General features: G+C 41.6%; 776 protein-coding genes, 46 tRNA genes, 9 pseudogenes, 2 riboswitches and 1 other annotated feature (1 of these 834 running past the window's edge). Of the genes and pseudogenes, 425 read left to right on the top strand and 406 right to left on the bottom strand.

The features are described from left to right. Positions 1-170: 170 nt before the first annotated feature. From HWQ47_RS11265 to HWQ47_RS11280, 4 genes are all read right to left on the bottom strand, one after another. Complete coding sequence (locus tag HWQ47_RS11265) at positions 171-1,070, bottom strand: ABC transporter ATP-binding protein (protein ID WP_269971208.1); 900 nt, start codon at positions 1,068-1,070, stop codon at positions 171-173. Further along, the gene (locus tag HWQ47_RS11270) at positions 1,067-1,879 is read right to left on the bottom strand and encodes an ABC transporter permease subunit (RefSeq protein WP_269971726.1); all 813 of its coding nucleotides are present in this window, start codon (positions 1,877-1,879) and stop codon (positions 1,067-1,069) included. Before HWQ47_RS11270 ends, HWQ47_RS11265 begins: the two co-directional genes overlap by 4 nt. Positions 1,880-2,091: 212 nt before the next feature. Next, positions 2,092-2,751 carry a YceH family protein gene (locus HWQ47_RS11275; RefSeq protein WP_269971209.1) on the bottom strand — a complete coding sequence of 220 codons (660 nt, stop codon included), beginning with the start codon at positions 2,749-2,751 and terminating at the stop codon, positions 2,092-2,094. 111 nt (positions 2,752-2,862) lie between these two features. Next, entirely contained in the window at positions 2,863-3,702 is an 840-nt protein-coding gene (locus HWQ47_RS11280; RefSeq protein ID WP_269971210.1) for a CvfB family protein, read from the bottom strand. Positions 3,703-4,094: 392 nt separating this feature from the next. Between HWQ47_RS11280 and speA the strand changes: the two genes are divergently transcribed. From speA to HWQ47_RS11320, 8 genes are all read left to right on the top strand, one after another. After that, positions 4,095-6,008, top strand: a complete 1,914-nt coding sequence (gene speA / locus HWQ47_RS11285; protein ID WP_269971211.1) for a biosynthetic arginine decarboxylase — start codon at positions 4,095-4,097, stop codon at positions 6,006-6,008. Positions 6,009-6,081: 73 nt separating this feature from the next. Next, positions 6,082-7,011: an adenosylmethionine decarboxylase gene (locus HWQ47_RS11290; protein ID WP_269971212.1), complete on the top strand. Its 930-nt coding sequence runs from the start codon at positions 6,082-6,084 to the stop codon at positions 7,009-7,011. 18 nt (positions 7,012-7,029) lie between these two features. Further along, a complete protein-coding gene (gene speB, locus HWQ47_RS11295; protein ID WP_269971213.1) occupies positions 7,030-7,959 on the top strand; it encodes an agmatinase in 930 nt (309 codons plus the stop codon). Between the two features lie 37 nt (positions 7,960-7,996). Further along, the gene (pdxH, locus tag HWQ47_RS11300; RefSeq protein WP_269971214.1) at positions 7,997-8,638 is read left to right on the top strand and encodes a pyridoxamine 5'-phosphate oxidase; all 642 of its coding nucleotides are present in this window, start codon (positions 7,997-7,999) and stop codon (positions 8,636-8,638) included. Between the two features lie 254 nt (positions 8,639-8,892). Beyond that, complete coding sequence (locus HWQ47_RS11305) at positions 8,893-9,468, top strand: YceI family protein (RefSeq protein WP_269971215.1); 576 nt, start codon at positions 8,893-8,895, stop codon at positions 9,466-9,468. Positions 9,469-9,596: 128 nt separating this feature from the next. Continuing rightward, the gene (locus HWQ47_RS11310; protein WP_269971216.1) at positions 9,597-9,947 is read left to right on the top strand and encodes a DUF3802 family protein; all 351 of its coding nucleotides are present in this window, start codon (positions 9,597-9,599) and stop codon (positions 9,945-9,947) included. 98 nt (positions 9,948-10,045) lie between these two features. Continuing rightward, positions 10,046-10,411 carry an STAS/SEC14 domain-containing protein gene (locus HWQ47_RS11315; RefSeq protein WP_269971217.1) on the top strand — a complete coding sequence of 122 codons (366 nt, stop codon included), beginning with the start codon at positions 10,046-10,048 and terminating at the stop codon, positions 10,409-10,411. A gap of 110 nt (positions 10,412-10,521) precedes the next feature. After that, on the top strand, positions 10,522-11,391 hold the full coding sequence (locus HWQ47_RS11320) for a putative ATP-dependent zinc protease (RefSeq protein ID WP_269971218.1): 870 nt from the start codon (positions 10,522-10,524) through the stop codon (positions 11,389-11,391). Positions 11,392-11,444: 53 nt separating this feature from the next. Here the strand turns inward: HWQ47_RS11320 and HWQ47_RS11325 are convergent, their stop codons facing one another. Further along, entirely contained in the window at positions 11,445-14,063 is a 2,619-nt protein-coding gene (locus HWQ47_RS11325) for a PDC sensor domain-containing protein (RefSeq protein ID WP_269971219.1), read from the bottom strand. A 372-nt stretch (positions 14,064-14,435) separates the two neighbouring features. Between HWQ47_RS11325 and pheS the strand changes: the two genes are divergently transcribed. From pheS to lpxM, 4 genes are all read left to right on the top strand, one after another. Next, positions 14,436-15,419 (top strand): phenylalanine--tRNA ligase subunit alpha, encoded by a 984-nt coding sequence (pheS, locus tag HWQ47_RS11330; RefSeq protein WP_269971727.1) that lies wholly within the window; start codon positions 14,436-14,438, stop codon positions 15,417-15,419. Between the two features lie 15 nt (positions 15,420-15,434). Further along, positions 15,435-17,822 carry a phenylalanine--tRNA ligase subunit beta gene (gene pheT, locus HWQ47_RS11335; RefSeq protein WP_269971220.1) on the top strand — a complete coding sequence of 796 codons (2,388 nt, stop codon included), beginning with the start codon at positions 15,435-15,437 and terminating at the stop codon, positions 17,820-17,822. A gap of 4 nt (positions 17,823-17,826) precedes the next feature. Continuing rightward, complete coding sequence (ihfA, locus tag HWQ47_RS11340) at positions 17,827-18,120, top strand: integration host factor subunit alpha (protein WP_012324697.1); 294 nt, start codon at positions 17,827-17,829, stop codon at positions 18,118-18,120. An 80-nt stretch (positions 18,121-18,200) separates the two neighbouring features. Continuing rightward, positions 18,201-19,136, top strand: coding sequence for a lauroyl-Kdo(2)-lipid IV(A) myristoyltransferase (gene lpxM / locus HWQ47_RS11345; protein ID WP_269971221.1), 936 nt, complete (start codon positions 18,201-18,203; stop codon positions 19,134-19,136). Positions 19,137-19,209: 73 nt separating this feature from the next. Here lpxM and HWQ47_RS11350 read toward each other — a convergent pair whose 3' ends face one another. Then, complete coding sequence (locus HWQ47_RS11350) at positions 19,210-21,450, bottom strand: NADP-dependent isocitrate dehydrogenase (RefSeq protein ID WP_269971222.1); 2,241 nt, start codon at positions 21,448-21,450, stop codon at positions 19,210-19,212. A 474-nt stretch (positions 21,451-21,924) separates the two neighbouring features. Between HWQ47_RS11350 and HWQ47_RS11355 the strand changes: the two genes are divergently transcribed. The 6 genes from HWQ47_RS11355 to HWQ47_RS11380 all read left to right on the top strand — a co-directional run bounded on the left by HWQ47_RS11355 (position 21,925) and on the right by HWQ47_RS11380 (position 28,271). Beyond that, the gene (locus HWQ47_RS11355; protein ID WP_269971223.1) at positions 21,925-22,956 is read left to right on the top strand and encodes a YncE family protein; all 1,032 of its coding nucleotides are present in this window, start codon (positions 21,925-21,927) and stop codon (positions 22,954-22,956) included. A gap of 311 nt (positions 22,957-23,267) precedes the next feature. Further along, positions 23,268-24,488: a paraquat-inducible protein A gene (locus HWQ47_RS11360; protein ID WP_269971224.1), complete on the top strand. Its 1,221-nt coding sequence runs from the start codon at positions 23,268-23,270 to the stop codon at positions 24,486-24,488. Further along, entirely contained in the window at positions 24,485-26,149 is a 1,665-nt protein-coding gene (gene pqiB / locus HWQ47_RS11365; protein ID WP_269971225.1) for an intermembrane transport protein PqiB, read from the top strand. The genes HWQ47_RS11360 and pqiB overlap by 4 nt, the downstream gene beginning before the upstream one ends. Beyond that, a complete protein-coding gene (locus tag HWQ47_RS11370; RefSeq protein WP_269971226.1) occupies positions 26,146-26,811 on the top strand; it encodes a PqiC family protein in 666 nt (221 codons plus the stop codon). Before pqiB ends, HWQ47_RS11370 begins: the two co-directional genes overlap by 4 nt. Positions 26,812-26,918: 107 nt before the next feature. After that, a complete protein-coding gene (locus tag HWQ47_RS11375; protein ID WP_269971227.1) occupies positions 26,919-27,605 on the top strand; it encodes an NAD(P)H-binding protein in 687 nt (228 codons plus the stop codon). A 309-nt stretch (positions 27,606-27,914) separates the two neighbouring features. Then, the gene (locus HWQ47_RS11380) at positions 27,915-28,271 is read left to right on the top strand and encodes a VOC family protein (RefSeq protein ID WP_269971728.1); all 357 of its coding nucleotides are present in this window, start codon (positions 27,915-27,917) and stop codon (positions 28,269-28,271) included. A gap of 120 nt (positions 28,272-28,391) precedes the next feature. Here the strand turns inward: HWQ47_RS11380 and HWQ47_RS11385 are convergent, their stop codons facing one another. Genes HWQ47_RS11385 through HWQ47_RS11395 form a run of 3 tightly spaced genes read right to left on the bottom strand, consistent with a single transcriptional unit; the run spans position 28,392 to position 30,535 of the window. After that, a complete protein-coding gene (locus tag HWQ47_RS11385) occupies positions 28,392-29,117 on the bottom strand; it encodes an amino acid ABC transporter ATP-binding protein (protein ID WP_269971228.1) in 726 nt (241 codons plus the stop codon). Beyond that, positions 29,110-29,790, bottom strand: a complete 681-nt coding sequence (locus HWQ47_RS11390) for an amino acid ABC transporter permease (RefSeq protein ID WP_269971229.1) — start codon at positions 29,788-29,790, stop codon at positions 29,110-29,112. Before HWQ47_RS11390 ends, HWQ47_RS11385 begins: the two co-directional genes overlap by 8 nt. Before the next feature lie 7 nt (positions 29,791-29,797). Then, positions 29,798-30,535, bottom strand: coding sequence for a basic amino acid ABC transporter substrate-binding protein (locus tag HWQ47_RS11395; RefSeq protein ID WP_269971230.1), 738 nt, complete (start codon positions 30,533-30,535; stop codon positions 29,798-29,800). A 498-nt stretch (positions 30,536-31,033) separates the two neighbouring features. Between HWQ47_RS11395 and HWQ47_RS11400 the strand changes: the two genes are divergently transcribed. Further along, positions 31,034-31,399, top strand: a complete 366-nt coding sequence (locus HWQ47_RS11400) for a cation diffusion facilitator family transporter (RefSeq protein WP_269971231.1) — start codon at positions 31,034-31,036, stop codon at positions 31,397-31,399. Positions 31,400-31,820: 421 nt separating this feature from the next. Here the strand turns inward: HWQ47_RS11400 and hpf (HWQ47_RS11405) are convergent, their stop codons facing one another. The 13 genes from hpf (HWQ47_RS11405) to HWQ47_RS11465 all read right to left on the bottom strand — a co-directional run bounded on the left by hpf (HWQ47_RS11405) (position 31,821) and on the right by HWQ47_RS11465 (position 44,328). Then, positions 31,821-32,177 carry a ribosome hibernation-promoting factor, HPF/YfiA family gene (gene hpf / locus HWQ47_RS11405; RefSeq protein ID WP_269971232.1) on the bottom strand — a complete coding sequence of 119 codons (357 nt, stop codon included), beginning with the start codon at positions 32,175-32,177 and terminating at the stop codon, positions 31,821-31,823. A gap of 199 nt (positions 32,178-32,376) precedes the next feature. After that, positions 32,377-33,609 carry an NRAMP family divalent metal transporter gene (locus tag HWQ47_RS11410; RefSeq protein WP_269971233.1) on the bottom strand — a complete coding sequence of 411 codons (1,233 nt, stop codon included), beginning with the start codon at positions 33,607-33,609 and terminating at the stop codon, positions 32,377-32,379. Between the two features lie 354 nt (positions 33,610-33,963). Next, positions 33,964-35,070 carry a phosphoribosylaminoimidazolesuccinocarboxamide synthase gene (locus tag HWQ47_RS11415; protein ID WP_269971234.1) on the bottom strand — a complete coding sequence of 369 codons (1,107 nt, stop codon included), beginning with the start codon at positions 35,068-35,070 and terminating at the stop codon, positions 33,964-33,966. Between the two features lie 273 nt (positions 35,071-35,343). Further along, positions 35,344-35,976, bottom strand: coding sequence for a bifunctional phosphoribosyl-AMP cyclohydrolase/phosphoribosyl-ATP diphosphatase HisIE (hisIE, locus tag HWQ47_RS11420; RefSeq protein ID WP_269971235.1), 633 nt, complete (start codon positions 35,974-35,976; stop codon positions 35,344-35,346). A 63-nt stretch (positions 35,977-36,039) separates the two neighbouring features. Then, the gene (gene hisF, locus HWQ47_RS11425; RefSeq protein ID WP_269971236.1) at positions 36,040-36,813 is read right to left on the bottom strand and encodes an imidazole glycerol phosphate synthase subunit HisF; all 774 of its coding nucleotides are present in this window, start codon (positions 36,811-36,813) and stop codon (positions 36,040-36,042) included. Then, positions 36,803-36,997, bottom strand: coding sequence for a hypothetical protein (locus tag HWQ47_RS11430; protein WP_269971237.1), 195 nt, complete (start codon positions 36,995-36,997; stop codon positions 36,803-36,805). Before HWQ47_RS11430 ends, hisF begins: the two co-directional genes overlap by 11 nt. Next, on the bottom strand, positions 36,972-37,727 hold the full coding sequence (gene hisA, locus HWQ47_RS11435) for a 1-(5-phosphoribosyl)-5-[(5-phosphoribosylamino)methylideneamino]imidazole-4-carboxamide isomerase (protein ID WP_269971238.1): 756 nt from the start codon (positions 37,725-37,727) through the stop codon (positions 36,972-36,974). Before hisA ends, HWQ47_RS11430 begins: the two co-directional genes overlap by 26 nt. Continuing rightward, positions 37,724-38,368 (bottom strand): imidazole glycerol phosphate synthase subunit HisH, encoded by a 645-nt coding sequence (hisH, locus tag HWQ47_RS11440; protein ID WP_269971239.1) that lies wholly within the window; start codon positions 38,366-38,368, stop codon positions 37,724-37,726. Before hisH ends, hisA begins: the two co-directional genes overlap by 4 nt. 49 nt (positions 38,369-38,417) lie before the next feature. Next, positions 38,418-39,497 (bottom strand): bifunctional histidinol-phosphatase/imidazoleglycerol-phosphate dehydratase HisB, encoded by a 1,080-nt coding sequence (hisB, locus tag HWQ47_RS11445; protein WP_269971240.1) that lies wholly within the window; start codon positions 39,495-39,497, stop codon positions 38,418-38,420. A gap of 64 nt (positions 39,498-39,561) precedes the next feature. Next, positions 39,562-40,605, bottom strand: coding sequence for a histidinol-phosphate transaminase (gene hisC, locus HWQ47_RS11450; protein WP_269971241.1), 1,044 nt, complete (start codon positions 40,603-40,605; stop codon positions 39,562-39,564). A gap of 2 nt (positions 40,606-40,607) precedes the next feature. Beyond that, positions 40,608-41,906 (bottom strand): histidinol dehydrogenase, encoded by a 1,299-nt coding sequence (gene hisD / locus HWQ47_RS11455; protein ID WP_269971242.1) that lies wholly within the window; start codon positions 41,904-41,906, stop codon positions 40,608-40,610. Positions 41,907-41,910: 4 nt separating this feature from the next. Next, positions 41,911-42,810: an ATP phosphoribosyltransferase gene (gene hisG / locus HWQ47_RS11460; RefSeq protein ID WP_269971243.1), complete on the bottom strand. Its 900-nt coding sequence runs from the start codon at positions 42,808-42,810 to the stop codon at positions 41,911-41,913. 87 nt (positions 42,811-42,897) lie between these two features. Beyond that, positions 42,898-43,017, bottom strand: a sequence feature (His leader region). A 552-nt stretch (positions 43,018-43,569) separates the two neighbouring features. Continuing rightward, positions 43,570-44,328 carry a putative porin gene (locus tag HWQ47_RS11465; protein WP_269971244.1) on the bottom strand — a complete coding sequence of 253 codons (759 nt, stop codon included), beginning with the start codon at positions 44,326-44,328 and terminating at the stop codon, positions 43,570-43,572. A gap of 394 nt (positions 44,329-44,722) precedes the next feature. On the opposite strand from HWQ47_RS11465, the gene HWQ47_RS11470 reads away from it, so the two are divergent. The 13 genes from HWQ47_RS11470 to HWQ47_RS11530 all read left to right on the top strand — a co-directional run bounded on the left by HWQ47_RS11470 (position 44,723) and on the right by HWQ47_RS11530 (position 58,462). After that, positions 44,723-45,988, top strand: coding sequence for a hypothetical protein (locus tag HWQ47_RS11470; RefSeq protein ID WP_269971245.1), 1,266 nt, complete (start codon positions 44,723-44,725; stop codon positions 45,986-45,988). Between the two features lie 169 nt (positions 45,989-46,157). After that, positions 46,158-47,072 carry a prepilin peptidase gene (locus HWQ47_RS11475; protein WP_269971246.1) on the top strand — a complete coding sequence of 305 codons (915 nt, stop codon included), beginning with the start codon at positions 46,158-46,160 and terminating at the stop codon, positions 47,070-47,072. Positions 47,073-48,245: 1,173 nt separating this feature from the next. Continuing rightward, the gene (locus HWQ47_RS11480) at positions 48,246-48,935 is read left to right on the top strand and encodes a type II secretion system protein (protein WP_269971247.1); all 690 of its coding nucleotides are present in this window, start codon (positions 48,246-48,248) and stop codon (positions 48,933-48,935) included. A gap of 63 nt (positions 48,936-48,998) precedes the next feature. Further along, positions 48,999-50,207 (top strand): type II secretion system protein, encoded by a 1,209-nt coding sequence (locus HWQ47_RS11485; protein WP_269971248.1) that lies wholly within the window; start codon positions 48,999-49,001, stop codon positions 50,205-50,207. Between the two features lie 56 nt (positions 50,208-50,263). Continuing rightward, positions 50,264-50,854: a TcpQ domain-containing protein gene (locus tag HWQ47_RS11490; RefSeq protein ID WP_269971249.1), complete on the top strand. Its 591-nt coding sequence runs from the start codon at positions 50,264-50,266 to the stop codon at positions 50,852-50,854. A gap of 1 nt (position 50,855) precedes the next feature. Beyond that, positions 50,856-52,202, top strand: a complete 1,347-nt coding sequence (locus tag HWQ47_RS11495; protein WP_269971250.1) for a hypothetical protein — start codon at positions 50,856-50,858, stop codon at positions 52,200-52,202. Beyond that, positions 52,195-52,653: a hypothetical protein gene (locus tag HWQ47_RS11500; RefSeq protein WP_269971251.1), complete on the top strand. Its 459-nt coding sequence runs from the start codon at positions 52,195-52,197 to the stop codon at positions 52,651-52,653. The genes HWQ47_RS11495 and HWQ47_RS11500 overlap by 8 nt, the downstream gene beginning before the upstream one ends. Next, positions 52,650-53,441, top strand: coding sequence for a hypothetical protein (locus HWQ47_RS11505; RefSeq protein WP_269971252.1), 792 nt, complete (start codon positions 52,650-52,652; stop codon positions 53,439-53,441). Before HWQ47_RS11500 ends, HWQ47_RS11505 begins: the two co-directional genes overlap by 4 nt. Further along, positions 53,429-53,863, top strand: coding sequence for a hypothetical protein (locus HWQ47_RS11510; RefSeq protein WP_269971253.1), 435 nt, complete (start codon positions 53,429-53,431; stop codon positions 53,861-53,863). The genes HWQ47_RS11505 and HWQ47_RS11510 overlap by 13 nt, the downstream gene beginning before the upstream one ends. Continuing rightward, complete coding sequence (locus tag HWQ47_RS11515; protein ID WP_269971254.1) at positions 53,860-55,332, top strand: ATPase, T2SS/T4P/T4SS family; 1,473 nt, start codon at positions 53,860-53,862, stop codon at positions 55,330-55,332. Before HWQ47_RS11510 ends, HWQ47_RS11515 begins: the two co-directional genes overlap by 4 nt. Beyond that, complete coding sequence (locus tag HWQ47_RS11520; protein ID WP_269971255.1) at positions 55,322-56,347, top strand: hypothetical protein; 1,026 nt, start codon at positions 55,322-55,324, stop codon at positions 56,345-56,347. The genes HWQ47_RS11515 and HWQ47_RS11520 overlap by 11 nt, the downstream gene beginning before the upstream one ends. 73 nt (positions 56,348-56,420) lie before the next feature. Then, positions 56,421-57,245, top strand: a complete 825-nt coding sequence (locus HWQ47_RS11525; protein WP_269971256.1) for a hypothetical protein — start codon at positions 56,421-56,423, stop codon at positions 57,243-57,245. Positions 57,246-58,006: 761 nt separating this feature from the next. Continuing rightward, a complete protein-coding gene (locus HWQ47_RS11530; protein ID WP_269971257.1) occupies positions 58,007-58,462 on the top strand; it encodes a bacteriohemerythrin in 456 nt (151 codons plus the stop codon). A gap of 535 nt (positions 58,463-58,997) precedes the next feature. Here the strand turns inward: HWQ47_RS11530 and HWQ47_RS11535 are convergent. The 4 genes and pseudogenes from HWQ47_RS11535 to HWQ47_RS11550 all read right to left on the bottom strand — a co-directional run bounded on the left by HWQ47_RS11535 (position 58,998) and on the right by HWQ47_RS11550 (position 63,887). After that, positions 58,998-60,026, bottom strand: a pseudogene (locus HWQ47_RS11535) (IS630 family transposase). 549 nt (positions 60,027-60,575) lie between these two features. Continuing rightward, positions 60,576-60,968, bottom strand: a complete 393-nt coding sequence (locus tag HWQ47_RS11540) for a hypothetical protein (RefSeq protein WP_269971258.1) — start codon at positions 60,966-60,968, stop codon at positions 60,576-60,578. Continuing rightward, the gene (locus HWQ47_RS11545; protein ID WP_269971259.1) at positions 60,955-61,542 is read right to left on the bottom strand and encodes a winged helix-turn-helix domain-containing protein; all 588 of its coding nucleotides are present in this window, start codon (positions 61,540-61,542) and stop codon (positions 60,955-60,957) included. The genes HWQ47_RS11540 and HWQ47_RS11545 overlap by 14 nt, the downstream gene beginning before the upstream one ends. A 761-nt stretch (positions 61,543-62,303) precedes the next feature. Beyond that, complete coding sequence (locus tag HWQ47_RS11550; RefSeq protein WP_269971260.1) at positions 62,304-63,887, bottom strand: methyl-accepting chemotaxis protein; 1,584 nt, start codon at positions 63,885-63,887, stop codon at positions 62,304-62,306. 927 nt (positions 63,888-64,814) lie between these two features. Between HWQ47_RS11550 and HWQ47_RS11555 the strand changes: the two genes are divergently transcribed. Further along, entirely contained in the window at positions 64,815-65,021 is a 207-nt protein-coding gene (locus tag HWQ47_RS11555) for a cold-shock protein (protein WP_269971261.1), read from the top strand. A 129-nt stretch (positions 65,022-65,150) separates the two neighbouring features. Here the strand turns inward: HWQ47_RS11555 and HWQ47_RS11560 are convergent, their stop codons facing one another. Together HWQ47_RS11560 and HWQ47_RS11565 are read right to left on the bottom strand one after the other, a co-directional pair. Further along, positions 65,151-65,783 carry a DUF6058 family natural product biosynthesis protein gene (locus HWQ47_RS11560; protein ID WP_269971262.1) on the bottom strand — a complete coding sequence of 211 codons (633 nt, stop codon included), beginning with the start codon at positions 65,781-65,783 and terminating at the stop codon, positions 65,151-65,153. A 65-nt stretch (positions 65,784-65,848) separates the two neighbouring features. Further along, complete coding sequence (locus tag HWQ47_RS11565; protein ID WP_269971263.1) at positions 65,849-66,217, bottom strand: NIPSNAP family protein; 369 nt, start codon at positions 66,215-66,217, stop codon at positions 65,849-65,851. Between the two features lie 87 nt (positions 66,218-66,304). Here HWQ47_RS11565 and HWQ47_RS27970 point away from each other — a divergent pair, with 87 nt between their 5' ends. Then, on the top strand, positions 66,305-66,481 hold the full coding sequence (locus HWQ47_RS27970) for a winged helix-turn-helix domain-containing protein (protein ID WP_326515407.1): 177 nt from the start codon (positions 66,305-66,307) through the stop codon (positions 66,479-66,481). Between the two features lie 44 nt (positions 66,482-66,525). After that, positions 66,526-67,008: a hypothetical protein gene (locus tag HWQ47_RS11570; RefSeq protein ID WP_326515406.1), complete on the top strand. Its 483-nt coding sequence runs from the start codon at positions 66,526-66,528 to the stop codon at positions 67,006-67,008. A gap of 40 nt (positions 67,009-67,048) precedes the next feature. Here the strand turns inward: HWQ47_RS11570 and HWQ47_RS11575 are convergent, their stop codons facing one another. Next, positions 67,049-67,633 (bottom strand): hypothetical protein, encoded by a 585-nt coding sequence (locus tag HWQ47_RS11575; RefSeq protein ID WP_269971264.1) that lies wholly within the window; start codon positions 67,631-67,633, stop codon positions 67,049-67,051. A gap of 581 nt (positions 67,634-68,214) precedes the next feature. Here HWQ47_RS11575 and HWQ47_RS11580 point away from each other — a divergent pair. The 11 genes from HWQ47_RS11580 to HWQ47_RS11630 all read left to right on the top strand — a co-directional run bounded on the left by HWQ47_RS11580 (position 68,215) and on the right by HWQ47_RS11630 (position 83,632). Next, on the top strand, positions 68,215-69,252 hold the full coding sequence (locus tag HWQ47_RS11580; protein ID WP_269971265.1) for an HlyD family secretion protein: 1,038 nt from the start codon (positions 68,215-68,217) through the stop codon (positions 69,250-69,252). Beyond that, the gene (locus HWQ47_RS11585) at positions 69,252-70,766 is read left to right on the top strand and encodes a DHA2 family efflux MFS transporter permease subunit (RefSeq protein WP_269971266.1); all 1,515 of its coding nucleotides are present in this window, start codon (positions 69,252-69,254) and stop codon (positions 70,764-70,766) included. Before HWQ47_RS11580 ends, HWQ47_RS11585 begins: the two co-directional genes overlap by 1 nt. A gap of 71 nt (positions 70,767-70,837) precedes the next feature. Continuing rightward, complete coding sequence (locus tag HWQ47_RS11590) at positions 70,838-71,686, top strand: phospholipase A (protein WP_269971267.1); 849 nt, start codon at positions 70,838-70,840, stop codon at positions 71,684-71,686. A 167-nt stretch (positions 71,687-71,853) separates the two neighbouring features. Then, positions 71,854-73,788 (top strand): ATP-dependent DNA helicase, encoded by a 1,935-nt coding sequence (locus HWQ47_RS11595; protein WP_269971268.1) that lies wholly within the window; start codon positions 71,854-71,856, stop codon positions 73,786-73,788. 620 nt (positions 73,789-74,408) lie between these two features. Further along, the gene (locus tag HWQ47_RS11600; protein ID WP_269971269.1) at positions 74,409-74,990 is read left to right on the top strand and encodes an HD domain-containing protein; all 582 of its coding nucleotides are present in this window, start codon (positions 74,409-74,411) and stop codon (positions 74,988-74,990) included. 476 nt (positions 74,991-75,466) lie between these two features. Next, positions 75,467-76,669, top strand: coding sequence for a right-handed parallel beta-helix repeat-containing protein (locus HWQ47_RS11605; RefSeq protein ID WP_269971270.1), 1,203 nt, complete (start codon positions 75,467-75,469; stop codon positions 76,667-76,669). Positions 76,670-76,694: 25 nt separating this feature from the next. Next, positions 76,695-78,614, top strand: a complete 1,920-nt coding sequence (locus HWQ47_RS11610; RefSeq protein ID WP_269971271.1) for a right-handed parallel beta-helix repeat-containing protein — start codon at positions 76,695-76,697, stop codon at positions 78,612-78,614. A 98-nt stretch (positions 78,615-78,712) separates the two neighbouring features. Continuing rightward, complete coding sequence (locus tag HWQ47_RS11615) at positions 78,713-80,551, top strand: right-handed parallel beta-helix repeat-containing protein (protein WP_269971272.1); 1,839 nt, start codon at positions 78,713-78,715, stop codon at positions 80,549-80,551. 152 nt (positions 80,552-80,703) lie between these two features. Further along, on the top strand, positions 80,704-81,111 hold the full coding sequence (locus tag HWQ47_RS11620) for a hypothetical protein (RefSeq protein WP_269971273.1): 408 nt from the start codon (positions 80,704-80,706) through the stop codon (positions 81,109-81,111). A 312-nt stretch (positions 81,112-81,423) separates the two neighbouring features. Beyond that, positions 81,424-82,386, top strand: a complete 963-nt coding sequence (locus HWQ47_RS11625; protein ID WP_269971274.1) for a hypothetical protein — start codon at positions 81,424-81,426, stop codon at positions 82,384-82,386. A 49-nt stretch (positions 82,387-82,435) separates the two neighbouring features. Next, complete coding sequence (locus HWQ47_RS11630; RefSeq protein WP_269971275.1) at positions 82,436-83,632, top strand: hypothetical protein; 1,197 nt, start codon at positions 82,436-82,438, stop codon at positions 83,630-83,632. A gap of 135 nt (positions 83,633-83,767) precedes the next feature. On the opposite strand, the gene HWQ47_RS11635 is transcribed toward HWQ47_RS11630, so the two are convergent. Continuing rightward, on the bottom strand, positions 83,768-85,069 hold the full coding sequence (locus tag HWQ47_RS11635) for an NAD(P)/FAD-dependent oxidoreductase (RefSeq protein ID WP_269971276.1): 1,302 nt from the start codon (positions 85,067-85,069) through the stop codon (positions 83,768-83,770). 395 nt (positions 85,070-85,464) lie between these two features. Between HWQ47_RS11635 and HWQ47_RS11640 the strand changes: the two genes are divergently transcribed. From HWQ47_RS11640 to rnd, 13 genes are all read left to right on the top strand, one after another. Beyond that, positions 85,465-86,439, top strand: a complete 975-nt coding sequence (locus HWQ47_RS11640) for a LysR family transcriptional regulator (RefSeq protein WP_269971277.1) — start codon at positions 85,465-85,467, stop codon at positions 86,437-86,439. 199 nt (positions 86,440-86,638) lie between these two features. After that, positions 86,639-88,099, top strand: coding sequence for an ethanolamine permease (eat, locus tag HWQ47_RS11645; RefSeq protein ID WP_269971278.1), 1,461 nt, complete (start codon positions 86,639-86,641; stop codon positions 88,097-88,099). A 67-nt stretch (positions 88,100-88,166) separates the two neighbouring features. Beyond that, on the top strand, positions 88,167-89,534 hold the full coding sequence (locus HWQ47_RS11650) for a glutamine synthetase family protein (protein ID WP_269971279.1): 1,368 nt from the start codon (positions 88,167-88,169) through the stop codon (positions 89,532-89,534). A 61-nt stretch (positions 89,535-89,595) separates the two neighbouring features. Beyond that, on the top strand, positions 89,596-91,011 hold the full coding sequence (locus HWQ47_RS11655; RefSeq protein ID WP_269971280.1) for an aldehyde dehydrogenase family protein: 1,416 nt from the start codon (positions 89,596-89,598) through the stop codon (positions 91,009-91,011). 34 nt (positions 91,012-91,045) lie between these two features. Next, positions 91,046-92,215 carry an iron-containing alcohol dehydrogenase gene (locus HWQ47_RS11660; RefSeq protein ID WP_269971281.1) on the top strand — a complete coding sequence of 390 codons (1,170 nt, stop codon included), beginning with the start codon at positions 91,046-91,048 and terminating at the stop codon, positions 92,213-92,215. Positions 92,216-92,257: 42 nt separating this feature from the next. Further along, positions 92,258-92,980: a glutamine amidotransferase-related protein gene (locus HWQ47_RS11665; protein WP_269971282.1), complete on the top strand. Its 723-nt coding sequence runs from the start codon at positions 92,258-92,260 to the stop codon at positions 92,978-92,980. A gap of 204 nt (positions 92,981-93,184) precedes the next feature. Then, on the top strand, positions 93,185-93,904 hold the full coding sequence (tsaB, locus tag HWQ47_RS11670) for a tRNA (adenosine(37)-N6)-threonylcarbamoyltransferase complex dimerization subunit type 1 TsaB (RefSeq protein ID WP_269971283.1): 720 nt from the start codon (positions 93,185-93,187) through the stop codon (positions 93,902-93,904). A 55-nt stretch (positions 93,905-93,959) separates the two neighbouring features. Beyond that, positions 93,960-94,343, top strand: a complete 384-nt coding sequence (locus HWQ47_RS11675) for a hypothetical protein (RefSeq protein WP_269971284.1) — start codon at positions 93,960-93,962, stop codon at positions 94,341-94,343. Next, the gene (locus tag HWQ47_RS11680) at positions 94,336-95,040 is read left to right on the top strand and encodes a M50 family metallopeptidase (RefSeq protein ID WP_269971285.1); all 705 of its coding nucleotides are present in this window, start codon (positions 94,336-94,338) and stop codon (positions 95,038-95,040) included. Before HWQ47_RS11675 ends, HWQ47_RS11680 begins: the two co-directional genes overlap by 8 nt. A 140-nt stretch (positions 95,041-95,180) precedes the next feature. Further along, positions 95,181-96,011, top strand: a complete 831-nt coding sequence (locus HWQ47_RS11685; protein ID WP_269971286.1) for a class I SAM-dependent methyltransferase — start codon at positions 95,181-95,183, stop codon at positions 96,009-96,011. Between the two features lie 21 nt (positions 96,012-96,032). Then, positions 96,033-96,917, top strand: coding sequence for an alpha/beta fold hydrolase (locus tag HWQ47_RS11690; protein WP_269971287.1), 885 nt, complete (start codon positions 96,033-96,035; stop codon positions 96,915-96,917). A gap of 234 nt (positions 96,918-97,151) precedes the next feature. Beyond that, positions 97,152-98,825: a long-chain-fatty-acid--CoA ligase FadD gene (fadD, locus tag HWQ47_RS11695; RefSeq protein WP_269971288.1), complete on the top strand. Its 1,674-nt coding sequence runs from the start codon at positions 97,152-97,154 to the stop codon at positions 98,823-98,825. A 105-nt stretch (positions 98,826-98,930) separates the two neighbouring features. Further along, the gene (rnd, locus tag HWQ47_RS11700) at positions 98,931-100,040 is read left to right on the top strand and encodes a ribonuclease D (RefSeq protein ID WP_269971289.1); all 1,110 of its coding nucleotides are present in this window, start codon (positions 98,931-98,933) and stop codon (positions 100,038-100,040) included. Between the two features lie 82 nt (positions 100,041-100,122). Here the strand turns inward: rnd and minE are convergent, their stop codons facing one another. From minE to minC, 3 genes are read right to left on the bottom strand one after another with little or no spacing between them, the layout of a single operon-like run. Continuing rightward, the gene (gene minE / locus HWQ47_RS11705) at positions 100,123-100,380 is read right to left on the bottom strand and encodes a cell division topological specificity factor MinE (RefSeq protein WP_269971290.1); all 258 of its coding nucleotides are present in this window, start codon (positions 100,378-100,380) and stop codon (positions 100,123-100,125) included. 2 nt (positions 100,381-100,382) lie between these two features. Beyond that, entirely contained in the window at positions 100,383-101,192 is an 810-nt protein-coding gene (gene minD, locus HWQ47_RS11710) for a septum site-determining protein MinD (RefSeq protein WP_269971291.1), read from the bottom strand. A 27-nt stretch (positions 101,193-101,219) separates the two neighbouring features. Beyond that, positions 101,220-101,885 carry a septum site-determining protein MinC gene (gene minC, locus HWQ47_RS11715; protein ID WP_269971292.1) on the bottom strand — a complete coding sequence of 222 codons (666 nt, stop codon included), beginning with the start codon at positions 101,883-101,885 and terminating at the stop codon, positions 101,220-101,222. Positions 101,886-102,008: 123 nt separating this feature from the next. Here minC and HWQ47_RS11720 point away from each other — a divergent pair, with 123 nt between their 5' ends. The 3 genes from HWQ47_RS11720 to HWQ47_RS11730 all read left to right on the top strand — a co-directional run bounded on the left by HWQ47_RS11720 (position 102,009) and on the right by HWQ47_RS11730 (position 103,865). Beyond that, positions 102,009-102,290, top strand: a complete 282-nt coding sequence (locus HWQ47_RS11720) for a YcgL domain-containing protein (protein ID WP_269971293.1) — start codon at positions 102,009-102,011, stop codon at positions 102,288-102,290. Positions 102,291-102,326: 36 nt separating this feature from the next. After that, on the top strand, positions 102,327-103,331 hold the full coding sequence (locus HWQ47_RS11725; RefSeq protein ID WP_269971294.1) for a lytic murein transglycosylase: 1,005 nt from the start codon (positions 102,327-102,329) through the stop codon (positions 103,329-103,331). A 93-nt stretch (positions 103,332-103,424) separates the two neighbouring features. Further along, the gene (locus HWQ47_RS11730; RefSeq protein WP_269971295.1) at positions 103,425-103,865 is read left to right on the top strand and encodes a YcgN family cysteine cluster protein; all 441 of its coding nucleotides are present in this window, start codon (positions 103,425-103,427) and stop codon (positions 103,863-103,865) included. A gap of 36 nt (positions 103,866-103,901) precedes the next feature. Here the strand turns inward: HWQ47_RS11730 and HWQ47_RS11735 are convergent, their stop codons facing one another. Beyond that, positions 103,902-105,071, bottom strand: a complete 1,170-nt coding sequence (locus HWQ47_RS11735; protein WP_269971296.1) for a serine hydrolase domain-containing protein — start codon at positions 105,069-105,071, stop codon at positions 103,902-103,904. 225 nt (positions 105,072-105,296) lie between these two features. On the opposite strand from HWQ47_RS11735, the gene HWQ47_RS11740 reads away from it, so the two are divergent. Then, on the top strand, positions 105,297-105,965 hold the full coding sequence (locus HWQ47_RS11740; protein WP_269971297.1) for a Type 1 glutamine amidotransferase-like domain-containing protein: 669 nt from the start codon (positions 105,297-105,299) through the stop codon (positions 105,963-105,965). 61 nt (positions 105,966-106,026) lie between these two features. On the opposite strand, the gene HWQ47_RS11745 is transcribed toward HWQ47_RS11740, so the two are convergent. From HWQ47_RS11745 to pdsR, 3 genes are all read right to left on the bottom strand, one after another. Further along, entirely contained in the window at positions 106,027-107,202 is a 1,176-nt protein-coding gene (locus HWQ47_RS11745) for a cystathionine beta-lyase (RefSeq protein WP_269971298.1), read from the bottom strand. Between the two features lie 119 nt (positions 107,203-107,321). Further along, positions 107,322-109,499, bottom strand: a complete 2,178-nt coding sequence (gene pdsS / locus HWQ47_RS11750) for a proteobacterial dedicated sortase system histidine kinase (protein WP_269971299.1) — start codon at positions 109,497-109,499, stop codon at positions 107,322-107,324. Positions 109,500-109,568: 69 nt separating this feature from the next. After that, a complete protein-coding gene (gene pdsR, locus HWQ47_RS11755; RefSeq protein ID WP_269971300.1) occupies positions 109,569-110,264 on the bottom strand; it encodes a proteobacterial dedicated sortase system response regulator in 696 nt (231 codons plus the stop codon). A 266-nt stretch (positions 110,265-110,530) separates the two neighbouring features. Between pdsR and pdsO the strand changes: the two genes are divergently transcribed. From pdsO to HWQ47_RS11770, 3 genes are read left to right on the top strand one after another with little or no spacing between them, the layout of a single operon-like run. Further along, entirely contained in the window at positions 110,531-111,268 is a 738-nt protein-coding gene (gene pdsO / locus HWQ47_RS11760) for a sortase-associated OmpA-like protein PdsO (protein WP_269971301.1), read from the top strand. A gap of 30 nt (positions 111,269-111,298) precedes the next feature. Next, positions 111,299-113,506 (top strand): marine proteobacterial sortase target protein, encoded by a 2,208-nt coding sequence (locus HWQ47_RS11765; RefSeq protein ID WP_269971302.1) that lies wholly within the window; start codon positions 111,299-111,301, stop codon positions 113,504-113,506. Beyond that, the gene (locus tag HWQ47_RS11770) at positions 113,499-114,116 is read left to right on the top strand and encodes a class GN sortase (RefSeq protein ID WP_269971303.1); all 618 of its coding nucleotides are present in this window, start codon (positions 113,499-113,501) and stop codon (positions 114,114-114,116) included. The genes HWQ47_RS11765 and HWQ47_RS11770 overlap by 8 nt, the downstream gene beginning before the upstream one ends. Positions 114,117-114,136: 20 nt before the next feature. On the opposite strand, the gene HWQ47_RS11775 is transcribed toward HWQ47_RS11770, so the two are convergent. The 4 genes from HWQ47_RS11775 to HWQ47_RS11790 form a co-directional block, all read right to left on the bottom strand. Continuing rightward, positions 114,137-115,162, bottom strand: a complete 1,026-nt coding sequence (locus HWQ47_RS11775) for a GGDEF domain-containing protein (protein WP_269971304.1) — start codon at positions 115,160-115,162, stop codon at positions 114,137-114,139. 131 nt (positions 115,163-115,293) lie between these two features. After that, a complete protein-coding gene (locus HWQ47_RS11780; protein ID WP_269971305.1) occupies positions 115,294-117,918 on the bottom strand; it encodes an MlaD family protein in 2,625 nt (874 codons plus the stop codon). Next, positions 117,905-118,537, bottom strand: a complete 633-nt coding sequence (locus tag HWQ47_RS11785; RefSeq protein ID WP_269971306.1) for a paraquat-inducible protein A — start codon at positions 118,535-118,537, stop codon at positions 117,905-117,907. Before HWQ47_RS11785 ends, HWQ47_RS11780 begins: the two co-directional genes overlap by 14 nt. After that, a complete protein-coding gene (locus HWQ47_RS11790; protein ID WP_269971307.1) occupies positions 118,530-119,156 on the bottom strand; it encodes a paraquat-inducible protein A in 627 nt (208 codons plus the stop codon). Before HWQ47_RS11790 ends, HWQ47_RS11785 begins: the two co-directional genes overlap by 8 nt. Positions 119,157-119,395: 239 nt before the next feature. Here HWQ47_RS11790 and HWQ47_RS11795 point away from each other — a divergent pair, with 239 nt between their 5' ends. From HWQ47_RS11795 to rmf, 18 genes are all read left to right on the top strand, one after another. After that, positions 119,396-119,680 (top strand): YebG family protein, encoded by a 285-nt coding sequence (locus tag HWQ47_RS11795; protein ID WP_269971729.1) that lies wholly within the window; start codon positions 119,396-119,398, stop codon positions 119,678-119,680. Between the two features lie 17 nt (positions 119,681-119,697). Then, positions 119,698-120,156, top strand: coding sequence for a GAF domain-containing protein (locus HWQ47_RS11800; protein WP_269971308.1), 459 nt, complete (start codon positions 119,698-119,700; stop codon positions 120,154-120,156). Between the two features lie 287 nt (positions 120,157-120,443). Beyond that, entirely contained in the window at positions 120,444-121,076 is a 633-nt protein-coding gene (gene proQ / locus HWQ47_RS11805) for an RNA chaperone ProQ (protein WP_269971730.1), read from the top strand. A 30-nt stretch (positions 121,077-121,106) separates the two neighbouring features. Continuing rightward, a complete protein-coding gene (prc, locus tag HWQ47_RS11810) occupies positions 121,107-123,179 on the top strand; it encodes a carboxy terminal-processing peptidase (RefSeq protein WP_269971309.1) in 2,073 nt (690 codons plus the stop codon). Between the two features lie 102 nt (positions 123,180-123,281). Next, entirely contained in the window at positions 123,282-125,843 is a 2,562-nt protein-coding gene (gene pepN / locus HWQ47_RS11815) for an aminopeptidase N (RefSeq protein ID WP_269971310.1), read from the top strand. A 90-nt stretch (positions 125,844-125,933) separates the two neighbouring features. Beyond that, positions 125,934-126,149 (top strand): DUF2835 domain-containing protein, encoded by a 216-nt coding sequence (locus HWQ47_RS11820; RefSeq protein WP_269971311.1) that lies wholly within the window; start codon positions 125,934-125,936, stop codon positions 126,147-126,149. A 329-nt stretch (positions 126,150-126,478) separates the two neighbouring features. Next, complete coding sequence (locus HWQ47_RS11825; protein WP_269971312.1) at positions 126,479-128,527, top strand: DUF1302 domain-containing protein; 2,049 nt, start codon at positions 126,479-126,481, stop codon at positions 128,525-128,527. Positions 128,528-128,545: 18 nt separating this feature from the next. Continuing rightward, a complete protein-coding gene (locus tag HWQ47_RS11830; protein WP_269971313.1) occupies positions 128,546-129,910 on the top strand; it encodes a DUF1329 domain-containing protein in 1,365 nt (454 codons plus the stop codon). 59 nt (positions 129,911-129,969) lie between these two features. Beyond that, positions 129,970-130,995 carry a WD40/YVTN/BNR-like repeat-containing protein gene (locus HWQ47_RS11835; protein WP_269971314.1) on the top strand — a complete coding sequence of 342 codons (1,026 nt, stop codon included), beginning with the start codon at positions 129,970-129,972 and terminating at the stop codon, positions 130,993-130,995. Positions 130,996-131,008: 13 nt separating this feature from the next. Further along, positions 131,009-133,318, top strand: coding sequence for an efflux RND transporter permease subunit (locus HWQ47_RS11840; RefSeq protein WP_269971315.1), 2,310 nt, complete (start codon positions 131,009-131,011; stop codon positions 133,316-133,318). Between the two features lie 272 nt (positions 133,319-133,590). Further along, positions 133,591-138,435 (top strand): NAD-glutamate dehydrogenase, encoded by a 4,845-nt coding sequence (locus HWQ47_RS11845; RefSeq protein WP_269971316.1) that lies wholly within the window; start codon positions 133,591-133,593, stop codon positions 138,433-138,435. 112 nt (positions 138,436-138,547) lie between these two features. After that, the gene (gene pyrD, locus HWQ47_RS11850; RefSeq protein ID WP_269971317.1) at positions 138,548-139,570 is read left to right on the top strand and encodes a quinone-dependent dihydroorotate dehydrogenase; all 1,023 of its coding nucleotides are present in this window, start codon (positions 138,548-138,550) and stop codon (positions 139,568-139,570) included. A 163-nt stretch (positions 139,571-139,733) separates the two neighbouring features. Beyond that, the gene (locus HWQ47_RS11855; protein WP_269971318.1) at positions 139,734-140,267 is read left to right on the top strand and encodes a cell division protein ZapC; all 534 of its coding nucleotides are present in this window, start codon (positions 139,734-139,736) and stop codon (positions 140,265-140,267) included. A gap of 370 nt (positions 140,268-140,637) precedes the next feature. Next, a complete protein-coding gene (gene rlmKL, locus HWQ47_RS11860; RefSeq protein ID WP_269971319.1) occupies positions 140,638-142,773 on the top strand; it encodes a bifunctional 23S rRNA (guanine(2069)-N(7))-methyltransferase RlmK/23S rRNA (guanine(2445)-N(2))-methyltransferase RlmL in 2,136 nt (711 codons plus the stop codon). Then, the gene (locus HWQ47_RS11865) at positions 142,697-143,002 is read left to right on the top strand and encodes a glutaredoxin family protein (RefSeq protein ID WP_269971320.1); all 306 of its coding nucleotides are present in this window, start codon (positions 142,697-142,699) and stop codon (positions 143,000-143,002) included. The genes rlmKL and HWQ47_RS11865 overlap by 77 nt, the downstream gene beginning before the upstream one ends. A 1-nt stretch (position 143,003) precedes the next feature. Further along, complete coding sequence (locus HWQ47_RS11870; RefSeq protein WP_269971321.1) at positions 143,004-144,923, top strand: ABC transporter ATP-binding protein; 1,920 nt, start codon at positions 143,004-143,006, stop codon at positions 144,921-144,923. 47 nt (positions 144,924-144,970) lie between these two features. Then, entirely contained in the window at positions 144,971-146,896 is a 1,926-nt protein-coding gene (locus HWQ47_RS11875; RefSeq protein ID WP_269971322.1) for a DUF3466 family protein, read from the top strand. Positions 146,897-147,070: 174 nt separating this feature from the next. Beyond that, on the top strand, positions 147,071-147,247 hold the full coding sequence (rmf, locus tag HWQ47_RS11880; protein WP_269971323.1) for a ribosome modulation factor: 177 nt from the start codon (positions 147,071-147,073) through the stop codon (positions 147,245-147,247). Positions 147,248-147,355: 108 nt separating this feature from the next. Here the strand turns inward: rmf and fabA are convergent, their stop codons facing one another. Continuing rightward, on the bottom strand, positions 147,356-147,871 hold the full coding sequence (fabA, locus tag HWQ47_RS11885) for a bifunctional 3-hydroxydecanoyl-ACP dehydratase/trans-2-decenoyl-ACP isomerase (RefSeq protein ID WP_269971324.1): 516 nt from the start codon (positions 147,869-147,871) through the stop codon (positions 147,356-147,358). 67 nt (positions 147,872-147,938) lie between these two features. Continuing rightward, complete coding sequence (locus HWQ47_RS11890; RefSeq protein ID WP_269971325.1) at positions 147,939-149,672, bottom strand: S16 family serine protease; 1,734 nt, start codon at positions 149,670-149,672, stop codon at positions 147,939-147,941. Positions 149,673-149,903: 231 nt separating this feature from the next. Between HWQ47_RS11890 and HWQ47_RS11895 the strand changes: the two genes are divergently transcribed. The 16 genes and pseudogenes from HWQ47_RS11895 to HWQ47_RS11970 all read left to right on the top strand — a co-directional run bounded on the left by HWQ47_RS11895 (position 149,904) and on the right by HWQ47_RS11970 (position 165,298). Next, a tRNA-Ser gene (locus HWQ47_RS11895) sits at positions 149,904-149,994 on the top strand. A 155-nt stretch (positions 149,995-150,149) separates the two neighbouring features. After that, positions 150,150-151,179 (top strand): IS630 family transposase gene (locus HWQ47_RS11900; protein ID WP_442802036.1). Its coding sequence is split into 2 segments (ribosomal slippage): positions 150,150-150,598 and positions 150,597-151,179, totalling 1,032 coding nucleotides; the frame shifts between segments, so codons are not numbered across the junction. 995 nt (positions 151,180-152,174) lie between these two features. Then, positions 152,175-152,819 (top strand): UvrY/SirA/GacA family response regulator transcription factor, encoded by a 645-nt coding sequence (gene uvrY, locus HWQ47_RS11905; protein ID WP_269971327.1) that lies wholly within the window; start codon positions 152,175-152,177, stop codon positions 152,817-152,819. Positions 152,820-152,839: 20 nt separating this feature from the next. Further along, positions 152,840-154,669: an excinuclease ABC subunit UvrC gene (uvrC, locus tag HWQ47_RS11910; protein WP_269971328.1), complete on the top strand. Its 1,830-nt coding sequence runs from the start codon at positions 152,840-152,842 to the stop codon at positions 154,667-154,669. Between the two features lie 152 nt (positions 154,670-154,821). Continuing rightward, positions 154,822-156,087 carry a tyrosine-type recombinase/integrase gene (locus HWQ47_RS11915; RefSeq protein WP_269971329.1) on the top strand — a complete coding sequence of 422 codons (1,266 nt, stop codon included), beginning with the start codon at positions 154,822-154,824 and terminating at the stop codon, positions 156,085-156,087. Between the two features lie 374 nt (positions 156,088-156,461). Beyond that, positions 156,462-157,646 (top strand): HNH endonuclease, encoded by a 1,185-nt coding sequence (locus HWQ47_RS11920; protein ID WP_269971330.1) that lies wholly within the window; start codon positions 156,462-156,464, stop codon positions 157,644-157,646. Positions 157,647-158,034: 388 nt separating this feature from the next. Beyond that, entirely contained in the window at positions 158,035-158,442 is a 408-nt protein-coding gene (locus HWQ47_RS11925; protein ID WP_269971331.1) for a LexA family protein, read from the top strand. A 1-nt stretch (position 158,443) separates the two neighbouring features. Then, positions 158,444-159,700: a Y-family DNA polymerase gene (locus HWQ47_RS11930; RefSeq protein WP_269971332.1), complete on the top strand. Its 1,257-nt coding sequence runs from the start codon at positions 158,444-158,446 to the stop codon at positions 159,698-159,700. Between the two features lie 246 nt (positions 159,701-159,946). After that, entirely contained in the window at positions 159,947-160,228 is a 282-nt protein-coding gene (locus tag HWQ47_RS11935; RefSeq protein WP_269971333.1) for a hypothetical protein, read from the top strand. 146 nt (positions 160,229-160,374) lie between these two features. After that, positions 160,375-160,536: pseudogene (locus tag HWQ47_RS11940) on the top strand (DUF4113 domain-containing protein); the annotation flags it as partial. 148 nt (positions 160,537-160,684) lie between these two features. Beyond that, a complete protein-coding gene (locus HWQ47_RS11945; protein WP_269971334.1) occupies positions 160,685-161,404 on the top strand; it encodes a hypothetical protein in 720 nt (239 codons plus the stop codon). A 533-nt stretch (positions 161,405-161,937) separates the two neighbouring features. Further along, complete coding sequence (locus HWQ47_RS11950; RefSeq protein ID WP_269971335.1) at positions 161,938-162,606, top strand: hypothetical protein; 669 nt, start codon at positions 161,938-161,940, stop codon at positions 162,604-162,606. Positions 162,607-162,724: 118 nt separating this feature from the next. Further along, positions 162,725-163,339: a hypothetical protein gene (locus tag HWQ47_RS11955; protein WP_269971336.1), complete on the top strand. Its 615-nt coding sequence runs from the start codon at positions 162,725-162,727 to the stop codon at positions 163,337-163,339. A gap of 125 nt (positions 163,340-163,464) precedes the next feature. After that, entirely contained in the window at positions 163,465-163,824 is a 360-nt protein-coding gene (locus tag HWQ47_RS11960; protein WP_269971337.1) for a hypothetical protein, read from the top strand. A 132-nt stretch (positions 163,825-163,956) separates the two neighbouring features. Then, positions 163,957-164,808, top strand: a complete 852-nt coding sequence (locus tag HWQ47_RS11965) for a ParA family protein (protein WP_269971338.1) — start codon at positions 163,957-163,959, stop codon at positions 164,806-164,808. Continuing rightward, entirely contained in the window at positions 164,801-165,298 is a 498-nt protein-coding gene (locus HWQ47_RS11970) for a hypothetical protein (RefSeq protein WP_269971339.1), read from the top strand. Before HWQ47_RS11965 ends, HWQ47_RS11970 begins: the two co-directional genes overlap by 8 nt. Positions 165,299-165,587: 289 nt before the next feature. On the opposite strand, the gene HWQ47_RS11975 is transcribed toward HWQ47_RS11970, so the two are convergent. Continuing rightward, positions 165,588-166,325: a DNA/RNA non-specific endonuclease gene (locus tag HWQ47_RS11975; protein WP_269971340.1), complete on the bottom strand. Its 738-nt coding sequence runs from the start codon at positions 166,323-166,325 to the stop codon at positions 165,588-165,590. A 256-nt stretch (positions 166,326-166,581) separates the two neighbouring features. Here HWQ47_RS11975 and HWQ47_RS11980 point away from each other — a divergent pair, with 256 nt between their 5' ends. After that, a complete protein-coding gene (locus HWQ47_RS11980) occupies positions 166,582-169,224 on the top strand; it encodes a P-loop NTPase fold protein (RefSeq protein ID WP_269971341.1) in 2,643 nt (880 codons plus the stop codon). 179 nt (positions 169,225-169,403) lie between these two features. Here the strand turns inward: HWQ47_RS11980 and HWQ47_RS11985 are convergent, their stop codons facing one another. The 7 genes from HWQ47_RS11985 to HWQ47_RS12015 are packed head-to-tail and all read right to left on the bottom strand — an operon-like array spanning position 169,404 to position 173,099. Further along, the gene (locus HWQ47_RS11985) at positions 169,404-169,811 is read right to left on the bottom strand and encodes a hypothetical protein (RefSeq protein ID WP_269971342.1); all 408 of its coding nucleotides are present in this window, start codon (positions 169,809-169,811) and stop codon (positions 169,404-169,406) included. A 12-nt stretch (positions 169,812-169,823) separates the two neighbouring features. Continuing rightward, entirely contained in the window at positions 169,824-170,009 is a 186-nt protein-coding gene (locus HWQ47_RS11990; RefSeq protein WP_269971343.1) for a hypothetical protein, read from the bottom strand. After that, positions 170,009-170,230, bottom strand: coding sequence for a helix-turn-helix transcriptional regulator (locus tag HWQ47_RS11995; RefSeq protein WP_269971344.1), 222 nt, complete (start codon positions 170,228-170,230; stop codon positions 170,009-170,011). The genes HWQ47_RS11990 and HWQ47_RS11995 overlap by 1 nt, the downstream gene beginning before the upstream one ends. Before the next feature lie 51 nt (positions 170,231-170,281). Next, the gene (locus HWQ47_RS12000; RefSeq protein ID WP_269971345.1) at positions 170,282-171,214 is read right to left on the bottom strand and encodes a RecT family recombinase; all 933 of its coding nucleotides are present in this window, start codon (positions 171,212-171,214) and stop codon (positions 170,282-170,284) included. Beyond that, positions 171,214-172,428 carry a PD-(D/E)XK nuclease-like domain-containing protein gene (locus HWQ47_RS12005; RefSeq protein ID WP_269971346.1) on the bottom strand — a complete coding sequence of 405 codons (1,215 nt, stop codon included), beginning with the start codon at positions 172,426-172,428 and terminating at the stop codon, positions 171,214-171,216. Before HWQ47_RS12005 ends, HWQ47_RS12000 begins: the two co-directional genes overlap by 1 nt. Next, the gene (locus HWQ47_RS12010; protein ID WP_269971347.1) at positions 172,421-172,774 is read right to left on the bottom strand and encodes a hypothetical protein; all 354 of its coding nucleotides are present in this window, start codon (positions 172,772-172,774) and stop codon (positions 172,421-172,423) included. Before HWQ47_RS12010 ends, HWQ47_RS12005 begins: the two co-directional genes overlap by 8 nt. Further along, positions 172,764-173,099: a hypothetical protein gene (locus HWQ47_RS12015; protein WP_269971348.1), complete on the bottom strand. Its 336-nt coding sequence runs from the start codon at positions 173,097-173,099 to the stop codon at positions 172,764-172,766. Before HWQ47_RS12015 ends, HWQ47_RS12010 begins: the two co-directional genes overlap by 11 nt. A 154-nt stretch (positions 173,100-173,253) precedes the next feature. Between HWQ47_RS12015 and HWQ47_RS12020 the strand changes: the two genes are divergently transcribed. After that, a complete protein-coding gene (locus HWQ47_RS12020) occupies positions 173,254-173,523 on the top strand; it encodes a hypothetical protein (protein WP_269971349.1) in 270 nt (89 codons plus the stop codon). 43 nt (positions 173,524-173,566) lie between these two features. Then, complete coding sequence (locus HWQ47_RS12025; protein WP_269971350.1) at positions 173,567-174,064, top strand: hypothetical protein; 498 nt, start codon at positions 173,567-173,569, stop codon at positions 174,062-174,064. A 326-nt stretch (positions 174,065-174,390) separates the two neighbouring features. On the opposite strand, the gene HWQ47_RS12030 is transcribed toward HWQ47_RS12025, so the two are convergent. Beyond that, complete coding sequence (locus HWQ47_RS12030; RefSeq protein WP_269971351.1) at positions 174,391-174,885, bottom strand: helix-turn-helix domain-containing protein; 495 nt, start codon at positions 174,883-174,885, stop codon at positions 174,391-174,393. 193 nt (positions 174,886-175,078) lie between these two features. Between HWQ47_RS12030 and HWQ47_RS28075 the strand changes: the two genes are divergently transcribed. The 6 genes from HWQ47_RS28075 to HWQ47_RS12055 all read left to right on the top strand — a co-directional run bounded on the left by HWQ47_RS28075 (position 175,079) and on the right by HWQ47_RS12055 (position 177,939). Then, complete coding sequence (locus HWQ47_RS28075; protein WP_443020113.1) at positions 175,079-175,264, top strand: YdaS family helix-turn-helix protein; 186 nt, start codon at positions 175,079-175,081, stop codon at positions 175,262-175,264. Positions 175,265-175,387: 123 nt separating this feature from the next. Further along, positions 175,388-176,203 (top strand): helix-turn-helix domain-containing protein, encoded by an 816-nt coding sequence (locus tag HWQ47_RS12035; RefSeq protein WP_269971352.1) that lies wholly within the window; start codon positions 175,388-175,390, stop codon positions 176,201-176,203. A gap of 52 nt (positions 176,204-176,255) precedes the next feature. Beyond that, entirely contained in the window at positions 176,256-176,714 is a 459-nt protein-coding gene (locus tag HWQ47_RS12040) for a hypothetical protein (protein ID WP_269971353.1), read from the top strand. Between the two features lie 17 nt (positions 176,715-176,731). Next, the gene (locus tag HWQ47_RS12045) at positions 176,732-176,953 is read left to right on the top strand and encodes a hypothetical protein (protein WP_269971354.1); all 222 of its coding nucleotides are present in this window, start codon (positions 176,732-176,734) and stop codon (positions 176,951-176,953) included. A 43-nt stretch (positions 176,954-176,996) separates the two neighbouring features. Further along, on the top strand, positions 176,997-177,410 hold the full coding sequence (locus HWQ47_RS12050) for a hypothetical protein (protein WP_269971355.1): 414 nt from the start codon (positions 176,997-176,999) through the stop codon (positions 177,408-177,410). Then, a complete protein-coding gene (locus tag HWQ47_RS12055; protein WP_269971356.1) occupies positions 177,397-177,939 on the top strand; it encodes a hypothetical protein in 543 nt (180 codons plus the stop codon). Before HWQ47_RS12050 ends, HWQ47_RS12055 begins: the two co-directional genes overlap by 14 nt. An 87-nt stretch (positions 177,940-178,026) precedes the next feature. On the opposite strand, the gene HWQ47_RS12060 is transcribed toward HWQ47_RS12055, so the two are convergent. From HWQ47_RS12060 to HWQ47_RS12085, 6 genes are all read right to left on the bottom strand, one after another. Further along, positions 178,027-178,620, bottom strand: a complete 594-nt coding sequence (locus HWQ47_RS12060) for a hypothetical protein (RefSeq protein WP_269971357.1) — start codon at positions 178,618-178,620, stop codon at positions 178,027-178,029. A gap of 106 nt (positions 178,621-178,726) precedes the next feature. Then, the gene (locus tag HWQ47_RS12065) at positions 178,727-179,305 is read right to left on the bottom strand and encodes a hypothetical protein (protein ID WP_269971358.1); all 579 of its coding nucleotides are present in this window, start codon (positions 179,303-179,305) and stop codon (positions 178,727-178,729) included. Positions 179,306-179,441: 136 nt separating this feature from the next. Beyond that, on the bottom strand, positions 179,442-180,020 hold the full coding sequence (locus HWQ47_RS12070; protein WP_269971359.1) for a hypothetical protein: 579 nt from the start codon (positions 180,018-180,020) through the stop codon (positions 179,442-179,444). A 98-nt stretch (positions 180,021-180,118) separates the two neighbouring features. Then, entirely contained in the window at positions 180,119-181,024 is a 906-nt protein-coding gene (locus HWQ47_RS12075) for an AbiTii domain-containing protein (protein ID WP_269971360.1), read from the bottom strand. Between the two features lie 189 nt (positions 181,025-181,213). Continuing rightward, positions 181,214-181,585 (bottom strand): hypothetical protein, encoded by a 372-nt coding sequence (locus tag HWQ47_RS12080; RefSeq protein WP_269971361.1) that lies wholly within the window; start codon positions 181,583-181,585, stop codon positions 181,214-181,216. A 108-nt stretch (positions 181,586-181,693) separates the two neighbouring features. Further along, positions 181,694-182,503, bottom strand: a complete 810-nt coding sequence (locus HWQ47_RS12085; protein WP_269971362.1) for an endonuclease NucS domain-containing protein — start codon at positions 182,501-182,503, stop codon at positions 181,694-181,696. A gap of 455 nt (positions 182,504-182,958) precedes the next feature. On the opposite strand from HWQ47_RS12085, the gene HWQ47_RS12090 reads away from it, so the two are divergent. The 24 genes from HWQ47_RS12090 to HWQ47_RS12205 all read left to right on the top strand — a co-directional run bounded on the left by HWQ47_RS12090 (position 182,959) and on the right by HWQ47_RS12205 (position 214,119). Continuing rightward, entirely contained in the window at positions 182,959-183,999 is a 1,041-nt protein-coding gene (locus tag HWQ47_RS12090) for a hypothetical protein (RefSeq protein WP_269971363.1), read from the top strand. A 407-nt stretch (positions 184,000-184,406) separates the two neighbouring features. Continuing rightward, on the top strand, positions 184,407-184,844 hold the full coding sequence (locus tag HWQ47_RS12095) for a M15 family peptidase (protein WP_269971364.1): 438 nt from the start codon (positions 184,407-184,409) through the stop codon (positions 184,842-184,844). 101 nt (positions 184,845-184,945) lie between these two features. Next, complete coding sequence (locus HWQ47_RS12100; RefSeq protein ID WP_269971365.1) at positions 184,946-185,134, top strand: hypothetical protein; 189 nt, start codon at positions 184,946-184,948, stop codon at positions 185,132-185,134. 28 nt (positions 185,135-185,162) lie between these two features. Beyond that, positions 185,163-185,729, top strand: coding sequence for a hypothetical protein (locus HWQ47_RS12105; protein ID WP_269971366.1), 567 nt, complete (start codon positions 185,163-185,165; stop codon positions 185,727-185,729). Further along, the gene (locus HWQ47_RS12110) at positions 185,729-186,064 is read left to right on the top strand and encodes a phage holin family protein (protein WP_269971367.1); all 336 of its coding nucleotides are present in this window, start codon (positions 185,729-185,731) and stop codon (positions 186,062-186,064) included. Before HWQ47_RS12105 ends, HWQ47_RS12110 begins: the two co-directional genes overlap by 1 nt. Beyond that, on the top strand, positions 186,064-186,798 hold the full coding sequence (locus HWQ47_RS12115) for a hypothetical protein (RefSeq protein WP_269971368.1): 735 nt from the start codon (positions 186,064-186,066) through the stop codon (positions 186,796-186,798). Before HWQ47_RS12110 ends, HWQ47_RS12115 begins: the two co-directional genes overlap by 1 nt. Then, positions 186,798-188,540: a terminase gene (locus HWQ47_RS12120; RefSeq protein WP_269971369.1), complete on the top strand. Its 1,743-nt coding sequence runs from the start codon at positions 186,798-186,800 to the stop codon at positions 188,538-188,540. The genes HWQ47_RS12115 and HWQ47_RS12120 overlap by 1 nt, the downstream gene beginning before the upstream one ends. A 2-nt stretch (positions 188,541-188,542) precedes the next feature. Next, positions 188,543-190,636 carry a portal protein gene (locus HWQ47_RS12125; protein ID WP_269971370.1) on the top strand — a complete coding sequence of 698 codons (2,094 nt, stop codon included), beginning with the start codon at positions 188,543-188,545 and terminating at the stop codon, positions 190,634-190,636. A gap of 194 nt (positions 190,637-190,830) precedes the next feature. Then, complete coding sequence (locus tag HWQ47_RS12130) at positions 190,831-191,847, top strand: hypothetical protein (RefSeq protein WP_269971371.1); 1,017 nt, start codon at positions 190,831-190,833, stop codon at positions 191,845-191,847. Between the two features lie 9 nt (positions 191,848-191,856). After that, positions 191,857-193,068 (top strand): N4-gp56 family major capsid protein, encoded by a 1,212-nt coding sequence (locus HWQ47_RS12135; protein WP_269971372.1) that lies wholly within the window; start codon positions 191,857-191,859, stop codon positions 193,066-193,068. 68 nt (positions 193,069-193,136) lie between these two features. Beyond that, positions 193,137-193,514, top strand: a complete 378-nt coding sequence (locus HWQ47_RS12140) for a hypothetical protein (protein ID WP_269971373.1) — start codon at positions 193,137-193,139, stop codon at positions 193,512-193,514. Positions 193,515-193,592: 78 nt separating this feature from the next. Continuing rightward, entirely contained in the window at positions 193,593-194,045 is a 453-nt protein-coding gene (locus HWQ47_RS12145; RefSeq protein ID WP_269971374.1) for a hypothetical protein, read from the top strand. Positions 194,046-194,054: 9 nt separating this feature from the next. After that, positions 194,055-194,624 (top strand): hypothetical protein, encoded by a 570-nt coding sequence (locus HWQ47_RS12150; RefSeq protein WP_269971375.1) that lies wholly within the window; start codon positions 194,055-194,057, stop codon positions 194,622-194,624. Continuing rightward, positions 194,624-195,277, top strand: coding sequence for a phage adaptor protein (locus HWQ47_RS12155; protein ID WP_269971376.1), 654 nt, complete (start codon positions 194,624-194,626; stop codon positions 195,275-195,277). The genes HWQ47_RS12150 and HWQ47_RS12155 overlap by 1 nt, the downstream gene beginning before the upstream one ends. A gap of 3 nt (positions 195,278-195,280) precedes the next feature. Then, positions 195,281-199,084: a tail fiber domain-containing protein gene (locus HWQ47_RS12160; RefSeq protein WP_269971377.1), complete on the top strand. Its 3,804-nt coding sequence runs from the start codon at positions 195,281-195,283 to the stop codon at positions 199,082-199,084. Further along, the gene (locus HWQ47_RS12165) at positions 199,081-200,043 is read left to right on the top strand and encodes a Hint domain-containing protein (protein ID WP_269971378.1); all 963 of its coding nucleotides are present in this window, start codon (positions 199,081-199,083) and stop codon (positions 200,041-200,043) included. The genes HWQ47_RS12160 and HWQ47_RS12165 overlap by 4 nt, the downstream gene beginning before the upstream one ends. A gap of 17 nt (positions 200,044-200,060) precedes the next feature. Then, positions 200,061-201,668 carry a hypothetical protein gene (locus HWQ47_RS12170; protein ID WP_269971379.1) on the top strand — a complete coding sequence of 536 codons (1,608 nt, stop codon included), beginning with the start codon at positions 200,061-200,063 and terminating at the stop codon, positions 201,666-201,668. Further along, positions 201,665-204,139: a phage tail tip fiber protein gene (locus HWQ47_RS12175; protein ID WP_269971380.1), complete on the top strand. Its 2,475-nt coding sequence runs from the start codon at positions 201,665-201,667 to the stop codon at positions 204,137-204,139. The genes HWQ47_RS12170 and HWQ47_RS12175 overlap by 4 nt, the downstream gene beginning before the upstream one ends. A 33-nt stretch (positions 204,140-204,172) precedes the next feature. Further along, entirely contained in the window at positions 204,173-204,583 is a 411-nt protein-coding gene (locus tag HWQ47_RS12180; RefSeq protein WP_269971381.1) for a hypothetical protein, read from the top strand. A gap of 11 nt (positions 204,584-204,594) precedes the next feature. Next, positions 204,595-205,209, top strand: coding sequence for a hypothetical protein (locus HWQ47_RS12185; RefSeq protein ID WP_269971382.1), 615 nt, complete (start codon positions 204,595-204,597; stop codon positions 205,207-205,209). Continuing rightward, on the top strand, positions 205,210-205,653 hold the full coding sequence (locus tag HWQ47_RS12190) for a hypothetical protein (protein ID WP_269971383.1): 444 nt from the start codon (positions 205,210-205,212) through the stop codon (positions 205,651-205,653). It begins immediately after the preceding gene. Further along, positions 205,650-205,886, top strand: a complete 237-nt coding sequence (locus HWQ47_RS12195) for a glycine zipper domain-containing protein (RefSeq protein WP_269971384.1) — start codon at positions 205,650-205,652, stop codon at positions 205,884-205,886. Before HWQ47_RS12190 ends, HWQ47_RS12195 begins: the two co-directional genes overlap by 4 nt. A 9-nt stretch (positions 205,887-205,895) precedes the next feature. Next, the gene (locus HWQ47_RS12200) at positions 205,896-207,092 is read left to right on the top strand and encodes a hypothetical protein (protein WP_269971385.1); all 1,197 of its coding nucleotides are present in this window, start codon (positions 205,896-205,898) and stop codon (positions 207,090-207,092) included. Then, positions 207,082-214,119 carry an LPD38 domain-containing protein gene (locus HWQ47_RS12205; RefSeq protein WP_269971386.1) on the top strand — a complete coding sequence of 2,346 codons (7,038 nt, stop codon included), beginning with the start codon at positions 207,082-207,084 and terminating at the stop codon, positions 214,117-214,119. The genes HWQ47_RS12200 and HWQ47_RS12205 overlap by 11 nt, the downstream gene beginning before the upstream one ends. 50 nt (positions 214,120-214,169) lie before the next feature. On the opposite strand, the gene HWQ47_RS12210 is transcribed toward HWQ47_RS12205, so the two are convergent. After that, positions 214,170-214,352 (bottom strand): hypothetical protein, encoded by a 183-nt coding sequence (locus HWQ47_RS12210; protein ID WP_269971387.1) that lies wholly within the window; start codon positions 214,350-214,352, stop codon positions 214,170-214,172. Positions 214,353-214,895: 543 nt separating this feature from the next. Here HWQ47_RS12210 and pgsA point away from each other — a divergent pair. The 9 genes from pgsA (at position 214,896) to rplY (ending at position 219,663) form a co-directional block, all read left to right on the top strand. After that, a complete protein-coding gene (pgsA, locus tag HWQ47_RS12215) occupies positions 214,896-215,453 on the top strand; it encodes a CDP-diacylglycerol--glycerol-3-phosphate 3-phosphatidyltransferase (protein WP_269971388.1) in 558 nt (185 codons plus the stop codon). Between the two features lie 217 nt (positions 215,454-215,670). Continuing rightward, positions 215,671-215,746, top strand: a tRNA-Gly gene (locus tag HWQ47_RS12220). Between the two features lie 152 nt (positions 215,747-215,898). Then, positions 215,899-215,972 (top strand) — tRNA-Cys (locus HWQ47_RS12225). Positions 215,973-216,060: 88 nt separating this feature from the next. After that, a tRNA-Leu gene (locus tag HWQ47_RS12230) sits at positions 216,061-216,146 on the top strand. Between the two features lie 392 nt (positions 216,147-216,538). Further along, positions 216,539-216,612, top strand: a tRNA-Cys gene (locus HWQ47_RS12235). An 88-nt stretch (positions 216,613-216,700) separates the two neighbouring features. Then, a tRNA-Leu gene (locus HWQ47_RS12240) sits at positions 216,701-216,786 on the top strand. Between the two features lie 403 nt (positions 216,787-217,189). Further along, on the top strand, positions 217,190-218,578 hold the full coding sequence (locus HWQ47_RS12245) for a L,D-transpeptidase family protein (protein WP_269971389.1): 1,389 nt from the start codon (positions 217,190-217,192) through the stop codon (positions 218,576-218,578). Positions 218,579-218,690: 112 nt separating this feature from the next. Next, complete coding sequence (locus HWQ47_RS12250; RefSeq protein WP_269971390.1) at positions 218,691-219,239, top strand: DUF882 domain-containing protein; 549 nt, start codon at positions 218,691-218,693, stop codon at positions 219,237-219,239. 136 nt (positions 219,240-219,375) lie between these two features. Continuing rightward, positions 219,376-219,663: a 50S ribosomal protein L25 gene (gene rplY / locus HWQ47_RS12255; protein WP_269971391.1), complete on the top strand. Its 288-nt coding sequence runs from the start codon at positions 219,376-219,378 to the stop codon at positions 219,661-219,663. 67 nt (positions 219,664-219,730) lie between these two features. Here the strand turns inward: rplY and HWQ47_RS12260 are convergent, their stop codons facing one another. The 4 genes from HWQ47_RS12260 to sodB form a co-directional block, all read right to left on the bottom strand. Beyond that, positions 219,731-221,248 (bottom strand): SpoVR family protein, encoded by a 1,518-nt coding sequence (locus HWQ47_RS12260; RefSeq protein WP_269971392.1) that lies wholly within the window; start codon positions 221,246-221,248, stop codon positions 219,731-219,733. A gap of 8 nt (positions 221,249-221,256) precedes the next feature. Next, a complete protein-coding gene (locus HWQ47_RS12265) occupies positions 221,257-222,525 on the bottom strand; it encodes a YeaH/YhbH family protein (protein ID WP_269971393.1) in 1,269 nt (422 codons plus the stop codon). Between the two features lie 52 nt (positions 222,526-222,577). Next, complete coding sequence (locus HWQ47_RS12270) at positions 222,578-224,512, bottom strand: PrkA family serine protein kinase (RefSeq protein WP_269971394.1); 1,935 nt, start codon at positions 224,510-224,512, stop codon at positions 222,578-222,580. A 262-nt stretch (positions 224,513-224,774) separates the two neighbouring features. Then, positions 224,775-225,356 (bottom strand): superoxide dismutase [Fe], encoded by a 582-nt coding sequence (sodB, locus tag HWQ47_RS12275; protein ID WP_269971395.1) that lies wholly within the window; start codon positions 225,354-225,356, stop codon positions 224,775-224,777. Positions 225,357-225,567: 211 nt separating this feature from the next. Here sodB and grxD point away from each other — a divergent pair, with 211 nt between their 5' ends. After that, positions 225,568-225,918, top strand: coding sequence for a Grx4 family monothiol glutaredoxin (gene grxD, locus HWQ47_RS12280; RefSeq protein WP_269971396.1), 351 nt, complete (start codon positions 225,568-225,570; stop codon positions 225,916-225,918). An 89-nt stretch (positions 225,919-226,007) separates the two neighbouring features. On the opposite strand, the gene HWQ47_RS12285 is transcribed toward grxD, so the two are convergent. After that, positions 226,008-227,243: a uracil-xanthine permease family protein gene (locus HWQ47_RS12285; protein ID WP_269971397.1), complete on the bottom strand. Its 1,236-nt coding sequence runs from the start codon at positions 227,241-227,243 to the stop codon at positions 226,008-226,010. Positions 227,244-227,434: 191 nt separating this feature from the next. On the opposite strand from HWQ47_RS12285, the gene HWQ47_RS12290 reads away from it, so the two are divergent. Together HWQ47_RS12290 and hda are read left to right on the top strand one after the other, a co-directional pair. Beyond that, positions 227,435-228,547, top strand: a complete 1,113-nt coding sequence (locus HWQ47_RS12290) for a DUF2066 domain-containing protein (RefSeq protein ID WP_269971398.1) — start codon at positions 227,435-227,437, stop codon at positions 228,545-228,547. A gap of 73 nt (positions 228,548-228,620) precedes the next feature. After that, positions 228,621-229,331, top strand: coding sequence for a DnaA inactivator Hda (gene hda / locus HWQ47_RS12295; protein WP_269971399.1), 711 nt, complete (start codon positions 228,621-228,623; stop codon positions 229,329-229,331). A gap of 83 nt (positions 229,332-229,414) precedes the next feature. Here the strand turns inward: hda and HWQ47_RS12300 are convergent, their stop codons facing one another. The 4 genes from HWQ47_RS12300 to HWQ47_RS12315 all read right to left on the bottom strand — a co-directional run bounded on the left by HWQ47_RS12300 (position 229,415) and on the right by HWQ47_RS12315 (position 233,923). After that, positions 229,415-231,367, bottom strand: a complete 1,953-nt coding sequence (locus HWQ47_RS12300) for a hypothetical protein (protein WP_269971400.1) — start codon at positions 231,365-231,367, stop codon at positions 229,415-229,417. Between the two features lie 139 nt (positions 231,368-231,506). Further along, complete coding sequence (locus HWQ47_RS12305; RefSeq protein ID WP_269971401.1) at positions 231,507-231,878, bottom strand: DUF2069 domain-containing protein; 372 nt, start codon at positions 231,876-231,878, stop codon at positions 231,507-231,509. Positions 231,879-231,914: 36 nt separating this feature from the next. Beyond that, the gene (arsC, locus tag HWQ47_RS12310; RefSeq protein ID WP_269971402.1) at positions 231,915-232,265 is read right to left on the bottom strand and encodes an arsenate reductase (glutaredoxin); all 351 of its coding nucleotides are present in this window, start codon (positions 232,263-232,265) and stop codon (positions 231,915-231,917) included. 197 nt (positions 232,266-232,462) lie between these two features. Continuing rightward, on the bottom strand, positions 232,463-233,923 hold the full coding sequence (locus HWQ47_RS12315; protein ID WP_269971403.1) for a M48 family metalloprotease: 1,461 nt from the start codon (positions 233,921-233,923) through the stop codon (positions 232,463-232,465). A gap of 119 nt (positions 233,924-234,042) precedes the next feature. On the opposite strand from HWQ47_RS12315, the gene HWQ47_RS12320 reads away from it, so the two are divergent. Then, a complete protein-coding gene (locus HWQ47_RS12320) occupies positions 234,043-234,270 on the top strand; it encodes a sulfurtransferase TusA family protein (RefSeq protein ID WP_269971404.1) in 228 nt (75 codons plus the stop codon). 49 nt (positions 234,271-234,319) lie between these two features. Then, positions 234,320-235,417, top strand: coding sequence for an AI-2E family transporter (locus tag HWQ47_RS12325; protein ID WP_269971405.1), 1,098 nt, complete (start codon positions 234,320-234,322; stop codon positions 235,415-235,417). 61 nt (positions 235,418-235,478) lie between these two features. Here HWQ47_RS12325 and HWQ47_RS12330 read toward each other — a convergent pair whose 3' ends face one another. Further along, entirely contained in the window at positions 235,479-236,372 is an 894-nt protein-coding gene (locus HWQ47_RS12330) for a LysR family transcriptional regulator ArgP (protein ID WP_269971406.1), read from the bottom strand. Between the two features lie 137 nt (positions 236,373-236,509). Here HWQ47_RS12330 and HWQ47_RS12335 point away from each other — a divergent pair, with 137 nt between their 5' ends. Beyond that, positions 236,510-237,121 (top strand): LysE/ArgO family amino acid transporter, encoded by a 612-nt coding sequence (locus HWQ47_RS12335; protein WP_269971407.1) that lies wholly within the window; start codon positions 236,510-236,512, stop codon positions 237,119-237,121. Positions 237,122-237,182: 61 nt separating this feature from the next. Here HWQ47_RS12335 and bcp read toward each other — a convergent pair whose 3' ends face one another. Both bcp and HWQ47_RS12345 read right to left on the bottom strand, forming a co-directional pair. Continuing rightward, positions 237,183-237,653 carry a thioredoxin-dependent thiol peroxidase gene (gene bcp / locus HWQ47_RS12340; RefSeq protein WP_269971408.1) on the bottom strand — a complete coding sequence of 157 codons (471 nt, stop codon included), beginning with the start codon at positions 237,651-237,653 and terminating at the stop codon, positions 237,183-237,185. 12 nt (positions 237,654-237,665) lie between these two features. After that, positions 237,666-238,205, bottom strand: coding sequence for a glycine cleavage system protein R (locus HWQ47_RS12345; protein ID WP_269971409.1), 540 nt, complete (start codon positions 238,203-238,205; stop codon positions 237,666-237,668). A 223-nt stretch (positions 238,206-238,428) separates the two neighbouring features. Between HWQ47_RS12345 and dapA the strand changes: the two genes are divergently transcribed. The 8 genes from dapA to HWQ47_RS12385 all read left to right on the top strand — a co-directional run bounded on the left by dapA (position 238,429) and on the right by HWQ47_RS12385 (position 252,130). Next, positions 238,429-239,313, top strand: a complete 885-nt coding sequence (gene dapA, locus HWQ47_RS12350; protein WP_269971410.1) for a 4-hydroxy-tetrahydrodipicolinate synthase — start codon at positions 238,429-238,431, stop codon at positions 239,311-239,313. Positions 239,314-239,316: 3 nt separating this feature from the next. Beyond that, positions 239,317-240,438 (top strand): outer membrane protein assembly factor BamC, encoded by a 1,122-nt coding sequence (gene bamC / locus HWQ47_RS12355; RefSeq protein WP_269971411.1) that lies wholly within the window; start codon positions 239,317-239,319, stop codon positions 240,436-240,438. Positions 240,439-240,654: 216 nt separating this feature from the next. Next, on the top strand, positions 240,655-241,740 hold the full coding sequence (locus tag HWQ47_RS12360; RefSeq protein ID WP_269971412.1) for an efflux RND transporter periplasmic adaptor subunit: 1,086 nt from the start codon (positions 240,655-240,657) through the stop codon (positions 241,738-241,740). After that, the gene (locus HWQ47_RS12365; RefSeq protein WP_269971413.1) at positions 241,737-244,829 is read left to right on the top strand and encodes an efflux RND transporter permease subunit; all 3,093 of its coding nucleotides are present in this window, start codon (positions 241,737-241,739) and stop codon (positions 244,827-244,829) included. The genes HWQ47_RS12360 and HWQ47_RS12365 overlap by 4 nt, the downstream gene beginning before the upstream one ends. 222 nt (positions 244,830-245,051) lie before the next feature. After that, complete coding sequence (iadA, locus tag HWQ47_RS12370) at positions 245,052-246,230, top strand: beta-aspartyl-peptidase (RefSeq protein WP_269971414.1); 1,179 nt, start codon at positions 245,052-245,054, stop codon at positions 246,228-246,230. 81 nt (positions 246,231-246,311) lie between these two features. After that, a complete protein-coding gene (locus HWQ47_RS12375) occupies positions 246,312-247,133 on the top strand; it encodes a cyanophycinase (protein WP_269971415.1) in 822 nt (273 codons plus the stop codon). Positions 247,134-247,567: 434 nt separating this feature from the next. Next, positions 247,568-250,384, top strand: a complete 2,817-nt coding sequence (gene cphA, locus HWQ47_RS12380) for a cyanophycin synthetase (RefSeq protein WP_269971416.1) — start codon at positions 247,568-247,570, stop codon at positions 250,382-250,384. A gap of 66 nt (positions 250,385-250,450) precedes the next feature. After that, positions 250,451-252,130, top strand: a complete 1,680-nt coding sequence (locus HWQ47_RS12385; protein WP_269971417.1) for a Mur ligase family protein — start codon at positions 250,451-250,453, stop codon at positions 252,128-252,130. Positions 252,131-252,223: 93 nt separating this feature from the next. Here HWQ47_RS12385 and HWQ47_RS12390 read toward each other — a convergent pair whose 3' ends face one another. The 14 genes from HWQ47_RS12390 to HWQ47_RS12455 form a co-directional block, all read right to left on the bottom strand. Then, on the bottom strand, positions 252,224-252,496 hold the full coding sequence (locus HWQ47_RS12390) for a DUF2897 family protein (RefSeq protein ID WP_269971418.1): 273 nt from the start codon (positions 252,494-252,496) through the stop codon (positions 252,224-252,226). 55 nt (positions 252,497-252,551) lie between these two features. Further along, positions 252,552-253,289, bottom strand: coding sequence for a 3-deoxy-manno-octulosonate cytidylyltransferase (kdsB, locus tag HWQ47_RS12395; protein ID WP_269971419.1), 738 nt, complete (start codon positions 253,287-253,289; stop codon positions 252,552-252,554). Between the two features lie 64 nt (positions 253,290-253,353). Beyond that, positions 253,354-254,424 carry a 3-deoxy-alpha-D-manno-octulosonate 8-oxidase KdnB gene (gene kdnB, locus HWQ47_RS12400; protein ID WP_269971420.1) on the bottom strand — a complete coding sequence of 357 codons (1,071 nt, stop codon included), beginning with the start codon at positions 254,422-254,424 and terminating at the stop codon, positions 253,354-253,356. Positions 254,425-254,500: 76 nt separating this feature from the next. Further along, the gene (kdnA, locus tag HWQ47_RS12405; RefSeq protein WP_269971421.1) at positions 254,501-255,685 is read right to left on the bottom strand and encodes an 8-amino-3,8-dideoxy-alpha-D-manno-octulosonate transaminase KdnA; all 1,185 of its coding nucleotides are present in this window, start codon (positions 255,683-255,685) and stop codon (positions 254,501-254,503) included. Positions 255,686-255,925: 240 nt separating this feature from the next. Beyond that, positions 255,926-256,537 carry a carbonate dehydratase gene (gene can, locus HWQ47_RS12410; protein WP_269971422.1) on the bottom strand — a complete coding sequence of 204 codons (612 nt, stop codon included), beginning with the start codon at positions 256,535-256,537 and terminating at the stop codon, positions 255,926-255,928. Positions 256,538-256,864: 327 nt separating this feature from the next. Further along, the gene (locus tag HWQ47_RS12415) at positions 256,865-257,698 is read right to left on the bottom strand and encodes an alpha/beta fold hydrolase (RefSeq protein WP_269971423.1); all 834 of its coding nucleotides are present in this window, start codon (positions 257,696-257,698) and stop codon (positions 256,865-256,867) included. A 78-nt stretch (positions 257,699-257,776) separates the two neighbouring features. After that, the gene (locus HWQ47_RS12420) at positions 257,777-258,466 is read right to left on the bottom strand and encodes a M15 family metallopeptidase (RefSeq protein ID WP_269971424.1); all 690 of its coding nucleotides are present in this window, start codon (positions 258,464-258,466) and stop codon (positions 257,777-257,779) included. Then, positions 258,460-259,590, bottom strand: a complete 1,131-nt coding sequence (gene dapE / locus HWQ47_RS12425) for a succinyl-diaminopimelate desuccinylase (protein WP_269971425.1) — start codon at positions 259,588-259,590, stop codon at positions 258,460-258,462. Before dapE ends, HWQ47_RS12420 begins: the two co-directional genes overlap by 7 nt. Then, the gene (locus tag HWQ47_RS12430; protein WP_269971426.1) at positions 259,587-259,931 is read right to left on the bottom strand and encodes an ArsC family reductase; all 345 of its coding nucleotides are present in this window, start codon (positions 259,929-259,931) and stop codon (positions 259,587-259,589) included. Before HWQ47_RS12430 ends, dapE begins: the two co-directional genes overlap by 4 nt. A gap of 293 nt (positions 259,932-260,224) precedes the next feature. Beyond that, the gene (gene crr, locus HWQ47_RS12435; protein WP_269971427.1) at positions 260,225-260,734 is read right to left on the bottom strand and encodes a PTS glucose transporter subunit IIA; all 510 of its coding nucleotides are present in this window, start codon (positions 260,732-260,734) and stop codon (positions 260,225-260,227) included. Between the two features lie 80 nt (positions 260,735-260,814). Next, positions 260,815-262,515, bottom strand: a complete 1,701-nt coding sequence (gene ptsP / locus HWQ47_RS12440; RefSeq protein ID WP_269971428.1) for a phosphoenolpyruvate--protein phosphotransferase — start codon at positions 262,513-262,515, stop codon at positions 260,815-260,817. Between the two features lie 48 nt (positions 262,516-262,563). Next, positions 262,564-262,821 carry an HPr family phosphocarrier protein gene (locus tag HWQ47_RS12445; protein WP_269971429.1) on the bottom strand — a complete coding sequence of 86 codons (258 nt, stop codon included), beginning with the start codon at positions 262,819-262,821 and terminating at the stop codon, positions 262,564-262,566. Positions 262,822-262,849: 28 nt separating this feature from the next. Continuing rightward, positions 262,850-263,236, bottom strand: a complete 387-nt coding sequence (locus HWQ47_RS12450) for an ACT domain-containing protein (RefSeq protein WP_269971430.1) — start codon at positions 263,234-263,236, stop codon at positions 262,850-262,852. Between the two features lie 136 nt (positions 263,237-263,372). Beyond that, entirely contained in the window at positions 263,373-265,010 is a 1,638-nt protein-coding gene (locus HWQ47_RS12455; RefSeq protein WP_269971731.1) for a methyl-accepting chemotaxis protein, read from the bottom strand. Positions 265,011-265,334: 324 nt separating this feature from the next. Between HWQ47_RS12455 and HWQ47_RS12460 the strand changes: the two genes are divergently transcribed. Further along, entirely contained in the window at positions 265,335-266,039 is a 705-nt protein-coding gene (locus tag HWQ47_RS12460) for a DUF3334 family protein (RefSeq protein WP_269971431.1), read from the top strand. 90 nt (positions 266,040-266,129) lie between these two features. Here HWQ47_RS12460 and HWQ47_RS12465 read toward each other — a convergent pair whose 3' ends face one another. Continuing rightward, positions 266,130-266,747, bottom strand: coding sequence for a 3'-5' exonuclease (locus HWQ47_RS12465; protein WP_269971432.1), 618 nt, complete (start codon positions 266,745-266,747; stop codon positions 266,130-266,132). Positions 266,748-266,853: 106 nt separating this feature from the next. Then, positions 266,854-268,953, bottom strand: coding sequence for an elongation factor G (gene fusA / locus HWQ47_RS12470; RefSeq protein ID WP_269971433.1), 2,100 nt, complete (start codon positions 268,951-268,953; stop codon positions 266,854-266,856). A gap of 366 nt (positions 268,954-269,319) precedes the next feature. Between fusA and HWQ47_RS12475 the strand changes: the two genes are divergently transcribed. The 4 genes from HWQ47_RS12475 (at position 269,320) to HWQ47_RS12490 (ending at position 273,436) form a co-directional block, all read left to right on the top strand. Beyond that, a complete protein-coding gene (locus tag HWQ47_RS12475) occupies positions 269,320-270,462 on the top strand; it encodes a ribosomal protein uL16 3-hydroxylase (protein WP_269971434.1) in 1,143 nt (380 codons plus the stop codon). A 268-nt stretch (positions 270,463-270,730) separates the two neighbouring features. Further along, on the top strand, positions 270,731-271,096 hold the full coding sequence (locus tag HWQ47_RS12480; RefSeq protein ID WP_269971435.1) for a hypothetical protein: 366 nt from the start codon (positions 270,731-270,733) through the stop codon (positions 271,094-271,096). A 406-nt stretch (positions 271,097-271,502) separates the two neighbouring features. Next, positions 271,503-273,020 carry an asparagine synthetase B family protein gene (locus HWQ47_RS12485; protein ID WP_269971436.1) on the top strand — a complete coding sequence of 506 codons (1,518 nt, stop codon included), beginning with the start codon at positions 271,503-271,505 and terminating at the stop codon, positions 273,018-273,020. Then, complete coding sequence (locus HWQ47_RS12490) at positions 273,017-273,436, top strand: adenylyltransferase/cytidyltransferase family protein (RefSeq protein WP_269971437.1); 420 nt, start codon at positions 273,017-273,019, stop codon at positions 273,434-273,436. Before HWQ47_RS12485 ends, HWQ47_RS12490 begins: the two co-directional genes overlap by 4 nt. Positions 273,437-273,506: 70 nt before the next feature. Here HWQ47_RS12490 and HWQ47_RS12495 read toward each other — a convergent pair whose 3' ends face one another. After that, on the bottom strand, positions 273,507-273,674 hold the full coding sequence (locus HWQ47_RS12495) for a CCGSCS motif protein (RefSeq protein WP_269971438.1): 168 nt from the start codon (positions 273,672-273,674) through the stop codon (positions 273,507-273,509). Positions 273,675-273,991: 317 nt separating this feature from the next. Between HWQ47_RS12495 and HWQ47_RS12500 the strand changes: the two genes are divergently transcribed. The 8 genes from HWQ47_RS12500 (at position 273,992) to HWQ47_RS12535 (ending at position 285,130) form a co-directional block, all read left to right on the top strand. After that, complete coding sequence (locus HWQ47_RS12500; protein WP_269971439.1) at positions 273,992-274,342, top strand: RidA family protein; 351 nt, start codon at positions 273,992-273,994, stop codon at positions 274,340-274,342. Between the two features lie 114 nt (positions 274,343-274,456). Next, the gene (locus HWQ47_RS12505; protein WP_269971440.1) at positions 274,457-275,242 is read left to right on the top strand and encodes a hypothetical protein; all 786 of its coding nucleotides are present in this window, start codon (positions 274,457-274,459) and stop codon (positions 275,240-275,242) included. Positions 275,243-275,382: 140 nt separating this feature from the next. Continuing rightward, positions 275,383-276,741 (top strand): DEAD/DEAH box helicase, encoded by a 1,359-nt coding sequence (locus tag HWQ47_RS12510; protein ID WP_269971441.1) that lies wholly within the window; start codon positions 275,383-275,385, stop codon positions 276,739-276,741. A gap of 36 nt (positions 276,742-276,777) precedes the next feature. Then, a complete protein-coding gene (locus HWQ47_RS12515) occupies positions 276,778-276,969 on the top strand; it encodes a hypothetical protein (RefSeq protein WP_442802034.1) in 192 nt (63 codons plus the stop codon). Positions 276,970-277,189: 220 nt separating this feature from the next. Further along, positions 277,190-278,404 (top strand): RsmB/NOP family class I SAM-dependent RNA methyltransferase, encoded by a 1,215-nt coding sequence (locus HWQ47_RS12520; RefSeq protein ID WP_269971732.1) that lies wholly within the window; start codon positions 277,190-277,192, stop codon positions 278,402-278,404. A gap of 134 nt (positions 278,405-278,538) precedes the next feature. Next, positions 278,539-280,752: a bifunctional diguanylate cyclase/phosphodiesterase gene (locus HWQ47_RS12525; RefSeq protein ID WP_269971443.1), complete on the top strand. Its 2,214-nt coding sequence runs from the start codon at positions 278,539-278,541 to the stop codon at positions 280,750-280,752. 90 nt (positions 280,753-280,842) lie between these two features. Next, complete coding sequence (locus HWQ47_RS12530) at positions 280,843-281,583, top strand: cytochrome b/b6 domain-containing protein (RefSeq protein ID WP_269971444.1); 741 nt, start codon at positions 280,843-280,845, stop codon at positions 281,581-281,583. Between the two features lie 319 nt (positions 281,584-281,902). Then, a complete protein-coding gene (locus HWQ47_RS12535) occupies positions 281,903-285,130 on the top strand; it encodes an SNF2-related protein (RefSeq protein ID WP_442802033.1) in 3,228 nt (1,075 codons plus the stop codon). 23 nt (positions 285,131-285,153) lie between these two features. Here HWQ47_RS12535 and HWQ47_RS12540 read toward each other — a convergent pair whose 3' ends face one another. Then, a complete protein-coding gene (locus tag HWQ47_RS12540; RefSeq protein WP_269971445.1) occupies positions 285,154-286,134 on the bottom strand; it encodes a GGDEF domain-containing protein in 981 nt (326 codons plus the stop codon). 372 nt (positions 286,135-286,506) lie between these two features. On the opposite strand from HWQ47_RS12540, the gene HWQ47_RS12545 reads away from it, so the two are divergent. Then, positions 286,507-286,959 (top strand): helix-turn-helix domain-containing protein, encoded by a 453-nt coding sequence (locus tag HWQ47_RS12545; RefSeq protein WP_269971446.1) that lies wholly within the window; start codon positions 286,507-286,509, stop codon positions 286,957-286,959. Positions 286,960-287,051: 92 nt separating this feature from the next. On the opposite strand, the gene asnS is transcribed toward HWQ47_RS12545, so the two are convergent. Then, positions 287,052-288,452, bottom strand: coding sequence for an asparagine--tRNA ligase (gene asnS, locus HWQ47_RS12550; protein WP_269971447.1), 1,401 nt, complete (start codon positions 288,450-288,452; stop codon positions 287,052-287,054). Positions 288,453-288,715: 263 nt separating this feature from the next. Here asnS and HWQ47_RS12555 point away from each other — a divergent pair, with 263 nt between their 5' ends. Continuing rightward, a complete protein-coding gene (locus HWQ47_RS12555; RefSeq protein WP_269971448.1) occupies positions 288,716-289,048 on the top strand; it encodes a hypothetical protein in 333 nt (110 codons plus the stop codon). Between the two features lie 4 nt (positions 289,049-289,052). On the opposite strand, the gene HWQ47_RS12560 is transcribed toward HWQ47_RS12555, so the two are convergent. Then, positions 289,053-289,622 carry a CoA pyrophosphatase gene (locus tag HWQ47_RS12560; RefSeq protein ID WP_269971449.1) on the bottom strand — a complete coding sequence of 190 codons (570 nt, stop codon included), beginning with the start codon at positions 289,620-289,622 and terminating at the stop codon, positions 289,053-289,055. A gap of 23 nt (positions 289,623-289,645) precedes the next feature. After that, positions 289,646-291,049 carry an aminodeoxychorismate synthase component I gene (pabB, locus tag HWQ47_RS12565; protein ID WP_269971450.1) on the bottom strand — a complete coding sequence of 468 codons (1,404 nt, stop codon included), beginning with the start codon at positions 291,047-291,049 and terminating at the stop codon, positions 289,646-289,648. Positions 291,050-291,315: 266 nt separating this feature from the next. Between pabB and HWQ47_RS12570 the strand changes: the two genes are divergently transcribed. The 6 genes from HWQ47_RS12570 (at position 291,316) to yjjG (ending at position 298,334) form a co-directional block, all read left to right on the top strand. Further along, entirely contained in the window at positions 291,316-292,830 is a 1,515-nt protein-coding gene (locus tag HWQ47_RS12570) for a fumarate hydratase (protein ID WP_269971451.1), read from the top strand. Between the two features lie 158 nt (positions 292,831-292,988). Then, on the top strand, positions 292,989-295,043 hold the full coding sequence (locus tag HWQ47_RS12575; RefSeq protein WP_269971452.1) for a dipeptidyl-peptidase 5: 2,055 nt from the start codon (positions 292,989-292,991) through the stop codon (positions 295,041-295,043). A 154-nt stretch (positions 295,044-295,197) separates the two neighbouring features. Next, positions 295,198-296,535, top strand: coding sequence for a DUF2157 domain-containing protein (locus HWQ47_RS12580; protein WP_269971453.1), 1,338 nt, complete (start codon positions 295,198-295,200; stop codon positions 296,533-296,535). Beyond that, complete coding sequence (locus HWQ47_RS12585) at positions 296,535-297,092, top strand: GDYXXLXY domain-containing protein (RefSeq protein WP_269971454.1); 558 nt, start codon at positions 296,535-296,537, stop codon at positions 297,090-297,092. Before HWQ47_RS12580 ends, HWQ47_RS12585 begins: the two co-directional genes overlap by 1 nt. A 23-nt stretch (positions 297,093-297,115) precedes the next feature. Further along, positions 297,116-297,619, top strand: coding sequence for a shikimate kinase (locus tag HWQ47_RS12590; RefSeq protein WP_269971455.1), 504 nt, complete (start codon positions 297,116-297,118; stop codon positions 297,617-297,619). A 40-nt stretch (positions 297,620-297,659) separates the two neighbouring features. After that, entirely contained in the window at positions 297,660-298,334 is a 675-nt protein-coding gene (gene yjjG / locus HWQ47_RS12595) for a pyrimidine 5'-nucleotidase (protein ID WP_269971456.1), read from the top strand. Between the two features lie 98 nt (positions 298,335-298,432). Here yjjG and HWQ47_RS12600 read toward each other — a convergent pair whose 3' ends face one another. Further along, a complete protein-coding gene (locus HWQ47_RS12600; protein WP_269971457.1) occupies positions 298,433-298,744 on the bottom strand; it encodes a DUF2834 domain-containing protein in 312 nt (103 codons plus the stop codon). Between the two features lie 301 nt (positions 298,745-299,045). Further along, positions 299,046-299,147, top strand: a riboswitch (purine riboswitch). A 94-nt stretch (positions 299,148-299,241) separates the two neighbouring features. Between HWQ47_RS12600 and HWQ47_RS12605 the strand changes: the two genes are divergently transcribed. The 3 genes from HWQ47_RS12605 (at position 299,242) to HWQ47_RS12615 (ending at position 301,775) form a co-directional block, all read left to right on the top strand. Next, positions 299,242-300,567 carry an NCS2 family permease gene (locus HWQ47_RS12605; RefSeq protein ID WP_269971458.1) on the top strand — a complete coding sequence of 442 codons (1,326 nt, stop codon included), beginning with the start codon at positions 299,242-299,244 and terminating at the stop codon, positions 300,565-300,567. Positions 300,568-300,581: 14 nt separating this feature from the next. After that, complete coding sequence (locus HWQ47_RS12610) at positions 300,582-301,145, top strand: xanthine phosphoribosyltransferase (protein WP_269971459.1); 564 nt, start codon at positions 300,582-300,584, stop codon at positions 301,143-301,145. Positions 301,146-301,301: 156 nt separating this feature from the next. After that, positions 301,302-301,775 (top strand): hypothetical protein, encoded by a 474-nt coding sequence (locus HWQ47_RS12615; RefSeq protein WP_269971460.1) that lies wholly within the window; start codon positions 301,302-301,304, stop codon positions 301,773-301,775. Between the two features lie 40 nt (positions 301,776-301,815). Here HWQ47_RS12615 and hpf (HWQ47_RS12620) read toward each other — a convergent pair whose 3' ends face one another. From hpf (HWQ47_RS12620) to HWQ47_RS12630, 4 genes and pseudogenes are all read right to left on the bottom strand, one after another. Further along, positions 301,816-302,169: a ribosome hibernation-promoting factor, HPF/YfiA family gene (gene hpf, locus HWQ47_RS12620; protein ID WP_269971461.1), complete on the bottom strand. Its 354-nt coding sequence runs from the start codon at positions 302,167-302,169 to the stop codon at positions 301,816-301,818. Between the two features lie 439 nt (positions 302,170-302,608). Then, a pseudogene (locus HWQ47_RS28080) lies at positions 302,609-303,031 on the bottom strand (GFA family protein); the annotation flags it as partial. 85 nt (positions 303,032-303,116) lie between these two features. Next, entirely contained in the window at positions 303,117-304,061 is a 945-nt protein-coding gene (locus tag HWQ47_RS12625; RefSeq protein WP_442802032.1) for a DMT family transporter, read from the bottom strand. A gap of 430 nt (positions 304,062-304,491) precedes the next feature. After that, positions 304,492-306,075, bottom strand: a complete 1,584-nt coding sequence (locus tag HWQ47_RS12630; RefSeq protein ID WP_269971462.1) for an isocitrate lyase — start codon at positions 306,073-306,075, stop codon at positions 304,492-304,494. A gap of 112 nt (positions 306,076-306,187) precedes the next feature. Here HWQ47_RS12630 and HWQ47_RS12635 point away from each other — a divergent pair, with 112 nt between their 5' ends. The 3 genes from HWQ47_RS12635 (at position 306,188) to HWQ47_RS12645 (ending at position 311,515) form a co-directional block, all read left to right on the top strand. Continuing rightward, positions 306,188-307,132: a LysR family transcriptional regulator gene (locus HWQ47_RS12635; protein WP_269971463.1), complete on the top strand. Its 945-nt coding sequence runs from the start codon at positions 306,188-306,190 to the stop codon at positions 307,130-307,132. Positions 307,133-307,310: 178 nt separating this feature from the next. Next, the gene (locus HWQ47_RS12640; protein ID WP_269971464.1) at positions 307,311-309,488 is read left to right on the top strand and encodes a malate synthase G; all 2,178 of its coding nucleotides are present in this window, start codon (positions 307,311-307,313) and stop codon (positions 309,486-309,488) included. Between the two features lie 569 nt (positions 309,489-310,057). Further along, complete coding sequence (locus HWQ47_RS12645) at positions 310,058-311,515, top strand: alanine/glycine:cation symporter family protein (protein ID WP_269971465.1); 1,458 nt, start codon at positions 310,058-310,060, stop codon at positions 311,513-311,515. Positions 311,516-311,642: 127 nt separating this feature from the next. On the opposite strand, the gene HWQ47_RS12650 is transcribed toward HWQ47_RS12645, so the two are convergent. The 3 genes from HWQ47_RS12650 to HWQ47_RS12660 are packed head-to-tail and all read right to left on the bottom strand — an operon-like array spanning position 311,643 to position 316,776. Then, positions 311,643-314,306, bottom strand: a complete 2,664-nt coding sequence (locus HWQ47_RS12650; RefSeq protein ID WP_269971466.1) for a M14 family zinc carboxypeptidase — start codon at positions 314,304-314,306, stop codon at positions 311,643-311,645. 2 nt (positions 314,307-314,308) lie between these two features. After that, positions 314,309-315,781, bottom strand: a complete 1,473-nt coding sequence (locus HWQ47_RS12655) for an ATP-grasp domain-containing protein (RefSeq protein ID WP_269971467.1) — start codon at positions 315,779-315,781, stop codon at positions 314,309-314,311. Next, positions 315,778-316,776 (bottom strand): ATP-grasp domain-containing protein, encoded by a 999-nt coding sequence (locus HWQ47_RS12660; RefSeq protein WP_269971468.1) that lies wholly within the window; start codon positions 316,774-316,776, stop codon positions 315,778-315,780. The genes HWQ47_RS12655 and HWQ47_RS12660 overlap by 4 nt, the downstream gene beginning before the upstream one ends. A gap of 214 nt (positions 316,777-316,990) precedes the next feature. On the opposite strand from HWQ47_RS12660, the gene HWQ47_RS12665 reads away from it, so the two are divergent. Then, positions 316,991-318,115, top strand: coding sequence for a M20 family metallopeptidase (locus HWQ47_RS12665; protein ID WP_269971469.1), 1,125 nt, complete (start codon positions 316,991-316,993; stop codon positions 318,113-318,115). 85 nt (positions 318,116-318,200) lie between these two features. On the opposite strand, the gene adhE is transcribed toward HWQ47_RS12665, so the two are convergent. Beyond that, positions 318,201-320,801 carry a bifunctional acetaldehyde-CoA/alcohol dehydrogenase gene (adhE, locus tag HWQ47_RS12670; RefSeq protein WP_269971470.1) on the bottom strand — a complete coding sequence of 867 codons (2,601 nt, stop codon included), beginning with the start codon at positions 320,799-320,801 and terminating at the stop codon, positions 318,201-318,203. Between the two features lie 371 nt (positions 320,802-321,172). On the opposite strand from adhE, the gene HWQ47_RS12675 reads away from it, so the two are divergent. The 4 genes from HWQ47_RS12675 (at position 321,173) to HWQ47_RS12690 (ending at position 325,673) form a co-directional block, all read left to right on the top strand. Continuing rightward, positions 321,173-321,805 (top strand): YchE family NAAT transporter, encoded by a 633-nt coding sequence (locus tag HWQ47_RS12675; RefSeq protein WP_269971471.1) that lies wholly within the window; start codon positions 321,173-321,175, stop codon positions 321,803-321,805. Positions 321,806-322,069: 264 nt separating this feature from the next. Next, positions 322,070-323,419 carry a DUF3422 family protein gene (locus tag HWQ47_RS12680; RefSeq protein WP_269971472.1) on the top strand — a complete coding sequence of 450 codons (1,350 nt, stop codon included), beginning with the start codon at positions 322,070-322,072 and terminating at the stop codon, positions 323,417-323,419. Between the two features lie 250 nt (positions 323,420-323,669). Further along, a complete protein-coding gene (locus HWQ47_RS12685; protein WP_269971473.1) occupies positions 323,670-324,830 on the top strand; it encodes a porin in 1,161 nt (386 codons plus the stop codon). 186 nt (positions 324,831-325,016) lie between these two features. Continuing rightward, positions 325,017-325,673 carry a response regulator transcription factor gene (locus tag HWQ47_RS12690; RefSeq protein ID WP_269971474.1) on the top strand — a complete coding sequence of 219 codons (657 nt, stop codon included), beginning with the start codon at positions 325,017-325,019 and terminating at the stop codon, positions 325,671-325,673. A 22-nt stretch (positions 325,674-325,695) separates the two neighbouring features. Here HWQ47_RS12690 and HWQ47_RS12695 read toward each other — a convergent pair whose 3' ends face one another. From HWQ47_RS12695 to pedF, 13 genes are all read right to left on the bottom strand, one after another. Next, on the bottom strand, positions 325,696-328,260 hold the full coding sequence (locus HWQ47_RS12695; protein ID WP_269971475.1) for a PAS domain-containing hybrid sensor histidine kinase/response regulator: 2,565 nt from the start codon (positions 328,258-328,260) through the stop codon (positions 325,696-325,698). Further along, a complete protein-coding gene (gene nosP, locus HWQ47_RS12700) occupies positions 328,253-329,401 on the bottom strand; it encodes a nitric oxide-sensing protein NosP (RefSeq protein WP_269971476.1) in 1,149 nt (382 codons plus the stop codon). The genes HWQ47_RS12695 and nosP overlap by 8 nt, the downstream gene beginning before the upstream one ends. Positions 329,402-329,500: 99 nt before the next feature. After that, entirely contained in the window at positions 329,501-331,645 is a 2,145-nt protein-coding gene (locus HWQ47_RS12705) for an insulinase family protein (RefSeq protein WP_269971477.1), read from the bottom strand. Then, positions 331,642-332,757, bottom strand: coding sequence for a pyrroloquinoline quinone biosynthesis protein PqqE (gene pqqE, locus HWQ47_RS12710; RefSeq protein ID WP_269971478.1), 1,116 nt, complete (start codon positions 332,755-332,757; stop codon positions 331,642-331,644). The genes HWQ47_RS12705 and pqqE overlap by 4 nt, the downstream gene beginning before the upstream one ends. Further along, the gene (gene pqqD / locus HWQ47_RS12715; protein ID WP_269971479.1) at positions 332,750-333,022 is read right to left on the bottom strand and encodes a pyrroloquinoline quinone biosynthesis peptide chaperone PqqD; all 273 of its coding nucleotides are present in this window, start codon (positions 333,020-333,022) and stop codon (positions 332,750-332,752) included. The genes pqqE and pqqD overlap by 8 nt, the downstream gene beginning before the upstream one ends. After that, positions 333,022-333,771, bottom strand: a complete 750-nt coding sequence (pqqC, locus tag HWQ47_RS12720; protein WP_269971480.1) for a pyrroloquinoline-quinone synthase PqqC — start codon at positions 333,769-333,771, stop codon at positions 333,022-333,024. The genes pqqD and pqqC overlap by 1 nt, the downstream gene beginning before the upstream one ends. An 8-nt stretch (positions 333,772-333,779) precedes the next feature. Then, positions 333,780-334,697, bottom strand: coding sequence for a pyrroloquinoline quinone biosynthesis protein PqqB (gene pqqB, locus HWQ47_RS12725; RefSeq protein ID WP_269971481.1), 918 nt, complete (start codon positions 334,695-334,697; stop codon positions 333,780-333,782). Between the two features lie 86 nt (positions 334,698-334,783). After that, complete coding sequence (gene pqqA / locus HWQ47_RS12730) at positions 334,784-334,855, bottom strand: pyrroloquinoline quinone precursor peptide PqqA (RefSeq protein ID WP_269971735.1); 72 nt, start codon at positions 334,853-334,855, stop codon at positions 334,784-334,786. 104 nt (positions 334,856-334,959) lie between these two features. Beyond that, positions 334,960-337,107, bottom strand: coding sequence for a 4Fe-4S binding protein (locus HWQ47_RS12735; RefSeq protein WP_442802031.1), 2,148 nt, complete (start codon positions 337,105-337,107; stop codon positions 334,960-334,962). A gap of 76 nt (positions 337,108-337,183) precedes the next feature. Continuing rightward, a complete protein-coding gene (exaC, locus tag HWQ47_RS12740; protein ID WP_269971482.1) occupies positions 337,184-338,704 on the bottom strand; it encodes an acetaldehyde dehydrogenase ExaC in 1,521 nt (506 codons plus the stop codon). 345 nt (positions 338,705-339,049) lie between these two features. After that, positions 339,050-340,816: a PQQ-dependent methanol/ethanol family dehydrogenase gene (locus tag HWQ47_RS12745; protein WP_269971483.1), complete on the bottom strand. Its 1,767-nt coding sequence runs from the start codon at positions 340,814-340,816 to the stop codon at positions 339,050-339,052. Positions 340,817-341,059: 243 nt separating this feature from the next. Continuing rightward, entirely contained in the window at positions 341,060-341,953 is an 894-nt protein-coding gene (locus HWQ47_RS12750; RefSeq protein ID WP_269971737.1) for a substrate-binding periplasmic protein, read from the bottom strand. Further along, positions 341,946-342,389 (bottom strand): cytochrome c-550 PedF, encoded by a 444-nt coding sequence (gene pedF, locus HWQ47_RS12755; RefSeq protein ID WP_269971484.1) that lies wholly within the window; start codon positions 342,387-342,389, stop codon positions 341,946-341,948. Before pedF ends, HWQ47_RS12750 begins: the two co-directional genes overlap by 8 nt. A 260-nt stretch (positions 342,390-342,649) precedes the next feature. On the opposite strand from pedF, the gene HWQ47_RS12760 reads away from it, so the two are divergent. From HWQ47_RS12760 to pip, 5 genes are read left to right on the top strand one after another with little or no spacing between them, the layout of a single operon-like run. Next, complete coding sequence (locus HWQ47_RS12760; protein ID WP_269971485.1) at positions 342,650-343,870, top strand: ABC transporter substrate-binding protein; 1,221 nt, start codon at positions 342,650-342,652, stop codon at positions 343,868-343,870. A 56-nt stretch (positions 343,871-343,926) separates the two neighbouring features. Further along, complete coding sequence (locus tag HWQ47_RS12765) at positions 343,927-344,850, top strand: YVTN family beta-propeller repeat protein (protein ID WP_269971738.1); 924 nt, start codon at positions 343,927-343,929, stop codon at positions 344,848-344,850. Next, positions 344,847-345,575 carry an ABC transporter ATP-binding protein gene (locus HWQ47_RS12770; protein ID WP_269971486.1) on the top strand — a complete coding sequence of 243 codons (729 nt, stop codon included), beginning with the start codon at positions 344,847-344,849 and terminating at the stop codon, positions 345,573-345,575. Before HWQ47_RS12765 ends, HWQ47_RS12770 begins: the two co-directional genes overlap by 4 nt. 2 nt (positions 345,576-345,577) lie before the next feature. Further along, positions 345,578-346,360: an ABC transporter permease gene (locus HWQ47_RS12775; protein WP_442802038.1), complete on the top strand. Its 783-nt coding sequence runs from the start codon at positions 345,578-345,580 to the stop codon at positions 346,358-346,360. Position 346,361: 1 nt separating this feature from the next. Then, positions 346,362-347,339, top strand: coding sequence for a prolyl aminopeptidase (gene pip, locus HWQ47_RS12780; protein WP_269971488.1), 978 nt, complete (start codon positions 346,362-346,364; stop codon positions 347,337-347,339). A 125-nt stretch (positions 347,340-347,464) separates the two neighbouring features. On the opposite strand, the gene HWQ47_RS12785 is transcribed toward pip, so the two are convergent. From HWQ47_RS12785 to yfbR, 3 genes are all read right to left on the bottom strand, one after another. Then, positions 347,465-350,524, bottom strand: a complete 3,060-nt coding sequence (locus HWQ47_RS12785) for a TonB-dependent receptor domain-containing protein (protein ID WP_269971489.1) — start codon at positions 350,522-350,524, stop codon at positions 347,465-347,467. 507 nt (positions 350,525-351,031) lie between these two features. Continuing rightward, a complete protein-coding gene (locus tag HWQ47_RS12790; protein WP_269971490.1) occupies positions 351,032-352,366 on the bottom strand; it encodes an anti-phage deoxyguanosine triphosphatase in 1,335 nt (444 codons plus the stop codon). A 27-nt stretch (positions 352,367-352,393) separates the two neighbouring features. Next, positions 352,394-352,981 carry a 5'-deoxynucleotidase gene (gene yfbR / locus HWQ47_RS12795; protein ID WP_269971491.1) on the bottom strand — a complete coding sequence of 196 codons (588 nt, stop codon included), beginning with the start codon at positions 352,979-352,981 and terminating at the stop codon, positions 352,394-352,396. Between the two features lie 300 nt (positions 352,982-353,281). Here yfbR and HWQ47_RS12800 point away from each other — a divergent pair, with 300 nt between their 5' ends. Further along, complete coding sequence (locus HWQ47_RS12800; RefSeq protein WP_269971492.1) at positions 353,282-353,983, top strand: flagellar brake domain-containing protein; 702 nt, start codon at positions 353,282-353,284, stop codon at positions 353,981-353,983. Positions 353,984-354,047: 64 nt separating this feature from the next. On the opposite strand, the gene HWQ47_RS12805 is transcribed toward HWQ47_RS12800, so the two are convergent. From HWQ47_RS12805 to HWQ47_RS12835, 7 genes are all read right to left on the bottom strand, one after another. Further along, positions 354,048-355,262 carry a pyridoxal phosphate-dependent aminotransferase gene (locus tag HWQ47_RS12805; RefSeq protein ID WP_269971493.1) on the bottom strand — a complete coding sequence of 405 codons (1,215 nt, stop codon included), beginning with the start codon at positions 355,260-355,262 and terminating at the stop codon, positions 354,048-354,050. Positions 355,263-355,574: 312 nt separating this feature from the next. Next, complete coding sequence (efp, locus tag HWQ47_RS12810) at positions 355,575-356,135, bottom strand: elongation factor P (RefSeq protein WP_269971494.1); 561 nt, start codon at positions 356,133-356,135, stop codon at positions 355,575-355,577. A 43-nt stretch (positions 356,136-356,178) separates the two neighbouring features. Next, positions 356,179-357,357 carry an elongation factor P maturation arginine rhamnosyltransferase EarP gene (gene earP, locus HWQ47_RS12815; RefSeq protein ID WP_269971495.1) on the bottom strand — a complete coding sequence of 393 codons (1,179 nt, stop codon included), beginning with the start codon at positions 357,355-357,357 and terminating at the stop codon, positions 356,179-356,181. 189 nt (positions 357,358-357,546) lie between these two features. Next, positions 357,547-358,074 (bottom strand): flavodoxin FldA, encoded by a 528-nt coding sequence (gene fldA / locus HWQ47_RS12820; protein WP_269971496.1) that lies wholly within the window; start codon positions 358,072-358,074, stop codon positions 357,547-357,549. A gap of 50 nt (positions 358,075-358,124) precedes the next feature. After that, positions 358,125-358,397, bottom strand: coding sequence for a LexA regulated protein (ybfE, locus tag HWQ47_RS12825; RefSeq protein WP_269971497.1), 273 nt, complete (start codon positions 358,395-358,397; stop codon positions 358,125-358,127). Positions 358,398-358,408: 11 nt separating this feature from the next. Further along, on the bottom strand, positions 358,409-358,630 hold the full coding sequence (locus tag HWQ47_RS12830) for a DUF2788 domain-containing protein (RefSeq protein ID WP_269971498.1): 222 nt from the start codon (positions 358,628-358,630) through the stop codon (positions 358,409-358,411). Between the two features lie 84 nt (positions 358,631-358,714). Continuing rightward, positions 358,715-359,494, bottom strand: a complete 780-nt coding sequence (locus HWQ47_RS12835) for an alpha/beta fold hydrolase (RefSeq protein ID WP_269971739.1) — start codon at positions 359,492-359,494, stop codon at positions 358,715-358,717. A gap of 393 nt (positions 359,495-359,887) precedes the next feature. Between HWQ47_RS12835 and seqA the strand changes: the two genes are divergently transcribed. The 8 genes from seqA to HWQ47_RS12875 all read left to right on the top strand — a co-directional run bounded on the left by seqA (position 359,888) and on the right by HWQ47_RS12875 (position 370,673). Next, entirely contained in the window at positions 359,888-360,430 is a 543-nt protein-coding gene (gene seqA, locus HWQ47_RS12840; protein ID WP_269971499.1) for a replication initiation negative regulator SeqA, read from the top strand. 48 nt (positions 360,431-360,478) lie between these two features. Continuing rightward, positions 360,479-362,131 carry a phosphoglucomutase (alpha-D-glucose-1,6-bisphosphate-dependent) gene (pgm, locus tag HWQ47_RS12845; RefSeq protein WP_269971740.1) on the top strand — a complete coding sequence of 551 codons (1,653 nt, stop codon included), beginning with the start codon at positions 360,479-360,481 and terminating at the stop codon, positions 362,129-362,131. A 144-nt stretch (positions 362,132-362,275) separates the two neighbouring features. Continuing rightward, positions 362,276-363,340 (top strand): succinylglutamate desuccinylase, encoded by a 1,065-nt coding sequence (gene astE / locus HWQ47_RS12850; protein ID WP_269971500.1) that lies wholly within the window; start codon positions 362,276-362,278, stop codon positions 363,338-363,340. Positions 363,341-363,555: 215 nt separating this feature from the next. Then, complete coding sequence (locus HWQ47_RS12855; protein ID WP_269971501.1) at positions 363,556-364,734, top strand: thiamine pyrophosphate-dependent dehydrogenase E1 component subunit alpha; 1,179 nt, start codon at positions 363,556-363,558, stop codon at positions 364,732-364,734. 3 nt (positions 364,735-364,737) lie between these two features. Then, complete coding sequence (locus tag HWQ47_RS12860; protein WP_269971502.1) at positions 364,738-365,715, top strand: alpha-ketoacid dehydrogenase subunit beta; 978 nt, start codon at positions 364,738-364,740, stop codon at positions 365,713-365,715. 10 nt (positions 365,716-365,725) lie between these two features. After that, complete coding sequence (locus HWQ47_RS12865) at positions 365,726-367,306, top strand: dihydrolipoyllysine-residue acetyltransferase (RefSeq protein WP_269971503.1); 1,581 nt, start codon at positions 365,726-365,728, stop codon at positions 367,304-367,306. A gap of 149 nt (positions 367,307-367,455) precedes the next feature. Further along, positions 367,456-368,523: a quinolinate synthase NadA gene (nadA, locus tag HWQ47_RS12870; protein ID WP_269971504.1), complete on the top strand. Its 1,068-nt coding sequence runs from the start codon at positions 367,456-367,458 to the stop codon at positions 368,521-368,523. A 155-nt stretch (positions 368,524-368,678) separates the two neighbouring features. Beyond that, entirely contained in the window at positions 368,679-370,673 is a 1,995-nt protein-coding gene (locus HWQ47_RS12875) for a methyl-accepting chemotaxis protein (RefSeq protein WP_269971505.1), read from the top strand. A gap of 293 nt (positions 370,674-370,966) precedes the next feature. Here the strand turns inward: HWQ47_RS12875 and HWQ47_RS12880 are convergent. Together HWQ47_RS12880 and cls are read right to left on the bottom strand one after the other, a co-directional pair. After that, positions 370,967-371,057, bottom strand: a tRNA-Ser gene (locus HWQ47_RS12880). A 229-nt stretch (positions 371,058-371,286) separates the two neighbouring features. Beyond that, positions 371,287-372,744, bottom strand: coding sequence for a cardiolipin synthase (gene cls, locus HWQ47_RS12885; protein WP_269971506.1), 1,458 nt, complete (start codon positions 372,742-372,744; stop codon positions 371,287-371,289). A gap of 171 nt (positions 372,745-372,915) precedes the next feature. Between cls and HWQ47_RS12890 the strand changes: the two genes are divergently transcribed. The 7 genes from HWQ47_RS12890 (at position 372,916) to HWQ47_RS12920 (ending at position 380,511) form a co-directional block, all read left to right on the top strand. After that, positions 372,916-373,779: an endonuclease/exonuclease/phosphatase family protein gene (locus tag HWQ47_RS12890; protein ID WP_269971507.1), complete on the top strand. Its 864-nt coding sequence runs from the start codon at positions 372,916-372,918 to the stop codon at positions 373,777-373,779. 68 nt (positions 373,780-373,847) lie between these two features. Further along, positions 373,848-375,785 carry a RecQ family ATP-dependent DNA helicase gene (locus HWQ47_RS12895; RefSeq protein WP_269971508.1) on the top strand — a complete coding sequence of 646 codons (1,938 nt, stop codon included), beginning with the start codon at positions 373,848-373,850 and terminating at the stop codon, positions 375,783-375,785. Positions 375,786-375,928: 143 nt separating this feature from the next. Beyond that, complete coding sequence (locus HWQ47_RS12900) at positions 375,929-377,701, top strand: DUF885 domain-containing protein (protein ID WP_269971509.1); 1,773 nt, start codon at positions 375,929-375,931, stop codon at positions 377,699-377,701. 196 nt (positions 377,702-377,897) lie between these two features. Continuing rightward, on the top strand, positions 377,898-378,575 hold the full coding sequence (locus HWQ47_RS12905; RefSeq protein WP_269971510.1) for a response regulator transcription factor: 678 nt from the start codon (positions 377,898-377,900) through the stop codon (positions 378,573-378,575). A gap of 144 nt (positions 378,576-378,719) precedes the next feature. Next, positions 378,720-379,847 (top strand): M14 family metallopeptidase, encoded by a 1,128-nt coding sequence (locus HWQ47_RS12910; RefSeq protein WP_269971511.1) that lies wholly within the window; start codon positions 378,720-378,722, stop codon positions 379,845-379,847. A 65-nt stretch (positions 379,848-379,912) separates the two neighbouring features. Further along, complete coding sequence (locus HWQ47_RS12915; protein ID WP_269971512.1) at positions 379,913-380,230, top strand: zinc ribbon domain-containing protein; 318 nt, start codon at positions 379,913-379,915, stop codon at positions 380,228-380,230. Continuing rightward, complete coding sequence (locus HWQ47_RS12920; protein WP_269971513.1) at positions 380,227-380,511, top strand: YeaC family protein; 285 nt, start codon at positions 380,227-380,229, stop codon at positions 380,509-380,511. The genes HWQ47_RS12915 and HWQ47_RS12920 overlap by 4 nt, the downstream gene beginning before the upstream one ends. 74 nt (positions 380,512-380,585) lie before the next feature. Here the strand turns inward: HWQ47_RS12920 and ansA are convergent, their stop codons facing one another. Together ansA and sppA are read right to left on the bottom strand one after the other, a co-directional pair. Then, entirely contained in the window at positions 380,586-381,599 is a 1,014-nt protein-coding gene (ansA, locus tag HWQ47_RS12925) for an asparaginase (RefSeq protein ID WP_269971514.1), read from the bottom strand. Between the two features lie 156 nt (positions 381,600-381,755). Then, positions 381,756-383,597, bottom strand: coding sequence for a signal peptide peptidase SppA (gene sppA, locus HWQ47_RS12930; protein ID WP_269971515.1), 1,842 nt, complete (start codon positions 383,595-383,597; stop codon positions 381,756-381,758). Between the two features lie 166 nt (positions 383,598-383,763). Here sppA and HWQ47_RS12935 point away from each other — a divergent pair, with 166 nt between their 5' ends. Then, positions 383,764-385,779 carry an NADPH-dependent 2,4-dienoyl-CoA reductase gene (locus HWQ47_RS12935; protein WP_269971516.1) on the top strand — a complete coding sequence of 672 codons (2,016 nt, stop codon included), beginning with the start codon at positions 383,764-383,766 and terminating at the stop codon, positions 385,777-385,779. Between the two features lie 64 nt (positions 385,780-385,843). Here HWQ47_RS12935 and yfaE read toward each other — a convergent pair whose 3' ends face one another. The 5 genes from yfaE to ubiG form a co-directional block, all read right to left on the bottom strand. Further along, the gene (yfaE, locus tag HWQ47_RS12940; protein WP_269971517.1) at positions 385,844-386,248 is read right to left on the bottom strand and encodes a class I ribonucleotide reductase maintenance protein YfaE; all 405 of its coding nucleotides are present in this window, start codon (positions 386,246-386,248) and stop codon (positions 385,844-385,846) included. Next, positions 386,217-387,347: a class Ia ribonucleoside-diphosphate reductase subunit beta gene (gene nrdB, locus HWQ47_RS12945; protein ID WP_269971518.1), complete on the bottom strand. Its 1,131-nt coding sequence runs from the start codon at positions 387,345-387,347 to the stop codon at positions 386,217-386,219. The genes yfaE and nrdB overlap by 32 nt, the downstream gene beginning before the upstream one ends. An 85-nt stretch (positions 387,348-387,432) precedes the next feature. Continuing rightward, positions 387,433-389,721 carry a class 1a ribonucleoside-diphosphate reductase subunit alpha gene (gene nrdA / locus HWQ47_RS12950; protein WP_269971519.1) on the bottom strand — a complete coding sequence of 763 codons (2,289 nt, stop codon included), beginning with the start codon at positions 389,719-389,721 and terminating at the stop codon, positions 387,433-387,435. Positions 389,722-390,142: 421 nt separating this feature from the next. Then, positions 390,143-390,838, bottom strand: coding sequence for an HAD family hydrolase (locus HWQ47_RS12955; protein WP_269971520.1), 696 nt, complete (start codon positions 390,836-390,838; stop codon positions 390,143-390,145). After that, positions 390,838-391,551, bottom strand: a complete 714-nt coding sequence (ubiG, locus tag HWQ47_RS12960) for a bifunctional 2-polyprenyl-6-hydroxyphenol methylase/3-demethylubiquinol 3-O-methyltransferase UbiG (RefSeq protein ID WP_269971521.1) — start codon at positions 391,549-391,551, stop codon at positions 390,838-390,840. The genes HWQ47_RS12955 and ubiG overlap by 1 nt, the downstream gene beginning before the upstream one ends. A 309-nt stretch (positions 391,552-391,860) precedes the next feature. Between ubiG and gyrA the strand changes: the two genes are divergently transcribed. Continuing rightward, positions 391,861-394,578, top strand: coding sequence for a DNA gyrase subunit A (gene gyrA / locus HWQ47_RS12965; RefSeq protein WP_269971741.1), 2,718 nt, complete (start codon positions 391,861-391,863; stop codon positions 394,576-394,578). Between the two features lie 163 nt (positions 394,579-394,741). After that, the gene (serC, locus tag HWQ47_RS12970; RefSeq protein WP_269971522.1) at positions 394,742-395,836 is read left to right on the top strand and encodes a 3-phosphoserine/phosphohydroxythreonine transaminase; all 1,095 of its coding nucleotides are present in this window, start codon (positions 394,742-394,744) and stop codon (positions 395,834-395,836) included. A gap of 320 nt (positions 395,837-396,156) precedes the next feature. Here serC and HWQ47_RS12975 read toward each other — a convergent pair whose 3' ends face one another. Continuing rightward, positions 396,157-397,362 carry an amino acid aminotransferase gene (locus HWQ47_RS12975; RefSeq protein WP_269971523.1) on the bottom strand — a complete coding sequence of 402 codons (1,206 nt, stop codon included), beginning with the start codon at positions 397,360-397,362 and terminating at the stop codon, positions 396,157-396,159. 450 nt (positions 397,363-397,812) lie between these two features. Between HWQ47_RS12975 and aroA the strand changes: the two genes are divergently transcribed. The 8 genes from aroA (at position 397,813) to HWQ47_RS13015 (ending at position 405,122) form a co-directional block, all read left to right on the top strand. After that, positions 397,813-399,093, top strand: a complete 1,281-nt coding sequence (gene aroA, locus HWQ47_RS12980; RefSeq protein WP_269971524.1) for a 3-phosphoshikimate 1-carboxyvinyltransferase — start codon at positions 397,813-397,815, stop codon at positions 399,091-399,093. Between the two features lie 274 nt (positions 399,094-399,367). Continuing rightward, positions 399,368-400,060, top strand: coding sequence for a (d)CMP kinase (gene cmk, locus HWQ47_RS12985; RefSeq protein WP_269971525.1), 693 nt, complete (start codon positions 399,368-399,370; stop codon positions 400,058-400,060). 102 nt (positions 400,061-400,162) lie between these two features. Then, a complete protein-coding gene (gene rpsA / locus HWQ47_RS12990) occupies positions 400,163-401,833 on the top strand; it encodes a 30S ribosomal protein S1 (protein WP_269971526.1) in 1,671 nt (556 codons plus the stop codon). 72 nt (positions 401,834-401,905) lie between these two features. Continuing rightward, a complete protein-coding gene (ihfB, locus tag HWQ47_RS12995; protein ID WP_143563892.1) occupies positions 401,906-402,193 on the top strand; it encodes an integration host factor subunit beta in 288 nt (95 codons plus the stop codon). Positions 402,194-402,316: 123 nt separating this feature from the next. Further along, positions 402,317-402,607 (top strand): LapA family protein, encoded by a 291-nt coding sequence (locus tag HWQ47_RS13000; protein ID WP_269971527.1) that lies wholly within the window; start codon positions 402,317-402,319, stop codon positions 402,605-402,607. A gap of 1 nt (position 402,608) precedes the next feature. Further along, positions 402,609-403,769: a lipopolysaccharide assembly protein LapB gene (lapB, locus tag HWQ47_RS13005; RefSeq protein WP_269971528.1), complete on the top strand. Its 1,161-nt coding sequence runs from the start codon at positions 402,609-402,611 to the stop codon at positions 403,767-403,769. 106 nt (positions 403,770-403,875) lie between these two features. Then, positions 403,876-404,568, top strand: a complete 693-nt coding sequence (pyrF, locus tag HWQ47_RS13010; RefSeq protein ID WP_269971529.1) for an orotidine-5'-phosphate decarboxylase — start codon at positions 403,876-403,878, stop codon at positions 404,566-404,568. Positions 404,569-404,579: 11 nt separating this feature from the next. Continuing rightward, complete coding sequence (locus HWQ47_RS13015) at positions 404,580-405,122, top strand: DUF2058 domain-containing protein (RefSeq protein WP_269971742.1); 543 nt, start codon at positions 404,580-404,582, stop codon at positions 405,120-405,122. 73 nt (positions 405,123-405,195) lie between these two features. On the opposite strand, the gene HWQ47_RS13020 is transcribed toward HWQ47_RS13015, so the two are convergent. Both HWQ47_RS13020 and HWQ47_RS13025 read right to left on the bottom strand, forming a co-directional pair. Then, entirely contained in the window at positions 405,196-406,551 is a 1,356-nt protein-coding gene (locus HWQ47_RS13020) for a DUF1329 domain-containing protein (RefSeq protein WP_269971530.1), read from the bottom strand. 23 nt (positions 406,552-406,574) lie between these two features. Next, positions 406,575-408,395, bottom strand: a complete 1,821-nt coding sequence (locus HWQ47_RS13025) for a DUF1302 domain-containing protein (protein ID WP_269971531.1) — start codon at positions 408,393-408,395, stop codon at positions 406,575-406,577. A gap of 453 nt (positions 408,396-408,848) precedes the next feature. Here HWQ47_RS13025 and HWQ47_RS13030 point away from each other — a divergent pair, with 453 nt between their 5' ends. From HWQ47_RS13030 to HWQ47_RS13040, 3 genes are all read left to right on the top strand, one after another. After that, entirely contained in the window at positions 408,849-409,892 is a 1,044-nt protein-coding gene (locus HWQ47_RS13030) for an AraC family transcriptional regulator (protein ID WP_269971532.1), read from the top strand. 256 nt (positions 409,893-410,148) lie between these two features. Beyond that, positions 410,149-411,720, top strand: coding sequence for an AMP-binding protein (locus tag HWQ47_RS13035; RefSeq protein WP_269971533.1), 1,572 nt, complete (start codon positions 410,149-410,151; stop codon positions 411,718-411,720). Positions 411,721-411,854: 134 nt separating this feature from the next. After that, on the top strand, positions 411,855-413,612 hold the full coding sequence (locus HWQ47_RS13040) for an acyl-CoA dehydrogenase (protein ID WP_269971534.1): 1,758 nt from the start codon (positions 411,855-411,857) through the stop codon (positions 413,610-413,612). A gap of 66 nt (positions 413,613-413,678) precedes the next feature. Here the strand turns inward: HWQ47_RS13040 and dacB are convergent, their stop codons facing one another. Both dacB and HWQ47_RS13050 read right to left on the bottom strand, forming a co-directional pair. Continuing rightward, a complete protein-coding gene (gene dacB / locus HWQ47_RS13045; protein ID WP_269971535.1) occupies positions 413,679-415,142 on the bottom strand; it encodes a D-alanyl-D-alanine carboxypeptidase/D-alanyl-D-alanine endopeptidase in 1,464 nt (487 codons plus the stop codon). Between the two features lie 138 nt (positions 415,143-415,280). Continuing rightward, positions 415,281-415,442, bottom strand: coding sequence for a hypothetical protein (locus HWQ47_RS13050; RefSeq protein ID WP_269971536.1), 162 nt, complete (start codon positions 415,440-415,442; stop codon positions 415,281-415,283). A 227-nt stretch (positions 415,443-415,669) separates the two neighbouring features. On the opposite strand from HWQ47_RS13050, the gene HWQ47_RS13055 reads away from it, so the two are divergent. Next, positions 415,670-416,002 carry a DUF1904 family protein gene (locus tag HWQ47_RS13055; protein WP_269971537.1) on the top strand — a complete coding sequence of 111 codons (333 nt, stop codon included), beginning with the start codon at positions 415,670-415,672 and terminating at the stop codon, positions 416,000-416,002. Positions 416,003-416,012: 10 nt separating this feature from the next. Beyond that, the gene (pssA, locus tag HWQ47_RS13060) at positions 416,013-417,326 is read left to right on the top strand and encodes a CDP-diacylglycerol--serine O-phosphatidyltransferase (RefSeq protein WP_269971538.1); all 1,314 of its coding nucleotides are present in this window, start codon (positions 416,013-416,015) and stop codon (positions 417,324-417,326) included. A 505-nt stretch (positions 417,327-417,831) separates the two neighbouring features. Here pssA and HWQ47_RS13065 read toward each other — a convergent pair. Then, on the bottom strand, positions 417,832-418,425 hold the full coding sequence (locus tag HWQ47_RS13065; protein WP_269971539.1) for a TetR/AcrR family transcriptional regulator: 594 nt from the start codon (positions 418,423-418,425) through the stop codon (positions 417,832-417,834). A 211-nt stretch (positions 418,426-418,636) separates the two neighbouring features. Between HWQ47_RS13065 and HWQ47_RS13070 the strand changes: the two genes are divergently transcribed. Next, complete coding sequence (locus tag HWQ47_RS13070) at positions 418,637-419,737, top strand: efflux RND transporter periplasmic adaptor subunit (RefSeq protein WP_269971540.1); 1,101 nt, start codon at positions 418,637-418,639, stop codon at positions 419,735-419,737. Positions 419,738-419,740: 3 nt separating this feature from the next. After that, positions 419,741-422,794 carry an efflux RND transporter permease subunit gene (locus tag HWQ47_RS13075; RefSeq protein ID WP_269971541.1) on the top strand — a complete coding sequence of 1,018 codons (3,054 nt, stop codon included), beginning with the start codon at positions 419,741-419,743 and terminating at the stop codon, positions 422,792-422,794. A gap of 628 nt (positions 422,795-423,422) precedes the next feature. Here HWQ47_RS13075 and emrD read toward each other — a convergent pair. Further along, positions 423,423-424,649, bottom strand: coding sequence for a multidrug efflux MFS transporter EmrD (gene emrD / locus HWQ47_RS13080; protein ID WP_269971542.1), 1,227 nt, complete (start codon positions 424,647-424,649; stop codon positions 423,423-423,425). Between the two features lie 390 nt (positions 424,650-425,039). Here emrD and HWQ47_RS13085 point away from each other — a divergent pair, with 390 nt between their 5' ends. Further along, a complete protein-coding gene (locus HWQ47_RS13085) occupies positions 425,040-425,795 on the top strand; it encodes a tRNA-uridine aminocarboxypropyltransferase (RefSeq protein WP_269971543.1) in 756 nt (251 codons plus the stop codon). 104 nt (positions 425,796-425,899) lie between these two features. Next, positions 425,900-426,124, top strand: coding sequence for a hypothetical protein (locus HWQ47_RS13090; protein ID WP_269971544.1), 225 nt, complete (start codon positions 425,900-425,902; stop codon positions 426,122-426,124). A gap of 70 nt (positions 426,125-426,194) precedes the next feature. On the opposite strand, the gene HWQ47_RS13095 is transcribed toward HWQ47_RS13090, so the two are convergent. The 3 genes from HWQ47_RS13095 to HWQ47_RS13105 all read right to left on the bottom strand — a co-directional run bounded on the left by HWQ47_RS13095 (position 426,195) and on the right by HWQ47_RS13105 (position 429,987). After that, the gene (locus tag HWQ47_RS13095) at positions 426,195-426,791 is read right to left on the bottom strand and encodes a response regulator transcription factor (RefSeq protein ID WP_269971545.1); all 597 of its coding nucleotides are present in this window, start codon (positions 426,789-426,791) and stop codon (positions 426,195-426,197) included. Beyond that, entirely contained in the window at positions 426,784-428,568 is a 1,785-nt protein-coding gene (locus HWQ47_RS13100) for a sensor histidine kinase (RefSeq protein WP_269971546.1), read from the bottom strand. The genes HWQ47_RS13095 and HWQ47_RS13100 overlap by 8 nt, the downstream gene beginning before the upstream one ends. Positions 428,569-428,820: 252 nt before the next feature. Beyond that, positions 428,821-429,987 (bottom strand): FAD:protein FMN transferase, encoded by a 1,167-nt coding sequence (locus HWQ47_RS13105; protein ID WP_269971547.1) that lies wholly within the window; start codon positions 429,985-429,987, stop codon positions 428,821-428,823. Positions 429,988-430,201: 214 nt separating this feature from the next. Between HWQ47_RS13105 and HWQ47_RS13110 the strand changes: the two genes are divergently transcribed. Together HWQ47_RS13110 and HWQ47_RS13115 are read left to right on the top strand one after the other, a co-directional pair. Next, positions 430,202-431,548 (top strand): FMN-binding protein, encoded by a 1,347-nt coding sequence (locus HWQ47_RS13110; RefSeq protein WP_269971548.1) that lies wholly within the window; start codon positions 430,202-430,204, stop codon positions 431,546-431,548. 31 nt (positions 431,549-431,579) lie between these two features. Continuing rightward, entirely contained in the window at positions 431,580-432,626 is a 1,047-nt protein-coding gene (locus HWQ47_RS13115; RefSeq protein ID WP_269971549.1) for a porin, read from the top strand. Between the two features lie 525 nt (positions 432,627-433,151). On the opposite strand, the gene HWQ47_RS13120 is transcribed toward HWQ47_RS13115, so the two are convergent. From HWQ47_RS13120 to hmgA, 3 genes are all read right to left on the bottom strand, one after another. Then, positions 433,152-435,092, bottom strand: coding sequence for a 2Fe-2S iron-sulfur cluster-binding protein (locus tag HWQ47_RS13120; protein WP_269971550.1), 1,941 nt, complete (start codon positions 435,090-435,092; stop codon positions 433,152-433,154). Continuing rightward, complete coding sequence (locus HWQ47_RS13125) at positions 435,092-435,817, bottom strand: PepSY domain-containing protein (protein ID WP_269971551.1); 726 nt, start codon at positions 435,815-435,817, stop codon at positions 435,092-435,094. The genes HWQ47_RS13120 and HWQ47_RS13125 overlap by 1 nt, the downstream gene beginning before the upstream one ends. 790 nt (positions 435,818-436,607) lie before the next feature. Beyond that, positions 436,608-437,900, bottom strand: coding sequence for a homogentisate 1,2-dioxygenase (hmgA, locus tag HWQ47_RS13130; protein WP_269971552.1), 1,293 nt, complete (start codon positions 437,898-437,900; stop codon positions 436,608-436,610). Positions 437,901-438,177: 277 nt separating this feature from the next. Between hmgA and HWQ47_RS13135 the strand changes: the two genes are divergently transcribed. The 5 genes and pseudogenes from HWQ47_RS13135 to HWQ47_RS13155 all read left to right on the top strand — a co-directional run bounded on the left by HWQ47_RS13135 (position 438,178) and on the right by HWQ47_RS13155 (position 441,901). Then, positions 438,178-438,687: a MarR family winged helix-turn-helix transcriptional regulator gene (locus HWQ47_RS13135; protein ID WP_269971553.1), complete on the top strand. Its 510-nt coding sequence runs from the start codon at positions 438,178-438,180 to the stop codon at positions 438,685-438,687. A gap of 385 nt (positions 438,688-439,072) precedes the next feature. Continuing rightward, complete coding sequence (locus HWQ47_RS13140) at positions 439,073-439,723, top strand: class I SAM-dependent methyltransferase (protein ID WP_269971554.1); 651 nt, start codon at positions 439,073-439,075, stop codon at positions 439,721-439,723. A gap of 46 nt (positions 439,724-439,769) precedes the next feature. Next, entirely contained in the window at positions 439,770-440,915 is a 1,146-nt protein-coding gene (locus HWQ47_RS13145) for an HNH endonuclease (protein ID WP_269971555.1), read from the top strand. Positions 440,916-441,328: 413 nt separating this feature from the next. Beyond that, positions 441,329-441,608, top strand: a pseudogene (locus HWQ47_RS13150) (type II toxin-antitoxin system RelE/ParE family toxin). Continuing rightward, on the top strand, positions 441,608-441,901 hold the full coding sequence (locus tag HWQ47_RS13155; protein WP_269971556.1) for a HigA family addiction module antitoxin: 294 nt from the start codon (positions 441,608-441,610) through the stop codon (positions 441,899-441,901). The pseudogene HWQ47_RS13150 and the gene HWQ47_RS13155 overlap by 1 nt, the downstream one beginning before the upstream one ends. A gap of 512 nt (positions 441,902-442,413) precedes the next feature. Here HWQ47_RS13155 and HWQ47_RS13160 read toward each other — a convergent pair. After that, positions 442,414-443,715: a type II toxin-antitoxin system HipA family toxin gene (locus HWQ47_RS13160; RefSeq protein WP_269971557.1), complete on the bottom strand. Its 1,302-nt coding sequence runs from the start codon at positions 443,713-443,715 to the stop codon at positions 442,414-442,416. Further along, positions 443,709-444,074 (bottom strand): helix-turn-helix domain-containing protein, encoded by a 366-nt coding sequence (locus HWQ47_RS13165; RefSeq protein WP_269971558.1) that lies wholly within the window; start codon positions 444,072-444,074, stop codon positions 443,709-443,711. Before HWQ47_RS13165 ends, HWQ47_RS13160 begins: the two co-directional genes overlap by 7 nt. Positions 444,075-444,560: 486 nt before the next feature. On the opposite strand from HWQ47_RS13165, the gene HWQ47_RS13170 reads away from it, so the two are divergent. Both HWQ47_RS13170 and HWQ47_RS13175 read left to right on the top strand, forming a co-directional pair. Further along, positions 444,561-445,076 carry a hypothetical protein gene (locus tag HWQ47_RS13170; protein WP_269971559.1) on the top strand — a complete coding sequence of 172 codons (516 nt, stop codon included), beginning with the start codon at positions 444,561-444,563 and terminating at the stop codon, positions 445,074-445,076. A gap of 175 nt (positions 445,077-445,251) precedes the next feature. Continuing rightward, a pseudogene (locus tag HWQ47_RS13175) lies at positions 445,252-445,992 on the top strand (McrC family protein). Between the two features lie 710 nt (positions 445,993-446,702). On the opposite strand, the gene HWQ47_RS13180 reads toward HWQ47_RS13175, so the two are convergent. Next, the gene (locus tag HWQ47_RS13180) at positions 446,703-448,253 is read right to left on the bottom strand and encodes a S8 family peptidase (protein ID WP_269971560.1); all 1,551 of its coding nucleotides are present in this window, start codon (positions 448,251-448,253) and stop codon (positions 446,703-446,705) included. Positions 448,254-448,840: 587 nt separating this feature from the next. Between HWQ47_RS13180 and HWQ47_RS13185 the strand changes: the two genes are divergently transcribed. The 3 genes from HWQ47_RS13185 (at position 448,841) to HWQ47_RS13195 (ending at position 454,983) form a co-directional block, all read left to right on the top strand. After that, positions 448,841-451,975, top strand: a complete 3,135-nt coding sequence (locus tag HWQ47_RS13185) for a DUF3857 domain-containing transglutaminase family protein (RefSeq protein WP_269971561.1) — start codon at positions 448,841-448,843, stop codon at positions 451,973-451,975. Between the two features lie 189 nt (positions 451,976-452,164). After that, complete coding sequence (locus tag HWQ47_RS13190) at positions 452,165-453,220, top strand: PepSY-associated TM helix domain-containing protein (protein ID WP_269971562.1); 1,056 nt, start codon at positions 452,165-452,167, stop codon at positions 453,218-453,220. A 248-nt stretch (positions 453,221-453,468) separates the two neighbouring features. Beyond that, entirely contained in the window at positions 453,469-454,983 is a 1,515-nt protein-coding gene (locus HWQ47_RS13195) for a sialate O-acetylesterase (protein ID WP_269971563.1), read from the top strand. A 117-nt stretch (positions 454,984-455,100) separates the two neighbouring features. Here the strand turns inward: HWQ47_RS13195 and HWQ47_RS13200 are convergent, their stop codons facing one another. Then, positions 455,101-456,357: an adenylosuccinate synthetase gene (locus HWQ47_RS13200; RefSeq protein ID WP_269971564.1), complete on the bottom strand. Its 1,257-nt coding sequence runs from the start codon at positions 456,355-456,357 to the stop codon at positions 455,101-455,103. A gap of 142 nt (positions 456,358-456,499) precedes the next feature. On the opposite strand from HWQ47_RS13200, the gene HWQ47_RS13205 reads away from it, so the two are divergent. Further along, positions 456,500-457,390 carry a LysR family transcriptional regulator gene (locus HWQ47_RS13205; RefSeq protein ID WP_269971565.1) on the top strand — a complete coding sequence of 297 codons (891 nt, stop codon included), beginning with the start codon at positions 456,500-456,502 and terminating at the stop codon, positions 457,388-457,390. Between the two features lie 96 nt (positions 457,391-457,486). On the opposite strand, the gene HWQ47_RS13210 is transcribed toward HWQ47_RS13205, so the two are convergent. After that, positions 457,487-458,773 carry a permease gene (locus tag HWQ47_RS13210; RefSeq protein ID WP_269971566.1) on the bottom strand — a complete coding sequence of 429 codons (1,287 nt, stop codon included), beginning with the start codon at positions 458,771-458,773 and terminating at the stop codon, positions 457,487-457,489. A gap of 294 nt (positions 458,774-459,067) precedes the next feature. On the opposite strand from HWQ47_RS13210, the gene HWQ47_RS13215 reads away from it, so the two are divergent. The 5 genes from HWQ47_RS13215 to HWQ47_RS13235 all read left to right on the top strand — a co-directional run bounded on the left by HWQ47_RS13215 (position 459,068) and on the right by HWQ47_RS13235 (position 466,610). Then, positions 459,068-461,821 (top strand): UvrD-helicase domain-containing protein, encoded by a 2,754-nt coding sequence (locus HWQ47_RS13215; protein ID WP_269971567.1) that lies wholly within the window; start codon positions 459,068-459,070, stop codon positions 461,819-461,821. Positions 461,822-462,049: 228 nt separating this feature from the next. Further along, positions 462,050-463,150: an NADH:flavin oxidoreductase gene (locus HWQ47_RS13220; RefSeq protein WP_269971568.1), complete on the top strand. Its 1,101-nt coding sequence runs from the start codon at positions 462,050-462,052 to the stop codon at positions 463,148-463,150. A gap of 92 nt (positions 463,151-463,242) precedes the next feature. Further along, complete coding sequence (locus HWQ47_RS13225) at positions 463,243-464,517, top strand: HD-GYP domain-containing protein (protein WP_269971569.1); 1,275 nt, start codon at positions 463,243-463,245, stop codon at positions 464,515-464,517. Positions 464,518-465,012: 495 nt separating this feature from the next. Then, on the top strand, positions 465,013-465,357 hold the full coding sequence (locus HWQ47_RS13230) for a YciI family protein (protein ID WP_269971570.1): 345 nt from the start codon (positions 465,013-465,015) through the stop codon (positions 465,355-465,357). After that, complete coding sequence (locus HWQ47_RS13235; protein WP_269971571.1) at positions 465,354-466,610, top strand: RNA polymerase sigma factor; 1,257 nt, start codon at positions 465,354-465,356, stop codon at positions 466,608-466,610. The genes HWQ47_RS13230 and HWQ47_RS13235 overlap by 4 nt, the downstream gene beginning before the upstream one ends. Here HWQ47_RS13235 and HWQ47_RS13240 read toward each other — a convergent pair. From HWQ47_RS13240 to HWQ47_RS13250, 3 genes are all read right to left on the bottom strand, one after another. Beyond that, positions 466,600-468,060 carry a GGDEF/EAL domain-containing response regulator gene (locus HWQ47_RS13240; RefSeq protein WP_269971572.1) on the bottom strand — a complete coding sequence of 487 codons (1,461 nt, stop codon included), beginning with the start codon at positions 468,058-468,060 and terminating at the stop codon, positions 466,600-466,602. The two genes, HWQ47_RS13235 and HWQ47_RS13240, sit on opposite strands and share 11 nt — an antisense overlap. Next, positions 468,060-468,626, bottom strand: coding sequence for a response regulator (locus HWQ47_RS13245; RefSeq protein WP_269971573.1), 567 nt, complete (start codon positions 468,624-468,626; stop codon positions 468,060-468,062). The genes HWQ47_RS13240 and HWQ47_RS13245 overlap by 1 nt, the downstream gene beginning before the upstream one ends. Before the next feature lie 397 nt (positions 468,627-469,023). After that, positions 469,024-470,634: an ABC-F family ATPase gene (locus tag HWQ47_RS13250; RefSeq protein WP_269971574.1), complete on the bottom strand. Its 1,611-nt coding sequence runs from the start codon at positions 470,632-470,634 to the stop codon at positions 469,024-469,026. A 279-nt stretch (positions 470,635-470,913) separates the two neighbouring features. On the opposite strand from HWQ47_RS13250, the gene HWQ47_RS13255 reads away from it, so the two are divergent. The 3 genes from HWQ47_RS13255 to HWQ47_RS13265 all read left to right on the top strand — a co-directional run bounded on the left by HWQ47_RS13255 (position 470,914) and on the right by HWQ47_RS13265 (position 474,792). Next, positions 470,914-471,396, top strand: a complete 483-nt coding sequence (locus tag HWQ47_RS13255; protein ID WP_269971575.1) for a VF530 family DNA-binding protein — start codon at positions 470,914-470,916, stop codon at positions 471,394-471,396. 596 nt (positions 471,397-471,992) lie between these two features. Continuing rightward, positions 471,993-473,882 carry a S8 family peptidase gene (locus HWQ47_RS13260; RefSeq protein WP_269971576.1) on the top strand — a complete coding sequence of 630 codons (1,890 nt, stop codon included), beginning with the start codon at positions 471,993-471,995 and terminating at the stop codon, positions 473,880-473,882. A gap of 343 nt (positions 473,883-474,225) precedes the next feature. After that, positions 474,226-474,792 (top strand): GNAT family N-acetyltransferase, encoded by a 567-nt coding sequence (locus HWQ47_RS13265; protein WP_269971577.1) that lies wholly within the window; start codon positions 474,226-474,228, stop codon positions 474,790-474,792. Positions 474,793-474,995: 203 nt separating this feature from the next. On the opposite strand, the gene HWQ47_RS13270 is transcribed toward HWQ47_RS13265, so the two are convergent. The 3 genes from HWQ47_RS13270 to HWQ47_RS13280 are packed head-to-tail and all read right to left on the bottom strand — an operon-like array spanning position 474,996 to position 477,030. Beyond that, a complete protein-coding gene (locus tag HWQ47_RS13270; RefSeq protein ID WP_269971578.1) occupies positions 474,996-475,649 on the bottom strand; it encodes a c-type cytochrome in 654 nt (217 codons plus the stop codon). A gap of 7 nt (positions 475,650-475,656) precedes the next feature. Further along, on the bottom strand, positions 475,657-475,989 hold the full coding sequence (locus tag HWQ47_RS13275; RefSeq protein ID WP_269971579.1) for a cupredoxin domain-containing protein: 333 nt from the start codon (positions 475,987-475,989) through the stop codon (positions 475,657-475,659). A 12-nt stretch (positions 475,990-476,001) separates the two neighbouring features. Continuing rightward, positions 476,002-477,030 (bottom strand): cytochrome-c peroxidase, encoded by a 1,029-nt coding sequence (locus tag HWQ47_RS13280; RefSeq protein WP_269971580.1) that lies wholly within the window; start codon positions 477,028-477,030, stop codon positions 476,002-476,004. A 204-nt stretch (positions 477,031-477,234) separates the two neighbouring features. Here HWQ47_RS13280 and HWQ47_RS13285 point away from each other — a divergent pair, with 204 nt between their 5' ends. Continuing rightward, positions 477,235-477,951, top strand: a complete 717-nt coding sequence (locus HWQ47_RS13285; protein ID WP_269971581.1) for an RluA family pseudouridine synthase — start codon at positions 477,235-477,237, stop codon at positions 477,949-477,951. Between the two features lie 300 nt (positions 477,952-478,251). Here HWQ47_RS13285 and HWQ47_RS13290 read toward each other — a convergent pair whose 3' ends face one another. Beyond that, positions 478,252-479,337 carry a tyrosine-type recombinase/integrase gene (locus tag HWQ47_RS13290; protein WP_442802030.1) on the bottom strand — a complete coding sequence of 362 codons (1,086 nt, stop codon included), beginning with the start codon at positions 479,335-479,337 and terminating at the stop codon, positions 478,252-478,254. Positions 479,338-479,973: 636 nt separating this feature from the next. Between HWQ47_RS13290 and HWQ47_RS13295 the strand changes: the two genes are divergently transcribed. After that, positions 479,974-480,462, top strand: coding sequence for a hypothetical protein (locus tag HWQ47_RS13295; protein WP_269971582.1), 489 nt, complete (start codon positions 479,974-479,976; stop codon positions 480,460-480,462). Positions 480,463-480,661: 199 nt separating this feature from the next. Here the strand turns inward: HWQ47_RS13295 and HWQ47_RS13300 are convergent, their stop codons facing one another. Then, positions 480,662-481,546, bottom strand: a complete 885-nt coding sequence (locus HWQ47_RS13300; RefSeq protein ID WP_269971583.1) for an oxidoreductase family protein — start codon at positions 481,544-481,546, stop codon at positions 480,662-480,664. Between the two features lie 261 nt (positions 481,547-481,807). Here HWQ47_RS13300 and HWQ47_RS13305 point away from each other — a divergent pair, with 261 nt between their 5' ends. Next, positions 481,808-482,152: a hypothetical protein gene (locus tag HWQ47_RS13305; RefSeq protein ID WP_269971584.1), complete on the top strand. Its 345-nt coding sequence runs from the start codon at positions 481,808-481,810 to the stop codon at positions 482,150-482,152. A 132-nt stretch (positions 482,153-482,284) separates the two neighbouring features. Here the strand turns inward: HWQ47_RS13305 and HWQ47_RS13310 are convergent, their stop codons facing one another. Continuing rightward, positions 482,285-483,985 (bottom strand): dipeptidyl-peptidase 3 family protein, encoded by a 1,701-nt coding sequence (locus tag HWQ47_RS13310; protein ID WP_269971585.1) that lies wholly within the window; start codon positions 483,983-483,985, stop codon positions 482,285-482,287. Between the two features lie 133 nt (positions 483,986-484,118). Between HWQ47_RS13310 and HWQ47_RS13315 the strand changes: the two genes are divergently transcribed. Together HWQ47_RS13315 and HWQ47_RS13320 are read left to right on the top strand one after the other, a co-directional pair. Further along, a complete protein-coding gene (locus tag HWQ47_RS13315) occupies positions 484,119-484,673 on the top strand; it encodes a GNAT family N-acetyltransferase (protein WP_269971586.1) in 555 nt (184 codons plus the stop codon). 48 nt (positions 484,674-484,721) lie between these two features. Further along, a complete protein-coding gene (locus tag HWQ47_RS13320; RefSeq protein WP_269971587.1) occupies positions 484,722-486,062 on the top strand; it encodes an NAD(P)/FAD-dependent oxidoreductase in 1,341 nt (446 codons plus the stop codon). A 1-nt stretch (position 486,063) separates the two neighbouring features. Here the strand turns inward: HWQ47_RS13320 and HWQ47_RS13325 are convergent, their stop codons facing one another. Next, the gene (locus HWQ47_RS13325) at positions 486,064-487,191 is read right to left on the bottom strand and encodes an extracellular solute-binding protein (protein ID WP_269971588.1); all 1,128 of its coding nucleotides are present in this window, start codon (positions 487,189-487,191) and stop codon (positions 486,064-486,066) included. A gap of 173 nt (positions 487,192-487,364) precedes the next feature. On the opposite strand from HWQ47_RS13325, the gene HWQ47_RS13330 reads away from it, so the two are divergent. Further along, the gene (locus tag HWQ47_RS13330) at positions 487,365-487,640 is read left to right on the top strand and encodes a hypothetical protein (RefSeq protein WP_269971589.1); all 276 of its coding nucleotides are present in this window, start codon (positions 487,365-487,367) and stop codon (positions 487,638-487,640) included. A 150-nt stretch (positions 487,641-487,790) separates the two neighbouring features. Here HWQ47_RS13330 and gap read toward each other — a convergent pair whose 3' ends face one another. Together gap and HWQ47_RS13340 are read right to left on the bottom strand one after the other, a co-directional pair. Further along, positions 487,791-488,801, bottom strand: coding sequence for a type I glyceraldehyde-3-phosphate dehydrogenase (gene gap, locus HWQ47_RS13335; RefSeq protein WP_269971590.1), 1,011 nt, complete (start codon positions 488,799-488,801; stop codon positions 487,791-487,793). Between the two features lie 236 nt (positions 488,802-489,037). Continuing rightward, positions 489,038-489,856 carry a DUF2989 domain-containing protein gene (locus tag HWQ47_RS13340; RefSeq protein ID WP_269971591.1) on the bottom strand — a complete coding sequence of 273 codons (819 nt, stop codon included), beginning with the start codon at positions 489,854-489,856 and terminating at the stop codon, positions 489,038-489,040. Between the two features lie 221 nt (positions 489,857-490,077). Between HWQ47_RS13340 and HWQ47_RS13345 the strand changes: the two genes are divergently transcribed. From HWQ47_RS13345 to HWQ47_RS13365, 5 genes are all read left to right on the top strand, one after another. Beyond that, on the top strand, positions 490,078-491,514 hold the full coding sequence (locus HWQ47_RS13345) for a glyceraldehyde-3-phosphate dehydrogenase (RefSeq protein WP_269971592.1): 1,437 nt from the start codon (positions 490,078-490,080) through the stop codon (positions 491,512-491,514). A gap of 381 nt (positions 491,515-491,895) precedes the next feature. Beyond that, positions 491,896-491,971 (top strand) — tRNA-Gly (locus HWQ47_RS13350). A 137-nt stretch (positions 491,972-492,108) separates the two neighbouring features. Next, positions 492,109-492,182 (top strand) — tRNA-Cys (locus tag HWQ47_RS13355). Between the two features lie 97 nt (positions 492,183-492,279). Beyond that, positions 492,280-492,365, top strand: a tRNA-Leu gene (locus tag HWQ47_RS13360). Positions 492,366-492,701: 336 nt separating this feature from the next. Further along, positions 492,702-493,895 carry an amino acid aminotransferase gene (locus HWQ47_RS13365; protein ID WP_269971593.1) on the top strand — a complete coding sequence of 398 codons (1,194 nt, stop codon included), beginning with the start codon at positions 492,702-492,704 and terminating at the stop codon, positions 493,893-493,895. A gap of 124 nt (positions 493,896-494,019) precedes the next feature. On the opposite strand, the gene yvcK is transcribed toward HWQ47_RS13365, so the two are convergent. After that, positions 494,020-494,937 (bottom strand): uridine diphosphate-N-acetylglucosamine-binding protein YvcK, encoded by a 918-nt coding sequence (yvcK, locus tag HWQ47_RS13370; protein WP_269971594.1) that lies wholly within the window; start codon positions 494,935-494,937, stop codon positions 494,020-494,022. Positions 494,938-495,128: 191 nt separating this feature from the next. On the opposite strand from yvcK, the gene HWQ47_RS13375 reads away from it, so the two are divergent. Together HWQ47_RS13375 and HWQ47_RS13380 are read left to right on the top strand one after the other, a co-directional pair. Then, positions 495,129-495,956: a glucosaminidase domain-containing protein gene (locus tag HWQ47_RS13375; protein WP_269971595.1), complete on the top strand. Its 828-nt coding sequence runs from the start codon at positions 495,129-495,131 to the stop codon at positions 495,954-495,956. Beyond that, the gene (locus HWQ47_RS13380; protein WP_269971596.1) at positions 495,934-496,560 is read left to right on the top strand and encodes a DUF2987 domain-containing protein; all 627 of its coding nucleotides are present in this window, start codon (positions 495,934-495,936) and stop codon (positions 496,558-496,560) included. Before HWQ47_RS13375 ends, HWQ47_RS13380 begins: the two co-directional genes overlap by 23 nt. Before the next feature lie 67 nt (positions 496,561-496,627). Here HWQ47_RS13380 and ttcA read toward each other — a convergent pair whose 3' ends face one another. The 11 genes from ttcA to ccoN all read right to left on the bottom strand — a co-directional run bounded on the left by ttcA (position 496,628) and on the right by ccoN (position 506,779). Beyond that, positions 496,628-497,587 carry a tRNA 2-thiocytidine(32) synthetase TtcA gene (gene ttcA / locus HWQ47_RS13385; protein ID WP_269971597.1) on the bottom strand — a complete coding sequence of 320 codons (960 nt, stop codon included), beginning with the start codon at positions 497,585-497,587 and terminating at the stop codon, positions 496,628-496,630. Positions 497,588-497,669: 82 nt separating this feature from the next. Further along, positions 497,670-498,602: a universal stress protein UspE gene (uspE, locus tag HWQ47_RS13390; RefSeq protein WP_269971598.1), complete on the bottom strand. Its 933-nt coding sequence runs from the start codon at positions 498,600-498,602 to the stop codon at positions 497,670-497,672. A gap of 228 nt (positions 498,603-498,830) precedes the next feature. Then, the gene (gene etrA / locus HWQ47_RS13395) at positions 498,831-499,580 is read right to left on the bottom strand and encodes an electron transport transcriptional regulator EtrA (RefSeq protein WP_269971599.1); all 750 of its coding nucleotides are present in this window, start codon (positions 499,578-499,580) and stop codon (positions 498,831-498,833) included. 55 nt (positions 499,581-499,635) lie between these two features. Continuing rightward, complete coding sequence (locus HWQ47_RS13400; protein ID WP_269971600.1) at positions 499,636-500,328, bottom strand: sulfite exporter TauE/SafE family protein; 693 nt, start codon at positions 500,326-500,328, stop codon at positions 499,636-499,638. Continuing rightward, on the bottom strand, positions 500,325-500,519 hold the full coding sequence (gene ccoS / locus HWQ47_RS13405) for a cbb3-type cytochrome oxidase assembly protein CcoS (protein WP_269971601.1): 195 nt from the start codon (positions 500,517-500,519) through the stop codon (positions 500,325-500,327). The genes HWQ47_RS13400 and ccoS overlap by 4 nt, the downstream gene beginning before the upstream one ends. Beyond that, a complete protein-coding gene (locus tag HWQ47_RS13410; protein ID WP_269971602.1) occupies positions 500,516-502,894 on the bottom strand; it encodes a heavy metal translocating P-type ATPase in 2,379 nt (792 codons plus the stop codon). The genes ccoS and HWQ47_RS13410 overlap by 4 nt, the downstream gene beginning before the upstream one ends. A 71-nt stretch (positions 502,895-502,965) precedes the next feature. Beyond that, a complete protein-coding gene (locus tag HWQ47_RS13415; protein WP_269971603.1) occupies positions 502,966-503,445 on the bottom strand; it encodes a FixH family protein in 480 nt (159 codons plus the stop codon). A 110-nt stretch (positions 503,446-503,555) separates the two neighbouring features. Beyond that, a complete protein-coding gene (gene ccoP, locus HWQ47_RS13420; RefSeq protein ID WP_269971744.1) occupies positions 503,556-504,524 on the bottom strand; it encodes a cytochrome-c oxidase, cbb3-type subunit III in 969 nt (322 codons plus the stop codon). 8 nt (positions 504,525-504,532) lie between these two features. Further along, on the bottom strand, positions 504,533-504,700 hold the full coding sequence (locus tag HWQ47_RS13425; RefSeq protein ID WP_269971604.1) for a cbb3-type cytochrome oxidase subunit 3: 168 nt from the start codon (positions 504,698-504,700) through the stop codon (positions 504,533-504,535). A gap of 15 nt (positions 504,701-504,715) precedes the next feature. Beyond that, positions 504,716-505,342: a cytochrome-c oxidase, cbb3-type subunit II gene (gene ccoO, locus HWQ47_RS13430; RefSeq protein ID WP_269971605.1), complete on the bottom strand. Its 627-nt coding sequence runs from the start codon at positions 505,340-505,342 to the stop codon at positions 504,716-504,718. Between the two features lie 12 nt (positions 505,343-505,354). Beyond that, positions 505,355-506,779 (bottom strand): cytochrome-c oxidase, cbb3-type subunit I, encoded by a 1,425-nt coding sequence (ccoN, locus tag HWQ47_RS13435; RefSeq protein ID WP_269971606.1) that lies wholly within the window; start codon positions 506,777-506,779, stop codon positions 505,355-505,357. A 259-nt stretch (positions 506,780-507,038) separates the two neighbouring features. Between ccoN and HWQ47_RS13440 the strand changes: the two genes are divergently transcribed. Continuing rightward, a complete protein-coding gene (locus HWQ47_RS13440) occupies positions 507,039-507,503 on the top strand; it encodes a hypothetical protein (RefSeq protein ID WP_269971607.1) in 465 nt (154 codons plus the stop codon). Positions 507,504-507,875: 372 nt separating this feature from the next. On the opposite strand, the gene HWQ47_RS13445 is transcribed toward HWQ47_RS13440, so the two are convergent. Then, complete coding sequence (locus tag HWQ47_RS13445) at positions 507,876-509,441, bottom strand: response regulator (RefSeq protein WP_269971608.1); 1,566 nt, start codon at positions 509,439-509,441, stop codon at positions 507,876-507,878. A 663-nt stretch (positions 509,442-510,104) separates the two neighbouring features. Between HWQ47_RS13445 and HWQ47_RS13455 the strand changes: the two genes are divergently transcribed. After that, positions 510,105-511,397 carry a tyrosine-type recombinase/integrase gene (locus HWQ47_RS13455; RefSeq protein ID WP_269971610.1) on the top strand — a complete coding sequence of 431 codons (1,293 nt, stop codon included), beginning with the start codon at positions 510,105-510,107 and terminating at the stop codon, positions 511,395-511,397. Positions 511,398-512,487: 1,090 nt separating this feature from the next. On the opposite strand, the gene HWQ47_RS13460 is transcribed toward HWQ47_RS13455, so the two are convergent. From HWQ47_RS13460 to HWQ47_RS13505, 10 genes are all read right to left on the bottom strand, one after another. Continuing rightward, positions 512,488-512,688, bottom strand: coding sequence for a hypothetical protein (locus tag HWQ47_RS13460; protein ID WP_269971611.1), 201 nt, complete (start codon positions 512,686-512,688; stop codon positions 512,488-512,490). Further along, on the bottom strand, positions 512,685-513,089 hold the full coding sequence (locus HWQ47_RS13465; protein WP_269971612.1) for a hypothetical protein: 405 nt from the start codon (positions 513,087-513,089) through the stop codon (positions 512,685-512,687). The genes HWQ47_RS13460 and HWQ47_RS13465 overlap by 4 nt, the downstream gene beginning before the upstream one ends. After that, entirely contained in the window at positions 513,086-514,498 is a 1,413-nt protein-coding gene (locus HWQ47_RS13470) for a zonular occludens toxin domain-containing protein (protein ID WP_269971613.1), read from the bottom strand. The genes HWQ47_RS13465 and HWQ47_RS13470 overlap by 4 nt, the downstream gene beginning before the upstream one ends. Position 514,499: 1 nt before the next feature. Then, positions 514,500-514,844, bottom strand: a complete 345-nt coding sequence (locus HWQ47_RS13475; RefSeq protein ID WP_269971614.1) for a hypothetical protein — start codon at positions 514,842-514,844, stop codon at positions 514,500-514,502. Positions 514,845-514,846: 2 nt separating this feature from the next. After that, positions 514,847-515,068 carry a hypothetical protein gene (locus tag HWQ47_RS13480; protein ID WP_269971615.1) on the bottom strand — a complete coding sequence of 74 codons (222 nt, stop codon included), beginning with the start codon at positions 515,066-515,068 and terminating at the stop codon, positions 514,847-514,849. After that, the gene (locus HWQ47_RS13485; RefSeq protein ID WP_269971616.1) at positions 515,065-515,958 is read right to left on the bottom strand and encodes a hypothetical protein; all 894 of its coding nucleotides are present in this window, start codon (positions 515,956-515,958) and stop codon (positions 515,065-515,067) included. Before HWQ47_RS13485 ends, HWQ47_RS13480 begins: the two co-directional genes overlap by 4 nt. A 297-nt stretch (positions 515,959-516,255) precedes the next feature. Further along, entirely contained in the window at positions 516,256-516,483 is a 228-nt protein-coding gene (locus tag HWQ47_RS13490; RefSeq protein ID WP_269971617.1) for a hypothetical protein, read from the bottom strand. Between the two features lie 242 nt (positions 516,484-516,725). Continuing rightward, entirely contained in the window at positions 516,726-516,947 is a 222-nt protein-coding gene (locus tag HWQ47_RS13495; RefSeq protein ID WP_269971618.1) for a hypothetical protein, read from the bottom strand. Positions 516,948-516,954: 7 nt separating this feature from the next. Beyond that, entirely contained in the window at positions 516,955-517,341 is a 387-nt protein-coding gene (locus HWQ47_RS13500; protein ID WP_269971619.1) for a hypothetical protein, read from the bottom strand. A 3-nt stretch (positions 517,342-517,344) separates the two neighbouring features. After that, positions 517,345-518,946: a phage/plasmid replication protein, II/X family gene (locus tag HWQ47_RS13505; protein ID WP_269971620.1), complete on the bottom strand. Its 1,602-nt coding sequence runs from the start codon at positions 518,944-518,946 to the stop codon at positions 517,345-517,347. Positions 518,947-519,053: 107 nt separating this feature from the next. Between HWQ47_RS13505 and HWQ47_RS13510 the strand changes: the two genes are divergently transcribed. Then, a complete protein-coding gene (locus HWQ47_RS13510; RefSeq protein WP_269971621.1) occupies positions 519,054-519,236 on the top strand; it encodes a hypothetical protein in 183 nt (60 codons plus the stop codon). 1,175 nt (positions 519,237-520,411) lie between these two features. Here HWQ47_RS13510 and HWQ47_RS13515 read toward each other — a convergent pair. From HWQ47_RS13515 to HWQ47_RS13555, 9 genes are all read right to left on the bottom strand, one after another. Then, positions 520,412-520,612, bottom strand: coding sequence for a hypothetical protein (locus tag HWQ47_RS13515; RefSeq protein ID WP_269971611.1), 201 nt, complete (start codon positions 520,610-520,612; stop codon positions 520,412-520,414). Beyond that, a complete protein-coding gene (locus HWQ47_RS13520) occupies positions 520,609-521,013 on the bottom strand; it encodes a hypothetical protein (RefSeq protein WP_269971612.1) in 405 nt (134 codons plus the stop codon). The genes HWQ47_RS13515 and HWQ47_RS13520 overlap by 4 nt, the downstream gene beginning before the upstream one ends. Further along, the gene (locus HWQ47_RS13525; protein ID WP_269971613.1) at positions 521,010-522,422 is read right to left on the bottom strand and encodes a zonular occludens toxin domain-containing protein; all 1,413 of its coding nucleotides are present in this window, start codon (positions 522,420-522,422) and stop codon (positions 521,010-521,012) included. Before HWQ47_RS13525 ends, HWQ47_RS13520 begins: the two co-directional genes overlap by 4 nt. A gap of 1 nt (position 522,423) precedes the next feature. Then, the gene (locus tag HWQ47_RS13530) at positions 522,424-522,768 is read right to left on the bottom strand and encodes a hypothetical protein (protein WP_269971614.1); all 345 of its coding nucleotides are present in this window, start codon (positions 522,766-522,768) and stop codon (positions 522,424-522,426) included. A gap of 2 nt (positions 522,769-522,770) precedes the next feature. After that, positions 522,771-524,060 (bottom strand): hypothetical protein, encoded by a 1,290-nt coding sequence (locus HWQ47_RS13535; RefSeq protein ID WP_269971622.1) that lies wholly within the window; start codon positions 524,058-524,060, stop codon positions 522,771-522,773. Between the two features lie 123 nt (positions 524,061-524,183). Beyond that, positions 524,184-524,411: a hypothetical protein gene (locus tag HWQ47_RS13540; protein ID WP_269971617.1), complete on the bottom strand. Its 228-nt coding sequence runs from the start codon at positions 524,409-524,411 to the stop codon at positions 524,184-524,186. A gap of 242 nt (positions 524,412-524,653) precedes the next feature. After that, positions 524,654-524,875, bottom strand: a complete 222-nt coding sequence (locus tag HWQ47_RS13545) for a hypothetical protein (protein ID WP_269971618.1) — start codon at positions 524,873-524,875, stop codon at positions 524,654-524,656. A gap of 6 nt (positions 524,876-524,881) precedes the next feature. Further along, positions 524,882-525,268, bottom strand: coding sequence for a hypothetical protein (locus HWQ47_RS13550; protein WP_269971619.1), 387 nt, complete (start codon positions 525,266-525,268; stop codon positions 524,882-524,884). 3 nt (positions 525,269-525,271) lie between these two features. Beyond that, positions 525,272-526,873, bottom strand: a complete 1,602-nt coding sequence (locus HWQ47_RS13555; RefSeq protein WP_269971620.1) for a phage/plasmid replication protein, II/X family — start codon at positions 526,871-526,873, stop codon at positions 525,272-525,274. A gap of 107 nt (positions 526,874-526,980) precedes the next feature. Here HWQ47_RS13555 and HWQ47_RS13560 point away from each other — a divergent pair, with 107 nt between their 5' ends. Beyond that, the gene (locus HWQ47_RS13560) at positions 526,981-527,163 is read left to right on the top strand and encodes a hypothetical protein (protein ID WP_269971621.1); all 183 of its coding nucleotides are present in this window, start codon (positions 526,981-526,983) and stop codon (positions 527,161-527,163) included. Between the two features lie 1,163 nt (positions 527,164-528,326). Here HWQ47_RS13560 and HWQ47_RS13565 read toward each other — a convergent pair. From HWQ47_RS13565 to HWQ47_RS13615, 11 genes are all read right to left on the bottom strand, one after another. Beyond that, positions 528,327-528,635, bottom strand: coding sequence for a hypothetical protein (locus HWQ47_RS13565; RefSeq protein ID WP_269971623.1), 309 nt, complete (start codon positions 528,633-528,635; stop codon positions 528,327-528,329). A 291-nt stretch (positions 528,636-528,926) separates the two neighbouring features. Further along, the gene (locus HWQ47_RS13570; RefSeq protein WP_269971624.1) at positions 528,927-529,769 is read right to left on the bottom strand and encodes a hypothetical protein; all 843 of its coding nucleotides are present in this window, start codon (positions 529,767-529,769) and stop codon (positions 528,927-528,929) included. 24 nt (positions 529,770-529,793) lie between these two features. After that, the gene (gene msrB / locus HWQ47_RS13575) at positions 529,794-530,246 is read right to left on the bottom strand and encodes a peptide-methionine (R)-S-oxide reductase MsrB (protein WP_269971625.1); all 453 of its coding nucleotides are present in this window, start codon (positions 530,244-530,246) and stop codon (positions 529,794-529,796) included. A 140-nt stretch (positions 530,247-530,386) separates the two neighbouring features. Next, the gene (locus tag HWQ47_RS13580; protein WP_269971626.1) at positions 530,387-531,805 is read right to left on the bottom strand and encodes a mercuric reductase; all 1,419 of its coding nucleotides are present in this window, start codon (positions 531,803-531,805) and stop codon (positions 530,387-530,389) included. Between the two features lie 92 nt (positions 531,806-531,897). Further along, positions 531,898-532,887 (bottom strand): L-histidine N(alpha)-methyltransferase, encoded by a 990-nt coding sequence (locus HWQ47_RS13585; RefSeq protein WP_269966657.1) that lies wholly within the window; start codon positions 532,885-532,887, stop codon positions 531,898-531,900. Continuing rightward, a complete protein-coding gene (egtB, locus tag HWQ47_RS13590) occupies positions 532,887-534,137 on the bottom strand; it encodes an ergothioneine biosynthesis protein EgtB (RefSeq protein ID WP_269966658.1) in 1,251 nt (416 codons plus the stop codon). The genes HWQ47_RS13585 and egtB overlap by 1 nt, the downstream gene beginning before the upstream one ends. Before the next feature lie 359 nt (positions 534,138-534,496). Further along, a complete protein-coding gene (locus HWQ47_RS13595; RefSeq protein ID WP_269966659.1) occupies positions 534,497-535,384 on the bottom strand; it encodes a sensor domain-containing diguanylate cyclase in 888 nt (295 codons plus the stop codon). A 446-nt stretch (positions 535,385-535,830) separates the two neighbouring features. Beyond that, entirely contained in the window at positions 535,831-536,613 is a 783-nt protein-coding gene (locus HWQ47_RS13600) for a class I SAM-dependent methyltransferase (protein ID WP_269966660.1), read from the bottom strand. A gap of 446 nt (positions 536,614-537,059) precedes the next feature. After that, positions 537,060-538,193: a questin oxidase family protein gene (locus HWQ47_RS13605; protein ID WP_269966661.1), complete on the bottom strand. Its 1,134-nt coding sequence runs from the start codon at positions 538,191-538,193 to the stop codon at positions 537,060-537,062. A 15-nt stretch (positions 538,194-538,208) separates the two neighbouring features. After that, positions 538,209-539,186: a glutathione S-transferase family protein gene (locus tag HWQ47_RS13610; protein ID WP_269966662.1), complete on the bottom strand. Its 978-nt coding sequence runs from the start codon at positions 539,184-539,186 to the stop codon at positions 538,209-538,211. Positions 539,187-539,262: 76 nt separating this feature from the next. After that, positions 539,263-540,234: a glutathione S-transferase family protein gene (locus HWQ47_RS13615; RefSeq protein WP_269971745.1), complete on the bottom strand. Its 972-nt coding sequence runs from the start codon at positions 540,232-540,234 to the stop codon at positions 539,263-539,265. Positions 540,235-540,383: 149 nt separating this feature from the next. On the opposite strand from HWQ47_RS13615, the gene HWQ47_RS13620 reads away from it, so the two are divergent. From HWQ47_RS13620 to HWQ47_RS13630, 3 genes are all read left to right on the top strand, one after another. Then, positions 540,384-541,295, top strand: a complete 912-nt coding sequence (locus HWQ47_RS13620; protein ID WP_269966663.1) for a LysR family transcriptional regulator — start codon at positions 540,384-540,386, stop codon at positions 541,293-541,295. Positions 541,296-541,450: 155 nt separating this feature from the next. Continuing rightward, on the top strand, positions 541,451-541,741 hold the full coding sequence (locus HWQ47_RS13625; RefSeq protein WP_269966664.1) for a putative quinol monooxygenase: 291 nt from the start codon (positions 541,451-541,453) through the stop codon (positions 541,739-541,741). 77 nt (positions 541,742-541,818) lie between these two features. After that, positions 541,819-542,475, top strand: coding sequence for a nitroreductase family protein (locus tag HWQ47_RS13630; protein WP_269971746.1), 657 nt, complete (start codon positions 541,819-541,821; stop codon positions 542,473-542,475). Positions 542,476-542,534: 59 nt separating this feature from the next. Here HWQ47_RS13630 and HWQ47_RS13635 read toward each other — a convergent pair whose 3' ends face one another. From HWQ47_RS13635 to HWQ47_RS13645, 3 genes are all read right to left on the bottom strand, one after another. Then, positions 542,535-543,149, bottom strand: a complete 615-nt coding sequence (locus HWQ47_RS13635) for a hypothetical protein (protein ID WP_269966665.1) — start codon at positions 543,147-543,149, stop codon at positions 542,535-542,537. A gap of 388 nt (positions 543,150-543,537) precedes the next feature. Next, positions 543,538-544,143, bottom strand: a complete 606-nt coding sequence (locus HWQ47_RS13640) for a protein-disulfide isomerase (RefSeq protein WP_269971747.1) — start codon at positions 544,141-544,143, stop codon at positions 543,538-543,540. Positions 544,144-544,385: 242 nt separating this feature from the next. Further along, the gene (locus HWQ47_RS13645) at positions 544,386-545,063 is read right to left on the bottom strand and encodes a LysE family translocator (RefSeq protein WP_269966666.1); all 678 of its coding nucleotides are present in this window, start codon (positions 545,061-545,063) and stop codon (positions 544,386-544,388) included. A 399-nt stretch (positions 545,064-545,462) separates the two neighbouring features. Here HWQ47_RS13645 and parS point away from each other — a divergent pair, with 399 nt between their 5' ends. Both parS and HWQ47_RS13655 read left to right on the top strand, forming a co-directional pair. Further along, the gene (parS, locus tag HWQ47_RS13650; protein ID WP_269966667.1) at positions 545,463-545,987 is read left to right on the top strand and encodes a type II RES/Xre toxin-antitoxin system antitoxin; all 525 of its coding nucleotides are present in this window, start codon (positions 545,463-545,465) and stop codon (positions 545,985-545,987) included. Further along, a complete protein-coding gene (locus tag HWQ47_RS13655; RefSeq protein ID WP_269966668.1) occupies positions 545,984-546,454 on the top strand; it encodes an RES family NAD+ phosphorylase in 471 nt (156 codons plus the stop codon). Before parS ends, HWQ47_RS13655 begins: the two co-directional genes overlap by 4 nt. Positions 546,455-546,515: 61 nt before the next feature. Here HWQ47_RS13655 and HWQ47_RS13660 read toward each other — a convergent pair. Beyond that, positions 546,516-546,833 (bottom strand): annotated as a pseudogene (locus HWQ47_RS13660) (SDR family NAD(P)-dependent oxidoreductase); the annotation flags it as partial. A gap of 289 nt (positions 546,834-547,122) precedes the next feature. Here HWQ47_RS13660 and HWQ47_RS13665 point away from each other — a divergent pair. Further along, positions 547,123-549,576 carry a Lon protease family protein gene (locus HWQ47_RS13665; RefSeq protein ID WP_269966669.1) on the top strand — a complete coding sequence of 818 codons (2,454 nt, stop codon included), beginning with the start codon at positions 547,123-547,125 and terminating at the stop codon, positions 549,574-549,576. 168 nt (positions 549,577-549,744) lie between these two features. Here the strand turns inward: HWQ47_RS13665 and HWQ47_RS13670 are convergent, their stop codons facing one another. Further along, positions 549,745-550,665, bottom strand: coding sequence for a manganese-dependent inorganic pyrophosphatase (locus HWQ47_RS13670; protein ID WP_269966670.1), 921 nt, complete (start codon positions 550,663-550,665; stop codon positions 549,745-549,747). Between the two features lie 182 nt (positions 550,666-550,847). Between HWQ47_RS13670 and HWQ47_RS13675 the strand changes: the two genes are divergently transcribed. From HWQ47_RS13675 to HWQ47_RS28090, 3 genes are all read left to right on the top strand, one after another. Then, positions 550,848-551,261, top strand: coding sequence for a LexA family protein (locus HWQ47_RS13675; protein ID WP_269966671.1), 414 nt, complete (start codon positions 550,848-550,850; stop codon positions 551,259-551,261). Between the two features lie 101 nt (positions 551,262-551,362). After that, a complete protein-coding gene (locus HWQ47_RS28085; RefSeq protein ID WP_443020096.1) occupies positions 551,363-552,109 on the top strand; it encodes a Y-family DNA polymerase in 747 nt (248 codons plus the stop codon). Continuing rightward, entirely contained in the window at positions 552,051-552,635 is a 585-nt protein-coding gene (locus HWQ47_RS28090; RefSeq protein WP_443020097.1) for a DUF4113 domain-containing protein, read from the top strand. Before HWQ47_RS28085 ends, HWQ47_RS28090 begins: the two co-directional genes overlap by 59 nt. Here the strand turns inward: HWQ47_RS28090 and HWQ47_RS13685 are convergent, their stop codons facing one another. Continuing rightward, entirely contained in the window at positions 552,636-553,010 is a 375-nt protein-coding gene (locus HWQ47_RS13685; RefSeq protein ID WP_269966672.1) for a cation transporter, read from the bottom strand. It lies immediately after the preceding gene. Positions 553,011-553,461: 451 nt separating this feature from the next. Here HWQ47_RS13685 and HWQ47_RS13690 point away from each other — a divergent pair, with 451 nt between their 5' ends. Both HWQ47_RS13690 and HWQ47_RS13695 read left to right on the top strand, forming a co-directional pair. Beyond that, positions 553,462-554,649: an efflux RND transporter periplasmic adaptor subunit gene (locus HWQ47_RS13690; protein ID WP_269966673.1), complete on the top strand. Its 1,188-nt coding sequence runs from the start codon at positions 553,462-553,464 to the stop codon at positions 554,647-554,649. 3 nt (positions 554,650-554,652) lie between these two features. Continuing rightward, positions 554,653-557,877 carry an efflux RND transporter permease subunit gene (locus tag HWQ47_RS13695; RefSeq protein WP_269966674.1) on the top strand — a complete coding sequence of 1,075 codons (3,225 nt, stop codon included), beginning with the start codon at positions 554,653-554,655 and terminating at the stop codon, positions 557,875-557,877. A 116-nt stretch (positions 557,878-557,993) separates the two neighbouring features. Here HWQ47_RS13695 and HWQ47_RS13700 read toward each other — a convergent pair whose 3' ends face one another. The 8 genes from HWQ47_RS13700 to HWQ47_RS13735 are packed head-to-tail and all read right to left on the bottom strand — an operon-like array spanning position 557,994 to position 564,755. Next, a complete protein-coding gene (locus HWQ47_RS13700) occupies positions 557,994-558,830 on the bottom strand; it encodes a fumarylacetoacetate hydrolase family protein (protein WP_269966675.1) in 837 nt (278 codons plus the stop codon). 16 nt (positions 558,831-558,846) lie between these two features. Then, a complete protein-coding gene (locus tag HWQ47_RS13705; RefSeq protein ID WP_269966676.1) occupies positions 558,847-559,209 on the bottom strand; it encodes an L-rhamnose mutarotase in 363 nt (120 codons plus the stop codon). After that, positions 559,202-560,548, bottom strand: a complete 1,347-nt coding sequence (gene fucP / locus HWQ47_RS13710) for an L-fucose:H+ symporter permease (RefSeq protein ID WP_269966677.1) — start codon at positions 560,546-560,548, stop codon at positions 559,202-559,204. The genes HWQ47_RS13705 and fucP overlap by 8 nt, the downstream gene beginning before the upstream one ends. 24 nt (positions 560,549-560,572) lie before the next feature. Then, positions 560,573-561,349: an SDR family NAD(P)-dependent oxidoreductase gene (locus HWQ47_RS13715; protein WP_269966678.1), complete on the bottom strand. Its 777-nt coding sequence runs from the start codon at positions 561,347-561,349 to the stop codon at positions 560,573-560,575. Beyond that, a complete protein-coding gene (locus HWQ47_RS13720; protein WP_269966679.1) occupies positions 561,349-562,212 on the bottom strand; it encodes an amidohydrolase family protein in 864 nt (287 codons plus the stop codon). The genes HWQ47_RS13715 and HWQ47_RS13720 overlap by 1 nt, the downstream gene beginning before the upstream one ends. Next, complete coding sequence (locus HWQ47_RS13725) at positions 562,212-563,222, bottom strand: aldo/keto reductase (protein ID WP_269971748.1); 1,011 nt, start codon at positions 563,220-563,222, stop codon at positions 562,212-562,214. The genes HWQ47_RS13720 and HWQ47_RS13725 overlap by 1 nt, the downstream gene beginning before the upstream one ends. A 40-nt stretch (positions 563,223-563,262) precedes the next feature. After that, positions 563,263-564,453: a UxaA family hydrolase gene (locus HWQ47_RS13730; RefSeq protein ID WP_269966680.1), complete on the bottom strand. Its 1,191-nt coding sequence runs from the start codon at positions 564,451-564,453 to the stop codon at positions 563,263-563,265. After that, positions 564,450-564,755, bottom strand: a complete 306-nt coding sequence (locus HWQ47_RS13735; protein WP_269966681.1) for a UxaA family hydrolase — start codon at positions 564,753-564,755, stop codon at positions 564,450-564,452. The genes HWQ47_RS13730 and HWQ47_RS13735 overlap by 4 nt, the downstream gene beginning before the upstream one ends. A gap of 660 nt (positions 564,756-565,415) precedes the next feature. Between HWQ47_RS13735 and HWQ47_RS13740 the strand changes: the two genes are divergently transcribed. After that, positions 565,416-566,264 carry a LamG domain-containing protein gene (locus HWQ47_RS13740; protein ID WP_269966682.1) on the top strand — a complete coding sequence of 283 codons (849 nt, stop codon included), beginning with the start codon at positions 565,416-565,418 and terminating at the stop codon, positions 566,262-566,264. 220 nt (positions 566,265-566,484) lie between these two features. Here the strand turns inward: HWQ47_RS13740 and HWQ47_RS13745 are convergent, their stop codons facing one another. Further along, positions 566,485-567,264, bottom strand: coding sequence for an IclR family transcriptional regulator (locus HWQ47_RS13745; RefSeq protein WP_269966683.1), 780 nt, complete (start codon positions 567,262-567,264; stop codon positions 566,485-566,487). A 475-nt stretch (positions 567,265-567,739) separates the two neighbouring features. Between HWQ47_RS13745 and HWQ47_RS13750 the strand changes: the two are divergent. The 4 genes and pseudogenes from HWQ47_RS13750 to HWQ47_RS13765 all read left to right on the top strand — a co-directional run bounded on the left by HWQ47_RS13750 (position 567,740) and on the right by HWQ47_RS13765 (position 574,277). Then, positions 567,740-569,518 (top strand): annotated as a pseudogene (locus HWQ47_RS13750) (arylsulfatase). Continuing rightward, positions 569,519-571,216: an alpha-L-fucosidase gene (locus HWQ47_RS13755; RefSeq protein WP_269966684.1), complete on the top strand. Its 1,698-nt coding sequence runs from the start codon at positions 569,519-569,521 to the stop codon at positions 571,214-571,216. It abuts the pseudogene before it with no gap. 317 nt (positions 571,217-571,533) lie between these two features. Continuing rightward, positions 571,534-572,181, top strand: coding sequence for a TonB-dependent receptor plug domain-containing protein (locus HWQ47_RS13760; protein WP_269966685.1), 648 nt, complete (start codon positions 571,534-571,536; stop codon positions 572,179-572,181). A gap of 41 nt (positions 572,182-572,222) precedes the next feature. Continuing rightward, positions 572,223-574,277, top strand: coding sequence for a TonB-dependent receptor (locus HWQ47_RS13765; RefSeq protein ID WP_269966686.1), 2,055 nt, complete (start codon positions 572,223-572,225; stop codon positions 574,275-574,277). A gap of 354 nt (positions 574,278-574,631) precedes the next feature. Here the strand turns inward: HWQ47_RS13765 and HWQ47_RS13770 are convergent, their stop codons facing one another. The 3 genes from HWQ47_RS13770 to punC all read right to left on the bottom strand — a co-directional run bounded on the left by HWQ47_RS13770 (position 574,632) and on the right by punC (position 577,770). Further along, positions 574,632-575,813, bottom strand: a complete 1,182-nt coding sequence (locus tag HWQ47_RS13770; RefSeq protein WP_269966687.1) for a hybrid sensor histidine kinase/response regulator — start codon at positions 575,811-575,813, stop codon at positions 574,632-574,634. A 480-nt stretch (positions 575,814-576,293) separates the two neighbouring features. Further along, positions 576,294-576,384 (bottom strand) — tRNA-Ser (locus HWQ47_RS13775). Positions 576,385-576,498: 114 nt separating this feature from the next. After that, positions 576,499-577,770 (bottom strand): purine nucleoside transporter PunC, encoded by a 1,272-nt coding sequence (gene punC, locus HWQ47_RS13780; RefSeq protein ID WP_442802037.1) that lies wholly within the window; start codon positions 577,768-577,770, stop codon positions 576,499-576,501. Between the two features lie 115 nt (positions 577,771-577,885). Between punC and punR the strand changes: the two genes are divergently transcribed. The 6 genes from punR to HWQ47_RS13810 all read left to right on the top strand — a co-directional run bounded on the left by punR (position 577,886) and on the right by HWQ47_RS13810 (position 581,333). Then, the gene (gene punR / locus HWQ47_RS13785; RefSeq protein WP_269966689.1) at positions 577,886-578,788 is read left to right on the top strand and encodes a DNA-binding transcriptional activator PunR; all 903 of its coding nucleotides are present in this window, start codon (positions 577,886-577,888) and stop codon (positions 578,786-578,788) included. Between the two features lie 303 nt (positions 578,789-579,091). Continuing rightward, positions 579,092-579,754, top strand: coding sequence for a Bax inhibitor-1/YccA family protein (locus tag HWQ47_RS13790; protein WP_269966690.1), 663 nt, complete (start codon positions 579,092-579,094; stop codon positions 579,752-579,754). 145 nt (positions 579,755-579,899) lie between these two features. Next, the gene (gene tusD, locus HWQ47_RS13795) at positions 579,900-580,289 is read left to right on the top strand and encodes a sulfurtransferase complex subunit TusD (protein ID WP_269966691.1); all 390 of its coding nucleotides are present in this window, start codon (positions 579,900-579,902) and stop codon (positions 580,287-580,289) included. A 62-nt stretch (positions 580,290-580,351) separates the two neighbouring features. Then, positions 580,352-580,708, top strand: coding sequence for a sulfurtransferase complex subunit TusC (gene tusC, locus HWQ47_RS13800; RefSeq protein ID WP_269966692.1), 357 nt, complete (start codon positions 580,352-580,354; stop codon positions 580,706-580,708). Then, positions 580,708-580,989, top strand: a complete 282-nt coding sequence (tusB, locus tag HWQ47_RS13805) for a sulfurtransferase complex subunit TusB (protein WP_269966693.1) — start codon at positions 580,708-580,710, stop codon at positions 580,987-580,989. The genes tusC and tusB overlap by 1 nt, the downstream gene beginning before the upstream one ends. A gap of 5 nt (positions 580,990-580,994) precedes the next feature. Next, positions 580,995-581,333, top strand: a complete 339-nt coding sequence (locus tag HWQ47_RS13810) for a TusE/DsrC/DsvC family sulfur relay protein (RefSeq protein ID WP_269971749.1) — start codon at positions 580,995-580,997, stop codon at positions 581,331-581,333. A 375-nt stretch (positions 581,334-581,708) separates the two neighbouring features. Here HWQ47_RS13810 and serS read toward each other — a convergent pair whose 3' ends face one another. From serS to lrp, 6 genes are all read right to left on the bottom strand, one after another. Beyond that, the gene (serS, locus tag HWQ47_RS13815; RefSeq protein ID WP_269966694.1) at positions 581,709-582,995 is read right to left on the bottom strand and encodes a serine--tRNA ligase; all 1,287 of its coding nucleotides are present in this window, start codon (positions 582,993-582,995) and stop codon (positions 581,709-581,711) included. 18 nt (positions 582,996-583,013) lie between these two features. Continuing rightward, complete coding sequence (gene crcB / locus HWQ47_RS13820) at positions 583,014-583,388, bottom strand: fluoride efflux transporter CrcB (protein ID WP_269966695.1); 375 nt, start codon at positions 583,386-583,388, stop codon at positions 583,014-583,016. Further along, on the bottom strand, positions 583,381-584,712 hold the full coding sequence (locus tag HWQ47_RS13825) for a replication-associated recombination protein A (protein WP_269966696.1): 1,332 nt from the start codon (positions 584,710-584,712) through the stop codon (positions 583,381-583,383). Before HWQ47_RS13825 ends, crcB begins: the two co-directional genes overlap by 8 nt. 9 nt (positions 584,713-584,721) lie before the next feature. Continuing rightward, entirely contained in the window at positions 584,722-585,348 is a 627-nt protein-coding gene (lolA, locus tag HWQ47_RS13830) for an outer membrane lipoprotein chaperone LolA (protein ID WP_269966697.1), read from the bottom strand. Between the two features lie 104 nt (positions 585,349-585,452). Beyond that, positions 585,453-588,002 carry a DNA translocase FtsK gene (locus HWQ47_RS27975; protein ID WP_326515404.1) on the bottom strand — a complete coding sequence of 850 codons (2,550 nt, stop codon included), beginning with the start codon at positions 588,000-588,002 and terminating at the stop codon, positions 585,453-585,455. 195 nt (positions 588,003-588,197) lie between these two features. Continuing rightward, positions 588,198-588,701 carry a leucine-responsive transcriptional regulator Lrp gene (gene lrp, locus HWQ47_RS13845; protein ID WP_143563771.1) on the bottom strand — a complete coding sequence of 168 codons (504 nt, stop codon included), beginning with the start codon at positions 588,699-588,701 and terminating at the stop codon, positions 588,198-588,200. Positions 588,702-588,880: 179 nt separating this feature from the next. On the opposite strand from lrp, the gene ald reads away from it, so the two are divergent. Further along, on the top strand, positions 588,881-589,996 hold the full coding sequence (ald, locus tag HWQ47_RS13850) for an alanine dehydrogenase (RefSeq protein WP_269966698.1): 1,116 nt from the start codon (positions 588,881-588,883) through the stop codon (positions 589,994-589,996). 142 nt (positions 589,997-590,138) lie between these two features. Further along, positions 590,139-591,095, top strand: a complete 957-nt coding sequence (trxB, locus tag HWQ47_RS13855; RefSeq protein WP_269966699.1) for a thioredoxin-disulfide reductase — start codon at positions 590,139-590,141, stop codon at positions 591,093-591,095. Positions 591,096-591,149: 54 nt separating this feature from the next. On the opposite strand, the gene HWQ47_RS13860 is transcribed toward trxB, so the two are convergent. The 5 genes from HWQ47_RS13860 to thrS form a co-directional block, all read right to left on the bottom strand. Continuing rightward, complete coding sequence (locus tag HWQ47_RS13860; RefSeq protein ID WP_269966700.1) at positions 591,150-591,707, bottom strand: NnrU family protein; 558 nt, start codon at positions 591,705-591,707, stop codon at positions 591,150-591,152. A gap of 150 nt (positions 591,708-591,857) precedes the next feature. Beyond that, the gene (gene rplT, locus HWQ47_RS13865) at positions 591,858-592,217 is read right to left on the bottom strand and encodes a 50S ribosomal protein L20 (protein ID WP_269966701.1); all 360 of its coding nucleotides are present in this window, start codon (positions 592,215-592,217) and stop codon (positions 591,858-591,860) included. Positions 592,218-592,235: 18 nt separating this feature from the next. Then, positions 592,236-592,430 carry a 50S ribosomal protein L35 gene (gene rpmI / locus HWQ47_RS13870; RefSeq protein WP_269966702.1) on the bottom strand — a complete coding sequence of 65 codons (195 nt, stop codon included), beginning with the start codon at positions 592,428-592,430 and terminating at the stop codon, positions 592,236-592,238. Positions 592,431-592,514: 84 nt separating this feature from the next. After that, positions 592,515-593,057 carry a translation initiation factor IF-3 gene (infC, locus tag HWQ47_RS13875; protein ID WP_144042714.1) on the bottom strand — a complete coding sequence of 181 codons (543 nt, stop codon included), beginning with the start codon at positions 593,055-593,057 and terminating at the stop codon, positions 592,515-592,517. 3 nt (positions 593,058-593,060) lie between these two features. Next, positions 593,061-594,989 (bottom strand): threonine--tRNA ligase, encoded by a 1,929-nt coding sequence (gene thrS, locus HWQ47_RS13880; RefSeq protein WP_269966703.1) that lies wholly within the window; start codon positions 594,987-594,989, stop codon positions 593,061-593,063. A 238-nt stretch (positions 594,990-595,227) separates the two neighbouring features. Here thrS and HWQ47_RS13885 point away from each other — a divergent pair, with 238 nt between their 5' ends. Beyond that, positions 595,228-595,395, top strand: a complete 168-nt coding sequence (locus HWQ47_RS13885; protein WP_269966704.1) for a hypothetical protein — start codon at positions 595,228-595,230, stop codon at positions 595,393-595,395. A 250-nt stretch (positions 595,396-595,645) separates the two neighbouring features. Then, positions 595,646-595,834, top strand: coding sequence for a CPXCG motif-containing cysteine-rich protein (locus HWQ47_RS13890; protein WP_269966705.1), 189 nt, complete (start codon positions 595,646-595,648; stop codon positions 595,832-595,834). A 78-nt stretch (positions 595,835-595,912) separates the two neighbouring features. Here the strand turns inward: HWQ47_RS13890 and HWQ47_RS13895 are convergent. From HWQ47_RS13895 to HWQ47_RS13955, 13 genes are all read right to left on the bottom strand, one after another. Next, positions 595,913-595,989 (bottom strand) — tRNA-Val (locus HWQ47_RS13895). A gap of 43 nt (positions 595,990-596,032) precedes the next feature. Next, positions 596,033-596,109: transfer RNA gene (locus HWQ47_RS13900), tRNA-Val, on the bottom strand. Positions 596,110-596,262: 153 nt separating this feature from the next. Continuing rightward, a tRNA-Met gene (locus tag HWQ47_RS13905) sits at positions 596,263-596,339 on the bottom strand. A gap of 45 nt (positions 596,340-596,384) precedes the next feature. Beyond that, positions 596,385-596,461: transfer RNA gene (locus tag HWQ47_RS13910), tRNA-Met, on the bottom strand. A gap of 45 nt (positions 596,462-596,506) precedes the next feature. Continuing rightward, positions 596,507-596,583 (bottom strand) — tRNA-Met (locus tag HWQ47_RS13915). 45 nt (positions 596,584-596,628) lie between these two features. Further along, a tRNA-Met gene (locus tag HWQ47_RS13920) sits at positions 596,629-596,705 on the bottom strand. A gap of 44 nt (positions 596,706-596,749) precedes the next feature. Next, positions 596,750-596,826, bottom strand: a tRNA-Met gene (locus HWQ47_RS13925). Positions 596,827-596,871: 45 nt separating this feature from the next. Continuing rightward, positions 596,872-596,948, bottom strand: a tRNA-Met gene (locus tag HWQ47_RS13930). A 45-nt stretch (positions 596,949-596,993) separates the two neighbouring features. Then, a tRNA-Met gene (locus HWQ47_RS13935) sits at positions 596,994-597,070 on the bottom strand. 45 nt (positions 597,071-597,115) lie between these two features. Then, positions 597,116-597,192 (bottom strand) — tRNA-Met (locus HWQ47_RS13940). A 45-nt stretch (positions 597,193-597,237) separates the two neighbouring features. Further along, positions 597,238-597,314: transfer RNA gene (locus HWQ47_RS13945), tRNA-Met, on the bottom strand. Between the two features lie 45 nt (positions 597,315-597,359). Continuing rightward, positions 597,360-597,436: transfer RNA gene (locus tag HWQ47_RS13950), tRNA-Val, on the bottom strand. Positions 597,437-597,733: 297 nt separating this feature from the next. Beyond that, the gene (locus HWQ47_RS13955) at positions 597,734-599,110 is read right to left on the bottom strand and encodes an MATE family efflux transporter (protein WP_269966706.1); all 1,377 of its coding nucleotides are present in this window, start codon (positions 599,108-599,110) and stop codon (positions 597,734-597,736) included. A 32-nt stretch (positions 599,111-599,142) separates the two neighbouring features. Between HWQ47_RS13955 and HWQ47_RS13960 the strand changes: the two genes are divergently transcribed. Beyond that, the gene (locus HWQ47_RS13960; RefSeq protein ID WP_269966707.1) at positions 599,143-599,763 is read left to right on the top strand and encodes a riboflavin synthase subunit alpha; all 621 of its coding nucleotides are present in this window, start codon (positions 599,143-599,145) and stop codon (positions 599,761-599,763) included. Positions 599,764-599,841: 78 nt separating this feature from the next. Here HWQ47_RS13960 and prpF read toward each other — a convergent pair whose 3' ends face one another. From prpF to HWQ47_RS13985, 5 genes are all read right to left on the bottom strand, one after another. Further along, positions 599,842-601,074 (bottom strand): 2-methylaconitate cis-trans isomerase PrpF, encoded by a 1,233-nt coding sequence (gene prpF / locus HWQ47_RS13965; protein ID WP_269966708.1) that lies wholly within the window; start codon positions 601,072-601,074, stop codon positions 599,842-599,844. A gap of 74 nt (positions 601,075-601,148) precedes the next feature. Continuing rightward, entirely contained in the window at positions 601,149-603,770 is a 2,622-nt protein-coding gene (gene acnD, locus HWQ47_RS13970; protein WP_269966709.1) for a Fe/S-dependent 2-methylisocitrate dehydratase AcnD, read from the bottom strand. Between the two features lie 213 nt (positions 603,771-603,983). Continuing rightward, complete coding sequence (prpC, locus tag HWQ47_RS13975) at positions 603,984-605,108, bottom strand: bifunctional 2-methylcitrate synthase/citrate synthase (RefSeq protein WP_269966710.1); 1,125 nt, start codon at positions 605,106-605,108, stop codon at positions 603,984-603,986. Between the two features lie 98 nt (positions 605,109-605,206). Beyond that, positions 605,207-606,085 carry a methylisocitrate lyase gene (prpB, locus tag HWQ47_RS13980; protein ID WP_269966711.1) on the bottom strand — a complete coding sequence of 293 codons (879 nt, stop codon included), beginning with the start codon at positions 606,083-606,085 and terminating at the stop codon, positions 605,207-605,209. Between the two features lie 47 nt (positions 606,086-606,132). After that, positions 606,133-606,795, bottom strand: a complete 663-nt coding sequence (locus tag HWQ47_RS13985; protein ID WP_269966712.1) for a GntR family transcriptional regulator — start codon at positions 606,793-606,795, stop codon at positions 606,133-606,135. Between the two features lie 312 nt (positions 606,796-607,107). Here HWQ47_RS13985 and HWQ47_RS13990 point away from each other — a divergent pair, with 312 nt between their 5' ends. Then, on the top strand, positions 607,108-607,971 hold the full coding sequence (locus tag HWQ47_RS13990) for a hypothetical protein (RefSeq protein WP_269966713.1): 864 nt from the start codon (positions 607,108-607,110) through the stop codon (positions 607,969-607,971). A 107-nt stretch (positions 607,972-608,078) separates the two neighbouring features. Here the strand turns inward: HWQ47_RS13990 and HWQ47_RS13995 are convergent, their stop codons facing one another. Both HWQ47_RS13995 and HWQ47_RS14000 read right to left on the bottom strand, forming a co-directional pair. Continuing rightward, a complete protein-coding gene (locus HWQ47_RS13995; RefSeq protein WP_269966714.1) occupies positions 608,079-609,314 on the bottom strand; it encodes a malic enzyme-like NAD(P)-binding protein in 1,236 nt (411 codons plus the stop codon). Positions 609,315-609,509: 195 nt separating this feature from the next. Further along, complete coding sequence (locus HWQ47_RS14000; protein WP_269966715.1) at positions 609,510-610,349, bottom strand: outer membrane protein OmpK; 840 nt, start codon at positions 610,347-610,349, stop codon at positions 609,510-609,512. A 360-nt stretch (positions 610,350-610,709) separates the two neighbouring features. Here HWQ47_RS14000 and HWQ47_RS14005 point away from each other — a divergent pair, with 360 nt between their 5' ends. Then, positions 610,710-611,831, top strand: a complete 1,122-nt coding sequence (locus HWQ47_RS14005) for a pyridoxal-phosphate-dependent aminotransferase family protein (RefSeq protein WP_269966716.1) — start codon at positions 610,710-610,712, stop codon at positions 611,829-611,831. Between the two features lie 841 nt (positions 611,832-612,672). On the opposite strand, the gene HWQ47_RS14010 is transcribed toward HWQ47_RS14005, so the two are convergent. Next, on the bottom strand, positions 612,673-614,109 hold the full coding sequence (locus HWQ47_RS14010) for an NCS2 family permease (protein ID WP_269966717.1): 1,437 nt from the start codon (positions 614,107-614,109) through the stop codon (positions 612,673-612,675). A 706-nt stretch (positions 614,110-614,815) separates the two neighbouring features. On the opposite strand from HWQ47_RS14010, the gene HWQ47_RS14015 reads away from it, so the two are divergent. Further along, a complete protein-coding gene (locus HWQ47_RS14015) occupies positions 614,816-616,432 on the top strand; it encodes a SulP family inorganic anion transporter (RefSeq protein ID WP_269966718.1) in 1,617 nt (538 codons plus the stop codon). An 8-nt stretch (positions 616,433-616,440) separates the two neighbouring features. Here HWQ47_RS14015 and HWQ47_RS14020 read toward each other — a convergent pair whose 3' ends face one another. Both HWQ47_RS14020 and HWQ47_RS14025 read right to left on the bottom strand, forming a co-directional pair. Continuing rightward, positions 616,441-616,896, bottom strand: coding sequence for a GlcG/HbpS family heme-binding protein (locus tag HWQ47_RS14020; RefSeq protein ID WP_269966719.1), 456 nt, complete (start codon positions 616,894-616,896; stop codon positions 616,441-616,443). 26 nt (positions 616,897-616,922) lie between these two features. Next, entirely contained in the window at positions 616,923-617,714 is a 792-nt protein-coding gene (locus HWQ47_RS14025) for an IclR family transcriptional regulator (RefSeq protein ID WP_269966720.1), read from the bottom strand. Between the two features lie 351 nt (positions 617,715-618,065). On the opposite strand from HWQ47_RS14025, the gene bhcB reads away from it, so the two are divergent. The 4 genes from bhcB to HWQ47_RS14045 all read left to right on the top strand — a co-directional run bounded on the left by bhcB (position 618,066) and on the right by HWQ47_RS14045 (position 622,099). Continuing rightward, a complete protein-coding gene (bhcB, locus tag HWQ47_RS14030; protein WP_269966721.1) occupies positions 618,066-619,043 on the top strand; it encodes a beta-hydroxyaspartate dehydratase BhcB in 978 nt (325 codons plus the stop codon). A 43-nt stretch (positions 619,044-619,086) separates the two neighbouring features. Next, positions 619,087-620,256, top strand: a complete 1,170-nt coding sequence (gene bhcC / locus HWQ47_RS14035) for a 3-hydroxy-D-aspartate aldolase BhcC (protein ID WP_269966722.1) — start codon at positions 619,087-619,089, stop codon at positions 620,254-620,256. Positions 620,257-620,486: 230 nt separating this feature from the next. Continuing rightward, a complete protein-coding gene (gene bhcD / locus HWQ47_RS14040) occupies positions 620,487-621,515 on the top strand; it encodes an iminosuccinate reductase BhcD (protein ID WP_269966723.1) in 1,029 nt (342 codons plus the stop codon). A gap of 131 nt (positions 621,516-621,646) precedes the next feature. Further along, positions 621,647-622,099 (top strand): YtoQ family protein, encoded by a 453-nt coding sequence (locus HWQ47_RS14045; protein WP_269966724.1) that lies wholly within the window; start codon positions 621,647-621,649, stop codon positions 622,097-622,099. A gap of 354 nt (positions 622,100-622,453) precedes the next feature. On the opposite strand, the gene HWQ47_RS14050 is transcribed toward HWQ47_RS14045, so the two are convergent. The 5 genes and pseudogenes from HWQ47_RS14050 to HWQ47_RS14065 all read right to left on the bottom strand — a co-directional run bounded on the left by HWQ47_RS14050 (position 622,454) and on the right by HWQ47_RS14065 (position 624,648). Next, positions 622,454-622,816, bottom strand: a complete 363-nt coding sequence (locus tag HWQ47_RS14050) for a hypothetical protein (RefSeq protein WP_269966725.1) — start codon at positions 622,814-622,816, stop codon at positions 622,454-622,456. A 46-nt stretch (positions 622,817-622,862) separates the two neighbouring features. Next, positions 622,863-622,991: pseudogene (locus HWQ47_RS28095) on the bottom strand (serine hydrolase); the annotation flags it as partial. A 144-nt stretch (positions 622,992-623,135) separates the two neighbouring features. Beyond that, positions 623,136-623,474, bottom strand: coding sequence for a hypothetical protein (locus tag HWQ47_RS14055; protein WP_269966726.1), 339 nt, complete (start codon positions 623,472-623,474; stop codon positions 623,136-623,138). 379 nt (positions 623,475-623,853) lie between these two features. After that, positions 623,854-624,207 (bottom strand): DUF1428 domain-containing protein, encoded by a 354-nt coding sequence (locus HWQ47_RS14060; RefSeq protein ID WP_269966727.1) that lies wholly within the window; start codon positions 624,205-624,207, stop codon positions 623,854-623,856. Between the two features lie 177 nt (positions 624,208-624,384). Next, complete coding sequence (locus tag HWQ47_RS14065; protein WP_269966728.1) at positions 624,385-624,648, bottom strand: hypothetical protein; 264 nt, start codon at positions 624,646-624,648, stop codon at positions 624,385-624,387. Between the two features lie 444 nt (positions 624,649-625,092). On the opposite strand from HWQ47_RS14065, the pseudogene HWQ47_RS14070 reads away from it, so the two are divergent. Next, positions 625,093-625,856 (top strand): annotated as a pseudogene (locus HWQ47_RS14070) (phage integrase N-terminal SAM-like domain-containing protein). A gap of 162 nt (positions 625,857-626,018) precedes the next feature. Here the strand turns inward: HWQ47_RS14070 and HWQ47_RS14075 are convergent. The 12 genes from HWQ47_RS14075 to xdhA all read right to left on the bottom strand — a co-directional run bounded on the left by HWQ47_RS14075 (position 626,019) and on the right by xdhA (position 640,445). Continuing rightward, positions 626,019-626,645: a TetR/AcrR family transcriptional regulator gene (locus HWQ47_RS14075; protein WP_269966729.1), complete on the bottom strand. Its 627-nt coding sequence runs from the start codon at positions 626,643-626,645 to the stop codon at positions 626,019-626,021. 136 nt (positions 626,646-626,781) lie between these two features. Continuing rightward, entirely contained in the window at positions 626,782-629,019 is a 2,238-nt protein-coding gene (locus tag HWQ47_RS14080; RefSeq protein WP_269966730.1) for a malate synthase G, read from the bottom strand. A 3-nt stretch (positions 629,020-629,022) separates the two neighbouring features. Beyond that, positions 629,023-630,237, bottom strand: a complete 1,215-nt coding sequence (locus HWQ47_RS14085; RefSeq protein ID WP_269966731.1) for a urate hydroxylase PuuD — start codon at positions 630,235-630,237, stop codon at positions 629,023-629,025. Positions 630,238-630,301: 64 nt separating this feature from the next. Then, positions 630,302-631,588, bottom strand: a complete 1,287-nt coding sequence (gene guaD, locus HWQ47_RS14090; RefSeq protein ID WP_269966732.1) for a guanine deaminase — start codon at positions 631,586-631,588, stop codon at positions 630,302-630,304. Between the two features lie 124 nt (positions 631,589-631,712). Next, a complete protein-coding gene (locus HWQ47_RS14095) occupies positions 631,713-632,231 on the bottom strand; it encodes an ureidoglycolate lyase (RefSeq protein ID WP_269966733.1) in 519 nt (172 codons plus the stop codon). A gap of 10 nt (positions 632,232-632,241) precedes the next feature. Next, entirely contained in the window at positions 632,242-632,583 is a 342-nt protein-coding gene (uraH, locus tag HWQ47_RS14100; RefSeq protein ID WP_269966734.1) for a hydroxyisourate hydrolase, read from the bottom strand. Between the two features lie 53 nt (positions 632,584-632,636). Next, positions 632,637-633,137 carry a 2-oxo-4-hydroxy-4-carboxy-5-ureidoimidazoline decarboxylase gene (gene uraD, locus HWQ47_RS14105; RefSeq protein WP_269966735.1) on the bottom strand — a complete coding sequence of 167 codons (501 nt, stop codon included), beginning with the start codon at positions 633,135-633,137 and terminating at the stop codon, positions 632,637-632,639. 11 nt (positions 633,138-633,148) lie between these two features. Continuing rightward, on the bottom strand, positions 633,149-634,207 hold the full coding sequence (gene alc / locus HWQ47_RS14110) for an allantoicase (RefSeq protein ID WP_269966736.1): 1,059 nt from the start codon (positions 634,205-634,207) through the stop codon (positions 633,149-633,151). Positions 634,208-634,271: 64 nt separating this feature from the next. Further along, entirely contained in the window at positions 634,272-635,639 is a 1,368-nt protein-coding gene (gene allB / locus HWQ47_RS14115; protein WP_269966737.1) for an allantoinase AllB, read from the bottom strand. Between the two features lie 63 nt (positions 635,640-635,702). Beyond that, positions 635,703-636,626, bottom strand: coding sequence for a xanthine dehydrogenase accessory protein XdhC (gene xdhC, locus HWQ47_RS14120; RefSeq protein ID WP_269966738.1), 924 nt, complete (start codon positions 636,624-636,626; stop codon positions 635,703-635,705). 14 nt (positions 636,627-636,640) lie between these two features. After that, positions 636,641-638,995 carry a xanthine dehydrogenase molybdopterin binding subunit gene (gene xdhB / locus HWQ47_RS14125; RefSeq protein WP_269966739.1) on the bottom strand — a complete coding sequence of 785 codons (2,355 nt, stop codon included), beginning with the start codon at positions 638,993-638,995 and terminating at the stop codon, positions 636,641-636,643. Next, positions 638,988-640,445, bottom strand: a complete 1,458-nt coding sequence (gene xdhA, locus HWQ47_RS14130) for a xanthine dehydrogenase small subunit (protein WP_269966740.1) — start codon at positions 640,443-640,445, stop codon at positions 638,988-638,990. Before xdhA ends, xdhB begins: the two co-directional genes overlap by 8 nt. 577 nt (positions 640,446-641,022) lie before the next feature. Between xdhA and HWQ47_RS14135 the strand changes: the two genes are divergently transcribed. The 3 genes from HWQ47_RS14135 to HWQ47_RS14145 all read left to right on the top strand — a co-directional run bounded on the left by HWQ47_RS14135 (position 641,023) and on the right by HWQ47_RS14145 (position 646,951). After that, positions 641,023-642,420, top strand: a complete 1,398-nt coding sequence (locus HWQ47_RS14135; protein ID WP_269966741.1) for a uracil-xanthine permease family protein — start codon at positions 641,023-641,025, stop codon at positions 642,418-642,420. Between the two features lie 148 nt (positions 642,421-642,568). Continuing rightward, on the top strand, positions 642,569-643,921 hold the full coding sequence (locus HWQ47_RS14140; RefSeq protein WP_269966742.1) for an 8-oxoguanine deaminase: 1,353 nt from the start codon (positions 642,569-642,571) through the stop codon (positions 643,919-643,921). A 327-nt stretch (positions 643,922-644,248) separates the two neighbouring features. After that, entirely contained in the window at positions 644,249-646,951 is a 2,703-nt protein-coding gene (locus HWQ47_RS14145) for a bifunctional acetate--CoA ligase family protein/GNAT family N-acetyltransferase (RefSeq protein WP_269966743.1), read from the top strand. A gap of 66 nt (positions 646,952-647,017) precedes the next feature. On the opposite strand, the gene HWQ47_RS14150 is transcribed toward HWQ47_RS14145, so the two are convergent. After that, on the bottom strand, positions 647,018-648,049 hold the full coding sequence (locus tag HWQ47_RS14150) for a GGDEF domain-containing protein (protein WP_269966744.1): 1,032 nt from the start codon (positions 648,047-648,049) through the stop codon (positions 647,018-647,020). Positions 648,050-648,233: 184 nt separating this feature from the next. Then, positions 648,234-649,865, bottom strand: coding sequence for a phosphoethanolamine transferase (locus HWQ47_RS14155; RefSeq protein WP_269966745.1), 1,632 nt, complete (start codon positions 649,863-649,865; stop codon positions 648,234-648,236). A gap of 384 nt (positions 649,866-650,249) precedes the next feature. On the opposite strand from HWQ47_RS14155, the gene eco reads away from it, so the two are divergent. Further along, positions 650,250-650,822, top strand: a complete 573-nt coding sequence (gene eco / locus HWQ47_RS14160; protein ID WP_269966746.1) for a serine protease inhibitor ecotin — start codon at positions 650,250-650,252, stop codon at positions 650,820-650,822. 87 nt (positions 650,823-650,909) lie between these two features. Here eco and HWQ47_RS14165 read toward each other — a convergent pair whose 3' ends face one another. The 4 genes from HWQ47_RS14165 to zwf are packed head-to-tail and all read right to left on the bottom strand — an operon-like array spanning position 650,910 to position 655,585. After that, positions 650,910-651,551, bottom strand: coding sequence for a bifunctional 4-hydroxy-2-oxoglutarate aldolase/2-dehydro-3-deoxy-phosphogluconate aldolase (locus HWQ47_RS14165; protein WP_269966747.1), 642 nt, complete (start codon positions 651,549-651,551; stop codon positions 650,910-650,912). A gap of 17 nt (positions 651,552-651,568) precedes the next feature. Beyond that, complete coding sequence (gene edd, locus HWQ47_RS14170; RefSeq protein ID WP_269966748.1) at positions 651,569-653,395, bottom strand: phosphogluconate dehydratase; 1,827 nt, start codon at positions 653,393-653,395, stop codon at positions 651,569-651,571. 9 nt (positions 653,396-653,404) lie between these two features. Continuing rightward, positions 653,405-654,103, bottom strand: a complete 699-nt coding sequence (pgl, locus tag HWQ47_RS14175) for a 6-phosphogluconolactonase (protein WP_269971751.1) — start codon at positions 654,101-654,103, stop codon at positions 653,405-653,407. Between the two features lie 9 nt (positions 654,104-654,112). Continuing rightward, positions 654,113-655,585, bottom strand: coding sequence for a glucose-6-phosphate dehydrogenase (zwf, locus tag HWQ47_RS14180; RefSeq protein ID WP_269966749.1), 1,473 nt, complete (start codon positions 655,583-655,585; stop codon positions 654,113-654,115). A 307-nt stretch (positions 655,586-655,892) separates the two neighbouring features. Between zwf and HWQ47_RS14185 the strand changes: the two genes are divergently transcribed. Both HWQ47_RS14185 and pyk read left to right on the top strand, forming a co-directional pair. Continuing rightward, positions 655,893-656,747, top strand: coding sequence for a MurR/RpiR family transcriptional regulator (locus tag HWQ47_RS14185; protein WP_269966750.1), 855 nt, complete (start codon positions 655,893-655,895; stop codon positions 656,745-656,747). Positions 656,748-656,929: 182 nt separating this feature from the next. Continuing rightward, entirely contained in the window at positions 656,930-658,369 is a 1,440-nt protein-coding gene (pyk, locus tag HWQ47_RS14190; protein ID WP_269966751.1) for a pyruvate kinase, read from the top strand. Between the two features lie 179 nt (positions 658,370-658,548). Here pyk and HWQ47_RS14195 read toward each other — a convergent pair whose 3' ends face one another. Beyond that, positions 658,549-660,825 (bottom strand): acyl-CoA dehydrogenase, encoded by a 2,277-nt coding sequence (locus tag HWQ47_RS14195; protein WP_269966752.1) that lies wholly within the window; start codon positions 660,823-660,825, stop codon positions 658,549-658,551. Positions 660,826-660,848: 23 nt separating this feature from the next. Beyond that, entirely contained in the window at positions 660,849-661,484 is a 636-nt protein-coding gene (locus HWQ47_RS14200; protein ID WP_269966753.1) for a TetR/AcrR family transcriptional regulator, read from the bottom strand. A 198-nt stretch (positions 661,485-661,682) separates the two neighbouring features. Between HWQ47_RS14200 and HWQ47_RS14205 the strand changes: the two genes are divergently transcribed. The 3 genes from HWQ47_RS14205 to HWQ47_RS14215 all read left to right on the top strand — a co-directional run bounded on the left by HWQ47_RS14205 (position 661,683) and on the right by HWQ47_RS14215 (position 664,936). Further along, positions 661,683-663,521: a M2 family metallopeptidase gene (locus tag HWQ47_RS14205; protein WP_269966754.1), complete on the top strand. Its 1,839-nt coding sequence runs from the start codon at positions 661,683-661,685 to the stop codon at positions 663,519-663,521. A 370-nt stretch (positions 663,522-663,891) separates the two neighbouring features. Then, a complete protein-coding gene (locus tag HWQ47_RS14210) occupies positions 663,892-664,461 on the top strand; it encodes a YybH family protein (RefSeq protein WP_269966755.1) in 570 nt (189 codons plus the stop codon). Next, the gene (locus tag HWQ47_RS14215) at positions 664,451-664,936 is read left to right on the top strand and encodes a YchJ family protein (RefSeq protein WP_269966756.1); all 486 of its coding nucleotides are present in this window, start codon (positions 664,451-664,453) and stop codon (positions 664,934-664,936) included. The genes HWQ47_RS14210 and HWQ47_RS14215 overlap by 11 nt, the downstream gene beginning before the upstream one ends. 181 nt (positions 664,937-665,117) lie before the next feature. Here HWQ47_RS14215 and HWQ47_RS14220 read toward each other — a convergent pair whose 3' ends face one another. Together HWQ47_RS14220 and HWQ47_RS14225 are read right to left on the bottom strand one after the other, a co-directional pair. Further along, positions 665,118-665,405, bottom strand: a complete 288-nt coding sequence (locus tag HWQ47_RS14220) for a DUF406 family protein (RefSeq protein WP_269966757.1) — start codon at positions 665,403-665,405, stop codon at positions 665,118-665,120. A 374-nt stretch (positions 665,406-665,779) separates the two neighbouring features. Further along, positions 665,780-666,271: a VC2046/SO_2500 family protein gene (locus tag HWQ47_RS14225; protein WP_269966758.1), complete on the bottom strand. Its 492-nt coding sequence runs from the start codon at positions 666,269-666,271 to the stop codon at positions 665,780-665,782. Positions 666,272-666,396: 125 nt separating this feature from the next. Between HWQ47_RS14225 and HWQ47_RS14230 the strand changes: the two genes are divergently transcribed. From HWQ47_RS14230 to HWQ47_RS14250, 5 genes are all read left to right on the top strand, one after another. Beyond that, positions 666,397-666,481 (top strand) — tRNA-Tyr (locus tag HWQ47_RS14230). A 47-nt stretch (positions 666,482-666,528) separates the two neighbouring features. Then, positions 666,529-666,613 (top strand) — tRNA-Tyr (locus HWQ47_RS14235). Between the two features lie 67 nt (positions 666,614-666,680). Beyond that, positions 666,681-666,765 (top strand) — tRNA-Tyr (locus HWQ47_RS14240). Positions 666,766-666,847: 82 nt separating this feature from the next. Further along, a tRNA-Tyr gene (locus HWQ47_RS14245) sits at positions 666,848-666,932 on the top strand. Between the two features lie 172 nt (positions 666,933-667,104). Then, positions 667,105-668,166 (top strand): PLP-dependent cysteine synthase family protein, encoded by a 1,062-nt coding sequence (locus HWQ47_RS14250; RefSeq protein ID WP_269966759.1) that lies wholly within the window; start codon positions 667,105-667,107, stop codon positions 668,164-668,166. Between the two features lie 25 nt (positions 668,167-668,191). On the opposite strand, the gene queE is transcribed toward HWQ47_RS14250, so the two are convergent. Beyond that, the gene (queE, locus tag HWQ47_RS14255; RefSeq protein ID WP_269966760.1) at positions 668,192-668,860 is read right to left on the bottom strand and encodes a 7-carboxy-7-deazaguanine synthase QueE; all 669 of its coding nucleotides are present in this window, start codon (positions 668,858-668,860) and stop codon (positions 668,192-668,194) included. Between the two features lie 176 nt (positions 668,861-669,036). Here queE and queC point away from each other — a divergent pair, with 176 nt between their 5' ends. Together queC and rrtA are read left to right on the top strand one after the other, a co-directional pair. Next, complete coding sequence (gene queC / locus HWQ47_RS14260) at positions 669,037-669,738, top strand: 7-cyano-7-deazaguanine synthase QueC (RefSeq protein WP_269966761.1); 702 nt, start codon at positions 669,037-669,039, stop codon at positions 669,736-669,738. Continuing rightward, complete coding sequence (gene rrtA, locus HWQ47_RS14265) at positions 669,726-670,346, top strand: rhombosortase (protein ID WP_269966762.1); 621 nt, start codon at positions 669,726-669,728, stop codon at positions 670,344-670,346. Before queC ends, rrtA begins: the two co-directional genes overlap by 13 nt. A 52-nt stretch (positions 670,347-670,398) precedes the next feature. Here the strand turns inward: rrtA and uvrB are convergent, their stop codons facing one another. Next, positions 670,399-672,414: an excinuclease ABC subunit UvrB gene (gene uvrB, locus HWQ47_RS14270; RefSeq protein WP_269966763.1), complete on the bottom strand. Its 2,016-nt coding sequence runs from the start codon at positions 672,412-672,414 to the stop codon at positions 670,399-670,401. Positions 672,415-673,367: 953 nt separating this feature from the next. Here uvrB and HWQ47_RS14275 point away from each other — a divergent pair. The 17 genes from HWQ47_RS14275 to gloA all read left to right on the top strand — a co-directional run bounded on the left by HWQ47_RS14275 (position 673,368) and on the right by gloA (position 683,632). Further along, positions 673,368-673,443: transfer RNA gene (locus HWQ47_RS14275), tRNA-Asn, on the top strand. A 53-nt stretch (positions 673,444-673,496) separates the two neighbouring features. Beyond that, positions 673,497-673,572: transfer RNA gene (locus HWQ47_RS14280), tRNA-Asn, on the top strand. A 33-nt stretch (positions 673,573-673,605) separates the two neighbouring features. Beyond that, positions 673,606-673,681: transfer RNA gene (locus tag HWQ47_RS14285), tRNA-Asn, on the top strand. A 33-nt stretch (positions 673,682-673,714) separates the two neighbouring features. Then, positions 673,715-673,790: transfer RNA gene (locus HWQ47_RS14290), tRNA-Asn, on the top strand. Positions 673,791-673,823: 33 nt separating this feature from the next. Next, a tRNA-Asn gene (locus tag HWQ47_RS14295) sits at positions 673,824-673,899 on the top strand. Positions 673,900-673,932: 33 nt separating this feature from the next. After that, positions 673,933-674,008 (top strand) — tRNA-Asn (locus tag HWQ47_RS14300). A 32-nt stretch (positions 674,009-674,040) separates the two neighbouring features. Beyond that, a tRNA-Asn gene (locus HWQ47_RS14305) sits at positions 674,041-674,116 on the top strand. 32 nt (positions 674,117-674,148) lie between these two features. Beyond that, positions 674,149-674,224 (top strand) — tRNA-Asn (locus HWQ47_RS14310). A gap of 198 nt (positions 674,225-674,422) precedes the next feature. After that, on the top strand, positions 674,423-676,336 hold the full coding sequence (locus tag HWQ47_RS14315) for an EAL domain-containing protein (RefSeq protein WP_269966764.1): 1,914 nt from the start codon (positions 674,423-674,425) through the stop codon (positions 676,334-676,336). 101 nt (positions 676,337-676,437) lie between these two features. After that, the gene (rsxA, locus tag HWQ47_RS14320; protein ID WP_269966765.1) at positions 676,438-677,016 is read left to right on the top strand and encodes an electron transport complex subunit RsxA; all 579 of its coding nucleotides are present in this window, start codon (positions 676,438-676,440) and stop codon (positions 677,014-677,016) included. Between the two features lie 2 nt (positions 677,017-677,018). After that, complete coding sequence (gene rsxB / locus HWQ47_RS14325) at positions 677,019-677,588, top strand: electron transport complex subunit RsxB (RefSeq protein ID WP_269966766.1); 570 nt, start codon at positions 677,019-677,021, stop codon at positions 677,586-677,588. After that, positions 677,582-679,636 (top strand): electron transport complex subunit RsxC, encoded by a 2,055-nt coding sequence (gene rsxC, locus HWQ47_RS14330; protein ID WP_269966767.1) that lies wholly within the window; start codon positions 677,582-677,584, stop codon positions 679,634-679,636. Before rsxB ends, rsxC begins: the two co-directional genes overlap by 7 nt. 3 nt (positions 679,637-679,639) lie before the next feature. Then, a complete protein-coding gene (gene rsxD / locus HWQ47_RS14335) occupies positions 679,640-680,692 on the top strand; it encodes an electron transport complex subunit RsxD (protein ID WP_269966768.1) in 1,053 nt (350 codons plus the stop codon). Between the two features lie 29 nt (positions 680,693-680,721). Beyond that, entirely contained in the window at positions 680,722-681,348 is a 627-nt protein-coding gene (gene rsxG / locus HWQ47_RS14340) for an electron transport complex subunit RsxG (protein WP_269971752.1), read from the top strand. Then, a complete protein-coding gene (locus HWQ47_RS14345) occupies positions 681,345-682,040 on the top strand; it encodes an electron transport complex subunit E (protein WP_269966769.1) in 696 nt (231 codons plus the stop codon). The genes rsxG and HWQ47_RS14345 overlap by 4 nt, the downstream gene beginning before the upstream one ends. Positions 682,041-682,077: 37 nt before the next feature. Beyond that, on the top strand, positions 682,078-682,716 hold the full coding sequence (gene nth, locus HWQ47_RS14350; RefSeq protein ID WP_269966770.1) for an endonuclease III: 639 nt from the start codon (positions 682,078-682,080) through the stop codon (positions 682,714-682,716). A gap of 505 nt (positions 682,717-683,221) precedes the next feature. Continuing rightward, positions 683,222-683,632, top strand: a complete 411-nt coding sequence (gene gloA / locus HWQ47_RS14355) for a lactoylglutathione lyase (protein WP_269966771.1) — start codon at positions 683,222-683,224, stop codon at positions 683,630-683,632. Between the two features lie 92 nt (positions 683,633-683,724). On the opposite strand, the gene HWQ47_RS14360 is transcribed toward gloA, so the two are convergent. From HWQ47_RS14360 to HWQ47_RS14395, 8 genes are all read right to left on the bottom strand, one after another. After that, positions 683,725-686,295, bottom strand: a complete 2,571-nt coding sequence (locus tag HWQ47_RS14360) for a TonB-dependent receptor (protein ID WP_269966772.1) — start codon at positions 686,293-686,295, stop codon at positions 683,725-683,727. A 455-nt stretch (positions 686,296-686,750) separates the two neighbouring features. Beyond that, positions 686,751-689,465: a TonB-dependent receptor plug domain-containing protein gene (locus tag HWQ47_RS14365; protein WP_269966773.1), complete on the bottom strand. Its 2,715-nt coding sequence runs from the start codon at positions 689,463-689,465 to the stop codon at positions 686,751-686,753. A gap of 881 nt (positions 689,466-690,346) precedes the next feature. Further along, the gene (ruvB, locus tag HWQ47_RS14370; protein WP_269966774.1) at positions 690,347-691,363 is read right to left on the bottom strand and encodes a Holliday junction branch migration DNA helicase RuvB; all 1,017 of its coding nucleotides are present in this window, start codon (positions 691,361-691,363) and stop codon (positions 690,347-690,349) included. 17 nt (positions 691,364-691,380) lie between these two features. After that, positions 691,381-691,998 carry a Holliday junction branch migration protein RuvA gene (ruvA, locus tag HWQ47_RS14375; protein ID WP_269966775.1) on the bottom strand — a complete coding sequence of 206 codons (618 nt, stop codon included), beginning with the start codon at positions 691,996-691,998 and terminating at the stop codon, positions 691,381-691,383. Then, positions 691,995-692,516: a crossover junction endodeoxyribonuclease RuvC gene (gene ruvC / locus HWQ47_RS14380; protein ID WP_269966776.1), complete on the bottom strand. Its 522-nt coding sequence runs from the start codon at positions 692,514-692,516 to the stop codon at positions 691,995-691,997. Before ruvC ends, ruvA begins: the two co-directional genes overlap by 4 nt. A 3-nt stretch (positions 692,517-692,519) precedes the next feature. Continuing rightward, complete coding sequence (locus tag HWQ47_RS14385) at positions 692,520-693,266, bottom strand: YebC/PmpR family DNA-binding transcriptional regulator (protein ID WP_269966777.1); 747 nt, start codon at positions 693,264-693,266, stop codon at positions 692,520-692,522. A 72-nt stretch (positions 693,267-693,338) separates the two neighbouring features. Then, positions 693,339-695,126, bottom strand: a complete 1,788-nt coding sequence (gene aspS / locus HWQ47_RS14390; protein WP_269966778.1) for an aspartate--tRNA ligase — start codon at positions 695,124-695,126, stop codon at positions 693,339-693,341. Between the two features lie 172 nt (positions 695,127-695,298). Continuing rightward, entirely contained in the window at positions 695,299-697,491 is a 2,193-nt protein-coding gene (locus tag HWQ47_RS14395; protein WP_269966779.1) for a diguanylate cyclase domain-containing protein, read from the bottom strand. A 149-nt stretch (positions 697,492-697,640) separates the two neighbouring features. On the opposite strand from HWQ47_RS14395, the gene cmoA reads away from it, so the two are divergent. The 7 genes from cmoA (at position 697,641) to HWQ47_RS14430 (ending at position 705,553) form a co-directional block, all read left to right on the top strand. Then, positions 697,641-698,372, top strand: a complete 732-nt coding sequence (cmoA, locus tag HWQ47_RS14400) for a carboxy-S-adenosyl-L-methionine synthase CmoA (RefSeq protein WP_269966780.1) — start codon at positions 697,641-697,643, stop codon at positions 698,370-698,372. 91 nt (positions 698,373-698,463) lie between these two features. Next, positions 698,464-699,456, top strand: coding sequence for a tRNA 5-methoxyuridine(34)/uridine 5-oxyacetic acid(34) synthase CmoB (gene cmoB / locus HWQ47_RS14405; protein WP_269966781.1), 993 nt, complete (start codon positions 698,464-698,466; stop codon positions 699,454-699,456). Between the two features lie 104 nt (positions 699,457-699,560). Then, the gene (locus tag HWQ47_RS14410) at positions 699,561-700,307 is read left to right on the top strand and encodes an ATP-dependent zinc protease family protein (RefSeq protein ID WP_269966782.1); all 747 of its coding nucleotides are present in this window, start codon (positions 699,561-699,563) and stop codon (positions 700,305-700,307) included. Between the two features lie 10 nt (positions 700,308-700,317). After that, positions 700,318-701,823, top strand: a complete 1,506-nt coding sequence (locus tag HWQ47_RS14415) for an inactive transglutaminase family protein (RefSeq protein WP_269966783.1) — start codon at positions 700,318-700,320, stop codon at positions 701,821-701,823. A gap of 2 nt (positions 701,824-701,825) precedes the next feature. After that, positions 701,826-702,788, top strand: coding sequence for an alpha-L-glutamate ligase-like protein (locus tag HWQ47_RS14420; protein ID WP_269966784.1), 963 nt, complete (start codon positions 701,826-701,828; stop codon positions 702,786-702,788). Next, positions 702,751-704,484 (top strand): hypothetical protein, encoded by a 1,734-nt coding sequence (locus HWQ47_RS14425; protein WP_269966785.1) that lies wholly within the window; start codon positions 702,751-702,753, stop codon positions 704,482-704,484. The genes HWQ47_RS14420 and HWQ47_RS14425 overlap by 38 nt, the downstream gene beginning before the upstream one ends. Beyond that, on the top strand, positions 704,438-705,553 hold the full coding sequence (locus HWQ47_RS14430; RefSeq protein WP_269966786.1) for a DUF3541 domain-containing protein: 1,116 nt from the start codon (positions 704,438-704,440) through the stop codon (positions 705,551-705,553). Before HWQ47_RS14425 ends, HWQ47_RS14430 begins: the two co-directional genes overlap by 47 nt. Before the next feature lie 115 nt (positions 705,554-705,668). Here HWQ47_RS14430 and HWQ47_RS14435 read toward each other — a convergent pair whose 3' ends face one another. The 9 genes from HWQ47_RS14435 to HWQ47_RS14475 form a co-directional block, all read right to left on the bottom strand. Beyond that, complete coding sequence (locus HWQ47_RS14435) at positions 705,669-706,919, bottom strand: putative metalloprotease CJM1_0395 family protein (RefSeq protein ID WP_269966787.1); 1,251 nt, start codon at positions 706,917-706,919, stop codon at positions 705,669-705,671. Between the two features lie 5 nt (positions 706,920-706,924). Next, entirely contained in the window at positions 706,925-707,200 is a 276-nt protein-coding gene (locus HWQ47_RS14440; RefSeq protein WP_269966788.1) for a chemotaxis protein, read from the bottom strand. A gap of 181 nt (positions 707,201-707,381) precedes the next feature. Next, positions 707,382-708,491, bottom strand: a complete 1,110-nt coding sequence (gene thiH, locus HWQ47_RS14445) for a 2-iminoacetate synthase ThiH (protein WP_269966789.1) — start codon at positions 708,489-708,491, stop codon at positions 707,382-707,384. Positions 708,492-708,530: 39 nt separating this feature from the next. Further along, positions 708,531-709,295: a thiazole synthase gene (locus tag HWQ47_RS14450; RefSeq protein WP_269966790.1), complete on the bottom strand. Its 765-nt coding sequence runs from the start codon at positions 709,293-709,295 to the stop codon at positions 708,531-708,533. Between the two features lies 1 nt (position 709,296). Beyond that, complete coding sequence (gene thiS, locus HWQ47_RS14455; protein WP_269966791.1) at positions 709,297-709,548, bottom strand: sulfur carrier protein ThiS; 252 nt, start codon at positions 709,546-709,548, stop codon at positions 709,297-709,299. Further along, a complete protein-coding gene (locus tag HWQ47_RS14460) occupies positions 709,535-710,338 on the bottom strand; it encodes a HesA/MoeB/ThiF family protein (RefSeq protein WP_269966792.1) in 804 nt (267 codons plus the stop codon). The genes thiS and HWQ47_RS14460 overlap by 14 nt, the downstream gene beginning before the upstream one ends. Further along, entirely contained in the window at positions 710,325-711,932 is a 1,608-nt protein-coding gene (gene thiE / locus HWQ47_RS14465) for a thiamine phosphate synthase (protein ID WP_269971753.1), read from the bottom strand. Before thiE ends, HWQ47_RS14460 begins: the two co-directional genes overlap by 14 nt. A 9-nt stretch (positions 711,933-711,941) precedes the next feature. Further along, a complete protein-coding gene (gene thiC, locus HWQ47_RS14470) occupies positions 711,942-713,900 on the bottom strand; it encodes a phosphomethylpyrimidine synthase ThiC (RefSeq protein ID WP_269966793.1) in 1,959 nt (652 codons plus the stop codon). A gap of 153 nt (positions 713,901-714,053) precedes the next feature. Continuing rightward, positions 714,054-714,152, bottom strand: a riboswitch (TPP riboswitch). 174 nt (positions 714,153-714,326) lie between these two features. Then, the gene (locus HWQ47_RS14475) at positions 714,327-715,322 is read right to left on the bottom strand and encodes a hypothetical protein (protein WP_269966794.1); all 996 of its coding nucleotides are present in this window, start codon (positions 715,320-715,322) and stop codon (positions 714,327-714,329) included. Between the two features lie 274 nt (positions 715,323-715,596). Here HWQ47_RS14475 and trhA point away from each other — a divergent pair, with 274 nt between their 5' ends. Further along, on the top strand, positions 715,597-716,277 hold the full coding sequence (gene trhA, locus HWQ47_RS14480; protein ID WP_269966795.1) for a PAQR family membrane homeostasis protein TrhA: 681 nt from the start codon (positions 715,597-715,599) through the stop codon (positions 716,275-716,277). Between the two features lie 100 nt (positions 716,278-716,377). Here the strand turns inward: trhA and HWQ47_RS14485 are convergent, their stop codons facing one another. Together HWQ47_RS14485 and def are read right to left on the bottom strand one after the other, a co-directional pair. Next, positions 716,378-716,905, bottom strand: a complete 528-nt coding sequence (locus tag HWQ47_RS14485; protein ID WP_326515425.1) for a tRNA-uridine aminocarboxypropyltransferase — start codon at positions 716,903-716,905, stop codon at positions 716,378-716,380. 90 nt (positions 716,906-716,995) lie between these two features. Further along, positions 716,996-717,487, bottom strand: a complete 492-nt coding sequence (gene def / locus HWQ47_RS14490; RefSeq protein WP_269966797.1) for a peptide deformylase — start codon at positions 717,485-717,487, stop codon at positions 716,996-716,998. A 210-nt stretch (positions 717,488-717,697) separates the two neighbouring features. On the opposite strand from def, the gene HWQ47_RS14495 reads away from it, so the two are divergent. Further along, positions 717,698-719,428, top strand: a complete 1,731-nt coding sequence (locus HWQ47_RS14495) for an MFS transporter (RefSeq protein WP_269971754.1) — start codon at positions 717,698-717,700, stop codon at positions 719,426-719,428. Between the two features lie 69 nt (positions 719,429-719,497). On the opposite strand, the gene HWQ47_RS14500 is transcribed toward HWQ47_RS14495, so the two are convergent. Continuing rightward, entirely contained in the window at positions 719,498-720,187 is a 690-nt protein-coding gene (locus tag HWQ47_RS14500) for a hypothetical protein (RefSeq protein WP_269966798.1), read from the bottom strand. 210 nt (positions 720,188-720,397) lie between these two features. On the opposite strand from HWQ47_RS14500, the gene HWQ47_RS14505 reads away from it, so the two are divergent. Next, positions 720,398-720,751 (top strand): MGMT family protein, encoded by a 354-nt coding sequence (locus tag HWQ47_RS14505; RefSeq protein WP_269966799.1) that lies wholly within the window; start codon positions 720,398-720,400, stop codon positions 720,749-720,751. A gap of 161 nt (positions 720,752-720,912) precedes the next feature. Continuing rightward, positions 720,913-721,683 (top strand): DUF3108 domain-containing protein, encoded by a 771-nt coding sequence (locus HWQ47_RS14510; RefSeq protein ID WP_269966800.1) that lies wholly within the window; start codon positions 720,913-720,915, stop codon positions 721,681-721,683. Positions 721,684-721,882: 199 nt separating this feature from the next. On the opposite strand, the gene HWQ47_RS14515 is transcribed toward HWQ47_RS14510, so the two are convergent. Both HWQ47_RS14515 and HWQ47_RS14520 read right to left on the bottom strand, forming a co-directional pair. Next, positions 721,883-722,146 carry a glutathione S-transferase N-terminal domain-containing protein gene (locus tag HWQ47_RS14515; protein ID WP_269966801.1) on the bottom strand — a complete coding sequence of 88 codons (264 nt, stop codon included), beginning with the start codon at positions 722,144-722,146 and terminating at the stop codon, positions 721,883-721,885. 67 nt (positions 722,147-722,213) lie between these two features. Further along, a complete protein-coding gene (locus HWQ47_RS14520) occupies positions 722,214-722,993 on the bottom strand; it encodes a class II glutamine amidotransferase (RefSeq protein ID WP_269966802.1) in 780 nt (259 codons plus the stop codon). A 240-nt stretch (positions 722,994-723,233) separates the two neighbouring features. Between HWQ47_RS14520 and fadE the strand changes: the two genes are divergently transcribed. Beyond that, positions 723,234-725,681, top strand: coding sequence for an acyl-CoA dehydrogenase FadE (gene fadE / locus HWQ47_RS14525; RefSeq protein WP_269966803.1), 2,448 nt, complete (start codon positions 723,234-723,236; stop codon positions 725,679-725,681). Between the two features lie 86 nt (positions 725,682-725,767). Here the strand turns inward: fadE and HWQ47_RS14530 are convergent, their stop codons facing one another. From HWQ47_RS14530 to dnaQ, 5 genes are all read right to left on the bottom strand, one after another. Continuing rightward, positions 725,768-727,675, bottom strand: a complete 1,908-nt coding sequence (locus HWQ47_RS14530; protein WP_269966804.1) for a cation:proton antiporter — start codon at positions 727,673-727,675, stop codon at positions 725,768-725,770. Between the two features lie 538 nt (positions 727,676-728,213). Beyond that, a tRNA-Asp gene (locus HWQ47_RS14535) sits at positions 728,214-728,290 on the bottom strand. Positions 728,291-728,471: 181 nt separating this feature from the next. Then, a tRNA-Asp gene (locus tag HWQ47_RS14540) sits at positions 728,472-728,548 on the bottom strand. 129 nt (positions 728,549-728,677) lie between these two features. Further along, on the bottom strand, positions 728,678-729,994 hold the full coding sequence (locus tag HWQ47_RS14545; RefSeq protein WP_269966805.1) for a TIGR03503 family protein: 1,317 nt from the start codon (positions 729,992-729,994) through the stop codon (positions 728,678-728,680). Between the two features lie 10 nt (positions 729,995-730,004). Beyond that, positions 730,005-730,733, bottom strand: coding sequence for a DNA polymerase III subunit epsilon (gene dnaQ / locus HWQ47_RS14550; RefSeq protein WP_269966806.1), 729 nt, complete (start codon positions 730,731-730,733; stop codon positions 730,005-730,007). A 67-nt stretch (positions 730,734-730,800) separates the two neighbouring features. On the opposite strand from dnaQ, the gene rnhA reads away from it, so the two are divergent. Next, complete coding sequence (rnhA, locus tag HWQ47_RS14555) at positions 730,801-731,280, top strand: ribonuclease HI (RefSeq protein WP_269966807.1); 480 nt, start codon at positions 730,801-730,803, stop codon at positions 731,278-731,280. A 35-nt stretch (positions 731,281-731,315) separates the two neighbouring features. Here the strand turns inward: rnhA and HWQ47_RS14560 are convergent, their stop codons facing one another. Next, positions 731,316-732,200, bottom strand: a complete 885-nt coding sequence (locus tag HWQ47_RS14560) for a LysR substrate-binding domain-containing protein (protein ID WP_269966808.1) — start codon at positions 732,198-732,200, stop codon at positions 731,316-731,318. 58 nt (positions 732,201-732,258) lie between these two features. Next, positions 732,259-732,993, bottom strand: a complete 735-nt coding sequence (locus HWQ47_RS14565) for a class I SAM-dependent methyltransferase (protein WP_269966809.1) — start codon at positions 732,991-732,993, stop codon at positions 732,259-732,261. Positions 732,994-733,194: 201 nt separating this feature from the next. Here HWQ47_RS14565 and gloB point away from each other — a divergent pair, with 201 nt between their 5' ends. Together gloB and HWQ47_RS14575 are read left to right on the top strand one after the other, a co-directional pair. After that, on the top strand, positions 733,195-733,986 hold the full coding sequence (gloB, locus tag HWQ47_RS14570; protein ID WP_269966810.1) for a hydroxyacylglutathione hydrolase: 792 nt from the start codon (positions 733,195-733,197) through the stop codon (positions 733,984-733,986). An 88-nt stretch (positions 733,987-734,074) separates the two neighbouring features. Beyond that, positions 734,075-735,628, top strand: a complete 1,554-nt coding sequence (locus HWQ47_RS14575) for a LysM peptidoglycan-binding domain-containing protein (RefSeq protein WP_269966811.1) — start codon at positions 734,075-734,077, stop codon at positions 735,626-735,628. Positions 735,629-735,738: 110 nt separating this feature from the next. On the opposite strand, the gene HWQ47_RS14580 is transcribed toward HWQ47_RS14575, so the two are convergent. Genes HWQ47_RS14580 through HWQ47_RS14590 form a run of 3 tightly spaced genes read right to left on the bottom strand, consistent with a single transcriptional unit; the run spans position 735,739 to position 738,677 of the window. Continuing rightward, complete coding sequence (locus HWQ47_RS14580) at positions 735,739-736,329, bottom strand: BsuPI-related putative proteinase inhibitor (protein WP_269966812.1); 591 nt, start codon at positions 736,327-736,329, stop codon at positions 735,739-735,741. After that, positions 736,329-738,152, bottom strand: a complete 1,824-nt coding sequence (locus HWQ47_RS14585; protein ID WP_269966813.1) for an AsmA family protein — start codon at positions 738,150-738,152, stop codon at positions 736,329-736,331. The genes HWQ47_RS14580 and HWQ47_RS14585 overlap by 1 nt, the downstream gene beginning before the upstream one ends. 30 nt (positions 738,153-738,182) lie before the next feature. Continuing rightward, positions 738,183-738,677: a putative 4-hydroxy-4-methyl-2-oxoglutarate aldolase gene (locus HWQ47_RS14590; protein WP_269966814.1), complete on the bottom strand. Its 495-nt coding sequence runs from the start codon at positions 738,675-738,677 to the stop codon at positions 738,183-738,185. Between the two features lie 209 nt (positions 738,678-738,886). Here HWQ47_RS14590 and HWQ47_RS14595 point away from each other — a divergent pair, with 209 nt between their 5' ends. Beyond that, a complete protein-coding gene (locus HWQ47_RS14595; RefSeq protein ID WP_269966815.1) occupies positions 738,887-739,201 on the top strand; it encodes a hypothetical protein in 315 nt (104 codons plus the stop codon). Positions 739,202-739,487: 286 nt separating this feature from the next. Here the strand turns inward: HWQ47_RS14595 and msrQ are convergent, their stop codons facing one another. Both msrQ and msrP read right to left on the bottom strand, forming a co-directional pair. Next, positions 739,488-740,123, bottom strand: coding sequence for a protein-methionine-sulfoxide reductase heme-binding subunit MsrQ (gene msrQ, locus HWQ47_RS14600; RefSeq protein WP_269966816.1), 636 nt, complete (start codon positions 740,121-740,123; stop codon positions 739,488-739,490). Positions 740,124-740,197: 74 nt separating this feature from the next. Next, on the bottom strand, positions 740,198-741,214 hold the full coding sequence (gene msrP / locus HWQ47_RS14605; protein WP_269966817.1) for a protein-methionine-sulfoxide reductase catalytic subunit MsrP: 1,017 nt from the start codon (positions 741,212-741,214) through the stop codon (positions 740,198-740,200). Between the two features lie 271 nt (positions 741,215-741,485). On the opposite strand from msrP, the gene rmuC reads away from it, so the two are divergent. The 6 genes from rmuC to HWQ47_RS14635 all read left to right on the top strand — a co-directional run bounded on the left by rmuC (position 741,486) and on the right by HWQ47_RS14635 (position 750,015). Then, positions 741,486-742,982 (top strand): DNA recombination protein RmuC, encoded by a 1,497-nt coding sequence (gene rmuC, locus HWQ47_RS14610; protein WP_269966818.1) that lies wholly within the window; start codon positions 741,486-741,488, stop codon positions 742,980-742,982. 131 nt (positions 742,983-743,113) lie between these two features. After that, positions 743,114-744,985, top strand: a complete 1,872-nt coding sequence (locus HWQ47_RS14615) for a transglycosylase SLT domain-containing protein (RefSeq protein ID WP_442802051.1) — start codon at positions 743,114-743,116, stop codon at positions 744,983-744,985. A gap of 177 nt (positions 744,986-745,162) precedes the next feature. Beyond that, entirely contained in the window at positions 745,163-745,858 is a 696-nt protein-coding gene (locus HWQ47_RS14620) for an EAL domain-containing protein (RefSeq protein WP_269966820.1), read from the top strand. Between the two features lie 235 nt (positions 745,859-746,093). Further along, on the top strand, positions 746,094-747,005 hold the full coding sequence (locus tag HWQ47_RS14625; RefSeq protein ID WP_269966821.1) for an AAA family ATPase: 912 nt from the start codon (positions 746,094-746,096) through the stop codon (positions 747,003-747,005). Between the two features lie 9 nt (positions 747,006-747,014). Continuing rightward, positions 747,015-748,016, top strand: coding sequence for a DUF58 domain-containing protein (locus tag HWQ47_RS14630; RefSeq protein WP_269966822.1), 1,002 nt, complete (start codon positions 747,015-747,017; stop codon positions 748,014-748,016). Then, positions 748,009-750,015, top strand: coding sequence for a transglutaminase TgpA family protein (locus HWQ47_RS14635; protein WP_269966823.1), 2,007 nt, complete (start codon positions 748,009-748,011; stop codon positions 750,013-750,015). Before HWQ47_RS14630 ends, HWQ47_RS14635 begins: the two co-directional genes overlap by 8 nt. Before the next feature lie 101 nt (positions 750,016-750,116). Here the strand turns inward: HWQ47_RS14635 and HWQ47_RS14640 are convergent, their stop codons facing one another. From HWQ47_RS14640 to HWQ47_RS14730, 19 genes are all read right to left on the bottom strand, one after another. Next, positions 750,117-750,542, bottom strand: a complete 426-nt coding sequence (locus tag HWQ47_RS14640; protein ID WP_269966824.1) for a hypothetical protein — start codon at positions 750,540-750,542, stop codon at positions 750,117-750,119. Further along, on the bottom strand, positions 750,529-750,786 hold the full coding sequence (locus tag HWQ47_RS14645; protein ID WP_269966825.1) for a hypothetical protein: 258 nt from the start codon (positions 750,784-750,786) through the stop codon (positions 750,529-750,531). Before HWQ47_RS14645 ends, HWQ47_RS14640 begins: the two co-directional genes overlap by 14 nt. A gap of 44 nt (positions 750,787-750,830) precedes the next feature. Then, positions 750,831-752,024 (bottom strand): ABC transporter permease, encoded by a 1,194-nt coding sequence (locus tag HWQ47_RS14650; RefSeq protein WP_269966826.1) that lies wholly within the window; start codon positions 752,022-752,024, stop codon positions 750,831-750,833. Positions 752,025-752,027: 3 nt separating this feature from the next. Further along, on the bottom strand, positions 752,028-753,191 hold the full coding sequence (locus HWQ47_RS14655) for an ABC transporter permease (RefSeq protein ID WP_269966827.1): 1,164 nt from the start codon (positions 753,189-753,191) through the stop codon (positions 752,028-752,030). After that, positions 753,188-753,979, bottom strand: a complete 792-nt coding sequence (locus HWQ47_RS14660; protein ID WP_269966828.1) for an ABC transporter ATP-binding protein — start codon at positions 753,977-753,979, stop codon at positions 753,188-753,190. Before HWQ47_RS14660 ends, HWQ47_RS14655 begins: the two co-directional genes overlap by 4 nt. Positions 753,980-754,130: 151 nt before the next feature. Next, positions 754,131-754,943: an efflux RND transporter periplasmic adaptor subunit gene (locus HWQ47_RS14665; RefSeq protein ID WP_269966829.1), complete on the bottom strand. Its 813-nt coding sequence runs from the start codon at positions 754,941-754,943 to the stop codon at positions 754,131-754,133. Between the two features lie 454 nt (positions 754,944-755,397). Further along, complete coding sequence (locus HWQ47_RS14670) at positions 755,398-756,681, bottom strand: multicopper oxidase family protein (protein WP_269966830.1); 1,284 nt, start codon at positions 756,679-756,681, stop codon at positions 755,398-755,400. Further along, the gene (locus tag HWQ47_RS14675) at positions 756,678-757,949 is read right to left on the bottom strand and encodes a beta-ketoacyl-[acyl-carrier-protein] synthase family protein (protein WP_269966831.1); all 1,272 of its coding nucleotides are present in this window, start codon (positions 757,947-757,949) and stop codon (positions 756,678-756,680) included. Before HWQ47_RS14675 ends, HWQ47_RS14670 begins: the two co-directional genes overlap by 4 nt. Before the next feature lie 149 nt (positions 757,950-758,098). Continuing rightward, positions 758,099-759,250 carry a c-type cytochrome gene (locus HWQ47_RS14680; RefSeq protein WP_269966832.1) on the bottom strand — a complete coding sequence of 384 codons (1,152 nt, stop codon included), beginning with the start codon at positions 759,248-759,250 and terminating at the stop codon, positions 758,099-758,101. Continuing rightward, positions 759,247-760,095, bottom strand: coding sequence for a cyclase family protein (locus tag HWQ47_RS14685; protein WP_269966833.1), 849 nt, complete (start codon positions 760,093-760,095; stop codon positions 759,247-759,249). Before HWQ47_RS14685 ends, HWQ47_RS14680 begins: the two co-directional genes overlap by 4 nt. Beyond that, the gene (locus HWQ47_RS14690) at positions 760,092-761,960 is read right to left on the bottom strand and encodes a virginiamycin B lyase family protein (RefSeq protein WP_269966834.1); all 1,869 of its coding nucleotides are present in this window, start codon (positions 761,958-761,960) and stop codon (positions 760,092-760,094) included. Before HWQ47_RS14690 ends, HWQ47_RS14685 begins: the two co-directional genes overlap by 4 nt. A 3-nt stretch (positions 761,961-761,963) precedes the next feature. Further along, positions 761,964-763,010, bottom strand: coding sequence for an alpha/beta hydrolase family protein (locus tag HWQ47_RS14695; RefSeq protein ID WP_269966835.1), 1,047 nt, complete (start codon positions 763,008-763,010; stop codon positions 761,964-761,966). Positions 763,011-763,057: 47 nt separating this feature from the next. Then, positions 763,058-765,178, bottom strand: a complete 2,121-nt coding sequence (locus HWQ47_RS14700; protein WP_269966836.1) for a virginiamycin B lyase family protein — start codon at positions 765,176-765,178, stop codon at positions 763,058-763,060. Between the two features lie 40 nt (positions 765,179-765,218). Further along, positions 765,219-765,704: a hypothetical protein gene (locus tag HWQ47_RS14705; protein WP_269966837.1), complete on the bottom strand. Its 486-nt coding sequence runs from the start codon at positions 765,702-765,704 to the stop codon at positions 765,219-765,221. After that, positions 765,701-766,681, bottom strand: a complete 981-nt coding sequence (locus HWQ47_RS14710) for a Vgb family protein (RefSeq protein WP_269966838.1) — start codon at positions 766,679-766,681, stop codon at positions 765,701-765,703. Before HWQ47_RS14710 ends, HWQ47_RS14705 begins: the two co-directional genes overlap by 4 nt. 14 nt (positions 766,682-766,695) lie before the next feature. Continuing rightward, complete coding sequence (locus tag HWQ47_RS14715; protein WP_269966839.1) at positions 766,696-768,120, bottom strand: virginiamycin B lyase family protein; 1,425 nt, start codon at positions 768,118-768,120, stop codon at positions 766,696-766,698. 50 nt (positions 768,121-768,170) lie between these two features. After that, positions 768,171-768,410: an acyl carrier protein gene (locus HWQ47_RS14720; RefSeq protein ID WP_269966840.1), complete on the bottom strand. Its 240-nt coding sequence runs from the start codon at positions 768,408-768,410 to the stop codon at positions 768,171-768,173. A 75-nt stretch (positions 768,411-768,485) separates the two neighbouring features. Beyond that, positions 768,486-769,556 carry a beta-ketoacyl synthase N-terminal-like domain-containing protein gene (locus HWQ47_RS14725; RefSeq protein ID WP_269966841.1) on the bottom strand — a complete coding sequence of 357 codons (1,071 nt, stop codon included), beginning with the start codon at positions 769,554-769,556 and terminating at the stop codon, positions 768,486-768,488. A 518-nt stretch (positions 769,557-770,074) separates the two neighbouring features. Then, a complete protein-coding gene (locus HWQ47_RS14730) occupies positions 770,075-770,455 on the bottom strand; it encodes a hypothetical protein (RefSeq protein WP_269966842.1) in 381 nt (126 codons plus the stop codon). 684 nt (positions 770,456-771,139) lie between these two features. Between HWQ47_RS14730 and HWQ47_RS14735 the strand changes: the two genes are divergently transcribed. From HWQ47_RS14735 to HWQ47_RS14755, 5 genes are all read left to right on the top strand, one after another. Then, positions 771,140-771,643, top strand: a complete 504-nt coding sequence (locus tag HWQ47_RS14735) for a hypothetical protein (protein ID WP_269966843.1) — start codon at positions 771,140-771,142, stop codon at positions 771,641-771,643. 185 nt (positions 771,644-771,828) lie between these two features. Beyond that, positions 771,829-775,482 carry an exodeoxyribonuclease V subunit gamma gene (recC, locus tag HWQ47_RS14740; RefSeq protein ID WP_269966844.1) on the top strand — a complete coding sequence of 1,218 codons (3,654 nt, stop codon included), beginning with the start codon at positions 771,829-771,831 and terminating at the stop codon, positions 775,480-775,482. A gap of 2 nt (positions 775,483-775,484) precedes the next feature. Continuing rightward, a complete protein-coding gene (gene recB, locus HWQ47_RS14745; RefSeq protein ID WP_269966845.1) occupies positions 775,485-779,180 on the top strand; it encodes an exodeoxyribonuclease V subunit beta in 3,696 nt (1,231 codons plus the stop codon). 3 nt (positions 779,181-779,183) lie between these two features. After that, a complete protein-coding gene (gene recD, locus HWQ47_RS14750; RefSeq protein WP_269966846.1) occupies positions 779,184-781,313 on the top strand; it encodes an exodeoxyribonuclease V subunit alpha in 2,130 nt (709 codons plus the stop codon). A gap of 16 nt (positions 781,314-781,329) precedes the next feature. Continuing rightward, complete coding sequence (locus HWQ47_RS14755; protein WP_269966847.1) at positions 781,330-781,959, top strand: DsbA family protein; 630 nt, start codon at positions 781,330-781,332, stop codon at positions 781,957-781,959. A 146-nt stretch (positions 781,960-782,105) separates the two neighbouring features. Here the strand turns inward: HWQ47_RS14755 and HWQ47_RS14760 are convergent, their stop codons facing one another. Continuing rightward, the gene (locus HWQ47_RS14760; protein ID WP_269966848.1) at positions 782,106-782,663 is read right to left on the bottom strand and encodes a hypothetical protein; all 558 of its coding nucleotides are present in this window, start codon (positions 782,661-782,663) and stop codon (positions 782,106-782,108) included. Between the two features lie 348 nt (positions 782,664-783,011). Between HWQ47_RS14760 and HWQ47_RS14765 the strand changes: the two genes are divergently transcribed. The 3 genes from HWQ47_RS14765 to HWQ47_RS14775 all read left to right on the top strand — a co-directional run bounded on the left by HWQ47_RS14765 (position 783,012) and on the right by HWQ47_RS14775 (position 788,324). Further along, positions 783,012-785,366, top strand: a complete 2,355-nt coding sequence (locus tag HWQ47_RS14765) for a TonB-dependent receptor (RefSeq protein WP_269966849.1) — start codon at positions 783,012-783,014, stop codon at positions 785,364-785,366. A gap of 174 nt (positions 785,367-785,540) precedes the next feature. Then, the gene (locus HWQ47_RS14770) at positions 785,541-786,089 is read left to right on the top strand and encodes a hypothetical protein (RefSeq protein ID WP_269966850.1); all 549 of its coding nucleotides are present in this window, start codon (positions 785,541-785,543) and stop codon (positions 786,087-786,089) included. A 147-nt stretch (positions 786,090-786,236) separates the two neighbouring features. Beyond that, positions 786,237-788,324, top strand: coding sequence for a tetratricopeptide repeat protein (locus HWQ47_RS14775; RefSeq protein ID WP_269966851.1), 2,088 nt, complete (start codon positions 786,237-786,239; stop codon positions 788,322-788,324). Between the two features lie 47 nt (positions 788,325-788,371). Here the strand turns inward: HWQ47_RS14775 and HWQ47_RS14780 are convergent, their stop codons facing one another. Beyond that, positions 788,372-788,851: a hypothetical protein gene (locus tag HWQ47_RS14780; RefSeq protein WP_269966852.1), complete on the bottom strand. Its 480-nt coding sequence runs from the start codon at positions 788,849-788,851 to the stop codon at positions 788,372-788,374. 286 nt (positions 788,852-789,137) lie between these two features. Here HWQ47_RS14780 and HWQ47_RS14785 point away from each other — a divergent pair, with 286 nt between their 5' ends. Continuing rightward, the gene (locus tag HWQ47_RS14785; protein WP_269966853.1) at positions 789,138-790,337 is read left to right on the top strand and encodes a benzoate/H(+) symporter BenE family transporter; all 1,200 of its coding nucleotides are present in this window, start codon (positions 789,138-789,140) and stop codon (positions 790,335-790,337) included. 304 nt (positions 790,338-790,641) lie between these two features. Here the strand turns inward: HWQ47_RS14785 and HWQ47_RS14790 are convergent, their stop codons facing one another. From HWQ47_RS14790 to pdxR, 4 genes are all read right to left on the bottom strand, one after another. Beyond that, a complete protein-coding gene (locus HWQ47_RS14790; RefSeq protein ID WP_269966854.1) occupies positions 790,642-791,322 on the bottom strand; it encodes a hypothetical protein in 681 nt (226 codons plus the stop codon). Positions 791,323-791,416: 94 nt separating this feature from the next. Beyond that, positions 791,417-792,124, bottom strand: a complete 708-nt coding sequence (locus tag HWQ47_RS14795) for a HupE/UreJ family protein (protein ID WP_269966855.1) — start codon at positions 792,122-792,124, stop codon at positions 791,417-791,419. A gap of 137 nt (positions 792,125-792,261) precedes the next feature. Beyond that, a complete protein-coding gene (locus HWQ47_RS14800) occupies positions 792,262-792,657 on the bottom strand; it encodes a hypothetical protein (protein WP_269966856.1) in 396 nt (131 codons plus the stop codon). Positions 792,658-792,851: 194 nt separating this feature from the next. Further along, complete coding sequence (gene pdxR, locus HWQ47_RS14805; RefSeq protein WP_269966857.1) at positions 792,852-794,345, bottom strand: MocR-like pyridoxine biosynthesis transcription factor PdxR; 1,494 nt, start codon at positions 794,343-794,345, stop codon at positions 792,852-792,854. 151 nt (positions 794,346-794,496) lie between these two features. Here pdxR and HWQ47_RS14810 point away from each other — a divergent pair, with 151 nt between their 5' ends. Further along, positions 794,497-795,276, top strand: coding sequence for an aldolase (locus tag HWQ47_RS14810; RefSeq protein WP_269966858.1), 780 nt, complete (start codon positions 794,497-794,499; stop codon positions 795,274-795,276). 32 nt (positions 795,277-795,308) lie between these two features. Then, complete coding sequence (locus tag HWQ47_RS14815; protein ID WP_269966859.1) at positions 795,309-796,211, top strand: dihydrodipicolinate synthase family protein; 903 nt, start codon at positions 795,309-795,311, stop codon at positions 796,209-796,211. Between the two features lie 51 nt (positions 796,212-796,262). On the opposite strand, the gene HWQ47_RS14820 is transcribed toward HWQ47_RS14815, so the two are convergent. Both HWQ47_RS14820 and HWQ47_RS14825 read right to left on the bottom strand, forming a co-directional pair. After that, entirely contained in the window at positions 796,263-796,667 is a 405-nt protein-coding gene (locus tag HWQ47_RS14820) for a DUF1801 domain-containing protein (RefSeq protein WP_269966860.1), read from the bottom strand. 48 nt (positions 796,668-796,715) lie between these two features. Then, positions 796,716-797,156, bottom strand: coding sequence for an SRPBCC family protein (locus tag HWQ47_RS14825; RefSeq protein ID WP_269966861.1), 441 nt, complete (start codon positions 797,154-797,156; stop codon positions 796,716-796,718). Positions 797,157-797,451: 295 nt separating this feature from the next. Here HWQ47_RS14825 and HWQ47_RS14830 point away from each other — a divergent pair, with 295 nt between their 5' ends. From HWQ47_RS14830 to HWQ47_RS14845, 4 genes are all read left to right on the top strand, one after another. Then, the gene (locus HWQ47_RS14830) at positions 797,452-799,401 is read left to right on the top strand and encodes a thiamine pyrophosphate-dependent enzyme (protein WP_269966862.1); all 1,950 of its coding nucleotides are present in this window, start codon (positions 797,452-797,454) and stop codon (positions 799,399-799,401) included. A gap of 246 nt (positions 799,402-799,647) precedes the next feature. After that, entirely contained in the window at positions 799,648-800,649 is a 1,002-nt protein-coding gene (locus HWQ47_RS14835; RefSeq protein WP_269966863.1) for a D-alanine--D-alanine ligase, read from the top strand. A 156-nt stretch (positions 800,650-800,805) separates the two neighbouring features. Then, positions 800,806-801,360: a type II secretion system protein gene (locus tag HWQ47_RS14840; RefSeq protein WP_269966864.1), complete on the top strand. Its 555-nt coding sequence runs from the start codon at positions 800,806-800,808 to the stop codon at positions 801,358-801,360. Between the two features lie 129 nt (positions 801,361-801,489). Continuing rightward, positions 801,490-802,431, top strand: a complete 942-nt coding sequence (locus tag HWQ47_RS14845; protein ID WP_269966865.1) for a LysR family transcriptional regulator — start codon at positions 801,490-801,492, stop codon at positions 802,429-802,431. Between the two features lie 156 nt (positions 802,432-802,587). On the opposite strand, the gene HWQ47_RS14850 is transcribed toward HWQ47_RS14845, so the two are convergent. The 8 genes from HWQ47_RS14850 to HWQ47_RS14885 all read right to left on the bottom strand — a co-directional run bounded on the left by HWQ47_RS14850 (position 802,588) and on the right by HWQ47_RS14885 (position 812,846). Then, the gene (locus HWQ47_RS14850) at positions 802,588-802,716 is read right to left on the bottom strand and encodes a TIGR02808 family protein (protein WP_269966866.1); all 129 of its coding nucleotides are present in this window, start codon (positions 802,714-802,716) and stop codon (positions 802,588-802,590) included. 9 nt (positions 802,717-802,725) lie between these two features. Further along, positions 802,726-803,316, bottom strand: a complete 591-nt coding sequence (locus tag HWQ47_RS14855; protein WP_269966867.1) for a NapC/NirT family cytochrome c — start codon at positions 803,314-803,316, stop codon at positions 802,726-802,728. A 16-nt stretch (positions 803,317-803,332) separates the two neighbouring features. Next, the gene (locus HWQ47_RS14860) at positions 803,333-803,788 is read right to left on the bottom strand and encodes a nitrate reductase cytochrome c-type subunit (RefSeq protein ID WP_269966868.1); all 456 of its coding nucleotides are present in this window, start codon (positions 803,786-803,788) and stop codon (positions 803,333-803,335) included. A 12-nt stretch (positions 803,789-803,800) separates the two neighbouring features. Next, entirely contained in the window at positions 803,801-806,290 is a 2,490-nt protein-coding gene (gene napA / locus HWQ47_RS14865) for a periplasmic nitrate reductase subunit alpha (RefSeq protein WP_269966869.1), read from the bottom strand. Then, complete coding sequence (locus HWQ47_RS14870; protein WP_269966870.1) at positions 806,287-806,610, bottom strand: chaperone NapD; 324 nt, start codon at positions 806,608-806,610, stop codon at positions 806,287-806,289. The genes napA and HWQ47_RS14870 overlap by 4 nt, the downstream gene beginning before the upstream one ends. Before the next feature lie 588 nt (positions 806,611-807,198). Then, positions 807,199-811,080 (bottom strand): ATP-dependent RNA helicase HrpA, encoded by a 3,882-nt coding sequence (gene hrpA / locus HWQ47_RS14875; protein WP_269971755.1) that lies wholly within the window; start codon positions 811,078-811,080, stop codon positions 807,199-807,201. Between the two features lie 138 nt (positions 811,081-811,218). Then, positions 811,219-812,331, bottom strand: a complete 1,113-nt coding sequence (locus HWQ47_RS14880) for a diguanylate cyclase (RefSeq protein ID WP_269966871.1) — start codon at positions 812,329-812,331, stop codon at positions 811,219-811,221. 98 nt (positions 812,332-812,429) lie between these two features. After that, on the bottom strand, positions 812,430-812,846 hold the full coding sequence (locus tag HWQ47_RS14885; RefSeq protein ID WP_269966872.1) for a CBS domain-containing protein: 417 nt from the start codon (positions 812,844-812,846) through the stop codon (positions 812,430-812,432). 400 nt (positions 812,847-813,246) lie between these two features. Here HWQ47_RS14885 and hyaA point away from each other — a divergent pair, with 400 nt between their 5' ends. From hyaA to HWQ47_RS14945, 12 genes are all read left to right on the top strand, one after another. Next, positions 813,247-814,383, top strand: coding sequence for a nickel-dependent hydrogenase small subunit (gene hyaA, locus HWQ47_RS14890; protein WP_269966873.1), 1,137 nt, complete (start codon positions 813,247-813,249; stop codon positions 814,381-814,383). Positions 814,384-814,386: 3 nt separating this feature from the next. Next, positions 814,387-816,090, top strand: coding sequence for a nickel-dependent hydrogenase large subunit (gene hyaB / locus HWQ47_RS14895; protein ID WP_269966874.1), 1,704 nt, complete (start codon positions 814,387-814,389; stop codon positions 816,088-816,090). Between the two features lie 21 nt (positions 816,091-816,111). Beyond that, positions 816,112-816,774 carry a Ni/Fe-hydrogenase, b-type cytochrome subunit gene (cybH, locus tag HWQ47_RS14900; RefSeq protein WP_269966875.1) on the top strand — a complete coding sequence of 221 codons (663 nt, stop codon included), beginning with the start codon at positions 816,112-816,114 and terminating at the stop codon, positions 816,772-816,774. 147 nt (positions 816,775-816,921) lie between these two features. Then, positions 816,922-817,482 carry a HyaD/HybD family hydrogenase maturation endopeptidase gene (locus HWQ47_RS14905; protein WP_269966876.1) on the top strand — a complete coding sequence of 187 codons (561 nt, stop codon included), beginning with the start codon at positions 816,922-816,924 and terminating at the stop codon, positions 817,480-817,482. Beyond that, a complete protein-coding gene (locus HWQ47_RS14910; protein ID WP_269966877.1) occupies positions 817,479-819,239 on the top strand; it encodes a Kae1-like domain-containing protein in 1,761 nt (586 codons plus the stop codon). Before HWQ47_RS14905 ends, HWQ47_RS14910 begins: the two co-directional genes overlap by 4 nt. 17 nt (positions 819,240-819,256) lie before the next feature. Beyond that, complete coding sequence (gene hypF / locus HWQ47_RS14915; protein ID WP_442802052.1) at positions 819,257-821,665, top strand: carbamoyltransferase HypF; 2,409 nt, start codon at positions 819,257-819,259, stop codon at positions 821,663-821,665. A 93-nt stretch (positions 821,666-821,758) separates the two neighbouring features. Further along, positions 821,759-822,517 carry a hydrogenase nickel incorporation protein HypB gene (gene hypB / locus HWQ47_RS14920; RefSeq protein ID WP_269966879.1) on the top strand — a complete coding sequence of 253 codons (759 nt, stop codon included), beginning with the start codon at positions 821,759-821,761 and terminating at the stop codon, positions 822,515-822,517. Between the two features lie 2 nt (positions 822,518-822,519). Further along, the gene (locus HWQ47_RS14925) at positions 822,520-822,759 is read left to right on the top strand and encodes a HypC/HybG/HupF family hydrogenase formation chaperone (protein WP_269966880.1); all 240 of its coding nucleotides are present in this window, start codon (positions 822,520-822,522) and stop codon (positions 822,757-822,759) included. Between the two features lie 4 nt (positions 822,760-822,763). Continuing rightward, positions 822,764-823,882, top strand: coding sequence for a hydrogenase formation protein HypD (hypD, locus tag HWQ47_RS14930; protein ID WP_269966881.1), 1,119 nt, complete (start codon positions 822,764-822,766; stop codon positions 823,880-823,882). Further along, on the top strand, positions 823,882-824,910 hold the full coding sequence (gene hypE, locus HWQ47_RS14935) for a hydrogenase expression/formation protein HypE (RefSeq protein ID WP_269966882.1): 1,029 nt from the start codon (positions 823,882-823,884) through the stop codon (positions 824,908-824,910). The genes hypD and hypE overlap by 1 nt, the downstream gene beginning before the upstream one ends. Before the next feature lie 39 nt (positions 824,911-824,949). Further along, positions 824,950-825,297 (top strand): hydrogenase/urease nickel incorporation protein HypA, encoded by a 348-nt coding sequence (gene hypA, locus HWQ47_RS14940; RefSeq protein ID WP_269966883.1) that lies wholly within the window; start codon positions 824,950-824,952, stop codon positions 825,295-825,297. Positions 825,298-825,356: 59 nt separating this feature from the next. After that, positions 825,357-825,524 (top strand): hypothetical protein, encoded by a 168-nt coding sequence (locus HWQ47_RS14945; RefSeq protein WP_269966884.1) that lies wholly within the window; start codon positions 825,357-825,359, stop codon positions 825,522-825,524. A gap of 78 nt (positions 825,525-825,602) precedes the next feature. Here HWQ47_RS14945 and HWQ47_RS14950 read toward each other — a convergent pair whose 3' ends face one another. After that, positions 825,603-826,652, bottom strand: coding sequence for an isoaspartyl peptidase/L-asparaginase family protein (locus tag HWQ47_RS14950; RefSeq protein WP_269966885.1), 1,050 nt, complete (start codon positions 826,650-826,652; stop codon positions 825,603-825,605). 120 nt (positions 826,653-826,772) lie between these two features. Here HWQ47_RS14950 and HWQ47_RS14955 point away from each other — a divergent pair, with 120 nt between their 5' ends. Beyond that, positions 826,773-828,626 (top strand): autotransporter assembly complex protein TamA, encoded by a 1,854-nt coding sequence (locus tag HWQ47_RS14955; RefSeq protein ID WP_269971756.1) that lies wholly within the window; start codon positions 826,773-826,775, stop codon positions 828,624-828,626. After that, positions 828,623-832,495 (top strand): autotransporter assembly complex protein TamB, encoded by a 3,873-nt coding sequence (tamB, locus tag HWQ47_RS14960; protein ID WP_269966886.1) that lies wholly within the window; start codon positions 828,623-828,625, stop codon positions 832,493-832,495. The genes HWQ47_RS14955 and tamB overlap by 4 nt, the downstream gene beginning before the upstream one ends. Positions 832,496-832,573: 78 nt before the next feature. On the opposite strand, the gene fadR is transcribed toward tamB, so the two are convergent. Beyond that, entirely contained in the window at positions 832,574-833,323 is a 750-nt protein-coding gene (gene fadR, locus HWQ47_RS14965) for a fatty acid metabolism transcriptional regulator FadR (protein ID WP_269966887.1), read from the bottom strand. Positions 833,324-833,633: 310 nt separating this feature from the next. Between fadR and nhaB the strand changes: the two genes are divergently transcribed. Next, the gene (gene nhaB, locus HWQ47_RS14970) at positions 833,634-835,232 is read left to right on the top strand and encodes a sodium/proton antiporter NhaB (RefSeq protein ID WP_269966888.1); all 1,599 of its coding nucleotides are present in this window, start codon (positions 833,634-833,636) and stop codon (positions 835,230-835,232) included. Between the two features lie 104 nt (positions 835,233-835,336). Continuing rightward, positions 835,337-835,846: a disulfide bond formation protein DsbB gene (gene dsbB / locus HWQ47_RS14975; protein WP_269966889.1), complete on the top strand. Its 510-nt coding sequence runs from the start codon at positions 835,337-835,339 to the stop codon at positions 835,844-835,846. Between the two features lie 66 nt (positions 835,847-835,912). Here the strand turns inward: dsbB and HWQ47_RS14980 are convergent, their stop codons facing one another. Beyond that, positions 835,913-836,665 (bottom strand): Nif3-like dinuclear metal center hexameric protein, encoded by a 753-nt coding sequence (locus HWQ47_RS14980; RefSeq protein ID WP_269966890.1) that lies wholly within the window; start codon positions 836,663-836,665, stop codon positions 835,913-835,915. A gap of 236 nt (positions 836,666-836,901) precedes the next feature. Here HWQ47_RS14980 and HWQ47_RS14985 point away from each other — a divergent pair, with 236 nt between their 5' ends. Beyond that, entirely contained in the window at positions 836,902-837,258 is a 357-nt protein-coding gene (locus HWQ47_RS14985; protein WP_269966891.1) for a hypothetical protein, read from the top strand. Between the two features lie 81 nt (positions 837,259-837,339). On the opposite strand, the gene HWQ47_RS14990 is transcribed toward HWQ47_RS14985, so the two are convergent. After that, positions 837,340-837,816, bottom strand: a complete 477-nt coding sequence (locus HWQ47_RS14990; protein WP_269966892.1) for a glycine zipper 2TM domain-containing protein — start codon at positions 837,814-837,816, stop codon at positions 837,340-837,342. Between the two features lie 55 nt (positions 837,817-837,871). On the opposite strand from HWQ47_RS14990, the gene aat reads away from it, so the two are divergent. The 3 genes from aat (at position 837,872) to infA (ending at position 839,638) form a co-directional block, all read left to right on the top strand. Further along, positions 837,872-838,582 carry a leucyl/phenylalanyl-tRNA--protein transferase gene (aat, locus tag HWQ47_RS14995; RefSeq protein ID WP_269966893.1) on the top strand — a complete coding sequence of 237 codons (711 nt, stop codon included), beginning with the start codon at positions 837,872-837,874 and terminating at the stop codon, positions 838,580-838,582. Further along, on the top strand, positions 838,572-839,282 hold the full coding sequence (locus HWQ47_RS15000) for an arginyltransferase (RefSeq protein ID WP_269966894.1): 711 nt from the start codon (positions 838,572-838,574) through the stop codon (positions 839,280-839,282). Before aat ends, HWQ47_RS15000 begins: the two co-directional genes overlap by 11 nt. Before the next feature lie 137 nt (positions 839,283-839,419). Then, positions 839,420-839,638 (top strand): translation initiation factor IF-1, encoded by a 219-nt coding sequence (gene infA / locus HWQ47_RS15005; protein ID WP_011865366.1) that lies wholly within the window; start codon positions 839,420-839,422, stop codon positions 839,636-839,638. Between the two features lie 111 nt (positions 839,639-839,749). Here infA and clpA read toward each other — a convergent pair whose 3' ends face one another. Both clpA and clpS read right to left on the bottom strand, forming a co-directional pair. Further along, positions 839,750-842,008, bottom strand: a complete 2,259-nt coding sequence (clpA, locus tag HWQ47_RS15010; protein ID WP_269966895.1) for an ATP-dependent Clp protease ATP-binding subunit ClpA — start codon at positions 842,006-842,008, stop codon at positions 839,750-839,752. A gap of 36 nt (positions 842,009-842,044) precedes the next feature. Beyond that, a complete protein-coding gene (clpS, locus tag HWQ47_RS15015; RefSeq protein ID WP_269966896.1) occupies positions 842,045-842,353 on the bottom strand; it encodes an ATP-dependent Clp protease adapter ClpS in 309 nt (102 codons plus the stop codon). Between the two features lie 295 nt (positions 842,354-842,648). On the opposite strand from clpS, the gene cspD reads away from it, so the two are divergent. Beyond that, positions 842,649-842,855: a cold shock domain-containing protein CspD gene (gene cspD / locus HWQ47_RS15020; RefSeq protein WP_012142231.1), complete on the top strand. Its 207-nt coding sequence runs from the start codon at positions 842,649-842,651 to the stop codon at positions 842,853-842,855. A 116-nt stretch (positions 842,856-842,971) separates the two neighbouring features. On the opposite strand, the gene HWQ47_RS15025 is transcribed toward cspD, so the two are convergent. Then, complete coding sequence (locus HWQ47_RS15025) at positions 842,972-845,194, bottom strand: NADP-dependent isocitrate dehydrogenase (protein WP_269966897.1); 2,223 nt, start codon at positions 845,192-845,194, stop codon at positions 842,972-842,974. A gap of 395 nt (positions 845,195-845,589) precedes the next feature. Between HWQ47_RS15025 and HWQ47_RS15030 the strand changes: the two genes are divergently transcribed. The 6 genes from HWQ47_RS15030 (at position 845,590) to HWQ47_RS15055 (ending at position 851,329) form a co-directional block, all read left to right on the top strand. Further along, positions 845,590-846,303, top strand: coding sequence for an rRNA large subunit pseudouridine synthase E (locus tag HWQ47_RS15030; protein WP_269966898.1), 714 nt, complete (start codon positions 845,590-845,592; stop codon positions 846,301-846,303). Positions 846,304-846,344: 41 nt separating this feature from the next. Beyond that, on the top strand, positions 846,345-846,824 hold the full coding sequence (locus HWQ47_RS15035) for an NUDIX hydrolase (RefSeq protein WP_269966899.1): 480 nt from the start codon (positions 846,345-846,347) through the stop codon (positions 846,822-846,824). A 136-nt stretch (positions 846,825-846,960) separates the two neighbouring features. Next, positions 846,961-848,079, top strand: coding sequence for a tRNA 2-thiouridine(34) synthase MnmA (mnmA, locus tag HWQ47_RS15040; protein WP_269966900.1), 1,119 nt, complete (start codon positions 846,961-846,963; stop codon positions 848,077-848,079). Between the two features lie 3 nt (positions 848,080-848,082). Then, a complete protein-coding gene (gene hflD / locus HWQ47_RS15045; protein WP_269966901.1) occupies positions 848,083-848,697 on the top strand; it encodes a high frequency lysogenization protein HflD in 615 nt (204 codons plus the stop codon). 28 nt (positions 848,698-848,725) lie between these two features. Beyond that, the gene (purB, locus tag HWQ47_RS15050; protein WP_269966902.1) at positions 848,726-850,096 is read left to right on the top strand and encodes an adenylosuccinate lyase; all 1,371 of its coding nucleotides are present in this window, start codon (positions 848,726-848,728) and stop codon (positions 850,094-850,096) included. Between the two features lie 105 nt (positions 850,097-850,201). Continuing rightward, the gene (locus HWQ47_RS15055) at positions 850,202-851,329 is read left to right on the top strand and encodes a ribosomal protein uL16 3-hydroxylase (RefSeq protein ID WP_269966903.1); all 1,128 of its coding nucleotides are present in this window, start codon (positions 850,202-850,204) and stop codon (positions 851,327-851,329) included. Positions 851,330-851,422: 93 nt separating this feature from the next. On the opposite strand, the gene HWQ47_RS15060 is transcribed toward HWQ47_RS15055, so the two are convergent. Then, a complete protein-coding gene (locus tag HWQ47_RS15060) occupies positions 851,423-851,866 on the bottom strand; it encodes a DUF4826 family protein (protein ID WP_269966904.1) in 444 nt (147 codons plus the stop codon). Between the two features lie 256 nt (positions 851,867-852,122). Between HWQ47_RS15060 and HWQ47_RS15065 the strand changes: the two genes are divergently transcribed. Beyond that, positions 852,123-853,154 carry a Leu/Phe/Val dehydrogenase gene (locus HWQ47_RS15065; protein WP_269966905.1) on the top strand — a complete coding sequence of 344 codons (1,032 nt, stop codon included), beginning with the start codon at positions 852,123-852,125 and terminating at the stop codon, positions 853,152-853,154. A 210-nt stretch (positions 853,155-853,364) separates the two neighbouring features. Next, a complete protein-coding gene (locus HWQ47_RS15070) occupies positions 853,365-853,709 on the top strand; it encodes a hypothetical protein (protein WP_269966906.1) in 345 nt (114 codons plus the stop codon). A gap of 163 nt (positions 853,710-853,872) precedes the next feature. Here the strand turns inward: HWQ47_RS15070 and HWQ47_RS15075 are convergent, their stop codons facing one another. The 4 genes from HWQ47_RS15075 to ppsA form a co-directional block, all read right to left on the bottom strand. Further along, positions 853,873-854,292, bottom strand: coding sequence for a MarR family winged helix-turn-helix transcriptional regulator (locus tag HWQ47_RS15075; RefSeq protein WP_269966907.1), 420 nt, complete (start codon positions 854,290-854,292; stop codon positions 853,873-853,875). Positions 854,293-854,409: 117 nt separating this feature from the next. Further along, positions 854,410-854,850 carry a DUF1285 domain-containing protein gene (locus HWQ47_RS15080; protein WP_269966908.1) on the bottom strand — a complete coding sequence of 147 codons (441 nt, stop codon included), beginning with the start codon at positions 854,848-854,850 and terminating at the stop codon, positions 854,410-854,412. Between the two features lie 76 nt (positions 854,851-854,926). Continuing rightward, positions 854,927-857,986: a D-2-hydroxyglutarate dehydrogenase YdiJ gene (ydiJ, locus tag HWQ47_RS15085; protein WP_269966909.1), complete on the bottom strand. Its 3,060-nt coding sequence runs from the start codon at positions 857,984-857,986 to the stop codon at positions 854,927-854,929. A 104-nt stretch (positions 857,987-858,090) separates the two neighbouring features. Then, a complete protein-coding gene (gene ppsA, locus HWQ47_RS15090; protein ID WP_269966910.1) occupies positions 858,091-860,460 on the bottom strand; it encodes a phosphoenolpyruvate synthase in 2,370 nt (789 codons plus the stop codon). Positions 860,461-860,586: 126 nt separating this feature from the next. On the opposite strand from ppsA, the gene ppsR reads away from it, so the two are divergent. Continuing rightward, positions 860,587-861,399, top strand: a complete 813-nt coding sequence (gene ppsR, locus HWQ47_RS15095) for a posphoenolpyruvate synthetase regulatory kinase/phosphorylase PpsR (protein WP_269966911.1) — start codon at positions 860,587-860,589, stop codon at positions 861,397-861,399. Positions 861,400-861,611: 212 nt separating this feature from the next. Continuing rightward, on the top strand, positions 861,612-862,676 hold the full coding sequence (locus HWQ47_RS15100; RefSeq protein ID WP_269966912.1) for a 3-deoxy-7-phosphoheptulonate synthase: 1,065 nt from the start codon (positions 861,612-861,614) through the stop codon (positions 862,674-862,676). Between the two features lie 63 nt (positions 862,677-862,739). On the opposite strand, the gene HWQ47_RS15105 is transcribed toward HWQ47_RS15100, so the two are convergent. From HWQ47_RS15105 to HWQ47_RS15115, 3 genes are all read right to left on the bottom strand, one after another. Further along, on the bottom strand, positions 862,740-863,933 hold the full coding sequence (locus tag HWQ47_RS15105; RefSeq protein WP_269966913.1) for a lytic polysaccharide monooxygenase: 1,194 nt from the start codon (positions 863,931-863,933) through the stop codon (positions 862,740-862,742). A gap of 142 nt (positions 863,934-864,075) precedes the next feature. Continuing rightward, on the bottom strand, positions 864,076-867,228 hold the full coding sequence (locus HWQ47_RS15110) for a glycosyl hydrolase family 18 protein (protein WP_269966914.1): 3,153 nt from the start codon (positions 867,226-867,228) through the stop codon (positions 864,076-864,078). Continuing rightward, positions 867,213-867,461: a hypothetical protein gene (locus HWQ47_RS15115; RefSeq protein ID WP_269966915.1), complete on the bottom strand. Its 249-nt coding sequence runs from the start codon at positions 867,459-867,461 to the stop codon at positions 867,213-867,215. Before HWQ47_RS15115 ends, HWQ47_RS15110 begins: the two co-directional genes overlap by 16 nt. 410 nt (positions 867,462-867,871) lie before the next feature. Between HWQ47_RS15115 and HWQ47_RS15120 the strand changes: the two genes are divergently transcribed. Further along, positions 867,872-868,297: an acyl-CoA thioesterase gene (locus HWQ47_RS15120; RefSeq protein ID WP_269966916.1), complete on the top strand. Its 426-nt coding sequence runs from the start codon at positions 867,872-867,874 to the stop codon at positions 868,295-868,297. A 237-nt stretch (positions 868,298-868,534) separates the two neighbouring features. After that, positions 868,535-869,194: a response regulator transcription factor gene (locus HWQ47_RS15125; protein WP_269966917.1), complete on the top strand. Its 660-nt coding sequence runs from the start codon at positions 868,535-868,537 to the stop codon at positions 869,192-869,194. Positions 869,195-869,274: 80 nt separating this feature from the next. Here HWQ47_RS15125 and HWQ47_RS15130 read toward each other — a convergent pair whose 3' ends face one another. From HWQ47_RS15130 to HWQ47_RS15140, 3 genes are all read right to left on the bottom strand, one after another. Then, a complete protein-coding gene (locus HWQ47_RS15130; protein WP_269966918.1) occupies positions 869,275-870,564 on the bottom strand; it encodes an NAD(P)/FAD-dependent oxidoreductase in 1,290 nt (429 codons plus the stop codon). Positions 870,565-870,840: 276 nt separating this feature from the next. After that, positions 870,841-871,452 carry a fumarylacetoacetate hydrolase family protein gene (locus HWQ47_RS15135; protein WP_269971757.1) on the bottom strand — a complete coding sequence of 204 codons (612 nt, stop codon included), beginning with the start codon at positions 871,450-871,452 and terminating at the stop codon, positions 870,841-870,843. Positions 871,453-871,477: 25 nt separating this feature from the next. Beyond that, entirely contained in the window at positions 871,478-874,900 is a 3,423-nt protein-coding gene (locus HWQ47_RS15140) for a hybrid sensor histidine kinase/response regulator (RefSeq protein ID WP_269966919.1), read from the bottom strand. Positions 874,901-875,078: 178 nt separating this feature from the next. Here HWQ47_RS15140 and acs point away from each other — a divergent pair, with 178 nt between their 5' ends. The 3 genes from acs (at position 875,079) to HWQ47_RS15155 (ending at position 879,237) form a co-directional block, all read left to right on the top strand. Further along, the gene (gene acs / locus HWQ47_RS15145) at positions 875,079-877,031 is read left to right on the top strand and encodes an acetate--CoA ligase (protein ID WP_269966920.1); all 1,953 of its coding nucleotides are present in this window, start codon (positions 875,079-875,081) and stop codon (positions 877,029-877,031) included. 131 nt (positions 877,032-877,162) lie between these two features. Continuing rightward, a complete protein-coding gene (locus tag HWQ47_RS15150) occupies positions 877,163-878,905 on the top strand; it encodes a DEAD/DEAH box helicase (RefSeq protein ID WP_269966921.1) in 1,743 nt (580 codons plus the stop codon). Between the two features lie 62 nt (positions 878,906-878,967). Continuing rightward, positions 878,968-879,237, top strand: coding sequence for a GrxA family glutaredoxin (locus tag HWQ47_RS15155; protein WP_269966922.1), 270 nt, complete (start codon positions 878,968-878,970; stop codon positions 879,235-879,237). An 88-nt stretch (positions 879,238-879,325) separates the two neighbouring features. Here the strand turns inward: HWQ47_RS15155 and HWQ47_RS15160 are convergent, their stop codons facing one another. The 18 genes from HWQ47_RS15160 to HWQ47_RS15245 all read right to left on the bottom strand — a co-directional run bounded on the left by HWQ47_RS15160 (position 879,326) and on the right by HWQ47_RS15245 (position 889,799). After that, positions 879,326-880,465, bottom strand: coding sequence for a DcaP family trimeric outer membrane transporter (locus tag HWQ47_RS15160; RefSeq protein WP_269966923.1), 1,140 nt, complete (start codon positions 880,463-880,465; stop codon positions 879,326-879,328). A 506-nt stretch (positions 880,466-880,971) separates the two neighbouring features. Then, positions 880,972-881,047: transfer RNA gene (locus HWQ47_RS15165), tRNA-Lys, on the bottom strand. 189 nt (positions 881,048-881,236) lie between these two features. Continuing rightward, positions 881,237-881,312, bottom strand: a tRNA-Lys gene (locus HWQ47_RS15170). A 57-nt stretch (positions 881,313-881,369) separates the two neighbouring features. Beyond that, positions 881,370-881,445: transfer RNA gene (locus HWQ47_RS15175), tRNA-Lys, on the bottom strand. A 189-nt stretch (positions 881,446-881,634) separates the two neighbouring features. Next, a tRNA-Lys gene (locus tag HWQ47_RS15180) sits at positions 881,635-881,710 on the bottom strand. Between the two features lie 189 nt (positions 881,711-881,899). Then, positions 881,900-881,975, bottom strand: a tRNA-Lys gene (locus HWQ47_RS15185). 58 nt (positions 881,976-882,033) lie between these two features. Then, a tRNA-Lys gene (locus tag HWQ47_RS15190) sits at positions 882,034-882,109 on the bottom strand. A gap of 189 nt (positions 882,110-882,298) precedes the next feature. Next, positions 882,299-882,374 (bottom strand) — tRNA-Lys (locus HWQ47_RS15195). 189 nt (positions 882,375-882,563) lie between these two features. Continuing rightward, positions 882,564-882,639 (bottom strand) — tRNA-Lys (locus HWQ47_RS15200). Between the two features lie 189 nt (positions 882,640-882,828). Continuing rightward, positions 882,829-882,904 (bottom strand) — tRNA-Lys (locus HWQ47_RS15205). A gap of 187 nt (positions 882,905-883,091) precedes the next feature. Further along, a complete protein-coding gene (gene ybgF / locus HWQ47_RS15210) occupies positions 883,092-883,811 on the bottom strand; it encodes a tol-pal system protein YbgF (protein WP_269971758.1) in 720 nt (239 codons plus the stop codon). Positions 883,812-883,846: 35 nt separating this feature from the next. Further along, positions 883,847-884,383 carry a peptidoglycan-associated lipoprotein Pal gene (gene pal / locus HWQ47_RS15215; RefSeq protein WP_269966924.1) on the bottom strand — a complete coding sequence of 179 codons (537 nt, stop codon included), beginning with the start codon at positions 884,381-884,383 and terminating at the stop codon, positions 883,847-883,849. Positions 884,384-884,418: 35 nt separating this feature from the next. Then, positions 884,419-885,747 carry a Tol-Pal system beta propeller repeat protein TolB gene (tolB, locus tag HWQ47_RS15220; RefSeq protein WP_269966925.1) on the bottom strand — a complete coding sequence of 443 codons (1,329 nt, stop codon included), beginning with the start codon at positions 885,745-885,747 and terminating at the stop codon, positions 884,419-884,421. 9 nt (positions 885,748-885,756) lie between these two features. Further along, positions 885,757-886,692, bottom strand: coding sequence for a cell envelope integrity protein TolA (gene tolA / locus HWQ47_RS15225; RefSeq protein ID WP_269966926.1), 936 nt, complete (start codon positions 886,690-886,692; stop codon positions 885,757-885,759). A gap of 3 nt (positions 886,693-886,695) precedes the next feature. Further along, entirely contained in the window at positions 886,696-887,130 is a 435-nt protein-coding gene (gene tolR / locus HWQ47_RS15230; protein ID WP_269966927.1) for a protein TolR, read from the bottom strand. Beyond that, entirely contained in the window at positions 887,130-887,819 is a 690-nt protein-coding gene (tolQ, locus tag HWQ47_RS15235) for a protein TolQ (RefSeq protein WP_269966928.1), read from the bottom strand. Before tolQ ends, tolR begins: the two co-directional genes overlap by 1 nt. Then, positions 887,809-888,207, bottom strand: a complete 399-nt coding sequence (ybgC, locus tag HWQ47_RS15240) for a tol-pal system-associated acyl-CoA thioesterase (protein ID WP_269966929.1) — start codon at positions 888,205-888,207, stop codon at positions 887,809-887,811. The genes tolQ and ybgC overlap by 11 nt, the downstream gene beginning before the upstream one ends. Before the next feature lie 722 nt (positions 888,208-888,929). Continuing rightward, positions 888,930-889,799, bottom strand: coding sequence for a flagellar protein MotY (locus HWQ47_RS15245; protein WP_269966930.1), 870 nt, complete (start codon positions 889,797-889,799; stop codon positions 888,930-888,932). A 140-nt stretch (positions 889,800-889,939) separates the two neighbouring features. On the opposite strand from HWQ47_RS15245, the gene rnt reads away from it, so the two are divergent. Continuing rightward, complete coding sequence (rnt, locus tag HWQ47_RS15250) at positions 889,940-890,614, top strand: ribonuclease T (protein WP_269966931.1); 675 nt, start codon at positions 889,940-889,942, stop codon at positions 890,612-890,614. Positions 890,615-890,707: 93 nt separating this feature from the next. Here the strand turns inward: rnt and HWQ47_RS15255 are convergent, their stop codons facing one another. Then, on the bottom strand, positions 890,708-891,313 hold the full coding sequence (locus tag HWQ47_RS15255; RefSeq protein ID WP_269966932.1) for a peroxiredoxin C: 606 nt from the start codon (positions 891,311-891,313) through the stop codon (positions 890,708-890,710). A gap of 303 nt (positions 891,314-891,616) precedes the next feature. On the opposite strand from HWQ47_RS15255, the gene HWQ47_RS15260 reads away from it, so the two are divergent. Next, positions 891,617-892,936 carry a Na+/H+ antiporter family protein gene (locus tag HWQ47_RS15260; protein ID WP_269966933.1) on the top strand — a complete coding sequence of 440 codons (1,320 nt, stop codon included), beginning with the start codon at positions 891,617-891,619 and terminating at the stop codon, positions 892,934-892,936. Positions 892,937-893,059: 123 nt separating this feature from the next. Here the strand turns inward: HWQ47_RS15260 and upp are convergent, their stop codons facing one another. Beyond that, positions 893,060-893,686: a uracil phosphoribosyltransferase gene (gene upp, locus HWQ47_RS15265; protein ID WP_269966934.1), complete on the bottom strand. Its 627-nt coding sequence runs from the start codon at positions 893,684-893,686 to the stop codon at positions 893,060-893,062. Between the two features lie 214 nt (positions 893,687-893,900). On the opposite strand from upp, the gene purM reads away from it, so the two are divergent. The 5 genes from purM to asnB all read left to right on the top strand — a co-directional run bounded on the left by purM (position 893,901) and on the right by asnB (position 900,448). Continuing rightward, positions 893,901-894,938 (top strand): phosphoribosylformylglycinamidine cyclo-ligase, encoded by a 1,038-nt coding sequence (gene purM, locus HWQ47_RS15270; protein ID WP_269966935.1) that lies wholly within the window; start codon positions 893,901-893,903, stop codon positions 894,936-894,938. Then, the gene (purN, locus tag HWQ47_RS15275) at positions 894,938-895,582 is read left to right on the top strand and encodes a phosphoribosylglycinamide formyltransferase (protein WP_269966936.1); all 645 of its coding nucleotides are present in this window, start codon (positions 894,938-894,940) and stop codon (positions 895,580-895,582) included. Before purM ends, purN begins: the two co-directional genes overlap by 1 nt. 231 nt (positions 895,583-895,813) lie before the next feature. Continuing rightward, a complete protein-coding gene (locus HWQ47_RS15280) occupies positions 895,814-896,560 on the top strand; it encodes an HAD-IIA family hydrolase (protein WP_269966937.1) in 747 nt (248 codons plus the stop codon). A 170-nt stretch (positions 896,561-896,730) separates the two neighbouring features. Beyond that, the gene (locus HWQ47_RS15285; RefSeq protein ID WP_269966938.1) at positions 896,731-898,437 is read left to right on the top strand and encodes a M28 family metallopeptidase; all 1,707 of its coding nucleotides are present in this window, start codon (positions 896,731-896,733) and stop codon (positions 898,435-898,437) included. A gap of 337 nt (positions 898,438-898,774) precedes the next feature. After that, positions 898,775-900,448, top strand: a complete 1,674-nt coding sequence (asnB, locus tag HWQ47_RS15290; RefSeq protein WP_269966939.1) for an asparagine synthase B — start codon at positions 898,775-898,777, stop codon at positions 900,446-900,448. Positions 900,449-900,605: 157 nt separating this feature from the next. On the opposite strand, the gene HWQ47_RS15295 is transcribed toward asnB, so the two are convergent. The 4 genes from HWQ47_RS15295 to HWQ47_RS15310 form a co-directional block, all read right to left on the bottom strand. After that, positions 900,606-902,513, bottom strand: a complete 1,908-nt coding sequence (locus HWQ47_RS15295; protein WP_269966940.1) for a putative bifunctional diguanylate cyclase/phosphodiesterase — start codon at positions 902,511-902,513, stop codon at positions 900,606-900,608. 5 nt (positions 902,514-902,518) lie between these two features. Next, positions 902,519-903,073 (bottom strand): heme NO-binding domain-containing protein, encoded by a 555-nt coding sequence (locus HWQ47_RS15300; protein ID WP_269966941.1) that lies wholly within the window; start codon positions 903,071-903,073, stop codon positions 902,519-902,521. 578 nt (positions 903,074-903,651) lie between these two features. Further along, positions 903,652-904,356 carry a DUF445 domain-containing protein gene (locus HWQ47_RS15305; RefSeq protein WP_269966942.1) on the bottom strand — a complete coding sequence of 235 codons (705 nt, stop codon included), beginning with the start codon at positions 904,354-904,356 and terminating at the stop codon, positions 903,652-903,654. Positions 904,357-904,494: 138 nt separating this feature from the next. Continuing rightward, positions 904,495-904,875, bottom strand: coding sequence for a GNAT family N-acetyltransferase (locus HWQ47_RS15310; RefSeq protein WP_269966943.1), 381 nt, complete (start codon positions 904,873-904,875; stop codon positions 904,495-904,497). 340 nt (positions 904,876-905,215) lie between these two features. Here HWQ47_RS15310 and HWQ47_RS15315 point away from each other — a divergent pair, with 340 nt between their 5' ends. Further along, positions 905,216-905,602, top strand: coding sequence for a VOC family protein (locus tag HWQ47_RS15315; protein ID WP_269966944.1), 387 nt, complete (start codon positions 905,216-905,218; stop codon positions 905,600-905,602). A gap of 5 nt (positions 905,603-905,607) precedes the next feature. Here the strand turns inward: HWQ47_RS15315 and HWQ47_RS15320 are convergent, their stop codons facing one another. Both HWQ47_RS15320 and HWQ47_RS15325 read right to left on the bottom strand, forming a co-directional pair. Then, complete coding sequence (locus HWQ47_RS15320) at positions 905,608-906,363, bottom strand: FAD-binding oxidoreductase (RefSeq protein ID WP_269966945.1); 756 nt, start codon at positions 906,361-906,363, stop codon at positions 905,608-905,610. Positions 906,364-906,371: 8 nt separating this feature from the next. After that, a complete protein-coding gene (locus HWQ47_RS15325; RefSeq protein WP_269966946.1) occupies positions 906,372-906,629 on the bottom strand; it encodes a 2Fe-2S iron-sulfur cluster-binding protein in 258 nt (85 codons plus the stop codon). A gap of 148 nt (positions 906,630-906,777) precedes the next feature. Here HWQ47_RS15325 and HWQ47_RS15330 point away from each other — a divergent pair, with 148 nt between their 5' ends. The 4 genes from HWQ47_RS15330 (at position 906,778) to HWQ47_RS15350 (ending at position 911,512) form a co-directional block, all read left to right on the top strand. Next, positions 906,778-909,888: a DUF748 domain-containing protein gene (locus tag HWQ47_RS15330; RefSeq protein ID WP_269966947.1), complete on the top strand. Its 3,111-nt coding sequence runs from the start codon at positions 906,778-906,780 to the stop codon at positions 909,886-909,888. A 64-nt stretch (positions 909,889-909,952) separates the two neighbouring features. Next, positions 909,953-910,309 carry a glutathione S-transferase N-terminal domain-containing protein gene (locus HWQ47_RS15335; protein WP_269966948.1) on the top strand — a complete coding sequence of 119 codons (357 nt, stop codon included), beginning with the start codon at positions 909,953-909,955 and terminating at the stop codon, positions 910,307-910,309. A 395-nt stretch (positions 910,310-910,704) separates the two neighbouring features. Further along, the gene (locus tag HWQ47_RS15345) at positions 910,705-911,157 is read left to right on the top strand and encodes a hypothetical protein (RefSeq protein WP_269966949.1); all 453 of its coding nucleotides are present in this window, start codon (positions 910,705-910,707) and stop codon (positions 911,155-911,157) included. 118 nt (positions 911,158-911,275) lie between these two features. Next, positions 911,276-911,512 (top strand): DUF2986 domain-containing protein, encoded by a 237-nt coding sequence (locus HWQ47_RS15350; protein ID WP_269966950.1) that lies wholly within the window; start codon positions 911,276-911,278, stop codon positions 911,510-911,512. Positions 911,513-911,583: 71 nt separating this feature from the next. Here HWQ47_RS15350 and HWQ47_RS15355 read toward each other — a convergent pair whose 3' ends face one another. After that, a complete protein-coding gene (locus HWQ47_RS15355; RefSeq protein WP_269966951.1) occupies positions 911,584-913,089 on the bottom strand; it encodes an MATE family efflux transporter in 1,506 nt (501 codons plus the stop codon). A gap of 37 nt (positions 913,090-913,126) precedes the next feature. After that, the gene (locus HWQ47_RS15360; RefSeq protein WP_269966952.1) at positions 913,127-913,966 is read right to left on the bottom strand and encodes an ion transporter; all 840 of its coding nucleotides are present in this window, start codon (positions 913,964-913,966) and stop codon (positions 913,127-913,129) included. Positions 913,967-914,189: 223 nt separating this feature from the next. Here HWQ47_RS15360 and HWQ47_RS15365 point away from each other — a divergent pair, with 223 nt between their 5' ends. After that, on the top strand, positions 914,190-914,654 hold the full coding sequence (locus tag HWQ47_RS15365) for a L,D-transpeptidase family protein (RefSeq protein WP_269966953.1): 465 nt from the start codon (positions 914,190-914,192) through the stop codon (positions 914,652-914,654). Positions 914,655-914,746: 92 nt separating this feature from the next. Continuing rightward, the gene (locus HWQ47_RS15370; RefSeq protein WP_269966954.1) at positions 914,747-915,331 is read left to right on the top strand and encodes a VOC family protein; all 585 of its coding nucleotides are present in this window, start codon (positions 914,747-914,749) and stop codon (positions 915,329-915,331) included. 185 nt (positions 915,332-915,516) lie between these two features. Here HWQ47_RS15370 and HWQ47_RS15375 read toward each other — a convergent pair whose 3' ends face one another. The 3 genes from HWQ47_RS15375 to HWQ47_RS15385 form a co-directional block, all read right to left on the bottom strand. After that, a complete protein-coding gene (locus HWQ47_RS15375) occupies positions 915,517-916,650 on the bottom strand; it encodes a phosphatidylserine decarboxylase (protein WP_269966955.1) in 1,134 nt (377 codons plus the stop codon). A gap of 702 nt (positions 916,651-917,352) precedes the next feature. Then, positions 917,353-918,102: a M23 family metallopeptidase gene (locus HWQ47_RS15380; protein WP_442802099.1), complete on the bottom strand. Its 750-nt coding sequence runs from the start codon at positions 918,100-918,102 to the stop codon at positions 917,353-917,355. A 139-nt stretch (positions 918,103-918,241) separates the two neighbouring features. Then, a complete protein-coding gene (locus HWQ47_RS15385) occupies positions 918,242-919,123 on the bottom strand; it encodes a 6-carboxytetrahydropterin synthase (protein ID WP_269966956.1) in 882 nt (293 codons plus the stop codon). Positions 919,124-919,377: 254 nt separating this feature from the next. Here HWQ47_RS15385 and HWQ47_RS15390 point away from each other — a divergent pair, with 254 nt between their 5' ends. Next, positions 919,378-920,103, top strand: a complete 726-nt coding sequence (locus HWQ47_RS15390; RefSeq protein WP_269966957.1) for a DUF4336 domain-containing protein — start codon at positions 919,378-919,380, stop codon at positions 920,101-920,103. 83 nt (positions 920,104-920,186) lie between these two features. Here the strand turns inward: HWQ47_RS15390 and yejK are convergent, their stop codons facing one another. Then, entirely contained in the window at positions 920,187-921,218 is a 1,032-nt protein-coding gene (gene yejK / locus HWQ47_RS15395; RefSeq protein WP_269966958.1) for a nucleoid-associated protein YejK, read from the bottom strand. A gap of 450 nt (positions 921,219-921,668) precedes the next feature. Between yejK and HWQ47_RS15400 the strand changes: the two genes are divergently transcribed. Both HWQ47_RS15400 and HWQ47_RS15405 read left to right on the top strand, forming a co-directional pair. Continuing rightward, positions 921,669-921,884, top strand: a complete 216-nt coding sequence (locus HWQ47_RS15400) for a YejL family protein (protein WP_269971760.1) — start codon at positions 921,669-921,671, stop codon at positions 921,882-921,884. Between the two features lie 88 nt (positions 921,885-921,972). Continuing rightward, positions 921,973-922,746 carry the 5' end (the start) of a DUF3413 domain-containing protein gene (locus HWQ47_RS15405; RefSeq protein ID WP_269966959.1) on the top strand. It continues 1,011 nt past the right edge of the window, so 774 of the gene's 1,785 nt are visible here — the first part of the coding sequence; the start codon lies at positions 921,973-921,975; the stop codon falls past the right edge of the window.

The following is a 922,746-nucleotide window of genomic DNA, read 5'->3' on the forward strand; positions in this document are numbered from 1 at the left end:
CTGTTTTGACTTAAAAAGGAGTAATCATTCTTTCATCAATGGGCCTTGTATTGAAAACTTGAGCGCCTCTGAATTGATGATATATTTAATGTAATTGGTATAGAAAGGCATCACAAAATGTGATGCCTTTGAAAGTGCATGAATAGCCAATATCGGTTGGTATTATAGGCTTAAGAGAACAACTTATCTTCCAAGCTTCTGCCTTTAAGTATGGCCCTATATCGCCAGTCATTGTGTGAAAATAATTGAAATAATTGTATTTCAAGGTTAATAACATCATCGGCAGAATAGTGAATTAAGAATTCATTTTCCTGCTTTTGAGTGACGGAGTTCACTCCATTCAACGCTGAAATTTCATCGATAAACTGTGTTATATCGCAAGTTTGCATTGAAACTGTAATGTATTCATCGATCAAGTTTTCTTGTATGGAAACCGAACGGCCTAGTTTGCCTTGATCTAGATAGATAACTTGATCACAGAGCTTCTCTAATTCATCCAAGTTATGTGAACTGATGACAAAAGTGATAATGCCTGAAAGAGACTTAACCAGATCTCGAACAACTTTGGCGTTAGCTGGATCGAGGCCTGCCGTGGGTTCATCAAGTAATACCAGTTGAGGAGAACCAATTAATGCCTGTGCGATAGAGGCTCGCTTACTCATACCATGGCTTAACGATTGTGGCTTTTGTTCACTGACATCACTAAGTCCGACTAAGGTGAGAACTCTCATTCCTTCGTCTTTCGCTGCCTTTGCTGACAGACCTTGCAAGGTGCCAAATAAGATAAACTGACTGATTAAGTTGAGATTAGGATCTAAGGTGGCGTCTTGAGGCAGAGAAGAAACCTTGCCGAGTAAATTGGCACTGCCTGGCTTTTCTCCCATGATAGTGACGGAGCCTGAGCTAGGTAAAAGGTAGCCACACAGTAAACTAAATAAGGTTGTTTTACCTGCGCCGTTAGGACCTACGAGCGCAATAGGGGAGCCGGCTTTTAGTTCAATTGTTACCTTATTAAGGGCTTGTTTACTGCCATAAGATTTACTTAATTGTTCACATTTAATCAAGCTCATAGTGAACTCCTCTTCATAAAGTTACGACCCAAGAATAGCAGTACAGCGGCTTGAACTAATGGGATTGGGGCATAGGCAAAGCTTCCTACCCCTTGGGTATTGATCATCATACTGAGCTGAGCTCCGGGAAGTACCCACTGCAGAAGTTCTGCAAGATAAGGGAGTTGGCTATTAATAATGGCGATAATGATTGCACTTATTGCCCAAAAAAGAATGGCGTAAATAGTGGCTTGTCTGGCTGTGTTTGCATACAAAGAGAGGATGGCCATCATGGCGGTATAGGGCAGTAAAATAATAAACAAATTAATGAACACTAAGGCTCCGGAAGTTAATGCTGGCAGCAGAAGTGACATATCTCTAGATATCGCCAATATGACAGTGGCAAGTATTGTCAGTATCAGCAATAACGACTGGATTAGCATGTGACCTGTAAATCGTCCGAAAAAGATACTGTCGCGACCTGTTCGTAAAGTCAGGAAGCGGAACGTTCCTCTGTGTTTATCTGAGGCGAACTGATCTGCCGATACGAAGATGCTAAATAGCGGAAATAAGTAGAGCGCCGCTATCCAGAATATCGCCATCTCGGCGACTTCCCATTTAAACAGCTCATTAATTGAACTCTCGCCAAACATGGCGCTAATCAGTTGTTTGAACTCTTCTGTTAACAGAAAACTGGAGGCACTGCTGATAGGATAAAGAAGGATCAATAACCATACCAATGCAAAGGCGAACAGTGAGATTAAGCCTCTTGGATTAAAGAGGAGTTTTTTGAGTTCAAATTTTGCCAGTATAAGTGTGTTTCTCACCATACTGGGTGTTGTGTGAGATTCCAAAGTATTCCCTTATTGTTTTTACGCTGATGTAGACACGATATGAGTGAGTCTTAGCTGCCTAAATCTGGGGGTGGTGTTCATTTATGGACAAGTAGTGGGTAAAACAGTTCCATATCGTAACGTAATATGACGATAGGATGCCAGTTTACCTGTTTGCTTAATCTAGCTGTTATGAGCTTAAGAGCACATTATTCAAGTAGATCTTGGAGCGCGTCGGTTAAGCGTTTCACGTTTTGCTCCAGTACGCTGACTCTTGCAGATAACACTTCTATCTCGGTGTTATCTTGAGTTGCTACGGTTTTATCTGCTCTATTTTGAGTGGATAAAGAGACTGACTCTCCTTTGATCTGATCTGACATTAACTCTTCAAAACAAGAGTCGCGTCTTCCTGGTTCTTTTGGCAACTGATGAATCAAAGCGGGATCTTTTTGCATAAGCGAAATAAGGGCATGATCCACCTCACTTAGCTCACTGAATTGGTGTAAACGGCCGCTGCGAGTTTTTAATTCGCCAGGTGTCTGGGGTCCCCTAAGCAATAACAAGCAGATAATAGCAAATTGAGCAGGGTTGAATTGAAGATCGCTAAATTCAGTATTACAAAACCGGTGTTTATACTTAGTGACTCGAGAACCAAAACCAGTTTGGTCTGTGACAAGTCTTTTCTTTATTAATGAGTCGATAGCCGCCTGAGTGTCAGCTTCCGTTATTGACATAACTGGATCACGGCTTGATTTTTGATTGCAGGCTAACATGAGCGAGTTGAGCGATAAGGGGTATTGATCTGGAGTGGTGATCTCTTTTTCAAGCAGACAACCAATGACTCTAGCTTCCTGAAGCGATAAATTCATTTTTGATGATCCATAAAAAAAGCATGACTTTGTTATAACAGAGTCATGCTTTTAATCAAAGGGGGTAATGCTAGATATCACCCTACTGCTTGATAACTAACCAAACTCCCTTTAATCTTGGTCAACCAATCTGATTCCATCGATAGCGATGGTGATCTGTTTGGCTTTATACAAACCACCAATGCTCTTCTTGAAAGCTTTCTTACTCATAGATAGCTTGGCGTATATGGTATCTGCATCAGTCTTATCATTTAATGGTAGAAAACCACCCGCTTGTTTAAGCTTAAACATGATCGTAGTTGAATGCTTATCAAGCTCTTCCTTGACCCCTTTTTGCAACATAAGGTCAATTTTGTCATCAGAGCGAACTTGTTTAACGAAGCCTTTCATTCGTTGGCCAAAGCTCAGTGTACGGAACACTTCATTCTTAAAAATTACGCCCCAATGACTGTGATTAATTATCGCCTTGTAACCGAGATCCGTCGTCCCACCAATAATGAGATTTACCTCTTCGCCTGCATCATAAGGTGGTGGTGCTCTGTCGAGAAATCTATCGATTTTTGAAGAGGCGACGATGCGGTCATCGACGTGACTTTGGTAGATGTAGACAAGGTAAGAGCGGCCTTCCTCTATTTCACGGTGCTGTTCCCCAAAAGGAAGTAATAAGTCTTTGTCTAAACCCCAGTTTAAAAAAGCACCAAATTGTCCAGTAGAGACGGCTTCTAAATAGGCAAACTGGCCGACTTCAGCTAAAGGTTTACGTGTGGTAGCAATGAGCTTATCTTCTGAATCCAGATAGATAAATACCTCTAGCATGTCGCCTAAGTTACACCCTTTTGGCATGACCTTGGTCGGTAGCAGTATTTGACCTAGTTCCTGTCCATCTAAATAAACGCCAAATTCAACGATTTTAACGACTTCAAGTGTGCTGGTTTTGCCTATCTGTATCATGTGATTCTCAATTGCTGACGGTATATCTTCGATTGCGGATTATAGTGGAAAAAATGCCAATAATCTTGCGATGATTTAGTGCTAATGTCAGTTTTTGCTTAAAAATGGCGTATTAGCAGCCACATTTAAAAAATTCCATGTTAATGTTGGCCCTGTTATTCGTAAACTTAACAGTGGTTATGCGATAAATTAGTCTTGCATAATCATCGTTTGGGGTGTTTAATTGCGCCCCATTTTTATTGGTTTAATGACTGTTGCCTCAATCTGTTACTCAGGTTGTAATTGAGACTGAGTGAGTTAATAAAGGTCACTGGCACTGGTCCTTGGTCTAAATCGATGTGAACTAATGATGAATTAGGTTACGTCCTATGACTATTTATAGGTTTAATGATATGAGTAATTGGTCTATTAATGATGCTCGCACAGGGTATAACGTTAATTATTGGAGTCAGGGGCTCTATGGCATCAGTGACGAAGGTGAAGCTACTGTTTCGCCTGATCCATCTCGACCTGAGTGCAGTATCGGACTCAATGAACTGGCAAAGGATATGGTTAATTCAGGTGTCGCCCTACCTGTGTTGGTTAGATTCCCGCAGATTTTGCATCACAGAGTCAATAGCGTATGCCAGGCGTTCAACCAAGCAATACAAAAGTATCAATATCAAGCGGACTATCTGTTAGTTTATCCTATTAAAGTCAATCAACAGCAAACGGTTGTTGAGGAAATTTTGGCAAGTCAGGTTGAGAAAGAAGTACCTCAATTGGGCTTAGAAGCAGGCAGTAAACCTGAGTTGATGGCCGTATTGGCTATGGCACAGAAAGCGAGTTCAGTGATCATCTGTAACGGATATAAGGATATTGAATATATCCGTCTTGCATTGATTGGTGAAAAACTCGGTCATAAAGTTTATATCGTGCTCGAAAAGCTGTCTGAGCTTAAAACGGTACTAGAAGAATCTAAAAAACTGGGCGTAACGCCCCGTCTGGGTTTACGCGTACGCCTTGCGTTTCAAGGCAAAGGAAAATGGCAAGCCAGTGGTGGTGAGAAGTCTAAATTTGGGCTTTCAGCTTCGCAGGTATTAACTGTAATTGAGTCTTTAAAGCATGAAGATATGCTGGACTCTCTGCAATTATTGCATTTCCATTTAGGCTCTCAAATTGCTAATATTCGTGATATTCGCCAAGGTGTGAGTGAAGCGGGGCGTTTTTATTGTGAGCTGCAAAAGCTCGGTACTAACGTTAAATGCTTCGATGTCGGTGGTGGACTTGCTGTCGATTATGACGGTACCCGCAGTCAGAACTCAAGTTCGATGAACTATGGCTTAACTGAGTACGCAAATAATATTGTCAGTGTGTTGACCGACCTTTGCAACGAATACGAACAGCCGATGCCGAGAATTATCTCAGAATCTGGCCGTTATCTGACAGCGCATCATGCTGTATTGATCACTGATGTTATTGGTATAGAAGCTTACAAACCTGAAGATATTCAACCTCCATCTGAAGATGCTCCGCAGTTATTGCAGAATATGTGGCAATCTTGGAACGAGATCAGTGGCAGGGCAGATCAACGTGCTTTAATTGAGATTTACCACGATTGCCAGAGCGATTTGACGGAAGTTCACTCCCTGTTTGCTTTAGGTCAATTGAGTTTAACTGAGCGTGCTTGGGCTGAGCAGGTAAACTTGAGGCTTTGTCATGAGCTTCAAGGTGTGATGAGCAGTAAATATCGCTTCCACCGTCCTATTATCGATGAATTGACAGAAAAGTTAGCCGATAAATTTTTCGTTAATTTTTCTTTGTTTCAATCTCTACCTGATGCTTGGGGTATCGATCAGGTGTTCCCGATCATGCCGCTTTCTGGTCTTGATAAAGCGCCAGAGCGTCGTGCTGTGATATTGGACATCACCTGTGATTCCGATGGCACCATAGATCAATATGTTGATGGCCAAGGCATTGAAACGACACTGCCAGTACCGGCATGGAGTGCAGAGAGCCCTTACCTTATTGGCTTTTTCCTTGTGGGCGCATACCAAGAGATTTTAGGTGATATGCATAACCTATTTGGGGATACAAACTCTGCAGTTATTCGCTTAGATGATGATGGTCGTACTAACATTGAGTCGGTATTAGCCGGTGATACGGTGGCAGATGTGCTGAGATACGTTAATTTAGATGCCGTATCATTTATGCGCACTTATGAAGAGTTAGTGAACAAGCATATTCAGGAAGATGAGAGAGCACATATACTTGAAGAGCTGCAATTGGGCTTAAAAGGGTATACCTATCTTGAAGATTTCTCATAAAAATTAATTATATACTCTATCGTATCTAGATAAATCAGGCCCGTTAAGGGCTTGATATTGGGTAAGCCTACAGATGTTTTTTGAAGGGTCAGAAAAAAGAGTAGAAGTACGAGTATCGACTTCAACAAATTCGTTACGTCTTCTCGATGATAAGTTTTGGGTTGACGTGGTAGCCAGTGCTAATGCAGAAATACTCTCGAAAATGAGTAATGAGTTCTGTGATGCCTATTTACTTAGCGAGTCTTGCTTATTTGTCTGGGACGATAAGTTGTTAATGTTGACCTGTGGTAACACAAGGTTAATTGATGCGGTGATCTTATGTGTCGATAAACTGGGGCTGTTAGCGATAGCTTCTGTCACTTACCAACGTAAGAGTGAATACCTTTCCCATTTGCAAGCCAGCTGTTTTAGTGAAGATCTTTTACGACTTAGGTCTAAATTGTCCGGTGCTGCATATCGGATCGGTCATTTAGATACCCATCATCATTATCTCTTTGCTACAGAAACGGTTTGTCCTGCGCTTGTGCCAAAATCCAATAATGAGCTGCTTATGTACCATATAAAAGGGGCGGTGGCTGATTATCTTAGGAGTGACAGGCAGAGTTGTGAACAGATCCGCCAGATGTTAGGACTCGAAGCATTATTTCCGAGTTTTACCTTTGATGATCATTTGTTTAGTCCCTTCGGTTACTCAATAAATGGCCTGTGGGAGGATAAATATATGACTATTCATATTACTCCTCAGGAGCAGAGTTCTTATGTGAGCATTGAAACTAACTTGCACTCGGAACTAATAGTGTTCAATATATTCTCCGCTCTGTTGAATAAATTAAACCCTCAAAGCTGGGATGTGATTAGTTTCAATAGCGAGGTAGTGACAGATGGTTTTCCACCTTATTTTTCGGTGGCCAGCTGTATTCTGCCAATTAACGACAATGATACGGTACAGTTCAATCAATATCAGCAGTTAAAAAGTGAAGTGCTGCTGCCTGAATTGTTATAACAATATTACGGAGGTTTTATGACCACAATTGCTGACAAGCCCGATTACTCTCTTTATTCCAATGCATTTGGTTATTTAAGACAGCCATTAGATTTCAATCCAATAAAGAGCGATGCTGATGTTGTTGTTTTAGGTTTGCCGTTCGACATGGCAACGACTGGACGTTCTGGTGGGCGCATGGGCCCTGGTGCAATACGTCAAGCATCGGTTAACCTTGCTTGGGAAGAGACGCGTTGGCCATGGGATTTTAAGCTAAGTGAACACCTAAAGATTGTTGATGCGGGCGATCTGGTTTATGACTGTGGTGATTCGGCTGATTTTACTAAAAGAGTTGAAGACTTTGCTACGGCTATTGTTGAGTCTGGCAAAGCCATGCTTAGTTTCGGTGGTGATCACTTCGTGACTTTGCCGTTGCTTCGTGCTCATTATAAGACACACGGCAAGATGGCTTTATTACATTTTGATGCTCACACTGATACATACAGTCAAGGTAGTCAGTATGATCACGGCACCATGTTTTTCCACGCGCCAAAAGAGGGCATAATCGACGCAGATCATTCTATCCAGATTGGCATTCGTACCGAATATAATCGTGATGATCATGCTTTTAAAGTGATCGATGCTGCGACAGCCAATGATCTGAGTGCTGATGAGATAGTTGCTCAAATTATCGAACGAATTGGTGATTTGCCACTGTACATTACTTTTGATATCGATTGTCTTGATCCTGCTTTTGCGCCTGGTACTGGAACACCAGTGTGTGGCGGCTTAACCAGCGATAAAGCGATGAAGATCATTCGTGGTCTTGCTGGCGTAAATGTCGTTGGGATGGATGTTGTGGAAGTAGCACCTGCTTATGATCATGCTGAAATTACAGCATTAGCTGGGGCGACATTAGGCCTTGAGATGTTGCACATTTGGGCTGAAGCACATAAACGTAACAAATAACCTACTGCTTGTTCCTATGGATTAAGGATAGAGAAAAATGTCAAAGCTGAGTGATGTCAGGCGAGAATATTCTTTAGGGGATCTTCACCGAGAAGTCCTTCCTGATGATCCTATGAGTTTATTCTCTAAGTGGATGGAGGAGGCGAGAGACTCTGAGTTATTGAGTGATCCCACCGCCATGTCCGTTGCGACGGTAGATGGAAATGGTCAACCTTTTCAAAGGATTGTTTTGCTAAAAAGGTTTGATGAAGAGGGGTTTGTTTTCTTTACCAATCTAGAAAGTCGAAAATCACAACAGATAGCACATAACTCCAAGGTGAGTTTATTGTTTCCTTGGCATGCTCTAGAGAGGCAAGTCGCGATTACTGGTGAAGCGGAAGCATTATCGACAGCAGAGGTGCTCAAGTATTTCATTACTCGGCCAAAAGAGAGTCAGATAGCAGCTTGGGTCTCTAAACAATCAAGTAAAATATCTGCGAGGCAAGTCCTCGAGAGCAAATATGCAGAAATGAAGGCTAAGTTCCATCAAGGAGAAGTGCCTTTGCCTAAGTTTTGGGGCGGCTATTTAGTCAGACCCTCAAGCATTGAGTTTTGGCAAGGGGGTGAACGTCGATTGCACGATCGTTTCATCTATTCAAAAGAGCAAGCTAACTGGGATATCTCAAGGCTTGCACCTTAATTCCTAATTAACAAACTTAAAGGAGGGACGGTGAAAACAGTCCCTCCTTTCCATTGCCGTCATTGTAGCGATTTCATTCTTACTGTTAGAGTATTCTTCCTGCCAAAAGTGACTATACCAATTACATTAAATATGTAATTGGTATTACACAAGCCAAGCTTCACTTTTATTTAGCTGCATTCCCATTTACATTCTGCTAATTAGATTTATATACTGTGAGCCACATCTCCTCAGTTATATTTTAAGGAACAGATATGAAACGAATAGTTATAACACTTATTCTCGGAACGCTTAGCTTCATGACTTCGGCTACCCCATGGATAATTGATAATGAAGCTTCTGACATTAACTTTATTACAACAAAGAAAGTTAACTTTTCAGAAGTGCATGAATTTACGTCTTTCTCTGGTAGTTTGAATAGTAAAGGGGGGTTTGAACTTGCTATTGATCTGGCGAGTGTATGGACCAATGTTGCAATCCGAGATACTCGAATGAGAGAGATGTTGTTTGAAGTTGCTTCTTTTCCCAAATTAATGCTTAAGGCTAACATCTCAATGGTTGCATTAGATAAGATAAACATCGGTTCTAGTGCGAAGATGAAAGTCGATGCTAATCTATCTTTTCATGGTAAAACACAAGCAATTCCAATGACGGTGAATGTTATTAGGCTTAATGAGAGTGAGCTTATAGTGGTGAGTGTTCAACCTGTGATAATTAATGCAGAACAGTTTGGTCTTTCAAGGGGGGTTGAAAAGTTACGAGAGATAGCTGGACTGACTTCTATTGGACATTCAGTACCCGTATCTTTCATATTGGACTTAACCCGTTAAGTGTTTTTGGTAAAAAAAGTCATCGTTAACCATTAAACTTGTTAATAAAGCTAAATAAAAGCCAATTAAACTGGCTAATGAGCATGGCATCAACCATGCTCTAATTGAGCATAAAAACAGAGGCTAAGATGGTTACCGACAAAGAGGGATATATGCACCTTGTCCAATACCTCACCGAGCACTTGTCGCTCTTTGAGGATAAGAGCAATGAGTCCTTGACTAATGATACGGTACTGGAGTTATTTGAGGCGCAACTCGCTGCTCAAATCATTATGGTGTGCGGGCAGAATCCGTCACTAAATTTTGCTCAAAGAAATAAGGTGATAAGGGAGGTCGATGCGATTGTTTATGATCTTGAAGAGATTTTAGGGTTTGTTGCTAATCAAAAAGTGACACCAGAGCAAATCTCATTTATCACAGAGTTTTCAGGTTTGATAAAAAATCTTTTTGACCATGAAATTGCCATCTTACTTGCTTAATTCTTGTTGAGTTTAAACAGATACTTATACTTATTTAGAATAAAGACAACGTCACTTTTTTATTCAGGATTCGCTACTTATTGAGCAAGGAGCACGTTATGCTTGAGTTGTTACACGGTTTTGACCATGACACCGTTGCTATCCGAGCATCGGGAGTTGTGACAGGCAAAGATTATGATCAACAATTAATTCCTATTATCGAGGATAAGTTGAAAGATCATGCGAGTATTAAGCTTTGGTACGAGTTTGACGACAAGTTCGAAGGCATAACCGTTGGCACACTCTGGGATGATGCTAAAATAGGTTTGTTTCATATGACTGATTTTTATAAGGTGGCTATCATTACCGACAGCCAATTAGTGGCGGGTATGGCCAATGTGTTAGCTTATATGCTCCCATGTCCAGTTAAAGTATTTGAACAAAGTGAGGCCTTAGATGCTTCTCATTGGATGAAAGAAACCTAAAGCATTATAGACTCCCCTTAATCAAAATTAATCAACCGACTCAGTGTCGGCTTTTTTGTTTGTTTGTTAGAATTGGCACAAATGCATTATCTCTACGAATAGGAACAAACATGGTTAAAGTTATAGGCTTTTGTTTTTTATTGCTTACAAGTGCTTCTTGGGCTGGAGATAAAGCCATCATAGGAGCATCTGCCAATATGTCAGTTAGCGAAACTGGATTGAATTATCAAGCAAGAATCGATACCGGAGCGGGAAATACCTCATTACATGCTTATGATCTTGAGATTGAAGGTGGCAGTGCGAAAAAAATGAAGGATAATGTTGGTAAAATGCTCATGTTTACCACAGAAAATGAAGCGGGTGAACAGAAGCGTCTTAAGGGGGAGATAGTTAAAACTTCGACTGTAAGTAACTCTCAGGGGCGTGAAACACGTTATATGGTTGAACTACATATAGGTGAGAATGGTCATGAGAGAAAAGTAAAAGTGAATCTTAGAGACCGTAGCCATATGGATTATAAACTCTTGATAGGCCGTAACTGGCTTAATGGGAGGTATATAGTTGATGTCTCGGATAAAAAGGTGATAGGGCCCGTTGCTTCGATCAGCATTATCGAGACGGGGATGATGTTCAAAACACGAATTGATACTGGTGCGGTTGAGAATTCACTGCATGCCGTCGACCTTCATGTTGAAAACGGCGTGAAAGATATGGACAAGAATTTAGGTAAGATGTTGAGTTTTACAACCGAAAATGAGAAAGGTGAGACTCAACGTGTTCATGCAATGATCATTGAGACATCATTGATTCGTAATGCTCAAGGCAGTGAGGTTCGTTATATGGTTGAGCTTAATATCGGTGAAAAAGATCAGGAATATAAGGTCAAAGTAAACCTTAGAGATAGAAGTAAAATGAGTCATAAGCTGTTAATTGGACGTAACTGGATCCAAGGTCATTATTTAGTCGATGTGTCACGCTAGTTCCTCATCTATGAGATAAAAGATGCTTTGGCATCTTTTATCTCTCGAAAGGATCATTCACCTTTAGGTAAGTGACAAGTAGTTCTGGTGAACTGGTTTATCTCAGATTCAATGATTAACTCACCGTCGTGTTCTGTCATTAACCAGGCACAAAGAATGGATAAGCTTCTGTTGTTCGCGTTAGACAACAACTGCTCGTTTAACTTTTGCAGTTTTTCAGAGGAGAGGCCTACACCATTGTCCTCAACGTAGATACTGATGATCTCATTTTCTTGAGTGATATTTACTGTTATGGTTTTATCGTTTTGTTGGTTGATAAAAGCATGGGTGAGACTGTTATTAATGATGGAATAAAACAGAAATAATAGATCCCATGAAGAGATCTTGATACTGATATTCTGTTCACATTCAAGCACAAGGTTAATCTTCTCATGTTTAAGTTTAGATTCAAATACCGCAAGAAAATGAGTGATAAATTGCGACAGGTTCGTTGCCTTCATCGTCGCATTTTTACTCATTAACAGATGTTGAAAATGTCTTAATGTGTCAGCGTGATGAGTGAGAACCGTCAGTGTTTCATCACTTCCAGTGTCAGCCTTTAGTCTGTTTTGGCACTCTTTAGCAATAAGATGATCCAATTCAAGCATCTGTTGTTTAATCAAAGTGGAGAACATATTCGGGAACAGTTGGTAAATATTTGAGTCAATATTTCTCTGTTGAGCATCATAGGCATTTTCCTGTTCTAACTGGCTAATGAGCTCTCTTTGTTCATTGTTTCTCATTTGGATCAATGTGATCTCTTGTGTTACTTCACCTATCTCTGCTGAGAGTTGTTGATTACTCTTGTGTAGTTCTTGTGTGATAATTTTTTGAGAGCTGATATCGAATGCCATATTTCCAATGGCAGTGAGCTCACCTTCGTTATCAAAAATTGGATACTTGGTGACTTGATAGATAATGTCGCCATGGGGCGAGGGGACGGATTGTTCAAAGCTATGAGGTTGTTGGGTCGTTATGATTATCTTATCTTGTTGCAATATGATTTCGGCAATACGAGGAGAGAAAAGCTGTAGATCTTTTTTGCCGATGATGACGTGTTTCTCGACACCGACAACTTCACAAAATCGATTGTTTACTAAGGTATACGAACCATTTATATCTTTAATAAAAATAAGGTTATGAGAGGGATTTAATAGTGAGTTAAGCTGTAACTTGTTGGATTTTAATTCTTTTTGTGCCAGTTTTTGAACAGAAACTTGCTCCTCTAAAGCGATATTATTAGCATCTAAACTTGCGAAAGCCACTTCGAGTTGGTGATTTCTAAATACAAATGCTTGGGCTAGTTGGCCCATCTCATCGTGACGAGTTGATGCTTCAAGTTCAAGTTTTGCGATCTTGTTTTCCTTTAGTGCGGACACCATTGCTGAAATGGGTTGGATAAACAGCCTATGTTGCAGTAAAAATAATAGTACTAAGCCAAATAACTGCATAATCACTAAGTAAAAACCTATTCTTGCTGCAATGTTGTTGGCTTCTTCATTGATTGAATCTAGTGGTGTGATAAGCACCACTCTCCAAAAGGTTTTAGGCATAATGAAAATAGAGACTAGAACTGGCTGTCCATTGCCCTCTTTTAAATCGAATTCAAAAGAGCTGATTAACTCAGCTCTTTTGAATGTGTTACCAGCACTGAGATTAATTAAAGCCGCGAGTTTATCCCTTTGAGAGGGGTCGCTACTCTGTAACAGCTCAACGAGTTGTTCATCACTGTATATAGGGTGTAGTGCAGCACGATTAATTAATTCATTATCAATTTCAATCAACTCGTGTTGGATTCTGCCGAGCTCAGGTTGATTTTCCGTGAGTTGTTCGAAGGATTCAAATAGAGCAGGATTTTCAATCAACGTGGGGCTTGTATGTCCCTCTGGGAAAGCGATTATTCTATTGAGATGATCTAACGCGAAAATATAGCCATTACTTTCAGTTTCCGCATTAATGGCATCATAGAAAAAGTTGGCTAATCCCACAAGAGATATGTCTATGGTGGCCACCCCTAAAAACTGGTGTTCCGACCACATAGGAACCGAAGCCGTTAACATGGCTTCTTTTGTGTAAGTGTCGATATAGGATTGGGACCATAATGGGGTAGTTTTAGGATAGAAGCGTACTGGTTTATACCAGTTTTCTTGATGGTAATCCGGACCTCTGTAACTGTTGTATCCCTCGATCTGTTGTAATTCTAGTGTCTCATCTCTCGCCCAAAATAGACTGTCGCGCTCTTTTCCTTGATTAAAGGCACCTGGTTCCGGCCAGATCCCCCCCCCAGTGATCAGTTGATGTTTACCATCGGCATTCAATATAGCAGGTATGGACTTGATCAATACCTGACGGTTACTTCGATAAAGCTCACCTAAAGAAGCGATTGAATCTGCTAAGGTCTCTATCTTAGTGGTGGTCTGTTCAAGTGTCGCTATGAAAGCCAAACCATGATTTTGACTTAATACTATTTGGGTTTGAAGGTGGTGGCTTTTCTCTATGGTGAAGATAAGCCAAACGCTGGAGAGGATAATTAATGAAGCTATGATAAATTGAATAATGGAAAATTTGATCGGTAAACTGTCACGCCAGCGTAGGACTTTTATAGAGGAGTGGTTCAAGTTTGAATTACCCATAGTAAACATGGATCCTTAAGTGACTTAATGCGTTCAAATGATGGCGACATTTTTTACTAACCAGTTAAAGTTTAAACTTTTTCTTTTATTTCAAGCTGGATTATTTGCTTCAAAAAAAGAGTTTACGCTGCAGTTGAACTTATCGCGAGTAAAAGTTTACATTTTAAGTGCAGTTCGGTAACAACATCCGCCCTATTTGAGTCGTTGATTAATTGAACATCTTGATAAAATAACGGTTTTGTATATAAAACAGTGAAAAGCTGCTGGTCAAAAGCTTCTATGTCACGTAAAATTTGAGTCTTTTTCTATTTTCACAAAGAAATAGCAAGCACTAGAGAGCAATGGCCTGTGGGCCGCGCATTGGAAGAGATGATGTCACAGTTAACAGAGATCGTAGAACAGGCTTTAGCCGCCATTGAAGGGACTGATGATTTAAAAGCCCTTGATGACATTCGTGTCGATTACCTAGGTAAGAAAGGTAAAATCACTGACATGATGAAAATGATGGGGAAACTCAGTCCAGCCGAAAAACCCGTATTTGGACAAGCAGTTAATCAGGCGAAGCAAACGGTTCAAAAGCTGTTGTCTGAGCGTGTAGAGGGACTGAAAGCCATCGAACTGCAAGCAAGTCTTGCCGCAGAAAGCATTGATGTCACACTACCAGGTCGTCGTATCGACAACGGTGGTCTGCACCCTGTGACGCGTACTATCGAACGTATTGAGACATTTTTTGGTGAGCTCGGCTTTAGTGTAAAGGAAGGTCCAGAAATCGAAGATGATTTCCATAACTTCGACGCATTAAATATTTCAGAACATCATCCAGCTCGTGCCGATCATGACACTTTTTACTTTAATCCTAAGGTGATGCTTCGTACCCAGACTTCTGGTGTACAGATCCGCACCATGGAAAACGAAAAGCCGCCATTGCGTATTATCTCTCCAGGGCGCGTATATCGTAACGATTATGATCAGACCCATACACCGATGTTTCATCAGGTAGAAGGTTTGTTGGTTGCAGAAAACGTGAACTTTGCTGAACTCAAAGGTATATTGCACGACTTTTTGCGTAATTTCTTCGAAGAAGATCTGCAAGTGCGTTTCCGTCCCTCTTACTTCCCATTCACAGAGCCATCTGCTGAAGTCGATGTTATGGGTAAAAATGGCAAATGGTTAGAAGTATTAGGCTGTGGCATGGTTCACCCTAATGTGCTTCGTAGTGTAGGTATCGATCCTGAGAAGTACTCTGGATTTGCTTTTGGCATGGGCGTTGAACGTCTTTCAATGTTGCGCTATGGCGTTAACGATCTGCGTTCATTCTTTGAAAACGACTTACGTTTCCTCAAGCAATTTAAATAACGGAGCTGTATTAGCATGAAATTTAGTGAATCTTGGCTTCGTGAATGGGTAAATCCAAATATTAGCCGTGACGAGTTGTCACACCAAATTACCATGGCTGGTCTAGAAGTTGATGGTATTGAAGGTGTTGCTGGTGAGTTTTCTGGTGTCATCATTGGTGAAGTTGTCGAATGTGGTCAACATCCAGACGCTGATAAGTTACGAGTAACGAAAATCAATGTCGGTGAAGATGAGTTAATTGATATTGTATGTGGCGCTGCTAACTGTCGTCTTGGTATTAAAGTTGCTGTTGCTATGGTGGGAGCCGTTCTTCCGGGTAACTTTAAAATAAAGAAAGCCAAACTACGTGGTGAACCATCTTGTGGCATGCTTTGCTCTTACACTGAGCTCGGTATTAATATTGAAAGTGATGGTATTTTAGAGCTACCGTCTGATGCACCTATTGGAGCAGATCTACGAGAATATTTGAGTCTTGATGATGCTGTGATCGACGTCGATCTAACCGCTAATCGTGCTGATTGCCTCGGTATGGCAGGTCTTGCCCGTGAAGTGGGTGTATTAAATCGTCAGGCTGTTACAGAGCCAACATGGGAAGCCGTTGTCCCATCTATCGATGATATGGTCAAAATTGACTTGCAAGCTCCTCAATCATGTGGACGTTACTTAGGTCGTGTGGTTAAAAACATAAATGTGAAAGCGGCTACACCACTTTGGATGCAGGAAAAATTGCGCCGTAGTGGTATTCGCTCTATCGATCCTATTGTCGATATTACTAACTATGTATTGATTGAGTTTGGCCAGCCGATGCATGCCTTTGATCTTGCTAAACTTGAAGGCGACATTCAAGTACGTATGGGGAATGGTGTTGAGAAGCTCACACTGCTCGATGGTAACGAGATCATCGTCCCAGTTGACAGTTTAGTCATTAGTGATGAAAAGAAGCCTCTAGCGCTTGCTGGGGTCTTTGGTGGTGAATTCTCTGGCGTGAGTAGTGAAACGCAAGATATTATGCTGGAATGTGCCTATTTTGCCCCACTTGCTATCTTAGGTAAGACTCGTCGTTTGGGTCTGCATACTGATTCTTCACATCGTTTCGAGCGTGGTGTTGATCCTGAGTTACAACACAAAGCGATGGATCGTGCAACTCGTTTGATTTTGGACATTTGTGGTGGTGAAGCGGGCCCGGTCGCTGAAGCTAAATCAGACGAGCATTTGCCTAAGCCTGTCGCGATCACTTTACGTCGTAGCAAGCTTGATCGCATTTTAGGTCATCATATTGTCGATGCTGAAGTGACCGAGATCATCGCGCGGTTAGGTTTTTGCGCCGTGAAGACAGCCGACACATGGGAAGTGGTTACGGCAACTTACCGTTTTGATATGGCCATCGAAGAAGACCTTATTGAAGAAGTTGCACGCATCTACGGTTATAACAATATTCCAAATATTGCTCCCGTTGGCGTTTTGAGTATGCCTGATCATAACGAATCAGACATCAGTCTAAAGCGCGTACGTAGCATGTTGGTTGCTCGTGGTTTCCAAGAAGCTATCACTTACAGCTTTGTTGATCCTAAGATGCAAGCCTTGGTTCATCCCGGCGTAGAAGCCATGATATTACCTAATCCTATCTCAATTGAGATGTCAGCAATGCGTTTATCAACGCTAACTGGTCTGCTCAGTGCGGTAGGTTACAATCAAAGCCGTCAACAAAATCGTGTTCGACTTTTTGAGTCAGGATTACGTTTTATTCCTGATGCAACAGCCGATTCTGGTGTGCGTCAGCAGGCGATGTTGGGTGCTGTGATTTCAGGTGTTCAAAACGATGAACATTGGTCTATGGAGTCAAAAACTGTCGACTTTTTCGACCTTAAGGGAGATCTTGAGGCAATTCTTGGCTTGACAGTGTCCGAGGAAGAATTTACTTTTAGATCTGCAATGCATTCGGCGTTACATCCGGGGCAATGTGCTGAAATATTAAGAAATGATAGAGTAATCGGTGTTATTGGTGCGATCCATCCGAGTTTAGAGAAGCCTTTCGGACTCAATGGTAAAACCATTGTTTTTGAAGTCGAACTTGATGCTTTGTTGCATGCGCGACTGCCGCTAGCCCAGACTGTATCGAAGTTTCCAGCTAATCGTCGAGACATCGCTATCTTAGTTGATGACGAAGTTCTCGCTGATGATGTTGTAAAAATGATAAGAAAAGTTGGCCAAAATCAGTTGGTTGGCATAAACTTATTTGACGTATACCAAGGTAAGGGTGTTGAGCCTGGCAAAAAGAGCCTAGCAATCGCACTTACACTACAAGACAATACTCGTACACTTGAAGAGAAGGAAATAGCTGAGATGGTTGATTCAGTCGTTACAACTCTCAAGTCTGAGTTCAACGCATTGTTGAGGGATTAAAAGTATGGCACTTACCAAAGCCGAAATGGCAGAGCATCTTTTTGAAACGCTTGGAATTAACAAGCGCGTGGCTAAGGAGATGGTAGAGGCATTTTTCGAAGAAATTCGTCAAGCACTCGAAAGTGGTGAGCAGGTCAAGTTATCTGGCTTTGGCAATTTTGACCTTAGAGATAAGAATCAAAGACCGGGAAGGAACCCGAAAACAGGCGAAGATATTCCAATCTCTGCACGCCGAGTTGTGACTTTCAGACCTGGACAGAAGCTTAAGAGCCGAGTCGAAGAGGCTAACGCGAAGTAACATTTGCAAGGTTAGTTAAATGTTAAGGCCACTCTCGGAGTGGCTTTTTCAGTTTGTTTATATCGCCAGAGGTTAGTTTTTTGTCGAGAAAGCCGAAGTATTTTGATAGACGTTTCCACGTATCCTTGTTGCATCCTAAATATTGGCTCACATGGTTAGGTATCCTAGTTTTAGTTCTTTTTGGCCTTATGCCTGCTTGGTTTCGTGATCCTATCGCTAGGTTATTTGCTAAGTTGGTGATGAAAGTGGCTAAAAAACCGCTCTCAGTTGCCAAAGTTAACTTGATAACTTGTTTCCCTGAGAAGTCAGCGGCAGAAATTGACGCATTAATTATCGATAATGTCGAAAATTTTGTGATGATCTTATTAGCTCAATCAGAACTTATGGTGCGTTCTAAAGCCAACATAAAAGATAGAGTAAGATTGCACGGCTTTGAAAATGTGATATTAGCTCGGGAGGCTGGTCAACCAGTTATCTTTATTATGCCTCATGTTTGGGGGATAGAATATGCAGGGTTAAGGTTAAACATCGAAGTGCCTATGGTGAGTATGGCAAAGGCTCACCGTAATGGTTTGTTCGACTGGTTTAGTAACAGGATGCGCAGCAGTCAGGGAGGCAGTATCTATATGCGTGAGGCAGGAATAAGAGCACTATTAACTGAACTTAAACATGATAATAGTTTCTTTTATCTTCCAGATGAAGATCTTGGACCGGATAAAAGTGTGTTTGCTCCTTTTCTCGGTACGGTTAAAGCAACGATACCAGTGGTGGGTCGCTTAGCACAAGCGGGTAATGCGCAGGTGTTGCCGGTTAAGATTGGTTACGATCAAAAAAACTATCGTTTTGACTTAACGGTAATGTCTGCCATCTCGCCAGATGAGATGCAAGGTAAAGAGAACGAAGCGATAGCACTCAATAGAGCGGTAGAGCAAGTGATCTTAGCCTACCCTGAGCAGTATATGTGGTTTCTTAAGGTGCTTAAGACCAGACCGGAAGGTGAGGCAAGTTTATATTGACGGCTTGAGGTAATTGAATAAAAAAAGGTGAGTTTAGTCGATCTAAACTCACCTTTTTTATGCCTAAAAATATTTAGCGATTTAGTGGTGCGTTCAGCAAATCATTGAATGTTTTACTTGGGCGCATTATCGCTTCCATTTTCGCAGGATCTGGGTTGAAATAACCGCCAATATCAACCGATTTACCTTGAACGGCATTGAGCTCTTCAATAATCTTCTGTTCCTTCTCAACTAAACTTGCAGCAAGAATAGCAAACTGTGATTGCAACTCTTTATCTTCCGATTGCTCTGCGAGGCACTTTGCCCAGTAGAGTGACAAGTAAAAATGACTACCACGGTTGTCTAACTCACCAGTACGACGGGATGGTGATTTACCGTTGTCGAGTAGCATTTCAGTCGCTTGGTCGAGTGTTGTTCCAAGTACTTTAGCTTTAATGCTGCCTGTTTTCTTCGCGACCTCTTCCAATGACACTGATAAGGCGAGGAACTCTCCCAATGAGTCCCAACGTAAATGATTTTCTTCAACGAGTTGTTGTACGTGTTTAGGTGCAGAACCTCCAGCCCCGGTTTCAAACAAACCACCGCCAGCCATCAGTGGCACGACAGACAGCATCTTAGCACTGGTTCCCAGTTCCATGATTGGGAATAGATCTGTGAGGTAATCACGTAATATATTACCGGTAGCCGAGATAGTATCAAGACCACGAACCACACGCTCTAGGGTATAACGCATCGCACGAACTTGTGACATGATCTGGATATCTAAGCCCGTTGTGTCGTGATCTTTAAGATAAGTATTCACCTTTTTGATCAGTTCATTTTCATGTGGACGGTAGCGATCTAACCAAAATACCACTGGAGTATCGGAATCTCTCGCACGTGTGACAGCTAATTTTACCCAATCACGAATTGGTGCATCTTTAACTTGGCACATACGCCAGATGTCGCCTTCTTCAACGTGTTGAACCATTAATACCTCACCGGTATTGATATCAACGATACGCGCTTCACCGGTTGCAGGTGCTTCGAATGTTTTATCGTGAGAACCGTACTCTTCGGCTTTTTGTGCCATTAGGCCGACATTAGGAACACTGCCCATAGTCACAGGATCAAATGCTCCATTGGTTTTACAGAATGCAATAATTTCTTGATAAATACGGGCAAAAGTCGATTCAGGGATCACGGCTTTAGTGTCTTTCGGGCGACCATCAGCTCCCCACATTTTACCACCACTGCGGATCATTGCGGGCATAGAGGCATCGACGATAACATCGTTTGGTGCATGTAGATTTGAAATTCCTTTATCTGAATCTACCATCGCTAATTCAGGGCGTTTTGCGTGGCATGCATGTAGATCGCGGCGGATCTCTTCACGGAGTGAGCTTGGTAGGCTTTCAATTTTCTCATAAAGGTTTGATAGGCCGTTATTAACGTTAACACCTAACTTTTCGAATAAATCATGGTGTTTTTTGAATGCATCTTTGTAGAAAATTCTGACAGCGTGACCAAATACAATTGGGTGCGATACCTTCATCATGGTGGCTTTTACGTGCAGTGAAAGCATCATGCCAGTTTCGTAGGCGTCCTGCATCTCTTGTTCGTAAAATTCACATAGTGCGGTTTTACTCATGTACATGCTGTCGATAATTTCGCCATCTAGCAGAGCAAGTTTCTCTTTAAGAATGATAGTCTCGCCACTTTCTGCTACTAATTCCATTTTTACGTCGCGAGCACGATCAATCGTCATCGATTTTTCACCGTGGTAGAAATCACCACTGCGCATATGTGCCACATGCGTACGCGATGCCTGACTCCATTTACTCATCGAGTGAGGATGTTTACGGGCGTAATTTTTTACGGCTTTAGGTGCTCGACGATCGGAATTACCCTCGCGTAGTACAGGGTTCACTGCGCTGCCAAGTGCTTTAGAGTAGCGATCTAAAATTGCTTTTTCTTCTGCACTTTGTGGGTTTTCAGGCAGATTAGGGATATTAAATCCCTGAGATTGTAATTCGCTAATCGCCGCCTGTAATTGTGGTACTGATGCACTAATATTTGGCAGTTTGATTATGTTGGTACTCGACTCTTGGGTCATACGACCAAGTTCGCTGAGGTTGTCTGCGAGTTGTTGTGCTTCGGTCAAATAGTCTGGAAATTCCGCCAGAATACGAGCCGCGACCGAAATATCACTTTTCACCACATCAATGCCTGCTGTTGCAGCGAACTTTTCGATAATTGGTAAAAGTGAGTAAGTTGCTAATAACGGCGCTTCGTCCGTTAATGTATAAATGATCCTTGCGTTTTCTTCAGACATATAATTCCTTAGGTTACTAGCGTTTCCCCACTCCCAGCTTCCTGAAACATCTGCGTCAATGTCTGTTAAATAAGAACCTGTGATAGGGGCATAAATTTGTTATAGCTAGGTTGCCAAAGTCGCAGTAGCTATTATCCTTGCTGATCTTCAGATCTCTACAAATTTTATTTACAACCTTGCACTAAGTCAAAGCACCTGAAATCATACCACTTTATGGGGTGCCAACAAGACCTTAACTGATGATTTATTTGCTGTAGATTTATGACTAAGTAGTGTTCTCTTTAATGGTTAATACTTATTTCCACAACATACTATTAATAGTGAGCATCTTGTTTTCAGCAACTTATCATAATTATTTTATAATGCTGTGAGAGTTTTGTGATAACTAGTGGTTAATTTGAATTGTGGTTTAGCCTCTTAGATTGTTGCTAAAAGGTTGGGATTTGAAAACAAATGGAATTAAGGATAACAAATATGAAAATTAGTTATTTTCTCATAGCCGTCATACTGGGAAGCAGTTACGTGCATCAAGCAAATGCCGTTTATAGCGAGGACAATTCGGGTCATATTGCTGTTGCTAACCGCGGGGCAGGAACGGTATCAATTATCGACGTACAGACAGACATAGTGGTCAATACTCTAGCCTTGCCTGCGGCAGCGTTGACTCCTGAACCTATGTATGTGGTCTACAAAGATAATCGAATCTACGTAGGGGATAGGGCCAATAATCGTGTCCTTGTATACGATAGCTTCGGTTTTAATTTGCTTAAAGCGATCCCGACGGGAGAGGGGGTATTTCACATGTGGCCCGCAAAAGAGGCGCAGTTGTTACTGGTCAATAATGATATAGATAAAACTGTTACTGTGATTGACACCAATTCCCTTAGTGTCATCAAAACACTTTCTTTGCCAATGGATCTTTTATCCCAGGGCTATAAACCCCATGACGTGTTTGTCACTAATAAGGGGAAAAATGCGTTTGTCAGTTTAGTTGACGGTGAAGAGGGTAATGACTACATCATTAAGCTCTCTATTAAGCGAAACATAGAGCTGTCTCGTAAAGAGGTAGGAGGGGATCCTCATCTGTTTATATCACCAATAAAGAGAAATACCCTATACGTACCTTCACAGGAAAGCGGTGAAGTCTTGGCGTTAAATACCAGAAACTTGGTTACTCGTTATCAATTTGATGTGCCTAATGCTCATGGTGTATATGCGCTAGGCCGCCGTCTTTATGTGACTAATATTGCTGAAGGCGGTTCGCACGGCCTGTATACCTTAGATGCTAAAGGAAGACATATTATCGATACAGATAATACCCCCTACGGCGCGCCTCACAATATTAGCGTGACCAGTAATGGGCGAAAGATTTATGTAACTCATTCCGGTGCAACGCAGGACAAGGTGAGTGTGTATCAAACAATCCCAGGTAGAGAGTTACCCAGCTATTTGGGTGAAGTCACAGTACAAAGTAATCCGTTTGGTTTAGCTTATATTCCCCACTAAAAAACATCCTTTAACGGTTTAACTTAAATGGCAGTTCATTCATTGAACTGCCATTATCATCGTCTTTGCGCTCCCCTAAAGCTTCTCGGTAGTTTTTATATCTTCTTTTACGGCTGCTTTTAGTGTATTGACTAATGGTGTGGATATTGTCATCCTAAATTGTGAGTAACAGCATTGGAATACAAGATATTCAGCTTTTTAAAGTGAAGCCTTCTCTTAGTGTCGGCGTTGTTCGTTATGGGATTGATGCTAAATTATTAATTTTTTTCATATCTCTACCATTAGAATCTTAATTAGGCGTATTGAAGTTAATGATAATTAAGAACATAGAATCAAAACTTGTGGAGGAAGCGGAGGTCTGCCACGAGTGTGGTTTAAATGTCGTGATCCCCAGTTTGAAGGTTAATCAGAAAGCAGTCTGTCCGCGTTGTGGTTATCTCTTATCAGCTAATCGTGCAAATTCATTTGAGCGTATTCTTGCTTTTGCCATTTCGGCACTGATTTTCCTATTAGCCTCTGTACTCTTTGAGTTTATCTCATTTAGTTCCAATGGGTTAGAAAATAACATTAAGATGTTAGATAGCGTTGAGATTTTAATTGATAGCGGTTATAGCTTGCTTGCCATTATCGAAGTCGTCACAGTGTTTATCATTCCTAGTTTCGTATTAATCAGTCTTATCTATCTTGTGTCTTTTTTGAGGAAAGGTCGCTACCCACCCATGGGGGATCTACTGACGAATATTATATTTAAACTGGTACCCTGGAATATGGTGGATATTTTCTTAGTGGGTACTTTAGTTAGCCTCATTAAGATCATTTCATTAGCCGACATCCAATTAGGTCCCTCGTTTTTTGCTTTTATTCTGTTTGCAGTGTCATTGACTGCCGCACTGCTGCATATGGATAAACACTATTTACATAAAGCGTTAGTTTTGAACCAGTTTCCTAAAGCTGCCGAAAAAATAGTAGCTAAATTGAATAAGCGTGCAACTGGCAGAAACAGCAACGTGAGTAATAGTAACAAGAATGAACGTTATTCAAGCCTGTCTATTCAGAAAACATGGGCACTTATCCTCACCTCGGTTCTGCTTTATGTTCCAGCAAACCTGTTTCCAATAATGAATACTTGGTTTTTCGGGCAAGATGATCCAAGCACGATTATCGGCGGGGTTATCTTACTCTGGCTGCATGGGTCTTACCCTATCGCGATAGTAATATTTGTTGCTAGCATCATGGTTCCTATAGGAAAAATTTTAGTGCTTACATGGTTAAATTACAGTGTACAGACACATTCAAGACAACTGGATCATCAACGTATAAGGATGTATCGAGTTGCCGAGTTCATTGGTCGCTGGTCTATGATTGATATTTTTGTGGTGATTATTCTGGTAAGCCTAGTGCAGCTTGGAAATACCATGACCATAGTCCCCGGTGTGGCAACCTTTGCATTATCTGGTGTTGTTATCATGACAATGTTGGCTGCAATGAGTTTTGAACCAAAATTAATTTATAATCAGACAGAGAACTTATGAAAATAGAACAAGACTTTGATACAGAGGTTGATGCAGAGATTAAAGACGTAAAAACTGTTTCTGCAATCTGGTTTGTGCCTATCGTTGCCCTGCTGATTGGTGGTTGGATGGTATATTATCATTTGAGCAATCAAGGTCCGCTTGTGACTATCTATTTTGAATCGGCCGAAGGCATGGAGGCGGGTAAAACAAAAGTAAAGTCCCGACACGTCAATATCGGTGAAGTTGAAACCATTAGCCTTAATGAAAAGGGCGATGGGGTGACGGTCACGGCGCGAATGGCAAAAAATACTCACAGATTGTTAGTTGAAGACAGTAACTTTTGGATCGTGACACCCAAAATATCCCTCTCTGGGGTTTCCGGCTTAGAGACTTTAATATCCGGGGTGTACATCGAGGTTTCACCAGGTTCATCAGATGAACGTCAAAATAAATTCACCGCATTAAACTCACCGCCAATTACACCAAAGGGGACGCCTGGTTTACATATCACATTGAACAGTAATGAGGAGTTCGCCTATTCAAAAGGTGATCCCATCATCTATAAAGGCTTAAGCGTTGGCCAAATAGAAGATGTCTATTTTAATATCGAAGAGCGTGTTGTGTATTACAACGTATTTATTAAATCGCCCTATCATGAATTAGTGACTACCAACACCCGTTTTTGGGATGTCAGCGGGTTAACCATTGACCTCAACGCTGAGGGTATTACGGTCAAAACGGGTAATGTCGAAACCATGTTAACCAATGGCGTCACTTTCGATGTACCCGATGGCATGCCATTAGGTAATGCGGTTACTGAACGGGATTACTTTGATATTTATGAAGATTATCAAAGCGCAAGTAATGCACGTTATAAAAAGTCATTGCAGTATGTGGTATTTGTCAGTGACAGCATCAGGGGATTATATGTCGGTGCACCCGTTGAGTATCGAGGCGTACTTATTGGAGAGGTTTCCTCTGTCAATCTAGCCACGGCAGATCCCGATGTTATCTACAGTGAAGCAGTGCGTATTCCTGTGCTTATCAGCTTACAGCCAGGCCGTGTCGGATTGCCCGATGATGACAAGGGCATTGCCTTGATGAATAAACAAAATATGCTGTGGGTTAAGAGTGGGTTAAGGGCTAGTTTAAAAATAGGAAATCTATTGACGGGCAGTTTATTTGTTGAACTGCAGCATTTTGATCTGCCACCTATCAAAAAACTTGAAAGCTATGAGGGCTATACCGTGATCCCTACGGTCAAAGATGCATTTTCTCAAATCACAGAAAAAGTGGGTCAGTTTGTTGATAAGCTCAATGATCTACCATTAGATCAAATTGCAGCTAACGCTAACGGCACCTTGGTTAATGCCGCCACTTTACTCAAAGACTTGCAGGGTACTAACCAGAATTTAGATCAGCTGTTAATCAGCGCTAAGCAGCAAGAGTTGGTTAAGCAATTGAGAGTCGCACTGGAGAGTTTTGCATTACTGAGTCAAGACTTCTCTTCCGAGTCAGAAGGTTATGAGGAGTTACAGGGAGTTATGAAGAGTATCTCCGATGTAATGTATGAGCTTAAACCTTTGTTAGAGCAGTTAAAGCATCAACCGAATGGGCTTATCTTTGATTCAGGTATCAAGAACACTGAGCCGAAAAAATATTCAGAGGTTAACCAATGAGACTCCAATTAGAAAATTTAATGAACTCTATCAACTCTAGCCTAATGACCCTTTTAGTGACAATCGCAGTTGTCTTAAGTTTGTTTGGCTGCAGTTCTGCGCCAAATAGCACCAGTTACTACCTACTGAACAATCAAGTGTCAGCCAGTGCAATTAACCAACAAGAATTAGCAGGAAGTCCCAGTATAGAAAGCGAGAAAGCCACGGTTTTGTTGTCGGTACAGCTGGCTGACTACCTAAACTCTCCCTATTTGGTGATGCAAATTAATCAACATAAAATCGAGTATGCCACCTTTCATATGTGGGCTGAACCATTAGCAGACAGTAGCTTTAATGCGCTGTTATCTGATCTCAACTTGGTGAGTACAACACTCAAGTTTAAACCTGAACCCCAATTTAGAGGGACTAAAGCGAATGAGCAAGCTGAACTATTGGTGCAGATCAACTATTTTCACGTAACTGCACAATCTAAAGTGATTTTATCTGGCCGTTATGAGTATAAAAGTCACAAAGGGGCTGATTTAGATGTTAGCCAGAATGACACTCAAGCCTTCTCGTTTGAGTCCCCTTTACAGCAAGATGGTTATTCTGATTCCGTTGCGCAGATGAGAGACTTAGTTACACAGCTCGCAAAGCAGATTGCATCAAATGTTGCTTATTAGTCATAATGAGTCTACTAACAGTGAACTAAGTATTGGTCACTTCAGTTAGTTAATTTACAATCAGTAACTTGAATTAAAAGCCCATGACAGAGTAACGAGGCCCCGTTATGAATATTCCAGCAGCAAAAACAGCAATCGTATTGGGTGCCACAGGTGTAGTTGGGCGTGAACTAGTAGAACTGTTAACCCAGGCGGCGCAGGTAGACAAAGTTATTAGTATCACCCGTAGGCCTATAGAATATACTGCCAGTAAAGTGATCAATAAAGTCGTTAACTTCGATCAGTTAGAGAAATATGCCAGTATCTTTAAAGGCGATATCTTGTTCTCTTGCTTAGGCACGACTCTTAAACTGGCAGGCTCTATCGAACAACAACGTCTTGTTGATGTAAATTATCAATACCAAGCTGCTGAATTTGCTTTAAATAATGGCGTGAGCCACTATTTACTGGTCTCATCCAGCGGAGCAAGCGTGAACAGTCATAGTGGCTATTTAAAGATGAAAGGGGAGCTTGAAGAACAAATTACAATGCTCAATTTCTCTCAAATCAGTATTATTCAACCTTCATTGTTACTAGGAGAGCGAAAAGATTTTCGACTCGGAGAGAAACTCGCAAGCGCACTATTACCATTACTAAGCAGAATACCAGCACTGAATAAGTATCGCCCTATCACTGGTAAGCAAGTCGCCACTAAAATGTGCTGTATCGCACTATCGAGTATTGCTGATAATATTATTAAAAACCAACAGTATAAAATACGATATTATCGACTCGATGAACTGTTCGATAAATAAAGAAAGCAAATAATAAGCCTCCATTATTTTGAATGGTGATTGGATTTTCTAACCGCTAAGAAGATTTTTCACCCTTGTATATATTGATGTGCTCGGTATCATTGTAAGTGATTTATTTTTAATGTTATTTCATATAAATGGTCTGAGTGTACATCAGAATATTCTGATCAGTTGATTTAATTTTACTCTAGGTTAAAACCTTGTGCGAAGACGCGTTGTGATAAGTTAACGGTATCGTGAAAAATACAGCCCAACATAGAGTTTGCAGTTAGCTGAATAAAGAGAAATCGATGAGAATTCTGACATAACATATGTTCCGATGCTCTACAAAAGAGCAAAGACTTTTATGTAGAACTGCTTAGTTTCAACGTCAAATATGACAGTGACTGGTACGTTCAGCTTTGCTCACCAAAAGACCCAGAGATTGAATATGGCATTATTCAACGAGATCATGAACTGGTTCCTAAGGAATACCAAAATACGCCAAATGGAATGTACGTCACTTTTGTTGTTGAAAATGTGGATGTTATTTATAGCAAAGCCGTAGAGATGAATATCCGTATTATTCAAGAACCTCGTAATGAGTTTTATGGACAACGCCGATTTCTTGTTAAAGATCCTAATGGCTGCTTAATTGATATTTGCTCCCCTTGGAAAGCTGAGTAATGCTGCTTTTACAATACCCGTTGAGTTAAGCGATAGATTATCAATGGGATGGTAATAGGCCCTGCAACTATTGTGTTAGCCAAATAGTGAGAAGGGCGTTTTATTCCGTTAACTTAAATCTTACCTGAGTACTTTGCTCAAGAATTCTTGCGTTCTACGTTGCTTAGGATCACTAAAAAGCATCTCGGGTTCGCAGCTTTCTACTATGACGCCGCCATCCATAAAAATGACTCTGTCAGATACATCTCGTGCAAATCCCATTTCGTGGGTGACAATCACCATTGTCATCCCTTTCTTGGCAAGTGATTTCATAACATCAAGCACGTCACCAACCATCTCAGGATCGAGCGCCGAAGTGGGTTCGTCAAATAGCATGAGTTCTGGCTTCATCGCCAATGCACGGGCAATGGCGACTCGTTGCTTTTGTCCACCCGAAAGGCTGGATGGATAGGCATCGGCCTTCTCTTTCAGTCCTACCTGTTCGAGCAGCATATTGGCTTCAGCTTCTGCTTGTCGCTCTGTCATTATGCCAAGTTTTACAGGTGCAAGCATGATGTTTTGCTTAACTGTTTTATGGGGGAAAAGGTTAAAATTCTGAAATACCATACCCACTTTTTGCCTAAGTTTATCAACACATGCATCTGCGGCTGTGATTGATTGGCCATCAATGAAAATATCACCTTGTGTTGGTTGCTCAAGCAAATTAATGCAGCGTAAAAAGGTACTCTTGCCACTGCCCGAGGGGCCAATAACGCTCACAACTTCGCCATGTTTAATGTGTTCGTCGATCCCTTTTAATACCAGGTTGTCGCCAAAGCTCTTATGTAATCCCTTAATATTAATCACTTTGTTTTAACCTCGTTTCAAATTTTGATAGCATAAAAGTGAACATATACGTCAGTAGTAAATAGAGCAGTGCACAAGTAAATAGCGGCACACTGTCTTCAAAGGTCCGACTACGGATAATTTCTCCTGCGCGCATCAGGTCAACGCCGCCTATAAAGCCGATAACGGCTGTTTCTTTAAGTAATACAATAAACTCATTGCCTAAAGAGGGCAGTATATTCTTAATCGCCTGGGGCAGTATGACCTCTTTCATTGTTGACCAGTGTGATAATCCTAGCGAACGTGCAGCTTCTGTTTGGCCTTTATCGACAGCTTGGATCCCTGCACGAATAATTTCAGAGATGTACGCGCCACTATTGAGACCAAAGGCGATAATGGCAGCGGTGATCTTATCGACGTCGAATGAGGCAAGGACGATAAAGTAAAGGATCACAAGTTGTATCACGACCGGCGTACCGCGGATAACACTGACATAAAAGTTAGCAGGCCAACTGAAATACCATTTTGGAGACATCTTTAATAAAGTGGTTGCCACGCCGAGTATTGATCCCATGATCATGGCAAAGAAGGTCACTATTAGCGTGACTTTCAGACCATTCAATATGAGATAAATACCAATTAAGCCATCATTCCCTATAGGGGTAAACAAAGACGCGTTTATTGCATCAATCATCTGTTGCTCACTTCATATACTTGTTTACAAGGGCATCGTATTCACCATTGAGTTTCATTGTACTTAGGGTCGTGTTGATGACGTTAAGTAGCTCAGTTTTATCCTTAGTAACAGCAACCCCGTAAAACTCAGGTTTAAAATCGAGTTCAATTATTTTAAGTTCAGGATTTTTATTTAAAAAGTTTGCTGCAGGTTCACTGTCAAACAGAACTAAATCTACTTTAGCATTTTTTAGTTCCATCACAGCTTCAAAACCGGTATTGAAGGCTGTGACTTTCTGACTGTATTCTTTAGCCATAATATCGCCGGTAGAACCTAACTGCACAGCAATGTGTTTACCACGAAGATCATCAATGCTCTGGATATTGTCGTTATCTTTATTAACCAGCACAACTTGAGTTGCTTCGTAATAGGGTTCAGAAAAGCTCACGCTTGCTAGGCGCTCTGGTGTGATAGTCATTCCAGAGGTTACCATGTCAATTTTACCTGCTTTTAATGCAACAATGAGCGAGTCAAATTTCATGTTTTCAATTTTGAGTGTTTTGCCTGCATCCTTAGCAATTTGACGTGCTAAATCAATATCGAAGCCTTTGATTTCATCACCACTGATGCCACCGACATATTCAAAAGGTGGAAATGAAGCATTCGTGCCTACAACAAGGACATCATCACTTTTACCGCAGCCTGTTAACAGCAAGATACTTGCTAACCCTAAACAACCTAAATACTGCATCGACTTCTTCATGTTCAATTCTCTTCATCAAAATACTTAACTGAAACGACTATAATCTTATATAAAATCAAGTCAATAAATATGCTGGAATCATGCGTAAAAATTCACTGCTAAGCGTTTGTTTGATTAAGTATTAATCGAATTTATTATATTTTAACGCAAGCTTTACTTTGTTTTAACAAATCTTGTGTATATTTTTGTTGAATCATAGGCGATATCCATAACTGCGGTTATGCATAATTAGTAGTATTTTACTTTAGCAAAGCTAAAAGTTATGTGTATCTGACATACTAGTAATCAAATCATACTAAGAAATATTTTTGCTCTTGAATATTGTGTCCATATGTGCCTAATTGTTTTATTTTAAACGGCCTCAGTAATTAGTTGTAGCAGGCAACGAATAAAGTAAGCGATTATATTCTCCTTACCACTTAGTGTGATCTGGGTCACGTTTTTAAATGCTCATCGGCGTAATTTAAACAGATAAATTCGCTTATAGAGAGTCAGTAAATGAGTAAATCACACAACAATCAGTCGAATGCTAGTCAGAAACACTCCAATCAGCAGCATACGGATCAGCATGAGCATATTGACCATGGTACTCAGCATACTGCGGAGTTTGAACATAAAAAAATGGAACGTCGTTACGACGATGGTCTTGAACATAAGCATAATAAAGATCACCATGAATACCGCGAGAATGAGAAGAGTCATCCACATACCCAGCATGGTGGTGATCCTGTTGGCCATAAGCATCCGCAACAGACTCATGATGACCGTCATGAGCATGATGAACACAAGCATCACAAGGTCAAAATGCATGATCATAAAGAGTCTTCACGTCTGCACCACAAAACAGGACATAAAGAAGATTAAGACTGATTGAACATAGGTAATTCCCCGGCTATGCTGGGGATACCCTAACAACTATTTACTTTCCCCAGGCTAAACCACCTCATTTATCTTCCTAAATATTGCAACGTTTCTATGGTAAACCTGAACCGATACGCCAGATCCTCTGTAAGCATTGTGACCGTGAATAACGACAATAAAGCGCGTAGATCCAATACACTGAGTGAAATAAGTAAAAGACTAGAATTAGATCATGCTTAACAAGCAGTTTCTATATCATGCTAAATAATGAAAGGGGCTTTGTATCTTACTGCAGTGGATCTTTCTGTGGATTGCGTTAAGTCGTTTATAAAGATGAACTGGACGGAGTTAATACCAATCGGATGACATCGTGCAAAATAACGACTAACCACTCAAAAATTTCTGAGTGGTTATACTGTGAAAGTTATAAAATAGGATTATCATTCTCTTCATCAATCAACAGTTTTTTCTCTGCCTTTGCATGTTCTGAACGGTGAGCTTGAGGTTTCTCTTTTTTCTTAATGAGTAGACGCTCTAGTCGTGAGAATGCTTCATTAAAGCCATCCATCAACTCTTTTCCTTCACCGTTTGAATCGGTTTGACCAAGACTAGATTTAGTTGCAATTTCAATCATGAATTTGTGTCCAGGTTCAAAAGTCATGAATACATCTATGCTTTTGATGGATATTTTGAATTTATCAAACTTGGAGAATGCATTTTCAATGTGTTCTTTTACATCGTTAGGTAGTTCAAAATCTCGTACGCTGATCTTTATGCTCATAATAATCCCATCACTTCCTATAGTTGGCTTATTAAAATGAACCTAAATGGTATGGATTTGTGTGATATGGATCACACTTGGTGGGATATGGGTTTAAAGACTTACTCTATGAGTTAAGGGCAATATCGGTGTGCTCTTTGGGTGAAAAACGGCCTCATAGAAGCCGCCGCTGAAGCCATAGGTGCAGGAGTTATATTGATTAACTCACAAAGCGGCTGATAAAACCTGAAATGCTATACAGGGATCCAACTGCCATCACTACCACAATTATCACACCAATAAGCGTGAGAGGTAGGGGGTGACGATATTGACCGATAATATCAACTCTTCGACTTGCCAGTAAGATAACGGTAAGTACGATTGGTAAAATAATACTGTTAACTAGACCCGCCAGCATCAATAGCAATATTGGCATATTGATAAACACCGTGCCTAGGGTGGTGAGTAAAATGAAGCCGACACACCAGTATTTTTCATTGCGAGCAATTGTCGGAAATAGGGTTTTAATTAGCGAGATCGCCATATAAGAATTACCCACTACAGAGGTAATTGAGGCAACAAATAGTACTAAACCAAAAATATAATAGCCGAGTTGACCAGCGCCTTGTCTAAAGGCATCAGCAGCAGGGTTGGTTTGATCTAAGGTTGCGCCTTTGACAATCACACCCAAAACGGCCAAAAATAACAAAATACGAATGATTACCGCAATGCTAATACCCATCCAGGCGGCATTGGTAATATGTTTAAGTTGCTTCTCGCCCTGTAGTCCAATATCAACTAGGCGTTGGGCACCTGTATAATAACCCCCTACGGCGCCACCGACTATGGTTAAGGTGGGTAATAATAGTGCGCTAATATCGTTTGGCATAAAAGCTGCTGCGACTGTTGGGGCCAGTGGGGGCATAGCCGTCATGGCTACATAAGCAATCATGATGATCATAAACAGGCCTAAATAACGGGCCATCTGATCCATTCGCTGCGAGGCATTGTGGGCTAGAAATAATATACAACCCAATAAGCCGGTAAACAATGTCCCCCACAAAGTGTCGGCGCCGGTAAGAACTTGAAGCCCCAATGCGGAGCCACTGACATTACCAAAGTTAAATGCCACGGCACCAAGAGCCAGCAAAATACCGACAATGTAGCCCAACCCCGGTGTCACCTTATTGGCTATATCTTGGATCCTCAATCCTGATATACCGACCACCCGCCATAGGTTCATCACAATACCAAAAGTAATAAATATAGAGGCAAGTACCGGGAAGGCCATATCGATTTGATAGAGGTTAGTAAATACGGTTGTTTGGGTAAGAAAGCCTGGGCCTACCGAAGTGGTCGCCATTAAGAAGGCAACACTTAATATCGCTTTTTTATTTTGATCTGATGTTGAGGAGATGTTGGACGATACAGGCAGCTCGAGTGTGTTAGACATTTCTTTTCCCAAAATTATAGTGTTTCTTCTTTTAGAAAAAAAAGAAACACAACTGCTGGGATCAGTTGCGCTATAGTGCGATATATCTTGTTGTAAAGACAGTGAATAGTATGTGCTTTCACTTCGGCGCACTATAGTGATGTCGGATTAACTTGTCTAGTTTTTTTGTTATTACTGTTCAATTGTGTGATCTGAAGTGCATTATGCTGTGGGTATTAACATGTCACTAAATCAGTGTTTATGGTTAAAGGATTCAATTGAAGCGCTCTTACGCCCAAGAATTGAACCAGATTAAAAAAACCGCAATTCCATCGATAGGAATTGCGGCTTTTTTATGCTTATAAATTGAATCTGTTATTCTGTGATTAACTGATATTCATTGCGTAGAATATCGATAATTTCTTGTTTCGGACTGTCACTGATGTGCAGCTTTTCACCGATCACTTTCTCTGCAATACCAATGTATGTATTAGAGATATCCATCATCACAGACTGAGGTAGTTTATTATCGGCTGCAAGGGCGAAACGCTCAGGCATACGCTCTTTATTTAATAAAATATCGGGATCAGGAAAGTGGTTAAGCAACCACTGTCTAAAGCCTTCTTTTGATTTTTCGATGATCTTGCCGTCACGATGAGCTGCACCATCCCAGATCCGTGAGCTGTCAGGTGTGCCCACTTCATCCATGTAGATAAGTTTCTCTTGACCATTGGCACCGTTAACGTAACCGAATTCAAATTTAGTATCGATAAAGATTTGATCTTGCGTGGCAAGTGCATCACTGATAACACCGAAACCCTCTTTAAGTAATTTCTCATAGAGATCGATATCTGAAGTCTTATGGAAGTTAAACCCTTGGAGGTGACGTTCAAGATCGGCGCGGGAGACATTGACGTCATCGGCTTCCGGTACGCCTTCAAGTCCAGTTAATATACCTTTTGTTGATGGGGTGATTAGCAGTTCAGGTAGCTTTTGATCTTTCTCTAGTCCTTCAGGCAGAGTGATCCCACAAAACTCACGTTCACCTTTTGTATAGGCACGCCACATTGAACCAGTAATGTACTGTCTGGCAATGGCTTCGACCATAACTGGCTGTGCTTTTTGAACAATCCACACAAAGGGATGTGGTACATCAAGAATGTGACTATCGGCTAAGCCTTTCTCTTTAAAGAGTTTAAACCAGTGATTAGAGATAGCATTAAGTGCCGCGCCTTTACCTGGAACACCGTTTAGGCCATCTTCACCTTGCCAGATACAATCAAATGCAGAGATACGGTCACTGATGACCATGATAGCAAGTGGGGTATTTGCAGGGACGTCATAACCTTTTTGTTGAATTAAGCGTGCACTATCTTGCTCTGTTAGCCAATAAACACTGCGAACTTTACCTGAATGAACGGCCTTATCTGTACGAATAGGAAGATCATCATTAACTGCTAGAACTTTATTTGAGAGTTTCATAGGGGCTTTTTTTATTGGATGATTTCGGCGGGAATTGTAGCAGAAGTTACTGTTTGCTACAGCTTTTTAGCAGTTAAATTACAGCTGTGAACAGTGTTTCTTGTGTAGCAGATAATATTGCTTTACAAGCTTAAAATAGGCTTAATTATTAAGTGAGTCGTTATTGGGGTCGTGATGACAATCTGCCATTTTCGTTTTGATGTCATTGAATCATCCTCTGCTTTATCAGGAAGTTAATACAAAGCCCCATTTGAGGCTTTGTGCTATCGATGATTATCTAGCTTTTATGTGACGTATCCATAAGTTATTGGTGATATCGGCTAGGCTGAGATCCTGATCTTCGAGTAAGACCAACAAGTGGTAGATGAGATCCGATGCTTCATCGATAAGTTCTGGCTTGTCATGCGTCGCAGCGGCAAGGGCGGTTTCTAATCCCTCTTCACCGACTTTCTGGGCGATACGTTTAGTGCCGCTCTCAAACAGATGTGCGGTGTAACTGGACTTTGGATCGTCGCCTTTGCGGGAGGCGATTAAATTAGCCAAGTTATCGAGGAAAGGATGGGCGTTGCCATCGGGCCAGCAACTCTCTGTTTGCAGGTGGCAAGTTGGCCCATTAGGCAATACTTGCACTAATAAACTGTCGTTATCACAATCTTTGTCGATGGCAACCAGCTTAAGGGTGTTGCCTGAAGTCTCTCCTTTGGTCCACAAACGCTGTTTGCTGCGGCTAAAAAAAGTCACTGCGCCGGTTGTTACGGTTTTTTCCAATGCGGCTTTATCCATATAACCGAGCATCAGCACTTTGCCCGTAAGATGGTTTTGGACCACGGCGGGAATAAGTCCATCTTGCTTGTCCCAGTCTAGGGCGTTAGATAGTGTCGCATTGTCGATATTCTTTTCTGTCATATTCAATCCTTTCACTCAAGCATTTAGCCTAAGTGGTAAAATGTGGCTTAAGTTGTCAATGTGTTAGCTGCGGATGGCGATATTGTGCTTGGCCAAGTAGGTTTTTAACGCACTGATGTCGATGATGCCTTTATGAAATACGCTGGCGGCGAGGGCTGCATCGACTTTAGCAATCTCAAATACATCTTTAAAATGGGCCATTGTGCCAGCACCGCCGGAAGCGATAAGGGGCACATTACAGATTGCCCGGACTATGGAGAGCTGTTTTAGATCATAACCTTGACGCACACCATCTTGGTTCATCACGTTAAGCACTATTTCACCGCAGCCCTGCTTTTGCACCTCTTCGACCCAGTCTTGGGTAAACCATAGAGTGTCCTTAATGGCTGACTCATCGCCGGTAAATTGCTTTACTTTGTAACTGTCACTCTGCTCGTCGTAATAGGAGTCGATGCCAATCACGATACACTGACGACCAAATTCATCTTGCAAACGCTTAATTAAACTGGGATCGCTAAGTGCAGGAGAGTTGATTGAGATTTTATCGGCGCCAAAAGCCAGTTTTTCACGAGCTTGCGCTAAGGTTTTAATGCCGCCGGCGACGCAGAAGGGGATATCTATGCGCTCGGCAACGCGGCTGACCCAACTTTTATCAATCACGCGGTCATGAGCACTGGCGGTGATATCGTAAAATACCAACTCATCGGCGCCTTCTTCGGCATATCTTGCGGCCAATGGAACGATATCACCGACAATTTCATGGTTACGAAACTGTACGCCTTTGACCACTTTACCGTCTTTGACATCAAGACAGGGAACGATTCTTCTAGCTAGCATAGAAAACCTCCACCGTATTTAAGGTGACTGCATCCGTCATTGAAAACTTGAGACAAGGGAGTGTTATCGTTTTGGCTAGCATAAGAAAACCTCCACCGTATTTGAGGTTACTGCCACCGTTATCGAAAGCTTGAGACAAGGCGCTGTTATCATTTTGGCTAGCATGACTCTGCTCCTGCTGCATTTGGCCAGCACGCGATGGCTTGCTCAACAGTGAAGTTCTCAATCAATAGCGCCTTGCCGATGATGATGTCATTAGCCCCGCTGTCTCTGACTGCCGCAACATCTTCAAGGGTGGCGATACCGCCAGAAGCCTGCCATTGTATTTGAGGATATGCACCTGCAATCTCTTGATAGAGTTGAGTATTGGCACCTTTTAACGTGCCATCGCGGCTGATGTCTGTCACTAAAGCGTGTTTGAGCCCAAAAGGTTTAAACGCTTCAACTAAAGATTCCAAGGTTTTGCCGCCGCCGGATTGCCAGCCCGACACCGCTACGATTTTCTCACCTTCTGCATTGATATTGACGTCCAGTGCCAAACAGATGGCATCAGCGCCATATTTTTTAAACCAACTTTGTACTAAAGCGGTTTCATTAACGGCGAGGGAGCCGATAACGACGCGTTTAACGCCTATCTCAAGTAGCTCGGCCATTTGCGCTTCACAACGAATGCCACCCCCAACTTGAATATTTGCATCCAAACCGTTCACGAGTTCAGCAATCAGTTTTGTTTGACGGGCTTGTGGGTCTTTAGCCCCAGTCAAATCCACAATGTGTAGCCAGTTAGCCCCTTGATCTTGATAAGACTTAAGCTGTGATAGCGGGCTTAAGTCAAAAGTGGTTTTCTGGTTATAGTCGCCCTGATAGAGACGAACGACTTGGCCTTCAATAAGATCGATGGCTGGAATGATCATCTAATCGTCTCCTGTAAAATGGCGTTTAGCGAAGCGGTATTTATGTTTAAGAAATTACGTAGAATGGCCGCGCCCACAGCGGCACTTTTCTCTGGGTGAAACTGCACACCCATAAAATTATCTTTGGCGATGGCGGCGCTAAATGTTTCACCGTATTGGCACTGGGCGATGGTGTACTTGCTCAGTGGCGCTCGGTAGCTGTGGACAAAATAGAGATAGCTTCCCGCTTCAATACCATTAAAAAGGGGGTGGGCTGATGGTTCTATCTGGTTCCAACCCATATGTGGCAGAGGTTGACCTTGGCTATCTAGTTCAGTGATGTTTGTTGGAATAAGCCCCAAACATTCACAGTTAATAAGTTTTCCGCCTTGCTCATTTGAGAGTACTCCCATCATCTGCATGCCTAAACACACTCCTAGTACAGGTTGTTTCAGCCCTTGAATAAGTTCAACAAGTTGCTTATCTCTTAGTGATTCCATCGCCGCGCCAGCAGTACCAACGCCGGGAAGTACCACTCTTTCAGCCGCTTTAATTACTTGGTGATCGTCGCTGACGATAACATTATTTGTGAGTCGCTCGAATGCATAACGCACTGAATTTAAATTGGCGCAGCCTGTGTCTATTATCACGGTTTGGCTCATCGTGGTTCCCTTTGAATCAATCTCACCATTTGTTGGTTATCAAACATGGTTAAAGTACCCCTTTACTCGACGGTAGACGGTCACCTTCCACTTTGACGGCTTGGCGTAATGTACGACCTAAGACTTTAAACAGACTTTCAACTTTGTGGTGATCATTATCGCCATTTGTTGTTAGGTGTAATGTACAGCGCAGACCATCGGCAAATGAGCGGAAAAAATGCGGCACCATTTCGGTGGCCATGGCGCCGACGAGTTCACGTTCAAACTCACCTTCGAACTTAATAAACGGACGACCAGACAGATCAAGTAGACACGAAGCGCTGGCTTCATCCATCGGAATAGCTTGATCAAATGCATCGCCAAAACGGGCAATACCACGTTTATCACCTAAGGCTTGTCTAAGGGCATCACCAATTGCCAGCGCGGTATCTTCAACGCTGTGGTGATCGTCAATTTCAAGATCACCATCGACAACCACATCCATCTTAAAGTTTCCGTGAGTAGAGATCTGCTCTAGCATGTGGTCGAAAAAGCCGATGCCAGTTTCAATACTGCCTTTCTCTTGTGAGTCTAAATCGATGGTGACGCGAATGTCGGTTTCTTTCGTCGTGCGAACGACTGTGGCAACTCGTTCGCGGATTAACAGTTGTTGGGTAATGTCGTTCCAGTTCAGTGTTTCGCGGTTATATTGCAACCCTTTAATGCCCATAGCTTCGGCGAGACCCATGTCGGTGTGACGATCGCCGATGACTGCTGAGCGGGTAAAATCGACCTTGCCTAAAGTAAGGTAGTCTTTTACTAGACCCAGTTTAGGTTTGCGGCAGCTGCAGTTCTCATCATCGAAATGTGGACAAAGTAACACGGCATCGAAAATCACACCTTGGCTCTCTAAAATCTGCATCATCATATTTTGAGGAGCATCAAAGTCATCTTTTGGAAATGAAGGCGTGCCGAGTCCATCTTGGTTACTGACCATCACAAGTCGGAAACCTGCATCTTGTAGCTTAAGTAAAGAAGGGATGAGTAGTGGCTCAAATACGAGTTTTGCCAAGCTATCGACCTGTTTGTCTGTTACAGGCTCTTCAATCATAGTGCCGTCGCGGTCGATAAATAAGATGTTCTGCTTCATGTTGTGTTAACCCTTAAATTTGTTCAATGCTGTTGATTATTTTTTGAAGTATCTGGCCAATAACCTATTGGGTTAATACATTTATGAGTGCATCTGTATCGGCTTGGTCGCTGAAACTAAATCGAATGCAGTTAGTCAGCCTTGGATCTTTATAGGCCCTGGCAACAATACCGGCGATTTGGAGCTGATGACTGACTTTTGAGGAATCAAATTCTGCCAGCACAAAGTTACCGTTTGCAGGTTGCACCTTAGCGCCAATACTCTGCAATGCATCACTTAACCGAGCGCCACAGGCTTTCAAACTAGAAACCTGCTCTCTCATTAATGAAATGCCGTCTTCACTTAGGGCTGCGGTGGCCATTTGAGATACCGGCAGTGGCACAGGGTAGGGAGCAATAACACGCATCACCATGTCGCAAATCTGTGGGCTTGCCATCAAAAAACCACAACGAGCCCCAGCTAATGCAAATGCTTTCGACAATGTTCTCAATACGACTAAGTTGTCATATTTTTCAATAAGCTGTGCAACACTATACTCTGGGCAGAATTCAATATAGGCCTCATCTACAACGACGATCGTATTGGGTAACTGCTTAATGACCTGTTCGATATCTGCTTTGTCGATAACCGTGCCTGTGGGATTATTGGGGTTACAGATAAAGACAATTTTTGCCCCTTGCGTTTGGCTGACGATATCACTCGGCAATTGGTACTCAGGCGTTAAATTTAACGCCTTAACCCTGATATTAAAAGTCTTTGCGCTGATGGCGTACATGCCATAAGTGGGACCGAAACATGCAATAGAATCAATTCCCGGGTTACAAAATGTGCGAATAAGCAGTTCAATTGCTTCATCGGCGCCGCGACTAGTAATAATGCTGTCAACGCTGACACCACTGTACAAGCTGTAAGCTGAGATAAGCGCTGGTGGCTGACACTCTGGGTAACGGTTTATATTTGCCAGATCTGAGTTATTAAAAGGTGACTCGTTGGCGTTTATCCAGATATCCCCACGACCGCCGATGCGTCTGGCGGATTGATACACCTCAAGCTCTAATAACTCTGGCCTTGCAAGACGTTGTGCGAGGGGTTGTGGTTGATTGCTCATGTTTACACCTTTTCCTCTAATGACGCTAAACGAATGGCGACAGCATTTTTATGGGCATCAAGAAGCTCTGCTGCAGCGAGGGTCATGACTGTTTGGCCTAAGCCCTGCAAACCTTCTGCGCTCAACTCTTGTACAGTAAAGCGACGGGAAAAGTCGGCAAGGGACAAGCTAGACACGGCGCGGCTGTAGCCATAAGTGGGTAAAACATGATTGGTGCCGCTGGCATAATCACCAACGGATTCCGGCGTATAAGCGCCTAAAAAGACTGAGCCTGCTGCGCGAATTGAACTAAGCAGTTCACGGGGGGCTTGGGTTTGAATGATTAAGTGTTCTGGTCCATAACGATTAGAGACTGCCGCGGCTTCATCCATTGAGCTGACGAGTAAGGTGCGGCTCGCGCTCAATGCGGTTGCGGCAATCTCTTTACGACTTAACTGTGCCAATTGCTGTGTCAGACAGGCATTAACTCCCTCGGCTAATGCCTGTGAATTAGTGACCAGCATGACTTGAGAATCTGGCCCGTGCTCTGCTTGTGACAGTAGGTCGGCGGCAATAAAATCTGGGTTGGCATCGTTGTCGGCAATGACAAGTACTTCAGAGGGACCTGCGGGCATATCAATACTGACCACACAACGACTGTCTTGGGATACCAGACGTTTGGCTTCGGTCACATAACGGTTACCAGGACCAAAAATCTTGTCCACGGCTGGAATGCTTTCAGTGCCAAAGGCTAGCGCTGCAATGGCTTGAGCGCCGCCGACTTGGAAAATTTCAGTGATCCCGCTGACTGTGGCGGCGTAGATAATGGCATCATTTATCGGTGGTGGAGACACCAGTATTCTCTGCTTACACCCAGCTATTTGAGCCGGTAGAGCGAGCATGAGTACCGTTGAGATTAAAGGTGCACTTCCACCTGGAATATACAGGCCGACTTTCTCGATAGCCTCCGATCTTAATTCACAACGGATCCCGTTTTGGGTCTCGACACTGACAGGCACAAAAGCCTGTGCCTTATGAAACGTATCGATATTACTGCTGGCCTGCTCGATCGCCTTTTTTATCTCAACATTGACGCGCTCACAAGCCGCATTAATCTCATCAACTGACAGCTGTAGCCTCTGGGTGTTGACACCGTCAAACTCGAGGTTATAGGCTTTTAATGCCTGATCTTTATCTTGTTGCACACGATTAACGATATTGAGCACATTTTGCTCTAGACTGGCATCACCTACTAAAGGTGAGCGAGCCAGTGCTGCAGTTTGCTCTGTATCAGTCAATTGTGACCAATTGAGGATCTCCATGGTGCTACCCCATCATCTTTTCTATTGGCATAACCAGAATCGAGCTGGCGCCAAGCTCCGTGAGTTCCTCCATGGTGTCCCAGAAAAGATCTTCGGTGCTAACAGCGTGGATAGCCACTCGATTGGTGTCATCATTAAGTGGCAATACCGTTGGATTTTCTGCGCCAGGCAGTAGGGCGACTATTTGCTCTAGTTTGTCCGTTGGCGCGTGCAACAAGATGTACTTGCTCTCTTTAGCGCGCACGACACCATTGATACGTGACAGTATTTTTTCGATAAGCGCTTGTTTTGCTGGAGCTTGAGTTTTTGATGATTGGATGATGCAAGCGTTAGAAGTATAGATAACCTCAGTTTCATACAAACCGTTAGCCTCTAAGGTTGCGCCTGTAGACACTAAATCGCAGATCGCATCTGACAGTCCAGCGCGTGGGGCTACTTCAACAGAGCCTTTGAGCATACAGTCATTGTAGGTGATCCCTTTTTTCTGCATATAACGGCGTAACAGGTTAGGGTAGGACGTGGCGATGCGTAATCCTTCAAGTGACGTGGCATCTTCATAGTTAAATTCGTTTGGTACGGCAAGAGAGAGACGACATGCACCGAAATCCAACTCTCTCAATTTGATACAAGTCGATGGTTTGTCTAAGCGTTCACGATCAATCTGTTCCTCTTCTAGAACATTCTCGCCAATGATCCCAAGGTCAACGACACCGTCCATGACTAGTCCTGGAATGTCATCATCACGAACGCGTAGTAGGTCGATTGGCAGGTTATCTGAGTGGGCAATAAGACGTTGTTCATTGATGTTAAATTTGACGCCACAGCTTCTTAATAGCTTCATGGATTCTTTTGAAAGGCGCCCGGATTTTTGAATGGCGATGCGTAACCTGTTTGACTCTGACATGATGGTATTCCTATAAGTTAATTCAAATATCTGTTTAATTTTGTATCTAACTAATATTAAATTATTATTTATCAGTTAGATAAGCTAAAACGAAAAACCCCCGGAATTCCTTCCAGGGGTTTTTGATATATTTGAATCAACCGCCAGAAGGAAACAGTCCTTCGGCAGTGAGCTTCCGAAGGCTACCGCATATGGTGATGATGATGCATAGTGTTCAGAAGCTTTTTCATAATCTGGTCTCTAGTAAAGTTAACGAGTTTGATGACTCAATAAAAAACGATTAGCTTGCGTGCCAACCCTTGGTAATTAAACTAAACACTTTGAGAAGTGATTGCAACTACTAATTTGTGTATTAAAATATTCAACTTCATATGGTAAGAAGCGTTAGGTCTTTATATTGTTTTATTTATGGAACCAGTTGGCTGGAGCTTGTCTGGTATGACCGTGATGTTTAGCCTAGGAAATCTTTTAGGAATAATGTTGGCTAGAAGATAAGAAAAAGAAGCCAGTACCTGCTTTGCTGTACTGGCTTAAATCTAAAAAGAAATATGGCCAAATAATAGAGCCATATAAATCAAAAAGGTCTTTAGAATCGAACAAAAGGCAGGGAAACCTTCATTATTAACGCCGTTGGTAAGGCTGCGTTGATTTACTTCCTGTTTTTAATAAGCATTACCTCCATAATTGTACAAAGCTAGCTTGCACATTTGACGTATCTTTTGAAAGCATTTGAGAAAAACGTTATCAAGAAAATCTATTTTAAAAACGACCATTGATGGCAATGGCTAAGCCTAAGCCATCTGCATCTGAGTCAAGTACTTTTGATACAGCAAAATTAGCTGAAATACTGTCCGATATTCTTAGCCAATAAGCCGTTCTAATATCGAAGTCACCATCATATAAATCTGAGTTCACATAACCTGCACCAATAGACCATGAGTTATTAATGTACCAATCAACATCGAGATTAAATGCATTATCTGAATCTGTATGTAGCCAGCTAGCACCTAAATCCATGCCTGATGTGGACTCAAAAGCCACGAAACTACGTACTTTTAAACCATAACTTTCTTCAACACTGTCATCACCATCATCATAAAAAGCAGAAATTGATGAATGATCATTTAAGTAGTAACCTACTTCGACTCCATAAGTGTCAAAATCAAAGTTACCAATCTCGTTACGTTGATAGTTAAGACCTACAAACCATTTAGAGTCAAATACATAAGTACCATCAATACCCATGTTATCTCTATCTTCCACATCAAAAGTAGTGTAGTTAATCCCCAAATTTGATGTTTGAGCCATAAAACTATTTAATGCATATGGGCTACCATCTTGTGAAACTGGGCTAGCAAAATAACGATATTTAGCCTCCCAAATACCATCACCTAACTCTTCAGAGTTAGCTTCATAACCTAAACTGGCTTCATGTTGAAAAACATTATCTTGTGCTGCAATTGCACTCATACTTGATAAACCAAGTAAAATAGTCAATGTTGAATACGACAATCTCATATTTAATACATCCTTTTTATATACTTTAATGTCACACACATTATGGCGATTCGGATAATACAATTAGAAAAGTAATCTTTGCAGTTAATAACTGATTAATAACTGATAAATGCCTGTTATATAGGTTGTCTTGTTTCATTAATTTTCTTCGGACTTCGCGAGTGAAATTTACATTGTTGATTCAATCGGTTAGGTGTTTCTATGATGCTTTCCTTATTGTGGTTAAAACTTTTTTAGATTATTAACTGTTGTTCAGATTGGTCCTGACTATAATATAGAATAATAATTTAGATTTGACTTACTGCGTTGGATGATACAAGTCTAAAATCACTAACTCGGAATGTTAAATATTAACCAAGTGTTCAACATGTATTACAAAATTTAGAGAGAACATATGAACTTAAATTTTCCATTTAGTATTAAATTACTTGTGTTGTTACTTTGTACGAACATTAATTTAGTTGTTAATGCAGGAGAAATGGTTGCAGATCGTGATAATGCGGTAATGAAATGTTGGTATCCAGAGATAAAAAGCCCTCTTTTCTCTGCGGTGAACGGTGGCGAAGTTGAATATGGTAAGGCTTTGGTGTCAAATGAATGGCGTAGCAAACATAGAGAGATTCAAGAAAAAAATAATCCTGATTTAGATATTCTTATTTTCCCATTATGTACTATGCATGATAGTTTTTTTGCAGAATTCGTCTGTAAAAAATTTGAAGGTTCTCCAAGCAGCGATACACCTTTAGAATGTTATCCTGAAATTGAACCCACAAAGCCGACTACTGAGGGCAGGTTAACATTTCATCCCGACAATTTGTCAAGATTAGATTATGGGAGTCAGATAGGTCGAGGGACACAACGGAATCTAGAGCGACCTGGGCATCAAATTATTCAATATCGGGTAATTGTTCAAAAAGGGGGTAGCACATATGATGTAACTGAGGGGGCAACTTGGCGGCTTTCAGCAGGTGCAAATGAATTTATTAAATTAGTTGGAGATAAGAAAGGAAAAGTGTTAACCAGATATGATGTACCAAAATTGGTAGACTCTAGTGTTGTTGTTTTTACGGTATCCTGGACTGGAACTGATGGGAAACCTCAAACAATAAGTCAATCAGTATATTTAGGCGCAACGTACAATGTAACTGGAGTAGATAGTACGGGGCTCTTGGGGGGAGATTCAACCCGAAGTTTCTTCGTAAATTGTCAACATGACGATACAGGGCGGTCAGATATACCATACTCGGGATTAGCGTTTGGACGAGCACACCCAAGTGACATACATTCAATAAATACTTATCTAGTTCCTCCATGGACGGAAAAAAAGGATATTAGAGCTGTATTACGTTTTGGAAGTAAAAGCCCTTATTACTATAAAGTATCATTACTACACCCTGATAGATTAGTTAATGGGGCTTCAAATTCAGGATCAGCTTTAGGCTCCTCTCGTCGTGCTTCGTGTAATGTGCCAAGAAGTGGAAGCACGAAATATGACATCACTGATACTTTGAACTCTTGTCGAGGTGTCTTCAATTTTCAATCAGGGGCGAGTACACATAAGGAATACCGTGGATTTCTTGAAGCCTGTCATGATCCTGAAAGTATTTCAGATGATACAATACATAAAGATGTTCATCCAGGTGAAAACTGTAATTGGTGATATGATATTAATATAGTGTCTAAAATATAAATAAAAAATGACTCGATAATTGTCGCGTTTTTTGATAAATATAAATTGATATATTTATATTATTTGTATGTACAATTAAAATGTTTTCACTTAAATTGTACAAGAAATTAGAATTGCAATTTTTATCTATGGATAAACTATGAAAGATTTTGTTAATGTAATGGTTAGTTACCCTTGGGTTTTTTATTCTTTTGCTTTTGTTTTTTCAGCAACTTTTGGTAGTTTTCTCAACGTAGTGATATATCGCCTCCCAATTATAATGAAACGAGACTGGATACATCAAAGTTATGAGTATCTTAAAGATAATAGTCCACAGATTATAAAAAAAACTAAAGAGACGGAAACATACGAGAAATATTATAAAACAATCAACCATTATAACATAGTTTCGACAAGGTCAGCTTGTCCACAGTGTTCAGCATATATTAAACCTTGGCACAACATTCCAATTTTTGGTTGGTTAATATTAAAAGGACACTGTCATAGTTGCTCATGTAAAATATCAATGCGCTACCCGTTGATAGAGTTTTTCTCTGGTATATTAGTGATTTGTTTGGCTTGTAAGTTTGGGCCTACTGAACAGTTTATATGGGCGACTGTATTATCACTATCTTTACTTACACTTATGATGATAGATTTTGATGAGATGATATTGCCAGATCAGATAACTTTACCTCTTATTTGGCTTGGTTTGATTGTGAATTTAGAGCATCAATTTACTTCACCTACAGATGCTGTGTTAGGTGCCGTTCTGGGCTATGTGTGCTTTTATAGTCTTGCTTATATCTTGGCATTTTTTCTGAAACGTGCGGTTTTTGGTCATGGAGATTTTAAGTTAATGGCACTGTTAGGTGCTTGGTTAGGCTTAGGCATATTACCGCTCGTAGTGTACATATCGTTTGTGATTGGTGCTATAATAGGCTTTATATTATATCTGTCGAAAATATATCAATTTGGCAAACCTATTCCTTTTGGCCCTTATATTGTTGCATCTGGTTGGATTTCTTTAGTTTTTGGTGAAGATATATTTACATGGTACATTGCACTATGGTGATAAAAATATGTAATTCAAGTCGGGTACTATAATTTATGGTTAAACTTGTAAGTGCTAAAAGCATTACTTTAATTCTATAGTTATAATATCAATACTACTAAGTATCAATATTGTAATATCAGAAGATATTTTAACATTCCATTCTGGAATTTAGTCATTTTAACTGGTTTCTTCTACATAACCTTAAATATTACGATTAGATAGTATTCCCACAATCAACTCTAGACTTGTTTTATTGGGTTAAGCACTGGTGAATAGGGGGAAGTTTGATTGTGGTGAGATGTTTAAATTCTTCATCTACACATGGAGTGAATAAAACTTTGGTATTTCCATTTGTTGGAGTTACAGCCAGAAAGCATTAGGCATAATCAAACTTTTGTTGCTCAACGATTCTTGGATTACTTCCCTTCTTTCCCATAAACATGTAGTTATGTTCTGTTGACTTATACGACATCCTGAAAGTTGATATAAACTTGAACCAGGACTATATGACTTAAGATATTAAGGAGCGTTTGCAGATGAAATATTTAAATGCTTATTGTGTAGCTTGAGATTGTAGCAGATTTGACTTACCTATTTATATTGGTAAGGCATACCTTGAAAATACGTTCATTCAAATGGTAATTATGTCACTCATTGCTGTGAGCCTAGGGCAAAGATGGACCGTGTTTGTTCAGTTTGATTATTACTCCTGTTTGAAATAGACATGCCATTTGCTCATAGATGTTTCTCACTCGAAATGCTTAATATTACAAGTCAACATATCAATGGTTAAACTTAATTAATTTTTCTATATAAGTATAAGGTCTACTTAACCGTGTAACATTGGTGTGCAATTTGAACTTTTTACAGTTAGTTTACTCTGTGAAACTATTATCGATTTCTATGGGGTTAACTATAGTTAATAACGCTTGATTTAAGGCTTGTAAGTTACGGTAGTTGGCTTTTCATTAATTAATTTGCAGTTAATTAATTGGCTGCCTTGTTAATAAGTGAGAGTTAAGTAGTTTATAACAAGGGTTATTGAATGCTATATGGCATCATTGCTACAAGTTATACATCTGGTGTCACGCATCAGAAGTGTGTCTTGTAATTTGGAATGTTTGACTTGTTTAATTTGTCAACATCTATTAACCGACATTTACAATGTCAAAATTTAAGGTGTTTTATAGTATGAATAAAAGTAAATTGACAATGATTAGAAAACAAAATGGTATGTCTCTATTAGAAATTATCATTGTATTAGGTATTATTGGTACAATTGCTGCTGGTGTAGTTGTATTGGCTCAAAGAGCATTAGATAATAAGTCAATTGCTGATCTAAACTCGAATATTAACGCGACTCGATTGGCATTGACTGCAACATTTAGAACGTCTGGTTACCCGGTTTCAACTGACATTGCTGCCTCATTAATTCCATCAGCACTGGAAGATCCGGCTTCATTAACAGGAAACGCAGGACTTGATCCGGCTGCTCAATTATTTAGAGTTGGAGCTATTAGTTCTTCAGAATTGACTAATCCAATTACTGGCAACATATTCCATATCTCTTCACTAGGAAATACTGGTACTACAGAGGAAACAGTGGCCGGTGCTAATGGCAAGGTATTTACTATTGCTGTCAGTGGCTTGAGTTCAAAGCAATGTTCACAAGTTGCTATGACTCAATCTGCACAATGGGATTTTGTAGAGGTTATTCTAGCTGATACTATTGATGCGATACCAACTGTTGAGATGACAAGTCTAAAGAGTGTACAAGCTTTAAGAACTTTAGACCCTACTGGACGACTAATTCCATCTCTTGTTGAAATAGCTACCGCGTGCTCAGCTTCTTTAAATACAGTTGTATTTGCCTCTCGTTAATAGTGTTATTCATTGCCACATGGATGTGGCACTTACTGACATTTATGAAGGAGGTGAATTTAAATGAGAAAATCTAGAGGATTTTCGTTATTTGAAATGATAATAGTTATGGCTATTGCAGGTTTAGTTCTATCTTCAGCAACAATAGTTACCATTAATAATATGAATAAGACTAAATTTCAACATTCTATCAATATAGTTGTTAATGAAATTGAGTCCATTACTGATTTATATTCACGCAAAGAGTTTGAGGTTTATAACGAAAACAGTAAGTTAAGTCGTTGGTTACCAAGTCCTGTTTATAAGGTTTCTGCTGGTAGTGGAACTGTATTTGAAGCTCAAAATATTGAGTGGACAGATGTACAGCGAAGAAATTATGAGTCTGCTGATTGTGGTCCTTTGAGTGGTTTTAATGCACATTTAGGAGCTTTAGATGTTAGAGATTCAATTGTGAATTTTCCTATTTCATGTAATGGAACATTAGAACTTTTGAAACTAAGGAGTTTTATTGTAGAAAGAGAATCTGGAGCCACTAGAAGACCATTTGGAAACATTCGATTTCAAGTTGAATTAGATGCAAGTTCTGAAAATATAAATTTTGTATCAATAAGAGATTATTTTAATACTGCGTTTGCAGAACGAGGTATCGCTGTTGTTGTATGGATCTACAGTCCAACAGGAATGAGATTAGTAAAGCTAGATGATGTAGTTAGTTATACAGGTGATTTAAAAAGCATCCTCACATTGGATATAGAGAGATCATTTTCAGAAGGTTACTTAACGTCTAATGGTAGAGTGCTAATTAATAGGAATGATGCTGGACTATGTTGGGATACTCGAAATCCTACGTTGCCTAATTTAAGTAAACTGTGTATTAAGTCTGATTCCACCGATAGTACAATACTTAATTTCGTGGACCAAGATGATAAAATAAGTAAGATTGCAGCTATTAATACTTTAGCGCCAATATCAACTACATTTAATTTAACTGGAGATGTTGAATCAATTGATAAAAGGGAATGCCCTGACGGTTATAAAAGTCAACAACAGAATTATCTTTCTAATATTGCTGCTGTTGTAAAGGATGTTAATGGTCAGGATGTGATTGCACCTGTTCATAGTGTGAAAATTTTAGTTGATGATGTCAATAATAGTTGGGCTATAAGTTCAGTGGTAAAGTCAACTAATATTCATCAGCAAAATCTCCCATTTGAAACAGTTAATAACGGTGTTTCAGGTTATTTAGTACAAGAATGTGTATTAGACATCTAATAACACGTCAGTTATGTGAAATATCTAATATGAAGGTGGTTTTAATGGTTTTTTTTATGAAGTTTAGTATAGTTTTTCTGATTTTAAGTATGTTTAATATTGTCAGTGCTAAGTGTCTTGATGTAGTGGATTTTATTTATGATGGGAACCAGCTTAATAACATTGAAGATGTGATAAATAAGAGCTTTAACAAAGATTGTTCTAATGGTGGATATAAGTTGTTAGTACCAACTAATCAATCAACGGATATGGATTTTAATACTTTTGAAGCTTATAAATATCAAGTTATTGGTTTGTTAGAAATAACTGGTATTGACTATAAGATGCAAAGTAGCGCTAGAAAGTTTGAGTTGATAAGACAAGAAGTAAAAAATATTAAAAACAATGATGATAAGATATTAGTTGAGGTTAAAAAAGGTGAAATGTTGAGTAAGTCTTTAATGCATTTAGGAGAGGAAGAAGGTTATAATATTGTTTGGAAAGCAAAGAACGACTACATTTTCAGTGTCGACACAAGTTATCATTGTAATAAAAATGCATTTCAAATATGCATTGATCAAATTGCAGATGACTTACTAATTAACAACCTTGCATTAAGTTTTACTATCTACATGAAGAATAGAACACTATTGGTTGAGGGAAAGTAAATTGAAATCCATATACTTAACACTACTTTTTGTAACAATACTTTCTGGATGCGCGTCTCAAAATTTAGATAATATCTCATTTGAGTATGAAGTGCCTGAAATGGTTAAAGTTAAAATGGTTGATGCAAATTATATTGGCGATATTGTATATCGTGGTGGTGATGATGTCCCTAGTTTTTACTATAATGAAACTTTTGAAATAAATACCACAAATCCGATTTCAATTGATGGCTTTATTGCAATCATTAGGTTGAAGTATCCGCAAATAAATTTGAAAGAGAGTTTTCAGTTCGCTAGTTCCAATAAGTCTCTAAAAAACATTCATTTTAATGGGTCTATATATGATGCATTTATTCATGTGAGTAAGTTATTTGACGTATTTATTAGCATGAGTGCTGAAGGTATTTCTTTTGATGATCGATTGTTTTTTACTGAAAGTATTGATTTTTCAGCTGCAACAGAATCAGATTTCAAAATTGATGCAGGTATCGCAAAAGATTCTAGTGGCTCATTTGCATCTAGTCTTACTTATAAAGAGGGAGGAAATTTTTGGTTAGAGATCGAAAATTCTTTAGGTTTGATTATGCCTTTAGATCAATTTGATATTTCATTACAGACTAGTACGATATCTTATTTTGCAAGTTATAAACAAAAAGAAATTGTTGATGTTTTTTTCAAAAAATTAAAAATTCAACATAATACACAATATAAAATAAATTTTAAAGTGATTGCTGTGGACGAAGATATGTCTAACAAGTTCGCAGTTGGCACTGTTTTGGGAATTAACAGTGGTAGTACTAGTATTATTTCTCCAGAAAAATCTTTTTTAGATTTTATATCTTATAAAGATAAAAACTTAGAAGCATTATTGGAATTTGGTTATGGTGCAGGTAAATTAAAAACGATCCAAGAAGGGACATTTCTTGTGAGAAATGGACACACGCTACCAATTAATTTATTAACTAATATGAATTACATATCTGAAATATCCAATGTGGTGAATGAGTTTTCTCAAACACAGAGTATCACAACGAATGAACTATCTACTGGTATTAGTATTAGTATCAAACCAAGAACTTTGTCAACTGGAAGAGTCGAAGTGGTTTCAGGTTTTTCTAAAAGTGAACTTATCAATTTAGATTCAGTGTCAGGTGTTATGTTGCCAACCACGAAGGAGGTCGAATCATTTTCACGTACAATTGTTACTCCTGGAGAGTATGTGATTATTTCATCATTTGATGATATAAGTTCTGGAGGGAACTATGATATTGTGGCAACCTCTTTTAGTGATAATATGACAGAGAGGAAATCAAAATTAATGATAATTGTAAGTGTTGAACATGATTAATCATAGTTTTGAAGAAGTCTTATTTAATAGAAGAATTATATTTGCTCAAGGTGGTGAGCCTATTAAAGATTGTGTCGAGAGCAAGAGTGTATCACCATTCTATCGAAGAAAAAAAGGCATGAAAACAATTGCGTCATTAATTACAAGTGACATTAATGATGGATTGTATTCTATTCAATTGGATATCGATAAATATTACTTTATTATCATTAAAGGTGGGCTTTTAATCCAAGGTTCTGATGTGATCGTAAATAAATCTCTTATGAATATGATAAGTGATGAAATGAAAGAACTTAGAAAAATAGAATTGACAGATGTATTGGTTGATGAGTGGAATTGTATGAAGAATAAGTGGGTAAGAAAGAATGTGTTTACGTTCTGCTTTTATTTACTGTTGTCTTCTTTATTACTTGTAGGTGTTTGGCTGACAGTTAAGGTGTTTTTATTGTGAAATATGGCCTTAGAAAGTTCTCAATTAATAGATTATTTATATTGTTTGTTATGGTATTAGTTTTTACGGCTGGTATTTATGTTTTTTTTGAAAATAAAAAGATAGATGAAGAAAAAGAAATTCAATTAAGGAAGAAGCAGCAACAAGCTAGCCAATTGCAAAGGGTTCGAGATGGATATACATCAATGTTAGGTGGAGCTCAGTTAGATTCACTACTTAAATTATATTCAAATATTAAGACTAGTTGGTTAACGTTTGATTTGTTAGAAAAGAAGGTTGATAGTGTTAGCTGTAAGTTCAGCTCTAATGTAAGTGCATTTTCATGTAAGATGGAAGTTGACAATAATGGTGGGTATTTTTCTATTCCTTCAATTTTATTTATGGGGAAAGAGTATTCACCAATTATAAATAAAACACTATTGACTTATGAAGGCTTGCAGTTTTCTCTTGCCAAATCACGCAATCTCATTGATTTTGAATCAGATAGATTGATTGATATTATGCATTGTAATGATGTACTTGTGAACTATGGGGTCATGAATAATATGTTGCAACCACTAGGAGCTAAACTCTCAATATCAACTCCAACAAGAGTTGCAGGTGAGCAAAGTATTACTACTACAAATATTAATAATAATTTTTACTTTGGCGGTTGGGAGTTTCAAGGCCCCAATGAATTGTTAGGTATGTTGTATTTTGCTGAGCATGACGCGACGGCTCATGAAATTCAACTTGATTTTGATAAAGAACTTATTAATTTAAAAGGTATTTTCTCATGTACAATGTAATTCTATCAAATAGTTTTATTATTATCATAACAACTATACTTTCTTTCTCTTTAATAGCTGCTGATACCAATGTCAGTGGTGTCGGTAACCTTGATATGAGTGAAACTATAGATGAATCAATTTATTTAGATATGTATAATAGTCAAGTTAAACATAACTTGGAAATGTCTCGTTTGAATCAAAAAATAGAACTTGCAAAATTAAATAATATTTTAAAGAAAGAATTAAAAAGTTCTAATGATAGTACACCCAAGGTTGGTAACCAAGAACAAACGGTCAATAACAATAATGTATGTCCTTCAGTTTTATTTAGGTTGAAAACAGGGAGTTCTGGTAACCAATCTTTGGTAGGGTTTGAACATAATGGTAAAGTAGAGCTAATAAAAGCTAACACTCGATTTAATGGTTGTATTTTGAAGTGAATATTCACTCTATAAATTACAGCGAGGAGGTTGTTAGTTCTTTTTGCACAGATAGTAAATTATTAAGTAAAGGTGTTTTTTATCATTGCGGTATTAATTGTTGTTTGATCAGTTCTGAGATTAGTATTCTCAATGCTTTAGACGTAATTAACACATTTTTGTATAAAGAGTTAGAGTCAGTAGATATATTGTTTATAGAAAGTGATTTGTTTGAAACGATTCTACAGCGATCTATATCTAGTGTTGATAATAGTATAGTTATGATGGCTCACTCTTTGTTCATTGCTGCGATTGATAATAAAGTTAGTGATATACATGTTGTTCGTTTAGAACAGACTGCCCAAATTGGCTTTAGAATTAATGGTTCAAAGGTAATCCATGATGAAATTGACAGTGAATTATGTGATGAGATGATTTTTGTAATGTATAATATACTAGCGTCTACGAAAGAGACTACTTGGAACCGTCAAGTTTCACAAAATGCAAATATAATATTTAACCATAATGGTATGTCATATCGCTTAAGGTATGCACACAATCCAATATTTGGTAAAGGAGGATTATCGTACCATGTTGTTTTAAGGATAATTTTGCCTAGTGTAAAAAGTATTAACCCAGATTTATCATTTCTTAGATTAAATTCATTTGAAGAGATTGATGTGATGAATATGGTTTCACAACCTTTTGGTATCTATGTTATTGCTGGTACAACGGGATCTGGTAAATCACTAACATTAAAAACTATATTAGAATGGATGGCGCACTATCGTTTCGAAAATCGAGGCGTTTTCTTGTCTGTAGAGGACCCGGTAGAGTATGAGATTGATGGGTGTTATCAATCATCTGTTACTGCATCAAATGAAAGTGCGATGGCTAATGCTATTAAGTCTGCATTAAGGAGAGACCCTGATGTATTGATGATTGGTGAAGTTAGAGATGAGATGTCTGCGAAGGCTTTATCTACTGCTGTTGAAAGTGGACATTATTGTTTTACCACAGTACATGCAGGGAGCATTGTAACACTTTTAACACGGTTAATTTCCTTAGGTATTGGAACCGATAAACTATCGACTCCAGGATTTATCGCTGGTTTACAATGTCAAAAACTTATTCCGCTTTTATGCGGGAATTGCAAAGTTGAAATAAAGAATGGTTTTTTTAATAAAAGTGATAATGGATGTGAACAATGTAGAGAGGGGATTATAGGTAGGCAATTAGTTTGTGAGTATCTTATTGGGACTAGTTCTATACTTGAAGCCATTGGTAATAACCGTTTTGATTTAGTAGTTGAGGAATGGAAGAAAAGAAGGGTTTATTCTCATGAGGGATTTGGTGAGGGGTTTACAATAAGAGAAAAGGTGTTTTTTTTAGTTTGTAAAGGTCGAGTATGCAGTTCTTATTTTGGGAATGAGTTTGGTGGGTTATTATTTATAGAATCTGAAATTAAGGAGTTTCTTGGTGCTGTTTAAACAATTTAATAAGAAGGAAAGACTTTATATATATCAATTTTTAATTGATATGATTGATAGTGACTTGCCTATTTATGACTCTTTGTTAACATTGGTTAATAAAGGCGAATCATTACTTGGTAAGACTTTTGTTATAAAAGTGAAGCATATACTAAAGGATATGGCTAATAGTTCTAATTTAGCCTCTTGCTTTGAAGGAGTGATTCCTGCAAATGATTTATCCATTTTTCATGCTGCAGATAGGGCTGGGGATATTAAAGGTGGATTAATTGCATTAATTCAATTAAATGAATTTCGTAGTAAATGTATCTCTACACTTGTTTCATCATTAACGTTTCCATTAATCATGGTGATAATCACTTTTGTTGTTATTGCAGGTTACTCTGTTAGTGTTTTCCCTGCTTTTATTCCTGTGGTACCTGTTGAAAAATGGCCAACTAGTACTGCAATGCTCTATGGAACAGGATTATGGATATATAATGGAGGCTGGCTAGTTCTAATATTAAGTTTTTTGTCAATCAGTGTTTTATTCACGATTTTGTTAAACAGGTTTACAGGTTCTGTTCGTGAATTATTCTCTAATGTGTTTCCATTCTCGATGTACCGACAGTTTGTTATGACAGATTTTCTTGTCGCTTTATATTTATTACTTCATAGTGGAGTTCCATATATAGATGCATTGAATCTTATACGTGAAAATTCAAATAGATATTTAAAGTGGCATTTGACAAAAGTTATAAGTAACCTTAATGCTGGACTTGGTTACGGCGAAGCTATGCGTACAGGTTTATTAGATAAAGTAACGGTATTTGATTTCGCTATTTATTCAGAACTTCCATCTTTTGTAAATACACTACAACAAATATCAATGAAATCTCAAACGAATTTACTTACAACTTTTAATACGATGGCGGGTATTTTGAAAAACTCTGCTACAGCATTCTTAGGTGGTGTGATAATTTGGGTATTTATAGGATTATTTGCTTTGATTGATGTGTTATCGGAAGGGATATAAATACTATTTTGTTTAACATATTATGTCAGTAAATATTTATTTGTATATTAATATTTTAATAGTGTGTGTCATTGTGCCAAATGCACTTGCAAATGAAGTGATTAATGAGTGTTTTCTACCTTCATATTTCCCTATACTATCAGGAGAACAAATAAGCAATTTACATCATATTTCGGAGTCGTCAAAATTACTTATGTGGGAAAGTAGATTTTTTGATATTAGTGAAATCTATGAAAGTAGTGTTAAAGAAGTTAACGGTTCAATTAATCATGAAATTGTCCATAATGTAAATGTAGTTGAGGAAGTCATTGCTGATGTTCAAATAAAAGTAACCGACTTTCTACAAACAATAAATGTATTTGAATATTCTGGTGTTTGGTTATGTGCTTATAATGACCTTTGTAGTCTATCTAATTCTGTTATATATAACAATATAATTAAAGTTGCTATGCATGTAGAACGTGGATATTTAATTGAAGAACAGTATAACTTGTTAAGTCTAATTATTATATCTGAAGACTTAAATAATTATTTTTTGAATTATAAATTAGTTATTGAATATTCCTCAACCGTTAATGATAATTGTTTAAAAGTAATTGGTAAGTTTGTTTATAAGGCATCAGGATTATGCACTTCTATGTATAATTATAATGTTTTTAGATTGAGAATTGATACTTATAAACACGGGGGAAACGTTGAAAAATTTATTTTTAAGTTAAATAATGCCATGGAAGAGGGAGGGGGGGAGTCTTTGGTTACGCATAATAGTAATTTAACTTCAAGATATTATAATAAATACGGGAGTTATGAAGATATGGTTAAATTAAAGTACAGAGTTGATATGATAACTAATGAAGAAAGTAATATCGTTAAAGTATGTGAAAGTTATGGTAAATAGTTGTCGTTAGTTGATCTATTGTTTAATTAGAGTACAATAATTTTTTTAAATGTTATTGTATTCGTGCAATAAGATATGGTTTGACATTCTTGGTAAAGTAAATTATTCAATTCTTAGATTTAAATGAGAATATTTAGAATATTCACTGATTATCATCTAATATTTTTATATTGTTGAGAAGGCGCTAATTAGGATTGTTCATTGTTATTAAATTATCGATGATAATGTGTTAACCACGTATGGCGTGTTGAGTAAGAAGCCGTTAACAAGCTGACCGGGCTGGAAAAATTATTTAATGGTGAGGCCGTATTGACACACTCATTAGATAGAATTATGTATGAAGGTTAAATGTAGATAAGAACCTGACTAATGTTTATACCTAAATTGTTGAGTTGGATCTGTTCTATGAATTAATAAGTTTAGGTTAGAGAAGTTTGATATTTAGCGGTATTAGTTTCTTTGGGTATAGCGGCGCAAACTATATGACTACTTCGCAAAGTTAAAAAAGTAGGAGTTGAAATATTAGGTAGTGAGTAGAATGAAGCGAAGTAAAAGGAAGTCGTGTATTGTGTGATTAACAAGGTTCTGGTTATTCTGATACTTTATGTATTGATGGCTATTTTTGAGATTTGTATAGTGATGGTAATGTCTATATTGATCATGGCGGAGATTACCTTAATATTGTTTGTAAAGCCAAAGTTTTGATATCTTTTCCATTTATGAACGGTTAAAATTTTAAATGTTATTTAATTAAGGCTTGTATGAAAATATTTATTTGGGATGATGATTTTAAAACTAATTTTCATGATGTAGATGAACAACATGAATATCTTGTGGAATTGATAAACAAGCTTGGTGCATTTATTTATTGTGGATACCGTCCTATTAAAGACCTCAATATATTACTTCATGAATTGAGTTTATATGCTTCTTATCATTTTAAGTGCGAGGAAGAATATATGGTGCGTAAAGGTATTGATTCTCGGCATTTTAATTATCATGTAACTTCCCATGTTACATTTTTAGAAAGGGTAACTAATGTTGTTAGTGATATACGTCCTCATGACACTTCGTCTATTACTGAGTTACATCTATTCTTAATAAGTTGGCTTAATGATCATATTTTAGGCGTCGATCAAAATATGGCTAGACAGTTGCGTAGTATAGAAAATGGATTAACTTCACAACAAGCATACGATAAAGAAGAAATAAAGTAGTCTATTAAATATATCATCCGCTCTTTCTGTATTCCTTTGATAACAAGGGTTTTATTTTTGAGATAAAACAAAGGTTCAGTAAAGGATATATGTTGTTCACCTGTCGAACCTGAAGGTATCATAGCTAATGCTAAACAAGTAAGTCAGTTTAGGATTCTTACAGATAACATATGATTGTAACTTAACCTATTACTGCAATTGTGATATTAAATTGTAACTTATACTATTTGACTGGTTTTGTCTCATGTATATTTGCAGGTGTTATTTCACGGCTACGATACTGCCTCAGTAGTCCACAACATGGTGGAGTTTGAAGCCATAGAATCCACAGCCCCTTCGTCAGCTTGCTAGGGGTATTAAGATTTTGTGCCTTGGAATTAGTAAGTTACAACAGATTTTTAATACTTGTTGAATCAATGAACTCTATGCCTGTAGGATTATTCCTTAGGGAATGTAAATGACGAGGTAAGGTACAGCAGTGTTGAGAATAACGTCAATAAATTTGGATTTAAAGATATAATACCAATCGGTATAATCATCTGGTCAGATTTATCCATGAACGATTGCATAGATTCTTTACAGTATCAATGTCACTAATAAAGCTATTCCAAGCTTGCGTGCATTGCTCGACAATGTCCTCATAATTGGCAAAACACCTATTGGCTAAATGGCGCTGTCTTATCCATCCCCAAACTTGTTCGATAGGATTAAGCTCTGGTGAATAGGGAGGTAGTTTAATCATGGTTAGATTATCGAATTCATCATCTAGATCTTTTGTATGCCAACCGGCACCATCCATGATCACGACAGCGTGGCGATCTGGAAGAGTTGCTTCAGAAATTAACTTTAGGTGTTGCCGCATGAACCTTTTATCTACCCATGGAGTGATCAACGCTTCGGTATTTCCATTCGACGGACATACCGCCCCAAAACATAAGCGTACTCAAACTGTTGTTGTCGAACGACTCTTGGACGACTTCCTTTTTTTGCCCATAAGCGTGTCGTCGTGTTTTGTTGCCCTATACGAGCTTCATCTTGAAACCAAACATCAACTTGAGCCAGGGCAATATGACCGGGGATGTTAAGGATCGTTTCCAAGCGGAAGTTTTTTAAAAGCTTCTTGTGCTTTTTGGGATTGTTTAGGATGTTTTGACCTACTCGTTATCCAAGAAAAACCTAGCCGCTTTAATATTCTATAGACACTTGATGGTTCATAATTGATACCAAAGTGCTGAGAAATATATTCATTAATATCAGCACCCGATAGTCTGCCGCTTTCTTCAGATAAACTTTGCTGCTCAATGAATGTTGCGAGTTGTTTAGATTGAGTCTTGTTTAAAGATGGAGGTCGGCCAGGTGATGTTTTGTGCTCAAGGCCCGCTAAACCGTCGGTTAAGAAATCACTTACCCATTTGTTTACACTGGTACGACTCACCTTAAGAATACTCGTGATCTCAATGCGGTTATGCCCTTCACTGAAATGTGCTAATGCCAAAAGACGGATCCGCTTTTGTGCATTTTTCTCTCGTCGTGCCAGAGAGCGAAAGTCAATGGTATTAAGCATTTCCATATGTAACCTAATCATTAAAATTAACTGTTCAGATTAGATCACATCTTTATACCGATTGGTATAAGTAAATATCCGTGTAAAAATGCTTGACGTCTTGGTGGTGAGATATGTAAAAGGTATGATAATTTATCTTGGTTGAAAGTTCTGATCACAAAAAAGGTTGTTAATTGAGTTTTTTAAGCCGTGCTCAAGTTATCTAGCATTCTACTGGGGGATGCTAGTTTTAGCGTGTCTAACATCATCACTGATTTATGAATATCAGTAAATACAGCATAATAATTAACGGTGTCATACAATAAGTTGTCATTTTATTTTGGTGAAATTTTATTCAACTCGTTGTAGTCAGCATCAAATTGTAAAGTTCTTTTTATTTTATCATTCTCAACGTAGTCTCATCCTCTTGTATCACAATATTATACGTAGTTTTATATAAAGTGGTTAAATAATTCAATAGGCATAGCTAAAGCGCTAGATGCCAATATTAGTAAACAGTTTATTTAACCTACCTAATCGTGATGTTGTTAAGTAGGTTTTATCTCTATTTTAATTTTTGCATACGAAAAAGGTATGATTTAATGTTTTCAGCCGTGTTGAACGAATAATAAAGCAATGTTCAGACACTTTTTTCATAAAGTATTCCCCAATGCAACCTTTTTGTTTATCGAATGGCTCTAAAAGTAACCTGTCTTTTTCTATCATTGTTTCACCACTACACCTTCTCTCAATTTCATAGCCATTTTTATCAATAATATTACTGTGAAGAATGAATTTCCCTATCCTCGAGAGTTCAAGAGTTGAGTATGATATGTGACCATTATAAAGATTAATTTCACCAGACATTTGTGTAACTTTGTTAAAATAGTCATAACTAAAAAATAACCATACAAAAAAATTTATTAATATTCCAATAATAATTGTAGTTTTAAATTTTATCACAATAAAGAATATCCTTATTCGCTTTAATAGAGCAGTTGTACTCATCCAAACTAGTAATATCACTGTTGAAAATTCTGACTATTTGCGTTTCATGTTTGTTAATGTAAATAAAGCCAAGAAATTGAATTAACATCATCAACACTAAAAAAAAGATAGTTACTATTGATATTTTGTCATTTTTTGATAGGGTTGTTTTATACAATTCATTAGTATTAATTGATGGGATGGTGGTTAGGGGCATAGTATCTGTATCTGTTTGAAGAGGATGTAGTTCTCCGAATGAAATAGAGTAACCTTTACCTGGATGATTTATCAGAATGTTTTTATCTTTATCATCAAAAATTGATCTTAATTTATTGACTATTTGTGTTAAACTCTCAGGTGATGTTGCCCCACCCCATACAATTTGTATTATGATTTCTTTGTTGACAAGTCCTCCTTTATTTTTACAGAGCAATTGAATGAACTTTAGTTGTTTGTTTGTCAAAAGTTTTGAATTAGAATCTCCATCTTTATAAAAGATACCAGTGTTCATATCAACAATATACAAACCAATTTTAATTAAATCTGCCATTTTTACCTACATATATTCAAGTTTAAAAGACTTTTTGTTACTGTCATATGACATTATTTAAGAGTTCATATGGTGATGCTGGCCTTATTGATGCGTGGTTGCACTAAAGTTAATGAGTGGTGCATGGTAAGTAAATTGGTTGACCTTTCTATTCTCAATGGATAATGGTTAATGGTATGTTGGATTTTTAACTTGTTTCTCGCCTAGGACAACAAGTTTGTAATGACAATATTATTCCTTAAGTTGAGGCTGTTTAACAAGTTATATAATAATTAATAACTAGTTTTCTGCTGTAAATATAATCATTTTAGTTGATTTATGCTTTTTAGATTTTACTAATGTTAAGTTAGAAAACGGTTATTAACGATAAAGTTTTATCTAATGAACATTAACGGGTTGAGAAGAGCAACTTTGTAGTAGTTTTCATTATCATTACGTAAATGATGACTTTATTTAACGCTAGGAATGCATTGTTATTAATTATGACAATCTGCTGATTGTTAAGGTAGAGTTGTTATAATTGTAAATAGCAAACAATTTAGTTGCTATTTACAATTAATGTAGTAGAGGTAAGTCTCAGAACTGTGAAGTTTTTTAACGAGGAGTATGAAGTATTGTTGCAATATTCAAGGGTGATTTTACCTAGCACTAAATCACGCTAACACATTGAAATAATAAATTAATATTTGAATTTAGACACGTCCTCTTTCATATTTTCGATTAAATTTGCTAATTCAAGTGTTGTTATGTTGCTTTGTTCATCACCGTTTTGAAATATCATTAATTCTATCAATATCAATATCAATATCAATATTAATATTAATATTGATATCTATCTCCTGAGTTACTGCTGTTTGTTCCTCAGCAGCAGTTGCGATTTGGATATTCATTGAGTTAATGAGTTCAACATTTTCATTGATCTTATCTAAAGCTATCCCTGCTTGTTTTGCCATTACAGCTGTTTTCTTGGCTAGATTAGAACTAGATCCTATATTCGCCATTGAATTATTGCTAAATATATGTAGTTCGGTGATCATGACTTTAATTATTTCGGTCGATTCATGTGTTCGATTAACCAATGAACGCACTTCATCGGCGACGACAGAGAATCCTCGACCAGTATTTCCAGCCCTTGCAGCCTCTATTGCGACATTGAGTGCAAGCTGGTTTGTCCGCGCTGAAATACTTCCAATGACTTCTAAAACTGAGCCTATCTTATCGATTTGTGTTGAAAGTGCTGTAATGAGCTCACTAGTTTCTACCATTCCTTTGTTTAACTCACTGATCATTGAAATAGTATCTTGAACTACAACTTTCCCTTTGGTTGCCGATTTTCCCGCCATAATGGAGGATTCAGCCGCCAATATGGCACTGTTAGCCACCTCTTGTACCGTGCAGGTGAATTCATGCATTGCTGTAGCGACTAACTGAATTTGGTCTTGTTGGTTAATGACGTTTTGTTTGGTTTGCGAGGTCACCACCGAGCTTTCTTCAGCTGTAGTTCCTAAGCGTATTGAATTATCATTAATGTTCTTTATTATATGTTGGAAGGCATCAACAACTTGATTTATGTTACTGGATATTTCGGTAAACTCATCATCACCAATTAACAATACTCTTTGAGTTAAATCCCCCTTTGTAACATTACAGGTTGTGTTTCTAATTTGTGTTAAAGAAATGTTGATGCGATTCATTATCAGTCCTGACAAACCGCATATCATTACTACACCTACGATAATACAAATAATGATAATATAGATGCTGCTCAGAATATGTTGTCCTGTGTTATTATACACTCCTTTCGAGTTGCTAAGTATTTGTAAGGAAAGTGATTTTGCTGTTTGCGTTATGTTTTTAACTTTTGGCTTGATGTACTTAATCAATAGCTCATTAGCAGCATAATAATTTCCTTTTTGAACTTGGTTAACAGCAACTTCAAAACCTTGCTTCTTTAATTCATTAAACTCATTAGTGAACTCCTCTATCATCTCTACTTGTTCAAGATTAAGGTCTGATGAAGCCAAATTTTTAACCAGAATGTTGATTTGGTCCAATGATTGTAATACAGAGTTTAAGTGACTGGATGTAGGATGGTCGTGTAAAGAGGAAAACTCGCTATCAGGAGCATGTTGAAATGAGAGTAATAATGAGGTTCTTGCTACTCCAATGAATTCTAGGATAGAACTAGAATTGTTATTGTTCTTCATATTGACAACGTATAATTTTTCCACACTATTTGCAGACTTGTTCATGCTGTATATAGAGGTGCCACCAATAGTTAGTAATGAAAAAATGGAGAAGAACATCATTATTTTAAGCTTAAATTTAATACTGCTTATACGCATGTAACTTCCTAATGTGGGAAATGAACGATGTTAAAAGTACATGTTGATTATATTATTTGTAATTGTTTAATGTATCCCAGGCTACGTAATTTACGCAGTTATTAACGGGTTAGTAACCTTCTAAGGAGTGGTTGTGACTATGTAGTTGGGGTATAATTGTTTTTTGTTTTATATCAATCAATTATGGTGAAATCTCTTTTTTGTTACTAGGAAGTACTGGCATCGTTTTATTAATTTTACTTAAATTTTGAAGTGGGGTACTAATTTAGTACTTGCTGATATGCAGTGGTTTTACTTTTCCGCTAGTTACTCTGTTTTTACATTACTATTTATAAGTAACTTTATCATATCAATCAATTTCATTAGGTATGTATAGAGGCAACATTATAATTAGATTATTCTGGTGCAATCGAACTGGTATAGGGTTGTTTCTAATGTTTTCTAAAGTAACTGGTTCCATAAATAGTGACATTCAGAGTGCCTCAATTGGCAGACATTTAAGGCGGTTAATCACCGTTTACTAATGAACGTAGTTAAGGTATTCCGTAAACGGAGTATAGGGAGTTGGGTTGATGGTGTTGATTAAAACGGATGTTCTTATTTTATATTCATGAATAAAATGTAACGCCTATTTGATATGGATGATGATCTTTATCTGGTTATTTTCATTACTTGTCATTAAAGTTAGCTGTTGACTAGGTATCGCAGTGAAATTAGTAGGTATCAGCTTGTTGTTTGGCGTGGGTTTAATTACTCAAATCCCCAAAACGGCATCAAGTCACCTGTACTGCTTTGTTTATAAACTCGTCGGTCGAAAAAGAATAAATGAAATATTGAGTTAATAGGTTTAAACTTGATTGTTTTTTGCACTATACTGCGAATGCAGGATACTGCAATTAACCAACATTTTAAACTAAAGAGCACAGTATGAGTAAAGGTACAGTTAAGTGGTTCAATTCAGATAAAGGTTATGGGTTTATTACACCTGATGATGGTGGAAAGGATCTATTTGTTCATCACTCAGAGATCAGAAGTGGCGGCGGTTATGCTTCGCTCAATGACGGTCAGTCAGTAGAGTTTGATGTCGGTGAGGGACAGAAGGGACCATGTGCAACAAATGTAATTCCAGGTTAGTCTTGCTGAATGAGATAAATCGTTATGCAGGGTTAAAATTGTGGAAATAAACCTTAAGCCAGTGACAGCTTTGCTTCACTGGCTTTGTTTTGTCTGGCCTTTCACTATCTATCCCTTCGGAGACCTAAATTAGCTTTTTAGTTTATATTGTCGACGAACTTCATCGACCAATCGATGTCTTGAGCTTTTAATCCGTTCGTGAGGTGCAAACATCGCACTAGATTCATCTAATAAATTAACGGCTTTGGTTAATTTCGTTAGATCTATTTCTGCTTCATCAAGTGCTAACATTTCATTAATCTGTAATATGGCAACCTCCTTGGCGGCAATATCTTCAGGAAGTCCTGAATGAGTGCATAAGCCATAAATACCTTCAAGAAAGCTCTTCCATTCCTGTTTAATATGTAAGTCTAATCCAGAGTTAACCGTATTATCATCTGAGTAATACCCTGCATGTTTTAACCATGCTATCGCCTTGATGTATCGTTGAGCAAAAATACCAAAAACAGTATGAAGATCCTCAGTCGTCTTAAGAATACCAAGCCATGATAAATAGCCTTTTGCGTAATATTCGATTTCACTTTGATCGTTAAACTCTCCAAAAAATGAGTGGTTGGTATAATTTAATTTGAGCTTATAGGAACACTTTGGCATCACATTCTGTTGTTGAAAATTAAGCAGTTCTTCTTCTGTGACCTTTGCTAAATCTAGCAGCTCTTGTTTTGTGAAATAGTTATTATTCAAATAGTTAATAAGATTCATTGTGACTAACATTCCTAATGAAAACAGACGAAGATAAGGTTGACAAAAATGGGGAGTCTTTAATGTTATTTTGGAGCTTGAGAACGGTTTACCATTCCGTAATCACGTAGAAGCCCAGTAACACGTATTCTGTAATCATCGAATAAGTCTGTTCGCCCTTTTGCTTGGGCTTGTCGATGTAACATCTGCTCTCTCCAAGCTTGTACAGCATGCTCATCTTCTTTTAATCTTGCTCGGTACTGTTCATAGTCAGCTAAGCTATTGAAACTAATCAAGCCAAAAGCTTTATCGTTGGTTCCTTCGTGCGGCAGAAAATAGCCAATTAAGTTCCCACCACAAGATGGGATAATCTCTGCCCATTTTTCAGCGTACTGATTAAACATGTTGAGTTTCGAGGGATCGATTTTGTATTCAATAAAGCAGGTGATTTTCACAGATTTGTCTCCATTATTTTTTCAGACAGTTTAGCCTCTGAAAAATGCTATGCTTCGATGAGCATCGAACTATAGAGACGGTATAAAGTGGAACCAAATATATCATTCATCGAAAGTCTGATCGGCGATTCAGCTCGTTCGTGTATGCTAATGGCTCTGTTGGGCGGAAAAGCACTGACCGCCACAGAGTTGGCTGTAGAAGCCGACATTACTTCTCAAACTGCCAGCAGTCACCTGAGTAAGTTGGTTGATGGGCAGTTTTAGTTGTTAGAAAACAAGGGCGGCATAAGTATTTTCAACTGCAAGGCTTGGCAGTCGCCGAACTGCTAGAGAAGCTGTTAAACATCACATCGAATATTGAATCACCGGTGAGAAAAACCGGTCCTGACGATCAAGGACTTAGAAAAGCAAGAGTCTGTTATGACCATCTAGCTGGCGAGTTCGGTGTCGCCCTTTATGACGCATTAGCTAAAGGTGGGTACATCATTGATAAGGCCAGTGAAACCATGTTGACGGAAAAAGGACTGATATTTTTCAAAGAGTCCGGTGTGAATGTTGATGACTTCTCGAAACATAAACGTCCAATATGTAAGTCCTGTTTAGATTGGAGTGAACGGCGAAACCATCTCGCCGGTTTGATAGGGCAATGGATATTAATGGATATTTTTAATCGTGGATGGGCAACGAAAAACTTAGACTCAAGAGCGATTCTGTTTACTAGAAGCGGTGAAAAGTCATGTTGTAAAAAATACGGTATCTCGGGTTTGTCTCAATCAATAAAAAGTGCTTAGCATTTGAGTCATTAAGTTGAGTGTACTATGGTCGTGACGATCAGCGTTTGGCTAGCCACCAAGTAAGCAAATGTAAAAAAGCAAACGTGCCATGTCCATAAAAATACAACTCAATTGCGCCGACGCACGTTTTATGGATTGCCAATAAGTCAGGTGAAATGGACAGTCCCAGAGATATCGAGCTATACCACAATAGGCCAGTAAACACGGCTAACAATAGTGCCAGTAAACCTAAGCCTTCAATGGTCGCTGCCAAGCCTCCGGGTGTAGGATCAGGTAACCGTCTTGACAATAAGGTGTGGAGATCGCTTTTTAATCCATGCAGATTTCCGCTAAGCCAAGGATACAGATCGGCAACTTTTCGCCTGTTGAGTAGGGTTGAAAAGAAAATTATTGTCAGTATGAATAGGCCCAAACCACCATAAATGTGCAATTTATCTATTACGGTGATTTTACCAAAAGGTGTATCGCCTTGAATGTGCATGCCAAAAGATAACAGGAGTTGCCATAATACCCAGAAGAGAATAAGTGCGTGAAGCCATTTTTCAGTTTTAGGCAAGTGAGCAAATAGAAAAGAGATACCCTTTCGTGCTTTTTTGATGACTTGTTGACGTTCCTGATACATCAAGTTCTCCATTTAATGGTTTGATTTAAATTAATATTATTTCATATGTATCAATATTATTTCTATTTGTAAGTGTTGCTAAATTTTACACTGTGTTAAATGTAGTCATGTTTTTAATATACATAAATTTACAGTGTAATATCACTTGGTAATAAAAAATGGTATATATGGTAATGCTGTTTTTAATTACTTTAAAAAGTATTGTTAACTGTAACAATACAGCGTTTGAAATTTATGCATTAAAATAAGTCATAAGTTGTATTGGTCTTTTGATTTAACACAATAATATGAACATAAGTTAATGTGTTAAAGTAAAATATATTAAAACAGGTGGTTACAGAAAGTTCCGTGATCCAGATCACGGGAGATAAAAGGCATTACCTTATACTATGTTTCAGATTATCAATAAGAATGAGTGTTCGTTATTATTGTCGAGAAGACAGGAATAATAAAAGTTGTGTTTAAATTAAGTGGTATAACTTAATGATACAATTAGAGTTATCATTCTATTGACTCAAATCTAGCTATATTTCTAGCTAGGCAAGACATTTATAATGTTGCGTTTATAATTAGGTGCTTATATGACTTCGACCGATGAACCAATCTCTGTAAATATAAAAAAACCTTCTAAATTCAAAAAGCTAATTATCATAATAGCATTAATTGTTGTTTTCGGAATGGCTGGGTATTTCTATATTCGTCACCAAGAACTTTATCCAACTACTGCTGACGCTTACGTCCATGCCAATGTGCTATACATCGCTCCACAAGTAAGTGGCAAGGTGTTGCAAGTTAATGTTACTGATTATCAGCACGTTGCAGATGGGGACCTTATGGTGTCGATAGATCCTGCGCTATTTCAAATTGAGCTTGAGAAAGCTAAAGCTGCCTATGAAACTGCATCTCAGGAGAATAAAGCAACCGACGATGCCATTTTAGCGGCCAGTGCCAATGTTCGCGCTGCAGATGCAAAGCTTGTCGATGTGCAGAAAAACTATCAGCGACAGATGGAACTCGTTAAGCAGAATGTAGTATCCAAGCAAGTCGGCGATGATGAGAAAGCTAAATTGGCCGATGCACAAACGGCCCTTGAAGCTGCTCGGGCAGATATGTCACAACTTATTACAGAGCAAGGTGCTAAAGGGAATGAAGCCCCTAAAGTGAAACAAGCGGCTGCCGCACTGAGTCAAGCAACGTTGAATCTGTCATACACCAATATATACGCCCCTCACGATGGCACATTGGGTCAAGTGAGTATTCGTCCTGGCAGTTTTGTCTCCCCAGGCCTTGCCATGATGCCATTGGTCGAAGACAACACGGCATGGATAGAGGCCAACTACAAAGAAAAAGATGTCGGTTCCTTGAAACCTGGTATGTCAGCAACTGTCGAATTGGATATGTATCCTGATGTAACATTTTCAGCAAGTGTCGAATCACTTTCGCCTGCCAGCGGCTCCTCTTTCTCATTATTACCACCAGAAAATGCGACTGGAAACTGGGTGAAAGTTCCACAGCGTTTCCCTGTACGCATCAAGTTTATTGATCTTGATGGTAAACCTATGATGCGCGTTGGAGCCAGTGCGTCTGTTACTGTTGATACATTATCAGAGACTAAGTGATGGCTGAGTCAATCACGCCTGCTAATCGCAGGTTAATCACTTTAGCTGTGATGTTGTCGTCAATTATGGTTTTGCTGGACATGACGATTTCTAATGTTGCTTTACCTCATATGATGGGGGCATTGGGAGTCACTTCAGAGCAAATCACTTGGGTGCTGACATCATATTCTATGGCTGAAGCGATATTCATTCCCTTGGCCAGTTATCTCGCGCTTAAATATGGGATTCGTAATTTATTATTAGTCTCGGTTACTGGATTTATCTTGTCATCTTCTTTATGCGGACAGGCTGATAGTTTGGCTGAAATGGTCGTATTTCGGATCATGCAGGGAGCATTTGGTGCTTCGGTTATTCCATTAGCACAGTCTATTATGGTGCAGATCTATCCGGAAAACCAACGCGGTAAGGCCATGGCACTGTTCAGTGTAGGGATACTGCTAGGGCCTATTTTAGGGCCAACTGTTGGTGGTGTAATTACTGAGAATATGGACTGGCGATGGATTTTTTACGTCAATGTTCCTGTTGGTTTAGTTTGTTTAACCTTATTGCATCGGTACGTGAAACTTGAAGGTAAAGGTCCGACCAAATTAGATTGGCCGTTAGTTATCGGCATGGTCATTGCGATTGGTTTACTGCAAATGGTGCTTGATAGAGGGAATCAAGAAGGGTGGTTTGCATCCAATATGATCTTTTTTGCAACGATTATCAGTGCAATTGCCGCAGTGTACTTTATTCGACGATCCCTGATAACCAAAGGCGATGTGGCTCCCATGTGGTTACTTAAAGATCGTAACCTTGCTATCTCATGCCTGATGATGGCAGGTTTTGTGTTGGGGATGTTTGGTATTACGCAGTTACAGCCAATGATGCTTGAACAATTGCTAAATTACCCTGTTGAAACGACGGGGTTTGTTATGGCTCCAAGGGGATTAGCTTCAGCCATTGTATTAATATTGCTTGCGAAGTCTATGGATAAAATAGATCCGAGAATGTTGGTTGCAATTGGCTTGCTGTTCAATATTTTCGGTACTTATCTGATGATGCAGTACTCGATGAACATTGATCTTTATTGGATCTTGGTACCGTCAATTATTCAGGGTATGGGCATGGGACTCGTGTTTGCTCCATTAAGTCAAATGGCTTATCGGACCTTGAGTGCTAAAGATACGATGGGAGGGGCTGTTTTGTTTAACCTGTTTCGAACCATTGGTGGCTCGTTTGGTATTTCGATTGTAAATACCTATTTCAGTCGAACCGAACAACGTGAATGGCATGCATTAGGTTCAGATATTACCTTAAGTAATCCGGTGTTACAGCAACAAGCAATGTTGCAGCATACGAGTATTACTGACCCAAATATTATGGCTCAAATTGGTCAACTTTTGCATCAACAATCGACGTTATTAGCTTTTATATATTCGTTTGGTTTTATCATGGTGACATACATAGTCTTGCTGCCCTTGTTGGCTTTGTATCGATTCAAAAAAAGGCAAGTTCCTAGTTTAGAGTCGTAAGTATAACAAGCGGGATATTTGCAGTGCTTCAATTCGTCAATGATTGCACTGCCATTTTATAGGAGGGGTATATGTTGAATAGCAAACTATATTTATTAATTATCATGGGGTTATTTTTTTCAGAGGCTGTTGTGGCCGAAGGTAGAATCGTATCAAATAAAGACGTTACTGGTGTTGCGGGATTAATTCCACAAGATGATATCTATCAGTTGAAGGTATTCGATAATAATTACGTATTACCCCTATATCAAACTCAATCTCCTAATGAAGCTTATTATCGACCACAGAACCCAAATCATAATGATATTAGTAAAACTAATTTGCAATTTCAGATCAGCTTAAAATACGGTCTTGCAAGCAATCTATTTATTGATAATGATGGATTGTATGTTGCATATAGTCAAATTGCTAATTGGCAAGCTTATGATACATCAGCTTATTTTCGTGATGTTCAGTATCAACCTCAGATATTCTGGGTATGGCAACACGGAGATAATGACCAAGCTTGGCAGAGTACAAGCATTGGCTTTGAGCATCAATCGAATGGTAAAGGGGGGATCTACGAGCGTAGTTGGAACCGCACCTATTTGACGTTTTTATTTTCATTTGATGATCTTAAAATCAGCCTCAAACCTTGGTTAAGGATGGAGCTTTCATCAACGGATTATAATCCTGACATTGAAGACTATATGGGATACGGCATGGTAAGGGCTGACTGGTATCTGGCTGATCATCAAATCAGTTTAACCTTGAGAAATCTAGCTGAGAGCGGTTTTTCAAAAGGTTATGAAGAGCTAAGTTGGCGGTTCCCGTTATACAAAGGATTTAAAGGTTACCTGAAGTTACAAAGTGGTTTTGGTATGACAATTTCCGACTATGACCATTTTGACAATGCCATTGGTATCGGTTTCGCGTATTAATCGTTATTCATAGCCATTAAAGGTGGGCAATGGTTATAAATGGTAGATATCATTTTTTAAGGTTAATCCTAAGTCTGTAAAACACGCGTAAACTATTCAACTTGAAGAAGCTGGGTAAATAGGGATAATGCTTCCACTAACATGATTTTCCCTCTACAGAGTACCTTGTGACGCCCCTGACTCATAAATTGATTAAAACGAGTATTGAAGCCTTTGGTAAAGATGGTGCGCTGGCAAACCATATTCAAGGCTTTAGTGCTCGAGACGTTCAAATTTCCATGGCTACAGGAGTGTGTGAAGCGATAGCTGAACAAACTAACTTGGTGGTCGAAGCGGGAACTGGCGTGGGGAAAACCTTTGCCTACCTTATACCTGCATTACTCAGTGGCCAACAAATCATTGTCAGCACTGGCAGTAAAAATCTACAAGAACAGCTATTTTATAAAGATCTGCCCACATTACTGTCGATATTGAATTTGACACCTAAGGTCGCGTTGTTAAAAGGGCGCAATAATTACCTGTGTCAGGATTTGTTAGAGAAGCAACTGCAAGGCTGTGATTCGTTGGACACTAAGGTACTCGATGATCTATTGAGGATAAATCAGTGGGCAGGTCAGACTAATGATGGGGATTTAGGCGGGCTGACGTCAGTGTCAGAAAATGCTGATGCGTTGCAATTGATTGCCAGTCGACGTGAAGTTTGTTCTGGTAAAAAATGCACTCACTATGATGCCTGTTTTACCAGGAAAGCCCGCAGTAAAGCAATGGACGCTAAGATTATAGTGGTTAATCATCATCTGTTTTTTGCCGACCGAATTCTTAAAGAGACAGGGTTTGCAGAATTACTACCCGACTCTGATGTAGTGATATTCGATGAGGCACACCTCTTGCCTGATATTGCGGTGACGTATTTTGGTCAACAGATCTCCACGCGGAGTTTGACTGACTTGCTTAATGAGATCATCAATATATATCGTAATGAGTTGAGGGATTCGTCTCAGATAGCGTTACTCACATCTCGTTGTATCACTTTCTTTAATGATTGGCACCAACAGCTGTTTGACCGTCATGAGCAAGATTGGCGACAGTTAATGGGAGATAAACAGATTGCTGCAACAGTATGGGGTCTCGTCGCTGAACTTAAGGCGTTAGAGAGTTTACTGCTTGGGCATGTTGGACGCAGTGAAGATCTGGACTCAGCGGTAGAAAAGTTAGATGGTTTTATTCATAAATTGAGTCTGTTTTTTCTCTGCGATAATGATCAAGCCGCTTACACCATAGACTACGGCCATCGATACTTGGTTTTGAGAATCGCGCCCATTAATGTGACTCGTGAGTGTGAACTGCTATTCGATTCAAATACGGCGTGGATTTTTACCTCTGCAACCTTGCAGATTAACCGTGACTTGAGTTTGTTTACTAAAGGATTAGGAATAGATTCGGCTAAAAAGATGATCTTAGATAGCCCCTTTGATTACTTTCACAATGCCCTTTTTTGTGTACCTAGGCATTTGTCTCGAGTGAGTCATCAAGATTCGGCTGTAAGGGATCTGGTGCGTGTTGCTACTCAAGCGATTAATGCTGCTCAAGGTCGAACTTTTATTCTGTTTACCAGCCATAGAATGATGAATGCGGTGGCCAGTGAGCTAAGAAGTCGGGTTCAATACCCTTTATTGATTCAAGGGCAAGCAGGTAAGCTGAGCTTATTAAAGAAGTTTCGTCAGCTTGGAAATGGTGTTTTGTTGGGAACCGGTGCGTTTTGGGAGGGGGTAGATGTACGAGGTAAACTACTAAGCTGTGTTATTATCGATAAACTGCCTTTTGTGTCACCGGATGACAGCTTATATCGTGCTCGCGCTGACAGTATTTCCCGTGAAGGTAAAGATCCTTTTTTGACATTATCGCTGCCTCAAGCGGTTATCTCGCTCAATCAAGGTGTTGGTCGTTTAATTCGTGATGAGAAAGATAAGGGGGTACTAATTCTGTGCGATAACCGCATTGTTAATCGCCCCTACGGACAGGAATTTTTGAATTCATTGCCGCCCATGGCAAGAACTCGGGATATGGACAAAGTGGTGACCTTTTTGGAGGAAATAAAATAATTCGAACAACGAGTCACGGAAACCTTTGATTAATGTGATAGTTAAATTTGATATCTATTAGGTTATAAAAATATTTATGTCATTCAAGGAAGAGTCATGGCTCGTGTTCACTCTAGTTACTCAAGTGCTTTCAATCGGTCTATCTGGATAGCTTTTACCTTAGTTTTCTGACCGATGATATCGGTTACCAGCATCTGCCATATTCAGACAATGATAGCCGTGAAGCCGACGGTAAGGTCCAAATACGTAAAGGGATGAGTTAGGCTATAAAGCCAAGCTGACTCATTATTCCTATGGCCATAATGTGATCACGATACCTAAGCTAATGGGATACATCCTGATACGGGTTAACTTGTCTCTAATGAATACTCATCCTTAGAAGTGTTCGAAATGAAAATGGTAAAGTATCGGTAATTCGCCACTACAGTGAATAAGACTCTGATCTAAGATAGGCGCAATGACGATCAAATGTGGTGGATTTATTGTTTGGCGGCTTTTAGGATAAGAACACTATATGTTGAATCTGGCTTCGATGCGCATAGTGATAAGGTTGCTAGTTTTTTTGTGGTGAGTGTATTAGGGGATAAACCTGTGTCAAGTGATCTGAAAAGGGAGGCACTTTGAATCCAATTGAAAAAATATTAGCCTTTATCGTAGAGATCGAGAAGCTTAAAGATGTGCAGCGTAAGACTCGCCCTGTGGGTTTACAACGCTATGAAAACTCTGCAGAACACAGCTGGCACGTTTGTTTAGTGGCTCTGATGCTAAAAGATCATGCCAATGAAAATATTGATATTGACCGAGTTATCAAGATGTTGCTCATTCACGATCTCGGTGAGATTGATGCAGGTGATACCATTATCTATGCAAGTGAAACTCAGGAGCTAAAAGATAAAGAAGCTGGTGGCCTGAAGCGTCTGTTAGCTATCTTGCCCCAAGGACAAGGGGGGGAGTATCTCTCTCTTTGGTATGAGTTTGAATCTGGTGAAACCCCTGATGCAGCATTCGCCAAGGCGATAGATAGGGTGCCACCCTTACTTCATAATCTACATGGGGATGGCCATAGTTGGCGTGAGCATGGCATTACTAAATCGCAGATCTTAGGCGCCAATAGCCGTATAGCCAAAGGTAGTGAGGCTTTATGGTCTTCATTAGAGCTGCAACTTGAGGCTGCGATTGAAGATGGGATTTTAGAATCATAAAAGTGGGCGAGATTATCTTTCTCGCCCTCAGCTTAAATGAAATGCAGTTATCTCTGAATGATGTTTTATCGACGACTTATTTTTTATTTTCCTCAAGTCCAAGCTCTTCTTTACTGTATATCGTCCATTTTGTGGATTCGATAATGATAAATGGCCATTCAACTGCTAACTTCTCCCCTCTGTAAATATGCTGTTTTTTATCAAATTAACTTTCTAACTGCCCTTATTGATGATTGTGTAAAGAGCCATGACTTATACAGATATCCGTTTTTCTTAAATCACATTCATGGTTGCAATGAGTGGTTAGCTTGGGTATTGTAATTATACTATAAATAAGAGTTATTAATTGTATTAATCCATCGGAACAGTTCGAGGGTCACCACAGCAGAATAAGATCAAGAGGTTACACCTCTCTATTGGATTGAATAGAGAGGTGTCGTTAATCATGGCATGAGAAAAAGAGAGGAGATGTAATTATGAAAAATAAAATAATGAATACACTCGTCATCCTATTTCAGGGTGTTCTGTTAATATCATGTACTGTCCATACCTCCAAAGCTGAAATAATCAGTTGGGATATCGATGCCTCCTACGGAATAACAACAGAAGGCATAAATCAGGCTATCAATGATGCAAGAGATCATTTTTCAATCTACCCAAATGACACCATTATTCTAAAAATCGCAGCTGGACGTCATTTACTCGACAGAAATCCAAATAGGATTGGGGCTGCGCTTGGCCCAATTGCGAGTATCACTTTTGGCGTGAACGGATTCAATACAGGTCCAGAAGGTCAGTTAATCATTGAGGGAACGGGTATAAACGAGACCACAATGGTATTCACAGATTTTCTGCAGGATGCGTTTTTTGGCAGGAACATTCATGGATTAACACTGCGCAAAATGCACATCACGCGCAGTCGATATACTTCAACCCAAGGTCATGTTGTCGCAACAGATGTGGGCTCTATTGATATTAAGCTTCAAAAGGGATTTCCAACTCCTAGAACATTATGGCGTGAGAGAAATCTAGGACATTACTTAAGGAAAGCGACAGAAAGTGAGTTAGAACCACAAATTTTGTTAGAAGATAATAAACAAATTGCTTATGGTTTTCCTAATCAAGTATTAACTCCCCCTGAAAAAATTAACAAGCGTATATGGCGTTTTTACCTGACTAAGACAAATTTAAATCCCACACATTATGTGCAAGGAGATTTTGTTGCGATTAAAGCTAAAAAGGTCGGATTCCCTTACTCTTTTAGTCGAGGCAGTCGTCTAGTATTTGATGAAATAAAATGGACCCAAAGTACACGAGGTATTATCCGTGGTGGGTTTAGTGACATTTTGATAGAAAACTGTGAAATCGCAAGGCCTGAGCCAATCAATGGTCAAGTTCCCATCTTATCGTCCAGTGGTGGCGGAATACAGATTAATCAACCCAATGATCCTGTGTCAACAAACATCGTTATCAGAAAATGTACCTTCGATTCTACAGGTGATGACAATATTGCACTTTTTCATGTGGATAAAGTCAGACTAGCCAATATCCATAGTCGAAACGCATTTGCTAGAAGCATATTAGTCACCGATAAAGCAACGAATGTTTGTACCAAGAACGTAGTCGTTGAAAACGGGATCTTTGAAGGTATAGAACGTACGGCCCCATGTAAAAATTAGTCAAGATTCTATTATATGGTTAGCTATGTTTAAGGGGCTAAAAAATAAGGTAATTATTATGGTTTTTCTAAGGGCTGTTATTTCATTTTGTCTGTTAACGAGTTTGTTTGCTAATGCCGCTATTGAGTTGGTAGAAGAGCCTGTCACAAAAGGCGATATATCCCTCTTTGGAGAATCAACGTTGTTTTTTAAGGTTGAGGATTATGGTGCCATCGCTAATGATGAACTTAATGATTTTGAAGCGATAAACAATACCATTATAGCTGCACTTGAAAGTTCATCGACGACTCAACCAGTGGCTGTAGAATTAACCGCTAATGGAAAGTACATAATTGATATTCCTGATTCTCACACTAAAGCACAGGCCTTCTCGTTTTCCGCGGCAGACAAGGTTTTGTGGATCAAAGGTAATAATTCGAAGCTGGTTTCACCACAACTCAACAGAGGTTTTTTTCGATTTGATAAATTTAAGGCTATCTATGTGTCAGGTCTGACTTTCGATCTGGAAACCATGCCTCACAGTCTCAGTAAAATAATCGAGATAGATGAAAAAGGTGTCTCAATAACCACCAAGGGTTTTCCTGCGTTAAACACGTTGGCACCAGATGATAGCTTCTTTTCAGAGCCTAGCCTTACAGGTAAGTTCGGTTTTTTCCTTGATAGTGGAGCAAAACATTCATCATTGAAAGGCAAAATAGTGAATAACTCTGCTATTACAGTCGTTGTTCAATCGATAAATAAGCTTGATGATAATACCTATAAATATACCTTTGGTAATGCAAAATATCTAAGCGGTATTCGTCCTGGTGATCTGTTTATTCGCATGGCTCGTACCAATGGGCGTGGTACCTTCAAATTTACTGCCAATGAAATGGTTCATGTAGAAAGTGTAAAAATACACGCATCTGCAGCTGGCAGTTTTAATGCCACAGGCAATAAGTCGGTGACATTTGATCATGTTACAGTAAAACCAAAGTCGGGCCGCTATTACGCTACCAATGCAGATTCATTTCATTTAAAAAATAATCGTAGTGTCTACATCGATAATGCCGTTCAAGAATCTATCGGAGATGACTTTATTAACATATCCCAGAATACTTCGCTCAATATAGAGTCGATTATTGATAATAAAATAACTTTAAGAAATAGACTGTCTCTAGCCAGTTATAATATTGGCGACACGATTGATTTCTTTGATGGTATTAATGCCGTTATTTTAGGTTCTGCCAATATTATTGCAATTGATAGTTCTGGAAATAAAATTACGTTTACTTTATCTCATTTAGTTCCTGCTGAGTTTGATACCAATAAACGGCATTGGATGCAAAATAGTTCGTTCGAAGGGGTAGTCATAAAGAACAGTCGTTTTATTAAGAGTCGGCGACATGGAATTCTAGTTCGATATCCTCGAGTTTTGATTAAAAACAATACCATCCGCTTTAATAGTGGTGCAGGTATTGCGATAAACACTGAAAACGGTACAACAGGGAGTTTCAGTGAAGATTATATAGGCAATAATATAACAATTGATAATAATGTATTTGAAAGAAATGCATTTAATGCTCTGCACAATAGTCCAGAAAATGAAGATTCAGCACAAATTTCAATGTATGTGCAAGGAGATGGAGAACTCTCTAAGAAGAGACTGTTGCACGATATTGTTATTAAGAATAACACTTTCAATTTTTGGGTGAGAAAGGGCATTTTTATTCATAGTGTTGACAAAGTGCATGTAAGTAATAATAAATTCATTAATAGAGTTAGAAGTCCTTATGTGATTCAAGACCATGTGATTGAATTGTCTGTTGCATCTAATGTAAATATTATTGGTAACAGTTCAACTAAAGATAATAAAGGCTCTATCAGTTTTGTTAAAGTAGGAAGTAATACGGAAATGGTAAGTGTAAATATGAATTGTATATCCAAAGCCGTTGTCTGTAATTAATGATATAAAGTTGAATTTTGGGTGAAAGCTTAATGCTCAGTTTGTTGATTAGACTAATGCTGGCATGACGTTATAACTATATTTTAAAAGAGGTTTTTGTGAATAATAAGTTTTTTTCAAGTCTATTGTTTTTATTTGTTTTTGTATTTTACAGTTCTTTAGCGATAGCATCGGTTAACTCTGCTAATGATTCTGAAATTAACAAGTCAAAAACGATGTTTGCTGTTGAATATGGCATTGTAAAAGATAATCTGTCTGATAACACATTTAGTCTAATGAAGTTGCTATCAAAGGCGAAAGAAAATGGTACGAAAAAAATAGTTTTTGAAAAAGGTCGCTATGATTTCTATCCTGATCGAGCGCAAGAACATTATCTGTATGTGAGTAATAATGATGAAGGACTGAAGCGTGTCATTTTTCCAATTGTAGACTTTGAGGAGCTAATAATTGATGGGCAGGGGGCAAACTTTATTTTTCATGGTGGTGTTAATCCATTTCTTATTCAAGGCTCTTCTCAAATCACGTTGAAAAACTTGTCTATTGATTTTCAAAGAACTTTCCACAACGAAGCTAGAATATTAAATGTTGGTCAAGGGTTTATGGATTTGCATATACCAATAGAATACCCTTATGACATAAAGTCAGGAACCCTTAAATTTCTACCTCTGCCAGATGATTTTGCCGATACCTATTCAACACAAAGATTAAGAACACGCAAAGCAATGGATCTGATCCCTGAATACACCTATAAGCGCATGCTCGAATTTGACGTGAATAAACGTGAAACTGCCTATATGGTAAAAGATCTCAACATAGGCACATCAGTGAGAGCGGAAAAATTAAAGGGGGAACGCAATATTCGTATTTTTCATCCCGTACTAAAGGGCACCGTTGGAAATATCATGGTGTTTCACCCTAAATACCGTAAATTCCCAGGCTTTATTGTCACAGAAAGTAGCGATATCCTCTTCGATAATGTCATCATTTATCATGCTGGCGGAATGGGGATAATTGCAGAGAATTGTCATAATGTTACCGTAAAAAATAGCCGAGTCACCCCCTCCAATGGTCGTATGGTGAGTACCACTGCTGACGCGACCCATTTTGTGAACTGTACTGGAAAAATCGAGCTAATAAACAATGTTTTTGAGAACCAAAAAGATGATGCAACAAATATCCACGGCATATACGCCATGGTTGACAAGATTATTGATGACAAAACATTAGAGGTTCGTTTACAGCATCCTCAGCAATGGGGTTTTCGCTTAGCCGCAAAGGGGGATTTGTTAGAGTTAGTGCAAGGGCCAAGCATGCGGACCTACGGAACGAATCAGGTCAATGAATATGAAAGAGTAAGCAAAGAGATAATGAAGATTACTTTTGTAGATAATATAGACGAGCGGTTACTCATTGGAGATTCGGTAGCTTTAGTCCGTGATTATCCTGAAGTACTTATTCAAGGTAATATCATTCGACGAAATAGAGCCCGTGGCATGTTACTTAATTGTCGTGGAAAAACCATAGTCGAAAATAATACTTTTCATGCTCCCGGTGCTGCTCTTATGTTTCAGGGGGATGCTAATTATTGGTTTGAACAAGGTGGAGTTAGTGAGTTAATTATACGCAATAATATTTTTGATAATTCAAATTTTGGTGTGTGGGGAAAAGCGATTATTGCCGTTGATGCAGGGATTGCTGACGAGTACAGAGAGTCAATTCGATATAATGAGAATATTCTTATTGAAAATAATGTTTTTAATGTTTATGACAAAGGACTTATTTTGGACCTGTTTTCTGTAAACGGTTTAATTTTTAGAAATAATAAAATTTATAAAACAGATGAATATCCAGAAAGGGAAATAGAGCAAGAGTTTTTCCGTATTGAATATAGTGACGGTGTCGATATTGATAGCTCAAATGAGTTTGTAGGGTTCTAATTGTTTTGGTGTACTTAAGTCAGGATTTTGAACCCAACCTGTAGGCTCTGTTCATTGATGATATGAATATAATAACTTAAGTAGGATCTCTAATTAAAAGATTAATGTTCATTTTTTGTATTGTATTAGTTTCATCATTTTGTGAAGCAGATGTGCTACAAAAAGATTTTTATCAAGGGTTGTTTGTACGTGCGCCAATCAGTGATGGAATCGATGAAACGTTAGATTTTACCATTGGCTCTGATAACCTTTCTCAGACAAAAATCAATAATAATCCTGGGTTTAGGACGCATTTCTCCAATCCGGTAGAGGGGGTTGATGGCATTATTGCATTTGTTGAGTGGCAACACATTCAACCATCCAGCTTTGGAGAAATTAAAGACGATAATATTATTGATCTCGCGATTCAGTCAGCCGAGAATTGGAACATTAGTCACCCACAATCCCCTATAAAGGTCAAAATACGTGCCTTTCCTGGTATTCATTCACCTCAATGGGTGAAGAATTTTGCAGGTCATATTGATGTTGATTGGTGTAAAATAGCTGTGATAGGAACTTGAAAACCTACAGTATTCCTAAGTTTTGGACTGATAAGTATCGTCTGGCTTGGCAAGATTTTTAATTTAAACTCGCGGCTAAATATGACCATGAACCCTTGATCTCAGACATATCGATATCGGGTCAGGGAACATTGCATTCTGAAGTGACATGGCGACATTATTTATTTCCTTATGCCTTTACACAGCTCGTTGCTGGGGGGTTAACGTTTGATCATGATGTCGCATTATGGAAAGAAGATATTACTTTTATGATGGAGACATGGAAGCAAACGCCGCCTTGAAATGACATTTAATGGGCTGAAAAGTTATCAGGTGAATGCACAACACCAAGCGATTAATTTAGCCTCCAATACGGCTGTGATCAGCGAATTACTTAATTACATGGACGATGAAAGTAAACGATTGAATGATAAAAATTACATGGTGGGTAACCATTCGCTTGGCCCAGATAATAATATTGAAAAAGATCGTCCTAATGATCCAACTCATGTGCAATATTATCTATCTCAAGCCCAGAAAAATGGGGCTGCTTTGTATTTTAAAACAGAAGTTCATACGTCAGGATATACTGCAGAATTACTTGAGATTGCAGCTTGCCTAGGCAACATTGTTGTCGAGACGACGCAAGGAGAAACTACCACATCAATTATGAAACCATCAGTACAGTCAAGTCGACAGGCTATTAAAAATAATAACCTAATTAATACAGCACCAACTCAAGTCAAAGTATTCGCTCAACCCAATATGAGCTATGGGATCAATAATACGGCAACGCTATATTCTGAAAGTGTCATCGCTGCGGATGGATTAGCATCTTTCAAAATAGCATTTGATGTTGTCCCCACTACAGGGACTCAAATTCGATCTAACTCCTTGGGTTATTGGGGCGTTGATAATGTCAGCTTTAGCAATAATGAAGCGGTAGGTGAAGTTAACAATATCCGTGTGGTAGAGTTTAACAACGGCGGTGGTTGCATGAGAAAATCGGACATTACTGAACTGGCATTTTCTGTGTTCTCTCTTTTAGGTGCCACAGGAAACACGGACAAAGGATTCATAACTCAAGGCAGTAATAAGGTTACTTGGCAGGACATCAATGCCAATGAAACGACATCGGTTGCTGGTTTCTTTGCTGTTAAAAATAAAGGTTACATTAATTTATCTCGATTATTTGCTGAGCCTGATGTTACTCGTTTTAAATTAGGCGCGTTAAATGGCAGCGAACCATGGAGAGTGGGATTTATACGCGTGGCTTACAATAGTGTGCCTAACTGAATTTTTAATTAGTTACACAATTTCTAACAACGTAAATTTGGAGGTTAATATGTTCAATAAATACTGTTTGTTAATAATTAACATGTTTAGTAAGTTGTTTAAATATATATTAACTTTATCTATATTAACCATGCTTTTTAATGTCACCCAGGTCACAGCGAAAGATTTTGCATCTGGTTTGATTCTACGAGGGAAAACATCAGGAAGTTATTGCGATATTCCACGTGGCCATGTTGACGGTGGTTACTGTCAAATTCACTGGAAAGACTTAGAGCCAGCTCAACGCCAACTTAATTTTTTTATGATTGAAAATGCTTTAATTAAAGCTGCTGAATATAATGAGGAAAATAATAGAACAGGACAAAATCGCTATAAAGTTTTTCTCCGTATTGTCACCGGGATAAGCTCCCCTGATTGGGTAAAAGAACAGGTTGGCTCAATACCATGGCATTTTCGTGATACCAGAACAACAGATGTTTTACCTCTGTTTTGGGAAGTGAGTTATCAAGATCTGTATGCCAGTATGATGCATAGACTCGGAGTCATATACGATGGAAATGACTTGGTCGGTGGTGTTGCAGGATCAATGTGTATGACTAAATTTGCCGAGACGATGTGGAATCGTACAGGAAGACCTGAGGTTCGTAGTATTAATATAAACAGGATGGTGAATGCAGTTAATCCTGCAGGAAATAGGGCGGGTTATAACAATAATAAAAATATTGCTTGTTTGAAACGTCAAATAAGGATCCATAAAAACAAATGGAAAACAACGCCAACCTATTTAGGAACACATTTTTACCAAAAGTATTCACTAATCACTGGAAATGCAACAAACAGCCCGAAAATTACCCGAGAGATATTTGATTACTGCCGCAGAGCAAACATGTTGGGAGAGCGATGTGTGTTAGGCAATCATAGTTTAACCGATAACCGCCAATATGAAGGAACAATCTATGCCTTACTCAGAGAGTATGGTGAACCACTTTATTATCAAACTGAAGTATTCTTGGATGGTCGTTGGGGAAATGGAAAAACCTTCACCTATCAAGATTTAATATCGACATTGAGTGTTGGTGCACAATGGGATGGGCACTTAATTGAGTTACCTATGTGGTGGGATTGCGAAGATGTTCACAACAAAACTGATTGCTCAAATGCATTGGCCGATGAGAGAAGTAGCGGTGATTTGGACTCAGGAAGACGAGTCCTTAAGGCCAATAGACCAAATCCAACCGTTAACTAGAAAGCACTGATGAGATATGTTCGCCCTCTGGTATTGCTTGAGGGCGTTTTTTATTCTAGCTAGCAAAGTTGATTAGCCGGACAATAACGGAAGCATTTTGATGATACTAATTTAGCGTTAGTGTCATATTCAAATCTAGTGAAGCTTCATTCTAGGTCTGACAACACGCATCACTTTTTCAGCAATCCATAGACCGAAGGTTTTCACACTGCCGTGAATCGCCCTTTGGTGCATACGATACAAAGAGATGTACACCAGTCTGGCTATCTTTCCCTCTATGAACATGCTGCTTTTGCTCAGATTCCCCATTAAGCTTCCGACGGTGCTGTAACGTGAAAGGTTAACTAATGAGCCGTGGTCGACATACGTATAGGCTTCTCGTGGCTCACCATTGAGCTCGTGGATAAGGTTTTTCTCAACACATTCGGCCATCTGATGCGCCGATTGTGCTCTAGGTGGTACGAAGCTACCATTTGGTTGTTGGCAAGCACAGCAATCGCCGATGACGTAGATTGATTCATCGACCGTACTGAGCAAGCTTGGTTTTACCATTATCTGGTTGGCACGGTTAAGTTCAAAAAAACCGATGCTTTTAATAAAGTCAGGTGCTTTAACACCAGCAGCCCATAACATCAGATGCGCTTTAATTAACTCCCCTTCAGAGGTCACAAATCCTTCAGAAGTAGCTTCACTGATGCGGGTATTTTCCATGACGTTAACGCCAAGCTTAATTAACTCTCGTCTTGCTGAATCTGCAATGCGTTCAGGTAGTGCAGGCAGGATACGTGGACCTGCTTCTATAAGGTGAATATTGAGCTTTTCGGCGGTCATCTTGCTTAGCCCGTAGATTTTAAGCATCTCGGTCACATGATATAACTCCGCTGACAGCTCAACACCAGTGGCGCCGCCACCAACGATGGCAATATTAAGTTGACCGATGGTCTCTGATTGATGAATTCGAGTAAAACTATCAAGTAGTGCGTTGTGGAAACGATTTGCTTGTTGATGAGAGTCGAGGAAGAAGCAGTGCTCTTTCACGCCGGGAGTATTGAAATCATTGCTGATACTGCCAATGGCAATGACCAACTTATCATATGGGATTTGACGCTCAGGCAGAATGGTATGACCTGATTCGTCGGCAATAGGAGCCATAATGATCTGTTTTGCTTCGGCATCTAAGCCGCAAAAGGTGCCTAATTGAAATTGATAACCATGCTTGGCAGCATGGGCTGAGTACACCACTCCGTCTAAGTCGGAGTCCAGTGAACCCGTTGCAACTTCATGGAGCAAGGGTTTCCAGATGTGGGTACGGTTTCTATCGACAAGGATTATTTGCGCACGGTTTTTTCTGCCTAGCTTATGACCGAGCTGAGTTGCTAACTCCAATCCTCCTGCACCGCCACCTATGATAACAATTCTTGGACCTGCTGCGTTCATCTCTTGCTCCGTAAAATTCTCATGTTTCTCAATATAAAACAAATCACTCAAATTAACTGACTTTACGCGTCATTAAGGCGCCACCTTGACTCAACCAAAATGACATATGGTTAATAGGGAATAGGTCGGTAAATCGAGTGTCAGTGGGGGAAAGCTAAATTACTAGCTGCTTATATTGGCCGATATTACTGAGTATGTCACCAGTATATTTCGCTGGTTTTAACTCGCATGCTGGGTAATTAACCTAGTGTAACACAGCGGGTTGTAGCCTGTTGAGGGCATGTTAATGTGAGTTTGTTGTTTAAAAAGCTTCTAACTTCGCATCTTTCATGGCATGTTTTTGTTTAACAATACTTTTAATGATGTTAATACCTAAGGGTATAATAGGGTTAGCGGTGCGAACATTCGATTTTGATTTAAAAGGTCTGCAAGTGTTTGTCATCGCAGCTCAAACCGGCAGCATGACAGAGACGGCGAAGCGATTAGGATTAACGCAGTCTTCAGTCTCTCAGACCCTATCTATGTTGGAGAAAAACCTCAAGGTCGAATTGCTTGATCGCAGTGTTCGTCCACTCGGATTAACGATTGCTGGGCGCTATTTTTTCGATCAATCTAGCCATCTTCTTTCGCAAGCAGAACAAACTCAGAAGGTATTTACTCAAGGGACATTTGAGCAACTTCACTTGGTCCGTATCGCCATGGTCGATTCCTTAGTGACCTCTTTAGGTAAGCCTCTTATCGATGTTGTTAAGAGACGAACTGAGAATTGGTCCTTAACAACGGGTCGCTCTCATATGCATGCCGATGCGTTGGTGTCACGCCAGGTTGATATTATTATTTCAGATGATGCCCTTGAGGACAGTGACAACCTCTGTCGTTATCCGATTTTAAGTGAGCCCTTCGTGTTAGTCGTGCCCTTAGGTGTTAAGTGGGAACATGAAAACCTCAGCTCAATTAACGATATTCATCGTTTACTTCAGCAGTTAGATTTCGTGCGTTACACCAGTGATTCTTTAATTGGTACCAGCATAGAAAGATATTTAAGACGACTTGGAGTTGAGCCCTCCATGAGGCTGCAGTTGGATAATACCTTTGCCGTGCTTTCTATGGTGGCCTCAGGTTTAGGTTGGACCATCACTACACCGCTATGTCTGTATCAGAGTGGTATCGCTTTAGAGCAAGTAAGGTGTGAACCGCTTCCAAGCAATGATGGTTTCAAACGTCGATTGACCTTAGTGTGCCGACGTCATGAATTGGGCGATTTGCCGGAGGAGATGGCCAGAGATAGTTGTCAAATTATGTCTCAGTGTTTCCTGCCTGAACTTGAAAAAGACCTGCCATGGTTGCTAGCCAGCATTGATATCGGCTAGTTCTTTAACTGTTAAATATAGAAGGAAAGAGTCAGGCCCTACTTTAGTCAAAGTGGGTAACATTAAAATTATTAATACTACAGCGTTAGTACAAATGATTGTTGTTGTCGTTAAGCCAGGAGGCTATTAGGTTTGGTCAGGTACTCATTGATAGTGAATTAACCGGGTCATTTCGAAAACTAAGATAAAGGGAAATGTCATGTCACAAGAACAAATACAAAAAAGTGCACTTAAAACAAAAAATAAAAGCATCGAGTATGAAGCTGTTTCCGATGAATATATGAGCCAACGTCAACTTAAAAAGGGCGTCGCTGGATGGGTACTGCTGGCCAGTCTCGGGATCTCCTACGTTATTTCGGGAGATTTTGCCGGATGGAACTTTGGTCTGGAGCTTGGCGGTTTTGGCGGAATGCTTATCGCCACTTTGGTGATGGGCTTAATGTATATCTGCCTAGTGTTAAGTCTGGCTGAGATGTCATCTTCACTGCCGACGGCGGGAGGCGGATACAGCTTTGCGCGTCGCGCTATGGGTCCTTGGGGCGGATTTCTAACAGGCACGGCGATTTTGCTCGAATACGCTATTGCACCTGCCGCTATCGCCATTTTTATTGGTGGCTATGTTAGTGAACTCGTCGGGATCGATGGACCCATTGTCTACGCCGCTTTTTATATTGTGTTTGTAGGTTTGCATCTGTGGGGCGCCGGTGAAGCGCTACGGATCATGATGGGGATCACCTTGCTGGCTGTCATTGCTATCGGTGTCTTTACAGTGGGCATGGTGCCGCATTTTGACTCTGCTAACTTGTTCGATATTGCGGCAAACCCTGATGTTGCTGGCTCCAGTAGCTTTCTTCCTGAAGGTTATATGGGGATCTGGGCGGCACTGCCATTTGCTATGTGGTTGTTTCTTGCGGTAGAGGGAGTACCTCTAGCGGCAGAGGAAGCGACGGATCCAGCGAAAGATATGCCCAAAGGGATTATCGCCTCCATGTTAGTGCTGATTATATTTGCTGCTGCCGTGTTATTGCTTGCTCCTGGAGGCGCAGGCGCCGAAGCGATGAAAAACCATGGTGCGCCGTTAGTGGGGGCACTACAGTCGGTTTATGGTCTGGATTCTTTTGCTGCTAAGTTTGTCAATATTGTGGGGCTGTTTGGCCTTATTGCCAGTTTCTTCTCCATTATTTATGCTTATTCTCGTCAAGTTTTTGCCTTGTCTCGTGCCGGCTACCTACCACGTTTTCTTTCGTTGTCAGGCAAACGTAAAGTACCTGTTTGGGCCTTGATTGTACCGGGAGTATTGGGCTTTTTGTTATCGCTCACTGGAGAGGGGGACTTAATGATCACCATGGCAGTGTTTGGGGCCACCATCTCCTACGCCATGATGAGTTTGTCACATATTTTGCTGCGTAAAAAAGAGCCTGATCTTGAACGTCCCTATAAAACGCCTGGTGGCATCTTCACCTCATCTATTGCTTTAGTGCTCTCACTCGTCGCCCTTGCATCAACCTTTGTGGTCAGCCTTCAGGCTGCGATGTGGTCAGCAGTCTTCTATCTGTTAATGGTGACCTACTTTGTTTTCTATAGTCGTCATCGATTGGTCGCCTCAGCACCAGAGGAGGAGTTCGACATGATCGCCTCCGCCGAGTCAGAACTTAAGTAACACTCTATGCTTGCTAGTGTGTGACTTTTCTAGCAAGCAACAAAAATAATAATAAGGAAGCGCTAATATGGAAGCAAGACAGGTTAAGAGCATTGCCGATGCTATTGCCATCATTGAGGAGCGTGGCTTGGCCCATATTAAGGTCGGTCTGTTTGATAATGATGGGGTGATGCGCGGCAAGTATATGTCTAAGTCAAAGTTTATAGCTTCACTAGATAAAGGGTTTGCATTTTGTGATGTGATTCTGGGTTGGGATGTCAGAGATCAGCTGTACGACAATGCCAAATACACAGGTTGGCATACGGGTTATCCCGATGCACCGGTCAGAATCTTGCCCCATACCTGTCGTGATGTGATTGGTGAAGAGGGGATGTTGCTGTTTATCGCCGAGTTTGCTGAAGAAGCCGAAGCTGTGTGTCCTCGAGGTACATTAAGGCGTGTGATTGAGAAAGCCGACAGTATGGGTTTTAATGCGTTTGCAGCGCTGGAGTATGAGTTTTTTCTGTTTAACGAAACCCCTAAATCAATCCGTGAAAAGAACTTCCGCAACTTAGACACTATTACTCCCGATTGGTTTGGTTATTCTATGATCCGCAACTCTGTTCACTCTGATCTTTATCAAGCTATTTTGTCGATGTCAGAAACCATGGATTTTCCTATCGAAGGGATCCATTCGGAAACAGGCCCTGGCGTGATTGAAGCCGCAATAGCCGTCGATAATGCCGAAGCCGCTGCCGATAAAGGCGCGTTATTTAAAACCTTCATGAAAGTACTGGCTCAGAAACAGGGCTTGATGGCGACTTTTATGGCCAAATGGTCAGGGGATTACCCAGGGCAAAGTGGTCATATTCATCTGTCACTGCAAAACAAAGATGGCACCTCTGCTTTTTATGATCCAAGTCAGACTCACAGTATGAGCAAGGTACAGCGGCATTTCTTAGCTGGTCAACAGACCTTGATGCCTGAATTCCTCTGCATGATAGCGCCAACTATTAACAGTTATTCTCGTATGATCCCGGGGTTCTGGGCGCCTACTGATGCCACATGGGGGGTCGAAAACAGAACCACTGCCCTTCGGGTCATTCCAGGTTCAGCGTCATCTCAGCGGGTTGAGTATCGACTGGGCGCTGCTGATGCCAATCCCTATCTTGCGCTTGCTGCTGCATTGGCCAGTGGCCTTTATGGCATAGAACATGAGTTAGAACCGCAACCACAGGTGAAGGGTAACGCCTATGAACAGACCCATGATGCTTCATTGGCGCTTCCCGCTACCTTGTGGGATGCAGCGCAGCGATTTAAGCAGTCTGCTGCCGCTAAAAGTTGTTTTGGTGAAACATTTGTCGAGCACTACGCCATCAGTCGAGAATGGGAAGAACGTGAGTTTAGAAAGCATGTCACGGACTGGGAAATGGAGCGATATTTCGAGATTATCTAGGCTATAAGCCTAAGTGTGTTAGCCATTAATCAGACATTGTAAGAGTGGAGTATCGTTATTTATGGGATCACCTTCGAAAACAGAGATGCAGCAAACCCTCTCGCCAATTGATGGCAGTGTGTTTGTCAGCCGCCGCCTTGCTGACGAACATCAGGTATTAGCCTGTGTTGAACAAGCATCTTTAGCTTATAACCGTTCAGAGGCAAGTTGGAAACGAACTTCACTTGCGCAGCGTAAAGCGCTGTGTAAAAAAGCCATCGAGCAGCTATTGAGTCATAAAGATGAAATAGCGAAGGAGCTGAGCTGGATGATGGGACGGCCGATACGCTACTGTGCTGGTGAACTTGCTGGTGTCGAAGAGCGCAGTGACTATATGATTAACATCTGCGAGCAAGCATTAGCGGATATCAAACTTGAGAATAAACCTGGCTTTACCCGTTATATAAAGCGTGAGTCATTAGGTGTTGTTTTGGTGATCGCACCTTGGAACTATCCTTTTTTAACCGCGATAAATGCCATTATTCCAGCTTTGTTGGCGGGAAATTGCGTGATCCTTAAACATTCTGCTCAGACACCATTGTGTGCCGAGCGTTTGTATCAGGCATTTAGTGATGCGGGGCTTCCTGAGGGGGTGTTTCAATATCTGCACATGGGTCATGTCAATACCGCCAAACTCATTGCGAATAAGCAGATTAGTTATGTGGCATTTACAGGTTCTGTCTACGGTGGCCAAATGGTGGAACAAGCGGCGAGTGGTCGCTTCATCGGTGTGGGTCTGGAGCTCGGAGGGAAAGATCCCGCCTATGTCCGTGAAGATGCGGATATTGATCGTGCCGTTGAGAGTTTAGTTGACGGTGCTTTTTTCAATTCAGGTCAATCTTGCTGTGGTGTTGAGCGTATTTATGTTCATCATAAGGTTTATGATGAGTTTGTCGTTAAGGCCGTAACCTTAACCAAACAATATCAGCTGGGCCGTTCAGATGATCCAAGTGTCACGTTAGGACCTATGGTGCGAGTTTCAGCCGCTGACTTTGTCAGAGAACAGATAGCTGATGCCCTTGCAAAAGGAGCCATAGCGCATATAGATGAAGCTCTGTTTCCGATGAGCCAACAAGGAACGCCTTATCTTGCGCCACAGATATTGACCCAGGTGGATCACTCTATGAGCGTGATGACACAAGAATCGTTCGGTCCAGTGGTTGGGATAATGAAAGTGTCGAGTGATAATGAAGCGATCAACTTGATGAACGACAGTGACTTTGGCTTAACTGCCAGTATCTTCAGCCAAGATCTTGAGTTAGGCCTTGAGTTAGGTGATCGGGTTGAGACGGGCACTTTTTTCCTTAACCGCTGTGATTACTTAGATCCCGCGTTGGCTTGGACTGGAGTAAAACAGTCGGGACGAGGATGCACCCTGTCTCAATTAGGGTTTGAGCAGCTGACTCGACCTAAGTCCTTTCATATTAAGCATGTTTAGATCTAAAGATAGTTAGATCTAAAAGGAGTAATAGATGGATTTACATGCAAGTTGGAATTTCCCCACGGCCATTACGGTGGGTGAAGGCTGTTTAGCTCAACTTGGTGAGCGCTGCAAAGCACTTAATATGACTAAAGTGTTGTTGATCACCGATCCCGGTTTAGTCTCGCTGCCGATGGTTAAAGAAGCGGTAGGTTATTGCAGGAAATCAGGATTGGAAGCGAAGACATTTAGTGATATTCAGGGCAATCCCACCGGGCAGAATGTGCGAGATGGCGCTCTGTTTTTAAATGCTGGAGGTTTCGATGGGGTGGTGGCTTTTGGTGGAGGATCGAGTTTAGATGCGGCAAAAGCGATAGCCATGATAGCGAAACAAAAGCTCTCTTTATGGAGCACCGAAGATATCGGTAATAACTGGACCCGTATAGAAGAAAACTTGATGCTTCCGGTGGTCGCCGTGCCAACTACTGCAGGGACGGGATCTGAAGTGGGGCGGGCGTCGGTGATCACTGATACCGACGGGTCTCATCATATAAAACGTATTATCTTTCACCCAAATATGTTACCGGCGAGTGTGTTGTTGGATCCTCTATTGACCTTAGGTTTGCCACCTCATATTACCGCGGCAACAGGCTTAGATGCTTTGTCCCATAACCTCGAAGCCTATTGCGCACCATTTTATCATCCAATGGCAGAGGGTATTGCTATTGAGGGGATACGGTTAATTAAACATTACCTTCCTAGAGCGGTTGCCGATGGCAAGGACATTGAAGCGCGAACTCAGATGCTGGTGGCATCAAGTATGGGAGCCACCAGTTTTCAACGTGGTTTAGGGGGGATGCATGCCATAGCGCATAGTCTTGGCGCCTTGTATAACAAGCATCATGGATTATTGAACGCGATTTTAATGCCCTATGTACTGACACGAAATCGCAGTGTTATAGAGGACAGAATCATTCGATTGTCGCGTTACCTTGAGTTAGATGATGCCACTTTTACTGGCTTTTTGTCTTGGATATTAACCTTGAGGGAACAGCTTAATATTCCTCATACCTTAGCTGAAATCGGGATCAATATAGATGATGCGGTTTTAGTGGGTAAAATGTCAGTCAAAGATGCCGCTTGTGCAGGAAACCCTATCTTATTAACCGATATTGAGTACTCATTGCTCTTTAAGGATGCGGTTAAAGGCAAGTTGAAATAGGGTATTAGTAAGCAGCGTTTTTTTCACGGAAGGAGGGGGGAGATGAGAATTGGTATTTTGCAATGCGATGATGTCACCGCAGCTCTGCAAGCTAAACATGGAAATTATCCTGAGATGTTTACTCGTTTGTTTGAGGATCTCGATAGGGAACTGGTGTTTGTTGTTTATCGCGTTATTGATGGCGACTATCCAAATTCAGTGGATGATTGTGAGGCGTATATTACTACAGGAAGCCGCTATGGCGTCAATGATGATGAACCTTGGGTGCTCCAGTTCAAACAATATATTGCAACGCTCTATGCCTATAAAAAGAAGTTAATCGGGATTTGTTTTGGTCATCAGATGATGGTTAAAGCGTTGGGAGGTGAAGTGGTTAAGTCACCAAAAGGTTGGGGGGTTGGCGTAGCGACATCGGCGATCACTCTGCATAAACCTTGGATGGATTGCAATATTGAGAAGCTCTCTTTGGTGGTGAGTCATCAAGATCAAGTGACAGTGTTGCCTGAAGACACTGAGATCATTGCAAGCAGTGATTTTTGCCCTTTTTATATGATACAGATAAACGATCACTTCCTCGGTATTCAGGGACACCCTGAATTTAGTAAGATCTATTCACAAGATCTGATGAACGCTCGGCGGGACAGGATCCCAGCTCAGCGTATTGAAAAGGGAATTGAATCTTTATCTCATGTGATTGATGAAAAACGATTTACTCAATGGATGATGAATTTCTTGCGCTACAACGATATGTCAAAACAATATTAATCGAAATATGTCTGCTCTTTGTGTGTTTTGTATTCAGTTTATTGGTTTTTTTTAAATTAATGCGATGACACGTTTTGCGTGAATAACAGTTAGGTTATAATCCACTATTCACTTTGCTCGATGTTTTCAGAGCAAGTAAACATACCGTGTTGCAACTCTTAGAGTTGTGGGATGTGACATTAGCCTTATTGTTTGTGGTATTAGATGACTGATATACAGAAAAACCCTGATGAGCTCACCATACTCTCATTGGACACTTGTACCGAATCTTGTTCGGCAGCTTTAAGCGTTAACGGCCAGATTTTTTCAGCGTTAGCCATTGTGCCTCGCGAACATAGCCAGCGCATACTGCCTATGGTTGATAGTGTGTTATCTCAAGCTAACATTTCATTGTCCGATGTCGATCTTATTGCCTATGGACGCGGCCCGGGCAGTTTTACCGGTATTCGAATTTGTACCAGCATGACTCAAGGTTTAGCCTTGGGCCAAGATATCCCCGTTATTGGTCTATCTGCTTTGCAAACGATGGCGCAGACGGTGTTTGATCATCAAGGTGCCGTGCAGGTTATTAGTGCGATTGATGCTAGAATGGGCGAGATCTATTGGGGTCAGTTTGTTTTCAGTAATGGGCTTGCTGAGTTAGTGGGCTGCGAGATTGTGACAGCACCAAATTTAGCGACCTTAGCGTTAGATAAGAGTTTACCGATTGTCGCATGTGGAACCGGTTTTGAAACCTATCCTCAGCTACTTGACCTGTGTGAAAACATAACGCTAGCCCAAGAGATACAGTTTCCTGATGCTAAATCTATGTTGAGCTTAGCGAAACAGGGTTATACTCAGGGTCTGTCAACGTCAGTCGATGACTTGGCGCCTGTTTATGTTCGTGATACGGTTACTTGGAAAAAATTGCCAGGGCGAGAGTAAATTGTCTCAAACGATTTATTTTTTTGCTGAGTGTTATGATGAAGGAGGGTAAATAATGCAAGTTCAACAGAATATTTTTGGTACCTCTCAGGCTCACTCATCAAGTGTACTCAGCTCAAATACCCCTAGTCCAAACATAAAACCTAACTCAAGCATTGATGCTGCCCAACAGGTTGAACGTGCGAAGAGAAGCCAAGGGCTAGATAGTAACCAAATTGAATCAGTTGGCGTAAACCGGGATGATGTTGATTCCCAGCTCGAAGTTCAGCTCTTTGAACAGACCACACCTGAGCAGTTAGAATCGCGTTTAGGGGCTAAGCTTGAATATGAGCGAGCCCTGCAAGGGAGTGACGGGGCCGTTGCTCACTATCTTGCTAATGAACATGCTGCTGCTCGTGAAGAGATCCAGCAAATGGTCGGTATTGATACTTATGCATAATCTTTCTGCCAATACTGTAGAGCCTAAAGCGCTGAACAGCAGTGGAGCGCCATCTCGAAGCCGATTTTTCTTCGAACTCATGTTTGCCTTTCTTATCACTCGACTGCCTTTTATTAGTGTGCCATTTAAATGGCTAGAAAGTTATTTTCACGAGCTCTCTCATGGATTAGCGACGATATTAACGGGGGGAAGTGTCAGCCATATTCAGTTGTTCCCTAATGGTGCGGGTTTGTGTTTTAGCCAAGGTGGATGGCCTGTTGTGATTGGTTTTAGTGGCTACTTTGGCGCTGCACTTTGGGGGTATTTGATCTTCATTTTGGCGACCTGGCCAAAGGGGATACGCATTAGCTTTGCTTTTCTTGGATCGGCTGTTGTGTTGACCGCAATTCTTTGGGGACGAGATATATTGACCATCTCAATACTCGCTTGTCTAGCTGTGCTGTTTCTATTACCGCTTAAACTTAATCAAAACCGATTTATGAGTAGCGGGCTCAGAATAATGGCGCTGATGATCATGCTCAATGCACTCGCAAGTCCAACAGTGTTATTAGGGCTTAGCGGTAAAGGCGATGCCTCAATGTTGGCGTTACAAACTTGGATCCCTGCATGGATTTGGGTGTTTATTTGGTTAGCCGTAAGTGCCTCGATGATTTTCCTATGCTGGCGTCGAGTCGATAGGGCAGCAGCGAAAAGCTAGATATTAGCCCTGCCATTAACGTTTTCTTACATAATTTCATCCAGTTCTATACCTTTATCTGGCTATAGGTTTTGTCTCTTCCCCTTATTTTTCTGTTACCTTGTTGCAACTCATTTAAAATATTTTACAGGGAAGCGATAATGAAAAATAAAACTCTTTTGGCCAGTATTCTATTGAGCGCCACATGTAGCGTGAGTGGATTTGCTCACGATAATGGGCATGAAGTCAAAACATTGAATCAAGTGGTTAAGAGCGATTTTAGGCAAGATAAAAACGTTGATCGTGATAGATACCGCCATCCTCTGGAAACCCTAACATTCTTTGATGTTAAACCTAGTGACACCGTAGTTGAACTGTGGCCAGGTGGCGGCTGGTACGCCGAAGTGTTAGCACCTTACCTTGCGATGGAGGGGCAATATGTGGCGGGTAATTTTGATACTAATCCCCTTGATGAGAAAAAGCGTACGGGATACCGCGCCACTGTTGGTAAAAAGTTTGAAGCTTGGTTGAACGAGCACAAATCCCAAGTTGGAAAAGCCACTACAGTGACCTTCGACCCACCAACCCATTATGTTTTGGGTCGTGATGAGAGTGTTGATACTGTGCTTACTTTTAGAAATCTGCATAACTGGGCGATGAAGGGCTATTTGGAACCTGTGTTTGAGTCAACTTTTAAGGTACTCAAACCCGGTGGAACTTTTGGCATTGTTGAGCACAGAGCCAATGCGGGCATGGATGCTAAAACGGGCTATATGGATGAAGCAGAAGTGATTGCTTTAGCAGAGAAAGTAGGGTTTACCTTAGTGGCCAAATCCGAAGTGAATGCGAATAGCAAAGATACCAAAGATTATCCGAAAGGAGTCTGGACTCTACCGCCACGTCTGGCTTTAGAGGATGTAGATCAAACTAAATATCTTGCGATAGGTGAAAGTGATCGCATGACATTAAAGTTTGTTAAAAATACTCAATAATCAACTGACAGAAGAGGCTATATGTGGCAATCTTGCGCCCCCGAAAATGAGGTTGAGTTTCAACTCCCTCATATTCGTTTATCAGGTCGACTCTGGGGGGCGTCGGATAAGCCCTTGCTACTGGCATTACATGGCTGGTTAGATAACGCCAATAGTTTTGCCCCTTTAGCAGAGCAACTAACAGAATTTCAAGTATTGGCGATCGATTGGCCGGGTCACGGAGGGTCGGAGCATCGACCAGGCTTATATCCGCTGCATTGGATTGATTACCTATACGATCTGGAACTTTTGATGGAACAGCTGTCTGGTGAGCTGGAGCCAGTCGCGATTATTGGTCATTCACTTGGTGGCATTGTTGCTTCGGCTTATGTGGCTGCTTTTCCTGAAAGAGTGGATAAGTTGGTGTTGATTGAGGCGATTAGCCCTCTGTATGAATCGGCGTCTAAGAATAATAAAAGATTACGTAATAGCTTTAGGGATCACGCGCTTTATCTAAAGAAAAAGGATCTTGCTCCTGCTGTCTATGAGTCCATCGAGATTGCCGTTAAAGCAAGAATGAGGTTAACAGGCCTTGGGGAGTCGTGGTGTCGTCTGCTTGTTGAGCGCAATATGCAACCGAATGAAACACTGGGTTCTACTGGTTTTAGCTGGCGTAGTGATCCTAGGTTGAAGTTAGACTCACCCTTAAGACTGACATTTGAGCAGGTCGATGCCTTGATGACAGAGCATGCAGGTAATACCTTATTGATAACGGGAGCTAAGGGGTTTTCACAAATAAACCAACAACTGCCAAAGGCACAAGCTTGGTTTGATCAACTTATTTGCGTAGAACTTGATGGCGATCACCATTTACACATGGAAAATGCTAACGAGGTAGCAGGTCAGATTAGACAATTTTTGGGATAATAGCCAGCAACCTAAATATGTGAACCTCGCAAGGGAGTATCAAGTATTGATAGGGAAAAGAGACTAGGATTTTTACTCTATTTATGTGATGATGTTCAAAATTAAAACGCCTGTATGAATCTGGTGTAAACAAAATAATAAATTTAGTCAGTGTTTTGCTTATTGTTTTAGCAAACTTTTTACAGAGAGTATGTTTCTGTATCCGCTGAGTGTGGGGATTTTTAGGAGAGATTTGTGGAACAACTTTGGATTGATAACTTACCGCATGACGTGCCAAACGAGATTGATGTTAATCGATATGATTCGCTTGTGGATATGTTCGAGACTTCAGTATCTAAATATGCCGATCAGCCTGCATTTGTTAATATGGGTGCGACACTAACATACCGTAAGCTTGAAGAGCGTAGTCGCGCTTTTGCGGCTTATTTACAAAACGAGCTTAAGCTGGTGAAAGGTGACAGAGTCGCCATCATGATGCCAAATTTATTGCAGTACCCGATTGTACTTTTTGGGGTATTGCGAGCAGGCATGGTTGTCGTCAATGTAAACCCGCTTTATACACCGCGTGAATTAAAGCATCAATTAAATGATTCAGGTGCCAAAGCGATTGTTGTGGTATCTAATTTTGCCCATACACTTGAAAAAGTCGTTGAACAGACCTGCGTGGAAAGCGTAATTTTAACTGGATTAGGTGATTTGCTCAGCGCACCTAAACGTACTTTAGTTAACTTTGTCGTTAAATATATCAAGAAGATGGTGCCTAAATACCATCTTCCACATGCGATATCGATGCGAAAAGCCTTGAATAAAGGCCGCCGTATGCAATATGTGAAACCCAAACTTGTGACCGATGATCTTGCTTTCTTGCAATATACAGGGGGGACTACAGGAGTCTCAAAAGGGGCGATGCTTAGTCATCATAATGTCGTCAGCAATCTGTTACAGGCTGATGCGGCATATTCTCCATTGCTTGTTGATGGCAAAGAGTTTGTTGTTACAGCATTACCTCTTTACCATATTTTTGCGCTAACAGTGAACTGTTTGCTCTTTATGCATAAAGGCGCAAACAATTTGTTGATCACTAACCCTAGAGATATGCCTGCGTTTATCGGTGAGTTGAAGAAGCACCCTTATACAGCAGTAACGGGTGTGAATACCCTCTTTAATGCTCTGGTTAACTCAGATGAATTTAAAGAACTGGATTTTTCTCAGCTTAAATTTTCGATTGGCGGTGGCATGGCTGTACAGCGTGCTGTGGCAGATAAGTGGCAAAGTATTACTAAGACCAAGTTACTAGAAGGTTATGGGTTAACCGAGGCTGCTCCGCTAGTGACATGTTGCCCATATAACCTTGAAGGCTATAACGGTTCAATCGGTTTTCCTGTCGCTATGACCGATATTCAAGTTCGGGATGATGACGGTAAAGTGTTGGTTCAAGGTGAAATTGGAGAGCTATTTGCCAAAGGCCCTCAAATCATGAAAGGTTACTGGCAAAGACCAGAAGAGACGGCCAATGTCATTGACGGTCAGGGATATCTAGCTACTGGTGATGTCGGTTATATGGATGAGAAAGGCTACTTCTTTATTGTCGATCGTAAGAAAGATATGATTTTGGTCTCCGGTTTTAATGTATTTCCTAACGAGGTCGAGGAGGTTGTGGCTATGCATCCCAAAGTGGTTGAAGTCGCAGCCGTTGGTGTTCCCAATGAGCTTTCTGGTGAACTCGTTAAAGTGTTTGTCGTTAAAAATGATAAATCTTTAACCGAACAAGATCTCATCACCCATTGTCGACAGCATTTAACGGGATATAAAGTGCCTAAGCTGGTAGAATTTAGGGAAGAGCTACCGAAATCGAACGTAGGAAAGATTCTACGTAGAGAGCTGAGGGATGAAGTTAAGTCAGCTTAATTATTTTGTCCTGATTGACGCAAGAAACTTGGGTCATATCACTCTCAAGCCGGCTTAACGCCGGCTTTTCATTTTTTCATAGCGTTCTATTGTCAGGAGAACATTTTGTTAACGTTTCAATATATAGATGATGATGCGAGCCTAGCCAACCTTGTATCACAATACAGGGAGAGTAGTTTACTGGTATTGGACACTGAATTTGTTCGTACCCGTACTTTTTATGCCCGTCTTGGCTTGATACAAGCCTATGATGGCAAAACATTAGCGTTAATCGACCCTGTGGCTGTTAGCGATCTTTCCGAATTTTGGAGCTTGTTAAAAGAGCCTGAAATTATCACTATTTTACACTCTTGCAGTGAAGACTTAGAGGTCTTTGCTCGTAATGGTCAATGTCAGCCAGTAAAACTATTTGATAGTCAAATAGCCGCAGCTTTATGCGGGTTTGGGCATGGGCTAGGTTACGCGAAACTTGTAGAGCAAACCCTGAATATACCTCTTGATAAAGGAGAGTCTCGTACCGATTGGATGAAACGCCCCTTAAGTGAAGCTCAGCTGAATTATGCCGCTAATGATGTCTACTATCTCTTTGAGCTTTACCCACAGCTTGTTGCAAAGCTAAAGGAGCAAAATAGAATGGATTGGGTGTTCGAAGAGGGTGAGCGTATGACCCAAGGCCGCTTATCTCCACCGGACATTGAGCTGGCTTATTTACGAATTAAGAACGCATTTCAATTGACACCAAAACAGTTGGCTTATCTGAAAGTGTTGGCTAAATGGCGCTTATCAAAAGCATTAGCACGTGATTTGGCTGTTGGTTTTGTAGTTAAAGATCATGCCTTGATTGGCTTGGCAAAGAGACAACCTAAGAATACCACTGAACTGTATAAGATGATTGAGCTGACTGAACAGGAAAAACGTGTTCATGGTAAAGAACTTATCGGCCTATTAGCCACAGCAGACTTAGACAACTTGCCAGAGGCGATTGATGTCTTGGCACTTAAAACAGGTTATAAAAGCGCATTTAAGACCATTAAACAGTGCCTGACGACTGCGAGTGAGGAGCACGAGGTCCCGATTGAGTTACTCGGCTCTAAACGTCATATTCATGAGTACTTAGAGTGGTTGTGGGCCGGTAAAGTAGGGGATAAGCCTTTGCTATTATCTGGCTGGCGCGAAACTTTAGTATCAACGCCGTTAACGGCCTTGTCACTGTAGTTTTGTTGTACTATGTATAAAGAAATAAACCCCGACTTTTAGCTAAAAGTCGGGGTTTATTTTTACCTGAATAAAGGGACGCTTACTTTTCAGGTAAGGTCACATTCAGTTCAAGTACTGATAACTTATCATCGTTTTTATCTAATTGAACGGTGATTTGTTCAGGGTCGATATGCACATATTTTTTTATCACCTCAATAATCTCTTGTTTCATTTGAGGAAAATAATCTGGTGCATCACGTTCACCTCGCTGGTGTGCAACGATGATTTGTAAACGCTCTTTGGCTGTCACTGCTGTGGACGGCTTTTTATTGCTTTTAAAATAATCGAGTAATGACATAATTAGCTACCAAATATCCGTTTTAAGAAACCTTTTTTTACTTCAGTGACAAATCTCATCGGCAGTTCCTCGCCTAATAAGCGGTCAACACTGTCGCTATAAGCTTTACCAGCATCACTTTCTTGATCCATGATAACCGGCACACCCGAGTTAGATGCTTTTAGAACAGCTAATGATTCAGGGATCACACCAATAAGCGGTATAGCTAAGATATCTTCAACATCTTCAACACTTAACATCTCACCAGTGGTGACGCGGGCAGGGGAGTATCGAGTGAGTAATAGATATTCTTTTACTGGTTCTAAGCCCTCTTCTGCACGCTTTGACTTACTCTGTAGCATCCCTAAAATTCTGTCTGAATCACGTACCGAACTTACCTCTGGGTTAGTGGTAACGATGGCAATGTCTGCGAAATAGAGCGCCATCATAGCGCCTGTTTCTATACCAGCAGGAGAGTCACAGATAATAAATTCAAAATCTTTGGATAAATCAGATAACACCTTACCTACGCCCTCTTTGGTTAACGCATCTTTATCGCGCGTCTGAGATGCTGGTAAAACAAACAGATTAGGGCAACGTTTATCTTTGATTAATGCTTGATTTAAATTAGCTTCACCATTGATTACATTAACAAAGTCATAAACGACTCTGCGTTCACAACCCATGATGAGATCTAAGTTACGTAGTCCGATATCAAAATCAACAACGACAGTTTTATGTCCTTTTAATGCCAAACCTGTCGCAATAGCGGCACTAGATGTGGTTTTACCTACGCCGCCTTTACCTGAGGTGACAACAATTATTTGTGTCATTTCTAATTATTTCCTTGTGTGCTGTCTTTAAAGTGGCAGAGCTTCGATGGTAAGAGATTCACCTTCGAGACGAACACAGCCACCTTTCGTTGTGCTGTTGAGCTGAATATTTTCAGCAAGCCAATATTGACCTGCTATCGAGACGAGTTCTGCTTCTAAAGCGCGCGCGATAATAACCGCATGCTTGTCACCAGAAGCGCCAGCCATGGCCTTACCACGTAAGTTACCATAAATATGAATACTGCCATCGGCAATCACTTCAGCGCCATTACCTACGGTACCCACAATCACAAGGTCACCATCTTTAGCATAAATTTGCTGCCCTGAACGTACATTTTGTTTCACTATCTTAGTGGTTTTAGGTAAAAGAGGCTGGGTTTGTGATTGCTTACCAGATTTTATGATAGCAAGTCCAAGGGATTTAGCTTGAGCTGAAATAGCATTAATCGCTGCGGTGATACCTACAACGACTAATTGTCTGGATATGAGCAGATCTTTAAGTGCTGCTAGATTATACTCAGTATCTTTAATGCGACCTAGATTAACCACCAGTGGAGCACCAATAAAAAATTGTGGCGCAATAGCCAATTTACTGTCCAGTTCAATGGTCACCTTTTCCAAATCAACCTGGTTAATATGGAGCACTGAGAGTGTAAATGATGAGCCTTTTAACTCTAGACTTGGAGTCTGCATTATGGCCTTGCTCTTTATAAAAAATAATCAGACTTGATACTGATATGCATTATATTAATAGTTGTCCATGTTATAGTGTGACTCAGTCTGAGGCAAGTTGAATAGCAGGAAAGTGGACAGTATATGATCTGTGCAGTATATAAGAGTCGACGTAAGCTAGATAGTTATCTATTCGTTGAAAAACGTAATGAATTTGAACGTGTTCCAGAAGCATTACTTGAGATGTTTGGTACGCCAGAGCTTGTAATGGTATTGCCTTTGATGAAGCGAGATCATTTGGGTTTTGCCGATATTGAGAAAGTAAAGACTGAATTGGCTGATAAAGGTTACTACTTGCAACTACCTCCGCCGTTGGTCAACTTACTCGAGGAGCACAAGCGTGAAATTGGCTATAGTAGAGATTAGTTAAGATAAAAGATTAGCTTAATTTAGGGATACAAAATGACAGGGAAGAATCTCGGGGCCATTAGTGCCACATTTGTGCTCGTTTTTGGTTTCCAGCAAACTGTTTTGGCGCAAGAAAGCAAATTGAAACTTAGTTTTAACCATTACCTTTCTACACTTAAAGATGAAGCCAAAGAGATTGGCATAGACGAGAGGACCATTGAGTCTAGTTTTCCTGACATCAAGTTGTTTAGAACGGCACAAGATACCAATAAAGCTCCATTTAAGGAGGCATCTTCGTTAGATACCTATATTCCTGAACGTGTCCCAGAATGGAAAGTTGAAAAAGCCAGAACCTTTTATAAGCAATATAAGACAGAGCTTGAGGCAATAGGGTTAGAATATGGAGTTCAGCCAAGATTTATTCTTGCACTTTGGGGATTAGAGTCTGATTTTGGCGCCGATACGAGTCAGTATCCGTTGCTGTCTGTGGTAGCCTCACGAGCCTATGAAAATCCCGAGCACGATGAATATAAAGATGAGTTTTTTGCTACGCTTAAAATCCTCGAACAAGAATCTTTGCAAGTCAATGAACTGCTAGGTTCATCTAAAGGTTTGTTGGGACAACCTAAATTTTTACCTAGTCAATATCTTACTTACGCTCAAGATGGCAATGCTGACGGTAAAAAAGATCTATGGAATAATCCTCAAGATGTGTTTGCTTCACTCGCTAATTATTTGAAATTGGTGGGATGGAAAGGTAAAGAAACCTGGGGAAGACAAGTGCTACTCCCCGAAAATTTTGATGAAAAACATTCATCGAGTGCTATTAGCAATACGTTTTCTCAATGGACTGAACTTGGAATAACCCGCTATAACGGCAATGTATTGCCAAAACGTGATGATATGTTGGTTTCATTGATTATTCCAGATGGCTCTAAAGGCCGGGCTTATCTTATTTATGATAATTACCGCACATTGATAAAACGAATGAATTCAGATTACCATGCGTTATCAGTTGCTTATCTTTCTGAGCGGATCAAGTATTCTGAAATCAACTGATCCCTTCTCATGTTCATCAACCGTGACTTCTTTGTATCAGTTGACTAGTGTAAAATAGCCTGCGGAAGTAGGCTTTTTTGTAGAAATTAAATTATGTCATTTTGGAAAGAAAAAACGTTATTTCAGATGGACGCCCTCGAATGGGAGTCTTTGTGTGATGGGTGTGGTAAGTGCTGCTTAAATAAATTGATCGATGATGAAACGGAAGAGCTTTATTACACCAATGCAGCGTGTAAGTTACTAGATCATCAAGAGGGACATTGTGTTCACTACCAAGATCGTTTCAACTTTGTTCCTTTGTGTACTCAAGTGACAGTCGATAATGTCGGTGAGTTAACTTGGCTTCCTGATAGCTGTGCCTATAGACGTCTGCATTTAGGGCGGGATTTACCCTCTTGGCACCCATTAAATACGGGGTCAAAAGAGGCCATGCATCAAGCTGGAATGTCGACTCAAAATAAAGTGAAATGTGAAACAAATATCAAATACATGGAAGATCACATCGTCTTGTGGCCTTTGAGAGATCAAGACTAATACAGCTTAAGAAGTCGTCGTCTTGATTGTACTCATTTATCTTCCTGAGCTGCCTTTACTCGATGCGAGTTTTTCTTGTTTTATTACTTTGTGCCAAAATTCAGCCCCGAGTTCCGCAATCACGCGGGATTCGCCATTGAGTAACATCGCCATGCCTATTTTCAGGCGAGGGGAGTAAGCAACCTCAGCCACGTAACCGGCGACCCAGCCAGCATGGTATACCAGTTCCTCTCCCTCAAAATTATAAACTCTCCAGCCTTTACCATAATGCGCATCTTTGAGGTAAGTTCGCCATTCACGGCGCCTCAACTCTTTACTTGTTCTTACTCCATGTTCCTTGATGTCATGGAGCAGCTGAGGGCTTAATACCTTGGGATTATTGCCTAAGTTGGCAATTAACCATTTTGAAATATCGGTGATACTGGCATTAACGCCGGCTGCCGGTTCAACTTGATAATAGTTAGCTTTAACTCTGACCTTTTTAAAGCCAGAACGGGTTTTAACATGAGGGCTTGCACGGTTATTTGTTGCTAAGAAAGCTTCCATACCGATAGAAGCAGTGTCCATCTTTAAGGGGGTGAAAATGCGTGTTTCAACCAAGTTTGAATAGCTCTTTCCTGTTTGCTGTTCGATAACGGGTTGTATAAATGAAAAAGCGATATTTTGGTAACTGTAACAAGCTCCTGGAGAGCACATGGGAGTGAGTTTAGAAAATTGGGGAATGATTTTTTTTAACTTACCGTTGGCATTAAGAATGTTATCGTAACTGTTTGGCATTAGGCCAGTGCTTTGACCGATTAAATGACCCAGGTTTATTTGTGCAGTTGCGATTTTATCGGCAAGCATAAACTCTGGCATGTACTGAGTTAGAGGATCTTCCCAACTGAACTTATCCTCATGAACCAACATTGTCGCTAAGGTACCTGCGAAGGTTTTCGATACCGAGGCTAGACGAAAAACAGTGTCCTTATTTACGTTTAAAGAACCGTCTTTTTTCCGTTTTCCGTATGTGCTCATTTTCAGTATTTTACTATCTTCGATGATCACAAATGCACCACCGGGTACACCATTTTTTTTGAGCTGTTTGTGGAATTGCTGCTTGAAATTATTGCTTATAGCTTGATAATCAGATTTTGCTTGAAGGTTGGTTGAAAGCAAAAAGCAAGCAAGTCCGATAGGAATTAATTGTTGAGGCCGAGATAACATAAGAGATGCTTCCAAAAAATAACGTATGAATTGCAGCTAAAAAGGGCTTGTGAATACAAGCGCTGCTTGGATAAAAATTCTAGTGTTAGGCTAACAAAAAAATGTAAATAAAACAGCATAGAAAGAAATAAAATATCTTTCTATGCTGTTTATTAATAAAAGTCTTGCCAGGTATTATCGGGCTAGCTAATCTGGTTCTACATTATATTCAATAAATTGTGAAGTATGAAGCTCGCTCTACTCAGTGACCCCTCATCAACAAATGGTATTAACGCGATTAAGCAAGTGTTAGCAGCTTTGCAAAAAAGGGCTGTAAAAGTCGGTTATATTGCTTCGGAGCCAGAACCTGATAGACACTATTTTCGCCAGACTCAAGTGCTTTATAAAAATCTTGGTGCAAGGTTAGAACACTATTTAGAACTTGAAACTGGTTTCGATGAAACTGCTTTCGTTGAACAGCTCTGTTGCGATGTGATCCATTTGGCTGGCGGTGATACCTTCAGGTTCTTAAAAGGGTTACAGCACCGAGGGCTTATACCACGCTTGCGAGAGAACGTAATGGCAGGCGGTGCGCTGATTGGTGTGAGTGCCGGGGCGATGATCATGACACCCTCGATAGAAAGTGCACCTCTGTGTGGTGACAGTAATGGTGTTGGCTTAGATAACTTGTCTGCGCTAGGTGTTACCCCATTTCATTTTATGCCTCATCTGTCAGCAGACATTAATACGCCTGTGGATTTTATTTCAACGTTAACTGAGAGAAACATCGAGTTTGATGACACTCTACTTGAGCAGTTATACCTGTGTCAGGATAATGCTGCTGTAACCTTGATAGATGGGGTAATTGATGAGCTTGGCGGCCCCTTACTCTGGACTCACTGTATTGAGTGCTGATGGACGAAACCTCGATGCAGGTTTCCAGGTTTCATCCGTCGTTAAAATTTTACTGATGGTATTATTTGAGCGCTTGATTAAATCGTGCGAAACCAGCTTCTAAATCGGCAATTAAATCATCAGGGTGTTCCAAACCCACATGCAAACGAATAAGCGGCTTACTACTATCCCAACTTGTTGCTGTTCTGAGTCTGTCGATGCCAAATACCCCTAAGATCAGACTTTCAAAACCTCCCCAAGAAAAGCCCATCTTAAAGTGTTGCATGTTTTCAACCAGTGCCGTGACAGAAGTGAGATCTCCCTCTTTTAGTACAAAAGAGAACAAACCATTAGCTGCAGTAAAATCACGCTCAAAAAACTCATGACCTGGGCAGGTGTCAAAGGCTGGATGCCTGATATGGTCCACTTCGGGGCGAGATTGTAGCCAGTTAGCCACTTTAAGAGCATTTCGTTCATGTTGCTGCATACGAACGGCCAGTGTTCTTAGGCCTCGACTGGCCAGATAGACATCATCGGGTGAAGTACATTGACCCATTAGGTAGCTGTTTTCTCTTAACTGATCCCAATGTGCTTCATTGGCGGTTGCCGTACCCATCATGACATCAGAATGGCCAACAATATATTTGGTGGCAGCTTGGATAGAGATATCAACGCCCATATCGAAAGGACGTGAGTTAATGGGGGAAGCCCACGTATTATCCAACATCACAATTAATTTGTGCTGATGTGCAATCTTGGCTAATGTCGGTACATCTTGGATCTCCATGGTGATGGATCCTGGAGATTCTAAGAACAACACCTTGGTATTGGGCTGGATAAGCTCCCTGATCCCTTCGCCTATCATGGGATCATAATAGGTGGTCTCGATGCCAAACCCTGCCAACAGCTTATTGCATAGATCCCGAGTCGGTTCATAGGCAGTGTCGACCATTAACAGATGATCGCCGGACTTTAGAAATGAGAGTAGAGCGCCACTAATTGCAGCGGATCCTGATGGGTATAGCGCAGTGCCAACACCGCCTTCAAGTTCGGCAATGGCAGCCTGAAAAGCAAAATGAGTTGGTCCACCACGTCGACCATAGAACATCTCGCCTTTTGCTCTATTCTTGGTTGCGAATCGCATCTCTTCCATGGTGTCGAAAACCATGGTTGATGCTCTAAAAACAGGCGGATTGATGACCCCCTTGGTCCATTTTTTGTCACGTCCGACACTGATGATCTGCGTTTCTTTTTTCATAGGGTAATAATTCCACAACTAAAATGTATTTTTAGCCATCTTAACATCTAAACGGCCAAATGAAAGTGGGTTTTAATAAGCCATAATGAGCTTTCAGCTTGTATAGATGACTTGGCCTATTAATCGAGTGGTAGGCTAACCACTATCTCTACGCCATGACTCTGTTTATCACTGCCACTTAATTGCAGGTTTCTGGCGATGATTTTCCCATGGTGAAAGTCGGTAATTAAACGAGCAATATAGAGGCCTAACCCCAGATGCGGTTTGTCTTGCGATTTTTGTTGTCTAACTGACACCATAGACTCAAATATCTGTTCAGCCATATTTTCTGGCAGTTCAGGTCCTAAATTACTGATTGAGAGCTGTGCGAGTTTATTTTTTACCGTGAGAGTGACCGAAATTTGCGTGCCTTTGAGACTAAATTCTAAGGCGTTGGCAATCAACTTATCCATCAATTGTGCAATATATTCTGGTACACCTGTCATCAACAAATCCTCTTCTGAGATATCGGTGATAAATTCTTTATTTGGGTAGGTGAGTTGGTAGCCCTGAACACAACCACTGATAACCTTAGAGAGCGGGAAGGTATCAAGCTCTGCGGTGGATAAGCTCTCTTCTAGTCGGGTCGCTTCGCTCATGTTATTTAGAATCATGTTCAAGCGGCTAACGCCTTCTTGTGCCCGATCAACATATTTACGGCTGTCAGAATCGAGAGTTTGCAAGCCTAGGTGCTCTAGTGACGATCGAACCACGGCAACCGGGGTTCGTAGTTCGTGTGAGAGTCTGGAACTCATATTTTCTAGGTAGTGAGTATACTGGCCTAATCGACTGACAATACTAGCAAAGCTTCTCGATAAGTCGCCTATTTCATCTCTAACTTTTGAGCCTTTAATATGGTTTTTTATTCGGCCTTGACTGTCGATAGCTTCTTCGGCTTCATCCCTGAGCTTACGGATACGACTGGAGATACTGGAGGCGAAGAAAAACAGTGCTAAAGTGCCCATGCTCATGATGGTGATAATGACATTGAAGAGCTTCTCTAAGGCTTTATTTCGTAAGGTTCTGATCCCGTGAGTGGTCTCCTCTGAGATCACAACTCCCATGACTTTATCATCGATCCAAATTGGGCTAGCTGCGGCCAGAATAACCGCTTTATTATCTGGAGTGAGTCGCCACGTTGAACCTTCCTTACCTGCAAGGGCTTGTTGAATGTGGCTGCCACCTAGTACGGTTGAATCTTGTAATGAGTCGATAAAATCTTTAGGCGGGGTTGTCAGTATCCGATAATAAAGCGGGTGCAGGTACTTTTGTTTAAATCGCTGCCATAAGCTTGGATTTAGAGGTTCAGTTATGGTGCGGGTCCAGACGCTGTTACTGGTACGAATGTCGCCGGATTTAGCAAGCACGCGGCCATGTTTGTCTACCACCCAAATTCGTGAACTGTTATGGCTCATCCCTTTAATGATGTTTTCAATTTCTGGAGAGGGCACTAGGACGGTACCTAGCTTATCAACATCATCGATAGCTGAGGTACCTATAATCGTGTCTAAACTTCCCGTTTTAGCGTCGTTAACATCATATATCGCAAAGCCTAGTTTACTGCCTACCATATCCAATGGAATACGCAGTTCGACATTATAACCTAAGGCTGTCTTCACCCATTTTCCTTGGATCTTAATTTCAGGGGTAACAGGTACTGAAAGACTCGGGTCCTCAGGGAGTTCAAAGGCACTTATCCATCCATCTTTGGTGGTTGCTACAATATATCGCTTGAATTTGCCATCGGGAGCTAGAGTGGCAATGGCTAAGTGATCATTACGATCTATCTGTAGAGTATTCTTGCCTCGATAGACGACATTGGGATCGGTGACTTCGAAGAAACCATAAAGATATCCAGCATATTTCCCCACCATATGAGTAAAATTTATGCTTAAAGGGCTATCTGGATTGGCTTTAAATATTTGATGATTTTCACCATAGTTGAGGCTTTTATGCCTGTAGACTGCCCAATCACCGAGTTTGCCATCCAACTGAATGGGCCCTGATAGTGGGTGGGCGTAGAGATCTCTGCCTTGTTGCACTTGGGTTAAAAAACTTGCTTGACTGTCAAACAGCTTAGGTCTTTCATGCAGGGCTGTGGCTAATGCTTGTGTGGTACCTTCTAAGGTTTTCTCTTGGCCATATCTTAAGTATTTTTCCATCTCCCAGACATACTGGTAGCCCAGCCAAGGAAGACAGAGCAAAAATAGTGATAATATGGCGACCTTACTCCTTAACCCTATGGGAAGGTTAAACATAGTTCGTTCTCTGCTTTGAAGTTAATGGTCGTCGCCATGTCGAGTGTGAAATAAACTTGGTGCATATCATTAAAGGACCTGAGGCTCCCAACGGTATCCCATGCCATAAACAGTGTCGATGCAATCAAATTCAGAGTCTTGGGCGATAAACTTTTTTCTTATCCGCTTAACATGGGAAGTGATGGTGCTATCGTCGACATATATTTTTGCTTCTTGCATCAAAGCTTGACGATTTTTAACGTGACCTGGGTGCTTAGCTAACGCGTGAACCATCCAAAATTCGGTGACAGTTAGTTCGATAGGAGCCATGTTCCAGTAAACCTGCATACGATTGGCATCGATAGTTAACGAGCCTCTTTCAAGTAAGTTTTCAATTTCCAATGACTTACCTTGCAGCTCAGCGCGCCTAAACAGTGCAGCCAAGCGGGCGATTAAGTGAGGAAAGCTGACATCTTTGCTGAGGTAATCATCGGCGCCTAAACGTAGGCCACACACAGTATCAAAGTCACTGTCTCTGGCTGTTAGGAAGATGATAGGTAAATTACTGGACATGGCCCTGAGTGATTGGCAAAGCGCAAACCCTCCATCAATTTCATCTTCTAACCCTATATCAATGATGGCTAAATCCGGTAATCGAGTTGTGAATGCTTGCATAGCACTAGGGCGATTGGCGTATGCCTGAACGCTATAGCCTTGCTGCTGCAATACCTCCTTATAATTTTCTCGTATAGCCGCTTCATCTTCCACAATTGCGATACGTTTCATCAATTTTTACCTTTAGGATTGTAATACCGTCAGCGCATCGAGTGTCAGTACTGAGCTGATGATAATTAAGTTCTGCAGGAGACTATACAGGAAATTTTATGGGATAAAAGACGCTGAGATGGATTGCCATTTTGTTGCCACAATTCATAAGTGTAATGACATTTTTTCTCCCTGTAGCGGCCATATACCTCCTGTTTAATGAACCTATCGAAAGGCAGTCACTATTTACTCTGCCTATTAATAATTACCATAGATAGGAAATAACAATGAACAAGAAAATAATCGCCCTTTTAGTGATGAGCAGCCTAACTGTTTCAAATGCAAGTTTCGCAACAGAGCAAACTGATGAGAGAGAACATAATGAGGAACTGGTTGGACTCACTTCTGGGATCATTCTGGGGGCGGTAGTGGGTGGGCCCGTTGGTGCCATCATAGGAGCGTTTACTGGTGCACTATTAGGCAAGTCTGTCGGTGATGATTCTGAAATCGATTCTCAACAGGCTAAAATAGTTGAAAAAAACTCACAGCTCATGGCATTAAATGATGATAATCAATCTCTACAAGTTATTGCGGACCAATATGATGAGGCGCAGCAGCAATTAGTTCTGTTAAAGCGGGCTCAAGAGCAGAAACTGACTGAGTTAGCCATGGGGTTAAACATTCAGTTTAAAACAGGCTCATCTGAACTAGCGCCTCACATACAGCGTCAACTTGATGATTTGGCATATGCCATGTCTATTTCGCCTGAGTTGAGTTTGGACATGACGGGGTATGCAGATAGAAGAGGGAATTCGACTTATAATCAAGCGCTGTCAGAGCAACGGGTTGCCGAAGTGAAAAGCTATTTAGTGGCTCAAGGTGTCGATGAAAACCGTTTGGCATTTAAGGCATACGGTGCAAGTGCTCCGTTGGCTGAAGATCAGAGTTTTGAAAATGACTTCTTTGATAGAAGAGTCAATATCAAGCTTATTTCAAGTGAGTCTACGCTCGCTGCAAATCAATAATCTCTTTTTATAAAATAAAGGACTATGTTGATGAAAATGGATAAGCAATTTCTCTTTAAAGCGCGGGATAAAAATATCTCTGTACTGTCATCGGTTGCCCCCATATGGGGGGCGACACTTCGTCAGAAAATCGTTGTCGGCTTCTTATGCTGTCTGAGCTTTACAACTTATGCTGAAGAGACGGATCGCCCTCAGGCGAGCTTGGTGTATAAATCAATTAATGGTGAGGAGCAGGTGAGCCTACCACTCAATACTCAAGTGCAGATGAAAGTGTCGGGTTGGATTAATCGAGTCAAAGTCAGGCAGGAGTTTCGTAATGACACAGATCATTGGCTCAATGGCGACTATCAATTTCCTTTGCCTAATGAAGCGGCAGTGGATCATATGCGGCTGCAGATAGGTTCTCAAGTTATAGAAGGTAAGATCCAAGAAAAACAAGCGGCAAAAAAACAATTTGAAATAGCAAAGAAAGCGGGGCAACGTGCGAGTCTAGTGGCTCAATCAAAAACCAATATTTTTACCACTTCGGTGGCCAACTTAGGGCCGAGTGAGACCCTAGTGGTTGAGATCCGTTATCAGGAGTTGGTGAGCTATAAACAAGGCGAGTTTAGCCTTAGGTTCCCGATGGTTGTGAACCCTCGTTATTTATCTCCGATGTCTGAGCTTAACGTTGCAGAGCTTAGTGCGCAGACGACGTTAGATAAAATAGAGGCGTACTTTGACAATAATTCAAGATTTAGTCCCCGTGATACAAGTTTAACCCCTAAAGTAAGTATCAGAGTTGAGTTAAATGCTGGTGTCTCGCTGGAAAGAGTGTCGAGCCCATATCATAAGGTGAGTCAAACCCAACTCAGTGATTCCCGTTATACCGTTGAGCTTGTTGATACGACAGCTAACCGTGATTTTGTGTTGAACTGGATACCACAATTGAGTATTGAACCTGTCGCGACTGTCTTTTCACAAACAGGCCAGACGTATTCACCCTCAGATGAGCTGAGTCGTATTAAAAGTGCGAGTGCCATAAAACAAGAAATACTTGAGGATGACTTTGCGCTATTAATGTTGTTGCCTCGAGCTGTTCAGCAGCAAGATATCATGATTCCCAGAGAGCTTATTCTGGTTATCGATACGTCTGGCTCCATGTCTGGTGGCTCAATAGAGCAGGCTAAGAAAGCGCTCCTTTTTGCCCTTGCGGGGTTAAGAGTAAACGATACCTTTAATGTGATTGAATTTAATTCCAAGGTTGACGCGCTATCAGCTCAACCGTTGGCTGCGACAGCTAAAAATATTGGTCGAGCTAATCAGTATGTACGAGCTCTTGAAGCTGAGGGAGGCACTGAAATGAGGTTGGCACTTAAGGCAGCCTTGGATGTACAACACACAGAAGTGAACAATAAAGGTCGTTTACGTCAGGTGTTATTTATGACCGATGGTGCAGTCGGGGATGAGTCGGCACTGTTTTACCTTATAAAGCAAAAGATTGGAGATAGTCGCTTATTTACCTTGGGGATTGGTTCAGCGCCAAATTCACATTTTATGCAAAGGGCTGCGGAGTTTGGCCGTGGCACGTTTACTTATATCGGTAAATTAGATGAGGTGCAGAGTAAGATTGAAGCGCTGCTGCATCAGATTGAGCGCCCGCAGTTAACTGACATTAAGTTGAGGTATGCCGATAATCGAGTGCCAGATTATTGGCCAGCAGTTATCCCTGATCTCTACGCTGAAGAGCCTTTGTTGGTGGCAATAAAAATGAATTCATTACTTCATACAGCGTCGCCCTCAGAGCTGGTAGTCTCCGGCACTATAGCGGGTCAATACTGGCAAAAGAGTGTATCTCTTAAAGAGAGAGAGCCTGCTTTAGGATTAGATCTCCTCTGGGCAAGAAAACAGATCTCAGCTCTTGAGTTGAGTAAAGATGGGGTTAATGAGCAGAGGGTGAAACAACAGATAACGGCACTTGCACTTAACTATCATTTGGTTAGTGCCCATACGAGTTTAGTCGCGATAGAGCTGACACCTGCAAGGCATAGCTCAATTGTACCTAAAAGTGCCACAGTATTAAACGCGATACCTTTTGGCTGGACGCCCTCAGGAAGTTTGCCTCAAACAGGAACTGCAAGTCGTTTATTCATCTTGATGGGGTGTGTGTTATTTAGTTTGCTTGGGATCTATCTATTGAGCTATCAAAGGGCCTTTGGCATCGCCGTTTACGGTAGAAAAGGGGATCTAGATGTTTAAGAGACAGTCTTTTCACCGGATTGGTGTCGTTATTGTTTTTGTCTTAGCGGTTTGGTTTTTAGGTCAGGGAGTTTATATGCAAGCTAAAGCACATTTTGCGCAGTATCTTATTGAACAGGCATGGGAAAGATCGCTTAAGGATCAACAGCCTCATAAACCTTGGAGTTGGGCTGATACTTATCCGATAGCAAAATTGTCTTTTGTGGAAGTGGAGGAGGAAGTCTATGAGTCATCAGATGAAAGATTTGAAGCTAATTCAATGTATGTGCTAGAGGGGGGATCTGGCAGGAACTTGGCTTTTGGTCCCGTTGAAATTCAAGATGCTAGTAACGGAAAAGGGAATCGAAACCGGATCATTGCTGGCCATAATGATACCCATTTTTCGATTTTAGAGGGCGTTAAACGAGGCAAACTGATTAAGTTACTCGATAGAAGTGGAACTGAGGTTATTTATAAAGTTATGCACACCCAAGTTGTACATGAATCCGATACTCATGTGTTGGCACCGAGTACAGATAAGCAACTGACATTGATCACTTGCTATCCTTTCCGAACACTGCATTCAGGTGGAGCGTTGCGGTTTATTGTTCATGCCGAGGCCGTTGGATAACGCTGTTTACTCACTTGGCGTTAATTCGAGATGGGCATAACCCTGTTTCTACCCAATCGTTTTGCTTCATAAAGTAGCTTGTCTGCTTGCTCTATTAATTGAGTTGCACTGATAGATGGCTGCCATTGGGCTACACCGAAAGAGGCGGTGATATTGTTGATCATGGTGTCTTTGCGTCTATCTTTTAGCGATACCTTTTCTAGTGCTCTACGCATAGCCTCTGCGAGGTGTCTTGCTTTACGAAGCTGACTGTTGGGTGTGATCACGGCAAACTCTTCACCACCATAGCGGTATATTTTGGTTCCATCTCTGCAGGATTCACTCAGGCGTTTGGAGACAACCTTAAGGACTAGATCACCCAATTGATGACCATAGTTGTCGTTAAATGCTTTGAAATGATCTATATCAATCATGATTAAGCATAATCCTTCAGGGGCCTGATTCAATAACCCTTTTAAGTCAGAGTCAAATGCTCTCCGGTTTAATACACCAGTTAAGGCATCGAACAATACATCTTTTTCTGATTTTTTAAGTTGAGCTTTTAAGGTTTCGATCTCCTGTTGAGCTCGTTTTAGATGGCCAGTGAAATACTCAGTACTAGAGCGAATATCATCGGACTCTTTGACTAAATTACGGACGATGCCTAACACTTTTTCAAGACTAACACCTTCCTCTTCGATACGATTGAGTTGGTCGAAGTTACTGTCAATTCTATTTTGAAAATAAGTCGCGTCTGTGTTGGTATCTTTTAGAGATTGGGACAGTTCAGTGGCCATCGCTTCCAGATTTTGGCGCATATCAATGACGTCGAGCTCAACGGGATCGGAAACAAACTCACGATACAGAAGAGTTGAATTGGAGGGGGAGCAAGTATTATGTTCTTGTATTATCGTATCGAGTTGTTTATTAAGATTAGGTTGCTGTTCGTCAACATAGGCATACCAAAGCGCATAATTGGTTGGCGTAGTGGGGATATGATGCTTGAGCATCAAGGGTACCGCTTTCTTTAAATTAATCGCCGCCAGTTGCATGAGCTCTTTGGTCATATGAATACCTGAGTGGTTTGCTATAAAACCTTGCTGTCAGTGAAATGATAGTAAAACAGCGCAAATGAAGCTAGCAGGAATAAAGAATAAAGCCAAAATTGTCATTCTGGCTTTATTCTTTATATTGGCGATTAGGGTGCCATTTGGATCGGGTCCCAATTTAGCCATTCTGGGGCGATCTGCTTCTGCAGTATAAATTGAGCGTCTGGTGACAACTGATTTGAGGAGGTCGTAGATGTTTGGGTTACAACGCCAATCCCACCTGCCAGTATCGTTTCTAATGTACCGGTTTCAATTTTAGCTCCTGAGAATAAGCCAATATCGACTTTGACACCTGATAGATCCCAAAACTGACTAGAGTTATTAATTAAGTGACCATATCGACTATCTATGTGTGAATTGATGAGTACAGAATTTCCCATATCCGATAGGTTATAACTGTCGACTTGTCCGACTCTGATCCCTCTAAAGAATATTGGCGTCCCCACTTTAATAGAGCCCAGTGTGCTATTTACTAGAGTAAATAGCAGTTCCCCTGCTTTAATCAGTTTCGACGGTGTCATTTCGCCGATAAAGTGTTTAGTCGTTTCTGCACTAAGGCCTGGGATGACACCGACATAAGGGCCTGTGATCAAGGTTTCTGGTGAGGTAATGCCCGACAAAGATATCTGTGCATCAACAATAAAGTAGCGAGCATCGCTTTGAGTGAATTGCGCTGCATAACTGCCATACAGGTATGCTTTCACTGTGACATTATTAAGATCATTATCTAGCTTTACGGATTCAATTTCGCCAACTTGATGGCCTTGATAACGTATAGGTGCTTTTGCGGCAAGTTTGACGTCAGCAGGAAAGCGTAATGATATAGGTTTAGCTTGGGCTAAGGCTAATGATTTCGATGTATAGAGGTATGTTTGGTTTCCAAGCTCTTTTTTATCGAGCAAACCCAAAGTTATACTGCCTTTTAATGCACCTTGCAGTGGTGCCACATCTATCTCAATCCCTGTTAAAGCTGCGCTGACGGAAATGGCACTATTGCGCCAAAATACGGTATTAGATTTAAGTAAACTGGAGAACTTTTTTTGAATGCTTACTTTAATGGCAAAGTTCTCATTGCTTGATTGCCATATGACACTGTTAATCTGACCAACTTTCATTTTCTGGTAATACACAGGAGAACCGGGTGATAGATCGGCACCATCTGGACTGTTTAAGACCAGACTGATCAGGTTTAAGCTATCGAAGTGTTTGTTTGCAGCTTGTTTAGATGTAAACAGAGCCAGCTCAGAGCCTTCACTTACTACAGTTGTAGAGTGTCCTTGAACTAGACTTATTGCCCCTTTTGTTAAGGTCGCTAAGTCTCTGGTTTTGACTGATATACCGTCAAGAGATGCATCAATAGAGAGAACACTTTCGGAAATAAAGTAGCTGTCGCGGGTGATAAGTTGAGTAAATTCGGGCAATATTTCAGTCTGATACTCTATGCCGGATAAGCTAGCATTGAGCTTGACTGAAGTGATGTGGCCGATAGCAATTTGTTTAAATCTGATCTCAGCACCTTCATTGATCCCCTGATTACTTTCGGAAGTTAAGGTTAACCTTAGCTTTGTTTGAGCAAGCTGATCGGGTTGCTGGGATAACAGTGGATAATGTGATAATGGCTCGCCTGAACCTGGTGAAAAGTTGATCACACTGCCAGTGAGTAATCGATCGACATGCTTTATACCTGAAAGTGATAAATCAGCACCCTCTAACCAAAAATAGGAGCTTGCTGAGAGTAATTTAGCATGCTCGGTAGATAGTTTTGCAGTAAATTCAACCCCAGATTCTGTGAGTTTTGAGTGTGTGATGCGACCAATATTGATGCCTCTAAACACAATAGCGGTTCCTACAGATGCTGATTCAGCTTTATCGGCTGTGAGCATAAATTCAATACCACCTAGAGCTAGCTCTTCATTATCATAAATTTCATAACGCTGACCTTTCTCTGCAGTATCGGAGTCTTCAGAGGAGTTGAAGCTTAAACCGCCAGCTAATATCGTCGACAAACTTTCTGTTTTAATTTTTATCCCAGACAGTGATGCATCAATGTTAAGTCCTGAAACATTCCAAAACTGCGAGTCCTGCTTAACCAAATGAGCATATTGCTCCTGAATAAAAGCCGTTAACGAGATCTGTTTTGCTCCCTCCAGTTCATAACTGATTATCTGTCCCACAGGGATCTGGCGATAAAACAGTTGAGATCCGACACTTAACGAACCTAAAGTTTTGCTTGTTAATTGAATAAGAAGGCCGTCTTCATTAGGAATAATTGCGGGGGCGTTCCTCTCTGCGTCAAAGAAGGATTGAGGTTTTCCGTCTCCTGGTTGAATAGCAATATAGTTGCCGGAAAATAGCGTGTCTAATCCTTCTACACCTGTAATAGAGGCTTTTGGTGTGACTAACCAGAATTTAGTGCCTTTATTGAGAAAAGGACCGGCCCTGTGATCCATTTTAAGATCGACATTCACACCATTAAGAGTGTTATCTATGCTGATATCGACAACTTTTCCTACCGTTAATCCCTCATAACGAACTAAGGTTTTACCCACATCGATTCCAGTAGCACTGGGGAAATGGACTCGAACTTCGATACCCGCTTCCTTAATACTCTTAATGCCGAGCCAAGCGCCTAATGCCAGAGCCACTAAGGGCAAAAGCCAAATTGGCGAGAATAGTTTCTTTTTTACTACTTTTGGTGCTTCAATTTGTGTCATCTTTCGATTCCAGTCGATCCCAGAGTAAACGAGTGTCCAGTACTTTTGCTGCCATTTGGGTCAGCAAAATCACTAATGCGAATGCAGTGGCTGCCGGTGCAGGCTTGGCATCCAAGAGTTGCCCCATATTCACCAGTGCGACGGTAATGGAGATTACGAATAGGTCTAACATAGACCAACGGCCTATCCATTCAATGACATGGAAGCCGACCATCAGCATTTTTTTGGAGATGGGTAAACGAAAGCTAATGGCGCTTAAATAAATGGTTAAACCAACAATTTTAAGTAAAGGTACCAAAATACTGGCCGTAAACAGAATGATTGCTATCGGAAACATGTCAGACTGCACTAAGTGTGTGATCCCGGTAAATATGGTGTCGTAACGTATTCGACCACGATCGACCAACATAGTAATTGGATAGATATTAGCCGGGATTAACAAGATTGCTGCGGTGATCAACAGTGCCCAACTTTTTTGTAGGCTGCGAGTATCCCTCACGACTAAAAGAGTATCACAGCGAGAGCAATTAAGGTGAGTAAGCTCATTTAACTTGTTGCATGAAGGACAGGAAGTTAGCCCCATCTCTTTGCCTTCAGCTACCTCATCGAGACTATTCATCAAGCATGCTCCACATATGTTCTAAATTATATTCACGTTGTAGAAACAGGGAAACGATAAACAACATTGAGAAACAAAAGGTGCCCATGCCTAAGAAAATATCGGCAAAGTCAGAAAGGTTGAAGACTGAGACTAAAATGCTGATCAAATAAATTTCTAACATACTGAGTTGGGAGATAATGTCCTGATAGGAGAGTAAACGCTTTAATATACTTCGAAAAAAGAGATTGTGAAGTTGATATTTTATAATCAGTATTTGAGACAAAATAGATAAAATAAGCAGTGCTGGTGCAATGACAGCAGTGAGCATGACTGAAATACCCACAATCCAATAACCTTGCCTAGAGACTGCCATGGCACCTTCAGCAATGGTGGTCGTTCTGACACTGCCTAAAAAATGCAACTCTAAAATAGGAAGAAAGTTAGCCGGAGCAATAAAAATCAGTGCAGTAATGCATAAAGCTAACATACCATTAATAGAACAGTATGGCGTATCGTATAAGGCTGTGTCGCAACGCGGGCATAAAGCTCGAACACCAGAAGGAAGGGCACGCTTTCTAACCACCAAGTCACAAGAGCGGCATAAAGTCACACAATCGTCGATACAGTCTCGTTCCATTTCTGGTTTTAAAATCCTTATTTGGCATCCAGTTACAGATGAACCCATGAGTGAGTACCAGGACTATCCAGACTGATTGGGAGTCTAGTATAGTGATTAACCTTAAATCATTCTTAATTATTCAGCATAAATAGCTACTGATAATCATCTGGATAATATCAGATTTTACAGAATACTTGCATAAGAAGTTATTTTTATGAGACTCTGTGACTGTATATAAAAACAGTATAAGGACAGGTATGGCGGTAATTACTAAATTTGTCGTAGTCAGAGAAGGGGTTGAGAAGATGACATTCACATCTAAGAAGGAAGCTGATGCTTACGACAAGATGCTTGATATCGCTGATCAATTAACACCATTTCTGACTCGTTCTGAACTTGAACTTGATGAAAACACCTGTGAAAAGTTAAGCTTCTATTTGGCGCAAAACAAAGATCATTTATTAAGTTTATTAAAAGGTGTTGTGCCTTCGGTAGAAAAAACGGTGAAGAAAACGCCTAAAAAGGTTGAATCTAAAAAATAAAATGTTAGGGGTTTTGTATGGATGCTCGGTGTTATGAATCACTAAATCGACAAACTCAGGGCTTACTTGCCGGAGAGGATAATTTCGTTGCTGCGATGGCAAATTTTTCAGCTTTAATCAATGATTCTTTGGATAATCTTAACTGGGTTGGCTTTTATCTATTGAAAGATGGTCAACTTATTTTGGGTCCTTTCCAAGGTAAAGTAGCTTGTAGTCGTATCCCGTTAGGGAGAGGTGTCTGTGGAACCTCTGCCTTACAAAAGCAAACATTTCGGGTTGCCGATGTGCATCAATTCGATGGTCATATCGCGTGTGATTCTGCTAGTGAGTCTGAGATTGTTATCCCTGTTTTTAATAAAGGGGAGCTTGTGGCAGTGCTGGATATTGACAGTCCAATTCTGAATCGATTCACTGAAACAGATCAAATAGGGCTGGAAAACTTGGTGAAGAGCTTCGAAAGTGCGTTATTTGGTTAAACTACAACCGATTTTACATAATTGATGGTCGCAATCGTGCCAGTCACGTTTATAATAGGCAATTCGAATGATTAGGGCGCTGAGCGTTCCTCATTCTTAGAATGAATGCTTGGCGTTTGTTAATTGTAATTGCTAAGGTATGTCTGTTGCGTTTGTACTATTGCTCAACGTTTAGCCTTTGGCAGAACTTGAATACTGCAACGCCTGACGAATATAAACGACCCTAGATAGCATATCCTTTTGGGAGTGTTTGGATAGAGTCCCTTTTTTAAACTGTGGAAGTAATGATGGAATCAACAGAGAAGTTGACCGACACCAACGCAATTCTTGCGTATTTATATGAAACATTTCCTTTGTGCTTTATCGCCGAAGGTGAAACTAAGCCATTAAAGATTGGATTGTTTCAGGATTTGGCTGAAAGGTTGGCTGATGATTCTAAAGTAAGTAAAACTCAATTGAGAATTGCCTTAAGACGCTATACTAGTAGTTGGCGTTACCTCAAAGGCGTTAAAGCGGGTGCACAACGTATCGACTTAGACGGCCAAGATTGTGGTGAATTAGAGCAAGAGCATATCGAGCATGCTCAATTGACACTTAAAGAGAGTCAAGAAAAAGCGAAAGCTAAACGTATCGAAAAAGCGACAGCAGCCAAAGCAAGCGAAAGAGCGAGTAAGAAGTCGGTTAAAAAAGTAGCACCTAAACGTGTTAAACCCGCTCCTAAGCTAGTTAAAGAAGCGGCTCCAGTTGTTGAATTAGTACCAGCGGTATTAAATGAGTTGAAACAAAACCAGCGTGTTAATGTCAAACTAGGTAAGACACCTGTTGCAGGTGTTATTGTTGATATTAAGAAATCTGATGTTCAAGTACAGTTAGACTCAGGTTTAACGGTGAAAGTACGCATTGAGCACATAATGCTGTAATAAACTTAAAGTAAAAGGAGTAACTTGTTGATGCGAAAAATACCCCTGGTTGTTTCAATCGCCAGTATTTTTGTAGGATTTTCGGCGTGGGCGTTAACCCCATCAATTCCATTCAGCGAGTTACCCGCTTTAACACAGGAGCCGCAACATAAAGTTGCGAGCAAACGTGTTACTGGTCTCTTCACTCGTTCTCATTATCATAGATTCGATCTTGATGATAATTTCTCTGAGCAAGTTTTTCAACGTTACCTCAAGCAGCTTGATTTTCGTCGTAACGTGATGTTGCAAAGCGATCTCGATAGCTTTGCTGTTTACTCAAAGCAGTTCGATGACATGCTTAAAAGCGGTGATTTGACGCCTGCATATAAGATGTTTGACTTGGTGCAGAAGCGTCGTTATGAACGTTTCGTTTACGCATTATCTCTGCTTGATAAAGAGATAGATTTTACGGTGGCTAATGATAAATATCAATATGATCGTGAAGATGCCGCTTGGGCAAAGGATGAAGCTGAAATAAATGAATTATGGCGTCAGCGTGTTAAGTATGATGCGCTGAACCTTAAGTTGACAGGTAAAACCTGGGAAGAAATAGTCCCAGTGCTTGAAAAGCGTTACAATAATGCGATTAAACGATTGAGCCAAACAAAAAGTGAAGATGTGTTCCAAGGTGTGATGAATGCATTTTCTCGTACGGTAGAACCACACACAAGTTATCTCTCACCTCGTAATGCAGAACGCTTTCAGATGGAGATGAACTTAAGCCTTGAAGGCATAGGTGCTGTGTTACAGATGGATGATGATTATACCGTGATCAAAAGTTTGGTGGCAGGTGGTCCCGCTGCAACCAGTGAGAAATTATCGCCAGAAGATAAGATTGTTGGTGTCGGACAAGACGGTAAAGAGATTGTTGATGTTATAGGCTGGCGTCTTGATGATGTTGTAGAGCTAATTAAAGGCCCCAAAGGCAGTAAAGTTGTTCTACAAATTTTACCTAAGAAAGGGGGCTCTTCTGCTAAGCCTTTCGAACTTGTCATTATTAGAGATAAAATCAGATTAGAAGATCGCGCAGCAACATCAGAAGTGATTGAGCCTGAAGAGGGAATGTATGCTAACCGTAAAGTTGGTGTGATTCAGATCCCTGGTTTCTATATGGATCTCTCAAAAGATGTCTCCAAAGAGCTAGTTAAACTAAAAGAAGCACAAGTTGAAGGCATTATTATTGATCTTAGAGGAAATGGCGGTGGTGCATTAACTGAGGCAACACTATTAACGGGCTTGTTTATTGAACAAGGTCCAGTGGTTCAGATCAGAGATGCAAACGGTAGAGTGACTGATAATCGTGATAATGATGGTAAAGTTGCTTACTCAGGCCCATTGAGTGTGATGGTAGATCGCTACAGTGCATCGGCATCAGAGATTTTTGCCGCTGCGCTTCAGGACTATGATCGTGCATTAATTGTTGGAGAGTCAACTTTTGGTAAAGGTACAGTGCAGCAACATAAGAGCCTAGGCCGAATTTATGATATGTATGAGAAGCCAATAGGGCATGTTCAATATACGATAGCTAAATTTTACCGTATTAACGGTGGCAGTACTCAGCTTAAAGGCGTTACGCCTGATATCTCATTCCCTAGTGCATTGGAGCCTGGTGAGTATGGTGAAGCCGAGGAAGATAACGCGTTACCTTGGGATAAAGTTCCTGTTGCTCAATACGGTACACTTGGTGATGTGAATCCAAACCTTATTACTAATTTGGATACTAAACATAAAGCGCGTATTGGTAAAGATGTTGAATTTGGCTATATCTATCAGGACATCGCCGAATTTAAAAAGCATCACGATGAGAAAACTGTATCCTTAGTTGAAAGCGAGCGAGTCTCTGAGCGTGAAATTAATGATAAAAAGCAGTTGGATCGCCTTAATGAGCGTCGTGTAAGTCAAGGGTTTGAAGTTGTTAAGAGCCTAGACAGTGATGACGAGACTGATGCAGAAACCGTTGATGAGAAGGAAGTTGAAACACCTGACGCTTTCCTTGACGAAACTGTTTATATCACTTTAGACTTAGTCGATATTGAAAAAATGGCAAAGAACGACATTAGGTAAAGTTAACATCTCAGATAAAAACGCGCTATAAGCGCGTTTTTTTATATTCATACCCTTCATAAAATCTGTTCTAACAAGTATAAAAGGATTTAAGGTAGGAAAATGGCACAAGTTAAAGCGAAATACCTCAAAGATTATTTATCCCCTGCATTCATCATTACCCATATCGATCTGAGTTTTGACTTAGCGGGCTCAAATACTCAAGTCACTGCTAAAAGCCATGTGGTTCGTAAAGATAATCAACAAACTAAACTAATACTTGATGGTGATTTGATGAAATTGCTATCAGTTAAGATCAATGATGTTGATGTTACTTATATTCAAGATGAAGCAGGGTTGACGATTGAAACAAGGCTGAAAGAGTTCGAGTTAGAGATTGTGACCCAACTTGATCCTGAAGCCAATTCAAGTCTTGAAGGTCTTTATATGTCAGATGGAGCTTATTGCACTCAGTGTGAGGCTGAAGGCTTTAGACGCATCACTTACTTTCTAGATAGACCCGATGTTCTTACTGTATATAGTGTCCGAGTCGAAGCTGATAAAGCGGCTTTTCCCTATCTATTAAGTAATGGCAATCTTATGGAGCAAGGTGATCTTGTTGGAGGTCGTCATTTTGTACAGTGGCAAGATCCTTTCCCTAAACCTGCTTATCTGTTTGCCTTAGTTGCCGGTGATTTCGACCTGTTAGAAGGTGAATTTATTACCCGTAGTCAGCGCCCTGTAAAACTGCAGGTTTTTGTTGATAAAGGCAATCTTCATAAATCACATCACGCGATGGCATCATTGAAAAAGTCCATGGCTTGGGATGAGTCCCGCTTCGATCTTGAATATGATCTCGATATCTACATGATAGTCGCTGTTGATTTTTTCAACATGGGAGCGATGGAAAACAAAGGCTTAAATGTCTTTAATACTAAATATGTGTTGGCTGATACCAGTTCGGCTACCGATGATGATTATCATGGTATTGAGGCTGTAGTTGGTCATGAGTATTTCCATAACTGGACAGGCAACCGTGTAACATGCCGTGACTGGTTCCAATTAAGCCTTAAAGAGGGATTAACCGTCTTTAGGGATCAAGAGTTCAGCTCTGATCTTGGTTCTCGTGCTGTAAATCGCATTCATGCTATTAAAGTTATTAAAAATCAGCAGTTTGCCGAAGATTCAGGGCCTATGGCTCATCCGATTAGACCTGAGTCGGTTATAGAGATGAATAACTTCTACACCGTGACTGTCTATAACAAGGGGGCTGAAGTGATTCGAATGATACACACTCTGCTTGGTGAATCAGGCTTTCAAGCGGGTATGAAGCTCTACTTTGAACGTCATGATGGCCAAGCTGTGACGTGTGATGATTTCACTGCAGCGATGCAAGATGCAAGTGGTGTTGATCTTAGTCAGTTTGTTTTATGGTACAGCCAGTCGGGAACACCAATTGTGACTGTAACAGAGCTGTATGATGAGAATAATAAAAAATACAAGCTTATTATTAATCAGTTAACTCCTACTACGGCCGATCAAATCAATAAATCAGCACTGCATATTCCGTTTGATCTTGAGCTGTTATCGCCAGAAGGCGATTCAATGCTGAGTGAAGTGCTCGATGTTAAGTCTACTCATGAAGAGTTTGTGTTTAACAATATTGCCCATAAACCAACGCCATCCTTGCTGCAGAATTTCTCTGCGCCTGTGAAACTTGATTTTGATTACTCGATAGAGCAATTGGTTCACCTGATGCGCTTTGCATCGAGTGAAGTGGCTCGGTGGGAAGCATCGGTTGCACTCTTTAGCCAATCAGTTTGGGCAAATGTTGACAACTTAAATGCAAAAAAAGCGATGTATGTTGATCTTAGACTGACCGATGCTTACCGTGGCGTATTGTTATCTGAGTCATTAGATCCTGCGCTTGTGGCGGAGATCTTTACTTTCCCAAGTGTATCCTCTTTGATTGAGCAAGTTAGCTCTGTTGAACTTGATATTTTAGCTATTGCGCGTGACTTTGTGATTGAAGCGCTTGCATCTGCCTGTGAGGATGAATTACTTGCTCGCTATCGTGAGCAAGTCAATGTCGATAGTCCAGCTGCTCGTTCACTTAAAAATGCATGTTTGTTATTGTTGCAAAAGGTATCAGAAGAGCACCAACAACATGCTCAATGGCAGTATGATAATGCCGTTAATATGACTGATAGTTTAGGGGCTCTACAGGCCTTAAATGGTGAGGGTTCTTCTTTACGAAGTAGGCTTATGGCTGATTATGAAACCAAGTGGCTAGAGACTCCGCTTGTTATGGATAAATGGCTAACCTTGCAAGCGACATCTGGATCAGACACTTGTTTAGAGAGATTAGAGGCGTTAACTGAACATGCATCTTTCAGTTTCTCTAATCCAAATAGGGTACGTTCTTTAGTAGGAGCTTTTGCCGCAGCTAACATAATTCAATTCCATCGACACGATGGTAAGGGCTATAATTTTTTAACTGAAACCATTATTAAGTTGAATAAGTTAAATCCCCAAGTGGCAGCTAGACTCATCACGCCACTTATTCAGTTTAAAAAGTTCGACCAACATAGGCAAGCGCTGATGAAGTCCTGTTTAGAACGCATTTTGGCACTACCTGAATTATCAACTGACCTTTATGAAAAAGCCTCGAAAGCACTTGATTAATAAAGGATTGTAAAGTAAAAACAGGCTATGTATAACGCCTATGACCTCCCTTAGTCTAGGCGTTTTTCTCCCTTTATAAGAATTTAAAAGATGACTTTTTACTTTTCTCTTCATGTCAGTTTCCAAGAGTTTGAGCGGTATTATCAAGGCCATGTTAGTAAAGTCGAAGTACATGACCAAAATGGTAGAACCCTTTGGATTAATGGTAGACATTTTCGACCTTTCTTAACAAGGTCTGGGATCAAAGGACAATTTAAAATGGAATTGACCAGTACCGGTGACCTTCTATCATTGACACAAATTTGAGTAAATACAAATTAGAGTATTTACTTCAAACGACCGATTATATTTCGCGAGTAAAAGTGAACGATTAACTGCCTCCTATCCTATTGTTATTATAAGTATTTATTGTCACATTTAGTATGCGTTTCCACTGTTTCACTGCCATTTTAAATCAAGCGTTTAAATTATTGTTTTATTATTGACGAAACTATCTAATACTCCAGAAGATTTTCTTATCTTCAACCTTGCTCATAAGATGTAAATGCTGTAACAATGGTGTTACCTGTCGGCTAACAAGATGTTGGTTGTCATTCCTATAACAAGAATCCAGCAGGTTACGGAGAAGAGCTAAAATGAAAAAGGTTATTAACGGCTTTAATAAGTCGACACTTGCTTTAGGGATCGTAGCGGCATTGAGTATGGGAGTAACATCCAGCGTCAGTGCTATATCGTTCAATTGGGGAGAGGTTGAAGGTACATTCGATAGTACCTTCTCAGCGGGCGCTAGCTGGCGCGTTGAAGGTCGTGACTGGGACAGTCACATCGGTAAGGTCAATCACCCTAACTTTGACTGGTCTAACTATTCAGCATTCAATAATACAAAATATACTTCAACTCAAATATGGGCGCAGCCAGGTTCATATTCCAGTAATGGTGACTTGAGTAATCAACTTTACGCTAAAGGAGACACTACTGCCGTTGTATTTAAAGGGTTACATGAACTGTCGCTTAAATATAAGAACTTTGGTGTGTTTGCGCGAGGAATGTATTTCTTTGATCAAAAGGCCAACAATGGCAGTTATGGCTATACCGATCCGATAACAGGTCAAGACTATGATCCATGTGCAGACTCGAAAGCATCAGATGTGCAATGTAAAGATATTCGATTGTTAGATGCATTTGTTTACGGTGACTTTGATTTCAATGATGGTGCAAACCCACTTACAGTTCGTATCGGTAACCAAGTCGTGTCTTGGGGGGAAAGTACGCTTATACCACATGGAATAGGCGTTATTAACCCGGTTGATCTTAATATACTCAATGCGCCAGGTTCTGAACTAAAAGAGGCCTTTAGACCTCAAGGCATGATCTGGGCATCGTTAGGACTTACTGACGAAATGTCAGTTGAAGCTTTTTATCAATATGATTGGGAGTCTGTCTGGGTGCCAACCCCTGGTTCATTCTTTTCTACCAATGATTTTGCCGGATATGGCGGTTATAGTCAGAATGCTCAGCTAGGTTTCAATGCTAATCCAGATATTAATCTTGCGTTTTTAGAGCAAGAGTACAACAACTTAGTAGGTATGATGGCGTCTGGTCAGGTAACACCTGAACAGTTAGGTGCACTTGCTTTGGCTTATCCAACAAAAGTGACACTAGTTGAAGATCAGGCAAGTGCCAGTGACTCGGGTCAATTTGGTCTTAAAATTGGTTACTACGCCCCAGAGCTTGGCGAGACTGAGTTTGGCCTTTACTACATGAATTACCATAGTCGCAGACCGCTGATCAGTGGCACAGTTGCTAACTTTACTCAAGAAGCTATTGGTCGTGATCTTGCTCAACTTGGTGGGATAGCAGCGAGTGGCGGCACGGTAGATCGTGAAACCTTATTAGGTTTGGAGACTTTCTCTAAGGCACAAATCGTTTATCCAGAAGATATCCAACTTTATGGATTAAGTTTCAATACTTTAGTGGCTGACACTTCTGTCGCTGGTGAAATTGCTCACCGTATAGATGAGCCACTACAGATTGATGATGTTGAACTGCTTTTTGCTGCAATGCCACAACAACTCGCGAATGCGGGTCTGCGTCCGGATCTTGATGGAATTTCACAAATGAGTGTTGTTGCACCAGGTGAAACGGCAAAAGGTTATATTTTGAGGGATACAACTCAGGCGCAATTTACCTTAACACATCTGTTTGGTCCCACATGGGGCATGAGTAACTTAGTCATGCTGGCTGAAGTGGGTGGTGTGTGGATCCATGATATGCCAGATGAAGATGTGTTGCGCTTAAATGGCCCTGGAACGGGTCGCTCTGGTGGTAACCCTGATATGCCAGGGATCATCCAAGCGCTGCAGGATGGTGTTGAGACAAATCCTTTCCCAACCGATTTTGCATGGGGTTATCGTTTAGTCGCAAAAGCGGATTACAATAATTTGTTTGCCGGTGTAAACATGTCTCCTCGAATCATCTTCTCTCACGATGTCGATGGTATCACTCCGGATCCTATGTTCTTGTTTACTGAAGGCAAGAAATCTGTATCTGTTGGTGTTAACTTTGATTATCAGAGTCGCTGGGGTGCTGATTTCTCTTACAACAGCTTCTTCGGTGGTGTAGGAACAACTAACCAGATGTCTGACCGTGATTACGTGTCATTTAACATCAAGTATTCAATCTAAATCACAAGGACAATAATAATGAATAAACTTGGGATATTGTCGGCTGCTGTGATGGTTGCACTAAGTGCTCCAAGCGCATTAGCCAAAGTAAGCGAGGCTGAGGCTGCAAAGCTTGGTACGGAGCTAACGCCTATGGGTGGAGTCAAAGCGGCGAATGCCGATGGTTCTATTCCGGCTTGGGATGGTGGGATTAAATCTGCTATTGCGGGATATGAGAAGGGGATGCATCATCCTGATCCTTTCTCGCAAGATAAGATTGAGTTCACTATCACTAATGCTAATAAAGATAAGTATAAGGCTAACCTTAGTGAAGGTCAGATGAAGCTTTTTGAGCTTTATCCTGATACTTATAAAATGAACGTTTATCAGACGCGTCGTACGGCATCTGTTCCGCAGTTTGTTTATGATGCAACTAAAGCTAATGCGACTCGAGCTGAACTTGTTTCTGAAGGTAACGGCGTTAAAGGTGCTTCAATAGGAGTTCCTTTCCCGATACCGCAAAATGGTTTAGAGGTCATTTGGAACCATGTATTGCGTTTTCGTGGTGTCGATGTCGAAACGGCCCGAAGTCAAGCTGCACCAACCGCTGGCGGTAGTTATACATTGGTTGAGACATCAGAGGAAATTAGATTTCAGTACTCTCGTCCTGAAATGACCCTCGATCAGTTGAACGCAACCAATACCTTGTTTTACTTCAAGCAAGTTGTGACTCAACCAGCGCGTTTGGCAGGTACAGCTCTACTGGTAAAAGAGACAATGGATCAGGAAGCTTTACCTCGTCAAGCTTGGACCTATAACACAGGTCAGAGGCGAGTACGTAAAGCGCCTAATGTCGCATTTGACACTCCAGGTTCAGTTTCTGATGGCCTTAGAACAACCGATGATTTTGATATGTTTAATGGCTCTCCAGTGCGTTATAACTGGGAGTTGATCGGTAAACAAGAGGTGTATATTCCCTATAACGATTACAAGTTGCATTCAGACAAACTGGAGTATGATCAAATTGTTCATCCCGGTCATATCAATCCTGAATTTGTTCGTTGGGAAAAACACCGCGTATGGGTTGTTAAAGCTCAGCTGAAAGAGGGAATGCGCCATATCTATAAGACGCGTATTTTCTATATTGATGAAGATTCTTGGCAGGTATCATTAGCTGATATGTATGATAACCGTGATGAGTTATATCGTGTTGCTGTTGCGCATGGTCTTAACTATTACGAAGTTCCTACCCATTGGAGTACATTGGAAGTTTTCCATGATCTTCAATCACGTCGATATCTCGCAATGGGGCTCGATAACGAAGGTCGTATGTATAACTTTGATGCGAAATTGAGTGAAGCTAACTTCACCCCTGCAGCACTAAGACGTGCTGGCATTCGTTAACTCTCTCCGATACAACAGGGGCACGTAAATGTGCCCCTCTATCTCTTAAGGAAGTCTGTATGTTGTCTAGCATGCTTCGATTGATCCCAATCATTTTATTTACGGCGTTCTTGTCACCTATATCTGTGGTGGCCAGCGACTCTTTTAGTTTAAAGAATCAAATTCAACCTTTGGCTATTAAGTCAAATATTCTCGATATAGCCGTTAAAGGTGAGACCATGGTGGCTGTTGGTGAGCGCGGTCATATTTTTGTTTTTGATGAGCAAAATACGCCCAAGTGGCGTCAAGTTCTATCACCAATATCATCACACCTCACGAAAGTTTTTTTTATTACCCCTAAACGTGGCTGGGCAGTGGGCCATGACGCAACTATTGTTCACACTCAGGATGCTGGTTTAACCTGGCAAGTTCAAAATATCTCTCCAGAGGTTGAGAAACCACTATTAGATGTACTCTTTTTTGACGAAAACAATGGTGTTGCGGTTGGTGCATATGGTCTGTTCTACCGCACCAGTAACGGTGGTGATGAGTGGACTCCTGAATATCATGAAGAGTTGCTGTTTGAAGAGGATGTCGCTTACTTAGCAGAGTTAAAAGCGGAAGATGAAGCGTTATATCTTAGTGAGCGTAGCGCGCTACTGCCACATTTTAATCGTATTATAGCCACTAAAGATGGTCGTCTTATTATGGTTGGTGAGCTTGGCCTTGTATCGGTATCTAATGATCGTGGCTTTCACTGGCAGAAACTTAATTTTATCTATGAAGGGTCGCTGTTTAATGTTATCGAATCAAAGCATCGCTTTTATGTGATGGGACTGCGAGGTCACCTATTTCAAACCGCAACGGATTTGGCTCAATGGAATGAAATTATTTTACCAACGGACTCTACCATTAATGGCGCTATGTTGAAAAAAGATGGATCGTTACGTGTAGTTGGTAATGCTGGAATTGTGGTTGATGTTGCTGCCAGTGGGGAAAGTGAGTTGGTTACTCAACGTCAAGGCGAGAATCTAGTTTCAATAGATCGAGATCCTCAGGGGCATGTATGGGTTGCAGGTACTAAAGGCCTCTTCGAACTAAAATAATAGGATCCTTAAGATGTTAGATAAAATGGTTAATGGATTTGAATCCTTTCTATTTCGACACAGAATTTTTGTCATAATCTTGTTTATGCTGACAACTGTTTTTTTAGGGTTTCAAGCAAGTAATTTAAAGATGGATGCGGCATTTATTAAAAATATCCCGCTAAATCATAGTTATATGCATACCTATTTAAAGCATCAAAAGCAGTTTGGTGGTGCGAATAGCATTATGGTGGCAGTTGAAGATACCAGTGGTGATATCTTTAATGAAACATTTTTTGATGCGCTGAAAAATGTTCACGATCAACTTTTCTTTATTCCCGGTGTGGACAGAGCACAGGTGAAATCGCTGTTTTCTCCCTCGACACGTTTTACTGAAGTGGTTGAAGACGGGTTTGCAGGCGGTCCGGTTATACCCGCAGATTTTTCAACGACAGCGGCTGGATTAGCTGTTGTGCGAGGTAATATTGAGAAAGCGGGCATTGTTGGACGCTTAATTGCTGAGGATTATTCAGCTGCTATGGTGTCAGCTCAGTTGATGGATTTTGATCCGCAAACTGGCGAACCTCTCGATACTTTAGCGTTTGCTGAGCAGTTAGAACAAGAGTTACGGGCCCAGTTTGAAAATGAGGATATTAAGATCCACATTATAGGTTTCGCTAAAATGGCGGGCGATGTGGCAGAAGGCGCTAAAGGCGTCATGTTGTTTTTCCTTATCGCTATTTTAGTCACTGCGGTGATGGTTTATCTGTTTTCAAAATCATTAGTACTGACTTTCTTACCTTTAGCTTGTAGCTTAATGGCTGTCATTTGGCAGCTGGGTTTATTGACGGTAGTAGGATTTGGCTTAGATCCTATGTCAATTTTGATCCCGTTTCTGGTGTTCGCTATTGGTGTGAGTCACAGTGTACAGATGATCAACACCGTCAGACGAAGAGTCGCTGATGGAGTGTCGACAAAAGCGGCTGCAGCTTTGGCTTTTCGAAGCTTGTTGATCCCTGGTGGTATTGCGTTACTTTCTGATACGGTAGGGTTTCTGACCTTGTTGGCTATCGATATTGGTATTATTCGTGAATTGGCTATCTCTGCATCTTTGGGTGTTGGAGTGATCATTTTGACCAACCTGATCTTACTTCCTTTACTGATCTCGTATACTCATGTGTCAGTTCCTAAAAAATTAAAAGATGATTCTCAGAGCAAGATTAATCTGCTATGGCGAAAACTTTCGCTTTTTGCTACGCCTAAATACGCAATTTGGGTATTAGTTATCACGGCAATACTCTATGGATTCGGTGCACAGCAGGCGAGTTTGATGAAGGTGGGGGATCTACAAGGTGGCGCGCCGGCATTGCATTTAGACTCAAGATATAATCAAGATACTTTCTATATCACAGATAAATTTTCTATTACCACCGATGTGCTGACAGTGATTGTTGAAGCATTTCCTGAAGCATGCACCTACCATTCAGTGTTAACTCAAATTGATGAGTTTGAATGGGTAATAGGCAATACACCAGGCGTTGAAGCGACGGCAAGCTTGGCTTCGGTGGCTAAACGGGTCAATGCTGGCTTTAACGAAGGTAATCCAAAGTGGCAAGTTTTACCTAGAACGACTGCAAGTCTGGTTCAGGCCGTTGGACGAGTACCGACAACTTCAGGTTTGCTAAACAGTAATTGCTCTGTGATGCCCGTATATCTGTTTTTGAAAGATCATAAAGCAGAAACGATTGAGCTGGTTATTGATAAGGTTAAGGCCCTTGCGGCTGAAATGGATAATGACAAGATAAAGTTTCAGCTAGCTTCCGGTCCAGTAGGTGTTATGGCGGCAACCAATGAGGCCGTAGCTGAAGCACAATTACCTATGATGCTTTATGTTTATGGTGCAGTTTTTGTACTCTGCTTGATTAGCTTTAGATCGTTAAGAGCAACCATTGCGGTAATTTTACCCCTATATGTTGTTTCTACGCTTGCTCAAGCTTTGATGACGCAACTCGATATTGGCTTGGCAGTGAGTACGTTACCTGTAATTGCATTAGGTGTCGGAATCGGTGTTGATTATGGCATCTATATTTTGTCAACCATGGCGGTCAAACTAAGAGATGGTATGAAAGTCCAAGATGCCTATTATGAAGCGTTAGTTGAGAGAGGTAGTGCAGTGATATTTACTGGCCTTACTTTAGCTATTGGTGTGAGTACTTGGTTTTTCTCTGCACTAAAGTTCCAAATGGATATGGGGATCTTGCTCACATTCATGTTTTTAGTGAATATGATGGGCGCAATAATTATTTTGCCTGCAATCGCTGCTTTTTTCTGGCGAAAACCCTGATAGGGGGCATGAACAGGGAGCTTCGGCTCCCTTTTTATTTATATTTTTTTGAATAGTTACGCTTAAATGTCGATTGTTTTGTCATAAAAACAGCTAAAAGCTTGCTGTAACTGGTTTTATAGAGGATCTACCACTAAAATAACACTCGAAAAGTGTTGGTTTTAGTAATAGACTTCGCACATGACCTAGGTCACATTGTTCGGGCCGGTCATTTATACAAGCATCCCAAAAAAATATAAAAGCGCTGCCATAGACCCTAAGGAAACAGCAACATGGCCTTGAAAGATGCAATGCCTTCGGTACTACTAGAAAATGTAGTCAACTTAATTCATTCTAAAGTTCCAAATGTACAAGCAAAGCAAGTTGAACAATTTGCTAATTGCCTTTATGCTCACATGTCTAAAGACGATCTTAAAGCTCGTAATGATAGTGATCTTTATGGGGCAGTATTAAGCCTTTGGAATGCCGCGAACCTTACACTACAAGGTGAGTCACATATTCGGGTATTTAACCCTAGCCAGTCAAAACACGGCTGGCAATCAACGCATTCAATTATTGAAGTTATACAGCCTGATATGCCATTTTTGGTTGATTCAATTATTATGGCTCTAAATCGTTTGGGTATTACTTCCCATATGATTTTACATACACCTCTTTCGATCAAAAGAACAAAAGGAAGTATTTCTCAGGTTAAGTATTGTGATGATACTGATGAAAAATCTGAGAAAGTAGCTATTTTCCTTATTGAAATTGATAGACAAAGTTCAGATAAAGAGATTAAACGATTAGAGAAAGAGCTTGAGTCGGTGTTGAGTGATGTTGCTGCATCTGTTCATGACTGGAAAGCGATGTCTGAAAAACTGAGTTCAACAATCGCTGAGCTTGCAACTCGTCCTTACCCTGGCCACAAACAAGAACTGGAGGAGGCAACAAACTTCCTCAATTACCTTAATGACCACCATTTCACACTGCTCGGATATCGACGCTATGATCTTCGTAAAGTAGCCGGTGATTTAGAGCTGGTACCAGATACGACAACCAGCTTAGGTTTAATGAATATTCCGGGGAAACCTCAGCCGGAAAGTGGGCTGTTACTGTCTAATTTTTCTGAAAGTGCCCGTAAAGAAGCGCTTGATAACAGTTTACTTATTTTAACTAAGAGTAGTGAGAAGAGCCGAGTTCATAGGCCTGCTTACGTTGATTACGTTGGCGTTAAACGTTTCGATAAGCAAGGTAATGTGATTGGTGAAGATAGATTTTTAGGTCTTTATGCTTCAAATTTGTATAACAGAAGCCCACGTGAGATCCCGCTTTTAGCCGAAAAAGTTCAACGTGTATTAGATCGCTCAAACTTAACCCCACGCTCTCATGATTATAAAGCGTTGATGCATATCTTGGAAACACTTCCACGCGATGAGCTTATTCAAGGTAACGTCGAACAGTTAGCCTATGTAGCCCATGGTGTGCTTGAGATGCAAGATCGTGACAAACTTAAGTTGTTCGTTCGTAAAGATGGTTTTGGACGTTTTCTTTCGTGTCTGGTTTATGTCTCTAAAGACAGATACAACACTAAGCTGCGAGAAGATACTCAACGCATTCTAGCTCAGCATTTCAAGACTGATGCAGATGTAGAGTTCACAACTTATTTTTCAGAATCAACGCTTGCACGTACCCATTACATAGTTAAAGTCGATAACAATAATATGGATGTAGATGTGGCCGCTATTGAAAATAATTTAGCTGAAGCAGCACGATCTTGGGAAGATAAACTCAATGATGCTCTAAGCAGTGCTCAGGGTGAAGAATCAGGTACTAGCTTAACAAAACGATATATAAATGCCTTTCCACGCAGCTACAAAGAAGATGTACTACCAAGTTCCGCCGTTGTTGATATCCAGCACCTTGAAGCGCTAGATGATAACCATAAATTGGGTATGCTCTTCTATCAACCACAGGAAACAGCGCTTAATAATAACAAAGTACGTTTGAAGCTTTTCCACAAAGATGAACCTATTCATCTTTCAGACGTATTACCTATGTTAGAAAATTTTGGTCTACGTGTGATCAATGAAAGGCCGTACGAGTTAAAGAATTCCAATAATGATACTTACTGGATCTTAGATTTCTTGATGACGGTGCAGAGAACATCGACTCAAAGTATTGCTGATAGTCAGGTTCGCTTCCAAACCGCCTTGGCCGATGTTTGGAACAAACAGCTCGAAGATGATGGTTTTAACCGTTTAGTGCTTGCGACAACTCTGGGTGGACGTGAAGTTTCGATATTGCGTGCTTACGCTAAATATATGCGTCAGATAGATGCTACTTTTAGCCAAGCTTATATCGAAGAAACCTTTACTCGCTATCCTCAAATAGCAGAGTTACTGGTTAAAATGTTTATCCGTAAGTTTAACCCTAAGCTTAAAACCCGTACTTTAAACAAATTTTTAGAGCAGATTGATTTATGTTTAGAAGAGGTTTCAAGCTTAGATGATGACCGTATTATTCGTCGTTATTTAGATCTCATCAATGCAACGTTAAGAACCAATTTTTATCAGCTTGCAGCAGATGGGAGCGAGAAAGAGTATGTGTCATTCAAGTTTTCACCTGAACTGATACCTGAGATGCCTCGCCCTTTACCTAAGTTTGAAATTTTTGTCTATTCTCCAAGAGTTGAAGGTGTCCACCTTCGTGGTGGCAAAGTAGCTCGTGGTGGCTTACGTTGGTCAGATCGTCGTGAAGATTTCCGTACTGAAGTGCTTGGATTAGTAAAAGCGCAACAAGTCAAAAATACGGTGATTGTCCCCGTAGGCGCTAAAGGTGGTTTTGTCTGTAAGCAGTTGCCAACAGATGGAGGACGTGAAGCCTTCTTTACTGAAGGTCAAGAGTGTTACCGTATATTTATTCGCGCCTTGTTGGATATCTCTGACAATATTATCAACGGTGAAGTGGTACCGCCGCATAATGTTGTTCGCCATGATGAAGATGATCCTTACTTGGTTGTTGCTGCAGATAAAGGTACAGCAACCTTTTCCGATATTGCCAACGAAATCTCTGAGGAGTATAACTTTTGGTTGGGTGATGCGTTCGCATCCGGCGGCAGTAATGGTTACGATCACAAGAAGATGGGGATTACAGCGCGCGGCGCTTGGGAATCGGTGAAGCGTCACTTCCGTGAAATGGGGATTGATTGCCAAACAACAGATTTTACTTGTTTAGCGATTGGCGATATGGCTGGGGATGTGTTTGGTAATGGTATGCTCCTGTCAGAGCATACTCGACTAGTGACAGCATTTAACCATCTACATATATTTATCGACCCAAGTCCTGATGCTGGATCAAGCTATAAAGAGCGTGCTCGTTTGTTTAAATTGCCTCGTTCAAGTTGGGAGGATTACAACAAAGAGTTAATATCAAAAGGTGGTGGCATCTTTATGCGCTCAGCTAAATCAATCACCTTAACGCCTGAAATTAAGAAGATGCTAGGTACTAAAAAAGTGTCTATGACTCCGACGGAACTTTTAAAAGAGTTGTTGAAGATGAAGGTCGACCTTATCTGGAATGGTGGCATTGGCACTTATATGAAAGCCACCAGTGAGAGTCATGCTGAAGTGGGCGATCGAGCTAATGATACATTGCGAGTTAATGGTAATGAAGTACAAGCGAGAATTATTGGTGAAGGAGGTAACTTAGGGTGTACTCAACTTGGTCGTATTGAATATGCGGCTAATGGTGGTCGCATGAATACCGACTTCGTGGATAACGTGGGTGGCGTGGACTGTTCTGATAATGAAGTTAACATCAAGATTTTACTGAATGCCATTGTTGCTGATGGTGAAATGACGTTAAAGCAAAGAAATCGTTTGTTGGTTGATATGACAGATGAAGTGAGTCGTATCGTTTTACAGGACTGTAAAGATCAAACTCGGACAATCTCAGTGACTCAGGTTCGAGGTGCTGAACAACTTAAAGAACAGATCCGCTTTATTCAGTATCTTGAGAAAGAGGGTAAATTAGATCGAGCTCTTGAGTTTTTACCATCTGAAGATGAGCTTGCAGAACGTCTGGCGAATGGTAAACCATTGACTAGACCTGAACTATCTGTGCTAGTAGCATATTCGAAAATGCTGTTAAAGGAACAACTGTTAACACCTGAAATTACCGATGATCCTTTCTTAAGCCAGTTACTGGTCGAGTATTTCCCTCAGCAACTTCAAAAGAAATACAGCGATCGTATGGTAGATCATCCTCTTAGAGCTGAGATCATCGCGACTTCACTTGCCAATGAACTGGTTAATGATTTAGGTCTTAATTTTGTTCAACGTATGCAAGATGAGACAGGTGCCTCAGTTGCTGAAGCTGCTATTTGTTACACTATGGCTCGTGAAGTATTTGGTTTAGCAGGGTTAACTAAAAACATTACATCTCTTAACGGCATTATCCCTGCTGTTGTACAGGGTGAGATGTTGCATCAAATTCGCCGGAATATGCGTCGCGCATGTCGTTGGTTCTTACGCCACAGAAATCGTGGTCAGAGTATTCAACAAACGGTTGAATTTTTTGGTCCAGTATTTGCCGATCTTAAAGCTAATGTTCATAACTACATGGTTCAAGAGGAAGTTGAAGGAATCCGTCATGAGATTGCGGCGTTAATCAAAGAGGGTGTTACAGAAGAGGTTGCAACGAATGTTGTGAATATGAGTACTCTGTTCTCTGCTTTAGATATTGCACAAATTGCGGAATTGGAGACTAAACCTGTCGCTCTCGTGGCTCAGATTTACTTTAAGTTAGGCGCTAATGTTGAATTACACTGGTTCTTAGATCAGATAAGTGCTCAGCCTGTAGCGAACCATTGGCAAGCACTGGCAAGAGCGGCTTTCAGAGAAGAGCTAGATTGGCAACAGCGCTCATTGAGTTCCGTTGTGCTTCGTTCATGCACTGAAACCTGTGATGCAGATACTATTATTGCTCAGTGGATAGACTCGAACCAGAGCTTATTGGAGAGATGGTTTCATATGCTTGCAGATTTCAAGACATCACAAAGTCATGAATTTGCTAAGTTTTCAGTTGCTTTACGTGAACTAAATCTGTTGATCCTTCATTGTGAAGGTCAAAAATAAATAATTATAATGTATATACTCAAATAAACGATAGATACTGAATACTGCATCTTGAGTGGTCTGAGTATTAGCCCTGGCAATTGCTGGGGCTTTTTTCGGTCTAGGAGAAAACATGTTTTACAAACTCGCTCAGAAAGTCATGTTTCAGATGGATCCTGAAAAGGCACATCATTTTGCAATTAATAGTTTAAAGGTTACGGCAAATACGCCTTTAGATTGTTTTTATGCACAGAAAATAGACTCGACTCCAGTTGAATGTATGGGGATAACTTTTCCAAACCCAGTAGGTTTAGCTGCTGGAATGGATAAAGATGGCGAGTGCATAGATGGATTTCATGCAATGGGCTTTGGTCACATTGAAGTCGGCACAGTAACTCCACGACCACAACCAGGTAATGATCTGCCTCGTCTATTTCGATTAAAGCCTGCTAAGGGCATTATCAATAGAATGGGTTTTAACAATAAAGGTGTTGATAACCTGATTGCTAATTTAAAAATGGCAAAATCTGCTGCCTTAATTGGGGTCAATATAGGAAAGAATAAAGACACACCAGTAGAGCAAGGTAAAGATGACTATCTTATCTGTATGGAGAAAGTATATGAGTATGCAACATATATAGCGGTTAATATTTCATCACCAAACACGCCTGGCTTACGTAGTTTACAATATGGTGATCTTTTAGATGATCTATTAGGATCGCTTAAGTCGAAACAGAAAGAACTCGCTGAAAAGTACGGTAAGTACGTCCCTATTGCATTAAAAATAGCGCCGGACCTTTCTGATGAAGAGATTCAAAAAATTGCAGATTCTCTCATTAAAAATGAGTTTGATGGTGCAATTGCGACTAACACAACCTTAAGTCGTGATGGGGTTAGTGGATTAATTAATGCAAATGAAACGGGAGGGCTTAGTGGTAAGCCTTTGAATTTATTGTCAACATCAGTTATTAAAAAATTATCAATTTGCTTGAATGGTCAAATTCCTATTATAGGTGTTGGTGGTATAAATTCTGCGACTGATGCAATGGATAAGCTTGATGCTGGTGCAACTCTGGTACAAATATATTCAGGCTTCATTTATCAGGGCCCTCAACTAATTAAAGATATTGTTGATGCTTGTAGAGTTCGTAAATAAAGCGATCTTAAGTTAGATCTTATTTAGGATCGCACGATCGTTTTATTGATCGCGCGATCTTATGTAACATCTTGTAATATATTTAGATTTTTTTTAATTTGTTTTGATATTGAACAAAATATCTACTATTATCGTAGAGTTTTCAATATAAATGGTAGACATTATGTTATTAATGCCAAAAAGGGATTGGCAATGGAGATATGATGATTCGTATGGGGTATTAAGCGTTTCATTGGGCTCCGAAATGGAATTTCTGACTCCTTATAAATCAAAACTTTTAATTCCTGATGCCTTATCAGAATTGAATTTTAGTGTTGAACACGCTAAATTTTATATTGATTTTGTTGATTTACTTACTAAATCTCTCAACATTTCTGATGCTGTTAAGGTGCAATTAGCGCTGAATGGCACAGCTGCGTATTTTTTGTTAAAACCTCAAATGCCTAAATCTTGGTTTTTCGACACCAGTACTATGTGTGTTTATAGTGAGCTAGGAAAAGTATTTCAGCTCAGGTGCCAAGGGGTAACTGCACAGGTTCTTGTTGTTGAGACTAATATTCAAGCATCTTTGGTTATGATTCTCTCCAAACAGTTAACGCTTAATGCTACTAAGACTTTGATGCAGTTTGAATGCATTAAGGTTATGAATGATAGGTTGCATCCATTAAAAACCAATAGGGCCATTGCAGCTGCGTAATTGATTATGCTGTGCTAGTTTTAGTGTGTATTCTTTTTATAATTAAACTCGTCATTCGGTTTTATTCCTCATCATATTGTTCTAACTTAATCGTTTAATTGAATTCCCCCACGTTTTAAGTCTTAGGTAGCGCAAACTTTGTGTTTATCGTAAGTCATGTGTTACTTATTAATTGTGATGTAAAGTTAGCCATTAAATTCAAAATTGAGTGGCTATAAATGTTCAATTACTGAGCTGTTCACTTGAGCCTAGCAGAAGCAAACTCAATCAGATTGGATGTATCACAACCTAAACTCATAACTTTTTATCATTTTATGTGTCCGACAAGGTATAATGCGTCATTAATTTTTACTGTGTACTTATTCTACTGATGTTAAATTTCTTTGCTGCGGCTCCTAGGGGCTATGAATATGCGTTATCACTCGAGTTAGCAGAACTCGGTGCTTCTGAGATAAAAGAGAGTGTTGCTGGAGTTTACTTTTCAGCTTCTCTTGAATTGGGCTATCGGATAACACTTTGGTCTCGAATTGCGAGTCGGATAATTTTCGTTATCCATAAAGGCCCATGTGAATCACCTGAGCAGCTTTATAATGCGGCTTATGGTATTGATTGGCAGATGCAATTCAATCATCGCAGTACATTTAGCATCGATTTTCATGGCATGGGTGGCTTTATTAATAACACCATGTTTGGCGCACTTAAAATTAAAGATGCTATCGTAGATCGTTTTCGTGATGATGATTGTCCTAGACCTGATGTGGCTCGTGTCGATGCTGATTTTAGAATTGACGCACACTATCGCCGTGGACAAATCACGATTGGTTTGAATTTTTCAGGTCCTGCACTGCATAAGCGTGGTTACCGAGCAACGACTGGCGAAGCTCCGTTAAAAGAGAACTTAGCGGCTAACATGTTAATGCGCAGCGGATGGCAAAAAAATCCTGTGACGTTACTGGATCCTTTTTGTGGTAGCGGTACGATTTTGATTGAAGCTGCCATGATGGCCTGTGATATTGCACCAGGTTTGCATCGAGAGCGTTTTGGATTTGAACATTGGTTAAGACACAATAATAAATATTGGCAAGAGTTGCTTGATGAAGCTAAAGCGAGAGCATCAATAGGTGTGACCCGTTGTAGCACTAAGTTTTATGGCTCTGATATTGATTCACGTATTGTGGCGTTAGCGAAAAAGAATGCTGAGAATGCGGGTGTACTTGATCTTATCGATTTCAGTGTGACCAATGCATTAAATGTAAAAGTACCTGCAGAGACAGGTTATTTAATTACCAATCCACCTTATGGTGAACGTTTAGGTACTGTGACGGCGCTTTTACAACTGTATTATCAGTTGGGTGATAAATTTAAAGCTGAATTTGGGGGCTGGAATCTTGCTGTGTTGAACAGTGATGTCGAACTTTTGTCAGCTTTAAAGTTAAAGGCTGATAAACAGATGAAGATGAATAACGGTGCACTAGAGTGTGCGTTTAATCTTTACACCGTCCATGCAATCAATACTCGTCGTGTCGATCCAGCTAACATCAATCGTGATGGTGATGTTAGTGACATTGCTGTTCCATTTGCGAACCGAGTAAAAAAGAACTTTAAGCAACTTGAAAAGTGGGCTAAGAAAGAGGGCATAGATAGTTACCGTATCTACGATGCCGATCTACCTGACTATAAAGTAGCCATCGATAAGTACCTCGATTATGTTGTTATCCAAGAGTATACGGCGCCTGTCGATATTCCTGAGTCAGTGACTAAACGTCGTCTTACCGATGTGTTGATCACTTTGCCTAGTGCTATTGGTATCAATCCTGAAAATATAATCTTAAAAACACGTGAGAAACAAAAAGGCACGAATCAATATGAAAAGATTCAGGCGAGTAAGCTTGAACTTATTACTACTGAGTATGGTGCCAAGTTCAAGCTTAACCTTAAAGAGTATCTTGATACTGGTTTGTTCCTCGATCATAGATTGACTCGTAAGCTTGTGGGTGAGCTGTCTAAAGGCCGGAAGATGCTCAACCTTTTTGCTTATACGGGCACAGCATCGGTTCATGCGGCGCTTGGCGGTGCAACATCGGTGACGACGGTTGATATGTCAAATACCTATATTAACTGGGCTAAAGAGAACTTTGCTCTCAATGGATTGAATGACAATAAATATGAATTTGTTCAGGCCAATTGTCTAACATGGATTAAGCGTACCCATGACAAGTTCGATTTTATCTTTATTGATCCGCCAACCTTCTCTAACTCGAAGCGCATGGAAGACTCATTTGATGTTGAGAGAGATCATGTAGCCATGTTGACCGATTTAATTAAGATATTAAATCCTGGTGGCGAAATTATTTTCTCCAATAATAAGCGTAAGTTCAAGATGGAAATTGAAGCTTTGAATGCCGTAGGCATTGCAGTTAAAAACATCGATGATAAGACTTTGCCGATGGATTTTAAACGTAATCCTCACATTCACAATACCTGGTTGCTTACACACGGTGGTTAAGACCACCAATTACATTTTGTTTCACACAGATGCTTGCCATTTGTGTGAACTCGCTGCTGCACAGCTCTATCAAACAGAGGTTTTATTCATCCATCAAGATATTTGTGATGATGAGGCCTTAGTTGAGCAATATGGTATACGCATTCCCGTATTAAAACAGATTGATACCAATAAAGAGCTTAATTGGCCTTTTGATATTGATACTTTGAAAGAATTTTTAGGAGTATAACTTGAGTTTAGTTCGTATTAATAATGGTTCGTTAGCTTATGGCTATACACCACTATTGCTAAAAGCGGATTTCACCATTGAAGCTGGTGAACGTGTCTGTATTGTTGGCCGTAATGGTGCTGGCAAATCGAGCTTAATGAAAGTCTTGAGTGGTGATGTGTTACTTGATGAAGGCGAATTTAACATAGCGACAGATGTTAAGGTCAGTCGTTTACAGCAAGATCCACCTAAAGCAGAGCCTGGCACTGTTTATGCCTATATTGCAGCAGGCCTGCAAGAAGTAGGAGAGAAGCTAGAGCGTTATCACCAACTAGCTCATGATGTTGGCAGTGCTGAGCCACAGCAGATGGAGCGCATGCTTAAGCAGATGGAACGTTTGCAAGATGATATTGATCATCTAAATGGTTGGCAGCTTGATAGCCGAATTAATCAAAACTGTGAATTGTTGGGATTAGACCCAGACAGTGCGTTAACTGAACTATCGGGTGGGTGGCAACGTAAAGTTGCGTTGGCCCGAGCACTGGTTAGTGAGCCTGATCTACTGCTGTTAGATGAACCGACTAACCATCTGGATATCGATACGATTGAATGGCTTGAACAGTTCTTAATGAGCTATAAAGGGGCCATCGTTTTTGTGAGCCATGACAGGGGCTTTATTACCAGAATGGCAACTCGAATCGTTGATCTTGATCGCGGCGTGGTCACTTCTTGGCCTGGAAATTATCAGACATATTTAGAGGGTAAAGCTGAGTGGTTGAGAGTAGAAGCTGAGCAAAATGCACACTTCGATAAGAAACTAGCAGAAGAAGAAGTTTGGATCCGCCAAGGTGTCAAAGCGAGACGAACCCGTAATGAGGGTAGGGTACGTGCACTAAAAGCGCTGAGAGATGAGCGAATGGCCAGACTTAACCGTCAAGGCGGTGCGAAGATGGCAGTTGCTGATACTGATCGTTCAGGTAAGTTAGTGTTTGATATCGAAGGCCTTAACTATAACTTACCAGATAAGAACTTAGTTAAAGACTTTACCTCTGCAGTAATGCGTGGCGACCGTATTGCGCTTATTGGGCCAAATGGTTGCGGTAAATCTACCTTGGTTAAACTGTTAATTGGTCAACTAGAAGCTCAATCTGGCACTGTCAAAGTCGGCACTAAACTTGAAATAGCGTATTTTGATCAGTATCGCGAAGCATTGGATCCTGAAAAAACAGTTGAAGAAAACGTTGGTGAAGGCAAGAAGACCATCACCATAAATGGCCAAGACAGACATATCTTAAGTTATTTACAAGATTTTTTGTTCTCGCCTATGAGAGCGAGGACACCAGTTAAAGCGTTGTCTGGTGGAGAGAAAAATAGATTGTTATTGGCTCGTCTGCTGTTAAAACCTGCCAATTTAATTATACTCGATGAGCCAACGAACGATCTGGATATTGAAACTCTGGAGTTGTTAGAATCTTTGCTTACCGATTACCCTGGTACTCTGTTGATTGTAAGCCATGATAGGGCATTTATTGATAATACCGTGACCAGCAGCTGGTGGTTTACAGGTAATGGTGGCTGGAGTGAGTATGTTGGAGGCTATCAAGATGCCGTATCTCAAGGTGCTCGTTTTTATTCTGAGGAACCTCAGGCGATAAACACTGTCCAACCTGCTAAGGTTGAAACTATTACGGTGAAAACTGAATTAAAAGCAAAACCAGAAAAGAAACTGTCCTATAAGTTGCAACGTGAGCTTGAGTTGTTGCCAGCAAAAATGGAACAGTTAGAACAAGAGGTTGAAGCATTACAAGCAGAGATTGGTGCCCCAGAGTTTTATACTCAAGATCAAGATAACATCAACCTCCAACTTGAACAGTTCACAAAAAAAGAACAAGAGTTGGAAGCTTGCTTTGAGCGATGGGAAGAACTTGAGTCGCTTAAGTAATAACAATAACGATAATTAGAATTTGAATTAGTAAGGGAATAGCGTTAATGAAGTTTACATTGGATAAAGCCCTATCATTAGTAGCAGTCGGTGTTATTGGTGCTCTACAGGGAGTACATGCTGCTCCAGTTTATGAGATAACAAACTTAGATGACATCTACAAAGAAGGTGATCTGATTGGTACTCTGCAAAAGACCCGCAATGGTTATGGCATGGCAATTAATGCTGATGGAGAGTCGGTTGCAGTTGCTAAAGGTAGAAAAAAGCTGACGGTTTCTGAAGATGACGATGATGATGGCATTATCGACATCGAAGATGGTATCGCGCCGGAAGAGCGAATTACTTATTCAATAGATAAACCCATTATCGCTAATAATTTCTCTTTTATTGCCAGTGAGTTTGATACTGCAAAACCTTGGTTACCTGTGTTTGATTCGGTCAATGGTACCACTGACCCAACTCTGACAGATCCAGAGATTCCTACTACAGTAAATTCTGTTGATGTCTATTATTATGCTATTAATGATTCAGGCGTTAAAGTTGGCTCTATGACTGCAAAGGAGCGCCAAGAAGAGTATACCGGAACAAATGCAGATCAGGATTTTTGGTATTATCGTGACTTTGAAGAACGTGGTTTTAGCAAGAATAAGGAGGGTATTCAGGTTCAGTTAACTCCCCCTTGTACTTGGTATGAGAAGGATACAGTTTGTGGCAATATAGCTGGTGCGCCTGACGATGAGGATAAAGTCAACATCGGTGGCTACTCTGTTGCTGCTGCAATTAACAGTACAAATCTTGTTGTGGGCTATGTTGGGACTGAGCTATCTAAAGATTCAAAAACCCGTATTAATAGCTGTATAACTGGGGATACTTATCCTACCGATATATGTATTCAAAGAGATCAATATCCAGATTCTAACGGCTTTAGCAATATTAATTATCAAATTCGGGCCAATGTGTGGCAGCTTAATGTTGATGGTAGTGAAATCACAGATACTAAAACACTGCCATTAGGGTTTGAGACCACATCTGAGTCATCATATACAGCCCAAGGGCTTGGTATTAATGACAGTGGAATAGTCGCTGGACGCTCTCATTACAAACGTCCAGGCAATGATGACCGGATATCTTTTGATGCTTTTTACTGGACACCTGACGGTGTTGATGGGGCTTATCAACCCCATTGGGTGTCAATGATAGATGATAAATTCCAATCAATTGCCTATGGTATCAACAATAACGGTATTTTGGTTGGGAGTTACAGACAATATATTGAGGGCTATGTTCGAGATAAGTTCTTCTATTTTGATACTAATAATACTGATAGCGAGATCGTGACACCGAATGATTTTTATAATTCGATTTCAGATCTTGGTAGTAAACCTAAAGATATTAACAACAAAGGACAAGTTGTTGGTTTTATTGAGACGACACACGAAAAAGATAAACCTCGTCCTAAATCGGGTTTTCTTTTTCAATGGGATGAAGATACGAGCAAACATGAGTTTAGTGACTTAAATAAAATTTTGACTTGTGAGTCGAAAGGTTTCATTAAAAATGCTGAAGGTGCTTGGACTCGGGAAGAAGTTGAAGTGACCAGTGGTGGTGTGTTGCTTAAATATAAACAAGATATCAAAGTAGTCGAAGCAAATAGCATCAATGAGAACGGGGTGATTGTAGGCACCGCATTTGTTCGTAAGCCTCTGTATCAACTTGATTCTCTAGGGAACTTAGTAATAGAAAATGGTGAGCCAGTATTCGCTATCGATGGCAATGGTGATCCTCTTACCTCGTATCTCCCTCGAATGGTTGTACTTCAAACTGGCGGAGGGGATGCAGATGAGGCTTGGCTTGCTGCGAACAACTGTGTTGATGACAATGGCGAGGATGAGCATTATGAGCGAAAAGGTGCTGCTAGCTTTGCATGGTTATTTGCTTTGCCTTTACTCTGGTTTCGTAGACGTTTCAAATAAAATCAAGTTATAAAAAATCGAGGCAATAGCCTCGATTTTTTTATTTAAAAAACTCAACAGCTTAAAAAATAACCTCGAAAACTGGTCTGTTTTTGATTGATCTTGGCTGAAAAAAGTTCTATTTATAATATGTGAAGCTAATGCTTCTTTGTATCTAGATCAGAGGGTTTTTGCATGAAAAGACAAAAAAGAGATCGTTTAGATAGGGCTTTTTCGAAAGGATTTCAAGCTGGGGTTGGTGGTCGTTCAAAGGAAAATTGTCCTTATTCGACACTTGACTCTAAGTCACAATGGTTAGGAGGTTGGCGAGAAGGGATAGATGGTCGACTGAGTGGCTTTTTTAACAAATAGTTTAGTTGCTTGCCCTCGTAACTAACTACTCTCTACTTTTTATAAAAGATGAATAGATAGAGTAGAGTTTTGAGGGCTTTTTTATGTTCGTGATTGTTTAATTTACTCTTAAAAAGAGGATGTATCGGTAAATATACCCACTTTTAGATCTTTAGCGCTGTATATTTCACGCCCGTCAACTTCCATAACGGCATCAGCGATTCCCATGACTAATTTACGGTAGACCTTACGCTTAATAGTAAGCTTATAAGTGACTTTTTTAGCTTCTGGTAGCACTTGGCCGGTAAATTTCACTTCACCAACTCCTAGCGCGCGTCCTTTGCCCTCAGCACCCTCCCAGCCTAAAAAGAAACCTACGAGTTGCCACAGTGCATCTAAACCAAGACACCCTGGCATCACAGGGTCTGTTTCAAAGTGACATTTAAAAAACCAAAGATCTGGGTTAATGTCGAGTTCAGCTACAATTTCACCTTTAGCAAACGCTCCACCATCAGCATTAATCTTAATGATACGGTCTATCATCAACATATTATCTATGGGGAGGCGAGGTGAGTCTTTACTAAATAACTTACCATGGCCACAGGCGATAAGATCTTCTTTATTGAAACTGTCTGCTTTACTCATTGTTTACTTCACTCCTGCAATTCGAGGGGCTAAGATTAGCGAACACGTGTACGCTAAACAACTCCGATCAGCTGGAAAATTTCATTTTTTCGAGCAACTTGGCAAAAAAACCAGTTTCTTCATCTTGATAGCCCGCCAATTTAGCCAATCGATCTTGAACTATTCCATATAATGAATCATCAGGAAAGTCGTTATCTTCATCGGGGGTGCCAGCCTTTAAGCTCATCAACAGTTCGACGGCCTCATCAATATGCTCGATGGCATAAAGATGAAATTTACCCGCTTTGACAGATTCAATGATCTTAATATCTAAATTGAGTTGTTGGGTATTCGATTTAGGAATAATTACCCCTTGGCGACCTGTTAGACCTCGGCGTGCACAGAGGTTATAGAAACCCTCGATTTTTTCATTAACACCCCCAATAGCCTGTACATGGCCAAATTGATCTAGCGCACCTGTAACAGCAATACTCTGATCTATTGGTTTTTCAGCAATGGCTGAAATCAAGCTGCAATATTCGGCTAAGGAAGCACTGTCACCATCAATTTCTTGATAAGATTGTTCAAATACAATATTAGCATTGAGGTGTAAAGGGGCATCTTTACCAAATATTCGATAAAGGCAAGCGGATAAAATCATCATACCTTTTGCATGAATATTACCTGCTAATTCTGACTTACGTTCTATATCAGCCACTTCACCATCACCGTAATGTACTGATGCAGTGATCCGTGCAGGCTCCCCATAACAATACTCTACAGTGTCCAGTACCGTTAAGGCGTTAATCTGTCCGACCATAAAGCCGTCAGTAGGCAAACTGATAAACTTATCATCAAAGTTTTGTGCTGATAACATTTCAGACGCACTGTGCCGAAATTGTTGTTGTTTCAATGCGAGTGAAAAATCTTCGGCAGTGATTCGTTCCGTTACACTGTATGCTTTTGCTTGCGCGAGCATTTGCCCTATCAGTCCTGACAATAGAGAGAATCTAAGTTGGTGATCGGCAAGTCGTGCGCTGTAAATAAAAAGAGGGGCAAGTATGGATTGATGAAGTTGAGTATTCACATTAGCAGCAACGGCGATTAACCAAGTGGCATACTCAGTCTCTGAATACTGAACTAAATCTAGTTCATTAACCATTTCACCTAAAATTGGGAATAGTTGTGGAAATCGAGTCTCCTCTACCCAACACACACTAAATTGTATGCTTGATCCTATTAGGATAATTTTACAATTAAGGGGTAAAGCCGGCAGAGATGAATGAACCTTGAATTCCCTTTTAACCAAGATATTCAGAAGTAGCTCCCAAAGTCCCTCCCGCTTCCATAATGATTCGGCACAGATAAACAGGTAGTGGCATTTTGTTAACGCACCAGGTGTATAGTTATCAGCTGAGCTTTTTTGTTTATCATCGATAAACCTTCCTAACAGATCAGAACGTTTAATGTCACCAGAAAGGTATTGGTAGGTTTGATTTTTACACGAGAATGTTTCGTTGTCGGTTTCTGTGCTAGACCAGTTAAGCGTACACTGATTATCATGAGACTCGATATTATATAGATATTGTTCAGCTGGTTTTGTTTTGCTTGTAATTAAGCTTTTAATGAATTCGACTCTATCTACACTGGCAAAATCAGCAAGAAACATATGTTGGTTTGGTGTGTTACAAAGGAGCTCAAATGCATTCAGCACTCTTTCCTGTCCGAGCAACAGAGTTTGTGGAGTATGGTTTAGTTCTGCGAGTGTAGGTAGCTTGTAATGCGGAGACAACGCAGAAACTGGAATGGCAATTGAATTCATATAACAGATGCGACTTAATGATGATTATTTAATAATGGATAGATATTAACACAGCTTGATTGACGTCCATATTCAATTTGTGATCAAACACTCAATAACCTAGGCTTGCTCAAAAAACATACTTTACATGGGTTAAAAAGCATCGAAATGAAGACAAGTTAAGCAATTGAATCTTTTATCTTGGAAAGTGGTTTACATGGGAGGGGGATACTTATATTATTCGTTTCGTTCGGAGGGATGGCAGAGTGGTCGAATGCACCGGTCTTGAAAACCGGCATGGGTTTATAGCCCATCTAGGGTTCAAATCCCTATCCCTCCGCCATATTTAGATAGAGCCCTAGCAGAAATGTTAGGGCTTTTTCGTATCTGAGGTTTATAGCGCAGCACATAGGGGTCAAATCCCTATCCCTCCACCATATTTACCAATTGCATTAAAAGTTTGATCTAATAGAAGCGACTACAATCAATGGACTAGAAATGCATTCTTCTGATGATTTTAAGCTGCTAGCTAAGCAGACTAGCAATGCCCAATTACGAATTAGATACTTAGCACTTTATCATTTCACTCAAGGACAAACTCGCACTAAAACAGCCAACATATTGGGCGTGGCAAGGGGAAGCGTGAATACTTGGGTTACGGCTTATCTTACAAACGGCCTTGAGGCGCTCAATAGTCAGGCAAGAGTGGGAAGAGTTTGCCGCCTAACTGAGGCTCAGTTAGCTGAATTGAATCAATTCATTGTAAGAGATTCAATTAAAAATGAGGGGGGCCGACTAATTGCGGATGATGTCAGACAGTATATATCTAAGGTATTTAATATTGATTATCAACTGCGTAACGTTTATCGCTTACTGCATGCCCAAGGGTTTAGTTGGATAACCAGCCGTTCGAAGCATCCCAAACAATCACAGCAAGCTCAAGATGTTTTTAAAAAACTTCCAACTGGAAACGATCCTTAACATACCTGGGCACCTATCTCTTGATCGCGTTGATGTTTGGTTCCAAGACGAGGCTCGCTTTGGTCAGCAAAACCAAACAACACGTCTATGGGCTAAAACAGGAACAAGACCTAGGGTTGTGAAACAGCAGCAGTTTGAGTACGGCTACTTATTTGGTGCAGTATGTCCAAGCACTGGCCAAACGGAAGCCTTGATCACCCCTTTCGTAAATAAAGAGGCGATGACACTTCATCTGAAGCTTATCTCACAAGTTCCCCCTGATGGACGTCATGCGCTGGTGATCATCGACGGTGCAGGTTGGCATACCATGGACACAGCAGAGCCCTTTAATAATTTATCTTTGCTAAAGTTACCACCCTATTCACCAGAGTTAAATCCAATAGAGCAAGTTTGGCAGTGGCTCAGGCAAAGATGCCTATCTAATAGAACTTTTTCGGGTTTTGATGACATTGTTGAGCAGCTATCCAAAGCATGGAATAGTTTTATTTCAGATAAAAGTAGGGTGAAAGCTTTATGCTGGAGAGATTGGATTAAATTGGTCAATTAGTTAATGCAATTGGTATTAAAGAAAAAAAGGCTACTCGAAAGAGTAGCCTTTTTTCGTTTAAAACTGTTGAATCCTAGGGTTCCTATTATTTAAAGCCAGTTATCCCTGTGCCATATTGAGATTAGGCCGCTAGCAGCAATGCTATAGCAATTCCGCTAATGATGTGATCTTTCAAAGGGAATTTAAAGCCCTGTAGCCAAGGGCTATATTTGCTCCTGCAATACAGACATTCACCACATCCATGTGGCTTGCGGATGCTTGAAGCTAATAGTTATTCTCGGCTCTGGTATCCTCGGTAACTGCTCCTGCGTTACTCTACCTCCTGAATCCATTCAGTCGTGCTTCGCTCTACCTTCTGCATCTGACCTCCAAGGAAGGAGGAAATGTCTCATTTTGTATGGAACAAAATAGACCATGCCGTTGTATATCGAAAGCCTCTAACTCAGCATTAAAGGGCTTTGCTACTTGTTGAACATCAGCCGCACTACGTGAGCCACTCAGGCATTCCACTTTTGCTTTGCATTGACGTAAAAGGGAGCAACCATTTCTTCATCAATGCGCCTTGAATTGAAAACCTGAGAGGCTCTGAATTGATCACTTATTTAGTGGAATTGGTATTTAGTCGCTTTTGTATTCTAGATTAAGTTGCATATCCGCAGGTTTATAGCGCCGATATATAGTTTTTTTTAGATTTATGGGTTGAACCCTGAAATTTCTATTGTTTAAGCCTTCTATCCCTTCGTTATAAATGATCCTTTTCTTTTTAAGGTATTATTTGAGTTTGGGCTTTCTCTTGTTTGATAAATCTTGTTCATTGTTTTTACATTTTTAGCAAGATTTTGATTAATATAAGTAATTAGTTTAATTTATTATAGTTTATTACCTTGGGGAATTACATTTAGCGCTTTCTTATTGCGAGTATATGGGCTAAATTACTTATAAATATGTGATGGGTGGTGTTCGGTTCATCGTTTTACATCGAAGGTAGGTATGATTTGATTTCTGTATATTTAGTCGATGATCATGAGTTAGTCAGAACTGGGATACGACGTATTCTTGAAGATGAGCGAGGCATTAAAGTTGTTGGCGAAGCTGGAGATGGCGAAACTGCCGTACAGTGGAGTCGTAATAATGAAGCAGATGTTATCTTGATGGATATGAATATGCCTGGGATTGGTGGTCTTGAAGCCACACGAAAAATTCTTCGTTATCAATCTCACGCTAAAATAATCGTGTTAACGATTCATACTGAAGATCCTTTTCCAACCAAGGTCATGCAAGCTGGTGCATCTGGCTACTTGACGAAAGGTGCTACGCCACCTGAAGTATTACAAGCCATTCGGCAAGTTGCTCATGGCCAAAGGTACTTATCACCAGAAATTGCACAGCAGATGGCGCTGAGTCAGTTTAATCAAACAGATGAAAATCCATTTAAGACACTTTCTGAACGTGAGTTACAAATTATGATGATGATAACTAACGGTGAAAAAGTAAATGATATTTCTGAGCAGTTAAATCTAAGTCCTAAAACGGTCAATAGTTACCGCTATCGTCTTTTTGCTAAACTTGGGATAAGTGGTGATGTTGAGCTTACGCGTTTAGCTATCCGCTATAAAATGTTAGATGCTGGTCAGTTTTAACCTCTGCTCGTTTGGACATTATGTCAGTTAAGTTTGATGCAAAAGCGTTTCTACAAAGTGTCTCTACATCACCTGGCGTATACCGTATGTACGATGGTGATGGGAGTGTCATTTATGTTGGGAAAGCCAAAGATCTAAAAAAACGACTCAGCTCTTATTTTAGAATAAATATTGCTAACATTAAGACTAAAGTACTCGTATCACACATTACTAATATTGACGTCACTTTAACCCACAGTGAAACCGATGCGTTGCTACTCGAAAATGATTATATCAAGCAGTACATGCCTAAATATAATGTACTGCTCAGAGACGATAAATCTTACCCCTATATTTTTTTAAGTCAGCATCAACATCCCAGGCTGGCATATCACCGTGGTCCTAAACGCCATAAAGGAACCTATTTTGGTCCCTATCCTAATGGAGGGGCAGTAAGAGAAAGTCTGCACTTGATGCAAAAGATTTTTCCGATCAGACAGTGTGAAGATGTTTATTATAAATCCCGTTCACGGCCCTGTTTACAATTCCAAATAGGGCGTTGTAGCGCGCCATGCGTTGCTAAAGTGAGTGATGAGGAATATAAAGAACAAGTTAATCTGGCAAGCTTATTTTTAAAAGGACGGGATCAGCAAGTCATGACTGAACTTGTCTCAAAGATGGAGTCTTCTGCTCAAATTTTAGAGTTTGAGTTAGCCGCCAGGTACAGGGATCAGATTTCGGCGTTAAGAAGAGTGACCGAGCAACAAGAAGTTTCACATGGTTCTGGAGACATGGATGTTATTGGTGCCTACTACGCCTCTGGGGTAGCATGTTTTCACTTACTTTTTATACGTGATGGAAAAATATTTGGTAGTAGAAGCTATTATCCAGTAGTGCCAGCCAAGACTGAGCTGGATGAAGTGTTAAGTTCATTTATGCTGCAGTTTTACCTCAATTCAGATAGTCAAAGAACGATCCCAAAAGAGATATTGTTAAGTCATGATTTTGCCGATCTGCCAGTGTTAGAAGCTGCTATACAACGAGCTCTGGAGAAAAAGGTTGAGATAAAAACCCATGTTAGAAGTGAACGAGCTAAGTTTTTAAAATTGGCAGTAACCAATGCGACGAATGCTGTAAACACTCACTTATCGCATAAAAATACGGTTGAACAACGCTTCTTGCTTTTGGAAGAGGCTATCGAAGTGACCAACCCTATTAATAGAATGGAATGTTTCGACATAAGTCATACCATGGGAGAGAGCACTGTTGCTTCATGTGTTGTCTTTAACCGTGAAGGGCCCAATAAAGCTGAATATCGTCGATATAACATTAAAGGGGTAACGCCTGGAGATGATTATGGTGCGATGAAACAAGCGATAACTCGGCGCTTCGACAATATAGAAAAAACGGGGGAAATTCCTGATATTTTGTTTATTGACGGAGGGTTAGGACAGTTGAGGATTGCACAGAAAATAGTGGATGAGAAGTTTGCTAACTTAGATGTTTCACCATTATTGATAGGTGTTGCAAAAGGTGAGGGTAGAAAGCCGGGTTTAGAAACCTTGATTTATGGAGAAAGTGAACAGTCATTCACTTTACCGGCAGATTCAGGGGCTTTACACCTTATACAACATATTCGAGATGAGTCGCATCGCTTTGCGATTACCGGGCATCGAAATAAACGACAAAAGACGCGTAATACATCGACACTGGAGTCGATTGATGGAATCGGCCCAAAACGTCGTAAAGCTTTACTGCAATACTTAGGAGGAATACAGGAAGTGAAAGGTGCAAGTGTGTCTGAACTGGCAAAAGTACCTGGTATTAGTGTAGAAATGGCGCAAACGATACATGATTCATTTAGAACGTGATTTATCGCGTTCTATTTTGTGCCTAATTTTATTCAAAAGGCTGAGCTGTAAGCCTTTTATCAAAATGTGCTGTTTTATTCCGTACCATAGTACTTCACGATTTTTGTACCAAACTGTGTACAGAATTTTAGCTTTTAGATAGAGAAGGTCTTATGGCTATTATCGACTCTTGGTTAAAAACAACAAACGGACAACTCCAATCAAAGGCGTTTGAACGAAGCGATCGTGATGGGCTGAGTGTTAGGGTTAGCAAGAAAGGTAAAATTACTTTTCAAATGCGATACCGTTACCAAGACAAGCCTATTCGTATTTCAATCGGCTCCTATCCAAATGTAACCTTAAAGTCTGCTCGAGAGGTTTGCGTTGCATACCGTGCAGAACTCGAGAAAGGGTTCGACCCTCGTATTGTTATCCGCGATGAAGCTGTTCAGAAGAATGAGCTAACGACAGCAGTGTTTTTTGAAGAGTGGTTTAAATCAAAATTTGAGATAACGAGAAGTAACATTAAAGAAGATACGTTGCTTGAATATAAGAACGTAGTCCGCAGACATATCTTACCTAAACTCGGAAAATACCCCATAGAACATATCACGTTGAGCAAATGGCTCGATCTCTTTGAGTCGCTAGCGAGTACAGTTCCGTCCGCTGCAAGGCTAGGGCTTGGTGTTTGTCGTCGTGCTTTGAAGTGGGGGGTTAGAAGAAAGCTCATCACAGTTAACCAACTGGCCAATATTGAAGCCAAAGAGGATCTAAATATTACACGTAACACCCGTAAGCGAGTGTTTACCGATGAAGAATTAGCAGTGCTGCTTAGAGCTGTTGAGTTTTGTGATATGGAGCCTAGCAGACGTATATTCATTTTCATGGAGCTATTTTTTGGTTGTCGATCCCATGAATTACGTCTGGCTAAAAAGTCTCATTTTGACTTAGATAGGTTGATTTGGACTGTCCCTCCTGAAAATCACAAAACGGGATCTAAATCTGGTCACTCCATTGTCAGACCAATAATTACAGAGATCGTGCCAATTATTGAGATGCTTAAGGAGTTATCACAAACTGAGTACATGTTTTACTCTAAGGACCTGGTTGGCGAAGTGTTCGAAAAATCGCAGGTTTCTCGGTTTGCGCATACCGTTCAAAACTGGATAAAGCGTAATGAGCCAAACATGGAATTTCCGTATTGGAGTATGCATGATTTACGTAGAACCCAGCGAACCCGCATGTCTAAAATCACCCGCACCGAAGTGGCTGAAACGATGCTGGGTCATAAGCTTGCCGGTATGCAGTCTATTTATGACCATCATGATTATATTGAGGAACAATCTGCTGCTTACACGATTTGGTGGAACCAGCTGCAACGTATCAAGAGTCCTGAAGATCCATCTAGTAATGTGGTCGAATTGAAAATATCCCATTAAGGCTAATGGGGGTCAATGATGATCCGCCTTTGTCGCTTATGTTTCGATTTTAGTGCCCATTATGAGTTACACAGCTGTCAGATTTTTATGGAGTGCTATTAATTTTTGTCTAAATATCCCTAAAATTATGCTTAATCAGTGCACGGCATTCAGGAGATACGAGGCAAGTTTGTTCAACCTGCAAATATGACAGTGCGGTTTTACAAGTAATAATTTAAAGGGGTTATAAATTAATTGCTTATCGATATACGTGCTTATAAGTTTAATCAGATAATCGCCCAAGACGTATATACAAATATTAGCTATAAAATGTATTCTTGTCATTTGGCTTATATAATAATTTCAATATATTAAATATGGTAGTAGGGATTTAGATGGCGAGTATAGAAAGTGCTTTATTAACGGAGTCTTGTGCGTTGTGTAATATCCCTTGGGGTGTGTCAAGACATAGTCCTGAACACATAATTCCAGAGTCTATTGGCGGAAGAAAAACGGTGACAGGATTTATATGTGAGTCTTGCAATAATGACAGTGGTGGAACTTGGGATAAGGAATTGAGTTCACAGCTAAAAAGCTTTTCTGCATTGCTTGGTGTGAAGCGTCAAAAGGGGAAAAAGCCATTTTTTGACTTTCAGACAAGGGCTGGGGAATCTATTAGATTCGAAGTTGATGGGACGTTAAGTTTTACTGGTAAGTCAACAGTAACAGATACTATAGATCCGTCCAAAGGGACTGGAAATGTTTCTGTGAGGGCTAGAACACACGGGCAAGCTGATAAAATAATGGAAGGTCTCAAAAATAAGTATTTAAAAATGGGAGCTAAAACGGTTACTTTTAGTAAACGAGAATCTACTCAGTATTTTCAGCAACAAGTACCCATACAAACATCCTTTGGTGGGGATTTTGCCGGAAAATCGTTAGTGAAATCAGTGTGGGCTCTTGCCGCACTGAGTGAGATTGAGCCTTCATCTTGCGAGAAAGCATATGATTACTTGGTAAATGGCGGTGAGACATGTTTTGGGTATTTTTACAGTAGAGATCTTTTAAGTTCTAGGCCAGCAGATATTATCCACTGCGTCGCTATAAAAGGAGTTCCCTCGAAAGGATTGTTGTTGGGGTATGTGGAATATTTTTCAGTTTTACGGGTGGTTGTGTGTTTGTCGGAAAATTATTCTGGTACTGAATTTATAAATACATATTCCATAAACCCCACAACAGCTGAAGTCCTTGAGCTTGATGTGGATTTAAATTTTGGTGCTCATGAAATAAAAGATATCTATGATCATAAATATTTTGATAATGATGAACTGAAAAATTGTCTAGCCCGCCTTTCTCTGCTGTCATGTCAGAGATCTATAAAGCTAAATTTGCAAAAGTATCTTGAGCAAGTAACTAAAGACGTTTGTATAGAATATGGATTTGACGAAGAGCAAGACCTTACTGATGAAGAATATATGATGTTTTGTAATCGCATTATAGAATTAATCATTCCCTTTTATGAGCGGGAGTTAGGCCTCCAAAGGAAGTCTGCCATGGAGAATAATGATATTATAGAATAAGAGATCGTTTCCGTTTGTGGGCCAAAGTTGACAATACAATCGACAGCGACCTATTTTGCTCGGCTCATTAATGTCTAATTGTTAGTCAACAGAACATTTCTGCAACTGTACTCACATATAACTCAATCCGAGTGATTCTTTTTCTGAAGTTTACATTGAAAGAACCTTCTACCTTCATTTGCTCTAAGCGTATTGAAAAGCTTCAAGGAAATGCTAAGAGTCGTTGTGAATCCACTGAATATTTAAACCTGCTCGCTGTTTGTTCGACTAGACGGTTAAACACCCAATTCACTGTTTTTATTTGATTTATAATCTATATACATATAAATATTCGCAGGAAATCAACTGTTGATATATACTGTATATAAAAACAGTGCTTGGTTGGATTATGCGTGTAATACTATATAAAGCAAGTGCGGGGATCACCGGCTTCGAAAGCCCTGCTACAGATTACAGTCAACTTCCATTAAGTCTTGACGAGCTTCTTATTGAGCATCCTAGCGCGACATTTATCGGTCAAGCGCAGGGCGACTCAATGCAAGGAGTGGGGATTTTTGACGGTGATATTCTTATTGTTGATCGTCATGTTGTGATTAGAAATAACGATGTAGTTGTGGCCAATTACAATGGTGAGTTTGTCTGTAAAATCATTGATACCCGCTCGCGTCAGCTATTGTCTTCAAACGAGTTGCACCAGCCTATTCCCATCCATGAATATGATACTTTCTCTATAGAGGAAGTGGTGACACGTTCTATTCGTTGTCATCGTCCTAGCTCGCTATTAAGTTGTGAATGATATGTTTGCCCTAGTCGATGCCAACTCCTTTTACTGCAGTGCCGAACAAGTCTTTCGCCCTGATTGGCGTGGTAAGCCTATTATTGTTTTATCGAACAACGATGGTTGTGTGGTAGCGGCAAACCGCCAAGCAAAAGAGGCTGGCGTTCCTCGATTTTCGCCGTATTTTCAGATTAAGGTTTTATGTCAACAAAAGAGCGTCATTGCACTTTCTTCAAACTATGAACTTTACGGTGACTTGTCCGCTAAGATGATGCAGGTCATTGGCCGTTTTGCACCTGAGCAGCATGTTTACTCGATAGATGAATCCTTTCTTTCTTTTGCGCATTGTTATCCTGCAATTCCTTGCTTGCATTCACAGGCTCAAGCTATACGTCGCGCTGTTTGGAAAGAGGTGAGATTACCCGTGTGTGTGGGAATCGGTGAAACACTGACGCTAGCCAAAGTAGCTAATCATGCCGCTAAGAAAATTCAAGGCTATGACGGTGTCTGCGTTATCGATAGTGAAGCTAAGCGAATTGAAATTTTACAGCAGTTAGAAACCGCTGACGTGTGGGGGATAGGTCGTCGTTTAAGTAAAAAGCTCACATTAATGAATATCAGGACTGCTTTTGATTTGGCTAAAATGCCGCCTGGTTTAGCGCGTAAGCAATTCAGTATTGAAGTTGAGCGGACTGTAAGGGAGCTAAACGGGCAAATTTGCAAACAATGGGATGAGGCTAGGGCAGATAAAAAGCAGATATTCTCAACGCGAAGTGTCGGTGAGCGGATAACTGACTTTGAACAACTGCATCAAGCCCTTTCTAAACACGCCGCTATTGCTGCTACAAAAGCACGCAAACAAGGCTCAAGCTGTAAGAGTATGCTGGTGTTTGCATCTAATTCACCTTATGACGAAAGGCCACTGAGCTATAAAACAACAATTCACTTCCCTTGCCCAACAGATGATACAACAGAGATAACCGCGGCAGTTTCTAATGTTGTGAGTCAGCTTTATCGCCCTGGCGTTCGTTACTATCGAATTGGTGTGGGCTTGATTGATTTAACCAGTACTCATCATGCCCAGTTAGATCTATTTAATGCATCAAAATCTAACCCCGCACTTATGCGTGTTTATGATGGTATTAATCAACGTTTCGGTACCGATACGCTATTTTTAGCGGCTCAAGGAACAGAGCAAAAGTGGACCATGAGAAGGGATCTACTGACTCCTCAGTACACCACCAATTGGAATAGCCTCCCACAGATTAAGTGCTGAGTATTGTATTGGCTAAACTTGTTTTCACTCTAAATGCCTTAAAGTTATTTAGGGTGGAATATTATTTCTATTCAATTGCTTATGTGGTGACAGCGGTTTGTTTTTCACATAATATATATTTTCAATAATGAGCTGGAAATAGTGGATAGTATTACTTATTCATAACATATCAAGCTATAGGTAGTACTGAATTTGTAAGGCACAAACTACAGAGAAAGTGACCCCGTTTAATCAAGGATATTGATCATGAAACTAAGTTTTGAAGAAATTGAATTATTACAAAAAGCTTTACTTTCACACCGTCGGAAAGTTGAAGAAAAAGATGGTCAAAGTAATCCAGAGTTTTTGGCATCGGCTCAATTAATGGATAAATTGTCTGTTAACCATGATGGTGCAGAGATTAAATTCTTTCCTAAAAGTAATGATAGGGTAATTGATAGCGAGAAGAATGATATTGATAGTGCAATAACATTAAAGCATTTTCCTAATGAAGATAATGCAAGGTTGGTCAAGGCTCTATTAGGATAGGGGCATTATAGATACAACTTAAAGTGAGCTGTTTAGACTTGATTATGTAACTTAATCAAAATCCAGAAGGTAATCTTTTACCTTCTGGATCTTTAGATACTCTGTTTTATGCAGCTTAACTAACGGGTGTTGTAGAGCGGGATGACTCTGCGCTTATGAATGTCTATGATGATATTAATCAACGTTTCGGTACTGATACACTATTTTTAGCGGCTCAAGGGACGGAGCAGAAATGGACCATGCGGCGTGATCTACTCACGCCACAATACACAATCAAGTGGGGATGTGTGCCGCAGATCAAGTGCTGAAAAACTTGGGAGGTAAATCATTTCTTCCCCAAAGTGAGTTTGGAACGATAGACATCTAATTTTACCAACCCTAAGTTTGACTCAGTTTATCTAATCCATATAGAGTGCTTGTATCGATTAAAAACTACCTGATGGACGAGTAGAAGAAGTGAATACATATACACATCATCATATTGAACGCTTTTATAAAAAATTTATAAGTAGAACTTTTGATCAAGATGATGTCGCTATGTTTATAGTATTAGCTAGAGATTACACACCTAAAGGAAGTATCTTTCGCGAGTTTGGTGATTTTTTAGCACACCCTGATGAAAAAAATCGTGGTCTTGTGATCAAATCGTTTCAAGAGGTCATTAATTTTTTTGATGAAAATACACTAGAAACTTTTGCGGGAGCAGAACTGCCAAAAAAAATAAGCTTAGGCATCGGCGCACTTGATGAAGTGATGACTAGTTTATGCGCTATCTTTGCACTGGTTGGAATTGAGCATGAAGTAGAGTCTAGAAACGAACTACGTTTCCGTGATTTTGTTTTTTGTCTGATATTTTTACTTGGGAACTGTCGTTTGAAGATGAATGGTCAACTAGTAAAGATTCAGGTTAAGTACGGCAACGGTCTTTCTCTTTCCATTTCATATGAAAGTGCAAGTTATCAAAGGCATTATCTTTCCTTTAACTTAATGTTGTTATGCGGTGTGTGGCCTCAGAGTATGTCTACCGAGAAGAAACTGAGTGGGTATATTGTTAGGAGATTTTCAAATGGATGTTTGGGAGCTATTCCATACGAGTTAGATGAGCCTTGTTTTGATAAGGACATGCAATCGTTTGAGAGAGGGGTTATTTGGCCTTTAAATGATTATAGATTTTAGCTTGATTCGTTAATACATAATCCACCACTGGACACGACTACACATTCCTAGTCTAAGTTTCTTTTGCCCCTTTATGCGTTACCTCCAGTAATTTGTCCTATGCAGCACTAACCTCTTTGCAATACGTTTCCTCATCAGTCTGAAAGGTAAGGATTTCGTCTAGCGACAACCTCTAAGTTCATCAGTGTTTGCACTTTTATACAGTATTATTGGTTTTGTGCGGTTAACCTCCAAATTATGTGCAATCAGTTCACGGTTAGCTATTGAGTGAAAATAAAAATAGATGTAAATTCAGCAAGATGAAAGTGTGCGACCTTGAATCGCTGAGATAACAGGAAAGCAAAGCGTGCGACTAAGTTTTGCCCCAGTGTATATTGGATGCAATTTAGCTGTGCATGTCTCAATACTTTGTATTAATGAGGTTTATAGTGTTGATGCCCGTGCACGCTTTCCCGAGAGGACTTGGCAAAACACGCAAGTCGTATATACAAATGTTATGTATAAAACCAACAATGTAGTTAATGGTACTTTTTATGTCACCTGAAGTAATGCACTGTTTGAAAAATGAGATGAAAGTTATATGGAGTCATTTTGAGAATAAATACTTAAGCTTCTCACCGGCTCAACAAGCTGTCATATGTGCTGAGATTGAAAAAATGCTGGAAGCATCAAAATTAATAAAAGCTGGAAATTTACTAGCTCAAAAGTTTAATGATTTTTACTTTGAAAATGGTGATGTTTTATTAAATGAGTTCTTACAGTCTTTGTTTGATTGCTTTAAGCAATGGCAAAATCATGATGGGATAGAACTTCAAAAAAGTATTTATGCGCATACAAATCGAGGCACTGATAACTGGTTCCCAGTCGTATTGATCGATCGAAAAATCAGTGAGTGCAAACTCGAAGGTGACGATATAACGCTGTATCGAGGCTGTGACGAAAGCGAATTTGAAACACAAGAATTCAAAAAAAGACAATCCTGGACTAGTGATTTCTCTATAGCCAAAACCTTTGCTTTTCATCATCCATCAAGCAGAGCATTAATTGAAAAAAGAGTTGTGGTAGAAGCTGTAGTAAATAGAAATGATATTCTTTGGGACAGAGGAATTGAATCAGAAATGGTTCTTAAAGAAGGTTTTTCGCCAACATCGTCAACTGTTGCAATGACCTATGATGATTACAAAGCCCAGAGAACAGCATAGCTAGCTCGGTGCAATTTATACATAACAAGTGCGTCAAATGGGACGCCTTCGGCGCCCCTTACGCAGGCGTTATGTGTTTGGCGAGTATTGGATCTAGGTTTGGAGTTAAGAAATAATAATGACTAAAAAAGAAACTCGTTTGAAGCGAAAGAAAATGGCTCGTGCGCATCTAAGAAGCAAGCGAGCAAAATTAGAGAGACTAAAGGCTAGATTGATTCCACGAGTAAGACACATTGATGGTTTTACTAAAGAAACATTTGAAAGTTATTATTCGCGTTGGCATAAATCTCTAAAAAATATACCCGTATGTGTGGTTGAACAATGGGCTTATGAGCACAATGATGAATTTATAGAACATTGGTCAAAGTTATTACCTCGGAAGTGGAAGTTTCATTTGAAAGGTTTAACTACAGAGCAAGTTATGAGTATTCAAATGCTTGAGTGTAATCGTAAAAATTATGAAGCCGCAGGTATACTTTGTATTGATCAAAAATATGCTCAAACTACGCTTTCAAACTATATGTTTGATGAGTATACCTTTCCTAGACCGCTCATCGTTTTTGCAAAGAATGAAGCTTTAACTCATCCAAGAAGCTACGGGGAAGTTGTTTTTGACCAAGAGTTTAACCTTGCAGAGGGGCACACTCGTTTAGGATTGTTTAGAGCTATGCATTCAAGAAACTCGTATTTCATTGAAAAACATGATGTATGGAACATTGAAACAAACACATAACAATCGCCTCAACCTGACTGCCAACCTATGGCATTTTTGGTTCGGTTTGGCTTGGCTTGTGTGATTATGGTGGTCTGTTTGAGTGTGGTGCAGTTGGCAGCAAGTTAAGCGGGCGTTAAGTGCTTATGATGGAATCGCGCAAAACTCTAGTTACAAAGCTAGTTGAGTATATAGCTCCAATTGATGACATTCTGGAAGAGCTCAAGTCATATGGCTGGGATTCAGAAATAGACTTGGTGACTTTAAAGCCATCCCACCTGGTAAATGTACTGGAACGCTTTATCTCCGATGATTTAAGTGATGTTCATGTCAGAGACTGGACTAATGGAATCGAGCATCGAGAGGATATTGGACTTCTTAGTGAGTACAAGGATACATTGGATGAAATGATATTTTGGTTAGCCAATTCAGCTATTAATTATCCAATAACAAAAGACTTAGCTAAACGTGTTATTAAGAGTATACAGTCAAATAATGTGCAGTAAGCACTTAACAAGCGCCTGCAATCTGATCTCCGGCAGTTAAGGCGGGCGTTAGCTGACTATCGAGCTTAAGCACATTTAATTCTGTATATATATGATACTGTTGGGTGTTTCATAACATAAGAAAGGTTTAACATGACAACAGTAGTATCGATGATAAACATGAAAGGTGGTGTAGGTAAAACTACATTAACTTTTAACCTAGCATGGCATTGTGCGTGGAAGAAAAACCTAAAAGTTCTTGCTATCGACCTTGACCCCCAATCTAACCTTAGTCAATATTTTATGGGGGCGGAAAAGTATGTACAGCATCTAGATGATGAAAATAGAACAGTAGTAGACATTTTTGAGCAATTCTCAGCGCCCACTCGAACAAGCGGGGCGCCAACCTCTCTAGTACCTGAAGATGTAATTGTTAACTTGCATCGGTGGACAGATGGAAGCTTAATTGACTTAATTCCATGTCGTTTAGAATTAGCGTGGACCTTGAAAAACCCAACAGATAAATCACATCTCCTACCAAGATTTATATCAACGATCGCGGATGATTATGATCTTATTTTGATTGATTGTGCTCCAACGGAGTCTATTCTAACTACCGCCGCGTATCGTTCAAGCAGGTATGTCTTTGTACCAGTTAAGCCAGAGTTTTTAGCTACAATCGGTTTACCCCTTCTTGTGCGCTCGATTGATGAATTCAAAATGCTACACCATGACCAACAGCTGGATATGGGTGGTATAATATTTAACGGGTTAAGAAGAACAGGTACACCTCCAGAGCAACAACAATCAATGCGTAATGTTAGAAAGCTAGCGAATGAATATGGGTGGTCGGTTTTTGATAGCTCAGCTCATCATTCAGACTCTTATCCAGCAGGTTCGAGGGACAGTAAGCCTATCTTTCAAACAAGTTATGCTCGAGATTATGTTGTCTCTGAGTTCGCTGAAGTTGCAACAGAGTTTTTAGAGGCAATTGGCTATGAATAAAAAGGAACGTCAAGCACTATTGAAGATTCTCTTGGTTCGAGAAGAACTCACTGATAAAGAATTCAATAACGTGATTGAGTTTATTAGAGCTGAGTTGAGTGATGGGCAAGATACTGAAAAAACAATCAAGAAACAATTTTCATCTAAAAAGAAAAGCTGGGACTCTATCACGACATTAATATTGTCACTAAAAGATACGGAAAATGAAAAGTATCAGATTATCAATGGGTTGCATAAGTTAATGCAAGATGGAAGTATCCTAAAAACAGTATCAGAGGCTCGGAAATTTGGTAACGTATTAGGTCTAAAAGATACTAGCAGCCAAAGCAAGTCGGATATTATTTATAATATTATTGAAGCGCTGGTAGGAATGGAAAGTAGAACTGTAGCACAGATGGTCTCCAAGATGGAGACGACAACAGATAAACACGATGAGTCATATCACCGTTTATCCGAATTCATTATCGAATCAGGTAAAGGTGCGTCGTAAGTTCAGCTGACAAGCATTTAAGGGGGACTCTCAACGCTTGGTATTTTTCATTCCATCGTTGGGTTTCGTGTTTATGGCGCATTGGCTTAGTTTCGTGGTAGCGTTGCTCACACATTAACGCGGCGCTACCGTACATCCGATTACTATACTTTTGCTAATACAAATACTAATATGAATTTGCAGAGCTTTAGCACTACGCATTTTTGTCGCCAAATAGCTTAGAACTAGCATTCTAAGACATTTTCAAAAAAGCGTAGTAAGTAAGAGGGGATTTCGATATCCTCTTATTCTAACAACCCAATCTTTTCAAAATCTGACTGCCATCTTTCAATTTGCTTGGTAGCGAATAGGGCACAACCTGCCTCAAATCTGAAATCGATTTCTTCGTTGTACAGTAATCAGTACTGCGAGTTAAAGATTGGCTCATTAAAAATGCGGCTGAATTACCTTTATGGTCATATACGATTTTGTAGTAATCGGATGGAATAGAGTGGACCTCATCCGCTTTAGGCAATCCGTCCATTTGCTTGTTGTACAGAGTGCCAGTAATGACATAAAGGTTTTCTCGAAAGCCTACGGCATCTCTAACCGCTTCTTCTAAATTCTTCCAAGGCCCTTGGTTTAAACCCTTTGCCTGAGGTGTGATGTTGGATAAATAATTCAACGTTGACCAGTATCTACTTCCTACAAAGCTAGCTAAAGGAGCCTGATGGCCTCGGTCAACACCTAGCTTGTTTGATGCGTCAGTGTAGTCACCTTTTTCTAACCGCTCATCCTCTTCGAGTAGCGGATTATTTTTCCAGGTGCGATTGGTTGTATTGCCAAAATTCATCACATCCACTTCATAAGCGACCCAATCAGCGAACTGAGTTTTTTGGCTTTGAGAAAGTGCATACAAACGCTCAAATATTACGACATTGCCTTTAATCTCAAGGCTTGGGCAACCGATAGGGCAGTTCGGGGTGCGAAACTCAGTAGCTTGTAGAGGTACTGAGAACAGGAAAGCTAGCGTTATCCATTTCTTCATTTTAAGGTCCTTTTATTAATGTATAGAGCAAGCTAACACAAACTTTGAGTCGCTTGTATTTTGTTAGAAAAATCAGCTGATTTTTCTCGAATTGGGTTTGATTATAGTTTTATATGTGTTTCTTGTTTTAGGTGGGCATTTTTTCTTGAATTTTGAAAATTATTCTTTAAAAATAATGCTTTACTAAAATATGTATAAATGTGAAAATCAAGTAATACATAAAAATCAATGCTTTAAAAAACAAAAGTAGGATTTCATGTTCAAACGTTGGTTCGATTTACTTTGTCTATCTGTGGTTGCAGCAACTGCACTATATTTTCTCCATCCATTAATTCAAAGTAAAACCTTTTTAGCCTGGACTGATTTTATAACGAAGCAACCATATTTAGTGCAGGCGGCTTTGTACTTTAGTTCTGGATTATTAATTAAGCAGTTGCTAAATGTAACTGGTGACTACAGCATAGAGCAAGAAAGTCCACTTTATGCTCTAAAACGTCTCAAATATCCTCCAGCCCGTTATGCCATCTTCTTGGTTGTAATCCATATAATGCTATACCTTCAATTCAGTGATTTATTGGCTTTTACGATGGTATTAACTTTTTCTTCTGAAATGATCTTATTGTTAATATTCATTTTACTAGGGATAGTTTGGTGTGGTGGGTTTACTATCCCTTTAAGATGGGTTTATGCGAAATTTAGATCAAATACCGTAGCTGAGAAACCAGTGGGTACAGTATGCGTTAATCGGATGAGTGATTGGCTTAATACAGATGATTCTAGTCAAAATTTGGATGATGACTTATTAAATAGAAAGGCATTGGTCGAAAGAATTACTGAAAGGCTAAATAAATCAGGTGGTTGTCATCGTGGTAATCATATGCTTGCTGGTGTGTTTGGTAGTGGTAAATCTAGTGTTATTCACTTTGTTAAAGATCAACTTAGAAAGGAAAATAAAGAGGAATGGCTATTTTGCACATTTGATAGCTGGGGTCGTATCAAAGATGGTTTACATGGACAGAAACTAATTCTTGAAATGATGATTAATGAGATTGGTAGAGTAACAAGTGTTGTAGGGCTACAGGGTCTGCCTGATGCATACCTTGGTGCACTTAGTGGTCTAGGATCAAATTGGAAACGAGTTGTTTCATTTTTAAAGATAACAAACCTTAATCCAGATAAACAGTTGCAAGAAATCGAGTTTATCCTGAATTGTCTAGATCTTAAAATGTTAGTTTGTATCGAGGATTTAGATCGTAATAATGACAGTAAAAACCTGGCTAACGAGATTGCTCCTCTATTGGACAGATTAGTTAAAATAAAGAATGTAAGCTTTATATTCACAATAGGCTATGAAGAACATTTATCTCCAGTTGTTACGAGAGTAACTCAATATCGAGAAGATTTAGTAATTGATGGGTTGAAATTAGAAAGTATTCTAACGGATTTTCGGAAGGAGTGCTTTGTTATTATTGACGATTTTAATCCATTGAGTTATATAGATGGAACTAAGAATCCTGATAGTTGGAAGTTTGTTGAACAGTATGTATCAAGTGCAGACTACGCTTCTACAAATAGAATTTACTTTAACTTTCTTGTCTTATACTTTTCAAGTATAAGAAGTTTAAAATATATTTTAAGAGATGTCATATACTCATGGGAACATTCAAAACTTGCCGGAGAAGTCAATTTTGATGATTTGCTGTTGATGACGATTTTGAAGTTTGAAGAGCCTTTAGCTTATGATTTTATTGTTGAAAATAAAAATATCGTCGGAAAAGGGCTCGGTTTATACAATGATAAAATGCTATTGGAACAGTGGTCTTTAATAGAGGGTGAGTTGAATAACTTAGACTCTGCAAAAGCTATTGTAGGATATATTATTAATTTAAAGTATATGGATAAGTCGGCTAAAATTGGTGGGTTGAATGATAAATCTGGGTTAATGCAGTGTATCGGGGCTAATCGCGATAAGAAATACCTTAATAGTATAATTGCGAATAGTATAGAATTTGGTGAGAAAGGAAATTTATCAGACTTTAAAATTGTCAGCTTTATAAAGTATCTATTAGATAATATGCAGGGCTTAAATTTTGATGACGCTATGGGGATATCTTTGGATAAATATTCACATTTGATTAATCATCCAGACTTCTATAATACGATTAAGCATTTATGTGGAATTATTGATGATAACGTTAAAGATTACTGTATTATATTTTCTAGGTTAGCACTTTATGAGCTTGATGTAATTGTACAGTGTCACGCTGGGGGGGGGGATGATAAGAATAAAATAGTAGATGGAAATCAGGTTTTTTTTAAGTACAGCAACTTGTTAAATCAAGTATTTGAAAGAGTTAAAGGTAAGGTGGAAGGGGACGTTATGTTGATTGATTTATTACAGAAAATAACATCCAAACATGTTGATAAATCCTTATGTGATAATTGGTGGGTTACATATCTTGTGACGTCTAACTATAACGTAACACAATATTCAAAAAACCTATTGGAGTGTTTGTTAAAGCGTGTGCCTTCATTAGATTGTTTACAGTTAGATAATTTAAAGAACATGTTTTATTCTGTTAGGAACGTATGTGGTAGTGATCCCAATACTGCTGATTTATTTATTCTGGATTGTATAATAAAATCGAAATTTTCTAATTGTTGTAAGGTTGATCTATTATATTGGGCAGTAAGCGGGCTGGTAGGAAGTAAAACTTTTAATTGTTACATCGACAACAAAAAACCTGAGTTTATGTCCATTGTAAATTCTGTAAGTGAAGACGAGTTAATAGGAAAGGATATAAAGTTATTTATAATGAAAATTAAAGATAAGTATAATAAAGATAAGCTATTAAAATTTTCTGCGGAAGATAACGATGCCAATTTAGTTACATCTTAAAAGTTAGCGCATTTACTATTTTGGGCATCAGAGAAAATATCATGCACTAAAGGACCAAACTTAGCGTTAATCCCCCCAGAACAGCGCTGCTGGCGTTTGCCATTGGTCGCCCACTTCCTTTAGAAGGTGTGTGGGTTGTTGTTTTAGTTGCTCAAGTCGCTGCACATAGGGATTAGTCATTACTTCACTCCTACAAGTTCATTGCGTTGAGTGGTGTTAAGTTGATCCGAGTCGATCCACTTTGGTGTTACTTGTTGAATCACCCATTCATAGATAGCTTTTTTAGTTTTAGGGTTCACTTTCCCAGTATCTATTCTATGCCTAATACTTAAGTCTCTATGAAGCTCTTGCTTGTTCGCTAGCTCGATATACGTGTTACATAAGGTTGGCGTTGATAGTGAATAGCTCAAGCGAACGGCTTTCATTTTCTTAAACTTGATAAGGGTATTCCGTTTAACCAGCGCTTCATATTCGTCTTCAGTTAGCTCTTTGGCAGGCTTACCTTTGACCTTTTTACCGAATCTTTTGGTTGTTTTAAGGGCATCTTTCTTAGCTGCTGTCATTGAAATACCGTATACGTAGAACATAACGCCTCCTAATCAACATTGAAGCAGGATTGCATTGAGCTTCTGGGCATGAAGAATGGCTTTGTCCTTTTGACTGACAAAGCGTCCCCCAAGTAAAATCCAGCCGTGTTTATGTGCTTTCACTGTCGCTTTACCGACGAGAATATCGCCATGCTCACATTTATCTTCAGGCGGTATTTCGACGACGTTTGATGTCATTAGAACGTTTGTGTTTCTTGCTCTACCCATGAGATCACCTCCGATAGTCTGTAGCGACCAGGGAAAGGCTCGGTTGTTGTTTCTGGGAACCCTGGCTTTTCTGCGAGTCGATAAACCGTACTTCTGCTTATCCCAAGCACTCGGGCTAGTTGAGTCTTGTTGAAATACTCTTGTGTACTAGATCCTTTCTCTTTGTGAGCTTTGAGTTCTTTATCAAACATGGTTCTCTCCTTACGGTATTTAGGTCAGAGGCTGCAATTGGCAGCTAGAATTCAGGCCACTTCACCTGTTTCGGTATCTACAGGAGCAAACTCACGCTGACGTTTTTTAAAGTCGGCACCTAAGCTTTTGCGCTCCTCAGGGGTAATGAGACTGGCTTTAAATTTCTTTGCGACTTCAAAGCCGACTTCGTTGAGTTCATCAAGATTGCTCACTGATAGAATTGCCAATACCAGTTCATCAAATACACGATTGTTCTTCTCAACTGGATCTATGACGTCACCGCTTAGGACTTGGTCTAACTTGGATTTATGGCCGTTGCTGTTTGCTTGCGGGTTAAGTTCACGCTCTTTAATAGGGGAGACTTGCAGTTCATCACTTGAGTACACACCCAAAATCACGGCTGGTGCGTAAAGGCGAGCCCAGTATTTTACGGCTAAATATGCGGCCTGTTGTTTTGGGGCCGTCATCCATAAAGGGGAATTCTTAGTGGTCACATTGGCAGGGAATAGGGGCTCTCCCCATTGGATCTCTGTTTCGCCAGCAAGTATGGCCCCCACTTGAACCCAGCTGTCTGGCGTGATCTTGGTGCCTTTGTTAACATTGACGCCTGCAGTATTACTCGATACGACGCCTACATTGTCACCGTCAACTTGCCAACCGCCACCATATTGATAGTGGAAACGTCCATTTATGGCTTTGCTTGAAGAAATCACAGCATTAACTAATTGTGCTTCGTAACCTAAGACACCGTTAACCAAATGGGTTTTCTGTGCGACGGCGTAAGGGTTCATTTTCCACTGCGCGGCTTGCATCACGATTGCCATACAATCGGCGGGAGATCCTTGAAGATGTTTAGGGACGGTCACTTTTCCTTCACTCATAAGGTGGGCTAAGTTGCTCATCTGCTGCATAGCTTCAATGTTCAACACCATGTCGGTAGTGCTGGCGATGCTAGGGCGATCTATTGCTATTTGATTATCCATTATGCTGCGTGCTCCATGTTGTTTTCAGCTTCAAGCTGTTCGAGTTCATCTAATTCCCAGTTATTGAGTGAAACCATAACGGCTTCGTTGGTGTATGCAGGCCAGATGTTTGATTCCATGCATTGGGCTAGTTCGCGCATGGCTTTACGATATTTGAGATAGCCGAGGCGTTTTGTTTTAACGTTAAACACAACGGGTGCAGTGATAACAAAGGGTCGGCTTGACTCAATAACGAAAAAGACAAATTCATTGGCACCACTCACATCGGTATAGAGGGCGTCTTGAATGTGGTAACCAAGCTTCTTGGCTTTAGCACCAAAGAAACGTGGATCTGCACTGGCGTCACTTTTGAGATCAACAATCAGATCGTCAATTTGATAATCGGGACGGCATTTGATTATCAAGCCCGTTTTATCGCGTTTAAAGATGCTGCGTTCAGCAACACCCCCAGTTGATAGGGCTTTAGCGGTAGGGTTGGATTTAAGCGATTGACGTAAGATGGGCATATCGTCCCATTGATCTTGAGTCAGTACTATTTGCCCAGCTTCATCTGCATCTGCTTTAACTGCTTTCCAGTCGTTACCAGCACGGCGCTTAATGCTGTCTGGTTGACGAACGTAGCTGCTATCGAATAACCAAGGTTCAAGGACAACGGTATGTATTGCTTTCCCCATATCGAAGTATGATTTTTCGCTTTGTGGGATAAGCCCATCGATATACTTGGCTTTGTACTTTTGTGGACATTCGATGAATAGCTTTAGTTTGCTGCAGCTGACACCAATAACGGCGTGATAAGTGGTGTCGGGTAAGTCATCGATGATGAGCTTTTCACCTAGCTTTAATAGCTCTAAACGGGCATTAAGGCTATCGACTGTCCAGTGACATTGAGTCATAAAACCGGCAAAGGGATCATCTTGTTCAGTCAGTTGAACGTGAACCTCTTCCTTTATTACAGTTGTTTCGGTATCCGCTGTGTCAGTAACGGTAATGTCTGCATCTTCATCAGTGACTTCAACAAAAGAAGAAGCGATGTTCTTTTTAAAATGACTTCGGTTGTAATCTTCACTTCTCAAAAACGCTTCTGCAGTGCGTTCGGCCTCGGCCAGTTCGTTAGCATCCACGATATATGACAGCTCGAAGATATTTTTAGGTGCCTTAGCCATGGGTTTGAAAGTGAGTTTAAAGCGTTTGAGAGTGAGCATTGAGCTAGTCATAGTCGACTCCATTATCTAGTTGGGCCTGTAGCAAATCAGGTGCGATAACGTTGGCAAGGCGATTGAGCTCAGTGTCAATGATTGACTCGACAGCTGAATTCATTCTGTTTGAATAATGTTCTAGGTAGGCGGTTGTAACGACTTGCTGCAATTCCCCATCTTCAGCCAGCGACTCAATCACGGTATAAATGCTGTGTCCTTCAACGGTTTCGCCTAAATCAAAGAGTTTCAAAATCCATTCGGCTTTTGCTGAGATAGCTTCTGACTTAGCTTCTTGATAGCAGCTTTGTGTAAGTCGGCAGTTTTCTGATGAATAGCTGAGTTCTTGCATGCGATTAAGCAACATGTTGACCTCCAGTTACAAAAGGAAATTGGCTAGTGGTGTTATTTACAGCGTCATAAATTGAGATTTGATAATTCTGCGAGCTAACTCTGAGGCCAAAATCATCCCCAAGCTTTCCTTTGCAATCAAAGTATTCGCTGTCAAACATTTGTGATGGGTGATTGATATACAAATGCTTTGAAAGTGCTTTAGCTCTTTGAATCACTCTGTGGCAATTGGTTAATGGATCTTTATTCCTACTCGCCATAAGGCATGCAAAGCGAAGTGAAAGTAATAGGCGAAACTCTATCTTCTCTTTTTCCGTTTTTGGGGTTGTAGTTAAAATCATCTCATCCTCACGTTTTGTATTTTAATATACATAATGTATGTTCGCAGTTTGAGTTTGTCAATACAATATGTATAATGAATGTGTTTATGGTTTCAGGCAGCCTTAAAAGTTGGTACGATTTGATCTAGTTTGATTAAATAAGAGTAAATAATTTATGAATGTAACAGTCGTGGGAATACATAATGTTGCTGTGAGTTTGGTGGAAGAGGAAAGCTCTAAACCTGAGATAGATAACACAAGTTCAACATCAACCAAGCCATCGAGTTCTGAAGACTCTGTTACTTTATCCAGTGAGGCTATTTCTCTTTTAGAGCTAGAGGTAAATATGATGGGGAATGGAAGCGGGAATGAACCACCAAGCATAAATAAACCTTTAGTATCAGAGATTAAAGGGAATGGGAGTGGGAATGAACCACCTAATTAATTATTAAATACTTCTATCGGTCCTATTCTAAGTGGGGTGTACTGTGAATAATGGAATATGGAATTTAGCTCTTTATCAGAATGGGCTTATGATTTTTATTGGATATGTTTTTTGTTTTATTTTTTGGCTATTTAAAAATCGAACCGTAAATTCATTTTTTATTTGCTTCATGGTTTGGGTTTTCGCAAACTTGCTAATGAATATCATTGAACCATCTTTGTATCGAGCAACGGGGAATGTTCATTTAGACCGATTTATATGGTATTTTAGTTTTGCATTTATCGATTTTATAGCTATTTATACCATTTATAGATGGCATAAATTTGAAAAGTTGAATTACAATCGTGACAGTATTGTAGTATGTTTGCTGTTAGCTATTTTAATGTTTTTACAGATGGTGAGATATATTGAGCGGCAAGTATTTGGTAGTGATCTATTAAAGGTTATTTACAGTGAGGGGATTCCACTGTTAAATACATTTGCTCTTGTTTATCTTATGTTTTCTTCAACATTACAGGGAAGGAAGTTGAAAAATGTTTAATATAATCACTGTCTCCATCTTCGTTGTCTTCTTTACCTTTGCATTGTATTTTATTTTTAGAATAGTTCAAAAGACTGATATTACATGTTTAGTTGATGATGAAAGTGTGAGTACTGGCGTAAATTGTGAACATTACTATAGCGAACTAATTAAAATAGCGATGGATAGGGCTGCTGCAGAAGAATATAATGATAATATAGTGGAGTATATGCGAACTCTAAAGTTATGTGATGAACGCTTAATAGCGGTCTCAAAAAGAGTTAGGGCCGCTAATAAGTTACACCTAAGGAATGCTAGTTAAAGGAACATGACAACCTAGAAAGTTTCTAACCTGTTGCTTGTTTTATAAAATCCTGAATTTCAATAACTGCTGATATTTTGTCAGTAGATTGATAATCAGCCTTTGATAAAATTCGCGCAGCTTTTAAAATATTATCAGGTCCTACCTTTTCATAAACTTTAAAAAAAACTTCAACATCATCAGTAGAAATTTCAATAGCCCTTGCAAGTAACTTTAATGCGTCAGTTAAGTGCTGCTCTGATATGTCTTGAACATTGTCACGTTGTTTGGTCTCACCCACAGGTATATCTTCACCAAATAGGTCCGACATACTAATATGCAAGAGTTCCGATAACTTGATAAGCCCGTTTAAAGAAGGTTCCCTTCTTCCATTAAAGTAATGACCAATAGCACCTTTGGTGGTCACTCCAAAGATATCAAGGAGGTCACCTTGCTGAATACTATTATGCTTCATAAGCACTTCGGCATTCACTGCCCATTTTGGTTTAGCCATACCCTGAATTAACTCCAAAACACCCATATATATAGTCTCCTTAGATAATACACATTGTATTATATCACCACAACATGACAAAATGTATTGTTTTGGTTTGCCGTTCAGACTATTTGGTGTATATTCGGGTATACAAAATGTATACTTGAGGTCGATTATGACATTAAAAAAATACTATGACAGCTTGTGTCGTCCAGACAGACCAGTGTTTATTTTGCGAATGGAAACGTTGCTAAATAAATCTGAGGCTTCAGTGCGTTCTTATATAAATGGACATCGTACTATTCAGCCTCAAGACGTTCGAAAGATTGTAGAGGCAACTGGCGGGAAGGTGTTTGAGTACCAACTAAGACCTGATGTTTATCCTGTTCCCATAGTTATTAACGCTGTAGAACGAGATGAATGAGCAAGCTCGTAGAAAATTTGGTGACAAAAACAGGTTTCATATTCATGTCGAGGCATTACTCAAGCAAATTTCTGCTGTTCATTTGACTAGATTAGCTGTGTTGATTGAACCGGGGATCCTCGTATGAGTATGGAGTTGATGGTGTTGGCCATGAAAGCGAAGGTCGGTAACAGTGCTAAGAAATTAGTGCTGCTTAAGATTGCCGATAACGCTGATGAAAATGGGGAATGTTGGCCCACCTACGAATCGATAGCAAATCATTGCGAAATGTCGCGTAGAACGGTTATCAGGCATATGGAGCAGATGATTTCAGATGGTATTTTGTCTAAAGAGATTCGCAAAGGGGGACCAAAAGGAAACCGCAGTAATGTGTTCCTGATTTCAATTTCTAAGCTGAAGGATTTAGCCGAAGCAACGGGTGACAATTTGACACCCGTACGGGTGACAGAGGATCACCCCACGGGTGACACAGGATCACCCAGAACTAAAGATCTTAAAGATCTAGATCTTAAAAGATCTTCGTCCGGCACAAGCGCCGAACCAGAAAACACACCCAAATCGAAAAAGTTTGATTACACCGCAGACGATTTGAAACTCAGCGAGTGGATTCTATCCAGGATCAAAATCATCTTGCCCTGTGTCAAACAACCCAACATGAATTCATGGTCAAACACGATCCGTTTGATGCGAGAGATCGACGGACTGACTCACAAACAAATTTCTGAGCAGTTTGATTGGATAAGCCGTGATCCGTTTTGGTCAACCAACATCCTAAGTCCTGAAAAGCTCAGAAAACAATGGGACACCATCACCGCGAGGAGACAGCCACATGGAAAATTTGCAAACAGCAATCAACAGAACCATCGACATGAAAGCGCACTCTTTGAAAGCCCACAAGCAAATCTCGACGCCCTCATGCGCAGATCTGACTCTACGTGACACCATGGCAACGGTGTATTTTTTTTAGCGCTTAAAACGAGTTTATGGCGCGATGTTTGAAATAACATTCCCAACCCAAAACGCATTGTTAGATTCACAAGATGAATGGAAAAGCCTGATAGGCAAACTTGAACGTGAAAACATCGATGCTGGTATTGAACGACTCAAGAGCTTGATGACCGAAGACGTCAATTACAAGTGGCCAAATATCCCTTTGACCATTGGCTTGTGTAAACGCCATAAAACGCATGCGTGTCACAAAGCGAACTTTCCTAAGCTACCTGAACTATCAACGGCACAAATGCAGGAGAATAGAGCTAAAACCCTTCATAAGCTGAAAAAACTTGCTCAGGTACATCCCATTCATTTTGCAATCAAGACAGACGTAACCGAGAGGGTATTGAGCCCTGATGAGTTAGCCATAAAACGTCAACGCCAAGACTTTGAAAGGCAGATTTTGTCTGAAGCTAAGATGAAATATTCGCATTTAAATGCATCATCTCAACGCTAATTAAACACACCTGACCAATGAGATTGCATACGGGGAAGAGCAGGGCAGAACGTGATGCTGTCGAGCTTGATAAACAACGCTGGTTTAAAGCCTGGTCTCAATTGAGACATTACAACCATCATCAGATCTGCAATTGGCTTGAAACATTACCCAAAGACGAACAAAAAGATATGCGACGCCGACTCAATGCTATGCGCGGTACGGTCCAGAGAGTTCATCAACAGAGGCCCAAACCGTGAATGAACTGGCCGTGAACATCGATATGGCGTTGAGCACCATCAAATGAGGTCAATACATTTGGATGAGTATCGTCAATTGGCTAAAGCCAAACCACGAACAGGTAAAAACAAAGGCAACGCTAAGGCACAAGCTGCCAAGCTCGCGCTTGATGTCGCTTTGCACTTACTTGAACTGCCAGCTTATGAAAAAGAAGTGAGGTTTCATCCAGTTCGACAATGGCGTTTTGATTATGCGTGGCCAGATCTAAAAATTGCACTGGAGATACACGGCGGCGTCTTTGCCGATGGCCGTCACAACAGAGGCAAAGGCTTTACCGATGACAGAGTCAAAATGAACTCGGCCCAGCTATTGGGTTGGACCGTCATCGAAGCGACGACTGCACAGGTTAACAATGGGCAAATGTTGCAATGGGTAACGACCGCAATCGAATCCAGGAGTTGTGATGCATCCAATTAGACTGATATCTAAACTGGCGCCAAAGGCCATTAATTATCATTCTGCAGGGCGGGGCAGTGCGATAGATGTGATTGACTGGCGTACGGCAGCGCATGCGTTATCTGGTTTGTCACAAGAGGCAAGTGATTGGGCGTGGTACCGATTTGCAGGACAAGATGACAAACTGCCTAAAGTCGTCCGTGCCTTGACCATGTATGTGACGCTGTTTATCAAAATACGACATTACAAAATTAAACCTGACACACTTACCGGGATAATAAACGTCTCTATTCTAGAGTTCACTCAGCCGTTATGCCGTACCTGCAGTGGCGAGGGTAGCGAACCAATCACTAAAACCGTGTGCAAGCCATGTTGTGGTACGGGTAGACAAGGGATATCCAGACGACAACGCTGCAGTGTCATTGGTATCGACCACAAGAATTACACCAAAAACCATGATGAAGTGTCGAAAGAAATATTACGGTTATTATCAGCGTGGGAGCACGATATTTTTATGAATGTGCGCAAGAAAATGGGTGATATGTTTTAACTAAATTGCGCAAACCAGAAGTGCGCAGAATTGAAACTGCGCACCGTGTGGAGCTGTATGCGGGGTCAAAGACCTAGGATTATCCGATTAGCTACTTTTACATTTCATATTTGTATTTAACGAAACCGCGTTATTACGTGTGAACTCTTGTCCATTACTAAAAATCGCATTAAACGCCAAATATGCAAATGAATTTTCTTGTATAATTATATCGGATAAATTGACAGATATAACAGTATAAAAATTGTAACTTTCACCTGGTTTTATAAGATCCGAGATGTGATTATATGATGGTTTAAACTCTCTCATGGACTTCACTTGTAAATGCCACTCTTGAGGAATTCCCTCCTCACCGGATTTTGAAAAATATAGCAATGAGTTTAACTCATGTTCCCCACCAGAAGATGTGAAAAACACTGTATTAAGATCTTTTGATGGTGTTAATTGTTTTAAAGATACGGATTTTTTACCCGAATTATGAAAGTTATGTGGAAACGCGAGTAACATTTGGCACTGATTGCTCTCATCATCATGAATAAGCGCAGTTTGAACCAGGCCTCCACCCTCTACAATAAAACCATCATTTGCTTTTGATGATTCAAACAGAGCAAAACCACTAATGACTAGAGCTAGGAATGAAAACACTTCTGCTATGCCAACTTCATTTTTAAATTTAATCATATTGACCTTTAACTCGTACTCGTTAATGTCTTAGTATTTGTGCTGCATGGAGGGGCGGTGCTAGATGTCTCCGGCTACTCGATTATGTATCAAACAGCACAGTAGTTTATTGTGCGACAGCATTTTCAGCAATAAATCCAATCTTTTTCATTAGGTTGACCCAAAGTGGATCCGACAGTTCTTTGTTTTTTAATGTCACTAAGTAATGTTCAAGTTCAGACTCTAAAGCTTTCATAAACTTAGTGGCATTAATAATTTTTGTTTCACTACATACAATATTGCCACTACGCCTGATCCGCCAACCACCAGTAGTCTCCGCTTGGTGTAAAATACCGTTTCGAATATGCGGATAGAACTCATCGCCTAGCATTGCAAAGTCCGTTAAATACTTCGATGAGGAAAAGAACTCACTAAAGAGTTCTGTTCCTGATTTGGTCGATTTGTCGGCCCTTTTGGCGTCTGTTGATTTATTTAAGCCTTGCTGCATAGATAACAACGCTTCGATCATAAGGCATGAAACAGCCATCATACTAAAGCCATGTTTAGCTTCATTGCTCTTAAAAGGCTCGAAAAAACGCTCCTGAAAACGTTGCCTTACTAGCTCGACAATACTGTTTTTATCGCCATTTTTTTGAAATTTAGCTATGTCGCTTGAAAATACTGCTGATGATAATTCTACTGTCATAAATACTCTGTTATTTTATACATTTATTGCTACTTAAGGTGGTACACAACTTCGTGTTAAGGGGGAAATCGCCTCACAATGCAAATTTCCTAGCGAATTTACATATATGGATTCAAGTATGAGATTTGCGACGTATTTAATCCCTTGATAGGTCACCGCTCACAATCTTCAACTGTTTATTTTCAGTAAGAAGGCCATTTACCATAGAAGCACTCAGGATAGCTTCAGTGATTTTTGCTCTTTGAATTGAGTTCGACAATTGATTCTGAATTTTAGCGATTATAAGACCTGATGCATCATTACCGCTATCAACATAACTTTGAAGTAAAGTTAATGTTTGTCTTAGAGCACAGATAGAGGCGTAAAAACGCACGATTTGTTCCGAATATACTGGACCCAATTGGCCTATTTGACCAATATACGCATCATATATTTTGGGTTCAAAAAATACCGACTGAGCTATTGATTTGCCAATTAATTCAGGCTTCTCGGTGTGCTTTACAAAAACGGCTAAATTTGATTCCAACTGACGTAAGTAAACACGAATTTCAGCACGATACGCAGAAATCATTCCTAATTTTTCAAGTCGCTGACTATTTCTTGCTGTTACTGTTGCAATACGAGAAACAACAAGCTGCACAAAAAGAGCACTTAAAAGCCCTAATACAGCGCTAATAACGGCCAATGTCACTTTACTATCTAATAGTTCCAACATATACATCACAAACAAATACTTAGTGCGACCATTATCAGCTAATTCAAACTGTAAAAGTAGTGCTTTCTATGCGCTGTTTGCAGTGTATAAATTGCTTGTTATGAAATCGTGCTGATGATTGCGCCCAATTGAGCCAACAAACCAGTTGCAACCAAACTTCCAGTACTTCCTTCTATAATGTTGCGAACACTTTTTAAGCACTCTGCAAGTATAACTTTCTTAGGTTTAGGGGAAGCTAACTGATTATCAATAGTCGCTATTTCAGCTTCAATTTCGGCTTGATCGTCCTGTTTTAAATTTAACTGACCTACAGACGATTTTAAAAACTCAACAAATTGGGCTATGTCATCGTTGCTAATTGTAAATTCGAGCGACTGCTGCGAGTTGTCTGATACCTGTTGCAGCTGAGAGTTTTGCATACTGCCAATATTATTAGTAATTTTATAAGTAACGCTTTCAGCTGCTTGCTTCTCATTATTTGAAAAGGTCATGCCTTCACCCTTAATACCTTTTTGTTCGAGTTCCAAAGCCCAATTAAGAACTTCATTTCTCAATGAATCTAAGATTTTATGGATTTGGTTAATACCAATTTGAAGCACTGGTTCCATTGGTAAATCCATTCCCCGCATAAGATCTTCGCGAATTTGTGAATGAAAGTTCATATCCAAAGTTCCTGATTCATTTGACTTTACAAGGCTCTCTAGTTCCGAAATAGAGTGACTTATACGCCTAGACGACAGGTAGTCAGCGAGTTCAGGATCATTAACATGGAAAGGTATTAAACCTCTCATGGGATTCTGTACTTTTAGTGATCCATAAATCTGTCGGTATTCGGGAAGCTCATTTTCAGCAACAGTGTAACCATTGAGTTCTTGCCGAAGCCATTTCTCGATATCATCGACACCTAACTTTCTAGAAACCACGAGAGCTTTTCTAAGCAGGTTGGAGATATCGAAATTATTGTCTAAAGCATCTCGTTGCAGTTCAAGTACTAAGCCTGACATTCAAAATATTCCTCTTGTTTCATAATCTGTATAATGCGCATGTTCGGCTTCCAAATAACTCGTTAATCAAAAGCTAAAATATAGCTGGCGAAAATTAGCGACTAATGAGCAAAGGCAAATTTTCTTAGTTTAATTATTGGGATGAAGGTGACAGATTCACTCGTCATGTCCATATTTGTTATGAACTGATTACCTACTTGCCGCCTTACAAACACCGCAAACTCGATAACCATTAAAAGCGCTTGTGGTAAGAATTTTTGAATCTTTTGAGTCAAAACACGCTGTACAATATAGTCGAGTATTATCACCATCAAAATAGTAGCAACCACATTTAATTTCTGGTTTTTCAACTGGGTTTTTATGATTCTTTAGTACGAGATTCTCTTCTCTGAGCGTTGCAATTTGCTCTTTTAAATCGGCAGCAGCTAATTTAGCGTCAGCGATTTCCATGCTTAAGTCTGCTAATAAGTTCTTAAACTCCGCTTCCTTAACGTTCTCTGAAATATCCTTCAATCGCTTTAAAAGAGTTAAAGAGTTGTTAATCGGTGAGATTATATCCATCACTTTCCTTTCCTGTATAACTAATTGTTAATTAAAGTGAAACCGGTGATTTCGTTTTTTATAGTAATGTCGAAACTGAAACGTTTTGAGCCACTATTGAACAATTCCTTACATTTCTTTTAACTCGATACTCATCTCGTAAGTCATTAACTTTACATTATTATTCGTTTCTGTGGCTTGAGAAAGACTTTCATCGATTTCCCCCGCAATAATCAAACCTTGTATCACCTTGTCGGGGAACTCTCTTTTAATTAAGCCCATATACATTGATAACTGTCCGAAAACCTTAAAATCTGCTTTCCCAGATTTTAACTCGATAACTAGTAATGAATTATCGGTTTTATGTTCCAATAGTACGTCGATTCGGCGGGTCTCAATTTTGAATTCAACACCAATAGTTAAACCACCATATATTTGATACTCGGGAAACAGATAAAGAATTTGCTTGCAAAGTGTCTTTTGCAAGTCTTTCTCATAAGCAAAGTTTAGAGATTCGAAATTACTTTGGATATTCTGTGTTTGTATTGAACGATTAGCAAAAACCTGCTGTTCAAGGGATTCGCTAACTGCCTTCCAGCATAAGGCTCGTTCATCAGATGTAGAATCCGATTCCTTAACAAAATCTTCGATAGATTGCATTAGGATTGAGTCTTGAATTTTATGAAGCATCTTCTGGTACATGGAAAGTGCTTTTCTAACAGGTAATGATTGCTCAGTTACAAATGGAGCAAATTTACCGCGAGTAGAATATAGCTTTGATATTTTCTCAAAAGATGACGTATTTGTATCATATATGTCAACGGGCATGCTAACTTGCTGTGAGTAATGTTTTGATATGACATTGATTGATTCCACGTACTCACCAGACTTAGAGCCGACCTGATTTTGTTCAAGGAAACTTTCAAATTGTTCTCTCATGTAAATCCCTAATTGTTAAGCATAACGGCATGTTATCTAGAACTCCGATAAACACTCCATGACCCACTAAATAATTCATATAAAAGTATTGTAATTTTAGTTGGTTACCAATGATTTTATTGTGAAGTTAGTATCGTTGTTGCAAGATAAACCGAGAACCTTAGTGTCTTGCCAAACTCTCATGAATGGTCAGATAAATTAGTGTGACTTTATTTTGATTTACTGTGACTCACATCACAAGGAATTGGCCTGTAATCTATAAAAACATGTGGAGTGGGTAGGGTATGTGTGTAATTGAATGTTGATGTTAAAACATTTTATGGCAAAAGCGTTTAGAGCGGAGATAGAAAGGTTCTTTTTCAAAGATGTGGGAATGTTGTTTTATGATTTAGTAATTAAGTGTATGAAATTCTTAGTAATAATTATATCCATGGTTAGATATATAGGAATAAAATATGTTGTTAGAGCAAATGCCTGAATATTTACTACCGACTTTAGCAGCATGGCCTCAACCATGGTATGAAGTCGGTTTATGGCAAATGTATGAGCTAAAACTTTGCAAAGACGGCTCTTTAAAGTGGTATCTTGGAACAAAGTATATGAAGGCTGAGGTCTATAACTCATATAAATTAGCGGTTGAAGCAGCTATAGATAAAAATATCGAACTCTCAGAAAAACCTACAAACCTTGATTTATCTATCAGTGAAAAAGATTCTTTACTTCTAAAAATTGAAAAAGAAGTAACCAGACAAAGCCGGCTGTTTGGTGAAGAACAGCTTATGCTTTCAGAAGGTATCCGTAGGCATTTGGAAACCCCTCGTCCCTTAGCCAAGGACATTGTCTTACCAGATAATTGTGAAAGTTTTTTAGATTCATTAATGAATATATTGAATGAAACTCCATATATAAATTTTGTGCGACTTAAAAATGATGGAACAAGCTTACGAAGAGGAAAAGGGAATGACTGGTCAACTACAGCAAAACATACTAAACAAACAGCCAAGTATTTCTATAGAGAAAAAATTGCTGCTGCATTCGGCTTGAATGGAGCTGGAAACTGGGGGATAACTAAATCTAAGATTCGAGAAATGCTACTCCCAAGAGCAAATCAATTACTCCAATTGGCTAGCGTGAAACGAATGCTTGCCGAAGCTGAACAACAAGGCAAAAAGGTTGTCGTAGCATCGGGTTATGTATTTTGGTTTGAAGAAAGTGACAATGTTGGCTGGATAGTAAAAGAAGTTAGTTATTCTGACGCTGAAAAGTCTGGAAACATACTTTGGAAAAAAGGAACTATTCTGTCGAAAAACCACGGACGTATCGTTGTATTACCTTATGTAAAAGATAATGGGGAATTCGTTCAAGGTCATACAAAGAATGCGCCACATGATGGACAAGCCAAACCAAGACATTCTAAAGAATACGTAGAACTCCCATACGAGATTCTAAATAATGACCTGATGATTGGATTGTTTGGTGAACTAAAATATGAGTAACTAAAAATATTTACGGTATAGCTATAACGAGAAAAGCGCTAACGCTTAAGCTCTCTTTTAACGGGCTCTTCTTCCGTTGCACCACAATCGGCACACATCCAGCTATATAGCGTCTCAGTTACGCGTGAACTATTACAAACGGGGCATGTTTCGGGGGGGTTTCTTGATTCATCTTCCATGTGATAAATATTCCTTTATTGATTCGATTAAACCATTACAAACAACGTAGTTTGCATACGCCCCAAAAATAATGCATTATTTTCTACATTGAAGCAATCCGCCCCGTTTACACGAGGCGGATTTTTTTTGCTTTAAATTTACCCCACCTTCAAAGCTTACCAACGTCAAGATAGCGTCTCCCATTTGCCCCGACTTAACCGTTGGGGCTTTTTTTTGGAGTATTCATTATGCCAAAATTTGGTAAAACATCGGCTGCGCGCCTGCAGTCATGCCATCCAGATCTACAAGCGATATTCACAGTCGTCATCCAGTCGCTCGACTGCTCGATATTCTGCGGTCATAGAAATAAGGCAGATCAACAAAAAGCATTTAACGCCAACTTATCCCAAGTTCAATTCCCTCACAGTAAACACAATTCAGTGCCGAGTATGGCGACGGATGCTGGACCCTATTTTACTGAGCTCAGAAATACGGACTGGGAAGACATCAAGGCGTTCGCCACGTTTGCGGGGTATGTGAAGCGGGTAGCGCATGAGCTGTTAGCGCAAGGCGTTATTACCCATGGTATTCGATGGGGAGGTGATTGGGACGGCGATGGTCGAACTTCAGACCAAACATTTTACGACTTGCCCCATTTTGAACTGATAAAGGTGAGCAATATTTAGAAATAACAAACCCGCATATAGCGGGTTAGGTATTTCCTTCGCGGTGTTACCAGCACCCAAGGAAAGTAATCACAACAAACATTTAACACTGGATGATCACCATGAATGAAAATCATAGCAAAACAAATGTAGATTTAACAGCCAAAGGAGACATCAAAGTGGATATTTCACCAACTCAGAACGGAGCTGATATTTTCTTAAAAATTATTGGACTCGGGTTATCAGCCCTGTGTGTATTCAGCGGAGTCGCGTGGGTGATATCAGCGCTAGCGCCAAACGGAATATTCTAAGCCCTTATTGATTAGAGGTAATGACGGTATGAACCTTTTAAGTATTCTCGGCAAAGTGGGAACATCAATATTAGCCGATGTTATTCCCGGCGGTAACGCCATCCTATCAGCAGTCAATGCGTTTTTACCCAGTGACAGCAAGTTGTCAGACAAGGCGACTGGCCCGCAAATACAAACAGCTATCAATGGCTTGCTGCCAGAGCAGCAGAATCAATTACTTATGAAGCAGTTCGATGTGGAAATTACTGAAATAAAAGAGCACACCAATGTGATTAACGCGCTTGGTGATGTGGATAAAACAGGACACTCAACACGGCCAGCTATTGCGATGATGATGGCGCAAATTGTGGCGTTCTCTGTGGTGGTGCTTGTCTCGTTCTTAGCTGTGGCCATGTTTAACGATGATATAAATACCATTAAAGCCATTGGTGATAATTGGCCATTGGTGATTGCCATACTCGGTACGCCTACGGCGTTATTACGCTCATATTTCGGAATGCGCACTAAAGAGAAGCAACAAAAATATCAAGCGGTGTCTAATACTGCACCGACAACCGGTATTGCTAGTTTACTGAATATGTGGAAGTCAAAGTAATGCCCGATAATAACGTGCCAATTATCAAGCAGGTTATCGATTTGGGGTTTGGCTACATTTGGTTTATTTTTTTAGCCGTCTGGGGCGGTACCGTGAATTACCTCATCCGTCTAAAAAGAGATAAGTCCACCGCGTTTAGCATTGTTGAATTGCTCGGCGAATGGGTGATTTCGGGGTTTTCTGGTCTGTTAACTGCATTTATCTGTGCAGAGATGGGCCTTTCATTCATGTATACCGCCGCATTGGCCGGAATAGCTGGTCATATGGGCGGTCGTGGCATTTATCTATTAGAGCGTGTGGTAAGAAAGCGTATTGGATTACCTGGTGGAGAGTAGTGTCGAGCAAATGGGTTTCACTACAAGCGGAGTTCTTAATCGCCCATGCGCAAACAAAGATAAAAGCTAAGGATTGGTGCGACAGTAAGAACCTCAACTACGAGACCGCAAGACGCTACATTAAACCCCAGAAGCCAAAACCTAAGGACAAAGCTAAAGCTGAGTCAGTCCCCGCTGTTAAAGCTGCAAATGCAAAGAAATTAGGGCTTACCTCAAAAGAAGGTGCCCGGTTCGGTAACCAAAATGCAGTTAAACACGGCGGTTACTCTAAATATTTTAAAGACCAGGCGCTTGGCGAACTCGTTGAAGCAACCACGCTTGATGATGAACTCGCTCTGTGTCGTTCACGTATTCATCTCGTCATTCAAACCATTGAGGCAATACAAGCGCAATTGGATAAACATCCAAGTGTCGAGGTCTCGGCCAGTCTGTTTGATTTATTGTTTAAAGCTGAATTAGCTCTGGATAAAAACATTGCCCGGGTTGAGTCCATCACTAAAACCCTGTCAACGATTGAGTTGGATAACCTCAATCAGGGCAAAATCATGGCGGATACCAATCGTAGTATTGAGTTAGCTAAAGCTGCCGTCGTCAACACTCGGCGAAACGAGGTGCAAACACAGTTAATCGAACTGCAGGTTATGCAAGCCCGTAAAGAGGCTGGCGGGACCAGTAAGCTCGATGAGTTTATCGATGAATTGACCGGTGGTGACGTTGATAAGGTTGTGGGGTAATGCAACAACCTACGACTGCTAAATACTCTCGAGATACGTGGCTCACGCCCGATGAGAGAATGGCGCTACGCAGTGATGAGGCTGAGCTGTTAAAGCGATGTGCTCCCTATCTAAACTGTTGGTGGTGGCGGGTTAACAACCTCTACATTATCGCTGACGAATACGGCAACGAAGTGTTATTTAGGTGCAGGCCAGCGCAAACCATGCTGTTTGTGTTGATGTGGTACCTCAACATCATTTTAAAAGCCAGACAGTTGGGGTTCAGCACGGCGATTCAGATATTTATTCTCGATCATGCGCTGTTCAACGCTAACCGCCAATGTGGAGTCATCGCCCAAGGAAAGGACGAAGCAGGGGCCATATTCGCTTCTAAAATACTTTACCCGTATGAACGCCTCCCCAGTTGGCTTAAGACTGGCAAAAGGGCAACCAAAAGCAAAACCAGTACCGCGATATATTTTGGTAATGACAGTTATGTTCGTATCGCTGTCTCGTTTCGTTCTGGCACCTTACAAGTGCTGCATATCTCTGAATACGGCAAAATTTGTGCGTTGTTCCCTTTACGAGCTGATGAGGTGCAGTCCGGATCACTCAATGCAGTGCATACCGGTTCGCTGTTGTTTGTTGAGTCGACTGCTGAGGGCGCCAGTGGCAATTTCTTCGACATGTCTGTTGAGGCAATAGCACTTTTTGAAGCGGGGATCCCGCTTAGTCAATTGGATTTTAAGTTCCATTTCTTCCCCTGGTTTGATGATCCAAAGTATGTACTGCTTGTTCCTAAGCGTGGTTTGACGCTTACTAAGGCACAGGATAAGTATTTCACGTCTGTAGAAGCCGCAATGAAGGTCACGCTCAGCGATGAGCAAAAGAACTGGTATCTCAATAAGGAACGCTCACAAAAAAGCAAGATGAAACAAGAGTTCCCATCCACGGCGATGGAAGCCTTTCTTACTTCTGGCCGTAAGGTGTTCGATGCCGATGATTTGATGCGAGCAGAAGGGCGCTGTACCAAACCGTTAATTGTCTATGACGTTGAGCCCGTCACCGGTAAACGCAAGAAAGTCACCGCCAACGTCGATTTATCATCTAAAGCCTCAGACAAACTGACGCTAGCAACGGCTGGTTATCTACTCGTTTGGGAATTGCCCGACGATGATGAGGATTACGCCATCGGCGCTGATGTCGCGGAAGGGCTAGAACATGGTGACAGAAGCGCATTCGACATCGTGGCTAAATCAGACGGACGCCAAGTCGCGCACTGGTTTGGGTATCTGGATACCAAAAGGTTTGCCAAACTCATGGCTCACATTGGGGAGTGGTACAACTGGGCCTATATGGGACCTGAACGTAACAACCATGGTCATGCGGTCCTCCAAGAGTTAGTTGATATCTATCCGGTGAGTCGCATTTATCACGAAGAACACATTGATCGAGAAGATATCGACGAAGAAACACGTAAGGTCGGTTGGCATACCAGTGCTCAATCCAAGCCCATTTTAGTGTCTGGTTTAGAAGATTTGCTGGCCAATGATGCTGACGGTATTCGATGGCGCGGCACCGTGGCTGAGCTCAATGTGTTTGTGTTCGATAAAAAAGGTCGAATGGGCGCGCAAAGTGGCGGCTTTGATGACCAAGTCATGAGTTACATGATCGCCCAAGAAATGCGAGCCCGAATGCCTAAGCGCAGAGTCATCGACGATTCAAACACCCCTCATAACCCAAATCACTGGATGGCACGATAACCATGGTTGATCACGTTAAAGCAAGCAAAGCAGGGTTCACTTTGGCACAGCTAACCCAGATCATGGGTGCGATTGATGCTCAGCCTCAGTGGCGTGGACCTGCTTCGATTGCGTGCGCGTATTATGACGGTGATCAACTCAGCTCCCAAATACGTCAGGTACTACAAGAGCGTGGCCAGCCGGAAATCGTGCATAACATGATAGGGCCCACGATTGACGGTGTATTGGGGATGGAAGCTAAAACCCGAGCCGATCTACTTGTGAGTGCTGATGATGAAGAGGGAGAAGAATTAGCACAAGCACTGAACGAGAAGTTTAAAGATGCCTGGCGTCTTGCTAATGCCGATAGAGCTTGCTCTGATGCTTATGCTGGTCAGCTTAAAGCCGGGATAGGATGGGTGGAAGTGAGCCGTAATCCAATCCCTTTTGAAGCCGCATATCGCGTGAAGTTCGTGCATCGACGAAATATCTGGTGGGATTGGCACGCGCAAGAAATCGATCGTAGTGATAGTCGTTGGAAGATATATAAGAAATGGGTCGATTTTGACGAAGCGTTAGCGACATTCCCCGATCACAAAGAGGTCCTTCAGCAGTCCATCAATCTATGGGAAGGCTTTGGCAATTTCGACGACTTCGAGGATGATAGCCCTGATTTACATGCTGCTTGGCATGATTATGATAGTTGGGATAGAAAGCAGTCTGAATGGATGGATCAAGATCGCCAGCGTATTTTACTGCAAGTTGTTATGTACAAAGTTTGGCAGCGTTCACACGTCATTAAACTCAGCGATGGTCGAGTGATTGAGTATGATCCTAAAAACCAGTTTCATGTCGCGGCGCTACAAAGCGGCAAAGTAAAGCTGAGTTATGCCGCATTTCCAAAAGTTCGTGAAGCGTGGTTTGTCGGACCACATCGCATTGTCGATAGATCGTGCAGTGCCCCTGATGGCAAAGACTCATTAATTCCCTTTATCGGTTATCAGAAAGACAGTAGCGGCGAGCCCTATGGATTAGTGAGTCGCATGATCCCCGCGCAAGATGGGATCAATGCCCGTATCATCCGGTTAAATTTCTTATTACAAGCCAGACGAATTATTGCTGATGAAGATGCCACCAACTTAAGTGAACGTAAATTAAAAGAGGAAGTGGAGAAGCCAGATGGCTATATACCGCTGAATCCAGAACGAAAGAATAAACATTCGATTACTGATTCATTTAGTGTTCAGAACGATATTGGTATTGCGGCGCAGCAGTTTAGTTTGATGCAGAACGACATTAAGCTCATTCAAGACTGTGCAGGCATATATAACTCAATGTTGGGTCAGGACAGTAATGCCACATCCGGAGTGGCGATTGCTAATCTAGTGGAACAAGGTACGACAACACTTGCTGAAATCAACGACAACTTTCATTACAGCCGAAACAAGGTCGCTGGGTTACTGCTTGATTACATCATCGAAGATATGTTGGATCGAGATAATGTCTCGGTCACCATTAATCGCGAGGATAAAGCGAGACGCAAGACAATCGTCGTCAATGGTGTCGATGAAAATAACCAACGCAACAATGATGTGGCACGTTTTCGGGGACATATCGCCTTAATGCCAGTACAGGCCACACCGACCTATCGTCAACAGCAAGCCAACCAATTAACGCAAGCCATGAGTAAGCTTCCACCAGAGGCGCAGGCCTTAGTGGTCCCCATGCTTATCGAACTGATGGACTTACCCAATAAACAGGACTTTCTCAGCACCATTCGCCAGGCATTGAACATTCCAAAGGCGCCGGAAGATATGTCACCTGAAGAACAGGAAGCGGCAGCTCAGGAGCAGCAAAAAGCGCAACAGATGGAGGCCATGCAAATGGCAGAAATACAGGGCCGATTAGAGAAGGTACAACTAGAGCGTGGCTTGCTTGAGGCTCGTATTGGCGAGCTGGCAAAGAAAACGGAAACCGAAGCGGTTAAGGATGACAAGATTGTGGCTGAGACTGAGCAAATCATCCAAGAGATTGATCGCAGTAATGCCGAAGTTGCAGCTATGCGTTCAACGCTAACCCAGAATATTCAGTCCCAACTCGATGCCATCGAGGTGTAATGTTAACGCGTGATTTCAGCGCTCTCGTTCAGTAATACCTGACTTCTAATAACCCATAACTTGGTAGATAAAAAGCCGCCTCAATCGAGGCGGCTTTTTTGTGCCTGGTTTTTAAGACACAACTCGCACTGGCAGCGATACGCCTTAACTGAACACTTCGGAGCCATCCGATAAATGGTCGATGAGGAAATACAGTGGAAAACTTTGATGAAATCTTAGCTTCTGGTGATGAAGCAGCAATTGATGCAGCCTTAGAACAAATGGACGTTGACGGTGATGTACTTTTCCAAGCGGAAGGTGAGGAAGAGGGCACAACCGCACAAACAGAAGCACAAGAACCAACACCAGATCAAGTGACAGCTAACGAAAGCGAAACTGACGTAGAAAATCCCGACTCGTCATCGGCGCTACCTGACGTTGTTCTTGCAGAGGCAGACCCTGAACAGGGTGAACCGCAGATCGAATCTAAAAACGGTAAGCACTATCTACCTTATGGCGTGTTATCAGCCGCGAGGGAGGAAGCTGCAACCGTTAAAACCGCACTTGAGACCAGTACTGCTGAGAATGAAGCGCTTAAACAGCAAGTCGCTAGCTTCGAAAGTAAGACAAATCTCTACAGTGAACAACTGAAAAGTGCGGGTATCGATCCTAAATTATTGCCCGAACAGATGCTCAATGATCCTGCTGTGATGGACAAACTCAAAGAAGATTATCCTGATTTAGGCGAAGTTGTATTCGCACTTGCCGCTCAATTACGGCAGGTATCAACAAGCCAACCTACAACCCAACCAGCAATCGAACCCGATCCACTAGAGATCGCTTTTTCAGAAACTGCACATTTGCAGTCCTGGCACACAAGTGATCCCGACCGCTGGCAGATGGCCCAACAAATCGATAATCGACTCGCTGAAGACCCATCGTTTGAACATACACCCCTTACGGAGCGTTTCGCTGAAGTTGAAAAGCGCGTAATGAGCGCCTTTGGTGATCCTTTGCCTGTCGCAGAACCTGCAATCCAGAGCGAGGCACCGGTAACGCCTTTAGCGGCTCCAATCCCGAATTCCCCGACAGATATCGGCCATCAAGGCAACGATCTAAATCCGAATGCTCAACTGCTCGACCAAGATGCGGCCACGATGACCGCTAATATGGCCGGTATGAGTGATGCGGCAATCGAGGCCTTGTTAGCGGATACGTCGGATTTTTTGTAGGAATACATTATGACGACAATTACTAAAGCGCAGGCTGCCAAAGCGTTTGGTGCTGCACTATTTACTCACACGCGACGCCAAAATTCGTTTGTGAATATGCTTACCGGCGCGGCCCCCCAGTCAGCAGGGAAAGACAAGAATCGCGGCAAAAATCAGACGGAGAAGGGGGCACCGATTGTGATGATTAACGATCTGGCCTCCGTGGCTGGTGATACGGTGGAAATGGACCTGTTTCATAACCTTAATGGTTTGCCGACCATGGGAGATCGCAAAATTGCAGGTCGCGGTGAAAGTCTGTCGAAGACGAGTTTTGAACTCAACATTGACCAAGGTCGTAAGATGGTCGATAGCGGCGGCAAAATGAGCCAAAAGCGGACGAAACATAACTTGCTCAGCACATCTAAAACGCTATTGGGTAGTTACTTTAACGATCTGCAAGATGAAACGGTGATGTATCACTTAGCGGGGGCGCGTGGCTCATTTGTCGGTGATGGCATTATCACACCACTTGACGATCACAGTGAGTTCAGTGAAATGATGGTTAACCCCATTTTAACACCCACCTATGATCGTCACCTTTTCGGCGGGGATGCTACAAGCCTAGAAAGCCTGGATGCGGCAGATATTATGTCGCTCGACAAACTCGATGACATGGCGCTTATCTTGGAAGAGCAGGCTAACCCTATCAAACATATTAGCTTTGAAGCAGATCAGATGGCTAACGAGTCGCCGTTCTATCTGTTGTTTGTTAGTCCGCGTCAATGGAGAGATTTATGGGCATCGGCTACAGAAAAGAAACTGCTCGAATTGCAATCTCGTGCCATTAAGCGTGGTCAAGGCTTCAATCACCCCGTCTTTAAAGGTGATGTGATTATGTGGCGTAACATTCTGGTTCGCCAGTACCGTAAGCCTGTGCGTTTCTATGCCGGAGATACGGTGAGTGTTTCTAATAACGATAAGTTAGCAACAACTCAGCAGGTGACAGCCAGTGTCGATATTGATCGCGCGATCCTACTTGGTGGTCAGTCTCTGGCGAATGCGTATGGTGGCTCAAGCTCAGGCTCTCATTTCTCAATGACAACGGAGAAAACAGATCACGGTAATGGTCGTGAAACTGTGATCGTTTGGATGAATGGGTGTAAAAAGGTGCGTTTTGCCGAGAAATCGGGTCGCGTCAATGACTATGGCACCATGATCCTCGATACCGCTGTGACCTTATAGAAAAGGTTGTCGTTAACTTGGCGGCATTTAGTCGCCATGTCTAATTTTGAAATAATTGGAGAAATCCCATGAAAGAAACATTCTACATCGGGGCCCATGGCAACCTTTCCGTGTATGTCGCGAAGGTCATGCTGTCGGGGATGGCGAGTGCTGGCGTAAAAATGCTCGCTGAAGGTTTACCTATTGGAACGGAAATCGTCGGTATTCGCCACATCACAGACAATTTAGGTGCCGGTACGGGGATCAAGGTTGAATTGATTGATGCTAGAGCAAGCACCACTGAATTGTTAAGCGTGACGACGACTGCTGCTGATTCAGGGGTTAAGGTGTTAACCCCTGTCTATATTAGTGATGATGGACCGAGTGACTTAGTGCTTACCAATACCGGAAGTGAGGCAACTGGTGAAGTCGTTATTCAACTCGAGTACCGATTCAAAGGTTACTAACTCAGATCGGTTTATCGATTCACACGACTAGCCCGGCGCTGTTTATACCGCGACCGGGCTTTTTGTTAGGAGGCAATAATGTCCAAGTTAGAGATTGTATATATCGGCAATAAGCGCATTAAAAAAGACACGGTAACGTGCTCACGTTTAGTGTTTGCCCGTCATGAACCTGTTGCTGTTGAAAATGATGTTGGCCAAAGGTTACTCGAGTATCCGACCGTTTGGGTGTTAAAAGATAACCTTGAAGAGGTACTGAAAAAACAAGAGCAACAGGACCAGTTATTGGCCGAGGCTCAAGCCATAGAATCTGCAAATCAAGCTAAACAGCTGGAAGACGAAAGTTACCTGGTGACAATCAACGATGAAGAAATTGATATCGCAAAGTACAGCTCACGGCAGCTAGATACCTTAATTGAAGCAGAGGATTTGGTCATAACGATCCCTAAGAAACCTGTTCAGGCTTACCGTGATGCTGTACGTGATAGCTTACGAAATCGAGCTGAATCACTAGATGCAACTAGTGGTGAGTAGGAGTAACCCATGCAATTAATGGATTTGTTACCTCTATTGCGAGAAAAGTGCGCAGGTATGTTAGATCAACAAGCCAAGGACCAACTCAAAAAATCGTATCGCAACTTTTGTATTGAATCGGGCTTCATACAGCGCAGTGAAACCGTCAGCCGACAGACTGATGGCAGTGTGACATTAACCCCAGATGATGGGTATTACATATTGGCAATTAACAGTGTGGACCGTAGCGATGGCAAGGAGCTTAGGCCAAGTGTCGATTATACGGTTACTGCCAGTCATCACGTCAATCTTGCATCTGGGTTTGATCTGGTGATCGTCACTTATTCCATTGCGCCCAACTTGCCGATGGCCGATACACTCCCACTCGACACTGAATTGTTGCAACGATGGCCGGATGAAATAGCTGCAGGCGCAGCCGCGTTACTCAGGATTATGCCTAAACAGACTTGGACGGATGTGAGTCTGAGTGATCACTACCGCCGCGATTTCGTTAAAGGACATCGTGAAGCTTTTAGAGCTCGCGTGTCTGCTAATGATGAACGCCAATTCCAACCAGTATCAAAGAGAGTATTTTTCTAATGTCTCTAGTCACTTCAAATGAAATTCTGTTGCGGATAAACACGCTACTTAATGATACGGCCTACGTGCGTTGGCCTAAGTTAGAGTTGCTTGACTACCTTAACGATGCTCAACGAGCGATAGTATTGCGTCGACCTGATGCATATTGTGCCGATATTGATGATTTCAAGTGTGTGGAGGGGACGAAACAGAGTTTACCTGCAGATGCTTTACGCTTGATTGATATTCCCCGCAATAGAACAGGCCGCTCAATTAAAGGGCCCTATGACCGCATTATACTCGATGATAGCTATCCAGAATGGTACGCCGGCAATAGTGCCAATGTCGCTGAGCTTTATATTTACGATGAGCGCAACCCGAAGACATTCTATCTTTATCCTGGCGTGGTGATAAACACCGAGTTGACCATCGTTTACTCCAAGGCCCCACCTTCGATCACTTTAGCTGAAAGTGATGGTGGTGCGATTATGGAACTCGATGATATTTTTGTTAACGCCACAATAGAATGGGTGTTATATCGCGCATATATGAAAGATGCTGAATACGCCGCAAACCCCAATAAATCTCAAATGTACCTCAATGCATTTAAAACCCAACTTGGTGAAAAGAGTCAGGCTGATGGTGCAATGGCAGGCGAAGTCGTTAAGGAGTAGGGGATGACTGCAGGTGCATGGTACAGAGTGGGTGTCGTCGATGTTACCCACGGGTCAAGTGATATTGTGGGTGCTGGTACGTCTTGGATCAATGATGTCACCGCAATTGCCATCGGTGATATGTTTACCACGGATACAAAGACCTTTTATGAAGTCATTGCTAATGATAGTGACCTAAACATCACGCTTGATCGTCCTTTCGAAGGTGACACAAGTAACGGTATCAATTACGCAATCATTCGTAACTCGTCAGGCACCATTAATACCCGACTAGCAGGGCAGATCTCTCGCCAATTTAATCAAAAGCAACAATTACTCGATGAGTGGCAGACTTGGTGTAACTCTGATAACCCTACAGAGCCCATCCATGACAGCCATGGCGTTGAGCATCAAGTGTTAACGTTGCCCAGTTTTGAAGCTCGTGCACTAACAGCAATAGCCGATGCGGAAGGGGCAAGTACAACGCTGAATGACTTACAAGATGAGATAGATACAGCAAGTCATGCTGCTGAACAGGCGCTATCAATTGCCAATGATGCTGATGGTTTAATTCAAGACGCCAGAACAAAGGCTGTAAATTATGCCACTCACCCCATTAATGAGGTGATCCCCGGAACGGTATCGGATTATTCTGCACTTCATCACAAAGCCATAGCTGAATCAGCCTCACTGCAGGCAACAGATGCAAAAGCAGCAGCGTTAGCCAGTCAAAATGTGTCAGCTGTATCTGAAGCTAATGCGTTAAGCAGTAAAAATGATGCGGCTATTTCAGCAAGTAGTGCGTTAGAGAGTAAGGATGAAGTGGCAACTTCAGCAAGTAATGCCGCAGAATATGCGCTGGAGGCCAGCAATTCGAAGACTGCAGCCGAATCAAGTAACCAAGAGGCTATTGAAGCTAGGATAAAGGCTGAACAGTGGGCTCAACATACAGATAACAGCGATATTCCAGATGAGGAAGTAGGAAGCCGATCGGCTAAACACTATGCTGGGGTTGCTACTAATAAAGCTGAAATTGTCGTAACGGCTGAATCGAATGTCACAAGTTATGCGCAGCAGGTTGTTACAGATAAAGATCAGGTCTCAGCGGATAAATTGTCTTCGGGAAATAACGCCGATGCTGCTGAAAGTTATGCGGCGCAAGCATTGCTGCTTCGAAATGAAGCTGAGACATTTAAAGAGTTATCCGAAACGGCAGCTTTAACATTAACCGGTGCATTGTCTTTCGGTGGTGGTTTCGATGCTAGTGCAGGATCTGCACCTATCCCGCCGTCTGAAACATCCATTTTCTACAAGATAATTGGAGCGGGCACGATCGCCAATGTCGATTATGAAATTGGCGACTCTATCGTCTATGACAATATTGGTCATATTTGGTTTAAATTAGATAACACAGAGCAAGTGACTAGCGTCAATGGGAAAAAAGGCGCGGTAGTCTTGCAGTCCAGTGATGTCGGGAGTTATAGCCAGACACAAATCAACAATAAGCTGGTATTAAAGCAGGATAAATCAAGCCCAGGAATAACGTTGAGCGCTCAAGGTAGCAGCGCATATCCTCTTCTTGCGCATCTGAATAATCCATGTTCGAGCAGTAGCTGGTTTCGAGTCGGATTGAGCACTGGAGAGGGGGGGGTGATACCCTATGCAAATGGCTTCGCTTATATCGGTACTTCAACATGGAAGTTTAAAGCGGTAACTGCAAACAGCATCTATGGCGACAAAGTCTATGATACGGGGCAGCGAGTCTATTGCCCTTCAAACAAACCGAGCCCCGGCGATATAGGCGCTGCAGTAGCTGCCCATGGACATACAGGATTAGCTGGTGGCAGTTGGGGAGGGATTAAGTCGCAAACCTCTTATGGTTATATCGATTTTGGTCCAGCAAATACTAGCCATGCCCATATTTATACCGACAGACCCAACTTTTACTTTAATAAGGAGCTGTTGGTCAATGGTCATCGAGTTTATCACCCAGGCTACAAACCAAGTCCTAGTGATATCGGTGCGGCTCAAGCCCACTCACACCCCTATTTAGGCATTTCAGATAAAGCGGCGGATGCAGCACTATTAGCTGGGATCCACATTGATACCTTGCGCCAAGGCCGTAACGCCAATCAAATATCGTTCAGTGTCGGTGGAGATGCCAATACATATTACCCAGTCCTTGTTGGAGGTAGTGCTCACTTTGGGGCCAATAAATACTCCATCACTCGAGGGTATTATGCGACGGCTCCTGATAGTTGGTATACCCCGACTCATAAGGGGGGATTGACGTTAACGTGGATCTGGTCGGGGGATAGAGGTTGGGGAGGGAATGATAAAGTCTTTCGTATCGAGCAGTTTGATGAAACTTACTCAACTATGGTCGCAGGGATGACCCTCACAACCTCGGGGCTACTTGTATGGTTAAGAGGTGGTGGTGCCACTTACTATTACCAAACAGAATCTGGCACAAAAGCGACAGTATCAGTGCATCTTGGCACTTTTACCGCTTCGAATGGCGCGACGTATGCGGTTCGAACAAATACTAGTTCCGTTACTAATGAAATATTGAATAAGTGGCCCGTGCGTGATTATGGCTCACTTTACGATAATGGCGCCCGAGCTTATAGTCCGAATAACAAACCAACATTGAGCGTACTTGGGGTGTTGGATGATGCTCATGCATGGACGGGCACGAATAGTCATTCAAATGATATCACCTTCACCAATTATGGTCGGGGAGTCATAGGTACATACTCCTCGACCAAATTTCAAAATGTGTTCTCTATGGGGGCAGCCTATAAGATGGCTGCCAACGGTACGTCACTTTCAGCCGGCGCGGCGAATTTCTACGGCATCGGTTGGACGCACTCCAACAACTCAGATATCAATGGCAGCAAAATTGCTGGACATCATGCTATTTTCTGCAGCGCTGGCGTGACCAAATCTGCCATTGGTGACAGCATTTGGACTGGGGGCGCGTTGACCGCCAACGGTATGGCCAATCTACATGGGGGATTATCGCAAGATGGTAAGGTGATTCTAAATGGTTCCGATACCTGGCTGCGCACCCATGGTGCCAACGGTTGGTATAGTGCAACCTATGGCGGTGGTCTTTACATGACCGATACCACCTATGTTCGTACATTTGGGGGCAAAAGGTTTTACTGTGATAATGCGGCTATCGATGCTTTGAACACTGCTGGTGGTGTGATGTCCAATGGCTATCACAGAAAAGCGCACCACACGGGTCATTTAGTTGGTTCCTATAACAACATAGGTTCAAACAGTACCAAATCAAATCCCATCTACACTATCGGCAGCAGTTATAACCCCAGTGATTCAGCTTTAGGCGGTATGTACGGCATAGGATTTACTTATTCTGGTGCCAGTTTTATTGGTCTTGGTAGTCCATCGGGGTGGGGCATGTATGTCGCTGCCGATGGGGATGCGCGTATCTTTTTGAATAGTACGAATGGTGGGATCTATTGTTCTGGAGACATCAAGGGCTATCAGACCTCTGATATTCGCACTAAACGCAAGTTATCTCCAATTACTGATGCGCTAGAAAACATAGCAAAGTTGCGCTGTGTTCATTATGAAAAAAAATCCCATGGTATGGACGATTGGCAAGCCGAAACGGGCTTGATAGCACAGGATGTGAAAAAAGCTCTGCCAAAAATTGTGCAGGAAAACGAGTGGGGAGAGCTTACCATTAAACAAGGCGGCCATGAGTTAATTGCACTGGCACTGGCGGGTATCAAAGAGCTCACTTCGCAGAATCAGCAACTCCTCGCCCGCATTACTGACTTGGAGCGAAAAGTATGACTTTACCTGCAAGCGGTAGTATTAGTCTGACGCAGATCAATACTGAATCAGGTCGCAGTGATACTGCCGCAGCCAGCCTAGGCGGATCGCGAAACTTAGTGGGTGTGCCAAGCACCGGCCCGATAGCGATCAGTGATTTTTATGGTGCCTATAAAAACAATGCCCCGACGACCAGTGGTGCGACGTTTAACTATTCTGCTGGTAGTACTAAAACATGGACGATCCAGCTATCAAATTATGCCAGTGATCAAGATGGCAACGCCATGACATATCATTATCAAGCAGTATCGGGTATTGGTTTCAGTGTTACTGCCTTTAACTCATCTTCCGGACAAATAAGTTGTCGATTGATAGCGCAAAGCGAGTATGAACCAGGAGAAACACATTGGTTTGGAAGTGGACAGTTTTCATTTTATACCGTGGACGTCCATGGCTCAACATCGCCCGTTTCAATCATGAAGTTCTACATTAATTATTCTGAATTTAACAATTGCTTCCCGTCGGGGACGTTGATCACCATGGCGGATGGCAGACTTGTACCTATAGAAACCATCAAGCTTGGCGATAGGCTCGCAGCTCCTTACATCGAAGGCATGCTCGATGAATCACTTGAGCATTGGGAGGCGTTTACTTCAAAGCACGTTTTCACTGAAATGCGTCAGGCGGACGTGGTTCGAATCGAACCGAGCGCAGGGTTTATTTTAGACTTCAATGATGGTTTATTGGCTGCTACCCGTGAGCATCCTTGGTGGGTACAGCGTGATGACGTTTGGCGTTGGTTAAAAGTTCGAGAGATTCAAGTCGGCGATAAACTGTATCGTCCATTGGATAAAGCGGTTATTGAGATCGTTAGTATTGCGTCTGTTGAGAATGTGTCTATGAACTACTCACTTGATGTTGAAGACATTGATACCTATTTGGCTAACGGTTTTATTGTTCACAACAAAGACATTCCTTAACCGCATTCAGAGGTTTTATGTCATCTATTTATATCAATTCCTTTTCAGGTGAAATGCCAAGGATCGATGCTCGGCATTTACCTAACGAAAGTGCTCAAATTGCCAAAGGATGTCATTTCTATCAAGGCAATTTATCTCCCCTTAAACTTCCGAAATTAACCGGTGATCATGTCAGTTCCAATACCAAAACTCTTTTTAAGTATTTAAACCAACATTGGTTTAGCTGGGATCAACATGTCGATGCGATCAACAGTCCTGTAGCAAATGACCCATGGCAACGTGTTTACTTCAGTGGTGATGGCTACCCTAAAGTGACCAATAATGGCGTGTTCAGTGGTGCGAATATGCCAGCAGTTGCTTATCGATTGGGCGTGCAGGCACCAGAAATCCCGATAATTGGTGTTGTTACCGAAGATGCCACTGATGAGGTTGACCTGAACGATGATGAAAGTCGTTATTACACACATACCTTTGTTACTGAGCAGGGAGAAGAAGGTTCCCCAGGAGAAGCCTCGAGCAAAATTGAAATCTCATTTCCTGACGAGGTTGGTACGTTAGTGACCCTTGCGTTATCACCACCAAACGTCAACGCTTCAAATATTACCCACAGACGTATCTACCGCACTGCAACTGGCGGCGGTATTGCTGATTACCTCTTGGTTGCCGAAGTGCCGATTAGTGATGCGGTCTTTGTTGATGACATCACCGGAGATCGGCTTGGTGCACCGTTGGAAACTTATGATTATGAGATGCCAGATCAGAACATGGTAGGGTTGACTGCAATGGCCAATGGTATTTTTGCTGGCTTTATGGGAAATACCGTTTGTTTCAGTAAGGCGTATTTACCTTATGCATGGCCGAGTGATTACCAGATGACAACTGAGCACGATATTGTTGCCATTGTGGCGATGGGGAATTCCTTAGCGGTATTGACTGAGGGCTATCCTTGGATATTCTCAGGTGTGACGCCAGAGTCCATGACGGACCAAAAGTTAGAATCGAATCAAGCTTGTGTGAGTGCGCGTTCTGCCGTGATAGTAAATGGAACATTGATATATGCTAGTCCTGACGGATTAGTTGCACTGACAGGCAGTGGTGCTGTGCCATTGACTTCAAAGGTTATAACGAAGGAGCAATGGCAAGCATACCAGCCAGAAACCATCGAAGCCTATTTTCAGGAGGGACGTTATCTAGCCTTTTATGGCTCGCTTTTGGATAAAGCGCTAATTTTTGATCCTGCGAGTGGCGATTTTCGACATTTCGATGTGACTGTCAGTTGTGGTTTTAATAGCTTGATCGATGATGTCTTGTATATTTGCCAAGGTGGGGTTATTAGCCGTTGGGAAGATGATGATGGCTGCATGGAATATACTTGGCGGTCAAAAGAATACCGAGCCTCAGATATAAGCTATTCCTGTGCCAGAGTCACAGGAAATGCCCTTGAACAGTCAGGTATTAAGATTTTTGCAGATAACAACGAACTATTGCACTTTTTACCGGGGGACATACCCAATCACGCATTTAGGTTACCTAGTGTACGGGGTAACCGGTGGGAATTTGAGTTGTACGGTTCCGGTGAAGTTCATTCGGTCTCTATTGCTGTATCCATGCAGGAGATCAGATGACGAAGCCTAAGAAGAGTGTGTTTGCGGGGATCCCCAGAACCCAAAAGCGTGACATAGCCAGAGATGCGTTAACTGAAAATGTTGAAGTCCTCACAGGCCAGAGAGGTGAAAATAGAGCGTTATTGATGAGCGACCTTATCAATTTCGATGACATGAAGCGTCGCGCATTAATCAATTCAGTCAACGGTCGTAATACCGGTGGTTTACCTATCGTCAATCCTGGGGCCATTGAACGTCCCCATGCGCCTGTCAATCTTAATGGTACCGGCGGATTTACTTTTATCGCCCTCACTTGGGATCATCCTACTTACCGAGGTCATGCCTACGCAGAAATTTATCGTAGTGATGCTGATTCATTTGCCGATTCCGTTAAGATTGCAAGTGAGGTTACGGACATTTTCAGCGATAGCGTTGATATGGGCGCTAAGTACTATTACTGGGTTAGGTTCGTTAACCAGGTCAATATGAAAGGTCCTACACAGGGCGCTGCTGGTCTATATGTCGAAACGCAAGAATCGGCCGAGATGATCTTAGACCAAATTGGCGGTTTGATTGAGAGAAGTCATCTTGGGTCATTTCTAAGTGAAGACATATCAAACTCCTTCGATGGCCTTGAGCAGTTGGCAGAAAACTTATTGGAAGAAGCGGTCAGTAATGATGAAAATGCAGACATTAGCCGGCGTAACCACGTTGTTGTTTTTGAGAAGCAGAAGACCGTGATCACTGAGCAGAGCGCCATTGCTCAGCAGCAGCTATTAATGAGTACAGAAATTGATGATTTATCTGCAAATTTAACAACGAACTACCTCACAAGAGTAGATACCAATAGCGCCATTTCGCAGGCAACGATTACTCTAAAGTCCAATATTGAAGATGAAGATGGCAGTTCACTAGGGGCTAGATTAGCCAATGATTATCGGACGAAAACAGAGACGGATAGTGCAATTTCACAGGCAACGATTGCCCTCAAGGCCACTATAGAAGATGAGGACGGTAGCTCATTAGGCGCTAGGTTGGTGAATGACTATCGCACTCAAGCAAATACCGATGTCGCCATCTCGCAGGCTATCACTGTCTTAAAGGGGCACATAGAAGATGAAAGTGGGAGTTCAATTGGTGCATTGCTGGTCAATTCATACCTTACTCAAGCCGAAACGGCAGGGGCTATTTCGCAAGCGACGAGTCTCCTTAAAGCCACTATAGAAGATGAAGATGGCAGTTCGCTAGGCGCGATATTAGCCAATGATTACCGTACTCAAGTAGATACTGATGAAACTATTTCACAGGCAACTACTACCCTCAGGGCCACTATAGAAGATGGAAGTGGAAGCTCGGTGGGCGCAGCACTGCAAACCCTCAGTGAAACGGTGGTCTCCAATAATAATGGGGTGTGGGCCTTATGGGGTGTTAAAACTACGGTCGCTGGATTAACGTCCTCAATAGGTTTGGTCAATGACGGTGTGGATCCAATATTTGCGGTTAAAGGGGCAAAGTTTGCTATTATCACTTCTCAGGACCCCAATAATTTCACGCCAGTATTTGCAGTGGTAAATGGTAAAACCGTGATGAAAACGGCGTTGATTGATGAGGCACATATTCAGAGCCTAGTGACGGATGATCTGCTGTCAAACCGAGTGTTTGTTGGCTCGCAATTAACATCCCCTTCGATTAACTACAATCCCACTACTGGTGCCAGAAGTAATAATTTCTCTATCGATCCAAATGGCAATATGCGTGCTAAAAGCGCGGTATTAGAGTCCGTGACGATAAAAGACAATTTGGGCAATGTTGTTATGTCATCGACGGGCGCAATAGCCTCGTCGCAAGTGACAGGTTTGGGGGCATTAGCGACGCTAAATAACTTAGGCTATAGCGCATTGACAGGAAAACCGACACTGGGAAGCCTGGCAGCAAAAAACAGTATTACGCTAGCTTCTGTGACTGATTCAGGCGTATTTGCTGGGCTGGATAAAATTCTATCAACCAATGTCACCACCTATATCGCCTCTGGTGCCATCGGTACCGCTCAGATAGATCAGGCCTGGATAGCCGAGCTCTTTGGAAACAACGCGACTTTTTCCGGCACTGTATTCGCTAACAGAATTGAAGGTGATTTGGTTGATGGTGATACGGTTGTTGTCAGTGCAACAGATGTTCAACCAGATTTTCAAACGATAGAAACCATCAATGTGAGGCCTAATCCTCATTATCCGCAATGGTTGTCAGTCGGCGAACTCTATACTAGCCCTACATATTCAGAAGGTATTGCCGCTGTATTTACTCGATTAAAACTCAATTCTCAAGTTGGGAAGGCGATTGTTATTCCTGCAGGTTCAAGCTTTGTTTCAGTTGCTGTTCAGGCAAAGTCTATCACGCTAAAAGCGCAAGCTGATTCGACGTTAAGTGCTGACATTCCCAGTCAACCTTTAGTGCTGCAGATGTACCGTAAAGGTTCAGGCTTTATTACGTAGTCACACTCCCTATGAGGTAAATATTTTACCATTATGGAAAACTTCACTTTAGTCAAAGGGGAGTGGTCACAGCATAAAGAACGACTTAAAGCATCCATCGACCACATTGGCAAATCAGCTGATGACCCCAATTTATATGATTCCATCGATAAAGCCTGTTCTAACGAGCAGGCTTTTTTGTTTTTATCTCGCGATGGTTTTTTTGTGTTAAGACCACGATATCGTCGTGGATCCACCTTTGTCGAACTGAGTGTTGCCCATTGTCAGGGGGGCAACGGCATCATTCGTTATCAACCACACATCATCACATTAGCGCGAAAAGGTAAGGCTAAGTTCATCGAATTTCTAACTGCGAGAAAGGGGTTAGATCGCGTCGCACCTAGGCATGGCTGGATCAAGCATGGCTATCATCAACATCTCGCCATCTGGCGATACACCTTATAGTAGAGGTCAATATGGGCAAGTCAGATACCGTTAAAGAGACTAAGTACGAAAAAGAGTTAGCTAAAGTCTATGGCGAGCAATGGAACTATTACAAAGAGAATATCGTCCCGGTTGAAAACACCGTAATAAATGATGCTAAGCGCAGTAATGACACGTCTGATTATCAAAACATCAGTGATGATTCTAACTTGGGTTATCAGCGGTCATTTGCTCAGGCCAGTGGCATGAGTGCTGATCGACTCGCTGCCAGTGGCGTGAATCCTAACTCGGGTAAGTTCAAGGGACAAATGAGCAACCTGTCCGATATGGAGGCTAGCGTATCGACTGATGCTAAGAGTCGCTCCCAGATAGCTGGCCAAGAACGTCATATCGATAAAATGAGTAACGTGATGGCCATGGGACAAGGTGAGGCACAAGAGGCCGTTGCCTCACTCAATGATATTGCCGTGAATTCTCAGCGTAAGGCATTTATGGATGCTGACCTATCTATGCAAAATAAAAATAACACTCTGGGAGCAATAGGTGCGATTGGTGGGGCTGCGGCAAGTTATGCCATGGCACCGACAACCAATACTGATTTCACATTGCCTGCTAATAATTCAAACCCAGATGAAAGGGGCGCATAAATGAGAGACTTTAGTGAAATTGAAGGTATCGAAGAGGATAACAATAACAGCTTACCTACGAAAAACTACCAAAACACCCTAGCGGATCTAACTCGTCAACAGTGGAGTGATTACAGCACCCGCTATTTGCCCATGCAAAACTCCCTGCTTGCCATGGCGTCAAACGATACTCTGTTAACTGAACAATTGGACCGTAATAAAACCAATCTCGATAATTCCTTTTCGCTTGCAAAACAAAATGAGTCCATGCGGTTAGGGCGTTATGGTTTAGATGCAGATAATTCCACTCAATCAGAGACAAATAATTCACTTCTTAAGGGGCTGACCATGGCCTCAATCAACAACGAAACTCGAAGTGCTGTTGACGAGTTACAACAGAAAATCGTGACAGGTCAAGGCGGCGCACCGAAATCACTGGCAGACATAGGAGCAAAAGGCAGATGAGTTACAGCATTATGAACATGGGTAACAGCACTAAGTCTCAGGCTCAAAATTCGCTTAAAACTTTGGCTGATATGGAAAGTAAACGGGATACTCAAAATACGCAGATAAAGCAAACTAAGAAGAATGCCCAGATGAGTGGGGCGGCTAGTGGCGCCATGATGGGAACCATGATTATGCCTGGTTGGGGGACAGCCATCGGTGCGGCGGTTGGTTTTCTTGCTGGTTCACTTTAGGAGAAGGTTATGGGTTCAGCATTAGTAGATGGGGCCATGAGCGGCTTTAATATGATGGAGCGTCATCAGCAGCGTAAACATAATAATGAACGATTGGCGATGCTCGATGAACGAAATGAGCAAAGGTATCAAGATAGCCAGGGGAGACTAAGTGATTTAGATGAACGCGATAATGAACGCTATCAAAATACAGTTGATTATCGAAATCAAACGGCAGCTGAAACCAAGACACATAGAAACTGGCAGATTAGTGCTCGTGAGAATTCGCAGCAATGGGCTAAAGATCAGAAGATGATGGGTGTAGGTTGGGATTATTTTCGTGCCAACGGCCAAGTAGCACCTGAGCATAAAGAGATGTTTAGTCGAAATCCAGGTTATGACCCTCGTACTTTCGTTAACCCCGAAGCTCGGCAAAAAGTTAAGTTGTTGGGCAAGAAGTTGGAGTCAGTGTTAACTAGCGGCCAGATGGCAAAAGTGAATGAGCCAGAGACTATAAAGTTATTCGATCAGGTATTTAAGGACAAGTTCTCATCTTCGGTTGGTCAGTTCGATCATGTGATTGGCGCATCGATTGAAGATGTCAGTTTCGCAGGTTTCGTACCGACGAAGAAAGACGGTAGCGTGTCATTCGCTCTTAAGGTGCAATATGACAATGGTAAGAGCGAAATTAAACCTATGACTCAAGGTCGCTCTACTGACAAAGATGATCCCGTTCTGCAGATGAAGCCGGATGAGCTGATCGCAACGATAAGAAGCAAGATGATGATGGCCGATATGATAGAACGGCCAGAGTATTGGGACCAAATGGGTCAATCGATTAGTGGTCGTAGGCAAAGTGTTCAGAGTCAAAGTCAGAAACAACAAAGTAAGATCGAAGCTAACTACCGTAAAGAGCAAGCCATGATCGCCCGTGATAAAACCAATGCTATTGCCAAGATAGAAAGTGATTCGGGCATGATGGAAGAAGATCGCTTAGATGCCATCAAGAGGGTTCAAGCTACATATGAACAGCGGTCGCAGGATCTTGATCAATCCTTTGGTATCGAGAGTCCAGAAGGCGGAGGCGGAAGCGAGTTTCAAAGCGGTGTTGATGGTCTATCGGTTGACGATGTCGTTGAGAAGTTCATGCAAGCCAACGAAGGGATGACGAAAGAGCAAGCGATGAAAGTCGCCATGGACAGGGGACATATCACTAATGCCAAGTAAATTGATTGATCCGTTTAGTGAGGAAGAATTTGAATATATTGATCCTTTTGAAGAAGCTGAAGTAGAAAGTAATGGAGGTGTGACCGCAGCTTTTGGCGCTGGCGTAGATAAAGTTCAGGAACTTGGTTATCGAGCCGTAAAAGGCTTTACCGATGTGGGTGCGGAAAAGGCGGAGCAGACTAACATTATTGGTCGCACGATTGGCCAAGATGGCAGTTTATCTAAATGGGCTCAGTCTGGTGTAGAAGAAAATATAGCCGAAGCGAGTACATATCAGCCAACAGTAAAATCCTACAAAGATATCGACTCATTGGATGATTTTGGAAGTTACGCAGGTGAACTGATTGCGGGATCCGTGCCGTATATGGCTGCAGCTGTAACTCCTATAGGTGCGGGAACATTGGCCGGTGGCTTATCCGAAGAGGCATACGACGGGCAGCCCACAGATGATAAAAATGCCGTAAGGGCAGTCGCCTCGGGTGTTGGTCAAATGGTTTTGGAGCGTCTTGGTATTAAGGGGGCTTTAGGACAAGTTGGCCGTGATGTACTCAAAAATGGCGTGTTAGCAACAGCTAAAAAAATAGGTCAGGGAGGGTTAGTTAAGGCCGCTAAAGATCCCAAAACAGCAGCTTTGTTTGGTCGTCAAATATTGAAGGGCGCTTTATGGGAAGGAGCGACTGAAGCTGGCCAAGAAGCATTGGCGCAATGGGGGGCGGGGGCGTCACTCGATGAAATACACAGTTTGGATGAAGCCTTTATTGGTGGCCTTACCGTAGGCGGGATCATCCGCACCTCAAGTGAAGGTGCACAGCGTGTTATGGCATGGCAGAAAAAATCCAGCGATGTAGCGAAAAATGGTATTCAGGCTTTGGTTGAACAAGGTGTGATGCAAGATGATGCTATAGAACAAGTGCGCAATCAGATGATTGAGTCTGGTATAAAGCAAGGGTTAAGTGAGGCCGAGTCTGCCGCAGCTGCAGGGAGAACGATGAAAGTCGAGTTTGGCATAGAGCATGAGATATTTGCACCCATCGCCCAAGATGTCGCCAGTCGTCGTGCTGAAATGCATGAGAGGTTAAACCAACAACGTATCGATGCTGGTATTGGTGCAGCGCAACAAGCATTAGCTGGAGAAGGTGCACTCAGCGCTGAACAGCTTATTCAAACCCAGATGAATGAAGGTCGTATTGTTGATCCGTTTGATGATGTCGCTGAAGCTAACGTAGAGCCCATTACTTTAAAGGACAGTGTAGAAGGCGAAAACGCTGTTGATGCTTCAGCTAATAAGTCTCCTCCGGTCATTGATGATCCCATTAAGCAACTGCAACTTCCCTTAACACCAACGCCCTCTACGGAGGGCGTTCTTGATTCTGAAGCTAAGCAAATCGACGAAGCTAGCAATCAGGCTGCCCTATCGCCAGAGAATAACTTACCTGAGCCAAGCCAAGCGCAGAAAGAAGCCGGTAACTATAAGATGGGCCATGTAAAAGTTAACGGTATGGCTGTTTCCATAGAAAACCCTAAGGGTTCCCAGCGTTCCGGTGTCGATAGTGACGGTAAGGATTGGTCTGTCACCATGAAGCAACATTATGGGTATATCAAGGGGACCGAAGGCGCTGATGGCGACCATGTTGATGTGTTCATTGGTGACAGTCCCCAGGTAGATAGTGTGTATATTGTCGACCAAATAGAACCTAAATCAGGCAAGTTTGATGAACATAAGGTGATGATCGGTTTCGAGTCAGAGTTAGAAGCTAAGGACGGTTACTTGTCCAATTATGCTGATGGTTGGAAAGGGATCGGCGCTATTACAAAAATGCCCGTGGATGAGTTTAAGCAATGGGTTAAGACTCAAGCCACTAAAAAACCTTTTGTATATAAGGTACCAATAAATCTGGCTCCCAAAGAAGAGGTGAAGGTAGAAGCTGATGAAACGTTGATGATTAATGAGGAAAGTAATACTGCAGCTGTTATTGAAACCGATAATGAGAGGAGCAGTACACCGGTTGCGCCAAAGTCTGCAAAAATTGAAGATTTTGGAGAAGTGCTTCTTGGAGCTGCTAAGCACACTTATTCTTTTAATGAATCATTGGGAGCTGAAGTAGACACAGAGACAGCACCACTAAGTAAGTCATTCCCACAACCAGATTATCAAAAGTTGACTGATGAAGGGGCGGATCCTGTTGCGTTGGCACTGGTTGCTCAGTTACGAGGTGAAATCAAAACTAAGCCTAAGAAGTACGGTAAAGGTGGCTGGGCTAGTCAGGTTGATAGTTCCCGCGCATTTTCAGTAAAGCTCTTGTCTGGAGAGCATAGCGTGGATGATGTGGCAAAGAAAATGTGGGCGCATGATCAGAACGTGTACGGTCGTCAGTATATTAAGCACCTGCCTGATGTCATCGCTATAGCTAAAGATATTCCTGCGAGCAGCATCAAGTCACTCGGTAACTATAAGCTCAATGAAGCACATTACTCACTATTTCATGGTGAAAAGGACGTGGATAAATGGGTTGTGACTAATACCAAGCAGGGTGGTGGATTGGGAGGAATGGGTAACCAAGCTCACTTCGATACTAAACAAGAAGCGCTTACCTTCATCAAAGAGCAAGTAACTGACACGTCGACGGTTAATGATAAAAAACTGGCAAAGTTTGATATTTGGACTGAGCGAGGCAAGTCTGGTGTGGTATTTCTTGGCAAGAAATTAGCGGCAAATAAATACATTGAACTAAAACGTTTTGATAAAGGGAGTGAGGCTCGCGCTTATCGAGTTGATAACAATGTTGAGTTGGTTGAGTTACTAAAGCAAAAGAGACAGGTTGGGGCCATGAGGCGACCCGATAATAACCCTAGAGTTGGAGAGGAACACCGTAAAGGAAAAGACGCGACACCTGATTTATTTAGCAATACTTTCGGTTTTCGTGGTGTCCAGTTTGGGAATTGGGTTGAAGGGGGAAAGCGCCAAAATGACTTAAATTATGCCTTCGATGGACTAATGGATCTTGCATCGGTGATAAATGTGCCACCAAAGGCATTATCACTCAACGGCCAGCTTGGATTGGCATTTGGGGCGAGAGGAAAAGGGGGAAAGAATTCTGCTGCTGCACATTATGAACCTAATTCTGTTGTGATAAACCTGACGAAGAAACAAGGCTCAGGAAGCTTGGCTCATGAGTGGTTTCACGCACTAGATAACTATTTTGCAAAGATGGACAACGAAAGCGTAGGTGAGCAGAGCAGTTTATATTTAACTGATAGTTCTCGTCAGGCAGGTCTACTGAAAGAAGGTAGGTATCAGCGTTCTAGCAGTGATGATTTTGGTGTAAGACCTGAAGTTTTTGATGCTTTTAAGCGTGTGACATCAACCATTAAAAAAGAAACAGATCTTGTTAATCGTTCGGCTCAAAGAGATAAGTTCAGAGCAAAAAACTACTGGGGAACGGTGGTTGAAATGACGGCCAGATCCTTTGAACGTTACGTGATCGGTAAGTTAGCGCAGCAAGGGTATGAAAGTGATTACCTGGCTAATATCGTTAATGAGTCATCAACAGCAGCCATGGATGAAATGTCAGATTACCCTTATCCTTTAGCGGTTGAAATGGACGTGGTTAACAAGGCATATGATGGTTTGTTTGATACCTTGAAAACCAAAGAAACAGATAAAGGTGTCGCGCTTTTCCGTAAAGACGCCAGTACGGTTTTCAATAAAGGTAAACTTAAACCTAAAGGGATCCCTCTCAGCGAAGCTAAGGCGATTGCACAAGAATTTGTAGACTCTTACAATGGTAATATAAAGTTGGAATTTAAGGTTCGTCAGACTCAAGAGGAATTGTATGGACCAGAAGCAACGATTGAAAAATACGGACGGATCAAAGGCTCGTATAATGGAAAAGGAAAATCCGTTCTTGGACTTGTCTCAGGCAACTTGCATTCTTCGGCAGACGCAAGAGAAACCCTGCGACACGAAATCCTTGGACATTACGGTTTGGCAACGTTTAGTCAAATTGATAAAAAGGCCATTCTCGACAAAATCATAGACGCACAAAGTGAACCGACATTAAAGGTTCAATGGGATAAAATAAAAGCCGATAGCTACTATTCAAAACTAGATATTAACCAGCAAGCAGAAGAGGTGTTTGCACACACCGTTGAAAATTATCGAAATGGCTTGCAGCGCCTTTATGACACTATAATTGCTTGGTTAAAAGGCTCCTTGCGAAAAGTTGGTCTCAATAAATACCCATCATCATCTCAAGAACTCCACCGTTTAGCCGCGACGATTGCCAAGCAGATCCGCAGTGGTGACCGAGGTGGCCCTATCGATAGTAATAATCAGACTATGCACCGAAGGGAGAGTGCTGGACATTCTTTACCAGATGAAAACCTAAAAGCTTACTTTATTCGTAATGTGCAAGATAAGTTCTACCGGCTAAAACTGGCTCAGCGAGATTTAGATGTGAACGATAGCAATAATGCGTATATGGCCGAAGAAGCCTTTCACGGTAAGATCGGTGAGGATTTGCGAAAACTTGAACTCGAGCATACTGACAAAATAGCCAAAACCATGGCAGAGCATTCGCTAAGCCAAGATGAAGTTGATCTCTATCTTATCGCTAAGCATGCCAAAGAGCGTAATGCGTATATTGATACCATTAATCCTGAGTTAGGCGGGGCAGGCTCAGGTATGAATAACGATCAGGCGCAAGCCATTCTAGATAAAGCGGTGTTGGAAAGTAAACGTTTGGCATTAGAGTCAGTCGCCAATGAGGTCTATTCCATGCTCGAAAAAAGTCGGGTTAATATAGTTAATTTCGGTTTAGAGCAACAAGATGCGATTGATACTTGGAAATCTCAATATCAATATTACGTACCACTAAAAGGCTACGCTGCTGAAGATGGAACTCATACTAGCAAAAGTAAGAAATTTGGTACCGGTAAAGGGTTTAATATTAGAGGCAGAGAAACCATTAAAGCGATGGGACGTCGATCTTTAGCTGAATCACCACTTCTACATACTATTGAAGATACAACTCAAGCCGTGATCCGTGCGCGTAAGAATGAAGTTGGACAAACCTTCTTGAGGCTCGTTGAATCCAACCCAGATCCCGAACTATGGCAGATATATACTGCTAATGATCCTGATTATCGGCGTGGTGAAGTTAGCCAGGACGGCGAGAAAGTTATTGGGCAAGTCAAGATGACCGCCTTTGAGATGGGTAACGCTAAAGACAAATACTTCACTACTAAAGTGGATGGCGTAGAGCACTTTATTAAACTCAAAGATCCACTTTTACTGCAAGCGATGGGTAACTTGGGAGTCGATCAATCTAACTTGCTGACACGTACTCTCGGCGTTGCCACTCGTACTTTGTCCGCGTTAGTGACCACATGGAATCCTGAATTTATGGCAACTAACTTTGCTCGGGATATTCAGGCCGCAATCTACAATGTAGTGGCTGAGACTCAGGTTAATGATGGTAAGGCGCTGAATACGGAGAAGCTGGCTCTTAAGATGATAAAGTCGACACCTCGCGCTATGGCTGTGCTTCGACAAGGTTTTAGAAATAATAAGTTTGATGGTTCAGCGAGATTTAGCAATCCTAAGTGGGGTCGTTATTTAAAAGAGTTTCTCGAGTCTGGGGCTAAGACTGGTTGGGTGAACCAAAAGGACATTCAGGGGCTGGCAAATGAGCTTAAAGGGACAATATCCAGAGCGAGCAATACCAAGCAAGGAAAGGTGCGCCGGATGGGGAAACAGGTCGCTGATTTTGTTAGCGACTATAACGATGTTGTGGAAAACGCGACTCGGTTTAGCGTTTATTATCATGCGAGAGAGCAGGGTATAAGTGTAAAGCAAGCCAGCAGTTTAGCTAAAAACCTGACCATTAATTTTAATAGAAAAGGAGAGGTGAGTAATACAGTTAATGCACTGTTCATGTTTGCTAATGCCAGCGTACAAGGTACGGCCAATATGCTAAGAGCGGTAGCGACGCCAAAAGACCGTAGTAAATCGTTATGGGATCCACAGTTTTATAACTTATCGCAGAAAATGGCTATTGGAACCATAGGAACCACTGTGGTTATGGCTAACTTAATGCGTGAGATAGGCGGCGATGATGAAGATGGCACTCCTTTCTATGACAAAGTACCAGATCACGTTAAGGCGACCAATTTTGTAATAATGCTCGGTGGTATGGACTATGTGGCTATCCCTATGCCGTATGGCTACAACCTGTTTGCGAATATCGGACATAGTATAGATGGTGTAATACAAGGTAAGTCAATCGGTAAGTTAGCGACAGGCTTAGTGCTATCCGCTGCAGGCACATTCTCGCCAATCGGCTTTACGCCTACTGTTGCTACGCCTTTTGTCGAGGTTGATCGCAACAAGAATTTCTTTGGTGGGAATATCTATCCTGAGCAACATGGCTTTGGTGCCAAAAAATCAGATTCACACTTGGGCACTAACTACACCTGGGAATGGACTAAAGAGTTAACAATCTGGCTTAATGAAGTGACAGGCGGTTCTAAGTTTAGATCCGGCATGGCTGATTTTACCCCGCAATCTATAGAGCATTTAGCTAAGTTTATGGGTGGTGGGGTATTGCAGTTTGGTTTGCGCTGGCAAAACCTAGCTGTTAAAGCGATGGAGGGGAAAGAAATTGAGTCTAGAGACATTCCCTTTGCTAGGCGTTTCTATAAACGCCTAAACCCCAAAGCCGCAATAGGAGAATTTTACACCGCCAAGGATACCCTCGCTAAAGTTAAGGCTGATTACCTCTCTTTGCATGGTAAAGATAAGGTTGAATTTAAGCGTGAATATAAGTTGTCTTTGGAACTGCAGAAATTTGCATCAAATATCGAAAAGTCACTACGAAATCTTAATAAACAAAAAGGAAGTATTGAGGCCAGTCGATTATCTTCTTTAGAAAAGGAACGTAGAATACAGTTGATTGAGGATAAAAAAATAGAACTGACACTACGATTCTCTAAGAAAAGAAACGAGCTAGGCCTCCAGGAGTTGTAATGAGAGGCGTTACCTCATTGTTCCTTTCAACTTTAATGTAAAAACTGATACTAGGATTTTGCAAACCAAACAGTCCCGCCAATTCCCACCACAAAGTAACCTACATAAGGCCAAGGATATTCGGCGCCTAATTGCTTCAGTAAAACCAGAGCAAACGTCCCACCTAAAACCCAGCAAAGCGGAAAGAAAAAAGCCAGTTTAATGAATGCTGCAACGCTGCGGATCAATTCCATAGAAACCCCCACTGAGCCATTTTAATAGTGCGCTTGAAGATAGTCATAATGTAGGTATTCAAACTTACATTAATGTTCAGCAAGTAGAGAGTGATATTGATTCTCTAGAAAGCAGCGAAAGAAGCCATTTAGAAGCGTGATCGGTGACTTAATGAACTGAAAATTGTCGTCGTAGAGCTATGGATAATCTTGTCAGTACCATTTGGCAGCAAAGGTTAGAACAATAGATGTATGCTATTTCCCCACAAGTAGAGACTTTTGTTTTATATGGGTACTTTTAAAGCTGTTTCGCCTAAGTTTGCTTTTGTTCGACCTCGACTTTAATGTAGACTTACCACTACGTTGGGCCACCGCATCCGAAAGAGGGACTTTAAGAATCTTGTACCAAACTGTGTACATAATTTTAAAAGTTACCGACAGTTTAAAAATAAGGTGCTGAATTGTGTATGAATATTGTTTTCGCCGAAACAAATACATGATTCATTGCGAGGCTCATAAAATTAAGGCAAGATTGGCGCTGCTTTTAAAATTATGGTCCTCTACATGCCGTTTAATATACCTATCGCGTTAACTTTGTTCAGGTTGTTTTTATTACCTGTGTTTGTTGTTATTTTTTACCTGCCTTATACTTGGTCGCCATTTGCAGCCGCATTTGTATTCTGGCTAGCAGCAGTGACTGATGCTCTTGATGGTTACGCAGCAAGAAAATTAAAGCAGTCGACACGATTTGGTGCTTTTCTCGATCCTGTTGCTGATAAGATTATGGTAACAACAGCTTTGGTTCTTCTTGTTGCAGAATACAATAGTATTTGGATGACTCTCCCTGCGTTATTTATGATTGGCAGAGAAATTGTTATTTCCGCATTAAGAGAATGGATGGCTGAAATCGGTAAGCGAGGCTCTGTTGCAGTATCATGGATTGGTAAATATAAAACAGCAGCACAGATGACAGCGGTAACAGGCTTAATTTGGCAACCGAATGACATTATCACCTATGCAGCTTACGCACTATTTTATGTCGCCGCGGTATTGACGTTCTGGTCAATGATGAACTATATCATGGCTGCCTGGAGTGATTTGACTGCTGATTCGAATAATTAAAATGCAATAAGATTGTTTAGTGTCCAAGCAGTCATTTATTGTGAAATATGCAATTGACTCTTGGCGCTAAATCGGTAGAATGCCATTCCGCAGTCAGGGGAAAGCTTCTTAAGTAGAACTTGATGTGTAGATAAGATTAAAGCGACATTAGCTCAGTTGATAAGGGGGAAAGAAGATACCTTTATTGATGATTATAGATAATGTTGATAAGTAAGATGCGACATTAGCTCAGTTGGTAGAGCGATACCTTGCCAAGGTATAGGTCATCGGTTCGAACCCGATATGTCGCTCCAAATTATTTAAAATGTGACTTAGCTCAGTTGTTTATTGATAGAGTTAATACCTTCTTTTTACCAAGGTATAGCTTCTCGTTTAAATCAAGAGCCGGTTCGAACCCATTCTCTATTAGAGAAAGTTCGCACAAAATGATGTAAAAGATAACAATGGCGCGATGGCAGAATGGCTATGCTGCGGATTGCAAATCCGCCTATCTCGGTTCGACTCCGGGTCGCGCCTCCATATTTAGATTATGATGAGTTTGGCTTTTTAAACAAGAGTCATACAGTATTAACTACCGATAATACGTATCGTCAGAGTCAACGAGTTTGCCCGAGTGGTGGAATCGGTAGACACAAGGGATTTAAAATCCCTCGCTGAATAAGCGTGCCGGTTCAAGTCCGGCCTCGGGTACCATCATTCTCTTAGAGATGAGCACGAAAGCCTCGACGAAAGTCGGGGCTTTTTTGTATCTGGTATTTATCAGCAAATTATTCCACTCAGAATCAATTTATCATGAGTAAGGCTCTGATAACTTCCAAAGCGAACTTGGCTTAATAATACTAAGTAGTATTGATATAAAACAATATTATGCAGTTGATATGGTAGTTGATAAGCAGAGTCATCTAGGGCTTTTGCTCAACATGCAGACATAGTGAAGACAAAATAAACGTTGGGGATTGCTTTTTAACCACTTGAATAAAAAGATAAAATATAATGTTGACTCATTTTTTAAATCAGTTAAAGTATCCTCACTTTCTTAGAGTGGCAATGATTAACAAGTGCTTTAAGATGTGAAAATGAATTTTGGCGCGATGGCAGAATGGCTATGCTGCGGATTGCAAATCCGCCTATCTCGGTTCGACTCCGGGTCGCGCCTCCATATTTAGATTATGATGAGTTTGGCTTTTTAAACAAGAGTCATACAGTATTAACTACCGATAATACGTATCGTCAGAGTCAACGAGTTTGCCCGAGTGGTGGAATCGGTAGACACAAGGGATTTAAAATCCCTCGCTGAATAAGCGTGCCGGTTCAAGTCCGGCCTCGGGTACCATCATTCTCTTAGAGATGAGCAAAAAAGCCTCGACGAAAATCGGGGCTTTTTTGTCTGTTGATCATTTAGAAAGCATACTTTAACCCCCTCGTGCAGTAATAAGATCACTCCGCCTCTATTATAACGTTTGGCTCGGAAATGTACGGTCGCTAGACGTTATGTGAAGGTATTCACTTAATTGAAGTTTTACCAAGCATTTGAAATATCAACTTGTTTACAGTTTATGACTCATTGAAGTATGACTGACACCGCTGGTTGAGGCAGAGATGTTACGGCATTGACTAAAATACACTTTTGGCATTATTGAGATCTAAGGGGTAAACTTTGCTTAGTTTCAGCATTTGATTAGATAATATTGTCTCTCATTATCTCTAGTTCAATTGCGATAATAGGAGGTGGTGTTATGGATCAGGGAAAGTTTATTAGGAGAATTTTTGCTATTTCCCTATCCTTTTTCTACCTTGCCTCTGCGTCAGCAATAGACAGAATTGACGCTGCAATCAACTCTCTTCAATATCAAGTTCAATTAGTGAATTTAATCCAACCTTCGGAACGTTTTACTGAGTACAAGCATATTCTGTCCCACGGCTCCAGAGATGAACATTTAGCCATCGTCGATAATATTCAAAAAGATCTTGCTCAATTCTGGCGTTCTGAGAATGTTCCGATTCAAGGTGGGGGAATGACTAATGATCTATATCTAAATGCATTTTCAATCGAACCTAGCTCTAAGGATTACCTCCCTACCAGTAATCGGATTAGATATTTGCTCTGGATAAATGAACATAACAGTTGGAAAATCATTGTGTTGAACGCTTGGCTTAAAGAGGGGGATAGTCATTCCGCGATACCTGAAATTCGCCGTCGGTTAACGTTACTAGGCGATTTAATCGTTCTAGAGCCTGAAAGTCGTGTTATGACAGAAGACATTGTTAGCGCTGTGCAAGGGTTTCAACATCGTCATGGCTTGAAGCAGGATGGAGTAATTGGACCTGAAACGTTAAGGTGGTTAAATCTCACTCCTGAAAATAGGGCGCATGTTCTAGCGGATAACTTTATAAGTAAATCCAGTTACCTGGCAACGATTGGTTCCCGCTTTCTATTAGTCAACATCCCTGCGTTTGAAATGGTTTTAGTTGATAAAGGTGAGGTACAACTCGAGTCCAGAGTCATCGTAGGTAAACCGTATCGACAAACGCCAAGATTGAGTAGCAAGATATCTAATATGATTCTTAATCCAAGCTGGCGAGTCCCTAGGAATCTGTTAAGGCGCGATCTTCTACCAAAAGTGCGCCAAGATGGTGCTTATATCAACGAACATAATTTTGATGTTTATAACTCCGCGGGAACTCAAGTAGTTAAAACGGCAGAGGAGTGGCAAGATCTGGCTGGAGGGCGGTTTCCATATCGGCTGGTACAAAAGCCAGGAGCGGATAATACATTAGGGCGTTATAAATTTTACTTTGAAAATGAGTACAATGTTTATCTTCATGATACCTATGATAAAGCGTTATTTGAAAAAACCAATAGAGCACTTTCTTCTGGTTGTATTCGAGTCGAAAAAGTAGAGTCTTTAGCAAATTGGCTGGCATCCAATTTAGTTAAAGATAAGCAAACTTGGGTCGATCTACAAACATATAGAGATAAGACCCAGTGGTTTTCCTTCGATAACGCTTTAGCCGTTCATTTAGTATATTGGACAGCTTGGGTGGACGAGAGGGGCTTGGCTCAATTTAGAAATGACATTTATCACCAGAATTCAATGCTTAATCTTGTTTCATTACAAGAGTAGTTTTTGGTGCCCATTAAAACAGTGTATTCCCTTATAAATGTTAACTTGATTTTACTCTGAATAACGTATATTTTATCGAAAATATGGTTAATTATTAGTCAGTGGTGATCGAGTGTCTTTAGTTTGTCCCGCCCGTAGGCAGTTGTTGTTAGGCCTTAGTGGTATTGCAATGTGTTCAGTTATCCCATCAAAGGTTCAGGCGAGCCGTTCAACAAAAGGGATTAGAAATCTGGGTTTTAAAAATATTCATACTGGTGAGCGTGGACATGGAAGCTATTGGATTGATGGGCGCTACCAAGAGAATATTTTATCTGAATTTAGTCATACATTAAGAGACCACCGACGTAACGAGTCTGCTCCTATGGACATTCGTTTATATGATCTTTTATTTAAGCTCAAAGAGACGTTAAATGTTGAGTATGATTTTAATGTTATATCTGGATACCGATCGCCAAAAACTAATGCTATGTTGGCATCAAAAAGTAGTGCTGTAGCTAAGAAAAGTTACCATATGAAAGGAATGGCAATGGACATTGCTATTCCAGATGTTAAGTTAAGTTATCTCCGTGAAGCTGCGATAGAACTTAAACTTGGCGGTGTTGGATATTACCCGCGTTCAGGCTTTATCCATGTTGATACAGGGCCAGTGCGAACTTGGTAAATGATCTATGCCGAGATATACATTAAATGGTTTGTTAGTTTTGGGGGGCTATGGTAGTATCCGCCCGCAATAAAAGCGTCCTCGTTGGTCGAAAATGGGGGACAAACTGAAACTAATTTATTTAAGTGAGAAAGCTATGTCTTATACTATCGCTGCACAAGTCCGTACTGAAATTGGGAAAGGTTCGAGCCGCCGCCTACGTCATGCCGACAAAGTCCCTGCAGTTATCTATGGTCCAGGTAAAGAGCCTGTTGCTATCGTTTTTGACCATAAAGATATCATCAACATTCAAGCGAATGAAGATTTTTACACCGTTGCTCTAACTATCAACCTTGATGGTACTGACGTTAAAGTTAGCGTTAAAGCTATGCAACGTCACGCGTTCAAGCCTCTTATTGAGCACGTAGATTTCACTTACGCATAAGCGTGTAGTGTAGTTAATAAAAAAAGCGCCTATTGGCGCTTTTTTTATATTTAATCATCAAGGTTAATTATTCCTCATCGTCATTTGGACAAGTCGCGATAATCGTTTGTTCCCCATCATCACCAACTTCCTCTAATCTAACATCAAATCCCCAAAGTCGATGTAAATGCTTGACCACTTCGTGACGGCTTTTTGACAGAGGAACCCGATTGGTAGGGATGTATCTTAATGTTAGTGACCTATCCCCCTTTATTTCGACATTTTGAACTTGAATATTTGGTTCTAAATTTGACAGATTGTATTGTTGTGACAACATCTGTCGAATATCTTTGTAACCTTGTTCATCGTGAATTGCCGAAACTGATAAATAGTTCTTTTTATCATCATCTAAAATACCAAAGAGTTTAAATTGGCGGATAATATTGGGTGATAAATACTGACTAATAAAGCTTTCATCTTTAAAGTTTTCCATTGCAAAATGTAATGTTTCAAGCCAATCACTGCCGGCTATGTCAGGAAACCAATGTTTATCCTCCTCTGTCGGATTTTCACATATTCGTCTAATATCGATAAACATGTTAAACCCTAATGCATAGGGATTAATCCCGCTATAATGAGGGCTGTTGTAGCTAGGTTGCGCAATTACATTGGTATGATTTTGTAAGAATTCCAGCATAAACCTGTCGGTAACCAAACCCTCATCATATAGGTGATTGAGTATGGTATAGTGCCAAAATGTAGCCCAACCTTCATTCATTACCTGAGTTTGTTTTTGTGGGTAGAAGTATTGCCCCATCTTACGTACGATGCGGACAATCTCCCGTTCCCATGGTTTTAATAAGGGGGCGTGTTTCTCTATAAAGTAGAGAATATTTTCTTGGGGTTCTTCTGGAAAGCTTGACCTAGGTTTCTCTTTTGACTCACTTTGAGTTGATGGTATCGTTCGCCAGAGATCATTAACCTGACTCTGCAGATATTCTTCACGATCTTTTTGTCTGAGTTGTTCCTCCTTAAAAGATATTTCACTTGGACGTTTATATCGGTCAACGCCGTAATTCATTAAGGCATGACAAGAATCAATAATTAATTCAACTTTTTCAACGCCGTGGACTTCTTCACATTGACTTATGTAGTTTTTAGCAAAAACAAGATAGTCAATAATAGAACTGGCATCTGTCCATGTTTTGAAAAGATAGTTGCTTTTAAAGAAGCTATTATGACCAAAACAAGCATGGGCCATCACCAATGCTTGCATGGTAATGGTATTTTCTTCCATAAGGTAAGCGATACAGGGGTCAGAGTTAATAACAATCTCATAGGCAAGACCCATCTGACCACGTTTATAGCTCTGCTCGGTCTCAATGAATTTTTTACCGAACGACCAATGAGTATAACCTATGGGCATGCCGATGCCTGCATAGGCATCCATCATCTGTTCGGCCGTGATCACCTCAATTTGGTTTGGATATGAGTCAAGTTTGTAATGTGCTGCAACTTTTTCTATTTCTGTTAAGTAAGTTTGCAATAGTTCAAAGTTCCAATCTGGCCCATCGTCAAGCGGTGTTCTCTTTTTTCTCTTATCCATAACGCCCCCTAAACAGCTTGTTTCTTAAATAGTTCTCTAAATACAGGGTATATGTCTTCAGCTTGCTTAATATGTTGCACGGCGATGTTATCGAAGCTTTGTTGCAAGCTCTCGTATTCACGCCAAAGTGTTTGATGAGCGCGGTTGGTGATCTCTATATAACTAAAGTATCGCACTACAGGTAATAGTTTTTCCTCTAATAGTGTTTTACATCCTGGTGAATCGTCAGCCCAGTTGTCACCGTCAGAAGCCTGAGCCGCATAGATGTTCCATTCGCTCTCAGGGTAACGCTCTTTCTGTATTTGATGCATGAGTTTTAACGCACTAGAGACTATCGTTCCACCCGTTTCTTGTGAGTAGAAAAATTCATGTTCATCGACTTCCTTAGCTTGCGTATGGTGGCGTATGTAGACGACGTCTAGATTTTTATAGGTTCGAGTTAGGAAAAGGTATAGCAAAATATAAAACCGTTTAGCCATATCTTTGGTTGCTTGATCCATAGAACCTGATACGTCCATTATGCAGAACATGACAGCTTGACTCGAAGGGATCTCCCTTTTGGCATAGTTGTTATACCTAAGATCGAACGTATCGATGAAAGGCACTTTAGAAATTTTCCGCTTTAATTCTTCAATATCTTGTTTTAAAGACAGAATTTTTTCAGCTTTTGCACCTGGAGTATTCTCAAGCTTCTCAAGTTCAATCATCAGTTGCTTTAGGTCTTTCTTCTTCGATGACGACATTGCGATGCGTCTGGCAAGCGATGATCTGAGTGAGCGCACAATATTGATGTTTGCCGGAACGCCGTCATTAGTAAATCCAGCTCGGTATGTTTGATATTCAACTAACTTATTTAGACGATTGTTTTGTAAGTTTGGCAGTTCTAGATCTTCAAAAAGCAGCTCTAAGTACTCATCTTTTGAGATCTGAAATACAAAATCATCCTCACCTTCACCTGAATCAGAAGCTTCGCCTTGACCTGAGCCTTGACCACCGCCTGATGGGGGACGCTCAATCTTATCGCCTCGAGTAAATTGATCATTGCCAGGATGAACGCGCTCTCTAATACCACCTTGACCTTGATGAAAAGAAGGCTCTTGTATATCTTTTGTGGGGATACCAATTTTCTCCCCTTTGTCGACGTCTGTGACACTTCTTCTTGTTACTGCATCGCTGACAGATTTTTTAATCTGTTGCTTATATCTATTAATGAAACGTTGACGGTTGACTGTACTTTTTCCCTTAGCATTAAGCCGTCTATCGATAAAATTCGCCATGCGCACCTCCCAAGCCATAGTAGGGAGCAAGCTCCCTACTTGTCTCTCTAAGTTAAGAAGACTTACGTACTCTCAGATACCATTCTGATAGCAGTCTGACCTGTTTCTTGGTGTAACCTTTATCCATCATACGATCGATGAAGTCATCATGCTTACGTTGATCATCGGTTGAGGTTTTAGCGTTGAAAGAGATAACAGGTAAAAGATCTTCTGTATTTGAGAACATCTTCTTCTCTATTACAGTACGAAGTTTTTCATAGCTGGTCCAAAGTGGATTAGAACCATCATTATTGGCTCTCGCTCTTAGTACAAAGTTAACTATCTCATTTCGGAAATCTTTTGGATTACTAATACCCGCTGGTTTTTCAATTTTTTCAAGCTCTGCGTTTAAGGCTGAACGGTCGAAGAGTTGTCCAGTTTCAGGATCTCGATATTCTTGATCTTGGATCCAGAAGTCGGCATAGGTTACGTAGCGGTCAAAAATATTTTGGCCATATTCGGAATACGATTCGAGGTAGGCGGTTTGGATCTCCTTACCGATAAATTCAACATACTTAGGAATAAGGTAGCCCTTGAGGAACTCGAGGTAACGTTCTGCTGTATCGCTTGGGAATTGCTCTTGCTCTATCTGTCTTTCAAGCACATAGAAAAGATGAACCGGATTGGCTGCTATCTCGCTGTGATCGAAGTTAAAGACTTTAGAGAGGATTTTAAAAGAGAAACGGGTTGATAACCCATGCATTCCTTCATCGACTCCAGCATAGTCACGATATTCTTGGTATGATTTAGCCTTTGGATCTGTGTCTTTGAGGCTTTCACCATCATAGACTCGCATTTTTGAATAGATGGAGGAGTTCTCTGGTGCAACCATTCTAGATAGCACACTAAATTGAGCTAACGTTTCTAGTGTACCTGGAGCACAAGGAGCCTTAGCCAGTTCAGAGTTAGAAAGTAATTTGTTGTAGATCTGTATCTCCTCAGTGATCCTGAGGCAGTAAGGTACCTTGACTATGTATACCCTATCTAAGAATGCTTCATTTGTTTTATTGTTTCTAAAGGTGGTCCATTCAGACTCATTAGAATGGGCGAGTATCATGCCAGTAAAGGGGAGGGCAGAGAGACCCTCGGTACCATTATAATTACCCTCCTGAGTCGCAGTTAGTAGCGGGTGAAGCACCTTAATCGGCGCTTTAAACATCTCTACAAATTCCATTAACCCTTGATTGGCACGGCATAATGCACCTGAGTAGGAGTAAGCATCTGCATCATTCTGGGCAAAATGTTCTAATTGCCTAATGTCGACTTTACCAACTAAAGAGGAGATATCTTGATTGTTCTCATCTCCAGGCTCTGTTTTTGCGATGGCCATTTGGTCTAAAATGGCGGGGTAGACTTTGACAACCTTAAATTTAGATATGTCGCCCCCAAACTCATGTAAACGTTTTACAGCCCAAGGTGACATAATACATTTTAAGTATCTGTGAGGGATTTTGTATTCATTGAACAGTAATTCTGCATCCTCATCAGGGTTAAAAAGACAGAATGGATGATCATTAACAGGGCTTCTAACACCATTTGCACTCAAGATGTAAATGGGGATTTTCTGCATTAAAGACTTTAGCTTTTCTGCCAGCGATGATTTACCGCCGCCAACAGGACCAAGTAAATACAATATCTGCTTTGATTCCTCAAGACCCTGTGCTGAATGTTTAAGGTAAGCGACTATCTGTTGAATAGCCTCTTCCATGCCATAGAAGTTTTTAAATTCTGGGTAGCGTGAAATTAACCGGTTGGAGAAAATTCTGCTGAGAATAGGATCTTTTGATGTATCGACAACTTCAGGTTCTCCAATTGCAAGAAGCAATCTCTCGGCTGCCAATGCATAAGAACTTCGGTTCTCTTTACAGATGGTTAAAAATTCCTGTAATGAATATTCTTCGTCCAGCTTTTTTTCATAGCGCTGTTGGTAATGCTCAAATATGCTCATAGTCTACCCCCTGAAACGCCCAAATAGGTTGAAAGCGATAACTGAAAACCAGTCTCCTGTTATTAATATTAGACCTAAATCGTTAACTAAGCATTAAAAAAGTTAAATAAAACAATGACAAACAGTTGCAAATGCAACAGTTGCAGAAGTAGGTTAGGGGATAGTGCAGTAAGAAGTGGTTAGCGGAAATAAAAAAGGAGCTTTAAAAAGCTCCTAATATTTTTAGTGATGAGTATGGTTACTCGTCAGGTTTAACTAAAAATTAAGCAAAATTCTGATTAACAAAATCCCAATTTACCAGTTCCCAATAATGGGCAAGGTAATCAGGTCTAACATTGCGATAATCAATGTAGTAAGCATGCTCCCAAACATCAACAGTCATCAGAGGTGTAACACTGCTATCCGTTAGAGGTGTAGCTGCATTGCTTGTGTTCACGATGGCGACAGAACCATCAGAGTTCTTCACAAGCCAAGTCCAAGCACTACCAAAATTATTTACAGCTGAATCAGTAAACTTTGCTTTAAATGCTTCAAACGAGCCAAAAGCTTCATCAATTGCTTTTGCTACTGCACCAGTTGCAACGCCGCCGCCATTTGGTGATAGGCAGTTCCAATAGAAAGTATGGTTCCAGATTTGGGCTGCATTATTAAAAATACCACCAGAAGAGGTCTTAATGATCTCTTCTAGGCTCTTTTCAGCTAATTCTGTACCTTCTACTAGACCGTTAAGCTTTACAACATAAGTATTGTGGTGCTTACCGTAATGATATTCGATGGTTTCTTGAGAAATATGCGGTTCAAGAGCATCTTTAGCGTAAGGTAGTGCTGGTAATTCAAAAGCCATTGCGTTTCTCCACTCAACAAAAAATTGATTTATAGTATTTGTTAGTATGATTCTACTCGAAAAATCACACACAGTATGTTCAATTATAAGATTTTTGCAATCGATAAAATTAGTCTGTTAAAGCCTTATAAAAAGTAGGTTTTAGTTCTAGGCTTACCTGAAGTACAATAGAGGAAATTTATTCGCTATCGTGTGAGCTAGGAAAATAATAATGGAAACAAACGAAACAGTAGAGAAGATCAAGCAGCAGATTTCTGAAAATCCTATCATAGTGTATATGAAAGGTTCACCTAAATTACCGAGCTGTGGTTTTTCATCTCAAGTCTCTCAAATTATGATTAACTGTAATGCCCAGTTTGCGTTTGTTGATATTCTACAACATCCGGACATTCGCAGTGAATTGCCTAAATATGCTAACTGGCCAACCTTTCCGCAATTATGGATCGAAGGTGAGTTAATCGGTGGTTGTGACATCTTGACTGAGATGTACCAAAAAGGTGAGCTACAAACCTTGATTGCAGAGACTGCAGCTAAACATCAATCAGAAGAAAATGCTTCTTAATTAAGTTTTTAAGTGCGGTGTAGCTAAGAAAGCCTTTCATTTGAAAGGCTTTTTGTTTTAATTTTTGTGATCTTATACCGATTGAATATTTATACTTGAGATTCAGGTTTTGACGCTTTAGGCATTGGTAATAATAAGTTCATCATGATGGCTACGATTCCACACAAGCTGATCCCAGTTAGGCTGAATGAACCTATGCCAAAAGCCATGCCGCCAATACCGAAGACTAAGGTCACACCCACGATACACAGATTTCTTGGCTCATTAAGATCCACTTGATTCCTGATTAAAGCATTTAGCCCTACAGCGGCAATAGAACCGAACAATAGACACATGATCCCACCCATCACCGGGACTGGTATCGTCAACATGACGGCTCCCAGTTTACCGACAAAGGCAAGAATAATGGCGATGATTGCAGTATATGTCATGACTACAGGGTTGAAGTTTTTGGTTAACGTTATCGCGCCAGTGACTTCAGAATAAGTGGTATTTGGTGGCCCACCAAAGGCTGAGGCTGCGATAGTGGCAACGCCGTCTCCGGCTAAGGTGCGATGTAAACCTGGTTTTTTAAAATAGTCTTTTCCAGTGACATTGGAGATAGCAAGAATATCGCCAATGTGTTCGACTGCGGGGGCTATGGCAACCGGGATCATAAAGGCAATGGCATACCAATTTAATTCTGGCGCAACAAACTTGGGCATAGCAATCCAACTCGCGGTGAGTACTGGCGTAAAGTCAATGATGCCAAATCCTAAACTCAAACCATAGCCAACAAGAATACCGGCTAAGATAGGCATTAGTTTCAATAACCCTTTGGCAAATATAGCGACAGCTACAGTGCTTAACAGAGCTGAGAGTGAAATAAATAAGGCCGTACTTTGTTCAACCAATATGATTGAACCATCGCCACTTTTACCTAAAGCCATGTTAACGGCAGTTGGTGCTAGTCCTAAACCGATCACTATTATCACAGGACCAACCACTACAGGAGGAAGTAATCGTTTAATAAAACCATCTCCCCTAACCTTAACTAAGGTTGCAAGAATTAAATAGACACAACCAGCGGCCATTAATCCACCCATGGTGGATGGGATCCCCCATGTTTGCACGCCATACATAATTGGTGCGATAAAAGCGAATGATGAGGCTAGAAAGATGGGGATTTGTCGTTTGGTGATAAGTTGAAATATTAAGGTACCAACACCGGCTGTAAATAGAGCAACACTAGTATCCAAGCCTGTTAACAGCGGCATTAATACCAGCGCACCAAAGGCAACAAAGAGCATTTGAGCCCCTTGAAGTGCAAGTGAAACATTTTTCATTATTATTCTCTTAACGATTAGGTAAACCTGAAGACCATAACAGTTTTTGGTTGTTTTGATTGAGATGAGTGTCACTCTATCGGGAACTTATTAAACAGATTTATGATTGTATAGTAATAATGAAGTGAGATCAGATGCGGGATAAAAGTTGTGATACAATTTTGATATCTGAATCTTTAGAACAGTAGAAGATGCTCAAAACCTTATTTAAAGCCTCAATTTTATATGCGAGTTGTTTGTTGATTCAGCTCAACTCAGTCAATGCTGCAGAAGTCACTGTATTGGACGAGAGTCTAGTTCCTGTTGAAACCCGTTCGACAGCTGAACGCAATAAGGCTATCTCATTAGCGCTTCAAAACGTGATACTAAAAAATTCAGGTGCAAAAAGTGCATTAACCAATCCAATTGTAATGGCGAAAGTAAAGTCTCCCAATACACTAATAAGCCAATATGGTTATCATGATATTGATGGAGAGTTATTCCTTAGAGTCAATTTTGATCATCGACGTATACTGAAACTTCTACGAGATGCTCAACTGCCTGTCTGGGGTAAGCAACGTCCCTTGACCCTGATTTGGCTGGTTGAAGATCTTGATGGTGAGAGAAGTATTCTTAATGATGCTTCACTGCGGGATACACGTCATTCTTTTAAATTGGAAGCCGAAGCCAAAGGCGTGCCTCTATTATTTCCGTTGATGGATCTCGATGATAATATGCAGATCTCGGTCAATGATGTAAGAGGGATGTTTGTTACTCAAGTTGATCAAGCGTCTCTGCGTTACCAGTCCGACTACTTTGCAGTGGCATCAATGAGTCCTAATGTGAATGGCGTAGAGTATAGCGTTTCTTTATTTGCTAAAGGCGCTGGACAACAAGGGATGATGACACCTTTGGTCAGTCAACGTCAGGAAGCTGTCGATGTTAATGCCGCTGTGAAAGGGATTATATCTGTCGTAAGTGAGTATTATGTTAGCCGTTATGCTATTGCCGACACGGGAGCCCAGCTTAATAGTTCAATTACTTTTATTGATATCTCTGAGATGAAGCAGTTGGTTGAAATTGAAAAATACCTAAAACAACTCAGTGCAGTTAAATCGGTTAATGTTACTCAAATGCTAGGTTCCAGTGTTAAGTACAATCTTGAGCTGTTTGGTACTCTTGATGAACTCCATCGTTTGATGGCACTTGATCCAAGAGTTTTAGAGACCGAATCTCGAATTCGAGGTGATATGAATAGCAATGAAAACGTTATGGATCCAACTACTGTTTTAGATCAAGAGTTGGAATACCGATGGCTTGGCTAGTTATTCAAATTGGTGGATACTCATGTTAAGATGAGTATCTAAGTTACATCGTTTGAAATTGAGAAGTACTTGAGTGAAATCTAATTCACCTATACAGTTATCATTACCCGTTCATCTGCCTGATGATGAGACCTTCAATAGTTATTATCCAGCCGCTGGAAATGATGAATTAATTCAGAGTTTACAAGCATGTGCGGAAGGACACTCGGAACGTACGGTATTTTTGTGGGGACCTGTTAAATCAGGTAGAACTCACCTTATGCATGCGGCATGTGCGCATGCAAATGATCTGCACCGTAGTAGTTTTTATCTCCCCTTGGGTATTCATGCCAGTATTTCAACGGCATTACTCGAAGGCTTGGAGAATTTAGATCTTATTTGTATTGATGACGTCGATGCCATTGCCGGACATCCATTGTGGGAGGAGGCTATTTTTGATCTTTATAACCGAGTCTCTGAACATAAGCGTTGCTCACTCATTGTCAGTGCCAACGTTTCCCCAACGGATTCTGGCTTTACCTTACCTGATCTTATTTCTCGTATGCAGTGGGGTTTAAATTATCAACTGCAACCTATGGCAGATAATGAAAAGTTGGCAGCCCTGCAACGACGAGCTGCAATGAGAGGCTTGCAGCTTCCAGAAGATGTCGGTCGCTTTCTTCTTAATCGATTAGCGCGTGATCTTCGAACACTCTTTGATGTATTAGATAAACTAGATAAGGCGTCATTGGTCCATCAACGTAAGTTGACAATTCCTTTCGTTAAAGAGATGTTAAGGTTGTAGGGTTCTTTTCGGTTATCGTTATAATGAAAATAGAAAGCGCGGAGACTCAATGAGAACCGCGCTTTTTTGTGTCCATTGTCTTTTTAATCTAACAGTTTATGTCTATCGCCACTGATCCTAAGCTTAGGTGAGATTGATTCAATTTGAACACTGCTTTGTTGATCCGTTCTGGATTTTTTAGCACTCGCTGACGGTGAGATAGTTAGGTTCTTAGACCAGGAGTCCCCCGATTTCATTGCAATCGGCTCAGGGAGGTTACTTATTAAGTTAGTACCATTCATATTAGGGAAAATACTATCGATAATAAAAGCCGCTCTATCTTGCAGTGAGCTTTGGCCTATTCGTCCTCGCTGACCCCAGTCAACAATAATCGTCTCAGCTGTTGCATTTTGAGGGCGATCAGTCACTCCCATATCCCGTAAAATGTCATATCTATGGCTCATCATGGCTTCTTCAAACAACATAGCCGTATCTTCACGAGTACTTGAGTAAGCATAATAGTCACTGGCAGTATCGTTGGAGAAAAATTGAGTGATGTCATCTGGTAGATAAGCTTTTTGGACTGAGTTTGCCGTTTCTCCTTTGAAACTGACCTTAGCCAGGCTGAACATCTCATCACTTGATAGGGGAAATTGAGCCGTGACTTTATCTGAAATTAACTCACCAGCATTAGCTCTACTTTGAAAATGATCAAGCAAGGTTTGATTATCTAAACCCAAGCTTGAGTGGATAGAACTTGGAAAGAAATCATTGGCATGTGCCAATTCATGGTAGAGCAGGGAAGATAAATCTGGAGACATCTCACCCAGCGTTCGATTGGTTCTTGTTGAACGTGCAATGGTGTAGGAGACAGAAGCATTATTTTTTACGTAACGCCAAGGCATGATGAAGCCTAAGTCATTACTGAAATTACTGCGAAAATCGGCGGCTTCATTAATCACGTCACGCTCTTCGGCAAGGAGCCAGAGATCGCTAGGGTCCAGATAGATAGCGCCAGTGACGACCCAGTAAAAAGAGGGGCGAACATCGTAACTTATCACCACGGCTGTCACCGACTGTAGGAGGTTTGCAAAATCACTGTTTGAGTCCATTTGGTTGATAAAGGTTTCAAAGTTCTCTCCCATCCATTGATGTGAAACCAAGACTCTGTCCATTATTTTTGCTTTATCTGTCCCGCCAGATATCTGCCCAAGTAAAGGCAACTTACTTGTCGTACAAGGTGAGGTCAGTTGATTAGAGTAAATACATGTTTCTATTGCACTTGCGTAAGGCGAGCTTTCTTTATAGGCAAATATTCTCGCTATAGGCTCATCGAAATATTGTGAAGTGATAGTGGCTTCATTCGTGATTAAGGCTAATACCTCTCCAGTGACAGATTCTCCAGAAATAGTCGCTGTAGCTCGTAATATGGAGACGGTATCGGCGTCGACTGTTGGTGCAATAAACTGCGGACGTTCAAGATTGACTATATCTAGGTTAACTTCGGGACCAAAGGCAATACACCAGTTGATATTTGACGGGATTTGATCTTCGTTTTCACCGAACCTGTCGATACGGAAACTGACACTATTCCCTTCGACGACTTGATGATCACTGCGAATATTGAGTAAAGGTGATATGGCATCATTCACGGTAACTTCAACTGTTTCAGTAAGGTCAAGACTCGTTGACTTTACGTTTACCGAGAAGGAATAGCTACCAGCTTCAGCCAACTGAAATGCTAACACTGGGCTTTTTACAGATGATAATACCAACGCTGGCCCACTGATTTGCTGCCATGTGAAATCGAGTCCCGAACTGTCTCTATTATTAACCTTGACCAGAATGGCTGCAGTTTGATGTGCTAAGTAATTTTGTTTAGTCATAAACTCAATACTTGATGACGTTGAGATGACGTTAAGTTCTGAGGGTTGATCACAATGAGTTAAACTTGGAGGAGTGGGAGCTGTTGGAGTTTGGGGTTCAGCTTCAGAGCCACCACCACAGGCTGTTAAGCTTAAAATACTGATAAGACTCAGGGCGCTATAATATCTCATAGATGCATACTCCAAACTTGATTACTCATTCATGTAACCTAAAGGTAACATGAGCTTAGGTGATTAATCTTCTTTTAAGTTTGTAAGTTAGCAAACAAAAAGCGCCGAAGGCGCTTTAAGTAATATGACTTGAGCATTGTTATTTTTTAAGTTTCTTTAACCCTAAACCTAACTCGCGTCCGCGTATTCTGGCATAAAAGGGGAAGCCCACCAGTAGAGCACTTAGCAGCAGCACCTCTACTAAAGCAAAAATAAAATGCTCGTTTGTAACATAAAGTAAGGTGAGTCCTTGAAGCATATAGAGGCAGATAACAAAACTCCCCCATGCGTAGGTGTAGGGCTTACCCTGAATAACACCTTTAAGTGGCAGCAAGATAGGTATGATCCAAAGGAGCATAAAGGTAAGAGAGTATTGGCCGTTTATTCCTTGATTTATGAACCAAACACTCAAAAGAACCACGAGGAATAGGTAGCCTGTTCGGCAAAACTGAAATAGTGTGTTAGAGCTCATGAAAGACCTATGTTATAAGATTAGTTGTAAAATCATTTATAAGATTGAAAGCACGTTTTCTGGTGGGCGACCGATGGCAGCTTTATTATTCGCTAACACTATTGGACGTTCAAGTAGTTTAGGTGTGTCGACAATGGCTTGAATAAGTTGTGCTTCGGTAAGATTAGGTTCGCCTAACCCTTGTTCCTTATATTCAGTTTCTTTAGTACGCATGATCTCCCTAGCGGTTAGATTCAGCTTAGTTAATAGCTCTTCAACGTCATTTTTAAGTAAAGGAGTCTTAAGGTATTCAATAACTAAAATGTCACAGTTATTTTCCTCAAGCAGAGCAAGAGTTTGGCGGCTTTTCGAACAGCGAGGATTATGAATAATCGTAACTTGAGTCATTGTGGTTAATCTTGTCTTCTAAATGTGATGATATCATACGTGAAAATGTGAGCGAAGTCACAATAAGAGTACCAACCAAACACTGATTTTTTTAACCCTATCTCAGTATAAGTAAATGTAAATAATGAGTATTATGCATGCCTATTTCCACATCCAGTCCATATTGATGGACTGGATGTGACAAATCATGACGGTGGTTACTTCAAGTCTTCCAGTGCTTTATCTGATAGTTTAAACTGCCTTATTCTTGCTTCTATTCGTGCAAGTTGAAGCGGATTGTCTTCAGTGAGTCGATAAGCGAAATTTAACTGATCAATAGCCCCTTTATAATCAGCCCCTAAAGCCATGGACTCCGCTTTTACGAAATGTTCAAGCGCTTTATTGCCTATTTTTTTATAGGCATCACTGAGCAGAAAGAAGGGAAGTTGATTCTGCTTATCCAGAAATATCTGATCTTCTAGCAAGGGGATCGCTTTTTTAGGCTGATCAGATTCAATGTAGGCATTGGCTAAGTTGATATTGATAACCTGAGAGGTCGGCTTAAGGCTTTTTTGGATCTCCAGTAAAGCGATGGCCTCAACATTGGCCTTTCTTTGCAGCAATAAATCGGTTTTAGTATCGATGTAAAAGAGATTGTTTTCATCCTCTTTTAATAGAGAGTCTATGATGGACTCTGCTTCTTTAAAACGGTCAACCTTGAAGAGTGCAAGTGCTTTGCCATACAAAGCTGCACTTTTAAAACTGTATGTCTTCTTGCTTAATTGAGTTTCAAATAGTGACAATACGGCTTCATCACTGTAGCCGGAAAACCGTACCTGTATTCGTGCTTTGGCTAATTGAAAGTCGATATTGTCAGGTGTATATCTGTGTGGATATTGTGCAGCTCTGTTTCTTGCATCAGTAATACGTGACTCTGGAAGAGGGTGAGTCAATAACATCTGTGGTGGCTTAGTGGTAAATCGGTATCGTGTGGCTAATTTTGCGAAAAAGTCTGATGCTCCATTGGGATCGAAACCCGCGTCCACTAGAATTTTCATGCCGATACGGTCAGCTTCCTTCTCATGCATACGGGTGTAATTTATCTTGGACTGGGTTGATAAGGCTTGTGTTGTAGCAAGGGCTGCCATTCCAGCTTGTGGGGCTGCAATGGTCAAGAGTATTGCGCCTAACATACCAATCATGGTTGCTGTAGAGCTTTTTTGTTGAGCTTCTAACGACCGAGCCAGATGTCGTTGTGTTACGTGGGTTATTTCGTGTCCAAGTACAGATGCTATCTGACTCTCATTATCAGCATTAAGGAACAAGCCAGTATGAACACCAACATGTCCGCCAAAAAATGCGAATGCGTTGATCTCATCATTTCTTAGTAAGAAAAAATAAAAGGGGGTCTTGACTCCAGTGGCATGTGCTACTAATTTGTTGCCTAATTCTGTGAGATATTGGCTCAACACTGGGTCATTGAGCATGGGTGCTGATGAACGGATAACACGCATATAAGCATCACCATAAACAGTTTCTTTCTCGAGACTGAAGGTGTTTACTGCTGCAGTACCTAGATCGGGTAGATCATTATTAGCAAAGGCAAGAGGAGCAGTGGCACAGAATATGAGAGACAATGCACCAGCTAAAAGCGATTTTGTCGATGTGAATTTACTCAAACTGATCCTTAATAAAACATACTGTCACTAATTATGCGATATCAACGTGGTGATAGCATTGCTTGTGATCTTCTTGTCACTTAGGATAATAGTCAAGGTTTGTTCATAGCAAGACTATTATGATTTTTATTGATTTAACCTCATTTCGTTGTCCATTGGCACTTGTAAAAGCCAAGTTAGCGTTAAAACAGCTAAAGAAAGGGGAAGAGTTATTCATTTCACTATCAGACACTGGTTCCAGACAAGATGTTCCCCGGTTTTTAAAAAAAATTGGTTACGAGTTTTCTGAGCTATGTAACGATGAAAATATTTTAACACTTAAGATACGTAACATAGATAAATATTAAATTGGTCACATTAGGCTTTAAAGAGAAATTATAAATTCAGGAATGACGAATGTTAGCTTTATTAACAAATTGGTATAAAGAAAAATTTAGTGACCCACAGGCTGTAACACTGGTCTTTATCTTATTGGGAATCGCTCTGGCAATTTATTTTGCTGGCGGTTTACTAGCGCCCTTGATTGTAGCACTTGTTTTGGCTTTTTTGCTGGAATGGCCCGTTGCTCAGATGCACAAAATCGGGATCAACAGAACCGCTGCAGCTTCACTCGTACTCGTGATGTTCATTGGCGTTATGTTTCTGATAACGTTTGGTCTTGTCCCTAGTATTTGGAAGCAGAGTGTATCCTTAATTACTGATCTTCCTACTATGTTAGATAAAGGCTTGCTCACCGCTCAAACTTACGTAAACCAGTATCCGCAATTTGTCAGTCCAGCACAACTGGATACTATGGTGGGTGAATTGAAGAAGATGCTAGACACTCAACATCTTCTTGACATAGGTAAGCAGATATTAGGCTATTCTGCGTCCTTATTGGTGTTAATGGTCTACGTTATTTTGGTGCCACTTTTAGTATTTTTCTTTCTTAAAGATAAAGATGAACTGATTAAAGGCAGTAAGCGTTTCATTCCGACAAATCGTCAGTTAGCACGTAAAGTATGGTTTGAAATGGATCAGCAGATATTTAACTATATTCGTGGCAAGGTGATAGAAATTGTTATTATTGGTGCGGTGAGTTACCTCTTCTTTGCCATAATGGGAATGCGCTATGCTGCACTTTTAGGAGTGTTAACGGGCTTTTCGGTCTTGATCCCCTATGTCGGTGCGACCTTAGTAACCTTACCTATTGCGTTAGTTGCCTTTTTTCAGTGGGGGATCAGCCCAGAGTTCGGTTATTTGATGTTGGGCTATGGCATAATTCAGGCGCTTGACGGTAATCTATTGGTGCCTATTTTGTTCTCTGATGCGGTGGATTTACATCCCGTATTTATTATTGCTGCGGTGCTAGTATTTGGCGGTTTATGGGGGGTGTGGGGGGTCTTCTTTGCTATTCCATTAGCGTCACTGGTCAAAGCGGTGCTAAATGCTTGGCCTATTCCTAATTCAAAACTCGATGAAGAACAAATAGCAAAGGAGAAGGTTGAGGCTTAAGCTTCTTTTTTCTGATAAATAGAATGGGGCGTTAGCCCCATTTTTCATTTCTAGTTGGCTGTTAACTATTGCAAAGCAATTGCTTCGCTGTCACCGCTAAGGAACGGTAAACTATGGTGGTTTGTTTTGCTTTAATATTCCAATGTTGCCAATAGAGTGGCACTTGTTTTCGTTTATCAGGGGTTAACTCAATTAAAATTCCCTTTTTGATTAAGGGCTTAGCCTGAAGGTGAGCAACTAATCCATACCCCATTCCCAGAGTAATGGCCTCGAGAAAGCTCTCTGATGAGGGGATCTTATGTTCTCGCCAACTGCCGGTTCTCATTTTAAAATACTTTTGCAAATATTTTTCGTGCAACTTGTCTTTGGTCGAAAAGACCACTGCGGGGGCTCTCTCTAGTGAAGTAGGGGTAATATTTATAGGGAAATATTGTTCAACAAACTCAGGTGTCGCTACACACAGATATTCCATTTCTCCTAAATATTGGCTGCTGCAGCCAGCCAAAGGCTCTTTTGTTGTCGTCACACAGCCAACGGCTTCGCCATTTTTCAACAGGTTATGGGTATAAGATTCATCATCGACAATGAGCTCTAATAACCACTGATGACGTTTAAAAACATCTGACAGTGCAGGCAGAAACCATGTCGCTAAACTGTCGGCGTTAACAGCAATTTTTACAATAGTTGGTAGTTTAGGGTCGTCTACGTCCATTTCGACTCTGAGTTCACTTTCTAATAGCTGTACTTGAGAATAGTGTCGTAGCAGGCGTTTTCCTGTTGGTGTAGCTTCAACAGGCGAAGAGCGGATCACTAAGGCTTGGCCCATTTTTTCTTCTAACTGTTTTATTCTCTGAGACACTGCAGGTTGTGAGATGAAGAGCACTTTGGCGGCTCTCTCAAATCCCCCTTCAGAGATCACCACAGCTAAAGCATGCAGAAGAGCATAGTCAAACATTGAAGTGATCCTGTTAATATTGGATGCTGTATAAGTTTTACTTATACAGCATAAAAAACATTAGATATATTTATTTTCACTGCTTATGTAAACTTAGCGCTAATTAATGATTATCAGTGGTGTTAAAGGTAAAAGAGATGCAAGCATTCATACAAGGTGTTGGAATAGGCGGAAGCCTGATAATGGCCGTTGGTGCGCAAAATGCGTTTGTATTAAAACAGGGGCTGAAACGTTCACATTCACTGCCTATCGCCGGTTTATGTTCTTTAATTGATGCCTTGATGATCACCGCAGGTGTTGCGGGATTAGGGCATCTTATTTTAGCGTTTCCCTTGATAAAGGATATTGCCAGTATAGGTGGTGCCATTTTCCTGTTTATTTATGGTGCTAAAGCATTAAAATCATCATTTACACCTCAAAGTTTGGTCGCAGAAGCTGTAAAAGGGGGGGATACATTAAAAGCGGCGGTATTAACAACCTTGGGGATTAGTTTACTTAATCCACATCTCTACTTAGATACTGTAGTGTTGCTAGGCAGCATTAGTGCTCAATTTGAAGGGGTCGATCGTCCGATGTTTGGTGCGGGAGCTGTGTTGGCCTCATTTGTATGGTTCTTTAGTCTTAGTTTCGGAGCGAGGTATTTAAGTCCACTGTTTCAAAAGCCTAAAGCATGGAGTTATCTGGATCGCGCTATTTGTGTCACTATGTGGAGTATTGCTGGTGTATTGATTTGGCCCTACTTATTTTAGAACTGTTTAGGTTCGGTATAAAAATGCCCGCATCAGCGGGCATTTTTATCTGTATTCTAGTTTACATTGCTTTAATGTAATTCAGAACCACCTCATGGTGATCTTTAGTCTTAAACTTATCAAATACATGTGCAACTTTGCCATCTTGTCCAATAAGGAAACTTAACCTATGTATTCCATCATAGACTTTACCCATAAACTTTTTCTCTCCCCATACGCCAAAAGCATCGGCAATAGCATGGTCTTCATCGCTGAGTAGGGAAAAGTTCAAGGCTTGTTTATCAGAGAAACGAGCAAGTTTGGTGACAGGATCTGGACTTATGCCTAATACCGTGACCTTAAGGTCATCAAGGTTTTCACGACTGTCTCTTAATCCACACGCTTGAACCGTACAGCCTGGTGTAGAAGCTTTAGGGTAAAAATAGACAAGTACTGGGCCTTGGGTAAGACATGTCTCTAGTGAAATAGCTTCATCTTGTTGATTTTTTAAGGTGAATAGGGGAGCTTGTTCACCTGTGACTAATGTTTTCATATCTATTCCTAACTATGACGTGGTAATTTCTCGCATACGTTCGATAGTGCAATCGAGAGACATCTCTTGTGCAAGTTGATTGATGCTGATCTCGAGCTTTTCCAATTCAACTTTCTCAGGTACGTTGATGGTCAAAAATACAGCTTGAGTCGGCTCGCCATTATTGTCCTCTTCAGCGTGGGATCTTACCGCAGCTAGATCTAATGAACGATCAGCAAGAAATTGGGTTATTTTTCTCATTGTCCCACGTTGATCTTTACCGTTGAAGGTGACTTCGAGGCGAGAGGCGTAATGTTGTGCTGTGTGCTTAGAGGTGCGTTTCATCACTGTCATCAATTCAAGTTCAACACTTAAATTTGGCAGCGTAGATTCCATCTTTGTGATGGATGCCCAAGAACCTGCAAGCATCATAATAAAAGTGAACTCGTTGCCAAATAAGGCCATTCGACTGTCGACGATGTCACAGTCACATTCACTTGCAAGTCTTGCAAATTTACTGACAATTCCCGGGCGGTCAGATCCCATAGCAGTAACAACAAGATGGTTGGACATGAACTCTCCTTATTTTTATCAAAACGTATATATACTCTGTACGTTTTTTAGTGTCGCAATGCTACCACAAGTTACTTAAGATGCGATCTTTGTCTGTTATCTGGGCATTAAAATTGAATAGTTTTCATAATGAAGAAGTCTTAACGCTAGAGAAACACTGAAATGCTTGTTTTTAGTGCTTAGCATCAGTACCATAGCCATCCTGAATTCTGGGGGAACTCACATGATAAATGGAAGCATCGTAGCCTTAATCACACCAATGAATAGTGATGGCTCAGTAGATTATAAAAGTCTTGAACAGTTAGTTGAGTACCATGTTACTGAGGGGACTGATGCCATCGTAGCGGTAGGTACCACAGGTGAGTCTGCTACTCTACCAATTCCAGAGCATATCGAAGTCGTGTCGCAAACGGTTAAATTCGCCGCGGGTAGACTGCCAGTGATCGGCGGCAATGGCGGTAATGCTACTGCAGAAGCCATTGAATTAACTAAAGCACAATCTAAACTTGGTGTTGCAGCCATGCTAGGTGTTACTCCCTATTACAATAAACCGAGTCCTAAAGGTATTATTGCCCACTATAAAGCAGTGGCGGCGAGCACAGACATTCCACAAATACTCTATAACGTTCCTGGACGTACTGCCGTTGATATGTTGCCTGAGACCATCGCGGAATTGGTTAATGTCCCTAATATTATCGGTGTAAAAGAAGCGACCGGCGATTTGAGTCGTGTGAAGCGTTTACGTGAGCTATGCGGCAATGATTTTTTACTTTATAGCGGTGACGATGCCACAGCCAGAGAGTTTTTGTCTCTTGGCGGTAATGGGGTAATCTCTGTTGCTAATAACATAGTCCCAAGACAGTTCAAGATTATGTGTGATGCAGCTGCATCGGGTGACATGCAAACTGCGATAGCGGCAGAAAATATCATCAAGGGACTCTTCACAGCACTATTTTGTGAAGCGAACCCTATTCCTGTTAAATGGGCAGTTCATCGTATGGGCTTGATAAGACAAGGGGAGATTAGATTACCTTTAACGGAACTTTCTACTGAGTTCCATGGTCTGTTATTAGATGCAATGAAAAATGCCCGAATAGAGGTTAATTAATAGATGTTAAAGCAAGTGACTCCCTTAATTTTGATCGCAGCTGTTACAGCTTGTAGCTCGCCAGTCGATCGTAGACAAGCTAATGGCGGTGATGAATATGTCAACGCACTTATCGAACCCGCACTCGTCATTCCTGATGGGTTAAATACGCCTACTTACAGTAAAGAGTATGAAATTCCTAAGTTTGGTGCTAAAAGTGATGTGACATTAGTCGGTAAAATGTTGGACATTCGTCCGCCATTGCAAGTCTTACCCATGGCTGAAGGAACTCGTGTTGAAGAGGGTAGTGACAATATTAAAATCGTTGTTGAGTCTATCGATAATGATATAGATCTTAAAAAAGAGCTCTTTGACGTATTAAAATCTTACTTATCGAGTAAATCTATCGCGATTTTAAATGAAGATTACGAGAAAGGGATAATAGAAACCGATTGGTTAGAAAGCGAAGAGATAATAGATTCAAATCTATGGGGTAGCGATGAGATTTACCTGCTTCGTCAGCGTTATCAATTCCATGTCGATGTTCGTCCTCATGGGCGTAGTGGCAATATTTCTATCGATTTGATTGAGCATGCAGAGAGCTTTAATGGTGAACAACAAGATATTGTTTTAAGTGGCGAAGATAAGCGTCGTTATACCATAGATATGCTTAATAATGCTGTTGCTTATATGAGCATTAAACGTGCGCAGTCGATTAAAGCTAAACGTATTAAAGAGAGTTTAGGTATCGACGTTGCAGTGATTAAAGGTTCTGGCCCTGATGTAGAAGGCGAGGATGTAGTGCAATCATATTGGCTTGCGGATGCGCCGTTTAAGCGAACGTGGGAACGTCTTCGTATTGTATTGCCTGAACTAGGGTTTGAAATTATTGATATGGACGTCGGCAAAGGTCTTTACTATGTCAATGTTAACGATGATTCAGGTTTCTGGAGCTCTTTGTGGAATGAAAAGGATCTTCCTATCAACGAAGGTTCATACCGTTTACAACTGAAAGAAGATGCAACTAAAGACAAAACTGAGATCTATCTTCATGATGTTGAAAATCAACCTTTAGATAATGCAGCAATAGAAGCGATATATGAAGGGTTAGCTGAATTGATGAAAGAGGAACGTAAAGTTCGTTAATTTTCAATGTTGATACTTATTAAGGAGGCACTAAGCCTCCTTTTTTTATGCATAAATTTTGTCAAATACCAAATGATGGTAATATGTTTGGTTTGCATATATTTTGTAAGCAACGGTAAGGGCTATTGATGAAATGCGTCTGATAGGTAAAATATATTGTGTAAATTGTGCACCATAAGGTTTATGGGCAGTATTAATACAACCTGCGGATAATTAATGAAAAAAATAATAATAACCTTCATCCTTCTTTCTCTTGTCTTCTTGGCTTATCAAACATTTTATTCAACGACTAAAACAGCGGTACAAAAACCAAGACCCATTGCAAATGTTGTGGTAGCTAAAGCTGAAATACAAACCATAAGAGATGAAGTTGAAGCGTTAGGTACCACTAAAGCTAATGAATCTATCACTGTGACACCTAAGGTGACAGAGGTGGTGACCCACATCTATTTTAATGATGGTGATGTGGTACACAAAGACCGTTTGTTGGTCCAGCTTCAAGATAGTGCACAAGTCGCGCGAGTGACTGCCGCAAAAGTGCGAGTTAGTGAACATAAGCGAGAACTTGACAGGATCCGTGCCTTAGTCACTAGCCAAACAATTGCAGAGTTAGAGCGTGATAGGTTGCAAACCCTAATCGATACCGCCAAAGCTGAACTTGCTCAGGCAAGCTCTGAACTCAAAGACAGACGTATTAACGCGCCATTTCAAGGACGGTTAGGCTTACGTCAGATCAGTGTTGGCAGTTTAGTTTCACCTGGCATAGTGATGACCACCCTAGATGATATCTCTGTGATTAAGCTTGATTTCTCTGTTCCTGAACGTTTTCTTACTTCACTTGCCATAGGTAAAAATGTTGAAGCCACAGCAATAGCTTTTCCTGATGAACTCTTTAATGGCAAAGTGACTTCAATTGATAGTCGAGTTAACCCGACAACTCGTACCGTCATTGTTCGCGCAAAGATCCCCAACACGCACCATAGATTACTGCCTGGTATGTTAATGAAGGTCAAATTGATAAAAGAGAGTCGAGATGCGCTTATTTTACCTGAGTCAGCCATCATTCCGATACAAGATCGGCATTATGTTTATTTAATTGGCAGTGATAACCAAGTGATTGAAAGGCAAGTTAAGCTTGGTCTTCGCAAGCGTGGTTGGGTGGAAGTGTTAGAGGGAGTTGTCGCGGGGGAACAAATTGTGATCCGCGGTATTTTGAAGGTTAGACCCGGTGATAAGGTTAAAGTCCAATTTAGTGAAAGTTTTAGTTTCTTAAAGAAAGCTAAAGTTGGGCCAACGGCATGATACTTACTGATCTGTCGGTAAAGCGACCGGTATTTGCTTCTGTTATCAGCATACTGTTAATTGTATTTGGCCTGGTTGCATTCGATAAACTGCCTTTAAGAGAATACCCCAATATCGATCCGCCCGTCGTGTCGATACAAACTAACTACCGAGGTGCCAGTGCATCAGTAGTAGAAAGCCGAATCACTCAATTGGTTGAAGATAGAATCAGTGGCGTCGAAGGGATCCGCCACATTAACTCTTCGAGTCGTGATGGTCGCTCGACGGTTACATTAGAGTTTGATGTTGGCAGAGACATAGAGGCTGCAGCCAATGATGTCAGAGATCGCGTATCTGGGTTACTCAATAATTTACCTGAAGAGGCTGAGCCTCCAGAAGTGCAAAAAGCCAACGGTGGTGATGAAGTGATCATGTGGTTGAACCTTGTTTCTGATCAGATGACGACACTACAACTCACCGACTATGCCCGGCGTTACCTGACCGACCGTTTATCTGTGATTGACGGTGTGGCAAATATTCGCATCGGTGGTGGTAAAGTTTATGCCATGCGTGTCTGGATCGATCGACAAGCCTTAGCGGCGAGAAATCTGACCGTTGCCGACATTGAAAGAGTTCTGCGCTCGGAAAATGTTGAGTTACCAGCAGGCTCAGTTGAATCAAAGGAGCGACATTTCACTGTTAGGGTTGAGCGTAGTTTTCGTAATCCCGATGACTTTGCCAATTTAGTCCTTAGCGAAGGTGAAGATGGATATCTGATCAAGCTTGGTGATGTGGCTAAAGTCAGTATTGGTTCTGAAGAGGAGAGGATCACCTTTAGGGGCAACCGTGAAGCTATGATAGGCCTAGGAGTCTCTAAGCAATCGACCGCCAATACCTTAGATGTTGCCAGGGCAGCCAATGCTTTAGTTGATACCATAAATCCAACCCTACCGGCTGGCATGGAGATTAAACGCTCTTATGACAGTTCAGTATTCATTGAAGCGTCGGTGAAAGAGGTGTACCAAACCCTCTTTATTGCGATGTTGCTGGTGATCATTGTTATTTATCTTTTTCTTGGCAGCGTAAGAGCGATGTTGATCCCGGCGATCACCGTTCCCGTCTCCTTGATGGCGACATTTATCGTGTTGTATGCCTTAGGGTATACCATTAATCTGTTGACACTATTAGCCATGATTTTGGCCATAGGCATGGTGGTTGATGATGCGATTGTGGTACTGGAAAACATACATCGGCGGATCGAGGAGGGTGATTCTCCCCTTAAAGCGGCTTACTTAGGTTCTCGAGAGGTGGCGTTTGCTGTTGTCGCAACCACCCTAGTGCTCGTGGCGGTGTTTATGCCGATCACTTTTCTTGAAGGTGATTTAGGTAAGTTGTTTAAAGAATTTGCCGTTACCATGAGCGCCGCCGTTATTTTTTCAAGTATTGTAGCGCTGACATTAAGCCCGATGATGTGTTCAAAATTGCTCAAACCAGCAGGGGATGATCCTTGGTTAGTGCGAAAAGTGGATGCTGGAATGAGTGTGGTGACAGGGTTATATAAACGCTTACTTATGAAAGCGATGTCGCATCCCTACTTTATTGGTTCATTGGTGATTATCGCATTAGCGTGCAGTGTATTACTGTTTAAAGAGGTACCGCAAGAGTTTGCTCCGAAAGAGGATAGGGGATCGATGTTCCTTATTGTAAATGGTCCACAAGGGGCAAGCTTTGAGTATATTGAATCCTATATGGATGAGATTGAAACTCGGTTGATGCCGTTGGTGGAGGCTGGAGAGATAAAGCGATTATTGATCCGTGCGCCAAGAGGTTTTGGCCGCAATGCTGATTTCTCAAATGGTATGGCGATTATTGTGCTCGAAGATTGGTCTGTGAGAAGAAGTGCCACCGAAATCACTGGGGATATACGCAGAAGATTAGCGGATTTAGCTGGAGTGAGAGCTTTTCCTATCATGAGGCAAGCATTTGGTCGTGGTGTCGGTAAGCCGGTGCAGTTTGTGCTCGGAGGTCCTAGCTATGAAGAGCTTGCTAGGTGGCGTGACATTATTCTTGAAAAGGCCAAAGAAAACCCTAACTTGATTGGTTTAGATCATGATTATAAAGAGACTAAACCTCAACTTAGGGTCATTATTGATAAAGATAGAGCCGCAGATCTTGGTGTTTCAATATCTCATATTGGGCGTACGCTTGAGTCAATGCTTGGCTCTCGATTCGTCACCACCTTTATGCGTGATGGCGAAGAGTATGATGTGATCGTTGAAGGGAATCGTGATAACCAAAATACCGCTGCAGATCTTGAAAATATCTATGTTCGCTCTGATAGAAGTCAAGCCTTGATCCCACTGTCTAATTTAGTCCATGTGGAAGAGTTTGCCGATGCTAGTCAGTTAAACCGCTATAATCGAATGCGCGCGATCACGCTCGAAGCTAGCTTGGCCGAAGGATATAGTTTAGGCGAAGCATTGATTTATCTTAATGCTCTGTCCGCAACTTACCTCCCTGCTGAAGCTGTCATCAGTTATAAAGGACAATCACTGGATTATCAGGAGTCGGGGAGCTCGATGTACTTTGTATTTGTACTCGCGCTTGGTATTGTTTTTTTGGTTTTAGCGGCGCAGTTTGAAAGTTATGTCCATCCTATTGTCATCATGTTGACCGTACCATTGGCGACACTTGGTGCGTTACTGGGCTTGTGGATGACAGGTCAGAGTTTGAATATATACAGCCAGATAGGGATTATTATGCTGGTGGGTTTAGCGGCGAAAAACGGGATCTTAATCGTGGAGTTTGCTAATCAACTCAGAGATAAGGGCGTTGAGTTTGAACAGGCGATAATACAGGCATCATCTCAGCGTTTAAGGCCAATTTTAATGACAGGAATAACTACCGCTGCAGGTGCTGTCCCTCTGGTATTATCCCAAGGCGCGGGGGCTGAAACTCGGTTTGTTATCGGCGTGGTTGTGCTTTCTGGCATCGTGCTGGCAACGTTTTTTACTATCTTTATTATCCCTGTTGCTTATACCATGTTTGCTCGACACTCAGGCTCCCCGGATGCTGTTGCTCAGGCGTTAGAAAAGGAGTTGGCCAAGTAAATTATTGAGTACAATCTTAAGTGGCTGAAGTGTAAAGGCTGAACAGAATGACTGTTTGGTCTTTGCCATTTTTATTTTGTTCATGTTAAAAGTGGGTGATTCCTATTCAAGTCGATGTAGCATTTAATGCTTAGCAGATAATGCTAAATTGTTAAAAGGTTACGTATTTAATATGTTATTCTTTGTACTATTCGATCTTAATACTATTTTCTATCAAAACTTATGACATCTTCTATTAAACAGACACCATTCATACTTATTAAAAATGCCAATGTTTATACCCCAAAGCCCCAAGGAATAATGTGTCTGCTTATTGGTGGAGGTCGAATTCTATACATGGGTAAGGATATCCCGACGTTAAGCCAAAATTTGGGTGTTAATGAGGTCGATTTACAAGGGCGAATGTTAGTACCAGGCTTTATCGATGGTCATGCTCATATTTGTGGTGGTGGAGGAGAGTCAGGTTTTTCCACTCGAGTCCCTCCAGTGCCATTGTCTGAGTTTACTTTGGCAGGTGTTACTACTGTGGTGGGGTTGTTGGGTACCGATGATATTAGCCGTTCTACTGAGTCACTAGTTTCGCAAGTATATGGGTTAAGAGAAGAGGGGCTTTCTGCGTATTGTTATACGGGGGGATACCATCTACCACCAACGACACTGACAGGTTCGGTAAAATCAGACATTGTTTACATTGAGCCCGTTATTGGTGTTGGAGAGCTCGCCATTAGCGATCACCGCTCAAGCCAACCTACGTTGAATGAGTTATTGAAAGTTGCTGCAGATGCACATGTTGCAAGATTAATGACGAATAAGGCGGGAGTCTTACATTTACATTTAGGGGATGGAGAACGTGGATTGTCATTAGTACGAGATGCATTAACGGGATCAGAAATACCTGCTCGTACTTTTAATCCAACCCATGTTAACCGTAAGCGAGAACTCTTTGAAGAGGCATGTGAATTGACGACGCGTGGCTGTTGGATTGATGTTACAGCTTTTGAGACTGGCGATGTGGGCTATGAACCTGAAGTTGCATTAACGCGTTATATTGAAAGTGATTATCCACAGGAGAAACTGACCATTAGCTCAGACGGTGGTGGTTGCTTGCCTGACTTTGATTGTCATGGTCATTTAGTTAAGTTAGATTTTGGCAAATCATCTTCAATGACTGATGTGTTTAGACAATTACTTATGTCAGGTTATTCACCTGAGAAAGTATTGCCATTTTTCAGCACAAATGTTGCACAACTTTTACAGTTTAAAAATAAGGGAATGCTTGCACAAGGTATGGATGCCGATATAGTAGTATTTAATGATGATTTGTCAGTTAGCCATGTGATGGCAAAGGGAGATTGGCATATTTTTGAAACCGTACTTTGCCGAAAGGGGATGTTTGAATAACATTTAACTGTTGTTTTTATAACCGTAACCAAGATGAAAGGTTGCCAATAATTATAAATATAAAATAGAGAATAATAAACTATGTGTCCTTCCCCTGCTCATCACAGTCATTCTCGTGGCTATGTGATCCCAATCGGCGGCGCCGAAGAAAAGATCAACAATCCAGATATATTAAAAAAGTTTATAGAATTATGTGGTGGCAAAGATGCCAATATCGTTATTATTCCAACCGCGTCTAAGTTGGAAGATACAGGTGAACGATATGAAAAGTTATTTGAAGAATTGGGCGCGGGTTATACATATTCATTGCCAATCACAAAAAGAACTGATGCAAAAAATGAAGACTTGCTGCAACATTTAGAAGAGGCTACGGGTATCTTTATCACAGGGGGGAATCAGTTAAGATTATCGACAATCCTTGGAGGAACACCTGTTGCGCAAACAATTCGCAGGCAAAATGCTCAGGGAACCCATGTTGCAGGTACTTCTGCAGGTGCTGCAATAATTTCTCAACATATGATCATAGGTGGTAGTTCTGGTATTGTACCAACAAAAGACGGCGTAAATCTCGCGCCTGGATTAGGCCTTAATAATCAATTGGTTATCGATCAACATTTTAATCAAAGGAATCGCTTATCTCGCCTATTAAGTGCGGTTTCGTATAATCCTTTCTTAATTGGTATTGGTTTAGATGAGGATACTGCGGCATTTATCAATGCAGATAATGTTTTTGAAGTTGTCGGTAGTGGCTCAGTCACGGTCATTGATCCCTCTGATTGTGATCATTCTTCGATGGCTGAAGCGAGTCGAGGCGATGTTATTACTATCGTCAATGTTAAGTTGCACATTTTGTCAGCTGGTTCGCACTTTGATATCAATAATAAAGTGGCCATGCTAGATTAATTCATTCTTAAAATAAGCTTTTAAATTGGTTTATTAGCTTATCTTTATCTCTGTTAAATCTTTCTTATCCCATCCTGAAAGTTACATTTCTCTCGTTCTCAACGAAGATGTTTGATTTTTACCTCATCGAAAAAATAGATCATGATAAAAATTAAATTCGTTAATGATAAAGGGCATTTAGGATATAAAGCTCTAAAAACACTCATGGTATCGCTTACTCTAATGCTTTGATATATATAGTAATTAATCACATGCTGCTGTATAGTTAATTAGTTGTTTGCAAATCCTATTTTCTGCGCTAATTTAGTTATCTAACAATAAAACTCTGACGCTAGAAATGTATATTTTTTCATGGTCGTTAGGGGGATTAACTCTTAGTGGGATAATAATCTGAGAAATTCTCTGTCTCTTTTTTTTCTATGTAGGAAATAAAAATGAAAATATCTACGACCAATATATTTGTAGGCCCTAATGTTTATGCCAACTTTCCCGTTATGCGATATGAACTAAATTTAGGTTGTTTGGAAAACTGGCCATCTATGAAATTGGGTGAACATTTTGTATCTGCATTACTGGATGCCATTCCTACATTGCAGTCTCATGGTTGTTCTTATGGAGAGGAAGGTGGGTTTATACGACGCTTGAGAGAAGATGATGGCACCTGGATGGGGCATATTTGGGAGCATGTGGCGATTGAACTGCAAAACTTAGCAGGCTCAGATGTAAGTTTTGGTAAAACCCGCTCACTACCTGAAAACGGGCATTATTGGGTTGTGTACGAATACAAACATAAAGATGTTGGTAGAGAGGCTGGAATACTGGCACAAACCCTTTTAATTTCATTACTCCCTGAGTCGTTACAAAAAGAGTTAGTCACAAAAATAGAGGCTGATTTTGATTTTAAAGATGAGCTTGAATCTTTTATCAGAATGGCGCAACGAAAAGAGTTTGGTCCTAGCACGGGGTCGTTAATAAAGGCCGCCGAAGAGCGAAACATCCCTTGGTTACGATTGAATCAATATAGTCTAGTGCAATTAGGTCATGGTAAGTATCAACAACGTATTCAAGCAACAATAACGAGTGAAACTAAACATATCGCTGTTGAGTTATCCTGTGATAAAGAAGATACGCATAATTTATTAAATGATCTCGGTTTACCCGTTCCTCAGCAAATGATGATCTATGGTAAAACCCAAGCAATTAGAGCGGCTAAACGTATCGGTTACCCTGTGGTGTTAAAGCCTTTGAATGCGAATCATGGTCGTGGGGTTAGTATCAATCTAAACAGTGAAGCCGAAGTCGAAAAAGGTTTTGTTCATGCAAGTGAACATGGTACAAGCCGAGCTGTTTTAGTCGAGAGTTTTGTCACTGGTTTCGATCACCGAATGCTTGTCGTTAACAATGAGTTAGTGGCAGTGGCAAAACGCGTTCCGGGGCATGTTAAAGGTGACGGTGAGTTAACAATAAGCCAACTCGTTGATCAAGTGAATGAAGATCCTCTTCGTGGCATTGGTCATGAAAAAGTGCTGACACGACTAGAGCTCGATTTACAGGCAAATGGCTTGATTGAAAAGTCAGGTTACACTCCTGAAAGTATTTTAGAAAAGGATCAAATATTTTTCTTACGATCTACTGCAAATCTATCTACAGGTGGAACGGCAATAGATGTAACGGATATTGTGCATCCTGATAACCGAGAAATGGCAGTTAGAGCAATCAAGGCTATCGGTTTAGACGTCGGTGGCGTGGACTTTTTAACGGACGATATTAGTAAATCATATAAAGATATTGGTGGTGCCATTGTTGAATGTAATGCGGCGCCAGGTTTTAGAATGCACGTGGCACCAAGCGAAGGAAAATCACGTGATGTTTCTGGAAAAGTGATGGATATGTTGTTCCCTGCAGGGCAAAGATCGCGTATTCCAGTAGCGGCGATTACGGGGACAAATGGTAAAACAACCACATCTCGTATGTTAGCCAATATTGCTAAAGTAGCGGGATACACCACAGGGATGACCTCAACTGACGGTGTTTACATCGATGGACGTTTGAGTGTGAAAGGCGACATGACCGGCCCTAAATCAGCGCAAATAGTATTACGCGATCCAAGTGTCGATTTTGCTGTGTTAGAAACCGCTCGTGGGGGCATTGTTAAACGAGGTCTAGGCTATCACGAATCGGATGTCTCCTGTTGTATCAATGTTACCGCAGACCATTTAGGCTCCCGCGGTATTGATACTGTTCAGCAACTGGCTAATGTTAAAAGAATCGTCGTTGAAGTGGCTAAGGATACGGCCGTTTTAAATGCTGATGATAAATACTGCCTAGAGATGGCTGATTATTGTAAAGCGAAACACATCTGTTATGTCACTATGGACTCAGGTCATGGATTGGTGCGTGAACATATCAGAAATGGCGGTAAGGCCGTGGTACTTGAAAAAGGCATTAACGGTGACATGATTACCTTCTATGATAACGGCGCCCACATTCCATTACTTTGGACTCATTTAATCCCCTCTACCATGGAAGGTAAAGCACTTCATAATGTTCAAAACGCCATGTTTGCGGCAGCGATGGCCTATGCGTTCAATATCTCACTGGACCACATTAGCCAAGGCTTACGGACATTTACTAACTCCTTCTATCAAGCCCCTGGTCGGATGAATGTTTTTGACGAGCATCCATTTAAAGTGATTTTGGATTACGCCCATAACCCCGCCGCGATAAAAGCGATAACAGACTTGGCGATGCGACTTGATGTTAAAGGTAAGCGTCGTATTGTGATGGCGATGCCGGGTGATCGCCGGGATGAAGATATTATTGAAGCTGCCAGAATCTGTGCAACAGGCTTTGATGAATTTATCTGTAAAGCTGATGATGATCGTCGTCGAAGAGGCTTTGATGAAGTGCCTAAAATGTTACAACAGAGTTTGTTGGCTGCTGGCGTCACTGCGGATCAAATCCAGATTATTCCAAGTGAAATTGAAGCGGTTGAATTCGTACTTAGTGTCAGTGAACCGGGTGATTTGGTCATTGTTTTAGGTGACAATATTACCCGATGTTGGAAACAAATTGTTCATTTCGGAGATGATGGACAAACACGTAACATTAATGAAAAACCATCGTCTGATTACGCTGAAATATTATTCGAACCAGTTGAGCATGCTTTCCTTTTAGAGGAAGGGCAAAGATTGGTGAAAGATGAACGAGGTGTGCGTATTGTCACCCAACATGATGAAGAAGCAGATTAGAAGCATCTTGGTTTAGGCATCATACTTGATGCCTAATTTTGTGATAACGACATTAGAAATAAGTCTATGATAATACTAAATTTTGAAGAAGTTCGTCGCATTACTGGACCTAATTTATTATCTCTACAGCCGGGAGCTCTCATCGATGTTTATTTCGACGGTGTTAGCCATGAAGCTGTTTGGCAGTGCTGGCAACAGCAGATGTCTGAAATATTTGACTTGTTAGGTTGGCAGCAAGAAAGTCTCTATTATCGGAATTTTAGTGGTGGGATGAACTTATCCATTTCAGCCCCTATTGATGCGTTATATACTGCATGTCAAGCTGTCCAGCTTGCATGGCTGTTAAGTGAGGCACAATTGCTATCACTTCCTTTCCCTGATAAAAAAATTAAGTTCAACGAATTAGAAAGTAATCTTGCTGATGAAGTGAACCCTGAGCTTTTGGCGCTAATACTAGTAGCCAATGAAAAGGGGGTTAGTTACTTGGTTGATGATGACTATTTTTCACTCGGGACGGGAAAAACTTGTCAAGTTTGGCCCGTCACTGACTTACCTGAGATAGTCAGCATTGACTGGTCGAGTTATCAAAAAGTTCCGGCAGCTTTTATTACTGGCACCAATGGTAAATCAACCAGTGTTCGCCTAGCATCGACAATCGCACGATGTGCAGGTTTACGAGCAGGAGTCACTTCTACAGATTTTATTAGAGTGGGGGAGACCATTTTAGACACAGGTGACTATTCAGGCCCTGGCGGTGCGCGCATATTATTGCGTCACCCTGAAACAGAGATAGCCTTTTTAGAAGTGGCTCGAGGAGGGTTATTGAGACGTGGCTTACCGGTTTGCGATAATCAAGCAGCCTTGATAACCAATATTGCGGCCGATCATTTAGGTCAGTATGGCATCAATACCGTGCCTGAATTGGCTGAAGCTAAGTTTATTGTCGATAAGGGATTAACTGCTGCTGGTGTACTGGTTCTGAATGCCGATGATGGTGAGTTGGTAAGGCTAAGTGCCACTACAAAACACACTATTTGCTGGTTTAGCATGGATAAATATAATTCACTTATTCAAGCTAATATGGTGAGTGGCCATACCGTTGTATTTTTCCATGAGCAACATATCCATATTGTAAATGCAGAACATTCGTTTTCTGTCGCAGTAAGTGAGATTGCGATGACGTTCAACGGTACAGCTATCTATAATATACGTAACGCGATGGGGGTTATGGGTTTGTGCTGTGTGCTCGGACTGGATGAAGATGCCATATTAAAAGGGTTAAAAGAGTTTGGCAGTGATCCCTATGACAACCCTGGGCGAGGTAATCGTTATCAGTATAACGGCGCTGAGGTGATTGTTGATTTTGCTCATAATCAACATAGTATGAATGCCGTGATTGAAATGGCGAAAATGATCCCAGCGAAACGTCGGCTTGTTATGTTCAGCCATGCCGGTGATAGAAGCGATCAAGAGATGATGGAATTAACCGATGAAGTGGCCAAATTTGAAGCGGATGAATACATTGTTGCTGAACTGGAGTCATATCTACGAGGACGTGAACTAGGTGAAATCCCTGCTTTAGTTAAAACTCATCTGTTTGACATTGATGTTGCTGCAGATCAGATCACTATTTGTGACAGTCCATTAGCTGGCGCTAAGTATGCACTGACTAAAATAGAAAAAGGCGATGTCGTGTTGTTATTTGCATTAGATAAGCGGGATGAAATTCATCGATTATTAGTATGAATTAATAAAAAAGACCAAAAGAAGCGCTTCTTTTGGTCTTTTTTATCTGAATACTATACCCACTCCATGAGCAGGTATAGTTAGAACACTGCTTCACCAAAATCCATCAGAGTCTTTATCGTCATCCTTTTTGGAAGGCGTTGATGATTGAGCTTTCTGTGAATTTGGTTCATCTTGACTCGGTTGAAGGCTTTCGTCTGACTGCTTATCCGAATGACCAGTACCAGCACTCTTGCTAATCGTTTTCTTATGGTCTTTACCAAATTGTGTCATCTTAAATTTGGCACTGTATTTAAGGACTGCAAGATTACTAACGACGACTCCTAACACCAATATGATGATGAGCCAGGTTTCGAGATCTGTCATGAACAGTCCTTTAGTTTGAATATATTAATCATAGTCTAACTGATTATCGGCTAGATTAGTCGACGGCTAAACGAGCTTCACAAATACGAATGTCTTCTGGGGTATCGACTTCAGGAAAATCAAAAGCACTGATGGCTATTTTGATCTTGTGACCGTGTTCCAGCGCCCTAAGTTGCTCTAGTTTTTCTAGCTCTTCTAAACGACCTAGTGGCAATTTTGCAAAAGTAGAGATAAAACTACGTGTATAAGCGTAGATCCCTAAATGCTTATAAACTGGATGATCATTATTGTCACGGCCAAAAGGAATTCTGGCACGCGAAAAATACAGAGCATTATAGTTATTATCAAACACAACTTTTACATGGTTTGGATTATCAAGTTCTGACTCTTTAGTAATTTCGACAGCGAGTGTCGCCATACTAAACTCACCAGGATGGCGCTCAAAAAGGCTGATAAGTTGTTCAATCGCGATCGGGTCAATCAAAGGTTGATCGCCCTGCACATTAATGACGATATCGTCATCGTTAAGTTCTAGCTGTTGAATTGCATCATCGATGCGATCGGTTCCGGATGCAGCCTCTGGATCTGTCATTACCACTTTTCCGCCGAAGGATTCAACAGCATCTTTGATACGTATATCATCGGTTGCGACATAGATAGCGCTTAGGCCTTTTGCCAAAGATGCACGTTCATAGACGTGTTGGATCATTGGCTTACCGTTAATCGGCGCCAAAGGCTTGCCTGGAAAACGGCTTGAGCCATAGCGAGCAGGGATTAACAGAGTTACGTTCATTGGTTATACCTATATTTACAAATAGAAAAGGGACTCATTTTGAGTCCCTTATTATAAACTGTAATTAGATGCGGCGAAATAGAGTCGTTAACATCTCGTCAGTGACTTTTTCTTCCCAGCCTTCACCATAGACGTTATCCCAAAGTGGTCCCATACTCTTAGTTACGGCGACCATTTTAGCAATTGTCTCATCGGGAAGATCTTTACAGATCCCCTTTGGAAGCACGATATTGTGTTTAGTTTTCATCTTACGGAACTCGGCTACGCCCTGAGGATAGAAATCCTCAAGGACGTCGAACGCTAAACAGTTACCAATTCCGTGGTGGTAGCCTAGAACATAACCTAGGCCATAAGATACGGCATGGCAGGCGCCAACTTGGCTATAAGCGATGCTCATACCCCCCATGTAGGAGGCCATCATCAACTTGTCATCTTTTTCGATATGATCGTCTATAAAGACTTCACGACAAAGCGCCATTGATTTTTCGGCAAAGGCTTTGGCAAATTCATTGAGGTACGTCCCTTCAAGTGATTCAACACAGTGGATATAACAATCCATACCTGTATAGAACCATTGATCGGTAGGTACGCCGGCAATAAGCTCAGAATCCAAGATGATCTGGTCAAATACCGTGTAGTCAGAGTTAAGACCTAACTTACGAACTGGGCCACAAAGTACGGCTGTGCGCGAAGCTTCAGCACCTGTGCCTGAAACGGTTGGTATGCCAACGTGATGAATAGCGGGGTTTTTAATTAGATCCCAACCTTGATACAACGCACTACCACCAGAATTGGTTAGCATTAGCGCCACGGCTTTTGCTAAATCCAGTGTAGAACCCCCACCAAGACCGATAACACTAACGGGGTTGTTGCCATTGAAAGCTTGTACTTGCTCTGTGAGTGAATCAACTTGTTGAGTCGTTGGCTCTTCGTCTACGTTAACGTAGATGAGTAAGTCATGCTCTTTTACTGGCAGACGAGCACTAAGAGGTTTGTGTTGGTGAACATCATCGACAAGGAATACCACGAAGTCACTCGCGTATTTACGCTCTTCATTTAGGACTTCTTCAAGTTGAACAAATGAACCACGACCAAAAATCATTTTTGGTACGCATTTAAAATTTTTGAAGCTCATATCAATATTCTCCGTTTGATATTGTAATGGTATGAAGTTACATTAATCCGAGCATGAAACGCAATAATGCGTCTGTTTATGCGAAGGCTCGTCTAATGTTTTCGATTCGCAAAGCAATCTCTTCTTCAGTCCAAGACAGTTTGATCAACATAGAGATAGTACGGCTCATAATAGCATCTGATTTTGGTACAGAGACTTGAGTATAATCAGGGCGATCTTCAATTAATGTGATCGGCAGAGCTGAACAAGACTTAAGCTCTTGAATATGTTCCCAATTACTTAGGTAGTGCCAATTGTTCACATACCAATAAAAGCAACCATCCACACCGTTTTCTGCTAATTTCTTGTTAATCTCAATGGTACGTGCTTCGGTTGGCATCATGAAGGTCAAAAAACCAGCTGAATCCCCTTCAACGTCAGGTAGCTCACGAAAAGTGATTTCTTGAATATCAGCGATGGCATTTTTGATGGTGTGTTTATTCTTACGTTGAATGTCGATAATGGTATCGAGTTTACGAAGCTGAGCAAGCCCCATAGCTGAGTTCATTTCAGAGATGCGGAAGTTCAAACCCATAATCGGATGATCCTCGGCGCCACGGTCATTCCCCACATGGTCGTGACCATGATCGGAAAACATATGGGAGTTTTTATAAATGGCGTCACTATTGGTGATCACTGCGCCACCTTCACCACACGTGATAGTCTTTACTGAGTCAAATGAATAACAACCTACATCACCTATCGTACCAAGGGCTTGCCCTTTATAGCTGCCACCAATAGCCTGACAGGCATCTTCAATTAGCACAAGATCGTGCTTCACACAAATGGCTTTTATTTCATCGATTTTACCCATAGAGCCACACATGTGAACCAAGTTAACGGCTTTAGTACGCGGCGTGATCGCAGCTTCAATGCCTTCAGGTGATAAACATAAGGTTTCATCAATTTCAGCAAATACAGGAATAGCACCCGCCATAAATACCGCTTCAACTGAGGCAACAAAAGTAAAAGGTGGTACGATGACCTCATCGCCTGCGCCAATACCTGCTGCAGCTAAAGCTGTTTGCAGTGCGGCGGTACCACTAGAAAGAAGATGAGCATGCTTTACGTTCATCTTTTTGCAAAGTAGCTGCTCCATTTCACGAGTTTTCCAGCGGTCATTACGCATATGATCAAAGTTATACCGAAAAGTAAAACCGTTATCTAATACATCTGCAACTTCTTGCTTCTCTTCTGGGCCAAATAGTTCAAAGCCGGGCATGTAAATTTCCTTATCATTTGCGTTTTTTTAGGGATAAAAAGAATAATAGTGAGAGATTATAACTGGATTGGAAGGTAAACTGTGATGTTTATCAATATTATTTACAAGAAAAACCATTAAATAGTGGTATGTATCAAACAGCCCTTAAATCATGTACATTTAAAGGCTGTAAGGCAAAGAATAATCGTAAGTCAGATTATTTTGAATTCAATTTTGAAACTAACGAGAGAGTAGAATAAATTATTCAGGTTTAAATCTTTCGTTATCGACGGTCACATTCAGATCGGATAACAGTCCATTATCGATACCGTAAATCCAGCCATGAACGGATACATTTTGTCCCCGTAGCCATGCATCTTGAACGATATTGGTACTACTTACGTTGCCCACTTGCTCAATAACGTTAAGTTCACAAAGGCGATCGAACTTTTCCTTACCTTCGAGTTTGTTTAGCTCAGTGCTGTGTAGACGGTGAATATCTCTGATGTGGCCAAGCCAGTTATCGATTAAGCCAAGACGTGCTTTACCCATCGCGGCCTTAACGCCACCACAACCATAATGGCCCACGACCATAATGTGTTTTACTTTGAGCACTTCAACCGCATACTGAAGTACTGATAAACAGTTAAGATCTGTGTGTATCACCAAGTTGGCGATATTTCGATGAACGAAAACTTCACCAGGCATAAGATCAATAATCTGGTTTGAAGGTACACGACTGTCAGAACAACCAATCCATAGATATTCAGGATTTTGCTGTGTTGCCAGCTGTTCAAAAAAGTTGGGATTCTCTTGCGCGATACGTTTAGCCCAGCGGCGATTATTATCAAAAAGTGGTTTTAGTATTTTCATGGTTCTCAAAAATATGTAATTAGGCTAGGTATCTGATTCAATTAAAGTGAATTCTATCACCTAAATCTAGGCTATCTGGTCTATTCAGTAATATACACAATTAATATTAATTAATGATTAAGATTTCTTGTTGCAATACCGTTTAATCTTCGTGCGCACTGGTTGCATTTATGTTTTGGTGTGGTTTTATTGATAATTGCTTTGTAGTTATTGCTTAAGTGCTTGTTTGGTGTGAAAAATGTATGTTTCTTTGACCCGAAAGTATAAAGATAAGGGAGTCGTTGACTCCCTTATCTTTAGTTCAGATTTAGGGTTGGATGCTAATCATCAAACGTGATGCTTATTCAGAAATGAACGGAGCTGAGTATTGATAAACTCTGGCTGTTCGAGCGTTGAGATATGCCCTGCTTGAGGAATATGTATAAACTCACTGCCTCTGATAGCATCATGCATCAGATAACCTTCAAGTATTGGGCGTACTTTATCCTCGACGCCTGTCATAATTAAACAAGAGGCCATTAAGGTTTCAATTTCTTCTAGTGTGTCGCGTCTGCCAAAGATTATTTTGCCTAAGCGACAGATTGTGTCTATTCGCTCCGGTTTAATATCTCTCAAAGCTTGTTTAAAGCCATTAAACAATTCAGGGGTGTTAGTGGTAGCGTCATTGGCAAAAAATAGCGGCGCTATCTGTTCAATGAGACCCTCAGGTACAGCTTGGGTATTTTTAATGATATCAAGCATAGTGTAATACTTAGCGCGTGCGACTTCAGGTTCGAAACCAACAAAACATCCCAACATCACTAAATTTTTAACACGTTCAGGTGCTATTAATGCTAATTCAGCTCCCCACATTCCGCCTACGGATAAACCGACAACGGAAAATTCTTCAATAGCGAGTTTATCCATCAGATACAGCATATGATCACTGATATCTTGCAGTGAATGACAAGCTTCAGGTAAAGACTCTGACTCACCATGACCCCATAGATCAGGAATAATACAACGATAATCTTGGCTTAAGTGTTCGACTTGGGGCGCCCACATCTTGGCATCCCAAAGGTAGCTGTGACCAAAAAGAAGTGCAGGGCCCGTGCCGATATCAATATAACTTAGTATTTTGTTATCTATGGTTAATGTTTTTCTGTTGGAGGTAAAGTTCATATTGCCTGCTGTAAGATATTGTAATCAAAATTCAATATTGTTGCTTCGTTCTGAGTTCGTTTTTAAGTCAGTTCAGAGCTAGTTCTGAACTATGCTAGGACTCGGTGCTACTCTGCGCACATATTCGTTCACAATATAGGGGAGTTTTGCCATTAACTCACTTTTAAGCTCGATGTCAGCATTGTGCAGCACAGATTCAATTTCACCTAACTTAAAACGATTAAGCAGTTTATTGGCAACAGGAAAATAACTCAAGTGCCAAGGTTCAGGGCTGACGCCACTTAGACCGAGTTGAAATGGAAAGTAGAAACCAAATTCATGACTGTGTTGAACAAGCCAAGTGTGTAGGCGTGAGCAGGGGCCTTGCGCTTGATATTCAGATGAAATTAACGCTAATTTGCTGCGTTCAATCGCATTAGCATCATAAAGATCCAGATCTGTGCCCCAATGATGTCTCGAAGTCCCTGGAAGCGCTGACCATAATAGAATTAAGTCGACCAGATCTTGACCGCTTTTATCGGTTATCGACACTGGCTGGGAATCGATATCCAGTAGCGTACGTTTGCCCAGTGCTTTGCCATTCCAAATGTGTAGTTGTTTATCAAAACTTCGGTGACCCGAGCAAACTGCAATATCAATTCCTTGCAGATTGGCAGTTTGCCTCATACAGGTTAACGCTTCTGCAGTGTATTGTTCGAGTTTATGGCCTTGATAATCAACAAGGTGTGAGCTCTCAAGGCCATAGATCGCAGTGCTATCAATTAGCAAAGTAGTTTTTCCAAAATGACTTCATAACACTGGGCGAGTAATTCAAGATCAGCGACTTTGACGCATTCATTGACCTTATGAATCGTAGCATTGACAGGACCTAATTCAATAACATGGGCACCCGTTGGTGCAATAAAACGACCGTCTGATGTACCACCGGTGGTCTGTGGATCTGTGTCTGCGCCTGTTACTTGTTTAATCGCGGCACGGGTAGCGTCAAGCAAGGGGCCATCACCGGTTAGAAAGGGAAGGCCGTTATAGATCCAATTTATCTCATAATCCAGTCCGTGAGCATCTAAGATATTGAGCACACGTTGAATCAGAATCTCAGCAGTCACTTCAGTGGAGTAACGGAAGTTAAACATCACTTCAAGGGCGCCAGGAATAACGTTTGAAGCGCCGGTCCCACCATTTATATTGGCAATTTGGAAGCTGGTCGGTGGGAAAAAGGCATTACCATTATCCCATTTCATCCGTGCTAATTCATCTAGGACTGGCGCCGCTTTATGGATTGGGTTATCGGCGAGGTGAGGGTAAGCCACATGTCCTTGAATTCCATTTATGGTGAGGTTGCCTGTAAGGCTTCCACGACGGCCATTTTTGACGATGTCGCCCAATTTATGGGTAGATGAAGGCTCACCAACAAGCGACCAAGTGATCTTCTCGTTACGGGCTTCTAATGTATCAATGACGCGGGTAGTGCCATTAATAAAGGGACCCTCTTCATCACTGGTGATGAGAAAGGCGATAGACCCGTTATGATCAGGATGCTTCTCGACAAATCGCTCGGTCGCCACTACCATCGCGGCTAAAGAGCCTTTCATGTCCGCCGCGCCGCGCCCGTGCAGATATCCATCGATAACTACTGGATCGAATGGCGGAGTATGCCAGCGATTAAGATCGCCCACAGGCACAACATCAGTGTGTCCAGCGAAGCAGAAAAGTGGCCCCTCTTTACCTCTTCGAGCCCACATGTTAGTTGTGTCTTCGAACACCATAGGCTCGATATCAAAACCTCGGGCCGCGAGTCTCTCTGCCATTAATGTCTGACAACCCTCATCGAGCGGAGTGACTGAAGGACGGGAGATGAGATCTTGCGCCAGTGTTAAGACATCTTGGCTCATCGCTTGAACCACGCTTTATAATCAGCTTCTTTAAAACCAACAAGGACTTTGCTATCGGTGACTAATACGGGGCGTTTAATCAGTGTTGGGTAAGTTAGCATTAATTCAATGGCTTTTACTTGGTCGATACCTGACTTGTCATCATCACTGAGATTTCTAAAACTGGTGCTACGCTTGTTGAACAAGGTTTCCCAGCCTATGGCGTCTACCCACGTTTCGATCTGTTCTTTGGTGAGACCATCAACACGAAAATCATGGAAAGGAATATTAAGATTGTTGGCTTCTGTCCATTTACGTGCTTTTTTGACCGTATCACAATTTTTTATTCCGAAAAGAGTCAAGATGATTTCTCCATATAGAATGCTGAAGTTCATGCAGAATGATGTGGCAAACTAACTCGCCAGATGCATGAAACTATTAATTGCACGCATTGTGGCATTGCCTAGCAAAGGACTCAAGTCTCTACTGCTTTTACACGTAAATTGAATCGTTAAAGAGATGGTTTTCCACTGTTAGTTTTCAATTGCTAATTATCATCGTGGGCTTTCTTGGGCATGGTGTCATTCACCCTAGGTATGTTTAAGATAAGCTCGATGGCATTGGCCGCTCGAGCTAGTCATGACAATGAGTTGGATTAGAGATCCACGGTAAATATCACATCTTTACCTGCAGTAACGCTACCATGAGATTTATGCAATGATTTAACATCTTCCATATTCGCTAATACGACAGGTGTCAGCAGACTTTCAGCATGTTGTTTTAGGTAGGCCAAATCAAATTCAAGGATGGGTTCACCTTTTTTGACGGTTTGTCCCTCTTCGGCAAGCCGCTTAAAACCATTGCCCCTCAATTCTACAGTACCAACACCGAAATGAACGAACAGTTCTAGCCCTTGATGTGACTCAATGCTAAAGGCATGATTTGTTTCAAATATCTTTCCTATGGTACCGTCTATTGGTGCGAGAATTTGGTTGCCTTTAGGGTTAATAGCCAAACCATCACCGACTATTTTCTCAGCAAAAACAACATCGGGTACTTTTTCTATAGCAACAATCTCGCCGGATACCGGGGCAAAAATTTCAATGCCACCAACGGGATTGGTTTGTCCTGACATTAATCGTCTAATTCGGCTTAAAAATCCCATTTATAATTCCCTAGTACACATATATTCTTCATTATTATGATGTTACTTTCGTGCTCGTATAGCATACTGAATAAACTAAGTTAGGAACAGTGCGCTATGTAATGATTTAGCTCTTCTATGCGCTGTAATTGCAGTACGTCTTGACCCCATTTTTTATAGGTCGATAAATCTTGACGGCAAAGAGAGGACTTTAGCTCAAGCAGGGAGTTAATGTTGACACTGAGTTCATCGACCCCCATGCCAATTAAAATAGGGGCCACCTTAGGGTTACTGGCCAGTTCGCCACAAACGGATACTGACACTCCTTGCTTCTTTGATTCATCGATTGTCATTTTTATTAATTTCAAAATTGGCGGTGACAGAGATGGGTATATTTTAGTTAAACTTGGGTTAGTTCTGTCAGCGGCCATGGCATATTGAGTCAGATCATTGGTACCAATACTGATAAAGTCCAACTTGGTTAACATAGAAGCTAAGTTCATGACGGCTGCCGGTGTTTCCACGACAATGCCATAGCTTAATTCTCCAAAACCACGCTCTTCATTATCGAGTTCCTTTTTACATTCATCAATGACTTCAAGAATGGCATCGAGTTCTTCGACTTGGTTAATCATAGGGAACATTAATCTTATCTTGCCATGATTGGCTGCACGCAGTACGGCCCTGAGCTGAATTTTGAGCAGTTGTGGATGTTCTAAAAAATAACGTGTTCCGCGTATACCTAGCGCAGGGTTATCTTCAGCAGGTAAGGCTAAACAGGGGAGCTCCTTATCAGCACCTATATCTAAGGTTCTTATGGTCAGTGTTTTACCGTCGAGTAATTGAAGAGCATCGCAGTAGAGACCATACTGCACATTTTCCGTAGGCATTGTACTGACGTTCATCAACATAAACTCAGTACGAAATAGGCCGATACCATCAGCCCCAACATCGGCCAGTAAACTAAATTCACTGAGGCTACCCACATTCGCCATCAAAGGAATGGTGTAGTTGTCCCGAGTGGCGGCAGGCAAAAGCTTAAATCTTTGTAGTTTCTTTTTACGCAGTTGATCATCAGCTTTTAAGTGTTCTAATGTTTCAAGTTGTTGTTTATTCGGTTCAACATACAAACATCCCGATAGCGCGTCGACCACCATAAAGAGATCGTTTTGTAATGAATCATCAAAGTCACAGCTGAGTAGGGCTGGGAGCCCAGCGCTGCGGGCTAAAATGGCTGTGTGGCTGGTTAATCCTCCAGTTTTGAGCACAATACCGACTATTTTATCTAAAGGAAGGATTGCGAACTCTGCTGGCGTTAAATCTTTAGCCAGCAAAATAGTAGGTTTAGTTACATTTTCAAGATCATAACTAATTGAACCATGAATGGCAGAAATTAAACGATTGCATAGACAATTCACATCCTGTGCTCTATTGGCTAAATAGGGGTCTTCCATGGCTTTAAGTAAGTTGATTTGTTGCGCGAACACACGTTCAACAGCGACACAGGCGGCAAATTGCTGCTGACTGATAGTATTGAGGAGTTGATTGTTCAACTCTTCATCTTCAAGGAAAAGTATATCGGCTTCAATTAAGAGATAATGCTCACAATCTTGATTGAGTTTGCTTAATCCATTATTTAATAACTGAAGAACCTGCATGATTGCTTGTTTGAGCTTAGCTTGTTCAGACTCGATTTCTGCTAAGGGGAGAAGGCGATAGTTTAATTCCCTATCGTGGTATTTAAGTACTCTTGAATGACCAAATGCAATCCCAGATGAAACCACTATTCCTGGAGTAGACATGCTTATTCCCTATCGGTTAAATACTTAAATGAAGTCATAAGAATTTGATTAACTCAAAGTGATGATAAGCTCAGATACCTTTTCTACTGCCTGTTCAGCTTGAGGCCCTTCAGCAAAGACCCTAACCGTCACACCTTGGTATAGACCTAAGGTTTGTAGCTTGAACAGACTTTTAGCGCTGGCTTGCTTACCGTTACATTCAACGAGTACGTCACAGTCATAGTTTTTAGCTGCTTTTACAAGCATCGCTGCTGGACGGGTATGTATACCGTGCTTAGCCATGATAGTGACAGATTTTTCATACATAAGATAAACTCATTTGATAGGCACTAAATTAATATTCAGTGATTTGGAACTGTTTCTTTTTTAATGCCGTGATGGCCTCGGCTAACTTGTCTTTTTTAACAAGGATATAGTCAGTGTCGAAGGTTGAAATTGCAAAAATACTGATACCTGCGATGGCTAGTGCACCAGAGACGCTGGATAGGATCCCCGTCATAGAGAAACCTAGCGGCCCAACAACTTCAAGGCAACGCCAGTTGCTTTCCTCTTCTATACTCTCCAATTTGAGTTCAGCTGGAACGACGACAGACAGTTCGTCTTTCGTTTTACCAACAAAAAACATCTCTTGAGTAAAAACTTTAGCGGGGATTTTAGCATCAGGGCTAAAGCTGTGAATGCTGTAAATCTGAGAATGAACAGCAAGAGTCATTCTTGACATGGCTATAGTTTACCTAAAGTAGTTTTAAATTCATATCCCAACATATTAACATAAATCCTATAACTAAAAAGGGAGCAATTAGCTCCCTTAGTTTATACCAAAATCCCATATAATGAAGGAGTTTTCTCCATTATAGCTAAACCTTAAATTGAGCTAAAGTTTGTGCCGTGTCTTCACTTAAATCTTGTAAGGAGATAGCTGCACACTTATTACTCTCATTGGCTTTAACTGTGACTTCAGTGAGCTCGGTGATACTGCAGACATTGCGGTTTATCTCTTCAGTGACGAGAGATTGCTCTTCTGTTGCACTGGCGAGTTGCGTATTCATATCACTGATATGAGCTATCAAGCCCAAAATGTCGTTAAGTGCGTCATTTACTTCGTTTACCTGACTTTGAAGTTGCACCGAGCGTTGTTGAGTGTTTGAATTACTATTCATCACACCCGCAACACCGGACTGTATCTCGGTAATTATTTTTTGAATCTCGTTGGTCGATACTTGAGTCCTTGTTGCCAAAGCACGAACTTCATCTGCCACAACGGCAAAACCGCGACCATGAGCACCCGCTCTTGCGGCTTCAATAGCTGCGTTAAGGGCTAACAAGTTCGTTTGGTCTGCAATACCACGTATCACATCTAAAATACTGCCAATTTGATCTGAGGAATGGACTAAATTTTGAGTGATTAATTCAGCATTTATTAATTCTTCAACTAAATCTTCGGTATTCCCAAGTGTTTTATCCATCAATGTCTTACTTTGTTCGACTTGATGCTGAACACTATTCGCTGCATCAGCGGCTTGTTGAGTGTTGTTTGCCATCTCATGGGTGGTCGATAACATCTCATTGATGGCCGTTGCTACACTGCTGGTTTCTTGATGCAGATGATCAATACAGGCGTTAGATTCTCCTACTGCGGTAAGCAGTCGATTAGCATCTTGATTCAAGCTGTTTCCTAGAGGTTTAAGATGGCCCACCATGAGATTAATCTTTTCGACAAAGAGGTTAAAGGCGGTAGCGAGTTCAACAACTTCATCATTGCCGACGGTAGGAAGACGCTTGGTGAGATCGCCTTCACCTTCAGAAATATCTTTCATCGCTGCGATAGCTTCTTTTAGCGGGGAGCTAATGGAGTGGTTTAATATTAAGAAAAAGGCGAAAATAGGGGCCGATATTAATACCATTATAATGAGGTAATTAATGACAACGTCATAGGTAGCTTCGTTGATATCACTCATGTAAGAACCTGTGACTAAGGTCCAATTCCAAGCAGGGTAATATCTCGCTTCAATTAGTTTGACTTCAATGTTGCCAGTGTTGGGGTTGAGCATCGTAAATTTCTGTTTAGATATACTGGCGGTTTTGGCTTCTGTGACCATATCTGAAAGAGACAAGTTTTCGTCTTGAGCTCGCATAGTATTTGCGCTTTGTCCGATGAAGTTTTCTGATCCACCATGGGAGATAATACAATTGTTTTCATCGATCAGAACAAAGTAATCATCGCTTCCACTGCCGATTTCATTCACTAACTGAGCAGCTTCCTCTTGAGCATCAGTAAGACTCGTTTTTCTCTGTGTAACTTGTTTCCTATGGGATTCAATGATACTGAGCACAGTGGTGAGCTGGGCATCATTTTGTACCCATTTTTGTTTAATCAAATTATTACGTTGTTCATTAATAGAGAAACTTGCGAAAAATAAGGTCCCAATTGCGGCAAGGATAAGCATTAAAAATAATCGCTGGAGTATGCTGAAACGACGTAATACAGATATCATAAAACTCTCTGTTAACACTGGATAAAGATAGATTGAAATATACGCTGCTAACGTCATAAATTGAATATCCTAAGACTCGTTTCACAAACTAATATCCAAAATCTAGATCTAACTCATCCTATAGAGATTTAATAAATAAATTTACTAAAGTTTTTTGTCGTATTAATTTGAGCTAAAAATTTGTTAGCTTTGTCAGTAAAACCAAACAGTTAATTAGTTTAGTTTCTCAGGCTCTTACGTATAACAGATGTTTATTGTTGCTTCGCTTTGATTTATTTCACTTTTACGCGCAGAATTAAATATTACCTCTTTTTGGTTTTAACCATGAATAAAACAGCTAAAATTATCAACTCAGACGATATTTTATTGAAATTGTGTGGTTCGGTTACAAGCGTATTATCTAAAACATCGGATAGTCAAGTATCTCATGCTGCTATGGTACAGAGTATTACCCGTACTTGTTTAAAGCCTGATCTCGGTTGCTTTTCAATCTTCGATGGTGGCTTCTCTGGTCTAGTTGTCATCAATTTTTCAGCAGAATCCGCCCTTGAAATTTATCGTGGTTATATGACTCATATGGGCATGCCTGAAACTGAGTTTGCCATCTCCCATACGTCCGATGAGGTCGGAGATATAATGGGAGAGCTCATGAACCAAATATTGGGTGATTTCATTAGTAAGGTTAGCAAACAGCTTCAAACATCGATTAATCAAAGCCAGCCAAAGATGTTAACGATTAACAAGCAGTTGATGATCTCTATTGACACTAACCTAGATGAAGCCGTTGCACGTAGAGTGTCGTTTAGAACTCAGAATAACCATATTTTTTATCTCGAGTTCGCAATGGATAAAACTGAATTTATTCAGTTAGATGAGTTTGATGAGGAGGGAGAGTTCGATCCTGATGATCTGTTAGATCAACACAGAAGTAAAGGTGATGATGATACTACCTCGCCTTGGACAAAAGCAGCATCTAAAGCAGAGAGTTCAGATGCTGCAGACGATCTTCTTAATGAGTTAGGTATTTAGTTTATGAGCGAGGTAATTCATGAATAAGTTGGGTATCCTAGTTTCCTAATCGTTAAATAAGCTAGCCTGTCAGGATTGTAATAAATTCGATTAGAGGCTATTTAAGAAGGCTTTGACACCTGACTTAGTTTTCTTTGATACTTGCTGCATTAACTTAAAGCTTGGTTCTGTTATGGAGTAATCATCTTTCATATCTTCAAGCATCCGAAGCCAAAGTTTAGCTGTCATTTCTGAATCGGCTAAGGCTCGGTGAAATACTCCGTCATTTTCAATCTGTTTGAACTCGACTAACCCGCCCAGCCTATGGTTTGGCGCATTCTGATAGAGTCGTCTGGCAATTAACATGGAACAAGCAAACTGCCCATTGTAGTCACGGTTAATGAATGCAAATTCGGCATCGAGAAAACGTTTGTCGAATGACGCATTATGGGCAACGAGGTTTCCATTTCCAATAAAGTCCGCAAATCGATTCATCACCTCACCACAGTTTGGTGCTGAGTTGAGCATTGCATTGCTGATCCCTGTATAACTTTCAATAAAGCTATTCACTCTAAACCCTGGATTCATCAGTTCTTGAAACGTGTCAATGACGATACCATCTAGTAATTTTACCGCCCCAATCTCAATGGCGCGATCGCCTTGATTAGGTGATAAACCCGTGGTCTCGAAATCAAGGATAATGACCGAATTGGCTGAACTATGTTGCATTGATCTTTGCCTATAAATTTTTACTTTATTTAACATAAATAAAAACCCCGCTGATTTACATCAGCGGGGTTTAAAAGTTAGCGTAAGCGCTTAGTTAAGAAGGTTATTACTTCTTAGCTGCAGCCTCAGCTGCTTTTCTCTCTTTAACTTGAGTGATAACTTTTTCAGAAACACTGTTAGGACATAGGCTGTAATGAGCAAATTCCATAGAGAATTGACCACGACCAGATGTCATTGTACGTAGTGAACTGATGTAACCGAACATTTCTGATAACGGTACGTCAGCTTTAATACGAACACCAGAAACGCCAGCCATTTGATCTTTGATCATGCCACGACGACGGTTAAGGTCACCAATTACATCACCAACGTTGTCATCTGGACTGAATACGTCAACAGCCATGATAGGCTCAAGAAGCTTAGGATCAGCCTTTGGAATTGACTGACGGAAAGCGCCTTTAGCTGCGATTTCGAACGCGATAGCTGACGAATCAACTGCGTGGAAAGCACCATCAAGAAGTTCAAACTCAACGTCAAGTACAGGGAAACCTGCAAGTGTACCCGTATCCATCAAGCTCTTGAAACCTTTCTCAACAGCAGGCCAGAATTCTTTAGGTACGTTACCACCAACAACTTTAGACGTAAATACGAAACCAGTGTTCGCTTCACCAGGCTTGATCACATAGTCAATCTTACCAAACTGACCTGAACCACCAGATTGCTTCTTATGTGTGTAACTATCTTCAACTAATTTAGTGATAGTTTCACGGTATGCAACTTGAGGCTCACCAACAATTAGGTCAACGCCGTAAGTACGCTTAAGGATATCAACCTTAATGTCTAGGTGAAGTTCACCCATACCTCTAAGAATAGTTTCGCCTGAATCTTCGTCAGTTTCAACACGGAAAGTAGGATCTTCAGCGATCATCTTACCGATAGCGACGCCCATCTTCTCGCTGCCACCTTTATCTTTTGGTGTTACAGAGATTGAGATCACTGGCTCTGGGAATACCATTGCTTCAAGTGTACAAGGGTGCTTAGGATCACATAGAGTGTGACCAGTTTGCACGTTCTTCATACCCACGATAGCGATAATGTCACCAGCTTGTGCAGTACTTAGTTCTGTACGCTCGTCCGCTTGCATCTCAACCATACGGCCAATACGCTCAGTCTTACCGGTAAAACTGTTAAGAATGGTGTCACCCTTGTTAATACGACCACTGTAGATACGTACGAACGTTAGAGCACCAAAACGGTCATCCATGATCTTGAATGCTAGTGCTTTTAATGGCGCTTCTGGATCAACGATAGCAAATTCACCATTAGGCTCACCTTCTTCATCAGTAAGCGGCTGTGGATCAACGTCTTGTGGTGCTGGTAAATAATCAACAACGGCGTCAAGTAAAAGCTGCATACCTTTGTTCTTGAACGCAGAACCACAGTATGTTGGGAAGATTTCGATCTTACGAGTACCAGTACGAATACAACGCTTGATATCTTCAATTGAGATCTCTTCGCCTTCCATGTACTTTTCTAGCAAATCATCGTCCTGCTCTAGCGCAGTTTCGACTAGCATTTCACGGTACTCTTCAACGATGTCTACCATGTCAGCAGGTACGTCTTCGATTACGTAGTTCTCAGCTTGACCAGACTCATCCCATATCCAAGCCTTACGAGTTAGCAGGTCAACAACACCTGAGAATTCGTCTTCGATACCGATAGGCAATACCATGATGATTGGGTTAGCACCTAGTACGTCTTGAGTTTGCTTAACAACACGTAAGAAATCAGCACCCATACGGTCTAATTTGTTTACGAAGATGATACGAGATACTTCTGATTCGTTCGCGTAACGCCAGTTAGTCTCTGATTGTGGCTCAACACCACCTGAACCACAGAATACACCGATGCCACCGTCAAGCACTTTAAGCGAACGATAAACTTCAACGGTGAAGTCAACGTGGCCAGGGGTGTCAATAACGTTAAAACGGTGACCATCCCAGAAACAACTTACAGCAGCAGACTGAATGGTAATACCACGCTCAGCTTCCTGTTCCATGAAATCTGTTGTAGATTCACCATCATGAACTTCACCGATTTTATGGATCTTACCGGTAAGCTTAAGAATACGCTCTGTTGTGGTGGTCTTGCCCGCGTCAACGTGAGCAAAGATACCAATGTTTCTGTACTTTGATAAATCAGTCATTTTTCTACTCTAATTGGAGTTACGTTCTAAAATTCGGGGGGAAGTATATCAATACTTTTAGAATTGTTTTATAGATTTTTATTAAAATCCCCTGTTTTTGACTAAATAAGCTAAGTCAATCAATACATGTCATCATTAAACCTGCTCTACAACCTTGATTCAGTCACATTTTATCTATATTTAAAGTTAATTTAGCTTCCTCCTTTTTACTTATATCATTTTTAACAAATGTGAACTCAGTACAGTACTATTTCATCTTTCGTCGAGGTTAAATGTATAACGGTTGATTTTTTTATGATCTCATCGAGTGTTTCAACACCAGTTTGTTGTTAGCATCGCCAAAATTTTTTATTGGTTAATATAGATATGCAACTTGAACTGAATGAGCTTACTCCTGAAATGTTCCTGAAGGATTATTGGCAAAAAAAACCTTTAGTTATTCGACAAGGCTTTCGTCACTTCAAAGACTTGCTTTCGCCTGAAGAGATGGCAGGGTTAGCGTGTGATGAGATGGTTGAGTCACGTCGTGTATATAAAAGTGAGGGTGAATGGCAAGCTGAATTCGGTCCTTTTGATAGTTATGAACATTTAGGGGAATCAGACTGGACTCTTGTGGTTCAGGCGTTAAATAATTGGGTTCCGGATGCAGAAAAATTAATTCAATGTTTTGATTTCATTCCCCGCTGGCGTTTTGACGATATCATGGTGAGTTATGCCACCCCAGGTGGTGGTGTAGGGCCACATATTGATCGCTATGACGTGTTTATTTGTCAAGGATCTGGACGCCGCCGTTGGCGTGTGGGTGACCGAGGTTCACACAAGGAGTTTGCGGCGCATCCAGCATTACTTCACACCGAAGCGTTTGATCCTATTATTGATGTAGAGCTTTTGTCTGGTGATATTCTATATCTGCCACCAGGTTATCCTCATGATGGTGTAGCGTTGGAAGCATCGATGAGTTTCTCTGTCGGTTATCGAACCGCTAGCACAAAAGATATGGTCAGTGCCTTGGCCGATCATCTGATCGATAATGAATTAGCATGTGAGCAGATTGAAGATCCAGACAGAGAATTGAGCCACCAAAGTGGACGTGTTAACTCAACAGATTTAGCGCGGATCAAGGCACAATTACTAAACACCCTTGATGATAACTTAATAAGTGAATTTTCAGGACGATACCTGACAAATTCAAAGTGTGAGTTGGACTTACCTGAGGAGAACTTAGGCTTTCAGGCTATTGATGTTATCGATATGCTTAAAGAGCAGGAGTTAATACGTCTCGGTGGTCTTAGAGTGCTCTATTTCGATACATCGATTGAGCAAGGCATTTTTTATATTAACGGTGAACAAATTTGTTTACCTATCGAACTTGCCGCTGTTATTCCAGTATTATGTGATAATCAGGTTTTGAGTACCAATAACTTAGCTGTCTGGTTATCTAATGAAGCATTTATTGAGCAGTTAACGGCTTGGGTCAATAGCGGTTTCTGGTATTTTGAAGAAATTTAATATTCTTTATCAATACGTTTTTATGATCAATAATATTCAACGGCGTCCATAGTAAGGCGCCATTTTTTTATGAATATATCTTCATGGACCATTTGTATATCATAAATCTACATCTTCGATGTTATAGAGATTGTGACCTTTGTTTTTTCAATCCTTTTTCCAATTATTTTTATGGAGCATGGGTAGCGTATTTTTGCTAAAGTCCCGATGTTAGTATTCATTTTTTTATATATTTAATATTAAAATCAATAAACTAGGAGTAACTCTGTTGACTATTGAACACAATGAATTGATGGCTGAGTTAAGTTTACTTAACTGCAGAACAAATTTTACCATTAAAAAAATCACCGAATATATGTTGCCAGAACTCAAAGAGCCTATCTACCTTCATGGTAGCGACAAAGATTGTCAGCTGATTATTAGGCCTGCTTATGAGGTATTTTTAGCGGATCTTTCTGAGCTAGAAGGAGTTAAGCATAAGGTAGGGTATTTTCACAACAATGAGATGACTCGATTTCCTAAGCGAGTACAAAAGAGTCTTAACGGTATCCATTATGGTTTAGCATTTAAGTTTTCAGATAAAGAGGCTGTTAAACGTTTTATCAACAGACTTATCGGTATTATTAATGGTTAACGTGTTTGGGGCTGCAGTCACAAAGATTAACGTTTAGTTGTGTATCAGTACTGTGAGTCGGGGCAGGGTATAAGGCGTAGAGGTTCAAAAAGTCAGATCGGAGAAACTCGCCTTCTCGCTGATATGTCCATCGATGACAAACTTTGGCTCGAATTTGATTATTCGGTGCAAAGTATTTTCATGAGTGCAACATATGGAATGAATCATGTTTCTTTATGATTAAGTTAAATGATTTCATTGATTTTTTTGAATAAATGTCTAGCTAGCTTTTGGAAACTTAGCAAGGACTGTTCTACACTCTACATATCCAGAAAAGCATGGTTTAGAAAATGCAAAGGGCTAAAACTTATGATTTATATGAAGGACGTTAAACACATGCCTATGTCATAAATAAGGGTTTTATTATATGTGCGGTATTTTTATCACTAACGATCCTCATATCAACCAAGATATGCAGGACATCATTGAAAAGACGCTCAGATTTCGAGGCCCGGACTGTTCATCGGGCTTAATAGAGCACAATGGCTGGAAAGCATATCACTCCCGTTTAGCCATCATAGATGTCGATAGTGGTATTAATCAACCTTTGATCCATGGTGATGGAGGCTTGTTGGTTTTTAATGGCGAAATACTAAATTTTGTAGAGCTTGGTGAGAAATATTTTAATGCCCATTACAAAAGTGACACCGTACTACTGGGTGATTTAGCACAAAGTGGAAATCTAAATCTATCTGAACTTGATGGTTTCTTTGCTTTTATCTATATAACAGCCAAGGGTGAGATAAAACATTGTGCGCGAGATCGTTTTGGTGTCAAACCGCTTTTTTATCATAAAAGAGAGGAGTTTATTAGTTTCTCTTCAGAACCGAATACGTTGCAAAAACTATTTAACTTGTCCGTTAATGACAATGCTATTGATGAGTATCACGCAGTTAGAGCACCTATATTGAGCGGTTCATTTTTCTCAGGAGTTGATGAGGTCGCACCTGGTACTTGTTTGATGAATGGAGAGTATTTCAACCTTCTGACACATCTTAACGGTGAGTATGAAGATATCGACATCCCGTCATTGAAACTTGCCATTGAAAAAGGCATTAGGACTCGTCAAGTCTCTGATGCACCGATTGGTTTACTGTTAAGTAGAGGTATAGACAGTAATTTACTAAAAGAACTCGGCGAGTTTGATAAATATTACACCATAGGGTTTAAAGGAGATGTAGATTTAGAGTATTTGAGAGAACAAAATATAGATAATCTTACTATAGTTGAATGCGATCCTGAAACATATCGAACTGAATTTAAGCACCTCTTATCCCTCCGTGGTGAGCCAATGTCTGTCCCTAATGAAGTTTTACTGTCTATTATTGCTAAAACTGCTGCAGCTGAAGGGGTGAAAGTACTGTTATCTGGCGAAGGAGCGGATGAGTTTTTTGCTGGCTATGACCGTATTTTTAAATGGGCCAGCAATGCGAACGAATTTGATTTTGACATTTTTCTTGGGATGTATTGTTACATTACACCTTCGAAGGAGAGTCAGCTCTATTTACATATGTTATCTATATTTGATGGATTGACCTTTGTGAGTCCCTTTGAAACGGTGAGATGGTTTTTTATTCGGTACCACATGCCTATTCTGTTTCGTCGTTTAGATTTCTCTCTAATGGCTGCTGGGATAGAGGGGCGAGAGCCTATTGCTAATATGCACACCTTTCAACTTGCCGTTAAAATGTCCCCTGAAGCATTGATGGGAGATGTGTTGGGCAAAACCCCGCTTCGGGAATTAATTTCTCCCTATAAAGGGCATAATTTTGCGTTTGAAAAGAAAGTAGGCTTTCCCGTCGATTTAACTGCTATTTTTGATCAATACCATGATGAAAGTTCCTATGAGATCTGGTTCAAAGAAAATTTAAGGATAATTAAATGATCATTGGATATACGAGCGGGGTGTATGATCTATTTCATGTTGGTCATGTCAACTTACTTAGAAATGCTAAGTCCATGTGCGACAAACTGGTTGTCGGAGTGACGGTTGATGAGTTAGTTATGTATAAGGGAAAGCAATCGGTGATCCCGTATACCGACCGTATCGAAGTGGTAAGAGCCTGCAAATATGTTGATGTTGCTATTCCGCAAAATAATATGGACAAGGCCGCTGCGGCTTTAAAGAATCATGCTCGCTATCTGTTTGTTGGTGATGATTGGTATGATACGCCGAAATGGAAAGATTTCGAAAAACAGTTAGCTGAAGTTGATTGCGAAGTGATCTACTTTCCTTATACAAAGGGGACGTCAAGCACGCTCATTAATGAGGCCTTAGAGGATATTAGAGACAACAAATAACCTTGATAAAGCTTTATTGTAGTCCCCTATCCTTGGAATTGTGGTGTGAGCTTTGAGCTTCATATGTTGCCTAAGTACAAGAACCACAACAGTTTCCATTTTCGCCGTGTTTATCCTTTTTTACTTTCAATTCAACTTCTCCTTCAACTTGTTTGTTGACAGTTTCAGCTTCGAGACTTTTGAGCTCAGTAAGTTTAGTTTGATCTTTTTTAAACATATTTCTAAAGGAAAACAACATACATACCTCTTCGTTGATGGTAATGGTTATTGATTAATAATTTAATCAATAGACGGTTAAGCCAGGTTAACCTTAGCTTGCCATAACAAGCTATTTAAATGCATGTTATATATCTTGACTAATTTAATCAAGTATTAAGGCGGAAGTGATATTTGCACTGTTTTGCTCGTTGAGCTTAGTTCGAAAATACCGTAGAAGTAACGAAGACTTCACAAAAAAAGTAAATGAGACCATTATAGTGATGCCTTTATCTCATGGCGCTTTTGCTGCTTAAAATTATCTGTATCATATCCATTTTATTTATCGAGATAGAATTAATGGATATTCAACGTCTAAATCCCACAGCTCGTTGGTCGGATGCAACTGTGTTTAATCATATGGCTCATTTTGTGGAAATTGCAGGGAACACAAGTGCAGACATAAAAGGGCAGGTTCAACAAATACTCGCTCAGGCTGAACTCACTTTAGCTCAGGTTAATAGTGATAAATCGCGTATTTTATCAGTTACCATTTATGTGACTGACTTTATGCATCTAACGACACTTAACACTGAGTGGGAAGCTTGGTTTCCCGAAGGTTGCGCACCAAGTCGAGCTTGTGTCAAAGTAGAGCTAGCCGATCCTAGTTATTTAGTTGAAATGAGTTTCGTTGCCGCGGTTTTACCTTAGTGTGGGTCATTAAGAGAAAGCTGAATCTAAGCTGACGGAGAACCAACTAATAACGATTATTACACTTAATCTAATGTATCTTTACCTACTTTGCAGCGGTATGAGAAATAGAATATGAAAGCTTTTAAAATAATCGCTATTAGTGTCAGCGTTTTGTTTGCATGGGTACTTTTGGCCGGTATTTATCGTTTTAATTTTACCCATGATGACATATATATCGAGATGGGGGATGGTCGAGTATTGCGCCATGACGAAGCGGTAACCTCAGCAGCTCATCTTGAAAAGAAAAATGCGACATTAAGAAGAGACGATATTTTAGCTGCAGATATAGATAAAAGTGCTTTAGTGATGCGTAAACTTTTCAGTCTCAAAACCTCTGCACCATTTAACGTAAATTTACCAAATTCACAGATGGGTGTACCTCTGACTTATTTTATAGGTAAAAGTAATACCGAAGGGAAACAAACTAACAATGAGTTGGTTGTTGGTGATTATCAATATGATGAGGTAAAGGGTAAGATTTTACTCGATTATTACAAAATCACCCCATTAAATGGCCTTCCAGTATCTGCAAATGCTTATCAGAAAAGAGAAACAGACCTGTTTACTTTCCTCGCGCCGTTCGCGGTTACTACCCAAGAAACTGGTGTTTTCTGGTATCTGGGATTATTCAGTATCGACTATCGAACCAGCACCTTATCTCATCTTAAGAGTGAATTTATTGGTGATAGGGTCGAAATAAAAAGTATTGAGTTCAAGGAGCCTTTCGATTCTCCCTATAGCGTTAGTGTGACCTATAAGGTTCGAAGTGCAAATCAAGCGATGAGTGACGCACCTACAGAGACAAATACAATATTGTTGACAGTCTCTGAAACGGCAATGACAAAAATAGGTAAGTAGGTGACGAGTCAAGATTACCTTTGATGAAGGAAAGTTATCTCTATTGTCGCTTTCTGGTATAATTAGCTCCTTAACTTTTCAATACTTCTGTTTTTGCTTCCAGCCAAACAGTTGGTTATTTATTTTACCTGAGATCTCCCATGCCATTTTCCAAACTTGGATTAAGTGAACCAATTTTAAACGCCGTAACTGAATTGGGTTACACAGCGCCAACCCCCATTCAAGCAGAGGCGATCCCACTCGCCCTTAAAGGTAAGAACTTAATTGCCGCAGCGCAAACTGGTAGCGGTAAAACGGCCACTTTTGTGTTACCTATTCTTGAAATGCTTTCAAAGGGTGAGACACAAAAGAAAAAACGTGTGCGTGCACTGATATTAACGCCAACAAGAGAGCTGGCACTGCAAGTGTGTAAGAACATAGAGGCTTATGGTAAACACCTCGCGCTTAAATCCGTTGCTATCTATGGCGGTGTTGATTACGAGCCGCAAAAGCAGGCGCTAATCGATGGCGTTGATATTGTTGTTGCGACCCCTGGACGTTTACGGGATCTTTATACTCAACGCTCGATCCACTTCGATGAAGTAGAGGTTCTCGTACTCGATGAAGCCGATAGAATGTTGGACATGGGATTTATCGAAGACATCACTAAAATTATCGATACCCTGCCAGAACATAGACAGAACTTATTGTTTTCAGCTACGCTGTCAAGACAAGTGAGAGAGCTTGCTAAAGACACGGTTGCTAATGCAATTCAGCTATCTTTCAATAAAGAAGGTGAGGGTAAGCCAAATATTGAACAGTGGCTTATTACTGTCGATAAAGATAAAAAGTCGGCGTTGTTAAGCCACCTGATTAATGAAAATAACTGGCAGCAAGCACTCATTTTTATTGAAACCAAACATGGCGCAGGTAAGTTAGTCAGTCAGCTTGAAAAGCGTGGTATTGAATCTGAGTGTATTCATAGTGGTCGCACACAAGCTATTCGTGAGAAAATATTAGCCGATTTCAAAGCGGGCAACATTAAGTATTTAATCTCGACAGGCGTGTCCGCGCGGGGAATCGACATCGACGTTCTTCCCTTGGTGATTAACTATGATCTACCTTTTCCCGCAGATGAATATGTACACCGTATAGGCCGTACAGGGCGTGCTGGCGCATCAGGTGAAGCCATTTCACTAGTATCGAGAGATGATTTTAAAAATCTGTGCATGATTGAGCGTCGTTTAGGTCACCTCATTACCCGAAAAGTGGTTGAAGGGTTTGATGAGCCAACGAAAGATGTGCCAATTTCAATACTAAATTTTGAGCCTAAAAATAAGCCAGTTCGTGAACGCAGTGAAGATAATAGTTCAGGTTCAAATAGTAAACATAATCATGGATTTTCATCACGTACTAAACCTAGTTTTGAAAGTCGAACTAAAAAATCTGATAGCGCGTCTAATCGCTCCTTAAAAAGCACGGATAGTAAGAAACTGCCACCTAATCCGTGGAATGTGTAGAGGCAGAGGGTAGAGGATAGTATGGAGAGTGCATCTATGATGATGTGGGGTGTACTGTTTGGTTCTATTGGTATGGGATATTTCGTTTACGGTAAGCGGCAAACAAAGATAGTGCCTTTGTGTATAGGTATTGCATTATGTGTGTTTCCTTACTTTACGACCAGTGTGACGATGTTGCTCATTGTTGGTGTTATTTTAGCCATCATTCCTTATTTTATTCGCATGTGATTAATTACTGGTAAAAGATTCTAAGCAGAAATTGGTGAACAATATTTGGAGTGGTAAGTGGCCTTTTGGTCGCTTTTTTTATTTATAAGGCTGATAATCGGTAATATAAATAAACGGCTTGAATATAATCATGGTTGAGAAGAGAGATGTCTTGCCTATTGCGGGCTTAACTCTTATCATCCAACCGTTTTTATTCCATACATCTACAACAGGCAATATCATGCTTAACTCTCCGCTTTCTCCTAGTTCAACAGAATTGGTTATTAGTGTTTTAGATATGGTTTTATCTGAAGGTAAACCTTTAGATAGAGCGTACTCAGTCCACTTTTCTGGTCTTCAACTGCCACCATCTGAACAGGCCCGTATTACCAAGGTTGCCGGAGATATATTACGCCGTCTAAATTTGTACTGTTTCCTGTCTGATGTAAAGCCAGAGGAGATGTCTCGTCTGGGCACGCGTTTGCTCAATGCATGGCACTTGTTTCATGGGCTTGAGCTGCCAACACTGCAATACTCTCTACCGCTTGTTGAAATTGAGTACTTTGCTCGTCTTGAAGAAGCTAAGCTGCAGCCTGCACTCTGGGATGGGTGTCCTGAGTGGTTAGATACTATGGGACAGGCGCAGTTGGGAGATAATTGGCCTAAAGAACGTGCTGCATTAAATACTCAACCTAAGCGTTTTATTCGCACTAACCTTTTAAAGTGTACTCGAGAAGAGTTGGGTAAAAAACTGCGCAATGAGCAGGTACAAACCATTGAGGTTGAAGGGGTCGACACCGCCTTAGAGGTGATTTCTGACTCGGCACTATTTCGGACTGAAAGCTTTAAAAAAGGTTGGTTTGAACAGCAAGATGCGGGCTCTCAATTAGTTGCAGCTGCTGTTGATGCGAAACCAGGCATGCGCGTCATTGATGCCTGCGCCGGTGCTGGTGGCAAAACGCTCTCTATTGCAGCTCAGATGAAAGGTAAAGGTCGTTTATTGGCGATGGATGTCGAGCAATGGAAATTAGACAGTCTTAAGCAGCGTGCTCGTCGTGCTAATGCTAGCAATGTTGAGACGCGTATTATTGCTAGCAGTAAAACGATTAAACGTCTGAAATTAAGTGCCGATAGAGTGCTGCTAGATGTTCCTTGTTCAGGCCTTGGTGTCCTCAAACGAAACCCTGATGCTAAATGGCGTGATACCCTTGAGCGTTTGCCGGTTCTGGTTGAATTACAGAAACATATTTTGCAAAGTTATAGTCGCATGGTGAAAGTGGGCGGTATTCTAATTTACGCCACTTGCTCCATTATGCCAGAAGAGAACCGCGATCAAGTGGATGCATTTTTAGCAGAAAATGAACACTTTACGTTTTTGGAAGATGAGACCATTAGTGTCGCTGATTCGGGCTTTGATGGGTTTTACATGGCAAGGCTCGAACGTATTGCCGAGTAATTAACCTATTTAAGTGATATGTATAGAGATAAAGATAAAAAAGCAAGGCTATTAGCCTTGCTTTTTTTGTTGGATTAGATTGAAAAGTGAAGGTAAAATTGAGGATTATTAATCAGATATGTGAGTGTTGAGATATGAAATTAAGCTATGACGCCATGATGTCTGATTTGACAAATTCAAGTATCAGTGTAAAACGCTATGGTGCAATTTTGACCATGTTACTTGATGCTTCACCATTAAACGATATTCTCGCTTCCTTAGTATTGCTCATAGAGGAAGAAAAGTTGGGTACAACAGGCTCAATACTTTTACTCAGTGACGACGGCAAACGTTTACTCACTGGCGCCGCACCTAATTTACCCGATAGCTATAACCAAGCTATACATGGCATCGCGATAGGTGATGGGGTTGGCTCCTGTGGCACTGCAGCCTATACAGGGTTACGTGTTATTGTCGAAGATGTAAGTACCCATCCCTATTGGGATTCATTTAAGGAACTATCGTTAGCTGTTGGTTTACAAGCTTGTTGGTCGGAGCCGATAAAAGACAGCCAAGGTAAGGTACTTGGCACATTTGCCATGTATTATGACTCAATTAAGTCTCCCACTGACGTTGATTTAGCGTTGATAAGTGAAGCAGCCCGCCTTGCTAGCTTAGCTATAGAACGTAGTAGGGCACTTCACTTTCAACGCCTAACAGCTAACATTTTTAAACACCTTCCTATTGCTATGGTTGTTACCGATGTATATGGAACGATATTGAGTGCAAATCCAACTTTTTATCGTTATTTGCAATGTCTCCCTAACGATTATGCCATGTTCGACCCTAAAATTTTTTTCCAGCCTTCAGGGCAGCAATTAACCTTAATGTTTCGCTACCTCACGGTTAACCAAACATGGCAAGGGGAGCTCATTGGTAGCAGAGTTGGTGGTGAGTATTTTCATGTTGAGTTAACCGTCACCATTTTTAAAGAACCAGGTTCAGATGAACAGTACTCATCTTGGTTATTTCGGGATATTAGTGAACGTAAAAAAGCGAGTGAACTTATTAATTTCCAAGCAAATTATGATTCATTAACTCGACTTGCGAATCGAAACCATCTATTCAAGGTTATGCAGGCAGAAATTGAGTCGGATAATTTGACTCCTGGGTTCGCGTTTATGTTGATGGATCTGGATAACTTTAAGCAAGTGAACGATACTTTTGGACACAACAAAGGGGATCTATTGTTGCAGGAAGTCTCCGCAAGGATCCAAGGTTGCGTATTGAGTAACTCCCTGTTGGCAAGGCTTGGAGGCGATGAGTTTGCGCTGTTATTGCCAGGGCTGGTTAAAGAGAATGAGTTAGCATCGATAGCCAATAATATTAATGAAACCGTATCTCAACCTATTCAGCTAAATGCAAATAAAAAAGTGCTAACCAGTGTCAGCATTGGTGTTGCTCGTTTTCCTGAAGATGCAATGACGCTAGAGCAAGTATTGAACTGCGCCGATCAGGCAATGTATATCTCAAAAGCTGAAGGTAGAAATTGCTTTCATTTCTTCACTGAGCAGATGCAGCAGAGTGCTGAACGCACAGCTAATTTGCATGCAGCACTTAAGTTAGCTTTAGACTTCAATATGTTCGAACTCTATTTTCAACCAATCATTTGCTTGGAAACTGATAAAATTGTGCGGGCAGAGGTGTTGTTGAGGTGGCAATATGAAGGTTTGTCTGTTTCTCCTGAAGAGTTTATTCCTTTAGCGGAGAGTAGTGGTCTGATTGTTGAGTTAGGGCACTGGGTACGACAAGAGTCAATGTCGTTTTTATTACAGCTTCAAACGATCGCCCCAGAAATTGGATTATCAATTAATGTTTCTATGTATGAATTTTGGTCTCATTCTTTGCAAGATAATTTGGTTAACTCAATTCAAGATATTGCCGTTAATTTAACCTCTGAACCTTTTCCCTTTGAAATGATGACTATCGAAATCACAGAGTCTCTTTTGATGAAACAGCATAGTCATTTAATTGCTTCGCTACAAAAACTCAGAAATATGGGAATTAAAATTGCAGTTGACGATTTCGGTACTGGTTATTCTTCACTCTCCTACTTGAGCAATTTCCCTATCGACCAAATTAAAATAGACAAGAGCTTTATTCAATATTCAGATCATTCCATAAAGCAACAAGCTTTAGTGGAAGCGATCACAACTTTAGGTCATGCGCTAGAACTTTGTGTTATAGCTGAAGGCGTTGAATCAAAAGAAGAACTTGAATTTGTTAAAAAATCTGGAATTGAAGCTGTGCAAGGTTACTATTTTTATCCTCCTATGACTAAGGTCTCGCTGTTACATTTGTTACGTTGAATAGTAATTTTTAACTTAACTAAGTGAAAATAAGCTCAAAGGGAGTAACCTATAATACTTTCCTAATAATTCAAGTTGCAGGAGCTGAAAATGAAATTAGCTAATGAACAGACTGAAGAGACGAAAAGTTATCAGGTTTGGGACAGACCGAGTCGACTATTTCACTGGGTCAATGTATTACTGGTGATCAGTTTATTGTTTGTCGGATTTTTGATGTTGTTTCGCACTGATCTAGGCATTGATTCACTCGTAGCAAAAATTAAGATAAAAGAGCTACATGTTATCATTGGTTATCTATTTGCTGCTAATCTACTATTTAGGATCCAGTGGGGCTTTATTGGCAGTCACTTCGCTAGGTTTGCTAATAATATACCCAGTTTAAGGGCTATGAAGAAGTATAAGTCAGCATTAGACCGTGGGGATAATCCTCAATACATTGGACACAATCCTATGGGGAAGTTGGCAGTATTTATTATCATGCTGACGTTAACAGTAATGCTTGTTACAGGGTTATTTCGCGCAGGCACAGATATTTACTATCCGCCATTTGGTGGAGCTATCACTGAATACATAGCCCAAGATGGTGTTGATGCCGCTAGCATTAAACCCTATAACGACACAGGTGTTGATAAGCAGAAGTTAGCTGAAATTAAGCCTTACAAAAGTCTTGCCGGAAAAATTCACCTTTATGGGGCTTATTTTTTAATGTTGTTAATTTTTCTTCATGTTATTGCAGTGATACAGTCTGAGCGGAAACATCAACCAGGAATAATATCTGCAATGTTTTCTGGTATAAAGAGAATATCAGGGCCAACCCAAGATAAGGAATAACGGCATACCCAAGTGGTGTGTATTGTTTTATCGATAAATAAGGAGAGCTCCCATAAGGTTATATGGGCGCTCTCTTTTTTTGCCTTGGTTTCTGTATCAGTGATTTTGATAAAGTGCCATGAGTTTCACCTGGATTGTTCTGAAAATGCGTTATTGGTTAGATGTTTGACTCACTTGATTATTTTTTGATTTATAACGGCATTAAAAGAACTGATGTCATGGATTAACAGTGGTATAGTTCTCGCTTTCAGTTTAATGCATATGGTCTGGATCTTGATTGCATCAGATCAGCTAACTTCGTAAGCGAAAGGCGTATTCATTGGTCAAGCTAGAAGCATATTTTAGTCAAGCAACAATCTATAATGCAATGCAGTTACTGTTTGCTGGTCAGTTAATTCACTGTGATTATTCTAGCTGGTTATTAACTGGAGAGTTTGAGTCGCAGAGTCATCAAGAACTCAACAATAGCATTATAAATAAGATAGATGTTCGACTTGACTGGACCGCAGGACCTGTCGTTGGTTCTGCGCATAGTTACTGCTCATGTGATGTCGAAGGTCCCTGTGAGCATTTAGCTGCAGTCGCCATCGACTACATAGCAAAACAGGATATGATCACCCCATATCCAAGTGAAAAAAAACGTGCCGATACCGTATTAAGGCTACTTAAAACTGAATTTAATCAACGTTTTGATCCTTATCCTAATATGGCTCGTCATCGTATTGTTTATCTGTTGTCTTTAGGTGAGCATGGTTTGCATCTGACTGCCCATAAAGGCTATATCAGTAAAAAAGGCAAATATTCGATTAAACGGGATATTGGCTTTGGTTTTTCAAGTAAATCGGCGCAGCCTAAATATGTGACTCAAGCAGATCTGTATTTATTGGAGAAAATAAAAGAGTATTCTTTAGCGTTAGATGATATTCAAAGAGCGGCATTGCAGGATGCTATTTCGTTGGATATCGTTGATTTTACATCCCTTAAGTTTATTAAAACCTTGTGTGCAACTCAACGTTGCTTTTGGGAGAGTTGTGAGCAAGCTGCGATTAAGCTTGAGACTCACTACTGCTATGATTTTGTCGATCCCGATGTATTTATCTCAATTGGCAAGAATGGCTATCTAGACTTGGCAAGTATGAGCTTAGTCATTACTCCTTTACCTGAAAAGCTAGTTAAGCCATTGTTTGATCACACACTTGACTGGTCACCACAATTAAGGGTTAGCCGACATGAAATTGAGTTTCCATGGGATGAGAGATCAAGGTTGGAGCTTGAAGTCGCCACGTTTTCATTAATTCATGATGAACTAAGTATTGATTTAGATGAAATATTTTCTTCTGCTTATGATGCGCCGGAAGTGATGAAACAAACTGCAGAGCTCAATGTTCAGCTAGCAGTTTTACCCTTGTTAACGTCTGTTTTTGAATCGCCAGTTTGGTCGCGATTTCCCATAGGAACGCGCTTATTACCTCAAGAGTTAAGTGTGCAAATGGTTGTGCTTCGCCGGTTATCTCTTGCGGGATGGGAGATAAAATATGAACTTAAAAATCGATTTGAAGTGATACATGCTCAACGTTGGTATGGTGATGTACATAATAGCGATAGTGATAAAAGTTGGTTTGAGCTAGAAATTGGCGTTGAAGTTAACGGGGAGAAAGTTAATTTGCTGCCCTATTTAGTTAAGGCCATACGTCAAGGGTTAGTTGAAAATATTGATAATCAAACCACCATATTAATGGATCTTGATAGCGGAGAACGACTTGCATTACCAGCGATTAGAATTAAGAAAATCTTAACCGTTTTAGTTGAATTGTATGACAGAAGGCCTTTATCAGCGGTAAATACCGTCAGTTTACCTCTGCATCAGTTGACTCGAGTTGCCGAACTATCATCAATCAAGGCGGGTGGTCAGTTCGAATGGCTGGGAAGCAGCTTACTTAAAAAGAAGGCCGAAAAGGTATATAGTTACTTAGAAAATGCCGGTGCAAAAGCCCATGTCGTAAAGCCTCCAGTAGGGCTTAATGCTGTGCTTAGAGAATATCAACAACAAGGATTAAATTGGCTGCAATTTCTCAAGAAACAGGGTTTTTGTGGCATTTTAGCCGATGATATGGGCTTGGGGAAAACGATCCAAACTTTGGCCAGTATCCTAATTGATAAAGAATCTGGTCGATTAAATAAACCGTGTTTGATTGTTGCGCCAACCAGTTTATTAGCCAATTGGCTACATGAAGCGCAATCTTTTACCCCTGATTTGAATATTCTCTTGTGGTCAGGAGGGAAACGACATAAAAGCGCGGAGCAGATTAAACATGCTGATGTGGTGATTAGCAGTTATGGTACCCTACAACAAGATGCGCTATTTTGGGCCGACACCCATTTTCATTTGATAGTGCTTGATGAAGCGCAGAACATTAAGAACGCCCGCAGTCGCATAGCTAGAGTGGTGGGGAGTTTAACATCGACCCACAAGTTATGTTTAACTGGCACTCCCCTTGAAAATCACCTAGGTGAATTATGGTCTCTGTTTAATTTTTTGATGCCTGGTTTTCTGGGAAATCCAACGCAATTTAATCGATTATATCAAACTCCGATTGAAAAAGAGAATGATGAAGTAAAGCGTCATGCTCTAGTTCACAGAATAAGTCCTTTCCTGCTACGAAGAATGAAGTGTGATGTGGCGACTGAGCTTCCAGCCAAAACCGTGATTAATGAGTACATTAGCTTGACTCAGGTTCAGGGTGATCTTTATGAAACTATCCGCTTAACTATGTCAGACGAGCTCAGAAAAGCCGTATCTCTGTCTGGGATGAAGCGAAACCGTTTAGCGATCAGTAATGCACTGCTTAAATTACGACAAGTTTGTTGTCACCCTGAGTTACTTAAATTAGATCTTATTACTGATAAGGCGTTAGAAGACACACAAGCCTTCGTCTCCTCTGAGCCAGTTGTCTCAATTAATGGAAGAAAAACTCTGGTGGCTAAAATTGAAAATAAACCCGTTAAACCTTCTGGTGTAACAAATTCAGGTAAACTAAATTGGATGGCTGATAAGCTGCCAGGCATGATAGAAGAGGGTAGGCGAGTACTTATATTTTCCTCATTTACCAGTATGTTAACTTTGATTTCACAGCTGCTTGATAAATTATCTATCGGACATGTAGAACTGACAGGGAAAAGTCGCGATCGAGCTAGTTTGGTTAAGCGTTTTCAGGAGCAAGAGGTCCCTGTTTTTCTAATTAGCTTAAAAGCGGGCGGTTCGGGGCTTAATTTGACCGCTGCGGATGTAGTGATCCATACCGATCCTTGGTGGAATCCAGCTGCGGAGCAACAGGCAAGTGATAGGGCCTACCGAATTGGTCAGGATAAATCAGTTTTTGTATATAAACTTATCTGTAAGGATACCGTTGAAGAACGAATACAGAGGCTACAGGAGTCGAAACATAACCTGGCGCAGAGTATTTATGATCACGAGACTCAAGCTGTTGCTGAGATGACTGGGAATGATTGGTTGGAGTTGCTGAAACCCTTGGCAATTGATGAGTAGTCATTTCTTTAGCGTTACTTTGGTTAACTCTTCGACGCTATGATGGATCTGTTCCTGCCTTCGGACTTTGCCCGATAGAGCGCTTTATCACATTCAGCTAGCCAGTGTTCGATACTTGTCGCTGGAAGAGAGCTAATCCCGATACTGCAGGTAATGGGTTCCATTACTTCAGGGAGTTGCATTTCAGCGATACTTTGGAGTAGTTGCTGCGCTATGTCTGATGCTCGAGTAGTATCAAGATCGAGTAATATGATGAGAAACTCCTCTCCACCGTAACGAATAATTTCAACGTTACACGGTACCACTCTTTTAATGACATTCGCGGCCTGCCGTAGTACCTCGTCACCTACAAGATGACCATATTCATCATTGACTTGTTTGAAATAGTCAAGGTCAAGCAGCAATATACTGGACTGAACTCCATGGATGGCGTGATTTTGTAATGCATGAGTTAATGATCTCATAAGACGTTTACGATTGTATACACCTGTCAATTCATCAGTATTCGCAAAATAGAGCAGGGCAAGTTTTTGTCTAGTGATTATATGAGAAAAAATAGCACCAAATATCAAACAATTTAGTATGGCTAACGAAAAACGAGTGATAACAAATGTCTCTTCAATATTGAGGGCTAAAAGCAAACTGACGATGGCATAGGTGAAAGATAAAACAACGGCTTCTTTAAGGTTAAATAGGAAGTAAAAGACAAAAATAGTGGGAAAGAGATAGATAAGACCTTTGTAACCTAAAGTAAAGCAGCTGTAGCTAATGGCGATACATATTAAAATTAGTGTCAGTTTTTTTTGTGCAAGATTCGCTTTGTTGTGCCATTCAAGATACATAGATAGGGCTAAAGGGAGCATAGAAAGAGCAAAAATAATAGCGAGCACGTAATCTTCTATACTGATGCGATAGATCACATACATTGCGATGGTAACGATACCTGCAAGTTGAAACAATAATGAGGACGTCTTTGGTATTTTGTTAAGCTTTGTTAGCTCCATTAATCCCCACTTTATTATTGTTTTTTTAAGTATAACACTGTTTAGTATAATAAATATGTATCTTACTCTGCAAGATGCATTTCAATATCATACGGGATTGCTTAAGCTTCAACTTGATAAATTAACGCTGTTTTATCAAGTTGAACCCTTCATTGTCTAAGTTGGTTTTACTTTTTAACCATTAGATGTGAATTTTAGGGTTAATCGCTATATTTTTACCGTTTTAAGGTGTTTTAAGTTTGTCTCTATTAATATTCTGTACTACACATTAAGTTGGGCATCCAACTTTCAGATTAAATATCTGATATGAAATCATAATCAGACTTAGTGCACTATTTCTAATGTTTATTGCGGATTGATGAGGAGAACGAAGTGACGGCTGCTAATGTGTGTGAGCCCAAGGAACTATTGTTACTTATTCGTAAAGAGACCAATGCTCGAATGAGGTTAAAGTTACTTGCGTTGCTTCACTATCAGGAGGGGAGATCAAGATATCAGATTGCAGAATACCTTAAAGTAAGCCGTACCAGTGTAAACAAATGGATTGCGAGCTATCTAAGCTCAGGTCTTGAAGGACTAAAAGAGAAAAAGCATACAGGAAGACCGGCAGCATTAAATACTATGCAGATAGAACAACTGTCTAATTTTATCGAAATACGAACTAATAGTCTAAGCACTAATCCATTACATGGTTGTGATGTTCAACATTATATCTCTGATACCTTTGGAGTAAATTATGAAATATCAAATATTTATCGGATTTTAGAACGTTTGGGCTACGCCTGGGTTACTCATCAAGACAATAAAGCGATGTCGATGAATTAGTATTCTGATTAATATTGGTCATTTTAGCGACAAAAAACGCCCATAAGGGCGTTTTTTATAGGATAACAATCAGTATAAATAACTTAGTTGTCTTAGAAACTTGCTGACTTTGGTGCGCGAGGGAATGGGATCACGTCACGGATGTTTGAAACACCTGTGACATAAGAAACCAAACGCTCGAAGCCTAAACCGAAACCTGCGTGGGGCACTGTGCCATAACGACGCAGATCGCGATACCACCAATAATCTTCTTGACTTAGATTCATCTCAGCAAGACGAGCATCAAGTACGTCTAAACGCTCTTCACGTTGCGCACCACCGATAATTTCACCAATACCTGGTGCAAGTACGTCCATTGCAGCAACTGTTTTGCCATCGTCATTAAGGCGCATATAGAAAGCTTTAATGTCTTTAGGGTAGTTTTTCACGACGACAGGCGCTTTAAAATGCTCTTCAGCAAGATAACGCTCATGCTCTGAATGCAAGTCAATGCCCCATTCAACTTGATATTCGAATTTCTTGTCGCAAGCTTTAAGAATTTCGATAGCATCGGTGTAATCAACTTGTGCAAAGTCGCTATTCACAAACGACTCAAGACGTTCGATCACTGTCTTATCAACTCGTTGAGCAAAAAATTCAAGATCATCTCGGCGCTCTTCAAGCACGGCTTTAAAGCAGAATTTAAGCATCTGTTCGGCCAGTCCAGCAACATCGTCAAGGTTAGCAAAAGCCACTTCAGGCTCTACCATCCAAAACTCAGCCAAGTGGCGGCTAGTGTTAGAATTTTCAGCGCGGAAGGTTGGACCAAAAGTGTAGACTTTAGACAGTGCACAGGCGTAAGTTTCAGCGTTAAGTTGACCTGATACTGTTAAGAAAGATTCTTTACCAAAAAAATCTTCGCTATAGTCTACTTTACCTTCATCTGTACGCGGTATGTTCTCCATATCTAACGTCGATACACGGAACATTTCACCTGCACCTTCACAGTCAGATGCTGTGATAAGCGGTGTCGATACCCAGATAAAGCCTTGCTCATGGTAAAAACGATGAATAGCTTGAGATAAACTGTTTCTTACACGAGCAACTGCACCAATGATATTGGTACGTGGGCGTAAGTGTGCTAGCTCTCTTAAGTGCTCAATAGAGTGACGTTTAGCTGCCATAGGGTAGGTTTCTGGATCTTCAACCCAACCAGCAACTTCAATATTGGTTACTTGAAGTTCGAATGCTTGACCTTTACCTGGAGACTCAACTACTTCTCCAGTCATAACAACTGAACAACCAGCAGTAAGCTTTAAGATTTCGTTATTATAATTAGCTAAGCTATTAGGTACTACACCCTGAATAGGATCAAAGCAGGAACCGTCATAAACGGCAAGAAAAGAGATACCGGCCTTGGAATCTCGGCGAGATCTTACCCAACCACGAACAGTAACTTGCGAACCAATCGCAAATTCACCTTTAAATACAGAAGCGACAGATGTAATGCTCATTGCTGCTTAGTTCTCCAACGAAACTTATTATAAAAAATTGGACGTTTATATTACCCTGCTGACGGCTTTTCTCAAGTGAATAATGGTCATTATAGTGTCTTGATTTCAAAATAATGAATGAAATGTTCGTATATCTTACAGATAGAACTGGTTAGATGATTAAAGCGTCAATATTTCTGTCATTAAAAAGCAATAAGTTGCTGAAACCTTCAGCGTAATATCATATTGTATACTCAATGTATGGGAGTTTATGTGGAGGTTGTATGAAGAGAGTTAAAATGTTTCAACTCCTATTGTCATTCTTATCTGTATGTGGATGGTCTTTGGCTGTCTATGCATTGTTAGTTTTTGATAAAGCTAGACCCGATCGGGCGGTAGGATATTATTTAAGTAAGGGGGCTTCAGTGCGTTTGAGCTGGGATCAAACTCATACGATACAACTCGAATACCTCATCTGGAGCTGTGCGGTAATTAGTTTTATCAGCTTGGCATTTAACTATTACTTTGCTCACCACAGCAAAATGGGTTATTGGTTTAATATTCCTTTATTGCTTATGTGTTCTCTGGTTGCAGGTTTATACATACGATTTATGTGAAATATTAAGAAGTTAGCTGCTGACACAACTGCTCAATGATGGCTGCGGTAGCACCCCAAATCATGTGTTGTTTGTATTTGATAAAGTAGACTCTGCATTGCACGCCTTGTCTGCTATAGAGGTAATACTTGCGGTTATTCTTATTTAGCAGAAAAGTTAGCGGAATGGTAAATAGATCGGCGACCTCCCCGGGATCCAGCACTGGGACGAATCGGTTTTTGACGATACCAAATACTGGGGTGATTTCAAATCCAGTGAAAGTTTTATACTTTGGATGTTGGCCCAAGACTTCAACATTGGTGATCTTGAGCGCAATCTCCTCTTCTGCTTCTCTTAATGCAGTAGCGATGACATCAGTGTCGAATTTTTCAACTTTTCCTCCCGGAAAACTAATCTGTCCCGGGTGGCTGCGAAGGTGCATTGGTCTGCGGGTTAAGATAATATGAGTATCGTTATCGACTTGAGTGAACGCTATCAATACGGCTGCCTGACGTAATTTTGTCGATATCTTCGGGCTGATTTGGTCCGCTATAGGCTGAACGTTATACCTCACTCTTAATTCAGGTAAATTCAATTTTATCCCCCGTTTGACTTTAATTACATATTTTTAAGGACTGGTAGGATTTGACTCACTTTATCATAGGTTTCTTGATATTCCTCTTTAGCAATAGAGTCTGCAACAATCCCGCCGCCAGCCCAACAATACATGCGATTAGATTGGGCGACTAAGGTTCTAATGGTGATACTTGTATCCATTTGGCCATCTTGGCTTATATAGCCAATAGAACCACAGTATAGGCTACGTCTGGAGGGTTCAAGCTCCTCAATAATCTCCATTGCACGAATTTTTGGTGCCCCGGTGATCGATCCACCAGGAAACGTTGCTTTCAAAAGATCGCTTGCTTGGTATGGTGAAGCAAGTTTCGCCGTGATGGTGCTCACCAGATGGTGAACCGCGGGGAAAGTTTCAATACTAAACAAGTGAGGAACACTGACCGAACCCGCTTGGGCAACCTTACCAATATCGTTACGTAAAAGATCGACTATCATCAGATTCTCTGCTCGATCTTTTGGAGAATGTGCCAGAGTTATTGCTGATTGCTCATCTTCCAATGGGTTGTTAAATCTTGGACGTGTTCCCTTAATCGGTTTAGTTTGAATATCACTGTCCGCCAGTTGAATAAATCGCTCCGGTGAAATAGACAATACAGTGGCGTTATCCAGTCTGAGAAATGCTGAAAAGGGTGCTTGGTTTGTTTTGCTTAATTTGACATAGGCTTGCCACTCATCGCCAAGGTAGTCAGCTTCGAACCTGTGGGTTAAATTAATTTGATAACAATCCCCACTCTGTAAATAATGTTGTATTTGATTAAATTTTTCTAGATATTGCTCATGGCTGATCTGATTATGCCAGTCGCTTGTAAGAGAGAAATCTTCCTTGTTCGATGTCAAAGGCATACAGAGTAGAGAGTCAAGCTCTGCTAACGTCTGATGCAGGGCATCTTGTCCTTGATAATGCACTAAGGTCCAACTGGCGACCTGATAGTCATAAATCAGCGCCCACATATATAGACCTATGTTCATCTCAGGGAGATCGATATCCCTTTGTGCCATTTCGGGAAGGGTCTCAATTTGTCTACCCAAGTCATAACTAAAGCAGCCCATAGCACCGCCAGAGAAAGGATATTGACTTAACAATGGCTGTGGGAAGTAACTTTTTAGTGTTTGATTGATAACCTGAAAGGGATCCAAATTTACCGTTTCAATACTATTTTCTCGTGCGTTGCCAAAGTGTGTGATTCGACTTTGCCCTGATTCTGTCACTATGGTGGCTATTGGACTACAGACGATAATATCGTATCTAGCATCTCCATGATCAGCATTGGCTGAATCTAATAACATGGCCCAAGGTTGATCTGAGAAATGTGCAAATAACGCGGTAGTGGTGTGATCCCAAGTCAGCTTTAGTGAAGCTAGCTGTTGCGACGCCGAACAACTCATCGATTAACCTTAATTAATTGGGTGATTCCCCTAAAACTCACCGATAGAGTATCATAATCATAGGCTAGAATGAAAAAAGCTATAACCAATTACTGTGTGGTGTATCCCTCAAAGTTTGCTGAGAGTATCATAGGTTAACTATTATAATAATATTGTAACCCAATGAAACTATTGGAGTGCACCCTAATATACCCAAACGACCTCGTCATGCTGAATTCTGTATCTTGAAGTGGTTTGGGTATAAGTCCAATAAAAAGGAAGAGTCTGTGAGTAAAGAAGTCATCATAAAGCAAGCCGATCTTATCGAGAGTATTGCCGATTCGCTACAATATATCTCTTATTACCACCCTAAAGATTTCGTTGATGCTATGTCTGAAGCCTATGAGCGTGAAGAAAGCGCTGCCGCAAAAGATGCAATCGCACAGATTTTGATTAACTCGCGTATGTCAGCAGAGGGAAAACGTCCTCTTTGCCAAGATACAGGTATTGTGACATGTTTCGTTAAAATTGGTATGGACGTCAGATGGGATAAAACCGACATGACTGTTCAGCAGATGGTCGATGAAGGGGTACGCCAAGCCTATAAAAATCCAGATAATCCACTTCGTGCTTCAATCGTTTCCGATCCTGCTGGCACCCGTAAAAATACTAAAGACAACACCCCCTCAGTGGTTCATATTGATATGGTTTTAGGTAATTATGTTGATGTTGCTATTGCGGCAAAAGGGGGGGGGTCAGAAAATAAATCTAAAATGGCCATGTTAAATCCATCGGATGACGTTGCTGCTTGGGTTGAGAAAACCTTACCAACTATGGGCGCTGGTTGGTGTCCTCCAGGGATGTTAGGCATAGGCATTGGTGGTACGGCTGAAAAGGCGGCGGTTATGGCTAAAGAGTCCCTAATGGATCCGGTCAATATTCATGAACTGCAAGCTAAAGGCGCTGAGACGACTGAAGAGAAGATGCGTTTAGACATTTTTACTCGAGCTAACAATTTAGGCATTGGTGCCCAAGGACTCGGGGGATTAACGACGGTTTTGGATATCAAAATTAAAACGGCTCCAACACACGCAGCATCTAAACCTGTAGTGATGATCCCAAATTGTGCCGCCACACGTCATGTGCACTTTCATCTTGACGGAACTGGTCCAGCTGTACTCACCCCGCCGTCACTTGAAGACTGGCCTGTGATCACGCGTGAGGCCGGCGAGAATACCCGTAGAGTCGATCTTAATACTGTGACTCAAGCAGACATCGAGCAGTGGAAGAGCGGTGATACTTTACTGCTTAATGGCAAGATGCTGACTGGCCGAGATGCAGCACATAAACGTATTCAAGGCTTGATTGAATCCGGTGAAGGGCTTCCTAAAGGTGTCGATTTCACTGGTAAGTTTATCTATTATGTGGGGCCAGTTGATCCCGTTGGTGATGAAGTTGTAGGACCTGCTGGCCCAACAACGGCGACACGTATGGATAAGTTCACCGATCTCATGTTAGAGAAAACAGGCCTGATGGGAATGATAGGTAAAGCTGAGCGTGGACCCGCTACGGTGGCATCGATTAAGAAAAATAAGGCCGTTTATTTAATGGCTGTTGGCGGCGCTGCATACCTTGTGTCTAAAGCGATTAAAAAATCACGCGTGGTTGCTTTTGCCGATCTAGGCATGGAAGCGATTTACGAGTTTGATGTGAAAGATATGCCAGTGACAGTTGCGGTTGATTCAGAAGGGGTGAATGCCCATGAAACCGGTCCGGCTATCTGGAAAGTTAAATTAAGCTAGTAATTGGTTAAAGCAGTCTACATAAAGAAGGCTTAGGCATCTTGCCTAAGCCTTCTTATTTGGATAATGTGCCTCTTGATAACAAAGAAGGATAGCGAAAAAGTCCTAGACTGAGTCGCTTGTAAATCGAACTGCAATCAACAAAGATGATAATAATAATGAAAAAATCTGCACTCATATTTGCTTTGGCTACTGCCGGATGTATCGGCACAGTCCAAGCTGCTATAGCTGAGGACTTTACGGTTCAACACTTAGTTAAAATTAACAAGCTTCATTCAGCAACATTGTCAAATGATGGCAATAAACTGGTTTATGCTGTCAAAAAATTTGATAGCGAAGGAAAAGCCAGTTCTGATCTCTATATTCAAGATATTTCTATTCCAAACAGTAAAGCCAAACAGCTTACTTCTGCACCGGGTACTGAGCACAACGTGGCTTTTTCTGCCGATGATAACACTCTCTATTTTCTAGCTAACCGTGATGGTTCCAGTCAGTTGCACTCATTATCACTTTCTGGTGGTGAAGCGATTCAAATATCTGATCTACCGCTGGATGTTGAAGGCTTTAAACTTTCACAAGACAGCAAACAAATCGTATTAAACATGCGCGTCTTCCCAGAGTGCAAAGACTTAACTTGTTCAAAGGATATGTTTACCGCCCAAGAGGATCGAAAATCGACCGGGCGTGAATATAAGCAGCTAATGGTGAGGCATTGGGACACGTGGAGCGATCATTCTCGCAGCCATCTCTTTGTCGCACAGCTTAACGGCGAAAAGATTTTGACTGCGGTGGATGTGACTGCCGGGCTAAACACTGAAACACCGCCAAAGCCATTCTCTGGCATGGAGGAGGTGACTTTTACTCCAGATGGAAAATATGTGGTTTACAGTGCTAAGGCACCGAGTAAAGACCAAGCTTGGATCACTAACTATGACCTATGGCAGGTGCCGGTTTCAGGTGGTAAATCGGTCAATCTAACTGAAGCCAATAAAGCCTGGGATGCACTGCCGACTTATTCTGCCGATGGTCGTTACTTAGCGTATCTGGCGATGACTAAACCAGGTTTTGAGGCCGACCGTTATCGCATCATGTTACGTGATACCGTCACCGGGCAGGAGAAAGAGGTTGCTCCTTTATGGGACAGAAGTGCTAGCTCGCTAGCATTTGGTAAAGATAATCGCACCTTGTATGTGACTGCTCAAGATGTTGGTCAAGTTACTGTATTTGAAGTAAATACTCAATTTGGTGATGTTAAAACGATATTTAACGACGGCAGTAATAGCATCGTTGCGGTCACGAACGAGAAAATAATCTTTAATCACAAAAGTTTAATTCAGCCAGGCGATCTGCACTCTATCAATATCGATGGACAAGGGTTAACGCGTTTAACCGATGTGAACAAAGACAAGCTGGCCAAAATTAGATTTGGTGAGTTTGACCAGTTCAGCTTTAAAGGCTGGAATAACGAAGAGGTTCACGGCTATTGGATAAAGCCTACTGATTATAAAGTGGGCCAAAAATACCCGATTGCTTTTCTCGTTCACGGTGGACCTCAAGGCTCATTTGGTAACTCATTTAGCAGCCGCTGGAATGCGCAACTATGGGCTGGTGCTGGTTATGGCGTGGTCATGATCGATTTCCATGGCTCTACTGGTTATGGCCAAGCCTTTACTGATTCGATTTCGAAAGATTGGGGCGGTAAGCCACTTGAAGATCTTCAAAAAGGATTAGCTGCAGTCACTAAGCAACAAAAGTGGCTCGATGGAGAACGCACCTGTGCCTTAGGCGGCTCATACGGTGGTTATATGATGAACTGGATCCAAGGTAATTGGAGCGATGGATTTAACTGCTTAGTCAATCATGCTGGTCTGTTTGATATGCGTTCTATGTATTATGTTACCGAGGAGCTCTGGTTTCCCGAATATGAGTTTGGTGGCACATATCAGGACAACAAAGAACTGTACGAGAAGTTTAATCCAGTCAATTATGTTGAAAACTGGAAAACACCGATGTTGATTATCCATGGTGAGAAAGACTTCCGCGTTCCTTATGATCAAGGTCTAGCGGCGTTTAGCTTCATGCAACGCAAGGGCATTCCTTCAGAGTTACTTATCTACCCTGAAGAGAATCACTGGATCTTAAACCCGGATAACCTTGAACAGTGGTACGCCAACGTATTGGGTTGGATGGATCGTTGGACTGAAAACAAATAGGTTCAATGACAATATAGCTCAAAAAAGGTCAGCGAATGCTGGCCTTTTTTGTGGGTAAATGTAATCTTAAATTTGATCTGTTGCAATTGAATCTTTATACATTAATTTTCATGAATCCAAGCTTTACGAAGCTAAACCCAATAAGGAATGAACAATGCGGCTTATCCATCTCTTTAAGAAGGAACTTGCACATGAGGCCCGAGATTGGGTACGCGAGGAGTTAGTATCTGAAACTCAAGCCAATGCTATTTTGGCGCGTTATGGCGAGTCGCTAAATGAAGACCCCAACAAAAACTCATTTGGTTACTACTTGCTAATGTCTCTTGGTGCCTTGTTTCTGGGGCTTGCCTTAATTCTTATTGTTTCCCATAACTGGGATGAGATCCCACGTCTTGGGCGTACCATTGCATTGTTATTACTAACCTTGGGTTGTAACGGACAAGGGATTCGACTTTTTTTGTCAGAGCGAAAACAAGCTGGGACTGCTTGGCTTCTTTTCGGTAGCGTCAGCTATGGAACCAGTATTATGCTGATCGCTCAGATATATCATTTAGGAGAGCATTTTCCTGATGGTATTTTCTGGTGGGCAATCGGTATTTTACCTTTAGTTATTTTTACACAAAGCCGATTACTGGCGCTGCTCTCGTTAACATTGGCGAGTATTTGGATGATAGTGGAAACAGGTGAAGATTTTTTTCCAACCCTATATCCTCTGTTTGCCATCGTTACACTCTGGTTAACTCTGTTTCAAAAATCATCACGACTGCTTTTCATCGCGAGTATTGCAGGTTTAATTATCTGGTTAAACTTAGCGCTGGCTTGGTTGATGGGAAGTGGGATTCATTTTGCTCCCTTTGAAGAGCAACTGCCGTTCTCTTTAGGTATCGGCATATTTCTCAATGGTGTAGCTTGGTGGCTAATGAGAACGAATAAGCATGATTGGAGAGAATACGGTTTGGTTACGCATATTTGGCTACTTAGGGTGTCCATCATCACTTTGCTTATTCTCAGTTTCGAAGGTGCATGGGAGGATTATTCGTCTGGATTTGATTGGTTATCCATTAGTGGTATTGCTGCAGTATTTCTCTGCGGTGGTCTATCTTGGTCTTTATCGCGAAAAAGCGGTTTGTATGCATCAAGCCCAGCTTTATTAATGAGCAGTTATTTGGGGTGCTGTTTTCTCTTGCTCACAGCGATGGATAAGATGGAGTTTGTCACTGCGATTGTAACCAACTTAATCTTAGTGTTAATGGGGATTTTACTCATTCGTCGAGGGATAGATCAGAATCAAACTCACTACTTTTATACTGGAGTGGTAACTCTGCTATTGACGGCATTCCTGCGTTACTTTGATCTCATCGGTGATTATATTGGTGGTGCGATACTCTTTATGGTGGCAGCCGCTATTTTGATGGCTGCGGCTAAATACTGGAAATATCACCTCAAACTGGTGACCGAAACGGGCAAAGCACAAGATCAGGAGTCAGCGTAATGGATAATGTCACGATGCCGTCATGGCTTACTATGCCGCCAAGTAGAAAAGTCATTAAAATTGGTTTGCTTGTGACACTGCTGTTACAACTTTCAGTACTGTGTGTGGAGTATCTTGGTGCTGTATGGCCGATTTGGACTGGTAAGGAGATAGTGCTCAAGACAGAGCCTGTGGATCCCAGAAGTTTGTTTAGGGGCAACTATGTTCGGCTTAATTATGATATCAATAGAATCGTTCAAAGTGATGCCGGTGAGTTTAAGTTAAACAGTGTCGTTTACCTTGTACTGCATGAGCAAAAAGGCGTATGGCAAGGCAGTGAGATAACACGTGTTATGCCAACAGAAGGTGACTTTATTCGAGGGCGAGTACGGAGCCATTATGGTGAAGTGTTAAATGTCGATTATGGTATTGAAGCTTTTTTTATGCCAAAAGAGAAAGCCTTGGCGGTGGAGAAGGAGATGCGAGGCACTGGTACAACAAAGGTGCGCGTTTTTATTTCAGACACAGGTAAAGCTCGCGCAGTAGCATTTAAATGCATTGCAAAAGCCTGTGAGTGACGTCTAAATTTAAAGGGGGTGGTGTGAGACGAGTTGTTATTTTTGGTAATTCAGGTTCTGGTAAATCAACTTTAGCAAAGCACTTATGTGACTGTGAAGGTTTATCTCATCTAGATCTCGACCTAGTAGCATGGTTGCCGATGGTAGGCGGGGAAATACCGGAACGTATGCCTATCTCTGAGTCAAAACAGAAGTTGGAGTCGTTTATGTCTCAACAGAACTCTTGGGTCATTGAGGGCTGTTACATCGATCTTGTCGACTTGCTCAATGAGAAAGCGACAGAAATTATCTTTATGGATTTAAACGAACAAGCATGCAAGGAAAATGCTAAGTCACGTCCTTGGGAGCCCCATAAATATGAGAGTAAAGCTGCGCAAGAAACTAACTTAGTCATGTTAATTGAGTGGATAAGCCAGTATTATCTGCGGGACGATGAGTTCTCCTATCAGAGCCATTTGGCTTTTTTCAATCGTTATATAGGTAAGAAAAGCAGATTAGTAGAGAATCCCTCTGTACTGGTCAATTGACCGTTCCTCCCTTTGTTCTAATTTATGAGAAGTACTTTACATGCAATACCAATGGATACTCTTTGATGCAGACGAAACCTTGTTTCATTTCGATGCATTTGCAGGTCTTAAACTCATGTTTAGCCGTTTTGATATCGATTTTACTCGCATCGATTTTGAACTGTACCAAAAAGTGAATAAACCTCTCTGGGTTGATTATCAGGATGGGCTCATTAGCGCAGCTCAATTACAGACTAGAAGATTTACTGAATGGGGGCATAAAATTGGTGTAAGTGCCCAGCAACTTAATAGTGCATTTCTTAAGGCGATGGGGGAGATTTGTACCTTGTTGCCAGGCGCTAAAGCGCTTATCGATGGCTTACACGGTAAGGTAAATCTTGGGATCATCACTAATGGTTTCACCGCGCTTCAAACCGTGCGTTTAGAGAAAACTGGATTGCTTCATGCATTTGATCAAGTAGTGATATCAGAAGAGGTCGGTATTGCTAAACCCGATGTGGGTATTTTTAATCACGCCTTAATGCGCATGAATAATCCTGAGCGAAATAAGGTGTTAATGGTAGGGGATAACCCACATTCAGATATTCTTGGAGGATTAAATGCAGGTTTAGATACTTGCTGGTTAAACTCTGCGAAGCAGCCAACACCCGATGGGATCACTCCCCATTATGAGGTTAAATCTCTGTATGAACTTCAACTGTTACTTACTCATTAACTTTTGATGTTGATCAGGGGAAGTATGTCTAATGTTAAAAAATGGCATGCTTTCCATGTTCAAATTCGTCAGGGTGATGTTTAACTAAAGAGTGATATTTAGACTTTGTGATCACTGTTTGGCCTAAGTGCTAAATATAGCAAGGGACCCATAGAGACAAAAAGTAAAGTGACGACGGCGTATGGCAACCAGTGTTTGATTGTTTTGCCTCTGTTTTTAATATCTTGATACATCCAAGCAAGTGCAAGCCCTGCCATAATATACAAATCAATAACCACCTGCGCAGTATCTGGGCTTGATATTAACTGATAGCCGAAACTAAGAAGAGATGGTTGTGCAATCGACATGGTATAACCCGTGTAACTTGCGAATAATACTAATAAAGTGAGGGATATTATTTTAGTGTTCAAAATTAAATTCCTTTAGCTTTGATAAAAATAATGATCCGATAATGAGCATTAACTTGGGTCTTATATAGACGTATTCTGTTAAGCAAATCCGTTACTGAGTTTAACTTTTGTTCTAAGCCTAGCCAACCACTGTTTCAAGCCTGAATTAACAACTATAGGTCTCTCTTTGTGACTGACTTGGGTGTAAGGCCGTTTAACCATAACAGTTTTATCCTTTAAATTAACATTCACACAGTTAAACGCCATTAAATTCAAGGCTTACTTAAATACAAATTGACAATGTCGTCTACATCATTAAGATGCCCCGCAAGCAATGTAACCTTGTATAATCTTGGCAATATGGGCCATAAGTCTCTACTTCGAAACCGTAAATTTCGAGACTACAATGAAGCAGGATAGCAGCACCTTTTTATCTAAGGTGTGTGTCCATTTCCAAGTTTTATACTTCGTCATATTGTCATTTTAAATCAACCATATTGAGTAGTAATGGATATTTAATGGACAAGTTCTTTCTCATCTCTGCGCGTGGCGCAACCGTAAAAAATGAAATCTATGCGGGTTTAATCGCTTTTCTTGCGATGAGTTATATTTTGGCGGTAAACCCAGCTATTTTGGGAAGTATCGACGGTATAGATAAAGGTGCGGTATTTACTGCAACTGCACTGTCGGCCGCGATTGCCACATTTATAATGGGCGCATTTTCTAAATATCCCATTATGTTAGCGCCAGGTATGTCGATGAATGGCTTTTTTAAAGCTCTCTTACTTGGCGGCGGGATATCTTTGCTGTGGAATGAAGCATTATTCGCTATTTTTCTCTCCGGTTGTGTCTATCTCATCTTAAGTTTGACCCCAGCGCGTAAAGTCATAATTGAAGCGATCCCTGAGGACTTAAAACTTGGAATTGCTGTAGGCTTAGGCTTATTCGTCTCTTTTCTTGGGTTCAAAAATGCCGGCATCATAGTCAGTAACCCCGTTATTCTGGTCAGTCTAGGGGATGTGTATAACCCACAAGTATTTATAGCTTTGTGCAGTATCTTTATCGCCATCGCTTGCCTAGTCAAGAACATGAAACTGGCAACGGTTATCGCCTTTATCTGTTCCATTATTTTAAGCTTGTTAAGCGACCACTTTTTAGGTAGCGACTTAATTAGTTTACCAACAGCGATATTTTCAGCGCCGCCAAGTCTAGCGCCGACTTTTGGGGCGATCTTCGACTTTTCACAGCTCAGCTTACCTAAACTAAGTGACTTACTTTTCTTGGTCATCATTTTTTTTATTGTCGACTTTTTCGATGGGCTAAGCACGATTGTTGGGGTTGGGCGTGATGCAGGGATTATAGGTAAAGATGGCAAAGTGCCCAACGCAAAATCGGCGTTGGTGGCCGATGCTGGTGGCACCATGATAGGTGCGGTTTTAGGCACAACATCCATTACGGCTTATTCTGAATCTGCAGTGGCATCTTCAATAGGCGCAAAAACGGGCCTAAGTGCCGTTACCGTTGCGGCGTTATTTCTTATCGCTATGTTCCTGTTCCCCGTTTTCTCCATATTTACCGTTGCCATTGTGTCTCCGGCACTGGTGATTATCGGGATCTATATGATGAAGAATTTAGGGGGCATCCAGTGGCAGAAGAAAGAGTCTGCTATTCCAGTGTTTTTTATCATGGTATTTAGCTTATTAACTTTCTCTCCTGCAAATGGCATGGCAATGGGATTTATTAGTTACTGCTTCGTGATGGTAGTACAGGGTGATGGCAAAAAGGTTCATCCCATTATTTATGTTTTAGCACTCCTATTTATTATCTACTTAGCACTTTCATAACTCTAGGGCTTCAAATGAATTTATTAGAAAAAACCATCCTTGAACACGGCAAATCGGTGAACAATATTGCCCTAGACGCGAGTAGTTTCTTAACTAAGCAAATAGATATCCAGTTACTCGATTGGTGCGCAATTCAGTTTGCTGACTACTTTAAAGCTGCCAACATAGACCGAATCCTAACCATTGAGAGTGGGGGGATTGCCATTTCTACATTAGTGGCGTTAAAGCTCAATGTCCCCATGGTGGTGATGAAGAAAAAACGCAGTATGCTCGATCCTGATAATGTGCTAACGACACAGGTGCATAGTTTTACTAAAAATGTCACTTATGAGCTCAACTGCAACGCCGAACATATTAATGAGGATGATCGTATTTTGTTTATTGATGATGTATTAGCTCATGGTAATGCCGTTGAGGGAACACTCGAGATTATTACTCAAGTGAATGCCACCTTAGTGGGTGTGGGCATCTTATTTGAGAAGTCGTTCCAAAGCGGCGCAGCTATGTTGAATGACAAAGGGATCGATACTCTGTCACTGGCAAAAATTAAATCCCTCGAAAATGGTATTCACTTTTAAAGCTCCGCTTTGCGTGATCAAGATAGCACAAATGAACAGTGGGTGATGATTTTATATGCTTTAAATAAGGTTAACGACTTTTCGGTCGATAAGTGTTGATACAGATGTTTGGTGCTTGTCTTATTTACAGTGCTTGAGTCAACTGAAGGTATTTTCATGAATGTGATCGGAATTAATGGATATAACCCCGCTTCTAGTGGTGATTTTAGTCGTTTAGAAGTTAAAACAACGAAAAGTCATACCCCAGAAGCTGACACTTCACTTGCCCCAAAAACAGGTTCTACGGATGATGGAATTAAGGTGTCTATCTCTAAAGAGGGAAAGGATGCACTAGCATCGAATAGCGGCAGTGCGCTTCATGCTCAATCATTTCAAATTAAGGCGCAAGCTGAAGCTACAGAAGAGTCTGACGCACCTAAGAAAAAGATTGATGAGTTGATAAAAGCGTTGAAAGAAAGGGTTGAGGAGCTTAAGGTGCAACTAAAGCTATTAGAAAATGATAAGACTGAGGCTGGAGAGAAAAAGCGCAAAGATCTTGGAGCACAAATTGCTGTGCTCTCTGCTCAAATTACTGACCTGATTAATCAGAAAATTGAGCAGGAGATAAAAGAGAAGTTAAAGAACTCTTAGGCTTAACGAGCACCATTGCTGGAATCGCTAATAAAACCTATCACTTAAGCTCATCATCTTCATCATTAATCAGATGAGCTTTTTCTGTTTTTGCATGTTCAGAACGATGAGCCAGAGGCTTTTCTTTTTTCTTGATGAGCAAGCGTTCTAACCGTGAAAATGCTTCATTAAATCCTTCCATCATCTCCTTACTTTCACCATTTGAGTCGGTTTGACCTAGATTCGATTTAGTGGCAATTTCAACTATAAATTTATGTTCAGGCTCAAATTTTATAAATACATCGATGCTTATAAAGGATATGTTAAATTTATTAAATTTAGAAAATGCAATTTTAATGTGTTCCTCTAAATAATCAGGTAGTTCAAAATCGCGTGCGGTGACTTTAATGCTCATAATTAACCCATAGCTAAATATAATATGTGCTTATTAAAATGAACCTAATACATAATCAATAGCGTGACGTGTGTCACGCTTTTGTGGGTGAAACATTAAGGTTCTTACATCTGAGTTGTTCTAGGGTTACCAAGGTTGGTGGTATTATCTGTTTGTTGCTAGTGGGGAAGCGGTCTTATCTAATTGTTAACCAGTAAATAATGGTCGTTAACACTAATCTCGCAAGGTGTGTATAACTCTTCCCCTTAATTGTATGGCACCTATTCGTCGATAAACTTCCAAGTCTGTGTACCGTCGAAGTGTCTAAGCTTTATGGTGTTGAGTGTATTATACCAATTACATTAAGTATCTGTTCATTCAGCGGGAATTCAAAGCGCTGAAGGCCAGGCGGATGATTGAAGCTAATAGTTATTCTATATCGAAATCATTCAACACAGCATCAAGGGCTTTGAAACCCGCTCTGCGGGAGGCTCTCAAACATTCCACTTCTGCTTTGCATTGACTTACAAGGGAGTAATCTCTCATCAATGCGCCTTGAATTGAAAAATTTGAGCGCCTCTGAATTGATAACATATTTAATGTAATTGGTATTAGAAGGAACTAGCCGGAAGTTGACTGCCATTCTATTCTTGTTGCCGATTTCACTTGGCATATAATGAGTGACACACCCGCAGTTTTTACAATGATAAAATTCAATTGTTTTGTCGCCCCAGCTATAAGCTCCTAGCGTATCTTCGCTGCAACTAATACTGACCTCTATAGGCTCAAAATATGCCCATAATGCGCCAAAGCGATGACAAACAGAACAATTACAACTCGTAACTGTTTTAGTCGAATTTGGGATGGTTATTTTTACATTACCACAATGACAATTGGCTTAAATCATTCAGTTATACTCCAAAATTCCTAAGGAACCGGTAGAATTTATCTAGATACATTACGTTATTTCAGTGTTTTAAACCTGCTAAACATTTATCCCCAAACTGATACAGGCTTAAGCCGAATAGAACACAGATGGCAGCTAAGATAAGCGCTGAGGTGATGACCTCACCATTGAGCGTTGCGCCTAGCATCATGGCGAATACCGGCGTGATCAGTGTGACCAAAGCTACGGTACTCGCATTGAGATTTTGTAAGATATAGAAATAAGCGATAAAGCCAATTAGAGAACCAAATATGCCAAGGTAGAGAATGGCATAGAGAGATCTGGCATCCCAACTATCGATAGGGAGAGAGCCGTCAAACAGTACCCAGGCAAGGGCGAACATAGGGGTTGAAAACATCAGCGCGCCAACGGTGCTGGCGATGGGGTGAATATTGATCTTCACGGTTTTGATCAAAACACCACTGAGACTAAACAGAGATACGGCGATTAGAATAAGCGCTAAACCTAGCCAGCTATCTGAAGTGAGTGATATTTTAGAGGAGCAAACAATGCCTAATCCGATAAAGGCTATCACAAAAGAAAGGGAGCGCATGGGGCCAAACTTAGGTTCATTTAAGATCTTTTGGGCCAATAGACCCGAGAGCAGGGGAGATAAACCAAAGATTAATGACATGGTACCCGATGCCAGATATCTGGCGGCAAAATAACTTAATAGCATACCGCCCACTATACCGATGGATGAGACGGCATAGAGTTTTAATGCCATTTGGGACAGTGGTAATCGAATTCGGGTGACGAGTAATATCAAGCTACCTAAAATCAGTGCTATCAACATACGCAGTAACACCGCCATGGTTGGATGAACAGACTCGCTGCTCCACACGATCCCAAGCGGCGTGGTTGACCAGATAAGCACTACGGCTAAAAAAGCAAAAGGCACCATTTTTGATAAACCGGGTTTGTTAATTCTTTTGTCTGCTAACTGGTTTGATGCGTGTTCAGCCATGCTATTTTACTCCTCGAACATCACTTATCATCTATTTAAATAAGTGCAGTAATGGATAATATTTGAGGGCGATGCGAGGAGGGGATAGACAACCGCATTGCTGACTCATGCGGTTTAAAATGGTGGAGATTAAGTGTTAATTATTCCATTTTATCCGCTGCAGGTTCAGCCATAGGGGATTCACGACAAGTAGTCTATTCGTATAGGTTTGCAGTTGACAATATTGAGTAAGAATGGAATTCATCTGTTTGACATTAACCGTTTATTAACTGAGCTTCTTATACTCTAGAGATGAGCTGCTAGTGTCAATGAAAAGGGCGGATCTTGTTTGATTTAGCGCAAAATAAAAAAACCAGAATATTGCTATTCTGGTTTTTGTTATTCAATTGCAGTTACTTAGCTATTACATCGTAAACTAAGTGGTTGGAGATTAGCTGAACTGGTTCATCGTGTTGTCTTTGCCTGAAGCTTTCAGTGCTTGATCACCAGAGAAGTATTCTTTGTGATCATCACCCATGTCAGAACCTGACATGTTTTGATGTTTAACACAGGCGATACCTTGACGAATCTCCTTGCGTTGAACACCCGCAACATAACCCAACATACCTTGGTCACCGAAGTAATCTTTAGCCAAGTTATCAGTAGAAAGCGCGGCAGTGTGGTAAGTCGGCAAGGTGATTAAGTGATGGAATATCCCAGCTTCACGTGCTGCATCTGCTTGGAAAGTACGGATCTTCTCATCTGCGTCGATAGCAAGTTGAGTTTCATCGTACTCAATGCTCATCAAGTCAGCACGGTTATAAGCCGATACATCTTGACCTGCTTCTTTCATTGAATCGAACATTTGTTGACGGAAGTTAAGCGTCCAGTTAAACGATGGTGAGTTGTTGTATACCAACTTGGCATTTGGAACCACTTCACGTATTGCGTTAACCATTGCGCCGATTTGTGCCACATGAGGCTTCTCTGTTTCAATCCAAAGTAGATCTGCGCCATTTTGCAAGCTAGTGATACAGTCGAGAACACAACGTTCTTCACCTGTACCTGCTCTGAACTTAAATAGGCCATTAGGTAAACGTGCAGGCTTAACGAGTTTATCGCCACGCTTGAAGACTACGTCACCGTTATTAAGATTACTGGTTGATACTTCCTCAACTTCAAGGAATGAGTTGTATTGGTCGCCCAAATCACCAGGCTCTGCAGTCACAGCGATTTTTTGAGTTAGACCAGCACCTAAAGAATCGGTACGTGCCACAATCACACCATCATCAATACCGAGTTCAAGGAAGGCGTAACGTACTGCGTTAATTTTGGCAAGAAACTCGATATGAGGGACTGTCACCTTACCATCTTGATGTCCACACTGTTTAACATCAGAAACCTGATTTTCAAGCTGAATACAACATGCGCCGGCCTCAATCATCTGCTTAGCCATTAGGTAAGTGGCTTCCTCATTACCGAAACCCGCATCAATATCTGCAATAATAGGTACTACATGTGTTTCGAAGTTATCAATCTTCGCTTGAACTGCATCCTTATCTGTGCCTTGTGCATTATCAAGTTCACGGAAAAGGCCACCGAGTTCACGAGCATCAGCTTGACGTAAGAAGGTGTAAAGCTCTTTAATTAAGCTCGCAACTGACGTCTTCTCGTGCATTGATTGATCAGGCAGTGGTCCAAATTCACTACGAAGTGCAGCGACCATCCAACCTGATAGATAAAGGTAACGACGTTTAGTGGTTAACAGGTGCTTTTTAATGGCAATCATCTTTTGTTGGCCGATAAAGCCATGCCAGCAACCTAACGATTGAGTGTACTGTGAACTATCAGCGTCGTAATTTGCCATGTCTTCACGCATTATTTTAGCAGTGTACTTAGCTATGTCTAAACCCGTCTGGAATTGATTCTGAGCACGCATACGAGCGACTGACTCAGGATTAATTGCATTCCATGCACTACCTTCACTCTCTAATAGACTTGTAGCACTGTCGATATCTGCTCTGTAATTTGACATGGTAAGTCCCTTCTAACTAAAAATGATTAACAATGTTTGCTTCCGTATTAAATAATAGTAATACTGAACATCATTAGTCTAATTTATAGTTATTATCTTCGGTATTTGTTTTATGAATATGTCTAGAGTCGATCTAAATCTGTTGGTGTATTTTGATGTGCTATTAAGAGAATTGAATGTTACTCGTGCTGCGGATCAACTGGGGATCAGTCAGCCAGCGATGAGCAATGGGCTTAAAAGATTGCGACTACTTTTTGATGATCCACTGTTAATTAGAACCAGTAAAGGGATGACGCCAACTGAGCGAGCAACCGAGCTGAAGCCTGTTATCCGTGAGTTACTTGTGGGTTTAGAGAAGGCTGTAGAGCCAAAAGCTAAGTTTAATCCGTTTGAGAGTGAGCAGGTGTTTCGCATGATGGCATCTGATTATGCCGAAGCGACCCTCATTCCATTGTTAATCGCCCGGTTACGTAACGAAGCGCCTAAAGTTATCTTAGATATTATGACGCCCAGCGATGTTAATTTTCCTGATGTGGAGCAAGGAAGGGTTGATATGGTGATTAATCGTTTCGACAGTATTCCGCAATCCTTTCACCAAAAAGTGCTCTGGAAAGACAGTTTTAGCTGTTTAATTAATCGCAACCATAGTGTATTGAAGAACTTTAATCTTGAAAGCTACCTTGAAGCACATCATGTATGGGTCAGTAAAACTGGCATGGGCGTTGGTGTCGGCATGGATCCTGATGATGTGCAGCGATTGGGATGGGTTGATGAGGCGTTAGCTAAAATAGGAGCTAAGCGTAGGATCACAGTGTTTACCCGTCACTATCAAGCGGCGAGTTCACTGGCTGAGAGACAAGATCTTATTGCAACCGTTCCAAGTAAAATGGCTAGATTGCAACAAGACAACAACCGAGTGTCGATACTGCCCCCTCCTTTTGATATTCCGTCCATTGAACTGACAATGGCCTGGAGTCCACTGTTACAGCATAACCCTGCCCATAAGTGGATGCGTGAACTAATCACAGAAACAGCAAGGATCATCGATAGATTTTGAGTCTTATAGTTTTTATGAATGCTAATCATAAATACGATAAATTATAGGAATAGCACTTTTATGAGATAGACTGAGCTAAGCCTTTTTGTTTTAGGCCTTGTATCTTGAGCGTGGTTTGAGCTCTGATCATTCATTAAGCAAGGTAAAGCAGAGACTATTCATAGACAGGAGTGCAGGTATGACATCACGAGTTCAGGTTGGCAGTTTACAGGTAGCACAAGTGCTATTTGATCTGGTCAATGACAAGATTCTTCCCGGAACGGAGATCAGCCCAGAGCGCTTTTGGAGTAAATTAGAAGCGATAGTGGATGATCTACGTCCTAAGAATAGGGCGTTACTCGAAAAACGTGATGAACTGCAAGCTAAGATAGACCAATGGCACTTGAGCCAAAATTCAACTCAAAATAAACATGATCCCATCGTGTATAAGCAATTTTTAACAGAGATTGGTTATCTGGTAGAGGAGGGGCCTGATTTCACCATAGAAACAGAGAATGTCGATAAGGAAATTGCTGAACAGGCTGGGCCTCAATTAGTGGTTCCGGTTAAAAATGCCCGATTTGCGCTTAATGCCGCCAATGCACGTTGGGGAAGTTTATATGATGCACTCTATGGTACCGATGCCATCAGTGTAGAAGACGGTGCAGAGATGGGTTCAGGTTATAACCCTGTCCGTGGCAGCAAAGTTATCTCTTTTGCCAAACAACATTTAGATCAATTAGCGCCACTAGTTATTGGTAGCCACAGTGAGGCTTGTCATTACCAAGTGAATGATGGTCAACTGCTGATCACCTTAATTGATGGTTGTGATACCGGGCTCGCTAATCCTGAGAGGTTTGTTGGCTTTACCGGTGAATCAAAGACACCTAGCGCAATATTGTTGAAAAATAATGGTCTACATGTAGAGATCCAGATAGATAAACAACACTTCATTGGTAAAACTGATAAGGCGAGTGTTAAAGACTTGCTCGTTGAAGCTGCCGTCACCACTATTATGGATTGTGAGGATTCGGTCGCTGCGGTTGATGCTGAAGATAAATGTGAAGTGTATGAAAACTGGCTTGGGTTAATGCAGGGCAACCTCACTGCTGAGCTGAAGAAAGGCGGTAAAGTAATCACTCGTGAACTCAATCAAGACAGAGAGTATCAGACACCAGCTGGTGGGAAGTTAACCTTACCGGGCCGTAGCTTGCTGTTTATTCGTAATGTGGGTCACCTTATGACTAATAATGCCATATTAGATAGAAACGGTGATGAGATCCCTGAAGGGATCCTTGATGGTATGGTGACAGTACTTGCCGCTATGCACGATCTTCAAGGTAATAATAACGGTCGCCCTAACAGTCGATCGGGTTCAATCAATATCGTTAAGCCTAAGATGCATGGCCCGGAAGAAGTTGCTTTTACCTGTGAGCTTTTTACCCGTATTGAAGATGCTCTTAAATTGTCACGAGATACCATTAAGTTAGGGATTATGGATGAGGAACGCCGTACAACCGTGAACCTTAAAGAGTGTATCCGCGTTGCCAAAGAGCGAGTGGTGTTTATTAATACTGGATTTCTCGATAGAACCGGTGATGAGATACACACTTCAATGTTAGCGGGACCGTTCGTGCCAAAATCGATGATGAAACAGCAAGCTTGGATCAATGCCTATGAGGATTGGAATGTCGATATTGGTCTAGCTTGTGGGCTTCCTGGTCGTGCTCAGATTGGCAAAGGGATGTGGGCCATGCCAGATGAGATGGCCAAAATGCTTGAACAAAAGATGGGTCATCCTAATGCTGGGGCAAATACAGCTTGGGTACCATCACCCAATGGCGCAAGCCTGCATTCGATCCACTATCACAGAGTCAATGTACTTGATCGTCAAAAAGAATTAGCTCAAAGGCAGCGGGCGAGTCTGGATGATATTCTAGCAATCCCTTTACTTGAAAACCCAGCGACACTCACCCATGAAGAGATTGAGCGAGAGTTAGATAACAATGCTCAAGGCATTCTAGGTTATGTCGTTCGCTGGATAGATCAAGGAATAGGGTGTTCTAAGGTACCGGATATCAACGATGTTGGTTTAATGGAAGACCGAGCCACACTGCGTATCTCTTCTCAATATATAGCTAACTGGCTCGAACATAAGATTTGTACCAAAGAGCAAATTATCGCATCTCTTAAAAGAATGGCGGCTGTGGTGGATAAGCAAAACAGTACAGATAGTGACTATCAGAATATGGCACCTGATTTTGATGGTATCGCGTTTAAAGCGGCTAGGGATCTTATTTTTAAAGGAAAGGAGCAACCATCAGGGTATACAGAACCACTGCTTCACGCCTATCGCATTCAAGCTAAAGCGAGATAGTACTTAGCCTATAACGAAGGTGAAGTACACTTTTTATAGTTTGATTTTTGGCCTCTTTATAGCAAGAGCTATGTCTAAAGGACATAGCTCTTTTTTATTTTTGGTCACTTAGAAGGTATCCGCAGCCATCACAACAAACTGCTTACTGTATGTATCTAAATTTTATCATCTCCTCCCTTAATTCTCCGCGATTTACGGTCATTAACCTTAAAAGAGAGGCTGCAGTTCGGCAGAGCGACCGTCAAAAGCCATTTATAAAGGTGATGAAGTGTGATCAATATCAATAAATCACCTTGCTTTCGTTAAAAAACGACTACCGCAGAAAAGTAAATTGTTATAGCATAAATCCTGATTAATCAATTAGATGGCTTGACTTTGTTTTGATAACTCTGTGACTTAAGTGTTGTGTGAATGGTTAAGCGTGATCTAGACATGCAGTGTATTTTAACGGTATTCAATTTTGGCACATCGAGTATTCTTTGAACAAAATTGGAAGGCAAAATAAGTTAGTCGAATGCGATTAGATAAAAATAATTAGTTCGTGTTTGTCATAGGGATACAATCAGATTATGTATGAAAATTTAATAATGTCGATAGAATCGATGATCAATGCCATTAATGGTCTGCTTTGGGGCAGTATACTCATCTATGTGCTGGTAGCAGCGGGAGTCTTATTTACCCTACGTTTAGGTTTTATCCAGTTTCGGTTGTTCGGACATGGAGTAAAACTGGTTATTCAAGGACGAGATAAAACTGAAGGGATCTCCTCATTTCAGGTATTTTGTACTTCAATGGCTGCACGAGTCGGAACCGGAAACATGGCGGGGGTTGCGGTCGCAATTACTGTTGGAGGCGCAGGAGCTATTTTTTGGATGTGGCTTATCGCTATGCTAGGTATGGCTACTGCTTTTGTCGAGTCAACCTTAGCGCAAGTTTATAAGGTTAAGGACAGTGAAGGTCAGTATCGAGGTGGGCCCGCTTATTATATGGAGCTTGGTTTAGGTAAACGTTGGATGGGCACGATATTCTCAATATTGCTCATCATTGCATTTGGCTTTGCCTTTAATTCAGTACAAGCCAATACCATGACTGATGCATTAAATAATGCGTTTGGTTTTGATAAAACGATCATAGGTATCGTGATTGTACTTGCTTCTGCCTACATTATTTGTGGTGGACTAAAGAAAGTCGCTAGGGCATCTGAGATCATTGTTCCTATAATGGCGATTGCATACTTAGGTCTCGCTATGCTTGTACTTGTGATGAACATAGAACAAGTGCCAGCAGCACTATTGTTAATTGTTAAGAGTGCAATGGGTTGGGAAGAGGCCGCTGGTGGTGCGATGGGCGCCATGATGGCCGGTATTGCGCGTGGATTGTTTTCAAATGAGGCGGGTATGGGTAGTGCTGCTAATATTGCAGCATCGGCGACACCAAATCCAAATCACCCCGCATCTCAAGGCTTTGTGCAGATGATCGGTGTTTTTGTTGATACCATTGTGATCTGTACCGCTTCTGCTGCAATTATTTTACTTTCAGGTGTACTGAATAATTCTGATGGACAACAAGGTATTGGTTTACTGCAGTTAGCCTTAACAAGCCAGCTTGGGGGATGGTCTGCCTACTTCCTCGCATTTGCGATTATTTTGTTCTGTTTCTCCTCTATTATTGCTAATTATGGTTATGCTGAAACCAATGTGATGTTCTTAACGAAAAGCAAGAAGGTGCTATGGGTATTCCGTGGGCTAGTATTGGCTATCGTCATGGCGGGCTCTGTGGCGTCTCTTAGTTTAGTGTGGAACTTTGCTGATGTCTCTATGGGGTTGATGGCGTTGGTTAATATTGCAGCTATTGTCATGTTGTCTAAAGTGGCTTACGCGGTGATTCACGATTATGAACGTCAACTTAAGTTAGGTATTCCCCCGACATTTGATAGCAGTAAATTCCCTGAAATCAAAAATTTACAAGGAGGGATCTGGGCTAATGAAAAGCAAGTAATTCCTAAGAGTTCAACAGAAGTTAACTGATTGTCAGTTTAACTGGAGTATGTTTAGTTAGGAATTGTGTAATTTAAAAGAACCACGCCAAGAGCGTGGTTTTTTTGGTTAGCATAATCGGTGTCTGTTATTTTTATAACACTAAGATTAAGGCGTATTAATCACCTTCTCGATAGCGTTGTTCGTCCTCGTCTTGTGCTTCAAATTCATCATAAATAATCGGAGTAACGTTATCTGTACTGAATTTCAAGGTGGCGGGTTCGGAATAGTTAGGTACGTTATCGTAGCTAAATATAGAATAGTACTTAGGGATATTAGCATTACCAAAACGATCTAACGTATAGCCATCTTTACCCGCATACAACTTGACTCCATCGAAGGGAGAACGTGGTGGATGGAAGCTATTTCGCACCACATAAGTTCCTATACAGTCTTCACTATCAGGGTTATCCCAAGCTAACTTAACTAAACCATCCTCTAATTTGGCCTGGAAGTTTTCAGGGGGATCCAGCTGATGCTTGCGTCGTTCAATATATTCAATTACCAGTTGTGGGTAAACAGTGCCATCAGCTGCGAGTGTTTTCCATTGCACTGTAGCATCTTGTTGACGCGAGGCAGAGGTTGCTCTAATAATTAAATTGATCGGTTTGTCTGAATCATGCAGATCTTCTAAATGTTGACGAGCCGAGCTATCAAACATAAAAGTTTGCCTTGGTGTTTTAACCAAGTCGAGACTACTGACTTCATAGCCTAAGTACTCGATTAATTCAGTGCACTTTATGGTGTTGTAATTCAGTTCATCATTATCAATCATTGCAACGGTAAATCGCATAGGTTGTGAGATACCATTGGTAGTTTCGCTCTCTAATACAAAATATGCATCAGTTATCACTATATCAGTATGCGCGGAGAGTTGAGGCAGCATGAATTCTACATGACCATATATTCGCTCACCATTGGCATCAAAGCCACTTTGTAACTCTCCTTGAGTAAGCTCTATAGGGCTAACAGTGTGGCACATAGTGGCGTGACAGGTTAACGCAGTAGGTTGGCGATGATAGATAAGATCTAGGTTGGGTCGATAATGAATACCACCGCCAAAACGACCATAGCCGATATCAAATTGCATCATTTGAGAGTCGTTACCTTGGGGGAGACAATCTGGACCTTGGATGCGTAATAATAACCGCCCTTTTTCTAGCTGCTCTTGAATGAGCTGTTTTTCCAGAACACTGAAACGCCAATTTTTCCAGATCCCTTGGGTGAGTTGATCTGAATCGATAGCATCGCCCAATGTTTTTAACGCCACTGCATTATGGATTTGTTCAAAATCAGTGATATCTGATATATCATCTGGATTGAGAATGGATACTGACCATTCACCATAGTTTTCAATTTTTGCACCCACTCGATTCATCGGGTATAAAGAAAATATGGCATCTTTGATTATCGCATCGCTAGGGATCCGGCTCATATCATAGTCAATAACACCGTAGCAGATCCCTTTGGTTTTATTTACCCCGATAAATAAAGAGTTAAGACCAAAGTGCTCAGCATTTTGTGAGGTAAGGTACTCACCGATATAGCCGATTTTCTCGGGAGTTGGAAATAGTGTGAATGAAAACTCATCTTTTTCAAGGTTTGTTTTTATGATGACTTCAGGTGCAAATGGCGAGGTTACTCGGTTAACTCGGTTAACTTTACGTAAGTTGTAATAGTATCTATGTCCCGACTTAATTTGCTTATCGGCATATTCGCTTTGTGATGTAATGGCAATAAGGTTGTCACGGGTACAGGGATTTTTGGGGGCTTCACTACGATAAACCTGATAATAACAGCCATCATCTTCAGGGGGATGATCCCAAACTAGCTCGACCTGGTTAGCTGATATGTCTCGTACAGTAAAGTTTTCAGGTCGCTTAGGTGCTAAATTCGAATAGTTTATCGCACAGCTAAGTGCGTACAACAATGCTGGAATATTTTCATCAACACTTTGTGACATATTGACTAAATAATCAGGGATATTTCGGCTACCTACCTCGACAACTGCAGATAATATTCCTCGGTCGTAATAGTACTCGCGGCCGCTACCGTTGATCAAGTTTGCCGGTGGTTTTCCTCGGTGAATACCATACTGGCGGCGAGTGACTTTATGTATCTCTTTTGCCATATTAGCGCACATAATATTGAGATCTGTGCCTTCGATTTCAGATTCATGATTAAACTTATGGGCAGGGAAAAAAACATTGCCCTGAGAGTGGTAATCAAGCGCGACGGTTATATTGTTATGTTGCTCAACAAATTGCTTAATTGCTTGGGTTTCTGGTTCAGAAAAGGCTGCTGGACCCCCGTAAATATTTGATTGGGTGTTGGTCGATGGAAGGAAGTTAATCCCGAAATTACGATTTAAGTCGACCCCAAAGGTTCCATCACCATTATCACGCCGATTTTTACGCCAAAATGAGAAGTGATTACGGGAATACTCGAAACCATCAGGATTCAGACAAGGTACTATATACAGGGCATTGCGAGTCAGAGCTTCAACAACTTCGGGATTGCTTGGGTAGTTGTCCAATAAATATTGAATAAAATTAACCGCTAATTCGATTCCAATCCATTCTCTGGCATGTACCGTACCCGTATATAATAAGGCGGGTTTGAGATCGGCATAGGCTACATCTTGCGATATGGTTGCCATCATAATAGGTCGCCCTTCATGGGTGTCACCTATGCTCTGTAACCGGATTAAATCAGGGTATTTCGCCATCGCTTCTGTTAAGAAGTCAATAGTATCTTGGTAAGAAAGATATCGTTTTTTCATCTTTAAACCTCAACATTTGCATGCCAGTCGGCAAGGGTTATTTCAAGTTTTTTCTGTTTAAAATTTCGAAACCTTGTTAGTAGATGTGGAGCATTGTTTAGAGCGTGCAGCGTGCCTTCTACACTTAAAGTGTCAACAATCTCGTTAGCGAGAGATTGGCCAATCCCTTTTACACCCATGAAAAAATTAACTAATTGTTCATGTGTCATCGAAGAATTAATATTTTTTGAAGTGGGGCTATCTTTGTTATTGCTGAGTAAGCAGGCCTGTTGCTTGGAAACATCAACAACACTATGTTCTTCAATACCACTGTCCAGTTCTTCAATAGTGCAGTCCAATGCAGCATCTACATTTAGCTGTGCTAATGCACCACTTGGTTGATGAGATTGAATAACTAAACGCTTGTGCATGTCCTGAAAGTTCCATGCTGCGCTTGGCCACTCCTCTGTGGTTTGATTGTGTGTTTGTAAGAGTTGGTAACGTTCATCGGTTGGGGCATATTCACCGGTATCGGTCGAGAGATCTGGCTGACCAAAGGTAATATGGCGCATGGTTCGCAATAATGACGAGTCAATTTTACCTAGCTCTTGCCAGTTTTTATGAACAATGTAAGGCTTAGTGAACTTTTTAGGGGCTAATGACCACATCAAATACTGACCAATCCAGTCACGAATATAGGGAAAAGCTGCAAAAGCAGTAGCACACTCTAAAATGGTATATTCATCCTCTAAACTTACAGCAATATCACAAGCCCAGTATTCAGCATTAGCAGCTTTGGATGCCTTTACCGCTATTTCAAGGACTTTTTCAGGGATATCTTGATAGTCCATGCTACCGCCCTGGCTGGTATTGGTCAGCCATCCACCTGCCGGAGGACGACGCCAGAATGCGCAAATGGGTTGATGTCCGACTAACATGACTCGAATATCTGCTTTCATTGGCACAAAATCTTGAATATAAGCGGGGTAATAACGTTTTTCAGAAAATAGTCGTAATGCTTCTTCGACAGTGTCCACTTTATGGACGAAGTAACCACCATAGTTAGATGGGCCATAAGAACGTTTTACAATTTTTGGATAATCGGTATGTGTAAGGTATTCCAACGTTTCATCTACTTGATAAAAAATCTTAGTTAAGGGAACGGGGAGTTGGTACTTTTCACAGAAGTGTGTGACGTTTTCTTTGGATTTATTACTGAACTGAGTATCAAGGGAGGGAATAAATCTAACATTGGGCAGTTCACGGGCTATATCACGGAATGTTTCGTATGCAGTTGCTGGAATATTACCAATTAATACTTCAATATTTTTACGTTTTACTTCATTGATAAATCGCCGTTTATCATTACCCCAGTGATACACAACTTGTTCAATTTTGTCTGGCCATCCTTTAAAGTTAGAACAATTGAAAAAACGTAGCACGTGATCAAGATACAGCAGGCCAATTTTAGGCCTAGGTACATTTAGGGACGTCATACCGTTGGAACCTCAATGTGGAGAGATGGAGTCATCATAGGATCATGCAAGGAGGGCGCAATATCCGAAGATATGGCGTTTGGTTGCTTGCCTTTGTTGACGGTTCTATCAATGAGTTCAACTAAATATTTAACCTTAGTGTCATTAAAGTTTAGACCGAGTTGTTCCTGTTCTGGAGTGGCAAAAGCAGGAATGCCATTGACTTCAATGACCACGTATTGCTGGTATTCCATGTCATAGATGATATCGACTCCCGCAACTTCTAATCCAGTCACTTTCGCGGCTTTTAATGCCAGTTCAATCACCTCAGGTACGGGCTCACGCATTATTACGCTGCCACCACTGCATACGTTGGTTTTCCAACTTCCAGGTGCAGCCTTTCGGCCATAACAGGCGACAAATTTGTTATCTACTATGTCTACACGATAATCGGTAAAATCATTTTTGATCACCCGTTCTAAGTAAAATTGTGGTGCATGGTGCTGAGTAATATAGGGTGCTAGCAGATCAAGGTCTCGTTCGTTTTCTAACTTAATAATGCCTTTCCCCCCCCAGCCGTCAACAGGTTTACAAATGGCTTTTCCTTGCCAAAAACGCATATGCTCTTTGAGTTGCTCAATATTATGTTTACAGCAAACAATATAATCTGTAGTCGGAATGTTATTCTTTTTGAGTCGGTGTGCCGTGCGGAATTTATCTTCCGTCAGAGCGAATGAGTCATAGTTATTGATCATCGGCATCATGGTGTTAAGTGTTTGATACAGGTAGACCTGAAACGGTGATTGTTGTCCTGCGTTATAGGAAAAAAACAGATCTAGCTCATCTAAGCTATGTCCATTACAGAAAATATTACCGTCGTAGGCAAAGGCATGGGCTAGGTTTAGCCCGCCAACGGCTTCAATCTCTCTTTCTTGTAACTGCGCAACAATTTTGCGCTCAATTTCTTGCCCACCACTGTTTTCATACATCCACAAACCAATCCGATGTTTTGACATAGATAACTCCTTAAATTACGTATAGATCAAAAAATTGTCATTCAGCTATTGTTAATAAAACCAACGCGATAGTAATATGATTCATATCCTATCGATGTATATGTATGTGTATATGTATATATATATAAGTACGCTGATATGAACTGTGAGCTAAGTTGTAGATTTTAATTAACGATGACAGCTTTTTATTAAAAGCTGCACGAGGGATCAAGTAATGAGTTGTATTGATTTCACTGATTTAAAAGAGCTTGTGGAAATAAACTCCTGGACTATGAATAAGGAGGGTGTTGATCGTCTCGGCGAAAAGATGTCTAACTGGATGATGATGCTTGGATTTCAATCTGAAGTTTTTGAACGCAAGGAGATAGGGAATCATCTGTTGTTTTGTAGCCCAACAGTAAAAGATCAACCTAGACTACTCCTAATAGGACATTTGGATACTGTGTTTCCACCGGGAGTGTTTGAAGGGTTTAGTGAAGATGAACATTGGGTCTATGGACCGGGAACCTGCGATATGAAAGGCGGCAATTTTGTTGCGCTAAGTGCACTGCGTAACATAATGAAAAAGTCGGGTAAAATCTGTAATATTGACTTCTTCATGGTCAGTGATGAAGAGACTGGAAGTGATGACAGTAAACATATTACTCGTCAGCTAGCTAAAAATTATCAAGCGTGTTTAGATTTCGAATCTGCAGGTCCAGATCACGAAGTGGTTAATGGACGTAAAGGTGTTGCGACATATTGCATTGAACTTCAAGGTGTCGCAGCTCATGCTGGCAATAATTACCTTCAAGGAAGAGATGCTAATCTGGCTGCAGCAAAACTACTCATTTTATTGACTGAGCAAAGTAATATTGATGAAGGCACCACAGTCAATGTAGGGATAATAAACGGAGGAACGAGCACCAATACCATCTCCCCAAATGCAACATTAATGGTTGAAGCTAGATTTACCCAAGTAAGTGAGCAGCAACGCGTATTAAGCGCTATCTCCTCTGCGATTGAACAACATGGTGTAGAAGGGGTTACTGGTAAGTTAAGTGGTGGTTTGCAACGTGATGTCATGACGCCTTCACCCGAACAAGAACAATTCATTGATCTGATAGGAAAAATAATTGGCTACCCATTGAAGACAGAGCAAAGAGGTGGAGTTAGTGATGCCAATATAACCTCTGGCGCAGGTTTACCCACCCTTGATGGTTTTGGACCTTATGGGGATGGGGATCATACCGAGTTTGAACGGGCATCGAAGAGAAGCTTTAACCGAAGGATCACCGAAGTTACTGCGATTTTTCAGCATTTTAACCAAGGAAGTTTGTCCACTTTTGATTCGTTATAAGAGCCTATTTTCAAACAAGCTAAAACATAAACTGCCGAACAGAATTCAGTTCGACAGTTTATGTTAATAAATCAAATAAATAGAGTTACTTGTCGCTGTATTTATTGCCGTAAAAACTATCCAGCAGTACCTGTTTTAGCTCGGCAATCAGCGGGTATCTTGGGTTCGCTCCAGTACATTGATCGTCAAACGCATCTTCGGCTAATTCGTCAAGTTTAGCGAGGAAGTCGGCTTCGTTGACTCCAGCTTCTTGGATTGAAGCCGGAATGCCAATCGTCGTCTTGAGTTGATCAATTGCTTCGAGTAGTGCTTCGACTTTCTCTTCATCTGTATTTCCAGCTAAGTTTAAATGTTCAGCAATTTTGGCGTAACGGCAAAGTGCTTTAGGACGATCATATTGGCTAAATGCAGCCTGCTTAGTTGGCATGTCTGTCGCATTAAAACGGATGACATTGTTGATAAGCAGGGCATTTGCTAGGCCATGGGCTAGATGAAACTCAGCGCCGAGTTTGTGGGCCATAGAGTGGCAAACACCTAAAAAGGCGTTTGCGAAGGCGATACCAGCGATAGTCGCGCCATTGTGGACTTTCTCTCTTGCGACGGGAGCAGCAGCACCTAAATTATATGAATCAGGCAGGTGCTTAAACAGCAGATCTAGAGCTTGAAGTGCCTGACCATCACTGAATTCATTGGCCATTACGCTAACATAGGCTTCTAAGGCATGAGTTACAGCATCGATACCACCGAAAGCGGTGAGTGATTTGGGCATATTCATGACAAAGTTAGGATCGACAATGGCAATGTTAGGTGTGAGTTGATAATCAGCGATCGGATATTTCTTACCCGTTTTTTCATCAGTTACCACGGCAAATGGCGTTACTTCAGAGCCTGTACCAGATGTGGTTGGAATGGCTACCATCAGTGCTTTTACGCCGAGTTTTGGAAACTTGTAGATCCGTTTACGAATATCCATAAAGCGCAGTGCTAAGTCAGCAAAATCAACATCTGGATGCTCATACAGTACCCATATAATTTTAGCTGCATCCATCGGTGAGCCGCCGCCAAGGGCGATGATCACATCAGGCTGGAAGCTGTGAGCAACTTTAACCCCTTGCTGCACTATCGCTAGTGTTGGATCCGCTTCGACTTCATAGAATACTTCAGTCTCTAATCCCTGAGCCTTAAGGATTTTTAATGTTTCGTCACAATAACCGTTATTGAACAGATATTTATCCGTTACGATAAGCGCCCGTTTTTTATCACTGAGCTCCTCGAGTGCAATAGGCAAGCTGCCACGACGGAAATAGATAGATGAAGGAAGCTTGTGCCACAACATGTTTTCAGCCCTCTTGGCGACCATTTTCTTATTGATAAGGTGACTTGGCCCAACATTTTCAGAGATGGAGTTTCCTCCCCATGAGCCACAACCTAAGGTCAGTGAAGGGGCTAACTTGAAATTGTACAGATCGCCAATACCGCCTTGAGAGGCTGGAGTATTGATAAGAATACGCGCTGTTTTCATACGAAAACCAAAGGCCATTACACGTTCCGTTTGAGTATCTTGATCTGTGTATAAACCTGATGTGTGGCCGATACCACCTAGAGTGACTAAGGCTTCAGCTTTATCAAGGGCATCCTCAAAGTCATTGGCACGGTACATGGCTAACAGTGGAGAAAGTTTTTCATGGGCAAAGGCTTCGGCATCTGAAATCTCTTGTACCTCACCAATTAACACCTTGGTCCATTTGGGTACGGTGATACCGGCCATAGCCGCAATGGTGACTGCACTTTGTCCTACAATATCAGCATTTAACCCGCCATTTTTCAAAATAACGTCTTGCATAGCTGCGGTTTCATCTTTGTTTAAGATATATCCACCGTGGCTGGCAAAGCGCTCTTTGACTATGTCATAGATCTCATCAACCACCACAACGGCTTGCTCAGAGGCACAAACAACGCCATTATCGAAGGTTTTTGACATTAAAATAGAGCTGACAGCACGTTTAATATCGGCGGTTTCATCGATAACTATCGGTGTATTTCCTGCACCCACACCGATCGCGGGTTTACCGGAAGAGTAGGCCGCTTTAACCATACCTGGGCCACCAGTAGCCAAAATCAGGTTTATTTTCTCATGGGTCATTAGTAAGTTTGAGAGTGCAACACTTGGCTGGTCTATCCAACCTATGATGTCTTTAGGAGCGCCGGCTTCAACCGCTGCGTTTAGCACAATTCTGGCGGCAGTTGTTGTCGACTCTTTCGCTCTAGGGTGTGGTGAGAAGATAATGCCATTACGGGTTTTAAGGCTGATTAGCGCCTTAAATATGGCGGTAGAAGTTGGATTGGTGGTGGGGACAATACCGCAAATTAAGCCTACAGGTTCTGCAATAGTGATCGTACCGAAGGTGTGATCTTCACTTAAGATCCCACAGGTTTTTTCATCTTTATACTTGTTGTAAATATATTCAGAGGCGAAGTGGTTTTTGATCACTTTATCTTCAATAACGCCCATTCCAGTTTCATTGGCGGCCATCTTAGCTAATGAAATTCGTGCATCAGCAGCAGCTAATGCCGCGGCTCTGAAAATCTTATCAACCTGTTCTTGACTGAAGTTGGCATACTCTGCCTGAGCATCAGCGACGCGCTGTACAAGAAGATTTAATTCTTGTTGATTTGTCACAGTCATAGTGAGTTCCTTGAAAAAAATTTAGGCAAACCCTATTTGGCTAAATATTCTCCATGAAGAAAAATTACACTCAAATGACCCTATTAACCGTGATCTTTCTCACAACACGGATTGTATATGTAATTAAATAACGAATTTAATGACTTGTTTGCATATTGAACAAGTAATCGGTAGCGTGTTTTGTGTTCAATTTACTTTAAGGTGCTGAAGCGGTTTGGGGATAGACAAATATATTATTCGAAACTGTGAAATAGAGTAAAAAATCTTGTTTTTACCATGAGCAATCATAGGGTAAAGTAGCACCATTGTAGTGGTAGGCAAGCGATTAAATCACAGCCTCTGCTTTTTAGTATTTTTTCGAGGATAAGGACTTGGATTTAACACTGTATGTTAAATTTTTTCTGGGGTTAGTGGCCATTATAAATCCGATTGGATTGCTGCCAGTTTTTGTCAGTTTAACGAGCCATCAGACGGTATCTGAGCGAAATCAAACAGGGAAAGTGGCTAACTTTGCTGTCGTTGTGATCTTGCTTGTGACGATATTTGCAGGGCAACATATTTTGAATATGTTTAGTATCTCGTTATCCGCCTTTCGTATTGCCGGCGGTTCTTTGATCGCGATAATTGCCATGTCGATGCTTCAAGGTAAGTTAGGTGAGGTTAAACGCAACCAAGAAGAAGACAGAGAAGCCTCTGGTATGGAGTCTGTTGCTGTCGTGCCATTAGCGCTCCCCTTGATGGCAGGCCCTGGCGCGATTAGTTCTGTGATTGTCTCTGCTGCTGAAAACAATACCTTGATTAACCATATCGGCATGTCTATCACCGTTATCCTATTTGGCATAGTCAGTTTCATCTTGTTTAGAATGGCGCCGGTGATCTTTAAACTGCTAGGTAAAACTGGTATTAACGTTATCACACGTTTAATGGGTTTGTTGATGCTTTCGATTGGTATCGAAGTGATCGCAGCAGGCTTTAAAGGACTATTTCCAAGCTTAATTGGCTAGTTATAACCCTATCTAAAAACCGCACAACGTCAGTTTGTGCGGTTTTAATCTATTTTTTAATTCGTATACTCTCATCCTTGTTTTATCTCAGTGTTACTTTCACCGCTTAGTCTGTTGTTAATTCTATCTCCTATCCTCTATTGCCTGTCGTAAAGAATGAGAAGAGTCTAACTAAAGAAGGAAAGAAGCTGAGTTTAAGTGTGGATACACTAGCCAAAGGCAATTCAATGCATGGAACCGTTGAATAGGAAATTGGAGGGTGATGTGGAGCAAGTTAAGGAAAAGTCAGACACCAAGTTTGATAAGTTAATGCTTGGTGAGTCACCAGTATTGATCGGTCAAAGATCGATTTCTGTTTCCCCATTACGCCAACAACTTTCTCTGGAGCTGCATAGTCGGCCAGCTCCTAAAGTGAGTAACCCTACATCTGTCAGTCATGTCGCCATTCGGGTTAATCTAGAGGATCGTCAAAGAGAGTATCAACATCTTAGTTCATTCTGTCACCGATACAGTGTTAATCCACCTTGTATGGAGGCCAGTTGTTTTTTCCAGGATTTCGGTGGATTTGAATTGCGCTGGGAGAAACATCTTGAGTTCTCAACTTATAGTTTTATTCGTAAAGGACAGGGTAAGCAACTGTTCGATGGTTACAGCATTGAGAGAGTTCCCCAACATTGGTTTGACGATTTAGTTGGTGAACTGGTTTGCGCCATCAATTTGGTTTTTACTCAAGAGACACTTTCTGAACATGATATCTATCAGGGATTTGAGGGACAACAAGTGATAGGGAGTCGTGTTGCTGCTGGCCGTGCTCTTGTTTACTCTTCGTTCAGATTACACTCTGATGGTTTTAGCCGTACTCTCATACACAGTGAACAGCTTAATCGTCATCAAGCTGGAAGGCTTATCCAGCGAATATTAGAGATAGAAACCTACCAAATGTTGGCGCTGCTTAGTTTACCAATAGCACGTGAATTATCGCCAAAAGTATCAGAGATGGAACAGGAATTGGTGCAGTTAAATCAACAAATGGTCAATTTATCACAACATGATGACAGTGATATGCTCGATAGGTTATCACATCTAGCAGGGCAAACCGAACAGTTAATCGCCGATATTAGTTATCGATTTAGTGCGACCAATGCTTATTATGCACTTGTCTGTACACGGCTAGATCAACTCAACGAGCAGGATATTGTCGGTCTTGAACGCATCAATGAGTTTGTGACCCGTAGGCTAACCCCTGGGATCCGAACATGTCAGGCATTGAATCAAAGATTGGAAGATCTTACTCGCCGTATAGCCAGAGCAAGCAGTTTACTTAGAACGCGAGTCGATTTGAGTATTGAGCAACAAAATCAACAACTATTACATGCAATAAACCAGCGAGGTAAGATCCAGTTAAGATTACAACAGATGGTTGAAGGTGTGTCTGTTGCCGCCATGGCCTATTATTTGGTGGGATTATTGGAGTATATTTTAAATGCGTTTAATGCCAATGGTTATACACTGAACAAAATGATTTTAGAAGGGTTAGCAGTACCATTTTTTCTATTTTTTGCTTGGTGGTTATTCAGGTTCGCCATGGGGTATGTCAAAAAAGAGTCCGAATAGTGATGGCTAAACTGCACTAAGATACAGTGTTGAATATAATGACCTTAAGTGGTCATTTTTATGCTACTTATAGCATGCTCCTTTGGTACTCCTCCTATGGTTTCATTCCTCCTTTTAAGTTGTCCTCCTTTAGCTTTAAGCCTTTCGATTGCTACTAAATAATAATAATTTCGAGCCATTGTCCAATGTTAGCCATGACTAAATTATCTAATGATAGCTGCACTAATAATGAAGGAAAAGGTGTGAGAAGATGAATACACAAGCTAAGTTGAGTTTGATTAGTGTCGCTATCAGCATGACGGCATTTAATGCGAATGCCGCGCTCGAAATATATGAAAATGATGGCATGTCTTTTAGTGCAGATGGGCTAGTCAATGCTTTTTATGCAAATAGCTCGATAGAGAAGACTGATGCCGCTGGTGCCAAGTCAGATCGCGATCAGTCTCGTGTCCGAACGGGTTTTTTACCCAACAACATAGGTTTTAATTTCTCTAACCAACTCTCTGATATGAAGATAGGTATGCGATCCTCTTTTTGGGTATCGATTAGTGATGCCGATAATCACCGTGATGCTACACCTGCAGATCTTGGGACAGGCTCTTTGATCGATATCCGTCAATTTTACGGTACCGTCAGTGGTGATTGGGGTGAGTTATTAGTGGGTAAGGATTTTGGCTTGCTTAACCGCGCGAATATTTTAGGTGATGAGCTGTTACTGGGCTTTGGTCAGACATCGGATTTTTTTGGTCTTGTTGATGGCGGTAACGTTTCCTTTGGTAATATCAGTACAGGTTATACCTACCCATTTCCTAAACCTCAAATTACTTATCGCTCACCTGATCTTAGCGGGTTTAAGTTAGCGGTAGGATTGATGGATCCCAATAAAATGGCTGCAGACTCTTCAGAAGAGTTACCAAGGTTTGAGGCTGAACTCGTTTACAGCACGGATGTTGATAATGTAGGCCTTAAAGCTTGGGTCAGTGGTGCGATTCAATCGAGTGAAATTAATGACGATAAACAGAATCAATCGGGACTAGGTTATGGCGCCAACATTAAATTTTCTGGTATCGCTCTAACTGCATCAGGTTTTCAATCCAAAGGGTTAGGGCACATTGCTGGCCTAGATCATTTAGTGGGTGATGACTCTATAGAATCTGATGGTTACTTAGTGCAGGCAGCATATACATTAAACAGCAACCGATTTGTGCTTACTTATGGTGAGACCAAGGTTGAAAATACCAACAGTATTCTAGATGCGACCCATTCAAATGCCGGTATTGCCTATTTTAGAACAATACGACCAGGCTTAACGGGAGTGGTCGAATTCAATCAGACCAAGGCGGATGTAACTAATTCTTTGGTTGCGGAGGAAAATAACACCATCTCTATCGGAGCAGTGTTTACTTTCTAATAGTGACTAGGGGTCACTGAATGAAAAGTCATGGATGATTTTCATTCAGTCGCAGTACCAAAGGTAGACAGGTGATACGGCACTAAATAAGTCGCTGCCTACTACTAATGGATGAAACTTTGCTATTGTATTAAGTACTCAGTAGTTTAAATTGTGATATAGCTCAAATAATAGAGAGGCAGTGTCATGTACAAGGTCTTGATCGCAGATGATCATCCACTATTTCGAGATGCAATTGTGCATATTTTCGGGAGTCGATTTCCTAACAGTACGACTTATGAAACTGAAGATATCGCATCTACTTTAGAGTTTGCAAAAAACAATGATGATATCGATCTTATTTTACTCGATCTCAATATGCCTGGCATGTCAGGGCTCAATGGGTTACTTGATTTAAGTAATGAGTGTCCGACAACCCCCGTTGTTGTTGTATCGGCAGAAAATAAGAAGCAAGTGATCCTACAAACTATCGCCTATGGTGCAGTGGGATTTATTGCAAAGTCCTCATCTAAAGAGACCATTGCAGATGCGATTGCGACGGTGTTTGAGGGCAATATTTACCTGCCAGCCGATATTATTCGAAGTCAATCAAGCCCTAACTCTAAAAAAGAGTACCAATTATTGCCTGAGATGCTCTCATCATTAACTCGTCGTCAATTGATGGTATTGAAATGTATGACGAAAGGAGAGGCTAATAAGCAGATTGCCTATAACTTGAATGTATCTGAGACGACGGTGAAGTCCCATGTCTCCTCTATTTTAAAAAAATTGGGGGTGTCGAATCGAGTACAAGCAGTTGTAGGTTGCAGTGATATTGACTTTAATCAATATTTAAGACGTTAACTCGTTAAGTTAATGCCTTCACTTACTTTAGTAAGTACAACATGGAGGTTTTTAGCTTCATTGGTTTTACTGGTTTATTGAGCAACAAGATCCCTCTCTTTTTTGCTTTGGCTTTTAGCTCTTCACTATAATTGGCCGTGATCATCAATATTGGTAGCGTGATATCACGGCTTTGATTAATCTCAATCGCGACATCGAGTCCGTTTACATCATCATCTAAGTGATAATCAACAATCAAAATATCGGCTTGATCTGTTTCTATATTCACCTTTTTTACTAATTCATCTAGACTTGTTGCTGTAGTGATATGACACTGCCATCCCTTAAGAAGCTGCGCCATAGCGAGACAGATACTGGCGTCGTTATCAATGAGCCATACTTTACGATTAGCCAGATCTGTATTGGCCAAGGCGCGGCTGAGGTTATCATTGCCTTGTTGCATCTTATCTACCCTACCCAGTGGTACACACACTGAGAATACTGAGCCTTTGCCCTCAATAGAGTTAACGTGAATAGGGTGTGCTAATACTTTCGAGAGTTTATCGACGATGGCTAAACCTAATCCTAAGCCGTTACTAAAGGCTTTCTGGGATGATTTAAGTCGTTTAAACTCTTTAAATATCTCTTTAATTTGGTCTTTAGCAATGCCGGCACCATTGTCCCAAACCTGAATCGAAATCGAATCACCCTGACGTCTGCAGCCGAGTAATACTTTTCCCTTTCCAGTGTACCTAAATGCGTTGGATAGAAAGTTTCGAAGAATTCGAGCGAGTAATACACTGTCGGAATGAACGATGGTATCACTGGGAATATGGTGCAGCTCTACGCCAAATTGGTCGGCATTCTGCTGATATTCATTAGCGAGATTGTTGAGTAACTCGCCTAAGTTAAATGTGCTTTTGTCTGCTTTAACTACACCAGCATCGAGTTTAGATATATCGACTAAAGTACTGATCAAGTTCTCAAGATCATCCAATGAGTTTGAAATAGAGCCTAATAGCGAGTATGTGCTAGTGTCTGAAAGCTGCTCTGATAACGAACTAGTAAACAATTGAGCTGCATTGAGCGGTTGCAGTAGGTCGTGACTAACAGCGGCAAGAAATTTAGTTTTTGATATGTTAGCTAGCTCAGCCTCACTTATCGCTTCGGTTAAGTTGAATTCTGCCAGTCGGCGCTCTTCAACTTCGACTTGTAGCACATCATTAAGGTTTTGTAGTTGAGAGGTACGTTCCTTCACTCTAATGTCTAATAGGTCGTGGGCTTTTTGTAATGCTAGCGCGTTGTTTCTTCTTAATGTGATATCACGCACCAGAACGAAGAAGCCGAGCACAGTTCCACTTGAATCCCGATTAGGGACGTAGGATTTTAGCAAGTGGGCTGGTTCACCTGAACTACTTAATTCCTCAATTTCAAAACTGACACTCTCACCTTTTAAGGCACGATCTACATAGGGTTGCAGCTGAATGAAATCCCCATGAATACGACTTTGTTCCAGCTCAAGTCCGTAGAGTTCCCCCTTTGCCCAGCCATACCAATCGACATACACTTGATTGGTGAATTGAAATTTTAAATCTGAACCAACATAGGCGATCATTGCTGGCACGTTATCAGTGATAAGCCTTAACCAGCTTTCACTTTTCTTTAGGGACTCTGCATAGCGGTGGCGTGTGGTAATGTCGGTAAATGTTTTGATTAATTTGCCATTTTTTAAACGGTGATCCCTAATTTCAACAACTGTCCCATTTGAAAGGCTCTGCACATAGTAATCATCTTCATTATTGGATTTAGGTTCAAGATCAAGCTCAGTAGAATTTTGAAGGTTGGAGAAGTAGGGCATTGAGCGCAACATTTGGGTCGAGAGTTTACTCATCTCTACAAAACGTTTATTCCAAACCTCGACTTGATCATGGCTACTGAGCAATATAACCCCTTGAGATAGGTTATCGACTAGGTTTTGCAGCAACTTAGATTTTTGAGCCATGGCTTTTTCATAACGTTCACTCTCTGCGACTTTCAAGGCGGTAATATCCGTATAGAGCATGACCCAACCGCCTTCACGCGTTCGGCGCTCATTCAGTTGAAACCAGCGATTGTCAGAAAGCTTATACACTGGACTATTGTCAGCGTCGCCGGGATATGCTTGAGATATAATGCCGCGGGTTTTAGCGAGTGCTTTGAAATCACTAAGGTTAACCCCTTCTTCAATACGTAGACCTGATTTGTGCCAAAAATTGACGAAATGACTGTTTTGCAGAATAATACGGCCATCGCTATCGAGTAGCACGAATGCGTCAGAGATACTCTCGATGGCATCGATAAAACGTTGTTTGAAAATATTGGCTTGCTCATTAGCCAGTTTTAAGGCTCGGTTGCTTCTTTCTAGTTGCGCCAAGGTATCATTTAACGCTTGAGTCTTCTCTTTGACTTGCTCAGCAAGGTGAACAGAGTGCTCAAAGGAGGCGTATGGTTCATTTTGATTGCCACCTCCTTCTTCAACTCGTTTCATTAGCACTTGATTGATTTTTGTTAATTTATCGTTTTGAAGTTGAAGCCGTGTAACCTCTTCAATTAATGCTTGCTCATTCATTAAGCTCTCCAGAAATGTACACTCCGGTAAAGGTTTGATTTAAGTGCATACCATTGATGTGCTCACCATAGGTATTAAAGCCAAACATTCGGTATTGTTCCTGCAAAGGTTTAATCTTTCCAATTAAATTTTTCTGTTCAATTTCGAGCCGCCTTAAAAAACAATCACAAGCTAGTACCAGTTCCGGTTTATCAAATCGTTGTTCAAGTGTGATTAACTTGTCAGATAGAGACTCAATGATATTGCTCATCTCTACGGCACTGAGGACTATGCCAGTGTCGACAGCACAATAAAAGGTCAGACTGAAGTCGTTTTTGTTCACTTTCTGTATTGAGCGAATATAGTAGTTGCCGCCAATTTTAACCGCTAATGGGTGAAGCGAGAATACATCTGGGTTTAGTTCATCGATTCCCAAACCTAAGAATTGGGCATATACGAGTGCGGCGGGCTCTGAATTGAGTTCATAGACAGTGCGGCTTTGTGCATCGGCCTGTGTGACGACCAGTTTTTCAATTGAAGATTTAATGTGATTACAATTAAAGACTTTAAATTGACAGAGAGTATTTACCATGATGGTTATCGCGGCCTGTTGGTGAAACACACCTTGATGGTAGACATGGGTGTTGGCCAAGTTGGTGTCATCACCGGCAGAACCGCCAAAATGGGGAATACCGTTGGCTGCTGAGTTTAAAATACTGAGTAATTGCTCCTCTTTGGTAGAAAGGCCATCAATGAGGGTTAATAAAAAAGTATTATTTTTTATAGGCGTTAGTGCTTTTTCACTGCACTTTTCGATCAGTTGATTAATTTTTGTCTGAGCGTTTATCAGATCGAACGTTTCAATGGCAGGGATGAGTTCAACACTAATCGCAAAGAAGTCAGGAGAGAACCATATTGCAACAATTGAGTGCTGCTCATAACCCTCGCAGGTGAGTTCACCAGCGGTAGTACAGCCAGCTAGTTCGACATCAATGAATTGATTGTTCATCGCGCTCGCTAGCGCTTCAAGAGGGTAGACGACAGAACAATAAAACAGCACAAAGCCAGTTTGAGGCTGACCTAACTGTTCAAAAATCTCTTGGCTTGCGAGACGAGGTGCTTGTGTTCTGCTGACAGCATATTTTGTTTTTATTTTGGTCATGTTTTGCCCTGTTGCTGACTGACATTTATGCTTATTGCTTAAGAGGTGAATATCCTTTTAACTGATTGATTCATATTAAATAAATTAAATAGATATTCTTTAGTGGTCATCAAGTAGATTTCTTAGAAAATTCGCTAATGTCTTACTCGAGATGTTACTCAATAATGACTCAAATTTCATTTGGTCGTAGATACCTTGGGTTAGTTGACTCAACTTAATCAGATGTTCAGCGTCAAATCTCCCATATTTGCCCAGATAAACCCGACGCAGTTTGTGTTTGGCGAGCGTCAATGTGTCGTTTAAAAAATCGATATCATTAGCGATAAATTTCAATGAGTGCGATAGCGTTTTCATGCGTGAACCAGTATCTGTATCGAATACGCTGTAGAAAATCAACTCTTTAACATCATCACAATAAACCGAGGCGATGCTATAACAGGCGCCTGATAATCTGGGGTGCAAAAAATGTGAGGATGCTCCTATCACATAGCTGGCAAGCCAAGCGGTAACTAGCTTCTCATCTTGTATGAAAATCCGACATATCCAATGCTGTTCGCAGTAAGCGTGCTGCTCCACTGTTACATTAACGTTAAATGCAGCGGAGTGCTCGTTTTCTTTTAACTTATCGGATGTCATTAGTTTATAACTTGAATTCACTTGCCTTTTTGGATTATGAACCGTCTCTAATTGATGGTGAAGCTGATGGATAACCTGAGGTAGATTAGGAAGATGACAGCGCAAATCCTCGGTGATGACTTTAGACAATTCTGCTAGAGAGTTTAGTGAGATTTGTAAATTTGAGTTATTGATCAATACCAAGTTAGCCAGTGATATAGCTTCGAGTTGATACTGTACTTTTACAATATCGGCGAGTATGGGGGTGTTGATGCCCTGCTGAAATTCAATAATGATGAAGTGTGACCAAATATCCATGCGATCAGCAGTAAGTTCCGTTCGGTTAAGGCTTGCTAATAACTGTTTAATCATCAGGATCTCATGCTGCAAAACTATCGATTTCAAATGCGCATTTTTCAAGGGCTTCTGCTTTACGTTCGGTGCTATTTCGCCAACGTCGCTGATCAATGGTTTGGCGCTGAGTTGCTCAAGCAAATTGCCATTATCATTCTGGCTTTGCGGCTGAATATAGTGGTTATAAAGTCGAATGATTTGATTGATCTGCTGTGGATATTTACTGTTGGAATGATCTGGAATACTGCACTTTACAGTGTGAGAAGATAGATGAGCAATGATAAGGTTTTGTATCTGTACTATGCACTGCTGACAACTGATCACTCTTATGGCAAATTGATGTTGTGCATTGGTATCACATGAAATTGGCACCATTTTGCCGTCATCTTGTGTTATTAACGTTGATAAATCCTGTGCAATGGCATTGATATGATTGTAGTAGCCGACATCAATCCACCAGGTATATACCCTGTGTTGAGAGTTGGGGATATGCTCAAGAGTTTGGCTTGTCTTATTTTCGACTTTCGTTGGGGTATTATTGTTTCCTCTTTGTGCATCGTTTTCAGTACTGGTATCTGAGCTGTGATTGGCTATGGAACGCGTCAATAACACCTGCAATTCGTCGAGGTCTGGCGTCATGGTGATTAACTGAATATTGTTCGCTTGATAATAGCTTTGGTGGTAGTGGGTGATAGCCCCCAATGTTAGTTGGTGTAAGCAATCAGTGACGCCACCGTACCAATGGATTTTATGGGGTGAATTATCACCTATAAGTATTTGAATATATTCAAGGTAGTGAGAGTTCGCTTGATAACCAAGCAGTTCTCGATAGATAACACCAGACTGGTTACCGTCAAAGATTTCCTGGGTTAATTCCTCTTCGGTAGTAACCGGCGATAAAATGCCCTCAATAAGATAGTTTATAACAAGCTCAAAGCTTGTTTTATCAGGGCATACGCAGTGAAAGCAGGTAAAGCCGTCCAGTGTCGACGCATTGATTTTTACATTGGTGAGTGAGGTTAATTGAAACAAAGTGCTGGCTTGGGGATGACCTTTGCTGCGCCTAAAGCTTAAATGTTCAGCAGCATGAGCAAGCCCAGAGTCATCATGACTGGGGGTTTTGATAAAAAATACCGCACTGTATTGCTCGTTTTCAATGAGAGGTTCGTTATTGGGCTTGATATTAAAGTGAAGCAGCCCTGAAGTGTGTCGGTATTTGTTTACCGAGACATTAGGCATGAACAGATCATCTTGCTGTTGAAATCCGTTTTTCATAATTTAAGCAAAGCGATATCAGCAAGCCTTTTTCGTTGCTTGAGTGGTGTTGTTGGATTCTTAGCTTGTTCGATGGCTTCAAGTATCAAGTGGTGATCGTCTGATTTACTGCAGACAGGATCAGTTCGGCTCATATCGCCAGTGAGCATGAAGGCTTGGCAACGACAGCCGCCAAAGTCTTTCTCTTTTTCATCACAGCCCTGACAGGGTTGAGCCATCCAACTATCCCCTCTGAAATGGTTAAAAGAGAAGTCCTTGTGCCAGATCTCATCGAGTTTTTTCTCTGTTACGTTTGGAAAAGCCAAGGGCAGTATTTTAGCACTGTGGCAAGGTAACGCACTGCCGTCGGGGGTGATGGTTAGAAATGTGCTGGCCCAGCCGTTCATGCAAGCTTTTGGGCGTTCCTCGTAATAATCGGGGGTGACAAAGATAAATTGCGGCCCCGTATTTGCCTGCTGCTCGCGAAAACAATTAACGCTAGCTTCTGCATGTCTAAGCTGTTGCTGGGTGGGAAGCAGATGATCACGATTTTCAAAAGCCCAGCCGTAATACTGAGCCGTGGCAAGTTCAACATAATCGGCGTTAAGTTGGCAGCTTAATGCGAGGATCTGTGGGATCTGTTCGATGTTCTGTCTGGAGATGACAAAATTCAGCACCATAGGGTAACCTTCAGACTTTACTATTTCAGCCATTTTTAATTTCTGATCGAAGGCTTTTCCTCTGCCAGCTATCGCATCATTAAGTTCAGGATCGGCGGCTTGAAAACTGATCTGAATATGATCTAACCCTGCGGCTTTTAATTGTTTAATTCGCTTCTCAGTTAAGCCGATCCCTGAGGTGATCAAATTAGTATAAAAGCCCAGTTGACGGCCATGCTTAACTAAGGTTTCCAGATCTTTTCTTAGTAATGGCTCCCCACCTGAAAAACCAAGTTGTACTGAGCCCAATTCCCTTGCTTGGCTCAATACATCTAGCCAAGCCTCAGTGCTTAACTCATCATCTTTGTTGCCCAAATCTGTGGGGTTTGAACAATAAGCGCAATGAAGAGGGCACTCATAGGTGAGTTCAGCTAATAGCCATAATGGAGGGCCAACAGGTGTATTATCAGACATAGCTTATCCATCTTTTAGCTTGGGCCGCGGCCAGAAACTCCTCAATATCGCACCTAATGTCATCGGCTTGAGGGAACTTTTTCTGTAATTGACTCTGTATTTCATCGACAGAAGTTAGGCCGTCAATGTGCTGTAATATTTCAGCTGCACTGTCGTTGAGTTTGACCATACCTTCGGGATAAAGCAGTACAAAACACCCTTGCGCTTTTTCAAACTGTAAGCGAAAAAGGGTATTCATCTTTGGGGTTTGTGGGGCTGATGTCATTAAAATATCCCTTTGTGGTAGATGGGGGCGTCGACAAGCTGAGAGTAAGGTGCCCGATCATATTGATAAGCTAAGGTCATAGCATCTAACATTGACCATAAAATATCGAGTTTAAACTGCAGAATATTGAGGGCATGTTCCTGCTGTTCTCGGCTGGTGAAGTGCTCCAATGTGATGGCTAAGCCGTGGTTCACATCTCGCCTTGCTTGGGAGAGTCTCATCTGAAAATAGGTTAACCCTTCTGGTTTAATCCAAGGGTAATTTTCGGGCCAGCTATTTAACCGGCTTTGGTGGATCTCTGGCGCAAACATCTCAGTTAAAGATGAACAAGCCGCTTCTTGCCAAGATGCGCGTCTGGCGAAGTTGACGTAGGCATCTACTGCAAACCTGACGCCGGGTAAGATGTATTTCTCATCGAGCATATCTTGACGGCTGAGCCCGACGGCTTCACCTAAAGTTAGCCAAGCTTCAATGCCCCCTAAAGTATTGTCTTCAATGGAACCATCATGGTCGATGATCCTTTGGATCCACATACGACGGGTTTTAATGTCGGGACAGTTAGCAAGTATAGCGGCGTCTTTTACGGGAATATTGATTTGATAATAAAAACGGTTGGCCACCCAGCCACGGATCTGTTCAACACTGCATTCGCCGTTATGCATCATCTTATGGTAAGGGTGATGTATATGGTAAAGCGTACCTTTCTCTTTTAGTTTTTGTTCGAATTCTTGTTTAGTCCAGGCTTGCATTATTACCTCTATATGAATATTTCCATACCGTCGGTTGCTATTTCAACACCGTTATCAATCACATAACGGTGCTCTGAGGATTCTTCGTTTAAGATAGGGTTAGTATTATTAATGTGAATTAGAATTTTTCGTTTGATATCAAACTTATTGAGTAGCGCCACAGTGCCAAACTCGCCGTTAACTGGCATATGACCCATTTCTGAGCCTAATTTATGACTAAATCCTTTGGCGATCATCTCGTCATCTAACCAGAGTGTGCCATCGATTAATGCACACTCGGCATCGGCAAGCATTGATTCTACAAGTGGGTTTGATTTGACGATTCCGGGGGCGTAGAACAGATATTTACCTGTACTGGTATCGACAATTTTTAGACCTATGTTGTTGCCGGGGACAATATGATCACGATAAGGTGAATAGGGAGGCGCATTAGATTCTAAAGGAACCGGATAAAACTCAAGCTCTGGTACCTGTTCAACGTCAAAAGCCTCTTGGTGTTCTGTGTCGATTGAATGGTGGATGAGCCCTCCATGCCAATGGCTTAACAGCGTAAACAGTGGGTAGGCACAAGAGAGATCTTCAAAGACGACATCAGTGCAGTAAACCGGTAAAGGCAAGCCCTCTCTTAGAGTCAGCAATCCTGTGGTGTGATCGATTTGACTGTCAGATAGAATTGCAGCTTTGATTTTTGTACCTCTTTGGCCTTCACTTGGCCATAATTGAGGCGATTGATTGATCTGTTGACGTATATCTGGGGAAGCATTGATCAATACCCAGTTTTCGCCATCTGGGCTAACCGCAATAGAGGACTGGGTTCTGGCTTGGGCTTTAATGCGGCCGCTGCGAACACCTTCACAGTTATCACAGTGGCAATTCCACTGTGGAAAGCCACCACCAGCCGCTGAGCCCAATATGAGTATATGCATAGACCGATAGTCCTATTGAAGTGGTTAAAGAGACGCAATTTACATAAGAAAAATCCCCACAATTTAAACTTGTGAGGATTTCATATTTATCGGTTACTGATATAAAGGGTAACTTCAAAACCTAGACGTATATCTTCAAATTTTGGTTTGGTCCACATAGCTTATTCCTCCACTGTTATTTTATGTATCACTTATTCCAATATAAAAGCTGGTCAAAAATTAAAATATTATACTTTGGTTGGAAAAAAGGACGAGAAAGGGCCTAAACCTTACTCAATACTATAGCTCTATCGCTGTTTAACGACTTTGTTTGCTTTGATCTATTGCTTTTCTGTCCATATCGATTCACGACACACAGCGTAAGGCTTTCAATGGTGACTAAACATTCCAGGCATTGAATACACTCGCTATATTCAATTGATCCATCATGGTTTATCGCATTAATAGCACATTTTTTGCTTCGACAAAGTTGACAAGGATCACCACATTCTTTACGTCTTGTTAACCACTTAAACAGTGGATAGCGCCCAAGTAAAGCAAGTCCTGCCCCCAGAGGACAGAGATAACGGCAGTAAAATTTATGGATTTTCATACTGAGTAAAAGCAGTACTACTGAATATAGGGTAAAGGGCCAGTAGCGTACAAAATTCAGCGTGATGCTGGTTTTAAAAGGTTCAACTTCCGCTAGCTGCTCTGCCACATTTAGTGAGTAAAAGGCTGTGCCAACGAGGATAAATAGAATGAGGTATTTTAACTTTCTGGCAAGCTTGTCAGTTTTTGAGTTCAGGTGAATCTGTTTAATTTTTAATTTCTGGGCCACTATTCCTAGCATCTCTTGTAATGCGCCGAAAGGGCAGAGCCAACCACAAAATAGTCCTCTTCCCCATAGAAACACGGTGATAAAGACAAACAGCCAGAGGATAAAGATGATGGGATCAAGCATGAATACTGCTAATTGAAATCCATTCGTGGCAGAGAGAAGTAGGGTATACATGTTGACCACTGACAGCTGACCTTGGCTATAGAAACCCAGATAGAGAAGCACGAACAATAAAGAGAGGTGACGTATGCTGTGGGTGAGTCGAGCATTGGCAGCAAGTGATTGTTGCTTAATAAAAATGATGGTTAATAAGCATAAATAGAGACAGAGGATGGTTATCTCAACTCGTCGACTGTGCCAAATAGTGAGCCATAATGGAGTTGGTGTAGCAGTATCAAGTTGAACTTGTTTGATAAACAACTCTGTTGGCAGTGCTGTACTGAATATGAATGTATGCTGTTTTTGGCTTAAAAATGATTGGTTGTAAAAAATAGACAAGCCTAAATTAAACGGTCTATGTAGCTCAAAGCCTGATTGTGACTTTATTCTAAATACCTTCAGATCGGTAAACTCTGGCATTGAGATATTGAAATAGGGGTCGTTAAAACTGTAAAAATCGATATCTCGCAGATCAACAGGAAAGCCATCTTGGTTGGCACTTAAACGGTTTGACACTGTCTGCGGGATGAACTCATCACTGATAAACGAATATTGGCCACGATTTAGTAGCAGCAAAGCATGCTCGCCGGGCTTTAAGCTCTCTAGTAAGCGTTGATATTCACTTTCTCCAAGTAGGTTTCTACCTATGATAGGGATGTTGATAAAACCGAAATAGAGATCAATAAGCTTGTCACCAGCTTGATTGGCATTACCTTGAAAGAGGCCATCTATCTCACTCGTGAGTTCTCTCGGTAAATCATTGAGAGTCTGGGGCAATGACTGCCAGTGCTGCAAGTAACCTTTACCCATTAATTGATCAAAATTAAGACGATGGAACAGCTTGGACTTAATAACATAGGGAGATGCTGCAGTAAACCCCTCCAGTTTTGCTCTGGCAACCTTAAGTGCGGATGCTAAAATAGTGTCATTAATCACTAGTACTGAGACCGTTGCGCGGGTGATACCATCAAAATAGGTGGCTTGCTTGGAGGTTTTATCTTGGCTGTTGATGATAAAACGCTCTTTTACTGAATGACCTTGGTATTGATTGACAAACTCAAACATGTTCTGTTCACCTAAACCATGAAGGAAAATAGGTTCGTGATGTCCTTTGACTCTTAGTCCCGTTATGACTCCTTGGGTATTAAGGCCGAGCAACAGATTGATAGATTCACCAGAAAAACCAATAAAGTCGGTAAGATCATCGGTTTCAAAGGCGTAGCCTAACAGCTGATTGAGTTGATAAACGGGAATGACGGGCAAGTGTTCGTCAGCTAAACCGACACGTGTTGCACTGGGGAAAAGTTGGATTATTTCTGAGGGGATCTCAGTGACGTCATTATCTGCAAAACACAAAAAAGGGAACGTTAACATTAGAAGAAGGTAGAGGTTGGGAAAATGATTGTGTCTTATCCACCTAATAAATAACATGTTAAGTCCCAGAAAGTTTTAAATCATATTTGCTTCCAAACAAACTGTTGATGTTTGGAAGCGCGCCAGCTAATGATTAAAAGAATCCAAGCGGGCTAGTGCTGTAACTTACAAGCAGATTCTTCGTTTGCTGATAATGATCTAGCATCATTTTGTGAGTTTCACGTCCTATGCCTGATTTTTTGTAACCACCAAAGGCGGCATGAGCAGGGTAGAGGTGATAACAGTTGGTCCAAACTCGACCAGCTTGTAAGCGGCGTCCCATTCTGTAGGAAACATTGGCATCGCGCGTCCAGAGACCTGCACCTAAGCCATAGGCTGAGTCATTGGCAATTGCCAGTGCTTCTGCTTCATCTTTAAACGTCGTGACAGCAATCACAGGCCCAAAGATCTCCTCTTGGAAGATCCGCATAGAGTTATCACCTTGGAGTATGGTGGGCTGGATATAGAATCCATTTTCAAGTGAATCGCCTAATCTTTCTTGATCGCCACCAGTTAATACTTTTGCTCCTTCCTGACTGCCTATTTTCAAGTAGCCCATGATCTTATCGAACTGTTCTTGAGAAGCCTGAGCACCGACCATGGTTGAGGTATCGAGTGGGTTACCGCGGATGATCTCTTTGGTTTTCTGTAGCACTTTGGCCATAAACTCATCAAAGATATCCTCTTGAACTAAGGCTCGCGATGGACAAGTACACACTTCGCCTTGGTTGAAGAAACCAAGTACAAAACCTTCGGCGCATTTATCTAGATAGTCATCTTCGAACCGAGTAACATCGCCAAAGTAGATGTTAGGAGATTTACCGCCCAACTCAACTGTAGAGGGGATCAAATTTTCTGCAGCACATTTCAAGATATGCCCACCTACGGCGGTTGATCCTGTAAAAGCTATTTTTGCAATACGTGTGCTGGTGGCCAAGGCTTCACCGGCTTCTTTACCGAAGCCATTAACCACATTAAGGACGCCATCTGGAAGTAGATCGCCAATCATCTCCATCAAGATTAGAATGCTTGCAGGTGTTTGTTCGGCGGGTTTAAGTACAATACAGTTACCCGCGGCGAGTGCTGGCGCCAGTTTCCATGCTGCCATTAACAGCGGGAAGTTCCAGGGAATGATCTGGCCAACAACACCGAGTGGCTCATGGAAATGGTAGGCTACTGTGTCTTTGTCGATTTCAGATAGAGTGCCTTCTTGTGCACGAATACAACCCGCATAGTAGCGGAAATGATCAGAGCATAAGGGAAGGTCAGCTGCTAAAGTTTCACGAACTGGTTTGCCGTTATCCCATGTTTCCGCCACTGCGAGTGCTTCTAAGTTCTCATCAATTCGGTCAGCAATTTTTAATAGTATGTTTGAACGTGCCTGCACCGAAGTATCCGCCCAGCCAGCTTTAGCACTGTGGGCAGCGTCTAATGCAAGCTCTATATCCTGTGAACATGAGCGAGGTATTTTACAGATCTCTTCACCGGTCACTGGAGTTGTGTTGCTAAAATAGACGCCTTTTACTGGTGGTACCCATTTGCCACCAATAAAATTTTCATATTGCGCTTTAAAAGATATAACTGAATTGTCGCTACCCGGATATGCATAAATCATATTTCACCTCAATCTAGACCTGCCAGAGTTTGACTCTTTTCCATGGTCTTGTTTTTGTTCGCTCTGGGGTAATCCAAAGCATCTTGATGAATTCATATTAGCCCTGCGCCGTAATACAAAACATGATCCCTTGGCACAAAAAAACTCATACTTTAGAAGGAAGTTAGTATTATGAATTAGCTGGATTGTCTGTTTTTTTTACAATTAACTTGCGCAGTTAGTCAGGGAGATGTTGTTTGAGAGACTGCTTATGTTGAGCTCTAATTTAGTTTGTGCTAAGGCTAGTTATAAGAAAGGACTGTATATAACAGTCCTTGTGAGTGTGAATATTGGATTTCTTGTTGGCTAGTTTTTAGGAAGCTTAAAGGTCCAGACTGTACCACCTTGGTTCAGGTGTTTAATGCGTTTAGCCACATCTCCACCCCAAAGAGGCACAGCGCCGCCCCAACCAGAAAGTACGGACACATATTGTTCATCGTCCATATCCCAAGTAATTGGGGAGCCAACGATGCCGGAGCCAGTATTAAACTTATATTTAATCTCACCTGTTTTGGCATTAAAGGCGATCAAGTATCCTTCTGGGTTACCCATAAAGACAAGGTTCCCCGCCGTGGTTAATACTCCGCCCCACAATGGAGAGTAGTTTTTGTAACGCCATACTTCTTTGCCCGTTTTTGGATCTATCGCCTTCAAGACACCAATATACTCTTCATTAATGGCCTTGATGGTAAACCCTGCTCCTAGGTAGGCAGCGCCTTTTTTATAAGCTGTGGGTTCATTCCAGATATCCATCTCCCACTCATTAGAGGGAACATAGAAAAGCTCGGTATCTTGGCTATAAGCCATCGGCATCCAGTTTTTGCCACCTAAGAAAGCGGGGGCTGCGATCACAGTACTGCCTTGTTTGCCATCTTGTGAATCCATGGGGTTACTCGGACGGTTATCGTCAATAAAGATTGGACGTCCTTTGGCGTCTAAACCTGATGCCCAAGAGATCTTATCTGAGAAGGGAAAACCGCGGATAAACTCACCATTTTCGCGGTTAAGTACGTAGAAAAAACCGTTACGATCTGCTGTAGCTGCAGCTTTAATTGTTTTACCATTCTCTTTGTAATTAAATGGAATGAGCTCATTTACACCATCATAATCCCAGCCATCATGTGGCGTTGTTTGGAAGTGCCAAACAATTTTACCTGTGTCAGGGTCTAAGGCTAAGCGAGAGGCTGAGAAGTAATTATCACCAGGTCTGAGGTGGGAGTTCCATGGCGCTGGGTTACCTGTGCCGAAGAAGAGTAGATCGACATCGGCATCATAGGTGCCGCCTAACCATGGTGCAGCTCCCCCCGATTTCCACAGATCCCCAGGCCATGTTTGTCCCGGTTTGCCACCGGATATGCCATTTTCAATTTTTTTGCCGTCTTTCCAGATGTAGCCCATATGACCTTCAACCGTTGGCCGTTCCCAAACGAGTTGACCATTAGTGGCATCATAAGCTCTGATCCTACCGACAATACCGAACTCTCCACCAGAAACACCTGTGATGACCTTGCCTTTAACGACAATCGGTGCAGCCGTGATCGAGTAACCAGCTTTGTAATCATCAACCTTTTTCTTCCAGACGACTTTGCCCGTATCTTTGTTTAGAGCGACTAGTTTAGCATCCAGCGTGCCAAAGATAACAAGATCACCATAAAGGGCCACACCACGGTTTATTACATCACAACAGGGCATGATCCCATCGGGTAGCCTAGCATCATATTGCCAAAGTTCATCGCCTGTTCTGGCATCTATGGCGTAAACCCGCGAGTAGGAGCCAGTGATATACATGACGCCGTCTTTGATCATAGGTTGTGACTCTTGACCACGCTGCTTCTCTCCCCCTAAGGAGAAAGCCCAGACAGGTCGCATCTCTTTTACTGTGCTGGTATTAATTTTAGTTAGCGGGCTGTATCTCTGGCCCTTTAAGCCCATTCCATAAGAGACGACATCTTGGGTTGTCGCTTGATCGTTAGCTATATCCTTATCAGTTACATTAGCACTCGCCGTACCACAGAGCGCTAATGTAATACAAAGAGATAATGATAACTTATTATTTTTGCATGTTTTTATCATTGTGTTTCCTCGCGTGATCGTTATCCAGTTAACGCTAATATTTAGCGTGCTATATACCAAATCAATAATGTGAACTCCCAGGGAGTGAGAATTTACTGCTTTGGTATCTGTTATCCTCTGACTAGCGTTTTATCTCTACGAGTTTTACTCGTGAGCTTAAGTAGGATAAATCCAGATTAAAGTGAATTGGTTTTGCCGCCTATTGCACCCCGTAGGGATTTATATCATCACTTAGTAGGACAACTAAGGATGAGTTTCTGTAGGTAGGTATAGCTCAGGTATTTGATAAATTGCGTGATATTTTGTAAATATATTTTCCATGTCGCCTTGTTTGATCATGTTTTCCACTATGTCACCTACGGCATACCCAAGTTGTCTGTATTGGCTTTTAACGGCCATGCCTATATCCCACTGTTGCCGTCCCAACATGGGGAAAGCATTCTCAGCTAAGGGATATTTCTTTGAGTCTAAGGTTTGCTGAAAATGACTGATTTGACTTCTAAGCCCCATTGCAGCATCGACTTCACCGCTATTCATAGCATCAAGTGCGAGTGGGATGGATGAGAAATGTTTTGCGCTGTCTCGCATTCGGCCAGCAAACGCCGAAGTGAGATAAAACTGAGGGATAGAGTCAACTTCGACACCAATATTATGGTATTGAAAAACAGCGATGGTGGTGACGGATTCGATCTGATCGGCGTTATATATGATCTGCCATGATTCTGTATGGTAGGGGGCAAACATATGCACCTGCCCGTGAACGAGTTCACCTATGTCATCACGCATCTGGGAGTAGGCTCTGTCATAGGGAACCCGTAACATAAGATCGGCAACACTACGTTTTAGGAAGTGACCCTTCCAGAGGTTGTTTCTGAGATCATCCTCTACATTTTCATCAGCAGTCATCCATCGCAACTTAAGCTCAACATTCAACTGCTTTGCAATGGATTGAGCTACATCGATGTCAATGCCCTTGGGAAGACCGTCTACCAGATAGGAAAAAGGCGCAAAATCACGATAGATGGCTACCGTGATCTGTTTACTTTCAATAATATCATCATAGGATCGGGCCAAAGCTGCGGAGCTAACAGCTAAGCTAGAGATCAAGCCACAGCTGATCCATAGGCTATTAATTATCTTCACTTACCGACTCTAACCAAGTTTTTATTGCCCAAAGTGCTTCCTGTGTAAGGTGCTCGGTCATTTTAGGCATATATACAGCCCCATTTCTAACAGCGCCGTTTTGAACTCGGTAACCATACCATTCATCTCCATCAATATCGGGAGCGAGAAGGCGAAGATCCGGTGCTATTCCACCAGAAATGCCACCTAATCCATGGCAGCGAGCACAATTCTGGTTATACGCTGATGCGCCAACACGTATGATATCTATCTGAATATCTCCGCCATGTTGTCGATAAGGGTTCTCTTCTATCCACTCCTCGCCGAGTTGAGGCAATTCAGAAGTGTCAATGGATTGTGGTGTAACAGCGCCATGGGCGGAAACATTGAAAGAGCCGATAATTAATATCGTTGCTAACAGGTATTTCTCTTTAAAACTGGTTCTTCTCATCTCAAATCACCTTCATCTTTGCTATCTTCTTATATTATGGATGAATACTAACCAGCAAATGTGTTATTTCGAATTACACTTTGGCCGTATTCCTCCTCCTCCTTTAGTAGGATAGATTAGTCTAGAACATAAAAATTTAAAGTTAATATCACTAGTTAACAATGGCTTATTGTTTTTTCTCTGTTTTGTGGGATGTTTTGAAAATTGAGATTTATTCTATATGCTGGTTTTAATGTTAATCATTTAGTCTAGGAGCAGTATTGAAGATAATCAGTGCAGACAATGCAAAAACTTTATTGCTAAGCTTATGTTTCTCCACTCTACTTTATACTGGAATCTCCTTCGCAGTGTCTGATAAGGTTGAGTTAATCGAGATAAAAATCAGTTATTTAAAGTTGAGTGTACATCAAGCGCCTGCACTGTCTAATGTTATTGAACAAGCCCAAGACAGCGGTTTTCAGGGAGCACGACTGGCGATTAATGATTCAAACACCACTGGTAAGTTTTTAAAGCAGAAGTTTGTACTTAATTACCATGACTTCAATGTGACGAAAGACCTCATGTCGCAGATGTCATCCGATTTTAAAGCTGGGCATCAGCTTTTTATCGTCGATGTTCCAATGAATACCCTGATAGAGATAGACCGTTGGGCTGCAGCAAGGCAAGTGTTGATATTTAATATCAACGAGTCATCAGATCGGCTCAGGTACCAAACTTGCTTAGCTTCCGTGTTACATACCAGTCCCAGTGATGCGATGAGATCCGATGCAATAGCTCAGTGGCTGCTTAGCCGGCGCTTGAATAAGGTGCTGCTAGTCAGTGGGTTACGAGATGAAGATATAGCATTAACGGATTCATTTAAGCGTTCAGCTAAACGTTTTGGTTTAAACATTGTGGCGGAAAAGAGTTGGAGTTTTAATACTGATCTTAGACGAAGTGCGCAGCAGGAAGTCCCTTTGTTTACCCAAACTAGAGATGATTACGATGTTGTTTACGTTGCCGATAAATCAAAAGACTTTGCTGAATACTTGCCGTTTAATATTTATCTACCACGACCCGTTGTCGGCTCAGCAGGATTGGAAGCATTATCTTGGCATTTTGTGATTGAGCAATGGGGCGCCGCTCAACTGCAAAACCGATTTAGAGCGTTAGCAAAACGCAACATGAATGAACTGGATTTTAGTGCTTACCTTGCTGTTAGGAGTATTGCACAAGCGGTTCATCAACAAAAAACAGCCGATCATTTAACACTCATCGCCTTTATTCAATCTGGTGATTTTGAACTGGCGGCTTATAAAGGTAGAAAGTTGAGCTATCGACCTTGGAGTGGACAATTGAGAATGCCGATGGCCTTAGTTCAACCACACGGCCTAGTATCACTTTCCCCCCAAGTTGGTGTACTGCATCCGAACACTGAACTGGATACATTAGGCTTTGATATTCAAGAATCTCGTTGTACTTCACAGAAGGGGTCATTATGACATCACCGAATCGGTTATTTATACTCTTTGTCTTGGGCATTAATTTTGTTCCTTTGATGTCAAATGGTACTGAATATGCCTATGTTACCAATGAAAAAGATGATGATATCTCTGTGGTTGATATGTCTAATTTGAAGGTGATTAAACGGATCTCAGTCGGTCAAAGACCAAGGGGAATTATATTTAATCATGATCAAACCTTGGCTTATATCTGTGCCAGTGACTCAGATACGATTCAGATCTTAGACTTAGCGACAGAGGCGATAATAGGTGAGTTACCGTCAGGGGAAGACCCTGAAACTATTGCTCTTCATCCAGATGGGAAAACCATCTATACCTCCAATGAAGATGATGCACTGCTTACGGTGATCGATATTGAATCTCGCTCTGTCAAAACCCAGATAGATGTGGGGGTTGAACCAGAAGGTTTAGCGGTGAGTCCAGATGGGCAAATCGTCGTGGTGACGTCGGAAACCACCAATATGGTCCATTGGATCGACACTGAAACTTATGAGAACTTTGATAATACCTTAGTGGCTGCCAGACCAAGATCAGCTATGTTTTCAACAGACGGTAAACAACTTTGGGTCAGTTCAGAGATTGGTGGTGAAGTGGTGGTGATTGATGTCAGTATAAGAAAGATAATCAAAACATTCACCTTTGAGATTAATGGGATCCACAATGATCGGGTACAACCCGTAGGAATAGTGTTGAGTGAAGATGGCCAGTTTGCCTTTGTCGCGCTAGGACCCGCCAATCATGTTGCTGTGATAGACAGAAAAACCTTAACCATCGAAGAGTATCTGCTAGTGGGCAGGCGAGTTTGGCAATTGGGCTTTAACCAAGACCAAAGCCTATTATTGACGACCAATGGCGTCAGTGGCGATGTCTCGGTGATTGACGTTAATAGAATGAAAGTCACTAAATCGATAAAAGTGGGCAGATACCCATGGGGAGTGGCGATTAAGGATGTTCAATGAGTATTTGGGTGGAAAACCTCTCCTACTCTTATGGGCGTAAGCAAGTCCTTAATGAGTTAAGCTTCTCGCTAACAGCAGGATTTAATGTACTACTGGGGCCAAATGGTGCAGGCAAGAGTACACTGTTTTCATTGCTGACAGGCCTATTTGAAACTGGGCATGGTCAGATTAAAATTTGTAATTTTGATCTGATTGAACAAAAAAGATCAATGCTCAGGCTCATGGGCGTTGTGTTTCAACAAAGTACCTTAGATTTGGATCTGTCTGTTAAGCAAAACCTGCTCTATCACGCATCATTACACGGTATTTCACCTGTTTTAGCCCTTAAAAATATAAAACCTATTCTTGAACAATTACACTTGTCTGAGCGCTTAAATGATCGCGTTAGGCAACTCAATGGCGGCCATCGCCGCAGACTCGAGATAGCCCGGGCTTTGATACACCAACCTAAGGTGATATTGCTCGATGAGCCTACCGTGGGATTAGATACCAGCAGTCGACGATTGATTATCGAACATGTGAGAGCATTGGCTCATGAGCTGGGGATCTGTATTTTGTGGGCTACCCATTTGATGGACGAAGTAAGCAGTGATGATGTGCTTATCCTATTAGACAAAGGACAGGTTAGGGCACAGGGGCATTGTAATCGTCTTTGCGATGATAATGACACTAAAAATGTATTGGAGCTCTACCATAAGCTAACCAGCAATAGGGAGTTGATGTGAATATTCAACAATACCAGTATTGTTTCTCCGGCGTTGTTAAGCGAGAGTTTTTACGTTTCTTACAGCAGCGCACACGTTTACTTAGTGCCTTGATTCGACCTCTACTTTGGCTGGTGGTCTTTGCAGCAGGTTTTCGTGCAGCCTTAGGGGTGTCGATTATGGAACCTTACGGCACCTACATCACTTATCAGCAATATATCACCCCAGGTTTATGTTGCATGATAGTACTGTTTAATGGCATGCAAAGTTCGCTTTCTATGGTGTATGACCGAGAAATGGGCAGTATGAAGCTGCTTTTGATGAGCCCTTTCCCTCGCCCTTTTCTGTTGATGTGTAAACTTATCGCTACTGCTATTCTCTCATTAATTCAGGTATATATCTTCTTGATTCTTGCTCAATTTGTGGATGTTGAAACACCATTTTTAGGTTACCTCACCGCAGTTCCAGCCATCTTTCTGATCGCCTTTTTTCTGGGGGCGTTAGGTCTACTTTTATCTAATTTGATAAAACAGTTAGAGAATTTTGCAGGTGTCATGAACTTTGTGATTTTCCCGATGTTTTTTCTTTCTAGTGCATTATACCCACTTTGGAAAATGAAAGAGGCAAGCCTCTGGTTATACTGGCTTTGTGAATATAATCCATTCAGTTATTGTGTGGAGTTATTAAGATTTGCCTTGTATCAGCAGTTGAATCTCGAAGCCTTTATGGTGGTCTTGATGACGACAATTGCCGTATCGGTACTAGCTATGTTTAGCTTTGTGCCCAAACGGGAAAGTAGGCGATAATTTGAATACTCTTTATCCGGACATTGAACCATACACTCACTACTACTTATCGATGTCGGCCAAAAAGGGAACGGTAGTACATCAACTTTACGTAGAAGAGTGTGGTAACCCACAAGGGCTGCCGGTTATTTTTCTGCACGGTGGTCCAGGCTCTGGTTGCCGCGCATCCCACCGCTGTTTTTTTAATCCTAAGTTATATCGAATCATTCTGTTTGACCAACGGGGTTGTGGTCGTTCACGCCCATATTGGGACTTAGAGAGTAATACAACCGCTTATCTTGTCGATGATATAGAGCAGATAAGAGTTACATTGGCCATCGACAGTTGGGTGGTGTTTGGTGGCTCTTGGGGATCAACCTTAGGGTTGGTTTATGCGCAGCATTATCCAGAGCGGGTGATGATGATGATTCTACGTGGGATTTTTCTCGCAAGGCAGCATGATATTGATTGGGTTTATTCAAGTTCTGGTGCTGCGAGGATATTCCCTGAAGCCTGGGAATTACTCATGTCTGTGCTTACCCCCTTAGAGCAGCGAACACCACTGAAGAGTCTATATCATCATCTAGTCGGGGATAATGAATTTCGCCGCGCACAAGTGCAGCAGGCTTTTAATCAATGGGAGCAGCAGATAGTCACGTTAAGGGAGCTTAACTATCAAATCTCAGAGTTAGTTGATGTTGAGCCCTGCAACGATGCCGCAGCCATGCTCCAGCTACATTACTGCCTTAATCTATGTTTTATCGCTCACCAACCCATTTTAGCGAATATCGATAGCATTCGGGAAATTCCAACTCACATTGTTCATGGACGTTATGACATGGTTTGCCCGGTAGAACAAGCTTGGGAACTTGCAGAGGTTTGGCCTGAAGCAAGTCTCACTATCTTGCCCCTAGCGGGCCATGCCGCAGGGGAGTTAACTATGGTAGATACCTTAGTGGGTTTAACCGATAAAGTCGCTGCTGAGCTATGTTCACACTAGTTGTACCGATTAGTTAGTTAATTTGGTTATATTTGATATGGGCATAAAAAAGCGCTACTCATATGATGAGTAGCGCTTTTTAGCTTGTATATAATTTAAGTTAACTCACATCAAGTATGTAAGGCTTAGAACTTGAACTCTGCTCCGGCGTAGGCGAAACGTCCTTTACCGCCACCATAGTTACTGTCGAAGTTACCTCTTCCACCTATGGCCATAAATGGACCTTTATCGTCGAAGATATTGTTCACACCGCCAAATAAGCGAAGTTCACCATCATTAGATAGATCTAACGTATAGGAGACCGATAGATTGTGAGTGATGTAAGAGGGCAGGTTGTAGAATGAATCATCTAACGTCTCAGGCTCAAGTACACACTTATCATTTTTTTCTGCACAATACTTATCATTTTTCTCCATTGCTTTAGCCCAATCATCATATACTGTACGGCTAGCGACAACGGCACTCTTAAAACGAGTGCTCCAACGAACGCGCCAAGCATCATCGTAATACCACGAAAGTGAAGCTGTTGCCTTATCTTCAAAGATATCTTGTGAAAGATCACCTTCGTAGTTTTTTGTTGAAGGCCCATCAGGGCTCTGAACCGTTTTTTCATAGTTGAATACATGGGTCCAGTCTGCTTTGAACTTTAGCGAACCGTATTCATTCAGTTCATATCTGTATTCTGCTGCAAAATCAAAACCATTGGTTTTGATCTCATCGACATTATACACACGCTGATAAATGGTATTTATTTGTCCATCTGCATCACGTTGGATATCGTTACAGAAAGTATTATCATCACCAAACTCCAGAGATGAGTCATAACAATATTCGATTATATCTTCGTTGGAGAAAGAGGAGATAGCATCTTTGATTGAGATATCGTAATAATCGATAGCAATCCGCAAGCCTTCAGCAAATTGAGGCGCTAAGGTAATACCTAATGTGTAGGTATTGGCAGTTTCCTCTATTAAATCTGGGTTACCAACGTTAGGTGAATAACCGCTGTTGTCATCTTCAAACTCACTACCATCGGCGATAATGGTTGCAATACTTGTTTCTAAACGGCATTTATCATGGCCATCATCCGTGGAGGTGAGAGTGGTTCCTTCACAGATATCATCAAAACTATCGTAGTCACCGCGTGGTGGTGAAAGTAGTTCGGTAATGCTTGGTGCACGTTGAGCTCTTGCCCAATTACCACGTATTGCATAACCTTCTACCGGCTCCCAGACGATGCCGGTTTTATAACTCTGAATGAGCCCTGTACCAGACCAGCTGTAATCGGCCAGTCGTGCAGAGATTTCAGCTGTCAGACTCTTAGCACCGGTGACATCTTTAAGTAGTGGGAAGGCGGCTTCACCAAAAACTTCATAAACGCTAACATCGCCAGAGAAAGTCGGTACATAGTTGAATGAAACGCCTCCTAATGGCACATTGGTTTCAACACTTTGCTGATCTTTACGGTATTCAAAACCAAAGGCTGTTGCAACTGGGCCTGCTGGCATCTCAAATAGATCGCCTGCAATAAAACCAAGTACTGTGGTCTGCTGTACCTCTGTCGATATGGTTGGGGTGGCACGGATATAATCGGCAGCTTCTGGTGTAATAGATCCTTCACCAAACAGGTTAATGGGCACACAGCCAGCAGCACGTGCATCGGCATCGGCGCACTGAATGGTGCCATCATCTAGCGTTTCTGCGTTTAGAGCTTGGGTGACATTTGCTACATAGAGTTCATTGTAACGGGTCTGTTCTTGGGTGAACTTGCCGTAACCAACTGAGACATCCCAATCCCAATTGCCATCAAACATGGTGCCTTGTAGTCCTGCCCATGAACGTATGGTTTTACGGGTGTTATCATTAATGATATTGCCAACTTCATCGAAACCTCTATCCCATTTTACCCCTTTGCTGCTGGCTTGATCATAGATCTCTTGCGGCATATAGGGATTATTTTTAGGTATACGCCCAACACCAATTTGACTGCTTTCACCTGTAATAGGATCTACAACAACAATCCCATCAAATTCATCTTCGCTCTCTGGGGATTTCTGATTTATTGAACGGTTTTGGCTATACTGAACTTGGAAATAGCTCTGGATATCATCGGTTAACTCAAAATCGACTTTGATTGCAGCAGATATGGCCTCATCGGGGACTTTTAACATTACAAATTGATTAAAATCGCGGCCATACTTCTCTTCATACCAATCATTGCGGAGACCATTTGAGTCATACCAAAAACCGCCACTTTCTCCGTCGTCTGGTTTGTAGCTGGTGTCTTCATCGAAGACGCCGCCAGCAATGGAGTCGCTTAGATTACGCCAGTCAGCTTGCGTTATCCCCTTCATACAAACGCCTTTACTTGAGGTACTTTCCACTGTGGTCATAGCATTACACATTTTAGTTGTGTTGTATTTCCAGGATTCTTGTTGCTGTGCACGATCACGATCCCAGTAGGAAAGACCATATTGCTTATCATAAGTAGAGCTGAAGAACAGGTAGCCACGGTCATCAGCAAAGTCTGCACCGTAATCTAAATCTAAAGTGAACTCTTTAGCCCCACCATCGGTGCTTTCACCGCCACGAGCCTTAAAAGAAAAGCCCTCTTTATCCTGTTGAGTGATGATGTTCACTACACCAGCAATGGCATCTGAACCATAAGCGGCAGATGCACCACCAGTGATAACTTCAACTCGATCAACCATACCTGAAGGAATGGTTGAAAGGCTGACATAGTTACCTGAATAGCTGTTAGAGACGACTCGACGGCCATCAATTAAGGTTAAAGTTCGGTTAGTACCTAATTCACGGAGGTCTATCGTCGATAAACCGGTATTTTGGACACTGGATTGTGAGTTGCTATTACTGCTACCTTCAGAAATTTGTGGCAGTTCTTCTATTAGGATTTCGGCTAGTGAGCTGAGTCCTGAATCTTCAATAGAGTCTCGACCTAACACTGCGAGTGGTGTGGTGATGCTAAAGCTGTCACGACGAAGCCGTGAACCAGTAACGGTGATTTTCTCTTGAATGCCTAGCTCTTTCGTTTCATCTGTTGCTGCAGCTTCCAGTGCGGGCTTTTTAATCTCTTTTTCATCAGCAGCGTAGGCCTGTGGAACTAAGCTTAATGCACTCCCCATAATAGCTGTTTGTATTGCTATGGTGATCAGTTTTTTGTTCATCTCTCCATCCTTATATTTTTTGTTATTTGTATGTCTGCCAAACTTTCGTCTCTTCTTAATGCATATAAAGATGCATATGGACGACTTTAAACTGTTGGGCAGTAATCCCCGGAATAAACAATCACTCAACTCTGTGTTTACAAACAGATAAGGTGTTGCAGATAAAGTTAGAATCAACTAGATACGCAATTACTTATTGGGCGTAACAGTATGCTAACAATTGGGTTTGTATAGTCAAATATAGGTTCTTGTGTAAGTCATTGATGTTAAACGGGTAGATATTAAATAGATGTAAAAATGAGGTAAAACCGAGTGGTTTTACCTAATATAAAAACACGGTTCAGGTGAACTTTTAGTTAACGTTATGTGCGAATAGGTGATTGTACAGATCGACTTAGAGCAAGAAAGATAAAAATAACCATCCCAGATAAACAATTTATTTGGAATGGTTAGAGAATTGTGGCTGCAGTTTTAAGCGAATATATTGCATAAGTAGACCGTTGAAGCTTATAGGTCGTGATTTAGCTCAATCATGGAACTAGATTTGGGGCTGAATAGCTGCTGATGTAATCTCGCTGCATATTCATCTGTCATGCCAGAGATATAATCGGAAATAACCCTATGACAGTTAAGCCCTAATTTTTGACTTCCACGCCAACGGTCTTGAGTGTGTATTGGCAGTAATCGTTGTGGATCTGATTCGAACGCTTCAAACAGCTCCATGACGGTTTGCTGGCCCTTGTATTCGAGCATCTGGATCTCTGGTTTTTGAATCACAAATTTGTAAACAAATTGTTTTAATACTTCTAAGGCGCAAGCAAACTGCTCATCTAGTGCGGCATTAAAACGAAGTAAAGGTTCTGTAAAATGCTCATCCTCTTTAAGTGTAATGGCGGTAACAAAGCCATTGACTAAAGTGCCTATGGCATCTTTTCTGAGGTGGTGTTGGTGAGAGAACAATTTATTGCCTATGGTAGAGAATTCTTCTCGTATCCAACTATCCTGATTATTTATTAAGATACTGGCGACGTCAGATTGCCATTGGCTGGCTGCCACAATACCCATAACGATGGCGTCTTCGAGGTCGTGAACCGCATAAGCTATATCGTCGGCGAGTTCCATAATAGAACAGTCTAAGGATTTAAATCGGGTACGTTTATGTTTGCCAGTTTCGGGTTCATGACTTTCTAAAAACCGTGTTCTGTCGGCATTTGATAAAGGTTCAAGTACCCAATCTAAAATAGCTTTATCGTCATCAAAAATCCCTTTAACAGGTGGCCAGTCAGCAGGTTTTAGTTGACGAATATTGTTTATCACAACCTGTTTACCATTATGATGTAATGAGGAATAAAGAGCGGGATATTTAAGTACGCCTAATAAAGTGCGACGGCACAAGTTCATGCCATAGAACTCAGTATAGGGTTCTAGTCCCGTTAAAATTCTAAAAGTCTGGCCATTGCCTTCGAAACCGCCATGATCCCGCATCATATAGTTCAGTGCTATCTCACCTCCATGGCCAAAAGGAGGGTGGCCAATATCGTGGGCAAGACAGAGAGATTCTATCAAACTCATGGAATCAAATAGGTAGAGATGATCTGGCTGTTTTATTTTTAACTGAGCACGAATCCCAGTACCAATCTGTGAGACTTCGAGGGAGTGAGTTAACCGAGTGCGATAGAAGTCATTCATGCCAACACCTAACACTTGTGTCTTTGCCTGCAATCTTCTGAATGCTGCTGAGTGTAATATTCTGGCACGATCCCTTTGATAGGGACTGCGATGATCATTGCGCCTCTTTTTATCTTCACTGAGACGCCTTTCATGCCATAGGGATCCAGTCATGGTTATCCTTTATCTTATTTGCTAATGTTAGAGTAACTTGTTGATATCATCCAAACTTAGTTTGAAACTAGGTACATAGCAGTCAATAAAATACTTTACCGCCGGATCCGGGTTTTTATTTAGAGACTCTACTAAACGCTTTCTGGCCGTATTAAACTCATTATTACCGGCGCGTATTTCTTCAAGACATTTGAGAAATGCACAGATAGTATCTGCTGATTTAACCAATTTTTTATAATCGGTATCAGCGTGTTCACTGGTGAGTAAAGGTTGGTATTCTTGTTGAAACTCATCAGGAACCATCTCAAGTAATCTATGTTCAGCAATGGCTTCAATTTTCTTATACTCAGCTTCAATCTCCTTATTGAAGTATTTTACTGGTGTGGGAAGGTCACCAGTTAAAATCTCACTGGCGTCATGAAAGATCGCCACCGTTGCAGCTCTATCAGGACTTAACACTGTTCCAAATTTTTGATTGCTAATAATGGCTAGTGCATGGGCAACCATCGCGACTTGTAGTGAATGCTCTTGAACATTTTCGCTTCGAACATTGTACATAAGTGGCCAACGTTGAATTAATTTCATGCGAGCTAGATGGGCGAAAAGGTGACTCATGAAAAATACTCATTAGGATGGTTACTACATAGAGTTACATTAGCATAAGGTATCCGGTATAAGGCAAGTGAATATTGTTATTTCATGGCGTTCATTGTTAGTATTATTGAATAAAATGAAGCCACTGATATTAATGAGTGTTTTATTCGATTTAGCGTTACTGGCACGGCATCAGTTTAGTGTCTAAAATTTATTTAAATCCATCAAGCATTCCAATATTAATACGGCTTGAATTGAACTCGCGCAAAGCCTTTGAAACGAATATTCTCAGGTCGTTTGGGGATAACATTGGAGGTCACTGTGATCCACTCATCATCCTGTCAGTTTAGTTATTTGGATCATATGGCCTGTAACACCGAGGTCAATATTCAGATAGTTACATCTAATCAAATTATTAGACTGCACTCGCGGTTTATTGGTATTGATCCAAAAAATAGTATTATTCTTGAATTAGGACAAGATAAGCATTGGCAAAAAGCAAACAGTTTTATTTTCTTAGGGCAAGAGTTGATCGTTCGAATTGTTAAAAGTGATGAGCCTAGCGCAAACGTATTGGCTTTTAAGAGTAAGATTCAGAGGTTAGAGAAAAATTACGGCTCGTGGTTGTTGATTGACTACCCTACTGAGGTGCAAAAAGTGGCACTCAGGCACCAATCCCGAATTTCAATTAATATTGGTTCTGAGATCATGTCTGCGAGTAAAGGGACTGAAGATACTGAAGAGGTGCAACCACTGGCCTTGGGATTATTAAGTGATATCTCTCTCAGGGGAGGTGCTTTTGTAACTTCAGGACTTAATACCATTATCTGTGATAAGTCATACTTGTTGAAGGTCATCACATACGATTTAAAAACCATCTCAATTCCTATCACGATAAAAAATATTCTACCGATAGAACATGATAATGAAGCATTTCAATATGGATTTATTTTCAACTTCTCACAAAAAAATTCTGAAACAATAGTGCAGAAAATAATAATGTCTCATCTATTAAATAACTAGAATTTGCTGTTTAGGCTAAAAGCGACCCGGGAAGGCCGCTTTAATCTGTAAGTTAGCAGTTGGTTTATTGTCTGTAACCATCCATGAAATGACCAAATTCTATCAAGGCTTTTTCGAGATCTTCTTTGTGAGGAAGAAATACCACTCGCAGGTGATCAGGCTCAGGCCAGTTAAAGGCTGTCCCGTGGACGAGGAGGATCTTTTTCTCTCTCAATAGGTCTAACACTAGGCGCTCATCGTCGCGAATATTGAACTTCTTTTGATCTAATTTAGGAAAAGCATACATGGCGCCTTTAGGGCATTTAACACTGATCCCTGGAATAGAGTTTAATAGTTTAATACAGGTATCACGTTGTACTTTTAAACGACCTTCATTAGCAACCAGCTCATTAATGCTTTGATATCCACCTAGCGCAGTTTGAATCGCATGCTGGTTAGGGACATTGGCGCATAAACGCATTGATGCGAGCATCTCTAGGCCTTCGATATAACTTTTAGCGGCCTTAAGGTTACCCGATAGCATCATCCAGCCTACGCGAAAACCTGCTGCCCGATAGGATTTGGATAAACCATTAAAGGTGACCGTTAGAATATCATCCGACAGACTGGCAGCGGGAATATGTTGAGCCTCATCGTATAAGATCTTATCGTAAATCTCATCGGCAAATAGAATCAGGTGATGTTGTCTGCAAATTTCAACAGCTTCGAGCAGTAACTCTCTGGAATAGACCGCACCCGTAGGATTATTAGGATTAATTAATACTAAAGCTCGGGTTCTGGGTGTTATTTTTGAACGAATGTCATCAAGATCGGGAAACCAATCCGCTTCTTCATCACAGCGATAGTGTTGTGCTTTACCGCCTGAGAGATTCACCGCAGCAGTCCATAGGGGATAATCAGGAGAGGGGATAAGTACTTCATCGTCAGTATTGAGCAAGCCTTGCATCGCCATGACGATTAGCTCTGATACACCATTACCAATATAGATATCTTCAATATCGACGCCGAAAATACCTTGCGACTGATAATGCTGCACAATGGCCTTACGGGCAGAGAATAATCCTTTTGACTCGCAGTAGCCCTGTGCACTGGGTAAATTAAGGATCACATCTCGAACGATCTCTTCTGGTGCTTCAAAGCCAAAGGAGGCGGGATTACCAATATTGAGTTTTAATATGCGATGACCTTCATCTTCAAGGCGGCGAGCTTCCTTGTGTACAGGGCCGCGGATGTCATAACAGACTGAATCTAACTTGTTTGATTTGATAATTGGGCGCATCCACAACCTCTAAAATGCTAAGTCGGTATAAGGGCTTATTCTAGCCGTACTTAGGTAAAACATAAGTAGTGGGACAATAGCGAATAATGTACTGCTTGAGAAGTACTTTACAGGGATTTTAATGCTTGATTCAAAAAATATTTTAGTTCAACACACTAAAAGTGAGGTTTTAGGAATGTGCAATCAGTGTTTAATGTGGAGTAAGGTTGACGTTTTGGTGTGATCGTCTGTTACGCCGTTCAGCTGAAACAAAAAAGCCAGTGTTAAACACTGGCTCTTATCAAGCTGTTATGAACAAAGCACGGTTAGTGCTTAGACACGCTTTTTAAATTCATTGGTGCGAGTGTCGATTTCAATCATGTCGCCGGTTTTAACGAAATCAGCAACACTCAGTGTAGCGCCACCAGAGACAGTAGCAGGCTTCATTACTTTACCAGAAGTATCTCCACGTGCTGAAGGCTCAGTGTAAGTGACTTCACGTGCGATAGTGATAGGCAGTTCAACAGAGATAGCCTTACCTTCGTAGAAAGTAACATGACAAATGTCTTCCATACCATCAACGATGTAAGCAGCGGCATCACCAAGATTGTCTGCTTCTACATCATACTGGTTGTATTCAGAATCCATAAATACATACATAGGATCTGCAAAATACGAATAGGTACACTCAAGACGTTCAAGGATAATATCGTCTAACTTATCTTCACCTTTGAACGTTGATTCAGTACTTGAGTCGATAAGTACGTTCTTTAACTTCAATTTAACGATAGCAGCGTTACGGCCTGAACGAGTTGTTTCAGTTTTCTGAACAACCCATGGGCTGCCATTTAACATGATCACGTTACCAGGACGGATTTCATGAGCAGTTTTCATTACTTTATTTCCTATTTTTGGCTTTCTATTTCAGTGCAGCATCTTAGCTATTTTTGACGAATTGAACCAGTCGAGAAGCAAGATCTGCATTATTTAATGCGTGAATAGGCCATTCTTGTGCGTGTTGCAACAATGGCTTATCCACTGAATATAGTTTTTGCCAGTAAGTTTTAACCATTTTCTGGTCGTCAATGTTAAACGCTAAGTTTAGCATTGACCAGATCTCAGCAGTTTCTGGTGCAAGATTATCGCAGTAAACTTGCATAAAAGCTTCTAATTTTATGAGATGGTAATCATCTTCCTGAGGATAAATGTGCCAAATCATGGGTTTTGCTGCCCACTGAGCTCTTAGAAATGAATCCTCGCCACGAACTATGTTCAAATCACAGCTCCAGAGCAATCTATCGAAGTCCTGTTGATTTGTCATAGGTAGGATATGTAAAGTTAAATTCTTATGCACAATCCTCTGGCCTGCGACCAAGTCTTCAACCGCACATGGTAACAAGTGTGATAAGCAATTTAAGGCTCGACCTCGAGGAAGTAAGGCGTGGATCTTGTTAGGGGATGATTGCCATAACTCGCATAGAGCTGTAAGTGCTGGTGTCTCGTAACTGAATACGCTAATAAGCATATCCTCTTGGTTTATACCTGATAGGCCTAATTGATCAAATAGAGACTGTTTATTGCTTGGGTTTAATTGCCACTGTTCACGTTGATTAAACAGATTTTTTTCGCAGATAAGGCCACCTGTTTTTTCCGTGAAACCAGGGAAATAGAAAAACTTTTTTAAACCACTTGTTTGTAATGAGGGGAGGCCATGACAACCATCGACCCAAGTTTCAGCACTTAAATACTCAAGGTTTAGCCACAGTGGGGGCTTTTCATCGGCAGATTGATGTTGTTCTGTAAGTTGTTCAATGACGTTTGCTGGCAACTCGCAGGCAAATGCCTCAATGATAACACTCCCTGGGGAGTAACTAATATCGAGTGGTCTGTTCCATTGCAGTATTTTGACGCCGTGAAATGTTTGCACAGGGTATGTTGGATCAAGCTGAGGTAAAATATGAGAAAAACTGTGCAGATCATCAACCCAAAGATTGATTGTTAACTGATATTCGTCAGCAAGTTGTCTGGCCAGACGCCAGGTAACGCCAATATCGCCATAATTGTCGACAACAGCACAGAAGATATCCCAGTGTTGATTTTCTGATTTGGCAGTCATTTTTTAAGCTTAATTCTCATGTTAATTGCAACAAAGTAAATTTACATCCTTGACCATCCATGGATGGAGGAAATGTCTTCAAGATGTCGGGAACATCTAAGACCCATGATAAATTTGCAATAAGAGTTCAGACACAAAAAAGCGGCTATAAGCCGCTTTTTGAACCGTTAGATTTCTGATTCAAGCAGATCAATCTTCAAGTTCAGCTAAACACATCTCTTCGTAGATCTGTTTTACCCAAGCATCAACACGCTCTTCTGTTAATTCAGGTTGACGATCTTCATCAATGCCTAGTCCAACAAAATGTTTATCATCGGCAAGACCTTTTGACGCTTCAAAGTCATAGCTTTCCGTAGGCCAGTGACCAATTACGATACCGCCACGGGCCTCGACAATTTCATTCACCATGCCCATGGCATCAAGGAAGTACTCGGCGTAATCTTCTTGATCACCGCAACCAAAGATAGCCACTAACTTATCTTCAAAGTTGATCTGCTCTAGCTCAGGGAAAAAATCATCCCAATCACATTGAGCTTCACCGTAGTACCAAGTAGGGATACCAAAAAGAAGAAGATCATATTCTTGTATCTGTTCTTTAGTGCTCTTGGCGATGTCTTTAACATCGACCATCTTTTTGCCCAGTTTTTTCTGGATCATCTTGGCGACGGCTTCAGTGTTACCTGTATCGCTACCGAAAAAAAGACCTACAGTTGCCATTGTCTTTCCTATATCTAATTAGCAGTGTTTGTTATCGTTAACAGAGCGGGTTAAGAGTCAACCAGATTCTGCAATATCAATTCGATTAATTGGCTTCGACTAATTTTACTGGCCAAAGCCTTTTCATTCAAGGCGTCATACAAATCTTGTGACACCTTTAGCTCTATTCGTTTTAGTCCGTTAGCTCTATCACGCTGGATCTGGTTTCGCTTATTGACTTTTAATTGCTGGTCTCTAGGTAACGGGTTACTTCTAGGACGGCCTCGTCGCTTTTCTGTTGCGAATAGATCTATTGTGGTTCTGTCTGATGTTTCTTTAGCCATTTAATCAATGTTTAACCAATGCCTGAGCCTTCCCAGAACATCTGTATTAATCCCTTCGCAATAAACCCGGCACAGCCGATAAATAACACAAGCCAAACGATGTTACGACCAAACTTAGGGACTTTGCCCTGTTTTAGCACATCATGTATAGCCATACCGATAAAGAAAAAAATTGATGCGAAAAAGAGGTTTAGCCCTAACGCTTCAATCTGCTCCATATACTGAGATAACATTTCACGCTTCCTCAGGCTCAAAAGAGGCGCGAATATACCATAGATGATGTGTGGCTGCTATATGCATAAATGACTAAATAAGGATTATTTAGTTGTGTGTTTAAGGATAAACTCTGAGATGATACGATTGAAAATGATGGGTTTTTGAGCATGTAGCCAATGACCAGTACCTTCAATGGTTTTTGCTTGAACGTTAGGAAACTGTGCCATTATAGCGGCTCTATGGTCAGCGGTAATATAATCGGAGTCGCCACCGCGAATAAATAAACATGGTCCTTTATAAACCATTTCTGCAGGTATATTGTCGTTGTACCAAGCAATCATCTGGGGGTAACTATCCAGCAGTCCATCCAGATTCATTTTCCATTTATACCCAGCTTCATCTTGAGCGAGATTTTTAAGTAAAAATTGTGCTGTTGCAACATCAATACCTGACATCAATAACGACGAAAGCGCCTGAGAGCGGTTTTTAACTTGATTTAAGTTAACGGCTTTCAGTGCCTCAAATACATTCAAGTGTCTGTCTTGGTAACTAACAGGGGCAATGTCCGCTGCAACAACACTGACTATTCGCTCGGAAAATGACAGTGCCGTAGCCATTGCAATCTTACCGCCCATCGAGTGTCCGACAAGATGAGCTTCATTAATAGATAACTCATCCATGAGTTCAATCACCGCACGCGCCAAAGTAGGATAATTTATGGTTGACCAATGTGGACTCAAACCATGATTTGGTACATCGACACGTATCACTCGATAACTTGATTCTAAACTCTTACTTAAATTTTTTAAGTTATCTAGATTACCGAATAAGCCGTGTATTAAGATCACAACTTGACCTTGGCCTGTAGAGATATAGTTCATGTCAACTCGTCGAAGTGCTAATAGGCTTAACATTGTGCCTTATAACCCTAAAGCACTTCAAGATGAAGGATTTTATAAGCCAATAGGTGCCTATTATTTCATCATAGGGCATAGAATTGAAAAGTCGATAAATGGCTCTGAACTGAAAATCCATTGACTAAAATGAGTATTAACGCGATGAAGTGTTTTGTTTTTAGGCAAATGAGTCAGTTTTCTTTCAGCTAAAGTGCAAGTATTTCGAAATTGAGATAAATGGTCTTTATTATAAGTTTAAAGATGGCATACTCTTGTGCAACGATCGCCCGGATAGAAAAATGATCCAGTAATTATTTCATTCCATAAATCTATTTTTATGGTTTAGGGCATTAATTTCTAGTGAGGAAGAGAAAGATCATGAAATATATAGAGGTTGATGAAGAGCTATATCGCCTTATTGCCAGCAAGACTGAAAGGATCGGCGAGAGTGCTTCTGAAATCTTACGTCGATTACTGGGCTTAGAAGTTAAACTTGTGGCGCCACTTGTAAAAGATGAGCCCGAAGTTATCAGTCAACCTAGCTTTGAGAAGGTGGCAGCTGAGATTGTTGAGCAGCCTAGATTGATCGATCTTGACGCTTGCATTGATAAAGAGGAACTGGCCGTAGCGAAAGGCGCTGTTGGACGTTTCTTGTTTATTTTGCAAGCCGTGTATCTGGCTTCACCACAAAAATTTGAGCAAGTGTTGAAAATTAAAGGCCGAGATAGACTCTATTTTGCCACTTCAAAGCAGTCGCTGCTAAAATCAAGTAAATCGGCTAATCCGAAAGAGATAGGTCAAAGTGGCTATTGGGTCACCACAAACAATAGCACGGCTAAGAAGCGCACTATCTTGACTGAGGTTTTACAACAGTACGGTACTGTTGAGGGACAAATAGAAGCGATCACAACTAATCTTTAATTTGTTCTTTTAGATAAATGATTTTAACCAATGAGCAGGAGAATAGTATTGGCTATTCATGAACGTGCTGGACAAGCAGCATCACAAAAGGATTTGACAAATATACCTAAGCTGATGAGTCACTATTATCGATTGACTCCCAATTTAGAGATGGATGAGCAGAAGGTAACTTTTGGTACTTCTGGTCACAGAGGTAGCGCGTTTAAACGTAGCTTCAATGAAGCTCATATTCTTGCAATTACTCAAGCTGTGGTCGATTACCGTAGTAAGGCAGGGATCACTGGTCCTCTGTATTTAGGTATCGATACCCATGCGTTATCTCAAGCAGCCTATATAACGGCCATTGAGGTATTAGTGGCCAATAGCGTGACTGTGATTGTCCACAAAGATGATGGGTTTACACCCACTCCTGTTATTTCTCATGCCATCATTAGCGCGAACCAATATTCAGACTGTAAGGCAGACGGGTTAATTATCACCCCATCGCATAATCCCCCACAAGATGGCGGGATCAAGTATAACCCTCCCCATGGTGGGCCGGCAGAAGGTGAGATCACCCAGTGGATTGAGGATCGTGCCAATGAGTACCTGCGTCAAAATCTAGTCGGGGTTCAGCGCACTGACTATTCACAAGCTATGTTAAGTGAACATGTTCAAGCTGCAAATTTAATCCAACCCTATGTTAATGATTTAATTAACGTGATCGACATGGAGGCTATCTCAAAGGCTAAGTTAGCATTAGGTGTAGATCCACTCGGGGGATCAGGGATCTTTTACTGGGCCGAAATAGCAAAACGCTATCAACTGGATATTAGCTTGGTCAACGATCGTGTGGATCCTAGTTTCAGTTTTATGCCTCTTGATAAAGATGGCAAGATTAGAATGGATTGTTCATCAAGTTATGCCATGTCAGGTTTACTAGCACACAAGGATAATTTTGATCTTTGTGTGGGTAACGACCCTGACTACGATCGTCATGGCATCGTTTGTCCGGGTAGTGGCTTGATGAATCCGAATCATTTTTTGGCCGTGGCAATCGACTACCTAGTGACACATAGGCCTCAATGGTCTGAGTCTTTAAAAATCGGTAAAACCTTAGTTTCTAGCTCAATGATAGATAAGGTATGCGCACAACATCAGCGTGTGATGAGCGAAGTGCCCGTCGGTTTTAAATGGTTTGTCGATGGTTTAGCCGATGCTAGTTTTGCCTTTGGTGGTGAAGAGAGTGCAGGGGCAGCCTTTTTAAGACGTGATGGTACGACTTGGTGTACTGATAAAGACGGCTTTATTTTAGCGCTTCTAGCGGCTGAAATATTGGCGGTGACTGGTAAAACGCCAGCTGAACGATACCGTGAGCTTGTCGCGTTGCACGGGGAGAGTTTTTATACCCGTGTAGACAGTCCGGTGAGCACGCAGAAGAAAGCCAAATTTGCCCAGATAACTTCAGGAAATGTTGATGTCGATGTATTAGGTACTGACACTTTAGCAGGTGAAAACATTCATAGGATTTTGACTAAGGCTCCGGGTAACAAGGCTAATATCGGTGGCATTAAAGTGGTGACTAATAATGCATGGTTTGCTGCTAGACCTTCTGGAACCGAAGCACTGTTCAAGATCTATGGTGAGAGTTTTATTAGTCAAGATCACCTAGATGAAGTGATAAACCAAGCACAATCTATGATAGATAAGATGTTAAACTAAGTTTAAGTTGCCATTTTTCAGTTTATATGTCGAAAAAGCCTCTGCATTCTTGTCGAGGCTTTTTGCTAAAATAATAAATGATCTTGCCCATCAATCCCCGTATTGAATTTTTGTCTTGGTGTAAGAGCAAATAAGGAGCATCTCGTGTTACAAGCGCTACAACAGTCTAAAGATTTTTTACAACTCACACTGGCACAACCGCAGTATTTTGCGGAAACTGGATCGTTTATGCTTGGCTCACATACTCAAGTGGAAGTATGGGATACGGGTGTTATTGTGTTTGAACCGATTGTATCTGAGCTCAACCAAACAGAGAGTAAAGATATCGTGCTCTCCTGCGCAGTACATGGTAATGAAACGGCTCCTATTGAGCTGTGTAATGGACTCATTAAGGCATTGCTTGCAGAAACATTGATCGCTAAGCAAAGAGTGCTTTTCTTATTTGGTAACCCGCCAGCAATTAATAACGGTACCCGTTTTATCGAAGAGAATTTAAATAGACTCTTCAATGGAGCGCATTCTATTGGCAAAGGTTTGATAAACCCTGAACGTATCCGCGCGAAAAAACTTGAGTTTTATGTCGATAAATTTTTTACTTCAGCGACGAGTTCAAGCCATAAAATTCACTATGACCTGCATACGGCCATTCGTGGTTCAAAGCATGAGAAGTTTGCTATTTACCCCTATAGACCAGGTCGTCAATACAGTGGCAAGCAGATCATGTTTCTCGAAGCTTGTGGCATAGATACCATTTTGTTTCATCATGAGCCTACGACGACATTCAGCTACTTTTCATCTGTTAACTATCAGGCTGATGCATTTACTATCGAGCTGGGAAAGGTGTTGCCTATGGGCCAGAACGATATGACTCGTTTTATCGCATTGAATGAGATGTTGACCAGACTTATCAGTGACACACCACTTAAGGTCTCTTCTTTTAATGCTAAATCAGTCAACTTGTATCAGGTCTGTAGGGCCATCAACAAAAACGTTGATGACTTTGAATTTACCTTTGCCAATGATGTTGAAAATTTCACTGCATTTCCAAAAGGGTACATTTTAGCAAAAGAGGCCGGAAATGAGATTAAAGTTGAGCATGAGATAGAGGCGGTGGTATTTCCTAACGCTAAAGTACCTGTCGGTCAACGTACTGTATTGTGCCTTAAGCCTGCCAGCACAGAGAATATTGATAAAGCTAATGGCTCATAGAGTCCAAGTAAGCTAGGCCAGCCTACAGGCGGGATCTGGCTCAAATGTAAAGCTAAACATACGCGAGTAGACTGGGTTAGTTTTTGTTAAGGTATCATCAACAGTTGATAGGTAGTTTACGTTAACGTAATGTTCTGCAACGCGTATAACAAGAATATCCTCTGCCAGTGGGAGAGGACTCAAAAAATGAAGCACTCAGCTGATAAGAGAATAGTATGAGCAACGCAACAAGCCAAAATGAAACTGTCCATCGTGTCAGTTTTCTCGATAAGGATTCAATACGAATCCCGATTTTAAAAATCTTGCAAGCCGATGGCACCGTGTATGAAAATGCTGTGTTACCTGTCATTGATGAAGCCCTTGCTCACCGTATTTATGATACCTGTGTCTTTACCCGTGTCTTAGATGAGCGCATGTTAGGTGCTCAGCGTCAGGGGCGGATCAGCTTTTATATGACATGTACGGGTGAGGAAGCCTCAATTATTGGCAGTGCAGCTTCCTTGGATAACCAAGATGTCATTTTGGCTCAGTACCGTGAGCATGCGGCACTGCGTTATCGTGGATTTACTACAGAGCAATTTATGAATCAATTGTTCAGTAATGAAAAAGATCTAGGTAAAGGCCGCCAGATGCCAATCCATTATGGTTCTGCGGAGCTGCATTACCAGACTATCTCTTCACCGCTTGCGACGCAGATCCCACAAGCTACCGGAGTTGGTTACAGCTTAAAGATGCAAGGTAAGCGTAATATTGCTATTTGTTACTTTGGTGAGGGCGCCGCCTCGGAAGGCGATTTTCATGCTGGCCTGAACATGGCTGCAGTGCTTAAATCCCCTACTATCTTCTTCTGCCGTAATAACGGTTATGCCATTTCGACTCCGACCAGCGAGCAGTTTGTTGGTAATGGTATCGCCAGTCGTGGTCCAGGTTATGGTATGTACACCATACGCGTCGATGGAAATGACATGTTGGCTGTACTTGCCGCGACTCAACAAGCCAGAGCATATGCGGTTGAAAATCATGCGCCTGTACTTATCGAAGCCATGACCTATCGGCTTGGTGCGCATTCATCATCTGACGATCCATCGGGTTATCGCTCAAAAGATGAAGAAGCTAAGTGGCAGCAACATGATCCCGTTAAACGTTTTAAATTATGGATGATTAACAAGGGATGGTTGACTGAAAAACAAGATGCCGAGCTATTCGAAAAGTATCGCAGTGAAGTGCTAGCTGAAGTTAAAATTGCTGAGAAGCTCCCCATGTCGCATATCGATACCTTGATTGAGGATGTCTACGACACGCCAACACCAAGACTACAGCAGCAACTCGATACGCTCAAAAAACATCTTAAAAAATATCCTAAATCATACCCAAAAAGTGAAGGGAGAGTGTAAGCCGTGGCCAAAATTAATATGTTACAAGCCATCAATGATGCACTTTCTATGGCTTTGGGAACTGATGAGAAAGCGATATTGTTTGGTGAAGATGTCGGTCATTTTGGCGGTGTTTTCAGAGCAACGTCGGGTTTACAAGAAAAATTTGGCCGTGATCGTTGTTTCAATACACCGTTAACTGAACAAGGGATTGCAGGTTTTGCCAATGGTTTAGCCTCTAACGGTATGACAGCTATTGCTGAGATCCAGTTTGCTGATTATATTTTCCCCGCAATTGATCAAATTGTTAATGAGACGGCTAAGTTCAGATACCGAAGTGGTAATGAATTTAATGTCGGTGGTGTCACCTTCAGAACTCCCTATGGTGGTGGTATTGCTGGTGGTCATTATCACTCTCAATCACCCGAAGCCTATTTTACCCAAACCGCGGGCCTTAAAGTGGTTGTGCCGCGTAACGCTTATCAGGCTAAAGGGCTACTATTGGCTTCTATCCGTGATAATAACCCGGTCATTTTCTTTGAGCCTAAGCGTTTGTACCGTGCCAATATTGCAGAAGTTCCTGAAGGGGATTATGAGATTGAACTGGGCAAAGCAGAAGTGGTTCGAGAGGGTAAAGATATCACATTGCTCGCTTGGGGTGCTCAAGTGGAGATCATCGAGAATGCAGCTGATATGGCGACTAAAGAGGGTATATCTTGTGAGATAATCGATCTTAGAACGTTAGCCCCATGGGATGCTGTAACGGTTGCCGAGTCAGTTAAAAAAACGGGCCGTTTACTTATCAACCATGAAGCGCCGTTAACTGGAGGCTTTGCAGGTGAGATAGCCGCCACGATTCAGGAGGAGTGTTTCCTTTATCTTGAATCGCCAATCAGCCGAGTGTGTGGATTAGATACGCCATATCCTTTGATCCATGAGAAAGAATATATGCCTGATGCGCTGAAGACATTTGACGCGATAAAAGCATCAGTTAAATTTTAGGAGATTGGCGATGATTAAGGAGTTTATTCTGCCAGATATTGGTGAAGGTGTTATCGAGTGTGAACTTGTCGAATGGTTGGTGTGTGAAGGCGATATGGTTGTTGAAGATCAGCCTATTGCCGATGTGATGACCGATAAGGCCTTAGTGCAGATACCCGCACCTCATGCTGGTCTCATCAAAAAACTTCACTATGCAAAGGGCGAAATTGCTAAAGTTCATTCACCATTGTATTCTGTTGATATATCAGCAGGTTTAAGCTCTGTGGATATTTCAGAAACTCAAGCCTTTGAGTCAAAGAGTGACGTACATAGTCAAGAAATAGTTAGTCTGACTGAATCTAATTCACCTCAAGTTGGCCTGCAGGTAGAAGAGTTTCTCTTACCCGATATCGGCGAGGGTATTGTCGAATGTGAATTGGTGGAATGGTTGGTTGAAGAGGGGGATTTGGTTGTTGAAGATCAACCCATAGCCGACGTAATGACAGATAAAGCTCTGGTTCAAATTCCAGCGATTAAAACCGGGAAGATTGTCAAATTACACTATCGAAAAGGTCAGTTAGCTAAGGTTCATGAACCGCTGTTTTCGGTGGAAGTTGCCGTTGAGCAGACTCAAGTCACTGCAGTGACAGCATCGCCAGTTGCTGACAGTGAGTTAATTGTTGCACAACAGATGATCCAACAAGGCAAGGCACTTGCCAGTCCAGCCGTTAGACGTATGGCACGTAGTTTAGGTATTGACATTGCGACGGTGTCAGGTACTGGAAAGAACGGCCGTGTGTATAAGGAAGATATCAGTCGTTACCAAACGGGTACAGTGACACCAATTGTTGCTGATACTGAAAGTAGTCGTATGTCTGCAACACATACGATAGCTGCTCCAACAGCTCTTGACCGTGTTGAAGCTATTCGTGGTGTACAAGCGGTTATGGCGAGAATGATGACTGAGTCGGTGACAACAATACCGCACTTTACCTATTGTGAAGAGATAGACTTGACTGAGCTTGTGAAGCTTAGAGAGAGTATGAAAGTAAAATACTCGACCGATGATCTTAAACTCACCATGATGCCGTTTTTCATGAAATCTATGTCACTGGCGTTAAAACAGTTTCCCGTGATCAATAGCCGAGTCAATAGCGACTGCACAGAGCTGACTTATCTGGCTCAACACAATATTGGCATGGCTGTAGATTCTAAAGTGGGATTATTAGTTCCCAATGTGAAAGATGTACAAAATAAGTCTATTTTAGAGATCGCGGCAGAGATCACGCGGTTAACAACAGCTGCACGAAGTGGTCGAGTGAGTCCAAATGATCTCAAAGGTGGCAGCGTGTCTATCTCCAATATTGGTGCTTTAGGGGGAACGGTTGCGACACCTATCATCAATAAACCTGAAGTGGCGATTGTTGCTTTAGGTAAATTGCAGGTGCTGCCACGCTTTAATGCTGATGGTGACGTAGAAGCGAGAAAGATCATGCAGGTAAGCTGGTCTGGCGATCATCGAGTGATTGATGGTGGCACTATTGCCCGCTTCTGTAACTTGTGGAAACTCTACTTAGAAGAGCCCCAAGAGATGCTATTGGCGATGCAATAGCATCTAAAAATAAACAATAAAAAAGAGCGCTATCGCGCTCTTTTTTATAAGCAAAAATATTTTTTCATACTCGGCGCCTAGATAGAGGTTAATTTTTGGTTCGTATTTACGTATAATCCCGCTAATACGAATTTCGACCTGGTTGTAAAATGAGTCTGTTAGCCCCAAAAGTTGAACCAATTCAATACCCTTTTCCTCCAAAGCCACTTCCTTTGTCTGAATATGAAAAGTCAGAGTACAAGGTAAGGATCAAGCAATTACTGATCGATAGAGATGCCGTGCTCGTGGCGCATTACTATACCGATCCTGAGATCCAGGCATTAGCAGAAGAGACGGGCGGCTGTGTTTCTGATTCACTTGAAATGGCTAGGTTTGGCCGTGATCATCCAGCTAAGACACTGATTGTTGCCGGGGTTAAGTTTATGGGGGAGACTTCTAAAATACTAAGCCCTGAAAAAACCGTATTGATGCCATCATTGGAGGCCACGTGTTCATTGGATATTGGTTGTCCAATTGAATCCTTCAGTGAGTTCTGTGACACTCATCCTGATCACACGGTTGTAGTTTACGCCAATACCTCTGCAGCGGTAAAAGCGCGTGCTGATTGGGTGGTGACTTCCAGTATTGCCCTTGAGATTGTCGAGCATTTAGACAGTGAAGGTAAGCAGATTATCTGGGGGCCTGATCGACATTTAGGCAGCTACATTGCCAAGGAGACGGGCGCAGATATGTTGATGTGGCAAGGTGATTGTATTGTCCATGATGAGTTTAAAGCCAAGGCATTACGTGAGCTTAAAATACTACATCCAGAAGCCGCCATCTTAGTACATCCAGAGTCTCCAGCCAGCGTGGTTGAACTTGCCGATGCAGTAGGCTCAACCAGTCAGCTGATAAAAGCAGCTCAAACCATGACGAATGACACCTTTATTGTTGCCACAGATAAGGGCATTTTCTATAAAATGCAGCAGGCAGCTCCAGGTAAAACCTTGATCGAAGCCCCAACAGGTGGAAATGGTGCAACCTGTCGTAGTTGTGCTCATTGCCCTTGGATGGCGATGAATGGCTTGCAGGCTATCGAAGCTTCATTAATGAGCAAAGACAGTGGCGGACATGAGATATTTGTTGATGATGAGTTGCGCAAGGGCGCATTAATTCCGCTGGATCGTATGCTTAATTTCGCCCAAACTCTCAATATGAAAGTTAAGGGTAACGCCTGATGTTTCAAGGTTAATGTTGTAATAATGTTAGCTATTATTGATCTAGATTAAAAAGTCCTTTATTTAAAGGACTTTTTTATTTCACTTACTTTATACATAGGTTATAAGTTAAACTAACAAACAATAAAAATTGTTATAATACAGGATGTTCCTTAATGAAATCTCGATGGGTTGGTAATTTAACGATTACGAATAAATTACTCTTAGTTATTATTCCTCCGATCTTAGGATCTATCGTATTTGGCAGTGCTATTGTCTACAATCAGCATCAGCTTTCCACTGGCTTAGAACAGGTACAAGTGTTGAGTGAGCTTGCTGCTGTTAACAGCGATCTGGTTCACGAATTGCAAAAAGAGCGTGGCATGAGCGCCGGTTTTATTGGATCCAATGGCCAATCTTTTGTAAATACGCTCCCCATTCAAAGAACTGCAACAGATACACAACTGAATCACTTCAAGGATTTTGTTCGTGATAACGTCTTGCCTAGTACGTTTTCAAGTGAGCTGACCCGATTAAACAAAGAATTTTCCAGACTCAACAGTCTACGTGGCAGTGTTAATAACTTGAGCGTTTCAGTGAAAGATGAGGTGGCCTATTACTCTCAACTTAACAAGAGACTGTTGGCTATTGTCGATCAAACGGCAAAAGAGGGAAACAGCCAAGCTATCGCCATTCAAGCCGCGTCATTCAGCGCTTATTTACAGATGAAAGAGCGGGCGGGGCTTGAACGGGCGGTATTAAGTTCAACCTTTGGCAATCGTGATTTTAAACCCGGAATGTTCATAGAATTTACCAGTTTAGTGTCTGAGCAGCAGAGTTATGAAGAGCGTTTTCTCGCGTTAGCCACCTCCGACGTTCAGAATAAATACCGTCAACTATTAAACTCACGCGCCATTAAAGATGTTGAAGTCTTAAGAGAAATAGCCTTCAGTGGTGACAGTGATGCGCTAAGCGCTCAAAGTGCTGAGGAGTGGTTTTCAACATCTTCCGCTCGAATAGAACGGGTGCGAGAATTTGAGAAATCGCTGTCAGATTCCTTGATAAAGCAAACTGAGCAAAAATCATCCTCAGCTAAATCACTTATGTATAGCATTATTTTACTTATGTCAGTGATGGGATGTTTAGTCCTATACATCTCAATGACGGTCGCGAAATATATGCACCATCGTCTTCATTATCTGCATGACTGTGTGACTGCAGCTCAGAAAAACTTTGATCTCAGTATTCGTATTAAGGGAGACACTACTGATGAGCTAGGTAAACTCGGCAATGCTTTCAACCAAATGATGATTGATTTTGAACAGGTCATTCATCGAGTTCGAACCAATACTGACAGTTTGCTTAACGCCTCTGAGAAGATGGAAGCCTGCGCCAATGTGATGCAAAGAGATGTCGCAATCGGTCATAGTGAAGCAGAACAAGTTGCTTCAGCGATGACCGAGATGAGTTGCACTGTTCAAGAGATTGCAATTAATGCTGTTAAAGCATCTGAAGCCTCTGCAGCAGCCAATATTGAAGCTAAAGAGGGCAACTTGGGAGTAAGCAGAACTGGTGCAAGTATTCATCTGTTGGCTGAAGAGATTGGCGGGGCATCTAAAGCCATCAATGAGCTGGATAAAGATATTCAAGGCATTGTTAGTGTTCTGGGCGTGATCAGTGGTATTGCTGAGCAAACTAACCTGTTGGCATTGAATGCGGCTATCGAAGCTGCTCGTGCAGGTGAAATGGGCAGAGGCTTTGCCGTGGTAGCCGATGAAGTTAGAAGCTTGGCACAACGCGCTCAAACTTCTACAGAAGATATTCGAGATATGACCGAACGTCTCAAAAAAGGAGCTGCTGTTGCAGTGCTCGCCATGGAAAAAGGTAAGGCCCAGGCGGAGCTGAGTGTCAAAGAGGCTGAACAAGCGGGACATGATCTTGAAAAAATCGTTAACGAAGTCGGTGTTATTGATGCAATGAATGAGCAGATAGCAGCTGCGACCCATGAACAATCTGCAGTGTCTGAAGAGGTGAATCGTAATGCGCTTAAGATAAGTGAAATTTACCAAAACACCCAAGAAATTGCAGATGAACTTAGTGCTTTAAATGAAACGTTATTGTCAGATGCCAATATGATGGCTCAAGAGGTGAGTAAGTTTAAGCTCAGTTAACCTGTGTATCGCGAAACTTAGTAAGCAATTTGGAAGCCCTGTCGTCAGATAGGGCTTTTTTATTGTTTTCGATTAAAGTCACTAACAGCCTAATTGAAGAACGAAAAGGGCTAGCACTCTTTGTTATAAGAAATGCTAACCCTTCGTCTAAATATGTCAGTGAGTTAGGACTCTTTACAAAAGAAGTAACCCTACATTGATACGTTATAAACTCATGATTCAATATCAATAATTACACATACGAAAAAGGCCTAGTATTCTTTTACAAGAAATACTAGGCCTCAATCTAAATATGGCGGTGAGTTAGGGGTTCGAACCCTAGATGGGCTATAAACCCATACACACTTTCCAGGCGTGCGCCTTCAGCCACTCAGCCAACTCACCAAATTTTATTGCTTTTACAAGGTGGAAATCGTTAACAAATTACTAAGCCGAGCTGACGGGCTTTCCCTGTTAACGGAGCCGTACTTTACGCAAAAGCTTTGAAATGGTCAAGTGATAAAACTGACAATTCAATCGTTTGCATATTAGATAGTCAAATCGAGTGTTTATTGTCTCACTGTAAATGACTGAACCTAGAGCTGAGGATTTTTCCTGTGTTTTTGGGTTATGTTTACAAGAGAGGACTGAACAGATAAAAGAACTGTTCGATAACTCGTTTATATACAGGACGTTTCATCCATATTTGATGATCGACCAATGTTGAATCATCAATATAGCTCTGTTGTAATTTAGCTAAGGTTTGAGTAAAGGCGACATTATAAACAGCGAGGGTTACTTCACTGTTAAGCCATAGGCTTCGCATATCAAGATTAACTGTACCTATCAGGCAGTGATTTTGGTCTATCACAACGGATTTAGTGTGCAGTAGTCCACCTTTAAACCGATAGATCTTAACACCAGCACTGAGCAACTCGCTAAAGAAAGAACGGCTAGCCCATTTGACCATGGTTGAGTCATTTTTATTGGGTATGATCAATTCAACGGTGATACCACGATGTGCTGCAGAGACTAGTGCACACATTAGCCCTTCGCTAGGGACGAAGTAAGGCGTGGTGATAACAATGCTAGATTTAGCCTGATAGATGCTAAGTAATAAAACCTGATGGATTATCTCATTAGGCATACCGGGTCCAGAGGGGATGACTTGTAGAATATCAATAGGACTATCTTTTTTCAGACTAATGCATTGTGGCGCTTCAGGAAGCTGTCTATGGTTGGTTTCAACCTCCCAGTCCCAACTGTTTATGGTATTCAGTACTGGAACATTTGATCCCGTTATCCTCACCATAACATCGATCCATTGACCCACATGGGCACTTTGTTTAAAAAAGGCTGGATCGACCATATTCATTGAGCCTGTATAGCCGATATGGTTATCGATAATGACAATTTTACGGTGCATTCTCAGATCAAGACGTCTGAAAAACATCCTCAATGGGCTCACGAGTAGGGCGTTGGTGACTTCAATACCGCTTTGTTTAAGCCTTTTTGGCCAATGGCTTTTAAAAAATTGGCGACTTCCAGCCGCGTCCAGTAATAGTTTAATCTCAACACCACGGTCAGCAGCATCCATTAATGCCTGAGCGACATTATCGGCCAACCCCCCTGGATACCAGATATAAAATTCGAGGTTGATTGAGCTTTTTGCTCTCTCTATATCTGAGATCATCGAACTTAAGATCTCTTGTGGACTGGTTTGCAACTCGAGTTGGTTGTTGCCTAATGAAGGTATGCCTAGCCTATTTTCGCAAAGAGCACTGATTGAATGACCATTTTCACTCAACTCTTGAGGTTGATATTGACGAAATTTAAACAGATCGGCAAACCATTCTCTATAGGGGGTATACATTAGCTTTGCCCGGTTTTCTCGTGCTTTCCCCCAATTTTGTTCACCGATAAGAAGATAACCAATGACGCCAAAAAATGGCACGAAATAGATAACCATCATCCACGCTAAAGAGACACCGATACTGCGACGTTTAATGATCACTCGAATTGCGACACCGGCTGCGATTAACCAGTATGCAAATAGACCTACTAAGGTTAAAATTTGATAAAACTGTTCCATATTCTCTGCTTGGGGTTAGTATTCAAATCATGATTGAATCAAGCGCCTAGTGTGCATTGTTTTCAGATATTAATACAGATAGATATTGCCTGATAACCTGAGTTGTTAGGCTGGATCAGTGCCAGAGTGTATTGATAGAATCATAGCCTCAGTCTAAAGTTAATGAATTGGATGATAAAATTGAAACTCAAATTCAAAATAACAGTTTGCTTAGTTACCTTGCTCTTATTTGGAGTTACTAGCTATGTTTACCTTGTCAATGAAGCCAATGGAGAGAAACTGATCATGAGCAGTGCTAAATTGCCACTTTTCTTGTCTCAATGTGTGGAAGAGACTGCGATACAGCCTTTAGATACAGATGGCAAACTTAATGTCAGTGTTTGGAACATCTACAAGCAACAAAGGTCGAGCTGGAACCCTGTTCTTACTGAACTGGTTAAAAGCAGTGAACTTGTTTTACTTCAAGAAGCTAAATTATCAACGGGCTTGAAAAACTTCTTGCAAGAAAATGATCATCAAGTCTTGATGGCCAAGGCATTTAAGGTTTTTAAAACGCCGATAGGGGTGATGAACCTCGCAAAAGTTGCTGCTGAATCAGCCTGTGCTTATCAAGCAATTGAACCTTGGATCCGCTTTGCTAAGTCTGCGTTAGTGTCTAAATACCCTTTATCTAATGGTGAAACATTGTTAGTGGTCAATTTACACGGGATCAACTTTGCTTGGCGTTTAAAGGCATACCGACAACAATTTTCTTTGTTAGCCGAGCAGATAAAGGCACATCAAGGGCCTGTTATCATGGCTGGCGACTTCAACACTTGGCGACAGGGACGTGTTGATATGATAGGAGAGTTTACGAAGCAATTGGGCATGACTGAAGCTAAATATGTTATTGATAAGCGTAACCGAGTCTTTGGGTTAGCGTTAGATCATCTCTATTACAGCGGCCTTGATCTCATCGAGGCACATGCAACGCCTACACAGGCATCAGATCATAATCCTATACAAGCCAGTTTTTCACTGATAAAGAAAAACTAATCTAATAATGTTGGGCCAGTGTCCATAGTATTTAATCACTTCTTACCATAAATAGCAGGTACTCCTACGTGCAGCAATTATTGCAATCACATTTTGGCTTCAGTGAATTCAGGCCAGGCCAAGAGCAAGTTGTTCAGGCGCTTCTTAACGGTCAAAGCGCAGCAGCAATATTTCCAACAGGATCGGGAAAATCACTTTGTTATCAACTTCCCGCTCTTTGTTTACCTCATTTGACTTTAGTGGTATCTCCGTTGCTTGCCTTGATCCAAGATCAAATAGGTTTTCTTAAGAGCAAAGGCATCGCCGCAGCGAGCATTGATTCAGCTCAAAGTCGGGAGCAGGGTAATGATGTCATGAGAGGCGTTCGCACCGGTGAGGTTAAGATTTTAATGATCTCAGTTGAGCGGTTGAATAATGAGCGATTTAGGCAGTTTATCGCCGAAGTGCCTATTTCACTTCTAGTGGTTGATGAGGCGCATTGTATCTCAGAGTGGGGTCATAATTTTCGTCCTGATTATCTTAAATTGCCAAGATATCGACAGGAATTAAATATTCCGCAAACCCTACTGTTAACAGCAACTGCGACACCGAAAGTGATTCAAGACATGGGCAGTAAGTTTGGGATCCAAACTGACAATGTGATTCTGACAGGTTTTTATCGTCCTAATTTACACTTAGGTGTTAAAGGGTTGAGAAGTCAAGAAAAGATAGATTATCTTTCTCACTGGTTACAACCTCGACTCAATAGTGCAGGGATCATCTATGTGACCCTGCAACAAACTGCAGAGCAGGTTGCCGCACAACTTAGCGCACGAGGCATTGTGGCCAAAGCTTATCATGCAGGCATGACATCTGATATTCGCCAATCTATACAACATGAATTTATGTCAGGCAGTCAGGGGATTATTGTTGCTACCATCGCTTTCGGTATGGGCATAGACAAGAGTGATATACGCTTTGTTGTTCATTATGATCTGCCTAAATCGATTGAAAATTATGCTCAAGAGATCGGGCGAGCAGGTCGAGATGGTGGTGACTCTGACTGTCTGGTACTGGCGAATGGAGATAATCTAAGTACATTAGAGAACTTTGTATTTGGTGACACGCCTGAGCCAAGTGGTATTGCGGTGGTGTTAAAGGAGATCATAAAAGCGTCGCACACGCACATGGGGACAGCACAACCTCAGTGGGAAATGGTGCTCAATAGTCTCTCTAATCAAGCCAATATTCGGCCTTTATCCTTGAAGACTTTATTGGTGTATTTAGAACTGTTAAACATCATTAAGCCAACCTATAGCTACTTCGCTGAGTATAAATTTAAGTTTCTCATCCCAGAAGCTGAAGTTATTGAGTATTTCAAAGAGGAGAGACGCGATTTTATTCGTGCTATTTTCTCGACTGCTGATAGAGCTAAGATCTGGTCTAGTGTCAACTTTGATACGTTAAATCAATCTTATGCGAGTGACAGGCAGCGGGTATTAAAAGCGATTAATTACCTCGACGAGAAAGGGATGATTGAACTGCAAAGTAAGCAGATGACTCAAGTTTATCAAATTCTGGACAGCCAGTTTGATGGGCAAGCACTGACAGCGACATTGTCAGCACGCTTTACTGATAAGGAGATCAGTGAAGTGGCCAGAATCAATCAACTAGTGGCTCTATTTACCTCCACTGAATGCTTGAGCCGCCAGCTTGCGCATTACTTTGCTGATGAGCAGATGACTCAAGATTGTGGAGTGTGTTCACCTTGTCGCGGCGAACCAGCTATTTTCCCTCAGGCTCTATATCTAAAGCCTCTTGATGAATATGACGTTAATCAAGTGTGTTCAGATGCCATCACCAAACTCGGAGCTGCATGTACGCCAGTTTTGCTTGCACGTTTTCTTTGTGGTTTGACGACCCCTATATTTACCAAACTCAAGATGAGAGCGTGTTGTGGTTTTGCACAATTTGAGAAATATCGATTTGCCGATGTAAAGTTGTGGGCCACAGAAAACCTAAAGTAGAGTGGCATAGTTGTAACGCTATGTTTCAACATGGATACTGGAGCTGAAAAATGTTGTGATACATGGTTTACTATCCCGCAAATGATACAAGGGTCTTTTTAATACAAAGATTAAATAACAATAATAATGAATTGGGAATAGGTATGAAAAAAGTAAAGTTGTCGCTAATCATTGGGTTCACACTAGCGGGGCTTACTGCTTGTCAGTCAGCGGATACCATGCAAACTCCACAAGTCACGGCATCACAGGAACAAGTGAGTTTTAGCCAGTTCACATCGCAATTTGTGAATGATTTTTGGCAAGAATCGCCGACTTGGGCACTATACAGTGGCTACCATAAATACGATGGAATATTAAAAGTACCCAATGATGAAACTCGCCAATTATCGATAGCGTTTAACGAGCAACAATTGGCTAAATTGGCGAAGTTTGATATCGCAACACTCACAGCCAACGAACTGATTGATTATCGTTTGATAGAGAATCTACTAAAGAGGGATTTATGGGATATCAATACCTTTAAGTCTTGGCAATGGAACCCAAGTGTTTACAATGTTGCAGGTGGCTTTGCTCAGCTGATTAATGAAGATTTTGCCCCAATTGATTCCCGACTTCGCTCTGTACTTTCTCGAATGGAAAATGTCCCTGCTTATTATGAAGCTGCGCGAAGTAACATTGTTAAGCCTACGTTGGAACATACGCAGTTAGCTAAGATGCAGAATCTGGGGGCTTTTTCGGTTTTTTCAGAAGATTTACTGGCTACAGCAAAAAATTCTGGACTAACAACAGATGAGAAGACGCTGTTCACAAAACGTTTTAACGCGGCAACACAGGCCATTAATGAACACATTGAGTGGCTATCAGCATTAGAAACTCAATTGGCAAAAGAGGGAGCTCGCAGTTTTAGAATTGGCGAGAAACTCTATGAACAAAAATTCTCCTTTGATATTCAAGCGGGTATGAGCGCTAAAGCCTTGTATGAAAAGGCACAGGCCGATAAATCCCGAGTTCAGGAAGCGATGGCGAAGATAACGACTCAACTTTGGTCTACCTATTTCACCACTCCACAGCCAAATGATAAAAACAAAGCAACACGGCAATTGATCGATAAGCTGTCTTCTAAGCATGTAAAGCGTGAAGCGTTTGTCGATGAAGTCAGGGCTCAAATCCCTGCACTGATAAAGTTTGTTAATGAGAAAAACTTGGTGACACTTAATCCAGAAAAACCACTAGTTGTTAGGGAAACACCAGCATACATGCGAGGGTTTGCTGGCGCATCTATCAGTGCTCCTGGCCCTTACGAGAAATCGAGTAATACCTATTACAATGTAACGCCGCTTGATGCTATGGATGATGAATCCGCTGAAAGTTATCTACGTGAATATAACCATTGGATATTGCAGGTGTTGAACATTCATGAGGCGATACCTGGTCATTACACTCAGCTGGTGTACTCCAATGAGTCACCGAGTTTGATAAAAAGCTTGTTCGGTAATGGGGCTATGGTTGAGGGGTGGGCGGTATACACTGAACGTATGATGCTTGAGGAGGGCTACGGTAACTTTGAACCTGAGTTGTGGCTGATGTATTACAAGTGGAATCTGCGCGTTATCGCCAACACCATCCTCGATTACAGCATTCAGGTAAAAGGGATGACTGAAGAGCAAGCATTAGACCTTATGATGAACGAAGCATTTCAACAACAAGCGGAAGCTGAAGGTAAATGGCGCAGAGCAACATTAAGTCAAGTTCAGCTTACTAGCTATTATTCAGGATATCGTGAAATTTACGATTTTCGTGAAGAGCTAAAAGAAAAGCAGGGTGAGCAGTTTGACCTTAAAACCTTTCATGAGAACTTCTTAAGCTATGGCAGTGCACCTGTTAAGTATGTACGTAAGTTAATGTTAAATAAGTAATTAACTAAGGCGTACTTAAGTGTATTTCACTAAAGCCAGAGATGATCTGGCTTTTTTGTGTTTGATGATTAACTATTTTTACATTTCATCAGTTGATCTTACTGGTAAATTTGATATCGGTCATAAAAATAACTAGCGATTCACAATTGACTATAGTACTGTGATGATAATCATTCGTATTTGCATTAGGGTTGTAATGAGAAAGGTTCTGTTAGTTAATGATGATCTCGCTTTTAGAGAGCAATTAGAGCAAGTACTCGTCAATGAAGGCTATCATGTTGTCAGCGCAAAAGATGGTATTACTGCATTCTCTATATTGGAGAATGAAAGTCCCGATCTAATTTTGCTGGATATTATGGTACCACATCTAGATGGTTTTGCTCTGTTGGCAGCGCGAAAGGAGCCGATCCCAGTGATCATTATTTCAGCTGTAGACAGTGAAAGTGATCGGATCAAAAGTTATGAGTTGGGTGCTGACGATTTTATCAGTAAACCTTTTAGTGTTAAAGAGTTAATAGTGCGTATGGCTGCACTCCAACGACGTATAGATTTAATTCGTTCGGAACGTATATGCCCGATTGAATTTATAGGTGAAGTTGAGTTTGATGATTTGGACTATTGTGTCTCTATCGCATCCAAGAAGGTATTATTAACCCAAACAGAATTTAAGTTACTTAAGTATTTGTTTGATCGAAAAGGAGAGGTGATCACTAAGCAAGAGTTGCAACGTGGTGTCTTGCAAAAGGAACTTGGCAGATTCGATCGAAATTTAGATATGCATGTAAGTAATACCCGTAGAAAACTGGCGGACATTAAGTTACCTAAAGGCTTAATAAATACCGTTAGAGGACGCGGATACAGTTTTGCAACTTGATGGCAATAAAGTGATACTAAATGTACGTAATATAGTGTGATTTTTTCACCTTTCAAGCTGTTCTGTGCCGCATTTTCGTTTATCCTATGTGTATCAGATAAGTCGTTCACGGCTTATCTTCATTGAAAACATAAAGGATAGGTTATGCGGATCAGCGCTAATTTTGATGGTGGTAATATTGAAGTCATCAACCAAGATGATATTAAAGATGTGCAACTGGCTATTCGCCCTGATGTTGGCGATGAGTTTTATCAGTGGTTCAATTTCCGTTTAGAAGGCCAAATTGGCAGTCAATACCTGCTAAATATTGTCAATGCTGGCTCAGCTTCCTATCCCAAAGGCTGGGAAAATTATCAAGCCGTTGCGACGTACGACAGACAACAGTGGTTTCGTCTTCCAACTGAATACAAAGATGGAAAATTGACTATCACAGTGGAGCTTGATTGTGATGCGATTCAGATTGCCTACTTTGCTCCCTATAGTTATGAGCGCCATCAAGATCTTCTCGCTTCAGTCCAAGTTCACCCGTTAGTCAGTCTTGAGCATTTAGGTTTAACCTTAGATGGCCGTGACATGACGTTAGTTAAAGTGGGTGATGACGATGAATCTAAAGCGAACATCTGGATCACGGCACGTCAGCATCCGGGCGAAACCATGGCAGAATGGTTAGTTGAAGGGCTCTTCAATAGCTTGTTAGACAGTGACAATGTCAATGCTCTGGCCCTGTTGGATAAAGCCAATTTCTATATTGTGCCTAATATGAATCCGGATGGAAGTGCACGTGGTCATTTGAGAACCAATGCCGTTGGGGTTAACTTGAACCGTGAATGGCAGAGCCCATCATTGGAGAAAAGCCCTGAGGTTTATCATGTCACCAATAAGATGAAAGAGACCGGGGTGGATCTTTTTTACGATGTACACGGTGATGAAGGCCTGCCTTTTGTTTTCCTTGCTGGTTGCGAAGGCGTGCCATCTTATAATGAACGTATGGCTAAGTTGCAACAGCAATTTGTCGATGCACTATTATTGCTCAGTGCAGATTTCCAATCTGAATTTGGTTATGATAAAGATGAGCCGGGCAAAGCTAACATGACGGTTGCCTCAAACTGGGTTGCCGAGACATTCACCTGTCTTTCAAATACCTTAGAGATGCCGTTTAAAGACAATGACAATATGCCTGATCCTATGGCTGGATGGTCACCAGAGCGTTCCATCTACTTAGGTGAAGCCTCTTTGACTGCAATGCTAGCGGTCGTTGATAACTTACGATAACTCATGTTTTACGGTTATTAGCGTTAAACTGATGGCGCTAATAGCTTTGCTTTTGAGGTAATAAAATGGCATTAATCGAATGTCCTAGCTGTAATAAACGGATCTCCAATAAGGCAAGTGAGTGCCAATACTGTGGTAGTCGGTTATCGGGTGATCGTCAGGTGTTGAGTACCATTAATCACATTAAACGCTCGAATCAACTTGTTAATCAAGGACTCTTGTCCATGACGGTGTTTATTGCTGGTGTGGTTGTGTGGTTTTGGGGCGGTGAAACAGCAGAAGGTGTTCGCTCCTATATTGGCGCAGCTTGTTTTGTGTTGGGCTTTGTCGGTTACCTTGTCACCCGCTTGCAAATTGTGATGCATAAACGGAAAAAAGTATGAGCGCAGAGATAAATAAGATTATTGATGAGATGCCGGAGCTTGTGTATGACCGTCTTCGTAGCGGTGTAGAGTTGGGCAAGTGGGAAGATGGCACCGTACTGACGCAAGAACAGCGTGAGTCGACGATGCAGCTTGTTATGCTGTACCAAGCTAAAAGGCTTAACCAGACGGATCATTTCACGATTAGTCGTGAAGGGACCTTAAATGAGCTTTCTAAAACTGAGTTAAAGAAGCAGTTTAAAGGTGAAGCTATTGCTGAGTTTAAAGAAAAAGATCTTTAAAGAATAGATAAAAACAGGGTTGAAAAATTGCTTTCAATCCTGCTTTAGTGGTTTTATTCACACCATGTATTCACTTAATCTTCAGTTAACTCGCCAACTAAATCTTGTTGCATTGCCACTCGAACTTCATCAGGCGTCAAAGACTTTGATAGCAAATAATGCAACTTAGCCAATGCAGCTTCCGTGGTCATATCGGCACCACTAATTACGCCTGCCGCTTCTAAAGCATGACCGGTCGCATAGCCTTTCATATTGACCTTTCCCTGTAAGCATTGGGTTAAGTTAACCAGAATAATTCCTCGAGAAGAGGCATCAGATAATACCTGCAATAGAGCAGGGTTTTGCGGTGCATTACCAACGCCATAAGTCAGGATAATGAGTGCTTTTACCGGTTGCTGTAAAATATTGGCAATGATATCTGTGGTGATCCCTGGGTAGAGAGTGACGACGCCAATCGGTTGTGGACTAATGGTCGCCACTTGCAGCTTTTTGCTGCCCGCTGTTGCAATTTTACCAGCCTTCATGCGGATCCTGATGCCTGCTTCGAGAAGTAAAGGGAAGTTAGGTGATGCAAAAGCGCCAAATCCATCGGCATGGGCTTTAGTGGTTCTATTGCCTCTGAATAATTTATTATTGAAGAAGAGACCGACCTCTGCAACTGGATAGTTTGCTGCGATGTAGAGGGAGTTTAGTAAATTGGTTTGTCCATCTGATCTCAATTGAGCTAACGGAATTTGAGAACCTGTTACTATCACAGGTTTTGAGAGCCCTTGTAACATAAAAGAGAGAGCTGAAGCAGTAAAGGCCATGGTGTCAGTGCCATGTAAGATAACAAAGCCATCATAGAGGTCATAGTTAGCTTTAATATCGTTAGCTAGCCTCTGCCAGTCGGTTGGAGCCATATCTGAAGAGTCCATTAATGGACTGTATTCATGTATGACAAAGTCCGGCATATCTTCATGGAAGAATTCAGGCATAGAATTAACACAGTTGGTAAGAAAGCCAGCTACGGGAGCAAATCCTTGAGCGGTTTTTTGCATACCTATGGTGCCGCCTGTGTAGGCAACGTAAATGGAGCGTTTTGTCATAATGAACTTCTAATGGTCACTGATGGGCAGGAGTATACTTGCTCAGGGCGTTCAGCCCAATGGCATTAGCCAATTAATGGTTAATTTTGTATGTAATGCCATAAAAAAGCCCGATAAACTCTCGTATATCGGGCTTGAGATCATCAAAGGGAGCCGTTAGAAGCTACAACTGTCGCAATACAGATACATGCCATTAGGATCATCGAATGATCTGAACTCATCTATCGCACTGGACCATTGCGAGAATAGTTGTTCAAGCACGGAACTGTGACTCGCCGATTGTGGCAGATACATTGCTGCTGAAGCTAACATCTCTTGTATAAATAGCTCCTGGGGCGTTAACTCTTGTTCTATTATCTCACTGTCAAAATCGTCCAGTTGTGCCATCTCTGCAGCTTTAGCGACTGCTTGCTTTAGATCGCCTAACTCATCGACTAGACCCAGAGTGACCGCTTTTTTACCAGACCAAACCCGACCCTGTGCAATATTGTCGACATCATCAAAACTCATTTCGCGTTCGGTTGCGACTAATGATATAAAGTCGCGATACCCACGTTCAATATGCCGTTGGATGACATCTTTTATCTCAGGAGTGAGTCCTTTAGTGACAGAAACACCTGCCCACTGAGATGTGGCAACACCATCGGTGTGTACACCTATGCTAGATAATGAGTCTTCAAAGGTGGTCACCATACCGAAGATACCAATAGAGCCAGTGAGAGTGGTTGGTGTGGCATAAATGTAATCGGCACTGGCAGAGATCCAGTAGCCGCCTGATGCTGCGTAACTGCCCATACTGACAACGACAGGCTTGCCTGCAGTTTTCAGTGCCAGTACTTCTTGTCTTATTTGCTCAGAAGCAAAAGCACTGCCACCAGGGCTATCAACTCGTAATACAACGGCTTTAACATTATCATCAAAGCGCGCTTTTCTAAGCAATTCAGAGGTGCTCTCTCCGCCAATGGAACCAGCAGGTTGGTTGCCGTTGAGAATAGTCCCTTTGGCGATAACAATGCCGACAGTGTCGTTAGTGAGTAATTGGGGATGAAGTGCCGTTAGACTCAGGTAGTCATGAAAACCAATTTGTCTAAATTGAGCATTTTCACTGGCTTCACCAACGAGATCCAACATCTTGAGCCTGAAGGTTTCTGCTGTCGCTAATTCATCTACCCAGTTCATGTTGAGCGCCATCTGCGCTGATTTTCCTTCCGCTTTATCCAGTTCTGCCATGTAGCGTTCAGCACTGAGTACGAGATCTTCATCTGCGATCTCACGATTGAGGGAAACAACCTCTTGGTAACTGCCCCAGATATCGGTCAACAAGGCCAAGTTGGCTTCTTTAGCTGCAGGAGACATATCATCGCGGATATAGGGTTCAACTGCCGATTTAAATGTGCCAACGCGAAAGATATGAGCCTTAATTTTAAGCTTATCCAGTGCTGACTTATAATATTGTCGATAACGGCTCAATCCTTCCATCTCAACACCGCCTTGTGGGTTGAGATAGATGGTGTCGGCATAACTTGCGAGAAAGTACTGATTTTGACCATACCAATTTGATATGGCGATGACAGGCTTGCCTGATTCTTTGAAACGGGTTAAAGCATCACCAATAGATTGCAATTTGCTTATTCCGGTCGATTGAAGATGTCCGGTATTCAATACTATCGATGAAATACGAGTGTCGTGGGCAGCATTGTCGATGACGTTCAGTACATCGGCCAGCAATATCTCGCCATCGACGTTATGATCTTTAGTGCTCTGCATGGCCGCTTTGATAGGATCTACCTGTTTCTGTTGTTCAACAATAGAACCAGATAAGTTAAGTACCAATGCTGAACCTGTTTCAATATTGACGCTTTCATCTATGTTCATTGCAACAATGATAGCGATAAGAAGACCGAAAAAAATAACATTAAGAATTAACTTTCGAGTTCCATTAATGGTTTTCCATAAAAGCACAAATAATTTTTTTATTAATGAGGGTTTTGCGGACATTGTCCAATCCTATTTTACTTCAATATGACTATGCTAACTGAAATTTCTCCTATAGGGAAAAATCAATTGTAAAGGAATCTATTGCTGTGGCTTTGAACAACTAGTTGAGCTTAGGTAATACAAGAGGTATGCTGGTTTAAATCAGTTGTTTTAAAAGGACGTTTGAATGTCGTTTCCGCATTTATTAGAACCCTTAGATCTTGGCTTTACTCAGTTAAAAAACCGTGTGCTTATGGGATCCATGCATACAGGCCTAGAGGAAGAAAAGGGCGGTTTTGAGAAACTAGCACAGTTTTACAAAGAGCGAGCCATTGGTGGTGTAGGGCTCATTGTTACTGGCGGGATCTCGCCCAATTTACGGGGACGACTGGCGCCAAATGCTTGCCAACTCAGTTATCCGTGGCAAGTGGGTAAACACCAAGTGGTTACTCAGGCTGTTCATGATGCGGGTGGCAAAATTTGTATGCAACTTCTACATGCCGGTCGATATAGTTATCATCCTTTTTCTCAAGCACCGAGTAAAATTAAATCCCCCATTACGCCCTTTACGCCTTCGGCAATGTCATCCAGACAAGTTCGCAGTACGATAAAAGATTACGCCTCATCGGCTGCTTTGGCACAAAAGGCGGGTTATGACGGTGTTGAGGTGATGGGATCAGAAGGTTATCTGATTAATCAGTTTGTCTCATCTCGTACCAATGTGCGAGACGATGAATGGGGCGGTAGTTTCGATAATCGCATTAAGTTTCCACTAGAGATTGTCCGCAGTATCAGAAAGCGCGTCGGTGATAACTTTATTATTATCTTTAGATTATCGATGTTGGATCTTGTTGATAATGGTTCTAGTTGGGATGAAGTGGTTGAACTTGCTAAGTTACTAGAAAAAGCGGGTGTGACCATTATCAACACTGGGATCGGCTGGCACGAAGCGAGAGTACCTACGATTGCGACTAGTGTGCCAAGAGGTGGTTTTGCTTGGGTAACTGAGCGACTCAAGCGAGAGATGACTATTCCGCTTGTGGCAACCAATCGAATAAATACGCCAGAGATTGCCGAGCATATTATCGAATCGGGTCAAGCAGATATGGTTTCTATGGCGAGACCTTTCTTAGCCGATGCCGATTTTGTTAACAAGGCCGCTGCTGACACTCCTGAGCTTATTAATACCTGTATAGGGTGTAATCAGGCTTGCCTTGATCATACTTTTGCACTTAAACGTGCAACCTGCTTGGTTAATCCAAGGGCGTGTTATGAGACTGAACTGAATTTTACACCCACGCCTAAAAAGAAGCGCATAGCTGTGATGGGAGCTGGACCTGCTGGTATGGCGTTCTCGGTTTATGCTGCGACTCGAGGACATGAAGTGGTGCTATTTGAAGCTAAGTCTGAAGTGGGCGGACAGTTTAATCTAGCACGAAAAATTCCGGGTAAAGAGGAGTTTAATGAGACTATACGTTACTTCATCAATCAGATGAAACTACATAAGGTTGAACTGCGTCTTAATACCAGGCTTGATGCTTCTGTGATTAGGGATGAGCAATTTGATGAAATAGTCATGTCATCGGGTGTGGTACCTAGGAGCATAAACCTCCCCGGTTTCGATGATCCTAAAGTGGTGAACTACCAGCAAGTGCTTAATGGTGAAGTCACACTTGGCGAGCGCGTTGCTTTGATCGGAGCTGGCGGCATCGGTTTCGATATGGCGCATTATCTCTGTGAGCCAGAATCAACCACATTGCAACCAGATAAGTGGTTAAAGCAGTGGGGGATCGATAAGGGCTATTCTGAGCGTGGCGGGTTAATTGAGCCGGTTGAAGCCAGTGAGCATCGGGATATCTATCTGTTACAACGTAAAACGAGCAAGATGGGTAAAGGCTTAGGTAAGACTACAGGCTGGATACATAGGTTGGTACTGAAAAAACATCAAGTTAAGATGAAAACTGGCGTTAACTATCGTAAGTTCGATGAACAAGGTTTACACATTACCATTGGTGAACAAGATGAAATCTTGGCTGTGGATAATGTGGTGTTATGTGCAGGGCAAGTCTCTAACCTTACGCTTCTTGAAGAGATGCAAAATACGGGGTTACCTGTTCATCTGATCGGTGGTGCTGATGTCGCTGCAGAACTTGATGCTAAGCGCGCAATTCGTCAAGGTGCTGAGTTAGCGATAAAGCTTTAGGTTTACACGTGCAAAAGACAAGCTAAAGGGTCAACATATGTAGGCCCTTTTTTATGGATTTCATCTATACCGTCTCAGGATCGGATATCTGGCTATCAGGTTTTTGGTTTTGAGTTTCAGGAGTCGGATGAGCTAATTGACTTCGCTGCGCAAGCTTGATGCCTTGTGGAGAAAGCTCGAGATTGAGATCTGAGCTGGGACTGCAACAACAGGGAAGGCATTCATCTTTTTCGAGATGCACCAACGGCTCAGCATGATAAATTACCGAACCACTGATTATCTTGGTCTTACAAGCGCCGCAATATCCATTACGACACTCGGAAAACAGCTTCACTTTCTTCTGCTCCAACGCCATCAACAAACTTGTGTGCTGCTGAGTAAACAGCAACACAGGTTGGCCTTGTAGACTAACGATTGGGGCTTTTAAACAGCGAGGGTTAAAGGTCAAAGTCTTCAAACTCGCTTTCATCGATGGATGCATCAATCTGACCAACAAGATAAGATGAGACCTCTACTTCTTGTGGGGCAACTTGAACAGAATCACTCTCTAACCAGGTTTTCATCCAAGGAAGTGGATTAGTTATTTGTGGATATGGCTGCGTTAAATTAACCGACTTCATCCGTTCGTTAGTAATGAATTCGACATACTGACATAAAATCGGCTCATTCAGGCCTATCATAGAACCATCTTTAAACAGGTATTTTGCCCACTCTTTTTCCTGCTCAGCGGCTTTAACAAAAATATCGTAAGCTTGCTGCTCACACTCTTTTGCTATTTCACCCATCTCAGGATCATCTTTACCCGCTTGCATTATTTTAATGATGTGCTGAGTACTGTTTAGATGCAAAGCTTCATCACGGGCAATTAAGCGAATGATTTTGGCGTTACCTTCCATGACGTTACGCTCTGCAAATGCAAAAGAGCAAGCGAAGCTAACATAGAAGCGGATTGCTTCAAGTACGTTAACCGACATCATGCACAAGTAGAGCGCCTTTTTGATCTCTCGTTTAGTTACTATGAGCTCTTTGCCATCGATAAGATGAGTCCCTTCGCCTAATAGGTGAAAGGCCTGTGTTAATTTAATCAACACATCATAATACGCAGCAATATCAGTGGCACGCTTTAAGATCTCCTCATTCTCAACAATATCATCGAAGACAATTGAAGGATCATTGACGATATTACGAATGATGTGAGTGTATGAGCGTGAGTGAATGGTTTCAGAAAATGACCAGGTTTCAATCCAGGTTTCAAGCTCAGGCAGTGATACCAATGGCAGGAAAGCAACGTTAGGTGAGCGTCCTTGAATTGAATCAAGTAGCGTCTGGTATTTTAAGTTTGAGATGAAAATGTGCTTTTCATGATCAGGAAGGGCTGCATAATCAATCTTGTCTTTACTGACGTCAACTTCTTCTGGACGCCAAAAAAATGAAAGTTGTTTTTCAATCAATTTTTCAAACACTTCATATTTTTGTACGTCATAACGCGCGACGTTGACGGACTGCCCTAAAAACATAGGTTCAAGACGGGCATCATTAGGTGTTTGACAAAAAGTAGAATAGGCCATGGTTTCTTCCAAAATATAGGGGCTTTATGCCCCTATTTAAATTGATAACAAGCTCAATACTAGCAATGAGCCTTGATTAATCTTGTTAGATCTTGCACGCGCCGCCGGCACAATCGTCGTCTTCTTTCTCGACGCTGATCATATCATCATGATTATCAGAGGCTCCATCACGAGTGTTGTGATAGTAAAGAGTCTTCACACCTAGTTTGTAGGCATTTAACAGATCTTTAAGCAGCACTTGCATCGGCACTTTTTGATTAGGAAAACGCGATGGATCATAGTTGGTATTTGCCGAAATAGCCTGATCGACAAACTTTTGCATGATACCGACAAGTTGTATATAGCCATCGTTGTTTGGCATCTGCCAAAGTAGCTCATAGCTATACTGATACTTTTCAAAATCTGGTACAACTTGCTTCAGTTGACCATCTTTACTGGACTTAACACTAATAAGACCACGCGGTGGCTCAATACCATTGGTGGCATTAGAGATCTGCGATGATGTTTCTGATGGCATCAGCGCTGAAAGTGTCGAGTTGCGTAAACCGTGAGTCACGATCTCTTGACGTAAAGTTTCCCAATCCATATGGAGCGGCTCATCACAAATGGCATCCAGAGCACGCTTATAAGTGTCAATAGGAAGCACGCCCTTAGAATAAGTCGTCTCATGGAAAGCGGGGCATGCGCCTTGCTCTTTTGCCAAATTCATAGACGCTTTTAACAGGTAGTATTGAATCGCTTCGAATGTCTTGTGAGTAATGTTATTCGCCGAACCATCAGAATAACGTACGCCTTCTTTGGCTAAATAATTGGCAAAATTGATCACACCTATACCTAAGGTACGGCGGTTCATCGATGACTTTTCAGCTGCAATTAACGGGTAATCTTGATAATCGAGTAGATTGTCCAGAGCACGCACCGCGAGATCAGCCAGAGGTTCAAGCTCAGATAGATCTTTGATTGCACCTAAGTTAAGCGCCGATAGAGTACAAAGTGCGATTTCACCATCGGGATCATTCACATTGTTCAAAGGCTTAGTCGGCAATGCAATCTCAAGACAGAGATTTGATTGTCTGATTGGGGCAACTTTGCTATCAAATGGACTGTGAGTATTACAGTGATCCACGTTCTGAATGTAGATACGGCCAGTAGATGCCCGTTCTTGCATCATCAAACCAAACAGTTCAGATGCTTTAATTTGCTTCTTACGAATACTTGGATCCGCTTCATATTGCAGATAAAGACGATCAAACTCATCTTGATCTTCAAAGAAGGCATCGTAAAGTCCTGGTACATCGGATGGGCTAAATAAGCTGATCACACCGCCTTTAATAAGACGCTGATACATGAGTTTATTAAGTTGTACACCGTAATCTAAGTGACGAATTCGGTTATCTTCAACGCCTCGGTTATTCTTAAGCACTAACAGAGATTCAACTTCAAGGTGCCAAATAGGGTAGAAAAGGGTCGCAGCACCACCGCGAACGCCGCCTTGTGAACAAGACTTAACCGCTGTTTGAAAATACTTGAAGAATGGCAGACATCCAGTATGGAAAGCTTCACCACCACGAATAGGGCTACCTAATGCACGAATTCTACCTGCGTTAATGCCTATGCCTGCACGTTGACTGACATACTTAACGATAGCCGATGAGGTCGCGTTAATAGAATCTAAGCTATCTCCACATTCAATCAATACGCATGAGCTGAATTGACGTGTAGGGGTTCGTACACCAGCCATAATGGGTGTTGGCAGAGATATTTTAAATGTCGACACCGCATCATAAAAACGCTTGATGTAGTCTAGGCGCGTTTCACGGGGATAGTTAGCGAACAGACATGCCGCTACTAAAATATAGAGGAACTGAGCACTCTCATAGATCTCGTGAGTGACACGGTTCTGAACAAGATATTTACCTTCGAGCTGTTTTACTGCTGCGTAGGAAAAGTTCATATCGCGCCAGTGATCTATATAGCCATCTAAAATATCTAACTCTTCACGACTGTAGTCTTGCAGGATATGGGCATCATATTTCCCCATCTCAACAAGGTTAGTCACGTGATCATAAAGCTTTGGTGGTTCAAATTGACCAAAGGCTTTTTTACGGAGATGGAAAATAGCTAAACGAGCTGATAAAAATTGATAATCAGGAGACTCTGGAGAGATCAGATCAGCTGCCGCTTTAATGATGGTTTCATGGATAGCTTCTGTTGGGATCCCATCAAAAAACTGCAGGTGAGAGCGAAGTTCAACCTCTGATACGGATACATTTTTCAGATCCCTAGCAGCCCATGTAATCACACGGTGTATTTTATCGAGATCGATGGTTTCGCGTTCGCCACTACGTTTAGTGACTTTAAGATTGCTATTCATTAAAGAAAGGTCCTGATGTTTATATGTGTGTAGCTGACTAAGAATCTGTCGGCCTTTAAATGCCATGTAAACAATCGAAACATTCAAAAAAAGTGGTGATGTTCATGATAAAAAATGAACAGTTTCTTGTGTCTCGGATTGTATCTTACACACTATATATGGTGCTTTTAAATTTATAAGGTACAAGATAGTGAGGTTATTGGGATTTTGCAAGTCTGATTTTGGTTAAGTCTTTGGGGGCATCTTGTGGATAAGTTGAGGATAAAAAAAAGGGGTAGCCAAAGCTGACTTTTAATGACCGTTTCTACTGGGCTAGAGAGCGATTTGATCCATCTTGATAGGAAAATGGCTATGCCAACCTGGTGAGCTTGATTGGCGATCTTTTGGATCAAAGACTCAAAAAATCACCTGAGACCATCGGCTATTTTTTTCTTTCTGCCATCAAAAACGCCACCACATCTTGAGCAGATTGGAAAGAAAAATTACTTGGCCAATTTTGTGGATGAGCATCGGGTGCTATATAGCCCCACATCGCAATACCCCCGAGCATATTGGTGTTTGCTGCAGCGACTAAGTCTCGCTCTGCATCGCCCAAATAGAGGATATGTTCAGGTGCACAGATAATTTGCTGTGCTGCGAGCAACATAGGCGCCGGTTTAGGTTTGTTCATTAGCGTGCTATCACCGCTGATCACAGTTTTCATTCTGGCAGTCAGTTCCAATGACGTTAACAGAGGACGGGTAAAACGGGCGGGTTTATTGGTGACAATACCGTAGGGGATACTATGATCGTCGAGATAATCAAGTAGAACAAGTATCCCATCAAATAGTTGGCTGTGCTTGCCATTTACTCGGGCGTAGTGGTGAAGTAATCCTTGCTGTATCTCAATCTGCTTTGTTTCATCTATGTTTGGTTGCGCAGCGCTAACAAGCGCCAAACTACCGTCTGACGCGACTTGCCGCATCTCATCTACCATTACTTGAGGATAGCCATGCTCAGCTAAACTCAGGTTAAGCGCGGCAATAAGATCCGGCGCGGTGTCAACTAAGGTGCCGTCAAGATCAAACAGAACGGCTTTAATTAAAAGTGGATCACCAGCTTGGGATGCTCTACTCATTAATCCTCGCTCTTTTTAGTCGCTATCATGTAGTTCACATCGACATTTTTTGTGTAGCTGAAAGTATCGGTCAATGGGTTAAAGGTAATACCGGTGGCATCTTCACAAAAAAGTTCAGTATGTTCGGCCATTGAGATTAATTCTGAAGGTTTAATAAACTTCTTATGGTCGTGTGTACCAATAGGTAACATTTTGAGTATATATTCAGCCCCTAAAATAGTTTCAACATACGCACGCAGGTTACGGTTAATGGTTGAGAAAAAGACATAACCGCCAGGTTTAACCATATCAGCACAAGCTTGGATCACTGAACGTGGGCTAGGAACATGCTCTAACATCTCCATGCAGGTGATAACATCATAGGTTTGAAAGTGGGCCTCTCTATGTGATTCAGCAGTGTCTTGAATATAGTTGACATCCACGCTCATCTCTAATGCGTGCAGTTTAGCAACATCTAAAGGTTCTGTGCCCATATCCAACCCATCGACGTTAGCACCTATACGCGCCATACTTTCAGATAAAATACCACCGCCACAGCCGACATCGAGAATTCGTTTGCCAAATACACCGCCGCACGTTTGATCAATATAGTTTAATCGCAAAGGATTTAATCTGTGCAGTGGCTTGAATTCACCTTCTGGATCCCACCAAGTAGCAGCCATCTTTTCAAATTTGGCTATTTCACTCGGATCGACATTTATTTCTTTTTGCATATCTTGTTGCACTATATCACCTCAAAAGGCATGGGTTATGCTGATCATTATACCCATAGACATTAATAAACAAAGGCCAATGACAATAGAATTGAGTGATAATTTAACCAATTGATTGAATAGCGAACATTGTTTGATTCTGGTCAACAAATTTTGAGATTAATACTTATTTAAAGCGAATGATAAATAGGGTCTGGCGACAAAAAATAACTGTGTTAGAATGCCAAATCACGTTTTCAGGCTCGATTATTTCTTCTTTCCATTTCGGATGTTGAATTGTCGGCTACATTTCAAGGGATCGAGCAGTTTATGACTGATCTGGCTTCATCTATAACTCCAATTAATATTGAAGACGAATTAAAAAATTCATATCTAGATTACGCAATGAGCGTGATCGTAGGCCGAGCATTACCTGATGTTCGCGATGGCTTAAAGCCTGTCCACCGTCGCGTACTTTTCGCAATGAGTGAGCTTAAAAACGATTGGAATAAGCCTTACAAAAAGTCGGCACGTGTTGTTGGCGACGTTATTGGTAAGTATCACCCTCATGGTGACACTGCGGTTTATGACACCATCGTTCGTATGGCTCAGCCTTTCTCTATGCGTTATCTGTTGATCGATGGTCAAGGTAACTTCGGTAGCGTCGATGGTGACTCCGCGGCGGCTATGCGTTACACCGAAATCCGCATGGATAAAATCTCCCATCAGTTATTAGCGGATCTTGACAAAGAAACTGTAGATTTTGTGCCTAACTATGACGGCACCGAGTTTATTCCTGAAGTAATGCCAACGCGTTTTCCAACCTTGTTGGTTAACGGCTCGTCAGGTATTGCGGTAGGTATGGCGACCAATATCCCTCCACATAACTTAAATGAAGTGGTGTCGGCTTGTTTAGCACTGATTGAGAATCCAGATCTAACCATTAACGAGTTGATGGAATACATACCGGGTCCTGATTTTCCTACGGCTGCAATGATCAATGGTCGTAAAGGTATTATTGATGCTTATCACACTGGTCGTGGCCGTGCGATTATGCGTTCTAAAGCCGAAGTGGAAACCGAAGACAATGGGCGCGAGCGTATCATTGTTCACGAGATCCCGTACCAAGTTAACAAAGCACGTCTGATTGAAAAGATCGCCGAGCTTGTTAAAGATAAAAAAATTGAAGGTATTAGCGGCCTACGTGACGAATCTGATAAAGATGGTATGCGTATTGTTGTTGAAATTAAGCGCGGTGAAGTCGGCGAAGTTGTACTTAATAACTTATACGCTCAAACACAGATGCAGTGCTCTTTCGGCATCAACATGGTGGCATTGACCAATGGTCAGCCTAAATTGTTTAATCTTAAAGAGATGATCGAGTGCTTTATTTTGCACCGTCGCGAAGTGGTCACACGCCGTACAGTATTTGAGTTGCGTAAGGCTCGAGATCGTGCACACATCCTAGAGTCTCTAGCGATTGCTTTGGCGAACATTGACCCAATCATCGCTTTGATTAAAGCCTCGCCAACGCCAGCCGATGCAAAAATTAAGCTTATTGCTGAAGGGTGGGACTTAGGTCATGTTCAAGGTATGCTTGAAAAAGCGGGTGATGACGCAGCACGTCCTGAATGGTTAGAGCCAGAATATGGTATTCGTGATGGTCGTTACTACTTAACTGAGCAGCAAGCGCAAGCCATTCTTGATTTACGCCTGCACAAGCTAACGGGATTAGAGCACGAGAAGATCTTAAAAGAGTACGAAGAGTTACTTGAGATCATCGCTGCACTACTTTACATTCTTCGCAGTTCAACACGTCTGATGGAAGTGATCACAGAAGAGCTTCAAGAAGTTTTAGAAAACTTCGGCGATGAACGTCGTACAGTGATCAATGCCAATGAAGTTGATATGAGTCTTGAAGACTTAATCAATGAAGAAGATGTGGTGGTTACACTGTCACACTTAGGTTATGCCAAGTATCAAGTCCTATCGGATTATCAAGCGCAGCGACGTGGTGGTAAGGGTAAGGCGGCGACAAAAGTGAAAGATGAGGATTTCGTTGAGAAGTTACTTGTTGCTAACACCCATGACACGATTCTTTGTTTCTCTGATTTTGGTAAGATGTACTGGCTGAAAGTCTACCAGTTACCGCTTGCAAGTCGTACTGCTCGTGGACGTCCAATCGTTAACCTCTTACCGCTGTCTGAAGGTGAACGTATTACGGCTATCTTGCCAGTTCGAGAATACGCTGAAGATAAGTACATCATTATGGCAACCTCTCACGGTACCGTGAAGAAAACGGCATTAACGGCATACAGTAATCCACGTGCAAACGGGATCATTGCAGTGAACCTAAAAGACGGTGACCAGCTGATTGGTGTCGATATTACCCACGGTAGTGACGACATCATGTTGTTCTCTAACGAAGGTAAGGTTGTTAGATTTAACGAAAAAGCTCGTAACTCAGAAACTGGCGAAGTTAAAATTGACCCTGAAACAGGTGAAGAGATCATTGCGCTACGTGCAATGGGACGTACAGCAACCGGTGTTCGTGGTATTAAGCTTGAAGAGGGACAGCGAGTTGTTTCTCTAATTGTACCTAAAGGTGAAGGCGATATCTTAACCGTGACAGAAAACGGTTATGGTAAGCGTACTGACTTAGCTGAATATCCAGCTAAGAGCCGTGGTACTAAAGGTGTGGTTTCAATTAAGGTTAGCGAACGTAATGGCGCAGTAGTGGGTGCTGTACAAGTTGGCGAAAACGATGAAATCATGCTGATCAGTAACAAAGGTACCTTAGTTCGTACTCCTGCAACGGGTGTTTCAAGTATTGGTCGTAACACTCAAGGTGTCACGATAATACGCACAGCAGAAGATGAAAAAGTGGTTGGTCTTCAACGTATCGATGAGATTCAAGAGCCTGCTCCTGAACTTGACGAAGAGGGTAATCCTATTATCCCTGCAGCTGTCGACGATGCAGTAGCGACAACATCAACGGATGAAACTCCTACTGCTGATGATACTCCAGAAGCTGAACCCGCTGAATAATTGCTAATTGTTTTAGCGATATGATTAACGGGCGTCCATTTGGACGCCCGTTTTGTTTCTGTTCTATAAAAAGTATTGAGTTATTTGAAAATAATCTAGGCAGCTCATCGAGTCCTATGACAATATGTTTCCATTGTGAATTATCACCCTTAAGGAGAAAGAAGTGAGCACGACATACAATTTTTGTGCAGGTCCAGCAATGTTACCCCAAGCTGTAATGCAAAAAGCACAGAGCGAGTTACTTGACTGGAATGGCCTAGGCACTTCGGTGATGGAGATAAGTCATCGCAGTAAAGAGTTTATCGCCTTAACAGAGCAAGCCGAAGTTGATTTGCGTGAATTGATGTCGATCCCCACCAACTATCATCTGTTATTCATGCATGGTGGAGGAAGAGGGCAGTTTTCTGCTGTTGTGAATAATTTTCTTGGTAATAAAGGAAGAGCCTGCTATCTCATCTCTGGCAGTTGGTCGAAATCAGCGGCTGAAGAAGCTGTTAAATTGACGAGCGATGCACAAATAGATAGTCTGAATATCGTTGAAGATGATAACGGCATCAATACCGTTGTTATGCCTGAGTTGTTAGGTAATAGCGATGAGTATCGCTATTTACATTACTGTCCAAATGAAACCGTAGATGGTATCGAAATTTTTGATGACATTGATTGCCCTTGGCCAATCATCGCCGATATGTCATCCAATATCATGTCTAGAGAGCTCGATGTGAGCAAGTATGGTTTGATCTATGCTGGTGCTCAGAAAAATATTGGCCCCTCGGGTTTGAGTATTGTCATTGTGCGTGACGATATGTTAACGCTACCCGCGTTACCTCAATCTTCTATTATGGATTACCGATTGGGTGTTAAGCATGGATCTATGTATAACACGCCCCCCACATTTGCATGGTATCTTGCAGCCGAGGTCTTTGCTTGGCTTAAGTCCATTGGTGGGGTGAATGCATTAGCTCAAGTTAACTTGGATAAAGCTAAGTTGTTATATGACGTTATAGACAGCGGTGATTTTTACTACAACACTGTTGCAGTGAAAAACCGCTCAGTGATGAATGTGACTTTTTACTTGAAGGATGAGTCACACAACGCTCAATTCCTTACTGAGGCTGCTGAAGCTGGTCTTGTGGCATTGAAAGGGCATCGGAGTGTCGGTGGTATGCGGGCGAGTATATACAATGCCATGCCGCTTGAAGGTGTTGAAGCCTTGGTGAGCTTTATGAAGGACTTTGCAGACAAGAGTAAAGTGTAAAGGCTCGAAATAATACCAATCAGTATAAGAAGTTGATCTACTTAGAGTGTTTTTTGGCAAACTAATCCAAGGCGAATGGATAACATAATGGTTGTTCCCTTATGAGTTCATTCAACGCTGAAGTAGGTAGCCAAAAACACTCCTTACAGGCGAGTTTTAGCAGTTCTGATCCTGTGTTAACGAGCTTAACCGTAGAATAACTATGCTCTACACTCGTTGCCTTGCCTCAGGACCGCTAAATTCTCGCTGAGCGATCAAATCTTTATACTGATTGGTATAAGTTCCTAGAACCTAGGTCCTAGGAACTTCATTTACCTGTTCTATAATATCTTTGCTATCGATTCAGCCAAGTAATCGACATTAACTAAACCAATACCTGCGATACTGATACGGCTAGAGTCCACCATGTAAATCCCATAATCATGCTGCAGTTGAGCTACCTGAACAGCATTAACGCCTAGGAAAGAGAACATTCCTTTTTGCTGAGCGATAAAATCGAAGTTACCTTGTACCCCTTTTTCTTTCAGCTTGTTCACTAACATGGCTCGGTTGCCATTTATTCTATCTCGCATGACTTTAAGCTCGTCTAGCCACTCTTGTTTCAGCTCGTGTGAGCCTAATATGGTTTCCACAATTGCGGCACCATGGGCTGGTGGCATGGAGTAAATGCAACGAATAACATAGAGTAACACAGAGAAGGCAACATTCACTGAGGCTGCATCTTTACCTATGATGGAGCAGGCGCCGATACGCTCTCTATACAAACCGAAGTTTTTTGAGCAAGAGCTACAAAGAATCATATTATCAACAGCGGCAGCCATCTTGCGTACACCGTAGGCATCTTCATCAACACCATCACCAAACCCTTGATAGGCCATATCGATGAGCGGGGTGAAACCTTGTTCTTTCGTTAGCGCTATTATTTGATCCCATTGCTGAGTGCTTAGATCCATACCGCTTGGGTTATGGCAGCATGCGTGTAGCAGCACAACATCGTCGGGCCCGACATTAGCCAATGTCGCCTTCATCTCATCAAATTTAAGACTTTTTGAGTCGTAATCATAATAGGGATAGGTTTTAACCGTAAGGCCGGCGGCTTCAAATAGACCAGTGTGGTTTGCCCACGTTGGATCGCTAACCCAAATGACGGCCTCACCACCTTGTGTGTTGTTACTGATACGTTTAATGAAATCGGCAGCAACACGAAGAGCCCCGGTGCCACCTGGTGTAGATACAGTGCGAATGCGATTCGCTAATAAAGCGGGGCTATCTTTCCCAAAAGCAAGTTCAGTCAATAGTGAGTTAAAGTCGGCAGATCCTGTTGGACCAATGTAAACTTTGGTTTCCTCGGTATCGATACGATATTGCTCTGCTTTTTTTACACAGGTTAAAATTGGGGTATGGCCTAATTCATCTTTATAAACGCCAACGCCTAAATCGACCTTATTAGTACGGGGATCTTCACGGTACTTGGTCATTAATCCTAGGATTGGATCAGAAGGCATAGCGGTGAGTGTGTCGAACATAGCTTGATTACCCTTATTTTAGTTTTTATGGCTAGAGTAGCCACTGACAGCTGTTACTCCATTACTTTAGAGTAACTTAATTCCTTTACTGAGCAATAGTGAATGGGGTGAAATGATAAAACAATTTATCTGGCATGTTTTCATTCCACTCTACAAAATGCACCAAGGTTGTTAATTAGACATACCTCAATTTATAACCATAAATATGACAGTTTTTCATTGAAATATGCCTATTTGAATGGAAATAGACATTGAGGTCCATAAAAATACAAAAAAGTGTTGAATAGTGGCGCTGGATCAGTAAATTTAGAACTACGAAGTTCAAACATCGGTTAAACGGAACACCATTTTGTCGTGATGGTGCTTGTCGTATCGTTAGAATCTGTTTGCCATGAACATCTATTGCTAACAAGTGGGTTGTTTGTCCCGCAATAATAAAGAAGCTATTTAATGAAGCAGCTACGTCTCGAGACTATCAACAAAGTACAGGGAACAGTCAATATCCCTGGTTCTAAAAGTATCTCCAATCGCGCACTTTTACTTGCCACATTAGCGAAGGGAACTACGATTCTCACTAACTTATTAGATTCAGATGATATTCGCTATATGTTAGCGTCACTGAAACAGCTAGGTGTCAATTATCGATTGTCAGATGACAAGACTGTATGTGAACTTGATGGGCTAGGTGCTTCACTGAACTCAGAAGCAGCACAGACCCTATTTCTAGGTAATGCAGGTACTGCTATGCGACCTTTGTGTGCTGCCTTGACCTTAGGCGAAGGCGAATTCACGTTAACGGGAGAGCCTCGAATGGAGGAGCGCCCAATTGGTGACTTAGTTGATGCATTGAGGCAGTTAGGGGCTGAAATTACTTATTTGAAAAATGAGGGCTTCCCGCCACTCACCATTAAGGCGACTGGGTTAAACGCGGGTGATGTTGAAATTGCAGGTGATCTGTCTAGTCAGTTCCTTACTGCGCTGCTTATGGTTGCCCCATTAGCCAAAGGTGATGTCAATATCAAGATTAAAGGAGAGCTAGTTTCTAAACCTTATATTGATATTACTATCGCCTTAATGGCCCAGTTTGGTGTCAAAGTGATTAATCATGACTATGAGCGTTTCGAAATAAAATTCGGTCAACGTTATGTTTCGCCGGGTAAAGTACTAGTGGAAGGTGATGCTTCATCGGCTTCCTATTTTTTAGCAGCAGCAGCGATTAAAGGAGGAGAAATTAAAGTCACAGGAGTAGGGCGCTTAAGTATTCAAGGTGATGTAAAGTTTGCCGATGTTTTGCAAAAAATGGGAGCAGACATTGAATGGGGGGACGACTATATTATCTCCCGAGTGTCAAAGTTACATGCTGTCGATTTAGACATGAACCATATTCCTGATGCCGCAATGACCATTGCGACAACGGCTCTTTTTGCCACGGGCACTACTCATATTCGTAATATTTATAATTGGCGCATAAAAGAGACTGATAGACTGGCTGCCATGGCCACAGAGTTACGTAAAGTCGGGGCTATTGTAGATGAAGGCAATGACTACATTAGCATAACACCCCCGACGAAACCTCATACTGCGGATATTGATACCTATAACGATCATAGAATGGCCATGTGTTTTTCACTGTTGGCCTTGGCCGATTGTGGTATCACGATTAATGATCCAGATTGTACTTCTAAAACATTTCCTAGTTATTTTGAACAGTTTGCGGCACTTGTTGGCTAAAACGACTGAACGTTTACATGCAAAATTGATACAGGCTATACGAGCTAAGTTTCAGGCTGAATGTGTTGGGCCTGAAACTTCTATCCTTGCTTGGTTTCTAAACTTCTGCTGAACTTGATCACAAATACTTGCCGCTTTCTGTTGTCAGATAGTTTATAATGCGCGCGCTCATTTTTCGTTATGGTGAACCTTATCGGGTCATGGGCTGCTAACTCATTTAAAAAATCTCATTTAAAAAATCTTAGGGAAGACGGATTTTACTGTGGAGAAATTTATGTCAGAACGGGCTCCTGTAGTCACGATTGACGGCCCTAGCGGTGCAGGGAAAGGTACAATCAGCCAATTACTTGCTCAACGTTTAGGTTGGAAACTATTAGACAGTGGTGCGATATACCGTGTCTTAGCTTTAGCTGCAATTCACCATCATGTGGAACTAGACAATGAGAATTCTCTAACTTTACTCGCCGCGCACCTGGATGTGCAGTTTATTACGAGTAAAGTTAACAAGGGAATTAAAGTTGTACTCGAAGGTGAGGATGTCTCTGGTGATATCCGCAGTCAGGAGTGTTCTAATGCGGCTTCTAGAGTCGCCGCATTCCCGAGAGTTAGGGAGGCCTTACTGCGCCGTCAACGGGCATTTAATGAATCCCCAGGTTTAATCGCCGACGGTCGCGACATGGGCACAGTTGTATTTCCAAGTGCTCCGGTTAAACTTTATTTAACAGCATCGGCTGAAGAAAGGGCCCAAAGGCGCTATAATCAGTTGCAGGACAAGGGCTTCGATGTTAATATCGGGCAGCTTTTAAATGAGATAAAAGAGCGTGATGATCGCGATATGAATCGCAGTGTTGCACCTTTGGTGCCCGCTGAGGATGCATTAATCATCGATACCTCTGGAATCGGAATAGAAGCAGTGCTCAATCTTGCATTGGCACATATAGAAACTAAATTATCTAGCGTGAGCTAATTCCGGCTTCGCTTTTACTATTCGTAACATGGATGATGCGAATAATTTTACTGACTCCACGTCCAGGATGGCCCGTGGTTTATTAAAGAAAGTAACTTAAACATGACTGAATCTTTTGCTGATCTATTTGAACAATCCCTTACTGAACTTGAGTTCCGCCCTGGTTCTATCGTAACTGGTATCGTTGTATCGATTAAAAACGGTATGGTACTAGTTGACGCGGGTCTTAAGTCAGAAAGCCCAATCCCAGCTGAACAATTCAAGAACGCTGCTGGCGAACTTGAAATTTCTGTTGGTGATACTGTGCACGTAGCGCTTGACTCTGTTGAAGATGGCTTCGGTGAGACTCAATTGTCTCGCGAAAAAGCTAAGCGTCACGAAGCTTGGATCGTTCTAGAAAAAGCGTACGAAGATGCTGAAACTGTAATCGGTATCATCAATGGTAAGGTTAAAGGCGGTTTCACTGTTGAATTAAACGGTATCCGTGCATTCCTACCTGGTTCTCTAGTTGACGTTCGCCCAGTTCGCGACACTGCTCACCTAGAAAACAAAGAATTAGAATTCAAAGTTATCAAGCTTGACCAGAAGCGTAACAACGTTGTCGTTTCTCGTCGTGCAGTTATCGAATCTGAAAGCAGCGCAGAGCGTGATGCTCTTCTTGAGAACCTTCAAGAAGGTCAAGCGGTTAAAGGTATCGTTAAGAACCTTACTGACTACGGTGCATTCGTTGATCTTGGTGGTGTTGATGGTCTTCTACATATCACTGATATGGCTTGGAAGCGTGTTAAGCACCCATCAGAAATCGTTAATGTTGGTGACGAAATCAACGTTAAAGTGCTTAAGTATGACCGTGAGCGTACACGCGTATCACTAGGTCTTAAGCAACTTGGCGAAGATCCATGGTTAGAAATCAGCAAGCGCTACCCAGAAAACACACGTTTGACTGGTCGCGTAACTAACCTAACAGATTACGGTTGTTTCGTTGAAATTGAAGAAGGCGTTGAAGGTCTTGTTCACGTTTCTGAAATGGATTGGACTAATAAGAACATCCACCCATCTAAGGTTGTTAACCTAGGCGATGAAGTTGAAGTTCTAGTGCTTGACATTGATGAAGAGCGTCGTCGTATTTCTCTAGGTCTTAAGCAGTGTAAAGTTAACCCATGGGATGACTTTGCAGATCGTTTCGCTAAAGGCGACAAGGTTACTGGTAAGATCAAGTCAATCACTGACTTTGGTATCTTTATCGGTCTAGACGGCGGCATCGACGGTCTAGTTCACCTTTCTGATATCTCTTGGAATGGTACTGGCGAAGAAGCTGTTGCTGAATACAAGAAGGGCGACGAGATCAACGCAGTTGTTCTTTCTGTTGACCCAGAGCGTGAGCGTATCAGCTTAGGCGTTAAGCAAACTGAAGACGATCCGTTCAATGCTTATCTTGCAGATAAGAAGAAAGGTGCTATTGTAAATGGTACAGTGACTGCAGTAGACGCTAAAGGCGTTACTATTGAACTAGCTGAAACTGTTGAAGGTTACCTACGTGTATCTGATATCTCTCGCGAGCGTATCGAAGATGCATCTACAGTTTACTCTGTAGGCGACGCTGTTGAATCTAAGTTCATGGGTGTTGACCGTAAGAACCGTACAATTAGCCTATCTATCAAAGCGAAAGATGAAGCTGACGAAAAAGAAGCTATGGCTAGCTTGAATACCAAGCAAGAAGATGACGTTATGAGCTCAGCTATGGCTGAAGCATTCAAAGCGGCTCGTAAGTAATTCGCCTGAAGTTCTGGGATGCTTGCATCCCTGTTAGGTGACTGTGTTAGGCTTGATAATAGAGGGTATAGGATGACCAAATCCGAACTGATCGAAAAACTCGCCATGAGGCAGTCTCAACTGTCGGCTAAAGAAGTGGAAAGTGCAATCAAAGAGATGTTGGAGCAGATGGCTGAAACATTAGAAGGCGGTGATCGTATAGAGATCCGTGGCTTTGGCAGCTTTTCTCTCCATTTCCGTGCGCCGCGTACTGGCCGCAACCCAAAAACTGGAACATCAGTTGAACTGGATGGTAAATACGTACCGCACTTTAAGCCAGGCAAAGAACTGCGCGAACGTGTCGATGCGATAAACGTTTAATCTACATTGTTTTAAAAGCCTCCGTAAGGAGGCTTTTTTATGCCTAATTGTCTAGGTATGAGTAGAATGTTGAGGCAAATTCTTGGATAATCAAAAGAAATCAATTGATGCATGGAGCGTAACGTGAAGTCTTTCATCATTACAGTGTTAGTCGCACTGTTTTTCTTTTTGGCTCTCATATTTGGTGCTCGTAACGAACAAATTGTGACGATCAGTTATTTCGTCGCTCAAGGTGAGTTCAGATTACCTATCGTGCTAGCGGTCGTGTTTATTGCCGGATTCCTTATTAGCTGGATCTTTGGTATGTACCATATCACTAAGCTTAAACTCGCACTTCGAGCTGCAAATAAAAAAATCCAACTTATTGACTCGAAAATAACTGAAGTCAGTACAGTACGGAATAGCGACGCTTAATATGCTAGAAATCCTATTTCTGTTACTTCCTATTGCTGCTGGCTACGGTTGGTATATGGGCCGTCGAAGCGTCAGGCAAAAGCAGAGTAGTGATCGAAAAAAGCTGAGTCGAGACTATTTTACAGGTTTAAACTTCCTCCTTTCTAATGAATCAGATAAAGCCGTTGATCTCTTTATCACAATGCTGGATGTTGATGATGACACGATAGATACACATCTTTCTCTTGGCTCCCTCTTTAGGAAACGCGGCGAAGTCGATCGTTCTATTCGTATTCATCAAAACCTCATAGCAAGACCGAGTTTAAGCACTGAGCAACGTGACATTGCCATGATGGAGCTAGGTAAGGATTATCAGGCTGCCGGTTTTTATGACCGCGGCGAAGAGATATTTTTAAACCTAGTTAAGCAGGACGATCATAGCGAAGAGGCTGAAGATCACCTTATCGATATCTACCAAATTACCAAAGATTGGCAGAAAGCGATCAACATTACCAAAACCCTCAAACGCAAACGGCAGCAAAGCCTACGACATAATACCGCTCATTATTATTGTGAGCTTGCTGCTGAGGAAACCGATAGCAGTACACAAGTAAAAATCTTATTATTAGCCATTAAACAAGATCCTGATTGTGGCAGAGTCATACTAACTCTTGCTGGTTTATATCTTGAACAGGGTGAACTGTCTAAGTGCAACGAGATGTTGATCAAGTTATTAGACGCCGATATAGAATTGATTCCGGATGCGCTATCTATCGCGAATCAAGCATTTATACAAAGAGGCGATCTCGGTGGATATTGCGAATACCTGCGTCAGGCTCTTGCACTCGGTGCAGGTGCAAGTGTTGCTATTAACTTAGCCCACAAGTTGATAGAGCAGGGCGACATTAAAGAAGCTGAAAAACTTATTCTGGATAGATTATACCGAAATCCTACGATGAAGAGTTTTCAACACTTAATGCAAATGCATGTACAGCAAGCAGAAGAGGGGCAAGCGAAAGAGAGTCTAACTATGTTAGAGAAACTTGTTGAGCAACAGATCAAATACCGTCCCGGTTATCGTTGCTGTGAATGTGGATTCCCTTCTCATAGTCTCTACTGGCACTGTCCCTCATGCAAAAACTGGGGAAGTATTAAGCGTATTCGCGGTTTAGATGGCGAATAAGCCTCTTTAGAACACTGAATTATTTATCATGATATGGATATTGAACGCCTATTCATGACACCACCTAACAATTAACAATATATTCCGCAAAGCAAATGGAGAGATAATGAGTAATAAACCGATTTTAGTTGCCTTAGATTTTGATAATAAAAATGCTGCTTTGCAATTAGTCGATAAGCTTGACCCTGAAATGTGTCGTTTAAAAGTGGGTAAGGAGATGTTCACACTCTTTGGACCGCCGCTGATCAAAGATATTCACAGCCGTGGTTTCGATCTCTTTTTGGATCTTAAATTTCATGATATTCCAAATACAGTGGCTAAAGCCGTTGCTTCAGCTGCCGAGCTAGGTGTGTGGATGACCAATGTTCATGCCAGTGGCGGACTTGCTATGATGGAAGCCGCTAAGAAGGCATTGATACCTTATGGTAATGAAGCACCTATGCTAATCGCTGTGACAGTACTAACTTCAATGAGTGATGAAGATCTTAAACTTATCGGCATCGATGTACCGGCTTTTGAGCATGTCCAACGTTTAGCTAAACTTACACAGAGAGCCGGGCTTGATGGTGTGGTATGCTCAGCCCATGAGGCTGAAGTGTTAAAAGCGTCTTTAGGTGAATCGTTTAAACTCATTACCCCTGGCATACGCCCAGAAGGTGCTGAGCAAGGCGATCAACACAGGATCATGACGCCACCACAAGCAATCGCAGCAGGCTCTGATTATTTAGTCATTGGACGACCTATTACTAAGGCCTCAGATCCGTTAGCGGCACTGACGGCCATTCATCAATCGATTTAAGCGAGTTAATGATGGCAAATGCATTTCAAGATCAGCTCCTCAAAGCGGGTCTGGTGAGTAAGCAGAAAGTACAGAAGGCAAAAACACAGCAGCGGCGCGATCGTAGAGCTAAAGTTGATGATGGCTCAGCAGAATTAAAGTTACAGATAGCTGAACAAAAAAATGTGCAAGCGGCTAAAGATAAGGCGCTAAACGAACAACGTTTTGAAGAAGCATCGGAGAAAGGACAAGTTCGTGGCCTAGTGACGGAATTTAAACGTCTAGCCCTTAAGTTACCTCAATATGCCGAGGTCAAATTTAACTTTACCCTCGATAATAAAATCTTCTCTTTGTATGTCGATGACAAGTTACAAAACCAGCTATTAAATGGACAACTTGGTATTGTACGCCACGAAGAGACCAGCTATCTTGTCCCGCATAAATTGGCTGAACGAGTCAATTTACTTGTGCCTCAGTGGTGTGGTTATCTGTGGATTAAGGATGATAATACTCAAGTTGTTGAAGAGGATGACCCATATGCAGATTATGTGATACCTGATGATTTGATGTGGTAAATTCGAACAATTAAAAAAGGGATATTCATCTATTGAATATCCCTTTTTTATTACTCGTTAATCTCGAAAAACGTTAGCGACCTGCACGTCTTAACGCGGCAGAGGTAAAGTCCTGACGAGTGGCTTTACCACCCCATTCCATAAACTTAGGCTCTTCGTTACTCAGTCCTGTAACGAGATAACGACCAGAGTCGAGATCATGCAATGTCTCTGCAACCATCCAAGGCGTATCTACGTCATAAAATTGGATATTGTGCGCTTCTGCCATTTTCCATAGCTGGCCACGATTATCGTAATGATCGATGACCGAAGCTCCCCAAGAATCTTCATCGATAAAGAGTGTTCGCTTAGAGTAGATATGGCGAGAATCAGCTTTAACATTTGCTTCCACTTCCCACACGCGGTGTAGTTCATAACGCAAATGCTCCGGATTAAGATGCCCTGCATCGATGATATCGTCATACTCTAGATCAGGATTGAGTAGAGCATAAGCATTATAAGGGATATAGATCTCTTTCTTGCCTTTTAGCGTCCATTCATACCTATCGGGTGAGCCGTTATACATGTCGTAATTATCCGTCGTCCTTAGGCCATCTGTTCCTGCACCAGGCCCGTCATAAGCTACATTAGGGGCACGCCTTACTCGGCGTTGTCCAGAGTTGTATACCCAAGCACGTCTAGCTTCTTTATACTGGTCTATGGTTTCATGGATAAGTAAAGCAGTGCCAGTGAGTCTGGCGGGGGCTGTGATACTTTGCAGGTAGTAAAACAGAACATTATCGTCTTTATCTGCATCTCTACCGCCATCTAAGTATTCTGGCCATACGAGCCTGTCGGTAATCTTTACAGGGACAAAGGCACCACCCGATTGAACAGGGATAGCGGTTGCAACACGAACTGCAGAACCTCCTCTAAAGCGAGTGATATGGTTCCAAACAACTTCTAAGCCATTGTTAGGAATGGGGAAGGGAATGGTTGTGTCAAAATCAGATAAACCATACCCACTTGCTACCAATGAGGTGTTTAATGCATTGCTCTTGATCACAGGATAGATAGACTCAGGGTATGCTACACTTCTGTGTGTCTTATAAACGGGCATCTTATAATCAGGAAACTTAGTAAACATGGCTAACTGACCAGGTGTTAAATTATTTTTATAATCCGCTAAATTCTTTGATGTAATAACAAACAGCGGCTTTTCATCGGCGAAAGGATTATCTGGACGGCCAGTATCACTACTCTTAGGCATGTTTTTACTATTAAGACCACCCGTCCAAGCTGGAATCGTGCCAGATTCATTCCCCGCTATTTCAGCACCGAGGGGGCTAAGTTGCTCGCCTATTTTATTTGCCTCTTCAGGCGAGACTTTAGCAACAGCATTAATACTCATAAAAGCTAATGGGACTAACAGTAAGTGATGGTATTTCATTGTTCTACTCCTTTTACGCAAAATTAATAGGAAATATCAAAGCTAATCGCTAAGAAATCTTTGTCTTGGAGTATGTTATGTGCACCACCAAAAAATGATTTATAACTTAAAGTCGCAGCATATTTCTGAAGATAAGAGCCTTCTATTGCAACACCAATAGCGCGGCTTCCTTCATTAAACTGACTTCCAGGATCTGGAGAGTTACCTTCAACATCATGTGACCAAGAAACTGTTGGTTTAAAAGAGATACCAGCAATTAAATCAGGGTATTCCCACACAGCGTTGATTCGATATCCCCATGCATTTTCTGTTGTGAATCCTGAATTTAGACAATCGGATCCAATAGCACCAGCGGCCACTAAATTTGCACAGTTTAAACCATTGCCTAAATCAAAATCGGCGAGCCCAAATACCGTATTTCGACCATACCTTTGGTTTGAATCTTCCACTCCATCAGTGTGAACAAATCCGATCTCTCCGATTAAACTCAATCTCGAAGCGCCCATAAACTGCTCAATGAACTGAATACCAGTTAATTGGATCTGGGTAACGTCAAATTCATCATAACCTTTGGCTACTGCGCCAGGTGCTACGGACAATACCCTAGGTGTGAAACGGAAAATGGGGGATTCACTTAACACACCATTTAGGATCTCTGCGCCATTAATTTGTACTGGCGTATTTGGCTTATAGGAGATCTCTCCAGAAACGGCAACTCCCTTAATATTGGTTGCGAAACTTGCACCAAATAATTGTAAATCCTCAGGATATTCTATTTGATAGGCAGGGTTTAAAGCGGATATTGCTCCCCCAGTTGGATCTAAGGAACTTGGGACAAATACCGCTGTGACTCCTGCAATGGTAGAGGTTGCACTGCGCACGGCGTTAATAAGAGGGACTCGTGAGTGGATATTAAGATAGTAGAGCCCAAACTCCGTATCATTTAGTGCTTCAGAGTAATACTTTACCGATAGACCATATTGACCTAAATTATCAGGTTCAACATCATCCCTACGTTTGGCATAGAAACCACCTTCCAGTGCAGCTCTGTCATTTACACTGATGGTGACGGCATTACATCCATCAGCAACAAAATCAGCACTTGAAAAAAACGTACCGCAGCCATCAATTTGAGTCTTTTCCCATTCAAATTGATAGAAAGCTTCCAAGGATATTGATTCCGTGATGCCTAATGAAGCGTAGAACATACCTACAGGTAAATATGCTTCTTTGAGCAAAGCCCCAGGACGACGAAAAGCACTAACATCAAAAGGATTTATAGAGCTTATTCCCCCCTGAATAAACGTACTTTCCCCCCAACTAATCACTTGACGACCGAGTCGAAGATCAAGCGGCATCTCACCGATATCAGTTTGAAGAAATGCATATGCATCAAGTAATGCTATGCCAGAAAATTTTGCATAATCGGCTGCATTATCATCATTAAGGGGGGTGTTAGGTATATAACCGTTAGGGGAGTTGCCATGAGGCCGGTCACCATTTTGTAGTTCATTATCAAACCAATATTTTATTCTCACAAAAGCACCAAAATTATTATGAGTGAGTAAAAATTCGTTCGAGCCTTTAATTATCTGTGAAAAAGTATCATATTGATCAAAGTTTAGATCACCATCATCGGTGGTCATTGTCGCACCCGTTCCACCATTCTGCTTACCAATAAAAGCGGGGTCAGCTTCAGTCATTCGCCAACTAGCACCTAATGAAATCTGTGAGTTAATTTGTAATGCGGTATCATTTTTTTCACCAAAATAGAAATCAGCAGAGTAAGCCGAACTGCATAACATACTGGTCAATATGATTAATACAGATTTTTTTAATTTCATGTCAAGTACCTTGTTATTATTATCACCTTTAACAACATACGAGCTTTTGATGTAAATAAAATATCAATCCGCGCCAAGTTCTTATCAATTAAGACAGACGTTTGTTTTATCGAATAATTTAGAAATACATTTTTTCTGTATTTATAGTCAACTAGCGACATTTTCGTAGAAATATAGGAAGAAAGGTGTTTTACGCTTAAATGTTATCGGGTTGTAGTTGTTTGTAGTGTGTGGCATCTTGATTGAATGAGGTTACCTACATCGATAGTGGTACAGGCTGAGAAACATATTTCAACGAAGATCCGTCAGTGATGCGCTGACTAGCAGCTATAATCTAAAAAGAGGTCGCTGTAACGAAAGTGTTAAATCTCTATTGTTACAATCTTCGCAGGGTAATATCAATCGGTATAAATAAGTATCTAAGCCCATTAAAACAATTAAAGAAGGCTGATTTTGGCAGAGTACTACTCAACATTAAGCGGATGGATAATCCCATTCTCCAGAGCGATGGATGCGTGTGGAATTGATACTGACGAAGCATTTATACAGTGTGGGATAGATCCTAATGCGGTAAAAGATCCTGAAGCTCGAATAGGCACGCAAAGATTTGTGGATCTTTTAGATTACTGTAACAAACTAAGGGATAGTGGCGACTTTTCAATTCAGGTTGGTCGGTATTTCCATCCTGGAATGTTTCATGCACTAGGCTATGCCATGATGACATCCAGTACTTTGAAAGATGCATTAGCTCGCATAGTGACCTATAAGCGAGTGGTATCAAATGCCTGTACATTGGAACTGGATGAAACGAGTGATCATCTGGTGTTAAAAATGATGGTTAGTACCTTTGACACTACCGGTCGTAAAGTCCTTAGTCGGGCGTCTACAGAGACATTTATGGCTATCGTTGTGCAGTTTACTAGAGAGCTTTTGGGGATCAATTTTAACCCTCAGCGATTGATTCTAGGCTATGATAAACCTCTTGAGTATAGTGGATATTTAACTGATTTTTTTAACTGTCCTGTTGAGTTTTCAGATGGAGATTCCTATATTTTCTTTGAAAAAGTACAAGCTGAAGAGTATCTCATCGTTGCAAACCCAATGATCAATGGTATACATGAAAAAATGCTGATTGATTTTTTGAGTCGTATAGACAGACACGATCTGACCTATGTGATAAAAAACAAGATTTATGAAATATTGCCTTTAGGAGCACCTTCACAACAGGAAATTGCTGAAAAGCTGGGCATGAGTTTACGTAATTTACAGAGAAAATTACAGGAGCAGGACACCTGTTATAAAACAATTTTAGAAGATACACGAAAATCACTCACATTAGATTATATTAAACAAGCTCATTTAAGTCTAAGCGAAATAGGCTATTTGGTTGGTTTCTCCAGTGTAGGCAATTTTAATCGCGCATTTAAACGTTGGACTAATTCAACGCCAGGAGAGTATCGAAGACAATATATTTCGGAAAAGAAAACTCTACTCTAAATATGTAAACTCCTCCAGATTCAGTTCAATGTCATTAACTCATAATGCTTCTATCTTCGCTTTTACATTCCAGCTTCCCTTGCCATTATCCGTTGACAAGCATTTGGCGCGTTTAGCGTATCAATTAGACAGTGAGTTTAGCAAACTGGAGTTCATAATGAATTTCTAATCTTGTTTATTCAAAAAACATTAAACTAAAAAATTTTTAATAAATAAACGAGATATTTCAGCAATTGTCTTGAGTAAAGGAAACAGAATGAGCGAGTTATTTGACAGTAAGATTGAAGATTTAGCTGACCTTATAGAGTCAAGTATGAAGAAGTATGGTAAGGCTCCTGCTTTTGAATGTTTCGGTCAAACACTCACCTTTGAGGAACTAGAACGCTTATCCGGATCATTAGCTTCTTGGCTCCAGCATAAATCAGGACTTGTTGCAGGTGACAGAATAATTATACAACTGCCTAATATTAATCAATTCCCAATTGCCGTTTTCGCTGCATTACGTGTGGGACTCGTTGTTGTTAATACAAATCCTCTGTATACCCCAAGAGAAATGCTGCACCAATTTGCCAATTCAGGCGCAAAAGGGATCATTATCTTACAGGATCTTTTGGGTAAGCTTAATGAAGTGATAGATAAAACACGCATTGAAACAGTGATTGTGACTCATTCACATGATCTTATCTCAAAAAAACTTGCCACATCTCAATGTGGGATTAGCTTTATGGAGGCGATTGCTCAAGGCGAGACTCTGAAACTTAACCCCAGATTTAATAAGGATTTAGATGATACTTGTGTTATTCAATACACTGGGGGAACGACTGGAAAATCTAAGGGAGCCTGTTTAACTCATCGAAGTATCTTAAGTAATGTAGGCCAGTTCTTTGAGCGTATCGACGCTAAGTTAGAGGAACAAAATGAAATATTTGTCTGCCCTTTACCGCTTTATCATATCTATGCCTTTGTGGTGAATATGATCATGCTGTTTAGTAAAGGCAATCTGAATCTGTTAATCCCTAATCCGAGAGATCTTGACGCCCTAGTTAACAGCATTGGCGATCATAAGATCACGGGTTTTAGCGGTATCAACACTCTTTTTGTCGGTCTCTGCCAGCATTCAGGTTTTAAAGCCTTGGATTTCTCTTCTCTTAAGATGACCTTCTCAGGAGGGTCGGCTTTGACAATGCACGCAGCACAAAGTTGGCAAGCAGTGACCCAATGTACAGTCAGCGAAGGGTATGGACTGACTGAAGCCTCACCAGTGGTGTGCATGAATGAACCTGGCAATGAACAGTTGGCTTCTGTGGGAAGACCTTTAATAGACACTAAGGTGGAGATTTGGGACCGTGATGACACAAAACTGGCTATCGGTGAGCAAGGCCAAATAGTGGTGAAAGGTCCGCAGATAATGAAAGGGTATTGGTCGCTACCTGAAGATACTAAGAGGGCGATGTCAAAAGATGGCTATTACCGAACTGGAGACGTGGGAGAAATAAGGCCCAATGGCTGCATTAAAATCGTCGATCGTCTCACTGACATGATCATCGTATCGGGCTTTAATGTTTATCCAAATGAGATAGAAGAGGTGCTGGTGAGTCATCCAAGTATCAATGAGGCTGCCGTTGTCGGAGAACCTGACGGCAAATCAGGGGAACGTGTATGTGCCTATGTCACCGTCTTAGACCGAAATGTAGAAATGTCAACTTTGCTTGATTACTGCCGAGAAATGTTAACAGCCTATAAAATACCCAAACGAATTATTTTTATGGAGTCATTGCCAAAAACCACTGTGGGTAAAATTTTGCGTCGGGAGCTGAGACAAACTTAAGTTATCCATGTAGCTCACCTGAACTGAGGTAATTTATCAGTTTTGTCGTCAAATATGTAAAAAAAACTTCCATTTACCACATTTTTTGGTGTAGATTAAAACAACTGTTTTAATCTCACGTTTGAGAAATAATAATGAATCCTTACCAAGCTCCGTTAGCTGAAATGAAATTCCTATTAGATAAGGTGTTTGATGCACCTCAAACATGGGCATCGTTACCAGACGTAGCCGAAAATGTCGATCTAGACACTGCTATTGCGATAATGGACGAAGCAGACAAAATTAGTCGTGAACTTATCCATCCTATTAACCGTAGCGGCGACGAGCAAGGTGTTGTACACCAAGATGCTAAGGTGATCACACCAAATGGCTTTAAAGAGGTCTATAACCAGTATGCTGAAGGCGGTTGGGTCGGTTTCTGTGGTGATCCTGAATTTGGTGGTATGGGTATGCCTAAAATGCTCGGTGTGTTAGTTGACGAGATGGCATACAGTGCATGTAACTCGTTCACACTTTATGGCTCTCTCACTGCAGGTGCAGCCTTGTGTATCAATGCCCACGGTAGCGAAGAATTGAAAGCAAAATATCTGCCGATGATGTACAGCGGTGAGTGGGCAGGTGCTATGGATATGACAGAACCTCAGGCAGGTTCAGATCTGCGTAATATCCGCACTAAAGCAGTCCCTAATGAGGATGGCAGTTATAACATTACCGGTAGCAAAATTTTTATTACCGGCGGTGATCATGACCTGACTAAAAATGTTGTTCACCTAGTACTGGCTAAACTGCCTGACTCCAACGGTATCTCTTTATTTTTAGTACCTAAGATTAAAGTGGATGATCAAGGTCACTTAGGTGAAGCCAACGGTGTGACCGTCGGCTCTATTGAACACAAGATGGGGCTAAAAGCCTCTGCGACATGTGTGATGAATTATGATGATGCCCAAGGTTTTCTGATTGGCAAACCTAATCGCGGCCTGGTTTGTATGTTTACCATGATGAACTATGAACGTTTAGCGATTGGTATCCAAGGTCTAGGTACATCCCAAGCGGCATATCAGATGGCTGCAGATTATGCTAAAGAGCGCGTACAAGGTGTTGCCGCTGGCGGGTCTTTAACTGGCGCGACTAGCGATCCAATTATTGTACACGGTGATGTACGCCGCATGTTGCTCAATATCCGTGTATTAACCGAAGCTGGGCGTGCCTTGTCAGTGCTAACCGGCCAACAGCTTGATATCGCTAAATATGGTGAGGGCGCAGCACAAGCTAAAGCAGGTCGCTATGTCGGCTTACTGACGCCGGTTGCTAAGGCTTTCTTAAGTGATCGGGGTTTAGAGGCTGCGATCACCGCCCAACAGGTTTTTGGGGGACATGGCTATATTCGCGAAACGGGGATTGAGCAATTAGTTCGCGATACCCGTATTGCTCAGATCTATGAAGGCACTAATGGTATTCAAGCGATTGACTTCCTTGGTCGTAAAGTAACTGGGGATAACCTAACAGCATTAACAGAGTTTGTTGCTGAATGTACTGTAAAGCTGACTTCATTAACACGAGTTGATGAAAGCCATAAAGCCAAGGTAATCGCACTATTTGAAGAGTTGATGGCAGTTGCTAAGCTAGTCAATGACAAAAAGTTAATTCAGCCTGCTATTATCAATACTTGTGCTGTCGATTTCCTCGATGCCTTTGGTCACGTACTCTACGGATATTTCTGGTTACTTATGTCAGATGTGGCATCGAACGAGTCTGACTCTGAATTTGCTAGCCAAAAACGTTATTTAAGTGATTTTTATATTGCTAAGATACTCCCTAAAGCAAACTATCATTTAGCTCAGGTACGTGAAGGTGACAGCACTGTGATGAGCATTCCTGAAAACTTATTCTAGATTCACTGTACAGCTTGATGTAGAAGACATAAAAAGGCGAACCTTTCGGTTCGCCTTTTTCGTTTCTTATGGCATGGGTGTATTTGAAGTCGTTGACGTGGTATTCACTGCAGCAGGCGTATAATCGAGTATCGTTTGCAGAAAAAGAGCACTGAAAGGGGCTATTTGTTCTTTTTTCTCAAGGGGACTCTGACCATTTTCTAGCACCACAAATAGGGTATCGTCGAAATAGGGTTTCTTAATAAAACCTGCCAGATTATCAACTCCCTGCATAGAGCCTGTTTTTGCATACACATAGTTAACTAAGGGTTTTGTACTGAAATATGATTTGTATTTTAGGGTCCCACTAACCCCTGATATAGGTAAGGAATCGATTAATCCTATAAATCGTTCATCAGTATAAAGTAGACTCAGAACCTGACTAAGTTGTTTTGCGCTGATTAAGTTATAACGCGACAAACCTGAACCATCGACAATTTGAGCATGGGTCAAGTTAACCCCCTCTTGAGTGAGTATCTCCCGCATCGCTCTACTGCCATTCTTGAAATTTCCTGTTTGTTTAAAATAGGACTGACCTAGCTGTTTTAATAAACTGTCGGCGATCAGGTTATCTGATTTCAACAACATGGTATCTAAGAGCACTGGCAGTGTTTTAGAACTGTGCTGGCCAATCAAACTGGTATGCTCAGCAAGTGAATGAGAGACAAAAATGTCACCGGTTATTTTGATTTGACTGCTGTTAATTAACTGTTCAACTGTGTCTTTAGCAAATAATGAAGGATCGGTGATCGCTATCGCGAGCTTAATATCTTTGTTACCCGGATAACAACCACTGAGACTAAATTCATTATTAGCTAACCGTTTTAGATCTAAATCACAAAAGGTCTCTTTCTTTGTTTTATCGAACACCGCAGTGTTGTGGATCTTAATCGGCAGAGATTGAGAGAACACCAGCTGGCTTTTTTCACTGGCAAGTTTTGTTTTCAATTGCCCATGAATACAATTTTGATTGATCACAAAACTTGAGACTGGCGCGGCAAAACAGATCCCTAAATCATCCCAGACCCAACCCGGAGCCTGAAGCTGTTCATCAGTGTTACCTACCAGATAAAGATTACCTTCGATTAGGTTAAGACCCTGATCCGACAGTTGTGTTAATAGATCATTAATATGCTGACGAGTCAGAGTCGGATCGCCACTGAACTTTAGATATAGATCACCGGGAATTTTACCGCCACGGATTGGAAAATGTGAATATAGTCCAGTGTGAAACCTAAAATCTGCTCCGAGGTATGCTGTCGCCGCTACTGCCGTGAGTAATTTTTGCGTACTCGCAGGTAAGAGTAAGGTGTCGGCATTCTCTTCATAAAGCAGTTCACCTGTGATTAAGTTCTTAGCATAGAGTGCCGTATGTGAGTGAAGTGGTTTTATTTTTCCTAGGATATTAGTAAAGTAATCATTCGCAAGCAGGGGAGATGAAATCAAGTAGGAAAGTAGGGCGAATTTTGACAGAGTTCGAATGAGGCACATAGTTGTTGGACTCTAGATGAATAGTTGATGTCATGGTGCACCTTGGCACAAGAAATTGCTTGGAACGAGAATCTCATTCAGCGGCGTAACCCGTTAGTAAACGGGAGGGTAAACTCACTATTCAAAGGGGCTATCTGCTTATTCGTCTTTTTCCATTAATCGATATAGACGTAAAGTGACAAAGCTCACCAGTCCAATAAATAGCGGTAAAATGAACAAACCTAGCTCGGCTTTAAAGTGAAAAATCCCCCAAGCGATAAAAAGTGTGAATACCAAAGTGAGCAAAATTTTGAGGTTCATATTAAATGATACAATTTTTAAGTTAGACAATTATGGTTAGTTTAACGAAATTGGTGATCGAATGCCGTGATAATCCGCAAATCAGCACACTTTTATAATTCTGATTAGTTATTGTACAAAAATAGTACGAAACTTAAGGTGTTAGCTTAGCTATTGATAGAAAAGCCTTGCTGAAACGGCTTTAAATCGGTAATTTCTTTCTCTTATGATTCATTAAAGGGATCGACATGCCACACATTCGTTTACGAGGGCTGCCAGAAGCAGCTGTCATTGACCTTAGTCGCAGCTTACTTCGTGACCTAGCACAGATCTGTAATGTGAACCAGCAAGGGTTTACGTTAGACTGGGTACCGAGCGTCAGTTATCGTGACGGCATGTCAGACCAAAGTATCACACAAGTTGAGATACTTTGGTTTCCAAAAGATCCCCATACGCACCAATTAGTTGAATGTGCTATCCGTGAGGCTGTTACCTTGGTTTATCCGGAACTACAAAGTCTATCGATAATGTTTATCGCATTAGATCCTAGTACATACTACCGAAATGGTGTGCATTTTTAAGGAGATATCCTTGCTGGATAAGCTTGGTGGAATACCGTTACAGCCAGAAGCTATTCGTTGGTTGCTGACCCCAAAATGCCTTAAGGCTGAACTACTGACATCTATCGCAAATGCGAAAAATGCTGTCTATATTTCAGCGCTCTACTTAGAAGACGACGAGGCTGGCCGTGAAATACTGGCAGCCCTGATGCAAGCTAAAGATCAAAATCCGGCATTAGACGTTAAGGTTCTTGTCGATTTTCATCGTGCTCGTCGAGGTCTTATCGGTCATAAAGGGGATAGTGGCAACTACCTTATGTACCGAAAGGTTAATGCAGAAGCTAAACACCCAATTGAGATATTAGGTGTGCCAGTTAAGTCTCGTGAGTTTATGGGGGTGCTGCACCTTAAAGGGTTTATTATCGATGATACTGTGATCTACAGTGGGGCTAGTATCAATAATATTTACCTTCATGAAAACGAAAAATATCGATTTGATCGTTATCATGTGATTGAATCTGCGGAACTGGCTCGCTCAATGCGACAAATGATCCAGACTTATTTAGTTGAAGATGTGGCCGTTTGCTCGTTGACGCAAGATAAAGATTCTGAACAGTTACCAGAGAAAGTCGACATACGCAGTTTGAAAACTCGACTAAGTAAAGCCGGTTATCAGTATGAACAGACGCGTATTGGCAATCGAATCACGCCAGTTATGGGTTTAGGTCGTAAGAAAAATAAGCTTAATAAAATAGTTGTCGACTTGGTTGCGGAATCAAAAGAGTCGCTCTTTATCTGCACTCCCTATTTCAATCCACCTTATATTTTAGCCCGCTCACTGGCAAAGCATCTGCGTGATGGTAAGCGTATTGATATTGTTGTTGGTGACAAAACCGCAAATGATTTCTATATCCCCCCAGAGCAAGATTTCTCGACCATAGGGGCTTTACCCTATCTGTATGAGCAATCTTTGCGTAAGTTTGCCAAGAAACAGCAGTGGGCCATTGAAAATGGTCAGTTAAATATCCACCTTTGGAAAGATGGGATCAACAGTTATCACCTTAAGGGGATCAGTGCCGATGGCAGACGCCATCTGATCACTGGTAGCAACTTAAATCCTAGAGCTTGGTCATTAGATCTTGAAAATGGGCTATTAATTCAGGATGAAAATGGGTGTTGGCAGGAGCAGTTTGAAGCCGAACAGGCGCATATTCTGCAGCATACTGAACGTCTATACCACTACAGCCAAATAGATACGTTAAACAGCTACCCAGCGCCAGTACGTAAGATTATGACACGCATTCGTCGCCTCAAGGCTGACTTTTTACTGCGTCGAATTTTGTAATTAATGGTTTAAGGTTCCTAGTTTCTAGGCCCTAGAAAAAGAAAGGCGAGGATAATCCTCGCTTTTTTATGTCTGGAACATTTATGACTATCGTCCATGGATGGATAACGATAGGCGTTATGTCTGGAACATTTATGGTTTTTGATTTTATAAAGAACGTCCATGGATGAATAACGATAGGCGTTATGTCTGGAACATTTATGGCCTTTGATTTATAAAGAGTGCCTTACGACGTTATACCAATCAGTATAAGAAGTTGATCTACTCAGAGTGTTTTTTGGCAAGCTAATTCAAGGCGAATGGATGACATAATGGTTGTTTCCTTATGAGTTCATTCAACGCAGAAGTAGGCAGCCAAAAACACTCCTTACAGGCGAGTTTTAGCGGTCCTGATACTGTGTTAACGAGTTTAACCGTAGAATAACTATGCTCTTCACTCGTTGCCTTGCCTCAGGACCGCTAAACTCTCGCTGAGCGATCAAATCTTTATACTGATTGGTATTATCTAGACTTCAAATGCCGACAATAGTACTAAAACAACCGTCTCTATTTTTTGATCTAACTCTTCACCTTGTGGAATCGGCTCTTGTGCTATCACCTGTGGCCAAAACAGTGAACCCTGAAACAAGCTGGTATAGATAGTGGTGATGACGTTAAGGTCTGTCTGTTTCATTTTTCCTGCTGCCATGGCAGCACTAAACCATTTCGTGACGGCTTTGGTGCTATAGAGGCTAGCAATCAATTTACGCGCCATCTCTGGCTGCCGCAGAAATTCCAGCAAAATTGTACGAGCTAAGGGGATACCACAGGTGTTGTAGATACTGTCAGCTTCCTTGTTGATAATGGTAATCAACTGTTCTTGCACACTCCGATCGGAATCGAATGAATAGCTGATGGTTTCATCAATTGATGATTGAATGACGGTTAATACCGATTCAAATAACCCTTCTTTACTCTCAAAGTGACGGTAAAGAGTGCGTTTTGAGACCTGTGCAGTGCTGCAGAGTCTGTCCATGTTAGCAGCAATAAACCCATGATGTATGAACTCCTCTTTTGCCGCTTTAATGATGTCCAGACGTTTCTGTTCTGAGCGTGTCATGACGTGTCTCCCAACTATCTTAGTAGATTTTAACAAGCGAGATCCCAAAAGTAAACTTTAAAGTATACCTATGCTAAAAACAGGAATAATATAAACCCAAGAGTTTACTTCTGTAGGAAATGTTCAATGAAATAAACTCTTAGGATAGATAATTGCCTTTCAATGGTCACAACTGATCCCGAGTTAGTGAATGGATCGCTCAGTGGAGAAAATGGTGAAAACTAATCTACATATACCTGCATCGATTAAGGTCAATGCGCTAGCAATAAGCATCGTGATGTCTGTTCTATTACTGAATGGCTGTGGCAAAGAGGAATCATCGAACCTTATTGCACCAGTGATAAAACTTGCCCTCACTGAAATAGTTTCTGAGCAAGCAGCGGACGATCTCAGTTTTAACGGTGTTGTTCGTGCTGCTGAACGTGCCGATTTGTCATTTCGAGTGAATGGACGGTTGATCGATATTTTTGTCCGAGAGGGCGATCATGTACAGCAAGGGCAAGTATTGGCACTGCTTGACCCGAGTGATACGAGTAATGCATTGGATTCAGCCTTGCTGGAGCAAGAGAATACTCGTCTAGAATACACCCGTGCTCAGGCAATTTTTGATATAAGCCAAGCCATTTCAAAAAGTGATCTCGATACCATAAGCACTCGTTTCGAACTGGCGAAAAACAGAGTCGTTGATGCCACACTTCAACTGGAATATACCAAATTAACAGCTCCATTTAACGGCATTATTGGCCGAAAATTGGTCGACAACTATATCCAGATCCAAGCCAATGTGCCAGTACTCACTTTACACGATCTCAATGACTTAGAAGTCGTGGTTAATATTCCACATAAAATCATGCTTTCAAGTCACAACGCCACTAAAGCAAACGCAGAGTTGTCAGCGATTAATGGACAAATATTCCCACTGGTATTGCGGACGTACGGTACCCAAGCTGATCCTGTTTCTCAAACCTATCCAGTGGTATTGGGTTTTGAAGATCTCAAAGGCTTTCGAGTACTGCCGGGCATGGCGGTTAAAGTGACACCCGTTAATACCGACACCAGTTCAATGTCGTTGGCTCTCACCGTGCCATTAACTGCAGTGGTGCCAGATAATCAAGGTAAGCAATTTATTTGGGTGGTAAACAGTGAAAATATAGTAGAGAAACGCTTTATCCTTGTCGGTGCATTAAGCAAAAATCGTATTCAGATAAAAAGTAATCTGGCTGTGGGGGAACGGGTGATTATCGCTGGCGTGTCTAGTGTGAAAGAGGGCATGGAAGTACGTCCATATATCACTGATAATACTGGAGTCTAATCGATGGATATTGCACGTTACACCATCGCCAAACGCACCAGTGTTTGGGTATTGATCGTCATGATTTTGCTTGGCGGTTATATTAGCTATCTAAAGCTGGGTCGTTTCGAAGACCCTGAATTTGTGATCCGTCAAGCAGTGATCAATACCGCATATTCAGGTGCTACAGCACAGGAAGTTTCTGATGAAGTCACTGACGACATTGAAGGGGCTGTACAGTCACTGCAAGAACTCAAAGAAGTGAAGTCGGTGTCTAAACAAGGCATGTCAGAAGTCACGGTCGAAATCAAACTTGAGTTCGCCAAGAGTAGTGCAGAATTACAGCAGGTGTGGGATAAACTCCGCCGTAAAATCTCAGATGTGCAGCGGCAGTTACCACCAGGGGCAGGACCCTCTATCGTTAATGATGATTTCGCCGACGTCTATGCACTTTTCTTTGCCGTCACTGGAGAGGGTTTTACCGACAAGCAACTTCAAGACTATGTGGATACACTTAGACGTGAATTGGTACTTGTCCCCGGTGTGGCGAAAACCGCCACATTAGCAGAGCAACAAGAAAGCATATTTGTTGAGATCTCCAGCGAACGTCTGGCAAAATTCGGTATATCGGCGGAAAAAGTCTACCAAGTATTGCAAAAACAGACCATGGTTACCGTATCAGGCAGTATCGAAACCACTGCGATGCGTATTCCAGTTATCCCCATTTCAGGCGTTAACACCTTTAGGGATTTAAAAAACCTGCAAATTGGCATAGGTGAAAATAATACCGTGCTGCGTTTGGGGGATATTGCTGATGTGGTCCGTGGTTACCAGGTGCCTGCACCCATGCTGATGCGTTATCAGGGACAACGTGCGATAGGATTTGGGATCTCTAATGTTACCGGTGGTAATGTGGTTGAGATGGGAAATGCGGTAAAAGCGCGCATTGCCGAGTTAGACGCTCAACGTCCTTTAGGCATAGATCTGAATGTTATCTCTATGCAGTCAGACTCAGTTCGAGCTTCCGTCGCGAACTTTATCAATAACTTGATCGCAGCAGTCATCATTGTATTTATCGTGCTGTTGCTTTTTATGGGTCTGCGATCGGGGGTGATCATAGGTTTTATTCTTATTCTTACCGTCGCTGGCACCTTGTGCATCATGTTGATTGATAATCTGGCTATGCAACGTATCTCACTTGGTGCCTTAATCATTGCTTTAGGGATGCTGGTTGATAACGCGATAGTGGTAACCGATGGTATTTTGGTTCGTATGGGAAAAAATCCCGATGAAGATCGACAAGTCATTGTTTCTGACGTCGTGAATGCCACTAAATGGCCTTTGTTGGGCGGCACGCTAGTTGGAATTTTTGCGTTCAGTGCCATTGGATTATCGCCATCGGATATGGGGGAATATGCAGGCTCACTGTTCTGGGTTATCCTCTACTCCATGCTTCTTAGCTGGGTATTTGCCGTCACTATTACGCCTATGCTCTGTTATGATTTCTTGAAAGTCAAAGCTGCCAAAGTGAATCAAACGCCGGGTTTCATGGTCACGAAGTACACCTTCCTGTTGAAATGGGTGCTAGCACACCGAACTTTGAGCTCGTTGATGCTATTCACTACTTTGGTCATTGCTGTGTGGGGCGTTCAATTTGTACCACCGGGGTTTATGCCTGAATCTCAGCGGCCACAATTTGTCGTGGATGTGTACTTACCTCAAGGTTCAGACATTAAACGCATGGAAACACTGGTTGCAAACATAGAACAAGACATCATAGCCAAAGATGGTATCACTAATATCACCAGTTTTATCGGCGGTGGTGCGCTGCGATTTATGTTGACCTACTCTCCTGAACCTCGTAACCCAAGCTATGGTCAACTGCTGATCGACATCGATGACTATAAAAAGATTGCTCCCTTGATCGGTGTTCTTCAAAGTGAATTGGATACTAAGTATCCCGATGCGTCAGTGAAAGTGTGGAAATTTATGTTGGGTCGTGGCGGAGGGAAAAAGATAGAAGCAGGCTTTAAAGGCCCTGACAGTCGCGTACTTCGTCAACTTGCCGAAAACGCTAAGAGTATCATGCTCAAGGACAGTCAACTGATTGCAGTGCAAGATGACTGGCGTCAACAGGTACCTGTATTGCGTCCAGTGTATTCCTCAGAAGAAGCACAACGTTATGGCTTGACGACTCAAGAGATCAATCAGGCAATTGCGCAAACCCTGACAGGGAGAAGTGTTGGAGTGTACCGTGAAGGAGATGATTTAATCCCGATAGTGGTACGTGCGCCCGAAAGTGAACGTACTCATCATCGGGCGATAGAAAACACTGAAGTGTTTAGCCACACCTTGGGAGGATTTATACCTGTGAGTCAATTGGTGGATTCGGTCAATGTGGTGTATCAAGATGATATTTTACGTCGTATTGACCGTATGCCAACGATTTTGGTGCAAGCCGATCCAGCGCCAGGTGTGTTTACGACTGATGCATTCAACAAGATCCGTCCTGAGATAGAGGCTATCGAACTGCCACCGGGTTATGAGCTGAAGTGGTATGGCGAATATAAGGCATCGAATGATGCCAACGAAGGCTTGATTATTTCGGCGCCTTATGGTTTTGCAGCGATGATCTTATCGGTGATCTTCATGTTCAACGCTCTGCGCCAGCCAATTATTATCTGGTTAACGGCCCCATTGGCCATCATTGGAGTCAGTGTGGGGTTAGTGCTCTTTCAAACGCCATTTGAGTTTATGGCTATCTTAGGTTTCCTGAGCCTTATCGGTATGATGGTGAAAAATGCCATCGTATTAGTAGATCAAGTGGATGTTGAGGTAAGCAACGGCAAGGCGGCATATCAATCGATTATCGATGCTGCTTTGAGTCGTGCCCGGCCAGTAATACTTGGTGCTCTGACCACGATATTGGGTGTTGCGCCTCTCTTGATTGACCCATTTTTCAAGAGCATGGCGGTTACCATCATGTTTGGTTTATTGTTTGCCACCATACTGACGCTAGTGGTTATCCCACTGTTTTATTCTATCTTTTTCCGAGTTAAGAGTGAAACGGCACACTAGCTAGTCAATATCTGTATTGCATTAAAAAAGGAGCCTTTCGGCTCCTTTTTGTTTTACGCTTGTGTACTTAATTAACCAAAATGATACCAATTACATTAAATATCTGTTCATTCAGCGGGAATTCAAAGCGCTGAAGGCAAGGCGGATGATTGAAGCTAATAGTTATTCTATATCTAAATCATTCAACACAGTATCCAGGGCTTTGAAACCCGCCCTACGGGAGGCTCTCAAACATTCCACTTCTGCTTTGCATTGACTTACAAGGGAATAGCCATTCTTTCATCAATGCGCCTTGAATTGAAAAGTTTGAGCGCCTCTGAATTGACAACATATTTAATGTAATTGGTATGATACATGGAGAAACGGCTCTTTGCTTTAACACTAAGAGAGTGGATCCCGGTGACCCGTTTGCTCTTGCCATTAGCGTCAGCGCAGCGCTCCGTAGTCGCTCGCGACGTTCATCTCTGTCTTTTACTTAGCAGTGAGCCCGCGAACGCTCTCGAAGGCACGCAGTGCCGTCCTAGCAGGGTGAAGCCCGTTCTTCTTAGCTCTTACCCGTATACCAGTAGGCGCAGGCTATTCCGTCAGCGCAGCGTTCCGTAGTCGCTCACGACGTCCTTCTCAGCTTTTAAAGCACTGCCATGTCTGTTTTATCGATATCAGTACTGGATTTGGCGGCGCTTAATGCAAGAATGACCAAGATCACCATCATGGCACACAAGACACCAATACTTAGCTGACCATGCATAGGCACTAACGACATAGAAAGCGCTGCCAGACCAGCTCCAAAGTTCTGCAAACCACCTAACAAAGCGCCTGCAACTCCTGCATGGCTAGGAAAGGGCTCTAGAGCTGCCGAAGTCAACACCGGGAACAGGATACCAGCACCACTAAAAAACAGCACCGAACCGACCAGTAAACTCCAACCTATGACCAGATTTGAAAAGCCTGGGATCAGTATAAAGAGCGCACCAGCACCGAGTAACGCCACACTGTGATACATGCCCTTAGTGTTATCCTTAAGCCGTCCTGCATAATATGCACCTGCTAGGTAACCGGGTATGGGAGCCACAAAATAGCAGCTCACCCAAAATGGAGAGAGTTTAAGCACCTGCCCATAAAATACACCTGCAGCGGCTTCAAAAGCGGCAATACCGGCAAATGTCGCGACTAAACAGATTAAGTAACTCTTAAATTTCTTATTGGATAACACAAAGCGATAAGATTGGGCTACAGGTTCTGGTTTACGCTTCGTCGCCGGCAGAGACTCATTAAACTTAACTATGATCAACAGCACCACAAGTAAGCCAAATACAGCCAAAAGTTCATATACCGATTGCCAGCCGAAATAATGGGTCATTAAACTGCCGACAAAGGGAGCGACAAGTGGAGAGAACACCACAGCCATGGAAACGACACTGTTAAATCTTACTAATGGCTCAGCGGAATAATGATCCCTTGGAATGCTCCTGCAAAGGGCGCCGGCACTGGCTGTTCCCGCTCCTTGCAGTAACGTGGCAGCAATAAGTGCGTTATAACTGGTCGCTACACTGGCAACGATAGCGCCTACAACAAAGAGTGATAAGCCAAAAATCAGTACAGGTTTACGTCCAAGCCTATCTGATGCTGGGCCATAGACAAACTGTAGCAATCCGTAGGAGAGTAGATAACAAGCCATGATAGCTTGAAGCTGACCAGTGTTAACGCTGAAACTCTTTGCAATATCAGGTAATGCAGGAACAAAGATAGTCTGTGCCATCTGTCCACAAGCGACCATAATAACAATTAATAATATGAGTGAAGAGAAGCCTTGGTTTTGATTGCTAAGGTTTGACGTCTTCTGAGGGCCGTTCATGGTGTCTCCGAGATGGTTAAAATACGCGTTAGCATAAGCAGCGCGCATCATACTCACTTCACATACAATTACAAATCATAAGTAATTAAAATAATGGATTTATACCTGATTGATGGATAAGTTTTCCTCATGTGTAAAGTGCGTAAAGTTAATTTTACGCCTTGTATTTAACATGTTGCTGCTTTCTCTAACGCGTAACATGTTTTTATGATCAAGATCTCAAAATTGAGGTTAAATTGATTAACATTAGACAGTGTTCAATTTATAACTTTTTTAAGGTTTTTACCCGTGGTTCAGTTTTATAAGCTTGTGCTTTACCCAAACTCACTACGCCTGTTAAAATTAATCCATGTTCTGCCATCAAATTTTTTAAAAGCGCAAAGTAAATATATGAGTGTTAAACAGCATGCGATCCACAGGCTTTACCAATACCGTAAAGCCATATCTACCAGACCTTATGGTGCTCGTGGTAAAAATCTAATCAGATGTGAGCTTTGTCTATTGGCAAAACAGTACTGTACCTGTGAATCCCGTCGACAGCTAATCTCTAATAATGCATTTTTATTAATGATGTATGATGATGAAGTACTAAAGCCGAGTAACAGTGGTCGTTTAATTGCGGATTTAATTCCCGATACTCATGCTTATATTTGGTCACGAACCCATGCCAACCGCAAAATGATGGCTGTAATTGAAGATCCTAAGTATCAAGCTTTTGTTATTTTCCCCGCTGAATATGCTTGTGATGATCAACAAGTCTTAGCCAAGGTTGAACCCTCTGAGTTACCTGAAGGTAAAACCCCGCTATTTATCTTACTCGATGGCAGTTGGCGAGAGGCGATAAGGATGTTTCGTAAGAGTCCTTATCTGCATCACCTGCCACTATTATCATTTACCCCAGATACCGTGGCTAAATATGGGCTACGAAAGGGGAGTCGCGATTTTCAGCTGGGTACTGCAGAGGTCGCTGCATTGGCATTAGGGGCATCAGGAGAGCCAGAAAATGCTGCGTCTCTCAACACTTGGTTTGAGCTGTTTATTGAATCCTCAATTTTTAGTCGCAGTCGTAAAAGTACCAGCGACTTAACACCATTGGCACGATTAAAAGCTAAATTTTTAGGGACATTTAATGGTAGCGAACAATAGCTTTTGCTTAATAGAAGTCATTTCCCTATATTGAATAGAGAGTGGGGGTTATCTATTTAATGTAGATCATCAATACTCGCTAGCTAAATTTAAAGGAGCAGCCTATGACCAGATATATTAGTGCTAACCTGAGACTTGCCTTGTGGAGGCTGTTATTAATCGCTAGCGTATGCTTATTTTATGACTCGAGTTCAGCTGTTCAAAAACCGATGTTCACTGAATCTATCCATGAGGTGAGTTTTAATCGTTATCAAGCGGGGTTTGTCTGCCGAGAACGTGGTTGGGAGTTCTGTATTGGCTGGTCATATTCACACAGTCGCATGGCATAGAGTCATGATCTTCTCTGCTAACATTGATCAACTCTACACAATGCCATCAGGCAATCATCTGAATAATGATTTACTGGAAATGTGCCATTAAATTAGCAAGCTCAGTTGCGTTACTGACCTTCATCTTCAACATCACTTTCTGTCGATGTAACTCAATGGTTCGTTGGGCGATATTAAGCTCTGCGGCAATCACCTTATTCAGTTTACCCGCTAACACCTGCAACATCACCTCATGCTCCCTTGGTGTGAGACTCGCCACCCGTACCATTAACTCCTTGTTATGATCCTGACGATTGAAAGATTCTAGGGATTGTTGTGTTGCAAGTTGTAGCAGTTGACAGAGTTTACCCCCATCAACAGGCTTCTCGATAAAATCGATAGCGCCACTTTGTATCGCTTGCACCGCCATAAAGATGGTGCCATGGCCAGTTAGCATGATCACACTCAATGGGCTATTACATTGTTTAATATGATTAAGTAGAGCCAGACCATCCATATTTGGCATCTGAATATCCAAAATAGCGATACCAGGTTTATTGAGATCGACAGCGCTTAGAAACTGCGCAGCATCTAAGTAACAGTTGGTAGCAAAACCTAAACCGCCCAACATCCAGCTGAGTGAATCCAGCACGTCTTGATCGTCATCCACTAAATATATGTTACACATGAGTTTGTTTCCTAACAGTTTCAACTTGCGGGCAATGTTTTATTATGGGCAGTGACAGTGTGACCTTCAGCCCTTGAGCATGCTCATTATTGAGGGATATGGCAGCAATACTGCCACCATGCTCTTCAATAATGCGTTTACAGATCACCATTCCCAGTCCTAGACCATTTTGTTTTGAAGTTTCAAAGGGAAAAAACAACCGGCTTAATGCCAATTCAGACAAGCCGATGCCATTATCACAAATAGTGATCACTGCCTGCTGATGTTGTTCTGACAGGCTTATGGTTAATTCCGCTGTGTGGATATTCTCCATCGCATCAAGTGAGTTGCGAATAAGATTTACCAGCACTTGTTGCAGTAAGCTGATGTCTGCAACGGTTATGACTTCAGTTAATTCAAGAGTCGGAGTCAGTTGCATACGCTTAAGCTCGGGAGACATAAGATTAAGCGTTTCATCGATTAACATGACTAAATCACAGGATTCATAAACACTGGGCTGTTGACAGAACTGCCTAAAACGTTTGATGGTGCTTTGTGCGCGATCAACTTGTTGAATCGCTTTGTTTAATGCAGTATTTAATTCAACTTGATCTGGGGTTAATCGGTATAAACACCCTTGAGTTAAATAGCGGATCCCTGCTAAAGGTTGATTCAGCTCATGGGCAATTCCCGATGCCATCTCTCCGGTAAGCAGTACGCGCTGTGCCTTATAAAATTGTTTTTGTTGTTCGTAAAGGCTCTTCTGAGTTTGTTGATGCAACTCCATTTCGGCTGAGAGGGCGTGAGTGCGCAAAACCACCAAACGTTTAACCCTTAAGTGGTGCAGGTAACCCAATAGCAAAAAGATGAAGCTTCCAATTCCCCAAGGCAGTGCGCTTTTGAGCAAAAATTCCCAGTTAGTGATAAATGGCCACTCATTTAGGATTTTGAGCAATTCGAAAACATGACTGTCGTTGACGGGGGCTGACCAATATTGGTAGCGACCCAGCAGTGCTTCCTGGTCATAATTATCGATTGAGAGCAGTGCACGAACAATGTTTGTGGCTAGCTTATGATCTGTATCTCCTAATTTTGAGAAAGTGTATGAAGGGTAGAGATCACTGGATGTCAGGCAGTTATAATTTGGGTGATTACGCTGTAACACCACCTTAAGTTTTCCCTCTGTAATACTGCCATTTTTAAGTGCTGATTCGAACACACAGCTAGGGAGAATCGCGATGTCAGCTTTACCTGACTCGACCATATTAAGCAGCTTATTTTGTGGAAAACCGACGAAGCTGAGTCCCTTTAGATCGCGAAATGGATTGATGCCAACTAATGCTAATTGTCCGGCAATAATTTGAAAACCGCCGAAGGCTTTTCGATCCGATGAAATAAGAGTGTATTTAGTTAAATCATTGAGCTGATTGATGTCTATTCCAGCCCGAGTGATGATGGCTGAACCTACGGCGTCATCAGGTTCAACACTGTGCAGTGGCAATAAGGTGAGTAAGCTACTGGCGCCATAATCTTTTTTTAGGGTCACTGATGTGAGCGCATTGCTGATGATAAAGTCTAATTTTTGTTGTGCTACATGCTCCTGCAGTTCAACAGGCGTTAGGGGGAGCAGAGTAAAGGTTTGATCTATTTCTGATCCAACGCGATCGAAAGTCGGTTGCCATCGTTCAAATACCGCTTCTGGCGTCGCAAAAGAGAGAATGCCAACTCGGATTGGTTCTTTGGCTTGAAGGGCTGTGCAGATAAATAGCGAAATTAGAACAAATAGTAGTCGATTCATACTTTTGATAAACAGTGAAATAAACGATAATTAACAGACGTTATTATGCCGTCTTTTATGCATAGATGCTTATTTATACTATAGGGAAGGGATCTTGATCACAATTAGTATGAGTATACAGTAACCCCAAGTATGTAGAATAAATACTTGGGGTCATCACATTAAGGACAATGTTTAATTTGTTTTATTGAATATCAATTGCTTGGCTTAAATAAATTTCAGCGAATAACAAATTGCTCACTTTATTAAGTGCTAATCTTGAATTAGATGGTTATTACGCAATTGATACTTGTCAAAATGAGATGATTTACGTTTATTTCCTGCTTCATCTAAATACCAAACCGCTTCAAGGTAATCATATTTTTCTGCAAATTCAATGGCCTCTTCAAGTGGCATCAAAAAGAGCGCAGTGGATATCACATCAGCGAATATCTGCTGACCGTTCATCACCACGGTAGTAGAAATTCCAGTGGGTTTCGGGTGTAACGTTTTAGGGTCGATTAAATGATGGTATTGAATTCCACCAGCGGTAAAGTAGTTGAGATAATTACCACTAGAGACAATGGTTAAATCTTTCCCTTGCACCACTTCATGAAACTGTCCCTCAAATGTTTGGCACTGGGGTAACTGATACTCTGATTTCTTGCATAAAGGGTCTTCGATAGCCGTGGCAAAGGTGCGCTGCTGAGGATGAAGTCCGTAATGACGAATATTACCACCAGCATTGATCATAAATGAGTTAATGCCTACCATTTTAAGGGAATCATAGACTTTCTCTGCCATCCAGCCCTTAGCTATCCCACCTAAATCGATGCTCATACCCGCTTTCATCTGAATAGTATTAAGGGTTTGGTCTAACACAATATCCTCGATGTCGATAAGTTTGGCTGCTTGCTTTAACTCCTCTGCATTGGGAATTGTGCATAAGCCTAACGCTTTAGTTTCACCTTTACATTGACCTCTATGTTGACGCCAAAGGTCGATGACGGGTGAAAGTGCGATATTAAAATACCCCTGGCTTAAGGTGTGCCATTCCAGACTTGAGGCGATAAGTTCCGTGAGTTTAGCATCTATCATATGGATTTTTTCTGGTGCATTATTGATGGTTTTTACATTGGTGACATTAGGGTAAGTACTGTAATTCGAGGCCTGATAGTGATACTCCTGAATGACATTAAGAGCATTGCAAAGGGCTAATTTAGCTGCTTTTTCATCGGCTGTATAAAGGTCGATAGTGATTGAAGTGCCAAAATATTTTAACGTACTTAAACTGGTAACGCCATCTTGACGGGTGATAATCCCGTTACCTTCACATTGATAAGGATCAAGGATGTCAGTGGCTGCTTGTAGTGTGAATGACGTCGATAAACCTAACAAGACGACACTGAAAAAATACAATTTATTTATACATGGTTTCATAAAGTGTTACCGGATTAAATAATTTATTAAACATAAAAATACGCTTTATATAATTAGCACAAGGATGATTTTGAATATATTAAGTTGGTGATAATTGTTAACTGGATCAAATTATCGAACTAAACAGAGTTAACCTGCGGTTTTCCGCAATAGTTTAATTATCTCGGTTCGCTATGCTGCATAAAACTTGAATTAAGTCCAAAGGCAGAACCAGATGACACAATTTAAAATATACAGAAAGAGTCTTATTTGCAGTGCAATTACGCTTGCTACCCTCGCGCTAGCTGGTTGTGCTAATTCAACGCCAGATGGCAAGTACGTCGATGGTAGTCATGAAGTGAATGGCAAGGGTAAAAAAAGCCAAATCGTGCTTAAGGTTGAAGTTGTAAAAGGCAGCATTAAAGAGATCACGACCAAATCACACAATGAAACCGAGTCCCTCTACCTGAACGCTGAGCGTCTACTGGCAAAAATCCTTGCTAACAATGGCCACGAAGGCATCGATGCAGTATCCGGTGCAACTTTTTCATCTAATGGTATTTTAAAGGCGATTAATACACTACCTCGTGCGAATGGTACTCAGCCTGAGTTCGTGGCTGTTGGCTCAAAAGATGATTCTAACAGTGATGATTTCAAGCTTAAATGGTCTATACAGCCTCAACTTGGCATGATCACTGGCGATTTCTACTTTGAAGAAGCAAGATTCCGTCAAGGCCATAAAGGCAGCATGATCGTTGTCACCGATAGCAATAATGCTAACGATGTGATTTTTGCAGAATTCAATGAAAGTGGCCGTCCTAATTACTACACCCGAATTTTCCAAGATGTGCCTAAGCGTATGTCTGAATATAACTTCTCAATGGGCAAGAAAAAAGGCACTGCTTGGGTTCAATCTCCATTAACCATGGAAAAACTGATGGTCGAACAGGATAAACTCACATTCGATCTTAACCCTGATTTCGATCCAAAACTGACTAACAAATTAACAGAACCTAATCGCCTTAAATACCTTGGCATAGATGTGGTTGCAGGGGCATCGAACAGCATTCAGCAATCTATGATCCCATTGACAGCAAAAATTCACGCCAAGATTAATGGTGAAGGAACGCAAGAGCTGTTTTACCAAAATGCGGAGAAGTTACTCGACAGTAAAGCTAAATGGACCGGGATCACCGCAGTATTAAGACTAGTTGTTGATACCAATACCAAAGCGATCACTAAAGCTTATTATGATGAAATTTTTGCTGACGAAGCAGCTCAGATCAAAGACGCCCCATTGAAGAAGTTCTACCGCCAATCTAAGTACGCTTCGATTAACTATGTGGAGCCTGCCCGTATCGGCTTTAACGTCATGGTAGATGCGCTAGAGGTACATCTGCAAGCTGGTGGTTCACTGTTTGACATTAATGACCTTCCAGCCACCGGTGACACCGGCAGCTACGCCGCAACGGGATTCACTAAACGTTCAGATTCTTGGGATACCTACCTTAATCAAGCTGATATTTTGTACAAGCAGATGCGTCTTGATGGTGTGATTAGCGAACATAAAAAATCAATCTAAGCATTGATAAAAAATTGAATTTAGAGAAACGATGATGAAAAACTACAAAGTAACGTTTATCGCAAGTGCACTCATGCTATCACCACAACTGATGGCTGATGAATACAAGGTCTATGGTCGTATCGATTACTCGGTCACCAATTCTGACAGCGGCACAGCAACTCACGATGGTAAAAGTGGCACTATTTTAGAGAATAACTGGAGCCGACTAGGCGTTAAAGGCAGCAGTGAGCTAGCGACGGACTTACAACTGTTTTATCAAATAGAAGTGGGTGTGAATGGGGCATCAGAAGGCAAAAGCAACAACCCATTCTCAGCTAGGCCTACTTTTATTGGTCTTAAGCATACGACATTAGGTCAATTAGCCGCAGGACGTATCGACCCTGTCTTTAAAATGGCTAAAGGCGGCTCAGATGCTATGGATATGTATTCGCTAAAGCACGATCGTCTGTTTACCGGTGACAAACGCTGGGGCGACTCATTTGAATATAAAACCGCAAAGTGGAACAAGCTACAGCTGGGTGCCAGTTATATCATGGAGGACAATCATTATGCCGAAGATGATCAACGCCGTGATAATGACAATTACCAAGTTGCGTTAACCTATGGTGATAAACACTTTAAGAGTGGCGATGTGTACCTTGCCGGTGCTTATTCTGATGGTATTGAAGATGTAAAAGCCTTCCGCGCTGTGGCTCAGGTTAAAATCAATAACTTGATGCTAGGTACCATGTACCAAAGTTCAGAGATGATCAATCCAACTAAAGTAAACTGGGCACAACGTGATGGCTCTGGTTTTATCGCCAGTGCTAAATACAAGATTGATAATTTGGTATTGAAAGCACAGTACGGCCAGGATGATTCAGGAACCGGTCGTATAGCCAGTAAAGTTTATGATGCATTGGGCGAGGGGGCATTTGCCGTCCCAGAAGTTACCACTTGGGCATTGGGCGCTGAGTACCGCATTTCAAAATCAACACTGCTACATACAGAAATGGGCCAATTTGATGTGAAACAGTACAGCGACTTTGATGACACCATCGTCAGCCTAGGTGTCCGTTACGACTTCTCTATTTAACTAACCTAAAACTCATTAATTCGAGTTCAAGTTAACTAAAGTCGTCCCCCAAAAAAATCCGCCTTATACCATAAGTATTAGGCGGATTTTTGTTTTCCAGCTATATCATTGATAAATCTAGCATTTAGTGGCGAATGTGAAACATTCATGCGCTTATGAGCGAGAGGTAGGAAGGGACGTTGTTGGAACACGAAGGGCTACAGCAAAGGCCAAAATATAGATCAAAGAATGGATCCCGGAACAAGCCCGGGATGACGGCAATGACAGATGACCCGTTTGCTCTTGCCATTACTGTCAGAGCAGCGTTCCTATAGCCGTAGGCTATTCCGTCAGCAACGCGTTCAGTAGTCACTTGTGACGTTCGTCTCAGCTTTTCCTAGCAGCGAACGCCCCCGCAGGCACGAAGTGCCGTCCTAGCAGGGCGAAGCCCGTCCTTCTCAGCTCTTAACCTAGCAGTGAGCTTGCGAACGTCCTCGCAGACACGAAGTGTCGCTCTAGTAGGGCGAAGCCCGACCTTCTTTGCCCTTAAACAAACGAATCAAACGCTATCTGGCTATCTTTAACCCCATAAGCATTAAGTTGTTCAATGGTGGATGTCATCATGGTCGCTGGGCCACAGAGATAAAATTCGATATCACGGATCCCTGCGGCTTTAGAAGTTATGGCTGCGAGCTCTGTGGCTAACCTGTCCTGAACATACCCTTTAGTCACAAAAGGGTGGCCGCTAACTTCACTAGCAAGTTTCCCTGTGGGTCGTGAGAGCACCGGATAATAAAAGAAATGGTCATGTTTCACTGCCAGAGCCGTAAAGTAATCCTGATAGATAAGATCGGCTTCACTGCGCGCTCCAAAGAAAAAGTGAATAGGTCGACTAGTTCCAAATTTGAACAACTGCTCTTCAATTAGCGATTTTAACGGTGCCATGCCAGAACCTGCACCGACCATTACCATGGCTTTGTCACTGATAGGCTTTGCACAAAACTCTGAGAATGGGCCAACGGCATCGATGCTGTCACCGGGCAGTAAGTTACAGATAAAGTGTGAACCAACGCCAGGAAGAATAAGATCTGCATTGGCCATTTTGGGGGCTTGATGCAGTTTTATGGTGAAATGAAGTTCGTTCCCATGTACATCTCCATTCAACTCCAAACCATCTATTGGCAGAACACAATTTGCCAGCGAATAGTTGCGGCTACAGGAGTCGTGTCGAAACTCATGTTTATCAATATGATCCCAATGTTGACTTAATGCATGGGGAAGTGCCGTTGGCACCGTGTTGCCACTAGCTGCAGGGATAAAGAAACGCATAAAGGCGCCAGCCTTAAACGTTATCGGCTTGCCAGACATCGTTTTGAATTTGAGCTCCTTTATAAAGGGACTAATAAACTCGCTACTGGCTAGGATCAGCTGATGTTTGTCTGCTTGGGTGTCATCGAGTAGGGTTAAACTCTCGATTTCATCGCTGTTATGCTGACAGGCCAAGCGATAACCTAACGCTAACTCCTCTGGGGTAAATTGTTGATTGTCAGAGGCCGTGATCTTTACATTCAAATTCACACTAGCGGTAAGTTTAACTCTGCATCGCCCACAAGTGCCACCGCCACCACAGCTCGAAGGCAGCGCAATATCATGGTGTATCAAGCCATCTAACAAATTCTCGTGTCCCGATAGAGAGATGTTGTGCAACGGCGTATCATCCAAACCCAACACCTGCACCGATTTGGTGTTGTTTTTGATAAATCGTTTAGGCAGGAGATGTGACAAAGAATACTGGCCATTAATACCAAGTTCTATGGTCCATATAAAACCGCTTAAGGCGAAGAAGAGGGTGAAAATAGCGAACACAATAATTTGCACATTATTAAAACTGCCTTCTTGCGTGTAGTCCATAAAGTGCAACATAAAAGCAATATCAACAAAACGTTTATCATCATTGCTGTGGGCTGCTAATCGTCCTGAAGCGGCATCGATATAGACGCTAGTATTAATCTTGTCATCAAAATCCACTCGCCAAAGTGTATTTTTCTCTTTTAACCTGTCATCGAAAGGCGGCGTTTGTTTGCTGGCTGCAAGGATTTTCCCAGCTCCGCTATATGAAGCTGTAGCCAATTGCCTTGCCATAGCTTCATCAACCAATACTTGTTTACCCTTGATGGCGTCGACTAGCGTGTATTGGTTTTTAAAATAGGGGTAGAGTGCTTTATCGTGAGTCAGTAGATAGTATGGTTTCGCCAACAAGGTGATTTGCGACAAAGTAACCGCAGCGTTGAACTCTTGTAATACACTCTTAGGTTCAATCAGTTGACTTGAATCGACATTAGGTTCAACCACTCTAACGCGATATTGATTCCCCGAAGCTTCAACCGAGTCCATCAGATTGAAGTACAAACCAGTGCCTAACCAAATTAACAGCTGCAAACCAACCAAAAGTGACAACCACTTATGAATCGTCTTAATTAAGGACATCAGTTGGCCCTCTTAATTAGCGAGTTGTCAGCTTGAAGCGGCTGTTTTTTAAATATGCGGAAATAGGTGAGGACTAAGCCTAGGATTGCGGAAACAAGTGAGAAGAGAACAACCCAGAACAGTAACCAGTTACTTGGATCTTCCTCTTCATAATCCATCACATGCAGGCTGAACATTAAATCGAACGTGCGCCAAAATTCATGTCTTTTAGTGACTAACTGGCCAGTTTGTGCCGAAATATAAAGTGAAGGACTGCCAAAATCATTAAAATTCACCCTCCAAGCTGGTAGATATCGTGGGCTTAGTTCAAAGGGAGGATTACCAGTGATAAGTTCAACATCAAGTACTTGACCACTGCCGCTGTACTCATGTTTTGCCATGGCAACCGCTGCGGCTTTATCTAGTGGCGAAAGTTGCAGTCCAGTATTAGCATCGAGCATAAACTGAGTGTCACCTTGTTTAAAGCGATAGACTTCGCGGTTGATAAACGTACCTAAGGTGATGTGCTGCGGATTAGGGTAGTCTTGAGTTAACGTGTTCAGGGAGTAGTTAATCTTCTCTGGATTGATTTTGGTTTGATGATTTTGGATCAGACTATCGCCATGAATATAATCGATATCGAAGATCACCATGTACGCGCCAGACACAGTCCAGATGACAAACTGAATACCTAAAAATAGCATCAAATAACGGTGATATTTACGACTTATTTTTAATAAGTTCATTATTATTTTCCTATGAAAAAAATAGACCTGATATATTTGCCATTTAGTGAGTCATGACCAATTTATATCAAACTTCAGCTAAAAGTGACTAAAAAAGTCAATTATCATTAATTTTAACTATCAAATGTTTTCACTAAATAGTTAGGTTTGTTGAATGTATTGCTAATATTAATGCCACTCCTCTTACTCTATATAACGACGGTATATAAGGTGCGGAGTCAGTGTCAGTGACTCATCGAACGGGTTAAGAGCAGACCTAAACAGTGAGCTTTAATAGACTTGACATCAGCCAGTATAAGTTACAGTAGAAGATACTAAACAAACAGAGATGAAAAGCAGCAAAATAAATGTAACAGATTGATGAATAGCTTGAAAACCAACCAAAAAATAGTGAATAAACAAATAAAAACTATTTACTAAGGCGAATATGGCGTAGCGATGTGATCATGAGCGAGAGGCATGGATGCTGAATTGGCTACTTAACATGGAGATCATTGGCGACACCTACATACAAGGTTCCATTCCTCTTACTTACTAGGATATAAACTCAAGGCTGCATAACTTTCGTCAGTGAAGTTATTGAAAAGTAAAAGTATAGAGGTAAAGCAAAGAATGGATCCCGGAACAAGCCCGGGATGACGGCAGAAAAGCATGTTTGATCTCAGTTTTTAGTGTTGTCGCTCTAGCTCTTAACCTAGAACCTAGCAGTGAGCCTGCGAATGTACTCGCTGGCACTTCATACATAGAAATAGTGCCGTCCTAGCAGGGCGAAGCCCGTCCTTTTCAGCTCTTAACCCTTAAAAAGCTTCTTAATCGTTCGCCAACAATCGGTATAGTTTGCCTGTCGCTCTTTGCCCTCTAACGCATATTTTGTCGGTGAGAAGATGTAGCGCGACTCAAACATAAAGGCGAGGGTATTGTCATAACGTTGTGGGGCAAGCTCAGCATTGGACGCCTTTTCAAACACGTCAGCTTCAGGGCCATGCGGCGACATACAGTTGTGCAAGCTAGAACCGCCAGGGACAAAACCTTTCTCTTTAGCGTCATAGATTCCTTCAATGAGCCCCATAAACTCACTCATCATATTGCGATGGTAGTAAGGCGGTCTGAAGGTGTTCTCTGCCACCATCCAACGGGGTGGGAAGATAGCAAAATCCAAGTTAGCGACACCAGGCGTACCAGAAGGCGAGGTGAGTACAGTAAAAATCGATGGGTCTGGATGATCGAAACTCACCGTATTCATCACATTAAAACGCGCTAAATCATATTTATACGGTGCACTATTACCTGTCCAGGCGACCACGTCTAATGGGGAATGACCAACATCACAACGGAACATATTGCCATTGAACTTAGCGACCAGCTCAAAATCACCTTCAATGTCTTCATAACTGGCAATGGGATACTGAAAGTCACGATCATTAGCAAAGCCATTGGCACCCACCGGGCCGCGCTCCGCTAATACATAAGGGTGACCATAGTTTTCACAGATATAGCCACGAGCGGTGTCGCTGACTAACTCGACCGCAAACTTAATCCCGCGTGGGATAACGGCAATTTCACCTGGCTTGATAGTTAACTTGCCACACTCAGTATTTAGCAGAATCTCCCCAAGTTCAGGCACAAACAACATCTCACCATCGGCATTATAAAAATAACGCTTCTCCATTGAGCTATTGATCGCATAAATATGTACACCAACACCAGCCTGACCGTTTGCACTGCCGTTCGCAGCCATTGTCACTAAGCCATCGATAAAATCGGTCTTCTTGGTGGGAAGTTCAACAGGATCCCAGCGGAACATGGTCGGTGGCGTTATCGCTTCAGTGATCGGCGCTGTCCGGATAAGGCCATTATCTATCGCTTCATAATCACCTTGAACCACTGACGGACGAATACGGTAGAACCAGTTGCGGCGGTTATCACTGCGGGGTGCTGTAAAAGCGGTGACGTTGAACTGCTCGGCATACAGGCCGTAATTAACCTTTTGTGGACTAAATTGGCCAATAGGTAAGGCCCCCACCAGTGCTTCAGTCTCAAATTCATTACCAAAGCCGTTCATATATTGCAGTTCTACGGTCATATTCTCTTGTCCTTAATCTGACTATGTTATCTGTTCAATAAATATCGCTACTGCTAAAACTACTCTCAACTGAGACTAGTTTCAAGGTTTCGCCTTTTACAGAGCTCAGTTAGGGCCTTAAATTTACGTCAACTTTCATGCAAAGCTGTAAATCATTCGATACAGGCTTAAGTAAGGGGCAACTCAACAGCGGGCTGAAACTCTACTTGCAATAATCTACTCTCATGTGAGAATGCTTATATGCCAAAACTAAGTAAGAAAAGATAAGAGCAAACACATGGCCGAAATGAATCAAGCAGCGAACACCCCCCAACCCCGACTCTCGTTACAGCAGTTCCTTCCTTATCGACTAGTGAACGTGGCGCAAAGTATCAGCATCAATTTTGCCGAGGTCTATCAAACTGAGTTTGAACTCACGATCCCAGAATGGCGCATCTTAGTTAACCTCGCAGAGCATACAAACAGTGAACATGTCGCTTCTGATAAATCGAATACCGGCTCAACGGGGATCAGTGCTAAGGAATTAACCCAACTGGCTTCCATGGATAAATCCACAGTCTCGCGCGCTGTAAAACTGATGCTAGATAAAGGATATCTAACCAAACATATTGATGAACTAGATAAACGAGCCTCACTGCTAACCCTCACCCAAACGGGCAAACAGCTCTACCACACCATCGCCCCCAAGGCACTAGAGTGGGAAGCAAAGCTGCTAGAAGTATTAACCACTGAAGAATACCAAATCCTAATGCAGATCTTAGACAAGCTAGACAGCAAACTCGCCTAACCAAAGAATATGTAGTGAGGATGCTTGGGGTTTTAACCTAGTAGCGAGTCTGCTCTTCACACTAAAAACACTAAGATAAAGCCATCCAAAAGATATAATGATTTCCTCCAGCTCTACTCCGTGGTGAGACTGATCTTTTGCCTTTAATATACAACCACCTAGCAGTGAGCCTGCGAACGCCCTCGCAGGGCGAAGCCCGTCCTTCTCAGCCCTTACCCGTACACCAGTAGCCACAGGCTATTCCGTGAGCAACGCGTTCTGTTATCCAAGTGAAAGTCGCTCGCGACGTTCGTCTCAGCTCTTCTCAGACACAGAGCATTATGATAAATTATCGCGAACTAAACCCGCTGTTTTATAAAGACTTTATATTAGCTAAAGGTGAATAATGTCAAACAACTTCTATAATGACAATGCAGAGATGTTGGCTCGCCAATATCTATCGACCTCTTTTGAAGAGGTGCATGTTTCATGGCTGCCACACCTTAATCAAATCTTCGACAGTCATGACACTGTGTTATCCATATTAGATGTCGGTGCAGGTATTGGCCGTGATGCAAAGTACCTTGCAGAATACCGTTCTCAGGGCAGACAAATTCAGCAAGAGATTGACGTGATTGCCGTAGAGCCGGCACACATGCTTGCAGAATTTGGCAAAAAGTTCACCAAGGGGCTGAATGTAACTTGGATTAATGACTGTTTGCCAAGTCTAAATCGTCTGACAGTTTATCAAAACGCTTTTAACCTGATACTGCTCAGCGCAGTGTGGATGCATATTTCACCGAGTGAACGTGTCATAGCACTGAAAACCCTCGAACAACTTCTAGCACCTCAAGGTAAATTGGTGATCTCACTGCGCCATGGACCCAATAGTGATACCAGAGTCATGCATCCTGTGAGTGTCGAAGAGCTGCAATATATGGCGCCCAGGGCACAGTTAACCGTGGTCGATGCTACTGCAAGAGATACCGACAAACTCGGCCGTACTCAAGTGTTTTGGGAAACCGTAGTGCTACAACGTAAAAGAGACATAGCTTAGTAATGCTCCTGATATTGATAGCTTCATAAACAAATGAAAAGACCGCATGAATTCTGACGTATTTGCCCAAGTTGAAGCGATAAAACAGGTCGAGTTTATCGCTTACCTGCAACGATTATTAGTAGAGGGGGATTTTGTTGCTACCTATAAGTTCGCGCTGCTGCACGCTTTAGCCGATATTTGCATCGAACGTCCGCTAAATAACGATGCCGCTCTTCTACATGAACAACATCATAATGTCATCACCATCGATGAGCTGGTGGAGAAGTTTATTGAGCTCTATTGGCAACACTCATTGCCCTATACAGGTTCTGCTAGTGGCACTGATGAAAAAGTCTCGTCATTTATCCTGCTGCAAAACTCAGGCAACCAATCTGCACTCATCAAAAATCTAACCGAATATCGTAGCCAAGGTGTTAGAACGTTAAGTCAATTAAAACACCATCCTGATTGGCGTAAGTTGGTGAGTAAAACACGCACTACGTTTAAAGATGGCCCACTTTGGCGCTTGCAGTTATTAGCAGGCAGTGAAGAGTGTTTCTATTACCCGCATGACAAGTCAAAAAATCATATTGTACTTAATGCTGGGATCGCGTGTTGTTTTCGCCGCTTTCACGATCTCGTGGTGTCACTTGCGAGATCAAACTGGACGCAAAAGGTATGCGACTTTCCGCGAAACCATACCGTGATCGGCGGGCAGGGTAACTTGTCAGAATTCCTCTTTGGCAGCGACAGAAACTCCATCATCAAAGCAAGACCCGTATTGTTTGATATTCAAAAAGGCCAATGCTTCTACTGCAATAAACCGCTTAAAGGTGAGGGCGATTACAAAGCCGTGGTGGATCACTTTATCCCTTGGGCTCGATACCCTAGCGATCTCGGCCATAATTTCGTCCTAGCACACCGTAAATGCAATAACGCCAAGCGGGACCATCTCGCCGCTGAGCAGCATAAAGATCGCTGGTTTGAGCAAAATATCATTAACAACGGACATTTGATCAGCACCGAACTTGCCAACTACTTTGTTTGTGAATCAGGTCGCTCAGAAGCGATAACAACCTGGGCCTATCAACTGGCCACCCTGAATCGTTCACCACTTTGGTTACAGGCAAAGCGTTTTGAAGTTTTGGTCGAAAAGGATAAAGACCAATCCAGTTATGCTGGTGGATTAAGTACATTAAACCAAGATTGATTAAGCTGGCAAAAAGCATAGCGTTAATCACTAGGTTTGGAACTATGAGAACTGTGGAATTGAAGCCCGGTCACCAACTATTAAATCCAAGACAAAAGCTATTCACCACAGAGGACACGGAGGGCCACGGAGAAAGACAAGAACTTCAAGCTTTTCAAACCTCCAGCTCTTCTCCGTGAACTCTGTGTAGCGAAGCCTCCGTGGTGAGAAGCTCTTTGTTTTTTTTACAAGAAAGAATGGATCCCGGAACCAACCCGGGATGACGGCAATGACAAATGACCCGTTTTACTCTTAACTTTTGTTTTTGTTCTTGCCATTACTGTCAGCGCAGCGTTCTGTAGTCGCTGGGGACGTTCGTCTCAACTTTCCCTTACTCAATTGCGTTACTGTGCGCAACACGCTACACTGTTCCTATGATTAAAAACTTTAAGCACAAAGGTCTGAAAAAGTTTTTTGAGACTGGTAGTAAAGTTGGTATTCAGGCTAAACATGAGCGCAAACTAAGAATGCAATTAGCCGCAATTGATACTGCCACCAATATTGATGATATTGATTTACCTGGTTTTAGACTTCACCCTTTGAAAGGGTGATAGAGGAGGGATCTGGTCAATTACAGTAAACGGTAATTGGCGCGTTACTTTCGAGTTTTTTGATGGTAATGCATACATTTTAAACTATGAGGATTACCATTAATGAATATGTTTAACCCGCCACACCCTGGTGAGTTTATCTATGACGTTTATATGGAGCCATTCGGTTATAGTTGTCGTTTTGTGGCAACACAACTTGATGTTTCTGCTTCAACGTTAAATCGTGTACTAAAGGGAAAGAGTTCGATCTCACCAGAAATGGCATTGCGCCTTTCCAAAGCCTTAGGCCGTACACCTGAGAGTTGGTTAGCCATGCAAGATAACTACAATTTATGGCAAGCCAAAGAAAAAGTTAATTTAGCTAATGTTCATACCATTAATTTTGCTATGGGATAATTTTCGTATAGTTCTTCATCCGTGGTAATACTTTTTTGATGTTAATCGTTAAAGCTAAGACAAAAGCTATTCACCACAGAGGTCACGGAGAACTCGGAGAACTCGGAGAAAATCAAAAGATCTAATGTTAAACCTTTATCTCTGTTTTCACCTCTGTGGTAGAACATCTTTTACTGTTTACTCGCTACACGTAGCTAAAGTTAAAAAACAATGGATCTCGGAACAAGCCCGGGATGACGGCAGTGACAAATACCCCTTTTTACTCGTGTTCTTACCGTCAGCGCAGCTTTCCAGTAGCCATAGACTATTCCGTGAGCAAGGTGTTCCGTAGTCACTTGTGACGTTCATCTCAGCTTTTCCTCGAAGCGAAGCGCTCTAGCAGGTACGAAGTACCGATCTCGCAGGGCGAAGCCCGCTCTTCTCAGATAACCCGTAGCCATCGGCTATTCCGTGAGCAACGCGTTCTGTAGTCGCTTGCGACGTTCATCTAAACTGCCAATTGCAGCGAGGTTTTAAATATCAAGGCGGTGGTGTTTGCCAATGATGGTTTGAAAGTGGCTAAAGACCCCGGCCTCTTTGGCGAAGTGGTTCCACCTTGAGACGGAGTCGATGACTTGTTCTATCACCAGAGTGGCTTCTTTGGGGAATAACTTGCCGATGATCATTAGATCATTGATATCAAAGTGATCTCGTTTGCCATTAAGCGTTAGCTGGCTTTGACTGACCCAATAGGAACCTGGTCTGTAGGAGTAAGCGATGTCAAAAGCGGGCGCGATGATCCAATCATTGTCGTGGTTGAGCATAAAGCTGAAGTTTTTGGTGTGATCATCGTTATTGCGACTGACGATGTTAAACACCATTCGTCTGAACATTTGCACAGCCTGAGACCGAGGCAGACCCAACTGTCGCATCAATGAAAAAAGCTGTTCGTAGCTATAGCTTCCCGGTATTTTGTAATCTGCATGGGCCATTGCACAGAGGGATTGATAGTGAAATTTGTTATTATGATCACGGTCAAATCGTTTGGTCATGAAATGAGCGCGATCACCGTCATGCAATAATTCACACGGCTGCATCTCAATGCCGGCATCGATCGCCATCAGGTAATAAGCGTATTCCATTCTCCCGTATCCTTTGGGATCGCCGAATGTTTGTTGACTCGACTGGGACTCACTCACACCATCGAATTTTACCAACCAATGCTCAAAACCTTGGGGCAGGGCTACTTGGCCACTCCTGATCTCGGTTCTGTTTTGGTTGATGCCAATGACAGCTTTAGCGCGAGCGCCGCCCGCTGAAGTGCCGACTTGCATCATTTCAGTTAATGCGGCTTCTTTGTCCTGATCGAACGCAAGTTCTATACCTGCTCGTTGATCCAGCACGGTTTGCGCCATCTCCATTAATGATTGGATCGCTAACGGTGTTGAAGTTTTACTCTTGTTGGTGCCATAACTGGGGGCGTACTCTAAGGCTCCCATGCCTCGATTACCGGTGTAGAGCAGACGATCCAATGCCGAAAAGTTTTCTTTGGTACGGCCTTGTCGCGCCAACCAAGCATCAATTACAGCGTTACCGAAATCATCCGGTAATGTATCTGCAAATGCACCAGGAAGACCTTTGAAAGTCTCGGTGTTAAGCCGCGGAAAGGAGTAAATCTTATCGCTTAGGGGTAAGTGAATAGGGGATATTTCAATCCTCTTATTGAGCCAAGCATCAGCGTATTGAAAAGCGCATATGCCCTTATCAATAGAGAGTGCGCCAACAAGTTCACCGGCCATGTTGACTCGCGCAACGGTAGGACTCTTGTTTACCATTGATCTTCTTCCTTAATGGGACTGTGTCGAGTCATGTCTGGAGTAGAACTGCGGTTTAATGTTGAGGCCCTTTTCCGCTTTTTGCCCTGTTGCTTAAGTAACGCCATCGGGCTATATGTTTTTTCTGGGATGAACTCATCAACAAGCTGAAGTTGTTTTAATGCACGAAGTACCGCGATCACCGATTGGAATTTGCCATTGCCATTGATCAGGCTTCTATAGGTTTTTCGGGTGATCCCCACCTCTTCAGCGAGTTGCTCTTGGCTAATGTTCGCTTCAAGGCGCATCTGTTCAATGCGAGAACCAAGCTCTTGAGCTATACCTTCATCGGTCATCGCATAAATATTGTTAATGGGCATAAAAGTAACCCTTAATGACAATTATGGCTTTATAGGGTAATTATATACTCATTAATAGTAATTTTCTAGCTTTAAGGTAATGAGTAAAAATATACCCGTTAATGTATAATTCTAGTGATTAAGGGTAAAAATATATCCATTAGCCATAGAGTAAGAGATTGGGGACGATCAAATTGGTGACGTATATAAGACAGGACATATACGGTATCGCTTCTATGACTTCAGCTCTCATCTCTTCATGTGAAAAATATATGTTAGTTGTTTAGCAAAATAAATCACCAGTGTGGACACTTGTATGTTGGTGTTGTAACATCCTAAATTATCGCTTTAATATTATCCATATATCAGGTGGTTAGATGAATATGAATGCTTTACTCAAAGCCGAATTAATATGCAGCTTCACTAATCTACTACCCACTCCTCACTTATATGATATCGATAAAGCTTGTTAGAAATACCCCAGTTTTTAAGAAGAATAGTTAACAAATGAATGTAATTAAAAAGTTTCTCGTCGAGTGTGGTTACGAAGAAGAATTCTTAGATAGTACTGACGTCAAATTCGATGAACCTAAGCTGATTGATTTGGTGACTAAATGGCAACATCAACCAAGTCTTCGAAAGTTTGTTGAATTTGCTGCAAGGTATCATTTAACACCTTATTCAGGCAACAGAGAGTGTTTGCTTTTTAAACTTGAAGTATCGGGAAGTGCGGTACGAAATACCCTTATAGGTGGATTTTATGGTAATAAGCAAGAATTTGAATTAGCAGGGACTCGTCTAAATCCAGAGAAAGTAAATCCTGCTCTAAGCTCTTTCTCAAATTGGCAGCTTGCAACTGATCACGACTTAGAAACCTATGAAGATAAGAAAGTGACCTATAAGCTAAAGTCTTTTGAGCCAGGTGCTGTTTGGCATTTTCCAGAGGCATATCAAGCCATTTATGACTCCAGTGTGAAGGTGCCTGCTGAATTAAAGAAAAAGTTAACTAATGAAGAGTCGTAAAGAGATCACATTGTTTGAGTTCGGTTTTGTAGCAAAAGACTTAAAAGCCGACACTCATACCTGTGTGCATAAGATTTCAGCTCAAAGTTACGATTATCTTAAGCAGTTATGCTTGCGTGGTGACAGTAACAGTAACAGTAACAGTAAGCTACTGAAAGTGCGCAGTATAGATGGTATGGAGGTGCTGCAAGTCCAAAATTATGCAGGTGTTATTTTTACTCCAGACAGAACTCAGATTGAGGTATTGCCCAAAATAGGTAAAGGGTTAGTTGATGACAAAGTAGGACACGATAAAGCCCGTGAGTCGTTATTGATTATGCTTAGGGCTTTAAAAGGCTTTTCTCATATTCAAACTTCAAATGCTAATATTTCTAGTCAAAAAATGCCTTTATTAGAGGTGTTCATCAATCAGTTTTTACAATCCGTTAATACATTAATTAAGCGTGGATTAAGAAGTGACTATGTTCGCTGTGAAGATAATCTTGCATACCTGAAAGGAAAACTAAATATAGGCAAGCAATTACGTGAAAATGTAATTAACAAGCACAAATTCTACTGTGAATACGATGAGTTCTTGCTTAATCGACCTGCTAACCGCTTGATTCATTCCACGCTTCGTAAGGTGATGGCACTGACGCGTAGTGCTTCAAACCAAAAGTTAGTTCATGAGTTGTTGTTTTTATTTAATTAAGTGCCTCTTAGCAAAGATTATACGTTGGACTTTTCGGGTTTAAAATCTGATAGAGGTATGAGTTATTATCAAGTTCCTTTGGAATGGTGCAGACTGATCTTAAATGGATTCTCACCACAAACCATGAAAGGTGACACTCGCGCTGCTTCGTTGTTATTCCCTATGGAAAGAGTATTTGAAGATTATGTGGCCAAGATAATTAAAGAACAATACAGATTTCTATGACTTGGAAGATGGGCATAAACTCTGGGTTGTTCCATTTCAAATTAATGTAAAAGAGAGCCGTTTAATCTGGCCAGCTATTTACAATGATTGTTTATCAGCTCATGAGGTCGGTAAACAATTTTGCAGCTGAAAGTCCTTAGCCTAATACCAAATATTCATATGGTGCACTCATTAAGTAAGAGCCTGTAATAACGGTATTTCTGCTGAGGATTGATAACCTATGGTAAGTAGGGCATCTTCTAAGACTGTACAAAATCTATTGTTAGATAAGTGAGGAGTATCAGGTCTGTTGGTTTACTCATGTATTTCTAGATGTTAATCCCCTCTCTGGAGAGATAGCCTTTTATGTTTTTACTACTTTGCTCCATTTTATTAATCGCGACACTTGGCTATCTGGCTATCTGGCTATCTGGCTGCTGGGATCTTGATGGGAGTGGGTGCCGCGATAGCCTGTGGAGGCAATGACAGTCAGTTACTGTTAGGTTAGGTTAGGCTTGCCTTCTTTATCTCCTGCTGGGGTGATCACGGTATTTAGCATGCTCGTCGGTATAGCCTTAGGTAGACTCATTACAAGAAACTGAGTGTTTTGTTATTCTTCAACGGTGTATTTATATCGTCAAAAATACAATGGGTTCATGGAATTAAAAAGCTCACAATGCGAGCTTTTTAATTATCTAAAACAATGTGAATCAGCTTAAATAATCAAGGGATTAAAAACTTGCTGTCAGTGATACACCGCTGTAGCTACCAAACCAGCTGCTCGTCAACTGAACATGGTAAGTCGTTGCTTGGGTATTATTCACAGTACACGTTTTAGGGTTGCCGCTACTGCTTGTCTTACAATCATAAACAGAGCTTGTTGGGGTCGTGCCGGCATTTGCATAAGCGATAGCACTGCTTGAGCTGCCGTTGACGGTAATTGTTAATGTTTGTCCTGCAGGCACATCTATTTGATAGTTATGTGTTGCGCCAAAGAAACCGGCACTTAATCCTGTTTTAGCGACGCCATTTTCCATACAGGTGTCACCACAAACGGGTTCACCACCTGGGCCACCATTGTCAGTTAATGAATAGGCTAATTTATTGACTGATAGCGGACCTGCATCAGTGACAACATCTTTAGTTGACCTATCACTTAATAACGCATCGATTTGAGCTGGAGTACGGGTACCGTCTTCACTTAAATATACCGCAGCAACACCGGCAACATGAGGGGAAGCCATTGAAGTACCACTAATGGTATTAGTGCCGCCATTTATCCAAGTTGAGGTGATATTTCGACCTGGCGCAAAGATATCTAAACATGAACCGAAGTTAGAAAAGCTTGAGCGTGAATCATTGTCATCAGTTGAGCCTACCGTAACAGCATTGGCAGCTCTTGCTGGCGAATAGTTACAGGCATCTTGGTTATCATTACCCGCAGCGACAACAAACGTTATGCCTGCTGCAACGGCGTTGTTCACGGCATTATCTAGTGCTTGGGAAGCACCGCCGCCTAAACTCATGTTGGCCACAGAAGGGCCGGTCGCATTTTGGGTGATCCAGTCTACACCTGAGATAACACCTGAATTGGTACCAGAACCTTGGCAATCTAATACTCTGATCCCAACGATGTTAGCATTTTTTGCCACACCATAAGCCGCACCAGCTATGGTGCCAGCTACGTGAGTACCATGGCCGTGACAATCGGTTGCATCAGCATCGTTATCAACAAAATCCCAACCGTGGGATTGACGACCACCAAAGTCACTGTGAGCCGATACACCGGTATCGACCACATAGGCTGTCACACCTGAACCATCGTAGTTGTAGTTATAATCACCGCTTAAGGGCAAAGCACGTTGATCAACACGATCCAGTCCCCAGGTTGCCCCAGCTTGAACCGCTGATGTGCCCATTTGAGGGGAGACCGACATGATTTGGTCTTGCTCAATAAAGTCTACGCTTGGATCATTAAGCAGGTCTTTTAGTTGCCCTGGCGTTGCATTGACTAATACACCATTTAATGCGCTACCAAAATCCTTTCTAATATTGATACCAAACTTGTTTGCCATCGCATTTGCTTTTGATTTAGCAAAGTCAGCAATCGATCTTGGATGAGATAAATCTAAAACACTTGGGGTTTTAAATACCACAATATAGCTATCTTGAATGGCTTTACTTTTATCTACTGCGATCAGTTTTGCTTGTTCTGCTGCATATGCTGACGATGTTGAAATGGCAGTTGTAATGGCCAAAGATACTAATAGTTTTTTTTGCATTTGTGTCTCCAGGGTTTATATATTTTTTACTGTTATAATAATTATTTTAATATTTAACATTAATAATGTTACCAGACCAAGGTAGAACATAATTCATTCAAATAAAACAATTAATTGAATGATGGTTAACTGATTGCTTTATTGCGGTTAGTGTAAAATAATACGAAAGTATTAGTTGGAGTCGCTATTATTAATAATAAAGAATTATTCATCGTTAAATAAACCCTTAAATAGTTGTGACAATAAAATATAGAGCGATAATGAATGGCTGCAATATTTAAATCTGGCGTGATATAAAAAACTGGTTATTTATTTTGTTTATTCGAAAATAGATAGTAATAAAATGTTTAATGCACGCATTCCTATTTATAATGACTGATGCTATTTTTAAAAATACAATGTTTGGATTCATTACAGCTTGCTAACACTGAATAAAGAAAATATGTATCCTCACTCCGCGTTAAAAGGCGTCGCCAGTCCGGCAGACGACTAAGCCAACACTTGTAAATTCACTTGAGTGTAAGTTTCTTTAATCTGTTGGTGGTTTTCAGATAGAATGTTGCATCGATGCTGAAAAGGATTTTACCTTGTCTATTTCATTCTCCATATTTGTTCATCTCTTCAAAAGACAAACACCGCAAGTTTGTCGCTTATTTTGTCAGCTTCCGACAGCGGTATTACTGGTCTTATTTCCTCAAGTGACATTCGCTGCGACACAATATGCGGTTGATATTGAGCCTGTGCCTGCTTGGGTAAAAACTGTGGAGATGGCGACGCCGGATTCGATCCCTGTGGACGACATTGATTCAGGCAATTATTACTTACTGTTGGATAATCAAGTCAAAGTTGATGAAGATAATCCTCAGGTTCGCTTTACCCGTTTACAACAGTTAGTGGTTAATCAGAGAGGTTTAGAACACAACTCGCAGATAGAAGTGGACTTTGATCCGCTCTATGAATCACTGACGTTTCACTCTATTTCTATCATTCGTGATACTCAAATCATCGATAAGTTAACTGACAGTGAGATCTCTTTATTAAAACAAGAGGGTCGTATCGAGCAAGGTCTTTATGATGGGCGATTAACGGCGAATATTATTTTAGCCGATCTACGCATCGGTGATGTCATCGACTATAGCTACTCGATTACGGGGGCGAATCCTATTTATCAGGGTATTTTTGCCTATCGACGGGGCTTGCAGTGGTCGGTGCCACTGCACGCTCAGCATGTAAGAGTGTTATGGGGTAAGAATCAACCTCTGTATGTCAATATGAGGAACTCTCAGGATAGTGTCACCGAATCTAAGCTTACCATTGATAACTCAACCTATGTTGAATATGCCATTTCACGTTCAGATAGCCCAATATTACAAAATGAAAGCAACACCCCGGCCTGGTACAACCCCTATATCACAGTGTATTTTTCGGAAATAAATAGTTGGAACAAGGTGGTTGATTGGGCGCTGCCTATGTATAGCAAAGCAGGCATGACGGGGACTAATATTAAAGGTGCTGGTGTTGAAGGTAGTGGTTTTAAAAGCGTTAATGTTCAACAGGTTATTGAATATATCAAACGTAAGACCCCTGTGCCGAACCAGCGAGTTATGTACGCACTGAACTATGTTCAAGATCAGATCCGCTATTTAGGGCTTGAAATGGGCGTCAATTCTCATCAACCATCACGAGCTGAAGACACCCTAAGTAGACGTTATGGTGACTGTAAAGACAAAGTCGTGCTGTTTATCACGCTACTTAAGGGAATGGATATCGATGCCTACCCGGTATTAGTCGCTACAGATGAAGGGCTAGATTTACCCTCACAACCCGCTTCGATAAATGCCTTCAATCATGTGGTAGCCAAAGTACAAGTACTTGGTATGACCTATTGGTTAGATCCAACAATGAACTATCAAAAAGGGCCTTTGCAAGGGATTTATCAAGCGAATTATCATTACGGTTTAGTGATTAAGCCCGGTGTAAGCGAATTAGCAGAGATTAAGATCCATAATCCTAAATCTATGTTAACCGTTGTTGAATCATATGATTTAAGCGCGGGTAAGGATGGTAAATCAACCCTCTCAGTTAAGAGTCAATATCAAGGCGATCGGGCACAGAATTTTCGTTACCAACTTGAGGACATTGGTTTTAAGGCACTTCAGGCACTTTATGAAGATTATTATCGCGACATTTTTGCCGATATAGCGTTAACGGATAAAGTGACCATCAATGATGATAAACAAACGGGTGTATTGTACTCGCAACAAGACTATCGGATTAATCATGCTTGGCAGCCTGATGGAGAGGACTTTAGCGTCGCATTTGCCAGTTACCAGATCAAAAATGCACTCAATAAACCAAACAAAGCAGATCGTAACTCACCTTATTCGACGGGCTTCCCTAATAAGATACAGCACACTATTCATGTACAAGTATCCGATGGTAATTGGGAGTTTCCTAGTGAAACGATAACGGAAAATAATCCATTCTTTTCCTATGAATTTTCATCGAATTTTGACGATACAGCTAAAACGTTAACCTTAACCTTTAATTATCGCTCTAAAGTCGAGTCTATTACAGCGATGGATCTGGGGGATTACATTGATGCCATCGAAAAAATTGAAGACTCTCTTTACTATTCCGTACTTACCTATGGTGAGGGGAGTAGGGCAACTACCGAGCAAACCAGTGTTTCAGATCCTGTGACAAGCGATGGACTTGATAACAAAAGCCAATTAATTATCTTATGTGCGCTGCTCTATATCCTTGGGTTGATCTACGCTATTGCAACCTGGCGAATAGATTCAAGTAGCCGTATTAATTATTCAGACGAGAGATATTATCCAGTATCACGACGTAAACTGCTTTTTTTATCACTTGCTACTGGGGGTATATACACCAGTTATTGGTTCTATAGAAACTGGAAATATGTCAAAGAGTCTGAGCAGCTAGGTATCATGCCTATCGCAAGAGGGATCTTTAGTGCCTTTTGGTACTACCCTTTATTTACGCATTTAGTTGAAGATAGCAAAGAAAGATATGCCAAGAACACCGTTATGCCAATGGGTATGGGAATTGCCGCCGCTATCTTGTTTTTTATCGCTAATTATACCTACAACTCAGACCATTTATATTTAGCGGGTATGATGGCTGTTCCAATACTTTTATTCCCGTTACTCAATTACATTAATCACCTCAATGGCTGTACGTCTTTGGCTTATATTGATAACTCAGCTTGGAAAGTGCGCCACACTCTTGTTTCAATCCTCTTTATTCCTTGGATATTGTTAGCTATTGGAACTGACTTAACGGTTTTCCCGTCTGGAAAAATAATGACTGGTGAGCAGGTATCACAGCGTAATATTGATTTCATGAGCGCCAATAAGATCATTGAGGAAAATGAAGATGTGTTGATGTTCTACAGTGATGGTTTTATCAGTTATCAAGAGGACGGTAACGGGTTCACTCAGTCATCCGTATTTTCCTATTGGAAAGAAGGTGGCGAACTTAACATCGCTACCGCTGATTTCGTTGATGTTAAAAACCTTAAGGTGGAGTACGGTGATGCGTTAGATAGCCAAACGGTTATCACAGTGCAGCTCAATGATGATAGCGACTTTGTGTTAATCATCTCAACCGAAGATAAACTTGATTTGACCTTTTATCAAAGTTTGAGAAGAAATTGGTACCAGTCTAATAAGCGTGCAAAGAATGAAGATAGTTGAGTTTAGCTTGTCATCATATTTAACGGCTAACGCTTCATAATTGTAAATGAGTTGTTTAGTCTTTTGAGTATTGAATTGATGTAAATATATTCAATGAAATTATAAGGTTCTAAATATTAATTTAATTGTTGTAATAAGAATCATTACTGTTAACCTTAGCGCCATTGTGGGTAATAATGAAAGCGCGAAATGACAAAAATATTGAAAACATTGCACAACTGGATTGGTTTTTTTATCAGTTTGATCATGTTAGTTGTGTTAACGACGGGGGTATATTTAGGCGGTGTTGATCTGCTTAAGCGTTGGGATAGTAAAGGACAGGTTTACACAAACTTATCCCATGAGCAAAAAGCACAGATCGTGGCAATGGCACTCGCGAAATATCCTGAAGCATCTGGGGTAAAGTTACCTACTGAGATGTTCCCCTATGTTGAAGCTAGCTCGAGGGAAAAATCGACTTATCTCACCACTGGCCTCGAAGAGATAGGCTCTGTGGCTAAGAGTGACAATGAAGTGTGGCGCTTTATCTTCTTTTTTCATCGCAATTTTCAGTTAAGTGATCCGGGCAAGCATGTTAATGCTATCAGCGCTATTTTAGCAACGGTGATCATGTTTATCGGTCTCTATTTATGGTGGTTAATTCGTCAAGGCTTTAGGTGGAAAAAAACACTGCCAAAAAATGGTAAAAACAGTGCATTAATTAAAAGTCATATTCAGTTGGGGCTGATTTTTTCAATTCCGCTGTTGATTATGTCCATAAGCGGCGCCTACATCACCTATGGCTCTTGGGGTGACTCGACTTTGGATGACCATCGACAACAGCCGATTTTGGCACAAGCTGGTGACTGGGAAGCGCAGATTATTGCTGCACAAAAAATATGGCCTGAGTCTGAACTTGTTTCAGTGTCCAAACCACGTAAAGCAGAAGAGGGCAGTTATCTTTATTCGCTGAGCTTTAATGGCGATAACACGTTAGGTTTACTGCAGACTGACACCATCAAAATAGATCTATTAACCGGTAAGTTAGATTCGGCTCAGACCTTCAGTGATAAAGGTCTTACATACCAGTTAAAGTACAGTGCGCGTTTTTTGCATGATGGCACCAGAATGCCAACTTGGTACCTACTTATACTGATCATAAGTTCAATCGTGGGGACATTCATGGTCGCCTTTGTGATCGTCACGTTTACACGGAAGGAGCTCTTAGGCTGGTTTAAGACAAGATCTATTTTGCGTACGCAATAAGTCACTTCGTCATCCTGTATTTTCTTTTATATGGAGATACAGGATGCTATGTTTTCTTTAATTACGAAATACGTTACTAATTAACCACTTACTAATAAAGTAAAATCTCACTGTCAAAGTATATTTTAAAAATCAATTAAAATCATATGGTTACTCATGCCACCAAAGTCGAATGGGCTGTTGGCGCGGCAGGTTATATCCTAATATCTAAATAAAATAACAATTACAAATAAAAATAGGTGAAATAAATGAATAATTATCAATCATCGATTAAGGCTTGTAGTTTCCTGTGTATTTTTATGTATTTTATGGTTCCAACAGCTTCGGCTAGAACGATAAATGTTTATCTGCAAGGCGGTCAGTCAAATTCAGATGGGAGAGCCGTTAGTGGCAATCTAAATTCTCCCTATGACGTAAAGCAAGCCAATTATATGATAATTTTAAGGACTGAAAGATTATCGACTCCTGTTGTCACAACGGTTAGACCTAGCCTTAGTGAATCGGGTCAGTCTGGTCCTGAGCTGTCATTTTCTTCAAACATAGCTGAAAAATATGCGGGCAATCTTGTACATCCAGACGAAGAGATTGGTGACTCGATTGTTATTTTGAAATATGCTAATGGTGGAACAAACTTACATACAAACTGGAAGGCAAATGGCACCACAAGCACAACCGGTGATGGCAGAGATTACTTGCGGTTTCAACAAACTGTTGCCTGGGGCTTAGATTATTTAGCAGAGACTTATCCCAATTCTGATATTAATGTTGCCGGCATGTATTGGATGCAAGGAGAGTCTGATGCTTTTGCTGGACAGAGTAGTGGGCAGTATCAAAGTAATTTAACCACCCTTATTCAAGATGTACGAGCCAACTATGGAAAGAATCTGCCATTTGCAGTCGGTTTATTGTCCACGCAGCAGATCGCAATTGGTACAACTGAACGTAACAACATTGTTTTAGCTCAACAAAACGTTGCGGACAATCTCTTTGGTGTCGGCACCGTCAATACGGATACTTTTGGTATAAAAGGAGATAACTTACATTTTAATGCCACTGGTCAAATCTCGTTAGGCAGTGCATTTGCAGACTCATTGGATAATTTAAATTCAACGTATTTTGTCAATTTATATCCATTCAACTCCGTCAGACATTACTCTTTTGATGGATCTTTAGAAGACAGTGGAGTGCAGAAAAATCATGGAACGGGTTCTCCGGTTGGTTATTCCACCACAGATAAAGCCTTTGGATCCGCTGCCGTTCAGTTAGCAGGAACGCCTATTCAAATTCCCTCTATTCAGTACGAAAATGGTTCGCCATATAGTGTCTCATTTTGGTTGAAACGAGAAGATAAAGATAGAATTTGGGATCTCGTTGTGGGCAGTGCTTTGGATAGAAATAATTTCATTGGGATTAAGGCTAATGAAACGGTCAGATGGCGAGGGATTAACGCTACAGCACCAAATCAAGCTGACTTTATGAATGCGGTTGGAAATGATACCAAGTGGCACCACTATGTTATTGTTGCTTCTAAAGTGGGTGAGAATACGAATGAAATAACCTTATATGTAGATGGTCTTTTTCAAGGGAAGGCGAGTAACAAAAATACAAGGTTCATTATTGATAGTATTGGTAAAGCATACACGGGCAATAATTATTTAGTAAACGGATTATTGGATGAAGTCTGGATAATAGATGACGCCATAACGCCAGCTCAAGTTGCAAGTCTGTTCTTACTTAATGAGCTCCCTAATCAGTGCTATTGATAGTTTAAATCAAAGCGGCAACTTTGGAGGGGGATAGCTGGATCCAGGGACAAATGTGGCATGAAAAAGGAACTCGATATAAACTTGAGTTCCTTTTTTTGTATCTTCTAGCGTAAATTAACGAAGGATCATCTGGTCACGTTCAGGACCGACAGATACCATGCTAATTGCTACACCCATTAGCTCTTCGATACGCAGTACATAGGCTTGGGCAGCTTTTGGTAAGCTTTCAAAGGTACGACACGTAGTAATGTCTTCGCTCCATGGCTCCATCTGCTCATAAATAGCCGTTAGCGCCGCAGTTTGTGGCCAGATAGGGTTTTCGGTATGTTCACCTGTGTAGGCGACACAGATTTTAAGGTCACTCATACCTGTTAAACAATCAATCTTGGTCAGCGCAATTTCAGTTGCCGCTTGTAACTCAACGCCGTTACGCGTTGCTACCGCATCAAAGTAACCCATATCACGTGGACGTCCGGTGGTCGCGCCATACTCGTTAGCTGACTCGCGGAAGTTATCTTGCTCTTCCATTGCTGTAACCAATGTCCCTGTACCGACAGATGAGCTAAATGCTTTAGCCACGGCAATAATACGCTCAGGACGCAATGCTGGTAGGCCACTGCCGATACCAGCATAAGCTGCGGTAACGTTTGATGAGGTTGTCCATGGGTATTCGCCATAAACTAAATCACGACCAGCACCTAGTTGAGCTTCAAACAATAAGTTAGCATTATTGCTTTGCATCACTTTTAGCGGCTCAGTCACGTTACAGATAAATTCACGCCAAGGAGCGGTGACATCCAGTAACCATGCCGTCATCTCTTCAGCCGTCTGGCTAAAGTCACAACTTGGGTAGAGGGCTTTTAATTGTGGCATTTTCCAATCAAGCATAAATTGAATACGCTCAAGCAGCACTTCTGGTTGCATTAGCCAGCCGACCAGAATGCCTTTCTTCATGACGCGATCGCCATAGGCTGGTGCGATACCTTGACGAGTCGAACCGTAGGCAGCATCGCCTAAACGTTGCTCCTCTAAGGTGTCTTCAAGTGCGTGTAGAGGCAGACATAAAGTAGCGCGATCCGAGATGTGCATTTTCACATCTACACCAGCGGCTTTAACTTCAGCAATCTCTTCGCTTAATGCCGCAGGACTGATAACCATGCCAGGGCCGAGGACTGCGGTACAATCTGGGTTGAATATGCCACTTGGAAGTTGATGTAACTTAAAGGTACCAAAGTCATTGACGACAGTATGTCCCGCATTATTTCCACCTTGGAAACGAATGCTTGCTGCAGCATCGGACGCAAGAAAATCGACGATACGGCCCTTGCCTTCATCACCCCAATTAGCACCCACGACTACAATAGACGGCATAACACACACTCCTAAATAATTAAGAGGCTATGCTAATTGAACTTGTTAGATATGAGAAATTAATAATTATTATAGGATTGATAAGGAATTCATATATCATAGTACTAGTGGTGGCTCAATTAAACAACGAGGTAGAAAAGCTATGCTTGAGCTCAATTGGCTAAAAACGTTTGTCACCTTAGCAGAGCAGCAACATTTTGGCAAAGCGGCTGCGGCTCTGCACATGACTCAACCTAATGTCAGCTTGCATATCAAGCAGCTAGAAAGAACGACTCGAGTTAAGCTCATTGAGCGAAATCCATTCCACTTAACTGAGGCGGGCGTTCGATTGTTGCTGAGCAGCCAAAAAACTTTGATGGAACTGCAGGTCTGCCAAGCAGATTTGAATGCGATTAACGATCTCAGCCAAGGAACCCTGACCATTGCGGCCAGTGATATTATCTCTCGCTTGTTGTTGATCTCACCATTTCAGTTGTTTAAAGCGCAATTTCCGGGGATCGATTTCTCGCTGTTAAATACCACGTCATCACAAGCATCTGAATTAGTGAAAAGCGCACAAGCGGACTTGGGCTTTGTTATTGCCCAAAAAGAGAGTCAGCCGCTGCACTTTACTGAGTTACAACAGATACGATGGTGTGCACTAGGTGATAATTTAGCCCAATGGCAACAGGCAAAACAACAACCCGAGTTAGTATTAGAAAGCGAACCTACCTTGATATTATTAGGCCACGATACCCGTACTCGCGACCTGCTTGATTTAGCGTTGCCATCGCTTAATTTACCAACATATCGGATCATGGAGGTGGGGAGTGTCGATGCGCAAATCGACTGGGCTGAAGCGGGTTTTGGGGTGGCAATAGTGCCTGAGTTTTCAATTCATACCAAACGAAACCTTAAGACCAAAGTGACACCATTACCTCAGTTTCCAACCACCAGCCTCGGCTACATTGTGCGTCAGAATCAGATCCTGTCAAAAGCCATTAAGCAGCTTTTGAAATGGGTCGATGAGGAGATTATCAGCTTGCAGAATTAAATCTTGTGTGGGTGAGTATACAGATTGGGCTTATAGATAAGGCCTTTCCATGGAAATGTGGAAAGGCCTTACAGCTTGTATTGTCTAATTTAGCAATTACATTCCCATTGACGCGTTAACTTTCTTCCCTAACCGGTAATACCAGATAGATAATGGCATAAATATCAAATTCATTACTGTGGTTAGATTAAAGCCGAATCCAGCTTGATGTAAAGTGCGTAATGCCTCTTTGGAGGCTGACCAATCCACTTGGCTAAAGAGAACATCTAGGATTAAACCTGTGGCAAGAATACTGATAAACAGTGAAGCAACAATCCAGCGTGCTGGGGCTACACCATAGTAGTTTTTATAAACCTGTGTCATTGGAATGGTTATTACGTCGGCTAAAATAAAGCCCATCACGCCACCAAAAGAGATCCCGCCGTGCCAGAGTGCCGCTGCCAACAACAAATTACCCACTGAGCAAACATATGCTATCACGGCGACAAAAATACCGATCACTACATCAAGTAAAGAGTGTAACCATGCAGGCAAGAAAGTTTGGTTATCAATAAAGAGGTCACGCCACCAGTCTTGTGGTACTAGTGCTATGAGTAGAGATGAAATAACCACGCCGATGAGTATCTCTCTGCCAATCATACTGATGTCCATTTGGAAAAAACCAGCACTGTGTTTCAGCTTAGAATTGAATGAGGAATCTTTCACGGAGGGGGTACTATGATCCATATTACCCATATCCATGGAGCCCATAGATTCTTTACTCATGTCCATGCCACAGTCAGAGATTGAATCATCAGCACTTTCTTTCTTCATACTCGACATGTCCATATCAGAGCCAGACATTGAAGCCATCTCATCTGTGTTGTCTTTTTTCATGCTAGACATGTCCATGCCGCAGTCAGACACGGCTGGTGCTGGACTATTGCCGATTTTAGCTTCTAAGGCATCGAGTTGCACCTTAGGATAGAAGTGGAAAACGATGGCAACGATAATGATGAGAATGATACCGCCGATGATTTCACCCCATAGAAAATACCAGCCGAGTAATGACACCAGTACAATGAACATCTCTAAAATAAGGTTGGTGCTTGCGACCAGAAAGGCCATGGCATTGGGTAAGCTTGCTTTTTTTGTCAGTAAGGTTTTAGAAAGTGATGCCGCTGCATAGGAGCAGGAGGAAGACACCATGCCAAGAAGGGTAACTAAGGTTAAGCTTTTAATATTGGTGTGTCCCAGGTGTTTTATTACTTGATCCACGGGTAAAATATGCCTCAGTAAAGATGAGAGCATCAATCCAAAAGCTAATGGCCAATAAATTTGCCATATCATGCCACTCAACGTATCAATGACATGCATGATAATTTGCATTGCACTGTGTTCCATATCAATCCCTTAATAAATTAAACACTAAAATGAAGAATAGAGAAAATGAGCTCGATTTTGAGCTTAAATCGCACATAGTACGAGTTTTACGAGATGCTTTGGCATAATAGTCCTGTTGTTGGCGCTAAACAACCGATCTATCACTATTTATTGGTTACTCTTTATTCATCTTTTAATCTTTCTTTAATTTCATAATCTTGCTGACATTATCTATATTTTGATCCCTATAAAATTGTTAATATGCGCAGATATTTTGAATATCTGAGGTTGTAGATGGAGCTTAGGCGACATGCTGTGAAATTTGGCTTATTGCAGGGGTTGTTTTTTGCTCAAACAGCGAGTTTGTGTGAGCAAGGGTTAACCATTGACGGTAAATTATTCCCATATCCGAGCATGGATGAAACGGTTGAAGTGAGGCATGGCTGGTTTACTCAGACGTTAGTATGGGGCAACTGTCACTTTACTTTTTTTAGATTTATCGCCAGTAAACCACTATTTACATTAGGCATACACAATAGACTCGTGTATTGCAAGGCCGAGCTTCAACAAGCATATGATAGTTTGCTCATTGATATAACCAAGTTTGATAGCACCTTTAGACAACATAATCGTTATTTACGTCATTCCGATAGCTCTGTGTTAGCGCAAGACTTCAATGGTTGCTTAGCATTATTTAAGCAAACGGTGCATTTCAAAAAATTGGGCTTTGATGTGACTAAACTCAATTGCCGCTTAGCTAAATTTACTAAACAGCCGCAGCTGTTTACGGAAAAATATAATCAATGGTGGTTAGACAAGCAGTTAGATAAGCATCAAGTCCTGTTTGATTCACTGGAAGATAACCCACTCACTTCACTGCAGCGTCAAGCCTGTGCTCTCGATGAAGACAACGTCTTAGTCATTGCTGGGGCCGGAACGGGTAAAACCAGCACCATGGCAGCCAAAGCCGCGTATTTAGTTAACCAAGGTTTGGCTAAGCCCGGTGAAATTTTGATGTTAGCTTATGGTAACGATGCCAAGATTGAACTCGAAGCGCGAGTTTACGCAATTCCAGATCTCAATGCAGTGAAAGTGAGAACCTTTCATGGCTTAGGTAAGGAGATCATTCAGTTTTATCAGAATAGTTCGACTCAAGTATCGGTGTTAGCCACCGATGACAAGCAGTTTACTCAATTTATTGATAGCCAACTTGATGAGATTATTGCCGATCCAAAGATGGCGGATCCCATTGCTGATTATTTTGGTCGTTATCTGTATCCGCAGGTTAATGAGCTAGACTTTCAAACCCAAGGCCAATATCGCTCATACATTAAAAATAATGAGATAAGAGCACTTTCGGGGGATTTAGTGAAAAGCTTTCAGGAGCTTATGATCTGTAACTATCTTTATACTCATGGTATTACTTTTGAATATGAGCCTAGGTACGCCCCTAAAGATGGGGCTTGTGTGAATGAGCCAGGAAAGGATGTTTATCAACCAGATTTTTATATTCCAGCCCTTGATGCTTATCTGGAGCATTTTGGTATCGATAAACAAGGCAATACCCGCCCTGATATCGATAAAATAGCCTACAACTTGAGTCGTGAATGGAAAATTGATCTTCATAAACGACATGAAACTTGTTTATTGCAAACCTTTAGTTGGCAAGCCGATATGGGAGTATTGGAAAAATTTTTAGAGCGATTGTTATGTGATCGCTGTCAGGAGATAGGACTTACTGACAATCAGCTTTTTAAACCTATATCTCCTGAAGAGGTGTTTACTCAGGTAAAAGCCTTGGGTGTTTATCGCAATGTAAGCCAGTTAATGTCCAGTTTTGTATCACTTTTTAAGTCATCAGGATTAAGTTTGCATGATCTTGAGCAAATGATGATGCCAAGAGGGTCTGATAACAAAACTTTCGCCTATAACCAATTAAGGTGGAAAGTTTTCTTACAGCTATTTAGGTGGGTGTACTCACGCTATGAATCTCACCTAAGCTCGCTTAACACCTTAGATTTTTCAGATATGATCGCTCAAAGTGTTGAGATGACTCGCGCTAATGATTTTCATCAAAAAACCCAAGGTCGATTCCGCTATAAATACATCATGGTCGATGAGTTTCAGGATATCTCTTCAGAGCGAGCCAAGTTGGTGACTCAATTGCGGGATTCAAGTCCAGGTTGTGCATTATTTTGCGTTGGTGATGATTGGCAAGCGATATACCGATTTACCGGCAGTGATCTTAGATTAACGACCCACTTCAGTCACATTTTTGGCGCCACTAAGGTGGTGACGCTCGATAAGACATTTAGATTTAATGATCGTATTGAGAAAGTGGCCTCAGGCTTTATTCAGGCTAATCCGGCACAGTTAAAGAAAAATCTCACTACCCACACAATTAGTGATAACCCGCAAGTCTATGTATTGATTAATTCAAAAGAGGCAGGGATAACGCAGGCGTTCGATAGCATCCTCGACCTGATGAGTTCAGAATTGAATACTGCTTCTGCCAGCGTGATGGTGATCAGTCGCTTTAAAAGCTCTTTGAAAGGGTTAAGCATTTGGCAAAAAAGTTATTCACAACTTAAAATCTCTGGCTTTTCAGCACACGCATCGAAAGGGAAACAGGCTGACTTTGTCATCATAGTTGATGTAAATGACGATAAATATGGTTTTCCGAGTAAGCTTGATAGCGATCCGATTTTAGACGCCTTGCTACCAAAACTCGACAGTTACGCTTATACCGAAGAGCGCCGCTTATTCTATGTCGCACTATCACGCGCTAAGAGGAGGGTGTTTATTCAGGCTGAAATAGGTAAAGAGTCTGTGTTTGTCAAAGAGCTGATGGAGTTTAATCAGGATATTTACTGTTTTCACCGTGAACTGACTCCACTGTATGTCGACGATTTATCTTGCCCTAAATGTGTTACAGGTAAATTGATTAAGCGGACCAATAGTAAAAGTGGAAAAGCTTTTTTAGCCTGTAGCTTACATAGAATGAAAGATGATAATAGTTGTCAATACACCGCTAACTTGCCTGCCAGAGTCAAAGCTATTACAACTTAGTTGCATAGCAAAGATAATCTGCTAATGAATGCCCATTATCTTATTCATTCTGTGGTTACTAGATATGATGTAAATTGCACCATATCCTTCGTGTTTTTGTGATACTGGTTCAATATTGGCACGCTTTCCTTTATTTCTCGCATGTTATTATTCAACTCATTTTTAAGGCTACTGGCCAGTTAATCCTATTGTGCTAAATCCAATAACATCATTTATTGAGTGTGAAATTTGAACAGTTTATTTTTAGAAACCTATATCGGTAAAATGAAACTAAAAAATCGTTTTATTAGAAGTGCCACTTGGGAGAACATGGCTACTGATGATGGACACATGACGGAAAAACTCTATGCCATCTATGATGAGCTCTCAAAGGGTGAGCTGGGGTTAATCATTACGGGTTATGCAAACATCGTTGCAGAGGAGCGTCCGAATCCGGGAATGATGGGGATTTATGATGACTCGTTTATCGATGAATACAAGCTGCTCACTAATTTAGTTCATGAAAATAATACTAAAATCATTATGCAGCTTGCCTATGGTGGTACAAAAACAACGCATAACGTTGGTAGCCGAGTCATCTTTGCACCGAGTGACGTTTGTGAGAAAAGCACGCAAACATTAGGCACAGCCATGACCAAGCATGATATCGATTATATTGTTGATGGATTTGTTCAAGCCAGTAGAAGAGCTAAGGAAGCTGGTTTTGATGGCATTGAAATACATGGTGCACACACCTATTTAATTAATCAATTTTTGAGTCCATATTACAATAGAAGGGACGATGAATATGGAGGGTGTCTTGAAAACCGCATGCGGTTTTTATCCGATATTTTTATTGGTATAAGACAAGTTGTCGGAAGAGATTATCCCATTTTAGTTAAGTTAACCGCTTCTGAATTTTTTAATGGTGGATTAACCTTTGCCGATACTCGCATCATTTGTAAAAAGTTAACAGAATTAGGTGTTGATGGTATAGAGATATCAGGCAACATACATGGCAATGCCAAATCCCTTGTTGGTGAGTCTTTTGATGGATATAAGATTCAGGAAGAGGGGTATTTTTATGAATATGGTGAGGTTATTAGTCACGAGATTAATGTACCTATCATAACTGTGGGTGGCCTTACCGATATCAACACTATCGAAGCAATTGCAAGTAAAACAAAGATACACCTCTTCGCCTTGGCAAGACCTTTACTTTCAGAGCCTCACTTAATCAAACGATGGAAATCAGGCGACCGAACACCGATTAAATGTGAAAGATGTTCGAAATGCAGAACTCGCAGAGGTAACTTCTGTGTTGTAAATAAGAATAAGCAATTGAATTAACTTAAATTCCAAGATGGTTTGGCTACATGGTTAGGGCTGGGTATATACTTAGAGTTGTTGATGTTTTCTGAGCTAAAACTAGGACGTGTTACATGGTCGATCCAAACAACTCTCTACAAAGCAATGGTGATAGTCAAATTGATATGGAAGCCATGGGTGATTTTTTCGATGACTTTAAGATTGCACACCAAACATGTGACTCAGTATTACTTAAACTTGAAGATGATCCTGAAAATGATACGCTCTTAAACTCCTTGTTTAGATCTATCCATACCATTAAGGGGAACCTGATTTATGTCGGGCTGGAAGATCTGACTCCATTGGTTCAAAGTTTAGAAGATCTTCTGGATGCGATACGGAAAAAGTCTGTTGCTTACGATAGCCTTCTTTGTGATGTGATCTTGCTGACATTAGACAAAACAGAAAACATGGTTCAATCGAGACTTAACCCTAGTTCTGAGGATATACCAATAATCCTGTCTGAAACTGATATCGACAATTTGTGTGTCAATATCAGTTGTATTGCCGATGTAGCGCCAAACAATAGAGTAGAATATATCAGAACTTGTCTATTTATCTTAGATCCCGATACTCATCTTGATAATTCAATGCCTTCAAACTCTTCGGCGGATAAAGCGGCTATTGCTGAAGAAAGCCAAGCTAAAACTAACACTAACACTAACCAACAAGCGGCAAGCATACTCTCCAGAGAACTGCAGGTGAATACTGATTACTTAGTCAGTGATAAATCGATTAATCATAAAGAGTTTTATGATGTTTTTGTAGAGTATAATATTGAAATTGATGAAGATATTGTTTTCTTTAGCGGTTTAAGTTCTCCATTGGAGAGTCGTTCTTTCTACTGGAAGGGACGTACATTGCGCTTGTTAATTTTGACATTGGCGATGAATGAAAAGTCAGGTCAACGGGTTGATGCTACTCAACTTACTGTCGCGGTATTGATGCATGATCTTGGTATGTCCTTTCTTCCCCGTTCTTTGCTGATTAATACCGGTGCCCTTAATGAAAGTGAGAGGCTAGCATTACAACGACACCCTAATTTCGGTTGGCTGCTATTGGACGAGTCTGAAAAATGGAGCGATGCTGCACTGATCGTATTACAACACCATGAACAGCTAGATGGTTCAGGTTACCCAAACCACTTAATTGATGAACAGATCTGTCAGGGCGCTAAAATCTTAGCCATCGCAGATACCTTTGACGCAAGATCACATGAACGAGCCCATCACACCTTGTTAAAACGGCCTTTGGTTCGCACCATGATTGAGATTAATAACTTCTCTGGTACTCAGTTTGATCCTTATTGGGTTGATATATTCAATCAAGTCGTGCGCGGCGAGGTCTGAGTGAGTTATTGATGTGGTCGTCACTATCGTCCACATTAAGGCTACTTTATCTATGCGTAATGGGTAAGAAATCATAGTGTTACGTCTTCAACTATAAGCTCACTATTATCTAAAGCATGCTTTATTTCGTGCTCACTATCGAAGTAGCAATAAGCGTGTTTTTCATGTTTAATGTCCATAAAGTAGCGGGAGCAACCAAGGGTTGCTTTACGCTTAAATGATTCTACTGTCTCAATGGTTTATGGCTATGTATCACACTTAACTGTATTGCTGAACACTTTGAGCTTAATGTTGATTAGGCTGCTTGTCGCTAAATAAAGTCCACTATATTATTCAGATCATTTTCTTGGGTATATTTTGGATTAAGCTTTTTTCAATTATTTTCTTATTTAGTGTCCAAAAAGCGAATGCTTATACATTATAGGAGTATTGGTTTTGGATTTAACAGAATTCAGAACCGTAATTCAATGTTTTTCACTTAATTAAGGAAATATTATGTCCAAGCTGTTTCTATGTATGCAACGCAGTGAGTCAGGTACTTGTGAATCATCTTCGCCATCGCCTTCTCAAATGGAGGCTATGTACGCCAAGTTTAATGCTTGGAAGGATAAATATGGCAATAATATTGTCGACATGGGGGGCAAGCTCAATGCCAGCGGAAAAGTGGTTAAACATGATAGCGTCATCGATGGTCCATTTATGGAGTCAAAAGAGATTATAGGGGGCTTTATGATCATTTCGGCCGATACACTTGAGTTTGCTATGGAGATTGTACAAGCAAGTCCAGGTGTAGCAATGCCGGGCTCCAGTGTCGAGATAAGAGAGATACATAAACCTTGATAACTGATCACCTGATTGACCATTTTTTTCGTCATGAATATGGCAAATTAGTCTCGGTATTGTCGCATCGCGTTGGGATGCGACATATCGAAGCGGTCGAAGATGCAGTTCAATTTGCACTTTTGACTGGTATTGATACTTGGGTAAGAAAAAAACGTCCCGATAATCCTACTGCTTGGCTCTATCGAGTCGCCCATAACAAACTACTCAGTGAATTACGAACACAGACAAGACATAACAAAATTCTGCAGGTCAACACTGATGAGTTCACCGACTTAGAGGAGTTGGCCCCTGAGGTTTCCTTTTCAGCTGAGCTTGAAGATGAGATGTTGCGAATGCTGTTCCTGTGTTGTGATGAAACCGTTCCCCTTGAGTCACAACTGGTCTTTGCGCTTAAGTCTTTATGTGGTTTTAGTATTAAAGAGATCTCCATCAGACTTTTTACCAGTGAAGCCAATGTATATAAACGTCTTAGTCGTGCTAGAAAGATCTTAAAAGAAACAGTATCTACGACTACGGAACTCTCTGCTACACAATACACTAAACGGTTAGCCGCGGTGAATAAGGTGTTGTATCTCTTGTTTACTGAAGGTTATCTCTCATCAAGTTTGGCTTCATCCATGCGCAAAGATCTGTGTGAAGAGGCGATACGTTTGACACTTACGTTGGTAAACAACCCAATTGGTCGTGTTCCGGAAAGCTTTGCACTGTTGGCATTGATGTATTTTCACCTTTCAAGAATGTCAGCAAGAGAAGATGATGTCGGCAGTTTACTTTTGCTCGAAGAGCAGGACAGGTCATTATGGGATAAGTGCTGCATCGAACGCGGTATGTCGTGGCTAGCAAGATCTGCTGAAGGAGCTCTCTTTTCTCGTTACCATGCCGAAGCAGGTGTCGCTGCAGAACATTGTCTGGCACCTTCTTTTTCACAAACTCGCTGGTATAGGGTGGTGGAATGCTACACACTACTAGAGCAAGCTGCCCCCTCAGCTCTTCATCGTTTAAATCGCGCTGTAGCCGTTGCTGAGTGGAAAGGACCTTTGGCGGGGTTGAGTGTGTTAAAGGAGGTGACACCGCCAACTTGGTTAGTCTCCAGTTATTTGTGGAGTGCTGTACTTGCCGATCTGCATCTTCGCTGTGGAAATGTTGAATTAGGAGAGTGTTTCAGCGAGAAGGCGCTAAGTTTAGCGCCCACTGAGACGATTCGAACGTTACTCAGGCGCAGACTCCATCGAAGTCGAATTAAGGTTTAATGCTAGTGACCGGTTCATATGTGTTTAGCCAAGTTTCAAACTCCTCAGGGGGGAGGGGACGACTGATAAGGTACCCCTGAATCCAATCACATTGCTCCTGCTTAAGAAATTCTCGCTGAATGTCTGTTTCTACTCCCTCTGCGATTACTTGCATGCCTAATTTATGAGCTAAAGCGATAATGCCTGAAGTCACGGCCGCGCTGTCTTTATCATTGGGCAGATTAGTGATAAATGAATAGTCAATTTTAAGGGTGTCCACAGGAAATTTTGTTAAATAACTTAACGATGAGTAGCCGGTACCAAAGTCATCAATGGCAACTGATACCCCCATCTCCTTTAGACCATTAAGTAAATTGAGACAAGCTTCAGACTCCACCGCCATCACACTTTCCGTCATCTCTAACTGTATGTGTCTAGCACTCAGTTTATGGGTATTGAGGCAACTTTTGACTCGCTCAAGTAAGTAGGCTTGCTTCATCTGATGCCCTGATAGGTTAACGGCAATGAAATCTAGGCCTAAGCCCTCATTTAACCAGTGTTTAATCTGCTCACAGCTTTTGTTTAACACCCATTCCCCTAAGGGGATTATCAAGCCTGATTCCTCAGCGAGAGGAATAAACTCATCAGGCGACATAAATCCTCGTACAGGATGATTCCACCTGACCAGCGCCTCTGCCCCCATCAAATTGCCAGTATTAAGATCGATTTGTGGTTGATAATGAAGGATAAGTTCATCATTCTCTATGGCGAGTCGTAGATCGCGTTCAAGTTCTATCCTGCGAACAAGCTCAGCTTCCATTCCGTACTCATAGAATTGAAATTGGTTTCCACCTCTGGATTTAGCCCGATACATTGCGGTGTCAGCATGCTTCATTAAGGTATTAATGTCTTGACCATCAGAAGGATATACTGAAATCCCCACGCTCACCGGAGCACGAACAGCTTGCTTCATAAAGGTAAAGGGTTCGGCTAATATCTTACATATCTTGTTAGCAACCTTGGTAGCGATGGACGACGTTTTGATGTCTTCTAATATAATAGTGAACTCATCACCACCTAACCTGACGACCAGGTCGTCCGTTCTGACGCAATGTGAGATCCGTTTAGAGACCGCTTTAAGCAGCATATCGCCAACGTCATGACCTTGGGTATCATTGACTAATTTAAATTTTTCTAAATCAATAAACATCAATACTAACATGCTATTACTCGACTTTACTTGGTTAAGGCTTTGGGTAAATTTCTCCATAAATTGGGTTCGGTTAGGTAAACAAGTAAGAGGATCATGATAGGCCAGTTGGTATATGCGTCTCTCAGCTTGAATTGTTCGAATAAGATGTGCCACCCGATTTCTCAACACATGAAGATTTATCGGTTTAGGGATAAAATCAGTGACACCATATTCGAAAGCCATATTGACAATATCTTCATCGTCAGATGCTGTGAGCATCAATATGGTGGTTTAAAGTCGGAAGAAAGTGTTAAAATTCGGCTCATGGCCTCTAAACCATTCATCTCTTCCATCATGGCATCCATTAAAATCATATCGGGAATATTGCGTTCACACTTTGACAACGCTATGGCACCATTGTGTGCTTCCTCTATGTGGTAACGGTCTTGCTCCAGACACCCTCTAAGACTTAATCGGGTACTTCTATCATCATCGACGATAAGGATATAGGGATGCAGGGTTCGCATGGGCTGTTGATGTGTCACTATCGAGATATCTGAACCGCTATTACCCCTAGGTTCGCTTAGTTCCATATTTAATCGTTCAGACACCTTAACAAAATCCTGCTTGAGTTGATGTACATGATTAAGCTGTGTTGCCTGGCACTGTTCAATGGCAGCCAGTTGTAACTCCTTAGCAAGGATAACAAGTTCGTCAGCTCCGAGTGTTGAAGAACTTCCTCTTAGCAAGTGACAGAGATCCTGTATTTTTTTTATATCTTGCTCCTCAATAGACTGGTGTAAGTTATTAAGTGTCTTTGGGGTATCCTCCAAATACGCACACACAAGATAATTAAAGGCTTTTCCTGTTGTGGCACAACATACACCCAGTTTTCCCGTTCTGCAGCAATACCCATCATATGACTTAACCCCTTGTATTTCGTGTGGGTTTTATCCATAACAAGTATCCTTTTGCTTTTGGAGAGCACTAAATCGACATTAATTCAATTTAGTTCCAATAAGGATAGCTTAGTCAATATTTGGTAAGTTACAGATATTTTAGTATTTTATTAGTTCAATGATAGAGTTTCATCGGACAAATTAGGGGGGAGTGGAACTCATCACTGACTTGAGAAAATATGTGCTGTATCTAGGCTGGAATATTTCAGAAAGAATAAAAAAGCTGAAACATCTAACTCTGAATAGAATTTGATGTTTCAGCTTAAATAGGTGTGAACAGAGATTAAGCGGTTTTCTTTGCTTCGTTTTCAGCTTGACTTGCCAAATACTCATCGAACGTACCGTGGAAGTTTACCAGCTTTTTGTCTTTCACATCGATGATGTGTGTCGCAAGTGAAGAGACAAACTCACGGTCATGACTGACAAATAACAAGGTGCCTTCAAACAGCTTTAATGCGTTGTTTAACGCTTCAATCGCTTCCATGTCCATGTGGTTAGTTGGCTCATCCATGATGAGCACGTTGATGTCCTGCATCATCAACTTACCAAATAACATACGGTTCTTTTCACCACCAGAACAGTTACGGGCTTTCTTATTGGCATCGTCTTCAGTAAACAATAAACGACCTAACATGCCACGAACCATGAGATCGTTATGCTTAGGTGTGCGCCATTGAGACATCCAATCGAACAATGTCAGATCATTATCAAAATCTTTGCTGCTATCTTGTGGACAATAACCAATGGATGCGTTTTCAGACCACTTAACCACACCTTCAGTATTGGTGAGTTCATTGACTAAACAACGAAGTAGGGTGGTTTTACCCACGCCATTCTCACCAATAACGGCTAGCTTGGCGCCAGCTTCAAGAATTAGGTTACCGCCTTGGAATAGGAAACCGTCATCAAATCCATGACCAAGTTCTTCAATCACAAGTGCTTGGCGGTGCATTTTCTTACTTTCATCAAAACGCAGTGATGGCGTCATACGGCTCGATGACTTGACATCATCAAGACTAATTTTATCTAACTTTTTGGCGCGTGAGCTCGCTTGTTTCGCTTTAGATGCGTTAGCACCGAAACGATTGACGAAATCCTGCAGCTCAGCCATCTCAGCACTTTTCTTCGCATTTCCAGCGAGTAACTGTTCCTGAATAAGACCAGATTGTGCTAAGAAATACTCATAATTACCTGGATAGATACGTAGCTCGCCATAATCGATGTCTGCCATATGAGTACACACTGAGTTTAAAAAGTGTCTATCGTGAGAGATAATGATCATAGTGCATTTACGTTTGTTCAACTCAGCAGCCAACCAGCTAATAGTGTGGATGTCCAAGTTGTTGGTTGGCTCATCGAGTAGCAAAATATCTGGGTTTGAAAATAGTGCTTGTGCAAGTAGAACGCGTAATTTCCAACCTGGTGCAACTTGTTGCATTAAACCATAGTGAAAGCTTTCTTCGATACCTGCTTCCAGTAAGATCTCACCAGCACGGCTCTCAGCGCTGTAACCATCCATTTCTGCGAATTCACTCTCAAGATCGCCGACTCGCATGCCATCTTCATCACTCATTTCTGGTAGTGCGTAGATACGTTCACGTTCTTGTTTTACTTCCCACAGCTTTGCATCACCCATGATCACAGTATCAACAACACTGTATTGCTCAAAAGCAAATTGATCTTGGCTTAGCGTACCGAGCTTTAAACCGGGAGTAATTGACACATTACCTGAACTCGGTGCAAGTGCCCCGCTTAGGATCTTCATAAATGTGGATTTGCCACAACCGTTTGCGCCAATTAAACCATAACGGTTGCCATGGCCGAATTTGGCTGAAATGTTTTCAAACAGAGGCTCAGCGCCAAACTGCATTGTGATATTCGCGGTAGAGATCAAAGAAGTATTCCCAGGTATTGTTAAGCAGGTTAATTATTGACTAAGCTCGCATTAAGAAAGTGAGGCAAAAATAAGACGTGCAAATTAGCGTATGACATTATTAGGTCGCGGATTATACAGATTAAGACCACCCTATGTCGAGCAAATTGGTCAAGTATTCCTATAGAAACGCCATTTTAATACTACTTTCATTCTTTCAACAGAGAATATGCATGTGTGTTCGTTAGATTTTTTGATATTATGATAGGGAAAGAAACACATTAGCCTATGGAACTCCCCATGATTGAAGAGCAACAAAACAACCCACTACATGGCCTTAAACTCGAAATAATGCTTACTGAGTTGGTGAAATTTTATGATTGGAAAATTTTATATGCCGCATTGCGTTTAGAATGCTTTAATCTCAATCCTTCCCATGAAGGTAGCCTTAAGTTTTTAAAGAAAACGGAATGGGCCAGAGAGCGAGTTGAGAGCTTTTATCTTTACCGTTTTAAGCGCATGCCAAAAGGCAGCTCAGCACAATTTGAACTTAAGCCTCGTGAACGTGGTTTTGCCAACGGTATTGTACCCCGTAAACCAGAAGCATTGACTATTGAGCTTATTGAACAGATGCGCACTAAAGCCACGGCTGATTATGAAGCTATGAAAGCAAATAATAGTAATGGTTACAGTAAAAAGGTTCATGAAGGGGCTTATAAAACACGCACTAATGACAATCGAGCTAAACCTTCACAAGATCCAAATAACCCTTGGGGTAAATAGATTCTCGTTTTAAATCGATATACTGATAAAGCCTGTGTTGACTTATTTTAGTGCAGGTTTTAGTTATATATTTTATAATTCAGCACCTTTTTAGTGTAATTTACTTATTACATTCATTAATATTCTTTGAGCGAGAGATAAATGAAGTTGAAATAACTAAATATTTATTACTTAACTGAATATATATATAACAAAAGAATCATATCAAATCTTTACCCATATCACATCTAAAATATGCTATTCCATCTTATACAAAACATCTTTTTTATGTAACTTTAAAATAACGGTCATATACATTATATAACATTAGCAAATTAAAATAATAACTTAATTAAGAGATTGATTTCAATCTATATTGTAATAATATATTGTCGATGTACATTACTGCTCAACAAGTCCAATTGAACACTATTTTCAAGTAATATAAACTAGAAGTATTTATTCATTATTTTGAAATGGTAATAATGTATCGTAAATATAGTTTTACAGTTTAATAACATGCTCGTGTTGACTTTTGTTACCTATGTTCACAATGGTCATAAAATACTCTAGGTTAATTGAGCCTTAAGGCAAAATTATAATAAATGGAGTAACACATGCATAAGAAACAATTGATAGCAGTAGCAATTGCTGCAGTAATTTCATCTAGTGCTGTACACGCTGATGTTTATCAAGCTCAAATGATTGAGGTCGAACAATCAAGAGCTATCAAAGATAACTATATCGTCGTATTTAATACCCCAAGTGTTTTAAATATATCCGATAATATGGCCGTGGAGAGTTTTGCTGTTCAGCAAGGTCATTCATTGGCTAATCGATACAATGTAAATGTAAAAAGAAACTTTGGTAATTCACTTAATGGGGTTTTAGTTCAAGCAACTAAAAAGCAGTTAAAAGCTTTGCAGAAAGACCCTAATGTGAAATATATAGAGCAAGATCAGATTATGTCTATTAACCCGATGATGGATATTGCCGGAGATCAAGGCAGTGCCACCTGGGGCCTTGATAGAGTAGATCAAAGAGATCTCCCTCTAAACAGTAATTATCACTATGATTTTGATGGTAGTGGTGTCACGGCTTATATTGTCGATACTGGTGTATTAACAAGTCATAATGAGTTTGGTGGTCGTGCATCTAGCGGTTATGATTTTGTTGATAATGATAATGATGCAACAGACTGTAACGGACACGGTACCCATGTTGCTGGCACCATAGGAGGTTCAACTTACGGTGTTGCAAAGAACGTGAATGTGGTCGGTGTTCGTGTATTAGGTTGTACAGGTTCTGGTAGCAATTCTGGTGTGATCGCAGGAATTAACTGGGTTAAAAATAATGCTCAAGGGCCCTCAGTGGCCAATATGAGTTTGGGTGGTGGTGCGTCACAAGCTACTGATGATGCGGTTAATTCAGCCGTTGCTGCAGGGATAACTTTTGTTGTTGCTGCAGGTAATGACAACAGTAATGCGTGTAACTATTCACCAGCCAGAGCTGCTGATGCAATTACTGTTGGCTCTACTACAAACAGTGATTCACGTTCAAGCTTTTCAAATTTTGGTACATGTTTAGATATCTACGCCCCTGGTTCAAGTATTACTTCGGCTTGGTATAATTCTAATTCGGCAACAAATACCATTAGTGGCACCTCGATGGCATCACCACATGTAGCCGGTGTTGCAGCCTTGTACTTGGATGAAACACCAAGTTCAACACCGACACAAATTGCGTCGTTACTCTCATCACGTGCTTCGAGTGGTAAAGTGACTGACGCTAAATCTGGTTCGCCAAATAAACTTCTCTATTCACTTAGTGGCGACGGTGGCGGTTGTGGTACCGATTGTCCTGGCGGGGATACAGAGTTGACCAATAACCAAGGTGTGACGATTAATGGTGCAACAGGTTCTGAAACCATGTTCTTTATCGATGTACCTGCTGGCGCTACCAATCTAGAAGTCAATCTAGCTGGTGGATCAGGAGATGCTGACATTTATGTACAACAAGGCACGCAACCAACGCAAACTCAGTATCAGTGTCGCCCCTATAAAAGTGGTAATACAGAATCATGTAGCTTCTCTGCACCTGCAACAGGGAAGTGGTATGTAATGGTTCGAGGTTACTCAAGCTATAGTAATGCAACACTTACAGCTACCTACTCAACAGGTTCTGGTGGCGGATGTACAAGTAGTGCTTGTTTAGACAATGGCGTACCGGTAACGAATGTTAGTGGCTCAAGAAGCTCTGAGACTTTTTACACTATTGATGTTCCTGCTAACTCACAACTCACGGTTACTACCAGCGGTGGAAGTGGTGATGCAGATCTGTATGTGAAAGCGGGGAGCGCACCGACAACAAGAAGTTACGATTGTCGTCCTTATCGAAATGGTAATAACGAAACCTGTACTATCAATGTAACGCAGGCTCGCACTTATTATGTTATGTTAAGAGGTTACTCGGCTTACAGTGGATTGCAGATCACTGCGAGTTACTAAACGGGTATAGTAACAAAAGCAGAGTCGGTGGCTTTGCTTTTTATTTACAGATCCCCATTACACTGGGGAGTATTAATCGATATCTGTTTTGATTATTATGAATAATAATTCAATATTATTCATTTTTGTTGAAAAATTCTCGGGGTTATATTTTTTGAAATGAATAAACAGTGCGTAACTCATGAATATTGACTCTTACCTTGTGAGTATCAACTAATAGCTCTGTGTTAATTCTGATTCTCAAAAGTAGTTGCCCATGTGCTTCAGTTGTAGATGTAAACTCTTCTCGTACTGCAAACTAGGTTCAGTTATTCTTTAACCACTTTCTAACTAAGGATAGACAATGAACATTCAAAACTCTGCAAGACTCTCTTATGAATTTATGTCCAGTAAAGATGCAGAGCTGTTTTATGAATTGGATCAAGACACAGAAGTTATGCGCTATATCAATGGTGGTAGGATGACCCCTTTTGAAAGTATTCACTCAACTTTTATCCCCAGACTGGAGAAGTATTCAAATCAAGCAAAGGGGTGGGGTCTTTGGAAAGTAAGCTTAACTATGCTTGATAAGGCTGTACAAGTTCCTTTTTTAGGCTGGATATTAGTAAGACCAATGGATTTTTTTACTGACACGCCTCAATGGGACAACTTAGAAATTGGTTGGCGATTTAAACAAATAGCGTGGGGAAAAGGTTATGCAACTGAAGCTGCACAGGCTGTTATAGCGGTTGTGACTCAAGAGCCTCATCTAAACGTTATCTCTGCTATTGCACTTGAAGAGAATCTAGGTTCGATAAACATCATGAAGAAGTTAGGCATGACATTTCTCAAAACAGAATGTGTTGATGACTCTTTCGTTGAGGGTAGAGTAGTTTATTATCAAAAATCACTCAGTGTTCGATTGCTATAACTATAAATTAGTGGATAACTTAAGTTCAAAAATGAGTTCAGAGAGAGTCAATAGTTTCTCAACCCCCTATTTAACTGGAATCAAAGAGTATAGAGTAAATACACCTAGAATGATAAATGTTAACAATGCAATGGATGAGATAAAGACAACGTTGTTCTTAATTTAATTGCAGATAGTACAACCTCTTTATTTAATCACATACATTATTGCTTTAGTGTTTTTATAAAAATAACAACTGCATCAACTTCATTTTCTGTCAAAAAATCTCCCCATGGAGGCATTTGAGGCGAACGTTTCACTCCCTGTCCTCCCAGTTTAATGATCTGGCTCATCTGAGCTGCAGTCAATGTACTTGCTGTTAAGTTTGCTGGTGGAGGGGACTTTATTATCCTGGACATACGACCATCCCCTTTTCCTTCCTTCCCATGACATAAAACACAACGAGTATTGAAGATAATTCTACCATCTTTCACCGTTCTGTTAATTTTACTTGTGTGTGTGAAAAGACGATTCATCGCACCTTCAGTATCCTCTCGTAAATAGAGAACAAAGTCTGCTAAATCTGATATATTTTGAGTTGTTAATTCACTTTCCCAGGGAGGCATATATTTATTGATATCATTAGTAAGTAACCCTTTGCTAATAACCTCAATTAAACTCTGTTTATCTTTTACCTTCTGAATCTCAAATAGACTAGTCTGTGGGTACCCCTTTAACCTCATTGGTATATATCCATCGCCCATACCTTTGTTTCCATGACAAAGAACACATCGATTTGAGTAAATTTCAGCACCACGATCTAAGTTTGTTGTATGCCCCGAGGGCAAATATAGAAGGAAAAGGCTACTAAACGTCATTAAAACTCTATTTATTCTCTTCACTATTATTGACCTCAATAAGTAAAAACATTTTTGAGTGAATAGCACATTCAACCTCTATAACTCCTGGTGTGTCGAATACTACAGAGCGACTTTCATCTTTCGGGTATGAACCAAGATCGAAAAACTGCTCATCTGATAGGCTAAAAATATTGTGAAAGAAGGGATCTTTGTTTAAAAAATGAACCGTATCACCCACGTTGATGATTATCTTATCTTCACTAAAAGATTTATTCTGCTGTGAAACAACATATTCCTCAGCAGCACTGCTTTGTGAAAAAATGTTTAACATAAGCATAAGAAGAAGGATTAATCTCATTGCATTCTCCGGTTATTGAGGAAGGATAGGTAAAGTAATGGGGGAATGCGGACTGGTTAACGCATTCAAAAATGATACAATTGACGTTATTTCATCTGAGGTTAATGCATTGGTGTTAAAATTAGGTGATAAATTCGTTTTTACTTTTCCTCCTTCACTATAGTGTTCAACGACTTGTGTTAACGTTTGTGCTGAACCGTCATGAAAGAAGGGGGCGGATAAGGCGATATCTCTTAATGTGGGTGTTTTAAAGGCACCTTTCATTAAGTGCAGTGGCTTTTGGGTGTATCGGCCTAAATCAGGACTATCATGCCCAAACGATGCGAGGCCAATATTATGAAATCCATCATCGCTAAAGTTTGGAGGACTATGACAAACTGCACAATTTCCCTTAAGGGGATTAATAAATAGTTGAAATCCCAGCTTTGCATCGCCCGTTAATGCTGATTCATCACCTTTTACCCAGGCATCAAAATTAGAGTTATTACTGATCACGGTACGTTCAAAACTAGCAATTGCCATCGCCATGGTTTTTCTACTAATGGTTTTACCGGGAAACGCTTTATCAAATGCAGTAACATACCCATCAATGCTTTTTAATAAGGCTATTTTACTACTTAGATCCGCATGCATCTCCAATTCAGCTTCCATTGGGGCTAATGCTTGCTCTTCAAGTGTCTTAATTCTGCCATCCCACATCTGCAAATTGTTATATGCTGAATTAATAATTAATGGCGTTGCTCGCCCCAGTGCTTTGCTTTTATATCCTCGTGCAACAGGCTGATTATCAGACCAACCCAACATAGGGTTATGACAAGTAGCACAGGACATATTGTTATCACCACTGAGTCTTGGGTCGAAAAAGAGTATCTTGCCAAGGCTAATTTTTTCTTCGGTTTGTGGATTATCTACAGGGGTAGGCACTGGAGTCGGTAACAGCCAATGTTGAAGGCTTTGGTGACCAGCAATAAATGTATAATCCGTAAATTCAATTTCAGTAGCGTAACCAGATTTAGATACCAGCATAATTAAAATTAACATCAGTGTTTTCAAAATAAAACCACCATTTGCACAAACATGTGAATGACATAATTATAGTACAACTGCAGGCATGAGCATGAGTTTGGCACTTCCAATGACAACGGTGTACATATGGTTAATCTTGTCTTGCTATGTAAAATCAGCTTTTATCAGTGAAACTTTTTCGATACTATAGCCGATAAATTACCACTAGTGATGTTTGTTATGCAGCCTCAAACTGATCCTTTTATTGTCCCGAAATGCTTAGACTCCATTGAGATTTTGTATCAAGATGAATATATTTTAGTGATTAATAAGCCAAGTGGATTATTAAGTCTCTCGGGTAAACATCCATTAAATATTGATTCTGTTCATTACCGACTGGTTCAAGAATTCCCTACATGCACCATGATCCACAGACTGGATTTTGGTACATCAGGTATTTTACTGCTGGCATTAAACAAGAATATTAATGCCATGCTTTGCAAACAATTTAGTGATCGAGATGTGAGTAAACGCTATGTCGCTTTGCTTCATGGCACCGTTAACAAGGATTCAGGTGTTATAGAATGCTCGATTGCAAAAGATGCTGAGAACTTTCCTTTAATGAAACCGTGCGCGCAAACAGGGAAAGCGGCTAAATCAAAATTTCGCGTGCTCAGTCGATTTATTCAAAATGAACAGGACTGTTTTTATCTAGCGAGTGAAAGTGCAGGGGAGCGCAAAGTGACACGTATCGAGTTTGAGCCGGTAACGGGCAGAACTCACCAATTAAGAGTCCATTCACAATTTATTGGTCATCCAATCTTAGGTTGCGATCTTTATGCTACTGACGAGGCATATTTTATGACGTCACGTTTGATGTTACACGCCTCAGAACTTTGCTTCAATCACCCTATTAGTGGTGAGCGCTTAACGATAAAATGTAACAGTCCTTTTTAAACTAACGAATAAACCTTGCTCTAAGACGCTGCAATCACTTACATATCACACTGATTACTGACTATATATGGCGACCCCTTTCTAAACTTCAACTCTATGTTCCCTGAAAGTATTGCAAAAGCTTTTATTAGAAACCGAAGTGAATAAATAACTTCGGTATTTATATAACAAATAGAGTAAATTACCCGCTATTATTGTGAGTCCTCATTATTAATTGCATATAATGTGTCGCTAAAAGTTCAAATTGTTTAGTATGGTTATACCATTTTATTGCTATGAAATGTGCAATAAATAATATAACTAATCTCTTGGTTTCAGATAATGTTTGAGTGAACGTGGATCAGTATGCCCAGTTCTAGCCATAATATAGAGATGATCTTTATCATTCTCATGAAGCTGAGTAACACAACCACTGCGTAAACTATGGGCACCATAAAATTCATGGCTAAGTCCCGCTTTAGCGCAATACTTCCTGATCATTTGATAAATATCATCACCACGAAGAAAACCAGAGTTTTTACGATCTTCTGTTGAGAAATCAGCTGAAGTTGATCTATTCCTTCTCGCAACTGAATAGCTGCGGACTTGGCATCCATCGCGACTAAGCGATCTGAACAAGTGCCCCTCATTAATTTTTGAGACTGCTAACCAATGTTTCACTGCATCAAATGCCGCAAAGGGTTCTGATTGTGGCAGATCTTTCCATTCCCTTTGTCCCTGCTGATTACTCTTAGAGTAGGGGAGTCTGACTTTTAACTTGTTTTTTAAAAAACTCAGATGGTTAACTTGAATTTCAGCCAGTTCAGAACGTCGAAAACCACCTTGAAACCCCAGCTGAATTATCGCTTTATCACGAGCTCGAGTGATCTCATGAGGATGTTGTTCAATAACATTAAGCAACATTTCCAACTCATCGTACATAATTGGTTGTTGATCATAGTCAGATACCATGCGGTATTTATTGCGGCTTAAACCTCGCATAACTCGGATCACAAGTGGGTGTTCTGTTGGAGAATGAAAACCCGCTTGAATATGAAAATAGCGAATTGCCGCTAAACGACTGGTCAATGTTTGGCGAGATAATTGGGTACCTGTTCGAACTTGTATGCTCTCTTTTTGATGACCGATAAATGAAATCACCGTCCTTGGATCAGCTGGCAGCGTGTTTAATCCATGTTCGTTGCAATAACGAGTAAAGATTGAAAAACTTGATCGATATACCCTTTGGGTGTTTTCGGAAATTTCATATACTGTTTCACTAGCTGCACTTTTATAGTCATCCAGTATTGAGATGGGGAGTTCCTTCTCTTCAAAGAAACGCTTCTCTCCAGAATTAACTGCACTACTTAACTGATGACTTGTTTGAAAGGGAGTCATTTTATTCATCGATGGTTCAAACTATCCAGTACACATATGCAACTGAATAGTTAAGTCTCCCTAAACAAGAGTAAATCTATATGGCGAATTCTATCAATTATAACCTTAAGTACGTTATTCCTACCAGTGATAATCGTCATTATCGCTGGTAGGCATGCGGAGAGTATGTATAGCAAGCAAGGTGGAGTATTTATGCACATGATTAGTCACAAATTCACGACTAACAGAAATACTCATTGGTGCTACCCGAGAAGTGGGATCTTATTAACATAGAGAGATGCCCGGTCATCAATTATTGATGTACGGGTATGTCATTAATAATACAACACAGGTTAATTACTGATTTGGTTGAATTACATGCTGCACATGCTTGATTAATTCAGTATATAGTCCCACACAATTACACTACCCGAATTTGTGGTAGCACCATTTTATTGGCTGTCTATATGCTTACTTGGAAGAAGGATTAATATATGAAGCGAAAAATTGACCTAGATTGATATCACATATTTCATTACTGATCTTAAAATGGTTGCACCATACTATTGTTAAATGTACTATTAAAATGGGTAAGGGGAGGAGGCTAAATGGATAGTGTTGTATTTATGTAGCCTATTATTAAGCTAAAAATTTGAGAGATGACAAGTGAATTATAAACAAGTTTGGGTATATCAAGGCGAGACACCTAAAGCAGGAAGAAGGCTACTCCTTTTACAACCTGATGAATTGACGATTGCATTACCACTTATCTATAGATTGATTCATCCGAATGAGATCTCAAAAAAGCAAGATTGGTTTTATGCTGGTTTAGCTGCCAATCATAATCAAAAGTACATTGCATTAGTACCACAACTACAACAAGTAACACAAATGAGAAAAGAGTTAGACTCTGTTATCCCCGCACTGCGAATTCTCAATGAAAGTTTAAATCACTATTTTAGTGACTATGGATGGCGCATGGTGCGCAAAGAGTTATCTCAAATAAAGAAAAGACAGAGGAAGGCTCACATTGAATTGAGTAAAGATATTATTTTAAAGTTGAAGTTGTACATGGAGGAGGAAAAATTTGAGAGCTTCGATCAAGCAATCGATAATTTAATTGCTGAAGCTAAGTATAAAAAAAGAGAGTCATGACTCCGTAACTATGATGTTAGATAACATCCGTGGCGTATTGCCTATTTACGTTTATCTTATAACTCTCTTCTAATTTCAGTGTAGTTCACAATATTAGAAATTCTAGCCATAAATGAGAAAACTTAAACTAAAAAATGCTCTACAGCCCTTTATGAATATGAGAATTTAGAGCTTGTTCATTTCAATCATAGACTTGAAGTTAACAAACTAAAGCGATTCCCTTTTCAGTTATTGCAGATGAAAACTCATTAATTTTTTGATGCTTCGGTGACCAACCAATTAGAAAACGTTGAAAGTCAGCCCAAGCAACATAAAAAAGAGGACCCCACTCCTCGATAACTTGTTTGGGATCAATAGATAAACATAAAACCTGCATAGCCTCTGTTAATTCAGAAAAATAGAACGCCATCAAATTTTGATAACTCATCTGACAGTCATGTTCGCTCAAGCAACTCCCCATAAAGTAAACAAGATCTTTCATTCCACATCCCGCACCAACGTATTGAAAATCCACACCAGCAACTTGTTTACCATTATTGGTCAAACAGAAGTTGGCAATTTTTGCATCACCATGAATTAAGGTCTTAAAGCGACAAGTATTAAGTGTATTATCTAATTTGTGTGCAGCACGTTTTATCGGTGAATCAGGCATTGTTTGATATTCATTCAAACGTGTCATTAAATGCCAATAGGAACCAACTGGCCATAATCCTACAGGCCAAGAGGGATCCGGTTTATCCTGCATAAAACTTGCGTGGAAATATGCTAACCATTTTATACAAACTTTACTTTCCTCTACCGACAGTTGTTGCTTTCTCGATGTAAAACCTATTTCATCAAGATCACTCAATAGAATAATACTCGATTCATGTCGAAGGTCTTCTTTGGGGAATGAGCGAACCCCATAACAGTGGGGAACATGGTTTGGTGACATACAAGATTTAGCATACTGTCGATACCAATTAGCCTCAACTTGGTAAGAGATGACTTTTCGGCGGTGTGAAACATCACTGTGCCAACCCTTTGGATGAGTATTTTTAGATGGTGGTGTTATCGATTTTGCTATAACATTTTTAGCACCCATTTCCAACTCTATATGATACCTCGAGATCTCTCCATAGCCACTCCAGAGATTCTGAATCGTTTCCGTTTTGGTCACTTTAGTGCAGGAAAAGACTTCTTGTAAGTATTGTTCGGTGTTTAATTGAGCCTTCAAAAGTAATGAATTCCTAGTTATTATCAGTTTTAATTAGAAAAGGCGTAAAGCTTAGTTTGCTTTCGATCTTTATTTTGTTAAACAGGTTATAATTATGATCAAACCTTTCTATAGAGTTTACATAATATAATGTCAACCGAGCTGCCTAAAGAGAAAAAACTGACTGTAATGTGCAGAGTAGAGCCCGGCTGTTTGGGACCCGATGGAATCGATCACATTGAATCTTTTTGCCGGTTTTCTCATCAGGAGTTAAAAAAGGTCGATTCCGACTTTATTAAATGGCTGCCTCTACCTCGCTATGATAAAACTTTAGCTGAGATGGAATACTCAGTCGATAGCAAGCTACTCTCTCGAGATAAAGCTTCACAATATTTAGCCCATTTTAAATGTGAACTAGATGAATTTGAAGAACATTTCCATGATAAAATTTCAATTCTTATTAATGATTTTTTAGCAAATAAAAAAGAGGGATAACAAATTGATAGCTTTAATCTTTAATTGTAATTAACTAAACTAGGTCTTATGGCATGTAATACATGCTCCTATTTGATTAAAAATAGCAAGCATGTTACCCAACGGTAGCGTTTATTTCGTCTTTTACAGGCGCTATATTTTGGGATAATTAGGTTTAATATCCGTGGGTATAGCCTGCATTTTGTTATTCAACTTTATCACTTCAGCTGAAAGAACGGCATATTTATTAAGGAATGCTTTGGACGCATCATAATCGCCTAAAGCTTGGATCATACAGACGTCACGGACAAGATCCGATACTGATTGTGCCATTTTATCCAGGTTAACAGTATAGCGCTCAGTGTTTTCATCGAAGCTAAAAGCGTGGTTTTCCTTAAAATAATTATATTGAAAAGCGGCGCCTGCACCATGGGCTTCATGTACACCAAAGCGCATTGAACGGAATAGCCCTGCAAAATAAGTCACTAACATGTTGTCTCGTTCCGACTTAGGCAATACTCCTTTATCCATTAAAAACAGCATATTGTAAGCGCCCATAACATCCGCTTTACCCTCCTCAATTTTAGAGTAGGTCTCTAGTAATTGCTCTGCAACCGTCGTCGTTTTTCCATCTTTTATGATTGTTCCTGGACCAAGTCCGTGCGAAAGTTCATGAAATAACGTTTCATTAAAAAAGTATTTCTCCATCAATAAACCTTGTTGATCTGCGGCAATAATGAGCTCAGAAATGGGTTGCATGACGGCTTGATATTTTGCATTGAGCACATTCTTAAGCATCACTTTTTTGCTGCCTTTTACTTCACGAACATACTCATCGTTTGGTAAATTAAAGGCGGTAGTTTGTACTGCGGGCTTATTATCTCCGCCGCCAGCAACTTGATCGACAACAGAAATAGGCGATTCAGAACCTCTTTGAAAATTTTTGTGTTCGTTAGGAATAGGGAGATTCAATTCCATCTCTTTTAGGTATTTTTTATAGACATCGAGTTTAGCGCTATCTGTTGAGTTTCTTACTGTAATAAATGCTTCAAAGAACGTTTTAGTGCCAAATAATTTATCGGTATAAGTCTCGTAAGGACCTATAGCCACCTCTAAGCTTCCATCTAGATCCATCCAAGCCATCTCAGAATCACGATATTTATCGTTAAGAAAAGCATCAGCACGTTTATTGAGGAAGACTTTAAGACTTTGGTCTTGAGTCAGATTTGCAGCTTCCCGCATTAAGACTGCAGATTGCTGCATCTCTTTTGCATAATATTGACTGTAGGGAATAGCGATTAGTTTATTATCTTGTCGCACAATCACCGTGTAACCACTTTTAAATGCAGCTTCATCTTCAGGATATGCCGCTATCCACTGATTAAATTCAGCCTTTGTCATGTTTGTTGGATAAACACCTGCACCGTCAGGGCGTTTAATGGTACCAAAAAAGTTTTTGTCGCCCTCTAAAGTATCCCATGGTCCATAATGGAGATCATAAAGTGCGAGGATAGTAGCTTTATCTTCTAAGGTTGAGTTTTCTATCTCAGCGCGGATTAATGCATTATCTTCATAGGTTTGGCGTAAATACACTTCATCTAAAATATCAGCAACTTGAACTAATTTCTGTAGTACTTGTTTATCGGTTGCACTCAGATTTGACAAGTCGGTTGTCATATCGACTGGGACAAACTTATCCAGCATAACTTGATATTGATTAGTCAGTGTTATTTGGCTATCAACGGCTTCAACTTCAACCTGTTTCTGGACTTGTTCTAATAATTGATCTTCAGCTGGTTGTGTGCAAGCTGATAATGCAGTCAGTAAAGCCAATGAGACGAGTGTTGGTTTCATTAATAATTATCCCCATTATTATTATGATTTTCGTGGGTTAAGTTACAGGTAAAAGTACAAATGATAAAGTCAGTGGATAAAACTATACACTCCAGCCATTTTTGTTTAGCTTAAGAGAAAAAGAGAGAAACTTATGATACAAGGATTAGCTCCCGAACACTTTAATGACGTGATTTCACTTGGAAACAAGGTCCATGGTGAGGGGTACCTAGATCTTAATTCGCTGCAAGAGTTTTATATTAAAGGAATAAAAAATAGAATAAACGCCAACTTTGTCGCACATATCGACGGTATGCTAGTCGGTTTTCGGTTGACCTACGCGCCAGGAAATTGGCAACCAGACAAATGGTGTTTACCTGGAGCTTGGGGGATTGAGCCCGATAGAGTTTGCTATTTCAAATGCAATACTGTTGCAGAAAATCATAGGGGAGCAGGTATTGGTGGCAAGTTGCTGCAAGCGTCGATTGCAGCAACTAAACATCAAGGTGCTAAAGCAGGGATAAGTCACTTATGGAAGCAAAGCCCCAAAAACTCTGCAATTAATTATTTTACTAAGGCCGGTGGAATTTTAATTAAGGAATACCCGGATAGGTGGAATGACACAAAGGAGCACCCCAACTATATCTGTATTTTATGTGGATCAGATTGTCACTGCACAGCCTGTGAAATGATCTTGATTTTTAAATAAAAAATCCCAAACAATGAATAACCTCTGTCAATAGAGAGCTATTAAATCATGAGTTTAAAACAGTACGATCCCTTGATATCAACGGATCCAGCGAATCAAACTTGGCCAAACTCTTATTGGGCTGATACCGTCAATCAGCCATCTGTTTCACCCTCGCTTAAAGGGAATGTTCACACCGATGTCGCGATTATTGGTGGCGGATACACGGGGCTTCTCACTGCATATTACCTTGCAAGTGAGTTTGACGTTGATGTATGTGTAATCGAAGCAAATACCGTAGGTTTTGGCGCAAGCGGACGTAATGCAGGCTTTGTATTAAAGGGGTCGGGCCGGTTAGGTTATAGCCAAATGGCTAAACTGTGGGATCTTGATACGGCAAAAGGGATCTATCATGAATTCAGCCAAGCAGTAGAGCGGGTCGATTCACTAATAAAATCAAACAATATTCAATGTGATCCTCAAGAGAAAGGCTACTTAAAAATTGCCCATAACAAAAAAGCGATGGAGCAACTCAAAACAGCTTCTAACTTCATCACGGAGCACTTGGAAGGGCAAGCTGAGTTTCTAACACTCGAACAACTTAAGCTGGGCTATATGGACCATAAGCAAGCCTATGGTGCATTAAGATTGAATGATGGCTTTGGTATCAACCCGCTAAAGTTGGTTTTGGGTTATAAAGAGATAGTTGAAAAAGCAAAAGTAAAAGTCTTCGAAAATAGTTGCATTCATAGCTGGTTAGAAGAGGAGGGTAAACATAGGTTAATTTCATCTGATGGCGAGGTAATAGCCACAAAAGTAGTCTGCGCCGGGAATGCCTATACACCAAAAACATTTAACTACCGTACAGACGATAAATACCTGCCTATTTTAAGCAATATTATCGTTACAGAGCCATTAACTGACACTGAACTCGTCGAAACAGGACTGAGAACACACCAAGTAGCTATGGATACACGAGTTCTGAAATACTATTATCGATTACTGTCAGATAATCGCCTGCTATTAGGCGGACGCGGTGCTATTACCGGCAAAGATGCAAATAATCCCATCTACGCAAAAAGGCTTCAATATGCTTTAGCTCAGTGTTTCCCCTCATTAGCCAAAAAACAGATATCATATAGTTGGACCGGTTGGATTGCCGCCGCAATGGATGATATACCGCACGTTTACGAGAAAGGAGGAGTTGGCTATAGCTTAGGGTATTGTGGCTCAGGAGTTTCATTCAGCGCTCAAGCAGGCTATCGTTTAGCACAATCTCTAGTGGGTAAACAAGTTCCTGATCTTCCACTATATCATCAACCGCTACCAAAATTTCCATTGGCAAAACTCAGGCGTATAGGTCAATGGGGTTACTATCATTTTGGGTGGTTAAAAGACAGATACGGATAATTCAATGATCAGCTCGACGGTGGCCCTTAGCTTGTTCGAGCATTTTTTTCATTAAACCATAACTTCTTTGATCATAGGGAGGAACAAACATGTTTTCATTAAGGATTTTATCTGGGTCTCCTATTGTAACATTCACGGGAACATGTTTTGACGCCGGCACCATAGACAACTGCTCTGAGATGCGAGTTTGAACCTCTTTTCCAATAAAGTAGTTAGCAAAAATTTCTGCTGCTTCTAATTTTCTATCGGATAGACCTTTTACAAAATTAATAGTATCAAGCCAAGCCATATGTCCTTCATCAAAGTTAATTAATTGCCAATTTCCCCCTTTGGCATTTTCAGCGTGTATTTCAGGACCCCAACTGCTCACGATCAGTAATTCATCATCAAATGTCGGAGCATCAGCCCAAAAGCTTCCTGCAGCATCATACAGCGCGGTTAGCTGAGTTTGAAAAACACCGTCAAGCGCAGATTTAACCATCACACCAGTGCGATTCTCTTTCATAAATTCTTCATACAAATAGAAAGGAGATTCACCTTGGCTCATCAAAGTCAACCCAATATTGTACCATTCTTGAGCTTTGTTTAATGAAAACTTATGCCTCCACTTAGGTGTCCATAAGTCTTTAACTGAATGGGGAAGCGATGACTGTTCGACTCTATTGTAGTCAATATAAAAACCATAAATACCTCCACCCCAGGGAATGTACAACGGATTATGACTCTTATCTAATCCCATTTTTAATCGAGTTAAATTTGGATACAATAATTTGTAATTGGTTAATCTTGGGGATTGAACGTTGACAGGTTGCAGTAATTTAGCCGTTTGCTCATTTTTCATTTTGATAAAAAACAGCGTTAAAAAAGTGATATCACACTCGTTGGCTCTTATCAGGTTATACATCTGCTCTGCCCCCTCGGCAAAAACAGAAATGACTTCAACCTGATACTGATAACCCTGATCCAATAGTAATTGGTTTACATGGCTAATGTCTTTCTCAGTCACATAACCTTCCCAAGTGAGAACTTTCAACGTCTCTGGCTTTAATTCGTTCGCAACACTATTAACACTGTGTAAAAGCAGGTAAATAGTCAAAGCTATAATGAGTAGTGTTATCTGGTTTTTCATAGTGATTTACCGCTGACCCATTCTGGTTAAAAAGGTGCATGTTGTTCATCACAGCAATAACAAGCGCATCAGCTAAGTTTAGCTTAAGTCCAGCAGCTAGCTACTATGATAGAAAACGTGCTAAATAGTCATTCCCTTGCTATTCTTAACAGCTGCCAAAAATGGGGGAACTAATGAAGTCTAATCTCGATAAAATGCTTTCTAATCACAACAAACTCGTTCACTCAGAAGGGGTCAAGATAATTTCTCATACCCAAAGAGAAGTTGAAGAGTGGGTGCAACATACGGTAATGATTGAAGGATGTGATGCTCCCTTTAAATTTAGACGCCCAAAAAAATTCAAATGCCTTAAAGGAAATAGAGTCAACATGACTTATTATGCCGAGCAAGAAAAAGTTGCGGGTTTTGAAATTGAAGTGATGAAAGTAGTCAGAATAAAACGCTTTTAAATATGTTACAAAAGCAAAGAACAAGCTAGCTAAGAATTATGAGACGTTCCAGATTAAGCCTTAAGAGAACATACTAACAATTCCTAATACCTTGTGTTGCAAAACAAAAAGCCAACCTTAACGGTTGGCTTTCTAATGCAAAATTGAAAATTACTTTGCCGTCATGAGTGCAACAGCATTATCTAACATGCGGTTACTGAAACCCCATTCGTTATCATACCAAGACATTACTTTAACTAAGCGACCTTTAACGCGTGTCTGAGTAGCATCAAAATTTGATGAGAACGGATTGTGGTTAAAGTCGATAGAAACTAATGGCTCCTCGTTAACACTAAGTACTTCACACATTGGCGCAACAGCTGCTGCGTTTTGAATGATAGCATTTACCTCTTCAACCGTTGTGTCACGAGAGGCGATAAATGATAGATCCACAAGCGAAACGTTTACCGTAGGTACACGGACAGCCAAACCATCAAACTTACCAGCAAGCTCAGGGACTACAAGACCCACAGCAGCAGCGGCGCCAGTTTGCGTTGGGATCATAGACATTGCAGCAGCACGTGCACGTCGTAAATCAGTATGATAAACATCTGAAAGACGTTGATCATTGGTATAAGCATGAATTGTAGTCATTAGACCAGATTCTATACCTATTGAATCATTTAAAGGCTTAGCGATGGGGGCTAGACAGTTCGTTGTGCAAGAAGCATTTGATATTACAGTCATATCAGCAGTAATTACATCGTTGTTTACACCGTATACCACAGTAGCATCTACATTCTTACCTGGAGCAGAAATAAGCACCTTCTTAGCACCTGCGTCTAAGTGAGGCTGTACAGACTCTTTTGATGTGAACATACCTGTACATTCAAAAACAACATCAATCTTCAAATCTGCCCATGGCAGTTTGGACGGATCGCGTTGAGAAAAAGTCAGAATCTTATCTTGGTTAACATAGATAGCTTCTTCATCGTGTTCAACTTTAGCGTTAAAACGACCATGAACAGAATCATACTTAGTTAAATGAGCATTGATAGAAGCATCACCTAGATCGTTAATAGCAACAATCTGGATCGGGTAATCTTTTTCACTTTCATAAAGTGCACGTAATATATTTCGTCCAATACGGCCATAGCCGTTAATAGCAACGCGGATAGACATCTCATATCCCTCAGGTAAGTGTAAAAGTAATTTCTGGTAGTAAAATTACCAAACTGACAGCTACCGTCAAGTAATATCCGCTTTCTGGCCCAATTTTCGATAACAAATTCGCCATTTCTTTTACAAAGATCATATTTTTTACAAATATAAGGTGGAAGCTAAGTAAATTTAACCTTTATGGCAGGTTTATTGCCGCAATTTTTGAATGCAAAAGAAAAATCGTATAAACCATCTGTTTAGTCTTTCTCTAAGATTCGCTTAACTTTGCTGGATTGGTAATGACTGGATCCCAATGCATCTGCAAGCTCTTCAGCTTGTTCATCGAGATATAACTGAAGTTCAGTATCTCGATTAATTAATGCCGACATACTTGCTTCAGAGACTTGATTGTTCGTCATCAGGATATTGGCTCTTGACACTAGATAGGTAAGCTCAAATTCATTCATTTTTTGATAAATATTGGCTAAACCAAGTAACCATTCAGGGTTAAAACTATTCTCATCACTGCGATTGAAAACGTCTAAATAGATGACTCTGGCTTTTTCGGGGTGAAACTTTTGAAAATAGGAAGCGATCCCAGCAAGTATGTCAATATCATCTATCAGATTTAATCTTTGTGCACGTAACACTTTTCTCTGAGCGACAGCATCATTAAAACGAGTCCAATGGTAATAGGCGAGGTAGATCTCGTTGCTCTCTTTAGTATTTACTTGTAACTCGGCAAGACTTTGTGCACTCATGCCAAATGCTCGAGCCCTATCATTGGTTCTTTCTGGGTGAAAGATATGTTGGACCCCGGCGGCAAGTTCTATGCATTTGTTGTATTTCTCTAAATGCAACAAATGCAGATAAACGTCTTTTCCTGACGGGGTCTGTTCTTGCTTTAGTCTGAATCTATTGTTAATCAGCGCTGCTTTCTCGACTCGACACCAACTATCTTTGTGCAAATCGGAACAAAGTTCAGGATTTTTTTTACAAATCGTGTTGCTATTCACCGCAGTATCGCAGCCTAAAAGCACGAAAAATACGATTATAGCAAAAAATGATTTAAACATTACGACACTTCGAGTCAAAATAGGCTCCAATACGGTTTTTATGCTAATAAAATTACAATGTTACATTCGATATCTTACTGGCTTGAAAGACCACTTTTCATTACAATGGCGCCGACCATAATGGGATTTACCCGATTAATAACTAGAGTATTGGTCTTTTTTTTTTGTTACTCAATCATTTCTGCGAAAAAAAGCAGAATTGTGAGATAAAGGATCTGTAAATGAGCGCTGATAAACACCTACAAAGCTGGCAAGAACGTTTCGAAATGGCAGAGGCTATGCAGCCTCTACTAGGCAAATTATATCGCAATCAGGGTGTCGAAGTCGTTATATACGGTAAGCCACTACTCAATGCTTCTACCATCGAAATCATTAAGTCACATCGTCTAGTGCGTAAGCATGTTGGTTACAAACTTAGATTGCGTGAGAGTTTTCCTTTTGTTGAAGCACTAAGTAAGTTAGCGGTAAAACAGTGTAAAGTGGACATTGGTAAATTAGCCATCAAGTATTGGGCTGAAAACGACAGTGTTGATGGTATTGAAGCTTACATGAGCCAAGAGCTTGCTCCTGCTATAGATCATGAAGACTTTGAAAAAGCCAGAGATGTGGTTCTTTATGGTTTTGGACGTATAGGTCGTTTGCTTGCTCGACTATTAATTGAGAGAACCGGTGTAAGCAATAAGCTTCGTTTACGTGCGATTGTACTTCGAGGTGGTCGAAAAGGTGATCTTGAAAAGCGTGCAAGTTTATTAAGAAGAGATTCGGTTCATGGACCGTTCAATGGCTCTGTTGAAGTTGATGAAGAAAACAATGCAATCATCGCAAATGGCACCTATATCCAAGTTATTTATGCCAACTCACCAGGCGAAATTGACTACACGAGTTACGATATTAATGATGCTCTTATCGTCGACAATACTGGTATTTGGAGCGATGAAGAGGGTCTTGGTCAACACCTTAAATCTAAGGGAGCTGCTAAGGTACTTTTAACCGCTCCAGCAAAAGGCAGCATTAAAAACATTGTATATGGTGTTAATGAGTCCGATATTTTAGATACAGACACGATCATTTCTGCCGCTAGTTGTACTACAAATGCGATAACGCCAGTACTAAAAGCCATCAATGACAAATATGGAATCGAGAATGGACACGTAGAAACTATTCATTCCTATACCAATGATCAGAACCTAATCGATAACTATCACAAAGCTGATCGTCGTGGTCGTAGTGCGCCACTGAATATGGTTATCACTGAAACTGGTGCAGCGAAAGCTGTTGCTAAAGCGTTACCCGCCTTAGCCGGTAAGTTGACTGGAAACGCAATCCGAGTACCAACTCCCAATGTGTCTATGGCTATTATAAACTTAAACTTAAACAGTGAAACGAATAAAGAAGATATCAATGATTATTTGCGAAATATCGCATTAAACTCTGAACTTCGAAATCAAATTGATTTCACTGAATCTACAGAAATTGTTTCTTCTGATTTAGTGGGTTCACGTCATGCTGGAGTTATAGATTCTCAAGCAACGATTGCTGAAGGGAAGCGTACTATCCTTTATGTATGGTATGACAATGAATTCGGTTATAGCTGCCAGGTTGTCGGTGTAATGCAAAAAATGCTTGGACTAAACTACCAATCATTGCCTTTGGCTTAAATCACTCTGTAATGTGATAAGCCCTGTACTTTTAAAAGTATGGGGCTTTTTTATATCAGGTACATTTACTAGAGATAACATAGCGCTTGGTTATTTGTATAAATATATAAGGCTTTAAAAGCCCTGAATAAGCTAAGAATTGTACAAAAAATTGAACTTTGGGCTAATTTAACAACAGTCAGTATTAAATCCGCTTTTTTACTGGTTTTCATGATTGACTCTACGGCGCAAATCGGTAGAATGCCAATCCGTAGTCAGGGAGAAGCTTCTAAAGTAGTTCTGATTAAACGTTTTAAGATTTGCGACATTAGCTCAGTTGATAAAGGTGAAAGACGATACCATTATTGATGATTATAGATAATGTCGATAAGTAAGAAAGACGCGACATTAGCTCAGTTGGTAGAGCGATACCTTGCCAAGGTATAGGTCATCGGTTCGAACCCGATATGTCGCTCCAAATTATATAATAATGTGACTTAGCTCAGTTGTTAGTTTGATAGAGTTGATACCTTCTTTTTGCCAAGGTATAGGTCATCGGTTCGAACCACTCTTTTCAAGAGAAAGTTCGCTCCAAGTTATGTATAAAATTGAAATGGCGCGATGGCAGAATGGCTATGCTGCGGATTGCAAATCCGCCTATCTCGGTTCGACTCCGGGTCGCGCCTCCATATTTAGATTGTGATGAGTATGTGCTTTGATTTATTAGTTAACAAAGCCATGCAGTATTAACTACCGATAATACGTATCGTCAGAGTCAACGAGTTTGCCCGAGTGGTGGAATCGGTAGACACAAGGGATTTAAAATCCCTCGCTGAATAAGCGTGCCGGTTCAAGTCCGGCCTCGGGTACCATCATCAAGATGACAAAAAAGCCTCGACAAAAATCGAGGCTTTTTTGTACCTACAGAATAATAACCTTCCGCTGTAATATGATGCAATCAGTTCGAACTGCCCACCTTTATGTGTTTTAGTTCCTTAACAATTACTAATTTAATAATTCTCAAAAATTTACTGCACTCAATCATGTTTCTTGAAAAAAATATCAATAAAATAGATGTAATCCCAGTAAAAAACTATTTTTTCTACTAGTATAAAAACTCACTACCTCTATTCCTCTGTCAATGGTATAAAGAGTCCTTATACCAATTGGTATTAACCCCCTACATTCAAATACTTTAGGAAGCAGTCATGATATTTACCCAGGTTGAACTTGCTCCAGCAGATCCTATTCTAGGTCTAACGGACGAATTTAAAGCTGACACAAGAACTGAGAAAGTTAACCTCGGCGTGGGGATCTATAAAAATGAAGCTGGGTTAACGCCCATTTTAAAATCGGTTAAATTGGCAGAACAAAGAATACTGTCAACAGAAGAGAGTAAAAACTACCTCGGAATTGAAGGTGTACAGGCATATAACACTGCTGTACAAAGCCTGCTTTTTGGAAATGATCACCAAGTGGTTAAGAACAAAAGAGCACTAACTGCTCAAGCACCCGGTGGTACGGGCTCTCTTCGTGTAGCGGCTGAATTCTTAGTTCGCAATACCAAAACAAAAACAATTTGGGTAAGTAACCCTACTTGGGCTAACCATAAGAATATATTCCAATCTGCAGCTCTTAACATCAAAGAGTACCGTTATTATAAAGCAGAAACTCACGATAAAGATTTTGACGCGATGGTTGAAGATCTCAGTGCTGCTCAAGCTGGCGATCTTGTATTACTCCACGGCTGTTGTCATAACCCTACGGGCATAGATTTAACCGAATCTCAGTGGCATACCATAGCTGATATCTGTTTAAAACAAGAGTTAGTCCCATTATTTGACTTTGCCTATCAAGGGTTTGGCGATGGTGTTGATGAAGATGCTAACGGTTTAAGAATTCTTGCTAATACCGTCCCTGAACTGTTAATCGCAAATTCCTTTTCTAAGAACTTTGGCCTGTACAATGAACGTATTGGTGCTGTGACCATCGTAGCAGCAAATGAAGCAGATGTGGTTAAAGCATTCAGTCAGGTGAAAAGCACTATCCGTGGCAACTACTCAAACCCACCTGCTCATGGAGCCTTGATTGTTAGCACTATTCTCGCCGATGCTGAATTAAAAACCCTCTGGGAAGGTGAGCTAAAGGAGATGCGTGAACGTATCGGTAAGATGCGTACTTTGTTTGTTGAAACATTAAAGCAAGAGGGCGTGGCACAGGATTTCAGCTTCATCTCAAGACAAAATGGTATGTTTAGTTTTTCTGGGCTCTCTAAAGAGCAAGTCGAGACACTTAAAAATGAGCACGCTGTCTATATAGTCGGCTCAGGTCGCATCAGTGTTGCCGGAATGACCCAAAGTAATATGCCTGTGATCTGCAAGGCCATTGCTAGTGTTCTTTGATAGTTAACCAAACGAACTGTGTAGAATTATATAAACGACACAAACACTAAAGCTATTTCTCATGGGCTTTAGTGTAAGAGTTCTAGACACAAAAAGGACAGCAATGCTGTCCTTTTCATTCATGTCATCCTAATTTGAACGATTGTGTTTCTTGCTCAGAAACTATACTCGCCAACGCGTCAGCTAATGCCTTTTTATCGTGCAATCCTTTATGATGTTGACTCACCAGCGGACGATAAACGATATTGCCGCTCTGGTAACTCCTATCCGAATGACACAGGACTCTATCGATTATCTTAACGCCAAGTACCTGATGACACCAATCTATTCTCTGCTCTAAAGTGAAGTCTGCAGAGGAAGAGGGCTCTCGTGTAAGATTGTCGATTAAGATCACTTCAGCGCGAGACTCTGCCAACGCAGTTGCAAATTTAGGTAATAAAAGTGGTGGCATGATACTGGTTAAAAAACTACCTGGGCCTAAGATCACTAGATCGGCTTCACGAACCGCATCACACGCTTCACAAGTCGCAGTCACCATAGGTTCTAATGACAGCGCCATAGGGTGATTCAACATCCCATCCACATTAGTCTCACCAAATATTTTGTTGCCACATGCTTCAATAGCGACAAGGTGGGTGGGTTCCTCTGACATAGGAATAACGCGCGTATCAATATTAAGAAATTGACGAATAACATTGACAGCTTCCAGTGGTCTTACGCATAGCTGATCCAATGCAAGCAGAATAATGTTGCCTAGGTTATGACCCGACAAATCGCTTTCACCAGCAAATCGATACTCGAATAATAGAGAGCCAATAGAGGGATTACTTGCCAACTGAGATAAGCAGTTGCGCAGATCTCCCCAAGCGATACACTCTTGCTGTTCACGCAGTCTACCTGTAGAGCCACCATTATCGGTAGTAGCAACGATACCTGTTAGTTTAGGACCAAGGAAAGAGAGCGTAGATAAAACTCTGCCTAATCCATGACCTCCGCCTATAGCAACTATATTATTGAATCTATTTAGTGCATTATATTGCATTCGGGTTTTTCCTTCCTGAATACCCAAGAGTTTTCATTTGCGATTATACATTAGAATAGCCCTGTAAACTCTTGTTTTGTTACATACTCCAATGATTTGAAAATACTCGTTATAGTGACACCTCCAAGTGGCTTGGGTATATGTGTAATATGACATATAATCTCAACCGATAATGATGATTTGAGACAAGAATGAAAACAGGAAGAATAGGTAAATTAACAGTATCAATAAGTGTTGTCATACTCGCCCTTATTATATTAAAACTTAATTTTATAGACACAAAAGACACAAAAGAGCAGAAGTTAGGGGCGTTAATTAAAAATAAGCAGAACCTTAGTCTGATCCCCGATTTTGCTTCTATTCCTCTTGTTAGTGATAAGAAACAAGCTTTCTTTGATTATTTACGTCCTTGGGTTCGACTGCAAAATGGAATAATCAATGATGAACGTCAATTTTTACAACGCTCTCTGCAACACATCAATGACGGATTAGTGCTGACTGAAGCTGAGTATTTTCGTATCGAAGAGATCTCAAATAAGTATCAGTATTCTCCTCGAACAATTAATGCTGAAACCATTCAAAAATTATTAATAAGAGCGGATATTATTCCTGAATCTATGGTGCTGATCCAAGCTGCCAATGAAACAGGTTGGGGAAGCTCAAGGTTTGCTAGAGAGGGGCTTAACTTCTTTGGACAGTGGTGCTTTAAAAAAGGTTGTGGTTTAGTGCCACAATCACGTACATCAGGTATGTCTCATGAGGTGGCTGTTTTTAAATCTGTCGAAGACTCAGTTGCATCATATATGCGCAACTTAAATTCAAATGCAGCATATTCTCTTTTACGCTCAATTCGCGCCGATATGCGCGCGCAAAATAAAGAACCCACAGCTAACGAACTGGTGTATGGGTTAGTAAACTATTCTGAACGTCAGGAAGCTTATATCGATGAGCTTTTAGAGATGTTACGTCATAACCAGCAATACTTAGTAGGAAATAATGAAGAAAAGACTTCTGTTTAGTTGTTTAGTCCTAGCTTGCACCTCTGTGCAAGCAACACCTATCTCGTTAGAATATCAAGGGTTTTATAACAGGTTGAAACAGGTCAATAAGGGACATTATCCTCTTGTTGAACTCACATTTTCAGTACCTAATAAAAAACTATGTCGTATTAATAGCGGTACGATAACCACTGAAAAAGAGTCATTCCCTCTTACTATAACAAGCGATCAGCGTCTCTTTTTGCCTTACGATGATAGATTAAAATCTGATCGCGCTTTAATTAATTTAGACATTGAAGGTAAGGTTGAACATTGTAATATTTCAATGCAGGTAAGAGCAAAACAGACGAGACAGATTTACCAAAAAAGTGAAATCCTACAGATCCAAACTGAAATGGATGCGCTATTAAATGAGATGCAAGGTTTTCCTATGCGGTACTTCGCAGCAGACATAGCTGGCATTAACTTTGTTTTTGAACCTGATAGTAAGGTTTCAATTAAGATTGATGGCACAGAGCAACTTGTCACGGGAATGCTTAGACTCAGTCGAGCTCAAATAGCAGCGTTAGACACCCTTGAACTGTCTGTAAAGCCAAAGGTGATAAGCCCTTGGACTAATGGTTAATCGGCTTTTGACAGAAATAAAAAAAACTAGCTAACGCTGGTTTTTTTATTTCTGTAGCTCCCATGAATTAAGGAGTATAGGTACTAACGACATCTATTTGATGTTCAGTCTTCATCCTTTGCTTGTTACTTGCAGCATCAAGGTCGATATGACCATTATTTGACACATCAACAAAATCAAACGCTGGTAAGTCTGATTCAGCGACTTCACCTTTAAGTGGTGCGTCAGGGTTTCGGCTTAATGAAACAAAATCAAATTGTGTTCTGTCAACGCCCTGAGATGGGGATGTATTTTGCATCGCGGTGAAAATAGACTCGATACGACCTGGGTGTTCAACATCCCATTGATTAAGCATCTTTTTGACTGAAGCACGTTTAAGGTTTTCCTGAGAGCCACATAGATTACATGGGATGATTGGAAAAGATTTTAACTCAGCATATTCAGCAATCTCTTTTTCACGTGAATAAGCTAAAGGTCGAATCACCATATTCGCACCATCATCAGAGAGCAACTTAGGTGGCATGGCTTTTTGCTTACCCGCAAAGAACATGTTTAAGAACAATGTCTCAATAATGTCATCTCTATGGTGACCTAAGGCTATTTTAGTTGCCCCAATTTTTTGTGCAAAACCATACAAGGTTCCACGTCGCAATCGTGAACATAAGGAGCAGGTCTTTTGACCCTCAGGAGTTTTATCTCTAACGATAGAGTAGGTATCTTTCTCTAAAATATGATACGCCACATCTAAAGTATCAAGATAAGCTGGAAGAACATGTTCAGGAAAACCCGGTTGTTTTTGGTCCAAATTAACTGCGACTATTTCGAACTTAATTGGCGCTCGTTTTTGCAGGTCCAGTAAGATATCAAGCATAGCATAGCTATCCTTGCCTCCTGAAAGACAACACATTACCCGATCACCTTCCTCAACCATATTATAATCAGAGATAGCTTTGCCGACTTCGCTTCTGAGCTTTTTCTGAAGCTTTTTCATTCGGGTGACTTGTTGAGTTGATAGATCGACAGACATAAAAAAACGCGCCTAATAACACTTGAATTATGGGCGCGTAGTATATATTAAAATCTTGACGTTAAAAAGCCAACTTGCTCGCTTAACTCTGATCTAATGGCGATTTATAACCATCAGGCTTAATGGCCAGCAGATCGCAATTTATACTATCGATAACGTGCTCTGCTGTATTACCAATCAGCGCCGCTGAAAAACCGGTTCGACCGACTGTGCCTAAAATAACCAGCTCGGCATCGATGTTTTTCGCGACATCAGGGATCACGTCTTCAGGTAAGCCTTCTTTCACATGACAGTTATCAGGACTAATGCCTAAAGTTAAGGCTAACTCGCACACTCTTTGTTCATGCTGCATACGAATCGTTTCACTGTATGTATGTGCGTCAAAATCAGGTAACTCGATAGCAAGATTGACAGGGGTTCCAGGATAACCATTTACAAGGTGAACTTCGGCATCGAATTTAATCGCTAAATCTTTACCATATTCAATAATTTTGCTGTTGAGACTAATGTGATCATCATCTTCTGAACCAACATTTATTGCACATAGTATTTTACCAGCAATAGGCCAATCATGTGCTTTTACTAACAGAACGGGTACTGGTGATTTCCGCATTAAATGCCAATCAGTTGGAGTGAAAATTACAGATTTAAGCTTGTCATGCTCATGGGTCCCTTTGATAATGAGATCGAAATTTTCTGAAATGACATGTTGAATGATACTTTCATAAGGGCGATTGTGCCAAATGACTTCACTTTGAATCGTGATACCAGAGGATGAATAATGTGAGACAATTTCATCAATCCAAGCTTGCCGCTGAGCAATAACACCTTGTCTCATTGCCTCACGCTCTTGTCCGGACAAGATAGATGTCATCTCATAAGAAAAATCAAAAATTGAAAGAAATACGGTAATGCTTGCTTGATTTCGGGTCGCGAGTTCAACAGCCCTCGCAAGTGCGGGTTGGGAATCACTGGCTGGATCCACGACAACTAACAGCTTTTTATATTTCTTCATAGGTTTCCCCTTTCTTATTTGGTACCTTAATAATGAGCTACATTGGGTAAAAGACATTGCTTTAGATCAAATGAACTCAAGATTCCTTACCGTGTTATAGCATTATTTTATGCTAAGTTACTTATCTATTACGAATTATTTAATAGTACACAGACGACGTTTTAAAATTCAAAGAAGGGGAAGGCGCCGATACTGACCGTATCAACGCACTAGACAACAGATAAACATCTAGCGAGCAATAACGCTATTGCCCGCTAATTTATTCAGTGCATCAAAGTTGATGATAGTAATGTATTTACCTTTAACTTCTATCAACTCAGCTTTTTGGAAACGTCCGAGTAATCGACTAATTGTTTCAACCGTCAAGCCTAAATAATTACCAATATCACCACGAGTCATGGTCAACCTGAACTCTTTAGGTGAAAAGCCTCGATTGCCAAATCGCGTAGCTAAATTGCTGATGAAAGCCGCCAATCTTTCCTCTGCATTTTTCTTACTTAACAACAATATCATCTCTTGATCACTTTGGATCTCATTACTCATCAAACGCATAATCTGCTGTCGAAGTTTTGGCATAGAACCACTGAGATCATCGAGCGTCGAAAATGGAATTTCGCAAACCATTGAGGTTTCTAATGCTTGTGCAAAACTCTGATGTACTTGGGAATGAATGCCGTCGAAACCAATCACATCACCCGCGAGATGGAAACCAGTGATTTGTTCATCACCTTGCTCTGTAATGGTAAAACTCTTAATGGTACCTGAGCGGATTGCAAATAGAGACTTTAGAACATCACCTGATTTAAATATTTGCTCACCCTTTTGAATGGGCTTTTTTCTCTCAATGATTTCGTCAAGACGATCGAGTTCAGAACTATTAAGTGTAAACGGAATGCACAAGGTTCCCATGCTGCAATCATGACAATGAATGGCACATCCAGGAACTGCAGAACGACGACTTTTACTGTTGTCTGTCATAGTCTCTCTCAAATTTCTCAATTACACTTATGTTAAACTAATTTAATATGCTGAGCTAGTTAAGCTGTGCAATTGCGATGTATAAAGTGTGTGATCCAAATAAGATCAGTATTAAGCCACTGAACAATCTTATCGCTTTAGTCTGAGTCCACTGACTTAACATATTCGCCGCAACACCCGCACTCAATAGTGCCGGTAATGTGCCTAAACCAAATGCCATCATAATAAAAGCACCTTGCTGGGCTGAATTTGCCGCCACCGCCCATGTTAAGGTGCTGTAAACTAGACCGCATGGAAGCCAGCCCCACAACATACCGCCAATAAATGCATTTTTCATCGTCTTTATGGGCAACACTCGACTGGCGAAGGGGGACAAAAATCGCCACAATAATTTCCCTAAGCGTTCAATCTGCACTACTCCAGACCAAATTTGTGCGATATATAGACCTGTCACGATCATCATCACACCAGCAAAAGCCCTTAATGCCAGCAGGTATAAATCAATATTGAATAGTGAGCCTAATGCACTCGCTGAGCCTCCTACAAAAGCCCCAGCCAAGCTATAACTTAAAATTCGGCCCAAATTATAGGTAATCAAAAATGTCAATTTAGTCGATAAAAGGCTTTGCCCATCTTTCGAGGGAAGTTGAGCTGAAAAAGCACCTATTAGTCCACCACACATGCCTATGCAGTGACCAGCCCCCATCAAACCTACTAAAAATGCCCCCGTGATACTGTAATCAATCAAGATGACTTTGACTCACTGTCAGCTGTGGAATTTGGAGCCTTAGGTTTTGATTCATCCTCATCAAAGAGAATAGAGACACTTTGCCTATCAAGATCGTCAAATTGTTCCGATTTTACAGCCCAAAAAAAGATACCAATGGCAATGGCCACAAATAGCATCGCGATCGGAATTAATACATAAATAATACTCATAAACGTACCCTTAAAAGTCTCAGACTATTGGCGACAACAATGAGTGAACTGACTGACATACCTAATGCCGCAATGTAAGGTAGTACGTGGCCTGTCACCGCCAAAGGGATTATAAACAGGTTATATCCGAGCGCCCAATACAAATTTTGTTTTATTATCTTATCGGTCAATTTTGCTACATGTACCGCATCATTAAAGCGTGATAATTGGTCACCGAGTAAAATAAGATCAGCACTGTTTTTCGTGATGGCTGAACCACTCCCCATTGCGACCGATAGGTTAGCCCCTGCAAGTACTGGTGCATCATTAATTCCATCACCAAACATAGCAACTGAGTGTTTTCTTTGTAATGATTGAACCAAACTTAGTTTGTCTTGTGGTTTAAGCCCCTTATAGACATCGGTTATTGCGACTCGACGCGCAATCTCATCAACGTGGGTGGAACTGTCACCGCTGGCAATGCTGACCATACAGCCATTTTGTTTAAGAACTTTTATCGTGTCGACAGCATCTTCTCTAATGGCATCAACCAGGGTGAATTTAGCCTGGATTTTTCTATTTTTCACTAAATAAACCGACAAGGTCAGGTCGTTCTCGACACCAACAAATTCGGCACTGCCAATCCTGTATTCTGTGCCATCAATTAAGCCCATCAAGCCAGCACCGACTATGCTTTGCTGCTCACTGACGTGTATAGAGTGATCTCGATAACGATCGAAAGCTTTCGCGATTGGATGTAATGACGCACTCTCCAAAGCCGCAGCAATTGATAACACCTGCGCTCTATCGGCATCATTGAAAAGAGTCACGTGATCGATAGTAAGAGTGCCACAGGTGAGGGTGCCAGTTTTGTCAAACACCACATGTTCAATCTTAGTTAACTTTTCGAATACACCGGGCTTGCGTACAATAACCCCAATGCCTGTAAAGATGCCTGTCGCACAGGTAACCGCTGTAGGTGTCGCCAACGCTAATGCGCAAGGGCAGGTAGCAACCAAGACCGCTAACGTGACCCAGAATGCATCTTCAGGCCAATAGATACGCCAGACTATGTAGGTCATGAGCGCAATCACTAGAATGGTCCAAGTGAAGTAGTTAGAAATCGTATCAACATACAGGGCCACTTTGGGCTTATTGTTCGAAGCAGCTTCCTGTAAGCGAATGATTTCAGCAACAAGTTGATCTTGACCAATCGCTGTAACTTCAACCTTAATGGGATGATCTACATTGATTGTTCCAGCATACACCTCTTGAGTCATCGACTTCATCACTGGCATCTGCTCACCGGTGAGCATGGCTTCATTAATACAGGTGTATCCCTCAATAATCACGCCATCGGCAGCAACCACCTCACCAGGTTTAACTAAGATGACGTCACCGACTTTAAGAACTTTTGCAGGTACTTCTTGGTTACCTGTTGGCACGACAAGCTGTGCGATAACGGGCACCAGTTTATGTAAATTGCTTGAACTAACAGAAGCTTTTTGTCTGGCATTTTGCTCAAAATAACGACCAAGTAAGAGAAAGAAAGTAAACATACTTACGGATTCGTAATACACTTCACCGGTACCATTTACCGTCGCAATACAGCTTGCAATATAAGCGCCCAATATGGCTATGGAGACTGAAACATCCATATTTAACCGGCCACTGAACATGGAACGAATCGCGCTAAAATAAAATGGTTGGGCAGAGTAGAAGACAACAGGAGCCGCAAAAATCATGCTCACCCAGCGGAAGTAATCACGGTATTCGACTTCGAGATCGGAAAAATAGTCGGCATAAAGGGCAAGGGCAAACATCATCACCTGCATGGTGGCAAAGCCTGCGAGGCCCAATCTAAGCAAAAATTTACGACTATTGTCTTTACTCAGTTTTTCTTGTTCATCAACTTGGTAGGGAGCTGCTTGATAACCAATTTGACTAATCTGACTAAGGATATCACTCAGCTTAATCTTACTTGCAACCCAACTAACCTGAGCACGCTCCGTGGTCGTATTGACACATATCGACGTGATACCCGTCACATATTTAAGTTTATGCTCAATTAACCAAGCACATGCGGCGCAAGTGATCCCATCGATAGATAAAGATACCGATGAAATATCACTCTTTTTATAAACAAAATCTTGTTGAATTTCAGCAAGATCAAATGCAGAAAATGAGCTTAACTCATCGGGCACTAGGGCAGTTTGTTTGTTGCCCATTTCGGTGCGAAATTTATAATAGCTGCTTAACCCAGCATTGATAATGGCCTGAGAAACAGCTTGGCAGCCTGGGCAACACATGAGCTCATAGCTATTATTAATGCATGTCGTAAATTGAGACCCAGTTAACACGGGTTCACCACAATGGAAACAATCACAGTGCTTCATAGTTAATCTAGTTTAACCTGTATGCTTTAGCGCTTGAACAGAGCGGGCTAGGCCCGCCCTAAAAGAAATAACTAATTTAACCAGTATTCGGTGTCATCGGCTATTTGCAGGCGTTTCTGAATGCGCCAACTTTGATCATAGCCTTCGAGTCTGACTTCCCAAGCACCTGTGATGGGGTTAGAAAGTGCAATACGATAGGCTTTGTCACCATCAGCTGTCACCACTTGCTTAAAATCACGACTTTCGATAGTGGGGTGAAAGAATTCAACATTTAATGCAGCAATATAATTCTCACCACCATGTTGAATTATCGTTAATTGATTGTCATCGACCTGAAGTTCAAACTGCATACCAAGTTGCTTGGCATGCTTGATCTTCCTAAGATCCTGGTTTATTCGTTTACCATCTTTATAATAATCTTCTGACACAAGTGCATCTTTATTGTCAATAGCGAGATAGAGTAGATTGACACTCGCCACAACAGCACATAAAGGCAAGATAATTAGGAACCAAGGCCAGAACTGCTTATACCAGGCTTGAGGTTGTTTCATGTTAAATACCTATGATAAAAATTGCGACTATATTAACTGCAAAAGTGTGATTTAGCACCCTAAAAAAAAGGCCTCGATGAGATCGAGGCCTTCTTGTAACTTAGATGTAACTACTTGTTTGACAAGCTATAAACATAAGCTGTGATTACGTGAACTTTCTCTTCACCTAATACGTCTTTCCAAGCTGGCATAACCCCACTACGACCATTTTGAATTGATAGTTCAATAGCACCACGGCTACCACCATACAGCCAAATGTTGTTAGTCAAGTTAGGGGCACCCATAAACTTATTACCGGTAGCGTCCATACCGTGACAAGCAAAACAGCCTTTCATAAATGAAGCTTGGCCTTGAGCGGCAAGGGCTTCATCATGATCTCGACCCGCTAATTTAGTCACATACTCTGCTAGGCCTTTGATTTCACTATCTTCAATTGGCAAACCACCTTTTGGTGGCATCATACCATGGCGACCATTCATGATACTGGTTTTAATCGTGGCAAGCTCACCACCATATAACCAGTCACTGTCGGTTAGGTTAGGGAAGCCTTTACTCCCACGCGCATCACTACCATGACACTGAGAGCAGTTATGTAAGAACAGACGTCCACCCACTTTTAAGGCTTCTTCATTCTTAACTAACTCTTCAAGCGGGGTTTCAGCATAAGCCTTGAAGATAGGACCAAATTTTTCATTGGCACGTTTAACTTCTTGGTCATACTGAACCCAGCGGCCTTCTTTGTTAGCAAGTTCAATTGCAGCTTCAGAATCAGCTTTAATACCATTTACAGTCCCTATACTTTGGTTAGAACTCGACCAGCCTAAAAGACCTTTGTAGTTCCCTAAACCAGGGTAAAGTGCTAAATAAATAACACCGAAAACAATCGTTAGGTAGAACATATAACTCCACCACTTAGGTAGCGGGTTATTAAGTTCTTCAATGCCGTCAAAGCTATGACCCATAGATTCGCCTTCTTTAACACCTGTGGTGTTTTTAGAAACGAGTCTTAAAAGGATGAAACACCCTGCAATTACCACGATAGTGAGTACGGTAACCCATATACTCCAAAAGTTAGTCATCACTGCCATCACTTATTTTCTCCTGATCCCTTGCTAAGTTCATCTTCTGAAAAAACAAGGTTAGCCGCTTCGTCAAATTGCTCCTTACGACGAGAGCTGTAAGCCCATGCAAATATACCGACGAAAGTTAACATCACGACTATCGTAATAATGCCTTGTATTGTTCCGTAATCCATATAATTGCCTCCTAATTATTTCAGTGCATGTCCTAGGGACTGCAGATAGGCGATGAGTGCTTGCATTTCAGTTTTACCTTCGACTGCTTTCTGTGCACCCGCAATCTCTGCATCGGTGTAAAGGTCTTGACCTTTATTTCCACCTTTATGAAGATTGCGTAGAATGTCCATTTTTTGACCCGTTAACTTGCCATCAAGTTTGTTCTCAGCCAGCCAAGGGAAGCCTGGCATATTCGATTGTGGAACCACTGCTCGTGGATCTATCAAATGAACTTCGTGCCACTTATCGCTATAACGACCGCCTACACGGGCAAGATCTGGACCGGTACGTTTAGAACCCCATTGAAAAGGATGATCCCAAACAGACTCACCCGCAACAGAGTAGTGACCGTAACGTTCTGTCTCGGCACGTAAAGGGCGGATCATTTGACTGTGACAGTTATAACAACCTTCACGAACATAAATGTCGCGACCTTCAGTTTGCAAGGCTGTATAGGGAATCAACCCATCAACAGGCTCAGTCGTGTCTTTTTGGAAAAGCAAAGGAGTGATCTGAACTAAACCACCAAAACTAATAGCGATAACCGTTAAGATACCCAGAAGACCGATGTTTTTCTCGACTAACTCATGATTAAATTTCATCTAATCTACCCCTTATGCTTCTGCTAATGCAGGCAAAGATTCTTTAGGTGCTTTTACTGTCTTGAACACGTTATATGCCATAATTAGCATACCCGTTACGAAGAAACAGCCACCAAGGAATCGGACAAAGTAGAATGGGTACGAAGCTTCAATACTTTCAACAAAGCTGTAAGTCAACGTGCCGTCAGAGTTCACTGCACGCCACATCAGACCTTGCATCACACCAGAGATCCACATAGATACGATATACAAGACAGTGCCGATAGTTGCCAACCAGAAATGGACGTTAACTAGGTTAGTGCTGTACATACGACCGTGCCCATAAAGAACAGGAATCAAGTGGTAGAGTGAACCGATAGACACCATAGCCACCCAGCCTAATGCACCTGAATGTACATGACCGATAGTCCAGTCAGTGTAATGTGATAGGGCATTTACTGTTTTGATAGCCATCATTGGGCCTTCGAAGGTAGACATACCGTAGAAAGACAATGAAACAACGAGAAAACGTAAAACAGGATCGGTTCTTAGCTTATGCCAAGCGCCAGAAAGGGTCATGATACCGTTAATCATACCGCCCCAAGAAGGCGCAAATAAAATTAGAGACATCACCATACCAAGTGACTGAGTCCAATCAGGAAGTGCAGTATAATGAAGATGATGAGGACCAGCCCAAATATACAAAGCAATCAATGCCCAGAAGTGAACAATAGAAAGACGGTACGAGTAAACGGGACGACCCGCTTGCTTAGGAACAAAGTAGTACATCATACCCAAGAAGCCAGCGGTAAGCAGGAAGCCTACTGCGTTATGTCCGTACCACCACTGTACCATTGCATCAACTGCACCAGCATATAGAGAGTAAGACTTCCATAAGCTAACAGGTACAGCCATAGAGTTAACTATGTGCAATACAGCAACTGTGATGATGAAGGCGCCAAAGAACCAGTTCGCGACATAAATATGGGATGTAGTTCGCTTAACGATAGTTCCGAAGAAAACGATTGCGTAACATACCCAAACTAAGGTAATTGCGATATCAATTGGCCATTCTAATTCTGCATACTCTTTACCACTGGTAATACCTAGGGGAAGAGTAATAACGGCTGATAGAATGATGGCTTGCCAACCCCAGAAGGTAAATGCGGCCAATTTTGGTGCAAATAACTTGGTTTGACAGGTACGTTGAACGATATAGTAGGATGTTGCAAAAAGGGCTGAAGTACCAAACGCGAAAATCACGGCATTAGTATGCAGAGGTCTAAGACGACTGTATGTTAACCATGGAGTATCGAAGTTTAGTTGTGGCCAGATTAACTGAGCCGCGATCAATACACCAACTGACATACCAATAATTCCCCACAAAACTGTAGTGAGGGCAAATTGGCGAACAACGGTGTAATTGTAATCAGCGCCTTGAGGCTGGGAATGGTTCATTTTATTGCTTCCACTGCTTATTACTTATACTTGTGGGTAAACTAAAAACTTTACCCATGAAAAGGACATAAATTTATATTCCCTACGGAATACATTGGGGTATGTCAATGTGTTACCTTGCAAATATGTGATATTAACAAGGTAAACTAATGATACTTGAGCTATGTCAAAAAAGATAGGAATTGTAACCTTTCAAAAGTTGATCTAGATCAAACTACTCATTAGAATGTAAATGCTTTACCACTAAAGGTTAATATTTGTGCTACCTGTTAATGCAATGTCTCAATTAAGGCTCTTCTTTCTACTGTTTATGCTAATATTCACCTCAGCATGCACACCAGAAAAACACACAAATACCTCACTAATAATACAAGATGATACACTTTGCCAATTCAAACTAGGCGTTTGTGTTAAAAATGTTGCTAGTGTGGAACTGGCGTTGTTAATAACTCCTTTTGATTCTCCCAGCGAAAAGCCGTTAACTGTAAGCCTTACCAGCTCTAAAGAGATTGAGGATCTAAAAGTACGAATAGAGGGCAGGGATATGTTTATGGGGGTTATCCCTGTTAATTTGAGCAAAGTAGGTGAAAATATATATAAAGGATCGCTGATGTACGGTTCTTGCAGTAGTAGTTATATGGTATGGCGAGTATTTGTTAGTTTTACCCTGCAGGGGGAGAAAAAAGTCGTTCTCTACGACTTTTTAGCAGATAACAACATCTAGTGGTGTAATACCAATTACATTAATTATGTAATTAATTCAGAAGCGCTTAGGTTTTTCAATTTAAGGCGCATTGATGAAAGCGTAATGACTCCTTTGTAAGTCAGTGCAAAGTAGAAGTCGAATGCTTGAGGGTCTCCCGCAGGGCGAGTTTCAAAGCTCTAGATACTGCGTTGAATGATTTAAATATACGACAACATGGTCTATTTTGTTCCAAACAAAATGAGACATTTCCTCCCACCATGGAGGTCAGATGTGATGCATCTCGAGTCAGGAACAAATTCCGAGGAGTAATATATTAACCCCATTGCCTTCAGCGCTTGAATTCCCACTGAATCCTGCATTTCCAAGAAACTTGGTTATGTACCTAAACACTTAATCATGAAGTTGCTCTTTAAGTAAATTAAAGACTTCAATATTCTCTATAAACAGTTCCAACAAGACTGGATCGAAGTGCATACTCGATCCCTCTCTCATTGTTTTCAATACTTCCTCTAGTGGCCACGCTGGCTTGTAACATCGAGCATGAGAGAGTGCATCGAAAACATCGGCAATAGCAACGATTCTTGCAAACACATGAATATCTTCTCCTTTTAGACCAGAAGGATAACCGGAACCATCAAATTTTTCATGATGTTGTAGGGCGATAATACTAGCAGCTTTCAAAATTGGCCGTTCTGATTTGGCTAATATTTGATGCCCGATTTGAGGATGTTGACGCATAATTTCCCACTCTTCAGCATCTAACTTACCTGGCTTCAATAATATGGCATCTGGTGTCGCAATTTTGCCTATATCATGCATAGGTGAAGCATGCTTGATAAGCTCTGCTTGTTGCCTTTCAAGACCAGCAATCAATGCGAGTTTATAACAATAGGCAGACATACGTTTAACATGATTTGCAGCTTCTTTTGAACGACTCTCTACTACATCACCTAAACGTAAAATTAACTCTGACTGTGTATCCTCCAATTCCTTATTGAGTAGAAGGTTTTCAAAAGCCACCCCTACATTAATGGCGAAAATATCAATCAATTTCTTATCCAGATCATCAATACTGTTAATTCCATCCATGAACATGATGTTGACCCAGCCACTTTTAGCTGGAAAATAGCCAACGAAACAATTCTTCTCATAGATACAACTTTTATCTTTTAATGCCTGTAATATTTTTTGTTTGATATGGGTTGGAATAGACTTGCTATGTTGACAAGAATATTGGCCCGTTCCTGCAAGTATATGCACCTCGCCTGCATTTATCTTCTCGCTCATTGCATCCACTGAATTACATGAGAGTAGTAAAGTTTCACTGTCAAAATTTAGCAAGGTGGCGACTTGAGTTAATAAACCATCGGCAAAATTATGTAACGTTCGCAATTCAAAAAGACCAGAAGTAGCTTGTACGACTCTTTCCAGGCCCTTTCGATGTCTAATTTGGGTCTCTTTAGCCTCTTCGATAAGCATAATGTCACGATAGGAACGCAATGCGGAGTAAACACTAGTCACAAGTTTTCTCGAATCAAGCTCAGCTTTGGCTTTGTAATCATTAATGTCATAGTTAACGATAACATCCTCTTCAGGTGCTTGCCCTGGTTGGCCAGTACGTAAGATTAACCGTATTGCTTTGTTAGCATTATCTTCCCTAATCCATCTAACTAACTCTAATCCCGCGTGATCGCTTTCCATTACAACATCCACAAAGGCCATTGCGATATTAGTCTCTTTTAGTAAGATTTGTTTCGCTTCTTCACCGCTATAGGCGTTAATGAACTCTAATGCGCGGTTATCCAATTTAAACCTTGATAGTGCAAGCTTAGTGACGGTATGAACATCGGGTTCATCGTCAACGATAAGAATCTTCCATGCAGGCCCGGAGCTAACCTGTGGTACCTTTTTTTTACCTGAAAAGAGTGGGCTCTTCTTTGCTATATCGATCAGCATTAGACAACCTCAACTATGTTAGAAAGTTTTATCCCTGTCCATTAGTGTAGAACAACGTAAAGAACAGTGGAAAATAGTAGAATAAAAATGAACCTATTTATTGTAGGTATTTCACTACATCCAAATGGTAATAATTCTCATTTGCGCGTATTATTAAATTAACGTTTTTTACTTCAAGGTCAAATCATGCGAACTTCCCAAGTTAATCTTTCAATATCAGCAGATAAGCTCGCCAAGTTGATTCAAGCAGGTGATATATGTGCTGCTGATTTTCGCTGTCTTGATTCTGATTCTAAACAGATCGTATGGCAGTTATGCCTACTGTGCTGTAGCCAACGAGTAGGGTGCTTAAAGCCCTGTTCTCAAAGCTGTTCACAATCAATTAATTTCTCTAGCAAGCCAGACTCAATAACAAGTATTGAACAAGTTGACGAAATAACAAGTTCTGTTAACAAAATCACAAACATAATTTGACTCAGTAGCTTTTATATTAAGAGTCGATAGGGATGTTTAACACTTAGCTCAATTTCAAATATTGGTTTAATTTATATAGGCTAAAAACCATGACAAACCTTAATTATCACTGTTAAGATCAAAGGCTTAGTTAATTGATTTTACTAGAAACATCATAACTTGTGTTTCCAGCCTTTATATAGAGTGCTTATGCAAATGCCCCCCATTTTACCTTTATTTGAATCTGCGATGCATATACAAGAAGGTAATAGCTTTATAAATCAATATATTACTCAAGTCAGCATCAATCAAGTTACCGACGCAGGCTTGCTATATGAACATGCTACTGAACTTCTCTATGAGCAGAAGAATAACGAGAATAGCTACAAGGCATACAGAAGCGAACTAACAACGTTCTTTCATTGGTGTTTTGATGTTGTAAAGCTTTCGCCTGCGATGCTGACAAGGCGAGAGATGTCTCGTTATCTCGATTACTGCCAGAATCCACCAATCGACTTGATCGGTTACTTTAATGTGGCACAATTTAAACTCGACAAGACCATGGGGATAAGAGCACCAAATCATGCATGGCGACCTTTTGTTGGTAAAAAGCTATTAGGCAAAGAACAGGTATACACACTCAGTGAAAATGCGCTAAAGACTAAAGTTGCTATTCTTTCCTCTTTTTATAGCTATTTAATGAGTGAAGATTTCTGCGAACGAAATCCAGCTCAAGCCTGGATGAATCACAGTCGATTTTCCTCTAAGAAAAAATACCAGATTAAAGCCGAAGAGGGCAGTATGCTCTCTTTTAGTGAGCTGCAATGGTCATACATTATCTCCACTGTTGAGAAACTTGCCAAGGAGGTTCCAGAATTGCATCAAAGGAGTTTGTTCTTAATCAAACTCGTCTATTTCTGTTACCTGAGAATATCTGAAGTAGGAGCAAGGGCAGGTTACACACCCGTGATGGAACAGTTTAGACAGAATAGTCAAACTGGGATCTGGAGTTTCTACATTCCATATAGTAAAGGTGGCAAGCACCGTTCGGTAGCTATCTCTAAAGCACTTCTAGCTGGGTTAGTTGAGTACCGCCGTTTCCTTAAGTTGCCCGATTATCCGGTAGCAGGGGAGAATCACCCATTGTTTATTCGTCATAGGGCCGCAGGAAGAGGCAGAGAAGTCGGCAACCTAAATGCGAACTTAGGGATACGTCAAATCAGAGAGGAAGTGGACAACATCATCGAAAATGCAGCTATTTGCATCGAAAATGACGGGTTAATTGAAGATGCGAATCAGATGCGCAAGCTTACTGCACATAATATCCGACACACAGGGATCACCCATGATATCAATATCAACGGTCGGCCATTGTCACATGTTCAAGCTGATGCAGGGCACGAGAGTATAGATACAACATCACTCTATTTGCATACCTCGCAGATAGAGCGTCATCAAAGTGCACAGAATAAACCCCTTAATCATCTGCAAGGTATCGAATAGTGATATCCAGATAACAAGATCTGGCGGAGTTTTAAAGGCTCATCAGTTAATGCCGATAAGTGTCATTATCGGCAATTGAGATAAATTTGTAATCGAACCGCACTTTCTAGAATAAGCTCAACATGATATTACTAAAAACTAACCAGCCTAACTACATAACAGCTATAGATTTGAATAGGCTCAAGTTAATAACTAGCAAAAGGCTCCAAATAGATCCACGGTTAAATGGACATTTTTTCACACTGTCAAATAATAGCTCTAATTAACTTCAAACCAATATATTATTCAAAGCAATACTAGACTATAAGCTGAACCATGATCTCAACATAGTCATTCCACTAAATAATGGTCATAAATGGCAAGAAATTAGAAGGCTAAACAATTATGGCAAACTTAACGCTTCGCTACGTGCGTACTTTCAAACTCCCAAGGCCATTAGCCATTAGATTTCACGTAGTGCACTCAAAAAAGCCACTGGCTTAAACTACAGATGGACAACTGTCTGATGTCACTGAGGCTATAATTGTTATACAAGATTCTAATCTACACCGTAAAAATCAAAGCCAAAGCGGTTGCTAAAGGAATCAACAGCACATAAGAAATACAGCTATGAAAATCCAGCTAGAAACGAGACTGAACTGAATAAGATAAGCGTGAAAGACTAACTTGTTTTAGCGTCATGACAGCTGAGTTCGTAATAGCAATTGTCAGCTTTTACATAGACATTTGATAACAGTGTGTTTTCTACATAGCTAAAGAGTTAAACAGAAACATCTCCTCATCTTACTCTCGTAACAGTATTATGGCCTCGAAGCCTATTTAACATAATATACATTGTGCGCACTGTTTGAAATGTGTGGTTATGTCAATCCGAAGGCTTCTTTTTCTTGCGAAACCTCAAATATTCACCAGATGTAAAGCCAACCATAAAAATTGCAATCACTGTAACAATATCAATAATAATATCCATAGAACCGCCTAGAACTAGACATAACAACCTTTATGAATACTAGTTGATAGATATAATTATGGAAAATCTAGACATAATCACCATTGTGCGCACTGTTTGAAATGTATGGTTCTGAGCGGTTCAAATAGCCTTAGCTAAGCGTCCAGTTATGCGACTTCGAGCCATTTCAGGATAATGGTTCTTGTTAGCCCTGCAAAACTCAGCAACGGCTGTTAACTCAACTTTTACCTCCTCTGGTATCCATAGCGTCACCTTTACAAAACCTTGCGCTTTGAGCTTGTTTTCATAGACAGCGTTTTTACTCAGTTTCTTATCATTCATAGAGTCACCAGTGACCTAGCCTTAAAATCAACATCTGACCTAACCGCACAATTAACTAATTGCCATTCACCAGCATCATAAAAAACAGCTAGCAGCTTACAAGCTGAATCAATAGGAAAAGTATCATACTGATTAAACAATTCAGCATCGTATGGATTTTCTACCCAGAGACCAGAATCCGAAAGATACATTCCATCAAACTCAACTAAAAACCCCTTAAAGAAACCATTAACTAAAAACTTTTTAGCCCTAATCCTTCGTGTAAAAAATAATACCAACCCACATAAGGCATCATAAAGAAGCAAACCCAAAAAAACAGCAGTAAAAACCCACGCCGCACCTAAAGCAATAATTCCATCAAGAACCATAATAAAATCAGCATTACTTAATTGTTCATTCATTGTGTAACCTCTTTTTTGTCAGAAAAAATATCAAAGCTAGGCAGTGAGTCACTCACTAGAACCTCACTCGATTCAACGCTTGTTACTGGCTCTACAGGCGGACATAACACCAACTGACTAGCACTACCCAAAGTGACATTGACAATACAGTCATCAATCACAAAGAACGTGTAGCCAAGTTGGTCCAGTGCAGCACTAGAAATATATTTAGAGTGTTTTTTACTATCAAATCGAAAAAGATAATCTGTCACTTCACCACCAAACGCATAGGTTTTATTCACCGCTGAAATGTAAACCGCAATAGAATTGTCAAAATTAGGAAAATGTCGAGTAAACGGATTTACAGGATGAATACCGACACTATTAGCTTGAAGATAACCATCACCAATAACCACGCTAGGATTATTTTGAATGCTCGTTTTATCAGTCTCTGATAAACCAAATCGCAAAACATCATCACTGGCCTGAGCGGTTTGTACTTGTTCATTTCCCTTTGGAGCTGCAACAGCAACAGCTTCAGGCGAGCTAAAATATAAACCATAAAGCGTAACTCCTATATAAACCAAAGCACCAATAGCAATGACAAAAGCCAAAATAAGTTTGGGTTGTTTTAACATCGTTAAATCAGCAAGAGACGCATTAAAGCTCCCCGTTCCTGTTGATTTGTACAGAGCAAAAACCTCGAGTGGAATTTTTACAGATGTCACACTTGCATAATCAGACTTTGACGGTTTTGCAGATGTAACGGTAGGCAAATGCGAAAAAATACGCGGTCGTCTTTTTCTGAAAAACGAATCAGTAGAACGATGGGCATAAGCAGTTTGAGCGCAACCCTTTAAACCAGAATCAATAGAGGTGTAATCTGGAGTTAATAAAACAATATCCCACTGATATTTTCTATGACGCATAAAAGCACCATAAAAATTATCAGGATAAAGTAATCTGTTATTCGTATCTAATTGAGTCGCACCTGAATCATCAGTGTCACCCTCATCAAACTTTGACGGATCTTGTATTTGCCAACGAGAATAAAAATACTCTGAAAAATCGGCAGGTAAATCAGGTAAAAAAGAATCTACACCTTTATAAATAGTCTTCTCCATCTTAAAGCCAACACTTTTGCTAAAAATATCCTGACACTCATCAATAACAACTAGAGCGCCGATAGGCATCCAGTTGAACCAATTTTGCCAAAGTACTAGCCCTTTTGACGAACGACTAAATATACGAATTAAACGCGCAGAACTAGGAAACGTTATGCCTAAAAGCTTTTCAATCGATTCTAAAGATTTAAGCCCTTCAATATTAGAGACAACTAACCGCCCTGCTTTTAAAGCTGGAATTATTTCAAACCACACACCATAAGCCGTTTTATATGAACCATTACCACCATATCGAAAAGATATCATGTCACCACCCCATAACACGTAAAACAAACGCAACACCCATTGCATCAATAACAATGCGCACCCCTGCAACAATACCTAGAGCATGAGCAGAGTATGAAATATCAGGCGGAAGCTTATTAAATACATTAGATAAAAGAGTGTACACCTCGTATTGTGAAAACAATTCAGCCGTTATTCTGTAAGCCATTTCAACCATTTGTATCTCGCCATTTATCCACAGTTTTATAGCCCACTCGTAAGCATAATCAAAAATATCAAAAATCAATGAAAATACAGACTGAAAGAAACTTAACAAGTCAGAAGCGAGGCCAATCATTACAGCAAATAACTCAGATATAAATTCCATAACTACCCTTTTCTACCACTTGTTAACACGATAAAACCCGCTGTCATAGTAGCCATAAATAAAATAACTGTTCTTATCAAAGTGATGTTTTCAGAACCTAATCTTTCAAAAAGTGAAAAGCCGACTTGTTGACTTGAATTAGCTATATTCAACGTAAATGAAATAGGAGTATAAGAGCCACCATTAAAATTAGGCGTTCCCATTTCAAAAGGCGGTTTTTTCAATAACCCTCAAGCTCAGACATTAACGATTCATTGCCTGTTTTCAATTCAGCAATAGCAGCATCAAAATAACCATCAAATAAATTATCGGATATTTCAAAATTAGGTAGCGTGCCCGTAAAACCAAGCATATCTTTTATATCCCCAAGCAAAGATTCAACCATTGATAAATCAGTACCACCATCTGGATTAGGGTCTGGGTCAGGGTCTGGATTAGGGTCTGGCTCAGGGTCAGGGTCTGGCTCAGGATCAGGGTCTGGCTCAGGATCAGGGTCTGGGTCTGGCTCAGGATCAGGGTCTATAGGAGGATCAGGGTCTGGTGGAGGTATTGGGTCAGGCGTTGGAGTAAGCGCACCACAAGGTAAGCCAGTACGCGAAACTCTTCCTGTGCACGTCATAGTTTTGTTATCACACGCACCATCTTTAATTGCAAACCTGCAAAATTGGCCAAACATTGGATTATTTGCAATAAAGTTAGTATCTAACTTATACATAGAAATATCATTAATAAGACACACTGTTCGAGGAAGCGCAGCATAACCACCTGAAACCGCAACGGCTGGAAAAGAAGTAGAAACGGTAGGTCGATTAATTCCAGAACCACCACAACCAGAAACCATTTTATATGATTCACGATAACGATATGAAAAAGGATTGCTACCACTGTAAGTAATAGTATCAGAATAAATAGTGATGTAACTTAAACCGTCACTTGATGAAGTTACACCGTATCCAGCAACTGATAAATACCGTTCATAATGTTGATTGTAATTAGGAATACCATTTAAGATTTCTATATTCCTTCTTGTTAAATCATTAACATACAAAATAGATATTTCGCTTTCGGCTAAACGTTTATAAACCTCAGAGGCTGAAGTCGAAGCAAAAGCCACTGTGCGATTAATTGTAGAACTACTCGCTCCCCGTTCTCTTACAGCACCATCAATAAAACTAATCCCATCCCGATAGTGAGGATTAAAAGACCATTATTGGCAGGAATAGAATAAAAAGCAGTAGAAGAAGATAAACAATTAAATGAAAGTAACAATAGTAAAAGTAAGAAGCGCATAATAATAAACCTAAAAAAGGCCAGTAACTGACCTTATTTATTTATGCTGATAAAACTCCCGTATACACGCCTATAAGAAGAGCAAACGTGCCAATAGAAACAATCAACACAGTAACTAACATTACCGTCTAAGCCATGCCACAATCATCGACACACCGAAACCTAATGCAGCAATAGCAATAACACCCGCGACAACCAAAGCAACCGCAACTTGACCAGCCTCGACTGCATCAGTAATGGCTTTAGTTTCCGCAGCAGTAAGCGCAAATGCAGAGGTAGACATAAGCGAAGTTGAAGCAACAGCAGAACCAATAATTAATTTATTTCTCAAACTACTAGCTTTATTCATAATAACCCTTAGAACTTCCCTAAATACTTAATAATACGACCAAGAACATGGCCAGTTACAAATGTCACCAATATATACGTATTCAAAAAACTATATATATTGGCGTCAAATTCAATCAAATCAATTAGCGAGAGCTGACTACTAACTAATTTTTCAATTTCGTCTTTATTTAACAGTAAATATTCACATGCAGCGTCAACAACTATCACACCCTCTCGAACTGCTACACATATAGACATGGTTTAATGCAAACCTGATTTAATGCAAAAGTCACTTAATGCAAGTTCAAGTTGAATACGTCTAGTCTCACACATAACCGAAGTCTTTAAACACTTATTAGAATATTCTTGGCTATATTTATTCCTTGAAGACTTAATATAAAAATTAAATTGACGTTGCCAGAATTCAATAGCTTTTTCATAATCATCAATCTTGTTTGCAATCTCAATAGATGAAGTATTCATAAGTCCCCTATCCAACTTTTGATTGTGATGATTTACTAGATTTATCTGAACCAGTACCACGCTCATGAGTAAACTCATTAGAAAATGAATCGACCGACTTAAACCCCTTAATAGCCTGAGAGAAGTTTCCTTTCTTGACGATAGAGCCTAATTGAACATCAAGATCCATTGGCAAAGTACCGCCAGCTAACATATGACCTTGTATCTCCCCCTGAATACGCTTAGATAACGTAAAATCACCATCTTCACAAAGAATTGAAATCTTAGTGACCTGCTGACCTACTTGAGTATCCTTATCAACATAATCAGTTAATATTTGTAATGACGAATACGCCATATTTGATTCGTCAATAACACCGTAACTAACATAAAAACATTGAATTCGATTAAACATAACCTACCCCTTACTAATGGTTGTTTTGTGAATATCTGAACATGTGAACCCGTTGGGGGATTCACCCTTAAACGCTTTTCTGATCCTTTCTAATTTCTGTTTTGACTCCCACAAATCGGAATTTGAAACGAGCCTAAAGTCTCCATCATCAAAGAACGCCAGAGATAAAGACTCAGATTCATTAAGGCGAACAGAGCGGCCAGCTTTAAGACCAGAGACAAATGAGGATTGAAGTCCTAATTGATCCAACTGAATTGCTAATCTACGCTCAGGTGTTAACAAGTCAGGATTTTCAAAAATGTCAGGCTCTACAAGGGCAACTAAAAACTCAGAATAAGAAAGGTTGGCGCAAGGCATTTCAGGCTCTACATAAGAGGCTGGACGCTGTTTATCAAAATCAAACTTCAACAAATGAACCAAAGGAAGCGTTTCATCTTTATGTAAGTTTTGTAATTGAAATTTACTCATTCCGACAGACATCAACATATTGCAATGACTGTAAAATGAGCTTTTACCTGTTATACCCATTGTTCTCTTCACTTTTTTGTACCCCTCAGTACATAGACGACGATAAAACCCAAAGAGACGCACAGCTTTAGCCTTTCGCAGTCTCCCCGTCTTTGTGATCGTGTCGTACTCTGTATGCAGTAATTTTTTAACTTTAGCGTCATGTATAACGGTTATTTCCTGCCCTTCAATCGCGGACAGCATATCTTTCATGGCCTCTTCCCAGATGTAGCGACAGAAAGAACCTAGCCCTTTTTCAGACTCATATGCTGAAATGAAAGAAAGGAGATCTTTAACTAAAAGTGGAATACCTAAACGCTCAAACATGCGAACACAGCAACGTGATTCAAATCTCAAGCGGTTAGTTGCAAAATTTTGTAGATCATCAGACTCAAGCTGTTCAATGACAGGATCGTAAATATTGGTACGCTCTTTTTTCTGCTTAGCCTTAAGATTCATAAGCTGATGAATTACTTCGTCTAGCTTTGAATAGATGCAAAGACTTGAAGCCCTGCCAGTATTAGAGTTTCCACGTTCACGATTAAAATAAATGGTTGTTTCGTAGTCTCCATCACGGCTTGGACGTAGATAACGATTAGAGAAGTTAGCAATTGAATCGAGAGCAGAAGCCAAACAATCACTTGTCGGGAGTTGGATACTGTAAGTTGCATCAGCGCGAAACAATACAGCTTGTTCAAAGTCCAGCATTTTGGAAAACTCAGGCAATGAGCTAGTCAAACACCTAAGAATAGTACGAACACCAAGTTCAAAACTTTCAGACCCATACACGTTATGCCCCTGAATAAGCTTAGCGGGACTGGCTTTAAGCTCGACACATGGGCAATCTCTAAACCCACCACCTTGATAGACCTTAAACGCAATGCCTGTGTAACTTGACGGGATTGAGTCCCACGGATGCATTAGATCCTGAATTTCATAAGTACCATCATCATTTCGAAGAATTGAGCGAGGAGCGACATTCAAACCAGCTTTAGCGCAATCATCCATATTTACAAATGAAACAAACTTGTCTTGGCTAAGAGTAGTCAAAACATGCTTGTCTAAAAATGGTATGCGAAGTGCTTGGAAGTCGTTCAAACTTAGAATCTCAAAATCTTAGAAAGTAAGATAATCTTAGCTCTTTAGAATCTAAGTAGCAATAAATATTATAATCTAAGAATCTAAAATTTATAGGACTTGAGATCATGCCTACAAAACATGTAGATGATGCAACTTGGCGAAAAGTTGAAAAAGAAACAGTAAAAGCAGTCGTAGCAGCTCAATCGAGCATAAGAGAGACTGAAATACTTAGATTATTAATATTAAAAGGATTGGAACACATCAAAGAAGATGACTATAAAAACTATGCGAACAGAAAAAAAAGATGAGGGCTGGTAAGACCACACTATATCTTGTGGTTTAGGGTGGTGAAAAGCGGCCTTTATGCTCATTTACATACTACATATGGTAATTGAGCAATTCCATACTTTTGGACGATAAGCCACTATTAGAGATAGTGGCTTATTTAGCGATTTTAAGCCTCGAAATTTTCCTGCTGTGCGTAAGTCTTATGCTCGCCAGAAAATTGCGAGGCTCTTACCTTGTTCTGCCTACGGCCATTAAAATCCATCTGGAAGCAATAACGATCTAAAATCAAAAGAGTGTCACTAGGGCGAAGGATCACACCGCAAAAAACGCGGAAGCTTTCAGGCGTAACGCTCCGCTACCATCAAACCTACGGTTTAATAATCCCTAAAAGCAATAGAATGGTTAAACATTTAATAGAGTTTAATGATAATCGGGTATCGAATTAATGATGATCGGGTATTTAAACGAAGAAGGAAAAGGCAAACAATATTATAGTCAAGTTAATAATGTAATAACCTAACGTTAATAATTGAAATAATGTGAAATAAAGCAAGTTGATTAGTTAAGGCTAAATTGAAAGAAATATAATAATCCATCGTCAAACACAAAGCACGCCTTTTAATAGAGTGATCGGGTATCAAATTAATGATAACCGGACATTAAAAATATAGGCATGAACCGGTTCAAAAAAGAATGCCAGGCTAACCATTAGAAAAATCTAATCGTTGACCTGGCATTAAATGGAATTGACGTAGGAACGTGAAAATTTAACGTACTAACGTGAAGAATGTGATCGGCCAGCTAAGCGTTCGCCAGCGATAAGGAATTTTAAGAGGCAGTTCGCACAATGTACGTTATGTGTAAATGACGGCTCGCCGTCCGTTCGCTGGTGCTTCGCAGTGTAGCGAACGGCAAGCATTCAACATAACGTTATTCCTATTGTGCGCACTGTTTGAAATGTGTGGTTATGTCAATCCGAAGGCTTCTTTTTCTTGCGAAACCTCAAATATTCACCAGATGTAAAGCCAACCATAAAAATTGCAATCACTGTAACAATATCAATAATAATATCCATAGAACCGCCTAGAACTAGACATAACAACCTTTATGAATACTAGTTGATAGATATAATTATGGAAAATCTAGACATAATCACCATTGTGCGCACTGTTTGAAATGTATGGTTCTGAGCGGTTCAAATAGCCTTAGCTAAGCGTCCAGTTATGCGACTTCGAGCCATTTCAGGATAATGGTTCTTGTTAGCCCTGCAAAACTCAGCAACGGCTGTTAACTCAACTTTTACCTCCTCTGGTATCCATAGCGTCACCTTTACAAAACCTTGCGCTTTGAGCTTGTTTTCATAGACAGCGTTTTTACTCAGTTTCTTATCATTCATAGAGTCACCAGTGACCTAGCCTTAAAATCAACATCTGACCTAACCGCACAATTAACTAATTGCCATTCACCAGCATCATAAAAAACAGCTAGCAGCTTACAAGCTGAATCAATAGGAAAAGTATCATACTGATTAAACAATTCAGCATCGTATGGATTTTCTACCCAGAGACCAGAATCCGAAAGATACATTCCATCAAACTCAACTAAAAACCCCTTAAAGAAACCATTAACTAAAAACTTTTTAGCCCTAATCCTTCGTGTAAAAAATAATACCAACCCACATAAGGCATCATAAAGAAGCAAACCCAAAAAAACAGCAGTAAAAACCCACGCCGCACCTAAAGCAATAATTCCATCAAGAACCATAATAAAATCAGCATTACTTAATTGTTCATTCATTGTGTAACCTCTTTTTTGTCAGAAAAAATATCAAAGCTAGGCAGTGAGTCACTCACTAGAACCTCACTCGATTCAACGCTTGTTACTGGCTCTACAGGCGGACATAACACCAACTGACTAGCACTACCCAAAGTGACATTGACAATACAGTCATCAATCACAAAGAACGTGTAGCCAAGTTGGTCCAGTGCAGCACTAGAAATATATTTAGAGTGTTTTTTACTATCAAATCGAAAAAGATAATCTGTCACTTCACCACCAAACGCATAGGTTTTATTCACCGCTGAAATGTAAACCGCAATAGAATTGTCAAAATTAGGAAAATGTCGAGTAAACGGATTTACAGGATGAATACCGACACTATTAGCTTGAAGATAACCATCACCAATAACCACGCTAGGATTATTTTGAATGCTCGTTTTATCAGTCTCTGATAAACCAAATCGCAAAACATCATCACTGGCCTGAGCGGTTTGTACTTGTTCATTTCCCTTTGGAGCTGCAACAGCAACAGCTTCAGGCGAGCTAAAATATAAACCATAAAGCGTAACTCCTATATAAACCAAAGCACCAATAGCAATGACAAAAGCCAAAATAAGTTTGGGTTGTTTTAACATCGTTAAATCAGCAAGAGACGCATTAAAGCTCCCCGTTCCTGTTGATTTGTACAGAGCAAAAACCTCGAGTGGAATTTTTACAGATGTCACACTTGCATAATCAGACTTTGACGGTTTTGCAGATGTAACGGTAGGCAAATGCGAAAAAATACGCGGTCGTCTTTTTCTGAAAAACGAATCAGTAGAACGATGGGCATAAGCAGTTTGAGCGCAACCCTTTAAACCAGAATCAATAGAGGTGTAATCTGGAGTTAATAAAACAATATCCCACTGATATTTTCTATGACGCATAAAAGCACCATAAAAATTATCAGGATAAAGTAATCTGTTATTCGTATCTAATTGAGTCGCACCTGAATCATCAGTGTCACCCTCATCAAACTTTGACGGATCTTGTATTTGCCAACGAGAATAAAAATACTCTGAAAAATCGGCAGGTAAATCAGGTAAAAAAGAATCTACACCTTTATAAATAGTCTTCTCCATCTTAAAGCCAACACTTTTGCTAAAAATATCCTGACACTCATCAATAACAACTAGAGCGCCGATAGGCATCCAGTTGAACCAATTTTGCCAAAGTACTAGCCCTTTTGACGAACGACTAAATATACGAATTAAACGCGCAGAACTAGGAAACGTTATGCCTAAAAGCTTTTCAATCGATTCTAAAGATTTAAGCCCTTCAATATTAGAGACAACTAACCGCCCTGCTTTTAAAGCTGGAATTATTTCAAACCACACACCATAAGCCGTTTTATATGAACCATTACCACCATATCGAAAAGATATCATGTCACCACCCCATAACACGTAAAACAAACGCAACACCCATTGCATCAATAACAATGCGCACCCCTGCAACAATACCTAGAGCATGAGCAGAGTATGAAATATCAGGCGGAAGCTTATTAAATACATTAGATAAAAGAGTGTACACCTCGTATTGTGAAAACAATTCAGCCGTTATTCTGTAAGCCATTTCAACCATTTGTATCTCGCCATTTATCCACAGTTTTATAGCCCACTCGTAAGCATAATCAAAAATATCAAAAATCAATGAAAATACAGACTGAAAGAAACTTAACAAGTCAGAAGCGAGGCCAATCATTACAGCAAATAACTCAGATATAAATTCCATAACTACCCTTTTCTACCACTTGTTAACACGATAAAACCCGCTGTCATAGTAGCCATAAATAAAATAACTGTTCTTATCAAAGTGATGTTTTCAGAACCTAATCTTTCAAAAAGTGAAAAGCCGACTTGTTGACTTGAATTAGCTATATTCAACGTAAATGAAATAGGAGTATAAGAGCCACCATTAAAATTAGGCGTTCCCATTTCAAAAGGCGGTTTTTTCAATAACCCCTCAAGCTCAGACATTAACGATTCATTGCCTGTTTTCAATTCAGCAATAGCAGCATCAAAATAACCATCAAATAAATTATCGGATATTTCAAAATTAGGTAGCGTGCCCGTAAAACCAAGCATATCTTTTATATCCCCAAGCAAAGATTCAACCATTGATAAATCAGTACCACCATCTGGATTAGGGTCTGGGTCAGGGTCTGGATTAGGGTCTGGCTCAGGGTCAGGGTCTGGCTCAGGATCAGGGTCTGGCTCAGGATCAGGGTCTGGGTCTGGCTCAGGATCAGGGTCTATAGGAGGATCAGGGTCTGGTGGAGGTATTGGGTCAGGCGTTGGAGTAAGCGCACCACAAGGTAAGCCAGTACGCGAAACTCTTCCTGTGCACGTCATAGTTTTGTTATCACACGCACCATCTTTAATTGCAAACCTGCAAAATTGGCCAAACATTGGATTATTTGCAATAAAGTTAGTATCTAACTTATACATAGAAATATCATTAATAAGACACACTGTTCGAGGAAGCGCAGCATAACCACCTGAAACCGCAACGGCTGGAAAAGAAGTAGAAACGGTAGGTCGATTAATTCCAGAACCACCACAACCAGAAACCATTTTATATGATTCACGATAACGATATGAAAAAGGATTGCTACCACTGTAAGTAATAGTATCAGAATAAATAGTGATGTAACTTAAACCGTCACTTGATGAAGTTACACCGTATCCAGCAACTGATAAATACCGTTCATAATGTTGATTGTAATTAGGAATACCATTTAAGATTTCTATATTCCTTCTTGTTAAATCATTAACATACAAAATAGATATTTCGCTTTCGGCTAAACGTTTATAAACCTCAGAGGCTGAAGTCGAAGCAAAAGCCACTGTGCGATTAATTGTAGAACTACTCGCTCCCCGTTCTCTTACAGCACCATCAATAAAACTAATCCCATCCCGATAGTGAGGGATTAAAAGACCATTATTGGCAGGAATAGAATAAAAAGCAGTAGAAGAAGATAAACAATTAAATGAAAGTAACAATAGTAAAAGTAAGAAGCGCATAATAATAAACCTAAAAAAAAGGCCAGTAACTGACCTTATTTATTTATGCTGATAAAACTCCCGTATACACGCCTATAAGAAGAGCAAACGTGCCAATAGAAACAATCAACACAGTAACTAACATTACCGTCTAAGCCATGCCACAATCATCGACACACCGAAACCTAATGCAGCAATAGCAATAACACCCGCGACAACCAAAGCAACCGCAACTTGACCAGCCTCGACTGCATCAGTAATGGCTTTAGTTTCCGCAGCAGTAAGCGCAAATGCAGAGGTAGACATAAGCGAAGTTGAAGCAACAGCAGAACCAATAATTAATTTATTTCTCAAACTACTAGCTTTATTCATAATAACCCTTAGAACTTCCCTAAATACTTAATAATACGACCAAGAACATGGCCAGTTACAAATGTCACCAATATATACGTATTCAAAAAACTATATATATTGGCGTCAAATTCAATCAAATCAATTAGCGAGAGCTGACTACTAACTAATTTTTCAATTTCGTCTTTATTTAACAGTAAATATTCACATGCAGCGTCAACAACTATCACACCCTCTCGAACTGCTACACATATAGACATGGTTTAATGCAAACCTGATTTAATGCAAAAGTCACTTAATGCAAGTTCAAGTTGAATACGTCTAGTCTCACACATAACCGAAGTCTTTAAACACTTATTAGAATATTCTTGGCTATATTTATTCCTTGAAGACTTAATATAAAAATTAAATTGACGTTGCCAGAATTCAATAGCTTTTTCATAATCATCAATCTTGTTTGCAATCTCAATAGATGAAGTATTCATAAGTCCCTATCCAACTTTTGATTGTGATGATTTACTAGATTTATCTGAACCAGTACCACGCTCATGAGTAAACTCATTAGAAAATGAATCGACCGACTTAAACCCCTTAATAGCCTGAGAGAAGTTTCCTTTCTTGACGATAGAGCCTAATTGAACATCAAGATCCATTGGCAAAGTACCGCCAGCTAACATATGACCTTGTATCTCCCCCTGAATACGCTTAGATAACGTAAAATCACCATCTTCACAAAGAATTGAAATCTTAGTGACCTGCTGACCTACTTGAGTATCCTTATCAACATAATCAGTTAATATTTGTAATGACGAATACGCCATATTTGATTCGTCAATAACACCGTAACTAACATAAAAACATTGAATTCGATTAAACATAACCTACCCCTTACTAATGGTTGTTTTGTGAATATCTGAACATGTGAACCCGTTGGGGGATTCACCCTTAAACGCTTTTCTGATCCTTTCTAATTTCTGTTTTGACTCCCACAAATCGGAATTTGAAACGAGCCTAAAGTCTCCATCATCAAAGAACGCCAGAGATAAAGACTCAGATTCATTAAGGCGAACAGAGCGGCCAGCTTTAAGACCAGAGACAAATGAGGATTGAAGTCCTAATTGATCCAACTGAATTGCTAATCTACGCTCAGGTGTTAACAAGTCAGGATTTTCAAAAATGTCAGGCTCTACAAGGGCAACTAAAAACTCAGAATAAGAAAGGTTGGCGCAAGGCATTTCAGGCTCTACATAAGAGGCTGGACGCTGTTTATCAAAATCAAACTTCAACAAATGAACCAAAGGAAGCGTTTCATCTTTATGTAAGTTTTGTAATTGAAATTTACTCATTCCGACAGACATCAACATATTGCAATGACTGTAAAATGAGCTTTTACCTGTTATACCCATTGTTCTCTTCACTTTTTTGTACCCCTCAGTACATAGACGACGATAAAACCCAAAGAGACGCACAGCTTTAGCCTTTCGCAGTCTCCCCGTCTTTGTGATCGTGTCGTACTCTGTATGCAGTAATTTTTTAACTTTAGCGTCATGTATAACGGTTATTTCCTGCCCTTCAATCGCGGACAGCATATCTTTCATGGCCTCTTCCCAGATGTAGCGACAGAAAGAACCTAGCCCTTTTTCAGACTCATATGCTGAAATGAAAGAAAGGAGATCTTTAACTAAAAGTGGAATACCTAAACGCTCAAACATGCGAACACAGCAACGTGATTCAAATCTCAAGCGGTTAGTTGCAAAATTTTGTAGATCATCAGACTCAAGCTGTTCAATGACAGGATCGTAAATATTGGTACGCTCTTTTTTCTGCTTAGCCTTAAGATTCATAAGCTGATGAATTACTTCGTCTAGCTTTGAATAGATGCAAAGACTTGAAGCCCTGCCAGTATTAGAGTTTCCACGTTCACGATTAAAATAAATGGTTGTTTCGTAGTCTCCATCACGGCTTGGACGTAGATAACGATTAGAGAAGTTAGCAATTGAATCGAGAGCAGAAGCCAAACAATCACTTGTCGGGAGTTGGATACTGTAAGTTGCATCAGCGCGAAACAATACAGCTTGTTCAAAGTCCAGCATTTTGGAAAACTCAGGCAATGAGCTAGTCAAACACCTAAGAATAGTACGAACACCAAGTTCAAAACTTTCAGACCCATACACGTTATGCCCCTGAATAAGCTTAGCGGGACTGGCTTTAAGCTCGACACATGGGCAATCTCTAAACCCACCACCTTGATAGACCTTAAACGCAATGCCTGTGTAACTTGACGGGATTGAGTCCCACGGATGCATTAGATCCTGAATTTCATAAGTACCATCATCATTTCGAAGAATTGAGCGAGGAGCGACATTCAAACCAGCTTTAGCGCAATCATCCATATTTACAAATGAAACAAACTTGTCTTGGCTAAGAGTAGTCAAAACATGCTTGTCTAAAAATGGTATGCGAAGTGCTTGGAAGTCGTTCAAACTTAGAATCTCAAAATCTTAGAAAGTAAGATAATCTTAGCTCTTTAGAATCTAAGTAGCAATAAATATTATAATCTAAGAATCTAAAATTTATAGGACTTGAGATCATGCCTACAAAACATGTAGATGATGCAACTTGGCGAAAAGTTGAAAAAGAAACAGTAAAAGCAGTCGTAGCAGCTCAATCGAGCATAAGAGAGACTGAAATACTTAGATTATTAATATTAAAAGGATTGGAACACATCAAAGAAGATGACTATAAAAACTATGCGAACAGAAAAAAAAGATGAGGGCTGGTAAGACCACACTATATCTTGTGGTTTAGGGTGGTGAAAAGCGGCCTTTATGCTCATTTACATACTACATATGGTAATTGAGCAATTCCATACTTTGGACGATAAGCCACTATTAGAGATAGTGGCTTATTTAGCGATTTTAAGCCTCGAAATTTTCCTGCTGTGCGTAAGTCTTATGCTCGCCAGAAAATTGCGAGGCTCTTACCTTGTTCTGCCTACGGCCATTAAAATCCATCTGGAAGCAATAACGATCTAAAATCAAAAGAGTGTCACTAGGGCGAAGGATCACACCGCAAAAAACGCGGAAGCTTTCAGGCGTAACGCTCCGCTACCATCAAACCTACGGTTTAATAATCCCTAAAAGCAATAGAATGGTTAAACATTTAATAGAGTTTAATGATAATCGGGTATCGAATTAATGATGATCGGGTATTTAAACGAAGAAGGAAAAGGCAAACAATATTATAGTCAAGTTAATAATGTAATAACCTAACGTTAATAATTGAAATAATGTGAAATAAAGCAAGTTGATTAGTTAAGGCTAAATTGAAAGAAATATAATAATCCATCGTCAAACACAAAGCACGCCTTTTAATAGAGTGATCGGGTATCAAATTAATGATAACCGGACATTAAAAATATAGGCATGAACCGGTTCAAAAAAGAATGCCAGGCTAACCATTAGAAAAATCTAATCGTTGACCTGGCATTAAATGGAATTGACGTAGGAACGTGAAAATTTAACGTACTAACGTGAAGAATGTGATCGGCCAGCTAAGCGTTCGCCAGCGATAAGGAATTTTAAGAGGCAGTTCGCACAATGTACGTTATGTGTAAATGACGGCTCGCCGTCCGTTCGCTGGTGCTTCGCAGTGTAGCGAACGGCAAGCATTCAACATAACGTTATTCCTATTGTGCGCACTTGCATGTAATACCAGATACAATAGTAAAATCAGCTCATCTGATTGCTTTTAACATTATCAATTTACTCTCTGTCTCCTTGCTTAATATACATATCTACTGGTATACACAATATGAAAAAAGTAGCATTACCGATGGCTGTTTTATCCTTCAGTAGAAAGAAATTACTGGGTGCTGCGTAAGTGCAAAATGGGAGTTACGGGATATGAATAGCTGAAACCGCCCTACTCACTATGCTAATCAGCTTCGGAGCAGCCTGAAATTATTTGCGAAAGTGCTGCATCCGCCGTTGTTTGCAACGAAATAGCTCCGGGCGGCCCATCAGCGTGATCTTTTCTGATCCGAATTAATGTGGCATCTGGCAACTGATCGGCAATGTTTTCCATTGGTAAACGGATGACGCCCGGTGTATTAAAGCCCGCACCAATCTCCACAATTGCCATCTTTCGGTTTCGGTTCTTGTTGAGCCAGCTACTAATGGCATCAGCTTCAAATTCATAAGGCTTGTCGATGGTAGCTTCGTCACTCCCCTGCAGATGCATCAATCGGTTACAATCTTCGCGGAGCTGAGGACCCGCGGCACAATTAATCGTGTTATCGATGCAGCTATGGAAGCTATGGAACAGCTGAAAACATCCCAACATCTGAGCATTTGCAGCATTCGTCACCGCATCGATTTTTAACCTAGTGATATCGCCATCCCATATACTGACTTTGCTTACTGCTGGATAGTTGCCCGTCAGGCGTACTAAAGCTGAGGCATCAGTGATAGTTTTTTCTGCCAGCTCACCTTGAAGAATGCGATCAACACAGGTGACAAGCCTTCGATAAATGAGTCAGAGCTGTTGGCACTGGCCGCTTATTCGAACATGATCATAGTAATCCTCACTGATTAAGCAGCCGCTTGAGGATGATATCTGCTGCCAACACTGTTTCTTTGAACCATATAAATCATGCACTAATGGTGTTAGATACTGGTGGATCGAGCCGGTGACATAATCCTCATCACGGCCATGCCAGGGAACAAAATATCTGAGTTTTCCAATGTTGTTATGGCCATTCCAATAAAATGCACAAAAACCGTGTATATCGAAACTTGAAAGCTGCTCAACTAGACTTGCTAACAAAGTGGTGTTTTCCAGTGTGTTTATACAATCAAGTTGCAGCAAATAGATGCCGGAAGCGCTATCAACAAACAAACGCCCTGCACCTTCAAGCTCCTCAACCTCTACAGGTTGAAAACAGGGGATCGATAAGTAACAGTGCTTGCCATCAGGAGCGCTAAACATTTTAGCCGTAGAATTAGCAGAGAAGTCGACTGAGCCAGCAAGCCATTCAGCCGTTAACGTGCGATAACCAGTGTTAAGCTCTATTTGAGAGTCCGTTTCACCCTTTAACATATACCAAGCTAATGCATAGGCACCACTGCCACAGAACTGGATCTTTCCCGCTTTATTACGCCATTTTACCGCCGCCTTATGTGCCGAATTCAAATAGACAAAACCATGATCGAATTGATCCTTCACTACACTGTTTTTTGCAGCACTGTCTGCGCGCACTTTCGAGGAGTAAAAGTGGATCAGCTGCAGGATACCGGGAAGGTTTTCGGTGCAGAACGTGCGGATTGAAACCGTGTTATCGGCACCAAACATCGAAGAATTAATGCCCGTCGCCCTCAATTTTCGCCTTAAATGCCTCTCTGCTCACGACTCAATATCCTCAACTTGATTTAAGTAGTCACTGTAGCCCTGCGCTGTCATCTCATCACGATGAATAAACCGCAAAGAAGCTGAATTAATACAATAGCGCAAACCGCCACGCTCTGCAGGACCATCGGGGAACACATGCCCTAAATGACTGTCACCATGATTGGATCTAACTTCAGTGCGCGTCATGCTGTGAGTGTTATCACGCAGTTCGTTAACATGTTTATCTTCAATGGGCTTAGTAAAACTAGGCCAACCACAGCCAGACTCAAACTTATCTGATGAGGCAAATAACGGTTCACCTGACACAAGATCCACATAAATACCGGGCGCTTTATTGTCGAGTAACGCCCCAGTCCCTGGCCGCTCAGTACCATTTTGTTGCGTCACTCTATATTGTTCTTCACTTAACTTTGCTATCGCTTCTTCAGACTTTTCATAACGCTTCATAAGATACCTCTATTAATTGGGGATACTCACACAGTATTTAACTACCGCTCAAACATCCTTGTAACTTTACGATTTTTACGCTTTGCTCTCTTCGGCAATCAATAACAGCGGGGTAATTTCTTCCTTTATTTTCGCTATCATTAATCCGTTAACAGCGTTAACTCATCTAATGTCCAAGGCAATAACTCCCCTACTGTTGGATGCGGAAATACTGCTCGTCTAAAGACTTTGTAAGAGGTTTTACTCAACATAAATGGTGCAAATACCCCTATAATCTCATCACCACCGGTACCGAATACCGTTGCACCTAAGATCTCTTCAGTATCAGCATCGACAAATATCTTCACAATACCTTTGGTTTCTTGTTTCTCTTTAGCCCGTGAAATGCGGCTCATAGGCAATGTTGCCATCAGCACAGAACGATTTGATTGGCGAGCTTCTTTTTCACTGATGCCAATGCGTGCCAGTGGCGGGTCGATAAACATAGAATAGGTCGTATCACGTAGCGACAACGTGCGGTCTAATTCTGGAATTTCATCATTAATCCCCATTAAGCGACTGTAATGATCCCAAAATATCTCGCCATCATTGACTGAAGTATGGGTAAAAGCGCCCATGCCGTTTACATCACCAACCGCATAAATATGATGGTGATTGGTCTGAACATGTTGATTAACTTCAATAAAACCACAGGTATTGATATTTACCCCAGCAGCAGGCAGGTTCAAACTGTCACTATTCGGCACCCGGCCAATGGCAAACAAGGCATGGGATACCGTTAATGATTTTAATTCTCCCGCCTGGCGGTAATTAATCCTGATCTTATTAGTATCAAGGCTATCGTTCGAGGATACCGACTCAATTTGACTCTCAAAGATGATATCCACGCCTTCTGACACTAAGACATCTTGCGCTATTTCACTCACATCAGTGTCTTCGCGAGCTAATAATATTGAGCCTCGCTCAAAAATGGTGACTTTGCTGCCAAAACGTCGAAATATCTGTGAAAATTCTAAACCGATATAACCGCCGCCAACAATGGCTAGATGCTCTGGTAACTCGTCCAAATCGAGCAGCTTTTCATTGTTTAGCCAAGTAATAGCATCAATACCGGGCAGGTTAGGCTCAACCGGACGAGCACCAACGTGGATCACAATATGATCAGCCTTGAGTGTTTGGCCGTTAACCCTTACGCTTTTGCTGTCAACAAACTCAGCCCTTCCTTTAAAAACAGTGCAATGTTCATGCTTGCTCAAGTAATTCTCAATTCCTGATGTTGCATTAGCACGATTACGTTTTTGCGGAGCCATGATTTTTTCAAAATCAACCTGCAAGTTATCGACACTAAAACCAAAACTGTCACCGCGTCCAGCTTGAAAAATAGCTCGTGCTGCGGCGACTAAGGTTTTAGTCGGTGTACAGCCCGTGTTGACACAAGTTCCGCCGAAGTTGCCAGATTCGATAACCGCGACCTTTTTGCCAGCAGCCAGTATACGAGGCACTATACTCATGGTGGCTTGCCCGGTGCCAATCCAAATAAGATCAAAACGTTCGACCATAACAATTCCTTGCACATATAGCTTGCGAAAATAAGTGAAGTCATACACTCAATGTCATGACCATAGATTAAACAGACTTTATCGCAGCACTATTACTTCACCACTTGCCAAAGAGAGTCTATAAAATACGCTTTAGGATCTGTAAAATGCTCAATGACATTAAATCCGCTTTCCTGACAGATGTAATCGATATCATTGCTCAAAAACTTAAAAGAATACTCAAGATGAATAGGTTCATAAGCTTCAAAATGAAAAGACCGCTTCAACTCGGAAATGTATACATCATGGCTTTCTGCTGCTAACACATAACTTTCCATGGCCCCCAGAATAGGGCTATAAACACCAAAGTGTTGAAACTTGTTGATATCAAAATTACCGCCTAATTCACGATTAATACGAGTCAGCAGATTAAGGTTAAAATCTTTAGTATGATCACCGGAGTCGTTATATGCAGCTGTAAGTACTTCGACATCTTTCTTGAGGTCAAATCCTAATAAAACATAATCATCCGCATTCAAACTCATCCACAAACGTCTTAAAAAACCCTGATTTTGCACACGGTCAAAGTTACCTATATTAGAGCCTAAAAAAAGCACCAACTGTTTATTACTCGACTTCTTCCTCACCAAACGTAAGCCATCAAAGTACTCAGCGACCACACCGTGAACCTTAAGATTTGGGTGTGAGTCAATATTGTCCTGTAACAAAAACATGGCTTGTTCAGAAATATCGATGGGATAGAAGTTCACTTTACAGCCCATATTCAAGAAACCATCGATAATAAGCTTACTTTTATGACAATCCCCAGCCCCTAACTCGATGATATCGATCTCAGCTTCGTTTATTATCTTTGGAATATCATTTTTAATCGCATTGAGAATTTCAAATTCGACACGAGTTGGGTAGTAGTCTGGATGCTGAGTAATTTTTTGAAAAATATCACTGCCAATATCATCATAGAAATACTTGGCAGAAAGAGTTTTTGGCTTAGCGCATAATCCGGTCAATACATCGATGCCAAACTGTTCTTTTAGCGCATCTTCGTCCATCAAGCCATGGTCAATTAATTTTGTTATCTCCACTATATATCCTTACATAATCGGATGCCGGAAAACATCCATTGCTGATGAGCTTGATAAAAATTTCGATAAGAGTGACGGTAGTGCCCTGCTGGCGTGGCGACACAACCACCTTTTAAGACAAACTGATTGCACATAAATTTACCATTGTACTCTTCGAGTAGGCCTTGATAAGGCTTAAAACCTGGATAAGCCATATACTGGCTGCGGGTCCAACACCATACCTGTCCCACATTCTCACGAGTATCATTGGGATGATAACGCCGCTTTATAAGACCTTGTTGAAACTCATCTTGTTGCAGATAAATTTCAAACTCTTGTTCGGTTGGTAAACGCCCCCCCTGCCAACGGGCAAAAGCATCGGCCTCAAAGTAACTGATGTGGGTGACAGGCGCGTTAAGATCTAAGGCTTGGCGGCCGTGTAAGGTAAACTCATACCAAACTCCTGCCTCTTGCACCCAATACAGTGGATGCTTCACCTGACTTTCAGTTAACCAATCCCATCCCATGCTTAGCCAATAACGTGCTTTACCGTAACCTTGATCATTAATAAACTGCAGATATTCACCGTTAGTAACGGTATTTCTGGCTATTGCGAAGGGATAAATATAACTTTTGTGTCTCGGTGACTCGTTATCGTAGGCAAACCCCCCTCCACTGTGACCTAACTGATATATGCCCTCTTCAACGTTTTTCCATGGGTTTTCATTCGATGGCGCCACAGCTTTAGGCAATACAGACTCGTTATAAACGACCTGCAACGGGTTAACGCCGAGAATATATTTGATATCCATATACAGCAGTTCTTGATGTTGCTGCTCATGATGCAAACCAATCTCCAGTAACGCTTCCATTTCCGGTTCATGGATATCACTTTGTAACAACAACGTCATGTAATGATCAACATGGGCTCGATACGCCATCACTTCAGCAACAGTGGGTCTGGACAGATTCCCCCGCTCCCCCTGTAGCATGTGTTCACCTGCAGATTTGTAATAGGAGTTAAACAGCAGACGGTATTGCTCATTACAACGTTGATATTCAGGCATAAAACGCACTAATATCAATTCTTCAAAAAACCAGCTCGTATGGCCTAGATGCCACTTTGGCGGGCTCACCTCTGCACAAGGCTGTACCGCCTGATCTTCTATCGTCAACGGTCGGCATATTTCAGTGGTGGTGTTACGTACAGACAGATAACCGTCAAGCAATGTTGTTGTTTCATTAAGCGCCAGAGTCTCGGTTGCAAGCATAATGTCCCTCGATTGAAGTCTTATATTTTCTTTATATCTAACGAGTGTTTTTTAGCGGTACGTTGGCAATGAATTTGATAAAATGAATGGGATATCTATTAAACCTACTATCTGGTTAATTTTTTTTCAATAACATCATGCTAAAAATTTACCATTAGCTTGTTCGATAACGCGACGTACAGAGGGAAATCGGTTGACGGCATAAACCACAGCAACGATGACTAGGATTGTAAAAAAATGCTATGCGACCTACCACGGAAGACGTAGAGACCAACAAGGGATACACAACTAGCAGCTAAATCGAAAAAGAAAAAATTAGTACGAAAGAACAATCACTTCATCAGTGTTCACTATTGTTCTCATAACTGAAGAGCTTCAACTCTATTTCTCCCTGACTCTTTAGCGTTATATAAAGCTTGGTCGGCTCTGTTTATTATGGTTTCAAGAGTATCGCCAGTAATAAACATGGTCACACCAAGACTTCCCGTTATATGTTTAACTTCCGGGAACATATTATCTTCAATAAGGCGTCTAAACTTTTCGGCCAACTTTAAAGCTCCGTTTAGATCCGTTTCGGGGCATATTATTAAAAACTCTTCTCCCCCCCAGCGACCGACAGTATCGACCATGCGAGCATTAATTTTTAAAACTTCGGCCACTTTCGTCAAACATTTATCTCCAACGAGATGGCCATAATTATCATTTACTTTTTTAAAATGATCGAGATCAAACATGATGATACTTAAAGGCCGATGAAAGCGTTTAAATCTTTCAATTTCTTCGCTAAGTACAGAGTCCAGTTCCAATCGGTTTGCCAATCCCGTCAGCACATCCGTTTTCGCTAGCTTAGTAGCCTTTTCTTCAAGTGATTTCTGAAACGTTATGTCCGTAGATATACCTAGAATGCCTATAATGTGGTCAGGATCTTTATCAGAGTAGATTGGCGTTTTTACTCCAAGGTAAATTCTTCTTTCCTGCTTGCCATCATCAACAATAATCTCTTCCTTAGTGGACTCACCCGACAAAACCCTAAGATCCACTTTTTTCAGGATTTGTACGATCTCAGGCGGAAAAAAGTTAGCATCACTTGCTAAGTATAGATCTTCAGCAGTACATCTAAAAAGGTCAAGAGTATGTCTGTTCGCATATACATACTCTGATTTGCGGTTCTTAATGTAAACAAATGACTGCACGTTATCCAGCGCAGTACGTAGTCCACTCAGAATATTGACATGATCTTCTATCATTTATCAGCCTTTACGGTATTAAACTGGTCAACATTGAAATTTATAGCCGATGAAATGACTTAACGTCTTAGTATTTATGCGTTGCGCTGTTTTCAGAGCATAAATAGCTTGTTGAGTTTGGTTACTTAATTATTCCCAGCAAAATATCATTCATAACTTATTGTTGTAAAATGATTATTTTCAATACTGTTAAGTAAGTAGATCTTTATCTCTCTCAAATATCCCTGCAATATGATACATAGTGTCGATATAGAACACTTTCTCCTTTACCTTCGTGTTTTATGTGTAATGCAGCGCTTAATGGTTTGAATGATATTTTCTGACTTCAAGCACCAATAAACGACTCACTACGGTTAAATATGACAAAGTTATGTGTGCATGAACAAAAAACATGGAAGTTGAACTGACTATTAAAAATGAATATCTTGGGTCTCTGACATCAAAAACTAGGTATTTGGCTGAATGAGCTTATTGGGCTTTATTGCGACAACAAGCTTGACACTGCCTCTTTTTTCATGACTTTCAGAGCCAAGATTTGAAAGCAGTTCACTGGAAAAGTCAGAGTATTCAGTCCCGAGTTTTTCTCTTAGTTTTTCCATTCGATTTAATCTGGCAGACCAAGCATCAATGATTTCATCAGGTGCCACACCAGAAAAATTCAGTTCAGGATCATAAACATCATTATCAACATAGACAATTTCAAATCCCACTTTTTGGAGCATAGTTTGCATTTTTGAACCAAAGTCGAAGTCATATATTCCGCTCTTGCCTGACTCAAATTCAAATGAGCTTACTCTATCGTAATACTTACTATTCTTTGGAAGATTACCTGAGATGAAACAGGATATATCCAATAAAGCAATCCAACCTCCATCCTCCATCAAAGCATTTAAACGCTGTAGAAAACCTTTAGGATTAGATAAGTAAGATAAAGAGAAGCTTCCCCATATGCCGCTAATCTTTTCGAAAGTTGAATAATCAACATCCAACAAATCACTGCATAGAAAAGCTTCATTATTGATTTTATTCGACACACAGAAGTCAATGAATACTTGGTTGATGTCGATTCCTACGACATTATTCACCTTGTGCGTTAGCAAATGAGATACATTTCCCACTGAGCACCCAAGATCTAAAACAGAGTCGTCTTTATTAAGAGGAATAAATTCAAGATATTTTTCCCAGTTTCTCCATTTTTGTTGCTTTTTATATTCTTGAATTAGATTCACTCTGTGCTCCATATTTTAACTAGTTCATAAAGAATATAGTCAGCCCTACTTTTGATTAAGTCTATTAAGGCAATGGTATTGTTATTAATAGCTAAAATATCGGCTCTATGGTTATGTTGCAAGTAATAGATATACCGAATATGCCTTGGATTAAAAAGACAAAATAAAGCTATTCACTACAGGGGACACGAAGATCACGGAGAAAGGTCACAACTAAAAACCAAATCGAAGAGAGAGATGAAACTTAGCTCTACTCGAATATTGCCAATTTCTGTATTCCCCAAGCTGGATCCTGAAATTAGTTCAGGATGACGGCAAGTGATCCTAAGAAAGATCTGCTTATTAGACTTTTTTGACCTAATCTAATAAGCAGATAATTTTCGACTACCGGCTTAACGTTTACTCCTTTTCGCTAATCACATACAAGGGATTCTTACTCCTTATCCTTAATAACTAGCCATCACTTGACTGGCTGCAACTCGGTATATCTCATGGTCATCCAGGTTTTCTGCTAACCATTTACATGAGAACACCATCTTGATGTCATGAACTTCATTTAATTTCACAGCAGAACTGGCAAGACTTAACCAATCAGGCAATTGGCTTACAACAGCTTCAAAACCTGAGAACTCGAGCTTTGGAGCCCTTTTCTCTAGATATAATCCCATTAACCAGATCCAATACCTTTGCCACAGTTTCACATAAATCTGAATATCACTGTCTATGGTCCTTGTATTATTATCTGTTTTTTTCACTGCATTTAGCGATGTCAATGACAAGGTCAGATCGACCAGTGCTTGAGCCGCTGTCACTGCGTGCAAAGTGGTTAGCGCAGGTTCATAGAGATACAGGGCTACAGCAGCCTTACAGATATCGGACATTCGAGTCGATAAATTAGCTCTCGTTATCGAAAAGCCTTGATCGAATGCCAATGTTTGCACATAAGGGGAGCCACATAACTGTTCACCTACTCGCAAACTCGGTCCTGAAATACTGGACCAGGTTGACAGTACATAGGTTTCAGCGACATTTTCATTGGTGGCAACATCACTGGATTGCTCGATATAGCCATAGAGATCCTGATAACGAATGGCAAAATAGGCCAGTGCATCAGCTATCAAGCCGTGATCTCCCTGCATTCTTGCAAAGCTGAGTCGTATCAAGGGATGAAACAGTCCCATCGGCAGTGCATCGGCCATGATATCTAACGCATGGTTGATAAACTTAACCGCACCTAAGTGTTCAATACCTGTTAGAAAAACTCTTTTGAACTCAATTAATAATTCAGGTTTTCCTAAGTATTGAGGCCAATTATCAAGATTGACGGTTTGGCTATCTCTTAATCCCATTTGATGTATCAAGGTACGGTTTCTAGGCCAACGGCTTTTAAAACGTTGGATATCATCGTCTGTACCACCAAGCGCCGCTAAACTCATGATGGTCATTGGAAAATGATTGGCCATGCCACTGCGTGTTATGCCACCCAAATTAGGGTGGTAAAAAGCATCTGCATGCATCTCTTGATTAACTAAAGCAATTAATTTTGTTGATGTTTGATAGGTATCGTGTGTGTTGTTCATAACTGCCTCGCTGGTTTAATTTAATGTAAAGGTGGAAGACATCCCAATCGGCATTATGCCGTAGGGGTTTCGCAACGGACTTTTAGAGTGATATCCCTGGCGATATACATCCAGATCTATGGTGTGTGCCACACCTGGAATGTCCACCAGCCGTTGTAGATAACGGGTTAAATTTGGATAATCCCGTATCGCCTTTATATTGCATTTGAATGCACTGTAGTAGCCGACATCAAATCGCACTAAGGTGGGTAATAAGCGCCAATCTGCTTCTGTGACTCGTTCACCAAGCAAAAATGGCGTAGTGCTTAATCGCGCTTCAAGCGTCTCAAGTGCCATGAAGACCTTCGTTACCGCTTCGTCATAGGCTGGCTGATTGCGCGCAAAACCCGTTTGATAAACGCCATTATTGAGATTGTTGTAGATAAATTGGTTAAGCTCATTAATGTCGGCCGCCAACTCCTGAGGATAATAATCCTCCTTGTTATTGGTTATTTGATTAAAAGCTTGGTTGAACATGCGGATAATTTCAGCCGACTCAGTGCTGACTATCCTCTGTTGCTGTTTATCCCACAGCACAGGCACCGTCACTCTGCCAGTGTAGTCAGGCGCTGCCATGCTATACAGGGTGTGTATATTCTCTAGCTGATACAAGTCATCACTAAAGCGCCCTGATTTATCAAACCCCCAACCTTGATCGTCTCTAAGAGGTTTAACTAAAGAGCAACTAATGACATTTTCTAGCCCTTTGATACTACGATAGATTAATGTTCTATGTGCCCAAGGGCAGTTAAGTGCAGCGAACAGATGATAACGCCCCGTTTCGGCTTTAAAACCGCCTACACCGCTCTCTCCCGCTGAGCCATCGGCCGTGATCCAGTTTCTAAATTTTGCCGTTCCTCGTTGAAAACGGCCTTGATTGTCTTTATATTGCTGCTTTTCAAACGTTTCAACTTGCTCGTCTGTCAGCCATTTTCCTTCGATTAACTTACCCATATCGTACTAACCTTGTTAAGACCTCTTTGAATGACACCCAACCTGTAAGTATTGGTTAACTTCCCACCACCAGCCATTAACCTCTCAGGTGTGGCGTGGTGAAATCCAGTAACGGCCCTTTAGGGATGATACGCGTTGGGTTGATCGATTCATGACTTCCGTAATAGTGTGCCTTGATATAAGCAATATCCACGGTTTCACTCACCCCTGGTTGTTGATACATATCACGCAAATAACCCCACAAATTTGGATAATCTACAATGCGCTTTTTATTGCATTTAAAATGACCCACATAAACCGGATCGAAACGCACTAAGGTAGTAAATAGTCGCCAATCGGCTTCTGTAATGTTGGCACCAACTAGATACCTTTGATTAGCCAAAAGTGCTTCTAACGTATCGAGGGCAGTAAATACTTCATCAACAGCACCATCATAGGCTGCTTGTGTCGTTGCAAAACCGGCACGATATACCCCGTTATTAATGGTTGGATAGATGTAATCATTCATCTGATCGATCTCTTTAAGTAAGTTCGCAGGTGAATAGTCCACAGGTGTCACCCCAATATCATCAAATGCACTGTTGAACATACGGATAATTTCAGCAGACTCATTACTGACAATCGTATTGGTTTTCTTGTCCCATAAAATAGGCACCGTGACTCTACCGGTATAGTTTGCATCTGCCTTGGTATAAATTTGATGTGCAAATTGAGCATGTTGAATAGGATCTGGGATCACTCCTTCTCCAGGTTCAAAGGTCCAACCGTCATCTCCCATAAACGCATTGACCACAGACATGGTGATCATCTTATCCAGCCCCTTTAACTTGCGGTAAATAATAGTACGATGTGCCCAGGGACATGCTAGTGACACATAAAGATGGTAACGATCAGCTTCTGCTTTAAAGCCGCCCACACCCGAAGGACCCGCGGCACCATCTTTGGTGATCCAGTTTCGAAAACTCGATGCTTTACGCTCAAACTTCCCACCAGTAGATGTAGTGTCATACCAAGTGTTTTGCCATTTACCTTCTACTAATAATCCCATCATCGACTCCTCTAGTTAATCGGTTCTATCTGCTGTTAATAACAATAGACCGATAGACCATGTGAATAAACAGTAAATATATGCACAGATTGTTCGCACTTTGAGAACAATCTAAGTAAGGTAAAGGTAAATAGTGCTAATAAGAGTTGATGAAATCTATGGGCCAACTGGAAAATATGCAGATCTTTATCAAGGTGGTGGAGACTGGCGGGATCACTAAGGCTGCCGAACAGTTAAATTTGGCCAAATCAGCGGTAAGTAAACGGCTCGGCGAAATAGAGAAACAACTCAGAGTGAAACTCATCAATCGCACGACACGCAAGTCTAGCCTCACAGAAGCAGGTAATGCCTACTACCAAAAGTGTAAATTGATCTTAGAGGAGGTTGATGATCTCAACTGCTTGCTATCTTCAGTGCAACAAAGTTTAAACGGTACATTGAGGCTGACGGTTCCTTTGTCATTTGGCGTGATGCACTTAGTTAACGCCTTCGAGCTATTTGCCAATCAGCATCCACAGCTGCAGATGGATATTGATTTCTCAGACCGTAATGTCAGTCTGGTTGAAGAGGGTTTTGATCTCGCAATTCGCATTGGCCATCTAACAGATTCAAGCATGCATGCCCGAGCTATCGCGCCTATTAGTCACCTTATCTGTGCCAGCCCGGAATATTTAGCTAAACATGGTACACCTGAGACGCCTGAGCAGCTCAAAAGTCACAAATTGCTCAGGTATTCTCGTCTACCTCTAGCGGGGATTGAGTTAACAGACAAGGATAAACAGAAGATCACAGTCCCAATGGAAAGTCACTGTATCGCCAACAATGGTGATTTTTTAAAAGCCATGACGGTATCGGGTCACGGCGTCACTTTTTTGCCTCGTTTTATTGTTTGGCAAGAGCTCGCTAATGGCACACTTAAGACAATCATGCCTGATTATAAGATTTCCCCAATGAAGGCTTATGCAATATACCCTCAGAATCGTTATCTGCCTAAGAAGGTCCGTATGTTAATTGATTTCTTAAGCCAACATTTCGGTGATGTTCCCTACTGGGACCAATAAGGCTATTGATCCGTTTTGGGCGTCAATTATCAATATTTTTTTGATAAAGATTCTATGATTAGCTAGTTTTTCGTTAAGTAAATTAGCATTACACTCTCTCATACTAGATAAGGGCTGCTTGAAGTCTTTTTTTGATTTTAATTTGAGGGAAAAATATGACTAACTTGACGATTGTGGCAAATGTCATCCCGAAAACCGATAAAGTTGAACTTGTAAAAACTGCACTCTTAAAACTCATTGAGGTGACTCGCACAGAAGAGGGATGCATAAACTATAACCTACATCAAGACAATGAGAACCCAGCACATTTCATGTTTTACGAAAACTGGACATCACGTGAATTATGGCAAACTCACATGGGCAACAAGCATTTACAAGAGTACATGGTCGAAACTCAAGATTGTGTCGTTCTGTTTACTTTGAATGAAATGACCGAGCTTGCTTAACCACACTAATACCTAAACATATTAATTATGCCACCTATTTAAGGTGGCTCATTAGAGAGATGAAGAAGACTATGACAATGACTCACCCTATCATTGCAGATCTAAACAAGCGCTACACGGCTAAGAAATACGATACATCGAAACGTATTCCTCAAGCTGAGCTGGATATTCTTTATGAAGCGATACGCCTATCAGCCTCATCAATAAACTCCCAGCCATGGAAGTTTATTGTGATTGAGAGTGATGAAGCCAAACAACGTATGCATGATACCTTTGCTAATAAGTATCAGTTCAATCAGCCACATATTAAAGCGGCCTCCCACATCATTTTGTTTGCTCACAACCCTCATTATACCCGCGAGGATTATGCCAAAATCGTCGATAAAGGCATTGAAGATGGCCGCACTAAACCTGAAGAGCGAGAGCAAGCGTTTGGAGGATTCTTTTTTGCCGAGCTTAATACTGACGAAACTGGAAATACGTCAGTATGGACTAAATCACAAACCTATTTAGCATTAGGTAATACCATGCACGTTCTAGCCCGACTAGGCATTGATGCAACGCCAATGGAGGGGGTTGACAATGAACTGATTGGGGAAATATTTAAAGATGAATTGACTGGATTTGTATGTGAGGTTGCCCTCGCTATTGGTTATCATCATCCAGAAGAGGATTATAATGCCGCACTGCCAAAGTCTCGTTTAGCGATGCAAGATATATTGACTGTCCTTTAACATATTCAACATAAAAATAGCGTCTGTTTGACGCTATGTTTGTTTCCGTCATTAACTCTTTATGAAGTGCTTTTCTTTATCGTTTGTACCATGGCGTTATTGTACACTTTCATGATTTTATTGATGGATTCTGAGCCGCCGGCTAACACTGCACCGGTAAATACTATATCAACGATTAAAAACAGTGCCTTTTGAGACCCTTTTAATACCGGTGGTTCAACAATGGTGCCTATAATTCTAATCCCGATAAAGGCGATCATCATGCCAATCCCAAGACCTAACCACTGTGAAATAAACCGGGAACCAGCCCTGTATTCGGCCCTCTCCTTTTCTATCTCTTCCAAACTAGCTGATAAATTTTGATATTGTGTCGATTCTTGGGTAGCTACATCGTCTGGCTGTAAGCTAACAAACTTCTCCAGTGCCAGCTTTCTTGACGCTATTGTTCTGTCTAACTCGTCGGCGCCAGTGCTTCTCCATGCAGACAGAAACACCTCAATTGCCCGTTCAATAAAAAGAGAGAGAAAGATCAATGTACCCAGTAAAGAGGCCGCTTTTTCAACTGGATCAGCCAGTGTTAACGTTATAGGCTGAACTTTCCATGCTACACCAAGGATAACTATAACGACTAAGACTCCCCACACTCTGCTGTACTTTGTTTCATTATTCATCATTTTTTATTCCATTATTGGTACTATGTTTCATACTTATCCAGTTCACTGACCTCAACAGTAGGACGATCAATATAAGCTTAAAATCAATTTTGACCAAATATCCAATATCGACACTGCCACGCAGGAGTTGCTCGGATCTGTGCTTCGCTATACACCTTCATCAATTAGCATCATAAAGGGCTAACGCTCTTCTTGTGTAATGAAAAGAAGTGGCGCTACGCGATAGATTAGTTTTTGCTTTTAAGGGAGCGTTTTGCACAAGATGAACTGGCACCAAATTTTGTCTTGTTTATTATCTATACTAAACGAACAAGCCAGAGCAGTCTGCTCTGGCTTGTTAACGTCTACGACTTGTTTTAACTATAAATATGAATAGCTCACAGAGAATCTAGAGTGACTTCAGCTCTCTTTTTAAGAACTCAACAACCTCTAGCGGTTGATCTAAATATTGCGAGTGATCGACAAAAATTCCTTGTTCATCAGCCGTAACTAACAGCACTGGAAAGGCTGTCGTTTCGATCAACTCCTGGATCTCTATAATATCCCCAAGTACAAACTCTGCATCCTTACTTAGCTCGCCTTTAAACACTTTATTTGAAGGCGATAACTTAAACTGTTCGATGATGTCATTGAAATCATGTTTACAATCAAGTGGATTACCATCAATAAAGTGGGCTTTTTGCAGTGCATTTAACACTGACAGAAGTTTTTTCGGCTGTTTGCTCTGCATCCAAGCCATTAAGTTGGCTGTTTTAATCGCATTCTTAGGGCTATTTACGTAGCGAATATGTTCCTTGCTAAACTTAACTGCACTCAATTTTAATATTGCATCTACCTGCTCTTGACCTGCAGCATCAGTGCCATTGAAATGGGCACAATGCATTAGGTTTATTTTCATATCAGGAAAAGCTTCGCTAAGCGCGTTAACCAAAGGCATGGCCGCATAACTCCATGGACAATGCGAATCGTAGATAAAATAAAGCTCTAGAGCCATAGGCGCTGACGCCGACAGCTCAGGTGTAAATTCTTCTGTTACAAATAGATCTTCTGGTATTGAAAAGTCGGCACTCATTCGGTTACATCTTGTCAAAAACTAATGGCCAATATTTTAGTGATTTTACCTCTAAGATACAAACACCAATTTGCAGTTAACCTCGCTAAGTCCAATATAAAAGAGCCATGACCGACATGGCTCTTTATTTACCTCATTTAAAGCTTAACCAGGCTCTACTTTTTTTAAAGCTTAGCTGTCGCTAACTTAAGCCCAAAACCAAGAAAGATACTGCCAACGGCATAATTTATCCACCTAGCGGTTTTTGCATTAGTGAGAATGGCCTTAAACTGCTCAGCAAGTAGGATAACCACCAGAAACCAAGAGGAGACCACAATAGCTTGAGTCATTCCCAGCAACATACTGTCGGCAAACACCGTTTGAGGTGAGACAAACTGTGGGAATATAGACAAGTAAAACAGCACTATTTTAGGATTGAGCATATTCGTCAGAAAACCTTTGATAAAGTTGTTGGCGACTCCTTCTCCCTTATTACAGTTTTCCCATGTGTCCGCTTCAGAGTTCTCACCGACTTGATTATCACTGTGCATGGTTAGCATATTTACCATTTTGGTTTTCAAACCCGCACGAATATTGGTAATACCTAACCAAACTAGATAGGCAACGCCTAGCCATTTAAGCAGAGTAAAAGCAAATACTGATTGGGTAAGTAACAAGTTTAATCCTTGCGCCGAGATAAACGCATGGGCGATAAAACCACTACTCACTCCTGCGATATTACTAAAGGCCTGCAACCGACTTTTAGTCAGTGCAGTAAACAGAACGAGTAAGGCATTTGGGCCAGGTATTATGGCAATGAGGAATACGATCCCCACGAACAGAATGATTGTATCGATATTCATGACAATTCCATTAGAAGACGGCATGCATCTTCAATATTAATTTTGTGCAAGCTCTTGTCACTAAGCAGCTATGCTATAGCTGAACCTTAGATATAAGAGGTAACTTGTGATGTGCTAGCTATCTGAATTAACAGCGTGGAGGGCAGCGATTAGCTCTTATACAAGTTGTGCACTTAGTCATGGAGTATCTTATTAATTAAAGAAAAGGACATGACAAGATTAACTAAGTCTCGATGCCAGAACAAGCTATAAGGCATTTTTACGTCAAGTTGTCCCCATTATCAGACAAAAAGATGCTCCCTATTCAATCTTCACTTGCCATAGTTCAGCGATTAAGTATCACTTGGTTATCAAGTGATATATACTTATACTATCAAATGATATTGGAGTTGTTTTTCAATGTCATCAGTAAACTGGGCAAAAGAGCACTTATTGTTACTGATAAGGGCACTATTGATGAGGGCTGTAGCGATGACAACGATGAACGTGTTTACCCCGACAAAATCGGCAAACAAGGTCATGAGTTTTTGGCAATTGGTTGGCGTACCCGCCCGTGGGGCAAGCTTATATGCAGCCTTACATAATGGGCTACCTTTCGAGGTTTATGCCAAATTAGCCAAGATCTCTGGACTTGAAAAATCAGAGCTCGCCAATGCTACTGTCATCGCCAGTGCGACGTTACAGCGCAGGGCTAAGGCGGGCAAGTTCAATAAAGATGAAAGCGATCGTCTCTATCGATTCGCCGAGGTGTACAAATCGGCACTCGATCTGTTTGAAGGAAGCAGTAATGATGCATCCAAATGGCTAAAGAACCCAGTACGCGGGCTTGGTGATAAATGCCCTATTGAGATGTTATCTACTTCAGCTGAAACTGAAGCGGTATTGAATCTCATAGGCCGATTAGAACACGGTGTATTTGCGTGATCACTGGCTATCGAATCGTCAAGAAAAAATGGGCATCTAACGCCTTTGATGGTGAAGGTGCGCGGCTTTACGGCGGTCGTTGGAACAGCCGTGGTCAATCATGTATCTATCTAGCAGGATCTGAGTCTTTGGCTATCTTGGAAGTGCTAGTTCACTTAGATAACGCGCAACAGATCAACCATTACTCCCTGTTTTCAGTCTCCATAAATAAAAAAGATATGATGTTACTGGAAACTCAAGCTCTACCAGAAAACTGGCAAGAAGATCCCGCACCATCAGAGACTGCGGATCTAGGAGATGAATGGCTTAGCAGTCAAAGCAGTCTAGCGCTGTGTGTACCTTCGAGTATCGTCACTAGAGAGAGTAATTATCTAGTCAACACCAGACACCCTAGCTTTTCACCACTGTTAGATAGCATAGTCGAACTCGAATTCTCCATGGATAGCCGTTTATTGGCCCAAAGTTAATCACCAGCTCAATTAATATCAATATTTTTCATTACAAAAAATATCATCGATAAAACCCTCTTTATCCTCTGGTAATAGTGAGCTCTGACACATAACCATGTTCAGTAGCTACAAGCGCTTGCTTTAACATTAAGGTAGCCTCTGTAACCGTCATAAAGCTTGATGTATCAATGGGTTTACCACTCACTATCCAAAATGGTGTTGCCATGCCTCCTGGGTAGACACTGATAATCTTCATCGGGCGTTGAATCGATTTCAACTCTAACCTGACCGATTCAACTAAACCGCGAACTGCCCATTTTGCCGTACAATATGTGGATTCACCGCCTTTGGCCATTAATGCCGCTGTCGACATCACCATAACCACAGTATAAATTTGCAAGAGCTGCGCCTAAACCACTGCACGCTCCGGTGATAACTATCATATTGACCTTAAATGAAAAATCATCAAAGGGAGCAGCAAGTTAATTTAATTCCCAATGAGGCTAGCATTTTCAAATGGCTTGGGTATATATCGAATTTAACCTTTCATCGCCATTGCTGTTTACAAAGTAAGCAGTTAACACCTAAATCATCATAAATTTGTTAACAATTGAAATAAACTACTGAAATTTAAAATCTTCATGCCTACACTGAAAGTATCAAGAGTCATATATGAGGTTCTTCCTATGCCTACACTCCCGATTATTATCCCTCTAAGCAGTGACCAGCTTTACCGTGAATCTACACTCACTAACCTTGGGCCTGAATGTAAATCAACTAAACACTTAACGCCTCTCGATGAGATCGTTGGTCAGGAACGAGCCCAACAAGCTGTTGAGTTTGCCATGTCAATGAAAGACAAGGGCTACAACATCTATGCTATTGGCCGAAATGGTCTAGGTAAGCGCACGATGGTGATGCGCTACCTCAATCGCCACGACCCAAATGTCCACGGAGATACACTTTTTGATTGGTGTTACGTCAGTAATTTTGATGAAGCTCGTACACCTAAAGTGCTTAAGGTACCTGCTGGAATGGGCAGTGAATTTAAAAAAGATGTTGAGAAACTCATTGTTCGTTTGGTTAAGGCTCTGCCACTGGCCTTTGACAATGAGATGTACTATTCACGCGCCGAGAAATTAAAGGGCTTGTTAGCGGGTAAGCAAGAGTCTGCTCTTATTGGCCTGACTAATGAGGCCAAGGAATCCAGCATCAGCTTGACCATCACGCCTCAGGGTAGTTATGAGCTTATTGCCATGGATGGGGAAGAAGCTCATACCGAAGAGAGCTTTTCATTACTCTCCCGTAAAGCCCAAGACAAGCTCGAAATAAGTATCACAGATCTTGAATCTAAGCTTCGCGTTATTGTCAGAAAATTCACCGTCTGGGAAGAGGAATATACCGATAAGCAACAGAAGCAAGATGAAGTGGTAGCGAAGGATGTACTATCTCACCTAACTGATAAGTTAAAAGAGAAGTACGGCAACATTCCTGTGATGAAGAACTACCTTTGCGACATGCACAAGGATATTTTAGATAACTTAGATCTTTTTCTTGAAGAGAATGAGGAGCAACTGGCGCTCTCTTATGCTTCATTAGATAAAAAGATGCCCCGTCGTTATCAAGTTAATGTGCTCATTCATCAAGAAGCAGGCAAAATGCCTATTGTGATTGAAGAGACGCCTAATTATCACAGCATCTTTGGCTACATTGAGAATGCGACATTCAAGGGCACTATATTTTCTGATTTTTCACTGATCCGCCCAGGTAGCTTGCATAGGGCCAATGGTGGCGTGTTAATGATTGATGCGGCTAAAGTGCTTGAGCAACCCTATGTATGGGACGGACTTAAACGCGCCCTACGCTCTCGCAAACTCAGTTTAAGCTCTCTGGAGAGGGAGGTTACACTATCAGGTACCATTTCTCTCGATCCTGAAGCGATCCCTCTAGATGTGAAGATCATTCTATTTGGTGATTATCAGACCTATCAACTGCTTCAACATTACGATCCAGAATTCGGTGAGCTATTTCGTGTCACTGCTGACTTTGAAGATGAGATGCCAAGAACAGATAAATCTGAGGCACAATATGCACAATTTATCTCGAGCATCGTGCACGACAATAAAATGCTGCATTGCGACAGGAATGCCATAAAGCGGATCATCGAGTTCAGTTCTCGTCAAGCTGACGACCAGAATAAACTCTCTTTGCACTCTGCCGATATCGCGAATCTGCTGCGAGAGTCTAATTATTGTGCGCGAGCAGCGAATGCCAATATGATCCGCGCCAGCCACGTAGAACTGGCTCTGCATAATCATGAGTTGCGTGTGTGCCGTCTAAAAGACAATGTCATGCAGAGTTTTATCAATGGCACCACCTTGATCAGCACTCAAGATCATGTGGTAGGTCAAGTCAACGCGCTCTCGGTCATTAGCACCTCAAATCATCAATTTGGCGCTCCTAATCGCATCACAGCAACGACAGCATTTGGTGAAGGCAAAGTGTTTGATATAGAACGTAAGGTCGATTTAGGGGGCAGTTTACACTCTAAAGGCGTGATGATTCTATCGGCTTACCTTGCATCAATATTGGGCAAAACTGCTAAAATCCCACTGACGACCCATATCACCTTTGAACAATCCTATGGCGGTGTTGATGGTGACAGTGCGACGATGGCTGAGTTGTGCGCGATAATGTCAGCGTTCTCCGAACTGCCAATCAGGCAAGATGTGGCTATTACAGGCTCCATGAATCAGCTCGGTGAAGCTCAGCCTATTGGTGGCGTCAACGAGAAGATCGAAGGTTTCTTCGACGTATGTACCATCAAGGGACGTACATCGACTCAAGGTGTTATCATTCCTAAATCAAATGTACAGAACCTCATGCTTCGCAGCGACATTGTCGACGCGGTAAAGAAAGGTCAGTTCAACATTTGGGCTATCGAACATGTTACCCAAGCCATTGAAATATTAACGGGGTTCAGTGCCGGACTTAACTCTAGTATGAATCCGAATATTAATGGCGAAATGAACATCGCTCAGGTAGATCACCCAAGTGATTCAATCTTTGGTATGGCGCAATCTCGTTTAAATCTGTTACGTTTAGACAAGCCTTCGCAACTTGAAGAGTGTAAGCATTAATAGAATTTCTTTGTATCTTTGTATCTTTGGTATGAACCTAACCCTCGTTTAAACCTGTTGCGTTTAGACAAGCCTTCACAACTTGAAGAGTGTAAGCATTGAAACAAAAAAGGCCGAAACAGTACTGTTTCGGCCTTCCTATTAACATTTAAGTTTTAGCGTTTAAATTTACGCTAGCGCATCTTGCAACTGAGGCACGATCTGCTTTTTACGGCTCAATACACCGTCAAGCCACACTCTGTCATTCTCACATACTACGCCATAAGCACGTTCAATTAGGTCTGCATCATCGGTGATGACCAATAGCTCCGAACCCTCTTTCATGATATCTGTGAGCAGTAAAATGACACTGTGGTGCCCGCCTTCGGCTTTTAATGCAATGATATCAGCTGCAAGTTCGGCTTTGATTTCATCAAATACAGACAGGTCGATCACTTCAAGTTGACCTATACCTATTTTATTGCCATTCATGTTGAAATCTTTAAAGTCACGCATAACAAGATCGCGAGCTGGTGTGCCTTCAACAGCAGACTTAACCTTGAACATGTCCATGCCAAGTTCTTTAAAGTCTTCGATACCTGCTATATCAGCCAAAGCTTCAACACACTTGATATCGGCAGTGGTACAAGTTGGAGATTTGAAGATCACTGTGTCACTTAAGATCGCACACATCATAATGCCAGCGATATCTTTAGGGATGGCCACATTGTGAAAGTCATACATCATTTTGATAATGGTATTACTACAGCCAACAGGGCGGATCCAACACTCAAGTGGCGTCGATGTGGTCAAGTCACCCAATTTATGGTGATCAACAATACCGACTATCGTTGCTTCGGCAATATCATCCGGTGCTTGAGTTAACTCAGAGTGATCGACAATAAACACCTCTTCACCGGCATAGCTTGTTTTAAACTCTGGCGCTTCGAAGCCAAATTTTCCTAAAATAAACGCTGTTTCAGGCGATAGTTCACCTAAACGAGCCGCAGTCGATGCCTCACCGATCTGATTTCTCAGGTAAGCAAGTGCAATTGCACCACAAATTGAATCTGAATCTGGGATCTTATGGCCCACAACATAAACTGACATTGATAACTCTCCTATTATTCCCCTTATTCTACCAAATTCATTTGATTTGAAAAACGATTAACTAAACTAAGTCATCACTTGGGACTCTATTTGACCTAGATAATTGAAAAAGATTGCCAGTATAAAGATTACTGCTACACTACAACTGTATACTTATACAGTAACTGATAGAAATACTACTCATGAAATTGATCTCTATCTCAGCCTGCGCCGGGCTCACCGGCTTCGAAAGTCCTGCAGCGGACTATAAGCAACTCGGTTTAAGTTTAGACGAACTGCTAATAGAACATCCAAGTGCAACCTTTATTGCCCAAGCTAGTGGCAGTTCGATGCAAAACGTAGGGATTTTTGATGGTGATATTTTGATTGTGGACAGGCATATCACTATGATGGATCAAGATGTCATTGTTGCAAATTATAACGGGTGTTTTGTCTGCAAAATTATTGATATCAAAAGAAGACTATTGCTATCAGCCAATGAAGACCATCAAGCAGTCACCATCCATGAGTACGATCAATTTACCATTGAAGGTGTTGTAGTTAGGTCTGTACGCTGTCACCGCCCAAGTCACTTACTAACAAAATGTAGGCGTTAAATGATGAGAATTCCCATTAAAAATATTGATGCTACATCACTTCCACCACTGGCTACTCCTTTTTATTTCTCTCTATTTCTCCGTTAAGCGAATATCTCACTATGTTTGCACTCGTTGATGCTAACGCCTTTTATTGCAGCGCAGAACAAGTATTTCGGCCAGAATGGAGAGGACGTCCCATTATTGTGCTCTCCAACAATGATGGCATGATTGTGTCGGCTAACCGTTTGGCCCTCGAATCAGGTATTCCTAAATTTGAACCCTATTTTAAGATAAAGACTCAATGTGAACAGTTAGGTATTATCGCCCTTAGTTCCAACTATGAATTATATGCCTCCCTCTCTGCCAGTATGATGGAGGTCATAGGCAGATTTGCTCCTGAGCAACATATTTACAGTATCGATGAGTCCTTCCTTTCATTTGAGCATTGTTATCCCGCTATTCCCTGTTTAATCAAGCATGGACATAAACTGAGACGTACCGTGTGGAAAGAGACTCGCTTGCCCGTCTGCGTAGGAATGGGATCCACACTCACATTAGCTAAGGTTGCCAACCATGCCGCTAAAAAACATCAGGGGTATCACGGCGTATGTGTGATCGATAATAGTAACCAAAGAAAAGAGATCTTACTTAAGATGATGCCAGTTGAGGTATGGGGTATTGGACGTCGTCTTGCTAAGCGACTAGATATTATGGGAATTAAAACAGCTTATGCATTGTCACAGATGAAATCTGCCATTGCTAGAAAAAAGTTTAATATTGAAGTAGAGCGAACAATTCGAGAGCTCAATGGTGAGAGCTGCAAAGGGTGGGAGCTGCAAAGGGTGGGATCAAGTCCGTGCCGATAAACAGCAGATCTTCTCAACCCGCAGTGTGGGTAATAGGATCACAGATCTAGACTCGCTACAGCAAGCCTTAAGTAAACACGTGGGGATTGCCACCAGCAAAGCAAGAGCCCAAGGAACGTTATGTTCAGTGCTGACTATTTTTGCCTCAAACTCCCCTTTCGATGCTCATCCAAGCGGATTTAAACACACTCAACGTTTCGCCTATCCCACCAATAACACGGGAGACATCACTCGAGTGGTTAATCGAGTTGCCGCAGAGAAATTTCGTCTAGGAGTGCATTATTACAAGATTGGAATTGGACTCATCGACTTAGTCAATGAGACACAGCGACAGCATGATCTATTTGAGCCTCACACAAACCCTGCCTTGATGAAAGTATACGATGCTGTAAATCAAAGATACGGCTCTGACTCCTTATTTATGGCCGCACAAGGGATCAGTCCTAAGTGGAGTATGAAGCGTCAATACCTGAGCCCTCAGTACACCACCTGCTGGAATGATCTGCCTAAAATTCAATGCAATTGACTAACGTTTTCGACTCCCCGGCAATGCCTTGGGCATAGCATTACAGCAATGGGGCTCATGCTCATCATTATCTTTAATGTTCTGGTCGACAAACTTGTAATACCCCTCTTTTATTTTAGTCCACAGACCATCAGACGTATCTGCGCCATGGGCTTGCAACAGAGTTTCTATCCCCTTTAAATCGCAATGGGTGGCATCATAAGCCATATTCAGTGTCGCCGTCAGTTCATCAAAAGAGACACTCTCAATACCTATTAAGGTGTCAATCTTTGTGATAATGGCTTCTTTATTCTCTTCTGTAACACCTTGCAACTTTAAATGTCTGTTGACTAAATTAATCTCTTTAACACCGGGCCTATGCTCTAAATCATTCATTTTTATCCTTAATCGTCGGCTATCACTCATGTTGTTTAGCTGCTATCAATTCAAATTGAACAGAAGCAAACGCTTGTCTCTACCTTCATAATGCCAGCAATCATTCACATAAAGAACACAAAGCCACACCCAAATAGGTGCGTATTGACACAGATCAATAACACGAGATATGGGTAAGTGAATCCATGACATTAACATATTCCTTTTAAACCCACTTTCTGCACTCATAAAATAAAAAATACCTATGTATCAAATAGTCACCTGTTAGTTTTCTGAATCTATTTTATGAAGTAAGCGACATATATTTTTACACAATGAGTGGGTAACATTCACTCAGATCATTTAACATAACTAAAAGGAAACTCTTTAGCCAAATAAAACTAAGACATTTATTGTACCTAATAAATTTACCATAATTATAAAATCCTAGATTCAACAAGAGGAAGTGTGTGTGGCTACCAAAAAACAAATAATTCTCCCTATTGCCGTATTACTTGTAGGGCTAGGTGGATTCGCAGCTCTTTCTGTAATGAAAAAACCACCAGAAGAGAAAGCTGAAGTTGATAATACGCCACTCGTTGCAATAAAAAAGATTGAAATGAAGCCCATGATCTTCTCCGTCGGTTCATATGGTGTCGTCAAAGCCAAATATGAAACTGAGCTGGTTTCTCAAGTCTATGGTGAGATTGTATTCTTATCAAATACCTTTGTTCGTGGTGGATTCGTAAAAAAAGGCGATATTCTAGCAAAAATCGATCCCAGTGATTATGACGCAGATCTTATCGATGCAGAGGCCAGTTTAGCATCAGCCCGCGCGGCCTTAGTTCAGGAGAGAGCCTTTGGTAAAGTCGCTGAAGAGGAGTGGAAGCGCATTAAAGATGGCGTACCGACAGAGTTAAGCCTACGTAAACCACAATTGGCCCATGAAATTGCTAAACTCAACTCCTCTGAAGCAGGATTAAAGCGTGCGCTGCGTAATGTAGAGCGCACCATCATTAAGGCCCCTTTTGATGCTTTGATTGAAAGCAGAAACATTGGATTAGGCTCCTACGTTAGCCAAGCCACCGTTGTAGGCAAACTGTTAAGTACCGCTGAAGCCGAGATCCGCTTGCCTTTGGCTGATAAAGAGATCCAATACCTGAGCAATAAAGGCAAAGACGCCAATGTTGAACTCATTGCCGATTTTGGAGGCAAAAAACAGCAGTGGTTTGGTAAAATTGTTCGCAGCGAGGGGGTTATCGACAGTCGCAGTCGTATGACTTATTTAGTGGCTGAGGTTATTGACCCTTATGGCCTTAAAACCGATAAAAATGAATTACGATATGGCACTTATGTTACCGCCAATATTGCCGGTAACAACGCAGGTAATGTGACCGTTTTACCTAGACATTTAGTCATCAACGGCACCATTGCAATATTAGATGAAGATAAGAAACTTAGGTACAAACCCGTCAATGTGATCCGTCAATTTGGCGCTGAAGTCGTGATTTCAGAAGGATTAGAGCCAGGAATGAAGGTCATAACATCGGCACTCGATTACCCCATTGAAGGTATGCAGCTCGCGCTTCCAGAAGATAAAATACTTCAACATGATGACACCCAAGAGAGTGAAACTCAGCTCGCCATGGAAGAGGAGTAATCGATGTCTGAGCCAACCAATAAAAGCCAAACATCAAAATTACCACAAGAGGACGTAAACTCGGGGATCATAGCTTGGTTTGCCCGCAATAGTGTTGCGGCAAACCTATTAATGCTCATCATTATCCTAGGTGGACTACTCACAGCCGATACCATACGTAAACAATTTTTCCCTCAGATAGAGATCAATTGGGTCGAGTTTAATGCCTTCTACCCAGGCGCAGCACCACAGGAAGTCGAAGAGGGGATCACGATTAAGGTCGAAGAAGCACTTGAGAGTGTTCAAGGTCTTAAACGGGTGATCACCTACTCTAACCGAAATTCAGCATCAGGTTTTTTTCGAATAGAAGACTCCTACGACCCACAAGTGGTGCTCGATGAGATCAAATCAGAAATCGATTCCATCTCCAGCTTCCCTGATGGCATGGAACGGCCTAAAGTTGAACGAATAAAACTACGTCAAGAAGTGCTCTATATGAGCCTTTATGGTGATATGACCCCAAGGCAGCTTAAAGAGTTAGGTGAAAAAATCCACGATGAGTTAATGCAGCTTCCTCTTGTTAATATCACCGATTTCTATGGCGGCCTGGATTATGAGATTGCTATTGAGGTCAGCAAAGACAGATTGCGAGAGTTTGGGCTTAGCTTTAATGATGTTGCCAAAGCTGTGCGCGGCTTTTCACGTAACATGTCAGCTGGTCAAATCCGTGCAGAGAACGGTTACATTAATTTGCGAGTTCAAAATCAGGCTTACGTCGGTTATGAGTTTGAAAACCTGCCTTTAATCACGCTCGAAGATGGCACCAATGTGCTGTTAGGTGATATTGCGACTGTGATTGATGGTTTTCAAGAGGGCATTCAATACTCTAAATTTAACGGTAAAAACTCAGTAACCTTCTTTATCGGTGCAGCAAACGATCAAAGCATGACAGATGTTGCCGATATCGTTAAAGAGTACGTTGCTAAAAAACAAGACGTGTTACCTGAAGGGCTAAAGCTTGAGACTTGGGTTGACATGACCTACTACCTAGAAGGTCGTCTAGATCTCATGTTAGACAGCATGAAAACTGGTGCCATTTTAGTTTTTTTCATGTTGGCACTCTTTCTGCGCGTTCGCTTAGCATTTTGGGTCATGATGGGCTTACCAGTTTGTTTTCTTGGTGCACTGTTATTTATGCCAATGTCGATGATTGATGTCACCGTGAATGTGATCAGCTTATTTGCCTTTATTTTAGTACTGGGTATCGTGGTCGATGACGCGATAGTTATGGGAGAAAGCGCCCATAACGAATGCGATAAAAATGGCCAAAGCCTAGATAATGTCATACGAGGCGTAAAGCGCGTCGCCATGCCAGCAACCTTTGGTGTACTCACCACCATCGCTGCATTTCTACCACTGACAATGGATGATGGCCCCTCCTCCGCCTTTGGTAAAGCGATAGGCTACATTGTGATTTTATGCCTTATCTTCTCTTTGGTTGAGTCAAAACTCATCCTGCCTGCGCACTTGGCTAGAATGAAGCAAAAAACCATCGTCAAACCCGGTTCAAGGAATCCCTTAGATTGGCTCCGAAATGGAGTGAACTTTGTTCAAGATAGAGTTGATACTGGACTTAAATATTTCATTCTGAATATCTATCGTCCAGCACTGACTAAAGCCGTAGAGTATCGTTATACCACCATCATGGTTTTCATCAGCTTTATGCTTATCTGTGCAGGCCTTTATGTGGGGGGGATGATTCGCTATATCGGTCAACCTAAAATCCCCCATGATTTCCCGCGTATCTCCTTCGAAATGAATGTTGATGCTTCAGAAAAAGCTACGCTTGCTGCAGCTCTTGCTATCGAGAAAGCAGTATATGATGTGGATAAAAAGCTCGAACAACAATATGGCCAAGGTATGGTTTCAGATATGCAAGTCGATCTCGAAGGCCGTACCTCGGCGAAAGTAATGACCAAGCTGGTGGATCCAGAGATTAGACCTCTTGATACTTTCGCATTGGCAGAGCTTTGGCGTCAGGCTATGCCCTTAATCCCGGGAATGAAATCATTCGAAGTTAGAGATAACCTCTTTGGTGGCGGCCGTGATGATGGGGATATCAGCTTCAGATTAGAAGGTAAGGACGAAAAGCAACTTATTGCCGCATCAAATGAATTAAAAGCGAAGCTTAACAGCCTTAAAGGTGTAGGGGATGTCAACGATAGCCGCCAGTCCAGTGCCAAAGAAGTACAGTTTAAGCTTAAACCACAAGCTTATGGTTTAGGGTTAACCTTAGCCGACATTGCCTCTCAAGTCGGTAATAGCTTCTACGGGCTTGAGGCACAACGTATTTTGAGAAATGGTGAAGAGATTAAAGTGATGCTCAGATACCCTGAGTCTCAACGAAACTCGATAGCACAAGTCTCTGATGTGCTGATTGTTACCCCACAAGGCGCCGAAGTACCACTATCAGAGGTCGCTAACATCACTGTCACTCAAGGTGTGAATGGTATTCGCCGTGAAAATGGTAACCGTACCATTAACGTCTGGGCCTCGGTCGATGCCGATCAAGCTGAGCCCTTTAAACTCGCTGAAGATATTCGCGATAACTTCATGCCTCAGTTATTGAACAAATACCCGAAAGTGAAGAGTGAGGTTTCTGGCAATATTCAGGAGCAGATGGACAGCGCTAAGACTCAGTTAAGAGATTTCGTTATCTCGCTATTGATCATCTATAGCCTGCTTGCCATTCCGCTTAAGTCATACTCTCAACCCGTGATGATAATGGCGGTGATCCCATTTGGTGTTATAGGCTCAGTATTGGGCCATATGATCATGGGTATCGATCTCAGTGCTTTATCTTTATTCGGTATTATCGCTGCTGCCGGAGTGGTGGTGAATGACTCACTAGTAATGGTTGATTACATTAATAAATCCAGAGAGTCAGGTATTGTGATGAAGACGGCTGTGCTCGAGGCGGGTTGTCGACGCTTTAGGGCTATCATGCTGACATCTCTCACAACCTTTATTGGTTTGATGCCCATCATGACCGAAACCAGTATGCAGGCACAAATGGTGATCCCAATGGCCACCTCCCTCGCCTTCGGCGTACTGTTTGCTACTGTGGTCACCTTGATGCTAATACCTTGTTTGTATCTAGCAATTGAGGACATCAAAAAACTGATTGGCAGTAAATCACGTGTTGATGAATCACTCAACAATAGCTTACAACCTGAACTGATAAAATAACCTTATACAAGGCAGCACCAATGTAGCTCAAGAGTCGAGCGGCATTGGTGCTTTCATCTATACACGCACTAGTAATATGCCCATAAAAATTATAGCTTAATGAACCAAGAGTGATCTCAAACTACCGTTTGCTTTTGTAATCCCAAGCCATCAATACCCAATGTCAACACATCACCTTTTGTTAAATACTTAGGAGGGTTCATTCCTAGACCTACACCTGGAGGAGTACCGGTACTAATAATGTCACCAGACTGAAGGCTCATAAATTGACTGATGTAATGGACTAAATATGGCACTTTATAAACCATGGTGCTGGTGTTGCCTTTTTGCATGCTGTCACCATTTACGTTCAACCAAATACCAAGTTTATCAAAATCTACGATCTCATCCTTAGTGACCAAATAAGGACCTATTGGTCCAAATGTATCGCAACCTTTACCTTTACACCACTGCCCTTGTTTTTCTAATTGAAACCCACGCTCAGATAAGTCATTGATGACACAAAAGTCGGCAACATAACCCATCGCATCTTTTTCAGATACATAACGAGCTTCTTTACCAATAACCACCCCAAGTTCAACTTCCCAATCACTTTTTGTTGAGTTAGGGGGGAGAATAACATCATCATTAGGACCGATTATTGAAGAGGTTGCTTTCATAAAAAGCACAGGTTCTGATGGCACTTCCATACCTGATTCAGCTGCATGATCAGCATAATTAAGCCCGACACAAATCATTTTCCCCACATGAGCAACTGGTGCACCAATCCTTATATTCGCAGAGGCTTCAGGCAGTGAGCTAAGATTCAATTCTTTTAGTTTGTCTAAGCCTCCTGATTCAAAAAAAGCACAGTCAAAATCATTAACATATTCAGAAACGTCTCTTATTATCCCACTATCATCTACAACACCTGGTTTTTCATTTTTAAATTGACCAAAACGAATCAGCTTCATACTTATCTCTTACCTCTTATACATGTTTTTCTAATGAAAAGACTTTATCCATCAATACCCATTGTTGGCCTGGTTTTGCCCATGGAAGAGTTTGTTGCAACCTGGACATCAGTGCTTCCCACTGAGTAACACTCTTGTTTAATTTGTCATTGCGAACTTTGTCTTCAAATGTAAATTGAGAATCAACATCCATGACCATAAAAAGTCGATTGCCACTCAAGTAAATATCCATGTTAATAATCCCGGAATTTTTAATAGAGTGAATGACATCCGGCCAGACATTTCCAACCTTATGGTATGCTTTATACTCCGCAATCAATGCTGGTTCATCTTTCAGATCGAGTAATAAACAATGACGAATTATGCGATGATTAAGCATGATGTATCCTCATCGTTCTGTACCCAAAAATAGACACAAGGATAAAACACACCAGAGGTAGGAAGAATGAAGCTTGAATAGCGGTTAGTAAGTCACTCACCCAATGATCGATAATTATGGCCTGCATCATAGGGAGAAAGGTACCACCAACGATTGCCATAATTAGCCCTGCAGCTGCAAATTTTGCATCATCACCATGAATATTGGTTAAAGCAATGCCATAAATGGTAGGAAACATCAAAGACATACAAGCTGAAATAGCGACTAAGCAGTAAAGTCCATATATGCCATCAATAAAAATAGTCCCTAATGTAAATACTATTGCCGCAAAGGAAAGGCTCATAAGTAATTTGCCTGCACTGATGTATTTAAGTAAAAAAGTACAAACAAATCTACTTAAGCAAAAGATAGCCATTGCAATAATATTGAACTCTTGTGCAACAATTTGTGCTTCTTTCTCTGCCATCCCTTGAGCAACAAAAACCTCAGTCCCATAATGAATAATAAAAGTCCAACACATTATTTGTGCGCCAACATAAAACATCTGGGCGATGACACCTTCTCGATATCGTTTATTATTGAACAATCTAGAAAATATCGTTTTCAAACTAATATCTGAATCGACGGTTTTTGGCGAAGTAGGCATTTTAAACATCAGAATGAAGACAAAAAGTAGCAAGATAACTAAACCAATAAAGATATAAGGTTGGCTCACAATGGACAAATCAGCATGTTTGACAGTATCAAACTCTTCCACTGTCATTAATGCTCTTTCTGTTTTACCACGACCGTCTAAGTTGATAAGAATGAATTGAGAAGCGGTAAACATGCCAATCAATGAGCCTATTGGGTTAAATGCCTGTGCAAGGTTAAGTCTTCTTGTGGCCGTTTCTTGATTGCCCATTGAAAGAATATACGGGTTGGCTGTCGTTTCTAAAAAAAAAAGACCACATGTAATAACAAAGTAAGCGACAAGAAAAGGAAAAAAATCACCAATAACACTCGCCGGAATAAACAGTAAACCTCCGATAGCATATAATGCTAAACCGACTAATATTCCTGCTTTATACGAATATTTACGAATGAAAAGTGCAGCGGGTATCGCCATTGCACCATAACCGCCATAAAAGGTAACTTGTATCCATGTTGCTTCAGTTGCACCGGTCATAAATATCTTTTGGAATGCTGCAACCATTGGGTTGGTAATATCATTTGCAAACCCCCATAGAGCGAAGCAAAATGTGATCAACACGAACGGTACAAGATATTGCCTAGTGACAACGTTCCCAGATAAAATAGGTTGTTTTTCTGAGATATAACTATTCATTTTAATATCCATAGCAACTCCAAACCAACGTATGTTTTAGTTATTTAATGTGACAAATCCGCCATCTATCGGAAAATTACAGCCTGTAATGAAAGCGGATACATCAGAACTTAGATAGGTGATTAACGCTGCAATTTCGGCCACAGTCCCCATTCGACCAATCGGTTGTGATTGAGAAAGCGTATCGAAAATTTCTTGTGGATTATGTGGATAATTTTTTTCGATAAAATTATCCACAAAAGGAGTGTGAACTCTTGCTGGGGATATACAGTTGCAACGAATGCCTTCATTAATATAATCCTTTGCGACTGAATACGTCATCGTTAACACTGCACCTTTTGTCATTGAATAGGCAAAACGTTCAGCAATACCTACTGATGATGCAATAGAAACAAGGTTAACAATCATGCCATATTGCCTCTCTTTCATGGAGCTAATAACAGCATGCATCATGTTATAAACGCCTTTTACGTTGACGTTATAAAGTCGATCTAAATCGGCTTCAGATGTCTGCTCCAAACTGCCAACATATCCAATCCCTGCATTGTTAATTAAGATATCTATTGGCCGTTGTTTAAGAATATTAGCAACCACTCTCTTAGTCTCAATATGATCAGCGATATCACAAATACTTAAGAGAGCATTTCCCCCAGCAACATGGATCAACTCAACTGTCTCTTGAGCCTGCAGTTCATTTAAATCAAGAACAATAATAAAAGTGCCCTCTCGTGACATGCTCAGTGCAGTTTCGCGTCCGATACCACTACCTGCTCCGGTAATTAATGCTGTTCTCCCCAAAAATGTCTTATTCATTATTTAATTCCAAGTTTATAAAAATTATTTGCATTTTTAGACCATATTTGACACTTATTAACCTCGGTTAACGTGTTGATAAATTGATCGGACAGTTGTACCCACTCACTAAACTCAGCTGCGAGGGTCACTACAGGCCAATCACTACCCCACATCAATCGCTCGGCGCCAAAAAGTGCATAAAGAGTTTCAAAATAAGGTTTTAGTTGTGAAAAATGAATAGGCTGTTTGTTCGATATTCTAGCTTCAGTGACTAAACCAGAAATTTCACATAACGCATTAGTTTCATTCGCAATATCACTCATTTTGTTATACCAATCGGAGCAGAGTAATTGACGCGTGAAATCATGGCTGATTTGAGGTTTTGCAGCATGATCAATCACTAGATTTAAATCCGGAAATCGCTTCAACAATAATAATATTGCATCAAGATGAGTTGAATTCACCAGTGCGTCGAAGCACATATCATGTTCTATAAGGTATTCAAAAACAGGAGTGAACCTGTCATCTAAAATCCAATTTGGGTCTGCGATATCCTGCAACATCGGACGAATGCCTTTAAAATACTTACTCCTGCTAAACTGCTTCATGTGTTGAATAACAGCAGGAGAATTCAGATCAACCCAGCCAACGACACCAGTAATAAATTCATTATTTTCAGCTAAAGTAAGCATGAACTCAGTTTCTTCTAACGAAGCAGCGGCTTGAACCAATACGGTATAACCGACATGGCTTTCGCGTAAATGGTGCTCTATATTTACGGGTAAATAATCACGATATAGAATACCCATGGCTGGTGATAACCATTGATAGTCCCCTCTAGACAATTGCCAGAAGTGCTGATGAGAATCCACCCGGAGCATTATGCTTTCTCCGCTCTAACAGGTGCATCAGAGTCTAGCAATTGACGATTTTGTAGTTCTAGCCAAAAATCTACAGGAATATTAAAATTCATATCCTTGACCGTCGATTCAACTCTAGTTGCAGAGCTTAATCCAGGTATGACACAGACAACTGATGGATGAGCCAATGGGAACTGCAATGCCGCAGACGCTAACGGTACATTGTATAAATCACAGACAGCTTCTAATTTCTTAACTCTGTTAATTATATTCTCGGTGGCTGGAGCATAATTGTAATGTGGAATAACGCCTTCTCTACGCGTCCCCGTCGCTAATATACCGGAGTTATAAGGGCCTCCTAGTACAATGGAGCTATTGTCTTTAATACAGCGAGGCATAAATGTCTTTAATGCTTCTTGTTCTAACAAGGTGTAACGCCCTGCAAGCAAAAAACAATTAAAATAGCCATAATCCATTGCTTGTTCACACACCTCATATTCATTAACCCCAAGGCCAATAGCTGAGACTAATCCTTGGGAACGAAGCTCATCCATAGCTTTATAACCACCTTCCATCGCAATTTTAAATAATTGCTGGTGTTTCTCACCGTGCACAACAGCACCAATATCATGCATGTAAATAATATCTATTTTCGACACACAAAGTCGTTGAATACTATCTTCAAATGAACGCATTATTCCGTCATAGGAGTAATCATAAATAGGTTCAAATGGCATAGGTGAGCAAAACCCATATTTGTCTTCAGCTTTGTCACATTGTCTTAATACCCGCCCAACTTTTGTTGATAAGACGATATTATTTGCATCATATTCACGTAAAGCATCACCAACACGGCGCTCACTTAACCCGAAACCGTAATATGGCGCGGTATCAAACATATTGATGCCGCAGTCGTAGGCCTTACGAAGTGCATTGTGGGCATTTGAGTCAGATACTTTATGGTATAGATTGCCAAGTGTTGCGGCACCAAAGCCCAGCTCATTTACCGATAGGTTTGTATTGGCGATTATTTTTTTTCATTTGCAATTCACTTCTAAAATGATGGTGATACTATCTAAATGGGGGACATGCTGGCCCAATTGAATCAAACTTTTTATAAGTTAAAACAAATTCTTGATGACCTAGTGCTTCTGACTTTGTAGGCAAGCCTGATGCAACCTTTTCCACCAGTTGAAAAATCTCATTGCCAACATAATCAACAGATGCAGTACCTTGGATAATTTTCCCTGCATCAATATCCATATCAGCAGATAGCTTTTGATAAGTTTCAGGGTTGGCACAAATTTTAATGACGGGAGAGATTGCTGACCCCACCACAGAACCTCGGCCGGTAGTAAACAAAATGACGTGAGAACCAGAAGCTATTAGTTCAACTATTTCAGCATTATCTACAATATTGGGAAAACCAAACATGGGGTTGCCATCTGGCACCACATCCATTAAATATAGTCCACCTTGCTTGGGTATATCGCCAGGCTTAATCAAACCGTGAATTTTAGACGAGCCAGATTTGGCATATGCGCCCATAGACTTTTCCTCTTGGGTAGTCAGTCCACCTTCTGCATTTCCTGGTGCAAAACTGCCATATCCCATAATGCGATAATAGTTTTCAGCTTTTTCAACTGATGCCATAATTTCTTCACCTAACTCAGGTGTAATAGCTCTATCCGACATAATGTATTCACAGCCTATAAGCTCACCTGTTTCTTCAAAAATACAAGTCGCATTATTCTCAATAAGCTTATCAAAACAACTGCCAACCGCTGGATTTGCACTGATACCGCTGGTGCCGTCAGAACCTCCACAAATTGTTCCAACAACCAATTCGTCCAAATCCATAGAAACGGTCGGTATTTGTAGGTTTCTTGCTAGCATATTTCTAGAATGAGATAAGCCGACTTCAATACTTGACAGTGTTCCACCATTATCTTGAATAACAATCGTTTCCACTTCTCTACCGCTCTCACTAATTGCAGCACTAAGTCGCTCTCGATTAAACCCTTCACACCCAAGCGAAAGTAAAATAACACTGGAGACATTAGGGTGAGTACAGAGTTGAATCATCATTTTCAATGAATACTCATTAGGATAACAACCTGGGAAACCAATCAGTTGCACATCACCACTACCACTTTGACTGACAATAGAACGAGCAACGTGATGAGCGCATTCAACCAAATAGGCGACTAAAACAACATTTCTAATGCCTTTGCGCCCATCAGCTCTTAAAAATGCTCTCATTTAGTTCCCCCTATCTTGCTTTGTCTTGAATGGCTTGAAATATAATCACTTTTCATGTTATGCACATGAATGTGCTCCCCTTTCAAAATAAACTGAGTTGCTGAACCAATTGGCACGCCATATTTCATTACTTTCTCACTTTCATTAATTGAGTATCTAGCAAGCTTATGACCTACATCTATAGGGGAAGATAATGAAATCTCTTCGCCATCAACCTCAATTAAAGTCCCAATATTGAGATGTTTACAACACACTAATACGTTATCAATTTCGTTAAGTAGAACGAGGCGTTTATCAATCATTTTAAATATCCCAACGAGAAAATTGCACAGCAACAAACCTTAAACAGATCACGATAAAACAGCGTTGCTACACCTTGGTTACATATTAGTAACGTATTAAATATAAAACAATATTTAATATAGGGATTTAATTTTCACCCTGTTTTTTATTGTTCAACGAGATAATAAAATCCATTAACAACTGAGTTAAATTTAAAACAAATACAGTTGATACATATAGTTATGTAAGTAAAATTATTAGCTCCTTAGTAATAAGTCGATAACCAATAACAGTGACAAATGAACTACTGCTTAACGTTTACATTGAATATGAGCTTACACACTTAAAACACGCCATGATTTAACACTAATTCGACTGAATCTATATAAATTATCTACATACAAAGGGGGATGTTTAGTGTGTTTTTTGTTCGATGGTTGTGTTATTGTTAGTTTTGCTGGGCAAACAACGTTTACTATACGAACCACCTCTTCGTCGCGTAACATTAACTGTTTAGGCTGAGTTTGCTTTTGTAAAATACACTCTGAAATAAATAGCTCATCTATATCAACTAGATAGCAGAACAGGTGTAAATCTAATCAGATAGAAGGCTTAGAAAATGACAAAAAAAATTCAGTTTATATACTGATCCTGTGACGGATGCTGTTCCAATGTTCCTGATGCGAAATACCACAACAGGGCAACATTTTATATCTAGTAACCCTTATGAAAATTCAACCATTGTTGATTATGTAAACCCCTTCAATCGATATGTTGATGAAGACTGGCATTCACTAGGTGCTTGGACCGAAAGATTTAACGGTGGAACAATTCAACAGGTAGATAAAGGCCTTCTCTTGTTTGATTCAAGCTTTACAACCAATCACCTTTTACAAAATACACTCATTCCAGATGAATACATTGCAAAACTCAATACAAAAATAGATCAATTCGGTAGTAATAACTCTGACGCTCTACTTTTCAGACTAACGAATGATAATGCTACATTAGAACTGAAATTTCGTAATGGAAACCTATACTATCTCAACTCAACCGGCACAAGTGTGACTCTAATCGACACCAATGTTAACTTCAATGAATGGCATGAATATCAAATAGTAACTTCATTTAAGTCATCAACCGGAGAAACTTATGCCGAGTTACTTATCGATGGTAAAGCGCTAGTTAATAATGCTGGTGAATCTAAGAGAGTTAGGTTCCTCCTCCCCCCACCGACATCAGAAAACAGAGTCCTCTTCTTTGTTAGAGGCAAAGAGGATCAAGTTAAAACATTGCTCGGAAAAATCATTGTTGAAGACCTATATTATTCTGCTCTCAACGAACAAAAACAATACAAGCCATATGATGGGGCTACAGATTATATAGGCCTCATGGGATACGCAATGCCTGAGGACCATAGTTCAGAGACATTAAGATATATCAACTTAAGTGATGTGTTAAATGACAAAAGCTATTATCTTAATCCCAACAACCTCAATTTAAATGTGCTAGAAGATAATGGTAATTAATTAAGGTATGAAGAAAACCTTGTTTGTGGTGACTGATAATGATGACAAAAGTATTATCGATGCTTTTAACTTACAACGTAAACTTCAACTGCATATATGTTTATCTGATACCGTGAATTCGAGTAAGATTTTTTGCAATAAACTAACTTGAGGTAAATGGAATACAGATCCAAGATACAATAATGTGCCTGAAATCTTGAGCAAAGCACATTGTGAATGTTTATAACTGGCCTGAATAAGACAAACTAATACTTGAGAGCTTTTCTGCCGCTGATTTTATAAGTACTTTTGCTTCAGAAATACTTGGAGATTGCTTGTTACCTTTTAGAAATGGCACTGTGATCGTTGCAATGACACTTTTGGTCCCACCTAAAAATATTGGAAATGAAATATCTTCCAGGCTTTGAATAATTGGACTTTTAATTCTTGCAAATCCCTGTGCTCTTATCTCTTCCAAAGATGCTAACAACTGTTCTTCATCGAATTTATTATCTAGAGCACGTAAATCCTCTATCGACTTATTTAACGATTTCTCACTTTTCCAGGCGAGCAGAACATGACCGGAACCCGACTCATTCAAAAACAAATGGTGGCCTAAATGCACGGAGAACCCTACGCTACTTGGGTTGTCTAACTTGGCAATGACAACCATTCGATTTTGGCTTTCTACGGCAATATGACACGATTGTAAAATTTCAGCGGATAATTCGCGCATAATGGGGTATGCGACTTCAACCAATGTGCCGTTTGGTGGCACTCTTAACCCAAGATCGAATAATCGATTTGTAATGTGGAAAAAGTCAGAGCCTTCATTTTTTGCTAAATACCCCATTTTTTCTAACGCTGCGAGCATACGGAACAGCTCACTTTTAGAGCGCTTTAATGTAGTTGATATTTGTGCTAATGACATTGGCTTTTGCTCTTCTGCGAGCAATTCCAATATCTCAAATCCTTTTTCTAACGCAGGTGCAGAGTATTCTCTTTTTTTGCTGATTTCCATTTGATACCTGATTCTTTTCAATAAACAAATTTTTAATCTGTTAAGCTTGATGCACGCTCCAATCCGTTTCACTTTATCATATTTAGTCTATTTCCAATCAAGAAATTACAATTTATAAGATAAAGCACTTCATTAGTGCGTAAAACAATACTGACCTCATGAAAATAGTAATCACTAATTGCAATCATCCTCTAAACACTTTCCATGCCGTTCGTTTCTTAAGCGTTGAACATTAAGAGCTAAACAATCGATTTACAATTCATTGTATAAGCAAACACACTGCATTATTTCACATAAAAAACATCGCTTCACCTGTAAATCATGTCAAGTGTGGTAATAATTAATCAATTGTTAATGAGAGGTTACCTTGCGTCTACAGGTAAATGCTCATCTCCCCTATATGGAATCTATTATAATGAGAAAGGCATTTAATCTAACCTTCATTTTGTTTATGGTTTTTTTCTCAACTTTAGTTATGGCAAAAGAGAGAAAACCAAACATTATTATCATCATGACAGATGACCAAGGTTACGGAGATTTAGGACATAACTTCAACCCAGTGGTAAAGACACCCAATATCGATCAACTAGCCAGTGAAAGTATACGATTTACCAATTTCCATATGGATCCAACATGCTCACCTAGCCGCTCCTCACTGCTGACAGGTAAATACTCCATGCGTGCAGGTGTTTGGCATACTATTATGGGACGTTCATTACTGCCAACTCAGCACACAACACTGCCAGAAGCATTACAATCTGCAGGTTATAAAACGGCCATTTTTTGAAAGTGGCACTTAGGCGACAATTATCCCTTTAGGCCGGAAGACCAAGGTTTTGATGAAACATTAATTCATGGTGGAGGTGGAGTTGGTCAAACACCAGACTATTGGGGCAATACTCAGTTTAGTGATACTTACTTCAGAAATGGTCAGCCAGAGAAATTCAGTGAATACGCAACCAATGTATGGTTTGATGAAGCAACTAAGTTCATTGAAGATAATAAAGAAAAACCTTTTTTTGCATATATATCAACCAACGCTCCCCATAGACCATGGCGTGCCCCTAAAGAATATATTCAACCATATCTAGATCTTGGATTACCTAAAAAGCTCGCATTGTTCTATGCAATGATAACTCATCTTGATTCTCGAATTTTACATTTACGTGAAACGCTTCAACAGCTCGATATTGCAGACAATACCTTATTAATATTTACAACCGATAACGGTTCTTCAATGAAATCTAGCTACGACAATATCTTTGGGAAAGAAGATATTGAAGATTTTATTGATAACCTTAACCTCGATCTTAATTCAAAAACTTGGGATTTTAATGCTGGAATGAAAGGATTTAAAGCTTCAGTTTATGAAGGGGGTCATCGTGTCCCATTATTAATGCATTGGCCTAAAGTAAAATTGTTCCAGCCTAGGGATATCGATACGTTAACGGCTCATTTCGATTTAATGCCCACAATACTTGATATTGCTAAGGTGCCATTACCCAAAGGACAAGATGGTCAAAGCTTGTTACCTATTTTAAAGGGTGAAAAAACCTCCCCTTCTCGCACACTTTTTATAACCAATCAACGCGTAGATATTCCCTCACCAGAGCGGCCCAGTGTAGTCATGACCCAGCAATGGCGATATGTATTACATGAACAGAAAAATAAAATAGAATTATTCGACATTTTAAAAGATCCACAACAGTTACAAGATGTGAAGTCACAACATCCAGCAGTGGTAAAACAATTACATGGTGACTTTGAACGTTGGTGGAAATATGTGACTTCAGAAGGCTTTGAACGTCAGAGAATTATCATTGGCAGTCACCATGAAAACCCTTCTAGACTTACTAGTATGGATTGGATGGAAGCGACATCCGAAATAGAAGTTCCATGGTTTCCAGGCTTTCAAAGACCTCAAGATGATTATCAAAATTCAAGTTGGATGGGACGCATGAGTGATATCAAACCTTTACCATGGTATTTATCGGTCAAACAATCAGATGAATACACTATCACTCTTTACTTGCAAGATATTGCGGCTTCAAAGCCGATTGAACGTCAATATGCATTCCTTGAACTTAATGGGAAACGGTCGGTAATGGACATAAACAAACTGGCAAACGGTGTTAGCTTTACTCACCAACTTAAACAAGGGGAGTTACGGCTAAAGGCATGGTTTGCTAATGACTTACAAGGTAAAAACAATATTTTGCCGGCATTTTACGCTTATAGTAGAGAGAGAATATAAATGAGAAAAATATTTATAGTATTGATGGCATGCTGGCTGAGCTTTTTCGCTAACGCTACACAAAAAGTTAATGAATCTATGGATGAGCTTTGGGGAGAGCATTCAGTAAAACAAAAAAATATTGGCCAAAAAGGTGATTGGTTTAAACAATCAAAATATGCAATGTTTGTACATTGGGGCCTCTATTCAATACCTGCAGGCCAATGGAAAGGAAAAAATTATTACGGAATTACTGAATGGCTAATGTCCCCAAGAGTTGCAAATATCGATAAGGTTGAATATGCAAAACTAGCTGATAAGTTCAATCCTACGGATTTTGACGCACAAGCCTTGGTACAGCTAGCTGTTGATGCTGGAATGAAGTATATAGTCATAACAGCTAAACATCATGATGGTTTTGCCATGTATGATTCAGCCGTTAGCGATTATAATATTGTTAAAGCAACACCTTACAAACGAGATCCTTTAAAGGCTCTTGCTAAAGCTTGTAAAGAGGCAGGCATTGGATTTGGGCTATATTACTCTCAATACCAAGACTGGTACGAGCAAGGAAGTGCGGGTATTGCTTGGGATGACTCAAAACAAATATACAGTTTTGACGAATACTTTGAACGAAAGGCTCTTCCTCAAATTAAAGAACTGATGACAAACTACGGTTCTATCGCTTTAATCTGGTTTGATACTCCTGGCCCTATGGGTGATAAATATTCTAAAGAAATTGTTGAAACCGTGAAGGAATTACAACCTAACACATTGATTAATAGTCGTATTGGTAACGGATATGGAGATTACTCATCATTAGGCGATACACATATTGCTACAACCAATCATACTGGCTTGTGGGAAACAGTCGATACTACGAATAACTCATGGGGCTATGCTTGGTACGATCAAAACTTTAAAAGTGCTAAAAAGATCGCGAGTAACTTAGTCACTACGATCGCTCGTGGCGGTAATTACATGCTCAATGTAGGCCCAACAGGAAAAGGGGTCGTGCCAACAACAGCAGACAATCAATTAAGACTTGCAGGTCAATGGATTGCCCAAAATAAAGAGGCTATTTATGGTGCTTCAGCTTCCCCTTGGAAAAGAGCTCTCCCATGGGGTGATGTAACAGTAAAAGATAATCAGCTTTATTTACATGTTATTCGTTGGCCTGAAACTGGAGTGATCAGTTTACCAGGGTTAGAAAATAGAGTTAACTCTGCTTATAAACTCAATACTGACGAGAAAATTGAATTTATTCAAACTAATGATAAGTGGATAGATTTTGTTTTACCAAACCATTCAAAAAAGCAATTAATCACGATTATCAAAGTCACAATCGACGGCAGTCTTGATGTCGATAGCAAGATCAAAATTAATCATACTGGTTCCGATATGCTGTTCGCTGAATTTGCAGCGTGCAAAGGTTGTGAGTTCAAAGAAGTACGCTGGATGGAAAAATTTGGCGAATGGGTTTATGCCCCAAGTTTAGTTAATTGGCAAGACAATAGTGAAGCCAGTTGGAAAATTGATGTCAGACGCAAAGGGCAATACTACATCGATTTAGAGTATCCGGCTGATGAACACGTTGATTACAGCGAGTGGATGCTGACTGCTGGACAAACCTCATTGATTATGCAAGCACCAGTGTCTGAGGTTAAGGCTGGTGGAATTAAATTACACACTATAAAATTAACCCCAATTACAGATTAGTATCTGTCAATGTGCAAAACCCAACAAGCACTTAACTTGTTGGGTTCTCTACTGCTATCTCTAAATCAATTTACGCTACACCCACAATATCCATTCTGATGAGATGAGTTCTTCAAACTTTTTGATACCTCCCCAACTCAAACTTGGCCACGTTAAGCAAAAAACCATTTAACCACCAATAAATCGGTTCAAAAACATCTGAATAATATCCTTATTATCAAGCAACTAAGAACCCATGTTTAAAAAAGTTAATCTTTTGTTAATTAAACCTAGGGCTAAGCACTATTCCAAAAAATGATTTACAGGGGGAAGTTAAAATGATCAAAAGTAAATGCCTTAAGAGCAAGCTATCGATAGCCATATCGACAGCGCTAATAACAGCAAGTTTAACGACGACTACAACTTTGCATGCCGAAGAGAAGAAAAAAGAAAAGCCAAACAATAAAGAGTCTATTGAAGTAATCGTAGTAAAAGGAAGCATTGCTGCTAGTTATGAAGGGGCTATTGGTATAAAACGATTAGCAGACACTATAGTCGATGCGATTACAACAGAAGATATAGGCCAATTTGCTGACGACAGTATTGCAGGTGCTATTAAGCGTATGCCAGGTGTTCAAATTGAAACAGATCCAGCTGGGACTGATGGCGACAGAGTATCGATTCGTGGTTTAGGACCTCAGTTTGTCAACTCTACTATCAATGGTAGAACACTTCTGTCATCAGGCAATGAAGCTCAAGGTTTACGAAAGATGAACTTCAATGTATTCCCTGCAAGCATCTTAAGTGGTGTCAGAGTTGTCAAAGGACAAACAGCAACTCGCCCTGAAAGTGGTTTGGCTGGACAAGTAAACTTACTCACTATCAAACCATTAGATTTAAAACAATTGCATAGCAAAAACTACTTTGGTTCCATTTCTTATAAAGCTGAATATCATGATTTAGACAGCGATAAAGGTGCAGTTTAGACGGTGTTTTTGCGTGGAGAAATGATGCAAAAACATTAGGCATGTATGCAGGAGCTGTGAGTGCGGATTCCGATTTAACTTACGAACAGTCTGGACAAAGGTTATACACAAGGAACTTAAGAGTCGACAATGATGGCGATGTCGTTCAAGACGAGTTGATTAAAGGGGTAACTGTACCTAATTCCAGTACCAACCGCCCTATTAAGAATAATAAATCACGCACCGCTTATAGTGCTGGCATACAGTGGCAACCAGATGACAGTATAGATTTAGTCTGGGATATTACATCAACAACTTATGATAACTCATCCCAAAGACATAATGGCCAACTAATAACTAACCCTATATGGGGGCGAACTGTTTTTGATAAAGATGCGATTGAAATAGACGACAATAATGTGCTTCGTTATGCTGATTTTGGCAAAACAACGGGGGGTGGAGGAATATTAAGCCGAGTTCAGGATATGCGATTCAATAATGATACTGCCAATTTAATTACAGGTATCAATTTAGACTGGGCGCTAGATAACCTAACAACAAACTTCGATATTTATTATTCAACCGTCGACTACTCTCAAGATTTAAGATTCCCAATTTTTAATCGTGTACTGAATAAAAACAATGTCGTTTACAATAGTACTGGTAACCTTCCAACGTTCACCACTGGTGATGACAGACTAGACCCATCAGGTTATAGGTATTTATTCAGTAATATTCGAGAAATAGAACTCGATGGCGAAAATTATGGCTCAACATTAAAGTTTAATTATTTATTAGATACTAATTGGTTGTCATCATTCGATGTTGGTTTCCATTATGAAAAAACTGATTTAGACTCAAAACGTTCAACAGTCAATCGGTTAGCGAATCCTAGTATGGCAGATGAAATTGTTGATTTAGCATTAACAGGTGAATTAACAGACGGTGAATTTCTCTCTGGCCATGACTACTCCCCTGGAACATGGTTAATCTCAGATTTTGATACTATTGGTGAATTAGACCCAAGAGTATTAACCACAGGTATAGATAATCTAGGTGTTGACTATTCAGCATCCCATGAAAGTACTGAACAAATTGTTGCCGCTTTCGGTCAGCTTAATATAGATGTATATTTTTCAGACATGCAACTCACTGGTAATTTAGGCGTTCGAGCTGTATATACGAAAAATGAAGCAACTGCCGGTACCTTAAGCAATGATCCAGCCGTCGAATTAAATACCATCTCTAATGATTATTGGGAATATCTTCCAAGTTTAAACTTAAATTTAGGAATGACTGAGTCTACAGCACTTCGTTTAGGTGTTTCGAAAACATTATCACATCCCGAATACAGTGACATGGCTCCAATAATCCGTATCAACATCCCCAATTGTGAACCAAACGATACAGCAGAAGATTGTAAGGGTACAGGCAAGTCAGGTAATCCCGACTTAGAACCGATGACAGCTTGGAACTATGATTTAACGTTTGAATACTATAATGAAACTGATGGTTCAGCAGTCGTAAGTTTATTCTACAAGAGCCTTAAAAACTTTATTATTGACGATATTGTTTTTGATCAAACCATCATAGATCAACCCGAAGATATTTTATTTGATGTAACCAAACCCGTTAACTTTTCAAATGGAGAAGTTAAAGGGTATGAAATCGGTTTTTATCAGCCTTTTGATAAATTAATTCCCGCTTTGGCTGGCTTTGGTATGAGCACTAACTATACCTATGTTGATAGTAGCTTTGATGAAGATGTTGGTAACTCAGGTTTCGGATTTCCTGGTACTTCTAAAAATAATCTAAATTTTGTGGGCTTTTACGAAAATGATGTATTCTCTGCACGTGTTGCATACTTGTTCAGAGATGATTTCTTCAGAAGTTTGGCTGGCCAAGGTTCTCAAACTACTGATGCACGATTTACTGGTGACACACAAAGCTTAGATTTAAACATTAAAATTAAACCGACACAGAGTCTCGTACTTGCACTTAACGCTCGCAATTTGCTAGATGATACTCGTAGAGATCACATTGGAGATGAGGCAAAAATGCTCGATTTTTTCGATGTTGGTAGACATTATTCTATGAGTATTACATACCGATTTTAACTTCTTCCTGTTGTACTAATCCTTCGCTATACCTTTTGGAGCCTCCACTTCAACTGGTATAGCGCTTTTTATTAAGCATTAGAGAACCGATTTAGGCATGAGGGTTAAATTAATTTAATTTTGTATATAACTCAATGCGCTTATAGATTAAAGTTAATCCTATGTTTTAAATAGCCTATATAACTATCCAACGTTCAAATTAAACCAATACTGACGTCTTCTCTGCTTGATAGCTATCTCTCAATCGAAGATATCAAAAAGGTGTAGAGGGGTCGAACAACAGTGAGGGGATCAAAAACTAAAGTAAAACTAAGATACATACTTGAACAAATATCTCAGTAGAAAGGTAGGCTATTATGTTTGCTGTTCTAAACCTAGGCTTATTTTCATAATGAAGTTGATCCCGCAGCCTGGTTCACTTATAAGCGTGATCTCTCCATCTAACTCATCCTCAACTAATTTTTTAATAATAGCCAAACCTAAACCAGAGCCCCCACAGTCAGCTTTGGTTGTATAAAACTTTGTAAATGCATAACTTTGCTGCTCCTCGCTCATACCAATGCCGTTATCCCTATAATATAAAATAAGCCTATCTCCATCAATTGCGGCACTGATGGTGATTTTCCCCTCTTGGCTACCAATAAAGGCATGTAACAGAGAGTTATTAATTAAATTAATGATAATTTGAGACAAAGCCCCTGGATAGCTAGTAACATTGATATCTTTATCAATGTTAAGATTTACTTTATGGGGAGTTCTCTTAAGTCTTGGTTTTATCGTCAACAAGATGTCATTAACATATTCCAGCAGATTAAATTCGATTTTTTTCTGGCTACATTGATCAACCGCAATATGTTTGAAGCCATTCAATAGACTGGTCGCACGTTTAGCATTATTACTGCAAAGGCGTAGTGACTCATCCAACTGAACTAAATATTGGATTAATGTCTCTTCATCTAGCGTTTGCGCTGCGCACTCACTGCGAAGATTTGTAACTTCATTAAGCATAAAATCAACAGATAGGATCATATTTCCGAGGGGAGAAGCCACTTCATGAGTGATCTCAGATACCATGCTGCCTAACTCTGCCATTTTATTGTTTTCTTCTAACAATCGCTGCTCAAGTTTAGACTGATGAATTAGTGATACTTGATTTTTAACTCTAGCAATGACAACATCTTGTTGGATAGGCTTAGTGATATAATCAACTGCACCGACAGAAAAACCTCGGCGTAATTCCTCTGGTTTAGTTTTTCCCGTTACAAAAATCACCGGAATCTGTTGTGTCTGAACATCATTTTTCAGTACTTTACATGTCTGATAACCGTCTAAGCCTGGCATTATAATATCAAGTAATATCAAATCGATAGATTGACTAAATTTCAAATCTGCAAGAAGTTCTATTGCTTCTTCACCGCTTGTAGCACTAAAGGCTTTATAATGTTCTAACTCTACAAAGCAGCTTAATAACTTAATATTAACTCGATTGTCATCAACGATAAGAATTGAAATATCTGTTCCGTCTAGATCCATCATGTCCTCCCGCTAAAAAGCCTCCTAGAGTTCACGACTACCAACAAGGCGCAAAGCTGTTGTCAGTATATGCTTTAACTTTAACTTATAGAGTAGCTAAAAACAGACAAAAAGCATCATTATTGGACTTAGCTTTGATATCAGAAACAGACTCGATCGCACTCCACCATGTTCGTTACGCACTTCCGGTGGTGGACATCAGGTGGATTATGACCCTCGCTATGCTGATCAACTAGGGCGAGCTTATTACTTATTCGCTATAGTTCATCCGCTAGAAGTTACGCCACAGTAATCGCTGGGGTTAAACCCTCTTTATTCTAGCTTTAGATATCACTTTAAAACGAAAGAAGGCTACTCTTTCGAGTAGCCTTTCATCTTAAATATGGCAAAGGGATAGCTGACTTTAAACAATAGGAACCTTAGGGTTCAACAGTTTTGAAACGAAAAAAAGCTACTCTTTCGAGTAGCCTTTCATCTTAAATATGGCGGAGGGATAGGGATTTGAACCCTAGATGGGCTATAAACCCATGCCGGTTTTCAAGACCGGTGCATTCGACCACTCTGCCATCCCTCCGAACGCCGCGAATAATATAGCGACTCGCTTTCTATGTAAAGCACTAATCTACACTTTATACGTAAAAAAGAGCCGACTGATTAAATCACCGCCAAATCAGAGAGATATTGAGCATTAATTGCGGTTCAACTTTTCTTGCTTAAGTGCAATTCGAGCAGGATCTGGTGTAATAAAGTTAGCTTTAACATCCGCCCAAGAGTTGTTAGCTCTTAACTTGTAGCCTGCAAAAACTAAAATGGCACATACAAAGATCCCCCAACCAATGGCAACCTCACCAGATGCAGCCCATAAAGCAACTAGACTAGACGCACCAAAAGCGATACTCATCTGTAAGAAATTCTGTAAGCCAGCCGCTTTAGCTGCATTCTGAGTAAATTCCTGTAAAGCACCATTAACTACAATGGGATAAATAGCACCATTCGCGGCAGCAAGTATAGAAAAAGCAGCCAATAGCGGCAGAATACTTTCTGCTTTAAAGACCAATGAACTCAATACAATTGACAGTACACACAAACCAAAACAAGCAAGCATAATCGTCAGCGTTTTCTCGCTGCCGACTTTACGGATCAAAATCTTACTTGCATAACCACCAACAATAAACATGATAGTCTGTGGTATAAAGCTTAAACCTATCTCTTTTGCCGCATATCCATGCTGTTCCATCACAATGGGCCAAACGGTCAAATAGGCAAAGAATGCACCAGAGCAAGCACCAAATATAATTACGTTACCTAAAAATCGAGTGTTTTGCAGTATACCCCAGTATGAAATAGATGCTGATTTACTCGCTTTGTGATGCAGAGGTTTCTCTTTTGGGACAAACACTAAGGTTAATAGCATAAGAAATGCAGCTAAAACCGTCAGTATTACGAAGATGCTCTGCCAGTTACTAATATCAAGAATGAATGCGCCTAACAAAGGCGCTAACGCTGGAGACAAGGCAACCAAGGGCATAATGTTAGAGAACACATTTTGCGCTTTTACAGCGTCATACTTTTCAATCACGATAGCTTGCCAAATAACACCGGCACTACATGCGCCTAATGCTTGAAAAAAGCGCGCAATATTAAACGAGAGCATAGTGTCACTTGATGTCAACATGAAACTGGCAATTGCAAAAATAGTAAGACCTATTAACAGCGAATTGCGTTTTCCTATCCGCTGAACCAGCGGTCCATAAAGTAATTGACCAATAGCCAGACCCGCGAGGAAAAAAGTTAACGAACTTGCAATCTGAGCTGGTGTAGCCTGCATGGTGTCTTCTATCGCTTTAAAAGCCGGAAGGTACATATCCGTAGCGATGAAACCTAACATACTAAGCAGTGCTAAGTATGTTAGAAAAAAGAAATATTTAGTGTTACTGACTGAATTCATATTAATTTCAATATCTATAAAATGGCTTTAAACTAAGAGGGCGGAGTCTAAATGCTTGCTATATCCTTGTGAAGCGTTTATTTTTGATATGTGTCATCAAAATTTCTCATAGCAAGGAACTACTGGTATGCTTTCTGAACAATCATTACAACTTATCGATATGGTCGCACGGGTTGGGAGTTTCACCGCTGCAGCTAATAAGCTTCATAAAGTACCTTCAGCTGTCAGTTATGCAGTTAAACAGATCGAAGAGGAACTTGGTGCCACATTATTTGAACGCCACCATCGCAGTGTTAGCCTGACGCCAGCGGGCGCACATTTTGTCAAACATGCCAGAGTACTGTTAACCAATATCGCCTTGATGAAAGATGACACTAAGCGTGTGGCCAATGGTTGGCAACCTACCTTGTCCATTGCATTAGACAATATCGTCAGAGCCGATAAAATTAGTGTGCTAATTGCTGATTTTTATCGACATTTTACCAATGTAGAATTAATTATACGCATCGAGGTATTTAACGGTGTATGGGAATCAATTGCCAATGGTCGAAGTGATATCGCGATAGGAGCTACGACAGCGATTCCGGTAGGTGGTGATTATTTCTTCAGAGATATGGGCGAGATAGAATGGGCATTTGTAGTAAGTAAAAAGCATCCATTGGCAGAGGTAGATAGACCTTTAATCGACGATGAGATGCGACACTATCCTTCTATTTGTCTAGAGGACACCTCCCGAGAAATCCCCAAACGTATGACCTGGTTACTAGAAAACCAACGTCGTTTAGTGGTGCCTGATTGGATTAGGGCCATTAACTGCTTCAGAGAAGGACTCGGCATAGGGTATATACCCATGCATTTCGCGGAGTCTTTTATCCGTTCAGGGGCACTGATTTCAAAAGAATTAGAGCGACCGAAAGCGCCGAGCCCTTGTTGTTTAGCTTGGAACGGAGCAAATATGTCACCTGCCATGTCCTGGGTACTGGAGTACCTTGGCGACAGTGATAAGCTCCATAATGATTGGTTTCATTAATCTTTCTGCATCGACGTGTCGCTAGCTATCTCCTACACAATAAAGTGCGTATTATAGGTAATTAATCATAAACGCAGTCTAATTTAAGTTTTGTTTAATATTGAGGGTTATTACACATGAAATATGGAATTAATTACTCGCTTGTGACTTTCCCCCTCTCATAAGCTACTGTATGATTCAATAACTTAACCAAATGCATTTACGGCAGTTAAGCTGGTAAATGGCTTGCGGAACTCTTTGGAGTGAAGCGAATCTAAGTAATATGATTAGAACATCTGCTATAAAGGGTCAATGGAGAACGATATGACACAACAAACAATGTATTCAACTGGCACTTCCACATTGGAAGTGAATAAGCTTCTAAAAAATACTTATATGCTACTTTCGATGACATTAGCTTTCTCTGCAGTTTGTGCAGGTTTAGCAATGGCACTGCAAATTGGTCCTTTTCTCTCTATTGGCATGTCTTTAGGTAGTTTAGTGGTCCTATTTGTTACATTGAGAAAGGCTGAGAGCGCAGCAGGTCTTTTCTGGGTATTCGCATTTACGGGTATGCAAGGTGCATCTTTAGGTTACATTCTTAACCATTATGCTGGCATGGCAAATGGTCCACAGCTTATTATGCAAGCTCTTGGATTAACCTCTGTCATTTTTATCGCCTTATCTGGTTATGCTGTCACGACTAAGAAAGATTTCTCTTTCATGCGAGGCTTTCTTATTGCGGGCCTAGTCATTATGGTTGTGGGCTTGCTTGTAAATATGTTCCTAGGTAATGGAATGATGTTTATGGCCCTTAACGCTGGTATCGCGCTGCTGATGACAGGCTTTATCTTGTATGACACTAGCCGTATTGTAAATGGTGGTGAAACCAACTACATTCGCGCAACGATCTCTTTGTACTTGGACTTCCTAAACCTATTTATGGCGCTATTGCACCTTATGGGTATCGGCGGTAGTGACGATTAATCGCATGTCAGAAATTACTGGCCGCAATACCGATTGATTAAAGCGTAAATAACAATTTTTTCAAACAGCGATTTTCAGTTAGAATAGCTCCTTAGACGGGGCTATTTTTTTACCTTTTAATCAACCTGAGTGACTGTATCTATTCATGAGCAACTTCATCATCCAAGTTAATGGCGCAGCTTACACGGGCTCAGCCAGTTATACTGCCTATCGATTTACTAAGGCGGCATTAGAGCAAGGGCATAAGGTCTCTCGAGTGTTCTTCTATCAAGATGGTGTACTCAATACCAGCTCGTTCAACAGTCCTGCAACTGATGAATTTGACTTAACAAAAGCTTGGGTTGAGCTCAACCATACTTATCAGCTTAAGCTCATAAATTGTGTTTCAGCCGCACTAAGACGTGGTGTAATATCAAAAAATGAAGCCCATGAATACCAAGCACAACATTGGAACATACAAGCCCCCTTTGAAATGGGCGGGCTTGGTGAGTTGGTAACGGGGATTGAAAAAGCAGATAAATTGGTAAGCTTTTGATTATTTAATAACTTAAAGTAAGTTACATAATGTTAATTCAGTAAACTATTAAGAAGCTATAAATGAAAAAGTTGACCATTGTTTTTCGCCGCGCGCCACACGGAACACCCCATGGCAGAGAGGCATTAGATCTTGCTCTATTAAGTGCGAGTTTTGAGCAAGAGGTATCGTTGATCTTTGTCGATGAAGGTGTACTTAATCTCGTTAAAGCACAGCATCCTGAACTTGTTGGTGCAAAAGATTTTATTGCAACCTTTGGTGCCCTCCCCCTTTATGATGTCGATACAGTTCTTGCATGTGAAGCATCGTTACTTGAATACGGTTTAAGCAACACAGAGCTGACCATGAACCTTGATAAAGTAACGCAAGCAGAAATCAAGCAACATTTAGCTGATGCTGATGAGGTTTTAGTATTCTAATGATTTTACACCATATACAGACTTCTCCAGCCCAAGATAATGCCTTAGCTACTTGCCTTCGTTATATCGATAAACAGGACACTGTGTTGCTTTCAGGCAATGGCGTTAATGCCCTGTTACTTAATACTTGGCAACATGCATTAGTTCACACCCGAATATTAGTATTAGAGGAAGATGTAAAAGCGCGAGGTCTTATTGAAAGACTCAGTCAATTTACCTTAATTAGCTACGAGCAATTTGTTCAAGAAACATTAAATCATGAGAAGGTGATTAGCTGGTGACACATATAGAAAATAGCTTCGAATACAATAAAACTCGGATCCAGACAGATCATCAAGGTTACCTGAAAAATGTAACCGATTGGAATGAAGCTATCGCAGAGATAATTGCACAAAAAGAGCAAATAGAACTAACCACAGCTCATTGGGAGGTGATCAACTTCGTACGCAGTTTCTACCTTGAGTTTAAAACGAGTCCAGCGATAAGAGTTTTGGTAAAAGCAATAGGCCTCAAACTTGGTGCAGATAAAGGTAACTCCAAGTACCTTTACACCCTATTTCCTGTCGGACCTGCTAAGCAAGCAACTAAAATCGCAGGTCTACCAAAACCTGCTAAATGCATATAACGTTCAAAAGTGAATAAAAAAACATCAATCATGTGAATGATTGATGTTTGATTTTTATCTCATGGCATTGGTAAAAATAAGTGTTGTTGCTTCACCAAACGTTGCGAACATCAATAATGTCCAGTTGATTGTTTATCTCATAAGATTGGTAAAGATAAGAATTGCAGCTTCACCAAACGTTGCGAACATAATCACACCAAATAAACAGATGACGCCTACATAAGTAAGCCACTGGAAGTAGCGCCTACCAGCATCCATTGCATGTATCCCCAAATCTTATAATACAAATAACCGACGACATTAACTTATTATTGAAAATTTGATCTATTAGTCGTTGATTTATTTGAGCATGTCTCTTTTACCTAGAAATTGATATTAACCAATTATCTCTAAGCCACCCATATAAGGGCGAAGTACTTCTGGAACTGTGATAGTCCCATCTTCATTTTGGTAGTTTTCCAACACTGCGACCAAAGTACGACCAACAGCTAGTCCCGAACCATTGAGAGTGTGCAGTAATGCTGGCTTCTTGGCATCACTAGCCTTATAACGGGCTTGCATACGACGAGCTTGGAAATCTTGCATATTACTGCATGAAGATATCTCTCTGTATGTATTTTGTGCAGGCAACCAGACTTCAATATCAAATGTTTTACTTGAACCAAAACCCATATCACCGGTACACAGGATAACGGTACGGTATGGAAGACCCAGTTTCTCTAACACTTTTTCAGCATGACCTGTTAACTGATCTAAAGCAGCCATTGAATCTTCAGGCTTAACGAGTTGAACAAGCTCGACTTTATCAAATTGGTGTTGACGAATAAGACCACGAGTATCACGCCCATACGAACCCGCTTCACTTCTGAAACAAGGCGTATGAGCCGTTAATTTAACCGGTAACTCAGTTTCATCAATAATGGTGTCACGTGCAAGGTTAGTCAGTGGAACTTCAGCAGTAGGGATAAGGCTAAGACCTTGTCCCTCTTCCGTAGCAGGCTTAGTGTGAAAAAGATCTTCACCAAACTTAGGTAATTGACCCGTTCCCATTAAGCTATCTTCGTTAACTAACAGCGGCACATACGTTTCTGTGTAACCATGTTCAGTGGTGTGCAGATCAAGCATAAATTGGGCTAATGCTCTATGCATCCGCGCAATTTGACCTTTCATGATGATGAAACGAGAACCAGTAATTTTAACTGCCGATTTAAAATCTAATCCGCCTAAGTTCTCACCAAGTTCAACATGATCTTTTACCTCAAAGTTAAATTCTTTGATTGTACCCCAACGACGAACTTCGACGTTCTCGCTTTCATCTTTACCAATGGGGGCAGATACATCTGGAAGATTTGGCACACTCAACGCGATTGAGTTTAATTCTTCTAATAATTGTGCAAGTTCAATTTTCTTGACATCAAGTTGTGAGCCCAAGTCCCCCACTTGAGCCATAATTGGCGCAACGTCTTCACCTTTGGCTTTTGCTTGTCCAAAGGACTTAGAGAATGCATTACGTGTAGCTTGTAGCTCTTCGGTAGTCATCTGCAGTGACTTACGTTTCTCCTCTAGCTTACGGAGACGTTCCACATCTAGAATAAAACCACGGGTAGCTAGGCTTTTTGCCGTCGCTTCTAATTCATTACGCAAAAATTTTGGATCTAACATGTTTTATATTCTTAATAGTTAAATGCGAGAAAAAACCAACTGCTGTCCCAGATAAACCATGAATAAGCACAGGCATAGGTTCAGAGCGATATTAAAAAATGCCTTTAACCAAGCTCCACTTTGTACCAGTAACAAGGTTTCATTGGAAAAAGTTGAAAACGTTGTGAGTGCACCTAATAAACCCACGCCCACGAAGGCTTTTATTTCAGGGCTTACTTCACTTACCTCACCTAAAGCGTAAATCAGACCCATCGAAAACGAGCCAATGATATTAACCAATAGTGTACCAAAAGGAAATGCAGAGCCAAATAGCTGAAGCATGAAAATTGAGAGTAGATAACGAAAAACAGCACCAATCGATCCCCCAAGCGCCACGAATAGAATATTATTCATACCGTTTTCTCTCACTGTCATTATCAAGTTGCAATAATTGCTCTAATTTGGATTTTATACGCTTTTCAAAACCATGCTCCGTCGGATAATAAAAACGACTTCCAGCTAAACTTTCAGGGAAATAGCATTCACCATTGGCATAGGAGTTTGGTTCATCATGGGCGTATCGATACCCTTCACCATACCCAATATCTTTCATGAGTTGAGTCGGTGCATTTCTTAAATGATCAGGCACTGCAACTTGCCCCGTTTCACGGGCTAAGTTACGAGCAGCTTTAAAAGCGGTATACACGGCATTACTTTTAGGTGCACTAGCAAGATAGATTATTGCTTGAGCGATTGCCCGTTCACCTTCTGATGGACCTACTCGATGAAAACATTCCCACGCATTAAGCGCAACAGTCATCGCAACGGGATCGGCATTACCTATATCTTCCGAAGCGATAGCCAATAATCGACGGGCGATATAGAGCGGATCACAACCGCCCTCTAACATTCGGCAAAACCAATACAGCGCAGCATCTGGCGCCGAACCACGGATAGACTTATGTACTGCAGAGATAAGATCGTAGAATTGGTCGCCATTTTTATCGAAACCTGCCAGTTGCTGCCCAGCCACTTCAATGATCATCTGCTCGGTAAAGCTTTCGCCGTCAGCAAGCATGTCACTCATCAATTCAATTAAATTTAGTGCCTTACGGGCATCCCCATCACATACATTGGCCAATTTTAGTGCAACTGGTTCCTGAATGCTTAATTTCCGCTTACCTAAACCCCGCTCTACATCCGTTAACGCCTGATTAATGATAAGCACTATCTCATCGTTAGTGAGTTTCTTAATCAGATAAACCCGTGCTCTTGAAAGAAGTGCATTATTTAGCTCAAATGAGGGATTCTCAGTCGTTGCCCCGATAAAGATAACCGTGCCATCTTCAATAAAAGGCAAGAAAGCATCTTGTTGACTCTTATTGAATCGATGAACCTCATCGACAAACAGTAAGGTGCGTTGTCCACGGGACTCAGCCACATTCTTTGCGTGCTCGATTGCCGTTCGGATCTCTTTAACACCTGATGTCACCGCAGAGATACGTTCTACATGTGCATTCGCATAATTTGCGATCAGTTCAGCTAAACTTGTTTTACCTGTACCTGGTGGCCCCCAAAACAGCATAGAGTGGGCTCGGCCCGCTTCAAGTGCTTTTCTTAATGGTTTACCTTCACCTAGTAAATGAGACTGCCCTATATATTGGGACAGTTCCTCTGGCCGCATACGTGCGGCTAAAGGTCTAAAATCGGGTGCGAAATCGAAGCTAAAACTGGACACTGTAGCCTCTTAGTTAATCAATTTAAGACGTTGATCATCGATATCAACATCTTCAGGAACAGTGAACTTAAACATGGAGAGCTCTGCATCCGCAATTGCTGTTTGTTCTGAAAGCATAAATTGACTGATATTTCCTTGTTGATCTTGCAACACCATTTCAGTCAAGGTCTTATCATCGAAACAGACTTTCACCGACTCAACGCCCGCATCGATACTTTTAGGTTTTATGCTAAAACAGTCATTATTTCTCGTCACTGAATATTGAGACCAAGTCTTTTCATCCCTATGCACTAATAATGCAATTGGAGAAGCGTTGATTGCTTGATTTAGATCCATTACTGAGACCTCTTCAGCAAATGGGTTGTAGATCCAGACATCTTTTCCGTCAGCGACAATAAGCGATTCATCTGGCGCGGTCAGATGCCAATAAAACTGGTTAGGATACGCTAAGGCAAAGATACCACTGCCTTTTTGAATCAACTTGTTGTTAATATCTGTGACCGTTTGCTCAAACTTGGCTTTAAGTGTCGCTACTTCTGCTAATTTAGTCTTAAGCGCAGATGACTCGTCTGCCAGCGCATAATGCGAAGTGAGTAATGGCAAAGTAAGCACAAGTGCTGATAACGTCTTTCTCATATTTATTCCTTTCATCGAATGCTTATCATTGGGGATATTACTCCCTCCTCTACGCAGATCCCAACTTAATGTGAAGCATCTACATTGTGTATACCCATGGACAATTAATAGACTTTCGGTGGCGGTGGGGCCAGTACCTCACGGTTACCATTATGTCCTTGTGAACTGACAACTCCTTGTGATTCCATCTGTTCAATAATGCGTGCAGCCCGATTATAACCTATCTTAAACTTTCGCTGCACACTGGAGATAGAGCCACGACGAGTCTCAGTAACGAAAGCCACAGCTTCATCATAAAGTGCGTCGGTATCGTCATCTGATCCACTGGCTTCTCCAGGCAACAAAACCTGCTCGCCATCAGTGGAACCTTGTAATATGTCATCTATATATTGTGGCTTTCCACGTCGACGCCAATCGGCAACTACTGCGTGTACTTCATGATCGTCAATAAAGGCACCATGAACGCGATTAGGCACTGAAGTGCCTGGTGGAAGATACAACATGTCACCCATACCAAGTAACGCCTCAGCACCCTGTTGATCCAAAATAGTACGCGAGTCGATTCGGCTCGAAACTTGGAACGCCATTCGTGTCGGGATGTTCGCCTTTATTAAACCTGTAATAACATCAACCGAAGGTCGCTGAGTTGCGAGAATTAGATGTATACCAGCAGCACGAGCTTTTTGAGCAATACGTGCAATGAGCTCCTCAACTTTCTTACCGACAATCATCATCATATCGGCAAATTCATCAACAATAACCACGATCGATGGTAATTTATCTAATTCGAGCGCTTCAGCCTCCATGCAGTCTGATGACTTCCACAAAGGATCAAAGATGGGTTCACCAGCAGCTTTTGCCTCTTTTATCTTGGCGTTATAACCTTTAAGGTTTCGAACACCTAACTTCGACATCAATTTATAACGGCGCTCCATCTCACCAACACACCAACGAAGCGAATTGGCCGCTTCCTTCATATCAGTAACCACTTCACATAAGAGATGTGGGATACCTTCATACACAGACAGCTCCAACATTTTTGGATCGATCATGATAAAACGAACGTCATCGGGACCAGATTTGTACAGCAGGCTAGTGATCATCACGTTTACACCCACTGATTTACCAGAGCCTGTCGTACCTGCTACCAATAAGTGCGGCATTTTTCCCAGATCGACAACCACGGGCTTACCCGCAATATCTTGACCTAAGACCATACTTAAATGTGATTCACTTTGAGTAAACTCGTCGCTATCTAAGACATCCCGCATAAAAACAGTTTCACGGAATTTATTAGGCAACTCGATACCTACATAGGCTTTACCCGGTATAACTTCAACCACTCGTACACTTTCAGCGAGCAATGATCGTGCTAAATCCTTTGAAAGACTCGTGATTTTTGATGCTTTAACACCGGGAGCTAATTCAAGCTCAAATCGTGTCACTACAGGCCCAGGGAACACCCCCATCACCTTAGCAATGATGTTGAAATCAGCCAATTTAACTTCAACCAGAGCTGCGACTTGCTCAAGCTCTTCACGGCTAATTGGATTATCTTGCCTGTTTGGTACATCTAATAGCGATATACAAGGCAATGGGGTGATTGGTGTCTTATTCTCTTCCACACTTTGACCTGGGAGTATGACGATCCCATCAACAATTTTCGCTTCTTCTTTTACCTTACACTGTGCAGCTGTGACCGCACCTGTCGATGCTTTCTTTTCAAAATCGATCTCAATATCTTGATTCCCATCCATGTCATTGTGAACAGTGAACGCCACCCCGTCTAATGGTTCTGAGGTGTGAGCATTGTTAGTACTTTGGCTATGGCTAAACTGAGGTTCAGTTCTAATCTCAACAAGCTTATCGATGTGTGATTCTTGGCTGGATGGGTCTAAAATACTAAACCTTGAAGTACTCGCCTTTGGTTCCTCAAATTCATCTTCGTTATGTACATCATATTCATTCTGTTGATTACGCTTTTCTTTAAACTTATCAAATACAGACATGAAGCCGCGAGTATCTTCCGTTTCATCTGTTTTCAGTTTAAATCTAGCCGGCAACCCCCTTAGCAGATTCGCGAGGTAAATAGCGTAAAACCCAGTCAAATCAACTACTGTTAACCAACTGATTCCAGTTAGAAGTGTAAAACCAGCTCCAACAAAACAAAGTAGCAGTAAAGTTGTCCCTAACTTATTGAAATAAGGTAACATTGCATCGCGAATTATATCGCCCGATACTCCACCTGCAGAAAACTCATAGAGATCATTAGCATTCATACTAGCTAGAGCTGCTAAGCTAAAGACCATCAAAAGAAAACCAATTAACCTTAGGCCTACAGAAAAATAATCAATTTCAAGTAGCTTATGTGTTCTCTTAAACAAGAGCCAACCTGTCAAAGCCATAATTATTGGTATGAGATAGGCGGTATAACCAAAAAAATAAAATAATACATCTGCACACCAAGCCCCTACGGCTCCAGTGAGATTTAAAATCTCCCCTTCAAAATGAGACTGACTCCAGCCAGGATCTGAAGAGTGAAAGCTACTTAGGGCTAAAAGTACATAAGTTGCTAACATGCAACAAATAATTAGCCCTCCTTCCAGAAGGCGTTGTACTCCGCTGAGCGTTTTAACACTGTTTGTCTTAGACAAATGAAAACCCATAAAAAGATAAAGACAGGTATAGGTAAGATATCAAAATTATGGTTGTTTTGCAGCGGTTAAACTCACCTAAAAGCAATAAGATGAATCTAAATTAATGTGAGAGATGATTTTATCGACATATACATATAGCAGAATAAGAAAAGGAGCCATAGTTGGCTCCTTTATTATCATTACGTTAAAATCCTAAGACTCAGCAGTAATATTTATTGCAACTTTATTAGTTTGCTTAACCTCTTCCATCACCACGTAGGTACGTGTATCCGAAACTGATGGCAACCTAAGTAAAGTCTCACTTAATAAACGACGGTATGCAGACATGTCTGATACACGCGTCTTTAATAGATAGTCAAAATCGCCTGACACTAGATGACACTCTTGAATGTCATCTAGTAACTGTACTGCACGATTAAACTTATCGAACACTTCCGAGCTATCACGATTGAGCGTAATTTCAACGAATACAAGTAGTGAAGCCCCCAAGAAATGGGGATTCACTAATGCCGTATATCCGTTGATATACCCTTGCTTTTCGAGCCTTTTAACTCTCTCTAAGCATGGTGTTGGACTTAGCCCTACGCGTTTCGATAACTCAACATTGGAAATGCGACCATCCATCTGTAGTTCATTAAGTATGTTTCGATCTATGCGATCTAAGTCTTTTATTGGACTCTTTTTATTATTAACCATATTATTAACCTTGCTTTATCACTAAAACAATATTTATCACTACGTATGTCGAAAGTTCAGCAGCATAAACTGCTGAACTGATACTATACTAGATTTCCCTGAATTAATCACGTTTAGGGGCTACAAAATAACAATTTTTCCCATATAAAATGGATTTTTATTCAATTTGAGGCTCGAAGATGATAATTGGTGTACCTAAAGAAATCAAAAACCACGAATATCGCGTTGGAATGGTTCCATCTAGCGTACGAGAGTTAACCAATAAAGGTCATAAAGTATTTATCGAGAAAAATGCAGGCTCTGGAATAGGTTTTACAGATCAAGATTATATCAACGTTGGAGCATCAATTTTAACGACTGCTGCTGAAGTTTTTACAACTGCTGAAATGATTGTAAAAGTCAAAGAGCCACAAGCAATTGAGCGTGCTATGTTACGTGAAGACCAGCTGCTATTTACCTATCTTCATCTTGCTCCTGACCTTCCTCAAACTGAAGACTTAATCAAAAGTGGATCAGTTTGTATCGCTTATGAAACAGTGACCGATGACCGCGGAACACTCCCTCTTCTAGCCCCGATGTCTGAAGTCGCTGGCCGCATGTCAATTCAAGCCGGAGCAATGGCACTTGAAAAGTCTGTGGGCGGATGCGGAATGCTACTTGGTGGTGTTCCAGGTGTTGAACCGGCCAAAGTGGTTATTATCGGTGGGGGTATGGTTGGCACCAATGCAGCTCAGATGGCTGTTGGCTTAGGTGCTGATGTTGTTATTTTAGATCGCAGTATTGATGCACTTCGTCGTTTGAACGCTCAGTTCGATAACAAAGTTAAAGCTATCTACTCGACAGCTGATGCCATCGAGAAACATGTGCTTGAAGCCGACCTTGTTATTGGTGGCGTACTGGTTCCAGGTGCTGCAGCGCCTAAACTTGTTACTAAAGACCATATTAAACGTATGAAGCCTGGCTCTGCCATCGTTGATGTTGCCATTGACCAAGGCGGCTGTATTGAGACATCTCATGCCACGACTCATCAAGATCCAACTTACATCGTTGATGATGTGGTTCACTATTGTGTTGCTAATATGCCAGGCGCGGTAGCTCGTACCTCTACGTTCGCACTAAACAATGCAACGCTACCATATATCATTAAACTTGCAGATCTTGGCTACCGAGCAGCACTTTTGCAAGATAAGCACCTACTCAACGGCTTGAATGTTATGCACGGCAAGATCACATGCCCGGAAGTAGCTGAAGCGCTAAAATTAGAATATGTTGATCCAAAAATATTACTGCATTAAGTTTTATTAACGAACTAATCACAATGGGGCCTAAGGCTCCTTTTTTCGATTAGGACAATCTAAAAGAATAAGCATACAGATCTTTACCCGCTGGCGTAAATTCCCTACAATTCCTGCAATTGCTAAAGGTACGGAGATAATAATGAGTCAAGCTAGACACTGTGAACTACTAATTTTGGGTTCTGGCCCAGCAGGCTATACAGCGGCAGTATATGCTGCTCGCGCTAACTTAAAACCTGTTTTGATCACTGGCATTCAACAAGGTGGTCAACTAACCACCACGACTGAAGTTGAAAACTGGCCAGGAGATGTTGAAGATCTGACCGGTCCGGCATTAATGGAGCGTATGCAAAAACATGCGGAAAAGTTCGAAACTGAGATCATTTTTGACCATATAAATAAAGTGGACCTTCAGACTCGTCCTTTTACATTACAAGGCGATAATGGTGAGTTTACCTGCGATGCACTCATTATTTCCACAGGGGCTTCAGCAATGTACCTTGGCCTCGACTCTGAAGAAGCGTTTAAAGGCAAAGGTGTTTCAGCTTGCGCAACTTGCGACGGTTTTTTCTATAGAAATCAAAAGGTGGCTGTTATTGGCGGTGGCAACACGGCTGTAGAAGAGGCGCTATATTTAAGTAACATCGCATCGGAAGTTCATTTAATCCATCGTCGAGATTCTTTCCGTAGCGAGAAGATCTTAACTAAACGTTTAATGGATAAAGTGGCCAATGGCAACATCACGCTTCACTTAGATAATACTCTAGATGAAGTGGTTGGCGATCAGATGGGCGTCACTGGACTCAAAATGAAGAGTACCAAAGATGGTGTAATTAAAGATCTTGAAGTCATGGGTGTTTTTGTGGCTATTGGACATAAACCAAATACACAGATGTTTGAAGGCCAACTTGAAATGAATAATGGCTACATCAAGGTGCAAAGTGGCCTTGACGGTGATGCAACTCAAACAAGCGTTGAGGGTGTATTTGCATCTGGTGACGTAATGGATCAACATTACCGCCAAGCAATTACCTCTGCAGGTACTGGTTGTATGGCTGCGCTCGATGCTGAGCGTTATCTAGATGCCAAAAACGACTAATTTTCACAGTATTGATAAACAGCTAAAGCAGGTTCCCTGCCTGCTTTGGTTTTTCTACACAATAGAGACTCCAGACAGGTAGGGATGCAAAATGAGTAAGACACTAAATATAACCCCACCAATAATGATTACCTTAATATCATTTCGCCAAGAAGTAGGCCTAGGCTTCAACCAAGCACCCTCACTGCGATTAATGAAATAGATCTGCAGTACTGACCAAACAAGCATACCGCCAAATAGAACGATAGAACGACTATCGCCATTTAAAATCAGATGCGCGATTGACCAGACAAGCACACTCACTAGTTGTGGGTGTCGAATAACTCTTTTTATGCGAGTTTTCTGTTTAGCAGCAAATAAAATAAAGGCCATCAACATGAGTATTAATGCTAATGGTTTTGTCGCTAAAGGAAGTGTATAGATAAGTTCTGGTATTGAAGCTCTCCAGCCAAACACCATCAAACATAAAGATAAGACGATCAAGAGCGAAAACGTGATCGTATACCCCTTAAGTCCTATTTTTGCTAGCCAGGCTTGCTTCAAATTTGGCATCGCTGATGGAATAAAATGAACAAGCGACCACAATATTAAACCTGATATCAGCATTCCCATAAGCCCCTCTTTATAACAATAGAATATGTACTACTAAAGTGCTTATCCAAGTTAGTGTCAATAGAAAGTGATAGTTCAGATCGGGTAAATGTCAGATTTAGAAACTAAAAAAGGGACCCGAAGGTCCCTTTTTAAAGCAGATTCAACTAATTACTTAGCTAAAGCTTCTTTTGCTCTTTCAACTAAAATTGTAAATACAACTTTATCGAAAACAGCGATGTCAGACAGGATCTTACGATCGATTTCAATAGAGGCTTTTTTCAAACCATTAATGAAACGGCTATAAGATAGACCATTTTGACGAGATGCCGCATTGATACGTGCAATCCAAAGTTGACGGAATTGACGTTTCTTCTGACGACGGTCACGGTAAGCATATTGACCAGCTTTAGTTACGGCTTGCTTTGCAACACGGTAAGTACGTGAGCGAGCTCCGTAATAACCTTTGGCTAATTTCAGTACTTTCTTGTGACGAGCACGAGCGGTTACACCACGCTTAACTCTAGGCATTGTTCATTGCTCCTTTAATTAAGCGTAAGGTAGTTGACGTGCAATTGCAGGCATGTCAGCTTTAGATACTAAACATTTAGCACGTAAGTGACGTTTACGCTTAGTGCTCTTTTTGGTCAAAATGTGACGTAAGTGGGCTTGCTTGCGCTTGAAACCATTAGCGGTTTTCTTAAAACGCTTTTGTACACCCTTGTCTGTTTTCATTTTAGGCATTGCTAAAACTCCGCATTGGGACATTAATAAAACGCAAGGCGAGCAGAGACCTTATAAAAGACCCTGCTACTTTATATTGCCTTACTATTTCTTTTTCGGCGCGAGTACCATCACAGCTTGACGGCCTTCCATTTTCGGGAAGGACTCAACGACTGCTATTTCAGCTAAGTCATCTTTAATACGATTCAAAAGATTCATACCAAGACTTTGATGAGCCATTTCGCGACCACGGAAACGAAGCGTAACTTTCGCTTTGTCGCCGTCATCTAGAAAACGATTCAGGTTGCGTAGTTTTACCTGATAATCGTTTTCATCAGTACCGGGACGGAATTTAATCTCCTTCACCTGTACAATTTTCTGCTTCTTCTTCTGTTCTTTTTGAGATTTTGCTTTATCAAAAAGGAACTTTCCGTAGTCCATTATACGGCAAACCGGCGGCTCAGCGTTAGGACTAATTTCAACGAGATCAACACCAGCTTCATCAGCTAATTCTTGTGCTTCTCTGATTGTCATTAACCCTAAGGGCTCACCATCTAAACCATTTAAACGTACTTCAGAAACGTCTGTGATGAGTTCATTAATTCTGTTCGGGGCCGCCTGGCGCCCTGCTGTTTTTTTGATCTTTATGACCTATTCCTCCAACAAATTGAGACTACGGAGCGAAATTTGTTTTTTTATCTTAGACACAAAATCAGATATTTGCATTTTGCCTAAGTCAACACCATCTCTGGTTCGCACCGCAACTTCCTTATTTTCCATCTCTTGATCACCAACGACCAATAAATAAGGTACACGCTTTAGTGTGTGTTCGCGTATCTTAAAGCCTATCTTCTCATTCCTCAAGTCTTTCGAGGCACGAATTCCGTTTTCTTTTAAAATATTTACGACTTCGTCGACATAATCGGACTGTTTGTCGGTAATATTCATCACTACGGCTTGTGTAGGTGCTAACCAAGTTGGAAATTTACCCGCATACTCTTCGATAAGAATACCGAGAAAACGCTCTAATGAACCTAAAATAGCACGATGAATCATAACTGGTGTTTGACGACTGTTGTCTTCAGCAACATAAGTCGCTCCCAGACGACTAGGCAGAGCGTAATCAAGCTGAACAGTACCACACTGCCATGCACGATCTAGACAGTCATGCAGCGTAAACTCAATTTTAGGGCCGTAGAATGCCCCTTCTCCAGGTAAGATATCAAAAGCTATCTCGTTGGCTTTTAGCGCTTGTTTAAGCGCTTCTTCGGCTCTATCCCACATCTCGTCATCGCCAATACGTTTTTCAGGACGAGTAGAGAGTTTCACGACGATATCTTTAAAACCAAAAGTCTCGTAAGTATCATAAACCATCTTGATACACGCGCTCACTTCTTGCTGTACTTGATCTTCAGTACAGAAGATATGTGCATCATCTTGAGTAAAACCACGAACACGCATCAGGCCATGTAAAGAACCTGACGGCTCGTTACGATGACAACAACCAAACTCTGCCATCCGAAGTGGCAAATCACGGTAAGATTTAAGACCTTGGTTAAAGATCTGAACATGACCAGGGCAGTTCATTGGTTTAATCGCATATTCACGATTTTCAGAGCTTGTAGTGAACATAGCATCTGAATACTTGTCCCAGTGCCCAGAACGCTCCCAAAGGGCACGATCCATCATCAACGGACCTTTCACTTCTTGATAAGTGTATTGACCAAGCTTCTGACGAATAAACTTCTCAAGCTCTAGGTACAAGCTCCAACCATCATTATGCCAAAACACCATACCAGGTGCTTCTTCTTGCATATGGTAAAGATCAAGTTGCTTACCAATCTTACGATGATCTCGCTTCGCTGCTTCTTCTAAACGGTTAAGATGTACTTTTAATGCTTTTTTGTCAGCCCAAGCTGTACCATAAACACGTTGTAGCATCTTGTTATCAGAGTTACCGCGCCAGTATGCGCCGGCTACACTCATCAACTTAAAGTTTTGGCAAAATCTCATGTTTGGCACATGAGGACCACGGCACATATCAACATACTCTTCATGATGATATAGCGCAGGTTGGTCGTCCTGACTGATATTTTCATCTAAGATAGCCATCTTGTACGTTTCGCCACGAGCCTCAAACGTATCACGCGCTACTTGCCAACTGCCTACACGCTTTTCAACGACATAGTTAGTTTTTGCAAGTTGTACCATGCGCTTCTCCAGTGCATCGATATCTTCCTGGGTCAACTTATGAGCTAAATCAATATCATAGTAAAAACCATTATCAATGACAGGACCAATTGCCATTTTTGCTTCTGGCCATAATTGCTTGAATGCATGACCTAAAAGGTGAGCACATGAATGACGAAGGATTTCAACACCCTCTTCATCTTTAGCCGTAATAATAGATAACTCTGAATCTGTGTCGATAAGATCACAAGCATCTTTCAACTCACCATTAACACGACCCGCGATACACGCTTTCGCGAGTCCAGGGCCTATATCGGCAGCAACATCTAAAGTAGAAACAGGGTTGGCAAACTCGCGTTTGCTTCCATCAGGAAGTGTAATAACAGGCATGAAAAATCCTTATCCAGTGGTGACCCCCACGTAGGGCCACTTGCTAATAAATAATAAAAGAAAACATACTTATGGGATAAGCCATTACAAGAGTCTTAGGCACCTTAAGCACAAGAGCGTAATTCTACGAGATCACACTAGCTAAACGCAAGAGCCCACTTGAACTTTTGCGTGACAAAAATGGTTGATTTTTACTATGCAATGTCATGGTTTTACGGATTCATTGTAAAAGACAACGTTGAACACATTAACTGCTGAAATAACAAGCACACCTGAAAATGAAATTGTGATTGATGATATGAGCAAGGAATTATTAATGGAAATAAAGGACCATCTTGAAGCAGAGTTTAAACCTATGGTAATCGCAATAGATAAGGGGTTAACACATCACCTTGACAATGATTAAAGCAGTCTATCTCTATTCAGAGGAAAACTAACCTACAAAATAACAGTATTATGCTGATGTTCTATTAGTAATACCAATTACATTAAATATGTAATACCAATTACATTAAATATGTAATAAAGAGGCTGTCTCCATAACTTATAATGAACAAAGAGAACAATTAGTGAGGTCACTAGCAAAGCTCTATATAGAAGAGCATAGTGATAACTCGAAAATTTATTCATCATTGTTGACTGTATATGGAGGTCAAATGAAGTATTCCACACAGACAATTTGCTGCCCACACTGTGGTCACCACCAACATATTGATATAGATGGTACTTCTGGGGATCAAGATTATTACGACGACTGTAGAATATGCTGCAATGCTATTCATTTGCGAATTCATCTTGATGAATCACAGCAGGTAATTGAATTATATATCAACTCAGATAACTAACGGAACTTTGATATAAGGTGATTTTCAGATACAAAAAAGCCAGCTTAAGCTGACGAAGTATCTCTTATTTTAAATAGATGGTACAACCGAGTGGATTCGAACCACCGACCCCTACCATGTCAAGGTAGTGCTCTAACCAACTGAGCTACGGTTGTATTGTCTCATACTAAAATAAAATTCAATCTTTTACAAAAAGATTGGTACAACCGAGTGGATTCGAACCACCGACCCCTACCATGTCAAGGTAGTGCTCTAACCAACTGAGCTACGGTTGTATTGGTTACGGGAGCTGGACAACTCTTTACAAAAACAGGGCAACGACCTTCGCCTTGTTCTATATCAAAAGTTGAGTCCGAGTAGCTTTCATACTGCTCCATCCCGCGTCTATGTTGATGCTAATAACTGTTTTAATTCTGCTATAAAAGAATTGGTTGCGGGAGCTGGATTTGAACCAACGACCTTCGGGTTATGAGCCCGACGAGCTACCATACTGCTCCATCCCGCGTCCATGTTGACGCTAATAACTGTTTTAATTCTGCTATAAAAGAATTGGTTGCGGGAGCTGGATTTGAACCAACGACCTTCGGGTTATGAGCCCGACGAGCTACCATACTGCTCCATCCCGCGTCCATGTTGACGCTAATAACTGTTTTAATTCTGCTATAAAAGAATTGGTTGCGGGAGCTGGATTTGAACCAACGACCTTCGGGTTATGAGCCCGACGAGCTACCATACTGCTCCATCCCGCGTCCATGTTGACGCTAATAACTGTTTTAATTCTGCTATAAAAGAATTGGTTGCGGGAGCTGGATTTGAACCAACGACCTTCGGGTTATGAGCCCGACGAGCTACCATACTGCTCCATCCCGCGTCCATGTTGACGCTAATAACTGTTTTAATTCTGCTATAAAAAATTGGTTGCGGGAGCTGGATTTGAACCAACGACCTTCGGGTTATGAGCCCGACGAGCTACCATACTGCTCCATCCCGCGTCCATGTTGACGCTAATAACTGTTTTAATTCTGCTATAAAAGAATTGGTTGCGGGAGCTGGATTTGAACCAACGACCTTCGGGTTATGAGCCCGACGAGCTACCATACTGCTCCATCCCGCGTCCATGTTGACGCTAATAACTGTTTTAATTCTGCTATAAAAGAATTGGTTGCGGGAGCTGGATTTGAACCAACGACCTTCGGGTTATGAGCCCGACGAGCTACCATACTGCTCCATCCCGCGTCCATGTTGACGCTAATAACTGTTTTAATTCTGCTATAAAAGAATTGGTTGCGGGAGCTGGATTTGAACCAACGACCTTCGGGTTATGAGCCCGACGAGCTACCATACTGCTCCATCCCGCGTCCATGTTGACGCTAATAACTGTTTTAATTCTGCTATAAAAGAATTGGTTGCGGGAGCTGGATTTGAACCAACGACCTTCGGGTTATGAGCCCGACGAGCTACCATACTGCTCCATCCCGCGTCCATGTTGACGCTAATAACTGTTTTGATTCTGCTATAAAAGAATTGGTACAACCGAGTGGATTCGAACCACCGACCCCTACCATGTCAAGGTAGTGCTCTAACCAACTGAGCTACGGTTGTATTGATTGCGGGAGCTGGATTACTCTCTAGTAAAGCAGGGCAACGACCTTCGCCTTGTTTTATATAAAGAGTTGAGTCCGAGTAGCTTTTATGCTTCTCCATCCCGCGCCCTAGTGTCCGTTCGGCTATTGCCTTGGAACGAGCGTCATAATACGGGATACAGTTTTTGTTGCAAGTAAAAAGATGAAGTTTCTGTTTAAGTGCTGCTTTGCTACTCAACTTGCTCTTTTATGGCGCATATATACAAAGAGAAGCTGTATTAGCTCCTCTTTACGACCAAAAAGTAAGCACTAAAATCTAGTGGTTTGATGCATTCAATAAAACTTCGTTTGTAAAACTTCTTTTCTGTATATACCTTAACCTTAATGCAAACAGTAATGCTGCACTTGTAAGCCCTGCGATTAAGCCTATCCAAAAACCATGTGCACCCATAGCAGGAACAATCAAATCCGTTCTTGCTAATGTATAACCTAGTACCATGCCCACCGCCCAATAAGAAACCAAGGTGATATAAAAGGCACTTCTTGTATCTTTGTACCCTCTTAGCGCTCCAGCTGCCACGACTTGAACCGAATCTGATAGTTGATACAGTGCCGCAAGGAACATTAAACTCGCCGCTAACGTGACAACTTCAGGATTACTATTATATAAGTGCGCGATCTGATACCTAAATACAACAGTGAATATCGCGGTGATCACTGCAAGACCAAATGCAATGGTTAGCCCAAGTTTAGTGATCAGAGCTGATACCTCAGGTTTATCTTGTCCCAAGTAATATCCAACACGTATAGAAACCGCAATGCCGATTGACAACGGTAACATAAATACAATGGATGAAAAATTAAGGGCGATCTGATGACCGGCGACAACAATAGCACCCAGTGGGGCAAGTAGTAGTGCAATCACTGCAAACAAGCTCACCTCAAAAAACAGAGCCATAGCAATGGGTAAACCATGCTTAGTCATATCCCACATGGTAGATAGATGTGGTTTATGAAAAGCCTTAAATGGTGCAAGCTCCTTAAATTTTTGATGAAACTGCATATAGATAATCATCGCGATAAGCATAGCCCAGAAAACCAGAGCTGTCGCAAGGCCACAACCTGCACCTCCCATGGCGGGCATACCTAAATGACCATAGATAAAAACATAGTTAGCCGGAATATTAACCGCTAAGCCAACAAAGCCGATAACCATAGTTGGTAAGGTATAGGATATTCCCTCACTGCATCCACGCAGAACCTGATATAAGATAAACGCAGGTACGCCCCATGCAAAGCCCTCAAGATAACCTATGCTCAATCTGGCCATTTCTGGGTCTAACGTCATCATAGAGAAAATTTGTTCCGCAAAACTGAGGAATACCACAACACCGACACTACCAACTATGGCAATATAACCAGCTTGAAAAGCGAGAGGTTGGATCGCCTTTTGATCATTTGCGCCATGATAATGCGCAAACATAGGGGTAAAGGCCATTAATAGCCCCTGAACAAACAACAATGCAGGCAACCATAAACTGGTACCTATGGCTACGGCGGCCATATCGACTGCACTGACACGACCAGCCATAACGGTATCGATAAACCCCATCATAGTTTGGGTTACTTGAGCAATAAGTACAGGTAGAGCAAGCTGTACTAAGCGTTTGGCCTGAAAGCCGACATGATTCATGAAAATTGCCTTTAATACTAACGAGAGAAAATATGTTTACAGGTATAGTTCAAGCCACGTGCGAAGTGGTTGCGATAAATAAGAAAGATGGCTTAAATACGCTAGAAATCGCTATGGAACCCAGTTTACGTGAAGGGCTCATAACAGGCGCAAGTGTTGCGAACAACGGAGTCTGTTTAACGGTTACACGAATTGACGATAATAGGGTGTTTTTCGATGTAATGGAAGAGACTTTGACCGTGACTAACCTCTCAAAATTACAACTTGGTTCTAAGATCAATATCGAGCGGTCTCTCACATTTGGTAGCGAAATCGGTGGGCATATCCTATCTGGCCATATTCATACTCAGGCCAAGATAGTCAATATAAGTAATACCAGTACCCATTACAATATTCAATTAGAAGTGGAACCTAGATGGATGAACTATATCCTCTATAAAGGTTTTGTAGGGGTAAATGGTTGCAGTTTAACAGTGGGCGCAGTGACAGAAAATAGCTTCATGCTACACCTGATCCCTGAGACGTTAAAATTAACCAATCTGGATATCGTCAAAATAGGTGAGCAAGTCAATATTGAAATCGACAGCCAAACACAAGCCATTGTCGACACCGTTGAGCGCATACTAGCAAAAAAGGCATTCATTAAGGCTTGATAGATACTATAAAAGACAAGCACCAGAATTGGAGCTTGTCTTTTACTATTCTCAACTCTCTTTTACTAAAAAGTCTCTTTATTTGAACGTATCTCCAGGCACTCTCACCCAGCCTTCCATCAATACTCGTGCACTTCGGCTCATTGCGGCTTTAGTTACCTGCCATTGCCCATTTTCAAACTTTGCTTCAGCACCCACCTTCAATGTCCCCGAAGGATGACCAAATACGACATTACCACTTGCTGCAGATTCTCTGTCCACACCACCAGCAGCAAGATTAACTAAAGTGCCAGGTATGGCTGCTGCAGTCCCAATAGCTACCGCAGCGGTGCCCATCATGGCATGATGAAGTTTACCCATTGAGAGTGCGCGCACATTCAAATCTATATCCGTGCTTAAAATAACCTTTCCACTTGATGAGGTGTAATCCATAGGTTCAGCAACAATAGCCACTTTGGGGGTATGTTGTCTCCCAGCAGCTTCATCGATATGACTAATGAGTCCCATCTTAACCGCACCATGAGCACGAATAACCTCAAACATCGCCAATGCCTTTGGATCGCCGTTTATAGCTTGCTGAAGCTCAGCTCCTGTATAGCCTAGATCGCTAGCATTAATAAAGATCGTCGGGATCCCTGCGTTGATCATCGTGGCTTTTAATACTCCAGCTGCAACAACTTCAGTAGGCACAATTAAGTCATCGACTAAGTTCCCAGTGGGGAACATCGCCCCCTCTCCATCAGCCGGGTCCATAAATTCAACCAAGACTTCAGCAGCAGGAAAAGTCACACCGTCGAGTTCAAAACCCCCCGTCTCCTGCACTTCACCGTTAGTCACAGGCACGTGCGCGATAATGGTTTTGTTAATATTAGCTTGCCAAATTCGTACGACCGCGATGCCATTATCAGGTATGCGCTCAGGATTAACTAAGCCACTACTGATTGCAAACGAACCAACCGCGGCAGATAAATTACCGCAATTGCCACTCCAATCAACAAAAGGTTTATCGATTGCCACTTGGCCAAACAGATAATCAACATCGTGATCTGCTTGAGCACTTTTAGCGATAATTACTGTTTTACTGGTACTTGAGGTCGCGCCTCCCATGCCATCTGTTTGCTTTCCATAGGGATCAGGACTGCCAATCACCCTAAGCAACAATTCATCGCGTTCATCACCCGCGATTTGTGCTTGTGCCGGTAGGTCCTCGAGATTGAAAAACACTCCTTTACTGGTACCACCACGCATATACGTCGCAGGTATTTTTATCTGAAGAGAAAAAACTGGCAGAGCTTTAGGTTCTTGTCCCATGCATATCACCCTTTAATAGAGAGTGACGCATTGTTGCGCCACAATTCTATTGCTAAATATAAAATAATGTCGAATTAAGCCGCAGAAGATGACTCAAGGAAGTCTTGAGCAAAACGTTGCAATATTCCGCCCGCCTCATAAATCGATGCCTCTTCAGCCGTATCTAATCGACACTTCACCGCGACTTCGATTTGCTCGCCACTCTTACGAGTGATAATCACGCTCAAAATAGCACCTGGTATACGCTCGCCTATGACATCATAAGTTTCAGTACCGTCGATTTGATAGGTATGGCGGTTTTCACCATTAGTGAACTCTAGCGGCAGTACACCCATTCCTACTAGATTGGTACGGTGAATACGCTCAAAACCTTCAGCAACAATCACTTCAACTCCAGCTAAACGGACACCTTTTGCAGCCCAGTCTCGACTTGAACCTTGACCATAATCAGCGCCCGCGATAATGATAAGGGGTTGCTTACGCTCCATATAGGTCTCAATCGCTTCCCACATGCGTGAAATTTGACCTTCAGGCTCAATACGGGCCAGCGATCCTTGCTTAACTTCAGACAACCCGCCTTTACCAAGGTGAGTCACCATCTCATTAAACAGCTTAGGGTTAGCGAACGTTGCTCGTTGAGCCGTTAAATGATCGCCACGATGAGTGGCATACGAGTTAAAGTCCACCTCAGGCAATCCCATTTTATCCAGATATGCCCCAGCCGCACTGTCGAGCATAATTGCATTTGAAGGAGAAAGGTGATCGGTCGTAATGTTATCGCCAAGTACTGCCAGTGGACGCATCCCTTTCATGGTGCGCTCACCTGCTAAAGCACCTTCCCAATAAGGAGGACGACGAATGTAAGTGCTCTGTGGACGCCATTGATACTGTGGATCCACATCTGTGCCGTATTCGACTTTAATATCAAACATAGGCTCATAGACTTTACGAAACTGCTCCGGCTTTACACTCGCTGCAACCACTGCATCTATCTCTTCATCTGATGGCCAGATATCTTTGAGGGTGATCTCATTACCTTGGTTGTCTGTTCCTAAGCTATCTTTCTCAATATCGAAACGAATAGTTCCCGCAATGGCATAAGCAACAACCAGAGGCGGTGAAGCTAAGAAGGCCTGCTTGGCATAAGGGTGAATACGACCATCGAAGTTGCGATTACCTGAAAGTACCGCTGTTGTATAAAGGTCGCGATCGATCACTTCCTGCTGAATAACTGGATCTAATGCCCCACTCATCCCGTTACAAGTCGTGCAAGCAAAGCCAACGATACCAAACCCAAGTTGCTCTAGTTCTGACAGTAATTGTGCATCTTCAAGATACAACTGCACCGTTTTTGAGCCTGGCGCCAAAGAGGTTTTAACCCAAGGCTTACGCGTTAACCCTTTTGCGTTAGCATTACGGGCAAGTAAACCTGCCGCAATCACATTGCGTGGGTTTGAGGTGTTAGTACAACTGGTAATAGCAGCAATGATGCAGGCGCCATCAGGCATTAACCCTGCTTCAGTCTCTTGTTCACTGCCATAATCACCACTAATGCCCTTTACAGCGAGATCACTGGTCGATACACGGCGGTGCGGATTAGAAGGCCCTGCGATGTTACGACCAACCGATGATAAATCAAAACTCAGTACACGCTCATATTCTGCATTTTTAAGGCTATCAGCCCATAAACCGCTTTGCTTCGCATAGATTTCAACTAGCTTAATCTGACTTTCATCTCGACCCGTTAACTTAAGGTAATCAATGGTTTTCTCATCTATATAGAACATAGCCGCTGTTGCGCCAAATTCAGGTGTCATATTCGAGATCGTTGCACGATCGCCCAAGGTAAGATTAGCTGCGCCTTCACCATAAAACTCTAAATAGGTCGACACGACTTTTTCATTACGTAAAAATTCAGTAATCGCCAATACAATATCTGTCGCCATGATACCCGGTTGACGTTTACCCACTAGTTCGACGCCTACAATATCAGGAAGACGCATATAAGAAGGCCGACCTAGCATGACACTTTCAGCTTCAAGACCACCTACACCAATCGCGATCACGCCCAGTGCATCCACATGAGGTGTATGACTGTCTGTCCCCACTAAAGTATCTGGAAAAGCGACACCATCCAAGGATTGAATCACTGGCGACATCTTCTCAAGGTTAATCTGATGCATAATGCCATTACCCGGCTGGATCACGTCGATATTTTTGAATGCTGTTTTAGTCCAGTTGATAAAATGAAATCTGTCTTCGTTACGTCTATCTTCAATCGCGCGGTTTTTATCAAATGCATCTTTTTCAAAACCTGCATGCTCAACGGCAAGAGAGTGATCGACAATCAACTGCGTCGGCACCACAGGGTTCACTTTCGATGGGTCACCACCTTTGTCAGCTATGGCATCCCGAAGACCAGCAAGATCAACTAAAGCGGTTTGTCCCAAAATGTCATGACACACCACGCGGGCTGGATACCAAGGAAAGTCCAAATCACGTTTGCGCATGATGATCTGTTCAAGACAAGCGGTGAGTTTATCTGGCGCACAACGGCGTACTAAGTTTTCAGCATATACACGGCAAGTATAAGGTAGCTTGTCATAGGCACCCGGCGTAATAGTATCAACAGCTGCACGAGTATCGAAATAGTCGAGTTCAGTACCCGGTAAAGATTTACGGTAGGTGGTATTCATAAGGTGTTCCAATTTTATATCTAAGGTACTAGGGCGTTACGCTGCCAGAGAGGGCTTCGCCCTGCTATACAATCAAAAGATAAAACGAGCAGCGTATTTATCCTTTGACCGTATAGGATCTAGCAGGAGCATAGTGACACTCTCGCTGTGACCAAAATCACGTTCTAGCTTCTAGAATCTAGAATCTAGAATCTAGGTCCTATGCCCTATCCTCTATCTTTCACTAATAGGCTTAACACTTCTAGGCTCTGCTCCCGTATAATCAGCACTTGGACGAATGATACGGTTATTGGAGCGCTGCTCCATCACATGAGCAGCCCAACCTGTTAGTCGTGAACAGACAAAAATAGGCGTAAACAATTTAGTGGGAATACCCATAAAATGGTAAGCCGATGCATGGAAAAAATCAGCATTACAGAACAGTTTCTTGGTGTCCCACATAAACTCTTCACAAGCCACGGATATGTCGTACAAAGACATGTCACCATTTTCATGGGCTAGCTTTTCTGACCAAGCTTTAATAATGACGTTACGAGGATCTGATGTACGGTAAATCGCATGACCGAATCCCATGATCTTCTCTTTACGTTCAAGCATGCCTGCCATTTGGATTTTCGCGTCCGCAGGTGATGAGAATTGTTGAATCATAGCCATAGCAGCTTCGTTAGCACCGCCATGCAGTGGTCCACGCAAAGTACCAATAGCACCAGTAATACAAGAATACATATCCGATAGTGTCGATGCACAAACACGTGCAGTAAAAGTAGAGGCATTAAACTCATGCTCAGCATACAAAATTAATGACACATCCATCACGCGTCTATGTTGCTCCGACGGCGCTTTACCGTTCAGTAGATGCAAGAAATGACCTGCAAGTGAGCCCTCATTGGTAACACAATCTATCTCTACACCTTCATGGGAGAATTTATACCAGTAACACATAATGGCAGGGAAAGCAGAAAGCAAACGATTAGCAGCTTGAGTTTGTTCACTAAAATCGACTTCAGGCTCTAAATTTCCTAAAAAAGAGCAACCGGTTCGCATCACATCCATCGGATGAGCATCAGCAGGTATGCGTTGTAGCACCTCTTTCAATGCTTGAGGAAGATCACGTTGGGCCATGAGTTCAGTTTTATAAGCATCAAGTTGTGTGCTATTAGGTAACTCACCGTTGAATAGCAGATATGCCACCTCTTCAAACGTAGTGTTATCAGCTAAATCTGCCACGTCATAACCGCAATAGGTTAATCCAGATCCAGACTTGCCCACAGTACATAGCGATGTATCTCCAGCACTTTGACCACGAAGACCTGCACCACTTAGTTTCTTGTCTACCATAACTTGTTCCTCTTCTTTGTTGATCTACTTATGCTCAGGCTATTGTGTTTTGTTGCCTTATTATTGATACATAAGCTGTAGGGTTCATATCATTGTGATTACTTGTTTTTACCTTCAGCAAACAAACTGTCTAACTTCTCTTCGTAGTCGTGATATCCAAGATAGTTATACAGATCCATACGCGTCTGCATTGAATCGACTACCGCTTTTTGATCGCCATTTTCGAGTATTGATGAATACACCATCTCGGCAGCCTTGTTCATGGCACGAAATGCACTTAAAGGATAAAGCACCATGTCAGCGCCCCACTCTCCAAGCTGCTGCTTGTTCCAAAGTTCTGTTTGACCAAACTCTGTAATATTTGCCAAAATCGGCACATCTAAGGCTGCTGAAAAAGCGCGATAATGTGCTTCAGTTTTGACTGCTTCAGCAAAGATCCCATCAGCGCCAGCAGCGACATAGGCTTTAGCACGCTCAATCGCGGCTTCAAGTCCTTCTTGTGCAAATGAATCTGTGCGGGCCATGATGAAAAAATCTGGATCGGTGCGAGCATCAACCGCCGCCTTAATGCGGTCAACCATCTCTTCCGTAGACACGATCTCTTTATTAGGACGGTGACCACAGCGCTTTTGAGCAACTTGATCTTCCATATGAACCGCAGCAGCGCCAGCTTTCTCCATATCACGAATGGTCTTGGCAATATTAAAAGCTCCGCCCCAACCTGTATCAATATCAACAAGTAATGGTAGGTCACATGCAGAGGTAATGCGCTGAACATCAACAATCACATCATTGAGTGATGTCATGCCAAGATCTGGCAATCCGTAAGATGCATTCGCAACGCCGCCACCAGATAGGTAGATGGCCTGATGACCGATCTGTTTGGCCATCATGGCCGTATAGGCATTAATAGTACCGACTATTTGCAGTGGCTTATTATCTACTAATGCTTGACGGAACTTTTTCCCTGCACTCATCTTCGTCTCCTTAAGCTAGTTCTTAAACTAGATACATAAATAGGGTGTTAACTCTTAACAAGTTTGGCTTCTACATTCTTCTTTGAATACATTATGTGGCGACGCATCAGCATTTCAGCGAGCTCTTCGTCACGATTAGATATGGCTTGCACTATATGTCTATGTTCATCAAAGGCTGTGGTGATCCTCGGCCCTGACATACCAAGCTGGACTCGATACATACGGACCAGATGATAGATCCCATCGATCAGCATTGTAATTAGGTGTTTATTTTTACTGCCCAAGATGATGCGATAATGAAAATCAACATCACCCGCTTCTTGATAATATGATTCACCGGTTTTCACTTTTTGAAAATGGCAATTGAGTAACATGTTAAGATCATCGATCTCTTCGGGTGCCATATTTTTAGCGGCGAGACGAGCCGCCATGCCTTCTAATGACTCTCGCACTTGGTAGAGATCAATTAGACCTGCTGACGTTAGCGCTACGACTCGGGCCCCGATATTAGCTTTGCGCTCAACAAGGTTACATGACTCTAATCGATTAATAGCTTCACGAATAATTGCACGACTGACACAGTACTTTGTCGACAACTCCGTTTCGCTTAATTTAGATCCCGCGAAAATACCACCTTCAACAATATCTTTTCGTAGCTGAAAAAATGTTTTATCTGCAGTAGTTACAGGTTCTTCATCGAAAAATGTCATAATCCACTAACAATTACCTTACAATACATTGTCGACAATATAGCCAAGTATTTCATGTTGGTCAATAATAAACCCAGAGATTGTCGACAAAAAGTTAATTAGTGTCGCGATTTTGGAACGCAATAGTTATGAAACAGAAGGTGATATTGGCTCAAAACCATGCCAATTTGGCCAATCTAAAAAAATTGAGGGTTTGTTAGTCTCTTGAATTTACAAATAAGCTGCATATTGGTACATTCCAAGCACAGCAGTATCAATAGGTAACATGCTTGATAATCACCACTGACCTAATCATTCACACTAAAGGTTCTAATGCAGATAGTTAATTCCCCCTGTCAATCATCTCTATTTACCACAGCAACCATTGTAGGAAATGCGTCTGGAAATTGGGATATTGCATCAAATGGCGTTACCTTCATTTTTAATGGTACCCAGTCTCCAAACAGTAAAGACAATACTCATGATTCGCTGATCAATATCTCCAACGGTCCATTTGTTGGATCCAAAGCCCCTTTTGTTGTCACTGGATTTTTGGACGAGCCAGAAGAAACGTTATTAACACAGCAATTAGTAGAAGTCGCAGAGCGATTGGAATTAAGCCTCAATTGTTGGCCATCAACAGGATTGGTTACCACTGTACTCATGACTCAGTTATCTGAGCAATTACATGTTAAACGCATGTCTTTACTGCCGAGTCTCAGTCGTGATCTGATGATGTCCAAGCAAGAGCATTTGCCTTGCATGGTGCATAATTGGCTAGGTGAACGCCGAATAGCATTAACACTACAGACACATAACCTGAATTGGAAAGAACTCTACTTAACCGAGCCTGCGCGTAATAATACAACAGCCATAGACCCTAGTTCGACGTCATCGATAGATAGCCAATGCCCATTTACTCAATTGATAGAGATAGGAAAGCACGTTGATTGTTCAGAACAACAACGCCAACAATCAATATCAAACTTAGAGGAGATGTCATCTAGCCATATCTCATGTTGGCTTAATCATTCAACTCAAGAGAAACTGCTAACCTGCGAAAACCTTTTTTTCAATCAAACACCAGAATTAACGCCAACTTACTGGTATTTGTTAAATAACCTCGCTTCGCAATATCTTGATGGGATCCGTCAACGACTTGCATATTGCCAACAGATGCTAATTAGTGAGAGTTAACAAACCCTTTCAGCCACAATGACCTGTCGAAGTTACTTCTTGCTGTGTATTTATTACTAACAATGTCCCAATAGCGAAACATTGTTAGTAACATGCAGCTAACCGAACTAATAGTGTTTTGACATAGCCAATGCAGCTACACCTGAGTCTACAGCGGCTTGCGCAACGGCTTTAGCCACTCTATTACACAGCCTAGGATCCATAGGACGGGGAATAATATAGTCGCGACTGAAGCTCAGTGTGCTCTCATCACTCGCTTGTAGCACACTTTCCGGTACGGGCTCTTTTGCCAGTGAACGTATTGCATCAACGGCAGCTAACTTCATTTCATTGTTTATCTTCCGCGCTCGTACATCTAATGCACCTCTGAAGATAAACGGAAAACAGAGCACATTATTGACTTGATTTGGATAATCAGAACGACCCGTTGCCATGATCAAATCATTTCTGATTGAATGCGCAAGCTCTGGCTTTATTTCAGGATCTGGGTTTGAGCAAGCAAATACAATCGGCCTAACAGCCATTTTAGATAACTGCTCAGCAGAAAGTAAATTAGGTCCCGACACACCAATGAACACATCAGCTCCCTCAATGACATCATCTAAGGTGCGCTTATCAGTATTATTGGCAAACTGTGTTTTATACTCATTAAGATCGGTTCGTCGAGTATGCACGACCCCTTTAGTGTCGAGCATATAAATATTTTCACGCTTAGCGCCACATTGGATTAGCAAGTCCATGCAAGCTATCGCCGCAGCCCCCGCTCCCAAACAGACGATGTCCACGTGGCTAATCTCTTTATCTTGTACCTCTAACGCATTGAGCATAGCAGCGGCTGTCACAATCGCGGTACCATGCTGATCATCATGAAATATGGGAACATTACAGCGCTCTTGTAAGGCTTTTTCTATCACAAAACAATCTGGGGCTTTGATATCTTCAAGATTAATTCCCCCAAAAGTGTCAGCAATACTTGCGACAGTGTTAATGAACTCATCTGGGGTATCATGAGTCACTTCAATATCAAACGAATCGATATTGGCAAAGCGTTTAAATAGCAGCGCCTTCCCCTCCATCACAGGCTTTGATGCCATAGGCCCCAAATTCCCTAAACCCAACACTGCACTGCCATTTGATATCACTGCAACACTGTTGCCTTTACCTGTGTACTTATAAACGTTTTCTATGTTAGCGGCAATTTCTCGACAAGGCTCTGCCACACCTGGACTATATGCAAGCGATAGATCATCACTCGTTTCAGCCTGAGTCGTTATTTCGACCGCAATTTTCCCTGGAGTGGGATATGAATGGTAATCCAGCGCGCGTTGTTTCAAATTGCTCATAAGTGATCCTTCGATGATGTATTCCTGTTGACTGAACTGCAGATAAGATTGCGCCAAAAACGCCTACGTTATTTGGGCAAAAAGCGGGTATTAATCGGTAGTAGAATCTCTATTTGTGTAGAGCAACTCGTTGAGTGGCAGCCAGTGCTCATTAAGATTAATGAGCACTGGCTCGAGTTTTCGACTGATTTTAGATCAGAAGCGCCATACCGCTAAAAATTGTGCGGCATTATCATCAGTGCCTTTCTCACCAAGTTTATTTTTCCAGTATTGATACTCAATACCAACAAACAATTGATTGGCATTCGTGCCTAATAGCTCACCTAAATCTAAACGGAGTTGTGGTTGAAATAAGATCCAGTACTCAAGATCTGTCATACCAAAATTATTGGTCTGTTCACGACCATCGATATACTCCAAGTGTCCCTCAATACTCCAACTCGTGGAACCGAGCTTGAAAGGATAGGCCCAGGCAAAATCAACCATATAGCTAGATTCTTCATTAACGATAGTAAAAACTGATGAAGAGGCACTACCACCACCTTGGTGTATGTATCCAGTCACATTAATCTGTGCGAAAGCGAAGCCTGGCAAATCGAGTGAAAACTTAACGCCTGGTAGAAGCCACGCACTATCAACTTCAGGTGCAAAGTTAAAACCTGCCACAACACCAATATCTTTTACTGGGCCGAAAGAGAGGTCATTGCCAGTAATGGCCCCCAAACTAAAGTTTGAATACCACTCACCATAGAATGCACTACTATCCTCAACTGGAAAATTAGCATCCTCATTGACATCGTAACGGCTGTAGTCAATGAAAAAGAAGTTATCACCGTAATCCCAACCACCAGCATGTTGGAAAGTCACAATAGTAGTAGTAGCAGTGCCCCCAGTACCAACAACCTCCAATTCACCCAGTGTTTGTAATTGCACTTCGGTGTTGCTCCAGTTCTCTGCAGTAGCATTTGTCGTTATTAGTGCTGACGATGCAATTAAGATTGTAGTGATAGCACTCACTGTTTTACAGAACTTCATAACCATTCCTTCTTAATTATTATATTTATATTCATTACTGAATATCATTATTATTAAAGTATTCAGCGATTAAATTTATAAAGCACAATAAAACTAATAAATTTATTAATTCCAGATTTATTCAAATTCTTATTTCATGACTAATGAAACAGAAAAGATAAAACTGTTAACGACAAGTTGCGCCTGACTAAATCTTAACCAAGCTTACAAATCCTGACATCTGTGTCAACTCAATTTTTTTATAGAAATACAGTGACCATTTTTTGTTTAAACTCCACACACCCACAAACTTGACACTTGTGACAGGTTTTGGTATCAAATGTTAACCAGACAACACTCCATCTAATAAAGGCATATAAAATGAACTTTCAATCTTTTAATCCTCCTCGTAGGATCTTAATGGGCCCAGGTCCTTCAGATATAAGCCCTGAGGTTCTGGCTTCACTTTCAAGACCCGTAATCGGTCATCTAGATCCCCTATTCGTCGGAATGATGGATGAAGTAAAAGCCCTACTTCAATATGCTTTTCAAACTAAAAATGAGTTTACAATCGCGTTATCGGCACCAGGCTCTGCGGGGATGGAAGCGTGTTTTGTTAACCTCGTAGAAGCTGGCGACAAAGTCATCGTCTGCCGTAATGGTGTGTTTGGTGACCGCATGATCCAAAACGTCACTCGAATAGGTGCTGAAGCGATAATCGTTGACTCACCCTGGGGACGTGCTGTTGAAGTCGACAAAGTAGAGCAAGCACTTATTGCTAATCCTGATGCAAAATTTATCGCCTTTGTTCACGCAGAAACCTCTACAGGCGCAGTATCTGATGCAAAAACCTTATGTGCACTGGCACAAAAGTATCACTGTCTCTCTATTGTTGATGCTGTCACCTCCTTAGGCGGAATAGAAGTCAAGGTCGATGAATGGGGAATCGATGCTATCTATTCCGGATCGCAAAAATGCTTATCTTGTGTGCCTGGTTTATCACCGATCTCATTTAGTAAAAAAGCGGTCAATGTGATCAAAGAACGTAAAACGCAAATTCAAAGTTGGTTTTTAGATCAATCACTTGTAATGAACTACTGGTCAGGGAGTGGTAAGCGAAGTTATCATCATACCGCCCCAGTTAACTCTCTGTATGGATTACATGAATCGCTCCTTCAGTTACATAATGAAGGTCTTGAGAACCGCATCAAACGCCATAGAATACAGCATGAAGCCCTTGCTAAAGGCTTGGCCAAATTAGGTATTGAGTTCATTGTCCCTGAAGAAGAGCGTTTACCTCAACTTAACGCTATCTACATCCCAGAAGGCATTGATGACGTCAAAGTCCGCCACTACCTCCTCAATAAGTACAACTTAGAGATAGGTGCTGGTCTTGGTGATCTTGCAGGTAAAGCGTGGCGAATTGGTCTTATGGGCTATGCAGCGAGAAGTGAAAATGTCATTTTATGCTTGGCAGCACTTGAAGATGCGTTGAATCAGTAGGGCATTATAGCCGTTTGCGCTTCCATAATGTGGAATTGAAAACGGCTATCTCTCCGGCAAAAAACCATAATGTGAGATGAGGCTTTTGACAAAAATCTAACTTTTGACGCATCAATTTGGCAGTGGCACAGGTAAAAAGTAATAGGAAAGCGCACTGCGATTATATTAAACTGGAATGATAGCTGTACGATACAAATACCGTAATAGTAATTTACGATCATATTAATCATTGCAGAAATCATCACAATATATATATATACAATGTTAGGCCATTAATTAAATAGCACTTAAAATATAGAATAAAATCTATTACAAACCACTTTAAACCAGAGTTGATGTAATATGTAAAACAGCTAGTATTTATTTTAAAACACACACCAACAAAGTAATCATAGTCATCTATTATATCAAAGAGTCCTTCATGTAGAAGACCTTGTGACTATGATTCATACTAAGGTTGCTCAACCTAATGCTATATTTTCCTTCTCTATAGAGTTCAGCCCATCAGATTTACAAGCTTCGATTACTAATGATATAAACTAGACACGCCTAAAGCATCAAAACTATCCTTGCGGCTGTCTGCTTAAACGAATGTTCTTACTTCTATACAGTTATTACTTTTTCTAGATCAGCTTTGCAGGATGCTTGTGATGCCTTATAAGGTTGAAATGGATATGATGAAGAGTCATAGCGGAAAATTTGTCAGTGAGAGGTTTAGTGACGTTGTATTGCACTTTTTTATTGGCCACAGATGTAACACTTTCAATAAAAAACCCTTCCGAAGAAGGGCTTAATCGATTTTCTATGATCATGTAAATAAAATTAATTCATGAAGATAGCGTTAGTTTATGAAGATAAATTTCGCAATAAATAGTGCTGTGAGTGCCCAAATACCCTTAGAGATCTGACTAGACTTGCCTGTACCCACTTTCAATACCGTATAGGTGATAAAGCCAAAAGCAATGCCGTTAGCGATTGAGAAGGTAAACGCCATCATGATGGTGGTACAAACAGCTGGAGCATATTCAGTAAAATCGTCCCAGTCCAGACCTTTCAGTGAACTCATCATTAACATTGCTACGTAGATAAGTGCGCCATCGACAGCAAAGCCTGGCAGCATTTGTGCTAGCGGTAAGAAGAACATGCCTACTGCAAACAACAAACCAATAGTCACAGCAGTGAGACCTGTACGCCCACCAACGGCAACACCAGCAGCAGATTCAACATAAGAGGTCACAGGGGGACAACCAAAGCCAGTTCCAATCACTGATGAAATAGAGTCCGCTTTTAATGATTTACTTAACCCTTCAATTTTACCATTTTCATCTTGCAGGTTCGCACGTTCAGCTACGCCCATTAAGGTGCCGGCCGTATCAAAAATATTCACAAATAGGAAAGTCACAATCACAGGAATTAACGCAATTTGAAATGCACCCGCAATATCGGCTTTCCACAATATGGGCTCTAGTGCAGAAAACTCAGGTACAGCCAATATGCCTTTGTAGCTCACAAAACCGGAGGCAGGAGCAAACGATTTAGCGGCTTCAGAAACCACGAAGAAATCTGTTGGTAACACCCATGTCATTACAAACGCGATAAAGGTAGTCGCGGCGATACCAATTAAGATAGCACCGAACACTTTACGATAGCTAAGCACCGAAATAAGCAGAAAACTGATGAAACCAAGCGCTGGCGCTTCTGGGCCGAATTCACCAAAACCGAAGTGAGTCAGATCCGCAAGAGCAAGTGCGTTATCAGGATTAGGTATGACGATACCAGTGAAACGTAAACCGATAAAACCTAAGAAAAGGCCTACACCTGCGGTCATAGCCAATCGTAAGCTCATGGGAATGCTGTCTAGCATCCACTCCCTTAGTCGAGTGACACTCATTAAAACAAACAACACACCAGAAAGGAAAACCGCACCCAGTGCAATTTCCCAGCTATAGCCCATTCCACCGACGACTGAAAAAGTGAAAAAAGCATTCAGTCCCATTCCAGGGGCAAGTCCCACTGGCCAGTTAGCGTATAGTCCCATCAAAATCGTCGCAATGGCGGCACCAAGACAAGTCGCTAAGAATAGTCCTTCAAAGGGCATACCTGTTTTAGACATAATAATGGGGTTTAAAAACATGATGTATGACATTGTCACGAAAGTGGTAAGACCCGCCATTAGCTCAGTTTTCACTGTGGTACTATGCGCAGAAAGTTTAAAAAGTCGTTCTAAAAGTCCGCCTGTTTTTGCTGATTCTTCGTGTGTTTGATTAACCTGTTCCATAACTACAGTACTCTTATTGATTGAAAAATAAGGTCATTTTGTATATTTATTAAATTTGACCTGTTATGTGCTGACCCAGTTAACAAAAAGGTAATACCAGCTGCGGCTATTTATTAGAAAGAGGCTGTGTTAGACCCAATTTCTGTGTAGCTTATTCAATAGAGCACATTTAACAGCCAATGTTAACCACAATAAATTCATTTTAATTTCACAATGTGGAAACATATTGTTTTATCAAACACTCAGTCAAAAGATGGAGACGTTTAAGGAGGAGTAAAAAATATTCTCTGAGTCATTCAGACTATTTAAATTCACCAACACTGACAAAACTACACGTCATATGTTCTCGGAGCTATAGCGAGTTATTCGGCCAACCATAGGGTAGATATTACGTTCCTGATGGAATTTGAAAGCCGATGACAAGGGTAATGGTTTAGCATTCGTAGCAGTTAATGCAAGCGCCATTGTCGCTCTTTGCGCCGTTAAACGTCTTGTTCAGGGAGTAGGTATCAATAGGTGAACGGTCATTCAATCCCGTCTATATGATATAAATTTCACATCGTAAAATTGATTAGAATTTAAATCATAGTTAGATTTAAGCCTCCCTGTTATTCTAATTTCATATCATTTTGTCAACATATCATGATAATATTTAAGTTTTTACCAACCCTATTAACCAAACTAAACCAAATTGAATTAGGTAGTTATGCTTTCTTTGTCCCACTTTAATCGACGAACCATCAAAGGTGATATATTTGGTGCGCTCACTTCTACCATTGTGGCCCTGCCCTTTGCATTAGCCTTCGGTGTCACTTCAGGCGCGGGAGCTAGTGCTGGTATATATTGTGCGATTATCACCGGCTTATTTGCCTCACTATTTGGGGGGACAAATCAACAGATATCAGGTCCAAATACTGGCTTGACGGTGGCAATGGTTGCCATATTAACCAGCTTCGTCGCACAATCTCCAGAGCATGGTGTAGCAGCCGCATTCACGGTGGTGAGTTTAGCGGGGATATTCCAAATGCTATTTGGTTTTTTTAAACTCGGTAAGTACTTCATCTTAGTGTCATACCCTGTGATATCTGGCTTTACGTCCGGAATTGGGATCTTAATTATTCTTTCGCAACTTGAACCCTTTTTTGGTGCAACGTTAACACAGCTCCCAATATCTCTCAGCATATTTAGCAGCACCAATACATTAGTAGGGCTGGCCTGTATATTTGTACTTTTCATATGGCCGCAGAAATACCGCCATGTAGTACCAGCCAGCATCATTGCCGTCATTGGTGCCACTCTATTTTATGTCTTTAGTGGTGCTCAAATCCCTGTGGTGGGGGCCATCTCAAGTGAGCTACCTTCATTTAACTTGCCGGTTTGGGGAAATGATTTAGCCGGAGAGATGATTAAATCAGCCTTGCTCATCGCGACGTTAAGCACACTGGATTCGTTAATGACCTCCTTAACTGTTGACAGTATAAGTAATGATTTCCATGATTCAGATCAGGAGCTTGTAGGGCAAGGTGTGGGTAACTTTGTCGCAGGGTTATTTGGCGCACTGCCTGGTGGCGGTGCAACAATGCGGACGGTGACGAACTTAAGAGCTGGGGGTACAACTCCCTTATCAGGCATTTTACATTCACTGTTTATTTTGGCCATTGTATTATGGGCTGGAGAGTATACCGCCTATATCCCGGTAGCCGTATTAGCGGCAATATTGATTCATGTTGGTATCAGCATTATTGATTGGAATTTTCTTAAGCGGATCCACCAAATATCACCTTTTAGCGTAATTTTAATGATTTCAGTCATGGTGATGTCAGTGGCTTTTGACTTAATCACGGCAGTATTAATCGGTGTGTTTATTGACAATCTGGTCGTCATTAGACGTTTATCTGAGATCCAATTAGATAATATCAAACTTTACACAGCCAAAGATGCAGTGCATCTGTCTGACGAAGAGAAACAGTTGTTTGAATCTATGGCCGACAGCGTGCTTTTACTCAATATTTCTGGCCCAATAGGCTATGGGGTAGCTAGAGGACTCAAACAATGTGTTTCAACTGCCGATCAAAACAAAACATTATTGATCGATCTATCCGATGCACGTTTTGTCGGTATTACCAGTACCATTGCCATTGAAGAGATTATTGTCGGCTATCAAAATGAGGGGCAAGAGATAATATTAGCAAATGTTGGTGAGCGAGTAAGAAAGGACTTTAATAGAATAAAACTACTGGATAAAATTTCAGCAGAACATGTTTTTACCACGAGGATAGCAGCACTGAAATATCTGAAACAGAAATCACTCTCTTCTACGTGACGACCTAACTATAGAATATTCTGACTCAGCGTTGGTGATGTGATTCGGTTGAATATATCAACTCCAGCCTGAGCACAGTCCAAATCTTGCTTTGGAGAGCCAGAGCTGACACCTATCCCACCAATGACCATCCCATCATATGAAATGGGTAAACCACCACCAACAATACACATTCTCCCACCTAACGCGGTATGAATGCCGAATAAACCACTTTTATCTCCAGGAATACACACCTGATTGACCTCATGTGTAGCTTTTCGTGCCGATGCAGCAGTAAAAGCCTTATCTTGGGAGAGAGTTATACTGTGTATTTTCCCTCCATCCATACGTTCAAAGGCAATTAAACTCCCTGATTCATCAACGACAGAGATACACATTGGCACACCGATTTTAGCTGCTTTTTGCATAGCCCCCTCGATGATTAATTTTGCTTCGGTTAGGTTTAATCGATTTATGGTTAACATATCTTCCCTCTAATTATTTATAAATTTTAATCTGACTTTTGATTATCAATATAACCAAGCTCTGCTGAAAGTGATTTACCTGCAAGCAGTAAGTCTTTTAGCCACTCATCTCTTCGCCTATCAATAGGCGCAGAAACCGATAGCCCAGCAACCACTTCACCATATCGGTCATATAGTAGTACGCCAATACAACCTACCCCAATCTCAGCTTCTTCATTATCAAAGGCATAGCCTTGCTCGGCGCACCCCGTACATTCCTGCACGAGATCATTTAATGAAGAAAACGTATTACGCGTATATGTCGGTAAATTAGTACGTTGAGCATATCCTTTAATGCCCTCCTCTCCTTCCATGCCTAGCATCATCTTACCTACCCCAGTAACATGCAAAGGGGCACGACTACCAATCATTTGTTGGACATGCATCATCCTATTGGGTATCGCCTTTTCAACGTAAATAACCACATCCCCTTCACGTGTTGTCAGATTAATGGTTTCACCAAATTTATCACGCAGTTTTTCCATATAGGGGATCGCCACTTTACGAAAGTCGACGCTGTTATTCGGATAATGGCTTAACCTTAATAACCTGCCACTTAACAGATACTTCCCCTTACTATCTCTTTCAACAAAACGGTTATCGATTAACGAGTGCAGTATACGAAAAGCCGTAGAAGGCGCTAAGTTGGTGTCTGCACTCAGCGCCTTTAACGTGACAGGCATAGTGTAACGAGAGATGGCATCTAACAAGGTGGCAGCTCGGTCGATCACTTGAATTCTAGGCTGAACTTTTGCTTCGCTCACTTTTGTTTCTTTCATTATTATTTGACCTCGATAACAGCGCACATTGCGAATATAAATCTAAAACCACAATAAAACCAAATACCCAATGATGCAAATAAGTTTCACATAGTGGAATAATGTAGCAACGGCAATTAACAACCTAGTCTCAACCTTATATTTCAATACAGTACAGCGATCCCCCTAAATACCCAAGATTAATAATTCCATAATATGGAATTCAAACTCTTTGCGTGAATGCGACGGTTTCCATAAAGTGAAACTCAACATTAATGATTAAAGCGACAAATGTAATAGGCAAATACGCACCAATTACTGACGTTTCATTAATCTACACACCAGTAACAGCATAAGTATTGAGAGGAAAATATGAGCAGTAGAACCCCATCAGCAATGTATATCCCAACCTATGATGATGTACTCATTGCCCATGAACGAATCAAGCCTTACATTCATGAGACGCCTGTACTCACCTCACGTTTTTTGAATGACTTAACAGGTTCAGAGCTATTTTTTAAATGCGAAAATTTGCAAAAAGCAGCCGCATTTAAAGTACGTGGGGCTTGTAATGCAGTCTTTGGATTGACTGATGAGAAAGCCAAAAAAGGGGTAGCTACGCACTCGTCAGGTAATCATGCACTATCACTGTCATATGCAGCAGGACAACGTGGTATTGATGTCACTGTTGTGATGCCAAGAACAGCGCCTCAGGCAAAGAAAGATGCTGTGATTGGCTACGGTGGCACTATCGTTGAGTGCGAGCCGTCAACCAGTTCACGTGAAGCAGTATTTAGCGAAGTAGTGGCACAATCTGGTGCTGACTTTGTGCACCCCTATAACGACCCACGCGTGATAGCAGGTCAAGCTACTTGCTCTAAAGAGCTGATTAATCAGGTTGATGAACTCGATATTGTCATTGCCCCTATCGGTGGCGGAGGCATGATCTCTGGCACTTGCTTAACCCTATCGACAATAGCGCCTCAAATACAGGTCTATGCTGCTGAGCCCGTTAACGCCGATGACGCAGCACGCTCATTTAAAGCGGGTTATATCATCGCTGATGATGCGCCAAACACCGTGGCTGATGGCCTAAAAGTCCCTCTAAAAGAACTCACCTGGCATTTCGTCAAGAACCATGTAACCGACATTTTAACGGCTACAGAAGATGAAATTGTCGCGGCGATGAAGATTGTTTGGCTACGAATGAAACTCGTTATCGAGCCTAGTAGTGCGGTTTCGCTGGCGACCATCATAAAGAACCCTGAGATATTTAAAGGTAAACGAGTTGGAATCATTATTACCGGAGGCAATGTTGATTTAGACAAGCTTCCTTGGATGAGCCAGTAAATTAGATCCCGATTGGCATAACGATAAACAGATGGAGACAACAATGACAACAGTAACGACAACAATGACAACCACAAGCGACTTAGCCGTCGGTTACGACGTTCCCGCACTACCAGGGATGGCCGAAGCCGACATTCAAACTCCCTGTTTGGTGGTCGACCTTGATGCATTAGAGCGTAACATTCGTACCATGGGACAACTTGCAAAAGAGATGGGCGTTCGCCATCGAGTGCATGGGAAAATGCATAAGTCTGTCGATATTGCTCTTCTACAGGAGAGTTTAGGCGGCAGCTGTGGGGTATGTTGTCAAAAAGTATCCGAGGCTGAAGTCTTCGCCCGTGGTGGGATAAAAGATGTACTAGTATCAAATCAAGTTCGCGACCCCGCAAAAATAGACCGTTTAGCCCGCTTGCCAAAGCTTGGAGCACGTACTTTATGTTGCGTTGATGATATCGATAATGTTGCTGAACTCGCCTTGGCCGTTAAAAAACACGGCACTGAAATTGAATGTTTAGTAGAGATAGATTGCGGCGCTGGTCGTTGTGGTGTCAGTGAAGGTCAACCCGTTGTAGATATCGCTAAAGCTATTGCGGCAACACCTGGGCTAAAGTTTGCTGGCATTCAAGCTTATCAAGGCGCGATGCAGCATATGGAAAATTTCCTCGAGCGTAAAGAAAAAATAGATATTGCAGCAGCGATGGTTGCACGCACTATCGCCATGCTTAAAGAGGAAGGGCTAGAGTGTGACATCGTCGGTGGCGGGGGTACAGGTTCCTACTATTTCGAGGGAAACTCGGGAGTATTTAATGAGTTACAGTGTGGATCTTATGCCTTTATGGACGCTGATTATCAGCGTATACATGACAAAGATGGCCAAAAAATCTCTGAATTTGAAAACGCCCTGTTCATATTAACTTCGGTGATGAGCCACACCAAAACTGACAAAGCGATCTGTGATGCTGGCTTAAAAGCACAATCTATAGACAGTGGCTTACCTTATATCTTTGGCCGTAATGATGTCCAATACATCAAGTGTTCTGATGAGCATGGTGTTATTTCAGATCCCACTGGCGCACTAAGAATAAATCAAAAACTGAAGCTGGTGCCCGGTCACTGCGATCCAACCTGTAATGTTCATGATTACTACGTAGGTGTGCGTAACGGCATAGTTGAAACACTATGGCCAGTTTCAGCTCGTGGTAAAGCCTACTAAATCCATCACAAAACCGATTAATGCTCAAGGTAATGCGTAAGTCAGAAATCACCTTGAGCCAATAAGTTTCACGTTTTGCCCATTGCGCGAGCATAAAAGGATTCACCATAGCTTTTTATAGCCATAGCTTCTTAGTTCCCAACTATGCTTTGCCCTAGCTTACTAGGGGGTGATTGAAATATGACCGTCTTTTACACTCGCCAGTGGGATTTTTTATTTAGGAATACTCGATGAATCATTCAACTCCGAACACACATTCAATACCTAGCACTGATCCAAGCACAAATACAGGCATCACTCTTGTATCAGAAGCGGTATGCCAGCAAGTTATGGGCCGTACAGATGCGTTTAGCGCAGTAGAGAAGGTATTTTCTGCCATGGCTAAAGATACCGCTTATAACTTTCCAGTCATACGCGAAGCCATTGGCCATGCAGATGCCCTCTATGGCTTTAAATCAGGCTTTGATCGTGAAGGCATGGTACTAGGTTTGAAATCAGGCGGTTATTGGCCAGGTAATACAGAAAGACAATTAACCAATCACCAATCGACGATTATTTTATTTGATCCTGATACGGGAAGATTAGTATCTCTGGTTGGCGGCAACTATCTGACAGCGATACGAACAGCGGCATCATCTGCAGTGTCAATCAATCATCTAGCCCGTAAAAATGCTAGAACACTAGGTATCATAGGTGCAGGTCATCAATCGAGTTATCAACTTCAAGCGGCCTTGGAACAGCGCCCTTTTGAAAAAGTGCTCGCATGGAATAACGATGCCTCTAAACTGACTAAATTGGCCAAAATATGTGATGAGCTATCAGTGCCTTTTGAGTCCGTGAGCCGTGAAACACTGTGTGCTCAATCTGACGTTATTATTACCATTACCTCGGCATTTCAAGCATTAATCAACCAAAAGTGGATCAAACCAGGTACGCATATTGCTTGCATGGGAACCGACACCAAAGGAAAGCAAGAGGTTGATGCCGAGCTATTCACCCATGCCACAGTATTTACCGACGAGTTAACACAATCGACAACCATTGGTGAGGCGCAACACGCTGTCGCCGCTGGGCTCATTGATCCTAAGGACATAATTCCTATCGGCGACGTGATAAATGGCTCTCACCCGGGTCGAACATCAGATAATGAGATCACGCTTTTTGATGGTACGGGTGTGGGTCTACAAGACTTAGCTGTCGCTTCTGTCGCTGTCAAGTTAGCTCAAGCCCAAGGGAAAGCGACCTATGTTAATCTTTAAAAGCGACCTTGATATGGAAGCTTTGATAAAAGAGCTTAGTGAATAACCTGCTTTACAGATACTCTCTTTTAGGTCAACGTTATCATTACACAACAAAAATCGAATTAAAAAATAACAGCACAGGAGCAGAAATGTCATTAAATGTTTATCTATCTGGAGAGATCCATACCGATTGGAGAGAACAGATAATTCAAGCCTGTCAGAAATTAGAACTTGATATCATATTCTCGTCTGCAGTTACAAACCACGACCAAAGTGACAGCGCAGGAGATATGCTCAGGCAAACCAATACCGATGAAAGTCAAGGCTATTGGCGTGACCACCGTTCAGCAAAAGTGAACGCCATCAGAACAAAAACATTAATAGCAGCCTGTGATATCGCCATTATTCGTTTTGGTGATAAGTACAAACAATGGAATGCCGCCTTTGATGCTGGTTACTGTGCGGCACTGAACAAACCCTACATCACACTGCACAGTGAGGATATCATTCACCCACTCAAGGAAGTAGATAGCGCGGCTCACGCATGGGCGACCACTGTCGAGCAGGTCGTAGAAACACTGCAATATATTAGTCAGAAGTAAAAAGTGTGACGATATCCCTACTCGTGTGTGTATTAGAGCAGTTTCGAAGGCGGCTATACATCGCCTTCGATAAAATGCTTTTCCTCTTTTCTCCTAGCCAACTTAAAAACCATTCATGTACCAAGGTCCTTCGCAAGACTCCGTGAAATAGCCCTAGTGTATAATAAATATCAAGCCAGCCACCGTTAATCCATAATGTATCGACTCTGAATAAGAGTGAACAAGCATCACGCTTTTAATCGTGCCAGTCATTAATTCTTGATCTTGAATTCAATGCTAAGAGATGGCATTTTGGTGATTGAGTATGGGAAGCGCCAAAGTCTTAAATTTAACTATTGGCGCCGAAGTCTCTTGTTATAGCTGTATTTCGTTACATATACCCGTTCTGCTGTTTGCCTTTTCCGTAAGCCGATGATTACATGCACGCTGCAAATTTATTTCAGCTTGTGAAGAATTTGGAAACGCATTAATTATAAAAGAAAATAATTGTAATGAATTATCAGCCATATTGGACCAAAGAAGCTCAAACGCAAGTGAAGATAAGCTTTGCTGGCTAAAATCTAAGTGGTTATTTTCAGATTTTAAGTCGTTAAATTTTTCGTTAAAATCCCCAGAAACAATCCCTTTTATTAAGGTCAAAGTTGCATCACTTTTCCGTTCTGGAACCTCTTGACCATATAATACAGCTGCTATATCGTAAGTGAGTTGCTCTTTCAAGAAATAGCTTATTCCAGTATTGCTTAAAAGAATAATACTGTGCTCATCATCTATAAGTTGATTTCTCTATAATTTTACCCAGTAAAAAATAACCAAGATTAGAGTAAAGGTAATCCTCCCTGGGCTCAAATAGGGGCGTTTTTTTGGTTATTAGATTAACAAATTCCTGCTCCGATGTTTTCCTGTGGAAATTAGCATTAAACCACCCGTATTAAAACTACCTACGTAACAAATTGACGTAAAGTAATAAGCTGTACCATGACGCCTAATGTATTATTGAAGCGCTCCCGAGAAACTGAGGTGCGACACTTTAACTTTCTTAAGGCGCTAGTGAAGGTAACACACTACCAAATTTTCTAATCTTTCGCTGCAGCTCAATAGGTAGTTGCCAGTAACGCTTGTTTGAGTGCGTGCCAAGTCCAGTGACTCGCAAATCATCGTCTATTTGCCATTTTTGGGCTACTTCATTCGCATTAGATCTTGTACGACCATCATCCACGGCTTTCCCATCGAGCAATACTAGATAAGCGACTTCCTGCCAGTAGTCTGCCACTCTGGAACCATCATTGCTGACGACTTCAATTTCCTGACCAAATGACACTGACAATATATCGGTGGTATTAGCCATTTCAACGCTTATGATTTGCTTGAATCGCATGGTTAACCTCAAAAATTAGAAGGGCATAATGTTACCCCTGCAGTATTCCAGCGTCAATAACACTCTTGGCTAAGGAAATAAGGAAATAAGGAAATAAGGAAGTGGTTGTTAATCGCGGCTTTGACTTGTGTTCTTCTGGGACGGGGCATAATCACCTTAAACCAACAACTAAAAATGAGTGGCGCACTGCTACTTTGAACAAGAGGCACAACATTAAACATTACCTAAAACAGAACGATATCTCGTTCTGTTATTTGCATAATAAAGAGTATCAATAAACCTCAGCTTCAGGCTTATACAACACTTGCCATGCTGTTGATAAGGAAAGACGCGACTTCGCGCGGCCTATCCTTATTTGTTATGTGAAACCTAACCGGCACTACTCTTCTAAAATAACTTCGAAGCCACCATATATTAAACGTTTACCATCAAAGGGCATTGGATTTTGAGCTGGATCCATTCTAGGGTCTTCCATAATAGCTTCCCAACCCGCATCACGAACTTCCTTTGTTGGCCATATAACAGATGAAAAGACTACTGTTTCATCTTTGCCACATTTCACAGCCATTGGGAAGGATGTAATATCACCATCAGGAACATTATCTCCCCAACTTTCAGTAACTTTTAGTGCTCCGTGATCTTTGAAGACGACCGCAGATAACTTCGCATGTTCAATGTACTTTTCTTTATTTACTGTTGGTACTGCGGCAACAAAACCATCGACATAAGGCATATATTATTCCTTTTATACTCTACAGGTTGAAGTTCACATAACGCCGCGTTAAGTAGTGAGCAACACTACCACCTTGCTAAACCATTTCACCGTAAACACAAAACTCAACTTGAATTGAAAACGCCGAGTGTTGCGAATCTGTCTTAAACGCTTTGTTAGCTGTGTACTAGCCTCAGCTCAATTTTCTGAAGTTGAATAAATTACAATTAGACCCGGTGTAATAATCGTGGCAAAAATAGCTATTACTGCACTAACTGCATCGGGAAGAACTAAAGAAAGAGTGCCTTTAATTAATTTTGTATACAAAAGCGCAGGAGCCATGACCCAATCAGGCATAGGGATTAGATGAAACCCAACGAGCACGATTGCGGAATATGCAATTACACACCACCGAACAATTTGCCATGTAGCCTTTACTTGTTCACCAACTTTTTCCTGCATAATTTCACTTTCTGATATTCAACTAACTGCAATTATGCCACCACAAGAATGGCACACCATTAACTAAGATCAACAATTTTAAATTGAACTCCTACCTGACGATTTCAGCAAGCAGCTAACATTTGTATATACGACTTGCGCGTTTTGCCAAGTCCACTTGGGAAAGCGTGCACAAGCCTCAATTTTTAAAACCTTATTGATACAATGCATTACGGAAAATCAAACCTAATGGTATCCAATACACCTATTGATAAAACTTTGTCGCACACTTTACTTGCCTGTTATCTCAGCGATTCAAAGTCGCACACTTTTATCCTACTGAATTTACACAGTTTATTTACACTACACAATAGCAAAGCGTGAATAGAATCGTAAAGGTAGCCTTGATTTCTTGGGAAAAACGATAATGCTGTATAAAAACACAGTAACCTTATGGGTCAGGAAATGAAGCACTCAAGTCCTTTTTTGGAGTCAATTCGACAAGAAATTCGATTACGGGGCTTCAGCCTTCGCACCGAAAAAACTTATCTATATTGGATCAAGCGTTACATACTCTTCCATCAAAAGACACATCCTGACAATCTTGGGGCTGTCGATGTTAAGAACTTTTTGAGTTGGTTAGCAAACAATCAGAATGTAGTGGCTAATACACAAAAGGTCGCGCTAAATTCACTGGTATTTCTGTATCAACAGTGCCTAAAAGTCGAGCTAGGGGATTTAGGTTTTAGCTTGGCCACAAAGCAACGGACGTTACCAACGGTTTTATCGCCCAAGGAGGTCGCTCAGATTTTGTCGCATATGAATGGAACGGCAAAGTTTGTGATAATGAAAATGGGTTTGGTCCATCGTTACCCTGCTCATTAAGGAAAAAATATCCTAACACTTGTCGCCAATCGGCTTGGATGTTTTTATTTCCATCAAGCAATATCTGTCAACATCCAGTGACGAAAATGCCCTGCAGGCATCACCGACATGACAGTACCATAAGGAAAACACTTCAAAAAGCAGTGAGATTGACTCAAATAATGAAAAAAGTTAATTGTCATACATTCAGGCATTCGTTTGCAACACACCTCTTACAAACAGGAACTGACATAAGAACCGTACAAGAGTTACTAGGCCATAACTCTCTGAATACCACCCAGATATATACTCATGTTTTAGGGCAACACTATGCAGGTACCGTTAGCCCTTTAGATGCCTTGTAATATTGATAAGATATAGAATCACCGTCTCATAAAAATGTCTCAAAATACAGGGGCCATACGTCGTTCTTTCACATCCATATGAGAATGACATTAGTACCTCTGAACTCCACGGATGGAGACAATGCCATCAAGCTTCAATCGAAATATTTGTGACATGCAAACCTAGTCTATCCCACATCCCTTGAGGATTATTTGAGTTAACGAACTGACAACATCTTCAAAATCTTCATCACTCATTGACTCTTTGTTTAAGGCCGCAACCACTTGCACATTAAAGTCAGCGTAGTGTTGAGTAGAACTCCAGATAAGAAATAGCAAATGGTAAGGATTAACCTTATCAATCAAGCCTTGATCGATCCAAGCATCAATCACATCGACTTGGCTTTGTAGCCAGGTTCCGAAATCCCCATAGAGGTAATCATTTAATATTGGTGCGCCATGGATTAGCTCACTGGCGAAGATTCTAGAGGAATCAGGATCATCTTTAGAATGCATAACTTTGGCACGAATGTAAGCGCTAAGTGCCTGTTTAGGATCCTTATCAACCGACAAGGTATCATACTCTCTGTTCCAAACATCGATGATGTTACTTAGCAGCTGTTGGTACAAATCGGTTTTATCTTGAAAGTAGTAATGGATATTTGCTCTGGCAATATTAGCCCGCTCTGCAATTCGCTTAATTGAGGCACCTTTAAAGCCATAGGTGACAAATTCTTTCTTAGCAGCATTGAAAATAACAGCCTTATTCTTTTGCCGAATATTGCCTTCTGAAGCTTTAGCTTTGACCACAGTAACTTCCTGTCAGAGGTGCAAAAAAGATAAAATCAGCGACATGGAACATGCCGCTGATGAGTTAATTTAATTAGATAATAAAAGTGACCTCTTTTCAACCATAAAAGAGGCGTCCAATCATTAACCCCTTACATTAATTCATCGCTTTCACTTCAACTCTTCGTTGATGCAACAGTGGCTCTGTATAACCATTTGGCTGGAATTTTCCTTTAAAAATCAGCTCGATTGCCGTTTGAAATGCAATGTTAGACTTAACGTTTTCAGCCATCGGTTCGTACCTTACATCGGTGATATTTTGCATATCGACCACCTTGGCCATCTTGTGTAAAGATGCCATCACTTGTTCACTGGTTAACAGTCCATGGTGTAACCAGTTACAAATATGTTGGCTAGAGATACGCAAGGTCGCTCTATCTTCCATACGACTAACATCATTAATATCGGGCACTTTGGAGCAGCCAGTACCGTGATCTATCCAACGTACTACGTAACCCAACAAGCCTTGAATATTATTATCTAACTCATGTTGAATATCTTGTTGACTCAAGTTATCTCGGTTCTTCAACAGTGGAATGGTCAATAGATCCGTTAACTCATCATTATATAAAGAGTTATCTATTTCAGCTGAAAACAACTGTAGCAGCTTGTCCTGGATTTCACTGACGTTAACGTGGTGATAATGCAATACGTGCAGAGTCGCGGCCGTTGGTGACGGTACCCACGCACAGTTTGCGCCAGATTGTGGATGGTCTATCTTACTTTTTACCATGGCTGACATCTGATCGGGTATCGCCCACATCCCCTTGCCTATTTGGGCTTTGCCCTTAAAGCCAGCTTGTAGGCCAATGCGTACGTTGCGGTTTTCATAGGCTGCGATCCACTTTTCATTTTTCATCAGCTCTTTTCGCGCCATGGGCCCCGCTTGCATGCTGGTGTGTATCTCATCCCCTGTTCTATCTAAAAAGCCAGTATTAATAAAGGCGACACGGTCCTTACTGGCACGAATACACTCTTTTAAATTAACCGATGTACGACGCTCTTCATCCATAATACCCATCTTGATGGTATTGGTGGCTAAACCTAAACTCTCCTCAATGCGAGTAAACAGCTCATTACTAAATGCCACCTCTTCAGGTCCATGCATTTTCGGTTTAACAATATATACACTGCCTTGACGAGAGTTTTTAAACGCTGAATTACCTTTTAGATCATGCAAAGAGATAAGTGTCGTCATTAACCCATCTAAAATACCTTCCGATACCTCTTGGTTGTCTAATGTGAGCACAGCGTCATTTGTCATCAAATGACCAACATTGCGAATAAACAACAGGCTACGGCCAGGCAGTGTCAACACCTGATTGTCCAAACTTGTGTAGTTCCTATCAGCATTTAATTTACGCGTGATCGATACGCCATTTTTTTCAAGGGTTTCAGTTAAATCTCCTTTCATCAGGCCAAGCCAATTACGGTACACTGCCGTCTTATCTTCAGCATCAACGGCAGAGATTGAGTCTTCACAATCTTGTATCACACTCAAGGCCGACTCTAAAATGATATCAGCAACAGAAGCAGGGTCTGTTTTCGCGACAGGCATACTGGGATCAATTTTGATCTCTATGTGTAAGCCATTATTTTTAAAAAGCAGCGCACTTGGATTCTGTTCATCACCATTAAAACCAACCAGTTTATCAGGATCTTGTAAACACACTAGAACACCCAATTGAAGCTTGACGACAAGTGCAGAGTTGGCAATTTGATAACTAACGACATCGCCATGGCTGCCATTTTGCAGCGGGATAACGTCATCTAAAAATTGACGACCATAGGCCTGCACTTTTGCGCCCCGAACTGGATTATAGTGCCGAGTGATCCCCGCTCCGTTATCATCACTTATCACATCGGTACCATAGAGTGCATCATATAAACTACCCCAACGCGCATTGGCAGCGTTTATAGCAAAGCGTGCATTCATTAAAGGCACCACAAGCTGTGGGCCTGCCACTTTACCGACTTCATCGTCAACATAAGCGGTCGTGATAGAGAAGTCCTCTTTCTCTTCAACGATGTATCCAATATCAGTTAAAAATTGCTGGTACTTTGCTTGTTCGATACCATCATTTACCCCCAGATTGTTGTCAGCATGCTTGTGATCACGCTTCTGCTCTAAGTGCCATGCATCTATTTGCGTCTGAAATCTTGTTCTAGTCGCTAATAGTTGCTCATTTATAGGCGTGAATTCATTAAAGAGGTTCGCCATTGAAAGCCAAAAACCTTCCGCATCGACACCAGTTCCTGGTAGCACTTCATGCTCAACAAAGTTGTATAAACACTCGGCAACTTTGTAACCATTCTTTATAACTCGTTTATGCATATGCTAATTGACTGCCTTGGCTGATGATTGGGAAACATTTGATAACCAAATGGCTAACGTCGTACGCTCTTCATCGGTCATCTCGGTCTTGTTCATAAACGGCATATCTTTAGCATCAATCACTCGTGCTTGAATGCGCGGTGCCCATTGCACAATACTTGCTTCATCGGAAAATATGATGCCAGCAGGCGCAATCGTAAACACATCATCAGTCGGCGCATCTGAATGACAACTACTACAACGTGCATCGATAATATGCTTGATTTGGGTGAGCCCTACGGTTTGCTGCTTCTGTTCAGCGCTAAGTTCAGTAGAAACAGGCGCTATAACAAAGGCAAGCGCAATGGTGGCGACCACGGATCCCACAAGTATTAATGGCTTTTGCTTACCAAAATGGCGTAATACAAAGTATTGGCGAACCGCAGCAGTAATGACAATGATCGCAATCAACACTAACCAGTTGGCACTATGGTTATAGGTCATTGGATAATGGTTTGAGATCATGATGAAGATGATTGGCAACGTAATATAGGTATTGTGTGTTGAACGCAGCTTGGCGTTCAATCCGTAAGCAGGATTTGGTGTTTTCCCCTCCTCAACCGCTTTCACTAAAGCACGTTGTGACGGCATTATCCCGAAAAACACATTACCCGCCATAATGGTGCCGATGATTGCGCCTATGTGCATATAAGCGCCACGAGCACTGAACACTTGGGTTAATCCATAAGATAATGCAGTGATAACAAGCATCAAGATCACGCCTAGCACTAAACTGTGATTTTTAAGTTTAGTGCGCACTAAAAACTCATAGCTACCGACACCCAGTACAATGGATCCCACACCGATAGCAATGGCTTGAAATTGGGTTAAATCAGCAACGCGCTTATCGATAAGGTATGTGTCAGCACCGACATAAAACATCAGTGATAACAGTAGAAAACCAGTTAACCACGTGGTATACGCTTCCCACTTAAACCAATGTAAATTAACTGGGATCTGTGGCGGCGCCAATTTATATTTAGCGACTTCATAAAAACCGCCACCATGAATAGCCCAAAGATCACCACTCACCCCTTTGTCGGCCTTCCATTGCGGTGGTTTTTCCAAATGGTTATCTAACCAAACAAAGTAAAATGATGCACCAATCCAAGCGATGCCTGTGATCACATGTGCAAAACGAATAATTAAGTTTAACCATTCATTAATATAGGGATCCATAAGCTTCCTCAATTTTTTATAATTAGTTGTTGTACTCGTTCTTGTTTTTTTATCTGACTAGCATCTACACTCGCTCACCCATAATATGCGTCGCTTTTATATGACGTTCGTCACCTAACATACTTAAGATGAAAAGCTTTTCAGACAAATTGTTACAGTGCTGCATACGGCGAGACATAAGCTCGGTGGCATGATAGTCAAGGACGATAAAGTCAGCCTCAGCACCTTTAGTGAAATTACCAATTGTGCCTTCAAGATCTAAGGCCACTGCGCCACCTAACGTGGCTAAATAAAACGATTGGATCGGACTCAGTTTATCTGCTCGAAGCTGCTGAGTTTTGTAACCTTCGTTAAGCGTGCTTAGCATTGAAAACGTGGTGCCAGCACCAATATCTGTACCGTAACCAACATTAACATCATACTTTTGCGCCTGTTTTAGGTTGAATAGCCCGCTGCCTAGAAACAAGTTTGAACTTGGACAAAATGCAATTGCTGCATCGGTTTCACCTAAACGCTGACATTCGCTGTCATGCAGGTGGACGCCATGTGCGAAGACACTGCGACGGCCCAACAATTTATGTTGATCATAAACATCTAAATAGCCCTTGTTGTCAGGAAATATTTCATTGACCCAAGCTATTTCATCTTTGTTTTCACTAAGATGAGTGTGTAGATATACGCTAGGGTTTTCAGCCAGCAGTTGGCCTGCTTTATTGAGTTGTTCGGCTGAGCATGTTGGTGCAAACCTTGGTGTGATGGCATATTGCAATCTATCGACTTTATGCCACTTTTCAATCAGTGCTTTACTGTCGTCATAACCGGTTTGTGCAGTATCGGATAGATAGTCTGGACAGTTTTGATCCATTAGTACCTTGCCACAAATCATACGTAATTTTTTCTGTTGAGCCACAGTAAAGAAAGCCTCAACCGACTCTTTATGTACAGTGCCGAACACTAATGCGGTGGTGGTTCCAGCTGCAAGCAGTTGAGTTAAAAAGAACTCGGCCACTTTTTTCCCATGCTCAAAATCTTCAAATTGTCGCTCGAAAGGAAAAGTATAATTTTCTAACCATTCAAGTAGTTGCTCACCATAAGAGGCAATCATCTCTGTTTGCGGGTAATGCACATGAGTGTCGATAAAGCCTGGCATTATTAGTCCAGTTTCATAATGGGCGACCTCAATCGATGGGTCCAATGTGGGTAATAGTTCGCTCGCATCTCCTACCTGCTCAACCAATCCATCTTTGATAATTAACAGTCCGTCATCAAAGTGCTGGTAGCTCTCTTCTAGACGACCCTTGGCTGGATCAGACAAGAAGTGCAGTAACTCTCCCCGGTATGCTTTCAACATTATCATTTACCTTTTTATCGTATCGTTTGCAGTTTTATTATTAGATACCAATCTGGGTTGGTATTTTGTTGCTAAACTCGTTTGCTACCACAAAACGAATCATCATGGCGGTTAAAAATCGCGCTTAACGTTGAGCAATTAACAGTGATCCATCGAGTACAAGCGCATCACAATTATCTCCCTCTCCGCCTCTATCGATCACCAAGAAATCACTCTCATCAAGGGTCGCTAAACAGAAGTGATGCCAAGTTCCTTTGTGATAATTAACTCCCTGATCTGAACTTGCGATAAACACTTCAATCTTGTTGACATCGAACTCACCAGCCGGTGCCACGACCACTATGTAGGGATTATTTCCCATAGGTATAAATGCCTGACTGCCATGGGGATGACGCTCCATCATCTTAATCGCTATCGGCAGTGCTAACGGCTTTGCACGGAAAATACTGATCAAGGTATGACCGCCATTATCACTCACATCAACCTTAGCTAAATCATGGTAACGTTGAGCAAGGCCATCATTTATCGACAAGATTTTTGCATCAGGCGTGGCCTCGATAACATCACCAAAGGCACTAAATGCGGCTTGTGTTAATGGTTTTGATGTAAGAAGTCTTAACTTATCTGTCATCATATTTTCCATTCTATTCACCTTAGCTGCCGCGGTAGGTTGAATAACCAAATGCAGTTAATAACAAAGGGATATGGTAATGACTATTATCGCCATCAAGTTCAAAGACAATATCGACATAGGGATAAAATCCTTTGTCGTTATTGGCGTTAAAGTAAGTGCTAGTATCAAAATGCATTCGATACACACCAGCATCCAGAACTCTGTCATCAGCCAATAATCCGCCAATGCGTCCGTCTAGGTTAGTGATACCCGATGCCAATACTTGCCACTCGCCTTCTACTTGAGCAAACAGGGTAATGGGTAAACCGGGTGCAGGTTTTCCACGCGTAGTGTCCAGAACGTGCGTTGTTATTTGGCTCATATCTTTTACTCTTATTTATTAGGCTGCAATATTCTTGCTTATCACAAATTGACTCAAATTAGTTTCTGCAGACGTAGCTGAAAAATTTTGCGCTGCTCTTCTGCTGCATTAACTAGCTCAGTGATTTTGTCGTTAGGTAATCGCGCAAGCAGCAAGCTCAACATCTCCTCAGCACTCTTGCCTGTGGCGCACACGATAAAGATAAAACCAAACTTTTTAAGGTATTCAGCATTACCATTGGCTAAATCTTGTAAGACTTGCTCTGATGCCTGATTGACAGCACCTTGCTCACCGCTGGCAAGCGCCTTAGTATTGGCATATTTCGCACGTAAGGTATCAACATTGCCGATCTGAGGGTGACCTTCAAACGCTTCTAAAAGGTCATATTCTCCCAAGCTTTTCCAAGCATCATTGGCCTTAGATGCTAACACTTGAGCATTTAAAAATGGTCTTGATGACACCATCACTTCAACCCAATTTGATGCCGTGCAGCACTGCATAAAAGCATGTGTAGCTTGCTCAACAGGTAGGTTATTTAACGTATCTAAATTCATCTCAGTCCCCATTAATCTTTGCGCTTACCGAATAAACGCATACGTGCAATACCACCATCAGGGAAGATATTGAGGCGCACATGGGTGAAACTTTGTTGGCTATTTGGCACTATCTCATTGATAAACAAATGTTCACGATGTGCATGGAGTTTGGTGCGAGTAATAATGGGTTGCCATAGGTCCGCTTGTTGATCATCAGTGAAATCATCACTGTCTGATACCATCCCCTCTAGCGAGAAAGTATCAGGGAAATTACCTTTAAAGTGACAGGTATCAATAAGCACCTTCTCGATCGAACCACGGCTAGCCAACTTTACGATAGACCAATCAGGACCGGGATCACGACGTCGCTTAGTTTCCCAACCTGCGCCCATATTGGCAGGTCGACCAGGCATAATCAGGTTATTCTTGTCGCTAAAGAACATATCGCTGGCAAGCAGAGCCCTACCACCATTCTTAATATAGGCAAGATCGATAAGCTCACCGGCAATGAACTGTTCCCAATTCACATCAGCTTCGCCATAAACGCGGATCCGGGCAATACCTCCATCAGGGAACATGTTGAGACGAATGTGGGTCCAAGCAGTATCATTGCTTATTGAGAATAAATTTTGACTATGGGCCTCAACCTTAGTTTGCGCTAACAGGGCATGCCAGACGGTTTCCTCACTAGGTTCAATCTCGCTCACACAAGCTTCAACCGACACGGCCTCAGGTGCGTTACCACGGAAATAGTTAGTATCGATATCCACACCACGGATCAAACCTTTAATACCAAGCTTGATAACGCACCAATCAAATTCACGACCATCATCACGGCCGTAACTACGACGAGACTCCCAACCATCCATCCACTTACCGCGATCGGTAAATTTATCATCGATAAAAATGCCACGACCCGGTTTGATTAAATTTTCCATTTCGGCAAAAAAGTCATCACTACACACGAGTGTTTCACCGCCCACGCCTTCACTGGCAAGATCAACGTATTGAGATTTAAATTTTCTTTCAAGCTCAAGCGCTTCGCCTGTTAACTTATTTTGTTGTTGTGTATCGATATCTAGCATCATAACGTCGAGATCCTATTTAATATTTAGTATATTTTATAATTGGTTATGGTAATTTCTGCTGCCGTTACAGCTTTCCCTTTAGTAAAGGTCGTCCAATCGGCGCGTTGATAAATTCATCTTGCTGGTACACATGATGGCCTCGCACATAAGTATGCAAAATTTGTCCGGTGACTTGTCGGCCTGCATAGGGAGTAATATTGTGGCGATGTTTGATCATTTCATTGGTGATGGTGTAACTTACTTCAGGATCAAACACTACAAAATCAGCGTGATACCCGGCTGTTATCTGGCCTTTTATGCTATCTAAACCGGCAAACTTAGCGGTTTTACTCGACATTAATCGAGCCAGATCTACTAAGGTAAAGCCGCGTTCTTTCGCTTCGGTCCAAATCAGTGGCAGACCAAATTGCAAGGCTGATATTCCGCCCCACGCTTTTTCAATATCACCGGTGTCGATATGTTTGAGCTCGGGCGTACAGGGAGAGTGATCTGACACAATAAAATCTAAACGCCCATCGGTAACTGCTTGCCATAAATGTTCACGATTGCTGTTCTCACGAATAGGCGGGCAACACTTAAACAAGGTTTTACCATCCGGAATATTTTCTGAAGCAATCGTTAGATAATGTGGGCAGGTTTCGGCAGTAAAGCGTAAACCCTCGCTTTTCGCTGTCGCAATCGATGCGAGTGCTTCATCAGATGAAAGGTGGACGATATGAATCTTACAGTTATCCCCCCGCTCTTTTGACTCTCGAGCCATATCCACCATGAGTGAAATGGCATCATTCTCCCAACGCTTAGGTCGAGAGGCTAAAAAGCTGTTGTATTTATCACTCACAACCACATCATTAAAGCCACCGCAGTCAAGCTCAGCATGAATCAAGTAAGGCACATCGTGTTTGGCTAGAATAGGCATGGCCGCACGAATATCTTTGGCTTCGACGTTAGGGAACTCCGGGATACCTGAGTCAATTAAAAAGGATTTAACCCCTAATACGCCAGCATTAAGCAGTTCATCTAGATCATCGATATTTTGTGGGATAACCCCGCCCCAAAAACCACAATCAACCCATAACTTGTCGTCAACTGAGTTCAATTTCTCTTCGAATGCCGCCTTGGTGGTTGTCACGGGAATGCAATTTAACGGCATATCCACTAATGCGGTAATACCACCTGCTGCCGCGGCTTGAGTGGCCGTGTTAAAGCCTTCCCATTCAGTACGACCGGGTTCGTTAATATGCACATGCGAATCAACCAAACCTGGCATAATAACCTGATCAGCATAATCGAGCACCTCGCACTCAAGCGCCATGCCATAAGGGTGGACGGCATGAATAAGCTCGCCTTTAATCTCAACACAGGCAGCAATCATCTCGCTGATACCATTATCCGTTACGATTACGTTTTTACTCTGTAGGGCAAAATGTGTCACCTTACGGCTCCTATTGATTACATGAAAACGGTTAAATAGATCAAATGACTAAAATAGAAAAAGCTAGTCCGCGTTAAGCAGTGCTTTAAACTCTTTCCAAAAAATGCCCTGTTGGGTCGCTGGAACAGACTTTGGTTTAGGTAATGTAGAGCTTGCGTCTTGCTGGAGTACGTTAACAAGCTGCAGCTCTCGTTCTACTGCCGCTTTTTGCTCCGCTTGATATAAATTCACTATTTCACCAGCGACGGAGATAGCGACCTCCATGGGTAACTTACCGCCAACCTGCTCAAGACCAATAGGGCAACTCATCCGAGCGACTTGCACAGGATCGACCTCTCTATGCTTGTAACGCTGTAGAAAGCGGCGCCTTTTAGTGTCAGATGCGATCAAACCTAAATAGGAGAAATTGCCACGCTTTAACACCGCTTGGGTGATCTCAAAATCCATTTGATGATTATGGGTCATCACCACAAAATAACTGTTTGCAGGCATACTGGCGACTTCAAACTCAGGCTCTTCACTGACCACTTTAGTCACATTTTGGTACATCTCTATGTTGGTCGGAAACTGCTCTTCACGGCTATCAACCCAAGTAACATGACAAGGAAGCCCAGCTAGAATGGGGATTAACGCTTTGCCCACATGCCCTGCACCAAACAGCATAATATTGACCCCAACAGCAGCGAAACACTCAAACAGCACGCTAGCATTGCCACCACAACATTGGCCCAAATTACTCGCCAGTTGAAAGTGCTCTAACTGTTGATCATTTTTACCTTTAACCAACATGCTTCGAGCGTATTTAGTCGCTTTATGCTCAAGATGACCACCGCCAATGGTGTCAAATATCTCATCTTGGCTTATCACCATTTTAGTGCCGCTGTTTCTTGGTGTTGAACCGGAGACACCCACTAATGTCACTAAGACATAGGCCTTACCTTGTAGACTTAATTGATTAGCTGCGCTACTCCAGTTCATTGGCATCATCTTATCCTCTAGGTTTACTGGCTATTTTTCATCGCTTCCACAGCCCACAGTACACGCTCTGGTGTTGCAGGAGTGTCAAGCGCTGGGCTTAGGGTGTAATTAGAGACGCTTGAGATTGCATCTTTAAGGGCTGACCAAACAGATATTCCGAGCATAAAAGGCGGTTCACCTACCGCTTTTGAGTTATAGATAGTTTGCTCACGATTAGGGTCGTCTGGCACCAAGGTGACGCGAAAATCTAACGGAGCATCACTAATTGCTGGGATTTTGTAGGTAGCAGGGTTGTTTGATAATAGTTGGCCTTTGTCGTCCCAAACCAGCTCTTCAGTCGTCAACCAGCCCATACCTTGAATGAAGGCTCCCTCGATTTGTCCGATATCGATGGCAGGGTTCAACGAATGCCCCACGTCATGCAAGATATCCGCACGCAGTAGCTTGTATTCACCAGTTAAGGTATCAATTAACACCTCAGATACCGCAGCACCCGTTGAGTAGTAGAAGAAAGGACGCCCCCGACCTGTTGCACGATCAAAATGAATTTTTGGGGTTTTATAGAAACCAGTTGCAGATAACGATACTCGTCCCATATAGGCTTGCTGAACAAAATCGGCAAAGCTGAATGTATCAGTCCCAACATGAATTTGATTGTTAGCAAAACGAACGTCACTTGCCTTAACTTCATATTTTTCAATAGCAAATTCAATCAAACGGTCTTTTATGATAATCGCAGCAGCCTGAGCGGCTTTACCGTTCAAATCAGTTCCTGATGATGCTGCTGTTGGTGACGTATTAGGCACCTTATCGGTACGCGTTGATGAAACACCCACTGTCTCTGAATCAACCTGAAACTCTTCAGCCACAATTTGAGCCACTTTAGTATAAAGCCCTTGGCCCATTTCGGTGCCACCATGGTTAACCAACATGGTGCCATCGGTGTAGAGATGGAGTAAGGCACCCGCTTGGTTTAGGTGTTGCACGGTAAATGAGATGCCAAACTTAACTGGCGTTAACGCTAAGCCTTTTTTCAAAATAGTATTTTCATGATTAAACGCGCTGACATTTTCGCGACGAGCCCGATAATCTGAACTCTCCTCTAATGTGGCGATAAGCTCAGAAAGCTTGTTATGTTCAACCTTTTGATAATAGTGGGTTTCATTACGATCATCAGTGCCATATAGGTTGATCTTACGGATCGCTAACGGATCTTTACCAAGATAACGAGCGATATCGTCCATGACCATCTCAATGGTCATCATGCCTTGAGGGCCACCAAATCCACGATAGGCGGTATGGGATACCGTGTTTAATTTACAGCGATTTCCTGTCACCGTCGCTTGATCGAGAAAGTAAGCATTGTCTGAATGGAACATGGCTCGATCGACAATGGCGTCAGAAAGATCCGGTGAATAACCACAGTTACCGTTAACGATAATGTTAATGCCTTTAATCTGGCCATCTTTATCAAAGCCAACATGATAGTTGTTCTCAAATGGGTGACGTTTACCCGTCATGCACATATCATCAGAGCGATTAAGTTTAAACTTCACCGGCTTTTTACTGACATTAGCCAACAGAGCAGCAATACAAGCCCAAGGTGCAGCTTGTGTCTCTTTACCGCCAAACCCACCACCCATACGACGGGTATCCACCACCACTTTATTGAGTGGAATATCCAACACTTCAGCCACGAGTTTTTGCACTTCACTTGGGTGTTGTGAGGAGGAAAACACACTCATGCCTCCCTCTTCTGTCGGCTCAGCCGAAGAGATTTGACCTTCAAGATAGAAGTGCTCTTGGCCACCGACACTGATCTCACCCGATATTTGGTGCTCAGCATTCGCAATAGCAGTTTGAGAGTCGCCGCGTATCATAGAAAATGGCGGGCGAACGAAGCTTTGTTTTGCTAGCGCCTCTTTTACCGTTAATACCGCTTCAAGTTCTTCATATTCGACTTTTGCCAATTTTACCGCGCGATTAGCGAGTTCGTGGCTGGTGGCTGCAACCGCGAACAGTGGCTGACCGACGAATTCAACCTTACCAATAGCCAATACAGGATCCCCAGGAAATACGGGACCAATATCAGTATGGCCAGGGACATCATTAACCGTAATAACGGCAACGACACCCTCAGCGGCTTTAACCGCAGATAAGTCCATGCTTAGAATATTGGCATGAGCCATGGTGCTCTGCCCTACGGCCGCGTGTAATTGTCCTCTCAGTTCAGGTCGATCATCGATATAGACTGCTGCACCGCTGACATGCTTATCAGCACTTTCATGTTTTTTAGAACGACCAACACCACCTAAACCAACATTGCTTTGACTTGTATCCGCCAAATTAATTTTATTGATATCAATAAGACTACGCATAGCTCACCACCCGTGTTTCAATATTTCTATTTTTTAGTTCGAGATAACATTTCTGCAGTAAGTTTTGTGCGACTTTCATACGGTATTTATCCGAGGCACGTACATCTGACATAGGCTGAAAATCATGGGTTAATGCTTGTTGAGCTGCGGTAATGTTCGCTTGGTTTAAGGGCTTACTTAATAGCGCTGCTTCACATTGCTTGGCTCGCATTGGAATGCCAGCCATGCCTCCGAAAGCAAGACGTAGATCGATCACCACATTATCTTTAATGTCGATAAAGAAGGCGGCGAGTACAGCGGAGATATCATCATCGATACGTTTAGAGATTTTATATAATTTTAAAAACTGGCTTGGCTTAGCTTTAGGTATGTAGAAACATTTAATAAATTCAGACTCTTGTAATACAGTTTTCTTATAGGCAACAAAGAAGTCCTCGACCACTATTTTGCGTTCAACATTTCCGCGCTGGAGCGTCATTTCAGCCCCGAGTGCAATAAGCGCTGGTGGCATATCACCGATAGGGGAAGCATTACCGACGTTTCCGCCTAAGGTGCCATTATTACGAACCTGTCTTGAGCCAATACGCTCAATCATCTCACCGAGCTCGTGGTATTCGTCATGAAGCATTGGCGTAAATTCGTTATAGGGCACAGCTGAGCCAATCACAAACTGCTGGTCATTGTTTTCAAGCACTCGCAGCTCATCGACATCGCCCAGATAGACTAAATCATCAATGATATTTAAGTTCTGAGTAACGGATAGTGCTAAATCAGTACCACCAGCGACTAACGTTACACTGGGTTGTTCGAGTAGTTTTGCCGCCAACTCAGTGACATTTTTTGGTGCAAAATAACTGCGCTGATTATCTGACAGTGTGGCTGAAGGTAGTGCTTTAAATTCAATTAATTGCTGCACGGTTTGCTGATAATGCTGAGTAAACGAATCTGGATCTGCATGCTCACTTGATGCCATCGCAGCATCGATTATCGAGCGATACCCCGTACAACGACATAAGTTACCCGCAAGCGCTTCAACGACTTGCGCCCTACTTGGCTGGCGGTTTACTTTATGTAAGGCGAATGATGACATCACAAAACCTGGCGTACAAAAACCACATTGAGATGCATGATTATCAACCATGGATTGTTGAACATGGTGCAACTTAGCGCCGTCTTGAAGATCTTCAACCGTGATAAGTTGCTTGCCATGTAGACTACCGACAAAACTAATACAGGAATTAATCGACTTATAATCAAGTTCTTTATTGTGTGGGATTAATTCAGCAACAACGACAGTACAAGCTCCACAGTCACCAGAACAACATCCCTCCTTGGTTCCTGTATTAAATTGCTTTTCACGTAGATACTGTAAGACCGTCAAATTCGGGTCTGTGTTTTCTAATGTCACGACTTCGTTATTTAATAGGAAACGAACTGTACTTATAGTCATAATTTGTTCCGTAATTAATCTTGTAAATTGGTATGTGCTGAATTTTACTAAATTAGGTATATCAGAACCAAAAACCTGACACAAGTGTCAATTTTACAAAACAACCACAATTCAGCTTTAAAAACACCCGTAATGACGAGTAATTCAACAATAGCTCATATTGCCAAACAAGTGAAAAAGTAGGATAAGCCAAATAATAACAACAGGATGGAATGAAAAAAACAAGATGTAATCGATATGTATCAAAACAATGCAAGATTATTCAACTTCAACTCAATTAATTTTACCTATCGCGACCTAACCGCAATGTCAATACAGTATGCAACTCGAGTTTTATCTCGCATTCGACATGTAAATTAATACTGAAGTCTTTCTCACCGAGTACTGATTATTACACGCTAAATACGGACAGTTCTTCCACCATGTGGAAGTCAAAGTGTGGACAGGTCAAAAAAACAACGATATGTTGAAATTTAAGCTGACACTCATGACAGCTTTTATCAATATTTGGCTTAATCAAAATAGGATGTTGAATTTAGACATTATAAAAATAATCAACAACAAGTAAGGAATCGAAGTGGATACTAATATACCAGTAAAGAATAATGACTTGTTATATGGACTACACGATCGTCCCAAACCACTACAGGCTTTGTTTGCCGCTTTTCAGCATATATTGGCCAGTTTTGTCGGCATTACTACCCCCGCATTAATCATCGGCGGAGTTCTAGGCTTAGGCAGTGAACTGCCTTATCTAATCTCTATGGCTCTGTTTGTTTCAGGAGTAGGGACATTTATACAAGCTAAACGTATAGGCCCAATTGGTTCAGGCTTATTGTGTGTGCAAGGCACAAGTTTTGCTTTTTTGAGTGCGGTACTCGCTGCCGGATTTATTGTAAAAAACAGAGGTGGAACTTCTGAAGATATTTTAGCCATGATTTTTGGGGTGTGTTTCTTTGCCTCATTTGTGGAGATGTTTATCAGCCGCATCATCCATAAGCTTCAAAACATCATTACTCCCGTTGTTACAGGCATAGTCATTACGACTATCGGTTTATCCTTAATTAAAGTGGGCATGACTGATATTGCTGGGGGATTCGGTAATGAAGATATAGGCGCGGCTAAATATCTGATTGTTGGTGGAGTCACTTTAGCCACCATTATAGGTATCAACCGCTTTAGGAATCCTATTTTACGCCTATCTGGCATCATGATCGGGATGCTAGTGGGATATATAACGGCTTATTTTATGGGAATGGTCCATTTCCATTTACCAGATGTCCCCATTATTTCAGTACCAATGCCATTTAAATATGGATTCAATTTTGATTTAGCAGCATTTATTCCGGTAGCCATTATCTCAGTGGTCACGGCCATTGAGACTACAGGAGATTTAACTGCCAACTCTATGGTTTCTAAAGAACCAACCCAGGGGCCGCTCTATATTAAACGAATTAAAGGTGGAGTCTTAGGAGATGGAGTAAACTCTTGTTTAGCTGCGACTTTTGGTAGCTTTCCAATGTCAACATTCAGCCAAAATAATGGTGTCATTCAGCTTACTGGTGTTGCCAGTCGTTATGTTGCTTTCTATATTGGTGTTCTGTTCATTTTGTTAGGGCTATTTCCCATTATAGGCGCAATTTTACAAACATTACCTAAACCAGTGCTAGGCGGGGCGACTTTAGTCATGTTTGGCACGGTAGCATCAGCAGGCGTTCGCATTTTAGCCAGTGCTAAACTTGATCGACGCGATCTTCTCATTATGGCCGTCTCTTTTGGATTAGGGCTTGGAGTTGTTGCTGTACCTGAAGTGACTAATTCATTCACTCCCTTATTTAAAAGTATTTTCAGTTCATCCGTTACCGTTGCTGGCCTATCTGCTATTTTGATGAGTTTGATTATTCCTCAAGAGAAAAGTAAACAAGTACAGGAAGATATATCAGAAGTAACGATAGATGCTGAAAGCGTAAAATAGCTTAAATGATTGTCGGAGGACATTCTCGAATTGTCGTGGGTATATCCCAACGAATAATGTACCTTTCCGGTTTGTGCATTATTGGCTCCTACATCCGGTTTTTAGAAGTTCATCTAAATTTTTATAAACCTGATTATTAGGAATAAATATGCAGGCTAAATCTAATCGTATATGGATTAAAAACCCTCTCGACTGCCTCGATCCATCTTATGCCGCTGGAATAGTTGTTCAAGACGATATTATCAAAGAGTTGATCGCTGCAGACTGTCAACCTCTTAGCGTTGTTGATGAGGTTATCGATGCACGTGAACATGTCCTTATACCTGGCTTAATTAACAGTCACCATCATTTCTATCAAACCTTAACTCGTGCCTTTCCTGCAGCATTAAACAAAGCGTTATTTCCATGGCTGCAGAGCTTGTACCCAGTATGGGCAAAACTCACTCCTGAAATGGTTGCGACTTCAACAACAATTGCCTTAAGTGAATTGCTACTTTCTGGCTGTACAACAGCAAGTGATCACCATTATTTATTTCCTAATGGTTTAGAAAATGCCATTGATATTCAAATAGAACAAGCACGTAAACTTGGTATAAGAGTCCATTTAACCCGTGGTTCTATGAGCTTAGGAGAGGATCAAGGAGGATTACCACCACGAACCACCATTCAAACTGATCAACAGATATTAGACGATAGCCAAAGGCTGATTAAAAGATACCATCAACATGAAGAGGGCGCGATGACCAGAATTGCATTGGCACCCTGTTCACCTTTTTCTGTTAGCGAAGAGTTAATGCGAGCCACAGGTGATTTAGCTGAAGAATTTGATGTCAGGCTTCACACTCACCTCGCAGAAACACACGACGAAACAGAGTTTTGCATAAAGATGTTTGGTGTGCGCCCAGTTGATTACCTTGAGCGAGTTGGCTGGTTAAATAATCGTACATGGTTAGCTCATGGTATTCACTTTAATGAACAAGAGATTTCTCGTTTGGGAGAGGCTGGGGTTGGAGTTTGTCATTGTCCTTCATCTAATATGTTGTTGGCATCAGGCCAATGTCCAACTTTAGCACTGGAAGCCGCTGGAAGCCCTGTTGGTTTAGGCGTTGATGGTTCGGCATCAAATGACGGTTCAAATATGATTGGTGAAGTTCGTCAAGCACTGTTACTGCAACGCTTGCGCTATGGAGCTTGTCAGATCACCCATCAGAAAGCATTTAATTGGGCAACTAAAGGCTCTGCAGCATGTTTAGGTCGTGATGACATTGGGGAAATTGCAGTCGGTAAACAAGCAGATATTGCTTTATTCAAACTTGATGAAATTCGCTTTGCCGGTTCAGGTTCCCCTGTCGCAGCCCTATTGCTTTGCGGCGCAACAAAAGCAGATAAAGTGATGGTGGCAGGTCAATGGCGAGTGTTGGACGGTAAAGTACTTGATTTGGATCTGAATCAACTGATGGCCCAGCAAATAGAGTTAGCAATGCAACTTGCAAAAAGCTAACCCATGACCCGATCAATAAATCTGGTGATGATTAAGCTGAGCTTTTAATCAATCTCGCTTAGTTTTCTCATCAAAAAGGCGGCATTTCAGTTGCTTTTTGTCATTTAATATAACCTCTTAAAAGATTCAACCATAAACGGTTAAGGTATTGGTTAACAAGTATTCTAGGCTAAATTATATCGTTTTACTTAGTCCTTATAAAACAGAACAATATATAGTGTAATGTTTTAGGAAAACATAAGTTCTATCCTTTAAGAACGACTAACCCATTAAGTTTTTTAATCTTTTAGGGTAGACTCAAGGTAATAACTGCTTGAGAGAATGTTTATGAGCCAGCGAACACTTCACACCTTATTCAAACCTAAATCAATTGCCATTATCGGCGCGTCAAATACTGAAAAGCATGCGGGTAATGTTGTGATGAAAAACCTGCTCGCTGGCGGCTTCTCTGGTCCAATAATGCCTGTCACGCCGAAATATGAGGCTGTCTTGGGTGTGCTTGCCTACCCGAATATTGAGAGTTTACCCTTAATTCCTGATCTCGCGATTATCTGCACTGCAGCCTCCCGTGTACCCAGCATAGTGGAAACTCTGGCACAATTTGGTTGTAAGGTAGCGATCATCATTGCCGCAGGCATGGGCGAGCAACTAAATGGCGAAGGTATCAGCTTACTTAGGGAGACCAAAAACAATGCAAGCCGCTATGGCATGAGGATCTTAGGGCCAAATAGCTTAGGCATGATGTTACCTAACCTAGGTCTTAATGCCAGCTTAGCGCATACGAGTGGCTTGCCGGGAAAAATTGCTTTCGTATCACAATCTGCTGCTATTTGTACCACGGTACTTGACTGGGCAAATAATAAAAGTATTGGTTTCTCCTCTTTTATCTCGTTAGGCGATGCTACCGATGTTGATTTTGATGAATTGCTGGATTATCTAGGTAGAGACGCAAACACCAACGCCATCTTGCTCTATGTGGACTCCATCAATGAGAAGCGCCATTTTCTTTCTGCAGCTAGAGCAGCAGCCAGAAACAAACCTATTCTAGTCATTAAATCCGGTCGAAGTATAGAAGGGTCTAATGCCGCTAAATTGCATACCGGAGGCTTGATGGGTAACGATGCAGTTTATGAAGCCGCATTTAGACGAGCAGGTATGTTAAGAGTCAATGATCTGGTTGAGCTCTTCGCAGCCGTTGAAACATTAGCCCATTCATCTCCTTTACTTGGTGAGCGTCTCGCTATCGTAAGTAATGGTGGTGGCCCAGCAGTATTAGCCTTAGATCAATTGATATTAGCAGGTGGTAAATCCACTGTTATAGATGACGATACCATTAACCAACTCGATAATCTGCTTCCCTCGACTTGGTCAAAGCAAAACCCGGTTGATATAGGCGGAGACTCAGATGCACAGCGCTATACTCAAACAGTCAAAATAATGATGGATAGCGGCGCGGCTGATGCCATTTTGGTATTGTATTCACCTTCAGCATTAGGAGACAGTGTCGAGATTGCCAGCTCTCTTGCTGAAATGATTGCGACTCATCCTAAACGAAGAAGTGTCAATATACTCACTAACTGGAGCGGAGAAGATTCAGCCTATTTAGCGCGTAAGCATTTTAATCATGCAGGGATCCCGACCTACAGGACTGCAGAAGGTGCCGTTGGGGCATTTATGCATATGGTTGAATATCGACGTAATCAAAAGTTACTTCAGGAGGTCCCACAATCAATACCCGACAATATCCCCACTAATGTAGAGCAAGCCCGAGGTCTTCTTGCTAAAGCATACGAAGCTGGCAAGCGAATTCTAGAGACACATGAATCCATTGATATTCTATCTGCATATGGCTTAAAAACCATAGACACTTATGTGGCGAACACCCCTGTAGAGGCGGTTAATATTGCTAACAAAATTGGTTATCCCGTTGCGATAAAAGTACAATCACCTGATATTCATCACAAATCTGATGTCCATGGCGTCATGCTAAATCTGAACAGTGAAGATGAAGTCAGCCAAGCTGCAGCAGCAATCAAATCTCGAGTTTTGGACATCAACCCTGATGCAGAAATAGAAGGGTTAATCGTTCAAAAAATGGCACTCACAGCCGGCGCGCAAGAGATCAGAGTCGCGGTGATAAATGATCCCGTATTTGGTCCAGCCATCTTACTCGGTGAAGGAGGTTCCGAATGGAACCCTGCTCGTGATGCTGTCGTCGCACTACCACCATTAAACATGACCTTAGCGCGCTATATGGTCATTCAAGCCCTAAAAACTCAAAAGTTAAAAGATAAACACTTACCTTTGGGGTTAGATATGAATGCGTTATGTATCATGCTCACGCAGATCTCTCATTTAGTGATAGATTGCCCAGAGATAGCCACACTGGATCTTAATCCTGTATTGTGTGCTGGCGCGAATATCACCCTCCTTGATATCAACATACAACTCCATGAAACCCAAATTGATAATCCTTTACGGCTTGCAATATCTCCCTACCCAAAAGAACTGGAACAAATAACAACACTAAAGAATGGCCGAGAGATCATGTTGAGACCTATTTTACCGGAAGATGAACCTAAACATCTTATATTCGATAATTCTTTGTCAGACGAAGACAGATACAAACGATATTTTGGTGTTCGATCTAAAATGACTCACGAAGAGATGGCCGTACTGACTCAAATTGATTATGCACGTGAAATGGCATTTATTGCGATTGCAAAAGATGATAATGGAGAAGATCTGACCTTAGGCGCCATCAGAGCCTCCATCGATCCAGACAATACTGAAGCGGAATTTGCTATGGCAGTGAGGAGCGATCATCAAGGTCTAGGATTAGGTAGGCTCTTACTCGAAAAATTAATCACCTATTACAAAAATAATGATACTCAGGTTTTGACTGGATTTACCATGTTTGAGAATCGCAGTATGGCAAATCTTGCCAAAGGATTAGGCTTTACCGTCACTTTTGATATGGAAGAGCGCCTTATCAAAATGGACATGCAGTTAAAGACAACAACACTATAAATGAAAATGTACCTTCGCCCTTTAAGAGGGCGAAGGTACATTTAAAATCGATACAGTAAGCAAGCGCTACTCAGCACGGCTACAATTTCTTCCTGATGATTTTGCACGATATAGAGCTTCATCAGCCCTAACAAAGTAACTTTCTCTATCATCGCTATTATGCAAGGTTGATACCCCGACAGAAACGGTGATCGAGCCAAGAGAATGCTTTTTCTCTTTGCCTATACTAAGTTTTCTATCAGCAATTTTTTTCCTTAACGACTCAGCAACCGTTAATGCTTCATCTAATTTGGTATTAGGCAATAAAACCACGAACTCTTCACCACCATACCTAGCAACAAAGTCGGTTCCCTTAACCGATTTTTTAAGTGCTGCAGCCACATACGCCAACACTTTATCGCCTACAAGATGTCCATGGGTATCATTAAACAATTTAAAATGGTCAATATCGACAACAAGCAAACTACTAGCACTTTGATTTTCGCTGTAATTCGTCAAGTGAAGCTGAATTTCATCTTCAAACGCTCGTCGATTAAACAAGGAAGTCAATTGATCTGTCTGCGCCACAACATTGAGGTTTTCCATTTCAGATTTAAGTGAACAAACCTCATCACTCATGATGTTAAGACTTTGCTCCATCTGTTTATTGTCGAGAATAACTGACCCCATCTCATCCACTAAAGAGTCGACTAATCTATAAAGAACATCTGCATCGTTGGTTTTTTTAAGTTCTTGATTAAAATCAGTCAAAGTCACTGTCAAATTAGCTGTACCAGTGCTTATTTTACTCACTTTATCAAGCAGGTTATTAATCACTAATTGGGTTTCAACTTGCACACTTTCGATGATTTCCGATGATAAATCTAAGATGAATATCTTGACTAAATCACTATTCACTTTCTCTGTGAATTTTTCACCGCTGACTATTTTATTATCAATGGCACGCTTTAAATCTAAGTTAACACCTAAAAAGTATTCATACCAAACTGAGTAGTTATCAGGGGTAACAGGGATATCAAGTTCAGACATCTTGGGAACGGCATGTCTGAGAATTTTTGCTGAGACGTCAATGTCTGAGAGATGTTTTGCTACATTCATACTTCACCACCGTAGATTCTTATTTTAATATCAGCGGATTAATTCTCATGTCCCTACAAATTCTACCTGATTGTGAAATAAAATTAAATCGGTGTTAGCGACCATGCTCTCAAATAGTAGAATTAACCTCACAGTTACAATAACGAAATATAAGGGTCTTGCCATCCTTTTATTTCGTATAAATTTACGATTTTACTCTGCAGGTCGCAAAAATATCTAATTGTTCATCATAGATAGTTGTTTCTATGTTCATTACACCCAACAACGAATCGAATAAGTTATCATGAGAAAATCTATCTCTCTTGGCTTTTTCATTCAAACAGTGTAGATCTAATTTGTTTTCATGGCTAAATGCTGGCGAAAACCAAGTCAATAAAGGTATCTTAACTTGTTCATCTGGCGCTATGGCATAAGGCGCACCATGAAGATAAAGTCCTTTCTCTCCAAGTGACTCTCCATGATCTGATACATATATCATTCCAGTATTAAACTCCTTATCAAGGGCTTTTAATCTAGTAATCACACTTCCCAATATGTAGTCAGTATAAAGAATAGTATTGTCGTAGGTGTTCATTAACACTTCATCACTACAGTTCTGTATATCGCTGCGAGGACAGTCAGGGGTGAATTTTTTGTGGGACTGTGGGTACCTCAGATAATACGTTGGGCCATGGGACCCGATAACATGTAAGACAATCAAAGTATCGCGGTTCTCAATGCTACTCAGTGTTTTATCCAATTGCGCTAAAAGCACCTGATCAAAACAGTAATCACCATTACAGAGCTCAGGATCACTATCTCGCTCAATGGTGATATTGGTTATTCTGTCACAAACCCCTTTACATCCACTGTCGTTATCGAGCCAAACCTGTTGAATCCCAGCATGATCGAGTACATCAAGTGCACCATCTTGTGCCTCAGCTTTTCTGGCATCGTATTGTGTACGTGTCATATTTGAAAACATGCAAGGCACAGACACTGCTGTTGCTGTACCGCAGGAAGTCATATTTTGAAATGCCGTGACGCCATGTTCCTTGGTATACGTATTGGTAGGCTTCTCATACCCATAATACTCATAGTTCATCGCTCTGGCTGTTTCTCCGACAACTAGTACCATGAGGTTGCCCTTGCCATTATTTGCAATGCGTGTATTTACCGCATCTAAGCCTTGTTGTTGGTAAATCAAAGGTGTTTGAAAATAGTGTTGATTGGTATATTTGGCGATCGAACCTATAACATAAGTTGGAATGATAAAACGTTTAAGCTCATCATTATTACGGCCAAAAGAAACATAGTTTTGGTAATAGAAGAAGCCTATCACACCAATGCCAACCAACATGGTAAGCATAAACCCTAGCTTGTGGATCACTTCCTTCATCACAGGTTTATATTCTATTTTAACTTTTAAAATCAGAAAAGTAGGTATTAAACCAGTCAAGATGAAATTGACGACTGATGATAAATTGAGATAGGTAAAGGCTTCAGACTGATTTGTCTGTACCGTATTTTCAATCATTCCGGTATCGAATACGACACCATATTGAAATGCGGCAAAGAAAACACTTGATGAAAGTAGAGTGATGATGATGAACAAAGGCTTTAAAAGATATTTGAAACTAAACAGAGAGAAAACGAAACTGAGAGCAAAGATAAGAAACAGGGGAATTGTCGCAATAAACAAAGGATCGACTTCAGTCTGTTTCTCTATTCCCTGCAGAACAATCTGAAAAAAAGGAATGTTAAAAATACACACATAAAATACAGCGATGAGCAGGGTAAATTGATTTACCGATAATTTTTCTAAACGAAATTGCACTGTGTTACTCACAAAATAAATTAATGAATAGATAGCATAAACAGATATCTCCGTTTATAAGCCATAGAAGGAACATAATGGTAGCTGTTGAGTTAGTTCCCCTTTACTCACACATCAATATTTAACAACAAATTAACATTGTTGGCAATACTGATTCACCGAGTACTGTAAAAGGCTACCAAAGAGACCGTGAAAGAAATGTGAGTTTACTGTCCCCATTAACACCATGATGAAAGAAAGAAAGAAAGAAAGAAAGAAAGAACGAATAATATAGAAGAGTCATTTGAATTGCGTTTTAACGTAAAATAATTAACCCTTTTCTATTTTTAGTCCGTTTATAACGTTAAATGATCAATATTCTACTTATGTACACTCGGAGATTTCATGCTGACAGTTAGTTCTACTTTAACAACTAAACGTATTATCGCATCAACAGCACTGGCCATTTCATTGTTTTCATTCAATTCGTTGGCTACAAGCCCAGTACAACCAAGCGGACAGAATCAAAATATGATAGTTGCTCAAACTTTCACCCCAACGAACTATAAAACTTTTGATGATACTAAAATGTTTCCAGCTCCAAGCCAGGGAATGGAGCAACATATTTTAACTCTGCCTAAATTGGATAATGAAACCGACTACATTGTGGAGATACAGATAGGGGAAACACGGTTAGTAGACTGCAACAAACACGGCTTATCCGGGAAGCTTATAGAGCACACTGTAAAAGGATGGGGATATAATTACTATCAGGTAGACCATATCAATCCAGGTCCAAGCACTAAAATGGCTTGTTTTGATAAAGCAAAAACGGAAGCGTTTTTATCAATACCTGGTGAACTAAAAATTCAGTATGATAGCCGCTTACCAAAGGTTTTCTATTTACCGCTAGGTAGCGAACTCAGATACCGCGTCTGGAGTGTTGAGAGCGAATTTAGCTATTCGATGGCAAAATAAAACGCCAAAGTCCCCAAAACGAGATAAACAAAAAAGGCGACCAAATTGGTCGCCTTTCTTTTATTTCACCCATTTACTCTGAGTGAATTAGATACCACTAATCGCCTCTTTACAAAGCTGAGTAATACGAGCCCAATCACCCTGCTCCATCGCATCAGTTGGAGCGATCCAGCTACCACCAATACAATCCACATTGTTAAGTGCAAGGTAATCTTTATAACTGCTTGGCGTAATGCCACCTGTTGGACAGAAACGGATATCCGCTAACGGACCAGAAAAAGCCTTAAGTGCATTAACGCCACCCGATGCTTCTGCTGGGAAAAACTTAAAGTTAGTGTAACCCAGTGACATACCCGTCATCACTTCAGAGATACTTGCAACACCAGGAATTAACGGCACAGTGCCATCCATTGCTGCTTTAAGTAAACTCGGCGTCGCACCTGGTGTAATAATAAACTGAGCACCGGCATCGACGGCTTGCTGAAGCTGTTCTTCATTTAACACAGTGCCTGCACCAACTAACGCCTCAGGTACCTCTTTCGCGATCTTGGTGATAGCTTCTAATGCGCAAGGAGTACGTAACGTCACTTCCAAAACACTGATCCCACCTGCAACGAGAGCCTTGGCTAACGGTACAGCATCTTCAATCTTATTGATGACCATAACAGGAACAATGGGGCTACGATCAAAAATATCTTGTGCTTGTAACGACCAGTTATTCTTAGACATTGAGATATTCTTCCTAATTAATAGTTTTCATCAATGGCACTGGTGCAACGCGCACCAGTTTCCGGACTACTTAAATTTGAACGTAATGCACCGAACAACTCTCGGCCCATTCCATAACTTGTGTTGTGCAAATCAACTTTTTCAGCGACTCTCGATTCAATCTCCGCTTCTGAAATCAAAAGCGTTAACTCACCCGTTTTCGCATCGACACGGATCATATCGCCATTTTGAATTTTAGCGATTAAGCCGCCATCTAAGGCTTCTGGCGTCAGGTGAATAGCGGCAGGCACTTTGCCCGACGCACCAGACATACGGCCATCGGTCAGCAAAGCAACCTTATAACCACGATCTTGAAGCGTACCTAATATCGGGGTTAATTTATGCAGTTCTGGCATACCGATAGCTTTAGGACCCTGCCCCTTAACAACCACGACGCAATCTTTATCAAGTTCGCCGGACTGGAACATCCCATCCAGTTTATTTTGATCATCAATCACCACCGCAGGTGCTTCAACGAAACGATGTAGTTCATCGACTGCAGAGACTTTAATCACAGCTCGACCTAAGTTACCTTTCAGTAATTTAAGACCACCGTTTATTTGGAAAGGCTCGCTGACTTTAGTCAATACTTCAAGGTCTAAGCTATCTTCTGGACCTTCAACCCAAATCACGTCACCATCTATCAGGCGTGGCTCTTTGGTATATTTACGCAGACCATAACCAGCAACAGTATTGACATCTTCATGCAGGAGACCTGCATCAAGCAGTTCCTTAATCAGGAATGCCATACCACCAGCGGCATGAAAGTGATTAATATCAGCATGTCCATTAGGGTAAACGCGAGCAATTAATGGCACCGCATCTGAGAGTTCTGAGAAATCATCCCAATTGACTATAATACCGGCAGCACGAGCAGCAGCAACGATATGCATCGTCAAGTTAGTTGATCCACCCGTTGCCAGTAGTGCAACAATACCGTTAACGATCGATTTTTCATTAACGACTTCACCAATTGGGGTGTATTGAGTCCCCATTTCAGTTAAACGACACACTTGCTTAGCCGCTGTTTTATTTAATGCTTCACGTAGTGGATCATCAGGATTAACGAACGATGAGCCCGGTAACTGCAGCCCCATCACTTCTAACATCAATTGGTTACTGTTAGCTGTACCATAAAAAGTACAGGTACCTGCACTGTGGTATGACGCAGATTCAGCTTCAAGCAGTGCGCTGCGATCAACCTTTCCTTGGGCAAACTGTTGACGAATACGAGCCTTTTCTTTATTCGGAATACCTGATTTCATCGGGCCGGCTGGCACAAACAACATAGGTAGATGGCCAAAACTCAAGGCTCCAATCAATAGGCCTGGAACAATTTTGTCACAAATACCCAGTAATAAAGCGCCATCAAACATGTTGTGTGATAAACCAATTGCTGTCGACATGGCAATCACTTCGCGGCTTAGTAAACTAAGCTCCATCCCAGGCTGCCCTTGCGTCACACCGTCACACATAGCCGGAACGCCCGCTGCTACTTGAGCAACACTGCCCACTTCAGCACAGGCTTGCTTTAGCAAGTCTGGATAAGTTTCATATGGCTGATGGGCCGACAACATATCGTTAAACGCTGTAACAATACCAATATTGGCTTTAGTTAGCGCTTTAATCGATTGCTTATCTGTAGGGTTACAAGCGGCAAAGCCATGAGCGAGATTACCGCAACTCAGTGAGCTACGATGAACACCATAATTCTTAGCTTCATCAAGTGCAGCTAAGTACTTTGCTCTGGATTCTTTACTGCGACCGATAATTCTATCTGTTACTGCTTGGACTACTGAATGCATAACTTCTCCTTAAGCGCTCCAATAAACATCGACAGGTGTCTTGTGTTGACCTAAGACTGCCCTGATCGGCATGCTATTAGCATCTTCATTTTCAAGCGCTCGACGGTAAACGGCTAACTTTTGTTCACCGACAATGTGCAAATAAATTTGACGACTGGCTAGAATCGCCGTTTTGGATAAAGAGATACGTGGGTTTGGCGCTGATTCTGGATTAACGGCAACGCATAGTTTGTCCGTCGACAGAGCCAATTCAATCTCTTTCGAGCAAGGGAACCATGAACAGGTATGACCATCATTGCCCATACCTAAAATCACCACATCAAATGGACGTGGAAAATGCGCTAACTGTTCAATGGCCATATCACCCCCCTCTTCAGGGCTTGAGAACATATTCTTTAAACCACAAAACTTCGCGTTCGCCGCTCTGTTTTGTAAAAGATGGGTCCTGACCAGTTTTTCATTAGAGTCATCAGATTCACCATCGACCCAACGCTCATCGGCTAAGGTGATATAAACATCACTCCACTCAATAGATTTATTACTGAGTAACTGAAATAACTTGATTGGAGTAGAGCCACCAGACACAACCAAGCTAGCCTTGCCACGATTATCAACCGCCTCTTGCAACTGCTGTGCAATACGCTCCGTTAGTTGGGCTTCTAACGCGTCTTTGTTATCAAATGATTTAAACACACTTTCTTTAATCATCATTTCTCCTTACTCGTCCCAAGAACGGCCATCTTTAGCAATCAATGCAACCGATGCTACAGGTCCCCAACTGCCCGCTGGATAAGGTTTAGGTTTCTCGTTACTCTCTTCCCAAGATTGAATAATCCCATCAACCCAAGTCCATGCCTGCTCGACCTCATCACGCCGTACGAATAACGCTTGATTGCCTAACATTGCCTCAAGTAACAAACGCTCATAAGCATCAGCAATTCGTTCATTTTTAAACGTTTCAGTAAAACTTAAATCAAGTTTGGTCGTTTGAAGACGCTGCTTCTGCTCCAGTCCAGGCACCTTATTCATCATTTGAATTTCGACACCTTCATGGGGCTGAAGACGAATGGTCAATTTATTGGGTGGTAGAGTACGATAATTAGAGCGATATAAGTTATGAGGTGGATTTTTAAAGTAAACCACGATTTCAGAACTCTTAGTTGGCATGCGTTTACCACTTCGAAGGTAAAATGGTACGCCAGCCCAACGCCAGTTGTCTATATCGACGCGCAGAGCCACAAAGGTTTCTGCGTTTGATTGGGTATTAGCCCCCTCTTCTTCCAGATACCCTGGCACTGGCGAGCCTTTTAAGAAACCAGAGGTGTACTGACCGCGTACGGTATTTTCGTAAATATTGTCCAAGTTAATTGGACGAAGTGACTTAAGTACTTTTACTTTCTCATCACGAATACTGTCAGCATCAAGGTTAACAGGTGGATCCATAGCAACCAGTGTCAGAACTTGAAGGAGATGGTTTTGGATCATATCTCGCATCTGACCCGCTTTATCGAAATACCCCCAACGACCTTCAATTCCCACCTCTTCAGAGACCGAGATCTGTACATGATCTATGGTTCGATTATCCCACTTAGAGGCGAACAATGAATTAGCAAAGCGCAGTGCGATAAGATTCTGAACCGTCTCTTTACCCAGATAGTGATCTATTCGATATACCTGATCTTCGTTGTAGAAAGCAGCAACTTGATCATTAATCACTTTCGAAGATTTGAGATCTGAACCAATAGGTTTTTCGAGGACGACACGTGAATCGGATTGAATGAGGTTTTGGTCGTGAAGACAGCGACAGATATCACCGAAAATAGAAGGTGGGGTCGCGAAGTAACTGACCATCACACGTTTACTCGGTTCTAACAGTTCATGAAAAGCCTGATAGCCTTCTGAGTCCGTAAAGTTAGTGCCTATATAGTGACAACGAGTTAAGAAACGAGCCAGAGTCTCTTCACAGAGTTCCTCTTTAACAAACTCCAATAAGGCTTTGATGACTAATTCATTAAACTCTTCATGGGTAAAAGCATCCTTAGCAACACCAATAATTTTCGTATCAATGTTAAGTAAACCAGCCTTATCCAATTGGTATAAAGAAGGCAGTAATTTACGACGAGCCAAGTCACCTTTAGTTCCAAACAGTACAAAATCACACGCTTTGGCTTCTGGTGTTGTTATGCCCATAACTTCTCAATCTCCTATCATCGCGGTGTCCCATCGAATCGATGAGGATTCACATATTTGTTGTAATATAACAACAGAATTTAGTAATTGCATCAAAATTCTGCAAAAAAACAAACTGACTGAACTAGGCATTCCTATCGATAATCTGATATGCTTTTCGTGATTAAATTACTATATATAGTAGGAAGTTTTACCAGTTCACTAATTATAATTCGTCATACAGGTCTAGTTTCCTCTATTTAGAAACTTTCGAAAATGACAAAAAAAGAAAAATATAATTACATTACTTTCGAGTGGATATACGCATATGAATACCCTAGAAAAGGTTCAAAAAAGCCTTACACATTTTAGTAAATCAGAGCGAAAAGTAGCTGAGGTTATTTTAGCCTCCCCTCAAACCGCGATCCACTCTAGTATCGCAACATTGGCTAAAATGGCAGATGTGAGTGAACCGACAGTCAATCGCTTCTGTCGCCGACTAGATACTAAAGGTTTCCCTGACTTTAAACTTCACTTAGCACAAAGTTTGGCTAACGGTACCCCCTATGTAAGCCGACATGTTGAAGAAAATGACACTCCAGAGTCATACACAACAAAAATCTTTGAATCTTCAATGGCTTCCCTTGATACTGCAAGGCAAAGCATTGATACCGGTGCCATCAATAAGGCCGTTGATATACTCACTCAAGCCAAAAAGATCTCCTTCTTTGGCTTAGGAGCCTCAGCATCGGTTGCCCATGATGCTCAGAATAAGTTCTTCCGATTTAACGTGCCAGTGATCTGCTTCGACGACGTTTTGATGCAGAGAATGAGTTGCATCAACAGCGGAGAAGGAGATGTCATTGTACTCATTTCTCACACGGGCCGCACTAAATCAATGATAGATATTGCCCGTATCGCAAGAGAAAATGGTGCAGCAGTAATAGGGCTAACGACACGTAACTCTCCGCTGTCCTATGAGTGCACGTTACCAGTCACATTAGAAGTACCTGAAGATACAGACTTATACCTACCAATGGCCTCTCGTTTAGCACAATTAGTAGTCATTGATGTGCTGGCAACCGGATTCACTTTACGCCGCGGACCACGTTTCAGAGAAAGTTTAAAACGTGTTAAAGAAGTGTTAAAAGAGTCTAGGATCGACAAAGATTCAATACTGTAACTGAATTTCCTCCCCTAAGTGGCAGTACAACTTTCTTATTACTGCCATAATTCTTCTCTAATTTAGCTTAACTTCACATATTTTATATCTTGCTCTAGATCATTTTGTTTGTAATTTTCCTACAAAAACGCCTGTTCTCTGTTAATATAGTGTCAGAATTTTTAAACTTATCGGAGTATTCCATGTTCCGCAGAACCAAAATTGTAACCACTCTAGGTCCAGCAACTGACCGCGATGACAACTTACGTCGTATTATCAAAGCTGGTGCAAATGTCGTTCGACTCAACTTCTCTCACGGTTCACCAGAAGACCACCTTAAACGTGCAGCAGATACACGTAAAATTGCAAAAGAACTCGGTGTTCATGTTGCTATTCTTGGCGATCTTCAAGGTCCAAAGATTCGTGTATCTACGTTCAAAGACAACAGAAAAGTACACCTTAGTTTAGGTAATAGCTTTATCTTAGATGCTGATCTTGAAAAAGGTGAAGGCGATGAGAATCAAGTTGGTATCGACTATAAGGAGCTTCCTAATGATGTAAACCTTGGTGACATCTTGATGCTTGATGATGGCCGAGTTCAACTGCGCGTCGAAAAAGTAGAAGGTAATAAGGTACACACCATTGTGACCGTTGCGGGTCCTTTGTCTAATAATAAGGGCATCAACAAGCAAGGCGGTGGTCTATCCGCTGCGGCACTAACTGAAAAAGATAAGCGTGACATCATCACTGCCGCTGAAATTCAAGTTGATTATCTAGCGGTTTCCTTTCCTCGCTGTGGTGCAGATCTTAACTATGCACGTGAACTCGCCGTTGCAGCTGGCAGCAATGCATTGATTGTCGCTAAAGTTGAGCGCGCCGAAGCCGTTGCAACAGATGAAGCGATGGATGATGTCATTCTTGCATCTGATGTTGTAATGGTTGCTCGTGGCGATTTAGGTGTTGAAATTGGTGACCCAGCGTTAGTCGCTGTTCAGAAGAAATTAATCAGCCGCTCTCGCCAGCTTAACAAGAGTGTGATCACTGCGACTCAAATGATGGAATCAATGATCACCAGTCCTATGCCTACACGTGCTGAAGTGATGGATGTGGCTAACGCTGTACTCGACGGTACTGATGCTGTCATGCTTTCAGCTGAAACCGCTGCCGGTGACTTCCCTGAAGAAACCGTTAAAGCCATGTCTGACGTCTGTCTTGGTGCTGAAGCCCACCCCAGCGTACAAGTGTCTAAACATCGATTGGATGAAAGCTTTGATTCAGTTGAAGAAACTATTGCATTGTCGACTATGTATGCAGCCAATCATCTAAAAGGCATTAAGGCGATTGTAGCCTTAACTGAGTCAGGTGCTACTGCACAGCTTATGTCACGGATCAGCTCAGCCTTACCCATTTTTGCTCTATCTCGTCATGAAGTCACGTTAGCCAAAATGGCGATGTACCGTGGCGTTAAGCCTGTGTATTTTGATTCGACCAATGTTAGTGCCGATGACGTTGCACGCAAAGCATTAGAGACACTTGCTACGTCTGGTGATCTAAACAGCGGCGATATGGTGCTAATGACTAAGGGCGACTCAATGGAAACCATTGGTGGCACCAATACTTGTAAAATATTAATTGTAGCATAATGACTTTTTAGTCGTTGCTCATTAGATCAGAAAAAGGGTTCGCTTCGGCGAGCCTTTTTTATACGCTAATTATCATGGAAATAACATTAGCCTCAGTAACAATACGAATCTAGCTCGATTTGATCAATAAAAAAGGACGCTAATGCGTCCTTTTAATTCTATCAATTTTGAACTCTTATCTATAAGGTTTCAAAATCATCGACATTGATTGCCGCGAGTCGTAACTCATCAGCCTTAAGCACAACCTTTAGCTCATCTTGAGTAATCACCATGTTTTCACAAGCTAAATTAAACAACTCAAGATTGACGAGTTTTTTAGAGAGTCCCCCTTCACGTTGAGCTGTTTTAATCTTCTTATGAATTTGACGACATGCATATTGTGCTTTAAATGCATCTTCAACTTCGGTGATCCCGCCTTTATCTTGCTCGAAATCAGGACATAGGAATGTCAGACGATCACGTGCAGGACCAGGCTTCATCATGCCGCTAACCAGTTCCGTCGTCATCTTGTCGCTGGCACCATTAAAGTGGTTACCAATCGGAAAGATTAAGGCTCTCATCACCCAAGCAACTGGACGATTAGGGAAATTACGCAGCGCCCCATCGAGTGCCTTAGCCGCATCTTGAAGTCGAGTTGCCATCACAAAACGTACGGCTGGAAGATCATCATGCTGACGTCCATTATCTTCAAACATCTTTAACGTCGCAGAAGCAAGATAGAGCTCGCTCAATACATCTCCCATACGCGCCGAAAGCATCTCTTTGCGTTTAAGATCGCCGCCCATGATCAACATAGAAAAATCGGTCATGAGTGCCAATGCAGCTGAAAGTCGAGTCATGTTTCTGTAGTACTGTTGTGTTTCACCACTGACTGGAGACTGATTAAAACGACTCCCTGTCAAAGCACTAAAGAGTGAGCTAAACGCATTTCTAGCCGCATAACCAATATGGCCCAGTAACAGCGAGTCAAAACGCTCTAATGCTGCGCACGAGTCTTCCATCGCGGCAGTTTCCATCTCAGCAAGTACATAAGGATGGCAACGAGTGGCTCCTTGACCGAATATCATCAAACTGCGTGTCAGGATATTCGCCCCTTCTACCGTAATTGAAATGGGATTAGCCATATAAGCATGGCCTAAATAGTTTTTAGGTCCTAGCTGGATCCCCTTACCTGACTGGATATCCATAGCATCGTTAAGTACATCACGGCTCATCTCTGTCATATGGTATTTGGCAATCGCAGTGACAACAGAAGGTTTGACCTTAAGATCGATGCCTGTGGTGGTGAGTCGTCTTGCTGCCTCTAACTGATAGGTGTTGGCGATAATACGCGCAAGTGCTTCCTGAACACCTTCAAATTGACCAATCGAGAGCCCAAATTGATGACGCACATAACTGTAAGCGGTGGTGGTTTTTGTTGCTGTATGTCCAGCTGCAGTTGCCAAGGCTGGAAGCGATATCCCACGTCCTGCAGACAAACACTCAACTAACATGCGCCATCCACGACCTGCAAATTGTGGCCCTCCAATGATCCAATCAAGAGGAATGAAGACATCTTTCCCTTGTGTGGTGCCATTCATAAAGGCCATATTCAATGGGCTATGCCTCCGACCAATCACCACACCGTCATGATCAGTTGGAATTAAAGCACAAGTAATTCCAAGTGCCTCTTTATCACCTAACAGACCGTCAGGATCTTGCATCTGAAAAGCGAGGCCTAACACTGTCGATACTGGCGCTAAGGTTATGTAACGCTTATCCCAATTGAGCCGTAAACCTAACACCTCTTCACCTTCAAATTGTTGGCGACAGACCACTCCAGTATCAGGTATGGCGCCAGCATCACTGCCTGCTTCTGGACCTGTTAAAGCAAAACAAGGAATGGCTTCACCAGAAGCGAGTTTAGGTAACCAGTGTTCTCTTTGCTCTTTAGTACCATAGTGAGTCAACAACTCTGCTGGGCCAAGAGAGTTTGGCACCATCACCGTCACCGCTGCACTCACACTGCGACAGGCTAATTTGCCGACTATCGTGGAGATGGCATACGCAGAGAAAGCTTTACCTCCGTATTTTTTAGGAATCATAAGCGCAAAAAAACCCTCATGTTTAAAATATTCCCATAACTCTGGAGGGAGATCTTTACGATTTTGAACGATATCAAAATCATCAATCATGGTTAATGCTGTCATGACCTGATTTTCAATAAAATCTTGCTCTTCAGCGGTCAGCTTCGGCTTACCATAACTGTGCAAGGTTTCCCAATTAGGTTTACCTCGAAATAACTCCCCTTCCCACCATACATCACCCGCTTCCATGGCCTCTTTCTCAGTATCAGAAAGAGGTGGAAGTACTCTTTTGAAAAACGAAAAAATTGGACGCGTAATGAACTGCATCCTGATACTTTTTACACCAAAAAGCACAATAATAACCAGCAGTGCAAGGATAAATACAGTCATGGTTTTACCTTTTAAATAACACCTTAATTAACCGGTACTGACACACCGGCAGATAGATAGGGAATAACTTTACGAATAACGGCTTCGATATCATTATGTTCATTAAAGTCCGCAGCTGCAATCTCTGTTAACGCATCAGCAGATGCCATAGTGAAAACAACCGTACCTAAGGTAAAGTGCAAACGCCAAAACATCTCAGCTGGAGGAATATGAGGTGCACTCTCAGCCACGGCTTTAACGAATAGGGTTAAATGTTCACCATAATGAGTGGTGATAAACCAGCGAAGATGACCCTGACTTTCAATATAGCCACGCCCTAAAAGCTGCAGGAACGTACGAGTCCCTTCCGTTCTTAATTGATTTAAGTCTAACAGCGGCTCAACAAGTGCAGAGAAAATATCATTCAATGATGCGGCTTTATCTGAATCTTGCAGTTTAACAATTTCCGCCGATGCAACCGGCATAAATACATCCAGATAACGAGCTAAAACCGCTCTGATTAACTCTTTCTTTGAACCAAAGTGGTAGTTCACTGAAGCAAGGTTCACTTCAGCTTTACTGGTTATCAAACGTAACGAGGTTTCAGAAAAGCCTCGTTCTGCAAATAATTTTTCCGCAGCATCCAGTATTCTTGTTTTCGTATCGGATCGATTTGCCATTCCGTTGCCTTCCTAACTCTATTTAAAACACTCGTTTAAATTAAACACTGCCACACTTTTTGTCAAACTAAATTAACTGTCAATATATCGCTACGGGGTGGAAAACTCTCACAGATATGGCTTTTATAGCCATGAGCTATTAAATCTCAAATTTTACGTTAAAATACTCAACACAAAAATAACAAGGAATATGAATTAATGAAACTTTCTACTATTCGGCTTGCTAAGCTATCATTGCTGATAGCCTTATCCTTATGGGGTTCAGCATGCCAAAAAGTGCAATCAGACGAGAGCACTTCTAGCGAAGCTCAAGTGGCTGATGCAAACACCTTCATCGAACAATCCGAGCAAACCTTGAGTGAACTATCCATCGAAATTAATCGCTCTGAATGGATCTATAATAACTTCATCACTCAAGATACCGCAGCCTTATCGGCTTCTGTCGCCGAAAAGCATACAGCAACGTCCGTGAAACTGGCCACGTTGGCAGCAAACTACACCGATCTCCCGCTCAGCAATGATAATCTGCGTAAGCTTGGTATTTTACGCAGTGCACTTGTATTACCCGCTCCACTTGATCCAAAGAAAAACGCAGAGTTAGCCGCAATTAGTGCTGAACTTAATGGGCTTTATGGTAAAGGTAAGTACTGCTTTGATGATGGCCGCTGCCTGACACAACCAGAACTCTCCGCCATCATGGGAGAGTCACAGGATCCAGCGACGTTATTAGAGGTGTGGCAAGGCTGGCGCGAAATAGCTAAACCTATGCGGCCACTATTTGAAAGAGAAGTAGAGCTCGCTAACGAGGGGGCCCAAGATCTTGGCTATGCCAACCTTTCAGAGTTATGGCGTAGCCAATATGATATGAAACCGGACGAATTTTCAATTGAACTTGACAGACTCTGGGATCAAGTTAAACCCCTGTATGATTCACTACACTGCTATGTTCGCGGTGAGCTCAATGAAAAGTACGGCGATAAAATCGTCCCTAAACAGGGCGCCATACCTGCTCATTTGTTAGGTAATATGTGGGCTCAAAGTTGGGGCAATATTTATGACCAAGTGGCACCTGAAGATGCAGATCCCGGATATGATGTGACTCAACTCCTTGCAGCCCAGAATTACGACGAAATTAAGATGGTGAAACAAGCTGAAAATTTCTTTAGTTCATTAGGATTTGAAGTATTACCCGACACTTTCTGGGAACGTTCTTTGTTTGTTCAACCTAAAGATAGAGATGTCGTCTGCCATGCATCCGCGTGGGATCTTGATGACAAAGATGATATTCGAATTAAGATGTGTATTCAGAAGACAGCTGAAGATTTCACCGTCATCCATCACGAGTTGGGACACAATTACTATCAACGAGCCTATAAAAACCAACCCTTTATTTTCAAAAATAGTGCTAACGATGGTTTTCATGAAGCCATAGGAGACACCATAGCCCTCTCAATTACACCGAGTTACCTTAAACAGATTGGTTTACTTGACCAAGTCCCTGACGCATCAAAGGATATTGGCTTACTGTTAAAACAAGCGCTGGACAAGGTGGCCTTTATGCCATTTGGCTTGATGATAGATCAATGGCGCTGGAAAGTATTTAGCGGAGAGATAACACCAACTCAATACAACCAAGCCTGGTGGGAATTAAGAGAAAAATACCAAGGGGTTAAATCACCGACAAGTCGTGACGAAACCTATTTCGATCCAGGAGCTAAGTATCATGTTCCGGCCAATGTACCCTACACACGCTACTTCTTAGCTCATATTCTACAATTCCAATTCCACAAAGCGTTATGTGAAACTGCCGGCAATAAGGAACCCGTACACCGTTGCAGCATCTATGGTAATAAAGAAGCAGGTAATCAACTAAATACCATGCTTGAGATGGGACGCAGTCAACCTTGGCCAGAGGCTTTAGCCGTAGTGACTGGCAGTAAAGAGATGGATGCCACAGCTGTACTCGATTACTTCGCACCATTACAAACTTGGCTAAATGAGCAAAATGCTCAAGCAAATAGACAGTGTGGTTGGTAATGTTAAATTGTAATGTGTATCAACATAATCGTTAATAGATAAAATCAATAAGCGTTAAGCATAAATTTGTTAGCGCTTTTTTTATTAACCAAATCCTCATGCTTGAACAACACACAAAGTAAAACTTATAACCTTATAAAATTCAATAAACTAAGCCGATCACATTATTACCGATGAACTAGCAATCATTTGAATTAATTTGTGTTCTCAATCACTATGATAAAGCTAAAACACCTAACTTTTATCAGTCAAATATCCCTTAACTGCTGGTATTCTCAGTGGTTAGACACACTTTGTTAATAACTAAAACTTTAGTTCATCATGCGCTTCTATTATAGTAACGTCAGTAATCCTTGATCTGAAACCATCAATGCCTTTTATTAAATTTACCAACACTTGTATTATTATATTCTTTTCTATTTTATCTTCAGCCTCGGCAAGCTCAGAAGATAATGTGGCGTTAAATCAATTTTATACCCAATTTACTCAAGCTTTTGAGACGCTAGATGCTCAAAAAGTCAAAAATATCTATGCTGAAGATGCCTGTTACATTCCCGAAAGTCAAAGCAAAGAGATCACCATGGGCCGAGATAATATTATAAAAGTGTATCATGATTTTTTTGGGAAAATTAAACACAAGGAAGCACAAATAGAGGTTGATTTCAGAGTATTAGATAGACAAGTTGAAAATAATAATGCGACTGACATCGGATACTATTTGATCCGTTTTCACCCATCTTTAGATGCAGAAGAGCCTATAAGCGAATTTGCTGGTAAGTTTGTCATTGTCTCTAAAAAGAAAAAAGATGGTAAATGGTATCTCACTGTTGATACCAACAATCGTTCTGAACCCTCTTTTTACTACGATGCAAAACCAATTCCAAACCTGTATTATGGCCATCATTTCTCCCCATTAACTACAGCAAAGAATGACAACTGATTTAAATATAATATGCCCTTGTGGTCAAAATATTAATAACAAGACCGCCCTATACACTCATTGCTGCGCTCCCTATCACCAAGCAAGCGCCATTCCTGTAACCCCTGAGCAGCTAATGAGGAGTCGGTATAGCGCCTTTGTCACCCAAGAGTACGATTACTTAATCCAAACTCATCACCCTGATTTTTTAAACGGTTTAACCGTTAACCTTTTGGCCGAAAGCGAGGAGCCTCACTGGCTTTCTCTACAAATCATCTCGACCCATACTCAGGGGATATCTGGCCAAGTCTGTTTCCAAGCTTGGTACCGTGATACAAGTGGTCTTGATGCAATTAATGAGTGTTCACAATTTGTTTGCGAAGATGGCAAATGGTTCTATACACAAGGGAAACAAAAAGCAGCCGTTTACCCTAAAAGAAATGAAGTATGTTTATGTAACAGCGGGAAAAAATATAAACAGTGCTGCCTTGTTTAACATCGCAGTTTACCACTCTCCTATCAATGATCACACTCAAGTGAGTAAGCGATTCAGCTTACTCAAGATTTTATGCAACTATTTATCTCTGTTAACTATCGAAACAATATAAGATGATGGCAGGCGATTAAAAACAATGACTCGCTCCCATTCAATGACCAAGTAGTCAACGATTATGAACTTAAATACCGTTCTCTAGCTGAAAAATCATTTTTTCAGCACTGTACGCAAAACTAATATTTAAGGTCACTATTTCATTTTCAACCTTTATTACACTTTCAACACCATCAAAGCGGGCTTTTGCCTTTACAGAAATGACTTCTGCTTCAGCCTGCGCTTCGGAACCTGTAAATGAGACCGTTAGCAGTGTGTCATGTTCATCAATCACGGCACCTATGTCTGCATAACTGCCACAGTCAGTACAAGTATCATTAACTAACGCTGATTGAGATTCTTTAATGTTTTTCATTATCTGTTTATCCATGAATTTACGTATTTAAGCATTATACGCTATTCACGCTTAAGCTTTGTATCAATAAGCTTAAGGTAAATCACAAAATGAAACATGAGTTATACCAATCAGTATAAGAAAGTGATCTACTCAGTGTGGCTTTTGGCAAGCTAATTCAAGGCGAATGGATGACGGAATGGTTATTCCCTTGTGAGTTCATTCAACGCAGAAGTAGGTAGCCAAAAACACACCCAAAGGGCGAGTTTTAGCGCTTCTGATGCTGTGTTAACGAGCTTAAACGTAGAACAACTATGCTTCTCACTCGTTGCCTTACCTCAGAAGCGCTAAAATCTCGCTGAGCGATCACATCTTTATACTGATTGGTATTAATACTACACTAGGGCACGACTCATCTGCCGTTGCTGATCTAATTGATCAACAAAGTGGCTATTTAGCGAGTCATAAATCTCTGACTTAGCTGTGCCATTGTATTTCTGTCTTGTTAAATAGTCACAATTAGCTAAAACCTTCTGCATCGAAGCTGACTTATTGCCTCTGATCACTAATGCTTCCGGCGATAATGCTTCTAATAATTGAAATGCCCTAGCGCCATTTTGTACAAACACAATACTATTATCTCTCGGCAGTGGCTGAACGGTTAAATCATTAACTAGCACTTGTTTCTCTGGTAATTCAAACTTAGCACGCAGTGCTATCTCAGGATCAATGGCATCGCCTTGCAATTGAAATTGAGCCATGTCTCGGGCATCGGAAGATAAAAGAGCCAGTAAAAGAGCAAACTCTCCTCGCCTGTCATTATCGATAGCATGATTAAGACGAGTCCCCAGTTGTGACTCATTGATTAAGACAGCACTTGGTCGCATAAAAAAACATCACCAAAACAACTCGTTGATAGTTAATCGACCACTTGATACATAACTTTAGAAATTAATTAAAATAGGGTCTTTACAGTATCACCGTTTGTGACTATTATTGCCGCCGCAAGTGAGGAGGGGTTCCCGAGTGGCCAAAGGGATCAGACTGTAAATCTGACGGCTCAGCCTTCGAAGGTTCGAATCCTTCTCCCTCCACCATTTGCATAAAAGTGTTACAAGTAAAAGTGATAATAAAGATTATTCGTGGAGGGGTTCCCGAGTGGCCAAAGGGATCAGACTGTAAATCTGACGGCTCAGCCTTCGAAGGTTCGAATCCTTCTCCCTCCACCATCTTTAATCTTTCGATTCATGAATGATAGAAAAAGCTGTACGTTACAAAAAAATAATAGGTAAATGTGGAGGGGTTCCCGAGTGGCCAAAGGGATCAGACTGTAAATCTGACGGCTCAGCCTTCGAAGGTTCGAATCCTTCTCCCTCCACCACCTCTTATTTCAGCAACACCCTAGTGTTGTATAGTGTTATACCGTTTAAATTTACACCGTAAAAATAAGTAATAGAAAATGTGGAGGGGTTCCCGAGTGGCCAAAGGGATCAGACTGTAAATCTGACGGCTCAGCCTTCGAAGGTTCGAATCCTTCTCCCTCCACCACTTTCTATAATTTAACTTCATTTTCTGCATGACAAAAGCCACTCATAAAACCTACTAGTATTTATTGTCCTACTTATTCTTCTCATTGAAAACGTAAAAATCCAGCTTTCTCTTCCTACCTAAATTCTTATTCGTTACTATCAAGATAACTCCATCTAGTTATAAGAAAAATATGACGAATTCTTGGGTCAACAAGGCGATCGAAAAAATTGAATCCGACTATCAACGCAGTGCAGATACGCATTTAATTAAACTCGATATTCCTCTGCTAACAGGCATCGATATCTATCTCAAAGATGAGAGCACTCATCCTACTGGCAGCCTTAAGCACAGACTTGCACGTTCACTATTTCTTTATGGTCTGTGTAACGGCTGGATTAAAGAGGGAACGACAATTATTGAGTCCTCTTCTGGCAGTACTGCCGTTTCTGAAGCCTATTTTGCGCGATTACTCGGCCTGCCCTTTATTGCTGTCATGCCTAAAACAACGGCGAAGAAGAAAATCCAACAAATAGAATTTTATGGTGGCAGCTGTCACTTTGTCGATCATTCCAATGAAATCTATGCCGCCTCAGAAAAGCTTGCAACTCAGCTCAATGGCCATTACATGGATCAGTTCACCTATGCCGAACGCGCGACTGATTGGCGAGGTAATAACAATATTGCCAACTCTATTTTCGAACAGATGACGTTAGAGCCCCACCCTATTCCAACGTGGATCGTCATGGGTCCTGGCACCGGAGGCACATCGGCGACAATTGGTCGTTATATACGATATCAACAGCTCGAAACTCAACTTTGTGTTGTTGACCCTGAACATTCCGTATTTTATGACTATTTTACCACAGGGGATAAAACACTGACTTCTTGTCATGGCAGTAAAATAGAAGGCATAGGCAGGCCAAGGGTTGAGCCATCATTTATTCCAGGGGTCATTGACCATATGGAAAAGATCCCAGACGCAGCATCTGTCGCAACCATATATTGGTTAGAAAAACTGATAGGAAGAAAAGCTGGGCCTTCGACAGGCACAAACCTTTATGGGGTATTGAACATCGCCTCCGAGATGCTAGCGAAAGGTGAACAAGGTTCTATCGTAACCCTTTTATGTGATTCAGGAGAGCGCTATTTAGACAGTTACTACGACCCGATTTGGGTTAACAATAATATTGGGGATTTAACAAAATATGAGGCTAAACTGACACAATTTAGCCTTACAGGCAGCTTATCTTGAATGCGATTAACTTAAAACGAATAAGTTAATCGATATCTAGATATTTGTGGGTTTGTATCGAGAGGCGCCAATTACGTTCGATACAAACTCGCATTGCCAGTTCAGTTGCGCGGTCTTTCTGGCTTATCGGTTGTAAGCAGATGGTTTTACCTGCCACATCTATATCATGCAACAACACATCTAGATCGTCAATGTGCGCTTGGGTTGCCACTGGATGCTTAATCTCATTGGCGCGATTCAGTGCTTGAGATAATACAATCAGACCAGCCTTCATCTTCAGTTTAGGTGAAACCGTCACCCAGGTTTTATCCGAACACAGCACATCAAACGTGCCACTGGTTTCGATTTGTGTCGAGTAACCTGCACTATTTAACTCAACGGTCATGGCCGTTAGGTCATGTAAACACGGCTCTCCACCTGTTATCACAATATGTGATGCGGTGAATCCCTTCTGCTTCATAAAGTGAATCAATTCTGAAGTCGTGAGCTCTGACCAGCGTCCAACGGTGCCATCCACTTGGATCACAAGCTCAGGTTTAACACGGTTAGTTTCGAGTCGATCCCAAGTATGTTTAGTATCACACCAGCTGCAGCCAACTGGACATCCTTGCAGGCGTACAAAAATGGCGGGCACACCAGTATAAAAACCTTCGCCTTGGATTGTCTCAAAAACTTCATTAACCGGATACTTCATGCTGAACCTCAAATAGATTGGGCGGCATTTATAATTGATTTTTATCCGACAGGCAAGCCTAACCTGTGCCAGATAAGTGCAAAATCAATAACTCAGTGATATTTTTATGTTTGATCATTTGCAAGCTAAGCCACGTCCGTTAAAATGACAGCTGTTTATTTCAGTAAGTGATCATTATGTCAAAAGCGGTATCTAAAGCGGTAATAGTATTTAGCGGTGGACAAGACTCAACCACCTGTCTTATTCAGGCCCTCACACAATATGATGAAGTTCACGGGATCACCTTTGATTACGGGCAACGTCATAGCCAAGAGATCGAAGTTGCTGAGAAGCTCGGTAAGCAACTTGGACTGACGAGTCATAAAACTCTCGATGTTTCTATGCTAAATGAGCTCGCTATCTCAGCCCTTACACGTGACTCTATTCAAGTCTCAAATGAGCTGATGGAGAATGGTTTACCCAATACGTTTGTCCCTGGCCGTAATATCCTGTTTTTAACCCTTGCGGGTATTTTTGCCTATCAACTGGGCGCTGATACCGTGATCACTGGTGTGTGTGAAACCGATTTTTCAGGCTATCCCGATTGTCGCAATGATTTTGTCAAAGCGATGCAATCTGCATTAGTACAAGGAATGGATAGACCTTTGACCTTGTCGACGCCATTAATGTGGCTTAATAAAGCTGAGACATGGGCACTGGCTGACAAATATCAAAGTTTAAGCCTAGTGAGAGATGAAACCTTAACCTGTTATAACGGCATGATAGGCACAGGGTGTGGTACCTGTCCCGCTTGTTTACTGAGGCAAAAAGGCTTAGATGACTATTGCAACAACAAAGAGCAAGTACAAGTTGACTTGGCTGCTAAATGTCAAAGCTAACATCACTATTTGGCAAGAGTTGGCCGGTTATCGCGCTGATCTCACTCAGCGCTATTCTCCTATACTATGCCAACCTTGATAGCTTACTGGCATACCGTCGAAATGAGATTGGGCTAGGCGAGTATTGGCGACTTTTTACTGGTAACCTTCTACATACCAATGTTTGGCACCTCGTCATGAATTTAGCCGGGCTTTGGGTCATAATGCTGCTTCATCAGCAATACTATCGCTCCGTGGGTTTTTCCTTCCTTTTTGTCGCGCTATGTGGGCTACAAGGAATAGGACTTTACCTTTTTTATCCCGGGCTATTGGGTTATGTCGGTTTAAGCGGCATGCTGCATGGTTTATTTACCTATGGTGCGCTCAAAGACATCAGTGTTGGCATGCGTTCTGGGTATCTATTGCTTATCGGCGTGATAGTGAAAGTCGGTTACGAGCAGTGGTTTGGGGCAAGTGAGCAAGTTACCGAGATGATTGGAGCACGCGTTGCAACTGAAGCACACCTAATTGGCGTTGTGACCGGAATTATACTTTTCACTTGCGTCACTCTTTATCAAACCTATTTATCAAGTTTCTTTAGTAAAAAAGGACATAAAAAAGCGGAGTGAACTCCGCTATTTTTAAAACTGATCACTAGTGATTCAACAGCTTAATTTAGGATCATGCCTTAATCAATTCATCATGCAATCGTCTAACCTGATCACGTACTGCTGCAGCTTGCTCGAACTCAAGGTTTTTCGCATGCTCATGCATCTGTTTTTCTAACGAATCAATTTGATGACTAATAGTGGCAACATCTTTGACTTTATACTCTCCTTTTGCCTCAGCAATATGACGTAGGTTAGCCAGATCTATTTGATCGTACTCTTTGCCGCCAATATCCATTACATCAGTGATCTTCTTCGATACCCCTTTAGGAACGATCCCATTATCTAAGTTAAACTGATGCTGTAATTTACGCCTTCTCTCCGTTTCTCCCATAGCTCTAGCCATAGAGTCGGTGATTTTGTCGGCATAGAGGATCACTTTCCCATTGATATTACGGGCAGCACGGCCAATGGTCTGTATTAACGAGCGCTCTGAGCGTAAGAATCCCTCTTTATCAGCATCGAGAATACATACTAAGGAAACTTCTGGCAGATCTAACCCTTCTCTAAGTAAATTGATCCCGACCAGAACATCAAACACACCAAGCCTGAGATCACGGATAATCTCAACCCGTTCAACCGTATCAATATCTGAATGTAGATACCTCACCCTGATCCCATGTTCGTCTAAATATTCAGTAAGGTCCTCTGACATACGCTTAGTTAATGTGGTTACTAAGACACGCTCATTCACTTTAACGCGCTTACCTATCTCAGATAATAGGTCATCGACCTGAATACCTACAGGGCGAACCTCAAGCACAGGATCCAATAAGCCAGTAGGCCTTATCACCTGCTCAGCTATATCCCCACCGCTCTTTTCAATCTCATATTTACTCGGTGTTGCTGAGACATAGATAGTTTGAGGCATTAACGTCTCAAACTCTTCAAATTTAAGCGGTCTGTTGTCCAATGCCGAAGGTAGACGAAAACCATACTCAACCAGATTCATTTTTCTGGAGCGATCGCCTTTATACATAGCGCCAATTTGAGGCACAGTAACATGTGACTCATCGATGATAAGTAATCCATCATCGGGCAAGTAATCAAGTAAAGTCGGCGGTCCAGCGCCCTCTTCACGACCGGAAAGGTACCTTGAATAGTTTTCAATCCCTGAGCAATAACCGAGTTCGGCCATCATCTCTATGTCATATTGAACACGCTCGGTTATCCGCTGTGCCTCAACCAACTTGTTATTGTCGAGTAGCTCCTGTCTTCTGATCCTGAGTTCCTCTTTTATCACCTCCGTAGCCGCCAATATTTTCTCTCTTGGGGTGACATAATGACTTTTGGGATAAACAGTGGTGCGAGCAATTCGTTGTTTAATATGACCCGTTAATGGATCAAATAGACTTAATCGTTCAATTTCATCATCAAAAAGCTCAATACGAATGGCATTACTATCCGAATCGGCGGCAAAAATATCAATCACCTCCCCTCTGACCCGATAGGTTCCTCGCTTTAACTCGATATCATTGCGGGTGTATTGCAACTCACTGAGTCGGTGAAGTATATCCCTTTGCCCCATAGTGTCACCTTGCCTAAGGTGCAGTAACATCTTCAAATAGGATTTAGGATCACCTAAGCCATAAATAGCCGATACAGAGGCGATTAACACCACATCTTTTCTTTCTAACAGCGCTTTTGTCGCCGATAAACGCATCTGTTCAATGTGCGCATTAACAGAGGCATCTTTCTCGATGAAAGTATTCGTTGATGGTACATAGGCTTCAGGCTGATAATAATCATAATAGGAGACGAAGTATTCAACCGCATTGTGTGGGAAAAACTCTTTCATCTCACCGTAGAGCTGGGCTGCCAAGGTTTTATTCGGCGCCATAATAATCGTCGGTCTTCCTATCTTCTGAATAACATTCGCAATAGTGAATGTTTTACCAGATCCTGTGACGCCAAGTAACGTTTGACACGCTACTCCAGCCTCAATGCCTGCCACCAATTTTTCAATCGCTTTAGGCTGATCACCAGCCGGCACATATTGTGATTCAAGTTGAAAAGTTGATTCTGACACTAAATACTCTTCCTAGATAATTGTGATTCTATTTTAATCGTGTGATGGTTAAATGCTAGTAGGATCTACAGTTGCTTGAAAATTAATACGCGCGATAAGCTTGTTTATCCGTCGATATTTATTATCACTTCAACTCAATGACAAGCTAATGACACATCTCATTATGAAATTTTAAAACAACATCTAAAACAACCTATTTTGCTTCTAAAAACGCTACAAACCCGAGGAGCAATGGAATCTAATGCACAACGTGGCAGTTACAGTTCAACAACATAACCGAGTGGCAAAAAATAAGTTCTTGATTTTATCAACCTATTGTTAATAAACACTTTTAAATATCACCTGTTAAAATGTGTATTTTAAGCTCAAGCCGCTATTTCCAAGGCTTTGAAACGATTTTTTAAGCTTAACCCACAGGCTTATCCACAGATTTAGTGGATAACTCAAGCGACCCCTTATCGCACGGGACTTTAACGATGATTTTAACTACCAAGCTAAAAATAGAGAAACCATGTAATTTTACTACATTTGAAAGTTATGGAGAATATTTCATACCCATACTTCTCATGAGTAATTGTTAACGTCTAATATTCAGAGCATAAGATGTAGATCAAAACCCAGAGACTAGGTTCAAGTAGTATTTGCTAAGTTTAAGACCATATACCATTCAACATGCTAATGGTAAGTGTATTTGAGTGCTTCTGATGAAATGTCACAATAAGCCTTTTACGCTTTAAGCCACAACTTCAACTAACTAAACCCGCTATTTACTGTAAGTGTATCGGTATGAAATAGGGGCAGACTTGTATCATAACGATTGAATCTACATCATGATGAGTATTTGATGAGCACTTAACTACTTAAATACACTTTTTTTTGTCAGTCGAGTTGACTCATCATGAAGAGCGATTTAATATGCGCTCCGTCTTCAACGATGAATAGCTTTATACGATTCCCCTGTAGTTCAGTTGGTAGAACGGCGGACTGTTAATCCGTATGTCACTGGTTCGAGTCCAGTCCGGGGAGCCAAAGTTGTTTAAGTTTAAGACAATCAAGTGTTAATCTGGTGTAAGAAAGTATGTTCCCCTGTAGTTCAGTTGGTAGAACGGCGGACTGTTAATCCGTATGTCACTGGTTCGAGTCCAGTCCGGGGAGCCAAGTTTTGTACACCAAAGTAAAAGTTAAATCGATTCCCCTGTAGTTCAGTTGGTAGAACGGCGGACTGTTAATCCGTATGTCACTGGTTCGAGTCCAGTCCGGGGAGCCAAGTTTTGTACACCAAAGTAAAAGCTAAATCGATTCCCCTGTAGTTCAGTTGGTAGAACGGCGGACTGTTAATCCGTATGTCACTGGTTCGAGTCCAGTCCGGGGAGCCAAGTTTTGTACACCAAAGTAAAAGTTAAATCGATTCCCCTGTAGTTCAGTTGGTAGAACGGCGGACTGTTAATCCGTATGTCACTGGTTCGAGTCCAGTCCGGGGAGCCAATTTAAATGGTAAATGTAAAAAGTTAAATCGATTCCCCTGTAGTTCAGTTGGTAGAACGGCGGACTGTTAATCCGTATGTCACTGGTTCGAGTCCAGTCCGGGGAGCCAATTTAAATGGTAAATGTAAAAGATAAATCGATTCCCCTGTAGTTCAGTTGGTAGAACGGCGGACTGTTAATCCGTATGTCACTGGTTCGAGTCCAGTCCGGGGAGCCAATTTAAATGGTAAATGTAAAAGATAAATCGATTCCCCTGTAGTTCAGTTGGTAGAACGGCGGACTGTTAATCCGTATGTCACTGGTTCGAGTCCAGTCCGGGGAGCCAATATCGCTAATGTACTCAGTAATACTATTTAAAACATATCACTTCTCTAACTGGTCACTTCCCCTCTTATTTACAAGTTACAAACAAACTTATTACTTTTAAAATTCCGCTTTTATCATTTTTCCGATAGAATAAGTCACAGAATTAACTAAAATAAAAGCATTGTCGTCCTCTAATGGTTATGCGACCGGATCCTTTATGAGCGTATCAAAACTTTTTCACATCTTCCTTTTTTTACTTTTTGTAGGACTTACTTTTCTCGTTTATTTAGAACAGAACCATTACCTCACAGAAAAAGGCACACAAAGATTAGCTGATTATCACTTTTATATGAGCGAAAACCTTGCTTTGCCGGACACTGGAACACTTTTATATTCTGAGATACAAGCTCATACAGAACTTCAATTTTTCCAATTCATTCACTCGACTGAAAGTGCAGCAAACCTAACGACAGGAACGCTCAATTCAACCTCAGAGAGCCCACTTGCTGTGCTATTTAAAATAGCGTTACCTGATACTCGTCAACTTGGTTCAGGTAGACTGCAAATTAAGCTGTCTACCGACGATCTGACCAATCACGCATTAATCGCATTTAAAAAAACCAGCATCGTACTTTGGCTCACTTATTTAGTTATTACTTTTGTGTTCATTAGTTTAATGATGATGGTAAAACGCAAAATTCGCTATGCCAGTAATTATGTAAATGGATTATCAAACCATCTATATCATGCTTTAGAAGCCTCAAAGTTAAAATCTGAGTTCACTCCTTTAGCAGATGCATTAGAACATTGCCGCAGCACACTCAAAAAAGAGAGTGAGACAATGTCTAAAGAGCATGAACGACTCAATAGAGCTGCCTTTGAAGATCAGATCACCGGATTTTCTACCCGCACAAGATTCACTCAGAAACTGGAATCTTTCTCAAGTACAGGGAAGAACCAAATAGGACTGCTAGCCTTAATCAAAGCCACTGAGTTAGGTGTCATAAATGATACTTTAGGTCGTGCTGCTGGAGATGAATATCTCTCAAAAATAGCAAACTGTATCCGTTATGCACTTACAAGCTATCATGATGCCGAATGTTACAGAATATCCACTGCGGATTTCGCCGTCTTTATTCCTGGACTCATTATTAAAGATGGTCTTCCTTTTGTGGAAAGTTTAAAAGCTCAATTCGATGAGTATCAGCAAACAATAAACAACGAATCAATTGCCCATATTGGGCTTGTTCCTTACGAGCATGATAGCGAACCTGCCAGACTATTATCCCAAGGGGACACTGCGGTAAGTATCGCTCAAACATTGGGGCCAAATTGTTTTTACCTGCAGGAAAAAGACAACAATGATGAGCTCTATGGAGATACTCGTTGGAAAGAAGCAATCGATGATCTCATCCACAGGCGTGCACTTAAATTTTATCAACAAGCTATCTTGCCTTGTCAAAGGGAGAGCAAGATATACAATGAGTTATTTTCAAGATTCTACAATGTTGATGGTAAATTTTTACCTACGGCGACAGTCATAGCGATGGCTGAGCGCCATGGCATGGTGATGGATCTCGATAAGCTTGTTATTATTACCACATTAAAAATGCTCATCGAAAACCCTGCACTAACAGGCTCTTTTGGAATTAACATAAGTGCTGCATCCATTATGCAAGAGTCGTTTATAGCTTGGCTTAAAGACTTACTTGTTAAACAAAGACATATAGCAGCTCGGCTCGTCTTTGAAGTCAACGAATCGGGTATGCAAACCAACCTAGTTGCAAGTTATAAATTTGTTCAAACAATTCATAGTGTAGGTGCGAGAGTCTCAGTCGAACATTTCGGCATGGGATTTACTTCCTTCAAATTTTTTAAACAAGTTAGACCTGATTTTATAAAATTAGACGGGAGCTACTCCAACAACATAGATCAAGATACTAATAATCAATTTTTTATCAAAATGATCATTAACATTGCACGAAGATTAAATATCTCAGTGATCTCGACCAGTGTTGAGCGACAAGAAGAAAAGTTCGTGTTGGAAAAATTGTTAGTAGATGGACTGCAAGGTTATTATATTGCCGAGCCTCAAGCCCTTCAAAATACAGCTTTGCATCAAAAAACGTAAGAACTTTAACTGTTTCAGTAAAACCTTGTATTCTATGTGTTGTTAATACTCCCAGAAAAGCCGATAATAATACTTATAATGGTTATGAATAATGAACTGAGATGAGTGAGTATCTCCTACTATTGGTAAGCACTGTGCTTGTCAATAATTTTGTATTAGTAAAATTCCTCGGCCTTTGCCCTTTTATGGGGGTTTCCAGCAAACTTGAATCTGCCATTGGAATGTCAATGGCCACGACGTTTGTACTGACCTTGGCTTCAATATTAAGCTACCTAGTTAATCAATATCTACTTTTGCCATTCGACTTAGGCTACCTAAGAACAATGAGTTTCATATTGGTTATTGCTGTGGTGGTTCAATTTACCGAAATGGTCGTTCAGAAAACCAGCTCCTCCCTATATCGTGCTCTAGGCATCTATTTGCCTCTCATCACGACTAACTGTGCAGTGTTAGGTGTTGCCCTACTCAATATCAATGAGAAGCATGGCTTTATTGAATCTGCCATCTATGGCTTCGGTGCGGCGGTGGGATTTTCTCTTGTACTTATATTATTTTCAGCAATGCGCGAACGACTCGCTGCTGCGGATGTCCCCCAACCCTTTAAGGGCGGAGCCATTGCAATGATCACTGCTGGACTAATGTCTTTGGCATTTATGGGCTTTACTGGATTGGTTAATTAACGATGTCAGGTATTTTTATTGCGATCATCTTATTGACGATCTTAGCCCTCTTCTTTGGGATTTTGTTGGGATTTGCGGCAGAAAAATTTAAAGTGAAAGGCAATCCTCTCGTCGATCAACTCGAAGCCCTATTACCTCAAACACAGTGTGGTCAATGTGGCTACCCAGGGTGCAAACCATACGCTGAAGCCATTGCTGGCGGTGAAAAAATCAACAAGTGCCCTCCTGGTGGCACAGCAACAATGGAAAAGCTTGCCGCTATGGCAGGAGTAGAGCCCGAGCCTTTAACTGCCAGCGAGGAGATTCAGGTCAAAAAAGTCGCCTACATTCGTGAAGATGAATGTATTGGCTGTACTAAATGTATTCAAGCATGTCCGGTCGATGCCATTTTAGGGGCTGGAAAACTAATGCACACTGTGATCACTGATTACTGTACAGGTTGTGATCTTTGTGTCGCCCCTTGTCCTGTCGATTGTATTGATATGCTCCCCATAACACCAACAGTAAAAAATTGGGACTGGAAATTGAATACCATTCCAGTGCAAATGATCGAAGAGGATTCCAAGTGCTAACTTTATTAGAACAGATTGATAAAGGGACACTGTGGCACCCAATTGGCGGAATACACCCACCGGAATGTAAAAACCAGTCTAATGCCACTCAGATCTCATCTCTGCCCTTGGCTGATGAGTATATACTCCCGCTACCACAAGTGGGTGATAACGCAATATTGACTGCTGTGGTTGGTGATTATGTCACTAAAGGCGAAGTGATAACCAGTGGTAGTCACTTCGGTTACCTGCCTGTGCATGCGCCCACGTCCGGGCATATTACTCACATAGAGCAACGTCCAAGTAATCACCCATCGGGATTAGCCGTATTAAGCTGTGTTATTTGTCCAGACGGACTGGAAACATTAAGCGATAAAGTCCACCCGACACTTTCACTTGACGATATTAAGAGCCTCTCCAATCAAGCGATTTTAAGTAAAATTCAGCTAGCTGGTATAGCAGGCTTGGGGGGAGCAGCCTTTCCGAGCCACATCAAGTTAAATCCGGCCAGTGATATTGAATTGCTTATCATTAATGCCATCGAATGTGAACCTTATATCACTTCAGATGACATGATAATGAGAGAACAAAGTGATGCCATCATGCAAGGGATCGCTATTATTTACCACCTGTTAAAACCTAAACGCCTAATCATCGCCATTGAGGACAATAAACCTCAAGCGATAGATATTATGCAGCAAGCTCTGTGTCGCAGTGTACTTCCTAAAAAGGGAGTCAGGATCACCAGTCTTCCAACACTCTACCCATCCGGTGGCGAAAGACAGTTAATTCAAATATTAACCGGCCAAGAAGTCCCTTCAGGCGCGATTCCTGCTCAATTGGGGATATTAGTTCAAAATGTGGCCACCTGTTATGCCATACAAGATGCTGTATTAAGAAACTATCCGCTCATCGAGCGAGTTGTCACGATAACAGGCAATAACGTGGCGAAACCGGGTAACTATTGGCTGCCAATTGGCACCCCTATTGCGCATCTTTTGAAACAAACAGGTTTCAAGGGAGTAGCATCCGATAAGGTGATCATTGGTGGCCCTATGATGGGGTATGCCCTTTATAACGACAGCGCTCCAATCCTTAAGGGCACTAACTGTGTTTTATTACCTGATGCCACCGAAATAGCGCCGGAGCAAAAGGAGCTACCCTGTATACGTTGTGGTGAATGTGCCATAGTGTGTCCAGCACAACTTTTACCTCAGCAGCTTTTTTGGCATGCAAAGGCCCAAGAATACGATAAAGCCGTTAACTTTAATCTCAATGACTGCATAGAATGCGGCTGTTGTACCTATGTTTGCCCCAGCAATATCCCGCTAGTTGAATATTATCGTGTGGCAAAGTCCGCTGTTAGAATTGAAATTGAAGAGAAAAAACAAGCAGAATTGGCTAAGCAAAGATTTGAGCTTCGAACTCAACGTTTAGAAGATGAAAAGCGTGCTCGTGAAGCGAAACAAAAAGAAGCGGCCGAAAGACGAAAGTCCACCATGTCCGGCTCAGATAAAGATGCCGTAGCCTTAGCGATGGCAAGAATCAAAGCTAAGAAAGCGGCAGAGTCTGCAGACTCTAAAACGGCGCCAGTAACCGCAACTGACGATAAACACGATGCAGTAGTTGCCGCTGTTGCCCGTGCTAAAGCCAAGAAAACAGCCCTTAAGGCAACTGAAGAGGTATCTGCAACACCTGCAATTGATGCTGAAATTCCAATTGACGACAAGAAAGCCAAAATTGCGGCTGCCGTTGCCCGTGCTAAAGCCAAGAAAGCAGCCCTTAGGGCAACTGAAGAGGTGTCTGAAACATCTTCAATTGATGCTGAAATTCCAGTTGACGACAAGAAAGCTAAAATTGCTGCAGCCGTTACTCGTGCTAAAGCTAAAAAAGCCGCCCTTAAAGCAACTGAAGAAGTCGCTGAAACACCTGCAACCGATATTGATGTGCCGGCAATTGATGCTGAAATTCCAGTTGATGACAAGAAAGCTAAAATTGCTGCAACAGTTGCAAAAGCGAAAGCTAACAAACTGGCCAAACAGGCAAAACTTGATAATGAAAAGGATTAACTGATGGCGTTTAAGATTGCCTCTTCGCCCCATTTGAGCCGAAGCTTTAAAACAAGCACTCTGATGCAGCGCGTTATACTGTGTGCCCTTCCTGGTGTAGCGACTCAATGTTACTTCTTTGGTTGGGGAGTGCTAATACAAGTTACAATAGCCATCGCTGTCGCTCTCTTAAGCGAAGCTGTGGTGCTACGACTGAGAAAGCGTCCAGTTGTTGATACCCTAAAAGATAACAGTGCCCTACTCACCGCACTACTGCTCGGAATTGCCATCCCACCACTTGCACCTTGGTGGCTCATTGTTATTGGCGTTGTTTTCTCTATTGTTGTCGTCAAGCACCTCTATGGCGGTCTTGGACATAATATTTTCAACCCCGCGATGGCCGGCTACGTGATGCTACTTATCTCCTTCCCGGTTCAAATGACCAGCTGGGTAGCCCCGATGATGCTAGCCAGTCAACCAGTGGATATTCTTGGTTCATTGCAACTGATATTTTTAAATGCATCGGCCAGTGATATTGAGGCCTATAAGCTCGGTTTCGATGGACTCGCTATGGCTACGCCACTTGATACTATAAAAACAGATCTCTCTATGGGACTGACCAGTACAGAGAGTTTATCTAAATCGATCTTTAACGATGGTTTTGGCGTTGGCTGGTTCTGGGTCAACATGGCCTATTTTGCCGGTGGGCTGGTGATGTTGAAGCTCAAAGTGATACGCTGGCATATTCCTGCAGGCATCTTAATTAGCCTCTTTGTTTGTGCCAGTGTCGGGTTCTTGCTTAATCCTGACACCCACGCAGGTCCCTTACTCCACCTTTTCTCTGGTGCAACCATGTTAGCCGCGTTCTTTATTGCTACCGATCCGGTAACCGCAGCAACAAGCATTCGAGGACGTCTCTTGTTTGGCGCACTGATCGGCCTCTTAGTCTATATGATCCGTACTTACGGTGGCTATCCTGACGCCTTTGCATTTGCCATTTTATTAGCCAACCTTTGTGCACCTTTTATCGATCACTATATGAAACCCAGAACCTATGGCCACCGTTCTAGAAACTAAACAAACCGGAGTATAACGTGAAAAAATCAATGTTAAAAAACGGTTTGTTATTGGCTACATTCGCCTTTTTCTGTACCGCGCTAGTAGCTTTAGTCAACCAACAAACCTTTGATAAAATCAAAGAACAACAACAACTTGAATTAAAACGTATATTGCATCAGATTATTCCAGATACATTACATGATAATGAACTAGTAGAGCATTGCATTCTCATTCACGATGAAGAGGTGTTAGGTGTCGACACTCCCCTCCCCTCATACATTGCCAGCATGCAAGGTGTACCCGTGGCGATTGCCATAGAAACCGTAGCGCCTGATGGTTACAGCGGCAATATTCGTCTTATTATCGGGATCAGCACCGACGGTGAAGTGTTAGGCGTAAGAACCTTGAATCATGCTGAAACTCCAGGATTAGGTGACAAAATCGAGTTGAGAAAATCAGATTGGGTGCTCAGTTTTAACGGTATGTTTCTTTTATCAGAAAGTGATACTCGCTGGAACGTAAAAAAAGACGGTGGGCAGATTGATCAATTTACTGGTGCAACCATTACCCCTAGAGCCTATGTAAAAGCCATAAAACGGGCTCTTGTCTATTTCAATGCAAATAAAGATAAATTACTAACAAGACCTGCAAACTGCGAGGTTAACTATCAATGAATGAATATAAACAGATAGCGCTACAAGGCTTGTGGAAAAATAACCCTGGTCTGGTGCAATTACTTGGTCTCTGCCCATTACTGGCTGTTACCGCAACCCTAACCAACGCTTTAGGTTTAGGTTTAGCCACCATGGCTGTGCTTATTGGTTCCAACATTTTAGTCTCTTTGGTTAAAGGTTTTGTACCTAAAGAGATCCGCATCCCGATATTTGTCATGATCATTGCGGCCTTAGTCACCTGCGTACAACTGTTAATTAACGCTTACGCTTATGGTTTATATCTGTCATTGGGTATTTTCCTGCCATTAATCGTGACAAACTGTGTGATCATAGGCAGAGCTGAAGCTTTTGCATCCCGCAACTCGGTGCTGAAATCTGCTTTCGATGGTTTTATGATGGGCCTAGGCTTCCTGCTGGTATTAGCAATCCTAGGGGCCTGCCGTGAAATATTGAGCCAAGGCACACTTTTTGACGGTGCTGATCTTCTACTCGGAGATTGGGCGTCGGTACTAACGATTCACCTGTGGCAGCTAGACACCAGCTTTCTGCTCGCCATGTTACCCCCTGGCGCATTTATCGGCATGGGCTTTCTAATTGCGTTTAAAAATGTTATCGATAAAAAGTTAGCTAAAAATGCGCCGACACCAGATATCCCAGAAATCACTCGCGCAAGGATAACGAAGGTAAGCTAACCCATTTAATATAATAACAATAGAGCTATTAAAAAAGATGAACAAAGCCAAACGACACGCTATTTTAGAGATATTAAGAGAACAGAATCCTCATCCAGAAACTGAACTTAATTTTTCAAGCCCATTTGAACTACTTGTCGCAGTCACGCTGTCGGCCCAAGCAACGGACGTTAGCGTGAACAAGGCGACGGATAAACTTTTCCCGGTGGCAAACACAGCGCAATCTATTTATGACTTAGGGGTTGATGGGCTAAAAACATATATAAAAACCATTGGGTTATACAATAACAAGGCCGTTAACGTCATTAAAGCCTGTGAGATTTTAATCAACAAATATGACGGTGAGGTTCCTGAAAACCGTGAGGCATTAGAATCACTTCCCGGTGTTGGCCGTAAAACGGCAAACGTAGTGCTAAACACCGCATTTGGCTGGCCCACTATTGCCATCGACACTCATATTTTTAGGGTGGCGAATCGTACCAAATTTGCCATGGGCAAGAATGTTGATCAAGTTGAGGAGAAGATGTTGAAGGTGGTGCCAGATGAGTTTAAAGTCGATGTGCATCACTGGTTCATTCTCCATGGCCGTTATACCTGTATTGCGCGAAAACCCCGCTGTGGAAGCTGTTTAATTGAAGAACTTTGCGAATTTAAAGACAAAATCTACCCTGAGTAATACCAATTACATTAAGCATCTGTTCATTCAACGGGAATTCACAGCCCTGAAGGCAAGGTCAATATGTGGGAATGTCTCATTTTGTATAGAACAAAATAGACCATGAGTCGTATTTCGAAAGCCTCTAACGGGCATAAAGAGCTTTGCTATTTGCTTTGAACATCAGCCCCTACGGGAGGCTCTCAAACATTCCCTTCAGCATAAGGTTGCAGTAGATACAAAAAAAGTCGCGATGCGACTTTTTTATTCTGTTTGTTTTGAACTTGCTCAGAACAAACTTATAAAAAATATAGAGAGAAACACACCTATAACAGCTGTTGTAGCGAGTGCCATTTTTAATTCAATGTCCATTGTAAACTCCAAAAAATTCGTCTGGGTTATTATCGGAATTTATGGCACTGCTTCAAACTCTTGTCGATAAGAAGTGTGAAGTCACGCAACATTAATGTTATTCATGCTATATTCCCGCCATTACCCATTACCAGCCATCGAAAAAGAGGTAACTATGTCACAACTGCTCCACACCATGCTCCGCGTTACAAATCTTGAAGCCAGTATCACCTTTTATACTCAAGTGCTAGGCATGAAGTTACTGCGTCAATCTGAGAACAGCGATTACAGATATACCTTGGCATTTGTCGGCTTTGATGACGAATCAACAGGAAGTGCTGTCATTGAGCTTACCTATAACTGGGATACTGACAGTTATGACCATGGCACAGCCTTTGGTCATTTAGCGATAGGAGAAGAAGATATTTATGCCCGCTGTAAGGCCATTGAAGCCGCTGGAGGCAAGATATTACGAGCTCCAGGCCCTGTGGCCGGTGGCAGCACAGAAATCGCCTTCGTCGAAGATCCTGATGGCTACAAGATTGAATTTATACAGATGAGTTCTGCTCAACGTGGTTTAGGCTGACACCAGATTAACCAGATCGAAATTAATGAATTTATAAGCATAAAAAAAGCGCCTTTCGGCGCTTTTTCTTTAAGTCTAATAGCGAATGCTATTTAGAACTTCATGCTTACACCAGCGAAGTATGTACGACCAATGGTGTCGTAAACTTCTGGTATTGTACCACCGTCACTACCATTAGAGACCGTTGTAGGCTCTTCATCAGTCAAGTTCTTAACACCAGCATTAAACGTGATTTCATCGTTTAAGTGATAAGTACCAGAGAGATTATGATAAAGGACTGATTCAGCCTTTCTTACCGCTGCAAATGGGTCATCATTTTCATCATAATCAGTATAATGGTCGTCCATTTCACCGATATAACGATTAAAGTACATCACACTCCAATCACCTCTTGCTGCCTGTATACTAAAATTATTACGCACTTGAGCATAAGCACCAAAGTTACCATCAATTGTATTAGTATAATCTTCATTATCCTGTTCGAAGTTTAACAAGTAAGTGGTATCGTTACTAATGGTCCAATCAAGACTCAATGCTTCAAAGCTATACGCTAAATTAAAATCAATACCACTGGTATCTTGGAAGCCAACGTTAGTCAGTGAGTTAGTCAAATTATCTAAATCACCATTTGGTCCAATGTTGAAAGTTTCACATGCTGATGAAGTTGGGTCAGCAAAACAAGCATTTAGACCTGCTTGGGTATCCAAACGCGCAATAGCGTTTGTAACCTTAAATCGCCAGTAGTCAACTGTTAGCGACAAACCATCGACATAACTTGGTGAGTACACTAAACCAGCCGTGTATGACTCAGACTCCTCAGGCTTAAGGTTTTCGTCTGACGTACGATTGACTAAAATCTGTGCATCTTGCGAGTTCCCCCAAGGATCAACTAGGTAATCAAATGACCCTGAGTTACCACCATATAGCTCAGATACACTTGGTGCACGGAAACCCGTAGCCGCTACAGTACGCAGCATTAAGTCATCAGTTGCTTCATAAGTTAAGCCAATCTTCCACGTTGATGCATTACCAAACGTTGAGTAATCATCAAAGCGCAAAGCAAATTCACCAGTAAGTTTATCGGTAAAAGGAACACTCACTTCCTGGAATACAGAGATAACATTGTAGCTACCATCGGTTGGATCTTGCTGCGCAGCGGTACTCTCACCTGCAACAACGATTGGGTCAGGATTGTAATAACCACTTTCGTAGCGGTATTCTGCGCCGATAGCATAGGCGACAGCACCTGCATCTAGATCAAATAGTTCACCCGTTAGACCGGCAGAGAATACATGTTGCTCGTTGCCACCATCCGCTTCTTCAGTGTATGCCACACTGTCAAGAAGCGCTTGGTCGCCAGGTTGGTCCATCGGCTGACCGGTAAACCAAGGATCTTGATTGGCATAGATTGCATCGGTCATGATTGATGCATTGATTGAGTTCTCTACCGCGGTATCAGCTTTGTTTTTACCGTAAGTGTAGGCAATATCCCAGTCCATTCCGGTATTAACATCAATTGACCCCGTTAGCGCAGTAGAAACACGTAATGTATCGGTGTCCTGAGTATAAATACGAGGACCCACATCACTCATTCGTCTTCTGTAGTTAACTAGGCCTTTGTCGTTTGGCTCTATACCAGCATCAATCATACCTTGATCAAGTTCTATACATGTCAAAGGATCGTCACCGGTTTCACAAACCTTTAGGTCAAGGTTAGCAGGCTGAGGCGCCATCTGCTGATTTGACTTACGCTTAGTGTAAAGGATATCACCCGTTAGCACTAAGTCATTGCCAAGCTCTTGGGTCATGTTGGCGAACAAGCTATAACGCTCACTTGGAGTCTGGTAAAAACTATCTTGGGTATAGTCGTAACCTTCTGAACGGTCTACCCAATTACCATTTTCATCTTTAACCATACCATCTAAAGAGCCGGTTGGGATGAATGAACTCGCCCCCGGATCTGTCCAATCACGATCTGACTGAATGACACCTTCACGTTTTGAGAAAGCGGCACCGAATGTGTAGTTACCGGTATCAGTATTAAAGCCATATAGTCCACTGACTTCGCCATGTTCACCGTCGCTCTGATCAGTCATGCCACCAGTAACATCAATCTGGAAGCCTTCAAAATCTTTCTTAGTTATGATGTTAACAACACCCGCAATGGCATCTGAGCCATAAACTGCTGATGCACCATCTTTCAGAATTTCTACCCGAGCAATCATGGCAACAGGAATGGCGTTAAGGTCAACAGCACTATCGGCACCAGAACCTGAGTTGACCATACGGCGACCGTTGAGCAGAACTAAGGTACGCTGTGAACCCATACCGCGCAGATCAACTTGTGCAACACCGTCTGCACCATTGTTAGTACTGGAACCTATAGCAGCACCGGCCATAGATGTTTGTGCTTGTAGCATTTGGTCTACTGAAGTGAAACCTTCAGCTTTGATAGTTGCGGCATCAATCACTGTTACAGGAGATGCTGTTTCCATGTCAGATCTTTGTATACGAGAGCCGGTAACTGCAATCCGTTCTACTTTAGCCTCTTCTGCAACTGCACTTGTTGTAACTGTGAATGCGGTGGATGATACAGATGCAATTAAGCCAAACTTAACTGCTAATGCTAATTTACTACGAGAATGTTGCGATGTTCTTATCATTAAGATTACTCCCTAACGTATTTATTATTATTACGCCACTTTATGTTTCAACAACGAAGCATAGTGCGTTGCATTCGATACTGAAGTTTCACCTTAATACAGTCAATCTCTCATTCCGTTAACTATTGATACGAAAAGGTTAATAGCCATAGCCAACAAAGTAACAACCAGAAGCACCCAGTTAAAGTGAAACTAGTAAACCACAAACCAAGCAGAACTTATCACCATCAAACACCAATAATACAGATGATTAAACCAATCTTTTCGCAACAAATATTTAACCAGCAAAAAACGCAAAAGTGTGACGCTCGTCACAAAAAGCGACTAATCCAAGCTTGTTTCACACGACATAAAAACTGACAGATGAGAAAAATACGGAGAGAGTTAAAAAATATAGGGGGAAAAGTAAATAAAAAGCCAGTTTTTCAACTGGCTTTTTATTATGAGCTAAATAATTATAGCTTTTGGTTGTAACGAATATAGAATTCGCGACCAATAGGGTCATAAAGACCTGAGTCGTATCCAGGGAAACCTAAATAATCATTTAGTGGCGGTTCTTCATCTAACAGATTACGAACACCGACATTAACTTTAGCATCCCAATTCAGGTTATAACCAACTTGCAAGTCTAAAATCCACTGAGCAGCAGTCTTAGTTAACAACGTTTCTTTATCACTGTTCAAATAAGTCTCTTCCTGGCTGGCGGTATAACGTGCAAATAACGATGCATCCCATTCACCTTGTGTCCAAGTCGTATTTAAGTTTATACGATATTGTGGAGATCCCAACTCACCCACGACATCCTCCATAGGTGCATCAGGACCAGCCTTCTCTTCCCACGTTAACACATAGTTTGTTTCTGCACCGAAGCGAAACTCACCAATGCCAGTTTCAAGTAGATAATTAGCATTGAAATCGATTCCAGAAGTACTCATTTTTCCTAGGTTCATATTTTTCAATACAATATGATCCACTTTACCTGTATCGGGATTACGAATGAGAATATCCGACACATCTAGGCCTGCTAACTCCATGTCAAACACATCTTGTGAATGCATGGTGGTGATGACGTTATCGATTTCGATGTCATAGTAAGACAATTCAAAATCAAGCGCATCGGTGGCATTCCATACAATACCAACAGATAATGAAGTAGACTCTTCCGCCTCTAGCTGCTCATTACCTTGATATTGCGCTTTATATTGTGCTCGACCACATTCTGCGACCCCATTCTTACAACCAACTTTATCTTCGGCCCATAAGAATGTTTCAGATGCATTAGCATACATATCGTCAAATGTTGGTGCACGGAAACCAGTTCCCCATGATGAACGTACCAGTAGAGAGTCAACGGGACGATAGCTGAAACCCACTTTCGGGTTAAAGGTAGTCCCAAAATCACTGTAATCATCAACACGAGCCGATAGCTCCATGTCTAAATCTTCAATGATAGGTAACAGGGTTTCTGCGGATAAAGAGAAAACTTCACGGCTCTTACCTTGGATAATATCACCACCAGAACTACCAACAATATTACCTAAATTTGATGCGGCATCACTCATCTTGTCATATTCAGTGCGGTTCCATTCAACACCCAGTGCTAACGGTACTGCCCCAGCCGGTAAATCAAACAGATCTAAACTTATGCTCGCATCAACGCCGTAAGTTTGTACACGTCCAGTAAATACCGCAGTGTGACCTGCTTGCTGCATCATCTCTTCATTGCTGCCAACTTCGTAACCAGCTCCGGCAGCAAAATAATCTAAATCACCACTATCAAGCATATCTTGAATGATGGCCGCATTAGCTGTACCAGTTTGTACAGTGCTCACATCAGAGCGGATCCACTGGGCACCAACATCCCAGGTTGCTCCCCCAAAAATATCAGCGTAACCATTCAACGAGGTTAGGAAGTTAATGTCGGTATCTTCAACTTTAGTTACACGCGGCCCAAGTGGAGTGGTACGCATTGATAATGCAATTTCACCGTTGCCTTTAGCATCTGGGTTCACACCAATAAACTCACCATTTTCATACATCAACTGATCGTTAAGGTATTTATTACCGTATTTTTTTACCGTCGCTTCATAGATAGCAGCATTTGCTTCTGTATATTTCAGTGTTGGAGAGTTACTGTTTGGCGCTGCCGCATATTGACCTTCAGTCCACACCTTAGTAAGCATTAAGCGGTTAGACCAACGGATATCATCTGTTAACTCATGATCTACTTTTAAAAAGCTAGATAAACGCTCCTGCGATGCCATAGTGGCTGACTCTGACGCAGCATTGTATTTACACTTACCGCCATCAATAATACTGTTTGGGTTTTCTTCACAACGTTCATCAGCAAAACTAACCGACTCAAAACCAGCAGCGTTACCTTCATCATCGAATAATGGTTTATTATAATCTGTGTAAGAGCCCGAACCAGGCCAACCATAACCACTGTATAAGGTGTCACTGAAATCACGATCAGCATCATATAATGGTGAGCGATTAAAGTACTCAACCGATGCTACTATATTAGTCTTCTCACCCACAACGCCAAATGTCATGCGTATGTTAGTACTCTCTCCACCACCGTGTTGCGTGATGCCTTGCTCTGCATCGATCTCTACACCTTCATATTCATTTTTAGTGATAATGTTAATCACTCCAGCAACAGCATCAGAGCCATATACAGCTGATGCACCATCACGAAGAACTTCAATTCTTTCAACTGCGGCCATAGGGACTACGTTAAGGTTTTGTGTGCCACCACCAAATGCCACTGACGATCCCATACGACGTCCGTCAATTAACACGAGTGTACGTTGAGGACCTAAACCACGCATACTTACAGTTGACTGTGACGATTGACCAGAACCGAAACCTGATGCATCACGGAATGAACCAAAGCTATTCTGTGACATATTACGGACAAAATCTGATACTGTGGCAACACCTGATGCGTCAATCTCAGCTCGGCTTATCACTGTAACAGGTGATGACGTTTCCATGTCTGTTCGTTGAATACGTGACCCCGTAACTTGAATACGTTCAACTTTAGCTTCTTCTTGCGCCGAGACACTCGTTGAAACCATGATCCCAGTACTTGACACAGATGCAATCAGTCCAAGCTTTATCGCTGTCGTTAACTTACTACGTGAATATCGTGCTGTTATAGCCATCTTAAGATGTACTCCCTAACTTATTTATTATTATTACGTCTCTTATGTTTCAAATGAATCACGGACGTTGATTTCGATACTGATGTTTCACCTTAATTCCGTCAATTAGGTATTTCATTAACAATCAACATGAAAAATGCTAATAGCATTAGTAAAGTAATAGATAAGGCGTTAACAAATAGAGTAATAATCTAAGGTGGGAACTCACAAACTTCATTCTCAACTGCATATAACGACAACACTGAAATATCACACCAGAACAAATCAAACAATTCAGCAACACGCAAATTTTCAATTACGTGAGTCAAGTCCCAACAAGATAATAATTCATATAATATTCACTCTAACAAGTGAGGCGAAATAAATTGATTCCTCAAAATTAGATGCGTTTCTTTGACGTTTCCTAACCAATCCCCCGACCCGCAACCACAACGACGACAATTAACAACAATTAAGCACCAAGCAGAATCGAGCTCAAGGTGATACATCTGACAACAATTGATTGCTACCCAGTAAAAACACAGCAAATAAGCAAAGACTGTAAAAAAATGTTACCGTCGCGAGAGTTATTACAGCATAATTAAGTGACAGCTAAAGAAATGCTACTCATCCAAATCTAAACCATTTAGGCTCTAAAAAGGTTCTTGTAAGCAATCAAACATAGTTAACTTGATAGATATATTCAGTCATTCTATGAATACTAGGCTAATAGGATTAGCAAATCATGTCGGAATTTAACCTGAAATAGGATCTATTAATGACGAGTGAAAAGCTATTGTAAGAAAGGAAAGAGCGAGAAACTGCAGTCTTCGCAATATATTTTCATTATCAAAAAAATAGAAGAGCAATGCTGCATCACTCTTCACTAGACTATTTGCACACTATTTGTCAGGTTGGATAATGTCAAAATGTTGATACGCACGTTGCGTCGCAATTCGACCTCTTGGCGTACGTTGAATAAAACCTTGCTGGATCAAAAAAGGTTCCAGTACATCTTCGATGGTTTCACGTTCCTCACCAATAGCAGCCGCGAGATTATCTAGCCCTACCGGGCCCCCCATAAATTTATCAATAATCGCCAGCAGTAACTTTCTGTCCATATAGTCAAAACCTTCGGCATCGACATCGAGCATATCAAGTGCGAGATCAGCGACCTTTTTATTGATAACACCATCATGTTTCACTTCTGCATAATCACGCACACGACGCAGTAACCGATTAGCAATTCTTGGCGTGCCCCTAGAGCGCTTAGCCAATTCGATAGCCCCCTCTTCATCAATAGGCAGTTCTAGAACATTAGCTGAGCGGGTTACAATAGAGCATAGGTCTTTAATATTATAGAACTCTAACCTTAAAGGGATCCCAAACCGGGCTCTTAAAGGTGAGGTCAACGATCCCGCACGTGTCGTGGCGCCTATGAGCGTAAACGGAGGTAAATCCAACTTTATTGAACGTGCAGCAGGACCTTCACCAATCATTATATCTAGTTGGTAGTCTTCCATCGCTGGGTACAAGATCTCTTCAACCACTGAACTTAAACGATGAATTTCGTCAATAAATAGCACATCACCAGGTTCTAGGTTCGTTAACAGAGCCGCTAAGTCCCCAGCTTTTTCAAGCACAGGCCCTGAAGTGGACTTTATATTCACTCCCATTTCATTGGCTACAATCATAGCCAAAGTTGTCTTACCTAAACCTGGAGGGCCATAGATCAGCATATGATCCAGTGCTTCACCACGATTTTGAGCTGCTTGAATAAATATTTTTAACTGTGCACGAGTATCATCTTGTCCCGTGTACTCATCGAGCGTTTTAGGGCGCATAGCCCTGTCAATTTGCTCATCACGCTCTTCAAATCCCTGTGGTGCAGCATGAATTAAACGATCTGCTTCTATCATCTCTTTCTCAATTTAATTTATAACATCGACTTAAGTGACGACTTGATCAATGTTTCAGAGCTCATACCATCTTGATATGCTGCTGATACAGCTTTACTCGCATGAGCAGGCTTATAACCCAAGGAAATTAATGCGGCAACCGCATCCTCTTCCGCACTGTTAATAACCGATGCTGGTGTATAATTAGATTTGAGCATGAACTCACGTTCAGAACCAGCAGAAGCTTCCATTAAGCTTTTCAGCTTATCACGCATCTCAATAAGTAACCTTTCCGCGGTTTTCTTGCCAACGCCAGGTAACTTAACTAATGTCGCGATGTCATCACGCTCAACACAGGCAACAAACTCACCAGCTGTCATACCAGATAATATGGTTAACCCGAGTTTAGGTCCTACTCCATTGGTTTTAACTAATAAACGAAACAGTGCACGTTCCTGTTTCGTGATAAAACCATAGAGTAATTGTGCATCTTCACGCACCACAAAATGGGTATATATTATTGTCTCTTGATGTAAATCAGGAAGCTCATAGAAACTAGTCAAAGGCATATGTACCTCATAGCCTAAACCAGCCACCTCGAGTAGTATTTCCGGGGCCTGCTTTTCAATAAGGATCCCGCGTAAACGACCTATCATTTATAACGTCCATATGTTTGTGCGTTGGCTCTTCCCCCCAGTGCAATTAAGCTCTGGCTGGTATGAAAATGACAAATGGCGACGCCTAGTGCATCGGCAGCATCAGCTTGGGGAGCCGCAGGGAGTTTTAAAATCTGTTGAACCATATGTTGAACTTGCGTTTTTTGCGCTTTACCTGTTCCTACAACCGCACTTTTTATCTGAGTAGCGGAATATTCGGCAACAGGTAAATTAGCATTAGTTGCTGCAACAATGGCTGCGCCACGCGCTTGACCTAGTTTAAGCGCGGAGTCGGCATTCTTTGCCATAAAAACACGCTCAATTGCAAAGAGGTCGGGTTGATATTGACGGATAATTTCAGAAACGCCATCAAAAATTTGTTTTAGTCGATAAGGAAAATCTTCAGAAGAGGTGCGAATACACCCGCTGCCTAAATAGATTTGGCTACGACCATTACATTGAATAACACCATAACCAGTGATCCTTGAGCCAGGATCGATACCAAGAATAATCGCCATACTTTAATCTAACGATTCCATGATCTCATCGGAGATCTCTGCATTATGATACACCTCTTGAACATCATCATGATCTTCAAGATTGTCGATTAATCGCATAAACTTGGGCGCTGTACTGGCGTCAAGCTCTGCTTTGGTAGAAGGGATCATGGTCACTTCGGCGTTAACAGATTCAAAACCTGCAGCATCGAGTGCATCTTTGACCACACCAAAATCCTCAGGAGCGCTAAATACATCAATCGAACCATCGTCATGCATCACCACATCATCGGCACCAGCTTCCAGTGCAACATCCATAATCTCATCTTCATCGATCCCTTCCTCATAAGAGATCACGCCACGCTTATCAAAAAGATAAGCTACCGAACCATCAGTGCCTAAGTTGCCACCAGATTTACTAAATGCATTTCTGACACCAGAAACAGTACGGTTTTTATTGTCAGTCATGGTTTCAACCATCACGGCAGTCCCACCGGGTCCATAGCCTTCATACATAATCGTTTCGAGTACTTGGCCATCGAGTTCACCAGCGCCACGCTTTATCGCACGCTCAACGGTATCACGTGTCATATTATTCGATAGGGCTTTATCGATTGCGGCACGAAGACGTGGGTTAGCATCGGGATCTGATCCCCCTTCACGGGCGGCAACGGTCAGTTCACGGATAAATTTAGTAAAAAGTTTGCCACGCTTTGCATCTTGCGCTGCTTTACGGTGTTTGATGTTGGCCCATTTACTATGACCTGCCATATATCACTCTCCTTATGTCGAGACAGTAAAAAACGCTTTAAAAAGCCGAGATAAACTCGGCTATTTAAATGATTAAGCTTGCTCTTCTTTGTTATCTTGGGTTTCGATAACCTCGATACCTAGTTCAATTAATTGAGCCGGATTCGCATAACCTGGTGCATTGGTTAACGGACACGCTGCAGTCGTGGTCTTAGGGAAAGCCATCACATCACGAATAGAACTCGCACCAGTCATTAGCATAACAATGCGATCTAAACCAAATGCGAGTCCTGCATGTGGGGGAGTTCCATAACGTAATGCTTCAAGTAGGAATCCAAACTTCTCATTGGCTTCCTCTGCTTCAATACCTAAAATTCGGAAAACGGCTGATTGCATCTCACTATTGTGAATACGCACAGAACCGCCACCTAATTCACAACCGTTCAATACCATGTCGTACGCGTCTGAAATAGCGGCTGTTGGATCAGCTTCTAACTGCTCAGGCGTGATCCCCATAGGCGCTGTGAATGGGTGGTGCATCGCATGTAAACCACCATCAGATGTTGGTTCAAACATCGGGAAGTCAACAACCCATAATGGCTTCCACTGACCTTCAAGCAAGTCAAAATCTTCACCTGCTTTAAGGCGCAATGCGCCCATCGCTTCAGAAACGATATTGGCTTTATCTGCGCCAAACAGGATCAGATCGCCTGTTTTAGCGTTAGTGCGCTCAAGTAAGCCTTTAACCACGTCTTCACTAAGGAACTTAAGTACTGGTGACTGAATCCCTTCAAGACCTTTATCAAGATCGTTCACTTTCATCCAGGCTAAACCTTTAGCACCGTAGATAGTGGCATATTTAGCGTAATCATCTAGCTGTTTACGGGATAATTTAGCACCGCCGGGAATACAAAGAACGGCAACGCGTCCCTCAGGATCATTTGCAGGGCCATTGAAAACGGCAAACTCAACCTCTTTAACAAGATCAGCAACATCAATTAATTCAAGAGGATTACGCAGATCCGGTTTATCTGAGCCATAACGACGCATCGCTTCAGCAAATGTCATCTTAGGGAATTCGCCCAAATCGACATTTAATAGGTCGTTAAATAGACCACGAACCATCTCTTCAGTTTTCGCCATCACTTGGGCTGATGTCATAAACGACGTTTCTATGTCTATCTGTGTGAATTCAGGCTGGCGATCAGCACGTAAATCTTCATCACGGAAACATTTCACAATTTGATAATAACGGTCAAAACCTGACATCATCAACAATTGTTTAAATAGCTGCGGTGACTGTGGTAGTGCGAAGAACTGACCTTTATAAGTGCGGCTTGGCACTAAATAATCACGTGCACCTTCCGGTGTTGCTTTGGTTAAAATGGGTGTTTCTATGTCTAAGAAGCCACTGTCATCAAGGAAGCGACGGACAGCACTGGTGACTTTCGAACGGAAAACGATACGATCAGCCATCTCTGGACGACGAAGATCCAAATAACGGTATTTTAATCTTTGTTCTTCAGTGTTGTGCTGATTTTTGTCCATGTTAATCGGCAAGGGTGCTGAACTATTTAAGATTGTTAGGCCTTTACCTAAGATCTCAATCTCACCGGTGCGCATATCTTGATTAATTTGGTTATCAGGGCGTGCACGAACTAAGCCCGACACTTGAACACAAAACTCACTGCGCAGTGTACTCGCAACATCGAACACTTCAGGTAAATCAGGATCATAAACAACCTGAACTATGCCTTCCCTATCACGTAGATCTAGAAAAACAACACCGCCTAAGTCACGACTACGGTTTACCCAACCGACTAAGGTTACTTCTTGTCCAACGTGAGACTTATTAACGTCTCCACAATATTGACTGCGCATCCAACTCTTTTCCTTTATCCGCAAACCTATGGTTGAAGAATATTCTAAACAACACAAAAGCGGCATTATAGTTAAATATTGCCGATTAAAAAACAACTTCACAGTTAGACGGTGAAGTATCACTCAATTCGTAAACTAAATACGCATAAAACATGCTGTCATAGCTATATTATCATGATGATTTATAACAATTCCCACCACTTTTTCTTGCCCTAAACATTAATTCACCAGCCGTCTTCAATAATGTTGCCGCCGTATCGCCATCGACAGGAAACATAGCGATACCGATACTGGTGGTAATATTGACTTTAGTTTGTGCTATCTCAAACTCTTCCGATAAACGACTCACAATCGCTTCAGCGACCTGACACACAATATCCAACTCTTTAGTACGATTCAAGATAACCACAAATTCATCATTAGAAAATCGCGCTAGAGTATCCGAACGTCTTACACAATGCCTCAACACTTGAACTAACTTTTTAATCAGTAAATCTCCCTCTTTGTGACCTAAATCGGTATTAATAGACTTTACTCCACCTAGATCAACAAAGAGTACCGCAAACGTAGCGAGTTCACGGCCATGGAGTAAAATAGACTGCTCTAGTCTGTCTTCCAATAATGAGCGGTTTGGTAATAACGTTAAAGTATCATAATTAGTAAGATGCAGGAGTTTACTTTGCAACTGTTTTCGCTGGCTTCTCTCTTGAAATAGTCGAAATCCCATTAAAATAAAGAGCGATAAAAATATTCCTAAGAACAACAACAGTGCCACCCACCCCAAATACCCTCCCTTAGAGGAGGACTCTACAGCGCTGGGAGTTATCCAATTACGGTAGATATCTCGACTATCTGCTTGGGTTAGATTGTTCAAAACTTGATTGATTAAGGGGGCTAGTTTGGCTTTATCTGGGTGAATGCCAAAATGACTGTGCTGTTCAGAAAAATCTGCTAATACAGACATTTTTAATTGATTAACCTGACTCTGTTTTAACGCCGCTGCCATGTTAATTACCTTTTCAATGAAGGCATCGGCCAGACCATCAGAAACGGCTTTTAAACCTGCTTGTGTGTCAGCAACTAACACCAACTCAACCCCATACCCAGGCACCATCAGTTCACTAATGAGCTGATAACCTTCAACGATGGCGACTCTTTGTCCTGACAATTGTTGCACATTAAAGATAGACTCTCTGTCTATAGGCGTTGCCAATGCCCAAGGTGAAGGCCAATAGGGATCACTAAAATGCAATTGTTTAGCACGTTCGACTGTTTTTGCCACGCTACCCGCGAGATCCACCTTCCCTTCAATAAGATCAGATATGAGTTCTTGCCACTCTTGATATTCAATCGTCTCAACTTTAAGACCCAGTTTATCTTGAAAAAGACGCACAAGCTCACTGTTTACACCGGCAAACATCCCCCTATTATCGGTATACTCCATTGGCTTCCAGTTATTTAGATAACCCACTTTTAACGGCGGTAAACGGTTGAGAAAAGCTTGTTCCTGTTCAGAGATATTAAGTGCTTTTAAATCATTGGAAAAAATGCGATTGTTACTATCTAACATCCATTTCTGTTCTATTTCGGCAAGCTCATCGCGATTGATAAGCGCAAATCCTTGTTTTATTAATGTCGAAAGTTTGGCATTGCCCCCTGCTGATAATACATAGATATCCGTATCAAATTCTAACTCCATAAACTGATAGAAATCTGACGCTACACCTTTTTGTACCAAATAATGTTGTGTCCATGCAGAAGAGGCGACAAAACTTGAGATATCTCCAGCTATGACGGCTTCAATCATGGCATCGACCGAGTTATAGAGCTTTAAATTAACATCAGGTAAAAAGTGCGTTAATTTATCCAGATAAGGCGCTGTAGGCACTGCTCCAATCCGGGTATGAGTCAGATCAGAGAGTGATTCAATCGGTTGTGCGAAACTAAATAAGCGACTTTTAACCTGATAGAGCAACTGCTCCCTTTGTAAACCCGTCTTAAGGCTCTCACTCTCCGGATACCCTATATGTACATCCGCTTGCTCATTGCGAACAAGATCCAGACTAGTATCCATGTTCCCTGTGGAGAATGAGATAGAGATCCCTGTTTTCTCTGACCATAAATTCCATATATCTACATATAAACCATGGAGGTGTCCATCGACACCTAGACTGACAAAAGGCTCTATCTCTACTGTTACCGATATCTGAAGCCTTCCTTGAAGCTCCCCCTTATCATTAGTTAATTGATACGGATAGTTTTCAACTTCCATTTCAATCACAAAAGGGGCTTCTTCAATGGCAAGTAACGAGGATGAGAAACAAATAAAGAAAAAAATGCTTAAAGATTGATTAAATAATTTCAAATTCAATTCCCAAAAAGTCACTAAAATGTATACGCAATGTTACTTTTAAGCCATTAGACAAAATTTTATCATAAATATCCAGTCCTAGACTTGCTGCAAACAGTCATGATTCGTTAGAATGACATGTTGAATTTATACATTAAAAACCAATGAACACTTCTCAAGATACTATCTACGCTCAAGCATGTGAAAACATTAGCGACTTTCAGTTCGATGAAAAAGTTGCAGTCGTGTTTAATGACATGATCACACGTTCTGTTCCTGGTTATGGACAGATCATAAAAACGCTCGGCGATCTTGCCCATAAATACGTCACTCAAGACAGCCATATTTATGATCTAGGTTGCTCCCTTGGCGCCGCAACGTTAAGTATTCGTCGCAGTATTGGCTCACGAAATTGCACCATCATTGCCGTAGACAATAGTCCATCGATGATTGAACGTTGCCAAGAAAAATTAGGGGCTTTTGTCAGTGATACTCCTGTGGATCTTGTTTGTGGTGATATACGCGACATTAAAATTGAAAATGCCTCCATGGTCGTGCTTAATTTTACGATGCAGTTTTTGGCCCCAAAAGACCGAGAGTTACTGCTAAGCAATATCTATAAAGGTCTTAAACCTGGTGGCATTTTAGTGCTATCAGAAAAATTGAATTTTGAAGACGACTCAGTTCAAAGTTTGCTTGATGATCTTCATCTCGACTTTAAAAGAGCTAATGGTTACAGTGAATTAGAAATAAGCCAAAAACGAAGTTCACTAGAACATGTAATGAAACCCGATACCTTAAACCAACATGAAATAAGGTTAAAAGAACAAGGTTTTAAACATTTTAACGTATGGTTTCAATGTTTCAACTTTGCCTCTATGGTAGTGATTAAGTGATATTTTTCATTCGATTAGTTGAAATAGACACCTTCATAGGCTTGCTTCGAAGCTATAATTCATTTCTTACACCATCTAAGGCGGCACTCAAGTGATCAGTTTTAGTTCATTCTACAAAAAAATTGCAGACTCAAGCCTTCAACATTGGTTGGAAACATTACCGGCTATTTTAGGTCAGTGGCAACGTGAACATAAACACGGCACCTTACCTAAATGGGAAAAAGTACTTAACAAATTACACTATCCAACACCTGACACCTTAGATCTTAAGCATTCTGTCACCATAGGAAGTGGCAACCAATTGTCATCTGGTGAACAACAAAAATTGGAAAACTTGCTGCGAATTTTTACTCCTTGGCGAAAAGGTCCCTTCTCAGTTCATGGAATCAACATCGATACTGAATGGCGTTCTGACTGGAAATGGGAACGTATCCGACCTCACTTGTCACCATTGAATAATCGCACAGTCTTAGATGTAGGTTGTGGCAGTGGTTATCACATGTGGCGCATGTTAGGTGAAGGTGCTAACCATGTTGTTGGTATCGATCCTTCAACGCTTTTCCTCTGCCAATTTGAAGCGATTAAACGTTTAGCGGGGGAAGACCTGCCTGTGCATCTATTACCTTTAGGCATTGAAAAATTGCCGCCACTTGATGCGTTCGACACTGTGTTTTCCATGGGTGTGCTATACCACAGACAATCACCCATTGATCATTTGTTGCAACTTAGGGAGCAATTGAGAACAGGTGGTGAATTAGTATTAGAAACATTGGTTATTGATGGTGATGAAAATACAGTTTTAATGCCAGAAGATAGATATGGCAAGATGAATAATGTATGGTTTCTTCCCTCTGTTGCGACATTAGCACTTTGGCTAAAAAAGGCTGGTTTTGTTGATATTAGGTGTGTCGATATTGATATTACATCACTGGCAGAACAAAGAAGAACTGATTGGATGCCAAATGAATCACTCGTCGACTACTTAGATCCAGCCAATATTGATCTAACCGTGGAGGGTTACCCTGCACCTAAACGTGCAACGTTTATTGCGACGAAAAACCAACCCAATAAAGATCTGATGTGATGATCAACTTGCGCTAACAATCTCCACAAAACTGGAAATAGCTAGCCTTAGTAGAGATGACCTCAAACTTTGAAAAACAAATACATTAGTAAATGGGAAGCACTATGTTTAAACAGATAATCTGTATTGCGATAGCGGCTGGCTTAGCTGGCTGTGCAATGACATCTCAAGAAAACGTAAACTTACCGAAAGCGGTCGACGTCTCGGTTCTAGACTCCAGTCTAGCGCGACAGCAAGCAGATTTGATTAAGATCATGGACGAAAATAAAAAAACTCAATCACTTGCAATATCAGAGTTGTCGTCACACATAGACTCTTTAACCCAAAAGATTTCAACATTAGAACAAGCACCGAAAGAGAAAATCATTTCAATTGCAGAAGATTGCCCTCCTTCACCTCTTGCAGGAAAGTTCATTCTTGGAGCGGTTGAAAATGTCTATGTTGAAGAGCTCAATGCCAGTTTCAATACGCGTATTGATACTGGTGCAGAATCATCATCATTAGATGCCCATAATATTATTTTGTTTGAACGTGATGGCAAGCAATGGGTGAGATTCGATGTGTTTACTTTAGGCAATAAAGCCCCAGCGCAAACTTTCGAATCTAAAGTGGAGCGTTTCGTACGAATTAAACAAGAATCAGATGAAAAAAGCGACCGTAGACCCGTTATCCAAGCACACTTGAAAATAGGTCAATACTCAGCGGAAACGGATCTCAACTTGGTCGATCGCAGTCACTTAGACTTCCCTCTTTTACTCGGCCGAAAGTTTATGTTAGACATTGCAGTGGTAGACGTTGGACAAACGTATATCCATGGCAAACAGAAGCTTTCCCGTGATACTGAAAAATAGGAATTTTTAAATGCACTCTAAAAAACCATTTTACATACTGGTTGCTCTGTTATTTATAGCTGGTATCGCCACAAGTGTCTTTCGCGGCGTCGAACACAAGGTTCCTTTTTTGCCCGGTAAGCAAGTTCAAAGTTGGGCTGTCGACGCAAAAGTCAGTTTTCAAGGAACTGGAGGCCCAGCAGAGGTCTCATTCTCATTGCCTAATGATCCCGCTTTTGAGGTCTTAGTCGAAAATGCCTCATCACCAGGTTATGGATTAACAATCAGCCAAGATAAACAGGGTCGTCGTGCCTTATGGTCTGTGCGATCTGCTAAAGGACTCCAAAACCTCTACTATAAAGTAACGTTAATCCCAACGGGAACGACAGAGGTCATTGCATCAGGAGTACCTGCAACCCCGCAAATCTATATTTGGCCCGCAACCGAAAAAGAGGCCGCGGAGCAGATTATTGACAAAGTTTGGGCTAAAAGTGCCACCAATATTACGTTTGCTCAGCAGCTCAATAAAGCATTAAACGCCTCCGATAGAAGTCAGAATGTCGAACTATTGCTTAGCAACAATACTCCGATTCAACTTTTCCTGCACATGTTGCATAATAAAGGCGTTCCAGCAAAAGAAGTTAGCGGTTTATTTCTTGAAGATCAGCGTCGTAGACAACAATTAACCAGTTTTGTTGAAGTATATAACGACGGTAAATGGGTGTTATTTAACCCCGCTGATGGAACTCAAGGACGTAGTGATGACGTATTGCTTTGGGATCGTTCAGGTACATCAACGCTAGATGTCACGGGTGGCGTTAACTCTCAAGTTAACTTTTCAATGTTACAAGACACCCGTTCAGCACTCGCGACCTCTTTGGATCTAATGAGAAATCAAGGCGCCTTGGACTTCTCGTTATACCAACTACCATTGGAAGAACAGAGTCTATTTAAAGGAATTCTGTTAATTCCTGTTGGCGTATTGATGGTTGTTTTCCTTCGCGTAATTGTAGGACTTAAAACCTCTGGTACTTTTATGCCGGTGCTAATTGCACTAGCCTTTATTCAGACTACTCTGCTTACGGGTTTAATTGGGTTTATTCTCATCGTCGCTTGTGGCTTGATGATCCGCTCCTATCTATCACAATTGAACTTACTCTTGATCTCACGAATATCGGCGGTGATCATCGTCGTAATAGGCATCATTGGAGTATTCACTCTTCTCTCCTATAAATTTGGACTAAGTGAAGGATTAACCATCACCTTCTTCCCTATGATTATTTTGGCATGGACCATTGAAAGAATGTCTATTTTATGGGAAGAGGAAGGCCCTAAAGAGGTCGTAATACAAGGTGGAGGCAGTCTGTTTGTTGCGACATTAGCTTACTTAGCCATGAGCGCAAGTTGGGCTCAGCACTGGGTATTTAACTTCCTAGGTATTCATCTAGTGATACTGGCTCTAGTATTATTAATGGGACAATACACAGGTTACCGTTTGTTTGAACTAAGACGCTTTAAGCCTTTGGCTGGAGAATAGTCATGAGATTTGAATTCGCTTGGCCTTCAGCACTGCATAAGAGTGGTGTGCTGGGGATGAATAAGCGCAATATTGACTATATTGGCCGTTATAATCCTCGCAAATTTTATAAGCGCGTGGATGATAAACTCACCACAAAACAACTTGCTCTTGCCAACAATATCGCAGTACCGTCTTTAATTGGCGTGGTTCGCGAACAGCATGAGATTGAAACAATTCCTGCCATGGTTAATGATAAAGATGGCTTCGTCATAAAACCCTCTAAAGGATCGGGCGGTAAAGGGATTTTAGTGATCACTAAGGTCGAAGCCGGACGTTACTACAAACCCAATGGGCAAGAGGTTAACCACAGTGAAATCTATCGTCATGTCTCAAACGTATTAAGTGGGCTCTTCTCATTAGGTGGCGCACCTGATGTTGCCATCGTAGAAGGACTTATTCAGTTTGACCCTGTATTTGATGGTTACTCTTATGAGGGAGTACCTGACATAAGATTAATCGTCTACAAGGGCTTTCCAGTCATGGGAATGTTGCGGCTATCAACAGCAGCTTCAGACGGCAAAGCTAACTTACACCAAGGCGCGGTAGGGGTTGGCGTAGACATTGGTACAGGTAAAGGCTTACATGCGGTACAGTTTGATAGGCCCATTGAGTTGCACCCTGATACCAATAAGAAACTCATCGATATTCAAGTACCACAATGGGATTTTCTACTTAATACCGCATCTAAAGCCTATGAGATGACTGAGATGGGTTATCTCGGCACAGATATGGTGCTAGATAAAATCAAAGGCCCTTTGTTACTCGAGCTCAATGCAAGACCGGGCTTAGCCATTCAAATAGCCAATGGCCGTGGTATTTTACCCTATTTAAATCATGTCGATTCATTAGGCAATCACAATATGACCGTGGGTGAACGTGTTGAATATGCTAAAAAGCATTTTAGCTATAGCGCTAAGCTCTAGTCTTCTTATTAGCATCAGTACGGCGGCTCAGGCCGCCGCTTCCCCTATTCCTATACTCATAGATCAATGCTTAAAATTGGCCTCACCCGCCACTCAATGGAGCTTAGGTTATGACGAAATTAATAATCGATCTAACACATTAATTAAGACCTACCAAACAGAAGAAGCGTTACTCGGCTTATTTAATATTAAAGATCGCTTACAATACTATAGAAGTTTCCCTGTAGCCCCACTACACAGAGAAGGCATACTGCAATGCCAGCTCCACCTCTCTGATATGATGAATGAAACCCTCAATTCCTCGATGATTCAGAAATTGGTACTCGCGCTTAAACAAAGCGAAAAAGCAGAGTTACAACAGTTAAGCATAAGAATAAGCACATTAATAAAAGATAAAACAAACCAAAAGGTAAAATCACAACTCTATACCGCGCAAGCAAATATCAAACAGGGATTGAGAAGCCAAAATTTAACCCTTAAATTTGACGGTACTGATTGCGTTTTACCTAACAAAATAAATCAAGAAAGCAATAGAAATACTAATTTTCACCTATCTATTGCCTCTTATTTAATAAGACAAGAAAATACTCATTGCCAACAGTTAGTTTGGCAAGCATATCAGGGACGGGCTAAAGAAAAAAATGCCCAAGCTCTCATGCTAATAGCCCAGATCAAGCAAGAGAATGCGCTTCAGGCGGGCTTTGCAGATCACAGTGATTTTACATTATCGAACCAATTTCTTTCCTCTGCGAAATTAGTCGCATTATTTCTGAACGCAGCAACAAAAGCGATAAATACGCCACCTTGGGAAGTAGGAAGAGAACTCGCAGATTCCATTAAAAGCCCTGTGGTACAAACTACATCTAGCGTTTTTATTCAGCGTATCTACACCAGAGCTAATGAGTTGGGTTTCACATTTGAAACCGTCACCGAGCATACCCATAGAGTCTGGTATAACGGTAGGCTTCTAGGTGATCTGTATTTCAATACAGGGAAACGTACTCGAGCCCAAAGATTAAGAGCGCCAGTACAAGGAGTTCAGTTTGGACAAGTTCAGATAAACACTAAAGCTATGCTAGCTAGTTACTGGGATAAACATGCTTTAGTAACGGCGATGTCGATTGCTTTATCACAACTATCTGCCACTAGTCATTACTATTTAATCAATACCTTAGGTGAAACGTCAGACACCTCACGTTTGGGGCAATACTGGTTGGAACTTTTTCTATCGGACAGTGTATTAGAACCTAAATTAGTGGGAAGTAGAGAAGATAAAATTGCCAAGTACTCAACCCAACTGAAAGTGTTCCGCGCTAAAGTTGCACTGGACTTCTATCGTAATGACCAATCTAAAATGTATGATGATCTCACGTTAGAATTCAGTAAATCCTTCGGACAATCATGGAACCAGCCCGAAAATCACGCTTACAGCTTTCTCGCGATTACAGATCTTGGGCCACTTTATTACCAAGAGATTTGGCAAGAAGCACTGGCTCACTTTATTTATCAAAGTACGCGTGGTTGCCTATATCAGCAAAGAGTATTTGAACTTTTGTTGATTAATGAAGATTCACTTAGCCTTAAAAACAAATTAACCACCCTATTGAACCAGTCCATCGACCCTGTTTCACTTATTAAAAGGATACAAGATGCATCCAATGTTGAAGACAAGCTTAGTCTCTCTTGCACTCTTTAGTTTTACCTCGCATGCAACGACAGCTGCTGAAAATGACGATGTAAGCTTTGCCCCACTGACTCATCAACAGGTCTATGATGGGATAAAAAGCAATTTAGAAGATCATCTATTTCAATTGCCCCCAAGAGTTCAAGGGCATTATGGTATTAGACAATATAGGATGACAGGAGATGATAAATACGCTAATGCGGCATTAGTCGATCTCTATGCAGTCACTGATTCTCAAGCCTTTTATGCATGTCAGCTCGATATACCGGGTTTTATTGACTCCGAAGCAAAAAAAGCGATTTCGATACTCGGTAAAGGCCCGAGAGCCAATGCCCGTAAAAAGGCCCTAAAACCGTTTCCTGAGTTTCTATTCTACACCGATGTCTTACTTCGTTTCTCCAGCCGTATCAATGAATTTAGCTTAACGGGCCCCTGTAATGACAAACTTATCAGTACGTTAAAACAGGCTAATTTAGAAGCGGGATTAACAGATAAGGCGATGATAAAATCATGGGCAGCCCAACTCATTAACTATGTCTACTGGGCCAAGCAACTTGGCGTTGGTGATTATTTAGCATCATACAAACAATCGTTTATCGAAGTATACCCAAACGATAAAGACAGTAAACTCACTAAAAAGCAGTTTAGAAATAAGCTCTATGGCATGACACATTTTATCTTTGCTGCCAGTGAATATTATCAACATGAAGTGGACGCGAAAGAGTTTGCTTGGATATTAACCTATTTCGAAAACAACATAGATCGCATATTAAAAGAGGCCACCGATGATATTATTGCTGAAGTAGGAATAAGCTTTCATCTAGCTGGCAAGTCAGACAATAAAATAGTGGCGCTCACACAGGCTCATATTGTAGACGCCTACGATCCTCAAGAGCAGTTTATTCTCTCTCCAATGGGTAATCCTGATATGGCGATGGGCGAGCATAGAAATGTATTGGCTATGATGCTACTTGACTGGCCAAAACAGTTACATCAAGGTCCTTACTTCCATAAAATTAACGCTACAAAGAAATACTTACCTAAGTTGATTGATATCAAAACTCTTGATATCAAAAGCTAATTCAATCTGGTTAGTCTGAATCTCTTTGGACTAATCAATTCCTTTCTAATTCATCAATTTCAATGCAACTTGGAAATGCTGGATTCAGTGGTAAGGTTTTCTTATTATAGGAGGGTTAAACTGAGAAGCTAAACGAGCTTGTCGCTTTAGAAGCAGGTAGATATCTATCTGATACAATGTCATTTAAATAGCTTGTGGAGGCTAATTCCAGAGTGCGAGCCTGTGATGCCAACTGACTGTTAATTTTATCAATAGTGTCAGCTACAGGGTTCTCTTCTTCTGTTTTCGATACGGTGATATCCCCATCCTCACTCACCTCAGTCCCTATACTTGTGTTAATAGGTTCAAAAATAGGAATACCTTCAATAGCCGACTCAGCACCAAGTAAAGGTGCCATCTCTTCCACTGATGGTGCATTTTGCAGTCTTTGATCTGCTAAGTCAGCCTTAGCCATATTGAGTATTCGAATCGCTTCAGCGGCCACCCGAATATCCGCCATTGATGGATCCGATGGTGCCATCGCCGCCGCATAAACTTGTCTCATTTTATTGACTGTTGCTAATGGGTTCCCCGATACCGCAGAGATATCGATTGACACCTCACCGTCAACGGCATATCGGCGTCCATCGCTTCCTTGCTCGTAACTCAGTTGAGGACTCTGCGCAAAGCTACCTCCAACGTTTGCGTGAGCCTGTTCATGAGATCGCACTTCAGCATCTCTTTTGGCAAGCTGTTCAAGCACTTGCTGTTCAACAGCGATCGCTTTCGCTTTATCTGCACTATCAGCTTTATCACTTGTTGAGTCACTGTTGTCAGATCTACCCGAATAGGAAGTAAAAATAGGATTAGTGTCACCAACGACTTTATCGCCCTCGTCTGATGAAGGAGGATTTTGCTCTGTTACTGCTGATGAATGTTCAATAGCAGAAAAATTAGGCTGAACATCATGGGGAACAACGCTAGCATTATCGAAGGGGTTCGCGTTAGCTTGATTCAATGAACCAACTAAGGCTTCATTTGCGGCAACTGTCGTTTCACTGTCAGGCTGCATGACTCGATTAGTTGAATTAACTAAACCGGTAATAGAAAGTGCACCTTGAGTTAAGCTAAAATTTACATTAGGCGTAACTGATGCTTCTACAGCCGAAAACTCCGAGCCTACATCAGGTGTTAAGTGAGTTTGAACGCTCGGTATATTTACCGCATCAACATGAAGAGATACTGATTTTGTTTGCACCAGTGCGGGTGTCGATGACACTGAAACGACTGGTGAAGTAGAAGGTGATAGAATTGAAGACGTTCGATTTGTGGGTGAAAGGCGCTCCCTTCCCCCCGCTAGGCCTGTCGACAAATTAGCGCCTAACATTGAGACTAGACCTCAATGTTGATAATAGTACCTACAGTCTCTGATGAGGTTTCTAACACTTCTGCAGACGCTTCGCCTTGATTCTGTGCTTCAACTGCTGAAATTAACGCTTCTGTTTTATCAACATTCTCAATCGGTCTTGCTTCACCAGACTCAGCACTTTGACTAGATTGGCTTGGCGCTGGAGTGGGAGAGGCTACATCAACAGTGGCTTGTGTTAAGCCAGACTGGGCACTCTGCAAACCGGCTTGTCCGGATGAATAACTGGGTGGTATTTGCATAACATTGGCTCCAAATAAGCTTCAAATAAAAACTAAATATCAGCGCTAACAGTAAGCTTGGAAACACTGCGGTTTCAAGGTTAATTATTGACCACTTTAGCTCAAAAGTACAGCTTACGGCAGTGTTTTATCTTCATTCAGATCTATATTCACGCACCGTATAAGCGTTAAACTCTCAGAATTACACCCAAGCTGATTCCCAATCTTTCCAAACGGGATTAAAACCTCTCACTTTCATCGCAGCGCATACCTCATTAGGCGCTCGTTCATCACTAATCTCAAACTGATCTAATTGAGTATCGGGTTCCAAATAACCACCAGGTTGGGTTGAACTTCCTGCGCTCACCTGAGTCACCCCAAGTCCAAACAAGTTATCGCGCAATTCAGCGGATTCGCGGGTCGACAGACTAATTTCAAGCTGATGATTAAACAGACGAAAAGCGCAGATGAGTTGCACTAAGCCTTTATCAGTTAACTCAACTTTGGGGACTATGCCACCGGTACATGGTCGCAATCTGGGCAGAGAGACACTGTAACGCGTTCGCCAAAACTGTGATTCTAAGTATGCGAGATGATGACCCAGCAGCAAAGCATCTAAACGCCAATCATCTAAGCCAAGCAGGACTCCCAACCCAATTTTATCAACCCCAGCCCTTGCAACTCGCTCCGGAGTTTCGAGTCTATATTCAAAGTCTTTTTTATTGCCCCGAGTGTGGTGTTTAGCATAAGTTTGTGGGTTATAAGTCTCTTGATAGATCATTACAGCATCAAGCCCAAGTTTTACTAGTTGCGAATATTCTGTCTCTTTAAGCGGCTGAACCTCCATCGCCACATAACTAAAGCTGGCTTTAACACTGGGCAAAACTGAGCTGAAATAATCGATGCCGACTTTGGTTTCGTGTTCACCAGAGACCAATAAAATGGAGTCATAGTTCATCGACTTAATCACCGCCACCTCAGCGTTTATCTCATCCAAACTTAGGGTTTTTCGCTTAATACGATTACTCATGCTAAATCCACAGTAATCGCATTCATTAGCACATAGGTTCGATAGATACAGTGGCAGATACATGCCTATATTGGCCCCGAATCGTTGTCGAGTGAGTAAAGCCGAGGATTGAGCCATCTGCTCAAGGTAGGGCTCAGCCGCCGGAGACAAAAGAGCCAATAAACTATCTAGAGAACCTTGAGGGTTCAGCAATGCCTTTTCTACATCTTTATGTGTGCATGAATAAAGCGTTAAGCTCAACTTTTCCCGAGAGAGTTCTTGTAAGTATGAGAGAAAACTCATTTTCTCCCCTCCACTTCGTCCAAATAACACCGGCTTACACTAATCATTTAAAAATCCCGTCAATGGGCTGGTATTACTCGCTTGCTGACTCATTTGGCCCAAACCAGCAAGGTAAGCATCCCTACCGGTTTGTACAGCTTGAGCGAAGCATCGTCCCATGGCGATAGGGTGTAAACTACTTGCGATCGCCGTGTTAACTAACACAGCATCAGCACCAAGCTCCATGGCCCTTAACGCTTGCGATGGGGCCCCAATGCCCGCATCAACGATCACAGGAATATTAGCCTGTTCGATAATGATCTTTAAAAATGGCTCTGTGATCAGTCCCTGATTGGAGCCTATCGGGCTGCCTAAAGGCATCACAGCCGCACAACCAACCTCTTCTAATCGGCGGCAAAGCACCGGATCTGCATGGATATAAGGCAATACGATGTAGCCTTTTTCACAAAGGATTCTAGCCGCTTCTAACGTCTCTATCGGATCGGGCATCAGATACTTGGGATCTGGGTGTATCTCCAATTTTATCCAAGAGGTGTTTAACACTTCTCGAGCGAGTTCAGCCACAAAGATGGCCTCTTTTGCATTTCTTGCCCCAGCAGTGTTAGGTAACAGCTTGATACCACTTTGTAACAGAGGCGATAAAATATCATCGAGGCCGGTTTTAAGGTCTAGACGTTTCATCGCCATGGTGACTAGTTCTGACTCTGTGGCTTTGATAGCCGCTAACATAGTGTAAGAGGATGAGAACTTACCTGTGCCAGTAAATAATCTTGATTGGAACTCATGATCCGCAATTTTTAGCATACTAGCCTCCCGCTACCACTGAAAAGATCTCAATTTGATCTGCAACTTCACAAACCTTTTCTTGCCAATGACTTCTAGGGATTATCTCGCCATTACACACCACGGCCACTGATTTAGGCTCAAGCTGCTGTCGGGTAATCAATCCCGCTAAACTCATTCCCTTAGGGATAACGAGTACCTCATCATTTATCACAAGTTCTATCATAAACTCGCCATTTTCCATCACCTCATCTCCCCTGTTAATACTCTGCATGACACGCCTCTTTTTGAGTATCTAAAAGCAACGGCTTAATAACACTTACACACACAGGGCACTTAGGATTTCTACTCAAGCTTGCTTCGCGCCACTTAAATTTCAATCCATCAAATCTGAGCAACTTGCCGAACATTTTCCCGATACCAAGTAAAAGGTTAATCGCCATTAAGCTTTGCATTGACGCCAAAGTCCCAACCATAGGCCCTAACACACCGGCAGTGCTGCAACTTGTGGTCACGAGAGAGTCTTGTGGAAATAAACAGGTATAACAACCAGCATTGGGCGCTTGCTTCAGATCAACTGTAAACAGGTATCCCGAAAAGTGCGCCACCGATGCGGTCACCAATGGGATATGTAAACTGACACATGTTTGATTAACACGGTGACGAGTCTCTAAGTTATCACTGCAATCGAGCACAATATCAGCCCACTCAACGGTGCTGCTGGCATTATCGAGTGATAGCCGCTTTGTGATACCATTGATCTCACAATTAGGATAACGCTGTATCAACTTGTCACGGGCACGCGTAGATTTATACTCACCTATATCCTTATCATCAAATAACAGTTGTCTGGGTAGATTAGAACTTTCAACACGATCATCATCAACTAAGGTTAAATGCCCAACTCCAGCTGCTGCCAAGTATTGTGCAGCTAACTGCCCTAAGCCGCCAACACCAACAATCAACACCTTGGCATTCTTTAGTGTTGATTGGCCAAGTTCACCGACCTCAGGCAGTAAGATCTGTCTTGAGTAGCGCATAAACTCATCATCACTGAGTGGCATCACATGCCTCCCATAACTCAGAGAGTACTTGGTAAGCTTTAGCTGGATCTTCAGCTTGAGTCACCGCTCTCACGACTGCAACGTCATGAACTTGAGTTTGCTTCACCTCTGCAAGCTTAGAGGCATCGATTCCGCCAATGGCCACTAAAGGATAATGTTCACCCAACAATGCAACATAATGCTTCAGCTTATCTAAACCTTGCGGCGCAGAGGGCATCTCTTTAGTCGTTGTGGGAAAAATATGTCCTAAAGCGATATAAGAAGGTGTAATTTGATTAGCCAGTAACAACTCAAAATAACTGTGGCTCGACACGCCCAAAGCCATACCAGCTTTGGCTATTTTAACAAGATCAGCCGAGTACAAATCCTCTTGCCCTAGGTGTGTGCCATAAGCACCATGTTTAAGCGCAAACTCCCAATGATCGTTGATAAACAATTTGGCTTTATAATCACGACCCAGCTGAACAGCCAAATTTATCTGATGATCTATATATTGTGCTGAGCCCTCCTTAATCCGCAGTTGAATCGTCTTAGCCCCTGCGCCAAGTAAACGGTGCAATAAAGCGACGGTGTCCACCACCGGATACAGACCCAAACGTTCATCTATGGAAAGAAACTCAACGCCATCTGGTAATGAGGGACCTGAATCCAATGTGGTGATCTTGGGATAAATGCTCAAATCCGATGGCCATCCCGTTCGTGCTAGCGGGCCAGCGCCCTTGCCAACCTGATAGCTCACGGTGATTCCCGCAGTCACATAAGCTTTAGCCACAACTACCGCATCATGTAGTACATAACCTTGAGCCAGAACGCTTGCGATTGCAGAGCTTAAGGTACAGCCACTGCCATGAGTGTTTTTACTCTCAATACGCGAACCCGATAGCAGGAAGCTTCTCCCTTGATGAAATGATGAGCTCCCTTTTGCATCACAACAGACAAAAATATCTTGTGAACATTCAGCAAGCCAAGTTGGACCAAGATCGCCTCCTTTGGCTAGCACATTGCAGCTCAACTGTTTCGATAAGCTTTGCGCTGCTTGCAGACACGCGGCTTGATCGGCTAACCCCGTTGCTGATTTATTACCATTAACTGAGGAAGAGTTCATCTCGCTCTTGTCCACCAGCGCCGCTAGTTCTGCAATATTGGGCGTAATTAAGGTTAACAAACCGTCAAATGGTGAAAAATCTAAACTAGGATTTAACGCATCACCACAAGTGGCAAACATCACGGGATCCAAAATGATATTAACCTGCACGTCACAACGCTTCTGGTAGTTGCTTAATTCATCCCTAAGCCAGTTAGCAAGTAAAAAGATCTGACTTTGGTTGGCTAAAAGTCCAATTTTGATCGCCGCTGGCGGCAAGTCTTGCAACAGAGTATTGAGCTGTGAGCTAAACATCTCTTTAGAGACGGCTTCAACCAAACTGACAGTCACGGAAGATTGCGCCGTTAAACACGTCAGCACACTGCAGGGATGGCAGCCTAGATCTTGTATCGTCAGTAAGTCGGCCTGAACACCCGCTCCACCGCCGCTATCTGAACCTGCAATGGTCCACACCACAGGCTTAGCAGCTAAAGGTTTTAGTTTTAGCATTGGCATGGCTTAAACCTCAGCGTCGACTAAATCAACATTGCCAGCGCTTGCTTCATGATAAAGCTCTGCTCCTTTAGCGTTAAATTCTGCCGACATCTTATCCATTCCCGCCTGAATGTCCGTGGCATTTTTCGCTTGGTAACTGGCATTCGATTGCAATTTTATCTCTTGCGCCGCCGCGTATTCACGCACCTCTTGGCTTATTTTCATGGAACAGAACTTAGGGCCACACATGGAGCAAAAATGAGCAACTTTAGCCGATTCTTGTGGCAAAGACTCGTCGTGATAAGCGCGAGCCGTTTCAGGGTCAAGTCCCAAGTTATATTGGTCTTCCCAGCGAAACTCAAATCTCGCCTTAGACAAGGCATTATCGCGGATCTGCGCCGTTGGATGTCCTTTAGCCACATCACCAGCGTGAGCGGCTATCTTGTAGGTAATTAATCCCTGTTTAACATCTTGTTTATTCGGTAAACCTAGATGCTCTTTTGGCGTGACGTAACAGAGCATGGCACAACCATACCAAGCGATCATTGCCGCACCGATCCCCGATGTAAAATGATCGTAGCCCGGTGCAATATCCGTAGTTTGCGGGCCTAAAGTATAAAATGGTGCCTCATCACACACCTCAAGCTGCTTATCCATGTTCTCCTTGATAAGATTCATGGGAATGTGACCTGGGCCTTCGATAATGGTTTGAACATCGTACTCCCAAGCGATTTTTACCAACTCACCTAAGGTTTCTAGCTCACAAAATTGTGCCTCATCATTGGCATCTGCAATCGAACCAGGGCGCATTCCATCCCCTAATGAAAGCGACACATCATAGGCAGCACACAGTTCGCAGATCTCTCTGAAATGCTCATAGAGAAAGTTCTCCGTGTGATGAGACAAGCACCACTTAGCCATGATAGAGCCACCACGAGACACAATGCCCGTAACACGCTTGGCCGTCATTGGCACATAGCGAAGCAGCACTCCCGCATGTATGGTGAAATAATCCACACCTTGCTCTGCTTGTTCAACTAAGGTATCTCTAAAAACCTCCCAAGTCAGATCCTCTGCCACGCCATTGACCTTCTCCAGAGCTTGATAGATAGGCACTGTTCCGATGGGCACTGGTGAGTTACGAATGATCCATTCTCGAGTTTCGTGAATATAACGTCCGGTGGAGAGATCCATCACAGTATCAGCCCCCCAACGCGTTGACCAAACAAGCTTTTCAACCTCCTCTTCAATCGAAGATGTTACAGCCGAGTTACCAATGTTGGCATTCACCTTCACCAGAAAATTACGGCCAATGATCATAGGCTCTGCTTCTGGATGGTTAATATTCAAGGGAATAATGGCTCGACCACGGGCGATCTCTTGGCGTACAAACTCTGGCGTGATCACTTGCTCTATGGAAGCTCCGAAACTCTCTCCTTTGGCTTTTTGCCTCAAGACCGCATCGGTAATGTCACTTTGATCCATATTCTCGCGGATGGCGATGTATTCCATCTCTGGGGTAATGATGCCTTTTCTTGCGTAGTGAAGTTGAGTTACACACTTGCCAGCTTGGGCTTTTCTTGGAGGAAGCAAAGAATCGAATCGAAGATGATCCAACCCGTCATCGGCCAGACGTTGTTGTGTAAAACCGGAACTCACACTCTGCAGCTGTTCAGTGTCACCCCGTTCCTCAATCCAGCTCTCCCTGAATTTAACCAAGCCTTTACGCACATTGATTTCAGCATCAGGGTCTGAGTATGCACCAGCACAGTCATACACTTTTAGTGGGGCATTGGATTCAAGGATTGGAGCTGATTCGGTGCCACCGACCATAGTATCGGACTGTAAGATTTGACGCATGCCAACATGCAAGTCTTCACGACTACCGCTCAGGTATATTTTTTCAGAATTAGGGTGTTGAAGAGGTTTCAACGTATCAATAAACTGTTGAGCTTGAGCTCGGGTTTCACGACGATTTGACATAAGCAATCTCACTTTAAAAAGAAATGAAGTTGCTTGTCTGGAGATGTTGAACAGCAGGTACATCAACAAAATATGATGCAGCAAATAAAAACAATTAACTCAACAGCGAAAATGAAAACGTAAAATCACTACCACAAAACCCACGAATTTATTGTAATTATCATGCTTGTTTCCTTCGCTGGTATTAACCAGATCAGGTTCAACGGATCCCGAATAAACGGTCTCAGCCCTTAGGCACTCCGACAAGATGGAAACGAGTATAAACGTAAAACAACAAAATAAACAAGTGATTCCACTGAGATTAAACATCAGTTAGCATGAAAAATATAGATAATATTAAATAGTTGATAAAAATAATAATTTATTAATAAATCCAATTATTGATCAAACAAATTAAATTACAGATGAATATTTATCACCTTAAAGCTAACGTCTTATGCCCATTTTTTCAGCTCTTGCCGCAATGGCTTTCTGCAGATCCGATACCAATGACTTACCATCACATCGAAATGGATAGCCTAAATTTTCTGCATGAGGATTAATGGGGTTTGGGGTTTTTACTACCCGATAACAGGTCGAACCTTGCTTAACAATACGATTAGGATCCAACTCACTATCAAACGTTCGAGTCTCAGCCCAAATATCATGCTCAGGAAGTTCTAAAATAATCATCTCACCATCCATCTCACTCAATGAGCGCTTGCGGGTATAACGTATCGACTCCTCAATCATCAGATCATCTAGCGCTTGGGCTCGTTGCCTTTGAAAGTAACCTTGAGTAGATTGGCTTAAATTGAGACTTGGTTTGCTTATCTGATGTAAAGCCCCTTTATTAGGCTCTTGATCTTCGATGCCTTCGGGCTGTTCTTTATCTTCGGCTAATGGAACTTCAACTTCTTTAACAGCATCAAGGTTTAACGGCTCATCGACAGATTTAGGCTCTAATGGGGCAGACTGTTGAACAACATTTGTTATTTGCTCAACAACAACCCTACCTTGTACCACTTCAATATTAGGTTCGTAATAAATATAGGCCTTCAATTTGGGCCATTGCTGTTTTGGGAAGTGTAAAATTTGTGGTTGCCATGCTTGCTGAAGGAGCAGAATAAGTAACAGATGGCCAAGGGTAACAATAAACAAAAAGATGAGATTTGTCCGATAGCGATTAAGCCCATTACAGCCAGATGAATGAGCTAGGTCTTTAAATCCATCAAGGTTATTTTGAGCCAGAGTTGAGTTGCTTTTCACTAAGTTTACATCAATAACACCGAACTCAGATAGCCCGATTAATGAATCACACTCAGCTGAAAAACTCGCTAAAGTAGGCACACTCCCTTTACTCACCTTAAACTTAACTGCCTCATCGGGCAACTCATCTAAGTTGACGGTAAATTCTTTAGCTTTATCACTTGTGAACATCACTGTATCAATTCCATTTAAACCGTTTCATTAATACCAATAGCGAGATGACAAACAGATGAAGATTAATACTAAGATGTTACAGCCGATACTAAGTTCATTTTAAAAATCAGATTGCATAGAACAATTAGTATTGATCATTCCAATGTACATTAATGCTAGATTGTCTAAGTAAAAGCACTACCACTGAGCGTACACGTGTACGCTCAGTGGTAGTTTTAAAAACTGAATACTGTTAGACTCACCGAAAAGGTCTAACCAAAAGTTTATTTATCCTATGTCGTCTCAGGAAATGTGCCAGCAAACAGCACCTAAACCAGTCATCAATTCAAGTGGTTATACCGCAACTGAAGAAGCTGCAAACAGCATCAGTCACGCCTTGGGAATTATTGCAGGGGTTGTGGCCCTTATTTTCTCCATAATCAAGGGGCAAGACACTCTTACGAGTATTGAAATGGCTGGCGTGGTTGTTTATTGTACCAGTATTATTTTACTTTTCTCCTGCTCTACAGCCTATCACAGCGTCTCAAACCCTAAGTGGAAACACAGACTAAAAATTGCCGATCACTGCGCCATCTATTTTCTGATAGCTGGTACTTATACTCCATTAATGTTGTTAGCGCTTAAAGGCGAACAGGCAAATATAATTTTGATAGCCATATGGGCATTAGCCTTGGGTGGCGTGTTATTTGAGACTTTGTTTATTAGCCGATTTAAAAAATTAAGCGTCATTCTGTATCTTGCCATGGGATGGCTGTGTGTCACGGTAATGGGTGACATGATAGTCAATATGACACCGCTAGGTTTTCAACTTCTGATCGCTGGAGGATTATTTTATAGTTTAGGCGTGATTTTCTATGTGGGTAAACGTATTCCCTATAACCATGCAATTTGGCATCTGTTTGTACTTGCTGGAGCAGTAAGCCATTTTCTCTGTGTTTATCTGACCTTACTTTAAACACCCTGACTGAGGGTTATGCATGTACATCCGTACTATTATCGATGTACAAAATGACGCACATATCTTAAAAAACTAAACGGCAACTACCCGCTTATTTTTATTGGTTAAACTCGCTAAAAATTTGTTCAAGTTCAATAGCCTCTGTGTTCATACCGACTAAATGACACATTTCTATTATGCACTCTACAGTGCATAATCCTCCTTGGATCTGATTGCGTCTTAGGTTGAACTGAGATGATGTTTGCTGCGAAAGAGCAAATTTCTTCGCAACTTTTAAGTACGGGCTCTGCCTTAACATTTTTCTCGCTTCTTGCCAGGTCGCATCTAATATGATGATGGTTTGCGGCGGACTGTCCAGATACTGAGTTTTACTATCAAGTTCAAGGTTCAAATTTACCTCCTCACCACTCTCCAATGCGGTTTCGGCTTTAGGAAACAGAACAGCTGCTTGAGTACTTGCCAGCAAGGTCAATACTTCCTTATTTGAGTCAACTCTTGACCAGATAACACGAGAACACCATTGGGGATACAAATTAAGTGCCAAAATGCCTGTATTTGTTGGACGGTCAACCTCTCGCTCATGAGTTAATAATATAACCTTCATCTCTCTCTCTATACTGGTCATTAAGGTTCATAAGGCCCAGTCACAAAAAAGCTCATTATCAATAAAAGAATAATGAGCTTAAGGTGACGAACACAATCGCAAGCTATAAAATTAAGCGTACTTGATCACTTTTCGAAGTGCGATCTGTTGTTTTAACTTAGAAAGATGATCGGTAAACACCACACCATTAAGATGATCCATCTCATGTTGAAGCACAATGGCTAAGAAGGTATCCGTTTCAATTTCAACGTGATTTCCCTCTCTATCAAGAGCTGTCACTTTAACTTTCTCATTTCTAGCAACTTTAGCTCGATAGCCAGGAATGGATAAACAGCCCTCTTCCCCAACGAATTCACCTTCCGCTGCAATGATTTCAGGATTAATCAAAACCTGCGGTTGATCTCTATCAGGTGATAAGTCGATAACTAATATCGCATGCTCACTACCGACTTGGGTTGCTGCGAGTCCAATACCATCCTCGGTGTCATACATGGTTTCTAACAGATCATCTATAAAACCCTGTACCACATTGATATCAGCAACTGGCTTAGCTTTTCTTTTTAATCGTTCATCGGGTATGGTGAGAATATCCAGTACGGCCATTAAAATCACATTCAAACAAAAAAATTTGGCGTTATTATGACTTAATTAACTTTAAAGGCAACGTTGAACAATAGATAAAGTTAATCGATATTCCCGATTTGATCCTCGCACACAGCTGGCAACAGTGAAATAACAAGTTTATTACCTTGTATTCCCTTTTTGTAATCGCTAGCATAATGTAATCGTATAAAATATACCGGACGAACAATGATGACTAAAATTGCACGAACTCCATTGCCCAAAACGTTTTTTGTGGCCAATACAATGGAGATTTTCGAGCGCTTGGCTTGGTATGGTTTTTTTACTTTGTCATCACTCTATATGACCTCACCAACACTGCAAGGTGGTTTAGGGTTTAGCGATCAGGAGCGTGGCCTATTACAAGGCATGATCCCCTTCTTTCTCTACCTTTTTCCTGTCTTAACAGGCGCGCTTGCGGATCGATATGGTTATCGGAAGATGTTTCTTATCGCCTATGCCATCATGAGCCCAAGTTACTTTATTCTCGGACAGGTAGAATCATTCGCAGGTTTCTTTATTGCCTTTATGGGGGTTGCGCTAGGCGCAGCTTGCTTTAAACCAGTGGTGACAGGAACGGTTGCTAGAACCACTGATGAAACAAATCGCGGTCTGGGTTTCGGGATTTTCTATATGATGGTCAATGTTGGCGGCTTCCTTGGTCCTTTTATCGCAGGCTACGTTCGTGCAATTAGTTGGGATTGGGTTTTTATTATGTCCTCGTTCTGGATTGCAGTGAACTTCATCCCTGCACTACTTTTTTACAAGGAACCCACTGATCAAGCCAAACAAAAAGGCAAGCCATTAAAAGCGGTATTCGCCGATATTCAGGAAGTATTGGGGAACCTTCGTTTTGCAATTTTATTCTTTGGTACCTTAATTATCTTAATGTCATATGGAGCAAAATGGCTAACGGGCTCCGAAACTCTTCTCGTTTATCTTGCTTGGTTTAGCGGGCACTATTTATGGAACCTGAGCGCCAATACACAAAAAGATGCACCTTGGTACAGACAAAAGATAGCCGTCGGCAATAAAGCTTTTGTCACCTACCTCTTAATATTATCTGGCTTTTGGATGGTGTATCAGCAGATATTTATCACCTTACCTATCTATATTCGTGATTTTGTCGATACTTCAGATCTCGTGGCAATGCTGGCTCACTATCCTAGTTTATTAGCCTTCTTTGCACATGTTGATTTAAGTTCTCTGCAAACCGAGCTGTTAAGGCTTGCTCAGGCTGTATCTGGTCAAGAGATAGATATCAAGCACGCGTATTTCGAATTAGTACACTTAAAAGTAATGGTCCCAGTTAATGAACTTAGCCAAGGATTGACAGCTATCGCATCCGATCCGGCAAGAGCCAGTGATTATGCGCAAACATGGGCGGAACAACATAGACAAATAAACCCAGAGTACTTAATAGGGCTCAACTTCCTCTCTATCGTGCTGCTTCAGATCATCGTAAGTCGTTTTATTGAGCGTTTTCAGGCTTTGCCTGTACTGGTGGGCGGAACCATTATTCTTGCTCTAGGGACTGCGTTAGGTGGAATAGCGCACGGGATGATAATGGGGGGAGCCATGGTGCTAACTTCCATACTGGTCTTCTCTCTCGGTGAGATGGTCGCTTCACCCAAGAGTCAGGAATATGTCGCCAGCTTTGCCCCACACGATAAGAAAGCCATGTTTATGGGTTACTATTTCGTCTCATCAGCAATTGGTTTTCTACTTGCTGGACCACTGTCAGGCTATCTTTATTCCGAAGTTGCGAAAAAAGCAGAGCGTCCCGAACTCATGTGGTTCATCATCGGAGGGTTTGGTCTTCTAACCGCAATAGGGCTTATTTTGTTCAATAAATTCAGCGCTAATAAACTAGTCCCCGTCACCGAAACTCAAGTAATTAAAGCAAGTGTCGAAGGTGCATAGGTAAATACAGCATTTACATCCAAAGCACACGCCGGAAACCTCGGCGTGTGCCACCCTCTTAAATATCCATTAAAACTGAGACTGAATAGCAAACACCCATTTTGTTTCCTCTAGCTCTAACTCATCGATACGGCTTACTTCATAGCGGTAGCGGACTTCCCATGACCACTGTTCACTGAGACGATAGCCAAGTGATAGCCACGCAGTCCCCTCAAATCTCTCTCGGCCATCAATAGCTGCACTGACTTCAGTAGACAGTTGGTTATACCATCGGTCAGTCCAAGGTTTCAATATAGAGACGCTCGCGTTGGCTGCAAAACTGTTACTGCTGGAGTACTCGTCGATACTAAGGTAATTGGCCGCAATTTCTGTAAAAACTAAAGTCTCATGCCAGCCTATAAACTCACTGATCACACCAACTTGGTATTGGTAGTGACTAAGCCGACCGATCTCAGTGTCTGTTTTACCATGATTAATTTTGGCGCTAATGTTGAAGTTGTTACCGGTCCCCACAGGAACATAGAGATAAGATAAGGTCCATTTATCTCCCCCTAGATTGGTATTTAACTCAATTTTCTGTGTCTCTCCTCCTAATCGCCCACCGACTTTAAATACATCGGCATCAAATCCTATCCCTATAGAAGTCGTCAAGTTAAGCGGATCTGCTATGTGACGGTTTAGCTGAGCTTGAGCTGAAGTTGAGACGCCAGAGAAGATAATCAGTACTAGAGGAAGAGTAAATCGAGTTGGATATGGCATTTGTAACACCGTGAAAAATTGTAGTATTACTTTAATAGAATTCGGCATCAACAGATTTCACCCTATATTACAATGCATTAACCATTTTAAATCATGAAGCTATAAACATCTCTGAATGTATCCACTGCAATCGAGTGCTGTAGCATATCTCTAGTCAGCTTCTGGATATCTCGCTATGATAAATGTCTCTAATGATTTGATGAGAATGGAATGCCAGAGCAAAAGGCTGTTAGCCCAATAGAAAGAATTTGGTTTGTCGTTAACCTCATCCCTAAAGGTAATGTGAGTTCCTATGGAAAAATTGCCGATTTAGCGGGTCTTCCGGGTAGAGCAAGATACGTTTCAACGGCACTCAAACGAGCACCTAAAGAGATGGACTTGCCTTGGCATAGAGTAGTCAATAGCCAAGGAAAAATTTCGTTTGAAAGTCAGTCACAAGCTTATCAACATCAGATGGAACTATTAAGACTTGATGGAGTACAAGTGAACCGAGGCAGAATTTCATTGTCTGAATATGAATGGAAACCAGATCTTGCCACTCTCATGTTCGAGATCCCTTTTTAACGGAATGATGCAGTGCTTGCTATCAAGCAGCAAGAAAGGCAAGATAAATTATATTTAGGCTTAGCTGCAACATAGTTAATCAATTAAATAGCTAAGCAATTAACCATGAGCGTTACAAGATTAGAGCTGAAATTTAGACAACTGTATTTGAGGAGACCTCTTTGTCAAAAGGTAAACACCTGATTATAGCAACACAGCTTTTAAGCACTAGTTTTGCCCTTTCGGCCGCGCCTAACCCACTAACTCCCCAAACAGCTGAATATCAAGTCAATTACGGCAGTATTGAACTAGGAAAAGCTAGGTACCAACTCCCCGCAGCCGAAGGTAATGTTTACCAATACCGTTTCGATAGCGACGTGAGCCTGTTAGTACTATCAGATAGAAGAAATGTTCGCAGTGATTTCATCTCAGATGGCGAACAATTAACACCTATGCGTTATACCCATAATCGTAAAGGCACAGGCCCTAGCTTTCAGGAACAAGCTGCCTTTGCTAAGGAGCAATCTGTTGTCCATAGCCGTTATAAAGATGAGCGCGCTAAGTTACCCTATACCGATATTTTATATGACCCATTGATGGTGCAACTCCAGTTCCGTATCGACTTGGCCAAAGGTAAGGAAGATCTTCACTATGCCATGGTGAAAGAGGGAGAAATAGATGAATATGACTTTCGCATCGTAGGTAAAGAGCGGATGAATATAGACAGTGGCAGTTATGAAACGATTAAGATTGAAGTGGTAAGAGACAGTAAAAAGCGGCAAACATTTTTTTGGATGGCACCAGATCTCGGCTATTTACCAGTGCGTCTAACGCATTTTGAGAAAGGCAGTAAACAGCTTGATATTAAATTACTAAACTATCAGTTCTCTGAGCCACAACAACAGACAGTAAAAAGCCTACCAGTAGATTCTGAAGCCCTTACACAGCCTTAAATTTATCAGACGGCTTAGACGAAATGAGAAAATGCCCAAATGGAGACAACCATTTAGGCATAATAATGGCGATAACTAACCGTATGCTAGGACTGTTCACTTCGTTGATAATGCTGCTCAACATTTTTAGTGAATGTTCCCCATGCCGAATTTTGCACACGAGCCTGATGAAGCTCAAAAGCTGTTCGACTTATAAGGACTAGCCTTTACGTTGCTGCAAGTAATCTATAATGTCACTCGACTCATATAGCCAACGCACAGTGTCGTTTTCTTCAATGCGAAGACAAGGAACCTGTTTTTTACCGCCTCCCTCTATCAATTCAGATTTATAAATTTCGCTAGAATGTATATTTTTGTGCTCGAACTCTAGTCCCATCATCTTTATAGCTAGTAGCACCTTGATGCAGTACGGACAGGTATTGAAGTAATAAAGCTGTAGATCACTCAGTTTTTTAACTGACATTTTATTTCCTTAAAACATAATGAATGCAAATTTAGTAAAGAGTTAAACACCAAGTAATCAAACTCATTCATAGAGGAGGTATTCTCACTCCTTTGCGAAACAGTTCCCAATCACCTGCGCCTAATATATGCCACTCTTCGTTATTGGTTAACGGGCGAGTCGCTATCACTGTCACGATATCATTGGGTGTTGTCTCTTTATCGAAATCAATAACCACATCAGTGTCGATAAGTGTTGCTTGCCCAAATGGCGCTTTACGGGTGATATAACACAGATTATTGCTGCAATAACTCATCAAATGTTCACCATCACTTAAGATCATATTGAACACGCCCAAACCGCGGATCTCATCAGCCAAACTGGCTATGTATTGAAATACAGGTCTAGCATCTTCGGGCTCTTGCTCGCCATACTTCTGCACCACTTTTTCTAATATCCAACAAAAAGCCAGCTCGCTGTCTGTAACACCTACGGGGTGAAAGCGAGAGACAATAAATTTATCTTCATAATCTGACAACTGACCGTTATGGGCATAGGTCCAGTAACGCCCCCAGAGCTCACGAGTAAAGGGGTGGGTATTTTCAAGTGAGACACAACCTCGGTTAGCTTGCCTGATATGACTGATCACCACTTCGCTCTTAATCGGATATGATTGGATCATCTTAGCGATATGGGACTCACTGCTTGGGCAGGCATCTTTAAAGGTACGACTCCCCTTACCTTCATAAAAAGTGATGCCCCATCCGTCGACATGCGGCCCAGTGACACCACCTCTTTGCGCTAAGCCGGTAAAGCTAAATACTATATCTGTCGGCACGTTCGCGCTCATCGCCAGTAATTCACACATCAAATTTGCCTTTTTATTTTTACTTCTTATTTTCTATTCTAACTAGTTGAAGCTAAAAGTGGAATCGTACACAAAAACTAAATATTTAAACGTTTGTTTTAAATAATGCTTGTATTAAATAACACTTCAGTTTAAATTTTACGCGACACAGGTCAGACCACAACCTATAATTGTGATATTGATCTATGTAAATAATTGGCGATACGTCATCAATAGATCGCCCTATTAAGGAGAATAACAGTGACTACCCTACTTTGGACTCTTGCAATGCTTTTTCTGTTAGGTGCATTAACCTATCTCAGAGTGTCTTTGCTTACATCTAGTTTTATCGCCGCTATCGTCCTTACGATCGGCACAGCAACTGAAGCTGTTAGTCCCTTAACTTGGATTATCTTTTTCGTTATCGCATTACCGTTAAATATCAACTCATTTCGTAAGACTTACCTGACTAAGCCCATGCTTAAGATGTATCGCGGCATCATGCCTGAGATGTCTTCGACCGAGAGAGAAGCCATTGAAGCGGGTACGACTTGGTGGGATGCCGATCTTTTTGCCGGAAAGCCTGACTGGAAAAAGTTGCACAACTACCCAACAGCACGTTTGACCGCTGATGAACAAGCATTTATCGATGGCCCAGTAGAAGAGGTGTGCAAGATGCTAAATCAGCATCAGGTCTCTCATCAACTTGGTGATCTTCCTGAAGAAATTTGGCAATATCTAAAAGATCATGGCTTCTTTGCCATGATCATTAAGAAAAAGTATGGTGGCCTCGAATATTCAGCTTATGCACAATCTCGTGTGTTACAAAAGTTAGCGGGATTAAGCAGTGAGTTAGCATCGACCGTAGGTGTGCCTAACTCTTTAGGTCCTGGCGAATTACTCCAACACTACGGTACTCCAGCCCAGCAAGACCATTACCTTCCGAGATTAGCAAAAGGGTTAGAAGTCCCCTGTTTTGCACTCACCAGCCCAGAAGCTGGCAGTGACGCAGGTGCTATTCCTGATTTCGGTATCATCTGTAAAGGTCAGTGGGAAGGTGAAGAAATACTAGGAATGAAACTCACCTGGAATAAGCGTTACATTACACTCGCACCTGTTGCAACAGTATTGGGCCTTGCATTCAAACTTCAAGACCCAGACAGTTTATTAGGTGATAAAGAGGATTTAGGCATCACCTGTGCCCTTATTCCAACCGACATTGAAGGTGTTGAAACCGGACGCCGACATTTTCCACTTAACTGTATGTTCCAAAATGGGCCCACCCGCGGCGAAGAAGTCTTTGTACCATTAAGTTTTATCATAGGTGGACCAGAGATGGCAGGCCAAGGCTGGCGTATGCTGGTTGAGTGCTTATCAGTGGGGCGTGGTATTACTTTACCATCAAATTCTGCAGGTGGCATTAAAACTGCTGCTATAGCAACCGGTGCGTATGCACGTATTCGCCGTCAATTTAAGTTACCTATCGGCAAACTCGAGGGTATTGAAGAGCCGATGGCACGTATAGGCGGTAATGCATACCTAATGGAAGCCGTCACTAGCTTAACAACTACTGGTATCGATTTAGGTGAAAAACCTTCAGTTATCTCAGCAATCGTTAAATTCCATCTCACCGATAGAATGCAAAAATGTGTTATCGATGCAATGGATATCCACGGCGGTAAAGGCGTTTGTCTTGGGCCAAACAACTACTTGGGTCGAGGTTATCAGGCTGCGCCTATTGCAATCACGGTTGAAGGGGCAAACATTCTGACCCGCTCAATGATCATCTATGGTCAAGGGGCAATTCGTTGTCATCCATATGTGCTCACGGAGATGGAATCAGCGTTTGATACCGATGCGGAGAAAGGCTTAAGTGATTTTGATGCTGCCATATTCGGCCATATTGGATTTACTGCCAGTAACCTTGTGCGTAGTTTCTGGTTAGGCTTGACCTCAAGTCGTTTCTCTAATGCACCCTATTCAGACAAAACTAAACGTTATTATCAGCATATGAACCGTTTCAGTGCTAACTTAGCCTTACTGTCCGATCTGGCGATGGCGACACTAGGTGGTGAGTTAAAACGTAAAGAGCGTATATCAGCTCGATTAGGTGACCTCTTAAGTCAACTCTATCTTGCTTCTGCAACCTTAAAGCGTTATCAGGATGAAGGTCGTCAAACTGAAGATCTCGCCTTAGTACAGTGGGCCGTTGAAGACTCACTTTATAAGCTCCAAGATTCACTTGACGATCTGTTAGATAACTTCCCTATGGGACTTGGTCCTGTACTTCGCGTTATTTTGTTCCCGTTTGGTCGTCCACTTAAGCGTCCTAGTGACATACTTGATCATAAAGTGGCTAAGATAATGCAAACGCCATGTGCAAGTCGAGAGCGCTTAGGTAAAGGTCAGTTCTTAACGGCATGTGAAAACAACCCTGTCGGTATTCAAGAGCAAACGTTTATAGACATTATTGCTTGTGAGCCACTACACGATAAAGTGTGTAAAGCTGCAGGCAAACGCTTGCCGTTTATGTGGCTTGATAAAATCGCCGCAGAAGGTAAAGCACTTGGGATATTAAGTGAAGATGAGATAGCATTGCTTGAACGCGCTGAAATTGGTCGAATGAAGTCAATCAACGTTGACGATTTTGATCCTGATGAGCTTAAAGCCATGACTATCGCTAAAACTAAACATGAACAAGCAGCTTAATTGCTAGTAGGTTTGAGCAAAAGGAGGCTTTAAGCCTCCTTTTTTATTCACTTTTTAATGATACTTGGTTATAGCCTTACCAACATTTATTTACCGTCAATGATATTCTCTGCAGCAATCACCTCACCATTAGCTTTTTTCGCTAACGTTGCTTTTTCTGCTTCAACAAGACGACCATTTCCAGACTGCTCATCTTGGGCTTTCGCGAAGTTCTGCGCCTCTAGAGGCAGTAAACTGATTAACTCGATACCATTTTTAAGTTCAGTATCAGAAGCGGTAAAGATGTTAACGTTGCCTTCTTCCACATAAATAAGAGGCATCGCAGTTTCACCGTACCTGTCTTTAAAATTCTTAAAGGTGAAATTGTCAGTGATGTTAGTGCTCTTTATCAGAGCCCCCTTCGCCATTAAACTGGCTAATTTGGCATAAGTAACAGACTCACCAAACAAGCACAGACTCTTTTGGTAGGATTCTGATAGCCGATGTCTGGCACTCGCCTCTTCATTATGCATCAAACCAAAGACTTTTTTACTACCAAAGAGATCCTGAAAATGAAAACTCACTAATGGATTAAGCTGACGATAGGGTGAGATCACTAACAGTCGACCTATTCCTTTCATATCCATGAAATTGGCTGCGTGCTCCGACGCCGGATTACCGAAATAAACAGGAATATTATCCATTCTAGCCAACCTGATATTATCCCAGTTATTGTCAGCCAGAGTGACCGTAATATTTTTTGATTTAAGAACTTTTGCCAAGGCTCGGGGGAAACTCGCTGCACCGAAGATCAATAACCCTTGAGATTTTCCTGCATTAACACCTAAAAATCGTGCCCATGGCCCAGAAGTTAAACTCTGAATAACGACAGTCCCGATAATAATGAGAAATACCAAAGGGACAATTAATCCAGCCCCTGCCACCCCCAAACTTTCAAGCTTGATGGCAAACAGTGAAGAGATAGCTGCTGCAACGATGCCCCGTGGTGCCATCCAACTTAAAAACCATTTATCAGGTCGACTCAGAGAAGTCCCGATGCCGCAACACCATACACTTAAAGGTCTAGCAATAAACATCACTACGGCTAACACAGCCAAACCTTCCCAACCTAAGCTAAGTAACGCATCGGAATCAAGCCTTGCAGCGAGTAAGATAAACAACGCCGAAATTAATAGCACTGTGAGGGTTTCTTTAAATTCGATAATGTCAGCGATGTCCACGTCACGCATATTGGCTAGAAATATCCCCATCACAGTAACAGTCATTAATCCTGACTCCTCCTGCACTATATTTGATGCGACAAAGACGCCCAACATAATGGTCAATACCGCTGTATTTCTTAGGTAATGAGGCAATAAATTGTTTCTTAGTATGTAGCCGACAAAAAATCCTGTTACAGCACCGAAACCCAGCCCGACACCTAACATATAAGCCAAAGCATGCAGTACATGTGTAGTAGGATCCGCTGCAACGGCAATATATTCGAATACAAGCACCGCCAATAGTGCACCGATAGGATCGATGACAATACCTTCCCAACGCAGAATACTTGCCAATTCTGATTTTGGCCTTATGCTACGCAACATAGGGACTATAACCGTTGGTCCGGTGACGACGACTAACGCACCAAAAAGCATCGCCATCTCCCAGCTAAAATCGAGTAAGAAGTGGGTAGCAATACCAATACAAGCCCAAGTGATTAAAGTTCCTATAGAGACTAAGTTCGTCACCATACGCCCATGATCTTTTATCTCTTTAAAATTAAGTGTCAATGCACCTTCAAAAAGAATCACAGCTACGCCTAAGGAGATAATAGGAAAAAGAAGATCGCCAAAGATTTCGTCAGGCTTAAGAAAACCTAAACCGGGCCCTATAATCAAACCACAAAGCAAAAGTGGCAGAATAGCCGGAAGTCGCATCTTCCAGCCTAGCCATTGACAAAGCAAAGATAAGACGCCCAACAAACCCAACATGGCAGTGATCTGCTCAACCATAAAACGTTCCTTAATCGTGTTTCAGTTTATAACCGCAGTATTGAGTATATGTCAGCGATGAATATTACGTAGGTAACAAGCTAACACACCTTAATGTTAGTACTAGCAATGCCTTATATTAACAATATAATTCTAATAGAGACTCGTTGCTTTCTGTCTATTAACCCAGTTTATGTAAACTCGTATTTCCAAGTGACTTGATATATTAATGGAGCAAGATATTACATTAATAGCTGATATTGCCAGTACATTTGTAAACAATATGGGTTGGCCAAAATGGAAAAGCGACTCAGATTTTAACAAGCACAGGACGGAAGATGACAGATAAATGTCACATACAAAAAAGCCCTCGTCTTTCGACAAGGGTTTCGTTGTTTGGCAAAGCGGAGCGGACTCGAATATGCCTTCGGCACGTGAGACAGGCCGCTTTCTATTCAAAAGAGGCTAACCAACTGAACTATCGCTCTTATCACTGAACGAGCATATTTTATTTTCACATACAAAAAAGCCCTTGTCTTTCGACAAGGGCTTCGTTGTTTGGCGGAGCGGACGGGACTCGAACCCGCGACCCCCGGCGTGACAGGCCGGTATTCTAACCAACTGAACTACCGCTCCTAAACTGTTCTGTCTATATTGATACGACCAAACGGGACTCAAACCCGCGACCAAGGGCGTGACAGACCGCCCTTCTTTGCAAATAGCCCTAACCAACTGAACTACTGCTCCTAAACTTACTACTTTGCAAGCTGTTTCACTGTTATGTCACTAACATTGAAACTAAATTTAGACACTTGATTGGCGGAGCGGACGGGACTCGAACCCGCGACCCCCGGCGTGACAGGCCGGTATTCTAACCAACTGAACTACCGCTCCACATCAAGTTGCGGTGATAATACGGATGAGAGCTGCTCTCGTCAACAGAAATTTCACCACTTATTACTGTTGAGTTAAAAAAGCAGCAACTTGGGCAAAATTACTGCTTTCACTCACTATTACATCAAATTAATTAGGAGGATCTTCCGGCATGGTCAGATCGATCTCATCTAATGCATCACCAACATCTTGTTGTTGTGCTTTCTCCTTATCTAAACGCAATTGAGCTGCCGCTAACGCTTCTTTCAAATTTCGACGCTTGCGCCAGATTAACAAGGCCAGCGTGCCAAAGAGCAACAGACAAACATTGACGGTTATTATCCAGAAAATAGCCTGATCCTTTGCTTTCTCCTCCTCAATTGCCGCTTTCTTCGCAGCAACTGCAGCAAGCTCTTTAGCTGTCGGAGGGGGCTTAGGCGGTTCAATGAGGTTAAAGAATCGTTCAGGTAGAGTCAGTACCGCCTCTCTACCTGAAACTAAGGTCGTCATCGCCACACCTTTTATACGATAACTGCCATAATCTGTGACTTCAGGCAGAATTAGCTCCGTTTCAGCCTTCAGAAGACCATTGATGATTAACGGCAGCTGAAAACCAGCCGGACCCACTAATTCGAGCGCTAAATGGGTTTCATTGAGTAGAACATGATCCAACTGAGCTTCAATCAACAATTTCCAACGTTCATTTGTGGGATCTGCGGGTTCAATAACAACAATATTGATGGGAGCAGGAGACAGATCAAACTGATAGACAGCCTCACGGCTAAAAACGTTATTTTGAGCCTTTACAACTAAGCTATAACTACCCCAAGGCTGATCAAGGCTAATATCGCCTGTAAATACTCCATCATCAGGGCGCTCGTCTAACTCTTCACCATTATCCTTATATGAACCAACCACTCGAGTACCAGCAGCAAAGTTTTCTTCCCCAGCTTGATGTCTACTAATAAATTTTACTGTCCAGTCTACCAGATAATCAAGCCCCGGCATCCTTAATCTCTGTTCATCCGCTAATAGGTGAGAGGTTACTTTTAGGCGCTCCCCTTGATAGAGAGGTTGAGGAAACTCCTCTACCCAGATCCCTAATTTGGAGACTTTCTTAATAGTCGATCCTTCAACCACTCGACCAACCAATTGCCATGGACCAGGTAATGGATTTTTAATGGTAATAATATCACCGCTTAATCCATCGACCCATTGCACACTTTCGGGGTGACGTTCTGCAAACCATTTACTCCCATCCGGCAATACAATCACAACCGGCCCACTGCCAAATTGCCGCTGTATGATTAACGTCATACTGTCGACCATGTGATCGATACGAAAACGATTCTTTAATTCACTGGCTTGTTGTGAAGGCACTATATTGGCCAAAATCTGCCCGCTATAAGATATGGCAATCAAAGCGATAAAGCCGTATAAAAAACCTTTAACTTTAAAAAGTGTCATAGAGTGACGTCTATCCTCGCCAAATACATTGTCCTGATTTTGCAACTAAATCTAATCTGTCTTCATGCATAGTAAGTTCATCGGCCGTTGCACTGATCACTTTAAGTTTACTGCGATTTATACTTAAACGCGTGATCCCATCTCCTTCACGTCCCTCTTTCTCACCTGAGAGATTAAATTTGGTTTGTCCACCCGTCATCATCAGGTAAACGTCAGCTAAAATCTCCGCATCGAGTAAAGCGCCGTGGAGATCACGACGGGAGTTATCTATGCCATAACGTTTACATAATGCATCCAGATTATTCTTCTGACCCGGGTGCAGAAACTTAGCAATCGCCAATGTATCTAAGATATGACAGATATCAGCAGTTTTTGGCCCACGTGGTTGCAGCAGTGAAAACTCATGATCCATAAAGCTAACATCGAAACTAGCGTTATGGGCCACAACTTCAGCGCCATCAATAAACTCGATAAAGCTTTGGGATATTTCAGCAAATTTAGGTTTGTGAGCAACAAATTCGTTGGTAATACCGTGTACCGCTATCGCTTCTTCATCGATGAGCTGCTGAGGATTAATATATTCATGGTAATGACGTCCCGTTAATCGTCGGTTAATGACCTCAACACAACCAATTTCAATAATACGGTGACCAAGATAGATGGCACCAACACCTTGGTTCATACCTGTGGTTTCAGTATCGAGAATGATCTGACGCTTTGCACTTGATACAATATTCATAAGATTAATAGCACTTAATAAGTTTTTGGGTATACTCGCCCAATGATTCGACTATGGTAACAACTTGATGACGGTACTGAAACAGCTCTCAATATTTACTGATGGCTCCTGCTTAGGTAATCCAGGTCCAGGCGGCTACGGTGTTGTAATGAAATATAAAGCACACACTAAGGAGCTTGCCGACGGTTTTATGTTAACAACAAACAACCGTATGGAACTACTCGCTCCTATTATCGCATTAGAAGCATTAAAAGTACCCTGTAAAATCACACTAACAAGCGATAGCCAGTACATGAGACAAGGGATCACGCAATGGATCCATGGTTGGAAAAAGAAAAATTGGATGACCTCAACTAAACAGCCAGTTAAAAATGTCGATCTGTGGAAACGCCTAGACGAAGCCGCGGCAGCTCATGAAATAGATTGGCGTTGGGTCAAAGGACACGCTGGCCATACCGAAAATGAGCGCTGTGACACCTTAGCAAGAATTGCTGCTGAAGCTAAGCCAACACAAGAAGATCTCGGTTATCAACCTAATACTCAATGATCTCAGTTATATTTTTATAATAAGAAAATATAACACTAAAAGCTATTGTTACAAAAGCCAATAAATCGATCGCAAAGTGGTGTGGATTTACGACTTTTATGATGAATACGATAAAACTGTCTCTCTAAAAATAAGCCTTCAACTTCGATGATCCCTAACTCTTTACGGCTGATCTCCTTTTCTAAAGTCAACTCAGACAACACCGCTAAACCCGCCCCCTGTTTCACCGCTTGTTTTATGGCATCCGGAGTTCTAAAAATAAATCTCTCAACCGGCTGCATATCCAATGCGTTCGCGGCATTAATAAAATACTCTCGGGTACCTGAGCCCTCCTCTCGCATCACCCAAGACTGTCCTTGTAATGCTTTAGGCAATACGTGTTTACCTGCTAGAGGATGTGCTGGGTGACAGAAAATAAGCAATCTATCTTTATGCCATGCCTCAACTTTAATACGGCTGTCTAAACATTGTCCCTCAATGAAACCAATCTCACTTCTGAACTCTAAAATGGATTTAATCACTCCTTGGGTATTATCGATATCCAAGTCAACCTGAGCACAGGTATGTTGTTGACAAAATGCAACAGCACTTTTCGCTAACATAAAGTTACCTATCGTCGAGCTGGCACTGACATTTAACGTGCCGCTGAACTCTGCCTCTGGAGATGAAAATAGGTGTTCTATCTGATCAAATTTCTGTAATGCCTCCGTAGCTAAGGGCAAGAGTAAGCTGCCCTGTGAATTTAATCTAAGCCGATTACCTACTCGTTCAAACAAGCGTGCATCGAGCTGTTTTTCAAGTTCAGCTAATGCCATTGAAGTTGCTGGTGCAGATAAATTGACCATTTCAGCCGCTCGGGCAACCTGACCACTTCGAGCAACAGCCTCAAAAATAGTCAGTTGTTTCAGTGTGATTCGCATCTGTTTCTAATCTAGTCTGTCTGGAAAATAAATGACAAAATAACTCGTAGTATATAACTTAGGAATTATCAGTTTTATAGTGCTCATTTCTACCTGCACTTGGTGCAGTAGCCCATTGAGTCGGCCTTACTTTTCGTTTCTCTTGAATAGGCGTTAATGGAGACTCTAATTTTCTAGCAACAATCAAGTACATGCTGCCACTACTGGGCAACCATGCTTGCAGTGCATCTTGCCAGATACTCTCCTCCCTTAATTCACTGAGTAGATGATGGTAAAGAAAACGTTCATCAGAAATAACTTGATAACCTAACAGTCCTAGCCAATCTTTCACTCTTGATGGCATAAAAAAGCGGCCACACCAAGGCAATTGTTGCTGATATTTAGGCAGTAACTTACCAATAAAAGCAGGACTTAATGGATTAAATCCAATGATAAAAAGATACCCTCCCGAGATTAAAACTCTATCGGTTTCACGAAGCATTTTATAAGGGTCGGTCTCAAACTCCAACAACATGTTCATCACCACGGCATCGATGACGCCATTTTGGATCGGCAACGCGGTAAAATTAGCTCTAACTGCTGCACTATCGCCATCATAAAGAGAAAAACAACGGCCTATTGGGAGTTCAGGCATGTTTAACTTGGCACTTAATGCCCCCAAGTTAAGCATGTGGTAACCAAACACTTTTGGCCACCAAGGTGTCAAAGTGTGCTCTATTAAATCCTTAATCTGTTCGCCATTAGGAAGTTCAGACCAACTTTGCGGCGATAAGGGGACAGTATTTTCCGGCACAGCAATCCCTAACTAAATATATAACTAAAATAAAATGAGCATAACCAGCAACCCAGACACCCGTTTACGGGTCTCAATCAATCGATTACGTCTATTAAATACCACAAAGCGCTATACAAGTAATAGCGTTGAAAAGTAAAATGATAGTATACGTTATCACAACATTCATTTTAGGAATGGGATTTTTAAAAGGAAATAAATATGTCTACAGCTTCTACGTTAACCGTCACTCCCATCTCTGCACTTGATGATAACTATATCTGGGTCATATCTATTCCAAACTCATCACTAGTCTATGTGGTCGATCCAGGTGATGCTAGTGTGGTCATTCAATACCTACAAGTCCATAAGCTCACACTCGCAGGTATTTTGCTCACTCATCATCATCATGATCATACGGGTGGTGTTAGTGCACTGATAGATCACAGCTCAGTTCCAATTGAAGTGTTTGGTCCATCGAATGAAAATATTGCCAACATCAGTAACCCCATTACAAAGCAAACCCATGTCAATCTGCAAGCATTGGGATTAACCGCTACTATTATCTACTTACCAGGTCACACTCTGGGGCATATTGCCTACCATATTCAAGATGTTTTGTTTTGCGGAGATACGCTTTTCAGTGGCGGGTGTGGGCGCTTGTTTGAAGGCAATGCGAGTCAGCTTTATCACTCATTACAATCTTTAGCCAACTTATCTGGAAATACTCGTGTTTACTGTGCCCATGAATACACGCTATCGAACCTCAAATTTGCAATGATGGTAGACCCTGATAACGCAGCACTAATCAATTACGACAAACATTGCCAAACTTTACGCGCAAACCATCAAGCAACATTACCTTCCAATATAAAGACTGAACGAGAAATAAATCCTTTTTTGCGTTGCCACACGCCAGATGTCATTAACTCAGTAAACCAGCACTTCAATCAAGAAGCAAAAGATACAGTGACGACTCTTAGCCTTCTCAGGCAATGGAAAGACAAGGCTTAAGAAATCATTTACAATGATGCGCTAATTAAGTCCCTTATTAGATATACCTAAAAAATATGTGGGACTACATTGAGGAATTAATTGTTAGATGCGCACACAAGTATTTGTAATAGTAGGGAGTATTGCCCTTCTTTCTGGTTGTCAGTCTTTAAACCAAACAACGGACAGCCCGACACAGGCTCCGAACGTCGTTCAAACAGTTCAGTTATCTCCCCCTGAAGTCGAATCAATACCGACTCCACAGATCATTGAAGTGACTGATGTTTGGCAAAGAATTCGCCTTGGTTTAGATTTTCCAATCCCAGATCAAAAGCTAGTTAACCAATACCGTGATTGGTATATCAAGCACCCACAACATCTGGAACGAGTATCCCAAAGAGCTGAACCCTTTCTTTATCTGATCGTAGAGGAGATTGAAAAACGAGGACTACCAATAGAGTTAGCTTTACTCCCTATTGTTGAAAGTGCTTTCGATCCCTTTGCTTACTCACATGGCGCAGCTTCTGGCCTGTGGCAATTTACAGCCCCAATGGCAAAACATTTTGGTCTGGAGATGAACTGGTGGTATGACGGTCGTCGAGACGTCCCGGCTGCAACAATTGCGGCACTGGATATGCTTGAATACCTTTACAAAAAGACAAACGGCAATTGGCTCTACACCATGGCAGCCTATAATACTGGCGAAGGTCGTGTCCTTAATGCAGTGAAACGCAATAAAAAACAAGGTAAGGCCACCGATTTCTGGGCGTTAGATCTTCCAAGAGAAACTGAGCGTTATGTTCCTCAAATGCTGGCGTTGGCAGAGGTCATCAAAAATGCTGACAAATATGGCATCAAACTTATGCCTATCAAGAATCAGCCTCAGATCCAGGTTATCGATATCGGTGATCAAATTGACTTAGCTCTTGCGGCTGAGCTTGCGAATATGACCACCTCTGAGTTACATAAACTCAACCCCGGTTATAACCGTTGGGCTACGGCGCCTGATGGCCCGCACAAGCTTGTGCTTCCAGTAGATAAGGCAGCAGCGTTTACACTCGCACTTGCCGATACAAACGCCGATGACAGGCTGAATTGGGAAAGGTATCAGGTAAAATCCGGTGATAGTTTAGGTCTTATTGCCCAGCGTTATCACACTACGGTGTCCGCTCTGCAAGCTGTCAATGACATAAAAGGCAACACCATCGTCATAGGTAAGCACCTTTTGATCCCTGTTGCAGCGCAGAACCCAGAGCAATACGCTTATTCTGCCAACCAGAGATTGCTGTCGAAGCAAAAAAGAAAGCAAGGAACCAAGGTTAGCTACAAAGTTCAATCAGGCGACTCATTTTGGAAAATAGCTAAAGCACATAAGGTGTCAATTTCACAACTTGCAAGTTGGAATAACATGGCACCAAAAGACAGTCTAAGAATAGGTAAAAGTCTGACAATATGGACAGGGGCTAAACTGAAAAAATCATCCTCTGTGACTCGTACAGTCAACTATACCGTCAGATCCGGTGACTCTCTTGCACGTATTGCAACAAAGTTTAAGGTCAGCGTTGTCGATTTAGTTCGTTGGAACGAACTTGAAAAAAGTAAGTATATCCAACCAGGTCAAAAGCTTAAATTATTTGTTGATATGAGTAACATTCGAGCTTAAACATTTACCAAGGACAAGAGACAGACAATAAATAGTCAGTGAATGTCGATGACAAACACTGGCTATTTTCTTTGCATCAATTTTCAGTACACAAACAATACATTGCGCAGTTACTTTATAACCTTGTTGAGAGAGAGGGTTACATCGCCCATGGCGATGCGCTTAGATTCAATTGCATGGCCGACATAAATCGCCTTAAGCGTGAAACCAGTGCCTTTAACTTGCTTCATCGTCGCTTCAGGGATCTTAAACTTAACCGTAATGAGTTTACCAACTGGGATTACTGTGTCTCTGATAGCCTGCGTAAACATCATCTCATTTGACCATGCCCAGATCACATTCCCCATAGGATCAAGTAACTGTAAATCAGCTGTCATACCCGAACGATATTGTATCGGTACGCCATGAGATTGATTATTGGTGATCTTAAGAGATACCAAGAGTCCATTGTCGACTGAGGCCACAAGTTCGCCAGTTAACAGTCCTTTAGTCATCTTGTCCTCCGAGACGCTTTTTTTAAGCAGAGAATAATTGACACTGTCCTTTGCTACCACAACAGCTTTGACCTTAAGATCTTTGCCAGCAGCAACCCCATTATCAGCACTGTGTTCGACAAGATTTGAGTTAACTTCAGGCCCATTTCCTTGGGAACAAGCTGTTAGCGTAACAGCACTCAAGATCAGTAATATACTGGATTTCATCAAAAGCCTCCCAGTCTTTTCAAAATACTGTCTTTTACTTTATCTTTTACCTTTTCCGTTTCCTGTTTTAACTTAGCATCAAACAAGGCCCCAGTATCTAATGCAAACTTAGGGTCGGCAAAGGTACCTGTAATTGAGAACGGAATTTCAATACCATGAAGTGCATCACGCTCACCTCCCCCTTGTCCTTCAAGTGAACCTACAACCGAAGTCGTCAATGAATAATCTAAAGCCTCTGTAATGATATTTGCAGTACCCGCACCAGCGAGGCGGATCAAAGGCGAAGCCATCAAGAGATCAGGATTCGAAGCAACGCCATTCACCACTGAGAACGACCCCGTCAAACTAGTAAAATCAGTTTTCTGCTCACTCTTTGCCGTAGACGAGAGATCACCACTGAGTTTAGCTTTAGCATCACGGAGCATCTGTGGAATATTTACTCCATATAGGGCACCATCTGCGATCTCAAATTGACCTTTCGCCGCTAGATTCTTCTTTAAGTTTTCAGTAATTAAACTGCGTCCTTGACCCTTAACACTAAAACTAGCCGTTCCAGCCAAAAGATCTATATCCGCAGCATCCTTCATTAAATCATGTATTTGTACACCTTTCACTGACTCATCGAAACGATAACTCGGCACGTTTTGGCGTCCATCAAGTTGCGCACTTGCAGATAACTTACCTTGATAAAGATCTGCATTAAGTTCTGTCATGGATAATATCCCAGACTTCAATTTTGTTTTCATCAACCAATTACTCGTGTGCATATTCGCCACTTTTATCGATTTGACGGTTAATTCGAGGTTGAAGTTGACCAACTTCAGTGCGGATAAGTCAGGCTCTTTATTCGAGCTAGCTTTAGCTGCAGGCTCCACTTTTTCTTCTGCCGCTGTCTTTGCTGGCATAAAAGCATCTAAATCAATATCACCAAGGCTAAGCTTACCGTCAATGTTAGGTACTTTTGCACCATAAGCAACGATGACTTCACCCGAACCGTTTATATCGGCAACAACTAACTCATTTAACGTCACCTGAAGCTGTTTTTTATCCAGCAGAACGTTAATTTGTGCCAATAGCTGACTGTCTAACTTCTTATTCGGAATTGCTTCTCCCATTACAGAATTTGTTATTTTCAGATCTTTTAACTCAATTGATTGCATAGAAGGGGCTATTTTGATCATACCCTCTCCTTGACTCGTCAGCTTCATATCGGGTAATTCTGCATTTAATTGATAAGCAAGTGGGGCATATTTACCTAAGCTAAACTTGCCTAGGGTTAGTTTCTCCAATATAAATACTTGTTCAGTGCCCGCCATGTCATCAAGCATCCTCACGGTCGTATTGGTGATAGCTAAGCCACCAATATCCAAGCCTGATAATTTAACCTTCTCAGTGCTTGCAGGATCTTTGGTCGTTTCAGGTTTGCTAGCCCCGCCATCTAAACCATCAAAACTCGTTTGACCATCTTTGCGGGTTTCCAGATTAAGTGTAAGTCCATCTAAATTCAGTTGCGCTATTTCAACCTGTTTACTAAATAAAGGCATTAAAGCAACTTCAGCAACCACCTTATTCACTTTAATCATGGAAGCCTCAGCAAATCCTTGAGGATTGGAGAGTGAGATGTTGGATAACTCAATACCGATTGAAGGAAAAAAGGTCCAAGAAAGGTCATCTCCAATAACAAGATCACGTCCAGTTTTATCCTTTACTGCTTCAACCAATTCGGGCTTAAAATCATTTGGATTGAAAAAAAGCATTAGATAAGCAGTTAATGAGGCGAATAAGAGTAGCAATATGATAAAAAACCATTTTAAAATTTTCATAACAGGTTCCGTCTGAAGTGAGGATTTAGGTTACAGCATGTTCAATAAATCGAGTTGTTTACTCGAAATAGCCACACCATTTTCATCTGAATATAACATCATACCCGGCACAATTATAATGTCCGCGATAGCCAACTTAGGGTTTATTTCTCCAGCGTCCCGTTTTACGGTCTTAATTGGATTAGCCCCCAGAGCTTTAATTCCTATATCTAACTGGCTGAGCACTCCAACATCTCTAACACAGCCATTGATTACGATCCCTTCCCAGCCATTATTAACCGCATCCATGGCTATCATGTCTCCAAGAAGAGCTCTATTCAATGAACCACCACCATCTACAAATAAAACCTTACCTTTACCACTGGTTGTTAACACTTGTTTAACTTTAGAGTTATCTTCAAAACATTTGACTGTAATAATCTCCCCCCAGAATATTTTTCTCTTACCATACTGATTTAAACAGAGCGATAATAATGTAAGTTCATCTGCATAATGATCATAAAGATCGGGTAAAAGGTCCTGCATAGTAATCTCCTAAATCCATTTACTTCAGATTACCCTCTAATCTCCCTTTCAACAAGATGGCTCTACATGTGTTAAGTCGCTTAATATGTATTTATTTACGAATATACATATGAACCTCTTTAATAAGTTTGTTGAAAAGTCTATAATGAAATTTATAGTCAATTCTGACTCTGAACCAACTGTAATCTCTCTTTAAAAAGTGATCAATAATGAACAAGAATTTTGATTTACAAAGTGCACTAGCTGCATTGGATGAATATGGATATGATAAAAAGCAATCCAGTGATCTAGCTCAAGCTCGTAACAAGCAACAAATGAGTAAGTACATTGAATCTTTAGATTATAATCTTCGACGTTTATTAATATTGCAAGAGACTATTAATGAACTTGTTGTTAAAAAGAAACATCTAATAGTCCAACAAGAAAATATTCAAACATACAAGACTAAAGTGATCAACCTATCTCGACAATTCAATATATCTTATGACGATGTTATACAAATAATGCAAGATCAGGCCAACTAAACATTCTAATTTAATTGCTTTATTTAACATGGAATTCATTATTTCAGTTATATAATTTTCTCATTATAATGCCCACTTAATCAAATTGGCTTAGCCAGGCTAAGCATTTGACTAATATATGATTATCTCAAGAGATCACAGTTGCATTTATAAAAGTCTCATTCACGCCTATCCGTAGTTGAGCATGCCATCAAGTTATAGTGACATGCATCACGCTACACCTATTTAATCTCCTTATCATGTTAATTAACTATTTCCCTATATGATTAATTATCCTAAGTATTGTCTATTCACTGGTGATTTTTGGTTTGTATTTATCAGCAAATATTCTCTGGTAATATTTAACAAAGGGAACTCTAACTAACAGTAATGAGCATGTAAGTAGAATATAAATGCTAGGTTCAATCACTTCTGATTTAACCGACCAATAAAAATGTATAGGCACTAAGATAGCCACAAGATAAACAAAGTTATGCAACTGTTGCCAATGTTTTCCCATCTTACGCCTAATGGCTTTAAACGATGTTATCGATAGTGAAAACAAAATGATGTACGCCAATGCACCTACAAATATATAGGGCCTCTTTAATACTTCCTCAACAAGAAGTGACCACTCAAATAAGAGGTCTAAACTGATAAAAGATAAAATATGCAGACTTGCGTAAGCGAATACATACAGGCCTACAACTCGTCGAGTCTGGATCAATATCCCTAGTTTAAATTTACGTGCAACAGGAGAAATAGCCAAAAGTATGACTAAAGTATTCAACGCTCCTATACCTGTGTAATGAATAATAAATTGAACAGGATCGCCTCCAGCTTGATCCGAAAAAACTAACAGGGCTAAGTAAATTATTGGCAGGATTGCAACGCTATGGATAACCACTTTCAACCCAAATAGATGTTTCATTGTTAATCGCATTGATAACTCCAGACTCGTTCAATATAGTGCAAATAAGTCTATTCTCGTCACTAATGAACAAGCTTAAAGACTGCTTAGAAATTCCTTGTTAAATCGATCCCTTGATATAAACCAGCAACTTGCTCCTCATATCCATTAAAAGGCTGTGTTTTAATTCGTTTAGCTGAAAATAATCCACCTTCACCGATCCGCCTTTCACTCGCCTGAGACCAACGAGGATGATCAACGTTGGGGTTTACATTGGCATAAAAACCATACTCTTGCGGAGCAAGTTGATTCCAACTTGTTGGTGGTCGTTTATCCAGAACTCTGATCCGAACTAAAGACTTAATACTCTTAAAACCATACTTCCATGGGACAACCAAACGTATAGGCGCACCATTTTGTGGCGGTAATGTTTTACCATAAAGACCTACCGCTAAAAATGACAGATCATTCATCGCCTCCGCGATGGTCAGTCCTTCCACATAAGGATAATGGATCCCACCGCCCATTAAACGGCTCTTTTGTCCCGGCATCTGTTCAGGATCAAATAGTGTTTCAAATGCGATATATTTAGCGTTACTGGTCAATCCTGCTTTTTTAAGCAAAGAGGCTAAAGGAAAGCCAACCCAAGGGATAACCATAGACCAAGCCTCGACACACCTTAAACGGTAAGTACGCTCTTCAAGCATCATCATCTTGGTCAAGTCATCAAGTCCTAATGTGATCGGATGATCAACCTCACCATCAATAACCAGTGTCCACGGGTCTACCTTCATCTGTTGTGCATTTTCTGCTGGATCAGACTTACTCGTCCCAAATTCATAGAAGTTATTATGGCGAGTCACCTTATCAAAAGGCGTCTTAGCTTCGTTTACCTCAAAGCCTTTATTTACAGTGAATGCCAACACAGAGGTGATAAAGGGAGTATTGGACTTACTCTCCCCAAATAGATCAAAAATACCAGCCTGAACGTGACCAGGAATACTCGCTCCCACCGCACCTAAACCTAAGGCTTTAATGATATTTCGACGGTCATTGAACACTGATTCAGGAGTGGTGTCTGAACTTTTTAATGTGTCCCAAGATGCTCTCTTTATAAAATGCATTGAATAGCCCTTTTAGTTTCTTAACAGATAAGACCGTATTATTGTCGATTCAATTTCAGTTAACCGTTTAGCGACTATTTCTGTTAAATGAATTTAAAAATCATTACTCACTTAATTATACAATATCAGTTTATTTTTTGACGATAGAAGCACTCGACCGATAACACTACAGCAACATGCGGTTAAGAGTTATTCATTTACTCGCATCCTACTTGAACAAGCTGAGCTGAAATGCGAATCTTAGGGCTCTCATTGACCAAGGCCATCTTTCATGCCCATTGATATTGTACTATCCGTTCCCGAAATCATCGTTCTTATCGCGATCTCTTTTCTCTCTATACTCATTGGTGCTCTGATAAATCAAAAGCTCACAAGGCGCCGCTGGGAGATGTCTAAAGCACATATAGAGAATATTCATCAGCAAGAGATAGAACAATATCAACAAGAGTTACAACATAAAGAGTCAGTACTATGTGAAAAGGAGCAGCAACAGGAACAGGTGCAATTTAAGCTTGAACAACAGCTATCAGCATTAGGAAAAGCCCAAGCCGATGCTCACAGATGCACTGGATTAGAGTTACAGCTTAAAGATTCTCAACGTAAATTAATGGAAGCACAACTGGCGCTATCTAAGTCAAACGCTATGCAGCAAACACTCACGGTAAAATTTACCGCAGAGCAACAAGCACTCGAAGATAAACTGCAATTACTGGAAACGGCCGAGATTAGATTGAATACCCAATTTGAAAATCTGGCAAATAAAATATTCGAAGAACGGTCAGTCAAGTTTCAGCACCAAAACAGCACCCAACTTGACTCCGTGCTTGCGCCTTTCAAGCAGCAGCTAGAAAGCTTTAGAAAGCAAGTGAGTGAATCTTATACTCATGAGCAATCACAGCGTAGTGCATTTAATCATCAACTTGAATCCCTCAAAGCACTGAATATGCAGATGAGTCAAGATGCCGTTAACCTTACCAATGCGTTAAAAGGTGATAATAAGCAGCAAGGTAATTGGGGAGAAGTCATTTTAGAACGCGTCTTGCAGGAGAGTGGTTTACGTGAAGGCCACGAATATGATACCCAAACCGAGCTGAAGAATGATGATGGCAAGCGCTTTAAACCCGATGTCATTGTCCACCTTCCAGAAAACAAAGATGTCGTGATAGATGCAAAAATGTCTTTGGTCGCCTACGAGCGTTACTTTAACAGTGATGATGACACAATACGTATGCAGGCACTCAAAGAGCATGTGATTTCTATACGTAGCCACATTAAAGGGCTAAGCAACAAAGATTACCAAAAGCTGCATGGGCTAACGAGTTTAGACTATGTATTAATGTTTATTCCGTTAGAGCCCGCGTTTCTTCTCGCTCTTGAGCACGACCCAAGCTTGGTTAACTATGCACTTGAACATAACATCATGATCGTTAGCCCAACAAACCTGCTCGTTGCATTGAGAACCATCAACAATATTTGGCGTTACGAGTACCAAAATCAAAATGCACAACATATCGCCAAGCAAGCTGGAAAAATATACGATAAACTTTGTGGCTACATTGAAGATATGGAAAAGTTAGGTCGAGCTATAGAGGGGGCTGAGAAAAGTTATGCTAACGCCATGAATAAACTTACCAGCGGTAAAGGTAACTTAGTCAAGCAAGCCCATCAGATGCAACAACTAGGTGTAGACACAAGTAAAAAGCTAGATCAACGTATGCTAGATCAAGCGCTATCTGATTATCGGTTAGATGATAAACAGCTCAACTGATTATCCCTTAGTTAGACAAGCAAATAATATGGATATTAAAAGGAAAAATAGAAATGCACATGCGGTTAATTGGCATTTTAAAACATCTTGTATCAGATATAGGTCCTTTATTGCTTGTCCTTGCAAGTATCATGATGGGAAGCATTGCTCATGCTGGTCAACTTAGCCAAGAGCAACAAACCTATCTTGATGCTCGCAAAGCCTTAGATAAAAAGCAAACCAAGGAATATGCCCGCTTAAGAACCCAACTCGCCGATTATCCCTTAAGCGTTTATCTGGATTACCATGCCAACATCAAAGCTATTTTGACCTACAAAGGGATAAAAGCAGATAAAGCATTGCAACAATTTAACGACACCCCCCTTTTTAATTCTGCTAGACACCGTTACCTCAAGCACGTTGGCGCTCAAAAGCGTTGGGCAGATTTTTTAACCATAAGCCCGACTCCTCCAAATAATGTCACTTTACAGTGTTATTACTACCGAGCGGAGCTGTTCCAAGGCAACAAAGAGCAAGCCTATAAAGGTGCTAAATCACTTTGGTTATACGGAAAATCCCGCCCTAAGGAGTGTGATCCCCTCTTCAAAGCATGGCAAAAATCAGGAGGAATGACCCAAGAGTTAATTTGGTCTCGTATGTTATTAAGTTTTAACGCTAACCAATATGGTTTATTAACTTATCTGTCTCGAAAAGTCACCAGCCAACAGCAAACGGCCAAGACATTAGTTGCCGTATACAAAGATCCCAGAAGCTTACGCCACATCCAAAAATATTCCACTTCGGCAAAAAACTATGCCGACATTGTCGATGCCGGCTTACGAAAACTGGCACGAAAAGACCTTAAACAAGCCGTAAAGCTCTATGCCAGTTATCAAAAGACAGGCAGATTTAGCGATTATCAGGGACGTAAGCTAAGTCGCTATTTAGTTAGACGAGCAGTCATACGACAAGAAGAGCAACTAAAAGGGTTTGTCGACACCATGCTGCCCCTGCTTGACAGTGATGACCTTGTGGAGCTAAGGCTTAGGTGGGCCATACGTGAGAACGACAGCCAAACAATCACGACTACCCTTCCTCTGCTTAGTGAGCAAAAACAGGCAAAATCAAGATGGCAATATTGGCAATCCAGAGAGAAAAAGAACCATAGTGCTGCTGACAGTAAAATGCTAAACGACTTAAGCCAACAGCGTAATTTCTATGGGTTTTCAGCCGCTAATGAGCTGAATTTAGCCTATCAACTCCAAGATGAATTGTCAGTGAGTGACACACTAAGTCGTCAAAAACTCGCTGATGATTCAGGCTTAAGCCGAGTGATTGAACTGCTCGCGTTAGATAAAACCATTGATGCAAGAGCTGAATGGGTACTCATGCTCAGACGACACAATAAAATGATGCAGAAAGAATACGCTGTTTTAGCATTAGAGAACCAATGGCACTCACTCGGTGTACAGGCCAGTATTCAGGGAAAACTGTGGAACGATATGACGATTCGTTTTCCCTATGCAGCTAATGATGAATTTACTAAGGCAAGTAAGCAATATCAGGTTAATATCGACGAAATTAGGGCGATAGCTAGACGAGAAAGTGCATTTTACTCCTATGCAACCTCCGGTGCTGGTGCAAGAGGTTTGATGCAACTCATGCCAGCAACAGCAAAAGAGACTGCAAAAAAACAGAGATTAAAATACAAAAATAAACGCAGCTTATACCAAGCTAATATTAATATACCACTTGGCTCGGCTTACTACTCCTCCTTACTAAAACAATTCAACAACAATCGCGTACTTGCAACAGCCGCTTACAACGCAGGTCCACATAGGGTAAAAGGTTGGCTAAAAGTATCTGATGGGCAATTAGATGTCATTGAGTTTATAGAATCACTTCCCTTCACTGAGACTAGAGAATATGTACAAGCAGTGTTAAGTTATCGGGTGATTTATCAAATAAAACAGGGAAAAGAACCTGAATTATTCTCCACTGCAGAACTAAATTTCAAATACTAAGATGCTACACCTTCCGATTAGGTTTAAAAGGGGCAATGTAAACAGCAATCACCCAAGACTAACCTTTACCTTAAGTGTATAAAAATCAATCAAACAGACCTTGCTAACGTGAAAGTTAACTATAGATACATTAGAATGTGAATAACAATGATTTAGATTAAGGGTATAATCTTACCGATGATCACACTCGATACACTTTTTTTGAGCGCTGAGTATCAGCCTCTTATTAATGCTAAAAGTTTACATGTTTGCGGTTATGAGGCGTTATCACGTTTTAATGATAAGCAAGGGATCTCTACTCCGCCCAATATCATCTTTGAGCAACTCCATGAACAAAGCTATCTACTTTCAGTTATTGAATACAAGGCAAAAGCTTTTCAAATTGAGCATTCAGATCTAACACTTCCTCTATTTTTAAATCTAGATCCCCATGCCGCAGAGCATAATTTTGATGAGATGCTCATCCTTTTATCCTCTCGAGCTAAGATCACCGTAGAGCTTATCGAAAATACCTGTATTAACGATGCCAAGCTCTCAAGCAAGCTCCTTTCTCAGCTTAAAGCCAAACAAATAAGCGTTGCACTTGATGATATCGGTGCGCCTCACTCAATGATCTCATTAGATCTCCTGAGTCAAGTCAACACGCTCAAATTCGATATCGATTGGTTTAATAAAACCTCCCCCAATGACCTTCACCTGATAAAAGCATTAATTCAGTTTGCCAAATCCAGCAATAAACTCTGTGTCTTAGAAGGAATTGAGACACTAAAACAACTTGAACTGGCACGAGAGCTTGAGATCGATCTAGTGCAAGGCTTTTTATTCAAGGAACTGTTTGTAACAGCCTCGGCTTCAATCGCCTTAATGCCATAATAATCGGTATGATAGCTTGAAAAATGTGACTACCGAGACAAACTAAACTGGATCATAGCTGTTGTTTGCCCCATAGTTTGTTTATCAATCAGTTAATCAGTTAATCAGTTAATCAGTTAATCAGTTAATCAGTTAATCAGTTAATCAGTTAATCAGTTAATCAGTTAATCAGTTAATCAGTTAATCAGTTAATCAGTTAATCAGTTAATCAGTTGCAGAACAATAAGGGAGTGGGATGACACAGCAAAGTATTTCTCAGATAATTACGCAGCTGGAAATGGTGCTTTTAGGCAAACCGGAACAAATTAAGTTAGCACTAACCTGCATTCTGGCTAAAGGCCATCTGCTTATCGAAGATCTCCCAGGTATGGGCAAGACTAGCCTATCACACGGTATCGCACAGACTTTAGGGTTAAGTTACCAAAGGGTACAATTTACCAGCGATATGTTACCCGCCGACATCTTAGGCGTTTCTATATTTGACAGTGATCAATCTCAGTTTATTTTTCATCCGGGACCGATATTTAAACAGATGGTCTTAGCCGATGAGATAAATCGAGCCAGTCCGAAAACCCAAAGTGCCCTGCTCGAAGCCATGGCAGAAAACCAGATCACCGTTGATGGCATTACGCACCCGCTACCAAGCCCTTTTTTTGTTATTGCCACTCAAAACCCCAGTGAACAATCAGGTACCTTCCCTCTACCTGAATCACAATTAGATCGGTTTATGATGCGGCTCTCTATTGGTTATCCCAATGCCGAAGCTGAGCTCGAAATGCTCAAAAACCATGTTCAATCCACTCAGATCTCAACTCTTCCTCAATGCATCACTCAACTTGAACTGATTGAGCTACAACAGATGGTCGACAAGGTCACCGCTTCTGATGCACTCCTAGGCTATATTTTGGCCTTGATCGATGCATCTCGAGTCCAAAAAGAGGGATATGGACTTTCCCCCAGAGCGAGCAAAGCCCTACTTCAAGCAGCAAAAGCGTGGGCCTTCATTCAAGGTCGAAGTTACCTAGTTCCTGAAGATGTTCAAGCCGTATTCTCATCGATAGCCGAACACAGGATCCGCAGCAGCAGTCAACAACAAGGTGAAGCTGTTTCACAAAAAATACTTAGTAATATCAATCCTATTTTATAGATGTACACAATGAATACGATGGAAAGCAACCGCAGGACACAAGGACGCGCAAAGCAATGGTTCAACCAGTGGCTAGCGAGACGGTTACCGCCGGCATCTAAGGTCACGTTAGCTCACAAGAGCGTGTTTATTTTACCCACTGGATTTGGTTTATTATGGTTGTTTTTAGTCCTACTTCTTTTTCTGTTTGGCACTAACTATCAGAATAATTTAGTCATAGGGTTAAGCTTACTCCTCCTTAGTGTCTTTAATACCTGCATTATTTATAGCTACCGAAATTTGGCCGGGCTGACAATCTCCTCAAAATCTAGCCCTCAGGCCTATGCTGGTGAAACCTTAGTTTTTCCTGTCCGTTTATATGCCAAACAGCCACAATTTTCAGTCTTGATCAATTACCCCAACAATCAAGTTAAACGCATAGAAAAAGTCACAAAGGAGTCTGAAACGACGCTGATTCCCTTTGATAATTCACGCCGCGGGATCATCTTCCCCGGCAGGCTAAAAATCGAATCCTGCTACCCTTTAGGTTTATGCCGGGCTTGGTCTCATGTGGATCTTGACAATCAACATCTGGTTTTTGCTACCCCACTCGATGCTCAAGAGCGACTCATGCATTTTAATAATAGCCATGACTATATTGCTAATGATCAGGGTGGGCATATTCCTGGGGTGGATGAATTTAAAGGCTTAAGACAACATATTCCTGGTGAGTCACTAAAGCAGGTTGCTTGGAAACAACTTGCCCAAGGTCGTGGCATGTTAACAAAAGAGTTCCAACAACCCCAAGGACAACCACAGTGGCTAACATTGACAGATCTTACCTCTGCCGACCTCGAAACTAAATTAAGTCAATTAACCAGTTCGGTGAACAAGTTAAGTGAAAAACGACAGGTTTTCGGACTGATAGTAGGGGATAAAATCATCCCTCCCTCAGAAGGTGAGAGTCACAGGATTAACTGTTTACAAACCCTAGCACTTGTCCCTGCAAACCAGAGACTGGACGATGAGTAAATCACAGCAAGAGATAATTTCTCGCCACAGTCTATTGTGGTTACTATTTGCCAACATCGCGATATTAATACCCTTATATGACAAACTGACCCCATGGAGTCTGGCAATTTGTGGGATCTGCTTATTATGGCGCCTTGGTATTTTTATCGGTAAAGTCGCTAAACCACCACGAATTTTAGTTACCTTTCTAGCACTAGGATCTGCAGTCACATTAGCCTTAATCACCAGCAAAATAGGCCTACTTAACGGACTCATTAACCTGCTTGTTCTGGGCTACGCGCTTAAATATATAGAGATGAGAGAAAGACGTGACGTCAGAATCGTCGTATTAGTGGGCTACTTTCTTATCGCCTTTACTTTTATCAACCAGCAATCAATCTTATTTACAGCCCTTCTCAGCTTTATTACGATTATTAATACTTGCGTCTTGGTTAGCCTTTATCGTGAAGGTGATAAGATCAAAGAAACAGCCAAGATGGGAACTAAGCTGATATTTCAAAGCTTACCGCTGGCACTTCTGCTTTTTATCGTACTGCCAAAATTGCCACCACTGTGGTTAGTACCACCAGACAGTTCAACAACCACAGGTTTATCAGATCAAGTGAGCTTTGGCGATATAGAAAAACTCACTCGTTCAGCAGCGTTGGCATTTAGAGCTGACTTTGGTCGGGCACCGCCAGCTAACCATTTGTTGTATTGGCGAGCACTGGTAATGGAAGATTATGATGGGAAAAAGTGGACACAACACGAGAGTATTACAGATATAGAAGACGATGTTCCATATACCGTCCCAACCAGAAAAAAACCGACAGGCAGCGCACTAGATTACAGCATCATTGCCGAGCCTAGCTACCAAAATTGGTTATTTGGGCTCGATGTCGCCTTTAGTAATAATAACGAAATAATCAATTTGCCCGATCATAGGCTCTATGCCAAAAGAAGCATAGATCAGCAATTCCAATATAAAGTTAATTCTTATCTCACCTCCCCAATGGATTTAATGCTTCATAATAAGGTGAAACAGATAAATGTAAACTTGCCTGACAGGAGTAATCTAAAGACCCGCGCTTTTGCCGCTAAGTTAACCCAAGCGTATCCCAACCCGATGCATAGATTAAATGCCTTAATGAGTTATTTTAATCAAGAAACATATTTTTATACCTTAACGCCCCCTCCTGTAGGCCCGCAACAAATAGACGACTTTCTGTTTGAAAACAAAGCAGGGTTTTGTGTGCATTATGCCAGTGCTTTTACTTTCATCGCCAGAGCCTCAGGTATTCCGACTCGACTCGTTACCGGCTATCAGGGTGGTGAATGGAATGAACAAGCGGGTTACCTTAGCGTATATCAATATATGGCCCACGCCTGGGCTGAAGCTTGGATTGAAGGCAAGGGATGGGTCAGATTTGATCCGACTGCTATGATAGCACCAGAGCGTGTTTTAGAGGGGTTCGATGCCTTCTTTCAACCTGAGTCAAGTTATCTACTCAACAGTCCTTTTAGTTCATTAAGATTAAGGGAGTTTCCACTGTTAAATACATTAAGGGTCTCTTTTGCCAGTTTGGACTATTACTGGAGTGTTTGGGTATTAGGCTTCGATTCAAGTAAACAGGAGCAAGTGCTTCAAAAATTATTAGGGAAAGTCACCCCAGAAAAGTTATCCCTATTGATGCTCCTAGCAATACCGGTGATCAGTCTCACCATAGCCTTCAGTGCCGGAATTCTTTACTTCAACAGAAACAAAGACCCACTCACAACAAAATACCTGCAAGTCTGCGGTATGTTAGCTGGTAAAGGAGTGAGTCGACGTCAAGGTGAAGGGCCTATCGACTACAATAAGCGAGTTGAATTTGCCGTCCCAGCGATTGCTTCTGCGTTTGAACAGTTCACCCAATATTATGTGGCGCTGAAATATCAACCACTGAGTAAACAGACAAGTGAAAAGCTCTCTAAACTGTACTTTATCCTCTTCAAACAGATAAAAGCTAAACTCTCCTAAATATTTATCTTACAAAGTAACCTTTTGTAAATGCGTTCCCGTACATATCTATGCCGTAATTCGATATACCGATCACAGACTTTTCATTATCCTATCTCAGACTATTTACGGTTCTCTAAGCGGATAACTAACTTGATTGCAGTCCAGACATCATCTATGGCGCAAATTTTGTTGTCCACTAACCCCATGGGCAATGCGATACTTCGCACCAGATGATCATTCACTTCAGACGGGATCCGAGCACTTTTCTTCGGCCAGGAAACCCAGATAGTGCCATCTTGCTTGATCAGCGCGAGGTGCAGAGTTAACTGTTCAGTCAGCTCTGCTGCAGAAGTGATAAAAATATGCACCAAGTCTTCACCCCAACAAGCTTCAGGCAAAAACATCACCCCAGGCGGCAACATGCCTAATATTTGCTGATAATGGTCAGGGGCATTATACAGATAGACACTGTCCCCCTCTTTTATACCCAGTTTTAAATACAGGGATTTACCTGCAGTTGTTAACGTCATACTAGATTTCATCACGCCCCCGCCATGCCGGCATTGTCGCCATGTAATTCCTCGTTTTTTGAGCTATCTGTTCAAGGCTTAATGTGGGCTCTACCCGAGCCAGCCAGCGCTCCATCTTGGCAAACACCTCCTCGTAAGGCTTTAAGCTACCATTATCATCAACACAGTATTGGCAATATTCCCCTTCATGATCAATCACCATACCGCAACTACCGCAGTGCATCTCTATCCCTGTTCTTGTTGCTTGTTTAGCTGTCATCTCGTTTTCCTCGGTTCATTTATCTAATAACATGAGTAATAAGATTAAAGATTCAAATTAAAGGCCTTGGTTATCGGCAGTCGCGCCGCCCGCAAAGCGGGTAATAGACCACCAAGCACACCTATAACAATCGCCAGCCCCACCCCATTCAATACCACGGTGGGAGATAGCGTGAAATCAAACACGATTTGAGTGAAATTTCGCCCTCCCAATGTGGAAGCGACAATGCCATCCACCATATAATAAGCGATGACAATGCCAGCAATGCCTCCCACAATGGCGTACAACACCGACTCCAGCATGATTGACCAAAATATGGCCCAGCCATTAAAGCCTATCGCCCTCAACGTCGCGATATCACCCGCCCGCTGAGAGACTGCAGAGTACATCGTATTCAAGCTTCCCGCTAACGTCCCTAGTGCCATGATAATGGCCAGCGGCCACCCCAAATAAAACAAAAAGTCTGCCGTCCCTGAAGCTTGTTGTTTAAAGTATTCAGCTTCAGTAAACACCTCGGCATTGAGTCTGTCATCTGCCGCAATAAACACCTGAATACTGCTGATATCACCGGGGTTTTCCAGCCTTACTCGCAATAACTGCACACTGCCAGCGCGATTAAACTGGCTTTGTACTATTTTTGCATCGGCCCAAAGTTCACTATCAAACACTGAGCCCTTACCACCGAAAATACCCACGACTTTCCACACATTGCGACCCAACTTAATCTCACTGTTAAGCTCCAATCCACTGAACTGCTTCACGGCTGCTTGGCCAACGACAATTTCATTCATGCCCGGCGTGAACATCCGTCCCTCAAGCAAAGCCAAATTATCTCTTAGTGCAACCCCCTCAAGATCGATTCCTCGCAGAGGTAAATTAACCTTATCGCCACCCGCCCTTTTAGTGCCATTGACGATGACGTACAGTTCTGACGAAACCTCAGGTAAACCTTGAATGCGGGCAATACCTGGGGCATTTTTAATAATATTAACCACCTCAGGCGTGAAAGAGCTATTGAGTTCAGATTGGGAGCCATTACGTAAAATAATGGCTAAATCATCTGAGCCTGAACTTGCTACCGTGGCTGAAAAACCACTGTTCATCGCCAGAAAAACCTGCAGTACGGCTATCACAACCGCAATCGAGATAAGGATGACGAGGGTTTCCCAAAAGCGATTGGGAATAGTTTTTATATTCATCAGCGTGATAGCGCCGATCTGTTGCATAAACATAGACATGATTCAGCTCCTGCGCAGTGCGTCAACGGTATTCAACGACATCGCTCGGTAGGCGGGCAACGCACCCGTGATCCCTCCCAGCAATAACATGTACATCACAGCTTGCAGTACGGTTGAAGGTGTCAACAGCAATGCAGGCACTATCGATTGGATCTGTGGAATTTTTCCCATTGCATCCAGCGCAAAATAGGACAGTGTTAAACCAATAGTGCCGCTGCTCAAGGTTAAAAACATAGCCTCACTTAACACCAACTTGAATATCTGCGGCCGAGAAAAACCCAGCGCCTTTAACACGCCAATCTCACGAGTACGCTCTCTCACCGTCATCGAAATGGAATTGCCCACTACCAGTAAAATGGCAAAGAAGACCGCAGACAATACCGCGGTGATAATCAAACCTATACTGCCAAGTTGCTCCACAAACGCCTTGTTGAATTGACGTTCAGTCGTTGTACGGGTTTCAGCAATTGAGTTTTCAAATCGATCGTCAATGCCCACCATTATTGCGTCATTACCTTTGGCATTTTCCGTGGTCAGCACCATCCAGCCGATGGTGTTGCCTCCTGATGTTCGGGTTTGAGCGAAATAATCATAGTGAAGGAACAGTTGATCTGTATCGGTTTGGGCATCTTTGCCATCATAAATACCCGATATCAATACTTCCCAGTCCTGACCTCCCGACTTATGGGAAAACAAGTTGGAGGAGACAGCCACCTTATCCCCGACTTGCCAGCCATACCGCTCTGCCATCGCTCTGCCAACAAGCATTCCCACTGGCGTTTGCTGCCAATTAATAAGCATTTCATCATCCAACACGTAATTGTCATAAACAGACAGATAAGTATCGGCGTCCACCGCATAACCAATGAGCGGATCAGTTGGATCAAGGTAATAGGCACCAAACCAACTGGCGTGAGTGAGTTGTTTTACGCCATCCATGGTGTTGACTTTATTGATATAGGAATAAGGCAGAGGTTGAGTGAAATTAATTTTGTTCATCACAATCAGTCTGTCATTCGCCGCCAGCTCAGCACCAGACTCGAACGCACTGTAAAAAGAGCCCAAAAAACCAAAAAGAAAAAAGGCCACAATTAAGGCGAAAGTATTGAGAAACCAACGTACTTTGTTCCTGCTAATGTTATGAATGAGTAGGAAAAAACTGTTCATGTCACCACTCCCTTTTCTGCCACCAGCTCACCAGAAACCCCAGCAGTGTCTATCTTTATATTGCTTGCTTTCTGGGTAACAACTTCTTCTTTGATGACGACGGCTTCCTTGTTAACGATCACCCCCTTATCCAACTCCACACGGTGTTTAGCATACTGGGCAGCCAACGGATCATGGGTCACCATGATGATGGTTTTCTTAAACTCTTGATTGAGTAAACGCAGAATATCCAGCACTTCAGTCGCGGTTTCCCTGTCTAGGTTTCCCGTCGGTTCATCACACAGTAAAATATCCGGATCGCCGACTATCGCTCGCGCCACAGCCACTCGTTGGTTTTGTCCGCCAGACATTTCATTGGGCTTGTGGCCTTTTCTATCAACAAGCCCCACCAATTCAAGTGCTGCCATCACTTTTTCTCGCCGCTGACGTCGGGTCAACTGACGTAATAACAAGGGCAATTCGACATTACCTGCGGCGCTTAACATCGGCATCAAATTAAAAGACTGAAACACAAAACCTACATGCTGTGCCCGCCAAGCTGATAGTTCAGCTTCTGCTGTGCCATGGTATTCTCGGCCACGATAAAGCACACTTCCCTGTGTGGGTTTATCAATGCCGCCGATTAAATTGAGTAAAGTTGTTTTACCTGAGCCAGATGGACCCATAATCACCAAAAAATCTCCTTGGTTAATATCCATGTTCAGGTTTGAAAAAATAGATACTTCAGATTTACCTTTAGTAAAACTTTTTGACAAAGACTTTATTTCAAATAATTTTTCTACATCCATAATTAAATCCTAATGCTTTGGCATTCCAATTATATTAAAAAACATTGCCAACTCAGAGAAGTAACATCATTACCTGATACTATTAGCAATTCCATTTACTCGTTTTAACCTAGCCCTATAACCCTGCAATAAGTGACTATCACTCATTGAATTAATTTAAGAAAGAAACTGTCACCCCCATACCTGGCAGTATTTTTTCATTAAGTTCCCTTATCTTTATTCGAACTCGAAAAACACCTTTAGCTCTATCTGCTGCCGGAATAATAGCCTCAACATAAGAAGATATACTCTCGCCTTTATAAGCATCTAGAATGGCGTTGACCTGTTGTCCACTGAATACTTTCCGGATATACGCTTCATTTACCTCAACTTCAATCTCAAGGGAGGCCATATCCACCAAGGTGCAAATACCGGTTCGGGTAAACCCTCCACCAGCTGAATCCGGTGATACAACCTCCCCCATTTGAGCATTTTTTTCGATCACAACACCATCAAAAGGCGCCCGTACAGAGTGCTTGTCATACTTCAGCTGCTTAAGCTGTATTTCCGCCCTCATCCGCGCTATCTCAGCATTGGCTACCAACAATGCATTTTCATATTTAAGTAAACGAGTTTGCGCCTGAGTGAACAACTCTTCACTGACAAACTGTGATTTTCTCAGAGCTTGCAATCGTAATATTTCACGCCGAGACTCATTGATATCAGCTTCTAGCGCTGGAATAGCGACCCTATTCACCTGCAGATTGCTATTCCCTAAATTGAGTTCTGCAGCGGCCAGAGCTCTATCCAAAACCGCTAATACCTGTCCCTTGTGGACTCTGTCGCCCTCTTCAACCAAGACCTGACGTAGTAAACCACTGAGCTCAGATGATACCGTCGCTGCGCGGCGAGCAACCACGTAACCAGAAGCATCTAGCACGACAGCAACGCCATTACCCGATGTTGCACTCAGAGAATGACTCACAGATCCAAGTTCACTCTTTGACAAATGATCGTTAGTACTCGAATTATTATTCGATGGAGAAACCTCAACTGCTTGAACATGTTTATCACTAACAACATCAGAACTATTCCCATCAAAAAGAACATCACCGCTGTTAATATCAAATAAGAAAAAGTAAATAACCCAAAAGAATATAATTATCGAAATAAATATAATAATCTTCGACCTTATTCTATTTTCATTTACTGACGTGTCATTTTTTAACTTGTTCAGCAAATGTTTTTTATCAGACACAAAGCCTCCATCAAACTGTTTTATATAACAGTATCAACATTGGTTTTTATAAAACAAGGATATAAAAACAGTGAGATAATAATCATGGACGTCGTCTATTAATACGGCCATGACACACTCAACCTATGACAATTGAAATACTCATTAATTGTGCATATTCTACGATTAATTACATCCGTCATTAGTACATAAACATCTTGGCCCCAGCTCCCCATTCTTGCCTTATTGCTTCTAAACCTGGTCCAATTGGCCCCTCTCCCGTTTGAGGGTATTTCTCCGGCCCTACTGTTAGATGCATCATCATGCCACCGGGATATTCTCCATCATTGGTAATATGGGGCGCGGTATGACAATGCATGGGCCAATCGCCAGGGTTATTGGTTCTCAAAATGAAATCTTTACGCTCAGCAGGGCCGATAGGCATGGTGTCCATCTCTATGGGACTCTCCATCGGCGCGCCATCTTTATGGGTAACCAAAAATGTATGCCCATGAAGATGTATATAGTGCTCCTGAGTGCCAGCATTAATAAAACGCAGCCGAATGGTATCGCCCACCTCGGTATGTATTCCCTGAGTACCTGGAAATGACCTGCCGTTAATGGTAAAGAAGTTAGCCCCTAAGATCTCCCTCGGATGCCCCGGCTTTCCCTGCTGCGCATAACTGCTATCCCACTCTTGCAACACGTACACCAGATCTTGATCGACCTCAGGATCTGGCTCTTTGGGCAAGACAATGAATGCCCCACTAAGTCCCCTTGCCATATGCTCATTAGTTTTTACATGACAATGATAAAAATGGGTCCCAGCAGGTCTTGCAATAAACTCGTAGGTAAACACCTCTCCAGGTTCTACTGGCTTAGGCGCATTCGAATCGTGCTGGGCATGTTTTCCTCCCATGCTTGGATGAGGCGCGCCATCCATACGCTGGGGACTGTATAACCCATGGGAGTGTATGGTATGCGGTACCGTCGTCTCATTAATCAAAGTTATGCGGATCCAATCCCCCTCTCGAGCGACCAAGGTTGGACCAGGAATTTTGCCACCAAAAGCCCACACCTTATAGTCGGTTCCATCCGCCAACGTCAATTGACTATCCGTGACAACCATCTGGTACTCCCACACGGTTTTATCCCCCTCGATAAAAGGACCTTTGCTAACAAACAGACGAGCAGCATCGTCATCTTCCGGCGGCTTAGCCCCGTTCCAGTCGGTACTATAGTTCGCTATCAGTTTCTCAAACTCCCCTAAAGCCTGAATCTTCTGTCCATTTCCTATATCGTGTTTTTCAACAAGTGAACTCCCATGTCCACTATGTTCATGATGTGGTGTCTGGACTGCTGTTATATCACCGTTAAGATCTATTGACGTGACACCTGCAGCTACAACACTCAATGACAGCAGCGTAGCCCCCATCATAATCAGCGAAATAGCCAGAAAACCAGCTAGCATCAATAACGTCTTCATAGGTATCGGCTCATGGTTAAAGCAGAGTGAATCCCCGAAAAGCCGCTAGAAAGCTTCAATATATGATCCATAGGCTGGTAACGTCCCACATTAGCAACATAGTCCAAATCACAACCATGATCCGGACGCTGTAGATTAATGGTCGGGAACACAAATTGATATTTCAGCGAAAGCGCACAAGCTGCAATCTCGATGGCATTTGATGCGCCTAACGCATGACCTACCATCGCCTTAAGTGAGTTCACTGAGATGTCATGGGCATGCTCGCCAAGTACCGCTTTAATAGCATTCGTTTCACAGATATCGTTCTGGGGTGTTGAGCTTCCGTGTGCATTGACGTGGTCTATCTGCTGGGGGCTCAGCTCAGCCCGCTCTAAACAGATCTCCATACAATCAGCCAAAGCGGTGCCTTCTTCAGGTAAATCCGTCATATGAAAGCAGTTGTTCAAGGAGTGATAACCCCCTATCTCGCCATAAATATGCGCGCCTCGCGCCAATGCGAACTCTAGCTCCTCTAGCACTAAAATTGCCGCCCCCTCACCCAGAACAAACCCATCCCGACCATAAGAAAATGGACGGGATGCACTTGTTGGATCATCAGCACGTTTACTTAACGCACCCAAGGCATCAAACGCGGCATACACCACAGGCGTAATTGGCGCTTCTACTCCACCACAAATACAGATATCACTTTGCCCTGATTGAATATATTCAGCTGCGGTGCCGATGGCATCCAAACCAGAAGTACAACCGGTAGAGATGGTTAATACCTGTCGATTGCAACCAAACAGATTAGCGATAAGGTGACTCATACCATGAAAACACATCTCATCTAACAAGGTGTCTGGCGTTCGACTTTGGTCAAGCTTGCCATTCACATCCATTGATAGAAAACTGTGTTCCATCGCAGTAGTTTCACCCACTGCAGTACCCAGTACTACAGATTTTCGCGCATGACTGTGATCAAAACCTCCCATCCCCAAACCTGCATCATCTATTGCCAGTGTATAACCAGTGAATGCCATGTCCATCAACCTTCCTTTTACACCACCGGCATTCAAAAATGCTCCTGCTGGCACTGCGGCAACAATGGGCGATCTCAAATGGTCAAATAAAGGGAAATCATTAATGTTATCAAGCGCGGTTACTCCATTACGGCCAGTTTTCAGTCCCTGCCAAAAATCCCGATTGCCGACACCGATTGGTGTTACAGGACCTAGGCCCGTTATCACGACACGCTTTCTCTGTTTATTATTCTGGTTCATCATTCATTTGCGAGACAGCCCTCATCCATCAGGGCGGGATAGCATCCGTCAGTCGACGGCCATGTGCTCGACTCTCCATTTATGCAGCTATCAATTTATTCTAGTTAATCTAACAAATTCAACTTGAGCAACCTATCCATGTAAACCAGTGCTCAACGCCTTCCCTTGGGGTTTTCTGTGTTACTCAATTGACGTAGATAGACCACTAGCGCTTCAATATCTTGGTCTTTAATCAAGGCCCCCCAGGCTGGCATCAAGGTTGATTTATCCACCGATACCCCACCAAACTTAATCACTTTAAAAAGGTGCTCATTAGAGAGTTTTTCCATCTCCTTGGCTGAGGTGTGATTTCTCGGTTCCTGAGCCAAGAAACTTGAATTGAGCCCCAAGCCATCACCACTTATTCCATGACATTGAGAGCACGCAATCTGATAGATTTTCTCTGCCCGACCTTCGATATCCGTTACATCCTGTGGAGGTTTATCACGGTAAAGCTTCTCTCGTATGTTGACCTGCATTGTCGAGTCTACTTCGGTCAATTCACTTTCTCTGTCCAGCATCAGGTAGTCTGTCATCGCCACCAGTTGGTCGCTACGGACTCGGAGTTTGGGCATCGGCACTGTGTCCCAATAATAGGGATCTTGCATGTAGGACGTCAGCCATTGAGCTTGATATCGACTACTGGCGGAATTAAATCCAGGTCCTGTCACGCCGCCCTTATCACCAACTCGATGGCAACTGCCACAACCCAGAATTTTATTAAAATGTATGCCTCCTTTAATCACTGGCGACCCGTTAAATGCCGGATAGGGATTCAATGGCAGTTGTTGCGTCACTAAAAAGTCCGTCAGCAATCTGGCTTCACTCTCATCAACAGCAAGGTGCTTATCTTTGAAAGCGGTACTGATTCTATCCCCGTCATCACCAACCAAGGTTCGGCGGTACGCTAAATAACCAGCGGGTCTGATGGCGACGGGATCTTGCAACCAGCCCTGCAACCACTCGTCGCGATACTTGCTTCCAGCCGATACTAGCGATGGCCCTTTTTTATCCCAAAGCGTGAGCAGATCACGGTTCGATTTATATTCAAGCGAGTGACAAGAGGCGCATGTTTGCTTAAATATTGCCTCACCACTTTTCTCTGTTTCTGCGGGCTTAAGCTCTAGCGCAGCTTGCACCAGAGGCTCTTGCTGAATATTTTCATGAGCCTCAGCAGGCTCTCCAAAAAGTGCTGTTAAAATAGCGACTAATGCAGCTAGATAGCAGTTTACATTTGGTTTTAGTGGATCATTGATGACACTCATTTAAGACCTCCTTGTGGTAAATAGGCCACAGCTCTCACCCAACCTGCACTGCCATTTTTCACCTTAATCGGGAAGCAAGTGAGCCAAAAACCATGAGCTGGCAGCCATGACAGATGAGTTAGCTTCTCCATGGCGCAAAACTCATGGTCACGGCCCACATAGTGAGCCCCCCAAACCGTGTCTTTCCCATGGCTTAGCATATTGCGCTGCATCACATGAAATGGCGGATCGATACTCCACGCATCAGTGCCAAACAGTCTTACTCCTCTGTCTTTGACCAGATAACGTACCAACTCGGGCGATAATCCCCGCCCATGTTCGTTATAGTCAGACACGCCGTAAAAGGCCTCTGCTCCAGTGTGAAACAACACGATATCACCAGCTTGAATGCGATAACCCTTTTCCAACTCAAACTGCATGACCTCTTCAATACGGATCAACGCATCAGTATTTTGCTGAACGGAAATGCAGACTCCGCAGCCACAAAACCAATCCAGTGGCATCTCATCGATAGTGCGACTCGGTTGACCTGCGCACTCGGGGGCATAATGAAACGGCGAATCAATATGTGTACTTGAATGGGTGATCGCTGATACCCGTTCACTGGCCCACCCTAACTCTCCCTGTAACTGAGACCTTTCAGTACCTACCAGCTCAGCAAGATGATCACCTCCACAACAATGATTCATCGGCTCAACTTCTACAGGTACCGCCTCGGAAATATGCGGCCCAAGTGCCACACTCAAATCAACCAAGGTCACATTCAATGACGTCCCGAACAGTTCATGAGGCAGCGTAGTGGTAGCCAAATCTGCCTGTTGATTGTTTACGGCGGCGATACTCATAACAGCACCCGTATTTTGCCTTTAACGCTGGGGTTCTTTTTGTCCTCAAACTCAAATATTCCGACTTGATTGAATACTTGGGAGAAGCTCTCTCCAGCACGCAAGATGGGTGACTGCGTCCCCAATGGAGCAATAGCTATTTGATGTAACAGATGGGAAATTTCATGGCCACTGGTTTTACCGTCATACATCCACGTCACGGTGCCACCTTTTTTAATGCTGATATCTGTTTTAGAAAACAGGGCTTTAGTATCGCTGATGATGACCTGCTGCTGTTGCTGGTTATTGGCTTTAAACCAGACTATGGCGGCCTTGAGTGCTTTGGTTTCACTACCAAAAGAGGCTTGATTCTGAGATAAAGTGTATTCTAAATCCTTGATCCAGTTCTTATTACGACTGGATTTGGCCAGCATCTCAAGTTGATCTTTCCCCGCCTGGTTAACCCCTTTATCCAGCTCAATAGCATTGACCATAGCAATGATCGCTAACTTGCCTGGTTGGTAATCAAATCGCCTTACCAGTCTGTTTTTGGCGCCACTGCCATCAGTCACTTCCACTGTAAGATGATGTTTACCCGGCAAGGTATTGAGCAAATTCAAACGCCCCTGATTAAGACTGACTTTTTTACCATCAAGGGTCAGTGTCAGCTCACTTATTCCTGCAACCCTATCTAAAGCCTGTATGGTGACTAATGGATCTGGCATGGTCACTTTGCGACCAGGCGAGAACAATTTGAGCTCAGGCGCAGCCATATCAAGCACCCCTAACTGCCCAGTAAACTGTTGAGAAAACCAAAAGTTGCCTTTACTATCCAAGGCCAAACCGAAAGGACGAGATGTTTTTGCCAATGGTGGTTTGCTAGGGAAAGTATCTGCACTTCCTACTGGTAGTGGATAAACAGTGAAATGTTTGTCTGTCGCCTGATAACGCAAGATCTGATTACCATCTAGCGCCATGGTCCATATATCACCATTTTTGCCAGCGATGATCCCCGCAGGGCGGGCTGCACCAGCAGGAACTGCCACCAGATCAATCACACTTGAACCCGGCGCAATATGGCCCAATTTGCCTTCCAGTTTTGCAAACCAGATGTCACCGTCTGGGGCAATCGTTAACCCTGCTGGACCATTGATCATGCCAGAACTCTTAGTGCCCATTTTGAACTCTTGCACCTTGCCAGTGTTAGGGTCTAAGCGGCCAATACCATCGGCATAAGCCTGAGTGAACCACACTGCCCCGTTACTTTGATCTATCGCCATTCCTGCGGGACCCGAGTGTTTAGTAGGCAGTTCAAAATTCTTCACCTTGCCACTGCTAGGATCCAATCGTCCTATTTTTCCACCTGCACGTTGGGTAAACCAAACCTGCTTTTTCGGGCCGATGGCGATATTAAATGGCCAGCTGTTTTCGCCGGGGATCTCATACTCTCGAATTTGAGTCGTCGCGGTATTAAAACGGATAATCTTATTGTCATAACTGGCCGCGATCCAAATCTCACCGGGATAACCATTCTCAATACTGCCCGCGATCAGACCCACTGGACGTTTATCTTTACCTATGTCGTAAAGTGTCACCTCGCCATTGGCCATTTTAGCCAGTTGGCCAGAACGGGCCAGTGCGACCCAGATATTGTCACTACTATCGATTGCCACAATGGCAGGCCCACTTCTAGGGCTAGCCAGCGCAAACTCTTTTATATAACCCGTTTCAACTTTATGAGTTGCGTTGATTATATTGATTGTTTCTTTTCCCTCTGCCAAATTCGTACTGGCTGAGATACCGACAAACAACAATAGAATCATTATTGGGATATAGAGTTCCAAAATGAATCTAGTGGTTAATATTCCATCATTATGTTTAGTCATTATCTACCTCGACAATTCGTTTTTCATCCAATCACACACCTGGGGCAACCAATGTTTAATAATTGATGTTCCGACATGCTCAGCGGCATACCATTGTGTTTCAACGCGATCACCGCCCCAATTCATGTAGGCATCGATATGGGATCGATTAAATAAGGTGTCTTCCGTCATTCCAATAATTTTCAGCTTGCCGCTCATTACCGGTAATTTATGTATATCCAGAGGCTCAACAAATCGATCGATGTCTTTCTCTTCTGGGATATTAAATGTCCACATAAACATTCGCCGTATGCGCTCTTGGGAAAGTTCTTTATGGGTGATCCAAGCCGGTGGAGAAACGGCAACGCCAGCTTGAAATGCTGGGCTTGCAGACAGCAATTGGGCGACCAGCAATCCGCCAAAGCTGACACCAAAGACACCAAGCTTGACGTCATGGCCAACCAAATCATTGATGATCCATTCCGCGATATCGACGGCATAGGCCTGCACATCGATGTGAGGCTGACGTGGTGAGGTCGCATTGGCCGCTGGAATATCCAAGCTCAGCACAGCGAGACCTCGTTCTAAAAACTTTGCACCAAAGGCATGCATTTCAACTTCACAAATTGAATCCAGACCATTGACCAATATCACTACTGACTTATATTCCCCGTCAGGAACCCGGAAATATCCATCTATGGTGCGGCCTCTTACTTGCAGCGTTACACTGGTTATTCTCTCATCGAAACAAATATAATTTTGATAAGCCAATGTCGCCAGTTTTCTCAATTTCTCAATCTTTCTTAAGGATTGAGTGGTGGTATTTAAATGAATATCAAACGATGCTATATGGTAAGCACAACTTACCCATTTCCACATATATCCATACCTTTCTTGCTGTAATTCATCCTCTTCAATTGAATTAGCCATTGTCTTCAGTTGACTGGCTGTTTGTAAAAATACTTCAGACCATGGGACGCCATTGCGAATTTTATTATCAGCGATACGGATCTCCTCCAAAGGCAGATCAGTAAAGCCGACTCTCGTCATTAAAAAATCATGCATATCCATATTAAAATTCCTACAATCAGCCAGTATTATTGAACCTATCTTCAGATTCAGTTGTTAGCTAAAGACACACCCTCAATGCAGAGACGATCGACCTTGTTACCGAATTGCTCGGTGATCCAAAAACACTTGTCTTTGTCCCAATCCAATCCACCAACCCAGACATTTTTGTCGGGCACAGGATAGTTACGGATAACTTGCTTCTTAGTAAGGTCGAAACGCATCACTGAATTACCAAAGACGGTGGAAACCCAAAGTGCGTCGTTAGGCTGATCAAACACCAACTTGAAAGGTGCGGTGTTGCTAGGAAGCTTGTATTCGCTGATCTCTTTGGTTTGAGTATCGATATAACCAAGACGGTCTGCACGCATTTGAGCGAACCAAAGGTTGCCCTTGTCGTCCTCCTCTAACGACAGTGGCCATGCACCTTTAGTTGGGATCTCCCAGCGATGAGCCTGCCATTTCTGCTGATCTACCCAACCAATGTGATTACCCAACTTCTCGGCAAACCAAAGTTCATTATTTTTAGTCACTAATACAGTACGCGGCGCTTCATCTCCCTCAGGCAATGCCAAGGTCTTCCACTTCCCCTCCGGAGTCATTCGGGCCAGTAAACCCGCATCGCTCAATGCAACCCAAACATTATGGTTGTAGTCAACGGTGATCCCGACCGGCAAGCTGTTTTCGACCGGAATATCGTATTCAGTGATCTTAAAATCACGAATCCGGGCGATTTTATTGGCAGCTCTCAAGGTGACCCACACATCATTGTTTTTAGGGTCAAAACCCATCGACGTAGGACCACTTTCAGGGGTTGGGGTTGGTAACTCACCAATTTTGCCATCTTTCACATAACCAATGGCACTACCCGGCGGCCCTGGTGGAAATCCAGGACCAACAAATCCACCGCCCATTTCCGTAAACCAAACGGTATTTTGTTTATCAACACCAATAATACCGGGGGTGGATTGCTTAGTCGGAACTTCAAATGACTTATAGCTGAACTTGTCATTGTGCTTGTCGACATCGGTACCACCTGATGCAAGATCCCCTCCACCGATATAGGCAAGGTCAGTACGAATAATTACGCTGACTTTGTTCGTGGACTGCTCGGTAAACCAAACATTGCCTTTTGAGTCGAGCATTACTGCTGCAGGATGTGAGTTTTCACTTGGGATAGGATAGTGATCAAAGGTGCCGGTGCTAGGCTCAAAGCGTCCAATTCGGTTAGCAAATAATTGGGTAAACCAAATATCACCTCGATCGTCGGCTGCCATAATGAAAGGCCCAGCATGTCTGTCTTCGAGGGTGTATTCCTGAATTGCACCATTGGCTAAGATCTTACCTATTTTGCCACCATTGCGTTCAGAGAACCAAACAACACCATCTTTATCGACCACGACATTACAAGGTCTGGCATCTGGAGTTGGCAACACAAACTGATCAAACTTTTCGGTGCTGGGATTAAACTTACCGATGATATTAACGTCACGTTCGGCAACCCATATATTATCGTCATGGTCTACCGCGATCCCTGTTGACATGGTTTTGGTGGCTGGCAGGGGAAATTCTGCCATTTTGCCGCTATCGGCATAGATCACACCAATTTTGTCACCCTTAGTTTCGGTGAACCAGATGTTATCTTTCGAATCAATCGCGATTCCCGTTGGCCAAGCATTGGGGGTCGGAATGTTGTAGCTAACCATCTCACCATTACGTCCCATCTTAGTGATCCGGTTTGCCAAACGTTCCGTGATCCATAAATCGCCTTTGGAATCGAACACAATGCCCATTGGGCTGGTTTCTTTACCTTCGAGTTTCCATTCTGAAATACGTCCATTTCCATCCAGTCGACCCACTTTACTGATTGCTGGAACATCAATGAAGTTCTTCGCAAATCGACCACCACTTTCACTGAACCAGATATAATCATCCTTATCGATAGCCAGAATATGTGGCACGGCATTTTTGGTCGGCACATCATATTGCGCCAGCGTATAATCGACTCCTTTAGTGGTTTTCATTTGATGCATCATCACGCTGGATTGAGTGACACTAGTCGGTTCTTTAAATTCAGCTGCATTTAAATAGCAGGCATTCACGCCCAACATTAATATAAACCCGGCTTTAATTACATCAGCATGCCATTTCCATTTTTCATTTATTTCCATTAGATAAAACCTCCATCAATTTTTTGGAAAGTATCATTAATTACACAGGTAAGTTGTATTCCAGTAAATCTTTAAGGGCCAACATTGTTTGTCTGCTATTTGCACATAAAAGCCGAGCAATATGACCATTTACATCTTCCACTTTTTCTAACCCCTCCATTTCTTTAATAACTGCAATTGCTTTATCTTCGATTGATTCAAAATAATGTCGACTTTCAACTATTGTTCCACCATCTGAATCATTTTTAAATTTCCAATAACCAAAATGAAGTTTTAAAAATGGTGGAGGATTAGATTGAAAATAATAAATAATATCCTCCATTTTTGAACGTACCGATTTAAATGTAGCAAGATTACCTTTTGTCATTACGTGCATGATTAAATGTTGAACATCAAACTCCTCATAAATAATATCGACTTTCTCTACATGTTTTGCTACCTCAGGCCAATTTTCCAATCGCCAATATGCATTAAACACCACATCTTTATTTACCAAATAATGAACTTGGGTTTCTACTGTATTCATATGCCCTCTATATCTATTTTTGAAATACGATTTGCCCCCTGTTGGGTAAACCAAATGTTGCCATCTTGAGCAAAAGTAATTCCCATCGGTTTGGCTCCCCGCACTGGCATTTCTACAAAATCAAATTGCTCAGTACTTTGATCAAATACCGCCACCTGATTGCCGCCAACATCCCCCATACCACCACCATCGGAAACCCAAATACGCGCTTGGTTATCTAGTGCCAACTTAACCGGTTGACTTTTATCTCCTGGTAACTTGAACTCTTTCCATTGACCTGAATCCGGCATAAATTTAGCAATAGAACCTGCGCCTCCTTGTGCCACCCAAATGTTGTCTTTATGCAGCATTAAGCCAATGGGTTGAGCTGTAGGTGTCGGCGTGAAAAACACCTCGAAAGCCATAGTGCCAAGGTCCAATTTTGCGAGATAACTACGCTCATCGTTAGCGCAACTTATCCACAATGCATCCCTTTGTGCGTCATATACCGCTTGCATCGGATTGCTATCTTGTCTAGGAAGTAGATAGCCTTTAAAGCTAGCCGTCTCAGGATTAAATAGACTAATTTGATTTGCGCCCAACTGGGTCATCCATAGTCTATTTTTACCATCCAATACTAAACTGCTTGGTAAAGCAGACTCCTTTGCTAATGGGTATTCAATCACCTCACCGGAATCTGGATTTATTTTGGCCAGACTATTACCCCTAAATAGCGCCGCCCAAAGTGTGCCATCTTCCTCAACCGCTAATCCAACAGGCATACTTGACGGTGTGGATAATTCATATTCACGGAATTCTTTACTGTGAATATTGACTGCCCCTATTTTATTACCCAACATTTCCGTGAACCAAAGCCAACCCGCCTTATCCTCCAAAAGGTTATTTCCTGGCCAAGAGCCAGGTGTCGGAACTTTATAATCGGTCACATTAAAGTTAGTTTTATTTACATCCGAACTATTGACACCAGTTTTATTCATATCACTTTTATAATCTATTTTTTTTTAACACTTCCACTTGAATGTTGAGTTAATAAAGTTGAACTATCACTTTTCGATAATTTACTCAATGCATCTTTGGCAATTAATTCATCAGCCAGCTTTGGATCAAAACGACCAATTTTATTACCCATTTGTTCGGTGAACCAAACAATGCCATTCTTATCTACCGTTATACCACCAGGTCGTGAATCAACTGTGGGTATTTTATATTCAGTGATCTTTCCTGTTTTAGTATCCATTTTCCCAATTGAATTACCATATACTTGCGTAAACCAAAGGTTATCATCAGCATCAGGATATACTTTAAACGGTGCAGTAAATGGTGTAGGAATACTGTATTCAACAATTTTATCACCGACGACTTTGGCGACTTTATTGCCGACCATCTCCACAAAGTAAACGGTACCATCAGAGGTTTCGGCAATACCTGCGGGGCGCGCAAGCTTAGTTGGAATATGTAAACGAACAAACTCTTCAGTTTTGGTATCGTAATAACCGATTTCATTTGCTACCCGAGCGGTATACCAAATACGCTGTTGGGAGTCGACAAAAATGGTTCTGGGTTCAGAATCTTCATCAGGTAGTTCAATCTCCTTAATCTTTCCCTCTTTGTCGATATAGCCGATGCGGTTACCGTAACGTTCCGCAAACCAGATATTGCCTTTCTTATCGATATCAACCCCAAGGGCATAACCACCTTTTGTGGGGATCTGATGTTCCACCATATTACCTTGTGGATCTAACACCCCAATACGATTGGTAAATCGTTCAGTGAAATAGATGTTGCCATCATCATCCATCACCAAGGAGTCCACACCAATTTTCTCATCTCCGTCTTTTGACGTTGGCGTCGCATACTCAACAAATTGACCATCTGGACTCAAGCGACCAAGTTTGTTCTGTGACGGAATATCCTCAAAGCCATAAAAATCACCACCGCCTTCCGTAAACCAGATATTGTCATCCACTTTACTGGCGATAATCATTCTGGGAACGCTGTTCATCGTCGGCACCACATATTCAGTAAATGCTGGCTGATAAGCGTGATCCGGCTCACTAGCCATACTGCCATCTTCATTACGCACGGTAATTTTTCCCCGCATAAAGAAATGACGATGGCAGATATAATCATAAACTCCGGCCTTGTTGAATTCATAGCTCCATTCATTACCGACGTTTACATCCTCAGAAAACAGTGTGATCTCTCGGTCCATGACAATGTGATACATATCTGGACCTGCATTTCGCCAAGTAACTGTATCTCCAATTTTTATATCCAAACTTGTATTGTCAAAATAGGGCGGCGCGTCTGTCATATTGATCACATGGGTTTTCGCCGCATAAACATTGAGTGCAAACATACTGCACGTTAATACCAGACCTGCGCTGAGTAGGCGCTTTTTAATCAATAGATTCACTTTGATTATCCTTTCGTTAATGAAGTACACGCACTCCCTGCAAGCTTTCGCTAATTAGCAGAAAATACAGCTCTTACTCTCCCTACAACATCGGCAACAGTTTCAGCCCCCGCCAGAAACAGCCTTTGCTGATCGATCTTTAATTCTTTTCTAATCCCAGCTTCCAGTTCAACAACTTCCGTAGAATCCATATCAAAGTCATAGGTCAGATGCTGATTCATATGAACCGCCTCTTCCAAACACAATACTTTTTTAATTGTTTTCTTTACGGTTATCTCCACAATATCCATATTCGTTCCCTTCATTTTTATTCAAAGCTAATTTAAAAATACTCTTCAATGACTAAAAATTTATTACTAAAATATTTATTCAAGCAAATCGTTAGGATGACTAAGCGTAATTGCACTCAAACATTGATGCCCAACTGAAATAACTAATACTCTTGAATGTTTGTTGCTTTTTATAAATTCAGCTGAAGCAATAACAGCTGCGGCACTATTTACAGCCAACCCATCACCGATGATTTCATCAAGATCTATGATCTTCAGTTCTTCTGAGTTAAGCGTCTGGAAAATGAGTTTAACCACATCAGATTTTGTAGAAACATCATCGTTAATACTCAATACAACTAAACTTATATTCTCTTTATCCTGAACTGTTAATATGGTTTCTAGCATCTGTTTCATCTCATACTTACAGCTTTTACTCGAAGCTAGAACGGGTCTTGATATTTCATTGCAAAGCACTGGACGATTATCATTTATCGCTGTTTGCAAGGTTACTTTTTCAAGTATGAGCATTGCAGCACCTTCACATAAACGGTCACTATTCCAATAAGCTTTGCGATAAGCAGCTTCGACAAATGGTGTCACGGGAGCCTCAACGGCACCACATAGCACCAGTTGAACACTCGCCCTGGCTCTATCTAACCCCATACCGATAGCTTGGGCACCACCACATCGATCTGTGGTCACCGTTTTAGCCAGGCCAGCCACTTTCAAATGAATTGAGATCTGTCCTTGCGGCGCTGCGGGAAACCATGCGGAAGCCAGATAAGGGCTAATATCAAGCAATCCTTCACTATGTAACTTACGTAGTTGAGGTTCGGTGTATGTCCAACCTCCCGTCATGTTTCCTAGGAATATCTCACAGCCATAAATCTGCTTTTCATCAAGAGCACCATCTTCAAAACAGGACTGAGCTGCCATAATCGCCAACAATGAAAATCGATCCATCTTCTTTCCGTCCCGACGAGTTAATACCTTATTCTCAGCCATTATCGAGTTGGATACCTGCTTGTACTCTGGTTGAAAAGCCTGTCCCTCCATCAAGCAGTCAACCAGCTTGTTATTTTTTTGAACGACACCGAAAAATATACTGGTTGCCCTTACCGTTATAACGTCAGCCAAAATAAATCCTCTCAGTTTACAATTCATTTAACTTCTTATGAACTCAATCCCTACAAGCTCACTATAAATTTAACTAGACTAGTTAATTATCCTGAATTATTCGTTAACAACAAAACTAAAACGATAGTTACATGATTTCAACTAATTTATAGTTTTCAGGATAATTTATAACAGTTAACAGATAACACTATTAATATTGATATCAGTTAACCGTTAATTAATTATTGCACCAACCCTAGACATTGTTATTTAATTTAACAAAGGAGACGTGAATAGGAGGCATATAGTGTAATAAAATAGTGATCCAAAATCATTATTACCAGATATTATTAATCGACATAGATATAACAGAAGAGAATAATTCAATTGACAAAAAACTCCCCCGCAATAGAAGGGAAACTAATGAAATTAACTAGAGCTACACCAAAAACACTTTCACACAGGTGGTTAATTACCCTAATTTCCTTTCAAAAAATCAAGTTTACCCTTTAACTTAATGAATCTAGTATCTAACCAGAAACAAATACGTCAACCAAGTTACTTTATCAATCTTGATACATACAGGTTTGTATATGGAACTTAGCAAGAGACGAAACAATAAAATTAATGTCGCTAATATCTCGAACCTTACGAGATATCGCACTGGGCTTAACCTGAAACTCTTTCGCCACTTCTGATTGTTCCATCCCCTCGACCAAATGAGCAAAAACAGCCCCTTTAACAGGAAGAGAACTGGACTTCGTCAAACTAAAAAGTAATTCCAAATATCCTTTTGGTACCTTTCCAGCTGTTAACCGTCGCATCTGATGATCTACTTTAGAGTTATAAGACTCATCATCTGAAACTTCAGAAAAGTATTTATCTACCACACATTCAACAGCTTTCGCTATGTCTTTAACAAAACTATCCCTTCTTAATTCACTCATATAAATATCCTTATTAACTTACATATACTAATCTCAGAACAACAGCATGTGTGTTAATTTTTACCACTACAGTCAATCCTGCCTGCAGTAACGAGAAGTGGCATAACTATCGCGTTCTCGGACTACTTACGAATCTAAACATACAAAATACTGTGTAATACAAGATAAAAGCTGAAGAAGCTCAATTAGTCTCAAATACCTAGCACTTAGGTAGACATATCAAGCTAAATACCAAACATAACTTGTTGAATAATGAGTTTCCCACGGGGATATAATTTATATCCTTTCAGTCTAAAAAATATAAACACTTATCTAATCGTCCCGTTTTGGGAAATAACAACACTGTCACAGTTAACATTTTAAATGAATGTCAGCTAAAGATTTAAACATCTACACCGATTGATATTTAACATTCCCATCTACATTGATATGAATAACTCGCTAACCAATTGCATTTTCAAACATCATTTTTACTGCTCACTAAATAAAACGCCAAACAGACCTAACCTTAATGGCTATTCAAGGCTATTGATGTGGCGTTATAAAAAAATTCAAGTAGAAAGTATTGTAAAATCGCTTTTTTGAGGAGATATTAAGACAGACTAACGAATCAATAACTAAGAGTCGGTTTCCCCTAAATGATACTTTTTTTTGCTGACTCATCAACTCTATAAAGAGATAAACATGCACAATCGAACTTTATTGCTTATCTATGTCATTATTATCAATGTGCTGCTAACAGCTTGTTCTACAACAATTTCAGCTACTTCCCCAACATCACCACAGGTTATTTTTGTCTGTGAGCACGGTAATGTCAAAAGTCTAATGGCGGCGACATATTTCAATGACCTTGCCCAAGCTCGCAACCTTTCCTATCGCGCAATCTCCCGTGGCATAGCCCCAGATTCTGATTCTGTCCCCACACCCATCATTTCCGAATTAAACACCGATGGTTTTGATGTTTCCAGCTACAGTCCCAAGAAAATTAAATTAACCGATTTGAACTCTGCTGCTCATATAATTTTTATTGGAACAGTGCTTTCTACAAGCGCTTCTAACACACAAGCTAAGACTGAAACATGGACAGATGTTCCACCCGCCTCGGTTGACTACGCAGCCGCTCGGGATTCCATAAAAGCTCATATAAAATCATTAATAGATAAACTTGAGTCTGACAAGTTACACTAAAATGCATTCGGTAGCCCTTAACGCTTAAGGCTATTTCCCTCTATTGGTTTGATATTGTCCGAACATACTCAATTACCACTAAATACCAAGAGTTTAAGTAGACTTACCAAGCTAAACACCTAGAATGGTTGACTTAGGTGAGTTCCTCTCATCGGAATATTAATGCTATTTTCCTAGGAATATTCATGCTCTATCTAGTTCAATCTAATCGAATGGAAGCCCTCTCAGCACAACTTGCCGAGGAGTTAAAAACGCCAATCCCTGGAATGCCACTATTAATGCCTGAACAGATATTGGTTCAAAGCCCAGGAATGTCCACTTGGTTAAGACTAGAGATAGCCAGCAAGAACAAGATCGCCGCCGCATTAGAATTTCCGCTGCCGTCTAGCTTTATCTGGCAACTTTGCCACATACTCTTGCCCGATGTGCCTAAAGAGAACGCGTTCACTAAACCATCGATGACCTGGAAACTGATGGAGTTGCTGCCTGAGCTGCTCAATATCGACGCATTTGCTCCGTTGAATAACTACCTCAACGCAGCTAACCGTACTGGAGAGATAAAAGAAGAACCGCTGAAACTATTTCAGCTTTGCGGCCAAATCGCAGATATCTTCGATCAATACTTGGTTTATAGGCCAGATTGGATAGCGGCTTGGGAAGCCAATGAACCTACTTTGCCTCCCAGAGGGGACAAACTGGATCCTTCACAGACTTGGCAACCTATTTTGTGGCGCGCGCTCATCGAATTTAATAATGAACGTCTTAACAAGAGTCGTTATCACAGGGCAAACTTGCATCAATCTCTGTTTGATGCACTCGATGATCCCAATACTGATCTCGACGGGCTACCAAGGCGTTTATTCGTGTTTGGCATCTCATCCATGGCGCCACAAACCTTAGATGTGCTTTATCATCTGGCCAAACGTATTGATGTGATCATGTTAAATTTAAGTCCTTGTCAGCACTATTGGGGCGACATTGTCGATCCCCGCCTACGTGCACGTATGGCACTTGAATACGCTAACAAGCATAAGCTTGAAACCCTATGGGAAGATAAACTCGAAGTGGGCAATCCCCTACTTGCCAATAATGGCAAAATGGGACGTGAACTACTGGATCTTATTTTGGAGCTTCCTGAGGAGCACACCAACTTTAATTTTGAGTGTTACCAAGACCCCGGCATAGAGAGCCTACTTCAAGGCATACAACATGATATTCTCGAACTCGAAACCCGTGATAGAAGCTTAGGGCCAGATGCATCACTCTACCTTACACTCGAGGGTCGCCGTACTCTGGCAAGCAATGATGACTCGCTAACATTGAGAAGTTGCCACAGCCCACTGCGTGAGATTGAAACTCTGCACGATCATCTATTGGAGATGCTCTCCCGTGAGCCTATCAATCCAGATGATCCACTGCTGGCCAAAGACATCGTTATCATGCTTCCCGATGTGGCCGCATATGCACCCTATATTGATGCGGTCTTTTCAGCAAAACAGGGCGCGCACTATATTCCCTACGCCATTGCCGACAGAGGCGCGGCGCAGGAATCACCGCTAATCAACAGCTTTCTGCATATTCTGTCCATCAATCAAAGTCGTTTTGGGCTAACGGATATCTTAGGCATTTTAGAAGTGCCTGCTGTACTAAGACGCTTCGAGCTTGATGATGAAGCCCTAATGATGATCCGCCACTGGCTCGAACAAGCAGGCGTGCGTTGGGGACGTGATGAAACCAGTCGCGCGGCGCAATCACTGCCAGCATTCGATAAAAACTCTTGGGCCTTTGGCATTAAACGCCTCATCTTAGGTTATGCCTTTAGCGATGACGCAGCGCTGTATCAAGACACCTTAACCGTGGCCGGCATCGAAGGACAATCGGCTCAAGCATTAGGAAAACTACTGAACTTTATCGAAGCCTTAGATGAGTATCGCCTGCAACTTGCGCAGAACTGTGACATTGAAGTGCGTATGGCGCAGCTGACTCAATTACTAGAAGATTTCTATGAAGTTGATGACGAAGAGCGTATGCAGCTACAAGCCATTCGTGAGGCGATAAGCAAACTCAAAACTGAGCTTAATGAGGCAGGACAAGTCACTCCGCTTAACACGCAAGTGCTGCAAAACTGGTTTAATAGTACATTAAGTGAATCTCGCGTTGGTCAAAGATACTTAGCCGGTAGCGTTAACTTTTGTACCTTGATGCCGATGCGCTCTATCCCCTTTAAGGTGGTTTGTTTAGTTGGCATGAATGATGGCATCTACCCGAGAGTACAACATCCAGTGGGATTTGATCTGGTGGCACAATTTGGCCCACGAAAAGGCGACCGCTCGCGCCGTTTAGATGACAGATACCTGTTTTTAGAGGCGATACTTTCCGCCCGCGAGCAACTTTACATCAGCTATATCGGTCACAGTGAGCGTGATAACTCGGAGCGGATCCCCTCAATGTTAGTCTCTGAGTTGGTTGAATATTGCCAGCTCTGTTATCTACCTGAAGCATTCAACAAGCTTGATAGAAGTGACGATGAGACGATAGTCAAGGTGATCCCCGCTATTGAGAAAGCTGTCCACCAACAGTTATTGATTGAGCAGCCACTGCAACCTTTCGATGAACGCCTTTACTTAAGTCAAGATCCAGAATCATCTATACAAGAGTCGTCAGCCTCTACTTCATTAAAACAATCGGCGCTCAAACAGAGCGGTCTTAAACAAAGTTATTCGGCCCAGTGGTGTCCAGCAACACCTCCTGCAGATGCAAAAGAGTTGGATCTAACAAACAGGTTACTTAAAAAGAGTGACACGCCACGTTTTATTGAAACTGGGGTGAACATCACTCAAGTCAACGAGCAACGAGATAGTCTAGATACTGAAGAGTTGGAGGTTTCCGCGCTCATTCGCTTCTTCAGAAATCCAGCGCAGTACTTTTTCAATCGCAGTCTAAAAGTTGATTTAGGACTCAATATCCAAGCAGATGATAACGATGAGCCCTTTAGCTTAAATGCACTAGAGCGCTATAAGTTGCAAGCCAATCTACTGGATAATGCTATCTCACAAAATCTTGAAACACCTGATGCGGTATTACTGCAACGGCTAAAAGCCAGCGGTGAACTGCCACTGCAACCCTTTGATGATCTGTTACTTGGCCAATATCTCAATGACATAAAACCCATCATTGGTCGCACGCTTTATCTGCGGGGTGAAAATCAGCACTCACAGGATATCGAGCTTGCCTTTACTCAAGCAGATGGCCTAAATGATGCCATCACATTAGTGGGACGCATAGATGACCTCTGTGCTAAGGGCTTAGTCAATTACCGCCCCGGCACCGCCAATGGCCGTGACTTAATTCGCGTTTACTTAAGGCATTTGTGTATTTGTGCCATGAAAGATGCTGTGCTAGCTGATGCTGCTAACAGTACTACTGGTCAAGTCTGCGGCAAACAGCATATCAGTTACCTGCTTGATATCGGTCATTTCCACGCATTTCATGGGGTGACATCAGAGCAAGCTAAGGCGCTATTGAGTCTTTGGTTATGTCACTTTCAATCAGGACAGCTGCACCCTTTAATGTTTATGCCCAGAACCGCCCTCGCCTATGTCGAAGCAGAAGGGGAACATGGTGAGAAACTTATCGAAGCACAAAGTCAGTGGAAAGATGAACAAAATCAGCTGGGTGAAGGCTTTGAGCCTCATTATCAACGTCTTTTCAGTTTCCCTGATGATTTCACAGAAGACAGATTCGGACAGATTGCCATGACACTGCTCAGCCCTATGCTCAGCCTGTATCACAAAGACAAACTTAGCGAGTTGTCTGCATTTGTTGAAGGGGGCGCTTAATCATGACGTCGACTAATACAGAACATCAAAATGCTAATGCTCAACAGCGTAGTAAATCACTCGGCTCAGTACCGTTAAACACCCTTACCCTGCCCTTTGGCGGCAGTCGCTTAATTGAGGCCAGCGCGGGTACAGGTAAAACCTTCACTATCGCGGGTTTATATGTGCGTTTACTCTTGGGTCATGAGATACCAAAACCACTAACCTGTGAGCAAATTTTGGTGGTGACCTTCACCAATGCAGCCACGGGTGAACTTAGAGATCGTATCCGCCGCAAGATCCAACTGGCATACCGTTGTTTTATCGGTTTAGACACAGGTGATGAGCTGATAGAATCTCTCTATCGACTCACGCCAGAATCAGAGCGTCCACTCGCGCTCAAACGGCTCGACTTGGCACTAAAATCACTCGATGAAGCCTCCATTTTTACCATTCACGGCTTTTGTCAGCGCATATTGGCCGACATGGCATTTGAGTCATCCTTGCTATTTGAGTCTGAATTTACCTTAGATGACAGTGAGTTTTTGCATCACGCGGTGCGCGATTTTTGGCGGGAGCACTGTTACCCACTGCCCATCTATTTAGCCGAAATTATCCAGAAGAAATTTAGTGATCCCGATGCACTGTCCAAGCAACTCAGGCCATTGCTTGGAGCAAGTCAGGCCACAGCCCTGCCGATACCCCAGCCCTTTGATAAACTGCAGCAAACATTAACTCAAAGTTTGAGTCGCCTTAAACTTATTTGGCCGCGAGAACGTGAGAACATCGAAGGCTTACTGCACGCATTACCACTGAGTGGCGTGAGATTCGGTAAAAAGCCTGATGGTTATCCGAAACTGGCTAAAATGCTTGATTACATGGACAACTGGTGCAAATTCAGTGAAAGTCTGCCGCCATTGAAAGTAATGGAATGCCTCTCTTTAAGTGAGCTTAAACTTAACAAGGGCGGCGAAATACCCACGCCAGAGCAAGCACCAGTGTTAGATCATATCGAGCGTTTGTGCGGGCTTATCACTGATTTTATCCCAAGCTTTCTCTATTGTGCCCAAAGCGGGATCGCAAAGCGTTTTTCTCAGCAAAAATCTGAGCGGAATTTATTGACTCCAGATGATCTGCTCATCACCCTCGAAAATGCACTGCGCCCTGACGAAAACAGCCCGTCCTCTTTAGCAAGCACCATTGCTAAACGATTTCCTATCGCGCTGATTGATGAGTTTCAGGATACCGATCCACTACAATTTGCTATTTTTAGCCGTATCTATCAGATGCAAGAGCAGCCGACCGAACTCGATGATAAATCGGGGGCAGACAACTTAAGTCTGCTGATGATTGGCGATCCTAAACAGGCCATTTATGCCTTCAGGGGCGCGGATATTCACACCTATATCCAAGCTAGAGAACAAACTAAGGATCACTATAATCTCGACACTAACTATCGCTCCAGTCGCAACATGATAGTGGGCGTCAATGCCCTGTTTGAAAATCGAGACGAACCTTTTATCAGCGAGGCTATCCCATTTGAGCCCGTACAGCCCTCGCCCTTTGCCGATAAAAAGGTGTTTATTGAGCGTACCAATGACTCATCGGCACTCAAAATCAAACTGCTAAGTGAAGATCCTGAAAAGGGATTGAATAAAACCACCGCCAGAAAGCGATTGGCAGAAGATGCCGCAGCCGAAATATGCAGATTGCTCACCGAGGCACAAGCTGGCGAGTGCACCATTAGCGGCGCGCCACTAAAAGCCAAAGACATTGCCGTGCTGGTGCGCGACAGAAATGAAGCTGCCGTGATTAAAAAGTCTTTGTCTAATCGGCAAATTGGCGCGGTTTTCTTAAGTCGAGATAGCGTATTTAATACCTTAGAGGCCCGTGAAATGGCCTTGGTGTTGCACGCACTTGCCACACCAAAAGATGAGCGTGCGCTGCGCTCAGCCTTAGCCACCTCCCTACTTGGTTATGACGCGCTGGCGATCCACAGTTTTAACCAAGATGAGATGGTTAGACAGACCTTGCTTGAACAATTTGATACCTTGCATCATAGCTGGTTACGACGGGGGATCATGCCTGCGTTGCTGAATCTGGCCAATGAGACCAAGCTTATTGAACGCCTGCTTCGAGGTGAAGATGGCGAGCGACGCTTAACCGACTTCAGACATTTAGCCGAACTACTGCAACAAAAAGCCACTGAACTCGATGGCATAAGTGCACTGGTTAACTGGTATGAACAGGCTCTTATCGACAACAATACTAGTGAAGAAGCACAGCTACGGCTCGAAAGTGAACAGAATCTAGTTCAAATCGTCACGATTCATAAAAGTAAGGGACTTGAATATCCGGTCTGTTTTATCCCCTTTGTCAGCTTAGCGAGGGATAACCGTCGCAAACCAGCCCCGATGCTTTACCATGAAAAGAATAAATTGGTATGGGATATCAACCAAACCGATGAGGGCTGGGAGCGTCATAAACGCGAAAACCTCGCCGAAGATCTGCGCCTGCTGTATGTAGCCATGACGCGTCCTGTGTATCAGTGTTATCTCTATGTGGCCAACCACAGTCGCTTCACTAAGAAAGCGGGGATCACCAGCCAACTGAATGAAACCGGAATAGGCTATTTGCTCGGTATCGAAAACAAAGCCTGTGAGTTCGCACTCATTGAGTCTCAAGCTAACAAACTGAAATGTGATGCCATTAGTGTCACCGAGATGGATGATCTTGCCTCGACTCATGCGTTAGGCAATACCTCGGACTATCAATCGACTCTAGCCCCTAAAGAGCTTAAGCGTAAACTCTATACGCCATGGCGTGTGGGCAGTTACTCTGGGCTAGTGAAAGACCTGCCCCATGAGCATATTGCCCCTGGCGCTGATGATGAAGCTTTTCCTGAACTTGAGATCATTCAAGATGAGGTCGACCCAACACCGTCTCGATTCACTTTCGAACGCGGTGCCAACGCGGGTAGCTTTATGCACTTAGTGCTGGAGCTGATTGACTTTACTCAAGCTGAAGCTGAACTCCCAGTTCAACTGCCTATTGCCATGGAAAAGTACGGTATCGACGAGAGCTGGTATGAGGTGCTTTATACTTGGTATCTAGACTTGCTTGACTCTCCGCTTATAGCTGATGGCACTCCACTAGCCGCTGATGGCTCTCTGAAATTGGCTCAACTTACTAATTCTCAAAAGTTAGTAGAGATGGAGTTCTACCTGCCCATTAATCAGCTGAGTGCAGTAAGACTCAATGAGCTACTTGAACATTTTGGTTACAGTGCAGGCTTGAGTTTTGAATCTCTCAAGGGGATGCTCAAGGGCTTTATTGATCTAACCTTCGAACACCAGGGCCAGTTCTATATTGCTGATTACAAGTCTAACCATCTGGGTGATGATTTTACTCATTATGGTGTTGATGCGATGCGCGGCGCAATTCGTAGCCATAGATATGACCTCCAGTACATCATCTACACCTTGGCTTTACACCGATACCTGCGATTGAGAATGCCACATTATAATTACGATCAACATATTGGCGGCAGTTATTATCTCTTCCTGCGTGGCATGTCTGTCAATGCACCACTCTCAGGCGTTTTCTATGATAAACCGCCACAGGCACTTATCAAATCTCTCGATGAGTTGTTCGATCGTGAACTCTCAATTAACACGCCTTTCTATCCAAGCAACCCAAATCAAGCCAATGGAGCTTAAGCGATGATCCAGTCAACACAGCCGATTAAAGTGCTATTGAAAGTCTGGGAAGCCGAACGTTTAATCACCCCACTCGACCGGCACTTTGCTATCGAACTGGCACAGTTACACCAGACTCAGCTTAAGACGTTAGATGAAGCACATACCAGTGAAACCTCTTACAAGAAAGGCGCATACCGTGAACTCTTTTTACTGATCTGCGCGCTGCTGAGTAAACAGTTATCTCAACAACACACTTGTCTGCCTATTCATCAGATATCGCTGGATAATCCCATGGTTGAGCAGGTATCTCATTGTCGTATAACCTGCACTCACTCTGAGCTCACAGCCATATTGGCGCAATTCCCCTGCATCAGCTCGATGGGTAATGCTTCAGAGCCTGAGTCGTTAACAGCGCCCATTTCAACAGAGGGTTCAACAGCAGGTTCAACATTAGTCTCGACACCGATTGTGTTAGACAGTGGCGATCTGTATCTGCAACGTTATTATCAATTTGAGACTCAGGTCAGTGACTATCTAATCCAACTGTCAAAGAATCAGGGGTCTAAAGTCACCGGCGCCACTAAAGCCAGTTTAGATATTCTTTTCCCTGCCTCACCCAGTGATGTAGCGCCAGTGTTTGACTGGCAGAAAATCGCCACTGCCACCGCCTTTAGTAAAAAGTTAGCTGTGATCACTGGCGGCCCTGGCACAGGTAAAACCACAACCGTCACTAAGCTGCTGTTTTTATTAGCACAAGAATCGCTAATGACCATAAAACTGGTGGCACCTACGGGTAAAGCTGCGGCCAGATTAAGTGAATCAATCAAAGCCTCCAAGGTGCGACTGAAACAGGAATTAGCCCCCTTTGCTGACAGAATTAATCTGGATAACTTGTATCGAGTACCAGAGGAAGCGTCAACCTTGCACAGGTTGTTAGGGGTTATTCCCAACTCTCATCAATTTCGCCACCACAAAGATAACCCTCTTAGACTGGATCTGCTGGTCATCGATGAAGCCTCTATGGTCGATCTCCCTATGATGCACAAGGTGTTATCGGCACTGCCATCTCATGCAAGACTCATACTGCTTGGGGATCAAGACCAGCTTGCTTCGGTTGAAGCCGGTGCGGTATTGGCCGATATCTGTGCAGGATTAAAACTCTCTAATCCCCATGCAGGCAGTAAATGGCAGATGCGATATTCAGCCCACTATGCTCAAGCGTTATCCACGCTAACAGGTTTTGATCTCAGTGGATTCATCAATGAATCGCCAAAAATTGGTGACAGTTTATGCATGTTAATGCACAGTCACAGATTTAAAGGCGATGCCGGTATTGGCCAATTAGCCGCTGCGGTAAATAATTCAGATAAAGCCCGCATCATGCAAGTGTGGCAGAAGGGTTACGAGGAACTGACTTGGATTGAGCATCAAAAGACCCATAGCGGTAATGCTGGGTTAGACGAGTTACTCTCCCTCGCAGTGACTCATTATCGCCGTTATCTTGAATTGGCAAAACATGCCAGCAGTACACCAACTGAGATCATCGATTGCTATAACGAATTTCGAATTTTGTGCGCCATGCGCGCTGGGGAATATGGTGTAGATGGCATCAACTTGGGCGTGACCAATGCCCTCAAGCAAGCCAAGTTAATCTCGACTGAGCTTGAATTTTATCAGGGACGTCCGGTTATCATTCAGAGTAATGACTATAACTTAGGCCTGTTTAATGGTGATATTGGTTTGATCCTTTTAGACTCTGACCAGTCCCAACAAGGGCTATCAGATAAAAATGAGGCAAGCCACCCTCGCCACTCTCCCCTAAGGTTGATCCCCCCAAGATTAATGGCTCACTTTATCCAAGCCGATGGCAGTATCTTAAAAGTACTCCCCGCTCGCCTGCCCAGCCACGATACTTGCTTTGCCATGACGGTACATAAGAGCCAAGGCAGCGAATTTAGTAGTGTCAGTCTGGTATTGCCACTCTGGCCCAGTCTTGCTCAAAAGCAACTGTTAACCAAAGAGCTGGTGTACACCGCCATCACCCGCGCCAAAAAGCACTTTACTTGTCTGGGATCGCAAACCGTCTTCGAACATGCCAGTTTACAAGCGACTCAACGATCTTCAGGCCTCGCAAGACGATTATGGCATTAAGGTATGGGATGAACATATGAACTTAGAAAATAATCCTAAACCAACACTCTATTACGTCTATGATCCTATGTGCAGTTGGTGTTGGGGCTACGCCCCAACCTGGCATAAACTGAGAACAGCGTTAGAAGTGTCAGGAATAACCGTCGAGTACAAACTGGGCGGCTTAGCACCTGATTCTGACGAACTGATGCATAAGGAGATGCAATCTTTCCTTGAGCAGACCTGGCATAAAATCAACATCCAACTTGGCACTACATTTAACTATGATTTTTGGAGGAAATGTCAGCCAAGACGCTCAACGTATCCAGCTTGCCGCGCAGTGTTAATCGCCAGAGAGCAAGGCCTTGAACAGCAGATGCTTGATGGCATTCAAACCGCCTATTATCTCGAAGCCAAGAACCCTTCGGATCTTGACACCTTGGCCAATATAGCGGCAAAAATAGGTCTAAATACTACTGAGTTTGTCACACAGATGCACAGTGAGTTGCTTAATCAAAAACTGCTGAGCGAGATAGCCACTGTACGCCAACTCCCCATCCAAGGATTCCCCTCACTGGTGCTTGAGCAACATGGTCTGTTTAAACCTATACCATTAGATTATCAAAACTGGCAGAACAGTTATCAAAAGGTAATCGATGACTTGTAGTCATGGATCCGACACACCGATGGCATGATGCCAAAGAAAGTTACAAATAAAAAAACCATCAACACAATCAAGGTATCGATGGTTTTCCATTTTCAAACCACTTACATCACTAAAATTGCAATGAAATGATTAAATCTACGAATAGATTAGAACAAAGTGGGTACACCAAGATAGGTGATCACTAGGCGATTCTGATATTCATTCTTATAATTCCAACGTGAAATATCATAAATAGCTCGCTGATAACGTGCTTGAATAAACAAGGTATCACCCTCTTCAAGCGACATGATGCCATTGACAGCTGCAATTCCTGGTATAGCGCAACCGTAATTAGCTATGTCTGCGAACGTAACGGGGCCAATTGAGGCATTGCTACCTGGCGCTGCAGCATTGGGGACTGAGATACCGATACGTAACAGGTATCTACTGCCGCATTTCAGTTGAGAGAAACGGGCATCGACATTGTATAAACCCTTTGCTGGTGCAGTAAAGATATGTGAATTAGTATCAAATGAAGTATTGAAATTGATGTTAGCTGTATTATATTCAACAACTTTAATACTGCCATTATTCGCTTCAGTAAGCTCATCACCTGATATGTAGGCATCCACCACCACTTGATGATTTTGGATCCAAGTTGCATTTGCAGATGAAGCTATTAATAGGGTTAAACCCGCAGTCGCTAGTGTAAATATTGTCTTCATGTTTCTCATGTATTCTGTTCTCCACTTACTGTTTATGTTAACCCTACTTCTTTAATGGACAGAGGATTAATCTACAATCCAGCAAAAAATTGAAACAATATTCTTACACAAATTATTACATTCGTAAACTTATTTATCATATAATACACAGCTAAGACCAACAAAATGGGATCATATGGTCCAAAGAAACACTTTTGGCACATCAATCACTATGGTGCTCCTCATTCCACAAACGGTAAATTCGTTACGTCTCACCTACTAAAGTAGCAAAGAACTCCTCATAAACGTTAATAGCTCTATTTCTTAAATTTTTATAATCTAACTAAAAGATTTAAAGGAGAAAACCCCTTGTTTAAAAAGTGGCTTTTTACACATTTGTGGATAGTAGTTATTACCAGTGGCATCAATTTATTGTTATTTTCGAGTGACGTTACTGCTGATAATTTAGCTCAAACCACGAATAAATTACCCGAAGTGATCACTGTCCTCGGACAAGCCATCGACCATGAGATACCTGTTTATCCCGGTGCCCACCAACATGCTGATAGCGAAGAGATCGAACGCAGTCTAGACACTAACCTGGGACAATTTCTTAAAGACAAGTTTGCAGGTGTTAGCGTCAATGATGTGCAGAACAATCCTTTTCAAATGGATATGCAATATCGAGGATTTACACTTTCGCCTCTACTCGGTCTGCCTCAAGGGATCTCTGTTTATGTCAATGGAGTCCGTTTTAACGAGCCCTTTGGCGATACGATTAACTGGGAGTTGATCCCCCTTACCGCCCTCAGTAACGTCAGTCTCTATTCCGGCTCAAACCCTCTTTTTGGCCAAAACACACTCGGTGGAGCCTTGGTACTCAACATAAAGGATGGCTTTACGTTTCAAGGCACAGATGTAGAACTCAGAGCTGGCAGTCATGGTATGGATCAACAAACCATTGAAGTCGGCGGTAACAGTGGTGAATTGGGTTACTACGCTGTAGTAAGTCGCTATCAAGAAGAAGGGTGGCGACAATATTCCCCAACTGAGGTCAGCCAGTTTCTGGGGCGGTTAAGCTGGAAAGCCAATAATAAAACCCGTTGGGATCTGCTCACCGCATTTAGTCAAAGCGAGCTTATTGGTAATGGCGCGGTCCCTTTCGACCTAATGGCCTTAGAAGGCAGAGATGCGGTTTATACCCATCCTGACAAAACTGAAACCAACCATGGCTTTGCTTCTTTGTCTGGTAATATTGAATTGAATGACGCTATGACACTGGATCTCAACCTCTATTACCGTCAGAGCAAAACCGACGCATTAAACGGTGACGATAGTGATTTTGAAGAGTGTATTCATGCGGGCAACGAGACCTTATGTGATGAAGATGATGAGCCCGTTCGCTTTATTAAGCCTGATGCAACAGCATTTAACGACAGCTTAGAGGATTTAGGATTAGAAGCCGATGATCTTGATGGTCTCAATAACACTTCCAACACAGATCAAAAAGCCATGGGGGTAACAGCTCAGTGGACTATCGATACACAATTGCACCAAATGGATACTCAATGGGTTTTAGGGCTAACTGCAGACTTTGCTGACATTCGCTTTCAATCTGACACTGAATTTGCAGAGTTATTAAATGACACACCAGAGGCTCCTCGAGCGACACAAGCCGTTGGGTTATTTGATGCTGACTCGGTGGTCAGACTCGACAGTGAACGTCGTCATTATTCTGCTTTTGTTGCTGGCAGCTTAGCGATAGCTGACGATCTCACACTGACTTCTGCACTACGATATGATGCAACTAACGTCCACATGACCGATTTAGCACCTGGAAATGATGGTAAAACCTTAGATGGCGATCATGATTTTACTCATCTTAGCCCCTCAATTGGTATCAACTGGGCATTCACTGCTGACACGTCTCTATTCGCATCTTATAGTCGCTCAAGCAGAGCCCCTACCCCAGTAGAATTGAGCTGCGCAGATCCTGATGCCCCCTGTAAACTGCCCAATGGTTTTGTCTCAGACCCGCCTCTTGAGCAGGTCATTACCGATACGTTTGAAATAGGCGCTGAATATACTCAAGGCTCTCTTTCATTGGGTTTAACCCTATTTCATGCCCGTAACCAAGATGACATCATCTTTCAGCAGGCATCCGGACTACCCTCTGAGGGGTTTTTCGCTAATGTGGGCGACACTGAGCGCCAAGGCGGTGAAGCGTATTACAAACAGCAACTTCAGGATTGGCAGTTTACCTTATCCTACAGCTACCTAGATGCCAGGTTTTCATCAGATTTCATCTCATTTAGCCCTAACAACCCCCTTGGTGGTGATCGCCAAGTCAGTGCAGGTGATGCCATTCCTGGTTTACCCAAGCACAATGTTAAAGCGGGCATCGAGTGGTACATAGGTGATCTCACTCTGGGTAGCGACATTAAATACCAGAGTGGGCAATATTATCGCGGTGATGAAGCCAATGAAAATGAGATAATATCGGGTTTTGCCTTAGTTGATCTCAAGGTTATGTATCAGATCAATGATTGGATATCTATTTATACCCGCATCGATAATTTATTCGATACTCACTACCAAACCTTTGGTGCCTACGGAGAGTCCGATGAAGTGTTGGGTAACATTTATCCCGGATTTGACGATGCTAGATTTGTGGGGCCCGGCGCACCAAGAACTTACGTCGGTGGTTTAAAAATTAAATTTTAGCCTTATAAAACAAACTCGTTTTTTTACTTCACCTGCAACACTCTGGGTAAATATCGGGAGAAATGAACTCCTCCCCAGCTTTGCCCTGCCTTTTTCTGGTTCTCACTTCCAAACAGTTACATAGTTGTAGGCGTTCAACACTTTCAACATATAACGAGAGAAGAGATTAATACCATGATAAAAAATAAAAATAAATTAACGACCGTTGTAGGTACTCTGGGGTTTTTAGCTTGCTTAGGAGCCAGTAGTATTGCGCAAGCTGTACCTTGGTGTCACACAGGTACCATAGTACAAATTGCTAATGTAAATTGGAGCCAAGCACAAATCATGGCCAACTTTACGGGTGGCATTCCTGGTGGAGTCGTCGACCCAGAGGTCTACACCACTTATCACTCAACCTATAACTATGCCAATACATTTTCTGGCGGCGGCGGTGGTTTTGGTGGTTACAGTGTTCCTAACTCAGGACAAGTGAAAGTTCGATTAGACGCCCCTTATACACTGACCAATATGGTTGGTCCTGGTTACTACTACACCAGCCAAGGTGTTCAATTTAGATTGGATAAGTGCTACACCATACCACCATTGATGGAGCATAAAAAGATAGCGAGATTTGAACCCATTAAACCGGAAACTGGCGTAGAGGTTGCGCCCTATGAAAACTTAAGGGCTATTACTGAATTTTGGCGTGAAAGCGATCAAGAAAGAGATCAAAATAGATAATAGCCTGTTTACAAAAAGGCCCTTATGGGCCTTTTTACTGCTAAACACCCACCTAGCAACACATAAACATTATATTTCCATTCAATTAAGATAAATCCACCATTCATGGTACGTTTATGCAATAGAAAATGTTAATCATGGTGGAAGATGTTAGATAAATTCAGAATTCATTGGGTATTTTTATTGTTTATTTTTGGACATACCCATACCTTAGCGAACGACATTGATACTTGTTTTAAATCAAATACCGATAAGGACGAGCAATTAACAGCATGTAGAAACAGCCTGAACTCGGTGACCAAAGATAACCCTGACTATTTGGATCTGCAATTACAATTACTCATCTTGTATACCTCTCAAGGCGCTTACTCTCTTGCTAATCAAACAGACATTACTATTGCCGACCTTAGCTTGGATTTATACCCACTAAATAAACAATTCAAATACTTACGTCATCGCGGCATACTAAAGTATCGTCAGGGACTTTATCCGCAAGCCTTATTAATCTTTGAACAAGCCTATAAGCTCGCCGAAACTGACCAGCAAACATTATTAGAAGCAAAGGCCTTAAGTGATATAGGCACAGCCAATATGGCCATGGCTAATCATAAAGAGGCTATATCAGCTTTCCATCAAAGCTTATTGATAAAACAAAAAATAGCCCCTCAAAAAAGCATTGCGGTAACCCTTAATAATTTAGGTTCGGTTTACCTTAAAATGAAGGACTGGGTACAAGCTGAACGCTACTATTCACTGGCCTTAACTATCTATCGAAATGAAGGCAATACCGCCAGTGAAGCCCACAGTTTAGAAAACATCGCCGTTGTGCAGATGAAACAGGGAAAATACACACAGGCACTCGCAGGTTTCAAGCTGTCACTACAATTTTTTACCGAAACAAAACAAGAAGTAGCTCGACTCAGATTATTGATTAATATGGCTGAATTGAATTTACTTCAACAGCAATTAACAGCAGCTAAAGTTCATCTTGAACTGGCACAGAAAATAGAATCGAGATTAGGTAATAATGCATTAACCCTTCCTCTGAAACTCAATTTGGGAAACCTTTTTATTCAACAAGGTCTTTACCAACAGGCTGAATCAATATTGAAAACAGGGTTAGAACTGTCATTAGATAACAAAGACAGTGGGATCACGACAAGTTTTTATCAGGCACTTATCAATAATGCCGTCAAATTCTTCCGTTGGGAACAAGCCTATCTTTATGAAAAAAAACTAGAGGTTTATTTGCTGCAAGACTATCAACTTAAGTTTGATCAATCTTTAGCAAATACCCGGGTGCAGTTCGAGTATGAGCGCCAACAACAAGCCATTGAATTATTAGATAAAAAAAACAAAATAAATGATTTACTCATTCAAAGTCGAAATACTCAACTCTTAGTACTAAGTCTGTTTTTTATCATCATGGCTGCCGGCATGTATGCTCTTTATTATCGACAGAAACAACACCGTCTTACTGAACAACGAAAACTCGAGCAACAAATTAATTGGCACAGGAAAAGAGTTAAACAGCTAGGTGTATCCCATTCAGCGCTAAAAGCAGCATTTGGTCAGCTCCCCCAAGCGTTACTCGTCGTCAATAATAGTGAACAACTGGTCTATATCAATCAAAGTGGCTGTGATCTGCTTCATCAAGATGAAACCCAGCTTGTGGATCACAAGCTGGAGACGGTTTTCCCTCGAACATCAATCAACTTTTGGGAACAATGGGATAGCGACTCAGAGCTTGATAATGTCCAAGTGACGAATGTTCACATAAACTCGCCAGCAGGCCCACAACTACTGGATATTTGGTTAACTAACGTATCCAGAGGTGAACCTATTGCAGTGATCAATATGGCAAAACATGGCGAATTGGCTTCTCAAAAGCCAATTAACTCATTACTTACAGAGCAAGACTTTCAATATAAATTGGTGGACTTAATGTTTCACTGTGTTGAGTTTTGGGAAATGACAACTCAATCGACACGTATTGAATTAGCAGAAAAAAGTGGGATTTGGCGTGTATCAATAGATGATGGCAGATTAAGAACTCGTTCTCTTGATCGCTATCTATCAGTGCAATTACTTCCTAAAAAACCCAGGTGGAGAGAGGTACTAAGAACCGCTCATTATGTGATAGCAGAGTGTCAGCTCGACAGTGAACAGGAGAGTACCATCAATTTAAAACTGACAGCACTAAACCAACACCTGCACACAAAAGCACTGCTCTGATGAACTAGGGCTAATAATCTTAAAGTGCGACTAAATCCAAGTTCAAGTTACTTGATGAGTAACTTTCGCTCTCGTTCATCAAATTCCATATCACACAAACCACAAGCAAACCGAACTCCTTGAACAATGGAATACACCTCATGATGATTTTGGTCACTATTTTTCAAACTTTCAGGTCCATAAAAAATAGGACGAACCGTACCACCATCCCCTCTAGAATTCACATTCCTATAAGCTAATGATTGACACAAGTGATTGGTTGCCGATCTCGCGAGGTCATACTCATCATCAAATTGTCCACAACTTTTAGTTTCAATATCCCCTCCTTCCAAACCAGATCCAGGACATACATCTTCAGCGAAGCGCTCAAAACGAGCCAAGTGCAAAGAGGTAAAAGAAAACTCACCTAAAATAACTATATTGCCATTGTTACACCATTGACCCTCAATGGGTTCTTCGTGGGCTAATACCGTTGCAGGTAACATTATATTTGCGGCAACCACAAATGCCATAACACGCTTATTCATATTCTCTATTCCCTGAATTTCCTGATATGTCGCTGTACTATTTCATACCAAGTTAATACCGGAAGCGACAAAAAGTAATTTAAATAGAGGGTAAAAACAGGGAGAAGTTATTTATTTAGAACATTTCACCTTATAAAACAGTTTATTAAGAATTCCCCTTAGCAACGATGAATGCTCATTATTAGCTTCTTGTGCGTTACATAATACGATGTTAATTTACTGATGGTGCGTTACCACGTGCAAAGAGTGGTTAACATCAATAGAAAAACCATAAACCGGAGCAGTAATGAAGAGTGCAGGCGTGATCTTAAATCGAATCAATATCGGTTTTATTGCTTTTCTGGTTGGATTTACCAGTTCGGTCGCCTTGATCTATCAAGCAGCGTTTAACTTAGGTGCCGATTTAGCCATGGTGTCGAGTTGGATTTTTGCACTTGGGATCGGGATGGGCATCACCTCGATAGGCTTATCTCTGTACTATCGAGCCCCTATCTTAGTCGCTTGGTCTACACCCGGAGCCGCACTGCTGATCACCAGCACTAACGGCTTCAGTATCAATCAAACCATCGGTGCTTTCATTGTTTCCGCTGTTCTAATCACACTATCAGGCATGACTGGTTGGTTTGAAAAAATCTTGCAGCGCGTTCCACAACAGATCGCCAGTGCCATGTTAGCTGGGATATTACTTTCCTTCGGAATTGATGTGTTTAACCTGATGGGGCAAGAATTATACTTAGTGTTCACCATGCTGTTCACTTACCTCATCTGTAAACAACTAATGCCCAGATTCGCCATGTTAGCCATCCTTATTGCGGGTATTTCGTTGGCATGGCAACAAGGGTTATTTATTATCCCTAAACTGGATTGGACCATAAGCTCACTTATTTTCATCGAACCAGAGTGGAACTTTGCCGCCATCATGAACATAGGTATTCCATTGTTTCTGGTCACGATGGCAACGCAAAATATACCTGGAGTGGCCATTTTAAAAGCCCACAACTACCAACCTCCTATCTCGAAGTTGATATCCGTTACTGGCCTGATGAATATAGTCATTGCTCCTTTCGGAGGGTTCGCAATTAATTTAGCCGCGATAACAGCAGCTATTTGCATGTCACCTGAAGCGGATGCAAACCCACATAAACGTTACTGGGCAGCTGTTAGCGCTGGTGCTTTTTATCTCTTTATGGGGGCCACTGCTCTCACCTTAATGACGCTGTTTCAAGCCATGCCCCAAGCGTTTATATTGGCTCTTGCTGGAATAGCTCTGTTTTCGACTATAGGAACCAGTTTGCAACATGCTTTTGTCGACTCTGAATATAAAGAGGCAGCCTTAATGACTTTTCTGGTCACTGCGTCGGACTTCAGCTTATGGAATATTGGCTCTGCACTTTGGGGAGTATTGGCAGGGGTCATCACCCTCTTCATTGCTTATCTTGTTACTAAACTCAGGCGTAAAACCGCCACGGCACTCACTAACGATTAAGCTTGCTGCTATCGCAAACATAATAAAGCCGATAATAAACGCTAATACTTTCCATAAAACAGGTTTCTGAAAGATAGGAATTAAAATTCTCGCCCCATAACCTAATGCGAAAAAAACACAAAAGAGCCTGTGATACCCCTAAAGAGAAACCCGCTAGATATGTAGCAAACATCTAAAAACCTTTACTTATACGGTTAAGCAATAGGTAACATAAATTACGTTAAGCTATCCATAAGTTCAAGCGCACCTAACTAGAGGCGAGAACACAGGTGCGCGTGAATAAACCTATAAATTAATCTTTCACTTAGCCTTTGATCAGATAATCTCCCTTGGTTGAAAGAGTGACAGTGATAACTGAACCGGTGCTGTTCTTCCAATACCAACCGTGAGAACCAGCAAAGGGGGTCGTTAGTGAGCCTTTCATCTTATCTGACGTTGTGATTGAAAAGCTTTCAAAATAACCCGTTTTATCTCCCTTTGGCTCGCCGTGAAAATCAAAATATAGCGGCTCGCCATCGGTGCTCCATTCATATTCTAAATGAACAAACGCATCCATAAGCAGCTTATACTCAAGCCCTTTTCCGGCAGGGATTTCGATGTTAACGATATCACTTCTCACGTCAGGGCTTTGTCGACTCAGGGCAATTTCAGCAACCGACGGCGCATCAGCGACAGTAGTGCCATCTAACATAAGCACGGACTCGACCAAACCTGCTTTAGCTACGTCTTTATCTACATTAGTATTTGCATTTTGAGTGCCTGACTCTTCAACTGACACCAAATTGGTTTGCGACAGTTGGGTCAAGCCTAGAGACTGACCAATACCGGTTGGATCGATATTGTACTCCGCAGGTAAAATGGCGATAACGAGTATTATTGCTGCCACGACAGAAGCCGCGAGTGTTGCCTTCAGTAATGTGCCCGTTGAATGGACAGGGATCGCTACATTGACATTGTTACTGGTGTTTTTATTTTGGACGCTCATTATGTATCCTTTTGCACTTTGTTAAGCGAAACTGGTGTCTATTTAATGACTCTAACTATCTATTAAGCATTGTTAAAAAAGGTGGAATAAGGGACTAATTGATAAAATAGCCCGTTAATTGAAAACCCACTAACATCAAGCCTGCACTCATTAACAGTGTATTTGTCGTGGTAGAAAACTGAAAATAACTCCGCTGTCGTCGCCAGAAGCTCATCAAGATAACCACGGCACCTAGAACCAGAAATTGACCTATCTCAACCCCTAAATTAAAGGCTAATATATTAGGTACTAAACCTTCTTGGGGCAGGTCAAACTCTTGAATTTTAGTGGCAAGACCGAAACCATGAAACAGACCAAAAAGCAGAACCGCCAGCTTAGTATTGGGCTGGGAGCCAAATATTCGCTTAAAACCACCTAAATTATCAAAGCCCTTATACACAATAGAGAGGCCGATAATGGCATCGATAAGATAGGGATTGACCTGAATGTCATTAAGCACGCCAAACAGCAAGGTGATGCTGTGGCCTAAGGTAAATAGGCTCACATAAATTAAAACATCTTTGGTTTTAAAGAGAAAAAATATCACTCCGACCAAAAATAACAGATGATCATACCCGGTCACCATATGTTTGGCACCGATATAGATAAAGGGCAAGATAGAGATCCCTTCATTGAGAATTAAAAACTGCTTGGTATTCTCATCAACCCCGTGGGCTGATAATGAGAACGACACAAAAAGTCCTAATACACTGACCAATAACCCCGTAGACAATTTGATGGTGTTAGCCCAAAAACGGCTCATCGCACACTCTCCAATAATATATTTTGTATTAGATACACCTATCTCTTAATCATCAGTAATGACTTAAAGAGGTAACGGTATAAATGGTTTAGCAATACGCTCTATGCAGAGAAAGCTGCTAAAAAAATAGAATATTATTAAGTGTGCGGAGGAGGAATTGGCGGTGCATCGTCAGTAGTGAGGTAAAAAACATCATCACTGGTTAAGGTCTCAGACTGCAAGAAACATGATAAAAAACTGGGATCTACTGGAGGATGAGACGGAGTATGGGAATGGTTACTGTGTTCATGCTCACCTGTCATGGCGCTAGCTTCACTATCCGCTAAACGCTCAACGGACTCTGTGGCATTGAACGCCGCCGTCCCATGGTTGTGCCCTGCCTTTAAATCGAAACTGTGCTGATGGTGATGGCTAACAGCAATCCCCATAGGATGGTCGCCACTTGGGTATTGCACCGAAAAGGCAACACCTGACGCTAACACCTGACACACTAATACCACCAGCAAAATAAGCAGCGTCCAGTTTGACTGCACTCGACTCCCGCCTGTGTTGCAGGGATGTCTCACAGCGCATATGAATAAGTTAGCTTTAAAATTGAACAGTTATAATCTCTATGAGTTATTTTTCTTCTAAAGTCATTAGCGAAACAGTTAGTGAACCAAGGTATTAAATCAGATCCCCATATAAACATCCAGCCACCTAAAATCCTGTTTAAAAAGTGGTGTTATTATTGGCATTGTTTCGATACAGCGCTCGATAAACAGGCTAATGCTTGATCAAATTCAACTTCATTCAAATTCGCGTAGCCTAACCTTAATCCATGGGTCTTTTCACATACTCCTGAAAAGAGATCGCCTAACACAAGTAACAAGCCAAGCTCCTTCGCATCTTGTTGTAACTTATCCATATCTATTGCCGTATCAAAGCGCAGCCATAAAGCTAAGCCACCAGCAGGGACATTAAATTGAGCCATAGGTAATATCTTCCGCACACGCTCAACCGCATGATCAAGGCGTTGTTTATATATTTTCAAAGCACGACGTATATGCCTCTTCATCTCTCCATTACGCATCAACTCTGCAACAGCGAGCTCCGTCACAGCATTGCCTTGCCGATCAATAAGTAAGATTTCTTGGCCGCAACGTTGAATAAAATCTTCAGGCGCAACCATATAGCCTAGGCGCAGTCCCGGCGCTAAAATTTTTGATAATGAACCAATATGGATGACACGTCCTGCGGTTTCCATGCTCGCCAATGGCAGCATTGGTTTATGGGAGAAATGAAATTCATGATCGTAATCATCTTCGATAATGATGAAATTATATTTCTCAGATAGGGCTAATAGACGGATCCGTCGTTCGAGAGACAACATACTGGTCGTCGGAAATTGATGATGGGGCGTAGTGTAAACGGCGCTGATTTCACAGCTCTCACATATTTGTTCTAAGGCTGCTAAACTCATGCCATCATCATCTTGGTCTACATAGGAGATATCCAGTCCGAATGATTCAAATGCCGCTCGGGCCGGCGGATAACTGAGCTTTTCCATCACCACACAACCCCCATGTTTCGACAGCAAGCGAGCGCTTAAGTAGATGCCCATTTGACTGCCACGAACGAGACAAACTTGCTCAGTAGTGACACTCATCCCCCGCTCTAAACGCAACATCTCAGCGATAGCACTTCGCAGCGACTCACTTCCCCTCGCATCATCATACGCCAAACGGTTCGCTCGGGAGGAGAGAAGTAAAGCACGTCGAAAAGCACGGGATAGTACATCAAAAGGTACCAACCTAGTATCAGGGACTCCGTCACTAAAGAGCAGTTTGCTTGGTTTAACGGGGCTCACCGACAATGCATAAGCCTCGAGGCCAGATTCAGTTAACGACAATGGAAACGGGGCTTGCTCCGGTAGAGCTATTTCATTTGTCTCAAATAAAGGTAATTTTGTACTAATAAAAGACGCTCGTCTTGGTTGCGTTTCAATCCATCCCTGGGCTAATAACTCCTCAAATGCTTGCACTACTGTCTTACGATTAATCCCTAAGTTATCACTTATTTTACGTGTGCCAGGTAGTGGTGTTCCGGCCAATAAACGCCCTTTTCGCACCTCATTAATCACAGCTTGTACTAGCTGTAGGTGCAGTGATACCGCCAAGCTTCTATCGAGTGAAATGCTCAAATGCCAATTCCGCAGACTGATGCCCTTCTCTTTTTTCATTCTATAACGCTCCATCTGGCCCCGTAAAGATTAACAAGCTGGAGGTTTTTAGGTTCCAGAGATTACCGCATTATTAACAAAAGTAACGACCAAAAACAACTAACAACAAGGCTCATCTCAATCTGTTTCACGCGCTTAAAAGGACGACTAAATGACAAGTTTAACCCAATCAAAAAATGATTTAATTCTTGATTCACATAATAAAATGAATGAGTTTTTATCCATACCAGACTGGAGCACAACGGAAAAACTGGCACTCACCTGCCGCATTCTATTCGATGCTGGCCATGATTCTGGTCTAGCTGGGCAGATCACTGCGCGTGCCAGTGAACCCAATTGCTACTACACCCAACAACTCGGCTTAGGCTTTGATGAGATCAGTGCTTCGAATCTACTGTTAGTCGATCAGGACTTAAACCGCCTTTCAGGGCAAGGCATGCCTAATCCAGCCAACCGTTTCCATACTTGGGTCTATAAAGAGCACCCTGAAATCAACTGTATTATTCACACTCACCCTTTCCATATAGCGACACTATCTATGCTAGAGCAACCTTTGGTTGTTTCTCATATGGACACTTGCCCTCTGTTTGATGACTGTGCTTTTCTGGCCGATTGGCCAGGGATCCCTGTGGGTAACGAAGAAGGGGTGATGATCTCATCGGCACTTGGGGATAAACGTGCATTATTTTTGGCCCACCACGGATTACTTGTCACAGGACACACCGTTGAGGAAGCGCTCATGTTGGCACATTTAATAGAACGTGCAGCCAAAATGCAGCTTGCTGCAATGTCAGCGGGCACTATTCAGCCCATAAAACCGGAACTTGCTAAAGAAGCCCATGATTGGATCTCAACCGAAAAACGTTATCAGGCATTTTTTGCTTACTACGCCAGGCGTGCACTACGTTCACATGCAGATTGTTTGAAATAACCCTACCTACATTGACTTAATAGGAATTATCAATGACTAAAACCACGATAGAGCTCAAAGGTATCATCACCTACCCCATCACACCATTTAACCACACTGGCGGTATAGATGTGGTGAAATTAGAACAACTGATCGAGCAGCTCATTTATGCAGGCTCTAACGCCATAGCGCCACTTGGCAGCACGGGAGAAAGCGCATATTTAAATGATGAAGAGTGGACACTAGTCGCATCGACCTGCGTTAAAAAGATCGCCAATAGAGTCCCAGTTATTGTCGGGATTTCTGAACTCACGACTCAAAATGCCATAAAACGAGCGAAAATAGCAGAAAAAGTGGGGGCTGATGCCATCATGGTACTGCCAGCTTCCTACTGGAAACTGTCTGATGATGAGATTTTTCAGCACTATGTCTCAATTGCAGAAGCTATCAATCTGCCAGTCATGGTCTATAACAATCCAGCCACGAGCGGTATCGATATGTCACCTGAATTGATCGTAAGTATGTTCAAATCCATAAGCAATGTCACCATGGTCAAAGAGAGTAGCGGTGATATACAGCGCATGCACAAAATACGTCAATTATCGAACAACGAACTGCCATTTTATAATGGTTGTAATCCTCTTGCTCTTGAAGCATTTGCCGCAGGAGCGACAGGCTGGTGTACCGCTGCGCCTAACCTTATCTCCACTTGGCCGCTCAAGTTATATGAAGCTTTTCAAGCTGAAGATATCACCCTGGCACGCGAACTTTTCTATCTCCAATTGCCTATTTTGGAATTCATCTTAAAAGGGGGATTACCCAGCACCATAAAAGCAGGGTTAAAAAGTAACGGCTTTGATGTCGGCAATCCGAGAAAGCCTGTATTTCCTTTAAGCCCACCTCAGATCACTAAACTCAATAAGCTGCTAAAAGAACTAGCAACAACTGAAAGTTAGTTCAACAGGTCGGGTGAGGCACTTTGCCCTTAATCCGATCTTTCAACATCCCTAAGCTCCCAACAGGGGCAAATTCCTGATCCTGTGGTAGGTGAGCGCCATGAACATGCACTGCTTCAATGTATTCATTGGCAGTGGCTCACCCAGTTTCAGCACTATCTCCCTGTTTCCTTGAAAAACCAAGATGTCTGAATGCAACTCACGAAACGTATCAACCAGCTTAGTGTTGCAATTCATAAAAATTGAAAACTGCTGTGGATATTGAGCATTCCAATCAAAGCGTACAGGGCTGCCTCCACTAACACGATAACTCAACTGACCCCATTTCAGGCTTTCTTCAACCTCACCCAATTGATGTTCGTCAGCAAGATCAAGTATCAGGCTTCTGACATCAAATAGTACAAGCTTTACATGATCTGGGTATTGCGCAAATTTATCCTCAATATCCTGTTTCATCTTCTGCCTTTGCTCGTTGTAAGTCCAAACGGAGTCGCTCTTAACCTTTCATGAGTGATCTATCTGAGTATCATTTGGAAAAGGCGAACCTCTACCCGTTTCCGCAGCATCTTTAAGACTCAGTAAGAATATCCCCCACTTGGTATTACAATGAGCCATAAAGTCTGTGGCTTCTTTCCAGCTGGCATGGGTGAAGTTGACAAAGGTTTGTTCTCCCTCATCAACAAGTTCAAATAAGATGCTTGTGCCGATCCAAGCTTCAGGCACACTACCTGAATGCTGCCAGCGGACTCGCTCATTAGGGAGTAACTCCACAACAGTAAAGTCAGGTCCGCCCCCATTAAAGCGAAATTTAATCACAGCGCTTATCTCACCAGCGCCTGAAACATCATTAGTCCACCACTGGGCGAGTCCCGTATCTGTGGTCAACAAATGATAAATTTTATCTGCAGAAGACTTAATCCCAACTCTATGCCGTATATCCTTCATGCTGCTCTCCTAGCGTAAACATTCAGTACTGCAAAAACCACATTAGTTCACATTTAACAACAAGCCTAGCATTACCAACTAAGAACTTAGCTATATTTAGCGTAAAAACTCAGATTATTGACAAGTGCTATTTTTTACAACATCTTAATTAACATCAATATCCGGTAATGATCGTTAGCCTAATGGCTTTCGTACAACTAGGTTGACTAAATAATTACTCATCAAAGTGAGTAACGAAGACTTGCAATAATCCCAAGCAAAATAAAATCAATATAACGTATCTAAGGGAAGCAAAATGGCTAAAAGTAGAGTGTGGTACAAAGTTCTTGAGAATAAAGATGAGCTCCTAGAGGGACGAGTCATGTCAGTAACAGCAGGACACCAAGTCCTCTGCTTAAGTCATTTTGAAGGCAAATATTCAGCCTTAGATAATCGTTGCCCTCATCAAGGTGGACCATTAGGTGAAGGGTCGATCGAGAAAGGTTTATTGCGTTGTCCCTGGCATGGTTGGGAATTCCATCCTTGCTCCGGTATCCCTCCTGGTGGATTTAGCGATGGTATTCAGACATTCGAAGTAAAAGTAGAGGGTGATAGTATTCTAGTTGCCATTGAAGAGGAGGCAGATCATCAACCCACCATCTCTGACGTCATGGTTGAAACTATGGTCAACTGGGGCGTTAACCGTGTATTTGGCATGGTTGGTCACTCAAATCTCGGAATGGCTGATGCACTTAGACGTCAGGAGGAGCAAGGCAAGCTTAAGTTTATCGGTATACGCCACGAAGGGGCCGCCTCTTTTGCAGCCTCAGCCTATGGCAAGTTAACGGGCAAACCCGCGGCCTGTTTTGCCATTGCAGGCCCAGGTTCAACGAATATGTTTACCGGCCTTTGGGATGCAAAAGTCGACCGAGCCCCCATCTTAGCCTTAACTGGGCAGGTGGCTACCCAAGTCGTAGGAACTGGCAATTTTCAGGAGGTCGATCTGGTTAGAGCATTTGATTCTGTGGCCGAATTTAATCACAGAGTTGAACACAGAAGTAAACATAGCGAATTGATGAGTTTGGCCATTAAAACGGCAATCATAAAGCGCGATGTGGCCCACCTAACCTTCCCCGATGAAGTTCAGGAACTCCCACTAGCCCACAATGAGCGCGCCCAAAACGATGAGGAGAGGATCACCAGTTTTACCATATCGCCTCCCCTGGAGAGTGTTGAAAAAGCCCTGAATATGCTCAATCAATCAAGCAAACCTGCCATAGTTGTCGGTCACGGTGCTAGATTCCATATGAAGGAGATCATCGAGTTTGCCGAGAAGCTAAACTGTCCAGTGATGACAACTTTTAAAGCGAAAGGTCAAATCTCCGATCATCATCCACTGGGCTGTGGTGTATTGGGTCGCAGCGGGACCCCCATCGCATCTTGGTTTATGAATGAAGCCGATCTGTTACTGGTTATTGGTGCATCATTTTCAAACCACAGTGGGATCACCCCTAAAAAACCGACCATTCAGATAGACTTCGACCCTATGGCGTTAAGTAAATTCCATAAAATTGATGCTGCGGTTTGGGGCGAGATTTCAGTTTCCGTTAAGATATTAGCGGCACAAATGTCGAATTTTGACAATAAACTTGACCGAACTTCAGATATCAAACAACGCAGTGATATTTGGGATGCCGAAAAGGCCAAGCGCCTGACAGAAGCCAGAGGCAAAGGGGTCAGCTCAATATCAGTTTTCGATGCTCTATCTAAACTCACTCCCGATAATGCCGTCGTGTGCGTCGATGTTGGCAACAATGCCTATTCACTCGGTCGATATTTTGAGAGCAAGCAACAAACATTCTTGATGTCAGGATACTTAGGTTCCATCGGCTTCGCTTTTCCCGCAGCAATGGGCGCATGGGCAGCCGTTGGCAACCAAAGGCCCATCATCGCGGTTGCCGGTGACGGAGGCTTCTGTCAATACTTAGCCGAGCTCACCACAGCGGTAAAATATAAGATGCCTATTAAAGCGATAATCTTAAATAACAGTGAATTAGGTAAGATTTCTAAGGAGCAGAGAGCAGGAGAGTTTGATGTTTGGGCCACCGATTTAGTTAATCCCAACTTCTCTGAATACGCTAACTCCTGTGGTGCACTTGGCATACGTGTCATCGACGATGCAAGGCTTGTCGAAGCGATGAAAACCATAATGGAACATCAAGGGCCTGCATTACTTGAAATAATCACAGATGTAGGTTTGATTTAAAGGATCCCCTTGTCAATTAAAGCTAAAGTTGATACCCAGCCACTTAAAGATGTAGAGTTCAGCGACACTTCACCAGCGCTGAAACTGGCATTCTGAGCTTGCTAGGGTATTGGCTTATATTCTTCGAGTAGATAATCACCACTTGATTCAAAACTGGACTCACATCGCGTTAGAACAGTTGCAAAAAATAGCGATTACGCCATAGTGAGCCAGCAATCGAATATTATCTCTGGAGAGAAAGAGAACATGAGTCAAATAAACCTACTCTTATTATGTGGCGGCGGCGGAGATGAACATGCTATTTCACTCATGTCGGCAAATTTTCTAGAAACATCACTGGCTAAAATACCAAAGATAAATCTGTTAAGAGTAGAGCTAGATGACCAAGGTCATTACCACACTCATGATGGTAAAAATTGTGAACTCACTAACCGTAAAGAGATCCGTTTTGCCGATGAAGCACAGCCATCCTGGGCTGTTGACTATGTGATCCCTTGCATTCACGGTTTTCCCGGTGAGACCGGTGATATTCAATCTTACTTTGACTTGATCAAGTTGCCCTTCTTTGGCTGTGATTCAGAATCGAGCAGTAACTGTTTCAATAAAGTCACAGCTAAGATGTGGTTCACTGCACTTGGTATTCCAAACACACCTTATATCTTCCTTAATGAATTTAATGAAGACGCTATAACACAAACAACTCAAGCACTTGAGAACTGGGGATCTATCTTTATTAAAGCCGCCTCGCAAGGTTCATCTGTGGGTTGTTACCGTGTAGACAGCCCAAATGATGTTGCCGCAACATTGGAACAAGCCTTTAGCTACTCACCCTATGTTATTGTCGAAAAAACCATTAACGCACGCGAGCTTGAAGTCGCCGCCTATGAGATAAATGGGGCAGTGGTGGCAACTAAGCCCGGTGAAATTATCTGTGCCAGTAACACCTTCTACAGCTTTGATGAGAAATACGCTGCAGACAGTAAAGCAGAGACAAAAGTCATTGCCGATGTCAGCGATGACATAGCTCAACAGATCCAAGCCTATGCCATCAAAGTATTTAAAGGCATGAAATTGAGCCACCTTTCACGCATCGATTTCTTTCTAACCGATGAAAACGAAATATTGCTAAATGAGATCAATACATTCCCTGGTTTAACACCTATCTCTATGTTTCCCAAAATGCTTGAAAATAATGGTGATGACTTTACTCAATACTTATACTCAAACATTAAATCGCAACTAGCTTAAGGTGTTGATGTCATTTTAAATAGCTAACCCCTATCAATAGCCATACAGATCAAAAAATCAACAAAATCCGCAAGCATGGTTAACTCACCACCACAATAGTGACAACCTTAATAAGGTGAATCTTATAAGAATAATAACTTATTTTGGAAGTGTATTTTGAAAACAGCTAAGGGGTTTACATTAATTGAGCTGGTGGTTGTTATCATCATTCTTGGCATTTTAGCGGTGACTGCTGCGCCTAAATTTATTTCTCTATCAGATGATGCCAATTTGTCAGTGGTTCAGGGAACCAGAGGAGCGCTAAAAGATGCTGTAACTCATAGCCACCTATTTTGGCAAATACACGGCAATGGGGCTGAAGCAGCAGATCTACCAGATTTACATGATGGTAGCTTCAATTTCAACAGTACAGGTTATCCTGTTGAATCTGGTGACCGTTTAAGTTCGGGTCATGGGGTCATAACAAGCCCAAATGCGAATATGTGTGGTCGTCTATGGAATGGTTTATTGGATCACAGCCCCGAATTGGATCGTTCTGGAGAGGGAAATAAAACAGGTAGTGGTAATACTGTATTTTACTATTCAGTTGAGGGAGGAGTATTTAAAGTAAATAATCCGGTAGCAGGCACCTGTATTTATGCCTTAATGGGCGACGATGCTATTCAGATCCAATACGATAGCAACACAGGTAATGTTACTCTGATCCAATAATAGACATTAATTACGACGACCAGAGGCATAGAAAGCTTACTTGCTATCAAACAATCTGCATCTTAATATCTCCAGCAATAGCAAAATAGCATTGGCCTGAATGGGCTTAACTACGGAACCACACACAACTTGAAAGAATTTGACTTTAATCTACTCACAGTGCTGGAGGTTCTACTCGAAGAGAAGAGTGTCACCTCTGCAGCTGCTCGCTTACATTTGAGTCAATCTGCAGTGAGCAAACAGTTAGGAAGGTTGCGCGAAACATTCAATGACAAACTGTTTGAACGCACATCACATGGATTAAGGCCTACACCTAAGGCCCTAGCCCTAGCTCCAGAGCTCAGACAGGTACTTAATCAGGTATCTCAGCTTACCCGCCCCAGTGAATTTGAACCTGAATTAAGCCAAAGAAAATTTCGCATTCACATGGTTGAAACTGCTTACTCACTAACCTACCCTCATTTTATGCCTGAGTTGCTTCAACTTGCTCCCAACATAAAACTCGATAGTCAGACTTGGCATCTTGATAGCATGGCGATGCTTCTTCGGTGTGAAATCGATCTGGGGATTGCCTGTCGGGAATGGGATAATCGTTCCCTGCTCCATATGAATGATGTGCCCGACGAGCTTGAATGTGTGGAACTACTGTGTGATCACCCCGTTTGTTTAGTCAGTAACAAACACCCTCTACTGCAGGAACCTTGGAATTTAGAGACGTTTTTAAAATATCGTCACCTTCAAGTTACCTTTGGCGGTATCGAACATTGGCTACTTGATGATGTATTAAAGGTTGAGCATCTACATCGAGATATCGCTGTCAATATGACCGACTTCAACAGTGCTATGCACCTTTGTGAGCAAAGTGAACTGATGCTCTGTTGCCCAGCAAAGTATGCATCTCAAATGAGTCAAAACTATGCTCTGACCACATTAGAGATCCCCACTCACCTCGTTCCTGGTGCCTACGTGCTTTTTTGGCATAAACACTTTAATTTTGATCCCAGTCATACTTGGCTAAGGGAGTTAATCTCGAGCCGCACCATAGCCCATCATCAGGCCAACCCGCTGTAATACCGATCCCAATTAATAGGTGAACAGTTCAGCACAACGAATAAAAAAGCCTGACTTTAATATTAAAGTCAGGCTTTTAGGTTTTATTACATCCTTTATTGTTAAATGCCAATCGGTTTAAGTCGCCTTGCTCTTGGCCGACTGAAACAAACCTCTTTACTTATCTGAAGTTTTGGAGAGAATCCAAATAGAGGCAACTGCAACGACAGAAAAACCACCTAGTATAATGATTGGCATGGCGCTGTAGCCAAGGACATGCCATATAACACTCTCTAATGTACTCATAATGGCTCCTTAATTCCAACCTTCAACTTCGTGCATATCTGGCAATCTATGGGCGATACCTTTGTGGCAATCCACACAGGTCTTTTCACCACTGGCAAGCGCAGTAGAGTGCTGCCTGACACTGCGTGGGCTCTGCTCGGAGAAGTCCATAAAGTCAAAGTTATGACAGTTACGACACTCTAAAGAGTCGTTCTTTTTCATTCTTGCCCACTCCCTTTCGGCTAAATGAGCTCGTCGCTCCTTGAACTTCTCAGGCGTGTTAATGGTTTGAGTAATATAATACGCAAACAGCTCTTTAGAAGCTTGAACTTTACGTATGATTTTATCCGTCCAAGCATGAGGTACGTGACAATCTGAACAGATAGCACGAACACCAGAACGGTTAGCGTAGTGAACCGTCTCTTGAATTTCAGCCACTATCGGCGCGTGACATCCAGAACAGAACTCTTCAGTGTTGGTCGCTTCCATACCTGTGTTGAATGCCCCCCAGAACATGAGTCCACCAGCAAATCCCATAAACAGAACGACACCTACCGCGGCTTTACTGGGCCGCCTCAATATGCCCCAGAAGCCTTTTAAGGCATTAATAATCCATTTCATATTATTACCTGCCTATTTATTTTTGCAGTGATTGAACACGCTCGAAGGAGTTACCCACTAACGGTTTCGCATCTGCTTGTGTCACGTGACACTGCAGGCAAAAGTATCGTCGAGGAGAAACATCAGCCAGTACTTCATCGTTTCGATTAGTAAAGTGAGTCACACTGATTTTAGTTGCCCCCATCTGCTTGGCATTTTTCCAGCCATGGCATGATAAGCATTTGTTAGCATTTAATGATACTTCATAGCTCCTGATGTGATGCGGGATCAATGGTGGCTGAAAGACATAACTGCTTTCAATATCTACCTGATCACGCGGCACTTTCTTCATAGGATCTGCCGCTCTAGTGGCTTCTAACTCAGCAGTGCCGCGTAAAGACTCTACACCACCGATACCACGATCCTGGCTTACAGCAAAGCCACTGATCAGAGTTAAGGTAATGCTCAACGTCAATAAAATTGATTTTTTCATCCTAACCCTGCCTTATGCTATTTTAGTAATTTTAACAGGACACTTTTTATAGTCTGTCTGTTTCGATAACGGATCGGTTGCATCTAAAATAAGTTTATTAATTAAGATACGTGCATCGAAGAACGGCACAAACACCAAGCCTTTTGGTGGCCGGTTACGCCCACGTGTCTCGACCCGAACACGAATATCACCACGCTTGTTACTCATTAACACTTCATCACCACGACGCACACCATGAGACTTAGCATCATCAGGATGCATGTAACAAAGCCCATCAGGGACTGCCTTATAGAGCTCAGGTACACGACGTGTCATGGTTCCCGTATGCCAATGCTCAAGTACACGACCAGTACATAACCATAGAGGAAACTCATCATCTGGAGATTCTGGTGGCGCCTCGTAAGGTGCTGAGATTATCCATGCTTTGCCATCTGGCTTGCCATAGAATTCAAATCCTTTGCCTTTGCCAACATAGGGATCTGAACCCTCTTTAAAGCGCCATTTTGTCTCTTTGCCATCGACAACAGGCCAGCGTAAACCGCGCTCTTTATGGTAGCGTTCGTATGGCGCTAAATCATGACCATGTCCGCGTCCAAAGCTTGCATACTCTTCAAATAGACCCTTTTGTACATAGTAACCTTGGGCCTTGGCATCATCATTGAGCTCTTGCGCTTCTGATAATGGAAACTTGTTCACTTGGCCATTTTCAAATAGCACTTCACACATATTCTTACCACGTACTTCGGGCATCTGAGCAATCAGCTCTTCGGCCCATACTTCTTCAATTTTGAAGCGTTTTGCAAATTCCATAATCTGCCATAGATCGGATTTCGATTCACCAGGCGCTTTAACCTGCTGATACCAAACCTGAGTACGACGTTCAGCATTACCGTAAGCCCCCTCTTTCTCTACCCACATAGCAGTCGGTAAGATAAGGTCAGCAGCTTGCGCTGTTACCGTTGGGTATGGGTCTGAACAGACAATAAAGTTTTTCGGATTACGGTAGCCTGGCAAGCGCTCGCCGTTAATATTTGGACCTGCCTGCATATTATTATTACACATGGTCCAATAAGCATTCAGCACACCATCGTTCAACTTACGATCTTGCAATACAGCGTGGAATCCAGGCTTTGGTGGAATCGTGCCTTCAGGGATTTTCCATAACTGCTCTGCCAGTTTACGGTGCTTAGGATTAGCAACAACCATATCTGCTGGTAAACGGTGCGAGAACGTCCCCACTTCACGTGCAGTACCACACGCTGATGGCTGGCCTGTCAGTGAAAATGGTCCATTACCCGGTGTAGATATCTTACCTACAAGCAAGTGGATGTTATAAACCAATGAGTTCATCCATACACCACGTGTGTGCTGGTTCATTCCCATGGTCCACAGTGACATAACCTTAATCTTAGGGTCGGCAAACTGCTTAGCTAAGGTCACGAGTTCATCTTCACTCATGCCTGTCATCTCGGCAGTTTTTGCTGCAGTGTATGGCGCAACTGATTTTTTGTACTGCTCAAAATCAATAGCCTGCACTTTACCAACGTTAGGATTGGCTGCCGCTTTCTGCAACGGATGCTCATCTCTTAAACCATAACCAATATCAACGGTGGCTTGCTTAAAATGAGTGTGCTTAGTGACGAAATCCCAATTTACCGCATCATTTTCAATGATGTAGTTTGCAATAAAGTTAGCTATTGCAAGATCGGTTTGTGGCTTAAAGATATAACCTTTATCTGCTAACTCAAACGAGCGATGGTAATAGGTTGATAATACATTCACTTTCACATGGGGATGACTTAAGCGACGGTCGGTGATACGAGACCATAAAACAGGGTGCATCTCTGCCATATTCGAGCCCCATAACACAAAGGCATCGGCTTCTTCGAAATCATCATAACAACCCATTGGCTCATCGATACCAAAGCTACGCATAAAGCCACCAACGGCTGAAGCCATACAGTGACGCGCATTAGGATCTATGTTGTTAGAGCGAAAACCTGCTTTCATCATCTTAGATGCAGCATAGCCTTCCATTACGGTCCACTGACCAGAGCCAAACATGCCCACACTGGTAGGCCCTTTCTCTTTTAAAGCCGCTTTCCACTTATCGGCCATGATATCGAAGGCTTGATCCCAGCTTACTGGTGCAAAGTCACCATTTTTATCAAACTTTCCATTAGTTTGACGTAACAGAGGCTGAGTTAAGCGATCGTTGCCGTACATGATTTTTGAAAGGAAGTAACCCTTAATACAGTTAAGTCCTTTGTTGACAGGCGCTTCAGGGTCGCCTTGAGTAGCAACAACTTTACCATCTTGAGTCCCAACAAGTACCGAGCAACCTGTACCACAGAAACGACAAGGCGCTTTATCCCAATGAATTTTTGACTCTTCACTCGATGCAATTAAATTCGTTGCAGTGGCTGGAAGAGTGATCCCTGCAAGTGCCGCAGCAGATGCCGCAGCATTGGCTTTGATAAAATCACGTCTAGACATTTTCATACTTGTTCCTCACTAACACTATAGCCATCATCAGGGGCTAGGTTATTTTTATTGGTATCGGTATCGCAATCGGTTCCACTATCAATTTGGTGATAAACCATAGTGGCACCAAGTACGCCTGGCATATTAATTATTTTTTCAATAACATCGGTAATAAAGCCTTCTGCTTCAGTCTCTAGCACTACAACGATTTTTCCGAGTTCACTAACGCCATAAATTTCGGCTTCATCAAACGCTTCAATTCTTTTTTTAGTTTCATCTAAATGTTCAGGGCTAACCTGAACAAGTAGGCTTGAGATATGCGCCTCAGGTAGCGACATGTGGGCGTTCCTTATCTATCTGGGGAAAAATACTGAAATGGAACTCAGAACTCCTCCAAGGTGGGGCCGCAGCCCTGCACATGGTGAGCCGTGTAGATGTGACTCAATATTGCCGGTTAATTTTTAGCTTATTAACCAAGTTGTTAACTTAATTAAGATAATAACTGGTGCACGACATCAAGCTGTATACCTCAAACTTGGTAAAACGCCCACAACCAGATCCGCATCACCATTTCGACATAGAGCGTGACACAAAGCAACAATCCGCCCTCATATTTTAGCCTAAAAAATAGCCACCGAAGAAGTATCATTGATCTAGAACATGTTTAGCAACAATCCTCACCATAAAAATCAACAAGTACTTGTTTACGAAAAGTTAATATATTAATAAGTAGGTAGTCGAAAATATCTCGGATAGATATTAAACAGACAAAGCTTAGCTTCCACAGAATGTTGAATGGATGAAATAACAAGAAGATAAAAAGCAATGATGATCTGAAGTGATAAAAAAGCGCAGAGAGCACCACCTGCGCTTGAACTATTATGGGGCTTGAACTAGTGCGGTATTACGGTAAAAAACAACTGAATTTAACTCTCTTTTATGCGGTTCAACACACGTTTCTCAGAGATCGGATACGCAGTACCTAATACCTGTGCAAAACAGGAAACTCGATACTCCTCTATCATCCATCGAGCATCGAGTAGAGCCTCCGGAATAGCAGCCGAACGAGGAATTTTAGCCTGTTGCGCTGCCAACTCCTTCTGCACATTATTGATGCTGTGCATATGCAAGCGATCTCGATTAGGATCAATCGGCAGCTTATCCAAACGATTATCTATCGCTTTAAGATAACGCGCCATGTCCGGCAATCTTCGCCAACCACAACCTTCGACAAAGCCCTTATACACCAGCTGATCCAGCTGAGTCTGAATATCACTCATAGCAAAAGCGATATCTAGGCTTATTTTGCCTTTGAGCCGCTTCTTTATCTTCTGATACAAGGTTAAGATCTCTTCAACCTTAAGTGCAAGTGCTGCAGCTGTAGGGTTAAGCTCTTGCCTAACCCAGTTTTTGGCCAACTCAAAATCAGCTTCATTGCGAACATCCAGATTTTTCTCATCGAGCAGTTGTTGTACTGCTGCTGCAAGTATGTCGTCAATTAAGATCTGCACCTGACCAAATGGATTAAAATACATGGCCAACTTCGCTTTATTCGGCAAAGTTTTTTGCAGGTGCTTTACAGGAGATGGAATATTGATCAGTAGCAGTCGTTGTAAACCAGCTTTGTGCGAGCGGATAGCCTCATTCTCATCATCAAATAATTTGATCGAAACGCTCGACTTATCATCAACCAAGGCGGGAAAAGCCTTAACTTCAAAGTTGCCCTTCTTCTGCTGGAACTGAGCTGGCAGATTGCCAAATGACCACGTTGTCAATTCTGACTTCTCGATACCGAAATCGGCGACTTGCCGAATAGCCTGGGTGACCTGTCCCTGTAAGCTTGCTTTTAACTGTTCAATATCACGACCTTGGGCCACCAACTCCCCTTTGTCGTTCTCCACTTTAAAGTTCATCAACAGGTGCTTAGTTAATTGACTTTGATCAAATGCTTCAGGGCTGACTCGAGTACCACTCATGCGCAGCAACTGCTTACACATGGCATCAATTAAACTCATCTCAAACGGCTTCATCGCCTGTAAACAGGCTTTAGCATAATCAGGCGCAGGCACGAAGTTACGTCGAATAGCCTTAGGCAGTGATCTGATCAGTGCGATGCACTTCTCTTCTCTAAGACCTGGCACCTGCCAATCAAAGTCTACATCTTCGATTTGATTCAGCAGAGCAACAGGAACATGAATAGCCACGCCATCATCTTCCGCAGCAGGTTCAAAGTGGTAGCTCACAGGCAGTTTAAGGTTGCCTTGATACCAAAAATCGGGGAAATCCAACGCTGAGATATGAGAGTCTCCCCTTTGCATCAGTTGCTCACGTTCAAAATCCAACAGATCTGGATTCAGTTTACGCTCGCTTTTCCACCAACTAAAGAACTTAGGCGCATTATAAATCTCTTCAGGGATTTTGGGTTCGTAAAAATCCACAAGCGCCTGTTCATCAACCAAGATATCCCGGCGACGAGATTTATGCTCCAACGCTTCAACTTCCAGCAATAAGTTACGATTCTTAATGAAGAATGACTCATTGGTCTTCAGTTCACCTTCGGCTAATGCGCTGCGAATAAAAATCTCACGCGCCTCGACAGGGTTGATCGGACCGTATTGGATTTTGCGTCGATTCACTATCATCAAGCCATAGAGCAACTGATTCTCTAAGGCAACCACACTGCCCTGTTTAGCTTCAAAGTGTGGTTCAAGGTAGTTTTTCTTAATCAAATGTCCCGCGAGTGGCTCAATCCATTCAGGCTGAATTTTGGCACAGCATCGAGCAAACAAACGGGATGTTTCAGTCAATTCCGCGGCCATGATCCACTTTGGCCCTTTTTTAGCCAAAGGCGAACCTGGAAACACAAAGAACTTACGATTACGCGCACCTAAATACTCATTATCTTTGTCTTTAAAGCCCACATGGCTCAATAAACCAGTGAGTAAAGATTTATGTAACAACTCATAATCAGCGGGTTCGCTATTGAGACGCCACTTAAGCTCGTGCACCGCTTGTTTTAACTGAGTGTAGAGGTCTTGCCACTCGCGCACTCTTAAGTATGCAAGAAACTCCTTTTTACACTGCTTTCTAAACTGACTGGCGCTGTGCTCTTTTTGCAATGATTTGACATGATCCCATAGATTCACAAATGAGACAAAATCAGAGTCTTTATCACTGTGCTTTTTATGCGCCTCATCACTGGCTTGTTTCTTCTCCATAGGGCGTTCACGGGGATCTTGAATCGACAATGCCGAGGTAATCACTAAAGCCTCATGCAAACAGCCATTTTGATTGGCCTGGATCACCATACGAGCCAAACGTGGATCCACGGGAATATGAGCCAATTGACGCCCGAGAGGCGTTAAGGTTAAACGTCCATTACTCTTGGTTACCGATTCAAGCTCCTCAAGCAATAAGAAACCGTCATGGATATAGCGCGGATCTGGTGGCTGAATAAACGGAAATGCTTCGATATCACCCAGACCAATCGCCAGCATTTTTAATATAACCGAGGCTAAGTTGGTGCGTAGGATTTCAGGATCGGTAAACTCTGGGCGACCAGTAAAGTCATCTTCTGCGTATAAGCGAATACATATGCCCGGTGCAACACGACCACATCGACCTTGCCTTTGGTTAGCACTGGCCTGGGAGATAGGTTCGATAGGTAAACGCTGCACCTTAGTACGGTAACTATAGCGACTGATCCTAGCCGTACCGGGATCGATAACATAACGAATGCCAGGAACGGTTAACGATGTTTCCGCCACATTGGTCGCTAATACAATACGACGACCAATATGACTCTTGAAGACTTTCGATTGCTCGCCATAGGAGAGACGTGCGTAAAGTGGCAAGATTTCAGTATCGCGATACTGACGACGATTAAGCTGTTCAGCCACATCGCGGATCTCTCGCTCACCATTCATAAAAATAAGAATGTCACCTGGGCCTTCATTGACCAATTCATCAACGGCAGAAAAAATACCTTCAGTTAGATCGAAATCTTCTTCACTGTCACGTACTAAAGGCCTAAAGCGCGTCTCTACTGGATACGTTCGACCCGAAACTTCAATCACTGGTGCATCATTGAAATGACGAGAGAATTTATCGAGATCTATCGTCGCTGAAGTAATGATAACTTTAAGATCGGGTCGTTTTACCAATACGTTCTTAAGGTAACCTAAGATAAAATCAATATTCAGGCTACGTTCGTGCGCTTCATCGATAATGATAGTGTCATATTGATCGAGAAACTTATCGTTGGTCAACTCTGCCAACAAGATACCATCAGTCATCAACTTGATATAGGAATTATGGTTTATTGCATCGGCAAATCTCACCTTAAAACCGACCACTTCACCAAGTGGACTATTCAGTTCTTCGGCCACACGACTCGCCACACTTCTCGCTGCGAGTCGTCTTGGCTGAGTGTGACCGATAAGGCCGCGACAACCTAAACCCAGTTCGAGGCAGATTTTAGGTAACTGAGTGGTTTTACCCGATCCCGTTTCACCGGCAATAATAACCACCTGATTTCCGGCAATCGCTCGGGCTATCTCTGCACGCTTTTGCGAAATTGGCAAGCTTTCTGGATAGGTGATTTCAGGACGGCCTTGACGGCGCTTCTCTACTTTCTCAAACGCTTGGATAGCTTGCAGTTCAAGCTTTTCAAGGTTTGCGCGTTTCTTATCGGAATCAGCTTCTTTATTAAGCCTGTACAAACGACGCCTGATCCTTGAAGCATCTGCTTGATAACAGAGAGTAAGGTAAGCATTTGATAGCGGGTGTTGTTGCGAACTCAAGACCAGATTCCATTTCTAGGTTCAAAAAAGGGATCCTAGCAAGGAACTGGCGTTATTGGTATGGGTTTATATCAATCTCACCAAATAGGTACTGAGTTCAGCGCCATTCAGGTTTTCAATTCAAGATATATTGTTAAAGAGTCGCTATGACGAGACCACGTAACAGTTACGACCACCCAGCTTTGCATCAGACAAAGCATTTTCAACTTGCTGAATAAGCGTTCGATTATTTTGCCCCTCCCAAAGCGTGATCCCAACAGAAACGGTGGCCCAGCCCCCTATAGGAGAATCAGGGTGAAGCAGTTTTGCCGCTTTTAAGCTATCTTGAACCTTCTTGGTAATTCTCACAGCAGATTCTAGCCCGGTATCAGGAAGTAATATTGCAAACTCTTCTCCACCATATCTGGCAAGCATATCATCAGGTCTATGGATGCATGTTTGCAATATGTTGGCAATATCAATCAAACATAGATCCCCAGCCTGATGACCCACACTTTGGTTATAACGCTTAAAATAATCGACATCTAATAAGATCATGCTTAACGGTTTGCCACAACGTTTGGCACGCTTAATCTCAATATTTAGCCTGTCATCAAGATGCTTACGGTTACTAACTCCAGTTAAACCGTCTCTCATCGCAAGATTGTCTAATTTCGACATTAATAAACAATTCTCATGCTGACTCGCAAGGCCATCATAAAAATATTTTGCGAAACACACACGACATCGATTCAAGACGAAACTGATAATCAGGTAGGTGACAACAAACATGAGAGTGTCATCTCTGTTTATATAAAGGTGCATGGTCACCATAGACAAGCTCAAAAACAATAAAGCACTGTAAAAAAAACGACTGCTGGGGTAAAAACAGGTCAGGACTGCAAGCAATAATGTATAGGCAATAAAATCAACATAAGACCAGAAGCTATCATCTATGGAAATCAAGCCCAGCATAAGAAATAACCAAGCCAGTAAGATAAAGAAAACATTAACGTAAGCGAGCTTTAAGTCATCATGGTTAAATAACTTGAGTATAATCCGAAGATAAGACACCACAAAAACGACACTGCTAGTGCCAAAAATGATCATGAGATAGTCTTTACTTGAAATGGAATCGATTTTAAGAGTGCTGATAACCGCAATAAAAACAAAGAAGATACATGAGAAGTTAACAAACCAGCCAAAACCACGCACTATCTCAGCGTTAGCGTGTTCGATTAATGCTTCATTAAGACGTATCACTTCTCTTGGTTTCATAGAAGAAAAGCATAGTCCAAGGGAGTGAGAAGTAAAGCGACCTCAGCTTCAGACTAATGCCCATTACATCCTAGGCTACCAGAAGTGAGCAATACCTTTTATACAGGTGTCAAGTAACATTGCTGCATGTAGATGTTAATCGCATTAAGCACATCAGTACGATTAATAGTACCGATAACTCTGCCCTCTTCAACCACAGGATAGACCTTAGGTTTGGGGCCTAACATCTGTTCAGCCAATTTTAAAATACTGTCTTCTGGTGATACCCAAAGCACATCAGTTCGCATGCAGTCACTTACGGTGGCCACTAGATCACAGTGGTAACTACTCTTAAGCATCACTGACATGCAATCTTGCTGGGACAGAAAACCAATCAAATGTCCTTTGTCATCCACCACTGGAGCACCGAGTTTCTTTCTTTCTAATAAAGCATCTACGGCGGCAGCCATGGTCATATCAGCGGTCAGTAATACAGGGTGACGATCCATATGATTGCTAATTTTTATAGAATCCATAATATTCTCCGACAAAAATAGTTAACCCAGTCTACCTAACCTATTCAATATGTGAACGCAAAACAACCGATAGCCTCAATCTAAAATTATTTTCACGAGAAATCTCAAGTTACCTTTAACACTTCCTAGCACCAAAAATGATGAATCACACTGATTTTATTATAAAAATAAATAAATCTAACAATTTTGTGAACTCATCCAATTTTAATTGTTATTTCGAGACATTTTGACCCATGCATTAGCAATATATTGATCTAGTTCATGTTGTGATCAGCAGCCTTCACCTTTCATATACAAGCTTGATAAAATTTGATCTAGATCAAATTTCTTGGATTTATTAGGCATAGACTAGCTAAAATCAAAAAATCATTGACAAACACAAATACAACAAAGGTATAACATGGACACACATGCGGACCTGTATCGACAGGGACTGGCGCGTCTGGATATGCTGCGAAGACTCTCAGCACGAACTCCAAATACGCTAGCAAGCAAAATGATAGAGCATGGTATTACACGCCGTGATTTTATGAAGTGGAGCGCATCGGTTACTGCCATGCTGGCCCTTCCTCTTCCATTTAGCACTTTGGTGGCAGAAGCTGCTGAGCTTGCCGATAGAGTTCCGCTTATCTGGTTACATATGGCCGAGTGTACTGGCTGCTCTGAATCTCTCATCAGAGCTGACACCCCTAACCTTGACTCTCTGATTTTCGACCATGTATCTTTGGAATATCACGAAACCTTAATGGCAGCATCAGGCTGGCAGGCAGAAGAAAACTTAGAACATGCGATGGAGACATACAAGGGCCGTTATCTTTTAGCCGTTGAGGGAGCAATACCTACAGCTAACAATGGCAGCTTTTTAACCGTCGGTTGTAAAGGTCATACTGGACTTGAGATAGTCAAACATGCAGCAGAAGGCGCGGCGGCCATTATTTCAGTTGGCACTTGTGCAGCATTTGGTGGTGTTCAAGCCGCACACCCTAACCCAACGGGAGCAAAAGGGGTTCATGAAGTCGTAAATAAGACTGTCATCAACCTTGGAGGCTGTCCACCCAGCGAAAAAAATATCGTCGGTACCCTGATGTATTACATCATGTTTGGCAAATTGCCCGCCTTAGATATGTTTAATCGACCGAAATGGGCCTATGGCGCCCGAATTCATGATAACTGTGAAAGACGAGGCAGATTCGATGCTGGTGAGTTCGTCGAAGAATTTGGCGATCAGGGAGCGAAAGAGGGTTACTGTCTCTATAAAGTCGGCTGTAAAGGCCCCTACACCTATAACAATTGTCCTACCGAACGCTTTAACCACCATACCAGCTGGCCAGTACTTGCCGGTCATGGCTGCATGGGCTGCTCAGAACCTAACTTTTGGGATGATATGGCCGATTTTGAAAAGCCACTGGGCAGGCAACTCCTCCATGGAGTGGACGCGACAGCAGATACTGTCGGTGCCGTTATTCTTGGCGCAACCGCTGTGGGCATAGGTGCTCATGCCGTTGCCAGTATTTTTGCCAAACCTCTGGAGGAGTAATTAATGAGTCAACGTGTCGTAATCGATCCTATCACCCGTATCGAAGGTCACCTGCGTATTGAAGTTGAGGTTGATGAAAACAATACCATCACTAAAGCCTGGTCATCTTCAACCCTTTGGCGTGGAATCGAAGTTATCTTAAAAGGACGTAGCCCGATGGATGTCGGTCTTATCGTTCAACGTATTTGTGGTGTCTGTACTTACTCCCATTACCGTGCGGGAATAGAAGCAGTTGAAAATGCCCTAGGAACACAGATCCCCCTAAACGCCAAATACTTACGCTCATTAATGCAAACTTCTCTGTATATGCATGACCATATCGTGCACTTCTATCATCTCCATGGCTTAGATTGGGTCGACGTGGTGTCCGCATTAAGTGCCGATCCCGCCGCCGCCGCGGCCGAAGCAATGAAATACACAGACACGCCTATCGCTGCTGGTGAAGGCGAGTTAAGAGCCGTGCAGGAGAGAGTGAAAGGCTTTGTAGAAACAGGAAAGTTGGGACCATTTGCTAATGCTTACTGGGGAAATGGCACCTACAAGTTCACACCTGAACAAAACCTGATCGCTCTTTCTCATTACCTAAAGGCCTTGGAAGTTCAACGAGTCGCTGCCGAGATGTTGGCAATATTTGGTGGTAAGTCTCCACATCCACAATCTTTAGTGGTTGGCGGTGTGACATCCGTGCGAGACATGTTGAGCCCTGCTCGACTACAGGAATGGAAACAGAAACACGCCACTGTCACCGACTTTATCCATCGAGCCTATAAAGCCGATATCCTAATGGCCGCTGCCGCCTTCAAAAACGAGCCAAGTGTACTGGGCGGAGTCAATGTTAAAAACTTCATGTCCACCAATGATTTCGTGCTGGCTGATGGAGAGTTTATTTTCGATCAGGGCGTGATAATGGATGGCGATCTGGCCAATGTCAGCGATCTAAACCCTGACTTTATCAAGGAAGATGTAAGTCATGCCTGGTATAAAGCCGATGGCCCGCAACACCCCTATGATGGTACAACCATCCCCGATTACACCGGCTTTGTTGAACGCGAGACCGTATATGGCAAGCTGCCAACATTGGATGGTGATGGCAAATACTCTTGGGTGAAATCTCCACGTTATCAGGACGAGCCGGTAGAGGTTGGCCCTCTGGCTAGCTTGTTGGTCAGTTACGCCCGTGGCAATACCGTTGTAGTGGAATCTGTCAATGGCTTCTTAGAAGCTAGTGGCCTGCCGGTTGAAGCGCTTTTCACAACGTTAGGCCGCACTGCAGCACGCATGTTGCAAACGATAATTGTGGCCGAACAGGGATTAAAAACCTTCGATGCCATGTTAATTAATATGCAGTCTGATGAGTCAACCTATACCAAACCATACATGGATCCAGATAAAGAGTATGCAGGTCATTCAATGATTGAGGCCCCCAGAGGGATGTTAAGTCACTGGATCCGCATCAAAGGTGGATTAGTAGAAAACTATCAAGCCGTGGTGCCTACAACCTGGAACGCCGGTCCCGTTGATGCCAATGGCAAGATAGGCCCCTATGAAGCTTCTCTCATTGGTCTGACGTTAGAAGATCCGACTAAACCATTGGAAGTCATACGCATCATTCATTCCTTCGATCCTTGCATGGCATGTTCGGTACACGTAATGGATTTCAAGGGACAAGAGTTGAGTGAGTTTCGTATTTCGCCCAACGGCCAATAACAATTTAGGGAGGGATAGCAAATGAGTCATTCTGCGACCCATACTCGAGCGTTAATTTTCAGTCCGGCGATCCGCATATTTCACTGGTTCAGGGCACTGTCGATACTGGTTCTAGTTGTCACAGGCTTTTACATCTCTTGGCCATTTTTGGTGGCTCCTGAAACAACTGATGTGCAGGTACAGAGCTATATCCGTTTCGCTCACTTAGTGTTCGGCTTCATGCTTACCGCTGTAACCTTAGTGCGTTTTTACCTGTTCTTTTTCGGTAAAAGTGACATCGAACGTCGCTCTATCAAAGATGTACTCAGTATAAAAAGTTGGATTACTCAGCTTAAGTCTTACTTGTGGAGTGGACATCTACATAAAGCAGGAATATATGGTCCGCTGCAGTTTGTCACTTATGCGGCGATATCCTTTGCAGCCCTCTTTATCTGTATTACAGGCTTAGTCCTGTACGCCAATGTTTATCACTTAGGCATGGGGGGCATGATGTGGGAGCCTGCTGCTTGGATAACGGCGCAGATGGGAGGATTAGCTCAGGTAAGAATTTGGCATCATTACCTCACTTGGGTATTTGTCATCTTTACCTTGATACATGTTTATATGGCTGTCTGGTCAGGGATCCGTTTTAAACATAACTCGGTGGACTCGATTGTATCGGGTTATGACTACCACAAAGAGTAGTCGTTGGCTGGGTAAATAAATGATCAAGGTACATCGATTATTCGGTGTACCTTTTCCCATTTTTGAAGAACAAGAAAAATCTATCGATACCGCTTATTAAAGCGAATCCTGTTCGGCAAAAAATTTACAGTTAAAGGCATAATTTGAATGAAAATATTGTTACTCGGAATAGGCAACGTCTTGTTCGCCGATGAAGGCATTGGCGTCCACTTTGTCAATTACATCGAGGATAATTATCAATTTAGTCACAGTAAACACCAACTCGACATTACTGATGGCGGTACATTAGCCCAAGGGCTTATCCCCACCATCTGTCAATACGACTATATGATTGTGGTTGATACCGTTAATGCCAGTGGCGTCAAACCTGGGGAGGTCTATTTTTTCGATTTCGATAAGGCACCGACAGAGATAGATTGGCAAGGAAGTGCCCATGAAGTAGAAATGCTGCAAACTTTAAATATGATGGATATGGTGGGTGATAGACCAAAGACCTTCATCTTAGGTGTTACTCCCACAGTGCTTGAGCCTATGATACTTGGGATAACAGCAAGCATCGAAAAAGCGATCCCCTTAATGGAGCAGACCTTAATATCTCATCTAGAACAACTCAATTTTGAATGTAAACGTATCAATAACATCAGCATTCATGACCTGATCCCTGGTTCTTACAAACGCGGTGTTCTATACACTGAGAGCTTAATATGAGAAATATTCGATTTGAATTCACCTGCTCCAGACCCGTACCTCTGTATGCTCACCTTTGCAATCAATACCTGAAAAGCCATGAATTAGAGATCACTGTAGGGCTTAGCAAGTTCACTTATTTTATTGAAGCAAGAGGCGATCTTAAATCTTTAGGCCAACTTGCCGATCAAATTGCTCAAGATTTCCTACTTTCAGTTTGGCTAACAGAGTCAACCATCTTATTGATTGATAGCCCCATGGGAAGTAGAGCACCACTTATTGGAAATATTGCTGATGGTGAATTTTGTCAGGAGTGCGTGCCGCTATTTGGCGATAACCAGTCATCGCAGTTTGGTGATATCTCTCTACGATGCGATTACTGCCAGGGCCAATCTCGCTTGCCAGAGGAATATATTGGTCTCTCTTATGCTGATATATCCAACCTGAGTGACACCTTGATTTCCCACAAGCAAGTGACTTTGCCGGGTACTCCTGCAATCAGTCTCAGTCTCAGCCCACAAGCCAACACTTGCCGGGATCACCTGCTAATCTGTAATCCAAATAGTTTGAATGCCTTATTTCACCTGCAGGAACACCATGTGCTGGCCCTGTCTAGCATAGAGAAGCCTTGGATCACAGCCCGTCCGGTAAGCGATCACTCAACGTTAACCGCGCCTCTATATAACCTACGCTTTGCCCACAATCGGTTATTAATCGTGATCTGTGAAAAACTAAGACAAAGAGGGATCACTTGGGTTTATTTCAATTCAGAAAACTTAGAAGCCCCACTCGCTTGGGTTGAATCTGCCTGGTGTCAACTCAAAACAGCTAGCCAAAACAAACCAGTATATCTCCCCTTTACGGATATGGCAGAACCTCTGCATGATAAGGCCTGTTATCTTGGTACGACTGCCAACTGGGATAAGGGCCGAATAAACTGCGCCACTACCCCAAGTACCACAGACAGTGAAGTCACGACGATAGATCGACAAGATGCTGCTACCTGTGCCCTTCTGGCTGGAAACCTTGAATACAATGAACAGAAAAATAGCGCCGTCCTCTATTTCAGCAGATGCAATAGCAGCCAAATAGTGACCTTGGATGGCAAACGAAATCTTGAGTTATTTTTCTCTTTTCCAGAACTTCCTAGCACAGGCTACGATATATATTATCATTTAGAACAGAGCCCTCAGCGCCAAGTTATTGAGAAGTTTAAACATAACTTCCCGCAGGATTATATGCGCCTGCTGGATCTTAATTTGGCTAAACCAACTGATAATTTACACACCCTCTGGGCCATCGCGGCCATCATTCTTGGGCTCCCCGCTAAAGACCTGTCAAAAAAATCGCTCTCAGATGCATTGATCAGCTCCGCCATGGCTCACCGTGGTGCTAACTCCCCCCGAATAGATTATCCCTTAACGCGTGGAGAAGCACACCGAAGCTTAAACTGGTGTAAAACATTGGGATCCCTGATTAGCTTTCGCCTTGCCGATGACAAAGATCATCATAAGCTGGCATATGCCATGCATGATTCACTTGCAGACTTCATCGCTAACTGGATCGAACATTTAGATCAAAACATAGGGATCGGCAGCGTCATTCTTGCTGGTGATGAATTTGCGGATCAGGTACTAAGTCAGCGGATCTCGCTCCGGTTGGGCAAAAACTTTGCTCTTAAAGTAAATAGACAACTCGACATTGATGGAAATAATTTAGCCATCGGCGGCTTATATCTCAAAAAAAGACGATTAAGCCCACAAGGTGCTAACAGGTGACCTTAAATACTGCGTCTATGAATATTAACTTGGCAGAAGATATGATCAGAATCTCGCTAGTGGTGACGGGCATAGTCCAAGGGGTTGGTTTCAGACCCTTTGTTTACCGTCACGCCACCGAGCGAAACTTGACCGGTTTTGTGCTGAATAATAATCAGGGTGTGACCATAGAAGTTCAAGGGGTCTCCGCTAATGTCAGTGACTTTATCCACCAATTTAGTGAACCTCCGCCGCTTGCACGCATCGACTCAATAAAGCAAGGGCAACTTGCTAATGATAACCAATGCACTCAGTTTGTTATCAAGGAGAGTTACAATCAACTCGACGCTGTAGCGGCCCTCTCTCCAGATAAGAGTACCTGCTGTGATTGCTTGGCTGAAATGAACGATCCCACCAATCGCCATTATCGCTACCCATTTGTTAACTGCACTAACTGCGGCCCAAGATACTCATTGATCAATGCCCTCCCCTATGACAGAAAATACACTTCAATGGCGCATTTTTCCATGTGTCCTGACTGCGAGCGCAGTTATCAAGATCCCATGGACAGACGGTATCATGCTCAGCCTATTAGCTGTCCTCACTGCGGACCACAATTGCGCTTCCAGTCCAATCAGGGAGTGGCATTATTTGATGAAAATCTGGCATTAGAGCATGCCGCAAAACGACTATTAAATGGCGATATTCTAGCCATTAAAGGCTTGGGTGGATTTCATCTTGTTTGTGACGCCACCAATGACAACACAGTGCGTCGCTTGCGAGAGCGAAAAAAGCGTCCTAGTAAACCGCTAGCCGTGATGATGCCAGGCATAGAGATGGCAAAAATGTGGGTAACAGGTACGAAATTTGAGTGGACACAGTTAGCTAAAATAGAGCGTCCCATCGTCTTGATGAACAAAGCTGACGATATCGACAGTTCCCAGACTCTTATATTGAGCTCCTCAATCGCACCGGACATAGACAAACTGGGGGTGTTTTTACCCTATACTCCCGTTCACCAGCAACTCTTGGATTTGGTTAATCGTCCTCTGGTGGCCACCAGTGCCAACCGCTCAGGAGAGCCCATTATCTGTGATTTAGGTGAGATACAGGCACAGCTTTCTGGTGTCTTCGATGGCATACTTGATCACAACCGCCCCATACTCAATGCCTGTGACGACAGTGTCATTCAGTGCATCGGCAACGAAGTGCAGATCCTGCGTCTTGCACGAGGTTATGCTCCCTTTAGCATCTTATCTCCTTATACCTTACCATCCCATATGCTGGCGGTCGGCGCACAGCAAAAAAACAGCATCGCCTTAGCTTTTGCTAACCAACTTGTGCTTAGCCCACATATTGGCGATCTATTTTCGGTGGAAGCAGAGCAATACTTTACCCATACGTTAGCGACATTTGAACGCCTCTATCGCTTTAAACCTAGATTTATTTGTCGTGATCTCCATCTTGACTATGCGCCCTCTAAATGGACTCAAGCCTGCTGTGAGCAAGATGCTGGTTTAACGCAAATACCAGTACAACATCACTATGCCCATATTTTAAGTGTGATGGCGACCAATCAATATACCGATAGAGTATTAGGTTTCAGCTTCGATGGTACAGGACTCGGTACCGATGGAACTCTGTGGGGCGGTGAGGCCATGATTGCTGATATCAAAGGGTTTACCCGAGTTTGCCACCTTAAAACCTTCCGTTTAATTGGTGGTGAACAAGCCATTAAGGATCCTAAACGCATTCTGCTGGCGCTGTTATTCCAACAATATTCACTTAAGCAAGTGTTGGCTCTGCCACTAAACATCATAAAAAATTGTGATCCAAACTTAATTAACAACTTACACAAAATATGGTCAAGTGGCCGCTCCTCTATTGAGTGCTCCTCCATGGGACGTTTATTTGATGCCGTCGCCATCTTGCTTGATTTGATTGAAACCAATCAATATGAGGGGCAAGCGGGTATGTTACTTGAAGCTGCAGCGAATCGATTTGAAGATAAAGCAGATAGCTTACTTGAAAGCACAGCGAATCAAATTGAAGACTCACAGTTCAGCAAGCTTCATTTCACTCTGCCCATTATGGAAGGGATGTGGGATACGGATCACTTGCTTACACAACTCATCACCGCCACGACAGCAACAGAATTAACGGAACAGAGAATCGGGCTTATCGCAAAGGAATTTATGATCTGCATCAGCAATGCAGTCTGTGAATTAGCCCAAAGCTATCCCGAGAACCCCATCGTACTGAGCGGTGGCGTGTTTCAGAATCGATTTCTAAGTGAAGCATGTCATTCACAACTAGAAAAACAGCAAAACATTCGATTAGACAGTCAAAAAGTGCCGCTTAATGACGGTGGAATCGCCCTTGGGCAGCTTTGGTTTGGGCTACATCAAACTGATGAAGGCTTAACTAAAACATCTCAATTAAATTGACAATGAATACTGAGTTACCCTGATAAACATCAAAGAAACTTAATTAGAATTACACCATATTAAACAGATTAGATTGAATAATGGAGTACTACCATGTGTAAAGATTGCGGTTGTTCATTGACTCGTCCCTCCCACAAAAATAGCGGACATGCCCATGAGCATAATACTCACAGCGAACTACATAGTAACCCGCAACTCAATGATAAAAAGACCTTGTCGGTGATCCATAAAATTTTAGATAAGAATGATGTCGAAGCGGGACATAATCGCGCGCATTTTAATGCCCACGGAGTGACTGCATTTAATATGATGAGTAGTCCAGGCAGTGGCAAGACCACATTATTAGAGCACCTTCACGAATACACCGAACTGAACTACGCGGTAATCGAAGGCGATCTTGAAACTTCACGGGATGCAGACAGGCTGAAAGCTAAAGGGATCGATGCTTATCAAATTCAAACGGGATCAGCCTGCCACCTCGATGCATTTATGGTCCACGGCGCCCTACACCATATTAAGCTCGATAATCTGGACATCTGTTTTGTAGAAAATGTCGGTAACTTGGTCTGCCCCGCCTCCTATGACGTTGGCACTCATCTTAATATTGTGCTGGTCTCTATTCCTGAAGGCGATGACAAGGTTGAGAAATACCCGGTGATGTTTCGCAGGGCAGATCTAATTTTGATCACCAAATGCGACCTGTTAGCTCACTTTGATTTCAGCATTGAAGAGGCGAAGACACAGATCAGCAAACTCAACCCCAATGTCGATGTCATCGAGATTTCAGTTAAAGATCCAGATTCTATGTCGCAGCTTGCTAATTGGCTGAAAGCTCATCAAAGAGGAGTTTAAGCATGTGTCTCTCTATTCCCTCAGAAGTTGTTGAAGTTCATGAAGATGAACAAAGTGTGACCGTGGACACCATGGGAGTCAGACGAAAAGTCAGCGCTCATTTGATTCAAGAACCGCTTGAGATTGGTGATTATGTACTCATCCATATCGGATTTGTTATGAATAAGATAGATAAGGAAGATGCACTAGACAGCATCAACCTCTATCGAGAGATAGTCGAGAAAATGGCGGCTTCGGAGTAATAGGATGCTAGCGTTAAAATCACTATATCAAGGATTCAGGGATCCTCAGACCTTAGCTAAATTAGCAAAACTGATTGCTGATGAAGCCACACTCTGCTCTGAACCTATCAAGATAATGGAGGTCTGTGGCGGCCACACTCATACCATTATGAAATATGGATTAAATCAGTTACTACCTGATAATATTGAATTTATTCATGGTCCTGGTTGTCCAGTTTGTATCATACCCAAGGAGCGCATCGATCATGCAGCGCTGCTTGCCAGCCAACCTAATGTCATACTCGTTACCTTAGGGGATATGATCCGAGTTCCAGGCTCAAAAGGCAGTTTGGCTGAATTCCGATCTAAAGGCTACGACATTCGGCCTATCTACGATCCTCTCGATACACTCAAAATAGCTCTCGAGAATCCAGATAAGACCGTCATCTTCTTTGCCATAGGTTTTGAAACCTCGACACCTATGACAGCGGTGTTACTTGAGTTGGCCGAAATAAGAGGGTTTGCTAACCTATTATTCTACATCAATCATGTGCTGGTGCCCCCAGCTATAGATGCCGTAATGGCAGATCCAGATGTTCAGGTAAATGCCTTTATCGGACCAGCCCATGTCAGTGTCATAAGTGGTGCTAAGATCTATCGCCCCAGCGTCGAGAAATATCACACCCCCCTTGTGGTTTCAGGTTTTGAACCCGTGGATGTAATGGAGTCAATCTTAAGGATTGTCAAACAAAAAGCACAAGGCATTGCCGAGCTAGATGTGCAATACAGCCGGGCCGTGACTGAAGAGGGGAATCTGGCTGCACAAAGTAAAATCCAAGACGCGTTTGTGATCAGAGAGTCGTTTCGATGGCGTGGACTGGGCCCTATTGCTAACTCAGCACTAAAACTAAGCGATAAATACAGCCACAGAGACGCAGAATTAATCTATCGCGATGTGTTACCAGACACAAAGATTGACGATCATAAAGCCTGCCAGTGTGGCGATGTATTACGGGGAATAACCAAACCTAAGGATTGCAAAGTCTTTGGCCGTGGCTGCACCCCACAATCTCCCTTAGGTAGCTGCATGGTCAGCTCTGAAGGGGCATGTAATGCCTATTATCGTTACAACGGAGTGTCCTGATGTCTGCTCATAACACTGCTCACAACAATAAGAAAACCGTACAACTTAGCCATGGTGGTGGTGGCAAAGAGATGAATGAGCTAATTCAAAACATCTTTTTTAAAGCATTTCAAAATCCAATACTCAGCAGCGAAGAGGATGCAGCCCTGCTTCACCTTACGGGAGAAACGGCCTTTACGACCGATTCATTTACCGTATCCCCTCTTTTTTTTGCAGGTGGAGATATAGGCAAGTTGGCCATCGCTGGTACGGTGAACGATCTGGCCATGATGGGCGCTGAGCCCCAATATTTAAGTTGCAGTTTCATTATTGAAGAGGGGTTTGAGATTTCCGCCCTCAAACAGATTGTAGCCAGCATGGCCACTGAACTTCATAAGAGTGGTACCCGTATTGTCTGCGGCGATACTAAGGTGGTACCGAAAGGTTGCGCCGATGGCTTGTTTATTAATACTTCGGGCGTTGGACGGGTCTTACGTAAAGGAATATCGGTAAAAAATATTCAAGCAGGCGATGCCATCATAGTCTCCAGAGACATCGGTCGACATGGCGCAGCCATTCTAATGGCAAGAGAGTCTTTGGCTCTGGAATCAGATCTCACCAGTGACTGCACTAACTTATGGCCGGTAATCGAGCAGTTAATCGCAGCGAATGTCGAGATCCACGCCATGCGTGACGCAACCCGTGGCGGCTTAGCTGCGGTGTTAAATGAGTGGGCAACGGCGTCCAATGTGGGAATAGATATTCAGGAGAGTGATATTCCCATCAGTGATGAGGTCAAAGGCTTATGCGAGCTCTATGGCTTCGAAGCTCACGATCTTGCCAACGAAGGGACTTTCATCATTGCCCTCCCCCAAGCTCTTGCCGCTGGTGCAATAGAGATAATGCAACGCTACGGCCACTGTGAACAAGCCGCCATCATAGGTACTGTCACTCAAGCACACCAAGGCAAAGTTGTGATGACCACCCCATGGGGAAGTCGCCGTTATCTGGATCTCCCTCAGGGTGAACTGTTGCCGAGGATCTGCTGATGACAATTTGCCATTGGAGAGCTAACAGGGGCAGAAGTGATGCATGAATACTCCATTGTTTCTGCGTTAATAGAGCAGTGTGAGCAACTTGCCTTTGAGAATAAGGCAAACAAAATCACAAGAGTAGCAATCAAGATAGGGGTGATGAGCGGTGTTGAACCTTCACTGCTAAGCACTGCTTTTGATACGTTTAAATTAGGTGGGATATGTCAGCATGCTGAACTTGAGATGCAGATACAGCCGCTGGTGCTTCAATGCTATGACTGCGATGGCATCAATCAGCTTAATGAGCGGAATATTATTTGCCCCCAATGTAAGAGTAGCCATACCAAATTAATAGAGGGAGAGGAGATGCTGCTAATGCAGTTGGAACTTGAAACTGAATAAACGGAACAAAACAAAACAGAATTTATAAGCAATGTATATTTTAATAAAATGGAGTTAAAATGAGAAAGCTAACCTCTCTAATCGCACTGACTTTTATACCAAGTTTGGCTTGGGCGCACCCAGGACATGATGGCATAGGTTTGTTCCATCATATGTTTGATCTCTTACCTATTGTTGCCGTGATTATCTTAGTTGCTGGCGTCTATATCTGGAAAAGAAAACAGTAAAAAAAGGCTGGCATCGTGTCATAAACAGGATGCCAGCCATTTTATTTTAAAGGGTTAACAAGATAACTAACTATTTCATTACTTATCTCGCCAGATCATCACTTGTGCCTCTTCACCTTTCTTACGAGTCGCACGGTACATGCCTTCAGTATTGAAAGGTGTCGCGATATTGCCTCGTTGATCGATAGCAATCACACCACCGGTGCCACCAGCAGTAATAAGGCGTTGATTAATCACTTCATCAGCAGCCTGAATTATCGACTTCTGTTGATACTTCACCTTAGCGCAAATATCTCCGGCTACATGATAACGAATAAAATACTCGCCATGACCTGTCGCAGATACTGCGCACACACCATTTTCGGCATAGGTGCCTGCACCAATAACAGGAGAGTCTCCGATACGACCAAAACGCTTGGCGGTCATCCCACCTGTAGAAGTCCCTGCAGCCAGGTTGCCATTTTTATCTAATGCTACTGCGCCTACGGTGCCAAATTTGTAATCGAGTTCTAAATAATCACGTCCCATTAAGTGGTTTGCCGCTTGATAGTCTTTCGCGGCCTCAGCTTTTTTTATCTTCTCTTTAGCATCGATAAGCTGCTCATAACGTTTATTGGTATCAAAATATGTGACTGGAACAAGCTCAAACCCTTGTGTCAAAGCAAACTCTTCGGCCCCTGCGCCTGATAACATAACATGAGGAGATTTTGTCATCACCGCGTTGGCTAAATTGATTGGGTTTTTAATGTGTTTAACCCCAGCCACTGCGCCTGCGTTCATGGTATTACCATCCATAATTGACGCATCCATCTCATGCTGACCATCGAAGGTATAGACGGCCCCCACGCCAGCATTAAATAGCGGACTGTTCTCCATCACATTAATTGCCACTTGAATCGCAACAAGACTATTGCCTCCCTTCTCTAGTACTTGATACCCGGCGTTAATCGCCTGTGTCAATTTATCTCGGTAGGCTTGCTCCTGTTCTGCATTCAAGTTTGCCTTCGAAATGGTTCCTGCCCCGCCATGAATGGCAATAGAAAACGGTTTTTCATCAGCCCATGCACTCGATATATATGTGCTAAAAACAGCCAACAACAGGCTTGTTACTTTCGTTTTATTGAGCATTTGTACATCCCTTATTTTTATTTTCACTCTTTGTAACCATTTATGGACTTAATTACAATCATCAACTTGCCTGCATTCGATAATCTAGCGACAATGGTCATAGCATTCACTCGAACAAACATGAGCCAGTTCTTTTTGCAAATACGTACATTAGGTTTAAGCCTCATCCTTATCTTTAGCTTACAGTGCTCCCTTTCTGCGCAGGCCGATGACTGGCTAAAATTAAATATTAACGGCGTTTCCGGGGAGCTAAACAGAAACGTTCGGGCTCACTTAGGCCAACTTCCCAGTTCGAAAGTCCAACGCAGAGCTTATATTTTTAACGCAGAAGATAACATTTCAGCGGCACTGCACTCACTTGGTTATTATCACGGTCAGATTGAACGAGAGATCTTATCACCAGAGAAAGGCATCTGGACACTAAATCTAACCATCAAACCGGGGCCCCCAACCATCATCGAATGGGTAGATATCAACTTAGAGGGGCAAATTCTTAACGACGCCATCGTTATCAATTGGTTAAATCATCTCACTATTAAACCTGGGGATATTCTTAATGATGGTATCTATGAACAGATAAAGTCTCAGCTTGTCACGCTCGCATTAGCTCGAGGTTATTTTGACGGCAAATATATCAAGTCGATGATCACTGTCAATCGCGATTTGAACACGGCACGGATAACATTACATTACGATTCAGGTCAGCGCTACCGAATAGGCGAAGTCAGTTTTGAAGGGCAAACATTAAACAATGACTTGATGCAGTCCTTGATCCCCTTTCAGATAGATAGTCCATATAGTACAGCAAATTTAGCTTCTTTGAATCGAGAGCTATTAGATACAGGGTACTTTTCAAATATAAAAGTACTGCCAATGGTCGACAAATCTGTTGATTTAGATGTGCCGATCAAAGTCGAACTCAGTCCTAAACCTAGCCACTCCATAGAATTCGGTCTGGGTGTAGACATAGGCAATACCACAGACAAAAGCATTGAACCTAGAGTCAGGCTTACTTGGCGAACCCCACAGATCAATCGTTTTGGGCAATCACAAGAAACCAGCTTAGAGTGGGCCCCCGACAAGCCTAAGTTTTTGACCACTTATACGATACCGTTAACTCATCCGCTTGATGATCAATTGAAAATCCGTGTCGGCATCTTAAGAGATAAATATGGTGTCACTCAAGTTTATGACCCTAAAGATAAGAGTTTCAAAAATACAGGAGAGTTGGACGCAAATAAACTTCTCATCGGGGTCATTCGCCAACAAAAGTTGGACAACCAATGGCTACTCAGCTACTCGCTCGAAGCAACTCGCGAGTATTACACTCAATCAGAGGTTGATTATGATCCCACATTTGTCCTTTTTGGTAGCAGCATATCCAAAACAGTTCGAAGTGATAATAGTTTAGATCCCAAATCTGGATATTTTCAGCACTACAGTCTGCAATATGCCGATCCCGCTTTAGGCTCTTCAGTTCGCCTGACCCGACTTCAAACAAAATACAAATGGATAGATACGTTTTTTGAAAAGCACAGAATTGTCACCAGACTCGATTTAGGCATTAACTTAGCTGCAAATGAAGATTTAGCTTTTATCCCTCCTTCACTACGTTATTTTGCCGGAGGTGATCAGAGTATTCGAGGTTACAGTTACCATGAACTCGGTCCCTATTTAGACTATACCAGTGCGAGTGGTGAATTAACCCGACAAGTCGTCGGTGGCCGCTACCTTATGGTAGGTAGTTTCGAGTATCAATATTACTTAACCCCGCATTGGCGAGTGGCTGCTTTTGTCGATGCAGGAAATGCCTTTGATGTTAACCAAATAGAACCTATTGTATCTGTAGGTCCCGGCCTGCATTGGATCTCACCCATTGGGCCGATTAAATTAGATATTGGTATTGGATTAAAAGAAACTGATACCGTGGCTCGCCCTTGGCGTATTCACCTGACCATGGGTTCTGAATTATGAGCCAGTCTCTCAATCGAGAATCCAATACTGAACAAGAGAGTAAACCGTCAAACGGTACCATGATGCTGAAATATTGTTGGCGTCGTTTTAAAACGCTGTCTCGAATACTAATCTATATCCCCCTTAGTTTGCTGATCATTATTGCCATCTTAATTGGCACCGATTTTGGCGGCCGAATCACCGTATTCTTGGCCAGTACTTTTGTACCTGATCTGGATATTACCTACGTCAGCGGAACAATAAACAGTCAGCTCGAAGTCAAAGATGCCCATTGGCAGATGGATGGGATAAGGGTTGATATCAAAGAGCTAAAACTTCAATGGCTGCCAATGTGCCTATTAAAAAAGCAACTTTGCGTCGATAAACTTATCGCATCTAACATCTTAGTCGAAATAGACACTGATAAATTAGCTGAAGATGACACGCTTGAATCAAAGATAGCCCTTGAGCAATCTCCCTCTATCGCCATGGACAGTAAAGATGATGATTATCAGGAGATCCAACTCCCTTTTGGCATCGATCTACAACATGCCAATCTGGCTGGAGTTAAAGTCAGGGTTGATGATATGCACTTTAATGCCGATCGCTTGCAAACTCAGGCACAATGGCAACAAACGGGGATTAGAGTCAGCTATCTTTATAGTCAAGGACTATTCGTTTCCATTCCTATAGACACAAAAACCAAAGCAAACTCCACGACTAAACACAAAGACGGCGAATGGGCTATGGCTCACCTTCCAGAAGTGTTTATACCTATTCCTGTTTTTGTCTCCGATGCTCAGTTAAGTGATAGCCTACTCAAACTCGGTAACCGGGAGGACACATTTAAACAAATTAACCTCCAAGCCAGCTACCATAGCTTTCTAATACATGTGGAAAAGCTGGAAGTCGAACACACTTATGGCAAGGTCGACTTAGATGGGGAGATCTCGCTCAAAAACGACTATCCGATGGATTTTACAGCTGCTATAGATCTAAACCATGTTAAAGAGCTGCCTGAACTTAATCCCCAAAAAGTGAGTTTAAAAACTAAAGGCGGTTTTAAAAAGTTAGCCCTTAGCGCAACGGGTTCAGGACATATTAGCTTTTCGCTTGACGGTGATATCGGTCTAGCATCCCCTGATCTTCCCTATCACCTTAAACTCAAAAGTAAACAATTGGCCTGGCCCTTAGATAACCCCGTGTATACAGGTGACTCTGTTGTGTTAGCAAGCCATGGGGACTTGAATCAGCAGTCAGTTGTATTCTCGGGACTTATCAATACACCTTACCAACCTCAATTGAATATCGACACAGCCTTTGAACACTCAGGTAGCGAAATAACGTTAAGTCATCTCAATGCCAATGGCGAAATTGGCAAACTCGTCGCTTCAGGCACAGCTAATTACGACAATAATATCACCTGGGATGCCGATATTAGCCTGACAAAGTTTAAACTGGAGCAGCTGAAACTGGAGTTAGAAAATCCACTGCCAGCAAGTCTGATCACAGGCCAACTGCATACCCAAGGAGCATTCAGGGATAATGAATGGCAAGTTGGGATCTCAAAATCAGATCTCAGTGGTGAGATCCAAGGCTATCCATTCCAACTATTAGGTGACATTTCAGTCAATAGTGAATTAAATCTCAGTGCCGATAACTTAACTCTCAATGCATTACAGTCCGTTTTAACCATCTCAGGTAAAGTAAAAAATATCTGGGCGGTGAATGCGCTGTTGGACGTACCAAACATTAACCTTTGGCATCCGGATGCCTCGGGGAGCATTAAGGCAAAAATCAAGGTCTCCGGAGACAGTGATCACCCTGAAATAGATTTTACAGCCAGTGTGTTAGATATTAAATTCAAACAGATAGAGCTCGAACAAACCCAAATTAAAGGGTTTTATCAACCACGAGATGCACACCAGTTTGCCCTCTCACTCAAAGCCAATAATTTAAGTTGGGATAATATTGATATCGACTCGATTACTTTTGGTACCAAAGGTAACGAGAAAGAGCAAAAAATGAGCTTGCAAACTTTTGGTGAATTGCAGCTTAATACTAAAGTATTTTCAACATTCAATCCTGACACTGAAAAGTTAGCAGCACAAATCCATACTTTAAGTTTAAACTCCCAAATTGGCCCATGGGCCCTCAAAGCCCCTTTCGAGATCACTTGGGATAATAAGAGTCAATCTGGCGTTATCAATACTTTCTGTTGGCAACATAAAGATGGCAACTTATGCCTTGACGATGTGGCTGAACTTGGCCCTAAAGGTGATGTAACCGTGAGCTTTAATGGTGATATTGGCTCACTATTAACCCCTCTCCTACCTGAAAAACTTTCTTGGGTGGCTCCTGCAACACTTAACTCTCAATTTTCATGGCAACCTAACAATAAACCAACGGGGTTTTTAACACTAAACTTTGAACCCGGCCATATCAGTCTCAATAACAATAGTCGTAACTTGGATATAGGTTACAAGCTGCTTAATCTACAAGTTCAACTAGACGAAAAAATGTTATCGACTCAGATAAAATTCGACTCCCATGATATAGCGACTTGGGAGGGACAATTAGATATCAAGGTCACTCCAGACAGAGTAATCTCAGGTTACACGAAACTGCACCAAATAAACTTAGCAGCACTATCTGAATTTATGCCACAACTGGAACGTCTTGGGGGAAAAGTCTCCAGTGAACTAACAATATCAGGCACGTTAAACAAGCCTGATATCTCCGGTGAAGTATTGTTACAGCGCGGAGAGTTGCTTATTGCAGCAAACCCTACATTACTTGAGGATATCAACCTATCACTTAAGCTTTCAGGTCAACGAGCTAAGGTTGATGGCCATTGGTTAATGGGGGAAGGCAAAGCAAATCTTAACGGTGTACTGAATTGGGGCGGTGAAGATTTTATGGGAGATATGGTATTTAACGGCAAAAATCTGGCCATTATTCAACCTCCTTTTGCACTGATTAATGTATCTCCGGATCTCAATATAAAGTTCAAGAAAGACAGCCTTAATATTCAAGGTACTCTTGATATTCCTTCTGGTAATATCAGGGTGGTTCAGCTCCCCGAAGGTGGTGTAGCCGTATCTTCCGATGTGGTATTTGAAGACAGTATCTCTTCAGGTGAAAAAGAGCTGACGCCACTAGCTTTTACGACCAACATTAAAATTAATGTTGCAGACAAACTCAAAATCAACGGAATGGGTTTAAGAGGAAGATTAACTGGAACATTAGATTTGATGAAAGAGGCACTCAACCCACCCCTTCTATATGGTGATATTCGAGTCATAGACGGTACTTATAAATTTTTGGGGCAAACTCTAGACATTAAAACCGGCGAAGTGCAGTTTATTGGTCCCTTATCTGTTCCAAATCTCAATATCGAAGCTGTTAGAAATATAAAAGATGGCGATGTGATTGCTGGAGTCAAGATCACTGGAACACCTCATAAGCCTATTGTCACTCTGTTCTCATCACCAGAAAAAGAACAAGCAGAGATCCTCTCCTACATCATAAAAGGTACGGGGTTTCGCAGTGACGATGCCGATGAAAATAGCAGCTTTATGATGGGTGCTGCATTAGCTTTAGGTAATCAACTCGACGGTGGTGTCGTTAATAACATAGGTAACTCAGCTACAGATCTTATCGAGAAAATAGGTTTTACAAATGTACAACTTGATGCCAATGACGATGGTCGAGTGGCCATCAGTGGTTTTATTGGTGAAGATTTAATGGTCAAATACGGTGTTGGGGTATTTAACCCCGGTTATGAGATAACAGTCAGGTATTATCTCTTATCTCAACTCTATCTTGAATCGGTATCGGGTACCATCGAGCAGTCACTTGATATCTACTACAATTTTGATATTGACTAACTGTAGAACAATTGATTTCCCTTATAAAAAAACCGCTATAATGCGGTTTTTTATAACGTTAAAGAAAAGATAAATAACCTATTCAGTCTCGGAAGGCTGACTGTTTTTAAATCTTTGCCACACTTTCCCGCTATTAATACCGTAACTTCGCATGAGTGCTGGAATAGCATTATGATTTTTATCTTGCGCGAGCTGCTGTAGTGCTTCATAAAACTCAAAGGCTAACTCACGCGCCTTGTCAATGCCAAAGTAATCTTCACCAACTCGACTGTAGAGACCTTTAAAACCATTTAAAATCAGTACATAAAGTGGATTTCCAGAGTTGTATGCCAAGGTATGATGAAGCTGGTAATCAAACTGAACATAAGCTTTAGGATCATTATTTAGCGAACCGATCTCCGACAATGCTTCTAAAACTTTATCAGGGTTATGACGTACAGCTCCTTTAAAGTAAATAGCACTGATATTGGTTCGAGCCGAAAGTAACTGCTCAAGTAACACTGGCTCCCCTGCCGGATTCAAGTCTGCAATAGTTTCTAATACATTTAAGCCAGAGCTTTCCCAGATATCATTTACTTTAGTTGGCTTACCATGTTGAATAGTTAACCAGCCATCTCTAGCTAAGCGCTGTAACACTTCACGCAGTGTCGTGCGCGTCACGCCTATCAGTTCTGATAATTCTCTTTCAGCAGGTAATATTGAACCAGGTGGAAATTTATCCTCCCAAATTGAACGGACAATATATTTCTCAGCAAAACTCGCAGGTCCCTTGGCTTCGATAATGTCTTTGTTCTTTACCACGGACGGAGATTTTTGGACAATTGTCATCAGGGTAGTTTTCCAAATTCAATTCACATTATATTATCGACTGATCATACCAGAGAGAGGATAAATGGAAACCTTTCTAGCTCAAAACAAACTAAGATCAAAGTGTAGAGTCACAAAACACGGAAAAATCTGACTTTATTCATTAATACGAGCGGTTTTTCTGTTGTAAGTCGACAATTTAAAATTTTTTTTAAGGTTTAGATGTCGATAGGCTATTAAAGACTAGTCTCTTTACGCTAGACTTGAGCGGTTAAAAAAATGGTGGTCAAAAATGACTAATCATAACATCTATCAATTTTGAGAGGGTGCCATGCCTGTGACTATGAGTCAGGCGTTTATTGATAACTTCTTAGGTAACTCACCTAAGTGGTTCAAAATCGCAATTTTATCATTTCTAATAATTAATCCGATTGTGTTTTATATAAATCCATTTATCGCTGGATGGTTATTAGTTATTGAATTTATTTTCACCTTAGCCATGGCATTAAAATGCTACCCACTGCAGCCAGGCGGATTGCTTGCCATCCAAGCGGTGGCAATAGGCATGACCTCCCCCAGTCAGGTTTTTCATGAGCTCGAGGCTAACCTAGAGGTTCTGCTGTTATTGGTCTTCATGGTGGCTGGCATCTATTTTATGAAGCAATTGCTACTGTTTGGCTTCACTAAGATGATCACTAAGGTTAAATCTAAAGTCGCCGTATCCATGATGTTCTGTATTGCATCGGCATTTTTATCCGCCTTTCTTGATGCATTAACCGTTATCGCGGTCATTATCGCGGTCGCAGTAGGTTTTTACTCTATCTATCATAAAGTTGCATCGGGTAAAAGTTTCACTGACGATCATGACCATACTGCCGACGGGCCGCAACAGTTATGTGAAGAGGAGTTAGAAGCCTTTCGTGGTTTCCTGCGAAACTTATTGATGCATGCTGGTGTTGGTACAGCACTTGGTGGCGTATGTACTATGGTCGGTGAGCCACAAAACCTGATCATTGCTGCTCAAGCAAACTGGCAATTTGCCGAGTTTGCAATACGCATGTCTCCGGTGACTATTCCAGTATTTTTTGCTGGCATCTTAACCTGTTTCTTAGTTGAGAAATTTAAAGTATTCGGCTACGGACAAGAGTTACCTGAAGCCGTACATAAGATCCTATCCGATTATGAAGCTCATGAGGATGCAAAACGCACTAACCATGACAAGATGAAGCTTATTGTACAAGCACTTATCGGCATTTGGTTGATTGTTGGATTAGCCCTTCACTTGGCCTCTGTGGGCCTTATCGGTCTATCTGTTATCATTCTAGCAACCGCATTCAATGGCGTAACCAACGAACATGCATTGGGTAAAGCATTTGAAGAAGCGCTACCGTTCACTGCATTGTTAGCTGTTTTCTTCGCTATTGTAGCTGTGATAATCGACCAACAGCTCTTTGCGCCGGTTATTCAGTGGGCGTTAAGCTATGAAGGTAATACTCAGTTAGTTATCTTTTATATCGCCAACGGCCTGCTCTCTATGGTCAGTGATAACGTGTTTGTCGGTACGGTTTATATCAATGAAGTCAAGGCTGCACTCTTGTCTGGACAGATCACTCGAGACCAGTTTGATCTACTTGCTGTGGCGATTAATACGGGAACCAACTTACCTTCGGTGGCAACACCAAATGGTCAAGCTGCCTTCCTGTTCTTACTCACATCAGCAATAGCACCATTGGTTCGCTTATCATACGGCCGTATGGTGTGGATGGCACTGCCATATACCATCGTATTATCGGTTGTTGGCGTATTAGCTATTCACTTAGGTGGACTTGAACAGATGACACAATACTTTTATGACACTCAAATAATTACTCATCATTCGATTAGAAATGCAGTTGAAGTAGCAACTGAAGTATCAGTGTCAGCACACTAAATAGATGAATATATTCAGTATAAACTGAACTTTATCAAATTAATAAAGTCTTAAAAGCGCCCCCACAGGGCGTTTTTTTATTCATCTTAATGGAGAACTTAGTCTTGAATCCAGTCACTCAATTTGCGCAATCACGTCTTTCCTGGCTCATATTGGCAGGAACAGCTCTGACTCTTGAACTCTGTGCTCTGTTCTTTCAGTATGTGATGAATTTAGATCCTTGTGTAATGTGTATCTATCAACGTCTAGCCATATTCGGCATTCTAGCAGCTGGATTAATCGGCATTGCTGGCCATAAATATCGGTTAGTACGGCTTCTAGCGATTATAGGTTGGGCAACAAGTGCTGTATGGGGATTAAAGCTCGCGCTAGAACTGGTCGATATGCAAACTAATCCATCGCCCTTTTCAACTTGCTCTTTCCTGCCTGAATTTCCACACTGGATGCCGCTTCATGAATGGATCCCTTCTGTGTTTATGCCCACAGGCATGTGCTCAGATATTCCATGGGAGATGTTTGGTGTCACGATGGGGCAATGGATGATAGGCGCATTCTCGGCATACTTAATCGCATTGGCAGTGTTTGCGATACCCGCTTTAGATAAAACCCACTAATTTTCAATAACCCCAGTGATAAAAACGCCCATTGGGGCGTTTTTATTATCAAATAATCGGTAAAGCCTATACCGGATTATCAATATCAACAAAGTGATGCTTTAGATTAAACTCACGAGCTAGGTGCGCACCTAATGCCTGAATACCATAACGCTCTGTTGCATGGTGCCCCGCAGCAAAATAATGAATACCGAGTTCGATAGCACTATGATAAGTTCGCTCAGATACCTCGCCACTGATGAATGCATCGACACCTAGCTCAGCAGCTATATCGATATAATCCTGCGCTCCACCCGTACACCAAGCTAGCGTTTGTATTACCTCTTCTTCATTACCGATGTGAAGTGCACTGCGATGTAATACATGATTTAGTTTTGCTGAAAAGGCTTTGCCTGTCATCGGTTTATCAAGTCGCCCTTGCCAGATTAATCCTTGTGCAACGCTCTCTACCGCTTCTGCATCGGTAATTTCAAGCTTACGAGCTAATTCTGCATTATTGCCTAACAAAGGGTGACCATCTAAAGGAAGGTGGTAACCGAATAGGTTTATATCGTTATTGAGCAAAGATTTTATTCTTCTCTGCTTCATGCCCGTGATCACTTGTGGCTCACCTTTCCAAAAGAATCCATGATGGACTAATATGGCATCGGCCTTTAATACTATAGCTCGATCAATTAAAGCCTGACACGCTGTGACCCCAGTCACAATGGTCGAGATTTCAATCCGACCTTCAACTTGAAGCCCGTTTGGAGCGTAATCTTTGTACTTGGCTATCTGTAAAAAGTCAGCAAGATACTGACTTAACTCTGTACGTGTCATGAAGCTACCCCTTGGTATTTAGTAGAAGTGTAACTCATCAACGCATAATTATTAACTATACTAAGTCGAGAATTATGTGATCGTGCAACGGCATTGTGAATGTTAATTTGAACCTCAATATGTTAACTAAATAGATAAATACAGTAGATTTGCAGTGAGAATTGGACTTTTTACCAGTTTCACCGATAAAATCCCCTAAACCTTCAAGTAAACATTAAAAGAAATAGGTTATAACTATGTCAAAACTGACTAAAGAAGAAGTGATCAGCACGTTGGAGTCAGCTCTTGCAACTAAACAAGGGAGCACTGTAACGATCGAGCAAAAAGGCAGCTGGTACAAAATCGATGGTGGTAAGTCACTCCGCTTTAGTGAACTAGAAAGCATACTTGCCGAGCTCACTGGCGAAACTCTCGCCCCAAAAGCGACAACAAAAAAGAAAGTCGTCCCAGTTGCAAAAATGATGAAACCAAAAACAATGACTAAAGCTGCGACAAAGAAACCAGCTTCTACTAACACTCATGATGGAAAAACGCCTAAAGAACTATGGCGCGAAAAACTGGCAGGCAAAGGCCAACTACCTCGCGGCTTCTAACTTTTTAGAAGTTAAGGCACTAAAAAGGAGCCTTCTGGCTCCTTTTTAACACCCATTATTCTTGGGCTACTAATCTCAATGCTACATCGCTATATCGACTCTAACACTACCAACTAGGTAGACTACTCTGACGTCATCCCCAGCATTAAAGACCATACCTGGGTCAAGATCCTGAATAATCATCACCTGCTCACCATCCTCTTGCTTTATCATTAGCTCGACCAATGTTAACTCTTGATAATAACTGTTGTCTCCATAACGGTTACCGACACCAGCGCCAATTAAGGCACCGAGAACGGTCGCCACATCTTGACCACTGCCCCCACCAAATTGATGGCCAACCACACCACCGACTAAAGCGCCACCAAACGTTTTCCAGCCTTGATTTCTATCCTCGACTAACTGCTTTTGCGTAATATTTCTCACTGAAATAATGTTGCCATATTGAACTTGCTCAACGGCTACTGCTTGATTTCGTTTATATCCGGCTTCCACAGGATTAAATACACTAAAAAATAGACAAACAAAGACTAAGGTTGTGATCCAAGGTTTCAACATAATCATTTTTCCGCTAACTTATAATAATGTCTAATGAAGATAATATTACTCAATTGTGAACTCACTGTCTTATTTAAATCAAGAACTCGAGCAGTTCCCCTCTCCGGAATTTGCTCTAACCGATCCTAACGGCTTATTAGCTGTCGGAGGTGATCTTAAGCCTAAACGGCTTCTCAGTGCCTACTATGAGGGTATTTTCCCTTGGTTTAATGCCGATGACCCCATACTTTGGTGGTCACCGGATCCTCGTGCTGTCTTTGTTCCTGGCAATATGAAAACAAGCCGTTCCTTGCTTAAACACCTAAAAAAACAACCTTGGCGTTACAGTATCAACCAGGCTTTTAGACAAGTTATTCAAGCTTGCGCTGCCCCCAGATCCTTACAAGACAGTACATGGATTAGTCAGGAGATCCAAGATGCTTACATAAAACTCCATGAACTCGGCCAAGCTCATTCTATCGAAGTCTGGCAAGATGATAAACTGATAGGGGGCCTATATGGCTTAGCCATTGGTCAGGTATTTTGTGGCGAGTCGATGTTCCATACTAAAACCAATGCGTCTAAAGCAGCCATGCTACTCCTGCATCAATACTCATTAAAACAAGGGTTCAAGCTTATTGATGCCCAAGTGATGAACCCACATTTAGCGACTCTTGGCGCAACGGCCTTGAAGAGAAAAGATTTTATTAACTTACTCAAACGTTTTAGAGATCTCAGTGTTGCACCCAACACTTGGGTTGAATCAGAGGTATCACTTGAGCTTTAAATCACATCCTATCTCCGTTGGGGTAACACAAACCTTTCCTTGTAGTTACCTCGAAAACCAGCTTGAACAATTATTAGTTCTACAAGATGATCCCATCGGTCTAGAATTGTTCGAAAGATTGTTGGCTTTAGGGTTCAGACGCAGTGGTGGAACAATCTATAAACCTCAATGTCCCAATTGCAATGCTTGTTTACCAATCAGGATCCCAACTCAACAGTTTATCCCTTCAAGACGCCAGAAGCGCACTTTAAGGAACAACAAAGACATTATTTGGAAGGTGGTCGACAAACAGCAAGAATATCATTACGACCTCTATGAGCGCTATATTAACGAACGACATCAAGATGGTCCCATGTACCCCGCCTCAAAAGAGCAATATCAACACTTTATCAACTCAGGCTGGCTCGCCCCTCACTATATTGAACTGTGGAACGGTGATGCCTTAATCGCTGTTGCAGTGACTGATGTAATGCCAAATAGCTTATCTGCAATCTACAGTTTCTTCTGTCCTAATGAGCATAAACGTTCATTAGGATCATTACTCATTCTTCTCCAATGTCGTCTGGCAAAGTTAATGAATAAAGATTTTGTCTATCTCGGCTATCAAATCGATGAATCAAGAAAAATGAATTACAAACGAAGCTACTTACCTTATCAGATATTAACGACCTGTGGATGGCAGCAAATATCTGATGAATAACTGTAATTTCAACTTATGCCTAATAATTACTCTAATATGAAATATCATTATCGCCTATACATTCTCTTTACAGCAAGGGGATTTTGCGTCATGATATGCCCGATTTAAAACTTGAAAGCTAACAGGATAACTGATTAATGGCGAAAGAAGACAACATTGAGATGCAAGGCACGATCCTTGAAACCTTGCCGAACACAATGTTTCGTGTAGAGCTAGAGAACGGTCACGTTGTGATCGCACACATCTCAGGTAAAATGCGTAAAAACTACATTCGAATTCTGACCGGTGACAAAGTTACGGTTCAGCTGACACCTTATGACTTGAGCAAAGGTCGCATCGTCTTCCGTTCACGCTAAGTTAGCTTAAACAGATTTTAAAAACCGGCGGTGCCGGTTTTTTACTTTTTTGAAAAGTATCGAATTAAAAAAGGCTGCAACTGCAGCCTTTTTTCATGTCCCTAATTCAAGCTAATTATTGACTTTCTCAAGGGATTCGACTGAGATCGTGATCTCATCTTTCTTAATATCCACATTGGCCACACCACCCTTTTCAAGCTTTCCAAACAAGATCTCATCAGCTAATGGTCGTTTAATCAGTTCAGTGACCACCCTTGCCATAGGTCTCGCCCCCATCGCTTTGTCGTATCCTTTCTCAGCGAGTAAGGTTCTAGCCTCATCACTAACAAATAAGGTGACTCTTTTCTCGTCCAGTTGCGCCTGAAGCTCGACAAGGAACTTATCGACCACTTTGGCGATAACAGTCAGATCAAGATGATTAAACCAAATAATCTCATCCAAGCGATTTCTGAACTCAGGTGAAAACACCTTATTAATTTCAGCGAGTGCATCTTGACTATGATCTTGCTGCTTAAAGCCGATCGACTTTCTCACCGTCTCCTGCACGCCCGCATTTGTGGTCATCACAATGGTAACGTGTCTGAAGTCGGCTTTTCGACCATTGTTATCAGTCAAAATACCATGGTCCATCACCTGTAAGAGCAAATTATAGACATCAGGATGTGCCTTTTCAATCTCATCAAACAGCACAACACAATGCGGATTCTTAATCACTGCATCAGTTAATAAACCACCTTGATCGTAACCCACATAACCAGGGGGAGCGCCGATAAGACGTGAAACCGTATGACTTTCCATATATTCAGACATATCGAAACGAACCAGGTTAAGGCCGAGACATTTAGCCAGTTGGCTGGTCACTTCTGTCTTCCCTACCCCTGTGGGGCCAGCGAATAAGAAACTGCCAACAGGCTTATGCTCACCACTCAAACCACTTCGAGACAGTCTAATCGCGGCACTAAGGCTCTCAATCGCTTTGTCTTGACCAAACACCACCATCTTAAGGTTACGGTCTAGATTTTTAAGCATGTCTTTATCAGTAGCCGATACAGACTTCTCAGGGATGCGCGCCATTTTGGCTATAATAGCTTCAATCTCGCTCTGTCCTATGGTTTTCTTCCTACGACTCGCTGGTTGCATCGCCATGCGTGCTCCAGCTTCGTCGATAACATCTATCGCTTTGTCTGGAAGATAGCGATCATTAATGTGCTTATCAGATAGACGCGCCGCAATACTCAAAGCTGCCATGGTATATCTCACCCCATGATGCTCTTCATACTTAGATTTCAGTCCTTGAAGGATCTTAGTGGTTTCTGCAACAGAAGGTTCATTGATATCGACTTTTTGGAAGCGTCTTGCTAGCGCCCTATCTTTTTCAAAAATACTTTGGTATTCCTGAAAAGTGGTAGACCCCATACATCTTAGCTTTCCGCCTGATAATAAAGGCTTAAGCAAGTTTGATGCATCCATCACACCACCGGAAGCCGAGCCTGCACCAATAATCGTGTGGATCTCATCAATAAATAAAATGGCATCTTCATCACTTTCAAGCTCTTTAAGCAAGCTTTTAAAGCGTTTTTCGAAATCCCCTCGGTATTTCGTTCCCGCTAACAAGGCACCAAGATCTAAAGAGTAGACCGTGGCTTTACTCATCACCTCTGGGACTTCTTCTTTTACAATTCGATACGCTAACCCTTCGGCAATCGCGGTTTTACCCACACCAGCCTCACCGACTAATAACGGATTATTCTTTCTTCTGCGACAGAGGATTTGTATCGAACGTTCAATCTCATCACTGCGACCAATTAATGGATCAATATTGCCCTGAATCGCCAATTCATTTAGATTCGAAGCAAACTGAGACAGCTTACTCTTCTCCTCGTCATTGTCACTCTGGTCCTCAATGCGTTCCTGCTGAGAGTTGTGTTCAATTTCATCTTTAGACACCCCGTGAGAGATAAAATTAACCACATCCAGGCGCGTTACCTCGCTATTACGTAGAAGATAAACAGCTTGTGACTCCTGTTCACTAAAGATAGCGACTAATACATTAGCCCCCGTCACTTCGTTACGACCAGAAGACTGAACATGAAATACCGCTCTTTGTAAAACTCTCTGAAAACCTAACGTCGGTTGAGTCTCTCTATCATCTTCGGGATCGGCGATAATAGGTGTCGTTTGCTGAATAAAATTAGACACATCCTCTCTTAACTTATCAAGATTAGCCCCACAGGCCACTAACGCTTCTTGTGCGGCGGGATTATCTATTAAAGCGAGCAGCAGGTGTTCCACCGTCATATACTCATGACGGGCATCTCTGGCTTGCTGAAATGCCAGATTTAAGGTGACTTCAAGATCTTTATTTAGCATAAGCACCCCCTAAATTTACAACTAAAATAACCCAATTCAGGCTTTCTCTAATGAACACAGTAACGGATGTTGGTTTTGTCTTGCAAATTGATTTACTTGAGCAACCTTAGTTTCTGCAATTCCAAAAGGAAAAACCCCACAAATTCCTTTTCCCTGATGATGTATTGCAAGCATGATATCTGTCGCTTGCTCTTCACTTTTTTTGAAAAAGACCTGTAATACCTCAATCACAAAATCCATTGGGGTATAGTCATCATTGTTTAAAATCACCTTGTACATTGAGGGTGACATTAATTCTGATTCTACACGTTCTTCAACGTGTTCAATATTTCCTGCTTTACCCATGGTTCAATATTAGCCTCTAGTCATCGCTTGTACCAATTAAATACCCAAGCTACTTCAAAATGCACATTTCAAGGTGTTTGAGTATAGAGATTATTCAATAAAAAGTTTTCTTCTACAATCTAATATCTGACTCATTAATTGAAACAGGTTACACACTTAAATGTTGCTCTTTTGTTAAAATAACCTTGACATACAAACTGACTGCTTTCATTCTGTTCAACAGGCGGTAATTTATACTCCGCTAATTTAGTTTTACTATCTTACTGGCAAGTAGACAACAGAAGGAAGTGGAAGTATGGCAAACGGAACTGTTAAATGGTTCAACAACGCCAAAGGATTCGGGTTTATCTGCCCTGAAGCTGGTGGTGAAGACGTTTTTGCACACTATTCTACCATTGAAATGGAAGGCTATCGAACGTTAAAAGCAGGCCAACCTGTCCAATTCGAAGTAGAAGCAGGGCCAAAAGGGATGCACGCGTCAGCTATTTCGCCAACAAATTAACGAAGGCGATGTAAAACAAAAAAGGCAGGGTTATCCCTGCCTTTTTATTATCTGCAAAAAACAATACTAAATACTATCGCGAAGAAAATGCCATCTCTCCCGCAAATAGAATAAATTTAAGCAGTAAATAATGCATTTAAAGTCGCACTTGGACGCATCTCTGCCAAGGCTTTGCTTGCATCTAAACGATAATAGCCACCCAGATCAACCGCGCCCCCCTGTGCCGCATTAAGTTCATCGACAATTTTAACTTCATTGTTCGTCAACGATTCTGCAAGTGAAGCAAACTGTGCTTTTAATTCCATATCTTGCGTCTGCTGAGCCACTTCTTGAGCCCAATACATGGCAAGATAGAAATGACTGCCACGGTTATCGAGTTGACCAACACGACGCGAAGGTGACTTATTTTGATCGAGGAACTGACCAATAGCCGCATCCAATGTATCTGCCAATATTTGTGCTTTAGCATTATTGGTTGTTTGGCTTAAATGCTCAAGCGACGCCGCTAGTGCTAAAAACTCACCCAACGAATCCCAACGCAAATGGCCCTCTTTTTCTATTTGCTGAACATGCTTGGGCGCTGAGCCCCCCGCACCGGTTTCAAATAATCCACCACCGTTCATCAAAGGAACGATAGAGAGCATTTTGGCACTCGTACCGAGCTCAAGAATAGGGAATAGATCGGTTAAGTAGTCACGTAATACGTTACCCGTGACTGAAATTGTATCAAGGCCTTCTTTAGTGCGTGCTAACGTAAAACGTGTCGCTTCAACCGGAGACATTATGCGAATGTCTAATCCAGCAGTATCATGTTCAGGAAGATACAGCTTAACTTTTTTAATAATCTCAGCATCATGACTACGACTCTCATCTAACCAAAATACTGCAGGAGTAGAAGATAAACGTGCACGTTTAACGGCAAGTTTTACCCAATCACGAATAGGCGCGTCTTTAACCTGACACATTCTCCAAATATCACCCGCTTCAACAGCATGAGAAATCAGTACATTCCCTTGGCTGTTGGTCACATTCACCGTACCCGCAGCTTCGATTTCGAATGTTTTATCATGGCTACCGTACTCTTCAGCCTTTTGAGCCATCAAACCAACATTGGGCACACTGCCCATAGTGGTTGGATTAAATGCACCGTGCTCTTTACAAAAAGCAATCGTCTCTTGGTAGACACCTGCGTAACAACGATCAGGGATCATTGCCTTCATATCTTTTGGTTGACCATCAACCCCCCACATCATGCCTGATGTGCGAATTGCAGCAGGCATAGAAGCATCAATAATCACATCGCTTGGCACATGTAGATTAGTAATGCCTTTATCCGAATCAACCATCGCAAGTTCCGGACGACTTACATACACTGCCGCGATATCGACTTCGATAGCCGCTTTCTGCTCTACTGGAAGCTGTGCTATTTTAGCATAAACATCACCAAAACCATTGTTAACGTCAACACCCAACTCTTCAAATAATGAAGCATGCTTAACAAAAAGATCTTTATAGTAAACTTTAACAGCATGACCAAAAAGAATAGGATCAGAGACCTTCATCATGGTGGCTTTTAGGTGTAAAGAAAGTAACACGCCTTGGGCTTTAGCTGCTTCAATCTCACGCTCATAGAACTCAACGAGTGCCTTTTTGCTCAACACCGATGCATCAATCACCTCTCCAGCTAACAAAGGAAGTGACGCTTTCAATACCTGCTCACTTCCATCAGATTTAGTCAACACTATGCTAACGTCATCTTCAGACATTAAGGTCAATGATTTTTCGCTGCCATAAAAATCACCTTCACTCATATGTGCTACATGGCTTTGTGAATCACGGCTCCATGCGCCCATTGAATGTGGGTGCTTCTGAGCATATTTCTTGACTGAACCAGGAGCACGACGATCTGAGTTACCTTCACGTAAAACTGGGTTTACTGCGCTACCTTTAATCTTATCGTAACAAGCTTGAATCTCTTTCTCTTCAGAGTTAGCAGGCTCATCTGGGTATGACGGAATATCATATCCCTTGTTCTGTAGCTCTAAAATACACGCTTTTAACTGGGGAATAGATGCGCTGATGTTTGGCAACTTAATGATATTAGCTTCAGGTCTTCCCGCTAGTTCACCAAGCTCTGCTAATGCGTCACTCATTTTTTGGTTATCTAAAAGATTTTCTGGAAAATTTGCAATAATTCGGCCCGAAAGAGAGATATCTCGAGTTTCTACATTCACGCCAGCCGCTTGAGTAAATATTTTAATAATAGGCAGCAAAGATAACGTTGCTAAGGCTGGTGCTTCATCTGTCTCGGTATAGATAATGGTTGAATTGTCGGTCATTTTTCGTCCTACATTGTTGTAAAATAGAGAATTTAAAATATTATATTTTTTATATACTGCATTTTTTGCGAATTGCGGTTGTATTCAATACTTTCTATTAGCACTTTTATATAAACCTTGGTTAGACCTAGGCTAGCTAACATGGTTAACAGCATTTATGAAAGGATAAAACGCCTGATTTAGTGAGTTTTCCCGCAAAATACACGTTTTCTGAACCTTAATATCACGTCATACCATTTAAGCTGAACTTCTCAAAATCTTTTGACAATTTGGCTTAGATCACATTTTTATCGAGCACATCATAAAACATTCTAGATAATATTCAAATTCCACTAAGGGCGAATGCACAGTACACTGTAAACATTAAGTCATTTTATACCAGAAGATTAGTTAGCGTGAGTCACACTATTAAACATAAGTTCCACTCAAAAAAAATAACCGCAACATCTGTTAAAGCGACACAAAACAGAGCAACTTGGGCTTCCAAAAATAAATCGGCATCTAACTCTAAATCATTGCACCGCAATTCAGTAAAAAACAAACCTAGAGTTAGCGATCCCATCATCGTTTTGTTCAACAAGCCTTTCGATGTGCTTTGCCAATTTACCGATGAACAGGGACGACAAACATTAAAAGATTTTATCCCCATTCCTGGCGTGTATGCAGCGGGAAGGCTAGATCGAGACAGTGAAGGGTTACTGCTACTCACCAATGACGGCAAACTTCAATCGACACTCACCGAACCCAAAAAACGCACCTATAAAACCTATTGGGCTCAGGTTGAAGGCGCGCCAAATGAAGCTCAATTAGATAAGTTACGTAACGGAGTAGAACTAAAAGACGGCATGACTTTACCCGCTACTATTACTATCATGTCTCAACCTGAGATATGGACTCGTGTCCCTCCAATACGAGAGCGCAAAGCCATCCCAACGACTTGGATAGAGATCCAAATCTGCGAAGGCCGTAATCGTCAGGTCAGAAGAATGACCGCACACATAGGATTCCCTACTCTCAGACTCATTCGATATAAAATAGGCCAATGGTGTCTTGACGATCTCAAACCTGCTCAGTATTTAACTATCGATATGAAAAATAAGCCAATATAGTATTTAACCTCAACTCAGCAATAGCATAGAAGGGAGAGATTATGACTCAAAGATACAAACCCAATGCGACTGTGGCCTGTATTGTCCAATGCCAAGACAGGTATTTGATGGTTGAGGAGCACATCGATGGAATGACACGATACAATCAACCTGCAGGTCATCTCGAGCAAGGCGAATCATTAACACAGGCATGTGAGCGTGAAGTTTTTGAGGAAACAGGTCTTAAGCTTGAGGCGCAAGCTTTGATTGGTATCTATCAATTTAGCGCAGATGAAAACCTAGCATTCGTAAGATTTACTTTCTTTACCAGCATTTCAAACCTCCTTGAAACGACACCGCAAGATGCTGATATACAAGCGGCCCACTGGTTAACCTATGATGAAATCCTTGCTCTGACTCCAGCATTAAGAAGCCCACTTGTGCTCTTGAGTCTAGATGATGCTAGAAATAAAACACACTATCCGCTAGAACTACTCAATAGCCAGTATCTCAAGTTAGCCCCTAGCCATAATGCGTGTTAGAATACGCCCCCGAAAATGTAGCTTCTTTTTTAGATGATTCGAATCTCAATATCACTTGCTTTGGCACTCTGTGGTGGTCTGACAGTTCATCTTTAATCTCAAGCTATTAAAGGTACATTCAACGGTTTTAGGAACTATGGCAATAATCGAAACAACTGCGACTAACAATAAAAAAGTCATTGTCGGCATGTCCGGCGGTGTTGACTCCTCAGTTTCGGCTTACCTGTTACTTAAACAGGGCTATCAAGTCGAAGGTCTTTTCATGAAAAACTGGGAAGAAGATGACACCGATGAATATTGTGCTGCAGCTGACGATCTCAAAGATGCGCAAGCTGTGTGTGACAAGCTTGGCATTAAACTGCATACCGTCAATTTTGCCTCTGAGTATTGGGACAATGTATTCGAATACTTTCTTGCGGAATACAAGGCTGGCAGAACGCCAAATCCAGATATCATCTGCAATAAAGAGATTAAGTTTAAAGCTTTCCTTGAATTTGCTGATGATATCTTAGACGCTGATTACATCGCCATGGGGCATTATGTTCGTCGCTGTGACAAAAGTGGCCAGAGTCAGATGTTACGTGGCATCGATGGAAATAAAGATCAAAGCTACTTTCTCTATACATTAAGCCATGAGCAAATGTCTCGTTCACTGTTCCCTGTCGGTGAACTTGAAAAAAGTGAAGTAAGAGAGATAGCCAAAGAGATGGGACTCATCACCCATGACAAAAAAGACAGCACTGGGATCTGTTTTATCGGTGAGCGAAAATTTACTGATTTCCTCAGTACCTTTTTACCTGCACAACCGGGCAATATTGAGACCGCAGAAGGTCAAGTGATTGGCACCCATCAGGGTTTGATGTACCACACTCTAGGCCAACGTAAAGGTTTAGGGATCGGCGGGATGAAAAATAGCAATGATGATCCTTGGTATGTTGTCGATAAAGAGATGGACAGAAATGTACTGGTTGTCGGTCAAGGTGGTACTCACCCTCGTTTGATGTCAGTGGGTTTTTATGCAGACCAACTGCACTGGGTTGACAGAAAGGGGCCTATCGACGGCGCTCAGATCACAGTGAAAACCCGTTACCGCCAACGCGATGTAGCCTGTACTTTGTCTTATGAAGACGAAGACAGAATTAAAGTCTTATTTGATGAGCCTGTCGCAGCGGTAACACCGGGACAATCTGCCGTTTTTTATAATGCCGATATTTGCTTAGGCGGCGCTATCATCGATTCATTAATCAGAGAATAAGACGTGAGCGAGCTTCTAGACGAACGTACCATGGCATTTGCCGGGATTTTGCAAGCAATTTCACAGGTCCAGCACATCGCCAGACATGGTAATTCAAACAAAGACAGCCTAGCGGCGAGTCTTAATACCGTGTTAGTCACCAACCCAGATTCCACATCCGATGTTTATGCCGATAAAGTCGAACTTAACAAAGGCTATCAGCTGATCGTCAATCAACTTGGCGATAGCAAAGATAAAGATGTTGAAGTTACCCGCTACCTAGTGGGTATATTAGCCTTGGAGCGTAAACTTTCCCGTGGTAATGCCATGGGAATATTGGCAGAGAGGATCAATCAGGTTCATCGCCAACTGCATCATTTTGCGATCACTGACGAACAAGTTGTCGCTAATTTCGCTGGAATTTACAGCGACATTATCAGTTTACTTGGACCAAAAATTCAGATATCAGGCAATCCTGAATACCTGAAACAGACTCAGGTGCAGGAAAAAATTCGAGCTCTACTGCTTTCTGCTATGCGCAGTGCAGTACTGTGGCGTCAACTAGGTGGCAAGCGCAGGCACCTAGTTTTCGCAAGAAAATCTATCCTAGATATAGCTAAAAAAAGTCTTACCCTATAATAAGTTAAGTTCATTAAGGAGCTTCATAATGGAACTATCCGCACTAACTGCTATCTCTCCTGTAGACGGTCGTTATGGTAGTAAAACCGCCTCATTGAGAGGGATCTTCAGCGAGTACGGCCTGACCAAGTACCGTGTTCAAGTCGAAATTAACTGGTTAAAGCTACTTTCTAGCTGCCCAGAGATTGAAGAAGTTCCACCTTTTAGCGAAACAGCACTAGCGCTTCTTGATAACATTAAAGACAACTTTAATGAAGCTGATGCACTTCGTATTAAAGCGATTGAAGCCACCACAAACCACGATGTTAAAGCTGTGGAATACTTCATCAAAGAGCAGATAGCTGGCAATGCCGAACTTGTCGCTATCGACGAGTTTGTTCACTTCGCTTGTACCTCTGAAGATATCAATAACTTATCTCATGGTTTAATGCTAACTGATGCGCGTGAGCAGGTACTTGTTCCCTATTGTCAAAAGATTATCGATGCCATTAAAGGCTTGGCTAAAGAGCACCGATCTGTCCCTTTGATGTCTCGAACTCACGGACAACCAGCCTCACCTTCTACATTAGGCAAAGAGATGGCGAACGTAGCCGTTCGTCTTGAGCGCCAATTAGCTCAGATAAACTCAGTGCAATTTATGGGCAAGATTAACGGTGCTGTAGGTAACTACAACGCCCATATCGCAGCGTATCCAGAAGTGAACTGGCATGAACTATCTGAGCGTTTCGTGACTGGACTTGGCTTAAACTGGAATGCCTACACGACTCAAATTGAACCTCACGATTACATCGCAGAACTTTTCGATGCTGTCGCACGCTTCAACACTGTGTTGATAGATTTCAACCGTGATATCTGGGGTTACATTGCACTCGGTCACTTCAAACAGAAGACGATTGCTGGCGAAATTGGCTCTTCAACCATGCCACATAAAGTTAATCCAATCGATTTTGAAAACGCTGAAGGTAACTTAGGTATTGCAAATGCACTTATGCAACACCTAGCCTCTAAACTGCCGGTTTCACGCTGGCAGCGTGATCTGACTGACTCAACGGTTTTGCGTAATTTAGGTGTGGGAATCGCCCATGCACTTATTGCTTACCAGTCAACGCTTAAAGGGATCAGTAAGCTTGAAGTAAACGAAGCTCAGCTTCGCGCTGAACTAGACAAAAACTGGGAAGTGTTGGCTGAGCCAGTACAAACAGTGATGCGCCGTTACGGTATCGAAAAGCCATACGAGAAACTGAAAGAACTGACTCGTGGTAAGCGTATCGATGGTGAGCAACTTGCTACCTTTATCGATGGTCTTGAGCTGCCTGACACCGTTAAAATCGAGCTTAAAAAGATGACACCGGCGAACTATATTGGCCGTGCGGAAGCTTTTGTGGACGAATTGAAGTAATCAATTCTCTCATCTTGATTTGAAAGAAGCGGTAGGCTAACACTTACCGCTTTTTTGTTTTTAATAAACAATACACTCATCTATAACCAGTGAAACCGACTTCCTATGTATAAAATAAATTTCAACACCAATGAGTTTTTATCTACACATTGGCAACAAGCACCACTTGTCATTAAAGGGGCTTTCAACAATTTTATTGATCCGATTAATGCAGATGAACTTGCCGGTCTCGCATGTGAAGAACAGATCGCTTCACGGGTTATCATCACAAAGGAAAATAACTGGGAAATCATTCAAGGCCCTATTGATGATTACGATGAGTTTGGGGAAAGTAATTGGCAGTTACTGGTTCAGGCTGTCAATCATTGGTTCCCTGATTCAGCTCCGCTAATTCAAGCCTTCAGGTTTATTCCAGATTGGCGATTCGATGACCTAATGGTTTCTTTTGCCACACCAGGCGGCGGTGTTGGACCCCACATCGATAACTATGATGTATTCTTACTGCAAGGTGAAGGAAGTAGACGTTGGAAAGTGGGCCCTAAAGGAAACTATACACCAAGAGACGGCGATACCAATACCGCACTTATTGACGATTTTGAACCCATTATTGACGTCGTACTTGAATCCGGAGACATGCTATACATACCGCCAGGATACCCCCATTACGCCCAAACACTCACGACAGCCCTGAGTTACTCTATCGGTTTTAGAGCCCCAAGCCAGCAAGAACTGTTTAGCAGCATTGCCGATCATCTACTCGATACCAATACTGGACTGAAGCGTTTCACTTCAACCAGTGAGCCGACAGCAGCAAGCTTAATCTCGATTGAGCAGCAAGAAGGCATGCTGAACTTACTAAATGAACTGCTCAAGCAGCCTGAGCATTACCAAACAATATTAGGACAGCTACTCAGTCAAAATCGTTTTGAGCTTGACCTATGTGATCCTCAATCCCCTTATCTGCGAGACGATTTAGCCCATGCCCTATCAGAGGGAGCTGAGATACACAGAATAGGCGGTTTAAAGGTGATTCAGCTCCAAGGTGATGCTGAGCAAAGGTTATTTATTAATGGCGAGATAATTGATTGTAAGCAGCTGGAACCCGCTGAGATTGAACACTTAGCTAACGCATTTATTATTGATAATCAGCAAGCCTTAGCCCTATGCAATTCGAACGCAATGAGTGAGATCTTTGTGATATTATTGAATAAAGGCTTCTACTATTTAGCGTAAATTCTTGTGTTATTTGTAACACAAACTAAAAATGGCACCTTTCGGTGCCATTTTGATTCGCTCACAGTTTAAAATAGCATTGAATTTATTTTATTATCCCCAGAGTTTATCATCACCTTGGATCTGATAAAGACTCTCTGCACGTGATACCAGAAGTTGAGCAAATTTTGCTTGCGTTGGATCTTTGGTTGCACCCGATTTGAACAAGTTTTCAGCCTGCATCTGCCACATCATAGAGAAATGACGTAGCGCTTCGCGTGCCGTGCCAGCCACTTTAACATCCACATAGTCGCTGGGTAAATCTCCAGACATGACCCAAAAAGTTTGTTTGGTTGGTTGCTTAGATTCCATCTTCCAAACCGCAACATATGGCGCTAAGTAACGACTTTCATCAGCAATAACCTTGCTAGGGATCACGCCTTTTTCAGCTAGAAAACGATTTGCTTTCTGGAAATGTTCTTTGATCCATTGCTGCCTCAACGCTTCTTGCTGTTCAGGATCCATCGCTTCAGTTTGAGTCTCTACTTGTTCCGTCATACATAATTCCTATCTTATTGTTATTTTGTAAATCCGTAACCGCTCTCTAAAAGTAACGTGAATCAAAGCACAAATAAGACTCTGGTTGACGTTAACGTAAGGTGGAAAGCAAAATTGCCACACAGTTCACAATTAATCCGATTCTTTGCTTTGTTGAGAGTATCCCTAAATGCTATCGTTCTGCAATAATTTTAATAAGGAATCGGTTAACTCTTTAATTGTTCCGGTGTTTAAATCCTAAGGGGAGAACTGCTACGTGGCTGTATTCAATCATATCTCGTTTGACGAACATGAACAGGTCGTATTTTGTCAGGATAAAGAGAGCGGCTTAAAAGCTATTATTGCCATCCATAATACCAATTTAGGTCCCGCTGTTGGCGGCTGTAGAATGTGGAACTATGAATCTGACGACGAAGCATTAACTGACGTTTTACGGTTATCACGCGGCATGACCTATAAAAATGCTTTAGCAGGCCTTGAGATGGGCGGCGGCAAATCGGTCATTATCGCCAACCCAAACACAGAAAATAGAGAGGCTTTATTTCGCGCATTCGGTCGCTGTATTAACAGTTTAGGCGGTAAGTATTTCTCGGCAGAAGATGTGGGCGTAACAACAGCAGATATCATGATCGCACATCAAGAAACCCCTTTTATGGCGGGTCTTGAAGGAAAAAGTGGCGATCCGTCACCTTTTACTGCATTAGGCACATTCCTCGGTATCAAAGCTGCCGTTAAACACCAACGTGGTATTGATAGCCTGCAAGGTCTTAAAATTTCAGTTCAAGGTGTCGGTCATGTCGGTTACTACCTTTGTCGCCATCTCCACGCAGAGGGAGCAAAACTAATCGTCACTGATATCAATCAGGCCTCATTAGACAGAGTTACAAATGAGTTTGATGCCACTGTTGTCGCTCCCCAAGATATTTACCATCAAGATGTCGATATCTACGCACCTTGTGCCTTAGGTGCGACAATTAACGACACCACCATTCCACTTCTTAAAGCCACGATTGTGGCTGGCTGTGCAAACAATCAGCTGGCTGAAGCCAGACACGGTGAGAAACTTAAAGAGTTGAACATCTTGTATGCACCAGATTATGTGATCAACGCTGGTGGGATCATTAATGTGTCGTTTGAAAAAGATTACGATGTCACTCTAGCAACCAAGAAAGTCGAAGAGATTTACGACACTCTTATGCGTATTTTTGTTCTATCTGATGAACAAGATCGTACTACAGCATCTATTGCTGATGAACTTGCACGGGCAATTATCGAAGCAGCAAAATAAGCACTTTAGTTTGTAACAAAGAAACAAAAAGATCGTAAAATAACCAAGGGCCAAAATACTTATTTTGTCCCTTTTTTTATACCAAAATATATTTTACCAAGCTTGCCAAAGAGATAGTTAAATAGAACAGAAAATTAATCATATCAAACTGGATATTGTGATATTTGTCTGCTTGACTTAGAGGCTCGTTACCTTGCCTAGGAAAGCTGTATGATTACTTTCAAGTATGATCTCAATCAAGATGTTGTTGAACTTCAGGCGAGCGATTGGTGTGGTCTCGAGCAAGTATATATCAATGGAAAAAGGGTTTCCAGAAAACTAAACTTTGGGCAAAACAGTGAACATAACATACAACTTGATGATGGTAATAACTGTAAATTTCAATTACTTATAGATCCATCATCCGAGCAAATGGTATGTCGAATCTACAAAAGAAATAACTTAATAGCGAGTATCAAACAGGGAAAGAAGAACTTGCTGCAGAGTAGAAAATCATTACAAAACTGGACAATCTTTTTCACTTTATCTAGCTTATTGTTATTGCTATTGAATTAATTATGTTGGCCCAATTGCCTTGTACAACCCTGCATAATCTAAGCCTGTTTCCATTAATTCTAAGGCCAATTAAAACTAGCCTTATGTTCAGGTTTCGCGAATGAACAGAAACAAAGAGTTAACCATAAAGTAAGAAGATTAAGTGGATAAATGCGCAAGAATACTATTCAGGAAACCGATTTATTTTATTGAGCAAAGTCACAAAAGCAAAACGTTCTTCCATTGAGAGATTCTCTAGAAAGTATTCATTGACACGTTCAGCTTCAACAATCAGGTCCTGCTCTAACGCTTTACCGGAGTTTGTTAGCAGTATCTTAAAAGCACGACGATTGTCAGCCTCTTGATGCCGAGTCACTAAGCCTTGGAGCTGAAGTTGATCTAATATGCGTGTCATGGTGTAGTTTGCCACATCACAGCGTTTAGAGAGTTCGGTCTGAGTGATCCCCTCCTCTTGCCATAAAGCAAAAAGAACTGGCCATAATTTAATATCCAACTGGTATCGTTTGAGTTTCTTATCCAGTGCATTTTGCAGATCAATATTTAGATGAGAGACAAGATAGCCTAAACTTTCCGACTGTTTCAATCAACACCTCCACACGTTGAGCACCTCATTTAATATTACCACTTAGTTCTCAAGAAACTAGGTATAGTGACAACTAATTATACATTATAAAAATAAATACTAATTATCAATAACTTATTAGTCAGTGACTATAAACTGATTGATATACCGATAGTAGCAAGCGCGGCCAAGTTTCGCCGTCAGGTTCCTTTCAGTTAACACTGTGATCCCTTCATCTGTCACGTTAAAGTCATCAATACTATCGACCATATACTTAGTATCGAGTGATGTGATCACTTCGATACCTCCCATCTCCAAGAGATGGTAATCAACAATAATTAATGGGTGATCGACCACCTCAACTTTTAACTTTTCAGCGGGTGTAATAAGAAAGTAATCACCTTCGATATGGTTAAGAATGGAGGAGAACAAGCGTGCAAACTTAGTCGGTAAACTTCCATCAAGATAAAACCAATCACCTTGGGCATCAATCTTGAATAATACAGCCTCAGAACAAAGCTTAGCCTCTTGAGTTACCTTTGTAAGGGCTAGTTCAACAGGATTACCTTTATCGTTCATAGCGTCTCCTAAATAGCTGTGGCTAGGGAAATCCTAGCCTCAGCCCTCAAAAAAGAATTAAATCGTTTGGCATAAACTAAATCAAACTCAATAGCGCTTCCACGGGATGCTTTGGCTTAAATCCACCAAAACGCTTTACCTGACTACGACAAGAATAACCTGACACTAAGATCTGCTCTTGTGGCAACGCCTTTAATGCCTGCTCCCAAGACATACCAAAGAGGTCTCTCGATCGTTGTTGATTTTCTAACTCATGTCCATAGGTGCCAGCCATACCACAACAGCCCATATTGGCAGTCTTCAAATTCGCACCGAAATGAGAGAAGATTTGTTGCCACTCCTTACCCGTATTAGGTTTAGTTGTCGACTCTGTACAGTGACTAAACCAGGTGAACTCTTGTTTTTCTTCACTGACTGTTGCATTGGAAGGATGAGTTTTTATCACCTCTAACAGCCATTCATTAACCAGTTTAACCTCAAAGTCACCACACTCATCGCCTAACACTTCACGATACTCATCTCGATAACAAAGCACCATAGCAGGATCAACACCCACCATCGGGATATTAAGTTGGTGCACTTTAGTGAGAAAGTCAGCCGATGATTTCGCTGTTTTAGCAAACTTATCTAAAAAGCCTTTTATATGAATAGGCTTACCATTTGGCTTAAACGGCAACAAGACTGGTTTTAAGCCCACCTTTTCAATCAATTTAATAAAATGGTAAACCGTTCCCGCTTCGTAAAAGCTGTTAAACGGATCTTGTACCACCAAAACGTATTCAGCACGTTCATTTTCAGGAATAGATTCTAATGCTGCAAGATCATAGCCTCGACACGCATGGCCATCGAGACGCTGTTTAAGCGTCGGAACCGACAATGCAGGCGCATCGATATAACCTAGGGCCTTTTTGATCACCCATTGACTCAACGAATTCTGAGAAACTGCATTGGTCAACCGTGGCACTTTGGCCATCAAAGGTAACGCATCTTCGATACCAGCCACTAAATAATCTTTCGTCGGGCGCAAGTACCTTTGGTAATAAATATTAAAAAATTGAGCCCTGAACTTAGGTACATCCACCTTAACAGGACATTGGGATGAGCAAGCCTTACATGCCAAGCACCCTTTGAGTGACTCCATCACCTCGTGAGAATAATCATATTCACGATCCATCTTTAACGTGTTTTGTGCTCTTTGTAATAAGCCTATAGGTTTAGCCTTGGACAAGACTTCGACATCAACGCCTTCAGCTTCCAGTAGTCTTAACCACTCACGCATCAAACCTGCACGGCCTTTTGGCGATTGTACTCTGTCACCTGTAACCTTAAATGAGGGGCACATGGGAGAATAAGTACTGTAGTTGAAGCACATGCCATTGCCATTGCAGTTCATTACATCAGGAAATGCATCACGAGTATTGATCGGGATTTGCCGATCAAAACTGCCACGTTTAGCACTCTCTACATTATAGATAAGCACACCCGCCCCCTTCGGTGCCACTAGCTTACCTGGGTTAAGCTTATTATGAGGATCGAACAGTCCCTTAACCTCTTCAAGCAGTCCGTAAAGCTCATCTCCAAATACGGCCGGACCGTATTCTCCCCTCACCCCTTTACCGTGCTCTCCCCACATTAAACCACCATATTTAAGGGTCAAGGTAGCAACTTGATCTGAGACGGTTTTGAGGAGTTTTTCATCGTTGATATCACACATATCCAGCGCAGGTCTCACATGGAGCACACCTGCATCCACGTGGCCAAACATACCATATTGTAATTGATGGCTATCGAGTAATGCTCTGAACTCCATGATAAAATCAGCGAGCTTTTCAGGTGGCACGGCTGTATCTTCAGCAAAAGCTAGGGGTTTACGACGCCCTTTAGTGGCACCTAATAACCCCACCGCTTTTTTACGCATTGCATAGATCATATTGATGCTGTTTTTATCACGAGTAACTTGGTAACCTAATAATCCACCAGCAGCATTTTCAACTTGACTATCCAATACTGATAACAGTGCAGCGACTTTGGTTTCAACCTGCTCTTTCTCACCTGCAAACTCAACCATGTTGAGCCCGTCAATCACTGCACCAGGTACATCTTTAATAAATTCGGAAACAGAATGCCAAATAATATCCTGTTGAGCTAGATTGAGCACTTTTGAATCAACGGTTTCAACCACCGTTGCTTTGGCCTTGACCAAATCAGGAGCATGTCTTAATGCTGCCTCAAACGAGTCATACTTGATGTTAACCATCATGCGTACACTTGGCAGCGGTGTGATGTTAAGTTTTGCCTCAGTAATAACCGCAAGCGTGCCTTCAGAGCCCGTTAAAATCCGAGATAAATTAAATTCACTCAGATCGGGGTTCCACACATTTTTCAAATCGTAACCCGTTAAGAAACGGTTTAGTTTAGGAAAGCGCGCTTCAATCTGTGAACGATTTACCCTGCAAAGTGTGGCTATCTCTTGAGTGAGCTTCTGCCCAAGTAGATTGGGAGTAACGCTGTTTACATCTTTAAGCCTATCGAGAGACACGGTTTCGGTGTCGAGCACACTGCCGTCATAAAGCACGCTCGACAGAGCTAAAACATGGTCGGATGTTTTACCGTATACCAGTGATCCCGCACCTGATGCATCAGTATTAACCATGCCGCCAATAGTCGCACGGTTCGATGTAGAAAGATCGGGACTAAAAAAGAAGCCATGGGGCCTAAGTGCATCATTTAAGGCATCTTTAACCACACCAGCTTGAACCTTAACCCATTTTTGCTCAGGGTTTATCTCAATCACTTGATTGAGATAACGAGACAGATCTAAAATAATGCCGTGGGTTAATGACTGACCATTGGTGCCAGTTCCACCGCCTCGAGCACTAAACACCACTTTATCGAACTCTTTTCTTGCCGCTAATCTCAATGCTATGCACACATCTTGCTGACTTTTAGGGTAAAGAACGGCTTGGGGTAAAAACTGATAAACAGAATTATCTGTCGCTTGCGCTAAACGAGCACTGTACCTTTTATCAATGTCACCGCAAAAGTCACCTTGCTCCAGCGCATCTAAAAAGAAGAGGTATACAGGCTCAAGGGTTTGTTCATGTGATAATTTAGGCAACTTAACATTAGGCAACATATCAGTTCTTTCTATTTATTATTAGTGTAGGCCAAACAGTATAAACAAAAAAAAAGCCGCTAAGTAGCGGCTTTTGAGATTAGCTTATTCTATTTAAAGATAAATTAAGCGTCTTGTTTACCTAGGTACAACCAAGTATCAATAACGGTATCCGGATTTAGCGATACGCTATCAATGCCCTGTTCTACTAACCAGGCTGCAAAATCTGGATGATCTGATGGCCCTTGACCACAAATACCCACATAGGCACCTTTAGCTTTAGCCGCTTTAATGGCCATGGCCAATAGCGCCTTGACTGCGTCATTGCGTTCATCAAACAAGTGACTGATGATGCCAGAATCGCGATCTAGACCTAATGTCAGCTGAGTTAAATCGTTTGAACCGATAGAGAAACCATCGAAATGTTCAAGGAACTGTTCAGCAAGCAGTGCGTTCGAAGGAAGTTCACACATCATAATGACGCGTAGACCATCTTTACCACGTTCTAAACCTTGCTCTTTTAGCAGCTCAATGACTTGTTTCGCTTCATCAACCGTACGTACGAATGGGATCATCACTTCAACATTCGTTAACCCCATATCATTACGAACGCGCTTAATCGCTTCACACTCAAGAGCGAAACAATCACGGAACGATTCAGAGATATAACGGCTTGCACCACGGAAACCCAACATAGGGTTCTCTTCTTCTGGTTCGTACTTATCACCACCGACCAAGTTGGCGTATTCGTTTGACTTAAAGTCAGACATACGAATAATCACTTTCTTTGGGTGGAAGGCTGAAGCGATTGTCGCCATACCTTCAACCAGACGAGCGACATAGAACTCAACTGGAGAGTCGTAACCGGCGATCATCTCATGTATTTCAGCCTGAAGCGCAGCATCTTGCTTATCAAATTCAAGTAACGCTTTAGGGTGAATACCGATCATACGGTTAATGATGAACTCAAGACGCGCTAGACCAACCCCTTCATTAGGAAGGCGAGCAAAATCGAATGCTCTGTCAGGGTTACCGACGTTCATCATGATCTTCATCGACAATTCAGGCATTGAATCGACGCGAGAACGAAGCACATCAAAGCCTTGAATACCTTCGTAGATGAAACCCGTATCACCTTCGGCACAAGAAACCGTCACTTGTTGACCATTCTTGATACGCTCAGTCACATCACCACAACCAACTACCGCTGGAACACCGAGTTCACGTGCGATAATTGCCGCATGACAGGTACGTCCACCTCGGTTAGTCACAATCGCGCTGGCGCGCTTCATGATAGGCTCCCAGTCAGGATCGGTCATGTCGGTAACAAGCACATCACCTTCTTTGATTTGATCCATGTCTGCAATTGACGATAACACTTTAGCTACACCACTACCGATTTTGTGGCCGATGGCACGGCCTTCACAGATAACGTCGCTCTTACTCTTAAGGTGGTAGCGTTCAATCAACTGCACATCTTCGCGAGAACGAACTGTCTCAGGGCGCGCCTGTACGATATAAAGCTTGCCATCATTACCATCTTTAGCCCACTCGATATCCATAGGACGACCGTAGTGCTTCTCGATGATCATCGCTTGCTTAGCGAGCTCCATCACTTCATCGTCATTGATTGAAAACTGACGACGTAGAGCGGCGGGAACATCTTCAATTTTAACCTGTTTACCATGTTCAAGATCGCTTGAATAAACCATCTGAATCAACTTACTGCCAATATTACGGCGAACAACCGCTTTATAGCCAGCCGTTAAACTAGGCTTATGAACATAAAATTCATCAGGGTTAACAGCACCTTGAACAACCATTTCACCCAAACCGAATGAAGAGGTAATAAATACCACATCATTGTTGCCAGATTCAGTATCCATGGTGAACATCACGCCAGAAGCTGCAGTGTCAGAGCGAACCATGCGCTGAACTCCGGCAGATAAGGCGACACCTTTATGATCATATCCTTGGTGAACACGGTAAGAGATAGCTCTATCATTAAACAAAGAAGCAAAAACATGCTTAATCGCAACCAAAACAGATTCATAACCTTTCACGTTCAGGAATGTTTCTTGTTGGCCAGCGAATGATGCGTCGGGCATATCTTCAGCAGTCGCAGATGAACGAACCGCAAATGAGGCATCTTTAGTTTCTGAGGAGAGCTTATCGTATGAGTCACGAACAACTTGCTCAAACTCATTATGGAACGGGGTATCGATAACCCATTGTCTGATCTGTGCACCGGCTGTAGCGAGTGCTTTCACGTCATCTACGTCTAACACATCTAGCGTGTCGTATATCTTCTGGTTAAGTCCACTTTGTTCAAGAAATTCATTGAACGCGTAAGAGGTGGTTGCAAAACCGCCAGGCACTTGAACACCTGCGTTAGATAAGTTGCTAATCATCTCTCCAAGAGAAGCGTTTTTACCGCCGACCTTGTTGACGTCACCCATGCTTAATTCTTGATACCAGAGTACATATTGTTGCACAGTTCTATCTCCGCAAGTTTATTTCAGTGTGGCCCCTTCACAGGAGGGCTGCGGCATTTTACACTCCAGCACAACACACGTAAATCTATAATTTTATTTGTAATTTTATTACTACAAGAGGTCAAAATGTTACGTAAAGTTTTCTATATTTCTGATGGGACAGCAATCACAGCAGAGGTGTTTGGGCATGCTGTTCTCTCTCAGTTTCCCGTTGAGTTTGAGTCACTTACTATTCCATTTGTGGAAACAGAAGCTAAAGCAAATGAAGTTAAGACTCAAATCAATGATTGTTTTATTACAACAGGTGAGCGCCCTTTAGTCTTCCACTCCATCGTAAAAGCGGAGATCCGAAACATAATCTACAGCAGTGAAGGCTTGGATTACGATTTTCTGAACACATTTGTCGCGCCATTAGAGCAACAATTGGGAATAAAGGCCTCTCCAGTGGTTCATCGTACCCACGGCAACATGAATGAGAGTTATGAAGCTCGTATCAATGCCATAAATTACACCATGGATAATGATGACGGTCAGACATTAAAGAATATAGATAAGGCTGATTTGGTCTTATTAGGCGTTTCCCGATGTGGCAAGACCCCTAGTAGTCTCTACCTTTCGATGCAGTTCGGTATAAAAGCGGCAAACTATCCCTTTGTCGAAGATGACATGGATAACCTAAAACTGCCCGATGAACTAAAACGTAATAAGAGCAAACTATTTGGTCTAACTATCGATCCTGTGCGTCTGCACGAAATACGCCAGAGTAGAATGGAGAACAGTCGTTACTCATCATTAAGACAATGCCGTATCGAGGTTAAAGAGGTCGAGATGATGTATAAGCGTGAAAGGATACCGTATGTGAACACGACGAATCACTCGGTTGAGGAGATAGCCACCAAAATATTGGCCATGACAGGACTTGAACGTCACATGTTCTAAATTAGCTCTCTATATACAGCGTTAATGCTTAAGCACGATCCACTCAGCCATAAGACTTATATCGTAAAAAAACCTCCGATTTGGCAATTTATCTGCACGGTGACCTATAAATACTCTAATTTTTCCCGAGTTAGGCGCTGTGCATCTTGTCATGATTGGTTATAATCCGATGCAATCAGGCGAAATGCCCATACGAACGCTCGGTATAATGAATGACCATTAAAACAGATGAACTACGCACCACTTTATTATGTAAAGCTATCTCACCTGCTAAGTTAGCTTCTGAATTCCCATTAACTCAAGATGCTGCCAGCTACTTAGTGCAGCAACGACGTGAAGTGGAAGCCATTTTAACTGGCGATGATCAGCGACTATTAGTGATCATTGGCCCTTGCTCTATCCATGACACGAGTGCAGCGATCGATTATGCAAAGCGTTTGTCTGTTCTGCATCAAGAATTAAAAGACGATCTATGTATATTAATGCGCGTCTACTTTGAGAAACCAAGAACGACGGTGGGTTGGAAAGGATTAATTTCAGATCCCGATCTCGATGGTAGCTTTAATGCAAATAAAGGCCTGCGTTTAGCCCGTCAGTTGCTACAAGAGATCACTGAGCTTAAACTGCCTATTGCCACTGAGTTCCTCGATATGGTGAACGGTCAATATATTGCAGATTTGATCACTTGGGGCGCTGTAGGAGCTCGCACAACAGAAAGCCAAATTCATCGTGAAATGGCATCAGCTCTATCTTGCCCGGTAGGCTTTAAAAATGGCACTGACGGTAATATCAATATCGCGATTGATGCAGTGCGCGCTGCGAAATCTCCTCATATCTTCTACTCTCCGGATAAAGACGGCGCCATGGCCGTTTACCGTACCAGCGGTAATCCCTATGGGCACATTATTCTACGCGGTGGTAAACAGCCTAATTACCATGCTGATGATATCAATGCCGCAGCGCAGCAGTTAAACGATGTCGGCGTATCACACCGCATGGTGGTTGATTTCAGTCACGGTAATAGCCAAAAGAAACATGAACAGCAGATTGCAGTTGCTGACAGTATCATGGAGCAGATGCGTCAAGGCTCTACTGCCATCGCAGGCATTATGGCTGAAAGCTTCATTGAAGAAGGTACCCAGAAAGTGGTTCCAGGCGAAACACTTGTTTATGGTAAAAGTATCACTGATGCTTGCCTGCACTGGGAAGATTCTGAAATACTGATCCGTGCTCTTGCAAAGGCGTCAAGGGACAGAATTAACTTGTTAAACACATAAATTTGCATCTAAAAAAGCTTCACTGTTTAACAGTGAAGCTTTTTTACGTCAGTTACATATCAATTATTGGCTGCAAGGCCCCAAGTCCTTCCAAACGCCCCACTCTCCAGATCCCGAGGGAACATCATTTTTAGTCCACCACTGTGCTTGGTAGCGAACCGAATTATAAGCGACCTCATCACCACTGTCGTAAACAACACTATCAGTCCAGAGTGTTAAGTCACAACCACTTGGTGGCTCAGTCGGTGTCTTTACATCAAGTCTAAACGTAAACCCTAACTGCTTAGTCCATACTTTATTCAGAGCTAAGTCTTCTGAATAAGCAATGTCACCCGTGGCCTCCTTAATACCAACTTGAACCAGCTCAGCATGTAGTTGCACGACCGACTCAGCTAACTGACGAGCCCATAAGTCCGTCATTATATTGGTCGAATCAATCGCTAGCTTTTCAAATACACGCTCTTCTCCTTGTGCACTAAACAGACGGAACCAGACTTCATCCCCTTCATTAGCGGTTAAACCATTCGCGATGTATTGCTCAAGCTCTGTCCACTCAAGCGGCTCGGTATCGTTAACGATGTTAATGTCACTGCAGTTGTAAAAGCCTTCACCAGCAGCATCTTCACGCTGCCATCGGGTATATAACGTCGCAGGCCCACTTCTATCCAGTGGGAAAGGAATGGCAATTTGATACACTTTTTTGCCATTAACCTCGCTCACTGCAATGTTAGCCACTTGGGCAATAAGGGTAAGCTTTTCCCAACTCAACACTTCGCTGGCCACATCAAAAGTCTCATCGGATAGATAAAACTCCCAAAAGCTTGGGTTATGAGGCGTGTGAGCATCAAAAATAACGGTGATCTCTCCATCCGCATCCGGCGTCATATCACTTCGCTGCCAAAACATAGAAGGGTTATCCATGCCGGATTTTTCGACATCGCCACCAGCACAAAGTTGGCCATTGGGTATCGCTGACTGCACCGCTGTAGTGCTATTGTAATTCATCACATTTTTAGAAAACTCATTGTTTTGAACCAGCTGTTTAGTCCCTGTTGTTAAAAGCGCTGCACGGCAGGCCAAATTGGGGATCGCTGAGCCATCATCAGGCCACCAATATCCACCATCATCGACACAAAACTGTTGACGCGCTTTTGGGCTATCCATATAACCATGTGCATTCACACTGGACACTGACATCGCATTTGCGAGCAGTATTGTGCCCAATGTCATTGAGTATGCTTTAAAATTAAGTTTCATAATCATCTCAAATTAGGCAGGTATATCGTAATCACCTCCCGTAATGTTGGAGTAATGCCACTTTTCTCAGAGGCATTGAGGATTGTACTTATCAAAATGAGGGCTTTGATTAAGGTATTGTCCTTAATCAAGCCCTTTCTGCTTAGTCGATATTACAAACAAAGCCCCAATCCGTGCTGGATGAGCTTGGCTTAGCATTTGTCCACCAAAGTGCACTAAACACAGCCGTTTCATCCTTCATCTTATCGCCGCCAGCAGCATGACTAGGGTTACCTTGCCAATCTGTTTGCGGGAAATTAGGGTATGCAGACACAGTGCTGGCATCAATACCAGCATCGCTGCATAAGTCAGAACTTGGCGGAGTGGTATCCCCACAGCCAGAGCCGGTTGGATCGAGTTCACACTCATCAGGCAGCGTGTCACCAGATTGACCGAAGTCATAAGTCACACCATCAAAAGTCACAGTGAAATTTGATGGCATAGACACAGGTAGGTAATACTTAATGGTGCCGCCGAAATCTGCGCCGGGAGCGATAGACTTGTAACTAGGCAGTGTAAAACGCACACGGTGGAAATCGTTTTCAAGTCCTCCGACGTTACCAGAAGCAACATTTGAACCATCAGTGATCACCGTTAAGTTCATCCCTGATTGGTCGCTAATTTGAGCAGAGGTTGACGTTGAGATATCAAACTCAAACACAGCACCGCCCGGAATCGTACTTTGGCTGTTATTTCTGATCGTCAGCGTAGGCGTAATTGGGTAATTACTATCACCGACCTTATATCCTGATAAACTTGCGCTCAATGTTAAGGTGTTTGCCAAAGCAGGAGAATTACTCACACTGTTACCATAAGGCGCAGCTGCAGCAAATTTATCGTAGGCAATTGTCGTCATCGTCTCACCGATAAAGTACTCACCTTGGCCACTGTTTCGTTCTGGATACCAGTCAAAATCACCCGCAAGTTCCCAGAACATCACCCCACCAATGCCCTGATCGACAACATACTGGACTTTAGTGTTCATCGCTTGTTCATCTTCAGTCGACAAATACACTTGCTTAGTTGGGTTCCATAACCATGATGACTGAGCCACATTATCGTAGTGACGCTCATAGGTGCCGGTAAGCTTATCAGCCGGATCATTAACAGGATCTAAACCGTAACTAGCCAAATAACTTCCGTTAATTCCTTGCTCTAAGTTTTTCGCATGCCACATAGGGTTAGAGCCTGCAAACATCTCATTGCCCTCTTTATCTAGATCATGCCAAAGGTTATCTATTCCCTGTGCGCCATAGCCACAGTTATTATCTCCTTCACCCGTCCCAACAGGGCAACTTGCTTGATCTGGCAATGCTGCTTTGCCCCACAGACCATTGGTTCCACCGGTTACGCCCTGCCAACCGCGAGTATAGTAAGGCAGGCCTATATTGATACGGCCCGCTGGCATAGCACCACGGAAATAATGGTAAGCCCAATCAGTATTGAGATATCCTATTCCGCCGTATTGCGCGGTTGAATATACATCCCAAAATGCAAGTTCTGCATCTTCACCCGTATCATAAAGCGCAGCATTGTGACCAACGAAGTCATTCCATGCCCCATGCAGGTCATAGCTCATGATGTTGACGTAGTCGAGGAAGCGCGACATCTGATAGGCTTCCATACCACGAAGCAGATAACCTGAAGCAGGTGCTGCAACCGTTAGCATGTAATGCTTACCGTCTTGCTTACTGGCAGTATCGAGTTTTTCACGCAATGTTTTCATCAACAGATCATATTGAGCAAACAAGGTCGCTCTTAAGGGATCTGCCACAGCAAAGTCATCAGGGTTACCTGACTTTGCCATAGAAGTTGCATACTCATAGTCGATATCTGCACCATCGAAACCATAAGTGCGAAGAAAAGCCACCACAGAGTCGGCGAAGGTATTAATCCCAGTTTGTGTCTTGGTCATTTCATAGAAACCACCACTGGCGACACGAACACCGTTATCATCAAAATAACCGCCCGTTTCTGCCCAGCCACCAATTGAGATTAAGGTTTTAACTTGTGGATGTTGCTTCTTAAACTTATTAAGCAGGTTAAAATGTCCCTGATAGTTATATTCAGAATCCATTTCAGCACCAATGACACCGTCCCATGTCATACCCGTAGCCGGGTTTTCTACATTATTCGGATCACCGACAGACACCTTATTGTCACCATCTACATGGGCAAAGGCATAGTTAATATGGGTGATTTTGTCCCAAGGAATATCATTGACTAAATAGCTAGGTTGTCCATTTGTGCCATTGCGCCAAGAAGTAAAATAACCGATGACGCGACGTGCATGATCTGCGCCCATCTTCTCACGTCCAGTTTCATCATAAATATCACAATAAACCGAATCACCTTCTAATCCATCAGGTCGACACACTTCATGGCTAGTCGGTCTGTCACCGACATAACCTACAATTGCACTTGAAAGCACGCTTGCCCCTAAGTTGTCTGTCACCTCAACAGTGATTGAAAGGGAGCCTGCTTCCAGAGCCGTATACAGCATCGAATACGGTGCTAAAGTATCGGTTTCAACCAGTAAACCATTAACATAGAAACTGACACTGGTCACATCACCATCACTGTCTTGTGCCGTAGCACTCACGGTTAACTCACCATTTACTGGCAGGGTAAAATTAGCAATTGGTGCAGTGAGCTGCACACTTGGTAATTGATTCGCCGCAATGACACTCACATTGACAATCTCCGAGACAGCGCTGTCATTTTGAATGTCATATGCACGTGACTGGAGTGTATGATTGCCTACTGCTAATGCAGTCCAACTAAACTCATAGGGAGAGCTTAGATCTGTCTGAGCCACAACCCCGTCAACAAGCAATTCAACCTTAGAGATACTATCTCCAAGGTCAGGATCTGAAGCACTTGTAGTAACAGTTAAAACATCATCCTCAATGACAACGCTGTCATTTTCGGGTGAAATAATTAAGGCTACTGGTATTTGATTTTGACTATTGGTAACGACAAGGGTAACGCTCTTTTCAGTAGAAGCGCCTTTGTTATCCGTGGCTGTTGCCTTAATGACTACGCTGCCTAGTTGATCGGCAATCCATGGGCTTGTGACGACAAGAGCGTTCGCTGTCCATATCAAGCTTTCAACAGTTCCGTCTATATCAGCAGCTTCAGCATTAAGCACAACTGCATCATTAAGGTTAATAGCACTGCCAGTTTGAGGCGAAATGATATTGACTGTTGGCAATTGATTAGAACCGCCATCACATTGACCTAACCCTTCCCACACTCCCCACTCTTCAGCACTTGCTGGGGACTCATTGGTCGTCCACCACTTTGATACAAGCTATTACTTTGGGTGACTTGGGTAGTATTGGCATAAACCATATCGGCTGACCAAGGTGCGACCCCTTGGCAATCGACTGCGTAGGCTTGGCTCATCATCCCTTGGCTTATCAAGGTTGAACTAATGATTAAAGCAAGGCGTTGTCGCCTGCTAAAATATGCAATTTTATTACTCATGGCATTATTCCTATTATTATTTAGTTATACCGAATAACCTAAATATAGAGACCACTAACTCACAACATAACCACAAAGGAAAAAACATCGGTCTTATTAATCTACACATAAAACATAGGCTTGGTTATTATTTTATTATATTAATACTGAACAGACTTATAACTTGAATAATTTTATTCATATAAATCAATTGGTAACAAAGTACAAAACAGTCTAGATTATTTATTCATATTTATTAGATTAACAAGCAAAAAGCTTTTTTCATTCTGTTATTTATTAAAAATAATACATCTTGACTAACCCATTGTTTATTAATGTTCTGGGGATATAAGCCTATACATCTTGTTTCTTTACCCCTGTAAAATGATATAATTCATGCTGTTTAAAATCGCATAACCTTAGGTTACCGTATGCCACTAGCTCACTCGCCAAATACTCGCTCAGATACTATGAACGCACGAATTAAAAATTCTGAAGCCAGAGTTATCAAAGCTATCTTTCCCTCCATTACTAACCACCACAACACGCTATTTGGCGGTGAAGCATTAGCCTGGATGGATGAAACTGCATTTATCGCGGCAACACGTTTCTGTCGTAAGCCTTTAGTCACTGTCAGCTCAGATAGAATCGACTTCAAAAAAGCGATCCCAGCAGGCAGTTTAGCCGAAATAATTGCCAATGTGATACATGTGGGTAACACCTCACTTAAAGTTGAGGTCAATATCTATGTCGAAGATATGTATCAAGATTTACGTGAGCATGCGATCAGAGGAGTATTTACCTTCGTTGCCGTAGACGAAAATAGGCAAGCAACAAAAGTTTGGACTCAGGAATAGCCAATAAAAAGCTAAGTAGTGGTTGCTTGATGTAACTGCTATTTAGCTCTCATTTTCCTTGCTCAGCCCATTATTTCTTAATTTTAATATCGTCAGTCAAAATCATTAGACTTAAGTCTAACAAAGCGAATTTAAACACAAAAATTTGCCAACAAATGATAAAGCGATAGGATAAATTACCTTTTTTCTGTTACATTGGCTTAATCTTCACGCGCAACGAACATAATTATAAAAGCCATGAAGCTAGAAAATTTAAATATAATCATCGCCGATGATCACCCACTATTTCGCAATGCACTTCGTCAGGCATTAAGTAAAGCTTTTGTTGATACCCAATGGTTTGAAGCAGATAGCGCCGATGCTCTCCAACGTCTACTTGAAAAAGCAGATATTGAATATGACTTGGTCATGTTAGATCTACAGATGCCCGGATCCCACGGCTATTCGACTTTGATCCATCTTCGTACTCATTATCCAGAGCTCCCCGTCGTCGTTATCTCAGCCCACGAGGACAATATCACCATTAGTCGCGCTGTACATTACGGTAGTGCAGGATTTATCCCTAAATCGTCATCAATGGAGACCCTTGAAGCCGCATTAACCTCGGTACTATATGGTGATATTTGGTTACCTGCCGACGTCGAGATACAAGAGATTGAAGAGGATGCTACGGCGCTTATCGCCAGCAAGCTTTCAGATCTGACCCCGCAGCAATACAAAGTTCTGCAGATGTTTGCCGAGGGGCTTTTGAATAAGCAGATCGCCTATGATTTAGGCGTATCTGAAGCAACCATTAAAGCTCACGCTACTGCCATATTTCGCAAACTGGGTGTACGTAATCGCACCCAAGCGGTGATATCACTGCAACAATTAGAGATGGAAAAAGTAGAGCTTTAACTTCAATACTGTTTTTATATTAAATAAGCCAATCATATGAGCGGCTTATTGTTTATCAAACATATCAACATCGACGTAAACTAACGGAAATTCTCCATCATGCGATAATACATCATTCCCATGGCCATCCCTTGATTACCAAGCCACTCTCCGACTGGCAAGCGAATATGTTTCATGTCGGCAAATAACTCAAACTCTGTCAGGCTACCAATAATAGCATTTGCCATGATCTCTCCCATTATATGAGATGTTGCCACTCCATGACCCGAGTATCCCTGACAATAAAATACATTGGGTGACACTTTACCCAACTGTGGAATTCTATTAACTACGATGCCAGCCATTCCGGTCCATTCAAACTCAATTTCTATTCCCTTCAAACGCGGAAAAGTGCGTTCGATACCCGGGCGTAACTCCTTGGCAAGATCTTTTGAGTTTCGACCAGAATAGTTAGTTCCACCGCCAAACATCAATCGATGATCAGCCGTCATCCTAAAGTAATCCAGCACGAAACGACTGTCATATACAGCAACATCATGAGGATTGAGCACATTAACCACTTCTGGTGTCAGCTTAACCGTCGCACAGTTCCCCAAAGAGGCAGGAAACAACATACCGCTTAGCTTATTTCTTGCTAGCTTATGGTAGGCATTTCCAGCCAACAAAATGCTGTTAGCCGTAATCGATCCATGAGCAGTTTTGACCGTAGGTAACACACCATCTGTAATATCTAAAACAGGCGAATTCTCAAAAATAACTGCACCGAGGCTCTCAGCTGCCCTCACCTCACCAAGACACAAATTCACCGAATGTAAATGCATATTTCGCTTATTCAGCAAACCACCATGATAAAGTGGTGTTTCCAGATATTCAGGAATGTCCTTTTTAGTGATCAAAGAGACTTTATCACCCATGCCACGTTCAACAGCTTCATCAAACGTTGCTTTCATCTCATTCATATGTGTAGGTTTATAAGCAGTATGAAGATGACCAAACTTTAAATCACAATCAATTTTATACTTGCTGACACGAGACTTAATGATCTCATGGCCTCGCCAACGAAGATCCCAAACAAACTTTTCAGCTTCTATGCCTAACTTGTTAATCAACTGCTTGGTCATGGCTTTGTCGCCAGATAAGCTGCCTGTTACTTGGCCACCATTTCGTCCTGTCGCCCCCCAACCTATTTTATTTGCCTCTACAATCGCGACCTTAAAGCCTTTTTCAGCCAGCTCCACTGCTGTTGCCACCCCAGTGAAACCTCCACCCACGATCACCACATCGACTCGATATTCGCCCTCCAATCTTGGATATTGAGTTTCATTATTAATCGTTGCGTTATAGTAGGAATTACACCTTGGTTCTGGCATCTACTGTCTCCGTTTGCATGTAAACAACAAATCTAATGTTTTATATTTTTTACACATCAGATTGTTGAGTATATAGACTGATAATTAGACGTCAATTGTAAAATAGTAGTTATTTAAACAGTTTCTAATGATTACATTTTAGAATAGACCGAGAAACATAGATAATAGCTAGAGGGACTGGTACATGTGGTAATTTATATTTTACACTCTAAAAGAAAGAGCCTTAACGAATCTTCCGCTTTAGTCAAGCTCCAAGTCTCCTAGGAGCTCTCCTATTTAGCTCGCCTTCCAATGCGCCTTAATGAGTTGAGTTTTTCCATCGAAGAGTGTCACCTCAAACAGATCATCAAGGTTAACCACACCAACCCCCTTTGGCGTGCCAGTCATGACTATATCCCCATCTTGTAGACTCATAAAAGTGGTTATCTCCGTTAAGATCAGCTCAGGAGAGTTCATCATCAAACCGATATGACCCACCTGAACTTGAACGCCATTGATAGACAGCTCAAAATTCAGTTCATCACTAATCTTGTCGATTTCCACAAAATCACTAAACACGGCTGAGCCGTCAAATGCTTTAGCTCTCTCCCAGGGTAAACTTTTGGCTTTGAGCTCACTTTGCAGCGTTCGTTTAGTCAAATCAAGCCCAATACCTACAGCCACAAATTGACCTTGTTCGAACAAAAAACAGAGCTCAGTTTCATAATGAATAGTCTCATGATGAAAACTGATTAGGTTTGTTGAAATGGCTGAGTTTGGTTTAATAAACAAAAGCATATCTTCAGGTATTTCATTACCAAGCTCCTTAATGTGCTCCACATAATTGCGTCCAACACAAACCAGTTTAAAAGGAGTCACGGTTCGTTGACTAACCGTCAAGGTATTAATTTTCATAGCGTTACTTGCCATCGTATTACTTAATCAAGCTCGAAATAAGCGCCCTTAATGCCGCGGGCTTAACCATCTTGGCCATGTAATGATAGCCCTGACGGTTAACATCATCGACCAGCGTTTTATTGGTATTTGCGGTGATCAAAATACCGGGTAAATGACTGCCGTATAAGCCTCTAATGGCATTCATGGCGTCCATTCCATTTTGGCCATCATCAAGATGATAGTCTGCAAGTACAATATCAGGCGCCACCCCTTTAAGCCCTAGTTTAATTCTCGCATCGGCCAGATCTTTAGCGCAGATAACCTCACACTGCCAGCGACTCAATAAGCTCTCCAATCCGGCTAAAATAGCCTCTTCATTGTCAATACACAGCACCTTCACCCCAGCTAAAGGTTGTAATAAACTGGGCGTTTTTTTCGGCAGTGGTTCATTTAATGCTTTACCTAAAGGTACACGGATGGAGAAGACTGAACCATGACCCAGTATGGATGTCACATAGATTTTATGATCCAATACTCGGCTTATGCGATCTGCAATGGCTAAACCTAAACCTAAACCACTAACGCTATTGCTGGCTGGATTATCAAGTCGTTTAAACTCCTTAAAGATCTCTTTAGTTTCGGCTTCATCGATACCGCAGCCAGTGTCGAGCACTTGGATCTCCAGCTCATCACCTCTGTGTCTACAACCAAATAACACTCGATTCCCTCTGGCATAGCGGTAAGCATTAGTTAAGAAGTTTTGCAAAATACGTCTCAATAAACTGAGATCCGAATAAACACTGGCACTACAAGGCACTATGCTAAAATCAATCTGACTGTCTTTAGCCATCGCCGTAAACTCAACACCTAAGCCATCAATCAAATCAGATACAGAGAAATCCCGACGATTAACCTCAATCATGCCAGAGTCCAATTTTGATATGTCAAGCAGATCTGTGAGCAACTCTCCTGCGATTTTAAGTGAGCTATTAACATGAGAAAGTGTTGTTTTTCCCTCTTGATCCAAATTCGGATATTGGGATAAGGAAGCCGTAAACAAACGCGCAGCATTTAAAGGTTGCATTAAATCATGCCCTACGGCGGCTAAAAACCTACTTTTGGAAGCATTCGCCATCTCCTCTTGCGCTTTAGACTCGAGTAATTGACTGTTGAGCATGGCCAGCTCATAGGTACGCTCTTTTACTCTCGCCTCAAGCGTATCATTCATCTCTTGCAAGGCTTTTGCATGCTCACGGTACTGGGTTATATCGGTAAAGGTCATCACAAAACCACCACCAGGCATAGGATTACCTTGTATTTTTATCACTTTACCATCTTTGCGTTGTCGCTCAGACACATGGGCCGTACCATCTCGCATATGCTGTACTCGGGTATTCACCTTTTCTTCAATATCCCCCTCACCACAAAAGCCACGACTGGCATTAAAACGAACGACATCACTGATAGGCATTCCTTCTTGTAAAAAAGAGACAGGATATTGATATAACTCAGCGTACTTATAATTCCAGGCCACCAGATTAAGCTCTTTATCCACCACGCTCATCCCTTCATAGGCATGCTCAATTGCGCCTCTAAGCATATCTTGACTCAGGATAATTTTGGACGATGCCTCATCAACTAAGCTAAACACCTCATCAAGCGCCAGATCTCGACCCTGTTGTACTGAATCCATCACCAATGATGCACTGGAAGCGCCAAGTACTCCGGCTAACATATGTTCGGTATGAGCCACCAACTCAGGCGGTGCAGATTTATGCCAACTATCGCTTTTTACCGCCTCTTCAGAAAAACGTGAAAAGCTTTCATAAGCGCGAGTTGGACTGACGAATCGACTTGCCAAGATCAATAGATCTTGTTGAGACACTGCCGCAGACTTACGAGTGTTGTTACTTTTTAAATTTCCAGGAGAAACAAATTCACTGGCTTGAATTCGCTCAACTACGCCAGCTCTGAACCAGATAGAGCCCAACATATAGCAAGCACAATTGGCCAGCAACGCCGTTAAAATATCACGGACATTGGGGTTTATTGATTCAAGCAGGGCAAAATCATTATTAAAAACACCAGCGGTATCACTCGCGCCTTTTAATAGAATGTAACACCAGAGGCCGAAGCCGACTGCCAATCCCATTAACACGCCAGAACGATTACCATGCTTCCAATACATGCCACCAATTAACGCAGGTGCGAGCTGTGCAAAGGCGCCAAATGACAACATCCCCAGACCAGAAAGTGAATCACTGTCGATAAATGACAAGTAACTGAAATAACCTAACCCTAAGATAATAATAATGGAGAGCCGACGAGTGTTAAGCAGAAATTGAGAAAACTGGCTAAAATTCTTTTGTTTTATCTTACCTGTTCGCAGCATCACAGGTACCAACCACTCGTTACTAACCATGACACTAATGGTCACTACCGCAACGATAACCATGCCCGTCGCTGCAGACAAAGTGCCCAGTAGAGCGATAACCGCAACGATGGGTTGATCTAACGCTAAGGGGAGATTGATCACATAGGTATCTGCTGCAACACTATCACCTAAGATTATTTTTCCAGCTAACGCCAATGGCGCCACAAACAGTCCGAACAGGATCAAATAGATCGGAAATAACCAACGCGCTTTGAGCAAGGTTTTCTCGTCACTACATTCCACCATCATGACGTGAAATTGCCTTGGCATACACAGGAATGCAGCCATCCCAACTAACAGCTGTGGCATCAAGGACCCAATATTTAATTCAGGTGCACTGATTAAATCCCGTGCAGCGGCTTGCTGCCAAATATCATCAAACCCATCGAAGTAACCGAAGCTTATCACCACACCAATAATCAAAAATGCTGCCAGCTTAACGAGAGATTCAAAAGCGATAGCCAACATCATTCCCGGATTATGCTCGGTCGCGTCCAATTTACGCGTACCAAATAAAATCGCAAACATGGCCAAAATAGCAGTAATAATGAGCGACACCTTCGCGCCGTCGAAAGATGAACCTTCAGGTTGAAACAGATTAAGACTAAACACCATGGCTTTAAGCTGCAAAGCAATATAAGGCATGATGCCAAACAGAGCAATTAAGGTCACTATTGCCGCCAAGAGCTGAGATTTTCCATACCTGGCGGCAATAAAGTCGGCAACAGAGGTAATATTATGGGTTTTAGAAACCAACGCCATTTTTCTCAGCAGACCAAAGCCAAAAGTGAAGATAAGTATGGGTCCCACAAAAATAGGCAGAAAAGACCAGAGATCTTGAGCTGACTGCCCCACTGTGCCGAGAAAGCTCCAAGATGAGCAATAAACAGCCAAGCTTAATCCATACACCCAAACCTGAATTTTCTTGGTAAATTTACTGAACCAGCGCTCAGCTCCCCACGCTAGAAAAAACAGCAGAAATACATAGAGGACGGCAATAACGCCAACTAAAATGGTTAAGTTCATACAGCTCTCATTTTTTTCACTCTATTGTGCGTTAATTCTCAAATTAAATCTAGCTTAAGGAGACTGTTCAACACACTAAAAACAAAGGAGTTTATGGCACTAGACCAAGGTCTAATAGTGCTTAAAGGTGATATGACTCCATACTTGAGCCACGCATTATTAGATTAAGGGAAGCCCAATGAGCACGCAGTCTCTCTACAAAGTTCCAAGCGACATCGCTGAAAACGCACATGTAAATGAAGAACAGTACAAAAAGATGTACCAAGAGTCGATTGTGAATCCTGAAGGTTTCTGGAGAGAGCACGGTCAACGTATCGATTGGATTAAACCCTATACCAAAATTAAAAAAACCTCTTTCGATGATCATAATCTATCAATAAATTGGTTTTATGACGGCACACTCAATGCTTCTGCTAACTGCCTTGATCGTCATCTTGAACATAAAGCCGATAAAGTTGCCATTATCTGGGAAGGCGACGATGCCAAAGATCAACGCACGATCACTTATGGTGAACTGCATAAAGATGTGTGCAAGTTTGCTAACGCACTGCGTAGCCAAGGCGTAAGACGCGGAGATATTGTTACCGTATATATGCCAATGGTACCTGAAGCGGCCGTAGTGATGCTGGCTTGTGCCCGCATTGGTGCTGTTCATTCTGTTGTATTTGGTGGCTTCTCACCCGACTCCATTGCATCGCGTGTTATTGATGGCAAATCAAAAGTCATTGTCACCGCCGATGAAGGTCTGCGTGCAGGTCGTACCATCCCTCTTAAAGCCAACATAGATGAAGCCCTGTCTCACCCTGATGTAACTTGTGTCGAAAAGGTCATAGTCTATGAACGTACTGGTAGCGACATCAACTGGGTAAAGGGTCGTGACATCAAGTGGAATACTTTGATGGAAACCGCTTCTGAACACTGTGAGCCAGAAGAGATGGGCGCCGAAGATCCGTTGTTCTTACTTTATACTTCGGGATCTACAGGTAATCCAAAAGGTGTGCTACATACCACTGGCGGTTACATGGTTTACGCGGCCATGACCCATGAATATGTATTCGACTATAAAGACGGTGAAGTTTACTGGTGTACCGCTGATGTTGGCTGGATCACTGGTCACTCTTACATGGTGTACGGTCCATTGGCTAATGGTGCCACGGTTCTTATTCATGAAGGTGTGCCTAACTACCCGACTCCCTCTCGTCTTGGAGAGATTGTCGATCGTCACAAGGTTAATATCCTCTATACCGCGCCAACGCTTATTCGTGCCCTTATGGCCGAAGGTAAAGAACAGTTTGCTGACTTCGATGGAAGTTCATTGCGCATCATGGGGTCAGTGGGTGAACCTATTAACCCCGAAGCATGGCGCTGGTACAATGAAGTCATCGGTCATGAGCAGTGCCCTATTGTCGATACTTGGTGGCAAACCGAAACCGGTGGCATATTGATCAGCCCATTACCTGGTGCAACAGACACTAAACCAGGCTCAGCTACTCGCCCATTTTTCGGTGTGCAACCTGCACTGGTAGATAACATAGGCAACATTGTTGAGGGTGCCGCCGAAGGTAACTTAGTGATCTTAGACTCTTGGCCGGGGCAGATGCGCACCGTATTTGGTGACCATGATAGATTTGCACTCACCTACTTCAAAACATTCCGCGGCATGTACTTTACTGGTGATGGCGCAAAGCGAGATGAAGATGGTTACTACTGGATCACGGGTCGAGTTGATGATGTGATTAACGTATCAGGCCATAGACTCGGTACCGCAGAAGTTGAGAGTGCCTTAGTGTCGCACCCAAATGTGGCAGAGGCTGCCGTGGTTGGTTACCCTCATGATATCAAGGGACAGGGTATTTATGCTTATGTCACCTTAACCAAGGGAACAACCGAAACTGAGGAGCTACGTCAAGAGCTTCGAAAGTGGGTACGTAAAGAGATTGGCGCACTGGCCACGCCCGATCTCATACAATGGGCAGGAGGCTTGCCGAAGACTCGTTCGGGTAAAATTATGCGCCGATTCTTACGCAAGATTGCGGCCAACGAAGTGACCAATTTAGGTGATTCATCGACACTGGCAGATCCAGCTGTTATCGATACCTTAATCGAGTCTCGCTTAAACCGTAGCGAGTAAATTAAGATCCGTCATTAAACCTCTAGCCCCTCCAATGAGGGGCTTTTTATTACATATTTTTCAGACCCAGTTCCCCCGACTCCTTGTCACTGTTATCCTTTACTTCAAGACCTCATTCTAATTAGATTTTTGTGCAGTTAAGAGACTATCAACAACAAGCCGTAGACGCTGCGGTAACACATTTTAAATCCAGCAGTGATACCGCTGTATTAGTCCTTCCTACGGGAGCAGGCAAGAGCATCGTCATTGCTGAGCTTGCTCGCATCGCCAATGGCCGCGTACTCGTGCTGACTCACGTAAAAGAACTGGTTGCCCAAAATGCAGAAAAAATTGGCATACTGACCACCGCAGCGAGTATCTATTCGGCGGGTCTTAAACAAAAGTCGACAGAAAATAAAACTGTTGTGGCCAGCATTCAATCTGCAGTCCGATCACCAGAACAATTTAATGAACCTTTCTCCTTAGTTATCATAGATGAATGCCACAGAGTCAGCCCTGATAAGACAAGCCAATACCAGAAGCTCTTGACACACCTTAAGCAGAAAAGCCCCAAAATAAAGCTTCTAGGCCTCACAGCAACGCCCTATCGATTAGACTTGGGCTGGATCTATCATCACCACTACCATGGCAAGATGGGCAACCCTGATAAACCCGTGTTCCAACAGTGTATCTTCGAACTGCCAATGCGACCTTTAATCAAACGCGGATACTTAAGTGCACCAAAATTGTTTGATGGCCTATCAGTACAGTATGACTTTAGCACTTTGCAAGCCTCCTCTAACGGCGAATATCAAGAAAAAGAGGTTAATGACCTTCTTAGCCATTGCGGGCGAGCAACCACTGCAATTATCAAGCAGCTCACCGAGATTGGAGCAAATAGACAGGGAGTCATTATCTTTGCTGCAACAGTCCGCCATGCTGAGGAGATAATGAAGCGATTAAGTGAGCAAAGCGCAGCGCTTATCACAGCTAAAACCAGCTCCGCAGATAGAGATAACATCATCTCCTCTTTCAAAGCTAGGCAGATCAAATACCTGGTCAACGTGGCCGTACTGACGACGGGTTTTGATGCACCCCATGTGGATCTTATTGCCATATTAAGGCCAACCGCTTCTGTGAGCTTATTCCAACAGATGGTTGGCAGAGGACTTAGGATCTGTGAAGGAAAAGATGAATGTTTGATTATCGACTATGCGGCAAATGGTTTTGATCTTTATTTTCCTGAAGTTGGCCAAAGTAAACCCAATAGCAAAAGTGTTCCAGTACAAGTTCACTGCCCTGTTTGCAATTTTGCCAATATCTTCTGGGGACTCGTCGACGATGATGGTGACATCATCGAACACTTCGGCAGGCGCTGTCAGGCATTGGTTGAAAATGATGGTAATAAAGCACAATGCGACTTTCGGTTTCGGTCTAAATCATGCCCTTATTGCGGTGAAGAGAATGATATTGCAGCCAAAATTTGTCATCAATGTGATGCGCTGCTAATCGACCCAGATAAACGTCTTAAAGAGGTGTTACAACAGAAACATCATCACTTGTTCAAATGCCAGTCCATGCTTTTTGTAAAAGATACTGATCGCTTAAAAATTCAATATATCGATCTCGATGGCAACGACTTTTGTCGCTATTTTCATTTTAAAACTGAGGGACAGCGAAAAGCCTTTTACGCCATATTTGTAATAACTCATACTCGGACTCCTGGATTTAAACATCAACAATATAAACAAGTTGAACAGGTGATCTCAGCGAGAGAAAGCTTTAGAATGCCTGATTTACTCTTGCTGAAAAAAGGCAAGAAAGGATGGGATCTCGTCGAGACCTTTTTTGATTATCGTGGCCGCTATCAAATTGAGAATAAGTTTATTCAATAGGGAATATGCAAGATTGATCCTCTTGTGGTATAAAGTATTGAATCAATTTTTCAGGAGTCACTATGTTCGTTGTAATTTTTGGCCGTCCCGGTTGTCCGTACTGTGTTAGAGCTGTTCAACTCTCTGAGCAACTTGTTGAAGCGCGCAGTGATTTTAAGTTCAAATATGTAGATATTCATGCGGAAGGGATCTCCAAGGCTGACCTTGAAAAAACAGTTGGTAAGCCCGTTGAAACGGTACCTCAGATCTTTGTTGATAAAGAACACGTTGGTGGCTGTACCGAGTTTGAACAATACGTAAGAGATAACAAACTTTTGTCACAACCAGCTTAAGTCGATACGCCTATAAACACTGAGAAGTGTGTTCTCATATATTAAAAAGGAGGCCAAAGGCCTCCTTTTTAATTACTGCTCAACGTCATTAAAGTACGTATTTAACCGAGAAGATCACCCGGTCAAGTTCTCCTTTATCGCCGCCTTGTTTGGTATTTTTCGCATGCATATATTCAACTCCGACTGTCATCGGCTTTATTGGTGAGTAAAGTAGGTTTATATAACCTGAATAAGACTCTTTATTTACTCCTTCTCCAGTTAATGCTTCATTGTTATCAGCCTTAAACCCAGAAAGTGTGACACTTGAACGCCACTTGTCATTCCACCAATGACGGTAAGCAGCGAAGCCACCATATGAGCTTATCGTTTCAATATCGCCGTTATTATCAAGCACACCAGCATTAACATAATTCAATGCCATATAACGTCCCATACCATCACCCGCAGTAGCAGAAAACTTTATATCATCGCTACCAACTGGAATAACCCCTGTAAAGCTCACACCATAGCCCATGGTTTGTGAATCTAAACCTGTTTTTTCAATATTCAGCTGCCTTGCCAAACCTGCGACGGTATATTTAGCACCGCCCTCTGTTTTAAAGTTATAGCGAGCAACAAAATCTGGCACCATACCACTACCACTAGTGATTCGTCCACCACCGCCATTAGGTGTTAACGTTGTTTCAGGATTTTCAATTGCAAACTGGAACCCACCATTGGTGTATCGCACCATGCCTTGACGTACAAAAGGCGTACCCTCTGCTGCACCAACAAAATCTAAATTTTCAGGAAGTGCACCAGGATTTTGAAATGTTGTCCATGTCTGACCAACTAACCAATTATCATAACTAACAAAAGCTTGTCGAATACGTGGAGAATAACTATTTGAAACTCGTTCATTGCCATCTGTATGAGTCATAAAATCAAGTTCAATGAAACCACTTAATTTATGACCACCAAGATCCGTACTCGTTTTAAAGTTAAATCGTGACTCACGCGCTTGAAAGTCGACAACTTGATCGCCATTACCAGGAACACCGTATATTGTTCCTGGTACATAAAACTGTCTAGATAAACTCCCTGAATCTGGTGCACCGTTACTGTAATCACTAAACATTACATCAGCTTTTACATAACCACCAAACTTAAACTCTGTATCACCAGCCACGGCAGAACCTGCAGTCAACATCGTTGCCATTGCAATAAAACTTAACTTTGCTTGTTTCATCTCACTCTCCCAAGTATTTATTTTTATCATTAATAAATATGAAGTAGTTAAGGTTCAAACAATATTAGCAATACGTCTATCATACAAAAGTATAACAAGTGTATCTAATTAAGAGCTTCGACATTTAATAGCGTTATTAGAAATGATGTTCTACATGTAACAGATAGATTAAAACGGCTGACTGTACTAAGAGTTTTCTTTACTAAAGAAGGAAATAGAAATGAATAATAAATTATAGAGAAAGTGGTGGGCCGTGAAGGATTCGAACCTTCGACCAATGTGGTAGTTAAAAGTAAAGCCAACTGTGCTCTGATTAAAAAGCAGCGACTGAGCAATTCCTTATCTACCCTCCGTTATTTAGCCACTCAGAGAAAGTGGTGGGCCGTGAAGGATTCGAACCTTCGACCAATGTGGTAGTTAAGAGTAAAGCCAACTGTGCTCTGATTAAAAAGCAGCGACTGAGCAATTCCTTATCTACCCTCCGTTATTTAGCCACTCAGAGAAAGTGGTGGGCTGTGAAGGATTCGAACCTTCGACCAATTGGTTAAAAGCCAACTGCTCTACCGACTGAGCTAACAGCCCTTCTGGTACTTAGCTTCTGAATTCATCTACTGTAGAAGTAAATCCACTGTCAGAAAAGTGGTGGGCCGTGAAGGATTCGAACCTTCGACCAATGTGATAGTTAAGAGTAAAGCCAACTGTGCTCTGATTAAAAAGCAGCAACTGAGCAATTCCTTATCTACCCTCCGTTATTTAGCCACTCAGAGAAAGTGGTGGGCTGTGAAGGATTCGAACCTTCGACCAATTGGTTAAAAGCCAACTGCTCTACCGACTGAGCTAACAGCCCTTCTGGTACTTAGCTTCTGAATTCATCTACTTGAAAGTAGATCCACTGTCAGAAAAGTGGTGGGCCGTGAAGGATTCGAACCTTCGACCAATTGGTTAAAAGCCAACTGCTCTACCGACTGAGCTAACGGCCCATCTAGTATTACATCTCTGAATTCATCTACTGTAGAAGCAAATCCACTGTCAGAAAAGTGGTCGACCGTGAAGGATTTGAACCTTCGAGCAATGTGGTCGTTAAGAGTAAAGCCAACTGTGCTCTGATTAAAAAGCAGCGACTGAGCAATTCCTTATCTACCCTCTGTTATTTAGCCACTCAGAGAAAGTGGTGGGCCGTGAAGGATTCGAACCTTCGACCAATTGGTTAAAAGCCAACTGCTCTACCGACTGAGCTAACGGCCCATCTAGTATTACATCTCTGAATTCATCTACTGTAGAAGTAAATCCACTGTCAGAAAAGTGGTCGGCCGTGAAGGATTTGAACCTTCGACCAATGTGGTCGTTAAGAGTAAAGTCAACTGTGCTCTGATTAAAAAGCAGCGACTGAGCAATTCCTTATCTACCCTCCGTTATTTAGCCACTCAGAGAAAGTGGTGGGCTGTGAAGGATTCGAACCTTCGACCAATTGGTTAAAAGCCAACTGCTCTACCGACTGAGCTAACAGCCCTTCTGGTACTTAGCTTCTGAATTCATCTACTGTAGAAGTAAATCCACTGTCAGAAAAGTGGTGGGCCGTGAAGGATTCGAACCTTCGACCAATTGGTTAAAAGCCAACTGCTCTACCGACTGAGCTAACGGCCCATCTAGTATTACATCTCTGAATTCATCTACTGTAGAAGTAAATCCACTCTCAGAAAAGTGGTCGGCCATGAAAGTTTCGAGCCTTCGACCAATGTGATAGTTAAGAGTAAAGCCAACTGTGCTCTAATTAAAAAGCAGCGATTGAGCAATTCCTTATCTACCCTCCGTTATTTAGCCACTCAGAGAAAGTGGTGGGCCGTGAAGGATTCGAACCTTCGACCAATTGGTTAAAAGCCAACTGCTCTACCGACTGAGCTAACGGCCCATCTAGTATTACATCTCTGAATTCATCTACTGTAGAAGTAAATCCACTGTCAGAAAAGTGGTCGGCCATGAAAGTTTCGAGCCTTCGACCAATGTGATAGTTAAGAGTAAAGCCAACTGTGCTCTGATTAAAAAGCAGCGACTGAGCAATTCCTTATCTACCCTCTGTTATTTAGCCACTCAGAGAAAGTGGTGGGCCGTGAAGGATTCGAACCTTCGACCAATTGGTTAAAAGCCAACTGCTCTACCGACTGAGCTAACGGCCCATCTAGTATTACATCTCTGAATTCATCTACTGTAGAAGTAAATCCACTGTCAGAAAAGTGGTTGGCCGTGAAGAATTTGAACCTTCGACCAATGTGGTAGTTAAGAGTAAAGCCAACTGTGCTCTGATTAAAAAGCAGCGACTGAGCAATTCCTTATCTACCCTCTGTTATTTAGCCACTCAGAGAAAGTGGTGGGCCGTGAAGGATTCGAACCTTCGACCAATTGGTTAAAAGCCAACTGCTCTACCGACTGAGCTAACGGCCCATCTTTGTTCCTAAGAACAAGTCACTAGTTACATCCTAAAGAACACTAACTTAGCGCCTCAAGCGACTCTGCCGCTCTAAGGGCGCCTATAATACCTTTTTCATCTTCGCATGCAAGTGCATTTTATCTATTTCTTGCCGTTTGAATGAAAAACAGACTAGTAGTATGTTTTTCGTTTCAAATCAGATTAAAGAGCATTCAACTGCTGCTGAGCTATCCTTGCCGCTGCGCTGTTCGCGTACTCTTTTAGCACTCTTTGATAATAAATTTTCGCAGAACCAGGATTACCGGTCTTTTCAGCAATCATTCCCAACTTAACTAGACTATCACTGCGCTTATTCGATTCTTTAAAATTTTCAACCACAGTGTTAAACGCTTCTTTGGCTGAACCAAACTCGCCTTTATTATATAAAAGCTGGCCTAGCCAATAATTCGCATTGGCTGAATATGTTGAATTAGGATAATTTTTAGTAAATGCACTAAAAGCAGGAATCGCCTCATCATATTTCTTTTGCTTGAGCACTAAGTTAAGTGCATGCTCATAACTACCTGTTTCACTCAATGTTAGAGACGAACCTGAAGACGGTGTTGAAGAGCTAACAACTTGGGCGGGTTTTACTGATAGGTTAGCTATATCATCATAAAGCTGACGCTGACGTTGTAGCATCTGTTCAATTTGATAGTTCTGCTGTTCGGCAATACCTCGAAGGTCTAACACCTCTTGTTGTAAAGTATCAAGCTGCTGTTGGGTCTGAAATTCAGATTGCTGCTTGGCTTTTAAAATCCTTTCTAAACGTGCAACTCTATCATCAGTTGAACCACCGGATATATCTGCAACCGGGGCCGGTGCAGCGGTTACTGCACCGATACTGAGAAGAATTGCCGCACTTAATACGGCATTTTTCATCATCAATCTTTACCTACACTCTTTTACTTACAAGATTAGTAAACCAGTACAGCTCTACGATTAACCGCAAAACCATCGTCAGTACGAGTCATATCCAGTGGTTTCTCTTCGCCATAACTCACAATACTCATTTGACTAGGTAATACACCCATGCCTTGTAAGTACTTAGCCACAGCCTTTGCACGTCTCTCACCTAACGCTATATTGTACTCAGGTGTTCCACGCTCATCAGCATGACCTTCGATCATAACACGCACATTTGGATGCTCAATAAGGTACTCACCATGTGCTTGTAGCACTTCAGCGAATTGAGTCGATACTGAACTGCGATCAAAATCAAAATAGATAATATGTTCTTTACGCAGTTCTTGATACTTGAGGCGTTGCTGCTCTTGAGGCGTAAGCACTGGTGCAACACCACCAGTCTCTACACCGCCTGTAGCAAGTTCGCCTCCTGAGTTTGAGTTAGAGCTAGTTGCATCAGTTTCAGAATCTGAAGTTGAGCTACATGCGCTAATAGCCATCATAGGAATTGCAACCAACATTGCTTTAAACAGCTTATTGAGATCCATTGTTAAATCCTTAATTTTCTTTATTGTTAAAATAGTTATAGAAATGGTGACCAAGAGGGTGACTTCACCTCCCCTTGACCTGCAGGCAGTCTGGCCTTAAATCGTCCATCCGTTGAAACTGCTGCTAAAACTTGCTTTCCTTGATAAGTAGTCCCGTAGATAACCATTGTGCCGTTTGGTGCAACACTTGGTGACTCATCGAGACGAGTAGACGTTAACACTTGCATAAAGCGAGTTTCGAAATCCATGCGGGCAATATTAAACTTACCTTGGGTACGGTTAACAAATATCATACTTCGGCCATCCGGTGAAACTGAACCACCGAGATTCCATTCGCCCTCGAACGTTATTCTTTGTACTTTACCTGATGCCAATGCCACCTTGTATATCTGCGGACGTCCACCACGCTCAGAAGTAAAGATAAGCGACTTTCCATCGGGAAACCATGACGCTTCAGTATCGATAGCATAGTGATTGGTGACTCGTTTCAATGCTTTCGTTTCAATATCTACAACATAGATCTCTGGTTGACCATCTTTAGATAACGTCAAAGCCAGTTTCTTCCCATCAGGAGAAAATACCGGAGCACCATTGATACCATCATGGCTGGTTATTTTAGATCGAAGTTGTGTATAGATGTTCTGAACAAAGATTTCAGCTTTCTTATTTTCAAAACTCACGTAAGCCAGTTTACTTCCATCCGGAGACCAGGAGGGAGACATTAAGGGCTCAGGAGACCGCAACAGCATTTTCTCGTTATAACCATCATAATCTGAGATCATCAGGTGATACGGAGACTTCTCTCCATGCTTGACCACAACATAAGCGATACGAGTTAAGAAGGCACCACGTATTCCCGTCAGTTTTTCATAAACAATGTCGCTGATCCTATGACCATATTGACGAAATTGAGCCAATGAGATCACCGTCTCACGGCTATCAATTAAGTAGTCACTGTTTGACTGTGGACCCGCACCCGACTGCATCTGAGCTTTAATTAAATCGACTAATTCAAAATTAACTAAAAACTGATCCGGTCCCATAGGTTTAACTGAACCCATAACCACAGCCTCAGCTGTGACATTGGACCACTGTTTAGGCACAAACTGCGAGACATTAGAGATATTACGCTGCGGTAAACTCAACTCATCTGATGGCTTAAACGTTCCACTTCGAGCCAGATCTGACATAACAACATCTGAGATCTGTTGCGGCATAGGCCCCTGCCCTAGCCAAACAAAAGGGATCACAGCAATAGGACGCGCCTCATCGATTCCTTGTGTGATCACAATATCCAATGCAGATCTTGCCGGCATACTCATAACAACCAACCCTAGAAAGAGCCATTTACCCAAAGTCTTCATAGGACTCCTTTAATTAAATTCTGGTCTATAAATTATGTTTAGTTCTTTTAATTTATCATAAACATCTGGCTCACTAGATATCGGTAAGCGTTGAACTTTTTGTATAGCGGCTTGAGTTGCCCGACATAAAACAGGATCACCATCCACAATTCTACTCGATGTAACAAACCCATCCTTCGCAAGCCTGACCCAAACTTTACAACTCTTTCCTCGCATAGAGTCTTCTTGTTGAACATTACGGGAAATTGTCGCAACAATCATACTGGTATAACGTTGCACTTCAGACATAACTTGCTTATTGCGCGTCTGTGATAATGAAGCCTGTTCTGCGGCCAGCGCATCTTGCATCATCTGTTCTTGCTGCTTACGTGCTAGTTCTTCAGCCTTACGTTTACGCTCAACTTCAGCTTTACGTTTACGTTCATCGGCCATTTTCTTTGCAGCAAGCTCCTCTTTCTTTCGCTTCTCAACAGCCTTTTTAGCAGCCTCTTCTGAAGCTTGGCGCTCTTTCTCTTTCTGTTTCCGTTCAACTTCTGCTTTTTGAGCAAGTTCCTTAGCCTGTTTTTCTTTCTGCTGAGCGACCTTGGCAGCAGCATTGGCGTTTTTAGTCTCAAGCTCTTTTTGTTTACGTTGCAGTTCAAGCTTTTTAATCTGAGCTTGCTCTCTTTCTCGCTCTTGACGAGCTTGTTTCGCTTTACGCTCTAGCTCATCTTGTCTAGCTTTCTCTTTTCGTTCAGTCTCTTTCTTTTCAGCTTTTAAGCGCTCAACGTGCTGTGCAACTTTGTTCTGATCAACGACAACCGCTTGCATTACTGGTGCATTCGTGTGAATTTGAGGTTTAGGTTTTTCTGAAAAATCGACACCCATAATGAGAATAACTAGCACGCCAATATGAATGCCAGCTGAAATAACTAAAGGTAATGTCATATCTGATTTCAACGCCACCAGCTACTCCTTTGGTGAATCGGTCATCAAGCCAACGGAAGGCACACCTGCACCTTGCAATGTTACCATTAGCTGGATCACTTTTTCATAAGCAATGCTTCTATCGGCTTTCACTACAACGGGACGTTCAGGCTCAAGTTGTATAATCGCACCAACACGTATCGCAATCTCTTCAAGATCTAACGTTTCACGAGAGCTTGAACTACCTACATCAAGAAAATAATCACCATCAGCATCAATTGAAGCCACTACTGGGGGCTTACTGTCTGCGGCTAAGGCTTCTGATTGTGCTTGTGGAAGATCAACTTTAACCCCTTGGGTTACAATTGGTGCTGTCACCATAAAAATGATAAGCAACACCAACATAACGTCGATATAGGGCACGACATTGATCTCAGCTACCGGACGCCGGCGTTTGCGCTGATAACCCTGCTGCATTATGCCTCTTCCTTTTCGCTGTAGGCTTGACGATGTAAGATGCTGGAGAACTCCTCCATAAAGTTCGCATATGACATTTCGATCTTATCAACTTGTGTAGAGAAACGGTTATAGGCGATAACAGCAGGAATCGCAGCAAATAGTCCCATTGCCGTAGCGATAAGCGCCTCTGCAATACCGGGGGCCACCATCGCTAAGGTGGCATTTTCAACGGCGCCGAGCGCAATAAATGAGTTCATGATCCCCCATACAGTACCAAACAGACCAATATAGGGACTGGTAGAACCTATCGTGGCCAACAAAGGTAGGTGAGTTTCTAATTTTTCCATCTCTCTTGAAAGTGAGACTCTCATGGCTCGATAACTGCCATCCATCACAGCATCAGGTACTCTACTATTTAATTTGCTTAATCTGGCATATTCTTTAAAACCAGCATGAAACAATACCTCTAAGCCTGTATTGCTATCTTGTCTGGCTGACAATTCTTTATACAATTTATTCAGATCAACACCAGACCAAAATTTATCTTCAAATTTAAGCGCATTTTGAGACGCCGTTGACAATAATCGATGACGTTGAATAATCACTGCCCATGAAGCAATAGACAAACTGAGTAAGGTCAACATCACAAACTTAACCAATAAACTTGCTTGTAAAAATAATCCAATAAATGAAATATCAGCTTCCACTTTTTAACTCCTGAACAATATTTTGGGGAATAGCTCTAGGTTTCATTCGTGACAAGGTAATACAAGCGACTAATATCTTGCCCTCACAATACACGACACCTTGCTGATCAACTAAGCGTTGCTGAAATGTCAGCGACACTTTCTTCATCTCTATGACAAGAGATTCAACAAAAAGGTCCTGTTCAAAACGTGCTGCACGACAAAAGTTAAGTTCAGCTTTCTTCACTACAAATGCAATGTCCTCAGCCAATAACTCCGTCTGCTTAACCCCTATCGCTTTTAACCACTCAGTACGGGCACGCTCAAAAAAATTAAGATAATTTGAATGATAAACGACACCACCAGCATCGGTATCTTCGTAATAAATAGAAATAGGCCAACGAAACATAAAAATCAGGTGCCAATCATTGAGATAAAAGAGGCCTACTATACCTATAGACTGTGCAATTGTGAATGCTTCTCAGCATCATGAGAACACTATTCAACATAAATATTTGTTCATAAAAAAGAGGCGCTAACGCACCTCTTCTGACCAATTGAAAGTTTATCTTTAAGAGTGAGTTCATCTTAGCCGAGATCTTTAAGCCAAAACGGTCGAACAAAACATCGCAACGAAAAAAAAACTTATCCCCTAGAACCTGTGAGCCTTAAAGATTAATAAACTTGTAACATGACCTACTTAATCTAAGCGCCAACCTATGCACATAATTTGCTTAACAAATCGAAAACTCGCACTACAACTGAATTACTCAATCTAGATCACACTTTTAAGGATTAGAAAATATAATGAATCACAGCAGTTTTTCTCGTTTGTGCGCATCCTATTACTCCCCTATAATTCATCTTGTTTTCAGGAAGTATCTGCTAGGCAGGTATGAAAACAAGAACTCTAAACTCATGTGTCTGACACGTGAGTTTATTTCCTGGTTCTTAAGCTTGACTTCCTTCCTTCAATTTGTTGATTGCAATTTATTTTTTGCGGCCTGCTTAAAAAATTAAGTGGGCTTTTTTTTTGCCTAAAATTTCTCTTTATCAATTTTCTCACCCCACAAAAAAGCCCAGCAATAAAAGCCGAGCCCTCAAGTAAAACCAGAATTGTGATATAACGAGTTACATCGGTTTACTGATCCTGATAACAACACGTCGGTTACGTGCCCGTTCATCTATTGTCGCATTAGATGCAACATGATTACGTTCACCATGCCCTACCGTGTGGATACGATCTTTAGTGATCCCTGCTGAGATAAAGAATGCTTTTACAGAATTAGCCCGTTCCTCTGATACCTTCTGGTTAATAGAGCGCCCACCATAGCTGTCTGTATAGGCATCGATTAACACTAGTTCGACTTCAGGATCATAGGAAAGGTACTCTTGCACCTTAGCTATTTGTGCCTTGGCATAGCGAGTCAGTTCTTTACCGCCAAACTCATAGGTCAACACAGTAAAAGCAATATCATCAAAACTATAAGGTAACAGGCTTGCTAAACAAGATTTAAACTCACTGTATTTTCGATTAAAATTGACCGCTGACAAGCCAACCGCAATTTTATTACTGTGATTATACCAATCAGCATAATAGAAGGTCGGTTGCATACCTTGCTCAAGCTCAGATAGCATAGACCAAGCTGCATTTCGAGGCACCTCGCCACTGAAGTATTTCTGATAAGTCAGCTCAGTGATCTCTTTAGAGAGCACGCCGGGACGCCAAGCAGGGGCTAAACTCATCAGCTTGGCTTGGGTCACCTGATCCGGTTTCACCCACATATCTAAATTGAAAATCAGATTATGGTCTTTGCCAGCCTTACTGGTAAATACCGCTTTACCATATGCGGGAATGTCATGTTCAAGACGACACATAATAGGCGTATTATCGCTTAACTTCCATTGGGATTGATCTAGTGACGCAACATAGTGGCGTAATTCCGCACTCGTTGTCAGAGGCAAAAACAAAGTTAACACTAGCAATACTCTTAGCCACATACAAAGTACTCTTATTTATTCTGTTACTTAGCGTATCGGCACACTTTTACATACCTTTAGCTTATAAAATAACCGATCAAACATGACAGCAATAACCCGTTGCCTCATAATAGCCACCTGCTAACTATTTGGATATGTTAATGAGCGAAATTTGCGACGCCAATAAATTAAGTCACCGTTTTCGAGGCTACTTCCCCGTTGTCATAGATGTTGAAACAGCGGGTTTTAATGCCCAAACTGATGCGTTGCTTGAAATCGCCGTCACCATGCTAAAAATGGATGATGAAGGTATCCTAAGTTTAGACAATACTTTACATTTTAACATCGAACCTTTTGAAGGCTCGAATCTGGAACCGGAAGCTTTAGCATTTACAGGAATAGATCCGACTAACCCATTACGCGGTGCAGTAAGCGAAAAAGATGCCTTTCTAGAGATCTTCAAAGAAGTCAAAAAAGCCCAGAAGGCCGTTGGTTGCCATCGAAGCATTATCGTTGCCCATAATGCCGCCTTCGATCATGGCTTTGTGACTCAGGCCATTGAACGCTGTGCCCTTAAACGTTCTCCTTTCCACCCGTTTGCAACCTTCGATACTGCAGCGCTTTCAGGTCTTGCTTTAGGTCATACTGTATTAGCTAAAGCCTGCTCAATAGCCGGGATCCCCTTTGATAATAATGAGGCTCACTCAGCACTGTACGATACTGAACGCACTGCAGAACTATTTTGTTTAATCGTCAACCGCTGGAAAGCGCTTGGTGGGTGGCCGTTGGCCATTAATGAAGAAAATCCCAAAGACAAGTGTAGCGAAAAATCTTAACCTGCACCTTTTATCACTTAAGTAAATAGACACAAAAAAAGCTGCGATAAACGCAGCTTTTTTATGCTTAAACAACTAATAATTATCTAAAAATTATAGAGTGTCAGCATTGTCACTTAGGTAAGAAGCAACGCCTTCTGGACTAGCATCCATACCTTTGTCGCCTTTTTCCCAGCCAGCTGGGCAAACGTCACCGTGCTCTTCATGGAATTGAAGTGCATCGATCATACGTAGCATCTCATCAACGTTACGACCTAATGGAAGATCGTTCACGACTTGGTGACGAACCATACCTTCTTTGTCGATAAGGAAAGAACCACGGAAAGCAACACCGGCTTCAGGATGTTCGACATCGTATGCTTTACAGATCTCATGCTTAACGTCAGCAACAAGAGTATACTGGACCGGGCCAATTCCGCCTTCAGCTACTGGCGTGTTACGCCATGCATTGTGAGTGAACTGTGAATCGATAGAAACACCAATCACTTCAACACCACGCTTCTTAAACTCTTCGATACGGTGATCGAAAGCAATCAGCTCAGATGGGCATACGAAAGTAAAATCAAGTGGGTAGAAAAAAACTACTGTTGGCTTACCTTTAATTGCTTCATAAAGGTTAAAGCTATCAACGATTTCGCCATTACCCAGAACAGCTGCAGCAGTGAAGTCAGGTGCCGGGCGGCCTACTAATACGCTCATTTTATATCTCCATCTATGGATTGAAAAATCGTTTATCATTTTAAATCTTATCGCATTATAGGCACTGTTTACTGCTACACAAGTCAATAACACACCTTTTACTAAATATTCCTCTTTACGGTGCTTTTGTAGCCTTAATAACCTTTGTCATACTAGTGTTATTTACACTAAATACTTACTTACCCCCACAGTAAGTTAACAACTTATCGATTTAAGAAGAAAAAAAGCCTCTTTACTGGACAAGTCCACGTCTGCTAAGCAAAAATAACCGTCAATCTAACGAGTAGAAAAGAAAATATAGATATGAACGCTGTTGTTATCGCGGTATGCCTGATGTTGGGCCTTAGTTTAGCAAGGGTAAATGTCGTCATTGCACTTACCATCTCTGCATTAGTGGCAGGACTTGTTGGAGGCATGGATCTCCATCAAACGGTCGAAGCCTTTAATACTGGCCTTGGTGGAGGCGCGCAGATAGCCTTAAGTTATGCCTTACTCGGCGCTTTTGCGGTTGCATTATCCCATTCGGGCCTTACAACGCTAATTTCAAGCAAGGTCATCAGTTTATTAGGCAAAGAACAGAATAGCACTAACAACAACCGAGTTCGTTGGATACTACTGTTCGCTATTTTATCGATGGCTGTCGCCTCACAAAATATCTTACCTATCCATATTGCCTTTATCCCTATTCTGATCCCCCCGCTATTACATGTGATGTCTAAGCTTAAAATGGATCGTCGTTTAGTGGCCTGTGTACTCACCTTTGGATTAGTGACCACCTATATGGTGCTACCAATAGGATTTGGTGGCATCTTTCTCTACGATATCTTACTCACTAACTTAAACAGCAACAATTTGCTCGCGGTACGAGAGCAAGTCGCTCCCGCGATGATTATCCCAGCATTGGGCATGTTTTTTGGATTATTAGTCGCGGTATTTATCAGCTACCGTAAGCCTAGAGAATATAAAGAAGAACAGATCTTAGCAGTGGAACCTGAAGATGGCGTGAATCAGCGCAATATAATCATTGCAGTCATCGCAGTTCTTGCGACCTTAATTGTACAACTGTACACAGGCTCGATGATCTTCGGTGCATTGATCGGCTTTATCGTATTCAGTTTCTCGGGCGCACTTAAGCATGTTGCCGATCAAGATATCTTCAACCAAGGCGTGCGCATGATGGCCAATATCGGCTTTATCATGATTTCCGCTGCAGGCTTTGCCGCCGTGATCAAGGGAACCGGTGATGTCGCTAGTTTGGTAGAGATAATGAATAGTGCTATTGGTGATAATAAAGCGCTGGCAGCCTTCTTAATGTTACTGGTGGGTTTACTTATCACGATGGGAATTGGTTCATCATTTTCCACGATACCGATTATTGCCGCTATTTACGTACCTTTGGCGATGAGTTTCGGCTTTTCTATTGAAGCAACCATAGCCCTAGTTGGTACCGCTGCTGCGTTGGGGGATGCTGGGTCCCCTGCCTCTGAATCGACTTTAGGTCCGACAGCGGGTCTCAATGCTGATGGCCAACATGATCATATGAGAGACAGTGTTATCCCAACTTTTATCCACTACAACATCCCACTATTAGTGTTTGGTTGGATTGCCGCCATGGTACTTTAGACTTTCGTAGATGGTGCAAGGCTAGATTAATAACAGGTTCTAGTTTTAGGCAAAAATGAAAACAAAAAAGGAGCCATTTGGCTCCTTTTCTATTGATAAACTTGAGGTCGGTCTATATCGTGATTATTTAGTACCGAAAATCTTATCGCCTGCATCACCTAGGCCAGGAAGGATATAACCTTGCTCGTTGAGGCAATCATCAATAGATGCGGTGTAAAGTTCGATATCTGGATGAGCTTTTTCAAGCGCCGCAACCCCTTCAGGTGCAGCAACTAACACAAGCGCTTTAATCGAAGTACAACCACGCGCTTTTAACAGATCGATAGTAGAGATCATTGAACCACCTGTCGCCAACATAGGATCAACAACCAAGGCAATACGAGAAGGCATATCACTGGCAAGCTTTTCAAAATAAGGAACGGGCTCGAGTGTCTCTTCGTCGCGGTACATTCCTACAACAGAGATACGAGCACTTGGGATATGCTCTAACACGCCATCCATCATACCAAGACCTGCACGAAGAATAGGCACAACCGTGACCTTCTTACCTTTGATCTGCTCAACTTCAACAGGGCCATTCCAACCTTCGATAGTCACGGTTTCAGTTTCAAAATCAGCGGTTGCTTCATAAGTTAAAAGACTACCCACTTCAGCAGCCAGTTCACGAAAACGTTTAGTGCTGATATCACCTTCACGCATTAACCCGATTTTATGACGAACTAAAGGATGTTTAACTTCGACAACTTTCATCTTCTTCTCCTGATTTTTTTACATTACAACAAGCAAATTCAGCAGATTTTAGTGTATTTGTCCGCAATGGAAAACATAAAGTTTTAAAAACCCAATAAATCGTGAGCTATGTCAGGTCTTATATCTGCATTCAACCCCTTTCGAGTGATGACACAAGCTGTTAGAATAGCGCCGAATAAAATCCAATAACAATTCTGTACCCGAGAGGATCTTCGTGAGCACTCCTACCCAACTAAGCTATAAAGATGCAGGTGTTGATATTGACGCCGGAAATGCACTTGTTGATAATATTAAGACTGCCGTGAAACGTACCCACCGTCCAGAAGTTATGGGCAATCTAGGTGGATTTGGTGCTCTGTGTGAGTTACCAACTAAATACAAGCACCCGGTTCTGGTTTCTGGCACCGATGGTGTTGGTACTAAGTTGAGATTAGCCATTGACTACAAAAAACACGATACGGTCGGTATCGATCTTGTTGCTATGTGCTCTAACGATTTAATTGTATCTGGTGCTGAGCCACTTTTCTTCCTCGACTACTATGCCACAGGCAAACTAGACGTTGATGCGGCGACAGCTGTCATTAAAGGTATTGCAGAGGGTTGTGTTCAATCTGGCTGCGCCTTAATCGGTGGCGAAACAGCTGAAATGCCAGGCATGTATGAAGGCGATGATTACGACTTAGCAGGCTTCTGTGTTGGCGTTGTCGAAAAAGCAGACATTATCGATGGCACTAAAGTGGTTGCCGGTGATTCTCTTATCGCACTTGGTGCAAGCGGACCACATTCAAATGGCTTTTCTCTTATCCGCAAGGTACTAGAAATCAGCGGCACAGATCCAGAGCAAGAGCTTGAGGGAAAGGCCTTAATTGACCATCTACTAGAGCCTACAAAAATTTATGTGAAGTCATTGCTTAAACTGATTGAACAATCAGATATACATGCAATGGCACACATCACGGGCGGTGGATTCTGGGAAAATATCCCACGTGTACTGCCTGATGATTGTAAAGCGGTTATCCAAGGTGATTCGTGGCAGTGGCCTAGCATCTTCAACTGGCTAATGGAAAACGGCAACATCGCAGAATTTGAGATGTACCGTACATTCAACTGTGGTGTTGGCATGGTCGTCGCGCTTCCGAGTGACAAAGTTGAAGCCGCGCTTGCATTGCTAAATGCTGAAGGCGAAAAAGCTTGGTTAATTGGTAAAATAGCCAATCGCAATGACAATGAAGAGCAAGTGGAGATCCTGTAATGCCTGTTAGCTGTCGCGTATTAGTCTTGATCTCAGGTAATGGCAGTAATTTACAAGCCATTATCGACGGATGCGATGATAACCTTCAAGCTGGTGTAGTGGGTGTTATCAGTAATAAACCCGACGCTTATGGCCTGATCCGCGCTCACCAAAGTGAGATTGATACCAGCTGTGTAATAGCTTATCAAGACGAAACTCGAATTGAGTATGACGCCAGATTGAAACTTGCTATCGATAAGTACCAACCGGATCTTATTGTACTTGCTGGTTTTATGCGCATACTCAGCGATGAGTTTGTACAAGGCTTTGAAGGAAAGATGATCAACATCCATCCTTCACTCTTGCCTAAGTACACCGGACTGCATACCCATCAACGTGCTATCGATGCCAAAGACAAAGTACACGGTGTTAGCGTGCATTTTGTCACACCAGAGCTCGACTCTGGCCCGGTTATTCTTCAAGCTAAAGTGCCTGTTTATGAAGAAGACACTTGTGAGGTACTTGCACTGCGTGTTAACGAACAAGAGCATGCTATTTATCCTCTGGTCGTTAAATGGTTCAGCCAAAATAGACTAACGATGCTCAATGGTAAAGCTGTACTTGATAGCGCAGAACTAGGCGCAGCAGGTTACGCGGTCGATTAAACGAAATAAAGGTGTGAAAGCACTCATTCTCGAATCTATTCATCTAAAAAAGCTAAGAGGAAACTCTTAGCTTTTTTATTATCCCCGAATTCACATCACCTCATATAACGAAGCCTAATTTTTATCACAAAGCTGTTGTACTCCCGCCTAAATTGGTTTTATATAAAGACAGATAAACAGATCGCTTTCACAGCAATTTTTTCAAACAGAACCGTAAACCGAGAACCATTAATGAAAAATATTATTTGCGACATCGACGGCGTTTTACTGCATGACAATCAATTAATCCCCGGCAGTGACAAATTCATCCAACGTGTGCTTGAGCAAGGTAACCCACTGGTTGTGTTAACTAATTATCCAGTACAGACAGGTAAAGATCTACAAAATAGACTTGGAGCTGCAGGCATTAAGATCCCTGAAGAGTGTTTCTATACCTCAGCGATGGCCACGGCAGATTTTCTGAAACATCAAACGGGCAATAAAGCCTACGTGATTGGCGAAGGCGCGCTCACCCACGAGCTTTACAAAGCCGGCTTTACCATCACCGATATAAACCCAGATTTTGTGATCGTCGGTGAAACCCGTTCTTACAACTGGGAGATGATCCATAAAGCCGCTAAGTTTGTTGCTGAAGGCGCCAGATTTATCGCCACAAACCCAGATACCCACGGCCCATCCTTTAGCCCTGCTTGCGGAGCTCTATGTGCTCCCATCGAGCGTATTACTGGCCGCATGCCTTTTTATGTTGGTAAGCCCAGTTCGTGGATAATTCGTTCAGCGCTGAACCATATCGATGGTCACTCAGACAATACCATCATTATCGGTGACAACATGAAAACCGATATTTTGGCAGGATTCCAAGCAGGTCTTGAAACCGTACTTGTTACCAGTGGCGTCAGCCAACTCAGAGATGTTGAACTAGAACCGTTCAGACCCAATCACATCTTCGCCTGCGCTGGTGACATTGACGTGGTGTAAACAAGACTATAATTGGCAATACTAAGATACACATTTATCAGAACTAAAATCGCCAGTCCACTTGTCAAAGTGGGCCGTTTACATTCATTATGCAACTTACTTTATAGCGAATAGCTAGTCTCTTTACCCTTTGTAAAGGTAAACCAATAATAACAAGAATAGGATGCCCCATGCGATTACTGCTTTCTGTATCGGCCATTGTACTGCTCAGTGCCTGTGGCCAACAAGTAACAGAACCTCAGTCTCAAGTTCAATCACAAATTCAAGTTAATCCCACAGAAAAAACCCAAGTTAAGTTCGATGAAGCCCGATTTCGCGAGGACATTAAAACTCTGTCATCGGATAAGTTTGAGGGACGTGCACCCACCACTCATGGTGAAAAGCTCACTCTTGAGTACTTAACATCGGCTTTTAAAGAGATGGGATTAACCGGTGCAAATAAAGGCGGCTTTTTACAAACCGTCCCTATGGTGAGTTACACCGCAGCTGAAGAGCAAAAGATTAGCCTCGCAGGCATCGAACTTACGCATCGTAAAGATGTGGTTATAGGCAGTCGTCATGATAACGGTGGTGTCGATATTAAAGATGCTCCCTTAGTATTCGTCGGATATGGTATCACTGCACCAGAGTACGATTGGGATGATTATCAAGGTATCGATATGACGGGAAAGATTGCCGTCATGCTAGTCAATGATCCCGGCTTTGCTAGACCAGACTCAGGCCTGTTTAACGGTAAAACCATGACCTACTACGGACGATGGGATTACAAGTATAAAGAAGCGAGTGATCACGGCGCATTAGGTGCGATTATTATCCATGACACCGCGCCAGCCTCTTACCCTTGGTCTGTTGTCGAGAATAGCTGGACAGGTGCGCAGCAAGACTTAGTTCAAAGTAAGGAGCAGCAGGAGAAACGAGTCCAAGTTGAAGGTTGGATCACTTTAGATGTAGCAACACAGCTATTCACTCAATCTGGATTATCATTGCCAGAGATGATGGCTCAAGCTGCTAACGGAGCCCTCAATTTCCCCCTTAAACAAACTGCCAATATTCAATTTGCTAACAAGGCTGAATATGCTGATAGCTACAATGTGGTTGCGACACTACCGGGCAATAAAACCCCAGATGAACAGATCCTCTTTTCAGCTCATTGGGATCATATCGGTGTAGATGCAAGTAAAGAGGGAGATCAAATCTATAATGGTGCACTTGATAATGCCTCTGGCACCGCGGGTATTTTAGAGATAGCGCGTCAATTTGCCCAACAAGCCCAAAATGGTCATCCATCAGATCGCTCTATCACCTTTATCGCTACCACAGGTGAAGAGCAAGGATTGCTCGGCTCTCGTTACTACGTTGCCAATCCGCTCTACCCTATCGACAAGTCAGTTGCGGTATTTAACCTCGACAGCACCAATATCTATGGCAGAACCAGTGATTACACCATTGTCGGTAAAGGTAAGTCGGAACTCGAGGAGTACCTTATTAAGGCATTAGAACCACTACAGCGCACAGCAAAAGCTGAGAAGCATCCTGAATCTGGTGGTTTTTTCCGCTCAGATCATTTCAGCTTTGCACAAAAAGGCATTCCAGCAGTCTTTGCCGGCGGTGGCAGCCAACCGATCGATGAAGCCACCAGCCAATACAAAGCTAAGATGAAGGCAATAATGAAGGGTTGTTATCACAACACCTGTGATGAATACCGAGACGATTGGGATCTCAGTGGTGCGCTAGAAGATATAGGCGTTTATTTCGACGCGGCTCACGCACTGGCTAACAGTAATGACTGGCCTGGTTACTATGAAGGAACCGAATTTCATAGTCTGCGAGCCGCCAAATTAACCAAAGCTCAAACCACTGCAAAAGCAGAGGAGTAACGCTTAATTTTTAGCAACAAAACACGCCTAGCCTAGCTGGGCGTTTATTTTCAAACACTTCATCATTAAAAAATATCTTTTTCGCAACTTTTCAAACTACTAACTATCGATTATCAAAAGATAAATTAAAGAAGCCTCAACAACCAAAAAAAACACATTCATCATTAAATTCGTGCTTAAACTAGAGATTCAATAACATCATCTTTATAAAAATAAATTAAACAACGCATCTTAACCATTTTTACCGATGATTTATCATTTTAATATTTGGCAAACTCAACATTTAATGGCACAGTAATACTTAATTGAGATTTACACCGTTTTTTGGAGCTAGCCTATGTGTTCAATATTCGCCATTTTAGATATAAAATCAGACTCAATGCCTCTACGCCAAGTGGCGCTGGAAATGTCTAAACTGATGCGTCATCGCGGTCCTGATTGGTCTGGTATCTACAACTGTGATAAAGCTATTCTTGCCCATGAGCGACTCGCTATCGTTGATATTGAACATGGTGCTCAACCCCTACTTAGTGAGAATGAGAACATCATTCTTGCCGTTAACGGTGAAATTTATAACCATAAAGAACTCAAAGCTGAGTTAGGTGATAAATACAGTTATCGAACTAACTCTGACTGTGAAGTGATCTTGGCTTTGTATCAGGAATATGGCACCGAATTTTTGGATAAACTCAACGGTATTTTTGCTTTCGTTTTATACGACAAGGCCAAAGATTGCTACCTGATTGGCCGTGACCACATTGGTATTATTCCTCTCTATACAGGTCTAGATTCCGAAGGTAACTTCTATGTTGCCTCTGAAATGAAAGCGCTTATGCCAGTGTGTAAGACCATTGAGGAATTCAAGCCAGGGCATTACATGATTAGTGATAAAAGTAGCTCTGATGGTTATGTCCAGTATTACCAACGAGATTGGAGAGAGTTCGAGGCAGTGAAAGATAACCCTGCTAGTATCGATGATCTAAGAGAGGCATTAGAAGCTTCAATAAAGCGTCAGCTAATGTCTGATGTACCTTATGGCGTATTACTCTCTGGCGGTTTAGATTCATCAATTATCTCAGCAATCACTCAAACATTCGCTAAGCGTCGTATTGAAGATGATGGTGAAAGCGGCGCTTGGTGGCCACAACTTCACTCATTTGCCGTGGGCCTTGATGGAGCACCAGATTTAATTGCAGCTAAAAAAGTCGCCGATGCCATAGGCACTATCCATCACGAGATCACCTTTACTTTTCAAGATGGAATCGATGCGATTAAAGATGTAATCTATCACCTTGAAACTTATGATGTAACCACCATACGTGCTGCAACGCCTATGTATTTAATGGCGAGAAAGATTAAGGCTATGGGGATCAAGATGGTGTTGTCTGGTGAAGGTGCTGATGAGCTATTTGGCGGCTACCTTTATTTCCATAAAGCACCCAATGCTCAGGCGTTTCATGAGGAATTGGTGCGTAAACTCGACAAGCTCCACTTGTTTGATTGCCTACGAGCCAATAAGGCGATGGCTGCTTGGGGCTTAGAGGCTCGTGTTCCCTTCCTTGATAAGGAGTTTATTGATGTGGCAATGCGCATCAATCCAGAAGCTAAGATGTCTAAAGATGGCAAAATTGAGAAGCATATTCTACGTCAAGCCTTTGAGCATAAGTTACCCAAAGAGGTGGCTTGGCGTCAAAAAGAGCAGTTCAGCGATGGTGTCGGTTACTCTTGGATCGATGGTTTAAAAGAATTAGCCGCTGAGAAAGTGGATAATCTAAAACTGGTCAATGCCAAATACAAATTCCCATACAACACTCCAGAGACTAAAGAAGCCTACTATTACCGTTGTTTCTTCGAAGAATACTTCCCACTTTCGAGTGCAGCAGAAACAGTACCGGGAGGAAAATCAGTGGCATGTTCAACCCCAGAAGCATTAGCCTGGGATATTAGTTTACAGGGAATTATAGACCCATCTGGTCGTGCCGTTCAATCGGTTCACGAAAGCGCTTACTAAAGCTCATTTAACCAGATAACAGGGTGGTGACCTCGTCACAACCCTGTTATCTGCAGTACTTAACAACAACCTAAACACACTATTTATCCAAAGTCCTCCCTCTAGATAATGCACTAGAATTAACCAACTAACCTTAATGTTTTACATAACATAAAGGTTAGTTAATAGGTAATCGTGAAATATTACGCTGCATATGAAGAAAGTCGATTGTACTTAACGGCTTGAAGAAATATCGTCCCTGAGCAAAATCACAATGATGGTCTTGCAAGAAGACTAACTGGCTATTACTATCCACTCCTTCGGCAATCACCTTAATATTAAGAGAGTGAGCTAGCTCTATGATAGTAGAGGCGATGGTTCTGTAAGACGGATCGACATCTAACTCAGCAATGAAAGAGCTGTCCAATTTAATCACATCAATGGGTAATTGTTGCAGGTATTTAAAACTTGAATAACTACTTCCAAAGTCATCAAGACTTATCGACATGCCCATATTATGCAATTCAAAAATAGTGTTCTTTGCGACCTCTTTATTGATCAAAAATACAGCTTCAGTGATCTCTATGATAATATAGTCTGACACTTTAGGGTATTTAATGAGATTCTTTTTCAAATTCTCAATAAAGTCTTGCGATAGAAAGTGGATCGGAGAGATATTAATTGTCAATTTTTGTAACCGTTTTGTCGCGACCATTCGTTCTACCTGCTTAGCGACTAGCTCAATAGACAGTTCCCCTAGTTGGATAATTAATCCGCTCCCCTCAGCCATTGAAATAAACTTTTTAGGTAATAGTACTCCTTTTTGTGGATGCTTCCAGCGGATCAACGCTTCTGCAAAAATGATGTTTCCCGATAGAAGGTCAATAATTGGCTGAAAATACATGAAAAATTCATTTTTAGTAATAGCTTCACGGAGATCAGCACTTAGCTCCGTTTTTTCTATGTTCTTATTAATATGTTCCTGTTCACAAAATTGAAAACCACTGCCTATATGCTTATCAGCTTTTGCCTTGTACATGGCTAAATCTGCATTAATCATCAGCTCTTCACGGTTCGAGCCATATTCAGGGTAAATCGCAATCCCCATGCTCAGTTTAGGTATAATCTGATTCGTTTGATAATAAAATGGTCTAGAGATAGCTTCTATTATCTGCTCACACTTGTTGACCACATCTTGACGACGTCTGATATTGGTTAAGACAATTGAAAACTCGTCCCCCCCTAATCTAGCGACAATATCATTATCTCTGAGGTTTAATTTGAATTGATTGGCTATATGTTGTAAAAGATGATCGCCCGCGCAGTGTCCTAAAGTGTCATTAACTTGTTTAAAATCATTAAGATCAATTAATATTACAGCAATATTATCGCCGTCGTTCTCGGCATGAGTAATTGCGATATCTAACTCTTGATTATATAAGACTCTATTTGGCACCATAGTGAGATGATCATAGTGAGCCATTTTTTCTACTAGTTTTGAATTTTCAACTCGCTCATCAATGTCGCTAAAAGAGCCAGCAATCCTGACTACCTCACCTTTATCATTCCATACTGCCTGACCGACAATCCAAAACCATTTATATCGACCTTCACGAGTGAGCACCCGACATTCAAAGTCAAAAGCCTTATTATTCCTTAAATGATTTTTTAATACACGTAACAGAGGTTTCTTATCTTCATTATGGATTAGCGAGAAGTTTTTAAGGCCAATAAGCAACTCCTCCTTGGTATAACCGAACAGGGCAATAAGTCGTTCACTGAAAAACCAAACATCATCGATTACATTTTTTTCCCACACTCCCGCACTTGTTGCCTTCATCGCTAATTGAAATCTTTCCTTAGCATTTTTATGAGCCTGACTCTCAAGCTCCGCATTAATTTTAGCTTTCTCCAATTCACTAGTACGAATTTTAACCATTTGATCGAGTTGTTCATTGATCTGCTGAAGCTTCTGGTTAGTATTCCATAGCTCTTTACTCTTTTCTGTCAGGATCTGCTCCGCTTGCTTACGGGCGCGTCTCTCCCGATCTATCCTTCGAAGAAAAATGAGTTCCCGATCCTCCATTGCACTCATGCTAAAATAGGGGTACGAGTGATGTTAAATATGACATCAGTTTCTGAGTCTATAGTTTCAGGCGTTCGAATAATCTCAAAGTTTTCTTTAAAATAGTCTGCACAACCATCGAGCAATCCCTCGGCAAAAGTGGCAAAGGGACGGTTAGATTGATAATGCAGGCGAATGACATCATCACCTAAACGCTCACAGCTAAATTTAGGTAACTCAGCTTGAGGATAAAGCTTGTAAACTTCGACATGGATATAGCTGTCTATCTTGGAAAGAAGATCAAAAGAATCAGTTATTTCACTGGCAATCTCAGGATGCCCTCCTATTAGTTCGGCAAATAGTTTTTTACCAAATAATCTCACCAATTCATTTACTGGAACCGAAGATATCTCACTTAATTTAGCTACCAGTTGGAGCAGTTCTTCGTGATCATAACTACCAACAGATGTGTATATCCCTTCACTATCTAAATCACATGACTCAAATAAGGAATCTAAGGTTTCATAACCAAACTCATCTTCAATTAGTTCAACAAACCCTGTAAAAACCATACCCATCATAGCGTTAACCTTATTTCCCAATACTTAAGTCCGCTTTCTATGAACAAACGGTAGACCCGCTGATTAATTATTATCAAAGAAAGGAAACTGAAATAGATTTAATATATAAAAAGTATAGTCGCTAGAGACATTGTCGCTTTTTCACCTGCATTTTATGTCGATTTTAGTTATATAGCCAAACTACTTAAGAATGTTCGTTTCAGAGACTTTGTGCAAGTTCAACTCTAGGCGTATTAGTTTTAGAATTATGGAGTTACCTTGAAAGAAAGGGGTCCGAAGAGCAGCTAAAATAGTAAGGCTTTCACCTCGCTATTTTCAACAAAGTTATCTACAAGAGAGAACTATTCAGACCAAACGGCAAACTCATTAGCATTTGGATCTTAAAATGAAATCCTCGCCCACCGGGAAACGTAAAGATAGATTTAGAGATTATGCCACCATGCTATTTGCCTATCTCCAGCGACATCTCCAAAATCTGGGAGTAGAGAACGACCAACACACAGCCACTTTCTAAGTTAACGAATAAAGGAAGCCGAAGCTCCCTTTTCTTACTCATCAATTTCTTGTTTGGAATAATATTAGATATTTAACATGGCCGCAATTAAACCAATAATACCGCCAAACACTCCGCCCCAAACCACTAGCCAGCCTAAATGTTCTCGGATCATCTCTTGAATGATATCCTTAACTAGATCAGGTGTTAACTCATCCAATCTTTGAGTAACAATTTCGCTCACTTTAGTGCGCATATCAGCCAATACATCTGGGCGTTCAAGCTCATTCTTAAGTAGATTCAGAAAGTCCTCACTCTGAGACATCTCAACCAGTGATTGTTTCATCTTCTCAATAAAGGGCTCTTTCAGAGGAGTCATCGCTTCACTGCCGCCAAACATTGCTAACATACCGCCTAATGATGATTGCTCAACCGTAATCACTAACGCATCAAACGCGGGAGTCATGTCGACTTTCTCAATAACGGGTTGCAAATTGATATGGGACTGGGGCCCATCTGAAGACAAAAAACGGTCAATATTCTCATCGGTAAAAAATTGCTTCATCATCAAATTTGAGATCCCGACTTTAAACTCTTCAAAACGAGTTGGGATCACACCGGAACCATACAAGCCTGGCACTTTTTCAAAAAGCATGTGTATCGCTAACCAGTTGGTAACGGCACCAGAAAGTGCAAATAATCCAACGCTTAATAATATAGGCGATGCTAATAAATACCCAGATACAACCAAAACGGCAGCGATAAAATTAGTTATTACACTCTTGTTCAATCTCTTGCTCCAACATATATAAAAACAATCCAAGAATACCTGAGTTATATCAATACCCTCTTAGAATGTCATAAAGTAAAAAACAACGCATGATATCATAGGGATGTTAGCTTTTATCAATTCAGAGATTGGCAACCACTAAATAAGTAAAAAAACAGCCCCTTCAATCTTATCTCGGCGCACTGCCACAACTTGAGTCTCATCGGCTAACTCTTTCGCTTTAGCAATCAAAGCTGCTGCAATCCCCATACCTCGAAATTCATCAGCCACATATAGATCATCAAAATACCATAACGGTCTTAGTAAAATTGAAGAATACGAGGGGAACAATTGAATAAAACCAACTGGAACATTTGCTTTAAAAGCCAGAAAAATGACTGAATCATTCTCAAAAAGCCGAGCTTGAATGAAAGCGGTACAATCACTCTGATTACTCTCTTTTCCCAAACACATCCGATAATCATTAAATAAAGTAGCGAGTGAATTCAGATCATCAATAATTGCAATTCTTATGTACATATTCATCCTTTGAAATTTACTGCCATAATTAGCAAAGAGTGTAAAGGTACTATAGTTCAAACAGTTATTGAACTAATACTAACAACTCCCCCATGAATTACATAACCTTAACTGACGCAATGACTTAACATGATCAAAATAAATCTATCTCTCATACCATTTAAAACCCACAAAAGCTGAACTACACTTTAATTCTGACAAGGGCTGCAGTGCCTTACTCAACGCTTAAACAGCTTATGTTATTTAATTAGAGAATCGTATTCATACTGAGCTGTAAAGAGCCCCTTTTCATCAGCATCACGACCACTCGTTCACATCATTTATCGTTAAGGAGATGAGTATGCAGTCACCATATAGCACCCCTGGAGCATTAGGATGGCATGAATTAACCTCTAACGCTTGTGAGGATGCATTTGAGTTCTATAGTGAAGTATTTGGCTGGACATTTAAAACCATGCAAACATCACATGGCCCCTATCATATTATTCAAAACAACGGGAAAAAAATAGGCGGAATAGCACCTAACCCGTGTCCAGAAGAAGAGAGTCACTGGACGAGTTATGTCACAGTAAAAGATGTTGATGAAGTAGCGATAAAAGTCAAATCTTTGGGAGGAGAACTGATTTATGGCCCGGAAGATATTCCAGAAGTTGGTAGGCTTTGCTGGATAAAAGACCCTCAAGGAGCCATCATAGCGGCCATCACTTACCATAATAAAGAAAAGTGATGAATTTATAACCGTGCACGGGAGGAAATTCTCAAGTCTTTGTAGTCATAAGTGAGGGCATGGATCCTATCGAGTGGTGTGCCATTCAAAAGTATTAACTGTTGCCCTTTGGTCATAAAGCTAGGTTCTCCACATAAAAACACACGTTGTGGTGAATCTGGCAATATATGATCATCAAATTTATGAATACTCATTGCTATTTCAAACGGATCGCCAGTCTCAACTCTTGTAAAACTCGACTCATATTCACCCATTTGCTCAACGCAAGCTAAATAGTTCATATTTCGATGCTCTAGCATCAATTTTAATAGCTTACTGTGATGATAAAGATCTACAACATTTCTGGCTCCATGATAGAGGTATATCTTTCCTTTATGACCCAGAGATAAGGCATCACGTACTATTCCATATACAGGTCCAAGACCTGTACCTGTGCCAATTAATATTAAGCTGTCATTTTTATACTCAGTCTTATAACAACAATCTCCCCAAGGCCTTTGGATTAATAAGTTTTCACCTACACTAGCATGATTAAATAACCAATCGCTAAATTGTCCGTTGTATTTTCTGCGTATGTGTAACTCTATTAATTTTGAATCCGGATCATTCGTAATAGAATAACTGCGAGTGAGTCCATCAAATCGCCGTAGATTTATATACTGTCCTGCGCTATGACGGAACTCCTCAGTAGGCTTTACAAGTATTTTAACCACCGATTCAGACAGATATTGTTTTTCATGTATATGGGCCGTGATAAACAAATTCTGCGCTAAAATTGATTTAAGCTTCTGCTCAGGAGTGGGTTTGCACTGGCAAGACAGATATATGCATCGGATTTGAGATCAGCCGTCAGTCCCCTTTGCGCTCCAGCGGGAAGAACACCGTCCATATGTTGCACTAAGCAGGTTTTACACGATCCTTTTCTACAGGAGTAGTTGACTGAATGGCCATGACGGATCAAGGCATCAAGTACCGTTTCACCTTCGATGGATTCAACACTTTGTTCATCAAAATAAAATCGTGTCATCGTTAAAGGTCGTCCAATCCGCTAATTTGTTAGTATTTACTTCAAAAGACGATATGAAACTATTCGAAGTAATTGATAATAGGTATTTATATCCTATTAAGTTAGGTAAAATACACCTCATTAAAGATCTATATGCAATAAGGTAAGTATGTCCGTTAAAGCCAAAAAAGCGATAATGTTTAGTCAAATGTATCGCCAACTTCCTCGGTATCAACAATATTTAAGTATCGTTTTAGTGGTTTATCTCTCCTTTATTATCCTACTCGGGGTAATCATTCCCTACATTGCCTTGCAACAGATCCCTACTCAGCTAAGTTCTTTGACAAAAAGGCCTGTCAACTTAGCTGATGTGTCAATTAATCCATTTAATCTGCACGTTTCATTAACGGATCTGCACCTCTTTGAAGAAGATAAAACAAACTTTACCGGATTTACTGAACTCAGCTTTGAATTCAGCTTTTGGCACTCCCTTGCTAATGGCGCTATAAGTGTCAAGGATGTCACATTAACTCGCCCTTACCTGCTAGCCGAACGATTAAGTCAAAATGAGGGGGCTAAATTTAATTTCTCTGATATCATCAATGAACTAACGAAAAAGAGAACACAGCCAAGCACTGTCGAAACGACTCCCTCTGCACTCCCCCATATCATGGTAGATAAGTTAGCCATTGTCAGTGCTAGCGTTAAGTACACTGACATCCTAACGGATAGCCAATTAAACTACCCTGATATCAATCTTAGTATCAAAGGTTTTGACACATTAAAAGAGATAAATAGCCAACAAGATGCGTCGAATCGATTTTCAATCCGTTTACGGGGCAAAAATGGAGGCGAGATAGCCACTCAAGGTCAACTTCAACTATCACCATTAAACGTCATTGGTGCCGTACAGTTAAATGCTATCGATTTACCAGATTTTTGGTCATTTATCGCTGAAGAATTTCAAGCTCATTTAGACTCAGGAAAATTTGATTTCAGCACTGAATTTGCATTATTAAGCAAACCTGATTCAATCGAACATCCAATTGAACTCACGACCAGTAATGGGCAATTTGCACTAAGAGATATAATTTTTACTCATGACAAGCGTTCTTTACTCTCCTTACCACTATTTTCCGCCGAGAATATAACCTTAGACCTTAGCCATAAGCTGGTAAAAGTCTCACGCCTTTATAGTGAAAACTTTACCTTAGTTAGCCGAATTACAGCGGATGGACTCGATCTTGTCCCGCTTTTCATGCCTAACGTCATCTCGACTCAGGTAACTAAACAGACACAAAAGCAGGCAACACAGCACATAGCTCCAAAAAAAATCAACAGTGAAGATACACCAGCAAGTGTTAAACCGGTGCTTCCTGAGACTGATAAGCCAGCGGCTAAGACTGAACAATTGTGGTCAGTGATTGTCGATAAGGTTGAACTAAAAGATTTCGATATCAAGGTCAATGAAAGCTTAGTGTCGAACGACACTTTGTGGCAGATTGCACCACTCAACCTTGTGACAAGTAAAGTCTACTCTGATCTACGTGATCCAGTACAATACAAACTCGATTTTTCCATCAATGATCAAGGCAAGTTTGAGTCTAACGGAGAGCTAGATCTTAAGCTGCAACAAATAGACAGTACGGTTCAACTCACTGATTTCTCGTTACCACAGCTACAAGCTTATCTGGCTCCTTATCTGAACGTCAGCCTTGAACAAGGGGAGTTAAGTATTGAAGGGCAAGTAAAAGCCAGTTCAATCGATGACATTCTCTTTGTTGGCAACGGTGCCATAGAAGAGCTATTAATCAAGGATAATGTACAGAATAAGACGCTATTAAAATGGCAATCGATGGCGTTAAGCCAGATTAATTTAGATCAAAACCAGCACCTGTTATCGATCGATGCAATAGACTTTGTTAAACCCTACAGCCGACTGATCATTGCAGAGGACAAAAGCACCAATATAGGAGGCTTACTGATTGCGCAGCCTAAGAGCAACGAAAAGCAAGCTCTGGTAACGACACTCGATAAGCCTGAAACAGATGAGCTCCAACTCGTTATCGGTAAACTCAGTTTTAGCAAAGGGTCTACCTTCTTCGCTGATAACTCACTTACCCCAAATTTTGCCGCCAGTATTGAGCAATTAGAAGGGGAGATAAGTCAACTTTCCTCAATATCAACCACTCCTGCCAAGGTTGATATCAAGGGAAAGATAGATAAATATGCACCGGTCACCCTCAAAGGAGAGGTAAATCCATTAATGGAGATGCCTTACCTGGATTTAGCCCTTGAATTTGCACATGTCGAGCTGACCTCAGTTAATCCATATTCAGGTACTTATGCTGGTTACTATATTGAAAAGGGCCAGCTCTCCTTAGATCTTAATTATCAATTAAAGGATAATCAGTTACAGGGCAGTAACCACATGGTAGTAGACCAGCTCACTTTGGGAGAACCTAGCGATAGTAGCTTAGCCACTAGCCTACCCGTCACGCTAGCCATCGCTCTACTACAGGATAGGCACGGTGTTATCGATCTTGGACTTGAAGTATCAGGAGACCTCAGTTCACCAACGTTTAGCTTCGGCAGCATTATTTTAAACGCCTTTACCAATGTGATAACTAAAACCGTCACAGCCCCTTTCAGTCTACTTTCAGGGTTATTTGGAGATGATGAATCTCTGAATCGTATAGAGTTTGAGCCGGGTTTAGCTGTGATTAGCGATATAGAAGCATCTAAGCTCAGCACACTAACTAACGCACTAATAGAAAGGCCAAAGTTGACCTTAAATATTAAAGGGGCAATAGAGCTAGTTAATGACACCCGTGAATTTAAATCTTTAATACTAAGGAAAAAACTCGCTAAAATAAGTAAGGTTGAACTCAACGCAGTACCAAGGTCATTGACGGCAAATAATTTTCCCACCCAAGGCCCTTTATCACAAGCCCTTATCTCTCTTTTCGAGAGTGACGTTGGCGGTATCGCCAATGATATCAAAGTACAAATAATGGCAGAAAATAAACAAAATGAGAGTTTGATAAATAAAGAATCAATAAACACTCAATGGCATATCGCCCTGTACAATCAAGTACTAAACCACCAGCAGGTCAATGAACAGATGCTAGGGAATTTAGCCAGTGAGCGAGCCTTAGCCGTTAAGGCTCATCTTGTGGATACCAATAAGCTGCCTCCTTCACGGATCTTCTTACTCGATAGTCGTATTGATATTAACCAAGGCGCAGAAGAAGCAATCTTGACCTTAGGCGCAGAATAAGCGTTTAATCTTGCTCTTGCATGGGTTACACTCTGGCCGATTTCGATTCTATCAGAGGTAATCCATGTTTATTGTTCGTTGGTTTTTAGGTCGCATAATCTTACTGCTCAACTTTATCTTCACACCGAAGAAGTATAAACGTCCTTTGGATGAACAATCAGTGATAGATACAGCGACTCAGCAGTTAGCTCTATATCAATATAAAGCCTGTCCCTTTTGCGTAAAAGTTCGCCGTGCAATGCGCAGACAAGGTTTAAACATCGCAACCTTAGATGCTAAGCAAGATCCTCATAAAAGCACGCTAGTGGCTCAAGGTGGGCAGGCAAAAGTGCCATGCTTGCGTATCGAAGAAAATGGTGAAATCCGTTGGATGTACGAATCTTCAGATATTATCAACTATCTGGATAAACGATTTGCGTAACAAACACTTAAATTAAACAAAAAGCGACCTAACGATCGCTTTTTGTTTAAAGTAAACACTGGCTAATCTTCAGCCATCATACCTTTGAACACCCGATCCTGATAACTCACCAAGCCTAGTATTTTACCATTTTCAATCACTGGCGCTTTTGAAGCCCCGAACGGTTCAAATAGTCGATAGCAGTAACTAAACACGCAAGAATCATAAAAATAGAGCAAAGAGACCAATCATTAATTCTCTGCGTACTCATACAGCGTTCAATTGGCCAGTGAATCTAAGTTAATTGTGAGTTATGCTGCAGTAACTATATAGGCAATGTCGTGGTTAAATACGCTGTTCTAGTTTCAGCAATGCTCTAACACACAAGGATTACGACCAACATAATAAGAAAATATATGCTTAATTATAAAATAGCCATTTTACTTTCATTCACACTCATGAGTGCCTGCGCGAGCAAGAAAATCGATCCCAGTGATTTCAATCTTGATGTGAAAGACCGCTTCAGTACAAACATTAAAGGTGATGGTATTAAGCTTTTCACCTATAAAGCCCAACTTGCCACTTTGGATGACTCAGACATTCTACTGCCCCACAAAGAACGTGTTGATCAAGCTAAACGAGCACGTTCTGATAAACGTTATACACAACCAGATCTTAATGACTGGACCCAACAAATAGAGTTAGGCCTCTCAAAGACCTTAGACATGACAGGTTTTTGCCGAGAAGGCTTTATGGAGCTAAGCCGAATTATTGAAGTGGGAAGAGCTGAGATCCGTGGTGAATGTAACGAAGGAGCCACCGAAGCAGATAAGCAAAAACTCTCTGCAACTAAACAGAACTCAGGTTAACACACAAGAAAATGCATATTTTATGGCTTGCAGTAACAGATTGAGTTAAAATCCGCACCCAGTTTACAATCTGCTGCATAATAGCGGCAGATTTATGCAGCATTTTGGTAGAGAGTTTATGAACAGAAAACAGAAAATGATTAAGATGACGGCGAAACGTGCCAAGGCTCGCTTGAACAAACATACAGCTCCTACAATCAAAAAGTATGTATCTAAGGGTGATCGTGCTAAAGCACTAGCTCAAGAGCAAGCAGAAGCCGCACTATCAAGTAACAAGCCTAACGACGAAGTGCGAAGTGATGCCGAAGAGACTCAAGATATTAATATTGAGTCAAGCGATACAACCCAAGCTTAGCCACTGGTTTGCTAAAGTGAATAAAAAAGAGAGCTTGGCTCTCTTTTTTATTCACAAACTTTAAATAGAAATCAGCTCATTTTATCGTTAGATGGCGTAGTGAAGCGTCCCTCTTCTCTACTTACTTCACCGTCTTGCTCTTCAGTCAACTGTGCCATCTGAGCACATGACGATGAAAGTGGATTTGTACTATTTGGGCTTAACTCAGTATCAAGCACCTCATTATTATCACTTAAAGGCGATGGTGCTAACGTTGTTACCTTCACTCTTTCAACTAAGCGGAATGCAGTATAAACACCGAAAATGGCAAAGATGATAGCACCAATTACTTGTCCCACCAGTACCCCATAAACACCGCCCCACTGTGCACCAAAGTAAACAAATGGAATCGTCCCTACCGTCGCTTTACCAATATTAAAGAACGTTGAATACTTGGGCTTACCTAAGTTATTAAATGAAGCATTGGCGACAAATAGTGCACCAGAGAAAACAAAGAACACGGCGATATAAGTACAGAAGAATCTAATAATCTTCGCGCTATCTCCCTTCAGGTCAAATATCGAGATTATCTGATCTTGAAGCAACATTAAGATCAAAGAAACACCAATGACATACAGGGTACAAAACTGCAGCGCCTTCATTAAACTCTCTTTTACACGGCCAAATTCATGGGCTCCATAGTTCTGACCGATAATGGGACCTACCGCGCCAGATAATGCAAATATCATCCCAAAGCAGACCGGGATTAATCGGCCTAATACTGCCCATCCAGCAACATAGCCATCCCCAAAATCTGCAATGGTACGAGTCACAACAGCATTACCAATAGGCGTGGCTACATTGGTTAATATAGCTGGACCTGCAATAGCAAAAATAGTATTAAGATCGGTTTTAAAGCTTTGAAACTCAAACTGACCAAACAGTTTATGTTTTACTATCACCCCTCGCGCCGCAATAATGAAGACACCTGCTCGAGCCAATACAGAAGCCACTGCAGCTCCCTCTATACCCATCCCTAATGCAAAAATAAAAATAGGATCGAACACTAAATTTATCCCCCCTCCTGCTAAGGTTGACATCATGGATAACTTGGCATCTCCCACAGCTCTAAGTGCAGCACCGAGTGCCATTGCAAGACAGATAAGCGGCAAAGAAGGCACTAAAATATAGAGATAACCTGAAGCCAGCTCCGCTGTGTGTCCGGTAGCCCCCACTAAAGCAAGCAACTCAGGAATGAAGAAAGTGACTATGGCTGACACCAATATCGATATCAATAGCGTCACTACTGCACTGTTTAGCAGCAGTCGCTTGGCCACATCCATCTGTTTAGCGCCAATAGCCCGTGAAACCAGAGCACCAAGTGCAATCGATAAACCAATACCAATTGAAGTCGTAAAAAAAGAGATAGTACCAGCATAACCTATGGCAGCAGCAAGCTCCTGCTCACCAAGCAGGCTCAAGAAGAAAATATCAATCAAATCGACCACAAATAATGCCGAAATACCGACAGCGGCAGTTGAACTCATCACTAGGATGTGACGCATTATCGAACCTTGAACAAATTTAGCTGTGGTCATCTCTATCCTTGTTCTTATCTATTAGTTTTTGTAGGTACTATATTTTTACTTCCAACTCACTTCCACAGCTATCACAGAAATCTGCATTGTTTTCATGGCCTGTTTTTAAGCAGTTACTGCAGCGACGATTGTCTTTACTGCGTCCCATCTCTTGTGAGATTTCTGCCGTTAGGATACCTGTAGGTATAGCGATAATCGAATAACCTATCAACATAGTGAATGCAGCAATCGCTTGACCTAAGCTGGTCTTCGGGGTGATATCCCCATACCCCACCGTTGTGATTGTCACTATGGTCCAGTAAATAGACTTAGGGATCGAAGTGAAGCCATTAGCAGGCCCTTCGACCGAATACATTATCGCACCTAATACCATAACAATAAGACTGACAGAAAAAAAGAAGATAAACACCTTACGACTAGACTGAAACATAGCCCTAAGCAATACATTACCTTCACTAAGATAGCGTATTAATTTAAGTACTCGGAAAATTCTAAATAGTCGCAAGACACGGATCACCAAAGTAAAATTCGCCCCTGGGAAAAACAAAGCCAAATAACTAGGCAGAATAGACAGCAGATCAACGACGCCATAGAAACTTCTTACATACTGAATAGGTTGAGCCGAACAATAGAGTCGCAGTAGATACTCAATGGTGAATATAATGGTAAAACACCACTCTAATACTCTTATTAACTCCCCATACTCGTTATGTAAAGCCGCGATTGTATCAAGAAGTACTAAAGTGACACTCAGGATAATACAAACAATTAACCCAATATCAAAGTAGCGACCTAGACGAGTATCTGTACCGAATATGATCCTCCTAAGCTTGAGTCTTATTGTGTTATCCAGATTGACTTGCTTGTCTTGTTGCATGAGAACTCACTTACCTAACATTTATACTGCACATTTTGTCACTATCATACCAATGTGAGTATTTCAGTCATACCTAAAATTCGATTTAGAGGCCATACTTAAGGTACTATAAATATCCCTAAGCCCGCTTATTGAGTCTTATCACCATATGCATAAAATTGTCACCTTTTTAACGTTTATCGTTTGCATGAGTTTACCTCCACTTTGCAATGCTACGAGTTCGATGCAAAATTCTCCTAGCAGCTCTGGTACACCTACCTTAGGGAGAATAGATCTTGTGGTCGTGACCAAATCTACTTCAAAAATGGCATTAATGCGTAATGGTAAAATCATGCGCCAATACCGTATCGCTTTAGGCGACCGGCCAGAGGGGCATAAACTTAAAGAGGGCGATCAAAGAACCCCAGAGGGACGGTATATTTTAGATTATAAGAAGTCTAACAGTGCCTATTACCGTGCGATCCATATCTCATACCCTAACGATGAAGATAAGTTAAGAGCCAGCGCATTAGGCATTAGCCCAGGCGGGCAAATCATGATCCACGGACAAAACCCCAACTCATCGCTAACACCACAAGAAGCACAAAAGTTTAATTGGACTAACGGTTGTATCGCTATCACTAACAAACAGATGGATGAACTTTGGGCCTCAATTGAACCTGGAACCCCGATTGAGATCTGGCCTTAAATACCCAAAACTAAACCATTAGTCTCTTGATTCTATCGACTATTTTTGCTGATATAGCGATGTTAACTCACTTGTAATAAAGAACTTAAAAAATGACCAATACGCTCACCCTAGCAAGCTTACAAAAAACCTGGCCTGACTTTTCTCGTGATATTCACCATTTTTTAGAGGAACTTGGCTTAGATTATTTAGGACTTGAGTGCGATCATTGTGCGCTGAGAGTAAACAGCTTTTTTGTGGCAGAGACGCTTACTGAAGCGTTTTGCTCTGATGGTACTATTATCTCAAATAATATTATTAATGGCCGTCCTATCTTAATCATCGAACTCAACACACCTTTACAGTTAGCTGACTTCAAAATCGATTGTATCGAACTTCCTTATCCAGGCTGTAAACACTATCCAGTCGAAGGTTGGGAACACATCGAATTGGTACTCCCCTGTCCGGCCACCAGCTGTGACGAGCTAACTAAAGCGCTCATTAAGAAAGTGCCACATTTAGCGGGTGTTATTGAAAATAAAACAGCAATAAAGGTTAAATTAAGCTCACCATCAGGTGAACATGAGCGTCTTGCAAACCCTACCATAGCCTTCAAAAAGGGCAATCTCTGCATTAAGATTCATCCACACGGGATTAAAGAAGTGATTGAATCAGAATGTAACAATACTGCTCTGTAGCATTAGCATCTTGATCATTGCATTTAGTCTTTCGCTCGAAGCGAAAGACTAAATGGATTCAGGAGCTTGAGTCGCTCATGGAGCGGTTACCAAGAAGCTTTATTGATCTTGCTTAAATTATTACACGATTTTGAACAGTAACAGATACTCGTAAAGGCTATCTCACTGCATTAAACGACAAGACTTTATTTAGCTTTACCAAACACCTGCCCTAGTTTGTACAATTTATCCTCTTCCGTTACAAAAATATCGATGTCGTTCCGTTCAAATAACATTATCATATCGGAACCGCCAAACAGGAAATTACCGAATTCATCACCTTTATTCAGATAATCGCCTTCATCTACGCTGAAATTACAAGATGAAATAACATCCATGCCGATAGGCAAACAAGCAACTAGCCCTATTGGAGAGTCGAGTACCAATAGACCGCGCTCCTGTGAGAACTGATAATCGGTACCGTCAGTGGCTCCCAAATGTCCCTGTTCATCTCTAGTTACATTGGCAAATACATCTCCGGAAATCAGCTTTCTCTCTAAGATAGTGCCTCGTACCGGTGTATGATATCGATGATAAGTCAACACGGTCAGGTAGCTATGAGTAAAGATTCCGTTTTTGAATCTGTCTGCATATTTAGTATGCTTTAACAATTCATCAATACTGTAAGTATTACCTTTGGATACGGTAATGGTGTTAATTTCACTTATTTTCCAAGTGCCCTTGTATACGCTGTCCGCTGGCACAGTGATCACATTATCATCGGCCATGTTCTTGTGAATTTCGTCCGGATCTTCCTTCGGGTTAGGAGCAAGTCCTGTGGCAGCATTCTCATAGGGTAATGTCTTAGCACCGATGGGACGTTTACCGGGTTTAATATGTCTGCAGAAAAACATATTAAACGTGTTAAAACCACCTGGCGGAACCACGAAGTTTTCAATGACAAATCCCTTATCATCAATAAAAGATTGTAAGTCGTTGGCTGACTGAGGGCTATTTAAGAAAGCACCAAACTGCTGAGTGAACACTACCATCCAGTTTTTAAACTCAGCAAAAGTGGGATCTTTCTGAAATTTATTACCGAGTTGGCTGATAATAAAATAGAGTCCATGGAACAAGTCGCTGAAGGTTGCATCAGCAGGTGTGGTAACCAACAAAGTGTCTAAATATTCATAAAAACCATCTATATTAGAGATTGCGGTGTCACTATAGGGTGGGATCCATTGTGCCTTTTTAATACATTTTTCAAGCTCTAATTGATACTCCATTTTGGTATCTATCATGTTTTCCAAACGTCGAACGATACTTGTAGTTCTACTCATATCTTCTCCTTATTCCCTTTTTATGCCCTACTTTTGCATAAAAGCTAGGCTCTAGAAAATACACTCGCTATTAAAAAACCCTATTAAAAAAACATACTCAAAGAGGATTGTCAATCAATATACCACTCGTCGTTTCTAGCCCACGCAGCACAATTTTCGCCAGCGTATATAAGGTCTAAATGTGGAGAGTATCTTTAATGTGATCGCTTTGAATATGGTTATTACGTATAACCGATGAAAACTGCCACAAGGTATTTTTAGTTGCACTCATTTGTAAATTATAAGGATTCTCCTTGGTTGTCTGTTGTCGTTTGAATCCAGCTTTACCGTTTGAATTCGTCCCCCTGTGAAGCTCAAAACGGTCAAAACGGCATTAAAGTTTACACCTAGTTTGAAAGCAGGCTGAAGTGCATCAGAACAAACCAAGTATGGACAGCCCAACGCTATCAACACTATAGACAAAGCTGCATCTTAATTCAGAGCTATACACCAGCAAAACAAAGTTAGAGTATTTGCTTAATTCGGTAACTTTCGGATTAACTCTAGTATCACTAACCTGAAAACATAACGGCGAGAAAACTAACTGTGATTTATTAAGGAAAATAGAAAACGCCTCGGATAATCGATGACTCGGTCTTTGCTTAAGCCAACAAAAAAAGCCGCTTCCAATTAATGAAAGCGGCTTTAACATTTATTTAAGCATTATTTACTCTGGCTAAGTACACTCGACATTGATGGTACTATTGTGACTGGATCTAATCGCATCTGATACCAATTAACCCGCCAGTCAAGATGTGGACCAGTGACACGCCCAGTGGCACCCACTTCGGCAATAGGCTGGCCTTGTTTAATACTTTCGCCTTCTTTGACATAGAGTTTACTCAAATGAAGAAAGCTGGAACTGACACCAAAACCATGGTCCAAAATAATCGTACCACCGGAATAGAACATATCAGATACCGACAAACTGATAATACCGTCTGCAGGTGCCACCACTACAGTGCCAGTTTTAGCCGCCACATCCACACCATAATGAGGATTTCCCGGTTTACCATTATAAACGCGCTGGCTGCCGTAAACTCCGGAGATTCTACCAGTTAATGGCCAGATAAAATTTTGACTGAAGGCTGTTTGCTCAGAAAATTGAGATCTGGCAGCTCTAACCTGTTTACTGTCTTCTCTTGAACGCTCAATCGCTTTTGGATCCGGCTTCATGATCTTTTTACTGATCCCGTTCACTCGGTCAATTTTATACTCTTTTACATTAATCTTTAACGGCATGAGTTGAGTCAAACCATCAGAATAAACCAACTTAAGCTCTTGGGTTAATTCCGCCTCTCGAGCAAAACCAAAAGCGAATTTCCCTTGAGACGATACCTTAAGTGCATCTCCATTAAGAAAAGCTTCGGTTCCAGGTTCAACCTGAGCACGAATTAACGCCCCCTGCTCCATCTTACCGATGAGTTCAATTTGTGCCAATGCATCCTGGGATACAAGTAGACTGGTTGTTGCTAAGCAACACCACACTAAAAAGAGGGATACAGGTATGTTCAAATTCATCTCCAACAAAAATTCATTTTCTCACCAAAGATTAAACTTGATGACCTTTAACTGATATTGCACCTTTACCCACACCTTCATAGGCGATCACCTTAAACTGATTCCCCGGTGACATTTCAACTAAAGCGTTAACCACAAACTCCGCTAATAATTCGACAGTAGTATCATGTGGGATAATTTCACAAGATGACTTTGGCATCGCCAACTGAAAATCACCTTGAGGCGCCTGATAATGAAATCCAAAATGGGTTTCATCATTCACTTTTGCCTGTGGCGATAATCTGAGTTCACCGACCTTAACGACATCTTCTTGAGTGCCTAAGTAAATGTCTTTCCAACGTTTAGCCCAGTACTCATCCCATTTAGGAGCTGCTATGCCGTTTTCAAAAACATTGATAGGACTACGGTGACCATGTGCAATACGTTGACAGTTACCGTCGTGTTTCTTTAACCCGTGAGTATAGTGATAATAAGGTGCTTCATGCAGCTCATTTCTAAGTGTTAAAGCTATCGCATCGACATTATCTGGCAACACTGCTTTTAACGCTTTCTGCAAAAAGGTGTTCACACTCTCAAAGTCGATAAGTTCACTGGGAATAAGTGCAAACGCTTGAGCTGGACATGCCAGATGTATGTCACCTTTGAGGCTATTAAAGTCCATCCAAACAGTGTCACCTTGTTGTTGCCAACGAACTTCACTGCACGCAGTAGGGATCAGTAATCGATGATCGGCGATATTATCTATCGTGTCTTTAATGGTGCGCTTCACTTTGGAAAAGTCGAGCACCATATTTTGATCATCTAATCCTCCATCGAGTAGCACATCAACAATCCAACTTTCTCCGACCATGCCACGAATAGGACACAGATAAGAAAAATCAATCACGGTTAAATCTCTAACAAAAAGTTGCATTTAATCTCCTAGGTAGAAAAACAGTCTACCTTTTTACGTCCACTCGGCAGGAGCCAAAAGACAAAATAGTTCGAAAATGATTTCACATCATCTCTTCAGTTATGGCAAGTTTACATCTGAATACTGTTTTTTTCGACACGTTTATTGCCTGTAATTGTAAAGTTGAAAAGTATGATTGATTTGTCATCAACATTAGTCCGATAATCAACTTGTACAGCCCATATTATTTTCAAACAGCAATGACGGGAGAGGTTATGTCAGGTAGCAACACAAACCACACTGATCTAGACCTCCTACATTTAGTTGAGTCAGATATCTGGTACTATGATGGCCCTGCAGTTTCATTCTATGGCATGCCCTATACGACCAGAATGACTGTTATTCGCCTCAAAGATAATAAGTTATGGATACATTCTCCTTGTCAATTATCTGATGAATTACAAAAAGAGGTTGATTCTCTAGGCGAGGTCGCTTTTCTTATCGCACCAAATAAAATCCACTATTTGTTTATACAACAATGGATATCTCAGTACGGTAATGCCAGACATTTTACCGCACCAGGCTTGATAGATAAATGCCCCGATATTGCATTTGATGAAGAGTTAACCGATAAGCCTGTTGATGCATGGAGTGACCAGATAAAACAGCTTATTTTTACTGGAAGTCCGCTCATGGAAGAAGCGGTCTTCTTTCATCAAACAAACAGCACATTGATCTTAACGGATCTAATCGAGAACTTTCCAGATACTCACTTTAAGCCTTGGCAAAATCACATTGCAAAGCTAGTGGGCATTTTAGCTCCTAATGGTCAAACTCCCGCTGACTGGCGGATTAGTTTTATATTTGGCAAAGACAAGGCAAGGGGTTGCTTTAAAAAAATACTGTCTTGGCAACCAAGTCGGATCATTATTACCCATGGCGAGTGTATTTGGCATGATGCCTCAGCGTTTCTTACTCGCTCATTTAGGTGGTTAAATTAACGTTTACCGAGTTAGCTTTTTCAACCAATAAAAAAGGCGCCTCTAGCGCCTTCTCATATAAAAATGATTGATTTAGCTTGAAACTACTGACCGCCTTTCAGACGTCGATCGAGTTGGTCTTTAAGATTAGCTGGGACACCTTTGATCATGATCGTGTCAGAAATAGGATCATACATCACTCGCTCACCGAGATGTGCACCATCAAAACTCAAGGTTACACCACCGCCAGTGCCAGAAAACTTTTTCAACTGCCTTAACGTCGGTTTATCACCAGGAAATTCATCTTCAAGTTCATAATCCCCACCGCGAGCAAAGTTATAAAAAGACTCCATTCCAGAATCTGCAAGTTCATCAGCAAGATCTTTGATCTCTATGTCGGCACCAACATCACAGCGTTCAGTACAGTAATCAAACACTTTTTCACGACACTGCTGACGCTCATCTTTAGTCAATTCACTGCTGGAGACAAAATCCTCAACCGCATTCATTAACTCTTTATTTTGAGCTTTAGTATTCACACCCTCAACACATCCCATAAAGTCGAGAAAGAAATCAGCAACTTTGCGTCCAGCGCGGCCACGAATAAATGAGATATATTTGCGAGAATCACTATCAGTTTGCCACTCTGTAAGATCGATGCGAGCTGCAAGTTGCACATCTTTAAGATCCAGATGAGTATTTTGTAACAGTTCCATATCATCCAATACCGTCATAGATGATTTTGCATTCAATAAAGAAACGTAAAGGTAATCGCTCGTCATATGGGTATAACACGAAAGTAACAGGAAGCCGCCTTGGCTAAAATCGTATTTAGACAACTCCTCTTGTAACAACTTGCCTGCTAAGCCAGAAAACTCAACGAATCCAAGTTCACCATTACGATATGCCGTTAATGCCTGCTCAAACTTAGGGTTCGTCTCACCATCTTCACCATGGGTGCCAAAGTGGCCAAAACCTTTACCAGCTTTAGTGGTATACGTTTGATGTAGCTCTTCAAGCATGGTTTCAACAGCTTCGCTATTTAACAAGGGTTGTGGACGCAACCGACAGCTAAGCTGTCCTTCACTATTCTGAGAAATGGAGTGGATGATTGCTTGCTCAACGTTAATACTCATAGGCCTCGATATTGGAAGTAAAGTAAAGAACAACGATGGGTTCGTTGTCGATAATAAGGGAAGTTATAGGGTAGACTAAACGATAGCGGTTATATTGCCCCAATTGAGCTATTGCAGCAAGCGGGAAAGACGGCTCTTAGGTGTTAACTGGCTCATTTATATTCAGCATAAAAATACGATGTTAATGTCCAAGCAGCAAGCATTATATCTCGGTGCTCATTACTCTATCTGACACGTCCTCCCCTGTTAGAAAAGAGATTTGTTCACCATTTCATAAAAAAGACCTCACGATTGAAAGCACTCTATGCTTTAAAACGAAAACTGAAGCCTGCGACTTAATGATTAAACACTCAAAACAGCGCATTTAAACTCAGTAAGGATATCGTGCTCTCTGAAAATTTCGGTTATCATATGCAATTAATCAAGTTTAACGTGAAATATTTTTTAATTATGGCTATCCAATCCAAGTATTCGAATATACAAGTTGAGTCAATTATCGCTGAACTCAGCGCTGTACTTGACAAACATCAAGCACCTACTGATCTTAGATTAATGGTTCTAGGAAACTGCGTAACTGACCTTTTAGCACGTAAAGTACCAAGTGAAGCTAGAGCAAAAGTAGCTGAACAGTTCTCAAAAGCACTTGCACAATCAGTGAAAGGTTAATACCTTCATCTTGTATATTAAGCAAGATGCGATGCACAGATAAACACACTTAAGATGCACCTATACCTAATTCAGTAAGCGGAGCCATATGGTCGAGCGTAAAAAAGAGATGGGACGTGATCGTGTATCACGCCTAATAAGTTGGGGGCATTGGTTTGCCTTCTTCAACGGCTTTCTTGCCATGATCGTGGGTTTTCGCTATCTGGATACCGTGGGGTACCCTGAAAGTTGGCTTGGGTGGGCATACTTAGCAATTAGCACAATCGGCCATTTTAGCTTTTTAGCTTTTATCGTGTATCTAGTACTGATTTTCCCCGTTACTTTACTCCTGCCTTACTCTAAAATATTACGAGGATATGCAGCCTCTGTAGCGACACTTTGTCTGTGTCTCTTATTATATGACACCATTATTTATGATGATTACGGCTTACACTTAAGCCCATTTGTATTCGATTTAGCTTGGGCCGACCTCAATGCTTTATTGCATGGTACCTCCTACATCGTTACCCCACTGTGCATCATAATCATTGAACTATTAGCGGCTAATTTTCTGTGGAAACGAATAGAAAAAATTCATAAAGCTAAGTGTGGCAATAAGGTGGTTGCTTTCGTTGGTGTCTGTTTTATCAGTAGTCATCTCATTCATATCTGGGCCGACGCAGTGTCAATCAAAGAGATCACTCGCCTAGACGATGCTTACCCACTTTCATACCCAGCTACAGCTCGTTCGTTTATGGAAAGTCACGGCATAGAAAGTGAAAATAGCAAGAGTCGTAACTCAAATCCTAAAAGCAACATCAGTTACCCAATCAAACCACTGCAATGTATTAGTGAAGCTCAACCCAACATACTCTTAATCACC

It is taken from the genome of Shewanella sp. MTB7 (assembly GCF_027571385.1).
Classification (GTDB): Bacteria; Pseudomonadota; Gammaproteobacteria; order Enterobacterales; family Shewanellaceae; genus Shewanella.

Bases quoted from the DNA above. Each gene is read 5' to 3' on its own strand.
- gloB (WP_269966810.1), top strand. From the start codon at position 733,195: ATGTCTACAGCTTCTACGTTAACCGTCACTCCCATCTCTGCACTTGAT.
- HWQ47_RS13035 (WP_269971533.1), top strand. From the start codon at position 410,149: ATGAGCGAGTTATTTGACAGTAAGATTGAAGATTTAGCTGACCTTATA.
- yejK (WP_269966958.1), bottom strand. From the start codon at position 921,218: ATGAGTATTAACGTTGAGCAAGCAATCATCCACTCCATTTCTCAGAAT.
- rrtA (WP_269966762.1), top strand. From the start codon at position 669,726: ATGTCAAAGCTAACATCACTATTTGGCAAGAGTTGGCCGGTTATCGCG.
- hypF (WP_442802052.1), top strand. From the start codon at position 819,257: ATGAATATTAACTTGGCAGAAGATATGATCAGAATCTCGCTAGTGGTG.
- HWQ47_RS14545 (WP_269966805.1), bottom strand. From the start codon at position 729,994: ATGACACTTTTTAAAGTTAAAGGTTTTTTATACGGCTTTATCGCTTTG.
- thrS (WP_269966703.1), bottom strand. From the start codon at position 594,989: ATGCCTGTTATTACACTTCCTGATGGAAGCAAACGCGAGTTTGCCAAC.
- HWQ47_RS12690 (WP_269971474.1), top strand. From the start codon at position 325,017: ATGTACAAGGTCTTGATCGCAGATGATCATCCACTATTTCGAGATGCA.
- HWQ47_RS14530 (WP_269966804.1), bottom strand. From the start codon at position 727,675: ATGGTTGAGCAGATCACTGCCATGTTGGGTTTGTTGGGCGTCTTATCT.
- HWQ47_RS12210 (WP_269971387.1), bottom strand. From the start codon at position 214,352: ATGGAATTGATCCGCAGCGTTGCAGCATTCATTAAACTGGCTTTTTTC.
- HWQ47_RS14785 (WP_269966853.1), top strand. From the start codon at position 789,138: ATGAAGAGTGCAGGCGTGATCTTAAATCGAATCAATATCGGTTTTATT.
- HWQ47_RS12200 (WP_269971385.1), top strand. From the start codon at position 205,896: ATGGGTTCAGCATTAGTAGATGGGGCCATGAGCGGCTTTAATATGATG.
- HWQ47_RS12085 (WP_269971362.1), bottom strand. From the start codon at position 182,503: ATGAGAGAACAATTTGAAAGTTTCCTTGAACAAAATCAGGTCGGCTCT.
- HWQ47_RS13955 (WP_269966706.1), bottom strand. From the start codon at position 599,110: ATGAATCATGTCGGCTTTCAGGCCAAACGCTTAGTACAGCTTGCTCTA.
- rsxB (WP_269966766.1), top strand. From the start codon at position 677,019: ATGTCAGGTATTTTTATTGCGATCATCTTATTGACGATCTTAGCCCTC.
- tamB (WP_269966886.1), top strand. From the start codon at position 828,623: ATGAGCCAGTCTCTCAATCGAGAATCCAATACTGAACAAGAGAGTAAA.
- pgsA (WP_269971388.1), top strand. From the start codon at position 214,896: ATGCCGTTTAATATACCTATCGCGTTAACTTTGTTCAGGTTGTTTTTA.
- HWQ47_RS11875 (WP_269971322.1), top strand. From the start codon at position 144,971: ATGAAGTTTACATTGGATAAAGCCCTATCATTAGTAGCAGTCGGTGTT.
- HWQ47_RS13490 (WP_269971617.1), bottom strand. From the start codon at position 516,483: ATGAATAAAGCTAGTAGTTTGAGAAATAAATTAATTATTGGTTCTGCT.
- HWQ47_RS11350 (WP_269971222.1), bottom strand. From the start codon at position 21,450: ATGTCTGAAGAAAACGCAAGGATCATTTATACATTAACGGACGAAGCG.
- cphA (WP_269971416.1), top strand. From the start codon at position 247,568: ATGAAAATATCTACGACCAATATATTTGTAGGCCCTAATGTTTATGCC.
- HWQ47_RS11370 (WP_269971226.1), top strand. From the start codon at position 26,146: ATGAGACTCCAATTAGAAAATTTAATGAACTCTATCAACTCTAGCCTA.
- HWQ47_RS13265 (WP_269971577.1), top strand. From the start codon at position 474,226: ATGAACATTCAAAACTCTGCAAGACTCTCTTATGAATTTATGTCCAGT.
- uraD (WP_269966735.1), bottom strand. From the start codon at position 633,137: ATGAATTTAGATACGTTAAATAACCTACCTGTTGAGCAAGCTACACAT.
- HWQ47_RS14500 (WP_269966798.1), bottom strand. From the start codon at position 720,187: ATGCCATATCCAACTCGATTTACTCTTCCTCTAGTACTGATTATCTTC.
- HWQ47_RS13540 (WP_269971617.1), bottom strand. From the start codon at position 524,411: ATGAATAAAGCTAGTAGTTTGAGAAATAAATTAATTATTGGTTCTGCT.
- HWQ47_RS13125 (WP_269971551.1), bottom strand. From the start codon at position 435,817: ATGAACTTATTAAAAATAAGTCGTAAATATCACCGTTATTTGATGCTA.
- HWQ47_RS13315 (WP_269971586.1), top strand. From the start codon at position 484,119: ATGATACAAGGATTAGCTCCCGAACACTTTAATGACGTGATTTCACTT.
- pqiB (WP_269971225.1), top strand. From the start codon at position 24,485: ATGAAAATAGAACAAGACTTTGATACAGAGGTTGATGCAGAGATTAAA.
- HWQ47_RS13720 (WP_269966679.1), bottom strand. From the start codon at position 562,212: ATGCTCCGGGTGGATTCTCATCAGCACTTCTGGCAATTGTCTAGAGGG.
- HWQ47_RS11930 (WP_269971332.1), top strand. From the start codon at position 158,444: ATGTTTGCCCTAGTCGATGCCAACTCCTTTTACTGCAGTGCCGAACAA.
- aroA (WP_269971524.1), top strand. From the start codon at position 397,813: ATGAAGCAGCTACGTCTCGAGACTATCAACAAAGTACAGGGAACAGTC.
- HWQ47_RS13610 (WP_269966662.1), bottom strand. From the start codon at position 539,186: ATGGGTAAGTTAATCGAAGGAAAATGGCTGACAGACGAGCAAGTTGAA.
- HWQ47_RS15345 (WP_269966949.1), top strand. From the start codon at position 910,705: ATGCTTAATTATAAAATAGCCATTTTACTTTCATTCACACTCATGAGT.
- HWQ47_RS13705 (WP_269966676.1), bottom strand. From the start codon at position 559,209: ATGCTTAATCATCGCATAATTCGTCATTGTTTATTACTCGATCTGAAA.
- HWQ47_RS11995 (WP_269971344.1), bottom strand. From the start codon at position 170,230: ATGTTTGATAAAGAACTCAAAGCTCACAAAGAGAAAGGATCTAGTACA.
- lrp (WP_143563771.1), bottom strand. From the start codon at position 588,701: ATGGTTAATAATAAAAAGAGTCCAATAAAAGACTTAGATCGCATAGAT.
- trhA (WP_269966795.1), top strand. From the start codon at position 715,597: ATGTCGTCTCAGGAAATGTGCCAGCAAACAGCACCTAAACCAGTCATC.
- HWQ47_RS14010 (WP_269966717.1), bottom strand. From the start codon at position 614,109: ATGGAACAGGTTAATCAAACACACGAAGAATCAGCAAAAACAGGCGGA.
- prc (WP_269971309.1), top strand. From the start codon at position 121,107: ATGCGAAAAATACCCCTGGTTGTTTCAATCGCCAGTATTTTTGTAGGA.
- HWQ47_RS12770 (WP_269971486.1), top strand. From the start codon at position 344,847: ATGAGTATTTGGGTGGAAAACCTCTCCTACTCTTATGGGCGTAAGCAA.
- HWQ47_RS15350 (WP_269966950.1), top strand. From the start codon at position 911,276: ATGAACAGAAAACAGAAAATGATTAAGATGACGGCGAAACGTGCCAAG.
- ald (WP_269966698.1), top strand. From the start codon at position 588,881: ATGATAATTGGTGTACCTAAAGAAATCAAAAACCACGAATATCGCGTT.
- HWQ47_RS14830 (WP_269966862.1), top strand. From the start codon at position 797,452: ATGGCTAAAAGTAGAGTGTGGTACAAAGTTCTTGAGAATAAAGATGAG.
- HWQ47_RS11265 (WP_269971208.1), bottom strand. From the start codon at position 1,070: ATGAGCTTGATTAAATGTGAACAATTAAGTAAATCTTATGGCAGTAAA.
- hisIE (WP_269971235.1), bottom strand. From the start codon at position 35,976: ATGACAGAAAAGAATATCGACAATGCGACACTATCTAACGCCCTAGAC.
- HWQ47_RS13770 (WP_269966687.1), bottom strand. From the start codon at position 575,813: ATGATGGATCTAGACGGAACAGATATTTCAATTCTTATCGTTGATGAC.
- HWQ47_RS13605 (WP_269966661.1), bottom strand. From the start codon at position 538,193: ATGAACAACACACACGATACCTATCAAACATCAACAAAATTAATTGCT.
- rmuC (WP_269966818.1), top strand. From the start codon at position 741,486: ATGCCCATTGATATTGTACTATCCGTTCCCGAAATCATCGTTCTTATC.
- HWQ47_RS12050 (WP_269971355.1), top strand. From the start codon at position 176,997: ATGAGGTCAATACATTTGGATGAGTATCGTCAATTGGCTAAAGCCAAA.
- HWQ47_RS15355 (WP_269966951.1), bottom strand. From the start codon at position 913,089: ATGACCACAGCTAAATTTGTTCAAGGTTCGATAATGCGTCACATCCTA.
- HWQ47_RS11500 (WP_269971251.1), top strand. From the start codon at position 52,195: ATGATTAATCATAGTTTTGAAGAAGTCTTATTTAATAGAAGAATTATA.
- HWQ47_RS14880 (WP_269966871.1), bottom strand. From the start codon at position 812,331: ATGAAACCAAGAGAAGTGATACGTCTTAATGAAGCATTAATCGAACAC.
- HWQ47_RS12510 (WP_269971441.1), top strand. From the start codon at position 275,383: ATGCCATTTTCCAAACTTGGATTAAGTGAACCAATTTTAAACGCCGTA.
- HWQ47_RS12135 (WP_269971372.1), top strand. From the start codon at position 191,857: ATGACGACAATTACTAAAGCGCAGGCTGCCAAAGCGTTTGGTGCTGCA.
- HWQ47_RS12045 (WP_269971354.1), top strand. From the start codon at position 176,732: ATGAGATTGCATACGGGGAAGAGCAGGGCAGAACGTGATGCTGTCGAG.
- HWQ47_RS12140 (WP_269971373.1), top strand. From the start codon at position 193,137: ATGAAAGAAACATTCTACATCGGGGCCCATGGCAACCTTTCCGTGTAT.
- HWQ47_RS11465 (WP_269971244.1), bottom strand. From the start codon at position 44,328: ATGAGATTGTCGTATTCAACATTGACTATTTTACTTGGTTTATCAAGT.
- msrQ (WP_269966816.1), bottom strand. From the start codon at position 740,123: ATGCGATTAACAATGAAACATCTATTTGGGTTGAAAGTGGTTATCCAT.
- HWQ47_RS13240 (WP_269971572.1), bottom strand. From the start codon at position 468,060: ATGCTCACAGCATCTGACGATGAAGATATTGTCAATATGGCTTTCGAA.
- HWQ47_RS13050 (WP_269971536.1), bottom strand. From the start codon at position 415,442: ATGAACCTCAAAATTTTGCTCACTTTGGTATTCACACTTTTTATCGCT.
- HWQ47_RS13635 (WP_269966665.1), bottom strand. From the start codon at position 543,149: ATGATGAATAATGAAACAAAGTACAGCAGAGTGTGGGGAGTCTTAGTC.
- HWQ47_RS13560 (WP_269971621.1), top strand. From the start codon at position 526,981: ATGCCTACAAAACATGTAGATGATGCAACTTGGCGAAAAGTTGAAAAA.
- dnaQ (WP_269966806.1), bottom strand. From the start codon at position 730,733: ATGAATATTGTATCAAGTGCAAAGCGTCAGATCATTCTCGATACTGAA.
- HWQ47_RS12585 (WP_269971454.1), top strand. From the start codon at position 296,535: ATGGATAATGTCACGATGCCGTCATGGCTTACTATGCCGCCAAGTAGA.
- HWQ47_RS13530 (WP_269971614.1), bottom strand. From the start codon at position 522,768: ATGGAATTTATATCTGAGTTATTTGCTGTAATGATTGGCCTCGCTTCT.
- HWQ47_RS13715 (WP_269966678.1), bottom strand. From the start codon at position 561,349: ATGAATAAGACATTTTTGGGGAGAACAGCATTAATTACCGGAGCAGGT.
- HWQ47_RS12205 (WP_269971386.1), top strand. From the start codon at position 207,082: ATGCCAAGTAAATTGATTGATCCGTTTAGTGAGGAAGAATTTGAATAT.
- HWQ47_RS14410 (WP_269966782.1), top strand. From the start codon at position 699,561: ATGTTTAAACAGATAATCTGTATTGCGATAGCGGCTGGCTTAGCTGGC.
- HWQ47_RS14165 (WP_269966747.1), bottom strand. From the start codon at position 651,551: ATGTCTAAGAATAACTGGTCGTTACAAGCACAAGATATTTTTGATCGT.
- HWQ47_RS15080 (WP_269966908.1), bottom strand. From the start codon at position 854,850: ATGAACGATAAAGGTAATCCTGTTGAACTAGCCCTTACAAAGGTAACT.
- HWQ47_RS14210 (WP_269966755.1), top strand. From the start codon at position 663,892: ATGCCTTTTATTAAATTTACCAACACTTGTATTATTATATTCTTTTCT.
- rsxG (WP_269971752.1), top strand. From the start codon at position 680,722: ATGTTAAAAAACGGTTTGTTATTGGCTACATTCGCCTTTTTCTGTACC.
- pal (WP_269966924.1), bottom strand. From the start codon at position 884,383: ATGGATCTCAATAAGCTGTTTAAAGCAATGTTGGTTGCAATTCCTATG.
- HWQ47_RS13160 (WP_269971557.1), bottom strand. From the start codon at position 443,715: ATGGTAAACAAGAGTCCTACCGTTGCGCGAGTCAACATGGCCGGTGAA.
- zwf (WP_269966749.1), bottom strand. From the start codon at position 655,585: ATGGGCATAACAACACCAGAAGCCAAAGCGTGTGATTTTGTACTGTTT.
- HWQ47_RS14795 (WP_269966855.1), bottom strand. From the start codon at position 792,124: ATGAGCCGTTTTTGGGCTAACACCATCAAATTGTCTACGGGGTTATTG.
- prpF (WP_269966708.1), bottom strand. From the start codon at position 601,074: ATGGGACAAGAACCTAAAGCTCTGCCAGTTTTTTCTCTTCAGATAAAA.
- HWQ47_RS15375 (WP_269966955.1), bottom strand. From the start codon at position 916,650: ATGAGTAGAACTACAAGTATCGTTCGACGTTTGGAAAACATGATAGAT.
- cmoA (WP_269966780.1), top strand. From the start codon at position 697,641: ATGAACACTTCTCAAGATACTATCTACGCTCAAGCATGTGAAAACATT.
- rpsA (WP_269971526.1), top strand. From the start codon at position 400,163: ATGACTGAATCTTTTGCTGATCTATTTGAACAATCCCTTACTGAACTT.
- HWQ47_RS11965 (WP_269971338.1), top strand. From the start codon at position 163,957: ATGACAACAGTAGTATCGATGATAAACATGAAAGGTGGTGTAGGTAAA.
- HWQ47_RS11855 (WP_269971318.1), top strand. From the start codon at position 139,734: ATGTTATTAATGCCAAAAAGGGATTGGCAATGGAGATATGATGATTCG.
- HWQ47_RS13270 (WP_269971578.1), bottom strand. From the start codon at position 475,649: ATGACGTTTAGTAGCCTTTTCCTTCTATATTTGCCCTCGGGGCATACA.
- HWQ47_RS12170 (WP_269971379.1), top strand. From the start codon at position 200,061: ATGTCATCTATTTATATCAATTCCTTTTCAGGTGAAATGCCAAGGATC.
- HWQ47_RS14000 (WP_269966715.1), bottom strand. From the start codon at position 610,349: ATGAAGTTCTGTAAAACAGTGAGTGCTATCACTACAATCTTAATTGCA.
- hypA (WP_269966883.1), top strand. From the start codon at position 824,950: ATGCATGAATACTCCATTGTTTCTGCGTTAATAGAGCAGTGTGAGCAA.
- HWQ47_RS12540 (WP_269971445.1), bottom strand. From the start codon at position 286,134: ATGGAGCTAACAAAGCTTAACAAAATACCAAAGACGTCCTCATTATTG.
- HWQ47_RS13425 (WP_269971604.1), bottom strand. From the start codon at position 504,700: ATGGATTACGGAACAATACAAGGCATTATTACGATAGTCGTGATGTTA.
- HWQ47_RS13685 (WP_269966672.1), bottom strand. From the start codon at position 553,010: ATGAATGATTTAGAGCATAGGCCCGGTGTTAAAGAGATTAATTTAGTC.
- HWQ47_RS12910 (WP_269971511.1), top strand. From the start codon at position 378,720: ATGCGGATCAGCGCTAATTTTGATGGTGGTAATATTGAAGTCATCAAC.
- ccoN (WP_269971606.1), bottom strand. From the start codon at position 506,779: ATGAACCATTCCCAGCCTCAAGGCGCTGATTACAATTACACCGTTGTT.
- HWQ47_RS12500 (WP_269971439.1), top strand. From the start codon at position 273,992: ATGGATATTCAACGTCTAAATCCCACAGCTCGTTGGTCGGATGCAACT.
- HWQ47_RS12685 (WP_269971473.1), top strand. From the start codon at position 323,670: ATGAATACACAAGCTAAGTTGAGTTTGATTAGTGTCGCTATCAGCATG.
- HWQ47_RS11780 (WP_269971305.1), bottom strand. From the start codon at position 117,918: ATGACACAAATTGAAGCACCAAAAGTAGTAAAAAAGAAACTATTCTCG.
- HWQ47_RS11865 (WP_269971320.1), top strand. From the start codon at position 142,697: ATGATAAGACTTTGCCGATGGATTTTAAACGTAATCCTCACATTCACA.
- HWQ47_RS14810 (WP_269966858.1), top strand. From the start codon at position 794,497: ATGACAAGTTTAACCCAATCAAAAAATGATTTAATTCTTGATTCACAT.
- thiE (WP_269971753.1), bottom strand. From the start codon at position 711,932: ATGCTAAAACTAAAACCTTTAGCTGCTAAGCCTGTGGTGTGGACCATT.
- HWQ47_RS11840 (WP_269971315.1), top strand. From the start codon at position 131,009: ATGTTAGATAAAATGGTTAATGGATTTGAATCCTTTCTATTTCGACAC.
- HWQ47_RS12460 (WP_269971431.1), top strand. From the start codon at position 265,335: ATGAATAAAACAGCTAAAATTATCAACTCAGACGATATTTTATTGAAA.
- HWQ47_RS15125 (WP_269966917.1), top strand. From the start codon at position 868,535: ATGAAGCTAGAAAATTTAAATATAATCATCGCCGATGATCACCCACTA.
- HWQ47_RS13330 (WP_269971589.1), top strand. From the start codon at position 487,365: ATGAAGTCTAATCTCGATAAAATGCTTTCTAATCACAACAAACTCGTT.
- HWQ47_RS12640 (WP_269971464.1), top strand. From the start codon at position 307,311: ATGACATCACGAGTTCAGGTTGGCAGTTTACAGGTAGCACAAGTGCTA.
- HWQ47_RS12125 (WP_269971370.1), top strand. From the start codon at position 188,543: ATGGTTGATCACGTTAAAGCAAGCAAAGCAGGGTTCACTTTGGCACAG.
- HWQ47_RS12245 (WP_269971389.1), top strand. From the start codon at position 217,190: ATGGATCAGGGAAAGTTTATTAGGAGAATTTTTGCTATTTCCCTATCC.
- HWQ47_RS13275 (WP_269971579.1), bottom strand. From the start codon at position 475,989: ATGAGATTAATCCTTCTTCTTATGCTTATGTTAAACATTTTTTCACAA.
- pepN (WP_269971310.1), top strand. From the start codon at position 123,282: ATGGCACAAGTTAAAGCGAAATACCTCAAAGATTATTTATCCCCTGCA.
- HWQ47_RS13165 (WP_269971558.1), bottom strand. From the start codon at position 444,074: ATGCCCATTAACAATATTTATGCGATGACCGATGAAGGTATAGCTCAA.
- nth (WP_269966770.1), top strand. From the start codon at position 682,078: ATGAACAAAGCCAAACGACACGCTATTTTAGAGATATTAAGAGAACAG.
- HWQ47_RS11395 (WP_269971230.1), bottom strand. From the start codon at position 30,535: ATGAAGAAGTCGATGCAGTATTTAGGTTGTTTAGGGTTAGCAAGTATC.
- HWQ47_RS13760 (WP_269966685.1), top strand. From the start codon at position 571,534: ATGATCAAAAGTAAATGCCTTAAGAGCAAGCTATCGATAGCCATATCG.
- HWQ47_RS12040 (WP_269971353.1), top strand. From the start codon at position 176,256: ATGTTTGAAATAACATTCCCAACCCAAAACGCATTGTTAGATTCACAA.
- HWQ47_RS15315 (WP_269966944.1), top strand. From the start codon at position 905,216: ATGCAGTCACCATATAGCACCCCTGGAGCATTAGGATGGCATGAATTA.
- HWQ47_RS15330 (WP_269966947.1), top strand. From the start codon at position 906,778: ATGTCCGTTAAAGCCAAAAAAGCGATAATGTTTAGTCAAATGTATCGC.
- HWQ47_RS15370 (WP_269966954.1), top strand. From the start codon at position 914,747: ATGACCAATACGCTCACCCTAGCAAGCTTACAAAAAACCTGGCCTGAC.
- HWQ47_RS15300 (WP_269966941.1), bottom strand. From the start codon at position 903,073: ATGATGGGTATGGTTTTTACAGGGTTTGTTGAACTAATTGAAGATGAG.
- HWQ47_RS12055 (WP_269971356.1), top strand. From the start codon at position 177,397: ATGCATCCAATTAGACTGATATCTAAACTGGCGCCAAAGGCCATTAAT.
- hisB (WP_269971240.1), bottom strand. From the start codon at position 39,497: ATGAAGCAGAACATCTTATTTATCGACCGCGACGGCACTATGATTGAA.
- eat (WP_269971278.1), top strand. From the start codon at position 86,639: ATGTCACAAGAACAAATACAAAAAAGTGCACTTAAAACAAAAAATAAA.
- HWQ47_RS15380 (WP_442802099.1), bottom strand. From the start codon at position 918,102: ATGGAGCAGGGGGCGTTAATTCGTGCTCAGGTTGAACCTGGAACCGAA.
- HWQ47_RS12110 (WP_269971367.1), top strand. From the start codon at position 185,729: ATGCCCGATAATAACGTGCCAATTATCAAGCAGGTTATCGATTTGGGG.
- HWQ47_RS14440 (WP_269966788.1), bottom strand. From the start codon at position 707,200: ATGCAAATACCACCCAGTTATTCATCCGGACAAGCCGGTTTGCAGAGT.
- HWQ47_RS11835 (WP_269971314.1), top strand. From the start codon at position 129,970: ATGTTGTCTAGCATGCTTCGATTGATCCCAATCATTTTATTTACGGCG.
- HWQ47_RS12195 (WP_269971384.1), top strand. From the start codon at position 205,650: ATGAGTTACAGCATTATGAACATGGGTAACAGCACTAAGTCTCAGGCT.
- HWQ47_RS14675 (WP_269966831.1), bottom strand. From the start codon at position 757,949: ATGATGAACCAGAATAATAAACAGAGAAAGCGTGTCGTGATAACGGGC.
- HWQ47_RS11970 (WP_269971339.1), top strand. From the start codon at position 164,801: ATGAATAAAAAGGAACGTCAAGCACTATTGAAGATTCTCTTGGTTCGA.
- ppsR (WP_269966911.1), top strand. From the start codon at position 860,587: ATGTTACGTAAAGTTTTCTATATTTCTGATGGGACAGCAATCACAGCA.
- HWQ47_RS11660 (WP_269971281.1), top strand. From the start codon at position 91,046: ATGGATTTACATGCAAGTTGGAATTTCCCCACGGCCATTACGGTGGGT.
- HWQ47_RS11510 (WP_269971253.1), top strand. From the start codon at position 53,429: ATGTACAATGTAATTCTATCAAATAGTTTTATTATTATCATAACAACT.
- HWQ47_RS15310 (WP_269966943.1), bottom strand. From the start codon at position 904,875: ATGTACATAAGAATTGCAATTATTGATGATCTGAATTCACTCGCTACT.
- HWQ47_RS13640 (WP_269971747.1), bottom strand. From the start codon at position 544,143: ATGGCTCTAGAGCTTTATTTTATCTACGATTCGCATTGTCCATGGAGT.
- HWQ47_RS13670 (WP_269966670.1), bottom strand. From the start codon at position 550,665: ATGTCAGTTTATGTTGTGGGCCATAAGATCCCAGATTCAGATTCAATT.
- HWQ47_RS11555 (WP_269971261.1), top strand. From the start codon at position 64,815: ATGAGTAAAGGTACAGTTAAGTGGTTCAATTCAGATAAAGGTTATGGG.
- HWQ47_RS11355 (WP_269971223.1), top strand. From the start codon at position 21,925: ATGAAAATTAGTTATTTTCTCATAGCCGTCATACTGGGAAGCAGTTAC.
- HWQ47_RS13170 (WP_269971559.1), top strand. From the start codon at position 444,561: ATGAATGTAATTAAAAAGTTTCTCGTCGAGTGTGGTTACGAAGAAGAA.
- HWQ47_RS11575 (WP_269971264.1), bottom strand. From the start codon at position 67,633: ATGTATCAGGAACGTCAACAAGTCATCAAAAAAGCACGAAAGGGTATC.
- HWQ47_RS11745 (WP_269971298.1), bottom strand. From the start codon at position 107,202: ATGAAAAAAGAAACGCAGATCATCAGTGTCGGACGTGACAAAAAATGG.
- thiC (WP_269966793.1), bottom strand. From the start codon at position 713,900: ATGTCAAATCGTCGTGAAACCCGAGCTCAAGCTCAACAGTTTATTGAT.
- ccoP (WP_269971744.1), bottom strand. From the start codon at position 504,524: ATGACTAACTTTTGGAGTATATGGGTTACCGTACTCACTATCGTGGTA.
- adhE (WP_269971470.1), bottom strand. From the start codon at position 320,801: ATGACTGTGACAAATCAACAAGAATTAAATCTTCTTGTACAGCGCGTC.
- HWQ47_RS12375 (WP_269971415.1), top strand. From the start codon at position 246,312: ATGTGTCCTTCCCCTGCTCATCACAGTCATTCTCGTGGCTATGTGATC.
- prpB (WP_269966711.1), bottom strand. From the start codon at position 606,085: ATGAGTGCAGGGAAAAAGTTCCGTCAAGCATTAGTAGATAATAAGCCA.
- hmgA (WP_269971552.1), bottom strand. From the start codon at position 437,900: ATGACCGTAGAACTGCAATATATGAACGGCTTTGGTAATGAATTTGAG.
- HWQ47_RS13595 (WP_269966659.1), bottom strand. From the start codon at position 535,384: ATGATAGAAGATCATGTCAATATTCTGAGTGGACTACGTACTGCGCTG.
- HWQ47_RS15155 (WP_269966922.1), top strand. From the start codon at position 878,968: ATGTTCGTTGTAATTTTTGGCCGTCCCGGTTGTCCGTACTGTGTTAGA.
- ybgF (WP_269971758.1), bottom strand. From the start codon at position 883,811: ATGAAAAATGCCGTATTAAGTGCGGCAATTCTTCTCAGTATCGGTGCA.
- HWQ47_RS14215 (WP_269966756.1), top strand. From the start codon at position 664,451: ATGACAACTGATTTAAATATAATATGCCCTTGTGGTCAAAATATTAAT.
- HWQ47_RS15130 (WP_269966918.1), bottom strand. From the start codon at position 870,564: ATGCCAGAACCAAGGTGTAATTCCTACTATAACGCAACGATTAATAAT.
- HWQ47_RS11785 (WP_269971306.1), bottom strand. From the start codon at position 118,537: ATGAATAGTCTCGATGAGGTAGCTGAAGGCAAAGAGATGGGGCTAACT.
- queC (WP_269966761.1), top strand. From the start codon at position 669,037: ATGTCAAAAGCGGTATCTAAAGCGGTAATAGTATTTAGCGGTGGACAA.
- HWQ47_RS11550 (WP_269971260.1), bottom strand. From the start codon at position 63,887: ATGCGTATAAGCAGTATTAAATTTAAGCTTAAAATAATGATGTTCTTC.
- pqqE (WP_269971478.1), bottom strand. From the start codon at position 332,757: ATGTCTGATAATACACCTGTTGGCCCTCCATTATGGCTATTAGCTGAA.
- pqqB (WP_269971481.1), bottom strand. From the start codon at position 334,697: ATGCATATACTCATATTGGGCTCAGCGGCTGGTGGTGGCTTTCCACAG.
- HWQ47_RS14595 (WP_269966815.1), top strand. From the start codon at position 738,887: ATGAACAAGAATTTTGATTTACAAAGTGCACTAGCTGCATTGGATGAA.
- HWQ47_RS12365 (WP_269971413.1), top strand. From the start codon at position 241,737: ATGATACTTACTGATCTGTCGGTAAAGCGACCGGTATTTGCTTCTGTT.
- pgl (WP_269971751.1), bottom strand. From the start codon at position 654,103: ATGATTAAAGAAAGTGTGTTTAAATCATTTGATAACAAAGACGCGTTA.
- tolR (WP_269966927.1), bottom strand. From the start codon at position 887,130: ATGCAGCAGGGTTATCAGCGCAAACGCCGGCGTCCGGTAGCTGAGATC.
- HWQ47_RS11410 (WP_269971233.1), bottom strand. From the start codon at position 33,609: ATGTCTAACACACTCGAGCTGCCTGTATCGTCCAACATCTCCTCAACA.
- ptsP (WP_269971428.1), bottom strand. From the start codon at position 262,515: ATGTCTACTCCAGGAATAGTGGTTTCATCTGGGATTGCATTTGGTCAT.
- earP (WP_269971495.1), bottom strand. From the start codon at position 357,357: ATGACTGCCAAATCAGAAAATCAACACTGGGATATCTTCTGTGCTGTT.
- HWQ47_RS13195 (WP_269971563.1), top strand. From the start codon at position 453,469: ATGAATAATTATCAATCATCGATTAAGGCTTGTAGTTTCCTGTGTATT.
- HWQ47_RS12345 (WP_269971409.1), bottom strand. From the start codon at position 238,205: ATGTCCAACCATCTTGTTGTTACTGCTATGGGATCTGACCGCCCGGGA.
- HWQ47_RS14615 (WP_442802051.1), top strand. From the start codon at position 743,114: ATGATGGGAAGCATTGCTCATGCTGGTCAACTTAGCCAAGAGCAACAA.
- HWQ47_RS13620 (WP_269966663.1), top strand. From the start codon at position 540,384: ATGAAATCTATGGGCCAACTGGAAAATATGCAGATCTTTATCAAGGTG.
- HWQ47_RS12745 (WP_269971483.1), bottom strand. From the start codon at position 340,816: ATGATAAAAACATGCAAAAATAATAAGTTATCATTATCTCTTTGTATT.
- HWQ47_RS14860 (WP_269966868.1), bottom strand. From the start codon at position 803,788: ATGAAAAAATCAATTTTATTGACGTTGAGCATTACCTTAACTCTGATC.
- HWQ47_RS12450 (WP_269971430.1), bottom strand. From the start codon at position 263,236: ATGTCAAGAATGACTCTTGCTGTTCATTCTCAGATTTACAGCATTCAC.
- HWQ47_RS13510 (WP_269971621.1), top strand. From the start codon at position 519,054: ATGCCTACAAAACATGTAGATGATGCAACTTGGCGAAAAGTTGAAAAA.
- HWQ47_RS12330 (WP_269971406.1), bottom strand. From the start codon at position 236,372: ATGTTTGACTATGCTCTTCTGCATGCTTTAGCTGTGGTGATCTCTGAA.
- HWQ47_RS14790 (WP_269966854.1), bottom strand. From the start codon at position 791,322: ATGAGCGTCCAAAATAAAAACACCAGTAACAATGTCAATGTAGCGATC.
- HWQ47_RS13745 (WP_269966683.1), bottom strand. From the start codon at position 567,264: ATGGAAATCAGCAAAAAAAGAGAATACTCTGCACCTGCGTTAGAAAAA.
- HWQ47_RS13410 (WP_269971602.1), bottom strand. From the start codon at position 502,894: ATGAAGCACTGTGATTGTTTCCATTGTGGTGAACCCGTGTTAACTGGG.
- HWQ47_RS14060 (WP_269966727.1), bottom strand. From the start codon at position 624,207: ATGCCTTATGTCGATGGTTTTGTTGCCGCAGTACCAACAGTAAATAAA.
- HWQ47_RS12650 (WP_269971466.1), bottom strand. From the start codon at position 314,306: ATGAAAAAACGATATCTTTCTTACCAAGATACTATTGACTTCTTAACA.
- HWQ47_RS13285 (WP_269971581.1), top strand. From the start codon at position 477,235: ATGCAGCCTCAAACTGATCCTTTTATTGTCCCGAAATGCTTAGACTCC.
- HWQ47_RS14660 (WP_269966828.1), bottom strand. From the start codon at position 753,979: ATGGATGTAGAAAAATTATTTGAAATAAAGTCTTTGTCAAAAAGTTTT.
- HWQ47_RS14250 (WP_269966759.1), top strand. From the start codon at position 667,105: ATGACGAATTCTTGGGTCAACAAGGCGATCGAAAAAATTGAATCCGAC.
- HWQ47_RS14195 (WP_269966752.1), bottom strand. From the start codon at position 660,825: ATGACTGTATTTATCCTTGCACTGCTGGTTATTATTGTGCTTTTTGGT.
- HWQ47_RS14985 (WP_269966891.1), top strand. From the start codon at position 836,902: ATGTCAAAACTGACTAAAGAAGAAGTGATCAGCACGTTGGAGTCAGCT.
- msrP (WP_269966817.1), bottom strand. From the start codon at position 741,214: ATGCATTTTATAAAGAGAGCATCTTGGGACACATTAAAAAGTTCAGAC.
- hisA (WP_269971238.1), bottom strand. From the start codon at position 37,727: ATGATCATTCCAGCCATCGATCTTATTGAAGGCCAAGTCGTTCGTCTC.
- HWQ47_RS12835 (WP_269971739.1), bottom strand. From the start codon at position 359,494: ATGAACTATATCTCTACAGGCCAAGGTCAAGTTGTGATCTTAATACAC.
- HWQ47_RS12875 (WP_269971505.1), top strand. From the start codon at position 368,679: ATGAAATCTCGATGGGTTGGTAATTTAACGATTACGAATAAATTACTC.
- gloA (WP_269966771.1), top strand. From the start codon at position 683,222: ATGTCACAACTGCTCCACACCATGCTCCGCGTTACAAATCTTGAAGCC.
- HWQ47_RS11790 (WP_269971307.1), bottom strand. From the start codon at position 119,156: ATGGAACGAGACTGTATCGACGATTGTGTGACTTTATGCCGCTCTTGT.
- HWQ47_RS13445 (WP_269971608.1), bottom strand. From the start codon at position 509,441: ATGCTGATCGATATAGCAAAGAAGAGCCCACTCTTTTCAGGTAAAAAA.
- bhcB (WP_269966721.1), top strand. From the start codon at position 618,066: ATGAGCAGTAGAACCCCATCAGCAATGTATATCCCAACCTATGATGAT.
- pqqC (WP_269971480.1), bottom strand. From the start codon at position 333,771: ATGCAAGCCTGGACTAAACAAGAATTCGAACAAAAACTAAAAGAGAAA.
- HWQ47_RS15105 (WP_269966913.1), bottom strand. From the start codon at position 863,933: ATGAAACTTAATTTTAAAGCATACTCAATGACATTGGGCACAATACTG.
- emrD (WP_269971542.1), bottom strand. From the start codon at position 424,649: ATGAACGGCCCTCAGAAGACGTCAAACCTTAGCAATCAAAACCAAGGC.
- HWQ47_RS15285 (WP_269966938.1), top strand. From the start codon at position 896,731: ATGCGATTACTGCTTTCTGTATCGGCCATTGTACTGCTCAGTGCCTGT.
- HWQ47_RS15055 (WP_269966903.1), top strand. From the start codon at position 850,202: ATGTATAAAATAAATTTCAACACCAATGAGTTTTTATCTACACATTGG.
- HWQ47_RS15385 (WP_269966956.1), bottom strand. From the start codon at position 919,123: ATGCAACTTTTTGTTAGAGATTTAACCGTGATTGATTTTTCTTATCTG.
- recB (WP_269966845.1), top strand. From the start codon at position 775,485: ATGACGTCGACTAATACAGAACATCAAAATGCTAATGCTCAACAGCGT.
- HWQ47_RS11770 (WP_269971303.1), top strand. From the start codon at position 113,499: ATGTTTAAGAGACAGTCTTTTCACCGGATTGGTGTCGTTATTGTTTTT.
- ansA (WP_269971514.1), bottom strand. From the start codon at position 381,599: ATGACAAAACGCTCCATTTACGTTGCCTACACAGGCGGCACCATAGGT.
- HWQ47_RS13135 (WP_269971553.1), top strand. From the start codon at position 438,178: ATGGCCGAAATGAATCAAGCAGCGAACACCCCCCAACCCCGACTCTCG.
- HWQ47_RS12445 (WP_269971429.1), bottom strand. From the start codon at position 262,821: ATGTATGAAAAATCTGTCACTATCATGGCTAAGCACGGTATACATACC.
- HWQ47_RS15400 (WP_269971760.1), top strand. From the start codon at position 921,669: ATGGCTATCCAATCCAAGTATTCGAATATACAAGTTGAGTCAATTATC.
- HWQ47_RS12975 (WP_269971523.1), bottom strand. From the start codon at position 397,362: ATGTTCGACACACTCACCGCTATGCCTTCTGATCCAATCCTAGGATTA.
- HWQ47_RS12610 (WP_269971459.1), top strand. From the start codon at position 300,582: ATGAATTTATTAGAAAAAACCATCCTTGAACACGGCAAATCGGTGAAC.
- HWQ47_RS11690 (WP_269971287.1), top strand. From the start codon at position 96,033: ATGTGGCAATCTTGCGCCCCCGAAAATGAGGTTGAGTTTCAACTCCCT.
- rlmKL (WP_269971319.1), top strand. From the start codon at position 140,638: ATGTTAAATTTCTTTGCTGCGGCTCCTAGGGGCTATGAATATGCGTTA.
- HWQ47_RS11985 (WP_269971342.1), bottom strand. From the start codon at position 169,811: ATGTTCTACGTATACGGTATTTCAATGACAGCAGCTAAGAAAGATGCC.
- HWQ47_RS14205 (WP_269966754.1), top strand. From the start codon at position 661,683: ATGAAACTTTCTACTATTCGGCTTGCTAAGCTATCATTGCTGATAGCC.
- HWQ47_RS13700 (WP_269966675.1), bottom strand. From the start codon at position 558,830: ATGAAGCTGATTCGTTTTGGTCAATTTAAAAATGAAAAACCAGGTGTT.
- HWQ47_RS11960 (WP_269971337.1), top strand. From the start codon at position 163,465: ATGATGGAATCGCGCAAAACTCTAGTTACAAAGCTAGTTGAGTATATA.
- HWQ47_RS15100 (WP_269966912.1), top strand. From the start codon at position 861,612: ATGACCATTAAAACAGATGAACTACGCACCACTTTATTATGTAAAGCT.
- HWQ47_RS13990 (WP_269966713.1), top strand. From the start codon at position 607,108: ATGCAGATAGTTAATTCCCCCTGTCAATCATCTCTATTTACCACAGCA.
- ihfB (WP_143563892.1), top strand. From the start codon at position 401,906: ATGACCAAATCCGAACTGATCGAAAAACTCGCCATGAGGCAGTCTCAA.
- etrA (WP_269971599.1), bottom strand. From the start codon at position 499,580: ATGACAGACAACAGTAAAAGTCGTCGTTCTGCAGTTCCTGGATGTGCC.
- mnmA (WP_269966900.1), top strand. From the start codon at position 846,961: ATGGCAATAATCGAAACAACTGCGACTAACAATAAAAAAGTCATTGTC.
- HWQ47_RS11980 (WP_269971341.1), top strand. From the start codon at position 166,582: ATGTTCAAACGTTGGTTCGATTTACTTTGTCTATCTGTGGTTGCAGCA.
- hisG (WP_269971243.1), bottom strand. From the start codon at position 42,810: ATGTCAGAGTCAAACAGGTTACGCATCGCCATTCAAAAATCCGGGCGC.
- minE (WP_269971290.1), bottom strand. From the start codon at position 100,380: ATGTCATTACTCGATTATTTTAAAAGCAATAAAAAGCCGTCCACAGCA.
- HWQ47_RS15260 (WP_269966933.1), top strand. From the start codon at position 891,617: ATGAACGCTGTTGTTATCGCGGTATGCCTGATGTTGGGCCTTAGTTTA.
- fadR (WP_269966887.1), bottom strand. From the start codon at position 833,323: ATGACAATTGTCCAAAAATCTCCGTCCGTGGTAAAGAACAAAGACATT.
- HWQ47_RS12005 (WP_269971346.1), bottom strand. From the start codon at position 172,428: ATGACTAGCTCAATGCTCACTCTCAAACGCTTTAAACTCACTTTCAAA.
- HWQ47_RS11845 (WP_269971316.1), top strand. From the start codon at position 133,591: ATGGCCTTGAAAGATGCAATGCCTTCGGTACTACTAGAAAATGTAGTC.
- HWQ47_RS12120 (WP_269971369.1), top strand. From the start codon at position 186,798: ATGCAACAACCTACGACTGCTAAATACTCTCGAGATACGTGGCTCACG.
- HWQ47_RS12305 (WP_269971401.1), bottom strand. From the start codon at position 231,878: ATGAGCTCTAACACACTATTTCAGTTTTGCCGAACAGGCTACCTATTC.
- HWQ47_RS14630 (WP_269966822.1), top strand. From the start codon at position 747,015: ATGAATACGATGGAAAGCAACCGCAGGACACAAGGACGCGCAAAGCAA.
- eco (WP_269966746.1), top strand. From the start codon at position 650,250: ATGCTGACAGTTAGTTCTACTTTAACAACTAAACGTATTATCGCATCA.
- ruvB (WP_269966774.1), bottom strand. From the start codon at position 691,363: ATGATAGAAGCAGATCGTTTAATTCATGCTGCACCACAGGGATTTGAA.
- HWQ47_RS13765 (WP_269966686.1), top strand. From the start codon at position 572,223: ATGTATGCAGGAGCTGTGAGTGCGGATTCCGATTTAACTTACGAACAG.
- HWQ47_RS12145 (WP_269971374.1), top strand. From the start codon at position 193,593: ATGTCCAAGTTAGAGATTGTATATATCGGCAATAAGCGCATTAAAAAA.
- HWQ47_RS11920 (WP_269971330.1), top strand. From the start codon at position 156,462: ATGGCGAGTATAGAAAGTGCTTTATTAACGGAGTCTTGTGCGTTGTGT.
- HWQ47_RS14460 (WP_269966792.1), bottom strand. From the start codon at position 710,338: ATGCCACTCAGTGATGATGAGTTTATGCGCTACTCAAGACAGATCTTA.
- bhcC (WP_269966722.1), top strand. From the start codon at position 619,087: ATGACAACAGTAACGACAACAATGACAACCACAAGCGACTTAGCCGTC.
- HWQ47_RS13300 (WP_269971583.1), bottom strand. From the start codon at position 481,546: ATGGGTGCTAAAAATGTTATAGCAAAATCGATAACACCACCATCTAAA.
- uspE (WP_269971598.1), bottom strand. From the start codon at position 498,602: ATGAAGAAATATAAAAAGCTGTTAGTTGTCGTGGATCCAGCCAGTGAT.
- HWQ47_RS14925 (WP_269966880.1), top strand. From the start codon at position 822,520: ATGTGTCTCTCTATTCCCTCAGAAGTTGTTGAAGTTCATGAAGATGAA.
- HWQ47_RS12655 (WP_269971467.1), bottom strand. From the start codon at position 315,781: ATGACGTCCCTAAATGTACCTAGGCCTAAAATTGGCCTGCTGTATCTT.
- HWQ47_RS11590 (WP_269971267.1), top strand. From the start codon at position 70,838: ATGTTGAATAGCAAACTATATTTATTAATTATCATGGGGTTATTTTTT.
- HWQ47_RS14005 (WP_269966716.1), top strand. From the start codon at position 610,710: ATGAACTTTCAATCTTTTAATCCTCCTCGTAGGATCTTAATGGGCCCA.
- xdhB (WP_269966739.1), bottom strand. From the start codon at position 638,995: ATGCGTAGTCTTATTGATATCAATAAAATTAATTTGGCGGATACAAGT.
- HWQ47_RS13020 (WP_269971530.1), bottom strand. From the start codon at position 406,551: ATGAAATACCATCACTTACTGTTAGTCCCATTAGCTTTTATGAGTATT.
- HWQ47_RS14585 (WP_269966813.1), bottom strand. From the start codon at position 738,152: ATGAAAATTTTAAAATGGTTTTTTATCATATTGCTACTCTTATTCGCC.
- HWQ47_RS11765 (WP_269971302.1), top strand. From the start codon at position 111,299: ATGAAAATGGATAAGCAATTTCTCTTTAAAGCGCGGGATAAAAATATC.
- HWQ47_RS13065 (WP_269971539.1), bottom strand. From the start codon at position 418,425: ATGACACGCTCAGAACAGAAACGTCTGGACATCATTAAAGCGGCAAAA.
- HWQ47_RS12015 (WP_269971348.1), bottom strand. From the start codon at position 173,099: ATGATTTTAACTACAACCCCAAAAACGGAAAAAGAGAAGATAGAGTTT.
- HWQ47_RS12190 (WP_269971383.1), top strand. From the start codon at position 205,210: ATGAGAGACTTTAGTGAAATTGAAGGTATCGAAGAGGATAACAATAAC.
- serS (WP_269966694.1), bottom strand. From the start codon at position 582,995: ATGTTAGATCCAAAATTTTTGCGTAATGAATTAGAAGCGACGGCAAAA.
- HWQ47_RS14990 (WP_269966892.1), bottom strand. From the start codon at position 837,816: ATGTTGAAACCTTGGATCACAACCTTAGTCTTTGTTTGTCTATTTTTT.
- HWQ47_RS13455 (WP_269971610.1), top strand. From the start codon at position 510,105: ATGCAAATGCCCCCCATTTTACCTTTATTTGAATCTGCGATGCATATA.
- HWQ47_RS14730 (WP_269966842.1), bottom strand. From the start codon at position 770,455: ATGAGTGAATTAAGAAGGGATAGTTTTGTTAAAGACATAGCGAAAGCT.
- HWQ47_RS14140 (WP_269966742.1), top strand. From the start codon at position 642,569: ATGCAGGCTAAATCTAATCGTATATGGATTAAAAACCCTCTCGACTGC.
- nhaB (WP_269966888.1), top strand. From the start codon at position 833,634: ATGCCTGTGACTATGAGTCAGGCGTTTATTGATAACTTCTTAGGTAAC.
- rsxA (WP_269966765.1), top strand. From the start codon at position 676,438: ATGAGTGAGTATCTCCTACTATTGGTAAGCACTGTGCTTGTCAATAAT.
- gyrA (WP_269971741.1), top strand. From the start codon at position 391,861: ATGACTGATCTGGCTTCATCTATAACTCCAATTAATATTGAAGACGAA.
- HWQ47_RS14885 (WP_269966872.1), bottom strand. From the start codon at position 812,846: ATGGATTCTATAAAAATTAGCAATCATATGGATCGTCACCCTGTATTA.
- tusC (WP_269966692.1), top strand. From the start codon at position 580,352: ATGAAAAAGTTGACCATTGTTTTTCGCCGCGCGCCACACGGAACACCC.
- efp (WP_269971494.1), bottom strand. From the start codon at position 356,135: ATGAAAACTGCTCATGAAATCCGTCCTGGTAACGTGATCATGTTAAAT.
- HWQ47_RS28075 (WP_443020113.1), top strand. From the start codon at position 175,079: ATGGAAACGTTGCTAAATAAATCTGAGGCTTCAGTGCGTTCTTATATA.
- HWQ47_RS13790 (WP_269966690.1), top strand. From the start codon at position 579,092: ATGACACAACAAACAATGTATTCAACTGGCACTTCCACATTGGAAGTG.
- HWQ47_RS12955 (WP_269971520.1), bottom strand. From the start codon at position 390,838: ATGAGTAGAGCATCCCAAGCTGGTGATCCACTTTTAATTAAAGCCGTT.
- HWQ47_RS11560 (WP_269971262.1), bottom strand. From the start codon at position 65,783: ATGAATCTTATTAACTATTTGAATAATAACTATTTCACAAAACAAGAG.
- infA (WP_011865366.1), top strand. From the start codon at position 839,420: ATGGCGAAAGAAGACAACATTGAGATGCAAGGCACGATCCTTGAAACC.
- HWQ47_RS14065 (WP_269966728.1), bottom strand. From the start codon at position 624,648: ATGCAGGAAAAAGTTGGTGAACAAGTAAAGGCTACATGGCAAATTGTT.
- HWQ47_RS12010 (WP_269971347.1), bottom strand. From the start codon at position 172,774: ATGTTGCTTAATCGCATGCAAGAACTCAGCTATTCATCAGAAAACTGC.
- tsaB (WP_269971283.1), top strand. From the start codon at position 93,185: ATGACTGATATACAGAAAAACCCTGATGAGCTCACCATACTCTCATTG.
- hypB (WP_269966879.1), top strand. From the start codon at position 821,759: ATGTGTAAAGATTGCGGTTGTTCATTGACTCGTCCCTCCCACAAAAAT.
- ydiJ (WP_269966909.1), bottom strand. From the start codon at position 857,986: ATGTTGCCTAATGTTAAGTTGCCTAAATTATCACATGAACAAACCCTT.
- HWQ47_RS11360 (WP_269971224.1), top strand. From the start codon at position 23,268: ATGATAATTAAGAACATAGAATCAAAACTTGTGGAGGAAGCGGAGGTC.
- HWQ47_RS13100 (WP_269971546.1), bottom strand. From the start codon at position 428,568: ATGAATCGACTACTATTTGTTCTAATTTCGCTATTTATCTGCACAGCC.
- ttcA (WP_269971597.1), bottom strand. From the start codon at position 497,587: ATGTCTGTCGATCTATCAACTCAACAAGTCACCCGAATGAAAAAGCTT.
- HWQ47_RS14945 (WP_269966884.1), top strand. From the start codon at position 825,357: ATGAGAAAGCTAACCTCTCTAATCGCACTGACTTTTATACCAAGTTTG.
- HWQ47_RS12035 (WP_269971352.1), top strand. From the start codon at position 175,388: ATGAGTATGGAGTTGATGGTGTTGGCCATGAAAGCGAAGGTCGGTAAC.
- HWQ47_RS14085 (WP_269966731.1), bottom strand. From the start codon at position 630,237: ATGGATCCCTATATTAATGAATGGTTAAACTTAATTATTCGTTTTGCA.
- HWQ47_RS12165 (WP_269971378.1), top strand. From the start codon at position 199,081: ATGACTTTACCTGCAAGCGGTAGTATTAGTCTGACGCAGATCAATACT.
- HWQ47_RS14095 (WP_269966733.1), bottom strand. From the start codon at position 632,231: ATGGAAAATATGATGACAGATAAGTTAAGACTTCTTACATCAAAACCA.
- HWQ47_RS13665 (WP_269966669.1), top strand. From the start codon at position 547,123: ATGCCTACACTCCCGATTATTATCCCTCTAAGCAGTGACCAGCTTTAC.
- HWQ47_RS12505 (WP_269971440.1), top strand. From the start codon at position 274,457: ATGAAAGCTTTTAAAATAATCGCTATTAGTGTCAGCGTTTTGTTTGCA.
- sodB (WP_269971395.1), bottom strand. From the start codon at position 225,356: ATGGCTTTTGAATTACCAGCACTACCTTACGCTAAAGATGCTCTTGAA.
- pyk (WP_269966751.1), top strand. From the start codon at position 656,930: ATGTTCCGCAGAACCAAAATTGTAACCACTCTAGGTCCAGCAACTGAC.
- cmk (WP_269971525.1), top strand. From the start codon at position 399,368: ATGTCAGAACGGGCTCCTGTAGTCACGATTGACGGCCCTAGCGGTGCA.
- HWQ47_RS14855 (WP_269966867.1), bottom strand. From the start codon at position 803,316: ATGAAATGGATTATTAATGCCTTAAAAGGCTTCTGGGGCATATTGAGG.
- HWQ47_RS11975 (WP_269971340.1), bottom strand. From the start codon at position 166,325: ATGAAGAAATGGATAACGCTAGCTTTCCTGTTCTCAGTACCTCTACAA.
- pyrD (WP_269971317.1), top strand. From the start codon at position 138,548: ATGTTTTACAAACTCGCTCAGAAAGTCATGTTTCAGATGGATCCTGAA.
- rplT (WP_269966701.1), bottom strand. From the start codon at position 592,217: ATGCCTAGAGTTAAGCGTGGTGTAACCGCTCGTGCTCGTCACAAGAAA.
- HWQ47_RS11290 (WP_269971212.1), top strand. From the start codon at position 6,082: ATGTTTTTTGAAGGGTCAGAAAAAAGAGTAGAAGTACGAGTATCGACT.
- HWQ47_RS15255 (WP_269966932.1), bottom strand. From the start codon at position 891,313: ATGAGCGTATTAGTAGGCCGCCCGGCACCTGACTTCACTGCTGCAGCT.
- HWQ47_RS11280 (WP_269971210.1), bottom strand. From the start codon at position 3,702: ATGATACAGATAGGCAAAACCAGCACACTTGAAGTCGTTAAAATCGTT.
- HWQ47_RS12270 (WP_269971394.1), bottom strand. From the start codon at position 224,512: ATGAGCATATTTGAGCATTACCAACAGCGCTATGAAAAAAAGCTGGAC.
- HWQ47_RS12485 (WP_269971436.1), top strand. From the start codon at position 271,503: ATGTGCGGTATTTTTATCACTAACGATCCTCATATCAACCAAGATATG.
- proQ (WP_269971730.1), top strand. From the start codon at position 120,444: ATGGAATCAACAGAGAAGTTGACCGACACCAACGCAATTCTTGCGTAT.
- HWQ47_RS14345 (WP_269966769.1), top strand. From the start codon at position 681,345: ATGAATGAATATAAACAGATAGCGCTACAAGGCTTGTGGAAAAATAAC.
- HWQ47_RS12300 (WP_269971400.1), bottom strand. From the start codon at position 231,367: ATGAGATATTATAGCGCCCTGAGTCTTATCAGTATTTTAAGCTTAACA.
- HWQ47_RS12660 (WP_269971468.1), bottom strand. From the start codon at position 316,776: ATGTCAAAACATCGGATTGGTTTGTGGATGTATGAAAACAGTGGTGGG.
- xdhA (WP_269966740.1), bottom strand. From the start codon at position 640,445: ATGACTATAAGTACAGTTCGTTTCCTATTAAATAACGAAGTCGTGACA.
- HWQ47_RS11480 (WP_269971247.1), top strand. From the start codon at position 48,246: ATGAATAAAAGTAAATTGACAATGATTAGAAAACAAAATGGTATGTCT.
- HWQ47_RS11830 (WP_269971313.1), top strand. From the start codon at position 128,546: ATGAATAAACTTGGGATATTGTCGGCTGCTGTGATGGTTGCACTAAGT.
- HWQ47_RS13890 (WP_269966705.1), top strand. From the start codon at position 595,646: ATGAAGTATTCCACACAGACAATTTGCTGCCCACACTGTGGTCACCAC.
- HWQ47_RS11430 (WP_269971237.1), bottom strand. From the start codon at position 36,997: ATGCAGCAGGAGCAGAGTCATGCTAGCCAAAATGATAACAGCGCCTTG.
- HWQ47_RS14850 (WP_269966866.1), bottom strand. From the start codon at position 802,716: ATGAGTACATTAGAGAGTGTTATATGGCATGTCCTTGGCTACAGCGCC.
- HWQ47_RS11530 (WP_269971257.1), top strand. From the start codon at position 58,007: ATGAAAATATTTATTTGGGATGATGATTTTAAAACTAATTTTCATGAT.
- HWQ47_RS15115 (WP_269966915.1), bottom strand. From the start codon at position 867,461: ATGAGTAATAAAATTGCATATTTTAGCAGGCGACAACGCCTTGCTTTA.
- HWQ47_RS13625 (WP_269966664.1), top strand. From the start codon at position 541,451: ATGACTAACTTGACGATTGTGGCAAATGTCATCCCGAAAACCGATAAA.
- msrB (WP_269971625.1), bottom strand. From the start codon at position 530,246: ATGAAGCGTTATGAAAAGTCTGAAGAAGCGATAGCAAAGTTAAGTGAA.
- HWQ47_RS12090 (WP_269971363.1), top strand. From the start codon at position 182,959: ATGTTGTTAGAGCAAATGCCTGAATATTTACTACCGACTTTAGCAGCA.
- HWQ47_RS11685 (WP_269971286.1), top strand. From the start codon at position 95,181: ATGAAAAATAAAACTCTTTTGGCCAGTATTCTATTGAGCGCCACATGT.
- queE (WP_269966760.1), bottom strand. From the start codon at position 668,860: ATGAAGTATCCGGTTAATGAAGTTTTTGAGACAATCCAAGGCGAAGGT.
- HWQ47_RS12665 (WP_269971469.1), top strand. From the start codon at position 316,991: ATGAGTTGTATTGATTTCACTGATTTAAAAGAGCTTGTGGAAATAAAC.
- HWQ47_RS13090 (WP_269971544.1), top strand. From the start codon at position 425,900: ATGACCAGATATATTAGTGCTAACCTGAGACTTGCCTTGTGGAGGCTG.
- ruvA (WP_269966775.1), bottom strand. From the start codon at position 691,998: ATGATAGGTCGTTTACGCGGGATCCTTATTGAAAAGCAGGCCCCGGAA.
- guaD (WP_269966732.1), bottom strand. From the start codon at position 631,588: ATGTTGAAAGCATACCGGGGAGAGTTACTGCACTTCTTGTCTGATCCA.
- hypE (WP_269966882.1), top strand. From the start codon at position 823,882: ATGTCTGCTCATAACACTGCTCACAACAATAAGAAAACCGTACAACTT.
- HWQ47_RS12805 (WP_269971493.1), bottom strand. From the start codon at position 355,262: ATGCGCCCAATTATCAAATCAAACAAGTTAGATTCAGTCTGTTATGAC.
- HWQ47_RS12285 (WP_269971397.1), bottom strand. From the start codon at position 227,243: ATGAAAAATGTTTCACTTGCACTTCAAGGGGCTCAAATGCTCTTTGTT.
- thiH (WP_269966789.1), bottom strand. From the start codon at position 708,491: ATGAGTTTTCTCTCATACTTACAAGAACTCTCTCGGGAAAAGTTGAGC.
- HWQ47_RS13305 (WP_269971584.1), top strand. From the start codon at position 481,808: ATGTCAACCGAGCTGCCTAAAGAGAAAAAACTGACTGTAATGTGCAGA.
- HWQ47_RS13190 (WP_269971562.1), top strand. From the start codon at position 452,165: ATGACAAAAATATTGAAAACATTGCACAACTGGATTGGTTTTTTTATC.
- HWQ47_RS14705 (WP_269966837.1), bottom strand. From the start codon at position 765,704: ATGAATACAGTAGAAACCCAAGTTCATTATTTGGTAAATAAAGATGTG.
- HWQ47_RS11630 (WP_269971275.1), top strand. From the start codon at position 82,436: ATGTTCAATAAATACTGTTTGTTAATAATTAACATGTTTAGTAAGTTG.
- sppA (WP_269971515.1), bottom strand. From the start codon at position 383,597: ATGTCCGCAAAACCCTCATTAATAAAAAAATTATTTGTGCTTTTATGG.
- HWQ47_RS14080 (WP_269966730.1), bottom strand. From the start codon at position 629,019: ATGCATAAACGAGTTATAAAGAATGGTTACAAAGTTGCCGAGTGTTTA.
- HWQ47_RS12915 (WP_269971512.1), top strand. From the start codon at position 379,913: ATGGCATTAATCGAATGTCCTAGCTGTAATAAACGGATCTCCAATAAG.
- HWQ47_RS13320 (WP_269971587.1), top strand. From the start codon at position 484,722: ATGAGTTTAAAACAGTACGATCCCTTGATATCAACGGATCCAGCGAAT.
- HWQ47_RS12530 (WP_269971444.1), top strand. From the start codon at position 280,843: ATGAAATTAGCTAATGAACAGACTGAAGAGACGAAAAGTTATCAGGTT.
- rpmI (WP_269966702.1), bottom strand. From the start codon at position 592,430: ATGCCTAAAATGAAAACAGACAAGGGTGTACAAAAGCGTTTTAAGAAA.
- HWQ47_RS14710 (WP_269966838.1), bottom strand. From the start codon at position 766,681: ATGAATAAAACTGGTGTCAATAGTTCGGATGTAAATAAAACTAACTTT.
- HWQ47_RS12645 (WP_269971465.1), top strand. From the start codon at position 310,058: ATGTATGAAAATTTAATAATGTCGATAGAATCGATGATCAATGCCATT.
- HWQ47_RS11720 (WP_269971293.1), top strand. From the start codon at position 102,009: ATGATCTGTGCAGTATATAAGAGTCGACGTAAGCTAGATAGTTATCTA.
- ccoS (WP_269971601.1), bottom strand. From the start codon at position 500,519: ATGAGTATTATTTATGTATTAATTCCGATCGCGATGCTATTTGTGGCC.
- alc (WP_269966736.1), bottom strand. From the start codon at position 634,207: ATGATGCTAGATATCGATACACAACAACAAAATAAGTTAACAGGCGAA.
- ybgC (WP_269966929.1), bottom strand. From the start codon at position 888,207: ATGTTTCGTTGGCCTATTTCTATTTATTACGAAGATACCGATGCTGGT.
- HWQ47_RS12065 (WP_269971358.1), bottom strand. From the start codon at position 179,305: ATGACAGTAGAATTATCATCAGCAGTATTTTCAAGCGACATAGCTAAA.
- HWQ47_RS13740 (WP_269966682.1), top strand. From the start codon at position 565,416: ATGCGAAATACCACAACAGGGCAACATTTTATATCTAGTAACCCTTAT.
- nosP (WP_269971476.1), bottom strand. From the start codon at position 329,401: ATGACCAAAATAAAAACAAAATATGCTGTCAGCAGAACACAAGCACCT.
- uraH (WP_269966734.1), bottom strand. From the start codon at position 632,583: ATGAGCCAAATAACAACGCACGTTCTGGACACTACGCGTGGAAAACCT.
- HWQ47_RS14670 (WP_269966830.1), bottom strand. From the start codon at position 756,681: ATGAAGACGTTATTGATGCTAGCTGGTTTTCTGGCTATTTCGCTGATT.
- HWQ47_RS14495 (WP_269971754.1), top strand. From the start codon at position 717,698: ATGACTAAAATTGCACGAACTCCATTGCCCAAAACGTTTTTTGTGGCC.
- HWQ47_RS14145 (WP_269966743.1), top strand. From the start codon at position 644,249: ATGAGCCAGCGAACACTTCACACCTTATTCAAACCTAAATCAATTGCC.
- HWQ47_RS12790 (WP_269971490.1), bottom strand. From the start codon at position 352,366: ATGACTGGATCCCTATGGCATGAAAGGCGTCTCAGTGAAGATAAAAAG.
- dapE (WP_269971425.1), bottom strand. From the start codon at position 259,590: ATGAGCCAAGATGTCTTAACACTGGCGCAAGATCTCATCTCCCGTCCT.
- HWQ47_RS11635 (WP_269971276.1), bottom strand. From the start codon at position 85,069: ATGAACGCAGCAGGTCCAAGAATTGTTATCATAGGTGGCGGTGCAGGA.
- HWQ47_RS11400 (WP_269971231.1), top strand. From the start codon at position 31,034: ATGAGTAAATCACACAACAATCAGTCGAATGCTAGTCAGAAACACTCC.
- HWQ47_RS13535 (WP_269971622.1), bottom strand. From the start codon at position 524,060: ATGCGCTTCTTACTTTTACTATTGTTACTTTCATTTAATTGTTTATCT.
- HWQ47_RS12830 (WP_269971498.1), bottom strand. From the start codon at position 358,630: ATGTTATCTCAGTATATGGAGCAGATTGAAGCGTTAGGGCTAAACCTC.
- HWQ47_RS11935 (WP_269971333.1), top strand. From the start codon at position 159,947: ATGAAACTAAGTTTTGAAGAAATTGAATTATTACAAAAAGCTTTACTT.
- HWQ47_RS14835 (WP_269966863.1), top strand. From the start codon at position 799,648: ATGAGTCAAATAAACCTACTCTTATTATGTGGCGGCGGCGGAGATGAA.
- HWQ47_RS12095 (WP_269971364.1), top strand. From the start codon at position 184,407: ATGCCAAAATTTGGTAAAACATCGGCTGCGCGCCTGCAGTCATGCCAT.
- HWQ47_RS13025 (WP_269971531.1), bottom strand. From the start codon at position 408,395: ATGAAATTAAAAAAATCTGTATTAATCATATTGACCAGTATGTTATGC.
- HWQ47_RS13200 (WP_269971564.1), bottom strand. From the start codon at position 456,357: ATGCCGTCTATTGTAGTCGTGGGTGCTAATTGGGGTGATGAAGGCAAG.
- HWQ47_RS12495 (WP_269971438.1), bottom strand. From the start codon at position 273,674: ATGTTGTTTTCCTTTAGAAATATGTTTAAAAAAGATCAAACTAAACTT.
- HWQ47_RS13615 (WP_269971745.1), bottom strand. From the start codon at position 540,234: ATGGGATTATTAGTAGAAGGTAAATGGCAAAACACTTGGTATGACACT.
- HWQ47_RS13550 (WP_269971619.1), bottom strand. From the start codon at position 525,268: ATGTTTAATCGAATTCAATGTTTTTATGTTAGTTACGGTGTTATTGAC.
- HWQ47_RS11415 (WP_269971234.1), bottom strand. From the start codon at position 35,070: ATGAAACTCTCAAATAAAGTTCTAGCAGTTAATGATGATCTTCCTATT.
- HWQ47_RS14385 (WP_269966777.1), bottom strand. From the start codon at position 693,266: ATGGCAGGTCATAGTAAATGGGCCAACATCAAACACCGTAAAGCAGCG.
- hisC (WP_269971241.1), bottom strand. From the start codon at position 40,605: ATGAGCAATCAACCACAACCCCTCGCACAACGTCTTGCAAGGCCAGAG.
- HWQ47_RS15160 (WP_269966923.1), bottom strand. From the start codon at position 880,465: ATGAAACAAGCAAAGTTAAGTTTTATTGCAATGGCAACGATGTTGACT.
- HWQ47_RS13075 (WP_269971541.1), top strand. From the start codon at position 419,741: ATGGATATTGCACGTTACACCATCGCCAAACGCACCAGTGTTTGGGTA.
- yfbR (WP_269971491.1), bottom strand. From the start codon at position 352,981: ATGAGTCACCTTTTCGCCCATCTAGCTCGCATGAAATTAATTCAACGT.
- HWQ47_RS11305 (WP_269971215.1), top strand. From the start codon at position 8,893: ATGAAACGAATAGTTATAACACTTATTCTCGGAACGCTTAGCTTCATG.
- HWQ47_RS11675 (WP_269971284.1), top strand. From the start codon at position 93,960: ATGCAAGTTCAACAGAATATTTTTGGTACCTCTCAGGCTCACTCATCA.
- HWQ47_RS14735 (WP_269966843.1), top strand. From the start codon at position 771,140: ATGCACAATCGAACTTTATTGCTTATCTATGTCATTATTATCAATGTG.
- HWQ47_RS11775 (WP_269971304.1), bottom strand. From the start codon at position 115,162: ATGACCAAAGAGCTCATGCAACTGGCGGCGATTAATTTAAAGAAAGCG.
- HWQ47_RS14045 (WP_269966724.1), top strand. From the start codon at position 621,647: ATGTCATTAAATGTTTATCTATCTGGAGAGATCCATACCGATTGGAGA.
- HWQ47_RS12185 (WP_269971382.1), top strand. From the start codon at position 204,595: ATGGGCAAGTCAGATACCGTTAAAGAGACTAAGTACGAAAAAGAGTTA.
- HWQ47_RS11795 (WP_269971729.1), top strand. From the start codon at position 119,396: ATGGCGGTAATTACTAAATTTGTCGTAGTCAGAGAAGGGGTTGAGAAG.
- HWQ47_RS14760 (WP_269966848.1), bottom strand. From the start codon at position 782,663: ATGAAGACAATATTTACACTAGCGACTGCGGGTTTAACCCTATTAATA.
- HWQ47_RS12075 (WP_269971360.1), bottom strand. From the start codon at position 181,024: ATGTCAGGCTTAGTACTTGAACTGCAACGAGATGCTTTAGACAATAAT.
- fucP (WP_269966677.1), bottom strand. From the start codon at position 560,548: ATGGATATTAAAATGAATAGTTATATCTCAGAAAAACAACCTATTTTA.
- HWQ47_RS11655 (WP_269971280.1), top strand. From the start codon at position 89,596: ATGGGATCACCTTCGAAAACAGAGATGCAGCAAACCCTCTCGCCAATT.
- HWQ47_RS11825 (WP_269971312.1), top strand. From the start codon at position 126,479: ATGAAAAAGGTTATTAACGGCTTTAATAAGTCGACACTTGCTTTAGGG.
- ubiG (WP_269971521.1), bottom strand. From the start codon at position 391,551: ATGCAAAAAGAAATAAATGTCGATCCGAGTGAAATAGCCAAATTTGAA.
- HWQ47_RS12390 (WP_269971418.1), bottom strand. From the start codon at position 252,496: ATGACAGATCTCGAAACCTGGCTCATCATCATATTGGTGTTAGGAGTC.
- HWQ47_RS13525 (WP_269971613.1), bottom strand. From the start codon at position 522,422: ATGATATCTTTTCGATATGGTGGTAATGGTTCATATAAAACGGCTTAT.
- HWQ47_RS13015 (WP_269971742.1), top strand. From the start codon at position 404,580: ATGGCAAATGCATTTCAAGATCAGCTCCTCAAAGCGGGTCTGGTGAGT.
- pabB (WP_269971450.1), bottom strand. From the start codon at position 291,049: ATGAGTTGTTCGGCGTCGCAACAGCTAGCTTCACTAAAGCTGACTTGG.
- HWQ47_RS13120 (WP_269971550.1), bottom strand. From the start codon at position 435,092: ATGTCCTTAATTAAGACGATTCATAAGTGGTTGTCACTTTTGGTTGGT.
- HWQ47_RS12320 (WP_269971404.1), top strand. From the start codon at position 234,043: ATGATTTTTATTGATTTAACCTCATTTCGTTGTCCATTGGCACTTGTA.
- grxD (WP_269971396.1), top strand. From the start codon at position 225,568: ATGGAAACAAACGAAACAGTAGAGAAGATCAAGCAGCAGATTTCTGAA.
- hisF (WP_269971236.1), bottom strand. From the start codon at position 36,813: ATGCTAGCTAGAAGAATCGTTCCCTGTCTTGATGTCAAAGACGGTAAA.
- HWQ47_RS11725 (WP_269971294.1), top strand. From the start codon at position 102,327: ATGACAGGGAAGAATCTCGGGGCCATTAGTGCCACATTTGTGCTCGTT.
- HWQ47_RS14815 (WP_269966859.1), top strand. From the start codon at position 795,309: ATGACTAAAACCACGATAGAGCTCAAAGGTATCATCACCTACCCCATC.
- hisD (WP_269971242.1), bottom strand. From the start codon at position 41,906: ATGGAGATCCTCAATTGGTCACAATTGACTGATACAGAGCAAACTGCA.
- recD (WP_269966846.1), top strand. From the start codon at position 779,184: ATGATCCAGTCAACACAGCCGATTAAAGTGCTATTGAAAGTCTGGGAA.
- HWQ47_RS14700 (WP_269966836.1), bottom strand. From the start codon at position 765,178: ATGGAAATAAATGAAAAATGGAAATGGCATGCTGATGTAATTAAAGCC.
- HWQ47_RS12020 (WP_269971349.1), top strand. From the start codon at position 173,254: ATGAATGTAACAGTCGTGGGAATACATAATGTTGCTGTGAGTTTGGTG.
- HWQ47_RS15245 (WP_269966930.1), bottom strand. From the start codon at position 889,799: ATGTGGCTAAGAGTATTGCTAGTGTTAACTTTGTTTTTGCCTCTGACA.
- HWQ47_RS12415 (WP_269971423.1), bottom strand. From the start codon at position 257,698: ATGAACTTTACCTCCAACAGAAAAACATTAACCATAGATAACAAAATA.
- HWQ47_RS13755 (WP_269966684.1), top strand. From the start codon at position 569,519: ATGAGAAAAATATTTATAGTATTGATGGCATGCTGGCTGAGCTTTTTC.
- HWQ47_RS11310 (WP_269971216.1), top strand. From the start codon at position 9,597: ATGGTTACCGACAAAGAGGGATATATGCACCTTGTCCAATACCTCACC.
- clpS (WP_269966896.1), bottom strand. From the start codon at position 842,353: ATGGGTAAAGCAGGAAATATTGAACACGTTGAAGAACGTGTAGAATCA.
- HWQ47_RS13995 (WP_269966714.1), bottom strand. From the start codon at position 609,314: ATGAGCAATTTGAAACAACGCGCGCTGGATTACCATTCATATCCCACT.
- egtB (WP_269966658.1), bottom strand. From the start codon at position 534,137: ATGCTTGCAACCGAGACTCTGGCGCTTAATGAAACAACAACATTGCTT.
- HWQ47_RS14560 (WP_269966808.1), bottom strand. From the start codon at position 732,200: ATGCGAATCACACTGAAACAACTGACTATTTTTGAGGCTGTTGCTCGA.
- HWQ47_RS14225 (WP_269966758.1), bottom strand. From the start codon at position 666,271: ATGCGACCAAGTGCTGTCTTAATCAATGAGTCACAACTGGGGACTCGT.
- HWQ47_RS13325 (WP_269971588.1), bottom strand. From the start codon at position 487,191: ATGAAAAACCAGATAACACTACTCATTATAGCTTTGACTATTTACCTG.
- HWQ47_RS14485 (WP_326515425.1), bottom strand. From the start codon at position 716,905: ATGACCAGTATAGAGAGAGAGATGAAGGTTATATTATTAACTCATGAG.
- HWQ47_RS12455 (WP_269971731.1), bottom strand. From the start codon at position 265,010: ATGATATCTGTATTACGTCGTTTCAGCATACTCCAGCGATTATTTTTA.
- HWQ47_RS13155 (WP_269971556.1), top strand. From the start codon at position 441,608: ATGAATATGTTTAACCCGCCACACCCTGGTGAGTTTATCTATGACGTT.
- HWQ47_RS12060 (WP_269971357.1), bottom strand. From the start codon at position 178,620: ATGATTAAATTTAAAAATGAAGTTGGCATAGCAGAAGTGTTTTCATTC.
- HWQ47_RS11315 (WP_269971217.1), top strand. From the start codon at position 10,046: ATGCTTGAGTTGTTACACGGTTTTGACCATGACACCGTTGCTATCCGA.
- HWQ47_RS12360 (WP_269971412.1), top strand. From the start codon at position 240,655: ATGAAAAAAATAATAATAACCTTCATCCTTCTTTCTCTTGTCTTCTTG.
- HWQ47_RS13290 (WP_442802030.1), bottom strand. From the start codon at position 479,337: ATGAATAAAATGACTCCCTTTCAAACAAGTCATCAGTTAAGTAGTGCA.
- ihfA (WP_012324697.1), top strand. From the start codon at position 17,827: ATGGCACTTACCAAAGCCGAAATGGCAGAGCATCTTTTTGAAACGCTT.
- HWQ47_RS13730 (WP_269966680.1), bottom strand. From the start codon at position 564,453: ATGAGAGCATTTTTAAGAGCTGATGGGCGCAAAGGCATTAGAAATGTT.
- HWQ47_RS11890 (WP_269971325.1), bottom strand. From the start codon at position 149,672: ATGAATTCAATTGCCATTCCAGTTTCTGCGTTGTCTCCGCATTACAAG.
- tolB (WP_269966925.1), bottom strand. From the start codon at position 885,747: ATGAAGACTTTGGGTAAATGGCTCTTTCTAGGGTTGGTTGTTATGAGT.
- HWQ47_RS12465 (WP_269971432.1), bottom strand. From the start codon at position 266,747: ATGCAACATAGTTCAGCCAATTCGGTCATTATCCTTGATTTCGAGACC.
- HWQ47_RS12890 (WP_269971507.1), top strand. From the start codon at position 372,916: ATGATAAAATTGAAACTCAAATTCAAAATAACAGTTTGCTTAGTTACC.
- tusB (WP_269966693.1), top strand. From the start codon at position 580,708: ATGATTTTACACCATATACAGACTTCTCCAGCCCAAGATAATGCCTTA.
- HWQ47_RS14185 (WP_269966750.1), top strand. From the start codon at position 655,893: ATGAATACCCTAGAAAAGGTTCAAAAAAGCCTTACACATTTTAGTAAA.
- HWQ47_RS14505 (WP_269966799.1), top strand. From the start codon at position 720,398: ATGCCAGAGCAAAAGGCTGTTAGCCCAATAGAAAGAATTTGGTTTGTC.
- minC (WP_269971292.1), bottom strand. From the start codon at position 101,885: ATGCAGACTCCAAGTCTAGAGTTAAAAGGCTCATCATTTACACTCTCA.
- bhcD (WP_269966723.1), top strand. From the start codon at position 620,487: ATGAATCATTCAACTCCGAACACACATTCAATACCTAGCACTGATCCA.
- HWQ47_RS12100 (WP_269971365.1), top strand. From the start codon at position 184,946: ATGAATGAAAATCATAGCAAAACAAATGTAGATTTAACAGCCAAAGGA.
- HWQ47_RS13985 (WP_269966712.1), bottom strand. From the start codon at position 606,795: ATGACATTTTTCGATGAAGAACCTGTAACTACTGCAGATAAAACATTT.
- aspS (WP_269966778.1), bottom strand. From the start codon at position 695,126: ATGCGCAGTCAATATTGTGGAGACGTTAATAAGTCTCACGTTGGACAA.
- HWQ47_RS15360 (WP_269966952.1), bottom strand. From the start codon at position 913,966: ATGCAACAAGACAAGCAAGTCAATCTGGATAACACAATAAGACTCAAG.
- HWQ47_RS13230 (WP_269971570.1), top strand. From the start codon at position 465,013: ATGTCCAAGCTGTTTCTATGTATGCAACGCAGTGAGTCAGGTACTTGT.
- HWQ47_RS11605 (WP_269971270.1), top strand. From the start codon at position 75,467: ATGAAAAATAAAATAATGAATACACTCGTCATCCTATTTCAGGGTGTT.
- HWQ47_RS14520 (WP_269966802.1), bottom strand. From the start codon at position 722,993: ATGTGTGAATTACTGGCGATGAGCGCGAACGTGCCGACAGATATAGTA.
- nrdA (WP_269971519.1), bottom strand. From the start codon at position 389,721: ATGAATAGCAATCTTAAAGTCACTAAACGTAGTGGCGAACGCGAAACC.
- HWQ47_RS14580 (WP_269966812.1), bottom strand. From the start codon at position 736,329: ATGAAATCCAGTATATTACTGATCTTGAGTGCTGTTACGCTAACAGCT.
- fldA (WP_269971496.1), bottom strand. From the start codon at position 358,074: ATGGCAACTGTAGGTCTTTTTTTCGGTAGCGATACAGGTAACACTGAA.
- yvcK (WP_269971594.1), bottom strand. From the start codon at position 494,937: ATGCAATATAATGCACTAAATAGATTCAATAATATAGTTGCTATAGGC.
- HWQ47_RS13040 (WP_269971534.1), top strand. From the start codon at position 411,855: ATGAATCCTTACCAAGCTCCGTTAGCTGAAATGAAATTCCTATTAGAT.
- fusA (WP_269971433.1), bottom strand. From the start codon at position 268,953: ATGACTGATTTATCAAAGTACAGAAACATTGGTATCTTTGCTCACGTT.
- HWQ47_RS12490 (WP_269971437.1), top strand. From the start codon at position 273,017: ATGATCATTGGATATACGAGCGGGGTGTATGATCTATTTCATGTTGGT.
- HWQ47_RS13735 (WP_269966681.1), bottom strand. From the start codon at position 564,755: ATGATTGATAAACGCCTCGTTCTACTTAACGAAATTGATAACGTATTA.
- HWQ47_RS13580 (WP_269971626.1), bottom strand. From the start codon at position 531,805: ATGGTCGAACGTTTTGATCTTATTTGGATTGGCACCGGGCAAGCCACC.
- HWQ47_RS13140 (WP_269971554.1), top strand. From the start codon at position 439,073: ATGTCAAACAACTTCTATAATGACAATGCAGAGATGTTGGCTCGCCAA.
- ybfE (WP_269971497.1), bottom strand. From the start codon at position 358,397: ATGGCTAAAGAAACATCAGACAGAACCACAATAGATCTATTCGCAACA.
- HWQ47_RS11680 (WP_269971285.1), top strand. From the start codon at position 94,336: ATGCATAATCTTTCTGCCAATACTGTAGAGCCTAAAGCGCTGAACAGC.
- prpC (WP_269966710.1), bottom strand. From the start codon at position 605,108: ATGGTAGACAAGAAACTAAGTGGTGCAGGTCTTCGTGGTCAAAGTGCT.
- HWQ47_RS14435 (WP_269966787.1), bottom strand. From the start codon at position 706,919: ATGTTAGGCGCTAATTTGTCGACAGGCCTAGCGGGGGGAAGGGAGCGC.
- HWQ47_RS12105 (WP_269971366.1), top strand. From the start codon at position 185,163: ATGAACCTTTTAAGTATTCTCGGCAAAGTGGGAACATCAATATTAGCC.
- HWQ47_RS11740 (WP_269971297.1), top strand. From the start codon at position 105,297: ATGAAGCTCGCTCTACTCAGTGACCCCTCATCAACAAATGGTATTAAC.
- HWQ47_RS12000 (WP_269971345.1), bottom strand. From the start codon at position 171,214: ATGGATAATCAAATAGCAATAGATCGCCCTAGCATCGCCAGCACTACC.
- rnt (WP_269966931.1), top strand. From the start codon at position 889,940: ATGAGCGAAATTTGCGACGCCAATAAATTAAGTCACCGTTTTCGAGGC.
- HWQ47_RS11580 (WP_269971265.1), top strand. From the start codon at position 68,215: ATGACTTCGACCGATGAACCAATCTCTGTAAATATAAAAAAACCTTCT.
- HWQ47_RS14515 (WP_269966801.1), bottom strand. From the start codon at position 722,146: ATGTCAGTTAAAAAACTGAGTGATCTACAGCTTTATTACTTCAATACC.
- HWQ47_RS28090 (WP_443020097.1), top strand. From the start codon at position 552,051: ATGGTGAGAGCTGCAAAGGGTGGGAGCTGCAAAGGGTGGGATCAAGTC.
- HWQ47_RS13960 (WP_269966707.1), top strand. From the start codon at position 599,143: ATGTTTACAGGTATAGTTCAAGCCACGTGCGAAGTGGTTGCGATAAAT.
- trxB (WP_269966699.1), top strand. From the start codon at position 590,139: ATGAGTCAAGCTAGACACTGTGAACTACTAATTTTGGGTTCTGGCCCA.
- HWQ47_RS13365 (WP_269971593.1), top strand. From the start codon at position 492,702: ATGATATTTACCCAGGTTGAACTTGCTCCAGCAGATCCTATTCTAGGT.
- nrdB (WP_269971518.1), bottom strand. From the start codon at position 387,347: ATGGCCTATTCTACTTTTTGTCAAACACCTAATGATGCCCGTCTTGAA.
- HWQ47_RS11730 (WP_269971295.1), top strand. From the start codon at position 103,425: ATGTCATTTTGGAAAGAAAAAACGTTATTTCAGATGGACGCCCTCGAA.
- HWQ47_RS14870 (WP_269966870.1), bottom strand. From the start codon at position 806,610: ATGTCGCTACCTGAGGCGCATATCTCAAGCCTACTTGTTCAGGTTAGC.
- HWQ47_RS14200 (WP_269966753.1), bottom strand. From the start codon at position 661,484: ATGGCAAATCGATCCGATACGAAAACAAGAATACTGGATGCTGCGGAA.
- HWQ47_RS12865 (WP_269971503.1), top strand. From the start codon at position 365,726: ATGATTAAGGAGTTTATTCTGCCAGATATTGGTGAAGGTGTTATCGAG.
- HWQ47_RS13085 (WP_269971543.1), top strand. From the start codon at position 425,040: ATGAGTGTTAAACAGCATGCGATCCACAGGCTTTACCAATACCGTAAA.
- HWQ47_RS12030 (WP_269971351.1), bottom strand. From the start codon at position 174,885: ATGGGTGTTTTGGAGTTAATTCAGGGTATGGCTAAACCAAAATGGGCA.
- HWQ47_RS13070 (WP_269971540.1), top strand. From the start codon at position 418,637: ATGGTGAAAACTAATCTACATATACCTGCATCGATTAAGGTCAATGCG.
- HWQ47_RS13460 (WP_269971611.1), bottom strand. From the start codon at position 512,688: ATGAATGATAAGAAACTGAGTAAAAACGCTGTCTATGAAAACAAGCTC.
- HWQ47_RS14910 (WP_269966877.1), top strand. From the start codon at position 817,479: ATGAGAAATATTCGATTTGAATTCACCTGCTCCAGACCCGTACCTCTG.
- HWQ47_RS13500 (WP_269971619.1), bottom strand. From the start codon at position 517,341: ATGTTTAATCGAATTCAATGTTTTTATGTTAGTTACGGTGTTATTGAC.
- HWQ47_RS14575 (WP_269966811.1), top strand. From the start codon at position 734,075: ATGCGCACACAAGTATTTGTAATAGTAGGGAGTATTGCCCTTCTTTCT.
- HWQ47_RS12920 (WP_269971513.1), top strand. From the start codon at position 380,227: ATGAGCGCAGAGATAAATAAGATTATTGATGAGATGCCGGAGCTTGTG.
- kdnA (WP_269971421.1), bottom strand. From the start codon at position 255,685: ATGCCCGGCTTTGAACTATTTGGCCCAGAAGAGAAGCAAGAAGTTGCA.
- HWQ47_RS11585 (WP_269971266.1), top strand. From the start codon at position 69,252: ATGGCTGAGTCAATCACGCCTGCTAATCGCAGGTTAATCACTTTAGCT.
- fabA (WP_269971324.1), bottom strand. From the start codon at position 147,871: ATGAGTAAAGCAGACAGTTTCAATAAAGAAGATCTTATCGCCTGTGGC.
- HWQ47_RS11390 (WP_269971229.1), bottom strand. From the start codon at position 29,790: ATGATTGATGCAATAAACGCGTCTTTGTTTACCCCTATAGGGAATGAT.
- HWQ47_RS12080 (WP_269971361.1), bottom strand. From the start codon at position 181,585: ATGGATATAATCTCACCGATTAACAACTCTTTAACTCTTTTAAAGCGA.
- HWQ47_RS11950 (WP_269971335.1), top strand. From the start codon at position 161,938: ATGTCACCTGAAGTAATGCACTGTTTGAAAAATGAGATGAAAGTTATA.
- HWQ47_RS13380 (WP_269971596.1), top strand. From the start codon at position 495,934: ATGAAGAAAAGACTTCTGTTTAGTTGTTTAGTCCTAGCTTGCACCTCT.
- acs (WP_269966920.1), top strand. From the start codon at position 875,079: ATGAGCACGCAGTCTCTCTACAAAGTTCCAAGCGACATCGCTGAAAAC.
- HWQ47_RS15060 (WP_269966904.1), bottom strand. From the start codon at position 851,866: ATGACGGAACAAGTAGAGACTCAAACTGAAGCGATGGATCCTGAACAG.
- HWQ47_RS13145 (WP_269971555.1), top strand. From the start codon at position 439,770: ATGAATTCTGACGTATTTGCCCAAGTTGAAGCGATAAAACAGGTCGAG.
- edd (WP_269966748.1), bottom strand. From the start codon at position 653,395: ATGCATTCAGTAGTCCAAGCAGTAACAGATAGAATTATCGGTCGCAGT.
- rplY (WP_269971391.1), top strand. From the start codon at position 219,376: ATGTCTTATACTATCGCTGCACAAGTCCGTACTGAAATTGGGAAAGGT.
- HWQ47_RS14950 (WP_269966885.1), bottom strand. From the start codon at position 826,652: ATGCTCAATAAAACGAAAGTAACAAGCCTGTTGTTGGCTGTTTTTAGC.
- HWQ47_RS12630 (WP_269971462.1), bottom strand. From the start codon at position 306,075: ATGTCAAATTACAGAGCAGATATCGACAGTGCTACAAGTCTATTAGAG.
- HWQ47_RS14590 (WP_269966814.1), bottom strand. From the start codon at position 738,677: ATGCAGGACCTTTTACCCGATCTTTATGATCATTATGCAGATGAACTT.
- HWQ47_RS11990 (WP_269971343.1), bottom strand. From the start codon at position 170,009: ATGACATCAAACGTCGTCGAAATACCGCCTGAAGATAAATGTGAGCAT.
- HWQ47_RS13695 (WP_269966674.1), top strand. From the start codon at position 554,653: ATGTCTGAGCCAACCAATAAAAGCCAAACATCAAAATTACCACAAGAG.
- HWQ47_RS14625 (WP_269966821.1), top strand. From the start codon at position 746,094: ATGACACAGCAAAGTATTTCTCAGATAATTACGCAGCTGGAAATGGTG.
- HWQ47_RS14725 (WP_269966841.1), bottom strand. From the start codon at position 769,556: ATGAATTGTAAACTGAGAGGATTTATTTTGGCTGACGTTATAACGGTA.
- HWQ47_RS14690 (WP_269966834.1), bottom strand. From the start codon at position 761,960: ATGACTAAACATAATGATGGAATATTAACCACTAGATTCATTTTGGAA.
- HWQ47_RS12735 (WP_442802031.1), bottom strand. From the start codon at position 337,107: ATGTTATTTATTAGGTGGATAAGACACAATCATTTTCCCAACCTCTAC.
- pdsS (WP_269971299.1), bottom strand. From the start codon at position 109,499: ATGTTTAACCTTCCCATAGGGTTAAGGAGTAAGGTCGCCATATTATCA.
- HWQ47_RS14980 (WP_269966890.1), bottom strand. From the start codon at position 836,665: ATGACACGTACAGAGTTAAGTCAGTATCTTGCTGACTTTTTACAGATA.
- HWQ47_RS15070 (WP_269966906.1), top strand. From the start codon at position 853,365: ATGATTACTTTCAAGTATGATCTCAATCAAGATGTTGTTGAACTTCAG.
- cybH (WP_269966875.1), top strand. From the start codon at position 816,112: ATGAGTCATTCTGCGACCCATACTCGAGCGTTAATTTTCAGTCCGGCG.
- HWQ47_RS11925 (WP_269971331.1), top strand. From the start codon at position 158,035: ATGCGTGTAATACTATATAAAGCAAGTGCGGGGATCACCGGCTTCGAA.
- HWQ47_RS12290 (WP_269971398.1), top strand. From the start codon at position 227,435: ATGCTCAAAACCTTATTTAAAGCCTCAATTTTATATGCGAGTTGTTTG.
- HWQ47_RS14755 (WP_269966847.1), top strand. From the start codon at position 781,330: ATGAACTTAGAAAATAATCCTAAACCAACACTCTATTACGTCTATGAT.
- xdhC (WP_269966738.1), bottom strand. From the start codon at position 636,626: ATGATGCCAATGAACTGGAGTAGCGCAGCTAATCAATTAAGTCTACAA.
- ccoO (WP_269971605.1), bottom strand. From the start codon at position 505,342: ATGAAATTTAATCATGAGTTAGTCGAGAAAAACATCGGTCTTCTGGGT.
- dacB (WP_269971535.1), bottom strand. From the start codon at position 415,142: ATGTGCCTCATTCGAACTCTGTCAAAATTCGCCCTACTTTCCTACTTG.
- HWQ47_RS14695 (WP_269966835.1), bottom strand. From the start codon at position 763,010: ATGGATATGCATGATTTTTTAATGACGAGAGTCGGCTTTACTGATCTG.
- HWQ47_RS12515 (WP_442802034.1), top strand. From the start codon at position 276,778: ATGATGATGTGGGGTGTACTGTTTGGTTCTATTGGTATGGGATATTTC.
- HWQ47_RS13470 (WP_269971613.1), bottom strand. From the start codon at position 514,498: ATGATATCTTTTCGATATGGTGGTAATGGTTCATATAAAACGGCTTAT.
- HWQ47_RS14680 (WP_269966832.1), bottom strand. From the start codon at position 759,250: ATGAGTGTCATCAATGATCCACTAAAACCAAATGTAAACTGCTATCTA.
- hypD (WP_269966881.1), top strand. From the start codon at position 822,764: ATGCTAGCGTTAAAATCACTATATCAAGGATTCAGGGATCCTCAGACC.
- HWQ47_RS14620 (WP_269966820.1), top strand. From the start codon at position 745,163: ATGATCACACTCGATACACTTTTTTTGAGCGCTGAGTATCAGCCTCTT.
- HWQ47_RS13225 (WP_269971569.1), top strand. From the start codon at position 463,243: ATGGTCGATCCAAACAACTCTCTACAAAGCAATGGTGATAGTCAAATT.
- HWQ47_RS12905 (WP_269971510.1), top strand. From the start codon at position 377,898: ATGAGAAAGGTTCTGTTAGTTAATGATGATCTCGCTTTTAGAGAGCAA.
- HWQ47_RS11955 (WP_269971336.1), top strand. From the start codon at position 162,725: ATGACTAAAAAAGAAACTCGTTTGAAGCGAAAGAAAATGGCTCGTGCG.
- HWQ47_RS14315 (WP_269966764.1), top strand. From the start codon at position 674,423: ATGAGCGTATCAAAACTTTTTCACATCTTCCTTTTTTTACTTTTTGTA.
- HWQ47_RS12155 (WP_269971376.1), top strand. From the start codon at position 194,624: ATGTCTCTAGTCACTTCAAATGAAATTCTGTTGCGGATAAACACGCTA.
- HWQ47_RS12525 (WP_269971443.1), top strand. From the start codon at position 278,539: ATGAAATTAAGCTATGACGCCATGATGTCTGATTTGACAAATTCAAGT.
- HWQ47_RS13520 (WP_269971612.1), bottom strand. From the start codon at position 521,013: ATGAATGAACAATTAAGTAATGCTGATTTTATTATGGTTCTTGATGGA.
- cspD (WP_012142231.1), top strand. From the start codon at position 842,649: ATGGCAAACGGAACTGTTAAATGGTTCAACAACGCCAAAGGATTCGGG.
- HWQ47_RS12475 (WP_269971434.1), top strand. From the start codon at position 269,320: ATGCAACTTGAACTGAATGAGCTTACTCCTGAAATGTTCCTGAAGGAT.
- HWQ47_RS12605 (WP_269971458.1), top strand. From the start codon at position 299,242: ATGGACAAGTTCTTTCTCATCTCTGCGCGTGGCGCAACCGTAAAAAAT.
- HWQ47_RS13545 (WP_269971618.1), bottom strand. From the start codon at position 524,875: ATGAATACTTCATCTATTGAGATTGCAAACAAGATTGATGATTATGAA.
- thiS (WP_269966791.1), bottom strand. From the start codon at position 709,548: ATGCAGAGTATTAACAGGGGAGATGAGGTGATGGAAAATGGCGAGTTT.
- HWQ47_RS12635 (WP_269971463.1), top strand. From the start codon at position 306,188: ATGAATATGTCTAGAGTCGATCTAAATCTGTTGGTGTATTTTGATGTG.
- pheS (WP_269971727.1), top strand. From the start codon at position 14,436: ATGTCACAGTTAACAGAGATCGTAGAACAGGCTTTAGCCGCCATTGAA.
- pyrF (WP_269971529.1), top strand. From the start codon at position 403,876: ATGAGTAATAAACCGATTTTAGTTGCCTTAGATTTTGATAATAAAAAT.
- HWQ47_RS13260 (WP_269971576.1), top strand. From the start codon at position 471,993: ATGCATAAGAAACAATTGATAGCAGTAGCAATTGCTGCAGTAATTTCA.
- HWQ47_RS15280 (WP_269966937.1), top strand. From the start codon at position 895,814: ATGAAAAATATTATTTGCGACATCGACGGCGTTTTACTGCATGACAAT.
- HWQ47_RS15295 (WP_269966940.1), bottom strand. From the start codon at position 902,513: ATGGAGGATCGGGAACTCATTTTTCTTCGAAGGATAGATCGGGAGAGA.
- HWQ47_RS13630 (WP_269971746.1), top strand. From the start codon at position 541,819: ATGACTCACCCTATCATTGCAGATCTAAACAAGCGCTACACGGCTAAG.
- seqA (WP_269971499.1), top strand. From the start codon at position 359,888: ATGAAATATATAGAGGTTGATGAAGAGCTATATCGCCTTATTGCCAGC.
- HWQ47_RS13675 (WP_269966671.1), top strand. From the start codon at position 550,848: ATGAAATTGATCTCTATCTCAGCCTGCGCCGGGCTCACCGGCTTCGAA.
- HWQ47_RS11490 (WP_269971249.1), top strand. From the start codon at position 50,264: ATGAAGTTTAGTATAGTTTTTCTGATTTTAAGTATGTTTAATATTGTC.
- HWQ47_RS14635 (WP_269966823.1), top strand. From the start codon at position 748,009: ATGAGTAAATCACAGCAAGAGATAATTTCTCGCCACAGTCTATTGTGG.
- HWQ47_RS13475 (WP_269971614.1), bottom strand. From the start codon at position 514,844: ATGGAATTTATATCTGAGTTATTTGCTGTAATGATTGGCCTCGCTTCT.
- HWQ47_RS11800 (WP_269971308.1), top strand. From the start codon at position 119,698: ATGGATGCTCGGTGTTATGAATCACTAAATCGACAAACTCAGGGCTTA.
- HWQ47_RS11320 (WP_269971218.1), top strand. From the start codon at position 10,522: ATGGTTAAAGTTATAGGCTTTTGTTTTTTATTGCTTACAAGTGCTTCT.
- ruvC (WP_269966776.1), bottom strand. From the start codon at position 692,516: ATGGCGATTATTCTTGGTATCGATCCTGGCTCAAGGATCACTGGTTAT.
- HWQ47_RS12625 (WP_442802032.1), bottom strand. From the start codon at position 304,061: ATGGCTGAACACGCATCAAACCAGTTAGCAGACAAAAGAATTAACAAA.
- HWQ47_RS13115 (WP_269971549.1), top strand. From the start codon at position 431,580: ATGATGAAAAACTACAAAGTAACGTTTATCGCAAGTGCACTCATGCTA.
- HWQ47_RS14685 (WP_269966833.1), bottom strand. From the start codon at position 760,095: ATGAGTATCGCCGCCGTAAACAATCAACAGGCAGATTTGGCTACCACT.
- hisH (WP_269971239.1), bottom strand. From the start codon at position 38,368: ATGAGCCAAACCGTGATAATAGACACAGGCTGCGCCAATTTAAATTCA.
- dapA (WP_269971410.1), top strand. From the start codon at position 238,429: ATGATAAATGGAAGCATCGTAGCCTTAATCACACCAATGAATAGTGAT.
- HWQ47_RS13280 (WP_269971580.1), bottom strand. From the start codon at position 477,030: ATGTTAATTTTAATTATGCTGGTATCTAAATCTGGTTACGCTACTGAA.
- HWQ47_RS13495 (WP_269971618.1), bottom strand. From the start codon at position 516,947: ATGAATACTTCATCTATTGAGATTGCAAACAAGATTGATGATTATGAA.
- upp (WP_269966934.1), bottom strand. From the start codon at position 893,686: ATGAAAGTTGTCGAAGTTAAACATCCTTTAGTTCGTCATAAAATCGGG.
- nadA (WP_269971504.1), top strand. From the start codon at position 367,456: ATGAGTCTGTTAGCCCCAAAAGTTGAACCAATTCAATACCCTTTTCCT.
- HWQ47_RS12325 (WP_269971405.1), top strand. From the start codon at position 234,320: ATGTTAGCTTTATTAACAAATTGGTATAAAGAAAAATTTAGTGACCCA.
- parS (WP_269966667.1), top strand. From the start codon at position 545,463: ATGTCATCAGTAAACTGGGCAAAAGAGCACTTATTGTTACTGATAAGG.
- purN (WP_269966936.1), top strand. From the start codon at position 894,938: ATGCCTGTTAGCTGTCGCGTATTAGTCTTGATCTCAGGTAATGGCAGT.
- asnB (WP_269966939.1), top strand. From the start codon at position 898,775: ATGTGTTCAATATTCGCCATTTTAGATATAAAATCAGACTCAATGCCT.
- iadA (WP_269971414.1), top strand. From the start codon at position 245,052: ATGACATCTTCTATTAAACAGACACCATTCATACTTATTAAAAATGCC.
- hyaA (WP_269966873.1), top strand. From the start codon at position 813,247: ATGGACACACATGCGGACCTGTATCGACAGGGACTGGCGCGTCTGGAT.
- HWQ47_RS13860 (WP_269966700.1), bottom strand. From the start codon at position 591,707: ATGGGAATGCTGATATCAGGTTTAATATTGTGGTCGCTTGTTCATTTT.
- HWQ47_RS13210 (WP_269971566.1), bottom strand. From the start codon at position 458,773: ATGGAACACAGTGCAATGCAAATTATCATGCATGTCATTGATACGTTG.
- HWQ47_RS14430 (WP_269966786.1), top strand. From the start codon at position 704,438: ATGCATCCAATGTTGAAGACAAGCTTAGTCTCTCTTGCACTCTTTAGT.
- exaC (WP_269971482.1), bottom strand. From the start codon at position 338,704: ATGATTTATGCATATCCGGGTAGCGACAATTCAGTTATATCTTTTAAA.
- HWQ47_RS12765 (WP_269971738.1), top strand. From the start codon at position 343,927: ATGTCAAATGGTACTGAATATGCCTATGTTACCAATGAAAAAGATGAT.
- HWQ47_RS11665 (WP_269971282.1), top strand. From the start codon at position 92,258: ATGAGAATTGGTATTTTGCAATGCGATGATGTCACCGCAGCTCTGCAA.
- HWQ47_RS11545 (WP_269971259.1), bottom strand. From the start codon at position 61,542: ATGGCAGATTTAATTAAAATTGGTTTGTATATTGTTGATATGAACACT.
- HWQ47_RS11735 (WP_269971296.1), bottom strand. From the start codon at position 105,071: ATGTTATCTCGGCCTCAACAATTAATTCCTATCGGACTTGCTTGCTTT.
- HWQ47_RS11375 (WP_269971227.1), top strand. From the start codon at position 26,919: ATGAATATTCCAGCAGCAAAAACAGCAATCGTATTGGGTGCCACAGGT.
- HWQ47_RS11325 (WP_269971219.1), bottom strand. From the start codon at position 14,063: ATGGGTAATTCAAACTTGAACCACTCCTCTATAAAAGTCCTACGCTGG.
- rnhA (WP_269966807.1), top strand. From the start codon at position 730,801: ATGACGGTACTGAAACAGCTCTCAATATTTACTGATGGCTCCTGCTTA.
- HWQ47_RS14015 (WP_269966718.1), top strand. From the start codon at position 614,816: ATGCTTTCTTTGTCCCACTTTAATCGACGAACCATCAAAGGTGATATA.
- HWQ47_RS11650 (WP_269971279.1), top strand. From the start codon at position 88,167: ATGGAAGCAAGACAGGTTAAGAGCATTGCCGATGCTATTGCCATCATT.
- HWQ47_RS11915 (WP_269971329.1), top strand. From the start codon at position 154,822: ATGGCTATTATCGACTCTTGGTTAAAAACAACAAACGGACAACTCCAA.
- tusD (WP_269966691.1), top strand. From the start codon at position 579,900: ATGAGCAACTTCATCATCCAAGTTAATGGCGCAGCTTACACGGGCTCA.
- crcB (WP_269966695.1), bottom strand. From the start codon at position 583,388: ATGAATAATATTCTATTCGTGGCGCTTGGGGGATCGATTGGTGCTGTT.
- clpA (WP_269966895.1), bottom strand. From the start codon at position 842,008: ATGCTAAATAAAGATCTTGAAGTCACCTTAAATCTGGCATTTCAGCAA.
- pdsR (WP_269971300.1), bottom strand. From the start codon at position 110,264: ATGAAACGTATCGCAATTGTGGAAGATGAAGCGGCTATACGAGAAAAT.
- HWQ47_RS14780 (WP_269966852.1), bottom strand. From the start codon at position 788,851: ATGAATAAGCGTGTTATGGCATTTGTGGTTGCCGCAAATATAATGTTA.
- HWQ47_RS11275 (WP_269971209.1), bottom strand. From the start codon at position 2,751: ATGAATTTATCGCTTCAGGAAGCTAGAGTCATTGGTTGTCTGCTTGAA.
- pqqD (WP_269971479.1), bottom strand. From the start codon at position 333,022: ATGACATCAGCCCCACAAACCCCAAAGATGAATACCCTTTTTCGCTTA.
- acnD (WP_269966709.1), bottom strand. From the start codon at position 603,770: ATGAATACCACCTACCGTAAATCTTTACCGGGTACTGAACTCGACTAT.
- HWQ47_RS13645 (WP_269966666.1), bottom strand. From the start codon at position 545,063: ATGAATATCGATACAATCATTCTGTTCGTGGGGATCGTATTCCTCATT.
- HWQ47_RS11270 (WP_269971726.1), bottom strand. From the start codon at position 1,879: ATGGTGAGAAACACACTTATACTGGCAAAATTTGAACTCAAAAAACTC.
- hyaB (WP_269966874.1), top strand. From the start codon at position 814,387: ATGAGTCAACGTGTCGTAATCGATCCTATCACCCGTATCGAAGGTCAC.
- HWQ47_RS14905 (WP_269966876.1), top strand. From the start codon at position 816,922: ATGAAAATATTGTTACTCGGAATAGGCAACGTCTTGTTCGCCGATGAA.
- HWQ47_RS15335 (WP_269966948.1), top strand. From the start codon at position 909,953: ATGTTTATTGTTCGTTGGTTTTTAGGTCGCATAATCTTACTGCTCAAC.
- napA (WP_269966869.1), bottom strand. From the start codon at position 806,290: ATGAAAATGTCTAGACGTGATTTTATCAAAGCCAATGCTGCGGCATCT.
- HWQ47_RS14220 (WP_269966757.1), bottom strand. From the start codon at position 665,405: ATGAAAAACATTAAAGAATCTCAATCAGCGTTAGTTAATGATACTTGT.
- pdxR (WP_269966857.1), bottom strand. From the start codon at position 794,345: ATGAAAAAAGAGAAGGGCATCAGTCTGCGGAATTGGCATTTGAGCATT.
- HWQ47_RS12520 (WP_269971732.1), top strand. From the start codon at position 277,190: ATGCTTAACTCTCCGCTTTCTCCTAGTTCAACAGAATTGGTTATTAGT.
- HWQ47_RS14720 (WP_269966840.1), bottom strand. From the start codon at position 768,410: ATGGATATTGTGGAGATAACCGTAAAGAAAACAATTAAAAAAGTATTG.
- HWQ47_RS14770 (WP_269966850.1), top strand. From the start codon at position 785,541: ATGATAAAAAATAAAAATAAATTAACGACCGTTGTAGGTACTCTGGGG.
- HWQ47_RS12180 (WP_269971381.1), top strand. From the start codon at position 204,173: ATGGAAAACTTCACTTTAGTCAAAGGGGAGTGGTCACAGCATAAAGAA.
- HWQ47_RS14055 (WP_269966726.1), bottom strand. From the start codon at position 623,474: ATGCGATTCAAGCAAATCATAAGCGTTGAAATGGCTAATACCACCGAT.
- HWQ47_RS12265 (WP_269971393.1), bottom strand. From the start codon at position 222,525: ATGGCGAATTTTATCGATAGACGGCTTAATGCTAAGGGAAAAAGTACA.
- bcp (WP_269971408.1), bottom strand. From the start codon at position 237,653: ATGAAAACATTAGTCACAGGTGAACAAGCTCCCCTATTCACCTTAAAA.
- hpf (WP_269971461.1), bottom strand. From the start codon at position 302,169: ATGAGCATTAAAGTCACCGCACGCGATTTTGAACTACCTGATTATTTA.
- rmf (WP_269971323.1), top strand. From the start codon at position 147,071: ATGAAAAGACAAAAAAGAGATCGTTTAGATAGGGCTTTTTCGAAAGGA.
- purB (WP_269966902.1), top strand. From the start codon at position 848,726: ATGGAACTATCCGCACTAACTGCTATCTCTCCTGTAGACGGTCGTTAT.
- HWQ47_RS13095 (WP_269971545.1), bottom strand. From the start codon at position 426,791: ATGTGTAACATATATTTAGTGGATGACGATCAAGACGTGCTGGATTCA.
- HWQ47_RS14650 (WP_269966826.1), bottom strand. From the start codon at position 752,024: ATGTCTATGTTTATGCAACAGATCGGCGCTATCACGCTGATGAATATA.
- arsC (WP_269971402.1), bottom strand. From the start codon at position 232,265: ATGACTCAAGTTACGATTATTCATAATCCTCGCTGTTCGAAAAGCCGC.
- kdsB (WP_269971419.1), bottom strand. From the start codon at position 253,289: ATGAACGTAACTCTGTTAATCCCTGCTCGCTATGGCTCAAGCCGTTTT.
- HWQ47_RS13345 (WP_269971592.1), top strand. From the start codon at position 490,078: ATGAGCGCTGATAAACACCTACAAAGCTGGCAAGAACGTTTCGAAATG.
- HWQ47_RS12855 (WP_269971501.1), top strand. From the start codon at position 363,556: ATGAGCAACGCAACAAGCCAAAATGAAACTGTCCATCGTGTCAGTTTT.
- HWQ47_RS14825 (WP_269966861.1), bottom strand. From the start codon at position 797,156: ATGAAGGATATACGGCATAGAGTTGGGATTAAGTCTTCTGCAGATAAA.
- HWQ47_RS12935 (WP_269971516.1), top strand. From the start codon at position 383,764: ATGTCGTTTCCGCATTTATTAGAACCCTTAGATCTTGGCTTTACTCAG.
- hpf (WP_269971232.1), bottom strand. From the start codon at position 32,177: ATGAGCATAAAGATCAGCGTACGAGATTTTGAACTACCTAACGATGTA.
- HWQ47_RS13310 (WP_269971585.1), bottom strand. From the start codon at position 483,985: ATGAAACCAACACTCGTCTCATTGGCTTTACTGACTGCATTATCAGCT.
- pedF (WP_269971484.1), bottom strand. From the start codon at position 342,389: ATGAGAAGAACCAGTTTTAAAGAGAAATACCTGTTAGCAACGATATTA.
- HWQ47_RS13515 (WP_269971611.1), bottom strand. From the start codon at position 520,612: ATGAATGATAAGAAACTGAGTAAAAACGCTGTCTATGAAAACAAGCTC.
- HWQ47_RS14360 (WP_269966772.1), bottom strand. From the start codon at position 686,295: ATGATAAGAACATCGCAACATTCTCGTAGTAAATTAGCATTAGCAGTT.
- HWQ47_RS13110 (WP_269971548.1), top strand. From the start codon at position 430,202: ATGACACAATTTAAAATATACAGAAAGAGTCTTATTTGCAGTGCAATT.
- cls (WP_269971506.1), bottom strand. From the start codon at position 372,744: ATGGAACAGTTTTATCAAATTTTAACCTTAGTAGGTCTATTTGCATAC.
- HWQ47_RS11610 (WP_269971271.1), top strand. From the start codon at position 76,695: ATGTTTAAGGGGCTAAAAAATAAGGTAATTATTATGGTTTTTCTAAGG.
- HWQ47_RS12260 (WP_269971392.1), bottom strand. From the start codon at position 221,248: ATGGATAAGAGAAAAAAGAGAACACCGCTTGACGATGGGCCAGATTGG.
- HWQ47_RS14150 (WP_269966744.1), bottom strand. From the start codon at position 648,049: ATGAATGTAGCAAAACATCTCTCAGACATTGACGTCTCAGCAAAAATT.
- HWQ47_RS12580 (WP_269971453.1), top strand. From the start codon at position 295,198: ATGCGGCTTATCCATCTCTTTAAGAAGGAACTTGCACATGAGGCCCGA.
- HWQ47_RS12575 (WP_269971452.1), top strand. From the start codon at position 292,989: ATGAAAAAATCTGCACTCATATTTGCTTTGGCTACTGCCGGATGTATC.
- yjjG (WP_269971456.1), top strand. From the start codon at position 297,660: ATGCAATACCAATGGATACTCTTTGATGCAGACGAAACCTTGTTTCAT.
- HWQ47_RS13255 (WP_269971575.1), top strand. From the start codon at position 470,914: ATGATTGAAGAGCAACAAAACAACCCACTACATGGCCTTAAACTCGAA.
- HWQ47_RS14820 (WP_269966860.1), bottom strand. From the start codon at position 796,667: ATGAAACAGGATATTGAGGATAAATTTGCGCAATACCCAGATCATGTA.
- HWQ47_RS11820 (WP_269971311.1), top strand. From the start codon at position 125,934: ATGACTTTTTACTTTTCTCTTCATGTCAGTTTCCAAGAGTTTGAGCGG.
- crr (WP_269971427.1), bottom strand. From the start codon at position 260,734: ATGGGATTTTTAAGCCGAATTAGACGATTAATGTCAGGACAAACCAAT.
- HWQ47_RS13105 (WP_269971547.1), bottom strand. From the start codon at position 429,987: ATGAAACCATGTATAAATAAATTGTATTTTTTCAGTGTCGTCTTGTTA.
- HWQ47_RS15035 (WP_269966899.1), top strand. From the start codon at position 846,345: ATGACTCAAAGATACAAACCCAATGCGACTGTGGCCTGTATTGTCCAA.
- HWQ47_RS12695 (WP_269971475.1), bottom strand. From the start codon at position 328,260: ATGAATGAGCAAGCATTAATTGAAGAGGTTACACGGCTTCAACTTCAA.
- yfaE (WP_269971517.1), bottom strand. From the start codon at position 386,248: ATGAAAGCGAGTTTGAAGACTTTGACCTTTAACCCTCGCTGTTTAAAA.
- HWQ47_RS14415 (WP_269966783.1), top strand. From the start codon at position 700,318: ATGCACTCTAAAAAACCATTTTACATACTGGTTGCTCTGTTATTTATA.
- lolA (WP_269966697.1), bottom strand. From the start codon at position 585,348: ATGAGAAAGACGTTATCAGCACTTGTGCTTACTTTGCCATTACTCACT.
- HWQ47_RS15365 (WP_269966953.1), top strand. From the start codon at position 914,190: ATGCAAAATTCTCCTAGCAGCTCTGGTACACCTACCTTAGGGAGAATA.
- punR (WP_269966689.1), top strand. From the start codon at position 577,886: ATGCTTTCTGAACAATCATTACAACTTATCGATATGGTCGCACGGGTT.
- HWQ47_RS14020 (WP_269966719.1), bottom strand. From the start codon at position 616,896: ATGTTAACCATAAATCGATTAAACCTAACCGAAGCAAAATTAATCATC.
- speA (WP_269971211.1), top strand. From the start codon at position 4,095: ATGAGTAATTGGTCTATTAATGATGCTCGCACAGGGTATAACGTTAAT.
- pdxH (WP_269971214.1), top strand. From the start codon at position 7,997: ATGTCAAAGCTGAGTGATGTCAGGCGAGAATATTCTTTAGGGGATCTT.
- HWQ47_RS13375 (WP_269971595.1), top strand. From the start codon at position 495,129: ATGAAAACAGGAAGAATAGGTAAATTAACAGTATCAATAAGTGTTGTC.
- HWQ47_RS12555 (WP_269971448.1), top strand. From the start codon at position 288,716: ATGAAGAGAGTTAAAATGTTTCAACTCCTATTGTCATTCTTATCTGTA.
- HWQ47_RS12070 (WP_269971359.1), bottom strand. From the start codon at position 180,020: ATGTTGGAACTATTAGATAGTAAAGTGACATTGGCCGTTATTAGCGCT.
- HWQ47_RS14775 (WP_269966851.1), top strand. From the start codon at position 786,237: ATGTTAGATAAATTCAGAATTCATTGGGTATTTTTATTGTTTATTTTT.
- HWQ47_RS14450 (WP_269966790.1), bottom strand. From the start codon at position 709,295: ATGCTAAAAATTGCGGATCATGAGTTCCAATCAAGATTATTTACTGGC.
- uvrC (WP_269971328.1), top strand. From the start codon at position 152,840: ATGTCAGTTAAGTTTGATGCAAAAGCGTTTCTACAAAGTGTCTCTACA.
- HWQ47_RS12335 (WP_269971407.1), top strand. From the start codon at position 236,510: ATGCAAGCATTCATACAAGGTGTTGGAATAGGCGGAAGCCTGATAATG.
- HWQ47_RS12385 (WP_269971417.1), top strand. From the start codon at position 250,451: ATGATAATACTAAATTTTGAAGAAGTTCGTCGCATTACTGGACCTAAT.
- recC (WP_269966844.1), top strand. From the start codon at position 771,829: ATGCTCTATCTAGTTCAATCTAATCGAATGGAAGCCCTCTCAGCACAA.
- HWQ47_RS14425 (WP_269966785.1), top strand. From the start codon at position 702,751: ATGCTAAAAAGCATTTTAGCTATAGCGCTAAGCTCTAGTCTTCTTATT.
- HWQ47_RS14420 (WP_269966784.1), top strand. From the start codon at position 701,826: ATGAGATTTGAATTCGCTTGGCCTTCAGCACTGCATAAGAGTGGTGTG.
- HWQ47_RS12785 (WP_269971489.1), bottom strand. From the start codon at position 350,524: ATGAACAAAAAACTGATCACCATAGCAATACAAACAGCTATTATGGGG.
- speB (WP_269971213.1), top strand. From the start codon at position 7,030: ATGACCACAATTGCTGACAAGCCCGATTACTCTCTTTATTCCAATGCA.
- HWQ47_RS13340 (WP_269971591.1), bottom strand. From the start codon at position 489,856: ATGTTTAAATCATTTTTTGCTATAATCGTATTTTTCGTGCTTTTAGGC.
- HWQ47_RS13465 (WP_269971612.1), bottom strand. From the start codon at position 513,089: ATGAATGAACAATTAAGTAATGCTGATTTTATTATGGTTCTTGATGGA.
- HWQ47_RS14025 (WP_269966720.1), bottom strand. From the start codon at position 617,714: ATGAAAGAAACAAAAGTGAGCGAAGCAAAAGTTCAGCCTAGAATTCAA.
- HWQ47_RS14655 (WP_269966827.1), bottom strand. From the start codon at position 753,191: ATGAACAGTTTTTTCCTACTCATTCATAACATTAGCAGGAACAAAGTA.
- HWQ47_RS14955 (WP_269971756.1), top strand. From the start codon at position 826,773: ATGAGCCAGTTCTTTTTGCAAATACGTACATTAGGTTTAAGCCTCATC.
- HWQ47_RS11475 (WP_269971246.1), top strand. From the start codon at position 46,158: ATGAAAGATTTTGTTAATGTAATGGTTAGTTACCCTTGGGTTTTTTAT.
- def (WP_269966797.1), bottom strand. From the start codon at position 717,487: ATGGCCGTACTGGATATTCTCACCATACCCGATGAACGATTAAAAAGA.
- HWQ47_RS12175 (WP_269971380.1), top strand. From the start codon at position 201,665: ATGACGAAGCCTAAGAAGAGTGTGTTTGCGGGGATCCCCAGAACCCAA.
- HWQ47_RS28085 (WP_443020096.1), top strand. From the start codon at position 551,363: ATGTTTGCACTCGTTGATGCTAACGCCTTTTATTGCAGCGCAGAACAA.
- HWQ47_RS15140 (WP_269966919.1), bottom strand. From the start codon at position 874,900: ATGAACTTAACCATTTTAGTTGGCGTTATTGCCGTCCTCTATGTATTT.
- HWQ47_RS15390 (WP_269966957.1), top strand. From the start codon at position 919,378: ATGTCAGGTAGCAACACAAACCACACTGATCTAGACCTCCTACATTTA.
- HWQ47_RS12150 (WP_269971375.1), top strand. From the start codon at position 194,055: ATGCAATTAATGGATTTGTTACCTCTATTGCGAGAAAAGTGCGCAGGT.
- HWQ47_RS12900 (WP_269971509.1), top strand. From the start codon at position 375,929: ATGAAAAAAGTAAAGTTGTCGCTAATCATTGGGTTCACACTAGCGGGG.
- gap (WP_269971590.1), bottom strand. From the start codon at position 488,801: ATGTCTATCCGCGTTGCTATTAACGGCTATGGCCGTATTGGACGAAAT.
- HWQ47_RS14645 (WP_269966825.1), bottom strand. From the start codon at position 750,786: ATGACAGCTAAACAAGCAACAAGAACAGGGATAGAGATGCACTGCGGT.
- pheT (WP_269971220.1), top strand. From the start codon at position 15,435: ATGAAATTTAGTGAATCTTGGCTTCGTGAATGGGTAAATCCAAATATT.
- HWQ47_RS13180 (WP_269971560.1), bottom strand. From the start codon at position 448,253: ATGCAAAAAAAACTATTAGTATCTTTGGCCATTACAACTGCCATTTCA.
- lapB (WP_269971528.1), top strand. From the start codon at position 402,609: ATGCTAGAAATCCTATTTCTGTTACTTCCTATTGCTGCTGGCTACGGT.
- HWQ47_RS11470 (WP_269971245.1), top strand. From the start codon at position 44,723: ATGAACTTAAATTTTCCATTTAGTATTAAATTACTTGTGTTGTTACTT.
- minD (WP_269971291.1), bottom strand. From the start codon at position 101,192: ATGACACAAATAATTGTTGTCACCTCAGGTAAAGGCGGCGTAGGTAAA.
- HWQ47_RS14365 (WP_269966773.1), bottom strand. From the start codon at position 689,465: ATGGCTATAACAGCACGATATTCACGTAGTAAGTTAACGACAGCGATA.
- HWQ47_RS15120 (WP_269966916.1), top strand. From the start codon at position 867,872: ATGCCACTAGCTCACTCGCCAAATACTCGCTCAGATACTATGAACGCA.
- HWQ47_RS13415 (WP_269971603.1), bottom strand. From the start codon at position 503,445: ATGAAACAACCTCAAGCCTGGTATAAGCAGTTCTGGCCTTGGTTCCTA.
- HWQ47_RS11485 (WP_269971248.1), top strand. From the start codon at position 48,999: ATGAGAAAATCTAGAGGATTTTCGTTATTTGAAATGATAATAGTTATG.
- can (WP_269971422.1), bottom strand. From the start codon at position 256,537: ATGAAAATACTAAAACCACTTTTTGATAATAATCGCCGCTGGGCTAAA.
- HWQ47_RS15025 (WP_269966897.1), bottom strand. From the start codon at position 845,194: ATGACCGACAATTCAACCATTATCTATACCGAGACAGATGAAGCACCA.
- HWQ47_RS12615 (WP_269971460.1), top strand. From the start codon at position 301,302: ATGAATGTGATCGGAATTAATGGATATAACCCCGCTTCTAGTGGTGAT.
- HWQ47_RS12160 (WP_269971377.1), top strand. From the start codon at position 195,281: ATGACTGCAGGTGCATGGTACAGAGTGGGTGTCGTCGATGTTACCCAC.
- HWQ47_RS15325 (WP_269966946.1), bottom strand. From the start codon at position 906,629: ATGACACGATTTTATTTTGATGAACAAAGTGTTGAATCCATCGAAGGT.
- rsxD (WP_269966768.1), top strand. From the start codon at position 679,640: ATGGCGTTTAAGATTGCCTCTTCGCCCCATTTGAGCCGAAGCTTTAAA.
- asnS (WP_269971447.1), bottom strand. From the start codon at position 288,452: ATGAGCATTACATCTGTCGCTTCTGTATTTAAAGGTGAATTTGCGATT.
- pdsO (WP_269971301.1), top strand. From the start codon at position 110,531: ATGAACAAGAAAATAATCGCCCTTTTAGTGATGAGCAGCCTAACTGTT.
- kdnB (WP_269971420.1), bottom strand. From the start codon at position 254,424: ATGAGCTTCAAAAATTTTAAATGCGTACCAAAAATGATTTTTGGTCGT.
- HWQ47_RS12705 (WP_269971477.1), bottom strand. From the start codon at position 331,645: ATGAAAAACGGATTTCAACAGCAAGATGATCTGTTCATGCCTAATGTC.
- bamC (WP_269971411.1), top strand. From the start codon at position 239,317: ATGTTAAAGCAAGTGACTCCCTTAATTTTGATCGCAGCTGTTACAGCT.
- HWQ47_RS13055 (WP_269971537.1), top strand. From the start codon at position 415,670: ATGCCACACATTCGTTTACGAGGGCTGCCAGAAGCAGCTGTCATTGAC.
- HWQ47_RS13205 (WP_269971565.1), top strand. From the start codon at position 456,500: ATGCTTGAGCTCAATTGGCTAAAAACGTTTGTCACCTTAGCAGAGCAG.